The following is a 905,199-nucleotide window of genomic DNA, read 5'->3' as shown; positions in this document are numbered from 1 at the left end:
GGCGAGATCAAGAGTCCCAGGAATCTCGACGGTCTGACCTATGGCGGCTTCGGCAGCGCCTGGGAAAACACGCTGATCTCGACCATCATCCGCCACGATGGCGGCAAGGGCGTTTTCGAGACGGTGACATTAGGCACCTCGGCCTATGAGGCGCTGGCCAACGGCTCGGTCGACTTCACGCTGGAGGTCTCGACCTGGGAAGGCGTCGCTGCCGAGTTGAAAGGCGTCAGGCAGCGCGGCTTCCGCTACGCCGACTACGGCGTGCCCGACGAGCACACCACCTTGATCGCCTCCAGCAATGCATATCTCCAGGCAAACCCGAAGGCCGCATCGGCCTTCGTCGAGGCAACGCGGCGCGGCTACCAATTTGCCTGCGATCACCCGCAGGAAGCCGGCGATCTGCTGATCGCTTCCAACAGGGATGCGCTGACCGACCCGGCGCTGATCCACGCTTCGCTGAAAATGCTGGTCGACGGACACTTCTTGCGCAGCCAGGACGGCGTCATCGGCACCATCGCCAGGGCCAAGATCGAGGCGATCGGAACCTACCTCTTCAGGGCCGGCATATTGCTCGATGGCGATGGCAAGGTTCTGAAGGAGAAGCCGGATTTCGGGGGGTATTTTACGAACGAGTTTTTGGGCGCGTAATCTCCCCCCTCGAGGGGGAGATGTCGCCGAAGGCGACAGAGGGGGTCGGTACGTCCTGACGCGACTTCCTATCGCGGACAGAGGACGTCAGCGCCTTACGCGCGGCGACCCCCTCTGGCCTGCCGGCCATCTCCCCTTCGAGGGGGGAGATTGCGCCTCACCGCCTTCTCCCTCACATATCGATCATCGAGCGCTTCACCCGGCCGATGATGGTGATGGCGCCTTCCAGCGCCGGCGGCGGGATGTCCATGTAGGAGGCCGGCTGGAAGGGCGGGTTCTCGTTGGGGCGGTAACGCTTGTAGGTGGCCTGGCCGGATTCGTCCGAAATGACGTAGCAGCCATTGGTCACCAGCCGCTTGTCCCTGAGGTTGACGAAGATGATCGAATCCGGTGGCGAGATCTTGTTCATCGACGGGCCGTCGACGCGCAGAGCAATCCATTGGCCCTGCTCCAGATCGGTGGTGGGGATGGTCGGATAGTCGCTGAGATTGACCACCATGTCCTGGCTGCCGAGTTCGCCGGCGCTGATCCATGAGACGATGGGCACATCGACGGTGGCCAGCGACGGCATCGGGATCTGCCGGCCCGACTCGTCAAAGCCGAAATGGCCCCCCGCAAGGCTGCCGCCGTCACCGTTGAACAAGAGCCAGCCGGGATCGACGCCGAACAGGCGGCCGTATTTCTCCGCCGCCTTGCGCGACAGCGGCCGGTTACCATTCTCGTGACTGATCAGCGTGTTCTTGTTGATGTCGCGCAATGCCCGCGCCGCGTCGCTCGGCGAGGCATAACCCGCCTCCGCCCGCGCCTGCTGCAATCTGTGCCTCGGTTCCTGCATCGTACAAATTGCCTGAAATTCATCGTCCAATATGTACGATTTCGCTTGCGTACGTTTCGTACATATCGTACGCTTAGCGCATGATCGAACAAACCGCAAGCGTTTCCGCAGACATCGTCAGCTTTCTCCCATCGTCCGGGCTGTCCTCCTCCCCGGTCCGGACGCAAACCGGGGCTCTTGCCCCGGATCCGGTCGAACCGTCGTCCCCCCGATCGACCGGAACGGCCGGAGCCGCTCCTCTCCCGGCTCCGGCCACCTCTTCAGCCCATGGCGCCGCCGGTGCGCCAAGGGCTGTCTCCGGCGGGCAGGGTATTTCCTGCATCCGCACGGAAGATGGCACCGTCATCCTGTTCGACCGGCTGACGGGCAGGGCGGTTTCCGCCCTCACCAAAGCGGCCGCCGAAGCCGCCTTGCGGCATCTCGCCGGCTCGCTGCCGGCCGCCAGTATCGGCTGACCGCACCGACCATCCGCTCTGATTTTTTCCCGTGGGCCCTCGGGGCCGGCGCTCGGCCTTTGCGCGCGCAATCAATGGATACCGACATGACTGCCTATACCGACACCGAATTGCAGGAGATCGCCGTCTGGCTGAGGGATGGCCTGTCGGCCACAGGGATCGCCGTCCGCTTCACGGCGCTGCGCGGCAGTCCGGTCTCGCGCAATGCCATCATCGGCATCGTCCACCGCAACAGCGCGTTGAAGACCATCGGCTTCGCCAACCCCAGAGGCGGCAGGTCCGGCGGCCGACCGAGGAAGAATGCGACGGGGAAGACTGCGGCAAACGAGAATACCGCCAAGAGGAATCCGCCGGCGCAGCCAAGCAAGCTCGTAAGGGAAGTAGGAGTTTCGAAGCAGGCCGCGCCGGTCAAACCGGCCGCCAAACCGAGCCGTCAGCCATCGGCCAGGCCTCTGTTGCCAGCCCGTCCGGCGCCCTCGATCCCGGGCGAAGGACGGCTGGTGGTGGACGGCGAAATCTACCGCTTCAATGTGCCGGCGCCGCGCCCTGCCTCGCTCGGGCGTCAGCCGCATGTCGCCGCCATGCGCTTCATCGACTGCCTGTTCGACCGCTGCCGCGCGCCGCTCGACCTGACGCTGGAGGAAGACCCCGACAACGATGCTCCCGGCAGTCGGCCGGGGCTCGAGATGCTGTGCTGCGGCCTGCGCACAAGGGCGCTGAAAAGCTACTGCGAATATCATCAGACGCGTTTCCACCGACCTGTGGCGGAGGTGGTGTGAGCGGCTGGGCTCCGTTCCTCGCCTCCGGACGACCCCACCAATGATCGAAAGCCGGCGGGACAGCGCCCCCCTCTGTCCTGGCGGACATCTCCCCCACGCGGGGGGAGATTGGCAGCTCGCTCGCACTGCCTTCCAACGGCGGTGGTGATTGGCGAAAGCCGACGCGACATCCGATCTCCCCCCTCGTGGGGGAGATGCCCGGCAGGGCAGAGGGGGGCGCGAAGGAACGCCAACCTCCCGGCTCAACAACCCAATCCCACAAGGATCCCCCGATGAGCAAAAAAACCGCGCAGAAAGCCAAACCGCCGAAAGTGCCTGCGGGCGAAGCCGAGCAGGTGCGCATCCGCCGCGAGATCGGCCATGATTTCGCGCTGAAGGACGATCGCTTCGGCCGCAAGCGGTTGAGCGTCGGCACCGAAGAGGCGCGGCGCGTCTACGAGGTCTCCAATGACGGCTACACCGCGACCGGTGGCATCGTGCGGGTGCGCAATGTCGATCCGCTGGTCGGCATCACCTCGCTGACCCGCCAGCAGCGTGAGGCCGGCCAGCGGTTTCGCGACGATTTCGAGCGCGCCTCGCGTGACGGGCTGCGGCCGATGCCGTGGGAAGAGCGCATTGACGGCGGCCGCATCAATGGCGGCATCCCCGACCGCGTGCTCAACGCCGGCCGCGCCCACACCCATGCCATCGCCGCCATGGCCCACTGGGAAGTGGCGGAGGTGGTTCGCAAAATCTGCCTCGAAGGCCAGTCGGTGAAGGCGCTCGCCGAACGCACCGGCGAGGGACGAGATGTGGTGGTGAAGCTGTTGAAGGTCGGGCTCGACCTTTTGGCCGTGGGTTACGGGATGATGCTGATGCGGAAGCCGCGATAAGGCCGGCAGCCGCGCAGGAAGCGGCCGGCCGGCAGATGCCGGCCGACCGGTTTCACCCTATCGGATCACCGTTCGCAAACGCGAATTTCCTCGACGATCCTGTGATGATGGCGCCAATGCTTGACCAACTCTATACGGCAATGGCGATGGTGCCTGTGATACCTGTGGTACCTGAAGCCGTTATCGTAGGCATCATACTGGTAGTAGGGGCGAGGAGCGTAGCGATCGTAATAGTCGCCATAGCTGTCATTGTAGTCATCGTCATAGTAGCCGTTGCCGATGCCGATCACGACGCGCCCGCCGGCATTCGCCGGGGCGATCATCGCCGCCGCCGCAGTGATAGCGATAGCCGAAGCAAGCAGGAGCTTTCTCATAGCTGCCTCCTATTCAAGGTTGCGCTAATATAACTCGCTGGGCACGACCTCGTTCCATAATTTTGCAAGATGCGAACGACCCCTGCGCCGTGCATTGCGAGGAAATTCAGCGTCACCTCCTGTCAGCATCGTCCCCCGATTTTTGAACCCTTCGCCGCCCCAGCCATTAATCCGGCATGAATCGGCAAGGGAAGGACGAGACCATGCATGTCATTCTTGGAGGTACCGGCCATGTCGGCTCGGCGGCGGCAATGGCGCTGTTGCGGCAGGGCGAGGATGTCACGGTGGTGACGCGCGACGAGTCGAAGGCCGCATGGTTGGTTGAACAGGGCGCGGAGGCCGCGGTTGCCGATGTGCTCGATGTCGAGGCGCTGCGTGAAGTCTTGCGGCGCGGCAAGCGCGCGTTTCTGCTCAACCCGCCGGCCGATCCATCGACCGACACCGACGCCGAGGAGCGCAAGACGGTTGGCGCCATTGCGGCGGCGCTGGAGGGCTCCGGCCTCGAAAAGCTGGTGGCGGAATCGACCTACGGCGCGCAGGCCGGCGAGGGTGTCGGCGATCTCACCGTCCTTTACGGCCTCGAGCAGAAGCTGAAGGCCCAGGCCATTCCGGCAAGCATCAACCGCGCCGCCTATTACATGAGCAACTGGGATCAGGCCTTGGAGACGGCGCGGCGCGACGGCGTCATCACCTCCTTCTTCCCGGCGGATTTCGAGCTGCCGATGGTGGCGCCGCAGGATCTCGGCGAGGCCGCGGCGAGACGTCTGCTGGAGCCGACGGACAAGACCGGCACGCACTATATCGAGGGCCCTCGGCGCTACTCAGCCGCCGATGTCGCCGCAGCCTTCAGTGCGGCGTTGCGCAAAAACGTGCGCGTGGTCACGGTGCCGCGCGAGCGCTGGACAGAAACCTACGAAAAACTCGGCTTCTCCAAAGCGGCGGCCGAGTCCTACACCCGCATGACCGGGGCCACGCTGGACAAGCCGATGCAGCCGGAAAACCCGGAGCGCGGCACGACCAGCCTGGAAAGCTATATTGCGGCGCTGGTCGAGGGCCGGCCGGAAGACCTGTTGAAGGGTGCCGCGTAAAGTGAAGGGTTGCTGTTGAGAAACAGGCGCTTCGACGACCTACGTGGCCCGCTATTCCTATTGCCTGACCGTTCGGCAGTTGCCCGCCGGCGGCGTGGTCTTGCAGATATCGATGGAGGTGCGCGTGTCGCCGTGACCGGTTTCGGTTATCAGATTCAGGTCCAAAAGTTCGTATGTCATGAGGTATCGTATGCTGTCGTCGGGTGTTTTTTGCATGGCCGATACGATCCACGAACCTGCTTTCATCTCGGTGAAATAGCTGTCGACCTTGCGTTCATACCATTTGGGTATCGGAACGAGGACGATGGTCTTCTTGCCGTGGATTTTCTTGGCGGTCGGCAGCATGATCCGGTGAATGCCGACAAAGGCGCGGCTGTCTGCCAGGCGCCGTACGCCGCCCGCAAGAACCATCGTACAAGCTGACGAACAGACTGCGCCGACGGGGTTGGCGACGCCGAAGCGGAGGTCGCCCGGCCCGCAGGCTTTTGTGTCTGGCGCGCATTCGGAGAACTCCGTCTTGCCAACCATCGTGTCGAGCCCGCTGGCGCGGATCATATGGCCAAGCGCCATCGCCGCATCGGTCTCGCCGCCCGGGGAATTCAACGCCAAAGGCAATTTGCGGGGGCCGAGTTTTTTCAGCAAAGCCTTCAGCAAAGCTGGCGTGCCGGCCACGATGTGACCTTCCGCCGAAATCCATTCCGGGCATGTCGGCTCGCATCCTGGCGTGCTGTTGCGTACAACGACGAAGTGCATCGGCGGTGTATATGCCAGTATGGCAGGCTCAGGCGTCGTTTGGGCGATCGCGCCGCCAATCGCCAGCAGCACGAAAACCAACGTCCATGCGAATGTCTTCATGCCGAGCCTCGCCTGGCAGAGCATCACTTGAGAAATGGGTCTTTGCAAGCATTATCAAAACAAGCCGACCACGTGTTTCTATGGGCCGCGCACTATCTCTGCATGATGGACAGGCCGCTACTGGCGGCCCCTGTCTGAACCGTCGTCGCTTTCCGCCGCCCCCTCCCACCCGAACACACTGCGCCCGCCAAGCAGGTGCGACTGGTCGAACTCGCCGGCGACGATCTCCTTAAGGCTCGGCCCGGTGACGTAGCGCTCCAGCCGCCGCGCTTCGCCATCCAGCCGCTTCAGCGCGCCAAGCTCTTCCTCGCGGCCGAGCTTTGCCTTGCCGACGGCCGATTTCAGCACCGCGATCGTCTCGTCATAGACTTTCAGCGGCACCGGGAAGGGGTGGCGGTCCTTGCCGCCATGGGCGAGCGAGAAGCGCGCCGGATCGGAGAAGCGGCAAGGCGCGCCATGCACCACTTCCGCCACCATGGCCAGCGCCCTCACTGTGCGCGCGCCGACGCCGGGCACCAGCAGCAGTTCGGGAAAATCGGCCGGCCCGCTTTCTATTGCCGCGGAAATGTTGCCGTGCAGCCGGTGCATGACGATGTCGCTCTCGCGCACGTCATGATGTGCCGGCATCACCAGATTGGGCAGCATCGGCTGCGCCGGGGGCTTCGCAGGCTCCGCTTTCGGCGGCGGCTCCAGCAGGGCAAGCTCGTCAAGGATCCGCTCCGGGCTCATGGTCTTCAACAAATCGAGCTGTCCGGTCCGCGACGGCTCGGCGCGATGGTCGGTGAGGTTGACGATCTCGCCCTGCCGCTCGCCCTCGATCGCCGCATGCGGCTGGTCGACGAAGCTTGTCAGCCCTTCCGACAGCCAGTGATAGCGCCGCGCCTGGCGGCTGTCGCCGTTCATGCCTTGCTGCACCACCACCCAGCGGCTGTCGTCGGTGACGATGAAGCCGTGCAGATAGAGGTCGAAACCGTCCTGCACGGCCGCACTGTCCACCTTGGCAACCAGGCGGCTGGCGGTGGCAAGCGCCGCACCATCGATGCCGACGCGCTCGCCGATCGCCATCAGCTCCTGCGGCGTCTTGCGCGAATGCGCGCCGCGCCCGCCGCAGACATGGATGCCGAGCTCCCGCGACATCGGGTTCAGCCCGCGCTTCAGCGCGCCGACGACCGAGGTGGTGATGCCTGAGGAGTGCCAGTCCATGCCCATGACGGCGCCGAAGGACTGGAACCAGAACGGATGCGCCAGCCGCCGCAACAGCTCGTCGCGGCCATAGTGATGGATGATCGCCTCGCACAACACCGCGCCCAGTCGCGTCATACGATCGCCCAGCCATTTCGGAACCCGCCCGCCATGCAGCGGCAAGTCCGCACTGCCGCTTCGCTGCGTCAAGTGAATGCTCCCGTGGCTAAAGGCGCGTCCGGCGGTGCGCCTGTGATGCAGATGGCATTTGGGGGGAGATTTGCAATCGGAGCAAGTGCCGGATAAATTGCTAGTCACTCCTGTCCGATCTCTATGACTTCTGAACCGCCGCCTGTCAGCCAGCCAATTAATGTGGTGACCACGGGATCAAGATCTTTCCCCTGCAATGCACATTCCCAAACCGTGGCAACCCTCCATCCGATAGCCAGCAGCTCATCCCGGTTTCGATGATCGCGGGCCACATTCGAAGCAAACTTTGTCTGCCAGAATTCAGGGCGCGTTGCGGGCGTGGTTGCAAACCGGCAATCAGGATGCCTGTGCCAGAAACAGCCATGAACGAAGCAGACGGATTTGAACCTGGGAAACACGATATCCGGGCGGCCTGGCAGTTTCGCGTAGTGCAAGCGATAGCGGATGCCTTTTGCATGCAGCGCTTTGCGGAGCATCAGTTCGGGGATGGTATTCTTCCCCTGTATGCCCGCCATCATTCTCGATCGGGTTGCCTTGTCGACCACGTCCGTCATCAGGCAAGACCCTTTACATGAGGGGCAGAACCTGGGAAGACGTTAGGCAATGGGTTTCCCAATGATTTCTCGCGAGTCCAATCCAGTTGCTGTAGTCGACCTCTTCTCCGGGCCAGGTGGCCTGGGAGAAGGTTTTTCGGCTTGCCGGACGCCAGCTGGCGAGCGGCAGTACCAGATCGACGTGTCGATCGAAAAGGAAGCTTCCGCTCATCAGACACTAAGACTGCGAGCTTTCCTGCGCCAGTTCGATGAATTTCCGTCCGAGTACCATGCATGGCTCAATGGCGAAAGCGAGCAACCAGATTGGAAATCGATCTTCCCGTTTGAATGGGCCGCCGCCGAAGATGAAGCGCGATGTCTCGAACTCGGGCTACCTGAAACCTCTCACTTTCTCGAAAGCCGGATTCAAGCAGTTCGCTCCCGACATCGTGGTCGGACAATTCTGATCGGGGGGCCGCCTTGCCAAGCCTATTCCCTCGTCGGACGCGCAAGGAATGCCGGCATAGCGCACTATCAGCCGCAGCATGATCATCGGAACTTTCTGTACAACGAATACGTCAAGGTTTTGGAAGCTCTGAAGCCGGCCGCCTTCGTGATGGAGAATGTCAGGGGGATGTTGTCAGCTGCAATAGAGGGCAGCGGGATATTCCTGCAGGTCATGGAGGATCTAAAACACGCTGGCGGCACGGACAGCTACCGGCTCCTCGCCCTTGCTCCGTCAGGTCAATTGCAGTTCGGTGAAGAACCTCGGCCGCAGGATTTCATCGTTCGCGCCGAAGAGCACGGGGTTCCGCAAGCCCGCCACCGGGTCATCATCATCGGTGTGCGGCGAGATGTGATCGATGGGCTTCCCGAAGACCTTTTGCCCCGTCTTGGCAGCAGGAAACAGCCGGTGACTCTGTCCATGGTGCTGGGGGCCATGCCGAGAATGCGAAGTGGTCTCAGCAGAGCCGATGACGCACCTGCATGGGTTGAGGCGATGGCAGAGGCAATCCGCGTCGTGAAAGGTGAGCTGTACGCGCTCCCGTCAACAAGCCACGAAGCGTTTGTGCTTGAACTTCGCAGGGTCGAGGATGAGCACCAGTCCCTTGTTTCGCGCGGGCACGGCGTCACCGGTGGGGTAGCGCTGCCCGACAACTGTCCGTCCGACCTACGCGCTTGGCTTTCCGATGCGCAACTGTACCGACTTCCCCAAAACGAAACACGCGGACATATGTCTTCGGATCTCGGGCGATACTTGTTCGCAGCCTGCTACGGCCGTGTCTTCGGGGTAAGTCCCAAGGCGGCAGACTTTCCTGCTGCCCTCGCTCCCAATCACCGCAATTGGGAAACCGGGAAGTTCAACGACCGTTTCCGGGTACAGCTGGCAAACCGTCCTTCTTCCACGGTCACGAGCCACATTTCGAAGGATGGCCACTACTTCATACATCCCGATCCCGCACAGTGCCGCAGTCTGACGGTGCGCGAAGCCGCCCGTTTGCAGACCTTTCCGGACAACTACACTTTTCTCGGAAACCGAACCGAGCAGTATGTCCAGGTAGGAAATGCTGTTCCTCCGTTCTTGGCTTGGCAAATTGCCGAGAAGCTCTTCCCCGTCCTTAATTACCAAGACGCTGGCGAACAGCTAGGCCGCCAGCGATGGCGCGAGATAGCGTGAGTCAACGCTAGCCTCAGCACTGTGGACGGAGCTCATCTACAGCGCTGACCCAAGGCTCCTTCGTTGTCGCGTGACGTCAGCGACTGGGGATGAGGATGTGTGCTTTCAATCGTGCGCTCTATGCGTGCTTGATCGGAGACTGCACGTTCCTCCGATGCCATTCTCATAATATTTAGAAAATGTGTTGAATATGTGCGAGTGGGCAGCTAATTGTGATGCATCAAGCGTGTCCACGGAGGAAAATGTGCGAGACAAACGCGAAAAATTTGTAGGCCTTGCAGAGGCCAGAGTGAGCAAGACCCTCAAGGACCTGCAACTTGTGGGTAATCTGTCGAATCGTGCGGCATACGAATTCACGGACTCGGACGTCCGCAAGATTTTTGGTGCGCTTCAGAAAGCGCTCGATAGCGCTAAAGGGAGGTTCTCAAAGGAAGGCGAGGTCGGAAGCGGCGATTTCAAGCTCTGACAAGGCCGCGGCAATGACTGCCAATAATGGGTTTGGCAATGTATTTAAGGATGGCCATACAAGGAAACTAGGATGACTGGGATCGAATTTCTCTTCAATCAGGCCAATAAGGTCGAAGGCTTGGCTTATGCTGGTTTTGAGACGTTCCGCGGGTCTCCATACACAAGCTGTGCACGCGAGACAGGGCAAAACAGTCGCGACGCTCCGAGTGGAAGTGGTCCCGTGCAGGTTGCTTTCAATCTGCTTGAGGTCGACCGAAGCGAGATCCCCTTTGCCGATCAGCTGGCGCACTCGATTGACTGCTGTCTCGACACGCCGCGCGATGACAAAACGCGTCAGCATCTAGAGCGCGCCAAGGAAAGGATATCTTCGCAGACCATTAAGGTTCTCGAGATCGCGGATTTCAATACAACCGGTCTGACAGGCCCCGTCGACGATCCCAACTCTGTATTTGCAGCACTGGTGAAAGGCGACGGCGTCACGAACAAAACCGACGAAGCGTCCGCGGGGTCGTATGGTATCGGCAAGAATGCCGCATATGCAGTTTCCGATCTCCAGACGGTGATTTACTCGACGCGATTTACCGATCCCGCGTCAGGGCAAACCGCTTTTGCGGCGCAAGGCCGATTGAGACTGATTTCGCACACCGACGGCGATCAGAAGTTGTCGGCAGAAGGCTACTGGGGCAATCCGGGTTTTTCTGCGATCGAATCCGTTGATGAAGCTCCAGCTTGGGTGGGGCGAGAGGCAATTGGCACATCCATCTTCTCGGTCGGCTTTCGCGAAGAAAGTGACTGGGCAGAGCGCATGACCCTTTCGCTTGCCACGAACTTCTTTCTTGCGATCGACCGCGGGGAAATCGAGTTCTTCGTTAACAATGGTGCGATGACGATGAACCAGTCATCGCTCGATAGCATCCTAGATGCGCCCAAGATTGCAGACGTCGCTGAGACGGTCGGGCAGAGCTATGAACTGACGCGCGCTAAGCAGCTTCTTCGGTGCGCGCGTTCTGAGGCAACTGTAAGGCATCCGGTTTCAGTACCGGGGCTAGGCGAATTTGTTTTGCATCTACTGGTCGCAGAAGGTTTGCCACGCGAGATCCACATCCTGCGGAATGGGATCTACATATGCGACAATTTCGCGAAATTTGGTCAACCAATGAGGCGTTTTCCAAGCACCCGTGAGTTTATTGCCATTCTGGAACCATCGAAGGGGAACGCCGGGCGGAAATCAAGCCAGCTTCTGAAACGCATAGAGAATCCGGCACATGGAGCTTTCGAACCTGAGAGGATCGTTGACGGCGCTGAGCAGGCACTAGCAAGAAAGCAAATTAAGGAGCTAATCACGAACGTCCGCGAAATCATCCGCGCAGCCGCGAAATTGGACGACATAGACCACAGTCAGATTGACGAACTTTCGCATTTGTTTGCGGCCGGCGCCTCAGCAGATCCCAAGAGTACTGATGAAGCGGAAAAAGACCCTGACCGGTATAGATACGGCGAGGCCCGCAAAGGAAATCGAACAAAGGAGCCGCCTGTCACAGGAACGGGTGCCGGCAAGCGGCGACAGAGGACCGAGGAAAAGGCCACGAAGACCAAAGGCGAAAATACGGGCGACGAAACTAGGACGCCCCGAGGATCAGGGCCGACGGTTCCGCTTACCGCAGTGCGTTCTGCGCTCGTTGATGGTCGGGACAGCAGGGTCCGGTCAGTATTTTTCACCGCCGGCGCGAATGCGAGCGCAGAAATCATTGTTTCCGCGTCAGGTCTGACAGATGACGTTCCCCTCACTTTAGCCTCCGCTGATTCGGGAATGATCGTCGATGGAAAACTGCGTACTTCCGTGAAGGAAGGCGAGCGGGTCAGGGTCCAAATCGAGTTCGCCGAGCCCTATGCCGGACCGATCGAGCTTACCGCTACCTCAGTAACAACTGCCCGGCCTGTGGACGGAGTCGCGTGAGATGAAGATTTCCGAGACTACTAGCTACCCTCATCCTGTGCTTGCGCCGTGGTCCGAGGATATTGCCCACGCGAACTTCACTGCGGATATCGCCTTTCGGGAAGAGGCCGAAACAACGCAGGTGTCCCTACATTGCACAGTGACGCTGAGTCAGTCGGATATCGAGGCTATGATAGTCAACGGCTCGGCCGCATTCGGATGCTTCATAAAATGTCGTGAAACCGGGTTTCGACGGCTCCAACGTATCGGTTATCCGTCGGGTCGGCATGATTTCGCTCCTGGTGCTCTGCTCGGTCGCGTGCAGATCCGGCCGATAATCTGGTCGCTCAAGCCCATCCAAGGTTATCATCCCGCGGGCGCTCATTCCGAGTTCGGCGACGGCTCCGACGTCACGGCAGGTCAGATCCTCGCGCTCGACGACGAGAGCATTATCGACGTCACGCACGCATACCTCGCCCCGATAGAGTCCATCTTCGAGATCGTATCCTCTGACGACGTTGTTGATGGGAGGTTCGAGATCAATGCCGAGGCCGACCGGATTGCGGTCACTATGTCCAAGAAAACATTCGAACTGGTTCAGCATCTGCGGGCTTTTAGTGATGGTAGTAAGACGGCTGTGATGAACGCGCTTTATGCGCCAGTCATCATGCAAATTCTGGATCTCGTCGGAGACGGGTTCGACCAATTCGACCAATATCGTTGGCTGCATCCGTTCAGAGCCCGCTGCGAACTAGCGGACATTAAAATCGAGAAGCTAGATCTAATCAATGATGCTCAGAAATTGCTAGCGCTACCATTCTCATCTCTTGTGCAACTAATTGACTTAACTGAAGAGGACTAATTCGTGGCAGTCGAACCTATGAAGCTGCTGTCAGCAGCTGTTGTCGACAAGCTCAACAGCGATGTGTCCGCTAACGCTGATCGATACAGGGCAAGCGGCTTTGACGATCTCGCAAAGCAGAATGGCTGGGCCATAGAGACCGGGTTAGTGAAATGGGACCCCGCCATCGCTCAGTTGCTCGATCCCTCCGTAACGCCTGAGGCCGAGATTAGAAACTCACTGCTAGTTTTCGGTTCATTCGAAGGGATGACGCCGGCGCTAGCCCGAGAGGAGCGCCTCTGGACGCGGTTGTGCCATATCGAATTTCTGGAATTTTGTCGTCACCGATGGTTACCTGCAAAGGACGACGTCGCAGGTGCTGCTAGGCTGCATTTCTTTGCACGGGGGCTTACAGGCTGCCGCGACGACAACGCCGTTGGTCGCCTCTGGTGGAACGGGCACGTTGCATCGCTCGCTATGCCAGAAGATATCGAGGAAGGGCTCCGGCGTCTCTTGGCGACAGCGAATACTAGACTACAAATCGTTGATCGTGCCGATACCGCATTCAGGCAACCGCTTGTCAGCGGGATACTGCGCCTCCTCCCGCTTCATGAATGGTTTCGGAGTAGCGACGATGCGATCGCTTTTTTCATGCGTGAAGTGAACAAGCGGTGCGGTGGTATCCTCTTTGAGGCGCTAAACCAGGACGCAATCGATACGCTGCTCGAGGAATGTTTGACATTCGCGAAAGCGCGCAAGGTAGCGTCGCATGGCATGTCGCTTGCGCGCTAGACATGGATCGAAACCATTTCTCAGGGCATCTCTTCCCTACCTCACCCGCTCAACCACCGCCTTCTCCACCGCCGGCTCCAGCGTCTCCGCGAACGGCGTCGCCAGATGATGTTGGTCGCGGTAGGCGATCTTGCCGTTGATGAAGACGTGGCAGGTTTTTGCGTCGCAGAACTGGCTGGTCATGTCGATGTAGCTGGCGCCGGGCACGGCGCGCACGATGTTGCGCTCCACCGCCGCGTTGGCGTCGTTGGCGGCTTCGGCGCGCTTCTGGTCGCATAGCGACGGCTTTTCGCCGCGCCAAAGCGCGCGTGCCACACAGGTGTCGACATGATCGTCGTTGAACGGCACGTCGCGGATGACGGCAACCTTCAGCCCGGCCCGGCTGAACGCGGTGAGCGTCGCGCGGAGGCCGGCGCGCCCGTCGGCATCCTGGCTGACGGGCGCCTGCGTGCCGGCTGACATCTTGTCCAGGCTGTCCAGCGCGATCTCCGAGATCACCACCAGGTTCGGCCGTTCTTCTCGGCCGCCTCGATCAACGGTGTCGACCAGTGGTCGGCATGCGAGTCACCGAACAGCGCAATCGAGCGGCCGGCGTCCTTGTTGCCGAACACGCAGGCCTTTGGCGTCACCGTCTCAAAGGAGAGAATACAGCCGGCCGCGCGCGCCGTGGACGGCTGCGCGGCGCTGGCGGCAATGCAGGCAGGCGCTCCACGCGCGGCCACCGCCTCCTTCGCCAAATCTCCGACATCCGGGGTCGGCCCTTGCGTTGCCCCCGTCACACGCATCGGCTATCCAACCGGCAGCCATGCAATTCGGACGGAGCCTCCCATGACCAATACCACCATTCTCAAATTCGGCGCTGTCGAGCATGCCGAGGGCGGCGACTTACCGGGCTGGATCGTTGTCGCGGGCCGGCCGACGATGCAGACCGCCGTGCAGCACACCACCGCCGACGGCAAGGTGCTGTCGGGCACCTGGCGGGCCTCGCCCGGCACTTATCACGCCACCTACACCGACTATGAGTTCGTGCACATGATCGCCGGCCGCATCATCATCACGCCCGATGGCGGCACGCCGGTCGAGGTCGGTCCGGGCGATGCGTTCGTGGTCGAAGCCGATTTCAAGGTCACCTGGCAGATCATCGAGCCGGTAACCAAGCACTTCGTCGTCAAGCTTGCTTGATCGCGTCGTCAGGAGTGCCTGATCGGTGCCGATACACGTCGGCCGGCGCGGTTCATCGCCAGCGTCCCCCTCGCCCAGCAGGGGGAGGGGGACGTAGCGAAGCGAATATCGGTTAAGAGGGCGTCACCTCGTTCGCTTCGAACCGATGCGGATCGAAAGCTGAGACGATCGCGTTCTGCGGTGCCTGGTCGAGAGAACGCAGGCCAGGACTGCTGCCGGGTCGCCGGCGCGTCAGCCAAGAGCGAGCGGCGCACTTCGAGAGTGCATGCCGCCCGTCCGGCGCCGGGCCGTCAATGCTGTTGTTACGAAACCCCCCAGCCCCGTCTCAACCGCCACGGCCATGGCGTGACCCATGGCTTGCTATACGCATGCAGCACCGCGGTCTGTCAACGCCGCCCGCAATGGGCGCGGGAGGTCCCTTTTGCGCCTCCCGGCCAGCTTTCCAGCCGGCCTCGCGCAAGCCATTCGCCGCTCCAAAATGCGCTTGAACTGGCGGTTTTCCGGGTGTTCCGGCCGCTCCGGAGCGGCCCTTTGGCGCGACAGAGGTCACGATCTAGGCGATTGGATGAATTTGTCTTTCGCGGCTGAAACGTTTCAGGAGCCGGATTGTAAACCTGACTTTTTTTGGGTGTATTTCCCTCACGTCAGTTTTGCACCCCAGCCGGCCCGATCGACCCGCCGGAGGGCAAGCCTCAGGGGCCGGCGTCGGCGCTCTGAGTCTCTCGGACCGACGGGCGCCGGACCATGCCGCTGACGACATAGGCGGCCGCGCCCAGCGCCGTGATCCAGAAGCTCGTCGGCCAGTCGGTCAGGAAGGCTAGCGTCAGGCTGATCCAGGCGATGATCACGGCAAGCGCGATGGACGCCAGCACGCCGGCTCCGACGCCGCTGGTAAGCCTGAGCGCGGTGGCTGCAGGCGCCACCATCAGCGCGAAGACGAGCAGCACGCCGACGATCTGCACCGCCTCGGACGTGGCGACGGCGACCAGCACCATGAACAGGGTCGAGACAAGAGTGAGCGGCACGCCGCGCGCTTCGGCGAGTTCCGGCTGCAGGCTGGCGAACAGGAGCGGGCGCGCGATCAGCAAAAGCGCGACAAGGATCGCCACCGCCAGCACCGCAAGCACGATAACGGTGCGCAGGCTGATGCCCAGCACATTGCCGAACAGCACGTTGGTCGCCTGCGAGGCGAAGGCGGTGTAGAAATGCAGAAACAGCAAGCCCAGGCCGAGCGACAGCGTCAAGACGATGCCGATGGCGACGTCGCGATGCGCGCGCTCGCCAAGCAGGCCGATGCCGATGCCGGCGGCGACGGTGAACACGGTGAGGCCGAGAAACGGCGACAGCCCGATCAGGCCGGCGCCCGTGGCGCCGGGAAAGCCGACATGGGAGAGCGCATGACCGGCGAAGGTCTGGCCCCGGAGCACGAGGAAGTAGCCGACCGCGCCCGAAACGATGCCGACGATGGTGCAGGCATAGAAGGCGTTGCGCATGAATTCATAGTCAAAGATCGTGGACATGCGCCCCGCTCTCCAGTTCGACATCGTCGGCCATGACGAAGATGCGGCCGGCAACCCGCACCACATTGATGTGCGTGCCGTAGAGTTTCGACAGCACCGGACCGCTGATGACCTCGTCGACGGAGCCGATCGCCGCCTTGCGGTTGCCGAGATAGAGCACGCGGTCGACGGCGCGCAGCAGCGGGTTGATCTCGTGCGAGCAGAACAGCACGGCAATGCCGAGCCGTTCGCCGATCTGATGCACCAGGTCGATGATCGCGCGCTGATGGCCCGCATCAAGACTGATCAGCGGCTCGTCGAGCAAAAGCAGTTGCGGATTGCCGATCAAGGATTGCGCGATCAGGATGCGCTGGCGCTCGCCACCGGAAAGCTCGCCCAGCGGCCGCCGCGCAAGGTCGCCGGCGCCCACCTCTTCAAGTGCCTTCCACGCCGCCTCCTTCTCGGCAGCCGATGCGACGGGCCAGCCCCAGCGATGCCCGCCGGCGGCACTCAGCACGAAGTCGAGGCCGCTGACGCCGACATCGCCAAGCGCGCGCCGCGCCTGCGGCATATAGCCGATGTCGGCGTTGCCGCGCGTCGGCGATTTGCCAAGCACCGAAATGGCGCCGCCGGCCGGTTTGATCAGGCCGAGAATGGCGCGCAGCATCGTCGTCTTGCCGGCGCCATTGGCGCCGAGCAGGCCGACAAAGGCGCCTTGCGGAATCGAAAAGGAGACGTCGGATAAAACCCGGCGTCCCCCATAGGTCAGCGTGACCTTGTCGAATTCGATTGCGTTCATTTAGTCACATTCATTCGCAGTCACGTTCATTGTGTGCGGGCGGCGAGCGCCTTCTGAACCGCGTCGATCTGGCCGCCGAACCAGGTCTGGATCGTCTGGCCCGCCGGTTCCGTCTCGGTGACGCCGATGACCGTGACCTTATTCTGCCTGGCGATGTCGAGCAGCCTTGTCGTTGCCTCGTCGGTCACCTGCGAATTGTAGAACAGGATCTTGGCCGAGCCGTCCTTCAGGCTGTTTTCGAACGCCGCCACCTGCGTGGCGCTCGGCTCCGCATCGTTCATCAAGACCACCTGGAAATCGTAGTTCAGCATCTTGAGACCGAGCGCTTCCGCCATGTAGCCGAAGACCGGCTCGTTAGCCGTCACCTCGGTGCCGGCGTACGTCTTCTTGACGTCGGCGATTTCCTTGTCAATGGCCTCGAGCGAGGTCTGGAATGCCTTCAGGTTCGCCTCGTAGTGCACCGCATTGGCCGGATCGCGCTTGACAAGGTCGGCGCTCAGCGCCTTGGCGATGGCCGGCAGCGTCGCCGGGTCGTACCACAGATGCGGGTTGTCGCCCGACTTCTTGCCGATCAGGTCGGCGGCGACGATGGTCGTGCGATCCTTGGCTGTCGAGGCCGACAGCAGCTTGTCCATCCACGGATCGTAATCGGCGCCGTTATAGATGACGATCTTGGCATCGGCGATGGTGCGCGCCGTCGACGGGCTGGTCTCGAACAGATGCGGATCGTCGTCGGGATTGGCCAGGATGCTGGTGACGGTGACGTTGCTGCCGCCGATCTGGCGGGCAAGGTCGCCATAGAAATTCTCGGCCGCCACGATGGTCAGCTTGTCTTCGGCGCCGACAGCCGTGCCGGTCAAAAGCGGCACCGCGACGAGCAGCGCGGCGAGAAAGGGAATGCGACGCATCCGTGGTCTCCTTGCAGTCTGAAATGTATGTCGCCGGAGAGGCGGGCTGTGTAACTGTATAACAGTAACAATATAACGTTTGCGTCGAAAATACGGCTGATGTCAATGGGCTTTTCGAGCCGCGCAGTTTTTCACGCGCACAAAAGCGTGAGCGGCCTGCGCCGATCAGGCGGAGCCACTCATGCCTGTCGGCTATATGCGAAAGGGCAGGCGATCGCCGGCACCGCGAGGCCGCTGCGAACACACCGGTCGTGGCGGTATCCTGATGAATTCGCGGCGGGTAAGTTCCTTGCTTGTTGCCGTCAGTTTTGCGGACGCCTTCCCTCCCACGCGTCCTGCAACAGGGCGCGGATTGCGGCGCGGTCGAAAGGCCGCGGATTCCAGTATGGGTTCCTGGTCGCGATCTCAGCGGCGCGGTCGAGATCGGCCTGCATGAGGCCGAGTTCTTTCAATGTAAGGGGCGCGCCGACCGCCTCGGCGAAATCCTGGAGACCGCTACCGGCGCTGCCGCCAAACAAGTCGGCGACCGGCTTCAACAAGTCGGGCACCGCGACGGCGTTGAAGCCGATCGTGTGCGGCAACATCACCGCATGGGTCTCAGCATGCGGCATGTCGAAAGAGCCGCCCAGCGTGTGACAGATCTTGTGATGCAGCGCCATGCCGACGGCGCCGAGCACCGTACCGCACAGCCAGGCGCCGTAAAGCGCATCGCCGCGTGCATCGATGTTTCCAGGCTCCTTGGTCAACACCGGCAGCGCCGCCTTCATGGCGCGCAATCCTTCTTTCGCCATCAGGGTGGAAATCGGATTGCGATCCTGCGCGTAAAGCGCTTCGGCCGCGTGCGCCATGGCGTTGAGTCCTGACGCGACGCTCATCGCTATCGGCAGGCCGACGGTCAGCTCTGGATCGTAGATCACCACTTCCGGCAGGATCCTTGCGTCACGCATTGTGGTTTTTTCGCCGTTCTCGGTCTGACCGAGGATCGGCGTCACCTCCGAGCCGGCATAGGTGGTCGGGATGACGATCTGCGGCAGGTCGGTGCGCCAGGCGATCGCCTTGCCGAGACCGGTGGTAGAGCCGCCGCCAAGCGCGACAACGCAGTCAGCCTTGACCTCGGTCGCCTTGGCCATTGCCGTTTGGGTTACCTCGACCGGCGTGTGCATGGCGGCGCCCGAAAAGGTGCCGGCCGCCAGCGCGCCGAGGGACTTGGCAAGCGCCTCGCCGTCGGCAGCCCGATGCGGCGTCGACAGCACCAGCGCGCGCTTGCAGCCGAGCTTTTCGATCCAGGTGCCCACCTCGGACGACGCGCCATTGCCGAAGACAATATGCCCAGGGCTGCCGGAATAGGTGAACGTCCTTGTCATGCCGCTCCGCTCCCTTTGCATACTATCATTGTGACGGAGCCGAAATCGAGCGACCAGCTCTCGCTGCCGACGACATCGTTTGCGTCGTCACCGTCTCGCAAGCGGGGCCTGATCTCTCCCGCGTACTCGCAAACGTATCGCCTTGACCACAAAAACGTCAAAAAAGTATCAGTGAGGTGGACACACCGTGGTGGCGGCTGCATGAATTGCCGCCTAAGCTTTGGTCACTGCAGAGAGCGGCAAACGCGGCCTGCGGGAGATGGCACTGCAACTGGTCGCATGACCGGACCGGCGCCGGGAGGAACTGACATGAATCCGGACTTGGAAGTCGTCCAGATCAGACGCGGCGAGTCGTTCAAGGCCTGGGCCCACGGCTACCCCTTCCACACGGTGCGCTGGCACTTCCACCCCGAATACGAAATCCATCACGTCGTCGCCACCACGGGCCATTATTTCGTCGGCGACTTCATCGGCGAGTTCGAGCCCGGCAATCTCGTGCTCACTGGCCCGAACCTGCCGCACAATTGGGTTAGCGACGTGCCGGCAGGCGCCAGCGTGCCGCTGCGCGGCCGCGTCGTGCAGTTCTCGCAAGAGTTCATCGCCGACGCCACCGCCGCGTTGCCGGAACTTGCCGGTTGTGAAAACATTCTCGAGCTCAGCCGCCGCGGCGCGCTATTCTCCACCGCTACGGCCAAGCTCGCCGCACCTGTGCTGGCCGAACTGGTCGAAGCGCAAGGCGTTCGCCGCATCGCTTTGTTCATGGAGCTGGTCGATATTCTGAGCCGCGCCGCCGATGTGCGGACGCTCACCAGCGCCAGCTATCTGCCAGATCCCTCAGGCTTCATGTCGGCCGGCGTCAACAAGGCGCTTGCCTATATCAACGCCAACCTGACCGAGCCGTTCAGCGAAAGCGATCTGGCGGCGATTGCCGGCCGCAGCCCGAGCGCGTTTTCGCGCAGCTTCCGCCGCCATACCGGCATGGCCCTGGTGCAGTATGTCAACCGGCTGCGCATCAACCTTGCCTGCCAGCTGCTGATGAGTGAGGCCGACATGCCGATCACCGAGATCTGCTATGCCGCCGGCTACAACAACATCTCGAATTTCAACCGCCAGTTCCTGACCCAGAAAGGCATGTCGCCTTCGCGCTTCAGGGCCCTGCTGGCGGAAAACATCAGCGCGGAGATTGCCGCCTAACAGGGAGGACCGGGAGGAGCCTAGACATTTACTGAGGTAAGAACGCGGGGTGCGTTGGAGGCGCCCCGTGCTGGAGATCGCTTGTCCCGAAATCCAGGGATATCAAGAGGATGCGCAGCACGGATCAAGTGCTCCGTTGTTCCTCGCAACAGCCCGACTGCAGTCAAGGCCCGGCGCCATGTGGTGTCCAGGGCTTCATGAAACCATTCCTTGAAACGGAGCTATCGAAATGACCAGATTTGCCTGGAAATCGACGGGAGCCATCGCGCTCACTCTTTCTCTTCTTGGCGGCACCGCTGCCTTTGCCGCCCCGGTTACCGACGCCACGGTCGCCTTCTTGATGCCCGACCAGGCCTCGACGCGCTACGAGCAGCACGACTATCCCGGCTTCGTCGCCGAGATGAAAAAACTCTGCCCCGGCTGCAAGGTGATCTACCAGAACGCCGATGCCGACGCCTCGCGCCAGCAGCAGCAGTTCAACTCGGTGATCTCGCAAGGCGCCAAGGCGATCGTGCTCGACCCTGTCGACTCGACTGCCGCCGCCTCGCTGGTCAAGCTGGCGCAGAGCCAGGGCGTCAAGGTCATCGCGTATGATCGCCCGATCCCGACCGCACCTGCCGACTTCTACGTCTCGTTCAACAATGAAGGCATCGGCAAGGCCATTGCCGACTCGCTCGTCGAACACCTCAAGGCGCTGAAGGTCGACCCCGCCAGCGGCGGCCTGCTGCAGATCAACGGATCGCCGACCGACGCGGCCGCCGGGCTGATCAAGAAGGGCATCCATTCCAGTCTCGACAACAGCGGCTACAAGATCCTTGCCGAATACGACACGCCGGAATGGGCGCCGCCGAAGGCGCAGCAATGGGCAAGCGGCCAGATCACCCGCTTCTCCACGCAGATCGTCGGCGTCGTTGCGGCCAATGACGGCACCGGTGGTGGCGCCATCGCCGCTTTCAAGGCCGCCGGTGTCGATCCGGTGCCGCCGGTGACCGGCAACGACGCGACGATCGCCGCCCTGCAGCTGATCATCGCCGGCGACCAGTACAACACCATCTCCAAGCCGAGCGAGATCGTTGCGGCGGCTGCCGCCAACGTCGCCGTCCAGCTTCTGTCGGGCGAGACGCCGAAGGCCGAAATGACCCTCTACGACACTCCTTCGCAGCTGTTCACGCCGGCGGTGGTGACGCAGGAAAACCTAAAGGCCGAGATCATCGACAAGAAGATCAACACCGCCGAAGAGCTTTGCGTCGACCGCTATGCCGAAGGCTGCAAGAAGCTCGGCATCACAAAGTGAAAATGCAGGTCGCCCAAAATCGCGCAGCGGTTTTGGGATAAGACATGCATAAAAGGATGACCTAGAATCCTGATCCTGCTTTCCGGCCGCCCTTGCGGCGGCCGGAAGTTAGCAGTCACTCTTGACCGCCCATCCGGAAAGGTTTGCCACCATGTCTGACATCTCTGACGGACCGGTTTCGGCAGGCGAGCTGGTGCTCAGCCTGCGCGGCATCTCGAAGAATTTCGGCGCCGTTTCGGCGCTCACCGATATCGATCTCGATGTCCATGCCGGCGAGGTGGTGGCGCTGGTCGGCGACAATGGAGCCGGCAAGTCGACGCTGGTCAAGATTCTGGCCGGCGTCCACCAGCCGAGCTCGGGGACCATCAATTTCCGTGGCAGGCAAGTGACCATGCCTGACCCGAGTGCCGCGCTGACGCTCGGCATCGCCACCGTCTTCCAGGATCTCGCACTGTGCGAAAACCTCGACGTCGTCGCCAACATCTTTCTCGGCAAGGAGCTCAACCCGCTGCGGCTGGACGAGGTGGCGATGGAGATCCGCGCCTGGACGCTGCTCAACGAATTGTCTGCGCGTATTCCAAGCGTCCGCGAGGCGGTCGCCTCGCTTTCCGGCGGCCAGCGCCAGACCGTGGCGATCGCCCGCTCGCTGCTGCTCGACCCCAAGGTCATCCTCCTCGACGAGCCGACCGCCGCGCTTGGCGTCGCCCAGACGGCGGAAGTGCTGAACCTCATCGACCGGGTGCGCGAGCGTGGGCTCGGCGTGCTGATGATCAGTCACAATATGGAGGACGTGCGCGCCGTCGCCGACCGCATCGTGGTGCTCAGGCTTGGCCGCAACAACGGCGTCTTCGAACCCGACGCCTCGAACCAGGAACTGGTCAGCGCCATCACCGGCGCCGCCAACAATGCAGTGTCGCGCCGCGCCGAACGGCGCAAGGCCGCCGAACAAGCGCACAACCAGGAGCAGCGGCCATGAGCGCGGAGCCCAAGCAGGACACCTCCTCGTCGACGGCGCTCGACCGCAGCGACGTGCGCGTCAAGCACCAGGCCGGCGTCGGTGGCGCCATCAGCGCCTTCTTCGACCGCGTCCGCTCCGGCGACCTCGGCTCGTTGCCGGTCATCGTCGGCCTGGTCATCATCTGGAGCGTGTTCACCGCCCTCAATCCGGTCTTCGTCTCGTCGAGCAATCTGGTCAATCTCCTGTTCGACTGCTCGACCGTCGGCGTCATCGCGCTCGGCATCGTCTGTGTGCTGATGGTCGGTGAGATCGACCTGTCGGTCGGCTCGATCAGCGGCTTTGCCTCGGCCATGGTAGGCACGCTGTGGGTCAACCAGGGCTGGCCGGTGGCGCTCGCCATCCTCGCCGCAATTGCCGTCGGCGGTTTCATCGGCGCGCTCTATGCCTTGCTGTTCAACCGGCTCGGCATGCCAAGCTTCGTCTCGACGCTCGCCGGCCTGCTCGCCGTGCTCGGCCTGCAACTGTATATTCTGGGCTCCACCGGCTCGATCAATCTGCCCTATGGGTCGAACCTGGTGAATTTCGGCCAGTTGCTGGTCATGCCGGACTGGCTGTCCTATGCACTGGGGGCATTGCCCGGCATCGTCATGCTGATCAGCGGCCTGCGCACCGTCAGCCGCCGCCGGGCCGTCAATTTGTCGGCGCCGTCTGTCGGCGGCCTCATCGTGCGCGTCGCCGCCCTGACCATCCTGCTCGAACTGATCGTCGGTTATCTCAACCAGGCGCGCGGCATACCGTGGATGTTCGGCCTGTTCGTCGGCCTGGTGGTGGCGATGAACTATGCGCTGACCCGCACCCAATGGGGCCGCTCGATGACCGCCGTCGGCGGCAACCGCGAAGCGGCGCGCCGGGCCGGCATCAAGGTGCGCTCGATCTACCTCAGCGCCTTCGTCATGTGCTCGATGTTTGCCGCCCTCGGCGGCGTCCTGTCGGCGGCGCGGCTGGCCTCCGCCAGCCAGCAGGCCGGCACCGGCGACGTCAACCTCAACGCCATTGCGGCGGCGGTCATAGGCGGCACCAGCCTGTTTGGCGGCCGTGGCAGCGCCTATTCCGCGCTGCTCGGCATCATCGTCATCCAGTCGATCGCCAGCGGGCTGACCTTGCTCGATCTGTCATCGTCGCTTCGCTACATGATCACCGGCGCCGTTCTGGCAATTGCGGTCATCGTCGACTCCCTGGCACGCCGCTCGCGGGTTTCCCACGGCCGAGCCTGAACCAACAGAGAATACGAGGATAGAAGAATGGCTCAGGATTTGAGTGGAAAGGTCGCGGCGATCACCGGCGCCGCGTCGGGCATAGGCCTGGAATGCGCGAGAGCGCTGATTGCCGCCGGCGTTCGCGTTGTGCTCGTCGACCGAGCCGAAGACGCGCTGAAAAGCGTCTGCACCGAACTCGGTCCCGACGCGATCCCGCTGGTGATCGATCTGATGAAGCCGGCCAGCGTCGCGACGATGATGCCGCAAATCCTGGACAAGGCCGGCCCGCTCGATATCTTCCACGCCAATGCCGGCGCCTATGTCGGCGGCCCGGTGCTCGAAGGCGACCCCGATGTGTGGGACCGCATGCTGAACCTCAACATCAATGCGGTCTTTCGTTCCATCCACGCCGTGCTGCCGCATATGGTCGAACGCAAGACCGGCGACATCATCGTCACGTCTTCGATCGCCGGACTGGTGCCCGTGGTCTGGGAGCCGATCTACACAGCGTCGAAACACGCCGTGCAGGCCTTCGTCCATACGGTGCGCCGCCAGGTCGCCCCGCACGGCCTGCGCGTCGGCGCGGTGCAGCCGGGGCCGGTGGTGACAGCGCTGATCAGCGACTGGCCGAAGGACAAGCTTGAGGATGAACTGGCCAAGGGCGGCCTGATTCAACCGGTCGAGGTCGCCGAAGCCGTGCTGTTCATGCTGACTAGGCCACGGAACGTCACCATCCGGGACCTGGTGATCCTGCCGCAGAGCAATGATTTGTGAGGCAGTAGGCATTAGGCAGTAGGGAATGGGGAGAGGCTCTTGCAACTGGCCGTTCACTGCTGACCATCTCGCCTACTGCCTACTGCCTACTGCCTACTGCCTACTGCCTACTGCCTAACTTCTGAGGTTTCCCATGTCCCACTTCCTCGGCATCGACGTCGGCACTGGCAGTGCCAGGGCGGGGGTGTTCGACAGCAAGGGCACCATGCTTGCTTCGGCGAAGCGCGACATCGCTCTGTTCATCGAGCCCGGCGAAATCGCCGAACAGTCGAGCGAGGACATCTGGCGCGCGGTTTGCGCCAGCGTGCGCGAGGCGGTGACGGAGTCGGGGCTTGCCGGGCGCGACATTGCCGGCATTGGCTTCGACGCCACCTGTTCGCTGGTCGTGGTCGGCCAGGATGGCGCGCCGTTGCCGGCCGGCAGTTCCGGCGACAGCCAGCGCAACATCATCGTCTGGATGGATCACCGCGCGCTCGACCAGGCGCAGCGCATCAATGCCGGCAAGCACGCCGTGCTCGACTATGTCGGCGGCACCATTTCGCCGGAAATGGAAACGCCGAAGCTGCTGTGGCTGCGCGAGAACCTGCCCGCCACCTTCGATGCGGCCGAGCATTTCTTCGACCTGACGGACTATCTGACCTGGCGCTCAACCGGCAGCCTGGCGCGCTCGATCTGCACGCTGACCTGCAAATGGACCTATCTCGGTCATGAGCGGCGCTGGGACGATGCCTATTTCCGTGCCATCGGCCTCGGCGCGCTCGCCGATGAAGGCTTTGCCCGCATCGGCACCGAAATCGTCGAGGGTGGCACGGCACTTGCCCAAGGCCTCACTGAGGCCGCCGCGGCCGATCTCGGCCTGCTGCCGGGAACGCCGGTTGCGGCCGGCCTGATCGATGCCCATGCCGGCGGCGTCGGCACGGTTGGCGGGCAGGGCTCGGTCGGCACCTTGCAGTCGCGCATGGCCTATGTGTTCGGCACTTCGGCCTGCACCATGGCCAGCACCAGCGAGCCGGCCTTCGTGCCCGGCGTCTGGGGTCCGTATTTTTCCTCGATGGTGCCGGGGCTTTGGCTCAATGAAGGCGGGCAATCGGCGGCGGGTGCTGCAATCGACCACCTCGTCGCTTTCCATCCGGCCACGGCTGAGGCATCCGCAAAAGCCAAGGCGGAAGGTCTCGGCCTGACCGCTTGGCTTGGTCAGCAGGCGGCGAAGCAGTCCGCCGACCTGTCCGCCGTAGCGCACCTGGCCGGGAGACTGCATGTCGTGCCGGAATTCCTCGGCAACCGCTCGCCCTTCGCCGATCCCGAGTCCAAGGCCCTGATCGCCGGGCTTGGCATGGACACGTCCCTCGACAGTCTGGTCGCCCTCTATGTCGGCGGCCTGCTGGGCATCGGCTACGGCGTTCGCCAGATCCTGGCGGCGATGGCCAAAAAAGGCATTGCCATCGACACTATCGTCGTCAGCGGCGGTGCGGCGCAAAGCGAGCTGGTACGTCAGCTTTTGGCCGACACGACGGGGCTGACCGTCGCCGGTTCGACCTCGCCCGAACCGGTGCTGCTCGGCTCGGCCATATTGGCGGCGGTGGCGGCGCAAAGATATCCCGATGTGATCGCGGCGATGACCGGCATGTCGCGCATCGGCGACATCTATCGCCCGGCCGGTGGCGACCTCGTGCCCTGGCACGACAAGCGCTTCGCCGCCTTCGAATTGCTGCAGCAGGCAGGCCGCGCCATCCGCGATTGAACGGCTTGGCTCACGTCCAGAAATAGCGGACGATGTGGAAGAACACCGGTGCGGCGAAGACCAGGCTGTCGGCGCGGTCCATCATGCCGCCGTGACCCTCGATCAGGTGACCCCAGTCCTTGACGCCCTGGTCGCGCTTGATCGCCGACGCCACCAGCCCGCCAAGGAACCCCATCAGGCAGGCGATGAAGGCGACGCCTGCCGCCGCGAGCGGCGAGAACGGCGTCAGGAACGACAGCAGCGCGCCGAGCAGGCTCGATGACACCAGCCCGCCGATCAGCCCTTCCCAGGTCTTTGATGGCGAAACGGACGGCGACAAAAAATGCCGGCCGAACAGCTTGCCGAAAATGTATTGCAGCACGTCGCTGCCTTGCACGGTGATGATCAGGAAGGCGATGAGCAGGAGGTTGCGGCCCTCGAAACCGGGCACGTTGAGCGTCAGCAGCGCCGGCACATGGCTGACGCAGTAGACCGAGATCATGACCGCCCATTGCTGCGCCGACACCCGCTCGAGGAAGCGCTCGGTGTCGCCGTTGAGCGCAGTGATCGCCGGCATCAAGAGGAAGCAGTAGACGGGGATGAAAATGGTGAAGAGCCCGTACCAGGCGGTCCACACCAGCCAGTACTGGAAGGGAATGATGATGCCGAACATGCCGAGCAGCACCCAGTGGTCGCTGCGCCGGCTGTGCGTCAGCGTCACGAACTCGCGCAGCGCGGCAAACGAGATCAGCGCAAACAGGATGGTCATGCCGGTGCGGCCGAAGAAGAACGCGACGGTGATCGCCAGCACCATCACCCACCAGGCGTTGATGCGCTGGTTCAAGTTGACGAGCGTCGAGGGCAGCGGCTTCGGCGCCCGCCATGAGAGGATACCGGCAACGATGCTCGCCATGGTCAGCACGCAGATCAGGCCGGCCAGCAGGATGACGGTTTCATGCATTGGCGGCAGTGTCATACGAAGTCTCTTTGCCTGGTCATGCTAGTGGTCCCGATCGGGACGCGGGTTGAGCGACAGCAGCGTCTGGCGCGCGCGCTCGAGGAAGGTGCGGCGTTCTTCGCCGGGCGCGATCGCCACCGGCGGACCGAAGACGACGCGGCACAAAAGCGGCACCGGTAGGAACTGGCCCTTGGGCAGCACGCGCGACATGTTCTCGATCCAGCACGGGATGAGTTCGACATCCGGCCGCGCCATCGACAGATTGTAGAGGCCGGAGCGGAACGGCAGCAGATCCGCCTCCGTCGTGTTGCGAGTGCCTTCGGGAAACAGGATCAGCGAGTGGCCGTCGTCGAGCACCGACAGCATGATCGAGATCGGGTGTTGCGTTTCGTCGGTCCACTGCCGGTGGATGAGCACGGACGACAGCATGTCCTGCGCGATGAAGCGGCGCAGCCGCGACTTGCCCCAATATTCGGCCGCCGCGATCGCATGGGTGCGGGCGCGCACTTTCTCGCTCAGACAAGCCGACAGCAGGATGAAATCACCATGGCTGGCATGGTTGGCGAAGTAGATGCGCTGCCGCTCCGACGGCTGGCTGCCGTTCCAGATTGGTCTGACGCCGGTTACCACCCAGGCCGCCGCCGACAGGCCGACCGACGTCACCGTCTGCAGCAAGGTGAAGGTGTTGGCGCGCAGGTGAAGTTTTGTCATGGCTCAAACAAATGCTGCGAAAAGGGATGCCGCAGCAAACATGGCGAGCGCCATGCGCTGCCTTGTCAGCAGGCGGCGCGTGCCTGCCATGCGATGGTCGAGCGAGCGGCCGCCGGCAGTGGTGGATTTCAGGCGCATGCGCGCCAGCACATCGTCGACCGCGGCACCTCCGGCGGCCTCGCTGGCGTGGCTTGCCATCAGCCGGAACAGCAGCGCATCGAACAAAAGCAAGGCCGAAAGAGCCAGCGTGGCCACGGCGCTCGCCGCCGCGACCAGCCAGGCCGCCGCGGACAGCGCTGTCGTCTGCGGTCCGGCCACCAGGCCGATGACCGGCGCTGCCATCACAGCCGCGACCACCAGCAGGATCGGCCACACCGCCTGCACCATCAGCCCGGCGGCGAATATTTCGGCCTTCTCGGGAAAATTGTCGCCACTCATGCCGGCCAACTCATGTCGGTTCTTCCAGCCCCGGTTCATCCAGCCCGATCTGAAGGTGCACGGGCCTGCCCGACGCGGCGAGTTTCTTGCGCGCCTGTGCAGCTGTGTACGAGCGCCCCGTCACCACCAGCCAGTCGGCGACGACGGCTGCACTGCGCTGGAAGCCGAGCGCGCAGCAGACCAGGACGGTGCCGCGCCGGCGCGCCAGCTCGATCGCCGCCACCGCTCGCTCCAGCCTGTCGTGAGGCGGCGCCACGAGGTCGAGCATCGCGTAGCTGATCCAGCGGCAGGTCACGCCGCGCGGCCGTTCCATCTCGCCGGCAAGGTCGATCACTGTGCCGAAGCGGTTGGCCTCGTCGGCACTCGGAAACCGGCCGAGGAAAACACCGTCGGTGATCTCCGCTTGCGGCGCCAGTTGGCGGGTCCATACCCACACATTGATCCGGGCGCCAAGCCGGTAGGGCAGGAGCAGGATGCGGCTGGCCAGTGAGACACTGGCATCGGCCGCCTTCTGGAACACTTTGGCGCCGGCCCCGGCATAGGCGAAGGCGACGATGGCCAGCGCCAATGCCGGCCACAACAGGATGAGAAAATCGGCGGAGACAAACGCTCCGCCGGCAGCGCCGGCCAAGGCAAGGGCGGCGCCCAGCGCGTAGTAGCCCGCCAGCCGCCGCGCCTTGGGGTCGGCGGTCAGACGAAAACCCCAGAAAGGCAATTCGCCCTTGAACGGAAACAGCCATAGCGCAAACAGGCCGAGCAGCGCGCCGGTCGGAATGTCGATGAAATGATGCTGCCACGTCGTCAGCACCGAGGCGCCGATGAGAAAACACCAGACGTGCCAGACGGGGCGGAGAATGCCGCCGAGACGGTGACGTGCCAGAACGTGACGCCAATGGTCCCAGATGATCACCAGGAGTGCGATGTGCAGGGATGGCGCCTGGTTGAACGGCTTGTCGAAACCACCGAGCACTGCAAACAGGAAACCCGGCAGGCCGGTGGTTTCCGGCCGCACGAATGTCGCCGTCAGCGGGAACGCGATGAAGCAGGCGACGGCAATGATCTGCGCCGAGAGATAACGGCCGGCGAGCCGGTCGACACCGCGCCTGGTCGTGTTGAGCAGCAACGATAGGCCGTAGAACAGATTGATCGACCAATAGGGCACGATCGTCCAGGCGACGAAAGGGATGGCGTGTTCCCAGGCAAACACGATGCTGCCGACATGGTCGCGCCGCGACGCCAGCCAGTTGGCAAAGCCATAGGTCGAATAGAAGAACGGCGCCAGCAGCGCCAGCCAAAGGGCGGCCCTCAGCACGATGCCCAAATAGGGTTCCGGCGCCGGGGCAGGGTCAGTGACAGGCAGGGCCATGGTCTCAGACGCGCCGTGCGACCGAGACGGTGAAGATGCCCCATTGGTCGATGCGCTGGTCGATCTTTTCGAAACCGGCAGCCGTCACCAACTGGTCCATCTCGCCCTGCGTGCGCCGCCGCATCACCCAGGCCTGGCCGCCGCGATGCGAGGTCAGGCTGCGCGCGATCATCTCCAGCTGCGGATGCCATGGCTGGTTGGTGTAGACGAGCAGGCTGCCGGACTGCATGGCGCTGGCCAGCCCGCCGAGCGAGCGGGAAATCATCGTGTTGTCGGCGAACAATTCGTAAAGCCCGGAGACGATGGCGAGGTCCGGCGCCGGCTTTTGCCCGGCCAGCATGTCGGCATCGAAGGCGTCGGCCTGGTGGAAGCTGACGCTGGTCGGCAGACGCCGCTCGGCGATCAGCTTCGAACCCAACCCGACATTGAGCTCGGAATAATCCTGCAGCCGCACGCTTGCTGGTGGTTCAGTGCATTTGGCGACGGCATCGAGCACATAGCGGCCGTGACCGGCGGCGATGTCGAGCATGTGGACGGGACGGCCGGCTGCCTTCAGGCTGGCGGCGGCGTTGCCGATCAGCTCTTCCAGATGCAGCTTGCGCTGGCGGATGCCGCGCCAGCCGATGGCGTCGAGGAAGGTGCGGTCGACCATGCGGCCGATGAAGCCGGTGCCGCGCGCATCGTTCTCGTAGACATAGTCGAGCGTCGAGCCGGAATCGAAGCCGGTGGCGATGCCGATCTTCATGCCCGAAGACAGCCAGGCGCCCATGCGGATCGAGGCGCGACTCATCGCCCAGAAAATACCCTTGGGCGACAGCAGCGTCAGCGGCGAGGCGAGCCTCTCGGCCTCGTCGCGGGTGTAGCCGGCGCGGTCGGCCTGAAGCAAGTCGATGGTTCTCCCCGGCGTGGCAAATTGCTTTTCGAGGAATGGCCGGATCAGGTCCAGCGCCTGCTGGCGATCGCGCTCGCCCAGCGTGTCGTGGAAGAAGCCGGGCAGCACATGCCGCTCCTTGGCGCTGCTGCCGAGATTGACGAAGAACTCGTGCTGCGGTCCATGCCGCACCACCCAATCGCTGCCGGAGATCAAGAGCTGCGTCGGCGCGGTGATGGCGCGCGCGTCCGAGACGATGCGGGCAGCGTGGTCGTAAAGCTCGACCAGGATGTTGGAGGCGATCGGTCGCGTGATCAGCGGATCGGCGTCGAAGGAAGCGATGCGCTCGGCATCATGCGTCAGGAACTTCGCCTTGACGTAGGAATTGACGAAGAAGCGGCCCTTGAGCTTCTGCCACAGCGCAATGCCCTCCTTGGCGAAGGGCACGTAGAGCTTGACCGAAAAGGCCGGTGAAGCCACCACCAGCGCGCGGATGTCGGGCGCATAGTCATGCACCCAGGCAGCAGCCAGCACGGCGCCGAAGGACTGCGCGATCAGCGCGATGTCGCGCTGGCCAAAACCATCCCGGCCGATCTCGCGCACCAGGCAGTCGATATCACGCACCAGGGCGGCAAAGGACGGCGCATAGCCGCGCTCGCCGGCCGATCGGCCATTGCCGCGGGCGTCCCAGGCGTAGAAGGCATGGTCGGGCATGGCGAGCTCGTCGACCAGATGCGCCATGCGGCCGCCATGCTCGTGGCCGCGATGGAACAGCAGGATCGCACCCTTTGGCGCCGACCCGGCGGCCGGCCAGTAGCGGTAGAAGATCTCGGTGCCGTCATGGCTCTTGAACGTGCGCTCCTGCGCGATGCGCTCGAGGCTTGCCGGTGCTAGGGCGGCGATGGTCTGGTGGATCATGGTTTCCCTCTGGCGGTCGGGTGCCTGACGCTTTGGCATCAGGTGCCGCCCGCTCTAAGGCCGCTGCGTATCCGGTTGATGGCGGTTATCCCCGACAGTGTAGCCATGATCGGAAACACAAATGGCGCGATCCCCGCCACCCACAGGCCGCAAGCGAGGAGAAAGCCGATGACGCCGAGCACCAGGGCTCGGTCGCTCTTGCCGAACGGCCCGGCATAGTTGCGCCCGCTGCCTGCGGCAACGCCAAGCACGCCGGCGAACTCGACAAGCATGGCGGTAATAGCGAAGGCGACGACACCCCAGGCCGGGAACAAGGTGGCAAAGGCCAGGATCAGCGCCAGGTCCGAGACGACGTCGCAGAGTTCGTTGAGAAACATGCCGAGTTTTGATGCTTGCCCATGTTCCCTGGCCAGCATCCCGTCAATGGCGTTGAGCGCCATGCGCACGAACAGCACCACCGGCATCAAGAGGAAAACCAGGGGATGGAAGGCAAAGGCCGCGACCACCAGGCCTGTGGCTGTGGAGAGCGCGGCGGCGAGAAGCGTGATCTGGTTGGCGGTGACGCCGGCATCGGCCAGCCGGTCGGCCAGCGGCCGCAGCCTGGCCTGAAAGGCCGGTTTCAGTTGATAAAGCGTTGGCATGTGCGATCCCCCAACCGCGGCTCATGACAGTGTCGGCGAGATTGGTCAATCGGCAGGCAGGGCGCAAGGGCGTGGTTCTGCACCGGCAAACAAATGGCGGGCCCAAAGCCCGCCATTTCCATGCAGTAATTCGGTCAGGGCCATGGCCTCAGTCCGCGTCCAATCTCTCGTGCAGTCCACAGCCATTTTTGGATTGCGGTATTCACACGACAGCGGTGGTCTGACATGCTGCACGGTAGAAATCGTATTCATTTGTCGGGGTCGTCAAAGTTTGGCTGAGATCACGAAGATCGGCATTGCCGTCCTCGACGCAGGGCGCATTCTGCTGGTCAAGAAACACGGAGCGCAAGCCTATATCCTTCCAGGCGGGAAGCCTGAGGGAAGCGAGAATTATCTGCAAACACTGATACGAGAAGTAGATGAGGAGTTAGGTTGCCGCGTTGACGTCACCAGCGTCTCGTTTTTAGGAGACTTCGTCGACGAAGCTGCGGGCATGCCTGGTGTCACGGTAAAAGTGAAGCTCTATAGAGGTAATCTAGTGGGAAACCCAAAGCCAAAGTCTGAAATCGAGCAGATGCGATGGTTTTCCAGAGAGGACCGGCAAACTTTAGACGTCGCACCAAGTCTCAAGAACCTTATTTTTCCTTTTCTTTTTGGGAATTTGTCGAATTGTCCCGCTGATCGCCGTAGTGCGACTATTTAGCTGCTGTGATTTCAACCAAGAAACCACGCAGTTTCTCTCGAAACTCATCCATAGTACCGTTATTAGAAATCCGTATTGACGCCTTTGCTATCACGCCTTCCATGTGAAGATTTACTGTCTCGAATTTGTCGCGATTAGCTATCTCTTGTGGGACGAAGGGTCGATCGGCGCGTTGTATCAATCGAGAGCGTCTGACGTCGTGCTCGGCCTCTAATGCGACAAGATAAGTGGGTCGTCCGCTAGCATATATTTCAAGCTGCTCCATCTCTTCATTCAAGAATACAGCATCTACGCAAACAGAGACACCAGACTCTAGTAGGTTGCAAATCTCACTCTGGGCTTTCACTACCAATGCGGCAGGCCCGGCCTCTTTCCTCAGCTCTGTTCTGGCGATTGTTTCATTGTCGCGCGTTCTCTCTAGTCCTTTTTCCTGAACACGCTTAAGAACGAATTTTCCAAGGTAAACAATCTCGCCGCCACAATGTTTCGACAAATATTCGACGGCTGTGCTTTTTCCCGTTCCGGCGAGACCCGCAACTGCAATTATCGCTGCCATGCTAACCGTCGGGGTCCCTACCGAATCTTAGAGATGCTTAGGATGCAATAGTCGGGATGGAGTCCGCCGCCCGAAAGCGCACAAGGAAATTCCGAGGATGTGATGTATGTAATACGGACTGCAAGCTCGCGTCCCGTGTAGTTATCCGTCACTGGATCATACTCCTGCAATAACAAAGTATCTCCGACACGATAGTCCCTGTCTGTCAACTGTCTCATCTCGTGGGTCTTCAAGCCTGACAATGTCGCCTCGAACAAATGCGGCCAGGATTTCACCTTGTGGATGACTAAATCAGTTCGACTGTGGCGAGTTTCGCGAGGTGGGATTGCCGATGAGTTTTCTATCATGGTTCTGTCCATCGATTTCTTCGATACTGTAACCGATTCTCGCGCCTAGTTCTATATGTTGCGCCGAGCGGCGCTGAGTTGTCTACATATAGGTATCGTCATGTGGTGCCTGTTATGAAATCCGTGTAGTCAAAATTGAATTGAAACGGCCCGGACACTCTCGGCGGTTGCACTATTGAAAGCTCTAGCGCGTTGGCGACGTCAGGCGGTAATGACAGCGCCTCGGGGAGGGCTCCGCCAGTGCTAGACAATGGCACGTTTCGTATCTTGTCGAATGGGTCCGTATCGCCGTTCAGTCCTCGAACGAATTCGTTCGTCATACTCACGATTCGCGCAACGTCGTTGTCGTCTATCCAAAAATCCCTACCAGCACTATCCACGTAGACGACACCCGCCACTGGATTTGGTGCGGTGTATAGACCTGCTTGCTCGGGTTCCAAGATCGGAATCGCCATGACGAATCCGACCTCGCTGGCCATCTTCCTGGACGCTGCGCTCAAATCCAACGAGTTCATTGCGTTGGATAGCAGTTCTGGACTGACCGCACGAAGGGAACGAACAATCCGCCTTGTTCGGTAAGCAAGGCCGATAGTGGCATTCAAAGCGGGAAACGTTCTGGCTGCAGAGGATGCTCCCCCTCTTGCGTCGCTCGTACCAAAGTACTCACAGCACTGTTGCAAGAGCTCATCTGGCCCAAAGACAACTGCTCGATGGAGTGTGACTCGAAGCCTGCCGGGCCCTGGGTGGTCGGCACGAAGAGCGCCTGCCAGGGCGCCGCAGTACGCCGCAGCTAACAGCGCCGTAGGGCCAGGCAAATACTCTTTCCGCCACTCTGCCCTACCCGGATCGTCGACTTTGCCCGCAGAACTGAGCTTTCCCGCGATCCCAAAATAGCCGCCGGGCCAAAGAATGCCGTCCGTTTGCGAAAGAGTGGCAGCACCCAAACCGGTACGCTGGCTCTTGATCGCGGAATAAAGCGGTTCCGAAAGCATTTCCTCGAGTTGTTCCTCACGGTAGGTGCCGTGCCGGCGAACAATGCAGTCTTGTGGGATCGAATGCTGTTTGATGAGGGATCGCTCTCGCTGAGATGAGGGGACGAAGCCGCCACATTTGTATAGCAGGTAGACCAGCAACCGATTTTGAAAAGAAATCTTGGTATTCATTGGGTCGAATAAGTCGGAGAATTTACGAACCAGAAGATGAAGTACGGCATCAGTATCACGTCGAAGTCTGCCACTCAGCGCCAAACAAACATCTTCAAATTCTTTCATATATACAGGGTTTTTTTCCAAATTTTCAAGTGATTGGAACAGGCCAGAATCCCTGTTAACTCCATGCTTAGTATGCAGCTCCTTCAGCCTCAGCAGTAACTTATCCCTGCCACGGAAAAGCTCATCCAAAATTCGATCCTGTCGATATTGTGATATCCGGATGCGAAGCAAGTCAATCATCGCGCCGTCCCCTTGACCAGAGACTAAGTAGGTGCGCCGTGGCTGATCGAGGCTGGGCTGGCCAATCGTGTCGTTGCGCCAATAAGAAAGCGCCCCGTCCTTTTCTAGTCCGAATCCCACTGCGAGGATGACGATGTCAAAATTTTCGGTCGCTCCCTTCGCAGTAGTCAGGCCAGTGGTTTGGGTTCCATCATGAGGACGGCGTTCTTCGGCAACCCATTCTATATCGAGCCCGTTCCCGCCCCCTTTGGGCTCATCAACCTGAAGATGGCGGGCATTGCAGAAAAGTCGCGGCGGATCAGCGCCGTGCTCGTCGATCACTTTCTTCCATTCACCAAGTATCTGGACGACGACGTCGGAAGCTCTCGCCGCAGTCCAATTTAGCACGGGGAGCATAGCGACACTTGCGCTGCTACCTTCGCCAGGCCAGTCGTAAATTCGGGGATGGAGCCATCTTGAATCGCTTCCGTGCTGCAGCGGCAGCAACGTATCCCTTTGTTCGAATATGGTAATCTTGGCGTTGGCCTGTTTTTTCATCAGAGCGGCCGCCGTCGCCAACCCCGCGATTCCCCCACCAATGATAGCTACTTTCATCGGCTCATTGTGGTCTTCTTCATCTGTATCAGGGCTGCAGGAGACAAAGTCACTCTCCACAGCTGCCCAAATGAGGTTCAGGGCGCGGACTTGCTGACTAAAAACCGTCACGCCGTTGTCGTAGGTCCCGACGAGGAACAGCGGTGTTTTGCCAACACGGTAGGAGTCGAGTATGCGGGCGGGTGTCTTCGCATCGGACAATAGGTCACGTCCTCCACTGCCTCAGTCTTGTTCGAATCACTTCTTCTTCTGGGTCATCGCCTGTCACGTACACTCTTTCAGGGGGAAGAGTAGCGACAAGGTGATCAAGCTTCAAAGCTGCTGAAACGATCTTATCCAGTAAGCCAACCTCAGCCTCCCGGCCTCTCTCCATCAGTCGAGAGATAATCGTCTCAGGTGGCTGCTTCAGATAGACGTAACCTATCGGTGGGCCCACCTTATCTGTCATTGCGCCATAAACCTTGGCGTAGATTTCGAGCTCTTCCTGAAGCCTAAGCGATGCCCAAAGATAGTCCGACAGGAAAGACCAATCGCAAATCAAGATACCACCCTCAATTGTGACTGGACTTGCCACTAAATATACATGTTGCAACAGAAAATTGAGGTCGTAGGGAAGGTAGCCAGTGACGCCAACCGCTGCGTCATTGCCCCAAAACGAGTTCTTGGTGTGATCCTCGGCTAGCACTCCCCCAAAAACGGGTCCGAAGCGCTTAGCCAGCGTGCTCTTTCCAGCCCCGAAGACGCCCAAGATTTCAACGCGGGGTCGTCGACTTTGTGTCTGCAACTTTGACGGTGCTAGGGTTACCATTCTATCCTCGGAGGCTAGCTAAGTGCGCAATTGGGCGTTTTCTTGCATCTTGGAGCAGCGCCGACTGTTCCTGATCGACCAAATTCAGCTTTTTAGAAGGCGCCTTGTGCAAGGCCGTACAGCAAATTGCGGTGAAGTATCCAGAGTCAATTAGCAGATCGTGGCCTTGCGACAGCTGTAGCTTGGTGTGAAGCTTACACGAGGCGCTTCGGCGGCCCGCCGGTATCCGCGGCCTCAGTCCGCTTCGCCGGCCGAACCTTTGCCGCACTGCGCCAGCACCTTGCCGATCGCAGCGCTCGAGCCCGTCAGCGGAAAGCTGTTCTCGCCATATTTGTCGGCCGTAACCGTGACGTCGCCCTTGCCGCGCAACAGGCCGAGCAGTGGATCGTCTTTGCTCAGCTCAGCCGTGAAGTAATTATACATGGCTTCGAGGTCGAGCTTTTTGGTCACGCTCTTGTCACCGCCCTTGAAGGTGAAGGAAGCGCTGATGCCGGGCTCCAGCTGCTGGCCGGCCGCACCCAGATCGTAGCTCAGCACCGGCTTGTCGAAACAGACGAGCATCAGATGCGCATCGGCCTTCGGTCCGCCGCACACCGAAGCCGTCAGCACGCTGCCGCCTTCGTCTTCTTCCATCTTGGCGCTCCAACTGCAGGACGCGGCAAAAGCCGGCTGCGCGGCTTGCAGCGCGGCCAGAACGGAACTTGCCATGATGAACTTCGCCAATGCACTTTGCATGATCCCCTCCCAACCTTCCTTCAACGAGATCATACAGGACAAAAGGCCTGATGACAGCGGCATATGCCGTCTTAGCCCCCGGCGCGCCCCATTGATCAAGCCTTTGAGACCGGCCTCGACGTCCAGGGCGGCTCCGGCGCGAAGCGCTTGCCGATCCAGTCGGCGAAGGCGCGTGTCTTGGCGGCTTGTCCCTTGGCCGAGGGCATGACGACATAGACCGCGCCTTCGTCGGCCAGCGTCCAGTCCGCCAGCACCGGCACCAGCCGTCCGTCGGCGAGTTCGCGTCCGACCAGCCAGTCGGTGCTCATCATCAGGCCGAGGCCCTGCACCGCGGCTTCGACCAGCACCTCGGCGTCGTCGCAAACCATCGGCCCCGAGACTTCGACGTTGACGCGGCGTCCCGAACTGTCGGTCATCTCCCAGGTTGGAAAGGTCTGGAAGCCGGAGAAGCCGAGGCAGGCGTGTTCTGTGAGCGCTTCCGGCGCTTCCGGCGTGCCCCGGCGGGCGAGGTAGGAGGGAGCAGCGCACAGCAACCGCCGCCGTGTCGCGATCTTGCGCGCCACCAGGCGCGAGTCCTCCAGCGCGCCGAGACGGACGGCGACATCGAAGTTCTCTGCAACGAGATCGACGAACCGGTTGGAGAACTCGGCCTCGATGCGGACATCCGGGAACGTCGCTAGAAATTGCGGCAGCAGCGGCCCGATCCACATACGGCCAAAGGTTCCCGGCATCGCCAGCCGCAGCAAGCCCCGCGGAGCCCCGCTGGCATGCGCGGAAGCAGCAGCCTCAGCTTCGTCTACCGAGGCCAGGATGGCGCGGACACGCACCAGGAACTCCGCTCCGGCCTCCGTCAACGACACGCTTCGGGTGGTCCGGTGCAGCAGCCGCACGCCGAGCCGCTCCTCCAGCGATTGCAGGCGGCGTGACAGAACCGTCGAGTCGCGCCCGACGCGCAACGCTGCCTTGGTGAAGGAGCGCGCTTCCGTGATGGCCGCAAAGGCGGCCATTTCGGCAAGGCTGGCGGGGTCGCGTCATTGCTGCATAAAGCACAGGATTCAAATGTAAAAATTCCAGATTATCTGCTTGTAGCGCAGCAGATAGCTTCACTCAATCCTGACGATTGACCCCTTAAACAGGAATGCGTGAGCCATGAAAGCCATCGAACTGACCGCCGCCAAGCTGGACGCCTTTCGCGCCACCACCATTGCCACGCCTGAACCGCAGCGCGGCGAAGTGCTGATCCGCCAGCGCGCCGCGAGCCTGAATTTCGTCGATGTGGCGGTGGCCAGCGGCAATTATCACGTGCCCGGCTTTCCGCTCATTCCCGTCGCCGACGGCGCCGGCGAGATCGTCGCGCTGGGGGAGGGCGTTACGGATTTCGCCGTCGGCGATCACGTCATTGCCCATGCCAAGCCGCGCTGGATCGGCGGTCCGCCCCAGCCTAACGAGATGACACAGATGCGCGGAATTTCGCTGCCGGGGTCGCTCGCCGAATATGTCGCGCTGCCGGCCAACTCGCTCGTGCCGGTACCGGCTCGTCTCTCCTTCGAGGCGGCGTCGACGCTGCCGATCGCCGCGACCACCGCCTGGAACGCCGTCCGCGCCGCCGATGTCGGGCCGGGCTCGGTCGTCGTGCTGCTCGGCACCGGCGGCGTCTCCATCTTCACCCTGCAGCTGGCGAAAGCCGCCGGCGCCACCGTCATCATCACTTCTTCGTCGGACGAGAAGCTGGGGCGGGCGAAGGCAATCGGCGCCGATCATCTCATCAACTACCGCGCGACGCCCGACTGGGACGGCAAGGTGCTGGAACTGACCGGCGGCCTCGGCGCCGACCTCGTCGTCGAGACCGCCGGCACCGCCACCTTCGCCCGCGCCGTCAACGCCACCGCGCCTGGCGGCACGCTGTTCACCATCGGTTTCGTCACCGGCGCCGAGGCCACGGTCGACCTGCTGCCGATCATCATCAAGGCGCTGAAGGTGGTCGGCAACAACACCGGGTCGGTATCTGACCTTCGCGCCGCCGTCCGCGCCATCGCCGCCGCCCGGATCGACCCGGTCGTCGACAAGGTGTTCAGCCAGGAGCAGGCGGCCGAAGCCTACGCGCACATGGCGGCAGGCGGGCAGCATTTCGGCAAACTTGCGTTCAAGCTCGACTGGTAGCCGAGGCGCGCGAGCGGCCAATCTCCCCCCTTGAGGGGGAGATGCCCGGCAGGGCAGAGGGAGTCGGTCCGACCGGGCTCGACCTACTGCGGCGGAAGGAGGTTGGCGCTCTACGAGAGGCGACCCCCTCTGTCGCCTTCGGCGACATCTCCCCCTCAAGGGGGGAGATTACGCACGCCGCTTCCTAGATCAACTTCTCCAGCGTGATCGGCAAGTCCCGCACTCTTTTGCCCGTTGCATGGAACACCGCATTGGCGATCGCCGGCGCCACGCCGACGATGGCAAGCTCGCCGACACCTTTGCCGCCGAGCACCGAGGAGTGCAGGTCGGGAATGCCGACCGAGATCACCTCGATGTCCGGGATGTCGGCATTGGTCGGCACCAGATAGTCGCCGAGATTGTTGTTGACGATGCGGCCATGCCTGCGGTCGACAATGCCTTCTTCCAGCAGCGCCTGGCCGATGCCCATGATGATGCCGCCCTTCCACTGGCTCTCCGCGAGTTTCGGGTTGTAGAGCCGGCCGGAATCCAGCGCCGACACCACGCGCGACACGCGCACGGTGCCGAAATCCTCGTCGACGCGCACCTCGATGAAATGCGCGCACCAGGAGTGGCGCGAATAGTCGCCCTCGGTGTGCGGCAGTGCCGCCGCGATGGTGGTGTAGTTCTTGTAGCGATCCTCGGCGGTCGAGTTCGCCGGCATGGTGTCGCCGGTGGCCTCGATGCGGTCGCGGCCGACGCTGGCCAGCAGGTCGGCGATCGAGACATCGGGACCATCGCCGCGCGGCGACCTCATGCGGCCATTGGCGACGACCAGCGTGTTGGCCTGGAGCGCGTGGAAGGGCGAGCGCGGATCGCTGATCGCCAGTCCGACAAGCTGATCGAGCGCCGATGTCGCCGCTTTGTAGACCGCGCCCGTCATCACGCCGGCCAGCCGCGACCCGCCGGCCACGCCGGCGCGGGGATACCGGGAATCGCCGAGCTTCACGACGACATGGTCGGCCGCCACGCCGACCGTTTCGGCCGCCGTCTGCGCCAGGATCGTGTAGGTGCCCTGGCCCATGTCGATCGAGGAGCTTTCGACCTCGACCGAGCCGTTGGCAAGGATACGCACGATGGCCTCGCCGTAAGCGCGCCGTACCGGATAGGTGCCGGCGGCGACGCCCCAGCCGATCAGCTGGTTGCCATCGCGCATAGAACGCGGTTTGGGCGTGCGCTGGGGCCAGCCGAAGCGTTCGGCGCCAGCCGCGAAAGCCTCGCGCAACTGCCGCGTCGACCAAGCCTTTTTTGCGTGCGGATCCTGCTCGGCGTAATTCCTCAGCCGGATCTCCAGCGGATCGATGCCGACCTCGTAGGCGAGCTCGTCAATGGCGCTTTCGATGCCGAAGGCGCTAGGGTTTTCGCCCGGCGCGCGCATGGCGCCGGGCACCACCGAATTCACCCGCACGACATTCTGCTTCGAGGAGAAGTTGGGCGTCGCATACATGATCGAGGTGACCACGCCCAACGGCTCGACCCACATGCCGTCGATCGACGTTTCATTGACGCCGCGATGCACGATCGACTGGATTTTTCCGTCACGGTCGGCGCCGATCGTCACCGTCTGGCGGGTCGCGGCGCGGCCGCCATAGCCGGTAAAAGTCTGCGGCCGAGTCATGACCACCCTCACGGGCCGTCCCAGCATCTTGGCTGCGGCAGCCGCTACCGCGCCGTGGCCGAGCGCCAGCGCCTTGGAGCCGAAGCCGCCACCGATATAGGGCGAGACCAGCCGTACATTTTCGAACGGCACGCCGAACCATTCGGCATAGGTGCGGGCCATACCGTCGAGCCACTGGCTCGGTTCCCACACGGTCAGCCGGTCGCCCTCCCAGCGGGCGATGAGGCCATGCGGCTCCATCGGCGCCTGGTATTCGCGCGGCGTGTTATAGGCGCCGCAGACGCGCACCGGGGCAGCGGCGAAAGCGGCCTGCGCATCGCCCCATTCCTTGGTCATGGCGGCGATCGGAATGCCGTCGCCCGCCTTGGCGTCGCTGAGGTCGACGATGGCCGGCGTCTCGTCATAGCTGACCTTGACCATCGCCGCTGCCGCAACGGCCTGCTCGAAGGTCTCCGCGATGACCGCGGCGACATGCTGGCCCGAAAAGGTGATATCGCGCGCCAGCGGGCAGTAGGGCTTGTCCGGCGGCGGTGTGCCGAACCAGTCCGATGCAGTCTTCAGCGGCATGATGGTGTCCGGCGTCAGCACCTTGAGCACACCAGGTGCCGCCTCCGCGGCTGACGTGTCGATCGAGCGCACCTTGCCTGACGCGATCGTGCTTTCGACCAGGACGCCCGAGGTTAGCCCATCGAGTTGCTGCTCGACGGCGTATTTTGCCGCACCGGTAATCTTGGCCGGGCCGTCGACGCGCGACAGCCGCCCGCCAACCTGATCGGCAGTGCCGTCCGAAGCGTCGCCGTGCCGTGTTCTTGGGTCGTGAATGGTCATGCCATGGCTCCCGTCTTGAGGATGGCGCGGGCAACGACGCGCGGCGCCAGTTCGATCTTGTAGTGGTTGGCGCCGTGGTCGATCGCCCCTTCCATGGCGAGCAAGCTGGCTGCCCGCACCCTGTCTTCGCTGAGCACCTTGCCCTTCAGCGCCGCTTCCACGGCGTGCGCCCGCCACGGCTTCGTCGCGACGCCGCCGAGCGCGACGCGCAGGTCGCGGATGGTGCGGCCATCGGTTTCGAAGTCGATGCCGACCGCGGCACTTGCGGCGGCGAACTCATAGGACTGCCGGTCGCGAACCTTGAGATAGGTCGAACGCCGGGCCGTGCCGGAAGCCGGTATGCTGATGGCCGTGATCATCTCGCCCGGTTGGATGGCATGTTCCCTGTCGGGCGTGGCGCCGGGCAGGAGAAAGAAGTCGTCGACGGCAACCTGGCGTTCGCCAAGATGAACCACGGCGTCGAAGGCAACCAGCGCGGTGGCGAGATCGCCGGGATACATGGCGATGCAGGCGTCGCTGGTGCCGAGCACGGCATGGCCGCGGGTGACGCCACCGATTGCCGAGCAGCCGCTGCCGGCCGAGCGCTTGTTGCAGGCGGAAAAATTCGCGGGATCGCGGAAGTAGGGGCAGCGCGTGCGCTGCATCAGATTGCCGCCGATGGTCGCCATGTTGCGCAGTTGCGCGGAAGCCGCCTGCCACAGCGCTTCGGAGACCGCGGGAAAGCGGCTCTTGATCTCGGCATGGTCGGCGACGTGGCTCATCTTGGCCAGCGCGACGATCATGGCACTGTCAGCGTCGACCTTGATGGCGTCGAGTCCTTTGAGATGGGTGATGTCGACCAGGCTGTCGGGTTCTGCCACGCCGCATTTGGCGAGATCGACCAGCGTCGTGCCACCGGCAAGCAGCATGGCCCCAGGCAGGGCGGCCGCCTGTCGTGCCGCATCGATGCTATCGGCGCGAACGTAGGAAAAATCCCTCATGACGCGACCTCCAGTGCCGCCTGGCGCACGGCGGCAACGATGTGCGGATAGGCGCCGCAGCGGCACAGATTGCCGGCCATGTATTCGCGGATCTCGTCATCCGAGCCGGCATGGCCCTCGCGGATGCAGCCGACCGCCGACATGATCTGTCCCGGCGTGCAGTAACCGCACTGGAAAGCATCCTGGTCGAGGAAAGCAGTCTGAACCGCGTTAAGCGTGCCGTCGTCGCCGGCCAATCCTTCGATGGTGGTGATCTCGCGGCCTTCGACCTGTGCTGCAAGCGTCAGGCAGGCCAGCACGCGCTGTCCCTCGACATGCACCGTGCAGGCGCCGCACTGGCCCTGGTCGCAACCCTTCTTGGTGCCGGTCAGGTTAAGACGGTCGCGTAAGGCGTCGAGCAACGTGACGCGCGGCTCGACCTGCAGTTCGTGACTGTGTCCGTTGATGGTGAGACGGATTGGGATAGTGATGGATTTGGTTTGGTCGATCATGAGGCGTCTGGCTCCAGTTGCTTGACGCTAGGGATTGATGGGGCTCGAGTGGGAGAGGACACGGGAAGAGGCGACGGTGCGCCTAATCTCCCCCCTTGTGGGGGAGATGCCCGGCAGGGCAGAGGGGGGCGCGAAGGAATGCGACGTTCCCGATTTACATGCGTCGAAATAGACCTTTTCCAAGCGGGTGTTGGTCAGGCCTTGATAGGCTGGCGGGACAGCGCCCCCCTCTGTCCTGCCGGACATCTCCCCCACGAGGGGGGAGATTGGCAGCTCTGCCGCCCCGACTCTCCAGCGGGCAGGGATGCTTAAGTCTTCACAATCTCAACACGTGACATACCGGCTCCCCTGATTATATGATAAGGCTGCTCCACTAAAACGGAGGCGCCTCCGTTTATCTAGTTGGGGGCTTACCCCTTTGGGTTCAAGCCCCCATATATCGACAGTGGAGAAAAAATTGACCGAGCAGTCGCAAGCAATTGCCGACGAGAAGCGCGAAGCCGCAGCGCCAAGGCAACTGCGCGCCGATGCGCAGCGCAACCGCGACCGGCTGGTCGAGGTTGCGGCAGCGGCCTTTGCCGCGCACGGCGTCGATGCCTCGCTGGAGGAGATCGCGCGCCAGGCCGGCGTCGGCATCGGCACGCTCTACCGGCATTTCCCAACCCGCGAGCATCTGGTCGAAGTGGTCTACCGGCGTGAAGTCGAGGCGCTCTGCGCGGCTGCCGATGACCTCGCCAGCCACCATTCGGCCGACATGGCGCTGGAACAGTGGATGCAGCGCTTCGTCGACTACATCGCCACCAAGCGCGGCTTGGCGGCCAGCCTGCGCATCCTGTTCAACACCAATTCCGCCGTGTTCTCCGACATGTCGGGCCGGGTGTCGCTGGCCTTGCGGCAACTGGTCGAGGCGGCGGTGGCCGAAGGCTCGATCCGCAGCGACGTCGACGCCTCCGATGTGCTGCACGCACTCGGCGGCATCTACTCGGCCCCCGACACCAAGGACTGGCGCGACCGCTCGCGCCGGCTGGTCAAGCTGCTGATGGACGGGCTGCGGTTCGGGGCAGGGAAGAGGTGACCTAGCGGCTCAAGCCGAACCATCGACCGCATAGAACCGAAACGCGCCGGGCAGCCCGCTTGCCGCCATTTCGCCACGCTCCTCGAACCGCAGGCCGGAGCCGATCACGAGATCGCGCACCGTCCTTGATGCGATGATTTCGCCCGGCCGCGCATGGTCAAGCAGACGCGATGACAGTTCGATCGCCGCGCCTGAAAATTGATGGCCCCGCTGCTCGCACTCGCCGATATGCACCGCCGAGCGGACCTCGACACCGGATTGCCGCAAGCGATCGCGGATGGCGATCGCGCACTGGATCGACCGCGTTGGCCGCTGGAACACCGCGAGCACCTTGCCGTCCGATCGGCTGATCTCTCTGCCTTCGGCCGCGAGGAGTTCGCCACGGAGCGCTTCGGCGTGCCGCTCGGCCGGGTCGATGCCGAAAGGCGAGCCCGTCATATCGAGGGACAGCACCGACACAAGCAGCCGTTCGCCTGGGGCCGCCGGCAAGGCGCCGGTGACGAAAGCCTGGATCTCGTCGACGATCCGATCGGAATTCTCGCCCCAGATGACGTGGTCGCGGCCGGCGAACTCAATGTATCGGGCGCCCTCGATGTGCGTCGCCAGGTAACGTCCTTCTTCCCGCTTCACCCAGCCGTCGCCAGTCGTCTGCATGATCAGTGTCGGAACATGGACAGCAGGCAGAATGTCGCGAACATCGATTTCGGCTCCCCAGCGCCACAGGGCGATCGCGTCGGCGGGCGAGGCAGAATTCCTGAGATAGGCGGCGAACCATTCTGTCTCGAACGTGTCGCTCATCAGACTGGGCGCCGCGTTGCTCATATCCGCCGCCGCTCCCCATTCTTTCTCGACGATCGCCAGATCCTCTTCCACCTGCTCGCTTGTCTTCGCCCACGGATAGTCTTGTGACCACCTGCCGCGGGCGTAGGCCCCATTGAGCACGAGTGCCGCTGTGCGCTCGGGATAGGTCGCCGCGAACAGCATGCACATCGGGCCGCCCTCGGAGCTGCCGAAAAGCACCGTGCGCTTCGAGCCAACCGCATCCAGCACTGCCCGCACATCTTCCATCCGCTCTTCCAGGGTCGGCAGACCGACATTGCGGTCCGAGAGCCCGGTGCCGCGCTTGTCCATGCGGATTAGGCGCGAGAAAGTGCCGAGCCGCCGGTGCACATGCGAAAGCCGCGGCGAGCCCCAGGCGTGGTCGAGGTTGGAGACCCATCCCGGCACATGGATCAGGTCGACCGGACCGTCGCCGGTCACCTGATACGCGATGTTGATCCCGACCGATTTGACATAGTGGGTCGGGGGGGCTGCGAGTTCGTGGCTGAAGCCGGTAGCGTCATCCGCATCAGTCGTGGGTGGCCGTGCCGGCGCCATTGTGCGGCGTGTGCGCAGCGTCTCGAACAATTGCCGCGTCTCCGGCTCCGGCTGCAGCTTGAGATCGCGTAGAAGCGCGGTGCGGCAGTGCTCATATTGCTTCAGCGCGAGATTGGTCCTGCCTTGCGCCGCATAGGCGCGCATCAGGGCACGGTGGACATCCTCCCTCAACGGGTCCATGGCCAGCAGGCGCGCCGCCGCGCGCACGCATGCGGCAGGATCGTTCGTCGCTGCATAATGCGCGACGAGCCTGTCGAGCGCCGCGACGGCCAGTGCCCGCAGCCGCTCGCGTTCGATCCTCAGCCAGTCCTCGAATGGCTCCTCCTTCAGGCCGAAGCCGTCGAGCAGGTCGCCGCGGTAGACATTGAGCGCCAGTTCGAGGTCTTCGGGTGCCGGGCTGGCGACCAGCGCCTCGAACCGCGCGACGTCGAAATCAAGGCCGTCGAGATGCAGAGCGACGCTGTTGCCATCGGTGAGGAAGCGGCCGCCGCCGCACGTCTGCATGGCCTTCCTGACAGACGATACCGCTTGCCGCAGGCTCATTCGCGCCTGGGCCTCGCTGTTGATGCCCCAGAGCAGGGTCGCCAGCTTCTCGCGCGACTGCGAATGCCCCGACTGCAGCGCGAGATAGGCGACCATCGCACGCGCCTTGCGGCTGATGGCTGGAACCGTGGCCCCGACGCCAGCAAAGTCGAAACCACCCAGCAGGTGAAGATAAGGTCCGGTCATCGGATCCGCCACGGTCACAGCGCGACGACGATCCGCTCAAGCTCGGTCCATTTCAACACTTATTCCGCCGCCGAGGCGCTTTTCACGATTCCATCACGCAGGTTCCCACGCGTTGCTCACGGCGCTTGAGGAGATTGTCGCACTGGATCTCTTTTCGCAGGAGGATACCGTGCATCACCCTGGCCCGACCGAGTGGCCCATCTGGCATGACGACCCCGGGCGCGGCCGGCAGGAGCTTGGCGCACCATCGCGTCACGATATTGCGCTGGCCCGCTATCTCGAAACACAACAGGCCCATCGGGCATTGGCGGCTCGCCGGTTCGATCCGGTGGCGGTCGTCGGCCGCTTTTTCCGCGCAGCGTTGCGCGGGGCGGCCAATGCCGAGGCGTGGATGGACGACGTCGGCTTGACGTTGTCCAAAGCCCATGCGGAATTCAACAAGACCCTTTGGGGTCGCTGAGCGCGGCGGCGCCTGCTTTGGTTGACGATCGCGTCACCAACTGTTGCCGCCACTGCCGGTTCCTCCGCCAGCGCCTCCGCCTCCGCCAAGGGCAGGAATCACAGGCGGCTTTTGTGGAGTCTCCTCGGACGGCTTCACCACTTTGCGAGCGACCGCCTTCTTGTATCTGATCACCTTCGGCTGCGGCGCCGCGCGAACCACCTTGCGATGTTCCACCGGCGGCGCCGGCTCAAATATTGGCGACACCGACGTGCAGCCCATGAGCCCGGCCAGAACGCCGGACAGAATTGTCCCGATGAATATCTGCTTGAATGCCTTGCCCACCATGGCCTCCTTTGTTCAGAACAAATCCCGACGCGGATTGGCTTCTTCCCAGACCCCCCGGGCCGTATTGACCAGTTGCATGTCCAGCGAACCAGACGGGGGGATCTTCGACTTGAGTTCTTGACGCAGCGCGTCCAGAGCCGCCGTTTTCGGCTTCGAGCCGAACTGCGCCAGGCCTTTCTTGGCGTCCGGAAACTCCTTGCGCAGATCGAGCGCGACGGCGAATGCCAGGAAACGCACCGCGACAGCCTGATCGGCCGTGTCGCCTTTCGCCATTTCAAGCGCCGCGCGATCATAGGCGCTCGACGGATCGCCGCGCGCGGTCGCCAGTTCGAAGAGCCTTTGCGCTTCCGCAGGGTCTTGGCGCACGCCGATGCCATCCCTGTACATGCGGGCAAGGCTGCCCGGAGCGTAGGCCTGGCCAAGATCGGTGGCCTGCTGGAACAGCGCCTGCGCCGTCTTCGGATCCTTGTCGATGCCCTGGCCGGCGAGGTAATTGCGGCCGAGCAGGTTCATCGAATACATGTCCTGGCGCTGCACACCCGCCTGCAGAAAGGCAACGGCGCGGGCCGCATCGGCCGGCACGCCGTTACGGCCCTGAGTGAAGATCGATGCGAGCTCGTTCATGGCATAGGTGTGCCCCATCGCCGCCGCCTTGAGCAGCAGGTCCAGGCCCTGGCCGGTATCGGGCTTGATGCCGTAGCCGTTGAACAGAGCGCGGCCCCAGGCCATCATCCCGTAGGGATCGCCCTTGTCGGCAGCTGCCTTGTAGAGGGCGTTGGCTTGCGTGTGATCGACGCCGGTTCCAACGCCAATTGCGTAGAGATAGCCAAGCTCGAACACCGCGCGCACATGGCCTTTCTTGGCGGCGTCCTCGATGGCTGTCCTGGCCTCGCCGACCTTGCCGGCCGCAAGCAGTGCGCGGCCGAGTTCGTAGCGGAAGCGGGCGACATCGGGATAGGTTTTCACCGCGGCCTCGCAGACCGCCACCGCACCTGCGCCGATCTCGTTGGGCAGCAGGCCGGGCACCACCCCTTGCAGGTCGAGAGGCTCGCCGGCGGCGGTATCGCAAGCATCGACCGTCGGCGACAGCTTCATCGTCGCCGGCTTGGCGGAGCTGCTGTCGGCACGGATTTCGAAGCCGACCTCGACCGGCGCGCCGGCGCCGATCTGCGGCTCGTAACGAAGATGGTCGACTTCACCGGCCAGAAGGCTGGATTGCGGCGACAAGGTTCGATCAGGCAACGACAGCGTTCCCGTTGCCGGATACCCCGTGACCTTCAGGCTGACCGCCGGATCGTCGGTGGGGAAATCCAGATTGAGCGCGACCGGGCCGACGCCGACGGGAATATCAAGCTTGCGGTCCTCGATCGCTTCGGCAGCGCCGGTGATGTGGATGCCGCGATCCAGCACCTGCTGCTTCTGCTCGGCCTCGAGCGAAGCCATGATCTGCTGACCCGCCGCACCTTCGCCGCTCTTGACGCGGAACACGAGTATGCCCTGGCTCCCGCCGCCCCAATTGTCATGCGTGGCATAGGCCAGCATATCCACCTCGTCCTGCGTGGCGGCGCCTTTGGGGACATCCATTTGCAGGCGCGGCAGGTCCTTGCCGGCGATCGGTTCGCCCACCGCGACGTCTTTGCCGTCCAGCACCAGACGGCCCATTGCCGGCGGACGTTCGATGCTGACGCTGATAGCGCCGCCATCGACATCGACCGGCTCCGGCAGGCCGAGAGCGACAGGACCGACCCCTGAGAGCACTACCTTCTCCAGCACTGGCGGCAGCGAAGGCCGGTTGTTGCGGCGCACCAGCACCACGTCATCGATCAGCGAGGAATTTTCCCAGGGCACCTGCATGCCGTTGGTGGCCTGCACGACATCGCGGCGCACCGCCGACATGACCGTGCGGATCTCCTGGTTCGGCGCCAGCGCGCGCCGCGAAAAGGCCGATGAAAACGGGCTGAGGTCGCCGCTGCCGTCATAGGCGACCGCGCCTGGTTCGGTGGCGAAGGCAATCAGCGTGTTGAGCGAGCTTCGCACCTGCGCCAGCCCGGTATTGCCGGTGGTGACAAGCTGGTCGCGCAGCCAGTAATTGTTGCGCGGGAAGGGGTTGTTGCGGCAGGCATCGAGGATGATCACCTGGATCTTCGACTTCGAGCGCAGCTGCTCCAGCACGTCGTTGAGCTTGATGGCCTGGACCTCGATGTCGGCCGCCTTCTTCAACGAGGCGTCGACGGGTATCAGGAAATTCTCGCCGCCGATCTGAAAGCCGTGCCCGGAATAGTAGACGACGGCGAGATCGGCGCCGTCGGCGGCGGCCAGATAGTCCCGGAACTGGCCTTCGAACTGCTGCTTGGTGAGGTTCTCGGCGACGAAAACCTCGAAGCCGGCCAGCCGGAACGTGGCCGATACGTCCTGGGCATCCTTGGCCGGGTTCTTCAGCGCCGGGATGTCGCGATAATCGGAATTGCCGATGACGAGCGCGACCCTTCGATCGGCGCAGGCCTCGAAGCTTGTGAAGCCGGCAAGGATGAAGGCCGCGATGAATCCGCAAAGTCGGAGCATGACAAAACTCCTGGTCGCGGCCTGACGCCGACGAGAACACCGCTTGCGGCATCAAGGTCCGTTGAGAGTATGCAACCTGCCACAGCATAAAGTGAAAGGCCCGTCACCGCCAGACCATGGCAGGCGATTTCTTTCGGCGTCGACCGACCGCAGAGTGCAAGTAGCACGCGCTTCACGAGCAGGTATGTGACAAGTCTCACAGTTCGCTGTTTTGGGGGAATGCCTGGTGCCGGCGGCTGCGCGCCTATTCCTTGAAGAGCAATTCCTTGTCGTTCGAATATTTCACCAGCAGCGGAATGCTGGCGCCGCCGATGACGGGGCCGAGATGGCCAAACGTCCCCTCGATGACGGAGAACGGCTCGGGGCGATCGACAAGGATCCGTGCCAGCTTTCTGCGCATGGCCTTGGCGATCTCCTTGCGCACGCCATTGGGTATGGCGCCATCGATCACCACATTGTCGATGTCGAGCAAGGCAACGGCACTGCGGGCGGCATAGGCAAGCCCGTCCGAAACCTCATCGATCCACGCGGTGACCGGCTCTCCAAGGTCGCCCCAATCGTCGGGCGACGACCAGATGCGGCCGGCGTCCTTCTCCCCATTGTCCTGGTCGTTGAGCTTGCCGGCGAGCGAATGCAGCGAAGCGAGGCGCAGCAGCGGCGTCATCCGGTCGCCCTTGCGCCCCGGCGCGGGCACCGGCATGTCGCCCAGTGCCCCGGCCAGCTTGTTGCGGCCGGGGAACAAGTGATGATCGAGCACCAGGCCGCCGCCGATGAAGTGCCCGACATAGGCATAGAGAAAGTCGGCGCGGGATCCGCCGGCGCCAAACATCAGTTCGGCCGCGGCCGACACCGTGGCGTCGTTGTAGAGGAACACCGGCCAGTCGAACGCCCGGTCCAGTTCTGCGCGAATGTCGATTTCCTTCCAGGCATCCAGCCTGCCCGCCGGCACCGCGCCCTCTTCGCTCAGGTTCCACTGATGGAATGGCGAGGCGATGCCAAGACCGGCGATGCGGTCTTTTTCTATCGATTTGTGCTTGCGGCACATGCGCGCGATGGCGCCCTTGGCGAATTTCATCACCTCGACGGGCGTCGGATAGTCGAACAGCGTGCGTTCGAACGCCATCACGTCGCCGACGAAATTGACCAGGGCGACATCGGCGCTGCGATGGTCGACCTTGAGGCCGAAGGCGTACGCGGCTTTCGGGTTCAACGCATAGGGAACCGAGGGTTGCCCCAGCCGTCCGCGCAAAGGCTCCAGGCGCAGCAGCAGCTTGTTGTCGGCGGCGCGGTTGACGATGGTGGTGATGGTTTGCGCGGCCAGCCCGGTCAGCCGCGTCAAATCGGTCTTGGCCAGCTGGCCGTGCCGGCGGATCAGCGAGACGATCAGGCGTTCGTTGTAGACGCGGCTCTCGGCCTGCGTGGTTCCGCCGCTGCGGCCCTCGGCGATCTTTTCGAGACTGAAGAAGCTGGTGCCGGTCACGCTTTCCCCTGCGCAAGGAGTTTGGCCGCAAGGCGAGCCGATCAAAGCGCTGACGTAGCAATGCGGGCCTGGCAAGGCAACACTTAAATCCACCCGATGGAAAAATGTAGTTGACGCCAGCCGGCCTGCTGTCGTTCAAAGTATGCAAGCCTGGAGGAGCAATGCCGTGACGCAGACCCGGACCATCATGTGCTTTGGCGATTCCAATACCTATGGCGCCATTCCCACCCTGGCCCGCCTCGGACGGCACCGCTTCACGCCCGACCGCCGCTGGCCGGGCATCATGCGCCGCCAGCTCGGCAACGGATGGGATGTGATCGAAGAAGGGCAGGGCGGGCGCACCACCGTGCACGACGATCCGATCGAAGGTCTCCACAAGAACGGGCTCAAATCGCTCCCGGTGTGCCTGGAAACGCATATGCCGCTCGACCTCGTCATCCTGATGCTCGGCACCAACGATCTCAAGCATAGGTTCTCGGTAACGCCGAATGACGTCGCTGATTCCATTGAGATCTTGGCCAGAATTGTCCTGCGCAGCGAAGCTGGCCCCGCGGGCGTGGCGCCCGCGGTCCTGATAGTAGCGCCGCCGCCGATGCTGGAGGTCGACTGGTTCGGCCAGATGTTCCTGGGCGGCGCCGCAAAGTCGATGCACTTTGCCGGCCTGTTCCGCGATGCGGCCCGGCGCGCCGGCGCCGCGTTCTTCAACGCCGGCGATGTCGTCGAATCGAGCGCGGTAGACGGCATTCACCTCGACAGCGACGCGCATCGCGTGCTCGGCACGGAATTGGCCAAAGTCGTCCAGTCGCTGATCGGCAAGGCGTGATCGCGTGGGCGAGTCACCCGACTATCTCTGATTAATTAATTCCACTGGAAAAAGTTTTGACTTGCGAGCGGGAAGGTGGGTATCTGGGGAGACTGGGAAGAGTAGCGACCGCGAGCTTGCGATGCGCGGCAACAATCAACGACAGGGAGGAAGTAAAATGCGATCTGACAGGAACATGATGCTGGCGACGCTGCTCGGCGTTGCCGCTGTGCTCGCGGGCGGTACCATTCTGGCAAGCGCGCAGGACGGCCCGGCCGGGCTCACCAAGCCGGCGGTATTTGCGCCGTTCGATCCGAAGGCGCCGGCCTGCAGCCCACCGCCCGGCCTGAACAAGGTGCTGGCCTTCGCGCAGGACAACGAGCGTGAATTCATGCAGGGCGTCGACCGCGGCCTGGCCGCCGCCGCCAAGGATCGCGGGCTGGAATATCGCCGCGCGCTTGCCAACAATGACGCCGCCAAGGGGGTCGAGCAGGTGCAATTGTTTCTCGCCTCCAAGATCGGCGGTCTGGTGGCGGCGCCTGTGGACCCGGCCTCGATGAGCCGCAGCCTGCAGGAGCTTATCTGGTCGGGCGCCTATGTCGGCACCATCGTGCCGCCGCCGGCCACGTCGCTGCTCAATGCGCCGCAATATGAGACTGGCAAGGTGCTGGCCGAAGCGGCCGCGGCCTACATAAAGGACAAGCTCGGCGGCAAGGCCAATGTCGTCATCCTGTCGCATGACAGCATGGAATTCCTGGCGCCGCGCTTTGCCGCCATGCGCGACATCTTCAAGGCCATGCCAGGCGTCACCATCGTCGCCGACATCTCGCCCAATCCCGTCAACAAGGAAGGCGGCTTTGCCACGATGAGCACCATTCTCCAGGCCCATCCCGACGTCGATGTCGTGCTCGGCGCCGACACCGTCGTGCTCGGCGCGCTGGCTGCGCTGGAAGCGGCGGGCAAGGCGCGGCCGGACCAGTTCCTTGGCGGCATCGACGGCGAGCCGGAGGCGGTCGCCGCGATCAAGAAAGGCGGCGGTCCCTACAAGGCAAGCATCAGCCTGGCGTCGCCGGTCTTCGCTTATGCCATGGGCCAGCACGCCGCCGACTGGCTGGAGGGCAAGAGCATCCCGCAGGCGATGGATATCCTGCCGGTGGCGCTGACCAGCGACTACATGGCCCAGTACGAGGCCGACGTCGCCGACCCGGCCGCGGTCTACAAGGACCCGAAGCGCCGCGATATCTATCTCAGGATGTACGGCAACATCTGCTACGATACGCGCGACCAGTATGTGAATTTCCCCTGGTCATCCGAGGCAAAGTAGCGCCTGTTTTTCCCGCGCGATACGGGCGGTTCAGCCTGACCTGAAACCGCCCGCTTCAGTGAGAGGCAAGCATGAGCACAGACAGCCTTCGAACGGGGACGACACCGCTGCAAACGGGCCGGTTTTCATCCTTGCTGCCGGGCGTCAAGGCGCCGGGCGAAGCGTCTGGCCGCATCGGGCTGGCGCTGGTCGCGCTCGGCTTGATCGTCGCCTTCTCGCTGTTGAACAAATCGTTCTTCAGCCTCGACAATTTCGTCGTCATTGGCGTCAACTCGACCTCGATCCTGATCGCCGTGCTCGGCACCTCCGCGCTGCTGATCGCCGGCTATGTCGACCTCTCCATCGGCAGCATGGTCGCCCTGATCGGCATCATCACTGCCAAGGTCGCGGTGGCGACGCAGAGCGCGCTGCTGGCAATCTGCGTCGGCCTGGGTCTGGGCCTTTTGCTCGGTCTGCTCAACGGTCTGCTGGTGCGCAGGCTGAGCATCTCGCCCTTGATCGTCACGCTGGCGATGCTGGCGCTCTATGGCGGCCTTGCCTTCGTCGTCTCCAGCACCGCGGTCTATGGTTTTCCCGAGGCTCTGCTCGAATTGGGGCGGGGCAAGATCTTCGGCATCCAGTACACCGTGATCATCGCCGCGCTGGTCTTTGTCGCCGGAGCCTTTGTCCTGACCAGCACGGTCACCGGCTTGAGGCTCTACGCCATAGGCGGCGATCCGCGCGCAGCCGAACTCTGCGGCATTCCGGTGGGGCGCACGGTGGTCGGCCTCTACGCCTCCAATGGCTTGCTGATCGGTCTGGTATCGGTGCTGATCGCCGGCCGCCTCGGCAGCATCACGCCGACCATCGGCGTTCGCTTCGAGCTCGACGTGCTCACCGCCGCCATCCTAGGCGGCGTCGCTTTTTCCGGCGGCTCCGGCCGGCCGCTCGGCATCGCCATCGGCGTTGCCACCATCGGCATCCTCAATGCAGGACTGATCTTCGTCGGCCTGCAATCATGGTGGCAATCCATTTCGGTGGGAAGCATGCTGTTGCTGGCGTTGGTGGCCGACCAGGCTGCGATCGGTTTTCGCGGCCGGCGCGCTCGGGCCGCCGCGACCAACTTCGCGGTGGCGGACGATGGTGCCGTCGCCTCGGCCGGCCCTGCCGTGACGGAGGGCAATGGAGAAGCCCCGCAAGGTCCGGCATTCTCGATTGCCGACGCCCGCAAATCCTACGGCGCGCTGACGGCATTGGAAGAGGCGAGTTTCACGGTCGGCAAAGGCGAGATCGTCTGTCTGCTCGGCGACAATGGCGCCGGCAAGTCGACGCTGGTGAAGATTATTTCGGGCGCCATCCGGCCCGATGCCGGCGCGATGACCCTCGAGGGCCAGCCGATTTCCTTCAGGAGCCCGCAGGATGCACGCGGCGCCGGCCTGGAGACCGTCTATCAGGATTTGGCGCTCTGCCCGAACCTCAGCGTCGCCCACAATATGATCCTCGGGCGTGAGGAAACGCGGCGTTGGCTCGGTGTCTTCCCGGTTCGCGACGACCGAAAGGCCGCCGAGCAGTGTCGTGCCCGGCTTGCCGCGCTGGGCGTCACGCTTCGCGACGAAAACGTTCTGGTGCGCTCGCTGTCGGGCGGCCAGCGGCAGTCCATCGCCATTGCCCGCGCGCTTGCTGATCACGTCAAGCTTATCTGCCTCGACGAGCCCACCGCCGCGCTCGGCGTCAAGCAGACCGCGCAGGTCGTCAAGCTGATCCGTTCGATCGCCGCCAGCGGCACCGGCGTCATCCTGGTCACGCACGACCTGTCGACGGTCAGGGCGCTGGCCGACAGGATCGTCGTGCTCAGCCTCGGCAGGGTGGCTTACGACGGCTCGGCCAAACAGCTGACCGCCGATCAGCTCTGGGGCCTGATGGCAAGCGGGACGCTGGCGCCGGCCGCTGGGTAGGAATGCCGATCGCAGGATCTAAAGCTCGAGGCAGACCTTGCCGAAATGCCTTTGCGCTTCGTAGTGCCTGAAGGCGGCGGCGATATCCTGCAGTGGAAAGCTGCTGTCGATGACAGGCTTCAGGCGGTTGACCTCTATCGCACGGATCATGTCCTGCTGGTCGGCTTTGCTGCCGATGGAAATTCCGCTGATGCGGATCTGGTTTGAAAACAGCGCCGGGATTGAAACTTCTGCTGCAAAGCCGGTCAGGACGCCGATGAGTGCGATATGCCCGCCTGTCCGGCAGGCCGCTATCGACTGCGCCAGCGTCGCCGGTCCGCCGACCTCGATCACATGATCGACGCCGCGTCCGTCCGTCAGTTCCCTGGCCCTGCCGCCCCACTCCGGCACCGCCTTGTAGTTGATGACGCTGTCGGCCCCGAGTCGTCTGAGCTTCTCCAGCTTCTCTTCATCGGACGACGTGGCGATGACCCTTGCGCCGGCGGCCTTGGCAAATTGCAGCGCAAACAATGACACGCTGCCGGTGCCAAGGATCAGCACCGTGTCGCCGGGCTTTACCTTGCCGCATGTCACCAGGCCGCGCCAGGCGGTGACGCCCGTGCAGGTCAGCGTTGCCGCCTCGAGATGCGTATAGCCCGCCGGCGCCGTGGTGAAGGCCTGCGCCGGCATGCACACATACTCGCTTGCGAAGCCGTCGAAACTGTCTCCGGGAATGTCGCGGCTTGTATCGGATCTCATGTCGCTGGCCAGCCACCAGGGGTAGAAAACACTGACGACGCTGTCGCCCGGCTTGAACGTGTCGACGCCGTCACCGATCGCGATCACCTCGCCGGCGCCATCCGACAGCGGCACGCGGCCGTCGGCGAGCGGCACCTTGCCCTGTACGGCGAAATCGTCGCGCATGTTCAGCGCGCAGGCGCGAATCCTGACCAGCATTTCTCCCGGCCCAGGCCGGGGCTGATCCTCCTCGACTAGGTCTAGCTTGTCCAACCCGCCCGGCGCTCTCAGCCTGACCAGCTTCATAGTCTCTCTCCGACGTAAAGAGCGTTAGCATGGCGGCGGCGGTCCAGCCTATCGCCGGACCGGCCGGCCGGAAATCACGCGCAGCCAAGGCGCCAGATGGACGGCGCTCATCAAGAGATACATCAGCGGCATGCCGGTGAGCGGGGAGGCATCGGCCCCCAGGCACGACATGACGCCGTCGCCAGCGTGAATGCAGGTAAGCAGCGCCATCACGGCGAAAACAGGGGCCGCGGCGAGGCACAGCCAGTCGGCGGTGCGGAGAGAAACTGCATCGGAGCGTTGAGGGACCTCACTGCCGGTGCCTGTGCCGATATCGCTCATGGTCGTAATCCCTTGATGATCAATGCCCGGGTTTCCTGTCCCGTGAGGCACAGGAAACCAAGCTGGATGGGCGCCGCTCCAGGTCCTTACTTGCCGTCCTTGTTGCGGAACGCGGCTTCGCCGGCCGCCGACACTTCCTCCCACGTCTTGTCGGGTGCGGCGTCGTAATTGTCGTGCCAGTTCCACCAGCTGTAGAGCTCGGTCTGCGGATAGCCTTCGGGCGAATCCTCCCAGATTTCCTGGCGGCCGAGCGGCGTTGCGTCGAGGTAGCTCCAGACCGTGCCCATCTGCTCGTCGCCGCGGTTGTTGATGAAGTAGGTGCGATAGACTTTCTTGCCGTCCTGGATGAACACGTTGTGGCCGTGCCATTCGTCGACGCCGAAATCCTTGTCGAAACTGTCGGTGATTGTGTACCAGGGCATCTCCCAACCCATCCGCTGCTTCAAGCTGGCAATGTCGGCCTGCGGCGCGCGGGAGGCATAGGCAAGCGTGGTGTTGCGGGCGTTGAGATGGGCGAGATGGCCGACCTGGTCGGCGCCGAGCGAACAGCCGCGGCAGGCATGTTCGGGCCAGCCGTGGACGCCGGGTTCGTAGAAGGCGCGGTAGACGATCAACTGGCGCCGGCCCTCGAACAAATCGAGCAGGCTCGCTTTGCCGTTGGGACCTTCAAACACATAGGGCTTGTCTACTTCCATCCATGGCATGCGCCGGCGCTCGGCCGACAGCGCGTCCCTGGCGCGCATCGTTGACTTTTCCTTCACCAGCATCTTTTCGCGCTCGGCTTCCCATTCCTGCCTTGAAACGACCGGTGGGGTCTTCATTGCCACGTGCTTGGTCATTGCTTGTTTCCTTTGCCTGTTGTTGAGCCGTTGTGGCTTGTCGTTGCCTGTTGATCGTGAGGCAGGCTAGGGCCGCGAGGCGGCGAGGGCGGAGTTACAAATGTGACGGCATTTGCAGGCGGGCCACCGCAGCAGGGGTGGCGAGGCCGCACAGTGGGCTCGAAGTCCTCGGAAGCAGGCATGGTCGGTTTTTCCTTATTGAGAAGCTTAACACGACTGTCTGAGATGCTCAGGCTAGCGAATGCGAATATTGCCGTCAACGCAGGCCTGGGCGTCTTCAACCAGTCCAGATGGCTAGGTCGCCGTCCGCGGCTTGCTGCTTGGCGGTGGTGACTTAAGTTAGGGCCGATAAGGGGGGCGGTGGGAGTTACAAATGTGACGGGATTTGCATGGACTCGCTGATCACCGCGGCAGGGCTGGCGCTGGCGGCGGGCAATCCGCTGGCGGCACTCGACCGCGTCGCCTTGCGCGAGGATGCCCCGGCGCTGGCGTTGCGCGGCATTGCCATGGCGCAGCTCGGCGATTTCGATCGCGCCAAAGTACTGTTGCGTAGGGCCGGCCGTGCCTTCGGTCCAAAGGAGGCGGTGGCGCGCGCCAGGTGCGTTGTCGCCGAAGCCGAGATCGCACTTGTTTCGCGTGATCTCGGCTGGCCGTCCAAGGCGCTCGACGCGGCGCGGTCGACATTGGAAAAGCATGGCGACCGGCTGAACGCGGCGCATGCCGGGCATCTCAAAGTGCGCCGCCTGCTGCTGATCGGCCGCCTCGACGAGGCTGAAGACGTGCTGGCTGGGCTCGATCCGTCGCCGCTTCCGCCGGCCTCACGCGCCGCGCATGAACTCGCGGTTGCCGGCATCGCCATGCGGCGCCTGAAGACGAAGGCCGCGCGCGCAGCCCTTGAGTGGGCGCGCCATGCCGCCCGCCGGGCCGGCATTCCGGGTCTTATGGCGGAGGTCGACAGCGCCTTCCTGGCGCTGGAGACGCCGGCGGCGCGGCTGATCGCAGGCGGCGAGGAGCATCCGCTGTTGCTCGAAGAGGTCGAAGCGCTGCAGGCGTCGCGCGCGCTGGTCGTCGATACGTTCCGCTATATCGTGCACAAGCAGGAAACAACGATCTCGCTGGCAACGAGGCCGGTGCTGTTTGCGCTGGCGCGCGCGCTTGCCGAAGCCTGGCCGGCGGATGTGCCGAGGGCGACGCTGATTGCCCGCGCCTTTGGCGGCCGGCATGCCGATGAATCGCATCGCGCCAGGCTGCGGGTCGAGATCGGCCGGCTGCGCGCCGAATTGCGGCCGCTGGCGGGCATAGGCGCGACCAGCCAGGGCTTTGCGCTAAAGCCGCGCGAAGCAGGCTCCGTGGCGGTGCTGGCGCGGCCGATCGAGGAGCGGCACGCCGCGGTGCTGGCCTTCCTGGCTGATGGTGAATCCTGGGCCAGCTCGGCGTTGGCGCTGGCGCTGGGCGCCGGACAGCGCAGCGTACAGCGGGCGCTCGAGCAGTTGGCCGAGACCGGCAAAGTGCAGTCCTTCGGCCACGGCCGGGCGCGGCGCTGGATGACGCCACCGGTCGCTGGTTTCACGACCACCTTGTTACTCCCGTCGCCGCTGCCGAACGGCTAGGAAAGGTGACCATGATCGAGGACCAGGACATGAAACATTCAGCAGCGGAAATCCTGCGCGAATACGGGCCCTTTCCTGATGTCGACACCGTGCACGGCGTGAGCTTCGACGGACAGAATGTCTGGTTTGCGACGGGCGAGCGGCTGACCGCCTTCGATCCGGCAAGCGGTGAGACGCTGCGCTCGATCGATGTCGCCGCCCATGCCGGCACCGCCTATGACGGCCGACATCTGTTTCAGCTCGCCGGGGACCGCATCCAGAAGATCGACCCGGATACCGGCAAGGTGCTCTCCATCATCCCGGCGCCCGGCGGCGGCCGCGATTCCGGCATGACCTGGGCCGAGGGCACGCTCTGGGTGGGGCAGAACCGGGAGCGCAAGATCCACCAGATCGATCCCGAGACCGGGAAAATCCTGCGCACCATCGACTCCAACCGCTTCGTCACCGGAGTGACCTGGGTCGACGGCGAGCTCTGGCACGGCACCTGGGAAGGCGACCAGAGCGATGTCCGGCGCGTCGATGCGCAAACTGGCAAGGTGCTGGAACGGCTCGACATGCCGGCGGGGGTGGGCGTTTCCGGGCTCGAATCCGACGGCGGCGACCGCTTCTTTTGCGGCAGCGGCCCCGGCGGCATGGTGCGATCGGTGCGTCGGCCGAAGTAAGGCCGTCAAGTATTAGGCCGGCAGCGTATTTCCTACGGTCATCCCGCCGAGATCATATCCCGGAGCCGTCGAGCAGCGGGACGTCTTCGCCTTGCCACGGACTTGGCATTGAAGCCCGGCTCAGATTGGCCGTCGGCAGCGGCATCCAGCATTTCAACTCCGGTTCGGGGTATTCGATCACCCGTCCTGGCGACGAATCGGAAGAGCGCCAGCCCTCCGTGCCGAACTGGTCGGCGCGCGACCAGTAAGCGAGGTCGACCTCGGCCGGCCCCTGTTCCGATGGCCTGACCGTGACCAGGATGCGGCTGCCGTCCTTGGGCGCGCTCGCCATGTGCCGCCAGCGATCGGGTTCGTCCATTCTCATGTCCTCCTGCACGTTGCAGGGATAGTCGCCGCGCTCTTGGCAGCGGTCAACCCGAACTTTGCCCAAGCACGAGATCTGTTTAGTACTCCCGCGCCGTCGGCCGAAACAGGATCTGGTTCATGTCGACCTCGTCGGGCTGGCTCACGGCGAACGGCCCACATGGCGAAAGAATCCGGGCGCCGGGCCGCAACAGGAAAATCGAAGCCGGCATGTGAACGGGCTCACATGCCGCCACTGCAAGGAACGCTATGGGACGTCCGGCCATGACAGGGGTTTCGGATGACACTTGCTGATCTGTCTTTTTATCTCTTCACTATTTTCAATGGCTTGCGCGTGGTGTCCTACCTGCCGCAGATCGTGCGGGTGGCCCGGGACAGGCACGGGGCGTCGGCGATTTCCTACGCGACCTGGCTGTTGTGGACAGGCGCCAACGCCACGACGGGACTCTACGCCCACATCAATCTGAACGATCCCGCTCTGGCGGCGATCAACTGGCTGAACGCCGTATGCTGCGTGCTGGTTATCGCGCTCACCGCCTACAAGCGCCATCGCGCACGGCTTCCGGTTGAGGAATCCGCAAGCCGGTCGGACTCGACCGCTCTGATGGTCGACAATGTCTGTTGAAGATCACCGGGGCAGATTGCGCTTTTCGAGGCCGCTCTCAGACATGCACGGTGCCATGCGAAAGCTCGCCCTCGTCGCTTGAGATGAGGAAAGCGGCTGCGAGTAGGCCGACATAGAACAGCCCGACCATGCACGCGACATAGATGCCTGGAACCGGGCCGAGCTGCGCCACGCGCGCGGCGTCGAGAAATGACGCGCCGAAGCCTATCGGCGACCCTTCGCGCTGCAGACTGGGCGTCGTGATCTTCAGCACCCACGCCAGCATCAGGATCGTGTACATGAAAATGTAGTTGCGGCGCAGCCGGCGCACCAACGCCGCGCGTTGCGAGATCAGGAAGCGCGGCGAACGCAGGCCTTCGCCGACGATGGCCAGCCAGTTGGAGGCGTAGTCGGGCTGCGGCGAGAAGATCTGCGCGAAATAATAGCGCTCGAACTGGCGCACCCTGGCCCGGTAGACGTCGAAGAAACGATAGCGCCGCGCCTCGATCCATAGCAGCAGCGTGGTCAGCAGCATGGCAAAGAGCAGCACCCCGTGATGGGCGCTGGGCGTCGACAGTGAGACTGAGAGCATGGCGGCGACGACAGTAATCGCCCAGTTGCTGGTACGGTCCAGCCGGTCGCGCCAGCCGGCCATGCGGGCGATTTCGGCGCGGTGGAAATGCGACATGGTGGCCACGAATTCCGATGAGGTGAGCTTCAGCGCGAACGCATCAGAGGCCCGCGGCGCTGCAGCCGCTTCGTCGGTTTTCACGGTCTTGACCTGGGACATCCCTTGCCACGCGCCTCCCAACGCCATGGCCGGCCGAAACGACGCCGGTCATCCCCATCTGCGCAACGCGCAATCGGTTGAAAATGTTCCGTCGCCGGCCCGGGTCTCGGCCGCTTATCCGCAGTCAGATAGGCCCGTTATGCGATTCAGGTAATGAGGAACCTGCGGCGCGCCATGGGAGCGTGGCGTGCAACTGATCTCGCCCGCAAACGTTATACCGGGCACAATGAGGGGGTGCATGTCTTTCGTGGTCAACCGGCGCCGGTCGGTCGCGCTTGCCGCGGCAGCTTTCGCATTCATGCCGGCCGCATCGTTGGCAGCCGAAAAGACCGGCATGTCCAGCGAGGGCATTTTCGTTCTCGAAATCCTCCTTCTGCTTCTCGTCGGCCGCGGCATCGGCGAGTTGCTGGAGCGTCTCGGCCAGCCGGCGGTGATGGGTCAGCTCATCGGCGGCATCCTGCTCGGGCCATCGCTGCTCGGCTGGCTATGGCCGGAAGCAGAACGCGTGATCTTTTCAAGCGACGCCACCCAAAAGAGCATGATCAGCGCCATCGCCCAGCTCGGCGTGTTGATGCTTCTGTTGCTCACCGGGATGGAGACGGATCTGCGGCTGGTGCGCAGGGTCGGCCGTGCGTGCTTTTCCATCTCCGCCGCGGGCGTCGCCGTGCCTTTCGCGCTCGGCTTCACCGCCGCGCAGTTCATGCCGGCCTCGCTGCTGGCCGACGGAACCGAGCGCATTGTCGCCGGTCTCTTCCTCGGCACGGCGCTGTCGATCTCCTCGGTCAAGATCGTCGCCATGGTGGTGCGCGAGATGAACTTCATGCGCCGCGATCTCGGTCAGACCATCGTCTCGTCGGCCATCATCGAGGACACGATCGGCTGGGTGATCATCGCCATCACCATCGGCATCGCCACCAAGGGGCGCATCGAGCTCGGCAGCCTTGCCTTCACCATTGTCGGCGTCGCCGCCTTCATGGGGTTTTCCTTCACGATTGGCCGCCGCATCGTCTTCGACGCCATCCGCTGGACCAACGATACGTTCCGCAGCGAATACGCCGTCGTCACCGTCATTCTCGCCATCATGGGCGCAATGGCGCTGATCACCGATCTGATCGGCGTCCACACCGTGCTCGGCGCCTTCGTCGCCGGCATACTGGTTGGGGAATCGCCGATCCTGTCGCGTCATATCGAAGGGCAATTGCGCGGCGTCATCATGGCGCTGTTCATGCCGGTTTTCTTCGGCGTCGCCGGCCTTTCGGCGGATCTCACCGTGCTTGTCGACCACGAGCTTGCGCTACTCACGGCCGCTTTGGTGCTGATCGCCAGCTTCGGCAAATTCGCCGGCGCCTTCATCGGCGCCGAGCTTGCCGGCATGAGCCGCAAGGAAGGCATCGCCGTCGGTTGCGGCATGAACGCGCGCGGCTCGACCGAAGTCATCGTCGCCTCTATTGGCCTGTCGATCGGCGTTCTGTCGCACAATCTTTTCACCATGATCGTGACCATGGCCGTCATCACCACGCTCGCCATGCCGCCGACCTTGCGTTGGGCACTCGGCCGCTTGCCGATGGGCGAGAACGAGAAGAAGCGTCTGGAGCGCGAGGAGATCGACCAACGCGGCTTCATCGCCAATCTGGAACGACTGCTGGTGGTGACCGATGAGGGCGTTGTCGGCCGCTTTGCCGCTTACCTCGCAGGAGTCGTGGGCGCCGGCAGGCCGACGACGGTGCTGCATGCCCGAGGCGAGGGGGAGGAGGCCGAGCCCGGCACGGATGCGAAGCTCGAGCCGATCGAAAAGGGTGCCGAGGACAGCCGCGAGGCCGCCAGGAGTTCGGACGAGGAGCTGACCCGCGCGGCGCCTGTCACGCGGCGCCACGAGGCCGAGCTTTCGGCCGAAACGGTTGCCAAGGAGGCGCGCAAAGGCTATGGGCTGCTGCTGATCGGGCTCGGCCGCGCGGTCACGTCGAAAGGTGGGTTTGCCCGCCGCATCAACGAGATCGCCGGCGCCTTCGAGGGCCCGCTATGCCTGGTGCTGAAGGCGACCGGCGCCGGCCGCCAGATGCCAAGGCTAGGACCTGAAGGCGGGAAGATTCTGGTTCCGGTCAACGGCACCGCGATCGCCCGCCGGGGTGCCGAAATGGCGCTGGCGATTGCAGCGGTCACGGGTGCGCGGGTCAAGATACTTTATGTCGCGCGCGTCGGCCGCGACGAACCGCGCGACACTGTCTCGCATCGCCGCAGGGAGGCGGTGCTGAAGGATACCGTCGCACTAGCCGACCGCTATGGCGTCGAGATCGAGACTGCCATCCGCAGCCGGGCCGCCGCCGCCGATGCCATTGCCCGCCAGGCCGGCAGGGGGGCGGCGCTGATCGTCATGGGCGTGGCGCGGCGCCCTGGCGAGGAACTCTTCTTCGGCGAGACGACCACCGGCGTGCTGCAGCGCTGCCAATGCCCGGTGGTGCTGATCTCGGACGCCAGGCTCAGCCGCGACGACGAGGGCAGAGAAGAGCTGCGCTCAGGAACGGGGACAGGGTGATGAGTATTTCCCCTCGAGGGGAAATTTCGCTCATGCCGCCTGCAGCCTCTCTCGGCCGGGCTGCGGCGGGAAGGCGATGGCGATGCCGGCAGCACCGAGGCCGATCAGCGCCGAGCCGATGAACAGCCAGGAATAGCTGGCATAGGCGTCGAAGATCATGCCGCCGGCGAGCGGGCCGAACGACATGCCGAGGCTGGACAACAGGGTCGCGGCGCCAAGTATCGTGCCGATGATGCGTGGCCCAAAATAGTCGCGCGCCAGAACCGCATAGAGCGGCATGACGCCGCCATATGTGGCGCCGAAGATGATCGCCAGGAGATAGAACTGCTCGAGATTGCCGACGGCGAGATAGGCGGCGATCACCACCGCCTGGATGGCGAGGCCCACGATCAGCACCGGCTTGGCGCCCAACCTGTCGCCGAGCACGCCGTAGAGCACGCGCCCGCCAAGGCCGGCAAGGCCCTCGACGCTGTAGATCGACACGGCTGCCATCGGCGCCACGCCGCACGACATGGCATAGCTCACCATGTGGAAGATCGGCCCCGAATGCGCCGCGCAACAGGCGAAGAAGGTCATGCCCAGCACCAGGAATTGCGGCGAGCGCAGCGCCTGGCCGACTGACATGCCGGGGGCCGCGGCAGGCGCGGGCGCGCTGCCATCCGCTGCCGCGACCGCCGCCGACGGCTGGCGCACCAGGAAGACGGCCGGCAGCAACAGCACCCAGGCCATGATCCCGATGTCGAACATGGCGGTACGCCAGTCATAGGCCGTGATCAGCCAGCGCGCGAAGGGCGAAATGGTCATCGGCGCCACGCCCATGCCGGCCGAGACCAGCGACACGGCCAGGCTGCGATGGGTCTCGAACCAGGCGGTGGTCAGCGCGATCATCGGCGCGAAGAAGGCGCTGGCCGCCAGCCCGACGATGACGCCATAGCTCAGCTGGAAGACCAGCAGCGATTGGGCTCGGCTCGCCACCACCAGCGACAGGCCGAGCAGCACCGCGCCGGCAAAAACCACCGGGCGGGCGCCGACACGGTCATAGATGGCGCCCCAGGCGAAACCGCCTGCACCCATCACTAAGAAATTCAGCGTCATGGCGCTTGAAATGCCGGTTCGCGACCAGTTGGTGTCGAGCGCCATCGGCTCGAGAAAGATCGCCAGCGAAAACATCGCGCCGAGCGCCACACAGGTCATCAGCGCGCCGCACGCGACGATCACCCAACGGTAGGAATTGTTCATGCTCTTCTCCCGAGATCGGTTTCGATGCGGCGCCACTCGCTCCAGCTCCGTTGCGCCGCTTGCGTCCGAAGGACGTTGGCGGGATTTCGAATCCGACAATCCGGTTGCATTTTTTATCCGGTCTGCGTGGAAGTCCATCCGGATATGACAAAAGCAGGGGTGTAAGGCTGCCAAGCGCGCCGACAAGATAGACTGCCGAATTGACGAGCCGCTCCGCGGCACTAGCTTTGTGGTCTCGCGACGGGAGATATCGCTCATGGAACTGCATCGCGGCCGCCTCATCGACCACGTCCAGCTGGTGGTCAGGGACCTCAAGGCGAGCCGGCGCTTCTATGAAGCCGTCTTCAAGGTGCTCGGCATTCCGATCGGCGGCGAGGCCGAGGACTATTTCTGGGCCGACGAGCTGTTCATCTCAAGCCTCGACAGCCGGGCGGCGAGGGGACAGCTGACCGGGCGCCATCATCTGGCCCTCCAGGCCAGGGACAAGGCCATGGTCGATGCGTTCTACAAGGCCGGCCTCGATGCCGGCGGCGCCGACAATGGCGCGCCGGGTGAGCGGCCCTACCACCCCGGCTACTACGCCGCCTTCCTGCTCGACCCCGACGGCAACAACATCGAGGCGGTGTTTCACGGGCCGGCAAAGCGAAGTGCCGCTTCGGTCGAGATCAATTTCTAGCGCAGGTTCACGAGGAGCGGGTTGCGGTGATCCGTCCGGAGTTCTCGTAAAAACAAAGAGTTGAAGCGGTCCACGGATTCAATCGCTGAACTACTTCACATTGCCGGCGCGTAGCGGTTCACCACCATTCCGCAGGCATAGGCTTTAGAGCCGAGCAGGCGCAATTTCAGGAAGCCGCCACAGTCGAAAATCCGCTCGCCGTCGCCCAGCGCGGCCGGATTGATGAACAGCTGGAACTCATCGACCAGTCCCGCTGCAATCAGCGCCGAGGCAAAGCCGGCGCCGCCGAATACCGCCATGTCGCCTTCACCTTCAGCTTTCAGCGCCTTGACCTCGCGCGGCAGGTCGCCGCTGGCAAGCGTCGTGCGCTCCCACCGCGATGCCGCGAGCTTGTCGCTCAGCACCACCTTGCGCGCCTCGACGATGCGCTGCGCAAAGGCGTAGAAGGGATCGCGCGGATAGTTTTTTGCCGCATTGCCCCAATGGGTTAGATAGCCTTCTTCGGCCATCTTGCGGCTGAGCAGAATGGTATCGATGCCGGCGAACACCGCGTTGAAATCCTGCTTCAAGTCGTCGTCCCACGGGCAGTTGGCGCCCCATTCCCAGAGCTGCCAGTGCTCATCGCCGGCCGCGCCGACAAAACCGTCGACCGACATCTGCATCTGCAGGATCAGTTTTCTCATCGTCGTTCTCCTGATTGAGCTCTGGTGTCACCAGCGCCAGGTCAGGCGGCGTTGGTGATTGCTTTACTTTCGGAACCATTGACACGAGAGAAAAATGATGTCAATAGTAAAGTGATTTAGAAATGGAAGCATTGAGAATGTCGACCAGGGAAAGATCCGGCTGCCCCATCAGCCTGTCGCTCGAATTGCTCGGTGACCGCTGGACGCTGCTGATCATCCGCGACATGATTTTCGCGGGAAAAAGGCACTTCCGGGAGTTTCTGCTATCAGGCGAAGGCATCTCGTCGCGCACGCTGGCCGAGCGGCTGCAGACCTTGCAGGATGAGGGCATTGTCACCAGAAGCGACGACCCCACGCACAAGCTCAAGGCGATCTATAAGCTGACCGAGGCGGGCATCGACCTGTTGCCGGTGCTGGCGACGCTCGGCGCCTGGGGGAGCAAATACCGCAACGCCGATGACAAGCTGGCAAGGATCGCCGATGAACTGGCGACGGGCGGCGAGGCAGGCCTGGAGCAGATAAAGAAGAAGCTGCGCGCCGAGCATATCGGCTAGGGAGCAACGCCAGCCCTCCCTTCGGGCCGATGGCGGGCTACATCGACACGACGTCGCGCAGCCTCACCCTTCCCATCCCGCAAATCGCTGTGGCCGGAGCCATGTCTGCTTCGGATTGCCATCGCCCGAACCACGGCCTCTTCCAGCCAGCGCGCGATGGCGGGGGCGGCATGCATGCCGATTGGCCCATGCCGCCATGCACGTAGAGCTCTTCGACCGCGGTGCGGCCGGCGACAGGCAGCCCGTCCGACAGCATGGGCGATTGCCGGGATAGACATTCGTCACCCTGGGTGAGCCGAGACCGGACAGGATGCGTAGCGTGCGCGCCGCGATGCGAAGGCGTCTCGGCGCTAGCGCGCCGATCCACCTTCTCCAACAAGGGGAGAAGGTGAGGCGCGCCTTGTCCCGCCTGCGCTTCTACGCGTAGCCTAAGGAGCTAGCGGGAGGAGAATCGCTTGGACACCACTGTCGTTATTGTCGGCGCCGGGCCTGCCGGCCTTGCGGTCGGTGCCTGCCTGAAGCGGGCAGGAGTGGATTTCATCCTGCTCGAAAAATCGCAGGAGATCGCGCCCGCCTGGCGGCGGCACTATCGGCGGCTGCATCTGCATACGGTGAAGTCGTTCTCGTCGCTGCCGTTCCTGCCATTTCCCAGGGACTATCCGCGCTACGTGCCGCGCGAACTGGTGGTCCGTTACCTCGACGACTATGCGGAAAAATTCGACCTGCGCCCGCGCTTCGGCGTGACGGTGAAAGCCATTCGCCTCGGGGACGGCGGTTTTCTGGTCGAGACAGGATCGGACAACCTCAAGGCGCGCCATGTCGTCATCGCCAGCGGTAACAATGCCGAGCCGATCATCCCCCGGCTCCCTGCTATCGAGGCTTTCAAGGGCGAGGTGCTGCACAGCGCCGACTATACGCAAGCGGCGCCCTTTGCCGGCCGCTCGGTGCTGATCGTCGGCATGGGCAACACCGGCGCCGAGATCGCGCTCGACTTGGCGGAAAGTGGCGCGCGTCCGACCATTTCGGTGCGCAAGGGCGTCCACATCGTGCCGCGCCAGCTGTTCGGCGTGCCGATCCAGATGGTCGGCATCGCCAGCCGGCCAATGCCGCAGGCGCTGAACGACTGGATGTTTCCGATCATCCTCGATTTCGCGATGGGCAAGCTCGAGAAATACGGCATCGTCAGGCCGAAGCAGGGCATCCTGCAACAGATCGACGAAGTCGGCCGCATCCCCGTCATCGACGTCGGCACGGTCGACGCCATCACCAAAGGCGCCATCAAGATCGCGCCCGACATAGCGGGCTTCACCGAGCGCGGCGCTGCGTTCACCGACGGCAGTCAGGAAAATTTCGACGCCGTCATCCTCGCCACCGGCTATCGCCCGGGCTACGAAAAGTTTCTGCCCGTGGAATTGCAGCCGGAGCGCAGTGGTGTCAACGCCCGCGCCTCGCAACTCGGCCTCTACCTCGTCGGCTTCTACAATCCGGTCACCGGTCTGCTCAGGGAAATTGGACGCGAGGCGAAGGCAGTGGCGGCCGACATTGCTCGGCGAGGCTGAAAGGGGCGGCGTCGGCCAAGCTGCGGATCTCCCGCCTTGCGGGGAGATCGGCTATCCATCACAGCCGCGCCGCATCGCCCTCATCCAGCAGCCATTGCCGCACGGCTTGCGTCGGTTCTGGGTGCCGTTGCTTGCGCGGCATCACGACATAGAAATCGTGCGTCCCCCGCATCTCCGCGTTGATCGGCTGCACCAGCCGGCCGGCGGCAATGTCGGCGGATACGAGAAACCGGCTGGCCAGCGCGATGCCCTGGCCGGCAATGGCGGCGTCGATCGCGAGGCCTGTCTGGTTGAAGCGCATGCGTTTGGCCTCGGTGGCCATCCTCAGGCCGAGTACTCTCTCCATGAATTCCGGCCACAGATTGTGCGCGTCGTGCAGCAGGACGTGATGCTGGATATCGGCCGCCGCGATCTCGTTCGCGCCGGTCGGCAGCAGGGCAGGGCTGCAGATGGCGATGATCTGCTGTGGAAACAAAAGATCCACCATCAGGCCGGCGCCGGAGGGCAGGCGGCCTTGCCTGACCGCAATGTCGACGCCATCGGCCTGAAAACTCGACAGGCTTTCGCTGGCCAGGATTCGCAAATCGACCAGCGGGTTGTGCGCGACGAACTCCGGCAGTTTGGGGATCAGCCATTTGGTGGCAAAGCTCGGCGTGACGCTGATCGTCAGCCGCGCCGGTTCGGGCCGCAGCAGCAAGGTGGCCTCCGAGATCAGCTCGAAGGCGCGGCGGATGTTGGGCATATAGGCGCGGCCCTCATCGGTCAGCGCCAGGCCGCGCGGCAGCCGGTCGAAGAGTTTTGTGCCGAGATCGGCCTCCAGCCCGCGTATATGCTGCGCCACCGCCCCTTGCGTCACGTTCAGCTCTTCGGCGGCGATGCGGAAGTTGAGATGACGCGCGGCGGCTTCGAAGGCACGCAGCGCATTCAATGGTGGCAGGCTCAGGAAGGCTTCAGGCATGCAGGAGTTTTTCTACAGCTTGATTTCAGGCTTTCTGGTTCGAACCAGATGGCAACACCGTTTATAGCATTGCTCGAAGGTCGGAAACATGGGCTTCAGAGTCCCGCCAACCCGTGCGAAGGAAAATCGAGATGAGTGTAGAAAAAGTAGCAGTCGTCGTCGCCGGTGGCAGCGGTATGGGCGCGGCGGCGGCCAAGCGGCTGGCAGCGGACGGGTTCAAGGTCGCGATCCTGTCGTCCTCCGGTAAGGGCGAGGCTCTGGCCAAGGAGCTTGGCGGCCTCGGCGTCACCGGCTCCAACCAGTCGAATGACGATCTGCAGCGGCTCGCCGATCTGACGCTCGAGCGCTTCGGCCGCATCGACGTGCTGGTCAACAGCGGCGGCCACGGGCCACGCGCGCCGATCCTCGAAATCACCGACGAGCAGTGGCACACCGGTCTCGACGTCTATCTGATGAACGTCATCCGGCCGGTGCGCATCGTGGCGCCGCAGATGGTCAAGCAGAGGGCTGGCGCCATCATCAACATCTCGACCGCCTGGGTGGTCGAGCCGAGCCCGATGTTCCCGACATCCGCCGTGTTCCGCGCCGGGCTTGCCGCCTACACCAAGATCTTCGCCAACACCTACGCCGCCGACAATGTGCGCATGAACAATGTGCTGCCCGGCTGGATCGACAGCCTGCCGGCCACCGAGGAGCGCCGCGACAGCGTGCCGATGCAGCGCTACGGCACCTCGGAGGAAATTGCCGCGACCATCGCCTTCCTCGCTTCCGAAGGTGCGGGCTACATCACCGGCCAGAACATCCGCGTCGACGGCGGCATCATCGGCGCGATCTGACCGCGCGGTCGCCTCGCGTGAGCCGGCGTCACTCCTTCACCGCGCCGGTCATCGACGAGACATAGTGCTCGACGAAGAACGAATAGAGCACCACCACCGGCAGCGAGCCGATCAGCGCTCCCGCCATCAGCGCGCCCCATTCGTAGACGTCGGAGCGCACCAACTCGGTCAGCACACCCACCGGCACGGTCTTGTTTTCCGAGGACTGGATGAATGTCAGCGCATAGATGAACTCGTTCCATGACAGGGTGAAGGCGAATATGCCGGCGGAGATCAGGCCGGGCACGGACAGCGGCAGCACGATCTTGGTGAGGATCTGCCACCGGCTCGCGCCGTCTATCAGCGCGCATTCTTCCAGTTCGAACGGGATGGAGCGGAAGTAACCCATCAACAGCCACGTGCAGAACGGAACCAGGAAGGTCGGATAGGTAAGGATGAGCGCGAAGGGCGTGTCGTAGAGCCCGAGGTTGAACACCATTACCGACAGCGGAATGAACAGGATCGAGGGCGGCACCAGATAGGCGAGGAAGATGCCGAGGCCGACCTGCCGCGCCCCGGAAAACCGCAGCCGCTCGATCGCATAGGCGGCGAACACCGACGCCAGCAGCGACAGGAAAGTAGCGGCGGTCGAGATGATGATCGTGTTGAGCAGCCAGCCCGGATAGGAGGTCTCGAACAGGAGATAGCGGATATGCTCCAATGTCGGATGCACCACCCAGAACGGATTGAACTGCGCATAGTCGGTCATCTCGAGATTGGGCTTAACCGCCGTGATCGTCATCCAGTAAAACGGAAACAACAGCACGAAGACGAACACCAGCAGCGGCAGATAGACCGTCACCACGCGGCGCGGCAGGCTCTGCAGGTAGCCCATGCCGCCTTCGTCGATATCCCCACGTTTCGCCTTCCTTGTCGCGGCCGTCTTGACCATGTCAGTCTCCGCCGCCTTGTTGCCATTTGCGGCGTTGCAGGCCGAAATAGCTGAACAGGATCGCCGCCAGCAGGAACGGGATCATGGCCACCGCGATGGCCGCGCCCTCGCCAAGCTGGCCGCCGGAAATGCCGCGCTGGAAAGACAATGTCGCCATCAGATGCGTGGCATTCACCGGTCCGCCCCGGGTCAGCACGTAGATCAGCTGGAAATCGGTGAAAGTGAACAGCACCGAGAAGGTCATGGTGATGGCGATGATCGGCGTCAGCAGCGGCAGAGTCACATAACGAAACAACTGCCAGCGACTGGCGCCGTCGAGCGTGGCCGCCTCGTAGAGCGACTGCGGAATGGTCTGCAGGCCGGCGAGCAGCGTGATGGCGACGAAAGGAATGCCGCGCCAGACGTTGGCGGCGATAACCGAAGCGCGCGCATTCTCCGGATCGCCGAGGAAATTGATGCGGTGGTCGATCAGGCCCATTTGCTGCAGCGCCCAGGACAGGATGGAGAACTGCGAATCGTAGATCCACCAGAAGGCGATGGCTGACAGTACGGTGGGCACCACCCAAGGCAGCAGGACTATCGCGCGGAAGAACGATTTGAACGGCAGGTTTTCATTGAGAATGAGCGCCAGCCACAGGCCGAGCACGAACTTCAGGATCGAGGCGCTGACCGTGTAGAGCAAGGTGTTGAAGACGGACAGCCAGAAGACGGCGTCACTCCACAGATACTGATAGTTCTCGGTGCCAATGAAGATGCCGGGGCGGCCGATACGGGCATCGGTGAAGCCGAGCCAGACGCCCAGCCCGAGCGGATAGGTCAGGAAGACCAGCAGCAGCGCCGCCGCCGGCAGCATGAAGCCGAAGCCCAGCGCGTTGCGGCTTTCGGAGATCCGCGAAAGCATCGACGGACGCGGCTGGGCGGCAACGGACGGCACGGCCATGAAGGGCTCCTCATCGGGGAATCAGGTCACGGCGTCAACGGCCGCCATGGGATTGTGCGACGGGCCGGGCAGCGCACTAGACGCTGCCCGGCGGTGCCGTGATCAAACGCGGTAGTAGCGGTTGGCGCGCTTCTCCGCCTCCTCCATCGCCTCCTGCGGCGTCGCCTGGCCGGTCACCGCCTTGGCGAACATGTCGACCAGGACATAGTCGGCCATGGTCGCCGCCGAGGCATAGCCGAGCGGCCCGGCATAGCCGTTGGGGCGCAGCGTCGCCGAGGCCTTGGCATAGGCGGCATTGTTCGGGTCGGCCGTCCACACTGGATTGTTGTCGAAGGCCTTCAGCGTCTGGCAGCAATAGCCCGCCGAGGAGGTGATCCAGTCGGTCATCTGCGGATCCTCGAACATGAACTGCAGATAGGCCTTGGCCGCATTGGGGTAGGGCGTGTAGTTGAAGATGACGGCGGTGGTCACCTGGAACAGTTCGACCGATTTCCCGACGGGACCGATCGGCAGGTTGGTGGTGCGGATGTCCTTGGCGATCTCAGCCAGCTTCGGATCGTTGTCCTTGTTGATCTTGGCCGTATTGTAGGCGGAAATGCCGTTGGCGATGACGCCGAGTTCGCCGGCCAGGAAGGCGCGGTTGTTATTGACGTCGAGCCAGCTTTCGGTCCCGGGAATGAAGGTCTTGTAGAGTTCCTGCGCGTATCCGATCGCCTTTAGCGTCTCGGGGCTGTTGATCGCCACCTTGCCGCTCTCGTCGACCATCTGGCCGCCATGGCTCCACAGCAGCCAGTGCGCGTAATTGTTGCCGTCGCCGACGCCGTGGCCGTGCGTGAAGCCGGCCGGATGTCCCTTCGCCTGCAACGCCTTGCAAAGCTCGAGGAAGCCTGCCGTGTCCTTCGGAAATTCGGAGAAGCCGGCCTCCTTCACCCAGCTTTCGCGATAGACGATGGCATTGCCGATCGTGGCCAGCGGCAGGCCGACGAACTTGCCGTCCCGCGTCGCATATTGCTTTGGTCCGTCGTGCCAGCCGCCATATTTCGAGCCCAGATACTCGCCGAGCTCGGTCACGTCGTGCAGCTTGTCGGGATATTGATGCGGGTCGTCGAACCAGACGAACATGAGGTCCGGGCCGGAACCGACATTGGCGGCGACCGCTGCCTTGGGGCGAATGTCCTCCCAGCTTTCCTTGTCGACACGAACCTCGACACCTGTCGCCTCGGTGAAGCGCTTGGTGTTGGCCAGCCATTGATCCTCATCGCCCTTGACGAAGGGCGACCAGCGCAGCAGCCGCAGCTTTGCGCCTTCCTCGGGCTTGTATTTCAAGCCCTCCTGGGCAAAAGCCGGCGAGCCGACGAAGCGGCTTCCCAGAGCTCCCGCCGCAGCACCTGCGGTCGTGCGGATTACATCGCGTCTCGTGAATTTCATGGTCGTCTCCTCCGGTTTATCTTCCTTGCTATGCGGTCCTTACCATCCGTTACGCGTTTCAAATCGTGTTCCGGTCTTGCCGTCAAAGAGATGAATCAGGCCAGGCGCGGCAGTGAGCCGTATGGTTTCGCCCGGTGTGAAGGCATGGCGTTCGCGGAAATTGGCGACGATCTCGTCGCCGCCGGCGGTGCGGCCGATGAGCTGCACTTCCGACCCGGTCGGCTCGACGACCGCGACGGTGACTGGAATGCCTTGGTCGGACGATAGCCGCAAATGCTCGGGCCGTATTCCCAGCACCACCGGATGACCGTTGCCAACGGCCGGCGCGGCGCCCAGCGGCACGGAAATTCCCCCGGCGCCGCGAAAGGACGGAGACCCGTCGGTGACGATCTCGCCCTTGATCAGGTTCATTGCGGGCGAGCCGATGAAACTGGCGACGAAGAGATTGTTGGGCCTGTCGTAGAGCTCCAGCGGCGGTCCGATCTGTTCGACGATGCCGTCATGCATGACGACGATCTTGTCGGCCATGGTCATGGCCTCGATCTGGTCGTGGGTGACATAGACTGTGGTCGTCTTGAGCCGCTGGTGCAGTTCCTTGATCTCGGCGCGCATCTGCACCCTGAGCTTGGCGTCGAGATTGGAGAGCGGTTCGTCGAACAGGAAAACCTGTGGATCGCGCACGATCGCCCGGCCCATGGCGACGCGCTGGCGCTGGCCGCCGGAAAGCTGGCGCGGATATCGCGTCAGCAATGGCACCAGCCCGAGGATTTCGGCGGCGCGCTGAATGCTGGTAGCGCAATCGGCCTTCGAAACACCTTTGAGCATGAGCGAGAACGCCATGTTCTCGGCGACCGTCATGTGCGGGTAGAGCGCGTAGTTCTGGAACACCATGGCAACGTCGCGCTCTTTCGGCGCAACGTTGTTGACGACCCGATCCCCGATCGCGATCTCGCCCCGAGAAATCTTTTCCAGGCCGGCGATCATCCTGAGAAGGGTCGATTTTCCGCAACCCGACGGGCCGACCAGCGTGACGAATTCGCCGTCGTCGATATCCACACTGACGCCATGCAGGACCTCGACGGTCCCGAACGATTTGTAAACATCGCCGATCGCGACAGACGCCATCGATCTCCTCCCGAATGCTTCTTGCGACGCCCCGAAGGAAACCGCTCCTCTCCCGCCTCGCGACCGTCTCCCATTCCCCCGCCAGGTCGCGTGACGATCAGACGGTAGCGCTACCAAGCCTGCCTGTAAAGCGGCCATGCGGCCGGTGCTCTTGTCGTTCGGAACACCGGCGCAATGACCGGTTCGCCGGCAAACTACCCCCCATTCACAAAAGCCAGCACCAGCTTCTGCAGGTTTCCGCCGGGGCCGAATTCGACCCGGTCGAAGTCGCGGCTCGCCTGCCGCTGAGCCAGCGAGATCTGGGCGAGTTGCCTCGTCAGCTCGGTTCTGATCTTGCTGCAGGCGGGGTCATCAGTAACGGTCAGGCCGACGCTCACCGCCTCGATCTTGCGCACCATCTCGGCGATGGCCGCGCCATGCACTCTCTCGTGGGCGGCGAGCCCGGCGATGAACACCGTCCAGTTCTTCTGGACGGAAGCCGGCAACGGTTCGGCCGGCTTCGGCAAGGTGTAGGTGATGATCAGTTTCGGGCGCGCCGATTTGAGCACGCAGGCGTCGCCTTGCGGCCTGTAGTCCCTGGTCCAGGTCAGCTTGAAATTGGTGTGCGCAATGACCCGACCCTTGCCGAGCAAGGGGCCGGCTTCGCCGATCGCGGCATAGAGTTCCGGGCCGGTCCGCCCTGCGATGGCGTAGGTCTCGACCTTTTCGACCGGCTTCCAGTCGGCGCGTGCCGGCGACGCCAGCAGGGAGGCCGCGAACAGGAGAAAGAACATGGCTGGTTTCATGGAAACGTCAGAGACACTGGGCTGAGGCAAAGATCAACCCGGCGCAATGCACTCAGGTCCCACGGCAGGCCGCGTCATAGTCGGCCAGCACCTGATCGACAGCTTCGAGAAGGATAGCCTCGGGATTGCCCGCCGGCCCGAGTTCGGCCGGCAGCGCCGGCAGGAATTGCCGCATCAGCGTTTCGGGAATGGCAACGTCGTCCAGCGCCTTGCGCAGGCGCTCGACGGCCGCGACAGCGGTGGGGTTGCTCCAATAATAGCGGATGCGGTCGCTGTAGCTGTAATGCCGCTGCACATAGAGCTCTGCTTCATTGCCATGATAGTGGCTGTGCCAATGGCCGGGTGCTGCCAGCATCGCGCTTTCCATGGTGCGGGCGAGCGACCGGTCGCCATAGTCCCTGGCCATTTCGGAGGCGATCAGGTCGAGCCCGTAAAGCGCCTCGCGCAAGGCGAAGGTCAGGCCGGGGCCGACCTTGAGGATAGGAAAGCCGTTTGCGACCAGCGCGGTCAAAGCCGCACGGGTCTGGTAGTCGGTCGAATGCGCCTCGTAGACGAGCGACGGCTGCTCATCGAGCAAGCCGGTCAGGCCCTTGGATTTTTCGGGCGCGTAGGCGACGACATTCTGGCTGCCGAATTCCACGCCCGGCTGCACCACCACGGCCATGACGCGGCCGAACGCCTCGGTCAGGCCTTCGCGGGCAAAGATCTCCCGGTGAACCTCGATCGTGCGCCGCGCCGCCGCCGCCTCGGTCGGCTTCAACTCGCTGATCGCATGGTCGACGCCGCCGGGGGCGGGAACTTCGGTGCCGATGATGTAGACCGGCAAGGTGCTGCCTGCGGCGTGCGCGCCCGTTTCGGCCGCCTTTGCCAGCCGCGCCGCCCGGGTGGCGATGGTCTCGTCGTCGAGCGCCGCCAGCTCGCCGGCGCAGCCCATCGATGCGTCGAGATGGATCTTGGTGAAGCCGGCCGCGATATAGGCGCCGACCATGGCCTCAGCCTTGTCCATCGCCTGCGCCGCCGGCTCTGCGCGCCACGGGTTCGGTCCCAGATGGTCGCCGCCGAAGATGATGCGCGAGGCTTCCAGCCCCTCGCGACAGGCGATCTCCAGCACGAAGGCGACGAACAGCGCCGGGGTCATTCCGGTATAGCCGCCGAACTGGTTGACCTGATTGCAGGTTGCCTCAATCAGCAGGTTTTTCTCCCTGTCGGCAACGGCGCGCCTGATCGCCGTCTGGATCACCAGCGGATGCGCGGAGCAGATCGAGGTGATGCCGTAGGGCGAGCCGTTTTTGCGCGCGCTGGCGAGGCCTGCAAGCGGGTTGGCGCTCATGTCCGTCTCGCTGTTCCCTTGATGAATTGGTCAAGCGCATCGAAGCCGGCGGTGCCTTCCATCGGGCCGCGCCGGGTGATGTTGCGGGCGCCGGCGGCATTGGCATAAAGCAGCGCCTTGCCGGGCTCCATCCCCTGGCGGCGGCAAGTCAGGTAGGTGGCGCCAAAGCAGTCGCCGGCGCCCGTCGGGTCGACTTCCTCGACTTGGAAACCGGCGCAGTCGATCCTGGCGCTGTCGGCGCCGAACCAGGAAGAGCCGTCAGCACCGCGCTTCAGCACGATCTCGCCGACGCCCCTGGCAAACAGCGCCGCCACCGCCTGATGCTCGTCATCGACGCCCGCCGTAGCGAGCAATTCGTCGCCGGACGGCAGCAGCAGGTCGGCATCGTCGATGAGGGCGGAAAACAGTGCGCCGTCGGAGCCGTCGATCAGCTCCTTGCGCACATTCGGGTCGAATGAGGTCGAGCCGCCGCGGGCACGAACCGCCTGCACTGCGTAGCTGACGATCTCCTTCAGCCCTGCCACCGACAGCGTCGATCCCATGATATGCAGATGGCCGGCCCTGTCCGCCAGCAGGCGCGCAGCAGTGGTCAGGTGGATCTGCCCGGCGGCGGATTCGGCGATGTTGTAGACGAAGTCCCTGATACCATCGGGCCGGTAGCGCACGAAGGCGCATCCCGTCGGGAAGCGGTCGCTGATATCGACGGCTGAGACGTCGACGCCGTCGAGCTCCAGCCTGTCCAGGTTGAGCGTGCCGAAATCGTCGCGGCCGACGCAGCCGATAATGCCGGCGCCGCCTCCCAGCCGGGCGACCTGATCGATGAAGATCGCCGGCGCACCGCTGGGGAATGGCCCGACAAGCGATTGCGGCTCGAGGAAGCCGAAACCCAGTTCCGTCGCCATGATCTCGACCAGGATTTCGCCGGCGACAATCGTTGGCCCCACGGCCTCGGCGGCGATCTCGCTTCGGCGCGAAAGGCTCATGCTTGCGATTCCTCTCACACGCAAACTGATTGCTTGCCCGCGCAGTTATCCGACGCAAATGTTTATCGGGTAAATCGCACATACAGCGAAGTCAATAAAACTCTACATGCGTATAGTTTATCTGTTTCCGCGCGTACACATTGCAGGATTCGGGTGGCTGGGATCGTGGCACCGTGCAAATCAGGCGTCGACCGCAGCGAAAGGACAGCCATGCTCACGCTTCATGATTATTTGCCGTCGCAAAACGGTTGGAAGGCGAGGGTCGTGCTCGGCCTGCTCAACATTCCCTATGAAAGCCGCCTGGTGTCGATTTTCGAGGGCGAGAGCCACACCGACGCCTTCCTGAAGCTCAACCCGGCCGGCGCCGTTCCTGTGCTCGAACTCGAGGATGGCCGTGCGATCGCCGAATCGAATGCGATCCTCATTTATCTCGCCGAAGGCACGCCCTTGCTGCCGGCGGATCGCTATGTCAGCGCGAAAGTTATGCAATGGCTGTTCTTCGAACAGTACCATGTCGAGCCGGTCATCGGCTCCCTGCGCTTCTGGACGCTGGCCGGAAGGCTGGAGCGCAACCAGGCGACGCTTCCGGCCAAGCGCGAAGCCGGCGCCCGCACGCTGGCAACGCTGGAGCGGAGCCTGAACGACACGCCGTTCCTTGTCGGCGACATGCTCACCATCGCCGACATTGCCGTCTATGCCTACGGCCACCGTGCCGAAGATTGCGGCTTTGCGCTGGCGGCTTATCCGGCGGTTCGTGCCTGGACGGGCCGGGTACGCGACGCCATCGGTCCCGGCTATCCCGTGCATCTCTACAGCATCGATCGGCATTCGGCTGCTTGAAGGCAAAAGGCGCGTTCACCTTGCTTAGTCGAAAAGAAGACCCAGATTCTGCTTTGTCGGCGGCTTTCGCTTGCAATCCGTTGACTGGATGGCCGGATCCCGGCGTCAACTCGACGACCGGCCGGCACTTAGCATGGAGGTGACCATGACACGCGACGACATCATTTCGGTGTTGGGGCCGGTAGACGAGGCGGTCATAGCCGACATCGCGCTGACCGGCGCCACCCTTCAAGAACTGCGCGAGGCGTTCGCCTGGCTCGGTGCCGACGAGGCGCTGGTCAACGAGGGCCGCCCCTTGCCGGGAACGAAGGTGGCGCGGCTGATCGAACTCCTCGATATGCCGGACGACGAGGACGGTCCACAGGCGGTGGCGGCGCAGGGGTTAGGGCAGTAGGGCCCTGACTACTGCGGTTTCCCATTCACTTCACGCCCTCGACAGCAGCCGGCGCATGATCAGCGAGGCATGGCCGGCGACGCCGTGCGCGGCCGGGCGGTGTTCGACCACCTCGAAACCGTGCTTGCGATAGAAGGCGATCGCCCGGTCGTTGCCCTCGATCACTTCCAGCGCAATGCTGGGGATGCCGGCATGCGCGACAAGCACCGCGTGCAGCAGGTCGGTGGCGAGCCCGCTGCCGAACTCTGACTTGTCGATGTGCAGCCGGTCGAGCAGGACATCGCCACGATCGTCCATCGCCGCCATCGCGTAGCCGGCGATCGAACCGTCCGGCCGTTCGGCCACGAACGACATCTTGTTGTCGTCCAGAAGTTCGGCTGCCAGCCGCTCGGGCGCATGCTTGTCGTCCGAGAGGCGTGCCGTGGTCTCGGGTCCCAGGATCGGCGAATAGGTGCGCCGCCAGGAGTCTCCCAGCAGCCGCGACACCGACGGCACGTCCTTTGCGGTCATGGTTCTGATCTCGGTCATGGCTGTGCCATCATGCCAAGCTCGCGCCGGCAATCAAGCTGCACGACGCGCGATCTGCTTCTTCGTCGTCTTGGTGCGATCTGGGCTGCGCGACGTTTCTGCGAGACGTACATCACCCAATCCTGCCAACACCACCGGAGCATGGTCCTTGAATCTGACGACAAGGTCGAGTTCGCCCCCGAGAGCCTTAACGTAGCCGCGCAAGGTCGACAGAAGAAAATCCGACCGCTTTTCGAGCTGGGCAACGGAGACCTGTTTCTTGCCCAACTTGCGGCCGACATGCTCCTGTGTGAGTGCCCGAGCCTTGCGAAGCTGCTGAAGGGTTTCAAACTCCTCAAGCAGCTCCCTGGTACGGAGGTCGGACGCCTTGATCAGTTCGGGAGACATCGTTTCGGCAAATACGTCATCGGCGGAAATGGCCATCACTTCTTCTCCTTCTTGTGCCCTTCCTTGGCAGTTTTCTGCCCCTCTTTCACGCGCTTTAAATGGACGTCGAACCTCTTATCGGCGATCTCGATCAGCTTCTTGTAGAAGCGCTTCTCGTTGACGCCCGATTTATCTCCCGCAACAAGGAAAATGGCCTTTCTCTCAGGATCGAACGCGAACGCCACTCTCCACACGCCATCAGCAGCATCGAACCGCAATTCCTTCATGTTCGCGTGCCTTGAGTCGTTCAGCGTATCGACCCTCGGCCTGCCATAAGACGGACCCAGCTGCTTCAGAACATTTGCCAAAGCACGGATTTCGACCTTTACGTCGTCCTTCAGCTTGGAGAATTCCGTTCTGAAGTCATCATCGAATTCCACAATCCATGTCATTAAAGATAGCTTTCACCTTATATAATGTCAAGTGAATGTCATGGACGACATTATCTCGGTGTGCCGAAATCCTTACCGCCTCACCCGCGACTTCAGCCAACGATCGAAGGCCACGGCCAGGATCAGGATCAGGCCAATGACGATGCTTTGCGTGTAGGACGAGACATTGTTGAACTGCAGCCCGTTCTGCAGCACGCCGATCAGTGCAGCGCCCACCACCGTGCCGCCGACCGAGCCGATGCCACCGAATAGCGAGGTGCCGCCGATGACGACGGCGGAAATCACCGTAAGTTCGTAACCGATCCCGGCTACGGCTTCGGAGGAGTTGAGCCGTGCTGACAAAACGAAGGCCGCCAGCCCGGCGAAGAAGCCGACGATGACATAGACCGAGATCAGAATGCGGTCGACGCGCAGGCCCGACAGGCGTGCGGCCTCGGCATTGCCGCCGACGGCATAGACGGCGCGGCCATAGCGCGTATAGCGCAGCACGATGTGGCACAGGATGGCCGCCGCCGCGAAGATGATCGCCGGCACCGGCACCGGTCCGATGAGCCCGGTGCCGAACCAGCGCATCGAGGCGTCGAAACCGGAGATCGGTCCGCCATTGGAGATGGTCAGCGTCAGGCCGCGAAACACGGTGAGCCCACCCAGCGTGACGACGAAGGGCGGCACTTTCAGCCGGGTGATGGCAAAGCCCTGGACGCCGCCGGCCAGCGCCCCGACAGTGACGGCGGCAAGCAAGGCGGCGAACCAGCCATAGCCTTGCGTGCCCGTGGTCGACAGCGACAGCGTGTTGGCGGTGCCGCCCTTGGCCACCACCGCGGCCACCATGCCGCAGAAGGCGAGCAGTGAGCCGACCGACAGGTCGATGCCGGCAGTGAGGATGACGAAGGTCATGCCGAGCGCGATCAGCCCGGTGATCGAGATCTGCCTCAAAATGTTGAACAGGTTGATTGGATCGATGAAGCTCGGCTTCAGCACGGTGAAGATGACGATCAACACCGCCAGGAACATCAGCGGCCCAAAACTCATCAGAAGCCGCGCGATGTTGATGCCGCTGCGCTGGGTCTGTTCGGTGGTGCTGGTCATTGCGTTGCGTCCTGCTTGCGGTCGAGCGCCATCAGTTCCATCAGTTTTTCCTCGGTCGCTTCGATGCCCGGCATTTCGCCAGTGATACGGCCGCGCCGCATCGTAACGATGCGATCCGACACTGCCAGCACCTCCGGCAGTTCCGACGAGATCATCATGATGGCGATGCCGCGCGCAGCCAACTGGACCAGGATCTGGTGCACTTCGGCCTTGGCGCCGACATCGACGCCGCGCGTCGGCTCGTCGACGATCAGTACTTTCGGGTCGCGCGCCAGCCAGCGGGCCAGGATCACCTTTTGCTGATTGCCGCCGGACAGGCCCTCGATCGCCTGCTCGGGCGAGGCCATGCGGATCGACAGTGCCTTGCGATAGCCGGCCAGCGCCTCGCGCTCGCGCCGTTCGGCCATGAAGCCGGCCCCATTGCTGTAGCGGCCGAGCGAGGCGATCGAGAAATTGTTGAGAATGCCCAGTGCTGCAAAGATCGCCTGGTGCTTGCGGTCTTCCGGCACCAGCCCGATGCCGAGTTTGATGGCGTCTGCGGGGGAGGCCGGGGCGATCGGCTTACCGTCGAGCGCAATCGTGCCGGCGGCGATGCGGTCGGCGCCGAAAATGGCGCGGGCAAGCTCGGTGCGGCCGGAACCGACGAGGCCGGCAACGCCGAGGATTTCGCCGGCCTTCAGATCGAGGTTGACGCCTTCGAGTACGATGGCATGCGGCGCCAACGGGTCGCGTACCGTCCGCAGCCCGCGCACCGAGAGCCTGACCTCGCCGGCGACATCGCGCTGCGTCGGCCGCGCGTAGAGCTCGGAGGCGGCGCGGCCGACCATCTTCTCGATGATCTTCGGGATCTGGATCGGCTGGCCGTCACGGTCGAGATGACCGGCCAGCCTGCCATCCCGCAGCACGGTCATGCGGTCGCAAATGGCGGACGCTTCCTCCAGCCGGTGGGTGACGAACATGATGGCGACACCGTCCTTGCGCAGCCTGTCCATGATCGACATCAGTTTCTGCACCTCGGTCTCGGTCAGCGCCGAGGTCGGCTCGTCCATGATGATCAGGCGGCTTTCCAGCGACAGAGCGCGGGCGATTTCGACCAGCTGCTGTTCGGCTACCGACAGCGAGGACACCGGCGTCGCCGGATCGATGTCGAGACCGACGCGGGCGATGATCGCGCGCGAGGCGTCCTCCATCCTGCGCCAGCTGACCAGCCCGAGCGGCCCGAGCGGCGCGCGGCCGATGAAAATGTTTTCCGCAACCGTCAGCGTCGGGATCAGGCTCAGTTCCTGATAGATGGTGACGATGCCATGCCGCTTCGCATCCTGCGGACTGGACGGCGCGTAGTCGGCGCCGTCGAAGACGATGCGGCCGCTTGACGGCGGCATCACGCCGGACAGGATTTTCAACAGCGTCGACTTGCCGGCGCCGTTCTCGCCGAGCAGGCCAAGGATCTCACTGGGCCGCACCTCGAGCGAAACGTCGATGAGCGCGGTGACGCCGGAAAAATGCTTGGTCACGCCTTCGACGGAAAGGAGCGGTGGCGATGATGCGGTGGGTTCAACGGCGGACAAGCATTGCTCCCGGATTGCGATAGGCAGCGGGACAGCGCCCCCCTCTGTCCTGCCGGACATCTCCCCCACACGGGGGGAGATCAGCAGTTTTGCCGGCAGCACTATTTCTATAACGTTGGCGATTGGCGAAAGCAGACGTGACGGCCAATCTCCCCCCAAGTGGGGGCGGTGTCCGGCAGGACAGAGGGGGGCGCGACAGAGCGCGACCTCCACCCGTCATGGGCCCTACTCTCACTTCGTCTCGTTCAACCTCTCCGCCTTGTCGAGATTGTCCTTGCCGATGACGATCGGCGTCAACAGCACCAGCTTCTCCTTCGGCTGGGTCTTGTCCCTGGCGAAGGCGACCGCTATCTGCACCGCCTTGCGCGACTGTTCGCCGGGGAACTGCTCGACCGTGCCGGCGAGCTTGCCGTCGCGCACGGCGACCAGCGCTTCCGGCAGCGCGTCGAAGCCGTAGATCTTGACGTCGGTGAAGTTGCGCGCGGCACAGGCTTCGAGCGCGCCGAGCGCCATGTCGTCATTGGCGCAGATGATGGCGTCCGGCTTGCCGTTGGCGGCAAGCCCGGCCTCGGTCACCGACAGCGCTTCGGCGCGGGCGAAGTTGGCGGTCTGCTCGAAGATGATCTGGTACTTGTCCTTGAGCGGATCGAGCACATTGTGGACGCCTTTGTTGCGGTCGATCGCGGGCCCGGCACCCGGCTGGCCCTGCAAATGGAACAGCTTGGCGCCGTTCGGGAACGCCGCCACCATGGCCTGCGCCTCGGCTTCGCCACCCTTGACATTGTCAGCGCCGACATGGGCGAGAATGCCCTCGACGCCGTCGACGCGGCGGTCGATCGTCACCACCGGAACGCCGGCCTTGACCGCTTCCTCGATCGCCGGCGCCAGCGCGTTGACGTCAAGCGGCGAAATCACGATGGCGTTGACCTTCTGCACAAGTGCGGCCTCGATGTCGGCGGTCTGCTTCGGCGCCGAGTTCTGGCCGTCGCTCTCGGTCAGATTGACGCCTTGCGCCTGCGCCTCCGCCTTGATCTCGTTCAGCATGTGCACAAAGAACGGAAAGCCGAGATTGGGCACCGAGCCCAATATGGTCAATTTGTCGGCGGCAAAGGCCATGGGCGCGGCCAGCGCCATGGCGCCGGTCGCCACGGTCGACAACAGGAATTCGCGTCTGTTCATCAGATATCCTCCACATGAACGCAGGAGCCCGAAACCGGGAGCGGCTCGGGACGGTCCTTGCGTCAATTCAAAAATGGAGTGTCCTGTGAACGCCCCGAGGGGACGCGAGGCGCTCCAGCCGGTCCGCCGCAACGTTCTCCTCCGCACGGCGCCGACCGGAGGATGCTAGCCAAGGAAAATCGATTACGCAAGGTGAGGCGAGGGGCTGAAACTGCTAATCTCCCCCCTTGTGGGGGAGATGTCCGGCAGGACAGAGGGGGGCGCTGTCCTGCCGACATTGGCCAATTTCACTTACATCTTTGAGCTAACCTCTACGCAGAATACTTGATGCGGGCGATCCTTCGCGCCCCCCTCTGCCTTGCCAGGCATCTCCCCCACGAGGGGGGAGATTGGCAGCTTAGACGCCTCTACCGATCGATCGTCGTCATCACCCGCTCATTGTAGCGCGGCCCTGAGACCTTGCCGGGCGCAAGGGCTGCGTCGAGCGCAGCAGTCTCGGCCGGGTCGAGCTGGATCGCGGCCGCAGCAACATTTTCTTCGAGATACTTGCGCCGCTTTGTCCCCGGGATCGGCACGATGTCAATGCCGAAACCGTCGCCCTTGCCGAGCACCCAGGCCAGCGCGATCTGTGCGGGCTTTGCCCCTTTGGCCGCGGCCACCTCCTGCACCGCAGCCGCAGCCGCGACATTAGCGTCGTAGTTGGCGCCCTGGTAGCGGGGGTCGCCGCGGCGGAAATCGCCTTCCGGATAATCCTCGGCGCGCTTGACGTCGCCGGCGAGGAAACCGCGGCCGAGCGGCGCGAACGGCACCAGGCCGATGCCGAGCTTTTTGAGCAGCGGGATGATCTCCGGCTCCAGATTGCGCTCCCAAAGCGAATACTCGCTCTGCAGCGCCGAGACAGGGTGCACGGCATGCGCACGGCCGATATTCGCCGCGCCCGCTTCCGACAGGCCGAAGAAGCGCACCTTGCCATCGGCAACCAGCCGGCCGACCGTGCCGGCGACGTCTTCCATCGGCACCGCCGGATCGACGCGATGCTGGTAGTAAAGGTCGATATGGTCGGTGCCGAGCCGCTTCAGCGAGCCCTCCAGCGCCTCGCGGATATGGTCGGGCCGGCTGTCACGCTCCGTGCCGACCTGTCTGCCGTTTTCGATGCGGAAGCCGAATTTGGTGGCAAGGGTCACCTCATCGCGCCGGCCCTTCAGCGCCCGCCCGAGCAGTTCTTCATTGGCATAGGCGCCGTAGACTTCCGCCGTGTCGAGGAAGGTACAGCCGAGTTCGATGGCTCGGTGCAGGGTGGCGATCGATTCCGCCTCGTCGGCAGGGCCGTAGGACTGGCTCATGCCCATGCAGCCGAGGCCGATCACCGAGACCTGCAGCCCCTGGCTGCCGAGTTTGCGGGTGCTGAGGGTCATTGCCGTTCTCCTTGGGGCTGAGGAAAACTATAGCGGCCGCTCCTCCAGTTTCCATAGCTGTTCGGCGGAAGAACAGCGCTTCCCTTGACAAAACCCAGCCGCAAGCGCCTTTGCTGGCGGCCATTGGGGGCCATGGGGATACCAATGAAGAAGATCTACGAGAAGCCGACGCGGAACCGGCGTCAGCAGCTCTCGCGCGTCACCGCGCTCATAATTCCTTCGGACCACTAACCGAATATTGTCGTCGTCATTGCAAAGCCCACTGCCGAGGCGCAGCGGTTTTTTGCTGCCGCCGGATCGTTGCGCTGCCAGAAGCAGGCGGTCAAAATTGACAGAGCAGCCGATCTCCAGCATCCTTATGCCGCCGCCATGTCTTGCGGTCTTGTGTATGAGTGAGCCATGGCCAGTTCCGTCACCAGCCAGAATTCCAAGCGCGCCGCGGTGCGCAAGGCGCTCGACCGCCACAAGGTCTACGTCACCGCGCAAAGCTTTTCCGGCGGCGTCTACTCGGCCCGCGTGCTGGTCGACGGCGAGGCCTACTGGGTCGACGAGTTCCGGCTGAGCCAGCTCCAACAAGGGCTGTCCCCGGCCGAGCTAGACCTGACGCCCGCCTCAGACGATTGAGCGTGATCTCCACATTCTTCGCACCACGCTGGGAAATCTGAAATGTTGGCGGGACAGCACTGTGCAGGAACGCGGCGCAGGGAAGGTTCGTCCGCCGCCGCCGCTCCCGCCTGACCCATGCCAACCCCGCCAAAACTCAAGGCCTATCGCGCCAAGCGCGAATTTACGAAGACGCCGGAACCGGCTGGCGGGCTCATTTCAGGCGACGGCAACCGCTTCGTCGTCCACAAGCATCACGCCACCGCCGACCATTACGATTTGCGCCTGCAGGTCGGCGGCGTGCTGAAAAGCTGGGCGGTGCCGCGCGGGCCCTCGCTCAACCCGGCCGACAAGCGGCTTGCAGTCGAGACCGAGGACCATCCGCTCGAATATATCGACTTCGAGGGCGTCATTCCCGAAGGCGAATATGGCGGTGGGCCGATGATCGTCTGGGACACCGGCACCTGGGCACCGATGGACGATGTCGACAAGAGCCTGCGCACCGGCGCCTTCAAGTTCCGGCTGGCCGGCGACAAGTTGAATGGCGGCTGGATGCTGACCCGTCTGAAGCCCAAGCCCAGCGAAGACAGCGAGAAGAAAAACTGGCTGCTGTTCAAGGAGCGCGATCTCGCCGCCGATACCGGCCTCGACATCCTGGAAGCGCGGCCGGAAAGCGTGAAGTCCGGCAAGCGGATCGAGGAGCTGGTGGCGCCGCCGAAGAAGCCGGCCCGCCTGCCGCCCAAGCCCGGCGCGCTGAAACCCGGCGCGCTGCCCGGTGCGGCCAGGGGCGATCCGCCGTCGCGCATCGAGCCGCAGCTCGCCACGCAGGTGCCGAAGCCACCGGGTGGGCCAGTGGAAGACACAGGTGAACTCTGGCTGCACGAAATAAAATTCGACGGCTACCGCACCATGGCGCATATCGCCGATGGCGAGGTCAGGCTGATCACCCGCGGCGGCATCGACTGGACGAAGCGTTACGGCGACCTGCCGCAGGCATTCGCCCGGCTGCCCCTCAGCCAGGCGATCATCGACGGCGAGATCATGGTGCTGGACGAGAAGGGCATCTCGCGTTTCGCGCTGCTCCAGGATGCGCTGTCGGCGGGTGCGGGCAGCAAGCTCCATTTCTATGCCTTCGACCTGCTGCATCTCGACGGCTGGGACCTCCGCAAGGCGCCGCTCGCAAAGCGCAAGGCCCTGCTCGCCGAACTGCTAGCCGGACAGGGCGCCAACTCCGCCATCCAGCTGAGCGACCATGTCGAAGGCGACGGACAGGGGCTGTACGATCAGGCCTCGATCCTTGGGCTGGAAGGCGTCGTCTCCAAGCGCGCCAACGCCATCTACCAGAGCGGCCGCACGAAGAGCTGGACCAAGGTCAAGGCGCTGGAGACCGGCGATTTCATCATCGCCGGCTACACCGTTTCCGACGCGGCCGAAGGACTGGCGGCACTCGGCATGGCTGAATTCGCGGATGGCGAACTGCACTATCGCGGCAAGGTTGGCACCGGCTTCGATGCCGCTACGGCGGGCGACTTGCTGGCCCGGCTGCAGCCGCTGCGCGACGGCGCGACAGCACCCGAGGGTGTGCCGCGCGAGATCATGCGCGAGATGAAATGGGTGCGGCCGATGCTGTCGGCCCGCATCCACTACGCCAACCGAACGGCGGACAATTCGCTGCGCCACGGTGTGTTTCGGGGCTTGCGCGATGTCGGCCTGTCGACGCCGGTGTCGCCGAAGCGCAAGCGGCTGATCGCCGAAGCCGATCTCGCAACCATCTGGGTGACCAATCCGGAGCGGCGGCTGTTCGGCAAGACCGGACCGACCAAACTCGACATCGCCGTCTATTACGCGCTGGTCGGCGATTTCATGCTGCCGCACATTATGGGCCGCCCGGTGTCGCTGGTGCGCTGCCCGACGGGCCTGCCGAAGGACTGTTTCTTCCAGCGCCACGCCTTCACCGGCATGCCGCCGTCGGTGGTCACTTTTGACGCCACCAACTCCGAAGGTGAAACCAAATCCTATCTGTCGGTCGAGGGAGCAAAAGGCTATCTGGCACTCGCGCAGTTCGGCGTCGTTGAGTTCCACACCTGGGGCACGCATCGCTTGAGCCTCGACAAGCCCGACCAGATCGTTTTCGATCTCGATCCGGGTGAGGGCATCGCCTGGCGCGAAGTGGTCGAGGCCGCCGTCCACATCAAGGGCGAATTGGAGCGGTTCGGCCTGGTGCCGTTCGCCAAGACATCCGGCGGCAGCGGCATCCACATAACCGTGCCGGTGACGCAAAAGCAGAACTGGAAGAAGCTGCACCAGGCGACCAGCGCCATCTCCACGCACTTGGCGGCCACCGCGCCAGACACTTTCACCACCACAATGGGCAAGGAAAACCGCAAGCGCCGCATCTTCATCGACTACCACCGCAACGCCCGCGGCCACACCTCCGCCGCCCCCTATTCGCTGCGCGCCCGCACCAACCTGCCGGCGTCGACGCCGGTGAGTTGGGCAGACCTTGAGACGATCGATGCGCCGCAGGATCTGAACTATTCCTCGCTGCCGGGGTTGTTGGCGACCTCGGGCGACCCCTGGGCGGACATGGAGGATTTCGCGAGGGATTTGCCGGCCTTCAAATAAGGTTTTTCTCCCCATTTCATGGGGGCGAGGAACCCAAGTCCATCGACGCTTCGGACAATTTGAATTATTCTCGGCCTTGGACCTTCAGGGCGACTGGAAGATTTCGCTAGGGATTTGCCTTTATCGTGCCCGGTCGGTGTAGGATTTCCGCAGCACCATTCGTCCTTTGGACGAAGCGCTGCAGTAAGCATGATCCCGAAAAGTGGCAACCGGTTGTCGGTAAGATCATGCTCAGTCTGAAATGTCAGTGCGTGGCCGCGTAGGAGAGTATCATGGCGCCCAGGGCAAGTTGGAAAGGTTACCTCAAGCTCAGCCTCGTCAGCTGTCCGGTCCGGCTCTATCCGGCAACGACGACCAGCGAGCGCATATCGTTCAACCAATTGCACAAGAAGACCCACAACCGCATCAACATGAAGCCGGTCGACCCTGAACTCGGCCTCGTCGAGCGCGCGGACTTGGTCAAGGGTTACGAATACGAGGACAAGCAGTACATCATCATCGATGAGGCCGACCTCGAAGCAGTGCGCATCGAATCCAATCACACGATGAACATCGAGGCCTTCGTCGACGAAGACGAGGTCGACGTCATTTATCAGGATGCGCCGTACTACATGGCGCCGGATGGCGCCATGGCGGAGGAAACCTTCGCCGTGCTGCGCGAGGCAATGCGCAAATCCGGCAAGCTGGCCATTGCCCGCCTTGTCCTGTCCAGCCGCGAGCGCGTGGTGACGATCGGCGCGCGCGAGAACGGCATGTTCGTGTGTACGTTGAGGAACCCGAACGAAGTGCGCGGCACGGCTGAATATTTCGGCAACATCCCGGCTGGCAAGCCGGATCCCGAAATGCTGCAATTGGCCGAAGCGCTGATCAAGCAGAAGGAAACCACCTTCGATCCGAAGAATTATGAGGACCGCTACGAGATCGCGCTGATGACGATGATCCGCGAGAAACTGAAGGGCCATAAGCCGATCATTGCGGCGGCGCCCGAGCGTGGCAATGTCATCAACCTCATGGACGCGTTGAAGGCGAGCCTGTCGCAATCAGCCAAGCCGCCGGCCAAGTCGAAGAGCAAGGCCAACGACGCTGAAAAACCTGCCGCCAAGGGTAAGGCGGGTGCGGCCAAGGAAAACCCGTTGAAGGCCAATCTGCTCAAGGCCGTCGGCAAGAGCAAGGGGTGACGGCGCCGACCGGTATAATCCCGGGCGCCGTCTTCGGCGCCATCGGCGCGCTGGCGGCATTTCCGCTGCGGCTCGCGGCCCGTGAGGTGGAGCGTCAGCACGGCCAGTTGCGGCGCGGCGTCACCAGGCGCACCAGCCATGTTGTGTTCGGCCGAACGCTGATCGCCAAGGCCGGCACGGCGAAGGGCGGCGATGCCGAGATTGAACGCCGTGTTGCCGCCGAGCGTGCCGCCGGCCGAACGCTCCTTAGCGAAAATGGCTTCCTGCGCCTGCTTGGTCTGATGAAGGCGCCGGAGGCGTCTTCGCTGTCCAGGCAGTCTCTCGTCGACCAGTCCAGACTGTCCGGTGCCGACCTCGACCTGCTCAGCCTGTTTGACGCCTTCGAGCACGATTGTGAACCCTACTCGTTCCGCGATCTGATCCTTGCCCGCAAATATGCCGGGCTGGTCGCCGGCGGTGCATCCTGGGGCGCGATCGCGCGCTCCGTGCATCGCTCCGGTCCGGTCGCTTCGCTCACCGCCAAATCGCTCAATGTCGGCTCGCAGCATGGCCGGCCCGATCAGATCTATCTCGAGGATGGCCAGAGCGAACTCGACGGCCAGCTGCTGTTCGATCTCGGCAGCGCAAGCGCAGCCGGCGACGACACGCTGGAAGAATTGTTCGCCGAGGCTGAAAGCGCGGAAGAGGAGGGCCGGCACGACGATGCCGCGGCGCTCTACCAACGCTGCCTCAGCATCGATCCGAGCGACGCCATCGCCGCGTTCAACCGCGCCAATTGCTTGCGTGGCGCCGGTCGCGTGGCCGACGCGGCGCATGACTATGCAAGAGCGATCAAGCTCGATCCGGCGTTCGTCGAGGCCTGGTTCAACCTCGCCGGGCTGATGAGCGACGAAGGCAAGATCGCCTCGGCGCGCCGGCATCTGGTCAAGGCCATCGCGCTCGACAAGAGCTACGCCGATCCGGTGTTCAACCTTGCCCGGCTGGAGTTCGACGCCGGCAATCTGACCGAAGCCCGCCGCCACTGGGTGCGCTATCTCGAACTCGATGCTGACAGCGAATGGGCGCGCACTGCGCAAAAGGGGATACAGTTCGTCGATCTGCAGCTGGCGCGGACGGCGGGGTGAGGCTGCCGTGGATAATCTTGTTCAGATTTCGAGTATGGGATTAACCGCGTGCTTCATCGTTTTGGCGGTGCAGGAGGCCCGCGAGCTGCTCTTCTACTGGAGCAATGGCTGGAATTTTTTCGAAGACAGCAAAATCAATTGGGCCACATATTACAACCGCAGAACTTGGCCATTTCCCCAGCGCCCCGAGGACCGTATGTCGAACAAGCAGCGCGTTTGCTTCGGCCGGCCATTCTTCATCGTGCTCGTGGGGTTTTTTGCAGCCATTTTCACCCATGTTACCCTGCATCCGGAGCAGTGGCGTAAGGAAGTTCACGGTTCCAAAACCACCTACCACTATATCGGGGTCCCGCAGCCTGATGCCCACTAGCTTCCTCTTCGACGGCTTTGACACAGCCCCGGTCACCATCGTGCTGGCCCACGGCGCCGGCGCATCGATGGATTCGCCTTCGATGACCGCCACCGCCAAGGCGCTCGCCACCGCCGGTTTCCAGGTCGCGCGCTTCGAATTCCACTATATGGCGGCGCGCCGCTACGGCCAGCGCAAGCCGCCGCCGCGCGCCGAGACGGTCAACCCGGAATACATCAAGGCCATCACCGATCTGAGAGCCATGGGCGTCACCGGGCCGCTCATCATCGGCGGCAAGTCGATGGGCGGGCGCGTCGCCTCGATGATTGCGGACGAAATGCTCGCCAAGGGAGAGATTTCCGGCCTCGTCTGCCTCGGCTATCCCTTTCATCCGCCGGCCAAGCCAGAGCAGCTCAGGACAAAACACCTCGCCGACCTCAAGACACCGACACTGATCTTCCAGGGCACGCGCGACGAATTCGGCACCAGGGAAGAGGTCGCGACCTACGGCCTTTCCGACGCCATCGAAGTGATCTGGCTGGAGGATGGTGACCACGACCTGAAGCCGCGCAAGAGCGTGTCGGGGTTTTCGACCGCCGATCATTTGAAGACGCTGGCCGGGACGGTGAAGGCGTGGACAGGGCGGATCGTTTCCTGATCGCCAAATGAAAATCGCCACCTTCAATATCAACAACGTCAACAGCCGGCTGCAAAACCTGCTGGCGTGGCTGGCGGCAGCCAAGCCCGATGTCGTCTGCCTGCAGGAGCTGAAGGCGCGCGACCTGCAGTTTCCGCGCACGGCGCTTGCGGCGGCCGGCTATGGCGCGGTGTGGAAGGGCGAACCGACCTGGAATGGCGTCGCGATACTCGCGCGCGGGTCCGAGCCGGTGCTGACCTGTGACGTCCTGCCCGGCGATACCGCCGACAAGCAGAGCCGCTACATCGAGGCGGCCGTGAACGGCATCGTCATCGCCTGTGTCTACGCGCCCAACGGCAACCCGCAGCCGGGGCCGAAATTCCAGTACAAGCTGGCCTGGCATGAAAGGCTGGAGGCGCATGCCGCAGAACTCTTCGACACTGGCCTGCCGGTGGCGCTGGTCGGCGACTACAATATCGTGCCCGAGCCGCGCGACATCTACGCCACCCGTTCCTATGACGACAACGCGCTGGTGCAGCCGGAAAGCCGGGCGTCGTTCCAGCGTCTGCTCGAGCAGGGCTGGACCGATGCGCTCCGCAAGAAGCATCCGAAGGAAACGCTCTACACATTCTGGGATTATCGCCGCAACCGCTGGCTGCGCGATGCCGGGCTGCGGCTCGACCACATCTTGCTGTCGAAGAAACTGGCGCGCCGCCTCACCGCTGCCGGCATCGACCGCGATGTCAGAGGTGAGGACGGCGCCAGCGACCACGCGCCGGTATGGGTCGAATTGAAGTGAATTTGGCTGCGTGATCGCGCCCACTTTCGTGGGCGCAGTTTTGCGCTATTTGTTTCGCTGCGGCGGCCGCATGATGAGCAAGGTGCGGCACCGGAGGGGGAGTCCGATGGACAGGTTGGCCGAAAGGCTGTTTGCGCTTCCGCTGCTGGCGGCCGCTTTGGCTTGTCTGGTGCGGGCGTATCTGCTGCTCGGCGACAGAGATTTCAGCTGGAGCGGGATCGACCACATGCTGCACGGCCCAGCCACGCTGCGACCGGTGGTGTTCCTGACCGTCGGCGGGCTTTGCCTGCTTGGCGCCCTCTTGTTCTGGGCCGGACTGCTGCCGGGTCGGCGAAGCCAGCCTGCTGGAACGCCGCTTTTTGGCCGCGACGCCGAGATCGACCCAAAGGGCCACCCCGGTCTGCGGCGCGCCTTCCTCATGTTGCCGGTGCTCGCCGTGTTGGCGCTGCTGGCCGACCACTTCCCTTGGGCGCGTGACGCCGGCCCAGGCGCTGAGGTGGCCGCCCCGAACGAACCCAAAGCCGAGCCGAAGGACCAGGGCATCGACGGTGTCCCGCCGGACCTGGCGACGCAACCGGCCCCGCCGAGTTCGCCGCAGGTCACCATGCCGCCCGAGCCAACTCCGCCGGTGCAGGCAGCCAAACCGCCCGAGCCGGCGCAGCCTACGCCTCCGGCTGCTCCCCCTCAGCCGCCACAAGTCGCAGTCGCTCCGGCGACACCGCCACCGGAGACTGCTCCACCGCCGGCTCCGGCCACGCCACCGCAAACCGTCGCGCCGTTGCCGCCGCCTCCGCCGGCGCTGCCGACCGAGCCCGACGGCCACCGCGACGCCGTCGTCTGGCTCGCCGTCTCGGCCGATGGCCGCGACGTCATGAGCGCCAGCACCGACCACATGATCAAGCTCTGGGACATCGCCGGCAAGCGGCTGATCTGCAACCTTGGTGAACACAAGGACATGGCGCGCACGGCGCTGTTCATGCCCGACGGCGCAACCGCGCTGACCGCCGGCGACGATGGCGAGATCGTGCTGCGAAAGCTAGCCGACGGCGCGGTGCTGCATGTCTTCTCGTCGGGCGCGAATGGCGGCGTGCGTAAGCTGGCGATCAGCCCGGACGGCAAGCGCGCCGTCAGTGGCCACGACACCGGCAACGTCATCGTCTGGGATCTCGTCAACAAATCGGTGCTGCATGTTATGACCGGACATGACTGGCCGATCAGCACGGTCGCAATCTCGCCCGACGGCACGCGCGCGCTGAGCGGCTCCATCGACGGCACGCTGAAATTCTGGGACGTCGAAAGCGGCAAGCAATTGCGAAGCTGGCACGGCCACGAGCAGGGCACTTACGGCGCCGTCTTCACCGCCGACGGCCATCATGTCGTCACCGGCAGCGGCGACTACACGATCAAGCTCTGGGACCTCGACACGTTTAGGGAATTGCGCCGCTTCGAGGGTCACGAAGGCACCGTCTATATGCTGGTGCTGTCGGCCGACGGCAAGCGCTTGGCCTCCGGCTCGCTCGACGGCACTGCGCGGCTGTGGGATCTCGGCACTGGAAACCAGATCGCCATGTTCGACAGCCGCACCGGCCCGATCTACGCCGTTGCCTTCGCTACCGACGGCACACTGGTCACCGGCGGCGACGATCGCACCATCAGGGATTGGCCGGCGGCTGGCGGCGATGGCGAAATCCTGTTCGCCGGCGCACCGCAGTAGCGACATCAAATGCTTTGGATATTCCAGAACAGCCTGGCTTGCGCTATGGATTACTGGTGGCTGCAAATGGATTGGGGACGGTGAGCAACAACGACTGGGCGCCCAAAGTGGATACACCTGTCTACAGCCCGCCCAAGTCGCGTCGCCGAGGGGTCCTTACCGTCGTTCTGGTGTTGCTGGCGGCTTTTGTGCTGCTCGGTCCTGGCCGAAATTACTATGTGCAGTGGTCAGCGGCACAAAAGGGTGCAGCGGCTCTCCAGGCAAAGGATTATGCCGAGGTATTCCGTCAAATGAAGATCATGGCGGACGCTGGCAATGTTGACGCAAAAGGCCAGCTTGGTGCGCTGTACTGGCGCGGGGAGGGCGTGGCTCAGAACGACAGCCAGGCGGTGTATTGGTGGAAGAAATCCGCCGATGGCGGCAATGCGGAAGCCATAGCAGCACTGGGTCAGGCCTACCTTATGGGCAGGGGCGTTGAAAAGGACAGTCGGCTTGCCGAGAGTTTCTCACGAAAGGCCGCCGATAAAGACAACATGAATGGGCAGTACCAGCTCGGCGTGTTGTACTGGCAGGGCCAAGGGGTCGCGCAAAGTTATGAGCAGGCGCTCTATTGGTGGCGCAAGGCGGCCGATCAGGGGAGCGGGGAGGCTGAATATTCTCTCGGCCAAGTCTATTTAAATGGCCAAGGGGTCGAAAGAAACGATCAACTGGCGTTGAAGTTTTCCAGGCAATCAGCCGACAAGGGCAATGCGAACGCTCAGTACGCCCTCGGCGTCCTGTATGCGCAGGGTCGGGGTGTTGCGCAAAGCTTCGAGCAGGCTGCCTCATGGTGGCGCAAGGCGGCTGACCAAGGAAGCCTGGAGGCCGCTTTCTGTCTCGGACGCGCCTACTATCTTAACCAAGGCGTCAAGAAGGATGATCAGGCCGCCATAGTGTGGGTGAAAAAGGCAGCCGATCTGGGTGAGCCGAATGCCCAGGCTTTGCTGGGCACGTTGTACTCGCGGGGCCACGGCGTTGAGCAGGATGACCGCCTTGCGTTCGGGTGGTGGATGAAGGCCGCAACCACCGGTCTGACAGAAGCGCAATACGCGGTGGCGGCCGCTTATGGCCAGGGAAAAGGTACCCCTAGGGACGACGGCCAGGCGTTTGCGTGGATGAGCAAAGCCGCCAATCAGGGCTTTGTGTTCGCCCAGTCGAATCTGGGCGGATATTATTCGATGGGCCAAGGCGTCGAGAAGAGCGCCGGGCAGGCGGTCTATTGGTGGCGCAAGGCCGCGGAAGCGGGGAATGCCGAAGCCGGTGCCAATCTGGCCCGGGCGTATTCGCTGGGCGAAGGCGTGGGACGGGACGATGCGTTGGCCGCGACTTGGGCGCAAAAGGCGTCCGACGGGCGAAACGCCGACGCTCAATATATGCTTGGTATCCTCTACAGCCAGGGCCGCGGCGTTGCGCAAGACAATGATCTGGCCTTCCGATGGTGGATGAAGGCTGCTGTCCAAGGCCATGTGGTAGCGCAGTATAATGTCGGGGTCGTGTATCGGGACGGGCAGGGCGTCGGGAAGGATGAAAGGCAGGCATTCGAGTGGCTGAGCAAGGCTGCCGACAAGGACAATGACCTTGCGCAGTTCGCTCTCGGTGGACTGTATTGGGATGGTCTAGGAGTAACGAAGGACCCCGTTCAGGCGGCAAGGCTCTGGCGCAAAGCCGCCGACCAGAGCAATGCATTCGCGCAGAAAGCGCTCGGCACAGCCTATTCCGAGGGTGTTGGCGTTGCGCAAAGCAGTGCGGATGCGGCGGGCTGGTGGCTCAAGGCGGCGCGGCAGGGAAATGTCGATGCCCAGCTAGCCTTAGCGTATGCCTCGGCCAACGGCGTGGGCATTGCCAGAGACGACAAGGCTGCCGAGTCCTGGTGGCTGGAAGCCGCAAAGGCCGGCAGCGTCGATGCCGAGTTCAGTCTGGGCTCGCTCTACTACCGCGGCGTCGATGGGAAACCAAACTACAAGGAAGCCGCCAAATGGTTCTTCAAGGCGGCAGGCCACGGCAGTTCCGGCGCCAAGACCTATCTCGACCTGATGAAGGAAAACGGCCAGCTCGACAGCAAGATGCTGTGAGCCGAGTGCATAAGCGTCGCCGTCACGCCTTCCGTTTGAGGCGTGACACTCGTATCGGACGATGCGAAGACTCATTTGCCGCTGCATCTCGAGAATCCCATGCCCAACCTCCAGCTCGTCGAAGCCACGATCGCCGACCTGCGCCGGGCGCTGGAGGCCGGCACCGTCACCAGCGTCGAGCTGGTGGGCGCTTATCTCAGGCGCATCGCGCATTACGACCGCCATGGCATCGCGCTCAATGCCGTGCCGGTGCTTAACCCGGCAATGTTCGAGGAGGCGGCGGCGTCCGACCTGCGGCGGCGCAATGGTGCCACCCTCGGGCCGCTCGACGGCATCCCCTACACCGCCAAGGACAGCTATAAGGTGAAGGGCCTGACGGTGGCCGCCGGCTCGCCCGCCTTCGAGCATCTCGTCGCCAACGAGGACGCTTTCACCATTGCCAGGCTGAGGGCCGGTGGTGCTGTGCTGATCGGGCTGACCAACATGCCGCCTATGGCCAATGGCGGCATGCAGCGTGGCGTCTATGGCCGCGCCGAGAGCCCCTACAATGCCGACTATTTGACCGCCGCCTTCGCTTCCGGCTCGTCCAACGGCTCGGGCACGGCCACCGCCGCCAGCTTCGCCGCCTTCGGGCTGGGCGAGGAAACATGGTCTTCCGGCCGCGCGCCGGCGTCCAACAATGCACTTGTCGCCTACACGCCGTCGCGCGGCGTCATTTCGGTCAGGGGCAACTGGCCGCTGGTGCCGACCATGGATGTGGTGGTGCCGCACACGCGCGGCATTGCCGACATGCTGGAGTTGCTGGATGTGATCGTCGCCGACGATGCGGAGACGCGCGGCGATTTCTGGCGTGTGCAGCCTTGGGTGTCGATCGCGAAAAGCGCTGATCTCAGGCCGCCAAGCTACACTACACTCGCGTTGGAGGGCTCATTACAAGGCAAACGCCTCGGCGTGCCGAAAATGTATATCGGCAGGGATAGCGGCGCTGAACGCCCGATCGAGACCCGCGCCTCGGTGCTCGACCTCTGGCGGCAGGCAGCGCGTGACCTGGAAAAGCTCGGCGCGGAGGTGGTCGAGGTCGATTTCCCCGTCGTCTCGAACTATGAGCGCGACCGTCCGGGCACAAAAACCATGGTCGAACGCGGGCTGGTGCCGGAAGCCTTCGCCGAGCGCGAAATCTGGGATCTCTGCATCTGGGGCTGGGACGATTTCCTGCGCGCAAATGCCGATCCGGTGGTCCCCGACCTGGCTGCGGTCGACGGCCCAACGATTTTCCCGCAGCCGCCGGGCGCGCTGCCGGACCGCTATGGCGACGACGGTTTCGATCTGGCCGACTACGTCACGAGCGTCAAGCAGGGCGTGATGCCATTGCTGGATATCCCAACGCTGGCGGAAGGTCTGAAGGGATTGGAGGCGACGCGGCGCATCGACTTCGAGGACTGGCTGGACGAGCACAGGCTCGACGCTGTCGTGCTGCCGGCGGTCGCCGATGTCGGCCCGGCCGATGCCGACGTCAACGAGACCTCTGCAGCAATCGCCTGGCGCAACGGCACCTGGGTTGCCAATGGCAATCTGGTGTGGCGTCATCTTGGCATCCCGACCGTCACCGTGCCTATGGGAACGATGGCCGATATCGGCATGCCGGTCGGGTTGACCTTTGCGGGCAAGGCCTATGATGATGCGGAGTTGCTGCGGCTCGCCGGCGATTACGAGCGCGCCACCCAACGCCGCACGGCCCCGCCGCGCACGCCGGAATTGCCGGGCGATGTGTTTGCGCAACATGGTGGATCGAAGTCCAGCGATGCGCCGCCGCCGGCACTCAGGCTTGTTGCGGAGACGATGGGGCAAGGAGACCAGGCCGAGATCGCCGTGACGGTTGAACTCGATGCGGAGACCGCTGGCGTCAAGGTTCACGTCAATGGCGAACCGGTCGCTCTGCGGCGCAGCGGCACAAGCTTTCACGGTCGCATCCTGGTGCCGGCCGGCGAGCACGAAAGAATGCACAGTGTGTGGCGAGGCGCTTACGGGTCGATCGTTACGGCCGTCATGCGGCTGGAGGATGGACGCACGGCTGGTGCTTACGTGGTCGCGGGTGGAATCGGGTGAGGGTACAGGTAATCTCCCCAAGGGGGAGATCAGCAGCTTCGCCGTCTTGACCCTCCCATCGCCCGCGTTATCTTCGCGCCATGTCAAACCTCGCTCCCCTCATCGTCATCGATCTCCAGACCAACATGTTCGACGGGCGCGTCGAGCCGCCGATCCATGATGCGCCGGGCATAGCCGAGCGTACCCGCTCGCTGATCGGCTGGGCGCGGCGCGAGGGGCGCCGGATAGCGTTCGTGCGGCATGACGGGCCGGCCGGCGATCCGCTGGCGCCGGGCGAGCCGGGTTGGCCGGTATGGCCGGAACTCGGCCAGGCCAAGGACGAGCCGACATTCTCCAAGACCGTCCGCAACGCATTCTCGAATGCCGAGCTTGGCGCCTGGGTGGCCGGGCAGGGGGCCGGCGAAGTCGTGCTCGCCGGAGCGCAAACCGATTTCTGCATCGCCGGCACCGTCAAGGGCGCCCTGGCCGAGGGCCTCGGCGTCACTGTCGTTTCCGATGCGCACTCGACGCTGGACACTGAAGGCGAAACCGCGACCGAGATCATCGCCCGGTACAATGCTGATTTCACCGATGCCGGCGTCACGCTGGTGACGACGAAGGCGCTGACCGGCGACTGAAGCACCGCGCTTCGAAGAGTGGGAGACTGCCGTGCCAACCCTGAAATTGCCGGCCGAAGGCGGATGCCGCTGCGGACGCGTGCGGCTCAAGATTTCCGCAAAGCCGCTTTTGACCATGGCTTGTCATTGCACCGGCTGCCAGACCATGTCGGCCAGCGCCTATTCGCTAAGCGCCGCCATTCGCTCCGACGGCTTCGAGATCACGCTAGGCGAGCCGGTGATCGGCGGGCTGCACGGCGCCTCGAAACATTTCTTCTGCCCACATTGCATGAGCTGGATGTTCACGCGCCCCGAAGGGCTCGACTGGTTCGTCAATCTGCGTCCGACCATGCTCGACGAGCCCGGCTGGTTCACGCCGTTCATCGAGACATGGACCAGCGAGAAGCTGCCCTGGGCGACGACGCCTGCGGTGCACAGTTACGAGGCGCTGCCGGCCTTCGAGGAATATGAGGGGCTGGTGGCCGAGTTTGCGGAAACTGCGAATCTCCCCCCTTGAGGGGGAGATGGCCGGCAGGCCAGAGGGGGTCGCATCGCGTGAAGCGCCAACCTCCATCTGCCGCATGAGGCCGAGCCTAGTCGAACCGACCCCCTCTGTCGCCTTCGGCGACATCTCCCCCTCGAGGGGGAGATAAGCCCCGCTAACAATTTCATCGAATCGATTGCGCAAACGTTTCGATCGCACTAAGCTCCCTTGAAATCCGCCATCAGAGCGGACGGGAAACGCATAGGGAGGAGCGCTTGCAGGCGCTTATTTGTCTTGCCGACAATGGCTGAAGTGGCGCGGCGCGCCGGCGTATCGGTGTCGACCGTCTCGCATGTCGTCAACAACACGCGCTTCGTTTCGCTGGAAAAGGCGAGGCTGATCAACGACGCCATTGCCGCCATGGGCTACCAGCCCAACGAGCTGGCGCGCTCGCTGAAGGCCTCGACCACCAACAGCGTCGGCCTGGCGATCTCGGCGATCTCCAACCCTTATTTCACCAACATCATCTGCGCGGTCGAGGCCGAATGCGCGCGGCTCGGGCTGATGGTCTTCCTGTCGGACACCCAGGAAGATCCCGACCGCGAACTGCAGGTGGTGCGCGCTTTCCATCAGCGCCGCGTCGACGGCGTCATCCTGGCCCCGTCGGGCTCGCCGCAGCGCGCCATCGACTATCTCGCCGACAAGAAGATGCCATGCGTTCTGATCGACCGTTTCGCCGACCAGCGCTTCGACCAGATCGGCGTCGAGAACGAAACGTCGATGCGCGCGCTGATCGACCATGTCGCCTCCTTCGGCCACAAGCGCATCGGCTATATCGCCGGACAGCCGGGCCTGACGACGACGCGCGAGCGCATCGAGGCGTTCCAGGCTTCGCTCGCCGCCAATGGACTTGAGTGCGTGCCGCACTATCTCTCGGCCGAGAATGTCGACACGGCGGCGGCGACCGCATCCACCCACGCCATCCTGTCCCTGCCGTCTCCACCAACAGCACTGGTCACCGGCAACAACATGACGACGATCGGAGCCGTCCGCGCCATCCGCGAAAAAGGCCTCACCATTCCGGGCGATCTGTCGCTGGCCGGCTTCGACGATTTCGAATGGGCCGATTGTTTCGAGCCGCGGCTGACGCTGGTCGCGCAGCCCTGCACCGAGATAGGCAGGCAGGCGGCGGCGCTGCTCAGCGCCCGTATAGCCGCGACCGGTTCCGCGCCGCGCTCGGTGCGGCTGCAGGCGACGCTGCGGGCGCGCGCCTCCTGCGGGAGGCCGACCCACACGAGGCTAACATGACCGCGCCGCTGCTGGTGATGACCGGCGCCGTCAAACGCTTCGGCGGTGTGCAGGCGCTGCGTGGCGTCGACTTCGATCTCAAGGCCGGCGAAATCCATGCGCTGCTCGGCGAAAACGGCGCCGGCAAGTCGACGCTGATGAACCTTTTGTCGGGCGTCTACACGCCGGACGAAGGCACCATCGAGATCGACGGCAAACCCGTGCGTTTCAACAACCCGCGTGAGGCGCAAGCGGCCGGCATCGCCACCATCTTCCAGGAGCTCGACCTGGTGCCGTCGCTGGATGTCGCGGCCAACCTGTTCCTCGGCCGCGAACTGATGCGTCCGGGCGGCTTCCTCGACGTGCCGGCAATGCGCCGCGAGGCCAAGAAGCGGCTGGAGGCGATCGAGATCGCCATCGATCCGGCTGCCATGGTGGCCGATCTGTCGATCGGCCAGCGCCAGGTGGTCGCGATCGTCAAGGCGCTGTCTTACGCCTCGCGCGTGCTGATCATGGACGAGCCGACGGCCGCACTCACCGTCGGCGAAGTCGAGCGGCTGTTCGACATCATGCGCAAGCTCGCCGCCACCGGCGTCGGCATCGTCTACATCTCGCACCGGCTGGAGGAAGTGCCAGGCATTGCCGACCGCGTGACTGTGATGCGCGACGGCCGTGTTGCCGGCATCACCGAGCCGCACGCGCCGCAGGCCGAGCTGGTCAGGCTGCTGGTCGGACGGCCCTTGGACGAGCTCTATCCCCAACGCGCCAAAGCGGCGGGCAAGCCGCTGCTCAGCCTGAGGAACGCCAGCTTCAAACTCGCCCGCGACAGCGCCGGCTGGCAGGCGCCGCAAGGCGTTTCGCTCGATGTCCATGAAGGCGAGATCGTCGGTCTTGCCGGCATCATGGGGGCCGGGCGCACCGAGCTCTTGTCCGCGCTCTACGGCACCGGCCTGTCCGGCCGCTGGGAGGGCGAGGTCGCCATATCAGGCCGCCCGGTAAAATTGGATTCGATCAGCGCTGCCCGCCACGCCGGCATCGCCTTCGTCACCGACGATCGCAGGGGCTCGGGCCTGATGCTGCGCATGGCGGTCGGCCTCAATCTAGTGATGTCGGTCATATCCAGGATCTCGCCGAACTGGCTGGTCTCGCCGCGCCGCCAGGCCGAGGCCGTGAAGGAATCCTTCGGTCAGTTCGATATCCGCCCGAAGAACCCCGATATCGCCGTCGGCGCGCTGTCTGGCGGCAACCAGCAGAAGGTGGTGCTGGCCAAGGAGATCCTCGGCAATCCGCGCCTGTTGCTTCTCGACGAGCCGACACGCGGCGTCGATGTCGGCGCCAAGGGCGAGATCTACCAGCGGCTCAGGGCACTCGCCGCGCAAGGGCTCGGCATTCTGGTGGCGTCCAGCGAGATGCCGGAGCTGATCGGTCTGTGCGACCGCATCGTGGTGCTGCGCCAGGGGCGCAATGTGGCGGAATTCATGGGCGGCGTCGACGAGCACACGGTGCTGGCCGCGGCTAACGGCAGGGAGGCCTGATGTCTCAGGACAACAATCCAGTGGCAGCGAGCCCGGTGACGGCGGCGCCTCAAAAGCATCGCGACCCGCTGGCGCTCATCGTGCGCTTCCAGAGCCTGATCGGCCTCGTGCTGGTGGCGATCGGCGGCATCATCTTCTCGCCGCGCCGCCATGGCGAGATCCTGTTCCTCAACCCCGACAACATCGCCAACATCGTGCGCGCCGTGTCGGAGACCGGCATCATCGCCATCGGCATGACCTTCGTCATCATCACCGCCGGCATCGACCTCTCGGTCGGCGCGGTGCTTGGCCTGTCCAGCGTCGTCACCGCATCGATGATGATCTCCGGCGGCTTCGGCCTGATCCCCACCATCCTCGCCGTGCTCGCTTTGGGCATCGTCTTCGGCGCCATCCAGGGCACCATCTCGACGCGCTTCCGGCTGGAGCCGTTCATCGTCACGCTGGCTGGCCTGCAGGCCGCGCGCGGGCTGGCGCTGGTCGTCTCCGGCAACCAGTACATCAACATTTCCTACGGCGAAGGGCCGGGCTTGGCGCCGCCGGTGTTCGCCGTGCTGGGCGAGCGGCTGTTCAACAACACCGTGCCGGTGGCAACGCTTGTGTTCGTCGTCTTTGCCGCGATCGCCACCATCGTGCTCAACACCACGCGCTTCGGCCGCTATGTTTTTGCCGTCGGCGGCAATGAGCGCGCCGCGCGCATATCCGGCGTGCCGGTCTCGATGGTGAAGATATCGGTCTATGCCATCACCGGCTTTGCCGCTGCACTCGCAGGCATCGTCCATGCCGGCCAGTTCAATTTCGGCAGCGCCAATGACGGCATGGGCTATGAGCTGACGGCCATCGCCGCCGTGGTCATCGGCGGTACCAGCCTGTTCGGCGGCGCCGGCTCGATGGTCGGCACCGTCGCCGGAACCATCATGCTTGGCGCGCTCGCCAACATCCTGCAGCTCAACAACATCACGCCCGCCATGCAGCTGCTCGCGACCGCCGCGATCATCGTGCTGGCGGCAGTGCTTCAATCCCTCGTTCGCCGCCGCGAGGGGTTGGGTCGTTAGTGCATGTCGCGCAAAAGGTTTTGCGATGACGACATGCACCAACAAACAAGGAGGAGACGGCAACACGTGAACGTCAAACCAAGGTCTGGCCCCCCGGCCAGACGAGGAGGAGAGTGAGTTATGAAAACGACACTAAGAGGATCGACCCTCAAGGCCGTCCTGCTGGCAGGCGCTGGCCTGTGCATTGCAGGCTCCGCTTACGCCGCCGAGCCGCTGGTGAAAGCCTGCGCCAAGGACGGCCAGTTCGTCATCGGCTTTTCGCAGGCCAACAATGCCGAGCCCTACCGCCAGCACGTCAATGACGAGCTTGAGGCGGCGGCCAAGGAAGTGCCCGGCTTCACGCTGCAGATCGCCGACGGCGCCGGCAACGTCAACACGCAGACCTCGCAGGTCGACAATTTCATCACCCAGAAGGTCGATATCCTTTTGATCTCGCCCTTCGAGGCCGCACCGCTGACGCCGGCGGTGAAGCGCGCCATGGATGCCGGCATCCCGGTCATCGAGCTTGACCGCAAGACGGTCGGCGACCCCGGCAAGGACTACACCGCCTTCATCGGCGGCGACAATTTCAAGATCGCCGAGGAAGCCGGAAAGTACACCGCCAAGACGCTGCTGCCCGATGGCGGCGAGGCGGCGGTGCTGCAAGGCCTGCCGAGCTCGACGCCGGCGGTGGAGCGCCTCAACGGCTTCAAGGAAGGCGTGAAAGGCAACCCGAAGGTCCAGATCGTCGCCGAGCAGGCCGCCGACTGGGTGCCGGACAAGGCGCAAGTCGCCTTCGCCGCCATGCTGCAGGCGCACCCCGACATCAAGGTGCTCTACGCCTCCAACGACATGATGGCCGCCGGCGCGCTGCTCGCCGCCAAGGGGGCGGGCAAGGACGTCAAGATCATCGGCACAGACGGCCTGCCGGGCCCGGCTGGCGGCATCGAGGCGGTGGCCAAGGGCGACTGGGTCGCAACCTTCACCTACCCGACGGGCGCCAAGGAAGCGATCGAGATGTCGAAAAAGATCCTGCTCGATTGCGCGACCGAGGTGGACAAGACGGTGACGGTGGAGACCACCGCGATCACGGCCGAGAATGCCAAGCAGCTGATGGGGAAGTGAGGGGGCGACGCTCAGCACTGAGGTTGAAAGCAAGGCCCCGGGAGGGGCCTTGTTGCGTTGCGGCGAGCTACGGGTGAATGGCCGCTGCCGGCCTTCAGATCAATGCCATCGCTACCCGTAAGCGGACGTTGGTCTGCTTTAAACCGTAAGTTGCGGCTGCGCGGGGATCGTGATGTTGCCGAATCCGCGCTCGTCGAGATTGCCGGCAGAACGTGATGCGTCGTTAATCACTCAATGTCTGCTGCGATGAACCAATCGTTGATCTCCCGCAATTCCGCACGCGCCTCTTCGAATCTACCCTGTGACCGCAATAGCTTTGCCAGACTATTGGTCGCCTGCAACTCCCAACTCCTAGCGCGCTGCTGCCGCGCAAAGGCAATAGCCTCGCGGAAAGAAGCCTCTGCCGCTCTGTCTCCGACTCCATTTGCAAGTTCGATCTCGCCGCGAATGCGAAGCAAGGCAGCTGTAAAGTAATGCTCGCCAATCTTTTCGGCCTCGCGCAGACCTTTCTCGACGGTCTCTGCCGCTATATCGAATTGTCCAGAGTTAATGAAAGCTTTGGCCAGTAAGCCTAAATAACACGATTTGTCGACTTCCTGATCTTCAAGGTCACTCTCGGTCAATGCCATCATATGGCTTCCCACCAGACTGTCATCGAGGCTTGATGCAGCCAAGCCACCAAAAAAGCGCGCCACCCGTGTCCAGAGATTGAAACCGTTTTCCTGCGCTAATGGCAGAAGTTCATCCGCCAGCCGAGCGATATCCCTGCTCTCTTCGCGGAAGGCGAACAACACACACCCGTTTCCCAAGCAGGCGGCCAAGCGATAGGCGGATTGCTGCCGAACGGTCGCCTCCGCCTCGAGGTAGAGTTTCAGCGCTTGACGGCGATACCCCAGAATATGCAAGGTCCACGAAAGGTAGATCATGGCCATACTCGGAAAGTCGCTGCCGACCTCGTCTGCACTGCCCTTGTGGCTGAGAGCGCGCTCAAGATATTGCCGAGCCTCCGCCAACTCACCCTGACAGAACAGACTCATGCCCTTAAACTGCAGACCTATAACGAGCGCGTTTAGGTAGCCGCCCTCCTCGCCGACTCGAATTAATTCATCACTGGCCGCGAGGGCCTTACCAAACTGGCCCGAGTTGAAATGGGTACCGAAAAGCCCGTCGAGTGCCCTAATCGTCGCCTCCAGTTCGCCAAGCTTCCCGCTCAGCGCTATGGCCCGCTGATACGCGGCACTGCCTTCGCCCGTCACGTAGCCGAGCGCAGCGTACAGAACGTCGCCCAGTTCCAGTTCGAAGCGAAGCAACCTGCGGCTACGATCGTCGGAGTCAGGCAAGAGTTTCGCGGCTTCAAGCCCTTTCCTGAAGATACGCACTGCGTCAACTTTCGCCCAAGTCTTGGCGGCCTTCAGCCCTGCCTGCAGCCAGTAGTCAGCGGCGCGATCGAACAGACCGGCGTCGGCGAAATGCTCAGCGAGCACTTCGGGATAGGCAAAGCCCGCGTTGGGGTCGCGCAGCTCGATGCATTCGGCAATCGATTTGTGAATCTGTTGCGCACGTTCGTGCAGCATCGTGCCTCTAGCGGCCTGCTGGAGCAGCACGTGGGTGAACGAAAAGCCTGCTCCGGCCGTCCCTCGCTCGGCTACGATCAGCCCTGTGCGCATCAGCTCACCAACCGCAGCGCGCAACTCCGCTTCAGGCCAATCACAAATTTCGCGCAGCATGTCGAAATCGAATTCGCGGCCGATCGCCGCCGCGACCTGCGCGACTTCCTTGGCGGTCCCCAGCCTGTCGAGACGGGCAAGCAACGAGAACTGCAGAGAGTTTGGAATGTTGTTCGTGAGTGACAGACGCTTGGGCTGCGATACGTCTAGGCGCAACCCTGTTTCGACCACGCTTCGAGTAAGCTCTTCGATATAGAGCGGGACGCCTTCACCGCGATCGAGCACCGCTGCTACGTCAGCAGCGAGCGCATTCGGACTAATGTCATGGACAATCGCTTCAGCGTCCGCTCGGCTGAGCGCTTCAAGCCTGATATGGTGCCCGTCAGGACCGTCGACCCATGGAACGCTTGCGTTGTTCCTGCTCGACACAAGCAAGAGGGCGGGTGTCGAAGCCAGGCTGGCGACGATTTTTTCGAGAAGGTCGCGCGAGGTCGCATCGGCCCATTGCTCATCCTCGAACAAGATCAGGATCGGGGTAGTTCGCGCCAAATAACCGACCAGATCGATGAATGCTTGCTCGGCAATGTTGCGCTGTCGTTCGGCACTTGTCCCTTCAAGCCTGTCCGGCATTGTCGTCGGCATCCCGAGCAGGCCCGAGAAGATCGCCAGCGCGATGTCGCTGGACACCGAGCCTATCGACAATCCGTTGCGGAGCTTTCGAAGCTTTTCTTCCGTTGAGTCACCGTCCTCGATCGTTGCAATCCTCTGCAACTCTGCGAGGAATGGATAAAGGGTGCTGTTCTCAAAGGTCGGAGAACATTGCATGGTCAGTTGCGGAAAGCTGCGCAGACGCTGCTGGATTTCGTTGAGCAACCGGGACTTGCCGATTCCCGACTCCCCCGAGACCAACACGGCATTGCCACGCCTGTCGCGCACGACAGTCTCCCAGTGCTCCATCAGCAGTCGCAATTCGGCGTTGCGGCCGCACAGCTTGGTCATACGCGCCCGCTTTGCAAAGCGGGTCGGCACCATGCGCGCCCTTTGCACCTGCCAAACCTGGACTGGCGCGGCGAATCCCTTCAGCTCATGTTTGCCGAACCCGGTGAAATCAACCGCGCCGCTTGCGGCCTCGAAGGTCGCCGCGTCGACAAGGATCGTATTCGGCTTGGCCAGTACCTGCAGCCGTGCCGCTAGATGCGCGACGTGACCGAAGGCGACGGTGGATACACCGCTCGGTGCGCCGACGAACTCACCCACCACGACTTGGCCGCTCGCGATACCCATCCTCACTTGCAACGGATATCCCAGATTTGCGGAGATGGTGGCCACCGCATCAACGATCTCGAGCGCGGCCAGCACCGCGAACTCGCTGTCGTCCTCACCAGCTGTTGGATAGCCGAAATAGGCCTGAATAGCATCGCCGATGTAACTAGCCGTCACGCCCTTGCGGCGCCGGACGACGCTGCTGCAGGTCTGTAGAAAGCTCTCAATCAGGTGTTGGAAATCCTCGGGATCCAGGCGGTCGGCATATTCGGTTGACCCCACCATGTCGCAGAACAGGATGGTGAGATAACGCCGTTCCGCAACAGGTTTCGCCGGATTGCCGGGCAAAATGGGGCTAGCCAATGGAACCGGCGTGGTCACGCTCCGGGACCCTCCTTAGTGCGGCGACCATGTAGCACCCAGTCATGTTATCGCAAATCCCGGTGCTCACCAGTCGCTTTCGATCGCGTCAGGTGGTTCATTGAGGCTCGCCACACTGAACATCGGCGTAGATCAAATGGTCTGCCTCGCTAAATGCCGCTTGGCTCTGGTCGAAGCAGAACCGTTTGGGCACCAAACGAACTAAGGTGCGTCGGTTGCATTCACCGGGCAGATCGATCTGGAAGGTGCGCGGCGACATCGACGGCGCTGGATCGCTCCATTTCTTGTGACCAGCAAACGAAACGTTCTCGATCCACAAGCTGGAGCCGGCTGAACCGACTGGACCGGAGATAGCCTCGACGCTGATGCCCTTTGCCTGCTCGATGCTTGGATATTCGCCACTTTGCGGCGGATCCCCGTTTGCCGGAATCGTGCCCGCGCTGACTGCCACATTGATCCTGATATCGTCGCGCTCGGGAACACCACCGTAGCTGTTGCGAAAGGTCCAGCTTAAGCGAAGGACACGCGTCCTGACGTCCTCTCCGGGCGGTGGAGGCAAAACCCGAATCTCGGCATCGGCAAGCGAAGAGCCTTCATCCTGCGCTTCTGGCGCCGGGCAGCGCGTGTAGAGTGGGCGGTAGCCACACTCAGGACCGCCGGCTCCCCACAGACAGTCGCTCAGCTTGCGCCAGTCTTCCAAGCTCAATCGAGGCGTTCCTGAGGACAGGTCATTGCCGGACCCCGGCACCATCCAGGGATGGATGCCGCTGCTGCCGATCGCCCAGTCCGTGCGATGTGCTTCTATGCCGGCGTAGACGGTCTGTTCCTCGTGCAGCTCGAGCAATTGGACCCAGGTTGGCGATGTGACCGCCGGTTCGTACCCGACTGCGTCCGCGGCAAAACGGCGGCCGGTGATTTGTGTGGTAAGCGTGTGGCAGCTTGTGCAGTTTCCGGTCGGATCTTCGACCGTCCTGGCTTGGCTAAGTTCATTGGGATAGGTGCCGGTGTAACCGGAGCCGACCACGCGGAACGGCGCGCCCGGCAACCGCGGTCGGCGCGGTAGAAAATCTCCCAGGCTGAAGGCGGTCGATTTGGAATCGCGGGCTGAACGGAAACCGACCCTGCTCTGTTCAATGTGCGGATCTATCACATAGGGGCTTTTGTTGTCATGGCATGCATGGCACGAGATCTGGAACGTCGGGTCATAGATTTTCTCCGCCGCAACCCTTCCGATGTCATCGGAATAGTTGCGCCCGCCTGGCGGAACGAAGGGCTTTGACCAATCGAACTCGCTCCGGTCCTTGCGGCCGTCGAAGAAGATGATTTCTCCGGATTTCCGATTGAACCCGATGGTGCCGAAGACGGAAAATCTCGGATCCGACCGTGTCCAGTAGGGATCGGTGCTGACCTCGTGGCTGATATTGGACTTTCTGCAGAGGAACAGCCATTCCACGTTGCCGCGCACGACCCTTACTGCACGTGAGTTCAGCCCACAGTAGGTTGAGCTGCCAGTTAGCGAAGGCTTGTCGCATCTGGGCAATGTCGCCGTCCATTTCACCACCTCTCCGTTCTCATTGCTGTGCTCGAACTCCAGCGGAGAGCCCGGTTTTGTCGGATTGGGCTTGAGGTCGACGACATTGCCATCAACTTCCAGTGGGATGACCTTCATCTGTGGGCTGCCGCAATCGCCCTCTGGAATAGGACCGAACACCGCCCGCGCTTCATCGCCAGACCTCGTTATGACGTCGGTGCTCTTTGAGGCTGGCGCCCAAAAGATGTCAGGGTTCCATCGCGTAACGGCTTCGGCGAACGCCTTCCCATCGAGTTCAGCGGGAGCGAAAGCGACGCTGCGAGGGCGCAGCGGCTCGAAAGCGGAACTGCGTGGCAATGGTGACGCCGCGCAGTTGCCCGCCTTGCTGCAAATCATGTCGGCCTGATTGGAGCCTTGCCTCTCGCCGGCTCGCGGCGTCGACACAAAAGCTTCATGTCCGATCGTCCCGGACAACAGGAGAAACGCAACGCCGAGGACAGCAGCGATCAGCGCAACAGCACGCATCTCAGCCCACTGGAGCGTGCCAGTGAACCCATGGCCGATCTCTGGGCGTCATCGCTTCTTCGCTGCGACAGAGCCAGCGTCATAGTCAGCGTGGACAGTAAGCGATTGAAATCGCCACATGCCGTCATCGCCCTTTACAACAGACGCGCGGGCATCCGCCGAATAGTCAAGACTCGGTGCCGAAGAGTGGGAGTCCTGCATTGTCACAAGGACTATCGATTTGGTGTTCACCGTCTTGTCGTCAACCACGTCGAACAAGGTGTTGGTCACGAGATGCCGGGTCTGGAGTTTATCGGTTTCCAGTTTCTTAACTATTATTTTCATTTGCACGAGAAGATCATGTGCCGACTCTGGGCCAAGGTCGAGTGTCAGCTCGAGGACACTGCTGCCTGCATCGCAAATCTCATAGTAAGACGATTTAGGTTCCGCAAAGAGGGTGGCGAACGCGGCTGCATTTTTTTCGTCGATCGTCCAGGCGTAGCGGGACAAAAGATCTTGGATTGCCTGACGGTCTTCGGCCGGAGGATTATTATTGACGTTCCAGCCATGAGTAGCCTCTGTTCCACATGAATCAGCCAAAGCAGTGCCGCTGAAAGCAAAACAGAACCCATACGCCAGGGCAAAATACCTCAAAATCGCGCAGACTGTTATTAAGCCTTTCCAACGCTCGCACATAATGGCCCCCTCGGATGGAGCTTGATGGGAAAGTAGCGGTTCATCTTATACCACGCCAAAAAAGGCGCCAGTGAAAATCGATGTCATTGGAGGCCGGGGATGTCGTATTCCTGAATTTGTGAATTTGTGGTAAGTTGTACTCCCCTGTCTGCAGCAATTTTATTCCTGATTGCCGGATCAGCTGTGGGTGATCTGGCATGTGTTAGCAAAATAAAAGCTCACGTAGTCGAAACAATAGATTCTAATCGTGGTTACACAGGAGCAAAAAATGCCGAACATTGTTCGAAATATGGTGTTTCTAATTTCAGCCTTTTTTAGTATAGTTCCTTTGGCGTTTGCGCAGCAGAATCAGGAAATTGAGATAGTTCTGCAATCGCGCCTGACTTCTTTTGGAAACGATACCCCACTAATTATTGACTTTACTCTCACGAACCGGTCACGCAGCCCGATCAGACTGCTCAGGTGGACCACGCCGATCGACGGCGTCTCGGGCGAAATTTTTTCAGTAGCGAGAGGGTCGCAGCCAATTCAGTATATTGGCCCTTTGGTGAAGCGAGCAGAACCGACCGAGGCTGACTTTATCAATATCGAACCCGGACAATCGATTTCGGTGCCCGTCGATCTGTCATTGTACTACGCCATCTATGAAGCAGGGATCTATGCGGTTACCTATGATACAGAGAGAGTGGGTCTGCTGGTTGGCCCTCAAGGTGCCCTGAGACGCGCCCAGGTTCTGAGCAACGCCGTCACGTTCAGGCTTCTATCCGGTCGAATTCCTCCGGAACGGATACCGCTCTCGGCACCCAAATTCGACCAGTGTGACAGCTCTCAACAGGACGATATTGGCGCTGCGCTGGCGGAAGCAAACAACATAGCCTCGGCTGCCCTGCAGGTTTTGCAGGGCACGCCTTCTGCCCAGCAACCGAATTCCCAACGATATCTGACATGGTTTGGGGCGCATACCATAGGACTGTACGCGAAGGCCACTGGAAATTTCTCGAAGATTGCGGATGCTCTTGCAAACAAAGCAATATCGTTTGGATGTCACGGCAGCGTCTGCGGACCGGGAGTTTATGCGTATGTGTTCCGTGGTCAACCTTATAATATCTTTGTTTGTCAAAAGTTCTGGTCAGCCGCTCTGAAAGGAACGGATTCAAGATCTGGAACGATTGTACACGAAATTAGTCACTTTGAGGTCGTCGTCTTCACAGACGACTATTCCTCTGGTGGTCAAAATACCGCCAAGCTACTCGCGGTTGAAAACCCCCCGCAAGCCACAGAAAATGCCGATAGTCATGAATACTTTGCGGAGAACAACCCGGATCTTCCGATGTGAGGGACACCCAGGCAACTGATCCAGCGTGGATACGGGTGCCGTATTGCCATCAGAAACGAGAAAAGATCACCGAGGGCCGGACACATTGCGATCGCATGGTGAATGTCCGCTATCGCTCCCGCATACCGAAAGCGGTCCGGTCGCTCTCGGCCAAAATGCGACATTCAACTTTCGTCTCGTCCTGTCAGGATTTGGCAAGCCGCCCGCCGGCTGGCTCCGAAATGTAGGATCGAAGTCCTGGCGCGCACGCTAATGCGGACAACACGAACTGGACCGGTTTGGCAGTGATCCACTGCGCGCGCCAAACCCTGGCCGATTCACGGCGCAGCCGTAAACCCGCACTGCTTCTGTTCCATCTCGATCTGCTTCGTGATGCGGATGGCGTTCTGGGCGTAGGCTTCGGTCACCGAGCCGCTGTTGACGGTCTTGTCCTTCAGCGGGCTGACGGCTGCGCAGAGGTGGAAGACATGCTCGGTGTCGGACTTGGCGGCGCCGTTTTCCGGCGCGATCCAGTAGACGACATCCTGGCCATTGGGGTGTGCCGCGTCCTTCGTCGCCGCGGCCACCGTGGTGGAGTCGGTGGCGATCGCCTGCGCCTGGGCGGCGACCTCGGGCGAACAGGCCGTGGTCGGCTGCCCCGCCTTGATCTGTTCCGCGCAGGTGTTCATGTCCTGCGTGTACTGCTCGACCGACGGCGGCTGGTAGCTGACCCCGATCAGCGTCGCCAGCACGGCCAGCACGGCGCCGATGCCGCCGGCCACCTTCTTGCTCTTCGGGTCCATATTCTTGTCGTTGAGGATCAAGAGAACCAGCGGCAGGAAGGCAATCAGGGTGATGATCGCGCCGAGCTGGTTCTGGACGAAGAACCGGAATGTGTCGGATTCGCGGGCCGGGTCCTTCCGGTTGGCCGCCTTCCAGAGCAGGCTGCCGGCGATGGCGAAGATCGCGATGCCGACCAGAATGCCGATCAGCAGCGGCAGGTTGCCCTGGTCGAACTTGTGCTTGTAGAGCAGTACGATCCCGGCGATCTCGCCGCCAATGGCGATGACCCACGACAGCACGGCGAACAGGCGCAGCCGCGTGGCCCCGGACTTCTGGCCCTGCGTTGCCTGCCAGTCCTTGGTAACGTCTACGGTCGGCTTGTTGTCGGTCATGACCAGATCCCCCGGTATCGACACTTTTGCTGGGCGGCGTAAAAGGCGCCCGGCGCAGCGTCATTGATCGAACGTCGCCTGCCTCGGCGCGAAAGCGCCACGGCAGACCCCATCCTTATTGCGCATGATGGGATTCGTCCATAGCCGAGGCGGCGGACGAGGATGCCGGCGATGGCGCGGAGGAGGGCAGGGCAATCGCATAAGGCGGCGCCAGCCCCACTCCGTCCGCCGCGGCCACCTCCCCCATGTCCATGGGGAGAGGAAACCCAGGCCCATCAAGGCCGCGACCTCGGTGATTGGCATTTCCTCTCCGTCCGCGGAGCGGGGCAATCGAATATGACAGGTTTGCGCTCTACGAATACCCCCACCCTTAATCCCTCCCCACAAGGGGGAGGGAGACTTGGTAGGCGCTGATCGCCGCAAATCGCCTGGGTTCCACGCCAGAAAGGGTGGCTTGCGGCAGCGTTCCCTCCCCCTTGTGGGGAGGGTTAGGGTGGGGGTCCTCTTCGTAAGAACTCATATGTGATCGCCTTGCGCCGACGAAGGGAAGGTGGGTCGCCGAACCCGAGGGAGCGCCATATGCGATCGCCCTGCCATAGGTCGGATCACGCCACCGCGGGAACGCAACTAATTTGTATACAAATGTTTCTGGGCGGCATCGGTTTGTGAAGCGCTTCACCGTTGCCGCGCAATCGATCGGTTACAGAGGCGGCGCAAGAGCGGGCCTGAGGCAGCGCTCTGCTGCTGCATGGAGGTAACCGATGTTTGAAAGTCTCAGCAGAATTCGCGCTGCCCTGGCGCGCGCCAGCAAGCACAGGAAGACCGTGCGCGCACTGAACGCGCTGCCGACGGAGATCCAGAAGGACATTGGCTGGACGGAGTCGAGGTCGATCGATGAGATAAGGCTGCCGTTCTAGCGCCGCATCCAGCGTCGCTAATATATCGCTCGCCATCGATTGTTCGGAAGCGTACAGTGCAGCATCGTCGGCCACATCAACGGGCGCCGACGCTTGGGAGCGACCATCGCACTCCTGCCCCGACAGGAGGCATTGGAGCCATGGCGGAGCAACCGAGACAGTCCGGTCTGAGCGCCGAGGCGCTCGCGGCCTTGGCGCGGGAAACCGGGGCCTCCGAGCAGCAGATACAAGAGATCGCATCGCTGATCGGCAACGATCGCTCGTCCATCGTGCGCGAAGCGCGCATGGTTGCGGCTGACCGCCCGAAGCGCTGATCCAGGAAAAAGCTGCTGGATTGATTGATGGGGCGTCGCCCCTGATTTGTCGGTTTTGTACGAAGTACAATGGCTGAATCCGAGTCAGCTATCGTCCAATGACCGTTTGCATTTGGGCAGGGCGCCGACGGCTGGGAGATGACATGTGCTCTTGCCCTTGACGGGAGAGAGCGATGGACCAGTCGGTCAGCAAGGAGAAAAGCGGCCTCTTGCGCCGCATGAACCCGGCCGACTTCGCACTGCTTGCGCCGCATTTGCACCATCGTGTGCTCGATCTCAAAGCCCCGCTCGAAATGGCGGGCGAGCCGGTCGCCTCGGTCTGCTTCCTGGAAAGCGGCCTGGCCTCGGTGGTGGCGAGGAACCGGCCGGGCCTCGACACCGAGGTCGGCATCATCGGCCACGAAGGCATGTCGGGCTCCGCCTTGGTGATGGGCGCCGACTGGGCGCCCCATGACTGCTACATGCAGATGCCGGGCGAGGCGGTGTGCATCGATTCCGAGCCGTTCAAGGCAGCGTTGCAGAAAAGCCCGACGCTTCGCGCCTTCCTGCTGCGCTATGCCCATTATCTGCACGGCCAGACCAAATCCACGGCGCTGAGCAATGCCCGCGCCAAGCTCGAGGATCGGCTGGCCCGATGGCTCCTGATGTGTGACGACAGGGTGGTCGGCCACCAGATCCAGATCACGCATGAGTTCCTGTCCGTCATGCTCGGCGTCAGGCGTCCAGGCGTCACCATCGGCCTGCAGATCCTGGAAGGGCGCGGCCTGATCCGGTCGCGGCGCGGCGAGATCGTCATTCGCGACCGGGATGGCCTGATCGCCGTTGCCGACGGCTTCTACGGCCAGGCCGAGGCCGAATACGAACGCCTGCTGGGCTGAGCCTGGCACGGGCTGGAAATGGCCGACGCGAATGCCGGTGAAAGCATGTTGCCAGAGCCGCGCCGGCCATTTGCGGCCATCTGGGGAGAGGCCGCCCGGCAAATCTAGCATCGGCGCAAAAGCGGGCAACGAACCGCAATCGCTTGGTAAAAACCGTACAATCGAATTGTGTTGAACCTTGGTTCGGCAAGAGTATGAATCCGCTGTCGTGAGCATGTATATGGGACGCTGGCGCCTGAGGCTTCGACAGGCCCGCCCGCCCGATGTGAACGGGGAAAACCGAAATGGCAGAACTGCTTTTCGATGTATCCGCCTTCGATTGCGCCATCCTGCGCGCCGCCTTCATCAAATCGGTGATGGAAGACAATGTCCCGGAAAAGTGCTGGCGCGCGCTCGCCGCCTCCCTGGTTCGCGACCTGACCGACCACGAAGACGTCGAGCCGGATCTGCTCGGCTGGATCACGCGCAAGTAGCAATATTCTGACGGTCCGGCGGCTACCCCAGCCACCACCACAGCGCCGCGATCGCCGCAAGCACCGCCGCCACCGACAGCCCCAGCATGATGTAGCTGCCCTTGATGATGTCGCGGATGATCTTCTTCACGCTTTCGCGGTCGTTGAGGTTGGGGAAGGGCTCGTTGGGCAGCGCCACGCCGAGGAAGCCGCAGAGCGGCGCCCAGCCATCGCTGACCTTGAACACCAGAAGCTTCTCCGGCGGCACGGCCGCTATCACCTCCTCGGTATAGGCGTTGTAGCGCGCCACCGCCTTGGCGCGGTCGTCCATCACGCCGGCAAGCGTGCGGCCCCAGATCAGTCTGTGCGACATGTCGCCGAATTTGCGGCCGAACGGCGTCAGCCATTCCAGCACCTTGAACTGCCACAATGTCTCGGTGAAGTGGATTGTGTCGATGGTGCTGTCGTACCAGGCCTCGGCGCCGCGCGGATGCAGGGTGAGCAGCACCTTGGCGTCGGGATAGGCGGCCATCAATTCGCGCCACACGCAGCATCCCGGATTGTCGACCGTCGCCTTGTAATTGGCAAAGACTCTGGTCCAGTCGTGCTGGCTGCCGGGCGGGCTGTTGGCCACCTTGCGCCAGAAGTCGAGATGGCCCTTGTTGGCCTTGTTGAGGATGACTTCCTGCATGTGGTAGCTGGGAAGGCCCAGCCTGTTCAGCGCGGCAAAGGTCGACCATGTGCCGGTGCGGCCGAATCCGGCCCCGATGAGCTCAAGCGTCATTTTAACCCCCCTTGTTGAGACCGCTTTTCTTTTTATGTCGGTCCGCTCGGAATGAGGTTGCATCCGCGCCCCTCGGCGCGCAACAATTTTCCCTGTCCAGGGCAGAAATGTGTTTGCTTTTTCGTCTGGGCCACGCGGAATGAGGGTCTGGCTATTCCAGCGGGTGAGGGAGCCTGATAATAGGTCAGTCAGATTGACCTAAATCGCATGGGCCGGAACGGTCATGCTGGACCAGATGCCGTATCCCGGGAGGTGGGCTCGTGAGTTTGATGGACCTGTTGGCGTCGCGCGCCTCGCGCATGAAGGCGTCGGAAATCCGCGAGCTGCTCAAACTGCTCGACCAGCCCGACATCATCTCCTTTGCCGGCGGCATCCCCGATCCGGCTTTGTTTCCGGCGCAGGCGATCGCCGATGCTTACGCCTCGGTGCTGGGCGGCGCGGAGGCGAGCGCAGCACTTCAGTATCAGGTCTCCGAAGGCTATCTGCCGCTCAGAAAATGGCTGGCCGGCCAGATGGGCAAGCTTGGCATCGCCTGCGACGAGCACAACATCTTCATCACCTCCGGCTCGCAGCAGGCGCTGGATTATCTGGGCAAGCTGTTCCTGTCGCCCGGCGACACAGCGCTCGTGACGTGGCCGACCTATCTCGGCGCGCTCCAGGCCTTCAACGCCTATGAGCCGCGCTACGACCGGCTGACGCCGGATGGCGGCAACATGACGCCCGCCGCCTACCAGGCGGCGGCTGCCGCTGCAGGCGGCAAAGTGAAATTCGCCTATCTCGTGCCCGATTTCGCCAACCCGACCGGCGAGACGCTGAATCGCCAGCAGCGCGAGGCGGTGCTTGACCTCGCCGGCGAGCTCGACATTGCCGTCATCGAGGACGCCGCCTATCGCGCGCTGCGCTATGACGGCGAGGGCCAGCCGCCGATGCTGGCGCTCGACTGCGAACGCTCAGGCGGCATCGAAAACGCCCGCACGCTCTATTGCGGCTCGTTCTCCAAAATCCTGTCGCCGGGCATGCGCGTCGGCTGGGTCTGCGCGCCGCGCCGCGTCGTCGAGCGGCTGGTGCTGATGAAGCAGGCGTCGGACCTGCACAGCCCGTCGATCAACCAGCTGGTCATGCACCGCGTCTCCGAGGCCGTGTATGACGGCCAGGTGGAAAAGCTGATCGGCGCCTATCGCCAGCGCCGCGACGGCTTGCTTGCAGCACTCGAAGCGGAAATGCCGGATGGCGTCAGCTGGAGCCGACCGGAAGGCGGCATGTTCGTCTGGCTGACATTGCCTGAGGGTTCGGATGCCACCGCGCTGCTCGCCCGCTCGGTCAAGGAAGCCCGCGTCGCCTTCGTGCCGGGCAACGCATTTTATGCCGACGGTTCGGGACGCAACACGATGCGGATGAGCTTTACGCTCGCAGATGAACGCGCCGTGGGTGAAGGCGTGCCGAGGCTGGCGAAATTGATGGGCTAATCTCCCCCCTCGAGGGGGAGATGTCGCCGAAGGCGACAGAGGGGGTCGCCGCGCGTGGAGCGCTAACCTTCATCAGTCGCAGGAGGTCGCGCCCAGTCGAGCCGACCCCCTCTGGCCTGCCGGCCATCTCCCCCTCAAGGGGGGAGATTAGCTCACTCCGCCACCACCAATTTGTCCTGCGTCTTCGTCTCGAAATCGCTGGCGTCGTGGCGCTCGTGCAGTTGCATGGCGGGGTCGCCGAAGGCGCGGTTGACCATGCGGCCGCGTTGCACGGTCGGGCGGGCGTCGATCGCCTTGGCCCAGCGTTGTACGTGCTCGTAGTCCTGCACCGACAGGAATTCGGCGGAATCATTGTACATGCGGCCGAGCGCAAGGCCGCCATACCAGGGCCATACCGCCATGTCGGCGATCGAATAGAAGGCGCCGCCGAGATATTCAGTCTCCGCCAGCCGCCGGTCGAGCACGTCGAGCTGGCGCTTGGTCTCCATGGCGAAGCGGTCGATGGCGTATTCGATTTTTTCGGGCGCATAGGCGTAGAAATGGCCGAAGCCGCCGCCGAGATAGGGCGCCGAACCCATCTGCCAGAACAGCCAGGACAAGGTTTCCGCGCGCGCCGGCTGTTCGGTCGGCAGGAACTCGCCGAACTTTTCCGCGAGATAAAGCAGGATCGAGCCGGACTCGAAGACGCGGACAGGCGTCTTGCCGCTGCGGTCGAGCAGCGCCGGGATCTTGGAGTTGGGGTTGACCTCGACAAAGCCCGAGCCGAACTGGTCGCCATCGTTGATGCGGATCAGCCAGGCGTCGTATTCGGCGCCCTTGTGGCCGAGCGCCAGAAGCTCCTCCAGCATGACAGTCACTTTGACCCCATTCGGCGTCGCCAGCGAATAGAGCTGCAGCGGATGCTTGCCGACCGGCAGCACCTTGTCATGCGTCGGACCGGCAATAGGCCGGTTGATGCTGGCGAACGTACCGCCATTGGCTTTCTTCCAGCTCCAGACTTTCGGCGGGGTGTATTCGGTCATGCGGGAAATTCCTTGGTTTGGCGGGCGAAACGACTTGCGCGACGGCGCGAGACTGATGGCGGAAAAGTCGGCGGAACCTAGATACGGGAACACATAGGTGCAATTCAGAAAGGTTCAACTTGTGTTGAACTATTATCGATGTCGGCGCCGCCCCTCATCGCCCTGCCGGGCACTTCTCCCCGTATAGTGACGGGGAGAAGGACGCTGTCGCCTACTGATTTCCCCAATTGCCAGCGTTGCCAAGAGCGCCGATGTTGCGGCCATCTCCCTTCTCCCCGTCACTATACGGGGAGAAGGTGCCGGCAGGCGGATGAGGGGCAGCGCCAGCCTCCTGAAATGATTGCCTTGTTGCCTAAGCCCTTGCGCCCTGTGCAGCGCGGCATACCTATAGAGGATACTGCCCACGCATATCTGCCAGGATGACCGCATGCCGATCGATCCCGTTTCCCCGCTCTTGCGCTCCGTCGTTGGCGTGCGCGCCATGGTTCCCGACGATGCCTTCACGGCCAATGCCCTGGGCACGCGCCGGGAAGGCAGCGGCGTCGTCATCCGCGGCGACGGGCTGGTGCTCACCATCGGCTATCTCATCACCGAGGCCGAGGAGGTCTGGCTGACCGACCAGGACGGCCGCGTCGTGCCGGCGCATGCGCTGGCCTATGACCAGGAGACAGGCTTCGGCCTGGTGCAGGCGCTGGCGCCGCTCGGCCTGCCGGCGGTGGCGCTGGGTGACGCCTCGAAGGCGAAGATCGGCGACCCCGTGGTGTTTGCCGACGGCACCGGCCGCTCGGTCAAGGCACACATCGTCACCAAGCAGGAATTCGCCGGCTATTGGGAATATCTGCTCGACGAGGCGATCTTCATTGCCCCGGCGCATCCGTCCTGGGGCGGCGCGGCGCTCATCGGCCAGGATGGCAGCCTGCTCGGCATCGGTTCGCTGCTTTTGCAGATGAGCCGCAACGGCGAGGTCGCCGACATCAACATGGTCGTGCCGATCAACCTTCTGACCCCGATCCTCGACGATCTCCTGACGCGCGGCCAGGTGGCGAAGCCGCCGCGCCCATGGCTCGGCGCCTTCTCGGCCGAGTCGAACGGTGCGGTCGTGGTGATGAGCGTCGCCGAAGGCGGCCCCGCCGCCAAGGCCGGCCTGCGCCAGGGCGACATCATCTCCGACGTGCGCGATGGCGAGGTCGACGGTCTCGCCGATTTCTACCGCAAGCTATGGCAGAATCCGGCGGGTTCGGAGATTCCTCTCAGGGTCGTGCGTGACGGTCGTGAGACTTGGCTGCGAGTGAAATCCGCCGACCGAAACAGCTTTTTGAAGAAACCGCATCTGCAGTGAAGCCAATCTCCCCCCAAGTGGGGGAGATGCCCGGCAGGGCAGAGGGGGGGCGCGAAGGATCGCGACCTCTCGATCTATTTTCTGACAAGAATCGCGGGATAAACGTGGCTGACACTAGCCGGTGCGTTGGCGGGACAGCGGCCCCCCTGCCGGCCATCTCCCCCACAAGGGGGGAGATTGGCTGCCCCCTCAATCCCCGCACACCCTAAAAGGCGTCCCCGTGTCCCACTCCGCGAAGGGCACGACCTGGCCTTCGACAGACACGATACTGTTCACCTTGCTATCATCATCCTGCGTCTGCATACTTTTGCCCTTGCCGGTCAGCACGTCGTAGTCGCAGCTGCTGTAGACGACAACGGACTGGTATTTGTAATGGTCATAGGCAACGCCGGCGACGACGAAGGCCTCGTTGCGCCAGGCGATGGTCAGCGTCATGTCGGTCCGCTCGCCGGGGCCGATCAGCCCCGGCAGATAGATCTTGATCGAGCCGTTGGGCAGCAAGGTCAACTCCGGTTCGATGCCGGAGCCCTCATAATGCGGCTGGTCGTAGTCGTTCCATTCGCCGTAGACCTGCTCATGCACGACGCCGGCGGGTTTCAGAAAATTGTACTTTTTGTCCCTCAGGAAGAAATGCATGTCCATGGTATCGTCTTCGGGCTCGGTCTCGACGATCATCGCCAGATCGGCGGCGCCGTCGCCATTGAAGTCGCCGGTCAGCGCGGTGATGATTTTCTGGGTTTCGATCGGTTCGGCCAGTGCCGAGGTCGGCAGCAGAAGGATGAGGCCGAGTAACATCGCTCGCATGGCATTTCCCCCGAATTGCAGTCTGCCTTGCCCGGCTGACCAGCAGGAAACTGCCACGGGCGTCGGCTGCGGCGCAAGCCGGCTCGCAATAGGCTAGGGGGTATCGACGCCGCTGACGGAAACTGGCATCGACAGCCGATACAGCCGGCCCGGCAACAACGAGGTGATGATGGCGCCGTTCAAGGTCGATCCCGACAAGGTTCATGAATTCCCCGATCCCGACAGTTTTTACGCCTGGCTGCGCGAAAATCATGCCGGCGAGAGCGAGGTCTGGATCAAGGTCCACAAGGTCGGCTCGGGCCTCGCCTCGATCACGCCGAAGCAGGCCATCGACGTGGCGCTGTGCTTCGGCTGGATCGACGCCATACGCAAGCCGCTCGACGACAAGAGCTTTCTGCAGCGCTACACGCCGCGCGGCAAGAAGAGCATCTGGAGCAAGATCAACATCGACAATGTCGCCCGCCTGGTCGAGGAGGGCCGCATGACCGAACACGGGCTGAAACAGGTCGAGGCGGCCAAGGCCGACGGCCGCTGGGACCGCGCCTATGCCTCAGGCAAGGACATGAAGATCCCTGACGATCTGCAGGCCGCCATCGATGCCGAGCCGAAGGCGAAGGAGATGCTGGCAAAGCTTTCCGCCCAGAACCGGTTCGCGCTGGCGTTTCGAACGCACAACATGAAGACGGAGGCGGGGCGCAGGAAGAAGATCGAGGCTTTTGTCGAGATGCTGAAGCGCGGCGAGACGATCTATCCGCAGAAGCGGTGAGGCGACGGCAAGCGGCTGCCATGGTGCGCGCAGCTAAAAACCCGCGTGTGAGGTTCTGGCCTCCCTTTCTTGGACATAACCTATTGTTTTTAGGGTATTTTCCACTCGGCGTGTGGGTGATAGCTGCGATAGTGGAAAAAACATAGCAACATATTGTTAATTAAGAGTTTTCCACTATGTTAACTTGATCTTGGCTTAAGAGTGGAAAACGATGCTGAGAGAGTTGACCGGCGAGCAGCGGCGCCAACTCATAGATACGCAACAGGTCTACGAGGCCTGGCAGCGTGCTGATGACCAGCGCCAAAGGCGCTTTGCAGGCAGCATGCGCTGGGTTGAGCGCAGCGGTGCTGAATACCTGCTGCGGAAGGTCCGGCAGGTCGAGAATTCACTCGGGCCGAAAAGCAGCCAGACGGAGAAGGCGTTCGCTGCGTTTTCCGAGGGCAGGGTGCAGAACAAGGATCTGCTGGCAGGTCTGGCCGATCGCCTGAACGGCCTGGCGAAAGTCAATGTGGCAATGGGGTTGGGCAGGGTACCGGCCATCGCCGCACGGATATTGCGGCGGTGCGCCGAAACAGACCTGCTGGGCAAGCAGTTGCTGGTTGTCGGCACGAATGCGCTGTTCGCTTACGAGGCTCTGGCGGGCGTCCAGATCACCAGCGGTCTCACGGCAACCGGCGACATCGACCTGCTCTTCGATTCGCGACGTCGCATCAGCTTCGTGACCGGCGAGAGGGTAAGCCAGTCCGGCCTGATAGGCGTGTTGCGTAAAGTGGACAGGTCCTTCAAGCCGCTCCAGCCCCGGGCCTTCAGGGCAGCGAACCGTGATGGCTATCTGGTCGACCTGATCCGTCCGCAGGCAAGACATGTCCTCAAGGACAACGCCACTACCTCGATTACACAGCATGCCGACGATCTCGACAGCGCACCCATGGAGGGGCTGCAATGGCTCATCAACGCCCCGAAGGTGGAGGCTGTGGCGATCGATGAGCGTGGCTATCCCGTAAGCATGCCGACGGTCGACCCTCGAATGTTCGCTCTGCACAAGGCTTGGCTGGCCACGCTGCCTGATCGGTCTGCGGTCAAGGCAATGAGAGATCGTGAACAGGCGGAAGCGGCTGCACGCATTGCCACCGCCTATCTTGCCCTTCCGCTGGACAGCGAACATCTAAAAAGGCCTCCGGCGACATTGCGAGACGCCGCGGCCGCAACGCTGTCCCTTCCTGGCCCGAGCGGCTTTTCCGAAGACCTTCCAATTGAGCCGGACTGGTAGCGCCCACACGCCATGCTACGAAAATAGCATTCTCCCCTTGCGAAATGTGATGCTACGGTTCCCGGCGCACCCAGGGCGGAGGGGTTGCCAAGAGGAGAAGTGGCGGGCGCTGGCCCGGATTTCAGCGAGTACCGGACGGAGCTGTTGAACCATTGCAAGGCCGCCGCGTTTTCCAGCGTCGGCCACAAGGGAGGAACCACCTGTGAAAGCATCCTATCTCGTCTCAGTCGCGCTGCTTGCGGCGACTGCGATGCCGGCGGCGGCCGGCGAAATTTCCGACGGCAAGGTCAAGATCGGCATCCTCAACGACCAGTCGGGCGTCTATGCCGATTTCGGCGGCAAATGGTCGGTCGAGGCCGCCAGGATGGCGGTCGAGGATTTTGGCGGCAAGGTGCAGGGCGCGCCAATCGAGATCGTCAACGCCGATCACCAGAACAAGCCCGACATTGCCTCCAACATTGCGCGCCAGTGGTACGACACCGAGCAGGTCGACGCGATCATGGAACTGACGACATCCTCGGTGGCGCTCGCCGTCCAGGGGTTGTCCAAGGAAAAGAAGAAGATCGACATCGTCACCGGAGCGGCATCGGCCGACCTGACCGGCAAGCAATGCTCGCCCTACGGTTTCCACTGGGCTTACGATACCCACTCGCAGGCGGTCGGCACCGGCGGCGCGCTGGTGCAGCAGGGCGGCGACAGCTGGTATTTCATCACCGTCGACTATGCCTTCGGCTATTCGCTGAAGGAGCAGACCTCAAAGGTTGTTGAGGCAAGCGGCGGCAAAGTGCTGGGCGAGGTGCGTTACCCCTTGGGATCGACGGATTATTCCTCCTTCCTGCTGCAGGCGCAGTCCTCCGGCGCCAAGGTTATCGGCCTTGCCAATGCCGGCCTCGACACCTCCAATACCATCAAGCAGGCGGCCGAGTTCGGCATCGTCGCCGGCGGCCAGCGGCTGGCAGCCCTTCTGTTCACGCTTGCCGAGGTGCACGGCCTCGGACTGCAGGCGGCGCAGGGCGTGGTGCTCACCGAAGGGTTTTACTGGGACCGCGACGACAAGAGTCGCGACTTCGCCGGGCGCTTCTTCAAGCGCACCAACCGCATGCCCAACATGATCCAGGCCGGCACCTATTCGGCGGTGCTGCAATATCTCAAGGCCATCGACAAGGCCGGCACCGACGAGACCGAGGCGGTCGCCAAGCAACTCCATGAAATGCCCGTCGACGACATCATCAACGCCAACGGCAAGGTACAGGCCGACGGCTCGATGGTCCACGACATGTATCTCTACCAGGTCAAGAAGCCCGAGGAGAGCAAGAAGGACTGGGATTACTACACCTACCTTGCGACCATTCCGGGCGACAAGGCCTTCATCAAGGCTGAAGACAGCGGCTGCCCGCTCGTCACCAAGTGACGCTGGCGCAAGCCGTGGCCGTCCAGCCGGACGGTGCCGAAATCAAGCCGCGGGTGGTGCTCTCCGCCCGCGGCCTGCGGCGCGACTTTGCCGGTTTCGTCGCCGTCAACAATGTCGACCTCGACGTCCATCACGGCCAGATCCATGCGCTGATCGGGCCGAACGGCGCCGGCAAGACGACAATCTTCAACCTCTTGACCAAGTTCCTGCAGCCGAGCAGCGGCAGGATCGAACTGTTGGGCAACGACATCACCCGCACCGCGCCGGCCAGGGTGGCGCGCATGGGCCTCGTCCGCTCGTTCCAGATATCGGCGATCTTTCCGCATCTGAGCGTGCTCGACAATGTCCGCGTCGCCTTGCAGCGGCCGAGCGGGCTCGGCTTCCAGTTCTGGCGCTCGCTGTCGGCGCTCGATAAACTGACGCCACGGGCGCGCGAACTGCTTGCCGTCGTCGGTCTCGACGATGTCGCGCATCGTCCGGCCGGCGATCTCTCCTATGGCCGAAAGCGCGTGCTCGAGATCGCCACCACGCTGGCGCTCGACCCGAAAGTGCTGCTGCTCGACGAGCCGATGGCCGGCATGGGGCACGAGGATGTCGGCGTCATTTCCGGCATCATCCGCTCGCTGGCAACGGACCGCGCCGTGCTGATGGTCGAGCACAATCTCACCGTCGTCGCCGACCTTTGCGACTGGATCACCGTCATGCAGCGCGGCCAGGTGCTCGCCGCCGGCGATTACGCAACGGTGAGCAAGGACGAGCGCGTCAGGATCGCTTACATGGGGACCGAGCAGGGGGACCGAGCATGAGTGAGCCGATGCTTGCCGTGCGCGATCTCCACGCCTGGTATGGCGAGGGCCATGCGCTGCATGGCGTCAACCTCGACGTTTTTCGCGGTGAGACGGTGACGCTGCTCGGCCGCAACGGTGTCGGCAAGACCACAACGCTGCGCGCCATCATGGGGCTGGTCCGCAAGCGCAGCGGCAGCGTCGCCTTCGACGGCAGCGACCTGATGCGCCTGCCGCTGCATCGTGTTGCCCATCGCGGCATCGGCTTCGTGCCGGAGGAACGCGGCATCTTCGCCACGCTCACCGTCGACGAAAACCTGATCCTGCCGCCGGTGGTGGCCAAGGGCGGCATGAGCGTCGAGGAAATCTTCGATCTCTTTCCCAACCTCAAGGAGCGCCGCAACAGCCCCGGCACCAAACTCTCCGGCGGCGAACAGCAGATGCTGGCCATCGCCCGCATCCTGCGGACGGGCGTGCAGATGCTGCTGCTCGACGAGCCAACCGAAGGCCTGGCGCCGGTCATCGTCCAGCGCATCGGCGAACTGCTGGCGACCTTGAAAAAGCGCGGCATGACCATCCTGCTCGTCGAGCAGAATTTCCGCTTCGCCGCGCGCATCGCCGACCGCTTCTATCTGATGGAGCATGGCAAGGTGGTGGAGGGTTTTGCCGTAAGCGAGCTTGCCGCTCACACGCAACAGCTGCACGAGGTGTTGGGGGTATGATGACGACAGCCCACGGCAGTACCCCCACCCCGCTGCTGCGCAGCGACCCTCCCCACAAGGGGGAGGGTGGAGGGCCACCGCCCTACCTTCCCCTTGTAGGGAGGTCGGACCGAAGGTCCGGGTGGGGGTACGTGCCGCACAGACGCATCCCGCTTGCAACACCCTCGGTGACGCCATGACCATGATCTTCGGCATCCCCGTCCAGGCCTTGCTCGGCCAGATGCTGGTCGGGCTGATCAACGGCTCCTTCTACGCCATGCTGAGCCTCGGCCTGGCCGTCATCTTCGGCCTGCTGCGGATCATCAATTTCGCCCATGGCGCACTCTATATGCTCGGCGCCTTCATCGGTTACCTGCTGCTCGTCCATCTCGGCATCGGCTACTGGCCGGCGCTGCTCCTGGTTCCGCTCATCGTTGGCGTCTTCGGCATGGCGGTCGAGCGCGTGGCGCTGTCGCGGCTCTACCGCCTGGATCCGCTCTACGGGCTGCTGTTCACCTTCGGACTGGCGCTGGTCATCGAAGGCGTGTTCCGTTTCTACTACGGTGTGTCAGGCAACCCATATGCCGTTCCGGCGCAGCTTGCCGGCGGCACCAATCTCGGCTTCATGTTCCTGCCCAACTATCGCGGCTGGGTGGTGGTGGCCTCGCTCATTATCTGCATTGGCACCTGGCTCCTGATCGAAAAGACCAGGCTCGGCTCCTATCTGCGCGCCGCGACCGAGAATCCGGAGCTGGTGCAGGCCTTCGGCGTCAACGTGCCGCTGCTGCTGACGCTCACCTATGGGCTCGGCGCGGCGCTCGCCGGCCTTGCCGGTATTCTCGCCGCGCCCGTCTACCAGGTCAGTCCGCTGATGGGCTCCGATATCATCATCGTCGTCTTTGCCGTCGTCGTGGTCGGCGGCATGGGTTCGATCCTCGGGGCCATCGTCACCGGCTATATGCTCGGCCTCGCCGAGGGCCTGACCAAGGTGTTCTATCCCGAGGCGTCGAACCTCGTCGTCTTCGTCATCATGGCGATCGTGCTGCTCCTGCGCCCCGCCGGCCTGTTCGGAAGGGACGCCTGAGATGAGCGAGGCAACCCTTCACCAACAGCGCACCGCCGCCTCCGTGCGGCTGGAGCGGGTATTGCTGGCATTGGCCATACTGGCGCTGATAGCCGCGCCCTTCTTCGTCTATCCGATCTTCCTGATGAAGATGCTGTGCTTCGCGCTGTTTGCCTGCGCCTTCAACCTGCTGCTCGGCTACACCGGGCTGTTGTCGTTCGGCCACGCCACCTTCTACGGCGCCGCCGCCTATTTCTGCGCCTACGCCGTCAAGGCATGGGGCTGGCCGCCCGAGGCCGGCATCCTGCTCGGCACCGCCGGAGCGGCCGTGCTCGGCCTGGTCATGGGCTTCCTCGCCATCCGCCGGCAAGGCATCTATTTCTCGATGATCACGCTGGCGCTGGCGCAGATGTTTTATTTCTTCTGCGTCCAGGCGCCGTTCACCGAAGGCGAGGACGGCATACAGGGCGTGCCGCGCGGGCATCTGTTCGGCATCGTCGATCTCAACGTCACGCTCAACATGTATTTCGTCGTGCTTGCCGTATTCCTCATCGGCGTCTTCGCCGTCTGGCGCATCGTCAACTCGCCCTTCGGCATGATCCTGCGTTCGATCCGCGAGAACGAGAACCGTGCCATCTCGCTGGGCTATTCGGTCGGCCGCTACAAGCTCGCCGCCTTCGTCATGTCGGCAGCCCTTGCCGGGCTTGCCGGCGCCACCAAGGCGGTCGTCTTCCAGTTCGCGACGCTGACCGACGTCACCTGGCAGATGTCAGGCGAGGTGATCCTGATGACGCTGCTCGGCGGCATCGGCACCATGGTCGGTCCTGTCGTCGGCGCCGGCCTCGTCGTCGGGCTGGAAAACACGCTCGCCACCTCCGGCTTCCCGGTGACCATCGCCACCGGCCTGATCTTCATGATCTGCGTGCTGGTCTTTCGCCGCGGCATCGTCGGCGAGATTTACGCGCGCTGGCTGGCGCCGGCCAACGGCGAGGCGGGCCGCGATCAATAGGTGATGGTCACCACCACCGTGTCGGTGTAGACGCCGGCCGAGGGCGTCGTCTGCGGCGGCACGCGGCCGTAGACGATGAGCGGTTGCGCCAAGCCGGTTCCGGTGCCGGCCACCGTGCTTCCCGGCGTTCCGGCGTCACCCCAGGGCTGCGAGCGCGCGGCGTCCTTGTAGAGGCCGTAGGTGACCCGCTCGCCGCCCTTCGACATCTTGCGATTGGTCGGCGTGCCGCCTGTCGTGCCGCCATTCAGGGAAACCGTATAGGCGGTCGACGGCGTGCAGGTGACCGAGACCTGGCCGGTGGCATCGGCATTGGCGTCGAGCACGCCCTTGGAGCCGAAATCGATGTTCTGGGTGGCGACCAGGCAGTTTGCCGCGACCGTGGCGTTGATGGTGAAGGTCGGACTGGCGCCCAAGTTGCCCGCGCCGGTGTTGCAGCTGCTGCTCAACAGGGTTGTCCGGGAGCGGAACTCGAGTTGCCCGCCCGAAAATGTCGACAGATAAGTGCCCGGCGGAACGGTCGCCTGGCCGCCGGGAACCCGGCCATAGAGCGTCAGGGTGTCGATTGAGTTGCCGAAGAGATTGGGGCTCAGCAGCAGCGGTGGCGGGCGCGAGGCATAGGCCCAGTTATAGGTGCCCCAGACAACGCTCATTGCGGGGTCCGAATAGAGTTGATAGTTGAGGCTGTTGACGCCGCTCGCCATCTGCCGGGCCGCCGCCGAGGTTGCACCGCCGGTGCCGGCGGCAATATGCGGACAGACCAGGACGGGCAGCAGCAATGGCAAACTGCCGCTGCAAGTCGCGGTGAAGGTGGCTGTCGATGTCGCCGCGGTGCCCGACAGCGTGTCGATGAGGCCGAAATTCAAACTGGTGACGGTGTAACTGCAGCTCTGCGCCCGGGCGAGCGACGGGAGCAGCACCAGCAGCAGGGCGATGATTACGGCGCGCAGCATTTTTCCTCCAGCTCTCATTGGCACACCACGTTCCCGATCACCACTTGCCGGCCGCGCGCCGCCTCGAAGGGAAACTCTGCCCGGCATGAACCGCCGTCAGCGCGCTCGACCTGCACTGAATTCTGCTTGCCGAGGCCCTTGATATAGGCCTGCCCGTCATAGCCGACGACGAAGTCTTCGGTGCCGCCATCGACGCGTCCCGACAGTCCGGCTTCGAGCGGCGTTCCGCTCGAGTCGACCAGCGTCACCAGCGCGGCCTGCGCCGCCTCGGACACGCCGAACTTCAGCACGACGCCGTTGCGGTCGGCTGGGACGACGGTCTCCTTGGTAGCCGGGACATCCGCGTCGACTGGTAGATTCTTCGGGTCGATGGAGACCGTGTTCAGCTCATAGGAGTTGAGGCCGGTGACCAGGATGCGGCCTTTGCTGTCGGTCCTGCCTACCGGCCGGTTCTGATGCAAGACCTCGACATCAGGCGTGCCGACATCGACGACGGCAAAGGCATCGTCGATGCGGTTGGTGGCGAACACCCCGCCGCCTGCGACCGCAATGGCGCCGTCCATCTGGCCGGTCACGCGAAAGTCCTTGTCGAATTGCTGGGCGCCGGCCTCAAAACGCGCAAAAGACGCGCGGTAGCTCACCGCTGCCGAACGGTTGGGAACCTCGCCTTCGGAGGTGCGCAGCCGCCAGCCGATGCTGCCGTCCTCGGCCCGCTCCGATTTGGCGAGGTCGGCCACGACATTGAGGCCGTCAGGCCCATGCTCGACACCCGTCGACGCCATGACGTCGTCATTGAACGGGATCGAAATCCCCGCAAAGATGCCATAACTGTCGCCGTCGTCGAGATCGGCGAAGGCCGTGGCATAGAGCGTGCTGCGCTTGAAGATCTCCTGACTATAGGAGAGGCCGACGATCTGGCTGGTCTCGCCTTCGGCATCCTTGAGGTGGGTATAGGAGAAGTTGAGGCTGGAGAAGTCGATCGGCATCGGCACGCTGAGCGTCACCTGGTCGACCGCCCGCGGCACGCCGGCGCTGAAACGGGTGAAATCATCGGGATCGAGTATGACCGGCTGTGCCGTCACCGAAGCGATATCTTCAAAGCCGCCGAATGACCGCTGCATGCGGGCGTTGATCGCCCAGCCGTCATAACCGAACTCGGCCCTGGCATCGACCAGCGACCCGGTGCGTCCGTCATGATGGCTGCCGGCGACGGCCAGCGAAGCTGCGCCATATGCCCCGAGCGGGAAGGCAGCACCTATGCCGCCATTGATCAGATCGGCGCCGCCCTCGGCATGGGCTTCCAATGTCAGCCGGTCGGTCACGCCGTAACGCGCGCTGGCGACCCCCATGACGCGGCTGTCATAATCGTCGGAGGAGATGCCGAAATTGCGCCGCGCCATCCCTGCCTCGACGGAAAAGTCGAGCAGTCCCTGGCGCAGCAGCATGCTGGAGGCATAGAACGGCAAGGTGGCCGTGGTCTCGCGGCCCAGGCTGTCGCGCAGCACCACCTGCGCCTGTCCTGCGCCCGTGAACACCGGCAGATTGGTGACCTGGAACGGCCCGGGCTGGATGTCGCCGGAATAGGTGCGCACGTTCTGCGTATAGACCTCCAGCGTCGACGGCACCGCCGCGGTGCCGCCGAAGGAGGGCAGGGGTAGCGTCACCAGGTCCGATCGCAGGTGGAAGTTGCGTTGCGCCTGGATGCCGCCGAGATAGACCGGACGCGTCCACGACAATCCACCGGAGATGAAGTCGCCGGCCCGATAGGTCATCAGCCGGTCGGGGTCGGAATAACTCCATGTCGTGTTGAGCCGCGTGAAGCCGCCCAGCCTGCCGTCGGAATAGCCGGCGATGAAGGATTGGCTGAGCGTTCCATAGGGGCTGAACACGCGCGCATCGAAGCCGCCGGAAACGCCCTGGAACAGCTCGACGTCCTTGTCGAACAATGTGTTGGAGCTGGCAAACAGCGAATAGTTGAGAACCGCTCCCAAGCCCGATTGCGGCGCCGGCCGGTCCTGCAAGCGCAAGCCGAGGTCCAGCATGCGCGCCTCGCGGCTGTCATTGGCGGCGGTGACGTAGAGGCGCTGGGCTACCTCATCGATCCGAAACGAAACGTCGGCCAACTGGTCGAGCCTGACCAGGCCGCCGGCGTCGGCTATGTCCTCCGGCGGTTTCAGGCCGACCTCCTTCAGCTCTTGGGGCGCCGCCGCCAGCCCACCATCCGGCATCTCGATAAAATTGCCGACCAGCTTGGTCGAAACGTCGTTGATGAACACCTCGAGATAGAGGCTGCGGCCCGCTGGCAAAACGGAAGCCGGCTGTTCGAGGTTCGTCACGGCCGGAAATTCCTGCGAACGCACCGCCAAGCAAGGTGTGAAAGTCGCAACCGCGACGATGACAGCGACGCTACTTGCCCTTGACGGCAACGTTGGCATCGAAGGGTCCAAGATCGCTCTGTGCCTTCAAAAGCACGGAGCCCGCTGACAGTGATTTGCCGCTGCCGATCGGCCACTGCATGGTCGCGCCGCCCAGGACATAACCGACGAGCCCGTTTCGGTTGCCGAGCTTTTTGCCGTTCTGGGTCAGGGATAGGTTGGACAAGCGGAGACGACTTTCACCGGTATTGCTGGCTGTCAGCACAAGACTGCCGCCCTTGCGCGAAACACTCCAGGCGACTGCCGGCGCGGCCGCATCGGCGTCGCGGAAAAACACCGGCACGGAGTAGCGCAGCGCGAGCGCGACCGTACCGGCCTTCTTGCGCGACGGGTCGGGTAACTCGTCGACGATGACGCGGTAGCTTTCCTCGGCCCGCACCGGCGCCTTCGACACGCGCACGACGCGAACCACGTATTGGGCATTGGGTCCGAGTTTGGTCGATGGCGGGCTGGCGACGACGTCCGTGGTCGGCGTCAGCGTCTCGATCCCGCCAGACTGGCTCCAGGCGAAGACGCGTATCTGCACATTGATCGGCCGCTTGGGGTCATCGTTGCTGAGGTTGAGAACCGCCGAGGCGTCGGGCGAGATCAGCTCGAGACTTGTCGGCGCCACCCTGAGCGAAGCGGCTTGTGAGAGACCGGCGCACAGCAACAGAACAGCCGTGGCTCCGATGCATGAAAGCATGGATCGCATGATCGTCCTCGTGTTGGTATCGATTGTCAGTACGTTATGGTGATCGCAACGGTGTCGGTGTAGAGGCCCGCCGCCGGTGTCGTCTGCGGTGGAACACGCCCGTAGACCGTCAGCGGCTGAATGGCGCCGTTGCCGGTTCCGCCGACCGTGTCGGTGGGGATCGTGGTGCCCCAAAGCTGCGTCCGGGTGCTTTCCCTGTAGATGGTGTAGTCGATCGTCGCCGACGCCGGCCCGGTCATCTTGCGAACAGCAACCGTTGCGCCCGCGCCCGCTCCGGCGCTCAGACCAACATTGTAGGACTTGCCGGTCGTGCATTGCACGTTGATGGTGCTGGTCTGGTCGACATTCGCATCAATGACACCGTGCGAGCCGAAATCGAGATCGCTCGCCGTCTGCACCTTGCATTCGTCGGTAATCGTGATGCGGACATTCATGCTGCCCGTCGCGGTCGCGGCGATCGCGGGCAGGATGGGAAGCAGCGACGCTCCCGCCAGCAGCGCATATTTCAGCAATCTCATGCGTGTTTCCTCCGTCGGGCAGACCGTTCCTCGCAACACAGTCTTGACCCGGATTTCACTCCTACAGCTCCTCCGTTGCATGCTTCGCAAGACATCAACGATACAGTAATGTCAGAAGCGAACTGTGCAATGATTATTACAACTTAGATTCGGATTGCGACAGCGAATAACTTCGGTATGTATCGGATAATTTTGGTTAATATTTGGTTAACAGAGATGAAATGGACATTTTTCCGAAGTGAAAGTTTGTCTGTCGAAAATTTATTTTGCTTCTCGTGCCGAAAAGGCGAAATATCTGGCAAATCATCTTGATTTTGTAGAGTCTCACCTGTCGTCCTTTATTATCGATATTTCGCGGCGTGCACCGGCGCCAAGCAGCCATCGCCATAGCCGCGCCGGTAGCTGTTCGCGCCTGTCCAAGCCTTGCGGTCGTGCTGACAGGGCCGCATTCGCCAAAACCGTGTTCCGCCCGGCCCAAGCATGGCCGTCCCGGCTGAGATAAATCCACCGCCGTCGGATCGCGGCGAAACACATGCGAATCGTTCTTGCCACGCTGGCCCGGATTTCCTTCGGCGGCGCATCGGCCGGACGGGAGATGCGCCTGTTGTCCCTTGGAGCCATGATCCACGACCGGCAGCCGCGCGGACCGGCTGCCAGACGTCAGAAAAGGAAGAACGATGAAGAAGACCTATGAAAAGCCACAGCTCGAAAAGCGCCAGAAGCTGTCGCGTGTGACCGCTGTCGCCGGCCCATCAGTGACCAGTGAGAGCTGACGCCGTCGACCGGCATCGAACCACCAGCGGACAAGGAGAGCAGTCATGGATCAGCATGCGAACCCGTCACCCGGCTTCAGGCGCAATCCGGGCAAGGTGATCACCGTCGAGCCCTTCACCGGGCGTGTCGTCGTGTTTGCAAACGGCACCATCATCGCTTCCTCGGCAAAAGCCAAAATGGTGACCGAGCCGCCCCATCCCTTCTCCTTCTACATCCCGTTCGAGGACATCGACTTCCGCAAGCTCAAGAAGACGGAGCGGTCGACGCTGTGCCCCTACAAGGGTGACGCCAGCTACTGGAACGTGCTGCCGGCGGGTGAAACCGGCAACGACGCGATGTGGGCCTATGAGCAGCCTTTCGACGAGATGACTGAAATTCGCGACCACGGCGCCTTCTACCCACACCGGGTCACCATCGACGCCGCGCCGCGCTGAGCGCGTCATGCCTGTCGCCCAAAAGTGCCCAGCGTTTTTGGAGCCGACGACAGGCATGAACAGAGGAATTTTTCAGATCAGCCAAAGCTGTCCTCACCCGGGGGCGCAGCGGTTTTGCGGCAACGGCATGCCGAAACGAAGACAAAAGGTCATGGACGAAAAGCAGAGAGCAATTCTCGACGAAATCCCGCGCCTGCGCCGCTATGCGCGCTCGCTGCTGCGCGACCGCGATTCCGCCGACGATCTCGTCCAGGACTGCCTGGAGCGGGCGCTGCTGCGGCTGGACAACTGGCAGACGGGAGAGAGCCCGCGAAAATGGCTGTTCACGATCATGCATCATCTGTTCATCGACCAGATGCGCAAGGTGAACCGGCGAGGCGAGGCCTCGATGCTGCCGCTGGAGGCCGGCGAGGTGCAGGCCTCTCCCGCCGACCAGCTGGAGAATGTCGCGGCCCGCGAGATCATCGACGCGCTGCAGGCGATCAGCCCCGACCGCCGTGCCGCGCTGACCATGGTCGCCATCGAGGGCTTCTCCTATGCCGAGGCCGCCGAGATGCTCGGCGTGCCGGCCGGCACGCTGATGTCGCGCATCGCGCGCGGCCGTGAGGAACTGCGCGGCCTGCTCGAGGACAATGCGCGCCGCCGCGCGATAAGGATCGTCGAGCCAGGCCCGGGCAGGGCGGTTCCAATCAGGGCGCCAATGGCATGACGAGCCCCAATCGCATGATGACGCCTTACGGCATGGTCCGGCACGATTGCAGGCCTTGTCCGCACTGTGGGCGCGGCGCACCCGGTAACGCTTTCTTCTCTGCTTGCGTGCATAGTGGCGGCGACGGAGTGAGCGAAACCAGGGCATGGCTGAAGAGAAAATACGCAACGGCGAATTCTGGGCGCTTGCGCTCGAACGCGCTCATCTCGGCGTATGGGACTGGGATATTTTGAGCGGCGACTGTTTCTATTCGCCAACCTGGTCGCACATGCTGGGTTATGAGGATGGCGAGCTTGCCAACAGCGACGACCTCTGGCTGAAGCTGACGCATCCCGACGACCGCCAGCGGGCGCTGGCCAGCGGAGAGCGGCACATTTCCGGCCTGACCGCCTCGATCGAGACCGAGCTACGCCTCAAGCACAAGGACGGCCACTGGATCTGGGTGCTGGACCGCGGCGGCATTGTCGAGCGTGACGAGACGGGCAGGCCGGTCAGGCTGATGGGCGTACAGACCGACATCAGCCGGCAGAAAGAGGCGGAAGCCGAACTGGAGCGGGTCAATGTGCGCTTTCGCCTGGCGCTGGCGGCCAGCGGCACCGGCATCTGGCATCACGATATCGACGCCAACAAGAGCTATTGGGACGCCCGCACCAGGGAGATATTCGGCCTGGTCGCCGACACCGACGAGGTGGCCGCCGACCTCTGGCATTCCTATCTGCACCCCGACGACAAGGATGCCGCAGAGCGCGCCCATCTGGCGCCGCTTTCGACCGACGGCGTCGTCGCCGCGCAATACCGCATCGTCAGGCGCGACGGCGAAATCCGCCATGTCGAATCGCTGGTGCGCTTCATCGCGGCGCCTGAGACAGCGGGCCAGATTCTCGGCACCGTGCGCGATATCACCGAGGACAAGAAACGCGAGCGGGAACTCGCCTACGCCGCTCACCACGATGCGCTGACGGGCCTCTTGAATCGTGCCGCCTTCGACCGGCTGCTGGCCGTGCACATCGCCACCGAGCGGGCTTTGCCGCTGGCGGTGTTCTATGTCGATCTCGACTACTTCAAGGCGCTCAACGACTTCGCCGGCCACGCCGCCGGCGACCTGGCGCTGAAGGGTGTCGCTGCCGGTATTCTGGGCTGCTTGCCGGCATCGGCACGTGCCGCGCGCCTCGGCGGCGACGAGTTCGCGCTGCTGGTGCCCAATTGCCAATCGGCCAAAGCCGAGGCGCTGGCGGGCGCCATCCTTGCGGCGGTCCGTGACGCCGACCTCGGACTGCCGGCGACCTCGCGAAAGCTCGCGGCCAGCATCGGCATCGCCTTCGTCGAGGACACCACCACCACAGTTGCCGATGCGTTGGCCTGCGCAGACGACGCCTGCTATGCCGCCAAGGCGGCCGGGCGCAATCGCTTCGCGGTGTTTTCGGCCGATGCGGCGTCGGGCTCCGGCGGCCTCAACGCGGCGCGTGTCGCCGCCGACACGGTCGACGCCATGGATGACGGGCGGCTGAAACTGTTCGGCCAGGAGATCCATCTTCTGGGCCAGCCTTGGAAGGAGAGCCGCCATGTCGAGGTGCTAGCGCGGCTTGCCGGGCGCAATGGCAAGCTGATCCCGCCCAGCGAATTCATTCCGGTCGCCGAGCGCTTCGGCATTGCCTCGCGGTTGGACCGCTGGATCATCAGGACAGCGCTTTCGCAGCATGGCGAGGCGATGCGGTCAGGCGCCATCATGCTCGGCTTCAACCTGTCGGCGCAGACGCTGAGCGACCCGCTGCTATGGGATTTCGTCGACGCCGTCATCGCCGAGACCGGGGCGCCGCATTCCGGCATCGGTTTCGAGATCACCGAGACCGCGGCCGTCACCAATTTCGACGCCGCCGAGCAGTTCGTGCGCAAGGCGCGCGAGCGGCAATGCCGCGTCAGCCTCGACGATTTCGGCGCCGGCATGAGCTCGTTCGAATATTTGCGGCGCTTTCCGGTCGATCAGATCAAGATCGACGGCTCGTTCATCGAGAATATCGCGGAAAGCCGTTTCGATCGCGAGATCGTCTCGGCCATAGCGGGCATCGCCAAAAGTCTCGGCTGCGCGGTGGTGGCCGAAAAGATCGAACAGCAGGAAGCGCTCGACATTTTGCGCGGCATGGGCGTGGCCTATGGCCAGGGTTTTCTGCTTCACCGGCCGGAGCCGCTCGAGGCGATCGTCGCGCGGGCCGGCGAACAGTCACCATCCAGCGGACAGTCACCGGAAAAGCGCTTCGGCTGACGGCTTCTCACCGCCCGAGCTGGCGCGACTTGTCCGGCTAACCGGCGTCGGCCTTTTCCTGCTTTCGTTGCGCCGCCTCCTTCTTGCGGCGCAACACCTCGTCGGTGCCGACAAGGTCCTTCGAGGCGCCGGAAATGGCGGTCGAGACGACGGCGGGCGGATCGCTGGCCGGAAAACTGTCTTCGAGGCCTGATTGCAACTGCTCCTCGAGCGTCTGCGGGTTCTCGGAGCGGCCTTCGGCGCGGCGCTCGCCAACGGCTTCGACATCGCTCTTGGTGTCGGGGTGAGCGCGGGCTTCCGATATCGTCGACACCACCAGTTCGATTGCGAACTCTTTCATCGCCTCGGCTTGCGGCCCATCGACATCGGAGTCTTCGATCAGCCGGATGAGCGACTTTTCCAGGGCGCCCAGTTCCTTGACGCCCTGACACCGCGCCAGACGCTTGGTGAGCGAACCGATCAGCGCCGGGGCAAAGGTCGAATAGGCAAGCCTGCGTGTGTCGTCGACCTGCTCGGGATGAAGCTTTTGCAAGGACATAGATGCCTCCAGTCAATCAGCCGTGCAGCTTCTGCCGCTGGCCCTCCTTAGGAAACAGAGGGGAGGGCAAGAGGTTCCATACAGTCCTCGACAGGGTCGACGAGTTCAACTCCACAGCGACGCCATGGTCAGCGACGCTTCGAATATCTGCTCCCTGTTCTCGTTCAGCATCTTGACAGTGATCCGCCGGTGGTCGCCCTCCGGAATCTCGTCGCGCGCCACATCGTGCAATATGCGCAGCGCTTCGGCTCCCGCACGCTCCCGGCTGGGAAAAAGCTGCCCCTCTTCGTCAATCTGGGTCTCGGCGTTGTACAAGTCGAAGTAGAACCGTTCCATATGTGCAAGTCCCTGCTGGAGAACGCTAAAGCGCGTCGCGGTTGAAAGGGCGCAGGCGACGCGCTTCAGGTCTGTGTTTTTATGCATGTCGTTGTCTCAAAATCGGGGCCATTTTTGAGCGACATGGATTAAATCCCAACCCGCACCCATGGTTCCATGCGACTGTGTCCTGAGCAGATTTCCTGCCAGGAGCCGTCGCCGTGCCGGCCGATTGCAACCGCACCCGATCTCCGGCGTTTGGCTAGGCCACGAATGTCCACGAAATCTCGAACTGGATCCTCGATGCTAGAACCGCTTTATCTCAACCTTGGCCAGCATGACGCTTTGTCCGAGCAGGAAAAGGGGCTGCTGGCCGCCGCCATGACCATCGAGATGGATTTTGCCACCGGTCAGGACATCGTTTCCGAGGGATCGAGGCCAGGCTACAGCACGCTCATCATCGAGGGTCTGGCGGCGCGCTACAAAGTGCTGGAGGATGGCGGGCGCCAGTTCACCTCGTTGCAGGTGCCAGGCGATTTTGTCGATTTGCACGCCTTCCTGCTCAAGACAATGGACCATGGCATTATAGCTTTGTCGCCATGCCGGGTGATCGCCGCCGACCACAGTCGGCTAAGGACGATCACCGAACAGGCACCTCATCTCAGCCGCTTGCTTTGGCTGGACACGCTCGTCGATGGCGCCATCCATCGGGAATGGATCGTGGCCATGGGCCGGCGGTCCAAGACTTCGCATCTGGCGCATCTTGTGTGCGAGCTGTTCGTGCGGCTCCAGGTCGTCAAGCAGACCAACGGCATGAGTTTCCGGCTTCCCCTGTCGCAGGCGGAACTGGCCGATGTGCTTGGGCTTTCGGTCGTCCACATGAACCGGGTCATCGGCGCGCTGCGCAAGATCGGTGTGATCGGCTGGGCGAATTACATGGTGACCATTCTGGACTGGCAGCAACTGGTGGAAATCGCCGAGTTCGACCCGACTTATCTCAGCATGAACCGCGAGCCGAGATAGGCCATCCGCCGTTCGCCATGACATCGCCGGCAATCCGTCAGCCGGTCTTTCAACGATGCCCATCCAGCGACGCCAATTCGTCGAGCATGGCAAGGGCGGCACTTGGCTTGGCCGGCTTCAGCAAGCCCTGTTGGGCGGCGGCATTCTGGAAAGCGGCAAAGGCGATGTCCGGGCGGCAAATGCCGTTCAACGCGTCGTCCACCAGCCTGTCGGCCGCCTTGTAGGCCGCCGTCTGCTTGTTCTTCCATGTTCCGCCTAGCGCCCTCCTGGCGTCGGCGATCGACGACACCGTCATCGCGCTTCCGTCCACGAATCTGATCGTCAGGGGCAGAAAACGGCTCATGCGCTCACCATCCAAACCATTCGCGTCTCGCCCGGATCGATCTCATCACTTGCCTCCTTGAAAACGGGATCGCCATAAACGAGGAAATCACAAACTGGTTGCAGCCCGGCGAGCTACATGTTGCTTGCCGGCCAGATCGGCCGATGCGGACGATAAGGCGGCCGCGGCGCCGGCTTCAACGGGATGTCGGCGAGCGAGTTGCGGATCGGCCTGTACAGTATCGGCGAAGACGCGGCGCGGCGGTGCAGTACCGCGGCAGACAGTTTGGCAATCAGATTTCGAACGTCCATGGGACACCTCGAGCGCGTTGAGAGTCCCCCCATGGCGATCACCTACCACCTCACCCCCACCATCCGCATTTAACTTTGATATAGGCCGGACGAATACGCGCCGCGCGCAATGTCTGCCGCCGAGATTCTGCCGATCCTCGGCGGCGGCTATTGAGGGCGGCGCCAGGCTGGCGGTCACGCATCCCAGCAGCGACGTCGCAGACGCTGCTGCAACCGGATGAATTTTCGTGCATTCTTGTGCATGGCCACAATGCTTCGAACCGACACGCCGGCAAAATGCTGCTCCTATTGCGGTTCGCGAGAGCATGACTACGAGGATTGTCCGAAGCGCAAAGCAGAGGCGGAGCGGCAGTGGGAAGGCCAGGCAAAGCCCGGCGCCGAATCCGAGGCGACGGCCGAAGTCTAGCTTGGCCCGAACAGCTCGATCACGTTGCCGGACGGGTCTTCACAAAGAATCTGTCGCCCGCCCGGACCTTCGACGATCTGGTTGCGGAACCCCACGCCGGCCTCGCCCATCTCAGTCACGATTGCCGGCAATTGCTCGACCTCGAGCACGAAGCGGTTCCATCCGCCCGGCTCGGGTGTCCGGCCGTCCGGCATCGGCCTGGCTGCCGACGCCAAGGGACCGGCGAGCCAGAGCGAGAGGTCGCCGCGCGTCAGGATGGCCATCGCCGGACCGAATTGCTGCTTCAGCGCGAAGCCCAGATGGCTCGTATAAAACGCGATGGACAGATCGACATCGCGGACCAGATATCGGACGGACACCATTCGCAGGCTCCCTCACAAACGCCCCTCCCGAGAGATAGCTGGCGGGACAAGTCGGGGCAAGCCCGCGCGCACGCTTCGGGCGCCTACGGTGCGATTGCGTGGTCGGCCTGTCTGTCTCTCACGAAGGCCGTCAGCAGCTCCATTCCCGCCGGCCAGTCGCCCAGCCCGCTATTGCTGTTGATGTGACCAAGCGGCCCGGCGATGTGCAGTTCGCTGCCCCATTGTGTGGCTTTCTCACCGGCATAGCCGTTCGGATCATAGGGATCGTCGGTGCTGGCCACGATCAGCGAGGGGAAGCGAAGCGGCCCGCGCGGCGTATCGGCGAAGGGAATTCCGTAAGCGGGATAGACCGGCGAGGCCGGGTCGGGAACCGCAACCAGAAACGCCCCGCCGATCCGACGGCTCGACACCGCCTGCCAATGCGCGACCAGCAGGCAGCTGAGACTGTGGGCGACGAGCACCGGCGGGGTCTTTGCCTGTGACACCGCGACGTCCAGCGCCGCCACCCAGTCGTCGAAATCCGGCAGCTCCCAGCTTGCCGGGCTGAAGCGGCGCATCGCCGGGTTGGCCTGCTGCCAGCGTGTCTGCCAGTGGGCCTCGCCCGATCCGCCGCTGCCCGGCAGAATGATGAAGTCGGTCATGGAAAATCCTGTTTCTTCGCCGCAGATGATGCCCTAATCCTAGGGCTTCTCCTTGTTCGCGGAATGAGAGATCATCGGAAAGCGACGAAGAATTCCGATGGATTGAAGGTGTTCATGGCAAACGGCGATTACCGGCCACGGCTCGACCCGACCGACATGGCGATCATCGAGATCATGCAGGAGGACGGCCGCATCGGCATTTCCGAACTCGGCCGCCGCGTCGGCCTGTCCCAGCCCGCGACGTCGGAGCGGGTGAAGCGGCTGGAGGAGCGCGGCATCATCGCCGGCTACCGGGCCGCGATCGATCCCACCGCCCTTGGTCTCGGCACCATGGCCATGATCCGCCTGCGCACCACGCATGAGCACATCCAGACCTGCCTGAAGAAATTCGCGGCCATGCCGGAAGTGGTTGAGGTGCTGCGGGTGACCGGCGAGGATTGTTTTCTGGTCAAGGTGGTCGTCCCGTCGCCGCCCGACCTCGAAAGCATCGTCGACGCCATCGGCCGCTACGGCGCGGTGACGACCAATGTGGTGCTTCGGGCCGAGCCGCCGAAGCGGCTGGGGCGGGAACTGATGGCGAAGCTCTGAGCGGCCACGCGCGGCAAGAGGATTGCAAGCGCCTCCTTTTGCGAGGTCCGGCTTTGCCGGGAAAGAATTTCGCGGGCTGGTGTAGGATCGGAGGCGTGGCGCCCGTCCTTGGGACGAACCCGTTGCAAACCTTTGGAGAACATCATGGAAGCCGTTCAATCGCCGTGGCAGACAGCGGCCATTCTCATCGCCCGCCTGACCCTGGCCGCCATGTTCGCGATGGGGGCAGCGTTCAAGTTCATGGATATGAACATGACCGCCGGCTACATCGCCGCCGCCGGCTTCCCGTTCCCGCTGTTTCTGGCCTGGTGCGCCGCGATCCTCGAAACGCTGCTGGTGATCGCCTTGCTGACCGGAGCGTTCTTCACGCCGGCCGCCGTGGTCGCCGCCGTCTACGTGGTCTTCCTAGGCTTTGCCTTCCACGGTCCGTCGCACTGGGCCGGCAACCAGGCCGAGTTCGGCGCCTTCATGTCCCATTTCCCGTTCGCCGCCGGCCTGCTGTTTGCCGCCGTGCATGGACCGGGCAGCGTGCTTGCCTCGAAACTTGGCCGAGGGTGAGGCCCCGCGTCGGCAGACCGCCTCACATCTGGTCGTTGTAGGGTTCCTTCATCTGGCCGACCATGCGGGCCAGTTTCGAGAAGGACGGCATGTCCGCCTCCGGCTGGCATTGATTGGCCAGTTCCAGCAGTCGGATCGGAAAGTTGACGGCGTCGCGGTTGGACTCCGACATGCCGTCGGACCGCTCCTCGCCGGTTTCGATGGCCTCGGCCTTGCGCAGCGCAATGTCGATATCCTCCACCGTGAGCAGGCCCTTGCGCACCAGCACCTGATTGATCGAGGCGACGGCCATCAGCAGGCCTTCGAGTTGCAGATTGGCGACGTTCATGGCTGTTGCTCCCATTTGGCTCACGCTCAACGCATGAGCCGCTGTTACGATCCGGACGGGGATGCAAGCGATAGGCGTCGGCCGATGGCCTGCGCTACTCTTCCATCCAGCGGCGGCCATATTCGGCCCACAGCGCCTTGACCTCCCGGCTGCCGAGGCGCGGGGCCGAGCCGTCGCCATAGGCGATCGAAACGCAGCTGATGTCGTAATGGGGATGGGCGTCGATGACGAAGCGGATCGCCTCGCCGAGCGGCCTTCTGCCGATGACCGGATCGGCCTGGCCTTGGCCGACGCTGCGAACGCCCGAAACAGTGGCTGGCGCTTGCCGCATCCTGAACACGGATGCCATGGCTGGTTTGTCCATCCCGCTCTCCCCCGAGTTGGAGTGGAATGATTCCATAAGAGCCAGCTAATGACCAGTCGCTAGACGGCCTGTCGAAGGCTGCGTCTTGTATCCTGCAGCCCGTTGAAGGACTGTTCAGGCCAGCGGATCCGCCGCCGGCGGCCTGGCGGGAAGGCCGAGCCTTGTCCGCTCGCCGTCGGCAAACTCCTCGGCCGCTTCCTGGGCCATGAACAGATGCTGGGTCACCGTGCCATTCTCGGCAACCAGCACCGCCCATTGGCGGCGGTCCACACGTTCCACGCGAACGTCATTGGGCTCTCCGGCCACCACGATCGTCCTCCAGCAGGCGTACGGCACGGAGGGGGCGTGCCTTTACGCCTTGGTCTTGCTCTTGGCCGGCGCCTTGGCGGCCGGGGCCTCGGGTGTCCTGATGCCGAGCCCGAACTCCTTTGCCAGCTCCGAGCGCTTGGCGGCGTAGCTGGGCGCCGTCATCGGATAGTCGCCGGGCAGGTCCCATTTGGCGCGATAGGCTTCCGGCGTCATGCCATGGGCGGAGCCGAGATGACGCCGCAGCGACCTGAACTTCTTGCCATCCTCGAGGCAGTAAATGAAATTCGGCGTTACCGAGCGCTTGCGGTTGACCGCGGGCTCAGGCGCAGGTTGCGGCGGAGCAACGGGATTGTCCACGGCCGCGAGCGCTGCATTGACGCTCTCGATCAACGCCGGCAGGCTATCCGGAGGCACTGAATTGTTGCGCACGAATGCCGCGACGATGTCGGCGGTCAGATTTATATTTCGGATTTTGTCCTCAGACATGGCTTCTTTTGCCCCCTTGATGCCAAAGGACAAATTATCAGACAACATCCGCCGACGGCATGGCACTTTAGAACATATGCATATGACTTGACGCCGGATGTGGTAGCGCTAGCATCGCCGAGTCTCCGATCGATGTCGATGTAGGAATTCTTTCCTGACATATCTTGACCGGTGAGGGCAGCTATGCTATGATTTGTCGATGTTGCTGATTTGCGCCACCAACCCGCCGCCGAGGCGGGTTTTTTGTTTCAGGCCGGCTTGGAAGCGATGATGGCCAGTGACGCGAGTTTTCCCTCGCTCAGGCTGCTTATGTAGTTTTTTCGCCGATGCACGAACTCGGCGCCGAGCACGATCTCATTGGCCTGCTGCTGGGCGGGCGACGGAACCATGCTGGAATTTGCCCGTTTCAACGCCAGCTCGACGTGATCGCCGGTTTCGTCGATGACGTCGTCGACCTGGAATCCGGCTGAAGCAAACAGAGCCTTCAGGGTTTCGCGGTCGACGAGATGGCTGGCCACAGCCGACACCGCCCAAGGCAAGGGATAGTGAGGCTCGCCGTCCGCCAGCACCGCCTCGGTCCAGACAAGCCTGGCCTTCGGCTTCAGTACGCGCCACGCTTGCCCGATGACCGCCGCCTTGTCGGCGATATTCATGCCGACATAGAAGCAGATCGCCGCGTCGAATGTGTCGTCCGCAAAAGGCAGCCTTGTCGCATCGGCCTCATGGAAACGCACTTTGTCGCCGAGGCCGCAGAGCTCGGTCAATCGGCGGGATGCCTCGACGAACGCCTGCGTCAGGTCGACGCCGTCGACGCTGCACCCATAGGTCTCGGCAAGGAACCGGGCCGGGCCGCCAATGCCGCTGCCGATGTCCAGGACCCGATCGCCGGCGGAGGGCGCAAGACGCGCAGCATGGTCCTGCGTGGCGATCAGCTCGCGGCCATGAAGCTGATCGAACGGATAGAGTTGTTTGGCTGCGAGGCTGCCGGCCTTTGCGTCCGGCACAGCCGACAGGATGCGCTCGACAATGCCGCCGCTGCCATAGTGACTGGTCACATCGCTCATTTCGCTCTCCGACGAGACCCAGCATCCCATCGATGCGGCCCTCGCGCAATGCGCGCCGCCGCCAAGGACGAGGCTTTGACCGGAGTAGGAATTATTTCTTATCTGCATTGACGGGTGAGGGCAGCTTTGCTATTATTTGTCCATGGTGCTGATTTGCGCCACCGACCCGCCCACGAGGCGGGTTTTGTTTTCCTGATGCCCACAACGTGCGGATATCGGATGTCGGCGGGACAGCCCCCCTCTGGCCTGCCGGACGTTCGTCGTTCGGAAAGCCAAGCAATTGGCTTTCCGTCCGCTGCGCGGACCACTCCTCAACCCCCACACGGGGGGGAGATCGGACTGCCGCCTTGCTTTCGCCAATCGTCAGCGCTGCAAATTGGTCGCGACCCTGGAGCTGCCAATCTCCCCCCTTGAGGGGGAGATGTCCGGCAGGACAGAGGGGGGCGTGAAGGAACGCTATCCTCGGTTCATTCTGCCTTATCCGCGAGGCCTCCCTTGTCCAACCGCTATGCCACCATCATCACCGACGATGACGGCCGCGAGGTCGTCAGCGCCATTGGCGTGTTCGAGGGCGCTGCCCCGCAGGCGCGCATCGGCCGTATCGAGCCGGTCGTGCCGGGCGTGCTGATCGGCATGGTTCGCGGTGGTCCTGTCGATGCCATCGGCGGCTTCGGCTTTCCGCGCGGCGCGCACGACGCAAGGGCGATCGCCAGGGCAAGCCTGAAAGCCGCGTCTGCCGGAAAGCGCCACGCGCCGGCCGCTGATGCAGCCCGCAAGGCCGCCCCAAAACGGTCAAGGCCAAAATCGGCACGGCGCAAGTCCGGCAAGATCAAGTCCGGCAAGATCAAGCGGGCAAGGCCGGCAAAGCAGGCGAAGCAGGCAGCGACCGCCGAGCCCGCCGGGATCTCGGATCATGGCTGACCGGACGGCGCCGCGTGCGCGCCCTGACCGCAAGGCGCCTGCCGCCGCCGCTGCCAAGCCGAAGCGGACGAAGAAGACGCTTGGCGATGATTTCCTCGACGCGGTGCGCGCCGACTTCCGCGCCCATGGAGCCGGCGTCATTGCCGCGGTCCGGGCCGACAAGCCCGACCAGTATCTGAAGATCGTGCAATCGGTGCTGCCCAAGGATCTGGCCAAGGATTTGCATGTTTCATCTGACAATCTGGAAGCCCTGAGCGATGACGAGATCCGCCGCCGCATCCGCGGCCTCGAAGCCGTCCTCGGGCCGTTTGGCGACCAGCCTGAAGGCGCGCCGCCACTATCTGGCGCTGCTGCAGGAGCTGGACCGCAGGCGCAGGACTAACCAGCTTGCCGCCTACCGGCCTTATCCCAGGCAGGCGCAGTTTCACGCCGCCGGCGCGCAGAACCGGGAACGTCTGTTCATGGCCGGCAACCAGCTCGGCAAGACCAGGGCCGGCGGCGCCGAATGGGCCATGCATCTCACCGGCCGCTACCCCGCGTGGTGGCAGGGCAAGACCTTCGACACCCCCGTCAGGCTATGGGCTGCCGGCGTGACGGGGGAGGGCACGCGCGACAACCCGCAGCGCGTGCTGGTCGGCCCGCCGCAGCAGCAGGCGGCATGGGGCACCGGCATGATCCCGGCCAACGCCATCCTGCACACGACCATGGGCCGCGGCGCCCCGGGCGCGCTCGACAGCATCGTGGTGCGCTGGGGCGGCGGCGGCGACGTGCAGGCCGATGAATCGGTGCTTTCGTTCAAGAGCTATGAGAAGGGCCGCGAAAAGTGGCAGGGCGAAACCCTGCACGGCGTCTGGTTCGACGAGGAGCCGCCGCTCGATATCTATTCCGAAGGCCTGACCCGCACCAACGCGACGGGCGGCATCACCATCGTGACGTTCACGCCGCTGCTGGGCATGAGCGACGTGGTGTTGCGGTTCTTGACGGGTGAGGTGCGCGCTCTTCCTTCCCCCCTTGTGGGAGAAGGTGGATCGGCGCGATAGCGCCGAGACGGATGAGGGGTGTTCCAGCGGAGTGACGCGTCGGCGTTCCCTGGAACACCCCTCATCCGTCGCCTTCGGCGACACCTTCTCCCACAAGGGGAGAAGGGAAGACCCGCCGCGCACCGGCCCAAAAATATCGTGTGCGAACAAAGCCATATCACGGCATCCCGAATCAATCCGGCAGGCCCCATGACCCGTCACGTCACCTTCATGACCATCGATGACGCCGAACATTATTCGCCGGACGAGCGCGCCGCGATCGTCGCCGCCTATCCCGAGCATGAGCGCGAGGCGCGGGCGCGCGGCGTTCCGGTGCTGGGCTCCGGCCGCATCTTTCCCATTGCCGAGGAGCTGATCGCCTGCGAGCCGTTCCGGCTGCCGCGCTACTGGCCGCGGATCGGCGCGCTCGATTTCGGATGGGACCATCCCTCGGCCGCCGTCGAACTCGCCTGGGATACGGAGGCTGATATCGTTTACGTCACCAAAGCAGCCAGGGCCTCGCAGCAGACGCCGGCGATGCAGGTGCTGGCGCTGAAGCCATGGGGCGAATGGCTGCCCTGGGCCTGGCCGCGCGACGGCCGCCGCGAGACGCTGGAAGGGGCGGGCACGGCGCTCGCCAGGCAATATGCCGCCCACGGCTTGAACATGCTCACCGGCCACGCCCGCTTTGCCGACGGCTCGGTCTCGGTCGAGGCCGGGCTGATGGAAATGCTCGACCGCATGCAGTCCGGCCGCTTCAAGGTGTTTTCGACCTTGCTGCCCTGGTTCGAGGAGTTTCGCCTCTACCACCGCAAGGACGGCCATGTGGTCAAGCTGCGCGACGATTTGATGGCGGCGACGCGCTACGGCTTGATGATGCTGCGGGAAGCGGTCGTCGATCCGGCGGAGTTCAAGAGTGCCCGCAAGCCGGTAGGGCAGAGCGATCCGCTGCAGGCGTTTCGGTAGCGGCATTTCGGCAATTCTCCGCCCTTGAGGCGGCATACCGGCCGGTTTCTCCAGGCATCTGGAAGCCGCTGCCCCAGATCGTGCGTGCGATCTCGTCCTTTTTTCAAATCCAGCCAGGCAGGAAAAACAAATGGTTCACATCATTCCTTTGTCCGTCGGTCGGCGCAGGAAAGCCTCCGGCAACGAGCAGCAGTACCCGGCCGGCCCGCAGGCGGGTGCTGTCCAGCCGCTCGACGAATACTGGCAGGCTGTCGCGGACCGTTACGAGCAGCGCCTGGCGCAGCAGAATGCTTTCGACACGGAAATCGCGACGCGCGCGCTGGACGGCGAGCTTGCCAAAGCGGAAGCCGACGCTGTTGCCAATGCGTCCGCGGACGGGGCGGGCCTGCATGATGGAATGTACGGCCAGGTCGATCCGCATACCGGGCGGGTTTTGCAGACGGGCCGCTTCGATACGCTGTTCGACAATTTTGTGAAGCAGGCGCCGGCGGAGATTCGTCCCGATCTTGCAAGCCGTAAGACAACGCTGCGCGAGGCCGGCGCCCTACGGATGGCACAGCAGCAACTTGATCGCCGCAGGCAGTACGAGCAAGACCAACTGGCCGGCGTCCAGGCTGCCGGGCTCAACACGATCAAGCTAAGCGATCCGAACGACCAGCCCACTTTCGACGCAGCCCGCCGGACCGGCCTCGATCTTATCTCCAAGATGTATCTCGATCCGCAGGCCAGGCTGCGGGCCGAAGCCTCATGGCGAGAGAGCACGGCAAAGGCGCGGATGGAAACGCTGATCGTGCAGGACCCCAGGCGCGCGCTGGATATGTTGAGTGCCGCGCTCGGCCAACGGGGCAAAGCGCCGCCGGCTGCTCAGCAGACATCAGGGGAAAATGGAGGGCAGGAATAATGGAGACCGGCAAAGGCATGATTCTTGACGGCGCCGATGAGCAAACCGACGACACCGGCGAACTGCCCGGCGCTCAGGACCAGTCCGCCGCGCTTGCGCCGCTCTATGAAAAGATAGAGCGGGCGCTGGATGGGGATCGGCCCGTCGCTGCCCTGCTTGCCGACCTTTCACCCGAGACCACCGACGGTCTTCTGCGGCAGGCGCATGCGGCCGACGCATCCCAACTGATCGGGGCCGGCGCCGACATTTCTCTTGCTTCTCAACACGGGCCGAAGGCCTTTGCCAGCGACGGCAACTATGCCGGCGTCTTGCCGGGGCCGGAAGCGTTCGTGTCGGTCTATGGAGCGAAGGAGGGCGGCCGGCAATTCGCGAAATTCGACCAGGAGGTAAAAGCAGGCAAGCAAGCCTTTGAAATGCGCGCCATGCCGGACCGGGACATAAAGGCTCAGCTTCTCGAAGCGGCGGCTAACATAGGACATTCCCCTGATGGCCAGTCGCGATATCAGGTGACCGCTGCCGCGGCTCAGCAAGCGTTGGAGGCCAGAAGGAACGATCCGGCCGGCCAGGCCAGCAAAGCCTTTCCGCAAGTGAATGCGGCCTGGCGCGCGCTGCTTGGTCAAGGCGAATACAGCCCCGCGGCCGCCCAAGAGGCGATTGCACTCAGTCTCGCGGCCCAGCAGTATCTCGGCATCGAGAAAGTCCAGCCCGTGCCAAGGTCCGTGCTGAAAGGTCTTGGAGGCCTGGCCCCGCAAGACATGAAGACAAAAGTGGGTGATCTGCTTGCGGGAACCGCCGATCCGTACGTCAGGCTGGCGATGTCGCGGCAATTCGTCGAAGCCGGCTTGCTCGAAAGACCGATGTACTTTGGGCAGCCGTTTAGTTCCGATGGGTTGACCGAGAAAAGCAGTGGCGCCCCCCAACTCACGCCAGATGAACGAATAAAGCAGCCGTTTCAGGATGATCTGCCAATAGATGTTCAGCTTGCCAATCGCGCGCCCGATGTTTTTGGCAACCGTAACCAAGCGGCGAGCGAGCCCGACGCGGAAAGTCCAATCAGCGCGGGCGCCGACCCGGGGACGGCATTCAACTCGAAGACCGGCGCCGAGCCGTTCATCGCTGCTTTTGGTGTTGACGAGGGTATCAAGCAGTTCGAGAAAGGGAATGGCAACTTTAGCGCGGAAATTCTCGCCGCCAAAGGCAGCCGCAAGAAATTCGTCAACGTTTTCTATCAGGCTGGCAAGAGCCTTGGCCTAACCGACACGCAAGCCCGCCTGATGGCCGCTCAAGCCGCGCACGAAACTGGCAACGGCAGGAGTGTCCCCGGTTTCAACTATTTTGGCATCAAGGCCAACAGTTCATGGAAGGGTGCTACGCAACTTCTTTGGACCCACGAGGAAAGAAATGGCCAACGTGTGAAAGTTAAACTACCTTTTCGCAAATACGCCACCCTTGAAGACGCCATTCGCGACCGCATTGCAGTCATGAAACAATCTTGGCCCAAAGCTAACGATGCCACGGATATAGATAGCGCGATTGCCGAACTTCGGCACGGTACTTATGGGGTATATGCGACAGCTTCGGACTACGCCGATCTGTTAAAGCCTTATCTGAAGGAACTACCCTAGTGGCCTTACCCGCCAACGCAGCAAAGCGGCCATCCGAGCCCGACAAGTGATTGGTTCTGAGATTTGCATACCGAACTGTATGTGCGCCGATTACCCATTTTTGCGAAATGACCTGGCAATGCGCTCAACAATTGGATCAAGCACCGCCTGTTTCTTCTTGTCATATGCAATGTCAAAGCAAGTGACGATAATCCGCTTTTGGCACATACCGTAGAAGACCCTTGTACCATCCGGCGTGGTGCCGGAAATTACACCAAGCGATGGCTTGTCAATTGTATACGTTGCCTTGCCCTCGCTTGAGGTCTTTTCCTTGATGTATTCGAACGGACGCTTGTCCGGCTCGTCGAATATTCCGTATTGACGAAGATAGACTCCATACTCTTTCGAGGAAAACGTTGTGCCGTGGCTTACGCCGTCCGTCAAAAGCTCTCGACCATCGTCGTCCTTGAAGAAGACGGGGATCTCGATTTCGCTCCCGCCGCTTACTGAAACGGTCCATTTGATTGGCTCTTTGGCCACCGCAGGCAGCGCCGACAGCGCCAGGAGGCCGAAGGCGAAGCCAAATGCTCTCATGACGTTGGCTCTTGGAGCGACAACTGGGGCGAGAATGAGTGATCGCAAGGGTGCTCTCTTAAATTGTATGTTGCAAGCTATAGCGCCATTTTGGTTGTAGCAAGTGCTGACATCGCTGGGAAGGATATGGGATAGGATTGAAAAAAGCGCGCACTATGGGTAATCCAGAGGTGCAGCAAACTTTGTCATAGATGAGTGCCCGACGCCGGACCTGGTTATTGGCCGCTTGATGAGGGAGAGCGGTTTGAAATGCATCGGAACCGGCTGCGGGGACGGCGAGTGAGGGAGCAATCTGGGAGTTTGTGGAAGGCACGTTCAGTCCTGCTCGCGAGCCTTTCCCTTGGCCTTGTCTACGCCGTGCCCGCGTCGGCAATCACCCTTCAAAGAAAGAATGGAGGGCATTCTCCTGCGTTCTAAGCAAGGCACGCGATCAGGGTAACCCGGACGTCGCTGCCGGCTACGCTATCGAAGAGTGTCCCACGGAGGGCTGAGTGACGCGCAGAAGGAGCGGATCAGGGATTTGGTCACCCGCCGGCTGATGAAAGAATACGGCTTGACGTGCATCGGAACCGGCTGCGGGGGAGGCGAGTGAGGCGAGAGCCTCTGTACTGTTCACCGTGGCTCGCCAATCATCGGTTTTTGCGGAATGACCTTACGATGCGTTCGGCATCAGCAACCTGAGGCATCATCATGGAAGCGGAAACCAGCATTCTCGCATACATTATTTCCTACCTGCCATTGCTGGTTTATCTGGTGGCGCAGCTGTGGGTGAGCATCTGGCTCGCATTCAAACTCATCCGCGTTCAGCAGCAGATGGTGCGCGCGCAGGAAGGCATCCTGGCCAAGTTGAGCGAGATCGACAGCCGGATGGCGGCGAAACCGAACAAGGACTGAGCATTCACAAGGGCGATGCCTCCTGTCGACGGGCAGTAGGATTTTATTCTTAAATCCGTTGACGGGTGAGGGCAGCAATGGTATACTTCTATCCATGGTGCTGATTTGCGCCAGTGACCCGCCACCAGGCGGGTTTTGTTTGCGCGATAGCCGGTGCGGATGCCGCGACGATTGCGAGAGAATGCAGCGCCTCAGAATTCTGCACCGCTGCACCGCTGCACCGCTGCACCGCTCGCAGGTCACGGCATGGATCCCTTGGGCTGCGGAGCAGCTCCAGGGGTCTGCGCCGCGTCGCTTCGCTCCTTGCTTCGCCATAGGATGACGAAGGATGGGGGACGTCTCGCTTCCTTCACTGACGATGGCTTCGCTTCTCGACTGACGAAGGTCCACGCATGGCCGTCCGCATCATTCCCGCCACGCTGCGCGATCTCTCCTACATCGCCGCCAATCTGCGTGCCGAGGACCGGGCCGAGATCGACTGCCAGCTTGACCATTGGTCGCCGGCCCTGCTGGCGGTCACCGCGCTGCAGGGCTTTGCCTATGTTGCCGAGCTAGACGGCAATCCGGAGGCCGGCTTTGGCGCTGCCGAACAGCGCGGCGGGCTGTGGATCGCCTGGAGCTGGGGCACGCGCCGCATGAAGCGCTGTGTGCCTGGGATTACCGCGCATTTTCATGCTGTGCTGGGGCCGCAGGTCGCGGCGCGGGGCGCGTGGCGGGTCGAGGCGCGGGCGCTCGCCGCCAACGAACTGGCTCTGCGCTGGCTCGGCCGGCTCGGCGCCACCCAACGCTGCCGGTTGCCTGGATATGGCCGCAACGGCGAAGATTTTTTCCTCTACGACTGGACAAGAGAAGGCTGGAACCATGTGTCTCTTTCAAAAGCCGCCGGCGCTGAAGCCGCTGCCACCGACCCCGACCATTGAAGACAAGGACGTGCAGGCGCGCGAGGCCGCCCTGCGGACTGAACTCGAACAGCGCCAGGGCACGGCGGCGACGGTGAAAACCGACCTCGCGCCCGGCAACCTCACCGGCCAGCGCCGCGTTCTGCTGGGGGTATGACCATGACCGCGATGAAACGCAGTTTCAGCAAGCGCGTGCTGGCGTGGTGGTACTGGCGACGGCATGCCAGGCTGGTGAGAAGGCGGTGACGCATCTTACCCTCCCCCTTGTGGGGAGGGTCGTAGGCTGAGCCGCACGGTACGTGCGGTTCAGCCTGCGGGGTGGGGTCTGCGCTGCACCCCAACCCCGTCTCCCTCGCTTTGCTTTGCAAAGCGAACTCGCCGACCCTCCCCACAAGGGGGAGGGTGTAGCAATTCGTCATCTCTCAGCGGCTTGACAATCGCTCCTCAGGCGCCATGCTGCAGTGCAACATGGCTAGCTACGAAACCAGCGTCATCAAGTCGTCGCGCATCGAATGCCTGGACGGGCTTCGCGCGCTTGCGGCGATCTGGGTGCTGGTCGGGCACTGCATGCTTTTGACCGGCTGGCAAGTTCCGATCGTCGGCGAGCCGGATCTCGGCGTCGGCCTGTTCATCATGCTGTCCGGCTTCCTGATGGTGTTCCACTATCAGCTGCGCCAGGAAAAGGAGCCTTGGCAAAGACCGGAAACCTGGCTGAAATTCTGGACGCGCCGCTATTTCAGGATCGCGCCGCTGTTCTATGTCATGCTTTTCCTGGCGCTGGCGCTTGGCCCCTATCTCTACGATTGCAGGATCATCATCGACGAGTTCCTCTCCAGATCGCACCAGGCGCCGGAACGCTACCTCGACGGCAGCCTGAAAAACATCGTCGCTCATCTCACCTTCCTGTTTGGGCTGGTGCCGAACCTCGCCTATCGCACGCCGCTGCCTGACTGGAGCCTGGGGCTGGAGATGCAGTTCTATGCCATGTTCCCGGCCGTCATGCTGCTGGTGCGCAAGCTGGACTGGATCAGGAGCGCCCTTGTGGTCGCGGCGATCGGCTGCGTCATCGTGTTTGCGATGCGGCTGTTGTCGATCCATTTTCCGATGCCGTCCTTTCTGCCGCTGAAGATGCAGATATTCCTGTGCGGGATGCTGCTGGCCGGAGTCGTGCATCAAACCCGACCGAGGCCGTTCCGCTATCTGGCATTGGCCATGCTTTTGGCGGCGCTGCCCTTTGGCGGCGGCCAGGGGCTGGGCAAGCTTCTGGTGCGCGAAGCGCTGGTGGCGGGCTTCTTTGCGCTGGTTCTCTACCGCATGCTGCCTGGAAGGGCGGGAACGCTGGCGCGAGCGATCGCCGTGACGCTCAGCAACCGGTTCTTCCACCTGATGGGCGAGCTTTCCTTCAGCATCTACCTGATCCATCTGCTGGTGCTGCAGCCCATCGCGGCGTTCGTCATCAGTGAGTTCGACCACCAACTGTCGGCGCCGCTGCGCTTCGCCATCGTCGTTGCCGTTGTGCTGCCGACGGTGACGTTGCTGTCCTGGATCACCTACACTCTGATCGAGGTCCCCGGCCAGAAGGCGGGCCGCTTCGTCGTCCAGCGCTTTGGCCGGAAAACTGCGCCGGTGCTCGAGGGCATCAAGCGCAGCGCGTAGTCGGCTGACGCTGCCGATCTCCCCCCTCGAGGGGGAGATGTCGCCGAAGGCGACAGAGGGGGGCGGTGCGACCGGACGCGACCTTCCACCACCGCATATGAGGCTAGCGCTCTACGCGCGGCGACCCCCTCTGGCCTGCCGGCCATCTCCCCCCTCAAGTGGGGAGAAGCGCCGCTTCTGTCCGAACCGGATAGATAGGTAACAGAATGGACCGATAGCATGGGTGACAGTTTTCTTGTCCGCCGGAGGACCGGCGATGGTTTGGCGAGAGACTGGCATCATGGACGAGCGGCTACGGTTTGTTGTGGAGTGTCTTTCTGGGGATGAGACGATGGTTGCGCTTTGTGCGGTCTACGGGATCTCACGCAAGAACGGCTACAAATGGCTAGGACGCTATCGGACGTTTGGCCTGAGGGTTTGCACGACCTGCCGCGAGCCCCGCTCAATCATGGCCGTGCGACAGCTCAGGATCTGGTTGAGCGGATTGTGGCGGCCAAGGAGCTGCATCCGCTTTGGGGTCCAAAGAAGATCGTGGCACGGCTCAGGCGCACGGCTCCCGAGTTCATGTGGCCTTCAGCCTCGACGGTCGGCGCGATCCTTGCGCGGCATGGGCTTGTCCGCGCCCGCAAGCGACCCCGCCTGCGGGCCTGCGGCAATGGACCCTGGCCACAGCCGCAAGAACCGAACGCGGTGTGGACTGGCGATCACAAGGGCTGGTTCCGGACCCGCGACGGCTGGCGTTGCGAACCCTTGACGGTGATGGATGCGTCGAGCCGCTATCTTCTGGCGCTCGAAGCGACGGGGTCGACGGCCGATAGCGAAGCCTGGCCGGTGTTCGAACGGCTGTCTGAAGAGCATGGCCTGCCGGATCGCTTCAGAAGCGACAATGGCCCGCCCTTCGCATCGGCCGGCGTCACCGGGCTGACGCCGCTTGTCGTGCGCTTCATCAAGCTCGGCATCACCCTGGAGCGGATCGCACCCGGCAGGCCACAGCAGAACGGACGTCACGAGCGCTTTCACCTGACCATGCTGCCGATGGCCGAGGCACCGGAAGCCGACCGAACGGCACAGGGCCAGGCCTTCGAGACCTTCCGCCACAGCTACAATGAGGAACGTCCCCATGAGGCGCTGGGCATGGATACGCCCGCCCAGCACTACCGGTCCTCACAGCGCGCCATGCCCAGGACACCACCCGAGCCCGTCTATCCGGCCGAGGCCTCGGTCCGCCGCGTGCGCCACAATGGCGAGATCCGATGGAATGGTGGCTTCATATATGTCTCGCAATCGCTGGCGGGCGAACCGGTCGCTGCGTTGGAGACCGAAGACGGACAATGGACACTCTCATTCCATGCCCACCCGCTCGGCATCATCGACACACGGCACATGAAGCTTGTCCGCCGCAGCGCCGCGCCAACCAATCCGCTTGGCGATGCGGCGGACGCATAGGGGGAGAGAAGTGTCACCTATGTATCCGGTTCAAAGTGTTACCCATCTATCGGCTGGACACTTCGCCGTCCATTCACATCCTACCCAGCGAGCCCCTCATGACCGATTCCCGTGCCCGCGATATCCTGTCCCGCCAATCCGAGCTCGAGACCGAGCGCTCTCAGTACGAGGCGGTGTGGGAGCAGGTGGCGGAATTCTGCGATCCCGATGCGCCCGATGTCTGGAGCGGGCGCAGGAGCGGCGGACCGGATTCGCAGGCCGAGCGGCAGGAGCGGCGCGGTGCCCGCGTCTATGCCAACACCATCAACTCGGCCGCCAATCGCCTCGCCGCCGGGCTCGAAAGCCTGATCATCCCGCAGTCGGAAAAATGGCACGGGCTGACCACCGCAGAAATGAACGACGAGGAGACCGACGAGGAGAAGGAATGGGCGGAAGGCTTGCGCGATTTCCTGTTTGCGTTGCGCTATTCCGCCAACTCCAATTTCGTTCCGGCAACGCAGGCTTGCCTGCGCAATGTCGTGCGCTACGGTCCGGCCTATCTCTATGCCGAGGAAGGCTTTGGCGGCACGCTGATCCGCTATGCCTCGATCCCCGTGGTCGAGGGCTATCTCGCCCGCAACCGCTGGGGCCAGGTCGACATTTTCCATCGCCGCTACGAGCGCACGGCAAGGCAGGCCTCGCAGCTGCTCGGCTACGAAAAGCTGCCGGCGCGGATCAAGATGCTGGTCGACGATCCCGCCAAATGCGAGACGAGGATCTCGCTGATCCAGTGCATCCAGCCGCGCGACGAGCGCAAGATGTACCGGCTTTCCGGCGACTATCAGTATCTCGACACGGCCTTTGCCTCCTATCACGTCATCGAGGACGAGGAGGAGATCGTCAGGGAGAGCGGTTTTCGGTCCTTCCCGGTGTCGACCTTCAACTGGCGCCGCTACGAGGGCGACCCCTATGGCATTTCGCCTGCTATCGAGGCGCTGACGACGGTTCGCGAGGAGAACGCGGTGCGCCGCTCGGGCCTTCGCGCCCTGCAGCAGATCACCGATCCGGCCACGGCGTCCAAGGCCAGGCTCGATTATGTCCCGGTGCTCAACCCCGGTGAGAATTATCCCGGCCTCATCGACGACAATGGAAGGCCGGTGATCCAGCCGATCGCGACCGGGCAGAACCCGACCTATGCCTTCAACTACGCGGCGAGCCGGGCAGAAGAAATCCGCGACATGATGTTCGTCAATTTGTTCCAGACGCTGGTGCAGAACCCGCAGATGACGGCGACGGAGGCGCTAATCCGCCAGGAGGAGAAGGGCGCGCTGCTCGGCCCCTCGGGCTCGATCATCCAGGCCGGCTTTGCCTCGAATCTCGACCGCGAGCTCGGAATTCTCGAGGACAAGGGGCTTTATGACGAGGACAGCCGCTTCGCGCCGCCGGACAGCCTCGCCGGCAAGGCGGTGCGGCCGACCTTCACCGGCCCGCTCGATGTGCTGCGCCGCTCGGCCGAGGCGCGCGACACCATCCAGGTGGTGACGACGGCCATGCAGATGGCGCAGTTCGATCCCGGCATCATGGACAATATCGACGGCGACGAAGCGCTGAAGATCGTGCAGAGCGCCGGCCGCAGCCCGCAGCGCATCTTTCGCCGCAAGGAGGAGGTGGAAGGTCTGCGTGGAGCAAGAGCACAGGCCCAACAAGCCCAGGCCGGCATGGCGGCGATCGCCTCCGCCGGCAAGGTCGCCAAGGACGCGGTGCCGGCAGCGGTGCAGGCGCGCGACAGCGGGTTACTCGATGCATTGATGCTGCAGGCGGGCGCCGGCGGGCAAGCGACGGCCGTGCCGGCCGCGCCAGCCGCCAACAGGCAGGCGACGGCCGTGCCGGCCGCGCCGGAGCAGCGCGCATGAGCGGCAAACGCTTCGCCCGTGCCGGCCAGGCCGGCGGCCCCGCCAAGGCGCGCGACGCGCTGGCCAAGGCCTATCTCCGGGTGTTTTCCGGCGAAGACGGCGAAATGGTGCTGGCCGACCTCGCGGCAACCGTCGGCTACTACCGCCGCCCGTCCTATGGCGAATGGATGGCCAGGACGAGAACGCCGAACGGTTTCGAGCTGCACAGCGCGCTCAGCAATGCGCGGGCTGAAGTGGTGCAGCACATTATGGGATTTCTGACGTTGGACGAGACGCAGCTGGCTGCGCTGGAGAAGGCGGCGAGGATGGAGGGGTAGAGCGCCAGCGCTGAAGCTGCCTTCCTCGCCCCGTCACTATACGGGGAGAGGATGCCGGCAGGCAGGTGAGGGGCGGCTCCGGCATCTCAAAGGTTCGCGCTGCCCCTCATCCGCCCTTCGGGCACCTTCTCCCCGTGAACGGGGAGAAGGGACTTCGTCGTCCTCGGCTTCTCCAAAAAACATCAATCCGAAAGTCCGCAAACGACGCGATCGGCATGCGTTGCGGCTTGCCGCGACCTCCGGCAATGCGCTCCATCGGCAGGAACCAGACACAGGTCCACATCATTCCTCTCTCTGTTGCCCGGCGCCGGCCCGGCAATACGGCGCAAGATACTGGCTCCTCGCCGGCAGGCGGGCCAAGCCAGCAGCCCGACAGCTACTGGCAGGAGGTTGCCGAGCGCTATGAGCAGCTCATATCGCAGCAGCAGGCCTTCGATACCGAGGTCGCCGCACGCAAGTTGAACGGCGAGATCGCGCAGGCCGAGACCGAGGCGGTTGTCAATGCGCCGGCAGATGGCGCCGGCCTGCCCGAAGGCATGTATGGCCAGGTCGATCCGCACACGGGGCGTGTGCTGCAAACGGGTCGGTTCGACACCCTGTTCAAGGGCTTCCTGAGCCAGATGCCGCCCGAGCTGCACCCCGGCCTCAGCGCTCGCAAGGAGACGCTGCGCACCGAGGGTGCTTGGCGGATGGCGGCGCAGCAGCTGCAACGCCGCAAAGACTATGAGCGGGCCCAAGTCGACACGGCGCTGCGAACCAACGCCATCGCCATCGGCAAGGCGCACCCCGACGACCACGTGACCTTCGAGGCGGCCAGGCAGGACGGGCTCGATCTCATCGACAAGATGGGGGTCGATCCTGGTATCAGGCAGCAACTGGCCAAGGACTGGCACAGCACCGCCGCCAAGGCGCGGTTCGAGGCGCTGATTTCCAGGGACCCGAAGCGCGCGCTGGCGATATTTGGCGTTGGCACGCCGGCCGCCGGCAGTGGGGCTATGGGCGACAGCGCGCAGGCTGCGGGCAACTCCTTTGTGGAAGGCCCAAGGATGGCGCCCGGGAAAGAAGGCCGCGTCGGCACGCAGACTCCGGACGAACGCATAGCGCAGGCATTCAGGGACGATCTTCCCCAGGAGGAACAGGATGTCCTGGCCTTAAAGGCAAAGGTCGCCAAGTTCTCGCAGGACATCCAGACGCGCATTGCCATCGGTCGCGCCGAGGCGGAAGCGCCGGACCAGTTCGCACGCACGGGCGCCTACTCCGGCGGAATACCGGGCAAGGATGCCTACCGGATCATCTATGGCCTCGATGAGGGCGACAGGCGCCGGCGGGTTCTCGAATGGCGAGCCGGGGTCGGAAAGAAAATCTTTGACATGGGTACCATGTCGAACCAGGCGATCGATGCCGCTGTTGTCAGCGCTGAGCCGGGGCCGAACGCTTCACCTGAGGACCAGGAGCGCTATGAGATCACCGACGCCGCGGCAAAGCTGGTGCGGGAGAGGCGGCGGGTCGGTGCCGGTGGCTACGTCAGCGGATTGTCTCAAAAGACCTTCGAGGGCTGGGAAGCCGTGTTTGGCAGCGGGGCTTCGAATCCGGGGAACTATGATCCGAACCTTTACGATCAGACGATAGCCTTGTCTGTCGCTCTGCAAAAAGTATTGGGCATCGAAGATGAAAATCTTCAGCCAATAACGTTTTCCTACCTGCTCGAGCTTGCCGAACAGCGCGACAGCGGAAGCGCGTACTTGATGGACCGCTACGCCAAGGCGAGCGAGTTGTTTGCGCGCACCAAAGATCCTGTCGCGCGGGCAGCTTTGGTCCGGGAATTGGATGAAGCCGGCCTGGGCGGCATACTCCCCGGCGGCAAGCCTGGCCTTTCAGCGGGCGAGGTGTTTCGAGCTGACGCCAAGGCGCTTGGCAAGGCGGGTGCAAATGCCGGGATATTCTCGGGCAAATTGACGAAGGGAGTTGGCTACGGGCTTTCCTTCGGATCAATCGACCCTCCCGATTTCAGCCAAGGCTACTACGAGCCTGCAAATCCCACCGAGAAAGTGATGATGCGTCAGGGAGGTGACGCATTCGGCTGGGCGATACCGGTGCCCGGATTTGGCCGAGCCGCCGAGAAAGGCATACCGCGAGCAGTTGAGTCTATGAGCGCTATCGCGGCCGAGCGAGCCGAAGGCCTCGTCGCCAAGCGGCCGGGCGAGTTAGCTGACGAAGGCGAGGCGCTTGTTGGTGGCGTGGACGCCGAAACGCTCCGATACCAGCAGGGGCTGGCCAGCTTCGCTTTCCAATCGGTCCCCAAATCCGACCGCGCATTTGACAATGCAATGCTAGGCGCAATGCTCGCCCGGGATCCAGACAAGGTCAGATACTCCGGCGCAAAACTAGGCGTTGCCGAGTCAGAGGATTACCGCAAGATTTTTTACGCCAGAAATCCGAAATTAAAGAGCAGTGATAACGTTGTTCATCATGCTGGCGAGAGGCAGGTTGTCGAGAGAGATCCAAGAATTACAAATATAGAAGAAATAAATTCATACGAAAATCTTCGAGGAATCCCAAAAAAACGAGATAGAAACCTACACAAAAAGGTAATCAGGTTTGAATGGGATGAATTCTATAAACGCAACCCCAATTTCACGCGCGAGCAATGGCTTGATAAAATTACAGAAATCGACAAGAAATATGGCCATTTGTTCGACCCGCCGATAGGTGAATAATGCGATATTTTGATATCAGGCCGGATGTGGCTGGTGGGCTGGGTAACCATACGGTTTTAGACACCGACGTTCACCCACCAGTCGTCCACAAGCTGCACTATGAGGTAGAAGGATGGTTCGGCGACGCGCTTGTCACAACCTTTCCATGCTTTCTTGTAACGGATGAAGCAAAGGAGGCGTTGCTGAAGATGGGGATATCTGGTGCTGATTTTTCCGATGCTGAGGTGACAGAGTCGGAGGAATTTCATGAGTTGCAGCCTGGGCAGGAACTGCCACATTTCGTCTGGTTAAAAGTGGACGGGCAAGCAGGTCGCGACGATTTTGGCATCGCTTCGAATTACGATCTCGTCATATCAGAGCGAGTCCTTGATTTGTTTGAAAGACTAGGAATTCCCTCTGCGGTGATTGAGCCTTTTGGCGAAAGAGACTCATGACGAGGGCCGATGCAATGAATAAGTCACCCTAATCCACCAGAGTTGCCAGTTCTGGGTCACTCATTCCACTTCTCGGAATATATAGGTGAGAAATGGATTACTATTATGTAGAGCCTTTTGCCGCTGGTGATTTTGGCAAAAATACTCTCCTCGACAATCGCGTTCACCCGCCATTGTCCACAAATTCCACTACGAGATTGACGTTTGGATAGGTGACGTCCTCATAACAAGCTTCCCCTGCTATCTTGTCACCGAGGAAGCCAAGCGGGAACCTTTGGAGATAGGTGTTTCGGGCGTGGCTTTTGCAGATGTTGAGGTGACCGCCTCGGTGCACTGGGCTGGACGAAGGTGGCAAGGGAGTTAGCCATGGAGACCGCCAAACCAGACTTAAGCAGCGTTATGCGTCTGCCTCCGGCCGACATCAGCACCGCCGATGACGATCTTGATGCCGCCCGAATCGAGGCACGGCAGTATCTCGAATTTTACACCTGGGTCTTATCCATCAAAGGCGAATATTTCGGATATGGCGCGGAAGGAATAATCTACATTTTCCTGTTCGAGATAGAGCCGCGACCGGATGTGAACCAATGGATCTGGGTGATCGTTGGCGATGTGCCGCCGACATATATCCCTGCCGACGACGCGAGGACGCCTTTCGAGGCTCTTGATGGCTATATCGGTGCCCTTGAGGACTGGGTCGAGGCAGCGCGACAAGGAAAGTCGGTGGCGAAATTGATACCAGTCAATGTAGACGCAAATCCCGCCAACGCCGAAATGCTGGCTGGCCGCCTCAAATTTCTCGACGAGAAAATCTTGCCGGAGCTTAAAAGGTAATTCTGACGATTGAGGATGCCGGTAGCAGGTGAGGGGCCAGCCTCTCAGAGGATCGCGCTGCCCTCAACCGCCCTTCGGGCACCTTCTCCCCGTTGAACGAGGAGAAGGGGAAGCCCGTCCTCAATAATCACCGTTGTAATACCGGTCGTCGCAAGGCGCGGTGTAGATGCGGCCGTAGCGATCCTGGTAGCGGCAGAGCTGTTCGCCGCGGCGCTGCGGCGTGGTGGCCTGGCCGATGACGGCGCCGAGCAGGGCGCCGCCGGCGGCGCCGATCACGGTGCTCTTGGTGTTGCCGCCCAGCGCCTGGCCGGCGAGCGCGCCGACGCCGCCGCCGATAAGCGCGCCGTTGGTTGCCCTCTGCTGCTGTTCGGTCTGGGTCGCGCAGCCTGCCAGAGCGGCAGTCATGAGCACGGCGGCAATGGCTTGTCTGATGATCATCCTGGAACTCCTTTGAAGCCCCAAACGCGGATTGGAGCGAATGGTTGCCAGTAGCTGTCGCATTGCGGCCAAACGGCGGCGCGCCCGCTCACGAAATGAGACGTGGTTTCTCGGGCCTTGAAGACAATGGTTGCCAAAGCGGAAACGCCTTGCGCGAACAGGGCGATAGCGCCCCGGTTTGAATCGATACGCCAGCGCTGATCCGGCGCTTTTTGAATAACGTCCTTCCAGCAATTTCCCGAATAGAAATGGAGATACCAATGACCCGAGGTCTTCCCCGGACGCTATCGCGCGCCGCCGCTCGCGAGGCTGGACTTGCCCCGCCCAAATTCGGCCTCAAGGCCGTCACCATAGGGCAGGGCGGATCGTACCGCACCGTCTTCACCCTTGCCGGCATGCAGGTGCCGGTCGCCGATGCGCTGGCCTATGCCAGCCAGAAACTGTTCGACTTCGCCGACGGCAAGGTGCGCATCAAGGGCGGCACCGCCAGGCTGCAATTTGCGGTGCCGACGCCACGCGCGGCGACCATCAACGACAATGCGGCGCTGACCTGGTCGCTGGGCTCGGCGGCGGCATCGAGTGCGACGCTGGCCGGCGCCATGGTCAATGTGCTGGCTTCGACGGCGCGTACGCTCGACGGCGCGGGCGCCGTGCTGTCGACTGCCTCGATCGCGGATGTCGCGGCAGCCGCCACGCTGGACGGCACGGTGACGCCGGTCGACCTCTATCTCAACCTGGCGTTTGCGACCGGCACGGATATCGACGCCGATGGCACGCTGGCGGTGACGGGCACGATCACGCTGCTGTGGGAGAACTGGGGCGATAACGCGTAGGCGGTGATACAGCCAATCTCCCCCCTCGTGGGGGAGATGCCCGGCAGGGCAGAGGGGGGCGCTGTCCCGCCGGCCTGTCCTGTCGATTTTACACTTGCGTTATCGGAGAGGCTTCGGCTGACGAAGTGCCCGAACGCTGGCGTTCCTTCGCGCCCCCCTCTGTCCTGCCGGACATCTCCCCCACAGGTGGGGAGATTGGCAGCTTCGCCGCCGGCTCCTTCTAACAACAATCAAAGGAATCCACTCATGACAGATCTGGCAGATTCCGGGTCCGTGGCGGCGCGTGCGCAGCCGGCGGGCAACCCAGTACGGCCACCGGCAGGTGCGGAGAACGGGTCCGCCGCGCCTGGCGTTAAAAGTTGGTTTGACGGTCTTTCCGAAGGCAACCGCAAGCTCGCTGAAGCCAAGGGCTGGACCAAAGCTGAAAACCTGGATCGGGTTTTCAACTCCTATGCGGAGCTGGAGCGGCAGCAGGGTGAGAGCCTGCGCGTTCCCGCACCGGACGCATCCCCGGAAGACTGGCAGAAATTTCATGCCCGGCTGCCCGAGACCATGCGCCCGCTGACATCGCCCGACAAGGTCGAGTACAGGCGGCCCGACGGCCTGCCGGAAAACTTCGCCTATTCGGACGAGCTTGCCCAGGCGTCCAAGGCCTGGGCGGTCGAGGCCGGCGCCACGCCGAAGGTGGCGCAGGCCTATCACGACCGCTTCGTCGGCTACATGGCCGAGCAGGCCGCGCGCCAGGACGTCGCGCTCGCCCGCTCGGTCGAAGCCACGCATGACGATCTCGTGCGCGACTGGGGACCGACCGACAGCGACGGCTTTCGCCAGAAGCTCGAGGTCGCCAACCGGGCGATGAAGAAGCTCGGACTGGTCGACGCCTATAAGGCCAAGGGCATCCTTCTCCCGGACGGCGCATTGACCGATCCGCAGATTGCCAAGGCGTTCCACGCCGTCGGCGAGGCGATGTTCAGGGAAGACACGATCGACGGCGGCGCGGCCGTGAGCGGCGGCAATCCGTTCAAGCGCAACGCCGCCGGCGACCGCAACATTTCGGCCATTTCAGCCCTTGTCAAAAACGACCCCGCCCGCGCCCGGCGGCTGGCACGCGAGGCCGGTGAAAACCCCGACCTCTGGATGCCCAACAATCCGCTCTAGTTGTTTAGTCCCAAGGTTTGATGGGTTGGATCGAGCCTGAATCGTTCGGGCTCTTTTGTCCAGATTTTGCAGATGTATTCAAAGGGCGTGAGGCCCTTGAGGGTCTTCAGTCGACGGCCGAAATTATAGGCTAAGACGAAATCGGCGAGATGCTGGCGCAGTTTGTCATGGCTCTCGTAGTAGAAGCGTTTGACGGTCGCATCCTTGATCGTGCGGTTCATGCGTTCGACCTGGCCGTTGGTCCATGGGTGCCTTGGCTTTGTCGTTCGGTGGTCGATATCGGCCTTGGCGCAAGTATGTTCGAAGGCGTGCGCCCATATGATTTCTCCCGCCGCCATGGCTTCCTTGATCAGCGGAACGGCCGAGCCGCCGGCACCTGGGGTCGTGAACTGAATGCCGTTGTCGGTAAGCACTGTGTGGATCTTGTAAGGGACAGCATCAAGAAGATGGCGCAGGAAATCGGCGGAGACCGCTGTCGTTGCCTTCTCGTGCAGCTCGACGAAAGCGAACTTCGAGGTCCGATCTATGGCCACGAACATATGCAGCTTGCCCTGCTCGGTTCGGACCTCGGCGACGTCGATATGGAAGTAGCCGATTGGATAGGCCTTGAACTTCTTCCTTGCCGGCTTGTCGCCCTCGACATCCGGCAACCTGCCTATCCCGTGACGCTGCAGGCAGCGATGCAAGGATGACCGCGACAGATGCGGGATCGTCGGTTGGAGAGCATAGAGGCAATCGTCCAGTGGCAGCAGCGTATAACGCCGAAAGGCGACGATGACCGCCTCTTCCTCAGTCGATAGCACTGTCGACTTCGGATCTCTGGGGCCAGTCGGAAGATCGGCGGCCGACGTCCGGTTCCTCCACTTCCTAACCGTCTTCTGATTGATGCCGTAGCGCTTCGCCAGCGCCCTCAGGCTCTCTTGACTATGCTGTATCGCTCGACGGATCGCCTCTGTCGTCGTGGCGCTCCCATGAAGAACCTGGCCCATAGCGCATCCTTTGATTCGGACGAAAAGTATGCGCCATCAAAGCCTGGGATCAAACATCTACCTTAAGTCCAGCGATATTGCCACACTGAAGAATGAGGCGAACTCCGCCACCGCGGCTCGATTGATCGACGGGCATGCGAGGGTGCGGCTTGCCGAGCAAAACGCGCCCGCTGTCATCGCCTTCACAGGCAATTACCCGGATGAGGAAGAGCCAGCCGCTCAGGATTTCGTCAGTACCTACGGCGCCACAGACGGGCAGACGCGTTTCGATGAGTTCAGGGCGACGGTTGATGCCGCCAACTCATTTCACAATTTCTACCGCGCATCGAACCGCGAGATACATGCCGAGCTTCGATTTCGAACCCGGCCCGAAGGGTACGCCAGAAGAGCACAAACGCTACGACATAAGGGCCGGCGCGGCCGAGATGATCATGGCCGCCCGCCGCGCCGATCCCGTGGCCTATGTCACCCAACTGTTCCCCGGCGAAGCTCCGGACTGGAGCAAGGTTTCAACGCCACAGGATTTCCAGAAAGCGGTGACCTGGGCCAGGGCCGCTCAAGAGCAGATGGGCTTCGACACGAGACTCCCGCTGCCCTGGGCTGTAGCTGACCAGTGGGCTTCGAAATACATCGACCCAAGTATTCAACACCCGTCTCGCGGAGTTGAGTTCGATTGTCCTCGCAGTTCGCGATCCGGAAGCGCGCGAGGCAGTAGCCAAACAAATCTTGCTGGCAGCGGAAGCCCGGTGGCGAGCCAAGGCCGCCCAAGATCCGACCATGACGCCGGAGGTATTGGAACTCCAACTTGCAGCGCTGAAGAATGGTCTGACGTGGATTGGGGAAAATCCGGCTCAAGCCCAATACAGCACCATGTCGTCGTTACAGCAGTTCGGCATGGCATTCGGGGATATCGGCCGGACCATAGCCAAGGGCGCAACCGCTGGCGGCGCGGACGCAATCGTCGCCAAGCTCGCATCCTCGGCGTCAGGTGAAAGCTACCAGAACCGTCTGGCTTTCGAACAGGAGCAGACGGAGGATGCCGAGGACCGGGCCAGTTCCGCCGGCTGGGTGGCAGAGGGTCTTGGTGCCGGCCTGTCAGGATACGGCGCCGCGGTCGGTGTGTACGGTTTGCTAGGTCGAGCAGGGATTGGCGCGGCAGCGGAGGGCGGGTTGACCGGCCTAGGCGTCCGAACCGGCGTAGGCGCCGCGACTGGCGGTGCTTATGGCGGAGCATATGCCTACAATGTCGGCGAGAGTGTTCCCCGCGGTGTTCTCAACGGCGCGCTTTGGGGGGCCGGCGGCAATGTTCTTGCCGAAGGACTAAGTGCGATTGGCAGCCAAGTGGTGGCTCGGCTTGCGAAACGCGCGGCAGTTGCTAAGCCCACGACCGTCCCAGATAATGATCCAACCCCGGTTCCTCCTGTCAAAGCGGAAGAGATTCCTATCTCAACCGACCAGGCACCCGAAATAAGGAGGCCCTATGCACATTTGGAAGATCCTCCTAACGTTGCGCCTGGCAAGAAGCCAACGAAGAAGCAAATAGCGACTCTTCATAAAGAAAATATCAGGATGAACGGTGTGGTTTTACGATCAGATGAGAGTGGAATATACATAATTCCGGCAAAGCAAAGTAAGAGGGGCGTGACTCCTCCGATAAATGAAGCTCACGTCGATCATATAGATCCAATCCATCCTCGTGATATTACGAAGATCCTCGGGTCAAATAGTTATAAGAATCTTCGTCTCATTGCCGGCTTTGAAAATGTCGAAGAGTCAAATAAATAGGTGCGACATGGAAAAGTGGAAGTTTGCGGATCCAAAAAATCTAGCCGTTGTCTCAACTCGCAAGATATTTAGGGGCGGCGGCTGGATTGCATACGCGTCACATGATGCTGACGACGAGTCGTGGCAGTTCTACGGAAATGAAGCTGAAGTCGATCAGAACGACTTGATTTTGGTAGGCTTGGTTGAGGTGGTGGAGCTTGATGAAACAGTTGCACAGCTGGCGGATTTGCCATTGGGCTGGCATGCTTGGCGCGATGCAAAAACCTCGCCATGGAAGCGAGCCAAAATGCCTGACGAGGTTCCAGGGTCGACGCTGAGTTAGTTCCATCATCCCGAATGGGATAGGTTCGAATGGGACGGATTTTATAATTTGAAGCTCAACGCGTGAGTGAAGGCGCGGGAGAGAAATGAACAACGCAATTCCGGACCTGTCCACCGTTGTAAGGTTGCCTCCAGCCAATGTCGGCACCGGTGAAAGCGAACTTGACTCTGCCCGCGTCGAGGCTCGCGAACACCTCGAATTCTTCGATTGGGTTTTGTCCATCAAGGGCGAGTATCTCGGCTACGGCGCCGAAGGCATCATATCTTTCTGTTCGAGATCGAGCCTGGAAGGCCGGACATACCAAGATGGATTTGGGTGATCGTCAGTGATGTGCCAACGACATATAACCCGGCTGACGACACCAAAACCCCTTTCGAGGCTCTGGATGGCTACATCGGTGCGCTTGAAGATTGGGTTGAGGCCGCGCGTCAGGGAAAATCCGTGGCGAAGTTGATACCAGTCAATGTCGATGCGACTCCTGCCAATGCCGAGATGCTGGCAAGTCGCCTCGAGTTCCTCGATGAGAGGATTCTGCCGTTGCTTCAAGGGTGATGCCAAGAAGCGTGCAGCGACGACTTGTCGGCCAGCCCGTGGATGTGCATGAAATTAAGCCAGTGAAGTTTGGCGGGAGTCCGACCGATCCGTCCAACAAGGTGATTCTGCCCCGAGAAGTTCATCAGCAGCAGGTTACGCCCTGGTGGAACAAATTACTAAAAGACATTGGAGAATAGCAGTGGGATATACACTAACTAAGGGACGTTTCGACCCACCGGCTCAAGCTGCAGTTGTCGATGGCCTGCCCGCAAGCCTGGGAGTGACATTGCCGAAGGATTACGCCGATTTCGTTAGGGAGCATAATGGAGGTGAAGGCTTCATCGGCGACAGCTATATAATTTTTTTCAAGGCTGAAGAGTTGGTAGACTTCAATCGAGAATATGAGGTTGAGAAATACGCACCAGGCATCCTCTTGTTTGCGTCGAATGGAGGAGGGGAAGCCTATGGCTTCGACACCCACGACGTGGAAATGCCGATCGTGCGCATCCCATTCATATTTATGGAACGGCAATCCGCCGAGACGATAGCGCGTGACCTCGCCGGTCTATTTGCTGCGTTGGAGGACTTGAAATGAGCGTCCAAGGTACAGATTCGCGTTCCAAAGGCATGGAATTGTTCGGGATCAAACCGGTAGCGGTTGGCGGCGATCCAGTTAGCATGGAGAACAAGATCTGGTTGACCAGGCAAGAGCATTTTCAAGTGGTGCGCTTTTGGAATCGAACTATCGAAGTTCAGCGTAAGGCGGCGCTGGAAAAGGCGGGACGAAACGGGGAATAGAGTGCAAGGAGCACGAGCCATGACCAGCGTCGGACGATCATTTTGCAAATCCACCGAACCGCCGGCGTAAGCAACTCGTCCCTAGATCCCAACATAATAATGGTACCATCTTCCAGGAGGTTTTGCATCCGAATCGTGGCGGAGGGTTTCTCTTTGGGTAAAGTAGGTAGGCTGATAGAGATAGTCGAAAGGCTGTCGGAGTTTGACGAGTACGACACGATTTATGCGTCGGAGCCTTGGACCGAGGATTCCGTTGCGATGGTTGCTACCGGGCTGGACACGGGAAGATCGCCACCGGAGGCCGTCGAAGCCGGTTTGGAATATTTTCTTGAGATACATATCTGTCGAGAAGTCATCGAGGGTTGGCTTGCCTCAATAAAGAAAAACCTAGCCTAGCGGGGGTTTGTCAAAGGCTTATCGAATACGCCATCAATGACGCATAGGAGAGATAGAGTGGAACATAACCCGCGCTATGACGGAAAGCCGCTGCTTAAACTATTGGAATTTTATGTTTTGTGGGTAATTGGTGAGCTGCCCGAAGAGGTGGATGAATCCTTGAAGGCGATAGCTCCCAAACTGCACACTCTCTATGGCGGCGATGGACAGTGGCAGGGCGCAATTGCCGCACCGTTCATTTTTCCGAGGAAATACCGGCGGAAATCCGGGGTCTATGGGCGAGGAACCTCGAAATCGCTCGCGACAACGACGTAACGCTTTCGCCTCAGAAATTTGCCGAGATGTTCGTAGATGAAAATTTCGAGAATGAGGGATTACGGTGACAGCGTATTTTCTAGAGGTCCGCACCAGTGCGAGGTAGAGCGAAAGCTCTAAAGCTGACAAATTGAAAAGAGTGCACTGTCACCGTAATTCCGAAGCATTGAGACGCATAATTCAGCTGGACAGCCTGATCGTGGGCGTTGGAGGAACTGCCGGGTTATACTTGTCCAGCGGACAAAGTGGCTCCAGTATGGACGGACCCGTTGAGAAGAACAGCAATGTCTATTAGATTCGCTGCGCTGGCGCCCACTTACATCTGAAGGGCTGGCCAGCGGTCACTTTGAAAAGCGCATGGGACGGCGGCCTTGGCTCGCCGCAATGAACATGGGCAGGAAGATACTTCTCGGTGGAACCGTTTCCTATGACGACGACATCGAACTGAACACGCGGCGGCAACACCCGACCATAGCCTGGTTGTGGCGGCTGGGGACATGTGATCCTTCGGAAAGGCCAGAGCTACTGGCCAAATACGAAGAATGGAATCAACTCCATGAAGAGAAAAAGCGGAATGCCAAGGGTTGGGAACACCGCAGCTTTTGCCCCTTGCTGGACGTTGATGACATCGGTCGCACAGTCATGCAGAGGGCGACGCCGAGGCAATGGCGCTGAGGATCGAGCTTGGGCTGCCGGCTGAACCGGAGAAAGTGCCGACCGAAGAAGAGCGTATTCTGGCCGAGGCCGGGGATGGCTATGTGACGCCTGCGCAGCGCAAGCGGCTGCGCTACCTGCGCAAGCACCCTGAGGACGGGTGATGCGCCGCGTCTAACTCTTCGGTCTTCATCACAGCGCTGATCGTCGCGCACCAAATTGGAACTTCTTTCAAGCCTCGCTTTCGCGGGGCTTTTTTCATGGAGCAAGCCTTATGGCCCGACCTGCAACTGCCGCCGTTCGTCTGTTGACCGGCGAACGCGAACCCGTGCGCCTGGCGACGACGGGCAACATCACCCTTTACGGCCTGCAGACCATCGACGGCGTGCCGGCCGAGGTCGGCGACCGCGTGCTGGTCAAGAACCAGGCCGACGCCCGCGATAACGGCATTTATACCGCCAGCGAAGGCCAATGGTTCCGTGCCGCCGATGCCCGCACCAGCCGCACCATGCAGAAGGGCACGACGGTGCATGTTCAGCAGGGCGCGGTCTCGGCCGACTTCGTCTATGTTTTCGAAACGCTCGATCCGGTGATCGGCACCGACGCGGTCACGATCGCCTTTTACCTGTCGGAGGACACGCTGGGCGATGCGGTGGCTGCTGCCAGCGCTGCCGCCGCCAGCGCCGCTGCGGCGCTCACCTCGAAGAACGCTGCCGCCACCAGCGCCACCAATGCCGGCACCTCGGCCGGCGCCGCCGCAGGTTCGGCCACGGCCGCCGCCGGCTCCGCCACAACAGCCGCGACCAGCGCCACCAATGCAGGCAATTCGGCAACGGCGGCTTCCGGCTCGGCATCGGGCGCGGCGACCAGCGCCACCAACGCAGGCAACTCGGCTACAGCTGCAGCCGGTTCGGCGAGCGCTGCCTCGGGCTCGGCAACCGCGGCTTCCACCTCAGCCACCAATGCCGCGACCTCCGCTTCCAATGCGGCGGCCAGCGCTGCGGCGGCATCAACCTCGGTGGCGGCGCTCGGCTACACCTTTTCCACGACCACAGCCGACGCCGATCCGGGCAATGGCACCTTGCGGCTGAACAATGCGAGCGCTGCCTTGGTGACCGCGGCCTATATCGACAATCTCGATGCCGGCGGCTCCACGGGAGCACTGACATGGAAGGGTTTCAACAACTGCTCATCGCCTATCTCGAAGCCGCGAAACCCTATGCTATCGGCTTTGCCGCCGGGCTTGTCGCCGGGTGGCTGCTGTGAGCGCGCTCCTCGCCGTCCTGCTTGGCAACAAAGCGCTGCTGGGCTTCCTGGCATCGGTCATCGCCGCCCTTTGCTGGGGCGTTCACCAGCGGCTGGCCGGCGCCAGGGCCGAGCGCGGCAAACTGGCGGCCGCTGAGGCCGCGGCGCGCGCGGTCGCTGAGCAGGTGCAGAACGACGTCGGCGCACTGCCGGCGGACGCTGTTCGAAAGGAGCTGAAATCATGGGCAAGGGACTGATGCTTGCGCTGCTTGTGGCGCTTGCCGGGTGCACGACTGCTTCGGGCGGCTTCTGCGCGATTTCGAGCCCGCTGCGCCTTTCGGCCGAAGCCGTCGACGTCCTGTCGGACGCCGAGGCGAGAGCGCTCCTGGCGCACAACCGCAAGGGACAAAAGCTCTGCGGATGGAGGCCTTAGCCGATGCACGACCTCTTCGACATGCTCGGCATCAAGGGGCCGGTCGTCGCCGCCGGGCTAGCCGGCGGCGTGCTGCGAGCACTGTCGCGCCATCGCTACAAGCTGCGCGAGATGATTGCCTCGCCGATCTGCGGGGCGCTGGCGGCTGCGTATCTGACGCTGCCTGCCGTCGCCTGGTTCAGGGCAACCGGCATGCCTCCCCGATCCGGCCGACGATACCACGACGCTCGCCGCCGCCTTTTTGATCGGCGTCTCGGCCATGTGGATTTCCGACATCGTCTTCGAGGTCATCGTGCGGCGGTTCGGCTCGGCCGGCAACGAGTGATGCACTTGAGATGCTGGAAGAAGCCAGCGACAATGCCTACCTAAGGAGCAATCCAATGGAGGTATGATATGGCGACGTCCACCGAACGTGCAGTCCTTGCCGGCGGCTGTTTCTGGGGCATGCAGGATTTGATCCGGCGCTATCCCGGCGTGATCTCTACCCGCGTCGGCTATAGCGGTGGCGATGTGCCCAACGCCACGTATCGCAACCACGGCAGCCATGCCGAAGCCATCGAGATCGTTTTCGATCCGGCCAGGATCAGCTTTCGCACATTGCTCGAATCCTTTTTCCAGATCCACGATCCGACCACCAGGAACCGCCAGGGCAACGATGTCGGAATGAGCTATCGCTCTGCGATCTTCTACACCAGCGACGAGCAGAAGCGCGTCGCCGAAGACACCATCGCCGATGTCGATGCCTCTGGACTGTGGCCGGGCAAGGTCGTCACCGAGCTTGCGCCGGCGGGCGATTTCTGGGAGGCGGAGCCAGAGCATCAGGACTATCTCGAGAAATACCCCAACGGCTATACCTGCCACTTTGTCAGGCCGGGCTGGAAGCTTCCGGTCCGCGAAAAGGCTGTTTCGTAACGCAGCCGCTATCGTCTGCTTGTCTGGCGGCCGAACTATTCTTCCGCGCGATCGCTATGCCGGCCGCCTCGTAGAGGTGGCCGTGCTCGGGCTGCCCATAGACGAACGCGCCGTGGACGGGTTTGCCGTCGACCTCAGAGCCTGAGAACGCGACGGCCTCGATCTTCTTTGTTCCGGTCAGGCTCTGGTTTCGAAGATAGGCGAAGGTTCGCACCGCTTCTCCAACAATTCGATCGAGAAACGGTTTTGGCCGCCTCCCGGGCCGTCGCACGAGGCTTAGAAAGCGCTCTCGTCCCGAAACAAAATGGTGTTGTGCGCAAAGCGCCGGCATGATCTGATAGATTCGGTTGAGCGAGCAGGTCATGAATCCTGGGTGAAAAAGAACGAAGTCGACCTCTCCTCTCAGATGCATGGTCCTGCGCAGCAATCTTTGCGCTGCCGATTTGGAGAGGACATAGCCTGCGGCGCCCGCGTGCAGGCCATAAAGTCTGGCAAGCGAAAACCCATCATCGAGAGCGACTTCCTTGCGTCCGACCCTCACGTTGGCAAAATGCGTTTCCAGCTTGATCACATCGGCATCGCGTGGCACCCATCGATCGGAAGCAAGCAGCGAGCCGGCGCCAGCGCCGAAAACGACGTCGTCTTCGAAAACCGCGCCATATTGATCCGCGCCGTTCGCAACGATCTCCCAACACGAGCGGTGGCTCAGAAAACAGCAAACCTCAGCAGCGCTCAGCGGGCTTTTGGCGACAGAGCAGCAATCGGGGCAATCAATGGCGGAGACACGCTCAAATGGTACTCCGATCCGGCCGAACTCGGACGCGACATGCGCCAGCCGATCGCGAGAACGATCAAGATTGATCACCAGACACCTCATCAGCGCCCCCTTTGTCCGGTGATCAGTGAATATCACGTTCCCGTGATTGCACAAATTTGCTTACGTGCGGGGCAGTAGGTAGCGGCGTACGTGCCGCCGGTGATTTTGGAGGTTGGGTGGACATTGACTGCATCCCCGGCGAGGCGCGAGGCTTAACCGTGCGCGGGTAGACGAGTCGAGTCGCCCTAGAAGCCGAAGAATTGCCGGCCGATCATGTATCCAAGCGCGACGACCAAAAGGGGAAACAGGGCGGGCGCCAGCCGACCAAGAGCGGAGGTCTTTCGCTGTTGCCTGGAGATGGTCGTGGGCGCATTGCCGAGATTCTTGGTCATCCGGCATAGTAGCAAGCGCTGATTAACGATTCCGTAACCCAGTCGAGGCCGCCGCGGCTTTTTGCGTTTCTGGCGCGACCTTGACAATGCCCAGCCCGTGACGCAACTGGGCCGTCTTGAGAGCATTGTGAGGCAAGGTCAATGCGGGTGACGCTCGTTTTGAAGGGCGTAATACCCTGCCGAGGTTACGGTGGGATTCAGCGTCAGGTCGAATGGCTGGCCACGGAGATGGTTCGTCTCGGACACGAAGTCGTGGTGATCGCTGGCCCTGGCTCCAGCCACCCGCTCTTCGAAGTCCGGCACGCTTCGACCGATGCCGAATGCCGGGCAGCCATTCCGCGCGACACGCAAATCGTCCACACCCATAGTTGGCCCGTCGAGGTGCCATTTCCAACGCTGAATACGCAGCGCGGCTTTATGCCGGACCAGCCCATGCCAGTTGCGAACTGGAGCTTTATCAGCGCCAATCATGCCCGCCAGCATGGGCGCGAGACATTCGTCTACAATGGCTTTCCGGTGGACGCCTATCGTTTGTCGGCTGCAAAGGGCGACCGCCTGCTATTTCTCGCCGGCATTGCACGATCAAGCAAAGGCCTCAACCGCGCCGTCGATCTCGCCAAAAAATTCGATTTCGGTCTAGATATCGCCGGTGGCTCGCGTTGGAAACTGCTGGGCCGAAGTCAGACCCGCCGCGAAGGGTTGTTTTTCAAGAGCCTTGGCAGGCGATACCGTTTCCACGGAATCGTTGACGGCGAGCCGAAGCTTCGCCTTCTCGGCGAAGCGCGAGCCTTCCTCAACCCCATCGCCTGGGAGGAGCCGTTCGGCAACGCACCGGTCGAAGCCATGTTGTGCGGCACTCCGGTCCTGACGACGACGCGAGGCGCATTGCCCGAGACGGTCGATGCCGACAGCGGGCGCTTCTTTGAGACCGATGAAGAATTTGCGGCCGCTTTCGAGGCCGTCGCCGACCTTACGCCTCAGCAATGCCGCGAATCGGCCGCGACGAGATTTCCCATCCAAAAAGCGGCGCGCGGCTATCTGGATCTCTATGCCCGCATCCTTGACGGCGAAGCGCTTCCTTGACGACCGGCGATCCAATCCTCTTCGTCGGCTTCCCCGCGGTCGGCGACTTCGTCCGTTGCCATTCCGCCATCCAGATCATTGCCGCGCGATTTCCTGATCGCCCCATAGATGTCGTCACCTCGCCCGTTGCAGCGCCGCTGGCGCGCCTGATGCCGCATGTCAGGAAGGGCTGGGCGCTTGCCAAGCGTCATCAGCGCCCCGGTTTTGGCGAGCGCAGCCGCCTGGTTGGCGAGTTGCGCAAGGAAAATTACCGTACGGCCTATCTGATGACCAGCAGCACCAAGGCGGCGCTGATGGCGTTCATGGCCGGAATAGAGGAGCGCATCGGCTATCCGCAGGAGTTGCAATTCGGCCTCCTCAATCGCTTCCCCGCCGGCTGGTTGGCGCATCTATGGGCCTTCGGACCCCGCAAGACGCGGCTCTTCGAGGAGGTCTGCTCGATTGCCTCGCTTGGCGAAAAGCCGGCTGCGGGCGCAGAGTGGCCGGCGCCCCGGCTTGTGGTCGATCCGGCCGAGTTGGACGATTGGCGCCAGTACAAGAAGATCGATGCCGGCCGACCGGCCCTGGCGCTCTATACTGCCGACATTGAGAACTTCCGCTCATGGCCCGTCGAGCGCTTCATTTCGATCGCCAGAGACCATCATGATCGCGGCTGGGCAATCTGGATTGTAGGCGGACCGCGCGAGCACGCCGGTGCCGCAAAAATCCGGGCCGCCATTCCTGAGGCAATCGACTTCACCTCGACCCCGTCGATTGCTGACGCGATGTGCCAGATCGCTGCGTCGACCATGTTCCTCGGGGTTGATGGCGGGATTTCCCACGCCGCCGCTGCCCTGAACGTCCCATGCGCGCTCATCTACGGGCTGAATCGCCCCTATGTGCATGGGCCCGTAAACAACCATGTTCGCTTTATCGAACCACCGCTTTCGACGCCCAGCTGGGTCAAGGACACGCGGGGCATCAGCGAAACTCGGGTGAGGGAGGCTCTGGCTGACATCTCAGCCGGTATCGCCAACTGACCAATGGTCTCGCCGGCCCCAGGCGCCTGGTTAAAAACGCCCCGTGGGGGCAACCGTCGCCGCGTTTCGGTTACCCCATGGCCCTGCGGCTTTCGGGCTCGTGATTGCCGACCCAATGTGCACGGATGCGGTCGCTGGCTTCAAGGTAGGCCATGTCGATGAGATAAGTCAGAAGCTTCTCGCCGTCGGCTTCGGCTTTCTGCCTAAGCTCCCGCAGTATCCCTTGCGCGAACTGCAGGTTCTCCATTTTGCTCGGCTGGTCCATCGGTGCTCCCCCAACGTCTGCGTATGAACTTTGCGCTGGCTATGCTTGCATGAAGATTGCCGTGAAGTGGATATTGCAAGTGCGGACCGCGATCCTGCGAAGGCGCTGGCTGCATGAAAGCCGCCCCATCCGGCTTCAAGATTCGCTACACTATTTGACGGAAAGAAAATAAACAAAGCGTTCTTTTGTACAAGACAGGAAGATTCCTTCAGTTCACACCACGAGATACTTGGACAGCATAGTTGACGTAACGATATTGCGTGGCCTTAGGCTCTCGTTTCGAAACAAAACGTAGCATCGTTGCAACCACAAGACGAATTCCAGCTGACCGGGGCCGCTCCGTAGTCAATCGCCGGTTACAAACGGCACCGGGTCTCAGCCCAGGGCTTTGGCCAACCCATCGTTCCACGGCAGCGCAGGCCGGATGATCTACCGCCCGCCTTGGCTTGACGCCAAGGCGGGCTTTTTGCGTTTGGCTTCTACCGGGTGAAATGTTGTCGGACCCGGTCCTGTCGGCATCGGGCGGTTTCGAGAATGAATTTCCTGCCTGCCTGCTTTCTGCGCCGCTCGCGCTAGGCCGACTTGCGTTGCGGCAAGCTAGACGGCGTCTCGACACCGTCAGAAATCGGTTCGGCTGTCCGGTTTGTCGGCTCGTCATCGACCCGGTCGTGCTCGAATTGCCGGGCGGCAGGCAAGGGTTGCAACCAGTGCTCACGGCGATTGACCCAGAGTTCATAGCTGGGCTCCAGCCCTTCGGTGGGCACCTCATCGAGGCTGCCAATCGTCACTTCCACCTCATTCTCACGAACCAAAGGGACCCGGCCGCCGCAGGTGGGACAAAAACTTCTGTCGCCGTAGCTATTGACGATACCCGTCGTTTCGAACGCCTCGAGCGGCCACACTGCAAACGCCGAAAAAGCCGACCCGCTAGCCTTGCGGCAGTCCTTGCAATGGCAAAGGCCAATCCGAAAGGGATCTCCCGTCACCGAAAACTGGATGCCGCCGCACAGGCAGCTGCCGCTCCGCCTTGTATCATTGGGCATGACCGCTCCTCCATCTGGTTGGGCATCACACCGCTACATCTTGCAGCGCCATGCGCACAATCAATTCACGCGCGGCGCAACGGTTCCATGTCGCCTCGCGCAATGCATTGTCTGGACCCGGCAGCGCCATGGCGACGACCGCCGCAAGGCTGCTGGATATGTCAGTTCGGGAAATCGAATACCGGTTCCCGGCACCAATAGACACGGCACTGGCCATCACGTGTCGGAACGGAGGCAGCGACCGGCACCTCCGGCCAGTCGCACTCGTTGCCGTATTGGCGGACATAGCGATCATAAGTATTCCGGCCGGTCGTCAACACCGCCGAGTGATGGCTCTGGATGAGGCGCTGCGTCGCCTCGCAGGTCATCGAACGCGTGTCGGGTCGGGCGTAGGCCGTGCTTGTTGCGGCAAACAACGCCGTTCCGATGATCCATGCGATTGTTTGGGATGTCATGGCGACCCTTATCCTAAAATACGGCCAGGTATTTCAACAGCGAAATAATGCCGATAATGATGACAACGATCTGCGCGATCTGCCTCGTGCGGCCATCGAGCGGCAGACGCTGGACGAGATAGAGCACCAGGATGATCACCAGGAAAGTGATCAGAATGCCGATAAGTACCGATGAAGCCATGTCCCTCACTCCGTCTGGCTACGTCTGAGAATAGTACGCAGCGGCAAACGCTCTGGCCCTCGATTGGTTCCTGTCGATGCGAAGCCATCGGCGCAGCGTAAAGGCCGCGAAACCACGTTCCGCGGCCTTTGAAGCTGGATGCCGATCAGGTCTGTTTGCCGTAATGGTTGTCGTTTGCCATCGGCGACACGGTTTCCAGGCGACTTGTTGCTGGGTCAGGCTGGGCGAACCGCCCCGGGCTGACGAGGTTCCGACAAAAACGGCCGCATCACGTTCTACAACGAGGCCGCTGCCGACATTTGGGGGCATCGTCCGGTCTTGGCCGAGACCTGTGGTGCGGCTCGTGGAAACTCCGTCACCTCGATGGTCGGCCGATGGCGCATGCTGAGTGCCCGATGGCCGTTTCCATGGTTGAAGGACACGATATCACGTGGGACCAGGCCATTGCAGGCAGAGCGGCCGGACGGCGAACTTATTCCGTTTAAAGCCCACCCACGCCTGCTCCGCGACGGATCGGGCGAAATTGTCGGCGCCATCAACAGCTGCTTGATCTGCGCACGCAAACGCAAGCCGACGAAGCCCGCATCCGGCCATCATTCCAATGATCCGCGAGACGAGCAAATCGGCGGGCAATCCGACGACATTCCTCGAGCAGGGTGCGAGAGCGCATCTCGGCGCTTTCGCAATCGCACGATCTCTTGGTCGACGCCGAATGGCGCGGCGCCAGCATCGGCGACCTGATCAAGGCGCAACTCAAAGCTTTCGCGGCGCAGGACCGTTTGTCGCTGGCTGGGCCTGTGATCACACTTCGCCCGAATGCCGTGCAGTATCTCGGCATCGCTTTCCACGAACTGGCCACCAATTCGCCAAAGCATGGAGCACTGTCAGGTCACGGCGGACGAGTCGAAATCGAATGGGGTACGGCGCCGGCAACCGACGGCACCGATACCCTTAGCTTGATCTGGCGTGAATTGGGTGGGCCGAACCTGAGTGGGACGACGCGCCGCGGTTTTGGCTCCGTCGTCCTCCAGCGGGTTGCGCCACAAGCGCTTAGCGGCACCGGACAACTGGAATTTGGGGAACAAGGCGTCGTCTGGACGCTCAAAGCGCCGCTGCGCTCGGTCCAAATCTCTCTCGCGGATTTTGTCGATTGAAAGAGCGGGTCGCGCCTTAGGACAATCCCAGCAGGGGAGCGGTTTGGCCGCCTGTGGTGTCGGAATTGCCGATGCCAGGCAGTTCGTGCTTATCGTCGGCAAGCGAAGTCAATCTCCCCGCCTCGACGGAGGTCAGTCCGTCCAACTCCATCACCGCGCCGTAGAGTTGGGCCGTCTGCATCACAAGCCGCTCGACATCTTCAAGGGCGACGTTCTCGTCCAGGTTACGCAATCGTATGTCCTCGGCAACCACCGCAATATTGACCATTCCGCGCGAGCGCAGCGCGCCCAGGACCCGTGAATTGAGATCCTCCCGTAGCCGAGCCGAATATCCGTAGCGCATGGAAACCTTCCTTTCAGGAGCCGGTTGTCGCGTCGTGATCAAGATGCGCCAACGACCTTCAGATGGCAAGAAGAATATAAAATATTCCCAAGTAAATCAACTAGTTAGCAGACTGCGCGGGTTGTGCTATCGGCGTGTCTTCCTCATCGTTGGTCTTGTATGTGAGTCACCCATCAGCCTCTCTTGACGCGTTGCACGCGGACCCCTAGCTATACTGCAATGAGACACATACTAACTCACCATATTTTTGGTCTTGACGGTTGGAGGCGCGAATGGCCGAGCTGGAACGACCCGAGCGACTGCAGATCATGCTGACAGCCGAGGAATTGGCTGCCTTGGAAAACTGGCGCTTCGAAAAGCGCATGCCAAGCCGGTCCGCGGCAGTGCGGGAACTGCTGCGGCGCGGCCTGGATGCGGATGGATTCCTGACTGCGGGACAAGGAACAAAGTCTCAGGACTTTGGAATTCTGGGCAGCAGTGTGACTGGCGACGGCCAGTCGGGCGAGTAATCCGACGGCGGTTAGCCAACAATCGCTTTTTCTGGAAGTGCCGCTACCAATTTATTGCGGTGGCGGAAACGCAAAGCGGGTCGGCTCTCGGCAGGGTACTGGTCTCAGCAGGGTACTCTTGGCGTATGGTTGCAAAGCCCGCTCCGGTTCGCCGGAGCGGGCTTTTTGCGTTTTCCCAACAGGAAATAGTCGCGATCGCTTCAGACACGCTCAAGGTTCTCTTCGCACTCCATGCACGCGACGCTGTGACCGGGGCAACTGAGCCGGTGTGTTCCTCCGGGGCAGCAATGGCCGTTCGAGCTCGCCCACCGGGCACAGACAAACACCTTGCGGGTTCCGTGGCATTGTGGACATTCCATCGGGCGGGCCAGCAAAGCCTCGTTTTCCGAGACACGGCATTCCCTCTCAAGAGCCTGGACCATCTGAAACCCCAAGGCCGAAACATGGCTAAGCTATCCATACCCGGAAAGCCTAAATTAGAATTTAATTACATACGCCACGAGAGCCTTCCGAGGGGAAGTTCGCGGATGGCAATCTCAGGCCACCGGCAGTCCGCCGCGCGTGTCTCATTCCCAATCTCGGCCGTCTCAAGATCAAGCTCCGGTTGCTCCCGGCATCGGTCAACCCGCGATTTTGCCCACCGATTTTCGCATTCGGATCGTTATAGGCTTTCGCTTTGCTGGAGCGGCGTTAAAGCTGCCCGGCAAATGCCTGAGCGGGAACAGTCCGTTCCTGCGTCGGTTCGTTTGGACAAGGATGTCTGCCAATGACATTGATGGGCGCAGCGGCACTTTTGATCCTTGTCCTGACTTATGCCGGCGTCGCAATCGGGCGTATTCCAGGCCTCCGTCTCGACCGGGCAGGGATCGCCTTGCTGGGGGGTGCGGCGATGATCGCCATCGGCGCACTCAGTATGGAAGATGCCTATCGCGCCATCAATTTCGACACCATTACGCTGCTGCTCGGCATGATGATCGTGGTGGCGCATCTGAAGGTGTCCGGCGCCTTCCGGGCGCTTGGCGCCTACGCTATCGAGCATGCGCACGCGCCTTTCGTGCTGCTGGTGATGGTGACGCTGTTGACCGGCGTGCTGTCGGCGTTCCTGGTCAACGACGCCATCTGCCTGGTCATGGCGCCGATCGTCGTCCACGTCACCCGTGTCATCAACCGCAATCCCATTCCCTATCTGATCGCCACCGCCACCGCGTCCAACTGCGGCAGCGTCGCCACCATCACCGGCAACCCGCAGAACATGGTCATCGGCGCGCTGTCGGGAATTTCCTACCCAGCTTTTTCGGCCGCCCTGGCGCCGGTTGCCCTCTTCGGCCTCGTCGCGGTCGTCGTCATCGTGCGCATCGTCTACCGCGCCGAATTCGCCCGCACCGCCGATCTCAACCCGGAAGTCTATCGCGGCCGCATGCTGCCGGGACAGGTGCTGAAGGCGGTGGTTGTCTGCATCGGCCTGGCCATCGCCTTCTTCGCCGGCGTTCCGGTTGCCAAGGCAGCGCTCATCGGCGGCGCCATCCTGCTGCTCACCCGCGCCATCAAGCCGGCACGCATCTACCGCGAGATCGACGGCCCGCTGCTGTTCATGTTCGCCGGCCTGTTCATCGTTGTCGCCGGCGCCGAAAAGACGCTGCTGACGCCCGACATCATCGCCTCGGGCAAGAACCTCGGGCTCGACGACGTCTGGCGTCTATCGGGCTTCACCGCGGTGCTCTCCAACATCATGAGCAATGTTCCGGCCGTGCTGGCGCTGCGGCCATTCATACCCGGCCTTGAGAACCCCGGGCGTGCCTGGCTGGTGGTGGCGATGAGCTCGACGCTGGCCGGCAACTTCACCTTGCTTGGCTCGGTCGCCAACCTGATCGTCGCCGAACAGGCGCGGGCGGCCGGCACGCAGCTGTCCTTCTCAGCCTTCTTCAAGGTCGGCCTGCCACTGACGCTGCTCACCCTTGCCGTCGGCACGGCATGGCTGGCAGCTGGATTCTAGAGCAACTCCACGAAAAGTGTGAAGTGGTTCTCCGTCCGGAATTGCGTCAAAGAGATAGCGTGTTTCGCCGTCTCCATTAAACGGTGAACGCTCTAGCGGATAGTCGCCGATCCTGACCTTGCTCGAACCAGCGTTGCAGCGGCATGTCCGGCCGCCTCGACATAGTCGGGGTTGCGGTGGATCAGCATGATCGAGAACGCTCCGTCCATCAAAAGCACGATTTCGCGCGCCAGGGTCTGCGGCTCGTCGACGCCGTGGCCTGTGAGTTCGCCGGCCAGCCAGGTCTCGAAATTCTGCTTATGCCGCGCCCCCGCTTTAACGGCCGGGTGTCCGGGCATGGAAGCGAGTTCGGCTGCCGTGCGCAGAAAGCCGCAGCCTCTCCATTTCGGGTGCTTCGCCACGCGCGCCAGATTGGTGAAAATCGCCTCGACCTTGCGCTCGACATCGCCTTCGGCCATCTCGAACCAGCCGGCCATCTGCTTGAGGTTCGGCTGGTCGCGACCGTCGAGATAGGCCGCGATCAAATCGTCCTTGCTCTTGAAATGATAGTAGAGCGTGCGCTTGGTCAGCCCGGCTTTTTCCGCCACTGCATCGACGCTGACGCGGCCGATCCCCTCGGCATAGAACAGCTTCGTTGCGGCATCGACAATGCGTTTGCGGGTAGGGCTTGGTGCTTCGCTCATACGCAAGTATACCGACTAGTGAATATACATACAACCGAAAGCCTGATCCTCTCCGTCGACAAACACAGGGAAGGAAAAGACATGACCGAGCTTGTGCTCACCGGGGCCCGCAACGGGATCGCCATCCTCACACTTAATCGGCCGGAGAAGCTCAACGCCTTGAACTATGCGCTGATTGATCGCCTGCTTGCGCTCCTCGATGCCGCCGAGACCGACGATGCCATCCGCGCCGTCATCCTCACTGGAGCAGGAGAGCGCGCCTTCTCCGCCGGCGGCGACATCCATGAATTCTCAGGCAGCGTGGCCATCGGCGTCGACGTTGCCCTGCGCGACTTCGTCATGCGCGGACAGCGGCTGACGGCAAGGCTGGAGGCATTCCGCAAGCCCGTCATCGCCGCCGTCAACGGCATCGCCTTCGGCGGCGGCTGCGAGATCACCGAAGCCGTGCCGCTCGCTATCGCCAGCGACCGCGCCTTGTTCGCCAAGCCTGAGATCAACCTTGCAATGCCGCCTGCTTTCGGCGGCACGCAGCGGCTTCCGAGACTGGCAGGGCGCAAGAGGGCGCTCGAGCTGCTGTTGACCGGCGATTGGTTCCCGCCGCCGCGCGCCCTCGAACTCGGCCTCGTCAATCAGGTGGTGCCGCATGAGGAGCTGATGCCCGCCGCAATTGATCTCGCCCGGCGCATGACCAGGCATTCTCCTGCAGCAATTGCCTCGATCCTCACAGCAGTGGCGCGGGGCCTGAACCAGAGCATCGCGGAAGGCTTGGCTGTCGAGGCCGAGCAGTTCGCCCGCATGGCTCCGACCGCTGATCTGCGCGAAGGGCTGGATGCCTGGATCGCACGGCGCCAGCCGGGCTGTGACGGCTCGTGGACGCACATCACCCGGCCGGATGAAGCCAGGTGAGCCTCAACGCAGCAGGACGGGCTTGCGGACCTGGATCAAGGCGCCGTCACGGCCACATGACCTTTCATGTTGGGGTGGAAGCGGCAGAAATATTCGACCGCTTCCGCCTTCCGCAGGGTCAGGCTCGCTGTTGTCTTCGGCGGGATCATCACTTCCCAGCCACCCTTGACGGTAGCCGTATGTGCGAACACGTCCTTGTTCACCCACTTGATCGTGTCGCCGACCTTCGCGTCGACGGTGGCCGGCGAAAAGACAAGTTTGTCGATGGTGACCTGGATGGTTTCGGCCTGCACGGGTGAGGTCCCGAAGACCAGCGCCAGTGCAATCCACAGCTGCCGTTTCGACATGGCCTGGTCCTTACTTCAGCATACCTGCAACATGCTCGGCGTGCTGTTCATGGCCCTGGAAAATCTTCAGGCCGGTCTCCAGCAGGCTCTTCAACTCGGCATTGCTGGCCGATGGGATCAAAAGGGTTTCAAGCGCGCCGTCGACCTGTTTGTGGTAGGCGATCTCGTTGTCGACATAGGCTTTGTCAAAGGCTGCGCCGTCGAGTTTGGCGAGCTTCGCCCGCTCCTCGGCCGCAGCCTTGGTCAGCGCCTGGCTGGTTGCGTTGTCTTCCGGCGTCACCTTCAGCTTCTTTACCAGTTCCAGTGCCTGCGCGTTGACCGCTTCGTGGTCGCGCACCATGTCGTTGGCGAAATCCACGACCTCCTTGGTCTTCGATTTCTTGATCGCCTGCTTGGCGGCTTCCACATCGATGACGCCTGCCGTGTAGGCGATGTGGGCGATCTGCGGGTCCGTCGGCTTGTCGGCGGCTTGCGCGAGCGGGGCAGCGCCAAGCAGCAGCAAGGCAGCGAGGGCGGCGGTGTGTCGGGTAAGCATGGCATCTCCTTCGCCCGGACGCGGGATCGCGCCGGGCCATGTTTTTGAGTTGACGGTCATTGGATGCGCAGCGGCGGCAAACGTTCCCGGGGAAATCGGCCAAATCAGCCGATGATCAGCTCTCCAGGCCGAGCCGCTGCATGACGGCGCTGGTCAGCCTGTCGCAGCGCCGGCCGGCAAACGGGAAGGCGTCGAGCAGCACCGGCCCGATCTGGTCGTCGAGTGCCTTGCGTACCAGGGCGCGGGCGCGGTGTAGCCTTGTCTTGACGGTTTCCGGCCGCACGCCAAGCAGCTCGGCGGTCTCCTCGATACTGAGCCCCTCGATAACCCGCGCCACGAACACCGTCCGATAAACATCGGGTAGGCTGTCGGTCGCCCGTTCCACCAACTCGAGGATCTGCCGCTGCGCCATCGTCCGCTCCGGATCGTCGCTGGGATTGAGGGGGAACTGGATGATTTCGGCTTGCGGGTTTTTCGCCACCGTCCGCCGCCTTTTGCGCAGACGGCCGAGCGCCTCGTTGATGACGATGCGCGACAGCCAGGTGGCCAATGAGGACTCCCCGCGAAAGGCATCGAGATGGGCAAAGGCTCTGACATAGGCCTCCTGGACGATGTCCTCGGCTTCGGCATCGTTGCGCACCACCCCGCGAGCGATGCGATAGAGCCGCTGATTATGGGTCTTCATGATGATGCGGAAGGCGTTGCCTTCGCGTGCCAGCGCGCGGCGCACGAGAAGCATCTCGCTTGAGGCAGCAGTGGGCATTGGTAGAGACATAGCAGGCATGGCCAGTTCCTCGATCCAATCCCCGTTCGAAACCTCGATCAAGACATTGGATGACATCGCCGGCAAAAGGTTCCCGGCCATTTTCGCCCGGGTCCGACGGCGCCTAGAATACTGCTTCCGCCAGCGGCTTGTCAGCAGCCTGCGCTCGTGCCGTTGCCGCAAGCAGATCGGTCTGCGTGATCAGGCCAAGGATGCGGCTGTCCCCGTCCACGATGATGACTGCATGGGTGCGGCCGTCGGTGAGCACCGGTAGCAGGGCCATGGCGGGCGTACCGGCGGCGGCGGTCGACGCTGTCGACGTAACGCTTCCGACGGCTTCGTCGGCTCGCGCCAATTCCCTCAATCCAACGGTGCCGACCAGCCTGGCGTCCTTGTCTACAACCGGCAGCGTGCGGATATTGTGGTCGAGCAGCAGATGACGCGCCCGATCGGCGGACGCGTGTTCATCGACCGAAATCACGTCGCACGACATGATGTCCTCGCACAACATGGTTCGGTGTGCGCGCATCGTCGCTTGCAGTTCGACCTGTCGCAGCAGTTGTTCGAGATCGTTGCGGTCAATGTCGAAGGTCTCGTCGAGCGCAGCCAGCGCGGCATCGATGTCCCCGGCCCGGAAGCCGATGCGCTCCTGAGCCGGCGGATCGCTGGTTCCGTGCGTGCTTTTCGGGGCAGGGGCCGGCACATGCGGGTAGCTGCGTCGCGACAGCCTGTGGAAAGCATAGCCGAGCGCGACCAGCATCATGGAGTTCAGCGCCACCGGCACGAACGGAAACAGGAAGCCGGCACCGATCACGGCCGGCCCGCCGAGCACGGCGGTCAGTGCGGCGGCTCCGCCCGGCGGATGCAGGCAGCGCGAGAACGACATGGCGGCGATCGCCATCGCCACGGCAATGCCCGTGGCGAGAACGGGCTGATGGACGAAATGGGCCACGATCACGCCGACCAGCGCCGATATTGTATTGCCGCCGATGATCGACCATGGCTGCGCCAGCGGGCTTGCAGGCACCGCGAACAGCAGCACCGCCGACGCCCCCATCGGCGCCACCAGCAGCGGCACATGCGGGCCATTGCCAAGCACCAGCGCGCCGATCGCGCCGGTCAGCGCAATGCCGATCATCGCCCCGATGCAGGCGATGAGGCGCTCGCGCAGCGTCGCGCCGGCGAGAATGGGGACAAAGAGACGAAAGGCCATGGCAAGCTCAGTCCGGCTGGAATTGTGCGCGCAGCGCCTGCAATGGCGTTGGCCCGACGATTTTGAAAGTCAAACCGATCCGAAAAAGCGCGCGTTGGGGAAATAACATTGCGCTTGGTCGACCCATGAGCGGCTTTGCGAGGTCGATCGTCCTACGAAAGTCGCTCGCCAATCCTTTAAACGGGTTAGCCGGCTAGCGGAATCAGCTTGGCAAGTTTGCTGGTGTCATGCCGCAGCGGCCGCTTCCAGCCCGCGCAGGATATCGGCCTTGAGGTCCTCGACATCCTCGAGCCCGATCTGCAGCCGGATCAGCGGGCCGTCATAGGGGCCCTTGGCGACGGTACGGTCGCCGAGGAAGACCGGCACGGCAAGGCTCTCATAGCCGCCCCAGGAATAGCCGAGACCGAAGATTTTCAACGCATCGAGGAAGGCATGCTGCTGTCTCTGGCCGCCGCCTTTGAGCACGATGGAAAAGATGCCGCTCGAGCCGGAAAAATCACGCTTCCACACCGCGTGGTCGGGGTGGCTGGGGAGCGCCGGGTGCAGCACGCGGGCCACGCCGGGCTGGCCTTCAAGCCAGGCGGCAATCGAAAGCGCGCTCTTTTGATGGTGATCCAGCCGAACGCCCATCGTGCGCAGGCCGCGCAGGACTTGGTAGACGTCGTCGGGGCCGGCGCAGCAGCCCATCGTGTAGAACGTCTCGCAAAGCTGCTTCCAGCAGTTGGCATTGGCAGACACTGTGCCCAGCAGCACGTCCGAATGCCCGGCCGGATATTTCGTCGCCGCATGGATCGAGATATCGACGCCGTGGTCGAGCGGACGGAAATAGAGCGGCGTTGCCCAGGTGTTGTCCATCATGACGATGGCGCCCGTTTCATGCGCCGCCTTGGCGATCGCCGGAACGTCCTGCACCTCGAAGGTGTTGGAGGCCGGTGATTCCGTAAACACGACTTTGGTGTTCGGCTTGATCAAGCTGGCGATGCCGGCGCCGGCATGCGGATCGTAATACTCGACCTCGACACCCAGCCGCTTCAGCATCGTGTCGGCGAAATTGCGGGTCGGATGGTAGACGGAATCGACAATCAGGATGTGATCGCCTGCCGAGAGAAACGCCAGCAACGGGACGGTCACCGCCGCCAGGCCCGACGGCACGATTATTGTGCCGGCGGAGCCTTCCAGCGCGTCGATCGCATGCGCCAACGCATCGGTGGTCGGCGTGCCGCGTGTGCCATAGGTGTATTTCTGGCTGCGCGCCGCCATCACCGACGCATTGGGATAGAGCACGGTCGAGGCATGCACGATCGGCGGATTGACGAAGCCGAAATAGTCGTGCGGATTGTTGCCCGAATGGGCAAGCCGCGTGTTGATACCCATTTCGTTGCCGTCAGTCGCCATTGCTCTTCGCCTTGTGGTGAAAGCGCTAGCCATAGAGCGGCGGCATTGGTCGTGCAACAGCGGGCGCCCGCCACGCGGTGCCCTTTGCATAGGCCAATTCCCCTATGAATAGTCTGGAACGCGTGGCAATCCAGAGCCGCGGATTTCATGAGTGGATGTGGATTAGCGTCGACGGACTTTGCCGTTTTTGTTTGCGGGGCTTGCTGCTTTCCTGAGGGTGTTGTCCGCAATTCAGGCATTTGCGGCAATTGGTTTTCAAAGCTGTCGTGAAACGGTCATTTCCCTTGACCTCACAGAGATAATCGCCTTCGATGCAGTTCGTGAATGGGAGGGGCCGGGCGTCGGTTACGACGCGAGGTTCCGGAATGAGCCGGATGGGAGCCGGGTTCACGCGGGAAAAGATCAGGATTTGCCTGAGGATCAGGGTTTACCTGAAAACAGAAAAGGGTCTGTGGGTTATGAAACATATTGCAATTGGCATTCTCGGTGCCGCTGCGCTTGGATGGATGGCTTCGGCCGCGTCGGCGACAACGCTCGATACCGTCAAGGCGAAGGGCTTCATCCAGTGCGGTGTCTCGACGGGCCTGGCCGGCTTCTCGGCGCCTGACGACAAAGGCGATTGGAAAGGCATCGACGCGGATTTCTGCCGCGCTGTCGCTGGTGCAGTCTTCGGCGATGCCTCCAAGGTCAAGTTCACGCCGCTCAGCGCCAAGGAGCGCTTCACCGCGTTGCAGTCGGGCGAGATCGATCTCCTGTCGCGCAACACCACATGGACCATCAATCGCGATACCGCGCTTGGCCTGAACTTCATCGGCGTCACCTATTATGACGGCCAGGGTTTCATGATCAACGCCAAGAAACTGCCTGGCGTCAATTCGGCGCTGCAGCTTTCAGGTGCGGCAGTCTGCGTGCAGAGCGGCACCACCACCGAGCTCAACCTCGCCGATTACTTCAAGGCGAACAAGATGGAGTACAACCCGGTCGTCTTCGAAAAGCTGGAAGAGGTCAACGCTGCCTATGACGCCGGCCGCTGCGACGTCTACACCACCGACCAATCCGGCCTCTATGGCATCCGCCTGACGCTGAGTGCGCCGGCCGACCATGTTGTGCTGCCCGAGATCATCTCCAAAGAGCCGCTCGGCCCCGCCGTACGCCAGGGGGACGACCAGTGGTACCACATCGTCAAGTGGACCTACTTCGCCCTGTTGCAGGCAGAGGAACTGGGCATCACCCAGGCCAATGTCGAAGAGATGAAGACCTCGGATAATCCGGAGATCAAGCGCGTGCTCGGTCAGGAAGCCGAAACCAAGATCGGAACCGACCTTGGCGTGAGCAATGACTGGGTCGTCAACATCGTCAAGGCAGTCGGCAATTACGGTGAGATGTTCGAGCGCAATGTCGGCACCGGCAGCCCGCTGAAGATCGCGCGAGGCATCAATGCGCTGTGGACCAAGGGCGGCCTGCAATACGCACCGCCGATCCGCTGATCGAAATGTGATCCGGAAGGCAGATCATCTGCCTTCCGGTTTCTCTTTCCAGGGGATGAGCAATGGCGTCGCAGGAAGTTCTTCGCGAGGAGCCGAGCCGCGGTTCCTTCATCAACGATCCGAAAGTCCGCGGGTTTTTCTTCCAGGCGGTGGTTGTCATCTTGCTGGTGGCGGGCGTCTGGTGGATCGTCCACAACGTCATCGTCAACCTGCAGCGCCTGCATATTACTTCCGGTTTTGGCTTCCTGAACAACCGAGCAGGCTTTGACATTCCAGTCAGGCCCATCGCTTATGATTCCGATTCGACCTATGGCCAGGCCATTGTCGTCGGGCTTATCAACACCATTATCGTCGCCGTTGCCGGCATTATCACCGCGACCATCATTGGCTTCATTGTCGGCGTCGGCCGGTTATCGCGCAACTGGCTGGTTCGCAAGATTTGCACGGTCTATGTCGAGGTGTTCCGCAACATCCCGCCGCTGCTGGTGATCTTCTTCTGGTATTCAGGCGTGCTCGCGGTACTGCCGGCGCCTCGCGACAGTTTCAATTTGCCGTTCGGCTCTTTCCTCAACCAACGCGGTTTCTATTTTCCGCGCGCTATCTGGGGCGACGGCTCCTGGCTGATGTTTGTCGCCTTGCTTGTCGGCATCGCCATGGCTTTTTTTGTCGCGCGCACGGCACGCCAGCGGCAAATGGCAACCGGCCAGCAGTTTCCCGTATTCTGGACTTCGGCGGCGCTGATCGTCGGCCTTCCGCTCCTGGCCTATGCGCTGAGCGGCTTTCCCTTGAGCTTCGACTTTCCAAAACAATCGACCTTCAACCTGACCGGAGGCTTTCAGATCGGGCCGGAGTTCCTGTCTCTCTATTTGGCGCTGTCCTGTTACACGGCCTCCTTCATCGCCGAGATCGTGCGCGCCGGCATTCTCGGCGTCAGCAAGGGTCAGACCGAAGCGGCTGGCGCCTTGGGGCTGCGGCCGGGATCTATCCTGCGGCTTGTCGTCGTTCCCCAAGCCATGCGGATCGTCATCCCGCCGCTGACCAGCCAGTATCTCAACCTGACAAAGAACTCGTCGCTGGCCATTGCCATCGGTTACCCCGACCTGACGGCGATCGCCGGCACAGTGCTGAATCAGACCGGTCAAGCGGTCGAGGGTGTGCTGATCATGATGGTCGTCTATCTCATCATCAGCCTGGTGACGTCGGCGGTGATGAATGTGGTCAACGCCAGGATGGCGCTGGTGGAGAGGTAAGACCATGCAGGAACATGATACCTCCTGGGTGCGGACCGAAATGGCACTCGCTCAACAAGCCCCGGCCGGCGTGCGGGGGCCTTTGGCCTGGGTTCGCAAGAACCTGATCGGTTCGGTGGGCGACGTCATCCTGACTGTAGTGGCTATTGCGCTGGTGGTGATGATCGTGCCGCCCGTCGTCAACTGGGCCTTCATCAACGCCCAGTGGACGGGGCCGGACCGGACTGTATGCGCCACGGTGGCGCAAGGCGGCATCCAGCCGGACGGCTGGTCAGGCGCCTGCTGGGCCTTCGTCAACGCGAAGTTCGGCCAGTTGATGCTTGGCCGCTATCCCCTGGAAGAGCGCTGGCGGCCGATCCTGGTCGCCGTCCTGTTCGTGGCGCTGCTGGTGCCGTTGCTGATGCCACGCGTGCCGCGGAAGGGGTTGAACGCCATTCTTCTATTCCTGGCACTGCCGATCATCGCGTTCGTGCTCCTGGTCGGCGGCATCTTCGGCCTGCCGCATGTGGAGACCCAGCTATGGGGCGGGCTGCTGGTGACGCTGAGCCTGTCCTTTGTCGGCATTGCCGTGTCGCTGCCGATGGGCATCGTGCTGGCGCTCGGCCGGCGCTCCAAGATGCCGATCGTCAAGACACTGTGCGTGGTCTTCATCGAGTTCGTTCGCGGCATCCCGCTGATCACCGTTCTGTTCTTTGCCAGCGTCATGCTGCCGCTGTTTCTGCCGGCCGGGGTTTCGTTCGACAAATATCTCAGGGCGCTGATCGGCGTCTCGCTGTTTGCCGCGGCCTATATGGCGGAAGTGGTGCGCGGCGGCCTGCAGGCGATCCCCAAGGGCCAGTATGAGGGTGCGGATTCGCTTGGCCTGGGCTACTGGCAGAAGATGGTGCTGATCGTGCTGCCGCAGGCACTGAAGCTGGTCATCCCCGGCATCGTCAATACCTTCATCGGTATGTTCAAGGACACAAGCCTCGTCATCATCATCTCGATGTTTGACCTGCTTGGCGTCGTCAAGCAGAACTTCTCGGACGCCAATTGGGCGACGCCACAGACCGCGAGATCCGGTCTCATCTTTGCAGCCTTCGTCTTCTGGCTGTTCTGCTTCGGCATGTCGCGCTATTCGATGTACACGGAACGCCGGCTCGACACCGGCCACAAACGTTGATGCATGTCGCCCAAAAGTGTTTAGCGGTTTTGGGACAACGACATGCATCATAGACAGAAAAAAAGGGGAACCTGCCATGGTCATAGAAAACGCCGTCAGCGCCGAAGAGATCAAGGTCGATGCCAAGAAGATGCACATTTCGACCACCGATGTCGCCATCGACATCATCGGCATGCACAAATGGTATGGCGAGTTCCATGTGCTGAAGGACATCAACCTCAAGGTGATGCGCGGCGAGCGCATTGTCATCTGCGGTCCTTCGGGCTCGGGCAAATCGACCATGATCCGCTGCATCAACCGGCTGGAAGAGCACCAGAAGGGCAAGATCATCGTCGACGGCAAGGAACTCACCAACGATCTCAAGAAGATCGACGAGGTGCGCCGCGAGGTCGGCATGGTGTTCCAGCACTTCAACCTGTTCCCGCATCTGACCATCCTGGAGAACTGCACGCTGGCGCCGATCTGGGTGCGCAAGACGCCGAAGAAGCAGGCCGAGGAAATCGCGATGCACTTCCTCAAGCGCGTCAAGATCCCCGAACAGGCCAACAAATATCCGGGCCAGCTGTCGGGCGGCCAGCAGCAGCGCGTGGCGATCGCGCGTTCGCTGTGCATGAACCCGCGCATCATGCTGTTCGATGAGCCGACCTCGGCGCTCGATCCAGAAATGATCAAGGAAGTGCTGGAGACGATGGTGGGCCTGGCCGAGGAAGGCATGACCATGCTGTGCGTCACCCACGAAATGGGCTTTGCCCGCAAAGTCGCCAACCGGGTGATCTTCATGGATCAGGGCCAGATCGTCGAACAGAACACGCCGGCCGAGTTCTTCGACCATCCGCGCCACGAGCGCACCAAGCTGTTTCTGTCGCAGATCCTGCACTGAGCATTTTCATGCGAACCAAAAGAGCCCGGCCGTAATGCGGCCGGGCTCTTTTGCTATCTGGGGTCGGGGTTGATCTTCTCCATTGAAACACAAAGCCGCCGCCGCATGAGAAAAGCCCTGCGTTTCGTGGCCATACTGATTATCGTGGTCGCGCTCGCTGCCACGCTCGGCACGCTGGTGCCGCGTCCGCTGTGGCCGGCGTCAGCGGCGGGTGAGGGCACGCGCCATATTCTGGTGCTGGAGAATCCGATCCACACCGACATCGCCATTCCCGTCGACGACGAAGTGCGCCGGCGCTTCCATTTCCTGGTCGCTGCCGGCATCCCTGTCGACGCCCCGGAAGTGCGCTACATCGTCTTTGGCTGGGGCGGCCGGGCCTTCTATCTGGAGACGCCGAGCTGGTCGCAGCTGAAAGCAGTGCCCGTCCTCAAGGCGCTGACACTGGACGCCTCGGTCATGCATGTCGATATCGCCGGGGCCATCGCCGAGCCGCACCCTGCTGTCACCGGTTTCGACATCGATGAGGAACGTTTTGCAGCGCTGCTCGACTATATCGACGCGAGTTTCCAGCAAGGGCCGCATGGTCCGGTCGTCATCGAGAACGCCGCCTATTCCAGCTTCGACCGCTTCTTCGAGGCGAACGGCCATTTCAACGCGCTTGTCGGCTGTAACACCTGGACAGCCGCCGGCCTGCGCACCGCCGGCCTGCGCACCGGCTGGTGGAACCCGCTGCCGGCCTCGCTGGGCTTGTCGATGCGGTTTTATAACTAGCAGTCCTTCATCGCACCGCGGGGACAGCACTCCCCTCTGGCCTGCCGGCCATCTCCCCCGCAAGAGGGAGATCAGCCGTTTTGCCCGCGCTCCTGCTGCAACGCCGGCGATTTTGGCGAAGGCGACGGCGACATCCAATCTCCCCCCTTGCGTGGGAGATGTCCGGCAGGACAGAGGGGAGTGGGAAGGATCGCTACGTTGACGATCTAGACTGCCGAGTGTCCGCTCGCCATCCATAGAGCCAGTCGAGGTCGGCGGCGAGCTTGTCGGGCGAGCGCATGGCCAGGAACAGATTGCGGGCGATCGCCACCGGGCCGGCAGCATGCCAGGCGAGGCGGTTTACGGCCCCACGACGCGCGGCCTTGGCGACACGCGGCCGCCGAAGATTTTCCCAGATTTGAAAACTTCTGGGCAGATCGCCAGGGAAATCGGCGATAGCGTCGGCAAGCGTGATGGCATCCTCGATCGCCATTGCCGCGCCCTGTGCGGCAAACGGCGTCATCGCATGCGCGGCGTCGCCGATCAGCGCGATGCCCTGCGGGCTCGTCCACCGCTGTTGTTCGACGGTGTGGATCGGAAAGGCCGTCCATGGACCGGCCAGTGCCACAAGCTTCGTCAGGCCCGGCGCGGTGCCGCGCAGGGCAGCCGTGAGGATCGCAGGATCGGCATGGCCCGACCAACCTTCGGCCATGCGCTCACCCTTGGTGAAGGCGGCGAGATTGAAGGCCCGGCCTTTGCTGACGGGGTAGGCGACCATGTGGAAGCCTGGATGCAGGAACGTGGTGACGCAGTCGGCGGCGCCGATCGCGACAAAGGCTTCGCCGGCGGCGCTCTCGGCCGCGATCGTGACTCGCCAGGCGAGTTCGCCCGAAAAACGGCTTTTGACGAAGTCCTCGCCTGCGAGTTGCGCCCTGACCGCCGACCAGACGCCGTCGGCGCCGACCAGCAGTTTGCCGCGTGCCTCGATCTCGCGGCCGTCCACTTCGGCGGTCACGGCGACATATTGCGCGTCTTTGACGATGCCGGTCACGCGGGCGCCGGTGATGAGCTCAATCTGCGGCCGTTCAGCCATTTGCGCCAACAGCGCTGCCTGCACATCTGCGCGATGGGCGACAAGATAGGGCGCCTGCCAGCGCGCTTCGGCGGCGTGCCCGAGCGGTACCCGCGCCAGTTCGCGCAGCGTCCGGGCGTCCTTGAGCACGACCGCTTCCGACCGCAACGCTGCCGGCAACAGCCGGTCGAGCGCGCCGAGTTTTCGAAGAATGCGTGTTGCGTTGGGCGAAAGCTGGATGCCGGCGCCGGCCGCTTCTAGGTGCTGTGCCTGTTCGATAAGCTTTACCGGATAACCCCGTCCGGCGAAGGCAAGGGCGGCCGTCAGCCCGGCGATGCCGGCCCCGGCGATTATGACCTGCCGGGACCTTATGTCTTCCATCGGGCTTGTCGCGGAAGGATCAGGCGGCCTGGTCGATATAAAGGCAACCAGCCGGCAGCGTTTCCGTCGCCCTCAGCTTCGCCGAATAGCGGTAGAGCGTCGAGCAATACGGGCAGACCTTTTCATTGTCGTCGCCCATGTCGAGGAACACATGTGGGTGGTCGAAGGGCGGGTTGGCGCCGGTGCACATGAATTCCTTGACGCCGATGTCGATTGCCGGATGGCCCGCATCGTTCTGGAAATGGGGAATGGAACCGCCTGCCATCGTCGTCTCCTTGATCTCGTCGAAAAGCATCTGGAACATAACAGGCCTGTTTGCAAGATCGATGAGATGAAACTGTCGCAAAAGCCTGTCAGAGGATACGGTGAGCCGGTTAAGTGCATGTCCCTGAAATCGGAATGGTTTTCGCCGAAGGGTCATGCGTTACAAAAGCGTGTTAGAGGCATGGCACGTCCAGCGGCGCTCCAAGGGACGGTTGGCGGGGAAGAGCAGGAACCATGAACGAACTGAAGCCGGTGCAGAGCGAATTCATCAATGTCGAGGTGGCGAGCCCCGACGGCGGCAACCCCGATAGGTTCGTCAACCGTGAGTTCTCCTGGCTGCAGTTCAACCGGCGTGTGCTCGAGGAATCGCAGAACGAGCACCATCCGCTGCTCGAACGCGTCCGTTTCCTGTCGATTTCGGCCGCCAATCTCGATGAATTCTTCATGGTCCGCGTCGCCGGCCTTGCGGGCCAGGTGCGCGAAGGCATTGCGCTCAAGAGCCCCGACGGCCGCACGCCGGAGCAGCAGCTGGAACAATTGCTGCGCGAGGTCGAGCGGCTGCAGGAGGACCAGCAGAACAGCCTTTCGGCGCTGATGTTGCTGCTCAACAAGGAAGGCATTGAGAGCATCACCCGCGACGCACTGACCAAGGATGAAAAAGTCTGGCTGGAAGACCATTTCCAGGACCAGGTTTTCCCGGTGCTGACTCCACTGTCGATCGACCCGGCGCATCCGTTTCCGTTCATTCCCAATCTCGGCTTCTCGATGGCGCTGCAATTGCGCCATCGCAAGAATGGCGAGGAGATGAGCGCGCTTCTGCGCCTGCCGGTGGCGCTAAAGCGCTTCATCCGTCTGCCCGACCGCAAGCAGCACGTTCGCTTCATTCCGTTGGAGGAGGCTGTCGGCCTCTATATCGGCAAGCTGTTCCCCGGCTATGAGGTCAAGGGTTCCGGCACCTTCCGCATCATCCGGGACAGCGATATCGAGGTCGAGGAAGAGTCGGAAGATCTCGTGCGCCTGTTCGAGACGGCGCTGAAGCGGCGCCGCCGCGGTTCGGTCATCCGCATCGAATTCGACAAGTCGATGCCCGGCGAATTGCGCGAGTTCGTCGCCGGCGAGCTTGGCGTCTCTTCGAGCCGCATCAGCGTTCTGACCGGCCCGCTGGCGCTCAGCCAGATTTCCGAGATCGTCGCCGTGCCGCGCGACGACCTGAAGTTCACCCCCTACAATCCACGCTTTCCCGAGCGCATTCGCGAGCATGGCGGCGACTGTTTCGCGGCCATCCGCGAGAAGGACATCGTCGTCCACCACCCCTATGAATCCTTTGACGTGGTGGTCCAGTTCCTGCGCCAGGCGATGGCCGACCCGGAGGTGGTGGCGATCAAGCAGACGCTCTACCGCACCTCCAACGACAGCCCGATCGTGCGCGCCTTGGTCGACGCGGCCGAGGCCGGCAAGTCGGTAACCGCCCTGGTCGAGCTCAAGGCGCGCTTTGACGAGGAAGCCAACATCCGCTGGGCGCGCGACCTCGAACGCGCCGGCGTTCAGGTCGTGTTCGGCTTCCTCGAACTCAAAACCCATGCGAAAATGTCGCTGGTAGTGCGGCGCGAGGACGGCAAGCTGCGCAACTATGTGCATCTCGGCACCGGCAACTACCATCCGGTGACCGCGCGCATCTACACCGACCTGTCCTTCTTCACCACCGATCCGACGATCGCGCGCGATGTCGCCCAGCTGTTCAACTTCATCACCGGCTATGCCGAGCCGACCGATGAGATGCGGATCGCCATCTCGCCGTTTACGCTGCGCAGCCGTATCCTCAAGCACATTGCCGACGAGGTCGCCTACGCGCAGGCTGGCCGTCCGGCGCGCATCTGGATGAAGATGAACGCGCTCGTCGATCCCAACATCATCGACGCCCTCTATGACGCCAGCCGTGCCGGCGTCGAGATCGATCTCGTCGTGCGCGGCATCTGCTGCCTGCGGCCGCAGGTGCCCGGCCTGTCGGAAAACATCAGGGTCAAGTCGATCGTCGGCCGCTTCCTCGAACACAGCCGCATCTATTGCTTCGGCAACGGCCATGGCCTGCCGTCGGACGAGGCGATCGTCTACATCGCCTCGGCCGACTTGATGCCACGTAATCTCGACCGCCGCGTCGAGACCATGGTGCCGATCACCAATCCAACGGTGCATGAACAGATCCTTGGCCAGATCATGCTGGGCAACATCATGGACAACCAGCAAAGTTTCGACGTATTGGCTGACGGAACCTCCCGGCGCGTCGTGCTGGAGGAGGGTGAGGAACCGTTCAACGCGCAGGAATATTTCATGACCAATCCGAGCCTGTCGGGACGGGGTGACGCGCTGAAGTCGCATGCGCCCAAGCGCATCGCGCAGTTCAAGCGTCGCAAGAAGAACACCGGCTGATGATTTCAACGTCCCAAGGCCGGCTGCAGGATCGCCGGCCGCTGTCCATCATCGACATCGGCTCGAACTCGATCCGCCTTGTCGTCTATGAAGGGTTGGCGCGCTCGCCGACCTTGCTGTTCAACGAAAAGATGCTGGCCGGCCTCGGCCGCGGCATCGTTTCGACCGGCAAGCTCGATCCCGAGGCGGTGACGCGCTCGATGGAGGAGTTTCGCCGTTTCCGCGCGCTCTCCGATCAGGCGGGTGCTGAGCACATGTTTGTGCTGGCAACGGCCGCGGCCCGCGAAGCGATCAACGGCCCCGATTTCATCCACCGCGCCCAGGATGTGCTCAAGACCGAGATCCGCGTGCTCACTGGCCGGCAGGAGGCGCATTATTCGGCGCTTGGCGTCATTTCGGGCTTCCACCCCGCCAATGGCATTGCCGGCGATCTTGGCGGCGGCAGCCTGGAGCTTATCGACATCAATGGCGAGGCGATCGGCGACGGCATCACACTGCCGCTGGGTGGCCTGCGGCTGCAGGATATGGCCAGGAATTCGCTCGCCCAGGCGGCAAAGATCACCCGCGACGAACTGGCGCGCGCCAAATTGTTGAAGGGCGGGCTGGGACGGCCCTTTTACGCCGTTGGCGGCACCTGGCGAAACCTTGCCCGGCTGCACATGGAAATGACCAACTACCCGCTTGGCGTCATGCACCACTATGAGATCGGTGTCGAAAGCGCCGCCAATTTCCTGAAGCAGGTGGCGAAAGGCGAGATCGAGAAGGTCAAGGGCATCGAAGGTGTGTCGAAGAACCGCCGTTCGCTGCTGCCCTATGGCGCGGTCGTGCTGCAGGAGATCATGGCGGCGATGCAGCCGTCGAAGATCATCGTCTCGGCATTGGGCGTGCGCGAAGGGTTTCTCTATTCGCTGCTCGACCCTGCCGAGCAGAAGGCCGATCCGCTGGTCTCCGCTTCGGAGGAACTGGCGCGGCTGCGGTCGCGCTCGGTCACCCATGCGCATGAGCTTGTCGAATGGACGGACAAGACCTTTGCCGCCTTCGGCATCGACGAGACGGAGGATGAGGCGCGCTATCGCCACGCTGCCTGTCTGCTGGCCGATATAGGCTGGCGCGCACACCCGGAATATCGCGGCAAGCAGTCGCTCAACATCATTGCCCACGCCTCCTTCATCGGCGTCGATCACCCCGGCCGTGCCTTCCTGGCGCTGGTCGGCCTGTTCCGCCACGAAGGCGTGTTCAACGATGCGGCGCCGGAAATCCGCGGCCTGGCGACGCCGCGCTATCTTGATCGCGCCCGCATCCTGGCGGCGGTGCTGCGCGTCGTCTATCTGCTGACTGCGGCCATGCCCGGCGTCATGCCGCGGCTGAAATGGGAAAACCGCGGCAATGGCACGTTGGCGCTGGTGCTGCCGGCCTCACTTTCCGATCTTTACGGCGAACGCCCGGCCGGACGGCTGGCGCAACTGGCGCGGATCACCAACCGCCGTCTGGTGCTGGCGGTCGAGGGTGGGCAGAGCGTGTCGGTGAAGTAGGCGCGGCCTGACAGCAAAACCATGTCGTCGTCGGTCTCGCGTTCGAGGACCGGCTTCCTCAATCCGTCGCTGCTTCGCACCGCCACCTTCCCCCTCCGGAGGGAAAGGAAGGGAGCCTCGTTGGAAAGCGTTGGCGGCAATAGGCTCCGCCCTTCCAATACCCCGTCGATGGGGGGTGGCTCGGCGAAGCCGAGACGGAGTGGGGGGTCGACCTGGCACGGGCGTCGATGGTTCAACCGGGACGATATTTGACGATATCAAACCGCGGCGCGGCGCCCGTCGATCGACCAGGCCCCGGCGCCGGCCATGGCTAGCGCCAGGAATCCACCGGCGATGGCAATGTCCTTCATCAGCATCTGCTGGTGCAGGAAGGTGAGCATCGGGTCATCGCCGCCCTGGCCGTAGTGGCCGATGGAGCCTGCAACGATGCAGAAAGCGGCAAGAAGTATCGCAATGACCGGCGTCTGAAAGCCGACCAGTATCAAGAGACCGGCAATCAACTCGAACAGCCCGGTGCCCCAGGCGGCAAGCGTCGGCAATGGCATGCCGAGGCCGGCGAAATAGCCGGTCGTCCCGGCAATGTCGGCGAGCGCGTGGTAGCCGGAGGGAACGAGCAGGGCGGCGAGCAGCAGCCGGGAAATCAGAAGCAATGCATCGCGGGGCATGGTCATCTCCGTTGTCTGTCCGCCGGCTGTTTCGAGACCGACCCTAGCAGGGATGGGACGGGCGCGCGCTTGGGCAGACAACGAAAAAGCGGCGTGGAAAATTCCACGCCGCTTTTTTCAGGCTTGGGAAGGGAAAGCTCAGCCGCGCTTGGCGTCGATCGAGTAGGCGCCAGGGCCCGAGGAAGCCAGCAGCAGGAAACCGCCGGTGATGGCGACGTTCTTCAGGAAATGGATCATCTGGTTCTGGTCGGCCCAGCCGGTATGGGCGACAAAGGCCGAGGCGATGGTGAAGACCGCGAGCACCCAGGCGGCGATGCGGGTCTGAAAGCCAACGAGCACGGCAAGGCCGCCGAGCAATTCGATCAGGCCGACGACAATGGCCGTTACGGTCGGCACCGGCAGGCCCATGGCGCCGAAATAGCCGGCGGTGCCCGAAATGGCGGTGAGCTTGCCGAAGCCGGAAAGCAGGAAGATGGCGGCGAGCAGGATGCGGCCGAGCAGGATGGTGGTGGAGCTGTTGGACGCGATGCCGGCGCCGGCAGCGGAAGTGTTGATGGACATGGTGGCTCTCCGAAAAGGGTTGATGTCCCGTCAGATAGACCAAGCCGACTGTTCACCAAAGCCGCCAGTCCGGCGACACATTGTTCACAGGACGTACATTTCGGGATCGTTCGACCGACGCAAAATTCTTGTCGCGGCCAGCAGCGGCGGGAGCAAATTGTCCCGCCACAAAATTCGGATTTCTAGTTGACGCAATCCCCAAGAAGAGGGCTGCGCGCTTCCCGAGGAAACGCAAGGCACTTCCCCTGGAATCGCTTAACCCGGATGCGTCATGTCCTCCGGCCGCACCAGCCGGTCGTAGTCTGCCTCGCTGACCAGCCCGGTGGCCAGTGCTTCCTCGCGCAAGGTGGTGCCCTTCTTGTGCGCGGTCTTGGCGATCTTGGCGGCATTGTCGTACCCGATCGTCGGCGCCAGCGCGGTCACCAGCATCAGCGAGCGGTCGAGCGCGGCTTTGATGTTGTCTTCGCGAGCCTCGATGCCGAGGACGCAATTGTCGGTGAAGGAGATCGAGGCGTCGGCCAACAACTGCACCGACTGCAGGAAGTTGTAGGCCATCAGCGGGTTGTAGACGTTGAGCTCGAAATGGCCCTGGCTGCCGGCGAAGGTCAGCGAGGCGTTGTTGCCGAACACCTGCACGCAGACCTGCGTCAGAGCCTCGCATTGGGTCGGGTTGACCTTGCCCGGCATGATCGAGGAACCCGGCTCGTTTTCCGGCAGCGACAGTTCGCCGAGGCCCGAGCGCGGGCCGGAGCCGAGGAAGCGGATGTCGTTGGCGATCTTGAAGAGGGCGGCGGCCGCCGCGTTGATGGCGCCATGCGAGAACACCATGGAATCGTGCGCGGCGAGCGCCTCGAACTTGTTCGGCGCGGTGACGAAGGCAATGCCGGTAATGTCGGCGATGCGCGCCGCCACCTTTTCCGCAAAGCCGACCGGCGCGTTGAGGCCGGTGCCGACGGCGGTGCCGCCCTGCGCCAGTTCCTGCAGGCCGGGCAGCGTCATCTCGATGCGCTTGATCGAAGAGGCCACCTGCGCGGCGTAGCCGGAAAATTCCTGGCCCAGCGTGAGGGGTGTCGCGTCCTGCGTATGGGTGCGGCCGATCTTGATGATGTGGGCGAAGGCCTTCGTCTTGACCTCGAGCGCAGCGTGCAGATGCTTCAGCGCCGGCAGCAGATCGTGCACGATGCGCTCGGCGCACGCGATGTGCATGGCTGTCGGGTAGGTGTCGTTCGACGACTGGCTCATATTGACGTGGTCGTTAGGGTGCACCGGCTTCTTCGAGCCCATGACGCCGCCCAGAAGTTCGATCGCCCGGTTGGAGATCACCTCGTTGGCGTTCATGTTGGACTGCGTGCCCGAGCCGGTCTGCCAGACGACCAGCGGGAAATGATCGTTCAGCTTGCCGTCGATCACCTCTTGCGCCGCCTCGATGATCGCCTTGCCGACTGCCGGATCGAGCCGCTTCAACTCCATATTGGCTTCCGCCGCCGCTCGCTTGACGATGCCGAGCGCACGCACGATCGAGGCCGGCTGCTTTTCCCAGCCTATCCTGAAATTGCCGAGGGAACGCTGCGCCTGCGCGCCCCAGTAACGGTCGGCGGCAACCTCGATGGGGCCGAACGTGTCGGTTTCGGTTCTGGTCCTGGCAGCGGTCACTTGTCTCTCCGACGATCGAATTCGGCAACGGCGTATCGCGTTGCACAATGGCCTTCAAGCAGAGATTGCGGCCGGCAGGCAGTAAATCGGTTGAAGCAGTAGCGCCGGCCTTCGGGATCCTGCACCCTCCACTTTCGTGTGAAGGAAATTGCTCCTCAGTGCGGCTTGATCCCATGAAGTGGACGGAAACTTGCGGATTTAGCTCGATAAGATCATGTCGAGCTGGCGGATTGCTCTACGCAAACTTCCCCCAGGATCAGCAATGCGCAATTCATGTCTACCTACTCTACCTACGAGCGACGCTGCCACACAAACTACCATCCGTGCCGGCGTCTCACTGGCAACAGCAGCGATGAGGTAGCTTATGCACTTGTCCTTCTGTTCAGTTTCCCGACCAAAATCCGGCATCGCATCCGGATCGAGCTTCGGATCGCGAAACCGAGAATTTCAAGTCCACCCTGGGAGCGCCTCCACATAGCCTCGGAGATTTCCAAGATGCATGGCGGCAAGGTCGAAGCCGTCTCGACGTCGCAAGAGACGCTCTTTGTTCTCCGTATTTTGCTGAAAGCGCGCCTGATCGCGGACCGTCAGCTCGGAACCTTTTTCCTCCAACGGCGCAGCTTTGTCCTGAGATAGGATCTGTAGCTGAACGGAAGTGTTCGCCGTCCGGAAGGCTTGCTTGTCCGCGCCTCCAGACGCTGGCGCACGACGCTCATCAGTCTGCAGAACGCGGGTGTTTCCAATGATTGCACCCGTTTGACGAGGTTGTCGGGCAATGGCTTTGAGCGCCAGTCGAAATAAGCCTCGTAGTCTTGCGGCGTTGCGATCAGGTGCTGGAGATAGGCTGCAAGATCGCTGGCGCTGGCGAAGGCACTGGCGTCAATAAAGGAGTGCTCCGGAACGAACTCGTCCACATTGGGAGCGCCAAGGTAGATCGGCACCGTGCCCGCCATGAACGCGTCATAGATTTTCTCGGTGACATAGTCGGCCTCGATCGAGTTCTCCATGGCCAGGCAGAATTTGTGCCGCGCAATGGTTTCGATCTTGGTCTTCGAGCCCAGATCGGGGCCAGAGACCGATCGGTTGTTGCGATATCGGCCATAAGAATCGATCTTGATGCGGCGCGCCAGTTCGTTCGCCAAATCGACACGGCCGCTATAATTCAGGCCGGCCGACTGGAAGAGTGCGACCGGCGCTTCTTCCGTTTTCGGTACGATTGGTCTGGCCAGCGCATCTTTCCACCACACCGCACGCGGAAGGTAGGGTACCCAGACATCGGACCGGGATTCATGCGTCATGATGATATCGAAGTGCCGCATGATTTTGGGGTCGGCAAGTCGCTTGTAGTTTTGGCCGCATTCCATCGACCAGGCGACCCAATATTGACCAGGGTATTTGTAGGCATCGCCAACTTCGCGAAAGTTCGGAATATGGAAGACGACTGCCGCGGCCTCGGAAATCCGTCGTTTGTCCAGTGTCCACCGCCCGGGCATTTCGCACTGTATCGACGCGATATCGACGGGTTTGCTGAAGAACGTTGTGTAGAAGAGGATCAGTGGATCGATAGACGGCATGGCACCACGAATGTCTGAAGCATTGCTCAATCTGCAGACAGACGCGGTATCGGAAGTTTGGTCAAGTGCTCCGCTTGTTCGAGGCCGAGGGCCGTCCAAACGGTCACCCCGCCGTATACCCGCCATCGATCGCGAAAATGCCGCCGCTGGTCCACGCCGCCTCGTCGCTGGCCAGATAGACGGCGATGCCGGCAAGATCGCTGGTCTGGCCGATGCGGCCGAGCGGGTAGCTGCGCTCGACATAGGTTTTCAGCTCGGCTTGCGCTGCCGCCGGCAGGTTGTCGATCGACTTGCGCCGCATGGCGGTGTCGACCGTGCCGGGCGCAATCGCATTGACCCTGGTGCCGCGCGGACCAAGCTCGAAGGCCAGCGACTTGGTCAGCGAATTCAGCGCGCCCTTGGACAAGGAATACAGGCTCGACGGCCGCTTCGGGATCATCTTGTCGGCGAAGTAGGACGAGATATTGATGACGGAGGCGTTGGCGCCGAGATGCGGCAGCAGCCGCTGGGTAAGGAAGAACGCCGCCGTCACATTGAGCGCGAAGGATTGCTGGAATTGGTGCTCGGTGACGGTCTCGAAAGGCACCAGATAAGCGACGCCGGCATTGTTGACGAGGATGTCGAGCGGGCCGGTTGCTTTCGCGCGATCGACCACGGCATCGATGCCGGAAGAGGTCGAGAGATCGGCCGACTGGGTGCCGACGTTGCCCGCCGCCGCAAGTGTCTCGCGGGCGGTCTCGAGCTTGCTGGTGTCGCGACCGACGATCAGCACGTCGGCGCCCTCGCGCAAGAAAGCTTCCGATGTCGCCAGGCCGATGCCGTCCGAGCCGCCGGTCACCAGTGCTCGTTTGCCAGAAAGTCTCATTGAAGGCCAAGTCGCATCGAATGCTCTCGCTGTTGCCCGCGTCACGAAGGCAATGCCGATCGGCGAGGGCGGTCAAGCCGCCGGCCTATCGCTCAGTATGAACTTCGGTTGGCCGCGTGCCGATCCGGTTACCGCAGCAGCGACTGCGACGTCGGCGTCAGGCGCAAGGTTTCGGTCCGCCAGGTCACATCGGCCGCTTGCCATTGGGGCGAAGCGGCAACTGCGGCTTCGTAACTGGCATGCGCCTCGGGACTGTCGAAACCCGTCACCGCGATAAAGACGTTTTCGCTCAAGCGCACCGGCAGGCGGGGAAAGCTGTTTTCAGCGTGCTCGGTGATGAAGGCGCCAAGCAACCGTCCGCCGGCGCCGATAAGGACCGGAACGGCGTCCGTTTCGAAATTGCCGGCGAAATCGGCTTCGGCGCCAGACCGCAGATGATGAATCTGGATGACAACAACACCGGTCAAGCCATTGTCTGCGCTTGGCTTTCCATCCGCCGGCATGGCGCCTCGCTGCGCGCCTGACAGATCGAAGCCGGCGCCTGGCCATGCCGACTTCAAGAGCAGTACATCGTCGGAATCGATCATCGTCGCATTGGCGGCGTCGCGGTGCGCCGTCCACACCGGCCCGTCATAGAAGGCGGTGAGCGCCTGCTTCCGCGCTTCCATGCCATCGAAGCCGCGCAGCCAGACGAATATGTCGGGGCGGTCGAGGTCGCGGAACTGTCCGATGATGGTCATGCCGGCGTGTTCCTGGCCTTCGATGAACCGACTGTCGAAGATGTCGATCAGCGTCTCGCGCCGGCCCGGCTTCAGCGTGTACTGCCGCAACTCGACGACAGGCGAAGCGAGCAGGCTTGCCGTCGCAGGCGCATTCAGGGGTACGGTCATTGTGTCGTCTCCAAAAAACAGGATGATCATCCGGTTTATAAAACAGACCGGTTGTCCTGTTTTGTCAATCTGCTATCGTTGGCAAATGTCAGCAGAGATTGCTCGGGCTCCGAAAGGGCCGCCGCGAAAACGCACCAACGATCCCGAAGGGCTGCGCAACAAGGTGCTCGATATCGCCGAAGCGTCGTTCCAGGCGCGTGGCTATCATGCATCCGCTCTTGGCGAGTTGATGACGACCGCAGGCGTCAGCGGCGGCGCGCTGCATCATCATTTCCCGACGAAGAAGGCGCTCGCTCTGGCGGTGATCGAGGAGCGCGTGGCAGCGGCCCTCGATGAAACCTGGATCAACCCTGTACGGGCGGCAGGCTCGGCGCGCGAAGGCGTGCGCGCGGTGTTCGAGGCGGTGGCGACCGAGCTTGAGCAGCAAGGCTTCGTGCGCGGCTGTCCGCTCAACAATCTGGCGCATGAACTGTCGCTCGCTGACCCGGATTTCCGCGCCGCTCTGGACGATATCTTTGCCGGATGGCGTCAGGCGGTTGCCGACAAGGTGCGAGCCGACCAGCAGTCGGGCAGGGAGCAGGGCACCGACCCCGAGCGCTTTGCGGCACTCGCCATCGCCGCCTATTCCGGCGCCATGTCGATGGCCAAGACGGCACAGGATGCCAGCGTGCTGCGCGATTGCCTGGCCGAACTTCAGGGCAGCTCAACGCCGCCATTCCCGAGCAGAGCGAAGCGGCGTCGCAGGATCCTGCTGCGGCCGGGAAAACCTTGAGGCCGGAACTGCGCTGTTCTAGTTGGAAAGCGGCTTGATCGTCTCGTAACCGTTCACCGATTCCGCGCTGGTCCCTTCGTCGTAGCGCCGGGCGAGGGACGCCTGCAGATCGGGCGCATAAAGCGCGGTAAATGTGTCCAGCGTTTCGCCGGCGCCGTTCTTGAAGGTCTCCGTGACCGCCAGCACGTTGTATTTGCAGCCGCCGACGTTGAACGTCTCCTTGCCCTTGACGACCAGGCTCAGCGTCTTGGTGCTCTTCGGCTGCTTGTTCGGCGACAGCTCGACGAATTCGATCGTGCTCTTGGCTCCCGTCTTCAGCGGAAACAGTTTTCGCAGATCGGAAAACGGGATCGTCGCCACCCGTCCGGTATCGCTGTCGCGAAACACTTCGACCAGGCCGGCAAACAGGAACTGTGTCTGCGGCGATTGCGATTCGTAGTTGTTGGCGACGGACACCATGCCGCCGGCCACCGGCCGAAACTCGCTGCGGACGCCAGGCATTTCCAGAACGAAGCCGGCCTTGGCCGATTTTGCGTCGACACAATCGGCGGCATGCACCGCAGCCGCCGGTAGCAACCCAGCCAGCACCACGCCTATCGAAACGGCTCTCATGAAATCCTCCCCCTCTGCTTGTATTTGCTGCGCGCCAGCATGACCCAAGAAATGCCAGAGCCACAGTGCCGTGTCGACCTGCCATTCCTGGCAACTGGACGGTGGGGCGCCGGCTGTGCTGAATTTCAGGTCATGAATCGCAAGCTCGTCCTCTCCCGTCGCAATTTCCTCGCACAGGCAGCCGGCCTTGCCATGGCTGGTATGCTGCCGCGCGCCGCGCTTGGCCAGACCGGCAAGCGCATCCAGCCCATCGACGCCACCTTTCTGTTCATCGCCGATGTCCATGCCTGCCGCATGTCGAGCGGCCTCAGCCCCAACTGCCTGGAGGAAGGCAAGACCGATGCCGCGCTGTTGCGCAATGTCGCTGTTCTCAATGGCTTGGCCGGCCGGCAATGGCCAGTCGAGATCGATGGCGTTGCAACCCGCCTGCGTTCGGCCGGCAGCCGCATCGATGCGCCGCTCGGCCTCGTTGTCGGCGGCGACATCACCGACGATGGCGGCGGCCAGATCACCGAGCCCAGCGAAGGCACGCAACTGTTGCAGTTCAGCCAGCGCTATCAACAAGGCGTCGGCCCGGACCGCGTGCACATGCCGGTCTATGTCGGCCTCGGCAACCACGATCTCGACCAGAATGGCTCGCCGCCCCATGTCGACTGGTATCGGCGTGAATTGCGCGACTATGTCGAGGTCAACCACCGCCCCGGCGTGTTCTTCAAGCCGCCGGTGCCGGCCACCGAATACGATGTCGACACCGACTGCTATTCCTGGGACTGGGGCGGCCTGCATCTCGTCCAGACCCACCGCTTTGCCGGCGACACCGGCCATGGCGCGGTGAGCAGCCTGCCGTGGCTGAAGCAGGATCTGGCGACCTACGCGGCGGATGGCCGTCCCGTCATCCTGTTCCAGCACTATGGCTGGGACACTTTCTCGGTCGAGCGCTGGGACCCGGCCAAGCGCACCTATGACGATGACGGCGCAGGCGCGCCGCACTGGTGGAGCGAGGCCGACCGCCAGGCGATGCTGGCGGCGCTGAAGGGCTACAATGTCATCGCCATCTTCCATGGCCATCAGCACGAAGTGCCTATGATCTACAAAGCGATGGCCTCGACCTGTTCAAGCCGAAGGCTGCCTATATGGGTGGCTTCGCGCTGGTGAGGGTAACCGGGGACGGCATGGACGTGGTGCTGGGCGAGGCGGCGGGCGACCGGGGCGGGGTCAAGTTCACCAGCGCCTTCAGCAAGAGCCTCAGCCTCTGACAAGAAAAAGGCGGCCTTGAGCCGCCTTCCTCATTGCCTGCAAGATCGAATCAGAGCGCCTTTTTGATCTTGTCCTTCACGTCGCCATAGACCTTCTGCACCTTGCCGGCGGTCTTGTCGGCCGTGCCTTCGGCCTGGGTCTGCCTGTTGCCGGTCGCCTTGCCGCCGACCTCCTTGACCGAGCCCTTGACCTGCTTGGCCACGCCGGCAACCTGATCCTTGTTCACCATCTTTGCATCTCCTGGGATTCCGGGGATTCATTCGCAGGAGGCAAACGGGCCGGCTTGGCTTAGGTTCCCTGGGCGGCGATCATCGTCGCATCTGGTCGCTTATATGGTCGCCGAAACGCTTTGCCGCGTCGTATCGTGTGACTAGTGTGACGAAATTTTGGGGAGACCGCCTTGGCTGAATTTACGCTCATCATCGCCAACAAGTGCTTTTCGTCCTGGTCGCTGAGGCCATGGGTGGCGATGAAGCATCTGGAGATCCCGTTCGAGGAAGGTTTCGTGCGCCTGCGCACGCCCGAGACTTTTGCCGCTCTGGCGAAAGTCTCGCCCACCGGCCTTGTGCCAGTGTTGAATCACAATGGCAGGATTGTCTGGGAAACCCTTGCCATCCTTGAATATCTGGCCGACCTGTTTCCGGAGAAAAAACTTTGGCCGCAGGATATCGGCGCCCGCGCCTTGGCTCGCTCGGTGGCGACCGAGATGCATTCCGGCTTTCGCGAGGTGCGCTATGGCTGGCCGATGAATTTGCGCCGGCCGAAGGGCCACAAGCCGCTCGACGCCGAAGGCGAAATGCAGCGCGCGCGCATCGAAACGATCTGGCGCCAGTGCCGGGAACAATACGGCAAGGGCGGCCCCTTCCTGTTCGGTCATTTCACCGCGGCCGATGCCATGTATGCACCTGTCGTCACCCGCTTCGACACCTATGGCGGCGAACTGGCGCCCGACACGCGCGCCTATGTCGACGCCGTGCTGGCAACGCCGGCGATGCGGCACTGGTATGCAGAAGCGGCGAAGGAGACTTGGCCGGAACCCGGCCCGGACGAATAGGACCACTAATGACATCACGGTGAGTGACCGATGGCCAGCAATGATGGACCGCGTGAGACTACCGCGCCAACAATCTTCCACTGCCGGCTGATCCCGCCTCGGCCGGACTTCGCCTTCACCCTGACGGAGGAGGAGAGGGAGTTGATGGGCCGGCATGCCGACTATCTGCGCGGCAAGCTTGCCGAGGGCACCATGATCCTGGCCGGGCCGGTCGCCGACCCGGCCGGTCCTTGGGGTCTGCTGATCCTGCGTGTCGGCAGCGAAGCCGAGGCAAGAGCGGTCACCGACGGCGATCCGGTGTCGAGCTCCGGCCGCGGTTTCCACTACGAGATCCTGCCGCTGATCAGCGCGATCCTGTAGGCCGCCAGCGTGAGTTTAAGGAAAGTGTGAAACGGTTTTCCCCTGGGAATTGCGTCAGACAAGGGCACTTACAAGAACGCCTCTCGCACCGTTTAATGCGCGGGAGGCGTTCTTTTGCCAGCATTACCGAGATTGCTCTCTGAATTGCTGACACCACGGAAATGCGCCGGCTTGCGATTGGTTCCGGGGCGTGGAATATTTTTTGGAACGCCTTGAGCTCCGCCACCTCGTCAGTTGAGGCTTATGCCTCAGGCACCCTCAGGTTGAATTTGGGCTCCGGCCAAACCAGAAATTGACTCGGCGCTAAAAGAAGTCTATAAGAAACATGTCGATATTTGTTTGACCGACTTTTGTTATCCGCGCATGATGCGCGCCTTTGACGAACTTCCCCATCAAAAATCGAGACAAAACGCTGTTGTGCAGTCGCACGATGGTGAACGAATATTTGCCAGGGAAAGGGTTCTTCATGGCCACCGGCACAGTGAAATGGTTCAACGCCACCAAAGGTTTTGGTTTTATTCAGCCTGACGACGGCTCCGCCGACGTTTTTGTCCACATCTCGGCCGTAGAGCGCGCCGGCATGCGTGACATCGTCGAGGGCCAGAAGCTCGGCTACGAGATGACCCGCGACAACAAGTCGGGCAAGATGTCCGCCGACCAGTTGAAGGCGGCCTGATAAGGAATTCGGCCTTCCGGTGACCACGGATGTACTGGCACCGATGAAAGGCTGAAAGGAGCGCCTTGCGCATCCAACTGGATGCGCGGCGCTTTCATGGAAGGTCAGGCGGTGCCTGGCCTTTTTCATTTTGTGCGTCATGCCGCTAAAAGTGCGCCGCACGCCGGCCGGAACGTGCTAAGGGACGATCCAGCAATCTGAACCGCCCATACTGCCCCGCTGCCGTATTGCTTTGGTCGTAATCGAAGACCGCTCTCGCTCTATCGGCACCAGGCTCCCGACAGGAGAAAGTTTTGACCACTCAATCCAAGACTGCCGACCAGGCCGGCTCGCTGTTCAGCAAGACGCAAACCCAGTCGATGTCACTCAACCGCATCCTGTCCGAGCGTGATGCCGTCAGCGAGGCGCGCGAAGCCAAGACCGCGCGCTTGCGCGAACTGCGCAAGGAAAAGGAAGCCGACGACATGGCAGCGGCCGCAGCCCTTGCGGCGCTGCCGAAGCGGGCAGGCAAACGCTGATGGCCACCAAGCGCGTACCGCCGACGCCGATCGATGCCGATGCGACCATAGCGTCCATGGTCCCGGGCCTGGACAAGCCGGTCGAATATGTCCGCCGTGTGCTGGAAAAGCTCGAGCGCTGCAAGCGCGCGCATGGCGATGCCCAGGTGCGCGTCGGCGTGCGCGGCCGTGCCGAAGCCCCGAACTATCTGGTCGAATATGTCCGCGAGGACAAAAAGACCCAGGAGCGCGTGACCTACCAGGATGCCGCCTATAGCGGCAGCACGCATCGCGAACTGGCGGCGCACCACATCGCCGAGGCGAGGAACTGGTCGCCCGAGGAAATGAACATCACAGCGGTCTCGGCGCTGATCGGCCGCTTGCGCAATCCGCGCGCACCATCATCGCGCTTTTCCGACGAGGACTGACATGGCCATAAAGTTTTCCACCAAGGACCAGCCGGCAGCGCCGGCTGCTGCCACTGCAAAGCAGGCCAAGCCCGCTGCCGCGCCGAAGGCCGCCGAACCGTCGGCAACCGATCTGTTCGAGGCGCCAGCCGCCACGCCCAAGGGCAAGGCAGGCAAGAAGAAATAGCGCCTTGCCGCACCAAGCCGATCGCAATCTCGCAGCACCTGGGCTGGTCGCGTTGGCCGCCAGGGATATCCGGTCGTCAAAACAGGACGACCAGCCGGTTTTCGATTGCCAGAGCTGCGGCGCCTGCTGCTCCTACTCGGCCGAATGGCCGCGCTTCTCGACCGAGGACGATGCGCAACTTGACCGGATTCCGGAAAAGTTCGTGTCCGCCGACCTGTCCGGCATGCGCTGCGAGGGCGTGCGCTGTTCGGCGCTTACGGGCGAGATCGGCAAGCACACGGCCTGCGGCATCTACGAGATCCGCCCGGACGTCTGCCACGCCTGCATGCCTGGCGGCGACGATTGCCTGATGGCGCGCAAGGCGCACGGGATGCCAACGATCTAGCCGACGCCCACCTTGCCTCATCCCACATCCCCCGATAGCTTCCACTACGGGCAGGGCGTTGGAGGAACCATGAGCATCGAATTCCTGTTGACGTCGCTGATCGTCGTGGCTTCGCCCGGCACCGGCGTTCTCTACACGCTGAGCGCCGGGCTTTCGCGAGGCGCGCGCGCCTCGATCACTGCTGCATTCGGCTGCACGCTTGGCATCATCCCGCATATGGCCGCCGCCATCACCGGCCTGGCGGCGCTGCTGCACACAAGTGCTGTCGCCTTCGAGACGCTGAAATATCTCGGCGTCGCCTATCTCCTCTACATGGCCTGGAACACGCTGAAGGAGAAGGGCGGCCTGAGCGTCGATGAAAACGCGGCACCCCGCTCGGCAGCCAAGGTCATCACTTCCGGCATCCTGATCAACATCCTGAACCCGAAGCTGTCGATCTTCTTCTTTGCCTTCCTGCCGCAATTCGTCAGCACGACCGAACCGAACGCATTTGCCAAGATGCTGGAGCTCTCGAGCGTCTTCATGCTGCTGACCTTGGTCGTCTTCGTCGCTTACGGCATCTTTGCCGCCTCGATCCGCAGCCATGTCGTGTCGCGGCCGATGGTGCTGACCTGGATGCGCCGCACCTTCGCCGGCGCCTTTGTCATGCTTGGGGCCAAGCTGGCGCTGGCTGATCGATAGAACAGGATCTGGCAGGCATTGGCCTACTCTTCGTCGGTTCCGGATCCGGTCCGGATGCCTAGACGCCAGGCGGAGGGCGGAAGGCCGATCATCTTCTTGAAGGCGCGGCTGAACGCTGCCTCGGATTCGTATCCGATTTCAGCGGCGATGCTGGCCATGTTGCTGGAGCCGGCGCTGAGCAGCTCCGAGGCGATCTGCATGCGCCATTTGGCGAGATAATGCATTGGCGGCATGCCGACCAGTCTGGTGAAGCGTTCGGCGAGCACGCTGCGCGACAGCGCGGAGTCCTTCGCCAGCGCCTCCACCGTCCAGTTATGCGCCGGCCGGTCGTGGATCAGCGCCAGTGCCCTCGCCAGGTGCGGATCGCGCAGGCCAGCCAGCCATCCCGTGGTTTGTGGCGGCAGCGATTCCAAGTAACGGCGCAACACGTCGACAAACATCAGTTCGCTCAGTTTGGTGAGCACCGTTTCACTGCCTGCGCGCTTTTGCGCCACCTCCGTGACAGCCAGGTTGATGAACTGGCTGAGCCAGCCGCCATCGCCTTTGGCATCTCCGGCCTTGATCACCGGCGGCAAAGCCTCGAGCAGTGGATTGAAAGGCTGTGCATCACAGGCGAGATAGCCGCAAACCAGCCTGGCCGAGGTCGCGCCGTCGCCGGCGCAGTTGATGTAAAACGGCATCCGGCCGGCTGTTGCGATGTCGAGAACGTCGGCTGTCGGCGGATCGGCGCGCAACGCCGGATTGCTGGACATAATGTGCGGGTCGCTCCTGGTGAAGACGACGACTTCGCCGGCCTCCAGCGCGATCGCTTCCTGGCCGACGATGCGCGCGAAGCAGCGACCGGCCGTTACCACATGGTAGGAGATCAGATGGTCCGCGCCGGGCAGGATCTTCGGCAGGATGGACGATGGCGCCGGCGAACAGACGGCCCACGGCTCGTGGCCCTCAATGTCAAAAAACGTCGCGCCGGTAAGGCGTACCGTCCTCAACAGGTCAGACAGAGCATCCCCGGCCATTCCGTTTCGTCCCGCACCCGGCTAGCCGGTGAGCCATCCCTTTCGAGTTCCGGACGCGCTGTCAAGCGAGGCGGACGCCGTATCATTCAGTTCGCGGCCAGAACTCCTAAGCCTGCACCGGTGCTCAAGCGCTGCCGAGAGTGGGCGCTGAGTGCTGTCGAAACCAACCAGGGACAAAAGTCATGACGGTACATAAGGGCGGGTGTTTTTGCGGCGCTGTGGAAATCGAAGTGCACGGAGCCGCCGAGGCAATGGGCTATTGCCATTGCGGTTCTTGTCGATCGTGGTCGGCGTCTCCCGTGAACGCCTTCACGCTGTGGAAGCCTCAGAACGTCAAGGTCACCAGGGGCGCGGAGTTCCTGTCCGGGTTCGAGAAGACCGAAATGAGCGATCGCCAGTTCTGCACGAAATGCGGTGGTCATCTGATGACCGTTCATCCGCCGCTCGGCCTGGTCGATGTCTATGCGGCAACCATACCAGGCGTGAAATTCACGCCTGGGGTTCACGTCAACTACGCTGAGACCGTGCTGCCGATGAAGGACGGGCTGCCCAAGCTCAGGGACTTTCCGGCTGAGCTCGGCGGCTCCGGCATCGCGGTGCCGGAATAAGGCCCGGCCACTGCTCGCCATTTTTGACAACGACAATTCAAGACAGGAGATTGTTCATGGAAATCGCAACATTTCGCGCCACGCAGGAGCCGATCAAGGATCTCTATCGCAGGGATGCAAAGGCCGCGTTCCTCACCTTGAAAGCCAAGGGTGTCGCCGACGCGTCCACCGTGACCTGTAAGGTCGAGACCGGACGCGGGCTGGCGCTTGCCGGCATCCACCCGATGGCCGGGGGCAGCGGCCAGGAACTCTGCTCCGGCGACATGCTGCTGGAGGCGCTGATCGCATGCGCCGGTGTCTCGATGCGCGCGGCGGCGGCCGTGCTCGAAATTCCGATCAGGTCCGCCGAAGTTTCCGCGGAAGGTGACGTCGATCTTCGCGGCACGCTCGGCGTGACTGCGGGTGTTCCAGTGGGCTTCAAGGAAATCCGCTTGCGGTTCGACATCGACACCGACGCTCCCCAAAGTCAGCTCGACCAACTGCTCGAACTCACGGATCGCTATTGCGTGATCTTCCAGACCATCCAGAACAGTCCCAGCACCACGGTGAAGCTGCACCGCGTCAGCCAGTGACCAGAAAACCGGCCCGGAAACTCGACTTGAGCGAGATTCCGGGCTGGGAACGGGAGTGCCGGGCAACGCTTCTATCCTTTGACGTAACCCATCGCCTCGACGATCAGCCCGTCCGCGACACGCATCAGGTTGACGCCGCGGATGGAGTTGCCGTCGGCCATGAAGTAGCGCCAGCGGATCGTCGCCCGTTCACCGGCGACGAAGGTTTCCTCGAGGTCGAAGCGCGTGCCGGGCTGGGTGGCGATCGCCGACCATAGGTCAATGCATGCCTCTTTGCCGGCATGGCGGGCGCCGTCCGGCGCCGGCACGGTGTTTTCGATAACGCAATCCTGCGCCACCAACTCGGCAAGCGCGGACGGATCGTGCAACTGGAACACATCGTTGAAGCGACGCATGATCTCGGCCGTCTGGCTAGAGTGGTCGTCCGGATGAATGCTCGTGATGCTGTCCTGGCTCATCTCATACCTCCTGGTTTTCATTGTTCCGTGGCAGTGGTGGCGGCCAGCTCGGCCTTGAGGGTGATGGTTGTAACGCCGGCCAAAGCGCGAGAGACAAGGCAGGTCGTCTTCGCCGTCTCCGCTATACGCTGGAATTCGGCAGGCTGAAGGCCGGGAATCTCTGCTTCCGTTTCGAGCTCGATGCGGGTGATCGTCGGCCCGGCGGCGGTCGCGCCGAGATGCACCTTGGCGACGGTGCGGATGGTGCGGGCGACGTGGCCTTCCTGGCCGAGGATGAAGGTCAGCGCCATCGAGAAGCAGCCGGCATGTGCTGCCCCGATCAGCTCTTCGGGATTGGTGCCCGGACCGTTCTCGAACCGCGACGGAAAGGAATAGGCGCCTTCGAAGACGCCGCTGCCAAGCCGCAGACGGCCGCCGCCTTCCTTCAGCGTGCCTTGCCATTCTGCGGAAGCTTCACGGATGGTCATGGTCGTTCTCCTGGTTCGGGGTTGAAAAGCGGCCAATTGGGTCAGGCGCAGTCGATGACAACCTTCCCGAACACGTCGCCCTGCTGGAAGTGGCGGTACGCTTCGGGGGCTTCGGCAAAGGGGAAGACCCTGTCGATAACGGGCTTGAGGCGATGCTGCGACACGGCGCGCAGCATGGCCTCGAGATTGCTGCGGCTGCCGACGAACAGGCGGCTGATGGTGGCGAGGCTGCGCTGATAAAGCGCTGCCGGCATCTCGATCGATCTGCCACTGGCATCCTGCAGCGTCAGCAGCACGATGTGTCCATAAAGCGTGCTGGCAATCAGCGACTGCGCGAAGGTGGCCGGGCCGCCGGTTTCGACGACGAGGTCGATGCCGCCTGTCTGCTCGCGCGCCCAGCCGCCCCATTCCGGTATGTCGGTGCTGGAGACAACGAGGTCGGCGCCCAGCGCCCGCAGCCTGTCGGCCTTCTCCGCGCGCGATGTGATGGCGACAACCCGGCAGCCGAGCAACTTGGCGAACTGCAGAGCAAACAGCGAAACGCCACCCGAACCGATGGTGAGAACCCATTGACCAGGCTTCGGAATCCGGGTCCCGGTCACCGCGTTCCAGGCCGTCACGCCGGCGCAGGTCAGCGTCGCCGCTTCGTGCCAGCTCAGATGATCGGGCAGTCGCGCCGCCCATTGTTCGTCGAGCACGGCAAACTCAGTCAGCATGCCGTCCAGCGTACAGCCGAGCTGGTCGATCAGACCGGCATTGATGCGGCCATCGATCCAGCGGGCGAAGTAGCTGCCGGTGACGCGGTCGCCGACGGCAAAACGGGTGACGGCATCGCCGATTGCGACGACGTCACCGGCGCCGTCGCTCAGCGGCACGATGCCTTGCCGCGGCGGCAACGGATAGGTGCCGCCAAGGATCATCGTGTCGCGCCGATTGAGCGAGGCGGCGCGGACTCGCACCACGATCTCATGCGGTTTCGGTTCCGTCCGCGCCTCGTCGCGCATCGCCAGGGATTCGGTTCCACCAAACCCTTCAAGACGGTAGCTGCGCATATCACTCTCCTATATAATATATAGACTGATCTACATATTATATAGACCGATTGTCATATTCTTGGCAAGGCCTATAATGCGTCACTGCTGACAGAGGTTGACATGGCCAACGACACCCGCACCCGCATACTCGAGACCACAGGCCTGTTGCTCAGGCAGCGCGGCTATCACGGCACCTCGCTCAACGACATTCTGGGCGCCAGCGGGGCGCCGCGCGGCTCGCTCTATTTTCATTTCCCGGGCGGCAAGGACCAACTGGTCATCGAGGTGACGCGCAACAGCGTTGCCGACGTCACGAAAAGGCTGGGCGAAGCACTGGCAGCCGAGAGCGATCCTGCAGTGGCCGTCCATCACATCTACCAGTCGGTCGGGCGCATGCTGGAGGACAATGATTTTTCGCTGGGTTGCCCCATCGCGCCGGTGGTGCTGGATTCACCCACCGATGTGCCGGAACTGGCGGAACTCTGCCGATCGGCTTTCGAGCAATGGATCGGCTTGCTGCGACAGGCCTTCGTCAGGGCAGGGGTGCCCGAACGCCGCGCGCACGCTTTGGCGCTGCTGATCGAATCGTCGCTGGAAGGGCTTATGGTGATTGCGCGGGCCACCCGCGACCGTGCACCGGTGCTGGTGGTGGCCGACGAGGTGGCGGCGCTTGTCGAGCAGGCGGTGCTTGCAGGCAAGGTTGCGCGGCAGGCGGACAGCGCCGCCTAACCATCCGCTTTCCAAAACAAAAAAGGGCGCCTCTCGGCGCCCTTTCCGTATGCATAAGCCAGATAGCTTGGATTAGAAATGCCGCCACTCAAGCCCGCTTGCGGGCTTGAGCAACTTTAGCTCATAGGCGGCTTTATGGATTCTTAGAAATCCATGCCGCCCATGCCGCCCATGCCGCCGCCGCCCATGCCGCCAGGCATGCCGCCGCCAGCAGACTCCTTCTTGGGAGCCTCCGCGATCATGGCTTCGGTGGTGACGAGCAGGCCGGCGACCGAAGCCGCGTCCTGGAGAGCGGTGCGAACGACCTTGACCGGGTCGACGATGCCCATGGCGATCATGTCGCCATACTCGCCGGTCTGGGCGTTGTAGCCGTAGGTCGCGCCCTTGTTGTCGAGGATCTTGCCGGCAACGATCGAAGCTTCAGCACCTGCGTTCGAAGCGATCTGACGGGCCGGAGCCTGCAGTGCACGACGAACGATGTTGATGCCGGCAGCCTGGTCGGCATTGACGCCGGTGACCTTGATGTTGGCCGAAGCGCGCAGGAGAGCGACGCCGCCGCCTGCAACGATGCCTTCTTCCACGGCCGCGCGGGTCGCGTTGAGGGCGTCATCGACGCGGTCCTTCTTTTCCTTGACTTCGACTTCCGTCGCGCCGCCGACACGGATCACCGCAACGCCGCCGGCGAGCTTCGCCAGACGTTCCTGCAGCTTCTCCTTGTCGTAGTCCGACGTGGTCTCTTCGATCTGCTGCTTGATCTGGGCAACGCGGCCCTGGATCTCGGCCTTCTTGCCGGCGCCGTCGACGATGGTGGTGTTCTCCTTGGAGATTGACACCTTCTTGGCGCGGCCGAGCATGTTGAGGCCGACATTCTCGAGCTTGATGCCGAGGTCTTCCGAGATGACCTGGCCACCGGTCAGGATGGCGATGTCTTCCAGCATGGCCTTGCGGCGATCACCGAAGCCCGGCGCCTTGACGGCGGCGATCTTCAGGCCACCGCGCAGCTTGTTGACGACCAGCGTGGCCAGAGCCTCGCCTTCGACGTCTTCCGAGATGATGAGCAGCGGCTTGGAGGTCTGCACGACAGCTTCGAGAACCGGCAGCATGGCCTGGAGGTTGGACAGCTTCTTCTCGTGCAGGAGGATGTAGACGTCCTCGAGCTCGGCAACCATCTTGTCGGCGTTGGTGACGAAGTAGGGCGAGAGATAGCCGCGGTCGAACTGCATGCCTTCGACGACTTCCAGCTCGGTCTCGGCGGTCTTGGCTTCTTCAACCGTGATGACGCCTTCATTGCCGACCTTCTGCATCGCTTCGGCGATCATGGCGCCGACCGACTCGTCGCCATTGGCCGAGATCGTGCCGACCTGGGCAACTTCCTCGGAGGTCTTGATCTTCTTGGCAGCCTTGCCGAGAGCCGCGACGACTTCGGTCACGGCCAGGTCGATGCCGCGCTTCAGGTCCATCGGGTTCATGCCGGCGGCAACCGCCTTGTGGCCTTCCTGGACGATCGACTGCGCCAGGACGGTCGCGGTCGTGGTGCCGTCGCCGGCGATGTCGTTGGTCTTCGAAGCAACTTCGCGGACCATCTGCGCGCCCATGTTTTCGAACTTGTCTTCAAGCTCGATTTCCTTGGCGACGGTGACGCCGTCCTTGGTTATGCGCGGTGCGCCGAACGACTTGTCGATGACGACGTTGCGGCCCTTGGGGCCGAGCGTGACCTTCACCGCGTCGGCGAGGATGTTGACGCCGCGCAGCATGCGCTCGCGGGCGTCGCGGGAGAATTTTACGTCTTTAGCAGCCATTTTTTAGCTCCTGGCAGGGGGCTTGCGATCAAGCCCGAAATTAGTTGACGGTGAGGCCGATAATCAGCCGATGATGCCCATAATGTCGGATTCCTTCATGATCAGAAGGTCTTCGCCATTGAGCTTGACTTCGGTGCCCGACCACTTGCCGAACAGGATGCGGTCGCCGGCTTTGACGTCCAGCGGGACCAGCTTGCCGGCTTCGTCGCGAGCGCCGGAGCCGACGGCGATGATCTCGCCTTCCTGCGGCTTTTCCTTTGCCGTATCCGGGATGATGATCCCGCCGGCGGTCTTGGATTCGGATTCGACCCGGCGTACGACCACGCGGTCATGAAGCGGGCGGAACTTCGACTTTGCCATTTTTTCTTCCTCGAATGAGAACGGTGAGAGCTGTTCCTCGATCCGGCGGTGCCGGATGTGCGTTAGCACTCACCTGGGGAGAGTGCTAACGTCGCGCTGAAATAAGCGCGTGGCTTTCGAGAGTCAAGGCGCGCGGGAAGGGGCAATAGCGCGAAATTTTTCCAAAGTTGCCTCACGATTCCGGAAAACCCGGCTCGCTGCCTGAACGCAGGCCCGAATGCCGTCCTGTCGATGGGAACTCAATGTCCGAGGCGCAGGCCGATCTCGCGCGTTTCAAAATCCAGCAACAGGCTATTCTTCTCGAAGTAGCGGATGCCGACGATGTTATGCTCGAGCCCGGGAACGATCTCCACCTCGGGATTGTAGGTGGTCTTGAAATTCCAATCGTCCTGTCCGTCGGCTTTTACCAGGACTTTCGTGCCTCGGTTCAGCGACGAATACGGCGCCGAGGCGTCGGTGGAGACCATGATCGTTGAGTTGCCCGTATCGTAAAGCGTTGGCCGGCACGTCGGTTCAAATCCCCGTGAGATACAGGCGTCGATCGTGGGAAAATTGTATCGCAAGCTGGCCACTTTCCAGCTTTGCACCCTGAAGTCCCTTTTTACGTCTTTCGGCACGCCGATATGGAGCGCTTCCACTTGCGGGCAGTTGCCGTCCTCGTTTGTGCAGACCTTCCATTTGGCGCCGATCGGCGAGAGGTAATAGCCTTTGTGGAGGCCGGGCCCAAAGTTCACATAGGCAAGCGGAGATTTGATGATCCGGTCTGGTCCGCCTCCGCCAACGGGAGAGATACCGAAAGTGCCTTTGGCCCAAAGCGGGCCACCAACGATTTCGCCGGTACTTCGCCTGACTACTTTGTAGCGGACGAGGAACGGGATTGCAGTGATGGTGGCGACCGGGGATTTCGGCGACCCGAAAGCCACGCGAGCATAGGCAACGTTGCCGTACTCATCGTAAGTTCCATACGTCATCACCGCCTGTTGCGTGGTCACCATGATGCCGTCGATCTGCTGATCCTTCGTGATCTTTATTCCTGTGTCCGAACAGAGTTCGGCCGACAGCACCGATTGGCACTCGATCGTCATTCCGCTCGATCCGGTATCGAGCAGCAAAGGCTGGTTTACTGTGTGATCGCCGAGCGAAAGGATTTTCACATAAAGCATGCGAATGTTCCTTGGCTCTCCGGGATACTCCAATTTGATCAAAGGCACGATCAACGAGTGTGCATCTTCGCATTGGGCCGGTGGCAATGTGGCCCCGAGTGCCGCGGCAATTGCCATCAGGCGTGCAAACCATTGAAAGCGAATCCCCAATGCATCCCTCCCGCAGAGCTGAACTACTGGAGGAAAGTCTAGTTTCCGCATGCCAAAGTAAAGCTCTGAAGCTGGCCGACTCCGCAAATTGCGGCGAACCAAGGCCAGATGGTCATGCCGCCCTAGACTTCGACAGGCTTCGCCCACCGAGTGTCATGCGGCACCAGCGTGCCGAAGAAATCTACCGGCGCCGCAGCGATTCAAGCACCAGAAGCGGGCATCGTTCCGCCAGCCCATAAGTCCCTGTCGGTGCGAGGCGGACATGGCCGAAAAACCGGCTCGCCTCTTCGACCAGCGTCGCCGCCGGGGCGAAACTGTAGACAGTCTGCGAATTCGCATAGACATCGATGGTGCCGATGACCGGCATCTCCCATCCGGTCGTGGCGGCAAGGGCTTCCCGGTCGGCAAACATCGCATCGAAGGCGTCGAGGATCGCCCGCACCGGAATGGCGCGGTCGGGATCGCTGCCGGCACAAGCCATGGCAATGCGCCATTTGAGTTCGTGGAAGGTCGCGACACCACCGGAAAGCGTCAGCGCCCGGACCTCCTGCAGATCATCCTGTTCCTGAGGACTTGCATAGGCGCGCAATGCAGCCCGCCCACCGGACTTCAGCACACGCGCAATCTCGGCAAGCAGCGCCTGCCGTGCTACCGAGGAGTCCAGCGCCGACAGGCAGCCGTCGCCGATCACCGCCCGGGCGCTTTCGTCGCCCAGCGGCAGCTCCAGCCAGTTGCCGATCACCGCCTTGCGTGACGCGGTATCGCCCGGCCAGATGCCCGATATCATGGCAGTGGACTCGTCGATCGCGAGCATGGTCCTTCCGAGGCCGGCAAGCTCCGGCGTGACCCCGAGCAGCACCACATCGACCGATTGCAGGCTAAGTTCGCGCTCATAGGCGGCGACAGCTTCCGGGGGCGGACACAGCGGCGACCCGAGAAGCCGCCAGTGACGGCGAATTGCGTCCCAATGCTCAGTCATGCGGAACGGTTTGGGGAAAGGCTGGACATATTTCCTTCCAGGCTGTTGGTTGCCTTGCGAGTTGCCTCATGCATGGAAAGGCCATGGCCCGCATTGCCGTCATAACGCATGAATTTGACCGCTTCCAGAGCCGGCGGGGCCTCCTGCTGCGCCAGGACAGCCCCTACATGCTGTTCGACGTCCTGGCGGAGTTGAAACGGCGCGGTCACTCCGTGCAGATCATGCGTGGACCCTCGGCAAGTCATAACGCCGATATTGCCGTCCTGCATGTCGACGCGACAGTGACGCCATCGGACTATGTCGACTACGCGCGCGGATTTCCGATTTGTCTCAATCTTGGTGCGACCGACATTTCCAAGCGCCGCATTAGCGGTGCGATCCTCGAGGAGGGTGCCAACTGGAGCGGCCAGGTCATCGTCAAGAGCAACCTCAATCATTGGGGGACGCCCGAGGAGCAGCTCAACCGAAAATCCGTTCGCGCCGGCAAGGCAGTGCCTTTCCCGGGCGCGCAGACCTTCGACCGTTATCAGGTGCATGCCTCGCTGGCCGATGTGGCGCCGGAGATTTTCAGGCGTGCCGACCTGATCGTGGAAAAATTCATTCCCGAAATCGAGCCCGACGGGTTTGCGGCGCGGTTCTGGATATTCTGCGGCGATCGGGAGCGCTGCACCCGCTATGTCTCGCCGCAGCGCCTGGTCAAGGGCGACGACACCGTCCGCCGGGAGCCGGTTGCGGTTCCCGACGAACTGCGCGCCTTGCGTCGGAAGCTGGGCTTCGACTATGGCAAATTCGACTTTGTCCTGCATGAGGGCAGGGCGGTGCTGCTCGATGCCAACAAGACCCCAGGTCGCGCCAGGAACCTGTCGAAGATCGTTGCCGCCGGCACCGCCAACCTGGCCGACGGCTTCGAAAACCTCATCCACCAGACCGGACGGTGTCGAATCGGGCGCTAGAGGAACAACCCCAGCTGCGTATGGATGATCGACCGGTAGTCCTCGATGGTGTGGCGGCTTTCCTCTTGGTCCTGGGTCAGCGCCATGCGCACGACGCCGCCGGCCAGTTGGAAGATCAGGAAAACCATACGGCCGAACTCATTGCGTCGCTCTGGCGCGAGAAAGGGGCCGACATGGTCGCAGAACATCGTCGCCTGGCGCCGGGTTTCGGCGATGTCGAGATTCTTCAGCGCCTTGTCAGCCTGGATGGCGTTTTGCAGGTCCTGGATGGCGGGGTCGCCGGCGACACGCTCATAATAGTCGTCGAGTAGGCGGTCGGCCGCCGCGATGACGTCGTCCAGCCCGCCAATGTCGGCAACGATGGCGGCAAGCCGGGCGCGGCTCACTTCGGAGAACCGCTCGTAGAGCATCGCCAGGATCGCCGACTTGTTGGGAAAATAATGATAGACAGTGGCGATCGGCCCGCCGGCCTGTGCGCCGACTTCCTTCATGGTGACGGCGTCGATGCCTTTCTCGCCGATCAGCCGCATGGTCGTCGACAGGATGGCGTCGATGCGCTCGCGGCTGCGCTCCTGTTTGGGCCTGCGCCTCGGTTCGGTCGTCATCTGCACTGCTTCGTTCATGCCGCCATCCTCTCGATCGCCCAGACCATTCGATCGCCAAGACCATCCCCAGCCTTGTTGGTGCCAAGTCCCGCTACTGATTGACAAACGAATATGATCGAGTATCAGTTTCTAAATGCTGACAGACTGTCAGTTTTTTTGCCGTCAGGCAAGGACGTTGGGAGGCGACCGTGACTTCTGCTGGTAACGCCGATGCCGGGAACGGCGACTGGCTGGTCGGCAACCCGACTGGGGCGCAACTCGCCTCGGCATTGTGGATCGGCTCGGTCGGCTTGCTCATTCTCGGGCTGCAGCCGGTGCTTCTCGGCGCGCTCTACACCGAAGGACATGTCAGCGGTGACGAACTCGCGCTGGTCGCCACGGCGGAGATGATCGCCATCGGCATCGGATCGGCGGTCATCGCCATGATGCTGTCCGCCCACAATATGCGCTCGAAAAGTGCCGTCCTTCTGCTCTTGTTGGCGCTGGCGAACGGGGCGACCGCCTATGCGCTGACCTCGACCTCGCTGATTGCCGCCCGCGCGGTGGCGGGCCTCGCCGAGGGTGGGCTGGTGGCGGTCGCCACGGAACTGATCGCCCGTTCGCGCCGGGCCGAGCGCATCGGCGGCTTCTTCGTCACCCTTCAGACCCTGGCGCAATGCGCCCTTGCCCTGCTGCTGGCGCTTTACGTCATCCCGGCCGCCGGATCGGCAGGCGGCTTCATCGTCCTTGCCGTCGTCTGCATCGCTTCGGTGGCGGTCGCCTTCATCGTCCCCGATAGCTATGCCGACCTGCCCAAGGAGGAACAGTTCAGCAATGTGCTGACCGTTCCTTCGCTTGCCGCTTTGCTGTGCGTCTTCTGCTACTTTATGTTCTTCGGCTCGGTCTGGGCGTTTCTCGAGCCGCTTGGCGCACAATACGGCATCGATGGCCGCAGCGTCGGCCTGATCGTCTCGGCCAGCCTCGCATTGCAGGTGCTGGGTGCAATGACGGCTACCGTCTTCGAGGCGCGTATCGACTACCGCTTCGCCATCGTGGCGATCGGCGTGGTCGCCGTCGCCAGTTCCGTGGTGCTCGCCGGCAGCCCCGGCCTGACGGTTTTCTGGGTCGCGGCCTTGATCATGGGCTTCATCCTTCTGTTCATCGTGCCCTATCAGATCCGGCTGGCGATCACCGCCGACGAGACGCGCACGGCCGTGCTTCTGGTGCCGGCGGCCCAGCTTTTCGGTCTGGCGATCGGCCCGGTCGCGGCATCGCTGCTGATCGACGGCAAGGATTTTCGGCCGGTGCCGGAATTTGCCGCCGCCAGTGCTGCGGCCAGCGTCGTGCTGCTCGGCCTGTTCGTCCTGATCGCACGGCGCCGCCGCGCCATCGCCTGAGACACGACCGGGGGAGCATCTCCTCGATACTTGACTAAGTCAAATAAATGACCGATCGTTGATGGGCAGGAGGCTTCCCATGACGATCCATCATCAACCCGGCAAGGAACGCATCGACGCGGTGCGGGCTTTCAACCGCTTCTACACCCGCCAGATAGGTCTGCTCGACGAAGGCCTGCTGAAAAGCGCCTTCTCGCTGACCGAGGCGCGGGTGCTCTACGAACTGGCGCATCGCGATGGCCTGACCGCCAGCGATCTCATCCGCGATCTCGGCCTCGACGCCGGTTATGTCAGCCGGCTCCTGAAGAAGTTCGAGCACCTGCAGCTGATTGCGCGCGCGCCGCTGGCGTCGGATGCGCGGCAGTCGTCGATCACGCTGACGCCGGTGGGGCGGCAGGCCTTCGCGCCGCTGAACCGGGCTTCGCACGACCAGGTCGCGGCCTTGCTGGAGCGGCTTCCTGCTGCCGAACAGGACCGGCTGGTCAAGGCCATGCAGACGGTGCAGCAACTCCTGGGCGACAGCCCGGAGTCCAAAGTGCCGTATGTGCTGCGCCCCTTGCAGGTCGGCGACATCGGCTGGGTGGTGCGCCGCCAAGGACAGATCTACGCACAGGACTATGGCTGGGACGAAACCTACGAGGCGCTGGTCGCCGAAATCCTCGGCGCCTTCGTAAAATCCTTCGATCCAGAATGGGAACGCAGCTGGATCGCCGAACGGCAAGGGGAGGTGGTCGGCTCGGTCTTCGTCGTGCGCAAGTCCGACGCGGTGGCGAAGCTGCGCCTGCTCTATGTCGAACCATCGGCGCGCGGCCTCGGCATCGGCAAGCGGCTGGTTCAGGAGTGCATCGGCTTTGCTCGCGCCAAGGGCTACAAGACGCTGACCCTATGGACCAACGACATCCTGACCGCCGCCCGCCACATCTACGAGAGTGCCGGCTTCAGGCTGGTGGACGAAGAGCGCCATCACGCCTTCGGCAAGGATCTGGTCGGCCAGAACTGGAACCTGGAGCTGTAGCGCCTTTTCACCTTCTCCCCTTATGGAAGAAGGCAAGAGCGCGCACAAACGCTCTCACACTCTAACCGGGACCCATATCTCCAGCCCGCCATTGCCGCTGCGCGGATCGAACTCCGGGCCGTAGCGCTCGAATTCGGGGCCGTCGGCTATATCGTGCCCCGAGGCCGGCAGCCATTTGTTCCAGATCGTGTTGACGGTGCGGCGGATGGTCGAGATGTGTTCCGCATGCGTGAAGACTGCGTATTTCTGCGCCGGCACGCGCACCCGGGAAAGCTCCTTCGGCAGGTCGGAGAAATCCAGCACTTCGACGCCGGCGATGTAATCGAAATTGCCGGCATCGTCGCCGTTGACGCAGACGCCATAGGCGACGTCGCCGGTCTCGCCCGGAATGTTGCCGATATAGGGACCGAAACGCTGCCACTGCATCGGAATGGCAGCGCTGGTCTCGCAGCTGTAGCGTTCGCCGAGCCCGGCAATGAGGAAGGGGCGGCCGGTCTCGAAGCGCGGCGGCGGCAGTGAGGCGAGGAAGGACTGGTCCATCAGGATCGGCTCCACGAGATCGAGATTGCTGAGGCTGCCCTGCGCGCGCACCAGTTCCGGCGTCGTGCCGAACTGGTCGCGGAAGGCGCGGGTGAAGGCTTCGTGCGAGGCGTAGCCGGCATCGAGCGCGACCGCGAGGATGTCGGGCGCGCCGGAAGCCAGCTTGCGCGCCGCTTCGGTCAACCGGCGCGCGCGCATATAGCCCATCACCGAACGGCCGGTTGCGGCGCCAAAGGCGCGCGTCACATGAAAGCGCGAGACGCCGCTGCTTTGCGCGACATCTTCAAGCGAGATCGCTTCCGGCAGATGGCTCTCGACAAACCACAGCGCTTTCTCGGTCGGGTTCATGAGTCTCCTCGCATTTGGCCGCACCATGCTGCCGGCTCTTTGCGAGGCCAGTTTGATCGAAATTGCGCCTGTCGTAAAATTGAAGGGCGCTGGTCGACTGTGGCAGGTCACCATCGTGGAAAGCCGCTGCTGGGCGGCCTCGGCCTGGCTCGCTGGGACAATATCCGGGCGCGCTGGGTGCGGGCACCATCCTTGCCTATGCCCTGTGGAACCACCGCCGGCTCGATGCCTTCGCCGCCGGCGAAATGCCGCCGAAAGCCTAGGTGTGCCGGTGGCGAGGACGCGCAAGACGACCTTTCTTCTCACGGCGTTCTCGACGGCAATTCACGTCTCGGTCGGGAGGTCATCCGCAACCGTCATTGCCTGTGCCGTGACCGCATCTGCATGGCTGCCATCCCTCTTTTTCGGCTCTGGCGCAATGCGGCGCCTTGAATGGTAAGCACGCTTATAATATATACCGCTCATGGTTTCCGACGGCATAGATAGATTGGGCTTTTTGATCCACGACGTGCAGCGCCTTATGCGCAAGCGCTTCGAGGCGCGCGCCCGCGGACTTGGCCTTTCCTCGGCACAATGGCGGCTTCTGGTTCGCGTTGCCAAGGAGGCGGGCGTCGCCCAGGCTCGCCTCGCCGAACTCCTCGAAATCGAGCCGATCAGCGTTTCACGCCTCGTCGACCGGATGGAGGAGGGCGGCTGGATCGAGCGGCGCTCCGACGCAACTGACCGGCGCGTGCGCATGATCTTCCCGACAGCCAAGGCGAACGCGGCCTATGCCGAGGTCAAAAGCCTTGCTGGCGAAGTTTATGAGGAATCGCTGGTCGGCGTTTCGCCGGACGACCGCCGCGTCCTGATCCGGGCGCTGGACACCATCGTGCAAAACCTGGCGGACGGCGAGACGTCGTCCTTGAAGAGTACGGAAGGGGCAGCAGCATGAACGCGGCAGCCAAGCTAGACGAGAATGTAACCAAGATCGAGACGCCGGCACAGCCTGCCGCCGAAGCGCCTGCACAGCCGGCCGCAGCACCTGTCGCGATGGCTCCCCCGGTTCAACCCGGTCCGGCTCCGGTCAAGAAGCGCCGCATCGGCCGCTTGCTGCTGATGGTCGCCCTGCCAGCCGCGCTGGCCATTGGTGGCGGTTATGTCTGGGTGACCGGCGGCCGCTATCAGGAAACCGAGAACGCCAATTTGCAGCAGGCCAAGGTGTCGATCGCCTCGGACACGGCCGGCCGCATCGTTCAGGTCGGCATCTCGGACAATCAGCAGGTCAAGCAGGGCGATGTGCTGTTTGCCGTCGACCCCGAGCCCTACCGGATCGCATTGGCGCAGGCCGACGCGGCGGTCGCAGTCGCACGGGTCGGAATCGAACAGCTGCGCGCCGCCTACAGCCAGGCACTGGCGCAGGAAAAGTCCGATGCCAGCCAGGTCGACTACGCGCAGTCGCAGTACGACCGCGCCGCCGACCTTGCCCAGAAGGGCATCAACGCCAAATCGTCGCTGGACGAGGCCAAGAACGATCTCGACAAGGCCAGGCAGCAACTGGCCGTTGCCGAGCAAGGCATCATCAGCGCCAAGGCGGCTCTCGCCGGCAATCCCGATATCGAGACCGACAAGCATCCGACGGTGATGGCCGCACTCGCCGCGCGCGACAAGGCCGCCTACGATCTGGCGCAGACCACGGTCAAGGCGCCGGCCGACGGCGTCATCAGCCAGGCCTCCTCGTTCAAGGTCGGCCAGTATGTCGGTTCCGGCACGCCGCTGTTTGCGTTGGTCGAGACCGGCGACACCTGGATCGATGCCAATTTCAAGGAAACCCAGCTTACCCACATGAAGCCTGGCCAGAAGGCCGAGATCGTCGTCGACACCTATCCGGGCAGAACTTTCGAAGCCACCGTCAAGGCGATCGGCGCCGGCACCGGCGCGGAGTTTTCGCTGCTGCCAGCTCAAAACGCCACCGGCAACTGGGTCAAGGTCACGCAGCGCATTCCGGTGCGCCTGGAGCTGACCGATGCCGACGCCAAAATGGCGCTGCGCACCGGTATGAGCGCCTCGGTTACGGTGGATACCGGCGTTGCTCGCGGGTTCCCCGCTATCTTTGGCCACGCCACCGCAGGCGAAGCACAATAGACTGTGAATGGACCGTGATCTCGAAAAGCAGGATCACGGCCCGGCAGAACGCCCGCCGCAGGCGAGGTGAAGTTGAGATGCCAGGATCGGTCCGACGGCAGGTTGAACGAGGGGTGGATTGGACCGGGCCGCATCGCGGCCTGCCCAGAACCTGGACCATCTCGGCGCCCATCCTTCGGACCTTGGATTTCCGGGCGGCAAGCGCCTGATGTGTCGAGACCTTCGATCGATGTAACCCCCCACATCGATAGATCGCGTCCCACCGCGATGAGGGTCTCTTCACCAGAGAAGGCCTCGCCGCCCGGAAACCTAATGTACACGTTTTTGTTACCTGTCGGAAGTTCCGCATCATGACCACACCAGAACCTTTCAAGGAAGTGCCGCATCGCGGCCTGATCACTGTGGCGCTGATGCTGGCGACGGTCATGCAGGCGCTCGACACCACGATCGCCAATGTCGCGCTGCCGACCATGACCGGCGACCTCGGCGCGTCGCCCGACAACATCAACTGGGTGTTGACCTCCTACATCGTTGCCGCCGCGATCATGACGCCGGTGACCGGCTGGCTGGCCGACCGCTTCGGCCGCAAGGAACTGTTCCTGGCGGCGGTTGTCGGCTTCACCGTGTTCTCGATGCTGTGCGGCATTGCCTGGAGCCTGGAGAGCATTGTGTTCTTCCGGCTGATGCAGGGCGTGTTCGGCGCAGCCATCGTGCCGCTGTCGCAGACCTTCCTGCTCGACATCAACCCCAGGGAACGCCACGGCCAGGCGATGGCCATCTGGGGCGCCGGCATCATGCTGGGGCCGATCCTGGGTCCGACGCTGGGCGGTTGGCTGACCGAGAATTTCAACTGGCGCTGGGTGTTCTTCATCAATTTGCCGGTCGGCATCATCGCCTTCCTCGGCATGGCAGCCTATTTGCCGGTCATTGCCCGGCGGATACGCAGCTTCGATTTCTTCGGTTTCGCCATGATTTCGCTCGGCGTCGGCGCACTGCAGCTGCTGCTCGACCGCGGCGGCGAGGTCGACTGGTTTTCCTCGGTCGAAATCTGGATCGAGCTTGCTCTTTCGATCACCGGCTTCTGGGTGTTCATCATCCACACACTGACGGCGGAACGTCCTTTCATCGACCCCAAGATCTTCCTCGACCGCAATTTCGTCACCGGTCTGGCCTTCATCTTCGTCATGGGCGTGCTGATCCTGGCCTCGATGTCGCTGCTGCCGCCGATGCTGTCGACCATCTTCGGCTATCCGACCGTGACCATCGGCGTCGTCCTGGGGCCGCGCGGTGTCGGCACGATGATTTCGATGCTTGTCGTTGGACGGCTCATGAGCAGGATCGACGCCCGCATCCTCGTCGTCATCGGCTTTCTGCTCACCGCGCAGTCGCTCTACACCATGTCCTCCTTCACGCCGCAGATGGACAATTGGCTGATCCTCAGCTCCGGCGTCATCCAGGGCCTGGGCATGGGCATGGTGTTCGTGCCGCTGTCCACGGTGGCCTTCGCCACGCTCGACGTGCGCTTCCGCACCGACGCCACGGCCCTGTTCAGCCTGGTTCGAAATCTCGGTTCGTCGATCGGCGTGTCGGTGGTGACGGTTCTCATGGTGCGCAACACGCAGGTCAATCACACCGAACTGTCGGCTTTCATCAACCCGTTCAACCCCAATTTGTGGGCGGCCTCGCCGGCGGCAGCAGGCGGCGATCCGACGGCACTTTCGCAGGTGGACCGCATGGTCAACATCCAGGCGATGATGATCTCCTACGTCAACGACTTCAAACTGCTGATGGTGATGACGCTGGTTGCCATTCCGTTTGTCTTCCTGCTGCGCAAGCCGAAGACCGCTCCGGCCGGCGCGGCCGCTCCTGCCGCGCATATGGATTGAGGCGGGCGCCGGTAGCGCTGGCAGCAAGCTGGTTGCCCCTGATGATTTGTTGCTCGGATGATCGTCAAAACCCGCGTGTGCAAAAAAATATCGATAATGAGCCGTTGGAAGTTGATTTGGAATAACATTTGCACCTTTGGTATCTGGTTGCTGACGCCTCCAATTCCGTTACAGTTCATCTTGAATTAGCACATCTGTAACATTGTCAGTCGACTTTCGTCTGGCACGACAGAGGCCCTTTCTTGTTTCAGGTGCCAAACCGGAGGAGGTCTGTTTGGTCACGAAGTCATCCAGAAGATCCGTCGGGGCGCGCGGGCCGGTGGGCGTAGCCGCATTGGCAAGACTGGCTGACGTTTCCTACGATACGCTCGAGGGAGAACTTCGCACGACCATTGCGGGTCTCGAAGGGCAGACCCTGCGTTTCGAGACTGCGATCGAGAATATTTCGCAAGGCATCTGCTTTTTCGATGCCGATGAACGGCTGATCCTGAGCAACCGGCGCTATGCGGAAATCTACCGCATTGCGCCCGAGGAATTGCGGCCTGGCGTGACACTGAGCGAAATCGTCGAACGCCGCGTCGCCGCCGGGACGGCGGCGACGGCGGCCGACACCTATCTCGCAACGGCTCGCTCGATCAATTCGGGCAAGGCTTCGCGGCTCTGGACCGCCAAACTTGTCGATGGTCGCACAATCCAGATCCGTAACCAGCCCATGCCCGATGGCAGTTGGATCGCCACGCATGAGGACATCACTGAACTCCTCGCCAATCGGCAGATCGTCGACGAGCGCATTTCGCTGCAGGCGCTGATCGACTGGGTGCCCGATTATCTCTGGGTCAAGGATACGCAAAGCCGTTTCGTCGTGGTCAACAGCGCCCTTGCGACCGATAGCGGCCGCAACAAGACCAGCGACATGATCGGTTTGACCGATTTTGATCTCCACCCCCCGGAAGTTGCGCGGAAATTTCGCCTGGTCGAGCAGCGCCTGCTCAAGAGCGGACAACCAGTGATCGACGCGGAAGAGTTTGTCGTCGATGCGTCGGGGAACGGCAAATGGCTTTCGTCGACGAAGGTGCCGTTGCGCAATCGCCAAAATGAAATCTTCGGCCTGGTTGGCATCGCCCACGACATTACCGCCCGCAAGCAGGCGGATGTCCTTCGCAGCGGGCAGGCGCAGATCCTCGAAATGATTGCCACGAGCGCGCCGCTGGAGGACGTGCTCGACCGCCTCATGCGCTTCGTCGAGGCTCAGTTGAAGGGGATATTCGGTTCCGTCCTGCTGCTCGACAAGGACGGCATTCATTTGCGTCACGGTGCGGCGCCGGGCCTGGCGAAAGCCTATACGAGCGCCATCGATGGGGCGGCCATCGGTCCCAAGGTGGGATCCTGCGGAACCGCCATCTACCGGCGGGAACCGGTCATTGTTACCGATATTCTGCAGGATCCGCTTTGGGACGATTACCGCGAACTGGCGGCAGCCCATGGCTATCGTTCGTGCTGGTCAACCCCGATCCTGTCGCATCGGGGCGTCGTGTTGGGCGCCTTTGCCATGTATTCGATGACCGTGCGCGAACCCACCCATGCCGAGACCCGCCTGATCGAATTCACCACACACATTGCCGGCATCGCGATCGAGCGCAAATTGGCGGAAGACCAGATCCACTTCATGGCCAACCATGATGCGCTGACCGGCCTGCCCAATCGCGCTTTGCTGGAGGATCGGCTTTCCCAGGCGGTCCTCTACGCGCAGCGATACAATCGCTGGATGACGGTGGTGTTCATCGATCTCGACAATTTCAAACTGGTGAACGATACGTTTGGCCACAATGCCGGCGACGAACTCCTCAAGACCGTCGCCAGCCGTTTGGTTGGATGCGTGAAGGCCACCGACACCGTCGTGCGGCTTGGCGGCGACGAATTTGTCATCGTCCTGTTCGACCAAACCACCAATGTCGATGTGGTCTCGGAAACCCTGCAGACGATCAGGGATGCGATCGCGGAACCGGTTCTTGTCGGAGAGCATCGGCTGAGAACGACGGCCAGCATCGGCATCGCAAATTACCCGAAGGACGGGACCAGCCCGGATACGCTGTTGGCTAATGCCGACGCAGCCATGTATCGCGCCAAGGAATTCGGCCGCGACAATTTCCAGTTCTATGCCCCGGAGTTCAACTCAACGGCACATGAAAAATTCCTGCTTCAGGAGGAATTGCGAAACGCGCTCGCCCGGTCGGAATTCGCTCTGCATTATCAGCCACAGGTGGATCTGCGATCGGGGCAGGTTTTCGCCGTCGAAGCGCTGGTGCGCTGGAACCACCCAACGCGAGGCCTGGTTTCGCCGGCGATGTTCATCCCGACCGCCGAGGAGACCGGGCTGATCGTGCCGCTCGGCGACTGGATCCTGCACGAAGCCTGCCGGCAGAACAAAGCCTGGCAGCGCGCCGGTCTGTCGCCCGTAACCGTCTGCGTCAACGTGTCGGCGCGGCAGTTCCGGGAGAAGAACCTGATCGACCGCGTCGTCAACGCATTGAAGGAAAGCGGCCTGGAGGCGAGGTATCTCGAGCTCGAAGTGACGGAAAGCCTGATCATGCAGGATTTCGAGCTGGCGGTCGCAACGATGAACGGACTGCAAAAGCTCGGCGTGCAGATATCGATCGACGATTTCGGAACAGGCTATTCCAGTCTCAGCGCCCTCAAGACGTTTCCGGTGGCGCGGCTGAAGATCGACAAGTCCTTCATCAACGATCTCGCGACCGACGAGAACGATCAGGCGGTCACTGGCGCCGTGATTTCCCTGGGGCAGAAGTTGAACCTTCGGGTGCTGGCCGAAGGTGTCGAAACGGAAGACCAGGTCGCCTTCCTGCGCAAGAACAATTGTGACGAGGTGCAGGGCAATTATTTCAGCAAACCCCTGTCGGCTGGGGATATCGGCGAGCTGATCGCGAAAGGCTGACGGCTGGCTCGCGCCGTAACCGCTGGCTGCTATTTTCCGAGCACCAGGCTCCAGTAGCGGATGGCGCTGTCGCGTCCGTCGCGTACATAGGCGAGGCCGAAGCGGCTAAAATCCGGATCGAGCATGTTGCGGCGGTGGCCAGCCGAATGCATCCATATGTCGAACAGTTTCTGCTGGTCGAAGCGGCCCTCGGCGATGTTCTCGGCGGCGGCGCCCCGCACGCCATTGTCCTTCATCCGCGACGCGAAATCCTTTCCCCAGCCCGTCGTGTGGCTCATGCGTTCGCGTGAGGCCATATAGCCGGCCTGCTGCCGAGCGGCCTGCTCGAGCTGGGCGTCCGGCACCAGCGCCGGCAGTCCGGCCGAAGCTCGGATGCCGGCCAGCGTCGCGGTGGCGGAGGACGAGACACCGGCGCCTTCGCCGGTCGGCACCGAGACCGTGCTGCAAGCAGCGAGGCCGGCCATGGCTGCAAGGCCGATCAGCAGCAGGCGCCTGTTTGGTTTTGGACTTGCTGCGCCAGAGCGGGTTTGCGCGAGCGGATGATTGGTGGTGCAGATCATTGTCATGCCTGCCTGACTTAGCGGCGATCATGGCTTTTGCCGGGCAGGGCCGCGAAAATCTCAATCGCTGGCCTCCGTGCAGGTTCGGCCGATCGATTGAATGGGAAGGTCGGCGGCCGATGTAGTCTCGGCGCGCTGCGTCCGATCAGCGTTGCGCGTCGGTCGCCATTTTAAGCGCCAGCGCGGCGAGCACCGTGCCCATCATCCAGCGCTGGATGACCATCCATAGCGGCCGTCCGGCAAGGAAGGTGGCGATCGAACCGGCCGTTACCGCGATGATGGCATTGGCGGTCAGGCTGATCGAGATCTGCGTGGCGCCGAGCACCAGAAGCTGCGACAGCACATGGCCGTTGCCCAGCGAGATGAACTGCGGCAGCAGCGACAGATAAAGCACCGCCACCTTGGGATTGAGGAGATTGGTCATCAGGCCCATCGCGAACAGCTTGCGCGGCCTGTCCTTCGGCAGTTCGCGCACCTGGAATGGTGAGCGCCCGCCGGGCCGCACCGCTTGCCAGGCGAGCCATAGCAGATAGAGCGCGCCGGCAATGCGCAGTGCGTCATAGGCAAACGGCACGGCAAGCAGCAGCGCGGTGATGCCCAGCGCAGCCGATACGACATAGAACAGAAAGCCGGCCGCCACGCCGCCGAGCGAGATCAGCCCGGCCTTCGGGCCTTGCGACAGCGAGCGCGAGATCAGGTAGATCATGTTCGGCCCGGGCGTCAGCACCATGCCCAGGCAGACCAGCGCGAAGGCGAGATGGTTGGCGGTTTCGGGCACTGGCAATCTCCGGGAAGCGGTGACGATACCCACCACGCGTTTTGACTCACCGCAAGAGCATGATGGCCGGAGACTTTGCGCCAGCGTCGAAAAAGACGAAAGCGAAGCCGCCAATTTCCCCCGCAAGGCGGGGAAGATCAGCAGCTTCAACCCTCAGCTCACCACGCGCAGGTTCGAGAGCTCGTTGGCGATTTCCTTGAAATTGTCGGACAGCGTGGCGCCGGTCGCGTTCCAGAACAGTTTTGCAGGCTTGCTCGGGTCGGCCGGATCCTTGCGGAAGCGCGAGTCCGACGAGCACGTCTTCAGTGCCTCCATCGCGCTCTTGTCGCCGGCGTCGGTCGTCGACATATCGAGCGCCACCGTCATCACCATGATGTTGGCCGCCTTGGCGTTGTTGCACAGCGTCGCCATCTGCTCGTTGAGCGCGGCGGTGTAGTTGCTCGACGAATAGTTGAGCTGGCCGATGGCGCTCGACGTGCCGCCGAACAGGCGGGTGACCGCAGTGCCGTTGTAGCCGACGCCGGTATAGCCATAGCCGGCATAGGTCGACTTGTTGCCGGCGGGGTCGGAACTCACCGTCGAATAGGTGTTCTCGCCGTCGGTGAGCACGATGACCACCTTGTCATTGCCGCGCTCCGTCTCAGGACGTCCTCCTGTGAAAGGCTCCGTGCTGGAGACGGTGCGCCAGCCCCAGGCCATGCCTTCCGGCACATTGGTGTTGCCGTTAGGCGCCATAAGGTCGATCGCAGCCTTGATCTTGGTCAGCCCGGCGGCGTTGGCGACGTCGGTCAGGGGTGTGATCGGCGTGGTGGTGCAGCTGTAGTTCGGACCGGCACCCGTCCCCAGCACCGGCGCGTTCATCGGCCGTGGCTGAAAATACTTGGCCATGTTGGACTGGCGCGTCTTGCCGGTGGTGCTCGCCGGATCGTCGTTCCACCAGCTGTTGGCTGCGCCATAGGTCTTGGGAGCCACCTCGTCGGGGTCCTGCGTTATGTACCAATGATTGCCCGGCTCATCCGGCGCGAACATCGGCACGAACATGGTCGCGGGATCGCCGGTGCCGGTGCCGGTGTTGTTCGGTCCGCCGGAGGCCGGCGCGTCGGTGACATTATAGGGGTAGGGACGGACCTCGACGCAGCCCTGCCAGCTGGCGAACGGTCCGTATGTGTCGTTGTAGTCGTATTCGTTGTGGCTGTCCGAGCATGTATGATTGGCACGATATTTGTCGCACACCACGCGTTTGCTGCCGACGATGCGCTCGTGGCTGGTGACCACCTTCATGTCGCGGTAGAGCGAGAAGCGGGTCAGCATCTGCCCCTCCTGCTCACCCCAGCCAGTGCCTTTCTTGTACCAGATGCCGCCGATCTTCTGGGCATATTTGTCGGCTGCATTAAGCGTGGACCAGGCGAAATTCTCATTGTGGATGGGCGACAGCCCGTAGGCGTCGATCCACGACGCGTTGTCGTTGCTGGCGCCGACATTGACCGAGGCGGCGAACGGCACAAGGCTGAACTGGACCGGCTTGTCGATCTGCTTGATCATCGCGGCCTGCAAGGCAAGCGTGTCGACGAGCTGCTTGGCGGCTTGCTTGAGAAGGTCGATGCGCTTTTGTCCGGCACCCGTGCCCGTGTTCGACATCGACCCCGAATTGTCGAGCACCATGGCCACTTCCAGCGTGTTCTTCAGCCGGACTTGCGAACACACGGAGTAGGTGACGTTTTCCGACGTCCTGCCGATCAGCATCGCCGCTGCCGGCAGGAAATAGGGCTTGTAGACCAGGCTGGCGCACAGCTTGACGATGCCGCCGCCGGTCGTGCTGCTGGGCAGCGTAACGCTGAGCGTCGTGTCGGCGGGATCGACGTCGTTGAGGTTTGCCTTGAAGAAGTCGAGCGCATAGGCCCGCAACTGGTCGTCGGTGGCGCCTTCCACCAGCCGGCGCGCGGTGGCGAAGTTGGCGGCGTCGAGCGCGTTGACCACCCTCTGCTTCTCGCTGACCACGCCGGTGTAGTCGACGGCCATGGCCACGCCGCCCATCAGTGGCACCATCGCCACAACGGTCATCAGAGCGTAATTGCCGCGGCGGTCACGCCAGAAGTCACGCCGGAATGTGCGCCAGAGTTCACGCATGTGATGTAAGCGGCCCCGCCTGCGGATTCTTCAATGCCGCCACAGTTTCACAAAACGTTGAAGGACGGGTTTGGGAAACTGCTCGATTGCGCGGATAGCGCTTCACCAGGCGCTAACCAAATGCGCCAGCTGCCGAACGCAAAACGCCCCGCCGAGGCGGAGCGCCTTGTTCGAAAGATCGCGCCGATCAGCTGACGATGCGCAGGTTCGACAGTTCGTCGGCGATTTCCTTGAAACTTTGCGACAAGGTGGCGCCGGTCGCGTTCCAGTACAGCTTCGCCGGTTTGCTCGGGTCGGTCGGATCCTTGCGGAAGCGCGAATCCGAGGAGCATTTCTTGAGCGCATCTATGGCAGTCTTTTCCGCCGGCTTGGAACTAACAAGGTCGAGCGAGACGGTCATCAAGAGAATGTTCGAATTCTTCGCATTGGCGCAAAGGGTTTGCATCTGCTCGTCAAGCGCGGCCGTGTAGTTGGTCGCCGTATAGGTTGTCTTGGCGACGGTCGTGTTGACGAACAGGCGGGTCGCAGGCTCCACTGGCTTCGGAAAATTAGGGCCGGTGTAGCCATAGGCGGCGTAGGTCGATCCATTCTTGGCGTAGTTGCTGGTCATGTCGTTGCTGGGGCCGATGCTATAGGTGTTTGCGCCGTCGGTCAGGACGATGACCACTTTGTCGTTGCCTCTTTCGGTGTTCGGCCGGCCTTGCGTAAAAGGCTCGTTGCTCGACACCGTCCGCCAGCCCCAGGCCAGCCCTTCCGGCACGTTGGTGTTGCCCGTCGGGGCCATGGCATTGATGGCATCCGTCAGGATTTTCTTGCCATCGGTGGTGGTTATGTCCTGCAACGGCGTGATCGCGGCGGTCGTGCATGCCGAATTGGGTCCATCATCGGCCGCAGCGGCTGCTGCGTCCCAGGGCTTTGTCAGAAAATACTTGCGCATATCCGCCTGGCGTTTGGGGACAGTCAGCGTGTCGGAATAATCGATCCACCAATTGTTGGCGTAACCCCACGTCGATGTGCTGGTGCGAGTTGTGTCGGTCCAGAAATTGCCAGCTTCGTCCGGCGCGAACATCGGCACGAACATGGTGGCGGGCGTGCCAGTGGTCGGCGACGTGTCGTCGTCATTATAGGGATACGGCCTCGCCTCCACGCAGCCCTTCCAGGCTTCGTATTTGGCGACGACGGAGGTCTTGCAAGTGCCGTTCGAGTTTTTCTTCGTACAGGTCGTTGCCATCATGTCCTGATAGAGGGTGAAACGCGTCATCTCCTTGTCTTTGTCAGTGCCCCAGCCCGTGCCGCGCTGGTAGTAAACGCTGCCTACTTTTTCGATCCATTTGGTGGCATTTGCCGCCGCTGTCATCGTCGACCAATCGAAGTTCTGATGATGGATCGGGGAAATGCCGGTCGTGTCCAGCCACGTCGGCAATGGAGCCGGGGGGATCGGAGCGCCGACATTGACCGACGCAGAAAACGGGACCAGCGAGAACTGCACCGGCTTGGTCACCTGCTTCATTTGTGCGGCCTGGAGCGCCATTGTATTGACAAGCTCGGTCGCGGCCTTCTTGAGCAAATCTATTCGCGGCTGGCCGGTGCCGGAGCCGTTGATGCTCATAGAGCCGGAATTGTCGAGCACGAGAGACACTTCCAGCGTGTTTTTGAGGCGGATCTCCGAGCATGCCGATGTTGTGACGTCGGCGGCGGTTCTTCCGATCATCATGGCCGCTGCCGGCAGGAAATAGGGGTGGTACGTCAATTCGGCGCACAGCTTCAGCGTGCCACCACCTGCGTTGTTGTTGGGAAGCGTCACCGTCAGGGCCGTATTGGCTGCTTTGACGCGGCCGAGATTGGCTTCGAAGAAATCCTTCGCATAGGCCTTGACTGCCGTGTCGGTCGCCCCGGTGACGATCTGCTGTGCCGTGGCAATCCCGGCGGCATCCAGCGCGTTCAGCATGTTCTGCTTTTGGCGCAAGAGATCGGTGTAGTCGATGGCAAGCGCCAGCGCGCCCATCAAGGGCACCATGGTGATCACTGTCATCAAGGCATAGTTGCCGCGTCTGTCGTTCAGAAATCTGCGGATCATGCCTTCAGCACCCCTGCCAGGACCCCAATATCGGTCCGAAGATGCCCACAAAATCGTTAAATTTCAGGTTGCTGAAATGCGTTCAACATGGGCCCATCTTTTCAAGGCTCGTTAACCACTCGGCCCTGGTGATCAGCGGTGCGACATTGTTTCGATAGACCGAAGCTCGGAGAAGGGTGGTTCCTGCCTGTGCAACCTTCGATCAGCCGTTGCGCAACAGCCTGGCAAGTGCCGAAAAGCTGGTGACAGGATGAAACGCTTCGGTTAATGCGGGGCCGGTTGCGGCGGACCGTCGGCTGCAGCTCTCGCAATGATCGTCACAGCAGGTAAACGGCATGGCGGATTCGCCTGATATCATCGGCTCGCTCGCGGATTTGTCGGGCGCCTACTCGGCCATCCTGTGCGATGTCTGGGGCGTGATCCACAATGGCGAATGGCATTTTCCGGCGGCTGCCGAAGCGCTTGCCGCCGCGCGTGCGGCGAAGGTCCCGGTCGTCCTGATCACCAACTCGCCGCGCCGCAATGCCGATGTGGTGGCGCAGATGAATGCGATCGGCGTTCCCGCCGCCGCCTACGACCGCGTCGTGACCTCAGGCGATGTGACCCGCGACCTTATCGCCGAAGGCCCACGAAAAATCTTCCATATCGGCGCCGACCGCGATTTCACCCTCTATGACGGTCTGGACGTCGAGCTCGTCGAGGAGTTCGAGGCCTCCGGCGCGGTCTGCACCGGGCTGTTCGACGACGAGGTGGAAACGCCTGAGGATTACGCCGATCTGCTGCGCCGGCTGCGCGCCAGGAACCTGCCTTTCATCTGCGCCAATCCCGACATCGTGGTCGAACGCGGCGAGCGCATGATCTGGTGCGCCGGCGCCTTGGCGCGCGACTATGCCCAGCTTGGCGGCCGCACGCTGATCGCCGGAAAACCTTATGCGCCGGTCTATGACGTAGCGCTGCGGGAGGTTGCCGTGCTTCTAGGCCGAGACGTCGCGCGCACCGAGGTGCTGGCCATCGGCGACGGCATGATGACCGACGTCAAGGGCGCCGCCGACAACGGCATCGACGTGCTTTACGTCTCGGGCGGCATTCACGCGCGCGACTATGGCGATCCCATGCAGCCGGACCCCGCCAGGCTTGCAGCCTTTCTGCAAAAGCACGGCTACCGGCCGGTCGCCGTCATTCCGAGACTGCGGTAGGGTTGCTGCATGAGCGCAGCTTTCGAACACATTTCAGCAACCGCGCCGCTGCCGCCGCATTTGCGCGGCGGCGTGGTGGCGATCGGCAATTTCGACGGCGTCCATCGCGGCCACCAGGCGGTGCTCGATCGCGCGCTTGCCGAAGCCGGGCGGCGCGGCGTGCCGGCGCTAGTGCTGAGCTTCGAGCCGCATCCGCGCAAGGTGTTCAGGCCCGATATGCCGCTGTTCGTATTGACGCCGCCGCCGATGAAGGCGCGGCTGCTGTCGCATCTGGGCTTTGCCGCACTCGTCGAACAGCCGTTCACGCGCGCCTTTGCCGGCCTGTCGGCCGAGGCTTTCGTGACCGATGTGCTGGAGACGAACCTCGGCATCACCCATGCCGTCACCGGCTTCGATTTTCACTTCGGCAAGGACCGGCAGGGCGGTCCTGCGTTTCTGATGGCGGCAGGCGAGCGCCATGGTTTCGGCGTCACCCTGGTCGACGCCTTTCGCGACGAGGGCGCCGAGGTGGTGTCGTCGAGCCGTATCCGCGAGCTGCTCTGCGAGGGAGAGGTCGCCGAGGCCGCAGGCCTGCTCGGCTACCGCTTCACCGTCGAAAGCGAAGTGATCGGCGGCCAGCAGCTCGGCCGCACGCTCGGCTTCCCGACAGCCAACATGAGGCTTTCGCCGGAAACGACTCTGAAGGAAGGGATTTATGCCGTCCGCTTTCGCCGCGCCGACGGCACGCTCTATGATGGTGTCGCCAGCTTCGGGCGTCGCCCGACTGTCGACGACAATGGCGCGCCGCTGCTCGAAACCTTCGTCTTCGACTTTGCCGGCGATCTCTATGGCGAGATCTGCGACGTATCGCTCTTCGGCTTTTTGCGTCCCGAGGTGAAGTTCGATGGGCTCGATGGGCTGGTGGCACAAATGAAGCGCGACGAGGCGGAGGCGCGCGCGCTGCTGGCCGGCGTCAGGCCGCTTTCGGATCTGGACGGCGCCATCGCTTTTTGAGCCTTCCGGCCGCTTACCTCTTCAAGCCCCTACTTCTTCAACGCCAGTCCGAGAGCGATGAAGCTCCAGCCCTGGAAGATCAGGTCGATGGCCAGGAACAGGCCGAGCACCCACAGGCTGTTGACCGGCCAGCCCATGGCGATGGTCAGCCCCGCCAGCACGCTGATCAGGCCCGCCGCGACGACCCAGCCCCAGCCCTTTTCCGGTCGGTGGCTATAGCCGACCCAGGCCCTGAGCGCGCCTGAAGCGACCAGCGCCACCGCCAGCAGCAAGGTCAGCACCGTCGAGGCCAGCAGCGGATTGTCGAAGGCAAAGAAACCGGCAACGGCATAAAGCAGGCCGCTGAGCAGCCAATAGAAGAAGCGACTCCAGGTCTTCACGCCGAAGGCATGCACGATCTCGATGATGCCGGCCATCAGCATCAGCCAGCCCACGACATAGACCGAGGCGACGGTGGCGATGAACAGATTGCCGAAGGCAATGCCGCCGAAGATGAGCAGCAGCACGCCGAGCGCGACGAACCACCCCCATTTGTCCCGTGTCCGGCCGATCGCATCTTTCAGGGTATCACCGTGCAGGGTCATGGCTGCATCTCCTCGAAATCGCCTGGCACCTTGCCGGGAGGTTAGCCCCGGCTGTAGCGGACGTCCAGCCGATGGCGACGGCTAGCAAACAAACAAAGCGTCGGTGGCTTGAGGCTCGCGCGTACGTGTCAATTTATGGCAGCCCACCCAGTCACAAGGACGAGGACAAGCGTGACGATCGCTCCAGAGACGTAGACGATCGTTCTGACACTGCCACCCTTGGCGGCATTGCCGCCGCGTAGGTAAACCCCCAGGTGAAGCAGGCGTATCGCCACATGAACCCAGACAATGGTCGCCAACGTGGCCGACCCAACGCCAACCATCATGGCCAGCACCGCCGGGACGACAAAAGGCGCCAGCGCCTCGACCGAGTTCATATGCACGCGGTCGATCCTGTAGAGGAGATTGGCGTCGTCGGCCGGGATCACCGGACCGGAAAGCGCTCCGGCAAATCCCTTGGACGAACCCGAGTAAACCGCCAGCGCGACTGACAAAAGACAGAGGATCAGTACACCGAGGATGCTTAGCCAATAGGGTTCCATAATTGTGCTCCTTCAGGTCACCTTGCTGGCAAAAAGATCTTGGAATCGCCTGAGATACAGCGGCCAGCCTTGATCACCGTCAATCCCAAAGCGCACGCCTTCCCAGCCTTCGCCATGACGTTCGAGATTGCGATGCTCGATCTCGACGCAGGTCCGGCTATTCGTCTCCGCCGTAAACCGGACTTCCCACTCGCTGGTCCTGTCCGGATTGGTCTCGATCTGCCATTGAGGGCTGATATCCCAACTCAGAAGCAGTCGGTTCGGCGGCTCGTAGGCCAGCACCCGTGCCCAGCGGCACTCGCTGCCATCCACACCGCGGTCGTAGACGTGACCGCCAACGCGGGGTTCGAAGATCGTCTCCGCGATCGGCACCGCAAGCAGGTTATGCTCTTTGGGTTTGAAACTGCCGAAGTCCTCGGTGAAGACCTTGAAGGCATGTGCGATCGTAGCCTCGACAAGGATGGAGTGCCTCACGGGCGGTTGATGCGTGCTCATTCCTGCTCCTTCAAGGGCTGTTCGACGACCACTTTGTAGGCCGCCAAGGTCTTGCTCCAGAACCGGTCGAGTTCGGCGCGCAGGCTGGCCAAGCCTTCCGGTTCGACCCGGTAGATGCGTTGCTTGCCTAGCCGTGTGTTGGCCACGAGGCCGGCGTCCTTGAGCACCTTCAGGTGCTGCGAGACCGCCGGCCGGGTGACAGGAAGCGCACGAGCCAATTCCCCGACCGAACAGGGTTGTTCGACCAGCAGTTCGAAGATCGTCCGCCTGGTCGGGTCGCCAAGCGCTGTCCATCTGTTCATGTTAGTCTGCACTAACGCGAATTTAGGCAACCTCGCTATTTCTGTCAACTCGCCACAGGCCCGGCGGCGCCCTGTTCAAATGGGCCACAGCGCAAAAAACAGGGTCGCAGTTGCCGCCACTGCTGTAGATTTTAAGTCAAATTTTACCGAACCGGCGCCATGGCTTTGGCTGCCGGGTGTTCTCTCCGTTTTGTTTCGCGTATGGGGTGATGATGCGTATTGTCTGGACGATTCCGCTGTTTCTCGCCTCGGCGCTGCTCACTGTGTCCACCGCCAATGCGGGCGAGGGTGCCTTCGGCTGGATGTCCGGCGACTGGTACCTGACGCTTGGCGCCACCGGCATGGTCGCGCCGAAATTCGAGGGCTCCAACAGCTATCTGCTCAGCGCATCGCCGATCATCTCGCTGGGCAAGGCCGGCCCGGCCGCACGCTTTAGCTCGCGCAACGACAACATCTCGCTGGCGCTGGTCGACGATGGCGGCGTCCGCGCCGGCCTGACCGGAAAATTCCTGTTTTCCCGCGACAGCAAGGATGAGCTCAAGGGCCTCGACCCGGTGCGCTGGGGCGGTGAGGTCGGCGGCTTCTTCGAAATCTATCCGACGGACTGGCTGCGCGCCCGCGCCGAACTGCGCCATGGCATTCGTGCCCATGATGGCTTTGTCGCCGACATCGCCGCCGATGCTTTCTACGACGTGACGCCGACTGTCAGAATTTCGGGCGGACCACGCGTGTCCTTTGCCTCGTCGGGCTATTTCGACTCTTATTATGGTGTCAACGCCAAGGAGGCTGCGGCCTCGGGCCTGAGCGAATACCATCCTGGCGGCGGCCTGAAATCGACCGGCCTTGGTGGCGCCATCACCTGGAAGGTGACCGATCCGATGACCGCCAGCCTGTTCGGCGAATATGCGCGCCTGACGGGCCCGGCCGCCGATTCCAGCCTGGTCAAGGAGCGCGGCGACCGTAACCAGTTCACGGTCGGCGTCTCGACCACCTATCGCTTCGACTTCGCGATGTAAGTGAATCGAACAAGAGACGCTTTATTCCTGCGGCTTTCTCGGCTAAAAGCCCGGCAATGACGAGCTTTTCGCGCCTTCGCGCGCTGACGATACGAATTACAGGCCCGGTGTTCCGGGCGGCCTGAGCGCCGCCGGAGCCGCCGGGAGTTTTGCGCGCCCCCTCGCGCTTTTTCCAAATCATGATAGTTCACGCCCGAGCTTTTACGCCCGCCGGGCAATGCACATGGCAGACCAATGACCGACACTGTTGAAACGATCGACTATTCCAAGACGCTTTACCTGCCGCAGACGGATTTCCCGATGCGCGCCGGCTTGCCTGAAAAAGAGCCGCTGCTGGTCAAGCGCTGGCAGGATATGGACCTTTACGCCAAGCTGCGCGAGGCGGCCGCCGGCCGCGAAAAATACGTGCTGCATGACGGCCCGCCCTACGCCAACGGCAACATCCATATCGGCCACGCGCTGAACAAGATCCTTAAGGACGTCATCACCCGCTCGTTCCAGATGCGCGGCTATGACTCCAATTACGTGCCCGGCTGGGACTGCCACGGCCTGCCGATCGAATGGAAGATCGAGGAACAGTACCGCGCCAAGGGCAAGAACAAGGACGAGGTGCCGGTCAACGAGTTTCGCAAGGAATGCCGCGACTTCGCCGCGAACTGGATCACGGTGCAGGGTGGCGAGTTCCAGCGGCTCGGCGTCGTCGGCGACTTCAAGAACCCCTATACGACGATGGCTTTCCACTCGGAGTCGCGCATCGCCGGGGAGTTGTTGAAGTTCGCCATGTCGGGCCAGCTCTATCGCGGCTCCAAGCCGGTAATGTGGAGCGTCGTCGAGCGCACCGCACTGGCCGAGGCCGAGATCGAATACCATGATTATGAGAGCGACACGATCTGGGTGAAGTTTCCAGTTGTGTCAGGATTTTGGAGCGTTGAGCACTTTGTATCAGACGCTGCACCGTCCATGCGCGTTCCGGAAAGCGTTGCACTTTTGGACAACGCCCACGTCGTCATCTGGACGACAACCCCGTGGACGATCCCCGGCAACCGTGCCGTCAACTATTCGTCACGGATCGGCTACGGCCTTTATGAAGTTACCGCAGCCGAAAATTCGTTCGGTCCACAGCCCGGTGAGAAGCTGATCTTTGCAGATGCGCTTGCCGAAGACTCCTCGGCCAAGGCCAAGGTCACCTTGAATCGGCTTCGCAGCGTTTCGGTCGAAGAGCTTGGAAGCCTTACACTTTCACATCCCTTCAAAGGTCTCGGCGGTGGTTACGAATTCGCCGTACCCATGCTTGCCGGGGACCATGTCACCGACGATGCCGGTACCGGTTTCGTCCACACCGCGCCCGGCCATGGCCGCGAGGACTTTGATGCCTGGATGGATGCGGCATCGGATTTGCGCGCACGTGGCATCGACCCTGCCATCCCCTTCACTGTAGATGATGCCGGCTTCTTCACCAGGGACGCGCCGGGTTTTGGCCCGGATCGCGAAGGTGGCGCCGCGCGCGTCATCGACGACAACGGCAAGAAGGGCAATGCCAACCAGGCGGTTATCGACGAACTGATCAAGCGCAACGCGCTGTTTGCGCGCGGCCGGCTGAAGCATTCCTATCCGCATTCATGGCGGTCGAAGAAGCCGATCATCTTCCGCAACACGCCGCAATGGTTCGTCTATATGGACAAGGACCTCGGCGACGGCACGACGCTGCGCAGCCGTGCGCTGAAGGCGATCGACGACACACGCTTCGTGCCGGCGGCCGGCCAGAACCGTATCCGCGCCATGATCGAGGAACGCCCGGATTGGGTCTTGTCGCGCCAGCGCGCCTGGGGCGTGCCGATCGCCGTCTTTGCCGACGAGGACGGCAATGTGCTGAAGGACGAAGCCGTCAACCAGCGCATCATGGACGCATTCGAGAGGGAAGGCGCCGACGCCTGGTTCGCTGCCGGCGCCAAGGAGCGTTTCCTCGGCAATCACGAGGCCTCCAAATGGAAGCAGGTGATGGACATCCTTGACGTCTGGTTCGATTCGGGCTCGACGCATGTCTTCACGCTGGAAGACCGTCCGGACCTCAAATGGCCGGCCGACGTCTATCTCGAAGGCTCCGACCAGCATCGCGGCTGGTTCCACTCCTCGCTGCTCGAAAGCTGCGGCACCAGGGGCAGGGCACCTTACGACACCGTCGTCACCCATGGCTTCACCATGGATGAGGAGGGGCGAAAGATGTCGAAATCGCTCGGCAACACCGTCGTGCCGCAAGACGTCATCAAGCAGTCCGGCGCCGACATTCTGCGTCTGTGGGTGGTGACGACCGACTATTGGGAAGACCAGCGTCTCGGCAAGAACGTGCTGCAGACCAACATCGATGCCTACCGCAAGCTCCGCAACACCATCCGCTGGATGCTGGGCACGCTCGCCCATGACGATGGCGAGGAGGTGCCGCTGGACAAGATGCCGGAACTGGAGCGGCTGATGCTGCATCGGCTGGCCGAGCTCGATGAGGTCGTGCGCTCGGGCTACGACGCGTTCGAGTTCAAACGCATCACCCGCACTTTGCTCGACTTCATGGTGGTCGAGCTGTCGGCCTTCTATTTCGACATCAGGAAGGACGCGCTCTATTGCGAGGGACCCGCCAGCGTGAAGCGCAAGGCCTCGGTGCAAGTGGTGCGCCACCTCTTCGACTGCCTGGTGAAATGGCTGGCGCCGATGCTGCCCTTCACCACGGAAGAAGCCTGGCTCGACCGTCATCCGGATGCTGTCTCCCTGCATCTCGACCAGTTCCCCGACATTCCGGCCGACTGGAAGAACGAGGCACTGGCGGAAAAATGGCGCAAGGTGCGGCAGGTCCGCCGAGTCGTCACCGGCGCGCTCGAGATCGCACGCGCTCAGAAGGTCATCGGTGCCTCGCTGGAAGCCGTGCCGGTCGTGACCCTCGACGATGCCGCGCTTGAAGCCGCGATCGCCGATGTCGACATGGCCGAAATGGCGATCACCAGCGATCTCGTCATCGCCCACGGTAAGGCGCCGGAAGGCGCCTTTGCGCTCGACGATGTCAAAGGTGTCGCGGTGGTGGTCGAAAAGGCCGAGGACCGCGGCTTGGTCAAATGCGCGCGTTCGTGGCGCTATACCGCCGATGTCGGGCAGGACGTGGAATTCCCCGACGTGTCTGCCCGCGATGCCGCCGTGCTGCATGAACTCAAGGCTCTGGGACGTTTGTGAGTGCTCAAAGCCGGTGCACAAATGCCACGGCGGGCGGGTGAAAAGCGCCCGCGCGTTGCCCTTAACGAGTGGTTGAGATAAACACGCGAAACTCCGGAAGACAAATTGTCGCCGGAATTCCGTCGCAAGAGCGTGGACGATGGGGACCGGGGCCTTTGGCCGGTGACGATCGAGAGGCTGTCTAGAGTGGGACTTTTTGGCATGATCGACAGAACTTCCGTGCGCGTTGCGCTGCTGGCGCCGCTTGTCGCGTCCGGCCTCGCTCTGTCCGGCTGCATGGGTTCGCCGACCTACGGCACCGACAAGACGGCTGGCGAGCAGCTTGCCGGCGACCTTTCCGGCGCCTTCGCCATCACGCCCAAGCACAAGGAACAGATCGACTACAGGCCGCGTCCGGAGCTGGTAAAGCCGGCGCCGGGGCAGAAGGAAGTGCTGCCGCCGCCTCAGGAAAGCATCGAAACGGCGAGCACCGATTGGCCCGAATCGCCCGAGCAGCGCCGCGCCCGCCTGCGTGCCGACGCCACTGCCCACCAGGACGACCCGTCCTATCAGTCGGGGATCGTCGACGACGTGCAGACCGATCCGGCTTCCGTGAAGAAGGCGCTGGCGGATTCGGGCTCAAGCCACCCGCCGGCCTGGTCGCCGAAGGATTCAGACAAGGGCCGCGCCGCCGAGATCCAGCGCCGCACCGCAGAGCAAAAGCAGGGCGATCCCAACACTCGCAGATATCTGAGCGAGCCGCCTCTGGCCTATCGGGCTGCCTCCGACACGGCGCCGCAGGGCGAACTCGGCGAGGATGAATACAAGAAGGAACGCCGCCTCAAGAAGGAAGCGGCCGCCAAGGGCAAGAGCGGCGGGCTCTTCGACTGGCTGCCCTCCTGGTAGGAACCGTCGCCTTCGGTAGCTGAAGGCTCTACGTTTCGCGTCTTTCCCGAAAGAATTCCCTGAGCAGCAGCGCCGCGTCGGCCTCGGCCATGCCCGGATAGATGTCGGGCGTATGGTGGCAGGTCGGCGAAGCGAAGAAGCGCACGCCGTTGACCACCGCGCCGCCCTTCTCGTCGGCCGCGCCGAAATAGAGCCGGCGCAGCCTGGCGAAGGAAATGGCGCCTGCGCACATGGCGCAGGGTTCCAGCGTCACATAGAGGTCGTGACCGGTCAGCCGCTCGCTGGAGAGCGTTTGGCAGGCCGCGCGGATGGCCAGCATTTCGGCATGCGCCGTCGGATCGGCAAGTTCGCGGGTGCGGTTACCGGCGGATGCCACCACCGTGTCGCCGCTGGCGATGACGGCGCCAACCGGAACTTCTCCGCGCAAGGCGGCGGCTTGCGCCTCTTTCAGCGCCAGCGCCATGAAATCCGGCCGCTTCACGCGGTTTCCATTCCGATTATCTCCTCGCCACTTGGCGGTGATCCTGTTATGGAGCGCGTCAACCCGAATATCGGAACAGATTTTCGGAAATGATCATGCGCCAAATCAAAGTGCTATAGCGTCCTTTGCGCGCCCGAAAGGATGCGCCACGCTGTAGCAGCGCAACAAGGCAAAGGCCACATGGACGACAACGACAAGAAATCTCCGCGCCACAAAGGCCCGGGCAAAAGCGGCCCTGGAGCCGCGGGGCCGCGCCGCGATGGCGCCGCCGGCAAAAGCGGCAAACCCTCCTTCGGGGCCAAGAAACCCTATTCACCGCGCGGCGCCCGGCCGGCAGCGGCTGAGGGCGAGCGGCCCAAGCGCGATTTCAAAAGTGGCGACCGGCCATTCAGCAAGGGTCCTCGTCCCGAAGGCAAGCCTTTCGAAAAGCGCGAGGGACCGCGCAAGCCATATGCACCACGCGGTGACCGGCCGATGGCAGCCGAAGGCGAGCGCAAGCCGTATGAAAAGCGCGAAGGGCCGCGCAAACCCTATGCGCCGCGTGGGGATCGCCCTATGGCGGCCGAGGGTGAACGCAAGCCGTATGAAAAGCGCGAGGGGCCGCGCAAGCCTTATGCACCGCGGGGCGATCGGCCGGTTGCGGCCGATGGCGAGCGGCCAAAGCGCGATTTCAAGGGCGGCGATCGGCCGTTCAGCAAGGGGCCGCGTCCCGAAGGCAAGCCTTTCGAAAAGCGTGAAGGGCCGCGCAAGCCCTACGCACTGCGCGGCGATCGGCTTGCTTCCGCCGAGGGCGAAAAGCGTTTTGACCGTCCAAAGCGCGATTTTGGCGATCGCCCGCAGCGCGACGCCGGAGATCGTCCCGAGCGTGACTTCAGCGATCGCCCCAAGCGCGATTTCGGTGGTGACCGGCCGCAAGCATCTGGCGGCGCCTTCAAGCCGCGCCCGCGTCCGGCCGAGGCTGAAGAAGCCGGCGAGCGTATCGCCAAGCGGTTGGCCCGCGCCGGCCTGGCGTCGCGCCGCGACGCCGAAGACCTGATCGCGGCGGGCCGTGTCAAGGTCAACAACCGGGCTTTGACCTCGCCGGCCTTCAACGTCATGCCGGGCGACATCATCCATCTCGATGGCATGGAGATCCCGCCGATCGAGCGCACCCGCCTGTTCCTGTTTCACAAGCCTGCCGGCGTCGTTACCACCAACCGCGACCCCGAGGGCCGCAAGACCGTGTTCGACGTGCTGCCGGCCGAATTGCCACGGCTGATGACCATCGGCCGCCTCGACATCAACACCGAAGGCCTGCTGCTGCTCACCAATGATGGCGGTCTGTCGCGCGTGCTCGAACTGCCTGCCACTGGCTGGCTGCGCCGTTACCGCGTGCGCGTTCATGGCAAGGTCGAGGAAAGCATGCTCGCAGGCCTGCGTGAAGGCATTGCCGTCGACGGCGTCTTCTACGGCGCCATCGAAGCGACGCTCGATCGTGAACAAGGCACCAACGCGTGGCTGACGATCGGCCTGCGCGAAGGCAAGAACCGCGAAGTGAAGAACATCCTTGGATCGCTCGGCCTCGACGTGACGCGGCTGATCCGTATCTCCTACGGACCGTTCCAGCTCGACGATCTCGCCGAAGGCCATGTGCTGGAGATCAAGGGCCGCGTCTTGCGCGACCAGCTCGGCGAGCGACTGGTCGAGGAATCCGGCGCCAATTTCGACGCCGAGATCATCAAGCCGTTTTCCAACCAGCCGGTGCGGCGAGAGCGTGACGCGGAGCCGGAACGGCCGAAAGTCACCCGCGAGGGTGACCATCGGCCGATCGGCGAGGGCGGTCTGATCAAGAACCGCAAGCGCCGCGAAGGCAGCCGCGACGAAGCGCTCGGCAAGCTGTCGACCAGTCCCGAAAGGGGCGCGAGGCCGGAAAAGAGCTTTGGCGAACGCGGCCCGAGACCCGAGCGCAGCGAGTTTTCGGACAAGCCGCGCAGCGAGTTTCGCGAAAAGCCGCGCGGCGATTTTGGCGACAAGCCCCGTGGAGGCTTCGGCGACAAGCCGCGCGGCGCCTTTGGTGACAAACCGCGCGGCGGCAAGAAGCCCGAGCGCGAGCAGCGGCCGATCGATCCGCCGGGCCAGCGCAAGGCTAATGTCTGGATGGCGCCGGGCGCGCGTCCGATCGGCAAGGGCAGGGCGGAAGCCGATGCCGCCAAGGCGGCCGAGGCCAAGGCGCGCAAGGCGTCATTCAAGCCGTCCTATGGCAAGCCGGCCTATGGCAAGCCGGGCGGAGCCAAGCCGTTCGGCAAGCCGGGTGGCGAGCGTCCGGATGGCGGTCGGGGCGGCGAGCGGCCACGCAACGGTCCCAAGGGCCCGAGGACCAGATGATGCCGGGACTTAAATGAGATCCGGCCTTAAATGAGACCCGGGCATAAATGAGAATCGTCGGCGGCCAATTTCGCGGGCGTCCGCTGGCGACGCCGCGCGACCATGCCATCCGCCCGACGACCGACCGCGCCCGCGAGGCCGTCTTCAACGTGCTGGCGCACCGCTTTGCCGACAAGCTCGACGGCGCGCGTGTGCTCGACCTTTTCGCCGGCACCGGCGCTCTCGGCCTCGAAGCGCTGTCGCGCGGCGCTTCCTATGGCGTCTTTATCGAAGAATCGGCCGAAGGACGCGGCCTGATCCGCACCAATGTCGAAGCTTTTGGCCTTACCGGCCGCACCAAGATCTTCCGCCGCGACGCGACCGCCCTGGGTGAGGCCGGTACGCTTGCGGCATTCGGCCTGGTCTTCGCCGATCCGCCCTATGGCAAGGGCCTTGGCGAGCGCGCCCTGCGCTCGGCCAGGGATGGCGGCTGGTTGCTGCCCGGCGCGCTCTGCGTGGTCGAGGAAGCCGCCTCGGCGCCCTTCGAGATTGGGCCGGAATTCTCGGTGGTTGATGAACGAAACTACGGCGAGACGGTGGTCCGGTTCATCGAGCTTGCGTAAGGGTGGAGCGACCGGCGCCTTCAAAATGACGCACAATTCACTTTGCCTCCGCGGCTAACCTTGCCTATCGTCGCGCGATAACAACCGGAGCCATCAATGACATTTCATACTGAATGGCTGCGGAGAGCCTTGCTCGCCACCGCGCTGACCATGGCCGGCCCGGCCCTGGCCGCGGATGATGGCAAGGTGGCCAACTTCCTGCTCGACAATGGCATGGAGGTGGTGGTCATTCCCGATCATCGCGCCCCCATCGTCACCCATATGGTGTGGTACAAGATCGGCAGCGCCGACGAGCCGCCAGGCAAGTCCGGCATAGCGCACTTCTTCGAACACCTGATGTTCAAGGCCACGACCAACCACGCCGCGGGCGAGTTCGACCGCGCCATATCGGCCATCGGCGGCTCCAACAACGCCTTCACCTCATATGACTACACTGCCTTCCACGAGACGGTGGCGCCCTCGGCACTTGGTGAGATGATGAGCTTCGAGGCCGATCGCATGCGCAACCTCATCTTGACCGACGAGGTCATCAAGACCGAGCGCGACGTGATCCTGGAAGAGCGCCGCGCGCGCATCGACAGCAATCCGCAGGCGGTGCTCGACGAAGAGGTCGACGCGACGCTCTGGCAGAACCAGCCCTACCGCATTCCGGTGATCGGCTGGATGCAGGAGATGGAGCAGTTGAACCGCACCGATGCGGTTGCCTTCTATGACAAATACTACCGCCCCAATAATGCGGTGCTGATCGTGGCCGGCGATGTCGAGCCGGAGGTCGTGAAGGCGCTGGCCGAAAAAACCTATGGCAAGGTCGCGCGCGGTCCCGACCTGCCCCCGCGCATCCGCCCGGTCGAGCCGGAGCAGAACACCAAGCGGACGGTGACGCTCACCGATGGGCGCGTTTCGGTGCCGAGCTTTTCGACGCAATGGGTGGTTCCGTCCTACCACACGGCAAAACCCGGCGAGGCCGAGGCGCTCGACCTGCTGGGAGAGATCCTTGGCGGCGGCAGCCGCAGCAGGCTCTACCAGCAACTCGTGGTCAAGCAAGGCATCGCATCGGCGACCGGCGCCTTCTTCCAGGGTACGATGCTCGACGCCACCAATTTCACCGTCTATGGCGCGCCGCGCGGCGACGCCAAGCTGAGCGACGTCGAGGCGGCCGTCGACGCCGAGATCGCCCGCATCGTCAAGGACGGCGTCACCGCCGATGAGCTGGAGAAGGCCAAGGCCCGCTATATCAGGGCCATGATCTTCGCCCGCGACAAGCAGGACGAGATGGCCAATCTCTACGGCGCCGAGCTCGCCACCGGCGGCAACGTCAGGGATATCGAGGAATGGCCGGACCGCATTCGCAAGGTCACCGCCGATGAGATCAAGGCGGTCGCCGCACGCTATCTGCTGCTCGATCGTACGACGACCGGCTATCTCTTGCCGCAGCAACAGGCGGGGAATTGATGATGACGAGATTGAGCGTTGGCGCTGCCCCTCACCTGCCTGCCGGCATCCTCTCCCCCTATAGTGACGGGGAGAGGGGCGCTGTCATCGTCGATTTCGCCAACCATCAGCGTCGTAAGAAGAGCGCCAGCGTCGCGGCGAGACCCCTTCTCCCCGTCACTATACGGGGAGAAGTGCCCGGCAGCGCGATGAGGGGCGGAGCTGACCTTGGCGATCAATGGCCTGATGCGATTACTCATAGGCGCATCGCGGTTCTCCACGTCTTCGCCACACTGTTCCTCGGCATCTTCTTCCTCATCCTGCCGGCGCTTGCCGCGCACGCGATGGACATTCAGCCGGTGACCTCATCGAAAGGCGTCAACGCCTGGCTGGTCGAGGACCACTCCATTCCGATCGTCGCCATCCGCTTCGTGTTCGATGGCGGCTCGACGCAGGATCCGGCGGGGCGGGAAGGGCTGGTCAATCTGATGACCGGCCTGTTCGACGAGGGCGCCGGCGACCTCGACAGCGAGGCCTTCCAGATCAAGCTTGACGATGCCGGCGCCGAAATGGGCTTCGAAGCGGCGCGCGACGGCACCTATGGCGCGATGCGGATGCTGGCCGAGCAGAAGGATGCGGCCTTCGACCTGCTCAGGCTGGCGGTCACCAGCCCGCGCTTCGACCAGGCGCCGATCGACCGTATCCGCGCCCAGATCCTGTCCGGCATCATCGCCAATGAGCGTGACCCCAACACCGTCGCGCAAACCAAATGGCTGCGCGCCATCTATGGCGACCATCCGTATTCCAGGCCCGACCAGGGCACCAAGGACAGCATCGCCACCATCACGGCAGCGGATCTGGCTGCCTTCCACAAGGCCAATTTCGCCCGCAGCGGCCTGCATGTTGCGGTGGTCGGCGACATAGATGCCGCGACGCTGAAACGGAAGCTCGATGAGGTCTTCGGCGATCTGCCGGAAAAGCAGGTGCTGCAACCGGTTTCCGATACCGAGCTGAAGCTCGGCCAGCAGCTCGAGGTCGACTACGACCTGCCGCAGACCTCGCTGCAGTTTGCCTACCCCGGTGTGAAGCGCGATGCGCCGGATTTCTTCCCCGCGGTGCTGATGAACCAGATTCTCGGCGGCGGCACCTTCACCTCGCGCCTCTATGACGAGGTGCGGGAAAAGCGCGGCTTGGCCTACTCCGTCGATTCCAACCTGGTCGACCACCAGCATTCCAATGCGCTGATCATCACCACGGCGACGCGTTCCGACCGCGCCGCCGAGACGCTCGCCATCGTCAAGGAGGTGGTCAAGAAGATGGCGCAGGAGGGGCCGACCGAGGCCGAGCTGGACGCGACCAAGAAATACATGGTCGGCTCCTATGCTATCAGCAATCTGGATTCTTCCAGCGCCATTGCCGCGACCCTGGTGGAATTGCAGCTCGACAATCTCGGCATCGACTACGTGCAGCGCCGCGCGGCGCTCATCAACGGCGTGACGCTCGATCAGGTCAAGGCAGCGGCGAAGAAGCTGCTGACGCCGGCGCCCGCGATCATGAGCATCGGGCCGAAGCTGGAGGCCAAATGACAGGTCCGACTTTCGGTATCGCCTTTGGCGGCGGCGGCGCGCGCGGCCTGGCCCATATCCACATCGTCGAGGCGCTGGACGAGCTCGGCATCAAGCCCGTGGCCATCGCCGGCTCCTCGATCGGCGCCATCATGGGCGCCGGCATGGCCTCGGGCATGAGCGGAAAGGACATCGAGGACTACGCCCGCTCGATCCTCGGCCGCCGCGCCGAGGTGGCGGCGCGCATGTGGCGCTCGCGTCCCGGCACCATCGCCGAGGCGATGCAGGGCGGCATCCGCGTCAGCCAGTTCAACATAGAGCGCATCTTGAAGGCGTTCCTGCCGGAAGCCATCCCGGAAACCTTCGCCGAGCTGATGATCCCGCTCAAGGTGACGGCGACGGACTATTTCGGTCACAAGCTGGCCGTCTTCGACGAGGGCGACCTGCATTCGGCGCTCGCCGCCTCGGCTGCCATTCCCGCCGTGTTCCGCCCGGTGACGCGCGACGACCGCGTGCTGATCGACGGCGGCATCTACAATCCGGTGCCGTTCGACCTCATCGAAGACGCCGCCGACATCATCATCGCGATCGACGTCGTCGGTGCGCCGAGCGAGGCCGAGCGCAAGCACCCGACCACCGTCGATCTGATGTACGGCGCCACGCAATTGATGATGCAGTCGATCATCGCCCACAAGCTGAACCAGCGCCCCCCCGACATACTGATCCGCCCGCCAGTGTCAAAATACCGCGTGCTCGATTTCATGAAGATCGACACGCTGCTGGCCGAGACGCAGGAGGTCAAGGACGAACTGAAGCGCGAGGTGGAAAGGGTGGTCGAGGCGCATGCCAAGGGCAAGCGGGGGAAGAAAGCAGGGTGAGCTGCCGATCTCCCCCCTCGAGGGGGAGATGGCCGGCGGACCAGAGGGGGTCGTCTCGCGTGAAGCTCGACCTCCTACGGTCGATAGGAGGTTGCGTCAGGACGGACCGACCCCCTCTGTCGCCTTCGGCGACATCTCCCCCTCAAGGGGGGAGATTACCCCCACCAGCGTCTCACACCCTTCCAGCCGCATATTCCAGCGCCACCACGCCATTGCTGAACTGTACGGCCGAGATCGGCTCCAACGCCACCGGCATATCGGACGGGAACAGCTTCTTGCCCTCGCCGACGGTGCCAGGGTAGCTGAGCAGCCTGACGCGATCGACCAGACCATGGCGCAGCAATTCCCGCGCGACGCTGAGGCTGCCATGCACATAGATGTTGCCGCCGCTGCCTTGCTTCAGCGCCCGAACCGCTTCCGGCAACGCACCCGTCAGCAGCTCGGCCGGTTTCCAGTCAAGTGCCTTCAGGGTTGTCGACGCGACATATTTCGGCAGCGCATTGAACCGGTCGGCGAAGCCTCCGGTTTCCTTGGGCCAAGAGCCGGCAAAAATCTCGTAGGTCGTGCGCCCCAGAAGCATGGCCCCGCTGTCGGCAAGCTCGTCCTCCTTGAACCTTTGCATCTCATCGTTCCAGGTCACGCTGGGCAGCTTCTCGACCTCGGCGATGCCATCGATGCTGATGAACTCGGTGACAATAAGGTTTCTCATGGCGCTCTCCTTCTTCTGTCAAAGGACGAACCGCGTGAGCCTTTTGCACCGCTCTGCGAAAAAAATGCGCTTTGTTGAGCAGTTGTCGGGCGCTGGTCCATTCGCGCTTAAAGGGGTGCGCTTCGGGCACCATCGACGAACGCCAGAACGACCACGCACGGAGCAACGCAGTAAACCAGTCTCGCTCTGCGGCCCGTCTTCGTCACAGCGGCGCTTGCGTCGAGATCGACGGTGATGTCCTCATAGCCCAGCACTTCGCCATCAAGCGGGTAGGCGGCCTTGTAGACAGCTTCCTTGGCGGCAAAAAGGATGCGACCGGCAAGATACGGGTCGGTTGCGTCGATCCGGTCAGCGGGGACTGCAACCAGCGCGAAGATGTCGTCGGGCAGGGGCAAAGCGGGCTCGATATCGATGCCGAGCGAGGCGACGTGGGAGAGCGGCGCGACGGCCGCCACGGCTATCTCGTCGTCGTGAGCCAGCGACCCCGTTACTCCATGAGGCCATACCGGTGCGCCGGAGGAGCCGCGGAGGATAGCGACGTCGTTCAAGCCCATATCCGCCAGCAGCTCGTGCGCGATCCACCGCGCCGCGCCACTCGCCCGCCGCATCAGCGGCAGGCGTGACGGGATGGAGCGTGCTTCCTGCGGCAGCAAATGGTTCTCATCGCCTTCGCGGATCGTGCGGCATCCGATCCGAACGCCGGCCGGTGCCATGGCGGCCATCGCCGCCAGCAACTGCGCCGACAGGCTGGCACCGGCATCGGCCGGGCGCGTCATGGCTGTTCGCCCTGCAGAGCGAGGTCGGCGATCATTTCGCCGTCCTCGTCCAGTCCCTCTTCGACGAAACCGGCAGCGCGATAGAGGCGGCGTGCCGCTTCATTCCCAGGTTCGTAGCAGATCGAAACGTGGCTGATGTGGCCGAGCCCCATGATTTCATCCAGCACTTCGCGCAAAGCGGCCTTGCCGTAGCCTTGGCCCTGATGGACGCGATCGATCATGAAGCGGTAGATCCGCGCCCCGTCGTCGTCCTCCGGCGCCTCGTACATCAGGAAACCGACGATGCGATCCCCTGCCATGACAACGCGCGGCCGTGCGTCCCCGTCGGTTTCGGCTTCGTCCAGCGACTCCGCATTGCTGGCGACGAAATCCATCTGATCCGGGGCCAGCTCCAGGGCCGCGACCACAGCCCGGTTGGCCGCAGTCACCGAAACGAGGCGGATGTCTGTGCTCATCAAGCCGTTGCCTTGACGCCATCCTCCGGCACCGGCTCGACGAAGCGATGCAGCTTTGCCGGGTTGCCCCGCCAGATCGAGTTGGGCTCCAGCTCTTCGCCCTTCATCACGAAGGAGTCCGCGTCGACCATCGAGCCTTTGCCCATCACCACGCCGTAGTGGACAAAGGCGGAAGGCCCGAGCGTGCAGCCATCGCAGATGCGGATGAAATCGGACTTGAACGCGCCTTCTTCCAGCGAATGGGCCTGGATCACGCAGCCCTCGTTGAGCGTGACGTCGTCGCCGATCTCGACCAGCGAACGCTCGGTCAAATTGCTGCCGCCGTCATAGACCCGGCTGCCGACCTTGACGCCGAGCAGGCGCAGGATCATCGGCCGGAACGGCGTGCCGGCGAACAGGCGCACGATGGGCGAATCCGCCAGCTTCCAGTGGCGTTCGTGGCGCCAGAAGGCGACGTCGTAGATCGTCGTCATCTGCGGCTTCAGCCGGCCAAAGCCAAGGCTTGCCCGCTCGACCAGAATGTAGAACGGAATGGTGATCGCCGAGGTCAAAAGCACGGCGGCGAACAGGGCGACCTCCGCCCATTCCGTATAGTAGTTCAGCGCCCGGTCCCAGATCGCCAGCGTGACGAACAGCATGATCCATTGCGTTGCCAGGAACAGAAGAATGGTCACCAGGTTGTGGCGGTTCTTGTGCGGGATGCGCCGGCGCCGGTCGGCCTCGTCGACGCCGGCGATAAGCTCCTTGTCGCGGTTCACCATGCGCGGGATTTCAAACGCAGGCGAACCGAGAAGGCCGACATTCTCGCGCACCGGCCCATCGATGGGATCATCACCTTGGTGCCGAGCAGCACGTTGTCGCCGGTGCGGCCGTCCGGCGGATAATAGATGTTGTTGCCGAGATAGTTGCGTTCGCCGATGCGCGTCGGCTCGAGCCTGAAGGCCGAGGCGGACTTGTGCATGTTGATCATGAACAGCCCGTCCGAGACCATGGTCTCGGTGCCGATCTCGCACAGAAGCGGGTTTTCGTGCTGCTGGTTGGAGCCGAAATTGGAGCCGGTCTGCACCACTCTGTTGAGGTTCCAGCCGATGGCGCGCATGTAGTGCACGATTGCCGAGCTGTCGCCGGCCAGGAGCCCGAGCACGCGGGAATTGCTGGCGAATTCGGCGACGGTCTGCAGCCAGTAGCGGAAACCGTAAAGCGTGTAGGTGCGGCCCGGCTTCAAGATCAGGCTCGTCAGGCGCGGCACCAGCGTCGCTGCCAGGAAAGCCGCCGCGATATAGCCGAAAAGCGTGACCGTGGTGCCGATCGCGACAAGGCCGATCGTCTCCTGATAGTCGTCGCCGACATATTCCCAGTAGCTGTGGAACAGGAGCGGCAGCGGGGTGACGAGGCCAAACAGGCCGACCAGCTGCAGCGCTTCATAGAGAAAGCGCCGGACCTGGTAAGGATTGACATTGCGCACCTTGCAATAGTCCGCCGTGGTCGGCACCGCCGGCGATCCATGCCAGTGCTCGCCGTCCGGGATGCTTTGCCCGCGATGCAGCGAGGACGAATGGCCGAGCTGGGCGCCGTTGCCGATCCTGGTGTCGATGTCGAGCGTGGAGCCGACGCCGACGAAAGCATCGCGGCCGATGGTCAGCGGCCCGGTGTGGATATAACCGGACTGGGCCCTGAAGCCGAGGATCATCGATTCCTTGCGCAGGATGGTGTTGGCGCCGATGGAAATAAGATCCGTGCAGACGGGCACGGACTTCGATTCGATGACGGCGTTTTTCCCGAGCTTGGTGCCGAGCAGCTGCAGATAGAGGCTGTAGAGCGGGCTGCCGCGGAACAGCACGACGGGTGCGGTGCGGATCAACGTCTTGACCACCCAGAAGCGGAAGTAGCGCACGCCCCAGATCGGAAACGCCTCGGCCTTCCAGCGGCCGATGAGCACCCATTTCGCCAGGACGGCAAAGCCCGACATGCCGAAGAACACGGCGGCCGAGAGCGCCACGCACCGGATATAGAGCTGCAGCGGATCGTCGAGCGCGTCATACATCCAGTTGAGGCCGTCATTGATCGCCCACAGTGCCACGTAGCTGTAGAGGCCGTAGAACGAAAGCTGCGCCGCGCCGCAGGTCCAGTAGGCGAAATTCGAGGCCCGGCGGGTGAGGACCGGCTCGTTGGTTGCCGTCGTCATCTCCTCCGCTACCCCCAGATGCAGCGCCAGGCGCGCCACCGTGGGATAGAGATAGATGTCGCGCATCGACGTCGTCGCCCATTCCTTCCTGGTGCGCACGCGCGCGCAGAAATGCGCCATCAGCAAGGAGTTGGCGCCGAGATCGTCGAAGAAGTGATCCTCGACCGACACCGCGTCGAATTTCAGCACCGTGGCCAGCGCTTCCGCCAGGAATCGCTCGTCCTCATTGCCGGGCGGCACCATCGTGCGATCGGCCGAAAGCCGGACGCTCGTCGGCTTCGGCAGTTGGCGCAGGTCTACCTTGTTGGAGACGGTCATCGGGATGGCAGGCAGTTCCTCCAGATAGGCGGGCACCATGTAGTCGGGCAGCCGCCGCTTCATCGTCTGGGCGAGATCCGCACGGGAAACCGCCGCTACGCCGGTTTTAAGCGCGTAATAGGCAACGAGTTCGACGCGGCCGGGCTCGATCTCCCAGGTGGTGACGGCGGCCTGCGCGATCTCGGGCTGGTCGAGCAGCACCGCCTCGATCTCGCCGAGCTCGATGCGATATCCGCGAATCTTCACCTGCGTGTCGATGCGCCCGGCATACTCGATCTCGCCGCTATCGTTGATCCGGCCAAGATCGCCGGTGCGGTAGATGCGCTGCGACGGGTTGTTCGGCAGGCCGACGAAATCGGCGATGAATTTCTGGTCGGTCAGGTCCGGCCGGTTCAGATAACCGACGGCGAGCCCGATGCCGGCAATGCCGATCTCGCCCAGTTCACCGGGCTCGGCAAGTTGCGGCAGCGAAGCGTCGAGAATGACGATCGAGTAAGTCGGCAACGGCGCGCCGATTGTGACGGGACGGTCCGGCGTCAGCGCCCCCATCGTTGCGGTGACGGTCGCCTCGGTCGGCCCGTAGGTGTTGAGGATCTGCCGGCCCGGCTTCGACCAGCGCACCACCAGATTGTGGGGGCAGGCCTCGCCGCCCACCAAAAGCGTGCGCAGGCTGGGCACATCCGATGTCATCGATGACAACAATGTCGGGCTGCAGGCCATGCAGGTGATGTCATGGAGGCGCAGGAAATCCGCCAGTTCCTCGCCCACCAGCGGCATCTGGCCAGGTGCCGGCACCACCGTCGCGCCGGCGACGAACGGCACCCAGATCTCTTCGGAGGAAAAGTCGAAGGCAATGGTCATGCCCTGATAGACCCGGTCGCCCGGCCGGTAGCCGTAGGAGGCGGCGGCGACGTGTATGAAATTGACGAAGCTCTGGTGCGTGATGACCACGCCCTTGGGCTTGCCGGTGGTGCCCGAGGTATAGAGGATGTAGCAGATGTCGTCGGTCGCCTGCGGCTTCAGCGGCGCGGGCGACTGTGCGGAAATTTCGGCGGCGGCGCTGTCGATCAGCACATGGGGAACGGGCAGTTGACCGGCGCGCGACGCATAGGCGGCGATGGTGACGATCATGCTGACGGCGGCGTCTTCGATGATCAGCGCCATCCGCTCCTGCGGAAACGCGGTGGCCAGCGGCACGAAGGCAGCCCCCGCCTTCATCACCGCCAGCAACGCCACATAGGTCTCCGCCGAGCGGTCGAGGATGAGCCCGACCCGGTGGCCCGGCCGCACGCCGTGCTTGATCAGCATGCGGGCGAACCGGTTGGCGCGGCTGTTCAGCTCCTGATAGGTCCACACGCGCCCTTCGGAGATCACCGCCGGCAGTGCGGCAAACGTTACGGCGAGCTGCTCGAACACCGCATTGAGCCGCTCACCCGGCTGCCGGGCAAAGTCGGCGCCCGTCAGGACCTGGCCGTTCCTTGTCGGGCCGCGAGCGATCCTTGCCAGCGCATCGATGCTTGCCAGGCTGCCGATCGCCGTTGCCGCGTCGCTGTCCAGTTCGGCGATATCGTAGTCCATGTCCATACTTTCTCGTCCTCGCCGGGCATTGCCCGGCTGTTCATGCCGCCGCTGGAGGAGGCACTGCGCCGCCGCTGCGATTTTGTTGGTGGAGGGCCTCCAAAAAGGAAGTGCCCGGAATCCCGACCGGGAAGCTTATGCCACCCGATCTTTTCGCCGGTTTTTCCGAACTGTTGAATTTTGTTTCTGGAGTGTGTCTGGGCGGGGATTTGCCGGGCCTCGTTGACCCTTGCGGGGCAGGGGTTCAGCCTCAGTGGCGACCCGGAAAGGGTAGTGTGCTGAGAGTTCTGCAAATTCGCTGAGAGGGGGCGGTCATGGCGGGCTGGTGATTGTTCACGTCACCTGATTCCCGCGAAGGAACGCCACCATGACCAAGACTGAAGTTAAGACCGCCAGCGCTGCCGTCAAAGACATTTTGCTTTCGAACCCGGATGGATTGCACGAAGTGCTCCGTGCGGTGATGCAGGAGGTGCTTGAGGCCGAGATGGACGAGGCGCTGGGTGCCTCGAAGAGCGAGCGCACGCCCGAACGGCTTGGCTATCGCTCGGGCTATTACGGCCGTACCCTTGTGACGCGGGTCGGCAAGCTCGAGCTGCGGGTTCCGCAGGACCGGGCCGGGCGCTTCTCCACCGAGCTGTTCGAGCGCTACCAGCGTTCCGAGCGGGCCTTGGTGGCGACACTGGCGGAGATGTATGTGCAGGGCGTGTCGACCCGCAAGGTGAAGGCGATCACGGAAGAACTGTGCGGCCATGCCTTCTCGGCCTCGACGATCTCGGCCATCAACAAGCGGCTGGACGAGAGCCTCGCTGCCTTTGCCAGGCGCCCCCTTCAATAGCCGTTTCCTTACCTCATCCTCGATGCGCGCTACGAGAAGGTGCGTGAAGCCGGTGTTGTCATGAGCCAGGCGGTGCTGATCGCGGTCGGCATCGACTGGGACGGAAGGCGCCAGATCCTGGCCGTGGAGATGGCCAATCGCGAGAGCCGCTCGGCCTGGAGGGACTTCCTCGTCGGCCTCAAGGCGCGCGGCCTCAAGGGCGTCGAGTTGGTTGTGTCCGACGATCACGCCGGCCTGGTGGCAGCGATCGGCGAGGTGATCCCCGAAGCCGCCTGGCAACGCTGCTACGTGCACTTCCTCAGGAACGCGCTCGATCATCTGCCGAGGAAGCACGGCGACGACTGCCTGCAGGAATTGCGCTGGCTCTACGACCGGCGCGATCTCGCAGAGGCCAGGGCTGATCTTGCCGCATGGCTTGCCAAATGGTCGGCACGCTATCCGCGCCTGACAGGCTGGGCCGAGGATGCCATCGAACAAACCCTGACCTTCTTCAGGCTGCCGAGACAGCACCACAAGCATCTCAAATCCACCAACATGCTGGAGCGGCTCAACGAGGAAATCCGCCGGCGCACCTATGTCGTGCGCATCTTCCCCAACACCGAAAGCTGCCTGCGCCTGGTCAGGGCGTTGGCCGTCGAGACCAATGAAAACTGGATGGAGGCCAACCGATACATCAATATGGACGACCTGCGCGAGCACAAGAAGCTCGCTCTGCGCCAAGCCGCATGACCAGCATCATGGCCGCCCCATTTTGCAGAACTTGACGCACACAACCCCGGAAAGAGACTATGAGCGAACCTCATGCAGACGGCGCCGGCGAGCTGTCTATAATGGAGCGCTACGGCGACCCAGCAGCAGAGCGATGCTTCGCCGGACTACTTTTCCCGCCATCCGGTTCCGGCCGCGCCCCAGGACCTGGTCGATCACGACTGCATCAATATGCGGCAGGCGACGTTCGGCGGATTGTATGCCTGGGAATTCGCCAGGGATGGCCGCGACCTTCGTGTGCGGGTGGAAGGCCAACTTACCTTCAATTCGTCCATTCCCATGATCGAGGCTGCGACAAGCGGTTTCGGGATCGCCTATGTCCCGGAAAACCTCGTCAGCCACCACATCGCCGAGGGACGCCTCAGGCTCGTGCTTGACGACTGGAGCCCGCCATTTGCCGGCTATCACCTCTACTATCCAAGCAGGCGACAGCTCTCCCCTGCGATGGCGGTGATCACCGACGCGCTCCGCCATCGCATCTGACCCCCAGACTGTTGGATCATGAAGCTGAGCTTGGTAAATGGCAGGTTCTACCTGGCCCGGCTGTTCATGCCGCCGCTGGAGCAGGCGCTGCGCCGCAGCTGCGATTTTGTTGGTGGTCCAAAAAGGAAGAACCCGGAAACCCGACTGGGAAGCTTATCCCACCCGATCTTTTCGCCGGTTTTTCCGAACTGTTGAATTTTGGTTCTGGAGTGTGTCTGGGGGATCTTGGCCGGCCCGCGTTGGCCCTTGCGGGGGGCTGCGGCCTCCGTGGTATCGAGCCTCTGCAGACGGCGCCGGAGAGGCCGTCCTCGACGCAGCCGAGTTTCTATCGCTGAGGCTGGTCCGACAAGGAGGTGCGCGGCGATGGTGATGTGGCCCGCAGCGAGACTATGGCGATCTTTGAACCGGGAAATCGAGAATGGCGGTGGAGACGCGAGGCACCAATGGCCAAGAGTGAAGGCTGGTTGATAAGCTAGTTTCCAGCTCGCACTGTTGACCTAAGCGTGCGGATAGCCATGCCATAGCCGGTATTGGAGAGTCGGTATTTCTTTGCATTCTTGTTTCCGAAAATCTCATAAAAAACGTAGTAGTCTTGATTGAAATATCTACTGACGTTGTCTTTATGCTTCGGGTTAATTCTTGGAAACACTGTAGAAATCAAATTTGCCATTTCGGTCGTCGTATAGAATTTTCGAGTTTCGTCGTCCTTCCATACGCTCAACAGCGCGATCAAAATCGCGTCTTGCAACCCGATATCGGAGATCTTGGCAAGCGAATTGAGGCTCGCGTCGACGTTGATTTCATTCTTACTTTCGGCTCCGACCAGTTGGCTGATCGAATCCAAGTAATTTTGCATGCTGCCATCATTGCTGAGAACCAGAACACCAGGTGATTGTCTAATAACTTCCAATCCCATGCGCTGTTGCTGATGATCCCTCGCGCGAAACTCGCCAATAGAGAGGTCATCGCCCGGCCGCGCACGCGCGAGCAACCTCTCAAAACGGACTTGCTCATCTGCGGCGACGAAGCGTCGTGTAAAATACTTCCCGCATAGCGCCAGCTCTTTTTCGAGATGGATGATTTCTTGCTGCGCCCGAAAACCGGAAATTACTATGGGCTCAGAAAGATTATCCAGTATGTACTCGGCAACCTTTTCTGCGGCAATCGTTGGCTTTTGAGCCAAGGCACTTTCAGCAAAATCTCCGATCGACAGCATTCCGCGATAGCCGTGGCGATAGTAATAGCTCAGATACATAAAGTCGCTAGCTTCAACGTGTAGATACCCAAAGGCTCTGGCAAGATAATGACTCGCCGCTGTTTTTCCAGCACAGGTATATCCACAGAGAATGATGTTGGGCTTGTGATCGAGCGGCAGTTGCATTTGTATGCTAGCCGCCGAGGAATAGCGGCGTTCGTCTAGAAATCTAAACAATTGCTGGAAGGATTTCCGTCTGAAATCTACGCGATCTGCGACCTCGATAGGCAGTGAGCCAAGCGGCGCATCGCACCCCTCCGGCTGGAACCACCGGTTGAAAGATCTATTGTCTAGCCATGGGTACACAAGGTTCGTAGCGTAATCCCGTTCCTGATCGACGATGGATCCGCGCTGCTCTCCATGGAAGACGATATATTCACTCGTAACTCCCCAGGAATTTCTGTAATTAGTCGGGACGTAGAGCAAGACATCAGAGCGAACCGTCGCGCCGCGCGCGTTGCCAGTGGCGCGCAGCATCGAGTCCAAGCTCTCGAAAGTACGACCTTCCATCCAATACTTGATATCGACCCCCGGTATGTCGTTGTCTGTTCCGCTCAGCGCGTCGATACGGACCGAGGTGTCTTCTAAAATGAACGGGTGTGTCGCTTCCGAATAGCCTGCCTTGAGTATTTGGCTCTTTGCGCTTCTATAGCTGGCTTCCAAGATGGCTTCGCGTGAGACCAGTCGGGGCTCAATATAGCCCGCATGATATGTCCGCTGCCGAAACCCCTGAATGCGTATTTGGCGGCCCTCCGCCAAATAGCGTGCGTGCGCGAGTTTGGTTGGATTTGTAGTGAAAAAGGTCAGTTCACGCATCGGCTTTGGCTACACTACGGCCGGCGTTCGCGGGTGAAGTACGATAGACATCACAGCCCAAAGCCTCCGCGCGCTCGGCAATCGCAGTGATCCGACTAGGGTCTGCAAAACAGAATAGCATTGGGCCGAGACTCGACATGCCCACACAATCTGCGCCAGCGTCGAGCAGTTTCATCGAGAGAACGTGTAGTGTTTTGCCATACTCCGCCCGCTCAGCGCGCTTCCAAGCGGTTTCCTGCATAAGTGTCACACCACGACAAAAGGCGTGATAGTTGCGTTCGGCGACTGCAGCGTAAATCTCAAACAGAGCGATATAAGCAGCTTCGAAACTGGCAGTTGCTGGAAGCGGCGTGGTGCGTTCAAAGAATGCGATTTCTTCCTGCTGGGTTTTAGGGACGATTGAGCGCGGTAGGCAAAGAAGAATCGGCCAAGGCGGCATTTGCACAATGGGCAAAGCCAAAGGAAGTCGGGTGGGCATCGTCCGAGAGGATGGCATGTATGGACCGCCGTCACTCGGTCGACCAAGATCACAGACCAGTCCGCCGTTAAAATAGGTGTTGATGCCGATGCCTGATGTCCCGCCGCGCCCCGACGCTGCAATGAGCCGCTCCGTTGAAATGTGAGTCTGATTAAGTAAAGCCAAAGCTTCCATGGCTCCAAGCCGTATCGCCGTAGCTGACCCCATGCCGACGTGGGTGCGCATGCCTCCGCTGATGTGGATAGCTCCCCGTCTTGCCATGCCATGATCCAAAGCGAACTGCTCGAGAATTTCGCCAAGGATGTCTTGTTCGCTGGTGGCCATGGGCAGGGGGCGGTCATCGCGTATTACGAGCCGCGAACTTTCGCATATCTCGATTTCAGCCACCGGCCCCTCTATCGCGAAACCAATGCCCCCATTCTTGCGGAAAGCGCCTTCATGGAGCGACAGCAATCCAAGATGCAGGCGAGGGCGGGCATCCACGCGCACTTCACACATGCGGGCTACAGGAGTTCCAAACTGCTTCAAAGTGATCGTCGTATTTTCGGCCAAATGGCGTCTCGGCCGCGACGTGGATCGCGGGAGCATAGCGGCTCTTGTCCCCTTCGAAAATAGGGCCCGCGACCAAGTCATTGTCTACCAGGACGAAACTATGATGTGCGGCATCTGCAAATCGGCGCAGCTCTACCCTGCCATTAAACTGCTTCTGGAGTGCAGCGATCTTTGGGAGCATGCCGCGCGCGCGATTTTTTGCATCATCGCCCATGTGCTTTTCATCTGGAATGAGCAGCCGAACCTTAAGTTGGCTGTATTTAATAAGTGCATCGACCAAAACCTTATCGTCGCTTTCCGTGTCAAGAAAATCTTGGATAAAGCGGCTGCATGATGCGCCCATTACATCAACGCGCCTCTTACTGCCGACAACGAGACGACGATAGTAGTTCTGATCGTGGCGGTTCGCGAGGAGTGCTTTGACCCCCATTCGTCTGAATCCGTCAAGCTCTTGGATTGGCCGCAACAAGGTTAGAAAGGTAGCGAGATAGACAATCAAGCCCGTAACAATGCCGCCGACAAAACCCAGAGTTTTTACGCTGCTCGGGTCTATCCTGTAGTACCAGTAACCCAAGCCTATCGACGTTAGGGTGATAGCTATGGTTAGAATCAGCCAGAGCGGCACACGGATTTTATCGAGCTCGAAGTTCATCACCGTGGGTATCCGATAAAGAGAAGCTCGCGTTTGCGTGCCTTGCTGAGTGCATGATTGTGTTCTGCAGAATGAACAGAGACTTGTGAAAAGCGCGCTTCGAAATGCGCTTTGATTTCAGCCTCGGAAGGAAAGGCGCCTGATACGTAAGATAGAACTACAATCGAGTGTTGATGCCTGTCTATGAACGAAAAGAGGCGGTCCTTGAACGAACGCGTGCTGGCCCACTCCGGAAACCAACTGGGCGGCTCGAATAGACGAATATTGGACTTCGTATCGATCAACTTTTCCCACTCGTTGTAGCGCGCGAGCCCTTCCAAAAAATGATAGCGGCGCCAATAGTCGTCGCGGTTACGTCGCTCCTCTCGCCCGATGTAGGGCGGGTCAATATAGACTAAGTCATAGCCGGGAGCTATGTCTTCGGCGTTGCCGGAGGGGAGGATAGAAAAAGAACCATTGCTAACAGATCTTCGAACAATGTCGTCGTAGGCCTGCAGGGCATGATGCGTAAAGCTTCGTTCCCATGTTACAGCATTGCCAAAGCTTCGATGAACCGTCAAATTTGTGCGCAGGTGGATATTGGCTCGATGGAATAGATTGAACGGTCTCTTTTTTAAACACGCCTGATAGATAACATAACGTAGCAATGATCGTTCTTCGACGGATCGTTCCTCGCTGTCAATCAAGTGGAAAAAACCGTCAAGCCAAGAATTTTCTTCATCTTTGAAAAATATTTCTGAAAAATGTTGCGAAATTACTCCTGCTTTAGGTTTAACCGAATCCAATAGGGCCTTGACGTTACCGCGGGAAAGTGCCGGTTTGTCGGCGAGTATGGATCGACCAACATCTTCATTGAAGAGAAGCCCATCATGATAAGTAACGCGCTTTCGCATCGCCCTAAACATCAGAGAAACAGAGCCGGTGCCTCCAAATGCATCGAGTACGCTATCAAAACGAACCGCGCCCAAATGGGAATACATCCAGCCAAGTAGTCTGCGCTTGCTGCCGTAATATCGAGTTTGAGGAAAGCTAGCAATTGCATCCGGGACGGGCTGGATTAGCTGCAGTTTCGTCGGAGCGTCCCACGAAAAATCGGCCGACAAGGCTGCCGCCGGACGATCTGCGATGGTACCTGCCATGTTTGCCCCTGCAGCGCCGGCACGCTAACTTTTTTCTTTTCTTTGCATCAACCGTACTGCGGCGAACGCTCCGGGAGATCGCACCTGTACACCATTGCTGTCTACCTGAGAACTGACCATCAAAGCGGACCTGTTGCGGGGAGCGGGCGAGAGGGCAACTATTCCGCTGGTGCGGGCCTAAGGCAGCCATCCGTGGGAACGACCCTAGTGCCAAATCCAGGCATTACAGAGGATCGGCGGTGCCCCACCAATGGATTGTACGGAACGGCGGCCCAGAACTATTACGGTAGGAAGTGCCGTTTTCAGCCCGTTGGGCGGGGTGCCCGCGGCCTGCGTGCTTTCGTTGTAGGCGAGGACTTCGCTCGATTTAGCGTCCGTACAGCTTCAAGCGCCTTGGTCTTGTCCTTGTCCTTGACCTTAGGACCTTGCCGACCCGGTCCGTTGACGAAGATGATCGACCACCGATCGCCATCCGTAATCGAGGACTTGAAGTGCTCCTCGATCACGTTGGCATGGAGAATCGGCTGCGTCGTGTAGATCACGGCGTAGAATTTTCCCCAGTTAGGGTCGCCCGCATAATTTGTCATGTCAGCGGATATTCCCTCCAAGGCGACCTTCACGCCTGTCTCGTTGACCGCGAATTTGTATTCGACAAGGGCACCAAGAGATTTCACGCCAAAGTCAGGCTTGTACTTGGTGACCGTCTTGTCGATTTGTGGCTTATCCACGAAGTCGGGGAATGCGTACCTCACGATCTGTGCGATAGCATTGTCGACACGCAGTTCCTCCTGGGGAACCAGTCCCTGATCGGCAATTATCCCTGCCGTGTTTTTGAGAATCGATTCCAGCATCGACATGCCGGTCGTCGCGCTTCCGTCCACCATGACCGCCATGGCCTCGAACGTGGCGTCAAGTTCACTGAGAACCGGTGAGTAGAAATCCTCTAGCATTTCGATCAGCGCAGAACCGGTTATCTTTTTAATGCTCTTGCGGCGCGCCACTAGGTCGGCCTTGGTCTGAGGCAGCCTCAGCCGCTCGGCCAACATCCCAATCTCTCGGAAGGCCTTCTCGACGTTGTAAACGAAACTGACCTCGGCCAGATCGTAGGTAGTATCCGTCTGGTCGATCTGGTCGACAGACCTGTACGCTTGGTTCTCGATCTGCTGGATCATCTCATAGGACGTTGCCCACGCTCTCTTAAGTGTCTGGCGGATATGGTGAACCAGCAGGTGCTCGGCTTTCGTTGTCATCGTTTCCTCCATTTGTCCGCAATCGCGTGGCGCGCGGGCAAGCAAGCCGGGATCAGTGTGCGCCGCCGCCACCCCGAGCGGTTCCAGCCTATCGCTGTCGTATAGTTCGGCGAAAAGCGAAGCGAATCCTTCCAAGTGTGCGAACGGATGATGAAGCTTCTTGCATTCGTCTATCGTTCGTCAATCAAAACTCCCTCCGGATCGGTCAGACCTTATGTCTGCAAAGGCCAACCCCGGAGGTTTGCGGCTTTTTTGCTCGGCTGCCCGCTTTTCACTCTGCTGATACCAACCGACAGTCCGCTCCTGACCCAATTTCGGCATTTTAATGCCCACTTGCCATCCCCAGATTCTCATCATAGTCTCCCTTGAGAAAACCTTTTCCCAGTCCGCGCAGCATCCGCCACCCACCCACATCGACACGCTACTGCCCAGTAAGAGAAAACCTTTTCCCAAACCGAGAACCGACACCCTAACCATGGCCCCCGACACGTTGCCACCACCCGCCAAGCAACCCGTCACCCTGCGTGAAGTGGCGGCGATGGCTGGCGTCAGCGTGGCCACGGCCTCGAAGGCGCTGAACGGGCAGGGGCGGATGACCGCCGAGACGCGGCAGCGCATTCGCGAGACGGCGCAGCGGCTCGGCTTTCGCCCCAACAGCCTGGCGCAGAGCCTGCTGCGGCGGCGCTCCTTTACCGTCGGGCTGTTGACCAACGATACCTATGGCCGCTTTTCGCTGCCGGTCATGTCGGGCATTTCGGATGCGCTGGTCGATGCCGGCGTCTCGGTGTTCATGTGCAATGTCGAGGACGATCCGCGGCTGGCGCAGCTGCATGTCGAGGCGATGCTGGACAAGCGCATCGACGGCATCATCGCCAGCGGCAAGCGCATCGACCGCCATCTGCCGGTCGACCTCGCCAATCTCGGCGTGCCCGTGATCTACGCCTTCAGCCAGCCCGATCCCGATGCCATCGCCTTCGTCTCCGACGATGCCGGCGGAGCGCGGCTGGCGGTCGAGCATTTTTGCCGCCTCGGGCGGCGGCGCATCGCCCATGTCAGCGGTCCCGCCAGTTTTGCCGTGGTGAATGAGCGGGCGCAGGCTTTTCGCGATGTGCTGGCCGCACACGGCCTGCCGGTCACCGAGCCCTTGCTCGGCTCGTGGTCGGAAGCCTGGGGGCATGAAGCCGTCGGAAAGCTGTTCGACGGCCCAACGCTCTTCAACAAGAAGGGAGAGAAACCCGACGCCGTGTTCTGCGGCAACGACCAGATCGCGCGCGGCGTCATCGATGCGCTGCGCGAGCGCGGCTTAGGCGTGCCTGGCGATGTCGGCGTCATCGGCTTCGACAATTGGGAGATCGTGGCGGAGGCAACCCGCCCGCCGCTGACCTCGGTCGACATGAACCTGGCAGCGCTCGGCCGCGAGGCCGGCCTCACACTGCTTTCGCTCGTCGGCGGCCAACCCGCCGCGCCGGGCATCCGAAAACTGCCGTGCCGGCTGGTGGTGCGTCAGTCATGCGGCCGCCCATTGGACGGCTAGGAGAACGTGCGGCGCCATCTAAGGGAGCGCCGCAACAGGGAGGAGAACAGAACCATGAGGAGGAAAACCATGAAGACCGTGATTACCGGGTTCGCGCTCGCCGCGAGCATCATTGCCTTGCCTGCAATGGCCGCCGACACCGCCAACATCTGGGTTCGCGCCGACGGCTCGAACTTCATGCCGCGCATCGTCGATGCCTTCAACAAGGGCCATGAGAACCAGGTCAAGCTGGACATCATTCCCAATGCCGAGATCATCCCGAAATATGGCGCCGCCGCCGCCGGCGGCACGGCGCCCGACGCGCTGTCGCTCGACCTGATCTACACGCCGTCCTTTGCCGCCGCCGGCCAGCTCGAAGACATCACCGATTGGGCGAAATCGCTGCCCTATTTCGCCAGCCTGTCGCCGGCGCATGTCAAGACCGGCACCTACAAGGACCACATTTACGGGCTGCCGTTCTCGGCCGACGCCTCGGTGCTGATCTGGAACAAGAAGCTGTTCAAGCAGGCGGGGCTCGATCCCGACAAGGGACCGGCCAACTGGGCCGAGATCGAGGCCGATGCCGAAAAGGTCAACGCGCTCGGCGGCGACATCAAGGGCTTCTACTTCTCCGGCAATTGCGGCGGCTGCAACATCTTCACCTTCACGCCGCTGATCTGGGCCTCGGGCGGCGACATCCTCTCAGAGGACGGCTCGAAGGCGACGCTGGACAGCCCGCAGCTGCGCGGCGCCATCGACCTCTACCGCTCGATGGTCAAGAAGGACCTGGTACCGGCCGGCGCGCAGACCGACACCGGCGCCAACTTCTTTGCCGCCTTCGCCACCGGCAATATCGGCATTTCGCCGTCCGGCGCCTTCGCCATCGGCGCGCTCAACACGCAGTATCCGGATATCGACTATGGCGTCACCTTCCTGCCGGGCAAGGACAGCGGCTGGTCTTCGTTTGCCGGCGGCGACAATTTCGTCGTCACCAAGGGCACCAAGAAGCTCGCCGTGGTGAAGGAGTTTCTCGACTTCGCCTATTCGCTCGAAGGCCAGACCATCCTGGCCAAATACGGCAGCCTGCCGGTGCGCGGCGACATCGCCAAGGAGGCGCTGAAGGATCTCGATCCGCGCTACCAGATCGCCGCCGAAGCCATGGCCAAGGGCCGCACGCCCTATTCCGTGGTGTTCAACGACCTGATCAACTCGGCCAACGGTCCGTGGACGCAGATGATCAACGAGGTCGTCTTCGGCGACGACGTTGATGGCGCCATCGCCAACGCACAAGAGACCATGCAGTCGATCATCGACCAGGCGCAGAAATAAGGACTGGCCGGCGGCGAGGGCGCATGACGCCCCTGCCGTCGCAGGTCCTGATCCGGCCGCCCGGTCCGTCTCCCTGGACGGGCGGCCGGCGCTCCTTACCCTCCCACTTGTGGGGAGGGTCGCTGCGCAGCAGCGGGGTGGGGGAGGTGTGTCCCACCGCCCTACGAGATCCAACGGAAGAGCAGCATGACCCCTGGCATTCTCAATCATCGCACCGACGCCCTACCTCTCCCTTGCGGGGAGGTCGGACCGCAGGTTCGGGTGGGGGGCCGGCGCCGCACCCCCACCCCGCTGCTGCGCAGCGACCCTCCCCACAAGGGGGAGGGTAAATGACCATCACCACCCCCACCCCGCCACGCGCCAGAAAACTGGTCGGCGCCGGCCGCCGGCAGTGGATCGGCCTGCTCTATGTCGCGCCGGCCGTGGCGCTGGTCGTCGTATTCTTCATCATTCCGCTCGGCATGACGGCCTGGATGTCGCTGCACAACTGGCCGCTGATGGGCGAGCATTTTTACATCGGCTTCGACAATTACCGGGCGATCCTGCGCGACAACCGTTTCTGGAATGCGCTGAGCTTCACCGCCTACTACACCGTGATCGTCACCATCGTGATCTTCGCCGTCGCCTTTCCGCTGGCGCTGTTCATCGAAAAGCCCAGGCGTCTCACCGGCTTTTACCGGACATCCTTCTTCATGCCGGCGGTGGTCGGCTTCGCTTCCGCCAGCCTGCTGTGGTCGTGGCTGCTCAATGTCGATTCCGGCCTGTTCAGCCCGGCCGCCTACGATTTCGGCCTGACCGCGAAGAAGTTCAACCTGCTGGCGACGTTCCAGCCGGCCTTCTGGTCGATCATCGCCATGGTCGTCTGGAAGGTCGCGGGCTTCACCATGATCATCCTGATGACCGGCCTGCAGTCGATCCCGACCGATCTGCAGGAAGCGGCGATGATCGACGGGGCAGGGCCGTTCGCGCGCTTTCGCGCCATCACCCTGCCGCTGATGCGCCGCACGCTGGCGCTGGCGCTGATCCTGTCGATCGCCGGCTCGATCCTCGCCTTCGACCAGTTCTACATCATCCTGCGCGGCGGCCCGCGCAACCAGACGCTGACCGCCGTCTACTGGATCTTCAACCAGTCCTTCGTTTCGTTCAAGCTCGGCTATGGCGCAGCTTTGTCGATGATCCTGCTGGCCATACTGGTGGCGCTCAGCCTGGTCCAGCTGTGGCTGCTGCGCAAGCCGGAGGGCATCGACTGATGGCGCAGGCAAGAAGCCGCAGCAGCCGCCTCTGGCTCAGGATCGCCGAGCATTCGACCGGCATGATCGCCTCAGTGCTGTTCATCGCGCCGATCATCTGGGCCGTGCTGTCGACCTTCAAGCCGGCCCAGGAGGCGCGCCAGCCGCCGCTGCCGCCTTGGCCGACGACAGGCTTTTCGGTCGAGAACTATCGCACGCTCGACACCTTTGGCGACGGCCTCTGGCTGCCGGCGCAAAACAGCCTCTATGTCGCCTCGATGACGGTGATCCTGTCGGTCGTCGTCAGCGTGCTGGCCGGCTACGGGTTTTCGCGCTTCCGCTTTCCCATGAAGGATGTGCTCTTCATCGTCATCCTGTCGACGATCATGATCCCGTTCCAGTCGATCCTGACGCCGATCTTCCTGGTGCTGACCAAGGTCGGCCTGCACAACACGCTGACCGGGCTGGTCCTGGTCTACACCACGCTGCAACTGCCGTTCTCGATCTTCATGATGCGCAACGCCTTCGACGCGGTGCCGCGCGAGATCGAGGAGGCCGCCCGCATGGACGGCGCCAACAACGTCACCATGCTGCTCAAGGTGATGCTGCCGCTGGTCTGGCCGGGCATCGTCACCATCGCGCTGTTCGCCTTCCTCGGCGCCTGGAACGAATTCCTGGCCGCACTGGTGCTGATGACCGACCAGTCCAAATTCACGCTGCCGATCATGATGACCGCGCTGCAGTCGGGCCGCTTCGGCGCCATCGACTGGGGCGCCGTGCAGGCGGGCGTCACCGTGATGATGGTGCCGTGCCTGGTGCTCTTCCTCTTGCTGCAGCGCTTCTACATCCGCGGCCTGATGGCCGGCGCGGTGAAATGACCTGCCGTGAAATGACCAATATCCAACGGAGTGACACGATGACCGCCAAACCATCCGCCAAGCCCGGCAAACTCGCCTTCCGCCCACTGCCGGTGCCGCAGGTCGATGTCCGCGGCTTCTGGGGCGACCGCGTCGATGCCGTGGCGTCGCGCACCGCCGACATCCTGTACGAGCGCTGCGTCGAGGCGCGCATGCTGGAGCAGATCGACCCGGACCGGCCCTCGCCGGGCGTCGTCATTCCGTTCCATTCGCCGTCGCCCGACGAGGCGGCCAGCCCCGGCTTCACCGGCTCGACGGTGACGACGCAGATGTTCTGGGACTCCGATTGGGGCAAGACCATCGAGACCGCGGCCTATTCGCTCTACCGGCGCAAGAACGCGGCACTCGAGACGAAGATCGATGCCGTCATCGACCTCTACGGCAGACTGCAGCAGGAAGACGGTTATCTCTCCAGCTGGTACCAGCGCATCCAGCCCGGGAAGCGCTGGACCAATCTGCGCGATTGCCACGAGCTCTATTGCGCCGGCCATCTGATCGAAGGCGCGGTCGCCTACTACCAGGCCACCGGCAAGCGCAAGCTGCTGGATATCATGTGCCGCTATGTCGACCATATCGCCGACACCTTCGGTCCGGAGCCGGGCAAGAAGAAGGGCTATTGCGGCCATGAGGAGATCGAGCTGGCGCTGGTCAAGCTGGCGCGGGCGACCGGCGAGCAGAAATACATGGACCTGGCCAGGTATTTCATCGACCAGCGCGGGCAACAGCCGCATTATTTCGACGAGGAGGCGCGTGCGCGCGGCGCCGACCCGAAGGCCTATCATTTCAAGACCTATGAGTACAACCAGTCGCACAAGCCGGTGCGCGAGCAGGACAAGGTCGTCGGCCATGCGGTCAGGGCGATGTACCTCTATTCCGGCATGGCCGACATCGCCACCGAATATGGCGACGACACGCTCAGGGTAGCGCTCGACCGTCTGTGGAACGATCTCACCACCAAGAACCTCTATGTCACCGGCGGCCTCGGGCCATCGGCGCACAATGAGGGTTTTACCAACGACTACGACCTGCCCAACGAAACCGCCTATGCCGAGACCTGTGCCTCGGTCGGCCTCGTGTTTTGGGCCAGCCGCATGCTCGGCATGGGTCCCAACGCCCGCTACGCCGACATGATGGAGCGGGCGCTCTACAACGGCTCGATCTCCGGCCTGTCGCTCGACGGCTCCCTGTTCTTCTACGAGAACCCGCTGGAGAGCCGGGGCAGGCACAATCGCTGGAAATGGCATCGCTGCCCCTGTTGCCCGCCCAATATCGGCCGCATGGTCGCCTCCATCGGCAGCTATTTCTACTCCCTGTCGGATGATGCGCTGGCAGTCCATCTCTACGGCGACAGCACCGCGCGCTTCGACATATCGAACCGGGCGGTCAGTCTGATTCAGACCAGCAATTATCCTTGGGATGGCGCGGTCTCGATCCGGATCGAAGCCGAAGCGCCGGTCGAGTTCACCTTGCACCTGCGCGTCCCCTCCTGGTGCGGCAAGGCGGCGCTCAAGATCAACGGCGCCGCGGTCGATCTGGACGGCATCACCAGCGACGGCTATGCCGCGATCCGGCGCGAGTGGCGCCAGGGCGACCGGGTCGAACTCGATCTCGAAATGTCGATCGCCCGTCTGTTCGCCAATCCGGAGGTGCGTCAGGACATCGGCCGCGTCGCACTTGCGCGCGGTCCGCTGATCTATTGCGTCGAGGAGACCGACAATGCCGGCCAGTTGCATCGGATCGCTCTGCCGCGAACGGCAAAAATCGAGGCGCATGCCGAGCCGAACCTGCTCGGCGGCATCGTCACGCTTTCGGCACTTGGCAGCAAGGAAGCCCAGGAAAACTGGGAAACCGGGCTCTATCGCACCGATCCGCCGGCGGTGAGCGAAACGAAAATCACCGCCGTCCCGTACTTTGCCTGGGACAACCGTGAACCCGGTGAGATGCTGGTCTGGCTGCGGGACGGATGAATTAGAGGCTGACAAACGCCGTCAGCGGCAAATGATCCGACGCAACCCGCGACAGCGGCGTGTCATGGGCTTCCACCGACGAGACCATGCCGTGCCGGTTGGCCATGATCCGGTCGAGCGCCAGCACCGGCAGGCCTGAGGGAAAAGTCGGCACCGCCGCCGGCGTGAAACCAAAGGTGGCGTGCAGCGTCTTGAGCGCCGAGCGGTTGCCCAGCCGCCATTCGTTGAGGTCGCCGAGCAGCAGGGTCGGCCTTTCATCCTGGTTGCTCATGATGTCGAGCACGACGCGGGCCTGCTCCGAACGCGAGCGGCGCAACAGGCCGAGATGCGCGGCGATGACGCGCAGAGTGCGCGTTTCGTCGAGGTCGATCTCGGCAACCAGCGCGCCGCGGGGCTCCAGTCCCGGAAGCTTGATCTGATGGACGTCGCGCACGGTGCCGCGCTTGAACAAAAGCACGTTGCCGCGCCAGCCATGGCCCTTGCCGCTTCCGGAAACCGGCACCGGCACAAGCCCTGTTTCGTGTTCGATCCGGGCAAGGTCGAGCAGCCCGGCGCGATCGCCGAAGCGGTTGTCGGCCTCCTGCAGCGCGATGACGTCGGGGCCGATCTCGCGGATGACGCGAGCGGTCCGTTCGGGGTCGAACCTGCGGTCGGTGCCGATGCATTTGTGGACGTTGTAGGAGGCGACCACCATCTGGGCCCCTTCAATGTGCTTGCGCGGCGTCGCGTTCGCCTTGCGCGCTTTCCTGCCGCGGATCGACAGGAGCACGGTTTCAGGAAGGCTGCGTCCGTTTATATCCATAGGCCTGCGTTCAATCTGTCCTGATTCTAAAGATAGGGCGATCCCAGCCATAACAACCGGTCAAAAACCCGGATGACAAATGGCCGCGCTCTTAGGGTTGCGAGTGTGACGGGTTTGGCGGAAGCGATTGCCGCTCCGATGCGCCCCTCGATCTCGGCGGCAAAGCCGGTATCCAGCACCTCCAGGTCGATTTCGAAATTCAGCCGCAGCGAGCGGGCGTCGAGGTTGGAGGAGCCGACATAGGCCCAGACGCCATCGACCGACAACAGCTTCGAATGGTTGAACGACCCCTCATGCCGCCAGACGCGGCAATAGTGCTTCAGCACCTGGTCGTATTGCGCCGTCATGGCGCGGCCGACCAGGAAGAGATTGTTGACCGCGGGCACGACGATGTCGATCTCGACGCCGCGCCGGGCCGCCGTGACCAGCGCGCTGACAAATTCCCGGTCCGGCAGGAAATAGGGCGACATGATGCGGATCGATTTGCGGGCGACGGAAAATGCCCCCGTCAGCAATTTGTGGTTGGTTTCGATGCTGGCGTCCGGCCCCGACGCCACCGCCCGCACCAGGATCGGCTGACCGGGAGGCGGCGAGGGCCTTTCTACGTGCCAAACCTCGTCCTTGAGGGCCTCGTTGCCGGCAAAACGCCAGTCTTCGGCGGCAACCGCGAACAGGTCGGCCACGACCAGCCCCGTCACCTGGAAATGCGTATCCGCGGAACTGGCGCTGCCGGCGAATTCGGCCGAAAATCCCTTGCGGATGTTCATGCCTCCCGTGAACGCCACCACACCGTCGACGATCAGGATTTTCCTGTGCGTCCTCAAATTCGCATAGGGAAGTCTCAGGCCCATGACGATGTTGCCGTTGAACAGATCGACGGTGACGCCGGCTTCCCGGAGTGTCCCAAGGATGCTGGGCACGGAATAACGCACGCCGACCGCATCGATCAGCACGCGAACCGTCACACCGCGCCGGACCGCGCCGGCCAGCGATTCCACAAAACGTCGTCCGATCTCGTCATTGTCGAAGATGTAGGTCTCGAGCAGAATGCTGCGCTGTGCGCTGTCTATCGCCCGGCACATTGCTGCGTAAGCTTCGTCGCCGGTCCTGAGGATCGTGATCGCGTTTGCCGACGTCAGTGCGCGCCGCGCCACCCTGTCGCCTAGCGTCTTCAGGCCGGCAAAGCGCTGGCCGAATTCGGCTGAGATGAGTGTTTCGAGCGCAATGTCGTGGTCGTGTTTGGCTGTCTCGGCTTCACCGGCGACGGGCCGCATGGCGCTGATCGTGGCGCGTCGGATGCGGTTGATGCCGGCAATGGCATAGATGATCGCGCCAAGGAACGGCGACAAGATCATCACGCCGACCCAGCCGGTGGCGGCGCGCACGTCTTCCTTGGTCATGATTGCGTGGACGATGCCGATGGCGGCCATCAGCATCGGAATGATCACAAGGATCAGAGGCCAGTAGGTCACAAAGGTCTGCCACATCGGCGGGACTATCGAGCCAGCGGCCGCAGAAGGCAATGCAACGGATCAACCAGGACGGAGGCGCTCGCGCCTCAGTCCTTCGCCCGCTCCACATAAGCGCCATCGGCCGTCATCACCACCACGCGGGTACCCGGCGCGATGTGCGGCGGCACCAGCGTGCGCACGCCGTTGGAAAGCACGGCCGGCTTGTATGACGAGGACGCCGTCTGGCCTTTGGTCGTCGGCTCCGTCTCGACCACTTCGAAAGTAGCGCGCTGCGGCAGCACCAGGGCTATGGCGATGCCGTTGAACTGCGAGATCTGCACCGCCATGCCTTCGAGCAGGTAGGGCGCCATGTCGCCGACCACGCTTTCCGGCACCGCGACCTGGTCGTAGCTTTCCGGGTTCATGAAGTGATACCCCTCGGCGTCGGCGTAGAGGAAGGTGTGCTCGCGCTCCTCGACATAGGCGCGCTCGACCTGCTCGGTGGTGCGGTAGCGCTCCGAAACCTTCACCCCGTCGGAGATGCGGCGCATGTCGAGCTGGGTGACCGGCGTACCCTTGCCAGGGTGGATGTTTTCGGCAAAGAGGATGACGTAAAGCTTGCCGTCCTTGTCGACGACATTGCCTTTACGGAGCGAACTGGCGATGACCTTCACCACGGTTTTCAATCCTAGACTTCGTTGGCCTGAAACGATCGTTCGGCGCAAATCGGCTGCGAGAGCCGTCGCCGTAGCGCATCTTGGCCCGAACCGCCAGCCCTGTCAGCAATTCCGTTGCCCGGCAAACCCATGACTGGCGCTTCGCCCTGGTGGACGCCGGATGTTCACGCCGACCGCCGGCCGCGGCTGATGGCCCGCAACGCCATAGCTGCCGCAATGCGCGGCTGGTTTGGCGAGCGCGACTTCATCGAGGTCGAGACGGCGGCATTGCAGATTTCGCCCGGCAACGAGGCGCATCTCTCAGCCTTCGCCACCGAGGCGATCGGCGCCGACGGTGCGCGCCGGCCGCTTTACCTCCACACCTCACCGGAATTCGCCTGCAAGAAGCTGCTTGCCGCCGGCGAACGGCGCATCTTCAGCCTGGGCGCCGTCTGGCGCAACCGCGAGCGCGGTCCTTTGCATCACCCGGAGTTCACCATGCTCGAATGGTACCGAGTCGGCGAAACCTATGAGAGCCTGATGGCTGATTGCGCCGAACTGCTGAAGCTCGCGGCTGAGCGGGCCGGCGCCAAAACCTTCCGCTTTCGCGGCCGCGAGGCCGATCCGTTTGCCGAGCCGGAACGCGTGAGCGTGGCGGAAGCTTTTGCGCGTTACGCCGGCATCGATCTTCTTGCCACCGTTTCTGCCGATGGCGGCACAGACCGCGCCGCACTTCATGATGCTCTGGTCAAGGCCGGCCTGCGCACGGCCGACGATGACAACTGGGCCGATTTGTTCAGCCGCGTGATGGTGGAAACGGTCGAACCGATGCTGGGGCAGGGGCGGGCCACAATCCTCTATGGCTATCCGATCTCCGAGGCCGCCTTGGCCCGGCCGAGCGCGGAGGACCAGCGCGTGGCCGAGCGCTTCGAGCTCTATTGCTGCGGCGTCGAGCTCGCCAATGCTTTTGGCGAACTGACCGATCCGGCCGAGCAGCGCCGGCGCTTTGCCGCCGAGATGGACGAGAAGGAGCGCGTCTATGGCGAGCGCTATCCGCTGGATGAGGATTTTCTCGCCGCCCTCGCCATCATGCCGCAAGCCAGCGGCTCGGCGCTTGGCTTCGACCGGCTGGTGATGCTGGCAACGGGCGCGACGAGGATCGATGACGTGATCTGGACGCCGGTCGCCACTCCTTGACGGAAATCGGCCTCGGTTAAACTCACAAACCGGTCAAGCCGCGCGTCTGTGGCGGCCGCCGCGGATGGGCTTTGCGGGCCGCTTGGGCGCTATGCCGCAGCGGGACAATTGCCCGTGCGCCATTGCACAAGCCGCATTGGGACAATAGATGGTGCAACAGCCGCTACCGCCCGGCGCGGCTTCAGCCAGGACCACGCGCATGACCCATACATCAGAGGCAGCGAAATTGACCGACCGCGTCGCGGCACTGGTCGAGGCTGCCAAGCGGGCCGGCGCCGACGCCGCCGACGCGGTTGCCGTGCGCGGCCGCTCGATCGGCGTGTCGGTGCGGCTGGGCAAGGTCGAGAACACTGAGGCGTCCGAGGGCGACGATGTCTCGCTGCGCGTCTTCGTCGGCAACCGGGTGGCGAGCGTCTCGGCGACGGCGGCATCGGACCCCAGGGCATTGGCCGAGCGCGCCGTGGCCATGGCCAAAGTCTCGCCCGAGGATCCCTATCAGGGTCTCGCCGATCCGGCTTTGCTGGTCGGCAAGGTGCGCGACCTCGATCTGTTCGACGCCACCGAGGTTTCGGCCGATCAGTTGAAAGAAGCGGCCCTTGCCGCCGAGGAAGCAGCCCTTGCCGTCAAGGGCGTCACCAATTCGGCCGGCAGCGGCGCCAGCGCCGGTCTTGGCGGGCTGGTGCTGGCCACGTCGAACGGCTTCGTCGGCCACTATGTCGCATCGCGCTTTTCGCGTTCGGCCAGCGTTATTGCGGGCGAAGGCACCGGCATGGAGCGCGACTACGAATACTCCTCGAACCAGCATTTTTCCGATCTCGACGCGCCGGACCTGATCGGCCGCAAGGCCGGCGAGCGCGCCGTGCGCCGCCTCGGCGCACGCAAGGCGGCGACCGGTCCGGTCAACGTGGTGTTCGACCCGCGCGTCGCGCGCGGCATTGCCGGCCATCTCGCCGGCGCCATCAACGGCGCTTCGGTGGCGCGCAAGACCAGTTTTTTGCGCGAGATGATGGGCAAGCAGGTTGCGTCGGCTGCCATCACCGTCACCGACGAACCGCTGCGGCGTCGCGGCCAGGCCTCGCGCCCGTTCGACGGCGAAGGCGTCGAGGGCGAAGAGCTGTTGATGGTCGAGAACGGCGTGCTGAAGCACTGGTTCCTGTCGACGTCCGCCGCGCGGGAATTAGGGCTGACCACCAACGGACGCGGCGCGCGCAGCGGCTCGTCGGTATCGCCGTCTTCGACCAATCTCGCCATCGAGCCGGGCGACAGGACGCCGGAAGACCTGATCAGGTCGCTAAAATCCGGCTTTTATGTCACTGAAGTGTTCGGCCAGGGCGTCGACATGGTGACCGGCGAATACAGCCGTGGCGCATCCGGCTTCTGGATCGACAATGGTGAGCTTGCCTATCCGGTGGCCGAGGTGACCATCGCCTCGAATTTGAAGACGATGTTCCTCAATATGGTTCCGGCGAGCGATCTTGACCGCGATTTCGGCACTGCCGCACCGACGCTGCTGATCGAAGGAATGACCCTTGCCGGAGCGTGACCCGGTCATATCGGCCGGGGCCTCGGAAGACCTCGATCTGCTGCGCGACGCCGCCCGCGAGGCGGGCGCGATCGCCATGCGCTATTTCGGCAAAAACCCGCAAGTGTGGATGAAGGGCGGCACCTCGCCGGTCAGCGAAGCCGACCACGCGGCGGACGCCTATCTGCGCGATACCCTACTGGCGGCCCGGCCGGACTATGGCTGGCTGTCGGAGGAAACGACTGACGATCCGGCGCGGCTTCTGGCGCGGCGCACCTTTGTCGTCGACCCCATAGACGGCACCCGCGGCTTCCTCGAAGGTCTGCGCTCGTGGTGCGTCAGCGTCGCGGTGGTCGAGAATGGCCGCACGCTCACCGGTGTGCTCGAATGTCCGGCCAAGGGCGAAACCTATTGGGCGCTGCCTGGCCGTGGAGCTTTCCGCAACGGCAAGCCGATTGCCGTGCGCGGCCTGGGTAAGACGGTCGAGATCGGCGGGCTGAAGCAGTTGATCGACCTGATGCCGGCGCAATGGCAGGGCCGGGTGCGGCGGGCGGCGCACATTCCCTCTCTCGCCTACCGGCTGGCGATGGTCGCCAACGGCACGCTCGACGCAACCTTCGTCAAGCCCAACGCGCATGACTGGGATATCGCCGCCGCCGATCTCATCTTGCGCGAGGCTGGCGGCGCCGTGCTCGACGGCCATGGCCGCGCGCCGCTTTATGCCGGGGAGATCATCCGTCACGGCGCGCTGGTCGCCGGCAGCGGGCAGTTGCTGACCGTGCTTGCCGGCGTCATTGCCGATACGGAAGCGTGATCGAAGGTTCCAAAGTCGGCAGCTTTGGGCTAGACCTGTCGCAAACTCACAATATGTGAAGGACCGAAATGGCCGCGGAAGACGGAAAGAAACAGCTTTTGCACCTGGTGTTCGGCGGCGAGCTGAAGAAGCTGGGAGGCACCGAGTTCCGCGATCTCGACGCGCTCGACATCGTTGGGGTTTATCCGGACTATCAAACCGCGCACACCGCGTGGAAGGCAAAGGCGCAAGCCAGCGTGGACAATGCCCATATGCGCTATTTCGTCGTCCATCTGCACCGGCTGCTCGACCCTGAAAGCAAGGCCGCCGGTTGACAGCGATGGAGCATGAAGCGGTGAAAGGGCAGCCCACCGGCGCCGCGGTCCGAAGAAGACGCGGCGGCAGTTCGAAGACATTCTGGCGCAAGATCCGCGAGCCGTTGGCGCAGTCGCGAATCGTCAAGAGCATGATCGTCAGCCTGCTCGCCCAGTTCGTCCGCCTGGTGCGCCTGACCAACCGCGTGGTCGAAGGCTCGGCTAAATTTTCAGGCGGCGACTACGCCGAATTCGAACCCGGCATCATCGCGCTCTGGCATGGCCAGCATCTGCTGACCCCAGCCTATTATCCCAAGGGACGGCCGCTGGTCGCCATGGTCTCGCGCAGCGCCGACGCCGAACTCAACGCGCTGATGATCGAAAAATTCGGCATCGAGGCGGTGCGCGGCTCCGGCGGGCGTGAAAGCACGAAGCATCTCGACAAGGGCGGCGCCAAGGCGCTCATCGCCCTGAAAAAGTCACTCGTGGCCGGCAAGAACGTCGCCATGATCGCCGACATTCCCCACGGCACGCCGCGCGACGCGGGGCTTGGTATCGTTCTGCTGGCACGCCTTTCCGGCCGGCCGATCATGCCTGCCGCCATCGCCACCAGCCGCCGCAAGGTGCTGGAAAGGAGCTGGGACAAGACCACCATCAACCTGCCGTTCGGCCGCTCCTCGATCGTCATCGGAACGCCGGTTTTCGTGCCGGCCAATGCCGACGAGGCCGAAATGGAGCGCAAGCGCCAGGAAGTCACGGCCGCGCTCAATGCCGCAACCGCCGAGGCCTATCGGCTCGTGGACGGCAGGCCATGAGCGTCGGCTGGGCGCGCGCCTTCCTGGCGGCCTACCGCCTTGCCGGTGCAGCCGCCTATCCGCTGATGGGTCCCTATGTCGCCTGGCGCACATCGCAGGGCAAGGAAGACCGCAGCCGCAGCCGTGAGCGCTACGGCGTTGCCGGGCGGCCGCGCCCCGAAGGGCCGGTGATCTGGATCCATGCGGCAAGCGTCGGCGAGACCCTTGCGGTCGTGCCGCTGGTGCAAAGCATCCTCGACTACGGTGTCAACATCGTGCTGACGACGGGAACAGTGACCTCGGCGCAGGTTGCCGACGAACGGCTGGGCGACCGCATCATCCACCAATATGTTCCGCTCGACCTCAAGCCGGCCGTCAGCCGCTTTCTCGATCACTGGCGGCCGGACCTGGCTATCATCGCCGAATCCGAGATATGGCCGATGACCATCCTCGAACTCGGCGCCCGACACGTGCCGCAGGTGCTGGTCAACGGCCGGCTCTCCGACCGTTCGTTCAGATCCTGGAAGAAGCGCGCCAACATCGCCGAGGCGCTGTTCGAGAACCTCGCACACGTCGTTGCCCAGTCGGATGTCGACGGCGAACGGTTTCGCGCGCTTGGCGCCCGGCCGGTCACCGTGTCCGGCAACCTCAAGGTCGACACCTTGCCGCCGCCGGTCGACGAACGGGCGCTGGCGACGCTGAAGCGCCAGATCGCCGGCCGCCCGACCTGGGCGGCAATTTCGACCCATGACGGCGAGGAGGTGGTCGCGGCGGAAGTCCACGCCACGCTCTACAAGCGCCACCATGGCCTGCTGACGATCATCGTCCCGCGTCATCCCGACCGCGCCGAAGCGCTGGCCGCACAGATTTCCGGCATGGGCCTGAAGCTGGCGCGGCGCAGCAAGGGCGACCGGATCACCGCCGACACCGATATCCTGCTCGGCGATACGATCGGCGAGATGGGGCTTTATCTCCGGCTGACGGAAATCGCCTTTGTCGGCCGCTCGCTGACCTCGGAAGGCGGCCAGAATCCGCTGGAGCCGGCCATGCTCGACACCGCTGTGCTGGCCGGCCGCAACGTCCAGAATTTCGCGAGGCCTATCAGCGCCTGCTCGACAGCGGCGGCGCCAAGCTGGTGCGCGACCGCGACATGCTGGCCGGCGCCGTCAATTTCCTGCTGAGCAATGAAGTTGCGCGCCATGAGATGATGGCGGCCGGTGCCGCCACAGTCGACCAGATGCGCGGTGCGCTGGCGCACACGCTGAAGTCGCTCGAGCCTTATATCCAGCCATTGATCGTCAAGTCGCGCCTGAAGGGCGCCGACGGGCGATAGGTGGCGTCGGAAGCACCACCTTTCTGGTGGGAAGCGCCGGACTGGCGGGTCTTTGCGCTGTCGCCGCTATCAGCGGTCTATGGCATGGTCGCCGGCCGCCATATGCATCGGGCGATACGTGAAAAGATCGACGCGCCAGTGCTTTGCGTCGGCAACTTCACCGTCGGCGGCAGCGGCAAGACGCCGGTCGCCATCGCGCTGGCCAAGCAGGCCCGGCGCATGCAGCTCAATCCCGGATTCCTGTCGCGCGGCCATGGCGGCTCGTTCGCGCAGCCGCATGTCGTCGATGCCAGTCACGACGCTGCAAAGCATGTCGGCGACGAGCCGCTGCTTTTGGCCGAGCACGCGCCGGTTGCGGTGAGCCCCAACCGCGCTGCCGGCGCCAAGCTGCTCCTGGAAGCCCATGGTTGCGATTTCCTGATCATGGATGACGGTTTCAGAGCGCGCGCATCCATATGACTATGCGCTGGTCGTCGTCGACGCCCGCTACGGCATCGGCAACGGCCGCGTCATTCCGGGTGGACCGCTGAGAGCCAACATCGTCGACCAACTGGTGTTCACCGATGGGCTGTTGAAGATGGGCGAGGGCGCTGCCGCCGACAAGGTCGTGCGCCAGGCGGCGCGCGCCGGCCGGCCGATCTTCGAGGCGCATGCCGAGCCCGCCGCCAAGGAGCGGTTCGCCGGCCGGCGGTTCCTCGCCTTTGCCGGCATCGGTCACCCCGAAAAATTCTTCGAGACGCTGCGCGGCACGGGCGCGGAAGTGGCGCTGAGCCGGTCGTTTCCGGACCATCATTTTTATGCCCCCGACGAACTCGCCGAACTGGCGGCAACCGCGCGCCGTGAGGGACTGGGCCTCGTGACCACCGCCAAGGACGCAGCCCGGCTGCGCCACGGCGCTGCCCCGGCCGATTTCCTCGCTGAACTCGCCGTGCTGGAGATCGACGCCACGTTCGAACTCGACACTGTGCCGGAGCGCATCATCGACGAGACGCTGGATGCCTGGAGACAGCGGAAGCTGCGAGGGTAGGGCGTGCAGCGTCACGCGGAGATGCTGGCGGGACAGCACCCCCCTCTGGCCTGCCGGCCATCTCCCCCGCAAGGAGGGAGATCAGCAGCTTTGCCAATGGCGCTCATTCTGCAACGCTGTTGATTTGGCGAAAGCAAAGATGATCATCCAATCTCCCCCGTTGCGGGGGAGATGTCCGGCAGGACAGAGGGGGGTGTGAAGGAACGCGACCAACGGCTCTGTGCGCGCCTTTAACCCCGGCTGCGCAGGTCCGGATGCATCTCGATCTCGCGGCGCAGCGAGGCGGCGGCGCTGACATAGGGCTCCTGCCTGGCGACGCTCCAATATTTGAGCTCGTCCAGCGGAATGCTCTCGCCGGTCACCGCGCAGCGCACGAAGGCGCCGGGGCTGGTGACCTGGAAGTCGCCGTCGAGATAGCGGATACGGGCTTCCTTGCCGCCGGGGCCTTCGAAGCGGTTCATCATGGAGTGGTGCCAAGGTTCATGCTGATTTCATCGCCATAAATTGCCGGCAAGGTCAAGCTTGACGCAATGCTGAGGCGCTATTGTCGCTCCAAACCATTCTTATGGGACCGGTATGGACATTTCATCCGCCCGCCTGACCGCGCTGCTGCGTGAGGCCATGATGTTGGCAGCGTTGCCGTCGGCGAAGGCCGATCCGGCGAAAGCAGCACTTATAAAGGCGGTGGTGCAGCCGCCGACGCCGTCCGGCGCGCCTTTGCAGCCGGCAGCGGCGCCGGCGCTGCAGGCGCTGTTGTCCGCGGCAACGGCAAAGGGGCAGCAGACGGGTTCTGCCGAGATCCTCCAGGCCTATCTGGCCCTTGCCGAGCCTAGTGACGCCACGCCCGACGATACCGGGCCGACAACCGCTGCGATAGGCAAGGCGACGCCAGCGAACGACGATGCACAGCGCGGTCTGCCGCTGCCGCCGGCAAGGGCCGAAGATGGCGCTGCCGCAAAGCCCGCAGGACTGCCCTGGTTTGCGCTTCTCGCACCCGTGGTTTCGCCGCAGCGCCGCGCTGCCACCACCGATATGCCAATGAAGCGGGAGCAGGCGACGTCTGGGCCGAATGATGCGGCCCAGCCGGAAGGCCGACAGCAGACGCGTGTCGGTCTGATGGCGCTGGCAACCGGGTTTCTGGCCGTCGCCATTGTCGGTCTAGCCCTGCTGGTGCTTCGCTGAGCACCGAACGATCGCCGCTATCGCTCGGCTTCGAGGAAAGCTTCCATCTTGTCCATCGCCAGCCCCGCCTCGACAGCGATACGGCGTGAAAGTTCGGCGGCAGCCGTACGCGGCCGCCCCAGCGGCCGGTCCAGCCAGTACGACACCGGGTTCAGCGCCGTGCGCTCGTCGACGGCGACGATGCGGCCTGCCTCCAGCTGATGTCGGGTCAATGGCGGCCGCGCCAGCGCGATGCCGAGCCCATAGGCGGCAGCGTCGAGCACCAGATTATAGTCCTCGAAGCGGCGGTCCTGCGGGCGCGGGCGGTAGTCCATCCCTTGCGCGGCAAACCAGGCACGCCAGCCGGAGGCGTCGGAATCGTTGATCAGTGGAAACCTCAGCAGCCGGGCCGGGTCGCCGCGGCCGATCTCGCGGGCAAGGCCGGGCGCGGCGACGGGAAAGACATGTTCCTCGAACAGCTTCACCGAGATGCGGCCCGGAATGCCGCCGCGGCCGCAGCGGACCGACAGGTCGATGCCTTCATCGGCAAGGTCGGCCTGGCGGATGTCGACGTCGAGGACGATGCGCAGCTTGGTGGGATTGTTCTCCAGCGCCGCCATGCGTGGCATCAGCCACAGCCCGCTGACGGAGGGTATCGAGGTCAGCCGCACCACGGCGGTGCCGCGCGGCTCGACCCAGCGGTCGGAATGGCTGGAGATCAGCGCAAAGGCTTCCGCCGTGCGCAGATGCAGGCGGTTGCCCTCGATGGTCAGCGAGACGCCGCGGGCCCCGCGGTCGAACACTTTCAGGCCCAGCCAGTCTTCCAGCTTGGCGATCTGCCGGCTGACGGCGCCGTGGGTGATGTTGAGCTTCTCGGCCGCGGCCGAAAAGCTCCCCGTTCTCGCCGCCGCATCGAAGGCGCGCAGGGTCTCGAGCGGCACCATTGTGTCTGAGCTGTGATCCATAGTCACAGGTGATCCTCGATTTGATCGTTTGTCAACGGCGCCGAAAAGGCGCTTTCTGCCTTTCAACACTCTGGGAACCCGAGGACAGGCAGATGAGCGCAACGACCAGCACGTCGAATCCGACACAGCGGATGGACACCACGGCGGCCATCGCCGTGGCGTTGACGGTGGTCGGCTGGGCCTCGGCCTTTCCCGCGATCCGTGCCGGCCTCGCCGCTTTCGGGCCGCTGGAACTCGGTGCGCTGCGCTTTGCCATTGCCGCGGTGCCGGCGGCGATCTTTCTTGCCGTCAAGCGCCCGGCGCTGCCGAGGCTCGACGAAGTGTGGCGCCTGGTCTTTGGCGGCGCCATCTTCGTCGCGCTCTACACTGTCATGCTCAATTTCGGCGAACTGACCGTGTCGGCGGGTGCCGCCGGTTTCATCATCAATGTCAGCCCGATCTTCACCGCCATCATGGCAATGGCATTGCTGGGCGAGCGCTTCTCAAGCTGGGCCTGGTTCGGCACGGCGATTTCTTTCGCCGGCATCGGCATCATCGCCGTGGCCGACGGCAATGGCTTGAGTTTCGACACCGGCGCGCTGCTGGTTCTTGGCTCCGCGCTGTGCTCGGCCGTCAACACGATCGTCCAGAAGCCGCTCTTTGCCCGCCATCACCCGCTGACCATTTCGGCCTCCAACATGATCCTTGGCGCGCTTTGCCTGGCACCCTTTCTGCCAAGCGGCTTTGCGCAGGCCGCTGCCGCCAACACGGCCGGTATCGGCGCCGTGATCTTTCTTGGCATCGTGCCCAGCCTGATCGCCTATGCCGCATGGGCAACCGCACTGTCGCGCCTCCCGGCAGCGCGCGCCTCGAACTTCCTCTATCTGGTCTCGCCCATGTCAGCCCTGATCGGCTTCTTCTGGCTGGGCGAAGTGCCGACGCTGCTCGGCATAATCGGCGGTGCGCTGGCGCTCGGCGGCGTCATCGTCGTGAATTTGATGCGTTAAAACAAATGATTGGAGCTGTTTTCGGACTCAAACCGGGAACCGCTTCCATCAGAATGCAGACACCCAGAGGAAGGACAGCTATGGTACGCTGCCTTCACTGGGGGACGGAATGGGAAGACTGTTCATATCGGCAATGTTTTGCGTTTTGCTGCTGACCGGGAAAGCCGCCGCGGGCTGGTATCAGGTCGAAAACTACGAAGGCTCCATCGGACCTAACCCCGTCCACCTATCGCTGCAGAGATATGACAGTTTCGGCAGCGGGATTACGGTCGAGGGGAGCTATTTCCACGACGCGAAGCAAAGCCCGATAGCGGTGTACGGCAAGATCAGTGGCACCAGCGTCTTCCTTTGCGAGATTGCGGACGACAGGGAGTTCGACCGGGTGCTGGTCATGGGATCGAAAACGCCCGTTGGCACCACCGGATGTCCGTTTTCTCTCGACCTTGGCGAAAGCGGCGCAACAGGGACTTGGAGCAAGGGCTCGGACAAGTTCCCGATCACGCTGAAGAAGGTCGCAAACCTCGACGATACCGGTGAGGCGAAGGTTGACGGCACCGTCGAGATTCCCTTCTGGGCACAGACAGCAACCCACAGATTTGCCGGGGTCTACGAGAAAGCGGGCTTTCTCGTCTGCATGAATAAGCTGCGGGTCATCGATAAGAAGAAAAAGAAGGTCGTTCAGGCAATCGCTTTCGATGACGACGATTGCGATGCCGGCATGCTGATGACTCCCATCTACATGAATGTTCAAAAACAGGTTGGGAGAAGCTTCGAGATAATCTCCGTGAATTTTCGCGGCGGTAGCGCCGGTTACTCAAGGGATTACGTTTTCTCTCATAGGTTCAAGGATTATCGCCTGTTGGTGAATTGAGCGTGTGGCCTGACCTGGCTTGTGCTCACCGCCGCCCAAACAGCCGCTCTATGTCGGCGAGCTTGAGTTCGATATAGGTCGGGCGGCCGTGGTTGCAGGTGCCGGAGCCGGGAGTCGCCTCCATCTGTCGCAGCAGTGCGTTCATCTCCTCGGCCTTGAGCAGCCGGCCGGAGCGCACCGAGCCATGGCAGGCCATGGTGGCGGCGATCTTGTCCAGCCGCTCTTTCAGCGTCTCGACGGTATCGTTGTCGGCGATCTCATCGGCAAGGTCGCGCACCAATTGCTGGACATTGGTTTCGCCGAGCATGGACGGCGTCTCGCGCACCGCCACCGCGCCGGGACCGAAACGCTCAATGCCGAGGCCGAACCGGGCCAGCGTTTCGGAATGCATGGCCAGCCGCTCGGCGTCCTCCTCCGGCAGGTCGACGATCTCCGGCAAGAGCAGCATCTGCGAGGGCACCGCGCGCGAGTGCAGGGCATTCTTCAACGCCTCGTAGACCAGCCGCTCATGCGCCGCGTGCTGGTCGACGATGACAAGCGAATCCCTCGTCTGGGCGACGATGTAGTTCTCGTGGACCTGCGCGCGGGCGGCGCCCAGCGCGGTGCCGAGCAGCGTCTCGGCCGGCTCGGCTGAGCCGGCACGCGCATCGGCGCTGGCGAGCGGACCGGCGTCGAATGCAGCCTGGTCGTTTTCGCGGAAGCCGGCGCCGTCAAATCCCATATCCAGCGGCCGCTGTGGCGAGCGGTCAAAGCCCGAAAAGCCCGAGGCCCGGTAGGCCGCGTCATAACTGCGATGACCGTTGGCAGGACCCGCATGGGCGTATGAGGCGGCTCCCGGCCGGAACGCCGCCATCATTCCGGCGGCACCGCTGGTGGCGGCGCGGATGCCGGCATTGGCCAGAGCCTCGCGGATGGCGCCGACGATCAGCCCGCGCACCAGGCCGGGGTCGCGAAAGCGCACATCGGCCTTGGCCGGGTGGACGTTGACGTCGACGGTCGCCGGATCGAGCGTCAGGAACAGCACGGTCACCGCGTGCCGGTCGCGCGGCAGCACATCGGCGAAAGCGCCGCGAATGGCGCCGGCAATCAGCTTGTCGCGCACCGGACGGCCGTTGACATAGGCATATTGCTGCAGCGCGTTGGCGCGGGTGAAGGACGGGATCGAGACGTGGCCGGTCAGGTGCACGCCGTCCCGGCTGGCGTCGATAGCGATGGAATTGTCGGGAAACTCGGCGCCCATCACCTGGGCGACGCGGCGCAGGCTGCCCTCGGTACTGTCATCGGTCGCCGGCAATTCCAGCGTCGAGCGGTCCGAGCCGGCCAGCGTGAAGCGCACGGCGGGGAAGGCGATGGCGATGCGCTTGACCACGTCGCTGGTGGCCGAGCTTTCGGCCCGCTCGCCCTTCATGAATTTGAGCCGCGCCGGCGTGGCAAAGAACAGGTCGCGCACCTCGACCGTTGTGCCGCGATTGGCCGCCGCCGGTTTGACCGCCGAAACGCGGCCGCCTTCGATGGCGATCTCGGCGGCAGCGTCGCCTGCGGTCGTGCGCGAACGGATCGACAGCCGCGCCACCGAACCGATCGACGGCAGCGCCTCGCCACGGAAGCCGAGCGAGCGGATATCATGAATGTTGTCGGCAAGTTTCGAGGTGCAGTGGCGCGCAATGGCCAGCGCCAGTTCCTGTTCGGGGATACCGGAGCCGTCATCGGTGACGCGGATCAGGTTCAGCCCGCCGCCGGCAGTGACGACCTCGACGCGGGAGGCGCCGGCGTCGAGCGCGTTTTCGACCAGTTCCTTCACCACGCTCGCCGGACGCTCGATGACTTCGCCGGCGGCGATCTGGTTGATCATCGTTTCGGAAAGCTGGCGAATGGGCATGGGGGTATTATAGGCGGATTCGAAGGGTGTGCGGAAGGCTTCAATGAATGCCGGACATTGGAGACGCCAGCGGGACAGCACCCCCCTCTGGCCTGCCGGCCATCTCCCCCGCAAGGAGGGAGATCAGATGTCACGACGGCTTTCGCCAATCTTCAATGCTTGAAGGGTGACGCGACATATGAACTGCCAATCTCCCCCCTTGCGGGGGAGATGTCCGGCAGGACAGAGGGGGGTGTGAAGGAACTCCGCGATAGTGACTACGCTGCAACCGATTTCAAGCCTGCGCCGCCAGCCAGTCCCTGACTTTCCGCGCATTCTCGCTCAACTCCCGGTTCTTCGGCCAAACCACATAGAACGCCTTGCCGGTTCTCAGCACATGGTCGGTCACCGGCACCAGCAGCCCCGACGCCAGGAGCCGTTCGGCCAGATGCCGCCAGCCGAGCGCGATGCCCTGGCCCTCCATGACGCCCTGGATCACGAGGCCGTAATCGTTGATGCGCAGGCCGCGCGCGGTGTTGTCGAGCCTGTCGCCCGCAGACTGGAACCATTCGTCCCAGCTAGCCGCCTCGCGGTAGGGCTCCTCGAGGTGGATCAGGCGATGCGTCGCCAGCTCCGCGACGCTCCTTGGCATGCCGAATTTCGCGAGATAGCTGGCGCCTACGACTGGAAAAATCTCCTCGTCGGCCAGCGGCAGCGAATGATAGTCGGCCCAGTCGCGCGGCTCGCCGCCGCGCACGGCGAGCGGGATGCCCTCGGCGATGATGTCGAGATCGCGGTCGGCGGTCTGGATGCGCAAGTCGATGCCCGGCAGTTCGTCGCGGAACTGCTGCAGCCGCGGCATCATCCAGAACGAGCCGAAGGCGGTCGACGCCGCCAGCGTGACATGACCGCCGGTCGCCTGCAGGCGCAGATCCTCCGCCGATTTGCGGATATGCGACAGGCCGAGTGAGACGTCGGCATGGAAGCGTTCGCCCGCTTCTGTCAGGACGACCTGGCGGTGGCGGCGCTGGAACAGCTGGGCGCCAAGCTGTTCCTCCAACCCGCGCACCGCATAGGAGACGGCGGCCTGCGTCATGCCAAGCTCGCGCCCGGCAGCGGTGAAGCTCGACAGCCGGCCCGCCGCCTCGAAGACGATCAGGCTGCCGGCCGAGGGCAAGAGGTGGCGCAGGCTTCGCATAAGCTGAGCTTATACAAGAGATCAGGATTTTCCAGCATCACATCCATATTTCCTCTCGCTAACTTGGTTGGACGGAATGAGGAGGCTCCATGAACGCACCGGCCACTGAACTGACCGAGCAAACCCACCGCCGCGGCGGCGGTCGCCTCGGACGCAAGGCGCTGAGGAGCGCCCCCGTCACCTCGTTCCCAACGCTGGTCCGCGAGATCCCCACCTACCAGATGGTCCCGGACGAGGCGGTGGAACTGATCCACCAGGAGTCACTCGCCATCCTCGAAGAGGTCGGTTGCGAGTTCCGCGACGACGAGGCGATCGCCATGTGGAAGGCGGCGGGCGCCGACGTGTCCGAGACACGCGTCCGCATCGACCGCGGCCTGCTGATGGAACTGGTCGCGAAGGTTCCGTCCGAATTCACCCTCAATGCGCGTAATCCCGAGCGCACCGTGCGCGTCGGCGGCAAGAACTCCATCTTCGCGCCGATGTATGGCGCGCCTTACGTGCGCGACCTCGACAACAACCGGCGTTATGGCACGCTTGAAGACCTCAACAATTTTCACAAGCTCGCCTACATGGCCCCGGCGCTGCATTCGTCGAGTTCGATCATCTGCGAGCCGATGGAGATCGCGGTGCCGAAACGGCATCTCCACATCATCCATTCGGCGCTGAAGCATTCCGACAAGCCGTTCATGGGCATCGTTACTTCCAAAGACCGCGCCGAAGACACGATGGCGATGGCGGGCATCGTCTTTGGCGAAGATTTCGTTCGCGACAACCCGGTGCTGGTGTCGATTACCAACTGCAACTCGCCGCTGGTGTGGGACGCCACCATGCTGGACGCGATGAAGGTCTATGCGCGCAGCAATCAGCCGCTGATCCTGGCGCCCTTTGCGCTGTGCGGCGCATCGACTTCGGCCTCGGCCGTCGGCGCGGTGGCGCAGGTCAATGCCGAAGCACTGGCCGGCGTCGCTTTCACCCAACTGCTGCGCCCGGGTTCGCCGCAAATCTACGGCCAGTTCATGGTGACGGTCGACATGAAGACCGGCGCGCCGATGGGCGGCACGCCGGAAGCCGCCCAGATGATGTATCTGATGGGCGCGCTGGCGCGGAAATACAAACTGCCCTGGCGAACCTCCGGCTTCCATGTCGGCTCCAAGCTCAACGACGCCCAGGCCGGCTATGAATCCAACATGCTGATGCATGCCGCCATCCTCGCCGGCGCCAATTATATCTGGCACTCCGCCGGCTGGTTGGAGGCCGGGCTGACATGCGGCTATTCGAAATTCGCCACCGACTGCGAGCAGCTTGTCGGCTGGTATAAATATGCCGGCGGCCTGCCGTTCGACGATTTCAAGGAGGCCATGGCGGCGATCCGCGAAGTCGGGCCGCAGGGCCATTTCCTCGGCACCCAGCACACGCTCGATCATTACGAGTCGGCATTCTTCATGCCCACCATCATGGATTTCAACTCCTACGAACAATGGAAGGCTGGAGGGGCGAAGGACCACGACACGCGCGGCCGCGAGAAAGCCCGCAACATGCTGGCCGACTATGAAGAGCCGAAACTCGATGAGGGCATTGCCGAGGGCCTCAGGGACTTTATCGCGCAGCGCGAAGAGAGGCTGCCCGACAGCGTTAGCTAAGAGAACGACGAATGAGTTGATAACGGGCGAAGACCCGATGGGAACCGCAAGGGAGAAAGACATGACACTTTTCAAAAGCAATGGCGATCGCGTGCCGACGGCCATCGAGGCGATGGCGCAAGAGACGCGTGCTGGCCGTATGGACCGGCGCGAGTTTCTTGCATTGGCAAGTGCGTTCGGCGCATCGACGGCGCTGGCCTACGGCATGATCGGCCTTGCCGCGCCGGGACAGGCTTTTGCCGAGGAGCCGAAGAAGGGCGGCACGCTGCACATATCGATGTCGGTCAAGGCCCAAAAAGATCCGCGCACCTATGACTGGGTGGAACTCGCCAACATCTCGCGCTGCTGGCTGGAGCCGCTGGTCCGCTACACCAGGGAATTCACCTTCGAGCCAGTGCTGCTCGAAAGCTGGGACATCAATGACGACGCCACGGAATACACGTTGCATGTGCGCAAGGGCATTACCTGGAACAATGGCGATGCTTTCAACGCCGATGACGTGGTCTTCAATGTTACCCGCTGGTGCGAGAAGAAGGTCGCCGGCAACTCCATGGCCGCTCGCGTCGGCGGGCTGATCGACGAAAAGTCGGGCAAGGCCAGGGAAGGCGCGATCGCCAAGGTCGACGACAATACGGTCAAGCTGACGCTCAGCGCGCCCGACATTTCGCTGATCCCGAACCTCACCGATTATCCCGCGCTCGTCGTCCACCGCAATTTCGACGCCGAAGGCGCCGACCCGGTCAAGAAGCCGATCGGCACGGGCCCGTTCGAACTGGTCTCCTACGATGTCGGCCAGAAGGCGGTGGTCAAGCGTCGTGAAAACGGCAAGTGGTGGGGCGGCGAAGCGCCGCTCGACAGCGTCGAGTTCATCGACTACGGCACCGACTTCAACGCTTCGATCAACGCCTTCGAATCCGGCGAGATAGACCTCAATTTCGAGACGCCGGCCGACTTCATCGACATCCTGGATAAGATGGGGCTGGAGAAGTCCGAGGTTGCGACGGCAACCACGCTGGTTGCCCGCACGAACGTTACCCACAAGCCCTACGACGACCAGCGGGTGCGCAACGCGCTGCAGATGGCGGTCGACAACAATGCGGTGCTGGAACTCGGCTATGCCGGGCGAGGGACGGTCGGTGAAAACCACCATGTCAGCCCTATCCATCCTGAATATTTCGCGCTGCCCAAGAAGACGCGCGACGCGGCCGGCGCCAAGAAACTGATGGCCGACGCTGGGCAGGCCGATTTCGAGCACGAGCTGATCACCGTCGAGGACGATTGGCAGAAGAACACCGGCGACGCGATTGCCGGCCAACTGCGCGACGCCGGCATCAAGGTCAAGCGCACGGTGCTGCCGGGCTCGACCTTCTGGAACGACTGGACGAAATATCCCTATTCGATGACCATCTGGTACATGCGCCCGCTTGGCGTCCAGGTCCTGGCGCTTGGTTATCGCACCGGCGAGGCCTGGAATGAATCGGCCTATTCCAACCCGGACTTCGACGCCAAGCTGAAGCAGGCGCTGTCGCTGATCGATGTGGAGAAGCGGCGTGAGGTGATGAAGGATGTCGAGCAGATCCTGCAGGATTCCGGCGTCATCATTCAACCCTTCTGGCAGAAGCTCTACAGCCACATGAACAAGAAGGTGAAGAACTACGGCGTCCACCAGACCTTCGAGATGGACCTGCAGAACGTCTGGCTTGATGGCTGAGACGGTGCAGCCGGGGCTTCATGAGCCGCAAAAAAACCGATATGCAGGATGTCTGGTATTGCACCTTGCCGCCAAACGTCCGGAGATCCTGCATGAAACCGATAGTGCTTGCCGCTGTCTTTTCGATTGCCTTGCCAGCGACAGTGCTGGCCGGGCCGGCTTCCAACGCCGTCAAGTTCTTTTATGTGCCTGAAGTGAAATTCGAGGGAGACGCAAAGTACCGCGACCGCTTCACCGAGCCGGTGACCAAGCTGTTCGATCTCAACGACCAGGCAACGAAGAACAAGCCCGACGAAGTCGCCTGCCTCGACTTCGATCCCGGCCTTGACGCCCAGGATTTCGACCAGAAGTCGATTGCCAAGACATTGAAGCTGGCCGAGACCGTCAATGGCGATACGGCCGAAGTCACCGCCACCTTCAGCCTTTTTGCGGAAGGCGATGATTCCAAACGCGAAATGCTGTGGTCGCTGAAGAAAATCGACGGCAAATGGAAGGTCGCCGACATTACCTCCAAGACCAGCAGCTGGACGCTGAGCGCGCTGGAATGCATGCCCGACAAAGCGCCGGAGTGATCCTGTGCTCCGCCGTCTTGCCCTGGCGCTGTCGCCCATGTGCGTGCTGGCCGTGGCTACGAGCGCAGCCGCGGCACAAGGCCTGTTGGGCCCGCCGCCAGCCAATGCCCCGGCCATGACGGCACCGGCCGGCGCAGCACCGCCCGCAAATCCACCCGGGACAGCGGTGGAAGCGGCGACACCGCCGGTTGGGTGGTCGCCGGCCGACGCCGCACCGGCCGCACCTATTCTGCCGGGATCCCCGACGGCGGTGGTGCGGCCATTTTACGATCAGGTGGGGCTGGAGATCGATCCGGCGCAGCGCAGCCACTTCATCGACCCGGCAAAAACCGTTCTCGACAAGAGCGACGCGTTGCGCAAATCCGGGCAGGGCGAATGCCTCGACCCCAACATGGCGCTCGACAATGCCGACTATGACAAGGCCGAGATCGATAAGAGCCTGAAGACACTCGAAGCGATCAATGGCGACCAGGCCAAGGTCATTGTCGCCTTCGTCGTCGCCGGCAACCCGCATCGCCTTGAATGGAAATTCAGGAAAGTCGACGGCGACTGGAAGATATCCGATCTGCTTTCGGTGACCGGTGAATGGGCGCTCAGCCAGTACCAGTGCGAATAATGTTGATTGAGGATCAGCGCCTGCGATCCTTCGCGCCCCTCTCTGTCCTGCCGGACATCCCCCCCGGGTGGGGAGATCAGCAGTTCCAACGTCTCGCCCGCTCCGCATCATTTGAGATTAGCTAAAGCCGGCGTAGCGGCCAATCTCCCCCGTGTGGGGGAGATGTCCGGCAGGACAGAGGGGGGCGCTGTCCCGCTAAAGTTCCGCAAAATAGCTTCAGCCCCTTCCGCGATAGGGGGCAACGCCGGTGTCGGGCAACCAGGCGCCTTCGGGCGGAGCGCCGGTCTGCCAGAAGACATCGATCGGAATGCCGCCGCGCGGATACCAATAGCCGCCTATGCGCAACCACAGCGGCTTCGTTGCCGCCACAATGCGGCGGCCGATCATCACCGTGCAGTCTTCATGGAAAGCGCCATGGTTGCGAAACGAGGTCATGAACAGTTTGAGCGACTTCGATTCCACGAGCGTGGTATCGGGTGCGTAGTCGATGACGATATGAGCGAAATCCGGCTGTCCGGTTACCGGGCAGAGCGAGGTGAATTCCGGGCAGGTGAAGCGCACGATCGCCGGCGGTCCGTCGCCGCGCTGGAACGGCACGGTCTCCAGGACCGCAGTCTCCGGGCTCTGTGGCGTCTCGACGTGGGCGCCGAGCTGGGTGAGGGTTTTGGTATCGATCATCGCGGTTTTCCTGGGGATTTCCGCGCTCATTAGCACCGGACCGAAAAGTGTGCAGCGATTTTCGAATAAATTCGATGCTTAAGACAAGAACTGGAGCAGCACGCGCTGCTCCGACACAAATTGGAATGGCAGGAAGATGATGACCAGCAACGACCCGCTTCTCCAGCCTTACCAGCTCAAACACCTGACGCTGAAGAACAGGGTGATGTCGACCAGCCACGAGCCGGCCTATTCCGAGGACGGCATGCCGAAACAGCGCTACCGGCTCTACCACGCCGAAAAGGCCAAGGGCGGCATGGCGCTGACCATGACGGCGGGCTCGGCGATCGTCTCGCGCGACAGCCCGGCGGCCTTTGGCAATCTGCATGTCTATGACGACCGCATCGTGCCGTGGCTGGCCCAACTGGCGGACGCCTGCCACGAGTATGACTGCAAGGTGATGATCCAGATCACCCATCTTGGTCGCCGCACCGGCTGGAACAAGGCCGACTGGCTGCCGGTGCTGTCGGCCTCGCCGGTGCGTGAGCCGGCGCACCGCGCGTTCCCGAAAACTATCGAGGACTGGGACATCGAGCGCATCGTCGCCGACTATGCGTCCGCTGCGCAGCGCTGCCAGGCGGCCGGCCTCGACGGCATCGAGTTCGAATCCTACGGCCATCTGATGGACGGCTTCTGGTCGCCGGCCACAAACCATCGCGACGACGAGTTCGGCGGTTCGCTCGACAACCGGCTGCGCTTCACCGACATGGTGCTGGATGCCGTGCGGGCTGCCGTCGGTGAAAAGTTCATCGTCGGCATCCGCATGGTCGCCGATGAGGACTTTGACAAAGGCCTGTCGAAGGCCGAGGGCGTCGAGATCGCCAGACGGCTCGCCAATTCTGGCAAGGTCGATTTCCTGAACATCATCCGCGGCTCGATCGAAAGCGACGCGGCGCTCACCAAGGTTATCCCGGTGACCGGCATGCGCTCTTCGCCGCATCTCGATTTCGCCGGCGAGGTGAGGGCGGCAACAAAATTCCCGACCTTCCATGCGGCGCGGATTTCCGATGTCGCCACGGCGCGCCATGCCATCGCCACCGGTAAGCTCGATATGGTCGGCATGACCCGCGCCCATATCGCCGACCCGCACATCATCAAGAAGGTCATGGAAGGTCGCGAGCACGAGATCCGGCCTTGCGTCGGCGCCACCTATTGCCTCGATCGTATCTATGAAGGCGGCGAGGCGCTGTGCGTCCACAATGCCGCGACCGGCCGCGAGGCCGAGATTCCGCACATCATCGTCATGACCGAAGGGCCCAGGCGGAAAGTCGTCGTCGTTGGCGCCGGCGCCGGCGGGCTGGAGGCAGCTCGCGTCATGGCCGAACGCGGCCACCATGTCACGGTGCTCGAAGCCTCCGGTCAGGCCGGCGGCCAGGTTCGGCTGGCGACGCAGAACCCGCGCCGCAAGGAGTTGATCGGCATCATCGACTGGCGGCTGGCCGAACTCGACCGGCTCGGCGTCGGGATCCGCTACGATACATGGGCCGAGCAGGACGATGTGCTGGCGCTGTCGCCCGATGTGGTGGTGATCGCCACCGGCGGCCTGCCGCAGAACCCGCCGCTGACATCAGGCGACAATCTCGTCACGTCGAGCTGGGACATCATGGCCGGCAGCGTCAAGCCGGCGGAGAACGTGCTGCTCTTCGACGACAATGGCGGCCATCAGGGCATGGGCGCGGCGGAGCTGATCGCCAATGCCGGTTCGAAGCTGGAGCTGGTTTCGCCGGAGCGCTTCTTCGCCCCCGAAATGGGCGGCATGAACCACGTGCCCTATATGCGCGCCTTCCAGGAGAAGGGCGTCACCATCACCATCAACACCAGGCTGCGCTCGGTACGGCGCGAGGGCAACCAGCTGGTCGCCGAACTCGCCTCCGACTTTGCCGATGGCTGGCGTGGCGAAAGGCGGGTCGACCAGGTGGTGGTCGAGCACGGCACGGCGCCGCTCGACGATCTCTATCTCCAGCTGAAACCGCTGTCGAAGAATGGTGGCGCGGTCGACTATGAGCGGCTGGTCGGCGGCGGCGATATTTTTCCTTCACGCAATCCCGAAGGCGGCTTCGTGCTGTTGCGCATCGGCGATGCGGTCGCCTCGCGCAACATCCATGCCGCCATCTATGACGGCATCAGGTTCGGCTTGCGGGTTTGAGCCTACAAGCCGGCCTACGGCTTGTTCCAAAGCTCGATCTCACCCTTCCGGCGGGCGCAACTCGATCGATCAAAGTGATGGGTGGCGCGCAGCCAAACCTCTGTGCGGAGAGCCACCTTGCACATCCGTCCGAACTGCGCGCCGCGTACGCTACCAGCCGAGAGCCAGGCGACGCACGATGCGGAATGGTCTTCAACCGGGAGGCGACGTGCGGCAGGGCTCAAATCATCCTGGCGGTCGCCATGCAAAGCACGGTGAGCACCAGCAGCCAGGCGGCGATGCGCTCGCCGCGGGCCATTTTGGTGCGCAGCGCCGCTTCCGTTGCGACGTCCGCGCCGGCAAGCTGCCGGCTGGTCTTGCGGACGACGACGCTGAGAACGCCGGCAGCGGCGAAGGCGGCCAGGATGCCTAGCGCCAGCACCATTTCCATCGAGCCGAAATAGGCGCCGTGGAAGAAATACCAGAGCAGGGCGCCGGTCACGAACACCATGCCGGCCGAGCCCATTTGCGGTCCGATAAAGCGCTCCGCCCTGATCTCGGGGTCGCGGGCAAGCGTGATGGTGGTGCCGGCCCAGAACACACCGGCCATGACGTGAAGGCCGATAACGACGATGTAGACATATTGCATGACCGCTTCCTCCTTGCCCGCCGCCCGTCCTCGGATCCCTGTCGAATGCAGGATGATACGAACTCGGTAGATCGACACGCATGATAGTTAGGTATCAAATGGTTCGATGTCAATGTATAATGCCGCGTTCCATCGCTCGGCGCCTTGTTCTACTGTCGGCGCATGACTCCCTTTGACCGTCCGCCAATCGGCATGAATCTCGCGCGCACCTCCAAGCTGGTGGCGCAGGCATTTGACGCCGCTTTGGTCGAGGCCGGGGGCACGCTGCCGGTGTGGCTGACCTTGCTTTCGGTCAAGTCGAGCGAGCTTGCCAACCAACGCGAACTTGCCGGCATGATCGGCATCCAGGGCGCCACGCTCACCCACCATCTCAACGCCATGGAGGCGCAAGGCTTGCTGACGCGCCGCCGCGATCCGGACAACCGCCGGGTTCATCTGGTCGAGCTGACGCAGGCGGGCGAAACGATGTTCCTGAAGCTGCGGGCGGCGGCTCTCATCTTCGACAAGCGGCTGCGCGCGGGATTGCCGGACGACAGGCTGGCGGAGTTCGCCGAGGTGCTGGCGGCATTGCGGGCGAATGTCGCGCCGGCCAAATGACCGGCACCGGTGGGCAATAGTCTAGGCTAAATTGCCCTGAAGCACCTTCAGCTTGGCTTTCTTCGGGCTGCGCGCCAGCAGCCATTCGCGCGCTTTGTCCTGCGGCATCGGGAAGGCGATGGAATAGCCCTGCACCTGATCGCAGCCGATTGCCATCAGCGAATCGAGCTCGGCTTCGGTTTCCGCGCCCTCGGCGACGATCGAAATGCCGAGACCGCGCGCCAGCTCGGTGATGGCGCGCACGATCTTGGTGTTGTCGCCATTCTCGTTGATGTTCTGGACGAAGCGGCGGTCGATCTTCAGCCGGTCGATCTCGTTGGGATTGACGTGGCTGAGCGAGGCATAGCCGGTGCCGAAATCGTCGAGCTCAAGATGGACGCCGGCAGCGCGGATGTGGCGCAGCTTCGCCGCGATGCCCGTCTTCTCGTCGTCGAGAATGACGGATTCGACGATTTCCAGCGACAGTTTCTGCGGAGCAAGGCCGGCCTTTTCCAGCGTCGCGAACAGGAAGCGGTCGAAGTCGGGTTCGCGCAGCTCGGTGCCGGACACGTTGACGGCAAGCCGGCCGAAAGCGATGCCGGCGCGATCCCATTCGGCTGCTTGCTCGATCGCCTTGGTAAAGACGATGCGGCCGATCTCGGGCATGAAGCCGCATTTTTCGGCGACCGGAATGAACTCGCCCGGCGCAATCATGCCGCGCTCGGCATGCTTCCAGCGCACCAGCGCCTCGATGCCGCTGATGGCGCCGTTGCTCAGCGACACCTGCGGCTGGAAATAGACTTGGAAGGCGTTCTCCGAAATCGCGACCTTGATGTCGTGCTCGAGCTGCTTGCGGTAGTCTAGCTCGCGCCTGAGTTCCTCGGAGAAGAACGAGAAGCTGCCGCCGCCGAGCTTTTTGGCGGAATAGAGCGCGAGGTCGGCGTGGACGAGCAGATCCTCGGCATTGTCGGCGTCGATGGGATAGACGGCAATGCCGGCGCTGGCCCCTGGAAGGATGGTCGTGCCCTGGAAGGTAATCGGCTCGTTGATCTCCTCCAGGATGCGCCGGGCCAGCATGTTGATGTCCTCGGGGCCGCCGGCGCCATTGAGGATCATCACGAATTCGTCGCCGCCAAGGCGCGCGCAGAGATCCGACGCACGGCAGGAATCGCGCATGCGCTGCGCGGTGACGACCAGCACATAGTCGCCGGCGGCGTGGCCGAGTGTGTCGTTGATCTGCTTGAACCGGTCGAGGTCGAGCTGGATGACCGCCAGCCTCTCGCGCCGGCGATGCGCGCCCTTGATCAGCGTTTCGAAGTGGTCGGTCAGGAAGGTGCGGTTGTGCAGGCCGGTCAGCCCGTCATGTACGGCGATGAAGGCCATCGAGTTGCGGGCATCGACAAGCTCGTGCGTCTTGCGCAGGATCGCCTTCGACATCGGCCGGAAGATGAAAAGCGCCACCAGGACGATGACGCCGATGGTGGCGTAGAACAAGGTGCGATGGAGATCGAGGAGCTTTTCCGACCGCTCGTCTGCGAATGCGGCGATGCGTTGGCCGAGCGCGGCATAACCCGACAGCGTCGCATTGGCGACGGAAGCATCGAGATTGACGCGCTCGCCGCCGCCCTTGTAGGCGGCATTGCCGGAGAGCTGGGATTCGAAGGACGAGATCAGCCTTTCGCCATTGGCGACCAGCCCGACCGAGAAATAGTCGAGGTGGAACGGCTTGCCGTAAAGGACGCTCTCGATCGACTTTGGATCGGACAATGCTGGCGACAGTGGGTCGGCTCCCGTCTGTTTGAGCAGCAGGTCGTAGTTCGTCTCGAACTCGGCGGTCGCCTGTTTCAGCGCGGCAACCAGGGCCGGCTGCTTGTCACGCGCGGCTGAGCCGGTTGCGCTGGTCAAAAAGACAATGCGCTGCGACAGCGCCTTCTGGGTGCTGACGATGTCGAGCAGAGTATGGTTGTGCTGTTGCGCCGCCATCATCTGCTGCAGCAGGATGAAGGAGGCCATCACCATGGCGGCGATGATCAGCAGCGCCAGCCAGTAGCCGCTCTTGATCAGCAGGATGAGTTTGCCCGAGACGGTTTGCGCCGGCTGCTGCGACATATTCTAGGTGACCCCTCGGTCGACGGATTTCTGCCACTGATTCGTGGCGAGAAGACCATTGGCTTGAAAGGGTTAACAGGTCTGGAAGCCGGCGGAACTGTTGCTTCGGCAGTAAACGAAAGCTGCCGAGATGGTTATCATGTTCTTTCGCGGCATAGCCGTATTCGCGTGCCTGCTACTCCAGCATGCGGGCCATGCGATCGGGTCGCGCCAGGGTTGAGCCCGCCGTGCCACCGAAACGGTCGCTTTTGCGATGGATTTTTAGTGCGCGTAGCGCGACAGTCGCGCCAATCTCAACAGGACCTGATCCATGAGCGCGGCATTCCTCTCCCATATCGACAACGAACTGCAAGGGCTGAAATCCGCCGGGCTCTACAAATCCGAGCGGGTGATCACCTCGACCCAGTCGGCTGAGATCGAAGTCGGCGGCGACAAGGTGCTGAATTTCTGCGCCAACAACTATCTCGGCCTCGCCGACAGCTCAGAATTGCGCGATGCAGCCAAAGGCGCGCTCGACCGCTACGGCTACGGCATGGCCTCGGTGCGCTTCATCTGCGGCACGCAGGAAGAGCACAAGCAGCTTGAATCAACGATTTCATCATTCCTCGGCATGGACGACACCATCCTCTACGGCTCCTGCTTCGACGCCAATGGCGGCCTGTTCGAGACACTGCTCGGCGAGGATGATGCGATCATTTCCGATGCGCTGAACCATGCCTCGATCATCGACGGTGTGCGGCTGTCGAAGGCCAAGCGTTTCCGCTACGCCAACAACGACATGGCCGATCTCGAAGCCCGGCTGAAGGAGGCGAAAGACTGCCGCTTCCGCCTGATCGCCACCGACGGTGTGTTCTCCATGGATGGCATCATCGCCAATCTTAAAGGCGTCTGCGACCTCGCGGAAAAATACGACGCCATGGTCATGGTCGACGACAGCCATGCCGTCGGCTTCGTCGGCAAGAACGGCCGCGGCTCGGCCGAGCATTGCGGTGTCGAGGGCAGGGTGGATATCATCACCGGCACGCTCGGCAAGGCGCTCGGCGGCGCCTCCGGCGGCTACACCTCCGGCAAAAGCCAGGTCGTCGACTGGCTGCGCCAGCGCTCGCGGCCCTATCTCTTCTCCAACACGCTGATGCCGGCGATCGCCGGCGCCTCGATCAAGGTGTTCGAGCTGATCCGAAATGGCGACGCCCTGCGCCAGCGCCTATATGCCAATGCGGCGCGCTTCCGGTCCGAGATGGGCAAGCTCGGCTTCACGTTGGCCGGCGCCGATCACCCGATCATCCCGGTGATGCTGGGCGATGCCAGCCTGGCGCAGGAAATGGCGGCGCGCATGCTGAAGCGCGGCATTTATGTCATCGGCTTTTCGTTCCCGGTGGTGCCGAAAGGCCAGGCGCGCATCCGCACCCAGATGTCGGCGGCGCACTCCAGCGCCGACATCGATCGCGCCGTGGCGGCATTCGCGGCGGTCGGCAAGGAATTGGGCGTGATTGGCTGAGAGTTTTACCCTCCCCCATGTCGGGAGGCGGGGTGGGGGTCTGCAGGGTCACGACCTCCGCCAGTTTTTTGACCCCCATCCGGCCCTTCGGGCCACCCTCCCCGCAAAGGGGGAGGGTAAGGAGTTGTAGCATGTCGAACATGATGAAGGCGCTGGTGAAGGCCAAGGCCGAACCGGGCATCTGGATGGAAGAGGTGCCGGTGCCGGAGATCGGCCCTAACGACGTGCTGATCAAGGTCAAGAAGACGGCGATCTGCGGCACCGACGTCCACATCTACAATTGGGACCAGTGGGCGCAGAAGACCGTGCCGGTGCCGATGGTGACCGGCCATGAATTCGTCGGCACGGTGGCCGATTTCGGCGCTGCGGTCACCGAATACAAGGTCGGCCAGCGTGTCTCCGGCGAAGGTCACATCGTCTGCGGCCATTGCCGCAATTGCCGCGCCGGCAGGGGGCATCTCTGCCGTAACACGCTCGGCGTCGGCGTCAACCGCCCCGGCGCCTTCGGCGAATATCTGGCGATCCCGCAGCACAATGTCGTGCCGATCCCCGACGATGTGCCCGACGAGATCGCCGCGATCTTCGATCCCCTGGGCAATGCCGTCCACACCGCTCTGTCCTTCGACCTGGTCGGTGAAGACGTTCTGGTCACCGGCGCCGGGCCGATCGGCATCATGGGCGCGCTCGTTGCCCAATGTGTGGGGGCGCGAAAAGTCGTCATCACCGACATCAACCCGGTGCGGCTGGCGCTGGCCAAAAAGCTCGGCGTCCAGCATGTCGTCGATGCCTCGAAGGAAAAACTGCGCGACGTTATGCCGGCGCTGGGCATGACCGAGGGTTTTGACGTCGGCCTCGAAATGTCGGGCGCCGCGCCCGCCTTTCGCGACATGATCGACACCATGAACAATGGCGGCAAGATCGCCATTCTGGGCATCGCGCCGACCGGCTTCGAAATCGACTGGAACAAGGTCATCTTCAAGATGCTGCACTTGAAGGGCATCTACGGCCGCGAAATGTTCGAGACTTGGTACAAGATGATCGCCCTGGTGCAGGGGCCGCTGGATGTGTCGGGTCTGATTACGCACCGCATTGGGATCGACGATTTCCAGACGGGGTTTGACGCGATGCGGAGCGGCAGTTCGGGCAAGGTGGTGATGGATTGGTGAGGCACGTGTGGGTGCAAGATGGCGGACAATGAGCACGGTCGTATCATTGCCTCGCAGGCAAAGCTCGTACTGAAGCCGGCCGGATTTCGACGCAAAGGGCAGTCCCGAATCTGGATCGCCGATCGCGGCTTCTGGCTAAGTGTAGTCGAGTTCCAGCCCAGTTCCTGGTCCAAGGGCACTTACCTTAACGTAGCAGTCCACTGGCTCTGGGGTTCGCTTCCGGAAACGATTACCTTCGATCGCGTTGAGCGCATTGGACAGTTCGTTCCGTTCGAGAGCCCGCCACAGTTTCTTCTCGCGGTTGATCAAATGGCCAAGAAGGTCGTCGAAATCGATCAGGTTCACCGATCGATGTTCCCTTCCGTCCAGGCGACAGCGAAAATCCTCGTGAGTGAATTGCAGCCGGGCGCCTACGGCGAGTGGGCGGCCTTCCACGCCGGGGTGGCGGCTGGTTTGGCCGGTGATTTTGAAACGGCAAGGCGACTGTTTGAAAGCGCTCAAAGACACGCGGCTTCGCAAGCGCAGGCGCTTCTAGCCTACATTGATGATCCGGCGGCATTTCGAAGCCGTGTCAGAGGCTTCATTGAAGCCGAACGCGCCTATTACGGTCTAGGGGCGTTGCCTGCCGCATTCGCGATCTGATTTCAGCGACGGTCGAACTTATGGGAAGATCTCAACCCAAGGTGAGTTTTGCCTCCAGCGCCGCCACCCCATTCACAATCGCCGCCCGCTCTTCCGTACCAAGCCTCTCCAGCAACTCCCGTTCAAACGCCTTCGCCAGCGGCACCATTTCGCCATAGGCCGCCAGCCCCGCCTTCGTCAGCGCCAGATGCTCTACACGTCGATCATTCTCGTCGGTTGTGCGTACCAGCCAGCGTCGCCGCTCGAGCTCGGCCACGGCGCGCGACACCTTGGTCTTGTGCATGGCCGACTGTTCGCCAAGCGCTGTCGCCGTCATGGTGCCGCGCTGTCCGAGCCCTGACAGCGTGCGCCATTCCGGCCGCGTCAGGCCGTGGCGGTCGCGGTAGATTTTTGAAAATTCGCGGCTGACGGCGTCGGCCAGCCGGTAGAGCCGATAGGGCAGGAAGCTTTCGAGTTCGAGGATTTCCATCTGCACCATGGATGCGGCATTCGCCCGTTGATAGTTACATTTTCGATGGTTACAAATGAAACCAGTTTGGTCAACATCGCCGGCAAGCAGCGCTTTGCGGGGCCGGGTTCAGGGAGGATCGGATGACCTTTTCCTACATGCCGGGCTTCGGCAACGACTTCGAAACCGAGACGCTGCCCGGCTCGCTGCCGCAGGGGCGGAACTCGCCGCAACGGCCGGCTTACGGGCTCTATGCCGAACAGCTATCGGGCTCGCCCTTCACCGCGCCGCGCGGCACCAATGAGCGTTCCTGGCTCTACCGCATCCGGCCGAGCGTAAAACACACCGGCCGCTTCAAGGCAGCGAGCTATCCCCTGTGGAAGACAGCACCCAATGTCGGCGACCACGAACTGGCGCTCGGGCAGTATCGCTGGAGCCCGGTGCCGATGCCGAGTGAGCCGACCGACTTCATCGCCGGCATGCGCACCATCACCACTGCCGGAGATGTGCTGGGCCAAAGCGGCATGGCCGCGCATGTCTATGTCGCCAACCGATCGATGGTCGACGATCATTTCTTCAATGCCGATGGCGAGTTGCTGATCGTCCCCCAGGTCGGCGCCTTGCGCTTCGTCACCGAGATGGGTGTCATCGAGCTGCGGCCCGGCGAGATCGCCGTGCTGCCGCGCGGGCTGGTGTTCAAGGTCGAGCTCATCGACAAGGAAGTGCGCGGCTATATCTGCGAAAACTACGGCGCCAAGCTGACGCTGCCGGACCGCGGCCCGATCGGCGCCAACTGCCTGGCCAATCCTCGCGATTTCAAGACGCCTTGCGCCTGGTTCGAGGAGAAGGAAACGCCGTGCCGGCTGACGGTGAAATGGTGCGGCAATTTCCATGTCACCGAGATCGGCCATTCGCCGCTCGATGTCGTCGCCTGGCACGGCAACTACGCCCCCTACAAATATGATCTGGCGACGTTTTCTCCGGTTGGCGCCATCCTGTTCGACCATCCCGATCCGTCGATCTTCACCGTGCTGACGGCGCCGAGCGGCGAGGAGGGCACCGCCAACATCGACTTCGTCATCTTCCCGCCGCGCTGGCTGGTGGCGGAGGATACGTTCCGCCCGCCCTGGTACCACCGAAACATCATGAGCGAGTTCATGGGCCTGATCCACGGCCAGTATGACGCCAAGGAGGAAGGTTTTCTCCCGGGCGGCATCAGCCTGCACAATCTGATGCTGGCCCACGGCCCAGACGCGCCTGGCTTCGAAAAGGCCTCGCGCTCGGAGCTGAAACCGGTCAAGCTCGACAACACCATGGCCTTCATGTTCGAGACCCGATTCCCGCAAATGCTCACCCGCTACGGCGCCGAGCTTGAAACGAGGCAGGACAATTACATCGATTGCTGGACCGATCTGAAGAAGCGTTTCAACGGCACGCCGGAGGGCGACTGGTCTTGAGATCAGCCCAGTGAACGACCGGCTGGTGCTTCTCGGCTCCAAGGGCGGCCCGGCGCTGCGGCCGGGCGGGCCGTGGCCGAGTTCGTCGCTGCTGGAGCTTGGCGGGCGAACCATCGTCGTCGATTGCGGGCTCGGCGTCACGCGCGGTCTGGTCGATTCCGCCGTCAGCCTGAAGGCGCTCGACCTGATCTTCGTCACCCACCTGCATTCCGACCATGTACTGGAACTGGGTCCGTTGCTCCACACCGCCTGGACCGCCGGCCTCGCCAGCCCGGTGACGCTGTTCGGACCACCCGGCACCGGCCAATACTGGCGCCGCTTCTGCCAGGCGATGGAGTTCGACATTGAAATTCGCATCGTCGATGAGGGCAGGCCGGACATTCGCGAAATGGCTTCGATCGTGGAATTCGGCGAGGGCGAGATTTTTGCGCAGCGCGGCCTGAAGGTCTCGGCACTGCGCGTCGACCATCCGCCGGTCACGGACTGTTTCGCGCTGCGTTTCGACCACGCCGGCAAAAGCATCGTCTTCTCGGCCGACACAGCCTTCTTTCCGCCGCTCGCAGGCTTTGCCCGAAATGCCGACATTCTCGTCCATGAGGCCATGCTGGAAGAAGGCATCGAGCGGCTGGTCGCCAGGACCGGCAATGGCGCGCGGCTGAAGGAGCATCTGCTTGCCAGCCACTCATTTGCCGAGCAGGCAGGCCGCATTGCCAGCGATGCCGGGGTGAAGAGGCTGGTGCTCAACCACCTCATTCCGGCCGATGATCCCGAGATCGGCGAGGCCGACTGGGAGGCTGCTGTCAGGAAATCGTGGGTGGGTGACTTGACGATTGCCCACGACGGCCTTGTTGTAAACTTAGACGGCGCCAAAGCCGCATTAGGAGAGGAAACCGCATGAAGCTTGCCACATTGAGGGACGGGACGCGCGACGGAAAGCTTGTCGTCGTCTCGCGCGACCTGACGCGCTTCACCGACGCCTCGTTCCTGGCGCGCACGCTGCAGGCGGCACTCGACGACTGGCAGCGGATTTCGCCGCACCTGGCGACGATCGCCGAATCGCTGGAGAACAATGCGGTGCCGTCGGCACGCTTCCATGAACATGACGCCCATTCGCCGCTGCCGCGCGCCTATCAATGGGCCGATGGCTCTGCCTATGTGAACCATGTCGAGCTGGTGCGCAAAGCCCGCGGCGCAGAGATGCCGGCAAGCTTCTGGACCGATCCGCTGATCTACCAGGGTGGCTCGGATTCCTTTATCGCGCCGCGCGAGCCGATCCGCGCGGCGGACGAAGCCTTCGGCATCGACATGGAGGCGGAGGTCGCCGTCGTCGTCGACGATGTGCCAATGGGCGCCAGCCTCGACCAGGCGCGCGCTGCGATCCGGCTGGTCATGCTGGTCAATGATGTGACGCTGCGCGCGCTCACCGGACCCGAACTCGCCAAGGGGTTTGGCTTCTTCCAGTCGAAGCCGTCCTCGGCTTTTTCGCCGGTGGCGGTGACGCCGGACGAACTCGGCGACGCCTGGGATGGCGGCAAGGTCAACCTGCCTCTGCTCGCCGACGTCAACGGCAAGCCGTTCGGCCGTGCCAATGCCGGCGTCGACATGACCTTCGACTTCCCGGCGCTGATTGCCCATGCCGCAAAGACACGGCCGCTGGTTGCCGGCACCATCATCGGTTCCGGCACCGTCTCCAACAAGCTGGATGGCGGGCCGGGCAAACCGGTGGCGGCCGGCGGCGCCGGCTATTCCTGCATCGCTGAACTGCGCATGATCGAGACCATTGAGTCTGGCGAGCCCAAGACGCCGTTCCTGCGCTTTGGCGATACGGTGCGTATCGAGATGAAGAATAAAAGCGGAAACTCGATCTTCGGCGCCATCGAGCAGAAGGTCGAGAAGTCCCAGGCATAAGAGGGGGCAATAGTGACGGGAGAGGCGTTCTACCTGCTGGCCGGCGTCTGGGCGCTGGCCATTCTGGTGGTCTTCATCCAGGCGATCCGGCTGAGCTACCGCATCGAGGCGCGCTCGCCCGATCTGACCAACCGCAGTGGCTACCCGCGCAAGGCGATGATGTTCCACACCATCACCAACACCAATGTGGCGCGGGACGAGGAGACGCAGGCGATGCGGCGGCGCATGAACCGGCTGCTGCTGATCGTTGTCGCCGGCTTCGCGGTGATGGCGGCTGGCATTGGCCTGATCAGACGAATGAACGCGTGACCCTGCTCGAGCATTTCAGCCGCATGGCCGGCAACAATCTCTGGTCGAACGACCGGCTCTATCGCGCCGTGCTGCAGCTAAAGCCCGGCGAATTCGAAGCCGAGCGCACAAGCTTCTTCCCGTCGATCAAGGCGACGCTCAACCACATCCTCGCGGTCGATCATCTCTATCTCGATTTTCTCGAAGAAGGCGGCGTCGGTGCGGCCGCTTATGACGACTACGTGCCGTTCGATGTGCCGCAGGCGCTGTTTGCCGCCCAGGTCGCAGCAGATCGACGCCTAATCGCCTTTTGCGAGAAGCTGTCGGAGGCGGATCTCGACCGTCAGGTCATCACGGACCGGCGCGAGGACGGCATGATCCCCGAAAAGATCGGCGACATTCTCGCCCATGTCTTCCTGCACGACATCCACCATCGCGGCCAGGTTCACGCGATGCTCTCGGGCAGCTCGGTCGCGCCGCCGCAGCTGGACGAGTTTTTGCTCGATTATGATTTGAAGGTGAGGAAGGAGGAGGTCGAGCGGCTGGGCCTCTGACCTTTATCTGGTGTACTCGTTCCATTCAGGGCCGAGTTTGTCGAAATCGTCAGAAATCCAAATCTTGCCCTTCAGGGCACCTATGCGCGACAACAAGTCTTCTCGAACTGGTGCCACGAGCCGCGCCGCGATCTTGCCGTGACGAGTGATGACTATCTCCTCGCCGGCTTCCGCGCGGCCGACGAGTTCCGCTAGTTTGGCCTTTGCTTCGGTTATGGAGACGTTCACGGGTTGACCCTTTTTATCGAAACTTAGATCAAGGCCGATCGAGCCGCAAACGGGGGTTCAGGCCGCCTTGCCGTCGACCTTGATCACGCCGCGCTTGATCTGGTCCTGCTCGATCGACTCGAACAGCGCGCGGAAATTGCCTTCGCCAAAACCTTCGTCGCCCTTCCTCTGGATAAATTCGAAGAAGATCGGGCCGATCACGGTTTTGGAGAATATCTGCAGCAGGATCTTGGTCATGCCGCCGTCGACCACGCCTTCGCCGTCGATCAGGATGCCGTGCTTCTTCATCCGCTCGATCGGCTCGTCATGCCCGTTCACCCTGTTGTACGACATGTCGTAGTAGGTCTCCGGCGGACCGGGCATGAACTTCAGCCCGTTGTCGGCAAGCTTGTCGGTGGCGGCGTAGATGTCGTCGGTCCCGACGGCGATATGCTGGATGCCTTCGCCATTGTACTTCTTCAGGTATTCGGCGATCTGGCTGGTGTCGTCCTTGGATTCATTTAGCGGAATGCGGATCTTGCCGCAGGGCGAGGTGATGGCGCGGCTGACGAGGCCGGTGATCTTGCCGTCGATGTCGAAGAAATGGATCTGCTTGAAGCCGAACAGTTCGCGATAAAAGTCCCACCATTTGTCCATCTGGCCGCGATAGACATTGTGGGTGAGGTGGTCGAGGAAATAGAAGCCGACGCCTTGCGGCCGCGGGTCGCGTTCGCCCAGCCACTCGAACTCGGCATCGTAGGCCGAGCCCTTCTTGCCATAGGCTTCGATGAAATAGAGCAGCGAGCCGCCAATGCCGACAATGGCCGGCACGTCGAGCGCCTTGTCGTTGCCGTCGTAGGGCGTGGCGCCTTTCGATACCGCATGCTCGAACGCATGCTTTGCATCGACCACGCGCCAGGCCATCGAGGCGGCGCAGGGGCCGTGCTTGTCGACGAATTTCATCGCATGCGAGCCTGGCTCGGCATTGACGACATAGTTGATGTCGCCCTGGCGCCAGACGGTGATGTCTTTCGTGCGGTGCTTGGCGACCGCGACATAGCCCATGCGGGTGAACAGCTCGGCGAGCTTCTGCGGCTCCGCATGCGCGAACTCGACGAACTCGAAACCGTCGGTGCCGGCGGGGTTTTCCTTGCTGATCTTGGCGGGCGGGGCGTCGTGCGGGAAGGGACCCATGGCATTCCTCCAAACGGATGGTGGCCGCATCGGACCACGAGATGACGCATGATAGTACGAAGCGACCGCACGGTGCTTGCATTCAAACGCTTGAAATGATCATCTGGTGCGTAACTCATGCATGATTGGAGGTGAATCGATGAATGACGCGCGCATCGATCAATTTGACCGCAAGATAATGGCTCTCTTGCAGGGCGACGCGCGGCTCACCAATAACGATCTCTCGGAGCGCGTGAACCTGTCGGCATCGCAATGCTCGCGCCGCCGCCAACGGCTGGAGGAAGACGGCTTCATCAAGGGCTATCGCGCCGTGCTCGACCGCGACAAGCTTGGATTCTCGCTGGTCAATGTCATCTCGGTGACGCTCGCCACCCATAACCGCGACAATGCCAGGCGCTTTGGCGAACTGCTGGCCCGGCTGCCCGAGGTGCAGGAGGCGCACGCGCTGACAGGCGAGATGGATTATATCTTGAAGGTGGTGACGCCCGACCTCAAATCATTGTCGGAATTCGTCAACGGCGTGCTGCTGCCGCATGAATCGGTGCAGCATGTGAAGACAGCGATCGTGCTTGAGACATTGAAGGAAACCGGCGCGCTACCGATTTGAGTGGATATGATATCGGCACTTCGATACCGTTAATTTGCATTTGGAAAGTTCAGGCTGTGGGGAAGATGGTCAGTTTTCAGCTCGTCGCTATTGTTTCTTTGGTGTTGGACTAGTGCTGTACACAATAGGTAGTTTTATCTATTTCGCGCGGCATCCCAAGGGCTTCGACGCAATGTTCCAAATTCCCTTTTACATCAATCCCTTCCGGTCACCTCCGGCATCTCCACTTGGAGGCTTCGTACGAGGCATATTCACAGATCCGCAATCCCGCTGGTGGTGCATTATCGGCGTTCCGATCGGTCTTGTGGGCTTTGTCTTGCTCGTTGCCAACACTGTCCCACTTGGTCAGATTGCCATGACCACCGCCGTTTTCGCTATCTTCTTTGGCGTGCGCGAACTGATGGCCAGAAGACGCCGCTGATTCCCCAGGTCAGCCCTTGGACTGCTGGATCAGCCCGTAGAGATTGGTGCAGCGCGCGCCGGAGCGGCAATAGGCAAACACCGGGCCTTCGAGCGCGTCGAGCGCTTCGGCCTGATCTTCGACATTCTCGGCTGTGATCTGGCCGCTGATCACCGGGATGTAACGGAAGGCCAGCCCCGCGGCTTCGACCGCCGCCTTGACGCTGTCGGCCGAAGGCTGGTCGGGCTGCTCGTCATCCGGCCGGTTGCAGATCACGCTCTTGAAACCGGCTTCCTTGATGGCGGCGGCATCTTCGGGCTGGATCTGGCCCGAGACCGAATAGTCCTCGCTGATTTCGCGATATTCCATGGCTCTCATCCTCCAATCTGGTTTGGCGCAAAGTCTTGCCACTCTCACACGAGGTCGGCAATCCGCGCCGGAAAGAAATCCCTCGGCGCAGATAGACATTTGCGGCCCAAGATCCAACCCAGGCTCAAGAGGTTTCGCGCTGTTGGCCTTGCCCGAAGCGGGCAGCGACTCTAAACAGGCGCACCGACAAACGAAGGAACCATCCAATGAGCATTCGTCGCATCGATGTTGGCCCGCGCATGAGCCAGATCGTCATCCACGGCAACACCGTCTATCTCGCCGGCCAGGTCGGAACGCCCGGCGCCAGCGTTGGCGAACAGACCAGGTCGATCCTCGCATCTATCGACGAACTGCTGGCCAAGGCCGGCACCGACAAGACCAAGATCCTGCAGGCGATCATCTGGCTGGCCGATATGGGCACCTTCGCCGAGATGAACAAGGAATGGGACAAGTGGGTCCCGCAAGGCAACACGCCCGCCCGCGCCACGGGTGAGGCCAAGCTTGCAGGGCCGGAATATGTGGTCGAGATTATCGTTACGGCGGCGATTTAAAGTGCAGCCTTCTACCTCCCCCTTGTGGGGAGGTCGGACCGAAGGTCCGGGCGGGGGCTGGCGCCGACCCCCACCCCGCTGCTTCGCAGCGACCCTCCCCACAAGGGGGAGGGTAAAGGAGCTACCCCTGCGAAGGCTTGAACCTCGCCACCAACGTGTGGCTCTCCGCGGCGTAGGTGAACCTCACCTGCGTCACCGGGTGCTCGGCGCTCCAGGTGCGGCGCTCGACCACCAGGCATGGTGCGCCGGCTGCGATGTCGAGCGCTTCGGCCATGCGCTTGTCCGCCGCCACAGCGCGGATGCGGTGCTCGGCCTCGCTCCAGGGCACGCGGCCGATCAGCCAGGGGCCGGGTGCGATGTCGAGAAACTCTTCCTCGCCGGCTTCCGCGACGGCGGCGAGATTGATCAGCCGCTGTTCGTGCGCGAATGGCCGCTTGCCGGCGAAATGCCGGCATTCAAGCGCCAGCACCTGTCCAGCCGCTCCCAATTCCAGCAAGGCGCGATCCTCGGCGCTGCTGCGCCTTTTCTGCCGCGCCAAGCGCTCGTAGCGATAAGCCAGGCCAAGCGCCTCGACCTCGATCCTGATGTCGTGGATTTCCAGCACCGCAGCCTGCGACTGCGGCTGGCGGACAAAGCTGCCCGAACGGCGGCGGCGCTCTATCAGCCCGGCCTTGGCCAGCTGCGACAGCGCCTTGTTCACCGTCATGCGCGAGCAATTGTATTCGGCCGTCAACTCGTGCTCGAACGGGATGCGGTGACCCGGCGCCCAGGCGCCGGACATTATTTTCTCGCTGATGTCGGACAGGATGCGCTGGTGCAGCGAACCGCCGCCTTCCACCGCCGCTGTCTCTGATATGCTCATGCCGAAAGCGCCGTCATCACATGGCGAAAGCGCTCGGCGATCGTCTCGCGCCTGGAATGCCGGCCGCCGCTGACCTGTTTTTTTCCGTGCACCCAGACGCAATCGACCTTGCCGCCATTGGCAAAGATCCAGGCGTCGAGGATCGCATCGCCACTTTTTCCGGCCAGCGAAGGATGGTTTTCGTCGAGTGAGACGAAATCGGCTGCGGCACCGGCGGCGATCCGCGACGGGCCGGCGCCGAGTGCAGTGCTGCCGCCATCGCGGGCCGCGTCGAACAGAGCCCGCCCGGTCGAGCCGCCGGCCACCGCCAGCACATTGCGGGCGCGGTGTGCGAGGCGCTGCGAATATTCGAGCTGGCGCAATTCATCCGGCAGGCCGATCAGCACGTTGGAATCCGAGCCGACGCCGAAGCGGCCGCCATGTTCGATGAACAGAGGTGCTGAAAAGGTGCCGTCGCCGAGATTGGCCTCGGTGATCGGGCAAAGCCCGGCAATGGCGCCGCTTCTGGCCATGCCGGTTGTCTCATCCTCGGTCATGTGGGTGGCGTGGATCAGGGACCAACGCTTGTCGATCCCGGCATTGGCGAGCAGCCATTCGACCGGTCGCGCACCCGACCACGCCAGGCAATCCTCGACCTCCTTCACCTGCTCGGCGACGTGGATGTGGATCGGTCCGTCCGGCGCAATGGCGGCAACAGCGCTGAGTTCCTCCGGCGTCGCGGCGCGCAGGCTGTGCGGGGCGACGCCAACGACAGCCTGATTCAACGCACGAACCGATTCGCGGCTTTTCTCAAGCAAGCGTTCGAACCGATTCACATCGTTGATGAATCGCCGCTGGCCTTCGTTGGGCGCAGCGCCGCTGAAGGAGGAATGGGCATAAAACACCGGCAGCAGCGTCAGGCCGATCCCGGTTTCGCCGGCGGCCGCGGCAATACGTTCGGCCATCTCGGCAAGGTTGGCATAGGGTTTTCCGTCGCGATCGTGGTGGAGATAATGAAATTCGCCGACGCGCGAGAATCCGGCCTCCAGCATTTCGACATAAAGCTGGGCGGCGACCGCCTCGACCTGGTCCGGCGTCATCGACAGCGCAAAGCGGTACATCACCTCGCGCCAGCTCCAGAAGCTGTCGGCGGAGGGACCGCGCAGTTCGGCAAGCCCGGCCATGCCGCGCTGGAAGGCGTGGCTGTGCAGGTTCGGCATGCCGGGCACCAGAATGGCGTGGCGTTCGTCGTCGGCTTGCTGCGAAGAGCCCGGCTCGACTGCCGTGATGCGACTATCGGTCAACGAAATCCGCACCTTGTCATGCCAGCCATCGGCCAGCAGCGCCTGTTCCGCAAAGATCGCCGTCACGTTTTTCTCCGCGTTCCATGAACAATGCACTTGCAGTGCATTTCAATATGTATATACATAATCGCCATCCAAGCAACGGAAAAAGATGATGGCGGCACAAGACAAAAGCCGGGCAGGGGGCCTTCAGCTTTGGCGCAATGCGCGCCTGGCAACCATGGCGGAAGGCGTTGCCGGACTGGGCATCGTCGAAAAGGGCGCGATCATCGCCCGTGACGGTCTCATCGTCTATGCCGGTCCGGAAGCCGAGATGCCGTCAGCGTTGGCTCAGGGCGGCGAGACTACCGATTGCAAAGGCCGTTGGATCACGCCCGGTCTCATCGACTGCCACACCCATCTCATCCATGCCGGCAACCGTGCCAACGAGTTCGAGATGCGGCTGGCCGGCGCCAGCTATGAGGAAGTCGCCCGTGCCGGCGGCGGCATCGTCTCCTCGGTCAAATCCCTGCGTGCCGCGAGCGAAGACGAACTGGTTGCGCAGACTCTCCCGCGCCTTGACGCGCTGATGGCCGAGGGCGTCACCACGGTAGAGGTAAAGTCGGGTTACGGGCTCGATCTCGGAAATGAACGGAAGTCGCTTCGCGCCGCGCGGCAACTGGACAAGCAACGCCCGGTCACGGTCCGCACCACCTTCCTCGGCGCGCATGCGCTGCCGCCGGAAGCAAAAGGCGACAAGGACGCTTTTGTCGATCTCGTCGCCAACACCATCCTCCCCGCAATCGCCGCCGAGGGCCTGGCTGACGCCGTAGACGGCTTTTGCGAGGGCATTGCCTTTTCGCCGGAGCAAATCGCCCGCGTGTTCGACAAGGCCAAGGCGCTTGGCCTGCCGGTAAAGCTCCATGCCGACCAGCTGTCGAACCTGCATGGCGCCGAACTCGCCGCCCGCTATGGCGCGCTGTCGGCCGACCATCTCGAATACACCGACGAGGCCGGCGCCGCAGCGATGGCCAAGGCCGGCACCGTGGCGACCATCCTGCCCGGCGCCTACTATTTCATCCGCGAAACCAGGAAGCCGCCGATCGGCCTGTTTCGCCAGCACGGCGTCAAGATGGCGGTCGCCACCGACAACAATCCCGGGACGTCGCCGCTGACCTCGCTGTTGCTGACCATGAACATGGCCGCGACGCTTTTCGGCCTGACCGTCGAGGAGTGCCTGGCCGGCACCACTCGCGAGGCTGCCCGTGCGCTGGGATTGCTCGGCCAGACCGGCACGCTTGAAGCAGGGAAATCCGCCGACCTGGCGATCTGGGACATCGAGCGTCCGGCCGAACTCGTCTACCGCATGGGCTTCAACCCGCTCCATGCCCGCATCTGGAGAGGACAATGACCGAACTTAACCTGAAGCCCGGCAATGCATCGCTGGCCGACTGGCGCACCATCTATCGTGGCGCCGTGCCGAAGCTCGACGCTGCCTGCCGTCCGAAGATCAAGGCCAGCGCCGAGGCTGTCGCCCGTATTGTCGCCAAGGGTGAGCCGGTCTATGGCATCAACACCGGCTTCGGCAAACTGGCCAGCGTCCGCATTCCGGCCGCCGATTTGGAAACCCTGCAACGCAACATCGTTTTGTCGCATGCCGCCGGCGTCGGCGAGCCGATGCCGGTCGCTGTGGTTCGGTTGATGATGGCGCTGAAGCTGGCCAGCCTGGCGCAGGGCGCGTCGGGCGTGCGGCCGCAAACCATCGAATTGCTGGAAGCGATGCTGGCCAACGACGTCATCCCCGTCGTGCCGGCGCAGGGCTCGGTCGGCGCCTCCGGCGATCTCGCGCCGCTGTCGCACATGACGGCGGTGATGATCGGCGTCGGCGAATGCTTTACACCGCATGGCCGCTTCCCGGCCAAGGTCGCTTTCATCTCGCACGGCCTGGAGCCCGTGACGCTCGGCGCCAAGGAAGGTCTGGCGCTGCTCAACGGCACGCAGTTTTCCACCGCCTACGCGCTGGCCGCTCTGTTCGAGGCCGAAGTGCTGTATCAGTCGGCGCTGGTCGCCGGGGCGCTGTCGACCGACGCTGCCAAGGGCTCCGATGCACCCTTCGATCCGCGCATCCATCTCCTCAGAAAACACCCGGGCCAGATCGAGACGGCGGCAGCGCTGCGCAATCTGATGGCCGGCAGCGCTATCCGTGAATCGCATCGCGTCGGCGATGAGCGCGTGCAGGATCCGTACTGCCTGCGCTGCCAGCCGCAGGTGATGGGTGCGGCGCTCAGCGTGCTGCGCCAGGCCGCCGATACGCTCGGCACCGAGGCCAACGGCGTCACCGACAATCCGCTGATCTTCGCCGAGGACGATACTGCGCTTTCAGGCGGCAATTTCCACGCCGAGCCGGTGGCTTTCGCCGCCGACATGATCGCGCTCGCCGTCTGCGAGATCGGCTCGCTGTCGGAACGCCGCATCGCCATGCTGGTGGACCCGGCGCTGTCCGGCATGCCGGCCTTCCTGACGCCGAAGCCCGGCCTGAACTCCGGCTTCATGATCCCGCAGGTGACGGCGGCGGCGCTCGTCTCTGAGAACAAGCAGAAGGCCTATCCGGCAAGTGTCGATTCCATCCCGACCTCGGCCAACCAGGAAGACCATGTCTCGATGGCCGCACATGGCGCGCGCCGGCTGATCGGCATGGTCGAGAATGCGACAGCCGTCATCGGCATCGAACTCCTGGCCGCCGCGCAGGGCTGCGATTTCCATGCGCCGCTGGCGTCGAGTGCAGCTCTGGAAGCGGTTCGCAAGCTGGTCCGCGCCGAGGTGCCGCATCTCGACAATGACAGGCATTTCCACCCTGACATGGAAAAAGCCATCGCCATGGTGCGCAGCGGCGCTGCCATCAAGGCTGCGAGCGCGGTGACATTGCCTTCGATCTCGGGAGTCTGACATGACCGACTGGCTGACAGTGACGGAAGGCACGGCACCCCTGTTGGTGTCCATCCCGCACACGGGTATCGATCTCGCCGGCATCGACAATCGGCTGGTCTCGCCCTGGCTCGGCCGCCGCGATTGCGACTGGTGGATCGACAATCTCTACGATTTTGCCGCCGGCCTTGGCGCGACTGTCGTGCACACGTCGATCTCGCGCACCGTCATCGACGTCAACCGCGATCCTTCCGGCGCCTCGCTCTATCCCGGGCAGACGACAACGACGCTATGCCCGACCGAGACCTTCGACGGCGATCCGCTGTATTTGCCCGGCGCGGAACCGACGCCGTCGGAGATCGATCAACGCCGCATAGCGTATTTCGTGCCCTACCATGAAATGCTGGCGGCTCAGTCCGTCAGGCTGCGCGGCCTGCATGAGAAGGTCGTCATTTACGATTGCCACTCGATCCGGTCGGTGCTGCCGCGCCTGTTCTACGGCACGCTGCCGGTATTCAATCTCGGCACCAATGACGGCCAGACCGCGGATCCTACGCTGCAGGCGCTGGTTGGTCAGATCATGGCCGAGAGCGGTGAAAGCAATGTCATCAACGGTCGTTTCAAGGGCGGCTGGATCACCCGCTATTTCGGCAATCCGCAAGGCGGCTACCATGCGCTGCAGATGGAACTTGCCGATCGCGGCTATTTGCGCGAGCCCGAGGGCAAGGGCGAACCGGACAATTGGCCGGTGCCTTATGATGCCGAGTTCGCCGCGCCGATGCGCGCCACACTGACGAAAATCCTCCAATCCGCCATTGACTGGGCCGGGCGCTGAGACGCCGCCTTACTCCAAAGGGACAATGATGAACAATCCTCGCCACAACATCCGCGAAGTGCGCGCGCCCCGCGGCGACAAGCTCAACGCCAAATACTGGACGACCGAAGCGCCGCTGCGCATGCTGATGAACAACCTCGATCCCGATGTCGCCGAAAACCCCAATGAGCTCGTTGTCTATGGCGGCATCGGCCGGGCCGCGCGCACCTGGAACGATTTCGACAGCATCGTCGCCTCGTTGAAGACCCTCAATGAAGACGAGACGCTGCTGGTCCAGTCCGGCAAGCCGGTCGGCGTCTTCCGGACGCACACCGATGCGCCGCGCGTGCTGATCGCCAACTCCAACATCGTGCCGCATTGGGCGACCTGGGATAAATTCAACGAGCTCGATAAAAAAGGCCTGATGATGTACGGCCAGATGACGGCCGGCTCCTGGATCTATATCGGCACGCAAGGCATCGTGCAGGGCACCTACGAGACCTTCGTCGAGGCCGGCCGTCAGCACTACAATGGCAACCTTACGGGCAAATGGATCCTGACCGGCGGCCTCGGCGGCATGGGCGGCGCCCAGCCACTTGCCGCCGTCATGGCCGGCGCCTGCTGCCTCGCCATCGAATGCAATCCGGACTCGATCGATTTCCGGCTGCGCACCCGCTATGTCGACGAGAAGGCCGAGACGCTCGACGAAGCGATGGAAATGATCGAGCGCTGGACCAATGCCGGCGAGGCGAAGTCGGTCGGCCTGCTCGGCAATGCGGCCGACATCGTGCCGGAAATGTTCAAGCGGGGCATCCGCCCCGACATGGTCACCGACCAGACCTCGGCGCATGACCCGATCAACGGCTATCTGCCCAAGGGCTGGACGATGGCTGAGTGGCGCGAGAAGCGCGTCTCCGATCCCAAGGCTGTCGAGAAGGCCGCCCGCGCCTCGATGCGCGAGCATGTCGAGGCGATGGTGGATTTCTGGAATGCCGGCGTGCCGACGCTCGACTATGGCAACAACATCCGCCAGGTCGCCAAGGACGAAGGCTTCGAGAACGCCTTTGCCTTCCCGGGCTTCGTGCCGGCCTATATAAGGCCGCTGTTCTGCCGGGGCATCGGCCCGTTCCGCTGGGCCGCCCTTTCGGGCGATCCCGAGGACATCTACAAGACCGACGCCAAGGTGCGCGAACTCACCCCTGGCAACACCCATCTGCACAACTGGCTGGACATGGCACGTGAGCGCATCGCCTTCCAGGGCCTGCCGGCGCGCATCTGCTGGGTCGGCCTCGGCGACCGCCACAGGCTGGGCCTCGCCTTCAACGAGATGGTGGCCAGGGGCGAACTCAAGGCGCCCGTCGTCATCGGCCGCGACCACCTCGATTCCGGCTCGGTCGCTTCGCCGAACCGCGAGACGGAAGCGATGAAGGACGGCTCCGACGCCGTCTCCGACTGGCCGCTGCTCAATGCGTTGCTCAACACCGCGTCGGGCGCGACCTGGGTGTCGCTGCATCATGGCGGCGGCGTCGGCATGGGCTTCTCGCAGCATGCCGGCATGGTCATCGTCGCCGACGGCACGCCGGACGCCGCAAGGCGCCTGGAGCGCGTGTTGTGGAACGATCCGGCGACAGGCGTCATGCGCCACGCCGATGCCGGCTACGACATCGCCATCGAGTGCGCGAAGGAGCACCAGCTCAATCTGCCCGGTATTTTAGGCTGATTGGCTTAAATGATGCGCATCCTACGGGCCGCCGACTACCGGGTCATGCCGTGGAAGAATGGCGGCGGCACGACCACCGAGATCGCCGTCTCGCCGGACGGCGCCGGCCTGGACGATTTCGACTGGCGCGTTTCGATGGCGCGAGTCGAGGATAGCGGGCCGTTCTCGGGCTTTGCCGGCGTCGACCGCACGCTTGCCGTGCTGGAAGGCGAGGGTATCGTGCTTGATATTGCCGGCCGTCCGCCGGCCGAAGTGACGGCGGCTTCCGCCCCGCTGTCCTTCCCGGCCGATGTGCCGACCACGGCCGCGCTGATCTCCGGTCCGATCACCGACCTCAACGTCATGACCCGCCGCGCGCGGGCCACGCACACGGTCGAGCGCCTGGTGTTCTCGGTTCCGACCGATATCCGGCCGACCAGCGCTATGACCCTGATCCTGCCGTTCGACGGTGAGGTCGGCCTCAGCGGCCCGACATCGTCTCGTCTTGGACCCCTCGACACGCTGTTGCTCGGTCCGCAGGCGAAACTACGGGTTGAACCGGTACGGCCGACGACCGTGTTCGTCATCCGGATAGCCAGGCTGGGCCAGCCGCACCGCCAGCACAACGATTAACGCCTGTTGCCAAACATGATCGCACGCCGGAGAAATCTGGCGTAAGCTGTTGTCTGGATCACGAAAAAGCCCGAATCCTTCCGTCGTTCCAAGGCGGACGGGAGGGCAGGGGTGCTCGTCCTTGAGTTGTCGAAAGCCCCACTTAAAATGTCGAAGGGATAACGCCTCTGGCGTGGTGCGAAGCAAAACTTTCGGCCAGTGTAATCATGCAACCAATTGCATTTGAATCGGTTTTAGGGACATTGCCGTGGCGGTGGCGCCGCATCGCGTCCCCCATGCGGAATTTTCAATGAATATCCAGACAAATCCTGCCCATATCGAAAAGTCCAGCGCCGGCTTCCCGGTCATCACCGAAGAGCCGATACGCTCCAATTTCCTGCCCGAAGAGCGGCTGCGCGCGCTGGGCGAAAGCCTTGCCAAGGGCGACATCAAGGACCTGTTCGGCCTGACGCCGTTCGATTTCCAGGCCCGCATCCGCGACAGCGCCAAGAAAATCCTCGAAGTCTACCGCTCGACCAATGCCGCCCAGGCCAAGGGCGAAACCATCACGCCTGCCGCGCAATGGCTGCTCGACAACAATTATCTCGTCGAGGAGACCATTTTTCAGGTGAAGCGCGACCTGCCGCGCCGTTTCTACCGGCAGTTGCCGACCCTGGAAGTGGCCGATCGCGCCGCGGTGCCGCGCGCGCTGGCCTTGGCCTGGAGCTATGTCGCCCATTCCGACAGTTCGGTTTCGGCGACCATGTTCAAATCCATCGTCGAGGGTTTTCAGTCGGTCGAGCCGCTCAAGATCGGCGAGCTCTGGGCGCTGCCGTCGCTGCTGCGCTTCGTTTTGATCGAGAATCTGCGCCGCATCGCTGTGCGCGTCGACCGCACCAGGCAGATGCGCCATATCGCCAACGAGGTCGCCGACCGCGTGCTGGCGACCGACGACAATGCAGACCGCCGGAAGATCCTGTCGGGCTACGGCGCGCATGCGCAGGACACCACCTTCGCCACCCAGTTGCTCTACCGCCTGCGCGACGGCTCGCAGAATGCCGGCAGGGCGCTGGAATGGCTGGAGGTCGAGCTCGAGAAAACCGGCTCCGACGCCGAGGAAATCATCATTTCCGAGCATCGCACGCTGTCCAGCGGCAATGTCACCACCGGCAACATCATCCGCGGCCTGCGCCTCATCAACGACGTCGACTGGACGGTGTGGTTCGAGGGCGTCAGCCGCATCGACACGCTCTTGCGCGAGCGCACCGATTTCGCCGCGCTCGATTTCTTTTCGCGCGACCAGTACCGCACGTCGATCGAGCAACTGGCGCGGCGCTCCGACCTGTCCGAATTCCGTGTCGCCGAAAAGGCCATCGAGCTGGCCAGCCATGTTCCCGGGGTCACCGATGCCTCCGGCGTGCCGGATGCATCAGCCGATCCGGCCATGCATACCGATGTCGGCTTCTTCCTGGTCGGCCCGCGCCGGCCGGATCTGGAAAAGGCGATCGGCTATCGGCCGCCCTTCCATGTGACCTTCAAGCGCGCCTTCACCGCCACGGGCTGGCTCGGCATCGTTGTGCCGGTCTTCCTGCTGACGGTGCTACTGCTGGTTGTCTCCGGCAATGCGCTTGCCCATCTCGGCCTGTCGGTGGAATCCATCACGCTGATGCTGGCGCTGTTTGCGGTGCCTGCCAGCGAAGGCGCGCTCGCCTTCTTCAACACCGTTGTTTCACTGTTCCTGAAGCCGACGCGGCTCGTCGGCTATGACTACAAGCACGGCATTCCGGCGGCATCACGCACCTTGGTCGTGGTGCCGTCGCTGATCGGCTCGCGCGATGATGTCGAGGAAAACATCCGCAACATCGAGGTGCATCACCTCGCCAACACGGCCGAAGAAATCCATTTCGCGCTGCTGTCCGACTGGCCGGATTCCAAGACCGAGATCGACGCCGCCGACATCGAGATCCTGCAATATGCGCGCGACGAGATCGCCAGGCTCAATGCCCGTTATCCCTCGGAAGGCGCGCCGCGTTTCTATATCCTGCATCGCCGCCGGCTCTACAACCAGGCGCAGGGCGCCTGGATGGGCTGGGAGCGCAAGCGCGGCAAGCTGCATGAGCTGAACCTTCTCTTGCGCGGCGACAGCGACACCACCTTCCTGCCGCTCGACGTGCCGCTGCCGGAAAAGGTCGTCTATGTCATGACGCTCGACGCCGACACGCGCACCACGCGCGACGCCGTGTCGTCACTGGTCGGCAAGCTCGCCCATCCGCTCAACCGCCCGCATTTCGACGCGACAAAGCGCGTCGTTACCGCCGGCTACACCATTCTGCAGCCGCGCATCACAGCCTCGCTCACCAGCGGCGACGACGCTTCTTTCTTCCAGCGCGTCTTCTCGTCCAACAGCGGTCTCGATCCTTACGTCTTTGCCGTCTCTGATCTCTACCAGGACGTCTTCAGCGACGGCTCCTTCACCGGCAAGGGCCTTTATCACGTCGACGCTTTCGAGGCGGCGCTGCAGGGCCGCATCGAGGAAAACACCGTCCTCAGCCACGATCTGCTCGAAGGTGCGCTGGCGCGCGCAGCACTTGTCACCGACGTCGAACTGGTCGAGGACTATCCTACCCGCTACTCGGTCGACGCCTCGCGCCACCACCGCTGGGCGCGCGGCGACTGGCAGCTGCTGCGCTTCATCTTCTCGCCGCGTTCCGGCGTGCCGGCGCTGTCGCGCTGGAAGATGGTCGACAATCTGCGCCGCTCGCTGACCCCGATCTTCTGGGTGATGGCGGCGATCGCCGGCTGGACGCTACTGCCCTTCACGCAGGCCGCGCAGTGGCAGGCGCTGCTGATCCTGTCGCTGTTCATGGCGCCGACCTTCGATGTCGTCAACGCCATCCTGCCCAAGAGCGGCGACCAGACGCCGCGCGGCCATTTCTCCGCACTGGCGCACGACACCGTCTTCGGCACGGCCCTTGTGGCGCTGAAAGTGCTGTTGATGGCGCACAATGCCTGGATGATGGGCGACGCCATCGTGCGCACGCTCTACCGCCTGTTCGTCAGCCGCCAGAACCTGCTGGAATGGCGCACCGCGTCGCAGGCGCACAAGGGCGGCGACAACGATATCGGCTCCTATTACAGCATGATGTATGGCGCCGTGATCATCGGCGTCGTCGGTCTCGCTATCCCCGTGCTGGCCGATTCCACCGGTGCCTTCGTCGCCTTCTTCTTCGCTCTGTTCTGGATCGGTTCGCCGGCGGTTGCCTGCTGGATCAGCCGCTCGGCCGAGACCGAGGACCGCCTGCGCATATCGCAGGCCGACATCCACGCGCTGCGCACCGTGGCGCGCCGCACCTGGCATTATTTCGAAACCTTCGTCACGGCCGAGCACCACAATCTGCCGCCCGACAATTTCCAGGAAAGCCCGGCGCCGGTTGTAGCGCCGCGGACGTCGCCGACCAATATCGGCGTCTACCTGCTGTCGGTGGTGTCGGCACGCGATTTCGGCTGGATTGCGCTCTCCGACGCCATCACCCGGATCGACGCCACCATGACGACCATCGAGAGCATGCCGCGCAACCGTGGCCACCTCTTCAACTGGTACGACACCACGACGCTCAAACCGCTCTATCCGCTCTACATCTCCGCCGTCGACAGCGGCAATCTCGCCGGACATCTGGTCGCGGTGGCGGCTGCCTGCGCCGAATGGGCGGAAGCCCCGTCCGTTCACCTGCAGGGCGATTTCGAAGGCGTCCTCGACACGGTGAGTATCCTCGACGAGAGCCTCGAGGAATTGCCTGACGACCGCCGGCAACTGCGGCCGTTGCGCCAGCGTCTGGCCGATCGCCTCGATGGCATGCGGCGCGCCGTCATGACCATCAAGGCGCAGCCGGAGATGGCCTCGATCCGCACCATTAACCTGGCCGTGCTTGCCGGCGAGATCCGCAAGCTCGCCACCGCCATCCACACCGAGGCCGGATCGCAGCGCAGCGACATTATCGCCGACTGGGCGGCACGGCTGGAAGCGACCTGCGAGGCGCATGTGCATGACTCGCACAGCGACGAAAACGCCGTCGAAGCCTTGCGCGCCAAGCTGCTGGCGCTGCGCGAACGCTGCCGCCGCTATGCCTTCGAGATGGATTTCTCTTTCCTGATGCGTCAGGAGCGCAAACTGCTGTCGATCGGCTACCGGGTCGAGGAGCATCAGCTCGATGAGAGCTGCTACGATCTGCTCGCCTCCGAGGCGCGGCTGACCAGCCTGTTCGCCATCGCCAAGGGTGACCTGCCGACGGAGCATTGGTTCCGGCTTGGAAGGCCGATCGTCGAGATCGGCTTCCAGGGTGCGCTGATGTCCTGGTCGGGCTCGATGTTCGAGTATCTGATGCCGCCACTGGTGATGAAGGAACCGCAGGGCTCGATCCTCAACCAGACCAGCAAGCTGATCATCAAGCGTCAGATCCAGTACGCGCGTTCGAAGAACGTGCCCTGGGGCATTTCGGAAGCGGCCTACAATGCCCGCGACCGCGAACTGACCTACCAGTATACCAATTTCGGCGTGCCCGGACTTGGGCTCAAGCGTGGCCTTGGCCAGAACACGGTGATCGCGCCTTACGCCACGATCCTCGCGGCGCAGTTCACACCGCGCGAATCCGTCCAGAATTTGGCCAGGCTGCGCTCCATCGGCGCTCTCGGCCGGCATGGCTTTTACGACGCCGTCGACTTCACGCCGCAGCGCGTGCCGGAAGGCACCGACCATGCCGTTGTCCTGAACTACATGGCGCATCACTCCGGCATGTCGATCGCCGCCGTTGCCGACGCCATCTTCGAGGGCCGGCTGCGCGACCGCTTTCACAGCGATCCGGTGATCGAGTCTGCCGAACTCCTGCTGCAGGAGAGGGCGCCGCGCGACATCCCGACCGCCACGGTCAGGACCGAAGCCGACGAGCGCTCGAAGGACGAGACCGAGGTCGAGAGCCCGGATTCGCGCATCGTCCTCGACCCGCTGAGGGCGTTGCGCGCCACCAGCGTCATGTCCAATGGCCGCTACTCCGTCATGGTCTCGGCCACCGGTTCCGGTTACAGCCGCTGGGGCGAACTCGCCGTCACCCGTTGGCAGCCCGATCCGACCGAAGACCGGCTCGGCTCCTACATCTTCCTGCGCGACGCCGGCAGCGGCGACTGGTGGTCGGCCACCGCGGAGCCGAAGCAGGCGACCGGCGAGAGAGTGCAAACGCTGTTTTCCGACGACAAGGCGAGCTTCGTCAAAACGGTGGGCTCGCTGCGTTCGGAGGTCGAATGCATCGTCATCTCGGAAGGCAATGGCGAGGGACGGCGCGTCACGCTCTACAACGACGGCGCCACTGACCGGCATATCGAGGTGACCTCCTTTGCCGAGCTGGTGCTGGGTAACGAAGCCTCCGACAATGCCCATCCTGCGTTCTCGAAAATGTTTATCGAGACCGAGATCTCTGCCAACAACGGCGCCATCTTTGCCACCAGGCGCAAGCGCGAGAAGAACGAGCCTGACGTCACCATGGTGCATTTCGTCACCGATCCGTCCGGGTCGGCGCGCGATGCCGAGGCCGAAACCGACCGCCGTGCCTTCATCGGCCGTGGCCGTACCATCGCGGAAGCGGCGGCCTTCGATCCCGGCGCCAAGCTTGGCGGTCACCACGGCTTCACCCTCGATCCGGTAGCGGCCCTGCGCCGCCAGGTGCGGGTGCCGGCCAACAAGAAGATATCGCTGACCTTCTGGACCGCCGTCGGCGCGAACCGCGCCGAACTGGACGAGGCCATCGCCAGGCTCGACCATCCCGAAAGTTTTGCCCGCCAGGCGATGCTTGCCTGGACGCGTTCGCAGGTGCAGACCCGCCATCTTGGTCTCAGCCTGACCGACGCCGCCAATGTGCAGAAGCTGGCGCGTTTCCTGATCTATCCCGATCCGTTCCTGCGCCTGCCCGGCGAATCCATCGCTTCGGGGCTGGGCAAGCAGTCCAGCCTGTGGCCGACCAGCATTTCGGGCGATTTCCCGATCTTCCTGGTCCGCATCGGCGACGTGGCCGACCTCGAAATTGTCGCCCAGGCGCTGCGCTTCCAGGAGTATATGCGCGCCCGCGGCATGATGATCGACTTCGTGGTCGTCAACGAGCAGGCGTCGTCCTATGTCCAGGACCTGCAGCGCGCGGTCGAAACACTGTGCGAAAACAGCCGCCTGCGCGGCAAGGAACTCGGGCCGCGCCAGCACATCTTCGCCGTGCGCCGCGACCTGATGGACGAGGCGACGTACAAGACGCTGCTGGCGGTTGCCCGCGTGGTTCTGCACACGCGCAACGGCACCATCTTCGACCAGATCGAACGCGCCGAGGCGGCAGCCTTGCAAGCACGCGATGCCCTGCAGCCGGCGCCCCCCGCGTCACTGCGCGAGCCGTCTCTGCCGGTGCCGGCGGCGCCTGCATACCATGCCGCGTCCGACAGCAGCGCCGACGGCAGCGGCCTCAGCCAATGGAACGGCTTTGGCGGTTTCGAGGGCGACGGCCGCCACTATGTCACCCGCCTTGCCGGGCGGCGCTCGACGCCGCAGCCCTGGATCAACGTCGTCTCGAACGCCTCGTTCGGATTCCATGTCTCGGCCGAAGGCGCTGCCTTCACCTGGAGCCGCAACAGCCGCGATTACCAGCTGACGCCATGGTCGAATGATCCGGTCACCAACCGGCCGGGCGAGGGCATCTACATCTACGACCAGGCCAGCGGCAAGGCATTCTCGCCGCTGGCTGCCGTGGTCCGCGATCCCTCGATGACCTATGAGACATGGCACGGCCAAGGCTTCTCCACCTTCCGGTCCAAACGCGCCCCGCTGTCGATGGATCTGACGCACGTCGTCGATCCCGTCGATCCAGTGAAGATCACGCGGCTGCGCATCCAGAACTCAGGCTCGGCGCCGGCGCGGCTGCGCGTCTATGCCTATGCCGAATGGGTCCTCGGCAGCCATCGCTCGAGCACGGCTGCGACCATCATCCCGTCCAGGGATCCAGCGACTGGCGCGCTTCTGGCGCAAAACCCCTACGGTCTCGATTTCGGCGACCGGGTGGCCTTCCTGGCCGCCACTGGTCCGGTGCATTCGGTGACAGCCGATCGCGGCGAGTTCATCGGCAGGCATGGCACCAGCGCCTTCCCGCACGCCGTCGTCAGCGGAGCCGGCCTGTCGGGCCGCGTCGAGGCCGGCGACGATCCGTGCGCAGCTGTCGCCAGTGATGTCGACATCCCCGCCGGCGGCGACGTCACGCTGGTCTGGCTGCTTGGCGACGCCGCCACATCAGCCGAGGCGAGCGCGTTGGTGCAGACCCATTCGGGCAAGGATTTCGACCAGCGGCTGGCCGACAATGAACGCGTCTGGCGCGGCTTCCTCGACACCATCCAGGTCGAGACGCCCGACAAGGCGCTCGACGCCATGGTCAATCACTGGCTGCCCTATCAGAGCCTGGCCTGCCGCATCCGCGCCCGCTCGGCCTTTTATCAGGCAAGCGGCGCCTTCGGCTTCCGCGACCAGCTGCAGGACACGCTGGCCCTGCTTGCGCATGATCCGAAACTGGCGCGCGACCAGATCCTCAATGCGGCGCGCCGGCAGTTCCCCGAAGGCGATGTCCAGCATTGGTGGTTGCCGCGCACCGACGCCGGCGTGCGCACCATGATCTCCGACGATGTGGTCTGGCTGGCGCATGCCACCAATCGCTACATCGAGGTGACCGGCGATACAGGGATCCTGAAGGAGCAGCTGCCTTTCATCGACGGGCAGGTGCTGGGCGAGGGCGAGCACGACGCCTTCTTCACGCCGGAAATCTCCAAGACGAACGCTTCGCTCTACGACCATTGCGCGCGCGCGCTCGACCTTGCGGTCAAGCGCAGCAGCCCGGCCGGGCTGCCGCTGATCCTCGGCGGCGACTGGAACGACGGCATGAACCGCGTCGGCGAAGCCGGCAAGGGGGAGAGTGTCTGGCTCGGCTGGTTCCTTTTGAAGACGCTGGGCGACTTTACCACCGTGGCCAAGGGGCAGGGCGACACCAAGCGGGCGCAGGCCTGGACAAAACACGCCGATGTGCTGAAGCGGGCGCTGGAAAGCACCGCCTGGGACGGCCAGTGGTATCGCCGCGGCAGCTACGATGACGGCACGCCGCTTGGCTCGCACAATTCGGACGAGTGCAAGATCGACTCCATCGCGCAGTCGTGGAGCGTGCTCTCCGGCGAGGGCGACCCCGCGCGCTCGACCACGGCGATGCAGCAGGCGACGAACCTACTGGTCGACGACAAGCTCAAGATCGTCAAACTGTTTACCCCGGCCTTCCAGAACACGAGAAAGGACCCTGGTTACATCAAGAGTTATCCGCCGGGCGTGCGCGAGAACGGCGGCCAGTACACCCATGCGGCGACCTGGTTCGTGATCGCGCTCGCCGAAATGGGCCGCACCGACGATGCCTATCGCTGCTTCTCGATGCTGAACCCGGTCAACCATGCGCTCGACGATGCATCGGCCGAGCATTACCGCGTCGAGCCGTACGTCGCCGCCGCCGACATCTATTCCGGTGAGGGCAAGGGCGGTCGCGGCGGCTGGACCTGGTATACGGGCTCTGCGGGATGGCTCTACCGTGCTGCGGTCGAAGGCATTCTGGGCATTGAGCGGCGGGGCAAGCTGATCACGTTCCGGCCGAAACTGCCCAGCCATTGGGACGGCTATTCTGCCACGCTCAAGATGCTGGGGGCGGAGGTCAAGGTTCGCGTCATCCGCGACAAAAAGGCCAAATCCATCTCGCTCGAAGTCAATGGAACCAAGACAAAGTCTTCAGGTTTTCAGCCGAAAGCCGGCGACAAGACCGAGGTGGTCGTCAAGATACCCGCGTAAAATCAAAGGCTTCAGATTATTGACGCGCGCCTTTCGAGGCGCGCGTTTTCTACTTCGGCATGCTCATGGCGCAGAACGGCGTGCCTTCCCGGATACCGCGGTCCAAGCGTGCAGTGACTAAAAATGTGGCAGCGCCAGATCCTGCCATGATTTTGCCGCAAGACTGACATTTCACCTTTTATCTCAAACCGTTAGGTGATCACGGCAGATTTCGCGACGTCGTCATCTTTTGTTCGCAGAATGGGAACGGAAGAGGTAGACGGGCATTGTTTTGCGACCCGTTAACCGGTACGTGTCAAGAAATGGTGCGGTGCACAATAATGTTTGGGCGGAGTAGCTGAAGTGTCACTTCTGCAAATCTACTGGAGAGCGCTGGGTTATCTCGCAGCCGACAGGAAGCGCGTTGCGTTTATCTGCGGTGCGAATGTCGCGCTCGCCATTATCGCCATCCTCGAGCCGATCATGTTCGGCCGGGTGATCGACGCCATCTCCGATAAGGGTTCGGTGTTTTCGACCCTGGCGCTGTGGGCCGGTCTCGGCGCCTTTAACATCGTCGCCTTCGTGCTGGTGGCGCGCGGCGCCGACCGTTTTGCCCACAAGCGGCGCAGCGAGGTGCTGTGCCAGTCGTTCGAGCGCGTGATCACCATGCCGCTCGCCTGGCACCACCAGCGCGGCACCTCCAACGCGCTGCACACGCTGCTGCGCGCTGTCGAGACGCTGTTCAGCCTGTGGCTTGAATTCATGCGCCAGCATCTGTCGACGGCGGTTGCGCTGGCTCTGCTGATCCCGACCGCAATAAGCATGGATCTGCGCATGTCGCTGGTGCTTATGGCGCTGGGCGTTCTCTATGTCGGCATCGGCCGGCTTGTGATGAAGCGCACCAAGGCAGGCCAGGCCGCCGTCGAGCGCCACTATCATCAGGTGTTCGCGCATGTGACCGACTCGGTCAGCAATGTCGCCGTGCTGCAGAGCTACAACCGTCTCGGCCACGAGGCCGATACGCTGCGCCGCTATGTCAAGAACCTGCTCGACGCGCAGAACCCGGTGCTCGACTGGTGGGCGATGGCCAATGCGCTGCACCGCCTGTCGTCGACGATTTCGATGATGGTCGTGCTTTTGATCGGCGCCTATCTGGTCACCCATGGCCAGCTCAAGATCGGCGACGTCATCGCCTTCACCGGCTTTGCCACGCTGCTGATTGCCCGCCTCGACCAGATGTCGGCTTTCGCCAACCAGATTTCCGAAGCCCGCGCCAAGCTCGAGGACTTCTATCACCTCGAGGATTCGGCCGCCGACTCCGCCGAGCCGGACGGCTTGCGCGACCTCACCAACGTCACCGGCCATGTCCGCTTCGAGAATGTCGGCTTCGAGTTTGCCAATTCGCGGCAGGGCGTCGACGACGTCTCCTTCGAGGTCCAGGCCGGGCAGACGGTTGCCATCGTCGGCCCGACCGGCGCCGGCAAGACGACGCTGATCAACCTCTTGCAGCGCGTCTTCTCGCCGTCTCATGGCCGTATCCTGATCGACGGCATCGACACCCGCACGGTGACCCGCAAGTCGCTGCGTCATTCGATCGCCACCGTCTTCCAGGATGCCGGCCTGCTCAACCGCTCGATCGAGGACAACATCCGCGTCGGTCGTGCCGAGGCGACTTATGACGAGGTTCACGCCGCCGCCAACGCGGCTGCCGCGCAGGATTTCATCCTTGCCAAGAGCGCCGGTTACGACACCGTCGTCGGCGAGCGCGGCGGCCAGCTTTCGGGCGGCGAGCGTCAGCGCATCGCCATTGCCCGCGCCGTGCTCAAGGACGCACCGATCCTGGTGCTCGACGAGGCAACGAGCGCGCTCGATGTCGAGACCGAGGACCGCGTCAAGGAAGCCATTGACGAACTGAGGCGCAACCGCACCACCTTCATCATCGCCCACCGCCTGACCACCGTCCGCGACGCCGACCTGGTCGTGTTCATGGACAAGGGCAAGGTGGTCGAGATGGGCGGCTTCGCCGAACTGTCGCTGCGCAATGGCCGTTTCGCCAGCCTGCTGCGCGCCGGCGGCCTGCTCAACGACGAGGAAGTCCGCCGCCTCAGCCGCACCGTGAATATCGAAGCGGCGTAAGCTTTTTACCTCCCCCTTGTGGGGAGGCCGGACCCGTAGGGTCCGGGTGGGGGTGGTGCCCCACCACCCCCACCCCGCTGCTTTGCAGCGACCTCCCCACAAGGCATAGGCGCTAAGATAGTTTTGGCATGGACTGGAATTTGCGCTTTCGTGGTGGTTCGCGCCAGCGATATCGCAAGGCATGGAGATTTTGGCGCAGGGCCGCCAAGGAAGGTTGAGTAAAGATGGTCGCGATCAGAGAGGCGACGATCTGGCGGGTTGCGCGCCACAGTAGCGGGCGCCCGTCGCTCAAGGGGGAGAGACACCCAACTCCTGCGAGAGGGGTTCGGTCACAAGCGCGATGAGGAAGTGTGCAAGGATCCAAGGCCTTGCGATCCTTGGGTCTTTGGCGGGAGGAGAGCGCAGCCCGATCAGGCTCTTCAGGCGCTTGAAGGCGAGTTCGATGCGCCAGCGCATGCGGTAGAGCTTGAGGACCGTATCGGCGGGAAACTCCTCCCGGTCAAGCGAGGTCACATGCAGGACGAAGCCGGCCGCAATCAGCGTCTGCGGTTGAACCTTGTTGCCCTTGGCCCTGGCTTCCTTGTTGATTTTGCGCCGCGCTTCTTGTGCCGCGGCCTCGGATTTGCGCAAGGCGATCAGGCGCATCTTCACAGGCTCGCCCTTCTTGAGTGCCAGCCGGGCAGGCGTTTCGCAGACTTCCTCCCGGCAGCTCTCCAGGTAGCCGATGAGATCGAACGCCCTGCCGTTGGCGTCGAGCCATCGCGCGTTTTTCCACGACGCGCGCACAACAACATCGCCGCCTTGCGCCATCACCTTGGCGATCCGCTCGGCCTGCAGATAGGCGCGGTCACCGATGCGGATCTCGCCCGGCACCACCGGCACGCGGTCGATCAACTCGGCCTCGCTCTGATCGGTGATCTCGAGGAAGTCGAACTGCTCGCGCTCAAGCTCGAAGGCGCAGTGCATGCGCCAAAGACCATTGTTCTTCTTCTCATACGCACCGGCCTTGGCAACCGCTGTCGCATCGAGGATGCGAACCAGCCGGCCTTTGGCCAAACCTGCATCCTCGCGCTTCAAAAGGTGCCCAATCAACTGCTGCAGCCATGGTCCTGCATTGCGCAGCCGGCCGAGCAACGCCACGTCCGAAATGTCGGCAATCCCGCTCGCCGCCGCCCAGGCCACGACGCCCCGCATGCCAACCTTGCCAAGGCAGTAAGCCAGTGTCAGGCGCAACAGGTCGCTCGCCGACCTGACGCCGCGCGGGCGCAGGAACGCCTTCGTCTCGCGGGCACTTCCTGCGATCAACTCTTCGCCGCCCAGAAGCTCAATCGTCTCGGCCCAGCCGTCATCAACAAGCGATTCGTGTGTCATCGCAGTGTAGAATCACACCCGATTCCGCAGGGCAATACCTATCTTAGCGCCTATGCCCCACAAGGGGGGAGGGTAAGCACTGCGACAACCGCTCGATTGCCCCGAACGCGCCGCCGGTCTATCTAGACCTTATGAGCGACACCTCCTCACGCCTCGCCGGCTGGACCGACCTCGCCAACCCGACGCGCTTTGTCGGACTGGCCGACAGGCTGGTGCCGTGGCTGGCGTCGATCGCCGCGATCCTGCTAGCCATCGGTCTCTATATGAGCTTTGCCGCGCCTGAGGATTTCCAGCAGGGCATCACGGTGCGCATCATGTACATCCACGTGCCTTTCGCCTGGCTCGCCATGATGTGCTACACGGTGATGGCGGCCGCCGCGCTCGGTACGCTGGTCTGGCGCCATCCGCTGGCCGACGTCGCGCTGAAATCTGCAGCCCCGATCGGCGCCACCTTCACCGCGCTTGCGCTGGTCACCGGCTCGATCTGGGGCAAGCCGATGTGGGGCACCTGGTGGGTGTGGGATGCCCGCCTGACCTCAGTCTTCATCCTCTTCCTGATGTATCTCGGCATCATCGCGCTGACGCGCGCGCTGGATGACGCCAGCCGTGCCGCCTGGGCCGCCGCCATCATCACGCTGGTCGGCTTCATCAACATCCCGATCATCAAATTCTCGGTCGACTGGTGGAACACGCTGCACCAGCCGGCCTCGGTGTTCCGGCTCGGCGGACCGACGATCGATCCCAGCCTGCTATGGCCGCTGCTGGTGATGGCGCTCGGCTTCACCGTGCTGTTCTTCGCGCTGCACCTGACGGCGATGCGCACCGAGATCCGCCGCCGGCGGGTGATCTCCATGCGCAGGGTGGCGGCAAGGCAGGCCGACTAGCGCGATTTCAAACGGAAGGGACAGCCATGCGCCTGCCGCCAGAAACATTAGCATGTGCTGCTATGTTGCGGTGCGGCAACAAGAATTCTCAAAAGATCGTTCCCGACCTCGCTTTGCTCCTTGATCTCGTTTGCGTTCTTGACAGCTCGGCCGCCAAGCAAGAGTGATATTAGTCACTAGTTGTTGCGAGGGGATTCGACGATGAAACTGTGCCTTCTGGCTGGCGTTTCGACATTTGCATTGGCGCTTGGCTGGAGTTCGGCCTACGCCGCAGACGCGCTTGTCGACGTGCCGAGGGCGGAGGATCTCTGGTACGTCACGCTCTTCGGCGGCGCCAGCTTTGCCAACAATGTGAAGACGGACTACGATAGTGGTCGGTATTCGGTGGATCTTGACAGTGGGTTCGTGATCGGCGGCGCTGTCGGTCGGCGGATCAACGACACGTTCCGCGTGGAAGGCGAACTGTCCTACGCGCGCTACAAGGCAAGCGAGTACAGCTTCAGCTTCCCTCCTGCCGACCAAGGTTCCGGCCCAGCTTCCGGCAATCTGTCGGCCACCTATCTTCTCGCCAACGTCTGGGCCGATGTTGCGCATTTTGGTGATGCCAAACTCTATGTCGGCGGCGGTCTCGGCGCGGCCTATGTTACCGCCGATACTCACTTTGATGGCCACGCCTATGGATACGGGCCTGGCGGCTGGGGTTTCGCCGGCCAGGTGGGCGCCGGTGTTACCTACGCGGTAACGCAGAATGTCGACCTCGATTTCGGTTACCGCTTTAAGGCCGTGACAAGCGTGGATCTAGACGACAATGATGGCGGCGGCACATACGAGAACGCCAAATTGTACTCCCACAATCTCCAGCTTGGCGTTACCCTGAAGTTCTGATTGGTTCGTCGCGGCCGCGACCGGGATTTGACGGATGCCGCTCTTGCCACGCCGGCCGCCCCTGGGCCTGCCGGCAATGATCTCAGCCTCGCTGCCGACCGCCGGTGAGCCGGCGGAAAAGACATTGCAGCGCGGCATCGACCTGCAACGGCGCAAGCGTTTTCGCGAGGCCGAGTTTTGCTACCAGACGGTGCTTCGCACGCAGCCCAAAAATGCCATGGCGCTGAACCTGATGGGCACGCTGGCCATCGAGGCCGAGCATCATGACGCCGCCATTGCCTATATGGAAAGGGCGGTCAAGCTCGAACCGGACAACTCCATCTTCCGCAACAATCTCGGCAACGCCTACAATGTCACCGGCAACGTCGACAAGGCGCGCAGACATCTGAGAAAGGCGATCGAGCTTGATGGCGGGCTCATCGAAGCGCTGTGCAATCTCGGCCGCTCCTACCGCAGCCAGCTCAAGGGCGACATTGCCGAAGGGTTCTATCGCCGGGCGCTGGCTATCGATGGCCAGTCGGTGATGGCACTTGCCGGAATGGGTGATTTGCTCACCGACATTGGACGGCCGGCCGAGGCGGTCGAATGCTTCAGCAAGGCCCTTGTCATCGACCCGGGCCATGTCGAAGCGCTGGCCGGAATGGCGCTGGCGCGTCGGGCGGTCAAGGATGATCCGACGCTGCCTCTAATACGGGCTCGTCTGGAATTGCCGACGACCACCGATCGCGAGCGGGTGGTGCTGCACCATGCCTTCGGCAAGATGCTCAACGATCAGCGCGAGTATGGCCCGGCCATCCTCCATTTCGCGAGGGCCAAGGCGATTTCCGGCAATGATTTCGACATTGACCGGCACACCCAGCTTTACGACAGCTTCATCGACACCTTCGACGCCGGCTTCTTCGAGGCGCGAGCCAGTTTGGGAAATCCATCCAGGCGCCCGGTCTTCATCGTCGGCATGCCCCGGTCGGGAACGACGCTGACCGAGCAGATATGCGCCAGCCATCGCGATATCCATGGCGCCGGCGAGTTGTCGACCATTCGTTCACTTGCCGGCGAACTTGGGTTCGACAAGCTCGACCCAGCCATTTTCACCAAGGCCATGGCGGCGCTCACTGCAGCCAAGGCCAAGGAGCTTGGATCGAAATATCTCGACGATCTCAAAAAGCGCAACAACACGGTGCGGCTTGTCGTCGACAAGATGCCGCACAATTTCGAGCTGCTGGCCTTCATCAGCCTGATCTTGCCGAATGCCCGCATCATCCATTGCCGGCGTGACCCGATGGACAATTGCGCGTCCTGTTTCATGCATAATTTTTCCGAGGCGCACGGCTATAATGCCGATCTGACCAAGCTTGGGCAGTATTACCGGCAGTATGACCGCCTGATGCGCCATTGGGCCAAGGTCATCCCGCTGGATATCCACGACATGCCCTATGAAGAAACGGTCGCCGATTTCGAAAATCGCGCCCGCGGATTGATCGGATTCCTCGGCATCGAGTGGGACGATGCCTGCTTGCGTTTCAACGAAACCGAGCGCACGGTGCGGACGCCGAGCCGCTGGCAGGTGCGCCAGCCGATCTATTCATCCTCGGTCGAGCGCTGGAAGCTGTATGGCGACGCGCTGGATCCGCTGAAGGCGGCGCTGGGTCCGGTTTATCAGTCCTGATTTCAGTTGGCCCGAACAACCTCGCGCTCGACGCGCGCTGGCGTAGATTAGACCTGAGTTGCATCGTGCTTTGGGGCCAAATGAAAGCCGAATGCTTTCATGACCGCCAGTGTGGTTTCCAGCGTAGGATTACCGTTTTCGCTGAGCGAGGTATAAAGATGCTCGCGAGCCAAGCCGGTCTTTCTGGCAATGTTGCTCATCCCCTTGGCGCGGGCAACGACACCGAGGGCGGACGCGACGAATTTGGCGTCTCCGGTTTCCATTGCCTCTGCCAGAAACGCCTCGATTGCCGTATCGGAATCGAGCATTTCGGCGGGATCGAAATCATAGATTTTTTCAACCATTGTCGTCACTCCATTCTACGGCCAGGCGCTTGCTGTCCGTATGTCGGTTTCTTGTGAACTTTTATCCCCGCCGCACAGGAGCAGGATGACCGTTTCACCGCGCTTGTGAAATAAACGCGATAGCCGGGCCCACAGTGAATGCGCAATTCACTGATGCCTTCACCCACTGGGGCCACGTCGCCGGGATTTCCTACAATCAAACGTTGCAGCCGAACGGCAATTGCCGCCTTGGCTCTTCCGTCTTTCAGCTTTTGGTGCCACCTCCGAAAGGTGGCTGTCTGCTTCAGGATTGCCATGGTGGCTAGTAAGTTATAAATTACAATTCGTCAATGTCGAAATAGGGCGAGCCTCCAAAACGAAAAGCCTCACCCCATCCGCCCACGCGCTTCCACCTTCAGCGTTTCCAGCACCTTGTCACCGTCGATCAGATGCACCTGGTCGAACAGGTTGGTCACGACGCAGCAATGATCAGGCACCACGCGCACGCGCTCGCCAATGCGAAGCTTCGCACCATTTCCAAGCGTGACCGTGCCATGTTCCTCGCTCAAGCTGGTGACGCGGGCGCCGGGCATGCCGAGCAGCTCGCCAAAATCGGCGAGCCCCAGCGTGTCGCTGGACAGCGCCTTGCTGCCGCTGTCCAGGATGGCGCGGGCCGGCGTCGGATGGCTGACCACGGTGGCGAGCACCGTCAGCGCACAATCGTCGAGCGTGCCGACGCCTTTGGCGACCTGGTAGCGGTCGAGGTAGATGTAGGTGCCGGGGCGGTATTCGGTAACGACGCTGTCCTCGCCGGAGCGCCACATATCAGGCGTGCCGCCGCTTGAAATGCGATCACAGGCGAGACCCGAGGCCGCGAGCGTTTGTTTGGCGCCGGCCAGCCAGGATTCAGCCTCGGCGGCGCGGCCGGCCGCGGGGTAGGTCATCAGCCCGCCGAAGGTGAGCCCCTTGGCTTGGTCGATCAACTTCGCCAGTGCCAGCGCCTCGGCGGCGCTCTGCACGCCGCAACGGCCCATGCCGGTGTCGCATTCGACCAGGACGGGCAGGGGGTGCCAGGTATCGGTGAAGGTGGCGGCGAGCCCATCCAGCGTTTCGAGGCTGTCCACCGTCACTGACAGTGTCACACGGCCATGCAGCGCCTTGAGGCGCTCCAGCTTGGCGCGGCCAAGGATGTTGTAGGGCAGAAAAATATCGGTCAGCCCGGCATCGGCCATCACCTCGGCTTCGCCGATCTTCTGGCAGGTGATGCCGACCGCGCCGGCCGCCACCTGCTTCTTCGCCCAATAAGGCAGCTTGTGCGTCTTGATGTGCGGCCTGAGTTTCAGCCCGTGGCGGTCGGCATGCGCCTGCGCTCGTGTGATGTTGGCTTCGGCGCGGGCTGCGTCGATGAGGATCGCCGGCGTGTCGAGGTCGTCTATGCCTTGCATGAAATATCACCCTGGGAAATCTGGCTGACTTATGGCCCCGATCCGCACGGATGTCATGGGGCCAGCACGCAGTTTGCGTCGACACCGCAGCGCTGTTCGGCTATGCGCTTCAGATAACTCCAGGGAACGCGACGCGAAGGGATCACGATCATGAAACGCTCCACCGTCAACGACATCATCCGCGATGCAGACGCCTTCATCCGCTCGTTCGGCTACATCATGCCGCCCTTCGCCTACTGGAGCCCGGAAGAGATGAAGGCGCGCAAGGCCGACTCCGCCGCCATTTTCACCTCGCGGCTCGGTTGGGACATCACCGATTACGGCCAGGAAAAATTCGACGAACTCGGCCTGTTCCTGTTCACCGTTCGCAACGGCGTCTATGCCGACATGAAGAAGGGCATGGGCATGCTTTATGCCGAGAAGATCATGATCTCGCGCAAGGATCAGCTGTCGCCGATGCACCGCCACAACATCAAGGCCGAGGACATCATCAACCGCGGCGGCGGTAAGCTCGTGCTGGAACTGTTCATGCACGATCGCGACGGCGGCATCGATCCGAAGGCCGAAGTGACGGTGCCGGTCGACGGCACCATCCACAGGCTGCCGGCAGGCGGGCTCCTGAAGCTCGACCCGGGCCAGAGCGTGACGCTGCTGCCCGGCGTCTGGCACGCCTTCTGGGCCGAGGGCAAGGATGTGCTGATCGGCGAGGTCTCGACCGTCAATGACGATCTCACCGACAACGTCTTCCGCGAGCCGATCGGCCGCTTTTCCAACATCGACGAGGATGTCGCGCCGGTGCACCTGCTGGTGTCCGACTATGAGAAGTGGGTGGGGTAGGCGAGGGCCTAATCGCCCCAATTCAGCTGCTGAAAGAACGTCCAGATGCTGATCGTGCTGTCATCCCGATCGCTCGTGCTGTGCAGCGTCAGGACAATATCCACCGTGGGCGGCGCCTTGCTCAAGACTGTGATCAGGCGCGCGCTGCCGTCAGGCACGATACCTATGCCTGACGTCATTTCCCAATTTCCGTCGGCTTGCTGAAGTCGGGAAGAAGTATCTCCGAATTGCTCCCTCATCGATGCATCGTTTAGAAACGGTTCGTCGGTGAGTTCTGCAAATTCCTTCCAGGATCCGGAGACTGCCGCCTGAATGGCGCGTTCTATTCTGGCTTTTTCCGCTTCGCTAACTTGAGCCGGCATCCCGAACTCCGATCTACAGCTGATACTTATCTGCCTTGCGGGTGCCGAGCAAAAGCTTCCGCTCAAGCTGTGCCCGCAGCTCGCCATAATAGGCGGTGAGGAAGGCCCTGGAATCGACCGGCTCGATCGTCATGCCGATCTTGCGTCCGATCGTTTCGGCCACGGCTTTCAGCGCGAAATAGTCGTCGCGGCGCAGCACTTCCTCCAGCTTGTGCAGTTCGGCGATGCCATAGGCATCGAGCTGCGCCTGGGTGAAGCGGAATGCGCGGGTGGTGGTGTCTTGGCGTTGCGACAGGTCTTCGACCAGCGCCAGTTTCGGCGCCTCGACAACCCACGTTCCGGCCAAAAGGTCGCCGATGCGCATGCGGTCGCGGTTGAACAGCGGGAAGAGCGCAAACAGCAGCGTCCAGACCAGCCCGAAGATCGTCGTCAGCGTGTCGGCGAGCCCCATCTCGCTGCGGCCGAGGATGATCGACAGCGGCAGGAAGATCTCGATCTCGCGCATCAGGTTGCGGGCAATGACCTGATCGACTGACAGGCCGGCGCCGCTGCGCGACGCCACCCGGATGCCGAGCATCCGTTTGCCGGGCGTGGCGGCGCGGCGGCCGGCTTCGAAGACGATGAAATAGGCGTTGCGCAGGAAGAAGATCAGGATGATCCAGACGATGAACAGCGGCTGCGCGCCTTCGCCTTTGAGGCCGGCCAGCCCGAACAGTGCAACGATCGAGATCACGATCGCCGTGACGATGATGATGACAAAGTCGAGCAGGAAGGCGGCGGCGCGGGTGCCGGCATCGGCGAGCTTGATCCGGAGATCGACCCCTTCCGGCGTGATCAGCGGCCGTATCGTCGAGACGGCAGCGCGCCTAGCGGTCGCCATGCCGCACCACCCTGAACACATAGAAATAGCAAAGCCACAGCGTCAGCATGACGCCGCCAATGGCATAGCGTGTCACGTCGCTGGTGATCACCTGCCTGCCGATGCCTTCGAGCAGGCCGGCAAACAAAAGCATGATCGTCACCCCGACCATGGTGGTGGCGGCCACGCGCCCGGCATCGGCAGCAGCCGTCATCCGCGTCAGTTCGCCGGGGAAGGCGATGCGCGTGCCGATGCGCATGCCGGCGGCGCCCGCCAAGGCGATCGCGAACATCTCGGTGGTGCCATGGATGGACAGCCATCCGCCCAGCTCCAGCCCAAGCCCCTTGGCGACGTAGATCTGGAACATCGCGCCAAGCAGGCAGCCATTCATCAGGATCAAGAGCACGCTCGGCACCGCGAAGGCAAAGCCCAGCGCGAAGGCCAGGATCGCCACCTGGACATTGTGCGTGAACAGATAGGCGGCGAAGCCCGACAGGAAATTGCTGTCGGCGCCGTCATAAAGCACCTGTCGCAGGACTTCCACTGAGGCATCCGGGTTGCGCCCGCCGGCCAGGCTCGGCGGAATGATGGCGTCGAACCAGCCCTTGTCTTTGGCCACCAGCCAGTAGCCGGCGCCGGCGCCGACAAAGGTCAGGACGACCGACAGCAAGGTCTCGCGCCACAAATCGCGAATGGCATGCGGCCAGTCATGCAGAAAGAAATCGCCGATGCGCTGCCGCAAGCCGCGACGCGCGCCATAGAGGTAGAAGTAGCCGCGCAGGCACAGCGCTTCGAGATAGCTGACCAGCGCATTGTCGAGCGACGTCGCCCGCGCCACCGAAAGCGAGGACAGCGCCGAGCGGTAGAGCAGCGGCAGCGACAAAAGCTCGTCTTCCGACAGCGTGCGCGGCGCACGTTTCTCGACCCGGGCAAGCAGCGCCTCGAACGCCTTCCAGTCGGCCTCGCGCTCCGAACGGAAGCTCGCCAGCGACTGGCGCACCGCATCCTTGCCGACCAGCGCGTTCACAACAGATCCTCTCGCTTGAGTTCGAGATAGCGCTCGACCAGTGCCGGCCCGAGCCTCTGATGGTCGGCTTCGATGACATGCGCGCCGAGCAGCCTGAGCCTGCCGATGACGACCTGCCTTTCGCGCAGCAGCCCGCCGGCGACAACCGAGCGCGCCACATCCTCCGGTGCGTCCGGCGGCATGTCGGCCAGTGTCTCCAATTCGACATCCTTCATCATCATGAACAGCACCAGATGGCGTTCGGTGAGCCGGCCTACTGTGCGCAGCATCAGTTCGGCGCTGATCGGATCGACGAAGTCGGTGAAGATGATCACCAGCGAGCGTCGGTCGAGCTTTGCTGCAAGGGTCGTCAGGGCAAGGGTGAAATTGGTCTCTTCGGTGGAATAGTCGATTTCCGCCGCCCGCTTTTGGATCATGGCGAAGCTGGCGGAGCCGCGCACGGCGCCGCTGGAAACGCGCGGCCGCGCGTCGAAGCCGAACAGGGAGACCATGTCGCCGCCCTTCAGCGCAATGAACGCCGACAGCAAGGCTGCGGTGACGGCGCGGTCGACCTTCGGCACGCCGTCGACGGGCTCGCACATCAGCCGGCCGCTATCGATGGCCAGGACGATGTTGTTGTTCTCCTCGATGCGGAATTCGCGCGCCAGAAGCCTGCCGTGGCGGGCGCTGCGCTTCCAGTCGATCATGCGCCGGCCCATGCCGGGCTGGTAGTCCTTGAGCGCCTCGAATTCGCGGCCCTGGCCGGCGCGGCGCTGCGCATGGCCGTCGGGCAGCGCCTGGCGCTGCAGAAGGGTGATCGCCTCGTCGCGGGCGCTGCTGACATCGGGCAGCACCGCCACTTGGCTCGCCATCGGCAGTACGACCTGGTTCCAGACCAAGGCGAACGGCCCGGGCCAGCGCACCCACAAGCGGTCGAACCTGGCAATGCCGCGCCGCAGCGCCTGAAATTTGAGATCGAGCGATGCGCTGCCGGCCTCAGCGGTCAATGCGCCGCCGGTGCCGCCCAGCGGTTCCAGCCGCTCATCATGGCCGAGACGCGCCTGCACGGCGCGCGGCCGTCCGCTGAGCCCGGCGGTGACATGGACGGTGAACTGGCCGCCGACGCTGACCTGCGGCGGGGCATGGATGCTGGCATCCAGCGAAGCCCGTCCGCGTCCGGCGGCGGCGTCCACGGCCAGGAAAGCAAGCAGCACGCAGATCCACAACAGGCCGAGATACCACAGCGACGGCAGCGCGAGCGCGATCAGGAAGGCCGGTATTGCACCTGCCGCACCTGCCCAGACTGCCCGGCCGCTCGGATAGATCAACGCGGCGCTTCCGTCTGGTCTACAAGGTCGGTCACGATCTGTTCGACCAGGCGGCCGTCGATCTGCGCCGCCGGCGACAGGATAACGCGATGGCGTAGCGCCGGCACGGCAAGCGCCTTGACGTCGTCGGGGATGACATACGCACGCCCGTCGAGCGCTGCCCGGGCCCGTGCCGCCCTGGCCAGCATGGCGCCCGCACGCGGGCTGGCGCCAACCTCCAGATCGGGACTTTCGCGCGTGGCCCGCACCAGCCTGGCGATATAGTCGACGACATCGTCGACAAGGGTTACCTCGCCGACGGTCGCCAACGCCTTTTCCAGCGTCTTGCGGTCGGCCTGGGCGGTGATGCCGTACTGCTTGATGTCATGCGAGGCGGTGCCGCCGCCGTGATGGATGATGATCGCCTTCTCTTCTTCGGGGCCGGGGTAGCTCACCCGGTGCTTGAACAGGAAACGGTCGAGCTGGGCTTCGGGCAGGGGATAGACGCCCTGATGTTCGATCGGGTTCTGCGTCGCCACCACCATGAAGTTCGGGCCGAGCGCATGGGTGGTGCCGTCGAAGGTGACGGCATGCTCCTGCATCGCCTCCAAAAGGGCGGCCTGGGTCTTGGGCGGCGTGCGATTGATTTCGTCGGCGAGCAAAAGGTCGCAGAAGATCGGGCCGCGCGTCAGCGTGAATTGCCCGGTCTGGAAATTGTAGATGTTGGAACCGACGATATCGCCGGGCATCAGGTCGGGCGTGAACTGGATGCGGCCATAGGCGACGCCCAGCGCCTGGGCAAAGCAGCGCGCCGTCATCGTCTTGGCCGTGCCCGGCGGTCCCTCGAGCAATATATGCCCGCCGGCGAACAATGCCGTGAGCATCAGATCGACCGTATCGTGTTGCCCGGTGATGGCCTTGGCCACCTCTTCCCTGATCTGTGTCGCCAGGGCCTTCACATCATCGACGTTCACCGAGCCTCCTTGCCGTCCAGTCGTGCAGCTTTTCGGCTGCATCATGCATTTGTGTCAGGGTCTTTGCCGCGTTCGCAGCTTGCAGGCGGGTCGTGAAACCGCCGGCTTCGTCCTTGTCGCGGGAATCGAGCCAGCGGTCGAGCGCTTCGCCCTGCAAACCGTGCGGCGCGCCGAGCAGCGCGCCGGCGCGTACGCGTGCCAGTGCTCCATAGCGGTCGCCTAGTTCTTCCAGCCGGCCGGCGCGGCGCAACAGCATCGCCGTGGTGTCGACCAGCGCGCGTTTGCCGAAGGCGATGGCGCGCTGATTGGCCCGTGGCGGCCCGAACCGGCCAAGGCCATGCAGGAAGGCAAGTGCCGCCGCCGCCAGGATGGTCAGCGTCAGCGCCAGGAAAGGCGGTTCGACCAGAAGCTTGGCGAGATCGTATTTTCGCCCGACGCCATGCAGCGTCAGGTCGAACATGACGGCACCCTCTTCGGGCTGGAGGAACTCGATCAGCTTGAGCGCCGCCGCCGCCTTGTCGGGATCTTTCAAGCCAGCGTTGTTGATGAGATCGGGGTCCGTCAGAATGTAGAACCGCTCGTCTTCGACCTCGGTCAGCACGGCCTTGCCGTTGCCGGCGGCAATCAGCGGGTGTTCGTCGGCCACCCATTGCAACTGGTCGGGAACGCTGACCATTTGCCCTGAGACGTCGAGTTGCTTGGCCGTGCTTTCGCCTTCGCCGAGCTTGGCCTTGGCGATGCGGCCGAGCCAGTCGTTGACCACCACATCCGGCAGTCGCTGGATCTTCATCTCCCAGCCTTCGTGCAAGGCCAGCGGCAAGGTCGCCCATTTGGGCAGAACGAACAGCGTATCCAGGCCCTTGCGAAGCTTGATGATGTTGGCGAGCGCATCTGGGTCGCTGTCGGGCGAAATGGTGACGATCAGCAGCATCTCGGTCTCGAGATCGCTGTCGGACCGCGCCATATCGGGCGCCTTGCCGGTCAGCTTCAGCCATTGCGCCAGGCCGGCATAGCCGATGCCGCTCTTCGACAGCGGCGTTGCGCCACCGGCGCTCGGCTGGCGAAAGTCGGGCGCATAGGTGGACAACAGGAAGAAGCCCGCGGCCGCGAGCAGGCTGGCGAAAATGCCCCAGAACAGCGTCCTGCGGCTGAACGGTTCCTGCTGGGCGATGTCGGCTGTCGCGTCACTCACGTCCAGGCATCCCTGAAGACGAATCGCTCATAGGCGCTGCGCGCCTCCTGCCAGCCTTCCGGCCCGACCGGCCGGCGCGCGAACAACGCTGCCTCGACGATGCGCGCGATCTGGGTAAAGGCGCTGCGCGCCCGCGTTGGCAGCGACGCCGCTCCCGCGATATCGCGCGCGGTCAGCGACGGGCGCAGGAAGTCGGGCAGGCGGCCGGCAATGTCGGCAACGCTGCGGCGAAGCAGGAGATGCACCGCCTCGTCATACTCGCCGCGGGCGGCCAGGGCATCGGCTTCCGACAGCAGGATCTGTGCCGCGCCAACGTCGGGGTGCCATGTCGCTTCCGCCTCGGTCACGCTCTTTTTGCGCCACCAGGGCAGGCGCCAGGCGACGCCTTTCACCTCAAGCAAAATCAGCAGCAGAATGATCGCGGCACCTGTGATCACCGCGCCCCAGAACAGGTAGATCATGTACGGGCCGAGCGATTTCAGGAACTCGCCCAGCGGTCTCAGCCACTCGGGTGTCTCGGGTGGTCTGTAGGCCGGCAGGTCGAACTGGATCGAATCGTCTGACAGCAACTGCTTGTGCAGTTTGGCCAGCCATTCGGCTTGCGCAGCGTCCGGCTGTGCAGCAGTCACCTTTTCGCCCCCATGCAACCTGCGGTTCGCGGGCCGACACTGGCAATACGCCAAGGCAATTGCAAGCGGCGGCAACCGCAAGTATCAATATCGGTGATTTATACTTTCTGATTTCGGGTATCCATTAGTCGGGGGGAATGTAACATGACGTCAATCGCGAGCGAGCGGCCGGAACGGTTCAGCGTCGGCAGGGCTTTCAGCAATACGTTTTCGGTAATCGGACGCAGCTTCGTCCCACTTGCCGCCATCGTCGGCCTTTTTTCGACGCTGCCTGCGCTGCTGTACAACATCTGGAGCTTTAGTCAGATTGCAAAGATAGCAGTACCTGGGGCGAGCTTCGAGCAATCGGCGATGGCGGGCTATGGTGCCGTTTCGATGATTGCCGGCCTGGTGCTCCTGATCTTGGCCTTTCTGGCGCAGGCGGCGCTGGTACGAGCGACAATCGAAGATTTGAACGGCAAGCGCCCGTCGATTGGCGATTGCATTCAGATAGCCCTGCGCAGCTTCCTCCCCACGCTCGGAATTGGTCTTGTGATCATCGTGGCAATGTTTCTGGTGGCGATGATATTAACGGTCATCACCATGGCCATCCCCATCGTCGGCGGTGTGATTGCACTTCTGTCGCTCATCCCCATAGCCATGTGGCTGATCAGCATATCGGTGGCTGTGCCCGTCGCAGTTCAGGAAAGGCCTGGCGTCTTCGCCTCGATTTCGCGAAGCAGGGCGCTGACGAAGGGAAGCCGCTGGCGGATATTCGCGCTGTTTCTGGTCCTCGGCATTGTTGCGATAGGGCTACAAGTGGTTTTCACCTTGCTGTTTCAGGCTGCTATTGCGAGCGGCGGGATCAGCACGACCGGACTCATTGCCGCCGCCATCGGAAGCAGCCTGCTGTCGACAATCGTTTCGGCGGTGATTTCGGTGGCGATTGCCGTCACCTATGTCGAGCTGCGCCAGGTCAAGGAAGGCACCAGCGTCGACGAACTGGCGCAGATATTCTCGTAACGAAGGTTTTGGCCCGAGAACAGCCAGTCATGTTGGCGCGATTGGCCGGGATCTAGCTCGGGCCGGAAGGGGTAATCGTGGCATCGACGGCGGCGGCGCGGCTTGAGAAGTTCCAGATCGGCAGGGTTTTCAACAACACCTTCGCCGTGATCGACCGCAATCCCGGTCTGATGATTGCTTTGGCGGCGCTTTTCCTGGTCCTCCCAGCAGTTGCGCTCAATCTGTCGAACCACTGGAATGGCGGCCCCAACGGCTACATCGCCACACCTCCACTCGGCGCGAAGTGGGTCATTATGAGCAGCTCGTTCTTATCGCTCGTTTTAAGCCTGATCTATTTCGTTTGCGCGCTGTTGTTCCAGTCCTCGCTGGTGCAAGCGACGATAGAGGACCTGAACGGCAAGCGCCCGGTGATCGCTACTGCATCCAGATAGCCTTGCGCAGCATATTGCCGACGCTGGGGGTGGGGCTGATTGTCTTTTTGGCCATGATCCTTGGCCTCATCGTGATGGGCATCGCCGGAATGTTGGTGCCGATCTTCGGAGCGATCATTGCCTTCGTGGTGTTGCTCGTTGCCGGCGTCAGGTGGCTGCTCGGCATATCGGTTTCTGTGCCGGTGCTGATGCAGGAGCGGCTTGGCGTGTTTGGCGCGATGTCGCGCAGCCGTGCTCTGACCAAGGGCAGCCGCTGGCCGATGTTCGGTGTCTTGCTGATCCTGTTTTTGGCGGCGCTTGCCTTCCAGATGATGTTTGCCCTGCTGATCGGCCTGATTTTCGCTTTCTTCAGCGGCCTCTCGACGGTCGCCCTGATTTTCGGCGCTTTCGGAAGCGTCCTTATCGTGACGGTCGTGTCCACGGTGGCATCGGTGGCCATTGCGGTCGCCTATGTTGAACTGCGCCAGGTTAGGGAAGGCACCAGCGTAGACGAACTGGCGGAGATTTTCTCTTAGAAGGCGAAGCCGACTCGGCTGGTCGGGCGGCGGGATTTCAGTGACAACAGCTTGGCCCGCCTCCGCGCTCGTCCGACACAGGCACGACGAGGTGATCGCCACATCGCGCGCGAGCTGGACATGGTCGAAGCAGCGTTTGGCCGCACGGTCTGCTCGTCCTTGCCGTGCTCGTTCCAGGTGAGGTTGTAAAAAGGCCCGGCGGCATAGGCGATGCCCCAATGCACGAAGGCGCAATCAGGATCTGTCGCCAGCGCCTTCTCGAAGCACTTTATGCCTTCCTCATGGTTGAAGCCGTAGCACCAGTTCAGCCCGATATCGAACCAGCGCTGCGTCTCGGCCGAGGCGGTGGAGATTGGACGGCGATAGGTGCCGAGGTCGAAGTGGTCCATGCGTTCTCGTGCAAAATATCGCGGCCAAAGTCTATCAGGCCTTGAACTCAATCTTGGGGTGCTGACCTAGGTAAAGTGCGAAGCAATCTGTTCGACAGGGTCCTTGTCTGGGCGCACCAAAAGCCAGAAGATCAGCCCTGTAGCGCCACCGAGTATCCCTATGAAGGAGCATGCATAGAGAACTCCGCCGATTCCCAATGGAGGACTCCACTTAATGAGGCCGAAGACAAACGCTGGAACAAAAACTGCCAGAAAGCCAACGACGACGTATACCCAAAAAAACTGCCAGCGCCGTCGGGTGAGGACATAGAAGGCCGGAATTCCTACCATCGCCTCCACAACATAGAAAACAAGGGTTACGAAGATGAAGCCCGACAATGGCCCCATCTCAGGGTGGTTCGCATGCCAATTGTAGCCGGGCAGGATCGCCGGAATAATGGGTGCAAGAATGAAAGCCCAACGGGCGCGCATGTGTATTCTCCGGAATGACGCGAGCCCACAGCGGCGCCTCGTCGACACACCAGACCGATCCACGATCGCCGCGTCAAGACAGACACCGTCGTAAATGCTCGGAGTGCGCTGCAGGTATCTACCTGAGCGACATACCGCTCAGGTGCCAGCCGGTATGCGGCGTCCCCGAAGGATCACCCCTCCAGCCACACCTTTTCAAAATGCTGCTCCAGCGACTGGTGCTGTTCGCAGCCTTGCACGCCCTTGCGATAGGTGCGGTAGACCGAGCGCCAGTAGGGCTGGATGATGATGCCGGCATCGCGCAGATTCTGCTCGATCCTGGCCATGATCTCCTTGCGCTGGGCGGCGTCCGGCGTTGCCAGCGCCTTGTCGAGAAGCGTGTCGAATTCCTTGTCGGCATAGGCGCTTTCGTTCCAGGCGGCGCCCGATTTATAGGCCAGCGCCAGCACCTGGACGCCGAGCGGGCGTCCCAGCCATTCGGTGGTGGAGAAGGGGTATTTGCTCCAGTCGTTCCAGAAGGTCGCGGCGGGCAGCACGGTTCGCTTGATCTTCAGGCCGGCCTCGCGCATCTGCGCGGCGATCGCATCGCCGGTGCTCTTTTGCCATTCGACGTCGACCGAGATCAACTCGAATTCGTGGTCCGTCTTGCCGGCCTCGGCGAGCAGTTTCTTCGCCTGATCCATATCTCGCTTGGCCGGACCGATATCGGCAAACTCAGGATGCATCGGACCGACATGGTGGTTGTCGGCGGGCTTGCCGCGACCGCCAAGGCCCAGCGCCAGCACGGCGGAATTGTCGACGGCAAGCTGGGCGGCGCGGCGCACCTTGACGTCGTCATAGGGCGCGTTGCCGACATTGAAGCGGGCAACGATGGTCGAGCCGGTGGCGATCTCGGAATTCAACAAGCCCATCTGCTCGGTCTGCGACACGGCGTCGGACGCGGTTTCGTGGTCCGTGTCGATCTCACCGGATTCGAACGCCGACAGCATGGCGTTGGGGTCGGAGCCGTAATCGACCCATTTGATGCCATCGAGATGGAAGTCGCCCTTCCACCAGGGCTTGTCCTTGCGCTTCACCTCCGCACTGGTCTCGGCATTCCAGCTGACCAGTTCGCAAGGGCCGGTGGTGATTGCGAGCGCCTTCATCGGATCGTCGCCGCCCTCATAGGAGCGGTGCATGATCAGCGCGGGATAGTCGGCCATCCCTGCGATCAGCGAAATGTCGGGTTTCGGCAGATTGAGCTTTACGGTGAAATCGTCGACCTTCTCGATCCCGCCATCGACCGGCTTCTTGGTGTCGGCATTGACCAGCCCGCCCATGCGCGCGGCGACCGAATTGCCGGCGACGGAAGCGTCGCACCAGCGGTTGAGATTGTGGATGACGTCATCGGCGTTGAAGGCGTCGCCATTCGACCAGGCGATGCCCTTGCGCACATGCAGCGTCAGCGTCCTGGCGTCGTCGCTGGTTTCCCAGCTTTCGAGCAGCCACGGCTCGAAGGTGAAGTCGCGGTTCCAGCGCACCAGATATTCGTTGCAGTGGCGCGCCACATTGGACATCTCGACACCGTCGAAGGTGCGCGGATCCTTGAAACCCTTGACGTTCATGGCGACGCGCAAGGTGCCGCCGCGCTTCGGCTCCTCTGCCCGGGCGGGCGACGCGCTGAGGCCGCCCAATGCCAATGCTCCGGCCGCGCTGACGCCGAAGCCGGCCATGATGGCGAGATATTCGCGCCGGTTGACGCCGCCTTTCCTGAAACCATCGGCAACGGGCTTCGCCTGCGGGTGCAAATTGCGGTCGGTCAGCATGAATTTCATCGTCGTTCCCTCTTTTGTTGGGCGCCCCGACGGTCCGCCTCCGCTGGGGGCGGATGCGATCATCGGGCGCCGTTGCCTGAGCAGGTGATGATAAAGCGGGCCGACCCCGGGAAATGTTCGCTTTTCCGCAATTCTTGTGCGCCACTCCGCAGTGGCAGACGGCCAATCTCCCCTCTTGTGGGGGAGATGTCCGGGCAGGACAGAGGGGGGCGCTGTCCCGCCATCCCGTCTGCCGACTGGAGTATCATCGCAGATAATCGTTGCGTTGATTCAGGATACTGAAGGGCCGCGATCCTTCGCGCCCCCCTCTGGCCTGCCGGCCATCTCCCCCACCAGGGGGGAGATCAGCGCTTCGTCGTTCTTGCCGAGCACGGCGACGGCGGCGATGGCTGCAAGCGTGCACACGAACGCCTCGCCGGCGCGCTGAACACTTTTGCGGGCGCGCAGAAAACTGTGCACCAGCCGCGGCTCCTCATACCACCAGGCGCGGCCGCCGGCGGCAACAATGCGGTCGCGATAGGTCTCGCCGTCCGATGACAGCGGATCGCATTGGGCAGTGATGATGACAGTCGGCGGCAGGCCGGAGAAGTCGTTGTCTTTCAGCGGCGAAAAAGTCGGGTCGTCGGGCGACTGTGCCGGGGCGGAGCGAATGGTGCGGTAGAACGCGATGTCGCGCAGCGTCAGCAGCGGTGCGTTGTCATGTTCGACATAGGAACCGGCACTCTCGTCGCCGCCGAGGCCGGGATAGATCAGCACCTGGCCGGCCGCCCGGCGCAGGTGGCGGCGAGACGCGTGTGCGACCGCGGCGGCAAGGTTGCCGCCGGCGCTTTCGCCGACAAGCACGATCGGCAGGTCCGTTGTCACCGCCGCCCATTCGAACACGGTCAGCGCGTCGTCGAAGGCGGCCGGGTGGGGATGTTCCGGCGCCAACCGGTAGTCGGCCGAGACAACGTCGAAACCGGTGCCGGCGCAGATCTCGGCGCAGATGTCGTCATGGCTGTCGAGCCCGCCAAGCACAAAGCCGCCGCCATGATAGTAGACGATGACGGCGCGCACGGGCTTGCCCGCCATCCGATAGTAGCGGATCGGGATGGCGTGCCCTGCATCGGCGGCGATGATGCCGCCGCTGGCCGAAACCCCTTTGGGATAACCCTGATGGAAGGCGCGGCACATCGCATCATAGACCGACCTTTGCTCGGCGATCGGAAGTTCGGCGATTTCTGGCGGGAACCAGTCATTGACCAGGTCGATATACTCCCACAGCGCCGGATCGAGCAGGGTGGCGTATTTCCCCCGCCTGGCGGTCTTGAGCTTGTGGACCGTGCCCATCTCTCAGAGCTCGCCGTAGAGCCGTTCGGCGTTTTCAAACGTGAAGCGCAGCGGTACCGAGCCTTCGACCTGCCATGCATCGATGGTGTCGCCCGCCATCAGCCGGCACGCGTCTATCGTGTTGGTGACGGCGCCGCCATAGAGCCGGTTGGCAAGGTTGAGGATGGCGGTCTGGTGCATGGCGGCACTGCCGCTGCCGCAGGCATCCTTGACCAGAAGCACGCGAAAGCCGGATGCCACCGCGTCCTTCACGGTGGCGTCGATGCAGGCCTCGGTCCAGACGCCGGCGACGATCAGCCATTCGATGCCGCGCGCCTTGAGTTCGGTTGCGCCAGGTCCGGCGCCGAAGGCGCTGGCCTGCGTCTTGACCAGCATCGTCTCGCCGGCCGCGGGCGCCACCTCCGGGCAGATTTCCGTCAGAGGATCGCTCTTGTCGGAAAAGGCGGACTTGCCGTCGGCGTCGAGCGGATGGAACGGACGCGCCTTGGCGGTATCGACGATATAGGCCCAGTGATACAGCGGCACGAAGTTGCGCCGCGCCGCCGCCTGCAGGCGCTGGACGTTGGCAAGCACCTCGCCAAAACCCTCGACCAGATAGCGCTTGTCCTGCCGATGCTCTTCCTGGAGGTCGATGAACGCCGCGGCGACCGTGCCGCGTTTGATCGAGATCGGGCTTTTCATGCGGATAGGCCTTGGTTCGCGACCAACGCTATTCCGTTCAGCGAAGTGGCGCCAACAGTGGTGATTGGCCGGTGCCTCCCCACCTTCGTCATCCACGGGCGAAGCAGGAGCGAAGCTCCGTCGCGGAGACCCGAGGATCCATGCCGTGACGCTGGCCGGAGAATGCGGCGGAGCAGAACTTGCACCGTTGCGGCGCGGATGAGTCCCGGCATGGATCCCTTGGGCTGCGGAGCAGCTCCAGGGGTCTGCGCCGCGTCGCTGCGCTCCTTGCTTCGCCCTAGGATGACGACGGGATTGGCGTTCACGCTGGTTGCCAAGGGATGCGAAACGACCATCAAACCTGCTTCTCCAGAAACTCATCCTCGTAGGGAAAGCGCGACAGAAGCTCGGTGCCGGTGTCGGTTATCAGGATTTCGTCCTCCAGCTTGACGCCCTCGCGGCCGCCTTTCTCGCCGATATAGCTTTCCACGCTCACCACCATGCCGGGCACGACAACACCGTCGCGGCCATAGGTCTCATAGTCCATGGCATGCGCGATGAACGGCGTCTCGCCATGCATGCCGACGCCGTGCATCACCGAGGTATAGCGCTGGTCGACGAAACGGTCCGGGATTTTCCACGCCTTTTCGGCGATCTCGCGAAAAGCCATGCCCGGCCTGACGATCGAAATGTTGTGCTGAACCTGGTCGTGCGCCATGCGGTAGAGCGATTTCTGATAGCCGGTCGGTTTGCCCGGCCCGCAGCGGAAGGTGCGCGAAAAATCGGAATAATAGCCATAGCAGCCGATCGTATCGGTATCGAGCGCCAGAAGCTCGCCCGGCCGGATCTTGCGGCCGCTGGCCTCGTTGAACCACGGATTGGTGCGCTGTCCCGAGGTGAGGAGCCGCGTCTCGATGAACTCGCCGCCCTGGCGGATCACCTCGCCATACATGATGGCGAACAGCTCATTTTCGGAGACGCCGGGTTTTATCGCCTCGCGCACGGCGTAGACGGCGGCTTCCGCACCCGCCATCGACACCTGCAGACATTTGACTTCCTCGGGCGTCTTGACCGCCCGCACCGCCAGGATTTCGCCCTGGCAATCCCTGACGTCGCAGCCGCGCTTTTCCAGTGCCAGCGCCTGCAAATGGCTGCAGCGGTCGAGCCCGAGCTTCATCGAGCCGCCGCCGTGCTTCGTCAAAAGCTCGGCGATCTCGTCGGCGAAGGGGCCGGCGGTTTCGTCGTCGCGGCCCGACACCGAAGACCATACCAGCTTGGACGGCCGCGCCTCGTCGATCGTGTCGAGCACCATCGAGACATGGTAGCTCTGCGGGTACTCGAACAGCACGATCGGCCCGTCGGTGGGGATGAAGAAATACCGCGTCGAGTTGCGCAGGAAATAGCCGAACATGTTGCGCGAGCCGGTGGCGTAGCGCTGGTTGTAGGGGTCGAACAAAACGACGCCCCCATAGCCCGCCTCGCGCATCCAGCCGCGCAGTTTCGCCAGCCGCCCTTTGCGCAAGGCGTCGGCATCGATGAAGGACGGCTCGGTATCCGACAGCCACATGCCGCCGGCGGAGTCGGCCGCGACCGGGTGGCGCATGCGGTCCTTGAAATCCACATCCTCGGTGCTGTCCGGGTCGAAAACGACGATGCTCATGGTGCGCCTCCTGAAGGGCTAGACCATAGCCATGCGCCGAAAAATGTCTGTGCGAGAATCCGCAGATGTCGTGCGAAATGCCGCAAGAAGGGCATGGATACAAAGGGCAATGTTGCGATCCTTCGCGCCCCCCTCTGTCCTGCCGGACATCTCCCCCACAAGGAGGGAGATTAGCAGCTTTCGCGTCCCGCTCGCCCTGCAACGTTGGTGATTGGCGAAAGCCGAGGCGACATCTGATCTCCCCCCGTGTGGGGGAGATGTCCGGCAGGACAGAGGGGGGCGCTGTCCCGCCAGCATCTCACCGCGTTAGCGCGCAGCGCCCTCTAATGCCGCCGCATCGCCTTCGGCGCGTGCCCATGCTCCTCGCGAAACGCTCGGGCAAAACTTGACATCGAAGCAAAGCCGCAGGCCAGCGCCACGTCTCGCACCATCAGCGTCGAATGGGCCAACAGGTCGGCGGCGCGCCGCAGCCGGAGCCGCCGGTAATATCCATTGGGCGAAATGCTGAGCTGGGCGCGGAAATTGCGCTCCAACTTGTCGGAGGAGACGCCGAGCCTTGCCGCCAGTTCCGTCATCCCGAGCCGCTCTTCCACCGCATCCTCCATGATGGCGATGGCCGACAGCACCAGTTCGTTCTGGACGCCGGTGCGCAGCCTGAGCGGCATCAGCTTGCGGTCGACGCTCGAACGCAAGGGGCTGTGCACGAACCATTCGGCAACGCCCGCCGCGAGCTCGCCGCCATAATCGTTGGTGATGATCTCCAGCATCATGTCGAGGCTGCCGACGCCACCGGCCGAGGTGAAGCGCTTGCGGTCGATGACGTAGAGATCGCGCCGGAGCTCGATATCCGGGAAGGCCTCGGTGAATGCCGCCTGGCTGGTCCAGTGCAAGGTGCAGGCATGGCCGTCGAGCAGGCCGGCCCTGGCGAGGAAGAAGGCGGCGTCGGCCACCGCGCCGATATGGGCGCCGGCGCGCAGGCTCTTGCGCATCCAGGCAACCGCATCGTCGGCGACGACAAGGTCGGCATTGCCGCCCGAGCAGACGACGATCCGGTCGACCTTCGGTGCGCTGGAGCCTGCGAATCCCGGTTGTATGACAACCCCATTGGATGCCTCGACCGTGCCCTGGTCGGCGCCGACGATCACCCAGCGATAGCACTCGCGCTTGGCCAGCACGTTGGCGGCGCGCAATGGCTCGATCACCGAACTGAACGCCATCATCGGAAAGCCGGGAAAGACCAGCACGGCGAAGGTGAGGGGACCTTCGCTCGCTGCGGGTTGCGCCCGGTCGTGTGTTTGGCTGGCACGGTCGGTATTCACAATTGTGTATTTCCTGGGAGCGTCATTGGTGGCAGACAGGAAATGTAACGGGCTTTTTGCCCCGCCGGCAATGGAGACCACGCCATGTTTGCGGCCCAGACCATCGACAGCACCGACAAGCCAGCCTTCTACCGCGAACTGGCCACCCAGTTGAAGGCGCTGCTGGAAGGCGAGAGCGACTCCGTCGCCAACGCCGCCAACACATCGGCGCTGATCTTCCAGATGGTGCCCGATCTCAACTGGGCCGGCTTCTATTTCCTGGCGTCGGACGAGGAGCTGGTGCTTGGACCGTTCCAGGGCAAGCCGGCCTGCGTGCGCATCGCCGTCGGCAAGGGCGTGTGCGGCACCGCCATCGATCTCGAAATGTCGATGCTGGTCAAGGATGTGCATGAATTTGCCGGCCACATCGCTTGCGACGCCGACTCGCGCTCGGAACTCGTCGTGCTGCTGAGGGACAATGACGGCGTCTTCGGCCTGATCGACCTCGACAGCCCGACGCCCGGCCGCTTCGACAAGGACGACCAAGCCGGCATCGAGGCGCTTGCCGCGATCTATGTCGCGGCGAGTTCGTTCGAGGACTAAGCGAACTTCACCAGCATCAGGCTGAAGCCGCCGATGAACAGGAAGGCGCAGAAGGCGAGCGCCAGCGGGCGAAGGCCGCGCGAGCGCAGTTGCGAAATGTTGGCCTGCAGACCCATGGCGGCGAGCCCCATGGTCAGCATGATGGTGGTAGCGAACGCCATGGCCGACTTCACTTCGGCCGGCACGGCAACCAGGCTGTTCAGCGCCACGACGGCGATGAAAGCGGCGACGAACCACGGCATCGGCGGCCGCGCACCGGATTGGTCGCTTGGGCGATCGCCATTGCTCTTGCGGCGCGCCATCAGGCCGAGCGCGATGACCATCGGCGCCAGCAGGGCGACGCGGGTCAGCTTGGCGACGGTGGCGATCTCGCCGGACTGGGCGCCGTTCTGGAAGCCGGCGCCGATGACCTGTGCCACCTCGTGGATCGAGGCGCCGGCCCACAGGCCGAATGCGTGCTGGTCGAGGCCGAGCACCGGCGCCAGCAGCGGAAAGCCGAGCATGGCGACGGTGCCGAACAGCGTGATCGAGGCGACGGCGTAGGTGACATCCTCGTCACGCGCATCGGTGACGATGTTGGTGGCGACGATCGCCGAGGCGCCGCAGATCGAGGTGCCGGCGGCAATCAGCTGCGCCAGCTTGGCGTCGACGCCGAGCAGCCGGCCAAGCGTGATGGTGAAGACGAAGGTGGCGCCAAGGGTGGCTGCCACGATGCCGACGCCGCCGGCGCCGATGGAGACGACCTGGCCAAGCGTCAGCTGGAAGCCGAGCAGCACGACGGCAAAGCGCAGCAGGCGCTTCTGCGAGAAGGCAATGCCGGCCTTGGCGTGGGCGGGGGTGCCGAGCACGTTGGAATAGATCAGGCCGGCGACGACGGCGAGGATCATCGGGCTGAACAGCGCGAAGCCGGAGACATTATGAGCCGAGAAGGCCACCCCCGTGATCATCGCCACCAGCACGATACCGGGGATGACGCCATTCCACACGGAATCGAGTCGCTTCCGGCCCACGGCCAGATCGGCGGAAATCATGCTGATCGGAATATCGTTCGCTAGCTGGGCGGCGGAAGACAATGCAATTCTCCACGCAAGTACCTCAGGAGAATGTCATTCCAGAATCGATCTTTCCAACGAATTGTTCTTGTTGGAATGATCGATTTTTGCGAACGGTCGGCAATGCCTTCAATCTTGCCTGTGCCATGCAAACGTAATGACTGGCTCGGTTATGCAGCTTGACGCTCTGCGTCTTGCACTCCAGCGTGGCGTCATGTCCATTTTCTCGCTCGCCATCGCCCAGCGACGTCGCCTCTGCACAGTGCGGAGCGGCAAGGCGCGACGACAAAGACCGGCACACTAAATCGGTTCGTTCGTTCCAGCCCCGCCCGCGACGTCTGCCGGCGGGGTTTTCATGTCTGGAGCCTTTGCCATGTCCAATTCTTCCATCCTGTTTCGGCCGGCCCAACCGGCGGACGCTGCCGCCATCAAGGACATTGTGCGTGCCGCCTATGCCAAATGGGTGCCTCTGATCGGCCGCGAGCCGCTGCCGATGCGCGCCGACTATGACAAGGCGGTCGCCGAACATCCGTTCGATCTCGCCATCGAAAATGGCCGCATCGTCGGCATGATCGAGACCATCCTGGCCTACGATCATCTCTGGATCGAGAATGTCTGCGTCGCGCCAGAGGCGCAGGGCAGGGGCATCGGCCGGCTGTTGCTTGAACGGGCGGAGCAGAAGGGGCGTGAGGCCGGCCGCTTCGAACTGCGCCTGCTGACCAATGGCGCCTTCGAGGCCAATGTATTGTTGTACAAACGGCATGGCTATACGATCGACCGGGAGGAGCCGTTCATGGACGGCATGACGGTCTATATGAGCAAGAAACTGGGTGATGGCCGATAACAGGGAGGATCGGATGGCAGTCAGGGTCCGGTTGAAGCCGCTCTCGGGGCGGTATGCGGTCTCGCGCCTCGAAGCAAAAGACAGCATTCCCGGCTGGGCGGACGGGCCGGGCTTCGTCAGCATTACCAGGACCGACGACGAGCTTTCGGTCGTCTGCCTGCAGGATCGGGTGCCGGACGGGGTGAAGCATGACAGGGACTGGGTCGCCCTGAAACTCCAAGGTCCCTTTGCCTTCGACGAAACCGGCATCGTGCTGTCGGTGATAAAGCCATTGTCGGAAAACGAACTCGGCATTTTTCTGGTATCCACCTTCGATGGCGACCATCTGCTCGTCAAAGCCAAGGATGAAGCCGCGGCAAGGGGGCTTCTGGTCGCGGCGGGGCACACGCTTCTGTAGCCGTCGGCTCAATCGCCCGCCCTTGCGTTTGACATCGCTCTTGCCCCATCGTTATCCCTGAACCGATACGACGATCTGGCGATCGCCCCCCATCAATTCAGAAATCCCCCGAGGAGAAGCCCATGTCACACAATCTGCAGTTCTATATCGACGGCGTGTGGGTCGATCCTGTCGTGCCCAGCACACTCGACGTCATCGACCCGTCCAACGAAGATGCCTTCGCGCAGATTTCGCTCGGCTCCAAGGCCGATGTCGACAAGGCGGTCGCCGCCGCCAGGCGCGCCTTCGGCACGTTCGGCTTCACCTCGGCCGAAGAGCGGCTCGATATCCTCAAGCGCGTCATCGAGATCTACAAGAAGCGCAGCGCCGATCTGGCGCTGGCCGTATCGCGCGAGATGGGCGCGCCGCGTCAGATGGCACTCGACAGCCAGGTCGGCATTGGCCTGGCACATCTGCAGAAGATGGCCGAGGTGCTGAAGTCGTTCGAATTCCGCCACGTCAAGGGCTCGTCGCTCATCGTCAAGGAGCCGATCGGCGTCGTCGGCCTGATCACGCCGTGGAACTGGCCGCTGAACCAGATCACCTGCAAGGTCGGTCCTGCGCTCGCCGCCGGCTGCACCATGGTGCTGAAGCCCTCGGAAATCGCGCCGCTCGACGCCATCATCTTTGCCGAAATCATCGACGAGGCCGGCGTTCCCAAGGGCGTCTTCAACCTCGTCAATGGCGACGGCCCGGGCGTCGGCCAGGCGCTGTCCAGCCATCCCGATGTCGACATGATGTCGTTCACCGGTTCGACCCGCGCCGGCATCCTGGTCGCCAAGGCGGCCGCCGACACGGTCAAGCGCGTGCATCAGGAGCTTGGCGGCAAGTCGGCCAACATCCTGTTTCCCGATGTCGATCTCGAAAAGGCCGTCAGCAAGGGCGTCGCCGGCTGCTTCAGCAACTCGGGCCAGTCCTGCAATGCGCCGACTCGTATGTTCGTGCCGCGCGACCGCCACGACGAGGCGACCGGCTACGCCAAGACGACGGCCGAAAAATTGACCGTCGGCCCGGCCGATGCGGCCGGCACCAAGCTCGGCCCGGTGGTCAGCCAGATCCAGTTCGACAAGATCCAGGACCTGATCCAGGCCGGCATAGATGAAGGCGCCACGCTGGTCGCGGGTGGACCGGGGCGTCCGGCCGAGCTCAACCGCGGCTACTATGTCCGCCCCACCGTGTTCGCCGACGTCACATCAGATATGCGCATCGCGCGCGAGGAAATCTTCGGGCCGGTGCTGGCGATCATGCCTTACGACACCGTGGAAGAGGCGATCGGCACCGCCAACGACACTGTCTATGGGCTGGCGTCCTACATCCAGGCCAAGGATATCGAGAAGGCCCGCGAAGTCGCCGCCCGCATGCGCACCGGCAATGTCTACATCAACTATCCGCAATGGGACGCCGGCCTGCCATTCGGCGGCTACAAGCAATCCGGCAACGGCCGCGAATACGCCGAATACGGGCTGGAGGATTTCCTCGAGATCAAGGGCATCGCCGGCTATGAGGCGGCGGAGTAGGCCTAACCCTTGGGGACCGGCAACCAGCCGGTCTCGAGGCTTCAGCTCTTAAAGGTGCGGCTTCATTCTTCGCGGAAGGCTTTCTGGATCTGATCCGACAGCGGCTTCACCAGATAGGAAAGCATCGTCCGGTCGCCCGTCGGGAAGAACACCTCGGCCGGCATGCCCGGCGCCAGCGCCAGCCCCCGCAGCTTGGCGACCTCGGTTTTCGGAAGCGCCACCCGCGCCACATAGAAGGCTGCTCCGGTACGCTCTTCGATGGTGAGATCCGCCGAGATCCGCGACAGCGTCCCGGTCAGCTCCGGCGTGGTTTGCCGATTGAACGCCGACAGGCGCAAAATCGCATTCTGGCCCATCGTCACCTGGTCGATATCCTGCGGTGCGATATGCGCTTCAACGGTCAGGTCGTCCGTCACCGGTACGATCTGCATCACCTGTTCGCCGGGGGTGATGACCCCGCCGATCGTATGCACCGCCAACTGCAGCACCACGCCATCCTGCGGGCTGCGCAGATCGATGCGCTTCAACTGGTCCTCGGCCGCTACCTTGCGTTCGACGAACTCGGAGATCTTTCCCTGGGTATCGCGTAAATCGGTCGCGACCTCGCTGCGAAGATCCTGGTCGATCTGGATGATCTGCAGTTCGATCTCGGACGCCTTGCCTTTCACCTGGGCAATTCCCGCGGTCAACTGGCCATGCTCGCCTTCGAGCCGCACCGCGTCCCGTTCCAGCGACGTCATGCGGTCGATTCCTATCAGCTTGCGATGCCAGAGCGACCGCACACCTTCCAGCTCGATCCCTATCAGCTCGATCTCGCGGCGTTTCGCCTGCAGCTGCTCGGTCAGGCCGGCACTCTCCTGCTTCAACTGCGCGATCCGTTCGCGCAATTGCGATCGCTGGCCAGACCGCGCCTGGTGCCGGAAATCGAACAGCGATTGTTCTCCGGCCATCGATGCGGCGACACCGGCTTCGTCGCGCCGCGATGTCAAAACGTCCGGAAAGCTGATCGTGTCCTTGCCGTCACGCTCCGCCTCCAGGCGCGCCAACCGTGCATAAAACTCATCCAGACCTTTTGAGACGATCGCCAGATTGGCGCGCGTTGTCGTCTCGTCCAGCCGCACCAGAATATCGCCCGCCTTGACCCGGTCGCCTTCACGCACTCTGATCTCGCCGACCACGCCGCCCGTCGGATGCTGAACCTTCTTTACATTGGAATCGACCACCAGCCGGCCAGCTGCGATCACCGCACCCGACATCTTGGTCACCGCCGCCAGGCCGCCAACACCTCCGACAAGCAGCAGACAGGTAGCAACGCCAGCCACGAGATAGCGGCGGACCTGCCGGTGATGCAAAGCGCTTCTGTCCTCGCTCATGCCGGAACGCCTCGCTCCGTGGCGGCAACGACCTTGAGCGGCGCTGCCGATCGGAAGACCTTGTTCAGCACCTCCTCCTTCGGACCGAAGGCCTGCACATGGCCATTGGCCATCACCAGCACCGTATCGACATTGGCCAGCACACTGGACCGGTGCGCGACGACGATAACGATGCCGCCGCGGTCCCTGATGCCCTGGATCGCTGCGGACAAGGCCACTTCACCCTCCGAGTCGAGATTGGAATTCGGCTCGTCCAGGATGACCATGAACGGATCGCCATAAAGAGAGCGCGCCAGCGCGACACGCTGGCGTTGCCCCGCCGACAGCGAGGCGCCGGCTTCGCCAACCTTTGTGTCGTAACCGTCGGCCAGATGCACGACGAGATCATGCACGCCGGCGGCCTTGGCTGCCGCAAGCACCATGTCGGATGACGCATCCGGGTCGAAGCGGGCGATGTTCTGCGCAATCGTGCCGTCGAACAACTGCACATCCTGCGGCAGATAGCCGATATGTTTGCCCAACTCGTCGGCCGGCCACTGGTCAAGCGTCGCGCCGTCCAGCCGCACGGCGCCGCGCGCCGGCAGCCAGACACCTGCAAGCGTACGCACCAGCGATGATTTGCCGGAAGCACTCGGGCCGATGACCCCCAGGCCCGCTCCCCTGGCCAGTGAAAAACTTGCATCCCACACCACCGGCGTGCGTTCGCCCGGCGGCGCGACACTGACATTCTCGACCGCCAGCGCGCTGACAGGCGCGGGCAGGGTCACGCCGGTTGCGCCTTCCGGCAGCGCGGACAGAAGCTGCTTCAGGCGTGCCCAGCTTTGCCGCGCCGAAATGAAACCCTTCCAATGCGCTATCGCCAGTTCGATCGGAGCCAGCGCCCTGCCCATCATGATCGAGCTTGCGATCATGATGCCGCCGGTCGCCTCTTGCTTGATGACCAGATAAGCGCCGATCGCCAGCATTGCCGATTGCAGCATCAACCGCAGGATCTTGGAAATCGTGCCAAGCGTTCCCGCGACATCGCTGGCTGCCGCATGGGCGTTCAGGTACTCGGCATTGACGGCAGACCACCGCTCGGCGATACGCCCGCCAAAACCCATGGCCTGCATGGCTTCGGCATTGCGCCTTGTCGCCTCGGCCAACGTGCTGCGGACGGCCGCGTGCTGTCCGGCGATCCTTGTCGGGCCGCGGGTCCGGAACTCGGCCAGAAGCGTCAGTGCAAACAGGACAACGGCGCCGGCAAGCGCGGTAACGCCGATCCAGAAATGAAAAATGAAACAGATGCCGATATAGAGCGGCATCCATGGCAGGTCGAACAAAGCGGTCGGTCCGGCACTGCCGATAAAGGAGCGGACCTGATCGAGATCCCGTAGGGGTTGCAGCCCGTCGCCGGAAGGCTTGGCGCGCAGCGGCAGGCGCATCAGCGCCGAATAGACCGACGGGCTCAGCTTTGCGTCCAACCCCTGTCCCAGCCGCACCATGAGGCGAGAGCGGATCAGCTCCAGCACTCCCTGAAACACGAACAATGTTCCCGCAAGCACCGCCAGGCCGACCAGCGTCGGCACGCTGCGACCCGGAACGACGCGGTCATAGACTTGCAACATGAAGAACGAGCCGGTCAGGGTCAGCACGTTGACGACCCCGCTCATCAGGACGATGCCCGAAAACGCACGTCGAAAGGACGCCAGGATTCCGACCAGCGTAAGCGGCGTCGATGGCGTCAGCTGCATGCAGGCTCGCAATCAGGATATGGCATCTCGTCCCTTCAATAGATAACTGCCTTGAGTGTGACATGGACGGGCAAGCCGGCCTGGAACTGCGCGCTGCCCCGCGCCACCAGCCAGCCGTCCGCACGCTCCAGGCGCGCAACGACCTGCAGCGTTGGTGAAGCGGTCGAGCTTGCGGGCAGGGGCAAGGAAAATTCTATCGTCTTTGAGCCGCCCTCGCTCTTGAGGCTGGTTTTGGCGGCGCGGCGTCGCCCACTGTCCTGAATGGCGGAATCCTCAAGATAGATCTCGAGATGACCTTCCGGGATAGCCTTGCCGCCCACAAAGGTGACGGCGCCGCGAATATCTGTTGCGCGAATATCTGGCGCGCGAATATCTGGCGATTGCGCTGCCGCTGCCCCGGTGGCCGCGGCGACTGCCGCAACTCCGGCGGCCATTAACACCGTGCGGCGGTCAGTCATCGCGTCCTCTCCCTTTTCACTGCGCTGGGGTATGCGGGAGGGCAGCCTGACGGCACCCCTCCCGGCAACGCGTTAGATGACAATGAAGTCTGCAGCCGAAAGATCCAGATTTGTGTTCAGGTGTGCAAACTGAACGGCCGCTCCCTGTCCGGAACCATCGGCGTCGTAAGACAATATTCCACTGTCGGTGTCGTAGATGATGCGGTCGTCGGCATCATGAGCAGCGCCGGCTGCGCTCTTGTAGAATGAGCCCAGGGCGAGGGCGCCGTCGCCGCCAACGCTGGCAAAGATGAGGTTGTCCAGCAGGATCGTATCGTCGGCGACCTTGAAGTCCTTGATCCAGTCGATATTGCCGTTCCCGAGTTCTGTCGAAAAGCGGAAATAGTCGTCGCCGGCGCCGCCGGTCAGCGTATCGGCAGCCAGCCCGCCATCCAAAAGGTCGCTGCCGCCGCCGCCATTGAGCGTATCGGCGCCCGCAACGCCCGGCTGAGCTGGTACCGGCGGGAATTCGACCGATACGTTCAGCTTGTAAGTCGAGCCCTCCGGCACGGATTCGACCCAGCCATCGCCAGGAGCGGAGTCCGACCATTCGCCCTCCACAATATAGTAGGTTCCGGTTTCCTGAACGATGAAGCTGGTGCTCGAATCGCGGCCGTTGTTGGAGCCGGGGTCGTTGCCGCCATCGTCGTTCTGGGCGACGATATTGCCATCGCTGTCCAGAACCCTGACGATGCTGTCATGGACATTGGGGTCGGCAATGCCATCGATGTCGATGGTGATGATCGTGCCGGCCGCCAGGTTGATGCTGTAATATCCGCCCAAGCCGTTTCCGGTGGCATTGACGGTGGTGTGAAGGGTGGTCGTCGAATCGAAGATGTCGGGGTCAGCCGTCAGCGAGAAGTTGTTCGAGATGTCGAAGGCGGTCGAGACCGAATTGTTGGTCGCGTCCGGTCCGAGCGTGGCGTAGCCGGTGCCCATGCCCGGGCGTGGCGGAGCATCGCCCTGATAGGCGAAATCGCCGAGCAGGGTGTCATCGCCGCCGCCGCCGTCGATCTTGTCGGCGCCGCCCTGGCCGGTCAGCACATTGGCCGCGCCATCGCCGGTCAGGTGATCGTTGAAGCCCGAGCCAGCCAGATTTTCGATCGAGATATAGGTGTCGCCGCCGGATTTGCCGCCACCCAGTTTGAGGTTTTGCCCGCTGGCCGCGTCGGCGTAGTCCGCCGTGTCGCTGCCGGCGCCGCCATTCAATATATCGGCGCCGCCACCGCCGGTCAGCGTGTCGTTGCCGGCGCCGCCGGAAAGTTTGTTGGCCTGGGCGTTGCCGATGAGATGGTCGTCGAAGAACGACCCGACGGCGTTTTCGAAGCCGACCAGGATGTCGTGCCGGATAACGGTGCCGCGCCCGACGATCTGCACCGGGCCATCGCCGTCGCCGCCATTGGCCGTGCCATTGGCGAGGTCGATCGTCACGCCGGCGGAGCTGCCTTCGTAGACGACCGTATCGATGCCGGCGCCGCCATCCAGATAGTCCTGGCCGGCGCCGCCGATGATCGTGTCGTTGCCGGCTTCACCGTACAGGATGTCGCCGTCATTGCCGCCATCCAGTATGTCGTTGCCGCCGCCGCCGTTGAAATAGTCGCCGCCGCCCCGGCCCCAGAAATGATTTGCCGCCGACGTACCGATGAAACGGTCGATGCGGTCATCGGAGCCGATCAGGTTCTCGATGCTGTAGAAGGTGTCGCCCGTGGCGGTTCCGCCGCTGGCCACGTTCGTCTCGAGGTTGACGAGCAGTTGGAAGGGGCTCTCCTTGCTGAAGTCGACCGTGTCGACACCGGCGCCGCCCCTGAATATATCGACGCCATCCTGGCCGCTCAGCGTATCGTCGCCGTCGCCGCCGTCGAGGATGTCGTTGCCCTGGCCGCCGAGGATCGTATCGTTGCCGCGGCCGCCATAGAGCGTGTCATTGCCGTCGTCGCTCTCGGTCTGGTCTGGAAGGTCGGCGACATCGATGGTGTTGTTGATGTCGCGGCTGGCGAGCGAGTCGCGGCCGCCGATGATGAGATCATCGCCGCCTTGGCCGAAGATCGTGTCGTCGTCGGCGCCGCCGTCGAGCGTATTGTTGCCATTGTCGCCGAAGATGACGCTGGTCATCGTGTTGTCGCCGATGATTGGCGGGGTTTCGGTGCCGCCGTCTCCAGGCTGGAGTGTCGACTCGTCGGCATAGATGATGTGTTCGACGTTGGCGATTTTCCGGATATTCAAGTTCCGGTTCAGCAGAATGACCGTGTCATTCCCGCCATTCGCTTCCTCGCGCACGATGTCGTCGAGGGAATCGACGAAGTAGGTGTCGTCGCCGCCATTGCCGGCCATGCGGTCGCCGCCGCCGCGGCCATCCAGCACGTTGGCTCCGTCATTGCCAATCAGGACGTCGTCATAGCTGCTGCCGATGCCGTTCTCGATGTAATAGTCGGTGCCGTCGGCGTTGTGCCCGGCGAAGATCGACACATTGTTGCTGTGGCCGTTGACGCTGGAGAACTGTCCGGCGCGCAAATCGAGGATCGTGCCGGCCGTCGAGCCGGAGAAGTCGATCGTGTCGGTTCCGCCGGTGTCATGGATGACGAAACCGATATCGTGCTGCATGCCCGACGAGGTCAGCCGGTAGCCATCCACGGCACTGCCGAAGCCGTAGACGTTGTCGCCCGTGTTGAGATCGATATGCTGATAGGTGCGCACGCCGTTCTCGTCGACGGTGGAGAAAAAGCGGCGGATGACTGCCTCGATGTCGGCCATCATCGGCGTTGACGCCGACCAGCGGCTGGTTTCACCGACATCGATCCCGTCGAAATAGGACATGACGCTGTATTGCTGACGGTCGTAGGTCCAGGTCGCATTGTTCAGATAATTGATCTGTACGCCGCCGGGGCCGCTGTAATTGTAGAGCCCGGGGTGGTTCAGGCCGAACTCATGACCGAATTCATGGATGAAGGAATCGAAGACATAGCCGCCAATATCCGTCTTGTTGACCTCGGTGTCGTGGAAACGCTGGCCGATGCTGACATAGCGGTCGTTGGAATAGGCGCTGCCGTCGTCCTCTTCGCCCAGTTCGGGGCTGACAACCTGCATCCAGTCCGTTGCGCTGTTGTATGGTGCATTGTCGACGATTTCGAACTTCAACGGGGTGACACTGGCCCACATCTGCAAGGCGCCGATCGCGGCGGCCTTGTATTCGGGATGGTCATTGAGCTCGGAGACATTGATCCTCAGCGTTCCCGCCGCGATCGCCGGCGTTATCGACCGGTCCAGCGCTCCAAGGTAGGTGAGGAAGGCCCCGTAATCTTCGCTTTTGCCGTACGGGTTGTCCGGCGTCTGGTCGTTGACCCACCATTGATCGCTGGTTTGGCTTGGGTTCGGCATCCTTGGGACTCCTTGGTCTCGCAGCCGTGGCAATTGCGGCTGTACGGTTTAGCAGTTGCCAACCACCGACAAGCATCGTTTGCGCTTGCCGGTCGAGCCCCGTCCCAGTGCCAACAATGCTATTGGAATCTTCGCTTGTCTAGCCTCTGTTCGCGCTCAGTACATATGAAGGTTCTTGGGCGCGCTTGTACCGGCGGGTTTTGAGATACTCGTTTGGTGCTGATCGCTATCGCGCTAGGCTATGTCCGTACTTCCCCGCAGGTGCACCGGGCAGTATCTGCATCAACCATCCCGACTGGGCGCCGGGCTGCCGTTCGGCGGCGAGAAGCGATCAGGCAGCGGGTGGCTCGCCATCGTCTCCAGTTCCTCAAATGCCGCTGCGGACGCGTTCCGAGTTGGTCAAAGCTTCACCTAGACGGCCCACCGTTTGTTTCATCGCCTTTTCGGCGGAGTCGGTGAGCGATTTAGCGCCACCCTCGCAAACGACGCCGGCATCACCTTGAGCATTGCCTTGACCCTCGACCGTCGAACCGAGTAGCCGACCCTTACGGCCATCGACAGTTATTGAGGCAACCAGGTCGACGTCAGTCTCAATGCCGGCGGACCAGAAGCCTGGTACGACCCGAAGCCGAGCGTTCAATTCCTCTCCTTTCACTACAATCATTCCACGGCTTTTGCGTTCGGCTAGCCCAGCGGCATCGACTGGCTGATCAACCACTTCGAGTTCAGTGACCAGTGACTCGAGCGTCTTCCGAACTGATCCAGAAAATCCGGCTCGCATGTCGATCGGATAACTGTGAGCGGCGCAGTTCATATCGGTTTGATCGACCTATTGAGGCCTGTAGAATCAATGAAAAGCAAATATTTGCCAGGTAGTTTCTCGCATAACTTGAATACAGATTGTACGCAGCGATTGGCATTGGTTCGGCTTTGTATTGGTAGCCACCAAGCGCAAGTGCGACCGTAAAGACGGCCAGCATTCTATATTCCATCCCCAGCCCCTCCCAAGGCATAAGGGGAACATCGCCCAAGACTGTTGCGGACGCAAGCGCTCGATCAGCGTGGCACAGTTTGATGGAATGAAAAGTCGTAGAGATAGCCCCGTTTTGACTGACAGAGGACCGTAGATTGACATTGAGACTCAACGGAGTCGTGCGCCGAACGCCAACATCGGCACGTGCCTGAGGAAGCATCCTTTTCACCGCAGCCCAACCTGCAAGGCCAAGGTGCTGGGACACTAGATGCCCAGCTGATACCAGAAGCTGACAGCGAACGGCCCGCGTGCTTCAGGATCCCGTCCGGCGCGCGAAGTGTTCATATGTCACCCGCCAGGGGTCGCTCTCCGCTCGTCTCTCCTCGCCGATCCAGTGAAAGCTGGCGGCGGTGATCTCGGTGAACCGCCACCGCGCCTGCAGGCCGCGCGAGTCGGCGCCCATCTGGACGATGTCCTTGCCTTCGGCCCGCCCGATCTGGCGCGAATAGTCCTGGTTGAGCGGATCGCTCCAGATAATGTGCCAGCCACCGATCCCGGGATCGAAGACGCGCAAGGTCGTGCCATACATGGTGGACGGGGCAGGGCGCCTGGGCCTGATCCAGATGTCCTGAATGGCGCGGCCTTCGAGCACCCAACCAAAGTGACACTCGCCATCCCATTTCTGAATTGTGCCGTCGGTGCGGCGGTGAACCGTCTCCATGTCCCAGCTGCCGATCAACCATCCATAGAGGTCCATGTCTTTCGCCCGGTCGGCTGGCGGACCCTCGGATGCAAGAGCGGTGAGAAACGTCGTCATGATTATGTCAAGGGCAAGCCGCGCGGAAACGCTGGGCGTTCCAACCATCGCAGCGTTGCGGGTTCGGGGTCTTGGGAAAAGTTGCGGTAATGCTGCTGTGAAGGCACTTCCGCGTTCGCGCCATATCGAATCTATGCGCGAATGCTAATGTAGCATCGGCGGGTACCCCAATGCCCGCCTGGCCGGCGCCTTACTCAGGCAATCTCTTGATGAGCGGCGCCGGCCGCTGGCTTTGGCGGCGGCCACTCCTGCCGGAGGATATCAGGCTTGGCACGCGGTTATTGCAGGGCAGTTTTGGCAGGCTTCCGATCTCGGTCTGTATCCCCAGAACGTCCGCTGCCCAATCGCAGTTCCGGAGAAGCATCGCTCGACTTCATGATTATTGGAACCCAATCAATTCTCGGGCGGCGCTTCATCCTCCCAGCCGGCCAGCTCCGGCAGGTCGTCAAGCCAGCTTTTCTCTGTGATCGAGGTTTCGCCGGCCTGCGGCACTTCCTCAGTCGCGTTTTGAATGAGCCAGTCCATCCACTTGCGATAGGCAGGCGGGGCCAATTCCGGCGGCAGCACCTTAGCCTTGGCCAGCATGCGTTTGCGGAAACTGAGTTGCCGGCGCAGTTTCGTCGTCGTGAATTTTATCGCCTTGCCCTGATATTCCACCGTCCAGCGCCCATCGCCGTGGCTGGTCAGCCTGTCGATGGCAAAACCGGCATCGACCGGCCTGTCGCGCCAGGGAAGCTCGATGGCATTCCGCCTGAGATCGAGTGCCCATCGCCGGTAATCGGCCCCGGCACGCTGCGGCGGCAGAACGCCAGCCTGTTCGAGGATTTTCCTGCGAAAGGTAGGCTGCTTCTTGATCTGGCCGGTTGTCAGCTCGATGCGATCCCCACGGAACTCGACATGCCAGCGGATTCTCCCGTTGCCGACATATTTTGCCAGCCTGTCGATGGCGAACTCATCGTCGGACAACTCCACGCATCCCTGGCGGATGCGTTCGAGGATGTACTGGCTGTCAGTGGGCATGATGCCCTTCCCGAGAGATGGGTGACAGTTCATTCCGGAGACATGGGTTACACTTTCGGCCCTTTGCAAGGAGAGCAAGGTGCCTTGGAAGGAGTGTAACGTCATGGAAGAGCGGCTGAAGTTCATTGCCCGGCTGCTGGACGGCGAGAAGATGGCGGTGCTTTGCCGTGAGTTCGATATCTCGCGCAAGACCGGCTACAAGATCCTCACACGCTACAATGACAGTGGCCTTGAGGGGCTGACGGATCGATCACGCCGACCCTACCGCCACGCCAATCAGCTTCCGTTTCAAATCGAGAAGCTGATTGTGCGCCTCAAGCAAGACAAGCCGACCTGGGGTGCGCCAAAGATACGCGAACGGTTGGCCCGGCTGTATCCTGACGTTCACCGGCCTGCGATCTCGACGGTGCATGCGGTTCTCGACCGCCATGGCCTGGTCGAGCGCCGCAAGCGAAGGCGCAACAGGGCGATGGGAACACCACTTTCAAACGGCTATCGGCCCAACGATCTGTGGTGTGCCGACTACAAAGGCGAGTTCATGCTCGCCGATCGGCGCTATTGCTATCCGCTGACGATCACCGACTTCGCCAGCCGCTATCTCATCGCCTGCGAGGCGTTGTCGACTACCAAGGAAGCCTATGCCTTCACGGTGTTCGAGAGCGTTTTCAAAGAGTTCGGCCTGCCCAGCGCCATCAGGACCGACAACGGCGTTCCCTTTGCCAGCCCAAACGCGCTGTTCAATCTCAGCAAACTGTCGGTCTGGTGGCTGCGCCTGGGCATCGACATCGAGCGCATCCAGCCGGGCTGTCCGCAGCAGAACGGGCGCCATGAGCGCATGCACCTGACTCTCAAGAAGGAAACCACCAAACCGGCTGGCGCCAATTTCCTGCAGCAGCAGGCCAGGTTCGATGACTTCATCAATGAGTTCAACTCAGAACGCCCACATCAGGCGCTCGACATGGCCTGTCCAGCCGAGCGCTACACGCCGTCACCGCGCATCTATGCCGGCCTGCCGGATCTCGATTATCCGTTTCACGACAAGGCCGTCACCGTCACCACCTGCGGCCGCATCTGCTACAATCGCAAGAAGATCAACCTCAGCCTCGTCTTTGCCGGCCAGACCGTCGGCATCAAACAGGTCGAGGACCATATCTGGCTGGCTTCCTTCATGGATTATGATTTGGGCTACTTCGATGATGAGACATGCAGGCTCGAACCACTCCAAAACCCCTTCGGGCCAAAAGTGTTACCCATGTCTCCGATATAAACCGTAACCTATGTGTCCGGAATGGACCTGACGTGCCTTGGCTGGGGAACCTGGATTCGAACCAGGACTAACGGAGTCAGAGTCCGTGGGTCTACCGTTAACCTATTCCCCAGCAGGCGCTGTCGCGCTGGTGGCCCGCCGAAGCAGCCGCGCGTGCCTTGTAGCCGCCGCCGGAAAATAGTCAAGCCTAAGCTGCGTTTCAATCACAGCGTTTCATAAGGGCAATTATCCCGGGTGGCGCGCCGCACCCAATGATCCTCAGCTCTCCGTCCGGCTGTATTGCGAGTGCTCGAAGAACAGCACCACGCCGAGCGCGATCAGCAGCGGGATGATCAGGTAGAACAGGCGAAACACCAAAAGTGCCGCCAGCACGCCGACCGGGTCCATATCAGACAGTCCGGCGAGGAACACGACCTCGAACACGCCGAGCCCGCCCGGCGCGTGCGAGATCTGCGCAACCGAGAACGACACCAGGAACACGCCGAGGATGACGAAATAGCCGGGATTGCCGGCAACGGGCAGGGCAAAGAAGATGATCGCCGCCGCCGCCAGAAGCTCGATCGGGCCGATCAGCAATTGCCGCGCCACGATCGGCAGCGCCGGGTAGTGCAACTGGAAGCCGGCGATTTTCAGCGGCTTCAGATGCAGCCAGCTGCCGAAGATGTAGGCGCCGACCAGGATCAGCAAAGCGATGCCGGCGGCGATCGCCAGCCCGTGGTGCGGCGCTCCGGAAAAGCGGTCCATGATCGCAGGCTCGAACACCAGCACCAGGCCGCCGACCAGAATGCTGGAGAGCACGAAGGTGATCCAGCAGATCGCCACCAGAATGCCGACATCCTGGCCGGTCAGCCCCTGGTGCCGTAGGCGCGGTAGCGGATCACGGCGCCCGAAAACACCGAGCCGCCGATATTGTGCGACAGCGCGTAGGTGGTGAAGGAGCAGAAGGTGACGAACAGCCACGACACTCGTCTGCCGATATGCAAGAGCGCGATGTGGTCATAGCCGGCGAGCGAGGCATAGGCGACCACCGAGCTCAGTGCCGCAAGCATCCAGCCGCGCGTCGGGATGGCGGATATGCCGTCCCAGACATCGTCGATCGAGATGCCGCGCAGTTCATGCCACAGCAACAACAGCGACCCGATGACCGCCGCGACACCGATGACCGGCCACAGATAGCGCTTCCAATTCGTGGCCCCCCAATTCATGGAGTTGTCGTCATGTGTTGCTGCCCATCGCCCAGGCGGGCGTTAAAACGTCTGCGATTCACCAATTCCCCCTCATTTCAGAAATGCCTCATTGAAGCCGGCTATTCAACCGGCAAGGGTGAGCAGCCGGTTCGCCAACGGCGAATTCGTCGTGCCAGTGGCAAGATGAAAGGCTAGCGAACGCCGGGACGCTGCAAAGCAGCGGGGATCTGGCAGGACGCAGCCGGCAAAATTTGAGTCCTTGCTCTTGGTGATCCGGTCCGGCGCTGCTACTCTGGCGGCAACTTAAAAGATTGAAGCGCCTGCTGCGTCCGGTTTTCCGGTTCGCGCGGCGCCGGAAGGAACTGAAGTGGAAGACCACGACACCGGCGCTGGCGCGCCGGAAGTGGGCGTGTCCAGGGCTTCGCCGCCGTCAGGCGGGCCAAGCCCATCCGCCGGGCGGCCCCGCCAGGCGGGGCCTCAGTCCGGTAACGGACAGGCCGGCGAAGCCCAGCATCAGCGAGGCAAGGCGAGAAAGCGGCGCAAGCGCCGGCGTGGGCGCAAGGTTTTTGCGCGCGACGACAGCCCTCTCGCAACGGCCGAAGCGGTTAGTGCGCCGGCCTCAGTCGGCCCGGCCGCTCCAGCGCCGGTGCCTTTGCCCTCGGCGCCACAATCCCGACCGGAACAGCCAATGCATCGTCCGCCGATGCAGGAACTGCCGGTGTTTGCCGCGCTCGATCTCGGCACCAACAATTGCCGGCTTTTGGTCGCGGTGCCGCAGCGCCATGGCCAGTTCCGCGTCATCGACGCCTTCTCGCGCATCGTCAGGCTGGGCGAGGGGCTGACGGCGAATGGGCACCTGAGCCAGGCGGCGATGGACCGCGCCGTCGAGGCGCTGAAGATCTGCGGCGACAAATTGCGCAACCGCAAGATCCGCAAGGCACGGCTGATCGCCACCGAGGCCTGCCGCACCGCCGACAATGGCGTGGAATTCCTGCAGCGCGTCGAACGAGAGGCGGGGTTGAAGCTGGAAATCATCGATCGCCAGACCGAGGCGCGGCTTGCTGTATCCGGCTGCGGCTCGCTGGTCGAGCGCGACACGCAAGGCGTGGTGCTGTTCGACATTGGCGGTGGCTCGTCCGAAATCGCGCTGATCGACCTCACCGGCCAGCGCTCGCCACGGCTTGCCAACCACATCGTGTCGTGGACGTCGCTGCCGGTCGGCGTCGTCTCGCTGGCCGAGCGTTTTGGCGGCCGCACGGTGACGCGCGAGATCTTTGCCGCGATGGTCGACGATGTCGCGGTGCGGCTAAAATCCTTCGACGGCCGCGACCGGTTGAGCCACGTGCTGACCAGCCCGAAATTCCATCTGCTGGGCACATCAGGCACGGTGACGACGCTGGCCGGCGTCCATCTCGACCTCGAACGCTACGATCGCCGCCGCGTCGATGGGCTGTGGATGGACCGCGACAGCGTCGACCGCATGGTCGAAAAACTGGTCGGCTGGGACTTCCAGCAGCGCTGCGCCAACCCGTGCATCGGTACGGACCGCGCCGATCTTGTGCTGGCCGGCTGTGCTATTCTTGAAGCGATCCGTGCGGTGTGGCCGTCGGAGCGGCTGCGCGTCGCCGACCGTGGTCTGCGCGAAGGCATTTTGAGCGAGCTGATGGCCGATGACGGCGTCTGGCGCAACAGTGGGCGGGGCCGAGCATGATCCGCATCGCTTTGGTGAACGGTCGACCCCCACTCCGTCGAGCTTCGCTCGACACCTCTCCCCCGATCGACGGGGTAGAGGAAGGGCGCGAACTTATGCAGACCGGCGCCTTTCCTCTCCCTCCGGAGGGGAGAGGTGGCGCCGCGAAGCGGCGACGGAGTGGGGGAAGCCCTTCGCGAAACGCGAAGCCGCCGAAAAACGGCGGCAACTCGGCCAGCGCAAAAACTCAAACAAGAAATAACGTCATGACCAAGAAGCCGGAAAAGCCGGGCTCCGCCAGCATTCGTGTCCTCAAGACGCGGATCAAGAAGAAGAGCGGCCTGAAGGAATCGTCGCGCCGCTGGCTGCAGCGCCACATCAATGATCCCTATGTCCAGCGCTCCAAGGCCGACGGCTATCGCTCGCGCGCGGCCTACAAGCTGATCGAGATCGATGACAAGCATCATCTGCTGAAACCCGGCATGAAGGTCATCGATCTCGGTGCGGCCCCCGGCGGCTGGTGCCAGGTGGCGGCCGCGAGGACGAAATCGACGGCTGATAATCCACATGTCATCGGCATCGACTATCTCGAAATGGATGCGGTGCCGGGTGCGCCGGTGCTGCTGATGGATTTCCTCGACCCGGAAGCGCCGCAAAAGCTCGCCGAGGCGCTGGGCGGCGACCCCGATATCGTGTTGTCCGACATGGCCGCGCCGACCACCGGCCACAAGCGAACCGACCACATCCGCACCATGCATCTGTGCGAGGTGGCCGCCGATTTCGCGCTGTCGGTGCTGAAGCCGGGCGGGCACTTTTTGGCCAAGACGTTTCAAGGCGGCGCCGAAAACGAGCTGCTGTCGATGCTCAAGAAGAACTTCCGCTCGGTGCACCACGTGAAGCCGCCGGCGTCGCGGGATGAGTCGGTGGAGTTGTATTTGCTGGCGAAGGATTTTAAGGGCAGAGACGGCACGGCGTGAAAGACGCTTCGTAGCGCTCCGTCCCTCTGTCCTGCCGGACATCTCGCCCGCAAGGGGGGAGATTGGCAGCTGCGACCGCCTCGCCATTCCTTCAAAGTTGCAAGATTGGCGAAAGCCGCGTGATATCCGATCTCCCCCCTTGCGGGGGAGATGGCCGGCAGGCCAGGGGGGGGGTGTGAAGGATCGCCGACGTCGACGATTTTCGTCGCGCCGCCCCTTACTTCCCAGCCGTGCTCACCGGCTCCAGCGTCTTCGGCGTCGTCAGCCGGCGATGTCCCGATACGGCATTGCCGGCATCCGGCGCCAGCCGCATGAATGACACGGACGCTGCCGCCGACACCGCCGCCACGATGAAGAAGGCGATGTGGAAATCGCCGAGCGCCAGCGGTCCGCCACGGATCGAGGTCGAGACTTCCAGGATGCCGCCGGCCAGCGCCACGGCGAGCGCGATCGACAACTGCTGGAACACCGCCGTGATCGGCGTTGCCTTGCTGGTGTCTTCAGCCGTCACCTCGGCATAGGAGAGCGCGTTGACGCCGGTGAAGAACATCGAGCGGATAAACCCGCCGACCAGCAATATCGCCAGCATCAGCGCGTAAGGCGTCTCCGGCGTGAACAGGCCGTAGATGGCGATCGATGCGGCGGCGATCAGCGAGCCCCAGATCAGCACCCGGCGGAAGCCGGCGAGCCGGAAGATCAGCGCGGTGACGAACTTCATGCCAATGGCGCCGATGGCCGAGACGAAGGTGATCATGCCCGACTGGAACGGCGTCAGCCCGAAGCCGATCTGGAACATCAGGGGCAACAGGAACGGCACCGCGCCGATGCCGATGCGAAACAGCGAGCCGCCGAGCACCGAGGAGCGGAACACCTGGTTGCGGAACAGTTCCAGCGCCAGTAGGGGATTCTTGGCGCGCCGCGCATGCAGCAGATAGAGCACGCCGGAAATCAGCCCGACCGCCACGGTGATGAGGCCGGTCGCCGGCGGCAGATAGGGCAGGCTGACCACCGACAGGCCAAAGACGACGCCGGAGGCCGCCAGCCCGCTCAGCACGAAACCGACGAAATCGAGCGGCGGCGTCTCCATCGAGTCGGTTTGCGGCAGGAAGCGCGTCGCCAGCCAGATGCCGATCAGGCCGATCGGCACGTTGATCAGAAAGATCCAGTGCCAGGTGAAATAGGTGGTGATGAAGCCGCCGATCGGTGGTCCCACAAGCGGGCCGACCAGCGCCGGCACCGTCAGCCACGACATGGCCGCGACCAGCTCGCTCTTCGGCGTCGCGCGCACCAGGACCAGCCGGCCGACCGGCGTCATCATGGCGCCGCCTATGCCTTGCAGGAAGCGCGAGACGACAAAGGCCGGCAGTGAATTGGAGATGGCGCAGCAGACCGAGCCGACGATGAAGACGCCGATCGCGGCGCGAAAAATGGTCTTCGCGCCGAACCGGTCGGCCATCCAGCCGCTGATCGGAATGAAGATCGCCAGCGCCACCAGATAGGCGGTCAGCGCCAGCTTGAGCGCGATCGGGCTGGTGTGGATGTCGACGGCAATCGCCGGCAGCGATGTCGCGATGACGGTCGAATCCATGTTTTCCATGAACAAGGCGACCGCCAGAATGAGCGGAATGATGCGGTTCAACGAACGCGTCCGAACTGGTCTAAATGTGCCTGCCGGCCAATCCAAACAATGAAAAGGCGGGCAAGCCGATACAAACGGGCGGTTATCACGCCTCAGGCGCGATGTCGCATTAATTTGCTGTCACTTTTGTGCGACCGTGGGCGGACAAGAGGCGTCGCTGCGTTTCGCCACATTGAATGAACTTGCGAAAATTGACCTGGTTCACTATGCTGTAGTGAATATAACTACTATATGGACAATGCTATGGAAGAAGCCGTTTCCGCAGCCGACGCCAACCGCAAATTCTCGCTCCTCCTGCGCGGTGTCCGCGAAGGACAGAGCTATGTCGTGACCAGCCATGGGCGCCCCGTGGCGCGGATCGTGCCTGCAGGGCAGCCCGACCCTGCGGCGTCTCGTTCGCGCACAGCGCTGCTGTCGCGCCTCGAACGCCAGCCTGTTGTAGAAGCCGGGCGCTGGAGCCGCGACGAGCTTTACGAGGACGAGCGGTGAAGGTCGCGCTCGATACCAACATCCTTGTTTATGCCGAGGGGATCAACGGGGCCGAGAAGCGCGACATCGTTTTCGGCCTGCTGCACGACATTGCGCAAGAGGCAGCCGTCATTCCAGTCCAGGTGCTCGGCGAATTGTTCACCGTTCTCACACGCAAGGCCGGACGATCACGTGCACAAGCGCGCGACGCCCTGTTGAGCTGGCGCGACGCGTTTCCGGTTGTCGGCACGACGCCGGAGGTGATGACGGTCGCGGCTGATCTTGCGACCGATCACCATTTCGGCATCTGGGATGCGACCATCCTGTCTGTTGCCTCGCAAACCGGTTGCCGGCTGCTGCTGTCGGAAGATCTGCAGGACGGCTTCACCTGGGGCGGCGTAACGGTCGTCAATCCTTTCGCGTCACCGCGCCATGTCTTGCTCGATGCCCTGTTGGGCAAGTCCGCCGAATAGGCCACGACCGGCTTTTCAACCACGCCGCGACGTGTTACCAGCCAGCGCCAATCCTGAAAGGGAAGAAACGAGTCGGCGCTGTCCATTTCGGTCCAGCGCTTTTTTGTATTCTCCCGGCGCTTTTCGTATCCGAGGACTGGCCATGGCAAAAATCATCGAAACGTCCACCGGCGCGCTGGCGCTGACCTTTGACGACGTGCTGTTGCAGCCCGGTCATTCCGAGGTCATGCCCGGTGAGACCGACATCCGCACCCGCATCGCCACCGACATCGACCTCAACGTGCCGATCCTGTCGGCCGCCATGGACACCGTCACCGAGGCGAGGCTTGCCATCGCCATGGCGCAGGCCGGCGGCATCGGCGTCATCCACCGCAATTTCTCGCCGGCCGAACAGGCCGAGCAGGTGCGTCAGGTCAAGAAGTTCGAATCGGGCATGGTCATCAATCCGGTCACCATCGGCCCCGACGCCACCCTGGCCGACGCGCTGGCGCTGATGCGCACCTATTCCATCTCGGGCATTCCGGTGGTCGAGAATGGCGGCACCGGCGGCCAGAAGATCGGCCGCCTCGTCGGCATCCTGACCAACCGCGACGTGCGCTTCGCCTCCGATCCGGGGCAGAAAGTCTACGAATTGATGACCCGTGAGAACCTGATCACGGTCAAGGAGAATGTCGACCAGGACGAGGCCAAGCGGCTGCTGCATCAGCACCGCATCGAAAAGCTCGTCGTCGTGGACAAGTCCGGCAATTGCGTCGGCCTGATCACCGTCAAGGACATCGAGAAGTCGCAGCTCAACCCGCACGCCACCAAGGATGCGCAGGGGCGCCTGCGGGCGGCGGCAGCCACCAGCGTCGGCGATGACGGCTTCGAGCGCGCCGAGCGGTTGATCGATGCCGGTGTCGACCTCCTGGTCATCGACACCGCGCATGGCCATTCGCAGCGCGTGCTCGATGCGGTGACGCGGGCCAAGAAGCTTTCCAATTCCGTCCGCATCCTGGCCGGCAACGTCGCCACCGCCGAAGGCACGCAGGCGCTGATCGACGCCGGCGCCGATGCCGTCAAGGTCGGCATCGGCCCGGGCTCGATCTGCACCACCCGCATCGTCGCCGGCGTCGGCGTGCCACAGCTTTCGGCGATCATGTCGGCGGTCGAGACGGCGCATAAATCAGGCGTGTCGGTCATCGCCGACGGCGGCATCAAATATTCGGGCGATCTGGCCAAGGCGCTTGCCGCCGGCGCCGGTGCGGCCATGATCGGTTCGCTGCTGGCCGGCACCGACGAAAGCCCGGGCGAGGTCTATCTGCATCAGGGCCGCTCCTTCAAGGCCTATCGCGGCATGGGCTCTGTCGGCGCCATGGCGCGCGGCTCGGCCGATCGCTACTTCCAGGCCGAGGTTCGCGACACGCTGAAACTGGTCCCGGAAGGCATTGAAGGGCAGGTGCCCTACAAGGGACCTGTGTCTGGCGTGCTGCACCAGCTTGCGGGCGGGCTAAAAGCCGCTATGGGTTATGTCGGTGGCCGCGACCTTGCCGATTTTCGCGAACGCGCCACCTTTGTGCGCATATCCAACGCCGGACTTCGTGAAAGCCACGCCCATGACGTCACGATTACCCGCGAAAGCCCGAACTATCCTGGCGGAGCCTGACCGGCAGCCAGAGCGGTACATGCTCTGGCGCCACCAGGCGACGATCGTGCTGCGGCTGGCGCGCCATGCCGGCGCGCTGTGCTTTGCCGCCGCGGCGGTTTTCATCATCATGACGCTGCTGGAATTCTTCTATTTCCGCCGGCTGAGCGGTGGCCTGCCGTCGCTCGACGTGCGCCTTGGCGGGTTCACGCCCGATGAGGGCATGGCCTGGCTGACGGCACTCGGCCGACGCGGCAGCGAGATCATCCTGGTCTGGCACTATTTGACTTTCGACCTTCTCTTCCCGGCGCTGCTGTCGCTGACCATGGTCAGCCTGATCCTGGCAACGGGGCGGCGGCTGAAGAATTTTCGTGCCATGCCGGTGCAGCTTCAGGCGCTGTTCGCGCTGGTCATCGTGCTGCCCTACACATGCGCCGACTACGCCCAGAACATTGCGGTGGCGCGGCTCTTGTCCGATGCGCTGTCGGCCAACCCGGATTCTCTGTCTTTGGCCTCGTCGCTGATCGTCACCAAATTCGCGCTGCTGGCGATCCCCGTCATCGTCATCGCGTTTTTGATCCTTGCCGCCCAGCGGCGTCCACAGGCATGAACGACAGAGCAGGGGCAACGCCATGAGCCAGACCGCGATTTTCTGGCCGATGCTGGCGCAGGTGTTGCTCGTCTATATCGTCTATGTCGTGATGGGCCGGCGCCGCTACGGCGCGGTCAAATCGGGCGAGGCCAAGGTCGGTCAATACAAGGTGCGCACGACCGAGCCCGGGTCGAGCGTCACGGTTGCCAACAATCTCATCAACCAGTTTGAACTGCCGGTGCTGTTCTATGTGCTGTGCCTGGCGCTGCACGCGACCAATGGCGTCAATTATCTGACCCTGGCCTTGATGTGGATTTTCGTGATTTCCCGCTATGGCCACGCCTGGGTCCACCTCACCAGCAACAATCTGCGGTTTCGCAGCCGCGCCTTCTACGTCGGCGCGATCATTCTCTTGCTGGCATGGATCTGGTTCGCGCTACACCTGCTCGGAGCGGTGTAGGGCAGTTGTTTACCCTCCCCCTTGTGGGGAGGGTCGCTCCGCGCAGCGGAGCGGGGTGGGGGTCTACAAATCGAACACCGCGATCTTGCGCTTGTCGAACTTGATGCCGATTTCGCCGCGCACCAGCTTCAGTGCGGCTTCGCCGAACACGGCGCGTCGCCAGCCCTGCAGGGCCGGCACGTCGGCATCCTCGCCCTCGGCGGCGATGCGGTCGATGTCGTCGCTGGACGCCAGCACTTTCGAGGCGACGCCTTCCTTCTCGGCGACGATCCGCAACAGAACCTTCAGCAGCTCGGAGGCGGCATTGGAGCCCTCGGGCGGCTGAAAGCTCTTGGGCAGCTTCGGCATCTCTTCGCGGGGCAAAGCGAGCGCCGTGTTGACCGCGCCAAGCAATGCGGTAGCCGTCGACGAACGCTCCCAGCCTTTCGGCGTCGTGCGCAGCTTGCCCAACGCTGCCGCATCGCGCGGCGCCTGCTGGGCGACCTCGTATATGGCGTCGTCCTTGAGCACCCGGCCGCGCGGCACGTCACGCTCGCGCGCCTCGCGTTCGCGCCATGCCGCCACCGTCTGCACGATCGCCAGCTCCTGCGGCTTGCGCAGCCGCATCTTCAGCCGCTTCCAAGCGTCTTCGGGGTGCGGATCGTAGGTCTCGCGCGAAGTCAGCACCTCCATTTCCTCGTTTAGCCAATGGGCGCGGTTTTCCCGCTCCAGTTCGGCGCTGAGATGCTTGTAGACGTCGATCAGATGGGTGACGTCGGCCAAGGCATAGTCGAGTTGCTTGTCCGACAGCGGCCGGTGGCGCCAGTCGGTGAAACGCGAGGATTTGTCGAGCCGTGCGCCGGTGATGCGCTGCACCAGCTGATCGTAGGAGACGCTGTCGCCGAAGCCGCAGACCATGGCCGCGACCTGGGTGTCGAACACCGGATGGGGCACCAGATCGCCGAGATGGACGATGATTTCAATGTCCTGGCGCGCGGCATGGAAAACCTTGACCACCGCCTCATTGGCCATCAGCCGGAAGAACGGGGCGAGGTTGATGTCGGGCGCCAGCGGGTCGATCAGCGCGGTGACGCCGGGCGCCGCCATCTGGATCAGGCACAGAATCGGCCAGAATGTCGTTTCGCGGATGAATTCGGTGTCGACGGTGACGAAATCCGACTTTTCAAAAGCGGCGAGAACGGACTCGAGCTCATTTTGGGTGGTGATGACGTGCATCAAATCGCTTTTTAGTAACGGGTAAGGTTCTCTTTCAATTTCAGCCATGGGCGCTTTCGTCAAGCCGCCCTTCGGTCAAGTATCAGCCGATCCGTCGGAATCGCCATTTCTGCGCGCCAGCCGCGCGAAGACGGTTGATGTGCGCAGCAGCGCCGTGAAGCGGCTGCGCTTGCCCGCCGGCACGCTGCCGCGCACCTGCATGCGGTAGAGAATGACGGCGATGAGGGTGGCGTAGACGACTGCGCTGAAGACAAACAGGGCGCCCGGTCCGAAATGTTGCATCACTGCGGACGCCGCGAAGGGGCCACCAATGGCGCCGAAGGAATATAACAGCATCAAGGCGGCGTTGATCAGCACGAACTCGCCCTTGTCGGCGCGGTCGTTGGAATGCGCCGCCGATAGCGAATAGAGCGGCATGGCGAAGCTGCCGAAGATGAAGACGATGATCAAATTGAGGGTCGGATCGGCGCCGGCGACGAAGACCAGCGCCAGCGCCGCGAACATGGCGCCGCATGTCGTGGCCAAAAGCACCGCGCGCCGATCCCAGCGGTCGGAGAGGTAGCCCAGCGGATACTGGATGAGGGCGCCGCCGAAGATGCCGACGCTGACGAAGGTGACGACATCGGCCACCGACATGCCGATCTGCTCGGCATAGACCGGCGACAGCGTGCGGAACGCGCTGTTGGTGACGCCGACGCAGATGCAGCCGAAGCAGCCGAGCGGCGAAATCCGCCAGACGCGGGCGAGATCGAGCTTGACGTCTTCCGGCGGCGTCGGGTTGGAGCGGTCGCCGAGCGACACCGGAACCAGCGACAGCGTGATCATCATCGACATGATGGCGAAGATGGCAAAGCCGCCGGGGCCGAAGATCGGGATCAGGAACTGCGCGCCGGTCACCGAGCCGATATCGACCATGCGGTAGATGGCCAGCACGCGCGCACGATCCTTGTTTTCGACGCCGGAGTTCAGCCAGGCTTCCATGACGGTGAACAGACCGGCAAAGCAGAAACCGCCGGCAAAGCGCACCGCGCACCACATCACCGGATCGATGATCAGCACCAGGAGCAGCGTACTGGCCGCGGCGATGGCGGCGAGCGCTGAAAACGTCCGGACATGGCCGACTGCCTTGAGGATGCGGGTGACTGCGAGGCAACCAAGCAGGAAGCCGGCGAAATAGAACGTGCCCATCAGGCCGATGTCGGAGGCCGAAAACCCTTCCTGCGCGCCGCGCAACGCGATCAGCGTGCCCTGCAGCCCGTTGCCGCCAAGCAGGATGCCGGCGGCGATGAGGAGCGGGATCAGCGGGCGGATGGAGGACATACGGAACCGTTGCTTAGGTGGCTCCACAGTTCTGAACCATCGGTGTGGCCAATGCCAGTGGCTTGTCCCGCCGCCAACAGGTGTGTGGCTTCAAGTGCGGCCGTTCAAGCTCCGTCGGCCCTCGCCAAAGCTTCGCTCGCCGGCGCAGGCTTGCCCCGGGACGCCCTTCGGCCAAGCGGGCCGGCAGTCAGCAGGCTGAGGATGATGAAGGGGATGCCGATACCGAAGGCCGAGCGAATGCCCCAATGGTCGGAGACGAAGCCGAGCAATGGCGGGCCGAGCAGGAAGGCGACGAAGGAGATCTGCGACAGCGCCGCGACATTGATTGCCGCGGAGCGGTCCGTGCGTTGGGCCGCCGCCGAGATCGCCAGCGGAAAGATCGCGCTGCTGCCGATGCCAAGTAGCGCAAAGCCCAGCATCGATACGAGCGGGGCAGGCGAGAAGAAGACGAGCAGCACGCCGACCGCCATCGTCGCCAGCAGCACCCGCGCCACGACGCTCGGCGAGTGGCGGTCGACAAAGGAGTCGGCAAAGAAGCGCGTGCTCGCTTGCGAGAATGCAAACAGCGCCACGGTGAAGCCGGCGACGAAAGGGCCCGCATCGAACACGGTGCGCATGTAGATTGCCGACCAGTCGATGCTGGCGCCTTCCATCAGCATCGCCGACAGTGTCACCGCGACGAGGACGAGGATCGGCAGCGTCGGCCGCGCCAGCGTTGGCGCCGTCTCGTCATTGCCGGCGAAGCGGCTCGGCGCCGGTTCGTAACCGCCGAGAAACAGCGCGATTCCTGTCGCCACCATCGGTACGACAATCGCCAGGTGCAGTTGCGGCGAAATGCCGAGATGCGCAAGCGCGGCGCCGAACAGGCCGGCGCCGAAAAAGCCGATGCTCCAGAACGAATGCGCCCGGTTCATGATCCGGCGCTTGAGCAGGAATTCGGTTCTGTCGGCCTCGACATTGAGAATGATCTCGACGCTGCCGATCATCAGGCCGACCGGAAACAGCATCAGGAACAGCGCAAGCGGCCCAGGCGCATGCACGGCAATGGCAAAGACAACCGACAAGAGCGGCACCAGCCCGAGCAGCGCGCGGCGGAAGCCGACGCGCTCCAGGATCGGCGCCGCCAGCGTCAGCGCGGTCAAGGTGCCGATCGGCGTCCCGATCAGGCTGAGCCCGAGCGTGCCGTCTCCTATGCCCATGGCATGCTTGATGTCGGGCAGCCGCGGGAAGATTTGGCCCATGGCGAACGAATAGATCGCAAAGCCGGCGTAGACCCGGTGTTGCGGAGCGAGGCGGAGGCCAAAGGTCATGACGATGCTTTCGGGGAAGAGAGTCGACGGTTGTCACTGTTTGATATGCCTACATCTTGCACAAACATGCAAATCGTGCAAGAACGTGCATGGAAAAAAACAGGATCATGCAATGCTGACCGATGAGCGGCATCAAATTATTCGCGATCGCCTGGCCGTCGAGGGAAGGGTGCTGGCCGGCGAGCTGGCAGGCCGCTTCGGCGTTTCGGAAGACACGGTTCGGCGCGACCTCAGGGAGTTGGCCAAGGCCGGGCAGTGCCGCCGCGTCTATGGCGGCGCGGTCGCGGCCGCACCCTTCGCGGCCACGCCGGTCGGCCTGCGCGCCGGCCATGCGGTCGGAGAAAAGACGCGGCTGGCCCGCGCGACCGTGGCACTGCTTTCGCGCGGACAGACCCTGTTCATCGACAGCGGCTCGACCAATGCCGCGATCGCCAGGGCCATCCCGCGCGACATCGATCTGACCGTCGCCACCAATTCGCTCGAAATTGCCTCCGTCCTGTCAGACCACGCTTTGGTCGAACTGATTGTGCTGGGCGGGCGGTTCGACCGCCATCTCGGCGCCTGCGTCGGCGCCGACACGCTTGCCGCTGTCGCGCAACTTGGCGCGGACCTGTTTGTTCTCGGCTCCTGCGGTCTCGATGCGTCGCGCGGCGTCACGGCCTTCGATTCGGCTGAGGCCGAGGTAAAGCGGGCCATGGCCAAGAACAGCGCAGGCATCGTCATCGCTGTAACCAACGACAAGCTGGCCACAGCCGCACCCTACCGGGTTGCCAGGCCAGAGGCGATCCGCCACCTCGTGGTCGAAAAGACCGCGCCGGCCGCAATCCTCGCCGACTTCGAACGCCAGGGCGCTGAAATCCACTTCGCTTGAAGTAGCGCCGTGCGCGGGCTGTTCACGCAAGAGGCTGACCGTCACAGGCCGAATCTTCTGGTGGCTCCCGATGCGATTGCTATTCCAGTCAGCACCGCCACGAGCCCGACAAGCAGGTTCGCGCCGACCTGTTCGCCCAGGACGACGACGGCGAAGATCGACGCCGTCACCGGATTGACCGCGACCGAGACGGCAACCAGTGTCGGCGCGGCGCGCCCGAGCGCGAACCCCCACAGGAAGAAAATGAAGGCACCGCAGACGATGGCGAGATATCCGCTCGCGATCCATTGCGGTGCATTGAGCGTCGCAAGCCGCGCCAGGCCGCCGTTCGAGGCGGCAATCACCGACAGGCAGATGGCCCCCACGCCCATGCCGAACGCCACGAACGGGATCGGCGTGGTGCGCGACAGGAATGGTCGTGACCAGACGCTGTAGAGCGCCATGCAGAACGCCGCCGCGACCATGATGAGGTCGCCGCGCCATGCGCCTGCGGGAGCAGTCGCCAGGCTGGTGCCGAGCGCGACGGCCACCCCCGCCATGGCGATCAGGACGCCGACGATCTTGCGCATGGTAGGCGGCTCGATCCGCAGAACCGCGCCGGCAAGCATGGTGAGCAGCGGCAGTGTCGAAAGCGCCAGCGCACCGCGCGCCGCCGTGGTGTAGACAAGGGCGCCATTGAAGAGCACCGGAAACAGGCCGAAGAACAGCAGGCCCAGGGCGCCGGCGCCAAGCCAGTCGCTCTTCGCAGGCCATTTGTCCCGCCGCCAGAGCGCCACTGCGGCCAGAACCAGAAAGCCGCCGCTGAACCGCACCGCGCCGATGGTAATCGGATCGAGCGTACCGGCGAGATATCGGGTTGCGCCGACAGCGGTGCCGCCAAGAGCGCTAGAAAGAATCGCCGCCAGCACGCCCAGAATTTCCATTCTTGTCCCAACCTGGCCAGTTCGGCGCCAGCGATATCGGGCAGGCGGGTCGAAAGGAATCGAATAAGTGCAATGAGTTTGATAATGCTTGGCTATGAACACCCTGGATCCCGAACTGCTGCGCGCCTTCATCGTCGTTGCCGACCGGCTCTCGTTCACGCGCGCCGCCGAACAGCTCAATCGAACGCAGGCAGCCGTCAGCCTGCAGGTGAAGCGCCTTGAGGAACGCCTCGACACCGCGCTGTTTCGCCGCTCGACCGCTCGAGTTGAACTGACCGCGGCCGGGGAGGGGTTTTTGACCGATGCCCGCCGTATCCTTGCCCTCAACGAGCAGGCGATAGCACGCGTTTCCAATCAGCGTGTGGCCGGGCACGTTCGCATCGGGGTGATGGAAGACTATGGCACCAAAATCCTGCCAAGCCTGCTTGCCGATATTGCCCAGCGATTTCCGCTCGTGCAGGTCGACATGGAGATCGGTCTCACCGCCTTGCTGCTCAAACGCCTCGGCTCATCTTTCGACGCCGTCATCGCCATGCACCCGGAAGGTACCTCCGAGGGCGATCTGATATGCCGCGAGCGTGCGATCTGGGCGGCCGCCTCCACCCGTGCCGTCGAAGAGCTCGATCCGCTGCCCGTCGCGCTGTCCTATCCCGATTGCCTGTTTCGCGCCTGGGCCATCGAGGCGCTCGACAAAGCCGGCCGTCCCTGGCGGTTGGCCTATGTCAGCCCGAGCCTGGCTGCTACGGAAGCAATCGTCGGGCAGGGCCTCGCGATCACCGTGGTCAAAGGCAGCATGCTGGCGCCGGGCCTGCGCGGTATCAATCCCGGCCGTTATGTGCCGCCATTGCCGGGGGCGGAGATACGCCTTCATCGCGCCGCAACGTCCTCCGCCAGCGCTTCATTGGTCATCGATCATCTTGCACAATGCCTCCAGCAGTCGGCTTTGGGCTCCTAGGCGGGGAGCCAGCTTAAAAGCAATCGTTCAAACCGTGCTGGAATTCGGCGCTTTCCTCGACGCAGCGTGTACGATGAACGCTTCAATATCTTCCTTCGAATAGCCAAGAAGAGTGCCTTCAAGCCTCGCCAGATCATTCGATGTGAAGATGTCAAAGGCCTCTCCGCTGCGGCACATTCTGGAGATCAACAAGCTCAGTTTGCAGTGCCATTCTTCTGTCGGCAGGCAGTAGCAGCGCTCTTCCACTGAGGTTTTAGGAACAATCTGGGTGAACTTCAGGATGCGACCTTCGTCGACAAACGGTGCAAAACCTGCATCGCCAATATCATCGGCGTCCATACCCGGTTCCGCCCCGAATAGGGCAATTGGCTTGTCGCCTTGAAGCATCAGTTCCAACTCGCGGCCATTATGCGGCCCGACACCCGGCGGTACTGTGCGTTTTGGCATGAAGTATCTCCAGATCGCCTGATGACGGCACTGTCGCGAGAAACACTTCTGGCGGCAATGCGCCAAGCCTGTCAAAGACTTCAATGCTGACGATCGCATAGAGCGGCGACCCAAACCCGGCTTGCCTTGACAAATCCGGCCTCCCATGCGCTTTTCGCGCAAATTTTGGACCGGGCTTTGATGCTCGGGCCACAACCCAGCACCCCGGAATTTTGACATGACAATGCATCGTTACCGCAGCCACACCTGTGCCCAGTTGAGAAAGAGCGATGTCGGCTCTTCGGTTCGCCTGTCGGGCTGGGTGCATCGCGTGCGCGACCACGGCGGCCTGCTGTTCATCGATCTGCGTGACCATTACGGCTTGACCCAGATCGTCGCCGATCCGGATTCGCCCGCCTTCAAGGTCGCCGAGACGCTGCGTGGCGAATGGGTCATCCGCGTCGACGGCGAGGTCAAGGCGCGTCTGCCGGACACCACCAATGCCAACCTGCCGACCGGCGAGATCGAGATCTTTGCCCGCGAGATCGAAGTGCTGTCGGCGGCCAAGGAACTGCCGCTGCCCGTGTTCGGCGAGCCGGACTATCCCGAGGACATCCGCCTGAAGTATCGCTTCCTCGACCTGCGCCGCGAGACGCTGCACAGGAACATCGTGGCGCGCACCAAGATCATCGCCGAGATGCGCAAGCGCATGACCGATGTCGGCTTCACCGAATTCTCGACGCCGATCCTGACGGCCTCGTCGCCGGAAGGCGCGCGCGACTTCCTGGTGCCCTCGCGCATCCATCCCGGCACCTTCTACGCGCTGCCGCAGGCGCCGCAGCAGTACAAGCAGCTGATCATGGTCTCCGGCTTCGACCGCTATTTCCAGATCGCGCCCTGCTTCCGCGACGAAGACCCGCGCGCCGACCGCCTGCCCGGCGAATTCTACCAGCTCGACCTCGAAATGAGCTTCGTCGAGCAGGACGACGTGCTGTCGACCATGGAACCGGTGATGCGGGGCGTCTTCGAGACCTTCGCCAACGGCAAGCCGGTGACGCAGACATTCCAGCGCATCCCTTACGATGTCGCGATGCGCAAATACGGCTCCGACAAGCCGGACCTGCGCAACCCGATCGAGATGCAAGCCGTGTCCGATCATTTCCGCGATTCCGGCTTCAAGGTGTTCGCCAACATCCTGGCCAACGATCCCAAGGCCGAAGTGTGGGGCATTCCCGCCAAGACCGGCGGCAGCCGCGCCTTCTGCGACCGAATGAACTCGTGGGCGCAAGGCGAGGGCCAGCCGGGCCTGGGTTACATCTTCTGGCGTGGCCAACCGTCTCTCGAAGACCTCGGATACGAGCAGTTTGATGACAAGGGGGATGCCGTTGAGAATGCCAAATTTGCTCAGGCGGCCGCGAAAATTGAGCAATGGCGTAAGGATAATCCGTCTGGCTTTGAAGGTGCCGGGCCGCTAGCAAAAAATATTGGGCAAGAGCGAACGGAGGCAATTCGTAAGCAGTTGGGACTCGGAGCGGGTGACGCCGCCTTCTTCGTCGCCGGCGATCCGAAGAAGTTCGTCACCTTCGCCGGTGCCGCGCGTACGCGTGCCGGCGAAGAACTGAACCTTGTCGACCGCGAGCGCTTCGAATTGTGCTGGATCGTCGACTTCCCGTTCTTCGAATGGAGCGAGGAGGAGAAGAAGATCGACTTCGCCCACAACCCGTTCTCGATGCCGCAAGGCGGTATCGACGCGCTCAACGGCGACGACCTGCTCGGCATCAAGGCCTTCCAGTACGACATGGTCTGCAACGGCTTCGAGATCGCTTCGGGTGGTATCCGCAACCATTTGCCCGAGACCATGGTCAAGGCGTTCGAGACGGTCGGGCTGGACCGCGCCACGGTCGAGGAGCGCTTCGGCGGCCTCTATCGCGCCTTCCAGTATGGCGCGCCGCCGCATGGCGGCATGGCGGCCGGTGTCGACCGCGTGGTCATGCTGCTGGTCGGCGCCAAGAACCTGCGAGAGATCACCATGTTCCCGATGAACCAGCAGGCCTACGATTTGTTGATGAACGCGCCCTCGGAGGCGTCGCCGCAGCAGTTGCGTGATCTGTCGCTGCGTGTCGCGGCAGTGAAGAAGGACTGAGGGCAGCGTTGCAGCTGCCCTTTCTCCCCGTCTCTATACGGGGAGAAATGTCCGGCAGGACAATGAGGGGCAGCACGCATGCAGGCGATTGGCGAACGGCCTTAGCAGTTGGCGCCTTCTGACAATCGGTTCAGCATCGAACCACAATTTGCAGGCGTTGGCGCCGCCCCTCATCTGCCTGCCGGCACCTTCTCCCCGTATAGTGACGGGGAGAAGGGAGCGAACTTCGATCAGTCTTCGTTGGCCTTGACATGGACGCCGAGCGTCTTGGTCAGGTCGGCCGGGTTGGACATGGCACTGGCCATGATCAGCGCGAACGGCACCGCTGCCGGCGGCTCGGCCGAAATCTCGAGGCTCTTCGGATCGTCGAGGTACTTGCTCACCGCCGCCGTCACTTCGGCGGTCAGTTCGGGATTGTTGAGCTGTGCCATGCCGAACGGCACGATCGCCTTGGCCTGGTTGGCGATGTCCTTGCCCGACATGCCCTGCTGCTTGCCGACATATTCAAGCACCTTGCCGGTGAGTGAATCGTCATCGAAGCGGATCGAGGCGCTGTTGAAGGAGAGCTGCTGCAACAGGCCGAGCAGGGCCATGCCTTGCGCCGAATTGTCGGCGCCTTCGGGCTGCGCCGCCATCTTCTTCTGCATCTCCTGCAGCGACTTGACGAAGTCGACCGTGTAGCCGCCGAGGCCGAAGGTCATGCCGAGCGTGCCGGCATTCTCGACCGAGATGTCGTATTTCGACAGGTCCATCTTGCCGTCGCTCGCCTGCCAGGTGCCGCCGATCTCAATATTGCCCGAGATGTTCTGGTAGCCGAGGGCCTCGATGGCTTCCTTGGACTTCGCATCGTCGACCAGGGTCAGGTCGGCGTTGAACTTTTCCGTGGTGGCGGAAAACTCCATCGCCTTGCCGTCGGCCGGCGGCGTGATCTGGACAGCAAGCCCATCCACCGAGAAGGCGGTCTTGTCGGCAACCTTGACCGTCAGGTTTTCGAGTTCGGCCGACTTGTAGATCATCATCGAGCCGAGCGGGCCTGTAGCGCCCTCAGCCGGGATGTTGGCGTCGTGGATGACGAAGGGGGTGAGGTTGAGCGTGACGCCGTCCTTGCTGTGCTCGAAGGCCGAAGTCGTGATGGTCGCGACATCGAAGCCGCCATTGGCTTCGGTCACGCCTTCGAGCTTGACGTCGCCGATCGGCAGCGCCTCCTTTTCGGCCGCCGGTTTGACCGACACGCCCTGCAGCACCATGCTGGAATTGTCGCCGGTAACGCCGGTCCAGGTGATATCGACGCCCTGGACGGCAAGTGCGGCCTTCAGTCGGTCGGCAACCGCCGTGTCTTGCGCAAAGGCGGCATTCAGCGGCAGCGTCAGCAAAAAGGTCGAAAAAGCAAGTTTCTTGAGTGTCGAACGTTGGATTGTCATCGCGAGTTCCCTGAGAGAGTCCTGAAAAAGTGTTTTCTCAATTCTACGCCATCACCATTCCGTGACGAACTGGACGGGAAAAAGGCGCTTTCCCGCAGAGTTGTCGAAAATCACGGCGAAAGGCAAATCGGAGCGGGAGCCTTCGCCCGACGCGGTGAATATGTCATGAAGGTCGGGCTCCCCTGCGTACCGTCTCCTGCCTTAGAGAGGGCGTGTAACAGATTGATGTTGGTTGGCAACAGCACTGCTACCGTTGCTGTTGCACAGGGACGGCAAGGGGGAACATGAAGTCCGTCACATCCATTGTCGGACCTTGAGCCGCCCTCGTAAGCCCAAAGGCTGCAAAGTGCGGATTTCCGCAGCCCCGCCTTGCCGCGAATCACCCGCTCGGCTAGTCCAGCCGCATGGGAAAAAGGATTTTGCCGCCTGAAAATGGCGGTGGTGACCACATCGAACCGGTCGATCTGAAGAAGGCGCTGGAAGAGCGCTATCTCGCCTATGCGCTGTCGACCATCATGCACCGGGCGCTGCCTGACGTGCGCGACGGGCTGAAGCCTGTGCATCGCCGCATCATGCATGCGATGCGGCTGCTCAGGCTCAACCCCGACCAGGGCTTTGCCAAATGCGCCCGCATCGTCGGCGACGTGATGGGCAAGTTCCATCCGCATGGCGACCAGTCGATCTACGACGCGCTGGTGCGCCTGGCGCAGGATTTCTCCATGCGCTATCCCCTCGTCGACGGGCAGGGCAATTTCGGCAATATCGACGGCGATAACGCCGCCGCCATGCGCTATACCGAGGCGCGCATGACCGAGGTGGCGAGCGATTTGCTTGCCGGCATCACCGAGGACGCCGTCGATTTCCGGCCAACCTACAACGAGGAGGACGAGGAGCCCGTAGTGCTTCCCGGCGCCTTCCCGAATCTGCTCGCCAACGGTTCCTCCGGCATTGCGGTCGGCATGGCTACCTCCATCCCGCCGCACAATGCCGCCGAGCTTTGCAACGCGGCGCTGCAGTTGATCGAGCAGCCGGACGCGCCCGTGACAAAGCTGATGGAGTTCGTCCAGGGGCCGGATTTCCCGACCGGCGGCATCATCGTCGACAGCCGCGCATCCATCCTGGAGGCCTATGAGACCGGCCGCGGCGGTTTTCGCGTGCGCGCCAAATGGGGCCAGGAGGATCAGGGCAGGGGCACCTGGAGCATCGTCGTCACTGAAATCCCCTACGGCATCCAGAAGGCCAGGCTGATCGAGAAGATCGCCGAGCTGTTGATCGCGCGCAAATTGCCGCTGCTCGAGGATGTCAGAGACGAAAGCGCCGAGGACGTCCGCATTGTGCTCGTACCGAAGAGCCGTTCGGTCGATCCCGGCATTCTGATGGAATCGCTGTTCAAGCTGACCGAGCTCGAAAGCCGATTTCCCCTCAACATGAACGTTTTGTCGCGGGGCAAGGTGCCTAACGTCCTGTCGCTGAAGGGCGTGCTGAAGGAGTGGCTCGACCATCGGCGCGATGTGCTGATCCGCCGCTCGAAGCATCGGCTTGGCGAGATCGAGAAGCGGCTGGAAATCCTTGCCGGCTACCTGATCGCCTACCTCAACATCGACGAGGTCATCAGGATCATCCGCGAGGAGGATGAGCCCAAGCAGGTGATGATGGCCCGTTGGTCGCTCACCGACACCCAGGCCGAAGCCATCCTCAACATGCGGCTGCGGGCCTTGCGCAAGCTGGAAGAGTTCGAGATCCGCAAGGAGTTCGACGGTCTCACCACCGAGAAGAAGCAGATCGAGGCATTGCTCGCATCCGACGCCAAGCAATGGTCGACGATCAAATGGGAAGTCACGCAGGTTCGCGACAAGTTCGGCCCCGAGACCGAACTCGGCAAGCGCCGCACCCAGTTCGCCGACGCGCCGGAGCATGATCTGACCGACATTGCGCACGCCATGATCGAGCGCGAGCCGGTCACCGTGGTGGTCTCGGAAAAGGGCTGGCTGCGGGCGATGAAAGGCCATCTGGCCGACCATTCCACGCTCACCTTCAAGGAAGGCGACAGCCTCAAGCTCGCCTTCCATGCCCAGACCACCGACAAGATCCTGGTCTTCACCACCGGCGGAAAATTCTACACCATCGGCGCCGACCGGCTGCCGGGCGGCCGCGGCCATGGCGAACCGATCCGCATCATCGTCGACATGGACAACGACCAGGACATCGTCACCGCCTTCGTCCACGACCCGAAGCGCAAGCTGCTGCTCGTCTCCTACGATGCCAATGGTTTCGTCGTGCCTGAGGAGGAAGTCGTCGCCAACACCCGAAAGGGCAAGCAGGTGATGAACGTCAAGGCGCCCGACGAGGCCAAGGCCTGCGTCCCGGTGTCAGGCGATCATCTCGCCATTGTCGGCGAGAACCGCAAGATGCTGGTGTTTGCGCTCTCCGAAATTCCCGAGATGGGCCGCGGCAAGGGCGTTCGCCTGCAGAAATACAAGGATGGCGGTCTGCTCGACCTGAAACCCTTCACGCTGGCGAGCGGCCTGTCCTGGCAGGATTCCGCCGACCGCACCTTCGTCAGGTCGCGCGAGGAGCTGGCGGAATGGATCGGCGCGAGAGCGTCGGCCGGACGGATGGTGCCGAAGGGATTCCCGCGGACGGGGAAATTTGGTTGAAGCTGCTGATCTCCCCCCAAGTGGGGGAGATGGCCGGCAGGCCAGAGGGGGGCGCTGTCCCGCCAGCGCATCAAATGGTCATGGCTCGCCACTCGGTCGCAACTCTTGGGTCTTCAATGTCGGGTGCCAGGCTGGCGATCCTTCGCGCCCCCCTCTGTCCTGCCGGACATCTCCCCCACAAGGGGGGAGATTGGCAGCTTCACCAACCATGGTTGTGTGCGTCAAGTTCTGCAAAAAGGGGCGGCCATGATGCTGGTCATGCGGCTTGGCGCAGAGCGAGCTTCTTGTGCTCGCGCAGGTCGTCCATATTGATGTATCGGTTGGCCTCCATCCAGTTTTCATTGGTCTCGACGGCCAAGGCCCTGACCAGGCGCAGGCAGCTTTCGGTATTGGGGAAGATGCGCACGACATAGGTGCGCCGGCGGATTTCCTCGTTGAGCCGCTCCAGCATGTTGGTGGATTTGAGATGCTTGTGGTGCTGTCTCGGCAGCCTGAAGAAGGTCAGGGTTTGTTCGATGGCATCCTCGGCCCAGCCTGTCAGGCGCGGATAGCGTGCCGACCATTTGGCAAGCCATGCGGCAAGATCAGCCCTGGCCTCTGCGAGATCGCGCCGGTCGTAGAGCCAGCGCAATTCCTGCAGGCAGTCGTCGCCGTGCTTCCTCGGCAGATGATCGAGCGCGTTCCTGAGGAAGTGCACGTAGCAGCGTTGCCAGGCGGCTTCGGGGATCACCTCGCCGATCGCTGCCACCAGGCCGGCGTGATCGTCGGACACAACCAACTCGACGCCCTTGAGGCCGCGCGCCTTGAGGCCGACGAGGAAGTCCCTCCAAGCCGAGCGGCTCTCGCGATTGGCCATCTCCACGGCCAGGATCTGGCGCCTTCCGTCCCAGTCGATACCGACCGCGATCAGCACCGCCTGGCTCATGACAACACCGGCTTCACGCACCTTCTCGTAGCGCGCATCGAGGATGAGGTAAGGAAACGGCTATTGAAGGGGGCGCCTGGCAAAGGCAGCGAGGCTCTCGTCCAGCCGCTTGTTGATGGCCGAGATCGACGAGGCCGAGAAGGCATGGCCGCACAGTTCTTCCGTGATCGCCTTCACCTTGCGGGTCGACACGCCCTGCACATACATCTCCGCCAGTGTCGCCACCAAGGCCCGCTCGGAACGCTGGTAGCGCTCGAACAGCTCGGTGGAGAAGCGCCCGGCACGGTCCTGCGGAACCCGCAGCTCGAGCTTGCCGACCCGCGTCACAAGGGTACGGCCGTAATAGCCCGAGCGATAGCCAAGCCGTTCGGGCGTGCGCTCGCTCTTCGAGGCACCCAGCGCCTCGTCCATCTCGGCCTCAAGCACCTCCTGCATCACCGCACGGAGCACTTCGTGCAATCCATCCGGGTTCGAAAGCAAAATGTCTTTGACGGCAGCGCTGGCGGTCTTAACTTCAGTCTTGGTCATGGTGGCGTTCCTTCGCGGGAATCAGGTGACGTGAACAATCACCAGCCTGCCATGACCGCCCCCTCTCAGCGAATTTGCAGAACTCTCAGCACACTACCCCAACCATTTGGACTATCGTCACGATTGCGGCACTATAACAGTGCATAAACGCTGTGTAGGCTGGGGAGAATTGACCGTTTGAAGGAAGCGAAGATCCAGAAGCCGGAACGTCAGCAGCGCCTGTTCGGCCTGTCGACACCGTTGCGATCCGCCGTCATTCCGCCGCTGTCGGCGGCGCGCTGGCTGTTGGTGCTGATCGTTGCTGCCGGCGTCTATTTCTTCCACGGCTTCCTGTTTCCCGTGCTGGCAGCCCTCGTCATTGCTTTTGCCAGCTGGCCACTCTACCGCCGGCTGCTTGCCGGTGTCGGCGGCAACCGCACCGTCGCCGCGACGCTCGCCATCCTGTTCATCCTTGCCTTCCTGGTGGTGCCGATAGCGCTCGCCGGCACCTACGCCATCAACGAGGTCCGCGAATGGGTGGGCTGGGCGATCGAGACCAACAGGCACGGCGCGGTCACACCGCACTGGATCACCTCGCTGCCTGTCGTCGGCGAGTGGCTGAACGAACAGTGGATCGACAATTTCGGCCATCCCGGCGGCATCGGCGAGCTGATCCAGCTGGTCAGCGGCGCCAATATCGGCAGCATCTATCGCGGCGTGCTGGCTGCCGGCGGCAGCGCCTTCGGCCTGTTGCTGACGCTGCTGTTCATGATGATCGCGCTGTTCTTCGCCTACCGCGACGGCGAACACTTTGCCAGCCAGATCGACCGGCTCGGCGAACGCATCCTGCCGACGCGCTGGGAGCGGATTTCGCGCGTCGTGCCGGCGACCATTTCCTCGACCGTTACCGGCATGACCGTGATCGCCATCGGCGAGGGGCTGGTACTCGGCATCGCCTACTGGCTGGCCGGGGTGCCGTCGCCGGTGACGCTGGGCGCATTGACCGGCGTGATGGCGTTGATCCCCGGTGGCGCGCCGCTGTCGTTTACGCTTGTGTCGATCTACCTCGCCGCCAGCGGCTCGCCGATGGCGGGTCTGGCGCTGTTCATCTGGGGCGCGGTGGAACTGTTCATCGTCGACAAGACCTTGCGCCCGAAGCTGGTCGGCGGACCGATCAAATTGCCCTTCCTGCCGACCTTTTTCGGCCTGATCGGCGGCGTCAAGACGATGGGCTTTCTCGGCCTGTTCATCGGCCCCGTGCTGATGGCGCTGCTGGTGGCGATATGGCGCGAATGGCTGCGCGAGGTGGAACTGGCCGAAGACACCGTTCCAGATGCCGTCGCCGAGCTCGAAGGCGGGCCGCCGCAGATCGAGATTGTCGCCGGCCCGGCGAAGAAAAGTCAGGCTGGGTAAGCGACAGCAAGTGCTGCCCGGCGCTTGCGCCCCTCATGCAGCTGCCACAGGGAATGCGCGACCAACGTGACGATCAGGATCACGCCGCCGATCAGGCTGTTGCGCGACGGCGTCTCGGCAAAGATCATCCATATCCAGACCGGCGCCAGAACCGTTTCCAGGAGATAGAACATCGCCACTTCCGGGCCTGAAATGTATTTCGGCCCGTTGGCTAGGCAGAAGAAGGCGAACGGCATGATGACGGCGCCGTTGAAAACGATCCACCATGGCGCTTCCACCTGGAAACCGGTCTTGGAAACCATGAGTGCCGCCAGCCCGAACGGCAGCAGGACGCCGGTCAGCGCGGTGAACCCCATATCCCTGCCGCTGGCGCGCGAAACGGTGATGGCGCAGGCAATCGCCAAGGCCGAACACAGCGCCATCACGTCGCCGAACAGATATCCCGTGCCGACGGAATCGCCGACGATGATGGCGATGCCGACGATCATCAGCGCCATTGCCGCAAGCGTCAGCGGCCGCGGTCGCTCCTTCAGGAACAGCCACGACAGCAGCGCCGAGAACATGGTGGAGAAGGCCAGGATGAAAACCAGATTGGCGGTCGAGGTGTTGTAGACGGCAGTGATGAAGGCGATTGCGCCGAGCCCGTAGAGGGTGGCGACGACGAGCCCCGACCAGCCGGGTATCAGCTGCGGAGCATTCTTGCTGAACGAGCGCCAGATGGCCCATACGATCAGCCCTGCCACGAAGGTGCAGCCGGTGCGCAGCAAAAGGATCGTCCAGGCTTCGCCATGGGCGAGCCGGATCAGGGGAATGTCGATGGTCAGCGCCAGCCCGCCAAGCGCGGTGAGCAGAAGTCCTTTGGTTTGGGCATTGTGAGAGGACATGCAACGGCTTTCGCAATGATTTGAGCAGATGCCGGTCGGCGCAATCGCCCCGCCAACGGGCGGAAGACCAGCATCGTCTCGGCTGAAAATGTTTAGATCAGGATCTGGTAAGAAGAAAAATCAGCGCGTGACCGCTTCGTGGTCGTAGCGTTCCCAGCCCTTCGGGCCGAGATGCTCCTGCGGCATGAAGCGCATTTTATAGTTCATCTTGCGCGAGCCGTTGACCCAGTAGCCGAGATAGACATGGGGCAAGCCCATGGCCCGGGCGCGGGCGATATGGTCGAGGATCATGAAGGTGCCGAGCGAGCGGTCCTCGAACTCGGGATTGAAGTAGGAATAGACCATCGACAGGCCATCGGCCATCTTGTCGGTCAGCGCCACGGCGATCAGCTCGCCCTGGCCCTTGCCGGTGATAAATGTGTCGGGGCCGCGGCGCCGGTATTCGATCACCTTGGTGTCAACATGGGTATCCTCGACCATCATGGCGTAATCGAGCACCGTCATGTCGGACATGCCGCCGCGGCGGTGGCGGGCGTCGAGATAGCCGCGAAACAGCGAATACTGCTCGGTCGACGGCTGCGCGTCGTGCATGGCGCCGATGAGATCGGAATTGCGCTGGATCACCCGCTTCATGTTGCGGCTGGCGGTGAACTCCTGCGCCAGGATGCGCACCGAGACGCAGGCGCGGCAGGTCTCGCAGGCGGGACGGTAAGCGATGTTCTGCGAGCGCCGGAAACCGCCTTGCGTCAACAGGTCGTTCATCTCCGGCGCCTTGTCGCCGACCAGATGCGTGAACACCTTGCGTTCGAACTGGCCCTCAAGATACGGACACGGCGATGGCGCGGTCAGGAAGAACTGCGGCGACTGGGTCGGATGGTGCGTCATCGAACCTTGGGAACACTCCTGCGAATCGCTCTACCTTTGGCTTGGCTGGCGAAAAATTCAACAGGATTGTGAAGGCGGGGTTGAACGGACCCCTTCACATTTGCGCACAAATGCCTGTTGGCGTCGGTTGAACGCCGGTTCAACGGTCGCTGCGGCTGACGACGGTGCCAAGCAGCAGGTCGTGCAGTGTGCGCTTGCGATCGGAAAACAGCGTCACCAGGAGGACGAGCGGCGTCAGGATGACCGTGCTCGCCCAGAACAGCACCGAATGGACAACGGCGGTGAGGCCGTCGATACGGCTGCCGTCGAGACGATCGAGCCGAATGCCCATCATCTTCATGCCTGATGTGGCCTGGTAGCGACCGCCCAGCGTGTTCCAGATGTAGAGAATGGCGACCGCCGGCACGAGGATGGAATACAGCGCCCAGCCAAGACCGAATGTCAAAAGGCCAAGCACGGCCACCAGGATCGCGAACGGAATGGTGAGCAGCGCCACGATGCAATAGTCGATGATGAAGGCCAGGATGCGCCGCGTGCGCACACCGTCATAGGCCCTGACGTCGTCGAGCCTGCTGGTGATGATTTCGCCGTCAAGTACGCGCGCGTTCATGTCATGTCCTCGTAACAGGCGCCACGCTAGGGTGCGCCGCCACTGAAATGGTGAAGACCGCGGGCGGAATCAAGATCGGTTCGTCCATCGGTCCGGGTCGGCAGTGTGACGCGGTTGAGCCGATTGAATTTGGTGGACGGATGGCGTTAGCTTGCTGCGGCGCAACAAGACGCCGAGGGGACGGGGTTACATGGATTACGACATGCTGGTCATCGGCAGCGGCCCTTCCGGGCGCCGCGCCGCGGTGCAATCGGCAAAGCTCGGCAAATCGGTGCTGGTGGTCGACAGGGGCCGGCGCCTCGGCGGCGTCTCGGTGCACACCGGCACCATCCCGTCGAAGACGCTGCGCGAGACGGTGCTGAACCTGTCCGGCTGGCGCGAGCGGGGCTTTTACGGCCGCGGCTACCGGGTCAAGCAGGACATCTCCATCGCCGACCTGGTCGAGCGGCTGCACAAGACGCTCGACCACGAGGTCGAGGTGCTGCAGCACCAGTTTATGCGCAACGCCGTCAAAAGCGTCCGCGCCATGGCGAAATTCGTCGGCCCAAACAAGGTCAGCCTGACGGCAGACAATGGCGACTACTCGGAGGTTGGTTTCACCAATGCGCTGATCGCGGTCGGCACCAGGCCGCACCGGCCGCGCGACGTGCCTTTCGACAAGATCCGCGTCTTCGACAGCGATGAGATGCTGGAACTCGACCATCTGCCGCGCACGCTGACGGTGATCGGCGCCGGCGTCATCGGCGTTGAATATGCGACGATCTTTTCGGCGCTCGACGTACCGGTGACGCTGGTGGAGCCGCGCAACACCATCCTCGATTTCGTCGACCGCGAGATCGTCGACGACTTCATCCACCAGATGCGCGACCGCGGCATGACCATTCGCCTCGGCAGTACGGTCAAGGAAATCGTCTCAAAACCCGACTATGCCGAAGTGACGCTCGCCGATGGCCGCACCATCCGCTCCGAGATCGTGCTTTACGCCGCCGGCCGCAGCGGCAATCTCGGCAGCCTCGGCCTCGACGTGGTCGGCATCGAGGCCGATTCCCGGGGCCGCATCAAGGTCGATCCGCAGACCTTCCAGACCAGTGCGCCCAACATCTATGCCACCGGCGACGTCATCGGTTTCCCCAGCCTTGCCTCGACATCGATGGAGCAGGGCAGGGTGGCCGCCTGCCACGCCTTCGGCGTGCAACTGCCACCGCCGCCGGAAACCTTCCCCTATGGCATCTACGCCGTGCCGGAAATCTCCACCGTTGGTCAGTCGGAGGAGCAGGTGCGCGAGAGCGGCGCTGCTTATGAAGTCGGTCTGGCGCGGTTCCGCGAAACCTCGCGCGGCCACATAATGGGCGTCAACTCCGGCTTTCTGAAACTGCTGTTCTCGGTCGAAACGCGCCGCCTGCTCGGCGCCCACATCGTCGGTGAAGGCGCCACCGAACTGATCCATATCGGCCAGGCGGTGATCAACCTCGGCGGCACGGTTGATTTCTTCGTCAACAACACCTTCAACTATCCGACGCTGGCCGAAGCCTACAAGATCGCCGGGCTCGATGCCTGGAACCGGATGGGACAGGGCTAGGCGACGAGCATCTGCTCAGCCGTTCCGCCGGGCGCCGATGCGGTCTACCAAGGTCTCTTAGCCTGCCTGGCGTGCGACCAATGCTGGTCCCGCCAGCCATTGCCGGACGATGGCGGCATCCGGGTCGCCGATTTCGTGACCTGAAGGCACGATGCGCGCATCGACCTCGGCGCCATGTTTGTTGAGCAGCCTCACCAGTGGCGGCGCAAACGGCCCGTAGGTCTCGTCCGCGGCACCAGCGACAATCAGGACGCGCCTTCCTGTCAGATCGGTTGCCGGCGCATCGTCAAGCACGGGCATTGCTCTCAGCAACGCCGCTTTTCGGACGAGGCCGGAGTTGAGCAGCATCAGGCTGGAAACCAGATTGGCGCCGTTGGAATAGCCGAGGAAAGTCGCCCGGGCGAGGTCGAGCCCGTGGCGCTTTGCGGCCTCGCTTGCGAAGGCGGCAAAGTACGATGTTTCGGCACGGATGCTCGCCTGTTCGAAACTGGTCGGCGTGATCCGCTCGAACCAGCGGAAGCCGTCTTCTTGGCGGATGCGGCCACGCACCGCGACCAGCGTGGCGTTAGGGGCGATCTGCCTCGCAATCGGGACCATCGTCGTTTCGTCGACACCCGATCCGTGCAGTAAAAACAGGCTCTCGCCGCCGGCATTCTCCGGCTTGAGGAGGCGGTAGGGAAAGGCCAGATCCTGGTGCAGAAAGGCGTTCTCGTCGCTATATCGATCCACGCTCATATCTCGTTGTTTTCACGGAGACATTGGTCCTTTGCCAGCTTCAAAACGGAATATTTTCACGCTCCGCCAAATGTGATTGCAACAGGCTCATTTCAGACCGTTTCTGCGCCGATATGCTCCCTGCGGGAGGAATCGAAGCGGTGTGCGCCGATGGTCGCATCCCGGCATGAACAACGCGAGCATCCTTGCTCTCCTTTGAGGCCTTTTGTCGATGACCCTGCCAGTCCCGCCCGATCGCGCCCCGCCTATCGCCGATCGCGCTCCGCGTATCGCCGATCGCGCTCCGCGTATCCCCGATCGCGACACGCGCATTGACGTGTTCCGTGCGCTCGCACTCCTGACCATCTATATCGACCACGTGCCGGGCACCGTCTTCGAAACGCTGACCTACAAGAATTTCGGATTCTCGGACGCGGCGGAAGCCTTCGTGCTGATTTCCGGCATGTCGGTCGCACTCGCATATGGCACCAAGTTCCAGCCGGGCGGCCGGCTGCTGGCGATGTTGAAGATGTGGCGCCGGGCCGGCGTGCTTTACAGCGCCCACATCGTCACCACCATGGTTGTGATGGCGTTGTTCTGCGCCGCGGCGGTGTTCGGCCGGCGGCCGGAACTGCTCAAGCTGATCAACATCGAGCCGCTGATGAAGAACACGCCGGAGGTCATGATCGGCATTGTCACGCTCGGCCACCAGCTTGGCTACAACAACATCCTGCCGGTCTATGCGGCGCTGCTGTTGATGGCGCCGCTCTTCCTGCTCTTCGTCAGCTACCGGCCGCTGCCGGCGCTGGTCTTTTCCGGCGCGCTGTGGCTCGTCGCCGGCCTCTGGCAGATCGCGCCGCCGAACTATCCCGAGCCCGGCTTCTGGTTCCTCAACCCGCTGTCCTGGCAATTCCTGTTCAACATCGGCCTTGCCGGCATGCTGCATGTCAGGCGCGGCGGCACAATTCCCGTCAATCGTTGGCTGGTGGGCGCCGCGGCGACCTATGTCGCGGCAGCGGCGGTCTGGGTGCACAGCCCGCTCTGGGGCGAGATAACGTGGTTTAACCTGCCCGTGGTGATCGGCGGCTTCGACAAGACGTTCCTGTCGCTGCCGCGGCTCCTGCACATATTGGCGGTGAGCTATCTGATCGTCGCCCTGCCGGCTTTCTCGAACCTGTTCCGTCTCAGCCCGGACCATCCGCTTGCCCTGCTCGGCAAGCGCTCCTTGCCGGTGTTCCTCGCCGGCACGCTGATCGCCATGGCGGCGCAGGTGATGAAGCTGATCAATCCGGGCGGCTTTGCCTATGACGTCTTGCTGATTTCGGCCGGCATCGCCATGCAATTCGCGCTCGCCTTCTATCTTGAGTGGCTGTCCGGCATCGGCTTGGGCAAAAAGCCGGTTCGCAAAGAAGCGCCAGCCGTTCACCAGACCTTCGGCATGCCCGCGATGCCAAGGCTAAGCCGATGATCCCACATCAGCCGCCTAGCTAGCAGGCGAGGGGCCGGACGACCCCCGCACCACAAGATCGACCGGCAGCAATTGCCGGTGCTGCGAGCCGTCATTTTCGAGGATCGCCTTGACGGCCAGCCGGCCCATCTCGGCGATCGGCTGGGCGACAGTGGTTAGTGGCGGCTCGGAGTCGGCGCCTTCCGGCACGCCGTCGAAGCCGACGATTGACACATCGCCCGGCACGGCAATGTTACGCTCGCGCAGCCAGTCGAGCGCATGCAGCGCGATCTTGTCCGACATGGCCAGGATTGCCGTCGGCGTCTGCGGCAGCGCGAAAATATGATCGAGGCCGGCCCGAACGCTCGCCTCGTCATTGAGGGTTTCGTAGATTGGCACTTGCGAGACGTCGATGCCGAAGCGGGAGAGCTCGCCGAAATAGCCACGCAGACGGTCGCGTGTGCCCGAGTAGAGGGATGTCGTCTCGACTTGCTCCTGCGTGACGGGACCAAAGCCAGCGTCGGCAGATTCCAGGGCGAGTACGGCAAAGCTGCGATGGCCGAACTCGGCCAGATGGCGCGCCGCCAGACCCGCGCCGGCGACGTTGTCGACGCCGATCGCAGCGACCGCCTCATTTTCCGAATCGAGATCAAGCGCCACGAAAGGCAGTTTGCGTTCGCGCGCCAGTTCGACCAGCCGCGACCCACCCTCGATGCAGAACACGATGAAGCCGTCGACCAGGGCGCTCTGGATGTTCCAGGCGAGCTGCTCGCTGTTGGCGGCCGAGACCAGCGAAATTCCGGCGCCGGTGGCGTCGCAGGCCTGCGAAATGCTGGCCATCATGACGCGGGCAAAGGGATCGTCGAAGAAATAGGACAATGGTTCCGCCGTTGCCACGCCGATGGCGTTGACCTTGCCGGCGCGCAGCAGCCGGCCCTTGGGATCCGGGCCGGCATAGCCCATCGCTTCCGCCGCCGCCTTGACCCGCTCACGGACCTCTTCGCGCACGATTTCCGGGCGAGCGAACACGTTGGACGCGGTACCGTGCGAGACCCCGGCCGCCTTGGCGATGTCGGCAAGCCGCACTGGTCTCGTCTTGCCGGAGGTCAATGCCGTCATTTTCGTCTCCTGAACCGGAGCCTGTTTAGCACTTTCGTTGGATCGGTTCAAATTTTCCCTTGATCGGACGGCGGAGAGGGTCTATATTTGAATCGATCCAAGGGATTCACCAAGTATAACTTGGATCGATTCAAGAGGAGGGTGCCGTGCATCCCGTGAATTATCTGTTCGAAGACATCTACGGCAATGATTGGGGCATAGTCTCCGACGCCGCCACCCGCAGGCGCCGCGACAAGGTCGGGCCCTGGAGGCGTGACCTGCAATACCTTGTGAAACGCAAGCGCAGCTGATCGGCCCCGGCATTTTCGTGCCAGCTGATTGGATCGATTCAAGTTCTTGAAGAGGAGACGAACATGCATCCCGTGAAGCATCTGTTCGAAGACATTTATCGCAATTACTGGGGTATCTCGCCTGCCACGGAGCAGCCGGAAAGGCGGCGGCCGACCAAGTCTGCCAAGCGCAACCGCGACCTGCTGCCGCAAAACCGGCAGGATTAAGCCTCGTGTGATATCTGATGGGACAGGGTTCTTGGCTCGTCAGGACCGTTGCCGCACGAGCGCCGAGGCCGCGATCACCAGCCAGCCCGCGATGAGCAAGGTGCCGCCGATCGGCGCCGACATCGGGAACAGCCGCGATCCCACGAAATCCCGTGCCAGCAGATCGCCGCAGAACAGAACAAGCCCGACGAGCAGCACCAGGCTGCCGATCCGCAAGATCCGGTTTGCGCCGGCGAGGCCGACGGCCAAAAACACCGGCGCATGCATGAGCAGGAAGGATGCGGCCGTGCCGACGAAGGCGCCGCCGAGATGCGCTGATGCCGCCGACAGCGCCACGCCCGCCGCGCCGGCAATGCCGCCGGCGAAAACGAGGATGCGCGCGCTGTTTGCTGGTGCTGACTCGGCGATGCTCATGTCTCGGGCTCCGTGATTGACGATAGGCGGCGCGACCTGTCTGTCAGGATTTTTCCGATATCGCCAGCATGTCGCGCGTGCGGCGCGCCTGGGCCAGCCAATTATACGCGGCACCGCCCGCCATCAGCAACGACGTGCCGAGAAACACCGCGCGCATGCCGAAATGGCCGCCGACGAAGCCGCCCAGCAGCGGCCCCGCAACCTGGCCGACATATTGCGCCGAGATTGCCAGGCCCAGCACATTGCCGCCGACCCCATCGGGAACATTGTGGCGGATGACGCTGGTGATGCAGGGCAACAGCCCGCCCAGCACCAGACCCATAAGGAACCGCAGCCCGACCAACTGCCAGCTCTCGGTGACGAAGGCCTGCGGTATCAACAGCAGCGCCGAGACGGCCAGCGATGCGACGATGACGTTCCAGTGGCCGATGCGGTCGGCGAGTTTGCCCAGCCGTGACGCCGACAGGATGGCGCCCAGCGCCGCCGCCGACATGACGACACCTGAGACCAGGGTCACCCGGCTTGCCTCCGCGACCAGTTGCTGGACGTAAACGGTGATGATCGGCTCGATCGACATGTTGGCGAAGGTGAACAGCATGCCGGTCGCCAGCATGGCCACGACAGGGCGTTTGTCGGGGATCTGCGCCCAACTTCCCTTTGGTTTCTCCTCGCGTTTTGCCTGTACTGGCGGGCGAGGCATCTCCTTTATCAGGAACGTCGTCGCCAGCGCCGCCAGGAAAATGACGCCGCCCGCGATGAGGAAGGTGGCGCGAATACCGATCAATGGCGGCAGCGCGCCGCCAAGCAACGGGCCGACCAGGGAGCCTGCGGTGATGCCGGCCGACAGCACGCCAAGCGCCCAGCCGGAGCGCTCCTTCGGCGTCTGCATGGCGACAAGGATCGTCGAGCCTGAGGAATAACCGCCGGCAAAGCCGATCAACAGGCGCAAAAGCACCAATTGCCAGACGGTCTGCACCATGCCGGTCAGCGACATGCAGATCGCCATGCCGAAACTGGCACGCACCAGCATCACCTTGCGGCCATAACGGTCACCCAGCCGTCCCCACAGTGGCGCGACAAGGGCGGCGGCAAGGAAGGTGGCGCCGAAAGCGATGCCGGACCATTGCACGATCGCCGCGTGGCCCACGGCGCCCAGCTGTTCGACATAGAGCGGCAGGAACGGCAGCAGCAACGTCATCGCCACAAGCGTGCTGAACGATCCGGCAAAGCACACGAACAGGTTGCGCCGCCAATGAATGTTGTAGGTGGAAGGCGCTTCGGCGGCCCGCGCTGCACTGTCCTGCGGCATGTCCTGTCCTGTCCGCTTGCTGCGGATACCATTTTGGGATACCAATTTGGCACCCTCATGGACGCAAAGCCCGGCTGCTGTCAATCAGGCGCCCTCAATGTGATCGGCAAGACCAATGGGCAAGGCCGATCGCCAGCAATGGAAGCAACTATGTCGCAGATGCAGATCGTCGAAAAAGCGCTTCGCGAGATGATCCTTGGCCTCGAGGTCGGTCCTGGCGAGCGGCTGACGGAGCGCTGGATCGAGAGCCGCTTCGGCGCCTCGCGCACGCCGGTCAGGGCAGCCCTGCTGCGGCTGGAGACGGAAGGGCTGATCTGCCGCGACGGGCGCGGTTGGACCGTGTCGCCGATCAACCTTGCCGAACTGGAACAGATCGCGGTGTACCGCGAAGCCGTCGAGGTCGCGGCGGTCAGGCTGACTTCGGCGCTGGCCGACAGGAGCGCAGCCGATGTCATCAAGGCGATGCTGGACTCCTGCGACACTGCCACGCCGCGCGAGGAATGGCACCGCGTCGGCATGGATTTCCATATCGAACTGGCGCGGCTCTCCGGCAACGAGTTCCTGTTCCGGGCCGTGCGCGATGCCATGACGCGCCTGTCGCGGGCGCGCTGGCTGGAGGTGCGCGACGAGGCAGCGCTCGGCCGCGCCTGGAGCGAGCATCACGCCATTCTGGCAGCGGTGCGGGCCGGCGATGCCGATGCGGCGGCGGCGCGACTTTCCGCCCATATCGCCGGCAGCCGCGCCCGCCTGGTGACGTCGTTGCACAATGACCGGCGCGGCCTGCGCGCCAGGGGTTTTGCCGTCGTCGCCGCTTGATACCGGTCACGAAAACGAAAGAACGCCGTCGCGATCCGCTTTCGGCCTCGCTTCGCGGACGCCGATGGCGTAAGAGGCGGCCATGGAAAACAACCGATTTGAAACACCCGTGACCGTTAAGTCGGGCACGGAGGGAAGCACTCAGCTCTTACGTACGGTGCGCGAGGCTTCCGATTACCTGCTCAACAGCTGGCCCGGCAAGCGCAGCCCCAAGCACCGCGAAGCGCTGCAGGCCTGCCATGACGCGCTGGCCGGCGACAAGCCGGCGATGATTGCAAGACGCGCCTTCATCGCCGCCGCGCGCGAGGTCAACGTCTTCGTCAGCGACAAGGCCCCGGCCTGATCACATCGGCCTGATCAGACCGGCATTTTGCCAGGATCCGGCCCGTTTCGCGGGCCGGTGATCCTGTCTTGCCTATTTTTCTGTCTCGGTGTCGGTTTTGGAACTTGCCTCGTTCTCAGGCTCGGCGCGCTCCTTGGCCGCGACCTTGGCGGCGAGCTTCTCCGCCTTCTTGGCGGCCTTCTGCCGGTCGCGCTCTTTGCGTTCCTGACCGTAATTCGGTGGTCGAGCCATATCGTTTCCTTTCGCTGTGCCTGATCCTGCCTAGAAGCATTGGCCGGCAAACACAACAGCGCCGCGAGGGCAGATGCCAGCGGTTGTGGACTTGCGTGATGGCGAACACAATGGTTTAGAAAAGGCTGCGGGACAGTTGCTGGAGCCGCCGCCGACCGATTTCGAATCAAAACGACCGATGGCCACGCTTCAAAGAAACGCACAGAAGCTGATCTACTATGCGCGCAACGCCATGCGCGACATCGCGCCGCCGGTTCTTTTCCGGCGCCGGCTCGGCCGGCTGCTCGATCAGGCCAGGCTTTCCGACGCATCGGTCCGCCAGCGGCTCAATTACTACAACACGCTGCGGGAGCCTTTTAGCCCCAGCCCCGAGGCCGTGCCGGTCAGCCGGCTGCCGTCGGACCGCAGCATGTACTATTACGATCTGAAGGAGTTCACCCGTTATTTCGACCCAGATCTGCGCATCGACCTGGAATTCGGCGACGTCATCGAAGTGCCGAAGATGCCGTCGATCGTCAAGGACCGGCCGATAGCGGGCGACAACGGCAACGGCGTCCTGTTCAAGCTGAACAAGTTCCGTCATTTCTACATGCCGGCCGACGATATCGCCTTCGCCGACAAGCATCCGCTCGTCGTTTGGCGCGGCGAACTCAACAATCCGATCCGCACCTTGTTGCTGGATGCAGCCCGCAATCTGCCGTTCTGCGATGTCGGCACGCCGAGGGCGACAGCACCTGCGGAATACCGCAAGCCCTATCTCAGCATCGATCAGCAGCGCCGCTACCGCTATATCATCTCGCTCGAAGGCAATGATGTCGCGACCAATCTGAAATGGATCATGAGCTCGAACTCGCTCTGCCTGATGCCGCCGCCGACCTATGAGACCTGGTTCGCGGAAGGGCAGCTCGAGCCCGATGTCCATTATGTGCCGCTGGCGCCCGACTTCAGCGATCTGGCCGACCGCGTGCACCATCTCGAGAAACATCCGGCCGAGGCCCAGCGCATCGTTGCGGCGGCCAACACCTATTGCCGCAAATTCGCCGACGAGCGGGCCGAGCAGGCGATCTGCCTGCTCGTGCTCTACAAATATTTCGTGCTCAGCGGCCAGATCGAGCCCGATCCGCAGGTCTGGCGGTTTATCGCGGGCTAGCGGTCTCCGGCGCCCTTAAGTCAGATGATGCTGCGGTCCATAACCAGATCGGCCGGGCCGAAGCGGTCCTTCGCCGTAAACTGCTGGTGCCAGTAGGGATAGAGCACCGGCGGCCGGCTGACGGCATCGAGACGCTGGCGTTCATCAAAGGACAGCGTCAGGCTTGCCGCGGCGAGATTGTCTTTCAACTGGGCTTCGTTGCGCGCCCCGATCACCAGCGAGCTGACGGCCGGCCGGCCAAGCAGCCAGGCCAGCGCCACCTGGGCCGCCGAAACGCCGCGTGCCGCACCGATATCGACCAGCACGTCGACAATCCGCCACAGCCGGTCCTCGTCGCGGATCGGGGGTTCCGACCAACCGCCGATCTGGCGCGCCGTCGGACTGTCGCGGCGGTATTTTCCCGACAGCAGGCCGCCGGCGAGCGGGCTCCACACCAAGACGCCAAGGCCCTGGTCGACCGAGATCGGCAAGAGCTCATACTCGGCCTCGCGTGCTTCCAGCGTGTAGTGGATCTGCTGGGTGATGAAGCGCGGCTGGTGCTGGCTGTCGCTGATGCCGAGCGCCTTCATGACCTGCCAGCCGGAATAGTTGGAGCAGCCGACATAGCGGATCTTGCCCTGGGCAACCAGCGTGTCGAGCGCGGAGATGGTTTCCTCGAGCGGCGTCGCGCCGTCCCATTCGTGCAGGAAATAGATGTCGATGACATCGGTCCTGAGGCGCTTCAGGCTCTTCTCGCATTCGCGGATCAGATGATGGCGCGACAGGCCTTCGTCATTGGGGCCCTTGCCGATCCGCATGCGCGCCTTGGAGGCGATCAGCACGTCGTTCTTGCGCTTGCCGCCGAGCGCCTCGCCGATGATCTCTTCCGACAATCCGTTCGAATAGACATTGGCGGTGTCGATGAGATTGATGCCGGCATCGATGCAAGTGTCGATGATGCGCGAGGCCTCCGCGAGATCGGAATTGCCGACGGCAGCGAACGGCCCGCTGCCGCCGAAGGTCATGGTTCCCAAGGTCAGCGCCGAAACTTTCAAGCCGGAACGGCCAAGCGTGCGGTATTCCATGTCAGATCCTCGTAGTTTTGGTGGGGAGGCGGTTTTAGCAGGAAAGGGCGGGGAAGCCCGAAGGGGTCCGCTATTTGTAGGACAATTTGAGCGGCTTGTCGCCATGCCAGGGCGCTGGATCGGCAATGCCTCGCTGCTTTGCAGTGAAGACCGGCTGGCCGGCGGCTTGCAATAAAACCGTCATTGCCGGCCTATATCAAGTCGGCTCAGGGTTTCATGTCAGCCGGCAAGCGGAGCATTGGAAATGAATGAGCTAAAGCAGAATTCTGCGGCCAGGGATTGGCTGGAAGCCGAACTCGCCGACACGCTCGATGAGGACTATGAGCTGGAAATCTCGGAGCCGGCGCTGTCGCTGGAGATCGCCAAGATCTACAAGAACGCGCATCCGCCGTCGATCGATCGCATGCAGTATTTCCGCGACCTGATCGGCTTGCAGTCGGAACTGATCAAGCTGCAGTCCTGGGTTGCCTACCACAAGAAGAAGCTGGTGGTGGTTTTCGAGGGCCGTGATTCCGCCGGCAAGGGCGGCGTCATCAAGCGCATCACCCAGCGCCTCAACCCGCGCATCTGCCGCGTCGTGGCGCTGCCGGCGCCGACCGAGCGCGAAAAGTCACAATGGTATTTCCAGCGCTACGTGCCGCATCTGCCGGCCGGCGGCGAGATCGTGCTGTTCGACCGCTCCTGGTACAACCGCTCCGGCGTCGAGCGGGTGATGGGCTTTGCCGAACCCGATCAGGTCGAAGAGTTCTTCCGCGATGTGCCGGAGTTCGAGCGCATGCTGGTCCGCTCCGGCGTCACGCTGGTCAAATACTGGTTCTCGATCACCGACGAGGAACAGCAGATGCGCTTCATGATGCGCATCCACGATCCGATGAAGCAGTGGAAGCTGTCGCCGATGGACCTGCAGTCGCGCGTGCGCTGGGAGCAGTACACCAAGGCCAAGGAAGAGACGTTTGCCCGCACCAACATCCCAGAGGCACCGTGGTACATCGTCGAAGGCAACGACAAGAAGCGGGCGCGGCTGAACTGCATCGACCATCTCCTCAAACAGCTGCCCTATGAGGACGTGCCGCACGAAGAAATCACGCTGCCCGAGCGGGTGTTCAACCCGGAGTACGAGCGCCAGGTCCTGCCGCGCGAGCTTTACGTGCCGGAGAAGTATTGAGCACTTCTCCTTCTCCCCGTTTCACGGGGAGAAGGTGCCCGAAGGGCGGATGAGGGGCAGCGCCGGCATCGACGAATTCACAGCCGTCGGACGCTGCTAACCTCCAAAAGCAGCGCTGCCCCTCATTGCCTGCCGGGCATTTCTCCCCGTAGAACGGGGAGAAAGAAGCCTGCGCCTATCACTTCGCCACTACACCCGCTTGATCGTCACATGCGTGGCGAGCGCTGTCGCCACCTGCTCGGTGCACTGGTAACCCAGCTTCAGCATATCCAGCCCGGCAAACAGGCTCTCGCCCCTCCCGAGCAACACCGGCGACACCGCCAGATGCAACTCGTCGATGAGCTTCTCTTGCAGATATTGCCGGATGGTGGAAACGCCGCCGCCGACGCGGACATCCTTGCCGCCGGCCGCGGCCTTTGCTTGTTCGAGCGCGGCGTGGATGCCGCCGGCAACGAAGTGGAAAACGGTGCCGCCTTCCATCACAATGGGGTCGCGCTTGTAGTGGGTCAGCACGAAGGTCGGCACGTGATAGGGCGGGTTGTCGCCCCACCAGCCTTTCCAGCTCTCGTCTGGCCATTCGCCGCGGATTGGGCCGAACATGTTGCGGCCGAGGATCCAGGCCCCGACATTGTCGAAGCTGCGGACAGTGAACCGGTCGTCCACATCGGTGGTGCCGCCATCCTTGCCGACCATCTCATGGAAGGTGCGGGTGCCGGTCATCCATTTGTGCAGATATTCGCCACCAACGCCGAGCGGATTTTGCAGGTCCTGGTCAGGACCGGCGCCGAAACCGTCGAGCGACAAGGTGAAGGCATTGACGCGAAGTTTGCACATGGAGACTCCCTTTCGGTGACCAGTTGTGATTTGCAATCAGTATTCAAACTGATTGCATCTTGCAACTAGTATTTTTAGAGGCAAGCCGATCTGTGGAATGCGCAGGGACCTCAAGCCGCCACGCGCTTCGGCATCACGGCAAACGGGCTGAGCCCAAGCCAGATCTGCATCTTGCCGGCGACGTCGAGATCGCCGGTCAGGCTGATCTTGTCGCGTTCCTTGTGAACTGTCGTCAGCCCCATCCAGATCGAGGTCATGGTGCACAGATCGGTCGAGACGTAGAGATCGACGTCGAAGCCCGGATCGTACCAGCAAAGATCGACCTCGCCCTGCTTTTCGACGATCAGCCACCACGATCGTTTTGACGCCGGCAGGTCATGGTACAGGAATTGTATCACGGTGCGCCCGTCCGGCAGCGGACTGGGGTTCAGATTGCGCCGCATGTCCCACATCAGCAGCGACGGATCGAGGTTTTTGAGCGACAGCCTGGCCTCGACCCATTTCTGGCCCCAAAACCCCATCGCCTCGACAACCGGGCGCAAATCCCGGCCCGCCTCGGTCAGCCGGTATTCGAACACGCCCTTCTCGGTCGCGATCTCGGTCCGCTCGACGATGCCGCCGGCCTCGAGGTCCTTGAGCCGTTGCGACAGAAGGGTTGGCGACATTTTCGGCACGCCGCGGCGCAAATCGTTGAAGCGGGTCGATCCCGCCACCAGTTCGCGCAGCAGCACCATGGTCCAGCGTGTGCAGAGCAGCTCGGCGGCCATGGAGAGCGGGCAGAATTGCTTGTAACCGGCTTGTGTCATGTGGTGAGCTCCAAAAGATGTTGCCGGACCTTATTCAGAAAACCTGAGTTCAGCCAGTACAGAAGCTGTACTGGCACCCCCGGTACAGTTCTGTGACTGGAGCGGTCCGGCGCCGCCATGCGAGGCAGCGGTCACGTCACCGGGCAGTCCGGTGCCGATCCATGAGGAGTTGGACAATGACCGCTTACGTGATCGCAGACATCAAGGTGAAGGACGACAAATGGGTGCCGGCCTATGCCGCTTCGGTGCATGACCTCGTCCACAAGCATGGCGGCAAGTATCTCGCCCGCAGCGGCAATGTGAAGACGCTGGAGGGCAAGCCGCTCGACACCAGCCTGATCGCCATCATGGCGTTTCCGTCGGCAAAGGCAGCCGAAGCCTTCACCAACGATCCGCAATACGCTCCGTTTGTGGCGGAGCGTCAGAAGGGCAGCGACAGCCGCTTCCAGCTGATCGACGATACCGATCTCGCCGGAACGATTCCTTATTTGCCAAAGGCGTGAGGAAAAGCCGGAACCCGGAAAGTCCGGGTTCCGGCTAGCCCTTCAGCATTTGCGCCACTTCGGGCGCGAAGCAGGTGGACGGGTACTCTCACGCGATTTAGTCTTGAACTCGAAAGTCGGTAAACTGAGCAGGCGCGCACGTGACCATTATTTCACTCATTGCAAAACTGTTTGCCAACCGGAACCGCCCGCAGAATAGGCCAGCTCAAGTCCCAGAGCGGGTTTTCCGCAAAGAGGCGAAATTCAAGAAACATGGAAAATTCTTCCAGATCGGACCGACATATCGCGGCGGGTCCCATTGTCTTCAGCTGGAAAACGCCCAAGCTTTGGTGCCGCCATCCCGCATACTGCTCGGGCCGACGGAGTTTGGGGGATACGGCTTTCCTGAGTACCCGGAGACGCCCAGGCTACGGCCTGAAGCGACAGACTATTGCAGGCCACCAAAAGACTTAGAAGATTTTCATTGTTACTGGCTTGTATCCGAGCGCCTGAAGGACGTTCTGCAGTCAGTCGACCCCGATGGGGTCGTGTTTAACGACTGCGACGTATTCTATTTGAGCGGAAAGCCGATCGAACCAAAGCACTACCTTTGCGACATCGTTCGCAAGATTGATGCCGTGGATCTCGAATCGTCGAAGTTTAGGCTTTTGATCGGCGAGAATGGAGGCGTCCACTACGACCGCGCCGGAGGCGCCTGCTTCTATTTCAAGGAGGAGATTGTTGGCGATGCGCATATCTTCAAACAGAAGAACATGGGCATTGTCATTTGCACCCCCAAATTGAGAGAAGCCTGTGTTGAAGCAGGCATCAAGAATCCCGACTTGTTCCAAGACATGTCGGTTTACGGGAGCGGTCGGCTGGATTTCGAAACAAGAAATGTCAAAGAGAGTTATGTGCTGGAGTGAAATTTATCCCTTCAGCATCTGCGCCACTTCCGGCGCGAAGTAAGTCAGGATGCCGTCGCAGCCGGCGCGCTTGAAGGCGAGCAGCGATTCCAGCATCGCTTTCTCGCCGTCGATCCAGCCATTGGCAGCCGCCGCCTTGATCATCGAATATTCGCCCGAAACCTGGTAGGCGAAGGTCGGCATCTGGAACTCATCCTTCAACCGCCGGATGATGTCGAGATAGGGCAGACCGGGCTTGACCATCAGCATGTCGGCGCCCTCGGCGATGTCCTGCTCGGCCTCGCGCACCGCTTCGTCGGAATTGGCGTGGTCGAGATAGTAGGTCTTCTTGTCACCCTTGAGCAGGCCGGCGGTGCCGACCGCCTCGCGGTAGGGGCCGTAGAAGGCGGAGGCGAATTTCGTCGCATAGGACATGATCGCCACATCCTGAAAACCATTGGCGTCGAGCGCGTCGCGGATGGCGCCGATGCGGCCGTCCATCATGTCGGACGGCGCGATGATGTCGGCGCCGGCCGCCGCCTGGATGACGGCCGCGGCGGTCACCTGTTCCACCGTCTCGTCATTGACGATGATGCCGTCGCGCAAGATGCCGTCATGGCCGTGCGAGGTGAACGGGTCGAGCGCCGCATCGGTGATGATGCCGATCTCCGGCACCGCGTCCTTGATGGCGCGGGTGGCGCGGTTGATGATGTTTTCCGGGTCGAGGATGTGCGATCCCGTCTGGTCGCGCAGGCTGAGTTCAACATTGGGGAAGGTGGCGATCGCCGGAATGCCGAGCTTAGCGGCCCGCTCGGCCTCCTTGACGGCGAGGTCCAGCGACAGGCGGAAGACGCCGGGCATGGCGGCGATCGGCTCGCGCGTGTTCTTGCCGTCGATCACGAAGATCGGCCAGATCAGATCGTTCACCGTAAGCCGGTTTTCCTGCACCAGGCGGCGCGACCAGTCGGCCTTGCGCATGCGCCGCAAGCGGCGGCTGCCGGTGATCTCGTCGACGCTGCGCGCACCGGCGGGCTTTGCCGGTGCGAATTTGTTGCTCGTCGCGGGGGTGAATTTGTTCATCGCAAAAACTCCGGGTCGGGGCGGCTTTTACCACGAGGCCTTGCCGCTGACCAATGCGACACGATTGTGCCAGTCGATAACGCGCTGCTTACGGCTTCGGCGGCCACGCCAGTTCTGGGCCGGTTTTGAAGAACGACACATTGTTGGTGAAGGTGCTCTCCGGGGCGAGCCGGATCAGGCGCCCGTCCGGATGGCCGATGTCGGCGACATTGTCGATGAACCAGCGGTTCCAGGTCGCCTCCGGGCCGAGATATTTGTGCAGCAGCCGTTTGAAGCGGTTCGGCGCCATCGCTTCTATGGTGGCGACGCCGCGCAGGCCGAGATGCAGCAGGATGCCGGCCTCATTGTCGAAATGGACGATCTCCACGGCGCAGCGCGGGTCACGTTCGAGGTGTTTGACAGCACTTGCGCCGGTCGAGCCGAGTAGCCAGATCGCAGCGTCCTCCCAGATGAACCACATCGGCGCGTTGCGCGGCGCGCCGTCAGCGGTCACGGTCGCCAGATTGGCCATCAGCGGGCGGCTGAGAACATCATCCGGGTCGAACTTTTTCGGCATCTCCCAGCCATGGCTCGGCGCTGCGGTTTGAAGCGTCATGCGTTTGTCCCTGCATCAGAAGAAAGGCTGTTTTGCCCGGCAATTTTGCGCGCATTTCTGTCGGGGGCAAAGCACGGTCGCGTTGCCTTGCGAAAATCCAAACCGCGCCCGCCGGTTGACGCACCCATGCGCCACCTTTAGCACTTCAGTCCCGCAGGCGCGGGGAGGGATTCTCTGACGATGGACTTTGGCGGCGGCGACGAGATCCGCTTCGAACGGTTGGGCAAGGCAGGCGTCGTCACGCTGACGCGGCCGCAGGCGCTCAATGCGCTGACACATCGCATGATCAAGGCGCTGGACAAGGCGCTCGACGCTTTTGAACGCGATACCGGCGTCGATGTCGTCGTCGTCAAGGCCGAGGGCAGAGCGTTTTGCGCCGGCGGCGACATCATGCACGTCTACGAGGCCCGCGCCGGGAAGCCGCCGGTCGAGTTCTTCGCCGACGAATACCGGCTCAACGCCCGCATCAACAGTTACAAAAAGCCCTATGTCGCGCTGATCGACGGGATCGTTATGGGCGGCGGCGTCGGCATCTCTTTCCACGGTTCGCAGCGTGTGCTGACCGAGAACGCCCAGTTCGCCATGCCCGAAGTCGGCATCGGTTTCTTCCCCGATGTCGGCGGCAGCCATCTTCTGCCCGACCTTGGCGGCAGCTTCGGCATGTATCTGGCGCTGACCGGCAACCGCATCCGCTATGGCGATGCGCTGTGGTCTGGCCTGGCTACCCACACCATCAAGGCCGCCGACCAGGCTGCCTTTCTCGACCGGCTCTGCGCCAATGGCGATCCGGAATCGGTGCTGCGCGGCTTTTTCGTGCCGGCCAGGCGGGAGACCGGCCAGCCGGTGCTGGAAGCCATTGCCCGGCATTTTTCCCAACCCTCGCTCGCCGAAATCCTCAAGAGCCTGGAGCGGGCGGCAGGCGCCGACGAGTTTGCCGCCAAGACGCTCGCCACCATCCGCACCCGCTCGCCGACCAGCCTCAATGTCGCGTGGCGCCAGATCAGCGCCGGGCTGACGCTGTCGATGGAAGCCTGCATGAAGATGGAGTTCCGCATCCTCAACCGCATGCTGGCCGGGCACGACTTCTATGAAGGCATCCGCGCCGTCCTCGTCGACAAGGGTTCGACGCCGCAGTGGCGGCCGGCAAGCCTGGCCGAGGTCGACGCTGCTTCGGTGGACGCCTATTTCGCGCCGCTCGAACGGGAGCTCGAACTGTGAGCGAGGTCACGTCGCGGCGCATCGTGCTGCAGCCCTCGGGCGTCGAGATCATCTTCGCCTGGTTCCAGCGCGTCATAGCGGGCTATTGCCTGCTGTTCGGCATCCTGTACTGGATCCGGCTGATCGGTTTTTATCCCGGCCCGCTGTGGCGCTTCGACCTGATGCCGGTGCACTGGCAGGTCGTGGCGGTGATGCTGGCCGTGTTCTTCCCCTTCGCCGCCGCCGGCCTGTGGATGCTGGCGTCGTGGGGCCCGGTGATCTGGTTCATCTGTGCTGTCACCGAGACCATCATGTATGCCGGCTTCCCCGATCTCTACGGCCACCGGCCGCTGATCGTCTTCTCGCATGCCGCGGTCGCGCTGCTCTACATCGCCTTCCGCGTCGTCATCTGGATGCGCAAGCGCCCTGCGCGCGCCTGAAACGCCGCCCCGCAGCCATTGGCTAAATCTTTAGGTTAATTATCCTTGCTCGGGTGACCGTTCGTTAAGCGTCTTGCGAAACCTATTACCGGTAAGCTCTTGTTAGCCCTAGCGTTTAAGTCGAATTTTATGAGTATTCGATAGTGTCGCAATCAAGGTGAAAAACAAAAAATCACCAGGGCGACAAACGAGAGGCAAAGACAATGATCAATTCGCGTCCGGCGGCGAAGACCGCCAACGTATCCGACGATCGCCGCGAGGCTATCCGTTCGCTTTACATGGAATCGCTGCAGCTGGTCGAGCGTCTGCATCGCCGTCTGCTTGACGTGATCAAGGACGAGTTCGACCGCAATGGCCGTTCCGACATCAATGCCATCCAGGCGCTGCTTCTGTTCAACATCGGCAACTCCGAGCTGACCGCCGGCGAGCTGCGCTCGCGTGGCTACTATCTCGGCTCGAATGTCTCCTACAATCTGAAGAAGCTGGTCGATCTCGGCTTCATCAACCACCAGCGCTCGCGCATCGACCGCCGTTCGGTCCGCGTTTCGCTGACGCCGAAGGGCAATGAAGTGGCGGAAGTCGTCGCCGGTCTCTATGAGCGCCATGTCGGCTCGATCGAACAGGTCGGCGGCATCAACAGCGAAGAGTTCAAGCAGATGAACCGCGCGCTGCAGCGCCTCGACCGCTTCTGGAACGACACCATCGCCTACCGGATGTAATCAGCGGGCCATTGAATAGCAGCTGCGCCGGAAGAAGCGCGGCCGGAGGCAAGTCTCAGTCAACAGGCCGGTGCCGAAAAGCACCGGCCTTTTCTTTTTCGAGCCGCCTGCGCTTCCAATTCGGCGCAAAGCCACGTTGCCGCCATATTCGCGGTGGAAGCGAGGGCTGTGGGTATGCGGCGGCGAAAGCTGTTCGCGCGCCTGTAAGGTCGCATCGCCGTCCGCTTTTGACGGCCAGGTGACGCAGGTCATGGTTGGCTAATTGTTAACAATGCCAACTTTAGAGTGCGGGCGATATCGCCCAACATCGAGCACGTAGCCGAACGCTGCAACAGCCAAACGCTACAAGCCAAACACGACAAGAATGTCTGGAACGTCCATGAGAACCAGCCGCCGCTTTTTCCTTTCCGGAGCTTCCGCGCTCGCCGTTGCCATGGTTGCCAATGCCGCCAGCGCGCAGGATGTGATCGACGATATCCTGAAGTCTTCGAACCGTGGCAATTGGGACGACCAGTTCGACGCCCGCGCCTCCGAAGGCGGCAAGGTCGCCTCGACGCTGCCGATCTTCAGCCTGCAGACGGTTGCCTTCACCGAACAGGCTGTGGCGCAGTATCAGAACATCGTCGCCCAGGGCGGCTGGGGCGAGGTGCCGGCGACAAAGAAGCTGCAGCTTGGCGTCGACGATCCGGACGTGGTGCCGCTGCGCAAGCGGCTGATGGTTTCGGGCGACCTGGCGCAGAGCGCCGGCATTTCGACGTCGTTCGATTCCTATGTCGACGCCGCGGTCAAGCGCTTCCAGGCGCGCCATGGCCTGCCGGCCGACGGCGCCATGGGCAAATACACCTATGCCGCGATGAACGTTTCGGCGCAGATCCGCCTCGGTCAGCTGCAGACCAATCTGGAGCGCCTGCGCGAAAAGGCCGGCACGCTGGGCAGCCGTTATGTGCTGGTCGATATCCCGGCGGCACAGATCGAGGCGGTCGAGAACGATCGCGTCGTGCTGCGCCACACCGCAATCGTCGGCAAGATCGACCGCCAGACCCCGGTGGTCAATTCCAAGATCAACGAGATCATCGTCAATCCTTACTGGAACGCGCCGGTCTCGATCGTGCGCAAGGACATCATTCCGCTGATGCGGAAGAACCCCGACTATCTCAAGGACAGCCACATCCGCCTGTTTGCGCCGGATGGCAGCGAAGTCGATCCGATGACTGTCGACTGGTCGACGGACGATGCCGCAAAATACCGCTTCCGCCAGGATCCGGGCTCCGGCAACGCCATGGCTTCGGTCAAGATCAACTTCCCCAGCCCCGACGGCGTCTACATGCACGACACGCCGCAGCAGAGCCTGTTCGGCAAGATGATGCGCTTCGATTCCTCGGGCTGCGTGCGTGTCCAGAACGTGCGCGACCTCGTCACATGGATCCTGCGCGACACGCCCGGCTGGGACCGCCAGCATTTCGAGGCGACCATCAAGACCGGCGAGAACACGCCGGTGCAGGTCGTCAACCCGGTCCCGGTCCACTTCCTCTATGTGTCGGCCTGGTCGACGGGTTCGGGAGTCGTGCAGTTCCGCGACGACGTCTACGCGCTCGATGGCGCCAGCGAACTGCAGATCACCTCTTCGCTTTAAGCGGCTGATCTCAGTCAGGAAAGGCCACCGCAAGTGGCCTTTCCGTTCGAAGTCCCACGAGGCGGGGCTGGTGGCGCCGGCCATGCGCCAGGCTTGCCGCCGCCGAGAACATCGTCGCCGGCTACCGGCGCCGCATCGCCACTTCGGACGAGGCCGATGACGCCCGGGCCGAGGCCCGCGAAGCCGGGCGGCTGGAGCTCGAAATGCGGCTTGCCGGCATCGAGGCCGAGCTCACCGCCGTGCGCGACATGTTAAGCAGCGGCGCGATCAACGACCACACGGCGAGGGCGTTGTTTACCGAGATCACGCTCACCGAAGCCTTGCTGCAGGGGCGGCAGGAGCGAAAATAGCGGTTCAGGGCCGCTCTGGCGCAATCCGGCCAGCAAATTTCGCGCTGCAAACGTGGCGAGGCGAAAACAACTGTGTTAATGGCGCGGCAATGCATGTCGCCCGGAACCGTGCAGCGGTTTCGGGCAACGATATGCATAGATAAATGCCCCGAACCGAAGGATTTCAGGCCATGGCAACTGCAGCGGCAGCGTCGAACAAATTCGAATCCTTCTTCGAAACCACGCTGGAAGATGCCGATCCGGAGATCTTCGGCTCGATCCGCAACGAGCTTGGCCGCCAGCGTCACGAGATCGAGCTGATCGCCTCGGAAAACATCGTTTCGCGCGCCGTGCTCGAGGCGCAGGGCTCGATCATGACCAACAAATACGCCGAGGGTTATCCGGGCAAGCGCTATTATGGCGGCTGCCAGTTCGTCGACGTCGCCGAGGAACTCGCTATCGAGCGCGCCAAAAAGCTGTTCGGCTGCAACTTCGCCAATGTCCAGCCGAATTCCGGCAGCCAGATGAACCAGGCGGTCTTCCTGGCGCTGCTGCAGCCGGGCGATACCTTCATGGGCCTCGACCTGAACTCCGGCGGCCACCTGACGCACGGCTCGCCCGTCAATATGAGCGGCAAATGGTTCAAGGTCGTTTCCTATGGCGTGCGCAAGGACGACCATCTGCTCGACATGGATGCGATCGAAAAGACCGCGCATGAGACCAAGCCGAAGCTGATCCTGGCCGGCGGCACCGCCTATTCGCGCATCTGGGACTGGAAGCGCTTTCGCGAGATCGCCGATGCGGTCGGCGCCTATCTGATGGTCGACATGGCCCATATCGCCGGCCTGGTTGCCGGCGGCGTGCATCCGTCACCGCTGCCGCACGCCCATGTCGTGACCACGACCACGCACAAATCGTTGCGCGGCCCGCGCGGCGGCATGATCCTGTGCAATGACGAGGACATCGCCAAGAAGATGAACTCGGCGGTTTTCCCCGGCCTGCAGGGCGGCCCGCTGATGCATGTCATCGCCGCCAAGGCGGTCGCCTTCGGCGAGGCGCTGAAGCCGAGCTTCAAGCTCTATGCCGAGAGCGTCGCCGCCAACGCCAAGGCGCTGGCGTCGAGCCTCAAGGAAACCGGCCTCGACATCGTCTCCGGCGGCACCGACAACCATCTGATGCTCGTCGATCTCAGGCCCAAGAACGCCACCGGCAAGCGCGCCGAGGCAGCGCTCGGCCGCGCCAACATCACCTGCAACAAGAACGGCATCCCGTTCGATCCGGAAAAGCCTTTCGTCACCTCTGGCGTGCGTCTGGGCACGCCGGCCGGCACCACGCGCGGCTTCGGCCAGGCCGAGTTCCGCGAGATCGGCAAGCTGATCGCCGAAGTGCTGGACGGGCTGAAGGTCGCCAATTCCGACGAAGGCAATGCGGCTGTGGAAGCAGCCGTGAAGGCCAAGGTCGTGGCGCTGACCGATCGTTTCCCGCTCTATCCCTATCTCGGTTGACCACCAGCGGCGCTTCGTCTTTTATCCCGCGCTCTGCGCCGCTTGCTGTCCGGGCGGCGCGGCCTGTTGGAGATCTGACGATGCGCATGTTCCATCCTGCCGTTCTGGCCTTCATCGGCTCGCTTGCCGCTGTCGCCGTGTCGGGCGCGATCGCCCAGCAGCAGCCGCAGCCGGGCACGGATATCCCCGCCACAAACACCTTTGGCAGGTGGACCACCATCATCGATGCGCTCGACACCGGCCAGGATTCCCACAAGACCTGCGCTGCCTCCACGGCCTTTGTCGATGGCGGCGGCAATGCCGGCACGCTGACGCTTTCGATCTCGACTGGCGACGCCCTGCCGCCCGATGCCTATCCGGCGATCATGTTCACCGTCGCCAACAAGGAGCTGCCGACCGGCAAGAAGATCGCCGCGACCTTTGGCGACCCCGGCGTCAAGGTTTCCGCGACCGTCTATTCCAATGATGCCGGCCGCCCGAGCTGGACCGTCGACAACCAGGCCAAGACCAGTCTCGCTTTGTTGCGGGCCATGCGCCAGGTCATCTCGCTCGACGTGACGTTCGGCAAGCAAGCCGTCGCCAGCATCCCTATGGACGGCTTCACCAAGGCCTACCGCAACCTCGGAACGTCCTGCGGCTTCCCGACCAAGGACGTCGCCCCCTGACATATCGGCGCGGCTGGCAATTTTCCTCCCGCCTCGCTATCTCTGAGGGCGCGAGCGGCCGTTGCCGAACCTTTGCCGTCCCGGCAAAAACCTCTAAGCCTATCGTTCCGCCAGAATCGCCAACCTGAAGGCTCTCCATGCGCTGTCCCTATTGCCAGTCCGAAGATACGCAGGTGAAGGATTCGCGCCCCGCCGAGGATGGCGCGGCGATCCGCCGGCGGCGCGTCTGTCCCGATTGCGGTGGCCGTTTCACCACTTTCGAGCGCGTCCAGTTGCGCGATCTCGTTGTGGTCAAGAAGTCCGGCAGAAAGGTGCCGTTCGACCGCGACAAGCTCTTGCGTTCGGTGGAGATCGCGGTGCGCAAGCGCAATGTCGATCCCGAGCGCATCGACCGCGCCGTCACCGGCATCGTGCGCCAGCTCGAAAGCTCCGGCGAGACGGAAATCGCCTCGGGCGAGGTCGGCCGGCTCGTCATGGAAGCGCTGAAGTCGCTCGACGACGTCGCCTATGTCCGCTTCGCCTCTGTCTATCGCAATTTCCGTGAGGCCAAGGATTTTCACGATGTGCTGGGTGAGCTCAAAGGTGACGAACTCAAAGGCGACGAGCTGAAGAGCGAAGAGGACGCCGGCTGAGCATGGCAAGCCAAACGTCAGGGAAGGCCGATCAGCAGGCCCTCGATCGCCGCTTCATGGCCGCAGCGCTGAGGCTCTCGCGCAGAAATGCCGGCCGCACCTCGACCAACCCTTCGGTCGGCACCATCATCGTTCGCGACGATGGCGCCGGGCCGATGATCGTCGGCACCGGCGTCACCGCCGTCGGCGGCCGGCCGCATGCCGAGACCGAGGCGTTGGCTGAAGCCAGCGAGTTGGCGCGCGGCGCCACGGCCTATGTCACGCTGGAGCCCTGCGCCCACCATGGCCGCACGCCGCCTTGCGCCAACGCGCTGGTCAATGCCGGAGTGGCGCGGGTGGTAGGCGCTGCCAGCGATCCCGATCCGCGCGTCTCCGGCAAAGGCTACGCCATCCTGCGCGCCGCCGGCATCGAAGTGGTCGAAAAGGTGCTGGTCGAGGAAGCCGCCGGGCAGATGGCCGGCTATTTGATTCGATCCCTGAAAAAGCGCCCGGAAGTGACTCTGAAGCTTGCGCTTTCCAGCGACGGCAAGATCGGCAGGTATGGCGCCGGCCAGGTTGCGATCACCGGCGATGTCGCCCGCCGCGAAGTCTATCTGATGCGCGCCGAAGCCGATGGCATACTGGTCGGCATCGGTACGGCGCTGGAGGATGATCCCGCGCTCACCGTGCGGCTGCCGGGGCTGGAGAACCGCTCGCCGGCGCGCATCGTGCTCGACCGCCAGATCAGGCTGCCCGAAGCCTCGAAGCTGGTCTCCGGCATCGACCGGGTGCCGCTCTATATCGCCGCGAGCCTGGAGGCCGACCCGCTGCGGCGGTCGGTGCTGGAGCGTGCCGGTGTGCGCTTCATCGGCACCGAAACCCATGAAGGCGGCATTGCCTTGCCGGAGCTGCTCGAGGATCTCGGCGCGCTCGGCATGGCCAGCGTTCTGGTCGAAGGCGGCGCCAAGGTAGCCAGCGCCTTCCTCGCCGAAGGACTGGTCGACCGCATCGTGCTGTTCCAGGGACCGGAAGCGATCGGCGAGGGCGGCATTGCGTCGCCCATCGACGCCAACCATATCCCGGCAGGCTTCCGCAAGTTGCGCGAGATACGCTTCGGGGAAGACAGCTATGCCGAATGGGTGAGAGATATCTGAAATGTTCACTGGAATTGTCACCGATATCGGCACCGTCGCGGCCGTCAAGCCGCTGAGCGAAGGCGTCGGCCTGCGCATCGACACCGCCTATGACCCCGCGACGATCGCCATCGGTGCCTCGATCTCCTGCGGCGGCGTCTGCCTGACGGTGACGGCGCTGCCAGATGGCGGGTCCAACGCACGCTGGTTCGAGGTCGAAGCCTGGGAAGAGGCACTGAGGCTGACCACGGCGTCGGGCTGGAAATCAGGCACCAGGGTCAATCTCGAGCGGGCACTGAAGATCGGCGACGAACTCGGCGGGCACATCGTGTCGGGCCATGTCGACGGCATGGCCGAAATCATCGAGCGCAAGGATGAAGGCGATGCCGTTCGCTTCACGCTGGAGGCGCGGCGCGAACTGGCAAAATTCATTGCCCCAAAAGGCTCCGTCGCACTCGACGGCACCTCGCTTACCGTCAACAAGGTCGAGGGCACCCGTTTCGACGTGCTTTTGATCCATCATTCGCTGACCGTGACCACTTGGGGCGAGCGCAAGGTCGGCGACAAGGTCAACCTGGAGATCGACACGATGGCCCGCTACGCCGCGCGCCTAGTCGAGGCGGCGAAAGAGGGGCTTTGATGGCCGCAAGACTCACAATCGAACAGAAAAAGCGGCTTACGCGCGAAGCAATGGCCGATGTAGACGCGGGTCGTTTAGTGGATCACGAAGCTGTTCTCGTCTGGGCTGAAAGCCTCTGCAGCAAGTGCCCGCTACCGACGCCCAGCCCAAAGACGCGCTAGGCCAGGCTTCGCCTCCAGCAATCTTCCGCTTGCGATCAAACCGGCTTCGGCCTAAGTCACCGGCTACCCCCGGAGACATTCATGGCAGGCACATCCCAACACGGCAAAGCGTTCATTCGCCCGAAGAAGAAGGCCCACCTTCTGATTATCGAGGCGCGCTTTCATGACGATCTTGCCGACGCGCTACTCGACGGCGCGACGAGCGCGCTCGACGAAGCCGGCGCGACCTATGACGTCGTCACCGTTCCCGGTTCGCTGGAAATTCCAGCAGTGATCACTTTTGCGCTCGACGGCATGGGCGAGGGCGGCAAGGACTATGATGGTTTTGTCGCGCTCGGCACCATCATTCGTGGCGACACTTATCATTTCGACATCGTCGCCAATGAATCGAGCCGCGCGCTGATGGATCTCTCGGTGCAGGAAGCGATTGCGATCGGCAACGGCATCCTGACCACCGAGAACGACGCGCAGGCCTGGACGCGCGCCAAGCGCTCGGAGGGCGACAAGGGCGGCTTTGCCGCGCGCGCGGCGCTGACCATGATCGCGCTCAAGGAGAAGCTGGGAGCGCAATCGTGAGCGAACCCGCTTCGCCCGGCCAGCCCGCGATACGCCACGCCAACAAGCGTGGCGCCGCCCGTCTGGCCGCCGTGCAGGCGCTTTACCAGATGGACGTGGCCGGCAGCGGCGTCTTCGAGATCACCGCCGAATACGAGGCGTTCCGGCTCGGCAAGGAAGTCGACGGCGCGCTTTATCGCGAGGCCGACGCGCAGTGGTTCCGCGCCATCCTGGCCGGCGTCGTCGAGAACCAGACGACCATCGATCCGATCATACGCCAGGCGCTGACCGAAGACTGGCCGCTGTCCAGACTCGATTCGACGTTGCGCGCCATCCTGCGCGCTGGCGTCTACGAACTGATGAAGCGCGACGACGTGCCGGTGGCCGTCATCGTTTCGGAATATGTCGACATCGCCAAGGCCTTCTACGAGGAAGACGAGCCGAAGCTGACCAACGCCGTGCTCGACCGTGTGTCGCGCCGGGTGCGGGGCGAGGGGCGCGGCAAGGACGCATTGTGACCCGCACCGTCGCCGGCGCAGCAAGGGAAGCGCGCCGCACGGCGATCATCCTGGCGACGTCGCAGGCGATTATCGGTTCGGCTGCGCCGATTGCCATTTCCATGGGCGGGCTGGCCGGGCAATATCTGCTTGGCCCCGATAAGTCGCTGGCAACGGCGCCAATCACCGGCTTCAACATCGGCGTGGCGCTCGGCGCGTTGCCGGCCGCGGCCATCATCCGTTGGCTCGGCCAGCGCGGCGGTTTCATGACCGGCACCATCGTCACCGCGCTTGGCGGCGTCATCTCCACGTTGGCTCTGTTCCACGCCAGCTTCTGGCTGTTCGCTTTCGCGCTGCTGGTGATCGGCGTCGGCGGCGCCTTCGTCCAGCAGTTCCGCTTCGCCGCCGCCGATAATGCTCCGCCCGAATTCAAGGCGCGCGCCATTTCCTTCGTGCTGGCCGGCGGCGTCATCACCGCGATTCTCGGGCCGCAGATCGTCATCTTCACCCGCGAATTGCTGGCGCCGGTGATGTTTGCCGGCTCGTTCGTGGCCATTCCGGTTCTGGCGGCGGCCGGCGCCATCATCCTGTCATTCCTGCGCATCCCGGCCAAGGCTCCCGGCCACGCGCAAGTCGCGTCCAGCGACGCCCGGCCGCTGTCCGAGATCGTCACCCGGCCGCGTTTCGTCGCGGCACTGTTTTGCGCCGTCGGCAGCTATGCGCTGATGAGTTTCGTCATGACCGGCGCGCCGCTGGCCATGGTCGGCTGCGGCCTGTCGACGGACGACGCCACGCTCGGCATTTCCTGGCATGTGATGGCGATGTTTGCGCCGAGCTTCTTCACCGGATCGCTGATCCATCGCTTCGGCGCCGAACGCATCGTCGCAACCGGCCTGGTCCTGCTCATCGGCTGCGCCGCGGTGGCATTGTCCGGCCTGCATTTGTGGCAGTTCTGGACGGCGCTGATCCTGCTTGGCCTCGGCTGGAATTTTGCCTTCATCGGCGCCACCTCCATGGTCGCCGACAGCTACCATCCGTCCGAAAAGAGCAAGGTGCAGGGCTTCCACGACTTCGTCCTGTTCGGCTCCGTCGCCTTCGCCTCGCTAATGTCGGGCGCCATCTACAATGCGTGGGGCTGGGAGATGCTGAACTGGCTGGTTTTCCCGGTCGTCGCCCTCTGCTTCGTCGCCCTTGGCGCGCTCAAACTGACCGGATCGCGCAAAGCCCGCGCCTGATCCGGTTCTATCTTTGGCTTGGCACGACGTGTCAGCATCGCGGCGGCCGAAATCGCGGCGACCGCACAAAATTATTGCGTCTGTACCCATTGTTATGAAACCGTGTGCCCCGACGGGGCGTTGAAGCCATGCTCATATGCGGCCACCGCATTTCGGTCCAAAGCAAGGGGTTTTCACAATGTTTTCAGTCAAGATTCTGGCCGGCGCGGCGTTGGCGCTCGGCATCACGGCCGCCTCCGCCAATGCCCAGGTGGTCGTCTCCTCGAAGATCGACACCGAGGGCGGCGTGCTCGGCAACATCATCCAGCTTGTGCTCAACGCCAACAACATCAAGACCACCGACCGCATCCAGCTCGGCGGCACGCCGGTGGTACGCAAGGCGATCACTGCCGGCGAGATCGACATCTATCCCGAGTACACCGGCAATGCCGCTTTCTTCTTCGAGAAGGCCGACGATCCGGTCTGGAAGGATGCCGCCAAGGCCTATGAGACCGCCAAGAAGCTCGACTATGATGCCAACAAGATCGTCTGGCTGTCGCCGTCACCGGCCAACAACACCTGGGCGATCGCGCTGCGCAAGGAGGTTGCCGAGACCAACAAGCTGGCGACCCTGACCGACTTCGGCAAATATGTCGCCGGTGGCGGCACCGTGGTTTTGGCGGCCTCAGCCGAGTTCGTCAATTCGGCGGCAGCCCTGCCGGCGTTCCAGACCACTTACGGCTTCACGCTGAAGCCCGAGCAGTTGATCACGCTTTCGGGCGGCGACACCGCCGCGACGATCGGTGCTGCCGCCAACCAGACCAACGGCGCCAACGCCGCCATGGTCTACGGCACCGACGGCGGCATCGCGCCGTCCGGCCTGGTCGTGCTCGCCGACGACAAGGGCGTGCAGCCGGTCTACCAGCCGGCGCCGATCATCCGCGAAGCGGTGCTGAAAGAGCATCCGGAGATCGAGACGCTGTTGAGGCCGGTGTTCGCCAAGCTCGACCTCGTCACGCTGCAGGAACTCAACGGCCGCGTCCAGGTCGGCGGCGAGCCGGTCAAGGGTGTCGCCGAGGACTTTTTGAAGAAGAACGGGTTTTTGAAGTAGTCAGCGCATAGCTGATCGTGACGCTGGTGCGAGACACCTCTCTCTGGAAGCTGCTGATCTCCCCCCTTGCGGGGGAGATGTCCGGCAGGACAGAGGGGGGTGCTGTCCCGCCGACCTCACAACCGGTAGCAGGTGCGTGCCTCGACAGGGTTGCTTCTGAACAAGCCGACGCTCGAAAGCTGGCGATCCTTCACACCCCCCTCTGGCCTGCCGGCCATCTCCCCCGCAAGGGGGGAGATCGGATTTCGCGTCGGCTTTCGCCGATCACCGGCGTAGTCTGCGCAACGTGGAAAATCGCTCCTCATGAGGGGCATCCATGACCCTGCGTTTCGACAAGCTCGGCGTGGTTATCGCGGCGATCGTTGCCTATGCGGCGTTTCTGGCCCCGTTCGCCACCTTCCGCGCCAATCGTATCGTTCCCGGTCAGGCGCGCTCGATCCTCGAGGCGCTGCCGGCCACAGTCGGGCCGCTGCTGCTGGCGGTCGTCGTCGTGGCCGCAATTGTTGCGTTGCTGAAAACCCCGCTTGTCCTGCGCCTGGCTGCAAGCGTCGTGGCGCTCGCCGCCCTTGCCATCCTGATCGGTGTCGCCGGCACCTTCCTGACGCCGGCCGGCAACACCTTCGCCCGCATCTCGCCGGCTTCCGGCTTCTGGCTGTTGATCTTTGCCTTCACATTGTTGCTCGCCGAGGTGCTGACCAGGCTCAACCTGTCGCCACCGGCCCGCATCGGCGTGCTCGTCCTCGCGGCGCTGGCCATCGGCTTGTTGCTGATATCGGGGCAGTGGGACAGCCTGTCGATCCTCAAGGAATATGCAAACCGCGCCGATAGTTTCTGGGCCGAAGGCTCCAAGCACATCACACTGGCGCTGGGGTCGCTGGCGGCGGCGGTGATCGTCGGCCTGCCGCTCGGCATCCTGTGCCACCGCGTCGAACGGTTGCGGGCCGGCGTGCTCAATGTGCTCAACATCGTCCAGACCATACCCTCGATCGCGCTGTTCGGCCTGCTGATCGCGCCGCTCGGCTGGGTCGCCGCGCATGTTCCGGGTGCCGCAGCGCTCGGTGTCAGAGGCATCGGCACCGCGCCGGCCTTCGTTGCCTTGTTCCTCTATTCGCTGCTGCCGGTGGTGGCCAACACCGTGGTCGGGCTTGCCGGCGTACCCCGCGCGGCCAATGATGCAGCGCGCGGCATGGGCATGACCGATGGCCAGCGCCTGTTCGGCGTCGAGTTTCCGTTGGCCTTTCCGGTGATCCTCACCGGCATCCGCATCGTGCTGGTGCAGAACATCGGCCTGGCCACCATCGCCGCACTGATCGGCGGCGGCGGCTTTGGCGTCTTCGTCTTCCAGGGCGTCGGCCAGACCGCAATGGACCTGGTGCTGCTCGGCGCCGTGCCGACGGTGGCGCTGGCCTTCGCCGCGGCCATCATCCTCGACGCAGTGATCGAAATGACCGCCACCAGGCGCAGGGTTGAAACGGCATGATCGAGATCGAAGGCATTACCAAGCGCTATGACGCGACGACCGTGGTCGACGACGTGTCGATGGTCGTCGAGCCGCGCACGGTTTGCGTCATTGTCGGTACCTCCGGTTCCGGCAAGACGACGCTGCTGCGAATGATCAACCGGCTGGTCGAGCCGACCGCCGGCGTCATCAAGCTCGACGGCAACGACAACCGCACGCTGCCCGGCTACGAGCTGCGCCGCAGCATCGGCTACGCTATCCAGGGCCACGGCCTGTTCCCGCACCGCACCGTTGCGCAGAACATCGCCACCGTGCCGGTCCTGCTGGGCTGGGACAAGGACCGCATCAAGGCCCGCGTCGATGAGTTGATGACACTCTACCAGCTCGACCCCGAGGCCTATGGCCCGCGCTACCCGCACGAACTGTCCGGCGGGCAACAGCAGCGTGTCGGCGTCGCGCGCGCGCTCGCCGCCGAGCCCAATGTGCTTCTGATGGACGAGCCGTTCGGCGCACTCGACCCGATCATCCGCACCAAGGCGCAGGAAGACCTGCTGGCGATCCAGAAGCGCTTCGGCACCACCATGATCCTCGTTACCCACGACATGGAGGAGGCCGTCCACATGGGCGACAAGATCGCCGTCATGGATGCCGGAAAGCTGGTGCAATACGCCAAGCCGGAAGAGATCCTGGCGCGGCCGGCGAACGCCTTCGTCGAAACCCTGGTCGGCGCCAGCGAAAAGCCGTTCCGGCTCTTGTCGCTCGGCCGCGTGCGCGAGGCCGTGGAAAAGGGGTCTGCCGAAGGCGAGGCGATCCCAGGCGACGCCAGCCAGCGCGACGCGCTGGCCGAGCTTCTGTGGTCGGGCCGGCCGGCGCTGCCGGTCAAGGGCGAAGACGGCAAGCCGCTCGGCCGCGTCACCGTCGACGGGCTGGTGAAGCGCGCGGCGAGGCCGGCATGAAAGGGGCCGGTCTAAAAGCCTGGCTGCCTTCGCTGCTCAGGCTTGCCCTGGTGGTGCTTCTCATAGCCTTCGTCACCAATCCCGGCTGGTTCGAGCCGCTGTTGAAGCCGCTGACCGAAAACAATGCGCCGGCGATCTACAATCAGGGCAGCCTGCTGACGCTGACCCTGCTGCATCTCAGGACCGTGCTGATCGCTACCGTCGCTGCAACCATCGTTGCCGTGGCGCTTGCCATCCTGGTGACCAGGCCGGCGGGCGCCGAATTCCTGCCGCTGTCGCGCAGTCTGGTCAATATCGGCCAGACCTTTCCGCCGGTGGCGGTGCTGGCGCTGGCGGTGCCCGCCGTCGGTTTCGGCGAGAAGCCGACGCTGATTGCGCTGTTTCTCTACGGCCTGCTGCCGATCTTCGAGAACGCGCTGACCGGCCTCACAACGCTGCCGGGCAACATCATGGAGGCCGCGCGCGGCGCCGGCATGACCGGCTGGCAAAGGCTGATCAAGGTTGAATTGCCGCTGAGTGCGCCGATCATTCTGGGCGGCATAAGGCTGTCGGTGGTGATCAGCCTGGCCACGGCGACGATCGGCTCGACGGTTGCCGCCAAGACGCTGGGCGAGGTGATCATCGCCGGCCTGCTGTCCAACAATCTCGCCTTCGTCCTGCAAGGCGGCCTGATCGTCGCGGCGCTGGCGGTGCTGATCTATGACGGACTGTCCGCCATCGAGCGCTACACCGCGCGCAAGATGGGGCAGGAGACTGGCGACTGACCTTCGCTGGACTGCGGGCAAAGCATTGACTGACGCGGCGTCATTTCAATCGATCTAATAGCAGGGCATCGGCAATGGGAATGTTGTGGCCTAAACCTTTTGGCTGAAAGCGGGGCAAAAACCGAACAATATCTTGACGTTCCGAGCCCTGTTTCGCATACACCGCTGCGAAGGACGGATTCCGCCTAGGCTTATCCGCTCCCCGCACCAACGGCCCAGGGAGGGGTTCTTTTGGGCCATCAATCGAGGAAAATTCGGCAATGACCATCATTTCTGCCGTCATCGCCTGCGGCTTGCTTTCAATCCTTTACGCCATCTGGGCGACACGATCGGTTCTTGCAGCCGATCAGGGCAATGCACGCATGCAGGAAATTTCCGCCGCCATCCGCGAAGGCGCGCAGGCCTATCTGGCGCGCCAGTACACCACCATCGCCATTGTCGGCGTGGTCGTGCTCGTGCTCGCCTGGTGGCTGCTTTCGATCACCGCCGCGGTCGGCTTCCTGATCGGCGCCGTGCTTTCGGGCGCCGCCGGTTTCATCGGCATGCACGTCTCGGTGCGCGCCAATGTGCGCACCGCGCAGGCGGCGTCCAACAGCCTCGCCGCCGGTCTCGACATCGCCTTCAAGTCGGGCGCCATCACCGGTATGCTGGTGGCTGGCCTGGCGCTGCTCGGCGTGTCGATTTACTACTATATTCTGACCGGCCCGATGGGCCTGCAGCCCAATGACCGCATCGTCATCGATGCGCTGGTTTCGCTCGGCTTCGGCGCTTCGCTGATCTCGATCTTCGCCCGTCTGGGCGGCGGCATCTTCACCAAGGGCGCCGACGTCGGCGGCGATCTCGTGGGCAAGGTCGAAGCCGGTATTCCCGAAGACGATCCGCGCAACCCGGCCACCATCGCCGACAATGTCGGCGATAATGTCGGTGATTGCGCCGGCATGGCCGCCGACCTCTTCGAGACCTATGCGGTGACCGTCGTTGCCACCATGGTGCTGGCTGCCATCTTCTTCGGCGGAACCGCCGCTCTGGGTGCGGCGATGCTCTATCCGCTCGCCATCTGCGGCGCCTGTATCCTGACCTCGATCGTCGGCACCTTCTTCGTCAAGCTCGGTTCCAACGGCTCGATCATGGGCGCCCTCTACAAAGGCCTGATCGTCACCGGCCTGCTGTCGATCGTCGGTCTCGGTGTCGCTACCTCGGCAACCGTCGGCTGGGGCGAGGTCGGCACCGTCGCCGGCATGACCATCATCGGCAAGAACCTGTTCATCTGCGGCCTGATCGGTCTCGTTGTGACCGGTCTTATCGTGGTGATCACCGAATATTATACCGGCACCAACAAGCGCCCGGTGAACTCCATCGCCCAGGCCTCGGTGACCGGTCACGGCACCAACGTCATCCAGGGACTTGCGGTGTCGCTCGAATCGACCGCACTGCCGGCAATCGTCATCGTCGGCGGCATCATCTCGACCTACCAGCTCGCCGGCCTGTTCGGCACGGCGATCGCGGTCACCACCATGCTCGGCCTTGCCGGCATGATCGTCGCCCTCGACGCCTTCGGCCCGGTCACCGACAATGCCGGCGGCATTGCCGAAATGGCCGGCCTGCCCAAGGAAGTGCGCCACTCCACCGACGCGCTCGACGCGGTCGGCAACACCACCAAGGCGGTGACCAAGGGCTATGCCATCGGTTCGGCCGGCCTCGGCGCGCTGGTGCTGTTTGCGGCCTATTCGAACGATTTGAAGTTCTTTGCCGCCAATGGCGACAAATATCCGTACTTCCAGGGCATGGGCGATGTCTCCTTCGACCTCTCCAATCCCTACGTCGTAGCCGGCCTGATCTTCGGCGGTCTGATCCCGTATCTGTTCGGCGGCATCGCCATGACGGCCGTCGGCCGTGCGGCCGGCGCCATCGTCGAGGAAGTGCGCAAGCAGTTCCGCGAGGATCCGGGCATCATGGCCGGCACCTCCAAGCCAAACTATGCCCGCGCCGTCGACCTTCTGACCAAGGCGGCGATCCGCGAAATGATCATCCCCTCGCTGCTGCCGGTGCTGGCGCCGCTCGTCGTCTATTTCGGCGTGCAGCTGATCTCGGGCTCCAAGGCGTCCGCCTTTGCGGCGCTCGGCGCCTCGTTGCTCGGCGTCATCGTCAACGGCCTGTTCGTCGCCATCTCGATGACTTCGGGCGGCGGCGCCTGGGACAATGCCAAGAAGTCGTTCGAGGACGGTTTTGTCGACAAGGACGGCGTCAAGCACCTCAAGGGGTCCGAAGCGCACAAGGCTTCGGTCACCGGCGACACGGTTGGCGATCCCTACAAGGACACCGCCGGCCCGGCGGTCAACCCGGCAATCAAGATCACCAACATCGTGGCGCTTCTGCTGCTGGCCGTGCTCGCGCACGGCTAAGGCAACGCCACTGCTTCAGGAACAAACCCGCGGGAGCGATCCCGCGGGTTTTTGTTTGAGATTTACGCTGGTGGCAGTCAACCCTCATCCGGCTCGGTCCCGGCATCGCCGCGCTTGCTGTAGCGATCGAGCAATTCGCTCACGCCAGGTTCGCGCTCAGGCATCGGCGCCAGGCCACGCAGGCGCCGCAGCTTGGCAAGGAAGGCGCCTCGCTTATACTTGCGGCGGAAGGCGCGGGCGCGGGGATGGAGGCCAAGAGCCGCCATCAGCCTGCGCCTGAGATAACTCGATGCTGCCACGCGAATGGGTTCGCCCGCGCAGCCAAGGATTTTCACGCGCAAGGCGTCCGGCGTCTGCATGGCGTCCAGAAGATCCTTCTGTTCCTGCGCATTGTCGCCGAGATAGGAACCCTTGCGTATGCCGGAATGCAGCTTGATCACCGTGAGGTGCGGCATCGTCGCCATCACCGCGCCCTTTCGCCATGCCCGAAACAGCCAGTCCTGCGAGCTTTCGCAAAAGCACTGGCTGGCTGGTCGCCAGGGTCCGAGCAGGCTGAATGAAGCGCGGCGAAACATGTGTGCCGAGCCAAATCCCTCCGTCGTGACCGGGTCGTAAAAACCGTCCTTGCCCGACCCGAAGATCGAATTGACGAGATCGCCTGCCGCCGATGGCGGCCCAATGACGGCGCCGCGCGCCAGCACCACGTCGGCGCCCGTGGCGTCGATCCAGCCGGTCGTCGCCGCCAGATGGTCGGGAAACCACAGATCGTCGTGGTTGAGCAAGGCGACGAAGCGGCCACGGGCCCTGGCAAAGCCGATATTGTTGGGACCGGACTGTTCGCCGAAATTGACGGGAAGATCGATGTAGACGATGCGGGTATCGTGAAATTCGGCGACAACGGCCGCCGTATCCGGCCTGCAATCGTCGCCGATGACCAAGGCTTCCCAGCCTTGCAACGTCTGGCGCATGACGCTGGTCAATGCCTGCCGCAGTGCTGCCGGCCGGTTGTGCGTCGCGATCACGATCGAGACCAGCGGTTCGCCGCCGGCCTGATCGCGCTGCGCCGATGCTTCCACGCTACACCAGTCTGTAGGGAATGTGGTCGGTGTCTGGCGGCAGGCGCCAATGGTCGGGCTGATCGTAGGCATAGGCCTTGTCGACGAGGTTGAGCAGCACCGCCGTCTCCGCTCCGAGCGAAACAACACCGTGCCATATTCCGGGTGGAATGATGACGACCGCCGGGCGCAACGGGCCGATAATCTTGTGCCAGACGGCGCCGAAGGTCGGCGAGGCCTTGCGTCCGTCAAACAGCGAAATGCGAACGCTGCCGACGCAGCAGAACAGCCGGTCGGTGGTCACCGCGTGTGCATGCCAGCCAGTCACCGCGCCGGCATACAAGGTCCGTTGGAAGACCTGGCCGACCGGCTCCGAATCGAGCTCCCACTCCTCGCGAAAGATCTCGGTCAGATAGCCGGTGGAGGTTGCGACCGGCCTGATCTCCTTGACCCTCACGCCATCGATCGCCACCGGCTCGATGGGTATCCAGTCAGGCGTGACCACCTGGCCGTCAGCCGTTCCGGTCGCCATCCAGCCTGTCGGTTTTGTCCGGGTTTTTTCCGGCACGGATACTCCTCCCAATTCAGCGTGATGCGCCATTGGCCAGCACGGTCTGATACGAATTTGACCGGTCGCTGGCAAGTACGCGTCAATGTTTGCTGATAGCTTTCGACCTCACGGCACTTGATATTTCCGACGCAATCGGAGGGCCGCATTGCCCAAAACATCGTTCCATCCTACCCAAGCCCGGACCGTCCGCCTGCTTTAATACCCCGGCCATTGCCAGGACATAGCAATAGGCTCGGTGTCGGGCTCGCCTCTGCGGCGATTTTGGCCAGGGAAACGACATCGGACAGGGAAAGACATGGACATTTTCTTGATGGCGGCTTCGCTTGCGCTGGCTGGAATTATTGCCGGCATCTACGTCTCGGGCGTAATCCACGATTTTCGCATCGATGATCTTACCGCCGGCCAGTACATGGCCATGCATCAGATGGGCGACCGGACGTTTACCCGGGTGATGCCGGTCGTCAGGCTGACGACGCTGGTGCTGATCGCGGCGATGGCGATGTTTGCGGTCGATGCCGGCCTGCCGCGCATCCTGACCATCGTCGCCGCGGCGCTGGTGGTGATCGACATTGGCTTCGCCGTCAGCCGTCAGGTGCCGCTCAACAAACAGGTGCAGAGCTGGACGCCGGTGACCATCCCCGATGATTGGGCGCAGACCCGTGACAACTGGGCGGCCAACCACAACCTGCGCCTTGTGCTTGGACTGGCCGAATACGCCTGCTTGTTTGCCGCGGTCATCCTGACGCTCAGCCGGTGATTCAGTTTTCGCGGAACGCCGCGGCATGGGTCGGCACTTCTGCCGGCCGCCGCCGTTGAAAACAGGAGTATTGCCATGCTGCACCACGCTTCATTCAACGCCCGCGATCCGCAGGCCGTCGCCAGCGTCCTTGCCGAAATGCTTGTCGCCACCGCGGTTCGTGCGCCGTCGCCGCCATTCCCGCAGGGAGCATGGTTCGTCTGCCTCGGCGACGATTTCGGCTCGCTGATCGAAATCCTGCCGTGCGGCACGGTTCTGGACCAGCAAGCGCCGCTCGGCATCGGCTTCGACCCGAACATGCGCCTGCGCTCCGGCTCGCATGTGCTGCTCAGCACGCCCAATTCGACCGAAACCATCCAGGGCATTGCCGCCCGCATGGGCTGGCATAGCGAGCTGATCGATGCGCGCCTGTTCAAGGTGCTCAAGGTCTGGGTCGAGGACGAAACCCTCGTCGAATTCCTGACGCCCGAGATCGCACCGCTGTACCGCGCGAGATTCGGCTGGGGCGGCATGGCGACACTCGACGCCAAGCTGCGCGAGCTGGAGAGCCAGATGGCGGCAGCGCTTGCCGCCAAGGCCGCGAACCAGTCGGGCCGCAAGGATGAGCAACCGGCCGGTGCAATGAGTCCGTGAGCACCGGGGGGCGCCTTCTGCTGACCTCCCGAGGAGAGTTCCCAAACGGCCGCCGAGGTCAACCGGCGCCGGCGCTGTCGCCGGCTTCCGCCTTCAGCCAGTTGATGAACGATCTGGCAGGCTCCCAGGCGGAGATGGACGGGTGGACGACGACGTAGTGGTTCCAGTTCGTCGGTATGTCCGTTGTCAGGAGGCGCACGAGCCTGCCGGTGCGCAAATCGCTCTCGACCAGCGACTTCCTCGCGATGGCGACGCCCAGTCCGCTGGCCGCCGCTTCGACCGCCAGCAAGGTGCCGTTCAGATTCATGCCGTCGCCAACCGTATCCAGCGGCAGATTGTTTCTCTCGAACCAGTGGCGCCAATTGGCGCCGCTCTCGTCATTTTCGGCCGTCGTGTCGAGGATGCGAAACAGTCGCAGCACATCGTGCTGGTCTCTGACCGGGCCGTTGGCGGCGAGATAGTCGGGACTGACGACAGGAAAGATCGCATCAGCCATCAGCCATTCGGTCTCGACGGCCGGATAGTGTCCGCCGCCGAAGCGCAATGCGATGTCGACTGTTCGCTGCGAAAGGTCGACGACTGCAAGATCCGCATTGATGTCGATCTCTGTTTCGGGATGCTTTTTGCGAAACCTGTGCAGGCGCGGGGCCAGCCAGCGCACGGCATGCGAAGGAATGGCGGTGACCCTCAGCCTCGTGCGCTCGTTGCGCGCGACACTCGCGATCGTGCTCTGGATTTCCAGCAGTGCGCGTCTCACGCCCGCGGACAATCTTTCGCCTTCAAGCGTTAGTTCGACGCGGCGGACATGGCGGGTGAACAGAAGCACGCCGAGATCGGCTTCGAGATCGGCGATGCGGTGGCTGAGCGCGCTTGGCGTAACATTCAGCTCATCGCCGGCGCGCTTGAAGCTGCCCAGCCGGGCAATGACCTCGAAAGCCCGAATGGATTCCAGTTGTGGAAGCCGTCTTGTCATCTGCCGTTACCCTATCCTGCCCCTGGGTTTCTTAGCATGAATGAACTAAGCTCATCCATAGCTTCGTAAATAGTCTTTTGTCCAAGTGCGCAAATCATTGTAGCCATCCACTGCCCCCGATTGCCGCCGTCGGAATGAGAGGCCGTTCATGGAACGAGCCTCGACTACGAACGACAGTGAAATGAAGACAATCGCTTGGGAGTACCCCATGACTATTCGACCCCCCGAGTTTGCGCATGCGCGCTTTTCGACCGCCATGTGGCCGCGAGCGGAATGGCGAAACGTCTATTGCGACCTGTTGCGCCGGATGGTGACCGACATGGATTTTAACGTCACGGAGGAAAAGCTCTCCGTCGACGCGACCATCCTGCGGCTGCCGGGCGTCGGCATTGCCGATTCGAGGACCACCGCCTTCCGCACCATTCGTTCCCGCGCCATGGCCAAGGGGACCGATGATTACATTTTCTTCATGTGTCTGGAGGGCGCTGCCACCTTCTCGCATCTCGGCCGCGAGGCCAGCATCGAGGCCGGCCAGGCAATCCTTCTGTCCTCCTCTGATCCGCATGTGATCGAGCGGGCGATGTCGCATCATCTCTTCATCACCATCCCCAAGGCAGCGCTCGGGCCCATGGCTGCGAATGCGGATGCCGCCCTGATGACGCCGATGTCATGCGTGGGCGAAAAGTTCTTGCTGCTGACCAGCTATGTCCGTCTGCTGATGCAGGAGCCGAACCTGGCCGCGTCCGAATTGCGCTGGCTTGCCGCCAAGCACATACAGGACCTTGTCGCGGTCGTGGTCGGGGCAACGCAGGACGCCACCGAGGTCGCCGCAGGCCGCGGCATACGCGCCGCGCGGCTGCGCGCCATCAAAGCCGATATCGAAAGCAATCTGGCTTCCGGCGATGTCGGGTCGGACGCGCTGGCCGGGCGCCACCGCGTCAGCGCGCGCTATATCAGAAAGCTGTTCGAGGGTGAGGGTACCTCGCTGTCGCAGTTCGTGCTTGGCCGGCGGCTGGCGCTGGTTTGCAGCAAGCTATCCGACCTGCGCCTGGCACACCGCACCATCGGCGCCATCGCCTTCGACGCCGGCTTCGGCGATCTCTCGACCTTCAACCACGCCTTCCGCCGGCATTTCGGCATGACGCCTTCGGAAGCGCGGCAGAGTGCGGCTGTGCACCGCGCCTCGCTGGAGCCCGGCGGCCGAACAGGCCACGCGCGGCAAAGCGCGACGGGTGTTGCGGCCGCATGACCTCAAAACAAAAGCCCGCAGGATCGCTCCCGCGGGCTTTTGGTCGCCTGAGATGGTGTCGCTTCGGGGGAAGCAAAAATCTGAGGAAGGCGGTCGCTTCTTAGGCGCCGCCGCCAGGAATGGGGGGCGCCAGCTTGCTGGCGCCTTTGATGATCTGGCTGAGGAAGTTCTGGTCCTTGCCGCCGGTCGGCGTGGTGCGCGAGATGAAGTCGAAAATCTTGCCGTCCTTCAGACCGTAATTGGCAATCTGGGTGACGCGCCCGTCCTCGCCAAAATAGACCGCGAGCACTTTCTGGTCGACCAGGCGCGGCTTGTCGAAAGCGACATAGCGCTTGCGCGTCTGCGAAATGTAATAGAACGCCTCATTGTCGAAGGTGGCTTTCGTCGATGGCGTGCCGAGCGCCAGAAGCACCTGTTCGCGGCTGGAGCCCACCGGCACCGAATCGACCGCTTGCTGGTCGATAACATAGCCCTGCGTCAGCGTCTCGCTAGGGTTAAGGTCGCCGAACATCTTGGACGAATTGCAGCCCGACAGCGCGGAGGCCACCAGCACCAGCGAAACCGCGGCGGTGGCCCCAGGCAGAAAAGTCGACTTGAATTTCAGCGCGCGCAACAACAACTCCATTGGCTGGCCGCAACTTGCGCTGGGCGGCAAAACCGGTAAACCAGCTTGCTTGCCGATGCAACAAGGCCCATTCAAACAATCGGTCCCCAGGAGACCACCCTCAATGTTCCAGCGCCTTTTTGGCCGCGAACGCAATGCCAACCGCGCTATCACCGAGGCGCTTTACGCACAAATCGTGGCGGCGGCGCGGCAGACCGTGTTTTATTCCCACTGGAATGTGCCGGATACGCCGCTCGGCCGTTTCGAGATGCTGTCGCTGCACATGTTCCTGTTTCAGCACCGGCTGCGCGGCGAAGAGGGCGTCGCGCATGAGGTCGCGCAGGTGCTGATCGACGAGTTCTTTCTCGATGTCGAGCATTCGCTGCGGGAACTGGGCGTTGGCGATGTCGGCGTGCCCAAGCGCATGAAGAGGCTGGCCAAAATGTTCTACGGCCGTACCGCCGCCTATGACGACGCGCTGGGACGCAGCGACCCCGACGCGCTTGCTGCCGCCCTGGCGCGCAATGTCAGGCCCGATGCCGGCGCCTGGCCGCAAGCCTTGCCGCTGGCGTCCTATGTAATCGATGCCGCAAGGCAGCTTGAAGCACAGCCGTCCGAATTGATCGTTTCCGGTGCCGTGGCGTTTCCGGTCGCGAAAGCGGAGTGAGGAGGGAGACCAAGATGAAACATCTGGACACGCCTAGCCCGGTCTCATTCGCGGCCAATGTCGGCCGCCTGCCGCACAAAGGTTTGCAGGTGGTGATCGACGCCGACGCCGCGCAGCGCGCAACGCTTGCGCGCGAGCACGAGCTGCTTTCGGTCGAAAACTACCGTGCTGAGCTTTTGGTGGCGCCGTGGAAGCGCAATGGCGTCAAGGTCAGCGGCCGCGTCGAGGCTGATATCACCCAGGCCTGCATCGTCACCCTTGAGCCGGTCGCGGCCCATATCGACGAGGAGGTCGAGGCGCTGTTCCTGCCGGAGCAATCCAAGCTCGGACGGCAAGGGTTCGAAGGCGGCGGCGAGATCCTGCTCGACGCCGAAGGGCCGGACAGCCCGGAAACTTTCTCCGGCGACACGATCGACGTCGGCGCGCTCGCCGAACAGTTCTTCGGGCTGGCGATCGATCCCTATCCGCGCAAGGCAGGCGCCTCGCTCGATGCCGCCGGCCCGAACGAGCCCGTCGAGAATGAATTCCAGCAAAAGCTGCGATCCTTGCTTGGAAAATCCTAAAACACGAAGCGATCGGAGAAAAGCCGGTTGTGCGGCAGCCCAAAACCGCTATTTTCGCCGAACCTTCGCGAGCCCCTGAATTTCGCGAGTTTCGTATTTCTTTCGCGGGCCATGTGCCCTGGCCCAAGCTAGTGAGATAAAGACCGCGTGATCAGGATTTCCATCGATGCCATGGGTGGCGATCACGGGCCAAACGTGGTCATCCCGGCACTCATGACGGTCGCCGTCAGGCGTCCCGACATCCGCTTCGTCATATATGGGCGCGAGGAATTGGTGCGCCCCGAACTCGCCAAATTCCCCAAACTGGCCGAGGTCAGCGAGTTCCACCATTGTGAAGTCGCGGTCAGGATGGACGACAAGCCGAGCCAGGCGCTGCGCCACGGCCGCTGGAAGTCGTCGATGTGGAAGGCTGTCGAAGCAGTCAAGAGTGGCAGCGCGCAGGCCTGCATTTCGGCCGGCAATACCGGCGCGCTGATGGCGATGTCGAAATTCTGCCTGCGCACGATGGCGACCATCGACCGTCCGGCGATCGCGGCGATCTGGCCCACGATGCGCGGCGAGAGCGTGGTGCTGGATGTCGGCGCCACCATCGGCGCCGATGCGCACCAGCTGATCGACTTTGCCATTCTCGGCACCGGCATGGCGCGCTCGGTGTTCGGCATCGACCGGCCGAAAGTCGGCCTGCTCAATGTCGGCGTCGAGGAGATCAAGGGACAGGAAGAGGTCAAGGAAGCCGGGCGCATGCTGCGCGAGGCCAACATGGCCTCGATGAATTATCATGGCTTCGTCGAGGGTGACGACATCGGCAAGGGCACGGTCGACGTGGTCGTCACCGAGGGCTTTGCCGGCAACATCGCGCTCAAGACGGCAGAAGGCACTGTGCGCCAGATCTCAGGCTATCTGCGCGCCGCGATGAACCGCACGCTGATGGCCAGGATCGGCTATGTCTTCGCCAGGGGCGCTTTCGACCGCCTGCGCGAAAAGCTCGATCCAGGCCGCTCCAATGGCGGTGTTTTCCTGGGTCTGAACGGCATCGTGGTAAAGAGCCATGGCGGCGCCGATTCGGACGGTTTCGCGGCGGCCATCGAGCTTGGCTACGACATGGTGCGCAACAATCTGATCGACCGCATCGAGGCCGATCTCGACCTGTTCCATGCGCGCAACCCGCATGCCCAGGCAAGCAGGAAATCCGACGCCACCGTCGACGAAAAGGAATAGGAAAGAGCTTTGATCAGATCAGTCGTGCGCGGCACCGGTGCTGCGCTGCCCCGCCGCATCATGAAGAATGCCGATTTCGAAGGCATGGTCGAGACCTCGGACGAGTGGATCGCCCAGCGAACCGGCATCCGCCAGCGCCATATCGCCGCCGATGACGAGACGACGGCATCCCTGGGCGAGGCGGCGGCGCGCGCAGCGCTCGACAATGCTGGTCTTTCGCCTGCCGACATCGACCTGATCGTGCTGGCGACCTCGACGCCCAACAACACCTTTCCGGCGACCGCCGTCGAGATCCAGAACCGGCTCGGCATGCATCACGGCTTTGCCTTCGACCTGCAGGCGGTGTGCTCGGGCTTCGTCTATGCGGTGACCACCGCCGACCTCTACATCAGAGGCGGCCTCGCCAAGCGCGTGCTGGTGATCGGCGCGGAGACCTTTTCGCGCATCCTCGACTGGAGCGACCGCTCGACCTGCGTGTTGTTCGGCGACGGCGCCGGCGCGCTGGTGCTGGAAGCGGATGAGGGCACCGGCGGCATTGCCGACCGTGGCGTGCTGGCGATGAGCCTGCGCTCCGACGGCGCCCACAAGGACAAGCTTTTCGTCGATGGCGGTCCCTCGACCACCGGCACGGTCGGCCATCTCAGGATGGAAGGCCGCGAAGTGTTCAAGCACGCCGTCGGCATGATCACCGATGTCATCGAGGCGACGTTTTCGCAGGCCGGCATAACCGCCGACGACCTCGACTGGTTCGTGCCGCATCAGGCCAATAAACGCATTATTGACGCTTCGGCCAAGAAGCTCGGGATTGCTGAGCAAAAGGTGGTGGTCACCGTCGATTTGCACGGTAACACCTCGGCTGCTTCCGTGCCGCTGGCGCTTTCGGTGGCCCTCGCCGACGGTCGCATCAAGAAGGGTGATCTCGTGCTCCTGGAAGCGATGGGCGGAGGCTTCACCTGGGGCGCGGTTCTCGTTCGCTGGTAAGTGCCGAACGGTCCGGTTTCGGTCCTTGACCTTGCCGGATCAATTACTTAGGCTCTGCCTTTACCTGTATCGATTTATGTTTTTTGAACTGATGGGACGGTCGCATGGGGGGAAAGACACTTACGCGCGCCGACCTTGCCGAAGCTGTTTACCGTAAGGTCGGCTTGTCACGCACTGAATCGGCAGAACTCGTCGAAGCGGTGCTGGACGAAATCTGTGAAGCCATCGTACGCGGCGAGACGGTGAAGCTGTCGTCCTTCGCCACCTTCCACGTCCGTTCCAAGAACGAACGCATCGGCCGCAATCCCAAGACCGGCGAGGAAGTGCCGATCCTGCCGCGCCGGGTGATGACCTTCAAGTCGTCGAACGTGCTGAAAAGCCGTATCCTGCGCTCGCACCAGAACAGCAAGGCCAAGGGCGGCAAATAGGTTCTGCCGCAGGCTTCGGTTGAAAACGCCGGGCCGTTTTGACGCCGGGCTTGAATATTGTTTCATAAACCGCTGAAATGATACCCGATTCGGCAGACTGGGCCGGATCGCCGTCCAGCGTGAGGATTTCGCCCATGGACAAGAGCCCCGACGCTTTCCGCACCATCAGCGAGGTCGCGGAGGATCTCGATCTGCCGCAGCACGTGCTGCGCTTCTGGGAAACCCGTTTCAACCAGATCAAGCCGATGAAGCGCGGCGGCGGCCGCCGCTACTACCGGCCACAGGATGTCGAACTGATCAAGGGCATCCGCCACATGCTCTACGACCAGGGTTACACGATCAAGGGCGTGCAGAAACTGCTGCGCGAGAACGGCAACCATTTCCTGGTCGCCATCGGCAATGGCGACATGGCTGCCGTCGAAGCGATCTCGCAGCGCAGGCAGGCCGATCAGGTGCCGCTGACGCCAGCCGCCCAGCCGCGCGGCATGGATGACGAGATGCTGGTCGGTCAGCCCAAGGTAAAACCCAGCCGCCGCTTTTTCGGCCTGGGCAAGACCGAGGAGGAAGGTCCGGTCCAGCCCGGCGCATCGAAACTGTCGCGCGACAACCGGGCCTTGCTGCAGGAGGCGCTGTTTGACCTCCTGGAGTGCAAGCGCCTGCTCGACCAGGTGCGCTAACCTTTCCGCTGCCCTCGGGCAAGCAGACCGGAACCGGTTCTGCGGCCATGCGTTTGGCCTTCTCTCAAAAGAAGGAAAAACAATCATGGTATCGCTTTCGACCCTCTCCGATCTCGATCTCGAAAAGCAGGTCGCGACCCTTTCCAAAGAGCTCGCCGCGTTGCGCAAAGTCGTGGCCAAACGCGGCGGTGCTTACTACGAGGACGGGCGCGATGCCGCTTCGGACTATTATGGGCAGCTTGCCGACCTTGTCAGCGATGCGCTGCCGGCGATCAGGAAGCAGGGCAGGGCGATCGAAAAGACGGCGCGCGATCGTCCGGCAACAGCCGCTGCTGTTGGGTTGGTCGTGGTCGGCCTTCTCGCCAGCCTGTTGCTCAGCCGGCGCTAAAACAATTCACGAAAACAAAAAGAAAATGGCGGCCGTCCCGCGGACGGCCGCCATTTCCCTGATCTGCGGCCGATTACTTGGCGAGCTTGATCTTGGCCTGCGGCGAAACCTGCGCGGTCTGGCTGCACTTGCCATAGACAGTGCCATTCTTGTCCGTGGCGTCGGTATAGGTGCCTTTGCACTCGATCGAGAGCACCAGGCAATGACCGGAGCCCTTGCAAACCGCGCCGCCGTCGCCCGTGGGATGCGTGCCGTTGGCGAAAGCCGAGGTCGGAACGGAAGCCGAACCGAAGGCCGAGACGATGAGGGCTGCGGCGAGCGTGATGCGCTTGAAGTTGGTCATCTGAGCATTTCCTTCTCTGGATCGAGGATCGCCACCATGGCGTCCTTCTGTGTTGGGATCGCCTTCTCGGCGTCCATGCCGGTTAGTGCGGCCTCCAAAGCAAAGGTTCATGCGTGGTTCGAATTTTCTTCGCGTTTTTTCGCGACGTCGATTTTTAGCCTTCGCCAACGGACGGCGCTTGGCGGGGCCGGCATCGATCATGCATTTTCGCGTGAAGGCCGCTGACGTAGTAGCGCGGCATCCCATGCGAAGGTCACACCGTGGCGTGCCCAAATGGCCGGCCAAGACCGAGTCCGCGCCCGGCTCTTGTCAGGTGGCGGCAGCAGTCATTGCCGCCACTTGGCACCGCGCTTTCTGCCACTCCCGGCTGCGACTATAACGCCAGTCCAAAGGTACCGGCGGAGGAGACGGGCGTGGTCGCAAATTACATCGACGAGTTCATCATGTTCTGCGCTGGGCTGTGGATGACAGGCGTTGGTTTTGGGCTGCTCCAAAGTCCTTTTCAGGCCCAGAATGGTCAGCAGCCAGGGTGGCTGCAGGTCGCGAAGCATTTGAAATGGATGGGACCGCTTTTGATTTTGATCGCAATAGTGCTCGCGTTCGCGGCGCCGTCCTAGCGGGTTCCGACAGCATTGAGAGACCCGTGGTGTCCTGCAACTGGCAACCGCTGTGTTGTCGGCCTTGCGCCTGATACGTTCGTTGGGGTGCGCTGTGGTTGCTCGCGTTCTGGCGCATCGGCGCCATCGAATCCTGCCTTCGGCTTTTCCACGTGTCGCCTGGCAAAAACCAACGGGAAGGCGGCCTTGGCGAGGACTCCAGGGCCGGCCTTCCCGTTGGGCAAGTCGGCCGTGTCAGGCCTTCTTGGCCTCCACCTTCTTGTGGTGGTGGTGGTGATGGTGATGGCGGTGATGCTTGTTGTGATGATGATGATGGTGGTGATGCTTCTTGTGCAGCGGTGCTGCGTCGGCGCTGCTGGCGCCGATGAGGGGCAGAGAGACAGCCAGGGCAAAAGCCAGCCCGAGAGCCGACAGGAGGGACTTCTTCATGACTTCGTTTCCTTTTCTGCGGGCTGAATTTGACCGTCACGGAGCAAGATCGGTGCCGGTTAACCCCGCAGTCATGACTATCGCCTCCGAACTTTTCGACAGTTTTTCCGGACTGTAGAATTTTGTTTCTGGATTGTGTCTGGCGGCTTCGTCGGCAACTTACATCGGCGGAACGACGCCGTTGGTGCCGACCACGACCCGGCCCGCGGTCAGCTTGCCGTCGCTGCCACGCTCGGCGTTGACGAACACCACAGCGCCAGGCTTGAGGTCGGCGGGCGTCGCCGGCGCGAAGGTCACCACCGGCGTCGTCTGCGGAATGGCGATCTGCTTTTTCTGGCCATTGTCATAGGTCAGCGTCACCGTGCGGCCTGCGATCTCGGTGACATCGGCGACCGTGCCGTTGGTCATCCGGCTGTTGGGCTCGAGATCCCACGGGCGGTCGCCTTCGCCGGCGCCTTTGAGCGCGGCCGGGAAGATCACCACCTCGAGCGCGCCGCTGCCGCCATCGGCCTTCGAAACAGAGGCAATGCCGAGGAAATCGCCTTGCTTGATATCCCCGGCATCCGCCTTGACGACGCCGGAAATCTTCCACCCTTCAGCCAGCGCGATGGCGTCGGTAGCGCCTTCGCGGGTCTTCACCGTCAGCGTCGATCCGGCAAAGGCGGTCACCGTGCCGCGAATGCGCACGGCCTCGGCGGCTTGCGCCGCGACCACGCTCGCGCCGGCGAGGCCTGAGATCGTGGCGAGCACGATGGCTGATGTCTTGAATGTCATGGATCTGATCCTCTTGGGGAAAGCTGGCCCGATGCGGCTGCCAGCAACATCAGGCTAACGCGCGAGCGGCGCAAAACCGCTGAACACTTCGGCGTGCGGTCCTTCAAAAGAACTTGATTGGGAGATCGGGGCAGAGATCCTATATGTGCCTGGCGCCTGGGGTTTTGACGCCGGTTCACGATGCTGTGACGGTCGGTTTGGGTCTTGGCAAATCGCCGTCAAGCGGGCATTGTCCCGGCTCTCAGGCAACACCCTATTATTTGATCCAAAACTCTTTAGCCCCATGGAGTTGCCAATGCCCCAAACTGCAAAACACGAACCCTTCTCCAGGCTGGCGGCCGATGTTGCGGCCGATGTTGCGCTTGAGCACCCCGGCCTCAAAGCCATCCGGGAGACAAAGGGATACAGTATTGAAGAGCTTTCCCTGACCTGCGGTCTGTCGACCAGCGAGATTGCCGACATAGAGAGCGGCAAGGACACCGATCCGTCGAAACTTCGCCGGATCGCCGCAGCATTGCAATTGCCGGAAACGGCCCTGATCGATGCCCCGGCGCCGACGGCCCCTGTGGAAAATCGGTCCGTTTCATAAACAACGACGCCAAAGCGTCGTTCAACGCGTCGTTCAACAAGCCCGCCATGGTTTGCCCTGGCGGGCTTGTTACATTCGCCCAATGGCGAATGTCATTTCTTGCTCGGATCGTCCGCCGGGTTGACGTAGGTGATCGCGAACGGTCCCTCGCCATGAACCTGGACAATGGTATCGCTTGTCGCCCAGGCGTAATGGTTCATTCCATGCGGGGCTACGCCGAAGCCGCCAGCGGTCAGTTCGATGCCTTTGGCCTCGTCGAGCTTGTCGCCCATGCCGATATGAAAATTGCCGGATATCACCGTCACATATTCCGAGGTGGGATGATTGTGCGCGGCAATTTTGTAGCCGGCCGGCAACTTCAACCGCAGCACGTAGATGCCCTCCTTCGACGGGTCCCCGGCGATGACAGCCATGTCCGCGCCGGCGGGCAGGACGGCAGGAGCAGGACCCCATTTGATAGCGTCCGCGTTTATCGGCATGTCGTCGGCAAGCACGGGCGCCGTTCCGATAAGCAGCAGCGCCAGAGCCGAGGCGAGCTTGAGCATGATGATCTCTCCGGTTGGTCGTGGGAGCACAGCATCAGCGCCGGCCCTGATCCATTGCGACCTACCAAGGCAGCAGCCCGAACACATCTCCCACACGGGGGATGCGCCTTGCGTTGCCGACATGCGGCGCGACCCGTGGCATCGCTGCAGCCGTCGAGGGGCGGGGAGGTTGCCGCCGACCGAGCGTGAAGCTATCCAGTGTGAACGCTAACCGTTTTCGAATGGGACAATGCCGAGATGAGCCTTGAATCCGTGCGCGCCTTCCTGGCTGCCCATGCGCCCGATGTCGAAGTGCTCGTCACCGAAGCGAGTTCCGCGACGGTGGCGCTGGCGGCTGAGGCGCATGGCGTGGAGCCGGCGCAGATCGCCAAGACCATCTGCCTGCGCGTCGGCGGTGAGACCATGCTGATCGTGGCCGGCGGCATGTCGAGGCTCGACAACCGCAAATTCAAGGACCGTTTCGGCGGCAAGCCGCGCATGCTTGACGCCGACGAGGTTGTCGCAATTACCAGCCATCCCGTCGGCGGCGTCTGCCCATTCGGCCTGCCGGCGCCGCTGCCGGTCTATTGCGACGTCTCGCTGCGCGCCTTCGATGAAGTCGTGCCCGCGGCCGGCGCCACCAACGCCGCTGTAAGGCTCAGCCCGCAGCGCATGGCACAGATTGTCGGCGCCGAGTGGGTCGACGTCTGCCAGTAGCGAATCGTCGGCTGATTTCAGCAGGAGATTTCTGGGAGCAAAACGACTGCGAGCGCAGCTAGTAGAAGATTGAACGACCCATTATACGTGGCGGAATGAACGACGTTTTTGGTTACATCGCCTATGGTGAGAACGAGCTTTACCATCGCGGCGCGCTACTCAGCGCCCTCAAGCTTTTGCACCGTTGCCCGACCGCCAGAATAGTCGTCGCAACGGACAGGACTGACCTCTTTCGCGCTTATCCTGTTGAGACAATGCTCATAACGGCCGAACAGAAAGACCAGTGGTCTTTCGGCGGAAGCTACCATTTCGGTATCAAGGCCGGGGCTATGCGTGAGCTTTTGCAGCGAGCAGATCGGCTCCTTTTCATGGACACCGATATGTACCCGGTGGGTGACCCCTCGAAGGGCTTCCGCTCGATCTCTGCGACCCATTCCACTATGCGCCTGTGCGAAGGGCCGCATCGCATCTATCAGAACGCGCTGCCGGGCAAGAACATCAGCGTCGGCGGCCAGGTCCTGACCGGCCAGGAACCGATGTGGAACAGCGGCATCGTCGGGATCCACCGGGACAACCTCACAGCCATGGTGGACGCCTTCGCCGCTATCAAGGCGGTTCATGAGGTGACCGACACTTGGGCGCCCGAGCAGTTCTGCCTCGGGGTAGCCCTTTCTCAAAATGGCCGAACCATAAGCCCTCATAGCCTGCCGATCCGACACTACAATACCCGAGGCAAAAAGCAGTTCGCTGAGCCGCGCGTACATGCGTTCTTTAATGCTTACGGCTCGGTGCCAGTCGGCCAGCAGGTTGCAAAGGCCGGTAGATATCGTCTGTGGCGGACGCCCTTGGATTTATGGCATCAAAAGCATAGGAAGTCACTGTGACGGGGGGGCTATGCATGAGGAATCCGTTTCGATCCAGGCTGCCCTCAAGCGTGATCCTCGGACGTCACACCTATGGGGTGAGCCGGAGGAAGGTGTTTGGAACGTCTGCGGCCACTCCGTTGACCATAGGGGCGTTTTGTTCGGTGGCCGGCAATGTCAGCTTTGAGTGTTCGGGGGGAAGTCACACGCCCTGGGCTGCAACCACATTCCCGATCCATAGCCGCTTGATGGAATCAGTTGATCCCACTGAGCACGGTGGCGAACCCGTGGGCATCACCATTGCCAATGATGTTTGGATCGGCCGCGATGCGCTGATCATGCCAGGCATTCACATCGCCGATGGCGCCATTGTAGCGGCCGGGGCCGTCGTCACCAGGGATGTGCCGCCATACGCCATCGTCGGCGGGGTCCCGGCCAAGCTCATCCGCTATCGCTTTTCAGATGATGTCATTGGGAAGTTGCTGGCGATCCGGTGGTGGGAATGGAGCGACGAGAAGATCAAGCAGGAGGCTGCTTTTCTTACCGGCCCGATCGAATTTTTCTTGGAGCGACATGCCGGTGCGACACCGTAAGAACGCATCTTGCTGGTCGCTGCAGTGGGGCTGAGAAATTGCATGGCCACTTTGGGGGAAGCAGCTAGTCGCCTGTGTTGTTTGGTCGGAGTGGCCGGATTCGAACCGACGACCCCTTGACCCCCAGTCAAGTGCGCTACCGGGCTGCGCTACACTCCGGACCGCGCAAAGCCTTATATTTTCGAGAGTTGTGGTGCAAGGGCTAAAACGGCGCATGTGAACGAGCCGAACGAATATCACCTCGCTTGGCGACAGCGTGCCGAATCGCGGCGGCTCTGCGGATAGCTGAGAAAGTGGGACGCACCCAAAAATCCAGGCAAACGTTCAATAGTGAGCACCAACATCCAACTTGTCGATGAAACACCAAGGGGATATGGCTCGCGCTTGAGCGACGAGAAGGATTGGACGTGAACTCCTGCTTTTTTCTTGCGGCTGACGGGGGCTATTTTCCGTATGCATGCTTGACAGCGCGCAGAATATTGGACGTCTCGGCGCCGACGACGCCAGGCTTCATTCTTTACGTTGGCGCAGGCGACGATGACATGCGGGTGGCGCGGCGCCTGCTCAAGGGTCAAGTCGAACTGGTCGACGTTTCGTCGTTCATGGAGAAGGTGAGATCCGGATTTCGCGACAGCGGCATTGCCGCGTTCATTCGACTGTTTGCGGACCAGATACCTGAATTCGAAGCTTATGATCGTATCGCGTACACGGACTGCGACGTGTTGTTCAACCGAGACATTGGCGACCTGACAGGCCAGAAGCTTCAGGCCCCGCTGCTGGCGGCCCATGATGATTATATGTATTTCCTGCCGACCTATCGGCAGAAGCTCTCGATGCAGCCGGGAGCTCCGTACTTCAATTCGGGCGTGCTGCTGTTTGACATGATATCTGTGCGTGCCCAATCGCTTTTGGAGCATACCCGTCAAGTCGCCATCGAGAAAAAGCTGAACGACCAGAACGCGCTAAACATCGCTTTCGAAGGCAAGTGGCAGACGATGCATCCGAACTGGAATTTGATGTCCAACTACACGAAAGAGTATCGATTCTCTCAGGCATACGCCCGGCATTTTTCAGGCAGCAAGCCATGGGGAAGCCAGGTCGGCGTAGAGCTCGACGCCTTGGCGGTCTATCGCGACCTTGCGAAGGACACGCCTTGGCTTCAACGCTTTCGGCAACGCATTCCATTCGAGCGAGGCGTGCTGAAGAGGCTGGGGCGCCGGATCGATGCCGCTCGGGGCTTCTGCTCAACGATAAGAGAAAGAAACGGCGAGCTTACTATGATGGCCGCAAGACCCACAAGATCTATGCGGAGCAAGCTGATTCCGGGGCCCTGGCCGTCAGTTTCCCAGAAGTACTGGGAGGGTTCGCTTGAGCCGCTACGACGGGCCACAGTCAACGGGCGGGTATTGTAGCATGCAACAGAGATCATGTTTCTTTTTTGCTGCCGACCAAAAATTCTTCCCCTTTGCCTGTCTGGCGGCTCGCCGCGTCCTGGATGTTTCGGCACCGGTCGACGGCTTTATCCTGCACACTGGCATGATCTCCGCCGAAGACCGGGTTGCCGGCGAGCGTTTGCTCGATGGGAGGATCGGCATCATCGACGTGACGAAATTCATGGAGGCGACGAACTTCAACCGTGGAACGCATCCCACCCTTGCGACCTACATCAGGCTGTTTGCCGATCAATTGCCTGAATTCGAGCCATACGACCGCATCGCCTATTCAGACGCCGATGTGCTTTTCAACCGATCGATAGCCGATCTCGGCAACACCCCGCTCAATGCACCGTTGCTGGCCGCTCACGACGAGCAGAGTTACTTCGATGCAAAGTACAGGCAACATCTGCCGATGCAGCCTGGAGCGCCGAAATTCAACGCCGGCGTTCTTCTCTTCAACATGCCCCTGCTCAGGGCTGAGGGGCTTCTGGAGCGTACGCGGCAGCTGGCGTCCGAGCATGTCTACGGAATGGATCAGGGCGCATTGAACGTGGCCTTCGAAGGCCGATGGCAGACGATGCACCCGTTCTGGAACGTGATGACCAACTACAGCAGCCAGATTCCTTTCAGCAGGTGCTATGCTCGGCACTTCGCGTGGGGCAAACCTTGGGAGCCCCGGCCAGTCGGTGTCGAGGTCGACGCCATGGCGGTCTATCGCGACCTGGCGAAAGGCACCCCCTGGGCAGGACGCTTCAGCCGCAGCTGGCCGGTCAAGAGAGGGTTGATGAAGAATTTTGGCCGCAAGTTCGATGCCATCAGCGGCATCTTGTTGAACGACGAGAAGCGCAAACGCAGGGCGAGATTCGACGCCGAAAAGGTCAGCGCCATCTTCGCCGATCACGCCGACAAATCGATGCTGGCAGTGCAGTATCCCGAGCGGGTGACCGGTATCGCGAGATAATCGTCGGTCGCAATTCGTCCCGAGGGCGGGGCCACTCGAACCCGTCTGCTTTCCCATCGGTTCGGTTTGCCGCCACCGGCCGCAACCCGCGCTGATGCCTGTATTCCAGCGCGATCGCGCCCCAGATTAGGCCGAGCAGCAGGTAGACATGGCGCCAGTGGTCGATGTCGATGAAGGTGCCGAGCCCGATATTGCCGATGAAAGCGACGTAGGCGCAGAGCAGATAGGGCTGCCACGGCCGGTCGCGCAAAAGGATGCGGAAGCCGGCGGCGATCGTCCACAGCGTCAGCGACAGGAACGAGACGAAGCCGAGCCAGCCATAATCCATCAACGTCTTCAGCCAGATGTCGTGCGTGTCTTCGCCAAAAATGGTGCCGAACACCAGCGGGCCGATGCCGAGCGGATATTCGAGCGCCATCTCGAAGCCGATCGTGTAGCGGGCGAAGCGGCCAAGGCGCGCCGTGTCGTAGCTCTGTTCCAGCTGGGCGCGGCTTGAAAACATCTCGCCGACGCCGGGCAGCTGCAGGATGACGATCATGGCGACCACCAGCAGGGTGACGGCGGCAATGGTCATGATGATGACGCGCAGCCGGAACTTGCCGCTGTTGCTTTGCAGGAACAGGGCGCCGGTGAGCAGGATGGCCGAGACGGCGAACATGCCCCAGGCGCCGCGCGAGAACGAAAAGAAGATGCCCGCGGTGATGATCAGCAGCGGCACCGCCAGAAGCGGCATGCGCGCGATTGAGCCGGTCAACAGCAGATAGAGCAGATAGATGCCGGGCAGCACCAGGAACGGCCCGAACACGTTCGGATCCTGGAAGGCGCCCTGGGCGCGGTCGTATCTGGTGAAGATTTCAGCGCCCGGGAAAGCGTGGAAATAGCCGGCAATGCCGAGCAGCGAGGTCACCACCGCGGAGACAACATAGGCGATGAAGATCAGCCGGTAGAGGCCGGGCTGCACCGCCGTCACCGACGAGAAGAACACCGCGGTGACCGCGAGAAACAGCGAGACCGCGAGATAGAGCGGTGTGTTGGCGAGATCGGCCATCTGAGTCATTGCAATCATGCCGCCGATGTTCATCGTGATCAGCAGCACCAGCAGCGGCACGGCCGCGCGCGATATGCGCAGGCCAAACAGCCCCCACACCCCGATCAGCCCGACCATGAAAAGATCGTAAGGCGCCGGCTCGTCGATGACGAAGCCTGACAGGAAGACGCCGAAAAACACCGCGCCCGACGATATCAGCGCGATCAGCTTGGCATTGACCGCAGCCTGCGGCACATCATGGGAAATCGCGCTCAATAGGCGTTTTCCGTGTTGAGCAGCCGCAGCGGCGTCATGAGCAGGATGCGCAGATCGAACAGCATCGACCAGTTCTCGATGTAATAGAGGTCATATTCCGTGCGCATGCGGATCTTCTCATTGGTGTCCATCTCGCCGCGCCAGCCATTGATCTGCGCCCAGCCGGTAACGCCGGGCTTGACCTTGTGGCGGGCGAAATAGCCGTCGACCACCTCATTGTAGAGAAGGTTGTGCGACTGCGCGGCAATCGCATGCGGGCGCGGGCCAACCAGTGACAGCGTGCCGAACAGCGAGTTGAAGAACTGCGGCAGCTCGTCGATCGAGCTCTTGCGGATGAAGCGGCCGACGCGGGTGACGCGCGGATCGTTCTTGGTCACCGTCTGCTTGGCGGTCGGGTCCGAGCGGTCGGTGTACATGGAGCGGAATTTGTAGACTTCGACGATCTCGTTGTTGAAGCCGTGCCGCTTCTGCTTGAATAGCACCGGCCCCTTGCTGTCGAGCTTGATGGCGATGGCAGTCGCCAGCATCACCGGTGAGAACAGGATGATGCCGATCAGCGAGAAGACGATGTCGAAGGCGCGCTTGGCGACCGAATCCCAGTCGTTGATCGGCCTGTCGAAGATATCGAGCATCGGCACCGAGCCGATGTAGGAATAGGCGCGCGGGCGAAACTGCAAAGCGTTCGAATGCGCCGAGAGCCGGATGTCGACCGGCAGCACCCAGAGCTTCTTCAGCAGCTGCAGCACGCGCGTTTCGGCAGTCAGCGGCAGCGACACGATCAGCATGTCGATGCGCGCGATGCGAGCGAATTCCATCAGCTCCGAAATGGTGCCGAGCTTGGGATAGCCGGCCACGATCGGCGGCGAGCGCTTGTCGCCGCGGTCATCGAAGATGCCGCAGATGCGGATGTCGTTGTCTGGCTGCTTCTCGACCGAGCGGATCAGCATCTCGGCCGCCTTGCCGCCGCCGACGATGACGGCGCGGCGTTCCATGCGGCCGTTGCGCGCCCAGCGCCGGATCAGCTTCGACATCACCAGCCTGAGGCCGAACAGCAGAAGCAGGCCCACGACAAACCAGGTGCCGAACAGCAGACGCGAATAATCCTCCGACATTTTCATGATGAAGGCCGTCAGCGCCATCAGCGCGAAAGTGCCGGCCCAGACCATCAGCACGCGGCCGAGATTGGAGATCGGTCGCATCAAGGCGGAGATCTGGTAGCAATCGCTGACGTCGAGCAGCACCACGGCCACGAATGACGCCGCGGCAATGGTCAGCGGATATTGCCAGGCGAGATAGTTGAAGAAGCCGACAAAGTGGAAGTAGAGCGCGAGCCCCGACAGGAACAGCAAGCCGAATTCGACGATGCGCAATACGCCGCTGACCATGACCGGCGACATCGTATCGCGCCGGTATTGCGAGGCGACCTGGCGGGCAACACTGTTCATGCCGCCGGGCGTGGGGCTCTCGGCAGGACTGTCGAATTTGCGCACCGCATCGGCCGAAAAGCGGCGCGTGGGGTCGGTCTCGTTCATCGGGTTTCCCACAAGCTTCCGCGATGACGATAGCAGAAAGAGAGCTAAAAAAACCTTGAGACAACTTGTGGTTTTGGACGGTCGTCTATCTGTTGAGCGCGGCGAAATAGGCCTTTTCGATTTCGGCGGCCATCACATCGGCGCCGAATCGCGCCTTGAGGCTGGCGGTATCGGGCATGACGCGCCGGTAGGCGTCGAGATCGCGCAGCGCTTCACCCATCTTGTCGCCGAGTTGGCGCGGATCGGGACGGATCAGGGCAGGGGATCCCTCACCGAAGATTTCGGGAATGCCGCCGACGGCCGTGGCGATCATCGGCCTGCCGGCCGCCAGCGTCTCCAGCACGATATAGGGCATGGCTTCCGCGCGGGAGGGGACGACGACCAGATCGGCCAGCGAAAATGCCTCCCTGGCCGGCATCGGCGGCAAGAAGCGGACCTGTTTTCCGAGGCCCAGCCGTTTCACCTGCGCATGGTAGCGCGGCAGGTCGTCGCCATCGCCGACCATGACCGCGGTCAAGCGGCGCTCAAGCTGGGACCCGGCCAGCACCAGCGCGTCGATGAAAATGTCAGGCCCTTTGAGGTCGCGCATCATGCCGATGTAGAGCAGGTCGGCCGCGTCGGGCTGTGCGACCACCGGTTCGAACTCGGCGGCGCGCAGGCCGTTATAGACCAGCGTGTTCGGGATAGGCGGTTCACCGACCTTCCTGCGATAGGTGCGCCGCTCATAGTCGGAGACGAACAGCAGGCAGTCGGTGAAGCGCGCCATGAAGCGCTCGAGCGCGAAGAACAGCTTCCCGGTCGTCGTCGTTTCATCATAGTGGAGGGAGCCGCCATGCGGCGAATAGAGGCGGGCTACGCGAGACCTTGATACCCGCAACAATGAGCCGAACAGACGGGCATAGGCGCCACCTTTGGCGCCATGTCCGTGCAACACGTCCGGCTGCAATTCCTTGATGATCCTGTAAGTGCGCCAGGCCGAGGCGAAGTCGCCCGGCCCGACATGGCGCTGCATCGGCGTGCGATGGATGCCGAGCGCCAGGCTGTCCTTCATCTGGTCGAACAGGCGTTCCTCGTATTCGCCGCCGGTGGTCGAATCGCAGACGATGCCGACAACATGTCCGGCGGCGAGCTGGGCCTCCGTCAGGTCGCGCACATGCCGGAAGATCCCGCCGACGGGTGAGCGAAAGCAGTGGACGATCCTGAGCTGGTCCGCCACGTTGATGTCAGAACAGGCGTTCGCGAACGTAGACCGTGTCGCCCGGCAGCAGCGGATCGGAGGTAACCACCCGGCCTGTCATCACCTTGCCGTTGATGTCGCGGGTGATGTCGACGCTTTCCTGGTTGGCGCGCGGCGAGAAACCGCCGGCAATCGCGATGGCCTTCTGCACGGTGAGGCCCGGCACGTAGGAATACTGGCCGGCGGCGCCCACTTCGCCCATGACGAAGATCGGCCGGTAGCGATCGATCTCGACCGACACGTCGGGGTCGCGCAGATAGCCTTGGCGCAGTTTGTCGGCGAGCGCTTTTTCCAGCTGCTGGGCCGTGTGGCCGCGCGCCGGCACCGCGCCGACCAGCGGGAAGGACATGTAGCCGGACTGATCGACACTGTAGGTGTTGGTCAGACCGTCCTGTTCGAACACGGTGACGCGGACACGGTCGCCGGCGCCGAGCCGATAGGGCTGGTCGAGTACCTCGTGGAAGGCCGCCGGCGTCGGCCGGTAGCTGGAGCAGCCGGCGAGGATCGACACGGCCAGCAGAGCGCGAAACAGACCAGCAGCGCTTTTCATGATCGGACACACACCTTCGTCGCTATGGCCGCCAGGACACGGCGGCAAACCTTAAGGATCTGGGTTCGTTATCATCCTGTTAGGGTTAATGGCCGGTAAAGGGACGCGGCCGATTTGGCGGCAATCGACAAAAAGCCGTATAGTTTTGCTGGCTTTGTTTACCGGATGTCAGCAAACCCTAACAGCTGCTTACCGCGATCTTAACGGCTGAGTTACCATAGTTGTTTACGCTACCATCTAGCCTCATGTCCGGAGCAGGAATGCATGTCCGACCAGTCCGCGGCCGCAGATGTCGATGTCGACCTGAGACAGCTCTTCGCCAGCCTGGCGCGGAACTGGCTGCGCATTCTTGTGATCACGCTCATCGTCACCGGTCTCGCCTTCGCCTTCGCGTGGCTTGCCACGCCGCATTATAAGGCCACGACGCAGCTGAAAATCCAGTTGAGCGAATCGGCCTATACGCGGCCTGCCGGTACCAATGAAGACGACAAACCTGTGCTCGATGCGGAAGGTGTAGCAACCGAGGTTCAGGTCATTTCCTCGTCCGACATTCTCAAGCAGGTGGCTGCCGACCTTAAGCTGGGCGACAAGCCCGAGTTCAACGATGCGCTCGGCATGTCGCCGGTCACCCGGCTCCTGGTCATTGCCGGGCTGAAGAGCGATCCGGAAGAAATTCCGCTCGAAGAGCGCGTGCTGACGAAGATGCGCGACAAGCTCAATGTTTATGGCGTGGAAAAGACCCGCGTCATCGCCGTCGAATTTTCCTCTGAAGATCCCCAGCTTGCCGCCGACATTCCGAACGCCATTGCTAAGGCCTACCTGGCCTACCAGGCGGATGCCAAGACCAAGTCGAACGCCGCCGCGACCGCCTTCCTCGGGCCGGAAATCGACGATCTGCAGAAGCAGGTCAGGGATGCAGAGGCCAAGGTCGCGGCCTTCCGCTCCGCCCAGTCGGACCTGTTGATGGCTGGCAACAATTCGGTGCTGGCGACGCAGCAATTGTCCGAGCTATCGACCGAACTGTCGCGTGTGCGCGCCAGCCGCGCTTCGGCCGAGGCAACGGCCGAAAGGGTGCGCCAGGCTTTGCAGAATGGCGGTTCGCTGGACGCTGTACCCGAAGTGCTGTCTTCCGATCTGATCCAGCGGCTGCGTGAGCGTCAGATCGAGCTCAGAACCAACATCGCCGATCTTTCCACCACCTTGCTCGACAACCATCCCCGCCTGCGGGCGATGAGGTCGCAGCTTGCCGATCTCGACGGCCAGATCCGCAACGAAGCGCAAAAAATCATGCGCGGGTTGCTGACGCAGGCGCAGACCGCCCAGGCGCGCGAAAACCAGCTGATATCGGACGTCAACACGCTGAAAGCGGCATCGGCACGCGCCGGCGAGGAGCAGGTCGAACTCGATGCCTTGCAGCGCGACGCGAACGCCCGGCGCCAGCAGCTCGAATCCTACATGGCGAGCTTTCGCGAAGTGTCCTCGCGCAAAAACTATCTGCCGGTCGATGCCAGCGTGTTTTCCGAGGCGCGCGTGCCGTCGGAACCCTATTTCCCCAAGCTCGTGCCGATCGTCGGCGCCGCCTTCGTCGGCTCGCTGCTGCTGATGTCGGTCATCACGCTGCTGCAGGAGCTGTTTTCCGGCCGCGCCATGCGTCCGGCCCCAGGGGCGCGCTTCGAGCGTATCGAGCAGGTTGCGATGCCGGCAATGTCGGCGCCGGTCGTCGACCCGGAACCGGCTCCTGAGGTTGTGGAAGTGGACGATCAGCCGACGACCGTGGAGTCTGAACTGGTGCCAGAGCCCGAGCCGGCTCCTTCAGTGCTGGAAGGAGCAGCGGCTGCCGGTTCCGAACCGCAAGCCGAACCTGAACCTGTCCGCTCCAGCCTTGGCGAGATCGATGTCGAGAAGGCGGCGGAGAAGCTGATCGCCAGCGGTGCTGCGCGCGCCATCTTCGTCTCGCCCGAAGGCGATGAGGCGGCGGCCTCGGCAGTGCTGGTAGCGCGCGAAGTCTCCGACGCCGGCCTGCGCGTGTTGCTGCTCGACCTGACCGCATCGGGCGCGGCGTCGCGGCCGATGCTGGACAGCGGACTTTTCCCCGGCATCACCAATCTGCTGGCTTCGGAAGCGCAGTTCAGCGACGTCATTCACGCTGACCTCTATTCCGACTGCCATGTCGTTCCCGTCGGCACCGCCGATCCGGTTCGCGCCATGCGCGCCGCCGACCGGCTGCCGATCATCATGCAGTCGCTGACCACCGCCTATGATCTGGTCATTGTCGAATGCGGACCGGCCGATGCGCAAGGCATCAGCCGACTGGTCGGCGACAGCACCGAGGTCTTCATGTCCATGCTGCAGGCGGACGATGAGGTGGCGCAGGCCGCCGTCGAGCTGATCGAAAGCGGCTATCCCGACCTCACTCTGGTGACGCCGATCGGCCACGAGACGCCGGGTAACCCCGTGCCGGGACGACGTAGCGCCGCCTGAGACATCAGACAATTCGACTTAGGCGGCGCTACTACGGATCGGCTCGTCCATCGCCCGCCGGCTCCCGAAAAACCAAGCCTGTCAGTCGGCGCCGGGATCTACCCCAACTCCAGGGTCGTCACGCCAAATATTCGGCGCGAGTCGACCTTCGGAGGCGGGCCCTTGTACATGCGCGTGGTGGTGAAGGTCGGCCTGAAACCAATTGCTGAAAGCGCCGTGGTGAAATCGAAATTTTCGGCAGGAACGTCGATATGCAGGTCGCCACCTTCGCATGCGGCAGCCAGACTGCCCATGAGCTGCATCGCCGTCTCGGTGTCGTCGGCAAACAGCGGGCCGATCTTGTAACCCGAACGGCAGGGACGAGCCACGGCGTAGCCTATGGTGCCGAGTGAACTGATCGCGGCGAACCCGCAATGCGGCGGCTGCGCCCAGCGGTGCAGGAAGGCTCGTCGAGGCGCGGGGAAACAGCGGGCGTCATAGACGATGATGTCGGGCACGAGTTGCGTGGTTATCATGCGCACCCCTTCGCTTCGGACGGGCGGGGTCGCGATACGGCCGCTGAAGCGGATGGTTTCGTACGCCGAGCTGAATCCCGTGCGGCGATAATTCGCCAGCTGCGCGGCGACCCCGTCGAGGCCGACCGTTCGGCCGGCCAGCCTGGCCATGCCCGCATTCCAGACTGCTTTGCCATGGCCTTTGCCGCGCATGTCTGGTCGGCAGATGTAGAGACCGATGAAACCGAAGTTGCCGCCATAGGCGACAGCCGAGATGGCGGCGGTCATCTCGTTGTCGACAAAAGCGCCGATGAACCCTTCAGGATCGGTTGGCCGGAACGCGGCGGCATCATCAAGGCCAGGGTTCCAGCCTTCAGCCGCCGCCCAGTCGATGAGAACGGTCACTTCCGGCGGAGACAATGCGCGGACGGTAGGCTTCATAGCGTTCACTCCGCGGCGACCACCCCCGGCGAGAAGGATTTCAGCACGCCGCGATAGGGCTTGGCCAGCGGACTGGCATAGGAGCCGCGCTTCGAGGTCGACAGGCCCAATGCGATCAGCGCCTCGGCCTGTTTGAGGGCGGCGCCGACGCCGTCGATGACGGGCAGGTCGAACTCTTGCTGCAGCCGGTGTGCCAGGTCGGCCATGCCGGCGCAGCCGAGCACGATGGCCTCGGCGCGGTCTTCCGCTATGGCGCGGGCGATCTCGGCGCGCAGTTTCTCGACAGCGCCGGAAGCAGCGTCTTCAAGCGAGAGTACGGGAATGTCGGCGGCGCGCACGCGGGCACGCCCGGCCATGCCGTAGCGGTGCACCAGCCCCTCGACAGGGACACGCGAGCGTTCGGTGGTCGTCACCACTGTGAAGCGCTGGGCAATGTAGGAGGCGACACCGAGTGCGGCCTCGCAGATGCCGATGACCGGAATGGAGGCCATGGCGCGTGCCGCATCCAGGCCGGTATCGTCGAAGCAGGCGATGATGGCGGCCTGAGCCCCGGCACGTTCGCCGGCGGCGATCTCCATCAAAAGGCCGGGCACGGCCAATGCCTCGTCATAATAGCCCTCGATCGAGGCAGGACCCATCGAGGAGGTGACCGCGATCACCTCGGTCCCGGCGCCGGCAACGGCGCGCGCCGCCGCCGCGATCGTCTCGGTCATGCTCGCCGTCGTGTTGGGGTTCACCACCAGTATCTGCACGATCAAACCCTGGCCCGCTTGCGGCCGACATAGAGGATGGCGCCCAGTGTGGCCAGGATCACCAGGAAGGAGAACACGGTGGTCACCGTGCCCAGCGCATAGAGCACCGGCGTCGTGACATTGGTGGTCATGCCGTAGATCTCGAGCGGCAGCGTGTTGAAGGTGCCCGACGTCATCAGCGTGCGGGCGAACTCGTCATAGGACAGCGTGAAGCCGAACAGGCCGACGCCGATCAGGCTCGGCGCGATCATCGGCAGCACGACATGGGCGAAGGTCTGCCAGGAGTTGGCGCCCAGGTCACGCGCTGCTTCCTCATAGGCGGGCGAGAAGCGGTTGAAGACGGCGAACATGATGAGCACGCCGAAGGGCAAGGTCCAGGTCAGGTGCGCGCCGAAGGCCGATGTGTACCAGGCCGGGCGGAAGCCGACCTGCTGGAAGACGACGCCGATGCCGAGCGAAATGATGATCGAGGGTACGACGAGGCTGGCGACCGCCAGGTAGAACAAAGCGGTGGCGCCACGAAATTTTTGCCGGAAAGCGAGCCCTGCCAGCAGCGACACGACGACGGTGACGATCATCACCATGAGGCCGAGCACGAGCGAGCGCTTGAAGCTGCCGCCGAAATCGCCGACCGCCTGGCGCTCGAACAGATTGGCGAACCAGTGCAGCGACATGCCATTGAGCGGGAAGGTGAGGCCGCCGGTCTCGCCTTGGAAAGAAAGGATCAGGATCGCCGACAGCGGGCCATAGAGGAACAGCACGAACAGAGTGAAGAAGACCGCAAGCACATAGAATTCGAGGGTGCGTTTTTCGTGGCTCACCTCAGAGCTCCTTGCGGATGTCGACGATGCGCAGGATGCCGGCGACCATCAAGAGCACCAACACCAGCAACACCACGGCATTGGCGGCGGCTGCGGGATACTGCAGCAGCGACATCTGGTTCTTCATCATCAGTGCGACCGACGCGCTCTGGCCGCCCGACATCACCTGCACGGTGGAGAAATCGGCCATCACCAGCGTGACGACGAAGATGGTGCCGATCGCCATGCCGGGCTTCGCCAGCGGAATGACGACATTCCACAGCACTTGCCAGCCGGAGGCGCCGGCATCGCGCGCGGCCTCGACCAGCGAGCGGTCGATGCGCATCAACGTGTTGAAGATCGGCGTTACCATGAACAGCGTGTAGAGATGCACCATGGCCAGCACCACGGCGAATTCCGAATAGAGCAGCCATTCGATGGGTTTTGGCACCAGCCCCAATTGCACCAGCGTCGAGTTGATCAACCCGTTACGGCCAAGCACCGGGATCCACGAGATCATGCGGATGATGTTGGAGGTCAGGAACGGCACCGTGCAGACAAGGAACAGCACCATCTGCATGGCGGTGGTGCGGATATGGAAGGCGAGGAAATAGGCGACCCAGAAGCCGATGAACAAGGTCAGAGCCCAGACGATGGCAGCGAATTTGATGGTGTTGAGATAGGTCTTCCAGGTGACCCATGATCCCAGCACGTCGGAATAGTTCGTCGTCAGGAAATCCGGATACATGGCGGCGAAGTCGTAGTCCCAGAAGGAGACGACGGCGATCATGATGATTGGCAAGAGCAGGAACGCACCGAGGATGAGCGCCAGCGGCGCCGATTGGAGGTAGGGCGTGACGGCACTGATGGAGAAGCGCCGGCGTCTGGCGGGCTTGGCTGCTGCGATGGCGGGGCGTTCGAGAGCGACTGTCATTGGGAAAATCCTCCGCGTGATCGCGATGACTTGCGATCCTTCGCGCCCCCCTCTGTCCTGCCGGACATCTCCCCCACGAGGGGGGAGATCGAACTCTCATAACGGCCTTCGCCAAACTCCAACGTTGCTAACGAAGAGCCGGCCATGACGCTGCCAATCTCCCCCCAAGTGGGGGAGATGTCCGGCAGGACAGAGGGGGGCGCGAAGGATCGCAACATCACAGTGAACGCCTCCGCTCTACGCCGCGATGAACTCGTTCCAGCGCTTCACCATGTAGCGGTCCTCGTCCATGACCGAGTTCCAGCAGGCGACTTTGCCCATACGCTCTTCGAACGAGCCGCCGTCGCGCACGGCGCCGGCCTTTTCCATGACGGTGCCGTCCGGCGCCTTGATCTCGCCCTTGGCCGGCTTGCCTTCGATCCAGTAGCCCCATTCGTCCTCGGACATGAACTTCTTGGCCGAGACCATATTGGCGGAATAGTAGCCCTGGCGGTTGAGATAGCCGCCGACCCAGCCCGACGTATACCAGTTGATGTATTCGTAGGCGGCGTCGAGCTCGGCGCCCTTGAGATGGGCGGCAAGGCCAAGGCCGCCGCCCCATGAGCGGTAGCCCTCCTTGAGCGGCTGGAAGCGGCAGGCGATGCCTTTGGAGCGGACGGCGGCGACGGCCGGCGACCACATCGACTGGATGACCACTTCGCCCGATGCCATCAGATTGACGCTCTCGTCGAACGACTTCCAGAAGGCGCGGAACTGGCCGGCCTGCTTGGCCTTGATGAGGAAGTCGATCGTCTTGTCGATCTCTTCCTTGGTCATGTTGCCCTTGTCGGCATATTTGATGCTGCCTGTGGCCTCCATGATCATGGCCGCATCCATGATGCCGATGGACGGGATGTTAAGGATCGCGGTCTTGCCGTTGAAGGCCGGGTCCATGATGTCGGCCCAGGTGGTGATGTCGCGGCCGACGAGGTCGGGCCGGATGCCCAGCGTGTCGGCATTGTAGATCGTCGGCACCATGGTGAACCACTTGGTCGGCGCCTTGGCGAAGGTCTTTGAGTCCTGCGCTTCGACATAGCCGACCGTGTGCGGCGCGGTGCCCTGGGCAATGATGCTGTCGGGCGTCAGCTTGCCGGTTTTGAACAACGGCACCAGTTCGTCGTAGTATTTCAGCTTGCTGACATCCATCGGCTGCAGCACGCCGCTCGGGAACACCTTCTTGCAGATCCAGTATTCGATGTCGGCGATGTCATAGCTGTCGGGCTGGGTCACGGCGCGCTGGGCGGCCGCGTCCGAATCGGTCGCCGTCATTTCCAGCGTGATGCCGAGGTCGGCCTTGCACTTGTCGGCGATCGCGTTCAGGTTCGACACGCCGGTGCCGAACTGGCGGAGCGTGATGTTGGACTGCGCCCAGATGGTCGGGAAGCCTGTAATGGCGCCCGAGCCTGCGGCGAGGCCGACGGCGGCCGCACCTGTCTTGAGCAACGAACGGCGCGAAATTCCGGTCTTTGTTTCTACTGTTTTTGTCATTCCTATTCCCCTGTTTTGTTTTGCTTCGTCGAACTCATGAATGAAGGCGCCCGAGGACGATGGCGTCCTCGGAATCCCAGGCGAGCGGTACGGCGCCGCCAAGGGCGACGGGTTTGGCGAAGAAGTCGGAATCGTCGATGATGACCGTGAAATCGTCGATGCCGGCACCGGTGACCGACAGCTTCACCGTGGCGCCGCGATACTCGATGTTGGAGACGATGCCGGTGAAGCCGAGGCCGGGAGAGGGTGCTTCGCCGATGCGCACATGGTCGGTGCGGATGGCGATGTCGATCGGCGTGCCCACCTCCTGGCCCGCCTCCCGGCCTTGCCCGCGGGCGGCGAGCGAGGCGCCACCATTGACGTCGAAGACGACCATGCCGTCGCGCGCGCCGGTGACCCGGCCGGAGATGACATTGTGGTCGCCCATGAAGCGCGCGACGAAGGCGGTGGCCGGCCTTTCGAACACATCTCGTGGCGGCGCAGCCTGTTCGATGCGGCCGTCATTCATCACCACGATCAGGTCCGCCAATGCCATGGCCTCCTCCTGACTGTGGGTGACGTGGACAAAGGTGATGCCGAGCGAGGTCTGCAATTTCTTCAGCTCGGCGCGCATGCGTATCTTCAGGAACGGGTCGAGTGCCGACAGCGGCTCGTCGAGCAGCAGCGCCTCGGGATCGGTGATCAGAGCGCGGGCGAGTGCAACACGCTGCTGCTGGCCGCCGGAAAGCTGCGCCGGCCGGCGCGTCGCATAGGCCTCCATCTGCATCAGCTTGAGCATGTCGAGCGCCTTGGCACGGCGCTGCTCCTTGTCGACGCCCTTCATCTTCAGGCTGAAGGCGACATTGTCGACAAGGTCGAGATGCGGAAACAGCGCATAGGACTGGAACATCATCGCCGTGCCACGCTTTGCCGGCGGCAGGTCGGTGACGACAATGTTGCCGAGGCGGACATCGCCCGACGAAATGCTTTCGTGGCCGGCGATCATGCGCAGCGTCGAGGTCTTGCCGCAGCCGGAGGGGCCAAGCAGGCAGCAATAGGTGCCTGCCGGTATTTTCAGGCTGATGGCCTCGACGGCAGTCGTCGTTCCGTACACTTTCGAAACGGAGACGATGTCGATCTCGGCGGCTTTGGACATTCAGGCTTCCCCGTTTGGTCGCATTAACCAATGCATTATGCGTGCCAATCGGCGGCAATCGGCCCAAGCGTTTGAATCGACAGCGAAATCGGGGTTCTTGCCCACTGCCTAGCCGGTAGGCTATCTTGTGCATTGCACAAATTATGGGCGATTGTGCGCGATCTGCACAAGAATCGTATGCAATCTATTTTGGCTTCGTGTCCACTTTGCCTCTCGTGCGCAGGCGACGAGTCGCGCTAGAAGAGGCTTGGAACCATCATCGCCATGAACATTGCCGATCAGATCCATTCCGCCGACAGCGCCAACCAGGATCGCGCCCAGGCGATTCGCGACAATCTGCGGGACGCCATCGTCGACCGTCGGCTGACGCCCGGCACCAAGCTGTCGGAAGGCGAGGTCGGCACGCTGTTCGACGTCTCGCGCACCGTCGCGCGCGCGGCGCTGCAGATGCTGTCCTTCGAGGGGCTGGTGCGTACCGAGCGCAACCGTGGCGCCTTCGTCGCCAACCCTTCGCCCGAGGAAGCGCGCCAGGTGTTCGCATCGCGCCGGCTGATCGAGCCGGGCATAGCCATTGCCGCCTGTGGGCGGGTCACAGCCACCGATATCGCTGCGTTCCGCGCGCAGCTCGACGAGGAAGGCCGCTTCATCGCCGAGCGCGGCCCAACCGCCCGGCGCTCCGAAATCAAGGCGTCGGGCGATTTCCATCTGCTGCTCGCCTCCGTCGCCGGCAATGCCATCCTGCAGCGCTTCATGGAGGAGCTGGTGGCGCGTTCGTCGCTGGTCATCGCCCTTTACGGACGATCCGGCGTGTCGGCCTGCGGACACAGTGAGCACACGGAAATGGTCGGCGCGCTGGAAAGCGGCGATTGCGGGTTGGTGAGCCGGCTGATGCTGCACCATATCGACCACATCGAGGCAGATCTCGACCTGCGGGTCAGGGCCGGCCCGGCGCTCCGCGAAGCGCTGAATTTCTGAACGCTAGTTTTCGTCGTCCGTGGGAGCGGGCGCTGCCTGTCCGGCGGCCTTGCGGCGCAGCATCTTGGTCAGCTTCCAGACCGTCGGGTTGTTCTTGATGAAGGCTTTCGCCCGTGCGCCCTGCCGCAGCGCCGACGCCAGGGCGCGTCCCTTCAGCGTCAGGGGCGCCAGCACCTCGAAATGCTGGGTCTCGATATCGCACCAGAGCCGCTTGTAGGGCTCGTCGCCGACCGAGAAATCATAGACATCGAAGCCTGTTTGGCAGGCTTCCTCGATGATGTCGAAGAAAAGGAAATCGCCGGGGCTGGTGTGGCCGAGATCGTCCTCGGCGATGGCGCCGAATTCGCAGATCAGGCGTTTGCCCGAGCGGCTCGAGCCGGTGATTGCACGCAGCTTGCCGGCCACTTCGAGCCCATGCAGCACAAAGGCCGGTTTCTCCTCGGCCAGCGCGCCGGCGAAGAGGGCACGGAAGAAAGCCCGCACCTCCGGCTCGCCGAAGACATTGGCGATGCCCATCTTGGCGAAGCGGAACTCCTTCATCTCGAAGAAAGCGTCGAGCAGCCGGTTCACGTCTTCGGGTGTCTGCGCCTCGATGCGGCGATGAACGCCGACCGCCTCGAATTTTCGTGTCTGCGAACGGTGCTTCTTGCGCTTGCGCTTGCCGCCCACACGCGACAGCAGCGCATCGAAACCACCGTCGAGATTGACGGCGAGCGACAGGTTTGGGCTCGGAAAGTTGGAGAACGCCACCAGCGGATTGGCAACACCATCGAGGTCGGGCAGAAGCCTTTCCAAGGCAACGAGATCGATGTCGGGACGCGCCTTGCCGATCGCCGTCACCAGCCTGCGGATCCCCCCAGCATCTGCCTTTGCCAGCCATGCCGGATCGGCGGCGGCGAAATTGCCGTTGGCATGGCGCCCGCCCATGAAGCGGGCGACGCGGAATGGACCAGTTCGCGTGATTTCCAGTGCCAGTGCAAAGACCGGCCTGTCCTCGATTGTCAGCGTGGCAATGACGGCATCGGGATTAGCCTGCGCCGTCCAGGCACGAACCCAGTCCGCGCTTTGCGCCGGCGCAAACAGCGCCGAACGGCAGAATTCGCCGTAAGAGGCGAGCGCGGCAGCATCTGCGATCGACACCGACAGACTGGTCTGGTCGGCAGCCGGCGTGCGCGCAGACGCCTTGCTTGCGGCGAGCCGATTGCCGTCAAATGACGCGGTGGCGTCAACCATACCTCAATCCTTAAGGCGTATTCGTCGCGATCAGGAGTTCGCGTCGGCGCGTTCCGTGCTTGGATCGAGCCTAGGCGCAAAAGGTGAATGAATGATCGACGGTGGTGAGGCAGTTCGGAAACTGGCGCTTAATATCGCCCGCTTTACCGGCCTTGCACCGCTGGCCAAGCCGTTTGTCGGCGGCATTGGCGCCATCCTCATGTTGCATCGGGTCACCGCCACGCCGGAGAAGCCGGACGGCGTTAACCGCCACCTCAACATCGCCCCGCGATTCCTCGACGCTCTCGTCGCCGACATGAAGTCGAGGGGCTATGCCTTCGTCACCCTCGACGAGGCGATCGAGCGCATCAAGGCCGGCGGCAAGGACGGCCAGTTCGCCACCATCACCGCCGACGACGCCTATCGCGACAACATGACCGAAGCGCTGCCAGTGCTCGAAAAGCACGACGCGCCGATCACCATCTATGTCGCGCCGGGTCTGATCGACGGCAGCGCCGATTTATGGTGGGACGTGGTCGAGGATATCGTCAACGCGCGGGAGCGTTTGACGCTGGCGACGCCGAAGGGGCCGGTGACCATAGACTGCTCGACCCACGGCAAGAAACTCCACGCCAATGCGCGTCTGCATGCCTATCTGACGCTCGAGGTGCGCGAGGAGGATCAGCGCGCCGTGCTGCGCGATCTGGCGCACTCGAACGGCATCGACCTCGATGGCTTGCGCCCAAGCACGCTGATGACCTGGGACGACATCCGCGCCGTGGCCGGGCACAGGCTGGTGACGATCGGCGCGCATACGGTCAACCACCGCAATCTGAAGCGGCTCGACGAAGCCGATGCGCGCCATGAGATCGTCGACGTCAGGCGCCAACTGCAGGCGCAGCTCGGCGAAGACCCCCGTCATCTCGCTTACCCCTATGGTTACGCCAGCGCTGTCGGCTGCCGCGAAGTGGGCTTTGCCCGCGACGCCGGCTACGCCTCGGCGGTGACCACTCGCCACGGCGTGCTGCACGCCGAGCACGCCGGCTTCCTGCACGCGCTGCCGCGCATTTCGATCAACGGCCGCTACCAGAGCGTCGCCCATATCCGCACCATGTTGTCGGGCTTAACGACGCCGCTGGCCAATGCCGGCAAAATGGTGGTCACCATCTAACCTGGGGCGGGCTCTTCAGCCTTTCGGCGGCGGCTCCAGGATCAGCCATTTGATGATGCCCATCGCAGGCAGCACCCAGAACAGGCCGCTGAACAGGAAGAACAGGAAGTGCACCAGCGGGCTGGATTGCGACAGCTGCGCGACCGCTATGATCGACGCGACCAGCGCATAGATGATGACCAGCGCCACCAGCAGGAAAGTTCCGATCAGCTTTTTCAGGCGGATGGGCATGAGCGTTCTCGTTGATCGCCTCCGCTTAGGCCCAACCGCGCGCCTGTGCAACCCGCGAGATGCGGCGCGACGGCGTGCCGCGCCGTCCGGTCTTGTCAGCCGGGTTGCGATGGTTCACCAATCCGCCACGTCAACCTGCCGGGACCAACCATGGCCGCCATATCAGCCGCCGCGCCTTACATTGACCGCGATCGCGACTTGAAAAATCGGGCGCTGGTGCGCGGCTGGCTGTATGTCGTGCTTCTGGTGCTGTTTGCGCTGGTGCTGGTCGGCGGCGCCACCAGGCTCACCAATTCCGGCCTGTCGATCACCGAGTGGAAGCCGATCCACGGTGTGATACCGCCGCTCAATGACGCGGAGTGGCAGGAGGAATTCCAGCTTTATCAAAAGATTCCGCAATATGCCGAGCTCAACAAGGGCATGAGCCTGGACGCCTTCAAATCGATCTTCTGGTGGGAATGGGCGCACCGCATCCTGGCGCGCAGTGTCGGCCTGGTCTTCGGCCTGCCGTTGCTGGTCTTGTGGGCGACGCGCCGCATCGAGCGCGGCCTTGGGCCAAAGCTGGTCGGTATTCTGCTGCTTGGTGGCCTGCAAGGCGCCATCGGCTGGTGGATGGTGGCCTCCGGCCTGGTCGACCGCGTCTCCGTCAGCCAGTACCGGCTGGCGACGCATTTGACGCTTGCCGCCCTGATCTTCACTGCCACCATGGTGGTCGCGCGCGGGCTGGCGCCGCATTCGGAGCCTGCCGCCGGCCGGTCGACGCAAAGACTGGCCGGTTTCATCGTGCTGCTGGCGCTGGTCCAGATCTATCTCGGCGGGCTGGTCGCAGGGCTCGACGCCGGCCTGAGCTACAACACCTGGCCGCTGATGGACGGCAAGATCATCCCCGGCGAGCTGCTGCTGCTCGAACCGGCCTGGCGCAATTTCTTCGAGAACCCGAAGACGGTGCAGTTCGTCCACCGGCTCGGCGCCTATACGGTCTTTGCCATCGCGCTCTGGCATATGATAGCGACGCGCCGGCGGCTGCCGGGCACGACACACGCACGCCGCGCAACGCTGCTGTTTCTGCTGGTGCTGGTGCAGGCCTCGATCGGCATCGGCACGCTGCTGATGCAGGTGCCGCTGCACATGGCGCTGACCCATCAGGCCTTCGCGCTGGTCCTGCTGGGATTTGCCGCCGCCCACTGGCGCGGCAACAAGGGCGCCTATCCACTGCCAACGCGGCCGCCCATGAACGCAGGTACATCGTCTACGGTGTCTTGGCCGTCGCAATAATCTATTTCGCGAACGAACTGCCTCGCTACGTCTAAAGCGCGAGGCTGCGCCGGTCAGAAGCTGAGCCGCACCTTTCGGATCACTCCCGCAACCGACAGCTCGCGGTTCTCGTCGACCGCATTCTCGTCCTCATGATGCCATGCGGCCGACAGGCAGCCATAGGCGATGGCATGGTCGAGAATGGCAGCCGGCGTCTGGCCGAGTGTCCTGGCGAAGATCTCAGCCATATGCGCGATGCGCTCGGGATCGAGGCAGAGGTCGTCGCGCCCCAGTGGGTTGTAGAACAGATTGGCGGCGTCGAAGCCGGGATCGCCGAGCACGCCCTTCGGGTCGATCGCCAGCCAGCCGCGCGCACCGTGCAAAATGTTGTCGTGATGCAGGTCGCCATGCAGCGGCTTGACCGCATGCGGGGCATCGAGCAGCCGGTCCGCGATTTCGGCGGCCTCGATATAGAGGCTGTGCTCTCCGGCGTCGCGATCGGCTCCGGCCTTTTTGAACAGGCTGGCAAACCGTGTCCGCAGCGGCTGCAGGTCCGGCGGGGCAGGGTGTCTTTAGGGCGAGAACAGTCTCCCCATCAACTCGGCCGCGATTGCGGTCGCGGCGTTGTCGCCTTCTTTGGCCAGAACGTCGGAAAGCAGGGTGTCGCCGGCATATTCGAGCAGCATGCGGTGGCCGTCCCGGCCAAGCAGCCGCACCGCGCCTTCGCCGCGCCGCCATGCGAGATAGTGCTCGCCGCGCAACTCGTCCTCGACATCGTCGAATGGTTTGAGCGCCTTGACGATGGCCGGCGAGCCGTCCTCACGCCGCACCTTCCAGATGCGGCTCGAAAACGTCTCCGCAATGAGCTCGGGCGCGCTGATCTTCCAGCGCTTTGGAAATGCAGGCGCGTCCATTCAGAGCGTGATGCCGAAAAGTGTTAAGCGGTTTTCGGGCAACATGCTCTCTCCAACTGAATTAAAGGCCGAGCATCAGATCCATGTTCTGAACGGCAGCACCCGAGGCGCCCTTTCCGAGATTGTCATAGACCGCAATCAGCAGCGCCTGCGCCCTGTCGTCATTGGCAAAGACATAGACCTTCATGCGGTTGGTGCCGTTATAGACCTCGGGATTGATCTCGGGCAGGCGCTCCACGTGCTCGTAAGGAGCTACCTCGACCACGCCGCCCTTGATGGCGGCAAAATGGTCGGCGATTGCCGCGTGCAGTTCGGCGCCGGCCGGCACATGGTCGAGCCCGCCGAGCTGCAGCGGCACCACTGTGATCATGCCTTGGGCGAAATTGCCGACCGCCGGCTGCATGATCGGATCGTGCGACAGCTTCGCATAGGTGCGCAGCTCCGGCACATGCTTGTGCTGCAGGGTCAGCCCATAGACCTGGAATTCAGAGGCATCCTCGCCCTTGGCGACATAGTCCTCGATCATCGGCCGGCCGCCGCCCGAATAGCCCGAAATGCCATTGACCGTGATCGGGAAATCCGCCGGCAGCAGACCGGCAGCGACCAGCGGCCGCAGCGTCGCGATCGGCCCTTGCGGCCAGCAGCCGGGATTGGCGACGCGTTTCGCATTGGCGATGATCCTGGCCTGATCCTTGTCCAGCTCGGCAAAACCGTATTCCCAGCCCTCGGCGACGCGATGCGCCGTGGAGGCGTCGATCACCTTGGTGGTGTCGTTGGCAATCAGCGACATGCTTTCCTTGGCAGCCGCATCCGGCAGGCACAGGATGGCGACATCGGCGGCATTGAGGAACTCGGCGCGCGCCGCCGTTTCCTTGCGGCGCTCGGCCGGGATCGAGATGATCTCGAGGTCGCCGCGCTCGGCCAGCAGCGCCCGGATCTGCAGGCCGGTGGTGCCGTGTTCGCCATCGATGAAGATCTTCGGTTTCATGTGCCCGTCAATTCCCTGCTAATTCAGGCCTATATGCCCTGGCCATGGTTTGCCGCGCCATGGTTGCCGCTGTTCAGCTCTTCCGCCCGCGCTTTTCGCTCGGCCACCAGGCCGAGATAGTGCATGGCCACCATCGAGCCGGCGATCGCCGTTATATCGGCGTGATCATAGGCCGGCGCAACCTCGACGACGTCGGCGCCGACAATATCGACCTGGCCGAGCTGGCGCAGCGTCGACAGGATTTTCGCCGAGGACGGTCCGCCGGCAACCGGCGTGCCGGTGCCGGGCGCAAAGGCCGGGTCGAGGCAGTCGATGTCGAAGGTGAGATAGGTCTTCCTGCCGCCGGTGCGGTCGACGATCGCATAGGCGATGTCGGAAGCCCGCATCTCCTCGATCTCGTGACCGTAAAGGATCTTGATGCCGAACGTATCGGGGGCATGCGTGCGGATGCCGATCTGGATCGAGCGGTCGGGGTCGATGATGCCTTCATTGACGGCGCGGCCGACGAACGAACCATGGTCGATGCGCTTGCCATCGTCAGGCCAGGTGTCCTGGTGCGCATCGAACTGCACCAGCGCCAGCGGCCCGTGGATGGCGGCATGTGCCTTGAGCAGCGGCCAGGTGACGAAATGATCGCCGCCGAGCGACAACAGGAAGGCACCCGATTTCAGGATCTTCGCCGCCTCGCGCTCGATCGTGCCTGGTGTCTTCTGGTGATTGCCCGAATCGAGCAGGCAATCGCCATAGTCGATGACGGCGAGATGCTCGAACAGGTCGCGCGAGAACGGATATTGCGGGTCGTTGTCGAGGATCGCCGAGGCGCGGCGGATCGCCTGCGGCCCGAAGCGCGCGCCCGGCCGGTTGGTGACGGCGGCATCGAACGGAATGCCCCACACGACGGCGTCCGCGCCCTTTGCATCCTTGGTGTATTTGCGCCGCATGAACGACAGCGCGCCGGCATAGGTCGGCTCGAAGGAAGGCCCCGTCTTGGAGCGGGCGGTGAAGGCGTTGTCGATGGTCTGGTTCGCCATTACGGGTCCTTCTTTGTTCATCGGGCTGCCACAACTACAGAACCGGCACGCAAGATGCCAGTCACAGCTTGGCGAAACGCCATAGCGTTCTAGAGGGGCGACACAGGATTTGTATCGCCAAGGCGCAAGGCCCGGCGACTCCTCTCCGGCGGCCGCGGCGATGAACTGGCGGTGCGGGCCGGCATGCCGGCCGAGACACGGTTTCTGGGCCGAACGCGGCGCCACCATCATCCAGACCGAAGAACCGAAGGCTGCGATTGGCTGGCTGGGGGCCGATGGGTTTCGGGCGCCTTATGTGGATGAGGGAAGCCGGCCGAGCCGCGAATACGGCGAGTATCAATTAGAAATCGTACGTCGGCGCCATCACCCCACCCGGCGCTGCGCTCCGACCTCCCCATCGAGGGGAGGTAGGGCGTTGGCGCTTTAGATCCGACAGTCGTAGCGATTGCGAGGCATGCAAGGCTGCCGCGACCTCCTACCTCCCCTCGATGGGGAGGTCGCGCCGAAGGCGCGGGTGGGGTGACAGCGCCGCCCGCAAAATCTTCACGCCGCTTTCGCCACCCCATCCAATTCCCTCAGGACATCAGCCGACAGCTCCAGTTCCGCCGCCGCCAGGTTCTCTCTCAAATGCCCGACCGACGACGTCCCCGGGATCAGCAGGATGTTCGGCGAGCGGCGCAGCAGCCAGGCGAGCGCAACCTGCAAGGGTGTGGCGCCGAGCCGCGTGGCCACATCCGACAAGGTCGACGACTGCAGCGGGCTGAAGCCGCCGAGCGGGAAGAACGGCGTGTAGGCGATGCCGGCGCGCGCCAGTTCATCGATCAACGCGTCGTCGTCGCGATGCGCCAGATTGTACTGGTTCTGCACGCAGACGATCTCGGCGATCCCACGGCCTTCCTCGACCTGCGCAGGGGTGACGTTGCTCAGGCCGATATGGCGCACCAGGCCCTTCCGCTGCAGTTCGGCAAGCGCCGTCAACTGCGTCTCAATCGAGCCCTCGGCGGGACCCATCACCCCGAACATGATGCGCAGATTGACGACATCCAGCACCTCAAGACCGAGATTCCTGAGATTATCGTGCACGGCCTGCTCAAGTTCCTTGGCGGAATAGGCAGGCAGCCATGAGCCGTCGCTGCCGCGCCGCGCCCCGATCTTGGTGACGATGACGAGGTCTTGCGGATAGGGCGCCAGCGCTTCGCGGATCAGCTGGTTGGTGACATGCGGGCCATAATAGTCGCTGGTGTCGATGTGGTTGACCCCGGACGCCACCGCTTCGCGCAGCACAGCAATGGCCGCGTCCCGATCTTTCGGCGGACCGAAAACGTGCGGGCCGGCAAGTTGCATGGCGCCGTAGCCGAGCCGTTTCACGGTGTGGCTGCCGAGGGTGAATGTGCCGGATTTTTGGATGGTGGACATGGTCGATCTCCTTTGAGGAGGCGAAGATAGACGCTGCTCAACCTTGGGATAATAAGGTACAATCCGTACAGCTTGTGCGGAATGGCGAACAATGATGGATCTTGGCGATCTGAATGCTTTCGTGACGGTGGCGCGTGCCGGCGGTTTTCGCGAAGGGGCTCGCGCCGGCGGCGGCAGCGCGTCGGGCCTGAGCGAAGCGGTGCGCCGCCTGGAGACGCAGCTCGGCGTCAGGCTGTTCAACCGCACGACACGCAGCGTTGTTCCAACCGACGCAGGCCTCAGCCTCTTGGGAAGGCTTGGCCCGGCGCTGTCGGAGGTGGAGGCGGCCCTCGACGTGGTTAATGGCTTTCGCGACAGGCCGGCCGGTTCGCTGCGCCTCAACGTCCCGGTCAGCGCCGCGCGGCTGATATTGCCCGACATCGTTCCGGGCTTCCTCGCCGCCTATCCCGGCATTCGGCTGGAGGTCATCGCCGATGAGAACTTCGTCGACGTGCTGGCGGCGGGCTGCGACGCCGGCATCCGCTATGACGAGCGACTGGAGCAGGACATGATCGCGGTGCCGATCGGACCGCGCGTCCAGCGCTTCGCCACTGGCGCCAGCCCCGCCTATCTCGAGCGCCATGGGCGGCCGCAGCACCCGAGCGACCTGCTTGGCCATGCTTGTCTGCGCGGTCGTTTTGCCAGCGGTGCGATGCTGCCGTGGGAATTCGAGCGCGACGGCGAGGTGGTGCGTGTCGACACGACGGGGCCGTTGATCGTGCGGATCGGCGGGGCGAGCGATCTTGCCGTCCATGCGGCCATTGCCGGCAGCGGCATCGTCGCTCTCTTCGAGGGCTGGCTTCGCCCTCACTTCGAAAGCGGCGCCCTGGAGCCCGTGCTCGAACCGTGGTGGCAGAGTTTTCCCGGACCATTTCTGTACTATCCCGGACGGCGTCTGGTTCCAGCGCCGCTACGGGCGTTTATCGATTACATCAAGGCCGGCAAGTTCTGAGACTTGAACCGAGGCCGGCGCCATCACCCCACCCGGCGCTTCGCGCCGACCTCCCCATCGAGGGAGGTAGGGTGCCGCGTTTTTATGGTCGAACTGGTTTGCTAGCCGCTGGACCATCGTGGATTGTCCGGGCGGCAAAACTGCCGCGACCTCCTACCTCCCCTCGATGGGGAGGTCGGCGCGAAGCGCCGGGTGGGGTGACTGCCGAGACCCAAAAGAAAAGGCCGCCCGGAGGCGGCCTTTCGATGTCTGGAACGTCGCAGCGCTTAGCGCTTCGAGAACTGGAAGGAACGACGGGCCTTCGCCTTGCCGTACTTCTTGCGCTCGACGACGCGGCTGTCGCGGGTCAGGAAGCCGCCCTTCTTGAGCACGGCGCGCAGTGCCGGCTCATAGTAGGTCAGCGCCTTGGAGATGCCGTGACGAACGGCACCGGCCTGGCCGGACAGGCCGCCGCCGATGACGGTGGCGACGATGTCGTACTGGCCGGCGCGGTTGGAAGCGATGATCGGCTGGTTGAGGATCATCTGCAGGACCGGACGCGCGAAATAGGTCGCGAATTCCTTGTCGTTGACGACGATCTTGCCCGAACCCGGCTTCACCCAGACGCGGGCGATGGCGTTCTTGCGCTTGCCGGTGGCATAGGCGCGGCCCGACTTGTCGAGCTTCTGGACATGGACGGGTGCTGCCGGCTGGGTGTTGGTGTTGCCGGTGGCGGCGCCCAATTCTGCGAGCGAGGAAAGCTCAGCCATCTTATGCAACCTTCTTGTTCTTGGCGTTCAGCGCGCCGACGTCGAGGGTGACGGGCTGCTGGGCGACATGCGGATGTTCCGTGCCTGCATAGACGCGGAGGTTCTTCATCTGACGACGGCCGAGCGGCCCGCGCGGGATCATGCGTTCGACGGCCTTCTCGACGACACGCTCGGGGAAACGGCCCTCGAGCAGCTGGCGCGCGGTGCGCTCCTTGATGCCGCCGGGGTGACCGGTGTGCCAGTAATAGACCTTGTCGGTGAACTTCTTGCCGGTGAACACCACCTTGTCGGCATTGATGACAATGACGTTATCGCCGTCGTCGACATGCGGGGTGAAGGTGGGCTTGTGCTTGCCGCGAAGATGATTGGCGATGACAGTGGCGAGACGGCCGACGACGAGACCCTCGGCGTCGATCAGCACCCACTTCTTCACCACATCCGCAGGCTTCTGCGAAAAGGTTGCCATGGATTTTCTGCTTTCGATTTTGACCTTCCGAAGAAGGCGTTTCTTGTTGCTTGGATTGGCGACAAGGCACTTGCCCGCCGCCAATAACAAAACGGCGGCCTTTGCGGGCCGCTGCTTCGTGACGGCTTATAGGCGAGGGGGTGGTGCACGTCAAGGCGCGGGAAAAGCACGTCTGCTCGTAAAGTGTAATAAAAACAAAGGTTTGATCAAAAGGTATTATTTTACCACATCGGCGGCGCGCTTCGGCGGGATCGAATAGGTGCCGGTCGCATGCGCTACCGTGTGTCCCTTCGGTCCGGCGACGATGTCGATATCGAACACCATCAGGCTCTTGCCCAGCTTCAGGATGCGGCAATGGCCGTCGATCGGCCCGGCTTCGGCCTTGCGGACAAAATTGATGTTGAGGTTGACGGTAACCGAAAGCGCATCCGGCCCGGCATGGCTGAGCACGCAGACATAGCCGCCAATGTCGGCCAGCGTGAACAGCGAGGGCCCGGACACCGTGCCGCCGGGACGCAAATGCCGTTCGCTGGCGTTGAGCCGCACCGTGCAGCCGCCGGGAAACACATCGAGCGCCTCATACGACGTGAACTCGTCGTTGAGCTGCGGGTAGACGCTGGCCATCAGCGCATTGACTTCAGCCGCCGTCAGCACCGGCTTGAGATTGTCCTGGGCGGGCATGTCGGTCTCTCGTTCTATGCCGGGCCTGTATGAACGCAATGATGCGCTTCTGGCAACACCTCTGGCGCAAGCGATGGGTGTTGATGAAACTCGATCCGATATTAGATAGTCTGGCGGCGCCCGGCGGAATCGCGGAGACCCTTGTCATGGCCGAAATCCTTTCGATCAAACCTGTTGCCATAGACGGGCCGGTCATCGCCGGGCTGGACAAGGGCGTGCTGCGCCTGACGCTCGCCAATCCGCCCGCCAATGCCTTGTCGCTTTCCGTCATGGCGGCATTGAGCGCCGAGCTCGACCGTGCCAAGGCCAACAAATCGGTCCGCGTCATCGTCTTGGCGGCCGCCGGGAAAGTCTTCTGCGCCGGTCACGATCTCAAGGAAATGACCGCGCGCCGCGCCGACGCCGACAAGGGCAAGGGGTTTTTCGAGCAGACATTTTCGGCTTGCGCGGCGTTGATGCAGCAGATCGTGCGCCATCCGCTCCCGATCATCGCCGAAGTCGATGGCCTAGCCACCGCTGCGGGGCTGCAACTGGTTTGCAGTTGCGACCTCGCCATTGCCTCGCATGAAGCGACCTTCTGCACGCCGGGCGTCAATATCGGCCTGTTTTGTTCGACGCCGATGGTGGCGCTGTCACGCAACGTGTCTCACAAGCACGCCATGGAAATGCTGCTCACCGGCGAGACCATCGATGCCGCAACCGCCAAGGAATTCGGCCTGGTCAACCGCGTCGTGCCGCGCGAATACCTGAATCAGATCGTCACCAAATACGCGCAAACCATTGCCTCCAAATCATCTCTGGTGGTCAAGACCGGCAAGGAAGCCTTTTACGCGCAGGCCGAGATGGGGTTGGCGGACGCGTATGCCTATACCGGCCGCGTCATGGTCGAGAACATGCTGGCCCGCGACGCCGAGGAAGGCATCGGCGCCTTCATCGGCAAGCGCAAACCGGAATGGACGGACGAATAGGTTTTCGATCCATGGAACCGCGCATCTCCATCATCACCATCGCCACCGACGATCTCGAGCGCGCCGTGCGCTTTTACGAAGGCATGGGCTTGAAGCGCCACGCCGGCATCACCGATGGCGTCGCCTTCTTCCAGATGGGCGGCGCCATTCTCGGCCTGTTCCCGAGGCCAAGCGCCGAGGAGGATTCAGGCATTGCCTTCGCCGCAGCACCGTCGGCGGTCTACCTCGCCTACAACACCCGCTCCGATGCCGAAGTCGACGACGTGCTGGCGGCCGCCGAGAAGGCCGGCGGCAGGATCGTCAAGCCGGCAGGCCGCGCCTTCTGGGGCGGCTGGTATGGATATTTCGCCGATGCCGACGGCCATGTCTGGGAAGTCGCACACAATCCGGCCTTCCCGATCGCGGATGACGGCACCATCTCGCTGACGGACTGAGCGTCCGCATGGGCTATCGCAAGCAACTGACCCGGCTTAAGGCGCCTTATCTCAAACGCATCCTGATTGACCCCGAGCGCGTGGAAGATTGGGACAAGTATCCCTGGAACCTGCCTCTGTTCCGCGGCCGCGAATTCGAGCTCGAATTCACCACGCCGATCACCATCATTGTCGGCGAAAACGGCACCGGCAAATCGACGCTGCTGGAAGCGATCGGCGCGCTGGCCGGTTACGACGAAGCCGGCGGCGGCAAGGGCTACATGCCCGTCGACCACTCCGGCGCCATCGACGAGAGTGGTGCAGCGCTTGCCGACACGTTGCGCGGCCACTGGCTGCCGAAGGTCACAGCGGGTTGGTTCTTCCGCGCCGAATCTTTTTACTCGGTTGCCCGCTATCTCGATCAGGCGGCGCTGGAATCTGGCGGGGCGCCGCCGGATTTCCTGTCCTGGTCGCATGGTGAAGGGTTCATCCGCTTCTTCGAGGAGCGCTGCCGCCGGCAAGGTATCTACATCCTCGACGAGCCCGAAAGCGCGCTGTCGCCATCGCGGCAGATCGAGCTGCTGAAGATGCTGCGGCGCATGGACCGGTCCGGCACGGCTCAAGTGATCATGGCGACGCACTCGCCGCTGCTGATGGCCTGTCCGGGCGCGCGGCTGTTCCGCATCAGCCGCTTCGGCCTCGACCCCACAGATTTCACCGATACCGATCATTTTCGCATGATGCGCGACTTCTGCACGGACCCGCAGTCCTTTATGGAGGAAGCACTGAGGGAGACCGACGAGTGAATCACGATAGCTACGACAATGCCTACATCGGCGGCATCCTCAATTCTGTGAAGACCATCGCCATGGTCGGCGCGTCGGCCAACGATGTCAGGCCGAGCTTTTTCGTGCTGAAATACCTGCTGGCCAAGGGCTTTTCGGTGTTTCCGATCAATCCGGGGCAGGCCGGCAAGGAAATCCTCGGCCGCATGACCTATGCCAGCCTTGCCGATCTGCCTGAACCGGTCGACATGGTCGACATCTTTCGCGCCTCCGCAGCGGTGCCCGGCATTGTCGATGAGGTGCTGAAGCTCGACCCCTTGCCGAAAGTCGTCTGGATGCAGCTTGGCGTGCGCGATGACGAGGCGGCCGCGCGTGCCGAGGCGGCCGGTATCAAGGTGGTGATGAACCGCTGCCCGAAGATCGAATATGGCAAGCTGTCGGGCGAGATCGGCTGGACCGGCGTCAACTCCGGTGTGCTTTCGTCGAAGAAGCCGCTGATGCGGTCGGGATTCCAGAGTTTCGGTGTGCGCCAGAAGTAAGGCAGTGAATGGTGAATGGTGAATAGAAGGATTTTCCTGGAAGCCGGGTAAAGCCGCATATGAGCGGCTTGCAATCAAGGTGGGACTGGCCGACTTTGCGACCACCATTCATCGCTCACCATTGACCATTTCATCATTCACACGTTTACCGCTCAGGGAGGTTTTCGATGACCCGCACGCCCGGTTTCAACACGCTCGCCGTCCATGCCGGCGCCAAGCCCGACCCGGCGACGGGCGCACGCGCCACGCCGATCTACCAGACGACCTCCTTTGTGTTCGACGATGCCGACCATGCCGCCTCGCTGTTCGGGCTGAAGGCCTTCGGCAACATCTACACCCGCATCATGAACCCGACCCAGGCGGTGCTGGAAGAGCGGATCGCGGCGCTCGAAGGCGGCACGGCTGCACTTGCCGTTGCTTCCGGCCATGCCGCACAGGTGATCGTGTTCCACAATCTCATGCGGCCTGGCGATAATTTCGTCGCCGCCACAAGGCTTTACGGTGGTTCGATCAATCAGTTCGGCCATGCCTTCAAGAATTTCGGCTGGGAGGTGCGTTGGGCCGACACCAACGACGTCTCCACCTTCGAAAGCCAGATAGACGACAAGACCAAGGCGATCTTCATCGAGAGCCTGGCCAATCCCGGCGGCACCTTCGTCGACATAGAGAAAATCGGCGACATCGCCCGCAAGCACGGCTTGCCGCTCATCGTCGACAACACGCTGGCCTCGCCCTATCTGGTGCGGCCGATCGAGCATGGCGCCGACATCGTCGTCCATTCGCTGACCAAGTTCATCGGCGGCCACGGCAATTCGATCGGCGGCGCCATCGTCGATGGCGGCACGTTCGACTGGTCGAAATCCGGCAAATATCCGATGCTGTCGGAGCCGCGCCCCGAATATGGCGGCCTTGTCCTGCACGAAACCTTCGGCAATTTCGCTTTCGCCATCGCCGCGCGCGTGCTTGGCCTGCGTGACATCGGCCCGGCGATTTCGCCGTTCAATGCCTTCCTGATCCTGACCGGGCTGGAGACCTTGCCACTCAGGATGCAGCGCCATTGCGACAATGCGATCACCGTAGCCGGCTGGCTGTCCAACCACCCCAAGGTCGCCTGGGTCAACTATCCCGGCCTGCCCAGCGACAAGAACAACGCGCTGCAGAAGAAATACTCGCCGCAAGGCGCCGGTGCTGTCTTCACCTTCGGCCTGAAGGGCGGCTACGACGCAGGCATCAAGTTCGTCGAGGCGCTCGAACTGTTCTCGCACCTCGCCAATGTCGGCGATACCAAGTCGCTGGTCATCCATCCGGCCTCGACCACGCATCGCCAGCTTTCCGACGAGCAGAAGGTCAAGGCGGGTGCCGGACCGGACACGGTCCGGCTTTCCGTCGGCATCGAGGATGTCAACGACATCGTCGCCGATCTGGAACAGGCTTTGACCAAGGTTTGATTTTTTGAGTGAGTAGTGAGTAGTGAGTAGTGAGTAGTGAGTAGTGAGTAGTGAGTAGTGAGTAGTGAGTAGTGAGTAGTGAGTAGTAGTCGGTATTCACTAGTTAGCAGTGATTAGTGATCAGCCACCCGCTCGAGGGAGCGCTTTCCGCTCACTACTCACTACTCACTAGTCACTACTCACTGCACTACTCACTGCACTACTCACTACTCACTAATCTGTTGGAGGCAAACCCTGTCCGCGCATTACTTGGCAATATCGACCGACAGCGTCGACGCCGAACATGGCGCCCCGGCGCCGGATCGTCTGATTGCGGGCGATCCGAAGTTCCGCACCTGGAATGTCGAGGAGCGCGATGGCCGCCTCTATGCCGGCATCTGGGAAGCGACGCCGGGCAAATGGCGCATCGAATATGACGAATGGGAGTTCTGCCACATCCTGTCCGGCGTCTCGGTGGTTGCCGAGGATGGCGGCGAGGCGCGCACGGTCCGGGCCGGCGACAGCTTCGTGCTCAGGCCAGGCTTCAGGGGCAGCTGGGAAGTGCTTGAAACGACCCGCAAGGAGTATGTGGTCAAGCTCTGATCTCGCGGCGCGCTTGGACTTCACAAAAGCCGATCGATGTCAGTGTCGGAAAAGCCGTATCCGCTCATCATCTCCCTGTGCCAGGGACTGCCAAGCAAATCACTGAGGCATAAGTCGACGCGCTGGAGCAGGGTGGCACTGCCTTTGGCGAGAGCGAAAGCGCCGGGCGCTGGCTGTTTTTCGACTGCCGGGACGTCGACGACGTCGAGAGGCGCGTCGGGTCGCCGGCTCAGATAGCCGCGATGCGCGAGCGCTACACTCGCATAGGCATGCACCACGCCGGCCGCGACGGCGTTAGCTGCTTCGGCCTGGGTGGCAAATATCCTTAGCCGTTCGGGCTGAATAGCGTTTTGCAGGGCCGTCCGGTGCTGGATCTGGCCCGATATGACGCCGATCAGCGCCGTCCGATCATTGGCGACGGACCGATAGCCATCAAAGGCGCGGGGATTGTCTTTCGCGACCAGCAATCCATCCGCCAGCATCCAGATCGGCCTTGTGAAGTCGACCAGCTTCCGGCGGTCTTCGGAAATGAACAGGCCGGTGGTCATGTCCCACCCCTTCGGCAAGCCCAGGCAGCAGCTCGGCAAACTCGGTCTCGATGGGCAAAAGTTCCAGCCCGAGCGTCAGGCAGACCCTCTTGGCCAGTTGGGCATCGCTGCCGCCCAGACGTCCCGATCCGTCGATAAAGCAGAAGGGTGGTTCCTGTAGAAAGGCGAATCTCATTTTCTCGGGCATGCGTCGGCTCCGCCGTCCTCACAAGCTCACAGTGAGCTTTTCCAGCCCATGGAAATGATAGGTGTCGCGGAAGCGCGGCTGCTCCGCAAGATGGAGTTGCGGCTGCCGCTCGAACAGGGTTTTCAGCGACACCTGCAACTCCAGCCGCGCCAGCGGCGCACCGATGCAGAAATGGATACCGGCGCCGAACGAGACATTCTTCTGGTCTAGTCGGCCGGGCCGGAAGGCGCCAGGTTCGGCAAAGGCAAGCGGATCATGATTGGCCATGCCGAGCAGCAGGCCGACCGTCTCGCCCGGTTGTACGACAACCCCCGATGTCACCTCGACCTCCTGATAGGCGTAGCGGGTGAACATGTGCAGCGGCGCGTCGAAGCGCAGGCACTCCTCGACCGTTGCAGCGGTTGCTTCCGGCGAGGTGAAGAAACGGCCGGGGTCGCCGCCTTGCGCCAGCAACGTGCGCACGGCGTTGCCGGTTTGATGGACGGTCGCCTCGTGGCCTGCATTGAGCAACAGGATGGCAGACGAGACCAACTCGTCTTCCGACAGCTTCTGGCCATCCTCTTGTGCCGCGATCAGCAGCGATAGCAGGTCGTCGCCAGGCTTCTTCCGCCGCTCGGTGACATAGCCGCGCAAAAAGTCGGAAAAATCGTGCGCGGCGCGATTGGCCGCTTCCTCGGTCTCGCGCGTCCGGCCATGCATGTACATGGCCACCATCCGGTGCGACCAGTCGAGCAGTTGCGGCCCCATTTCGACCGGCACACCGAGCATTTCGGCAATGATGGTGATCGGCAAAGGTGCGGCGAAGCTGGGCAATAGATCGACCTGGCGCGGTTCGAAACGGTCGATCAGCTCATTGGCCAGCGCCTCCACGCGCGGCCGCAGCCGCTCGACCTGGCGCGAGACGAAGGCGCGGTTGACCAGGGTTCTGAGCCTGGTGTGCACCGGCGGCTCCAGCTCCAGCATCGAATTGCTCTCGATGCCGTCGAAAGCGGCCAAATGCGAGCGATCCTCGCCGATGCCGCGGCTGTCGGGAATGCCGGCCGGGTTCTGGCGACCGAAGCGGCGGTCGCGCAACAGCCGGTTGACGTCGTCGAAGCCGCCAAAGCACCAAAAGCCGAATTCCTCCCAGAAGAAGGCATTCGATGCGCCATGCAGGACGGCATAGGCGTCGTAGGGGTTCTGGAAAAACGCCGGTTCGTGCGGATCGAGCCGCAGGCGGCGCGTGGCTGGATCAAAGGCGAGGTAGGGCGGCATGGATGTGGTCATGCCAGACCATTACCGCGGCTTGCCGGCTTGGTGCCAGACCGGATGTTGGCACCCGACGGCCCTATGGATTGAGCCAACCGAGGCGGACCTCGGCGAAGTACCGAAGTCTAATCCTCGCAATGCCTGGCAATATGCACGCGGCGCCAGCTGGTCGAGCCTTCCTGCACCACCACCCGGCGCGCCATCCTCTGGTATGACGGCGCTATCTGGGTGACGTGCCGCCGCTCGGGCCGCACCAGCACTTCATGGGCGACGCTCTCATATTCGGCCGGCAGCACAACCCGGCGGGTGCGCTCCGGTTCAACCACCACTGTTTCGGCCACACGCGCGTAGCGGGCCTTGCGCCACACCTTGCACAGCACCTTGCGGCCGTGGATGACGCGCCATTCCCAGGCATAGCCGCCATCGTCGACCTGGACCGTGCGGTAAACGGTGCGGGTTCTCGCCGGTACGATGTCATAGGTGACTCGGGGCGGCGCGATCTGCTCGACGCGCTCCATGGTGCCATAGATCGGCGGATCATAGTCGACCAACTGCCCGCCGGGACTGACCATGACGTCTTCATAGACGGTGTCATAGAGCGCCGGCCTGTGCACCGGCTCATAGCATTCGGCGGCCCGGCCGCCGGCAACCGCATCGGACACCATGCCGAGACCGGCAAGGCCGGAGATGGCGAGGCAAGCAGTTTTCCTGATCATGGCACTCCCCCTGTTTGAACCCGAAACGTGAGGTTCAATGTTGAATTGTAGGGGAAGGTTCTCCGGGGGAAAGCGGTTTCGCCGCATTTCGTTAAGCGACGCGGTTAAGGAATTGCTACACCGCAAAAACGCCGCTGGCCGCGTTCGGACTTTCCCTTGCGCGGAAACCTTGATTCGACTTAACCAGATGGCTAGGAGGAGGCGGCCTTGCGCTAGGGTGAGCCGGCATCCTATTTACATTCTAACCGTCAAGAACCGATTCTGCCCGATGTTCCGGCGCCGGAATCCCCATCTCCAAAAAGGGTAGTCCATGAAGAACCCCGTCGAAACCTACATGAACCTCGTTCCGATGGTGGTCGAGCAGACCAATCGCGGCGAGCGGGCCTACGACATTTTCTCGCGCCTGCTGAAAGAGCGCATCATTTTCATCACCGGCCCGGTCGAAGACGGTATGGCGACGCTGGTTTGTGCACAGCTTTTGTTCCTCGAGGCCGAGAACCCGAAGAAAGAGATCAATCTCTACATCAACTCGCCGGGCGGCGTGGTGACCTCGGGCATGGCGATCTACGACACCATGCAGTTCATCAAGCCGGCGGTGTCGACGCTGTGCATCGGCCAGGCGGCGTCGATGGGCTCGCTGCTTCTGACCGCCGGCCACAAGGACATGCGTTTTGCCACGCCGAACGCCCGTATCATGGTTCACCAGCCTTCCGGCGGTTTCCAGGGCCAGGCCTCCGACATCGAGCGGCACGCGCAGGACATCATCAAGCTGAAGCGCCGCCTCAACGAGGTCTACGTCAAACACACCGGCAAGAGCTACGAAGACATTGAAAAGACGCTTGACCGCGACCATTTCATGACAGCCGACGAAGCCAAGGATTTCGGCCTCATCGACAAGGTCATTTCGTCGCGCGAGCCGGTCGAAGGCGCTGCGGCATAATCGCTGCATGGCAGTTGGGTGGCGGGATAACGCGCTTTTGCTGGGATTTGCGGCATTTCGGCCACAATTGGCTGTTCCCTCGGTGGATGGGATTGCCTACGTTAAGGCTATGTTGATTTTCGACGGCTTAGCTTTGTGCAGGGTTGGCGCGAATCATTGCGACGTTTTCTGATTTGTGTTTCGTACGGAATGCGTTGCGGGAGCCGGGACACTGGCGGCGGCGAATTCCCGCGATAGATAGAATATGCGCCCTTTCAGCCAGACCATCGGCGGGCGGCCATGAAAGGACAGGAAAATGAGCAAAGTCGGCAACAACAGCGGTGATTCGAAGAACACGCTTTATTGCTCGTTTTGCGGCAAAAGCCAGCACGAGGTGCGCAAGCTGATCGCCGGCCCAACGGTGTTCATCTGCGACGAGTGCGTCGAGCTATGCATGGACATCATCCGCGAGGAGAACAAGACCTCGATGGTGAAGTCGCGCGAGGGCGTGCCGACCCCGCAGGAGATCCTGAAGGTTCTTGACGACTATGTCATCGGCCAGCCCTACGCCAAGCGCGTGCTGTCGGTGGCTGTCCACAACCACTACAAGCGCCTGGCGCATGCCGGCAAGAACAACGACGTCGAATTGGCGAAGTCCAACATCCTGCTGATCGGCCCGACCGGCTGCGGCAAGACGCTGCTTGCCCAGACGCTGGCCCGCATCATCGACGTGCCCTTCACCATGGCCGACGCGACGACGCTGACCGAAGCCGGTTACGTCGGCGAGGACGTCGAAAACATCATCCTGAAGCTGCTGCAGTCGGCCGACTACAATGTCGAGCGCGCCCAGCGCGGCATCGTCTACATCGATGAAATCGACAAGATTTCGCGCAAGTCCGACAACCCATCGATCACCCGCGACGTGTCGGGCGAGGGTGTGCAGCAGGCGCTTCTGAAGATCATGGAAGGCACCGTTGCCTCCGTGCCGCCGCAGGGCGGCCGCAAGCATCCGCAGCAGGAGTTCCTGCAGGTCGACACCGCCAACATCCTGTTCATCTGCGGCGGCGCCTTCGCCGGGCTGGACAAGATCATCTCGGATCGCGGCAGGAAGACTTCCATCGGCTTCGGCGCCATCGTCGCTTCGCCCGAGGATCGCCGCACCGGCGACGTGTTCCGCCTGGTCGAGCCCGAGGATCTCTTGAAGTTCGGCCTCATCCCCGAGTTTGTCGGCCGTCTGCCGGTCCTGGCGACGCTGGAAGACCTCGACGAGCCGGCGCTGATCCAGATCCTGACCGAGCCGAAAAACGCGCTGGTCAAGCAGTATCAGCGGCTGTTCGAGATGGAGAGTGTCGACCTGACCTTCCATGAGAATGCGCTGTCGGCGATCGCCAAGCGCGCCATCGAGCGCAAGACCGGCGCCCGTGGCCTCCGCTCGATCATGGAAGCGATCCTGCTCGACACCATGTTCGAACTGCCCGCCCTGGAAGGCGTGCGCGAAGTGGTGATTTCGGAAGAAGTGGTGACCGGCAGCGCCCGGCCGCTCTACATCTATTCCGAGCAGAAGGAAAAGAAGGGCAACGTCAGCGCCTGATCTGGCATCTGGCCTAACCTTTTTATGGAACGGCGCCCGCGGGGCGCCGTTTTGCTGTGGTGAGGTACCGATCCTTGTGACGGAGTGGATGAACGAACGTGTCGACCCTTGATCTTTGCCCACTGTGCATCCAACTAACACTGGAAGGCCGAGGTGCCGAATTCTGTGCTGTAAAACTCCCGTCACAAACGGTGGTAGGCGGAACGATCCCCGGTCGTTAATATGAGATTCGCGGTTGGCTCAATTAGCGGCCGCGACATGAAAGGTTGGACAATGGCCAAAATATCCAAGGCTCCCAGCGACGGCGTCTTCGCAGTCCTCCCACTGCGCGACATCGTGGTGTTCCCGCACATGATCGTTCCGCTCTTTGTCGGGCGTGAAAAGTCGATCAAGGCGCTGGAAGAGGTTATGGGTCAGGAAAAGCAGATCCTGCTTGCCACCCAGATGAATGCCGCCGATGACGATCCCGAGCCCGATGCGATCTTCGACATCGGCACGCTCGCCAATGTGCTGCAATTGCTGAAGCTGCCCGACGGCACCGTCAAGGTGCTGGTCGAAGGCGCTTCGCGTGCCAAGATCGTCTCGTTCACCGACCGTCCGGACTTCCACGAAGCTACCGCCACGGCGCTGGTCGAGCCGGAGGAGGAAGAGGTCGAGGTCGAGGCGCTCGCCCGTTCGGTCGTCACCGACTTCGAAAACTACGTCAAGCTGAACAAGAAGATCTCGCCTGAAGTGGTGGGCGCCGCCAGCCAGATCGACGACTATTCCAAGCTCGCCGATACGGTTGCCTCGCACCTCGCCATCAAGATCCCCGAGAAGCAGGAGATGCTGGCCACGCTGTCCGTCAAGGAACGGCTGGAAAAGGCGATGGGTTTCATGGAAGCCGAAATCTCCGTCCTGCAGGTGGAGAAGCGCATCCGCTCGCGCGTCAAGCGCCAGATGGAGAAGACGCAGCGCGAATATTACCTCAACGAGCAGATGAAGGCGATCCAGAAGGAGCTCGGCGAAGGCGAGGACGGCCGCGACGAGGCCGCCGAGATCGAGGCGCGCATCAAGAAGACCAAGCTGTCCAAGGAGGCCCGCGAAAAGGCGGAAGCCGAGTTGAAGAAGCTGCGGACGATGTCGCCGATGTCGGCGGAATCGACCGTCGTGCGCAACTACCTCGACTGGATCCTGTCGATCCCGTGGGGCAAGAACTCCAAGGTCAAGCAGGACCTGGCGTTTGCGCAGAACGTGCTCGACACCGATCATTTCGGCCTCGACAAGGTCAAGGACCGCATCGTCGAGTATCTCGCCGTGCAAAGCCGCCAGAAGAAGCTGAAGGGGCCGATCCTGTGCCTCGTCGGCCCTCCCGGGGTCGGCAAGACCTCGCTCGGCAAGTCGATCGCCAAGGCGACCGGCCGCGAGTTCATCCGCATGGCGCTTGGCGGCGTCCGTGACGAGGCCGAGATCCGTGGCCACCGCCGCACCTATATCGGTTCGATGCCCGGCAAGGTCATCCAGTCGATGAAGAAGGCCAAGAAGTCCAACCCGCTCTTCCTGCTCGACGAGATCGACAAGATGGGCCAGGACTTCCGCGGCGATCCGTCATCGGCCTTGCTCGAGGTGCTCGATCCCGAGCAGAACTCGACGTTCATGGACCATTACCTCGAGGTCGAATACGACCTGTCGAGCGTGATGTTCGTGACGACGGCGAACACGCTGAACATCCCTGCGCCCCTGATGGACCGCATGGAGATCATCCGTATCGCCGGCTACACCGAGGACGAGAAGATCGAGATCGCCAAGCGTCACCTGATGCCCAAGGTGATCCGCGACCATGCCCTGCAGCCGAAGGAATTCTCCGTCGGCGAGGACGCGATCCGCGGCATCATCCAGACCTACACCCGTGAAGCGGGCGTCAGAAGCCTGGAGCGCGAGCTGATGAAGCTCGGGCGCAAGGCGGTGACCGAGATCCTGAAGACGAAGAAGAAGACGGTGAGCATCACGGCGGCGAACCTCGCCGATTACCTCGGTGTTCCGCGCTTCCGCTTCGGCCAGGTCGAGGCTGACGACCAGGTCGGTGTCGTCACCGGTCTTGCCTGGACGGAAGTCGGCGGCGAGCTGCTGACGGTCGAAGGCGTCATGATGCCCGGCAAGGGCCGCATGACGGTGACCGGCAATCTGCGCGACGTGATGAAGGAATCGATCTCGGCGGCGGCCTCTTATGTCCGCTCGCGGGCCATCGATTTCGGCATCGAGCCGCCGCTGTTCGACAAGCGTGACATCCACGTCCACTTGCCCGAAGGCGCCACGCCGAAGGACGGTCCGTCTGCAGGTGCTGCCATGGCGACAGCCATCGTGTCGGTCATGACGGGGATTCCGGTCCGGGCCGATGTGGCGATGACTGGCGAGATAACGCTTCGCGGCCGCATCTTGCCGATCGGCGGCCTCAAGGAGAAGCTGCTCGCAGCACTGCGCGGCGGCATCAAGAAGGTGCTGATCCCGGAAGACAACGCCAAGGATCTGGCGGAGATACCGGACAATGTGAAGAACGGTATGGAGATCATTCCGGTCTCACGTGTCGGCGAGGTTCTGAGGCACGCGCTGGTGCGCATGCCGGAGCCGATCGAGTGGGTCGAGCCGGTCAATCCGCCGGCTTCCACCGATACCGTTGACGATGCTGGAAAGTCGCTTGCACATTAGAAACTACTAAAGTTGCAGTGCACAAAGAGAGAGCCGGGCCTTGTGCCCGGCTTTTTCATGTGAAAAACCCACCTTTTCCGGGCTTTTTCCAACTTTTTTCCGGCTTTTTGACTTGGGTTTGCGAGCGCTTCTTTCTAAAGTTCCTCTCCTGCCGGATGAGTCGAAAGTTCCGGTTTTCTCATGGAAGGGAATTTTTATGAACAAGAACGAACTGGTTTCCGCTGTCGCTGAATCCGCGAGCATTTCGAAGGGTGACGCACAGTCGGCGGTTGAGGCGGTGTTCTCCGTCATCACTGGCGAACTGAAGAAGGGCGGCGATGTACGGCTCGTCGGCTTCGGAAATTTCACCGTCTCCAAGCGTGCGGCATCGACTGGCCGCAACCCGCAGACTGGCGCGGAAGTGAAGATTCCGGCGCGTACCGTGCCGAAGTTCTCGGCCGGCAAAGGCCTCAAGGACGCGGTCAACTAAAAATTTTTTCAGAGAATGTTGAAAAGCCGGGTTCGCCCGGCTTTTCTTTTGCCTCGATGGCGGCAGGCCGTCAGCCCGCTGAGGCGAGCCTTCAGCCCACCGGCGCATCCGCGCGCATCAGGCCTTCCTGCTTGAGGTCCGCCCACAGCGCCGCGGGCAGCTTGGCATCGAGCAGGGCGCGGTTGCTTTCGACTTCACTCGGCCGCTGGCCGCCGGGGATGACCGACACCACGGAAGGGTGCAGCAGCGGAAACTGCAGCGCCGCCTCGATCAGCCTGACGCCATGGCGCTCGCAGACGGCCTCGATGCGCCCGACGCGTTCCATGATGTCACTTGGCGCCTCGGAGTAATTGTAATAGGCGCCTGGCTTCGGCCCGGTCGCCAGGATGCCGGAATTGTAAGGACCGCCGAGAACGATGCCGATGCCGCGTTGCTCACAGAGCGGCAGGAAGGTGGCAAGCGCTTCCTGTTCCAGCAGCGTGTAGCGCCCGGCCAGCAGGAACAGGTCGAAGTCGCCACGCTCCGCCAGCGTCTGGCAAACCTCCCACTCGTTGATGCCGCCGCCGAAGGCCTTGATCACGCCCTGGTCGCGCAGCGCAACCAGTCCGTTGTAGCCCGAGGCCATGAATTCCTCGATGCGCTGGTCTGACGCCTCCTTGCTGCCATGGGTGAAGATGTCGAGGTCATGGACGAAAAGGATGTCGATGCGGTCGACGCCAAGCCGTTCCAGCGACGCCTCGAACGAGCGCATGACGCCGTCGTAGCTGTAGTCGTAGACCTCCTTGCGCGTCGGTGTGTCGAAGAACTTGCCGATGCCGGTTCGTTCCTCCGGCGGGCAGGCGCGCAACAGGCGACCGACCTTGCTCGACAGCACATAGTCGTCGCGCTTCCTGCCGCGCAGGAAGGCATTGAGCCGTGTTTCGGCAAGGCCCAGGCCATAGAGCGGCGCGGTGTCGTAGTAACGGCAGCCGGTCGCCCACGCTGCCTCCAGCGTGGCGTTGGCATCCGCGTCGGGGACGGCGCGGTAAAGGTTGCCGAGCGGCGCGCTGCCGAAGCCAAGCTCGGTGAAGTCGAGGCCGCCATTGCCGATGCGGTCGAAATGCCGTGTCTTCATGTCGTGCTGATTTCCTGGATTGATTGTCTGACATGACACTATCACGCCGCTGGCTCAGCAAAAGCCGCCATGGCCGTTGGACAGGCATTTTCGCGGTGATAGCATGAACAAAAACAAGCCTTTTCCGAAAGCGCGCAACCCGAAATCACCGGCCACAACCCAGCCGGACAGATGGGACTCTCATGACGAATGCCGGCTCGGATATGTTTTCGACGGCCCTGCAAGAGCTGGGCGCCGTACTGGCGCGCGTCGACGAAGCCGGCATCGACACCGCCTGCGAAACCCTGGCCCGCGCGCAAAAGATCGTCGTCTATGGCTGCGGCCGCGAGGCCTTGCAGCTCAAGGGTTTCGCCATGCGCCTCTATCACCTTGGCCTTGAGGTGTCGGTGGTCGGCGACATGAACACGCCACCGCTTGGCCCAGCCGATGTCTTCCTGGTCAGTTCCGGCCCGGGCGAGACGACGACGGTGCTTACCTTGATGCAAGTCGCCCGCCAGGCCGGCGCCACCGTGCTTTTGCTCACCGCCGAGGCAGGCAGCAGTGCGGTCGCGCTTGCCGACTTCACCTTGCTGATCCCGGCGCAGACCATGGCGCGTGACCAGGGGCCACAAAAGACATCGCTGCTGCCGATGGGCTCGGTCTTCGAAGGGGCGCTGTTCCTGCTGTTCGAGGTGATGGTGCTGAAGCTCAAGGCGCTGACCGGCCAGTCGTCCGAGGCCATGCGCACCCGCCACACCAACATGGAATAGATCATGCGCTACGAACTGATGTTGCCGCACCAGATCCGCAAGGCGATCGCCGAGAACTGGCCGGTCGCTCTCCCGCTCGGCGTGCTCGAATATCACGGCGAGCACATGGCTGTCGGCATGGACACGCTGGCCGTCGTCAAGACGCTGGAGCTCTACGAGAAGGAGGCCGACATCGTCATCCTGCCGGCTTTCTACTACGGTGCGGCGAGCTATGTGGTGGCAGCACCTGAAGGCAACGGCTCGGTGCAGGTCGGCGGCAACCAGCTGGCGCCGTTCGCCGAAGAATTGTTCTACAGCCTGCTGCGCATCGGCTTTCGTAACATCAACGCCATCATACACCACCAGACCGAGAACTTTGCCGCCGGCATGCCGACCGATCTCGCCTTCAAGGCCGCCGGCCGCCAGGCGATCTTCCGCTTCCTCGAGAAGCAGCGCGGCGAGGGCTGGTGGGGCTCAGACGAGATGGTCGATTATTATGCCGGGCACGCCGCCGGCGAGAATTTCTTCAACTGGGTGCAGGTGCACCCGCTGATGTCGGCTGCCATGAACGGGAAGTATCCGTTCGATCACGCCGGTGTTGGCGAGACATCATTGATGCTGGCACTGTGTCCGGAAACGGTCGATGCCGGGCGTTTTGGCGAGAATACCGCGTGGTATACGGCGAGTGCGCCGGAGGCCTCGGCGGAGCTGGGGCGAAAGGGTGTGGCGATGATCATGGATCACCTGAGGGCGATATTGGGGCGCTAGCAGACAAAGTCGCTCTGTAGCGATCCTTCACACCCCCCTCTGTCCTGCCGGACATCTCCCCCGCAAGGGGGGAGATCAGATGTCATTTCCGCTTTCGCCAAATCACCTACGTCGCAAGAAAAGCGATGCAGCCAAAGCTGCCGATCTCCCTCCTTGCGGGGGAGATGGCCGGCAGGCCAGAGGGGGGTGCTGTCCCGCCGAGGTCAACAGTAGAGGGGCACGCCGCCTCTCGTCTACTTCACCGCGCCAGCCGTCATGCCCATTATCAGATAGCGCTCCAGCGCAATCCCGATCACCGCCAGCGGTGCGATCGCGGCGGTGGCGAGCGCCGCCATCGACCACCAGTTGATGCCTTGCGAGCCGGTCTGGCTCGCCACCATCACCGGGATGGTCTTGGCGTCGGTCGAGGTCAGGAGTGCCGCAAAAAAGTACTCGTTCCAGCACAGCACCATCGCCAGGATGAAAGCGGCGACCATGCCTGGCAGCGCAATCGGCATGACGATGCGAAAAAAGGCGCCCCAGATCGAGAGGCCGTCGACCAGCGCTGCCTCCTCGAGCTCGACCGGGATCGAGTTGAACTGGTCGCGCATGATCCAGATGACGATCGGCAGCACCATCAGCGTGTAGAGCAGGATCAGGCCGATGCGTGTGTCGAGCAGGCCGACTTCCCGGTAAAGCACCAGGAAGGGCAGGGCGAGCACCACCGGCGGCAGGATCAGCTGCGACAGGAAGAAAAAGGAGATGTCCTCGTTCTTGAACCAGGCGAACTGATAGCGGTACCGGGTCAGCCCATAGGCGGCGAGGCTGCCGATGACGATGGCGAGGCTCGATGCGCCGACCGAGGTGATGACCGAATTCATGAAGCGCTTGAAAAACTCCTCGCGCACCGTCGAGGTCTGGAAGATCGAATCCGGCGACAGGCCGAGCGAGCGCCAGCCCTTCCAGTCCGGCTGGAAGTCGACGAACGGAATGAGGTGTCCTTGCGTGACGTCGACCGCGGTCTTGAACGAGGTGGTGATGGTCCAGTAGATCGGGAACAGGCAGATGAAGGCCCAGAACGCCAGCGCGCCATAGATGAAGATGCGATTGGCCAGAAAACCCAGCGGTGAGCGGATTTCCGAGGCAGCATAGTCGGTGGTCTGGACGCTCATTGTGCCTCGTCAGTTCACGTTGCGCACGAAGCGATTGGCGAATTTCAACAGCCAGGTCACGAACACCACGATGATGACGAGATAGGCCATCGCCAGCATGGTGCCGTAGCCGACATTCGAGCGGTCGCGGTATTCGCGGTAGATGAAGCTCGACACCGAATCGGTGGCGCCGCCAGGCCCGCCGGAGGTCACGGTGATGATGATGTCGGCGAGCTTCAACTTGAAGATGATGCGCAGGATCACCGCCGTGACCGACACCGGCAGCATCAGCGGGAAGGTGACCTGCCAGAAAGTCTGCCAGGGCGTGGCGCCATCGACGCGCGCCGCTTCCAGCACGTCGCGCGACATCGCCTGCAGGCCGGCAAGCAGCATGATCATCATGAACGGGATGAAGGTCCAGGCGTCGAGCACCATGATCGAGATGCGGGCGGTGATCGGGTTGGAGAAGAAGGCGGGGTTCTCCCAGCCGAGATGGCGCGCCAGCGTCGCCGCCGGCCCGAAACGGTATTCCATCAGCGATTTGCCGATCATCCAGGATACCGCGACCGGCGACAGCATCAGCGGCATCAGGAAGACGACTCGGAAGAATTTGCGCGCCCGGATCTGCGCGTTGAGCAGCAGCGCCAGGCCGAAGGCAATCACATACTCAACCAGCACGGCGAGCACATAAAGCACCATGTTGAACAGCGCGTTGCGGTAGTAGGGATCGGCCAGCATCTGCCAGAAATTGTCGAGCCCGTTGAACTTGCGGCCGGAAAAGGACGACAGGTTCCAGTCGGTCAGCGCGATATAGAAGCCGAACAGCGTCGGGAAGATCACCATGGCGATGGTGAACAGCAGCGCCGGCAGCAGGAACAGCGCGCGCTGGCCGTCCTCGCCGCGCGTCAGCACCTGGCCGATGCCGAGCGCCACCCCCCACAGAACATAGGCATAGACGATCGGACGCCAGGTCTCGAAGCCGAGCGTGGTGATCTCGTTCTTGTAGAGGATCTCAAACGCGATCACCGCCAGCAGGCCAAGCGTGGCGGCCGCCATCAGGGCAAAACCCGCCCGCTTGCGGGCCGGCGAGATCAGATCGGCTGGGCCGGCGTTGGCCGGCCATGCATTGGTGGTCTGGTCAGCCACGCGTCCCCGTCCGTTTAAAAAATCAAGCCTGCGACCGGCCCGAGCCGGTCAGGTCCGGCGGCTTGCACCGCCGGACCTGTTGTCACGATAGGATCAGCCTACACGCCGAGCGAGGCCTTGTAGAGCTTGATCTGGTTTTCGCGGCCGATCTGGTCGGTCAGCTTCTCCCAGGCCGCGGCAATGGCGTCGGCGCCTTCCTGCGCCTTCATCTTGCCGGCGAATGTGTTGGCCAGAATGTCCTCGGCAGCCGAATAGTACTGGAAGATGCCGGGGATGCGCGGCTCGATCGCCGCGTTCGGATGGTTGTAGCTGTCGGCTTCCGACTTCAGATACGAGGTGATGAACGCCTCGTCGTAGCCTGCCGCCACCCATTCGGGAATGTCGAAATGCGAGTTGCGGTAGGGCTGGAAGCCGGACGGATACATCGCCGTCCAGATTGACAGGTCCTTGCCGCCGAGATGAGCGGCGGCCGACCATGCCGCTTTTTTCTTCTTTTCGTCCGTATCGACGCGGGCCATGACGTAGACGCCCCAGCCGAGATAGGCGCAGTTCGGCGCATAGTTCGGGCCGCTGGCGAGTTTGTCCCAGGCGCCGGTCTTGGCATTGTAGACGTCGTCGGACCCCGGCAGGATCGAGAAGCCGGTGACGTCGCCGATGACCGAGCTATCGTTGGTCTTGACGTTGGAGCCGACGTCGCCCCACCAGGTGACCATCGAACCGGTGCCGGCCAGGAACTGCTGGAAGGCTGTCGTGTTCGGGTCGGCGTTGATCTGGTCGGCGGGCTCCGACGGCAGCGCGTCGATGACGTCCTGGATGGCGCGCACCCAGGCCGGATTGTTGATGCGCGGCTTCATCGTGTCGGCATCGAACAGCCAGGCCTTGTCGTCGGGATGCTTGGCATAGGCGGTGGCGCGGCTGCCGAGGAAGTAGAAGCCGAAACCGCCCCAGGCCTTGGGCGCATCGAGATAGCCGAAGACGTCCTGGTCCTTGAACTTCTTGCCCTTGAGGAATTTTGTGACGGCCTGGACTTCCTGCCAGGTCTTCGGCACACCCCATTCGGTGGCCGCGCCGCCGTCCTTCCACGCCTTGGCGAGGTCGGCATCGGCAAAAACGTCGGTGCGGTAATTGAAGTTGTGCGCATCGCCATCGACGGTGATCCGGTACTGCTTGCCGTCCCAGGTGCCGACCGGCGGCTGCAGATAGGCCACGACATCCTTCATGTCGATCTGCTCTTTGACCCAGTCGGGCATCTCGGACGTCAGGCCCTTGCCGCAGACATCGCCTTCGAAGGGCGCGCCCATCTCGATGATGTCGAAGTCGACGGTGCCGGTGGCGATCGACTGCTGCAGGCGGGCATTGTAGTCGGCCTGCGCCAGGTCGATCCAGCTGATCTTGGCGCCGGTATAGGCCTCCCACGGCTTCAGGAAGCCGCGGAACAGCACATTGTGCAGGTTCTGGTTGTTGAGGCCCATGAAGGTGAGCTCGACGCCGGCGAATTCGCCTTCCTTGACGTTGGCCTTGGTGGCTTCCAGGCAGAGTTCGCCGACCTTCTGGAAATCGGCATCCGTCGGCTGACCCTTGCCGACGCCGGGGATCTGCAGAATTTTGGAGCGTAGCTCGCTGGCGGCTTCAGCCGGGCGGGTGAAAGCGCCGAGCCCAGCACCCGATGCGGCGGCGATCGCGGCCATCGAGGCCGCGCCTTTGAGTATGTCACGCCGGGTGGCACCCGCGCGGACGAGTTTTTCGTACAGACCGACTCTCATCTATTCCTCCCAGAACAACAGTCGTGAATTAAAATGCCAATCCCTCCGACGCCGAAACGTCGGCGGTTCTCCTTTATCATACGGGGACGTGGGACCCCACCCTGCGTCGCCTGGAGCTCCGATTTTCGGATAAAAATCCGACTGCCGGATTGGCAACAGCCAATATTTGCGTAATCGATTACCTTGTCAACACGATGGCTTTTTATCGATAACATACCGACTTGCCCTTGCCGTTGGCAATGGCTAGCTTCACCGCGAGAAAAGGGGGGACGATGGCTCAAGTCGCGATCAGCAATGTGGCCAAGGCGTTCGGAACCGTCAAGGTCCTGCACGAGGTCAGCGTCGATATCGCCGATGGCCAGTTCGTGGTGCTGGTCGGCCCGTCGGGCTGCGGCAAGTCCACGCTGCTCAGGATGGTGGCCGGGCTGGAGACCGTGTCCGGCGGCACGATCGCCATTGGCGAGCGCATCGTCAACAATCTGCCGCCGGCCAAGCGCGACATCGCCATGGTGTTCCAGAACTACGCGCTCTATCCGCACAAGACGGTGGAGCAGAACATGGCGTTTGCGCTGAAGCTGCGCAAGACCGATCCAGCCGTGGTCGCCGAGCGGGTCAAGCGCGCCGCCGACATTCTCGACCTCAATCCGTACCTGAAACGTTATCCGCGCCAGCTATCCGGCGGCCAGCGCCAGCGCGTCGCCATGGGCCGCGCCATCGTGCGCAATCCGCAAGTCTTCCTGTTCGACGAGCCGCTCTCCAATCTCGACGCCAAGCTGCGCGTGCAAATGCGCACCGAGATCAAGGAACTGCACCAGCGGCTGAAGACCACCACCATCTACGTCACCCACGACCAGATCGAGGCCATGACCATGGCCGACAAGATCGTCGTCATGCGCGATGGCCGTATCGAGCAGGTCGGCGCGCCATTGGAATTGTTCGACCGGCCGGCCAATCTGTTTGTCGCCGGCTTCATCGGCTCGCCGTCGATGAACCTGCTCAAAGGCGTGGTGCGCAAGGGCGACAAGGTCGAGATAGCAGGCACGCTGTTCCCGGTCGCGGCCGGCAGCGCCGCCAAGGAGGGCCAGGCCGTGGTCTATGGCGTGCGGCCCGAGCATCTCGAAATCCATCCCGACGGCGTGCCGGCAAAGATCTCGGTGGTCGAACCCACGGGTTCCGAAACGCTGGTCTTCGTGCGCTTCGGCGACAGCGGCGAGATGGTGGCGCTGTTTCGCGAGCGCCACGACTTCAAGCCCGGCGACACGCTCAATCTCAAGCCGCGCCTCGACCAGGTCCATCTCTTCGACGCCGAGACCGGCAACCGGCTCTGATTTCCAATCGACTTTGACCAAACTGTTTGACGAGGACTGCCATGCTCAAAGGGATCAACCCATTGCTCAATGCCGATGTGCTCCAAGCGCTCAGGGCAATGGGACACGGCGACGATCTGATCATCGCCGACACCAATTTCCCCGCCGATTCGGTGGCAAAGCAGACCGTGCTCGGCAAGCTGCTGCGCATCGATGCGCCGGCGGCCGATGTCGCCAAGGCGGTGCTGTCGCTCTATCCGCTCGACACTTTCGTCGACGACGCGGCCGCGCGCATGGAGATTGTCGGCAAGCCGGACGAGATTCCGCCGGTGCAAAAAGAGGTGCAAAAGGAGATCGACAAGGCCGAGGGCAAGGCCTGGCCGATGATCTCGGTCGAGCGCTATGCCTTCTACGAGCGCGCCAAGAAAGCCTATTGCGTCATCCAGACCGGGGAGCGCCGCTTCTATGGCTGCTTCGCCTTTCGCAAGGGCGTCGTGCCGCCGGACGCCGAGTAGGGCCATGGCGTCGGGCAAGCCTGTCGTCATTCTGGGCGTTTTCGTCGCCGACACCGCTTACCGGGCCGATCGACAGCCGCGCATGGGCGAGACCATTCTTGGTAATTCCTTCAAGCTGGGACCTGGCGGCAAGGGCTCGAACCAGGCAGTGGCGGCAGGCAAGCTCGGCGCCGACATCACTTTCCTGACCCGGCTTGGCGTCGATGCTTTCGCCGACATGGCCAAGGCGACCTGGGCAGAGGCGGGCGTGAAATCCGCCGTCATCGACACGCCGCAAAGCTATACCGGCGCGGCCTACATCTTCATCGAGGAGACGACCGGCAACAACGCCATCATCGTCAGCCCGGGTGCGGCGATGCTGATCTCGTCTGAAGACATCGAGGCCAATGCCGGCCTGATCCGTGGAGCCGGCGTCTTCGTCACCCAGCTCGAACAGCCGATCGACGCGGCACTGCGCGCACTCGAGATCGCGCGCGGGGCAGGGGTGACCACCATCCTCAATCCGGCGCCCGCTGCCAAGTTGCCGGACCGCATCTACACGCTGTGCGACTATGTGACCCCCAACGAAACCGAGGCCGAGGAACTGACCGGCATCAAAGTTTCTTCGATCGACGACGCCCGCCGCGCCGCCGACAGCCTGCTCAAAAAAGGCGTCGGCTGGGTCATCATCACGCTCGGCGAAAAAGGCGCGCTGCTGCACACGGCCGCTCGGTCCGACCATGTCCCGGTGGTCAATGCCGGCCCGGTGGTCGAAACCACCGGTGCGGGCGATGCCTTCAATGGCGGCCTGGCCGCCGCACTCGCCAAAGGCGTGGAGCCGCTGCAAGCCGTCCGCTTCGCCTGCGCCGTCGCCGGCATTTCGGTGACAAGGCCGGGCACCGCGCCGTCCATGCCGACGCTGCAGGAGGTCGAGGCGCTGCTGGCCAAGGGGTGACGTCGTTGCGGGAGAGACCGAATTCAGATCCGACCGGATCTGAATTTCCACATGCAAGACCATGATTTTAGACGATTATGTCACATTTCTCCTGAGGAGAAATGGCGCGAGTGACGGGGCTCGAACCCGCGACCTCCGGCGTGACAGGCCGGCGAAAACGCCTGATTAATCAACGACTGATTCAATTCCTTACGCTCTCGAATTTGCGGGAAAAAGCGCGAAATTGAAACATGCTTATCAGAACTCCTCGTCGTAATCCGCGAGTCATTAACTTCCGATCCTCAGCTTATCGACGACGCGTCCGGGGGGTGCACGATCCTTCTGACGACGACGGGCACTGCGCGCGCGTATTTGTAGCAAGCCGCCAGGCTGAAGCTACACAACCGCCGGGCATGTTACTGCCTCGGATCATTAATTTTTCGCTAGCGTTTGATTAAGCCCCTTAGGGCCGGACGTCTGGGCGTTTTGTAATGCACGGCAATAGCCGGGCGGGCGCCGGTCGCCTCCGTCATGTCGCCGCTGCGCCGCGTCAGGCTTCTTTCTCACCAAGCCCGAAAAGTGTTTTCGAGAACTCCCATATCGTCTCCGCGCAAGGTTTTGCACCAATGCAGCGAGAGCTTGGGGCAAGGAGCCCGGCATTGATCGCCAGGGCTCCTGAGAGAACGGTGGACTCGGCGTCAGAGTCTCGTCGGTGGCCTTTTTCCAAGTGCCAGATTGAGGAGCGACACAGCTTCGTCGCGGCCAAGTTCGGAAGCCCATGTGTTCATCGTGCAAAAGCGCGAAATCTCGTAATGCTCGAGGGCTTGGGCAACAGCTAGAAGGCCGGCATCTAGTGTAGGCGCGCCCTTGTATTCTTCCATGATCTCGGCGCCCATCCGTGATGCCGACGATAGCCGCGCAGGTCTTTGCCTGTGGCTTCTTGCCGATCTCTTCGAGAACTCTGGGGCCTATTAGCTGCCGTTCAGCATTCGCCCCGAAATCGCGGTCACGCGTCTGGTGCCACCGTCGCCCATTGCTCGCCCAAATTGCAGATCCTTAGCGGGAGAGCGCTTCTGCTCTCACCACTCGCAGGCACGAGATATTTCGGTGTTGGGCGTGATGCACCTTTTTTCTCCGTCGATCAAAAATGGTGGGGCGGGAGATTCGCTCCCTTTTCGCGCCCCCTAAAAGCAGACGCTTGATTCGTTGACTGACCCTTAGGCGAAATTGTCTGTCCGCAAGCCAAGTATGTTCCGGAAACCAACAAGACCATCAGCGTCGAGTCGAGAATATCATGGCCGACAAGGATGCCTGTCATCCCTCCAGCAACGTATATTATGACGGTGACCACCATTATGGTGGCGCCAAAACGTTCCAGCGGATCAGCACTGATGCGCAGGACTCTTGTCGCATTCCGGATCGTCACGACGAATATTGCAGCCAATGTCAGCGCACCTGCGAGTCCGGCCTGCACCAAAGCCGTAAGGAAGCCGTTGTGAAAGTGGTTGAAGCCTTCGGTGGCGCCAAAGCGCTGTTTGAACCCCTGCCTTGAAAGCATCCGGCCGGCGGCCATTCCGTGACCAAAAAGGGGCGCTTGGCGAAAGGCATCGAGCCCGACGTCCCACAACCCGACCCGCAACCCGAGCGGCGTGGTATAATCGCCGTTGACGGCGAGGGCATTCCAGTCCTCGAACAGGACATGTGTGCGATCGGCGACAATCGGAGACGTAATTGCCGTGATGATCAATGTCGATGCGCCGGCAATCACCAGCAACTGCTTCATGTCTGATCGGAAGACCCTTTCGCGATGGGTCACAAGCACCGCTACCAGCGCGATGAGCAAGGCCACCCAGACCATGCGCGAGCCCGAGTAGAGTGTCGCCACCACACCGGCAAGCGCGGCGGCCGTGAGCGGCTTCCACGCTTTCTCGACCCCAGACAGAGCACCTGTAAGACACATCATCACGGCCAGGCAGGTGACCGTGGCAAACACGATGGGGTTTCCGGCCCCACCTTCGGGTCTCAGCATCCCAATCCAGTGGTATTGGACGATGGCCAGCACCAGTGCCCCGACACATGCTGCGGCGCTGGCACGAACGGCAGTGCGTGCGAGGCTCTCCTTGTCCATGATGCTCCACGTCGAATAGGAAATCGGGAACAACAGCAAGGTCATCAGGGGCAAGAAATGAGTGGCATCGGCCCGCAGCGTCCCGTTTACGATCGACGCCAGGATCTGGGCGGCGCAATAGGCATAGATGGCAGTGGTCATGGCAAGCATAGGCCGATCAATGTTAAGGCGCCGCCGGCCGGCCGCCAGCAGCGCCAATGACCAGAGCGCGCCGCCATGGAAGACGAAGCTCACCACCGAACCGAATACCGGCGGCGAAAAGAAGCAGGCGATCGAGAAATACTGGTTGACCTGGTCAGTCGTGAAATGGCGACGGAGCGATTTAAACAGGGTTCAATGCCTTTGTTCGTTGGCTTCCAGGTCGCCTGAGGGTCGGTTCGAACGACCCTGGCGCACGTCGGTTCGCCCTCTCCCTCCCGTATAGCTGCTCGCTTTCGCGTCTGATAGTGCCGAACGTCTCGTCCCTTCCGACGGCATGAGCGGCACCGCAAAGACTAAACCGCCCGGGCTCACCACCCATCACGCTGCGATCGCGTTTGAAAATCCCTTGGTCGCTCCCCGCCAGGACTGGAACATCAACACGTCCCAGAGTAGATATTGGTTGTTTTGGTGCCCGGAGAGGTGCTCGAACCAGGCACGCCGGATCGCTTCAGGCCGGAAGAATCCGTCTTCGCGCAGCCGGCGCTCGTCGAGCAACTCCTCGGCCCATTCGCGCAAAGCGCCGCGCAACCAGGAATCAATGGGCACGCCGAAGCCCATCTTGGGGCGTTCGACAAGCTCTTTTGGAAGATGCCTGTAAAGCAGCTGTCGCAGAGGCCACTTGGTCTGGCCGCCGGCGCGCAGAATTGAGAGCGGTAGCGACAGCACGAAGCTTATGAGTCGATGGTCGAGAAACGGTACACGTGTTTCAAGACTGACGGCCATGGCGGCGCGATCGACCTTCACCAGTATGTCGTCGGGTAGATAGCTCATAAGATCGATGTACATCATCCGCTCGACGCTACCGGGCAAATCCGGCAACGGTTCCAGGCCGGTCAGCATTGTTGGCGGCTCGACCGCATCCGAGATGATCTCGGTCGGGTCCCAGTGCGAGCACAGGCGACGGTAGACATCGTCCATGGTCCGCAGCGAAAGCACAGACGCGGCTTTGTGGATCATGTCGCCGACGCGTTCGCGGCGCAGGCGTTGCGGGAGGAGCGGCATGATCCCGCCCGCGAGGTTGTTGTAGAGGCCGGCCGACGGCAATGTCGCCAGGCTAGCAGACGCGCGGCGCAGACCGACCGGAATTCGGGACAACTTGTTCCAGAACGCATCGGCGAGCGCGTAGCGGTTGTAGCCTGAGAACAACTCGTCGCCGCCGTCACCCGACAACGCCACGGTAACGCTGCCACGTGCCAGTTTCGAGACGAGGAAAGTCGGGATTTGCGAGGAGTCGGAGAAAGGCTCGCTATAGATGCCCGACAGTTGCGGCACCACGTCGAGCGCGTCGCGCTGGTTGAGATAGAGCTCTGTATGATCGGTGCCGAGATGGCGCGCCACTTGCTTGGCATGGTGCGCCTCGTTGTAGCCGACGTCCTCGAAGCCGATTGTGAAGGTGCGCACCGGCCGCGCACTCATCGACTGCATGACTGCCACGACCGCGGAAGAATCGATGCCGCCAGATAGGAAGGCGCCAAGCGGCACGTCGGCGATCATCTGCCCTTCAAGTGAGCGGCGCAGATGACGCTCGACCTCGTCGACCACCTCTTCAGACCTGCCCAGGAAAGGCTCGCGCCGGCCTTGCGCTGCGACGTCGCTGGCGCGCCAGTAATTTTCGACGCGCGGCTCATTCATAGAATCGGAGAGGACGAGTAAGTGGCCGGGTCTCAGTTTCCGTATGCTCTGATAGATGCTGTAGGGCGCGGGGATGTAGTTGTGGCGCATCATCAGCGCCAACGCATTGCGGTCTATCTCCGGGCGCCAGTCCGGCAGAGGTTGAAAGGCGCTGAGTTCCGAGGCAAACGCGAAGGCCTTGCCGACACGGCCGTAGTAGAGCGGCTTTTCACCCACGCGATCGCGACCGAGAACCAGAGTTCTTTCACGCCGGTCCCAGACGCCAAAAGCAAACATACCGGCGGCCAGTTCGAGTGCTTTTTTGGTCCCTAGCTCTTCGATTGCGACCAGGAGGACCTCGGTATCGGAATGTCCACGCCACGCGTGTACACCAAATTGCTGGTCAAGGTGCGCCCGCATCTCGCCGTGATTGTAGATCTCGCCATTGAAGACAATGACATAGCGGCCTGTGTGAGAGATCATTGGCTGGGCGCCAGCCGAGGACAGGTCGATGATGGCAAGGCGGCGCTGGCTGAGCGCGACGCCCGCCTCGGCGTCGCTCCAGACCCCGTCGCCGTCGGGTCCACGATGTCGGATGTGGTCGGCCATCCGACGCACAGTATGGCCGCCGCCGCTCGTCGCAGCCGCTCCACCCACAATGCCGACGATACCGCACATCCGCCGTTACAGCTCCATATCGGCTTGCCCAAGTTATCCGCGCGTCACCAGACTGGGAAGAAGCCCGTGGCTATAAATCTATCCGCTCGAAACACCATTCACCACAGCCGGTGCCGAAAAGGCCAACTCCCGGCAGCACATTGAAACGCCGATCCGTGCGAAACCCAAGATTTTCCACAGTCCGCTCCAACTCGCTGGCTAACGCGGATTGATAGGGATAGCCGCCAAGCCAGTCGTCGACATCCGCCAGAAATTCCATGCCTCGGCGCGCGCGGTAGTTCCTTACAAACGATATCGGGTCCCGGTGGCGCAGGGTCCTTGCGACCATATAAGCCGAGACAAAGACCGCCTTGATCGGCGGCCGTACCCATCGATGCGAGGCGTAGAACCTCTTTTCGACCGTCCATAGTCCGCACAGCGGCGTCTTAAGATAGATCGCAATACCCAGTCGCCCAGAGCGGCCGACCAAGCCAGCCGCATTGGCGATCGCTGTCCACATATCTCCGGTATGGTGGAGGACCCCCCATGAATAGACGACATCGAACGTGCCGGTGGGCAGCGAGGATCTGTCAAGGATATCGGCCCGCTCAACGGTCCAATCGGCATCGGGTGCAAACCGGGACAGGACGGCCCTGGTCGTCTCCACGCAATCCGCGTCATAATCGAGTGCTGTGACTTTCGCCGCGCCGAGCCGGAGTGCGGCCGCTGAATGCAGCCCCGAGCCGCAGCCGATGTCCAGAAAAGTCATGCCGTTGAGGTCACCCGCCAGTCGACCAAGATCCTCACACGCCCGGTCCAGATGTTCGGCCTCGAAACGCGCGGCAAGCTCGGACCAGTTGCGGCCGAAATCATAGCGCGCGTTCATTTGTCGCCCACCTGTCGTCCTTTTTGCGTGGCACCGCCTCTGCGGATCATACCCGATAGTACTCCCGATACCATTCGCAAAGCGGAGAACTCCGACCTCTATTGGAATCCGGCCTGGATCCCGTCGCCTCCTCGAGCGAACTGACATCGACGAAAGTTGCCGGCACGTCACCCGGCTGCAGCGGCATGGGATTGCGGTTCGCCTTTAGTCGGAGCGCGTTCTCCAGCACCGCGATCAGCCGTTCAGCTGAACTGGCGAACTGCCGTCGATATTGTGGATTCTGAACGGCGCGTTGCTGATCGCCGGATCCGGCGACGCTTTCCCACTGCGGGTTGGGTGTCGCGGGCTGACGCATGGCGCGGACGATGCCTTCGACAATATCGCCCACATAAGTGAAATCGCGCTGCATGTTGCCATGGTTGAAGAAGTCGATCGGCTCGCCAGCGACGATGGCCTCAGCGAAGATGAGCAGGGCCATGTCTGGCCGTCCCCACGGACCATAGACGGTGGAGAAGCGTAATCCTGTCGTGGGCAGTGCAAACAGATGGCTGTATGTATGGGCCATCAGCTCGTTTGCCTTCTTGATGGCGGCGTAGAGGCTGAGCGAATGGTCAGCCGAATCGGGCACGCAAACGGCATGCGCGTGCTGGGGCCGTAGATCGAGCTCGATGACGCATAGACAAGATGGTTCACCGAGGCGTGCCATCCCAGGCCGATAACAGCAATGCGTTCGGACATAGGCAGCTTTCCTCAGGTAGTGAGTCGACGTCCTTGTATGGTAGGCGTTACGTCAATTCAACGACACGCTGTTGCCAAGGGGCAAGTCTCCGCTCGAAAGCAACTCTGAGACACTTTTGGCGAAGCATCTGCTCGATGTTGTGGATAACATGCGCCATGATTGGGTTTTGCGTGTCAAAAATCTACAAGGGTCGAATGGGTCGCGAGCAATCACCCCAAGAAATGACTGCATGAAACGAATCGTCGTCATCGTCAGCGAACCAACGTCCCTCGCAAGCACCAGGGGACACTTGCTTCTTGCGCTGCGCGATTCCGGGTACGAAGTTCATGCCATGGCGCCGGTCGACGCCATGACCATTCGTTGGCTGGCCGAGAACGGCGTCCACTTTCATCCATTGCCAATGGAACGAGCCGGGATTGCTCCGTTCGGCGATACGGTGTTGGCTTTTCGTCTCCACAACCGGCTAAGAAAACTCAAGCCTCAGGTGGTGTTGACCTGTGCAATCAAGCCGATCGTCTACGGCATGCCGGCTGCGTTGCTTGCCGGGATCCAGCGACGGCACGCACTTGTCACCGGCCTCGGCTACGCCTTCACGGACCGGCACAAGTCACCACGCTGGAGGATGGTAAACGCAGTGGCTCGGCTCCTCTATGCCGCAAGCCTTCGGGTTGCCACCACGGTCACCTTCCAGAACGACGATGACCGCAACGACTTCCGTCGCCTTGGGCTGCTCGGGCGGACCCAAGCTAATGTCGTCAACGGCTCGGGAGTCGATCTAGACCGATTCAAAGTCGCGCCACTACCCGATCAGCCGCGATTTCTGATGATTGCACGCCTGCTGCGTGACAAAGGCCTCGCCGAATATCTGGGTGCGGCGACGCTGGTTAGGGCTGTCAGACCTGACGCCCGTTTCCACCTCGTCGGAGATATGGATCCAAACCCCTCGGGGTTTCCATTATCGGAGGTTGAGGAGGCAGTCGCCGGCGGAGCCATCCGTTATCACGGACCGGTCGAGGACGTCCGTCACATCATCGCGGATACGCGTATCTTCGTGCTTCCGTCGTATCGCGAGGGGACGTCGCGATCGGTTCTGGAGGCCATGGCGATGGGGCGCCCGGTGATCACAACGGATGCGCCGGGTTGCCGGGCGCCAATCGTGCCCGGGGTCAACGGGCTGCTGGTTCCGGTTGGTGCCACGACATCGTTGGCTGAAGCCATGATCCGCTTGATAGACAACCCCGACGAAGCCGTATCCATGGGCAAGAACAGCCGATCGATTGCCGAACAGCGCTATGATATTCAGAAAGTTACAGCTGACATGATGGGCATCATCGAAGGGGGAGACCGAGCCGCAGGATGACATTCACAGGCAACCCATCGTCGAATCGGTACGAGTTCGGAGCCAATTGGGCGTCGTTCGTCGACAAACACTACTCGACTGAACGTCGGCAGGTGGCGGCCGACAAGCTTCTGTCCTTCCTCGGCAAGCAGAGCCTGGAAGGAATGGATTTTCTCGATATCGGCAGCGGCAGCGGGCTACACTCGCTTGCCGCCTTCGACGCAAAGGCGGATCGGATACATTCCTTCGACTTTGATCCGCTTTCGGTAAGTACCACCGGCAGGCTTCGCAAATTGGCCGGGGACCCGCCGAACTGGGCCGTCGAACGAGGTGACGTTCTCGATGCCGACTATCTTGAGGCGCTGGGCACTTGGAGCTTGGTCTATTCATGGGGCGTGCTCCATCACACTGGCGCCATGTGGCAAGCAATTGAGAATGCTGCACGAAGGGTAGGGCCTGGCGGCCTTTTCTTCATCGCTCTCTATTCGTCGAATGTCGTAACGCCTTCCGCGCAATTCTGGCTCAATGTGAAACGTCGGTACAATGCCGGCAACCCTCGTCAAAGGCGATGGATCGAATGCTGGTACATCTGGCGTTTCGGCCTTGGCAGAAATCCACTTCGGCTGCCAATGCTCCTGAAGCAGATTCGCGAGAAGAAAAAAGGTCGCGGCATGAGTTACATGACCGACGTCCGCGACTGGCTGGGAGGGTGGCCGATGGAGTTCGCCGACGACCAGGCCGTGATCGACTTCTTGAAGCAACGGTTCGATTTCGAAATCGTCAGGATATCCACCGGTGAAGCCTGCACGGAATTTCTCTTCCAGAACCCTGGCAAGGTGCAATCCAAACCGAACTGACGTGGCGGCCTTGCTGCACCGGCGGCGCCAGCCCGATCAGGCACGTTGCCGAACCCGTCCACGCGATGCATTCAAGCGATCTGTCCGCCGGTTGTCGTCGAGATATGCGGCTGGCGGTATTCAAGGGTTACGATCTCGTCGCAACTTTCAACTGTCGTGAGACGGTGTGCGATGATCAATATTGTCAGATCGGTGGGCAGTTCTCGGATCGCCTCCATGACTGCCGCCTCGGTCTCCATGTCGAGAGCGCTCGTCGCCTCGTCGAAGACGAGCACAGATGCCTGTTTGTACAAAGCCCTCGCGATGCCTATTCGCTGGCGCTGACCTCCCGACAGGCGGACGCCGCGCTCGCCAACACGCGTCTCGTAGCCCTGCGGCAAGCTTTCTATGAAGTCCGCCAACGCGGCCTGCTGCGCCGCGCTGCGGACGCGCTCGTGGTCGGTCCTGGCAGGGTCGATGCCGAAGGCGATATTGTCTGCGATGGACGCATCCGCCAGGAATATGCTTTGTGGCACATGTGCGATCTGTCTTTGCCAGGCACGTCGCGTAGCGCCGTCCAACGTCTGCCCGTCGATCTCGATCGCTCCGCTGGTCGGTTCCAGCAAACCCATGATCAGATCGACCGTCGTGCTCTTGCCGCTGCCGGTCTTGCCTACGAAGCCGACCTTGGTCCCCTTCGGGATTTTGAGATTGAAGCCTTCGAGTATCGGCGGCTGGTCGGAGGCGTAACGAAACGACACGTCCTTGAGTATGATCGCTTGTTCGAATGGCAGGCGCCTGGCTGGAGGCTCGTTCCATTCGGGGCCAAGTGGTGCTTCCAGCGCCTGGAGCACAACTTCGGCGCCGGCAAGATTGCTGAGTATCAACGCCCAATTGCCGTATACAAGCTGCATTGATGGCAGCAGACGCTGGGCTCCCAGCACGAATGTTCCAAGTATTGGCAGTACCTCGCCGGCATTGTTGGATCGGATGATGAGGAAATAGGCGAGGGCCGCGATGATCACCATACCCGCGGCTTCAATCGCGAAACGCGGAGCGCTGGCTGCAAGCGCGTTCGTTGCGTTGGCGCGTTGCAGGCGCAGGTCGAGTTCGCTGTAGCGGGAAAGAAAATATGGCTGTGTGTCATTGATAATGACATCGCGGATACCGCCCAGCCCCTCCTGTACAGAACGAATGCCTTCGGCCTGCGCGCTAGCGATGATCCGCGCATTCTGCTTGAGGTGTTTTCGGATCACAAGCGACATGGCGAGATACACCGCACCAAAGCCCGCGAAGATAACGAAGGTGATGATCGAACTTAGTATGAAAAGCGCTGCGACGACGAAGACACCGATGATTATGCCGCTGATTGATTGCAACAGTGGCAGCATCACGCCAGCGGTGATTGCTTGTACCTGTCGTAGCGCCGCCAACACCGAACTGGAGTTGCGCGAAACGTGGTAGTTGTAGGGCTGGCGCAGCACTCGGTCATAGACGGTCACGCCCACCTCATGTCCCAGCGAGAAGACGTATGAATTCGTGGCCCAGGTGAGGAGTATACGCACGGCACCGGCCACGATGGCCACTACGGAAAACAAAACCGTGAGCCCGAGCAGGCTGTCAGAAGAGCCGGTCAGCCGAAAGCCTGCAAGCTGACGCGCCAGAAACGACTGTCCGCCAACCGTCTCAGGATTGGCGATGCGCGCAAGAAACGGCAGCAAGGCACCAAGCGTGGCCGCTTCCGCCAGAGCACCGAACACCATCAGGACAAGGAGGCCGAAAAACTGCCTTTGCCGCCGCTGCGATACCTGCCGCCACAAGCGCCGCATTGTGTCGAAAGTGCTGCCCGAGTCTCGGTTTCCGCTCAACGCCAAATCGATGTCCGTATTCAGAGGGCCCAATGCACACGTCCAGCGGGCCACGACAAGCCACAACCGACGTCGATTGGCAATTTATCACAGAAGCGCCGAAGGTGGTCCGTCCACAAATTTCCTCGCAGTGGACTAGAAGCCACGGCCGCGACGAGGTGATAGTCTTCGACCATGAATGATGCCTTTGAGATTCGGTATCAAAAGTTGCGGCCAAGCTTAACTGCTGCATTGCTGTGCTCATTCGGCTTCTTCTCGGCAGGGGTTGGGGCGGCTTTCCTGCTGTTTGTCTCGGCCTATCCGCTCGGATTGATCAGCGCTTACCCGGCACCACCTGCCGAGGCAACCGAAGGGCCGCTGGGATTCCAGCAGAAGGTGGTGGATGTCGATGACCTCTACCGCGCTACGGACGAACCCATGCAGGCCTATCTCGAGCGCCTGACAAAGGCTGTCGCGGGTGGAATGGTGCATTATTGGACGGAAGGCGACAGCTGGGCTGCGACCGACACGTCCTACACGCGCATCAGCGTTTTTGACAACTACCTGCTCTGGATGCTCAGCTTCCGGCCGCAATATCGCGAAACGCTGCAAAATTATGAGTTTGTAACGCCCCGCAAAGGGCTTGCCCGGGGGTATGGGTTCTGTTCCCAGGTGTCCAAAATCGTCTATTCCATCCTTGCCGATCAAGGCATCGAGGCGACGATCTACAGTGTCCCCCAACACACCGTGGTAGTGTCGAACGGCAATATTCTGGATTCCGACTACGGCGTCTTTGTTCCTCGCTCGCTTGAGGACGTGCAGAGGGAGCCGTCAATCATCGACACCTACTACGCGCAATTCGCGCCGATGTTGCCCCTGCTGAAGACGGCTTATGGTGGGGCTTGGCAACCGGCTGGCACCATGGAGGACTTCGCCGGCGTGCGTGCATACGAGGCAAAGTTCGAGCGGCTCAAATGGGCACCGCCACTCGCCCTCCTGGCAACCGGAATGGTGCTTGCCACGTTCGGGATGATGCTGCGGCATCGTGAAGGACGCAGCCCGTCTGCTGCGCGGCAGGCTGGAGCTGATCTTGCCGGCTCGTGACCTTTTGTGGATTGTATGCGCAATACGACTTCTTCTTGCCGGCTCTGGACGCTATGTGGAAGCGGGAACGGGCGAGAACAGGCGGAGGGGTGAGCGACGCTGCGAGAAGACCTTGCGTTGACTAATGCTGAAAGCCGACAGCGCGTTGCCGCGCCTTCCACCGCGCGCCTGAGAAGGACCCGTCGCAACGTGCTCTTCATTATCGGGACGCTCGATCTCGGAGGCACGGAAAGCCAACTGGTGCTGCTTGCCAAGGAGTTGAAGGCGCGGGGCTGGCAGGTCGAGGTCTTTGCCCTCTCGTCGGGCGGTGTTCTTGCGGAAACGCTGAATCGTGCAGGTATCCGAATATCCTACGGGCTTCATCGCCCCAATCCCTTGCCCGCATCACTGACAGCGGCGGGGGCGGAAGAAAAATCGAGCGTTGCCCCCAAGACGCGGCCGAGCGTCAAGGCAATGCTGGTGCTCGGCGCCGCGATCACTTTGCTCGTTGGTCGCATCATTTTGACCCGGCCACGCGTGGTTCACGCCTTTTTGCCATTGACCAACTTTCTGGGCGCGTTGGCAGGTCGGTTTGCGCTGGCCCCACTCGTCATCACCTCCAGGCGCGGTCTCGGCAACCACCAGGAGCGATGGCCGCGGCTGAAGCGCATGGATCGAATCGCCAATCGGTTTTCACATGTGGTGGTCGCTAACTCGCATGCGGTCGCGGCCGACATGGCGGCCCGGGATGGCTATGATCTCGCCCGCGTGCGCGTGATTGCCAATGGTCTCGATCTGAGCCGTTTCGATGGTATCAGCCATCGCCGTGATGAGATCAGGCGCAGCCTTGGTCTTGAACCTGACGATGTCGGGGTCGTCATCGTCGCCAATCTTATTCCCTATAAGGGACACAAAGATCTTATCGACGCTTTCGCAAGCGCAAGCCAAAGTCGGCCGGAGCTGAGGTTGTTCATCGCCGGACAAGATCGAGGCATTGGGCAGGCGCTGATGGAGCAAGCCCAGCGGCTTGGCGTCGGATCGACAGTTCGGCTGCTCGGGGCTCAGGACGACGTACCAGGCCTGCTTGCCGGCATGGACATCGGCGTGATCGCCTCCCACGAGGAAGGCTTTTGCAACGCCCTGATGGAAAAACTCACCGCAGGCCTCCCAGTGGTGGCCACCAATGTCGGTGGAAATCCGGAGGCAGTTTCGGGCATGCCGGGTTGTGTGCTGGTGAAGCCTCGTGACCCTGCCGATCTGGCCCGCGGACTGCTTGCCGTTCTCGAGCGGTTGCCCGAGCAGACAGTGGACCGAAAATTTCGTCAGCGGGCGATGCGCGAACGCTACTCCATAAGGGCTATGGTGGACGCTTATGAAACCCTCTACCTCGCGGGCAAGTGAATGAGCGGGATTGCTCACTTCCAAGGCCCGGTGAATTCGGCGCCTACGCCGCGCAGCATCCTGCCATGTGTCGCCGCCGGGCTGTGTGCATTTGCCATAGTCATCTATCAGTCGTGGTTCATGCCCTATTTTCTGCCGTTCTTTACGGGCCGGGACGAGTTCGCCAGACTGGTTTTCCATGCCCTCTACGGCAGCGTGTTGATTGTTTCGATTGCCGTTCTTGCAATCCGTCGGGACGTGCGTGGCGCGATCCTCCTGCTCGCGATCGCCGGGGCGATGGCGGTTGCCCCGGTTGCGCTTCATCCACTTGGCATCGTCGCAAAGTGTTACCTTATTACCCTTTTCCTTGGCGGCGGGGCGATTGTCCTCATGCTCGCCTCATCGCCCGCAATGGTGCTGCGTCTATGTGCGTCGGTGACGGCGCTCAATGCGGTGGTCTGCTTCCTCGACCTTCTTTTTGCCAACGGCTTCACCAGTACGCTTGGCAGAGCCGCCGGCCTGGCGATCAATCCGAATGTGGCAGCCGCCGGCCTGCTTCTTGGCGCCGCGGCGAGCTATCGCGCCGTCGCGCCAAAATGGCGTGCCACTTTCCTTGTTCTCGTAAGCGCCGCTCTGCTCGTCACGCTTTCCCGCTCGAACATTCTTGCAGCCTGTGGCACCGTGGCGGTGCCGTTTGCCGTTGATATTTGGCAGCAATTTCGGGGTCACCGTCGTTTAAGGCTCGATCCAAGGGGCTGGGGTCGCCCGCTCGCCGTCGCATTAATACTGCTGGGGACAATCGGTGTCGCGCTCGCCACAAATGTTTATTTTCGCGTTTCCGTCGGCAACTCCTTCGCCGGGATGATCTCGGTTGGAAAGGCGCTCGATGAGGCGGCGGATGCTGTCGATTCGTCACATGATGAGGTTGCGTCGTCCGCCTTAGACCCGGTTGCGCCGTCGTCTCAACAAGCTCTGGCTGAATCAAGTTCGGCTGCGACGATTGACCAGCCGACGGCAGAACCTTCGATCAGATCAGACCCTCCGCAAGCCGATCCTGCGCGAGCCACTGCCTCATCTGCGCCTCCGTTCAGCGGCCTGCCTTCGTCCGCGACAGGCCAATTCACAAACGCTGCCAAGATCCAGGCGCTAGGCGAACGTCTCGTGGACGAGGGCAAGAGAAATTCGATCTCGGCAAGAGCACTCTTTCTGGAGCGAGGCCTGCTCGCGTACAGAGAAGGCGGCTTCTTCGGTCGCGGCCTTGAGGTGGCGCAGGCTCTCGCGCCTCACAACACCCTTGTCCTTTTCGCAATTGCTTTTGGGCACATCGGCTGGTTGATCCCGATCGGCCTGGTCGCTTCCGCTTTCTGGTATGTCCGCAGCGCCGGCGATCTGGCCCTTGGTGTCGCACTCGTGGGGGTCATGCTGACATCGCATGACCTCTTGCTGACGCCCTCTCTCTTTCTTCCGGTCGCGCTGGGAATTGGTGGGATGCTTGCCGAGCGGCGGGGATTTACTGAAACACATTCCTCAGCAAAAAAAGGCGAGCATCGCAGCTTTGCTTTTGGAGCTAATGCAGGCGTGATGGCCTTTGCGGCTGGCTGCATTGCGATATTGCTCATCACACCGTCGCTTGTTACCGGACGGCTGCAGAACGAGACCATGTTTACCGCAAGAGGCGGGTACGAGACGCTGCTACCACGCTCGCAATTTCCTGGCCTTTTCCAATTTGACAACCTTGTCCTCGATCCCCTGTTGAAGGCTTCAGACCTGCGTGAAGAAGGGACCCCGCTCCACCAAGTTGAATGGGCGCCGAACGCATGGCCGGCTGTTGGCCCGGGCGAATATACTTTTCGCCGGCGGGACGCGGTGCTGTTTTCGGCCACGGATTCGAGCGACCCTCGCCAAAACGGACGAACCTACGCAGTCGCCGTTCCGCTCTCAGTCAGCGCGCTGTGCCTTGCTCTCCTGGGCACAATCATCGCTTGGTCGATTGTGTCGACGTCTGCCTTGACGCCACGGATAAGTCGTCGCGAAGCCTCTCTATGACTTTCGGAACAACAAGGCGTGCCCCGTAGATGGAGAAGTGGTTCTCATCCAGGTAGAGGCTATGCCCTGCGCCGTCCGTCACATCACAGCCATTTGCCGAACAGATGGTTTCGCCGGGATCAAGCAGGTGAAAGCTGGAATGGCTGGCGAAAACCATGAATGCCTGGTCGAAGGCGACGTTCTCCACCCGGGTGGGAACCGGGCAGGGCAAGGAAAGGTAAGTCGGTCTCAAATGGCAGACCACATTGGCATCCGGCGTGTGCCCGATCAGGATCACCGGACCGCGAAAAGCGGCATAGAGTTTCGCTAAGTCCTCAAGCATGGTCGCATACAGTTTTGCCAGGTCGGGCATCTCGACAGGCGCACCATCCACTTTCCGTTCGAGAAGAGTGCGATATCCGGGCCAGCGCTGCGCTTGGACAATGGCGAGAATGTCACCGGACTTCAACCAGCGAGCCGCCTGGTCGGTAGCATTCCGGCAGTGCCGCGTGACCGCGCCGTTTGTTCTGGTCTGGAACTCTGCTCCGAAATAGCAATTGCCGGCATCGGCCAGCAGGAAATGGAATTCTTGACCGCCGAGTTCTTGAAGCGCCCGCGTGTATTGGTCGATGTGCGAATCGCCGACCACGAGTATCTTCTTTGGACTTTGAAGGTTGCCGAACTCGCAGAAATCCAAGCAGGCCAACGAGCCAGTGATCGCCTTCAGGGCTGCGCTGTTGGCAAGTTCGTTCCCCGCGACGGAATGAAGACGCCACGGCATTCCGCCCGACATCGCGTAACTGACCACGGAACATGAGAGCAGGCCAGTCAAGGCAAGTCCAAAAGAGGGGAGGAAGCCATGGCCAGCGCGAAAAGGCTGCTCGACGAAATGAAACATCGACATGGCCATGACGAGGGCCAGAAGCCCGACGAAGAGCGCTTCGGTCGGAAGCAGGGGGCGAAGCAAACCGTATTCGCAAAACACGATCAGGGGCCAATGAACGAGGTAGAGCGAGTAGCTGATGCGACCAAGATAGCCGACTGCGCGATTGCGCAAGGCGAAACCTCCGAATCGCGAACGGTTCGCAGACAACACCATCGCGGCGCCGGTGGCAGGGGCAAGCACGTTCCAGGCGGGCGCGCCCGAACGGCTGTCGAAAGAGAACACTGCAAACGCTATGAGGGCCAAGCCCAGCCAGGCGAGCAGCTCGTGGACAAGGACAGGTCGCGGCTTGGGAAGCCAGACCAGCGCCGCGCCACAGGCGAACTCGAACACGCGAAATGGCGTGTTGTAAAACACGGTTGCACGGCCGTCGGCGATCCAGTCCGCCGCCGGGGTCCCTGCAAACGGCCAAAACGATCCGTCCTGGAATGCGACAATGAGCCAGAAACTGAGAATGGCAATCGTGATGATCGACCAAACCATTCGTCCTGGGAATGCGGCAAGCAAAACTGAAAGCAGCATCGGCCAGACGAGATAAAACTGCCACTCCACACTGAGTGACCATGTATGAAGGAGCGGTTTCATCCGCGCGGCGAGATCAAAGTAGCCGGACTCGCGCCAGAAAAAGATGTTCGAAACGCCGTAACTCGATGCCATCAGCGATTTCGCGAAGGTCTCCAGATGTTGAGGCGTAAGCAGAAGAAACGCGGCGATGCATGACAGGGAGAATGTCGCGAAAAATGCCGGCAGCAGGCGGCGAGCCCGGCGCGAATAGAAATGCGCCAAACTGAAACGCCCTGCCTCCACATCGGTGGCCACAATGCGGGTGATCAAAAAGCCGCTGATTACGAAAAACACATCGACGCCGACAAAGCCGCCGGAGAAACCTGCGAATCTCAGGTGGAAAAACAAAACAGCCAGCACCGCGACCGCTCTAAGCCCGTCTATGTCCGTGCGGTGACCGTCCCCAGCCGCTGCCGCACATGACGGGCTGCCGAACTGTCCTCCAACCCGCAACGCGCGGCTGTCTTCCGAACAGGCCATTCCAGCCGTGGTCGAGAGCGGAGCCTGGCCGCTTCGCATCCCGTTCAATTGCTCTTGCCAGCCGTTTGAGACGGCGTGGTGTTGGCAGCCGACAACCGGTTTTGCTCCTGGCCTTTCAGGGCCGGATAGAGACCCATCATTCGCGCGACGGCTTCGTCTGTCTCGGGCTTCAGGTTTCTGCGTATATGCGAACCATCTCGGTAGATGAACTCGCCATTGACGTAGGTTGCGCAGTGTCTGTCTGGACACATCCCTTTGAGCGGATCGACGAAGACGACGTTATTGTCATGAACGAGCGATGCGAGCGCGGACACCATAGGCGACCAGATCCGGAAGACTTGCTCGCTATTCATCTCGGTCGAACAACGCCTTAGCATACCGCTTTCGAGCATCGCTGCGCATGAAGTCAGGTCCAGGCCGGGACCAGGCACTTGGCCAATGATTGCGACGCGCCGATCCGCCCTTTCGACTTCCTGGATGAGGCTACGCAGGCCATCGCGCAACAACAGGACTTTGCTGGTCTGCCTCTCACCATTGTCAGCAAGGACATTGGTGTCGGCAAGGCTTGTCCAGGCTGCGGAGAGCACCACGAGGTAGATGTCATTGCGTTGTTTCAGCATGGCGACCGCGGCCTTTCGCGACGATGAGCAGCTTTCCCGATATCCGGCCAAATCCGGAAAGTCGCGGTGGACACCTTCTCCAAAGGCGGCCGGACAGGCGCGGTAAAGAAAGAAAGCCGTGTTTTCTCTTTTACCTGCGCTGTCTAACAGCGGCGCAAGATGCTCGGCATGGCTGTCGCCCCAGAGCACGGCGTGGCGCGCCGCTTTGTCCCAAGGCGCACCGAACGCGCAAAAGGTACTGCCCAACTCAGCGATGCTGACCATCTGCGGGCATGACCAGTCCCACATCACATCGAGGCTGCGCATTGCCTCGACTTGCTTCGAGATCCTGCTGGTGAAACCACGGGCTTCGAACACGGCATTGGCACTCAGGCAAACCATTGCCACCGCGGCGGCACCAGCGAGAAGCACGCTGGATGGCGGCGCCCGCAGGCGGCGAACGGGTTCCTCGATGAACCGCCAGGACAGATACGCCACCAGCCAGGCAACCGCTAAAAGCACGCACGATTCAACCGCCGAGGGCATTGCGGTGCCAATATAATGGCGGAAGAACACGAGGATCGGCCAATGCCAGAGATACAGGCTGTAGGAGATTCTGCCCGTCGATCGCAACGGCGCGCTCGCAAGCACGGCCGAAATCGTCGACTGCGACCGCGGCCAGACGACCAGAGCAGCCCCGATCACAGGACCGAGCGCGAAAACGCCTGGAAACGGTTGGCTCGGCGAGAGAAAAAGGATGCTTGCGACTACAAGACCAAGGCCGCTCAGCTCAAACCATTTGGACGTACGCCCGCGGCCTTTCGGTGGCGCAAAGACGAGCAGGCCGCCGATAGTCAACTCCCAGGCTCGGCTGAAGGGAACATAGAATGCCTGCTTCGGATCGGCCTCCACCAGATTGAGGGCGATCGAGAAGCTGACCAGCGCAACAATGCAGATCAGCGCGACGACGGGGAGCTGGCGGCCGCGTGACAGCCGGTTGGCAACCAGAAGCAACAGCGGCCATACGAGATAGAACTGCTCTTCGACGCCGAGCGACCAGAGATGAAGCAGCGGCAGCAGCGCCGCCTCGCGATCGAAATAGCCGGTATTCCAAAGGAAATAATAGTTTCCCAATCCGAACGTGGAATATGCCGCACTGCGTCCCAGACCTTCATAGTCGCCCGGCAGCAACAGAAACCAGCCGGCACCGAGTGAGAAGCAGATCATCACCAGCATCGCCGGCAATATTCGACGCATGCGTCTGCCGTAGAATTCCACAAGGGACAGTCCGCCGCCTTCAGCCATTAAAAGGCGGGTGATCAGGTAACCGGAGATAACAAGGAAGACATCAACGCCAGCAAAGCCGCCCCGAAAACCGGGCACGTCAAAATGGAAAAAAACCACTGCGACCACTGCGATAGCGCGCAACCCGTCAATATCTGGGCGATAGTCGGACTTCAAAGCTCCCCCCGAACAGTCCCTTGGCCTCTTAGCCTAATTGCGCGATATGAGTCGATGGCCTGAGTTATGCAGTGGCGGCACTCGCTGTTGGAGGTTCAAGTTGCATTGCGAGAAACGTGGAGATACCCCCACAATTTGTTTCGGCCAGAACGACGGAAATCTCCACATTGGTGGGGATGTGCCAGAATCAGCTATGGTCTGGTGACCAAAGGACGGAGAACTGGCAGGATTTCGGGTGGGTGTTTGTTCGCTGATGATATCGAGGGCGACGAAAACTCGCCAGCCTTGATATGAAAGTGGTTGTTTGCCCCATCCTCGACTGTATAGATGACGCTCCCGTGGGAGGACGTGGCAACCTTGGACAACCATAGCGCGGACTTGGTCGAATTTGGCCAGCACTCACATGTGCTGGTTACTGGCGGAGCAGGCTTCGTAGGGTCGGCGCTTGTCGATCTTTTGCTCGCCCGCCATTGCACCGTAACCGTCATCGACGATCTCTCGAACGGGCTGCTGCCCAATCTGCCCACCGGCAATTCCCGGCTGACGATCCGCACTTTCAGGGTTGGCGATCCGGCATACGGCGCGGCGGTCCACAATGAGGTCGGGTTGGCCGATGCAGTCTTCCACCTGGCGAGTCCGATCGGCGTTCAGCTTGCCCACATGGAGCGTTTTGCCGTCACCAGCCGCATTCTCGAATCAGGCTGTGCGATCGTGGAGGCGTGCAGAGTACACCGACGTCCGCTGCTTTACACGTCGAGTTCAGAAGTCTACGGCTCCGGCCGGGACAGGCCAATCACGGAATCCGATCCGGTGACGACGGACCTGCGACCGAGATGGGGCTACGCAGCTGCCAAGGCAGCGATCGAACATTTAGTGGCCGGACTGTTTTTTGAATTCGGAATCCCGACCTGGATCGTTCGACCATTCAACATGGCCGGACCGCGCCAGCGCTCGGCGACCGGCCTCGTCCTGCCGGTGTTCGTCGATGCAGCGCTGCGTGGTGAACCACTCGTAGTCCATGACGATGGAGAGCAAAGGCGGGCGTTCCTGCACGTTGCCGACGCCGCCGAAGGTCTGCTGCTGGCAATGCAGTGCCCGTCATTGCGTGGCCGGCCAGTCAACTTGGGCGGAAGCGAAGCGATTCAGATTGGAAATCTTGCAAGAATGGTGGTTGAGGCCACCGCGACGACCGCGCCCATTATCATGAAACCATCCAGCACGGTGTTTGGTGATCGGTTCGCCGTAACATACGACCGAGTACCTGACACCAGCCTGTTAACAACCATGACCGGATGGCGACCCGTGCGAAGCACGAGGCAGATGGTCCTCGACTGCATAGAGCACATGCGTACCGAACGAGTGGTTGCTTGACGTCTGGCTCCTTGGTCCCGTTCATCGGGGCCCTGCTCATCGCGGTTCCCGGCGTCTGGCTGTTTGCGCGTCTTGCGCGGCGTATCGGAGCCGTCTCCAAGGTCACGAAAGATCGATGGCACACATCAGGCGAGGTTCCCCGGCTCGCGGGGCCCGCCATGCTGATCGCGATGTCACCATGGCTCCCCGTTGAACATACTCTCCTGCTATCAGCCTTCTGTTTGATCGGGGCGCTCGATGACCTCCGATCTCTTTCTGCCGGTGCCAAGGCAGCAGCGTTGGCCGCCGCAGCTGTTTTGGCCGGTATCATTACGCATCTGTGGTGGGTTCCGATCATCATTTGGATCGCTTGCAACGCCGTCAATATGCTTGACCATGCCGATGGTCTTGCCGCGAGCGCAATCGCGGCCGCCTTCCTCGGGCTGGGCGGCGCTCTCGGTATGGCGGGCGTCGGAGCATGCCTGGGATTTCTATTCTTCAACTATCCGCCGGCACGCGTTTTCATGGGCGATAGCGGCAGCCTTCTCCTCGGAGCGGCAATCGTGCTACTCGCGTCGCAAAGAGGGTTTGACGCTTCCCTGGCGTGGATTGCCGTGCCGCTGATTGACGCCGTCTTCGTAATCAGTCGCCGCTTGCTGCAGGGGCGAAAACCTTGGATCGGCGGCACAGATCATCTTGGTCACACCTTGCTCCGCCTGGGCGTGAACCGCAGGGTTTTGCCCGCCCTATATGCAGCGACGGCACTGACGATCGGGCTTATGTTCTCGGTCTGGGCAAACACATAGGCACTTGAAGGCGTTGGGTCGAAGCTTCGGACACACGCCAGCGGCGTGTCGGCTTGCCGTGACTTCAGCCTAAAAGCTGACAGTCCGCTCGCGGCCCCAACTTGTTCTTGGGTTGCTATGACCCATCTGGCGGAAGATGCAACGGCAGAGCTTTATCTTGTCGGGGTAGCGCGCGTTGATTTAAAAATATGTGCGCTGGATCGCTTTGGCGACAACCGCGTTGCCGGCGATGGTCTCACACGCGCCTGAACATCGGTTTGTCAACACCGGGAGCATTGGGCTTCACGTCGTCCCGGTTGGGCCTGCCGAAGGCAGGCCGGTCATGCTCCTGCACGGCTTTCCCGACTTCTGGATCGGCTGGAGACGGCAGATCGATGCGCTTGCTACCGCCGGATTCCGGGTCATCGTTCCCGACCAGAGGGGCTACAACACCAGTGACAAGCCGAAAGCCATCCGTGAATACACGCTCCCCAAGCTCGTCGGTGATGTCGTTGCCATCGCCGACGCGCTCGGCATCGGAAGGTTTCACCTCGTCGGTCATGACTGGGGCGGTATCGTCGCCTGGGCCGCAGGCGCAAAGCTGCCGCACCGCCTGGAAAGGCTCGTCATCCTGAACGCGCCCCATCCCGAGGTGCTGCTTGCCCATTCCTTGCGATCTCCGACCCAGTTCCTGCGGAGCAGCTATGCGGCCTTCTTCCAGTTCCCCTTGCTGCCGGAGGCTTTTTTGGGGGCGGGGCGCTCGGCTCTGCTGGCACGGGCGCTCATCAAATCCAGCCGAACAGATGCCTTCACGGCGGAGGAAATCGCAGAGTATCGGCAGGCCTTGGAGCGACCGGGGGCGCTGACAGGCATGCTCAACTGGTATCGGGCGCTGCGCTTCCGCCCAAGCCTGAAGGAGCGGATCACGACGCCGACCCTTGTACTGTGGGGGATGCAGGACCAAGCTCTGGAAAATGGCCTGGCCGAGCGCAGTCTGGCCTTTTGCAACGATCGGGGCCTGCAGACGTTCGAGAAGGCGACGCATTGGGTACAGCGCGAAGAGGCCAGCGCGGTGAATGCCGCGCTTCTGGCGTTCCTGGACGGCTGAGATGCCGTTCCGTTCTGCAGGTGGCCTGACTCGCCGTGATCTCCTGACCGTGCTCGCTGCCGCGGCCACAACCCACCACCTTACCTCCTCTGCTGATGCAGCATTGGCAGAGGCCTCAACGGAGCATCCGATGCCACACGTCGTCCTTCTCGGGGATTCGATCTTTGACAACGCTGCCTATGTGGCGCGCGGGCCCGACGTAGTGCGGCAGCTGCGGGAGCGCTTGCCGGAGGGGTGGCGTGCAACGCTAAACGCCGTCGACGGCGCCGTCACAAGCGGCGTCGAGCGGCAGCTTGAACGGCTCCCCCAGGATGCTAGCCATCTTGTCGTCAGCGTCGGTGGCAATGATGCTCTTCGTCATGCAGGCATTCTGGAGCAGGGGGCCCGTTCGGTGGCCGAGGTTCTGGACAGGATCAGCGATGTCCGGGAGGAATTCGAGCACGACTACTGTACGATGCTCGAGGGGGCGCTGGGCCAAAACCTACCCACCGCTGTCTGCACGATCTACGAGGCGCGCTTTCCCGACCCACAGCGTCGTAGACTTGCCGCAACTGCCCTGACGGTCCTCAACGACGTCATCACCCGGGCGGCGTTCTCGCGCGGTTTGCCGCTCGTCGACCTGCGCTTGGTATCGAATGAGGACACGGACTTCGCCAATCCTATCGAACCGTCAGTGCAAGGCGGCGCGAAGATCGCGGCAGCCATCGCGGCACTTGTAGTCGAGCACGATTTAGCCGGACGTCGGTCGGTGGTCTTCGTCGGCTGAACGGCGTAATCGCGCCCGATCGTCTGCACTCCCGATGGTCGGTCGGACTGAAAGCAACAATTCAGACGGCCAGCACGATCTTGCCTTGAATACTGCCGTCGGCGGCGCGCTCATGTGCGCGCGATGCCTCGGCCAGCGGGAATGTGCTGTCGATGACGACACGCACAAGGCCGTCGTCGAGCAGGCGGGCGGCTTTTGCCAACTGCGCGCCATTGGATCGAACCTGTGTGGATGAGACCGTGATCCCCAGCCTCTCTGTCTCTTCGTGACCAGCGAAGCCCAGTGGGTTGACCAGGAACAGCGCGCCGCCCGGCTTCAGAACATGGAAGAAGCGCTCCATGTCCGCGCCGCCCACCGCGTCGAGGACAAGGTCGACGTCTCGAACGACATCTTCCACCGCGGTTGTCTTGTAGTCGATGAATTGATCCACGCCGAGATCGCGCATCAGCGCCTCGTTCTTGGCCGATGTCACCGCGATGACGCGCGCGCCCCGCCATTTCGCCAACTGGACGGCCAGATGCCCGACACCGCCTCCGGCACCATTGATGAGCACCGTCTTGCCGTCGAGGGGCACCGGCTCATGCGGTAAGGGCTGGAACGGATTCGGCTCGTCGTGGCCAAGTTCGATCAAGAACTGCCATGCCGTCAGAAGCGACATCGGCGCACCAGCCGCATGAATATGGTCGATGCCGGCTGGTTTCAACGCAACATGCGATGCCGGCACACTGACATAATGCGCGTAGGCATTGCTACCCGTCATCAAGTTATCGGGGAAGCGAACCATTGCGTAGACCTCGTCACCGATGCTGAACTCAGCGACGTCAGCGCCAACCGCTTCAATGACGCCCGACACGTCCGTGCCGAGAATCAGTGGGAAGGACGCGTTGGGTCGCCATTCTGGCGGCAGTGCGCGATAGCCATCCCGCAGATACCAGTCGGGCGGATTAAGCCCGGCCGCCTGGACTCGGACAAGCACCTCGCCGGGCTTCACACCCGGCCTAGGCGCGTCTTCGTACACCAGCATCTCGGGACCACCGAATGCGTGCAGACGGACTGCCTTCATCTTATCGCTCATTGGTGAAATCTCCGCTCAACCATGTCATTGGAGCGAATCTAGCGGCATGACCGCCGGTTGATAATCGGTGCCGATGGCGGTTAAGTAATGCCATGGCGGAACATATCACTTTGGATCGGCTCACTGGCATCATCGCCTTCGCGCGTGCGGGATCGCTGGGCAGCTACACGGCAGCGGCGCGCGCGCTGTCGATTTCCCCGTCGGCAGTCAGCAAGAGCGTCCAGCGGCTCGAGCGGCATTTAGGAGTGTCGCTGTTTACCCGTACAACGCGCTCGCTCACCTTCACGCCCGAAGGGCGCGACCTGCATGAGCGCGCGCTGCGTCTGCTACGCGAGGCGGAGGAAATAGAGCAGGCGGCAATGACCGCGCGCTCCGAACCATCGGGCACGTTGCGCGTGGCCGCGTCGCTGCCGATCGGACTGCATCTGATCGCTCCGGCTTTACCGGCTTTCCGTCGGCTCCATCCGAACCTGATCGTCGATCTCAGGCTGGGTGACCAGATGGTGGACATGATCGAGGAAGGGATCGATGTCGCTATACGCATCGGTGATCTGGCTGACACCCGGCTACTATCACGCAAGCTCGCACCCCATCGGCTTTGCTGCTTCGCCTCGCCAGCCTATCTCGAAGAACGCGGCACACCGACCCATCCCGATCACCTGGAAGGGCACGACACCGTCAACCTTCGATATCAGAGCACAGGCCAGGCCTTTCGCTGGCCCTTCCGGATTGGCGACCGTGAAATCGAGATCGTGCCCAATTCCGGTGTGGTCGCCGATGCCAGCGATGCCGTGCTCATCATGCTGGCAGCCGGCGGTGGGATAGGCATAGGCGCCTCCTTCATGGCGGCTCCCTATGTGAAGCGCGGCGAACTGGTCCCAGTGCTGTCCACGTTCGCGGTCGAGCGAAACAATGTCACCGTGCTCTGGCCGGCAAGCCGACGCGCCAACCCCGCCGTGCGCGCCTTTCTGACCATGCTCGACGCCGCTTTCACTCTGCGAATGGCAGCTTCAAGCACCGACTGATCTGGCGCGGAAGGGTCGCTAAAGGGCGAAAGCGGTCAATCACTGCTGATTGGCTGAACGGCAGCTATTCCGGGCACAACGTCCAAAAGCTGCTATTCCGTTTCGGCCCCACTACAGGCCGCCCCTCCTCGTCGAATAGCATTAGACTAGTTGATCGGCTACAACGACCTAGAGTGCTAGCAACGGGGAGGGCACATGTCGGCGAGTGCTTACGCATTGACTGGCTTCATCTCGTGGGCGCTGGCCCTGCTGATCGTGATGGAAGTTATCCGGAGCTACCTGGTGATCTCTGGGCAAGTCCCGGCAAACGGCTTTACGCCAGATAACCGAGCCCTCTCCCCGTTTATGCGGAGGTTAGCCCGTGCCCACGCCAACTGCATTGAAGGGCTTCCAATCTTCGGAGGTCTGCTCGGAGTCGCGATCATCATTTCAAAGACAGATGTCACGGATCCCTTGGCCTCCACGATGTTAGGCGCACGTATAGTGCAGTCGGTGATCCACCTCGTCTCAACCAGCCAACTCGCGGTCAGTCTCAGGTTCACCGCGTTCGCTGTGCAAATGGTGATTGGTGCGTATTGGTGCTGGTTGCTGTTGATCTGAAGAGTGGCGGAGCCCCGACGCAAAAGTGGGCCACCTCGATTCCGGGAGCCTTGGCAAACCCACTCCGGATCGTGACCCGAAAGACTGTCCCTTTTGACAGGCGAGCGAACCGCAAAACTGGTAGTGGCAAAACCGCCGTTGAGGCATGATATTGCTGTTGGATTTTGGGGCTACTCCCCAGCTTCGGAGAAGGATCGGCGTTCAGAGAGCAATTTGCACGCCTGGGCGCTGCGGCGCTCCCCAGCTTTTGGCCACACGCACGCCCTGCAAACGCTCGGGCTCCAGAGCGCCTGGCAGCGGAGCAGAGAATTGTTGGACTTTGTGAGTGTTAGAGGGAGAGGAACTGAGATTCAACCTTCTCCACCTGCACTTGGTCCTTGCACGCTGGCCTCAGCAGCACCTAATCCTGCCACGCAACCTGGAGGAGCAAGCCAGTGCTACCGAGCTATGTAGACACCGATCGGCTCGCGCTGTAGCCATAGGCCTCCGCCTGTCGGGGTTCACCGGCGCCGGGGTGGGGGGCCGGCCTAGGGGGGCCCAGCAACGCGCACGTCAGCCTAGCTATCTTTGAGTCGCCGGGTCCGGGGACCGCCAGGCTGGATTATACCCGACAAATCTTGATAGGCTGCCGTTCTGGGGGTCGCACGATGAACGAGGTTGAAAAGCTGGCCGTCGAGGTTGTCGCGACCGGCCTTGGCTGGCCCGAGGGCCCGACGGTGCTGCCCGATGGCCGAATTGTCATCGTCGAAAGCTATCGCAGCCAGCTGACGGCCATAGATCGCGACGGAAGTGCTCGCCAGTTCGCGTATGTTGCCGGAGCGCCCAACGCCTGCGTTCTCGGATCGGATGACCTGCTCTATGTCTGCCAGAACGGCGGCACGACCGGACCTTGGCGGGCCGCGGACATGACGACGCCATCGATCCAGCGGGTTGCCGAAGGCGGAAAGCCGGAAATCCTGCTGAGCGAAGTCGCGGGCATTCGGCTCAATGGGCCAAACGATCTTGTATTTGCTGCTGACGGCCGGCTCATCTTCAGCGATCCCGGCACATACAACCCGGGGAATCCGGACCCAAGCTACATCTTTGCCGTCAACCCCGATGGCAGTGCTTACCTTGCTCTCGGTTTCGACAAGCCGACCTTCCCCAATGGTGTGGCGATCGAAGCCGACGGCTCGATCATTTGGGGGGAGTCCTATACGGGGCGCGTCAAGCGGCAGCGTCCGGATGGTTCCGTCGAAGACCTGGGCCGCTTGCCTGGGGCCAATCCGATCCCGGACGGGCTGAAGGTCGGAGCCGATGGCCGCCTTTATGTCACGGATATTGCCGCCAACGGCATTCACGTTCTGAAGCCCAACGGCACAGCGGAGGGTTTCTTCGTCTGCGGCAAGGCAACGACCAACTGCGTCTTCTCGGGCGAGATGCTTTGGGTGACAAATGCCGGCGTGCTGGCGACCGGCAGCGATCCCTCCTTTGAGGGAACACTCTCCTGCGTGCGTGTTCCGGGAGGCGGTGGACCGACGCATCATGGTCGCATCGGCGGAAAGCAACCGTGAGTAGCTCCTCGTCCGCCTCAAACACAGGCGATGACCCCGGCGCCGGCGGTGCGGCATCGTCTGCTTCGATGGCGGCGTTGAAGCGCCTGTACAGCGTGGCCGCGGTCCGCATCGCCGCGCGGCGGACTTTGCCACGCCCGGTGTTCGACTTCGCCGATGGCGGTGCCGAGGATGAGCGAACGCTGCGCCGGAACGAGCAAGCTTTCAACGAGGTTGCCATTCTGCCGCGACCGCTCAACGGTGCAACGACGCGAGACCTTTCCCTTGACCTCTTCGGCGCGAAACTTGCCGTCCCGCTGGGCATCGCGCCAACCGGCCTGGCTGGGCTGTTCTGGCCCGACGGCGAGCGCGCAGCCGCCCGAGCCGCAGCGGCCGCAGGGACATTCTACTGCGCCAGCCACGGATCGGTCTGCACGCTGGAGGACATAGCAGCCACGGGAAGTAGCCCACGGTGGATGCAGGTGTTCGTCTATACCGATCGCGGCTTCACCCGAGAAATGGTGGATCGGGCGCGTGCCTCAAGCTACGACGCGCTGGTGCTCACCATCGACAACCAGATGCTTGGCAACCGTGAACGCGACATCCGCAACGGTTTTGCCATCCCGCCGCGCTTCGGTGTGGCCGGAACCCTCGCGGCCGCCACCAAGGCGGCGTGGCTTCTTCGTATGCGCACCCGACTCCCGAAACTGACCTTCGGCAACTACGCGCGCCCCGGAGATACGGCGACGGTCGGTGCATTGGCGGGCCGGATGGCGGCAATGCTCGATCCCGGACTCTCCTGGGCCGATGTCGACTGGCTGCGCACTGTCTGGTCCGGACCGTTGTTGCTGAAAGGCGTCCTGCATCCCAGCGAAGCCGCCGAGGCTGTAGCCCGAGGAATCGACGGCATCATCGTATCCAATCATGGGGGACGTCAGCTTGACGGCGCCGCCGCATCCCTGGACGCGTTGACGGCAGTTGTCGCGGCTGTCGCCGGCCGCGTACCAGTGCTTATCGACGGCGGCATCAGGCGAGGCTCTGACGTCGTCAAGGCCCTGGCGCTCGGCGCCTCGTGCTGTCTGATCGGGCGGCCGCAGTTGTGGGGGCTCGCGGTCGCCGGCGAGGAGGGGGTACGCCACGTGCTCGAACTTTACCGCAAGGAAATCGACCGCGTCATGGGACTGATGGGCGCGCGGAGCCTGCGCGACCTCGGGCCGGACTGTATTTCGTTCGTTCAGGGAATGGGGCCGCTACATGATTGAAGACCCACCACTGCTCACCATCAAGCGCCGTTTCGAACGGCCCGCAGCAGAAATCATCAGTGCTTTTGCGGGCGTGCCGGTTAGCCAGGTCGTAGACGCGATGGGGGGACGCGGCGCCTTGCATTATGCGATCAAGCCACTGTCGCCAGCTACTGCGACGATGGTCGGCGTCGCCGTGACCTGTCACTGCGGTCCCGCCGACAACCTCGCCCTGTTTGGAGCACTGGATGCCGCAGCAAGTGGCGATGTCATCGTCGCGGCCACCGACAGCTTTGCCGGTACGGCGGTAACTGGCGATCTCGTGCTCGGCATGGCGCGCAACAAGGGGGTCGCCGGCTTCATCACTGACGGCCTCGTGCGCGACGTTGTCGGGATCGAGGCGGTCGGGTTGCCGGTTTACTGTGCCGGGATCATTGCGAACTCGCCTGCGCGCAATGGTCCAGGCACGGTCGGATTCCCGGTGGTGGTGGGAGGAGTGACTATCTCGCCGGGAGACATACTGGTCGGCGACCGCGACGGTCTCGCCGTGGTGCCTCGCCTGGAGGCTGAGACGGTGCTGGCCCGGCTCTCCGCCATCAGGGCGGCTGAGAAAACTCTTGATGGCCTGGTGCGGCAAGGTCTCGAGATGCCCGACTTCGCCAAGGTCGTCCTCAAATCGAACAGGGCGCGCTTCGTTGACTGAGATGTGAGCTTCTCTAGCTGCGGGACATATGAAGCGCTACACGATTTCGTCCTTCCGATTTGGCACGAAACAGAGCCAAATCGGCGGCATTGACGAAATCGTTTGGCGTCTCGTTCTCGGTGGGCACCGCTGTTGCGACGCCGACGCTGATGGTCACGCGATCCGGGCCGTGGGGTATGTTCAACTCTCGCACGCTCTGGACGAGCCGCTCGGCGATCGCACTGGATTGTTCCAGTATGGTGTCGACCAGCACGATGACGAACTCTTCGCCTCCGTACCGCGCAGCGAGATCGGTGGAGCGGCCCGAACCGCTCTGGATTACGCGGGCGATTTGCTTCAGCACATCGTCGCCGGCCATATGGCCATAGGTATCGTTGTATCGTTTGAAGTTATCGGCATCGATCATCAACAGCGACAGTGGGGACTGTGCGCGAAAAGCGCGTTTCCATTCAGCCGCCAGATATTCGTCAAAATAGCGCCTGTTACCGAGACCTGTCAGGCCATCGATCCGCGTCAGACGTTCAAGCTCTAGATTTGCACTGATCAGCTGTCGCTGGCTTTCCCTCAGCGCTCGGTGTGCCGAGTCTCGCTGGACGTGATCCAGATAGGCCCGCGTGTGATATCGAATGCGTGCAATCAACTCGATACGATCCGGCAGTTTGACGAGATAGTCGTTCGCGCCCGCAGCGAAGGCTTCGCCCTTGGTGGCTGGATCTTCCTTGCTCGACAGCACAATGACTGGAACCGCGCGTGTCGACGCATGCTTCCTGTATTCTCGCACCAGATGTAGCCCATCCACCCGGGCATGACGAGATCCTGCAGGATGACGGTTGGCTTTACCTCATCCGCGACCGTCATCGCTCTCAACGGGTCGGTGCAGAAGTGCAAGGAAATATCGGGCTCGTTGGCTAGGGCGCGCCTGACCGCCTCGCAAACCATGATCTGATCATCGATGAGCAGAACCATGGATGAATAGTTATCTGCGAGTGGCGGGACCAACTCTGGTTCTTGCGTCATCGGAAGGGGCCTTTCACGTGGAGCGCTCGCAGGCTTCGATTATACGTGAGCCGATCGCACCCAAAGGAAGAATATCAACAGCCGCGCCGATGTCGGCGGCGGCCTTCGGCATGCCATAGACGGCACTGGTTGCTCTATCCTGCGCGATTGTGAGATGTCCCTTGTCACGGAGCTGTCTCAGCCCGCGCGCACCATCCCTGCCCATGCCTGTGAGCAGAACACCAATCACCGAGCCAGGCCACCATTGCGCCGCACTTTCGAAGAACACATCTACCGACGGCCGATAAACATTGTCCTTGGGGCTGGGCGTATAGCCAAGTTGCTGAGCTGACTTGAAAACCAGATGATCCGCAGAACTGGCAACGAGAACGGTGCCCGCTTGAGGACTATCCCTTTCCCCCGCCGGACGGATCGGGAGACGCGTATGCTGCCCTAGCCAATCAACAAGGCCTGGAACGAACTGAGCATCGAGATGCTGGACGAGCACAATCGCGCCGCCAAAATCAACGGGAAACGCGCTCAGGACTGCGGCAACGGCAGCCGGCCCGCCCGCAGAGGCGCCGATTGCTATCAGGCGTCGAGTTGACGGCTCAGCCGCACGTGACATCCGCCTTTTTGCCTGGGTAGGCGCATCACCGATCAACTTGCCTATCGTTCGTATCTTGTTCGTCAAAAGCCGGGCGGATTGCGAGGACGCGTTGCCTTCGATGCCCACCGACGGAATATCGACTGCGTCAAGCGCGCCATGACCCATTGCTTCGTAGACGCCGGCGAGGTTGGCTTCGATACTGGCGGTCACCAGCAAGATTGAGCACGGGGTTTCCGCCATGATTCTGCGCGTCGCTTCCACGCCGTCCATCTCTGGCATCGCTAGATCCATGAGTATCAGATCCGGCAGATCACGTCTGCAGACCTCGACCGCCTCACGCCCATTGGTCGCGATCCACGCGACCTGATGTTCGCCGGTCGACAGGACCAGTCGACGCAGAAGTTCAACCGCCATCGGCATGTCGTTGACTACGCCGATTCTCATTCGCTGGCTTCCAATCTCGATCTCATCCAGCCGCCTCGCCAATCATGTCCACGACGGCATGGATCAGCGCCTCGTCCTGAAAACTACTCTTGGTCAGATAATAGTCCGCACCTGCGTCGAGCCCGCGCGCGCGATCTTCTTCCCGATCCTTGTATGAAACGATCATAATGGGTGTGTTCTTGAGATCAGCGTCCTTTCTGATCAAACTCACCAGCTCGATGCCATCCATGCGAGGCATGTCGATGTCGGTGACGACGAGATCGAAAGGACCAGACCGGACGGCATTCCACCCGTCCATGCCGTCTACCGCCACTTCGACCTCATAACCGTAATTGCCGAGCATCTTGCGCTGGAGTTCGCGAACCGTCAGTGAATCGTCAATTACGAGCACGCGCTTGCGCCTGCTCGCTTCGGGACCGCCCGCGGCGCGCCGAAGAGCTCGAAATCCGCTGGACGATGCAAGCTTTTCCACCGATCGGATCAGATCGTCGACGTCGAAGATCAGAACAGGCGAACCGTCTTCCATCAGGGCCGCTGCGCTGATGTCCTTGATCTTGGCAAACCGTGGATCGAGAGGTCTGATCACTAACTCGCGTTCCCCGAGAAAACGGTCAACGATCAGGCCGTACGAATCGCCCCGACCCGCATCCACGACGACGACCGATAGTTCGTTCGGTTCCGATCCGGGCTCACCTCGATCGAGCACCTCGCGAGCGGTGACCAGCCCGATCTGTCGATCGTTCAATCGAAAATGCGGCCGGCCCTGCAGGACGTTGATCTCCGTCCGCTGCAGTTTCAAAGTCTTGGAAATGGCAGCGAGTGGAAAAGCATAGGGCTCTCCATCGACATCGACGAGCAGCGTGCGCAGGACCGACAGTGTCAGCGGCAATTGCAGTTGAAATCGGGTTCCGTGGCCAAATTCTGAGGAGACGCTTGCGACTCCCCGGACTTCCTTCGTCATGGCTTGCACTGCATCGAGCCCCACACCGCGACCTGAGACGTCGGTAAGGCCCGCTTTCATGGAAAAGCCTGGCAGAAACAGAAACGCGAGCAATTCGCTTTCGCTGAGTGTTTCAGCACTTTCCCTGGTTGCAAGTTGCCGGGCGACGACGGTCTCGCGCAGCTTCGAGAGCTCTATCCCCCTGCCGTCGTCCACCACGGCTATCTGCAGCAGCCCGGCATTGTGCCTCGCTTCGAGCCTGATGAGCCCCTCTTCGGGTTTGCCCATCGCGAGGCGCTCCTCAGGCGGTTCAAGCCCATGGTCTACAGCGTTGCGCAGAAGGTGCCCCAAAGGGGCATCGAGCTGCTCGAGGATATCGCGGTCGATGCCGGTCGAGCCGCCTACGATCTCCAGTCGCACCCGCTTGCCAAGGGTACGACCGAGGTCGCGGATCATTCTCGCATAGTGTCGCACGCCGTCCTCAAAGGGCCGCATCCGGCTCGCCAACGTTTCGTCGTACAATCTGTTGGCAAGATCGGTCGCTTTCCGATCCACTGAATCCAACTCATCGAAACGCTGCGCCAGGAACGCTTGGCTCAACCGAAGCTTTCGCTGCGCTTCAGCCAGCGCCTCCACCACCGCCGCATCGTTTGAAACCGGCGGCAGCACTGCATGAAGATTGTCGAACGCACTTGCGAGGTCCGATTGAAGTCGCTTCAGCCGTAGCAGCCCGTCAGCGAATGGCCTGAGCCGCCGAGCTTCCATCAGCGACTCGCCAGCCAGCCCGAGCAATCGGTTCAGGCTGTCTGCCGTCACCCGAACCATTCTATCAGAGCCGATGCTGCCGTGGGCTTGCGGTACCGCCCCAACGAGGAGGTTCGCTGAAGAGGTCGTCGCCAGTTGCTCCTGGGCATGATCTGGAGTTGCGAAATCAGCTGCAGAATCTTGGGGCCCGGGCTTTGCCTGGGGGAGGGACAACCCCTCGAACTTCGCGAGAAAGGTTTCGACTTCTGAGTTGGCGCTCTCGCTCGATGATCCCGATGCGATCAATTTCAAAAGGTCAGAACCTTGCAGAAGCGCATCTATATGCTCCCGTCGCACCCTCAGATGCCCGCGTTGCGCTGCGACCAGGCAGTCTTCCATCGCATTTGCAACTTTGACTGCGGGCATCAGGTCGATGATGCGGGCAGCTCCTTTCAGAGAATGCGCGGCACGCATGCATGCTTCCAGAGCGTCGGCGGCGATAGGATCGCGTTCGAGTGCCAGAAGTCCAGAGGTTAGAGCCCGTGACTGCGTCTCCAGTTCGGCCTGGAAGAGGCTGAGCATCGAAACCTGGCTGAAGTCTTCATCTGTCATGCGATGCTCCGATCCAGCATCGTGAGCAGTTGTCGTGGATCGAGACAGCCAACAGCTCGTCCTTGCCATGGCAGCACGGCAACCGTAGCGGCCGACAGTGCCTTGCCAATCGTGGCCGGAACAGCGAGAGTGTCGCGTTCCTGGTACCGATGTAAGCCGTGGATCTCATCAACCATAAAAGCAACCCGCTTGTCGCGCTCGCCTACCACGACAAGGCGGCGAAATACCTTGGTTCGTGTGCCTTGTTCCCCTTCCTTGCGCTCGTCTATCCCGAGCAATTCGGCCAGGGACAGGCAAATGAGCAATTCACCACGGACATTCGCAATGCCGAGCAGTGCACTGTTCCTGCGATGTGGAAGTGAATGAACGCGACGAGATTCAGCCACTTCATGAAAAATACCGACCGGAAGTGCCAGCCATTCCTCCCCCAAACGGAAGAGAACGGCCGTCTGCAGCGCGTCGCTGTCTGCCGAATCGATCCCTGCACGACCAGCGTTGTCAGGCCATTCGTCGCGAGATGCCGAGGGAGCTGCACGGTCGAGGAGGCGTCGTGCGACCTTCTTGTAGGTCGGGCAATTGCGGCAGTGGAGATGCTGCTCTAGTAGCGGACATGACTTGTCACCCCGTACGCCTATTTGCCGCCAGCAGTCGTTGATTTCGATCTCCTCCACCGGCTGAGCGATCCTTGTCGAAGCCGCCATCAACTGCCGCTCCTTTTCTGGACCCGACCCAGCCGGCCGGCCAGCGCCTCGGCGCCGTTATGGTCGCCTTGCTTGCTAAGCAGCAAGGCCAGATGGACAAGAGCTTCTCGATGATTTGGCGCGAGATAGAGCGCCTTGCGATAACTTTGCGCGGCTTCGGGTGCAGAACCATCCGCATCCTGGACGAGGCCCAGCAGGTAGAAGATTTCTGCGGAAGGACCGAACTCCCTGAGATGCGCCAGGGCGACCTCCTGTGCCTCCTTTACGCGTCCTGCATTGGCGATCCGTTCAACCGCGATGAGGCTTTCCGAGGCGCGTGCAAGCGGCTTGGCCGGAGCCTGCCCGCGGCCTTCATTGCCAATTGTCGGTCGGAACGGACGAAGAGGCTCGCTCTTGTTGACCTTAGGGCTTGGCGTCCGCACCGGGACGGCGGCCGAAACCTTCGGCGCCGTGGTCTTGACGGGCTCCGATTTCAGAAAGGCGAAGGCCAATGGCCATTCAGCGGAAAGAAAGCCATGCACCCTTGGAAGAGCTGCTTCCGCCGGACCGACCAGAAGAAGTCCATCTTTGGCCAGCAGGTCCTTCAGGCAGATCAATGCGCGATCCTGCAGCTCTCGATTGAAATAGATCAGCAAATTGCGGCAAAGCAGGATGTCATAGACCTCTTGCCCGAAAGGCGCGTGAGAACCGAACAAGTTTCCTACCATGAACCGAACCTGTTTCAGCACCCCAGCAACAGGCCGCAACCCGCCCTCGGCCGCTTCGAAATAGCGATCCTTGAATTCGAGATGGCTGCCGCGAAACGAATTGCGGCCATAGATGGCGCGTTCAGCCGTCGCGATATTGCGGCTGCTGACGTCCACGCCATCGATCTTGAACTCACGCGCCTCAAAGCCGGCATCGAACATGGCCATGGCGACCGAGTAAGCCTCTTCGCCGGTTGAACATGGCAGGCTCAGGATTCTTATCGGCTGAGCAGGCTTGTGCGCGCGCGCATGCCGCGCCAGCATCGTGAACGCTTCTCGGTCGCGAAAGAACCAGGTCTCTGGGATCACCACCGCATTGATCAGCTCCTGCAGCTCCTGCGAGGAACCGGCCAAGTGTTCCCTATAGGCCTGAGGGTTGGTTATCCGGCATGCTTCCATCCGTTCTCTGACCGCCTGACGAACCACTGTCGGACCAACGCTGGCACTGTCTAGTCCAATGGTTTCCGTCAGGAGCTTTTCTATTGCTCCGGTCATTGATCACCTATTGCCGCCTGGCGGAGCAAAGCGGTTCGAATCTCTTCCGAAAGCAGCGCTTCCACTTTGACCCACTGAATGATCTCCGAACCATCGGAAGCCACCGGCCCAAGATAGGGCGGGGTTCCTGGTTCCAGTCCGAACGGCGCGAAATCGGCCGGGTCTCGCTCGATCGTATCCGTCACCCGTTCCGCGATCAGCCCCAGCAGGCGTCGCTCGCCATCATCCGCCGGATAGCGCGTCACAACGATCCGGGTGCTCAACAGGCGCTCCGATGGTCGGCCAAGCGCAAGAAGGGTGACATCGATCAGGGGGATGGGTATTCCGTTATAGCTGACCAAACCCACCACACCAGTTGGCGCACCCGGAAGAACTTTCACGTCGATATAGGGCAGCACCTCTTCAATTTTGTGGACATCGATCAAGTAGCGATCCGGACCCATGCTGAAGGCGAGGAATAGCATTGTCACCTCCTACTGCCGGCTCGCTATGCTCGTAGCTTGAACCTCGATATGCTACTTCGCATGCCGCCTGAGACTTGATTGAGCTCGTCGATCGCGAGCGTCGATTGCTGAAGGGACTCGACTGTTTGCTGAGCTGCCTCGCTTAGCTGGGTTAGCGTGTCGCTGATCTGCCCCGCGCCGGTCGCCTGTGCTTGCATGCCTTCATTGGCGACTTCGAAACGTGGCACCAGCCCCTGAACCTGCTGAATGATCTCGAAGAGTTGCCCGCCGACCTGCTGGATGTCCTGCATACCCCGACGGACCTGCTCGGAAAACTTGTCCATGCCCATCACCCCGGCCGCGACTGCCGACTGGATGTCCTTGACCATTTGCTCGATATCGTAGGTGGAGACAGCTGTCTGGTCCGCGAGCCTTCGGATTTCCGTCGCCACCACTGCAAAACCCCGGCCATATTGGCCTGCCTTCTCCGCCTCAATGGAAGCGTTGAGCGACAACAGGTTCGTCTGATCGGCCACTTTGGTGATGGTCGTCACCACCTGATTGATGCTGCCGGCTTTCTCGCTCAGGATCGCCAGTTTGGAATTGATCGCGCCAGCCGCTTCCATGACCTGCTGCATGGTTTCTTCCATACGGGTCAGCCCCGCTTGCCCCCCGCCAGCCACGGCAGCGGTTTGTTCGGCAACTATGGAGACCTCGTTCATCGTGCGGACCAGTTCGTTTGATGTGGCGGAGATTTCCTTGGCTGTCGCTCGGATTTCTGTTGTGGTCGCTGCGATTTCAGTCGCAGTTGCCTGCTGTTGCTTGGAGGTGGCGGCGATCTCAGTTATCGACGTGCCGACCTGTATGCTGGACCTTTGAACCTGACCAATGAGGGTTGTGAGATCGTCCGCCATTGCGTTGAAGCCGTCGGCAAGCACGCTGAATTCGTCTCGGCGCCTCAGATCGAGCCGTTCGCTGAAGTCGCCTTGCCGCATCAATTGAACCGCGTCGACCAAACGGGTGAGCGGACCTGTAATGGCGCGAAACAGCTGGTAACCCAAAAGAAGGGCTAGCCCGAGGGCTATCAACAAGCCAACGCTCAAACCGACTTCGGCCGTTCTGACGATCGAGCTGATCCGCTGCGTCGCGCTGTTTGCCTCGCCTCTGTGATCCTCAACCATGGCCTGCAGAGCGGACTGCAATTTTACAAAGATCGGCTCTACTTCGTTCTTGATAGCTGGGCTTTCATTGGGAGTTTCACCTTTCGACAAGGCAGCCCGGCTTGTTTCCAGCACAGCAGTTTCAGCCAGACGGAATTGGTTGGCGAGTTGTTTGACGGCTGCATAATTCTGCTTGTCGATATCGGAGACGATCGTTGCCTCATAGTCGTCCATCGACCGCTGCACCTGGTTGCGATTGGTCGTGATCGCGTTTGCAACCGTGCTTCTGTCTGCCGGGTTGTCCTGAAGGGCATATTCCTGAAGCAGACTATGGGCCGCCATCTGGCCCGTCATGATCTCGGTACTGTGATAAAGGTCCGGAAGGATGCCCTTCTCGACCTCAGTCGCCTCCTCCCCCGCCTGAAGAAACCAGGCGTACGCGATGAGGGCTATCACGGACATGACCACCAGAACGGCTGCGAAACTGACGAGGATGCGGTGGCGTATTGTCAGACTCTTCATGGAACCGGTTCACCAATGGGGGGCATCGTGGGCTGCGCGACAAGCGCTCGTTCCGACATATTCGAAAAGGTGCGTCGAAAAGCGGTAGTCTGATGCTGAATGGTTTCTTTTCCGTTCCATAGCTAATGATGGCGAGGCGGCTCGCCAATCGGCGCCGCCAGAAGCGGTGGTCAAAGGACGACTGCCGTCCACGCACATCAGCCCGAGATCGGCTGGATGGCACGCCGCGTCAGGAGGAGCGTGGACGAGCTGCTTGAGGCCACGAATTGAATGACTGCTTAGGCCAGGTCGAGGCAAGAAAGCCGACGTCCTGCTTGCTGCCCCTAAGCTGCCAGGCGGGAACGCGCCTCATATCAGCCGTCCAGCATGATCGTCGCACTGAAAGCGGATCGCCGAAACCACATGTCGCAACTGGCCAGCGCGTAGATTGGCGCCGAGTACGGGTTCGACATGCGCAGGTGACGATAACTAAATGGCAAGCGCCCCCGCCTGAGGCCCCTCAGGACTAAAATGATCTTGAGACAGTTTCAAATGCGCATCCTCAAGCGGCGGCCGCCAACCGCACAAGGATGAGCACAACGTGACGAGCGCTCTGGAGCGTAGAGGGGACTAACCCGACAATCCCTTCCTTTGCGACATTGCGGCGGGGAAAAAGATTACGAGATGGAGCAGGCGTATTGCCAAAGGGGTCCAGCAGCGAGAGTTCGCGTTTTCCGCCTCGGCTGTGAACCCGCTTCCATTCGCTGATCTTGCTCAGGTCGAGGTCTACTTGCCATCGAGGGCTCATGTCCCAGCTCATAAGCAGGCGGTTCGGTAGGTCTCGGCCAGCACACGGCCCGGTGGCACTCCTGGGGTCCACACCGCAGGTTCAAACTGACCACCGACCCAGGGTTCGAAGACCGTTCCCGATCGGAACACCGAGCAGATTGTGCTCGCTCTCCCTCAAGTTACTGAAATCTTCGTGAAGACATTGAAGGCGTCGCAAAGGACGCCTCGACAACGACGGAGTCGCTTTAAGGGCCCGGCCACCGGATGCTTAGATCTCGTTGACAAGGGGTGCTATGGGATCATAACGTACCTAATTGGTATAACAGGTATGCCACATGATCGGAGTTCTGATCAAACAGCGGAAGCTTTCGGACGAGGTGGCAGCGCACCTCGAGCGGATGATCCGAGAGGGAGAGTTGGCCGAAGCCGACCGTCTCCCATCTGAACGGGAACTCATGCGGCAGTTCGGGGTAGGGCGGCCTTCCATCCGTGAGGCCCTGCTGCATCTGAGCAAAATGGGCCTTGTCGAGATAAAATCGGGGGAGCGTGCCCGCGTCACTCGACCCACTCCTCAATTCGTGATCGACGCCCTTTCAGGGCCGGCTCGGCACATGATTTCGGCGCCGGGAGGGGTTCACGACTTCCAGAGCGCGCGGCTGTTTTTCGAGGTCGGTCTTGCCCGCAACGCCGCTGTGCATGCTACCCCGGAAGACGTTGAAAGCCTCAAGGAGGCGCTCGAACTCAACCGGCAGTCGATCGGCGATCTGGCGCGCTTCGAGCGCACGGACGTAGACTTCCATTACGTGCTGGCGGTAATCACCCGCAATCGGATCTTTACAGCTATTCACGCGGCCTTAGCTGAATGGTTGCTCGAACAGCGTCGCACCACATTGGCCAAGGGTGAAGACCGCAAGGCTTACCAGGCTCATCGCGAAATCTTCGAGGCCGTCGCCGCGCGCGATCCAGACGCGTCAGAGGCGGCCATGCGCAGCCATCTCGAATATGTGGCCAAGCGGTATCTGCAACTTGCGAGGCCCAAGTGATGACCGGATTTGTCGTCTGGGTCGATTTCCGCCTGAGGCCTGGTGCCCGGGACAGATTCCGTGAACTAGTCGACGCCAATGCGACCGCCTCGATGCGCACCGAGGCCGGCTGTCGCCGCTTTGACGTGACGGAGGCGCGCGGCGAACCGGATCGGGTCCTGCTCTATGAGATTTACGATAGCGAGGCCGCATTCGAGGACCACTGCCGCACCGCTCATTTCGACGAATTCAATACGCAGAGCGCGCCGCTCGTCGTGACCAAGTTGGTGACGACCTGCGACCTCGTTCTTGAAGCCACGCATTGAAGCGAACATAGGCGGATTGGCCCATTGGGGCAAACGGGAGGAAGTGCATGTCGGAGCCAAGTCTCAGGGCGTTAGCTTCTCACAGGCGGGTCAAGCTCGGTACGCTCGTCGCCGAGTTCGCCACGCCGGGAATCGGTCACATCCTGAAGTCCGCTGGCTGCGATTTCGTCTTTTTCGACATGGAGCATTCGGGATTTAACTTGGAAACGCTGAAGAGTGCGATCCGCTATTTCGAGGCGGCTGACCTGCCGGTCATGGTGCGTGTGCCATCGCAGGACTACCACTTCCTTGCCCGCGCCATGGACATGGGCGCCGAAGGCCTGATCGCGCCGATGGTGAGCAGCGTCGAACAGGCGCAGCACATCATCAATTCCATGAAGTACCACCCTGCCGGCGCCCGCGGCGTGGCGCTGCAGATCGCTCATGACCGCTACCGGCCAGGCTCGGTCGCTGATAAATTCGAGGCCGCCAACAAGCGCTCGACGTTCATCTGCCTGATCGAGACCGCCGACGGCGTCAAGAACATTGACGGCATCGCGGGACTGGACGGGGTCGATTGTCTGTGGGTTGGACATTTCGATCTGTCCGTCTCGCTCGGCATTCCTGGCGACTTCGCCCACCCCACTTTCACTGCTGCAATGGCCAAAATCGTTGCCGCCGCCAAGAAGCACAACAAATCGCTTGGACGCTTGGTGCCCAACGTCGCCCAGGGACACGAGTTCTACGCAAAGGGCTTCGATTTCATTTGTTATTCAGGCGACGTTTGGGTCCTGCACGACGCGATCGCCGACGCGGTTTCCAAGATCCGGGCCGGGTGCCAATAGGAGCGGAGGAGACGATGGACAGCGTGAAATTCAGGGTGGCGCTTTCCGGTGATTTCCGCAGGCCGGACGGCTCGCCGACCTACCCAGATTTCGATCTGGAGCCGCTGCGCAATGCGACAGCTGTCGAGATGGTGTTCCTGGAGTCAAACAGTCCGCTTCGCGCCGACCAACTTGAGGATTTCGATGCGCTGATCCTCCTCGCCCATCGTTTCGATGCCACGAGTGTGCCCAGGAGCGGCCGCCTGGCCGTCGTTGCCCGCTTCGGGGTCGGCTACGACACTGTCGACGTTGAGGCATGCACCGCAGCCGGTATTGCCTTGGTCATCACGCCCGATGGCGTGCGACGGCCCGTCGCCGTATCCGTCATCACCTTCATGCTGGCGCTGACCGGCAAGCTGCTGACAAAGGACGCGCTCACCCGCAAAGGGTCTGTTGGTTTTGAGAAGCGCTCCGAACATATGGGGGTCGGCCTCGTCGGGCGTACGCTTGGGTCGCTGGGCATCGGCAACATCGGTGCCGAGGTCTTCCGCTTGGCGAAGCCCTTTGACATGCAATTCATTGCCCATGACCCGTTTGCCGACAAGGGGGTCGCTGCCGACCTGGGCGTCGAGCTGGTAGGGCCGGAGGATCTGTTTCGCCGCGCCGACGTGCTGTCGGTGAGTTGCCCCCTGTCACCCCAGACCCACCACATCGTCAATGCCGAGCGGATCGCCCTGATGAAGCCGACAGCTTACCTGATCAACACCGCGCGCGGCCCGATCGTCGACCAGAAAGCGCTGACGCAAGCACTGCAGGAGCGCCGCATCGCCGGCGCCGGTCTCGACGTGCTGGAACAAGAGCCTCCCGACGCAGACGATGCGATCCTCAAACTCGACAATGTCATCCTGGCGCCGCACGCGCTTTGCTGGACCGACCAGTGCTTTGCCGGCAACGGTGCGGCGGACGTCAAAGCGGTAATGGAGGTGCAGCGCGGTCGCGAGCCGCGCGGCGTGGTCAATCGCGAGGTGCTTTCGAGCGAGCTGTGGAAGACCAGGCTGTCTGGGCTCGCCGCCCGCTTTGGAACCTAGGAGTGACACTGATTTCGGCGCGCCGCCGCGGCCTGTTTGCGGCGACCTTACGGGAGGAAATGCTTGACCGCTGCGCCGGCGGACGAGTGAAGCAAAAGGAAAATGGGAGGACCAAGCACTATGAACGATCGTGAAAAACGTGACTTTCAGGCAGGTCTCGAAGCAGAGGTCGACGCCTTCATGCGCGGCGAAACCACCCGCCGAACTTTCATCACCCGCTTCGGTCAGATGACCGGCATGTTGGCCGTGTCCGGCCCGCTGCTGGGGATGATGACCGATTGGGCGCTGGCGCAGCAAACATTGGAATTGGCGGACGCCACGTCGCCGCTCGGCCAGGCGCAGGCCGCAGCCCTGAAAGCATCGAAGGAAGGGCCTGCGGACGGTTCCGCCTTTCGCGCGGCGGAGGCGGCCAAGGCGCATTCGGGCGTCACCCTCAACATGACCTACGAGGCTGGCCTGCAGGCACTCGACCCGCGTAATTTCAGTGGGCCGATGTGGGAGCAGCTTACCGGGATGAAGTCGAATGTCGTCGAGCTGTCGAACCCGGACCAGTACTCCAAGGCGGTCGCCGAGCACATCGCCGGCTCGGGTGCCTATGACGTCCTCGACATCTCGCCGGCCTGGACGCCGTCGCTTGCCGATGGCGGCGTCATCGCCCCGCTAGACGACTACATCGCCAAATACATGAACCCGGCAGACCTCGAGGACTATCATCCCCTGTACAAGGCGCTGCCGACCTACAAGGGCAAGATCTGGGGGTTCTTCGACGACGGCGACATGTTCGCTCTCTACTACCGCAAGGACATTTTCGAGGATCCGAAAATGATGGAGGCTTACCAGGCGAAGTTCAACGCCAAGCTTGGGCCGCCCAAGACATGGGAAGAATATGCCCAGATCGCCCAGTTCATCACCGACCAGATGGCGCCAAAGGTCTATGGCGCGGGACATTTCCGCAAGGCGGGCAGCCCCGGCAATCAGTTCGACTTTCTGCAGCAGTACCGGGCCAACGGCGGAAAACTCTTCGGCGACGACATGAAGGCAGGTTTGGTTTCGGATGCCGGCGTCAAGACGCTGACAAACATGCTCGCCGCAAACAAGGCCTCGATCCCCGGCAACAACGAGCTCGACGCCGTCTCCTTGTGGGCGGCTTTCCTGACCGGCAAAGTCGCGATGATCTATTCCTGGCCTCCTAGCGGCCGTATGGCGGCGAACTATTCGCAGTCGGCCACGGCAATCAACTTCATTCCGCAGTCCCAAATCGCCGGCAAGGTCGGCTATGCCGTGGTTCCGGGAAATCCGGAACATGCCACCGGCTACAACAAGGCACTGTCGGCCGACTCGCCCAACCCTGAGGCGGCGTATCTGTTCATGCAGTGGGTATGCTCGCCACCCGTCTCGCTGGCACGTTGCATGCTGCCCTACGCGCTACGCGACCCGTACCGCATCTCGCACTTCAAGTCCGAGCTCTACGGCGCGCTCTTCCCGAGTGCCAAGGAGTACCTTGCCAACCTCAACAACTCGGCAAACGTCGGTCTGCTCGACCCGATCATGCCAGGCGCGCAGGACTACTTCTTGAGCATCGATCGCATGTGCACGGCGGTGTGGGCTGGTGCGGATCCGAAGGCGTCGCTTGAAACGGCGGCCGCCGAGTGGAACGAGACGACCGACCGACTGGGTGTGGATTCGCAGAAGGGCTTCTACACCGAGTTCTTGAAACTGCCTGGCGCCACCGCCGACAACACGGTGGAAAAACTTGGCATGGCGGTCACCCTCTGAAGGGAGGCGGACTCTCTGGAGCAATTGGTGTTGCGGGCGCTTGGCTCGCAACACCTCCCCGCTAAGCGGCGATTGGATACGCCTATGCAGCCCACAGCCACGATCCGCCATTTGAAGGCCGCCGGCGCACCGCCCCGGCTGTCTGCCTTTGCCCAATGGGCTGACCGTCATTTCAAGTGGCTGCTGGTCGCCCCCGCTGTGCTGCTGATATTGGCACTGTCGATCTATCCGCTTCTGTTCTCGCTGGTGGTATCCTTCATCAACTACGACTTCCAGGTGCCGGGCCACGCCTTTGTCGGATTGAAGAACTTCGAGCGGGTCGTGTTCGATCCCGTAGCACGTTGGTCGCTGTTGCTGACAGCATCGCTGTCGGGCATCAGCGTCGCTATAGAGTTCGTTCTCGGCCTCCTGGTGGCGCTGACAATGGTGCGCAGCTTTCCGGGCCGCGGTGTGATCATGTCGATCCTGATCGTGCCGCTGTTCATCAGCCCGGTCATCGTTGGCCAAGCCTGGACGCTGCTCTTACAGCGGCCTTTTGGACCGACCAACTATGTCCTGACGCAACTATTGGGGCAGGAGGTTACGATCGGCTGGATGACGGAGCGCCCGTGGCTCTACGTCTCGCTGATCATCGCCGATGTCTGGCAGTGGACGCCGTTCATGTTCGTCATCCTGCTCGCCGGGCTGACCGCAATCCCACCCAATCTCTATGAGGCGGCAGAACTCGACGGCGTCAACGCCTGGCAGGTTTTTTGGGCGATCACGCTCCCGCATCTCGGGTCGATGATGCTGCTGGCGCTGACCTTCCGTCTGCTCGACGCAATCCGTATGTTCGATACCATTTTCATCATGACAGGGGGTGGCCCAGGAACACAAACCTACACGGCCTCCTATTATCTTTATACCATCGGCTTCACGCAGTTTCATCTGTCGCAGGCAACAGCAGGAAGTTGGCTGTTCCTGATCTTTACGGCGCTCATCGTGACGTTGCTGGTGCGTCGGCTCTTGAAGGTAGAACCGGTCTGATGGCCGCCGTCGCGCCCGCCCGCCGCAGGAAACGCCGGTCGTTGCCGATCGGCCGAATTCTGCTGCTGGGGTTCTTCCTGGTGTTCGTGATGTGGCCGCTCTACTGGATGTTCAACACCTCCATCAAGCCCAGCGACGACTACCTCACCGTACCGCCTGTCTGGTTCCCCGCCGCTCCGACGCTTGTCCACTACAAAGCTGCGCTGTTCGCCTATCGTGGTCTCGACGGGCTCATCAACAGCCTGATTATTTCGCTTTCGGCCACGGTGCTTTCGGCACTGATAGGCACGCTGATGGCCTATAGTCTGGCGCGCTACGACACGGGCGGCCGGCATCTGTCCTTCTGGGTGCTGTCGCAGCGCTTCCTGCCCCCGATCGGCATTGTCCTGCCGGTATTCCTTATCTACCGCGGCGTTGGGCTGTACGATACCCATATCGGGCTGATCATAGCTTACACGGTCTTCACGCTGCCGGTGTCCGTTTGGATGATGTTTGCTTATTTCCGCGGCATGCCGAAGTCGATGGAGGAGGCGGCCCTCGTCGATGGCTGCACGAGATGGGAGGCGTTCTGGCGCGTTGCCGTGCCGCTGGCAGCACCAGGCATTGTCGCGGCGGCTGTCTTCGCCTTCATTGCATGCTGGACGGAGTTCTTCTTCGCTCTGATCTTGACCAGCCGAACTGCCTTTACGCTGCCAACGGTCTTCCGCGCCTTCATCGGCTTCCAGGGCGCGCAATACGGCGAAGCCGCGGCCCTTGCCATCGTCTCCCTTGTGCCATCGATCGCCCTTGGAGTGCTTGCTCAACGACATCTCGTGCGCGGGCTGACGCTCGGCGCCGTTCGCGGATAGGAAGGGAAGGCATGGCCGAAGTCAGAATTACCGGCTTGCACAAGCGCTACGGCGCGTTCCATGCCGTGCGCGGCATTGACCTCCACATCCGCGACGGCGAGTTCACTGTCCTGGTTGGGCCCTCCGGTTGCGGCAAGAGCACTCTGCTGAGGACCATCGCAGGACTGGAGGAGAGCTCACAAGGCACGATCGAGATTGGCGGCGAGGTGGTTAATGATTTCCGGCCGCGCGATCGCGACGTGGCAATGGTGTTTCAAGATTATGCGCTCTATCCGCATATGAACGTGGCCAAGAACATTGGCTTCGGCCTCAAGGCTCGCAAGATGCCGAAGCCAGAGGTCGAGGTGCGCGTGGCCGAGGCGGCACGCATGCTTGGGATCACTCCGTTGCTGGGGCGTTTTCCGCGCCAATTGTCCGGTGGCCAACGCCAGCGCGTCGCCATCGGCCGCGCCATAGTCCGCAACCCCCGCATCTTTTTGTTCGACGAGCCGCTGTCCAACCTCGACGCACAACTCCGCGACGAAATGCGCGGCGAAATCAAACGCCTTCACCAGGACATTGCGACAACGATGATCTACGTCACCCATGACCAGATCGAAGCGATGACGTTGGCTGACCGCATCGTGCTGATGCGCGACGGGTTGATAGAGCAGCAGGGCGCGCCACTCGAGTTGTTCGAGCACCCGGCCTCAACGTTCGTCGCTGGGTTCCTGGGTTCGCCGCGGATGAGCTTCCTGCCAGGTACCCTTGCCTTGGACGCAGGCGCCGCTGCCATCCGGCTCGCGGATGCACTGCTGCCTTTAGCGCGCGGCAGGGGGCTGAAGGGCGTCGCGGACGGACAGCAGGTGCTGCTCGGGTTGAGGCCAGAACACCTCACTCGTGCGCACACTGCAACGCCGGAGCAGGGCACGTTTCGCTATGAGGCAACGATCGACCTGCTGCAGCCGACCGGCTCGCGCAGTTACGCGACATTCCGACTGGCCGGCGTGCCGGTGATGGCTGAGCTGCAGGCGCACGATGTCAGCCGTCCGGGCGAGAAGCTTGCGATCGACATCAACATGAACCGGGCCTCGATCTTCGACGCCACGACGGAGCGCGCAATTTGACCTCGGCAGCTTCCCTGGCAGTCCGCTTGTGTGGCACCGAAGAGCTCGAGGCACCGCTGCGCACACTGCGCGCCGGATCCTTGTCGGTCGCGTTCGACAATGGGGCGTTGCGTTACATCCACGTCGGGACGATCGAGATCTTGCGCGGAATCTCGTTTCTTGTACGGGACGAAAACTGGGGAACATGTACCACCGTTCTCGATGATCTCCGGATCGACGAGAGGCCGGATGCGTTCGCCATTGAATACCGTGCAACATGTGCCGCAACATCCGGCCGCCTGATTTACCGGGCGCGCGTCTCAGGCAGTGGCGATGGTGCGCTGTCGTTTGTGGCGGAGGCAGAGCCCGAGACTGACGTTTTGACGAATCGGACCGGCTTCGTCGTCCTTCATCCGATCGAGGGCTTAGCCGGCAAGCCGATAAAGGTGCTGCATGAGGATGGTCACGACGAGCTATCGTTCTTTCCGGACCACATCGATCCAAAATGTCCGTTCACCGACATCCGGGCGTTGTCGCACGAGATCGCGCCTGGGATCTGGGCGACATGCACCATGGAGGGTGATGCCTTTGAGATGGAGGACCAACGCAATTGGTCTGACGCCTCCTATAAAACATATGTCCGCCCTCTGCGTCGCCCGTGGCCTTACAGACTGCCCAGGGGCCAGAAATTCACGCAGGCCGTCCGGCTTCACGTGTCAGGAACGCTCCCTGCCGGGACGTCTGAAAATCGCAATCCACTCATCAACCTGACGATCGGCGGACCGGTCGGCCGAGTGCCCCGCACTGGCGTCGGCGTCGCCGCCGACGAGGCAAAGCACGCGCTCGAAACCCCCGAGCTCCTACGACGAATGGCTCCGCAGTGGATGGTCTGCCAGGTCGATCTCCGGATCGCACACGGCCAGGACGAACTAGAAAGCTACGCCGCGCTCGCACGGCTGACCGACGCTGGCGTGGTCCTCGAGATTATCACCAAGGGCACGCGCGATCCATTCGGCGAATTGGCGCCGGTTGCGGATGCTGTCCACTCACTCGGCCTCAAACTAGAAGCTGTCTCCGTATTTCCGGCGCAGGACATGACATCCGTACAGCCGGGAGCACCGTGGCCGACTATGCCCAGCTTCCACGAAAGCTACTCCGCCGCTCGCCGGGCGTTCCCGGGCATCGCGCTGGGCGGCGGCATGGCCGCTTACTTCACCGAACTCAACCGCAAGCGTCCGCCAGCCGAAGCGCTCGACTACGTGACCTTCACCACCTGTCCAAGCGTGCACGCCGCAGATGATGTCTCGGTGATGGAGACACTTCAGGCAATCCCCCATCTAATCCGCTCCGCGCATGCTTTCATGGGGGAACGCTTGCCACTGCGTATCGGTCCCATCCAGCTCGGCTGCCGTGAGAACCCATACGGAAAATCCACTGCGCCAAATGAAGCGAACGCTCGCGTCTGTCTATCGCGCATTGATCCTCGTCAGCGCGGGCTGTTTAATGCGGCTTGGACTGTCGGATATTTCGCGGCCTGCGCTCGCGAAGGAATCGAGGCCGTCGCGTTCGGTGACTTCGCCGGCCCCTTTGGCCAAATCCATAGGAAGGCTGATTTCATGCAGCCATGGTATGACCAGCAGGATGGCCCAACGGTCTATCCCGCTTTCCATGTCTTGGCTGGTCTCTCAAAGCTCGGCGGAGCCACCTTGCTGTCCGTAGGAACTTCCGGCTGTGACGGCGTCGTGACGATCGCGGCTGAAAAAGATTGCCGCGTGACCCTGTGGGTCGCTAACCTTACCGCCAAGACCCAATCTGTGCGGCTTTCGGATTCGCCGAGCAGCGCCCGCATTGCTCTTCTCGGCGCCGAGCAGTTCGAGCGGGCGGCAACCGATCCCGACTTCATGGAAAGTTCCGCAAGACCGCTGGATGATCAAAGCATCTCGCTTGGCGCCTACGCCGTCGCGCGAGTCGACCTCGATCGATCGTCTCAGGCCTAGCCGATGTTCGCTGTTTGGCCAAACCCCCGTCAAAGATGAGGGTGGTAGTTCCATACTCTTAGGCAGCGCGTGGGATCCATCTCGCTTATACGTTCTACTATCGCGACGGCGACCAGGCTCGCCAGGTTCCGCCTGCCGAGACGCCAAGTTTTGAGGCCGCTCGCGCCGAAGCGATCCGTTGCGTAATCGGCCTGTTGGCTGATCTGGGCGATGACGATATGACCGGATGGTTAGTGCGCATGCGCGATCAGGCAGGCAACGAGCTTTGCACGATCAGCGTCTGCGAGGCCGAAGCCGCACCGCAAACGGAAACAAGCCGGTTAGGCAGCACCGCTCACGTCTGTGTCGATACGCCAGCCCTTATTCAATTAGATCGTCGCCGGTCGGAACTTTTGTGATGTTGAGCCCTTGTCCATTGAACAGTGGAGGTACCAATGGCTAACCTGGGAAAATTGGCGATCGCGATGCTCGGCGTCTTGGCATACCAAAATCGCGACAAGATCGGCGACATGATCCGTGGAGCGGGCGATCGCAACCCAAATGATCCGCAAGGCGGGATTCTGGATCAGCTTTCAAAAGGCGTTTCGGGGACCGCGCTTGGCGATATTCTCGACCGGTTCAGAGGGGCAGGCGCCGGATCGAAGGTCGATTCGTGGGTAGGCACCGGGCCGAACGAGCCGATCCAGCCAAGCGAGGTGGAAGCAGCCATAGACGAAGACACCCTGACTTCCCTCTCGATGCAGACCGGCCTATCGCGCGAGGAGCTCATAAGCCGGATCACGCGAGATTTGCCTGAGGCCGTCAGCAAGATGACGCCTACTGGTGAATTGCCCGTTGAGGCGCCGAAAAGCTCGGGTGAGACGACCTTGCTCGACGACGTGCCATCGCACAGGACGCAAGCGAATTCAGGCGGTCAAAGCGATATCTAAGGTGACGGCTATCCATCAGGGAGAGATACTAAATCGTACTGGCGCGCGAGTTGGCATGATCGGGCAGGGCGGTCACGGTGGTCATACAGCAAACGTACTTGCCGAGTTGGATCTATTGGCCGCGCTACTCGATTCCCGCTGGCGCATTCCAGGCACATCAATTCGTTTTGGACTGGATGCGCTCGTAGGTCTGGTTCCCGTACTCGGAGATGCGGCGACGGGCATTGTCTCGGCCTACATCGTCTTGCGAGCTCGAAACGTCGGTGCCGGAAATGGGTTGGTCGCCCGCATGCTAGGCAACGTGCTGCTGGATACGCTCGTAGGAAGTGTCCCAATTCTCGGCTCGATCTTCGACGTCTATTTTAAGGCGAACAATCGCAACATCACTCTGCTGCGCCGTCACATCAACAAGTGAGGCGGATAACCAATCGTCGCGATGCAATTCTTCTAAAAGGCTCGGAACCGACAGGGGCGCTGGGGCTTGAGTCGCGATTCCTGGAGTCGCGAGCATATGACCAGTGCCATTGACCGGCTTTCGTTCATCGAGTTCCAATCGCCCACACTGGTCGAGAAAGCTCCCGAAGGCGGAGATTGGCTTCACGAGATCAAATATGACGGCTACAGGACGCAGCTGGTCGTTGAAGGCGGAAAGGCGCGAGCATTCACGCGTCGCGGCTACGATTGGTCCCACCGTTACAAGAGGATTGTTCAGGCCGCGGCAAGCCTGCCGGTCAAATCCGCTATCATCGATGGTGAAGCTGTCGTCCTGGGCGACACCGGCCTGCCGGACTATCAAGCCCTGGAACGTGAGCTGGGCAACCCAAGTTCGCTGCGGATGACTCTCTACGCTTTCGACCTCCTGTACCTCGATGGCCGTGATCTACGGGAACAACCGTTAGTGAAGCGCAAGGCTGCGCTGAAGAAGCTGCTGACCGAAACCCAGCCAACCCTGACTTATGCCGAGCATCTGGAGGTGAACGGCAAGGATATGTTCGACCATGCCTGCCGGATGGGCATAGAGGGAATCGTATCGAAGCGAGCGGATGCTCACTACCGCTCGGGCGTCCAGACCAGTTGGGTCAAGGTCAAATGTGTCAAGAGCGACACTTTTCCAATCGTGGCTTTCGTCGAGAAACTTGGCGCGCAGCCGCGCCGCACCGCATCGTTGTACATCGGCAGGCGAGAGGGCGACCGGCTGCTTTATGCCGGGAAGGCCCAGACCGGCTATACGCTGGACGCAGCTCGGCGCGTTAGGGAGCGGCTTGATCCGCTTGTAATCGCCAAGTCACCGCTGTCGGAGCCGATCAAGAAGCCCAAGGCGACATGGGTCGAACCAGACGTTCTTGCCGAGGTGCAATTCAGTGGCGTGTCGGACCGGGGCATCTTGCGTGAGGCGGTCTTCAAGGGACTCCGCGAGGACCTTCAGGCAATCCCGCCCAAGCCTCCATCGCCGTCCAAGCGGAGGTCGGAAGGACAACACGGCGTCCCGCGCGAGAACATTCTCCAGCTGCTACCCGATGCGGTTGCACCTTCCAAGGAAGAGTTGGCAGACTATTGGCGGCGGGTCGCTGATCAAGCTCTAGTTCATCTCGTTCGGCGACCGCTGAAGCTGGTCCTCCACGCCTCTGGCGCAACCTTCTACCACAAGGGACCGCTACCTCGGATACCGTCGTCCGTGCACCAGCTCCGCGTTCAAAAGCGCGAAGGCGGCGAAGGCATTCGGGTATGGATAGATGACATGGATGGTCTGCTTGGCTTGGTCGAGATGGATGCCGTTGAGCTTCATCCTTGGAACGCGACGATTGAAGACATCGAACATCCGGACCGGCTCGTCGTCGACCTCGATCCCGGAGAAGGCGTGCCATGGGACGCTGTGATCGAGGCCACGCTGGCGCTACGGGGCATCTTGGAAGCGGCAGGCTTGGAGAGCTGGCCAAAGGTCACTGGCGGCAAAGGCATCCACTTGATGGCCCCGCTCGTTGCGAAGATGACCCATGACAGCGCCCGGAAACTGGCCAAGTCGCTCGCCCACCGTCTGGTTGATACCGATCCTGACCGATACCTGTTGTCAGCTGACCCCGCAGCCCGAGGAGGCCGGATCTTTCTCGACTATCTCCGCAACGGACGGGGCAATACCGCAATAGGCGCTTTTTCCCCGCGAGCGCGGCCCGGCTTCCCAATTGCCCACCCGGTCACATGGAAGCAAGTCGAGGCGGGCATCCGGCCAGACGTTTTCACGCTCGCGCAGCCTTTCAGACCCGCTCGTCGAAAAGCCGCGTGATGCGTCGCGACCATCAGCCGATATCAGCCCGTTTTCTTGCCTCGCGTTCGAGCCTCTTCCGGTCGTTGCCGTGTTCTCTGATTAGCTCGCGGACCTGTTCTGGCGTGATACGATGCTGTTTGGCGAAATAGCCAACCTCATAATCTTCATCGACTGATACACGATTGCGATCTCGAAAATCACGCTTGCTCTTATCGTCTGCCATTATCTTTCCTCCTGATCAGAGAAACAACGACCGACGTTGTATGTTCCCGGCGCCTCACTTCGGCCGCCAGAGGCGCGGGCTGTCCGACCGTACTGGGGCCGCAGCCATTGCGAAGGTGATCTGGCGAAAGTTGGTTAGCCAAAGGCAAGGGTGATTTCGTTTGCTGTTCGGGATAGCTGACCGTCGATCGAGCCTGCCTGCGGGCCTCTTGGTTTTTTACGACGCCAGTCGGAACTCAGACGGGTCGCAGATGATTCAGATGCGCATCCGGGCTATCAACGAGGATCGTGAGCAAAATGGCGGGGGGTGACCACGAAGGCGACAAAACTGCGCTCCGGGAGCCCAAAGTTTCGTCTAGGACGCATGACCCGGGTCACAGCGCCGCGGCACGAGTTCGACTTCATCACCAAGGTCGGCCGCATAGACCACGCCGGAGCTCTCGCAATGTTGCAGAGGCATATGGGAGATATAGAGGCGGTCTTTTTCGGAACTGATGTTTTGGCTAAAGCGCTAGACCAGCCTGCCGAGTGACGCTCAGTTAATCCCTATCGCGGCGCCCAGCCAGCCTTTCCGTTGCCGCTCAGTAAGCCGGCACAAGGCGCGTGTTTCGCAACGGCAAGGCCATGGTGAACTGCAAGCCGTCACGATGGTAGTTCAATTCGATCTTGGCGTTGCATTGCACGGTCACCACCTTTTCCAGAAGTGTCGTGCCAAACCCCCGGCGACTGGGCTGCTCGACTTTCGGCCCATCTCGTTCCCGCCAGTCAAGATTGACGATCTGTGTATCGCCGGACCCGCCTAACGACCAGCGGACATCAAGGCGGCCTCCCGTTTGCGAAAGCGCGCCAAACTTCGACGAATTGGAGGCCAGTTCGTGGAAAGCCATCCCGACAGGGACCGCAATGTCGGCGACTAGCGCTACGTTCGGGCCTTCCATAACGATACGCGGCCTGTCGCGCGTCTCATAGTGGTCAAGCTCGCTTTCGAGCAGCTTGTGCAGCGAGGCAGTCTGCCAATAATCGTCGGTAAGCATCGAATGGGTCTGGGCCAGGGAAACGAGCCTGGCTGAAAAATCGCGTACGAAATCATCGACGTTGCCGCTCGACTTGGCCGTCGCGCCCATCATGGCGCGAACGTTGGCCAGCGTGTTCTTGACGCGGTGATGCAGCTCGCGGATGAGCAATTTCTGCCGATCGGCGACCTCCCGCTTCTGTTCGATGTAGGACTGGACCTCGCGCTGGCGGGCGCGGGCACGCAAGGCGGAGCGCACCGAGTTGGCGAGGCTCGAAGCCAGAAATGGCCGTTCAAGCACGATCAGATAGCGGTCCAGAAATGCCATCCGCGCGTCGACTTCGTTCCCCCGCATCGTCAGAAGCACGATCGGAAAGTCCGACCATGCGGGTTGGGCTTCAAGCCAGGCCGCAAACTGCGTTCGATCGGAACTGAGCAGGGCCTCCTCGGCCACGACAAGGCACTGAGCCTCGTCGAGAAGCGGCACTGCCTCTTCCAAGCTGCCGCACACACGCGAGGCAATCTGGTTTGTCGCCAGGATGGAGGCCGCGATCCTCGCGTCACGGCCAAGCGGCGCCAGCACGAGAACGGCGGGGCTGGACGACATCACAGCGCCTTGTCCCTCAGAAGGTCTGTCTGCTTGCCTTCAAATTCCGGAGATCCCATCAGGATGCCGCGGAATTGTTCCAGTGGCTCACCTATGGCCACGCCGTTACCGCCGATTTTAAACTCACGAATCGTCTCTTCGTGGGGGCCGACACGTTTCTTGACAACCGAAATCGCGCGTCTCAACTGACCTGCGTTCTCGAAGAAGCGCAGAAGCATGATGGAATCGCAGAGATAGGTCATGTCGACCGGCGCTGCCGTTTGCCCAAACAGCCCGTGATTGGCCAACAGCAGGATCGTCGCCACTGCCTTCTGATTGAGATAGGTGAGGATCTCGTGCATCTGAAGCACCAGATGTTGTTCTTCGGACATGGCATTGAGATAGCCAGTTAGGCTGTCGATCACGACGATCCGCACATTGGATTCTTCGACGGCCGCTTGGATGCGCGAAGACAATTCGCCTGGTGAAAGCTCAGCCGGATTGACAGATTCAAGCATCAGCGTGCCGTCCTCGGCAAACGGCTCCAGGTCCATGCCGAGCCCGGCGGCGCGCGCCAAGAAGATGCGCTTTGTCTCGTCAAACAACAGCACCAGCACACGCTCGCCACGCTCGAGTGCGGCATAGCAATAGGTGCAGGCAATTGTAGACTTGCCAACGCCAGACGGCCCCATCAGCATCGTGCTGGTACCACGGGCCAGCCCGCCGCCAAGCAGGGTGTCGATCCGGTTGTTGCTCATGGCCGGCGTATCATGCTCGGCCACCTCATGCTCGGCTGCAACGAGCCGCGGATAGGCGATAACGCCGCCTGGGCGAATGACGAAATCGTGAAAGCCGCCCCGGATCTGCACGCCGCGCATTTTGATCACGCGTAGCCGCCGACGCTCTCCACCATAGACGGGCGACAGCTGCTCCATCCGAATGACGCCGTGACTGATCGAATGCAAATTGAGGTCATCCTGCTCAGCGGTCAGGTCGTCGAGCATAAGCACCGTCACATTGTTGAGCATGAAGAAGCTCTTCAATGCCAACACCTGGCGCCGATACCGCAATGACCCTTGCGATAAAAGTCGAATTTCAGAGAGCGAATCGAACACCACGCGATCGGGTCTGACGCGTCCGATCTCGGCCATGGCAGACTGCACGGTTTCGCCGAGTTCCAATTCCGAGGAATGGATCAATGTCTGTAGCTGCGCAGGATCGAAACTGAGCTCCGGCGGCACAAGTTCAAGAATTTGCACCCCCTTCAGATCCCAGCCGTGACGGCCAGCAACCGAGAGCAGTTCGCGCTTGCTTTCTGACAAAGTGATGTAAAGGCATGTCTCGCCATTCTTGGCGCCCTCGATCAAAAACTGGAGGCCAAGAGTGGTTTTTCCAGAACCTGGTTTCCCTTCGATGAGATGGGAGCGGTTCCTGGCGTAGCCGCCACGAAGAATGTAGTCGAGGCCGCTAACTCCAGTTGTGATCGCCGAGGCGTCGTCTCTGTCCAACTAATCCCCCAATGTAATTTCGAGAACCAGATAACGACGGGCACCTTTCGCGGTTCCACGTCTCTCGGTGAGCGCCCTTGTCGTGAGACTCACGAAAAGGCGACAAGAAACGCGGCAAAAAAGGGCGCCGTACCTCCCGGAGCCCTTTTTCAAGTTCAGTTTGGAACCGGCGACCTACCAGCCTTGCCGGCCATACCAGTCATCGATGTCGCGCCGAGCGCGGTCCTTCTCAATGCCGTAGCGCTCCTGAATCTTGCCTTCCAACTGATCGCGGTTACCGGCAATACGGTCCAGATCATCGTCTGTGAGTTTGCCCCACTGTTCCTTGACCTTGCCCTTTACCTGCTTCCAATTGCCTTCGACACGGTTCCAGTCCATGGCACCTATCCTTGTTTGTTTCGGACTGAGAAAAACGCCGTAACGCTACCGGAGTTCCCGTCAAGTTTGAGCAGATCGACCGATCGAAGCGTGGCGAGGTAGGCGGCCCCGAAGCAACCCGCTCTGGAACGCGATGATGGCTTGCCGCGCCGGCTGTGTTCTCCACACTCTTGGCCACAGTCGCTCGCGAGACCAGCTTCGTTGGACAAACAGCGACAGGGATAGCGTGAAGCCAACTATGCTGCGTTGGTCATCCAAGCCTGGCGTCAGATACTAATTCTTGCTGTCGGGAGCCATGTTCCCTGCGGCTTTTGCCCTGAAGCGCCTTACCCGGCTGCGTGTGCCGCAGCTCTCATCCGAGCACCACCGTCTGCGCCCGCCACGCGAGGTGTCGATGAAAAGCCAACCGCAGTTCGGCCCGGTGCACTCGCGCACGCGGCGGCGGTCATTCCTGGACACCAAAAACTCGGCTGTCTCAAAGGCCACGCGGTGGCCGATCGTGTTCAGGCTGGCTGCGTCGGTCCACTGCCAAGCGAGGCGGTCGCCGGACGGGAAAAGCGAGCGCTTCGGCAGGGCTAGGGCGACTGCATCGCGCACGATTTGCAAGGCATCGTCCGGCACCCGGGCGCCTGCCGCCTCGGCCTGGAGAGCCGCGTAAACGGCCTCGCGCAAAATCTTGGCCTTTTCCAATGCCGCCTCCGCAAGGAGCGGGCGGGCGGAAGCCTCCGCGAGCAGTGCTCGTGCCTCATCGACGTCGATCAAATCGGCACGTCCAGCCCAGACGACCAGGTCGGCATAGGTCTGTAAGAGGTCTGGCCCCCACACATCGCGTCGCGCGTCGACCGTGTTGACGAAGTCCAGGCAGGCGTGACCGCCAACCATGCGCATGTCGACGATAGTCTTCGCAAAATCCATCCCGGAAACATCGGTTGGCGGAACCGTATTGGCAAGAGGCCGTTGTAACGAAATAAACGTCTTTTGGCCGTTACGACGAACCAACAACGCCCAGCGAAGGCTGTTTCCGATGAACCGCAACACAGCGACATTTTTGGTTTTATGTGTGATCTGGGGCACCACGTGGATCGGTATCAAGGCAGGGATCGCCACCGTGCCGCCTCTGATGTTCGCAGGCACGCGTTTTACAGTAGCCGGCTTGCTGATCCTCAGTGCGACGCGCCTAAGGGGCGCTGCTCTACCACGGGTGGCCAAAAGGAGTTGGCCGCGCCTTTTCGTTGTTACGTTGTTCATGATTCCGCTTTGCTATGGCCCACTCTTTTGGGGCATGCTCTACGTCGATACGGGCACCGCGGCTGTTCTTGAGCTTTCGCTGACCCCCGTCACGCTGCTTGGGTTTGCGTTGCTTCTGGGAGACGAACGCTATGACGGCCGCAGGCTCTTTGCGATTTTGCTCGGTGCGGCCGGTCTGTGCATCCTGTTCGGGCCCGAGGCCTATGCTAGTTGGACACACGCAGACCAGCAGGGCAGGGGGCTCCGGCTGCTGGCGATGACAGCGGTGGCGTCGGCAGCTGTAATCTATGCATGGGGTTCGGTGCTCGCGCGGCCGCTTCTTGAGGTATATTCATCGGACTTCATCGCCGGCTTCACCACCCTTTTCGGGGGCGCATTCCTAATTCTCATCTCACTCGTTGTGGAGCCAGGCGCGACCGCGGCTCTAAAAGGCGATTGGGGCTGGCCGGCTTGGGTCGGGTGGCTGTTCCTCGTGCTGTTTGGTTCGTTCATAGGCTACACACTCTTTATCCGGCTCCTGCACGAAATCGGCGCCTCGCGCGCCGGAGCATTTGCCTTCGTCTCACCCGTGATTGCCGTCGTGCTTGGCATCATCACCTACGGCGAGGAGGTTAGCCTGATCGACATCATCGGCATGGCTATCATGCTCTTCGCAGCGTTTCTTGCGCTACGCGAGCGCAAACAGGAAACATCATCCGCTTCCCCGCCGTTGATTCCACGCTCCGCGCGGGCCGATGGCAGAATATGAAAGACGGCGCGCGCATCCAGCCGCCAATCAGCCTTGAGATGGAAAAGCACAAGGTTCGCGTCTATGCGAAAAGAGGGCTTTCCCGGCAGCGTATCCCGCCTACACCGGCGGCGAGGAAAGCTCCAGCTCATATGAAAACACTAGTCGGCGAGGGATTTTGCCGAGTTGCTGTCAAGATTGCAGGCGGGATTTGAGGAAAAAATCGCGAGGCTGCAATCAGCGACCTATTCGTTCCGATCGCGATGCAGGCTATCCGCCAACGCGTCGACAAAGTGTCAGCCGCATAGCTTCAGTTCCGCCACCTGAACGCCGAGACGGAATGCCTGACCATCGGCATAAGAACGTGCATAGCTTTCTGCTTCGAACGGAAACGTCAGGGTGCTGCCGTAGGCGGTGACGCGGACCGTCCACTTCTTGTCGCGAACGAGTTCGACCGAATTGTCGGGCGACGTCATGATTTCCTCCGGCACCAGCAAGGCGAAGGCACGGATAACGTCGCAAAGGTCGTTTGAATGCAAACAATCCGACACGCTCATGTCGCTTGTTCTATACGCCCAGACTTTCTCTCGATTAGAGCAGCGCCCGGCTGCAATGTCGGTGGCGTTAAGTCCCCTAGCTGCCAAGACCTTTCCCATTGGGTCGGTCCCCTTGCGGCCTCACGCAGCGACCTTTCTGAACCCAATCGCCGAGATCGTCAGCCCGCAGTGTCTTCGAGAGAATAGCCGGCAAGCCGCAGGGTGCGAATGGCAACTCTGCGACGACTGCTTCAACAACTTTCGCGACTGGCTCATGTGAACGTCGACCACCTGGGCGCTCACACTGGCTTTCTGCGACCAGCCAGCTGCGATGAATTCATCACGGCTGATCACCTTTCAGGATTCTCGAGCATGTGGCGCACCAACTTGAACTCGATCGGCCCAAGAGGAATCTCCCCGGTGCTGCAAATACGGTGGTATCGAGCTCCATCTCGAGGTCGCGATATGTCAGTGGTCTGCGCTTCTGCGCCAATTTCGTGACGGTAGCCCAATCGCGAGCCTTCGCAGGTGTTCGAGGAGCTATTGCGGCGCAAATGGTCTGATGAAGCGTTCGTCGACCCCGGGCTGCAACAGCCTGTGCTGACCTTCAGCACCTAGGGATATCAAGGCGACACAGGGCAGGGAATTGGTCCGGGCATCCCGCTTCAGCCGGCCGCTCCCGTCGCCAGCTCATTGTCTGGCCGACAGTCCAGCACAATTCCCACGCACCGGCCTTTTCGCGGCAAGACCTATCGCGTCACCGATCGAGCGGCCCAGCTTGCTGCCGAAGCCATCCACCTGCAGAATGTCGCCTAGGAGCAGGTAGAACTCCGCATCCTGCGAGGGAGATGCACCGGCCGCGGCTCCGTCGAACTCAGCGAGGGAAACGGAAGTCAGCTCTTCGCAGCCCAACGGTCGATTCCAATGGCTGTCAAAGAATACAGCGCGACATTGAGGGCGCCAGCGAACCAGCTCGAAACCGGTCGAGCTAGTAGCCGGGCCGGGTCAATCCGAGACAATTTCGTAGTGAAGAAGCTGGGCTTCGTCGAGTGCCGACTTCACTCCAGGCGAGATGACGCCGGAGCCGAAGAGGACAATATCTTCACGGCGTACGAATACTTCATGGCCGAGTCCCATGGAAACAAATGTGCCCGAAGAGCTTCGTTCGAGAAGCCGAGCTCTGCCATTCAATATGGTGAAGGCGGCGTGGCGCCTCGATACCCAGGGCCGCTCGACGATGATATCGCATTCCGCCGATCTGCCGATTGTCACGGATTCGCCGTTTCGACAGGATCGCAGCTGATCTCTGTAGCGGATGACCAGATGAATCTGCCGCGGCAGGACCGAGCGTCTATCTGTAGTGGCGCCATGGCTGGTGATCTGCGTACCGGGGGCCCCATCGTCGCTCCACAGGGTATAGACATCGAAGAACTCTTGCTTCCCTTTCAAGGCCATTTTGTCGAGGAGCCGCAGGCCGTTGCGGCTTCTCGGGGAAAGGGCTTCGCAGAAGCTCTGGCTGATCAGCACCTCTCCGGGGTTCGCCGTGGTGGACAACCTTGCGGTGACATTGACAACGTCACCGAATATCGCGCCCCGCGCGCGAATGACCGCCCCGAAATGCAATCCGATACGGGCGCTTAACGGACCTTTAGTCAGTTGGTGGCTGATTTGGCAGACGGCCCTCAGCGCCATTTCCGGGCTCTCGAAGAGGCTGAGTATGTCATCGCCCTTCGAGTAAATGAAATCACCACCGTGCTTGGCGACGATCTCGCGCATCGTGTCCAGGCAATGCGAGACCTGCTGTAGAGCGGCATCGTCTCCGATCCGCTCATAGAGTGGCGTGCTGCCCACGACATCAGCTAAGAGGACTGCGGCAAGAAGCGTTTCCTGGTCCATCGATCTCGTGTCCGACCCAAAAAGTCAGCGTGCGTGTATAACACACGAGGTTGCCTGCGACATATCTGCTCGTGCGCCTGGGGCCGGGGCGATGCCTCAGGTGATCGTCGCGGACGGTCGGGCATATGCCATTCGTCGGCTTCGTGCCGGCATCCAGAACCCTCTTCGCCCCAATCGTTCGCGACTTCGGTGCTATGAGTGGACTTGTCTTTTTAGGTTCGGAAACGCTGACCGAGTTGCAACGGGCGACGGCCTTCTCATGCACCATCAACCACGACCCGATCTCGGCCCTCCGACTTCGCACGGAATAGTGCCAGATCGGCGGCTTTGACGAGATCATTCGGGCTCTCGTTCGTATTTGGGACCGGTGGCGACGCCAACGCTGTGCTTTGCGATAAGATCACGGATCCATTGATCAGATTTCAGGTATATTCTCTTTGAAGATCACCTGAAGTCGTGGTTGGTGCGGTTCATAGTCCAGGTGCCTGACAGAGTGGCTTAAAATGTTGAGCGCTTCCCGCGCCTCGACGCGCGGATTTTGATCTATGACCGCATCGAGCGTCCCATCCAACAAAAGTTCCTTGGTGCCGTCTGTCACCTCGTGGCCGAGAAAGAGAATGTCTTTGGCGCGTCCACGCTCCTTGAGCGCCCGAGCGATGCCGGTGTTGCCGGCGCCGACATTGTAGATCGCGGCAAGATCGGGGTGCCGGTCCAGAAGCGCTGATGCTTCCGAATAAGCCTTCTCTCGGTCATCCAGCATTTCGCGCATCTCGACGATCTTGAGATTGGGCGACTCCTCGGTCAAGATGTGCCGGAATCCCATCTCGCGTTCCTCATGGCCGCGGTAGGACAGCGAGCCGGCGAACAGCGCCACCTTGCTTGGGCGTTCCGATGCCATGAAGCGGTTGAGCAGATAGCCGGCCAGCCGCCCCGCGGCGCGGTTGTCGATGCCGATATAGGCCACTCTCGGAACATGCAGGATGTCGGAGGCGATGGTCACCACCTTGACATCATTGGCTGACAGCGAGCGGATCGCCTCGCGCACCGTTGGATGATCGAGCGCGATCACGCCGACGCCTTGTGTCTGTCCACGCAATTCTTGCAGCAGGCGGGCGAGCCGGTCGGGGTTGAAGCCCTCTATGGTGGCGATGTGGACGTCGAGATCGGGGCGCGCTAGGGCCTGCGCCTCGATGTGTCGATGCAGCATCTTGATGAAGGAATTGGTGCCGGCCGGCAGAGCGAAGTCGAGACGGATGACCTCTCCAGGTGAGGGCCTGGGCGGCGCTCCGTTCGGGCCCTCCGCGATGTAGCCGAGGCGCTGCGCCATTTCGAGCACGATCTCACGCGTGCGCGCCCGCACACCGGGCCTGTTGTTCAGCACGCGGTCGACGGTGGCGGCGGAAACGCCGGCTTCCCGGGCTATGTCAGTCAAGGTGGAACGCACCGTCTTCATCTCCTCAATGCATCAGATCGCACAATGCCGCTAGCCCGTCCGACGGCGCCACAGCTGCCAGCCATCAGCGATTCTGATGGGAAATGATGTATCGAGCCTTAGCCGATGCGCAAGGAGGTAGGGCTAAATCGCGTCGCCCGGCGTGATAGTCGCGTGCCAGAAAGGCAGATTTCCCATCAAATCGAGGCATTGAGCCCGTTTGTCGACCTTTGCATGACGTATTTTCTCCGCGGTTGCGGTGTTACGATGTATTTTGAGTATTTATGATGTTGACAGCCTTCCGGTGCTGCCGTCAATATCCCTCAATGGGCTCGTGGAGGAAACATTGGCCCTGAGGGAGGAATTCCAATGTCTGATCTGATCCGCATATCGCGACGCCGATTGCTGGCGTCCGGAGGAAAGGCGGCGGTGTTCGTAGCCGCGGCAGGTATCGCCCCGCAATTCATCCGTCCCGGCCGTGCCCTTGCGGCCGACGCGCTGGCGCCAGGCATGGTCGGCGGCCCCACCGGTTTCGAGGGCGCCGAGCGCTATCAATATGGCGCCGACACGCCGGAAGGCCGTGCCGTTGAGGCGGCCAAGGCCTTGAAGGGAGCTGGCAAGGCATCGGCCAAGATAGTACTTGGCCTGTCGGATGGCTCGATTGGCCAACTCACACAGCCTTTCCCAGCGGGTGCGCCGTCGATCAAGGAGCTGTGGGAAAAGGAAACCGGCATCCAGATTGAGATCGTCGGCCTGCCGAACGGCCAGGAATTCACCAAGACGATGCAGGACATCTCCACCAAGGGTGGGGCCTATGACATCTACTCGACGGAATGGAACCGCCTCGGCGACCTTGCCGAGACCGGCGGCATCGCCAAGCTCGACGACTTCGTCGCCCAGTACAAGCCCGAATGGGACGATCCCAAGACCGGCTATGTCGACGGCGCCAAGGGCGTGTCGCTGCTCAACAAATATCGCGGGTCCAACTATGGCGTGTCGCTGGACGGCGACTTCCAGACCTGGGTCTACCGCACCGACCTGTTCGGCGACGCCGCCGAGCAGAAGGCGTTCAAGGACAAATTCGGCTACGATCTGGCGCCGCCGAAGACCTGGAAGCAGCACAGTGACATCGCGGGCTTCTTCCAGCGCCCCGACAAGGGCCTGTTCGGCTCCACCGACCTGCGCAACCAGGGCTGGGGCTACACCAACTGGTATCAGCGCTATGTCTCGATGGCATCGCCCAACCAGTTCCTGTTCGGCGACGACGGCAAGCCGCTGATCAATTCCGAGCACGGCATTGCCGCCACCAACGAATATGTCGGCTCGCTCGTTCATCACTCGCCGGACGCGATCTCCTGGGGCTGGCCGGAGCAGTATGGAAATTTCGCCAAGGGCGGCGCGGCGATGACCTGCGCCTTCTCGAACCTGCCGAAATTCCTCGACAATGCCGGCAACAAGGATTCAGCCGTCACCGGCAAGATCGGCTCGATGCTGCCGCCCGGCCGCGAAGTCGACGGCAAGCTGATCAGCCGTTCCGTGCTGTGGTTCTCGCTGACCGGCATGGTCTCGTCTCAGTCGAAAAACCAGGAGGTCGCCTACCTTTTGCTGCAGTGGCTGGGCTCCGCCCGCATCTATGCCTGGATGAGCGCCAATCCGGGCGGCTATCTCGATCCGTTCCGGCTCTCGGATTTCTCCGATCCGCTGGTGCGCCAGACCTACCACGCCTACCACATCGACGTGGTGCGCGAGACCGTCGCCCGCACGGTGCCGACGATCAACTATCCCGGCGCCACCGCCTTCCACAACGCATTGGACGAAAACCTGATGGCGTCGCTGACCAAGGCCAAGACAGCGGAACAGGCGATGGCCGACACGGAAGCGGAGTGGAAGAAGATCGCCCGCCGCATCGGCGAGGACAAATTGCTTGAAGCCATAAGGACAAACAAGGAGGCCTGGCCGACTGTTCTCGATCCAATCAGCTGATCCGTCTCCCTGGATCAGCGCTGGAGGGGAGGAGCATCTGTTCCTCCCGCCGCAGTCAACGCCACCAGCAAAGCAGCCAGATGAAGCGTTCCGTCCCCTTCGAGATATTCCGCTACGCCGCGATCTTCGCGGCGATGGCCGTGACGCTGGTGCCGATCCTTTGGATGGTGTCGATGGCCTTCAAGCCGATCGCCGAATGGTCGGCGACCGGCACGGACCTGACATGGTGGCCGAAGAACCCGACGCTGGGCAATTTCCGGTTCGTCTTCGGCGAGTCCAACAACAATCTGATCGTGGCGCTCGACCGCACCGCGCTGAAGCCGATCCTGTCGTCGCTGCTGTCTTCGGTGTTCGGCACGGCGATCGCAATGTCGGCGGGCACGGCTGCGGCCTACGGGCTGTCGCGTTTCGGCTCGGGCCAGAACCTGCCGCTGGCGCTGATCCAGCTCAGGCTGTTTCCGCCAATGGCGGTGATGATCCCGGTCATGATCATGTGGGCCTTCCTGAACTTCACCGACAGCTGGTTTGGCCTGGCCCTGATCTACGGCATCGTCACCCTGCCGTTCGCTTTCTGGCTCATGAAGACCTTCTTCGACGACATGCCGCGCGAGATCGAGGAAGCGGCGCTTGTCGAAGGTTGTTCGCGGCTGCGCGTCTTCACGCGCATCACGCTGCCGATGATGCGCGCACCGCTGGCCAGCGCCGCCCTCTTCGTCTTCATCCTCAACTGGTCGGACTATCTGATCGCGCTGCTGCTGACGACGCGTGAATGGGTGACGATCCCCGTCTACATGGCCTCGCTGTCCTCCTCGATGACCGGGCAGCTCTATGGCGCCAAGGCCGCGCTCGGTCTTGTCGCCGCGGTGCCGCCGGTCATCATGGGCATCGCTATCCAGCGCCATCTGGTGCGCGGACTGACCTTCGGCGCGCTCAAGCAATGAGCGCGGTGACCGTGACTGTCTCGAAGGACGCAAAGGCCGCGCTTGGCAAGCCCGTGCTGCGGGACGAGGGAGCGCGGCTGGGATTCCGGCTGACGCTGCCGGCGCAGGTTTTGGTGCTCTTCATCTCCGTCTTCCCGCTGCTGATGCAGTTCTACATCAGCGTCACCGACTGGTCGCCGCTCTCCGGCCTCGGCTGGTGGAACGCATGGGAGATGTGGAACAGCTTCGCCAACTACACCGACCTTGCCGCCGATGCGCGCTTCTGGAGCGCGCTGAGGCGCACGGCCATCGTCATGGTCGTGTGCGTGCCCGTCGAATTCCTGCTTGGCCTGGCATTGGCGACGCTGTTCGCGGACGATTTTCCGGGCAAGCGGATCTTCTATTCGATCCTGCTGATGCCGATGATGGTGGTTCCGGCGGTGGCCGGCTACATGTTCTTCATGCTGTTCCAGTCGGGCGGGCCGCTGAACGACATCCTGTCGGCACTCAGCGGTTCCCGCGTCACCATCGCCTGGCTGTCTGACCCCACACTGGCGCTGATCGCGGTGATCATCGCCGATATCTGGCAGTGGACGCCGCTGATGTTCCTGATCCTGCTTGCCGGCCTGGTCGGCGTGCCGCAGGACCAGATCAAGGCGGCGACCCTGCTCGGCGCCAACCCGTGGCAGCGCTTCGTCACCATCGTGCTGCCGAAGATGAAGACGATCATCATCATCGCGCTGGCGATCCGCGTCATCGAGAACTTCAAGATCTTCGACACGCTCTACATCATGACCGGCGGCGGCCCCGGGGTCGCCACGGAGACGATCTCCGTCTACATCTACAAGGTCACGACGCAGGACCTGATCTGGGGCTATGTGGCGGCGATCGCGCTGGCCATCCTGGTCGTGCTTTCGATCGTTGCCGTATTCGCCATGAAGCGCATGGCGCGCGCAAGGCTGGTGCCGGCATGAGTGCGATCCAGCTGCGCAACCTGGTCAAGACCTTTGGCGAGTTCACGGCGCTGAAGACCATGGACCTCGACATCGCCGATGGCGAGTTCATGGCGCTGCTCGGGCCTTCGGGATGCGGCAAGTCGACGACGATGAACATGATCGCCGGCATGGAGGAGCCGACCAGCGGCAAGATCCTGTTCGGCGAGCGCGACATGGCCGGCGTGCCGATGGGCCGGCGCGGCGTCGGCTTCGTTTTCCAGAACTACGCCATCTTCACCCACATGACGGTGCGCCAGAACCTTGCCTACGGGCCGCGGATGCGCGGTGCGGCGACAGCCGAGATCGACCGCCGCGTCGGCGCCATCGCCGAGCTGCTGCAGTTGACGCCGCTGCTCGACCGCAAGGCCGACCGGCTCTCGGTCAACATCCTGCAGCGGGTGGCAATCGGACGCTCGGCGATCATGGAGCCGGCCATCTTCCTGCTCGACGAGCCGCTGTCCAATGTCGACGCCGCCTTCCGGGCGGTAATGCGGACCGAGCTCAAGCAGCTGCAGCGCCAGTTCAGGCAGACGATGGTCTACGTCACCCATGACCAGCTCGAGGCCATGACCATGGCCGACCGCATTGCCGTCATGGATCACGGCGTGCTGCAGCAGGTGGGAACGCCGCTGGAAGTCTACAACAATCCGGCCAATGTCTTCGTCGCCCGCTTCATCGGCGCTCCGGGCATGAACCTGCTGAAGGGAAGGCCGGCGGAGAGCGACCGGGGCCTGGTGGTCGATCTCGGGTCGCTGGGGGTCACGCCGACGCTGCCGGATGCGCTGGCCGCCACCTTGCGCGGATCGCGCTCTGAGGTGCTTTACGGCTTCCGGCCCGAACAGGTGTCGCTGGTGCCGAGCGGGCAGGGCCTCGCCATGCCGGTGAGCTTCGTCGAGCGGATCGGCGCCAGGACCATCGTCCATCTCGGCGATGGCGAGACCGCCGTGAAGGCGGTGTTCGACAATGCTGTCGGACTGTCGATCGGCGAGCTTGCCGTCGTCGCCCCCGTGGCATCGTCCGTGCGTGTCTTCGATGCCCGCAGCGGCATTGCGATGAAGGCAGGTTGACATGGCCGATATCGTCTTTCGCAATGTCAGCAAGCGTTACGGCACGACGCTCGCCGTCGACGACGCCTCGTTCACCGTCAATGACAACGAATTCTTCTGCTTCTTCGGGCCGCCGCTGTCGGGCAAATCGACAATCCTGCGCCTCGTGCTCGGTCTGGAGACGCCTGACGCCGGAGAGATCCTGATCGGCGGCAAACCGGTCAACACCGTCTCGCCGGCCGAGCGCAATGTCGCCATGGTGTTCCAGAACCTGGCGCTGTTCCCCCATATGAGCGCGCGCGAAAATGTGCGTTTCCCGCTGGTCGAGCGCAAGGTCGCCGAGGCCCAGATCGAAAAGCGTGTCGCCGACGTCGCCGCCAAGCTGCATATCGGCCACATCCTTCACAAGCCGCCGGCGCAGCTTTCCGGTGGCGAGCGGCAACGCCTGGCCATGGCCCGCGCCCTGGTGCGCGACCCGAACGCCTATCTGATGGACGACCCGATCTCTGCGCTCGATGCGCGGCTGCGCGAGGAAACGCGCGTCGAGCTCAAGCGCATCCAGCGCGAACTCGGCAAGACGCTGATCTACGTCACCCATGACCAGGAAGAGGCGATGTCGATCGCCGACCGCATCGCCATTCTGGAGAATGGCAGGATCCGGCAGATCGGCGCCCCGTCCGAGATCTACGACCGCCCGGCGAACACCTATGTGGCGCGACTGCTTGGTTCGCCGATGATGAACATCCTCAAATCCGTTCGCGGCGAAGATGGCCTCGAGGCCGCAGAAGGCACGGTCAGCATCGCCGATCGCGCTGCTCCGGCCGACGCGATCGAAATCGGGCTGAGGCCGGAGGACATCAAGGTCGGGCCCTGGGTCGAAGGGGGCGCTGGCCGCCCGGCGCGCGTGTTCGAGGTCGAGCCGCTTGGCGGCTACACGGTGGTAACGCTCGCCGCCGGAGAGGCGCGGCTGAAGGCGCTGCTGCGCGGCCAGCCCGACATCAGGCCGGATGCGGTGGTAGCGATTTCCTGCGAGCCGGCCCGGGTGCATTATTTCGGGCAGGACGGAGGCGCGTTGGCGAGATGATCGCGGCTGCGAAAACAGAATTGCGGGAGGAAGACATGGCGAGCGAAGGCTTCGAGCCGGACGTGAAGGTCCGCACGAAAGAATACCGTATCGGCTGCATCGGCGCCGGCATGATCATGGCCGAGTGCCATCTGGCAGCCTATCGCGAAGCGGGGTTCAACGTGGTGGCGATCGCCTCGCGGACCCGTTCCAATGCGCAGAAGGTCGCCGCGCGTTGGGACATCCCGACCGTCCACGACACGCCGGAACAGCTGATCGAGGATTCTGAGGTCGAGATCGTCGACCTTGCCTTTCCACCCGATCTGCAGCCGGCGCTGATCCGCCATGCGCTGAAGCAGCCTCACATCAAGGCGATCCTGGCGCAGAAGCCACTGGCGCTGTCGGTCGATGAAGCCGTGAAGCTGCGCGACGAGGCAGCCAAGTCAGGCAAGATCCTCTCGGTCAACCAGAACATGCGCTACGACCAGTCGATGCGCGTGCTGAAGCAGATCATCGACAGCGGCGCCCTGGGCGACATCGTCTTTGCGCAGATCGACATGCATGCGATCCCGCACTGGCAGACTTTCCTTCAGGACTACGACCGGCTGACGCTCGCCAATATGAGCGTGCATCATCTCGACGTGCTGCGCTTCCTGTTCGGCGATCCCTCGGAAATCACCACGCTGACACGCAAGGACCCGCGCACCACATTCGAGCATAGCGACGGCATCACCGTGTCGACGCTGCGCTTTCCCTCCGGCGTGCTCGCCGTGTCGCTGGAGGATGTCTGGTCCGGACCGCGCCAGGAGGGCTATGAGGACGACCAGCACATCAACTGGCGCGTCGACGGCACCAAGGGTGTCGCCAAAGGCACGATCGGCTGGCCGAAAGGTGTGGCCTCGACGCTGACTTATGCGTCGACCGAGACGACGGATGGCAAGTGGGTCAGCCCGAGCTGGGACACGATGTGGTTCCCGCATGCCTTCATCGGCGTCATGGAGCAACTGCAGCATGCGGTAAAGACAGGCGCGCCGCCGGCATTATCGGTGGCCGACAACGTCAAGACGATGGCGCTGGTCGAGGCCGGCTATCGCTCGATGGCGCAAGGCCGCACCGTCAAGCTTTCCGAAATCTCGATAAAATCAGCCAACTGAATCGCTTACAGGGAGGAATTCACATCATGATGCAGGCAGGTATTTTCACGGGCTATTTCCCGTACGGCCTCGAAGAGACGGCAAAGAAGATCCGCGGGCTCGGTTTCAACACGGTGCAGCTCGACCTGCATTTCAGGGATATCGATCTGTCGGCCGGGCAGATCACCGAGGACAAGGCCAAGCAGGTGCGCGACGTCTTCCGCGACAACAACCTGCCGATCTGCTGCGTGTCGGGCTACACCAACATCATCCATCCCGACAAGGCCGAGCGCGACAAGCGCGTCGGCTATCTCAAGGAGATCATCCGCAACGCCCGCAGCTTCGGCTCGCCCTACGTGATCTCCGAGACCGGTACCTACAACACCGAATCCGACTGGGTGCATCATCCCAAAAACAAGACCGAGGAAGGCTTTGAGGAGTGCCGCAAGGTGATCGCCGAGCTTGCCCAGACCGCCTATGACCACGGCGCGGTCTTCCTGCTCGAGACCTACGTCAACAACGTTGTGGGCTCGGTCGAGGAGACGGTGAAGATGTTCGCCCAGGTCGACCATCCCGGCCTCGGCCTGCTGATGGATCCGACCAACTATTTCGAAACCCACAACATCGACCGGATGGACCAGATCCTGAACCAGGTGTTCGATACGCTGGCCGACAAGATCAAGATCGCGCATGCCAAGGACGTCAAGCGTTCGGGCAGCGACAAGTCGGAAAAGCATGCCGACATCGGCGACGAGGATGCGATGGAGAGCCACACCTTCCGCGGCGTCGGCGAGATCGAGCTGCCGGCGCCCGGGCTGGGGTCGCTGAATTACGATCTCTATCTGCAGCGGCTGGCGGAAAAGCACCCAAACATCCCGGTCATCATCGAGCATCTCTCGGAAGACGACGTGCCGCGCGCGAAGAAATTCCTCGACGGGAAGTTCCGCGCCAACGGCCTGTGAGCGCCGGTTGCGCCGCCGGCGCATGGCGGCGCAACTCCAACCAAGGGAGGAATGAATGTTGAAATTCGCATTGAAAGTGGCTGCTGCGGCAACGCTGGTGGCCGGGGTCTCCTTGAGCCTGCCGGCATTCGCGCAGGACGGCCAGAAGACCTTCTATCTGCTGTCGCATGGTGGCCCTTCGGACGCGTTCTGGATCGACTGGAATACCGGCGCAACCAAGGCCTGCGACCAGCTCAAGGTGACCTGCAAGATCTCGTTCAGCGGCGGCGACATGGCGGCGCAGAAGGAGGCTTTCAACTCGGCGCTCGCCGCCAAGCCGGACGGCATCGCCACCACCTCGGCTCAGCCCGGCCTGTGGACGGAGGAGGTGAAGGCCGCCAAGGCCGCCGGCATCCCGATCGTGTTCTTCAACACCGACGATCCGGCGACCGGGCGGCAGGCCTATGTCGGGGCCGACCTCAGGGAAGCGGGCGTCATCTGGGCCAAGTATCTCGTCGACCACAAGATGGTGAAGCAGGGCGACAAGGTGTTCCTGCCGGTCGAAGTGCCGGGCGCCAGCTACCAGCAGCTCGAGACCGAGGGCATCGCCAGCGTCTTCGATCCGCTCGGCATCAAGTACGACGTGGTCGATTGCGGCACCGACCCGGCCGGCATCATCGCCAAGATGACCGACTACATGGTCGCCAACAATCCGCCGGCAATCATTGCACTGGGCGATTCCGTGGCAGCAAGCATCAAACGCGTCTTCGACGGGGCCGGTGTGTCGGCCGGCAAGGTCCCGGTCGTCGGCTGGGGCAACTCAAAGGAGACGGCCGAGGCGGTCAAGTCCGGCTTCGTCAATGCTGCGGCCTGGCAGTACCCGTCGGCGCAGGGCTTCATGCCGGTGGCGCTGCTCGGGCTAGCGGCCTCTGGCGAGCCGATCGGCTACGACATTCACACATTCAGCCTCTACGACGCCTCGAGCGTCGAGCCGATCCTGAAACTCTACAACAAGTGACGACAATCGGCGCCCGCCCCGAAATGGCGGGCGCCGGACGAAACGCATGGTCCTGACAGATATGGCAATCACAGCAGACGACGACACGCAGCGAGCGAAGGGCAGGTCTGCGCTGCTGCGTTCGCCGCAATTCTCCTCGCTCATCATCCTCATCGTGCTGCTCGTGGTGTTCGCCATCGCCGACGGCAACTTCCTGTCGCCGCTCAACATATCCAACATGATGGCGTTCCTGCCCGAGCTCGGCATCATCGCTCTCGGCATGACGCTGCTGCTGACGGCGGGCGAGTTCGATCTATCGGTCGGCGCCGTGTTCGGCCTTGCGCCCGTCGTGGTGATGCTGCTGGTGCAGAATGGCGGTATCGACATCGGCGTCGCCCTCCTGGCCGGGCTTGTGCTGTGCATCGCGATCGGCGCCATCAACGGGCTGATCGTCACCAAGATCGGCATTTCCTCCTTCCTGGTCACGCTGTCGATGCTGCTCGTCGTGCGCGGCGCGGCGCTCTACATCACGCAGGGATTCCCCCTGAAGTCGTGGGACCAGCCCGGCTTCTTCGTCACGCTGCTTGCCGGCAGCTTCAATGTAGGCTCGTTCCGGTTCTACACCTCGCTCTGGTGGTTCATCGGCCTGTCGCTGCTGGCGATTTACATCCTGCGCTACGCCAAGCTCGGCAACTGGATCAGCGCCATCGGCAGCAACCGCAACGCAGCGGTGGCGCGCGGCGTGCCGGCCGACGCGGTCAAGATCTGGCTGTTCATCCTGACCTCGGTGGTGGCCGGGCTGGCCGGCATGATCAGCGCGTTCCGGATTTCGGCCGCCTCGCCGGTGGCCGGCACCGGCTACGAACTCGAAGTGATCGCCATGGTGGTGGTCGGCGGCACGGCGCTCACTGGGGGGCGCGGCACCATCCTCGGCACCATCGTCGGCGCGCTGATGCTGCGCGCCATCCGCAACGGCATCGTGCTGATCGGCGTGCCGGGCTTGGCATACAACATCTTCGTCGGCGTCATCATCCTCGCCATGCTCATCCTGCACGCTTTGCTGCAGAAGAACGCCGCAAGGAGCTGACGATGGAAGTGCTGCGTCTGCAAGACCTGCAAAAGTCCTTCGGCAACGTGCGTGCGCTGAAGAACGCCTCGTTCACCCTCAACGAAGGCGAGGTGGTTGCCCTGCTTGGCGACAATGGCGCCGGCAAGTCGACGCTGATCAAAGCGATCTCCGGCGTCTTCCCGGCCGACCACGGCGACATCTTCGTGCGCGGCGAGAAGGCGTCGATCCGCTCGACGCGCGACGCGATGGACCTCGGCATCGAGACTATCCATCAGGACACATCGCTCGCGCCGGACCTCAGCATCGCGCGCAATCTTTTCCTGGGTCGGGAGCCGGTCAATTTCGGCTGGCTCGGCGTGTTCGCGCCGCTCGATCTCGCCAAGCTTCGCAACGCCGCCTCGGCGCTGCTGAAGCGGGTCGGCATTTCGAAAAAGCTCGATGCCGATGCACTGGTGAGCACGCTCTCGGGCGGTGAGCGGCAATCGATCGCGATCTCGCGCGCCATGCAGTTCGCCGCCAAGGTGATCATACTCGACGAGCCGACCAACAATCTTGGCGTCGAGGAAACCCACGGCGTGCTGCGCTTCGTCAAGGAGGTGCGCGACGCCGGCCACTCGGTGCTGCTCATCACCCACAACATCCACCACGTGTTCCAGGTCGCCGACCGCATCATCGTCATGCGCCGCGGCGAAATCGTCGCGGAACAGACGGTCGCCGACACCGACCTGTTGACGGTGGAAAGCATCATCACCGGCGCCGACATGTCGGCCTTGCTCAAGGAGGCGAGGGCAAAGTGAAGGACGTCGCATGGTAGAGCTTTACGGCAAGACGCTGTCGCGAAGGCAGGTGGCCGAGCGGTCCGGCATGCTGTCGCAGTTTGCCGGTGTGCGGCTTATGACGCTCGGCGACGGCGTGGAGCGCGGCATCCGGATGCTCGAGTTCCGCACCGGCTCCGGCCTGCGCTTCACGGCGCTGGTCGACCGGGCGCTTGATATCGCCGATTGCGACTTCCGGGGCCAGGCGATCGGCTGGCATTCGCCGAGCGGCTTTCGGCACCCCGGACTGCACGAGCATGAAGGGGAGGACGGTTTCGCCTTTGGCCGGTCGTTCTCGGGGCTGCTCGTCACCTGCGGCCTCGATCATATACTGGGCCGGCAAGACGTGCCGGCCGAAAGCTACAATTATCCCGGGCGCAAGCGGGTATTGCACTCGCTGCATGGCCGCATCGGCACCGTGCCGGCGCGGCTGACCGGCTACGGCGAGGCCTGGGACGGCGACCGCTGCGTGCTGTGGGCGGAAGGCATCGTCCAGCAGGCAACCGTGTTCGGCGAGGATCTCCAGTTGCTGCGCCGCATCGAGGCCGATGTCGGCGGCACCGAGATCCGGCTGTCGGACCGCGTCGTCAATCATGGTTTCAGCCGCACGCCGCATATGTATTTCTATCACGTCAATGTCAGCCATCCCTTGCTCGACGAGGGTTCGCGCTACCTGGCGCCGATCCGGGATGTCGTCTGGGCGGCGCACGCCGGCGAACGCTACGAGGCGCAGAAAGTCGGCTACCGAACCGTGCCGGCGCCGCAGCTGGGGTTCAGCGAGCAGGTCTGGGAGCACGAGCTTGGCTCCGATGCGGCGGGCGAGGTGCCGGTGGCCGTCGTCAATGACCACCTGGGCCTCGGCTTCGAGGTCGTTACCCGCAAGGATCAGCTGCCCTGCACCTATCAGTGGCAGAACTTCCAGGCCGGCCTATATGCCTTGGGAATCGAACCTTCGACGCATCATGTTCTGGGCAATCTCGCCGCGCGCGAACGGGGCGAGATGATCTGGCTGGACCATGGCGAAAGCCGCTCCTATGACGCCGTGTTCCGGGTGCTCGACGGTGCCGGCCAGATCGCCCAAGCGGAAGCGAGGATAGGGTCGATCGCCCGGCAGCCGCAACAGGATTACCCTGCGCCGTCGGGCGCTTTTGCGAGACTGCAGGCGTGACCGGCTTGAAACGCACGATCGGTTGCCGCGGCGGGCGGGAAGTGCGCCGGAATACGGAAGCAGGCGCGGCCCGGCCGGCCCCAGGCGGCCCTTGCGGAGCGCAGGCGGGAAAGCGGAGATGACGATGACGGCAAGCAGGAAGCGCGACTACAGCCTGGTCGGTGAAAGCACCAAGCGCGCCATTGAGACCGGATTGGCTTCGGCCGAATGGTATCACACCGATGTCCCGCGCAAGGCGATCAAGGAGTTGATGCAACGCTCCGACGGGCCGGCGATCCGCGACACGATCATCTGGGTCGCCGCGATCCTGGTGTCGGCCGCCGGCATCGTATGGTTCTGGGCCACGTGGTGGGTGGTGCCGTTCCTGTTCGTCTATGGCGTGCTTTACGGCTCGTCCAGCGACTCGCGCTGGCACGAATGCGGCCACGGTACCGCGTTCCGGACGCGCTGGATGAACGATGTCGTCTACCAGATCTCAAGCTTCATGCTGATGCGCAACCCCGTGCAATGGCGCTGGAGCCATGCCCGCCATCACACCGATACCATCATCGTCGGCCGCGATGCCGAAATCGCCGTCATGCGCCCCCCAGATCTGCTGCGGGCGGCGCTCGCCTTCACCGGTATTCTCGATTTCCGCTATTCGCTGCCGGCGCTGGTGCGCCAGGCGTTCGGCAAGCTGTCCGATGAAGAGAAGAGCTATATCCCCGAGATGGAGCAGCACAAGGCGGTGATCGCTGCGCGCTGGCATGTCGCCATCTATGCGGCGACAGTCGGGCTGGCGCTGTTCACGTGGTCGCTGCTGCCGCTGGTGCTGATCGGCCTGCCGCGCCTCTATGGCAGCTGGCACATGGTGCTGACAGGGTTGCTGCAGCATATCGGCCTGGCCGACAACGTGGTCGACCATCGGCTGAACACCCGCACCGTCTACATGAACCCGGTCAGCCGCTTCATCTACTGGAACATGAATTATCACGTCGAACACCACATGTTCCCGATGGTGCCCTATCATGCGCTGCCGAGGCTGCACGAGCTGATCAAGCACGACCTGCCGGTAGCGAACCCGTCGATGTGGCATGCCTATCGCGAGGTCTGGCCGGTGCTGCTGAAGCAGCTGCGGTACGAGGATTTTTATCTCAAGCGCGAATTGCCGCCGACAGCCAGACCCTATCGCGGCGAATTTCACCAGGTGGATATGTCGGCGGCGGCTGAATAGCCATAGCGGATGGTGCGGGAGCCGGAGATGGCCGACTGGATTGAAGCGTGCGCGGTCGATGACATCGAGGAAGAGGATGTCATCTGCTTCGATCCTCGCGGTTTGCCGCTCGCCCGATGACGAGCTCTTCGCCACCGACGGATATTGGACCCATGAGAAGGCGCATCTAGCCGAAGGGCTGGTGATCGACGACGTCATCGAATGCCTTGAAGCACATTGGCCGCTCTGCGACCGGCCAGGTCAAGGGCGCGCCGGTCTGCGTCAAGCTCGCGATCTATCCGATGAGAATCGAGGCCGGCAAGGTGATGATCCAGATCTGACGCGTGGTAACCGGTCCAGCACCGCGTTTAGCAAACTCAGAGTGACGTTTTCCTGAGCCGAAAGAGACAGACCGTCGCCGACGGGCGCGCCATGGAGGGTAAGCGCCAGCTGACCATGCTGCGCGTGCTGGTCATGGACGTGGCCGAGGGCCGCCGACCGGGCTGAGGTCGATCGTCTCGATGCCGCCGGAGTTGTGCTGAACCCTAGATCGCGATGCGGCCCCCAGCCTGTTCACCGTGCCGGGCTAGAATTTCTTCGAGATCGGCACCGCCGACTGTTTTCTAAGTTGGGCTTTCCGGCTCCACAAGACGGGCACCGACGCCGTCATTGCAGCGCCGGCTATGCCACGGTCACCGTGCCCAGACATATGTGCTTGGCCCTTTGACCCTGATCGACGAGGTCCTGATTCACTGCTGCTTCTGCTGATCAGCTTTGAGGTGCTGATTGTGCGGTTTGATCTGGCAGCGTTGATACTGGGCGCTACCGCGATCGAAGCGGAAGGACAGCGCCTACCGCAGCGGCAAAACGACCGCCTGAACAAGATCAGTGTGAGGGAAGGAGATGGAATTTATTGGTGCGCAGCGAGCGCGGCAAAGCTGCGCAGGTGATCGTGGCTGGAAAGCGTCGCTACAAAGGCTGTGCGTTGTCAGTTTGGAAGCCGACACGCGTCCGGCAGACGACGGTGATCTCGCTGGCTGACTGCGGCGCGGGATTATTATTGAACGACGGCAGGAAGTAGGCTCGGTGCCACGCCGTGCGTCCAGGACTCGGGTTGGAGTGGATTATGGTTCGGGGTGACCATAGCCGATCTGCGCAGCCTCGAACCTCCAGCGCTTGCCGCATGTTGGGCAGGGGTACAATTTTCACTTTCACGCTCGACCTGCTCCGCGTGTGCGTCAGGATGATGCTACACTCAAATTCTCACCACGGCTCAAGGTTCTCCTCGGCAGCGAGGCTTCATGCCGTAAGCGAGCCGCCCCGGGAAACTGATTTCAATTCCTTCGCAGCCGCAACGAGGCGCGGTCATTCCCGGCGGCTTTGATGAGCTCCATCACCTGCTCAGGCGTGATGCCGTTCTGCTGGGCAAAATGGAAGAATTCGTTGCGTTCGTTGGACGAGACCCGGTTCCTGTCGCGAAAATCACGCTCGGTTTTGTTGTCCGTCATCATCTTCTCCTTTCAACCTCAATTCGCCGGCCCGAACCGCCCCCTTGGAGCAAAACCCGAGACCGCCCAACGCGGAGGCTGATCGAGCCTCGCTAGGGCTGCTGCGAGTAGACGAAAGCTCCAACTGGCGAAAGCTGGGGGAGCTTGTCCAACGCCGGGGTGGGCTCGGTGCACGCCGTGGCATCGCTTCGGCGACTTTAACCACCCGCCCAGAACACGGATGGGAGCAGCCTCGGAAAGATCCGCCCACCAGGCAATGAAGCTACGCGAACACCGAGTTCCTCGTCCTGTAGCATCAGCAGACGCTCGTGGATGTCTTACCCGGCATTCTCGCCGGAATGATCGAAGTGGATGGCGAGGCCAAAGGCGAGCGCTCGCTCGGCGATCATATTGACAAGATGGCTTTCGCCGATCGACAGCGCCGGAACGGCCTCTTTCAACACCTCGAGAGCGTGCCGTATCGACAAAAGACCCCGCCGCTTGCGGCTGCTCACATATTGATCGATCAGGGATTCCAGTGGCATCTGCCTGCCTCCGCTTCGGACAGGATCTCGTAGCGTGGCTGCGGAGCAACAGCATTCACATTGGTTAAGAGATGGCGGCGAACGCCATCATGCATGCCGCCAAAAACAGACGGCGGTGGGGCTGGCTGATTTACCCCGGGTTGGAGCGCTACCCTCGGGTAAGCATGGCGCGACCGTCGCGCCGGGTTCGGACATTTTCGGTGCTACTGCTCCGGTACCGCGGAGGTTTGTGGATGGTTGCGTGCCGCCTCGGCGATTTCCGGAATGAATTTCGTCGCGGTGCAGCTTCGGTTTACATTGGCGCGGGCGGTAAATACCTCTTGCCCGCAGACTTGCGAAGCGAGCGCGATCGGCACGTGCACCGCCAGTGGCAACTCGGTCTCAGCCACTCCCAGATGTCTTGCAACCTGTTGCTTCACCTCCGGCCGGCCGAGCGAGACGTCAACGCCGACATCATCCTTGCCGGTCGGCGACGATCCTTGCGCCGGCAGTCGACCCTGCTTGGCTGTTTGCGACGAGTCGCCGGATTGCTGCGCGGGCTGACTTGTCTGCGCAGATGCCTCGACGCCCAAAGTCAGCGAGGCCGCCAGTCCCAAAAAAGCCCGGAGCCCCAAAGACGCAACCCGAAGTCCGAATGTGCTCATTGTCATGTTCCTCACCGTGCGGGGTTCAACCTGGCGCGCTCAGAGTTCGGTGTTGCTTCGGCCTCTTTCGAAGACAGGGATGTCTTCCTCCTCCTCATCATTGTCACCGGTTGGTATGTCCTCGGCGTAGCTGCGGGTCAGTTCCTCGGTTTCGCTTAAGCCGTCGATCGTCTCATTGGCGCCTGCCCCTTCATCATGACGACCGGTAATTTCGCTGCGGGGCCTTGCGCCGATCGGCTGGTCGACATCGTCGGCTCCCCCGAAACCTGGCTCCGCGCCGTGCCTGTCTTCGTGGCCCACGGGGCTGTCCAACACGGCGGCATCCTCCGGGCGAATGGGTTCATCATTGGCGAAGTCACTTCGTCTCGAATGCGAGGTCTCGTTTTGCTTTGGCATGTCAGGTCTCCTGTTCGTTTGGCAAATTCGACGACGCTGGTGCTTGCACGCCGGACTACCTGAGCGACGCACCCTTTAGAGCCTGCATCGACGACCGCTTGAAGGTTGCAGCGTCCCTGGGGGCGGAGGCAGTGCCAGAGGGTTGGCGCAGACTCCACAGCGCCGCGAAGAACCAACGTCGTGGCCAGATCCACTCAGCCCTGAGAACCGCTCTTGCTCAGTTGCTGGGCATGTTTGAAATGCTGCCGGATGAGCCGGCGCGGTCTTTTTCGCATGGGCCGCCAAATGTTTTTCCTGACCGTTTTCCGCATAGGAGGTCATCAGCGTCAGGGCTTCCTGGTGCGCTGCAACCTGGGCGTCGACGTAGGCGTTATCGAACGCCCCTCTGCTGTCGTTGCTCAATGCTTCCAATTGGGCAGCATGCTTGCTTGTCATCTCCGGTGCCACTGCGACGTCGTCCTTCTTTGCCGCCGCAATGAGCCGCTTGGAAGAATTCGTGTGGTCCTTGATCATCATGCGAGCGAATTCCTTCACTCGTGATGTCTTCGATTTCCGCAGCGCCAACTCACTCGACTGGATCTCGAACATGTCTGAACTCGCAGCTGCTTTGACAAATTCCTGCGGGGACGTCGTCGCGGTCTGAGCCATTGCCCCCGGGCTGATGAGACCGATGGCGATCGCAGCCAAAAGCACTTTGACGAAATACATGTTGTGCTCCCAACACGGCCGAGCTGCCGTTGTTCCCCTTTTTGTGACAATAAATACCGGGCGGCAGGCGTAGACCCCGAATGGCTCCTGCTCAGCGCTTTGATCATAGATCCGGCCGTATTGCAGGACCGGTGACTGCGCGGAGCTCAGCGCGGTTCTCCGACAAGGCACTATGATCGCAGAGCAGCCGACCGACTTCGTAAGCCCAGTGGATGCGCAGGAGTGCGCTGTTTGCCGACCCGTCGCCGTGGGTCACGCGTCGTGGCAGACCTGTCCGACAGGCCCATGAAAACTTCTGCAAAGCTGCGATGATGATGGGCAAATAGGCCCAACACCTAGCTTAGTATAAAACGCGCCCGCTGGCCCGGCCGGCGGGCTCTTTCGTTTGCCCTCGGAACCTGGGTCAATTCGCACAGTTGCTCCCCTGGGGTGGCGCGGGCCGCCTCGAATCTGAGATTCTGTTAATCGCCCGAAGCGGGTGCTACCCTCCCTGCCGCGAGCCGGAATGCATAACGATTGCGGATGTGGCTGTTAAAATAGACGCCCTTGGCAAAGGCAGCTTTGAACGCGGCAAAGGCCTCAGCAGGTACGTCCAAAAACTCGTAATGCTTCCCGCTCGCTACAAACCAAACCGAGAGAACCCTGGTGCTGGGGTCATAGTCGAACTTGCGTATCGAGGTCGACGGCATGGTATGCCATTCAAAAACTCAGCCAGCCGAGTTGGATCGTCAGCTACAGGCTGAAACAGTATTCGAAGACGTGCCCGCGCTTCTCGTCGGCAACCCTGATCCAGATGGGCTCGGTGGTGCGCAGAGTGATGTCGCGCTCCGTCGCTTCCCGCGCCGCCCTGATCGGCGTTGTCGCGTGCACGATGTGGGTAGCCGTCACGGTATCGCCATCCATTTCCTCAACGTGGTATTTCGGCACTTGTGTTCCTAAGCGTCTAGTTCGAGAGGCTGATCGTGATCCGGATCGGCATGATAAGCGACCTGGCGAAAATCGCGCATATCGATCTGTTGCCCGCAAACAGGGCAAGGGAGGAAATGCGCGAGTTCGCTCGCGGGCGGGCCTTCATGTCGGTGCCCAGTTATTGGTCTGCCGAGATCCGATAGCCTGGTCATTATTTCCGCAGAGCCTTCGCTTCTCGCTCCAGCGTTTCGCGTTGGTTGCCGTGCTTCGCGATCAATTCCTTGACCTGCTGCGGGGTGATCCCGGCCTTGGCTGCGAAATACTCGACTTCATAATCCTCATCGGCCGAGACCTGGTCCCGATCGCGAAAGTCCCGCTTGCTCTTGTCGTCGGCCATATCGATTCCTCCTTCGCTCATCCCGCAACGCCGAGTTGACGTGTTTGTTGCACCCAAGAGGCTGATTTCCGGTTTCGGAACTATTTTAGCTCAATCTTATTGAATCGCCGGAGGGCGGATCAGTGCATGCGTTTGAAGTTCATCGAGCCGTTGATGCCGACCCTTGTGGAGAACCCTCCCGAGGGTGAAGGCTGGACCCACGAGGTCAAGTTCGACGGCTACCGATCGCAGATGATCATCGATGAAGACGGCACACGCATTTATACGCGCAACGGCCACGACTGGACTGCGAAATATCGCGACCTGGTGAGAGAGGCCAAGCGCCTTGGTGCCGAAAGCGCGATTGTCGACGGTGAGATCATCGTCTTGAACGAAGCTGGCCTTTCGGACTTCGGCGATCTGCGCAAAGCGATCACCCGCCGACAGCAAGACCTCTATTTCGTCGCCTTCGATCTATTGCACCTCAATGGGCACGATCTGCGCGACATGGCGCTTGAGGTGCGGCGCGAGATCCTGGCCAGCATGATCAAGCCCGGGCGGCGTATTCAGTTCAGCGAGCCTCTGCCCGGCGAAGCCAAGGCGATCCTTCACTTGCTCGACCAAGCCGGACTTGAAGGCATGGTGTCGAAGCGGAAGGACAGCAAATACCGCAGCGGTCCGTCAGCCAACTGGCTGAAGGCCAAGTGCTATGCGATCGACGAGTTCGATCTGCTCGGCGTCGAGCGTGAAGCGGGCAAGCCGGCTTTCGCTCTCATGGCCGAGCGGGGCACAGGGCGCTATGTCGGCAGCGCGTTCGTCACCTTGAACCGGGAAATGCGCGAGAGGCTATGGAAACGCGTCCAAGAGCACCCAGGCACGGCGCCCAAGGGCGTCATGAAGCGGCCTGCGACGCAATGGGTCAAGCCGGGGCTGATCGGCCGCGTAAAGCACCTGCGCGGCGAGGATGACCTGCGCCACGCCTCACTGCAGGACTTCCGAGAGGATGACACAGATGGCCGTGGCTAGGAAAGATCAGGAGCGCGCCACCTACGCCTGGATGTACGCCCAAGCGAGCAAGGATGGCAAGGAGACGTGCGGTGCCAGCCTACTGGGGAGAGCATGCCGACGCGTGGCTGCAGGGCTTTGACGGTGAGCCGGTGGCCGCCTTCGGCAAGACCAAGACTGTCAACGACGAAATGGAAGCCGAGGTCGACGAAGCTGCCGTCGAGCGCCCTGCTGGAACCTAAGCGCTGGATCGAGCTTAGGCTTCATGAGCACACGCGGCGTCAACTTTCTCGATCGCTGGATCGGCAACAATTTCCCCGAAACGGCTAAAACCGACGCCGTTTCGGTAAGTGAGTACATACACAAATTGTATGCCGACGCTAAAGCCTTGACGATCGAGCGCGAAGAGATCGACGAAGAGGTTGATATCCTATATCGGACGCTGGTCGATGCCGTCGTGCACTTTGCCCCAGGTGTTTCCGAATGAGCAAGCCGGCCGTCCTATTTTTGAACCAATGGATAAAAAAACACGATCTATCCGACGCCGGTGCGCCGAAAGAGCGAGCGGAGATCGAGCAGCTCGCAAAGCGCCTAATCGCCGACGCAGAGGCTGAGGGGATTGCGGAAAGCGAGCTGACCGAGGCGTTCGACGACAAGGAGGTCGACAGCCTTTATCGTACCCTCCTCGATGTTAAATTTGGGATACCGGAATGAGTGTTCCCGGCCTGAAGGTTCCGGACAGTTTGGGTGGCCGAGCAGTTGCCCACTGTGGCGAGGGGCGATCCGATCGCCACCAGCGAGTTGGCATAAGGTTCTCATGTAAGTGCGGGCGGCCGATTTGAATTCGGCCAACTGTGGCAGAAAAACAACTGCATCAATCGGCGCGCTCTGCTACCAAAAAGGTTAGTTACAGGAGATCACCTATGAAGAAGCTGCTTCTTGGTCTGTCGTTGTCTCTGCTGGCTTCGTCGGCGTATGCTGCCGATGCCATCGTTGCAGAAGCCGCGCCGGTCTTTAGCTGGACGGGTGGGTATGTCGGCCTACAGGCAGGCTATGCTTGGGGGAATGGCAACATAGACGAAATCGGTGGGCCGGGCTTTGTCGACACAGATCCCGACGGGTTCCTTGGTGGCGTCTACGCCGGTTACAACTATCAGATGTCCAATAACATTGTGATTGGCGCGGAGCTGGACGTCGTATATGCGAATGTTGATGGCAGCGGCCAAGTCTTCAGCGCTCCTGGTATCCCGATCCCGGGCGGCATCGCCACCGAAGAACTCAACTGGAGTGCGGCGGCAAGACTGCGCCTAGGATATGCCGTTGATCGCTTTCTTCCTTATATTGCGGGTGGCGTTGCGTTTGGCGATGTCGACATAAGTAATAATGGAGGCGGACCTTCGTTCGGAGATACATTCACAGGATGGACGATAGGCGTGGGCTTGGATTATGCCATGACCGACAATCTGCTGCTGCGAGGCGAGTATCGCTATACCGACTTCGGTACAGAATCCTTTGGTGGTCTGGTCAATGCCGACGTTGATCTGAAGACCAACGAGGTTCGCTTCGGCATCGCCTACAAGTTCTAATCCCTGATGTCATAATAGCCTGTCGCTCACCGCGACGGGCTTTTTTGTGCAAGAACCGTTTGCGGCGATCCCCTCAACGGAGTTCGCTACCATGGTCAAGACGAAAACCCCTCACAACACGTTTCGCAGGAACAGCTCGCCCGCTTCAAGATCGAGGCGGAACGGCTGCACAAGGCAATCGTCGGCCCGATTGTCGCCGATCTGCGACAATCACCAGGCCGTGCAGGATCCGCATGAAGTGCTGCTCAAGAACGTGAACAATCACCGACAGGGATGCGCTATCCGATGGCCTCTTACAGGTCCGGCGTCGCTGCCTAGTGCTGGATAAGTGGAGTCCCGAGACCGGGGAAGGGCAGCACGTTGCCGCCCGTCCCCCGCCGGCGGCGCAGTTCAACCTCTCGATAGACGAGGATGCCCATCACCATTTCCGCGCTGGCGATTTCCGATCTCGATGGCAACGACTTGAGCTATTGGTGCAGTTGTCGCGTTTCCATGGTCGCAATGTGGCCGGCGATGGCTTCGATGCTATCGCCCAAATTCGCCAGTAACCCTGCGGACCTCTGCATAGGCTTGCTCTACAGCCGCGAAAACGTGTTGAGATGCAGACGCGACCTTTGGCCTTCTGCAAAGGCCACGGCATAGGATTCGAGCTTGAATGATCGGGTGAGTTCCTGGTCTTCCTCGATCACGCGGACAAACCACTCGCCACAGGGTTTGCCAACTTCGACACAAGGGCGTGCTTTGCGAATTGGAATTATGTCAGCCATGGCGTTGCCTCCCAGCAATCAGGCCAAGCGGAGATTAACGTCGTAAGCGGCCTACAACAAGAAAAGATTGGGCAGCAATACGAAGCTGAGGTGTGGGCCACAAATGGCCGGCGCCATGGGTTGGGGAACCTGGGTGGGCACCGGCCAAGAGCGGACAGGTCCGCCGCGATGCATACATCGCCGATTGGTGCCGCGGTGGTAATGGTGTGATCGCGGAAGCTACGCTTTAGCCTTAGCCGTCGGCCTTGCCTTGCCCGTTGCAGTTGCCGTGGGCTGCGGTGCCTTCCTACCCAGACCGATCGACTTCGCCATGGCAGACCGTGAGGCCGCATAGTTGGGAGCGACCATCGGATAAGTGGATGGCAAGTTCCACTTCGTTCGATACGCGTCAGGAGTGAGACCGAAATCCACGCGCAGATGTCGCCGAAGGGTTTTGAACCGCTTACCATCTTCAAGACAGATGATGTAATCGGGAAATACTGACCTTTTTGGATTTACCGCAGGCACTGGTTCTTCGGTCGCGGCAGCCACGCGATGGCCAATCCCAGACAGCGACCCGTGCACTGAGGCTATCAGGTCCGCCAAGCCCGCGACCGGCACGGGATTGTTGCTGACGTACGCGGATACCACATCCGCCGTGAGTTCTACCAGTTCAGCGGCGTGGTCGGGGGCGTCGGTCATGGTGTGAGTCCTCGAATTTGAGAACGATCTATTATAGCTGCTGCCGCAGCTGCGCAACTCGAGGCCCGATGATGGGCCGCTTCCCTCGTAAGCACCAATCCTGTTGAGCCTGTGTTTGCCGATGGGGAAAGGACCATCGGAAGCAGTGCCAGACTTATCACAGGTTAAGTCGGTCCGGTGTTTATGATATAAGGTCGGGCATCATTCGCGTTCTGCTGGCCGCGGGTGACTGAGAGACCATAGCGCTCCCGCCCAAACGGAGAGCCGACATGCTTTATCAAAGCCCCTTAACCGCCAAGTTCCATCGTGCCTTCACCCTCACGTCAGGTGAGCGTCAAGCTCTCGACGCGGTAAGAATAAGGATCGTTGCGATTGGCGCAAACCAGAACTTGGTCCGGGAAGGCGACCAGCCGTCCCGGTGCATAATGGTCCTGGCTGGCTTAGCCAGCACCTCGAAGGTAACAGGAGACGGGAAGCGTCAGGTCACTGCTTATCATGTGCCTGGCGACATGCCCGATCTGTTGAGCCTGCACCTCGATCTGTTGGATAGCGACGTTCGAACGGTGAGCGCTTGCAGTGTTGGCTTCATAGATCACTCGGCTATCCGGCTGCTCTGCGAACGCCACCCCAGGCTGGCGGCAAATCTTTGGCGAACGACACTGGTTGATGCATCGATTTTTCGCGAATGGGTGGTCAATGTCGGGAAGCGCCAAGCGCTTGGCCGAGTGGCCCACCTTCTCTGTGAAATCATGCTACGTATGGAAGATGCCGGACTTGCGTCCGATCAAACCTGCGCTTTTGGTGTGACTCAAGCTGACCTTGGCGAGGCGACAGGGCTGTCGGCAGTCCACATCAACCGCACGCTCAAGTCTCTTCGGGAGAAGCACCTTACATCACTTGTGAATGGCCAATTGACCATCCATGATTGGGAAGGACTGGCCTTTCTTGCTGAGTTCCGGCACGATTACCTGCACTCAGCAAGGAACAATAAAACGGCCGAGTTCATGTCAATGCACTGATTGCTCCAGGGAAAAATCGCCAGAAATGCGGATTGGCTCCAAGGGTAGCCGGACCACTTGTTGGCCTTCGCTGGCCATCAGCGGTGCGATCGCCCCCCAACATGGTCAATGCTTTGATGGCGCGTCGAAGCGTTAGCGCAAGGGGTTCACTTGCGCGCAGAGTGCATTCGGATGCTTACCGGCCCACATGGGCGTTGACTGTCCGTATGGCCGTCTGCGTAGCACCATCCATCCCCTCAACGTGATACTTCGGCACTACAGGGTTTCCACCTCTCTTCATGGCTTTCGATTGGCCGCGCGATCGACCAATTTGTGGGCTCAGCCGCATCAATTCGAGCCCCGCTATTGGCTAGCGACTGTGGAAGAGGTTCCTGGGGCACACCATGCCGGCGCCCAAGGGAATAAATCTCGGCGACGCAATGGGTCAAGCCCGGGGCTCATGCGTCGCTGCAGATTTCGGGAGGACGGCGGATATTCGCTTTTCTCCGACCGAAAGCGTGCCAAGGGACGTCGCCAGCTAAACAGCAACCGGCGTTGACGCTTGAGAGCGCCTGGCAGCGTTCACGGTGGCCTGTATGGGCGCTCGACATTTCGCGAGTGGCATGTGTTGCGAGCTTGTTGCAGATCATGTTCGCACCATGCAACGGCAAAACGCCTCATCGAGCGCAATGGAAAAGCCGCATTCTCAGTTCGGTCGAGCGAGCGCTTTCTGCACGAGTTGTGACAGGGGAGGGCCTGTCAGGCTTGGAATTCACAAGCTGCAACGCAATTGAGGAAGAAGCCGAAAGGGTGCAAGACCAGATCGATTTCTTGCAGCCAAACTCGGCTCTGGTGTGGTTCAATCCTGTTTGCATCATCGCGGATCAGCGGTCGGACTGTCGAGAACTGAACTGCGCGATCTCAGCCGGTGGGCTTCGAACCAAAACATGCGGACCACCGCGGACGGGGACAGTCGGTCCCGCGTCCCGTCCTGGGGCCGGCGCTATGCTGACGCTCCTACGGCTGTCCTGTTCACCGCCCGCGGCGGGGGGCGAATTTCCTCCGTCCTGCGCGTGACAATTGTCCGCTGTTGCGGCCGCGCGCAGGACTGCGGCTTATGCGCCGTTCTTCCTTGAGCGCCGACGGTCGCCGGCGCGGTGCTTGGGCATGGAACCGAATCCCAGGCAGCGTATTGACATGTATCCGAGTTCCTCATGTCCGAGTAGACGGCACTCTCAACAAAAGGCGCAAACGGCCCAGAGACTCGGCCAATCTCGATCCGGCAACGAGATCGCCGCTGCTGTCGGCGTCAAGCTGACGCATCCGGACAAGGTCATGTATCCAGGCACCAAGGTGACCAAATCCACGCTCGCCGCCTACTACGCAGTGGTCGCCGAGAAGATGCTGCCGCACATTCAGGATCGGCCGCTGTCGCTGGTGCGCGATACTCACGGCGACCTGCAGCAGACCTTCTTTCAGAAGCACAACCTGCCAGGCGTGCCCAGGGCCATCCATCATGGCCACTTGGAGAAGGTGTCCGGTAAGGAAAGCCGCATCTCGTGGTCGATGACTTGGCTGGGCTGATCGCGGGCGTCCAGACGAACGTGCTCGAATTCCACATCTGGGGAAGCCGTCGCCAGCAGCCGGATCTGCCGCACCGCATGATCTTCGACATCGACCCCGACAGGGCTTGGGCTTTGCTGCCGTCAAGCAGGCAGCCCTCGACATTCGGAGCATTCTGGAAGCGCTTGGATTGCAGTCGTGGCCGTTGCTGTCCGGCGGCAAGGGCGTTCATGTGGTCGTCCTGCTCCTCCCGGAGGCAGACTGGGACGAGGTCAAGAGCTTCTGCCAGGACTTCGCCGAACTGCTGGCCCGTACAGATCCGTCGCGCTTCGTCGCCAATATGAGCAAGGCGAAGCGCAAGGGCCGAATGTTTCTCGATTACCTGCGCAACGGCCAGGGCTCCACTGCAATCTGCCCCTGGTCGACTCGGGCACGCGCGGGGGCGTCGTGCGCGGTGCCTGTCAGCTGGGATGAGTTGCCCACCTGCGAAAAACGCCAACGGCTTCGATGTCTTCGCCGCCGCCGCGCGGCTCAGGTGCGCGAAGCCTGGGAAGGTTATTTCGACGTCGCACAAACGCTTACCGACCGCATTCGGCACGCAGTCCGGCAGCAATAACCATAGGTCAGCGACACTACTGATTGGCGCGGACCGCCTTTGCCCCAAGTCCGGGAGCGTCCCCCTTCGAGGCCTGGGCTAGCCTCTAGAGCGAGAGTACGGACCGGTTTGCCGTGACGGGTTGAGAGCTGGAGGAGAGGCCTCCGGCGCCCGTCGCGGAGAAACCAGATGTCCAGACATTACGCTCGCGCCGGCGCCGACCGGGCAAGCCTCTATGATGACATCACCAACAAGATCATCGCCGAGCTGGAGGCTGGGCGCTTTCCCTGGGTGCCCTGGGGCACGGCGGCGGAGCAAGCACCCCTCGCCATGCCGGCCAATGCCGCCTCTGGCCGTGCCTATTCGGGGATCAACGTGCTGATCCTGTGGGGTGCGGTCGTCGAGCATGGCTTTCCCGTCCAGGGCTGGCTGACTTTCCGCCAGGCGCTATCGCTGGGCGGCCATGTCCGCAAGGGCGAACACGGGACCACCGTCGTCTATTCTGACCGCTTCATCCCTGACGACGAGAAGAAACGCGCGCGGGAGACCGGCGAGGCAGCACGGGCCATACAGTTTCTGAAGCGCTTCACCGTCTTCAACGTCGCGCAATGCGAAAATCTGCCCGACGATCTGGCGGTGTTTCCGCCCGCACCAGAGCCCGGACTGATCGAACCGGCCGTCGAGGCACTGATCAAGGCGACAGGGATCGATTTCCGCATCGGCGGCAATAGCGCCTATTATGTGCCGGCGCACGACTACGTGCAGGTGCCGCCTCCGCAGGCGTATTTCGAGACCATTGACTGGCACCGCACCGCCCTGCACGAGCTTGGCCATGCGACCGGCCATCCCTCCCGCGTCGGCCGTGACCTCGGCTGCGCCTTCGGCACAAAGCGATATGCTTTCGAGGAACTGGTCGCCGAAATGAACGCAGCCTTCTGCTGCGCCTCGCGAGGTATTGCGCCGACCGTGCGCCACGCCGATTACCTGGCCTCCTGGCTCGACGTCCTGCGCGAAGACAACCGAGCCATCGTGCGTGCCGCCTCCCAAGCCAGCAAGGCAGCCGACTGGTTGCTCGCCTTCCTTCCGCAACCCGACAACGGAACCAGGGCAGGGCCCGCCAGCGTCGATGAGGTCGAAATCGAGAAGAGGGCGGCATGATCGTTCTCACCGAGGAACTGCGCGTGCCTGCTCGCCAATAGCCGCGATCGCGACGCCGAACACGTACGGGTGGTGAAGCTCTTCAAATCAACTCGGCGAAGGAATTGGCTCGCAACCGCGCTCGAGATGACGTCGATCCGGCTGCCTTTCGGCATCGGCATCGAGCGGGACATGCTCTTTGGCACCGACCTGCCGATTTCCGTCTGGGCAGAGGCGGTCCGCCGGGGCGGAAACCTTCGCGACGCCGAACGCAACTCGACCATGCCGGCCAATCTGGCCGAGACGGCGAGTGAGATCTCAGCTTGTAATCCGCAAGCCGCAGATGCGCAGTCGTGTCTGCGGCCCTGTCCCCACCTCTGGATCTTCGGTGCGGCTCAGTCCTCAGAGTGAGAGGGCTGCGCCCGTCTTTTTTGACGGGTTTGGAGGACGAGAGAGTTTCGGCCGCCCGTCGCGGAGATAGTCCACATGGCTACGCCCAAGCAGAAGATCACCCTCAACGCTTCACGTGACATCCCCTTCAACAAGCTGATGCTGAGCCAGTCCAATGTCCGGCGCATCAAGCGCGGGGAAACCATAGAGGACCTCGCCGCGTCGATCGCCCGGCGCGGCCTGCTCCAGAGCCTCAACGTCCGGCCAGTGTTGGACGGCGAGGGCAACGAGACCGGCATGTTTGAGGTGCCGGCTGGCGGGCGCCGCTATCGCGCGCTGGAACTGCTGGTCAAGCAGAAGCGCATAAGCAAGACCGAGCCAGTTCCCTGCGTCATAAGCGACGCCCACAGCGCGGTCCCGATCGAGGAGGACTCGCTGGCCGAGAATTTTCAGCGCGAAGATTTACATCCGCTCGACATGTTTCGCGCCTTCCAGACACTTCATGACCAGGGCGCGAGCCATGAGGAGATTGCCGCACGCTTCTTCGTCTCCGCAACATTCGTGCAGCAGCGCCTCAGGCTGGCCAGGGTTTCGGCCAAGCTGCAGGAGATTTACGAGCAGGATGGCATGAAGCTCGAGCAGCTCATGGCGTTCACCGTGACCGACGATCACGCCCGTCAGGAGCAGGTCTGGGAGGCGCTCGAAAACTCCTGGTCGAAGGAGCCGCAGCAGATCCGGCGCCTGCTGACGGAGACCACTGTGCGGGCAAGCGATCGCCGGGCGCTGTTCGTCGGTGTCGACGCGTATGTCGCTGCCGGCGGCGTGGTGCTGCGCGACCTGTTCGAGGCCGACAATGGCGGCTGGCTGCAGGACCCCGCTCTGCTCGACCGCTTGGTCGGCGATAGGCTGAAGTCGATCGCCGACGAGATCGCGGCGGAGGGCTGGAAGTGGATCGTGGTCGATGCCGATCTGCCCTACGGGTACAATCACGGTCTGCGGGCAATCGCTGGCACCCCCGTCGGTCTGACCGACGCGGAGCGGGCGGAACGCGAAGCCCTGCGGGCGGAGTACGACCGGCTGGAAGCCGAGTATGGCGAATCCGACGAACTCCCCGACGATGTCGATCAGCGCCTCGGTCAAATCGAGACCGCGCTTGAGGCCTTCGAGAGCCGGCCGATGCACTACGATGGGGCCGAGATCGCCCGCGCCGGTGTGTTCATCAGCATCGATCGTGATGGCGATCTCGTCGTCGATCGGGCCCATGTGCGCCCCGAGGACGAAGCGATGCAGGCGGTCGACGGCCACTCGGCCGAGCCAGGTTGCGCCACCGAGAACGAAGACAGCAGACACAATCCTTCGGCCCGCGCGATTATCACCATCGGCGCGCAGGCGTCCGAGCCTGAGGAGGATGACGGCGACACCATCAAGCCGCTACCCGAGCGCCTGGTCATCGAACTTACTGCCCATCGCACGTTGGCGCTGCGCAACGCACTGGCCGAGAACCAGCATGTGGCCATCACGGCGCTCTTGCACCGGCTCGTCCTCGACACCTTCGGTCAGCGTTCCGCCATCGGCTGCGTCGAGGCCTTCGTCCGACATGTCCACTTGCCGTGGCAGGACGTCGGTCTCAAGGACAGCCCTGCGGCCAAGGCCGTCCATGAACGCCATGAGGCATGGAAGAGCGACATTCCACTGGATGACGACGAGGCCCTATGGGCGTGGCTCGACGGACTCGATGAAGCAAGCCGGCAGACGCTGCTGGCGCATTGCGTCAGCTATGGGATCAACGCCTTGTTCGAACGACCCAATCCCTACGGCAGCGGCGTTTCCCAGCATGGACTCGATCAGCGCCGGCGTGAAGCCGATCGGTTGTCCCGTGCCACCGGGCTTGACATGGTAGATGCCGGCTGGCGGCCGACGGTGGATAACTATCTCGGTCGCGTCACCAAGTCCCGCATTCTCGAAGCCGTGCGCGAAGGCGCCGGCGACCAGGCCGCCCAGCTTATCGACCATCTCAAGAAGGCCGACATGGCCAAAGAGGCCGAGCGCCTCCTGGCCGATAGTGGCTGGCTACCCGAACCGCTCCGCCTTCGCGGCAATGACGCCGCCCGGCCGAATGTGGGCGAGGAAGCTGACCTCCCCGAATTCCTGGCCGGTGATGACGAGGACGGCTCGGCCACCCATGAGACTGCCGCACACGCGGTCGCCGCCGGATAGCACCGTCGGCGGAGTGGCGCGGGTCGCTCGGCCCTTTCTTCTTCACTACGAGTTCACGCCGTTCGCTCATCTTGCCGACGGCAATCCCTATGATGCCTACCTGCCGCCCGATCCCGACAGCGCCAATGGTTTCCTACAGAAGTCGGGGCCTGACGGCGGAATATGATCGAGATCGGTTGATACCGGCAAGCGCTCCACCTCATGGCGGGGCGCTTGTTTCATTTTGGCTTCGGTGGAGGCCAGAGAGGGAGAGGCGAGCCGGGATGGTTTTGAATCCGCACGGTCCAGAGAGAGCGCCGCGCGGCTCGATCCTGTCCCCGCTCTCCCGAGGTTCACACCATGTACATGATCTCGCCCGCTGTGGCAGTTCCCGCAGCCGCGCCGCTCCCGCTCCCCCAAACCGGTGCAGCCGGCGCTATCTTCGCCGCCGCCGGCCTTCTGCTTCCCCATCTCGAGCGCGGCGACAGCATCGACGCGCCAAAGTTGCGCGCGGCGATGGAAGCCGCATTCGGCGCCTCCGACGCCGCCGGCGCCTGGGACTGGAAGCAGGCCTACGATGCCTGCGAGGCTGCGACGGTCCTTTTCCTGCGCAAGTACGGAAAGGCGTTGTTCCGCAAGGCCGCGTCTCCGGCTCTCCGGCTGTCAGCATTGTCGAAGATCGCCCGGCTCATGCCGACGCATACCCGCCGATCCGAAGAAGCACAGACCTTCCAGCAGTTCTCGACGCCGATTCCGCTCGGCATGGTCGCCGCAACGGCCGCTGCCATCACGCCGGCCGACCGTGTGCTGGAGCCTTCCGCCGGCACCGGGCTGCTCGCCATCCTGGCCGAGATAGCCGGCGCCTCGCTCATTCTCAACGAGCTTGCCGAAACCCGCGCGGCACTTCTCTCCGGCCTCTTTCCGGCCGTCTGCGCCAGCCGCTTCGACGCCGCCCAGATCGACGACCATCTCTATCCCGGCGCCGTGCCCAGCGTGGTGCTGATGAACCCGCCCTTTTCGGTCATGGCCAACGTCGAGGGCCGCATGGCCGACGCGGCCTGGCGGCACATCGCCTCGGCCCTGGCGCGCCTTGCGCCCGGCGGGCGGCTGGTGACGATTACCGGTGCGAACTTCGCGCCCGACCACCCGGCCTGGACCGCCGCCTTTACTCGCCTGCAGGAACGTGGCCGCATCGTCTTCTCCGCCGCCATCGACGGCTCGGCCTACGCCAAGCATGGCACGACCTTTCCGACACGCCTCACCGTCATCGACCGGGTGCCGGCGGACGATCCGGACGTGTTCCCGGCAGATCAGGGCGTTGCCCCGGATGCCGCGACGCTGATCGCATGGGTCGGCGAGCATGTGCCGGCACGGCTGCCGGTCACCATACCCGCAGGTGCAACTCCCACATCGTCGTCGGCCGCACCCCGCACAGTGCGCGGCTATCTTGGTCCCACGGCAAGAATAACACCGCGGCCACCGCTCACTGATCCCGATGCCGTTGAGCTCGCCTATCAGGTGCTCGACTGGAAGGCCGCCGAGGGCGGCCACATCAGCGACGCCATCTACGAGGACTACGCGCTTCAGGCGATCCGCATTCCCGGCGCGCAGCCGCACCCCAACCAACTCGTGCAATCGGCGGCCATGGCCTCGGTCGCGCCGCCCAAGCCGAGTTATCGGCCGCGCCTGCCGAAGAACGTCCTTGACCTGCTCTCGGACGCGCAGCTCGAGACCGTCATCTATGCGGGCGATGCTCACGCCGAGTATCTCGCCGGCGCCTGGACGCTCGACGATACCTTTGACGTAATTAGCGCGGCGGCAGATGACGCGGCGCGGGCCGTGCGCTTCCGGCAAGGCTTCATGATCGGCGACGGTACCGGTGTAGGCAAGGGCCGCGAGTCCGCCGCCGTAATCCTAGACAATTGGATGCAGGGCCGTCGCAAGGCCGTCTGGATCTCCAAGTCAGACAAGCTCATCGAGGATGCGCAGCGCGACTGGTCCGCGCTCGGCATGGAGCGCTTGCTGGTCACCCCGCTCTCCCGCTTCCCGCAGGGCAGGCCGATCACGCTGGCGGACGGCATCCTGTTCACCACCTATGCCACGCTGCGGTCCGACGATCGCGGCGAGAGGCTTTCGCGGGTCAAGCAGATCGTCGAATGGTTGGGTCCGGATTTCGATGGGGTCATCATCTTCGACGAGGCGCACGCCATGCAAAATGCCGGTGGCGGCAAGAGCGAACGCGGCGACGCCGCTCCCTCCCAGCAAGGCCGTGCCGGCCTGAGGCTACAGCACGCCCTGCCGAATGCCCGCATCGTCTATGTGTCGGCGACTGGCGCCACCACCGTGCACAATCTCGCCTATGCCCAGCGGCTCGGCCTCTGGGGCGGCGAGCATTTTCCATTCTCGACCCGCGCCGAGTTCGTCGAGGCGATCGAGGCTGGCGGCGTGGCGGCGATGGAAGTACTGGCACGCGACCTCAGGGCACTTGGCCTCTATACCGCCCGCTCGCTCTCTTTCAACGGTGTCGAATACGAACTGCTCGAGCATGAGCTGACGCCCGAACAGGTCCGCATCTATGACGCGTACGCTGGGGCCTTCGGCGTCATCCACAACAATCTCGATGCTGCGATGCAGGCGGCCAACATCACCGGCAGCACCGGCACGCTCAATGCCCAGGCCAAGTCGACCGCGCGCAGCGCCTTTGAAAGCGCCAAGCAGCGCTTCTTCGGCCATTTGTTGACCAGCATGAAGACACCGACCCTGATCAAATCCATCACCGGCGATCTGGAGGAGGGCCATGCGGCCGTTGTCCAGATCGTCTCGACGGGTGAGGCGCTCATGGAGCGGCGGCTGGCCGAGTTGCCGACCGAGGAATGGAACGATGTTCGCGTCGACATCACGCCGCGCGAATACGTCCTCGACTACCTCGCTCATTCCTTCCCGGTGCAGCTCTACGAGCCCTTCACGGATTCGGAGGGCAATCTGTCGTCGCGCCCGGTCTACCGCGATGGCCAGCCGGTCGAGAGCCGCGAGGCGGTCGCCCGGCGCGACGAGCTGATCGCGAAACTCGCCAGCTTGACGCCTGTCCCCGGCGCGCTCGACCAGATCGTCCAACATTTCGGCGCGGACCTCGTCGCCGAAGTCACTGGCCGCTCGCGCCGCATCGTGCGCAAGCGCGACCGCCTGGTCGTCGAGCACCGAGCAGGGTCGGCAAATCTGGCCGAGGCGCAGTCCTTCATGGACGATCAGAAGCGCGTTCTGGTGTTTTCCGACGCCGGCGGGACGGGTCGTTCCTACCATGCCGAACTCTTGGCACGGAACACGCGGCTGCGTGTGCATTATCTGCTCGAAGCCGGGTGGAAGGCCGACACCGCCATCCAGGGCCTGGGCCGCACGCATCGGACCAATCAGGCGCAGCCGCCGCTGTTCCGGCCGATCTCGACCAATGTGAAGGCGGAAAAGCGCTTCCTCTCGACGATCGCCCGCCGTCTCGACACGTTGGGCGCAATCACGCGCGGCCAGCGCCAGACCGGTGGCCAAGGGCTGTTCCGGCCAGAGGACAATCTTGAAAGCCACTATGCCGGCGATGCCTTGCGGCAGCTCTATCTCCTGATCGTACGCGGCAAGGTCGAGGGTTGCACACTCCAGCGTTTCGAGGCGGCGACCGGTCTCAAGCTGATGGACAACAACGGCATCAAGGACGAGTTGCCGCCGATCACCACCTTCCTCAATCGCCTGTTGGCGCTGACCATCGAAGTGCAGGGCGTGCTGTTCGGCGCCTTCGAGCAGCTTCTGGCCGCTCGGATCGGTGGCGCCATCGCCTCGGGCACCTATGACACCGGGCTGGAGACCCTGCGGGCCGAGAGCTTCGTCATCACCGACCGGCAGGTCATCTACGCCCATCCGCGCACCGGCGCCGAAACGCGGCTGCTGACGATCACCCAGCGCAAGCGCAATCGGCCCGTCATGCTCGATGCGGCGCTCCATCACCTTCGCGATTTGCGCGCCATCCTACTGATCAACGAGCAATCTGGCCGCGCCGCCGTGCAGATCCCAACCACCAGCATCATGCTCGACGACGGCGAGATCGAGCCGCGGGTCCGCCTGATCCGGCCAATGGAAGGCCAGAACATGCCGCTCAAGGCTATGGGCGAAACCCGCTGGGTCGAGGCCCACCGTGAAGCTTTCGCTGCAGCATGGAATGCGGAGGTCGCCGAGACTCCCGAGTTTGCCGATGCCGTGCTGCACATGGTGACGGGCCTGTTGTTGCCGATCTGGAAGCGTCTGCCAAACGAGTCGACCCGCGTTTTTCGACTTCAGACCGACGAGGGCGAGCGCATAATTGGTCGCCTTGTCACGCCGGCCTGGGCCGCCAACGCCACGGTGACAGGCGTCGCATCGCTATCGCCCGAGCAGGCGCTCGCGGCGCTGATCGACGGGCGGACGATCCTTGATCTCGCCGAGGGTCTCCAGCTTCGCCGCAGCCGCGTCATGGGCGCGTGGCGCATCGAACTGTCGGGCTTCACCGACATGATGCGGGAGCGCCTCACCGCCTACGGTCTCTTCCACGAGATCATTTCGTGGAAGCTCAGGATGTTCGTGCCGATCGACGCCAACGGGCTCGCCGTGCTGGAGCGCGTGCTCGACCGCTTCCCAATCGAGCGGGTCAGTGAGCGGGAGGCTGCATGATCCCGCGTCACGCTGCATCCGACCTCGCACACCGCCTCGCCGAACATGCCGAGGCGGTGTGCCGCCACTACCTCTCCAATGGCCGTCGCCAGGGCAACTATTGGAGCGTCGGCGACGTCCGCAATGCGCCGGGCCGCTCGACGTTCGTGCGTCTGCAGCCATCCCCGAAGGGACCGCCAGGCAAATGGACCGACGCCGCTACCGGCGAGCATGGCGACCTGCTCGACGTCATCCGCGAATCCCTCGGACTGGTCAACTTCCGGGACGTCGCCAATGAGGCGCGCCTGTTTCTCGCTATGCCAGATGCCATGCCACCCCGACCGGCCGCGCCGATCACGCAGGTCCCCATTGGATCTCCGGAAGCGGCTCGCCGACTGGTCGCCATGTCGAAGCCCATTATCGGCACCCTCGTGGAAACCTATTTGCGTGGACGTGGCATTGCGACTTTGTCCGGCACCGGATCGCTGCGGTTCCATCCGCGCTGCTACTACCGGCCCGGCGATCATGGACCGACCGAGACCTTGCCGGCAATGATCGCTGCTGTCACCGACCTTGATGGACATTTGACCGGCGCGCACCGCACCTGGCTCGCACCGGACGGCACCGGCAAGGCGCTCGTCGACACGCCGCGTCGCGCAATGGGTGACCTTCTGGGTCACGCCGTCCGCTTCGGTGCACCCGGCAGCGTCATGGCGGCAGGCGAGGGCATTGAGACGACGCTGTCGCTCAGATGCGCCTTGCCCGATATGGCGATGGCTGCGGCACTCTCGGCAGCCCATCTAGCCGCCATCCTGTTCCCGCCAACCCTGCGCCGGCTCTATGTCATCCGCGACAACGATCCGGCCGGTGACGGTGCCCGCGACAGCCTGCTCGAGCGCGCGACGGACGCCGGAATCGATGCAATCGTGCTGTCGCCAGCGATGCAAGACTTCAACGAAGACCTCAGCCGCTTCGGACTTGCGGCCTTCCGGGCCTCGATTGCAGACCAGCTCATGCGCAAAGATCGCATCCGATATCTGACACAGGCGGCATGAGCCGGGAGGGGAAGCGCGCGGCGCACGGTGCCGGTGCGGCGCATGGATGAGTGACCCGCCGGCAGAGACCCGAGACCCGGCCTTCGAGAGGGCGATCGGCCCACGAACTGGCCGGCCAGGCAATGGCGGCGGCCGACTATTTTCCGGCGCGCGCGACTGGTCGCGAATGGCAGCGATCGGGCGCGACGCCTTTCCATCGCGAGGCAAAATAGTCGGCCGCCGCCATCCTCCGCTGCGCTCCGGCCCTCCGCATCGCTGCGGGTGTCGGACCGTCCCGCCCGTGGGCTCTCGTCGCCATGAAGGCCGCGAGGGTCGCGGTCAAACCGACGGGAGCATCCCCATGAGAGAGCACGACGACACTGAACCGCACCACGCCGCTTCTGCGACCGATCACATCCTCACCGAACTCCAGCTCTATGGCTGGCGACCATTTGCGGACGAGCCCGATCCGCGACCGCTCCCCGGTGGCGACCAAGTGGCCGGAGCCGTGGCCGACATCTTTGACGCCCTCATCGTCACCCTGGCTGACACGCGCCTCGAACCCGACCTCGATGACTTGCTCTGGTCCCTCACCAATGTCTTCCACCGAGCTGTACAACGGATCGAGCGGCAACTGGAAGACAACGAGCAGGCCCAGCGCTGTCTGCAGCGCGAACAGGATGGCAGCGAGATCAAGGCGGTTGAACTCGAGACACTCACCGCCCAGGGCCAGACCATGATCGAACGGCGGGGCGCCTTCGAGCTCATGCGTGACCAGGCCGCCGAACACTACGATCAGTACACCGGTTCTGCCTGGCGACCGCGCACGGGGTCGATGGTAAACCACCACCATCTCACCGCCGCAATGATCGATAGCCGCGACTTCCTCGCGGCCAGGCGGCGCGCGGAAACCGAGGTCATGTTGCCGGCCGGCCCCAAGATCGCCTTCTCCGGCGGCGATACCGCCGATCACGAGATGATCTGGGCAAAGCTCGACCAAATCCGCGCCAAGCACCCCGACATGGTGCTGATGCACGGCGGATCACGCAAAGGCGCTGAAAAGATCGCCGCCCGCTGGGCCGATCATCGCAAGGTGCCGCAGGTCGCCTTCAAGCCCGACTGGAGCAGACACGCCAAGGCCGCTCCCTTTAAGCGCAACGACCAGATGTTGGCGGTCATGCCGATCGGCGTCATCATCTTTCCCGGCACCGGCATTCAGGAGAACCTCGCCGACAAGGCCCGCAAGCTCGGCATCCCGGTCTATCGATTAGGCGGCTCGTGAGCGCCCCCTTTGACCCTAGATCTTAGTCCAGGTTGGTCACCGCTATTCCACAATCTCACCGATGTGGAGGTATGTCTTTCACGACGCGAACGGCGGCTTCGCGCCTCATGACAGTCGGTTCCCCGGTTCAGTCCATTCACCAAAAGCGGGCGTCGCCAAACGGCCAGCCCTCAGGCTGTTATGTTCGCGGCAAATGCTCAGCTGGGCCGAATGGATGAGGCGCGACGATACCAGGCAAAATTCTGGGCACTCCGCCGGACTGTCACGAGTCCTCGAAGCGCAGGCCGATCTTTCCCGCTGCATGTTCCTGCACGCGTTCGGAAACGCAGATCCTGCCAGGCTCGGCGATCCTCTCCAGACGCGCGGCGATGTTGACCCCCGCGCCCAAGACGTGACCGTCCTGTTCGATGATGTCGCCGACGATCTTGCCGCGATGCGTGGCAATACAGGGATCGAGGTGGTCACGTTGATGGCTGTTCAAGCGCTCGAGGGCACCTTCTTCGTCAGCGCCCATCAGTTGACTGTACCCGGCGAGGTCAGCCGCAAGGATCGCCGAGAGCTTGCGCTCGACCCGACCGATTTCCATCCAGTCCCTCTGCAAGGCGTCAGGATCATATTTGCCCAGGTCAAGCGATCCAAGTCCGCTCTTCCGGTTTTCTTTGGGATCGCGTCAACCATGTCGGGCGCACCCGTTCGTACGGAGCAACTGGCGCTCCGCACGAGGGACAGGGCAACTCACTGGTGACTGGGTGCGTGCCTGACGAAGCTCTTCGTTTCGGCTGAGATAAATGCTCTCACTTACGGAACATCGCAGGTTCGTCGAAGTTGGAAAGCTACGGAGGACGTGCACATGAACAGTGTCATCTATCTTATCGGCCTTATCGTTGTCGTGCTCGCGGTCCTCTCCTTCCTCGGTTTTCACTAGGTGGCCTCATGCAGCATGAGAACGATCAGGGCGGACAGCCCACCGATTTCGACAAGGCGAAAAGCGACGTCTCCGACAGACTTCGCCAGGAAAATGAGCGTGCCAGCGAGTTGCTTCACGACGCGCGGGACGAGGTGACCCGTAAGGCTGGCGACTATGCATCTGAAGCCACGCAGGTCATCTCCGACAAGGCGGAGGAGGCGCAGCGCGACATCGGATCGAGCTTGGCGGCGTTGGGTGGTGCACTGCGAGCCGCCAGCGATCACCTTGCCAGCAACGATGAAAGGAACGCATCGAAGTTCGCTTTGGATGCTGCCAGTGGCCTTGAGCGGCTTTCATCGTCCTTGAAACAGAAGCCCTTTAGCCAAGTCCTTGATGACGTGCAGTCCTTCGGCCGGCAAAATCCCGGTGTCCTGCTTGCGGGATCGGTGTTGGCCGGATTGGCTCTCGGGCGGTTCATCAAGGCTTCTCCGCCGGCAACGCCCGATTCTGAGGCCGCTCCGGGAGGCCTCAGATCACACACCGATCAGCCACAGGGTTGGTCCGCTGATCGTCCACAAGATTTTGGCGTGGTCGGCGATGATGGGGCCACGCAGATCGCGGAGCAGGACAGATGAACACCCAGGACAATCCCAGCCTTGCCGGGCTAGTCACCGATTTGGCCCAGAATGTCACCACTCTGGTGCAAACCGAGGCGAGGCTGTTTCGGGCCGAGCTCTCTGAAAAGCTTACCAAAGCCGGAGCAGGTGCCGCGGAAGTGCTGGGCGGCGCGATTTGCCTGCTCGCCGCGCTCTTGGTGTTGCTGCAGGCGCTCATTATCGCGCTGACGCGGGCAGGGCTTGGCGCGGGGTGGTCTTCCCTGCTGGTCGGTGTGGTCGTGGCGGTCCTCGGCGTCATCCTGCTGCGGACGGGGACGGCCAGCATGGCGCCTTCGGAACTTACCCCCGACCGGACCCAGGGACAGCTCAAGCGCGACGCGAGCGCGATTAAGGAACAGGTGAGATGAACGAGAAATCCGCAGCCGAACTTGAACGCGAGGCCGAGGCTGCTCGCGCTCGGGTGATGGAGACCGCCGAATCCATTCGAGGCAAGATGACGCCTGGACAATTGCTGGATGAGTTCACCGGGCTGTTCTCGGGAGGGGAGAGCGCGGCCATGCTCAGCAATCTCAGAACGCAGGTCCGAGACAATCCTTTGCCGGTCACCATGGTGGGCGCAGGTCTGGCCTGGCTGATGTTCGGCAGCGGTACCTCAAACACCGCCCACCGTTCGGCTGGCTATCCATTGCCTTCAGCGCCGGGACGACATGATGTAGCAGGGGAGCGCGGCGGCTTGGGCGGCACGCTCTCCGATGCCGCGGAATCGCTCTCCTCGAGCGCTGCCAGCGTCGGCGACACCATATCGAGCACCGCAAGAGCCGCTGCGGCGGGTCTGACGGGAAGCGCTGCCAATGCAAGCTCGACGACTGGGGACATGGCGGCGAAAGCCAGCCGCTCCGCGCAAGATCTGTTGGAGGATCAACCCTTGGCCGTTGCGGCCGTCGGTCTCGCCATCGGCGCCGCTATAGGTGCAATTCTGCCCCATACCGCAACGGAGGACGAGCAACTAGGCGCCTATGGCGACAAGCTTCGCGATTCCGCCGAAACTTTGCTCGACAGGGGCCTCGATGAGGCCAAGCAGGTCGCCGCCGACGCCTATGAGACCATCAAGCAGGAAGCTGGCCGGCAAGATATGGAAGCAGACACGATAGCCGATCAGCTCGGCGAGATCGTGAAGTCCACAGCAGACAAGACCGAGCATGCCGTGCGCGAACGTATTTCCGATACGCCTCAGCGTCAAACCTAGCCTGATGGTCCTGGATCAGCGATAGACGGTTCCAGAAGGCGTGCATAATAGTCGCGCTGATCGCTGCGCGTGGAGCTCGATCATGCCCTTCAAAGCACGTGGAAGATGGGCGGACGGGGACTTAATTCCTGACCACCTTGCAACCTGTCAGATTTTCCGACTGGCCAGCAATCTTGTCAGCCAGTCAGGATCCATTTCGGGAACAGAGGACAAAAGCCGTTCGGTGTAAGCGGCATGCGGAGGTGTGAGAACCACGCTCTTCAATCCCTGCTCGACGACTTTGCCGCCGTGCATGACGACAATCTCGTCTGCTATCGCGCGCACCGTGGCAATGTCATGGGTAATGAAGATGTAGCTCATCCCGAGTTCACGCTGTAGGCGCATCAGAAGCTTGAGGATCTCCTCCTGCACAATTTGGTCGAGCGCGGATGTGATCTCGTCGCAGATGATAAGCTCCGGTTCGGCAGCCAATGCCCGCGCAATGCAGACGCGTTGTTTTTGGCCACCTGATAGCTCGCCAGGTAGACGTTCCAGAAAATCCTCGCTCATCTCGACCAGGTGCATAAGTTCGCTTATCCGGCGATCTCTCTGCGCGCCTTTGAGGCCGAGGTAGAATTCGAGTGGCCGCTCTAAGACTTCTTCGACCGTTTGGCGCGGATTAAGGGCGTTGTCGGGCATTTGATAAATCATCTGGACGCGACGCAGGACCTCCTTGGGCCGCGCCTTCAGGCTCTTGGAAAGGAGCTGGCCTGCGAAAGAAATCGAACCCGAACTTGGCGGCAAGAGTCCGGTAACGACTCGAGCGAGCGTCGATTTCCCAGAACCGGATTCGCCGACCACAGCGACTGTTCTTCCGCGCGGAACCTTGATGGAGACATCCTGGAGCACCTTGACCCCTCCGGCATAAGCCGCGGTGACGTTGTCTATCGTCAAGAGATAGTCATCGGCTGGAACTTCGGGCTTGGCGAGCTTGCGGACTGCCCAGAGCGTCCTCGTATATTCCTGGCTGGGGGAGGCCAGCATCTGGCGTGTGTCAGCCACCTCCACGGTAACTCCGTGTCGCAGAACCATGATGCGATCCGCCATTTGCGCCACCACCGCCAGGTCATGCGTTACGTAGATTGCAGCAGTACTGAATTCCTCAACGATGTTGCGAATGGAGGCAAGGACTTCAACCTGCGTGGTCACATCGAGCGCCGTTGTTGGCTCGTCGAATATTATGAGGTCCGGTCGACAAGCCATTGCCATCGCTGTCATGGCCCGTTGCAACTGCCCGCCTGAGACCTGATGAGGATAGCGAAAGCCTATGCTCTCGGGTACTGGGAGCTGAAGACGCCGATAAAGATCCACGGCGCTCCGGTTCGCCTCTTCCCGGCTGACGATTCGATGCGCCACCGCGGTTTCGATGGTTTGTTCCAAAAGTCGATGTGCCGGATTGAAGGAGGCCGCCGCGCTTTGCGCGACATAGGCAATGCGGGAGCCCCGGAGACGACGGCGCCCCTTTTCATTGACTGCCAGGAGATCAATCCCGTCGAACAGGACCGAGCCCTGTGTGATCCGGCAGCCCGGTTTGGCATAGCCCATTGCGGCAAGGCCAATGGTGGACTTGCCGGCGCCTGACTCGCCGATTAGGCCAAGAACCTCCCCCCGCTTCAGCGTAAGATCGATCCCGCGGACGATGGGATGCCACTGTTCGTCCGAGGATCCCTCCACATGCAGATTGCGGATTTGCAGTAGATCCTTTCCTTTTTCGCGTGAGCCTGGATCGCTACTTTTCATCCCGCAACCCGCTTGTTGCGTGCAGGTACCAGTCCACAACGAAATTTACGGATACGGTAAGAAGAGCTATCGCGCCGGCCGGAAGCAGCGGCGTGACATCGCCGTAAGTGATCAGGGTTGCGTTCTCGCGCACCATTGATCCCCAATCGGCCGTCGGCGGCTGAATACCGACTCCGAGGAACGACAGCGCCGCGACTGTCAGGAACACGAAGCAGAATCGCAAGCCGAACTCGGCGACCAGTGGAGGCATGACATTGGGAAGGATTTCATTGGCGATAATCCATCTCGGTCCCTCGCCGCGCAATCGCGCCACCTCGACATATTCCATCACGGCCACGTTAAGCCCAACGGCGCGAGAAAGCCGAAAGACACGGGTGGAATCGAGAAGCGCAATGATAACAATCAGGCTGGTGATCGACGAGCCGAAGATCGACAGAAGCACCAGCGCGAAGATCAGACTCGGGATCGACATCAGCACGTCCACCGCACGCGACAAGATCTGGTCGAGCCACCCCCTATACAATGCGGCAAGGAGGCCGAGCGACACGCCTACCGCGAAGGAGAGCAATGTAGTCGCGACCGCGATAGCGATGGTGTTGCGCGCACCGTAGATCAAGCGGGTGAGCATGTCGCGGCCGAGCTGGTCGGTTCCCAATTCGAATTCCTGATTCCACGGCGCGAAGGCTTCGCTGAAGACCTGCGTCTCGCCATATGGGGCTATCCAGTGCGCGAAGACCGCAACAAGGACGTAGCCAACGATCACCACGATGCCGAACCATGCACTAAGCGGTGCCTTCTTCAGCGCTGTTGTCGCCCGGCTGGCACGCGAGCGCCTCAGCCTCTGAACCGCCGCGATAGATTGGGATCTGGTCATCGTGGGTGCAAGAGCCTGGGGTTGGTGGCGATGGAAATAATGTCGGCCAGCAGGTTGAGAAGGATGTAGGTCGCGGCGAAAATCAGGGCACAGGCCTGGACAACCGGAACATCCCTGGATTTTACCGCATCAACCATCAGTTGGCCGATCCCGGGATAGACGAAAACGACCTCGACCACGACCACTCCGACGATGAGATATGCCATATTGAACGCCACGACAGTGACGATGGGAGCCCAGGCATTGGGCAGGGCATGCCTCAGCACGATCACCATCGGGGACATTCCCTTGAGGCGCGCCATATCGATGTAGGGGCTTGCGAGCATGTTGATGATGGCCGCTCGGGTCATGCGCATCATGTGGGCCACGATCACGAGTGTAAGGGTGATTGCCGGCAGCGCCACTTTCCAGAGGTGCTCCCAAAATGGGGTCTGATCGTTCACATTCGACAATGTCGGAAATTTGGGAACCGCATTGAGTGCCCAGGTCAGTGAGATACTGAGCCAATGGGGCAGGGATTGAGCGAAATCGGATGCAATGAACGTGTCGCGCGAGATCACCAGGTAGGCGAGCATATAGGCGACGAAAAACTCCGGGAACGAAATAGTTGTCAGTGTCACGGCATTCACCAGCCGGTCGAACCAGCCGTTGCGGTACAGCGCGGCGAGAATGCCAAGCCCAAGCGCCAGCGGAACCGCTATCAGCGCGGTCACCGCTGCAAGAAACATCGTATTGTAGAGGCGTGGCGCGATGATCTCGGCCACGGTACGCCGATATCCGGTGCGGCTCGCGAACGAAGAGCCGAAGTCGCCGTGAAGCATTTGCGCGACCCAGACGAAATAGCGCTCGACAGGCGGACGATCGATGCCGATTTCCCGCTGAAAGGCGGCGACCGTTTCGGGCGTCGCCGACTGCCCGAGCGTGGCCTTGGCGAAGTCGCCCGGAAGCATCGCGATGGCAGAGAAGATGATGATGGACACGATGAACAAAGTGACCAGGCCGAGGCCAAGGCGCTGCAGAACCGTTCTTGCGACGGGGTTCATGTGAGTGCCGTCTCCCTTTGGGCGGCAGTCCTGCACTCGGAGCAAGCCGACCGGAGCCTCACAACCATCGTGGCCCCGGCCGCCTTTTCATGCCGTGGCGATCCACCAGCGTTCGGCCATTTTCAGTCCATCGTTCTCCCAGTTGGGCGCCACTTCGCCATGTGCGAGCTTTTTGGATTGGGCGCTGACGAAATTGTTGAAGACCAGCACGATGCTGCCGCCATCGTCGTGGGTTAGTTGCTGCATCTCGGCATACATTCCCGCTCGCTTGGCCTCGTCCGTCTCGGCCCGCGCCTTAACAAGCAATTCGTTGAAATGGGGATTTTTCCAGAACGACTCATTCCAGCTGGAGTCCGCGGCGAAGGCTTGCGTGAACATCCAGTCGGCCGTCGCTCGACCGCTCCAATAGGATGCGCACCAGGGTTTCTTGAGCCAGATATTGTCCCAATAAGCGTCCTCGGCCTCCCGCACGACATTGACGTCGATGCCGCATTGGGCTGCCGTCTCGCGAATGAGCGAAGCCGCATCCACCGCGCCTGCAAAAGCGGCATCGGCGACCGAGAGATCCACCTTCAGGTTCTCCATTCCGGCCTTTTTCAGGTAGTGCTTGGCTTTTTCCGGATCGAAGTTGTGTTGCGGTTGCGGATCCTTGGCGAATTTGATCGCTGGCGCGATCGGGTTGTCGTTAGCCACGGTGGCGTGGCCGAGAAAGATCTTGTCGACGATTTCTTGGCGATTGATCGCCCATTTCAATGCCGTTCGCACGTCTGGATTATCAAACGGCGCCATCGCGGCATTCATCGGCAAGGTATAATGTCCGTAGCCGGTGACCTCGACGATTTCCACCTTCGGATTGCGTTTCAACATGCCGAGGGTCTTGAGGTCGGCGCGGCCGATATAGTCCACCTCGCCCGTCGACAAGGCCGCCATGCGAGCGGCAAGATCAGTGATGGCGATGAATTCCACCTCGTCGAGATAGGGCTTGCCGTTTTTGAAGTAGTTTGGATTGCGCTTGAGTTTCGCCGAAACGCCGGGCTGGAAATTCTCAAGGAGGAAAGCGCCGGTGCGAACCCCTGAAGCCCAGTCCGCCTTGCCGTCCTTGGCTGGCATGATGACCAGATGGTAGTCACTCATGATGTAAGGGAAATCGGCGTTGCCGCTCTTGAGCGTGAAGACCACCGTTTCCGGGCCGTCGGCCTTGATCCCGGCGACGGACTCCAACAGCGACTTCGCCGCCGATTTTGTGTCCTTGCCCATGTGATATTGCAATGACGTCACGACGTCATCCGCCGTCACAGTCTTGCCGTTGTGGAAGGTTGCGCCTTTGCGCAGCTTGAAGGCCCAGGTCTTGGCCCCATCCGAAGATTCGAAGCTCTCGGCGAGGTCCGGTTGGACATTGCCTTTGGCGTCGACCTCAGTGAGGCTGTTGGATAGCGAGCCCGAAAACGCGGTTTGTGTGAACGTATCGGGGTAGCCGGCCGGATCGATTGAATCCGTCGTCGCGCCATGAGCCATGCCGAGCTTGGCGAAGCCGCCGTGCATCGGTTCGGCACGCGCCCTGGCGACGAAGAGCGTGTCGGCGGCGGCGACCGTCAGGCCTGCGGCTATCCCAAGATGAATGAAGTCGCGGCGGGAAACTTTGCTGCCACCGACCAGGCTTTGCGCGAGACCAAGCTTGTATTCAGATTCTGACATTTGACTCTCCCATTGCGGAGTTCTCCGCGTTATTTTTTTCAAGCACCTGCGAACAAATCTGCTAGTTGGCTTCGGCCATCTTTCTTCGAATTTTTCCAATCCCAATCGGCTTTTGGGCCAATCAGGCCGTCACATAGATGCTGCCGGCTTCGACGGTGACTGGAAATGTGCGAGCGCGAATGGACGGATCGACCAAGGCTTCACCTGACTTGATGTCGAATTCCCAGCCATGCCAGGCGCATCGAACGATCTCGTTTTCGCGATGATAGATGAATTGCGCTTGTTCAACGGGCGCGGTTGTCCCGCATTGCGGTCCCTCGCAAAGTGGAGCGCCGCGGTGCGGACAGACATTCAGCAGCGCGTGGAATGAATCTCCGATGCGGAAAATCCCGACCGAAAGGCTGCGGATCTTGGCGATAAACGGAGATCCTGTTTCGATCTCGTGAACGCGGCAGATATATGTCTTCTCGGGCATCGTATGGTTCCTCAGGCAGCATTCGCGGCTTGCGCACGGGGGATGCGTTTGTAGACTTCCAACGCATTCAGTCCCATGATCTTGCTCTTCCAGGCAGGAGGGATTTGCAGCGTGTTGGCATCGTCGTAATCCCAGTGCGGATAGTCCGACGCAAACATCAGCGTGTTTTCCCCGTCCATCGCTTCGAGCGTGGACCAGAGATGTTGGATGTTTGCAGGTTGCTCCAGCGGCTGCGTGGAAAAGCGGATGTTGCGCCGGCAATATTCCGATGGCAGCATCTTCAGCCATGGCGTCTCTTTACGCAGCGCTTTGTAGTCGGCATCCAGGCGCCACAGGACCGACGGAACCCAGGCGACACCGCACTCGATGATCACGAAGTAGAGGTCCGGCCACTTCTCGAAGACGCCATGGGCGATCATGCTTGCCACGTGCGACATCGCGGACATGTGCAAAATGGCATGCGTTTCCCAGAAGAATGTCGTGGGCGCAGGCGCAATGGCAGTTGAATTCACGCCGCCATGCCCGCCCAGATGTATGGCGAACGGCAACCCTACTTCAGCGCAAGCTTCGTAGATCGGATGGTAGAACGGGTCTCCATACGGCTTGACGGACCCTTGGGAAGCGAGAACCTGGACCATACGCGGATAACTGCCCAGACGGCGTATCTCGGCGGCAGCGAGCTTCGGATCCTGTGGTGCGATGATGATCGAACCCATGAAACGATCGTCTTTCGGCAGCCATTGGTTGATCTGATAGTCATTGTAGGCGCTGACCAGGGCGCTGGCATAGTAAGGATTGGCGAGGGTCGACGCCTCGATCGGCTCATCGCCGGTGAGGATCGCCACGTCGACTTTGTACTTGTCGAGGTGCTTCTCTTTCATGATGAGATAATTGTCGGCTTCCGTCTTCGGACGGACGTCCTTGCGGGAGAAGTCCTGCGGATGAAACCAGGGGCGATGGCCATGCGGAAATGCGCCGACTGGACCTGTTTTCTCGCCCTCGGTGAACATGTCTTTCCACAAGCCGGAAAGGTATGGCGTCAACACGGTGGCGCTTGACCAGTAATTGTGACAGTCGCAATCAACTATGAACACTTTGTTCCGCTCCGTGGCCCGTCCCGGCGGTGCGCCGGCCGATGATCTGGTGCAGCTTCCCCCTTGAGTATTGTTTGATCAAGCTTATGGTAGGCAGGAACATGATCGAATTTTTCGATCGGGATTTCCATGCAGCTTGATCACATCGAAACCTTTCTCGACATCATCGAATCGAGAAATTTCAATCGCACCGCAGATCGGTTGGGCTTAACCCAATCGACAATCAGCACCCGCATCAAGAACCTGGAGAGCGCAATCGGATCTGAACTGTTCCAACGCGGACGCGCCGGGGCAGAGCCGACTGCCGCAGGGCGCCGGTTCGAAGCCTACGCAAGATCTCTGGTATCCACTTGGTCGCAGGCTCGCCACGATGTCCGGGCCTTCAACCGTTTCGAAGGCACCTTGCGCGTTGCCGCCCAAGTGGGCATGACCCGCTCAGTCCTGCCCGGGTGGGTCGAAACCCTGTGCCAAGCACTTCCGAAGTCCTCAATCCATGTCGAGTCGGATTATTCGAACCAGATGGTCAGCGACCTCAGCATGGGAAACCTGGATATCGCGGTGCTTTATGCCCCCCGCTACTTGCCTGAGATCGCATACGAGCACCTGATGGTCGAGGAATATTTAATGGTTTCGACTGCCGCCAGAAACCTGTCGGACGTCGATCCCGACACCTACATCCGCCCAGGCTACACCGTCGTGCTGGAGAAAACGCACGCAGAGATGCTGGCTCAATTGGCGATCTGCCGACTTTCGACCGGATCGGAAGCTCTGGCGGAGATCATGCTCCGGCGAACGGGCGGCACTTGCTACATGCGCAGCGATGATGCGCGCAGGTTTACCGGTGAGATTCCATCGTTCCTGGTCGAAGGAGCGCCGACCTTGCACCAGCCAGTCCATACGGCGATACTGGCACGCCGCAAACACGAACCGATCATTCGCAAAGGCATCCGTGCTCTCCATCTCGCTGTTATGTCGCTGGAGGTTTAATCGATATTCCCGATCATAACGCTGGGATAATATTGCTGTTCAGCGGGGTAAGAACTGGCATGTTCGCTCGACCTAACGCCGAGCCGCACGATGAATGCATACGCCTCCATCCAAGCCTCAGATGTCGTGCCCACCATGCGTCAGCGGCGATGGGCACAAAAGACGCGAGATATAGTGCTCTGCCGTCGCGTGATAGACGAGACGCACGATGTGAAAACATTTGTTCTCACATCTGCCGCTGGTCGGATGTTCTGCTTCAGCGCGGGCCAGTATGTTCTCGTGCACCTCAGGATCAACGGCGCCACAATAACGCGCGCCTACTCGGTATCGTCACCGCCGACGCGACCGCTTGATCTTCAGATCACCGTGAAGCGAACGCAGGGCGGGCTCACTTCCAACTGGATCCATGACCATTTGACGCCGGGCAGCGAGATCGAGATCGAAGGGCCGCTCGGTTCGTTCAATCTGGATAAATTGCCGTCGGAGAAACCTGTTTTCCTTTCGGGCGGGAGCGGCGTGACTCCGACCATGTCAATGCTGCGTGCGCTTACAGACCGCGCAGACGACAGGGAGATCCGCTTCATTCACAGCGCGAAAACCCCAGGCGACATCATCTTCCGAGCGGAACTGGAAGCACTTGCCGCTCGCTTTCCCAATGTTCAAGTGACTTTGGTTTGCGGCCAGGGAGGTCCCGCTTGGACGGGTTCAACCGGCCGAATTGATGGTCGGATGCTGCTGAGCCTGGTTCCCGATCTTCACAAGCGCACCGTTTTTGCCTGTGGGCCCGAAGGATACATGAAGACGGCACGCGCCTGCCTTGATGCAATAGGCTTCCCGCCGGCGCAGTATCACGAGGAGAGTTTCGGAGGCAGCAATGGTTCTCGGTCGGAATTGGGCTTGGCGATTTCGTCTTCGGTCCGTTTTGTCCGCTCGGGTGTGGAGCATCGCTGCGCGCCCGGAGAGACCCTGCTGGACGCGGCGCGGAACTGTGGCATCTACATCCCAACCGCCTGCCAGCAGGGCGTTTGCGGAACGTGCCGAATAGCCAAACTATCCGGCGAGGTTACCATGGACGATTTGGGCGGACTGAATGCTAAAGAGAAATCTGCCGGCTATGTCCTGGCATGTTGCAGCCGCCCGCGAGGGACGGTTTTGCTCGATGCTTAGCTCGGCGTTGTTGACTGTTGGAAGATTCCGTCGGCGCACGCATCGGCGTCAGGGTCTAACCCAACGGCTCGACGCTCGAAGCTGTCAGTCCGTTATCGGCCCCCAAATGAGACGTTGGAAGCATTGAGGGCAGGGGACAGTTCGTGGCGCAAACGAGATAGCAGCTCCGAGTAGTCATCGCTGTTCGCGAAACGGTCGATTTCTGGACATCGCAATGTCGGGTATGGACTAACGCGCTATCTCGGCTCGAGGACCCATTCAGGTACGCGCCTGACATTAGGTATTGAGCATAGATCCGTGCGTCCCGGAAAGCGGACGCGGCACGATCCGGGTTAGGCGAGTAAGATAATACGCTCGATGACGGCGGCGCGCGCGGGAACGTCGCAACCAAGGATGAAGCTGTTGCTGGAGTCGAGCGGGCATTCACGCGGCCATGCCGGAGCAGATCGGCGCTACGACGGCCCAGCAGCCTTTGTCGCGGGGGGTTGTGTGCGTCAAGTTCTGCAAAATGGGGCAACCATGATGCTGGTCCTGCGGCTTGGCGCAGAGCGACCAGCGATCGCCATTTCCGATGCCAGCGCCTAAGCCTTTTATGAGACCTAAGCGCAGCTTGCCGGCCGCAGCATGGTCCCAATTTGGGACGAATAGTTTGGCACCCATATTGCACCCACATCTTTCGCCGGCTGATCCCCGGTCCTGATCGCGTACTCTGATCAGGTGTAAGGCTCGCCGGGCTCGAGGTTGTTGGGGTCTTCGCCCGGCGAGTTGTCTGCCAATGCGCAGTCACAGCCACATGGTGACGCCATACTCCGAAATGCCGCAAGCATTCCGCGGTTGTGCATCGCCCGACCAAGGTCGATCGGTATGGGACTTCAGTCGCGCTAAAGGGGGATACGGTCTGCGACTCCGGATTTTTTGCTAGATTTCAGAGGGTTACAAAGCGCTTCGCAGTCGTCAGTCGCTCATTGCAACAAGCATTTATCTAAAGTTCATTCAGTCGAATTAGGAAACTCTTATAAGCCGCTCTATAACGAATCGGCGAGGTGGCTATTCGCCTGAGGAGGTACCATGACATCCCGAAAAACCCTTTTGGCGGCGCTTGCCGCGCTTGCGCTAGTGACCGCTCCTGCTTTCGCTGGTGCGGGTGGAAACGGTGGTGGTCACGGCAATGGTGGTGGTCACGGCAATGGTGGTGGTCACGGCAATGGCGGTGGTCACGGCAATAGCGGCAAGTCCGGCAACGGCGGCGGGAAGTCCGGCAACAGCGCTTCGCACGGCAAGTCGGCATCGGCTCACGCCGGAAAGAAGGCCTCGGGCGAAGACCAGGTCGCCGTCGACGACATTGAGGTCGCCGCGACGCCTAAGGACAAGAACATTCACGCCAAGCTTGGCCGGCTGAACTCGCTGCAGCGCAACATCAACGCTTATATGAACTCCAAGAGCAAGAAATTCGCCGGCATTCAGGCTTATGTGACAGCTTCGGCTGCCGCCAAGGGCGCCCAAGCCGCGGTAGATGCCGCCCAAGCGGAAGTCGACGCGTTGAACGCCAAATTGAACGACCCGAATACTCCGGCCGACCAAGTCCCGACCCAGGAGCAGATCGATGCAGCGCAGGCGGCGCTCGATGCCGCCAATATAGCGGCGGCCGATGCTGCTGCCGCCGTCCCATCGCTGGATGACGCGCTCGCCGATATGGCCAACAAGCCGGTCGACGCCGAGGTCACCGAATGGGCCAACAGCGTGCTTGCCGAGAAGATCGACGAGATGGCTTCCAAACAGGATCCTGCGCCAACGCCGTAAGACCGGTCACCGCTGAAACGACCCTAGTCGAACGTGCAAGCCGCCGGGTCACACCCCCGGCGGCAGGGAGACGACGAGCTTGCCACCTTTTCTCCTCTTTGAGGGCGACCCCTAAACAAGCGGAGTCGCTACCGACGCTTAGGAACAAAAGTGCCGAAATACCGTGTTGAGGAGATCGCAGCCGATGCCGTGACGGCCACCCACACCGTCAACGCGAAAACTCCGATCAGGGCGGCGCGCGAAGCGGCGGAACGCGAGGTCATTCTACGCCCGGCCACATCTTCGAATACAGCTCAGCCTGTAGGGCGGTCCATACCCGGCTGGCCGCGGCTCACGCTGGTTTCTTGAAACGCACCATGCCGTCGACCTCGATGCGCAAGTTCGACTATTGACCCGGACCAGGGTTCTCTCGGTCTGTTTGAGCGAGGGGGGAAGCAATACGATTTCCTGGGCGTGCCGCTTGAGGCGTTTGTCGCGTTCAAATCTGCCCCACCAAGGGCCGCTATTCAACAATCACATCCGCGACCAACTATGCATTCCGGCTCGCCCAAGAAAAGGCTGCAGGCTCCTTGGACGATTAAGGGAGGTTCTTTCAGAAAAACGGCCCGCGCTGATCGAAGGGCGCGGGCCGGTCCGTTGCCGCCGGTCGGCAGCGGGAGGCATCCATTCCGGCCGGTGCAAACCAGCCCCTCCCGCCACAATTAGCAACCTTCGGCAGTCGTTTTCATCTGTCCAGGGGCTGCGGACTTGGCACTGGTGTCATCCTGTTGACCAGGAGCGGCCTGCTTAGCACTGCCACTCTGCTGGCCGGGCGCACAGTCCTTCGCTGAGTTCGAATTGGTCGACTTCGTTGTGGTCGAATCCGTGTTGTTATCTGTCGTCGGCATCGTTGTGGTAGTGGAGGAGCCACTCGACGTCGTCCCTGTTGTCCCTGTCGTCCCCGCGAACGCAAGCCCGCTGGAAAGAGCCATCATGGCAGTGGCAAAAAGAAGCCGTTTCATTCTTCATCTCCTAATGGCAAGTAATGTCCCTTCCATTCGATAACGGGGGATGCGAAGGATCGGTTCCAACGCGACCTTGTCTTGACCGGCAGCTTTGGGGCGGCCGTTAGCGGACTGGCAGCCTTCACACGGCGGATCTTCGGTAGCTGACATTCCGGCTAGCGCGGACATCGCCTTCCCCATGGGCAGAAATTAGTCTCCTGGGGCCCGCCCACGTTTCTCTCAAGCCACCGATTTCATGGCCGACAGGTTATCACGATGTGTCTGAAGGTGGAGAAGCTGATCGTCGCCCCTTGGTTGTGCAGCCCTTCAGCCGTGGGCCAACCTCCGAACACCCTTGAAAAAGAACTTGAAGTCGTCCCGCACCAGAGCGAACGTCTTCGGATGATCGGGATAACACGGCGGTCACGAGACACCTGTTCCCGCGTCTTTTGCTCGCTCGCCGGCGCAGCGGCAAATTGATCATAGACGGTACTAAGTGGTCTTGCTGCTCCGGCATCTCGCCGTGAGGAAGAAATGACGCTGAGGATGCCCAACTGTCGTCGGGTCCGCTGGCCGCGCTTATGGGTCACGCGGCAGGCGTTGCAATCCCTTCTAAAGCGATGATCCTGGTGTTAGCGGAACGTTTGCGGATCTCGATCAGCCGGGCGTATTCCGGCGAATTATACCAGCCCATCAATGACGCCATGTCGGGGAATTCGACAATGACCAGTCGGTGTGGATCCCAATCACCTTCCAAAACCTTGGTGGCGCCACCGCGGCCCAGGTACCGCCCACCGTACCGCTCTTCGGTAGCGGGAACGTCCCGCCGATATTCCTCGAACAAGGCAGCGTCTTTTACGTCTACATCCGCTATCAGATAGGCAGCCATCTGTGTTTCCTCCTTAGACCCCGCTCGCCCTCCTCGGCTTCGGCGTCGTCGGTCCGCACCCTAACGACGATCTCCGTGGCGACATCCAGCGCCAGCGCGCTTTTCGATGATTGTTGGCGCTGCCACGGCTTTCCTTCTTTCGCATGGTTCGCAAAGATTAGCATGATCGCTGCTCTCGTGTCTGGCGGTCTCCCTCAAAGCGTCATCGAGCGCCCTTCAGATGAGACACCGCCGTCTCGACAGGTAGGCTCGGCAGTGTTCGGTTTTTCTTCGGTTCTTTTCATCCAAAACTTACTTGTAGAAAAGCGCGAATGAAAATAGGAAATATGCAACCTGAAAGATGATAAAAATCAGCAAGGTCCATGCAAGGGACTTCCAGAACGAATCGGTTGCTAGGTAAGTCCAGGTCGCTACCACGGTCGACGTGGCAAACATCCCAATCAGTAATCGCGGAAAAAACATCATGTTCAATGCCGCCCATAGCTGGACCGACCGGTCTCACGTCTACTCCCCAGAAGAACGTAAGGTTTCACTAAATTAGTAATTGCGCAAGCACCAATGGCCAGAACCAAACCTTCCGAACAGCTTTCCCGGGCTGAAATCGAGCGCTTCCTGGCGGCAGCCGAAGCGCTGCACAAGAGCATATTCGGGTCGCTGTGCGTACCACAGCGAGCATGCCAAGCTCTGTGAGGTCCATCGACCCCTTTTGAAGGCGATCGAGAACATCACCGGCCACAAGGCGCAGTTCATCCAAAGGAACGGGACAGGGCCGTCTCAGCCGCGCGGGAGCCGTCTGGCTAGCCGCCGGTCAAGTCCTATAAGCTCGGATGCGAAGCTTCGCTTCTCTTCCCGCAGGGTATTGCGACGCATTTTAAGCGCTTGAGTTTGCCGACGGTCTTCTCGAAGCGTACACTTTAATACCTGGGGTGGCGAAGCCCGCCAGCCGAGTGGTTGCCCTCCGCTCGCAGCCAACCGGCTCCGTGGCTCGGTGAATGGCTAGCACTGTCGCAGCAGTCCTCCGAACGCAGCCCGCCATGGCGGTGGCCGGCTTAGCAGTCTGATGCCCCCTCGCGGGCGAGATTGTCCACGTCGAGCGGATTGCTGACCAGTTTCAGCGCGCCGTCCGGGTTGCGCGGCCATTCCGCTTCCGGGCGATCCCAATAGAGTTCTACCCCGTTGCCGGGGATCGCGCACATAGATCGCCTCCGAGCCGCCATGGTCATTCGCGCCGGTGAGCGTCACCCCTGCTGCTCGCAGGCGGCGCAGCGCAGCCGCCAACGCCGCCCGTGTCGGATAGAGAAAGGCGACATGGTGTAGGCCCGTCGTGCCAATCGGGGGCGCGGCGCCGCCGCGGCTTTTCCAGTTAGTGAGCGCCAGATGATGGTGATATCCGCCCGCCGCGAGAAAGGCAGCCTCCTCGCTTAGCGACATGGTGACGCCGAACCCGAGGGCACCGCAATAAAAGGCTAGCGATCGCTCGATGTCGGCGACGTTGAGATGGACGTGACCGACCCGAACGCGCGGGTTGATGGCATATTTTTCGACGACGCTGGCGGCGTCATTGGGATTGATCGATTGATCGTTCATGGCCTCCGCTCCCCTGCTGGCGATTTCCACAAGCGAAATCATCGCGCAAATGCATTGCCCGGAAAATATGAGATGACTGGAATGAGCATCCCGTTTTCTGCATAATCCGGGAATGCGCATCGACGAGATATGTGTCTTCATCAACGTCCTCGAGGCAGGGAGCTTTGCCGGCGCGGCGCGCCGTCTCGGCATGCCTGCAACGACAGTGAGCGCCAAGGTCGCGGCCCTGGAGCGACGGCTCGGGCTCTCGTTGATCCAGCGCACGACCAGAAAGCTGCGCGCTACGCCCAAGGGCCAAGCCTATTTCGAGCGGTGTCGCATCGCGCTGCGAGAAATCGAGACCGTCGAAGCTGAGCTTCGCGCAGAGTCGGCGGGGATGGACGGACAGCTTCGGCTGACGGCGTCAGTGGATATCGCGCAGACGCTTCTACCGCCTGTTATTGCAGCGTTCCGTAAGGCTTATCCGGCGGTCGCCGTTGATCTCGTCGTCACCGACCGCGTTGCCGATCTCGTCGCCGACGGCATCGACCTCGCCGTGCGCGTCGGCCCGTTGCGCGATTCCAGCCTGATCTCACGCGCTTTCGTGACGGGTCCTTCAGGACACTTCCAAGGCCTACCTCGGCCGCCGGGGCACACCTGTCTCACTGGAGCAACTCGAACATCACGATCTAATCGCCCTCAGCAAGGCATGGGCGCGACCGCTGCCGATGCTGGCGGGCGACCGGAAGATCGGTGTTGACCTGACAGGGGGCCTCACCTGCGATGATCTGCTAACGGTGAGGGCGCTCGTGGCGATAGGATTGGGCATCAGCTTTCTTCCAGGCTATCTCGCCCATCAGCTCGATCTGGTGCGGGTACTCCCCGAACTGCGTTCACCGTTTACCGGCCTAGTCTTTGCTTATCCGGCACAGAAGTGGGCGCAACGACACCGGTCGCACCTGGTGCAGATGTTCGACAGCTCCGTGGTGCGCGGTCATGTCTCGGCGGTAGGGGCAAAAGGGCCTAGGCGATAAGATAGGTATTGCCCTGCGGAATCGGGTGGGATTCTAACTGCGATGACACACGAATTGCTTGCAGACGACGGTTGGGCCGAGACGATTGAGCTTCTCGGCGGCGAAGATTTGCTTACGCGGAGCGCCCGCGAGACGAAGGCGTTCCTGCGTCCGCAGGGCGTTCAATCGGCGCCCGATTTGTTGCGCCTGACGCGCGGCGGCTTCTCGACCAAAATCCATCTGAAGACACCTAACGCGTTCATTGGACAGCGACCCATTACTTGGCCCGCCGGCTCATGTTGGCGGGCTTTTTTGCGTCAGTCGGGAACAACCTCGCTCTGAGGCTGTTCGTTCACACCCGGCTCGTTCTTCAGCGATTCCTGCCGGTGACCAAGATGTCCTCTCCACTCGTCATGGTCGGCCCGCGCAGCCTCGGAAGCAGGCGCGGGCCTCATTCGCCGTCATTGCTGTGTGCTCGGTGCGCAACCGCTTCTTTGAATGCGCGTGCTGCTGCATCGCAAGCGACACGTGAGGAGCCGTTCACGGACAGGATGATTTCGGCTGCCTTCACGGTCAAACCGTGTTTTTCGGCGAACTCTGCGGCTGTGTATGCGAGTTTTGTTTTTTCGCTACTCCGCATTTCTGACTCCATAGATCTCTTGCGCCTCGTGCAAGCTCTGTCGGGCCTGTTGCAGTGATCGATGCAAGTTCGCCAGCAATTCGTCGGCGTCGGCCGTCGGACTGCCTTCGTGATCCAGTAAGCCGACGATAATATCCTGCTTGGAAACGATGCTCTCGTTGTGAACGAGTTGGCCCATAAAATATATGAGCCGGCTCTGTGCCGGTGTGGGCATGGGCCTTCTCCCTGGTCGGGCGAAAGCCTGATGATCGCTCCCAAGCGCCTCGTGCCTGTTTGTTTTTGATTTTTCGAGGCGACCGCAGCAGTGTGCGCTCGTTAGCAGGCCATGGCAACCGGCCAGGCAATTGCAGCATCCACGCTGCGCACGCCGCCCTGACCGCGCGTGCCGGCCCCTGGCGTCGCTCGGCCGCTACTTCAGTGTTTCCGGTTGACAATCGTGGTCGGCGCACCGCATTTTCGCATTGAGGGACAAACGTGGGGAACCCTGCATGAAGAAGCCTTATCAGAAGCCGGAACTAAAGAAGCGCGAGAAGCTCTCGGCCGTAACGGCTGTGTGCACGCCATCAACCTGCACCGATGAGTGAGAACCTTTAGGCCCAAGGCGCTTTGCCGAAATTCGCTAGAGAGGGACTGCAGTGAAGAAAGAATACAGCAAGCCAGTACTGACCAAACGTGGGCGTCTCAGCGCAGTGACGGCGCAATTGGCACCCAGTGTTGAACCCAGAGGAGCCTAGGCAAACCCCTGCAACAAAGCCAGTTGGCTTCGGCGGCGGGCTTTTCCGCTTCCAGGCGCCGAAACTTATCTTCGCGTGCCTGTCACAACGAGCCATGCGGTTTCCGTGCTCGGTCTCCGCACTTCAGGGTCGCTGAACCCTGCCTCTCGCAAGGCAGCAATGACCTCATCCGGCTCGCGAGGTGTAAAAATATCGGCCGGCATGTTCATCCGGTCCATATGTGCCTTCGGGAGGAAGCCAAGCACGACGCGACCGCCTGGTTTGAGGACGCGATGGAGCTCTGCGGATCCAGCTCTAAGGCTTTGCCAGAAGTACACTGTGTGGACGCTGAGAGCCTTGTCGAATGTGCTATCCGGCAAGGGCAAGTCCTCGACTAGCCCGGTTCGGAACTCGGCTCGTCCGACGCGCACTGCATCGGCGAACCGGTGGGAGGCAGCGTTCACGACATCCTGCGAGCGGTCAACACCGCAAACGAATGCTGCCTCACGGATAAGTTGCGGCAGTAAAACTGCGCCGCCGAAACCGACCTCCACGGCACGATCTACCGGGACCAGGTGCACTTGATCGAGAGCGTAGCCGTTGAGCCGGGCATTGCCCCGGTTCATTCCGGCCCGGACCAGCCAGCCGCCGGTTCGGTCGGCCAGGACAGTGGTTTCGCTATAAATCGTGGCGCCATCCGATCCCACCCATATTCGGGTCATCTAGCCACCATGCGCCTAGAAGCGGCCGCCCCGCAAACGCTGCTTCGATAGCGATGACCAGTTGGGTTGTGCTGCGCTCTTAGGCGTCGCATTCCAGCGGCTGGTGGTCCGGTTGCTCGTGCCACATCACCTGGCGGAAGTCGCGACGGTCTACCTTTTGCGCGCAAATGGGGCGCGCATAGAAATGCTCTTCCCAGTCAGGTCATGTGGCTTGCCGGGGATGGGCGGTCCGAGGTTGGCTATTCTGGCCGTGCCCGACCGAACCCGTCGTAGCGGCAAAACTTCTGCAAGGCGTGCCCGTTGTCCGATCGCCCGCTCGCATTTTTTGTACCATATATTCGCGGCTTCCATTAGCATCCCCTCATGGCAACTCTGCGGTACGGCGTAAGGCGGGAACCGGATGGGACGTGGACGGTGTTCGACGTGTTCACCGGGCTGCCGGCTATTGTAGCGGGCCACCCATCTGTCGACCTTCCCGACATGGAGTATGCCGAAGAGCTGGCGGCCATCCTGAATGCCAACGACCTGAAGCAGAGGCTATCTCAAGGGAGGTTCCCCGGAGGGTTCGCCTGACTGAAGTGGCATTAGCCCCCGTTGTATGCCCATCCAGGATGGTTCGTCCGATCCGAGCAAGCATTTGTTATTGATCTACCGACTACGACGGTCTTAAATCGACTTGCCATTGCGTTTCGTAGGGAGGATGTGATGAGCAACGTGGTGTCAATTCGCAAGGCCACGCCTCGCGTGGAAGTGGTCGGAGCCAGTGGCGAATGGGTCGTCCGCATCATAGAGACCGACCAGGAAATTACACGCTCATTCGGCCTGGAATCGTTTGCGCTGTCCTTCGCTGAAGGCCAGCGGATACGGCTACATCTCGACAAGGTTGTGCGGCTTCAGGACCCTCCTGCGGCTAGGTAACCTCAGTACCTGGACGGTGTTGGACGATTCCATGGCTGGTGAGATGCTTGCGGTGTGACGTCTCTCGTCCGCCGGACGCAAGGGCGGCGGGCACCTTTTGAATTGACAAGGCGCGGGCTGATTGACAACCTTTGGCTGTAAATGCGCTTTGCCTCAAATTTCCACTGGAGGGACTGCATGAAGAAAGAATACAGCAAGCCAGTACTGACCAAACGTGGGCGTCTGAGCGCAGTGACTGCGCAATTGGCACCCAGTGTTGAACCGCGATCCACATCCTAAGCAAACCACGGCCCTGCAACAAAAGCCCGCTGGCTTCGGTCGGCGGGTTTTGTTCTGACGCGTGGTAGGAACCGGCGATGAGGCTGTTCCTCGTCGCACTCGTTGTTTTGTCTTTGATGGCCGTCGGCTTCTGGCTGGCGGCCCAGTTGTTCCTGCCTCACTGATCGAGCTCCAGCGGCTCATGATCTGGTTGCTCGTGCCACATGACCTGGCGGAAGTCGCGCTTGTCGACCTGCTGGCCGCAGATCGGGCATGGGTGAAATCGATCGTGCCCGTCCTGCGGTTGGTGTGGCTTGCCGGGCTTAGGCGGTCCAAGGTCGGCTATTCTGGTCATGCTCGAACGAACACGATTTCGCGGCAAAAGTTCCTTCAGTTGCTCTTCTCAGTTGGTGAAAGACATCGCACCAAAAGCGATAGTCATCTGGTCGACCGTCGAAATGAGCCTCCAAAGCGCACTGCGCCACGGCGGTCGCCGCTTCCAACCCGTAGAGATCGACCGCAGATTGAGCGGCCTGATCTCGGTACATGCGAGGCGAGGAGGAATTGCAGCGCACCTATTTCGTCTGGCAGGTCGGACTTCATCGAATCGGAATGGGTTTTTTACACATTCGTTTATCTATTCATGGTTTCTAATACATATGGCATCCAACGCGTTCACCCGGATCTGGTTTGCTTTGAGCCGCCTAAGGCGCGCCACGAACGGTAACGTTGCCGTCATCGTTGCCTTCACCTTGCCGGTCGTGGTTGGCGGCGCCGGCCTCGGTGTGGAGACATCCTTCTGGTATTACAGCAGCCTTAAGCTGCAGGCCGTTGCCGATGCCGCGGCCTATGCCGGTGCGCTCGAGAAAGTCGCGGGTTCCGATAACCCGACCATCATCGCCGCCGCCACGCAGTCCGCGACCTCGAACAATTTTGCCACGCCGGGCACGATCCAGGTCAACACGCCGCCATTGTCCGGCCCGAACACCGCAAAGAAGGCGGTGGAGGTCATCGTCAAGCAGAACCTAGATCGCTACTTCACGGCGATTTTCAACCAGGCGCCCGTTGCCGAACAGGCAAGGGCGGTGGCGCTGATCAATGACGCCTCCAAGGCTTGCGTGCTGGCGCTCAGTCAGTCGGCCTCCCAGGCTGCGCTCTTTTCCGGCAACACCACCGTCAACCTCACCGGCTGTTCGGTCATGTCGGACTCGATTGCCTCGGACGCCATAAAGACGCAGGGCTCGGCGGTGCTCAAGGCCGACTGCCTGATCACGGTCGGCGGCATGGTGCTGAACAATCCGGCGACCACGGTCTGCAAGTCCAACATCACCCAGGCCTTGCCGGCAGCCGATCCTTTCTCCAGCCTGGCGGCGCCGACGGCCGGGAACCCGTGCAAGTCTGTCAACGGCAACAAGACGTCGCAAACACTCCAGCCTGGCACCTACTGTAGCGGCATGAGCCTCAGCGGCAACGTCACCCTGCAGCCCGGCGTCTACGTCGTGCAGGGCGGTATGAAGGTCAACGCCAACGCGGTCGTCGCGGGCAGCGGGGTAACCATCTTCATGGCAGGCAGCAACACTGTCAGCATGAACGGCAACGCCAAGGTGACGCTGAGCGCGCCTACCTCCGGAGCCTATTCCGGCGTGCTGTTCTACGGCGACAGGACCGGGACTGCGGCACAGAGCACCTTCAATGGCACAGCGGACTCGCTTTTGACCGGCGCCATCTATTTTCCCAGGCAGCAGGTCAACTATCTTGGCAACTTCTCGGGGAACGGTGGCTGCACTCAGGTCGTCGCCGACACCATCCAGTGGTCAGGCAGTACGACCATCAAGCAGGACTGCACCAGCCTCGGGATGAAGAACATTCCGGCGACGCAATCCGTTCAGCTCGTCGAGTAGCGGGATGGGTGGGCGGACCTTGCGCATTGTCCTGGACAAATCCGGGATAGCTGCCGTCGAGTTTTCCATGTTGCTGCCCATCCTGTGCCTCGTTTGCCTCGGCATCGCCGACGGCTGGTCCTACGTAACGAGTTACCTGCAGATGCGCGCGGGCGTTAAAACCGCGGCCAATCTCGTAATGGCCGGCGCGTCCAATGACACGGGAACGCAGGCGGTCGCGCTTTCGAGCTGGAACGACAAGCCCGAGGACGCCGCCGTCGTGCTGATCCGCTCCTATTTGTGCGGCGCCACGGTCGTGGATGAGACCACCATCTGCGGCGGAACAAAGCTGCCGACTGTCTTCGTCCAGATAACGGCCACGGGCACCTGGGTGCCCCCGTTCAACTTCGGTGTTTTCCCGGACCCGCGCGCGATCAGCCATCAGGAGGTGATCCGTGTCCGCTGAAAGGATCGGATCCAGGTGGCGCCGTGACTGCTCCGGCGCAGCCGGGCTGGAATTCGCCTTGATCGCGCCTTTCCTGGTGATGCTTTTGTTCGGAATCTTCGCCTTCGGCTGGGCCATGAATGCCGTGTCGACCGTCCGCTATACACTGGAAACCTCTTCTCGGGCGCTGCAGCTGAACAACACGCTTTCGCAGAGCGACATCCAGGCCATCGCCACGCAGAAATTGGTGAACCTGGGTCTGCAGAACGTCATTGTGACGATCGCGATCGACCCTGCCAGCGGCGGCTTCAAGATGGCGCATCTGACCGCGAGCTATGCCTTCGTCATCGCTTTCCCGTATTTCGACCAGTATCCGATAAATTACGCCACGACCGTCACGGTGCCTCTGGTTGCTAGCTAGGCGTACGACCGGCTTTCGTTGAGTTGGCGGCCCTGTATTCAGCTTCCCAAGGCAATGCGTCGAAGTCGGGCTTGTGCCCCGCTTCACGGTAGGCGGCCTGAGTGAGGAAACCTGCTTTGTCCCGCTCCACAACGCAAACAAATGGCGGAGTGCCCGGGCACCTATAAACGCCTACAGCTTTTTCCATGCAACAGGTGTGCTACGGGTGCTCGGAGATGTCGTCCTTCATTACGATGACAGAACAAGAGCGAGGACAGCAGCGGCCCGGCATCACTGAAAGGGTGCGGGTTGGTAAAATTCGTACAACTCTTTTCATTGCGGAGAGAGTTTCGGCGAGCTTATTAATGTGTCGTTTGCCATTGCCTTTTCTGGGAGGCTGCGATGGTTGCAACGCCCATAGATATCGCTCGAGCGGCCACTACGGCCACCTTGCTGATGCGCCAGAAGTCCATGGCGGAACCCGCCACATTTCGCCGGGACATGGATCAATCGCGCAGGGCCATCCGAGCCTCACGCGAGCTTCTGAAGCGCCTTGGTCAACGTCGTCGCGACGTGGCGCTAGGCTGGGAAGATGCCGACCCGTCTACTGTTGCCGTCTCCGCCTTTCAAGCCGACGTTCTCCGATGTGCATTCCGAGCCCTAGTAGGGGAAACGGGTACGCCTGAGTGTCAATGGCGCGATTTAGCCAAGGCCCTGGTGCGCGATTTCACTGGGTGCGAGCTGATCGAAACTGGCTTGGTGGATTGGATCGTCAGCAAGTAGCCGCTGCCCGCCAGCGGCCCAGCAGCGGTCTGCGGGGACTTTGCAGCGGACGCGCTGGGCCTGACCGGTGGGGCGGTGTGGTATCCGCCGGCTGGCGAACATATGCGCCTCCTGCCAACGCCAGCGAAACATCCAAACGAACGAGGCGATCTAACCGCGATCTCGCCATCCAAGGCCAACACATAGGCCGATAGCAAAGGCCTATAATCGCTGAGAGAACGAAAATGGCCGACGCCATGGTTGGGGAACCCGGGTGGGTAGGCGCCGGCCACAAGCGGAACAAGCCCGCCGCGCCACACACATGGCTGATTTGTCATCACGTGGTTATGGTGTTCGCGCAGGGCTGCACCAGCGGAACTTAGTAAACGCCGCTTGGTAAGCGATCCTCGACGCGATCGTTCATCGCCACGACGACTTGGGAAACTTGACGGCTGCAGCCTTCTGCCATGTCAAGCTCAAGTCGTTAACAGCGGCCGCCCGGTCATGAGCAGGCATGCGCCCATCCTAGCATATCGCGCTGCCGGTTTCGCAAGGCGCAGCAGCAAGGGGAGGCGACCAGAGCCGATGTGAAGGGGACTAGTCAAGCTAATATTCGCTTGCGCTAATTTAAATGTGCCGTAACGTCATGCTCAGCATTTTTGGGGAGGAGCAACGGTGGGGAGTATGATGAGAGTAGCTGTGTTTTGCGCGGCGATCGTGATCGCTGGGACTGGTGTCGCTATAGCCAAGGAGAAGAAGGTGGTGGTGAGTGACGCCACGGACCTTTGCTCTACGAAGCACTCTGCCAAGAAGCAGGTGCTCGAACTGGACTGCAGGCCGACCGGAACCGCCAAATTGCCGGCCGATGGAACGCCGGAAAAGCCGCGCCTCGGATACGACACCGATCCGTGGCTGGTTAAAGGCCTTTAGAGACTAGCCGCTGGCAATACAGCGCAGCTAAGGGGAATGTGCGCTGGCGGTGAAGCCTTCTTTGTTCTCTCATCGGTGGAACATTGTCGCCTGGAAACGCTTCGGACGGTGCACTGCCCCATCAGTGCAACGTTCCCTTCCTTGTTTGCACTGGCCGGCTGCCGAAAGGTGGCCGGCTTTTTTGTATATAACCGCGACCTGATGTTTGGGATTGTTGATGGACAGCCGCGAGTGGCCGCTGCTGGCCTAGCGTCTAGGATTGGAATATGTAGAGGCGAGATCACCAAGGCAGGGATGACCAGACTAAACAGCGGTTTCGTCTTTTAGCCGCGACGCCGGCGATAATTGAATTCAGAAGGGCGTCGGCCCGGCTGCACAGCTGGGCCAAGGCTGGAAAGAGTTCCGCTCCCGCCCAGCACGATACGCATCGCACCTGGGCGCAAGCGGTACCAATGGCTCGCCTATTCCGCCGCGCCTTTTCGGCAGGAAACCCTCGGCCTCATCACAATGGAGGGCGACATTCGCAGCGCCCTATGGAACCATCCAGAGTGACATAGGCTGTTTCATGGAACTTCCTGATGACATCAGGAGGCCTGTTAAGCATGCCAGTTGTTCGCGCTCGTAGCTCAGATGCAGGTTGGAGCTCTGCCTAGTGCGCCAGTATCGGAAGCGAGAACTAGGAACCGGGAGTGCTGCGGATAGATTGCCGCAGTCGAGCTTTTATCAGAGCATGGCAAGGGCTGCCTTTCTCTCCACGTTGGCGGTCGTCCTGTTGCTCGCGCTATTGCCAGACCACTTGCTGCACGCGTTGGCCTTTACGTCTCATCACGACAAGCTCAACCACGCCGCCGCGTTCGCCACCTTGTCGGCTTTGGGTAGCCTCGGCTGGCCCCAACAGGTGGTCCGGCTGGCGGTTCTACTTGCTTTTACGGGCGCAGCGATCGAAATCCTTCAAAGCGTCACAGGGCGTGACATGAGTGTCTTCGACTGGTTTGCCGACTGCGCCGGAATGGCATACGGGCTGAGAACCATGAGCTGGGTGAACGAGATTCTGGGCGAACCGGTTATTTGATCGCCACAGCTCCGCCTTACCGCCGCCGTCTTGGCCCACTTGCCAGCCTCACGCCCGCGGCCGCCTTCGAACCCTCGCTATTTTTAATTTCCGACGCAAAGGCCGATGGGTTTCAGGGCCGCTCACCATTTAGACTTAGGTCCGATTCTTTCCCGCAAATGGCCGAATCCGGAAACATTTCTCCTTCTACTTTGTTGCAGTGGCCGTGCCGCTGAGGAGAACATGCACAGTGCCTCTATCAAATGAACTGCGCGACGTACCTTTAGAATTCCAATGCCCCTCCTGTTCACGCCCTATGGTGAGAAGGGGATCCTGGCTGAAAACGATTGCCGGTTTCAAATGCGATAGTTGCAGGTCCAGAGTGCGGATCGGCTACGAAGAGAAGCTGGCCATATTCGACCGGCACCTTAAGCGAGGCGCGCCGGATCTGGGCCGACGACCAATGGAGTGCGATCCCGGCAACGGTTCCTGAGAGTGTGTCGGCAATTCAAGCTCCAACTGCTTGCGGTCTGCCGCAAGTCCAAGCTTTCATCTGGTCGCAGGGTCAGGCGGCTCTTTCGTCCGCACGGAACCGATGATGGCGAGAGGTTTCGATGCGTCGGAGCACCGAGCAGGTCTACACGTTTTTCGTAGCGACCACCAATCTCTAGCTGACCACTTCAACGCTTTGACGAGGTGCGAGCAACTTGATTTTCAATAGTCTTTTTCGGGCCAACATGCGCGCCGCCTCTGCGATGCGGCCTCCGTAAGCATCGGCGACGAATGATAGCGTCGACAGGTCAATAATGAGGTCGTCGATCGCGCCCGCCAAGACACTGGACCCGCGCCCAAATTGATGCACCAGCGCCCGCACTTCCTTAAGTGCCGTCGAGGCTTCACCCGCATCCAGCAGCGCCTCGATGTCATCGAAAATCTGCATCCCGACCCTCCCGCTTGAAAACGATGGCAATTTCGCGCGAAAAGAAAGCGCCTGCCAAGGTGCTCGCGCACGAAGGCGGCTATTCAGACAACAAGAAAGCCCTGGTGGACCCACGATGAAGGGCGTCCATGGAGGGCGTTCAGCGAGACGCAACCGAGATCCGGCGCGACATTAAACGACAGCGATGCTTGAGCCGCGCTCTCTTACGAGCAATCCGAGCAGCGCCCAGCCGCCAGCCGATCGAAGATGTACGCCAAGACCGACAAGCTGGTGCAGCGTTTTGCCAAGGCTGAAGACGCGGTGAATCGCTCAGCGAAGACATGACCGGGGTGAAGGCGGCCACTGCCGAGGTGACCCGGTGGAAGTTGATGGGCCTCGGCGCATTCGGCTCACTGCATCGCAGCGGCGGCGCTCGCGTCGCTAGTTACGCCCTATTGGTCCTATCTGGCGCGTGCTGCGTGGCGGATCACGAGTTCTATCCGTGCTGCTAAGTCAGCAGAATTCCACACCACCTCCGGATAGGCCGTCTAGATCCGGTAACCGCACATTCTTGAGCACATTGTACGATTGTTACGCAAAGCAGCGGCCGCATCGACTCTCATCATCTTGGAACTACATTGCCACAATGGCACAGCTCTTTGAATCCGCCCCAGTGAGCGCTTCATTTCAGATGATCGTGGACCACTATGAGACAGCGGTTTCACTCCAGGAGCGCATTGTGACTCGCGCTCGACAAGTCGGCTTGTCAACGAAAAGCGATGACGAATTCCTGGAGTATCTGAATGCCGTCTTAGCGCGGGCGCGCCAAAGCTTGGCTCGCGCTGATCAACGCAGTTGTTAATAAATGGGACATCCGCGGCCCGCAGGCATACAGTGTGCTATCGACGGCAACTCTAAGGGCGTCCGTCGGCTGTGAGCGATCAACATGCTTCCGCCCCAATAGGGAGAGGGAGCTATGACAGACTCCAGTTCACGAACTCACACTGCCGCGCAATGCGACACCCGCCAAAATTCCATCTATCGCAATTCGCTGCTGCTTCGAATGTGCTCGGCAGATTTGGCCTTGCTGCAACCTCATTTGGAAAGCGTCTCCCTTGGACTGAAGACGCATCTCGAAGTGGCGGGGTCTCCAATCAGAACCGTGTACTTCTTCGAGAGCGGTCTCGGGTCAGTGGTGGGCGAACTGCGGCCTGGTATTGAAGCTGAGATCGGAATCATAGGTTGTGAGGGTATGACCGGCTCAGCGCTTATCATGGGCGATGACCGGTCAACGCACGATTGTTACGTCCAATTAGAGGCCCGAGCCTTTGTTATCGACGCGGGCCTCTTCACCAAGGCGCTTTTGACAAGCCCAACCCTGCGAAGTTTTCTGCTCCGCTACGTTCACTACTTTCACCTCCAGGCAAGCTTCACCGCGCTCAGCAATGCCCGGATGAACATCGTCGACAGGCTCTCAAGATGGCTGGTGATGTGCGATGATCGCGTCGACGGGAACAGCTTTGCGATTACGCACGAGTTCTTGTCAGTTATGCTCGGTGTCAGGCGGCCCGGCGTCACCATAGCGCTGCAAACCTTGGAGGGCCAAGGTCTGATACGCTCAATGCGAGGAGAGGTAGTCATTCTTGACCGAGCGCGTCTGATTGCGCTGGCTGATGGGTCATATGGCAGGGCTGAAGCCGAATACGCTCGGCTAGTCGGCAAACTGCATTGACCCCAGACGCCGCGCCCGTGGCACTATCCTGAGTGCCCCTGCAACGGAGCCCGCCGGCTGAGCCACGGTGTTTTTGCGTCAGGCGGGAACATTCCCGCTCTGAGGCTGTTTGGCCACAGCTGGCTCGTTCTTCAGCGGTCCGTGCCGGTGACCAAGATGTCCTCTCCACTCGTCATGGTCGGCCCGCGCAGCCTCCGAAGCAGGCGCGGGCCATCCCTGCAGCGTCGCCAGACGTCAGCGGGCTTTTTATCATTCGCCGTTTATCATGGAAGATTTGCAAGTTCGCGCCTGCGACGTTGCGCCATTGGATCAACACGTCCATGGGACGATCATCAGGCCTCCGCTCGAAAAGCCGGGTATAGAACTCCTCCGCTTTGTCCATCCTTGGCGAGCACGGCGTAAATTCCTTGGATTTGCATTCAAAAATTGATTCCACCCATAATGAACAAAGGGCGGGTCCCGTTCCAAAATGGGGTGTTTGCGGCAACCTGCTTTGTACGTTTCCGGCTCTTGCCTTTTTCGGAAAGTGACCCACAGAATAGCTGGTGAGGTTCTATCTCTCTGGGAGGATGGGATGGACGTTCAAGCACCTGTTCGGCCTGTGCAGCAAACGGCCAAGGAGCTGGTCCGCGAGGTCCTGTTGGGTTCTCAACCGGGCAATATAATTTCCCTGAAGGCGACCATTGCAGCGGTGCGCGAGCGCGGCCATGATCTTCGTGAGACTGACTGCCAGTTGGTCGGAATGATCGTCAATTCAGCCTCCGTTTGGGGACTGTTCATCGCCTTTGACGTTCGAGAGGCTTGATGCCCCACCGCTGGTTCAACCCTCCGGTTTATGTGAAGACTGAGCGCCCGGGGCTTCGCCTTGGTTGTCAACCGAGTTGATGCCGCCGCGGAGGAGCTTCTAAAGTGGTCCAATCGTGGCCCCAAGTGGCGGCTGGCGGCTGAGGCTTGCCTATCTGCGATGGATGGCAAAATGCCGGGTAACGACTTCCGGCTGCTGTTCGAAGCCGCAGCCGATGAAGAGGAGATGCTACTGCCGGATTAACAACGCTATACGGACGGGACCATGCGCGTCTGTTCGCGTTGGCGGTCGGCGAATTAACTTGAATAATCTGACGCAAACGGCTGTGGCCATTGCTCTGTTTTGACCTTTTGTGTTACCTATTGTGCTTCGTTCCCGAGCTTCCTTTTCGATCCCTTGAAGAATACCGGAAAGAACGGGTTCGCGATGTCCGACACCAGAACAATAAGCGAATCGGAACGACCCCGGCGAAAATCAATTGCTTGTCGATTGAACTGAAATCCGATCGACCTTACAGCCTCGTTCACGCGGGTTCGGGTATCCTCCCTCACGTCGCCTGTACGCTCGAATTTCTGCTTTTGGGATCCGCTGGGGCCAGCTCAAAGACCGACGAGGCGCTTAGCCGACTGGCGGCTCATCACGAGAGCGGTCCGGCAGCTTTAGGAGTAGTAGATTTGCAATATGGGTGCCAACTATTCGTCCCAATTGGGACAGGCTGCGGCCGGCAAGCTGCGCCTAGGTCTCACAAAAGGCTCAGGCGTTGGCATCGGAAAAGAGGCGGCTGCTAATTCTGAATGACCGATATGAGGCGCATGCGGTCCGGCAGTATATGGAACGAGAGCAGAAGGTCTGCTTCTGGTGCAAACCAGCGGAAAGGTGCCATTCCGCTGGTGGCGCGATCTTGGCCGCAACGACGTTGGTTGCCGCTGCCTGAAAGCAGACACGGTGGTACCGCGTTGGCAGCTTTGGCGCCTCAAAGCGATATTGAGGCTCAGGACGGTTTTAATCTCACCTCGACCAATCAGCTTGGAAAAGCGGCGATAGTCCGGATGCTCGTACCGCCAGCGGCCGGCGGAGATCGCAGGATGCACGCCAGCTTCCTGCGCCGCCTCCAACACCTCCTCCGTGCTGTTGTCCTTGTCGGTGCAAACGAGCCAGCCTCCGCTTCTATGGTTTCCGAACGAACTAAAATGATCTTGAGAAAACCATTATCAAATGCGCGTCCCGAAATGGGGGCGAAGGCGATGCGAGCGCATCGGAGCGGAAGTTCTATGCCGGCGACCCTCCGCGGAAGTCGGTGCGAAACTCCTGCCACAGCCCGCAACCGGAACATCACATGTGCTGGTGCATTGCTAGTGAACGCCAATTCGACTGGGGCGCAAAATGCATCGCGCGATCACAAATGCATGGGCAATGGTGCGAGAAGCCGTCGTTGGGTTCGTCAACGACAATGCTCTCAGCCATGGCGCAGCAATCGCTTTTTATGCCACAACATCGTTGGCGCCAATTCTGCTCATCGTGGTTGCAATTGCGGGTCTCGCATTCGGTCACGAGGCAGCGCAAGCGGCATTGTCCGCCCAAATCACAGGGATGATGGGTACAGAAAGCGCAAATATCCTGCAAACCGCACTGAAGAGCGCATCCGAAAAGCCATCCGGCGGCACTTGGCCGGCGGTGATTGGCATCATCACCTTGCTTGTGAGCGCTTCCGGGGTCTTCGGCGAAATACAGCAGTCTTTGAACATGATATGGAAGGTCGAAGCGCAGGGAAGTTCGTTGTCGCGCCTGGTGCGCGCACGTGCGGTAAGTCTGGGACTGGTCACCGCACTTGGCTTCATGTTGCTCGTCTCTCTAGTCGCGAGCGCGGCGATTTCGGCCCTAGGCAACCTCATCAACGCACAGTTGCCGTTCGGGACACTTGTCCTGGGCGTTATCAACGCGGTCGTTTCTTTTGTCCTCCTCGCAGCTATTTTCGCTGCCATCTTCAAGATCTTGCCTGATCGAACCCTGGAATGGCGGGATGTCTGGATTGGCGCTGTTGTGACTGCTGCCCTGTTCACGCTCGGGAAATCGCTTATCGGTTGGTATATAGGCTCCAGCGCGGTCGCGGCCTCATATGGGGCCGCCGGTGGGCTGCTCGTCATCCTGTTGTGGGCTTACTACTCGGCGGAAATTTTTCTTTTTGGTGCGGAAATCACTCGCGCCTATTCCATTCGACACGGCAGCAGGTCCGATCAGGAAGCTGTGCTTCACAATGGTTGACCTGCAAGAGATGCCACTATCGCCGGCTGATCCCCGGTCCTGATCGCGTACTCTGATCAGGTCTAGGCTCGCCGGGATCGAGGTGGTTGGGGTCTTCGCCCGGCGAGCTGTCCACCTGCACGGAAAGTACTGGCCGTGGGTTTGCCCATCAGCCGTGACTTATGCAATATCGGTGCGGTTAAGCCCACAAGCATGCCCAACTGCACCGGCCATTCCCTACGGCTGCGTATGGTCTTCGCGCTCGGCAATTTTTTCCAAGAGCTTCCGTGAAGCCTCTAGGACACGGCGCGTCTCTTGGATGGTCGATTGTAGGGATTCAAGTTCTCTCTCCGCCCATCGCTGGCTACGGCGGGCGCCTTCGACGAACTGGTGGTCAGATTCCCATTTGTCTTTCATGCCTCTCAACGAGCGAGCCGGGGAACTCGTTCTAGTATACTCAAGGCCGATTGCCCGCTGGCTCACGCTGGCGGGCTTTTTTGCGTCAGTCGGGAACATCCTCACCCTGAGGCTGTTCGGTCACACCCGGCTCGTTCTTAAGCGGTCCTGCCGGTGACCAAGATCGCCCCTCACTCATCATGGTCGGCCCGCGCTCGGAAGCAAGCGCGGGCCATCCCTGAACAAGTCCGGGGCAACCGGCCAGGCAATTGCAGCATCGATGGTGGCCGCCGGCCGCCTTGACCGAACTTGCGGGCCAATTCCTCCTAGGTTGACGACGAAATATCGGTAGCAATTCTACAATTTTCAATTTGGCTGGAAACCCTTTCTACCCGCAAGCGTTGAATTAGCACGGCTGCATTCAAGCAGTTGCATTCGGAGGAATTTTGATGAATTCGAAAATGCTCATTCTCGGCGCGACATTTGCCCTTATGACCGGATCGGCCTTTGCCGGCAGTTCCACTGGCACGTCTGCGCTCGACGATCCTGCAAAAATGTCTCCTTTCTTCACGGACAGCAGCATGAAGACCATGAAGTCTGAGGCCGAAGCGAAAACCGCTTGGTCGGCTATGTCTCAGGAGGATAAGGACGCTGTGATGAAGGACTGCGCTGACGCAGATATTGCGAAGGCCCATGAGAACTTCTGCAAAGCTGCGATGATGATGGGCAAATAGGCCCAGCACCTAGCTTAATATAATACGCGCCCGCTGGCCCGGCCGGCGGGCGTTTTCGTTTGCCCTCGGAACCTGGTCAATTCGCACAGTTGCTCCCCTGCGATGGCGCGGGCCGCCTCGAATCTGAAATTCTGTCAATCGCCCGACGCGGCTGCTGCCCTCCCTGCCGCGAGCCGGAATGCATAACGATTGCGGATGTGGCTGTTAAAATAGACGCCCTTGGCAAAGGCAGCTTTGAACGCGGCAACGGCCTCAGCAGGTACGTCCAAAAACTCGTAATGCTTCCCGCTCGCTACAAACCAAACCGAGAGAACCCTGGTGTTCGGGTCATAGTCGAACTTGCGTATCGAAGTCGACGGCATGGTATGCCATCCAAACTCAGCTAGCCGAGTTGGATCGCCAGCTACAGGCTGAAACTGTATTCGAATATGTGGCCGCGCTTTTCGTCGGCAACCCTGATCCAGATGGGCTCGGTGGTGCGCAGAGTGATGTCGCGCTCTGTCGCTTCCCGCGCCGCCCTGATCGGCGTTGTCGCGTTGACGATGTGGGTAGCCGTCACGGTATCGCCGTCCATTTCCTCAACGTGGTATTTCGGCACTTTTGTTCCTAGGCGTCTAGTTCGATAGGCTGATCGTGATCCGGATCGGAATGATAAGCGACCTGGCGAAAATCGCGCATGTCGATCTGTTGGCCGCAAACAGGGCAAGGCATGAAATGATCGAGCTCGCTCGCGGGCGGGCCTTCATGTCGGTGCCCAATTATTGGTCTGCCGAGATCCGATAGCCTGGTCATTATTTCCGCAGAGCCTTCGCTTCTCGCTCCAGCGTTTCGCGTTGGTTGCCGTGCTTCGCGATCAGCTCTTTCACCTGCTGGGGTGTGATGCCGGTCTTTGTTGCGAAATACTCGACTTCATAATCCTCATCGGCCGAGACCCGGTCCCGATCGCGGAAGTCCCGCTTGCTCTTGTCGTCGGCCATATCGATTCCTCCTTCGCTCATCCCGCAACGCCGAGTTGACGAGTTTGTTGCACCCAAGAGGCTGATTTCCAGTTTCGGAACTATTTTAGCTTAATCTTATTGAATCGCCGGAGGGCGGATCAGTGCATGCGTTTGAAGTTCATCGAGCCGTTGATGCCGACCCTTGTGGAGAACCCTCCCGAGGGTGAAGGCTGGACCCACGAGGTCAAGTTCGACGGCTACCGATCGCAGATGATCATCGATGAAGACGGCACACGCATTTATACGCGCAACGGCCACGACTGGACGGCGAAATATCGCGACCTGGTGAGAGAGGCCAAGCGCCTTGGTGCCGAAAGCGCCATTGTCGACGGCGAGATAGTCGTTCTGAACGACAAGGGCCTTTCGGACTTCGCAGCGCTGCGCAAAGCCATTACCCGCCGGCAGCACGACTTGTATTTTGTTGCCTTTGATCTGCTTCATCTTAACGGCCACGATCTGCGCGATATGGCGCTAGAGGAGCGGCGCGAGATCCTGGCCGGCATGATCGAGCCCGGCGGGCGTATTCAGTTCAGCGAGCCCTTGCCGGGGGAAGCCAAGGCCATCTTTCACTTGCTCGACAAGGCCGGACTTGAAGGCATGGTGTCGAAGCGGAAGGACAGCAAATACCGAAGCGGTCCGTCGACCAACTGGCTGAAGGCCAAGTGCTATGCGATTGACGAGTTCGATCTGCTCGGCGTCGAGCGTGAAGCGGGCAAGCCGGCTTTCGCTCTGATGGCTGAGCGCGGCACCGGGCGCTATGTCGGCAGCGCATTCGTCACCTTGAACCGGGAAATGCGCGAGAGGCTATGGAAACGCGTCCAGGAGCACCCAGGCACGGCGCCCAAGGGCGTCATGAAGCGGCCTGCGACGCAATGGGTCAAGCCGGGCTGATCGGCCGCGTGAAGCACTTGCGTGTGGAGGATGACCTGCGGCATGCATCGCTGCAGGACTTCCGCGAGGAGAACAAATAGCAGCTCCACAACTGGCCATCGCTTTTGCGAGAGGCGCGCATCCCAACGCCGCAAAGGCCGAGCTGAACGCGATACCGCAGGAACTCGCCTCACGCTGATCAACGGTTAACACGGCTAAGGACGCCTAACACTGTCATTGCAAAGAATAGGAAAGGAGTTTTTAGACATTCATTCATCTATCCGTGCTTTCTAATGAGCTATGTCTTTCAGCACCTTCACCCGGATATTGGAGGATGTCGTGGATGATAATTGATGCCGCCAGCGGAGGTTTCCGCATGGCACATCTTACCGCCGACTACGCCTATCTGATCGCGTTCCCGTTTTTCGATCAATACCCAATCAATCACTCAACGACTGTCACCGTCCCGCTGGTTGCGAGCAAAATCCCGCCGGCCTTGGTTTGGAAAAGGGGCCATCCTGGATGCGAATTATGACAAAGATTTTTGAGATCCTGGTGGGAAGCATGGCGATTGGAGCCGTTCTCGCAAATCTTTGCATGCCGGCGAACGCCGCAGTTGGCGACGACGGAACCACTGCCCCCACTGGCACGAGCGGTGCCACTGTCGGAACCGAGTCCCCCGACCATCCGACCAATACGGATCTGCCTCGCATTGTCGACGCTATGTCGAGCGCCGAAATCACTCGGTTCAAGAAGCGCTGCATCGACGTGATCGAGAGCCGGGGCGTTTATGATCGTGACCTGCGCCAGCTCTGCCTGCTGATCTGGCGCCACTAACCAAACCGTTCGCAAGTGCCGGAGCTGTCGACATGACACTCTCCAGTTCCGACAGTAGAGGCCCGCCCACCGAAAGGTTGGCGGGCTTTTAGCTAGCGGCCCTTACCCTACGGTTGGGTAAGTGTTTCCGCCCGATTATCCGCGCCCTAAAAGCGCATCCCCTCGATGCCATCTTCACGCACTTCCCAATCATCCCCACCGTCTAAGTCCGAATTCTTGGCCCTGAAGGTTTCAAGATAGTCGACTATCTGAGGGTCGTTCGGGTCGAACGCTTGCCAATGTGGATCATCATCGACGTTGGCCAGATCGAGAAACTCGGTGATGTCCACCCCGCCATTGAGGGCGGCGACGCCAGAGTTCAAGCCGATGTATCTCAGGTTGAAGTCAAAGCGAAAATCGGGTGACCGGAAGAACTTGGCCCTGTCGCAGTCCGGGAAAGGCCGGGCTCGGAAGTGGTCCATCAAGCGCTGCTTTTCAGCGATGCCTTCAGTAACTGAAATCATGTATGTTTCCGGCCGTGACAGACTTTCGTTGATCCGGCCGGCCGGCTTCCTCATGGCGCCCCAGAGGTGAGGCAAGCCAATTGCAGAGAAGAAATCCTGACCGATCGATTCGCCGGGCCAAAATTTAGGGTTGTATGGTCGAACGACAACACGATCAGGTCCGAGCGCCTCAACAAACGGTCGCAGGATTTCGTAGAAATCAAGTTGATATTCCGCGACTTCGATGGGGCCCGTCAGGTAGTCTTTGACGCATTGCGCATACACGCTCTCAAGCAAGTGATCGAAGCGCCGCAAATAGAACACCACCTTCACCTCGGCGCCAATATCCAACAGACCCTGAAAAAAAGATGGATGAGTGCTGGCTCGCGAAAATTCCTCGCCTGACATCAGCAACGTCTCGCAATCGGAATCGAGTGCGAAGAACGCGCCAACGTTCTGCTCAAACGATTTGCTGTCGTCGTAACCGATTGCGGCTATGCTGTGCTGCGGCCCGAACGCTTCATTGGCCGGGTCGTGGGGTCGGGGTAATGGATCGAGTTCCCCGCCAACAGATCCCGATTGGAGGCCAGGCTCGCCTGAAGATAAGAGCTTCCAGTCTTGTGAATTCCGCAATGCAAAATAAACTTCTTATAGCGCCTCAATGGCCGCCACTCCCGTTCACTCCTGATTGTTTATCAGGCGCCACTGCGTGCGCTCGGGACCATACCATGGACCGCAGTTGGTGGCATTACCCCGAATGCATACGGCAGGGCAGATGACGGACGCTAGTCCGCGGCGACATTGCGCCGGTGCTTCCAATCGAACGAAACGCCGGCCGGGGCCAGGCGGTAAGTGCTCTCGCCGGAGGTGGATCAGACAGTATGAGCGGCATTGATCTGATCTCCAATCTCGCAGCGACCATGGCTCCGGTCATGGAGCAGATGGGCGTTATCGCAGCTTCAGAACTCGGTCCCGAAACGCTGCAAGATCGAATTCGCGCCGAGGCTTATGCAAGCGGAAGCGTGGTGGTCGGCCGATATGAGGTGGGCTGCGTGGTCACGACGAATGTAGGCACCACGGTCATGCGCCCGCGCTCCCCTCGTCCAGCCCGCTCGAGCTGAAATTGACTGCTCAACGATGGAGGCGGAGAAGGCGCACTAGAGCGGTCCGACCGCTACAGCGATAGCGCCATCAAGACAGCGCTGCTACGTCAGAGCAGCAGGTGAATTGTCACAAGCTCGATGATCAGCAAAACGGCGCACACCGTGCCCGCAAGGGCATAGCCTCTCCAATAGGCACGGATATCCTGATCGGTTTGGAATGCTTCTAGCCAGAGCCCGTCGGGGAAGACGCCAAGGCAAATTGGGATAGGCATCGCGGCTGGCACGATTGTATCAGGTGCTAAAGCATCTCTGCCCAACATGCAGGCGGCTCTCTGACCGCGAAGAACGCATATTAGCCTGCGCTAACTAATGGCGAAAGCCCTTCATCGAAATATCGCCGGCCTGTCCTGATTGTCTCTTTGGTTCTTTCAAACTGGGCAATGGCGTGTCGCCGCAGGAGAGCGGGACAAAGAACAACATCGTCTAGCCCCCTTGACCTGCCAAGAGGCATCTGAACAGGAAAAGGTGACGAAAAGCGCCAGGCGGCGCCGCAAGGCGAAGCTGTGTACGATCTGGAGCTCGCTACCGATCAGGTCATAGCTGGCTCCGGCGCCCCCCAGACCATCTGGCCGCTGGCGAAAATATGCGATCCTGCTAAACTTATCCCGTGTGAACACACATGAATGGGGGCTTTGTGCCGGTATCATATGACCTCATTGGCAAGACAGCCGTCGTAACCGGCGGAGCAAAGAGTATCGGCAAGGCAATCGTAGAGCGCCTTGTAGCGTCGGGTGCTTCAGTGCACGTGTGGGATCGAGATCAGATCGAACTGAAGGGTGTGGTGTCTACGAAGGTCGATATTACCAGCCGCGATCAGGTAACCCATGCGATCAACATGATCGTCGATCGTGGCCTGCGTATAGACGTTCTGGTTAACAACGCCGGTTATCTAGGAACCCTTCACCCGTTTGACCAACACGAACCTGCAGACTGGCGAAGCATCATCGAAACCAATCTGATCGGCACGATGCAAGTGACGCAGTTGGTTTTGCCCCACATGCGAAAATGGGGTGTTGGCCGCATTGTCAATATGGGCTCTTTGGCGGGCAAGGAAGGACTTGCCAACCTTGCCGCCTATTCAGCCTCCAGCGCAGGTATCGTAGTCTTCACAAAGGCGCTTGGGCGTGAGGTTGCCAATACAAACATACGCGTGAACTGCGTCGCTCCTGGGCCAATCGATACTGACATGATCCGAAACCTCGGGGTCGCAGCTGTCGAGACAATGATCGCCGATAGTCCAATGAACCGGCTCGGCCGGGTCGAAGAAGTTGCCCACATGGTGGCCTGGCTGTGCTCGGACGCCAGCAACTTCAATACCGGCGCGGTATTCGACATGTCGGGTGGGCGGGCGCGTTACTAAGCGCCGACTGTCTCGGTGCTTTCAGGTGGCCCGGCGTCACCGTGGACCAAATACTCCCACCCCTAAACGGCGACCTATGTGATCCCCTCATGGCAACTCTGCGGTACGAGGTAAGGCGGGAACCGGATGGGACGTGGACGGTGTTCGACGTGTTCACCGGGCAGCCGGCTATTATGGTGGGCCACCCTTCTGTCGACCTTCCCGACATGGAGTATGCTGAAGAGCTGGCAGCCATCCTGAATGCCAACAACCTGAAGCATAGGCTATATCACGGGAGGTCCCCGAAGGTTCGCCTGACCGAGGTGGCATGACAAGTTAGCCATTCAACCAGCCTTCGTACTGCCCATCCAGGATGGCTCGTCCGATTCCGAGCAAGCATTAGTTATTGAACTACCGACTACGACGGTCTTAAATCGACTTCCCATTGCGTTTCGTAGGGAGGATGTGATGGGCAAGGTGGTGCCAATTCGCAGGGCCACGCCTTGCGTGGAAGTAGTCGGAGCCAGTGGCGAATGGGTAGGGTCGTCCGCATCATAGAGACCGACCAGGAAATTACACGCTCATTCGGCCTGAATCGTTTGCGCTGTCCTTCGCAGAAAGCCAGCGGATACGCCTGCATCTCGACAAAAAGCTCTGGGTGAACGGTGCTAAATCCCCGAGCCGTCCAGTTGCTGGCTGTCTTGCCTCCCCAGGGCGCCGGCATGGAGGCTCGGTTTCGGCAGTAACGTCGAGACGATGCGCTCGACGAGCCTGAAGGTCGATCGTGAAAAATCGGACGCTCAAAGCTCCTGCCTCGGGCCGCGTTCTCGCCGCTCAATGATCGTCGAACTGCCTGCGTAGGTGATCAGGTGAAACCAGACCTATTCCTCGCCCGTCACGCCTCTCTTTCAGCCGTGCGACGACTACATGCTGGCCGCTTTCTGAGGATTTTCACCGCGAAGCTGACGGTCCGCTTGCGGCCCCATCTCAGTCATACCGATCACAGGCAGGGCGTGAAGCGCGCGTCGCATTGCGAGTAGGGAAGGTAGTGTGCTGAGAGTTCTGCAATTCGCTGAGAGAGGGCGGTCATGGCAGGCTGGTGATGTTCAACGTCACCGATTCCCTGGAAGGAACGCCACCATGACCAAGACAGAAGGTAAATCGACCAGCGCTGCCGTCAAAGACATTCTGCTTTCGAACCCGGAGGGGCTGCACGAAGTGATCCGTGCGGTAATGCAGGAGGTTCTCGAGGCCGAGATGGAGGAGGCGCTGGGTGCTTCGAAGGGCGAACGCACGCCTGAGCGCCTTGGCTATCGCTCGGGTTACTACGGCCGCACCCTGGTCACCCGGGTGGGCAAGCTTGAGCTGCGGGTTCCACAGGACCGGGCGGGTCACTTCTCCACCGAGCTGTTCGAGCGCTACCAGCGTTCGGAGCGGGCCTTGGTGGCAACGCTTGCGGAGATGTATGTCCAGGGCGTGTCGACCCGCAAGGTCAAGGCGATCACGGAAGAGCTGTGCGGTCATGCCTTCTCGGCTTCGTCGATCTCGGCCATCAACAAGCGCTTGGACGAGAGCCTGAAGGCGTTTGCCGAACGACCTCAGGAGCCGTTTCCTTACCTCATCCTCGATGCGCGCTACGAGAAGGTGCGTGAAGCCGGTGTTGTCATGAGCCAGGCGGTGCTGATCGCGGTCGGTATCGACTGGGACGGAAGGCGCCAGATCCTGGCCGTGGAGATGGCCAATCGCGAGAGCCGCTCGGCCTGGAGGGACTTCCTCGTCGGCCTCAAGGCGCGCGGCCTCAAGGGCGTCGAGTTGGTTGTGTCCGACGATCACGCCGGCCTGGTCGCGGCGATCGGCGAGGTGATCCCCGAAGCCGCCTGGCAACGCTGCTACGTGCACTTCCTCAGGAACGCGCTCGATCATCTGCCGAGGAAGCACGGCGACGACTGCCTGCAGGAATTGCGCTGGCTCTACGACCGGCGCGATCTCGCAGAGGCCAGGGCTGATCTTGCCGCATGGCTGTCCAAATGGTCCGCCCGCTACCCGCGGCTGACCACCTGGGCGGAAGAAGCCATAGAACAGACGCTGACTTTCTTCCGGCTGCCGCGTCAGCATCACAAGCACCTCAAGTCCACCAACATGCTTGAACGGCTCAACGAGGAAATCCGCCGGCGCACCTATGTCGTGCGCATCTTCCCGAACGCCGAAAGCTGCCTGCGCCTGCGCCTGGTCAGCTGGCCGTCGAAACCAATGAAAACTGGATGGAGGCCAACCGCTATATCAACATGGATGATCTGCGCGAGCACAAGAAGCTCGCTCTACGCCAAGCCGCATGACCAGTTTCATGATCGCCCATTTTGCAGAACTTGACGCACACAACCGTAGGGAAGGGCGGATTTAACCCCCAAAACACCCGCGACAGAGATGCTCAAGTCACGCTCTTCAAAGCCATTCTGATTAGACGTGACGCTGCGTTCGCAAAGGGTATCGAGCGGGTTAGTTATGTATGAAAACTGTGACGCCCCGATCGAGCACGGATTCGCACGCATATTTCTCTAACCCACGCCTCTCGGGCGAATGAACCGCCTCTCTGCTTACTCTGGCCGTGCCGTCTTCTTCTCCCGCGGCAGTTCGCGTCTTTGTTTGCAGACGACCACGATCGATTTGTCCCAGCGATCCACTCGCCGCTGGGATAGATGATTGCTTTGCTGATCTTGAGGAACGATGGCCTGATCCGCATGCAACGCGCCCGTTCGAAGAGTCCCGTCGCTTACCTGGCCGTGACAGCGAGCGATGACTTATTCAGGGGTGAGCAAGTTGAGGGTCAGGCATTGGCGGGACAGATAGCAGAGTTGTGCAACAGATTGTTGCACCCGCGACCACGTCGGTAGAGACCCGAGGAGAAATGTCGGCGGCATCACCGCGGACGCTCGTGGTGACCCGAAGCTCTCAATAGAGCTCAATGACCGCTTTGCGTCTAATATGACAGGTCGAGCGCGCTACCCTCTTGCCTGAAAACCGGAACGGCCGGTTGCCGAATGGCTAGTTATCCAGAACCAATCTGACTTTCTGGGCGAGAGCTTGGAGGGTAGCGGGTTTCTGCAGGAGTTGAACGTTTGGATCGATGATCCCATTGCGAACTATGGCATCACGTGCGTAACCGGACGTAAAGAGCACCCTCAAGTCAGGCCGCAATTCAACGGCAGCATCCGCAAATTCCCGACCGTTCATTCCGGGCATGACAACATCCGTCAGCAGCAAGGAAACGTCTCCTCGATCCTCAAGAATGCGCAGGCCTTCAACCCCATTCTCAGCAGAAATCACCGAATAGTCGAGATCCTCGAGCATTTGCATTGTCAGTTGTCTTACACTCGCCTCGTCCTCGACGACGAGGATCAATTCCTCTGGCTTGCCATTGGCAACGTCTTGGCTGTTCGCCCGCCGTGCTCCATCGGCGGGACCATTGTGCCTTGGCAACCAGATGCTGATGGTAGTCCCCACCCCCAGTTTTGAATCGATTTTGACATAGCCACCGGACTGCTTGACGAAGCCAAACACCTGACTCAGCCCAAGGCCGGTTCCCTTGCCGACACCTTTGGTGGTAAAAAACGGCTCGAAGGCTCTTTCCAGAACCTCCGCGCTCATACCCGAGCCCGTGTCCCTCACCGCAATAAGGACGTAGGGGCCGGGGGAAATGCCATGATCTGCAGCAACCGACTGGTCGACCAGGAGTGCAGAGGTTTCGATTGTCAGGGTTCCGCCCTCCGGCATGGCATCGCGAGCGTTGACCGCCAGATTTACGAGGACATTTTCGAGTTGGCTGGGATCAGCGAGCACTGCACCGTCATCGGATTGCACGACCGTATTGAGTGTTACGTGCTCGCCCAGGGTCCGGCGCAAAAGCTCCGACATATCCTGCACCATCCGGCCGACGTCGAGGGATTCAGGGGAAAGCGGCTGCTGCCGGGAAAAAGCCAGTAGCCTTTGCGTCAGCATGGCAGCTTTGTGGGCACCCTCGGTCGCGGCTGCGATCAGTTGGTGCACGCCGGGCTCGCCGCGGTCGACGCGCCGCTGGATCAAGTTGAGTCCTGAGATGACAACTCCCAACATGTTGTTGAAGTCGTGCGCGATACCGCCCGTGAGTTGCCCCACCGCCTCCATTTTCTGGCTTTGGCGCAGCTGATCCTCCAAATTCCTGCGGACGTTGAGGGGGAGCCGTCATCTGATGCTGGCCTCCGATCCAGCCAGCATCTTGAATCACAAAACCACTCTCACGGGAATCCCGCAGATTCAGTCAAAATCTGAACTGCTCTAAGCGTCCATTCAAGCGGCTCGTGATCTGGTTGCTCGTGCCACATCACTTGACGGAAGTCGCGGCGGTCAACCCGCTGGCCGCATATCGGGCCAAAGGTCGAAACGGTCTTGTCCGTCTGCCGGCGAATGTGGTTTGCCGGGGATGCGTGGGCCAAGGGCTGCTATTCTGGTCATGCTCGAACGAACACGATTCCGCGGCAAAAGTTCCGTCAGTTTGGTCTTCTCAGTTGGTGAAAGACATCGCACCAAAAGCGGAAGTCATTTGGTCGGCCGTCGAAATGTGCCTCCAAAGCGCAGTGCGCCACGGCGGTCGGCGCTTCAAGCCCATAGAGTTCGATCGCAGATTGAGCGGCCTGACCTTGGTCGACGAGATCGGCAATCTTCAAAGCCGTAAATCAGCGCTCCGCATTGCGAGCCTTCCGGTATGAGTTCCGAGCCTAAGACGCTCCTGAGTAGGCTTTTCGCCCTTATTATTTTCTCTTCCGCCGGCGCCACTGTCTATTGTCGGTGGCGAGGCCGCTGCCACCTTCTGAGCGGGCGAGCGATGGAGTGCCTTCGACGGTGAAGACGATTCCGGCGTCTTCAAACGCTTTGCGGATCGCCGCGATGTTGTGGGGACGCGATTTCCTGAATCCGTTCTCAAGATCGCTGATGGCCATTTCGCTAAGATCTGCCTTTGCGGCAAGTCGCACACGCGACCAGTTCAGTAGGGCTCGTGCTGCTCTGGATTGATCTGCTGAGAGTACGGTTCGGCTGTCCATAAACAGTCGAACATTCAATATCGCTTAAATGTTCCTCTTGACCTTCTGCGATTTCTAACGGCGTGATGCCGGCCTCTCGGGTAACGCGGCGGGGTTTTCCAATAACTTTGCGGAACGCTGATCGTCACGCCGCAACGTCTTCTTTTTCGGCTTGGTCTTCTCAACCAGATCTGGCCTTTTCGCTATCAGGTAGTCAGCCTTGTTCGTTCGATAGTCTTCTTTGTGGATGGACATTTCTACAATCTCCATTGTGGAGATCAACGCGGCTGGAAGCCGACAAGGTCGATCCGAACGGCGCACCGTCCTAATACGAGTCTTGTCGACCATACCAGTCGTCGACGTCTCGCCGCACGCGATCCTTCTCAATGCCGTAGCGTTCCTGGATCGTACCTTCGAGCTGATCGCGGTTGCCGGCTATGCGGTCGAGATCATCATCAGTGAGCTTGCCCCACTGCTCCTTGACCTTACCTTTGAATTGCTTCCAATTTCCTTCGACGCGATTCCAGTCCATGATGGCGATCTCCTTTCGTTGTCCTTTCGAATAACGGTCGTATGGCTGTCAGGTTCCGCTGCAGGTAAGCGCGCTTGCTTGTGATCTAGCAATGGAACCTAATGCCCGTCGACCGCATGTGTGCGCCGGCCTTTTCCGGTTTGGGAACACAGCCGGCCTTTTGCCGTTGGTCTGGAACAGCTTCGCAAGGAAATGCACGTGCTCGCCGATCCGGGCATCTGGGTCGCGTTGGCGGCTGTGTTCATCCCTTATGGAGTCGGTGTCGCACTGCTTCTGAGGGTAGCCGGTTGATGGACCTGCCAGCGCTGCTCTGGCGTCAGATGAGCGGATTTCCATAGAAGCCGCCTCAACTTGGCGGCGGGGGGTCTTCGCGTTCGGCCATCTGTTCCAAGAGCTTCCTTGACGCAGCCAGGACGCGGCGTACGTGGGGAGTTGAGTTCGCCGACCATATCGATGGCGAAGGCGCCGGACAGGGCGCCACACGTCTTGGCGGGGCGCTCTGAGGGCGTTGGCGATGTCATCGAAGATCGCTTCCATCGGTCGAGTCTCGAACGCCGAACCTGTGAATCCCCTGTTTGTTCCGTCAAAGTCTAACGATCAGGGAAGCGCCATTGAAAGCACGTGCAGTAACGGTTGATTCAACCATTGCTGGTAAATTGTGAAATGTGGGTGGCGGCTCCGACAGTTCGGGGTGGAACTCAATGCCGAAGCCGCCTGCGCAGCCAAGGTTGGGGTTTGACCGCGCCGTCCTATAATGGGACAGCGCGGTCAACGATTCGTTAAAACGTTCTGGAACTAATTAAGCACGCGCTAATTGACTCGCGGTCTCGGGAGTCAGTGCATGCGTGAAGTTCATTCCTCCGATGGTGCCGATTTTGGCGGGACAGGCCTCCCGAGGGCATTGCACAGCGTCACGTACCGGCCGCCGCCTTCGTCTTCCCTCTTCTTAGAGATCCGCCATTCGTTGGGCGAGTGGGTTGTTCGCATCATAGGGAGGAACGGTGAAACGTATTCCCGAGCATTCGAATATGAAGCAGATGCCGTCGCTTTCGCTGGCGATCAGTCTTCTCGTCTAGGATTGGAAGCTCCCCCGAAGCGAGCAACTTGACGAAATCAGCGAGAGACGCGCTGAAGCAGAGCGACTATCTGTTTCGCGGTCTCGTCGGTCCCGATCACTGGCGACTGTCGTGCGTCATCTTTCTGTATGATCGATGACGCCTGTTCGGGGGTGGTATCATCCTCCAGGTCGAACTCACGGACTCCGATGGGGGTTCTTGCCTTACATCTCACACATGGATTTTTGGTGCGAAGCCAATTCATAGTGATTGGGCCGACGTGCGGCCTGATTGAAGGTCAAAAGCTACTTCGGCGGCTGCGAACAGCCTAGTCTATGACCTCGCCACCGAACAGCCGGAACCTAAGCGCTTAATGGAGCTTAAGGCTCCATGAGTACACGCGGTATCAATTTCCTCGATCGCTGGGATCGGCAACAATCTCCCCGAAACGGCGAAGGCCGACACGGTTTCGATAAGTGAGTACACACACAAATTGTACGCCGACGCTAAGGCGCTCGGGATCAGGCGCGAAGAGATCGACGAAGAAGTTGACAGCCTATATCGGACGCTGGTCGATGCGCCTTCGGAACTTACCCCCCCTATAAATTAGCAGGGGAGGCACGGCATTCTTCAAGCCGTCGCTCTTATCCTTTCCCGATAGCTTCACCGGACATCGCGCTGGCCGACACCTTCTTGCGCAATGCCGCAGTGTGCCTCGATGGCGCTGACCGGGCGGCGGATCTGGGCAGGCGCAATGCGGCCCTTCACGCCATCGCCATCGCCATTGAATTGCTCCTGAAGTCGCATCTTCTCAGAACAGCGACCGACGATCGCTGGAATCGCCGCCATATCGGGCACGATCTCGGCAAGGCCGCTCGTTACGCCGAGAGAGCTGGATTGGGCCTGCCACCGCAACTGCACAGCGTCATCGCCCAGCTTCATCCTCATTTTCAGCGTGGCGGCTTCCAACGGGACCCAGCGCGTTCATGGCCGTCCGGTTTATCGCTCGACGCCCGCCACATCGCGCGGCGGCTTGCTCAGACTCTCATGGAACATAAGCGTCGCGCTAACGACGCCGCTGCTCCTGACTTGAAGATGACCCCACCCCCGCGATCCATTGCGCTGATCCTTGGTCCAGCCGACGGCCTGACGCCATCAACCCGCAAGGGGTCGGACTACGCGAAGCGTGCCGCCGCTCCGGCTTCGCCTTCGCGGTGATTGCGGCCATCCGCCGAACACATCGGGCGCCTGTCAGCGGGGGAGGGTCCTCCGCTTCAAACAGGAGCCGGATCGATGTCCCTCGCCGACGCGCATGCCTTCGCCTTCAGCCTCGCCGCCACCCTCATGGTCGCCATCGTCATCTTTCGTGCCGGCGACGGCACTCTCTCGGTCGTGCCGGCGAACGAGTATGACGGCGACGACACCGCCATCATCGGCGAAATCGACCGTTCGCCCCAGGACGGGGCTAACATTGCCGCTGGCGAAACAGAGCTTTGGCATCTCGCCGGTGCTTTTCGTTGCTATGCTCTGCGCGGCGTTGCGGTGGTGGTGGAAGGCGCAATCGCCAGAGCTATTCTCGGAGACACCACCATGATCATCCTCGGCATGTTCGTTTGTATCGCGGCCATCGGCATCCTGTGCTGGTTGCTCTTCACGCTTGCTATCTTCGCCCTTCCGTTGTTCGCAGGGGTCAGCGCAGTTACGTGGGCATTCAACACCGGCGCCGGCTGGCTTGGCGCGATCCTCGTCGGCATCCTGGCAGCCGGGTTGACGCTCGGCGTCGGCCAAATCCTCCTCGGCGTTATCAGCTCCATGTGGGCGAAGCTGGCGATCACGCTTGTCTTCGTCGCGCCTGCGATGGTTGCCGGCTACCATGCCACCCATGGCATCGCGAAGCACATGATGCCTTCGGAAACCTGGCAGGTCGTCTTCTCCGTCATTGGCGCGACCGCCGTCGGCGTCACGGCATATCTGCGGGTCGCGGGCATGACGTCAGCCGACCAATCCGGCAGGGACGTGGTTCGAGCCTAGACCCCCGCGGGCGGCGCAGGTGGACCAGACCGACGAAGGCCTAGCCTCCTCATTATCGGTGGTTGGAGCAATCGGGTTCCATGCCAGGATCGAGCAACGGCCACGTGCCGGCGCGGCCCCGTCTGGGACTTGGACTTTCTTTGGTCGATGCCCATGGCAGACCGACAAGTCGGTAGCAGGACGGCAGCGCGCGCGGTGGCGGCGGCGTTGCAGGTGCGCGGAATCTGTGCCTGGAATGCGTGGGCGATGCCGGTGAAGCCTGTAGCGATCTGCCGGAGGCGCGTTGCACGCCAACGTCTCCGTTCCCAATCTGTCCCAAGAGCGCTCCAAACGGCCTCTTCAATGGGCTGATCTGGCCGAACGACGGCTGAAGCCTCGACCGCCTAGGCCGCAACGGCGCATCTCGACTTTCTTCCCCTGCCGGCTCCCACCCCATGCCGCAAGCGCATGGGGACCCCGAGCGCCGCCATTCCTCGCGAGACAAGAAAGTCGTTCCTGCGCCGTCCTCCGCGTTGCTCCGGTCGCAAGCGATGCGTCGTCGGTCGCCTTCGGCCACCCGATCGCCATCGAGGCCGCATGGTGCGGGCTCGGGAACAGAAAACGGAGACTTACAATGGCTACCATCGGCACCTTCAAGAAGACCGCCTCGAACGAATTCACCGGGGACATCGTCACCCTCAGCGTCCAAGCCAAGAACGTGCGCATCGTCCCAGACACACGCGCCACCGGCGAGAACGCTCCCAGCCACCGGGTGCTGGTCGGCCGCGCCGAGATCGGCGCCGCCTGGTCGAAGACCTCCAACGAAGGCCGCGATTACCTGGGTCTCAAGCTCGACGATCCGAGCTTCAACGCCCCGATCTACGCCAACCTCTTCGACGACGAGGAAGGGGAGGGTTTCTCGCTCATCTGGTCCCGCCCGAACGCGCGGCGGGGTGACTAAGGACCCGCGCAGGCCCCGGCCGGAAGGCCGGGGCCTTCTTCCGCGGACGTCCGGTTCGATTCACTCAAGCCGAGAGCGATGCCGAAACCGCATCGCCTGATGCTTATCAACCGTCCTCCATCGGCGCTGTTGTTTCTATAAAATGCAGGCTTTCACTGTGAAGACGAGGCAAGCGATGATCGAGCCGTTTGACGAAACCGCGCCGACCAGTGACGAACTCACCGAATACGATCGGGAACACGTCAAGCTCTATGTGCGCCTGCTTGACGCCGCCGACGACGGCGCGGACTGGCGCGAGGTGGTCGAAATCCTCTTCGGCATTGATCTGACGAAGGAGCCACAACGCGCCCGGCGCATCCACGACAGCCATCTGGCGCGAGCGCGCTGGATGGCGCGTGCAGGCTACCGTCATCTCTTGCGTCGACCCGGCAACTAGCACCACAGCGCCTGTGGTTCGCGGGTGATGCCGAAGTGGCATCACCCGATGCCCGGCAAGGGTCTTCCGCCAATCGCTACAACCCGGAATCGTTTGGAGGCGGGGTCTACGCGTTGTTTGCGAGGAGCTCTTGGATGAGGCCGGATACGTCGCATTGGCGAGACAATGCCAGCTATGATTATTTTGATACATTACCTATCGAAGGGCTCGCCTGGGAGTGTCTGCGGCGTCACCAACCCTATCAACGGCACTACCAAGCGCTCCTTACCACAAGATCCGAAAAAGCACCCTTCCACCCTGAGGCACAGCGGCAGTGGGGGTTGCGATTTCCCGGCCACGCCGGATTTGTCCGCCTTGGCGCAAGACGTTCTGTGGTCGCCTGACGTCGATCCAGCTGTGGTTTCTCTCGTGCCGGCGCCGGAATTCCTGTCGTCCTTGCGATCGGCGCCGTTGACCGGCCTGGGCGTGGTCCACGACAGCCCGGAAGGACGCCACACTGTCCATAGTGCAGGTGTCGTCACCCAACTTCTCCTTCTGCCCGGCAGTGACCCGCACGGTCACCTGGCGGCGCTGATCCCCTTGGACGCAGAAACATTGGGACGGATCGAAGCACTCACCCGTTTCTGGCGTTCGTTGCAGGGGCGCCCCAAACCTTCGGACACGCGGATGACCCCGCAGCAGCGCCGCCGCTTTCGTCTGATGATGCAGGCCGCTGACGGCCATTCGAATGGCGCGAGCTACCGCGACATTGCCGTCGCCCTTTACGGGTCTAAGCGCGTCGCTGCCGATCCCTGGAAAACTTCCGCACTGCGCGACGCGGTGATCGGCCTGGTCGAAGGTGCCACCGCCATGATCGGCGGTGGCTATTTGCAAATCCTGCGTCATCGCCGCCGATCCTAGCGGGTCTGGCCGCGCAAAAGGGGTGGAGTTTTAGCCCCCCTCAACTTCCCCATCCCTGACGAAGCTTACTCTCCGCCACCGTGGTCTCCGCCCACCGCTGAACGCCAGCGGCTGCCCAAGACCCCACGGAGGTTCGACCCATGCGACCCGATATCGCCGTTTTGCCGCCGCGCTTCCTGCGCACCAAGGAGGCCGCGGATTTCCTCAGCCTGTCCGCCCGCACGCTCGAAAAGCACCGGACCTATGGCACTGGTCCTTCCTACCGCAAGCTCGGCGGCCGTGTCGTCTATGCCGTCGACGATCTTCAGGCGTGGGCCGAACGCGGCGCTGTCACGTCTACATCCGATCCGCGGGGGTCGGTCCTGCCGGCCAAGCGTCACACGCCGACGCCGCCGACGCACGGCGGACGATACGCACGCTGACCGCGCGCGGATTTCCAATGGTGGCTCGAAACCAATCCCTTTCGGAGCGCGGGCAGCTCGACCTGTTCCGGGCGCTGCCTGGCGACTTCGCCCCACGAGACGCGCAGGATCTCATGGCCTATCCGTTCTTCTCCCTTTCCAAGACGCATCGCATCACCCCGATCGATTTTGCGGCCGGCAACGTCACGATCCGGGTCGAAGCCGTGCCCGATCATGGCATGGCGACCATCTGGGACGCCGACATCCTGATCTGGGCCGCAAGCCAGATCGTCGAGGCGCGCGACGCGGGCCTTCGCACCTCGCGCCTGATGGCCGCCACACCCTATGAGATTCTCACCTTCGTCGGCCGCGGCAAGAGCCTGCGCGACTATCAGCGCCTGAAGGCGGGGCTTGACCGGCTGCAGTCGACCACCGTCTCGACGACGATTCGTCAGCCCGCCGAAGGCCGGCGTCACCGCTTCTCATGGATCAATGAGTGGCAGGAGCGCATCGATCGCCATGGCAAACCCGCGGGGATCGAGTTGATCGTCCCCGACTGGTTCTACCAGGCAGTCCTCGATGACGCGCTCGTGCTGACGATCGACCGCGCTTATTTCGACCTGACTGGCGGGCTGGAGCGCTGGCTCTATCGGCTGGTGCGCAAGCACGGCGGACGCCAGCCCGACGGCTGGCGCTTCGACTTCCGTCACCTTCACCAGAAATCCGGCAGCCTGTCGCCCCACAAGCGCTTTGCCTTCGAGCTGCGCGACATCATCCGCCGCCAGCCGCTGCCCGGCTACACCCTTGCGCTGGAAGTGGAGATTGGCGGCCGGGTTCTGCTTGCCTTCGAGCGGATCGGCTCCTGTGGAAGGCCTGTGGACGGCCTCGTGCTATCGGGAACCGGACCTATCGTGCCATCGGGAACCGCAGGCTCGTGCTATCAGGAACCGAAACGGCGCCTAACCCTGGGAAAGCAAAGCCGAAATCGCGCCCTTAACTTAGACTCTAACCCAGATTCTAACTTTGAAGCGCGCGCGCAAGATGGGCAGAGGCTCGTACGGCGAGCCAGCCACGCACTCAGCGTAACCACCAACAACACCCCCAACACGTCGACGGTTTCTGGCGGTCGCATCACGGCAACCAGCGCTTCCGAAGGTCCGACTCCGCCGCTTGATCCGCGCTCGGGAGCCGCCCGATGAGCGCCGCACCCCTAAATCGAAAGAGCCGTGTCGGGAAGGCAACTTTGACGCTGCATCTCGCCGGTGAATTGGCCTGCAAGGGAAATCAGTTCGCGACCTTCGTCGTGCGCCCCACCACCGACATGACGACTCAGGAGCGCGCACGCATCGCCGCTTTCGAGAACGACGTCATCGTCGCCGAAACGCTGCGCGCGAGGCTCGCGCGCGAAATTCCCACCACATCAGGAGAACCGAAATGACTGGCATTGCGGCTCCCCGCACGCGCGGCGCATTCCCGGCCACGCACCACGCTGCCGATAATCTCGTCCATGTCGAACTGACCTGGGTCGAGAAGAGGATCGAGAACTGGATACGGTTCGGCACGCCCGCCCAGGAACAGATCGTCGATCGTCGCCGGCGGATCCTGTCCTATCGTCCCGGCGTGGTCTTCGCCTTCGTGCGATGGGCGGCGAACGACTTCGGAACGATCATCTCACGCATCGACATCGTGCGTGCGGTCGCGTCTGGCGAAGCCTATCAGACACTGCCCTTCGTGCGACCCGGCGGCGACATCCTGCTGAAGGTCGAGAGCTGGCCCAAGGTCGAACGCGTGCTGCAGGCGATTGACGCCATCCAGCGCCTCGGCATCGAGCCTGAGTTGGTGTCGCCTGATCATTGGCGGCACATCCACAACCGGATAACCGCCGGCAATGCGCCGCGCAGCTACACACTCGACCAACATCGTGCCTTCCTGCTGCGCAAGAGGACTGAGCCGTGACGCGCGCCGGGATCATCTTAGCCAGCGTTATCGCAACCATGGGCGTCGGTTATCCCGGCCTCACTTCGATGCCCGCGAAGCTCATCTGGAATGCGTCAGCCAGCGCACCGATCGGCTTCTACACGATCGACTTCGACGGACCCTTCGAGGTCGCCGATCTTGTGGCCGTCGACGCGCCCGAGCCGCTCGCGGCGTTCCTCGCCGATCGCGGCTATCTGCCGAGGGGCGTGCCACTCCTGAAGCGCATCCTTGGCGTATCGGGGCAACGGGTCTGTCGCTCGAACCTCACCATCACGGTCGATGGTATCGAGGCGGGGATGGCGTTGACGCGTGACCGGGCCGGTCGTGACCTGCCGGTCTGGCAGGGCTGCCGCCGCATCGCGAGCGGCGAAGTCTTCCTGATGAACCGGCATGTCCGCGACAGCTTCGACGGCCGCTACTTCGGCCTCCTCTCCACCAGACGGATCATCGGCCGCGCCGTTCCGCTGTGGACAGACGAGGACGGCAACGGCCGCTTCGAATGGCGCGCGCCAACGCGGTGAGCGCGCGACCAGCGGCGCGCGTCGTGGCGCCAGTCTTCATCACCGCACGACTCGAAAACAGGAGCCTGACATGCAACAGATCGGAGAATTCACGCGCCAGAAGACTGGCTATAGCGGGCGCATCCACACGCTCAGCCTCAACCTGGATATTGCCATTGTGGCGGCAGAGGCGAGCGAAACGGAGAATGCGCCTGACTACCGCATTCACGCCGCAAGCGAGGACGGCCCCGAGATCGGCGCCGGCTGGAAACGCTCCAGCGAAAAGGCCGGAGACTATGTCTCGATCCAGCTCGACGACCCGACCTTCGCGCAGCCGATACGCGCCAACCTCTTTCGCAATGGCGACGACAAGACGTCCTGGTCGCTGCACTGGGCGCGCCCGCGCGACCGTAGCGAGAAGGATTGAACGATGCGCGCTCGCCGTCCGTCGACGAGCCATCGCGGTGCGCCCGGGCCGCTTCGCGCTGCCTGGCGCATGGCTCTGCTCCTCCTTTGCGGCCTGTCCGTCGCGACCGTCATGCCGGCGGCAGTGGCGCAGGAAACACCTCTCACACGATCGTCGCAACGCGATCCGTTCGGCGCGCATATCGCAGAAGCCTCGCACCGCTTCGGCGTCCCGACCGCGCTGATCCGCGCCATCATGCGCAAGGAGAGTGCGGGCGATATGCGTGCCGTCTCCAGCGCAGGCGCCCGCGGCTTGATGCAGATCATGCCCGGAACATGGGATGACCTGCGCGCCCGCTGGTCGCTTGGCCGCGATCCATTCGATCCCCGGGACAACATCCTGGCTGGAACGGCGTACCTGCGCGAACTGCACGATCGCTTCGGCTCTCCGGGATTTCTGGCCGCCTACAATGCGGGACCTGCACGCTACCAGGCCTACCTCACTGGGCGTCCGTTACCGGCCGAGACCCGCGCCTATGTCGCCGCATTTGCGCCCCTGATCGGTGAAAGCGAGGGTATGCGCCCTTTCGCCGTTACGTCTGTCGAGGCCATTCCCTGGAAGCGCGGCTCGCTGTTCGTCGGTCAGCCGGATCGCAAACAAGCTGTCGCTCGGGTGCCAACCGAGCGACCACCAAATGACGCGAGCTCTGCGCCCACCGTGCGCGATGTGTCCGCCATCGTGCCGCTGTCCGAAGGCCTCTTCGTGGCGCGAGCGGGCGAAGGGATACAGCCATGAGCGCACATGGGCGTCTTTGCGCAACCGCAAGCTCCAGCGCACCATGGCGTGGGTGGAGGCGGAAAATGTGCAGAACAACCGAAGGATGGCGAGATAAAAGGCCGCGAGGTGCGGCGTCGATCGGTTGTGCTGTTTCAAGAGGTTATGTGGCATTTCCGCGAGGTGCGAACAAGTGGCGCACCTCGCCGGAACACCGTTTCACCTGTGATTTCGGTGCCTTGAGACGATGTGCGGATCTTCACGATGACTGACGAGGATGGTTTCCGCATCCGGCCCGGCCGCATCCGCTCGCCCAGTGCCCAGCGCGCCAGGCCCTTCATCGCGCAGGCGCTTGCCGCCGCCCGGAAGGCCGGCGCCCGCATCTCTCGCTCCGGCCGGATCAGCCCGGGCAATCGCTCGACCTTCGGGCGTGGCCGCTCGGCGAGCGTGCGCGCCAATCGTCTCCTCACCGGCCGCTCGCGAGCCGTGATCATCAAGACACGGCTGGTGCGCCATCACGCGCGCGGCGCCCCGCTTGCCGCTCATCTCACCTATCTGCGCCGCGAGGGCGTCACCCGGGACGGGGAGAAGGCAAGGCTGTTCGGGCCGGAGGACGGGGAGGTGGATGGCGGTGCTTTTGCCGAGCGGTGCGGCGATGATCGGCACCACTTCCGTTTCATCGTCTCGCCGGAAGATGCCGTCGACATGGCGGACCTCAAATCCTTCGCCCGCGATCTGATGGGTCAGATGGAAAAGGACCTCGGCACGAAACTGGATTGGGCTGGCGTCGATCACTGGAACACCGACAATCCGCACCTTCACATCATCCTGCGCGGCCGCACTGATGACGGGCAGGATCTCGTGATCTCCCGCGATTACATCAAGGAGGGAATGCGCGCCCGCGCCGCCGACCTCGTTACCCAGGAGCTCGGCCCGCGCACCGATCTCGACATCCGCCGCAATCTGCAGCGTCAGGTCGAGGCCGAACGTTGGACCCAGCTTGACCGGCAGCTTGTTCGCGATTGCCGCGACACAGGCGTTGTCGATCTTGCGTCCCCGGCGAGCGCTCAGCCCGATGAGTATCACGTGCTGAAGGTCGGGCGGGCGCGCAAGCTCGAAACGCTTGGCCTTGCCGAACAGGTCGGCCCAGGCCAATGGAGGATCGACGAAAAGGCCGAGGCGACGCTGCGCGAGCTTGGCGAACGCGGTGACATCATCAAGCGGATGCACCGCGCCCTGACAGAACAGGGCATCGAGCGCGGGTCGGCGACCTATGTGCTCGCGGCGGAGCGCCTCGACACGCCAATCGTCGGTCGGCTGGTCGACCGTGGTCTCGATGACGAGTTGAAGGGCAGTGCCTACGCCGTGATCGATGGCACCGACGGCCGCACCCATCACATCAAGCTGTCCGATCTCGATGCCGCCGGCGACAGCGCTCCGGGTTCCATCGTTGAGCTGCGCAAGTTCCATGACGCGCAGGGACATGGGCGCGCAGCACTCGCTGTCCGTTCCGATCTCGATATTGAGCGGCAGGTTACCGCCGCCGGCGCCACCTGGCTCGATCGCCAGAACATCGCCCGCGAACCGACTGCGTTGTCGGAAGGCGGCTTCGGCGCCGAGGTGCGGCAGGCGATGCAGCTCCGTGCCGACCACCTCGTCCAACGGGGCCTCGGCGAGCGGCATGGCCAACGCACAACCTTCACCCGCAACCTGATAGACACGCTGCGTCGCTGCGAGTTGGAGGCGCTCGGCGAAAAGCTCTCGGCCGAAACCGGCCAGCCGTTCAACCGCGTTCGCAGTGGTGAGTTTGTGGCCGGTTCCTACCGGCAACGTTTCACGCTCGCCTCCGGCCGCTTCGCCATGATCGATGACGGCCTCGGTTTCCAACTGGTGCCTTGGACGCCGTCCCTGGAAAAACATCTTGGCAGCCACGTCTCTGGCGTCGCTCGCAATGACGACGGCATCGACTGGAGTTTTGGCCGCAAGCGAGGCCTCGGCATCTAGTCTCAATTTGAAGAAAGGACTGCAGCATGTCCGCCACCAAAATTCTCTGGGGCCAGATCCTCGCCGTCTTGATGATCGTACTGTTCACGACCTGGGGCGCGACGGAGTGGGTGGCCTGGCGCCTGGCATTCCAGCCCGAGCTGGGCAGGCCATGGTTCCGTGTCCTGGGCTTTCCGTTCTACCTTCCGCCGTCATTCTTCTGGTGGTGGTATGGCTTCGATGCCTACGCGCCGTCGATCTTCGTAGAGGGAGCCTTTATCGCGGCTTTCGGCGGTTTCGCCTGCGTCGCCGTCGCCATCGGCATGTCGGTCTGGCGGGCTCGAGAGGCCAAGAAGGTCGAGACCTACGGCTCCGCCCGCTGGGCCGACAAGCAGGAGGTCAAGGCAACGGGCCTTCTCGGCTCCGATGGGGTGGTGCTTGGGCGCTTTGACGGCGCCTATCTGCGCCACGATGGACCGGAGCATGTGCTGTGCTTTGCGCCCACACGTTCGGGCAAGGGTGTCGGCCTGGTCGTCCCGTCGCTGCTGACCTGGCCGAGCTCCGCCGTCGTTCACGATATCAAGGGCGAAAACTGGCAGCTCACCGCAGGCTTCCGCGCCAGGCATGGCCGTGTCCTGCTGTTCGATCCAACCAATCCGAAATCCTCATCCTACAACCCGCTGCTAGAGGTGCGCCGCGGCGAATGGGAAGTCCGAGACGTTCAAAACATTGCCGACATCCTGGTCGATCCCGAAGGCTCGCTTGAGAGGCGAAACCATTGGGAGAAAACCAGCCATGCCCTGCTGGTCGGCGCGATCCTGCACGTCCTCTACGCCGAGCCGGACAAGACGCTTGCTGGCGTGGCCGGTTTCCTCTCCGATCCAAAGCGGCCGATCGAATCGACGCTGTCCGCGATGATGAAAACTGCGCATCTGGGTGACGCGGGTCCACACCCGGTCATCGCCAGCGCCGCGCGAGAGCTGTTGAACAAATCAGACAACGAGCGCTCCGGCGTGCTGTCCACCGCCATGTCATTTCTTGGCCTTTATCGCGATCCTGTCGTGGCCGAGGTCACGCGCCGCTGCGACTGGCGCATCAGCGACCTCGTCGACGACAAGCATCCAACGACACTCTACCTCGTCGTGCCGCCGTCCGACATCAACCGGACCAAGCCGCTCATTCGCCTGATCCTCAATCAGATCGGTCGCCGCTTGACGGAAGATCTGCAGGTGAGGGCGAAAGGGCACCGGCTGCTTTTGATGCTCGACGAGTTCCCGGCGCTTGGCCGCCTCGACTTCTTCGAGTCGGCGCTCGCCTTCATGGCCGGCTACGGGCTGAAAAGCTTCCTGATCGCTCAATCCCTCAACCAGATCGAGAGGGCGTACGGCGCCAACAACTCGATCCTGGACAGTTGCCATGTCCGGGTAAGCTTTGCCACCAATGATGAGCGCACCGCCAAGCGCGTGTCCGACGCGCTGGGAACAGCGACCGAGATGAGGGCCATGAGGAACTATGCCGGCCACCGGCTGTCGCCGTGGCTCGGTCATCTCATGGTCTCCCGCTCGGAGACGGCTCGCCCGCTGCTCACGCCGGGTGAAGTCATGCAGCTGCCGGCGACCGACGAGATCGTCATGGTCGCGGGTGCACCGCCGATCCGCGCCAAAAAGGCGCGCTATCATGAGGATGCTCGCTTCCAGGAACGTATCCTGCCGCCGCCGGTGCTGAAGGCGGCGGCGGAGGAGGGGAGGCCCGACGACTGGACGAAACTGCCGCTGCCTTCCCGTCCGCAGATTGCTGAAGCCATGTCGGCGCCGTTGGCCACGGATGACGACACAACTGATTCCGAGCGTCGTCGGCAACCCGAGCTCAGTCGCGTCGATCAGGTCGTGAAGCCTTCGACCGAGAACGAATTCGAGATCGATCACCTGGACGACGTGGAAGACGAGGCTGCCCGCAACCGTCGACTGACGCGTCTGATGCAGGGCATTGCGCGGCAGGCGTCACTCGACCCCGGCGACGGCGTGGATATGTGAGGCTGCCATGGTAAAGCCGCCCCGCAAACAACGCCTGTCCGTCTATCTCGATCCGAAGGTCATGAGCAGGCTGGCCGAACATGCGGCGCGACGAGATTTTTCACGGTCGCTCGTCGCTGAGGCGGCCATCGAGTCGTTCCTCTCACCCGATGCCGCCGAGCGACAGGAGGCGGCGATCACCAAGCGGCTTGACCAGCTCGATCGCCGTATGACACGCCAGGAGCGCGATGTCGCAATTGCCGTGGAGACGCTCGCTGTTTTCGTCCGCTTCTGGCTGGCGACAACACCAGCGTTGCCCGAGCCTGCGGCGCAGGCAGCCCACGCCAAGGCTGGCGAGCGCTATGATGCCTTCGTCACAGCGCTCGGCCGGCGCCTGGCGAAAGGTCCAAAGCTCCGACAGGAAATCTCCGAGGATATCGATGGCGGCCTGGACACAAACCAGCCCGGCAGGCCCGTGGGCTAAATGGACGGGCGGACTGAGATTTTACAAGCCTCGATCAGGATTCTTCGTTGAAAAGTATAGTCTGTATGCTATAAGGCGAGGGCGAATGAAAAACCAAAAGCCCGCAGTATGGATGGGGTCGTCGAAGGGCGACCTGCGCGGGTTTCCGGTCGATGTTCGCCGGTTGATGGGTGTCGCAATCAACGACGCGCAGAATGGTGAGGAGCACCCGGCTGTCAAGGCCCTGAAGGGCTTTGGGGGCCGCAGCGTCCTCGAGGTGGTCGACGACTTCGACGGAGATACCTATCGGGCCGTCTATGCCGTGCGCTTTGCCGGGGTGATCTACGTGCTTCATTGCTTCCACAAGAAGTCGAAGAAGGGCAGGGAGACACCCAAGCACGAAATCGATCTCGTGACAGTGCGATTGAAGGCGGCCGAGGCTCACTACCGCGAAAACTATGGGAAAGGAACAAAGTCATGACAGAAGACATCACCGCCGAAGTGAGCAGCGGCAACGTGTTTGCGGACCTCGGCTTTGACAATCCCGAAGAGGAATTGCTCAAGGCCAAGCTGGCCCGCGAGATCCGCGCCATTATCAAGCGCCGGCGCCTGACCCAGGCGAAGTCGGCTGAACTGCTCGGAATGAAGCAGCCCGACGTCTCCGCGATCGCGACCGGGCGCACGGGGAAGTTTTCAATAGACAGGCTGGTTCGCTGTCTGGACCGGCTCGACTACAAGGTCGACGTGGTGGTTCGCCACAAGCCTCGACGGTCAACTCGTGCTGAAGCCGCTTGATCAAACAGCTTTGCCTACGAGCGGACAATTGATTGTCCAGGTTTGGATGGGCGCCACCGCAACAGGACGGTAGGATTAGCGAAAAGCACGCACGAAGGTGGGCACCCTTCGTCAGACCTACGGCGACAATTTCGCAGCTGGGCTTCGCAGCGACTTCGAGGCTATCGACGGTGTTGCAGCGCGCCAGCGTCGGCTCTCTAAGCCCCGGACCTAAGGCGCGCGCTTAGACCTCAATCCAAGCGTAGGCGGCACCAAAGATCCCGAGCGTCAGAGCAATAAACCAAGCCCATCCCTTCAACGAGGCGCGCACGTCTTCAGGCTTTGCGCCTTTTTCGTTGTCGTAGTCGTCCATAATCAGGCTCCATGTTTTCGATCTTGGCCGGGTACAAAATCAAGAGACGCTGGGCAACCCTCGCAGCTGTCGCAGCGGATTCGCCTTTGTACGGCGTGACATGCGCAGTCTAATACGTGGATTACGGGTCCCGTCCTGTCGAGGACCATAATATAATCGCCGTACCTAAAGCAGAACTAATAATGGCCGCCTTGCGCCGTTTACGTCGGCACCGCCAATCTCCTGTATTTGCACGCTACGTCACTACGCCTCGACATAGGTGTTGAAACCACTCGAGATACGGCTCTCTTAATCATCCCCGTCCAGGGGCCGCCGATGTTCCCCGGATCGAAACGGGGACAGGATGGCAGCTTCGCCTCACAATTCAGAAGGTCTGGCTCGCGGCGCACGCATGTTGCGCACAGCGCTCGGACCCGCGATCGCGCGCTATCTCGACGACGCCGGCATCGTCGAGGTGATGCTCAATCCCGATGGGCGTTTGTGGATCGATCGCCTGTCCGAGGGTTTGTCCGACACAGGAGAGCGCCTGTCGGCGGCGGACGGCGAACGCATCGTTCGCCTCGTCGCTCATCATGTCGGTGCCGAAGTCCATGCCGGCGCCCCACGCGTCTCGGCGGAGTTGCCCGAGACGGGCGAGCGCTTCGAGGGGCTTCTTCCTCCCGTCGTCGCGGCGCCCGCCTTCGCGATCCGCAAGCCCGCCGTCGCCATCTTCACCCTTGAGGACTATGTCGCGGCCGGGATTATGTCGGCGCGCCAGGCGGACACGCTGCGCCAGGGCGTTGCCAACCGCGCCAACATTCTCGTTGCAGGCGGCACCTCCACGGGCAAGACCACGCTGATCAACGCGCTGCTCGCTGAAGTGGCCAAGACCGCCGATCGCGTCGTCATCATCGAGGATACGCGCGAACTGCAATGCGCCGCGCCAAATCTCGTGGCAATGCGCACGAAAGACGGCGTCGCGTCTCTATCTGATCTTGTCCGCTCATCGTTGCGCCTGCGCCCCGACCGCATCCCGGTCGGCGAGGTGCGCGGGTCCGAGGCGCTCGAACTGCTCAAGGCCTGGGGCACCGGCCATCCCGGCGGCCTCGGCACGATCCACGCCGGCAGCGCCATTGGCGCGCTCCGCCGCATGGAACAGCTCATCCAGGAAGCCGTCGTCACGGTTCCACGCGCTCTGATCGCCGAAACGATCGACCTGGTTGCCGTCCTTTCCGGCCGCGGTTCCGCGCGCCGGCTGTCCGAACTCGCCCGTGTCGATGGCCTGCGCCCGGACAGTGATTACCGGGTCGCGCCAGCCGTCCTCGATGGCGACGAGGGCCCGACCTTGCTCGTCCAAAACCCTGAAGGAGAAAATCCATGATCCAACGCCTGCGCCTCACGCGCCATCGTCTCGCCATGACAGTTACGGGTGCCACGCTCATCCTGGTGATGGCCGCGCCCGCCCATGCCTCCGGCTCGTCGATGCCGTGGGAACAACCGCTGCAACAGATCCTCCAGTCGATCGAAGGCCCGGTTGCCAAGATCATGGCGGTGATCATCATCATCGTCACCGGCCTGACACTCGCCTTCGGCGACACGTCGGGCGGCTTCCGCCGGCTCATCCAGATCGTGTTCGGCCTGTCCATCGCTTTCGCGGCGTCGAGCTTCTTCCTGTCGTTCTTCTCGTTCGGCGGCGGAGCGCTGGTCTGATGGCGGGCGCTGTCGAACAGAGCGGCCCAATGCCGGACTACGCAGTGCCGGGTTATGCGGTCCTCGTGCACCGGGCGCTGACCGAGCCGATCCTGCTCGGTGGCGCCCCGCGCGCCATTGCCATCATGAACGGGACGCTCGCGGGCGCCGTGGGGCTGGGACTGCGTCTCTGGCTCGTCGGCGTCGCCATCTGGGCCATCGGCCATGTCGCCGCCGTCTGGGCCGCCAAGCGCGATCCGCTTTTCGTCGACGTCGTTCGCCGGCATTTGCGCATCCCAGCGCATCTCACTGTTTGAGCGAGGTCGCACCGATGATGAACCTTGCCGAATATCGCAACCGTAGCAGCCGGCTCGCCGACTTCCTACCCTGGGTGGCATTGGTCGGCGCCGGCGTCGTCCTCAACAAGGATGGCAGCTTCCAGCGGACCGCGCGCTTTCGCGGCCCCGATCTCGACAGCGCCGTTCCGGCCGAACTGATTGCCGTCGCCGGCCGGCTCAACAATGCCTTCCGCCGTCTCGGCTCCGGCTGGGCGATCTTCGTCGAAGCGCAGCGCCATGCCTCGACCCGCTATCCCGACAGCAGCTTTCCGGATGCGGCCTCCACGCTAGTCGATGCGGAGCGAAAGGCGGGCTTCGAGGAGGCCGGCGCGCATTTCGAGTCCAGCTACTTCCTGACGCTCACCTATCTTGCGCCCGCCGAAGACACCGCCCGCGCGGAAAGCTGGCTCTACGAAGGCCGCGAGAAGAAGGGCCTCGACCCCAACGCGGCGCTGACCGGGTTCACTGACCGCAGCGACCGCGTCTTGCGCCTTGTCGAAGCCTTCATGCCGGAGTGCCGCTGGCTCGATGACGCCGAGACGCTGACCTATCTGCATGGCTGCGTCTCGACCAATCGCCACCGTGTCCGCGTTCCCGAAACGCCGATGTATCTCGACGCCATGCTGGCCGACCAGCCGCTGACCGGCGGGCTCGAGCCGCGGCTTGGCGCGTCGCATCTGCGCATTCTCACGGTCACGGGATTCCCGACCGCAACCACGCCGGGTCTGCTCGACGAACTGAACCGGCTGGCGTTTCCGTATCGCTGGTCGACACGCGCGATCCTGCTCGACAAGACCGATGCCACCAGGCTGCTGACGAAGATCCGGCGTCAATGGTTCGCCAAGCGCAAGTCAGTGGCGGCGATCCTCAAGGAGGTGATGACCAACGAGGCGTCCGTCCTCGTGGACACCGACGCCGCAAACAAGGCCGCCGATGCCGACATGGCGCTGCAGGAACTCGGCGCCGACTATGCCGGCATGGCCTATGTCACCGCGACGGTGACGGTGTGGGACGATGATCCCAACATCGCCGACGAAAAACTGCGCCTGGTCGAAAAGGTCATCCAGGGCCGCGACTTTACGGCGATTATTGAAACCATCAACGCCGTCGACGCGTGGCTCGGCAGCCTGCCGGGTCATGTTTATGCCAACGTCCGTCAACCTCCCATCTCCACGCTCAATCTCGCCCACATCATTCCGCTTTCCGCGGTGTGGGCGGGGTCGGAACGGGACGAGCATTTTGCAGCGCCCCCTCTGCTCTTCGGCAAGACCGAAGGCTCGACCCCGTTCCGGCTTTCGCTTCACGTCGGTGACGTCGGCCACACGCTGATCGTCGGCCCGACCGGCGCGGGCAAGTCCGTGCTCTTGGCACTGATGGCGCTGCAGTTCCGCCGCTATCCAGGGTCACAGGTTTTCGCCTTTGATTTCGGCGGCTCGATCCGCGCGGCGGCACTCGCCATGGGCGGCGACTGGCATGATCTCGGCGGCGATCTCAGCGATGGGGCGATCGACAGTGTCAGCCTTCAGCCGTTCGCCCGCATTCACGATGTCCCCGAGCGCGCCTGGGCCGCCGACTGGATCGTTGCGATCCTGACGCGCGAGAATGTGACGATCACCCCTGAGGTCAAGGAGCATATCTGGACGGCGTTGAGTTCGCTGGCGTCCGCGCCTGTCGCGGAGCGCACCATCACCGGTCTGGTCGTGCTGCTGCAATCAAATGACCTCAAGCAGGCATTGCGCCCCTATTGCGTCGGGGGTCCCCATGGCCGGTTGCTCGATGCCGAGCGCGAGCATCTCGGATCGGCGTCGGTCCAGGCATTCGAAACCGAAGGACTGATCGGAACGGGCGCTGCGCCCGCGGTGCTATCCTATCTCTTCCATCGCATCGAGGACCGGCTCGATGGCTCGCCAACGCTTCTCATCATCGACGAAGGCTGGCTTGCGCTGGACGATGAGGGTTTTGCTGGCCAGCTCCGCGAATGGCTGAAGACGCTGCGCAAGAAGAACGCCAGCGTGATCTTCGCCACGCAGTCGCTCAGCGACATCGATGGTTCGGCAATCGCGCCCGCGATCATCGAGAGCTGCCAGACCCGGCTTCTGCTGCCGAACGAGCGCGCCATCGAGCCGCAGATCACGGCGATCTATCGCCGCTTCGGCCTCAACGACCGGCAGATCGAGATCATCGCGCGGGCGATGCCGAAGCGCGACTATTACTGCCAGTCCCGTCGCGGCAACCGGCTGTTCGAGCTGGGACTGTCGGATGTGGCGCTCGCGCTTTGCGCCGTATCCGCGAAGACCGACCAGGCCGCGATCTCCCGCATCGTCGCTGAGCACGGCCGCGACGGGTTCCTCGCTGCCTGGCTTAGCCACCGTGGCGTCGGCTGGGCCGCTGAACTGGTTCCCGCCCTAACCAGCCCCGCCCTCACCAACAAGGAGAAGTCCCCATGAAACTGCACCGCTCCCTTGGCATGCGGCTCGCTGCCGCCCTGCTTGTCGCTCCCGCCGCGCTCTCGCCCATGCTGGCAACGCCCGCACAGGCCTTGATCGTTTTCGATCCCTCGAACTATTCGCAAAACGTCCTGACGGCAGCGCGCTCGCTCGAGCAGATCACCAACCAGATCACCTCGCTTCAGAACCAGGCGCAGATGCTCATCAACCAGGCCCGCAATCTCGCAAGCTTGCCGTTCTCCTCGCTGCAACAGCTCCAGCAGTCAGTGCAGCGTACGCAGCAATTGCTCGGTCAAGCGCAGAACGTAGCCTACGACGTGCAGCAGATCGATCAGGCCTTCCAGCAGAAATATGGCAACGTCTCGCTGTCGGCTTCGGATCAGCAACTCGTCGCCGACGCGCGCTCGCGCTGGGGCAACACGGTTGGTGGCCTTCAGGATGCCATGCGTGTGCAGGCGGGAGTCGTCGGCAACATCGACACCAATCGAACGCAGATGTCGGCGCTGGTCGGCCAAAGCCAGGGTGCGACCGGAGCGCTTCAGGCAACACAGGCCGGCAACCAGCTCCTCGCGCTTCAGGCGCAGCAGCTCGCCGATCTCACCGCTGTCGTCGCCGCGAACGGTCGGGCGCAAGCGTTGCAATCGGCCGAACAGGCCACCGCTGCCGACCAGGGCCGAGAGCAGCGCCGGCGCTTCCTGACGCAGGGCTCGGGCTACCAGCCCGGCAGTGCGCAGATGTTCTATGGCAAGAACTGAGGTCGGCGCGATGGAAGGCAAGCTCCTCGCTCGCATCGGCGCGGTCATCTTCATCGCGGTCGCTTTGACAGTGACCGCAATCGAGATGAGCAGCGAGGACGACGAGCCTGACGCCCTTGCGACGGGGGACCGTTCCGTCGCGCCACAACACCCACTCGCGGCCGAATTGCGCCGCTGTTCCGGGATCGGCGAGGCCGGTCCTCGCGATCCCGGCTGTCTGAAAGCGTGGGCAGCCAGCCGGCGCCGGTTTCTCGGTCAACGTGACTCGGCAACCGCGCCTGCTCCGCTAGCGCCGACAACGCTGTTTCCGAATGTGCCGCCGTCAGCCGACCGGAAAGAAGGGAAGCGGGCGGATGTGACCGCTCCCGCGATGCAGGTCGAGCCGCCCCGGCCGGAGGCTCGCTGACATGGGCGGCATGGGCGTCATCGACCATTTCCTCGAAGTCTTCACGCGCTACATCGACAGCGGCTTCGGCCTGCTCGGCGGCGAGGTCGGGTTCATCGCGACGACCCTGATCGTCATCGACGTGACGTTGGCTGCGCTCTTCTGGTCCTGGGGTGCGGACGACGACATCATGGCGCGCCTCGTCAAGAAGACTCTGTTCGTCGGCGTCTTCGCCTATCTCATCTCCAACTGGAACAATCTCGCCCGCATCGTCTTTGAAAGCTTCGCCGGGCTTGGCCTGAAGGCCTCGGGTACGGGTTTTACCGTCAACGATCTCATGCGCCCGGGCAAGGTGGCGCAGACCGGGCTCGATGCCGGCCGGCCGTTGCTGGACTCGATCTCGAACCTGATGGGCTATTGGTCCTTCTTCGAGAACTTCATCCAGATCGCCTGCATGTTCTTCGCCTGGGCGCTGGTGCTGCTGGCCTTCTTCATCCTGGCAATCCAGCTTTTCGTCACGCTGATCGAATTCAAGCTGACCACGCTCGCCGGTTTCGTGCTCATTCCCTTCGGTCTGTTCGGCAAATCCGCCTTCATGGCCGAGCGGGTGCTTGGCAACGTCATCTCGTCCGGCATCAAGGTGCTGGTGCTCGCCGTCATCATCGGCATCGGCTCAACGCTCTTTTCCGAGTTCACCGCGGGGTTCAGCGGCAACACGCCGTCGATCGACGATGCCATGGCGATCGTGCTGGCCGCGTTGTCGCTGCTCGGCCTTGGCATCTTTGGACCGGGCATTGCCAACGGTCTCGTCTCCGGCGGCCCGCAACTCGGTGCGGGCGCGGCTGTCGGGACCGGGCTCGCCGCCGGCGGCATGGCAGCAGTGGGCGCCGCCGCCGCCGGTTCCGTCGTGTCCGGCGGCGCGGCTGTCAGCGGCGGTGCTGCAGCGGCGGCCCGTGGCGGTGCCGCCATGGCGGGCAGGGCGTCCACAGCCTACGGCCTCAGCGCGGCCGGAGAGTCTGGCTTTTCTGGCGTCGCATCCGGGCTCGGCGGTGTCATCAGAGCCGGCGCCCAAGGTGCCATCTCACCGCTCAAGCGTGCGGCCAATAATGCGGCAGGCAGCATGAAGCACAGCTACCAGTCGGGCGCTCGCGCTGCCTTCGAGACGACGGGCGGGTCATCCACGGCTGGCACAATCGGCGCGAACGCGCCCGAAGCCGGCTCCGCACCCGTCGCGTCCTCCGCAACCGAAAGTCAGCCAGCCTGGGCGAAGCGCATGAAGCGCTCGCAACAGATGACCCATGGCGTCCAGGCCGCCGCCCACGCCGTTCGCAGTGGCGACAGCCATGGCGGCGGCTCCTCGATCAACCTCTCTGAAAGTGACTGAGCATGTTCAAACGACCGTCCACGCACTACGGCAAGTCCCCACAACCCGAGACCCCCTACCAACGCGCTGCTCAGCTCTGGGACGAGCGCATCGGTTCGGCTCGCGTGCAGGCGCGCAACTGGCGCACCATGGCCTTCGGTTGCCTGGCGCTCGCCGCGGGGTTCTCGGCCGCGCTCATCTGGCAATCCGCCAAAGGCTCGATCGTGCCTTGGGTGGTGCAGGTCGATCGTCTCGGCCAGGCGCAGGCTGTGGGACCTGCGGTCGGCGACTATCAGCCGAACGATCCGCAGATTGCCTTCTACCTGGCGCACTTCATCGAACAGGTGAGGTCGATCCCCGCCGATCCGGTCATCGTGCGGCAGAACTGGCTGCGCGCCTACGACTTCGCGACGCAGGGCGGGGCGCTGGCTCTCAACGACTATGCGCGCGCCAATGACCCGTTCACCAAGGTCGGCAAGCAGCAGGTCGCCGTCGATGTGTCGTCGGTCATCCGCGCATCGCCGGTGAGCTTCCGAATCGCCTGGGTCGAACGCCGCTATCAGGACGGCTCACTGGCTTCCACGGAGCGCTGGTCCGCCATCCTCACCATTGTCGTCCAGCCCCCGCGCGACGCTGATGCGCTGAGGAAGAACCCGCTTGGAATCTACATCAACGCCATCAACTGGTCGAAGGAGCTTGGACAATGATGCCCGTACTCTGCAAAGCCGCCCCCTGGGGGCGTCCGGTTTTCCTCATCCACGCAATGCCGGCCTTCCGCAAAATGGCCCTTCCAGCGCTTTTGCTTTGCACTTCGGCGCTTGCGGGCTGCGCCACCAGGCAGAAGCCGCCGGAGATTTCCTATGACGATCCGGTCCCGGCCGTGCATGCCGTCGATCCGCCACCGCCCGTCAAGGTGGTGGAGCTGTCGAAGCCGCTGCCGCTTCCAGGCCAGTTGAAGCCGGTCGGCAAGGCCGCAAAGCCCGACCCGGAACCGACCGATCCGACCGCGCGCGTGAACTTGGCCAATGCGGCCGCGCGCGTCCAGCCTGTCCGCAACGGCTTCATCAACTCGATGCAGGTCTATCCATTCGTCGATGGCGCGCTCTATCAGGTCTATGCCTCGCCGGGGCAGATCACCGACATCGCGCTCCAGCCCGGCGAGCAGCTCGTCGGTTCCGGTCCCGTCGCCGCCGGCGACACCGTGCGCTGGATCATCGGCGATACCGAGAGCGGTACGGGCGGCGCCAAGCAGGTCCACATCCTCGTCAAGCCGACGCGCGCCGACCTTCTCACCAATCTCGTCATCAACACCGATCGGCGGACCTATCACATGGAACTGCGCTCGACGCCGTCGACCTATATGGCATCGGTTTCCTGGCAATATCCGCAGGACCAACTCATCGCTTTGCGGCGTCAGAACCAAGAGGCTGAAGCTGTGCAGCCGGTCTCGACGGGCATCGATCTTTCTCGCGTCAATTTCCGATACCAGGTGACAGGCGATCGCGCACCATGGCGGCCGTTGCGCGCCTTCGACGATGGCAAGCAGGTGTTCATCGAGTTCCCGCGCGGCATCGGCCAGGGTGAGATGCCGCCACTGTTCGTGGTCGGGCCGGAAGGTGACACGTCCGAGCTGGTCAACTATCGCGTGCGCGGCAACTACATGATCGTCGACCGGCTGTTTGCCGCCGCCGAGTTGCGCTTTGGCGCCGGCAAGAACCAGCAGCGCATCCGCATCTCCCGCACCGATGGGGTGAAGAGCAGTCGATTTTCATGGATGCGTGGCCCTGGTGAGACCCCGCAAGCGACGTCCCTCCGAACAAACAGGGGAGGGTCGTCATCATGAGCGACAGATTGGATCCCGGGAAGGAAGAGGGCCGGGGGCCGGCGGATGACGCCCGGCCGGAGGCGTCGGTCGAGGATGACGCCCGGCCCCTGACAGGCGAGCCGGCCGCGGCCATGCGGCTGCGCGCCGAGCAACCGCGGGTGACGCGTCTGTCCCGCAAGGCGCTGGCCGCGTTGGGGCTCACCGCAAGCCTCGCTGTCGGCGGTGCGCTGATCTACGCGCTGCAGAACCGTCAACAAGGCCAGGGTCAGGAGCTGTACTCAACCGACAATCGCTCGACGCCCGATGGGCTCGCCGGCCTGCCAAAGGACTATGCAGGCGTCCCAAAGCTTGGCCCACCGCTTCCCGGCGATCTCGGCCGCCCGATCCTCGCCGCGCAGAATGGCGGCCCCGCGCTATCAACAGGTCCCGTTGGACTGGACCAGGAGGAGCAGCGCCGGGAGCAGGAACTGGAAGCGGCGAGGACGGCGCGCTTGTTCGCGTCCACGCAAACGCGGCCTGCAAGTGACACGACCGTCGCTCAAGTCACGACAGAAACCGTGCCACGGCCTGATCTCTCCAGCCTTGGGTTCGCGCCGCAGCCGGCCACGCCCTCGGCGCAGGACCGGCAGCGCGCGTTCCTTGATCAGCCGGCGGACAAGCGAACCGTCTCGCCTGATCGCGTCGCGGCGCCGGCGTCGAAAAACGTCCTGCAGGCGGGCGCTGTCATCGCGGCCGCCCTCATCACCGGCATTCGCTCCGACCTGCCGGGTCAGATTACCGCGCAGGTGACGGAGAATGTCTATGACAGCCCCACCGGACAAGTCCGTCTCATTCCGCAGGGGACGCGCCTCATCGGCCAGTATGACAATGGTGTCGGCTTCGGCCAGCGTCGCGTGTTGCTGGTCTGGACCAGACTGATTTTTCCGAACGGCCGCTCCATCATTCTGGAACGTCAGCCTGGCGCGGACGCGGAAGGCTATGCTGGGCTCGAGGACGGCGTTGACTATCACTGGGGCGAGCTCTTCAAGGCTGCAGCGCTCTCCACGGTTCTGAGCATCGGTGCGCAGGCAGGCTCATCGGGCCAGGAGAGCGACATCATGCGCGCTCTTCGTCAGGGTGCTTCCGACAGCATCAGCCAGACAGGCCAGCAGATCGTGCAGCGGCAGCTCAATATAGCGCCGACACTCACCATCCGACCGGGATACCCGGTGCGCGTCATCGTCACGCGCGATCTCGTGCTTGAACCTTATGGAGGCTGAAATGGCCAAGCTGAAACTGGGGCCAATCGCTGACGACAAACCTGTCAAGGTCATGGTGGAGCTTCCCGCGGCATTGCACCGTGACCTGACCGCTTATGCCGAGATCCTCGGCCGCGAAGCGGGGCACCGGCCCGCCGATGCGCCGCGCCTCATCGTTGCGATGTTGGAGCGGTTCATTGCGACGGATCGGGGCTTTGCCAGGGCAAAGCGTTCGGAAAGTGCTGGCTAAGGGCCTGGGGACCGGAGTCGAACCGGGTCAGTCGCGCCTCCCATTCATGGCGTGACTTCAGAAATCGCGCCGCGGCGAGCTCCTCCATTGACAGGTCCCGGGTCGTGCTGCTGTCGCCATGTTTCTTGCGGTCCCAACCAGCCGCAAGAGCGCGCGCTTTGGGTTCGATTCAAGCCACACTGCCTTGATCCAACTGATGCTGCTCTGCCCACGGATCGGTTTCCACACTGTGGCGTCGATGGCGACTGTCCTGGCAAAACCCTCGCCCGCCAGAGTGACGCCTTGACCGAGTTGCACCTTGAGGATGACCGTTGCTTCGCTGGCGCGACATATCTGGATAGCGGGGCCACCATTCGCAGCGATATGCTCCAGCAATTGCGGATCCCGGGAGGATTCGCCTGAAACCAGCAGACACGTATCTGCAAGATCTGCCCATCTGACCGCAGGCTTTTCTGCAAGCGGATGGTAGCAGGGCAGGAGAACGAACAAGCGCTCGTGCGCAAATATCTCGCTACGGCACAGGGCGGCGTTCTCAAGCCCGTGCGTGAAGACGATGTCGAGGCGCCGGCGGCGTATAGCCGCCAGGCACTGTTCGAGTGGAACGTCTTCGATCTCGACGCACACGTCTGGATGTAAACGGCCAAAACGATCGATGAGACGTGTCACGAACGTGCGCCCCATCTGGGCGCATAATCCTATCCTGAGCGTTTTGACATCCTGTTGACCGCGACTACCTCCAGCCAGTGCATCCTGCAAGCCTTCATAATGGGCCCGGACAAGATCGACCCAGGCCCGGCCTGCCTCGGTCAGCCGAACGCCATGGACGTCGCGGTCAAACAACTGCATGTCGAGCAACTGCTCGAGAGCTACGATGTTGCGGCTGACACAGGATTCCCTCACTCTGAGAACTCTTGCAGCCTGCCTGAGGCTGCCATGGTCGACAGCTGCGAAGACATGGTCCAAACGGCGGAGCGTGTTGTCGACCTGTCCCAAGGCGCAGGAGCCTATTCCTGCGCGGCAGGGACGCTAACGGGCAGGGGCGGACACAAGCTCGTTTCGTAGACGTACTCGTGCGGAATGGCCGGAGTGGCCATCTGGGAGAGGTACCGGTTTAGGTTTTCCTCGCTATTGCTCGCCGCCAGGCTACAGAAATTTCCGCTGTTCCACGTCAGTGAGCAGTAGCTGAAATGCTGGCGTATGGCGTCGGCCATCTGTGCCAAAGTCACCTCATTGCCGAACATCGTATCCAGAACGAGGGTTTGCTTCTTCTCGATTTCATCTGGGGGAAAATAGCGCGCCTTGAACCCAAAATCCTTCTGGTATTCGCGACGCCTGTAGTCCGGCTCCTCGGTTGCCCGGAACTTTTCGACGAAGACGAAGATTCCGTCCTGCTTGAGGTGCTGGGTCACGAATTCGATCTGGCTTGCTCTGTTGGGCGAGTACATCTGAAAGGTCGTATCTTCGAGAATGATGTCGAACCCGTGGGCAAAATTTGCCAGTCGCGGATCTGAACGCAGGACGTCCTTTGTCAAATGATGAAAGGGGCCGACGAAGAAGTCAGCGTGCGGCGGTTCGCCATAAGCCATGAAGCAATTGTAATTCTCCGCGTTCGGGCTGCACGACAGTGTGCGTATCTGTCCCTCCGACAGTTCGGACAGTGTCCTCGCCATCGTGCCTTCCGCTGTTCCAAGGCTGTATAGCGAATGCGGACCACCACGATCCCGTGCGTATTTCAGCATTGCGTAGGCCGTCCGGCACTCCTCCTCCAATCTGTAGGGAATGCTGCCGTGATAATGCTGGTCAAAAAAGCCTTGTCGTGCCGCATGCAGGCTGACCAGGCCGCGCAGCAGTTCATCGCTCGGCAGAAGCCGGGCGTCGGCGACGGGCTTGCGGATTGGCATCCCGCTCTTGCCAGCGGCGGTCGCCGCGAAAAAGCCTGCCAGTCCGTTGATCCGTGGGCCGTGGTCGCACTCAGCCAGAAAGTCGTCGAGTCCACGCATCGCAGTATGCCTCCAACACCGTTCCATTGGTGAGATGCCGATACGTCGATGGGGGAAATTCCACCAAGATAAGTGGGGTCTAATATTTCACCGGGCTCAAGTATTGGCTGAGCCAACTGGTAGGCCTGCCGGATACAGGCGGCTTTCACTCGTTTGCCATTTTTTCGCTAAAGTCACATCTTCTACCAATCCAGAGTTATTTGCGTGTTGTTCAGCAACCCATGGTTCGCCACATCATGCGACGACTGGCCGCTCGCCAGTAAGGAGGCTGCGGATACGTGAATACTCTTGCCCTCGACCCGACCGAGAACCGCCGGTCACGCCACCAATCGCTTGCCCACAAGTATGAGAATTGGGGCAGCGTACGGGCGGACGTGGTCAAAAGAACCGGGCTTGAGCGCCAGGAAACAAGAATCCTGCAGCCAAACCATTTGTTCCTGATGAACCTGAAGGGCACGGCGTGCCGCGGAGAAGACATCGTGGATGGGCGCCGGATTGCCTTTTTGCCGCGCCGGGCCGGTTCGATAATCTTCATGCCCGCCGGCAGTGATTGGAATGGGTGGGACGAGGGGGACGCGACCGCTTCCTACCTCCTAGTCTCGATTGCAAAAGAGTTCGCCGACGATGTGTTTGCGGGAACGGCTCGCCATCGCCCGGCAGTGCTGCCGCCGTCGATCGGGTTTCGGGACGGCACTGTAGAGTTGGCGTTGCAGAGGATTGCCTTGGAGCTCAAGCAGCCTGACCCCATCAGCGCAACGATGGTGGAGTGCCACGCCACGCAATTGCTCGGCCAAATGTTGAGGTTGAACGGCTTCCATCAGGAGCCGGCAAAAGGCGGTTTGTCATCGTTCGATCTCAAGCGGGCGGTGGACATGATCGAGACGTTGTCGGACGGCAGACCTACGCTCGCCGATCTGGCGAAAGAGATTGGGGTTAGCCGGTTCCATTTCTGGAGGGCCTTCAAGCAGTCGACAGGCATGACGCCGCACGCATTCATTGCGCAGCGACGGCTGGAGCAGGCCGCGGACATGCTGCGATCGACCAGTCTGTCGGCGACGGAAATCGCGATGGAATGTGGTTTCGGCAGCTCGAGCCATTTCACGACCGCCTTTAAGCGGGCATTCGGCGCGGTCCCGACGGAGTTTCGTCGTAACTGCAGAATCTAGCCCGCCGCTTGTCGGTTCTCAGCAAGTATCGGAAAACCCCAACATCACAGTAAAGCAGGCTTGGCGGAAGACGGTATCCATCGGCGGTCAGCCGGATACGCCGCTCATGTCAAACCTGGTTCGAGTTCATCATGCCAAAGGACGGGCCGGCCGGTCCAGTCCCTGCCTCGGATTCCTGGCCAGCACGCTATCGGCGGCCGTTGCCCGAAACGGCTACTACATCGCATCCGCCTGGATTCTCGTCGAGCGAGGGTACGGAACCGCCGGCGTGGCGACGTTCCTTGCGATCGTCAGCGTTGTCGAATTCATCGCGAGCCCTCTGGCCGGTGTAGCGGCGGATCGATTTGACAGGCGATGCTTGAACGTTGCGGCAGACCTCAGCCGCTTCGTCGTTATGCTGGCTACCGCTTGCGCGCTTCTCGACATGGACGTGTTTGTGATTATCTGTCTGTCAGCGGCCCTCTTTTCGTTTTGCGACCGTGTCGCGCTTACAAGCTCTCAATCAATGATCCCCGTGATAGCTGACGGCCGCGATCTTGTAGCCTCGAATTCCGCCGTCTTCTTCGTCATGCAGGTCGGCAATCTCGGCGCAGCTTTGCTTGCAGGGCCTTTGCTGCATGATCGCTCCCCAGTCCTGCCATTCACCGTTATTGCTGCCTTCTTTTTGTTTTCATCGGGCTGCCTAGCCTTGATGCGGCTGCAACCGGTTTCGCGTGATGTCCGCTTCGCCAAAATCTCGGCAGCACAATTAGATCCAAGCCTGCGTCGTCTCATCGGCGTCTACGCGCTTCTCTACACAAGCGCGGTGCTTGTCAGCGTCATGGGATCTAGCTTCGTCTTCCAGGAGCAGAAGGGTACTGCCGCGGATTTCGGCTACCTTGAGGCTGCATGGTCGGCGGGCTCACTGATCGGTGCGGTCTCTCTATTCCGGATTGAAAGAGCGATGAGTACCCACGTGCGGCATCTCATGCTTTTGGGCTTAACGGCGCTGGTACTCATGGCGCTGGCATCTCTGCCCACGCCCTGGACAGTGATCCTTTTTGTCGCGCTCGGATTTCTATACAATCTTGGACGCGTCAGCGTTGAAGTCACATTGCAGTCGCATGTATCCATTTATCTTTTGGGCCGGGCCAAAGGCATTATGCATAGTGTGGCCGTGGTGCTCGGGTTACTCATCTTCGGCATTGCCGCCGCTGTCGGAGATCGAGCATTTCCTTCGACGATTTTCTTGAGCTTTGGCGTGGCGCTCCTCGTCAGTATTTTGTGTTTGAGCGTGGGTGTAATTCAGACACGAGAAAAAGGTGAAACGTGAGGTGGAAGAGCTAACAGCAGGCGTAGATGCGAAACAGGCAGTCCTGGGGTCGCTGACGGCACTCTACCCCTGGATGAGCCCATACCATTCCCGGCCGATCCGTGATTATGCGTTTCGCCTGTTTACGGCGCCGGCTTCGGTTCCCATGCCAGAAATCCGGCTCCGAGCCTTCACCAAACTACTCGACATCATCAGGAAGGCAGCGACACGAAACGGGTTGTCTGCCGATACCGCCTTGGAAATCTGCAGGGATTTCCAAAGGCGCCGCGTGTTGCAGACAGGCCCTCATTTGTTTCTCCTCCTGGAGCCGGAAGCCTATTATACGCATATCTTCAGCCTCCTTGGTCTCTCGGCGCATGGCTGTTCGACCTACGTTTCCTACGCCGTTTCGACGGTGAATCTCGTCGAAAAGCCACGCAAGGGACCAGGCTGGATCACCGTTGACGGCAAGCCGGTCAACGTCTTTGGCCTGAGCCGAAGCCGGATGATCGGATACAGCCTGCTAGCCGGGCCGGGACCTTACAGGTTCGAGTTGTTACCGACGGAGCCAAGCACTGGCGGAGACGCGCTCACGCTGCTTCGTAGCCTTCTGCCGAAGACGCAATTCGAGCGGCCCGCGCACGCCATCAAGGCAGCCAATCTCATCCTTTGGCCAAAAATGTTCGGAGGCCGCTTCGCCTTCCTGCAGATCGACGACGAGGATGTTGCCGACCTGGTGGCCAACCATCTGTCGGAGGAAAATTCCTGGCTACGCATGAGACTGCTGGAAGACCCGAAGTTCGCTTCCAACATCCTTGCCGGCCTCGACGGACTCGCGTCTGGCCCGTGGAGTGGCTGGCTCGCTCGGGGTACTGATTTCTTCTGGTTCTATGAAAATGGCAAACGCCGTCCGCTGCGTCTGATCGCCGGCGAACTCATCGATCCTGCGACCGGTATGAAGGTGGCGTGCTTCACAGCCCCCGACATTCTCGAGCGGCTGGCAAACCGCAGCCTTGTCCCGAATCTCCTGCTGATGTTTCTGGTTTTGTCGATCCTGCCCGGCGTGCGCGCGCTTGGAGGCAGCTATCAGCCGATCTACTACCCCCTGATGCGCTATGTCGTCTGCCGGGCGCTCAAGGCCGCAGGTGTGGATGAAGATCTTCGGCAGGCTCTCGCAAACGAGGACATACCGGGTGCCTGGGGACATCGGGTAATTGAGTGTGACGATGATCCGCTCGAACTATTCCTAAATGGCAGGAACCGTGGGTTGATTGGTCTTATCGACCGCCTGGGCGACATTTCCTTCGCCGAGGCATGTGGAACCATGAGAGGCTTCGTGACTGATCCGTCGTGGCATGAACTTCACAGCCGGTTGCGGAACGGGCTGATTGCGCCGACCGATGAGGAATGGGCTTTTTCCTGAAATGTCCTATGCACTTCCTATTTGTACGCCGGTTACGAATGGCAGCTTTGCGCCCCATGTCGGTCATTGAGCAAGCCATAGTTGCATCCGAAAGCGGACACTTCCGCCAACGGCCACCTTTGCGCTTACCGGCTATCCCAACGGAGCAACAGGCGGTTACGCTCGACGCCGCTCGGCGCCTCGGTAATCGACGCTCTTCAAAATTCAGCCTGGATTGGTGCCGTACTGACGAAGCCAGTAGCACTAACGCCTTCCCGCCCTGGCCGCGTTCGCTATGTCTGGCCGCGCCGTCCGCCTTGGATCCACCTGATGTGCCCAGGACAGCTTGTATGACCACAAGCTAATATGCTACCTTGCACAATACGCGGATTGCTGGCACTTGGAATGCTGGTTTTGGCGGCTACAACAGCAGCCGCAGGTGAGCAGTTGTTCGACTCCATCGCCGCCGGCGACAAGGTTGCCGTGGAGCAAGCCCTGGCAGGCGGTGCCGACGTCGACAGCCGGGCGCGCGACCAGGCAACGCTGCTCATCGCTGCAGCGCTCGATAACCAGCCGGAAATCGCCGACTTCTTGCTGGCCAAGGGTGCCGACATCATGGCGCGTAACTCGGGCGGCTTTACCCCGCTTCATGCGGCGGCCTTCTCGGGCAGCCTGCCGATCGCCAAGCTGCTGCTGGAAAAAGGCGCGGTGCTCGACGATGCCGCCAACAAGGCGGGTGCTACGCCGTTGCTGGTGGCCGGCGAGGAAAACCACATTGAACTGGCCGAGTTCCTCATTGCGAAAGGTGCCAATGTGAACCATGCCGAGGGGCATGGCTACATGCCGATAACGCGCGCATTCTGGAAGGGCAACACGGATATCATACGACTTTTCAAACGCCATGGTGCTACCTGCCAAGCCAAAATTCTTGGCGAGGCGAACGCGGCGAAGTGCGCCGAGATCCACGATTAACGGAGGATACAGATGAGCACGATGATCAAGCCACGACTGGTTCGGAGTTTGGGGACGGCTGCCCTGGTCGCGGTAGCTGTGGTCGCCGGCGCGGGATCGGCATGTGCCGACGATTCGGTAAACACCGGCTATTTTGGTGGTGTGGCGATCATGGGCTACGACACGGTCGCTTACTTCACTGACGGCAAGGCCGTGAAGGGCTCCGAAGAGTTCACTTATGAATGGCTGGGGACACCTTGGCATTTCGCCAGCAAGAAACACCAGGAAATGTTCATGAGCGAACCGGTCAAGTACGCTCCTCAATATGGCGGGTACTGCGCCGGCGAAGTCGTGGGCGGGGGGGTCACGGTCAATGTCGATCCTGAGGCATTCAAGATTATCGACGGCAAGCTCTACCTGATCTACGACGTCGACAATGCGGATGATTTCGCCGCGCATGCAGCTGAAAATATCCCGAAAGCCGATGCCAACTGGCCGAAGGTCGCGGCCAATTTGGAACTCGATCACTATCATTGAGACGCGCGTGTGCGTCTACCGAACCACGGTGAAGTGAAACACCTTGCTTGTATTGGCATAGGAGTAGCTTTTGCCGGCGGCGTCGTTGCGTCTGTAGACGGGACCACAGTCGGGGCGACCGAACAGGTTCTCGCTCTGCTCGCACAACAGATCGCCATCGACGTAGACGGTCTCGGTGACTAGCCGCGTCGTAGAGCGGAAGGCCGCCTTGCCGTCGCTTCCGATCTGAAGGAAGGCTGGTTGGAGACCGGGTTCGATCTGGCCTTGCAGTGTATGGCCAATGACGAGGGACGCGATCTCGGCACCCTTTAACTGGTCCTGTTCGGCCGGGGTAAAGCCGAAGCGCCATTGGGGGAGGCCCGCCTGGCGCAGTGCGGCGACGAGTATCGCCAGATCCTGCGGATTCCGAAAATGTGCATGAGTCATCTCCCACCCAGCCAAAGAGTCCACGTAGCTGGACCCTGCTACGAGGCGGAGCCCCTCGGCGATTGCGGCTTTCGCATCCGGTAGGCGGCCGCCGCGGACATACGCCGCAGCGAGCGTAAACCGAAAGTTGCCAACCGTGGACGCATCGTCGCGTGTGTGCTCGAGAGTCTCGATCGCTTTCTCGACATTGCCCTGGAGCAGAAAAACCAGCCCAGCAGTTTCCCGGTTGATCGCTGAGAGGTCGGGGTCGAGCCTGAGCGCCGTCTCGACCGCAGTGGCTGCCTCGGCATGATTGCCGGCGTAGAACTGAACATATCCAAGGGCTGCTTGCGCCTCTGCATCGCCCGGACCGATTGAAACAGCCTTCTTGGCAGAGGCAATCGCATCTTCGTAGCGGCGATTCACGACCTGCATGATCCCAAGAATAGCATAGGGCGACGAAAGGTCAGGGTCGAGTTCCAAAGCTCGGCTCGCCTTCTCATATGCTCTCTTTCGTGCTGGCGCGCTCTGGATGACGTCGTTGAAGGCCTCCCGCCAGATATAGATTGTGGTGCGCGCGTCGGCCGCGAAGGCTTCGGCAAAGGCGGGGTCAAGCTCCTCCGCCTTGTCGTAGAGCGCAAGCGCCTCCCGCAGCCCGGCCTGCAGGACGCTGCGTGACGCCGTCTCGGCTTGTAGATAGTAATCATAGGCCTCGAGATTGCTCGTCGGCGGCCGCGCCATGCGCTCGCTTTCCGCTGCCGAAGGTTGCATGCCAAGCGCCTTGGCGATCTCGCCGCTCATCTCGTGTTGGACGGCAAACACGCCGGCCATGCCACGGTCGAACCGGTTGGCCCACAGATTGTCGCCCGTTGCCGTATCGATGAGCTGGGCATTGAGGCGGATCTGCTCGCCGGTGCGGCGGACGCTCCCCTCGACAACGAAGCGGACGCCAAGGTCGCGCGCGACGTCCGCCAGCGCTGCAGGCTTGTTCTTGTAGGCGAACACCGAGTTGCGCGCGATGACGTCCAGACCGGACAGCTTGGTGAGGTCGGTGATCAGATCCTCGGTGATGCCGTCAGCGAAATAGTCCTGGCCTGGATCGCCGCCGAGGTTTGCAAACGGCAGCACGGCAACCGATGGCCGCGATGGCACTGAGAACTTCTGCCATGCGAAAATGCCGGCAATCGCGGCGATCGCCAAGGCGGCGGCGCCTGCCAGGATGATGACGCGCGAGCTCGGCCGGTGTGGCGCGGCCGTGACCTTTCCCGATGCTGCGGGATCCAGCAGCAGTCGATAGGCGCGAACCGGATCGGCGATGTTCTTGAGGCGCTGCTCGCCAAGACTGGCAAAGCCGACATCAACCTTGTGAACGGCATGATCAAATGCGGTTCCGGAGATACATACACCCCCCGGCTCGGCCATAGCCTCGAGGCGCGCGGCGATGTTGACGCCATCGCCGTAGATGTCATTTTCCTCTACGATGACATCACCGAGATTGACGCCGATGCGAAACCGGATGTGGCGGGGGTCGGAGGTGCCCGGGTCTCGGACAGCCATCCGGCGCTGAATCGCGGCAGCGCATTGGACGGCATCAACGACGCTGGCGAATTCGACCAGCGCCCCGTCTCCCATGAGCTTGATAATCCGACCGTGGAATTCCTTGATCGCGGGGTCGACCAGTTCTCGACGGCAACCCTTCAGTCGTTCGAGCGTGCCGACCTCATCCTCGCCCATGAGCGTGCTGTAGCCGACCACGTCGGCAGCAAGGATCGCGGTAAGCCTTCGCTCCATGTGCGGTTGTCCTGCCTCCCTAGCTCAAAGCTTCGCTGAGCGTATTCGACTGGCGTTTCGAATGCGAGCATGCTTGGCCTACTGGACAGCGATAATGCAACCACGTCGTTTTGAAGACATTGCCCTCATGGCTCAGCCTTGTGCGAAACCGGATGTTGCCGCATGGCTGATGTGGGTCGAGATCGGCCTCTGTCGTTCTTAACTGGCCACAAGCGGACTTACTGGTCCCGGCCCCAAGGCTGCCGGTCAGCAATGCGCCTCATTTCGGTCGTTCAGGCCGCGCTGACGGTTTCCTGAAAGCTGCCTGTCCGTTCAGCCTATTGTCCGGCGAGGAGATCGGCACAATTCGGCATCCGCCATCGTAACCGCAATTCGTCATCTCTCACCGGGTTGACAATCGCTCCTCAGGCGCCATGCTGCAGTGCAACATGGCTAGCTACGAAACCAGCATCATCAAATCGTCGCGCATCGAATGCCTGGACGGGCTTCGCGCGCTTGCGGCGATCTGGGTGCTGGTCGGGCACTGCATGCTTTTGACCGGCTGGCAAATTCCGATCGTCAGCGAGCCGGATCTCGGCGTCGACCTGTTCATCATGCTGTCCGGCTTCCTGATGGTGTTCCACTATCAGCTGCGCCAGGAAAAGGAGCCTTGGCAAAGATCGGAAACCTGGCTCAAATTCTGGACGCGCCGCTATTTCAGGATCGCGCCGCTGTTCTATGTCATGCTTTTCCTGGCGCTGGCGCTTGGCCCCTATCTCTACGATTGCAGGATCATCATCGACGATTTCCTCTCCAGATCGCACCAGGCGCCGGAACGCTACCTCGACGGCAGCCTGAAAAACATCGTCGCTCATCTCACCTTCCTGTTTGGGCTGGTGCCGAGCCTCGCCTATCGCACGCCGCTGCCTGACTGGAGCCTGGGGCTGGAGATGCAGTTCTATGCCGTGTTCCCGGCCGTCATGCTGCTGGTGCGCAGGCTGGACTGGATCAGGAGCGCCCTTGTGGTCGCGGCGGCCGGCTGCGTCATCGTGTTTGCGATGCGGCTGTTGTCGATCCATTTTCCGATGCCGTCCTTTCTGCCGCTGAAGATGCAGATATTCCTGTGCGGGATGCTGCTGGCCGGAGTCGTGCATCAGAGCCAGCCGCGATCTATCCTGTACTTGGCACTGGCGCTGCTGCTGGCGGCGCTGCCCTTTGGCGGCGATCAGGGGCTGGGCAAGCTTCTGGTGCGCGAAGCGCTGGTGGCGGGCTTCTTTGCCCTGGTTCTCTACCGCATGCTGCCTGGAAGGGCGGGAACGCTGGCGCGAGCGATCGCCGTGACGCTCAGCAACCGGTTCTTCCACCTGATGGGCGAGCTTTCCTTTAGCATCTACCTGATCCACCTGCTGGTGCTGCAGCCCGTCGCGGCGTTCGTCATCAGTGAGTTCGGCCACGAATTGTCGGCGCCGCTGCGCTTCGCCATCGTCGTTGCCGTTGTGCTGCCGACGGTGACGTTGCTGTCCTGGATCACCTACACTCTGATCGAGGTCCCCGGCCAGAAGGCGGGCCGCTTCGTCGTCCAGCGCTTTGGCCGGAAAACTGCGCCGGTGCTCGAGAAGACCCCGGCGGAGTAGGGCGCCAAGTCAGCCAGTTCCCTCGATTGAATTCACCTACGACTGTGTCACGCCCTCTTGTGTGCGGCGAGATGAAGGCCGATGCCGCAGCAGGGACCGGATAATGTTGTCGTAGATGTAATTGGCGACAAGCGCGAGGCCACGAGAATGAGACAGGGCCAGATCAGCTTGTCGTCAACTGTCGCTTTGACGAATTTTTCCGAAGTTCAGCTTAAGACGGTGCGCCGACTCAGCCGGAACGGGCAGGCAAACCCTTCCCCTGCGCTGGCGCATGTCGCGGCGATTTCCTGCTGTGGTGGATAAGGCAACCGAACCGATGATCAAGATGAACATAGGGGCTGACTAGGCTAAGCGCTGGCGAGATCAAGCGGTACGCGGGGAGAAAAGGCGCTTGTCGCCCGCAACCTGTTCATGGGCAGTGGTTTTGGCGGTGATAATCATCTTGGCTGGTCTGATCGGGCACAAGGCCCACATCCTGCTGTAGTCTTCGGATCAATGGATTGCGCCAGCCCTCGATCGGGTGCATCTGCAAAGCAAAAGCCCGCCGCGTCTGGGCCGAGAGCGGCGTGCCGTCTTATTGCCGAGAGTTGAGCGCCCCTGCCACATGCAACTTTCGCGTTGGCGCACGAGTGCGGGCACATTCGACGAAAGCGATGCGCCTCGCGTCTGCCGTTTGGATCAGCTTCGCCATTGCCTCGCGCCCGCCGGTCGGCTGGCTGTCGAGGTGGCTGCCGATCAGCAGCGGCGGCAGGGTGGCATCCGTGCCCTCGCGGCGGATGAAAAGGTTTGCCATGGCGTCCTGGAAAACCGCGAAGCCGCGCGCGAGCGCCAATTCCGCCAACAGGCGCCGGGCGCCGCGATCCTCGATGCTGAACGCCTGTCGGTTTACGCCACCGGCTGGCGTCGCGCCGATCCGGGCGAAGGCATCGAGCCGGCCCAGCAGCCGCTCGCCGTCGATCTCCGACACTAAAGTCACCGCTTGAGGCCGCGGATGAAGGCCTTCACCCGTTGCGGATCGACCTGATTCCACCACACTCCATCATGTTTCAGCGAGCTGGCGACAATGACGCCGTCGACGATGTCCAAGATATCGTTGGCGTTGTCGGGTGTCACCCCGCTGCCGACAAGCGTCGGCAGTCCGGCGGCGTCCTTGATCATCCTGATGTAACTGAGGTCGGCGGCGTGGCCAGTGCGCTGGCCGGTGGCGATCACCGCGTCGGCATCGAAGAACACGAGGTCCTTGACCTGCTCCTCGATCGGCCGGTCGCCGACGATCGCGTGGGCGCCATGCTTGACATGCGCGTCGGCGAAGATGCGGATACCGTTGGCCCGAAGCCTAGCGCGGAAACGCATGGCGCGCGCCGCTTCGCCTTCGATAAGGCCCTCATTGGCGACATAGGCGTTGGCCCATTGATTGACGCGCACGAAGGCTGCACCGGAGGCACTGGCGATCGACAGCGCGGGAATGGAGGCATTGGCAAGCACATTGATGCCGATCGGCCGGCCGAGTTCGCGGCGGATGCGGTCGGAGACGACGGACATATAGGCTGAAGTTCGACATGCCGGGGGCGGCATTCTCTCCCGATATGGTCAAAACCGTCGAGGAGGCCGCCAATACCCTACAGCTGCCGCACAAACAGATGATCTCGGGTGCATTCCATGACGCGCTGTTCCTCGCCCGGGTGGCGCCTGCCGTGATGATCTTTGTGCCGTGCCGTGACGGGCTGAGCCACAACGAGGCGGAATATGTGGAGCCTGCCTACGCGGTTACCGGCGCGCGGGTTCTGCTTCAAGCGGCCACCGTCGCCGCCTCTTAGGCAGCGACGGTGGCACAGGCGTGCTGGCGTGAAGAGGCAACCTGTGGAGGTGCCCGTCCGTCATTTCGTGACGTCGGCGGGCTGCAACGGGTGGTCAAGGCCGCCGAGCTGCGGCGGATTGATCGCGGACGTATGATCGGCCCACATTCAACACCTGCCCCAGCAGAAAAGCCCACCAGATCCCTGGGCCGTCATTGACGCCGTGGTTGATAAGGCGGTGACGATCTCGTCGGCTTGTCGACATAGCGATCTGCTGGGCCGCCTCGGCCACCGGCAGGGAATCCCCACGCCCGCCATGGACCTTGCCCGTGCCGATCGCGAGTAACTGGTCGAGGTGTGCCTTCCAGCCGTCCAGCGTCAGGTGTGGTGCGCCGTAGCCCCACATCGTTGCGGGTCCGTCGCGGGTCAGCCAATCTGGCAAGCTGTTACATCAGGGACGCGGTCGCCAGACGACTGCGAACGCCGTTCGGCTTCTGGTCGCCAACGTACTCGACTTTCGTGTCTACCAGACGATCGCTGTCGATCCCGGCTGCGGTCAAGATATCCTCGACCGCCTTCAGGCGCTGCTTGGCCAGTTCCTTGTTTGTCTTTGCAGCGTCGGCGCCGGTGAGTTCCATGGCCGCGAGAGCCGTCAGTTCGACATTGCAACGTGAGTCTCGGATGCTGGCGGCGAACTTCTCGAGGTCGGCCTTGACCCGCGGTGAAATCACATAGGACTGGCTATAGAAAAACAGGTCGACCTGCACAGGGCTGCGCTTCTCATATTGCCGGCAAGATATGCCTTGCTTTGGCAGCGTGTACAGTATCGCGCTCCGCGCCGTATTGGTGTCGGCGGCGCCGTCGTCAACCCAATGCGAAAGCACCAGCACCATTTCGGGCTTGACGCCTTGCGCCTTGAGAAAATCGCCGGTTGCATCGAGCCTGAGACCAGCGATGTCGTAGGCTTTGTTGTAGTTGCCTTCCTTGCTCGCCGTTGCGTAGAGCCGGTAGCCGCAATCATGCCCAGCATCCTTGACGAAAGCCGCCAGGGCCTTCGCGGATTCCTCGGATATCTTGCCTTCACCTTTTTTGAAGAGGACGCGATGTGCATTCCACTGCGTGCATTTAGACCCCACGTCGCGTTCCTGGGCGGCCGCGCCGAAAGACATTGCGCATCCGGTAATGACAATAAATGCCAGAACAAGGCCGAGTGATTTCTTCATTGTCTTGGCGCCTCCACGCGGACTTAATCTACTACCGCACTTAAAAGTCGACAAGGCGCGACGCGTCCCGACAACCCGCGCCCCTCAGTCCCACACCAGCAACAGCTTGCGCCAGAAAGCATTGGACGGCATCGGCTTCGAGCCGAATGGCAGCCGGATTGCCAGATAGATCGTCAGCCACTTGCGATCGACCTCCCGGGTCGAAACTTTCAGGTCATGCAGTTCGAACGGTCTCGAGACGCGCGTCCATCCCGAGAATGACAGCGCGCCGACAGGTGCATCGTGTTTCCACACGAGTTTTTCTTCCTGCCTGCCGAGCGCCATGGCGAACTCGAATGGGGATGCTTCATCGTGGGCGATCTCCACTGTCGCGATGACACTTCTGGCAAAGGCCGGGAAGGCCGAATTGAGGGCGGCAACAACCGGACCGTGCGTATTCGGCCGCAGGAATATACCGCCATTGTCGCCGGCGATGAGCAGCGTCGGCAGCTCGGAGGGATAATCCGTCACAAGCGCCGCACGCTTCAGGTCATCATTGGTCATTCGGCGGGTGCGTTGGCGCTGTTGGGGTGCGTTGAGGCGCGGGCGCCTGGCATCGTTCGAAACGACATGGCGGATATGGACGCTTGAAAAGCCGCCGAGGACGCGCGCCTCCGGGCGGCTGCCGCCGCATTTGACTGCCAACAACAAATCGCGTCGGCCGGTAGCCGGCGAACTGACCATCGCCCCTATCTCACGCGCTTCGTGCCGTCGGCTGACATCAGCCCAACCGCTCCCGCTGCCATCCTCAAGCAGCCGGGCGAAATTGCTGAAGGTCTGGTTTTCTGCGTCTACGATCGCGAGCTGAAACTGCGCAGAGCCCGTCAGTTCCTCGTCGAGGTAAACCCAACACGTCGCGCCTACGGTGCCCGGCGGGCAGACTCCCTTCAGCAAAGCCATGGTGACATTGCTGCCCCTGGCTTCGAGGAACAACTGGTCTGGAGACAGTTCGACATAGCTCAGCAGGTCCGGATCGGCATCCGGATACGAACCGACATGAGCTAGGCGCATGGGCTCGGCGGAAAGATACTGCTCGCTGTACAGCGAGGAATTCAACTCGGGCACCGTCTCTCCGGTCGCCGCGTTGAGTATTTCAACCACACCCACAGCAAAGTCGCTTCGTCCTGCACGGGCGAGAAGCGAAATTGCGGTATCCGCCCTGCCTTCGCGTGCCGCGATCTCGGCCAGCAACTGCATGGCGTCCGCGGTATTGGCGGGACCTGTACTCAACCTGAGATACCGCTCGTCGTTAACCCGCAGCTCCAGATTCCAGAGGTTGAGCTCCTTCTCATGATTATCGGTGTTCGAGCTGATGGCGAGTTGCACGAACATTTCTGTTTTCGCGAATCGATGCTTTCGAAAGACAGCGATGATCGGCTTGCGATTCCTCAGCCACTCGGCATTTCGGTTCATGCCCGTCGGTGCCGACCGGTACCAATAGAGCGGCTCCGGGACGGGGACGATCTCCAGGCCTGCCAGATCCGCGCGAAGGAAAAACTCCCAGTCGCTTGCGGAAAACCCCCGCTCTTCGTTGAGGTAACCTATCTTGTCGAACACCTCACGCCGGAACATCGCATTGGCATCGCCATACGGATTGTTGAGCATGGCGATGTCCGTCGGCCCGCCGACCGGGAAGTAGAGCACATAGCCGCTCCTGGTGTCCGGCGGCACGAAGGGCTCGTTGAGCCACTTGGCGAAGGTCGTGCAGATATCGGCGCCGGAATTTTGCATGCCGGCGACGAACGTACTGACGGCGTTTGGGAACAGCACGTTGTCGTCGTCCAGGAACAGGATCAGCGAACCCCTGGCGGCGCGGATACCGGTGTTGCGCGCCTTGCCGAGGAAGCCGTTCTTCTGCTGGATGATCCGCCATCCTCGCTGCTCGAACTCCGGTTCGAGTTCCGCCAACAGGTTGATTGCATCGGGATCGGTGCTGCCGTCATCGACGACAATCAATTCGATGTTGGGATAGTCCTGGCGTCGAACCGAGGCAATCGCCTGCGGCAACAGGTGCACCCGGTTGTAGTGCGCAGTGATGATCGAAACGAGCGGCCGTTGGCTCCGCCTGCGACTGGAGACCTTGCCGGGTTCGCGGGAGAATTTCGCGTGCAGCCCGCTCCAGGCTTTCTCGAGCGCTTCCCGCTTTTGCAGGGGCTTTGCCGGACGAAACGATCGGCTTTCCAGCACAGACGCTATTTTGGCCGCGATGGCGGAGGCCGACGCATCCATCAGGACGGCATCGGCCGACTTCGGATGGAGCACGTCACGAATGCTGCCGACATCTGTCGCAATGAACGGGATCTCTTCGTTAAGGCACGTCATCACTTCCAGCGGCAGCTGAGCCGCTGAGTGCGTCATCGCCACCAGAGCATGACTCTGCCGCAGGTATCTATAGATGTCAGGCTCATCTCGAATGGGCAGGAGCTTCAATTTGAACGGCCATTGCCGCGCACGCCGAACGATCATGCCACCCGAATGCTCGCCCAGGACATGACCAAACGCGCCGACTACCGTCACTGTCAGATCGGTGACGCCGCTGTCGGCCAGACGATCGAGCGCATCGCAGAACAGCGTCAGCCCATCGCGCGCCTCTGTGCCTGAAAAATGAATCACTTCGGCGGTTGGCCGATCCCGCGGCCTGTAGTGATCGACAGCGAATTTGGAACGCCACTCCTCCGGCTCGAGGGGCGCAGCAATGTGATGGCTGGTGGGCAACTTCCATCCCGCCTTGGCCATCCAGTCGAGCAGCGACTGGCCAGCGATGACAAGATGGTCGCACGTCTCGGCCGACCTCTTTTCCATGTGCGCGACGGTCATCTGCTCCTTGCGTTCGACCGCCCGTGAATTGGCTTCCAGCTTCCACACAAGGGGCTCATGTGCGAGCACGATGATCGTAGGAGGATCGGGAAAGACACCTGTGCGCTTCGCAAGGGTGGAGAAATGCGCCAGTCCGCCTTCAAGCGCAAAATAGACGACGTCGAATGCATTCTGCTTGAGGTAGTGGTAGGCGGCCAATGAGTTCTTGTCGCAGGACTCCGTGCCGCGCAGCAACTCGGGCGAGGGCGGCAACAATTCGAGCCGCACCAGGAAATTGTCGAAGCACCATTTGCCCAGCCTGACTATTTCCTGATCATCGGGCTGGCTGCCGAGCGGGCTCGGCGCCCAAAGCAGCGTCACGGTATCGCCGGTTCCGGCCAGATGCTGCGCCAGCGCGTAGGTTACCGACCCGTGATCGCCAGTCGCCGTCGAGCCGAACTCAACCTCCGAAACGACACACACATTGCGAGGCTTATGGCTTGCCTGTCGCTTGCCCGTGGGCATGGCGCCTGCCTTGGAACCAATGCTCAATGACCCCCCTTGTCAGGCCGCTTCGTTCGAAACAGTCTTGCCAACAGTTGGATAACACTTTGATAATCGTTTCGCGGGACTCTCAGCAGCGTACCTGCCTTTCGCGTAAACTGGTTGATGACCTCGGATGGTTGAACTTCGATCCCCAAAACATCTCGCGCGACTGGACGACCGGCGCATTGACGTGACCGATGGCGAGATCTTGTGCTTTGTCGGACTGCGCAACGAAGCCCAATTGCTGCGGCAACTTCTCGACCACTACCGCGGCCTGGGCGTCGATCGGTTCTTCTTCCTGGACAATGGCTCCACGGATGGGACCCGCGAATTGATCCTGGAGCAGCCGGACAGCCACTGCTTCCACACGGAAGGATCGCATTTCGCTGAAAACATCGATCCGCCGCGATGGATCAACACGCTCATGAATGTGTTCGGCACCGGCCATTGGTGCCTTTCGATCGACGCCGACGAACTTCTCGTCTATCCCGATTTTGAGCGGGCAAATCTCCAGCAGCTTTGCAGCTACCTCGATTCGACCGGCGTCGACGCTGTCATAGGCTCCATGATCGACATGTACGCCGATGGCCCGTTGGCCGAATACAGCTATGATGGCAAGATCCCGCTTGTTGAAGCTTCACCCTACTTCGACCCGGAGCCGGGATGGCTGCGTCCGCGCGACGGTATGTACCCACCCGAGCAGATGTTCGGTGGCGTGAGGGAACGGGTCTTCTGGCACGGCCGGTTCAAGCAAACTTTTCCCCCGTGCCTGACAAAGGTGCCGATCGTGAAATGGGGGCGCGGCACGCGTTATCACGTCGCACAGCACACGATCAGCAAGGTCCGATTCAGCGAACTGCGCGTCGCATTGCTGCACTTCAAATTCGTCTGGGGATTCCGCCAGAAATCAGCGTCGTCTCTGAGTGAAAATGCGCAGCTCAAGGAAAAGACGCTTGAGGAGCGCGCTGCCTACATGGAGGCCTTGGAGCGCAATCCGAAACTCGCGCTTCGGAACCAAAGCTCCGTCTGCTATCGGGGTGACGGCGCGCAACTCGTCGAACTCGGCTGGATGACGACCTCGGAGCCCTTCGCCGGTTTCGTTTCGACCCTGGCCATGCAACACCAGCGCAGCGACTACGCCACCTGATGTGCTCGAACTACTGAGGGAAAATCCGGCTGATGCTTATCCGCCGTAGCGGCCGCCACCTTCACCGTGGCCTTTGCCCTCTTCACCGCCCGCAAACTGGCCCAAACTGTTGAGAGCAAGCGCCTTGCAGGCTGTCGGAGCGTTCGGGTACCGGTGCAGATAATCCTCAAGTGCCTCGATGGTGCCGGTTTTAAGGGCCTGCTCGCAGGCAAGCTCGGCTTCCTTGACGCCAACTTCGGTCTTCGCCTGCGCCGCGTCAGAAAAAGCGACGCTCAACCCCAGCAGACTAAGTCCACCCAACAGTAGAGAATGAATCCTACGCATAACGCACCCCACCTACTCAACCCACTGAAACATTAGCGTCTGTTAACGTTTTGTCAACCATTCTTGGAAGGTTCCACCAACGTGGTTAACGCGCACGACCGATGAACGGGCCTGGCTTGCGCTCGGATCTCCCTTGCCTGGTTGGATCGACGTTTAGTCGCTGAACAGTGTCAGCGTGCGGAAGAACGCATTCGTGGGAAAACCGTTGGACGTTGCGGTGAAACGAACGGCGAGAACGATTGAAAGCAGCATCTTCCTTCGTGTGCGAAGCGTTGCCACCAAGTGATGACGCACAAATCTGTCTTCGATGCTCATCCAGCCTGAGAAGGCGATCGTTTGCTTGCCGATGTCCTGTTGCCAATCTATGGGCTGGTCGGGTCGAGCAAGGGCGAGAGCAAAATCCATCGCCGGCGCATCGGCATGAGCGATTTCGACGGATGCTTCAACCTTCCGGAAGAAGGCTGGAAAATGATGATCAAGCGATGCAGCGACCGGGCCGTCCGCATGCGGACGCAAGAACACCCCGCCGTCGTCCGGTGCGACAAGCAGCAGCGGGAGAGCCGAGACGCGGGGTGTAAGCAACCGCGCACTCCGCAGCATGTCGTAGTCGAGAATGATAGAACCGCCGCCGACATCAGGACGGTCGGCGGCATTGTGGTCTGTGGCGGGGCGCCCAAGCAAAGTGGCAGCCGTATCGGGGCGGCCGATCGACCCAGCAATGCTGGCAAGCTTCTCTATGGCCGCATCGCTGTTCGGCTCGATGCCGCAAAGCTCCAGATATTTCCGATTGCCGGGGGTATATTTCAGGTTTTCACGGGCACTTTCAATTTCAGACCGGTGCGCGTTCTGGGCAATGGCCAAATGATGCAGCAGGCGGGCGCCATCGGGCAGGCTCGACCTGAACGCCTCCAGGATGGGAAGCCGGTTGTCGTACCAGTTCGACGTCCGAAACATGCCATCCGGTTTCGAGCGATACCAGTATAGCGGCTTTGGAATCGTCCTGATCTTGAGACCGGCGAGAGAGGCTCGGGCAAAGAATTCCCAGTCGTGCATGGCGTAGCCCGGCTTTTCGATCAAGAACCCGATCCGCGAGAAGACAGACCGGCGCATAATCGCATTCGCGTCACCGTAGACGTTATGGATCAGGCCGAGCGCGTCGGGACCACCCAGAGGCAGGTACTGGATCAGCCCGTCGGCGCGATGTTCGGGCACGAAATCCTCGTAGAAGATCAGTTGGAACGCAGTGCAGATGTCGGCATCCGATGTAGCCATCGCACGCACGAAATGATCGACGGCCTCCGCAAACAGCGCGTTGTCGTCGTCGACGAACAGGATCAGCTCGCCATGCGAAGCGCGGATGCCGGCATTTCGCGCCGCACCGAGGTGCTTGTGCGGTCGGCGCAGAATCTTCCACCCGCGCTGACGGAAGGTAGGTTCCAGCGTATCCAGCAATCGCCTGACTTCATCCAGGTCGCTTCCGTCGTCGACCAGAACCAGTTCCAGGTGATCATAGGTTTGCGCTTCGATCGCAGCGATTGCCTGTTTCAGATAGAGCGGCCGGTTGCGATGGGCCATGACAATAGAGACCAAGGGTGACGACCCGGCACTTTTGTCGACGCGCCAGCGCCTAGTTGGCGTCGGCAAGTTGCGCGTATCCAGCCAGGACTGCCGACATTGGCTCAGGCTGTCGACAGGCAGTGGGCGAGGCGGGTCATCGAGCGCCGCCGAAATGGCCTGCGCCAACGTGGCGGCATCAGGATCGACCAGCCGCGGCTGCCTCGCCTGCGCACACCAGCGCTCGGCGTTCGCGTCCACATTGGTCGCAACGAAAGGCAATCCCGCCTCGATGCATGCGGCAACGGTGCCGCCCGTCGATGCGGCGCGGGCGGGGATGACGGCAATCGCGCCGGCCCGCGCGACGTAGTCGAGCTTTGCGGCGGGGCTTGCGTGCGCCAACAGGTTGACCTTGAACGGCCACCGCTCGGCGCGTCTCAGCAGCAGTCCACCGCTGTGCTCGCCCATGATCTTTCCAAATGGACCGAATGCGGTGACCGTCAGCCCTTTTGGCGCCATTGGCGCTATGATGTCGAGCGCGTCGCAAAGCAGCGTCAGGCCATCGCGGAAGCGCCATCCGGCCAAGACGGCAAGTTCTCCGCCCGTCGACGATCGCGCACCGGCTGGAGCGAGACGATCCTGCAACGGCAACATCGGCGTCACGATCGCCTTCTTCACCTTCCAACCCTTCGACAACATCCAGTGTCGCAAGGCTGCGGACACACAGATCGTCCGGTTCGCCATCTCGGCGCAGTATTTCTCCATAAATGCGACGGCAATCACCTCGGTGCTTTCGAAGAACGCCTTGTCGGCTTCATGTTCCCATTCTTCCGGAGCGTGAGCGACGACCACGATCGGCGGCGCGGCAAAAGCCGCAGTCTCGACAGCCAGCAGCGTGTAGTAAAGCAGCCCGCCCTCAAGGGGCGCGTAGACCAAATCGTGGCCGGACCGTTCGAGATAATGCAGCACAGCGGCGGACCGGCTCTCGGGTGTCGTCAGCGAAGGAAGCAGCTGATCGGACTTGTCGAGAATCACCAGCCGCACCGATGCCGCCTCCAGCTCGCGGTGGCGCGCGGCCTCCTCCGTTGGAGCATCCCTGCCTGGAACCCATAGCAGGGTGACGTCGTCCCCCTCTTCGGCAAAAAGCCTGGCCAACTCGACCATGGCGCCATCTTCGCCGCCATGGTCGATTGCATTCGTCACGACGCAGACCCGGCGAGGCTTGCCTTCCTTTGACCTCCTCTGCTCCTTGCCACCAACGGCCATCCGACTTCCTCTGATCCAAATCCGCCGATTGCGCTACGCAGCACAGTCATCTGCAATGATGCCTGCGACAGGTTTACTTTTCAGTGATCATGCTTCTGCGTCATTGGTAAACCAAATCGTCAATGAAGTTCTAAAACGACTGCATAATCGATCGACTGATTCAAATTTAGCGACACAGAATATTCAATTTTTACGCCTCCCAGCTAGTCATTGACGGAATAGCAGGAGGCGCAAATGAAAACGACAATGAAGTTTCTCGGTGCGCTCGGTTTGATCGGCGCACTGGTCTCGGCAAGCTCCGCAGGAGAATTGCTGCGTCCGCGCATCAGCCTTGGTACGGCCAACGTCAAGACCATCAGTGGCGATCGCGGCGGCTATGTGATCGACTATGCCATTCGTGCGCTAAAAATGCGTCGCAGTGGCACTTTTGTGCGGTTCAACGGTTCGTGCGACTCGGCCTGCACGCTTTATCTGTCGATGCCCAAGAGCAAGGTGTGCATTACGCAGAGCGCGTCGTTCGGCTTTCACCTGCCGTATGGCGTTTCTGCGCGCGGCAATCAGGTGGCCGCGAATTTCATGATGAAAAACTACCCTGGCTGGGTTCGCGGCTGGATCGCCAAGCGTGGGGGGCTAAAGAGCTCCATCGCGACCATGACATACGCGGATGCGAGCCGCTTTCTGCCGACGTGTCCTTCCCAACAGCAGGGCATGACCGTCGCGAGCCTGAGCCCAACGCGTCTGCGCGGCGGCTGATTGCCTGCGCAGTACTGAAACGTCATGACGGCGGGTGGTCGACGGCGCCCGCCGTTCGTCAATTCATATGGCGGGTGCCCAGTTGATGGAACAGCTCACCTGGGAACAACGCCTCGCCGATTATCGCGTGGATTAACCAGTTCTCAAGAGGCGTGGTTAACGCAAGCTCCATTTCATTGACTCTTTTTTAGCGCAAGCCGATTCTGCGGGTGGGGGTTTGAAGGCTGTCGGCCATTGTTTGGGGCCGAAGCGCAAACTGGCGGCGGGTAGTTTGTATGAGCATCGGCGGCAGTAGGGGGTCGGCGAGCCGACCTGAGAGCGGCCTTACGCAGTCGAAGGCGGGGACCGCTTCGGCGAAGAATGTGCGCTTCCGGCGCAGGAGCCTGCGGGTCATCTGCACGGGCCTGTTGTCGTGGCTGCTTTTGGGTGTCTACCGCGGCGCAATCATTGATCCGCAAACCACGGTATCAGGCCTTTTGGCGGCCGTCCCCAAGGGATTGGCATCGAGCTACTATGACCTGATTGTCGTTACGTCCCTGACTGTGACGACTTTGGTCCTGCTGTTCCTGGCAAAGGCGAGCCGTCTCGGCTCAGCAATCGTCGTCTTGCTCTTCTATGTTGCTATCGTGGTCTCTCTGGGCTGGGGATTTGCCAACATCAATCTCGTCAAAATGCTGGGCGAACCGTTCACGTTCCAGTGGCTGGTCTATGGCGACTTCCTGCAGAATGCCGATGCCAGGAACGCGATGGGCGACGCGCTCAACATCAAGGACTTCGCTACCCTTTCCGGGTCCGTCATCCTGGTGCTCATTCTTGGCTATGCCGCGGCCAGTTTGTGCCAGCGGCTGAGCGCCGCTGGCTACGGGGCCTTCCTGGGCGTGCTCGTTGTGTGTGTCGGCGCTGCCATCGCCGGTAGTGGACACCACGTACGTGCGGAAGCGCTGCCGGCGGCCGAGATCGACAATCCGATCCTGTATTTTGTTAAATCGGCCCTGCTCAATCCAACGCCGGTCGTGCTGACGATGAATGCCAGCACCAATGACCCGGATGTCGCCAGCGTCGGCGAGCGACCGCCGGAAACGTCGACCTTCAAGGCGCCGACGCCGAACCCGATCAAGAACGTGCTGATTTTCATGATGGAGTCGGTGCCATCCAAATACATCGAGACGTTTGGCGGCAAGTATCCGGTCACGCCGAATATGAAGAGGTATGCAAAGGACTCGATACGATTCGACAACATATATGCGCACGCACCGTCCACGCATTACTCGATATTTTCTCTGCTCACCTCGATGTACAACGACATTTCATATTACGGCATGACGGCAAGGTACCCCTATCTGCCGCTGGACTCGATCTCCAACACCTTGTCCAAGAACAATTTCCGCACAGGGTTTTTCTGGAGCGCGGATTCCCGATTCCAACGGGTCGATGAGTTTTTCCTCAACAAGGGACTGGATGTGATCCAGGACTACCGGGGGCAGAAATGCGGCACCCCGACCTTCAAGCTCAGCTCCGAGCAGTGGAAAAACATGGACTACAACAGTGACCTTTGCACGGCGCAGTCGATCATCGACTGGATGAACAAGGACGAGGCAAAACCTTTCTTCGGCATCATGTTCACGGCGATGACCCATTATCCCTACATCACCGACAGCCCGATGTTTTCGAAGATGGCGCCTTCCTCCGATGGCAACACGCTGGTCCACTACTCGGACGACCAGAAATTCAATGCCTATCTCAACGCCCTGAAGGTCGGCGATACGGCCCTTGGCGAGATCCTTGAATCGCTCAAGCAGTCTGGCAAGCTCGATTCGACGCTGGTGGTCATATTGGGCGATCACGGCGAAGCGTTCGGGGAGCATGGCGACTACATTCATGCCAGCGCGATTTACGAGGAAAACATCCACATCCCGCTCATCATGATCAACAAGCATCTCTTTCATGATGAAGTTGCTCACCCGGTCGGCGGCATCGTCGATATCGCCCCGACGATCTTCGACATACTCGGACTTGCGCTGCCCAAGCAGTGGCAGGGGCGCACTTTGTTCAGCGAGCAACGGCCAAACAAGACCTTCTTCTTCAATCCCTGGGCCGGTTTCCTGTTCGGCTATCGCGAAAACGATCGAAAGGTCATCTTCAACGCGACCACCGGCAAGGTGGAGGAATACGACCTCAAGGCCGATTCCGATGAGCGAACCAACCTCTTCACTGATGCCGGGGATCGAAACGCGCTGCTGCAGCCCATCGCCGGATGGGTGCAATCGCAGAGAGAGCGCGTGGCCGACCTGGTGGCCGCCGCGGCGAAAGAGACAGGACGTTGCGCCATCACCAGTCTGGAGGTCGACGCTGCCGGCATTAATCTCCGGGGCGCGCCTCGGTTCGATGTCGTGGTCGACGGAAAGACCACAGCCGAGATCGACGTCCCGGGCAAGGAAAGCGTCGCATCGACGCCGGAAGCCGCCATGGCGGAGCTGATGCAGGCGTCAACCCTGGCCAAGCCGTTCCACATCGATCTCAGCAGCGTGCCTAACCCGAAGACGATCGAGCTTCGCTACACCAACGACCTGTGGGGCGGAGACGGCAAGGCAGGTGATCGCAATCTGTTCATCAAGAGCGTCAAGGTGAACGGTCAGTTGGTGCCAAACACCAGACTGCGTGTCGACGAGCAATCGCACGGCTACACCGACGACAACGGGACCGCCATGTACAGCAACGGCTCGCTATGGGTTAGCGGCCCGTTCGTCGAGGGATGTGTATAGCGTGCCGCGTGGCAGACCGTCGTCCTCGATTTGCAGCCCGTGCGCGCCGCGGCAGACACTGACCGTCCTACCGGTTGACATCTTCGAGGGGTACTCACTAGCATGCGAAACACTGACGGTTGCAGCGTGGAGCCACTTGTCAGCGCAGGACGGACCGGGCCCGTTCTTGCGGTATGCTCGGCTGGTCGACGCCCGCTTGGGAAGCGAACATTGAATGCGACCGCTCAGCATGACGAACAGGACCGGATTGCCATTTGAGTCAGCGAGCCGGGCGAGGCGACATCGACTTGCCATCTCGTTTGCGCCCGTCCTGGCCATTTGGTGCCAGATGGCGCTTTGCGGAGCCGCGCACGCAGCTGGTCCCAAAGACAGCGGCCCTGCAGATGCCGTTGCCGTTCCCACGGCTTTCCAACTTCAGCTTGTTTATGCTGACCGCACGTGGATATGGGATAACGGAGCGGCCTATTTCGGACAGAAGGATCGACCGGTCCGGGCCTGGACCTCCGAGCAAGACACGGCTTCTGTCGGCGAAGGCAGATGGCATCTGAGCAACGATGGCAAGATGTGCATGGATCTCGTCTGGCGGTCCAAGACCTACGCCGCAGCGCCGATCCGCACGTGTTTCAGCCACCGCTTCCGGAGTGGGACCCTCGAACAGCGCAAGGATCCGGACGGTGTCTGGTACAGTTTCCGGCACTCTCCGGGAGACCCTTCCGACGAGCAACGAAAGTTCGAGGAAGGCGATACAAAGGGCGCGCAGTTCGACAAGATCCGTACCTCGATCGATTCCAAAAGTTGAGGCTCGCCGAGAAGCTCACCCACCTCAATGAGCCCACGTCCCCGACAACGACAAACAGGGACGACTACAAGCTTTGCGAGCTGGTGATGTCCTCCGATGCATTTGGTATTCCTGGCGAAGTTGACCGGCGGCGCCTCGCTGTCGGCATCGGAATTGTGAACGCGGTGGCCTCCAGCCCGAAGAACGGGGCGGCTGTCCTGACGATGGTATCGATGTCGGAAAGTTCCGGCACGAAGCCCAGGTGTTCGCGCGCTTTGATCGGGTCCGCATAGAGCTCCGCCGGGTCTCCCGGGCGCCCGGGCCGGAAGACAACCGGAACCGATTTGGACGTCATCCGGGTGACCGCCTGGAGAATCTCCTTGATCGAAACCCCGCGCCCGGTGCCGAGATTGACCGACAGGTTTTCGCCACCCGCCTCCAGATGCATGAGAGCCCTCAGATGCGCGCGGGCCAGATCGCTGACATGGATGTAATCGCGCACGCAGGTGCCATCCGACGTGTCGTAGTCTGTGCCGAAAACCTCGATCTCGTCGATTGTGCCTGATGCGGCCATGAGCACGCGCGGGATCAGGTGCGTTTCAGGCGAGTGCCACTCACCGAGCTCGCCGTCGGGATCGGCGCCGCAGGCGTTGAAATAACGCAGGATCGCATATTTCATTCCGTAGGCGCTGGCATAGTCGCTGATGATCTGCTCGCCCATCAGCTTGGTTCGCCCATAGGGGCTGATTGGATTTTGCGCCAAGGTCTCTCGAATGGGCAGTGTTTCGGGAACGCCGTATGTCGCGCAGCTGCTTGAAAAGATAATGTTTTCGATAGAACTCGAGCGTGCCGCGTCAAGCACCGCGATGGTACCCGACACATTGGTCGAATAGTACTCTGCGGGCTCGTGAACAGACTCGCCCACATAGGCCAGCGCAGCAAAGTGGATGATCGCTTGCGGCTGGTAGGTGCTGATCGCCTGCTGTAGCGCCTCCCGGTCCCGGATATCGCCGACAACAAGCGGCCCCCAGGCAACGGATCTCTCGTTGCCACGGCTCAGATTGTCAAAAACGACGGGCAGGTAGCCGGCAGCTGACAACAGCTTGCAGGTGTGGCTGCCGATGTAACCGGCCCCACCCGTCACCAGGATTGCCGGGCGGCTCATTACATCGCAGCTTCTTTGACGCGCCGGTTCGGGTAGAGAAGGGCGTCAAAATACGCCGTGGTATGCGCGAGCCCCTGGCTCAGGCTGATCTTTGGCTCCCAGCCAAGATTTTCCCGGGCAAATGAGATGTCCGGCCGACGCTGCTTGGGATCGTCGACCGGCAGCGGCCGATGCACGATCTTCGAACGTGAGTTGGTGTATTCGAGCACCTGTGTCGCCAGTTCCAGAATGGTGAATTCGGCAGGGTTGCCGAGATTGACCGGGTGCTGCGGTGCGCTCGGTGCGTTCATCAACTGGATAAAACCTTCGATGAGGTCGTCCGCGTAGCAGAATGAACGGGTCTGCCGGCCGCTGCCGTAGACGGTCAGGTCGTCACCGTGCAATGCCTGGACGATGAAGTTCGAGACGACGCGGCCATCGTCTGGTTGCATGCGGCGGCCATAGGTGTTGAAGATCCGTGCGACGCGGACATCGAGGCTATACGTTCTCGAATAGTCGAAGAACAGCGTCTCGGCCGAACGCTTGCCCTCATCATAGCAGGATCGCGGACCGTGCGGGTTGACGTTGCCGAAGTAGCCTTCCGGCTGCGGATGTACCAGGGGGTCGCCGTAGACTTCGGACGTCGAAGCCTGAAATATCTTCGCATTGTTCCGCCGCGCGAGTTCGAGCAGGTTCAGCGAACCAAGCACGCTTGTCTTGAACGTATGGATCGGATTCGCCTGGTAATGCGGCGGGGACGCCGGACAGGCGAGATTGTAGATTTCATCGACCTGGAGATCCACGGGCAGAGGGTCGACAATGTCGTGCTCGATGCACGTAAATCGCGGATCGCGCACGAGGGGATTGAGATTGTATCTTTTGCCGGTGTGGAAATTGTCCAGCGCGAGAACGTCGTATCCATCCCGCAAAAGACGCTCGCACAGATGCGAACCCAGAAATCCTGCCCCACCGGCAACCAGCGCGCGACCCTGATTGGAATTCGCGCCCCTTCGGCTGTTCCCGGCCCCGAGTTTCAGAACATTGACAGTTCTACCCATACTCCACCCCTTCGCCCTTACGCTCTGCGCACACTACTGCCGGCCATAGCGTTGCCGGGCGACGTTCCTGAGAACGTCACAAACCTTCCGCTCCCGCGGAATCGTCCACTCCTGATGTCTGTCGATTGCTTTTTGAGTTGCTGGGCGGTGCTACTCGGCTATTAGCTGCCGTTCAGCATCCGATACGCCCCGAAACCGCGGTCACGCGCCTGATGCCACCATCGCCCATTGCTCGCCCAAATTGCACATCCCAACGTTTCGAAAATATACCTGTGCAAAACATAGTCAACTAAATTAGCGAATCGTTAACCGTGTTCATTCGGGAGTGGTTAATCGCGGGGCGGCAGCGCAGCCACATAAATCTGAGGATTGGGCTATAAACTTGAAAGTACCACAGTAATATAAAGACCATTTTTCTGATCTTTCGAGGGGCGATCGCCGGAAAGTTGATCATCAAGACACTCTCACCTCTGCAAAAAATAGGCAGATGTAAGACTAATACTTACGTTAGCAAACTTTATACTAAGAGAGGTGTAGCATTTGGAAATATCGAAAATATTCGTAGATGCGACCTTGTCAATAAAATCTTACAAGCCAATGCGGTTGGTTCCCGAAGCGTGCCGAAATCCCCGCCAGTTCAGCCCTCAACTGCCCGACGAGATCTTGCGCGACGAGCGGGGGTGATCGCGACCGATAGCCCCGGACGCCTACCTCTTTCACCGTCGGCCCGGGATTGACGCACACAACCGCTCTCCGCAGTCGTAGCCTTCGTTGGCAGATGCAGCATACCCCAATAACCCGGTCCATTCTGAAGCGATCCGCGTATGGTTTGCGGATGTCGGAAGCAGAGATCCAGTCGAAGCCGCGCGAAAACGGTCGTCGTCCCTTCTGTCGAACGGCTGTCTCAGGATGACTGTGGCCGGCAGCGAGCGTGGAGATGCCAGGATATGTGCTCTGCCGAGCTTACCGCGGCTGATCCCTATTGATCGCGGCAGCTTGCGGCCCCAAAAGCTGCCTGGCGGGAATGCGCCTCATATCGGCCGATAGGGCGTTCCTATCCGTGCCGATAAGCGGACGTCGATAAACAACCCGCCATGAACGGCTTTCGTCATCAGGGGTCGCCCGAGGCGTTTGTAGCGTTCGGATCGGGCGGGCGGGTTGATATGAGACCCGGCGTCTTGGCGATTTAGAATGGAATCGGCCGCTATGAGCGCCGCAACCGTCTCCCTGTCCTGTTGCCGGCGCTCGCGGGAGTGTAACCCTGTGCCGGGTGTCCTTGCCCGGCGCAGGGTAGGTTTCCACGCCCGCTCAACTGCTTGACGCCGGATTGTTTCAGAGGCCGGCTGGAAACGTGCCGTGCCCACTTTCGATCGTTGCCAATTGACCACTAAGGACTGCACCATTCTTAAGGTCGTGCAGGAGCGCCACCACGCCCGCAGTGACACATTCTCGGATTTACTTGACCGGAAGATTACGAGCGCGATTGTGATGTTTTCGGGAAGACATCCCCGAACGTGGTGACCCTCAGCACCCGCGTCGCCTCTCGGGTAAATGACGGCCCTGCTGAAACCCGTATCGTGGCACATGACGAGATGCGCGGTCTTGTTGGCATGCTTTTCTCGAAGCGCCGCGACAGCAAATACCGCAGCGGCCGGTCGACCGCCTGGCTGAAGATCAAGAGCTATATGGTTGAAGAATACGATTTGCTCGGCGTCGAGCGTGAAGCTGGCAGGCCGGCTTTCGCTCTGATGGCTGAGCGCCGCACCGGCGTTATGTCGGAAGCGCATTCGTCACCTTGAACCGGGAAATGCGCGAGAGGCTATGGAAACGCGTCCAGGAGCACTCAGGCGGCGCCCAAGGGCATCATGAAGCGGCCGGCGACGCAATGGGTAAAGCCGGGCCTCATTGGACGCGTGAAGCACCTGCGCGGCGAGGATGGCCTGCGTCATGCCTCACTGCAGGATTTCCGCGAGGAAGATTGAACGCTATATCGGAGCCATGCCAGCAGCAGATCGCCCTACCGTCCGCTTCGCCTATCAACGCGGCTTTCAGGTCCTCGACGGAAGCGCGATCCTCCAGACGTTCGAGAAACAGGACGAGGCGTTCAAGTTCGTGCTCGGCCGAGGTGCTCGCGTTTGGCTGGCATGGTCGCGGACCATCATAGGAGGGCAGACGGCGCCCTTCGATTTCGCCGCAGCGTTCCAGCAGGAAAAGGTCGGCCGCATCATGAAGACGATGCACGGCCCAGCCGCAGGCACTTGGTTCTGGACCTGCCATGACGGCGGCGCGCACGGAACAGTCGAAACGAAAGATGAGGCTGTTGTTGGAGTCGAGCGGCATTCACGCGGCGCATCGCCGGGGCGCAGCTCTACGCTAACCGGCCAGCGCGATCCAAAGCCAAAGCCTAGGCCGCTGGTGAGGCCTAGGAACAGCTTGCCGGCCCCAGCATGGTCCCAATTTGGGACGAATATGTTTGGCACCCATATTGCATCCACATCTTTCGCCGGCTGATCCCCGGTCCTGATCGCGTACTCTGATCAGGTGTAGGCTCGCCGGGCTCGAGGTAGTTGGGGTCTTCGCCCGGCGAGTTGTCTAGCAATGTTCAGTCATGTGATGCCATACTCCGAAATGGCGCAGGCACTCCGCAGGTTGTGCATCGCCCGACCAAGGTCCGATCGGTATAGGACTTCAGTCGCGAAGAGGGCCGATACGCTGTACGATTCCGAATAGTTGTTACATTTCACACTGTTACAAAGAGCCTCGCGGTCGTTAGTCGCCCATTGCAATGAGCATTTATCTAAAGTTCATTCATTCGAATTAGGAAACACTTATAAGCCGCTCTATAACGAATCGGCGAGGTGGCTATTCGCCGAGGAGGTACCATGACGTCCCGAAAAACGCTGTTGGCAGCGCTTGCCGCGCTTGCGCTAGTGACCGCTCCTGCTTTCGCTGGCGCGGGTGGAAACGGTGGTGGTCACGGCAATGGTGGTGGTCACGGCAATGGTGGTGGTCACGGCAATGGTGGTGGTCACGGCAATGGCGGCAAGTCCGGCAACAGCGCTTCGCACGGCAAGTCGGCATCGGCTCACGCCGGAAAGAAGACCTCGGGCGACGACCAGGTCGCCGTCGACGACATTGAGGTCGCCGCGACGCCTAAGGACAAGAACATTCACGCCAAGCTTGGCCGGCTGAACTCGCTGCAGCGCAACATCAACGCCTATATGAACTCCAAGAGCAAAAAATTCGCCGGCATTCAGGCTTATGTGACAGGGTCGGCGGCCGCCAAGGGCGCCCAAGCCGCGGTAGATGCCGCCCAAGCCGAAGTCGACGCGTTGAACGCCAAATTGAACGACCCGAATACTCCGGCCGACCAAGTCCCGACCCAGGAGCAGATCGATGCAGCGCAGGCGGCGCTCGATGCCGCCAATATAGCGGCTACCGATGCTGCTGCCGCCGTCCCATCGCTGGATGACGCGCTCGCCGATATGGCCAACAAGCCGGTAGACGCCGAGGTCACCGAATGGGCCAACGGCGTGCTTGCCGAGAAGATCGACGAGATGGCTGCCAAACAGGCTCCTGAGCCAACACCGTAAGCCGAACGTTCAAGCCGCCGGGTCACACCCCCCCGGCGGCTTTTGGTGGCTCTACGGAACCCCTCAGGGAAAGCGTTACGCAGCGATGAGCCAAGCTCCGTTCACCGGCTTTTTGTACATAAGCGGAACCTGAAATTTGGGGGCTTGTTGATAGAACGGCAGCGAGTGGGTGTTCGCTGCTGGTCGAGGTCCCGCAAGACTCGGCCGGGCTCGCATCACACCTGCCCCGGTACGGTGCGAGCCCATCGTCGCGCGACCAAGCGAGATCCCATGTGTCGGTCCATATTTGATACTAGGGGACGGCGGTTCATCATCACGATGGTTTATGGCACGTTGTCCGCCATGCCGAGCGCCAGACTCTGTCTTGGCCGTCTGCAGCAAGCGCTGGTCGATAGCGGCGGCCTTGAACGCCGCAAATGCTACGGCCGGACTGCAGCTTCCATCCTTGGCCTCCGCAATTAATCGGCACGCATTTCTATAGGCCGCCGCTTCCTTATTTGGCCACTGCGGGTTGGGACCCAGCCGTAGGGGAATGGCTTCCAAAAATTGTATGGAACCGTGGCGACGACCACACATTTCTACCTAAGCGATCGATTCCTCGGATGTAGCCGTGACGACGGAAACATGCGGCACCTGGAAGAGAGGCTAAGTCGCATGAAAGACCAGTGGAATCCGACCACCAGTTCATCGAAGGCGCCCGCCGTAGCCAGCGCTGGGCGGAGAGAGAACTGGAATCCCTACAATCGACCATCCAAGAGACGCGCCGCATCCTAGAGGCCTCACGGAAGCTCTTGGAAAAGATTGCCGAGCGCGAACACCCTACCCAGCCGTAGGAATGGCCGGTGCAGTTGGGCAGCTTGTGGGGGCTTAACCGCACCGGCCACTGCGGGAAGATATGAGGCCCCCCGCGCTGCTTAAGATATAGGCATATTAGCAACCGAGCAAATTATCTCGCATTGCCATCTTGAAGGCTCAACCGCGAAGCCAACTTAGTTCGAGAGAATGGGCGGATTGGTGAACGCGATGTCGCACCCCGGTAGCAGTGAGCATCTTTGGGCTTTGGACCTTGCCGACCTGCGCAAGCAGTTTGGAAAGTTCGTTCAAGAGCGCGGAACAGCGCCTCTTGAGTGGGACGAGCACACCAAGCTGTTCCATGAAGAACGAAGGGAGCGCTGCCAGGAAACGGACCCTACCGGGCAGTAGGGGAATCACTCAGACCGTCAACGACGAGATGGAAGCCGAGGTCGACGAAGCCGCCGTCGAGCGCCCCCACGAATAGCCATTTTGCCGTACGAATCCGTACGGTCGTTTTGATTGAAGAAAGGGTCTCGGCGGGCCTATAAAGATGGTGTTTACCATTGCCTTTTTGGGAGGATGCGATGGTTGCAACGCCCATAGATATCGCTCAAGCGGCCACTGCGAATACGGCCACCTTGCTGAAGTGGCAGAAGTCCATGGAGGAACGCGCCACATTTCGCCAGAACATGGATCAATCGCGCAGGGCGATTCAAGTTTCACGCGAACTGCTGGAGCGCCTTCGTCAACGTCATCGCGACGACAATAGCGTCGCGGATGCGCAAAAGGATTAGCCGCCAGGGCAGACGGTGAGACAGGTCCGGGAACCTTATTGCCGCAAACCGGTTCGGGCTGCTCGCCTACGCTCAGATCGAGGTCCCCGGCTAGAAGGCCGCTCGCTTCGTAGCCCAGCGATTTGACCGGAAAAAGAGTGCTGGTGCTCGAGAGCATCAACCGCGGCGCATAACCACTGACGTTGCCTGCTCCCCCTGAGGGCGTTAGTAGCCCGCAACCGGAACATCACATGTGCTGGTGCATTGCTAGTGAACGCCAATTCGACTGGGGCGCAAAATGCATCGCGCGATCACAAATGCATGGGCAATGGTGCGAGAAGCCATCGTTGGGTTCGTCAACGACAATGCTCTCAGCCATGGCGCGGCAATCGCTTTTTATGCCACAACATCGTTGGCGCCAATTCTGCTCATCGTGGTTGCAATTGCGGGTCTCGCATTCGGTCACGAGGCAGCCCAAGCGGCATTGTCCGCCCAAATCACAGGGATGATGGGTACAGAAAGCGCAAATATCCTGCAAACCGCATTGAAGAGCGCATCCGAAAAGCCATCCGGCGGCACCTGGGCGGCGGTGATTGGCATCATCACCTTGCTTGTGAGCGCTTCCGGGGTCTTCGGCGAAATACAGCAGTCTTTGAACATGATATGGAAGGTCGAAGCGCAGGGCAGTTCGTTGTCGCGCCTGGTGCGCGCACGTGCGGTAAGTCTGGGACTGGTCACCGCACTTGGCTTCATGTTGCTCGTCTCTCTAGTCGCGAGCGCGGCGATTTCGGCCCTAGGCAACCTCATCAACGCACAGTTGCCGTTCGGGACACTTGTACTGGCCGTTATCAACGCGATCGTTTCTTTTGTCCTCCTCGCAGCTATTTTCGCCGCTATCTTCAAGATCTTGCCTGATCGAACCCTGGAATGGCGGGATGTCTGGATTGGCGCTGTTGTAACCGCTGCCCTGTTCACGCTCGGGAAATCGCTTATCGGTTGGTATATAGGCTCCAGCGCGGTCGCGGCCTCATATGGGGCCGCCGGTGGGCTGCTCGTCATCCTGCTGTGGGCTTACTACTCGGCGGAAATTTTTCTTTTCGGTGCGGAAATCACTCGCGCCTATTCCATTCGACACGGCAGCAGGTCCGATCTGGATGCTGTGCTTCACGGTGCTTGACTGCAAAACATGCCACTAAAGACCAAATCGACTAGGCGCGCGGCGCACCGAATGGCCGCCTTCGCGACGCCACCCGCATCATCACCCGTCGGCGCCGACCGCATCACCGAGCAGGGCAGGCGAGCTGGATACGATCGACGCCATATGATGAGTGCAAGGGTCACTGGTGGGTCAAACCATCGCGGTCACAGTTTGAGTTGGTTGGGAAGACGCGGTTCAGCGGCGACGCGGACGGCGCTTGCGTATCGGCTTTGATCTCGCGCGCCTGCCGTCCGGCGCCTTCTTGGCGGCAGCGGAGCGGTACAGGTTCATGAGGTCAATCAGGAGCCGAATAATGGCAATTGCAGTTGCAGCATCGAGCCAGCCCGCAATGCTGTTGAGCATCGGGATTGTTCTCCAAGCTTACGACGTGAAAGCGGTCGAAGGACCTTGGCGGCAGTGCAATTCTTCGCCTAGGCAGGGACTGTCACCCACTGGTTGTGGCACTCAGTTGCCAGCTACCATGACATGAAAAAGGCCTCGGAAGGAGGCCTTTGGATGGTGTGAGCGAGAATCTCCACCAAACAAATTATCCCACGTTTTGTGCATGCAGCGCAAGCCGTTCGGCTTGGCCAAGGCGCGCTTGGCGCCTTGATGCTTGGCACCGTGACCGTCACCCCTGCTCTTCAGCCGCAGCCGATAGTCGCTGTCGGCAATTTCAGCTGCGGCAATGCGATGTCATTGTTGGCGCCAAGAAATCAGCTCTTCACGTTGCTTCCGCGAAATGTGATCCTTGCAAGCACCAAGCGCAAGCTCATCAGGCAGAGGGTGTAATGGACTTAGCGGGCGTTCTCATATTGTGAAACGCCGAACGGATCCCGGGTCCCTGGAAGGGCGGCAGCAAACGTCAGAGAGCCGCACTTCCAGGGAGGCTGGATCAATAGTCGTTGTTGTAATAGCGATCATCGCAAGGCGCCGTGTAGATCCGGCCGCGGCGGTCCTGGTAACGGCAAAGCTGTTCGCCGCGGCGCTGCGGCGTGGTCGACTGGCCGATGACGGCGCCGAGCAAGGCGCCGCCGGCGGCACCCACGACCGTGCTTTCGGTGTTGCCGCCCAGTGCCTGGCCGGCGAGGGCGCCGACACCGCCGCCAATGAGTGCGCCTGTGGTTGCCCTCTGCTGCTGTTCGGTTTGAGTCGCGCAGCCTGCAAGTGCTGCAGTCATGAGCACGGCGGCAATGGTTTGTCTGATGATCATCTTGGAACTCCTTTGGAGCCCCAAACGCGGATCGGGGCGAATGGTTGCCAGTTGCTGGCGCATTGCGGCCAAACGGCGGCACGCCCGCTCACGAAATGAGACGTGGTTTCTCGGGCCTTGAAGACAATGGTTGCCAAAGCGGAAACGGCCTGCGCGAACAGGTCAATAGCGCATCGGTTTGAATCCGCTTGAGGAGCAGCTACGCTGCCTCGTTGCGCATCGCCTTTTGCGCGGCGGCGATCAGGAATCCAGATCGGCTGCAGCCATGCCGTTCCGCATATTGATCGATGTGGTTGAGGACATCTTCCGAGATGGTGACGTTGACGCGCACGACCTTCTTCGCCTCGGCTTTCAGGGCAACCAGGACGGCGACCCGGTTGAGATTGTCATTGTTCGACACGACATCTTCCAGGGACGATGGCTCGGGAATGGCTTCGCCATCCTCGACAAGGCCTTCGAGATGGAAGGCCAGGGCCTCTTCGGCCATGGCGCGGGCGTCGTCCAGGCTGGTGCCGGCGGTGACCACGCCCGGAAAATCGGGAAAGGATACGCCGAAGTCGCTGTCCGCTTGCTTGTGGATCAGTCCGATATAGTGACGCACGGGTCGGTTCCCCAAGGAGCGGCTTCGAGGCTCGATCAGACTATCGAGCCATTCGACACAAACTGTCGAGGTATTCCTAATGGGACCGTAGGAAGCTGCCTAGTAGGTTGGGCATGCCCCAGGCAGACATTGCCTGGGCAACGGTCGAGAGTGTGGGGAAAGTGCCAAAGTTAGATGGCGGGAACCAGACTGTGCCTAGAGTTCGCGCCGCGCAGTACGTGCGCATGTCGACGGAACACCAGACCTACTCGATCGACAACCAAGCGGATGCCATTCGCGACTATGCCGACATCATGGCTTACGACATTGTCGCCACTTACGAGGACCTCGGTCGCAGCGGTTTAAACCTTGGAGGGCGCCCCGGTCTTCAGAAGCTGTTGGCCGATGTCGAAAGTGGGCGAGCCGATTTTGAGACGGTTGTGGTCTATGATGTAAGCCGTTGGGGGCGTTTTCAGAACATTGATGAAAGCGCAGCCTACGAATACCGATGCCAGATGGCCGGCGTCCGTATCGAATTTTGCGCCGAGCAATTCGCAAACGACGGCAGCATCGGGTCAGACGTCCTCAAAGCAATCAAACGGAGCATGGCTGCCGAGCAGAGCAGAATGCTCTCGCAAAAAGTCTTCATCGGCCAGGCGAGGTTGATCCGGCTGGGCTTCCGGCAGGGCGGGAAGGCCGCCTTTGGCCTGCGGCGCCTGCTTGTCGATCAACACGGCCGTTCAAAAGGCATCCTTTCATCCCACGAATACAAGAGCCAGCAGACGGATCGAATAGTTCTGGTGCTCGGCCCACCTGACGAGATTGCGACAGTGAAGTGGATCTTCAGTCACTTTGTCAGAACACGCAAGACAGAGCTGGAGATGGCAAGACTGCTGAACAAGCGCGGCGTGCTCAGCGATTTGCGGCGACCATGGACGCGGGAATCCGTCCACTCGGTGCTGACCAACGAAAATTACATTGGCAACAGCGTCTGGAACAAGCATTCGGCCCGGCTGAGAAGCCATCAAGTCCGTAATCCCCCCGAACAGTGGGTGCGGGTGGAAAACGTCCTGGAGCCGATCGTCGACCGCAAACTGTTCGACCGGGCGCAGATCGTGCTCAAGACCATCTATCGCCACATGACCAACGACGAGATGCTGGCTGCTCTTAGGGCACTTCTGGCTCGCCGTGGCGCCTTGTCGTTGGCCATGATCGACGCCGATCCGGGGTGCCCGCCGGCCCAACGCTACCAGTGGCGTTTTGGAACCATTGTCAAAGCCTATGAACTGATCGGATACGAGCCATCCAAAAACTACCGCTTCATCGGCGTGAACCGGCACCTGGAATCAATGAGGCTGCAGATTATCCGGGATCTTGTGGGCGCGATTGATAAGCAGGGCGGGGTTGCTGCCCATGACATGGCGATGGACCTCCTGCGGATAAACGAGGAGATCACGGTGGCGATTACAATGGGCCGATGCAGGGTTTCCGGCTTCGGCTATCCACGCTGGTTTTCCAAGGCCGATAAACGGCCACTACCCGACATTTTCGTCCTGATCCGTATGAATCCCGGCGACCTGACCGTCCGGGATTATTTGATTGCGCCTGCGCATGAGATCGCTGGCAAATCGGAACTGCATGCCATCAATGGGATACCGCTGGACAGCTATATTTTTCCCACGCTCAATCCCATTGTCAGGCTGGCAGAGCGAGAGCCTGTGGGGGGCGTGGCTTGGTAGTCAAGCGCTTACCCAAGGACGCCGCCTACCGTGCGTTGGAAAAGGGTGGCGACAGACATGCGAGCAATATTGTTGCTGGCGCATTAGGGTCCAAGAAGAGGCTTCGTTCACACGAATTTTTGGCGACCTACGATACGGAATGCAAACGCATGCGCGATTTCGTCACGCAAGCGGCTAAGTCTGAACAGAGCCTAGACCGGATAGTAGCGGCGCTCCACCTGATGATGCGCGACAAGCAATTCTGCGCCACGCTGGTGTCCGAGGGCTTCAGGACAATGCCAAGCCTACTGGCACATAGGTTGCGTGGCGCGACCCGCGAGCCGCAAATGTTCTGCTCTCCCGGAAAACCCGCTTCCGAGACAGGCGAGAACCGGAAAGCCGTTAACGGAATTTGCCCTGATGTCCTCGACCTGCTTCGGGACGCGCCGGTGAAAACAAAAATCTTCGGGTTGCTCCAGAAGGTGCTGCCAGCCAGGCAATTGGAGATTGCCCGGCTGATGGTGGCGATGGACCGGGTCAGGATCACCTACGCGAGACTACTCGTCGCTCTGACACCGCAAGCCCTGCTGGTCGAGGGTTTTAATCTCTCAACGATCACCACACAGGCGGAAGACCAGCGCGGCGCGATGGTGCTCGATGTCGGCGCGCTAAGCCTTGCGGTTCTCAGCGCCGCGGAACGTCATGGCCAGGTGGGCCTGGAGCTTGTCGCAGCCAACCGCTTTTTCGACCGGTTGATGGATAATTCCAGAGTGGTGCGGTATCTCGCCCGGACCTTTCCGGGGCATTTTGAAGAGTTTCACAGCTTCTCGATGCCATGCCTCGAACAGGGGCGCTAGATGGTCGGACGTCAACTCCTATACAAACCGATCGCCGTCGCCGGGATGCAAACAACAGAACCAATGTGACTTCTGTCCAGGCCTCGAAAACCCAAACCCGCCGAGCTTGCCGCAGCCAGAATGCTCGCAAAGCGATTTTCGATCGGCTCTCGGCCGCGCGGAATCGCTGTCATCCCTTCGGCAAGCCGGCTCGGTTCGTCGCTCATAACGGGTTGATCGGCCCGACCAGGCCGGGATGGTCGTTGGGCAACTTGTTGACGGCGCTCGTGTTCACCTCACGTCCAACGCGGTTGAACTGCAGCTGACCGTCGATGTCGTGGCTGAGAATGTCCTTGAGGCTGTCCTTGGGCGTCGCCGGGTCCAGCCAGGCGTCATAGTAGGCCGCGTCGAGAATGAGAGGCTGCCGATCATGCAACTGCTTCATCGGTTCTGCGGCAGGCTCGGTGATGATGGTGCAGCTGGTTATGTCGAGATTGGAATTGTAAGCCCAAAGCCCGGCGAACGAGAAAGGCGCGTGGCCTGGCTGGTAGATGTGCCAAGGGTCTTTCTTGCCGTCGGCAGGCGATATCGTCCACTCGTAGAAGCCATCGGCAGGGATCAGGCAGCGCTTGGACTTGTAGGCGTCGCGGAAGGCGGGCGCTGTATCGATGCCCTCAATCCTGGCATTGAACATAGCCGCCTTGGGCATTTCCTTTGCCCAGAAAGGGACCAGCCACCAGCGCCCTTCACGCAGCCTGTGGTTGCCATCCTCACCGGCAGTGACGAATGGGACATCCTGAGTCGGCGCGATGTTGTACCGGGGCTCGTCGTTGCGGCCCGTCTCCGCCGGCGCAGTCAGGCGGTAGAGCCGGTGGATTTCCGACCACGACAGATATTTGGTGTAACGTCCGCACATCGCTCTGCCTCAGTTGCGCAGGAGTTCAGGCACGCTGAGCGGGCCAAGGTCGGAATTCTCCTATACTCGTCGCTGCGGCGCCAGACGCTGCGTTTCTCGGCGGCGGTGGCCGATTGATTGCCTTAGTAGCCTTGCGGAAGGCTCTGGGCGACCGCAGAGTTCGCCTTGGTGTGCGCTGTGGAGGCAAAAAGGCAAAGCCGACAACGATCATGCCATGTCCCTCTCACTGCCGACTTAGCAAAGGCTCTCGCAAGGAACGCCGTCCTTGTCGCGGTCGAGCTTGCCGCCCCAAGAGCAGTTGGCCAAGTACCAATTAGCCTCATCGCACGAACTGATCTGGGGACAAGTTCGCCGCGGCTGACAAGAATAGCTCTGCGCCACCTGCCCATTGCTCATCATGCCGAGTGGTTGTTTTGCAGACGGCTTGGTGGTGCCGTTCGCATGCTCTGCGCGCCAATCCCATGGCGCCTGAAACGCCCCAGCCCACAGACCGACCTTCGCTGCCTGGGCCTTCGCCTGCTGTCCTGCGTAGGCTCCGTGGCTGTAGCGCGGCCAATCTAGTGCCAAGCCCCGCTCGACAAGCCAGCTCTGGACGTTGCGACCGTCGGCGCGATCGCAATCCCCAACAAGCCGGCCGTACCGGTCTCGGTTAACAAAGCTGCAGTGCAACGGACGCGATGCAGCCAGGAACTCGTGCAAGGCTTGGGCAGCATGGCGCCCGCAGGCGTATTCGAAGCCCTTACCGTCGTCGCAATATTGCTTACTCTCGGGCGCATCGATGCCGTTCAAGCGGATGCGCTGTCCGTGGATCTCGATCGTGTCGCCGTCGATCACAGACGCGACACCGGCGATCGGCGCCGGCTTCGAGCCGAACCAGTTCGATGCATTGATCTCTGGCAAACTTTCGCTGTGCTGGATGGCGGTTTGCGCGACCAGAGCGCCAGCCGCTACCGCAGTCACCAAAATCAGGCGCCGCGGCACATTCGCCCATCGGTGCGCACGGCTATGCTTGGCACCGGCTCGCTTTCGCCAGCGATCAGATCGATTGTCGTATCGGTATTTGTCCACGCCCTCTTCCCCGCAGGGAGGATGCGACTGTTTCAACAAAGAGTCCAGAAGACGAGACGCGCGGAATGCTAGCGCGGAAGCCGATGCGTGCCGACGCCCTCGACTTCGATCTCGGTTAAGCGGGTTCGATGGCCTGTTGGGGTGCATTCGGCTGTCGGGCCTGACCGGCGCGCTCCCGAAGGTGCATTCACGCGGGAAAACCCGCCTTTCTGAAGCCTGACATAAAAAGCTCGAGGGCAACCTGGTCGGCGAACGGGAAACCTGAAAACAACCGGACAGTCAGGTCGTGTTTCCTCGTCAGTGCTTCCTCGACTTCAACGCGCGCCTTCTGCGTCTCGCCCAAATGTGCGTACGCCGCTGCGAGGAACGCATGAATGAAGAATTGGTCGCCGGCCTTCTGGTACGAACTGATGGCCTCCACGTACCTTCCAAGCAGGAAGAGGGAGCTGCCCTTCACCTCCCAGAACCAAATTGGAGGTAACGGGTCGCGCAGGAGCGCAGTTTCGAGCACGTTCAGCGCCATCTCGGCCCGTCCGCCGTAGTTGAGCCAGCTTGCATAGTCCCCCGCTATGTTCATGTCTAGCGGGTTCAACGAGCGCGCTTGCTCGAAATGCACTCCCGCATCGCTGTGCTGGCGCATGTGCGTAAGCACCAGCCCCATGCTCTGGTGACAGACGCCATCGCTCCTGTCGAGAGCGAGCGCCGTTCGTGCCGACTCCCAGGCCTTCTGTAGCGTCCGCGGATCGTTGTCGTACCAAAATCTGCCGACGAGGGCCTGCGCGAGGAAGCCGTGGCCTTGAGCGAACGTCGAATCGAGCTCGACACACCGGACGAATAGGGGCTCGGCCATGTCCAGTTCATACCGGTAGAACTGCGCGCGCCCCTGCAGGTAATAGTCGTATGCATCCCAATCGGCGGGAGGCTTGCGTCTTGTCCGGCTCGTCGAATCGGCCTCCGCCCGGCCTTCGACCATCGAGGCGATGAGAGCCGCAACCTCGTCTTGCAATGCGAAGATGTCGTCGAGGGCCCCGTCGTACCGTTGGGCCCACAGGTGGGTGCCGGTGGCGGCGTCAATCAATTGTGTGGTGATCCGAATGCGATCACCGAGCTTTCGCATGCTGCCTTCGACGAGGTAGCGAACTCCGAGTTTGCGATGGGCTTCGGCAATGTCCAATGCCGGATGGCGAAACTGAAAAGATGAATTGCGCGCGATGACAAGGAGGGAGCGGAACCTGGCCAGCTCCGTAATTATGTCCTCGGTTATGCCATCGCTGAGATACTGCTGGTCCTGATCGCCGCTCAAGTTGGCAAAAGGCAGGACCGCAATCGACGGCTTGCCGGACTCTGGTATCGCTCTGCGGGATGCGCTCGCCACCGGCTCGACAGTCCCGGTGAAGCGGTAGCCGACGCGAGGCACCGTGGCGATCCACTCGCCGCCGTTGTCAGCCGGACCGAGTGCCTTTCTCAGTGTCGCTATTTGGACCGTAAGGTTGCCTTCCTCAACGGCGGTTCCCGGCCAGGCAGCGTCCATCAGTTCGGCCTTGGTCAGGATCTCGCCGGGCCGGGCCGTGAGCGCAGCAAGCAGCGTCAGCCCACGATGCCCAACAACGATCGGGATCTGCTCTTTCAGGAGCGTCCCGATGTCGGGATCGAGTACGAACGGACCAAAAGCGATGCGTGTCCCCTGCATCTGGGCATATTAGACGTTCCGGCGGATTTCGGAACAGTGTCGGCACCGCTTTAATCCCCGGGGCGCTTTCGAGGCCTATGCCCAGAACGCGGCCACCTGTCCATCGATCAGAAGATAGCGATCGGGCGCTGGCCGCTGCGCAACAAGGCGGCATTGCCGCGCGGCCATTTCGGGCCATGGGTGGAGAAGCAAGGGTGCCTTTTCAGCAGCATGGCCGAGCTATGCATGCGGCTGGGTGCCAGGCGCCAGTACGCGAGACGGCCAGGACAGCGGGCGGCGAAGCGACTGGACGACGAAATATCGCGACCTGGTTCGGTCATGACTCCGCCCCGTTTTCGGTAGTTTCACTCGTCGCAGGTGCCGTTTGGCCACCGCACCCGCGTTCAACGGGTACTAGCTTAGCAAAATGGCCAGGCGAGTTATATTCTGCTCGCCAAGCGCACTCGAGATGATTTCTACCAAGCCGCAACCTATTTCAAAGCTAGACCAGCCTCCACCAATCGCCGGAACGCTTCCGATCTGGTGGGAAGATCTGGCTGAGTGCGACGCCATTCGTCTACGCGAGCAAGTAGGTCGGTCGAGAGCCGCAACTCGAAGCGTTCAGTTTTGTTGTCGACAGGATCAGGAACGTTTGACAATAGCGGTGTCCGTAATGTACGGTATGTACGTAATGTGGTTCACTCTTCGTGACCGAACGTCGTGCAACAACACGTCGTTCGGCCTAGCCACAACCCAAGCTGTGTGGAGTTCGGATCGTGGCTGACTCCGACAATACCACGACTTTGTCTCTCGTCACCCGCAGGAGAGCAATTGTGGGAACGACAAATGCAGCTGCGAGACTCAGCCTAAGCGCATTTGCTTACAGCGATCCGGGCGCGAGCCGATCAATCAGTCCTGCAGTAGCGCGCGGTGCGGATGTCGGCAGGCTCATGAACAGACTGAATGGGTGTGCCTTCAGCAGCAGGACCTGAACAGAAACCAGACCGCCAAACTCACTATCAAGCCCGAGGATTTAAGAGCCGGACACCTTCACCTCTCTGCCCTACAGACAAGAATTCGACCCCCGCTTTTGTCAGGGCCGCTTCAATGGCCTGCAAAGTGCTAATCCGGGAATCCACCTTGCCGTTTTCCAACCGGACCAGCGCGTTAAGCGAAACAATAGCCTTGTCAGCGAGTTCCTGCTGAGACCAACCCAGCAAAGCTCGTGCGGCTCGAATCTGTCGTGGACTGACCATGGGTCCACAATTGGCAGGCAGATTTTCTTTGCTACCGATAGGGTTCTTTTACACCCTATAAGGTATACGAAATGGCGATTCGGCTTTCAGATAACGTACCGACAGACTCTCTGTCGGCTGGCTAATGGAGCATCGAAAAGCCTTGTTGAAACCGCAGCGCTTCGTCCTCCTTCGGACGGAGCCGAAGCCAAAGATCGACAGTGACCCTCATCCCGCCGATCAGCATGTCGGCAGGCAGATTGCGACCGTCCGCGTCCAGTCGGACGTATCGCAGGCCCAACTTGCCCGATCCATAGGCATCAGCTTCCAGCAGCTCCAGAAATACGAGAACGCGCGGAATCGCGTGAGCGCTTCGATGCTCTACGAAATCGCCAGGTCGCTCGGCGTTCCTGTCAGCCGCTTCTTCGAAGGTCTGCCGGGAAACGATGAGACCCGCGTCGAGGCGCGGCCCCTGCCGGTCGATGAGCGCCTGGATTTCATCGCCAGCGCGGAGGGTCGGCGCCTGATTGAGGGGCTAGTGAACCTTCCACCGCGTCTGCGTGGTCGCATCTCGTCCCTGGTCTCAGCGCTAGGGGAAGAACTGGTCCTGCTAGACACGAAGGCAGAGAGCGAGACGGCCGGCGAGTCCGCGCCGGCCGAATGCAAGACCGTCTGACGGTCGATCGCGGTAGTCAGCCGAATTTTCGGGCAGCGGGCACGGTGATGCGGCCGCAAGCCGAGGATACTTTGATCTCGACGCCGAACGCCCGAGAGCGCGTCGCGAATTCCTCAAGCATGTCTCGCGCCTCGCTTCCAGTGATGGCGACGGGCACCAGTCTGCCCGTCGCGGATCCGGGAGACTGAGTTTCCGCCCCGATCGCGACGGGCAGGAGGTCTATTTCTGTGAGGCTTCCGCCGGCGTCATAGCGGCAAGCGGCGACGATGCTTTGCCAGACTTCCGGTGGATCCCATTCGGTTTCGTCGGCGTGGACGTGGAAGAGAAAATTTCCGAGGCCATAGAAGATCGGCGCGCCATTGTAGATTTCCACCGCCTGCAGCACCGGAGCGCCGTGGCTGACGAAGAGGTTGGCGCCGGCGTCAATGCACATCCTAGCAAAGGTCTGCACCCAGCGCGGCACCTCCTGCCAGCCTGGTTCCCAATGATGGTGGTGCAGATAGGCAATGACGAAATCGCCCTGTGCCGCCGCGTGCCGGATGGCGGCCAGATGGACACTTGCACTCTGCTGATCGACTTCGATCATACGGCCGAAGTCTGCGGCTTGCGTGAACACGGTGCCGTAGAAATTGATCTCCGTGCCGGCCGACACCTCTACCGGGTCCTCCGGTTGCGCATAGTTGGCCAGTTCAAAGGGGGAGCTTTGCAAATGAGCGCCCAGCCTTGCCAGTCTGCTGAAATGTCCGTCCGGTACCCCGATCTTGCGACAGGTGTTCAGACGATTGACGCCGGGCCGAGCCGGCCGGAAGGCCGTGCGGTCTTCGGCATACATGTTGGTCGGGCCGGGGCCTGCATCCATCGCAAGAAGCGCGACCTCGCGCGCGCCCAGCCGGCGGCGGCCCGGTTTCCTCGCGTCAGTCTCGTCGGCCCCGATGCCGGCATGCAGGAGACCGCGCGCTTCCACTTCCTCCAGGGTCGAGAGGATGCCGCCAGCGCCGAGATCGAAGGCGTGGTTGTTTGCCAGAGCAAGCGCGTTGAAACCGATGGCCTGCAATGCGTCGAGCACTTCAGCCCTGGAATATCCGAAGTATTTGCCCTTGGTCGGCCACCCGCCGTGCTTACCCAGGATCGTCGACTCGAAGTTGGTGAAGACGACGTCGCCTTGGCGCAGGAAATCCGTAACCGCGATGAAGCGTTCGTTTTTGACGTCACGTATGTCGTGCTTGATCAGGGATTGGCCGGTGACGACCGCGCAGAACTGGTCTTTCATGGAACTCGCCTTGAAGGAGGGTAGGGCGCAGGCGCCGGCGTTCCGGCCAGCGCCACGTCAATGTCGAAGTCGGTTGCCTCTATTGCGAGATGGCTGGCGAGATATCGCTCTTGAACCATTTCAGGCTCAGCGCCTTGATCGTCCCATCCTTGGTGGCCGCGTCGATGGCCGCGTTGAACCTGGCGAGCAACTCCGTATCGTCTTTGCGCAGACCTGCGCCGACGCCCGGCCCCCAGAGCCCGCCATTCAGTTCAGGGCCGAAAAACACCACATCCGAGCCGGAAGGCGTCTCCAGAAAATCGCGCCAGGTGAAATAGTCGGCGAGGCCGCCGTCGATGCGACCCGCGGCAAGATCGAGCTTCATGTTGTCCTGGCTGTCATAACTGCGAATGGTCACGACATCGCCCAGCATTTCCTTCACGACTGCTTCCGAATTGGACGAGCGCAAGGCTCCGATCGCCTTGCCGGCGAGTGTCGATCTGAGGCGCTCGATGGTTGCCTTCTCTTTGTCGCCGATGGTCGAAAGGTTGACCTTTTCCTTGGTGTCGCCGGCGTCGAGACCCAGGTCCTTGCGCACCACGAACTGGTTGAAGCCGGTGGCGTAGGGGATCGAGAACGCGATCGACTGCTTGCGTTTTTCCGTGATCGCCATGCCAGACATGATCACGTCGAACTTGCCGACAAGCAGTGCCGGGATGATCCCGTCCCAATCCTGCGGGACGAAGGTACATTTGATCTCGATCCGACGGCACAGCTCCTGCCCAACATCGATATCGTAGCCATAGAGTTGACCGTTCGCGTCGGTGCCGTCCCAGGGCGGCGAGGCGCCTTCAGCGGCAATCGATATGACGCGCTCGCTTTGCGCGCTCGCCGGGACTGCCGACATCAGGGATACGATAGAAACAGCAATAGCCAGGGGTATGCGCATGATGCACCTCTTCGTTGGTTGGATGGAAAGGGGAGCCCAGAACCTAGGCGTCAGGGCAGGGGCGTCGTGATCTCTGGGTCAGGTAGGGCGGGGCGCAATCGCGCCTTTCGTCGGCGAACCGGATGGCCGTCGGTCGACAGCCATCGCTCCAGCAACTGGATCGCTTTCACCGCGATCGAGGTGAGCGATAGGTAGATCGCTCCGGCGACGATGAAGATTTCGTACGGCGCGAACGTGGTCGACACCATCTGTCTCGCCATGCCGGTGATCTCAAGCAGCGTCACGGTGCTCGCGAGCGACGAGCCCTTGATCATCCCGACGATCTCGTTGCCGTAGGCCGGGAGCGATATCCTGAAAGCGATCGGGAAGGTGACCAGGCGAGCGATCTGGAAGCGTTTCAAGCCGAGAGATGTGGCCGCCTCGGTGACACCCTTCGGCACGGACTGGAGACCGCGGCACAGGATCTCGGTGGTGTGTGCCGCGCTGTTCAGCGAAAATGTCAGAAGGGCACACCAGAAGGGGTCGCGCAGGATCACCCAGAAGATGCTTGTTCGCACCGCCTCGATCTGAGCGAGGCCGTAGTAGAGCAGAAAGAGCTGAACCAGCATCGGCGTTCCGCGGATCACATAGGTGTATGCGAGCACCGCGAGCGAGAAGCCGGGACGTCCGAACGCGCGGATGAAGGCCAGCGGCACGGAAAGAAGAAATCCGGCCGTCAGCGACAAGACCGTCAGGGTCAAAGTGAGACCAACGCCCGAAGGCAAGACAACCAGTGCGTCAAATATCAAGCCGAGGTTCATGGGCCTTCCCTCCTACCGGCCGAGAGCCGGATAGCGCCGCTCAGTCAGCCGGATCGACAGCAACGTGACGGTGGTCAGCGAGAGATAGAGAGCGGAGGCCGCAAGGTAGAAAGTCAATGGTGCGCGCAAGGATCCGGCCCCCACATACGCAACGCGCATGATGTCGGTCAGGCCGACGATCGAGACCAGTGCGGTATCCTTGAAGAGCGAAATCCAGAGATTGCCATAGGCAGGCAGCGCCAGCCGCAGCATCTGCGGACCGATGACGAACATCCAGCGCTGCCAGGCGTTCAGCCCAAGCGACTTTGCCGCTTCGGTTTGGCCCGCTGGCACTGCCGCAATCGCGCCGCGAAACACTTCGGTCGCATAACCGCTGAAAATGACCGAGAGCGCGATAACCCCTGCGGTGAATGCGTTCACCTCGACATACCGGCCGGCGATCTTGCTGGCGAGCGTGGTTCCGCCGAAGTAGATGAGCAGGATAACGAGAAGTTCTGGTACACCACGGACGACTGTGGTGTAGGCGGCCACGACCGCGTTGAGGCGCGGCTTTGCCGTGCCCTTCGAAATCGCCAAAAACAGCCCGAATGCCGTACCCAGGCAGCCGCTGACAAGAGCCAGGCTTATGGTCACGGTAAGTGCGACAACAAACTGAGTAGTAAAACCACCCATGGGGCGCTTTCCTCGGCTCGCAATTGCCGCAGGATATGTCGGTCTTTATTGCCGAGACCAAACCATATAACCCAAGGTTGCGAGTTGTTATATTTCTAATGTGGAGTTAACTTGAGATACTGGCCAATTCTAACGCTTGAAATTACACACTCAATCTATAACTTTTATTATTTTATCTATAACGCGTCGTTATATACTGAGGCAGTTCGTTGCTCCCCAGGTTGGCGTTGTCTGCCGCCGGGTGGTTATCAGGGAAAGGCGCGCAGGGAATGGAGTTGTTGCAGAGCGACCTCAAGCTCCGTCAACTGAAGGTCTTCCGGGAAGTGTTGCGGGCCGGTTCGACAAGGCGGGCGGCGGCAGCGCTCGGGATAAGCCAGCCGGCCGTCAGTCAACATGTGAAGCAACTCGAGACCACGCTCGGCATCACACTGTTCAAGCGATCAGCCAACCGCATCGTCCCCTTGCAGGAAGCTTGGGAGCTTCTGCGAAACGTAGAACTTGCCCTCACGTCCCTGGATCGGCTGGAAGCGTCGATCTTCGCGATGAAGAACGAGGAAAAGCAGCGGATCGCGATTGCCGCGCCTTCTGTTTTCGGTTTCGTGACCTTGCCCAAGGTCGTGGCGATTATCCGCTCACAGACCGCTTCGAATGTCCGGTCGATTTCTGGAAGCTACGAGCAGATCGGCGAACACATCCTGGCCGGCCGCGCCGATCTTGGAATTTCGAGACTGCCTCTGGATCCAGGCTTGTTTGAATGGGCGCCGCTTGGGTCGGCACGAAACGTATGCATTTTTCATCCCGACCACCGCTTTTCAAAACAGACCTGTATCGAGGCGCAAGACCTGGCAGGCGAAACGATCGTCGATATCGATCCCCAGTTTGCCGCCCACCAGATGAACTTCAATGCCTTGCGCTTCGCCGGCGTTGAGCCGGACATACTGGTGGAATTCGATTGCAACGGTCACGAAGCCGGATACGTTTCGGCTGGCCTGGGCATTTCGATCACAAACGAGATCATCGCACGTGAGTACGCGGCGTTTCAGCTGGGAGTAAGGCCAGTGGAACCGTCCGCGCTCTATCACTACGTAGCGATTTGGCAGAGGGGCAGGACCTTTTCCAACGCCTTGAATGTATCGCTCGAGGCGATAATCACAGCGTTTTCGAAGACGCCGACGAGAGAGCAACAGTTTCTCCAGACGTCGTCCTAGCCGGCCATGGTCTATTTCGGTTGGGACGTGCCGCATAAGCCCAACCGGGAGGCTTTCTGCGAAGTGACGCGAATGGCTAGCCTGAACGGCCAAACCGATAGCGAGCGCTCCGCGAACGGCTGGATCGACGGCCCCTATCCGGCGCAGATGGTGCCGTTGGCCGTTCCCGAAGCGGTGCAGGAATTGGTGGCTTCCAGTCTAGAAGTCCAGTCTCGCCCAATGGGCGGCCCTACGCCGCCTTCAGCGCAGGCAATTGCGGGATTACGCCCACCAGGCAGGGTGCTGGTCTGGACTGGCACTGGCAATCCGAAAAGCGGACAGACCTCCCAGAGCGCCGGCAGCTTGTTGCAGAGCTTGCGCGCTCCACGCCGTCCTTTCATGGCGCGGCGAAGTTTCTGTGTCGCGCTCGCAGGGCAACAACTCGCCGCTCCCTGGATCCTTGGGGAGCGACGAGCGCGGGTTGCTACCGAACCTTCCGCCGTCGTTGAACTATGCTGGATGAGTCCAGCTACTCCAGATCGATTGCCCGCCGGCTCATGCTGGCGGGCTTTTTGCGTCAGCCGGGAACATTCCCGCTCCAAGGCAGTTCGGTCACACCCGGCTCGTTCTTCAGCGGTCCGGCCGGTGACCAAGATGCGTCCATGGTCGGCCCGCGCAGCCTCGGAAGCAGGCGCGGGCCATCCCCATCACAAAGCCCGCTGATCGGACCGACGGGCTTCTTCAGTTTCACCACGCAAAGAAAGGCCCGGTCGTGAACTGACCCCATAAAGTTGGACGGTTCATTGAGTTGGTAGGATTAATGGCTGGTTCCTGTATTGCACAGGGGCCAGCCCTTTCAAGCCCAGATTCCAATTTCCGGAACCATTCAGCGCCATAGGATACACGCTCTGCGGGGTGGCTGATCAAGAGCCGATCTGCGCTCACATCATACTTGACGCATCCTCCCTGGGGGGATACCGGTGGGCATGTCCGAAGGCATCCATAGTTCTCATCCGGCTATCGTGAAGCGCTTAAAGCGCGCACAGGGGCATCTTGCATCCGTGCTTGGCATGTTCGAGGCGCAGCGATCCTGCCTGGACCTGGCGCAGCAACTCCATGCAGTGGAGAGCGCCATCAGCAGCGCAAAGCGAGAACTGATCCACGATCATATCGAACATTGTCTGATCGACACGGAAGCGGGAGGCAACTCGCTGGCAGAGCTCAAGCAACTGGCGAAATACCTATGACCAGTATCGGCGCACGCGTCTTGGATTGGTTCGGCTTCGGGTCACATGATCATGACGCGCATGCTCATGACGATGGCTCGCACGGCCATACGCACGGGGTCATCGACGCAACGATTGCAACCACTGACCGCGGCATCTGGGCCATCAAATGGTCGTTCGTCATCTTGGCCATGACGGCGGCATTGCAGATGGCCGTGGTGTTGGTGTCACGCAGCGTGGCGCTGTTGGCCGATACGATCCACAACATAGGCGACGCCACAACCGCCATTCCGCTCTGGATCGCATTCATGCTGGCACGACGCAAGCCGTCACGGACCTTCAGCTACGGCCTTGGCAGGGTAGAGGATCTGGCCGGTATCATTATCGTGCTGATCATTCTGTTCAGCGCCATCGTCGCCGGGTACCAGGCTATCGAGCGCCTGGTCAGTCCGCAGGCAGTGACTCATCTCGGTTGGCTGACCGCGGCGGGCATTGTCGGCTTCCTCGGGAATGAGGCCGTCGCGGTGTTTCGCATCCGTATCGGCAGGGAAATCAACAGTGCGGCGCTCGTCGCCGACGGCTACCATGCCCGCACCGACGGGCTTACCAGCCTTGCAGTGGTCATCGGCGCCATGGGCGTCTGGCTCGGATTTCCACTGGCCGACCCGATCATCGGGCTTCTCATCACGGTCGCTATATTCGGTATCGTCTGGCAATCGGCGCGCTCAGTGCTCACCCGCATGCTCGACGGCGTCGAGCCGGGCGTGATGGCCGAAATTCAGCATGCCGCTGCGCATGTGCAGGGTGCTCGCGTTGTCGACGCCAAGGCCCGCTGGATTGGCCACAAGTTGCATGCCGACATCGCTATTGCAGCCGACGGAACCTTGCCTCTCTCAGAGGCAAACAAGATCACGGCGGCGCTGGAGAACGAACTGTTCGAACACATGCCGGCGCTCGCAGCTGCCAACATCCGGTTTTCGACCGACCAAGGTGAGCACGAGCATCCGCACTCTCATGATCAGGGCGAACATCACGGCCACCAGCACTGACAACTGCCGGAAACCACTCGCTTTTGCCGGTCTCGGCTGATGTTCCAGGCGCTTGTCGAATTTCAGCGCTCCATATACCTGGCGCTCGCAGATCAGATAAAGCTGCTGTCAGTTGGCGGTGATTGGCTTGCGTTCCTTGCCTTTCTGCCGATGGGCCTCCTGTTCGGTGCGGCACATGCTCTGACGCCCGGCCACAGTAAGGCTGTCTTGGCGACTTACCTTGCAGGTTCGGATGCGAAGGTTTCGCGCGGCCTCCTGGTGTCGATTACGCTGTCCTTCACTCACGTGGCGACAGCGGTGCTGATCGCCGTATTCTCCCTGCCGCTCGTCTCGATTGCATTGGGCAGCGTTGGACGCGCACCACCGCTTGAGGGTGTGAGTCGCGGTCTGCTCGGGCTGATCGGCGTCTGGATGCTTTGGCGTTCGGTGAGCCACGGCCACCATCACAAGCATGAGGGCGAGGCCGTTGGAGTCATGGCCGGTTTGATTCCGTGCCCGCTGACCCTTTTTGTCATGACCTTCGCGATTTCCAGAGGGGTGCCGGGAGCTGGAATTCTGTTCGCAATCACCATGATGGTGGGCGTGGCCCTAACGCTGTCCAGCGTGGCGGTACTGTCGATCTTGTTTCGGGAGCGCCTGGTGCATTTTTTCGACAGCAGGCCACGGCTGTTCGATACCATATCGCGAGCAATCGAAGGCGCAGCGGGCCTTGCCCTCGCCAGCGTAGCGGTCTGGCAACTTACAGCCGGATAGAGCCACAGCTGTCCACAGACCCTCTCCTTTCTTAGGAAAAGGCGATGAGAAGCTGCGGCACGCAAGGCTGCTGGATTTCCGGGAGGATGATGCAAATGGCCATGCCTAAGAAAGATCAGGAACGCGCCACCTACGCTTCGATGTACGGCGCCCAAGCGCGCAAGGATGGCAAGGAGCGTGAGGTGCCAGCTGGCTGGCAGGAACATGCCGATGCGTGGCTGCAGGGCTTTGACGGTGTGGCGATGGCTGGTTTTGGTAAGACCAAGACCGTCAAAGACGAGATGGAAGCCGAGGTCGACGAAGCCGCCGTCGAGCGGCCCGCCGAATAGCCATTTGGCGTATGCCGTATGGTCGTTTTTGATTGAAGAAAGGGCTTCGTTGGGCCTATAGAGATTGCGTTTACCATTGCCTTTTTGGGAGGATGCGATGGTTGCAACGCCCATAGAAATCGCTCAAGCCGCTACTGCGACTACGGCTACCTTGCTGAAGTGGCAGAAGTCCATGGAGGAACGCGCCACGTTTCGCCAGAACATGGATCAATCGCGCAGGGCGATCCAAGCCTCACGCGATCTGCTGAAGCGCCTCGCCAACGTCATCGCGACGACATGGCGGAAAGTTCGGAAAATGCCAACCCGTCTACTGCGCCGATATCGCAACGCGCCGGCAGCTAGCGGGAGGCGACCAGAGCCGATGTGATGGGTAAAGTTTCACTGGCCGTTCCTTGGGTGGGCAGGCAAGTTAAACTTTGTCAACGAGCGGCCTTTTTCGCGCTCGCGGAAGCGCCACGTGGCTTTCGACCAGGCGCACGTGCTCGGCCTCGACAGTCACCAATGGCCGGAGGCTGACGGTTACCTTGTCCCCGTCGATGCGTGTGACAGGGCCGATCAATTTCATATGCTGGCCAATCACAGCCTTCGAAGTCGAATCGACAACAGAATGCGGGAAGTCGTAGGAGGGGATCGTCACGCTTATGCGATCGGGCGTCACGCGGCCGCGCACAATCGCCGTGACTGCGACCTCGTCGCCAACTTTGATACTTCCCCGAGCCATGCCCAAGACTTTGGAGCAGCCGGCGCCAGCGTCAAGATGAGGGGGAGCTAATAAAACCCCTCCGCGCCGCGATGCAACATCCAGCGCTAATGCGGATTCCACCTGAAAGATCGATTCCCCAGGTCTTATAATCCGTGATTAGCCTGTTGGAGGTGGAGGGAACTGCGATGGGCGGCACAGTTCAGAACACAAACTCAGACAGTGTGGAGTGGCCGAAGCCTGCTGAGAACGGCTGGTCCGCGTTATAGAGAAGGGCAAGGAAGACAGCCGATCGAGCTCGAATCTTATGCCATGGCCTCTGAGGAAGGCCAACGGATCCGTCTAATCTCGAGAAGTTCGGTCGCGAGGCTTTGCCGGTCCTGTCCCATTCCACTGGATGAACTGCGCGTTCTGGCCGGTGATACGAGCCTTTGAGCTACGGCCGAGTATGGTGAGGCCACGGAGACGATCCGGATCGAAGGGCAAGGAACAGCTTGCCTGCCCCCTTCAGCATTTGGACTTAGGTCTGATTGCTCCGCGTAAATGGCCGAAGCGGAAACATTTCTCCTTCTACTTTGTTGCAGTGGCCGTGCCGCTGAGGAGAACATGCACAGCGCCTCTATCAAATGAACTGCGCGACGTACCTTTAGAATTCCAATGCCCCTCCTGTTCACGCCGTATGGTGAGAAGGGGATCCTGGCTGAAAACGATTGCCGGTTTCAAATGCGATAGTTGCAGGTCCAGAGTGCGGATCGGCTACGAAGAGAAGCTGGCCATATTCGAGCGGCACCTTAGAAAGGTGAGCGCCAGCACAAAGTCAACAACCGCCCTTGTTAGCGGCCGCTTTAGAGATCGGGTGCAGTGGGTACACGGGCTTTTCCCCGCTATCCTTTTTTCTCCCGGCCCCGCCACCGTCTATTATCGGCGGCTAGGCCGCTATCACCTTCTGAGCGGGCTAGCGATGGAGTGCCTTGGACGGTGAAAACGATTCCGGCATCCTCAAACGCTTTGCGGATGGCGGCGATGTTGTGGGGCCGCGGTTTCCTGTATCCGTTCTCAAGATCGCTGATCACCATCTCGCTAAGATTGGCCTTGGCGGCAAGTCGCACACGCGGCCAGTTCAGTAGGGCTCGTGCTGCTCTGACTTGATCTGCTGAGAGTACGGTTCGGCTGTCCATAGCCAGTCGAACATTTAGTATCGCTAAACTGTTCCCCTTGACCTTCTGCGATTTCTAACGGTGTGAGGCCGGCCTGTCGCAAGCCGTCATCGATTGTGGCTGCAACCTTTCGGACGGTTGTTACCTCGGCACCAACAAGACGTGCTGCCTGCATTCTTGCTTGGAGATCAGCCAAGCGGGCAACCAGGGCTTGCGTCCTCTCGAGTTCAGGGTTCGTCATGTTCATTGTCCAGCTGAGTGGCAATTTGAATTGTCCGGCTGAGTAGCGTTTGAATGCACACACTCGCCACCCAAGGGTGGCGAGCGTGGGTTCGTTCGAAATCTCAGTCGTAAACTTTCACGATCTTGCGGGTGCCCGGATCTACCAGGACCGTGCGGTTGTCGACCACCACGTAACGGTATTTGACGTTCGGGACCTCGTGGATCTCCACAGTTTCCGGCAGAGCTGTCCCGACGTTCAATTCCACGCCGGGAAGGTTCACCGAAGCCAAGGGCTGCTTCTTGACATACTCACGGATGACCGTGTCCTGTTCCGGCTGGATGATAATGTCGTCAGCGGCGGCGGAGCCGATCCCCGCCAAGAGCAACATGGCTGCGGCGGTGTTCACAAAGTGCATCTTCATATCTTCTCTCCTGCAAGGACCGGCACACGACGACCATCGTCCCGCACTGCCCGGCAACCAACTTTGAACCGGGGTAAACGTTCCCGCCTACGCACCTTTGTCTAATCCGATTGGTCTAAAGTCCGACCGTACAACGCAATGGTCTTACCTTTGGACTAGGCGGAACGGATTAGGGTTCAGCCTGTTGGTTCTCCACAACGGGAGAGAACAAATGGATCAAAGTGTTGGCCAGGCGCGATGGTTGCTCGCACCGATTTTTGCAACAGCCGTTACCTTTCTGGTAATGGCGGTCGTCCTTAGCTGACATGTCTTGGATCGGCGCAGCCAGGTCCCTTCCTGCGCTGATAGGATTCGCGAGTTGCTTGAGCGGCTGGCGAATCCTCTATTTTACCGTGCGCTGGGCCTGCTCCTTCAGCAGGCGGGGCGCTTCGTTCAGCTCATGTAACTTGGGAGGTTTACTATGGATCGGCGATCCTTTTTGACAGCGATATTTGGCGTTGCAGGGGCAGCAGCCTTTGCAAGCGCCGTCCGGCCTATCAACGCATTGGCCGGTGTTCCAGCGGCAAAAAGCGGCATTCTCGAAGAACTCGACGCGCCAGACGCCTTCGACAACGAAGGTACTCACGCGGAAGTGGAGCCGGTCAACCATCGGCGCTACTACGACCAAGATTACGACCAAGATTACGACCCAGATTACTACCACCGGCGCCGCCGCCGCCGGCGCGGCTGGAGAAGAGTCTGCCGTAGTTACTGGCGACACGGGCGCCGTCGGGTCCGGTGCTATCGCCGACGTGGTCCTTCGGTCGTCTTGCGATTTTAGCCAGTTGGCTGCTTCTGCCCATGGCCCGTTCCGGCTGATGTGCTGAGAACGGGCCGGTACGATTCCTTTTTCGTGGCAAACGCAATCCATCTGTCCAAGGGCACTCATCAGCAGGGCCGATGGACCTGACTTACAGCTTGGTGGTGTCGCTGTGGTGCGCCAGGAGCGGTCTGACGATCCCTCTTCTGCAGCCCTTCGGCTGCCGCCAGCCTGGGAAAGCTTTTCGGAACGTTTGGTTCTGGCCGTTAGGCCACGGGGCCAAGCTCAGTCATCAGGACACCCCGCAAGCGATGAGCAGCGGGGCCTGGCAAGGCCCGGCGACCTCCTTTTGACATACGGGGAGAAACCAAGAAGGGCGCCGAGCCTAACCGGCGCTGCTTTCAGGGAGACGACGTCGGACGAGATGAGAGTAGGCGATAATGCTAATCTCTGCGAACCATGCGAATGAAGGAAAGCCGTGTGCGATTCTTCGCTATCCAGCCACGAACCTCTGCCTTTCGGACATGGCGGTCCGTCGCTCGATCGAAGATGAAGAACGCCTGATGTAGCTGCTCGACTTCGTAGAGCCCGACCCGGATCTCGAACCCTGTCTGGCCGGTGGCATCGAAGTCAACGGGACCGATGACAGGGAAGGCGACGACGATGGCGAAGCGGACGACGAGCGCGAAGCCATCGATGCCGAGTATGGCTTCATAGAGGGAGGGCAAGGCCTATAATTGTCCGGTCGAGAATGAATAGCCCGCTGCCTCACGGTGGCTGGCTTCAGTTTTTGTGTGGCACGATGTAGCGACTGCTCACCGCACCCGCCCCTGTGCCCCGCGTGACGACAATCGTGCTATACCCGGCTGGAACGGAACCTGTAGCGGAGGGATCAATCGAACTGCATCGCCCCACGATCTCCCCGTTGGGAGCGCCCTCGAGCCTCACGGCTAACGCCAACTCGCATGTCTCAAGGGATCCGAACATGGACGGTGATGTATCGAGTGGCTTGCAGACTCCCTGGGCGGGACTGCAAGAAAGCAAAATCATCACAGCTGCAGTTGCCGGATCCATTCGTGAAGCTCCGTTGTTCGACGAGCCTCAACGCGGAATAGCGAGCTTTGTTTCGCAGGTGCTAAAATATGAGTTTTCTGGTCTGGCTCACGGTGGCGGACTTTTCATTGTCACAGCTTTCGAGTTCAGCAGCGTTGTGGAAGCAGTCCGCTGCGCGCGTCAAAACGCTATTGCTACGCACAGTGCCGGGGTGCCCGGTATCGTCGCATTGAGTTCCGGATTGGCATTCACCTGGGTGACGTCGTGCAGGAGCACGATGGCGACCTGATGGGTAGTGGCGTCAACATCGCCGAGGGTATCCGGGTTGCCCGGGCGTAGCGGCTTTGAAGCCGCCGATTATAAGTATTCTCGCCCTGTGGCCGCCGATTCTGCGAATTAAGGATTGGACGAATAGGCATGGGGGAAAAAGGCCGTTATTCTAAGTTCTCATTCACCCTCGATGCAGGAATAACGAGATCACGGAGTAGGAAAATCGCATGCTGTGCGGCGGAGGTGCTGACACGGGCGAAATTCACACCCGCTCAACGACAAGCGCCCATCCGCTGTCCCGATGGACGGTGGATAGAGTTTTGGTGCCATGAGCCAAACCCACACATTACAACCGTCATCTATCCGCTTCCCGGTACAGCCGCGGCTCGTGCCGGCGGTCAAGGCGGCGCGTTATCTCCACCTGACGCTGCGGGAATTCATGGAATTGCTGCCCGCGTTGCAGGATCAAGGCTTTCCCAAGGCCTGCCCAATCACCGGCAACTACGACATGGTTGCGATCGACTCCTGGCTCGATCGACGCTCGGGTCTTGCAGGATCGGGATCCGGCGGGCAGTCTAGCATTGACATTGCAAGAGCGAGGCTGGCGACGCTTGGGTAAGATCAAGTTGAAGCACTACGTCATCCGTAAGGGCAGGTACGGCTACTGGCTGCCGACGCCGAAGATGGTCGAAGCTGGCTTCAGATGCATTTCCTGTGGAATCGACGGGCCTGAGGCTTGGACGATAGCCAGGGAGTGGGAAGACCGCTGGCAGGAACTCCGCAAGGGCAAGGAGCCGTCGCGCCTGCATGTATGGCCAAAGGATTCCATCGGAGACGCCTTTGCACGCTATCGCCGCATGGATGCATGGAAGCGCAAGCCACCGCGCACCCGCGAGGATTGGGAACGCGGCTGGACCTTCATCGAGCCGTACTTCGCCGACCTGCCGCCAGCCGACATCACCCTCGAGCTGCTCGACGACTGGTATGGCCGTCTGCTCCGGGTCAAAGGTGTCGACATCGCCTACCGTGCCGTAAAGACGTGGCGTTCGCTCTATAATGTCATGGCCGGCATGAAGCTATGCCCGCCCGGCTCCGACCCATCGCAGGCGATCCGCCGCCAGACGCCACCACCGCGCCACCAGACCTGGACGGCAGGCGAGGCGGTGCGCATGGTCAAGGGCGCCTGGCGCGCCGGCTACCGCGGACTGGCCTGCGTCATCGCCGTTGCGTGGGACACGAGCTTCTCACCCGTCGACGTGCGCACGCTCACACCGGCGCAGGCAATGCAGACAGCACAGGAATGGGGTTTTCTGATTGCACGCAGCAAGAGTGGCGAGGCGGCTTTCGGCACGCTGTCGTCACGCACGCAGCGCCTGGTGCTGGCCTATGTCGAATCACTAGGCGTCACCCTGCTTGACGATGCGCCGATCTTTCGCTCGCGCGGTTTCGCGCCGGGCCCGAAGGGCGGCCGGCCGCGCGCCGGCGTGCCTTACACCAAGGATTCTCTGGTCGACGACTTTGCCGATCTGCGCACGCTGGTGTTCGGGACATCGGAGAAGCGGCGGCTGATGGACATGCGGCGTTCCGGCGCGGTCGAGGCAAATGCCGGAGGCGCGTCGGTCGAGGCAATCTCGGCCAAGATGGGCAATTCGATCGACGGGAACAAGGCGCTGCAGAAGACCTATATGCCGGTCAATCTGGCCGCCGTCCGCTCAGCTGACGCCAGCCGCCGCAAGGGCAGAAAGCTGCTTGGCCTGGAACGGAACGAATACAGAAAGTTGAAACTCTCCGCAGAATGAGAGTTGAAACTTTTCAAGGGGCGGTAGCTAACCCCTTGAAATTAATGGCGCGAGTGACGGGGCTCGAACCCGCGACCTCCGGCGTGACAGGCCGGCACTCTAACCAACTGAGCTACACCCGCGCATTGGACGAGCACGTGTCAGCCGTGTTCGTCGTTGGGGCGGTGGATAAGGGGTTCGCCACCGGGTGTCAAGCGCAGCTGGACAGCATAAACGCAAACAGGAGAAGGTTTTTTGACGGGCGGCACTTTGCCCGCGAAAACCACTGTGCGGCTAAGCTCGCAGCTGTTCATTTGGCCTTGCGAAGCCGGTTGCGACCGCTTAAAGGTCCGGCCGGAGCGGGCGATTAGCTCAGTTGGTAGAGCGCTTCGTTTACACCGAAGATGTCGGCGGTTCGAGCCCGTCATCGCCCACCACTCAATTTCTTGATAAATCGGTGCTTGCCCGGAGTTACGGTCTCATATCCGGTTGTATGCGTTGTCGGCATTCTGCTTCCTGGCCTTGTCGCGTTCGAAAGGGGTGACGCAGACCAAGTCGCTCTCGAACGCTTCACGCCAGACGTAGCCGTCGCGGCAGGTGCTGTCGCCGTAAGGTCCGCCGGTCGGCGAACGATTGTTGCGGGCATTGGCATTCTGCGCCTGCACCTCGCCGTAGTCGGCAGGACTCACGCACACGCTGTCGCCGAAGATCGCCGATCGCCAGACGAATCCTTCCTTGCACCCTTTGGCCTCGATCGCTGCGGGCTCGATAGGCGACGGCAAAGGGGAGGGCCTCGGCCACAACGCCACCGTTGTCCCGCCGATGCCGAGCGCGATCATTGCGACCAGCCCGTGCAGCAGCCAGAGCCTCGGCCGCCGCGCCGCTGGCTTCGCTATCGCCGACGCAATCGCCGCCATATCGTCGTTGAAGCGCTCGTGGCGGACCTCCATGGCTTGACGCTTGGCTCCTGCAGATCGGGTGGCAAGGCGCTTTTCTTTGGCATGCTGGCGCCGTTGACGAGCACGGGGATGACGCGCACCCCAGCCTGGAGTGCCGTACGGATCTCCTTGCGCACGAAATCGTCGGGGGACTCCAGCCGAACCTGGCCCTGCTCATCGGTAAGCGCGGCCCACTGCGGCCCCACGATCGCCAGCATGATTTTGCAGCTGGCCAAACTGCGGGCAAGCGCCACCTCAAAGTCATCGCCGGGGTTGAGCTTGTCGACCATGAAGATGGATGCATCAGGAAGCGCGCGGTTCAGATTATCGTAGACGCGGCCCGCCACGCCGGAATCGGTCTGCCGTCGGTAGTTGATGAATACGTCGCCAAGCAAGGCCTGCCTCTCCCACATCAACGCGAAGGCCCCAAAATAGCATGAGCGGTGACCTCGCAGCTAGTCTGGCGATAGACTGGCCATTACTGCGGGTGCAGTCCGTTTCATGTCTCGCCAGAGGACACATGCACCGGCCCTTCGCGTCGCACGGTGGACTAAGTACAAGAGGCCATTACGGCGCGTCGCCAAAGCGGAATATACACAAATGTCTTCCGTCTGGATGGCAGCTGCAGAGCAAGTTCGACCCACGCCCGCGACGATCGGCTCCGCCACTTCTTCCTGTTTCGGCTCGCAGATGCGGGCAAGCGTGTACTTGTCGACGTTGTTCGCATACGGCTTCGATATCGGCGTAGGTGCCGTGTCACCGTGCCGCGATAAGGGTTCACAGCGGTCGAGTTGACGATAGCGTTCTCAGCGAAGATGTCGGCGGTTCGAGCCCGTCATCGCCACCATATCCGGCCCGCATATCCCGAATGCCGGGCGCGGCCGCAATGAGCCGCACCCGCCGTTCTTTCCCGGCGCGCTAGCCTATCGTTTGACGTAGCAGTTCTTCTTCACGCGGCGGATGGGATCCTCGCCAAAGGCGTCGACGCTGCATGTGACGCCGTTCCTGAATACGCCCTGGACGTACTGGCCACGCGCCCCGTATCTCACCACTTTGCGGCCACGGAACTCGCAGAACCGCCCCTCCGAGGCGCAGGCCACCCATCTGCCGCGGCCCTGGCCGTAATCATTATCGCCGTAATTGTCATCATTGCCGTAATTGTCGTCGTCGTTGTCACCATAATCATTACCGCTATCGCGCCTCGCAATATAGCAGGCCTTGTCGCGGCCGGGCGCCGGGTCGCCGAAGACGCGATTCGAGCAAGGCACGGAACGACGATCGAAGAAGCGGGAGGTGGTCTGGCCGCGCGCGCCGTAGACCACTTCCGAGGGGTAGGGCAGGCGGCACGTGCCGCCTTCATCGGCGCATTTCTGCATGCGCTGGGCCGACGCGGTGGCGGGGAAAAGGATAGAAACTGACGAGGCCAGGCCGACCAGGCAAATGAATGTAAACGTCATCCGGATCAAAGCAGTGAAGGTTTTTGACATGATTTTGTCTCCCGTTCGATTCGACCAGCATGGTACAGCTGCCTTGTTAAATGCACGATGAATGAAAGCCCTCGCGGAGGCAGCACAATGATCGACTATCCACGGCGGTTGATGTTACAGCTGCTATTGGCATTGGCAATCTCTGGTATTGGGCGCTTCGCCTATGCGGGGAATGTGGGCGACGGCGTCGACCAGCCCGCCGCCAAGGCAGCCTTGCTCAAGGCCTATCCCGGCCTTTTCACCATTTCGGGCAATGTCCTGACCTGGACCGACGGCACCACCATGGTGTGGAACGACGGCAAGGCGCGCGACGCCGACGCGCTGCTTGAGAGCCCCGACATCGAAGACATGTTTCGCTACGCCTATCCCGGAGCAGCGGAGGGCGCGCTGGTCCCGGCCGAGGATTTCGATCCCGGCCGTATTCGCAACGAACCTTTCTTCGAAAAGCTTTACGGGGCAAGTGCCGCCGAGGTGGGCAAGCACATCGCCGACCTCAAATGGTTGCCGAAGCTCGGCAAGAAGACCGTGCAGGTTACCAAGGTGTTTGGCATCAACGACCGGCTGGGCAAGGTCTCCGCTGCGCTTGAGGCGATGCCCGCGGAGCTGAGCCGTTACGGGCTCAAGCCCGGCGGCGGCTTTGTCTGGCGGCCCATCGCCGGCACGGACCGGTTGAGCGTCCACTCGTTCGGGGCGGCCTTCGATATCAATGTCGGCTTCTCCGACTACTGGTACAACAACAGGAACAAAACCAACCCGAAGGCCCCCATTCCCTTCAAGAACCGGATCCCGCTGGAAATCGTGGAACTGTTCGAGAAAAATGGCTTCATCTGGGGCGGGCGCTGGTATCACTACGACACCATGCATTTCGAGTACCGGCCTGAATTGCTGCTTTACAAGAAATCCGGCTGATCACGGCGGCAGCAGCCGGAAATCCTTGCCTTCGGGGAGCAACTGGCCGCCGTCGACGACGATGGTGGTGCCGGTGATGTAGCTGGCATCGTCGGAGGCGAGGAACAGGAAGGCGTTGGCGACGTCGCGCGGACTGCCGAGGCGTCCGAGCGGGATCGAATCCTCCATGTTCTTGATGTAGGCGGCGCCGCGATGCAGCTCGATCGCTTCGGTCAGGATGTTGCCGGGCTCGACGCCGTTGACGGTGATGCCGTAGCCCGAAAATTCCAGCGCCGCCGAGCGGATGAAGCCGTTGATGCCGGCCTTGCTGGCGGCGTAGTGGCCGTGGCCGGGGCTGGTGACGTGCGGACCGGTGATCGACGAGGTGTAGAGCATGCGCCCGTAACCTTGCACCTTCATCGGCGCCAGCGCCGCCAGCGTGGCGTTGAAGGTGCCGCGCAGATTGACCGCCATCACCCGGTCCCAGTCGTCCGGGCTGGTGTTCTCGATCAGCTGCCAGGGATAGATACCGGCATTCTGCACGATGATGTCGAGACGAGTGTGGCGGCTCAATGCCAGGGCTACCGCGGCCTCAGCATCGGCCATTTGCGAGATGTCGGTGCGGACGAAGGCAGCGCCGAGCTCGTCCGCGGCCGCTTGACCGGCGTCGGCCTCGCTGTCGGCCAGGACCAGTCTTGCGCCTTCTTCGGCAAAGCGCTGCGCGATGCCCTTGCCGATGCCGCGCGCGCTGCCGACGATCAGCGCGACCTTGCTTTCGAGCCGTCCTGTCATGCCAGCCGTCTCCTATGCCAGTCTTTGGCGAATGGTTTGCTTGAAGGCGTCGAGCAGCACGGCGGCGAGCACCAAAAGGCCGTGGATGACCTGGGTGAAGTTGGCCGGCAGGCCCATCAGATTGATCGCCGTGTTGATGGAGGAGAGCAGCAGCACGCCGGCATAGACGCCGGGCAAGGTGCCGACACCGCCTTTCAGGCTGACGCCGCCGATGACGACGGCGGCAAAGGCGTTGAACAACAGCCCGGTGCCGAGATTGGCGGTGGCGCCCGAGGTGCGGATGGCGAGCAGCCAGCCGGCGAGGCCGGCAATGGCGCCGGCCAGCACGAAGGCGATGATCAAATTGCGGTTGACGCGGATGCCGGCGCGGAAGGTCGCGGTCTCGTTGCCGCCGATCATCACGAGGTGGCGGCCGAACGGCGTCTTGGCCATGATCAGCGAGAACAGGACGAAACAGGCGACGGCGATCCAGGCGGTCAGCGGCAGGCCGGCCAGCCGCTGGATGCCGAACCAGCGGATGGCCGGCGCCAGATCCTGTGCCGAGCGGCCGCCGGAAATCACCAGCACCAGGCCGCGCACCCAGATGTAGGACGCCAGCGTGATGATGAAGGCGCTCATCTTCACCTTGACCACGAGATAGCCGTTGAAGGCGCCGATGAGGCCGCCGACGGCGAGCGCAACCAGCAGCGAAACCGGAACCATCAGCCACTGCGGATTGAGCTGTATGCCCATGCCGATACCCGACGAGCAGAACAGGATGCCGACCGCCATGGCGCTGAGTGCGGCCACCGATTCCACCGACAGGTCCATATGGCCGGCAATGATGACCAGCGACAGGCCGATCGACATCACGCCGAGAACGCTCGAGGCCTCGATGATGTTGGCGAAGATGCCGAGCTGGAAGTAGTTGGGGACGAAGACGGAAAAGACAACCAGCACAAAGATCAGCATGAACCAGACGAGGTTGTCGAGGACGAACTCCAGGGCTTTGCGGCTGCGCGGGTTCATGGGCTGATCCGGTTGGCGCCCCCGAGAAAATCAGGCCGAGAAATCAACTCGATTTCGTCGTGTTCAGGCGCGGGTTTAGGTTCGCCACGGTGTCCTGGGACGCGGCGTCGTGAATGGGCAGGCTCCGGGCCGCAATGGCCCGGAGCGCTTCGCTAGGCGACTATTCGACAGACTTGATCGTGTCCGTCGGCGGCTTCTGGTTGCCCCAGAAGGCCGGATTGTCGACGTTTTCCTTGGTGATGGCGGCGCCCGGGATCTTGATGTTGGGGCCCCAGCTCTCCTTGGTCACGGTCGACTTCAAGCCGAGCACGTCATACTCGCCAGGCTTGATTTCCTGCTTGCCGGCGATCTTGTCCATGAACATCGCCACGGCCGCGGCCTGCGCGTAGAGCGGCTGCTCGACTTCGACATTGAGCCAGCCCTTGCGGATCAGGTCGAGACCGACCGGAGCGCCGTTCGAGCTCATCAGCATGACGTCGCCCGGCTTCTTGCCGGCGGCCTCGAGCGAGGCGACGGCTGCGACCGACAGGTGCGCGGCATGGCTGAAGATCAGGTCGATGTCGGGGTTGGCGAGCATCTGGTCGGCAACGATCGTGCCGGCGTTGCTGGCTTCCCATTGCATGGCCGGCAGCGAGATGATCTTGACGTCAGGAAACGCCTTCAACTTCTCCTCGAAACCCTTCTGGATGTCGAGCGTGTAGGGATCGCCGGGATCGCCGAGCACCTGCAGGATCTTGCCCTTCACAGAACCGTTCTTGGCGGTCAGAAGCTTTTCCGCCTGCTCGGCGGCGACGTAGCCGATCTCGACCGTGCCCGCCACCGAGGTGAAATCGGACGGGGTCGAGGTGATCTGGCGGTCGAACTCGACCACCGGGATGCCGGCCGCACGCGCCGCTTCGATGGACGGCTTCAGCGCGTTGAAATCGACGGCGGCCAGGATGATCGCCGCCGGCTTCAGCGCAATGACGTCGTTCATCTGCGATTGCTGCGCGTCGGTCTTGTTGTCGGCGTTGAGTGTTTTCACCTCATAGCCGACCTGCTTGAGGAACAGCTCCAGCGCGCTCACCGAGCCGGTCTGGAATTCATCGAGCAGGGTCGGGACCATATAATAGACGGTGCCCTTGGTCTGGGACATTGCCGGCGTGAGCGAGGCAAGAGCCAGTGCCAGGATACCGAAGACAAGAACCAGTATTCGCTTCATGTCGTTCGCTCCTCTTTTATACCGGACCCCTCTTTGTCCCTCAACCTGCCGGTCCGGCACCGGCAAGCGTCTCACCGGTGATCATGTTGATCACCGCATCGGGACTTGTTTTGTTGCGCGCGACATCGCCGGCCACGACGCCTTGCCGGATCACCACGATCCGGTCGGCGACCTGGAAAGCCTGTTGCATGATGTGGGTGATGATGACGACGCCGATGCCCTGGTTGGCCACCTGGCGGATCATCTCGAGACCGCGCCTGGTCTGCTCGACGCCGAGTGCCGCGAACGGCTCGTCAAGCAGCACCAGCTTGCCGCCCCAGTGCACGAACCGGTTGAGCTCGATGGCCTGGCGTTGGCCGCCCGAGAGATGCTCGACATTGGTGCGCAGCGACGGGATGCGGGTGCCGGCACTTGCCAGCGCCTTGCCGACCACGGCCTCCATGGCGCGCTCGTCGAGGATGGGGACACCGAGAACGTTGCGGGTGATTTCGCGGCCCATGAAGAAATTGGCGACGACGTCGACATTGGTGCAGAGCGACAGGTCCTGGTAGACGGTCTCGATGCCGGCAGCCTTGGCCTCGGCCGGCGTTTTCGCCAGGAATTCCTTGCCCTCGAACAGCATGCGGCCGGAGCTCGGCTCGAGGCCGCCGGCGATGATCTTGACCAGTGTCGACTTGCCGGCGCCGTTGTCGCCGAGCAGCGCCACGACTTCGCCCTTGCCGATCGAGAAGCTGATGCCCCTCAGCGCATGAATGGCGCCGTAATTCTTGGTGACGTTTTCGAGTACCAGCAGCGGTTCGGTCATGCCGCCACTCCCTTGCTGTGCATGAGGTCGGACCGGCGCTCGCGCTCGGCAATGAACATCTGGCCGAAGCGCGGCGACAGCACGCCCGAAACGGCTAATGCGGCAGCGCCGCGCAGCACCGAATGCTTGCCGCCGGTCGCCACCGTCACGCGCGGTGTCTTGCGGTCGCGCCGCGCCGAGACCGAATTGGGAAGCTGTCCCGCCGCGCCGACCAGCTTTTCGAGCAGGTCGGTGGGCGCAAGCCCGCCGAGGATGACGGTTTCCGGGTCGAACACATTCTCGATGGTGACGATGGCGTTGCGGAAGATCGGCGCGATCTCGGCCACCCAGGCGGCGTCGCTGATGTTGCGGCGGCGACGTGCTTCGAGCGAGAGATACCGTTCGAGGCAGCCGCTGTTACCGCATGGGCAAGGCTCGCCACCGGGAACGGCAGGGATGTGTCCGATTTCGCCGGCATTGCCCCAGGCGCCGCGCATCACCGCGCCGTCATGCACGATGACGCCGCCGAGGCCGACGCCGAAATAGAGGTAGTAGTATTCGGAATAACCGGAGCCGAGACCATAAAGCCGTTCGCCCATGGCCGCCGCCGCCATGTCGGTTTCGAAGAAGGCCGGCAGCCCGGTCGACGCCGCCAGCCGTTCCGGCAGCGCGACATCCTTCCAGCCGGCCATGGTCGTCGGGCCGACGAAGCTCATCGACTCCACGCCGAACGGTCCAGGCAGCGCCATGCCGATGCCGAGCACGCGTCCGCCGGGCCGCAGCGCGGTCAGCTCGGGCACCATCGCGCCGATCAGCTCGAAGGCATGGTCGGGCGTCGCATGCGGCGCCTCGCGATGCATGCTCTCGATGACATCGCCGCTGAGATTGATGAGCGCCGCGTCGATCCCCAGCGGGGTGAGGTGGACGCCGACGGCATAGCCGCCCTCGGGGTTGATCCTGAGCGTCGCCGGCGGCAACCCGCGTCCGCGCGGCTCTTCGCGCAGCGACAGCACATAGCCATGCTCTTCGAGTTCGCGAACGATGGTCGATACGGTCTGGACGGTGAGGCCAACGCGGCCGGCAATGTCGCCGCGAGCTATGGGACCGTGAAGGCGGATGGACTCCAGCACGATGCGCCGGTTGTAAGGCCGCCCGAACTCCTGATTGGTTCCCCGCAGTGCCATGTCCCGCGCCCTTTAGGAAGGCTAAGACTTGCACAGGCAATTTATTCAGTCAAATGGAATTCAAAAATAATTCGGAATGGTTCCCAGACGCGGTGCAGGACCTGTCCCATGCGCCGCGCTGGCCGATTGCAGCCGGGCTGAAACCACCGCAATGGTGAATGACGTCAGGCGGGCGCGGGGCTCGCCCGACCAGTGATCCAGCAGGAAAACCGATGATCGAATTGCCTTTTGCGCGCGATGAGTACCAGCGGCGGCTCAAGAAGATCCGCGCCGAGATGGCGGCGCGTGGGCTGGAACTGCTGGTCGTCAACGATGTCGCCAACCAGCATTACATCACCGGCTATGACGGCTGGTCGTTCTACACGCCGCAGGTCGTGCTTGTCCCGATCGAAAACGAGGCCGAGCCGGTCTGGATCGGCCGCGCCATGGATGCGGCAGGCGGCTTGCTGACGGCCTGGATGAAGCCGGAGAATGTGGTCGGCTTCCCCGAGGACCACGTGCAGCGCGCCGATCGCCATCCGATGGACTGGATAGCGGCCTGCATCGTCGCCGAGGGCTGGGGCGCGAGACATATCGGCATCGAGCTCGAAGCCTATTATTTCTCGCCGAAGGCGCATGCCCGGCTCGTCGCCGGCCTGCCCAATGCGAAATGGCACGACGCCGATCTGCTGGTGAACTGGATCCGCGCCGTCAAATCCGCGCCCGAAATTGCTTATCTGCGCAAGGCTTCGACACTTGCCGAATCGGCGGTTTCGCGGGCCTTCGAAGTCATCGCGCCAGGCGTGCGCGAATGCGATGCGATTGCCGCGATCCAGGCGGCGCAGATTGCCGGCAGTCCAGACTTCGCCGGCGACATCACGGCACTGCCGCCGACCATCCTCGGCGGCGAGAATGCATCGGCTCCGCACATCATGTGGAGCGATCGGCGCTTCGGCAAGGACGAAACGATTGCGCTCGAACTTGCCGGTGTCTGCCGCCGCTATGCCGCAGGCCTCGCCCGAACGATGCAGCTCGGCAAGACGCCGGCCCGTGTCGCCGACACCGCAAAGGCGGTGATCGAAGGCATGGATGCGGTGCTCGACGCGGTCAGGCCGGGGACCACAGCCGAAGCGGTCGAGGCCGCTTGGCGCAAGGTTATCCAACGCTACGGGCTGAAGAAGGAATCGCGCATCGGCTATTCCATCGGCGTCGCCTATCCCCCGGATTGGGGCGAGCACACGATCAGCCTGCGGCCCGGCGACAAGACCGCGCTGCAACCCGGCAATGTCGTGCACTCCATTCTTGGCATGTGGATGGATGGCTGGGGCATCGAGATCAGCGAGACCATTCTGGTGACCGAGACCGGCCATGAGACGCTAACCAAATTCCCGCGAGACATCCATGTCAAATCCTGACCGGCCCGCAGCACCGGGCGGTGCCGCGACCCCGCCATCGATGCCGGAATTCTCGATCGGATGGTCGAGATCCGCCGTCATCTGACCGCCATCCCGAATTATCGAACCGCGAGATTGGCACGCGAGCTTATCTCAGGCCGATGCTGGCCGGGCAGGGGATATCAGATCCGCGACGTCGCCCGCTACGGCCTGGCCGTCGATATTGTCGGCTCCGGGAGGCCGTCAATCGCAATGTGGCGATAAGGGTGATGCATGCCCGTGGCCATGACGCCTATGCCTCGATGGGCTTCGCAGTGGCCGTGCATCTGTCTCAGCCCAGGGACAGTTTTGTCGGCACGGGTCCGCGCTTGGTGCGACCTTGGATCCGGAACCAGCGGGCAGGGCGCGGAGAAGTCGGGCAGCAACCAGCCGCCTGGCTTGACCCTACAGATACTGCTCGACCTTCTTGCCGACGGTCAGGAAGCGCAGCGGGTCGATGGCCTCGCCATTGTGGCGGACTTCGTAGTGCAGGTGCGGGCCGGTCGAACGGCCGCTGCTGCCGGTCTTGCCGATGATGTCGCCGGCTGCGAGTTTTTGGCCGACGGCAACGTCGATCTCGCTCAGATGGCCGTAGCGCGTGGCAAAGCCGTTGCCGTGATCGACCTCGACCATGCGGCCATAGCCGCCGTTCCAGCCGGCCTTGGTAACGATTCCGGCCGCCGTGACCTTGGCTGCCATGCCGACCGGCGCACGGAAATCCATGCCCGAGTGCAGGGCAGCGGTGCCGAGGATGGGGTCAGTGCGCACGCCGAACGGGCTGGTGACGGAGTGGCCCGGCGCCGGGTTGGCGAGCGGCAGCCGCCGCGCCTCTTTCTTCAACTGGTCGAGCGTATCCAGCGCCTCGTCCAGTTCCTTGACCTTGCTGTCGAACATCATCGAGCTGTCAAGCGAGATCAGCGGTCCGCCGACATCGCTTTCGTTTTTGCCGAAATCACTGTCGACCGGCAGACCGGCCGCTTCCAGCGCCTGGGTGATGGCATCGGCGTTCTTGTAGGCGTTGTCGGCCAGGGTTTCGATGCGGGTGAGTTGCTGGCTCTCGATAGCCTTCAGTGAATCATTGATCGAGACGAACAATTTGTCGGCGCGGTCCGCAGCCGTTTCGCTGGGCAGCGGATCGGAACGTGTCGACCACAGCGAGAATGGCCTGGTGTCGCCCGAACCAAGGCTGGCGACCGAATAGGCGAGTGGCTCGCCGCCAGTCAGTTCGGCATGTTCGTCGGGTTTTGTTGTCGCTGCGGCATCAGCGGTTGGCAGCGTCCCGACTTCGTTTTCGGCCCGCTCGAGAATCGGGCCGAGGCGGCCATGGCGCTGGCTGAGCTGGCTCTGCCGCTCGATCAATTCGCTGACCTTGGTTTCCATCAGTTTTTGGTCGAGAAGCTGGCGGCTGGTGATGCGGTCGACCTGCGCGCGCAATGCGGAAATGCGATCTTCATAGGCCTGCTGCATGCGCGCCTGCCGGGCCGTGGTGGCGCCGATCAGATCGTCGCGCAGTACGAGATAGGAGGTCGCCAAGAGATAGCCGATGGCGATCGCCGCCAGTGCCGAGCCGAGAAAGGCGACGAGCCACGGCCGGATGGTGAAATGCCGTATTTCATTGCCCCGCGCAATGATGACCGTATGCGGCTCCTTGCGCCTGCCGAAGACCGCTGACTGACCGGTTAGGTTCACGGGACCAAGCTTTCGTTACGACACCAACGAAGCCCGATTACACATTATTAGGGTTAACAAAGTTTTGCCGTCGCGGGCGCGCTAGTGACCAACGGTGTCAGCCAACCGCATATATGTCTTATGCCCCTAATGCACTGCGCGGCGTTGGCCAGATCGGTGGCGCCTCAGAGCGCGCGGACCGCCTCCAGCACTGCTTCGGCATGGCCTTTCACCCGGACCTTGCGCCAGATCCCGGCGATCCGCCCGTCCTTGCCGATCAGGAACGTCGCCCGCTCGATGCCCATATAGTTCCGGCCATACATCGTCTTCTCGACCCACAGATTGTAGGCCTCGATCACCTTGCGCTCCTCGTCGGCAACCAAGTCGACGGTGAGATCGTATTTGGTTTTGAACTTGTCGTGCTTCTTCACGCTGTCCGGCGACAGGCCGATCACCACGGCGCCGGCCTTTTCGAACTCCGGCTTCAGCTGCGAAAAACTGATCGCCTCATTGGTACAACTTGTGGTGTCGTCCTGCGGATAGAAATAAAGTACAACGGGCTTCCCCCGCATCGAGGCAAGGCTGAGTGAGCCGCCGCCGTCGCGCGGAAGATCGAATTGCGGCGCAACGTCGCCAACGTCGAGATCAGCCATATCGATGCCCTTGTTTGAGGTTACGCGGCCCTAAATCAAAGAGATAGAGCATGATGTCGTCCGAAAACCGCCTCACACTTTTCGGCATCATGCTCTAGCCTGCGTCGTTATAATGTCGGGCGGGGATTCGTCCACGATCGAATTCGCACAACGGAAAATTGCGTGGATCAGGAAGAACCGCAGCACGAGAAAATCCGGTTCAGGCGTGACGAGATCACCGACCTGGGGGCTTTCCCGTCCGCTTGCCGCGTGCCGCCGCTCGGTAAGGCACGGATCGGCCGCGGCTTTCGCATCCTTGCCCGGCTGTTTGCCGGCATTGGAGCCCTTGTGCTGCTGGCAGCGGCCGCCGTCTACGTCATCGGCGCCACCGGCATCGGCAACGAACGGCTGCGGTTGGAAGCCGAAACGGCGATCGAGAAACTGGCCGGTTTCGACGTCAAAGTCGCCGTCGGTCCTGCCAGCCTGACACTTGACGGATCGAGCTTCATTGCGCTGCAGGTCAAGGATGTCAGCGTCGAGACGGCCGACGGCAAGCCGATGGCCGATGCCGGGCGCGTCCGCTTCGGCATCCGGTTGATCCCGCTGCTTTCGGGCGAGGTTCGGCTGACCAGCGCCAGGATTTCCGACGCCCATATCGTCACCGCGGCAATGCCGTCGGGTGGCGACTGGACAGCGCGCCTGCGCAATCAAGACGGTCTCATCGATCCGGAAAAACTGGCCGCCGCCGTCTTCAGTGACGTCAATCGTGCACTCGATGCCGTGCGCGAGGATTCGATGCGCCGCATCGATCTCAAAAATGTCGCGTTCGAGCTGCCCGAGGCCGGATCGGTCAAGCTGGTCACGATCGCCAACGCCACGGTGCTGCAGTCGGGCCCCGGCAGCATGGAGTTCTCGTCCGAGGCGGATGTCGATGGCCGCGCGCTCACCGTCACGGCCACCGCCACCCGCGATACGAGCTCGATGCGCGTCACCGCCTTGAACGCCGCCATCGACATGGCGGATGTCGCGGAGACCACGCCGGCGGCCGGCGGGCGAACCGGCGCGATGGCTTTGAAGCTCACGGGATCCGAAGGCTCGGGCGAGACCGATTCGCGGCTGACGGGCTCGCTGTCGCTAACCGGCTCGGTGCTCGACCTCGGCACACGCGGGCTGTTGCCGGCCGATGTCGATGTCGACGCCGCCCTTGTCTCCGGCTCCAACAAGATCGATGTCGGCAGGCTGGTTCTGAAGACCGGGCGCTCGGCGTTCAATTTCGCCGGCTCGATCGGGCCAAAGCCGTCGACCGGCGCGGCCGGCGAGGAGCCTTCCTATCGTTACGACCTGACCAGCGACGGCTCGACGCTGGCGCCTTCGGAATCGCCCGAGCCGGCGCTGAATTTCTTCGCCCGCATCGCCGGCGTCTATCAGACCAAGAGCCGCAAGCTTGTCGCCGACCAGATCGGCATCAGGTCGGGGTCGGGGAGCGAAGTGCTGGGAACCGCTGCGGTTTCCTTCATCGACAACGGACCGCCGGGTATATCGGTGTCGCTCAACGTCCACGACATGGCGGTCTCGCACGTCAAGCAGCTATGGCCTTGGTTCTCCGCCAAGAACGCGCGGCTGTGGGTGCTGCAGAACCTGTTTGGCGGCCGCGTCGTCGATGCCAGCCTGCAGTTCCAGGTCGTGCCGGGACGTCTCGGCAACGGCGTGCCGCTTTCGGCCGACGAGGTGTTCGGCCGCTTCCAGGTCGAGGGCTCGCGTTTCGACACCGCCGGCCGCATCCCGCCGATACGCGATGCCGTCGGCGTCGTTTCCTTCCACGGCAACGATGTCGACGTCGCGCTGTCCTCGGGCAGCGTCTATATGCCAAGCGGCCGCACCGTGGCGGCAAGCAATGGCACACTGTCGGTAAAGGCGGCAAACCACCCGCCGGTGATCGGCGCGCTCGACATCGACGTCGCCGGTGAGGCGCCGGCCATCGCCGAACTTGCCTCCTACGAACCGATCAACGCCATGCGCCATGTCGGCATCTTGCCGGACGACCTGTCGGGCACGGTGACCGGCCACGTCAAGGCCGACATTCCGTTGCAATCCGGCGTCGACACGTCGAAGCTCGATTGGCTGGTATCGCTCGACTACAAGGACCTGTCGCTCGCCAAGCCGTTCGAAGGCCAGATGGTGACCGATGCCGACGGCTCGATCGAAGTCGGGCCCGACAAGGCGGTGATCTCTGCCAAGGCGCGGCTGAACGGCATTCCAGCCGAGCTCGATCTGGTCGAGCCGCTCAGGGATGGCGGGCCGCCGCGCAGCCGCAAGGTGGCGCTTGTGCTCGACGAAAAGACGCGCGCCATGGCCATGCCTGGCCTGTCGCCGCTGATTTCCGGCACCATCAAGGTGGCAATCGACAAGAGCGGCGAAGGCGGCAGCCAGAACGTCGACGTCGACCTGACGAGCGCCAGGCTGGACATTCCTTGGGCAGGCTGGAGCAAGGGGCCGGGCATTCCCGCCAATGCCACTTTTACCATGAGCAAGTCCGGCGATACCACGACGCTGTCCGACTTCGACCTCGACGGAAAGAGCTTTTCGGTCGAAGGCGATGTCGTCCTGGTCAAGGGCGCGCTGTCTTCGGCCCGCTTCAGCAAAGTCGCCTTGAACCGGGGCGACGATGTCGCCGTGACGGTGAAGCGGTCGGGCAAGGGCTTCGCAGTCGATGTCAGCGGCAACGCGCTCGATGCCCGCTCGCTGATCAAGCAGTTCACCTCCGATGTCGATACCGCCACCAAAACCACCGGCACGGACGCGGTTTCGGTCAGCGCCGACGTCAATTCGCTAACCGGGTTCCATGACGAGGTCCTGTCCAATTTGAAGCTCGACTACAGTGCCGCCGGCTCCAGGGTGAACAGGCTCAAGGTCAGCGCCGCGGCAAGTTCCGGCGCCGCCATCACCATCAGCAATACGGCAGGCAATGGTGCTCGCGCGCTCACCATGAAGTCGGCCGACGCAGGCGCCATATTGCGCTTCCTCAACATCTACGAGCATATGGAAGGCGGATCGATCACGCTGGCGCTCAGCGGCGCAGCCGACGGCCCGATGCGGGGCCAGGTCGATTCGAGCAACTTCTTCATCGTCAATGAACCGAAGCTTGCGTCGATCGTATCGACCACGCCAACCGGCGACAGCCGCAGCCTGAACGAAGCGGTCAAGGGCAAGATCGACACCTCGCGGGTAAAATTCGAGCGCGGCTTTACCGAGATCGACAAGGGGTCGGGCTATTTGAAATTGGCGAATGGCGTGCTGCGCGGCCCGCGCATCGGCACCACCTTCCAAGGCACGCTCTACGACCAGAACAACAATATGGACATGACCGGAACCTTCATGCCGGCCTATGGCCTCAACCGCATCTTCGGCGAGTTGCCGTTGGTCGGCGTTCTGCTCGGCAACGGCCGCGACCGAGGCCTGATCGGCGTCACCTACCGGCTTAAGGGCAACGCCAACAAGCCGGTGCTGGACATCAACCCGCTATCGGTAATCGCGCCGGGCATTTTCCGGTCGATCTTCGAGTATCGCTGAGGATCCCAGAACACGGCTCAGGCAGGCCGCACAAGCACGTGCTTTTTCTTGCCCACTGAAAGCTTTGCGACGTTTTCCGGACTCAAATCCTGAGGCGTCACCATCCGCCGGTCGTCCGCCACCGGCTGGTCGTTGAGGCGCACGGCGCCACCCTGTATGTGACGCCTTGCCTCGCCGTTGGACCCGGCAAGGCCCCCGCTGACCAGCAGCGACAGGATGCCGATGCCGGCTTCCAGCGCGGCGCCGTCCACTTCCACGGTCGGCAGCGTTTCGGCTGTCACGCCTTCCTCGAATGTCTTGCGCGCGGTCTCCTCGGCTTGTTGCGCCGCCTCGCGGCCGTGCACGATGGCCGTGGTTTCGGTGGCCAGCACCTTCTTGGCCTCGTTGATCTCCGAGCCGCCAAGGGCGGCCAACCGCGCGATCTCCGAAAGCGGCAGCCGGGTGAAGATCTTCAGGAAGCGCTCGACGTCGGCATCCTCGGTGTTGCGCCAGTATTGCCAGAAATCATAGGGCGAGAAGAGGTCGCCGTTCAGCCACACCGCGCCCTTGGCCGATTTGCCCATCTTGGCGCCCGACGATGTCGTCAGCAGCGGCGTGGTCAGCGCATAAAGCTGCGGCGTGCCCATGCGGTGGCCGAGATCGACGCCGTTGATGATGTTGCCCCACTGGTCCGAACCGCCCATCTGCAGCCGGCAGTCGTGGCGGCGGCTGAGCTCGACGAAATCATAGCCTTGCAGGATCATGTAGTTGAATTCGAGGAAGGACAGCGACTGTTCGCGCTCGAGCCGCAGCCTGACGCTGTCGAAGGTCAGCATCCGGTTGACCGAAAAGTGGCGGCCGACATCGCGCAGGAACTCGACATAGTTGAGCTTCATCAGCCAGTCGGCATTGTTGACCATGATGGCGTCGTTGCCAGTGTCGCCGAAGCGCAGGATGCGGCCAAAAATTCGCTTGATGCCTTCGATGTTGGTGGCGATCGCCTCGGGCGTCAAAAGGCTGCGCTGGTCGTCACGGAAGGACGGGTCGCCGATCATCGAGGTGCCGCCGCCCATCAGTGCGATCGGCCGGTGGCCGGTCTCCTGCATCCAGTAGAGCATGGTCGCCGATATCAGATTGCCGATGTGCAGGCTGGTCGCCGTGGCGTCGTAGCCGACATAGGCGGTCACGGTTTCCTTCGCGAAAAGTTGATCCAGCCCGGTCTCATCCGAAATCTGGTGGATGAAGCCGCGCTCGCTCATGACGCGCAGGAAATCGGACTTGAAGGCGGGCATTGTTTCTTCCTGAAAGCGCCGGGTCCGAACGGCCCGGCATGGCCTGAACGCGGGCGTTTAGCATCCAAGCGCGTCAAGCAAAAGTGGTTTCCGATTTTGCGCCGGCATGGACAGCCTATTCTGCACTGCCGCGCATGCTTGCTTCATCCTGTCGGCTGGCGTAATGAGGCGCCGCGCCAACGGGTTCGATCCGCTGGAACGGCACCGCACGGCATCCACCGAATGCCATATCTTGTGACAGAGCCCGACGCGATATGCCGGACGCATTGATATCCATCGTCATTCCCTGCCGCAACGAGGCGGCGAACCTGCCGCTGCTGATCGACGAGATCGAGGCGGCGATGACCGGGCGCGACTTCGAAATCATCGTCGTCAATGACGGTTCGACTGACGACACCGCTTCGGTGCTTGCCGCTGAAGCCGCCACACGTCCGTTTCCGCTTCGGCAGCTTCGGCACGAAAAATCCGCCGGCCAGTCGCTTTCGGTGCGCTCGGGCGCCTGGGCGGCGCGCGGCTCGATAATCGCCACCATCGACGGCGACGGCCAGAACGACCCGCAATATATCCCCGTGCTGGTCGATGCGCTGCGTCGGGCAGGGCCCGACTTCGGCGCCGCGCAGGGGCAGCGGTTGAAGCGCCGCGACAGCAAGATCAAGCAATTGGCATCGCGTTTCGCCAACTGGCTGCGCGGCGCGATCCTGCATGACGACACCCGCGACACCGGCTGCGGCCTGAAGGCGATCCACACCGATATCCTGCGCAAACTGCCGTTTTTCGACGGTACGCATCGTTTCGTTCCGGCGCTTGTCATCCAGGAAGGCTACCGCGTCGTCCATTGCGACGTCGTCGACCGCTCGCGCCGCCACGGCAAGTCGAATTACGGCATCTTCGATCGCGGCCTGCAGGGCGCGCTCGATCTCGCCGGCGTCTGGTGGCTTCGGCGCCGGCGCCGCAGAATGCCAAAGGTAGAGGAAATCACGCATGGCTAACGTGTTTCAGGAATTGGCGACCTGGCTGCACCAGGTTTTCGTCAAGCAGTTCGACGCCTGGGTTCTGCTCGGCTTCGTTGCCCAGTTCTTCTTCACCATGCGCTTCCTGGTGCAGTGGATCGCTTCGGAAAAGGCCAAGCGCAGCGTCGTGCCGATCGCTTTCTGGTTCTTCTCGCTGTTCGGCGGCGGGCTGCTGCTCGTCTACGCCATCCAGCGTGAGGATCCGGTGTTCATCGCCGGCCAGGCCATGGGCATGGTGATCTATGTCAGAAATTTATGGCTCATCGCCAATGAGCGCAAGGCGGCGATGACCAAGGTCGACTGAGCCACCAGTCCCGCCAAATCCAGTCTGTCCGGTGTCGAAATGAGCAGGAACTACATCTTTCTCTTCCTGTTCAGCCTGATGATGACGGCGTCGGGACTGGCCTCTATGCCGCCGCTCGACCGCGACGAGCCGCGCTTCGTCCAGGCGACCAAGCAGATGACGGAGACCGGCGACTATGTCGACATCCGCTTCCAGGACGCGTCGCGCTACCAGAAGCCGATCGGCATCTACTGGCTGCAATCGGCCGCGGTGACGCTGAGCGGCGAGGGGGCACAGGCGCCGATCTGGATCTACCGGCTGGTCTCGGCGCTGGGCATCGCCATCGCCGTCGTAGCAATCGCCTGGACCGGGGCCAATCTGTTCGGCGCCAATGCCGGTCTTGCCGCCGGCCTGGTCATGGCGGCGATTTTCGCCACCGCCTTCGAAGGCCGTGACGCCAAGACCGACGCGATGCTGCTTGCCTGCTGCGTTCTGGCGCAAGGCGCGCTGGCGCAGATTTATCTGGCATCGCGCCGCAACGAGCCTGTCGCCGGCCATCTGCCGTGGATTTTCTGGGCTGCGCAGGGCGCGGCTATCCTCATCAAGGGGCCGATTGCACCGCTGCTGTCGGCGCTGACGGTGCTCACGCTGGTTGCTTTCGAGCGCGACTGGCGCTGGCTGGCGAGGCTGAAAGCCGGGCGTGGGCTGATTCTGGTGCTGTTGATCGTGCTGCCTTGGCTCGCCCTCATCACCTGGAAGAGCAACGGCGCCTTCCTGCAGCAGGCCGTCGGCAAGGATATGCTCGGCAAGGTCGCGCAAGGCGAGGAGTCGCACGGCGTTCCGCCGGGCTTCTACGTGCTGACCTATTGCCTGTTCATGTGGCCGTTCGGCCTTGTGGCGCTCGGCGCCGGACTGCAGGCGCTCAACCGATTGCGCGACGATCCGCGCCTGCGTTTCTGCCTCGCCTGGTACGTTCCGTTCTGGCTCGTCTTCGAATTGATCCCGACGAAACTGCCGCATTATGTGCTGCCGGCCTATCCCGGCATGGCCCTGCTCATCGGCTGGCTTTTGACGCTGACGCCGCAAGAGGCAAATGCGCCGCTCAGGCGCTGGCAGACATGGCTGTGGTGGGCGACCGCATTCGGCACCGTTCTGGTGACAGTCGGTCTCGCCGTGCTTTGCGTCGGTGCGCCGATCTATCTCATGAAGACATTTTTATGGTGGAGCGTTCCGGCCGCCGCGGCAGCATTGGGCGCCGGCTACCTCGCTGTTTCGCGCCAGACGCTGGTGCCGCTGGTCCGCATCGGCGGGGCTGCGGTTTGCGCCGGTATAACCTACGCCCTGCTGTTCGGTGTCATCGTGCCGTCACTGAAACCGATTTGGATGAGCCGGGAAATCGAGGCGGCGGTTCGCGCCGATCGTCCCTGTGAGATGAGCGTGCTCGCCTCCGCGCAATATCACGAACCGAGCCTGGTATTTCTGGTGGGCACAAAGACGGTACTGACCGATGTCGACGGGGTTGCGCAACATCTGCTTGGCGATCCGGCCTGCGCGCTGGGCCTGGCGCCGGTCGGCGATCAAAAACGGCTGGATGACCTTCTGGCAGGGCACGGCAAGAAGGCCAGCCGCGTCGCCGAGATCGACGGCATCAACTATTCGTCAGGTGATAAATTGTCGCTCGGCCTGTACCGTGTGGCGAACTGATATCTCTTCGATGATCGCTTCGAGCTCCGCATGGTGACGAAGTCGCCATCACCGGCGCGTGCCGCTATGCCTGCCATGCTCCGGCAGTCTGTCGATAATTTCCGCGATACTTTCGGGATTGTACGGCATCGCCTGGCGACGCGCCCGGCGCGCTACCCGAAAATCCTGTGGTCGGTCTGGGTCGTGGCCTGGCTTTTGCTGACGATCGCGGTGTCGCTCCGTTTCGACCATCTTGCGGGCACCATGGCGAGGCAGTGGGCTTTAGGCTCGACCAATGTCTTCCGCATCGCCGAGTTTTTTACCTTCTTCGGCCTAGGCGGCTGGTATCTTGTCCCGTCGGTACTGGTGCTGATTGCTGCGAATCTGACGGATTGGCGCAGCCTTTCCCGGCGCGCGCGGATGACCTTCTACAACTGGACCTGCTTTGCTTTCATGGTGCTGGGTTCGATCGCACTCTCGGCCATGGTCGTCAACGTGCTGAAATATGGCGTGGGCAGAGCCAGGCCGATGAATTTCGACAAGCTCGGCGATCTGTCGCTGCATCCTTTTTCCTTGGAGGCGCGCTTTGCCAGCTTCCCGTCCGGCCATGCCACGACCATGGGCGTCATTTTCGGCATTGCACTGCTGTTGTTGCCCCAGCGCAGATGGGTGCTGCTGGCTGCAACCTTGTCGGTCGCATCGACCCGGATCTTTATCGGCGCGCACTATCCGAGCGACACTGTCGCCGGCTTCGGCCTTGGCTGTGCTGTTGCCATCGTCTGCGCGATGGTGCTTGGCCGGCTGGGATGTATCTTCCGCTACACGGCGTCGGGGTTGCCGGTAGCAAAAACTACGTTCCGCCTATTCCGTCGGGCTCGCAAACCAAACCAAAACGATGCGCCGAGACAAGACGAATTTCCGCATTGGAGCAGCGCCGGCAAGCAACTGAATTGCTGACGCCTTTGGAACCATCTAAGACCACCCCAGCTAGCTGTCGATGCCACCCCAGCTCCGCACCAGCCGAGCCATGTCAGGCGCGCCGGCGGCTTCCTTCTCCAGCCCTTCGGCGACACCGACGCGGTCGGCGACAGGCCGGTTCTGGCTGACTTTCCACTTGCCGCTGATTTCGGCGATCTCGATCTCAAGCCCGACAATGCCCTTGATTTGCGACTGGATGAAGGTCGGCGGCGCATCGGTCACCGCCCAGGGTGCCTCGCGGGCGCCTTCCTGCGACAGCGTCAGCTCGGTGATCTGCTGTGCGATCCAGGCGGAATCCTCGATCACTCTGACGGTTCCTCGCACCTGGACAATGGCGTAGTTCCAGGTAGGCACGACCTTGCCGGTCTCGCGCTTGGTCTCGTACCAGGACGGCGTCACGTAGGCGTCGGCGCCCTGGAAGACGACCAGCACCGGCGATGTCGGATTGTCGGCCAGCTGACGCCATTGCGGGTTGGCCCTGGCCAGATGGGCGCGCAGCCGGCCATTTGGCCCAACCTCTGCATCAAGCAGGAAAGGAATGGCATTGGCGACCGGGCCATCGGTGCCGTTGGAGATCAGCAACCCCAGCGGATGCGTCCGGATCAGCCCGTGCAGGACGTCCGGCCGCGTTTCCTGGAAATGGGGAGGCTGGTACATGATCGGTCATGCTCTTCCGCTGGCTGAACCGGCATTGTGCACCGTTCAGCCGAGCCGCGCCACATGTCAGGCGGGCTTCACCGTTTGGATCAGCCGAAATGGCATTGTCGCGCCCGTCATGGGCACGACTGTGCACGGCATCGGACCGGGAGTTTTTGCTTTGACGCAATTCCGGACGGAAAACCCGTTTACACTTTTCCTGGAATTGCTCTTAGCGCAGCCGCTTCGGCCGCGGATCGGACAATTCGCCGGCCAGCCGTCGGTCGAGATAGTCGGCGCATTCCTCGAGCAGCAGATCGGCGTCGTTGGCGAAGAAGTGGTTGGCGCCTGGCAAGGTCTTCTGCGTGATGGTGATGCCCTTTTGCGTGTGCAGCTTGTCGACCAGGCCCTGCACGTCCTTGGGCGGCGCCACCTTGTCGGCATCGCCATGGATGATCAGGCCCGATGACGGGCAGGGCGCCAGGAACGAGAAATCATAGGTGTTGGGCTGCGGTGCGATCGAGATGAAACCCTCGATCTCGGGCCGGCGCATGAGAAGCTGCATGCCGATCCACGAGCCGAACGAATAGCCGGCGACCCAACAGCTCTTGGAATCCGGATGCAGCGACTGCACCCAGTCCAGCGCCGCGGCCGCATCCGACAACTCGCCGGTGCCGTGGTCGAATTCACCCTGGCTGCGGCCGATGCCGCGGAAATTGAAGCGAAGCGTGGTGAAGTCGCGCTTCTGGAACATGTAGAAGAGGTCATAGACGATCTTGTTGTTCATCGTGCCGCCGAATTGCGGATGCGGGTGCAACACGATGGCAATCGGCGCGCTCTTTTCCTTGGAAGGCTGGTAGCGACCCTCCAGGCGGCCGGCCGGACCGGTGAAAATGACCTCAGGCATAAAATACTCCAAATGGCATACGAATGCGCGGCGCCCGGAACAACTCTTTCCTCTGGCCTTGACGCAGGGCGAGCGTCTTCTTAGAAGCTAGTTTAGAATTGTTCAAAACTGGATAGCCAGCCGTGACGGCCCGGCCATCCGCGCCGCAAGCCGCGTAAATAGGACGTCTTGCCTTGCAATTTCAAGGAAATAACGCGCTATCCCTTCGGATTGGGTTTTGATGGGACCGATTGAGTGAAAATGGCCGCAGCACGCGCCTATCTCGACTACAATGCCAGCGCGCCGCTCATCATCGAGACGCGTGAGGCGATGATTGCCGCGCTCGATCTCGTCGCCAATCCGTCGTCGGTGCATGCCGAGGGCCGCGCGGCGCGCCGGCTGATCGAAAATGCCCGGCGCGACGTGGCAGCGCTTGTCAACGCCAAGGCCGAGCATGTCGTGTTCACCTCCGGCGCGACCGAGGCAGCCTCGACGCTTTTGACGCCGGATTGGCAGATGGGCCGTGGCACTGTGCGCATGAGCCGGCTCTATGTCTGCGAAGCCGATCACCCTTGCCTGCTCAATGGCGGCCGTTTCCCGGCGGCGCAGGTGACGCGGATCGGTGTCGATGCCAACGGCATCGCCAATCTCGCTCAATTGACAGCCGCTCTGGTCGCGCATGACAAGGCCGACGGCCTGCCGCTGGTGGCGATCCATGCCGCCAACAACGAGACCGGCGTCATCCAGCCGGTCGAGGCTATCGCTGCAGTCGTCAAGGCGGCGGGCGGCATTCTAGTGATCGATGCTGTGCAGGCGGCAGGCCGCGTTTCCATCGATATGTCAGCGCCTTACGCCGACTATTTGATTCTGTCCTCGCACAAGATCGGCGGCCCCAAGGGCGTTGGCGCCATCGTTGCGGCAGCCGATCTGATGATGCCAAAGCCGCTGATCAATGGCGGCGGCCAGGAAAAAGGCCATCGCGGCGGCACCGAAAACCTGGCGGCCATCGCCGGCTTTGGCGCGGCGGCGCGGCAGGCTCTGGCCGGTTTGCAGGCCATGGACGCGGTGCGGCTTCGTCGCGACGAAGTCGAAACGATCATCAAAACTCTGGTGCCGGACGCAGAAATCTTCGGAACCGGCGCGCCAAGGCTTGCCAACACGACATTCTTCGCTATTCCCGGCGTCAAGGCCGAGACGGCACAGATCGCGTTCGATCTGTCCGGCGTTGCGCTGTCGGCGGGATCGGCCTGCTCGTCGGGCAAGGTCGGGCCGAGCCATGTACTGAAAGCCATGGGTTATGGCGACAGCCTCGGTGCTTTGCGCGTGTCCATCGGCCACGCAACGAGTGCTGCTGATATCGAACAGTTCCGTGCTGCGCTGGCCGGTGTTGCCCAGCGCCGGGCGGGCAGGGAACAAGCCGCCTGAGGCGGTTGCAGCATCGGACCGAAAAGTGCGTAAGCGGTTTTCGGACAGATCCGATGCTCAAGGAAAGAAATTCAGGCCTCGCGGCCTGGTAGAGCCGTGCGTTTGCAAGTGGCCGGGTGAATTCCCGGTCGAGACGCACTATATGGAACTTACGCCGCTGCCGGCGCCCCAGGGCGCCCGTTTGCGATGCCATAGTTTGAAAACTGCCGGGCCTTGACCCCGGCGTGGATGGAGAACGCTTATGCCTGCTGTGCAGGACACGATCGATCGGGTCCGAAAGATCGACGTCGACCAGTACAAATACGGATTCCAGACAGAGATCGCGATGGACAAGGCCCCCAAGGGCCTGAGCGAAGAGATTATTCGCTTCATCTCGGCCAAGAAGGATGAACCGTCCTGGATGCTGGAATGGCGTATGGAGGCCTATCGGCGCTGGCTGACGCTGGAAGAGCCGACCTGGGCGCGCGTCCACTATCCGAAGATCGACTTTCAGGACCTCTATTATTATGCGGCGCCCAAGAGCACGCCCGGCCCGACCTCGCTGAGCGACGTCGATCCCGAGCTCTTGAAGGTCTACGAGAAGCTCGGCATTCCGCTCAGGGAACAGGAAATCCTCGCCGGCGTGCAGAAGACCGACGCGTCGGATCTCGAAGAGCCCAGCGACAACGTCTACAAATCGGGCCGCGTCGCTGTGGACGCGGTGTTCGATTCCGTTTCCGTCGTCACCACCTTCAAGAAGGAACTGGCGCAGGCCGGCGTCATCTTCTGCTCGATCTCGGAAGCGATCCGCGAGCACCCCGAGTTGGTGCAAAAATATCTCGGCTCGGTCGTGCCGACCTCCGACAATTTCTACGCCACGCTGAACTCGGCCGTGTTCACCGATGGCTCGTTCGTCTTCGTCCCCAAGGGCGTGCGTTGCCCGATGGAGCTGTCGACCTATTTCCGCATGAACGAGAAGAACACCGGCCAGTTCGAACGCACGCTGATCATCGCCGAGGAGGGGGCTTACGTCTCCTATCTCGAAGGCTGCACGGCGCCGCAGCGCGACGAGAACCAGCTGCATGCCGCGGTCGTCGAACTGGTGGCGCTCGACGATGCCGAAATCAAATATTCGACGGTGCAGAACTGGTACCCCGGCGACGCCGAGGGCAAGGGCGGCATCTACAATTTCGTCACCAAGCGCGGCGACTGCCGTGGCGATCGCTCGAAGATCTCGTGGACGCAGGTCGAGACCGGTTCGGCCATCACCTGGAAATATCCGAGCTGCATCCTGCGCGGCGACGATTCTTCCGGCGAGTTCTATTCGATCGCGGTGTCGAACGGTTACCAGCAGGTCGATAGCGGCACCAAGATGATCCATCTCGGCAAGAACACGTCGAGCCGCATCATCTCCAAGGGCATTGCCGCCGGCTTCTCGCAGAACACCTATCGCGGCCAGGTCTCGGCGCACCGCAAGGCGACCAACGCCCGCAACTTCACCAATTGCGACAGTCTTCTGATCGGCGACCAGTGCGGCGCGCACACCGTGCCCTACATGGAAGCCAAGAACTCGACGGCGCAGTTCGAGCACGAAGCCACGACCTCGAAGATTTCCGAGGACCAGAAATTCTACGTCATGCAGCGCGGCATTCCCGAGGAAGAGGCGATCGCGCTGATCGTCAACGGCTTCGTCAAGGACGTCATCCAGCAGCTGCCGATGGAGTTCGCGGTCGAAGCGCAGAAGCTGATCGGCATCTCGCTGGAAGGCTCGGTAGGCTGATTAGATGGGACGGCGCTCCTGGAAATTCTTTGAGCGAATCCAGGGCTTGCTAGTCATCGTTCTGATGCTCTTGCTGACGCTGGCTATCGGGGGTGCGTTGATGGCTCTGACAGGCGCAATGTTTGGCTTGAGTTCGGTGAAGAATATTGGTGGCTCGATTGCAGGCCTTGGCGCGGTTGGGTTTTTCGGTTGGATTATTGTTACTGGCAAGCTTGCAGGCGCGCTTTTAGGGGTGTCACGTCGTGGACAGGGCGTCGAGAACAAGAACACGAAAGTAGAAAAGAATGCTTGAGATCAAGAATCTGCATGCCCGCATCGTCGATGACGGTACCGAGATCATCCGCGGCCTGAACCTGACGGTGAAAGCCGGCGAGGTTGCCGCCATCATGGGCCCGAACGGCTCGGGCAAGTCGACGCTGTCTTATATCCTTGCCGGCCGCGAGGACTATGAGGTCACCGAAGGCGACATCCTCTACAACGGCCAGTCGATCCTCGAAATGGATCCGGCCGAGCGCGCCACCGCAGGCATCTTCCTCGCTTTCCAGTATCCGATGGAGATACCGGGCGTGGCGACCATGGAATTCCTGAAAGTGGCGATGAACGAGCAGCGCAAGGCGCGCGGCGAGGAACCGCTGAAGATCCCGGAATTCCTGAAGCGGGTGAAGGAGGCGGCAGCCTCGCTCAACATGGACATGGCGATGCTGAAGCGGCCGCTCAATGTCGGCTTTTCCGGCGGCGAGAAGAAGCGCGCCGAGATCCTGCAGATGAAGCTGCTGGAGCCAAAGCTCTGCGTGCTCGACGAGACCGATTCCGGCCTCGATATCGACGCGCTGAAGATCGTCTCCGACGGCGTCAATGCGCTGCGTTCGCCAGAGCGCGCCATCGTCGTCATCACCCACTACCAGCGCCTGCTCGAGCACATCGTGCCGGATAGCGTGCACGTCCTCTACAAGGGCCAGGTGATCAAGTCCGGCGACAAGTCGCTGGCGCTCGATCTGGAAGCCAATGGCTATGCCGGCGTGATCGGCGAAGCCGCGTGAGATGCCAGAAGGCCATTTTATGCTGAAAGGCGGGGCAAAACTGATGAACATGCATTCGACACCCCAGCGCACCCAGGCCGAAACGGCGCTGATCGATGCCTTTGGCGAGCGGCTGTCGCTGCTGCCGGGCGACGGCGCCGTGATGCTGAAACGCGATGATGCCATCGAGGCGATCAAGCACGGTCTGCCGACGCGGCGCATCGAATCCTGGCACTACACGGATTTGCGCCGCCTGCTGACCTCGGTGCCGGATTTCGATCCGACGGCTGTCGCCAAGGCACTGGCGCCCATCGTCGAAGGCTCCGCTGTCCTGGCGGTGCTGAACGGCGTCTCGAACGCGAAGTTCCCCACGATCGAAGGCGTGACCGTCCAGCGCCTGTCGGAAAAGCTGACCGACGGCTCGATTGCGCCGGGCCTCGACCCCTATGGCAGCGATGACGCCATCGGCGCGCTGAACACCGCCTTTGTCGCCGACGGCTATTTCGTCGACATCGCCGATGGCGCAGCACTTGAAAAGCCGATCGAATTGCAGAACCTGCAGGCCGGCGGCCAAGTGCATGTGCGCTTTCCCGTGCGTGTCGGCGCCGGCGCCAAAGTTGCAATCGTCGAGCGTCAGGCCGGCGAGGGCGCGGCTCTGGGCAGCTCGGTCAGCCAGCTCGTGCTGGGCGAGGGTGCCGAGGTGACCTGGCTGATCGTGCAGGAACAGCCGGAGACGGCCACGCATCTTGCCCAGTTCAAGGCGCATCTCGGCAAGAACTCGAAGCTGACCGTGTTTTTCATGAATGCCGGCGGCAAGCTTGTGCGCCAGGAGATCGTGGTCAGGACGACGGGCGAAGGCGCCGACTTCACGCTGCGCGGCATCAACCTGCTCGCCGGCGACGCCCACACCGACGTCACCATGGTGCTCGATCATGCCGTGCCGCACACGACGTCGACGGAAGTGATCCGAAACGTCGTCACCGGCAAGGCGCGCGGCGTCTTCCAGGGTCGCATCAACGTCCACCAATATGCGCAGAAGACCAACGCCAAGATGGCTTGCAACACGCTGCTTCTGTCTGATGATGGCGAGTTCTCGACCAAGCCGGAGCTGGAAATCTTCGCCGACGACGTTATCTGCGGCCATGGCGCGACCGTCACCGAGATCGACCACAACCATCTGTTCTATCTGATGGCGCGCGGCATCGACGAGAAAAGCGCCCGTGGCCTGCTGGTGAAGGCGTTCGTTGCCGAAGTGATCGAGGAACTGGACGACGAGGCCATCGTCGATGCCCTGGAAACGCGGCTGGACGATTGGTTCGTGGCACACGGGTAAGTGCCTCTTTCCCTTCTCCCCTTGTGGGGGCCGAAGGACGGGCGAGGCAAGTGACTTGCCCGGGCGGTGGCCGAGCGAAGCTCGGTCGGATGAGGGTGCGTGACGGAGTGAGGCGATGCCTCAAGAGAGCTTGTAATGGACCAGAAACTCGAAACCACCCCCTACGACGTCGAGGCGATCCGCCGCGACTTCCCGATCCTGTCGCGCGAAGTCTACGGCAAACCGCTCGTCTATCTCGACAATGGCGCGTCGGCACAGAAGCCGCAGGTGGTGCTGGATACGATCCAGCATGCCTATTCCCAGGAATACGCCAACGTCCATCGTGGCCTGCATTTCCTCTCCAATGCCGCGACCGACGCCTATGAAAAGTCGCGAGAAACGGTGCGCCGCTTCCTCAATGCGCCGAGCACCGACAACATCGTTTTCACCTCCAATACGACAGCTGCCATCAATACCGTCGCCTATGGCTACGGCATGCCCAATATCGGCGAGGGCGACGAGATCGTGCTGTCGATCATGGAGCACCATTCCAACATCGTGCCGTGGCATTTCATCCGCGAGCGGCAGGGCGCCAAGCTGGTCTGGGTTCCGGTCGACGATCTCGGCGTCTTCCACATCGAGGAATTCGAAAAGCGGCTGACCGATCGCACCAAGCTCGTCGCTATCACCCAGATGTCGAACGCGCTGGGCACGGTGACGCCGATCAAGGAGATCGTGCGCATTGCGCATACCCGCGGCATTCCGGTGCTCGTCGACGGTAGCCAAAGTGCCGTGCATATGCCGATCGACGTGCAGGATCTCGACTGCGACTTCTTCGTCTTCACCGGCCACAAGGTCTACGGTCCCTCGGGCATCGGCGTGCTCTACGGCAAGAAGGACATTCTGCAAGGCATGCGGCCGTTCATGGGCGGCGGCGAGATGATCGAGGAGGTGACGGAAGACATCGTTACCTACAACGAGCCGCCGCACCGCTTCGAGGCCGGCACGCCGCCGATCGTCCAGGCGATCGGGCTGGGTGCAGCGCTGGAATATATCGAAAAAATCGGCCGCGAGCGCATTACCGCCCACGAAGCCGATCTCAAGACCTACGCGCATGAGCGGCTGTGCTCCATCAATTCGCTGCGCATCTTCGGCGATGCGCCGGGCAAGGGCGCCATCATTTCCTTCGAATTGCAGGGTATTCATGCCCACGACGTGTCGATGGTGATAGACAGGCAAGGCGTGGCGGTGCGCGCCGGCACGCATTGCGCCCAGCCGCTGTTGAAACGCTTTGGCGTAACCTCCACATGCAGGGCATCGTTTGGCATGTATAATACCAGGGCCGAAGTCGACGCTTTGGCCGAGGCGCTTGAAAAAGCGCGCAAATTCTTCGGGTGACAAGTTCTTTGGATGACGACCATGGATGATGTGAGCCACACCACCGAGACCGCACCGGAAGCAGCGATCAACCCGCTGGTTTCCGGCTCGGCCATTCCCACGGATGAACTGGCGCGGCTGACCGACGACATCGTCTCGGCGCTGAAGACGGTTTACGACCCGGAAATACCGGCCGACATCTACGAACTCGGCCTGATCTACAAGATCGACATCGAGGACGACCGCTCGGTCAAGATCGACATGACGCTGACCGCACCCGGCTGCCCGGTGGCCGGCGAAATGCCGGGCTGGGTGGAAAACGCCGTCGGCGCCGTCGAAGGCGTGTCCGGCGTCGAGGTCAACATGACCTTCGACCCGCCCTGGTCGCCCGACCGCATGTCGGAAGAGGCGCAGGTGGCGGTTGGTTGGTATTAGGCGCACAAAGGCTGGCGCACTTGCACCAATGGTAAAATTTCACCATTTTAGGTGAGGAATCATTCGGCAGGCCTTGAACCTGCATGGAATGGAAGAGGAAAAAGAATGGGACGCTTCGCTGTCATCACGATGACCGAAAAGGCCGCCGACCGGGTGCGCGAGATCGTCGCCACGCGTGACAATGCGCACGGCATTCGCCTTGGCATCAAGAAGGGCGGTTGCGCCGGCATGGAATACACGGTCGACCTGGTGACCGAGCCCAACACCAAGGACGACCACATCGAGCGCGACGGCGCCCACGTCTATGTCGCGCCTGAGGCTGCCCTTTTCCTGTTCGGGACCGAGATGGATTTCGAGCAGACGACGCTGCGCACCGGCTTCACCTTCCACAACCCGAACCAGAGCTCGGCCTGCGGCTGCGGCGAATCGGTTGAGCTCAAGCCCGCTGATCTGAAGAAGCTGGCTGAAGCGCGCGCATCGGCTTGAGCTTCTTCCTTCTCCCCGTCACTATACGGGGAGAAGGTGTCACGAAGTGACGGATGAGGGGCAGCGCCAGCCTCTCCAAAGTTCGCGCCGCCCCTCATCTGCCTGCCGGCATCTTCTCCCCGTATAGTGACGGGGAGAAGAGAGCTACTTCACCCACATCCCTGTCCGTTTGTGCCAATCGGCGATCGATTCCTCGGGATAGACGTCGAACGCCTTATCGTGTCTGCCGATCTCCGGCTCGATCCAGTTCGCCTTGTATTTCAGCATCAGATGCACCTTTTCCGGCGGCTTCGGCAGCTCGCTGTCGATCGCTGAGGCGAAGGGGTGGACCAGATCCGGCCAGGTCGGATCGTAGAGCCACAGCGCCGAGCCGCATTTCTTGCAGAAATTGCGCTCGCCGGACGAGATCTCACATTGCGGGTGTTCGTCGTCCTCGATCTCGGCGCGAAAGACGCCGAGATTGCGCTTGCCCTTGATCTTCAGCGTCTTGTAGTCGGCGCCGAGGTTGATGGCGAAACCGCCGCCGCCCTGCTGCTTGCGGCAGATCGAGCAGTAGCACAGCATGAACGGCACCGGCGTATGGCTTTCCACCTCGAAATGGACGGCATCGCAGCGGCAGGATCCCTTGAGCAGAAGCGGCATGGCAAAACTCCGACGAATTGGCTTCAACTTTTCAGCATGGTTTTGGTTGCGGCCATGGCAAGCCCGGTGACATGATTGCGGCATGGACAATGAACGCATCGAAGAGCTGTTCGAAGGCCTCGGCCCGGTCAGTATCCGAAAACTGTTCGGCGGCAAGGGTATCTATTTCGACGGCGTCATCGTCGCCGTAGTGCTGCGCGGCGAATTGCTGCTCAAGGCTGACGAGCAAAGCGCGCCCGACTTCGAAGCCGCCGGCTGCAAGCAATGGACCTATACCGGCACCCGCCACGGCAAGCTGGTCGCGATGCCGTACTGGAGCATTCCCGACGACGCGTTTGATGATCCTGACGAGATGAGGGTGTGGGCGCGGCGGGCGTATGAGGCGGGACGGCGGGCGGGGAAATAGACGAGAACCATCGAGTTTCTTCCCACCCCCCTCTGTCCTGCCGGACATCTCCCCCGCAAGGGGGGAGATCGGATGTCATATCGGCTTTCGCCAATCACCAACGTTGAAAGGGAGAGCTGGCGGTTAAACTGCCAATCTCCCTCCTTGCGGGGGAGATGGCCGGCAGGCCAGAGGGGGGTGCTGTCCCGCCGACATTGGCTACTTCCTAAAGCGCTTTCGCAATCCTCGCCGCCAACCGCGCATTGTTCTCGACCAGCGCGATGTTGGTCTTCAAACTCCGGCCGCCGGTCAGTTCGAGGATTTTTCCCAGCAGGAACGGCGTCACTGCCTTTCCCGTCACATTCTGCACCTCCGCCGCCTTCTGCGCGGCCTCGATGTAGCCGGCCATCTCGTCGGCCGGGATCTCGTCGTCCTGCGGCACCGGGTTGGCGATCAGCATGCCGCCGCCAAGGCCGAGCGCAGCCCGGGTCTTGTAGAAATGCGCGATCTCTTCCGGTTTGTGCAGGGTCAGCGGGGCGCGGAAGCGCGACTGGCGCGACCAGAAGGCCGGCATCATCTCGCAGCCATGGCCGATCACCGGCACGCCGCGCGTCTCCAGCACTTCCAGCGTCTTTTCGATGTCGAGGATCGCCTTTGCGCCGGCCGAGACGACGATGACCGGCGTGCGCGCCAACTCGTCGACATCGGCTGAGATGTCGAAGCTTTTCTCCGCGCCCTTGTGGACGCCGCCAATGCCGCCGGTGGCGAACACTTTGATCCCGACCATATTGGCCGCGATCATGGTGGCCGCGACCGTGGTTCCGCCGGTTCGTCCCTCAGCAACCGCAAAGCCGAGGTCGGCGCGCGACAGCTTCATGGCATCGCCGGTCATCGCCAGCGACTCGCGCTCGCCGTCGGAGAGCCCGATCTTGATGCGGCCGGCAACCACGGCGATCGTCGCCGGCACCGCGCCATTGTCCAAAACGATCTTCTCGACATTGGCGGCCATGGCGCCATTGTCGGGGTAGGGCATGCCATGGGTGATGATGGTGCTCTCCAGCGCCACGACTGGGCGCCCTGTGGCGAGCGCTTCGGCCACCGGCTTGTGGATGTCGATGAAGGGGCGGGCGGTTTCCGGGGTCATGTCTGTCTCCGATCCGGAGGAAGAAAGCTCCGGCAATGGCAATTGGCCGCCCTCATGCCATTTCCTGCGCGTCGGGCACAAGAGCCAGCGCGTCGGTGAAGGTCGCGGCCGTGAAGGCGGGCACTGCGTCGGCACTTTCGATGGCGAGCGTCGCGGCGGCAACGCCTTCGCGCAGGGCTTGGCGCAATGCCAGGCCGCGCAGCAGGGCTGCGATTGTAGCGCCGGCCAGCGCATCGCCGGCGCCGGTGACGTCGGCGACCTTTCTCGGCACCGGCGGCAGGATGGAGAAGGCGCCGGCTTCGTCGAAACCCAGCACCGGGCCATCGCCCGCCGTCACCACGCCACTCCTGAGGCCGCTGCAACGCAAACCGTCGACGGTCTCGCGCTCGGTGGCATTGGCGCCGACGCCGGCCAGCACCATGGCCTCGCGCCGGTTCATGAACAGCAGCGCCAGCGCGCCGAGCACCGGGATCAGTCGCACCACTTTTGCCGGCGAGATGGCGATGGCATAGACCGGCTTGCCGGCGGCAAGGCCCACCAGTCGCTCCAGCGCTGTTGCCGGCAGATTGGCATCGCACAGCACGGCGTCGGCCTCGGCTACCACTTCGCGCACCTTGGAGCGGCGGATCTGCTTGGGGAACGCCAAATCGTAGAGCGCCATGTCGGCAAAGCCGGTGATCAGCTCGCCGTCGCGATCGATCAGCGCCGTGTAGCTCGGCGTCGTGCGGTCGAGGAACACCGCCGACAGATCGGCAATGCCGGCCGCCGTGATGGCGCGCGAAACCGTCTCGGCCAAGGCATCGCCGCCGCGCACCGACAAAAGCGAGGCCGAGACGCCACGCCGCACGAGGCTGCGCAGCGCGTTGAAGACGCCGCCGCCGACATCCTCGCGCATCGTGCCGGGATTGGAGGCGGCGGGCACGTAAGTGCCGGACACCTGGCCGCGCCGGTCGATATGGGCGCCGCCCACCGCCAGGATTTTTGCAGATTTCACCATGCCGGCGATATGACCTTTGTTATTCGAGCCAGACAAGCGCTAGGGTCTGCGACGGAGCTTCGCAGGCAAGCCAGCGATTCGGCCGGAGCCAAAACGGCCCGACCGTCTGGCCCAATGCGGAACGCCGGATGTATCCCCTTGAAACATGTAAGGGCTCATGCTATATAATTCGGTATGAGCAACAAACTTCCTACCCTTCGCCAGTTCCAAGAGCGCTTCACGACTGAAGACGCCTGCCTTGAACACCTCATGGTGACACGGTACGGCGAACGTCACGAATGCGCCAAGTGCCATCGCGTGGCCAAGTTCCACCGCGTGAAGGCTCGCCGCTGCTACGAGTGCGACTTCTGCGGTGCGCAGGTCTACCCGACCGCTGGCACGCCGTTCGAAGCCACGCGCACCTCTTTGCGCGACTGGTTTACCGTCATGTTCATGTTCACGACCTCGCGCAATGGCGTGTCCGCGAAGGAAGTCCAGCGCACCATTGGCGTGACCTACAAGACCGCTTGGCGCATGTGCAATCTCATTCGCCAGTACATGGGCTACGTTGATGGCGACAACCCGCTTGGCGGCAAGGATGGCGGCATTGTAGAGGCTGACGAAATGTACTTCGGTGGCGTCGATAAGCGCGGCGAAGACGATAAGGCCATTATCTTTGGTGCCATCGAACGTGGTGGCGATGTCGCCACTCAGGTCATTCCTAGCCGCAAGGCTCGCCATATCATGCCAGCCATTTTGAAGTGGGTTAAGCAGGGTTCGCGCGTCGCGACCGACGAACTGCTTTCATACGGCGAACTTGGCGAAAACGGCTACATGCACGGCACCGTCAACCATAGCGCTGGCGAGTACGTTAACGGGCAGGTCCACACCAACAACATCGAAGCCTTCTGGTCGCACGTCAGGCGTTCGATGAACGGGACTTACGTTTCGGTTTCGAAGAAGTGGCTCCAGACTTACCTTTGGGAGTTCGAGTTCCGCCAGAACCTTCGTCGGGAGCCGCACTTGATGATTGATCTCTTGTTGCAATCGTTCCCGCGCCCTGTTGGGAAGTGAACGGAGGCTTGGTAGCCATCGCCTTTAGTAGGCGGTCGAAGCGGCTGTTTGGGGTGTTGGTCATCCTCTAGCCGGTATCCTCTCTGCTTCTACGTTTCGCGGAGCCTCAAGAGCCTCACGGGCTTCGGGGCTGATTTGTGGAACGGTATCATACAGCAGGTAGTCAATTAGCGCAGCGGCGCAAGCGTCAACCACTCCACTGGCGCGATTGAATTGCATTCGTGCAAAAGGCCCTAATTCGGGAAGCTTTTTAGCATGCTGCCATTCGGCAAACGCCAAATTGCAGGCATCGTAAAAATCAAACCAAGCGGAACTGAACATCGGCATACTCATGAATTTATCAGAATAGAGTTCCGATCCGTGAAAAGCTTTCCTCTTTTCCTCAATGGTTTTATCAAAGTCCACCATGATGCGGCGAACCCGAGTTATTTCTTCAACGGTTTTCATTTTCTGGTGGGCCATCAATTCGGCAATGATGTCCCTTTGCCGCTGGGCCGGGGAGTCCAACGCCTTCTCCAAACTGCTAATCTTGTCCTGATCTGCTTTCCAAATGAAATAGGGGGCCGTTAGAAGTCTCAACGCGACACCTCCCCCTACTGCGAGGATGATGAACCAAGCGACATATCCCTGAATGGCTTCTGTCACTGCCTTACCCGCGACCACAAGGATTGCGGGGACTAGAACACCGGCAACGATTGAGAGCTTGTCCGTGAATAAGACTGAACCGGCGAAGGCCCGCCGCAAGCATTTCCCCAAATAGCCCATCGCCGCACAATGACCGGAATCCTTCCGGTTGTGGAGTCTTCACTTCTCCCGCAAGATGAATGCATGTGCATTTCGGGGGGATTACGATGCGGTTTCTATTCGTTGCGCTGTTCATGGCGCTAGCCACCCACGTAAGCGCGCAGGAAACCCAAGGGGTGACCGCTGAAGCCCCAAGCCAACAGGAAAGCAAAGGCGGGAAGGCAAACGATACTCAGCCCAGCGCCAACGAGCCTTCTATCCCGGTACGCATTATCGAAAGTCCAGAAGAGACCCAGCGTACCAGGGACCGCGAAGCCACAAGCGACAAGCACGAGTCCGATGATCTGAAAGCCCAGCAAGAAGCTGCCCAAGCCGCTGGCCGTAGCGCTACAGCCGCTGACAGGCAGGTAAACGCGGCATGGTGGCAAGTCGGCGTCGGTATCGCTGGCATTATTGCCATTCTGGTGACTATCGGCTTCACCATCCGCGCCACCAATGCCGCCGTTCGTTCTGCCGATCTGGCTGAAAAGGCCATCGCCGACGCGCGCGAAATGGGTGAGGCCCAGACTCGCGCCTACCTTGGCGTCTCGTCTGTCGAAGCCAGAATCGAAATGATATCGGTTCTGGGAGATGCCCCGGCCTCGTTCCTGACCATCAAGGTCAACGTAATCAACGGAGGAGTAACCCCCGCCAGAAACGTTGTGTGCATAGGTGGGATCACGACCATCGTTAAGAAGACTGAAACGGTGATCGCCTCCGAAACCAAAGCCAGAAACGAAGATTTCCTTCCAAGCAAGGAATACTGTGCCCTTGGTCACAGCGTTGAATTTGGCGATGAGGAATTGGCTAGATTCAAGCGACGAGACTTTGTGATTGGCGTACACGGTCGCATCACTTATGACCCCGTTGTCGGGGGGAAGGGGCGGTTCGTGGATTACCAGTACGTTGTCACTGCCTACCGCACCCAAGACCCCCTGCAAATCGAGCGGGTGAAAACCGCTTCCGACTAGCGCCATCGCGAGCGCCGCCACTAGCGTGAACCTACGCATTAGCGCACCCTCCGAATCGGAGAGGGCGATAGGTGTCTTTTCCTAGCAAAATATTTACATGCTTCACGGGGATACATCCGCGGAACGCACCATGAGACAAAAAAAGAACAAAACCGGATAAAGATTGTTTTTCAGATATTTGACCCCTCTTGCCAAACGAGAACAAACAAGGTACAAATAGGGCAGGGATTACGGATTGTCCGGCCTTCATTGACGACCAAGGGGTGATGTATCATGGCTCAGAATTCTTTGCGGCTTGTAGAGGACAAAGCGGTGGACAAATCAAAGGCTCTGGACGCGGCGCTGTCGCAAATCGAGCGCGCCTTCGGCAAGGGCTCGATCATGCGGCTGGGCGCCAATGAGCAGGTCGTCGAGATCGAAACCGTGCCGACGGGGTCGCTCGGCCTCGACATCGCGCTCGGCGTCGGCGGTCTGCCGCGCGGCCGCATCGTCGAGATCTACGGGCCGGAAAGCTCGGGCAAGACGACGCTGGCGCTGCACACGGTGGCCGAAGCCCAGAAGAAGGGCGGCATCTGCGCCTTCGTCGATGCCGAGCACGCGCTCGATCCGGTCTATGCCCGCAAGCTCGGCGTCGATCTGGAAAACCTCCTGATCTCGCAGCCCGACACCGGCGAGCAGGCGCTGGAAATCTGCGACACGCTGGTGCGTTCCGGCGCCATCGACGTGCTGGTGGTCGATTCGGTGGCGGCGCTGACGCCGCGCGCCGAAATCGAGGGCGAGATGGGCGATTCGCTGCCCGGCCTGCAGGCTCGCTTGATGAGCCAGGCGCTGCGCAAGCTGACCGCCTCGATCTCGCGCTCCAACACCATGGTCATCTTCATCAACCAGATCCGCATGAAGATCGGCGTCATGTTCGGTTCGCCGGAAACCACGACCGGCGGCAACGCGCTGAAATTCTACGCTTCGGTGCGCCTCGACATCCGCCGCATCGGCTCGGTCAAGGACCGCGACGAGGTCGTCGGCAACCAGACCCGGGTCAAGGTGGTCAAGAACAAGCTGGCGCCGCCCTTCAAGGTGGTCGAGTTCGACATCATGTATGGCGAGGGCGTCTCCAAGACCGGCGAACTGGTCGATCTCGGCGTCAAGGCCGGCGTGGTCGAGAAGTCCGGCGCCTGGTTCTCCTACAATTCGCAGCGTCTCGGCCAAGGTCGCGAAAACGCCAAACTGTTCCTGCGCGACAATCCCGACACGGCGCGTGAGATCGAACTTGCGCTGCGGCAGAATGCCGGGCTGATCGCCGAGAAATTTCTTGAAAATGGTGGCCCCGAGCGCGGCGAAAGCGACGACGGCTTCGAGGAAGAATCCGGCGCCATGTAGGGCACGGCCAGAGTTCGGCCATAAATCCAGTCTATTATCCGATGCTTAAGTAACCGAGTTCTTTAGTATTGCGTTTCAAACCGCCGGCCTTCGCGCCGGCGGTTTTCGTTTTTGGGCAGCGTGAAGCCGGCTTGGCAGTTGCCGGATTGGCCCAATTCCGTGTTTCTGGACAGGGTGGGGCGTGCCCGCTAAAAGGCCAAGTCAATCTTCTAAAAAGCAGAGACCAGTGTCCGCCGGCCGTGCCGGCGGTTTTCGCGAAAAGGCAGCACTCATGAGTGGCGTGAACGAGATCCGGTCGACATTCCTCGACTATTTCCGCAAGGAGGGCCACGAGGTCGTGGCCTCGAGCCCGCTGGTGCCGCGCAACGACCCGACGCTGATGTTCACCAATGCCGGCATGGTGCAGTTCAAGAACGTCTTCACGGGCCTCGAGAAGCGGTCCTATTCGCGCGCCACCACTGCGCAGAAAAGCGTGCGCGCCGGCGGCAAGCACAACGACCTCGACAATGTCGGCTACACCGCGCGCCATCTGACCTTCTTCGAAATGCTCGGCAATTTCTCCTTCGGCGACTATTTCAAGGAGCGCGCCATCGAACTGGCCTGGAACCTGATCACCAAGGAGTTCGGGCTGAACAAGGACAAGCTGCTGGTCACCGTCTATCACACCGATGACGAGGCGGCCGGCTTCTGGAAGAAGATCGCCGGTTTCTCCGATGACCGCATCATCCGCATCCCGACCTCCGACAATTTCTGGGCTATGGGCGACACCGGACCGTGCGGGCCGTGCTCGGAAATCTTCATCGACCGTGGCGAGCACATCTGGGGCGGCCCTCCCGGCAGCCCGGAGGAGGATGGCGACCGCTTCCTTGAATTCTGGAACCTGGTGTTCATGCAATATGAGCAGGTCACCAAGGATGAGCGCATCGACCTGCCGCGGCCGTCGATCGACACCGGCATGGGCCTGGAGCGCATGGCCTCCATCCTGCAAGGGGTGGAGAGCGTCTTCGAGACCGACCTGTTCCGTCATCTGATCGATGCGGCCTCGTCAGCGCTCGGGCAGGGCCCGGACAAGGAGACGGTCGCCTCCTTCCGCGTCATTGCCGATCATCTGCGCTCGTCCTCCTTCCTGGTTGCCGACGGCGTGCTGCCGTCGAACGAAGGCCGCGGCTATGTGCTGCGCCGCATCATGCGCCGCGCCATGCGCCATGCGCAGTTGCTCGGCGCCAAGGAGCCGTTGATGTGGAAGCTGGTGCCGGCGCTAGTGCGTGAGATGGGCCAGGCCTATCCCGAACTGCTGCGCGGCGAACAGCTGATTACCGAGACGCTGAAGCTCGAGGAGACCAGGTTCCGCAAGACGCTGGTGCGCGGCCTCGGCCTGCTCTCGGAGGCGACAGATACGCTGCACGCCGGCGATATGCTGGATGGCGAGACGGCGTTCAAGCTCTATGACACGTACGGCTTCCCGCTCGATCTGACGCAGGACGCACTGCGCCAGCGCAACATCTCGGTCGACCTTGCCGGCTTCACCCATGCGATGGAGCAGCAGAAGGCCGAAGCGCGCAAGCATTGGGCTGGCTCCGGCGACGCGGCCACCGAGACCATCTGGTTTTCTGTACGCGAGAAGGCCGGCGCCACCGAATTCCTCGGCTACGAGACCGAACAGGCGGAAGGCCTCATCCAGGCCCTGGTCAAGGACGGCAAGACAGTCGATAGCGCCGGCAAGGGCGACGCGGTGGCGGTGGTCGTCAACCAGACGCCGTTCTATGGCGAGTCGGGCGGCCAGATGGGCGACACCGGCATCATCTCCGGCGAAGGTTTCTCGATCGAGGTTTCCGACACGCAGAAAAAGGCCGACGGCCTGTTCGTGCATCTGGGCAAGGTGACGAACGGCACGGTCAAGCCAGGTGCAGCCGTCGAGCTGAAGGTTGACCATGCGCGCCGCACCCGGCTGCGTGCCAACCATTCGGCAACGCATCTGATCCATGAGGCGCTGCGCGAGGTGCTGGGCACCCATGTCGCGCAGAAAGGTTCGCTGGTCGCGCCCGAGCGCCTGCGCTTCGACATCTCGCACAACAAGCCGATCTCGGCCGAAGATCTCGAAGAGGTCGAGCGCATGGCCAACGAAATCGTCGTCCAGAACAGCCCGGTGACGACGCGCCTGATGTCGGTCGATGACGCCATTGCCGAGGGCGCCATGGCGCTGTTCGGCGAGAAATATGGTGACGAGGTGCGTGTCGTCTCGATGGGCACCGGCGTGCATGGCGCCAAGGCCAATAGACCCTATTCCGTCGAACTTTGTGGCGGCACCCATGTCCGGGCGACCGGCGATATCGGCCTGGTCCGTGTCGTCTCCGACAGCGCGGTCGCCGCCGGCGTGCGCCGCATCGAGGCGCTGACCGGCGAAGCCGCGCGCAAACATCTCGATGAGCAGGACAGGCGCCTGAAGGCAACTGCGGCCGTGCTGAAGATCTCGCCGGCCGACGTGCCGGCGCGTGTCGAGACGCTGCTCGAGGAGCGCAAGAAGCTCGAGAAGGAGCTGAGCGAAGCGCGCAAGAAACTCGCGCTGGGCGGTGGTGCCGCGGCCGATGCTCCGGCCACCACCGAAACCGTCGCCGGTATCGGCTTCCTCGGCAAAGCGGTTTCCGGCGTGTCGCCGAAGGATTTGAAGCCGCTGGCCGATGCCGGCAAGACATCGCTCGGCTCCGGCGTCGTCGTCTTCGTCGGTGCGGGCGAAGACAACAAGGCAAGCGTCGTGGTCGCCGTGACGGACGATCTCGTCGGCCGCTTCAGCGCTGTCGATCTGGTGCGCGTTGCCTCGGCCGCATTGGGCGGGCAGGGCGGCGGCGGACGGCCCGACATGGCGCAAGCCGGCGGTCCGGACGCCTCGAAGGCCAATGATGCGATCGCCGCGGTGAGGGCGGCGCTGGAGGCAGCCTGAAAGCCACCCTATGTCGTATCTGGTTCGTGTGCGGCTTTCCGGCCTTCGCCGCCGTGCTTGCCATTCTGTGGCTGATAGTGGCAAGCCGGCAATCAGCTCTTAGACGGTCCGTCTAGCTAGTCTAGTTCTTTTCGCCGCCTTCAGGGCGCGCGTCATTCTGCTGGAATCGCCCCAGGTGGACAGCCAGATCAGCACGTCCGTGGCGATCGAAATCAGCGACCGTAAAAAGTTCAGCGCCGGGCCGGGCGATTTCAGCTGCTCTTCGGCGTGATGGAGATGGGCGAGCTCTTCCTCGCGGATCGCCAGGATGATGCCTTGCAAGTCGTGGTCGCGATTGGCGAGGAAAAACAGCTGATCGTCCAGATGGCGATGCACCGCCGCTTCAACCGCCGCCGTGCAGGCCCAGATGCCTTGCGGACCGAGCAGGGCGGTGACAGAACCCAGCAGCCAGCCACCCCAGCTCCAGAATTGCATCACCCGGCACGGTCGCGCCTTCCGCGCCGGCATGGCGGCACGGAAGGCGGCGCAATGCGTGCGCTCGTGCCCGAGCATCTCCGACAAGGATGGCACGCAATCCGGCCAGAAGCGCCTGGCGACAAGAATCTGCGCCGAATAGATCCTGATCGCACCGAACTCACCGGCGTGGTTGACCCTGACAATTCTGGCGATGGTGAGCGCGTCCTGGCGAGATGGGTCAGCCATGGCCCGAACCCATATCAGCCCGCCGCCAGGCTCGGACGTTTTGCGATGCCGTCCCACCAGGCCTGGATGTCGGCGAACGCCGCAAGCAGCTTTTGCCCGTCGGCGACCTTGACGAAATAGGCGATGATGGATGCCGCATGCAGGTCGGCCAGCGTCAGCTGGTCGCCGAGCAGCCACGGCCCGGGAGGCTTGAGTGCGGTGAGCACCCGCAGCACCGTTTCCGCCTGGCGCAGCCCGTTGGCGACCAGTGCCTCGTCTGGCGCTTCCTTCTCAAGCCGCTCGACGGCGACGTCCCAGACCATCGATCTGTAGGCATAGGCGTCGAGCATGCCGATGATCTGGTTCATCGTTGCGCGGGTGCGGGCGTCTTTTGGCTGCAGTGCCGGGCCGTCGAACGCCTCGTCGACATAGCGGGCGATTGCGCTGGTTTCGAACAGGCGAAACCCGTCATGCTCGACGGCCGGAATGCGGCCGAAAGGGTGATGCTCGAAGTACCAGGCGGGAGTGCCCTCGGCGGCAAAGACATCGACCGGCACAAGGTCGTAGTCGATGCCTTTTTCCGCCAGCACGAGGCGGACGATGCGCACATAGACGCTGTAGTCCGCCCCGTAGACGACCGGCTTGGCCATGGCTGCCGGCTTACGCCATCGCCTTCTGCAAATTCTCGTCGATCTTGTCGAGGAAGCCGGTGGTCGACAGCCATGGTTGGTCGGGACCGATCAAGAGCGACAGGTCCTTGGTCATGAAGCCGCTCTCAACCGTCTGGATGCAGACCTTCTCCAGCGTGTCGGCAAATCGCTTCAACTCGGCATTATCGTCGAGCTTGGCGCGGTGGGCGAGGCCGCGCGTCCAGGCGAAGATCGAGGCGATCGAATTGGTCGAGGTTTCCTCGCCCTTCTGGTGCTGGCGATAGTGGCGCGTCACGGTGCCGTGCGCGGCCTCCGCTTCCACCGTCTTGCCGTCCGGCGTCATCAGCACGGAGGTCATCAGGCCAAGCGAGCCAAAACCTTGCGCCACCGTGTCGGACTGGACGTCGCCGTCATAATTCTTGCAGGCCCAGACGTAGCCGCCAGACCATTTCAGGGCGGAGGCCACCATGTCGTCGATCAGCCGGTGCTCGTACCACAGCTTCTTCGCCTTGAACTCGGCCTCGAATTCAGCCTCGTAGACCTCCTGGAAAATGTCCTTGAAGCGGCCGTCGTAGGCTTTGAGGATGGTGTTCTTGGTCGAGAGATAAACCGGATAGTTGCGCAGCAGGCCGTAATTCAGCGAGGCGCGGGCGAATTCCCGGATGGAGTCGTCGAGATTGTACATCGCCATGGCAACGCCGGCGCCGGGTGCGTCGTACACGTCATGCTCGATCACCTTGCCGTCCTCGCCGACGAACTTGATGGTCAGCTTGCCCTTGCCGGGGAAGCGGAAATCGGTGGCGCGATACTGGTCGCCGAAGGCATGACGGCCGACGATGATCGGCTTGGTCCATCCCGGCACCAAACGCGGCACGTTCTTCATGATGATCGGTTCGCGAAAAATCGTGCCGCCGAGAATGTTGCGGATGGTGCCGTTGGGCGACTTCCACATCTTCTTCAGCTTGAATTCCTCGACGCGCTGCTCGTCGGGCGTGATCGTCGCGCATTTCACGCCGACGCCCCATTTCTTGATGGCATTGGCCGAATCGATGGTCACCTGGTCGTTGGTGGCGTCGCGGTGCTCGACGCCGAGGTCGTAATATTCGAGCTTCAGGTCGAGATAAGGGTGGATCAGCTTGTCCTTGATGAACTGCCAGATGATGCGGGTCATCTCGTCGCCGTCGAGCTCGACGACCGGGTTCGCCACCTTGATCTTCGCCATGAAAAGAATGCCTCGCTTTTGGGGAACTAAACGGCCTTGCCCGCATGGCTTCGGCCGGGGATGCGGAGCGTATATCAAAGCCTATTTGGCCGCGCAAACGCCGATCCGTGCAGAATGGGTCGTCTGTGCCGCGACCGGTGTTTTGCAAAAGCTTCATTTTGCCGAGCGGATGTGGCAGGGAACGCTGAAATGCCGCAAACAGCAGTTCATTGAGATCATGTCCGCCGTCGATCATCCTGAAAACGCATCCGCCGCCGGGCCGGCGATCATCCTGGTCGAGCCGCAGCTCGGCGAGAATATCGGCATGGTTGCGCGCGCCATGGCCAATTTCGGCCTTGCCGAACTGAGACTGGTCAACCCGCGTGACGGCTGGCCGAGCGAGAAGGCGCGCGCCGCCGCCAGCCGCGCCGACCATGTCATCGATGCCGTAACAGTGTTCGGCGATCTGGCGTCCGCCGTCGCCGACCTCAACTTCGTCTTCGCCACCACGGCGCGGGAGCGCGACGGCTTCAAACCCGTGCGTGGTCCGGTCGAGGCGGGCAGGGCGCTGAGGGCGCGTCAGATGGCCGGCCTGCGCACCGGCATCTTGTTCGGCCGCGAGCGTTTTGGGCTCTACAATGACGAGGTCGGGCTGGCCGACGAGATCGTCACCTTCCCGGTCGATCCCGGCTTTTCGTCGCTCAACATCGCCCAGGCCGTGCTGTTGATGTCGTATGAGTGGATGAAATCCGGCCTGGAGGACGAGACGGCGACCAATTTCTCCAGTCCTGAAATGAAGCCGGCGAGCAAGGAAGAGTTGCACGGCCTGTTTGCCTATCTCGAAGGCGCGCTCGAAGCGCGCGGTTATTTCCGCCCGGCGCCCAAGAAACCCAAGATGGTCGACAATCTGCGCGCCGTCTTGACGCGCGCCGGTTTCGCCGAGCCGGAACTGAAAGTGCTGCGTGGCATCATCTCGTCGCTCGACCGGTTTTCGCCGGCCATGCCGCGCGGTGACGGCTCGCCGGGAGACGATCCAAGGCGTTTGCCGGCCGCTGCGCGAAAACCCCAGGCAGACAAAGAAGATTAGAAATCGCTAAGCTTCGAACGGCTGAAGTAACCGAATTTTATTTGCTTATCATCCATTGTTGTCAAAACGGGGTGGCAGATGTTCACGTCCAAAATCGGCCGTATGCGCTTCTTCTTCTATTCCCTCGGCGTAGCCCTGCTCGAGGCCGTTCTTGCCGTGCTGTGCATCGTTGGCACGATCGGCTTTGAGGGGCTGGTCAACTCGGCGCCCGGTCCATCGCGGCAAGAGATGGCAGGCGCGGTTCTGATCGTTTCCCTCCTGGCTGTGGTCATGCGTGCCAACATCGCCTGGCGACGCAGCCGCGACGCCAACGGCAAAGCCTGGATCCTGTGGTCCTACATCGTGTTCTGCGCCATCTACGCCTTTCTGCAGGCAGGCACGCTGCTGGTCATCGATTTCAACAATCCGGAAAGCACGTCCAGCGGTTTGAACCTGCTTGCGCTGTCGATCTTTGGCCTTTGGTGCACGATTCTGGTGGCTAAGCCGGTGGCGGGCATCAATATCGACGAACTGACATCGGTTTTCGATTTCGATGGCGATACGCCCATGCCTGCGGCATCCAGCCGGATGGCCAGCAGCGCGGCACAGTCTTCCATGCGCAACGCCATACCGGCCACGCGCTCGGTGCCGTCCGCCCAGCCTCTGGGCCGTCCGCGGCCCGCCGGCTTCGGCAAGCGCGGGCTCTAGAGCAACCGAGGCAAGGTCGTCTTCGCCGGCTTTGCTAAGAACTTGCTGACATTCGCCACTTCAAGGCCATGATGGTTGCAGATAGAACGGCATTGGCCAATGACCGCCAAGCCTTCTGATCCAGCCTCTTTCATGGTCCGATATCAATGAGCCACCGTCCGATACTGATGTTCGATTCCGGCGTTGGCGGATTGACCGTGCTGCGCGAAGCGCGCGTGCTGATGCCCGACCGGCGCTTCGTCTACGTCGCCGATGACAAGGCCTTTCCCTACGGCGCCTGGGAAGAGCCGGCGCTGCAGGCCCATATAGTCGAGCTCTTCGCCAAGCTGCTCGACCGTTTTGATCCGGAAATTTCGGTCGTCGCCTGCAATACCGCTTCGACGCTGGTGATCGATGCGTTGCGGGAAAAATTCCCTGGCCATCCCTTTGTCGGCACGGTGCCGGCAATCAAGCCGGCTGCCGAGCGCACCCGGTCCGGGCTGGTCTCGGTGCTGGCGACGCCGGGCACGGTGAAGCGCCAGTACACGCGCGACCTGATCGGCAAATGGGCGCAGAAATGCCATGTCCGGCTGGTCGGCAGCAACAATCTGGCCGGACTGGCCGAGGCCTACATGCGTGAGGGCTTTGTCGACGAGGAGGCCGTGCGTGCCGAGATCGCACCGTGTTTCGTCCAGCATGACGATTTGCGCACGGACATCGTCGTGCTCGCCTGCACGCACTATCCGTTCCTGGCTAATCGCATGCGCAAGACCGCGCCCTGGCCGGTCGACTGGATCGACCCGGCCGAGGCGATTGCGCGGCGCGCTCTGTCGCTGCTTCCGGCTGTCGACGGGCCACTGCCGCAAAGCGAGCCCGACATCGCCGTCTTTACCTCCGGAAACGCGGATTTCGCCATCAGCCGGCTGATGCAGGGTTTTGGATTGAGCGCGCGCTAATGCATGTCGCCCAAAAGTGCGCAGCGGTTTTGGGACAACGACATCCATAAAAACAAAAAACTAAGGCGCGTCGCCGACGCGCTTTAGACAGGTTCGAAGACAATGACGCGTCGATCCGGATCGGCCGAAACAAGCCTTAGCGTCAGGCCATCGCCCTGCCTGAACCCTGAGGCCTTCACATTCGCAACGACAGGCATGTCCGAGAGCTGAACGCGCACACGCTGATCACCGACGTCGGTGACGACGGCCTTGAATGTTTCACCCATGCGCCCCCTCAGCATCACCGCCTCGGCAAGGTCGATGGCCGCGTGGTTGATCTGCGAGGCGCGGGCGCCTGCGCGGCCCATCACCTTCGGCAGTCTGGAAAACGCCTCGGTAACGGCTTGCGGCACCGGCTGGCCGTTGGCGATGGCCAGCACGCAGCGCACGACATAGCGATCGGCCAGCCGCCTCAGGGGCGCTGTGGCGTGGGCATAGGTCGCGGCCATCGCCTCGTGCCAGGGGACAACGCCTTCTTCATAGGGTTGGTAGGACGCACCGGAGCCGGCGCGGCGGATTTCCAGCATCAGCGCTGCCTGGTGCATGTTGGTCGGATCGAGGGTTCGCTGATAGTCGGACAGGCTGGTCGAAGGAGGCCAGGACAGGCCTAAGGCCCGTGCCGCGCTGCGCAGTCTTTGTACTTTGGAAGCATCGGGCGGCGCCATCACCCGGAACAAGCCGGTCCGGTGTGCCAGCATGGCGTCGGCAATCGCCATGTTGGCGGCCAGCGAAAGTGCTGCGTTGTCTTGCTCGGATTGCAGCAGCGGTCTGAACGCAAGCTGGAATGTGCCATCGGCAAGCTGTTCCACCTCCTGCTCGGGCGGGTCGACGCGCGAAGCGCCGCGACGGTCTTCGGCCGCCGCCATGCGCCGCGCGATTTCGGCGAAGCCGACTGGGACGTCGGCGGCCTGCACGCTGTCATAGGCGAGCTTGGCGCGGCTTTGAATGATTGCCCGCTCCGCGCCATCCAGCCTTACCGCTCCGTCGTCGGCGATCCGGACCGTGAAGATGACAGCCGGACGCGGACCGCCGGGCAGCAAGCTCGCGGCGCCCTCGGCAATGACCCGGGGATAGAGCCCGGCCTTGCCGTCCGGCAAATACAGGGTTTCGCCCCGCGCCCAGGCTTCGCGATCCACCGCGTCGCCGTCCGCGACGAACCAGGCTACGTCGGCAATCGCATAGTGCAACAGAAGGTCGCTACCGCTCGCTTCGATCGAAAACGCTTGGTCAAGATCGGTGGAAGCCGCGGGATCGAGCGTCACGAAGGGCATCGCCGTGCGGTCGGCATGCTGGTCGGGCACGCGCCTGGCCGCCATCTGTGCCATGGCCATTACATCAGGGGGAAATCCCTCCGGCACATGGAACTCGGTGCGGATTTTCGCGAGGCCGGTAGCGAGTGCCTGCGAGGGATCGTTCAACGATTTCATGGCGCCGTCCTACACCGGCGTTGCGGGCACGGGAAGGTGGTTTTGCCGGCAGTGCCGGCCGACCATGGGCAGGCATAAGCGCGGAACGGAAGTTGACCGCCAGCGCTGGAACCGTCGCCGGAGCGCAACGTTTCTTCCTCTGGCAGCAAAGGAGGAGCCGATATGCCTGCAACCTCAAAAGCACAGCAAAAGGCCGCTGGAGCAGCCCTGTCGGCCAAGCGCGGCGAGACCAGGAAGAGCGAGCTTCAAGGCGCGTCGAAGTCGATGTACAATTCGATGAGCGAAAAACAGCTCGAGGAATTCGCCGAGACCAAGCGCAAAGGCCTGCCGGAGAAGAAATCGGCAGACTGAAACCTTGAACCGAGTTGATAAGCAAAGCCCGTGGCCGAAACCACGGGCTTCTTCGATTCAGGCCAAGCCCGAAACTCCTGACGTCACCAGCAGCGCTTCACCTTGTAGCGGATGACCTTCTTGTGGCCATGCCGCCAGATGACCTTCTTCTTCACCACGACATGGCAGGTCTGACGATGCTTGTGGCCCTGCCAATGCTTGGCCATCGCTGGCTCGGGCACGGCGATCGACATCGTCCCGGCCAGGACGGCTGCACCGACCAACGAGAGGAAAAACTTCTTCATGCGACTTCGGGCTCCTTTGGCTCCAGTCCCTTCCTAAATGCCGTCGGCGCAACAACCTCCCGCCGCATCCGGCACGGCACTCAACGCCAAAGACGTGATATGGTTGCCGGGCCCAGCGCCAGCGACGCGCTTGACTCTGCTCAAATCTCCGTTTAACGAGCGCACCAACACCGGGCCGCAATGCCCGGTTGTTTCTTTTGCATGGCAAGACCCGGGAAAGCAGGTTTATCGTTTCCTGGGTTTTGTCTAGACTGACGTGTCCCGTGGGTTTTCCGCCGCGTTGCGTGGGAAAACCCTGTCAGGCCTCGAAAACGGAGGCCAGAGGAGGGCGCGTTTCCTTCACCCGGACCATGAGGTTCCGGGTGGTTTGTTTTGAAAGGGAATGCGATGAGCAAGCGCGAATCCGCGAAGTACAAGATCGACCGCCGTCTCGGCGAAAACATCTGGGGCCGCCCGAAGTCCCCGGTCAACAAGCGTGAATACGGCCCCGGCCAGCACGGCCAGCGCCGCAAGGGCAAGCTTTCCGATTTCGGCCTGCAGCTGCGCGCCAAGCAGAAGCTGAAGGGTCACTATGGTGATGTCTCCGAAAAGCAGTTCCGCAAGGTCTATGAAGAGGCTGATCGCCGCAAGGGCGACACCTCCGAGAACCTGATCGGCCTGCTCGAGTCGCGTCTCGACGCGGTCGTCTACCGCTCCAAGTTCGTGCCGACCATTTTCGCGGCTCGCCAGTTCGTCAACCACGGCCACGTCAACGTCAACGGCAAGCGCGTCAACATCGGCTCGTACCGTTGCAAGCCGGGCGACGTCGTCGAAGTGCGCGAAAAGTCGAAGCAGCTGGTCATCGTGCTGGAAGCGGTCGGCCTCGCCGAGCGCGACGTGCCGGACTATATCGAAGTCGATCACAACAAGATGGTCGCGACCTTCTCGCGCATCCCCGGCCTGGCCGACGTTCCGTTCGCCGTGCAGATGGAGCCGAACCTGGTCGTCGAATTCTATTCGCGCTGATCGATCGCTTTTCTGCGATACCGGAAAGGGCCGCCCGTCGAGGCGGCCTTTTCTTTGTCGGCCATGTCCGCTAATCCGGCACTCTCGGCTATGGAAAGCGACAAGCCATGAATATGCTGGCAGACATCGAAAAAGTTGAACCGATTGCTGAAGGCGGCTTCCATCCGCTGTTTGCCGACGTGCCGTCATCGGTCGAGTTCAACAAACTGCGTAAGCGGCTGTTGCGGTTAACCCGTCAGGCGGTCGAGGATTTCGCCATGGCGAGGCCCGGCGACCGCTGGCTGGTGGCCTTGTCCGGCGGCAAAGATTCCTACGGCCTGCTCGCCGTGCTGCTCGATCTCAAATGGCGCGGCCTTTTGCCGGTCGAGCTGCTCGCCTGCAATCTCGACCAGGGCCAGCCGAACTTTCCGAAGCACATTTTGCCCGATTACCTCAATGCGCATGGCATCGCCCATCGCATCGAGTATCAGGACACCTATTCGGTGGTCACCGACAAGCTGCCTCAGGGCAGCACCTATTGTTCGCTGTGCTCGCGGCTGCGGCGCGGCCATCTCTATCGCATTGCGCGCGAGGAGGGCTGTTCGGCGCTGGTGCTCGGCCACCACCGCGAGGACATTCTCGAAACCTTCTTCATGAATCTAATCCATGGCGGCCACCTTGCCGCCATGCCGCCAAAGCTGCTCAATGACGACGGTGACGTCATGGTGCTGCGGCCGCTGAGCTACTGCGCCGAGGTCGATCTGGAGAAATTCGCCGCCGCGATGAAATTCCCGATCATTCCCTGCGATCTCTGCGGCAGCCAGGAAGGCCTGCAGCGCTACGCCATGAAGGCGATGCTGGACGACATGGAAAAGCGCATGCCGGGCCGCAAGGACACGATGCTGCGCGCGCTGTCCAACACCAGGCCCTCGCATCTGCTCGACAGAAAGCTGTTCGACTTTGCCGCCCTCAATGGCAGCCTCAGCACAGGACAAGACATTTCCGATGATATTTGACGACCAAGCGATCGACTGGCTGGCCGAGCTTCTCGCCGATGCAGCCAGGGCCGAAATCATGCCACGCTTTCGCCGGCTGGGCGAGGGCGACATCAGACAGAAGACCTCGGCTGCCGACCTGGTGACCGAGGCCGACATCAACGCCGAGCGGCTGATCACGGCCAGGCTGCGCGAGCGCTATCCCACGGCGATGATCGTCGGCGAGGAAGCCTGTTCCGACAATCCGGCGCTGCTTCAGGGGCTCGGCGATGCCGACCTCGCCTTCGTCGTCGACCCGGTCGACGGCACCTTCAACTTCGCCTCCGGCGTGCCGCTCTTCGGCGTCATGCTGAGCGTCGTCGTCAAGGGCGAAACCGTCGCCGGTATCATCCATGACCCCGTAGGCCGGGACTGGCTGATCGGCGCCAAGGGCGCCGGCAGCCATATCCGCCATGCGCATGGCGCGCTGGAGACGGTGCACGTCGCCGATGCCGTGCCGATCTCGCAGATGACCGGCTCCGTCTCCTGACAATATCTGGCGGAACCGCAACGCTCGCTCCTGGCGCGCAACCAGACCAAGACCCTGTCGCAGTTCGGCTATCGCTGCGCGGCACATGAATACCGTCTTCTGGCCAGCGGCCATGCCCATTTCGTCGTCTACAACAAACTGATGCCGTGGGACCATCTGGTCGGTGTGCTGATCCACGCCGAGGCCGGCGGCTACACCGCGGCGGATCGACGGCAGCGCCTATCTGCCCTCGCATATCGACGGCGGCATTCTTGTCGCCCCGGACAAGGAAAGCTGGCAGGAGTTGCGCAGGGAACTCTGGGCGCAATAATCGGTCCAACTGCTGGTAGAGGCTTTCGTCAAGTATATTGGCTCTGTTATAGTGTCCAATCTCTCGCGAAGTCGGAAGCTGCGAAATGAAACATCGGTCCGCAATTGTTGCAACGGCGCTTGCACTTGCCTTGGCCGCCGCTGGCGCCACTGAGGCAAGATCGCAGGAACGCGCGTGCGGCAGTCGCGATCCCGTCGATACCATAGACGAGATGTTTTCCGCGATCTTTGCCTGTTGGCAGCCGCCGCCTGGAAGTGCTGGCATGACCCTGACGCTGAGTTTCTCAATTCGCAAAAACGGCACGCTGATGGGCAAACCGCGCGCCACTTTCTCCCATATGGGAGATGATGCCTCGCTCAACCGGGTCTTTGTGTCATCCGTGCTCGAAGCTCTCGACAAGGCTCTGCCGATGCCTCTTTCGGACAGCATGGGTGGCGCCATCGCAGGGCGCCCGCTGTTCCCTCGTTTCACGGCAGTGATTGGCGGCGCATCCTGAAACGCGTCGCTTGAAAGTGGCTGCGGTCTGAGACAAATAAAACTCGTAGCGCAGAACAGTTGCTCAATGCAGGTCGGTGACGTGCCCTGAAATGGGTGGGTTGTGCGGCTGGAACATCTTGCCGCGCTCGGCGATCAGGATCATCAGCAGGGCCGCGACCGAGACGCTGCAGAAGCCGGCGGCAAGCGGCGTCACCGTGCCGTTGAAGGCCTGGCCGATCAGCGTGCCGAGGATGCCGCCGAGAAAAGTCTGCATGAAGCCCAGGATGGACGACGCGGTGCCCGCCAGTTGGCCGAGCGGCTCCATCGCGAGCGCGTTGAAATTGGCGCCGAGCGCGCCGAACGGGAGCATCGCGCTGGCGAAGAAGGTGATGAACAGCCAGAGTGGCATCTTCATTTGAAGCGAAACGGTGAGCCAGGCAAGGCTGATCACCAGGAACAACAGCAGTGCGCTCTGCGACAGGCGGCGCATGCCGATGCGGCCGACCAGGCGCGAGTTGAGGTAGTTCGAAAAAGCGAGAACGCCGGCGACACCCGCGAAGATGACAGGAAACAATTCGCCGACATGAAAAATGTCGACATAGATCTGCTGTGCGGAGGCGATGAAGCCGAACATGGCGGCGAAAATGAAGGTGCTGGCAAAGGCGTAGCAAAGCGCCATGCGGTTGGTGAGCACGATGCGGAAACCACCGACGACGGATGAGACTGTCAGCGGCCGGCGGTACTCCGGATGCAGCGTCTCCGGCAGCCGCAGCAGCGACCACGCCGACACGATCAGCGCCCCGACGGCCATGGTGACGAAGATCCAGTGCCATGTTGCGAACAGCATGATGACCTGGCCGATCCCAGGCGCGATCACCGGGATGGCCATGAACACCATGAAGATCAGAGACATCACCTTGGCCATGCGCCGACCGTCGAACGTGTCGCGCACGATCGAGACGGCGATGACGCGGGTCGCCGCCGCACCGATGCCTTGCACCAGCCGGCACAGCAGCAGGACGGCGAATGACGGGGCGATGGCGGCAGCTGCCGCCGCCACGACATAAATCGCCAGCCCGGCAACGAGCGGCGCGCGGCGCCCGAACCGGTCCGAGATCGGTCCGAAGAAAAGCTGTCCGCCACCGAAGCCCAATATATAGGCGGTGATCACATACTGGCGGTGGTTTTCATTCTCAACGCCAAGCGTGGCGCCGATTTGCTGCAGTGCCGGCAGCATGATGTCGATGGCCAGCGAGTTCAACGCCATCAGTGCCGCGCACAGCGCGATGAATTCCCAGCGCGGAATAGGCAATTTGCGTGCCTGTTGCGGCGCTTTTGCTGGCTGGTCCACGGCGGGTCCGATCTTCAAAACGATATGCGCCGGCATGCCGGCGCATAAGTTCGTCCTCACTCCGATAGGGGGAGGTAACATTTTGCCGGGGCGGGGCTGCCCCGTCTCAACTCAGAATCAGGCTGTCGCTTTGACGCTGACGCCCTTGTCGACGAGCAACGTCTGCAGCTCGCCCGCCTGGAACATTTCGCGGATGATGTCGCAGCCGCCGACGAATTCGCCCTTGACGTAAAGCTGCGGGATCGTCGGCCAGTTCGAATATTCCTTGATGCCTTGGCGCAGTTCGGCCGAGGTCAGCACGTCGACGCCCTTGTAGTCGGCGCCGATGTAATCGAGGATCTGGACGACCTGGCCGGAAAAGCCGCACTGCGGAAAACCGGGCGTGCCCTTCATGAAAAGGACGACGTCGTTGCCCTTCACTTCGCTGTCGATGTAGTCGTTGATGCCGCTCATGAGATATCCTTTCACGCCTGTGGGAGTCAGGCTCGAAGCATAGCCATCAAATAAACCCATAGATGGGCCGAAACAAGATGTTTGCGCCGCCGTCGCGGAAATGGCGCAAAGGATCGCCTGTCTTGGGCCAAGCATCCCTGCCGATTGCAGCCTCCGGGACATGATGAAAAGACGATATGGCGCCGCCCTTCCGATCGCCATCCTGCTGGCCGCGATTGCCGTTGTCTGGTGGCCGAGACGCCCGGAGCCGCCGCCGCTGGTCATTGGCGGTGACCTGCCCGCGCCTTGCCGGAATGTCGCCTTCGAGGCGGTGACCTATGTCGTCTGCGAGACCGATCTTCGCGCCGACAGCATCGGTGTTTTCCACGCCGGCGCCGATGGCAAGCCTTTTGGTTCGCTCGAAGCCTTCGACAAGGCGGTTGCGGGCGAGGGGAGGCCGGTGCTGCTCGCCGTGAATGGCGGCATGTATCACGAGGATTTGTCGCCGGTCGGCCTGCTGGTCGAGAACGGCAGCGAGAAGTCGCCGCTCAACCTTGCCGACGGCGAAGGCAATTTCTTCCTGAAACCGAACGGCGTCTTTCTGGTCGGCAATGACGGCAAGGCGGCTGTCATGGAAAGCAACGCCTATGCGGTTACCAAACGCGATGTTGCCTTCGCCACGCAGTCCGGCCCGATGCTGGTGATCGATGGCAAGATTCACCCACGCTTCGAGCCGAACGGAACCTCGCGCTACATCCGCAACGGCGTCGGCGTGCGCGATGAAAACACCGTTTTGCTGGCGATCTCGCGGTCTGAGGTCAGTTTCGGCAGCTTTGCGCGGCTGTTTCGCGACGCGCTACAATGCCGCAACGCGCTGTTCCTCGACGGCGCGGTCTCCGCGCTGTCGGATGGGAAAAGAATGATGTCGGCGGACAATACCCGGCGGGCCCGATCATCTCAGTGTCGGCGAAGCCGATCACGTCAGTGTCGGCGAAGCAGCCGCAGAAACAGTAGGCCAGTCTGGCTTCAGTCCGGCACACTGGTCTGCAACGCCAGCGCGTGCAGCACGCCGCCCATATTGCCCTTCAGCGCATCATAGACCATTTGGTGCTGCTGGACGCGGCTCTTTCCGCGGAAGCTCTCGGCCACCACTTCGGCTGCATAGTGATCGCCGTCGCCGGCGAGGTCGCGGATCGTCACCTTGGCGTCCGGAATGCCGTCCTTGATCAGTTTTTCGATGTCGTGGGCATCCATTGCCATGGCAAAATCCTGTTCTGGGCGGCTAGGCACGAAGTGACTCGGACGGCAGCCTAAAGCCTTTCTGGTCCGGGTTGAAGCCGTTCTGTCGGCGACGCAGTGTCTAAGGGCCATCCTGCGGCGGGTGCACCACACCATCTTCGGTGATGTCGTCGCGGGTCGAGAACCCCCGGCCAAGGCTGAACACCAGGACATAGAGCGGGATGTTGAGCGCCAGGTTGATGATCGGGAGATAGCTGGTCATCTGCCACAGGGGCGAAAAGAATGGTTGGCCATAGCCGTCGCAGATCAGCGATGACCCGTATTCCCACAGCGCGCCGGTAATGACCGCAATGGCAAAGAGCTTGATGCAGGTGGCGACATGCCTTGCGCGCGCCGGGTTCGGCAAAAGGCGGCTCCACAGCACCAGGCAGACGATGGGGATCGCATAGATCAGACTTTGCAAGGCCAGCATCTGCAGTGTGCCATTGGCCGCCTCAATGAACTGGTCACGCCTTTCCAGCAGCGGACAGACCTCGCTCGAGGTCGTCGACAGCAGGAAAAAGACGAACGGCCCGAGGAACCAGAAGAAGAACAGCGACGGCCAGAAGACGACTGCGATCAGCGTCCGGGCTGCCAGGCTGGTCAAATGGACTTGTCCATGAAGTTCGGGAACCAGCCTTCGTGGGCGGCGGTCAATTCGCTGACCGGGATCGCCCTGGCATCGCCGAGCTTCAGTTCGTTTCCACCGGTCGAGCCGATCCATGGCGCAAAGATGCCGAGCTTGCTCTGTTCCTCGCGGATGGCGTCCCATTCCTTGCTCTGCGGATCGACGGACAGCGTCAGCAGGTAGCGGCCCTGGTCTTCGCCGAACCAGACCGGGATCGGGTCGGTGCCGGCGAGCCCCGGAATGGTGGCGCCGATGCCGGACGCCATCGCCATTTCGGCCAGGGCTATCGCCAAGCCGCCATCGGAAAGGTCATGCGCCGCGGTCACGACGCCCGACGCGATCAGCGCGCGCACATGGTCGCCGACGCGCTTTTCATGGGCGAGGTCGACGGATGGCGGCGGCCCGTCGGTGCGGCCATGGATGTCCCTGAAATAGGCGGACTGGCCGAGATGGCTGCCCCAGCTTGCGGGCGCGCCGACCAGCAGGATCATCTGGCCCTCGGCGGCAAAGCCGATACGGGTCATCTTCGACCAGTCGGCAATCAGCCCCACGCCGCCGATGGTCGGCGTCGGCAGGATACCTTGGCCATTGGTTTCGTTGTAGAGCGAGACATTGCCCGACACGATCGGGAAGCCGAGCGCCCGACAGGCATCGCCAATGCCTTTCACCGCGCCGACCAGTTGGCCCATGATCTCAGGCCGTTCCGGATTGCCGAAATTGAGGTTGTCGGTGGCCGCCAGCGGCAGCGCGCCGGTGGCGGTGAGGTTGCGCCAGCATTCGGCCACCGCCTGCTTGCCGCCTTCGTACGGGTCGGCCTCGCAATAGCGCGGCGTGACGTCGGAGGAGAAGGCGAGCGCCTTGGTCGGATGGCCTTCGACGCGCACCACGCCGGCGTCGCCGCCGGGAAGCTGCAGCGAATTGCCCTGGATCAGCGTGTCGTACTGCTCCCACACCCAGCGGCGCGACGACAGGTTCGGCCCGCCGAGCAGTTTCAACAGCGCATCGGCAACGTCGGCCTTCGGCGCATCGCCGGCTGCGAGCGCCGCCGGCTTCTTCGGCTCGACCCAGGGGCGGTCATATTCCGGCGCCTTGTCGCCAAGGTCCTTGATCGGCAGATTGGCGACCTCGTCGCCCTGATGGATGACGCGGAAACGCAGATCGTCGGTGGTCTTGCCGACGATAGCGAAGTCGAGGCCCCATTTGTGGAAGATCGCCTCGGCTTCCTTTTCCTTCTCGGGGCGCAGCACCATCAGCATGCGCTCCTGACTCTCCGACAGCATCATCTCATAGGCGCTCATGCGCTCTTCGCGCACCGGCACCTGGTCGAGGTGAAGCTCGATGCCGAGGTCGCCCTTGGCGCCCATCTCGACCGCCGAACAGGTGAGGCCGGCCGCACCCATGTCCTGGATGGCGATGACGGCGCCAGACGCCATCAGCTCAAGACAGGCTTCGAGCAGGCATTTTTCGGTGAAGGGATCGCCGACCTGCACGGTCGGGCGCTTCTCGTCGATCTTGTCGTCGAACTCGGCCGAGGCCATCGTGGCGCCGCCGACGCCGTCGCGCCCGGTCTTGGCGCCGAGATAGACGACCGGCAGGCCGACGCCCTTGGCTTCCGACAGGAAGATCGCATCGGTCTTGGCGAGGCCCGCGGCAAAGGCGTTGACCAGGATGTTGCCGTTGTAGCGGGCGTCGAAATTGACCTCGCCGCCGACGGTCGGCACGCCAAAGGCGTTGCCGTATCCTCCGACGCCGGAAACCACGCCGCTGACCAGGTGCCTGGTCTTGGGATGGTCCGGTGCCCCGAAGCGCAAAGCGTTCATCGCCGCAATCGGCCGCGCGCCCATGGTGAAGACGTCGCGCAATATGCCGCCGACGCCGGTCGCCGCACCCTGGTAGGGCTCGATGTAGGAGGGATGGTTGTGGCTCTCCATCTTGAAGACGACGCAGTCGCCGTCGCCGATATCGACCACGCCGGCGTTCTCGCCCGGACCCTGGATGACCTGCGGCCCGGTGGTCGGCAGCGTGCGCAGCCATTTCTTCGAGGATTTGTAGGAGCAGTGCTCATTCCACATCGCCGAGAAGATGCCGAGTTCGGTAAAGCTCGGTTCGCGCCCGACCAGATCGAGGATGCGCTGGTATTCGTCGGGCTTCAGCCCATGCGCGGCTATGAGTTCCGGGGTGATCGGCACGGAATTGGAAATGGTCATGGGCGGCGATTGATGTCCATGGGAGAGGGGAATTTGAGTCCCCTCATATCGCAAGCTTTGGCGTGATACACCCCATTGGATGACGAAAAACGCCGGAAAACCACAGGGCGACGATGGTAGCGGGGAGCCGCTGGGGAACGCTATGGCATCCCGGCCGTTAGGCCTCAAACCAATCAGGAGATTTCGACATGGCCACCAAGCAAGGCAAGAAAGACAATCGCCTCTCCGACAAGGAGGCCATGCATATTGCCGAGACCACCGACGTTTCGCCCAAGCAGGCCAAGGACCTGGCCGAGAAGCACGGCAAGGACAAGGGCGCAAAGGAAGCCAAAAACTTCAAGGCAGAGGGCTGAACCTGAGATCGGTACACAGGCGCACGGTTTAGCGCCAACGATTCAGGACGAACTGTCGTAGCCGGCGCGGCCTTCCTCCAGCAGCCGCCGGATCACCGCGACGCCGCCGGTGATGTCCTCGCGCCGCCTTGGCTGCGAGACGCCGAAACGCACGCCGTGAAAAACCTGCTCGGAACGCCCCGCCTTGAACTCGTCCTCGTCGTCGAGGAGCACGCCATTTTCGAGGCATGCGCTCCTGAACGTGCCGGACAGCCAGGGATCGGGCAGCGTCAGCCAGACGAAGGGCACGCTGCCGTGTGACTTGAAGGCGAAACCCGCCAGTGTCTCGCGCACGATGGCGATGCGGGCGGCAATTTCGGCAATGCTGCGTTTGCGGATATCGCCAGCCTGCCCTGACAGCACCAGCCGCGCATTCACCTCCGCCAGCAGGAACGGCATCCCGCCGGTCATCATCTTGTGGGCGACGCGGATGCGATGGCGATAGGCGGGCGGGCAGGAGAGCCAGCCGCCGCGAACACCTGCCGCGACCGATTTCGACAGACCGCCGGCGACAATGGTGCGCTCGGGTGCATATTCGGCGATGAGCGGCGTCGGATCTTCGGTCAGGCCGCCATAGAGATCGTCCTCGATGACGATGACATTGTACGCGCGCGCGACACGAGCGATCGCCTCGCGGCGCGAAACCGACAGGATCGCCAGCGTCGGGTTCTGCACCGTCGGCATCAGGAAGATTATCTTCGGGTGCTTTTGCGCGCAGACGCGTTCGAAATCCTCGGGATCGAGGCCTTCTTCGTCCGATGCCACCAGTGCTATGCGCCGCCCGATCAGCCCGGCGCTGCGGGCGATCTGCGAATAGGTGAGGTGCTCGAAGGCGACATAGTCGCCCGGCGTGGTCAGTGCCGCAATCGCCGCCATCACCGCGGCATGTGTGCCAAGCGTGGGAACGATGGTGTCGGCCGCCGGACGGAACGAATTGCGCGACAGCCAGCGGGCGCCGGCCTCGAACCAGCGCTCCGGAAAATCCCTGGTGTAGCTCGAAATCTCGTGCGGGTGTTCCTGCACCGTGCGCGAGAGCATGTCAGCGACAATGGCGCCCTGGCCGATGTCGGGCGCGGCAGTGCTGTCGAAACGCAGTTTGCCGGGCGGCGCATCGACATAGCGCGTGCCTTGCACGGCAGGCTCGGCGAATTCGGGTGACGCTTCCGATTGCTGCGCCAGCACATAGGTCCCGCGACCGACTTCGCCGCTCACCAGGCCGCGCTCGCGCAGCAGCTGATAGGCTCGGCCGATCGTGCCGACCGTCGTGCCGATATCATAGGCGAGATCGCGCTGCGGCGGCAATTTTGCCCCGGCATCGATGACGCCCTTGTCGATGTCCGACTCGATGCTGTCGGCAAGGCGCTGGTAAAGCGGGCCGGAACCGATGGTGAGGTCAGGGAGCCAATTTGTCATGGTGACAATTCTGTATATTGCACCAGATCGGGTGTCAATGCATATCAGAACCGTACCAAGATGGGTACAATTTGCAAGGTTGGCAGAAAGACAATGGATACAATCGAGACAATCCGCTGCGCGGGCATTGAATTGGTCGGGCCGCGCCCGTCCAGCCGGCGAGGCTTTGTCGGCCGGATCGTGCATGTAGTCAGATCGCTGGCGCGATGGATCGACGTGCTGATCGAGCGCCGTCGCGGCCGCCTGGCTTTGCTCGAAATGACCGACGAGCAGCTCAGGGACATCGGTGTGTCGCGTGACGACGCTCACCGCGAAGGCATCAGGCGACTAACTTGTAGTCTGGTCAGCGGCGTGTGCCCGGAGCCCTGAGGCGTGAGACGCCCTTATCGGCAAGCACGGCGAGGATGCACAGCACCAGGAAAACACCGGTGACGGCCAGCGCCGCAAGGGCGACGTTGGCCGCGCCGTTTTTCGCAACGTCGAGGAACGGGTAGGGTACTTCGCCTGCGATCGGTGCGCGCGCCAGCGCATAGGCGAGATAGGCGATCGGATAGGCCATCCACCACGAAATGTCGCTCCAGCGTGTCCTGCCGTCAGCGCCTGCAACAAGCCACCACAGCACGAACAGCACCGGCGTCACATAGTGCAGCAGCACGTCACAGAGCAGGAACAGCCCCTGCGGCTGCCAGAGCTGCGCCAGAACCGTCGCGTAGACGATGAAGACCAGGGCGATGGAAGCCGCCACGCCCGCCCGCATCCGCGGCCCGGCAAAGGCCGGCAGCCAGGCGTAGCCCGAAGGCGACAGCAGCGAGACATGGACCAGCACTGCACCGATGTTGGTCAGGATGGTGAAGAAGCTGAACAGAAAGACGATGGAGCCGAGAAAACTGCGGCCGGCTTCCATCGATGCCGGGATGGTGATGCACGCTTGCAGGACAAGCCCGGCCAGACCGATGATCAATCCCGCAAACTGCAGGAAGCGGCCCATGGCGTCAGGCGGCCGCGTTGCAGGAGGGGTTGCCCGTTTGCCAGCGCGCAATGTCGGATCCGATGCGCGCGCCGAGCGGATCGTCCATCAGCGGACCGAACACGTCGACGCGGCTGGAATTGCCTTGCGCCTGGACGACCAGCAGCGGCTTGCCGCCATAATGCTTGGCCGGCACCAGCAGGAAGCGGGGCGTGCCGCTGAACGAATTCAGCTCATTGGCCATCTGATAGGATTTGAAGGCGGGATCCTTGCTGGCGATCCAGCATTTGTGGGCCGATATCGCTACCTGTTCCATGGCCAGCAGCGAAGCGCTCTTGCCCGTGGGGACCGGCGCGCTCTTCGGGCTGGACTGGCAGGACGCCAACGCCAAGCCGGCAGCAGCCAGGGGACCTAGGCGAACAATCGTCAGTCTCATGGTCAACCGCCCCCGCGTTTTGAAAGGAATTCGAAGAGATATCAGGCGGCGATGCCGAGTGCGCCTTCGAACAGCGCCCGGCCGTCACTGCCGCCATGCGCGGCCTCGATCAGGTTTTCCGGATGCGGCATCAGGCCGAGCACATTGCCCTTCTCGCTGATGATGCCGGCAATGTCGTTGATCGAGCCATTGGGATTGGTGCCTTCGGCATAGCGGAACACAACCTGTCCTTCGCCCTCGAGGCGCGCAAGCGTGTCGGCATCGGCGAAATAATTGCCGTCATGATGCGCAACCGGCGTGCGGATGATTTGGCCCGGCTGATAGCGGCGGGTGAACATGGTGTTGGCGTTGGCGATCTGCAGCTTCACCTCACGGCAAACGAATTTCAGCGAAGCATTGCGCATCAGCGCGCCGGGCAGCAGGCCGGCCTCGACCAGAATCTGGAACCCGTTGCAGACGCCAATGACCATGACGCCCTTGGCGGCCTTTTCAGCGACTGCCCGCATCACCGGCATCCGCGCGGCAATGGCGCCGCAGCGCAGATAATCGCCGAAGGAGAAGCCGCCGGGAATGGCGATCAGGTCGACATCGGGGATTTCAGTGTCGGTCTGCCAGACGGTCGCCGGCGCCTGCCCGGAAATCTTGGTCAGCGCCGCAATCATGTCGCGGTCGCGGTTGAGGCCGGGGAGAAGAACGACAGCTGATTTCATATCAAGCGATCTCCACCGCGTAATTCTCGATCACCGTATTCGCCAGCAGCTTGTCGCACATGGCTTTCAGATCGGCTTCAGCCTTGGCCTTGTCGGTCTCCGAGAGCTCGAGGTCGAAGACCTTGCCCTGCCGCACCTGGCCGACGCCGCCGAACCCCAGTCCGGACAGAGCGTGCTCTATGGCTTTTCCCTGCGGGTCGAGCACGCCGTTCTTGAGGGTGACGGTGATGCGGGCCTTGATCATGCTGGACAGGTTCCTGTTCGAAGACTTAGCAATTCCAGGAAAAGTGTGAAGCGGTTTTCCGTCCGGAATTGCGTCAAGAAATGAAGACTTAATGCGGCTTGCCTTTGAGGCCATCGGTCGAGGCGACGAGCACCGGGCCGGTCGGGCGCGGCGGCTCGTTCTCGTTCATGATGCCAAGGCGGCGGGCAACTTCCTGATAGGCTTCGACGAGGCCGCCCATATCGCGGCGGAAACGGTCCTTGTCGAGCTTGTCCTGCGTTGCCACGTCCCACAGCCGGCACGAATCCGGCGAGATCTCGTCGGCAACGACGATGCGCATCATGTCGCCCTCGAACAGGCGGCCGCATTCGATCTTGAAATCCACGAGCTGGATGCCGACACCCATGAACAGGCCGGAGAGGAAGTCGTTGACGCGGATGGCCAGCGCCATGACGTCGTCGATCTCCTGCGGGCTTGCCCAGCCGAAAGCGGTGATGTGCTCTTCCGACACCATCGGATCGTCGAGCGCATCGGCCTTGTAATAGAATTCGATGATCGAACGCGGCAGAACGGTGCCTTCCTCGATGCCGAGGCGCTTGGACAGCGAGCCGGCGGCGACATTGCGCACCACCACTTCGAGCGGAATGATCTCGACTTCCTTGATCAGCTGCTCGCGCATGTTGAGCCGGCGGATGAAGTGGGTCGGAATGCCCATGCGGTTCAGATGGTTGAAGATGTACTCGGAAATGCGGTTGTTGAGCACACCCTTGCCGTCGATGACCTCATGTTTCTTCTTGTTGAATGCGGTCGCATCATCTTTGAAGAACTGGATAAGCGTGCCCGGTTCCGGTCCCTCATAGAGGATCTTGGCCTTGCCTTCATAAATGCGGCGGCGATTTTTCATCTGATTTTTCTCTGGATTTGCGGGCAGGCGGCAAGCGACCAGTTCCTGTCCGTCTGCCTAAATTGGTGCGGCGACGGGTGGGGTTCAATGCCGGGTCTATCCCAATCACAGCGTTTGCTCAATCGGCAAATCCTTTCCATCGACCGCTTTCAGGAATGAAATGCCGCAGCGCAGCAAGTGATGTAGCATATTGACCGGCCCGCGCCCTTTTGGTTTGTGCTGCGGCAACACACATATCCATCGCCAACGCGAATCGATTTCATCGGAGGGAAGCCATGAGCAGCATGAAAGACCGCGAAGAGGGTTTTGAGCGCAAATTCGCCTTCGACGAAGAACTTCGCTTCAAGGCTTCCGCACGCCGCAACAAGGCGCTCGGTCTGTGGGCCGCCGAAAAGCTGGGCAAATCCGGCACTGACGCCGACGCCTATGCCAAGGAAGTTGTGGTTTCCGATATCGAGGAAGCCGGCGATCACGACGTATTCCGCAAGATCCGCAAGGATTTCGACGCCGCCGGCGTCGACCAGTCGGATCACCAGATCCGCCGCACCATGGACGAACTGATGGCGCAGGCGATCGAGCAGATCAAGAACACCTAGAGCGAGTAGCGCTGGACCAATCGACCGCCCGGTCCAGCCGGGCGGTTTTTCTTTGCCTTTTCAGCCTTTTCCGGCTGAAACTGTGCGTAGGCCTGTTACAAGGCTCTACCCAACGAGGAAAGCACCCATGTCCCTGAAGTCACGCCTGGCGGCGGATGAAACGCTGTTCACCGCCTGGTCCGGCGTTCCGGACGCTTTGACGGTCGAAATCATCGCCAAGCAGGGTTTTGACGCCGTCACCCTCGATATGCAGCATGGCGGACACCACGAAGACTCGGTCTTGCGCGGCCTGGTGCCGGTGCTGGCCGCCAACAAGCCGGCGCTGGTGCGCATTCCGGTCGGCCGCTTCGACATGGCCAGCCGCGCCCTCGATTTCGGTGCCGAGGCGGTGATTGCACCGATGGTGAATTCGGTGGCCGATGCAAAACTCTTTGCCGCGGCGATGAAATATCCGCCGATGGGCGAGCGCTCCTGGGGCCCGACCTATGCTTTTCCGCGCCATGGCAAAGGCGACCACGCCGAATGGCTGCGCGACACCAATCAACGCACCATGGCCTTTGCCATGGTCGAAACGCGCGCCGCACTCGATGCGCTGGACGGCATCCTCGACACGCCGGGCATTGACGGCATCTTCCTCGGCCCATCGGATTTCTCCATCGCCTGGTCGAATGGCGCCACCGTCAATTCGACGCTGGAAAGCATGATGGAAACCGTCGCCTCCATCGCCGAGCGGACGCGCAAGGCGGGCAAGCATGCGGCAATCTACGTCGTTGAGCCGGCGATTGCCGGCCGCGTCGTGGCGATGGGCTACCGGCTGCTGGCGATGGGCTCGGACCATGCGCTGATTTCGCTCGGCGCAAAGATACTCATCAAAAGCATGAACGATTCGATCAAGGGCTGAGGCGTGGTGCCTTGCCCGGTCAGGCCTTGAGGTCGGTCAGGAACTTGGCGAAGGTCATCGACCCTTCCGGCCACGGGCCGAAGCCGGCATCCTCATTGAGGTGACCGGTTTCGCCGGCATCGATGAACAGCGAACCCCAGGCGCCGGCAATGTCCTCGGCAACCTCGAAGGCGCAGAACGGATCGTTGCGGCTGGCGATGACGATGGACGGGAAGGGCAGCGGTTCGCGTGCATAGGGGCCAAAGGTCATCAGGTGACGCGGCCTTATCTCCGGGTTGGCGACGTCGGGCGGCGCGACAAAGAACGCACCGGCGACCGGCTTCCTGAACTGCGGAATGGCCTGCACCGCGGCCGCCACGCCCAGGGAATGGGCAACGATCACCACCGGCCGCTCGGCCTCGTTGACAGCGTTCGCCACGCTCGCCGTCCAGTCCTCGCGCACCGGCTTCGACCACTCCGCCTGCTCGACCCGGCGCGCCGTCGACAGTTTCGACTGCCAGCGTGTCTGCCAGTGTTGGGGGCCGGAATTGGTGTAGCCCGGCACGATCAGAATATCTGCGTCTTTGACTTTCATGGCGCTGAGATAGCGAGCGGCCGTGTCTCGTGCAACCCGCGCTGACGCATGCGGTGCATCACAATCGTGAACAACCTGTTCGATTCTTTCCATCTTGTGTGAACGATCAGGATCGACGATTTGAGGCAGGAAGAGATGGACAACAGAATAGACTGGTGGCGCGGCCTGGGATAACGCGCTGAACGGAGAGTTTTATGAGCGAACTGCCTTTTGCCGCGACGACCCCCGTCAGCGTGTCACGCGTGGGCCTGAAGGCGCGCGACGCCGAAGGACTTGCCGATTACTACCGGGCTGTTGTCGGCCTGCAGGAATTGAGCCGCGCCGATGGCGCCATCACGCTGGGCGCTGCCGAGCGCCCGCTGCTGGTCATCGAGCCTGACGCAGCGGCCAAGCCCGACGATCCGCGCAGCGCCGGCCTTTTCCACACCGCTTTCCTTCTGCCCAGCCGCGCCGATCTCGGCCGTTGGATAAACCATGCCGCCGCCAACAAGATCCGCATCGAGGGCGCCTCCGACCATCTGGTCAGCGAGGCTTTGTACCTGACCGACCCCGAAGGCAACGGCATTGAAGTCTATAGGGACCGTCTGCCGCAGGAGTGGAAGTGGAACGGCGACAAGATCGCCATGGCGACCGAGCGGCTGAATCTGGCCGCCGTGGTTGGCAGCGTGCCGGCCGGTGACGCCGGCTGGCAGGGCGCGCCGCAAAACAGCATTATCGGCCATGTCCATCTGCGCGTCGGCCGGCCGGAAGATGCCGAGGCCTGGTGGCACGACGAATTTGGCTTCGACACGGTCGCTAAGTATGGAGGGCAGGCGGTGTTCCTGTCGTCGGGAGGCTACCACCATCATATCGGTGGCAATTCGTGGCACAGCGCCGGCGCCGGCCGCCGCGATCCGTCCCGCTCGGGTCTGGCCTGGGTCGAGATGCGGTCGGACAAGACAACCGCTGAAACCACGCGGGAAGATCCGTGGGGCACGGTTATCCGCACCGTGCCGGGCGCCGCCGGCTGAGCGCCCGCTCGGTTCTTACAAGGAAGTGGCGGCGTAGCCCGTCAGCAGCCCATGCGCCCAGCTGTCGAAGCCGGTGGCTGTCGCGCGGGTGGACGCCTCGGTCCAGTCATAGCTGACCGTATGATGGCTGAACGACCATTGTCTGTCCTTGCGCGTGGCAAGGGCATAGCGGGCATCCGGACTGCCGGTCACAGTCAAACCTGGGAATGCCTGGACGCCGACACTGCCGGGATTGAGGATTGTCCGGTTGTCCGACAAGCGCACAACGCGCGGCGTATGTGTATGGCCGCACAAGGTCAGCCCGGCGCCGGCGCTGCCCAGCTTGTGCCTGATCTGCTTTTCATTGGACGGGTGGAAGTGGCTGCCTCCGTCTTCCTCGAGCAGGAACACGTCGTCGTCACTGGGGCTGCCATGGCAAAGCAGGATGTCCTGGGCAGGCGACAGGGTGACCGGCAATGCGGAGAGCCAGGTCAATGACGCCTGGGACAGGCATTGGTGGGTGAAAGCATCGACGTCTTCCAACCCGGAAGCAGGCGGCTCGACCAGCACACGGTCGTGATTGCCGCGCACGGTCGGCCAATTCTGTGCCATCAGATATTGCGCGGTTTCTTCAGGCCATAGCGGCCCGGAGAGACAATCGCCCAGATTGACGATGATGTCGGGAGAAGCGTCTTTGATCTGCGCATGAACCGCCTCAAGCGCGCGCAGATTCCCATGGATGTCGGAAAGGACAGCCAGCCGCATGGAAGATCCTATCCGAAAACCCGCTTGAAGATCGTGTCGACATGCTTGGTGTGATAGCCCAGGTCGAATTTCTCGCGGATCTCGGCTTCGGGCAGCGCTGCGGTGACTTCCTTGTCGGCCAACAATTCCTCAAGGAAATCAGCGCCATGTTCCCATACCTTCATGGCGTTGCGCTGCACCAGGCGGTAGGCATCCTCGCGGCTGACGCCGGCTTGCGTCAGCGCCAAAAGCACGCGCTGCGAATGCACAAGGCCACGGAACTTGTTCATGTTCTTCAGCATGTTGTCGGGATAGACCAGCAATTTGTCGACGACGCCGGTGAGCCGCGACAGCGCGAAATCCAGCGTTACCGTGGCGTCCGGCCCTATCATGCGCTCGACCGAGGAATGCGAGATGTCGCGCTCGTGCCAGAGCGCCACATTCTCCATCGCCGGCAGCGCCATGGAGCGCACCATGCGGGCAAGGCCGGTGAGGTTTTCGGTCAGCACCGGGTTGCGCTTGTGCGGCATTGCCGACGAGCCCTTCTGGCCCGGCGAAAAATACTCTTCCGCTTCCAGCACCTCGGTGCGCTGCAGATGGCGGATCTCGGTCGCCAGCCGCTCGACCGACGAGGCGATGACGCCGAGCGTGGCAAAGAACATGGCATGGCGGTCGCGAGGGATGACCTGCGTCGACACCGGCTCCGGCTTCAGCCCAAGCTTTTTCGCCACATGTTCTTCGACATAGGGATCGATGTTGGCGAAGGTGCCGATCGCGCCCGATATGGCGCAGGTGGCAATATCCTCTCGCGCGTGCACCAGCCGCTCGCGGCAGCGTGAGAACTCGGCATAGGCCTGCGCCAGCTTGACGCCGAACGTGGTCGGCTCGGCATGAATGCCGTGGCTGCGGCCGATGGTGACGGTGTCCTTGTGCTCGAAGGCCCGGCGCTTCAGCGCGGCGAGCAGGCCGTCGAGGTCGGCCAGCAGGATATCGCTGGCGCGGCCGAGCTGCACCGCAAGGCAGGTGTCGAGAACATCCGATGAGGTCATGCCCTGGTGGATGAAACGCGCATCCGGCCCGACGAATTCGGCGAGATGGGTGAGGAAGGCGATGACGTCGTGCTTGGTGACGGCCTCGATCTCGTCGATCTTGCCGACGTCGAATTGGGCGGCGCCGCCTTTTTCCCAGATGGTTTTGGCGGCTTCCCTGGGAATGACGCCGAGCTCGGCCAGCGCATCGCAGGCATGGGCCTCGATCTCGAACCAGATGCGGAAGCGGGTTTCCGGCGACCAGATGGCGACCATTTCCGGCCGGGAATAGCGAGGGATCATCCGTCAGTCCTGATATGTCGGTGGTTAAGTGCGCCTCCTATCAGAGGCGGACCGAATGCTCAACGCTGCTGGCGTGCAAACCAAACGCTGGCGGCGGCAAGCGCGATGAATCCGAGCGGAAAATAGAGCCTGATACCCAGCACCACGAACTGGTAGAGCGCCGTCAGCGAGGTGAAGACCAGTTCGAACGCCCACCGGGCGGTGAAGGCCTCCGCGTGCCATTCGGCATAATAGGAGCGGTATTGCAGCGCAAACAACCCGCCGGTGAAGGCGAGCGTCGTGGCAAGCAGGCAGACGAAGGCGGCGGCGAACGCCACCTCCCAATGCCGGTCGAGCGAGACCAGCCGCGCCGCGAACAACCCGACGGGAAAGGCCAATGCCGCGCCGGTCGCAAACAGCAGGGCGACGAAGCGGATCTTTTCCGGGGTCTCCCAATTGTCGAGCCAAAGACCGGTCAGCGCGCTGGCGCCCATGGCCATCGCCCACAGCAAGGCGCCGAGAAGCGCGGTGCCCGTCGATGGTACGGCGCGGCTGACGCGATTTCCGGCGCGCTTGCGCCAACTGGATTGATCGAGCGATGTCACAGGCGTCCGGTCACGGCGATCCAGCGAAAATCCGGCCCTTCGAAGCCGTATTGGCGCACCGCGATCAGCACCGCATAGGCGCTGATGCCGTCCATCGAAAATGTCTGCACCGCGCCGATCCTGTAGCCGTTCGGGCAGCCACGGCTTTTCGGGATCGATTTATCCTCATGCAGCAGATGGGTCTGGCCGCCATCCCTGGCCTCGATCCGCAGCAAGCGAAAACCGTTGATCTCGCCTTGGCTCTGGCAGCTTTCGGTGTCGTTCATGCCGATCTCGTCCAGCCGGAATTCCAGCGGCGGGTCGACCGGCGAAAAGATCGGCCGTGGGTTGACCACCATGCGGAACGGGTCGGCCGACAATTCGGTCACCGGGTTGAAGCCGGCGGTGATGCCGCGGTTGGCGGTAAGCTCGGCCTGGGCAATGATTGCTTCGCCTTTTTGCCTGGCTTGCTGACGGGCCGTCTCGAGCGAGGCGGTCTCATCCTCCAGCCGGACCCGGATTGGCGTGCCCTTCAGGAACGTGTCGTCGGCGGTGTTGATGTAGTGGCGATTGGCATAGGGAAAGCCCGAACCGTCTGCCACACCATATTCCTCGAAGGCGAAGACGCTGCCATCCTTGCTGAAGCCGAGGATTTCAAGCTCGGCGACATCGCCCGCTTGGGCGGCCATGGCGGATGCCAGATGGACCAGCAGGCAAACGCCAATCAGGACGAGATTTCGCATCGGGGTTCCGCTCCGCCTGCCGTGGTTCGATCGTTCCCTATCACGAGACAGTCAAAACATCGTGCTATTCGAAAGGCGATGCATCCAATTTCGCCTCTGTTTGTTATCGTCGATCGTTTTCAAAAGGAGAACACCCCATGACTGAGGCCAGCAAGATTCGCGAGCATATGGAAGTGGTCGGCGCCGACGGCGTTCACATCGGCACCGTCGACAGGGTCGATGGCGAGCGGATCAAGTTGACCAAGGCCGACAGCGGCGAGGGCACCCATCAGGGGCATCACCACTACATTCCCTTGAGCCTGCTTGCCGAGGTCGAGGGCCAGAAAGTCTGGCTGTCGGCGAATTCGGATGTCGCGGTCAGCTTCGAGGAAGAGGAGTCCGACCCGACCTGACTGAAAGTCAGCGCGACGACCACACCGGAAACAGATCGCCATCGGCCGGCGTCGCGGCATGGATGCCGCGGCTGATGGCGCGCGCCATGGTGGCGCCGGCGGCGGCAAAGAAATCGACGGCATCGTCGGCGCTGAGTTCTATGCCGCTCTTCCCCGTCGCCAGCGCGAACACCAGATCGCCGTCAGCCGGCGTGTGCACGGGCCAGATGGCGCGCACGAAGCCGTCATGCGCTGAAATGGCCAGCCGCTTGGCTGCCGCCTTGGTCAGCACGGCGTCGGTGGCGATGACGGCGATGGTGGTGTTGCCACCGGCCTCGGCTTGTCCACCGACACGCTTGTCGCGGTATTTCAACAGGATCCGCCTGGCATCGTCCGGCATTGGCGAGGGATAGCCAAGCCCGCCGAACTCATCGCCGATCTCGAAGGGCGCCGCCCAGAAATAGCGGGTCCGCGCGATCGTTACCGAGCCGGTCGGGTTGGCGGCGGCGAGTGCGCCGATGGTGACGCCGCTGTCGAGCACAGTCGAGGCAGAGCCAAGGCCGCCCTTCAGCCCGGAACTCAGCGCCCCGGTGCCGGCGCCGATTGTGCCGAGCGGAAAGTCGACTGTTGCCGCCTGGGCGGCTTCGTAGCCGAGGTCGCGGTAGGGAGGATAACGGCCCCAATCCTTGTCGCCGCCATTGCGCAGGTCGAACAGGATCGCCGCCGGCACGATCGGCACGCGAAAGCCGCCAACATCGACGCCAATGCCTTTTTCGCGCAGCGCTGCCTGAACGCCGGAGGCGGCGTCGAGGCCGAAGGCCGAGCCGCCCGACAGCACGACGGCATGAACCGCCTCGATGGAATTGTGCGGTTCGAGCAGGTCGGTCTCGCGCGTGCCCGGCGCGCCGCCGAGGATCTGCACGCCACCGACCGCCGGTTCGTCGCACAATACGGTGGTGACGCCCGATTTCAGCCTGGCGTCCGACGCGTTGCCGACGCGCAGGCCGGCGACATCGGTGATCAGATTGCGCGGCCCGGTGCGAAACATCAGTTCGTCTCCGCCGGCACGAAACGCGTCCCGTCGAAGCGGAAGGCGCGATAGAGGTTTTGGCTCAGATCGCCTTTGTCGTCGAACCGCAGCGGGCCGATCGCGGTGGTGAAATCGTTCCCGGTTAGCGCGTCGGCCAGCCCCTTGCCCGAGGTCTCGGGCGCGGCCGAGGCCGCCTTGGCAATCTCCACCGCCGCATAGGCCGGCAAGGCATAGCCATCCGGCGCGATGTTTTTGGCCGTAAACGCCGCCAGCACCTTGGGATCGGCGACATCGGCCCATTCCGGCGGCGCGATCATCAGCGTGCCGACGGCGTAAGGCACATCGCCGGGTGGCGTGCGCAAATTCTCGCCGCCGGCAAAGACAATGCCGGCCTCGAGCTGGCCGGCGTCGCGGCCCATAATGGCGATGTCGTCGCCGTCGCCACCGGCAAAGACATGCGTGGCGCCCGCCTTCTTCAGCCGCCCGATCAGCCCGATCTGGTTGTCGAGCTGCGGCCGGAACGTGTCTGTGAAGACCGGCTTCAGCGCTGCCTGCTCCGCTGCGGCGCGCAGCGTCTCGGCGATTTCGCGGCCATAGATGGTGCCGTCATCGACGATGGCGAACAATTCGCTCTGCCACAGCCGGGTCAGGATGGCGGCCACCGCATTGCGCTCGTCATCGCCGCGCGGCCCCAGCCGATAGACCGGCCAGCCGGTTTTGGCGCGGCGATCGGTCAGGCTTTCGGTGCGCACGCCAACGGTGATGACCGGTATGTCAGCGTCCTTGAGGATCGGCAGCGCCGCATGGATCGCCTCGGTGCAGAGGAAGCCGACGACGACCTTGACCTTCGCCGCCGCGAACTCCCTCGCGGCGGCGGCGCCGCCATCGGCTGTGCAGGCATCGTCGACCGTCCTGATCTCGGCGCCGTTGGCTTCTGCTGCCAGGGCAGCACCCGCCTCAATCTGCTTGCCCAGGATCGCCGACGGACCGGACAGGGGTGCGGCGACGCCGACAAGCAAAGTCTGCGCGCCGGCGCTTGCCGGCAGCAGCCAGAGCAGTGCCGCTATTACAGCTGTTGGGGGTCGCATTCTGACGACGAATTCCTCCGTGCCGGTCGCATGCTTCCAGCGTCTCTTCCGCCAAGACCTAAAGGCTGCCCGCCCCAGGCGCAACACGGGAATTTGCGGATTGGCGTCAACCACTTCGCTTGTGGCCTATTGTGTGCCGCCATATATAACGCTTGGATTCCCGCTTATGGAAAATCATCGGTGTTGAAGTTGAACGACATAGGGCCTCAGGCCTATCGCGACGCGATGGCGCATTTTGCCGGCCACGTCCATGTGGTTACCACCGACGGGCCCGCCGGCAAACGCGGCACGACGGTGATTGCCGCCTGTTCGGTGTCGGACACGCCGCCGACGGTTCTCGTCTGTCTCAACCGCGAGAATGCCAAGAACGAGCTGTTCGTGCAAAACGGCCGGTTTGCGCTGAACACGCTGGCTTCGCACCAGCAGCCCCTATCGGTGGCGTTTTCAGGCCTGACCGGGCTGTCGGCCGATGAGCGTTTCGCGCTTGGCGAGTGGGATGTCATATCGACGGGCGCGCCTACCCTGAAGGGCGCTCTTGCGGTTTTCGACTGCGAATTGATCGACACCAAGGATCTCGCCACCCATCGTGTGCTTTTTGGCAAGGTGACAGGCCTGCGCATGGGCGATAATTTGCGGCCGCTGATCTACCACGCCCGCGACTACCACGTGCTGCAGAGCGGAGCAGAGGCGGCAACGGAGAAAGAATGACCGAGCTGAAACCGCGCCCCGAGCCGCGGACGATCGACGAAACGCTCGATCTCCTGACCAGCGCGGACTACGTCGCGGACCGCTCGCTGGCAACGGTGCTGTTCCTGTCCCTGCGCATGCAGCGGCCGCTGTTCCTTGAAGGGGAGGCCGGCGTCGGCAAGACCGAGATCGCCAAGGTGCTGGCGCAGGCACTCGGCCGCCGGCTGATCCGCCTGCAATGCTATGAAGGGCTCGACGTCTCGTCCGCTGTCTATGAGTGGAATTACGCCGCGCAGATGATAGAGATCCGCATGGAGGAGGCGGCAGGCTCGGTCGACCGCTCCGACATGGAGCGCAATGTCTTTTCCGAAAAATACCTGATCCGCCGCCCGGTGCTCGATGCGCTGACCGGCATGGCGGGTGCGGCCCCGGTGTTCCTGATCGATGAGCTCGACCGCACCGACGAGGCTTTCGAAGCATTCCTGCTCGAAATCCTGTCCGACTTCCAGGTGACGGTGCCTGAGCTCGGCACCATCAAGGCGGAGGAGCCGCCGATCGTCATCATCACCACCAACCGCACCCGCGAAATCCACGACGCGCTGAAGCGGCGCTGCCTCTATCACTGGGTCGACTATCCCAATGCCGAGCGCGAGCTGGAGATCGTGCGCCGCAAGGTGCCGCAGGCCAACAGCCGACTTTCCGCGGAAGTGGTGTCGTTCATCCAGAAGCTGCGCCGGGTCGAGCTGTTCAAGGCGCCGGGTGTCGCCGAAACCATCGACTGGGCCGGCGCGCTGACCGAACTCGACAAGGTGGCGCTCGATCCCGAAACCGTCTCCGACACGATCGGCGTTTTGTTGAAATACCAGGACGACATTGCCCGCATCGGCGCGGGCGAGGGCCGGCGCATCCTCGATGAGGTCAAGGCCGAACTGGCGGCTGCGGAGTAGGGCAGTGAAGGCGCCGGGTGCTTACCCCAAAGAGACCGACCCCAGAGAGGCGACGGAAGACGGGCGCATCGCCGACAACATCGTCTATTTCGCCCGCACCTTGCGCAAATCCGGCATGCGGGTCGGGCCGGCTTCGGTCAAGGATGGGATCGAGGCGGTGCTGGCAGCCGGCATCGGTTCGCGCGACGATTTCTACTGGACGCTGCATGCCGTGCTGGTGTCGCGGCACGAGGATCACCCTGTTTTCGACGAAGCCTTCCGGCTGTTCTGGAAATCGCGCGAGCTGATCGAGAAACTTCTGGCGATGTTCTCGCCTGTGGCGCCCGACACCAGGGAGAAGCAAAAGCCGCGCGCGGCAGAAAATCGCGTCAGCCAGGCCATGTTCGAAGGCCACGAGAAGAATCGGCCGGTCAGGGAAATCCCGGAGATCGAAGTCGACGCCCGGCTAACCTTCTCCGGGAATGAAGTGCTGCGCGGCAAGGACTTTGCCCAGATGAATGCCGACGAGATGGCAGACGCCAAGAAGGCGATTGCCCGGCTGCGGCTGCCGTTCGACATGGTCCGTACCCGACGCTTCAAGGCAGACCTGCATGGCCGCCGTATCGATCCACGCGCCATGATGCGCTCGGCCGCGCGCACCGGCGGCGAACTGATCCTGCCGAAATTCCGCTCAGCCCGCGAAGTGCATCCGCCGCTGGTGGTTCTCGCCGATATCTCCGGTTCGATGAGCCAGTACACGCGCATCTTCCTGCACTTTCTGCATGCGCTGACCGAAAAACGGCGGCGCGTGCACACCTTCGTCTTCGGCACGCGACTGACCAATCTCACGCGGCAGATGCGCCATCGCGACCCCGATGCCGCCCTTGCCGACTGCTCGGCGGCGGTGAAGGACTGGTCGGGCGGCACCCGCATCGGCGATACGCTGGCGGAGTTCAACAAGCACTGGTCACGCCGCGTGCTCGGGCAGGGCGCGGTGGTGCTTTTGATCACCGACGGTTTGGAGCGCGACGATGTTTCCGGCCTGTCGGAGGAGATGGATCGCCTGCACAAATCCTGCCGGCGGCTGATCTGGCTCAACCCGTTGCTGCGCTTTGACGGTTTCGAGGCCCGCGCCCGCGGCGTCAAGGCGATGCTGCCTCATGTCGACGAGTTCCGCTCGGTACACAATCTCGATGCGCTGGCCGACCTCTGCGCCTCGCTGGACAAGAAATCCGCCGCTTCGGTCGATCCGCGTCGCTGGCAGGACGCTGGTGTCAGGCGCGCCGCATAGCCATATTGGATTCCGAAAACAGGCTCCCAGAGAAAACAGACTTTGAGGCAAGCGATCATGGACAACAGCATCTATCTCGATGAGGCCCGCGACCCCTTGATCATCGCGGAAGGCTGGATGAAGGACGGCAAGGATGTCGCCATCGCCACTGTGGTCGAGACCTGGGGTTCGGCGCCGAGGCCGGTCGGTAGCCATCTGATCATCGACGCCGAAGGCAATTTCCACGGCTCGGTCTCGGGCGGTTGCGTCGAGGGCGCGGTGGTGAGCGAGGCGATCGACGTCATCGACTCGGGGAAAGCCAAGATGCTGGAATTCGGCGTTGCCGACGAAACCGCCTGGCAGGTCGGCCTATCCTGCGGCGGCCGCATCAAGGTCTATGTGGAGCGGCTCGGTTAGGCATGGATCCCTACGCTCTCAAAGCCCTCAATGCCGAACGCCGTGCCCGCCGTGCGGCGATCCTGGTGACCGATCTCGGCGACGGCCGCGACCGCATCGTGCGAGAAGGCGACCAGGTTGCCGGCGATCTCGGCCAAGCGATCGCCAAGGCTTTCCGCACCGGCAATTCGGGTTCGGTCGAGGCTGAAGGGCGCACCTTCTTCCTCAACGCGCATTTGCCGCAGCCGCGCCTGGTGGTAGTCGGCGCCGTCCATATCAGTCAGGCGCTGGCGCCGATGGCCAGGATCGCCGGCTATCCCCTGGAGATCGTCGATCCGCGCACCGCCTTCGCCACCCCGGACCGTTTTCCCGATGTAGCACTCCATGCCGAATGGCCGGAGGATGTGCTGAAACGCCAGCCGCTCGACAGCTATACGGCGCTGGCCGCCGTCACCCATGATCCGAAGATCGACGATTTCGCACTGAAGGCCGCGCTCGACGCCAACTGTTTCTATGTCGGCGCACTCGGCAGCCGCAAAACACACGCCAGGCGCGTCGAGCGCCTGCTGGCGCTCGGCGCCAGCGCCGACCAGATCGCCCGCATCCACGCACCGATCGGTATCGACATTGGCGCGGCGAGCCCGGCCGAGATCGCCGTCGCCATCCTGGCGCAGACGATCCACGCCTTTCGCTCGCGCGGTCTCGAAGCCAAAGGCGCGGCGGCGTGAAGTTCGGGCCGATCCCGATCGATCAGGCGCAAGGCGCGGTGCTGGCGCATGCCACGACGGCGGGCGAGCGGCGTTTCCGCAAGGCGCACAGGCTGAGCACGCAGGACGTGGCGGTGCTGAAGGCGGCCGGCATTACCGAGATCGTCGTGGCGGTGCTTGCCGCCGATGACCTCAGCGAGGATGCGGCGGCCGAAAAGATTGCTGCCAGCATGGCCCACCGCAACATCGAGGCAAAACCGGCCGCGACCGGCCGCGTCAACCTCCATGCCAAGGCCGCCGGTCTCTTCACCGTCGATGCCGCCATGATCGACGCCATCAATGCGGTCGACCCGACCATCACCATCGCCACGCTGGCGCAGCACGCGCCGGTTGAGCAGGGCCAGATGGTGGCGACGGTCAAGATCATCCCGTTCGCCGTTGCCTCGGCCCTTGTCGATGCGGTGACAAAGATCTGCGCCGGCGGCGAGATCTTCGCCGTCAACGCCTACCATCCGGTGCGCATCGGCGTCATTCAGACGATGCTGCCCGGCATCAAGCCCAGCGTGCTCGACAAAACGCTGCGCGTCACCGAGGCCCGGCTGGCACGCTCCGGCGGTCGGCTGACGACGGAGCGCCGCACGCCGCACGAGATCGCGCCTGTAGCCGAGGCAGCGGCCGCGCTGGCGCGCGACAACGACATGGTGGTGATCTTCGGCGCCTCGGCGATGAGCGATTTCAACGATGTCGTTCCGGCGGCGATCGAGGCAGCAGGTGGCACGGTGATCCGCGCGGGCATGCCGGTCGATCCCGGCAATCTGCTGGTGCTGGGCACGCTGGACGGCAAGCGCGTCATCGGCGCGCCCGGTTGCGCCCGCAGCCCCAAGGAGAACGGTTTCGATTGGGTGCTCGACAGGCTGATCGCCGGTCTCGACGTCACCGCCAAGGACATCGCCGGCATGGGCGTTGGCGGCCTCTTGATGGAAATCCCGACCAGGCCGCAGCCGCGCGAGCCGCTGCCGGCGAGAGCCGGGCTGAAGGTCGAGATCGTGCTTCTGGCCGCCGGTCGCTCCAGCCGCATGGGCGGGCCGAACAAGCTTCTGGCGCTGTTCGACGGCAAGCCGCTGGTGCGCCGCACCGCTGAACGGGCGCTCGATTCCAAGGCTTCTGCCACCGTTGTCGTCACCGGCCATCAGCGCGAGCGGGTGCACGCCGCGCTCTCGGGCCTCGACGTGATCTTCGCCGACAATTCGGATTTTGCCGACGGCCTGTCCTCGTCTCTAAAAGCCGGCATTGCCCGCGTTGGAGCCGAGGCGGCCGGCGCCATGATCGTCCTCGGCGACATGCCGGGTATCTCATCGGCCGATCTCGACCGGTTGATCGAGGCCTTCCGTAGGGACGGCGGCCGCTCAGTGGTGCGTGCCGCCCATGACGGCCGCCGCGGCAATCCGGTGCTGCTGCCACGCGCGCTGTTTGGAGGCATCGCTCACCTCGAGGGCGACACCGGCGCCCGCCATCTGGTCGAGGCCGAGGGACTGGATGTCATCGACGTCGAGATCGGCGACGGCGCGTCGGTCGACGTCGACACCCGCGAGGCGCTCGAAGACGCCGGCGGCGTGCTGCAGGATTGACAAAGCGAAGCCGAAAAACGCATGCCTTTAGCATGGCTCTCTCTTTACTTGCCTCAGCGCTTCTACCCCCCTCTGGCCCGCCGGCCAGGCCGGCAGGCCAGAGGGGGTAGCCGCGTTCCATACCCTTCTGGTTTCACTTCTTTTCTTGTTCTCCGCCGCCCACGCGGACGCGCTCGAACTAAAACCCTACAAGGATGACCTCTTCGCCTATCCGGCGACGCTCTCGTCCACGGACAAAGGCGCCTACACCGTCATCGACTATCGCGAGATGCGCGACATCAACGACCGCGACGAGGTGCCGGAAAAGCGCGTGCAGGCTAAGTATACCGACACCGGCGTGCGCAAGGTGCAGCGGGATTTGATGCTGAAAACCGATGCCGGCGATGTCAGGCATGTCGCCGTCGGCAAGACCGAAGGCGCCGGCATCATCGTGCTTTACCTGCACGGGCAGGGCGGCAGCCGCAAGCAGGGCGTCGACGACTTCACCTTCGGCGGCAACTTCAACCGAATCAAGAACCTGATGGCCGGCAATGGCGGCCTCTATCTCTCACCCGATTTCACCGATTTCGGCGACAAGGGCGCGGCCCAGGTCGCGGCGCTGATCGGCCACTATGCCGAGGCCTCGCCGGACGCGAAAATCTTCGTCGCCTGTGGCTCGATGGGCGGCGCGCTGTGCTGGAAGCTGGCCGGCCGCAGCGATACGGGACGGCGCATCAACGGGCTGCTGCTGCTCGGCTCGCTGTGGGATGACAGTTTCCTGTCGAGCCCGGCCTACAGGCGCCGTGTGCCGGTGTTCTTCGGCCAAGGCAGCAAGGATCCGGTCTTTCCCGTGGAGAAGCAGGAAGCCTTCTTCCGCTCCATCACTGCGAACTCGAAAGCCTATCCGACCCGGTTCGTCCGGTTCGAGACCGGCACCCATGGCACGCCGATCCGCATGGTCGACTGGCGCCAAACGCTGAACTGGATGCTGTCGAAGGCGCCCTGAGGCATATCGCCCAGGGGTGCCCGTTGGTTTTGGCAATCATGGTTCGGCCGATATCCTCTTAGGTGTAGGCTGATATGATCCAACAGATCGGAAGCACAGCGATGGACGCCCACCCCTTCAAGATCCAAATTCCGAACGAACAACTTGAAGATCTCCAGCGCCGGCTTAGCGCAACACGATGGCCAATTCCGCTAAGCGAAGCGGGTTGGAACGATGGGGCCGAGCTGCCGTTCATCAAGCGCCTTGCGGATTACTGGCGAGACCGCTTCGACTGGAGAGTGCAAGAGGCGCGGCTGAACCGGCTGCCGCAGTATCTGACGAGGCTGAACAACCTAGACGTCCACTTTGTCCACCAGCCAGGCAACGGACCGGCGCCGCTGCCGCTGATCATAACGCATGGCTGGCCCGGCTCGTTCATCGAAATGGAACACGTCATTCCATTGCTGGCAGACCCAGCTGCCCATGGTGGTGACCCGGCCGACGCTTTCCACGTGGTAGTTCCCTCCTTGCCCGGATACGGCTTTTCCCAGGCGGCGACGGAACCAGGCTTCCATTCCGGCCGCATCGCGGAGTTATGGGTACAGTTGATGCGCGGGCTCGGCTACGACCGCTTCGCTTCCCAAGGAGGCGACATCGGCGCGGGCGTTTCCGCCTGGATGGCACGGCTCCATTCCGAAAGCGTGCTTGGCGTCCACGTCAATTACATTCCCGGGAGCTATCGGCCACCCTTGGGTGCAGGTCTGCCACCTGTCACCGTTGAGGAGCAGGCCTTTCTGGAAAAGGCCGCGGCCTGGACGGCAACGGAGGGCGCCTATGCCCATCTGCAGGGCACGAAGCCTCAGACGCTTGCTTATGCTCTGACAGACTCGCCGATCGGTCTCGCAGCCTGGATGATCGAGAAGTTCCGTAGCTGGAGCGATTGCGACGGTGACGTGGAGCGCACCTTCGGCATGGACACGCTCCTTACGGATGTTTCTCTCTATTGGTTCAGCAACGCGCTCACCTCGTCCTTGCGACTCTACAAGGAGAATCGACTGTTCCCTCTTGCGTTCGAGACGCTGGAACGCGTTTCGCCTCCATTTGGGGTAGCGCTTTTCCCTCGCGAGTTGCCGATGCCGCCTCGATCCTGGGTGGCGCGGGTCTTTGACGTTCAGCGATGGACATCGATGCCGCGAGGCGGCCATTTCGCTGCGCTGGAGGAACCGAGTCTTCTGGTCGAGGACATTCGCGCCTTCTTCCGGCCGATGCGTTCGCGGCCTGAAACGAGAAGGCGAATGTGAAGGACTGCTTGAGCGCGGCGGTTCCTGCTAAGACCCCTACGGCGCGGTGTTGTAGTCGACCACCGTCTGCGGGTTCTCCTCGCCATCGTAAGACGCGTCCACATCATATTGGACGAGGGAGAAATCGCCGTTACGGAACAGGTATATCCCCTTGTCCGAGGCGTCGCCGATGCCGCGCCATTTGTTGAACGTGGTCAGCGTCTTGGCTTCTTCGTCATATTCGGAATTGGCCGCCCAGCCGGTTGTGCGGAAGCCGATGATATCCATGCCCAGCAGTTTGCCGTCGCTGTCATTGTTCTCGTAACGGATATCCATTTCGGGCTCGGTGAACTGCAACTGCCGCACGCCCGATACTTCGTCGGTCATGTAGTAGACCGAACTTGCGTTATAGGCTGCCGCTTGGCAGTAGAACTCGAAAAGCCGCGTTTCCTTGTCGGGATCGCTGGCAGCCGCGTCCTTTGCCTTGTATTTGATCGAAAAGATGTTCGGCTCCTCGCCGAGAAATTGCTTGTCACACTGATCGCCATAATCGGCGGCGAACAGTTTCTTCACCTGCTCGAGTGCGGTGTCCTTCTTCGGCGGCGGCGGCCCGTCACCACAGCTTGGCGGCAGCGCCTCCTCGAAATCGGCCTTGGACGGCTTCAGCGCGCCCTTGTCGATAAAGATCGGGCGGAATGGCGGGGCCTGGATCTGAGCGCTGACCTGGCGCAGCGTGTAGCAGCCGGCGAAGACCGCTTCATTGCCGTTCTTGTCGGTGGCGCGGATGGCGACCGGAACGCTGTAATAGATGCTGCCGGCTGCGCCCTCGTCGGAAACAGCACCGGTTTCGACGTCGACCCTGCCGGTGCCGTCATAGCCCTTGACGAAGGTATCGAAATCCTTTGCCGGCTTGGTATCGCCGTAGTAAGCCCAGGCGCGGGCGAATTCGTGCCGGTTGATGGCGCTGTAGAGCGAGCGGATGACGGCTGCGGCATCCGACCTGTCATCGACGTAAGGGGCTTGGTCATCGGCTGCCGGTTCATCGTCGGCGAACACAGCCTGGCCGGATGCGGCAAGGGAGCAAAAGGCGGCCGCTGCCAGAAAGACGCGTCTCATCGGAGAATCTCCACCACGAAAGGAGCCTATCATAGAGATTGCGGCGACGTGGTGACGCTTGAAGAATCGCCCGGGAAGGCGCTACGTCCCGCGGTCGGCGCTTCAGCCGCAATGGAGATTTGACGTGACACTATCGATGTATGAAGCCTCGGTGCCGGTGTTTTCGGCCAGGCTGAAGGCGCTGTCCGGCGTGCTGTCGGCCGCCGAACAGAATGCAACTGAACGCAAGATCGACCCGCAGGTGTTTTTGACCGCGAGGCTGGCGCCCGACATGTACGCACTGGTCAGGCAGGTGCAGGTTGCCACCGACCACGCCAAGGGCGCGCCATCACGGCTGGCCCGTCGCGAAGTGCCGAAATACGAAGACAATGAAGCGACCTTCGCCGAGTTGCAGGCGCGCCTGACCAAGACGCTCGATCTGCTGGCGTCATTCTCAGCCGCCGAATTCGAGGGTTCGGATGAAAGGGTGGTCGAACTGAAGTTTGGCCAGCGCGAAGCCTCGATGCCAGGCATGCAGTATCTGCTGCATGTCGCCATGCCCAACTTCTATTTCCACGTGACCACCGCCTACGACATCCTGCGCCACAATGGCGTGCCGCTGACCAAGGGCGCCTATCTCGGTAATCGTTGACGAATTGCGCGTTGCGAGGTTTCCCGGCCGCTGCCGGGAAACCTCGTATGACGCTGGTTCAGCGCCAAGGCTTACTCAACGCAGTGACATTTCGCGCGCGATGCGTGGGAAATCGGCCGGCTTGACGCCGATGTCGGCGCGGTCGGCATTGCTCATCGAGTGCAGCAGTGCCAGGGCGGAACGATAACGCTGATGCTCCTGCGGACGCGGACGGGCAAACATTTCAGTGAAGAACCCCATGATTCGGCCCCTTGTTGATCCTCCACGGCGCCGAGTATAGGAAAATTGTGAAGATTGTGCAGTGCAGCATTTGCATGGCAGCCATGCCAAGCGATTTTTTTTCGGCACAATTGCCGCGTGCGCTGAAACTTGTGGCGCATCCCCACCGTATGCATAGACGCTGGCACATGGCCGGCTTTTCCTCGCCACTCCTGGCGAATTTCCGGACTGCATGCAAATGCAGTCCGGCTTTTTGTTGGGTCTTGCGCATCGCCAACCGGGCCCGCCCAAACCTCGCAAACGCCTAAACTGGTTAAGATCAGCGGCATTCATTTTTAACGAGCCGGTTCTATGCTGCGACCGGCTCTGTTCGCACGCTTAAACGAGGGGGAGGCTGACATCGGCGCCAAGCGGGATTTCGCTTCCTTGCTCGACGATCTGTTCGTTGCCTCCGACAAGGATGAGGCGGCGGAAGAGACGAGCGCCCGGCCGTCGATCCCGTTCGACTATCTCTCCGTGGCCGACGAGCTTCATTCCGGCCGCATCAAGGTCTCGGGCGAAACATTCGCCGCCGAATACCGCGAGGCGGGAGCCGATCTGGCCGCAGAATTCGCGGCCCTTCTCGATCATGCCAAGCTGGCGCTGGCCGGCGAGGAGGCAAAGCCCGAGGAAAAGCTGCCGCCGATCGACCCTGACGCGATCGCCGTCGAGCTCGGCCTCGATCATCCCGTCAAGAACGCCGATCTCGGCGGCATGCGCCGCAGCTTCGCCTTCGCCAACCACCCCGACCGCGTCGCGCCGCATCTGCGCCAGCGCGCCATGATCCGCATGCAGGTGGCCAATATGCTGATCGATGAGGCCAAGCGGCGCGCGCTGGCCGGCGTCCGGCGCTGACTTTTCCAGGGTTCACGCAAAGGTCGGGTTCCCTGAGGGTTGGAGAGCGGCGCCGCTTTCCCTATACATGCGGCTTCCTTCCCGCGCCGTCCGCGCAAACCTCCCGCCGGAGAAACCCCATGCACAAACGCCGTCTCGGTCGGACCGATCTTCTTGTTACCCAGATCTGCCTGGGGTCGATGACCTGGGGCCAGCAGAACACCGAGGCCGAAGGCCATGCGCAGATGGATCTGGCCTTTGCGCGCGGGGTCAATTTCATCGACACGGCCGAGCTCTACCCGATACCGCCCAAGGAGGAGACGCAGGGGCGGACAGAGAAGTTCATCGGCAGCTGGATGAAGGCCAAGGGCAATCGCGACAAGGTCATCCTGGCCTCGAAAGTGGTCGGCCGCACCGCCAACCGCTGGTTTCGTGGCGATCGGCCGTCAAAACTGGTGCGCGCCGACATCTTTGACGCCATCGACAAATCGCTGGCCAAGCTCGGCACCGACTATCTCGACCTCTACCAGATCCACTGGCCGGAGCGCGACATCCCCTGGGGCGCCAACCCGACCCGCGTCGGCGCCACGCCGCGCCGCGCCGACGCGGTTGGCGCGCCGGCCGGCGAGACGCCGATCGCCGAGACGCTGGCCGTCTTCGACGAACTGGTGAAGGCGGGAAAAATCCGCCATCTCGGCCTGTCCAACGAAAATTCCTGGGGCGTGATGCGCTTCATCGCCGAGGCCGACAAAGGCGTCGGTCCGCGTGTCGTTTCGCTGCAAAACGCATACAACCTCGTCAACCGCACATTTGAGGTGAACCTCGCCGAAGTCTGCGACCGCGAAGAGGTTGGCTTTCTCGCCTATTCGCCGCTGGCGCAAGGCTATCTCACCGGCAAATACGATCATGGCGCGCGGCCGCAAGGTTCGCGCTCGCAGCTGTTCAACCGCGGCCAGCGCTATGAGACGCCGAATGCGGCGGAGGCGCAGCTCGAATACAACGAACTGGCGCGCTCCTTCGGCCTCGAACCGGCGCTGTTCGCCAACGCCTATGTCGCCAGCCGACCCTTTGTTACCTCCAGCATCATCGGCGCGACGACGATTGCCCAGCTCGAGATGGCGCTGTCGTCAGCCGATGTGACCTGGACCGACGAGATGCAGAAGGGCGTGGATGCGATCCACCAGCGCGTCGGCAATCCGTGCCCATAAGCAGACCGTTTGGCCGGAATTGCCGAGCAAAGACAAGGGGAAGGGACAGCCATGGATTTTCCGATCGAGACCGTCAGGGGAAAATTTCCGGCGCTGGACCTGACCGATAACGGCCGCCGTCGCATCTATCTCGACAATCCGGCCGGCACGCAGGTGCCGCAAGCGGTTGCCGACGCGGTGGCGCGCTGCCTCCTCACCACCAACGCCAATCTCGGCGGTTATTTCGAAACCACGCTTGCCGCGCAACAGGTGGTCGACGGCGCCCATGCGGCGATGGCCGATTTCCTGGGTGCAGCGAGCGCTGAGGAAATCATCATCGGCGCCAATATGACGACGCTGACCTATCACATGTCGCGCACGCTCGGCCGCGGCTTCAAGCCGGGCGACGAGATCATCGTCACCCGCATGGATCATGAGGGCAACGTCTCGCCCTGGCTGCAGCTGGCCGAAGATCTTGGCCTCGTCGTGCGCTTCCTGCCCTTCGACGAAAAGAGCTGGCAGGTCGAGGAGGCGGCGCTCAGCGCTCTGCTCACCGACAAGACTCGGCTCGTGGCGCTGAACTATGCCTCGAACCTCACCGGCTCGATCAACCGGGTCAAGGCGCTGACGCGAATTGCCAAACAGGCCGGGGCGCTGGTCTATGTCGATGCCGTCCAGTTCGCGCCGCACGGGCTGGTCGACGTGCAGGATCTCGGCTGCGACTTCCTGATCTGCTCGGCCTACAAATTCTTCGGCCCGCATATGGGCATTCTTTGGGGTCGTCGCGACGTCATCGACGCGCTGCAACCCTACAAATGCCGCTGTTCGTCCAACGGCCTGCCGGAGCGTTTTGAACTCGGTACGCCGCAGATCGAACTGATGGCCGGACTTACCGCAGCGGTCGATTACTTCGCCGAACTCGGTGCTGCGGCCGGCGAGGGCGGTTCGCGAAGGCAAAAGATCGCAAAGGCATACGAAGTGTCGATCGCCTACGAAAACCCGCTGGCGCTGAGGCTGATCGATGGGCTGTCCGCCATTGAGGGCCTGACCATCCGCGGCATCACAGATCAGAAGCGTGTCATTGAGCGCGTGCCGACCGTGTCCTTCACCGTCGACGGCATCGTGCCAGAGACGATCGTGCGGCAGATGAATGCCGAGAACATTTTTCTATGGTCGGGTCACAACTACGCCTGGGAGATCGTCCACCATCTCGGCATTCCGGCCGAGCAGGGAGTCGTGCGCATCGGTATTGCGCACTACAACACGGCGGCAGAGATCGACGAGACGTTGGAAAGCGTGCACCGGGTGATCGCCATGCTGAGGCAGCAGCGCTAGTCAGCTATCGCTGTTTGCCGCCGAAACCGGTGAGGAACGCCGTGAGATTGTCGCCGAGCGCGTCGCAGAGATAGCCGCCTTCCTGGACGATAACCGTCGGCAGGCCAAGCTTGGCAATTGCCACGCCGATCCGCGAGAAACCGGGCGTGGTCACCGAAAGCCCGCCGAACGGATCGCCCTCGAACGCATCGAGACCGAGCGCCACGACCAGCGCGTCCGGCGAAAAGGCGCGGATACGCTGGAACGCCACTTCGAGGGCCTCCAGAAACGCCGCGTCGGCTGATTTGCGCGGCAATGGCAGGTTGAAATTATAGCCGAGGCCCGGACCTTCGCCGCGCTCATCGGCATGGCCCCAGAAGAACGGATAGAAGCGCACCGGATCGGCGTGCAGCGACACCGTCAGGACGTCGGAACGCGTATAAAAGATGCCTTGCGTGCCGTTGCCGTGATGCAGGTCGACATCGAGGATCGCCACCCGCGCCGCCTGCTTGCGCAACACCTGGGCTGCGACCGCCGAATTGTTGATGAAGCAGAAGCCACCGGCGACATCGGCAAAGGCGTGGTGGCCGGGCGGCCGGCAGAGCGCATAAGCGGCAGGCGCGCCCGATATCACCGCTTCGGCTGCTTCGACCGCGCTCCAGGCGCTCCACAGCGCGCTCTGCCAGGTCTCGGCCGAAATCGGGCAAGCGGTGTCGGCCATGTGGTAGCCGGCCTGGCCGACCGCCGAGGCCGGATAGGACCCTGTGCGGGCCAGTGGATGGATGTTGGGGATGACTTCCGCGGATGCGCTCTCGATGCGCTGCCAGCGCGCAAAAATGTGTTCGAGGAAGGCGAGATACTCCGGCGTATGCACGGCCGCCACCGGGCCTAGGCCATGTTCCCTGGGCCGCTCGATCATCAATCCGGCGGATTTTGCGCCGGCTAACAATCGCTCTACCCGCTCCGGCTGTTCGGGATTGGGCTGCGGCGTACCGCTGGACAGAAAGGCCTTCGGGTCGTGGCGTTTCTGCTCCTCGGCAAAGAAGGCTTTCATTCCGCGTCCCCATCCTGCGCTGCATCGGCAAAGGCGAAAAAGGCATCGCCAACAATCTTCTGCGTCTGCTCGTAGCTCGACCAGGCGATGCCCAGCCGCTCATAAAAAGCCTTGGCGCCGTCATTGTCGGTGTCGACGGACAGCCTGAGATAGGCGCCGCCATCCCGGCGGCAGTCGCGCGCGACCCGGCGCAGCAGTCTTTCGCCGATCTTGCGGCCGCGAAACCGGTCCTCGACATAGAGGTCCTGGATATAGACGCCGGGCCGCCCCATCCATGTCGAGAAGATCGGGAAATGCAGGCAGAGCCCCGCAAAATCGCCGCCGATCTCGGCGATCAGGGTGGAGAAGGCGGGTTTGTCGCCAAAGCCGTAGCGGCGGAGATCGTCGGCAGTGGACGTGATCTCCTGATGCGCGCCGATATGGGTGCCGAGCTTGAGCAGCGCGGCATGGATGGTGTCGACGTCGTCGATGGTGCCGGGGCGGAGGGTGACTGTACTCACGATAGGCAAGGCGCCCAGGCACCCCCCTCTGTCCTGCCGGACATCTCACCCTCAAGGGGGGAGATTGGCAGCTTTGGCGCTGCCATCCATTTTGCAACGATTGAGATTGGCGAAGGCCGCAGTGACATCCGATCTCCCGCCTTGAGGGGGAGATGGCCGGCAGGCCAGAGGGGGGTGTGCCAGAACGCCATCATCGCAGATCAATCATCTCAAAACGCCACCCTATCGCCACCCTTCAGCGCCAGCATCTCGCGCGCCTCGGTCGGCGTTGCGACTTCCAGCGACAACCCGTCGAGAATGGCGCGTATCCTGCGCACCTGATCGGCATTGGATTTCGCCAATTGCCGTCCATCGTAGAGACTGTCCTCCAGCCCGACGCGGACATTGCCGCCCATCGCCGCCGCGATCGAGATCAGGGGCATCTGATGGCGGCCGGCGGCGAGCACCGAGAACTGGTAGCTGTCGCCGAACAGCTTGTCGGCGATGCGCTTCATATGGATGAGATTGTCGGGATCGGCGCCGATGCCGCCGAGAATGCCGAGCACGAACTGGATGAACAGCGGCCCCGACACCAGCCCGCGGTCGCGAAAATGCGCCAGCGAATAGAGATGGCCGACATCGTAGCATTCGAACTCAAAGCGCGTGCCGCAGCCCTTGCCGAGCTTTTCGAGCACGCCTTCCATATCGGCAAAGGTGTTCTTGAAGATGGTGTCGCGCGTGGCTTCGAGCAGCTTTTGTTCCCACTCGTGCTGCCACTCCCTTGGCTTGTCGAGCATCGGGAACAGCGCGAAATTCATCGAGCCCATGTTGAGCGAGCACATTTCCGGCTCGGCCCGCAGTGGTGCCGCCAGCCGCTGGTCGAGCGTCATCAGCGACGAACCGCCGGTGGTGATGTTGATCACCGCATCGGTCGCTTGCTTGATGCGCGGCAGGAACTGCATGAACACATCAGGATCGGCGGTCGGCCGGCCGTCTTTGGGATCGCGGGCATGCAGATGCAGGATCGAGGCGCCCGCTTCGGCCGCCGCGATGGCGTCGGTTGCGATCTGATCCGGCGTCAGCGGCAGATAGGGCGACATGGACGGCGTGTGCACCGAACCGGTGACCGCACAGGTGATGATGACTTTTCTCGGCGCCATCTTCTATCCCTCAGCCTTCGACCGGCAGGTCGAGTTCGGCGGCCAGAACTTCCAGCGAGTCGCCGATGATGGCAATGATCTCGCCGACCTGCTCGGCCGTGACGATCATCGGCGGCGCAACCATGAAATTGTCGCCGTCGACACCGCCCTTGACCCTGCGGCCATAGATGATCAGCCCGCGCTCGTAGGCGAGGTCGAGCAGGCGCTGCGTGGCTTTCTTGCCCTGTTCGATCGGCCGTAGAGTTTCGGGATCGGCAACCATCTCGGCGCCGGTGAGCAGGCCTTTGCCTCGGACATCGGCGATGAACGGAAAACGCTTCGCCAGCCCTTTCAGCCCGTCCATCAGCACGTCGCCCATCGCGGCGGCATTGGCGATCAGGTCGAGGCGGTCCATCTCGCCGAGCACGGCGAGCCCGGCCGCGCAGGCGAGCGGATTGCCAGCATAGGTGTGGCCATGCTGGAAGCCGCCCGACGCCAGCAGCGGCTCGACCAGCCGCATCGGGGCGGCCAGCGCGCCGAGCGGCGCATAGCCGGAGCCAAGCCCTTCGACAGCGCGACGATGTCGGGCTTGCAGTTCCAATGGTCGCCGCCAAGGAATTTTCCGGTGCGGCCGGCGCCGCTCATCACTTCATCATGGATGAGCAGGATGCCGTAGCGGTCGCAGATCTCGCGTATACGCGGATAATAGCTGTCCGGTGCGACGAGGGCCGAAGTCGCCGCACCGCCGATCGGCTCCATGATGAAGGCGAGCACGCTGTCCGGGCCCTCGGCCTGGATCTTCTCCTCCAGCATGTCGGCATAGCGGACGCCGCGCTGCTCCATCGAAAGATTGTCGCGGTCGCGCCATGCCGTCGGCGCCGGCACGGTCGGCATCACCCGCATCATCGGTGTGAACGTTTCGGCCAGCGCATCGTCGCCGGTTATCGAAAGCGAACCCAGCGTGCCGCCATGATAGGAGGGAAAACGCGTGATAACCTTCCAGCGCTTCGGCTGGCCGGTCGCGACCGCCCATTGCCGCGCCAGCTTGATGCAGGATTCCGTCGCCTCCGAACCGCCGGAGACGAAGAAGATTCGGTCCATGCCCTCCGGCAGTTTGCCGGCGAGCTCCCGCGCCAGTTCTTCCGCCGGCTCGTTCTCGAAATGCAGGCGGTAGGCGAAGGTGGCGCGGTCCATCTGCCGCTTCATGGCGTCGAGCACGTTGCGGTTGGAATGGCCGATATTGGCGACCATCGGTCCGCTCGATCCGTCGATGAAGCGGCGGCCGTCCTGCGTCCACATATAAATGCCTTCGGCGCGGTCGATCAGCGGCCGGCGCAGGCTGGAGAGGTAGAACAGGTGCGAGGGCGCGCGCGTTTCTGAACCGGCGGAGGAGGGCTTCTGCATGTCAGGTCTTTCCGAGGTAGCGATCGATTACATTCCTGGTCACGCGCTCGACCATCGGATCCTGCCTGAGCAGGCCGGCGACCCATTCGCAGCTTCCGGCGTGAAAAACCTCGCCCTTGCCGCGCGGGAAATTGACGATCATGCCGTTGCCGCGTTTGACCTTTTCCAGATTGGCGTCGGTCGCCTCGCCAAACAGCGTTTCGGCCGTAAAGCGGCCATCCTCGTCGGTGAGAAACTGGTCCTCGATCGGGATATCGGCGCTTTCCTCGACCTGGCTCGCCATGCCGACGGCCAGCACCTGCAGCCCGTCAGGCGCACCGCTGTCCGGTGTCGGATAGGGCAGGCCGCCGCGGATCTCGAAATCGAGCCCGTCGACCTCATAGCCATAGACATGGCTGTCGGCGCCGAGCAGGTCGCCATAATAGATGCCGGTGCCGGCGAAGGCCCAGTGCTCGGGCCGATAGACCGGAAAGCCGCGCACGCCGCGCGGTGCGCATCCGCCCCAGCCGGCATAGACGCCGCGCGTCGCGTTGAGGCCGAAGGTCATTGCGCCGGGACGACCGATCTCAGGCGCTTCCCAGGAGTTGGTGGCCCGGGTGACGTCGCCGCTATAGGCCGGGTCTTCGGCCCGCGCCCGGTATTTGTAGCAGACCTGCCGTTGGCCTTCGTCCTCGAGCCTGGTCTGCCACATGAAATTGCCGGCAAAGCGAGCCGCATGACCGCCGCGCTCGACGTAGCTGTCGACGGCGTCCCGCATTTCCCAGGTCCAGTACTCGTCATGGCCGACGAAGACGACGCAGTCGTAGCCGTCGAGGATCTCGGGCGAGAAGTGCAAATCGTGCTGGCTGGCGAGATCGACGCCGTAGCCGGCGCGCTCGGCAAAGCGGAAGAAGTGGCTGTCATAGCTCGCCCAGCCGGAGGAGGTGTATTTCTTCGAATGTCCCGTGGCGTACGCCCATTCCATGTGCGGATAGCGCGGCACTGTTTTCGGCGGCACGGCAACCTCCAGCGGCACGCGCGGCGCGTCCTTGGGCAACACCACGAAGCCACGGCACCAAGGCCGCTGCGTCGACACCATGCGCGCATACTGGTCGCGGCCCGGGCCGGTGATGCCTTGATAGGCGTTGGAGCCGCCCCATGTGTTGTAGGACAGCCAGGTGCCGGTCGCCGCCACCTGCAGCACGCGACCGGGTTTTCTGCCGGGCAGGGGCGCGACGATGATGAGGTGATGGCAATGGATGGGCTCGCGCCCGTCCGCCGTCAGCGTCAGCCGATAGGCGCCGGATGGCCAATCGTCGCCGATGCGAAATTCGAAAGACGCCTCCCAGCCGCAGCCTTCGACCGAGCACTGGTCGGGCGTATCCTGCCAGCGCGCCGAAAGCCCCGTTTGCTCGAAGACCTTTGTCTCGCTGCCGCCGTCGCGGACAATGACAATGCTGAAGCGCGGCGCCGTCGAGCTGACATGCAGCGTCACGGTCTCGCCGGCGCGGTAGGAAAATCGATCAGAATAGCACCAGATCTCGCCCCGCTCGCCGTCCATTCCCGGCCATTCATAGTAATGGCCGCGCACTGCCTCGCGGCGCTGCTCGGGCGTCAGTCCGAAATCGGGAAATTCGGTTGGCAGATGGGTCATGAACACCGGAAAAGTGACAGGCCGCCATTTCGGCCATCTGCCGGCCAAGCGTCAAATGGAAACGATCGGGCCAGCAATTGCATACGACACAATTGCTTGGCCGCTCTTGGCCGCACCCGGCAAACCGACTATCTCAGGCGAGGCGGTATGTTCCGCCTCGGGAGCCGGCATGCTGAGAGTGCAGAAGGTCAAGGTCGACGACATCTACGTGCCGACGGCGCGCAAGAAGACGCTGCATCCCGAAACGGTCCGGCACCTGGCCGAAGACATACTGGAAAACGGCATGAAGACGCCGATCCAGGTTCGCAATGACGGCAAGCGCCACATCCTGGTCGAGGGACTGCACCGGCTGGAAGCCGCCAAATGGCTCGGCGAGACCGAGATCGACGCCTATCTGGTGCAGGCCAAGCGCCACTGAGGCGCGCGACCCGATCGAAAACAGCCAAACCGGTCATTCTTCCGCGGATTTTTCGCAGGGCATGTCGGCACGCGGCGTGCTCGCTCGTCCTTGGGCGAACCCGAGGAGACCGACATGTCCAGACGAATCTATTTCGCCATTCTTGCCTCGGTCGCTGCCTTGTTTGCAGCGCCCGGCCCAGCCAATGCAGAGGAGACCAAGCCCGCCATGACCACCGAAGCAACAGCCATGCCGAAGCCGGAAAAGTCCGGCTTGCTGCCGATCGACGGCCTGAATTACTACTATGCCGTCTATGGCAAGGGAGAACCGCTGCTTCTGCTGCATGGCGGCCTTGGCACGTCGGACATGTTCGCGCCGCTGCTGCCGAAGCTGGCGGAAAACCGCACCATCATTGCCGTCGACCTGCAGGGCCATGGCCGCACCGCGCTCGGCGAGCGACCCTTCAGCCTGGAGGGGATGGGCGACGACATGGCTGGTATCGTCAAGGCGCTCGGCTATGACAAGGTCGACGTGCTTGGCTATTCGCTGGGCGGCGGCGTCGCCTTCCGTATGGCCGTTCAGCATCCCGAGACGGTGCGCCGGCTGGTCCTGGTCTCGACCGGCTTCGCCGCCAATGGCTTCTATGACGAGATGCGCGGCCAGCAGGCGCAGGTGAGCGCGGCCGCCGCCGATTTCATGAAGGACACGCCGATGTACAAATCCTACGTCGCCGTCGCCCCACGTCCCGACGATTTCCCTAAACTGCTCGATGCGCTGGGCAATTTCATGCGCAAGGATTACGACTATTCCGCCGATGTGGCGAAGCTGAAGATGCCAGTTATGCTGGCCTATGGCGACAGCGACATGTACAAGCCCGAGCACGAGATCAGGTTCTACCAGATGATCGGCGGCGGGCTGAAGGATGCCGGCTGGATGCGTGAGAACCTGTCGCAGAACCGGCTGGCCATCATTCCCAATCGCACCCACTACGACGTCTTCTTCGCACCGGAGCTGACGGCCGCGGCACTGCCCTTCCTCAATGGCGAAACCAAGGTGAAGACCTGGGACGAAGTCCTCAGCGAAACGAAATAGCTTGCCTGAAAATACATGCCGGCCGTCTCGAAGAGGTGGCCGGCTTTTTTGTGCCTGCGAAACCACGAAGCCCTGGCGCAGCCATTAGTCCTATCGGCGCAATCGATGGCGCCATCAGGGCTTTTCAATTGACCGAAAGGTACCTGTCGATATCATCAAGAGACCTTCAGTGTGATGGTTCGAATGATGACGAAATACCAGGGCGGATGCCATTGCGGGGCAGTGCGCTACGGCACCGAGGCGGCGCCGCTCAACCAGCGCGTCTGCCACTGCCGGCGCTGCCAGAAGGTCATAGGCGCGGCCTTCAACGCCCGCCTTTTGTTTCGCATCGACGATGTCACGGTCGAGGGAGAGGTGGCGACGGTCAACACCTCTCCGGACCTCAAGCGCGGCTTTTGCGCCGCTTGCGGCACCACGCTGTTTTCCCGACGCGACTCCGCCGGCATCGTCGGCATCACCACCGGCTCGCTCGACTATCCCTCGCTGTTCAAGCCGGAAATGCATATGTGGACCGCCTCGAAGCAGCCCTGGCTGCAGCTAGATGACGGCCTGCCGCACCATGAAGGCGCGCCGCCTCCGAACTGACGCCGGCCTTACCGGAAATTAATCCCGAAACCACGACATAGCCGGCAAAGCGTCATTGGCGGGCCATGATTGCCTGCCTATCTGTCGTCTGCGGGCCGGTATCGAGGAGACGACCGATGAGCGACAGAATCAGCACCCTGGACGAGCTTTTGAGCGATCCGATGGTCCTCCTCGTCATGGAGCGTGACCGCGTGCGCCCCGAACAGGTTCGCCTGCTGCTCGAACGTGCCCGCCGCCCGGCCGCCGACGCCGTGCCACCGGCGCATGTGGTGGCGAAAAGCTGCATGCAGCAATGGCTGGGAGGGTAAGGGCTTCCCCTTCTCCCCTTGTGGGAGAAGGTGGCCGAGCGAAGCTCGGTCGGATGAGGGGTGTTCCAGGGAACGCCAACGCCTCACTCCGCTGGAACACCCCTCATCCGTCTCGGCGCTACGCGCCGATCCACCTTCTCCCACAGGGGGAGAAGACAAGAGGGCCAATTCCTAATAACTTGATTCAAACTTTGTTGGTAATTTCTCGTTAGTAATCGAGGCCGGTTTGTCCGGCGGCGTCTGTTTGCCTTCGGTCTGTTGTGTTTTGCGTACAGGTCCAGATGCGGATTTCAGGCGTCGTCAGTTTCATGTTGGCATCGCTGTGGCTTGCCGGCTGTTCGTCCACAGCGGGCGTCGATGGCTTGCAACCGTCGAACGAGACGACCAGTTCGGTCGTGCGTCCGAGCGCGCCGGTCACAGCGGCTCCGGTGGAGACCGCCGACCTCGCGCCGATGCGGTCCGATATGGTGGCCGACAATGCGCCGCCCTTTTCCATGGTCGAGGAAGAAGAGGCCATCGTCGCGGGCACGCCGCAGGGGAGCACCAGACCACAGCTCGAGCCCGCCGCTCTGATGTCTGCGCCGAAGCGGTTGACGCGCGCTGCGCCGGCCATGCTGGCCACGCCGGTCACCCGCTACGGTTTTCGCGACGCCAAGCCGATCAATTTCGGCAAGGCTTCGCCACGCTACCTTGCCGTCCACGGCGTCGACGTCTCGCGCTGGCAGGGCAATGTCAACTGGGGCAAGCTGCGCGCCCAGGGCGCCAACTTCGCCTACATCAAGGCGACCGATGGCGGCGACCATCTCGATCCGATGTTCATGAAGAACTGGCGCAATGCCGACGCCGCCGGGCTGAAGCGCGGCGCCTATCATTTCTTCTACTGGTGCCGCACCGCGGGCGAGCAGGCCGACTGGTTCATCCGCAATGTGCCGAGGGTCGAAGGCGCGCTGCCACCCGTAATCGATGTCGAGTGGAACGGCGAATCTTCCTGCAAGCGGCGGCCGTCGCGGGCCACCGTGCTGGAAAAGATGAAGGTGTTCATGGACAAGCTGGAGCGCCATTACGGCCAGCGGCCCATCATCTACACCGCACCGGATTTCTATCGCGACAATCTCAAGGGTGCGTTTCTCGATTATCCGTTCTGGCTGCGCGCCGTGGCGCGGCATCCCTCAAAAGTCTATCCCGGCCGCAAATGGCTATTCTGGCAGTACTCCGGCTCCGGCCTGTCGCACGGCGTGACCGGCCGCATCGACCTCAACGTCTTCCATGGCGACGAGCGCGCTTGGCGGGCATGGGCAGGCGGGCAGACGACCGTCGCCGACGCCGATTGAACGTCAGGCCCGGTGTCGGTGCGCCTGCGCCGCCTGCCGCTGCGCCTTGGGTTGAATTTTCAGCGTCTCGCTAACGATCCGCTCACTCTGTCCTTTAGCGGTATCGCAATAGCCTTCCGGTAACGTGCCCGTGATCGGGTTTCGGAGGGGTCCATGCGCAATCCAGTTGTGGCTGTCGCTCTTGCCGCCGCTGTCGGCTACGGGTTTTTCAGCTCGCTCGGCCACATGCCGGGCGGAAGTGGCGCTTCGCTGGCGGAGTCGAAGCAGAACGTCGTGTCCTATTCCACCGAGGACAAGGCGATGCAGGCCGCCAAGGACAGCGGCCGCTCGACCCTCAAGCGCTTCCACGAACTGATGGACGCTGGCACGCCCGGCACCTACACGGTGAAATTCCCGCTGACCCAGAACGGCGCCACCGAGCATATCTGGCTGCAGCTGGTCGGCTACAGCGACGGCTCCTATATCGGCCTGCTTGCTGACGTGCCGGTCAATGGCAACAAGTACAAGATGGGCGACAGGATGACGGTGACCGAGGCCGACGTCGAGGACTGGATGGTCAAGAACGGCAAGGTGATCTACGGCGGCTACACCACGCGCCAGGCGCTTGCGGATATGCCGAAGGAACAGGTTGCAAAATACGGGTTGACCTTCAAGGACTGAGGGTTGAGGCGGGGGCGAGTTTTATCGCGGTGCCTAGAGGGCTGTCGCGCTTTTCGCGTTCGCGTATCTCAGCCGTCTGCGCCAGCACCCAGTCGCGAAACACCTTGATTTTGGGCGCGTTGCGGCGGCTCTCCAGATGCACCAGCCAATAGCCGTCGCCGTCCGATCCAAGCACGTCGAATGGCTGTATCAACTGGCCCTTTTCCAACAGGGCGCTGTAAAGGTTTTTGGTCAGGATCGCGGCGCCCTTGTCGGTCAGCGCCGCCATCGCATCATAGGCCTGCGTACCCAGTTTCGGGCCAGCGATGACGCGATCGGGCTCGAACGGCACGCCGGCAGCCTTGAACCAGATTTCCCACCAGGGATCGTCGGAACAGCATAGCGGCACTTGGTAGAGATCCTCGGGGCGGTGGATGCCGCCGACGCTTTCGGCGAGTCTCGGGCTGAGCATCGGCGTATAGTCCGCCTTGAACAGATAGTGAGCCGTCAGGCCCGGCCATTTTCCACTGCCGGTGCGAATGCCGACATCCATGTCGCCGCGCGTGAAATCGACCAGCCCGTGCGATGTATTCACCTTCACGGCAAGGTCGGGATGCATCAGCTGAAATGTTCCAAGCCATACGGCCAGCCAGTTCGATGCGAAGGTTTCCATGGTCGTCACCGACAGCACGCCGGTCGCTCCACCCTTGGTCGCGACCCATGCGTCGGCCAGGGTCGAGAACGCGCCTGTTGCGTGCGGCGCCAGCTGCTGTCCGGCCTCGGTCAGCGCGATCTGCCTTGTTTTTCTTATGAAAAGCGGCGTTCCGGCACGTTCTTCCAGCACCTTTATCTGATAGCTGGCAGCTGATTGGGTCATGCCGAGTTCTTCGGCTGCCTTGGTGAAACTGCCCAGCCGGGCCGCGGCTTCAAAGACCCTGATGGCTCCTAATGGTGGTAGTTCCCAGCTCATGACGCATCAATCCCGCTGATGCATACTACGCGACGTTCGATTGGAAACCAAGCCCGGAAAACGGCATGCTGCATTCATCGGATCAAACCTTGGAGGATACGGCAATGACCACCACCATCGCTCTCTACAACACGCTTCGCCGGCCGATGCTCGACCTCTTCACCGCGCCGTTCAGACCTCGCAAGCACGGCATGCTCGACCGCCGCTCGCTGTCGGATCATTTCCTCAGGGATATCGGTATGCTTGACGGACGCGTGCCTCCCGGCACCATTGGCTAAGCAAGCTCTTTGACCAGGGGAGGGAAAGATGACTGTGTTATCCGAGGATCTGGCGAAGAGCCGACAAACGATCAACGCCTATGAGGACTATGCCGAACGCTACGACGCTCTGGTGCGGCACGTTCCGAACCAAAGAGAACAGAAATGGCTGAAGCGCCTGGTGAAGATCGCCGGCAAAGGCGGCCGGATTCTGGAAGTCGGTTCGGGACCCGGATACGATGCGGACTTCGTCGAAGGGCTCGGTGTCCAGGTTCGGCGCACAGACGCAACGAAGCGGTTTCTTGAGTTGCAGGCCGCACGCGGCAAGCATGGTGAGTTTCTCGATCTCATCACCGACGATCTCGGCGGCCCCTACGACGCGGTGCTCGCATTGTGCGTCCTGATCCACGTGCCGCGCGAGCAGGCCGACCAGGTGCTTGCCAAGATTGCCGGGTCGCTGCGGCCGGGCGGCGCCTTTCTCGTCTCGATGCGCATTGGCGATGGCGAGAAGAGCGGCGAATATCATACGGTCTATTGGCGCAGGGACGACTTCGCGGCCCGCCTCGAAAACGCCGGGCTGGTCCTTGTCGGAGACGAATTCAACGTCGGCCGCGATCGCGAAGAGTGGACCACCTTTCTGGCTGTGAGGCCGTCATGACGCGCCGCGGACTGTTTTTGTTCGTGCTGCTCAGCCTCCTGTGGGGCATTCCCTATTTGTTGATCAAGCTGGCAGTTGCCGAGGTGTCGGTGCCCTTCCTGGTCTTTGCCCGAACAGCCGTCGGCGCCCTGGCGCTGCTGCCCTTCGTCCTTGTCCAGCGCAGTTTCGGATGGCTGAAGACACATTGGCGGGCGGTCGCCGCATTCTGTCTGGTCGAGATGATCCTGCCATGGGGGCTGATCACCCATGGCGAAGTCAGCATCGACAGTTCCACCGCCGGACTGCTGATTGCCATGACGCCGGCCGTAACCGTCGCGCTCTCCAAGCTGATGGGCTCGGATGAGCGGCTGGGGATACGCCGCTGGACCGGCCTTTTCCTCGGTTTTGCCGGTGTCTTCGTGCTGGCGCTGCCGACCTTGGGTGGCGGATTTCTCGCGGTCGTCGAGATTCTCATGGCCGCGGCCTGCTATGCCTCGGGTTCGATCATCGCGTCGCGCTGGCTGAACGATGTGCCGGCAACCTCGCTGACGGCAGTCTGTCTGGCAGGGGCCGCGCTGATCTACGCCGTGCCGGCGGCGTTGGCCTGGCCGGCGGCCATGCCGTCGACAACGGTGGTTGGCGCAATCCTCGGTCTTGGCGTGTTTTGCACGGCGATTGCCTTCGCCACCTACTTCTTGCTGGTGCGGGAGATCGGCCCCGAACGGGCGGTCGTCATCACCTATGTGGCGCCCGCCGTCTCCGTGGCAGCCGGCGTGCTCGTCCTTTCGGAGCCGCTCGATATCGGCATTGTCGCGGCCTTCGCGCTCATCTTGTGCGGATCATATCTCGGCACGTGGCGCGCTTCGCCAGAACCGTCCGTGTCCGCGACCTCGGCAAGTTGACCGGCGGCCGCCAGCCGCCGTCAGAAATAAGGTCGCAGGTTCTCGCGAATGCGGTCCAGCACCGTCTTTCCCGAGATATCGGCGGTGAAGGTCTTGCCGGTGATGGTCTCAAAGGCCTGCGTGTAAACCCGCGATGTCTGCTCGATGAGCTCGGCGGGGATTCTCGGAATACGATCCTTGTAGGGATCGCAGCGCGCGGTCACCCAGGCGCGAATAAAGTCCTTGTCGAAGCTTTGCGGCCGCTCGCCTGCCTTGAAACGCTCTTCATAGCTTGCCGCAAGCCAGTAGCGGCTTGAGTCGGGCGTATGGATTTCATCGGCAAGGATGATGGCGCCATCCTTGTCCGTGCCGAACTCGTATTTGGTGTCGACCAGGATCAGGCCGCGCTTGGCGGCCAACGCTTTGCCGCGCGCAAACAGCGCCAGCGCATAGCGCGAGACGGTGTCCCATTGCTCTTCCGACAACAGGCCGCGCGTCAGGATCTCGTCACGCGTCAAGGGCTCGTCATGGCCGCCATCGAGCGCCTTGCTGGTCGGCGTGATGATGGCCTGCGGCAGCTTCTCATTGTCGCGCAGTCCGTCCGGCAGGCGGATGCCGTACATATCGCGTTCGCCGTTCTTGTATTTCGTCAGCACCGAAGTGCTGGTGGTGCCGGCGAGGTAGTCGCGAACGACGATTTCCACCGGCAGAATGTCGAGCCTGGTGCCGACGACGACATTGGGGTCGGGATAATCGAGCACATGGTTGGGGCAGATGTCCGCCGTTTCCTCGAACCAGTAGCGCGCCGTCTGCGTCAGCAGCTCTCCCTTGAGCGGTATTGCGGTCAGGATCACATCGAAGGCGCTCAGCCGGTCGGTGGCGATGATGATGCGGCGGCCATCCGGCAGATCGTAATTCTCGCGGACCTTGCCTTTGTAGTGGTTCGGGAGTTCCGGAATGAAGGCATCCGAGAGAACGCGCAGTGCTGTCATCCTGGTCTCATGGCTCCTAACAGTTTGGGCGACTCTTAACAAAGTTGAGGGGGCTTCGATACCCGAGGAAGGGCGGTTCGTCCTTTGCGAATAATCAAGACATTGCCTTCGCCGTGCTATCTATTTGCAGCTTCCGGCACTCCTGGGGGACGCGGTGGACGTAGAGCTCAAATTTCTGATTGTCGGATTTGCCTGCGCGATCGCGGGCGGTCTGTCGTTCATCACCTTCGTCAAATGGCGCGAGGTGCAGGCGATGAGCCACTGGCTGCCGGCGATGGGCAAGATCATCTCGTCGCGCGTCGAGGCGCGCGAAGTCAGAAGGTCGGGCGTCGGCTCGGACAGCAGCGACACCACCGAGATGCGCAATTTTCCGGCGGTCACCTTCGAATACAAGGTCGGTAAAAAGAAATTTCAAAGCTCGCGCTACAGCGTGAAGGAGAATCTGGGGAATTTCGAAGTCACCGAAACCCTGGCGCAGTTTCCCACCGGCGCTGAAGTGACCGTCTTCTACAATCCGGCCGATCCGGGCAAGGCCGTGATCGAACGCACCCTGCCGGACGGCGCCTTCAAGTTCATGGTCAAGCTCTCGGCCGGGCTGGTGATCGGCACGGTGGTGCTGGTGTTTTCGCTCGGTGGCGTGCTGGAGGCGATCCGGCCGCATTTGCCCAAGCCGCAGAACCTCGGCGCCGGAGCGCTGCTGCTGTTCATGGGCCTGATGATCCTGCGCATGGCCTTCGTCCAGAAGTCGCTTGCCGAGCAGGCGGCAAAATGGCCGGTCGCCCCCGGCCGCATTGACTCCTCGGGCCTGCAGGCGCTGCGAAACTACAGCAGCCATCGACGCTGGAGCACCGTCTTCAAATCCCGCATCGTGTACAGCTACGGCGTCGCAGGCCAGCACTACACCTCAGACCGCGTCACCTTCGGCGCCACGGTCACCGCTTCAATGCCCGGCCTCGTCAGCGGCCAGGCGCGCAGCTATGCCGAGGGCGGCAAGGTCGACGTGCATTACGACCCAGCCAACCCCGCCTCGGCAGTGCTCGAATGCAGGGTGCGCGGGCTTTGGCTGCTGTGGGTCTGTTCGGCCGCGTTTTTGGGCGGCGCGGCTTGGCTGGTCGGTTTTATCTGAGGCGCCACTTTCATGACGAGACATCCAATGATCGTTCGCAGGCTGGCCGTCGTTTGCCTGGCTCTGCTCGGCGCCGTGCAGGCAGCGAGCGCAAGAGAGTGTCTGCTAAGCCACGCCGCCTATCGCGAGCCGCGTTCGGGCGCGGTGTTGCAATTCCGGCCGCTCGACAATGAACCGGCGGCACTGACGGCCGAAGTGTTTTCGGTGACCGTCCCCAACACCGACACGCGCTTGCCGGCCGACATCACCTGGACCAATGGCAAAAATTCGTTTCCGCTCGGCACCATCCGCCATGCCTGCACCGACGACGACCGCGAAGCGGGGCTGGAGGACGGCAGCGGGATGTGCCGGATATGGATGGGCCAGGTCTATGCCTTGACCGGAGGCGGCGCCGAGCAGCTGAATTCGCGCGAAGCGACACCGGCGCCGAAAGGGCTGTTGCTGCCCGATTTCGGCGCGGCCTTCACCGAATTTGCCGATTTCGCCAATGCCAATCCGGACGGCTCGGCGTGGGACGCCTTCACATTGACAGGATGCAGCGATGAATAGCGCCATGAGACTGATTGTCTGGATCTGCACGCTGTTTGCCTCGGCGACGATATCAGCCGCAGCGCGGGCGGACGAGCCGGCGCCATCGCGCCCGCCGATCGACAAATGCGTCTGGGAAAAACTGACCGACAAGACGTCGGCCTCGCCGCCTGGGCGCAGCGCTGCGATTTCGGCTTCCGCCAGATTCATTTCGAATTCGTCGGCAACGCTCTCGCCATCAAATACAGCGATGGGGGCGCGCCCGATCCGCTGGTCGAGGTGTTCGACATCAAATCGGGCGAAACCGCCGAGGCCGCGGTGTTGCGCCTGTTGCTGGAAAAGACCGACAAATCAGTCAGCGCCCGCTGCGTACTGGCGCCTTATACGCAGGGCACCGTGCCCGCCGGCGTCAAGCGCTACACATTCAACCCCGACGCCGCCTACGCCAAGGAGCTGAAAGCGGTGGTGAGTGATGACGTTCCCGAACCGCCCTGCGGCGACTGGGGCGAAATGCCGGATGGCATCCAGTATTTCGAGGTACCGGCGGGCGACGGGCACAAGGTGCTGTTTGTGCGAGCGGGGCAGGACGAACCGTTGTTTGACGAGCAGACGCTGAGGGTGGTGGAGTAGGTAGGCGCAGAAAATCCTGGTCGGGGTCTGTCTCTATGCTTCGACGTATTTTGTGAGACTGAGGCCTTTCGGTATATCCAGCCCATCAGCACGCAAGCCCTCGATATGGAACCGTATTGCGTCGCGAATTTCGATTTTCACCTCCGGCACTGTCGCACCAGTCGCGATGCAGCCCGGTAGATCCGGCACATAGGCGGAAAAATTTTCTCCGGCTTTTTCGATTACGACTGCATAACGCATGTCATCAGTCCGTTAGGCCGACCACTTCAGAAGGCTTCGGCGCGCTCTGCCACAACTTGATGCTGGCGCGAAACAAATTTACTGTTGTCTTTTCGGTGGCTGCCTGACCTTCAGCATCTCAGTGCGCTTAGAAATCAATGCAGCGGCTGACGCAATATTGATGGGAGCGCCGGTAATTTTTGAGAGCTTTTCTATATCGTGTCTATGCTCGAATGCAATGAATGGCGGAACTAAGAAATTCCGTGCAAATATATCTGCCTGATCTTCTATGCTATCCAGCGCATTCATATTCTCAAATTGAGGAGAGTAGCCAAGAATATCTTGCTGTTTTGTGCCGCCTATGTGCGCATGTAAGAGTAGATGACCCAATTCGTGGGCCAGTATTCTGCGGCATTCCTGATCTCCGTCGCAAGCTCCGTCATAGATCGACTCTCTAACCAAAATCCTCGGTGGATCATTCATAGCCTGTGCAGTTTTGTCCAGTTCGATGTCACGCCGAACCATCAATTTGAAATCGGGAAGTATCTCCTTCAATCTGAATTCAAGAATTTCTATGATATTTATATAAAGTTTGTCTGAGACGCCGAAGGTACCTCTGAAGTTGCGGGCACGATCGGCGATCTCAAGTTCACTTAGCTTTTCGGAGTTGAAGCGATCCAGGGATTTCATGGTATCCTCCTGGCCGCATGGGCGTTTCAGGCCTTAGGTCGAGGTTGAGCTTCGACGGCCGATTGCGGCTTCGGTCCGAGCATAACGATCAGATACTCATGAGGCACCCCAAAAAGCGCCGCAAGTTGGTCTAGGATGTAATCGGTCGGCCAGATTTCCCCGTTTTCCACACTCGTGATGTATGCGCTGCCTGCACCGATCAACTTTCCGAGCTGGTTCTGTGACCATCTCTTCTCACGGCGTGTGCGCTCAACAAATGCGCCAAATTTTTCCGGACTGCCATTGCTCATGAAAATCTCCTAGGAATCTTCGTCCGACCCTCGATTTCTCAGCTGCACCCGCTCGTCGATCCACAAGTATCGCACTTCTCGCAGGTTCCGTTCCGTACCATGGTGAAGTTGTGGCATTCCGAGCATTCGTTGCCGGTGTAGCCTTGCATCAAGGATTGCTGACGCCGCGTAGAGGCAAGCGCCTTTGCCTCGGCCGCTTCTTTCGCTGCTTCGTCGGTGAACAACCCGGTGGGGTCGGCAGCCTCCTCGGAAACAATATCTTCGACCAGTTCCTTGGCTCGCTCCTCATAGTCGCGCTTGTAGGCGATGGCTTCGTCGCTTGCTGGTTTAAGCGCCAGCACATTGGAGCCTGAGAACGCAGTTGGAGTGACCCGGGCAGGGGCCGCGGCAGGTGATCCGGCAAACCCCTTGGGTTCGCCACCTAGGCCAGACACCAACTTGACCGGCGAGGCGCCGCGGGTAAGGCCCTTCGAGAACGGCGTCGCCTTGCCTTCGTTGATGCCGCGTCCGAGCGCCGTCTTGTCGAAATCCGACTGGTCGACATGGGCGAGGTCGTGGCGGCCGAGATAGGACACGGCGAGTTCGCGGAACACGTAGTCGAGGATCGACGTCGCATTCTTGATCGCGTCGTTGCCCTGCACCATGCCGGCCGGCTCGAATTTGGTGAAGGTGAAGGCCTCGACGAATTCCTCGAGCGGCACGCCATATTGCAGGCCGAGCGAAATGGCGATGGCGAAGTTGTTCATCATCGCTCGGAAGGCAGCACCTTCCTTGTGCATGTCGATGAAGATCTCGCCGATGCGGCCGTCATCGAATTCGCCGGTGCGCAGGTAGACCTTGTGGCCGCCGACGACTGCCTTCTGGGTGTAGCCCTTGCGGCGGTTCGGCAATTTTTCGCGGTCGCGGTAGAGGCGTTCGATGACGCGCTCGACGATCTTCTCGGTGACCTGCACGGCACGCTGTGAAGCGGGCGCCGCGATCAACTGCTCGACCGCATCGTCCTCGTCATCCTCGCTGTCAGCGAGCAGCGACGAATTCAGCGGCTGCGACAGCTTCGAGCCGTCGCGGTAAAGCGCGTTGGCCTTCAGCGCCAGCTTCCACGACAGCATGTAGGCGCCCTTGGCGTCTTCCACCGTCGCATCGTTGGGCATGTTGATGGTCTTGGAGATGGCGCCCGAGATGAAGGGCTGTGCGGCCGCCATCATCTGGATGTGGCTGTTGATCGAAAGCGAACGCTTGCCGATCTTGCCGCACGGGCTGGCGCAGTCGAACACCGCGAGGTGTTCGGGCTTGAGGAACGGCGCGCCTTCCAGCGTCATCGCACCGCAGACATGGATGTTGGCGGCCTCGATGTCCTTCTTCGAGAAGCCCAGCGCCGGCAGCATCTCGAACGAGAAATCGTTGAGCTGCTCGTCGGTGAAGCCGAAGGTCTCCTTCACCCAGTCGGCGCCGAGCGTCCACTGGTTGAAGACGAACTTGATGTCGAAGGCCGACTTCAGCGCTGCATTGAGCGCGGCGATCTTGTCGTCGGTAAAGCCCTTCGCCCTAAGCGAGCCGGGGTTTACCGCCGGCGCCTGGTTCATGTTGCCGTGGCCGACCGCATAGGCCTCGATCTCGGCGATCTGGCTCTCGGAATAGCCCAGCGTGCGCAGTGCTTCCGGCACGGCGCGGTTGATGATCTTGAAATAGCCGCCGCCGGCTAGCTTCTTGAACTTCACCAGCGCGAAGTCGGGCTCGATGCCGGTGGTGTCGCAATCCATGACGAGGCCGATCGTGCCGGTCGGCGCGATCACTGTCGCCTGCGCATTGCGGTAGCCATGCTCCTCGCCGAGTTCGATGGCGCGGTCCCAGGCAGCCTTGGCGTGCGCGGCCAGTTCCTGCTGCTTCAGGTCGGACGCGACCAGCGGCATCGGATTGACGGCGAGCTTCTCGTAGCCCTGCTTTTCGCCATAGGCGGCACGGCGATGGTTGCGCATGACGCGCAGCATGTTCTGCGCGTTACGGTCGTAGTCGGTGAAGGCGCCGAGCTCGCCGGCCATCTCGGCCGAGGTGGCATAGGCGACGCCGGTCATGATGGCGGTGAGTGCTGCGCAGATGGCGCGGCCCTCGTCGGAATCATAGGGAATGCCGGACGTCATCAGCAGGCCGCCAATGTTGGCGTAGCCGAGGCCGAGCGTGCGGTATTCGTAGGACTGCTTGGCGATCTCCTTCGACGGAAACTGCGCCATCATCACCGAGATTTCGAGAACGACGGTCCACAGCCGCACCGTGTGCTCGTAGGCGGCGATGTCGATCGTGCCGTCGGCATTGCGGTAGGGCAGCAGGTTGATCGAGGCCAGGTTGCAGGCCGTGTCGTCGAGGAACATGTATTCCGAGCACGGATTGGAGGCCCGGATCGCACCGGCCGAAGCGCAGGTGTGCCAGTCGTTCATCGTCGTGTTGAAATGCAGGCCCGGATCGGCCGAAGCCCAGGCGGCGTAGCCGATCTTTTCCCAGAGGTCGCGTGCCTTCAGCGTCTTCAGCACCTTGCCGTCCTTGCGGGCGGTCAGGTGCCAGTCGGCATCGTCCTCGACGGCGCGCAGGAAATTGTCCTTCAGCGACACCGAATTGTTGGAGTTCTGGCCGGACACAGTGAGGTAGGCATCGGAATCCCAGTCGGTGTCGTAGGTCTTGAACGACATCGAGGTGTAGCCCTGCTTGGCGAACTGGATGACACGGTAGATGTAGTTCTCCGGCACGGCCGACTTCTTGGCCGCCTTGATCTCGCGCTTCAGCGCGGTGTTGATCGACGGGTCGAAGCAGTCGTCATCATGGCCTTCGCAGTTGATGCAGGCCTTCATGATCGCTTCGAGATGTTTTTTCACGATCTTGGAGCCGGTGACCAGCGACGCCACCTTCTGCTCTTCATTGACCTTCCAGTCGATGAATTCCTCGATATCGGGATGGTCGGCGTCGACAATGACCATCTTGGCTGCACGACGCGTCGTGCCGCCCGACTTGATGGCGCCCGCCGCGCGGTCGCCGATCTTGAGGAAGCTCATCAGGCCGGACGAACGGCCGCCGCCCGACAGCTTTTCGCCTTCGCCGCGCAGCATGGAGAAATTGGAGCCGGTGCCCGAGCCGTATTTGAACAGGCGCGCTTCGCGCACCCACAGGTCCATGATGCCGCCTTCGTTGACGAGATCGTCCTGCACGCCCTGGATGAAACAGGCATGCGGCTGCGGATGCTCGTAGGACGACTTCGACTTGGTCAGCTTGCCGGTGAACGGGTCGACATAATAGTGGCCCTGGCTCGGGCCATCGATGCCGTAGGCCCAGTGCAGGCCGGTGTTGAACCATTGCGGCGAGTTCGGCGCAACGCGCTGGGTGGCGAGCATATAGGCGAGTTCGTCGCGGAAGGCGCTCGCGTCTTCTTCCGACTTGAAGTAGCCGCCCTTGTAGCCCCAATAGGTCCAGGTGCCGGCCAGCCGGTCGAAGACCTGGCGGGCGTCGATTTCGGAACCGTAGCGCTCGGCTTCCGGCAGCTTGGCAAGCTCGGCCTCGTCGGCGACGGAGCGCCACAGGAAGGAGGGGACGTCGTTCTCCTCGACCTTCTTCAGGCGCGCGGGCACGCCGGCCTTGCGGAAATACTTCTGCGCCAGGATGTCGGCGGCAACCTGCGAGAACTGCGCCGGCACATCGATATTGTCCAAGCGGAACACCACCGAGCCGTCCGGATTCTTGATCTCCGAAAGCGCCTTGCGGAATTCGATCTCCGCGTAAGCTGATTGGCCTGGCTTGGTGAAACGACGCTCGATGCGCATTGGTCCGGTCCCTTTTGTCTATATATAGCGCTTTTCCCCGGGGATTTCTGCCCCCAATGCGAAACGCGCATGTCCGCCGTCTGCCGGCGTTCGAAAACACCGGCTCTCCTTGTGGCAGTCTTCGTCGCCTTGCTGGTCGAACTTCTTGCGAAGCCGCTGTTCCAACTCTGCGCCGAACCCTGCGGGTCCCTCAAAACTGAATTTTTCCTCGATTCCCTCGACCGAGGGAAATTCACATTATCTAGCGTCGAACTTGCCTGCAAACACTAAATATAGTGTTAACAGACAATTTATTCCAGTCCGACAAATCTCCCTTTTCGCCCCACGATCCAACGCTTCCGCCAGCCTCGTAAACAGGCGGAAATCATGGCCAAAACGCACAAAATCCGGGAAAAATGACCGGGCTCGAAACTCTCCGGTCGCGCCCTCAACAAGAGCACATGGCACATAAAAGGCGACTCGGTTTGCGTCGTCAAGGATTCGTTTGCGTAGCTTTTGTGACCCCAACATCTTGTGTGTCACATATGTGGATAACGGGGACAAAAAGCGGCTGAGGAAAGCCCGATTCTGCCGGCGTGGACCGCTGGTGAGCGGTTCACCCGAGACAGGCCCGGCCGGATTCTGGCTCACAGCCTTTTCATTTTAGCTGGCGTGCATTATGTCTTTGGCGTCGCGCGGGGGCGCGTCTTGTCAATTCCAAGAGCATCCGTTACGCCCCGCCCATGACAGTTACCGTCCGTTTTGCCCCCTCACCAACCGGCCGCATTCATATCGGCAATGCCCGCACCGCCTTGTTCAACTGGCTGTTTGCCATGAACAACAAGGGCCGTTTCATCCAGCGCTTCGACGACACAGACATTGCCCGCTCAAGGCAGGAATTTTCCGACGCCATCCTCTACGACCTGCACTGGCTGGGGATTTTTCCCGACGCCACCGAATACCAGTCGCGGCGCTTCGAAACTTACGACGCGGCGGTGGAGCGGCTGCAGAGAGCCGGCGTTGTCTATCCCTGCTACGAGACCCCCGAAGAACTCGACCTGCGCCGCAAGGTGCGCCGCACGCGCGGCCTGCCGCCGGTCTATGGCCGCGAGGCGCTGGCGCTTTCGCAGCAGCAGATCGCCGAATACCGCTCCGATGGCCGCCGGCCGCACTGGCGCTTTCTGCTGCCCAACTTCACCAGCGATCCGCTGCAGCCCGAACGCACCGAAATCCACTGGAACGATCTGGTGCGCGGCGAGGAAACCGTCGATCTGGCCTCACTGTCCGATCCGGTGCTGCGGCGCGAGGACGGCACTTATCTCTACACGCTGCCTTCGGTCGTTGACGACATCGAGATGGGGGTCAGTCATGTCATTCGCGGCGACGACCACGTCACCAACACCGGCGTGCAGATCGCGCTGTTCAAGGCATTGGGCGCCGAGCCGCCTGTCTTCGGCCACCACAATCTCTTGACCACGGCCTCGGGCGAGGGCCTGTCGAAGCGCAGCGGTGCGCTGTCGATCGAAAGCCTGCGCGAGGAGGGCATCGAACCGATGGCTGTGGCTTCGCTGGCCGTCCTTGTCGGCACCTCGGAAAATGTCGCAGCGGTGCATGACATGCCGGCACTGGCCGCGCGCTTCGATCCCGCCGCCACGTCGAAATCGGCGGCCAAATTCGACCCGGACGAGCTGTTCGTGCTCAATCGTGCGCTCATGCACCACATGCCGTTTTCCGAGGCGCGGGATCGGCTGATCGTGCTCGGCATCTCCGGCGACAAGGCCGAGCCGTTCTGGCTGGCGGTGCGCGGCAATCTCGACCGGCTGAGCGACGCGGTCGGCTGGTGGCGCATCCTTGCCGACGGCCCGCAGCCCGCGCCGGAATTTTCCGACGAGGATCGCGACTTCCTGCAGCAGGCCTTCGACCTGTTGCCGGAAGAGCCGTGGACCGGTACGGTCTGGAAAGACTGGACGGCCAGGATCAGGGAAGCCAGCGGCCGCAAGGGCAAGGCGCTGTTCATGCCGCTCAGGCTGGCGCTTACCGGACTTGCTTCCGGGCCGGAGCTTGCAGATCTATTGCCGCTGCTGGGTCGGGAAGGAACGCTGGCCCGACGACCCTGACCTTGCGCTGGTCCGGCGGGATCAGCGACACCGGCGACACCACCGGCTTGACGGCAAGGCGCTTGATGGCGGCGCGGTCGAGCCCGCCTTGTACGTTCGCCAGCGTCTCCGGATCCGCGCCCGGATCGGGTTTGGCCGCCGGCACCGGAATGAATGGCGTTGTCTCGGTATCAGGCTGCGATTGCTCGGGCGGTGGCGGGTTGCCGCCGATGATCTCGAAATTTCCGGCCTGCGCATTGCAGCCACAAGCCAGCGGCCGCGACATGTTGGGCTGTTTGTAGAGATAGGCGGTCGGCAACTCGCTGTAGGGCCTGCCGGTCACCGACGACGTCATGTTGGCCGAATCGTCTTCCATGCCGCGCGAATAGAACACCTGCATTTCGGTGCCGGGGCAGCTCGATTCGCAGTTCTTCTGGTCGCGCTCGAAATCGCCGAGCGAAGCCGAGTTCGACATCGGGAAGAAATAGCCGTCGCAGGTGCGCACGCAGCTCGTATGGAACTCGCCGCCGACCGTCGGGAAATCCGGCACGCCGGGCTGATTGAGCACCCGGCGCACATTGCGCTCCTCGCCGGGATCATCGGGCTGATCGAGCGTGTCGATCTGCCGGTTGCCGCCGAAAAGCTGGTCGAACAGATTGCCGTCGTCGGGTTCGCGGCTGGCTTCCTGCAGCGGCTCCCGGCGCGGCGCGGGCTCGTCACGGCAGCCATTGGCGTCGAGCGCGGCCAGGATGCGGCCGCGGTCGCGCCGCGAGCCGCCGCCGGCAAGCTGCGCGCGCTTGGCTTGCAACGCATCGAGATTGGCGTTCATGCGATCGATGCTGCTGTTCAGCGCGGCACATTGGCTGACATTGCGCGAAAACAGCGAAAACCCGCAATTCGCATCGCTCGCACGACCGCGCACCTTTGATAGCTGTTCGAACTGGCGGGAGATGGCCTTGTCATACTTCCGCACCATGCTGGAATTGCCGCCGCCATTCGATGAAGAAGCAAGCTCGGCTTCCAGTTGACGGCAAACGCGGGAGGCGGCCTGCGGTTCAGTGGTGGCGACGGCCGAAAGCACAAGCGCGCCGAGCAGCGCAGCCAGATGCTTCAGCCTCCATCGTCCGCCCGTCATTGCCCGAAACCCCGCTTGCCTGCCTGTCTACCGGATTCGCGGTTAACCGTTCCCTCAATCTACAACCAAAGATGGTCTTAGCCCATAGACGCGTTGCAGGAGGGGTTTGGTTAGAGCGGCAACTGTGCGGTCTCACCGCTGCATGAAAAAGGCGCAATCGCCCCGGAATTATCCCACGATCCAGCAAAACCCGGGGACCGGGCATGACCACGCTTACCCGTCGAACCGCGCTGCAGTTCGGTCTGTTGTGCCTGGCGGCGCCCGCCGCCCGGGCGCAGGAAAATCCAGCCGCTCCGGACTGGCGCAGCAAATTGGTCGAAGCCGCGCGTGAGCAGATCGGCGTCACCACCTTCTACGACCCGGCCTATGTCCGCCTCGGCTATCCCGGCGGCGACGTCGCGCCGGATCGTGGCGTGTGCACGGATGTCATCGTGCGCGCCTATCGCCGCGCCTTCAATCTCGACCTGCAGAAGCTGGTGCATGAGGATATGGCCGCCAATTTCGCCGCCTATCCCAAGACCTGGGGCCTGAAAGCGACCGACCGCAACATCGATCACCGACGGGTCGGCAACCTTGCCGCCTTTTTCGGGCGCAAGGGTGCTTCCTTGGCCGTAAGCGAGGATCCTGCCGACTTTCAGCCGGGCGATCTGTCACCCAGATGCTGCCCGGCAACCTGCCGCACATCGTCATCGTCTCATCCGAACGCTCGGCGGACGTGCCGGAACGAGCGCTGGTCATCCACAATATCGGGGCGGGCGCCCGCGAGGAGGACACGCTGTTTGCCTTCACGCAGACCGGGCATTACCGTTTCGTGCCTGCCTGACGGCGTCAGTTGAAATGAACCACCGCCTGTGCCTTGTGCGCCGCCTCGACCACCGCAAGCGCCGTCATGTTGACGACGCCGCGCGAGGTCACCGACGGCGTCAAAATATGCGCCGGCTTGTCGGTGCCAAGCAGGATCGGCCCGACATGCAGCGCGTCCATCATCGTGCGCAGCGCGGTCAGCGTGATGTTGGCGGAGTCGAGGTTGGGGAACACCAGGAGATTGGCTTCGCCCTTCAGCCGCGAATGCGGATAGACGCGCTGGCGCAGATGCTCCGACAGGGCTGAATCGGCATGCATCTCGCCGTCGCATTGCAGGTCGGGCGCAACGCGCGCCAGGATCGCCGCTGCCTGCCGCATCTTCAGCGCGCTGGGAGAATCACGCGAGCCGAAATCCGAATGCGACAGCAGCGCTGCCTTCGGCTCGATGCCGAAGCGCTGGATTTCCTCCGCCGCCAATATGGTCATTTCGGCGATTTCCTCGGCCGTCGGGTCGACCGAGACATGGGTGTCGGTGAGGAAGATGATGCCGCGCTGCGAGATCAGCATCGACAGCGTCGACAGGTCGCGGTCCTTGACGCCCGCGCGTGGTCCGATGACCAGCGTCACATTGCGCAGATGCCGCTCGAAACGGCCCTCGAGGCCGCAGATCATGGCGTCGGCATCGCCGCGCTTCAGCGCCAGTGCCGCAATCACCGTATTGTCGGTGCGCACCATGGTGCGCGCGGCCTCCGTCGTCACGCCGCGCCGGCCGGCAAGCTCGATCAACAGGTCGACATAATGGCGGTAGCGCGGATCGTCTTCCGGGTTGATCAGGCCGAAATCGACGCCCGGCTTGATACGCAGGCCGTAGCGCTTCAGCCTGACCTCGATGACATGCGGGCGGCCGATCAGGATCGGCTCGGCAATGCCTTCCTCCAGCACCACCTGGGCTGCGCGCAGCACGCGCTCGTCCTCGCCGTCGGCATAGATGACGCGCTTGGCGGTCGACGCCTTGGCCGAGGAAAACACCGGCTTCATCACTAGGCCGGAGCGGAAGACGAAGCGGTTGAGCTGGTCGATATAGGCGGCGAAGTCGGTGATCGGCCGGGTCGCGACGCCGGTGTCGCAGGCAGCCTTGGCCACCGCCGGCGCGATGCGCAGGATCAGGCGGGGATCGAAGGGCGAGGGGATAAGGAAGTCGGGTCCGAAGATCGGCGTCTCGCCGGAATAGGCGCGGGCGGCGACGTCGGACGGTTCTTCGCGGGCAAGCGCGGCGATCGCCCGGACCGCGGCCATCTTCATCTCCTCGTTGATGGCGCTGGCGCCGCAGTCCAGCGCACCGCGGAAGATGTAAGGAAAACAAAGCACGTTGTTGACCTGATTGGGAAAATCGGAACGGCCGGTGCAGATCATCGCGTCCGGACGAGCGGCGCGCGCGACCTCCGGCATGATTTCGGGATTGGGGTTGGCCAGCGCCAGGATCAACGGCTTAGGCGCCATATGATCAAGCAATTCCGGCTTCAGCACGCCGGCGGCCGACAGGCCGAGAAAAACGTCGGCGCCAGGGATCACATCGGCCAGCGTGCGCGCCTCGGTGTCCTTCACATAGGGGTCTTTCCAGCGATCCATCTCGTCGGTGCGGCCCTTGTAGGCGACGCCGAAGCGGTCGGTGACCCAGATGTTCTCTACCTTGGCGCCAAGCGAGACCAACAGGTTGAGGCAGGCGAGCGCTGCCGCACCGGCGCCTGAGGTGACGATCTTGATGTCGGAAATGGTCTTGCCGGCGAATTCCAGCCCGTTGAGCACGGCGGCGGCGACGATGATGGCGGTGCCATGCTGGTCGTCATGGAAGACGGGAATGCCCATGCGGGCCTTCAACTGCGCCTCGACCTCGAAGCATTCGGGCGCCTTGATGTCCTCGAGATTGATGCCGCCGAAAGTCGGCTCCAGCGCCGAGATCGTCTCGACCATGCGCTCTATGCCCGGCGCGTCGATCTCGATGTCGAAGACGTCGATGCCGGCGAATTTCTTGAACAGCACCGCCTTGCCTTCCATCACCGGCTTGGAGGCGAGCGGGCCGATATTGCCGAGCCCGAGCACGGCCGAGCCGTTGGAGACGACGCCGACCAGATTGGCGCGCGCTGTATAATCGGCCGCGGTTGCCGGATTGTCGCGGATTTCGAGGCAGGGCGCGGCAACACCCGGCGAATAGGCCAGCGCCAGATCGCGCTGGTTGCCGAGCGGCTTGGTTGCCTGAATCTCGAGCTTTCCCGGCCTTGGATGCTTGTGGAAGTAGAGGGCGGCTTCGTCGAGGTCCGAACGTGCCGTTTTCTTGTTCTCGCCTTCCATGCGGCCGCTCCCTCAAACCTGCTTTGCAGCCTTTTAGCACGCAAAAATGGTTTTTCGCGACGCCAAATGACGCAAGGGCGGCTAAAACAACCCGGTCCGGAAAGATCGAACTATTTCAGATGATTGCGCTGAAATCCTGCCGATTATCCATCGAGCCCTTCAGAACGCGCTGACATAGAGGCCGCCATCGACCGGGATGTTCTGGCCGGTGAGATAACCGGCATGGACCGAGCACAGAAAGGCGCAGATCTGGCCGAACTCTTCCGGCGTGCCGAGCCGCTTGGCCGGAACGTCGGCGCTGATGCGGGTCTTGCGCGCTGCGGCCGCTGCCGGGTCTTCCATCGTGCCGGCCTCATGCGGGCCGCGCAGCCGGTCGGTGTCGAGCTTGCCCGGCAGCAGGCTGTTGATGGTGACGTTGCGGTCGATCACCGTTCGTGCCACGCCGGCGAGGAACGAAGTCAGCCCGGCTCGCGCGCCGGACGACAGATCGAGGCCGGGAATCGGGACGTAGACCGACAGCGAGGTGATGTTGACGATGCGGCCGAAGCCGCGCTTGGCCATGCCGTCGATCACGGCCTGCACCAGTTCGATCGGCGTCACCATGTTCTGCGTCACGCCTTCGAGGATCTTTGCGCGGTCGAGCTCGCGGAAATCGCGCAAGGGCGGGCCGCCATTGTTGTTGACCAGGATATCCGGGTCGGGGCAGGCGGCAAGGAGCGCGTGCTGCACGTCGGGTTTCGAGACGTCGCCGACGATCTCGGTCACCTTCACGCCGTAGCGTTCGCGCAGTTCGGCTGCGGTTTTTGCCAGCAGCTCGGCATTGCGGCCGTTGACAACGAGATCGCAACCGGCCTCGGCCAGCGCCGTGGCGCAGCCGCGGCCAAGCCCTTTGCTCGATGCGCAGACGATGGCCTTCTTGCCCTTGATGCCAAGATCCATGACGATTTTCTCCTGTGAATGGCGCGGCACGCTAGCCCTTTGGCTGGCCCAATCGCAACCGTCATACGGTTGTTGCATGAATCGGGGCATAGCCTGCGCGAAAGCAACGGTGACGATCTGATGTCCGGTACAGAAACCCGCACTTTCCGCAGCATGTTCATATCCGACCTGCATCTCGGATCGAAGGCGGCCAAGGCCGAGTTCCTGATCGATTTCCTGCGGTATCACGACGCCGATATCATCTATCTCGTCGGAGACATCGTCGACGGCTGGCGGCTGCGGCGCAGCTGGCATTGGCCGCAGAGCCACAATGACGTCGTCCAGAAACTGCTGCGCAAGGCGCGAAAGGGCACCTCGATCACCTATATCGCCGGTAATCACGACGAATTCGCGCGCCAGTTCCAAGGCGTGCATTTCGGCGGCATCGTCGTTGCCGACCGCGCCATCCACGAAACCGCCGATGGCAGGCGCCTGCTGGTCATCCACGGCGACCAGTTCGACACCGTCGTCCACAATGCACGCTGGCTGGCCTACCTCGGCGACTACGCCTATGACGCCGCGATGATGGTCAACCGCGTGGTGACGAAGCTCCGCCATTTGCTGGGTCTCCCTTACTGGTCGTTCTCGTCCTGGGCCAAGGTCAAGGTCAAGAACGCGGTCAACTTCATCGGCTCGTTCCAGACGGTGCTGACCGAGGAGGCCCGCCGCTCGCATGTCGACGGCGTCATCTGCGGCCACATCCATCACGCCGCCATCGAGACTTATGAGGATGTGCAGTACATCAACACCGGCGACTGGGTAGAGAGCTGCACGGCGGTGGTCGAACATTTCGACGGCAAGATGGAGATCATCCACTGGGCGCTGGTGCTGCCCGAAGTACCGGACGAGCCGTTCATCCCCTTGCTGATCGAAGACAGGGTCGTCGAAGCGGCATAACCCTCCTGTTAATCGACTGGTCCAGGCAGTTTCGGACCGCTTTCGCGCATGTTAAGGGATCGATCTGCGTTGCAGCCCTTTGTGCAGCGTAATTGGATCGATTCATGTCGCTGCCGCCGCTCTCGCCCGAACAACTCGTCAAGCCGCGCCATTTCGAACTGCGCATGAGTCTGATCTTCGCGACATTATTCGTGTCGCTGGGAACGCATGTGCCTTATTTCCCGCTGTGGCTGCATGCCCAGGGTTTCCACGCCGAGCAGATCGCCATCATCCTGGCGGCGCCGATGTTCCTGCGCGTGGTGACAACACCCCTGCTGACCGCGCTGGCCGACCGGGCGAAGGACAGGGCGGATGTCTATATCGCGCTGGTGGCCGCGACGATGGTGCTTTCCGCCGGCTATTTCCTCAACCCGACCTACGCCATGGTGCTTGCCGTATCGCTGGCGCTGACGGTGGTGTGGACGCCGCATTCGCCGATCGCCGATTCGCTCGCGCTGTCGGGTGTGCGCCGCTTTGGCTCGAACTACACCGCGATGCGCAAATGGGGCTCGATATCCTATCTCTGCGCCAATGTCGCAGGCGGCTTTATCCTCGCCTGGACGAGCCCGCAGGCCGTGCCGGTAATCATCTTTGCGGCACTGTCTGCCGCGCTCGTCGCCGGATTGCTGGCGCCGCGGCTTGGCCGCCCGCGCCGGGCTTCGCCGCTATCTGCCGCCGACATCCAGCATCAGGCGCCGAGCCTTCTCAATCCGTATTTCCTGTATTTCACCCTCGGCGTCGGCATCATCACCGCCAGCCATGCCTTCCTCTACGGCTTTGTCTCAATCTACTGGAAATCGGTCGGCATCAGCGATTCCGTCGTTGGCCTGCTGTGGGCCTGGGGCGTGGTGGCCGAGGTCTGCATGTTCGTGTTTTTCAACCGTATTTTTGCCTCCGTCTCAGTCGTCAAGGTGATGCTGATCGCCGGCGTCGGCTCCATCGTGCGCTGGATCGCCTTTCCGTTGATCTGGCCACTCGGGCTTGGCGTTGCCGGTTTCTTCGGCGTCCAGACCCTGCATTCGGTGTCGGTGGCGATGGTGTTGATCGGCCTGCAGAAGATGATCGGCGAAACGGTTTCGGAAGAACGCACGGGTGCGGCGCAAGGCATTGCCTATTTCTTCAACGGCTTCTTCATGGCGGCGGTGACGCTGGCGTCCGGCCCGCTTTATGAGCGCTACGGCGTCGACGGCTTCCTGGCGATGATCCCGATCGCCATCATCGGCCTGGCGCTGATCGGGCTCGCCGCGCGTTCAGCCCCACAGCATCCTGTCAGGCGGTAACACCAGCGACCCCTGGTACACGAGGCCGGGCTGGCGGTCGCGGGCAAGCAGCAGCGGACCGTCGAGGTCGACGAAGTCGGCGCCTTGCGCCAAAAGCACTGCCGGCGCCATCGCCAGCGACGTGCCGACCATGCAGCCGACCATCACGCCGAATCCCAGCTCCCGGGCGCGGTCGCGAAGGGTAAGGGCGGCGGTCAGGCCGCCGGATTTGTCGAGCTTGATGTTGACGGCGTCATAGAGGCCGACAAGCGCTTCGAGGTCCTTCGCCTCGTGGAGGCTTTCGTCTGCGCAGATCGGCACCGGATGCGCGATGTGGCGCAGGATGGCATCATGGCCAGCGGGAAGCGGCTGTTCGATCAGGGCTATCCCATGTTCGGCGGCGAAAGCGAGATTCTCGATGATGTTGGCATCGGTCCAGCCTTCATTGGCGTCGAGGATGATGCGGCTGTCGGGCGCCGCTTCGGTCACGGCGCGGATGCGGGCCAAGTCGTTGTCGCCGCCGATCTTGACCTTGAGCAGCGGCCGTCCGGCATTGGCGCGGGCTTGCGCCGCCATCGCCTCCGGCTCGCCCAGCGACAGCGTGTAGGCCGTCACCAGCGCCGACAAGGGCACAGCGTGGATGGCGTCTGCGACCGCAACGCCGCTGATCTTCGCCTCCAGGTCCCACAAGGCGCAATCGATGGCGTTGCGGGCAGCACCAGCCGGCATCGCATCGAGCAGGTCCTTGCGGCTGATGCCGCCTTCTATCTGCCGGCGCATGGCCTCGGTGGCGTCGCGCACCCCCTCCATGGTCTCGCCATAGCGCTTGTAGGGGACGCATTCGCCCCATCCGCGATTGTCCCCATCGCTGATCGTGCAGGTAATGACTTCGGCTTCGGTCTTCGACCCGCGCGAGATGGTGAAGGTGCCGGCAATGGGAAAACGCTCGGCCTCAACCGAAATGACACGCGCCATAATTTTCTGCTCCGGCTATGCGACAACGCGTCGTCGGCAAATCGACAGGTACGACCCGTCAGGCTAAACAGGACGCCATGTTGACCATCGGCAAACGCGACGCAAGCGGCAACGCCGCCAAGGAGGCCGACCACCAGCCCCGCGTTGCGGTCGGCGAGGAGGGCGGCGTCCTCGGCTGCGCTTTCTCCGGCATCTGGACGACGACGACAGTGGCGCTGATCGACGCCGAGATGCGCAAGATCGAGCAGCGCAAAGGCTACCAGACGCTCGCTTTGGATCTTTCCCACATCGAGAAGATGGACACCGCCGGCGCCTGGCTGATCGATCGCCTGGTCAGTGTCTTCGAAAAGAAGGGTGTCGAGATCAAGATGCAGGGGCAAAGCGATGTCGCCTCGATCCTGCTCGGCGCCGTTGGCGAAGCTGTCCGGCGCGAGCCCGAATCGCGCGGCGTCCGGCGCCCCAACATCATCCTCCGCGGGCTGGAGGCGGTCGGCCGCCGCATCTATGAGATGCGCGACGATTTCCTCGCCTCGATGAACATCCTCGGCGCCACCATCGGCGGCGCCCAGATGAAGCTCGGGCGCGGCCATGCCATCAATCCGGCGGCGATCTTCAACCAGATCGATCGCATGGGGGTCGGCGCCATCCCCGTGGTGGTGCTGATGTCGGCGATCGTCGGCGCCATCGTCGCCCAGCAGGGCGCCTACCAGCTCAATTATTTCGGCGCCAACATTTTCGTTGTCGATCTGGTCGGCGTGCTGATCCTGCGCGAACTCGGCGTGCTGATGACCGCCATCATGATCGCCGGCCGCTCCGGCAGCGCCATCACCGCCGAGATCGGCTCGATGAAGATGCGCGAGGAGGTCGACGCGCTGAAGGTCATCGGCCTCAACCCGATCGGCGTGCTGGTGTTTCCGCGCCTGGTGGCGCTGGTGATCGCGCTGCCCTGTCTCACCATCGTCGCCAATTTTGCCGCTCTTGGCGGCGGCATCCTAGCCGCCTGGCTTTATTCCGGTATTGCGCCGACGGCCTTCATCGACCGGCTGCGCGGCGCGATCGATATCAGCACCATCTTCGCCGGGCTGATCAAGGCGCCGTTCATGGCCATGATCATCGGCACCATTGCTTCCGTAGAAGGCATGAAGGTCGGCGGCAGCGCCGAATCGCTGGGTCTGCACGTCACCGCCTCGGTTGTGAAATCGATCTTCGTTGTCATCATCCTCGATGGCCTTTTTGCCATCTTCTACGCATCGATCGAGTTCTGACATGATGCGCAGAAACTCAAAGGCGACCAAGGCTATGCAGGGAACGGGCGAAAGCGATATCGTGCTGTCGGTGCGCGACATCACCGTTGCCCTGGACGACAAGCTGATCCTCGACAAACTGGCGCTCGACATCAAGCGCGGCGAAATCCTCGGTTTCGTCGGCGCCTCGGGCGCTGGCAAATCGGTGCTGCTGCGCACGATTCTCGGCCTGCTGCACAAGCAGTCCGGCACGATCAAGCTGTTTGGCCTCGACCTCGAAAAGGCCAGCGACATCGAACGGTTGCGCATCGACATGCGCCTTGGCGTGCTTTTCCAGCACGGCGCCCTGTTTTCGGCGTTGACCGTGCAGGAAAACGTGCAGGTGCCGATGCGCGAATATCTCGATCTGCCGAAGAAACTGATGGACGAACTGGCCTTGCTCAAGATCGAACTGGTCGGCCTGCCGCCGGACGCCGCGCAAAAATTTCCCTCGGAGCTTTCGGGCGGCATGATCAAGCGCGCCGCCCTGGCGCGGGCGCTGGCGCTCGACCCCGACATCGTCTTCCTCGACGAGCCGACTTCCGGCCTCGACCCGATCAGCGCGTCCGAATTCGACGAATTGGTGGTGAAGTTGCGCGATACGATGGATCTGACGGTCTATATGGTGACGCACGATCTCGACACGCTGTTTACCGCTTGCGACCGCGTGGCGGTGCTCGGCAACAAGAAAATCCTGGTCGAAGGCACGATCGACGACATGCTGAAAAGCGAAGAACCGTGGGTCAAATCCTATTTCCGCGGAAAACGCGCTCGGCAACTTGATCTTGCCGCGCGCGCATAGACATAAGTGGGGCAATGGAAACCAGAGCCAACTACGTAATTGTCGGCATTTTCACCCTGGCTGCAATCCTGGCGGCGTTCGGGTTCGTCTATTGGACCGCCCAGATCGGTGATCGCGGCGAGACGGCGGAGCTGCGCGTGCGCATTCAGGGTTCGGCCTCCGGCCTCGGCCCCGGCAGTCTGGTGCTGTTCAACGGCGTCAAGGTCGGGGTGGTCAAGCGCGTCTATTTCGACCGCAATGACCCCAATGCCGCCATTGCTACGACCGAGATCGACCAGACAACGCCGCTCACCAAATCGACGCAGGCCGATATCGGCATCGCCAGCCTTGCCGGCCAGGTCAACATCGAATTGAAGGGCGCCGATCCAAAGGAACCAAATCTCCTGGAAGAGGCGGCAAAGGAAGGCAGGACGGCCGAGATCATCGCCAATCCGTCAGCGGTCACCAACCTGCTGCAGACGGCGCAGAACATCTTCACCCGCGCCGACAAGGTGCTTTCCGACCTAGAAGGTTTCACCAGGGATGTGCGCGGGCCGCTGACCCAGACCGTCAAGAACGCCCAGACATTTTCCGATGCGCTGGCCAGGAATGCCGACGGCATCGACAAGTTCCTGACCGCCGTCAGCGCGCTGTCGGATGAGCTGAAGGGTGTTTCCGGCAAGCTCGACGGCACGCTGAAGGCTGCCGAAGGCCTGCTCAATGCCGTCGACAAGGACAAGATCAAGAGCATCGTCGCCAATGTGGACGCCGTCACCGCCAATCTGAAGGAGACCAGCGGACAGCTCGACGGCGTGATCAAGAACGTCGATACCGCGGTCGGCTCGGTCAACGATTTCGCCACGCGCACGCAAGGCACGCTGGCAAAGGTCGACAATGTGCTCGACGGCATCGATCCGGCGCAGGTGCGCGTGGCGCTCGCCAACATTCAGAAGGCCAGCGAAAATGCCAACAAGGCCGCCGCCGACATCGCCAAGGTGACCGACAAGTTCGCCGACCGGGCCGACGACATCGACGAGACGATCAAGGACGCCAAACAGCTTGCGTCGCGCCTCAACGATGCCTCGGTGCGCGTCGACGGCATCCTGAAAAGGGTCGATACGCTGCTCGGTTCGGGCCAGGCCGACGGCGTCATGGCCGATGCCAGGGACACGCTGAAGTCGTTCAAGCAGGTCGCCGACACGCTGAACGCCCGGCTTGGCACGATCACCGACAACATCGCGCGCTTCTCGGGCCAGGGCCTGTCGAATGTCGAGGCGCTGGTCCAGGACAGCCGGCGTTCGATCAGTCGCATCGAAGAGGCGGTGACCGATCTCAGCCGCAACCCGCAGCGCATCCTGTCGGGCGGCGACGGCGAGGTCCGGCAGTTCGATGGCAGGGCACGGCGTTGACTTCCGTGCCCGCCCGCAGCAATTACATGGACCGCGGATGCGGATTCATCATACGATCCGGGGACAGTGGGGATCACGCGTGACGTTCGGGTTGGGTGGGTATAAATCGGCGGCCGTTTTGCTTGGCCTGACGCTGGCTGGTTGCGCGGCATTGGGAGGCAAGCCGGCGCCACTCGATACGTTCGAGCTGTCCGCCCCGTCGATCGACGCCCATGGCCACAGCCGCCGCCAGATCCTGATCGCCCAGCCATCCGCGCTCAAGGCGCTGGACAGCCAGAACATCGTCATCAAGCCGTCAGATCGCTCGATCCAGTATCTCAAGGGCGCGCAATGGGCCGACCGGCTGCCGCTGATCGTGCAGGCGAGGCTCGCCGAAACCTTCCAGCGCTCCGGAAGCTTTGCCGGCGTCGGCAAGCCGGGCGAGGGGCTGGCGATCGACTACCAGGTGATCGTCGAGATCCGCTCCTTCGAAGTCCGCGTCAATGGTGGCGAGCATGCCGAGGTCAATCTCTTCGTGCGCATCCTGAACGACCGCAACGGCGAGGTGCGCGCCTCGAAGAGCTTCACCGCATCCGCTCCCGTCTCGGGCAGCGGCAATCCGGCCTATGTCAGCGCGCTCGACAGCGCCTTCGGCGAGGCGGCGAAGGATATCGTGGGCTGGACGGATTCGGTGATCTGAGCCGGTCGAGGCTTGGAACGATCGTTCGTCGCGTTAAACCAGCACTCGACCAAATATCGCAGGTTCGCGCTGCCCCTCATTGCGCTGCCGGGCATTTCTCCCCGTATAGTGAGAAAGAACGCCATCGCCAATGATCTCGCCAATTGTCACCGTCGCAGTATGGGCGGCGAGGCTGATGCCATCTCCCTTCACCCCGTCGCTATACGGGAGAAGGTGCCGGCAGGCGGATGAGGGGCAGCGCAGACCGACGATTTTGCACAAAGAAAAAGGCGGGAACTTCCCGCCTTTTCTGTGTCTGTGGTGTCGCCTCAATCAGTGCAAACGGCCGCTCGCATGGGCCAGCATGGTGTAGACCTTGCCGGTGTCCGACGTCAGGTAGGTCTGCGCCATGATGTTGTCGCGGTCGTTGCGCGAGACGTCCTTGAGCAGCTTCTCGAAATCGTCGCAGTAGCGGTCGACGGCGGCGCGGAACTCCGCCTCGGCCTGATATTTGCGGCGGATTTCGTCAAAGGTCTGCTGGCCCTTGAGCGTGTAGAGGCGGCGCGTGAACACGTCACGCTCGCCGCGCCGGTAGCGGTTCCACAGCTCGATCGAGGCGTCGTGGTCGATCGCCCGGGCAATATCGACCGAGAGCGAGTTGAGCGACTCCATGACATGCAGCGGCGAGCGCTGGGCGGGAGTTGCGCGCGGTGCTTCCGCGGGCGCTGCCGGCCTGGCGACTTCCTCCTCGCGCGATGCTCCGGTCAGGAGATCGCGCACCCAGCCGCCTTGCGGCGTGCGGGCGTTGGCGTCGCGCTGGCGCGGTGCTTCGGCAGGGCGTTCGATATCGAGCGTGCCACGCAGGCCGCCGAGCGGCGCCTGCGGAGCAGGGCGCTCCGGCTGTGGCGCCGGCGGCGGGCGGCGTACCGGCTCGGCCGGGCGCTGCACTGGCGCCTGAGGCGCCGGGCGCAGGGCGCGCGGTTCGGCATTGTCGCCGCCACGTCCCGATTTCGCAACGATATCCGAAAGTTCCTTGAGCGCGTTGATCTGCTCGGCAACGGCACGGCGGATCGCCGAGGTCGATTCCTTGGCCTCTTCCGGCATTTCGATGACGCCCTTCTTGAGCTCGGCGCGGGTGAGGTCGAGCTCGCTCTTGATCGAGCTTGCGGTGCGCCGCATCTCCTCGGTCGCATCGGCGAACCGGCTGGTTGCCGAATCGACCACTTCCGTTATGGCGATGCGGATCTTGTCGGCTGATGCCAGCGTCTTGCCTTCGGCATTCTGCATCGTCTGGCCGACAAGGTTTTCGAACGAACGCATCACCTTCTCGAGGTCTTCCGACTTCTTGACCAGGCCGACGGCGAGATCTTCGAGCGACGATTGCCGCTCAAGCGTGTGCTCCAGATTGCTCTGCGCCGAGCTCAACAGATCCGAAGCCGAGGACAGCAAGCGGCTGTGCTCGTCGAACTTGGTGGCGATCGAGGCCACTTCGCGCAGGGTCGACGACGACAGTTCGGTAAGCCGCGTCGTGTTCGAATCGACCAGGCGTGCCGAGCTGGCGAAGGTCTGCGCCGCCTTTTCGGTGGTTGCCGCGAAGCTTTGCGTGCTGCCGCTCAGACGTTCGTCAACCTGGCCGAGGTTGATCGCCGCCTGTTCGATCAGCTCACCAAGCTGCGAGCTGGAGACGCTCATGCGGCCGATGAGGTCGGCGACGCTATCGGCGAGCGACGAGCGCGCGCCTTCGACGGCCGACAGCGTTTCGGCGGTGCGGCTGGCGAGCGCGTTGACGAGGGCGGCATTTTCGCTGCGCAGCTTCTCGGTCGCGCGTTCGGTGACCTCTTCCATGCTCTTTTGCAGTTCCGAGCCGCCCTGGGCGAAGCGCTCCACCAGCGGCCGCGCGGTTTCGTCCAGGATCTTCGCCATCTCGGCCGAACGCGCCGCCAGCATCGTATTGAGCTCGCGGGTATTGGTGCCGATGGTCTTGGCAGCGTCGTTGGTGCTCTGGCCGATGTGCTGGCCGACCGCGGTAAAAGTCTCCGCAATCGTGTTGGCGCGCGAGATCAGTTGAGCTTCTGCGCTGGAAACCTGCTCGTTGAGCTTCTGGCCCATTGTCTCCGTCGTATAAAGAAGGCGGTTCTCGACGTTGGCGACCTGTTCCTCGACGCGCGAAGCTGCGGACGCAACGCTCGCGGCCAGCCGCTCATCGGCGCCGGCAAGAGCCTGCTCCATCTCGCGGGCGTGGACGGCAAGTTCCTGGCCGGTCTGGCGTGCGCGTTCGGCAACGCGCTGCTCGGTGCTGGCGAAGGCACCGACGATGTTGTCGGCATGCTCGCCGATCGTCGACGTGGAGTCGGCGATGCGCGACACCAAGCGGTGATCGGCCTCGTCGAAGATGCGGCTGATCTCGGTGGCGCGGGCTGACAGCGCGTCCGAACCCTCGGCGATGCGCGAGATCAGCTGTTGGTCGGCGGCGTCGAAGATGCGGCCAAGGTCCGAGGCGCGGGCGGCCAGCGCTTCGGCGGATTCGCCGATGCGCATGCTCAGCCGCTGGTCGGCGCCCTCGAAGTTACGCAGGATGTCGCCGGCGCGGTCGGCCAGCGACTGCGCCGTCTCCACCGCGCGGGCGACCAGCTTCTGGTCGGCGGCGTCGAACGTGCCGGCGATCTCGCCGGCGCGGGCAGCCAGCCGTCCGGCCGTTTCTTCGGCGCGGGCGAGCAGCGAGTTCGACGTCTCGTCGTGCCGGGCAAGCAGCACGCTCGTTGTGTCTTCGGCGCGAGCAAGCAAGGCATTCGTCGTATCCTCGGCGCGAGCAATCAGGGCGCTCGATGTGTCCTCGGCACGGGCGTGCAGACGGCGATCCGCGTCCTCGAAGGTGCGGGCGATGTCCTCGGCCCGGGCCAAAAGGGCGGCCGAGGTCTGCTCGGCACGCTCGGCTATCTTGCGGTCGGCGTCACTGAAGGCAGCACCGGCCTGTTCGTGCAGCGCGCTGGTGACTTCCATCACCTTCTCGCGGAGCGCGCCGGCAACGAAGACGGCGCTCTTTTCAAGCACGCTGCGGACATTGTCGACACCCACCGACAACGCGCGCTCCATGGTTCCGGCGCGCTCTTCGATGATGCCGGTCTGCTTGCTGAAGGCCTGCTCGATCTTCTCGACATCGGCAGCGATTGCCGCCGAGATATCGGTGCTTCTGCCGGCAATCTGGTCGATATGGCCCGACAGCGAGCGGTCGACATCCTTACGTATGTCGGCGAGCTTTGCCAGATCGTCTTCCAGCGCCTGGGTCAACATGTTGCGGCCTTCGGCCAGCTTGCCGACATGGCCGGCGATGATGTCGTCAACCTCACCGCGGCTTGCCGACAGCTTCTGCAGGTCGGCTTCCAGCGCACGCTTCAAGATGTCTCGGCCCTCGGCCAGCTTCTCGACCTGGCCCGCGACCAGTCCGTCGATGCTCGACCGGCTCTCGGCCAGCTTGGTGAGGTCGTCCTCGAGAGCCTTCGACAGCGTCGCGCGATCCCGGACGAGCTTGTCGCTGTGGCCCTCGATCAGGCTGTTGACATTTTCCAAATCCGCTTCCAGCACCCGTGCGAACTCGCCACGGTTTTCGCTCAGCTTCTGCGACTGGTCGGCAATGGCGCTCCTGATCGCATTGAGATCGGCTTCGAGCGCCCGTGTGAGGATGTCGCGGCCCTCGGCGAGCTTCTCGACCTGTCCGGCGACCAGCCCATCGATGCTGGAGCGGCTCTCCGCCAGTTTGGCGATGTCGTCTTCCAGTGCCTTTGAGAGCGCCGAACGGTCCTGGACGAGCCTGTTTTGATGATCGGCCATGATGCCGCTGACATTGTGCAGATCGTCCTGAAGCGCCTGGGATAGCGTCGAACGATCCTGGACAAGCCGGCTCGAGTGGTCGGTGATCAGGCTGTTAACATTCTGAAGGTCATCCTTAAGCGCCTGGGATAGCGTCGAACGATCCTGGACAAGCCGGTTCGAGTGGTCGGCGATCAGGCTGTTCACATTCTGCAGGTCGGCCTCCAGTGCCCTGGAAAGCTGACCGCGCTCTTCCGCCACCTTGTCGGAATGACCCGCGATGGCGCCCTTGATGGTGTTGAGGTCGGCTTCGAGCGCGCGCTTGAGGATATCGCGCCCCTCGGCCAGCTTCTCGACCTGGCCGGCGACCAGCCCGTCGATGCTCGACCGGCTCTCGGCGAGCTTGGCGAGGTCGGCCTCGAGCGTCTGTGACAACAGGCCACGATCGTCGGCAAGCCGGCTCGAATGGTCGGAGAGCAGGCCCCTGATGCCGGATAGGTCGTTCTCCAGCGCCTTGCTGAGTTCGGTGCGGTCCTCGGCCAGTTTCGCCGAGTGGTTCTCGATCACGCCCTTGATGCCGATAATGTCGTTTTCGAGCGCCTTGGTCAGGATGGCGCGGCCTTCGGCGATCTTTTCAACCTGGCCGGCGACCAGCCCGTCAATCGAGGCGCGGCTGTCGGCGAGCTTGCCGAGATCGGCTTCCAGGGCGCGCGACAGAATGTTGCGGCCTTCGGCCAGTTTACCGACATGTCCGGCGACCATTTCGTCAATGATCGTACGGGCTTGCACAAGTTTTCCGGAGTCTTCATGCAAAGCCTGGTTGAGCCGGTTGCGGCCTTCTTCAAGCCGCTCGAGATGGCTGCCCAGCGACGCGTCGATGGCGGCGCGCGACTCGTTGACCTTGCGCAGATCCTCTTCCAGGGCGCGCGAGATCAGGTTGCGGCCTTCGGCCAGCTTCTGCACCTGGTTGGTTACGGCCGCATCGATGCCGGCACGGCCCTCGGCGAACTTCGCCAGGTCCGCCTGCATGGCAGCCGCCATGCGTTCGCGGCTTTCGGACAGCTTGCGGCTGTGGTTTTCGACGGCGTCCTCGATGCCGACGCGGGCATCGGCAAGACGCTGGATATCGGTGTCGAATGAGCGCGACACGACATGGCGGGCCGCTTCCATGCGGCCGGCGAAATCGCTGGCGCGGGCTTCGAGCATCGACGAGGTCGACGAGACGATGTCGGCCATGTCGGCGCCGATCTGGGTCTTGCCCTGATCGATCATGGCCGACAAATGATCCTTGCTCTCGGCAAAGGTGTGGGCGATCTCGCGGGCGCGCTCGACCAGCGTTTCGTTGATCTGGCGGGCGCGCGCCTCGAGCGCGGCGTTGAGCTTCTGCGTGCCGGTATCGAGTGCTTCGGCGCGGGTCTGAAATTCGCTGATCAGCGCCTGGCCGCGCTCGGCCAGCGTCCGCTCGATGCCGTTCAGGCTGGACTCGAATTCCGAGCTCAGGGTGCGGGCGGCGCCGCCGAGCAGCGACACCATGCCGGTGGTGCGGTCGTCGAGCAGGTCGGTCAGCGACCGGGTCAGGCCGTCTGTGGTGTCCGTCAGCTTGGCGATGCGGGTGTCGAGCAGCGAAGCAAAGGCTTCGCCCGATGTCGACAGCCTGTCGGTGATTGAATCCAGCCGGGTTTCGACGGAATCGAAGATCGACATCGAGCTTTCATTGATGCGGTCGATCAGCGTGTCGCCGGAATTCGTGATCGTCATCGACAGCTTGGTCGACGCGTTGAGGATAGAGTCGCGAATAATGTCGGAGGCGGCGCCGATCTCGTCCTTCAGCGTTTCATGCGCGCCGGTGATCGAGGCGCGCACGCGCTCGGCATGAGTGACGACGGCTTCGCGCTCGCTGCCCAGCCCGTCGACCAGCGACCGGATGCGCGATTCATTCTCCGAATAGGAGCGTTCGATCTGGTTGACCTCGCTGTGGACCAGAGTTTCGAGCTCGACGGCGCGCGCCAGCGTGCGCTCGATGCCTTCGCCCATCGCCGCCACTTCACGGCGAACGGCCTGGCCGATCATCATCACGCGGTCTTGGGCGAGGTTTTCCGGCTCCGCCAAGCGGAAAGCCACCTCCGTCATCGATTGCGCGGCAATGCGCATTTCCTGCGCGCGGCGGATCATCGCCGCGAAGGCCCAAAACAGGACGACCGGTATGATTGCCGCGATCGCTAGGCCGATCAGTTCAGGGCGGGCCAGGATTTGATCGAACGTACGAATTTTCCAGATGCTGGGGCCAAACAGCAGATTGGCGAGGCCGCCGGCGCCGGCGATCCAGGCCAGCGACACGAACGCCACGACCCAATAGATCGTGCTAGACGCGCGCCGGTTGAGGCTGTGCAGCAGCGTCTTGTAATCTTTCTGGCGGTCATCGTTTGCCGGCTTGAAGCCGGCTGGCTGCGCGCTGTTGCGCGATTCGACCGGGCGCAGCTCGGCGGGCTTGGCTGCCGGCTTCGCACTCTGGTTTTGTTGGACGGGCGCGTTTTGAGCGGGGGCGGGCTTCTGGGGGCGGCCTTCGCGCGCCAGTTCGTCCGCGGCCTGCGATATCTGCGCTTCCAGATCTTCCATCGACGCCGCGATATCGAGATCGCCGCTGCCGTCTCCGCTGAGATCGAGGTCTAGTGCCTTTTCGAGTTCCCTGGCTACGTCGCTGTCGAGAGTTCTGGTCGTCGTTGGTTTCTTCGCCATGCCTTCGCTACCCTGTACTAGCTGCCGAGGGACTTCTTATTTTTGCCTGATTCTGGCTCGTCTTATCCCACGCAGGAGGCTGAAAATGGACCTTCGTATCGTAATGACACACAGGGGTAAAGAAAACATGCATTCCGCGAGATACGTAAAACTTTAAATATAAGGTTAACGACAACGTGATCTAACCGCCTCAACGGCAACAATTTTCCAGCCCATTCATTAACGCGTTGGCGACGGAAATCGCCTAGTTTTTTCGGCGATCAGCACAAGGAGTTTCAAATTGGTACGCGGTGAAAGCGGCATTGCCTTCTCAATGCCGGGCGGCGATGCGTCGGGACCGGCCCGTTCGCGCCCAGTGGATCTGGCCCATCTGGCCCGTCAGACTATGGGCGATCGCGCCCTCGAACAGGAGGTATTGGCGCTGTTCGTACAGCAGGCGCTTTCCGTCCGCGACAGAATAGTCGATGCCGATGTCAGGGAGCGACTGCTACTGGCGCATGGGCTGAAAGGTTCGGCGCGCGGGGTCGGCGCCTTTGCCATCGCCGACTGCGCCACCTCGATCGAACAGCAGCCGGAAGATGCGCGCATCCTCAAGCGCCTCGGCACCCTGATCGAGGAAGTGCGCGATTTCATCGCCGCCATCAGCCGGTAATGGCTGCCGCTCGGCAGCGGCCACCGGGATGAATCGACGGGGCCAGGGCGTGCTTTGGCCAGCTTTCCGAAAAAACGTCACAAAGCGGCGCTTTCGCGCCGCAGTTGACTTGTCCGGTGGAGTGATTATCTCGGCTGGGACTCCCTTCAGGTGATAAATGACCAAGCTGACCTTCATTGCCCATGACGGCACTCCTTTCGATGTCGAGGCCGAAAACGGCTCGACCGTCATGGAGAATGCGATCCGTAGCGCGGTGCCGGGCATCGAGGCAGAATGCGGCGGCGCCTGCGCCTGCGCGACCTGCCATGTCTATGTCGACGAAGCCTGGACGGCCGAGGTCGGCGAGCCGGAGGCGATGGAAGAGGACATGCTGGACTTTGCCTATGACGTCCAGCCGAACTCGCGCCTGTCCTGCCAGATCAAGGTGCGCGACGCGCTTGACGGCCTCGTCGTGCGCGTGCCGGCTCGCCAGGGTTGATCTCCCGTACCATCTGATTTTTCCCGCCGCCGCTTGGCAGCGGGCCAATGCTCATGCAGTCTCGCGCCAGTTTCGCCCCAGTCTGACAATGAGGCTCGCCTGGCATGACCGATGTAATCAAGACGGACGCACTCATCGTCGGGGCGGGGCCGGTCGGCCTGTTCGCGGTGTTCGAACTCGGCCTCTTCGACATGAAGTGCCATCTGATCGATATCCTCGACCGGCCCGGCGGCCAATGCGCCGAACTCTATCCGGAAAAGCCGATCTACGACATTCCAGGCTGGCCCTCGATCTCGGCGCAAGGGCTGGTCGACAGACTGCTGGAGCAGATTCACCCGTTCAAGCCGGATTTTACCTTCAACCGCATGGTCTCCAGCCTGGAAAAGCTGGACGACGGCTCATTTCGGGTCACCACCGACGAGAACGAGGTGTTCGAAGCCAAGGTGGTGGTGATCGCCGCCGGTGGCGGCTCGTTCCAGCCCAAACGGCCGCCCATTCCCGGCATCGAGGCCTATGAGGGCAGGAGCGTCTTCTATTCGGTGCGCCGTATGGAGGAATTCCGCGGCCACGACCTCGTCATCGTCGGCGGCGGCGATTCCGCACTCGACTGGACGCTGAACCTGCAGCCGGTGGCAAAAAGCGTGACACTGGTCCACCGGCGCGCGGAATTCAGGGCGGCGCCCGACAGCGTCAACAAGATGTATGCCATGCAGGAGATGAAGCAGCTGGAGTTCCGGGTCGGCCAGGTGAGCGGCCTGACCGGCGCCGACGGCGAGCTGGCCTCTGCTACCATCAAGGGCGGGCCTGACGGCGACATCGAGGTGCCGTGCACGCGCATGCTGCCGTTCTTCGGCCTGACCATGAAGCTCGGCCCGATCGCCGAATGGGGGCTCAACCTTCATGAGAACCTCATTCCGGTCGATACCGAGAAATTCCAGACTTCGGTGCCAGGCATCTTTGCCGTCGGCGACATCAACTGGTACCCAGGCAAGCTGAAGCTGATCCTGTCGGGTTTTCACGAGGTGGCGCTGATGGCGCAGGCCGCCAAGCGCATCATCAGCCCCGGTGAGCGCATCGTCTTCCAGTACACGACGTCGTCGACCAGCCTGCAGAAGAAGCTCGGCGTCGTGGAGTAGGTCCTACAGGGCTTTCCGGATCACTCCACCAGAACGACTGGCGCCTCGGCGTCGTCGCGGCCGCGCAGTGACTTCTCCGGCATCAGCGCCAGCGTCATCAGCGCCAGCACGAGCGTGACGGCCGCGGCAAGGAAGATCATCATGAAGGGCGTCGCCGAGACGATCTGTCCGGCAGCCGGCGCGCCTTCGCCGGCAAGCGGCAGGCCATAGCCGAGCGCGACGGCGCCGAGCATGGCGACGCCGAGCGCGCTGCCCAGCGAACGCAGGAAGGTCAGCACGCCGGTGGCAACGCCGAGATGCGCGCGGTCGACGGCGTTCTGCACCGATACGGTGGCGACCGGGAAGGTGGTGCCGCTTCCAAGGCCGATGCAGATGGTCAAGAGCTCGACCACCAGCAGCGAGGCGCGGCCGGCGACCAGGCTGAGCACGCCAAGGCAGATAATGGCGAAGAGAACGCCGACCATGGCTATACGCTTGTAGTGGAAGAAGCGCGGTATCGTGCGGCCGCTGAAGGTCGCGCCGGCGACCGTTCCGAGCAGCAGGCCGAGCATGGCAAGGCCCGACTGGCTGACCGACAGGCCGATGATCGACTGCAGATAGACCGGCAGATACACCGACAGGCCGATATTGGCGGCCTGCAGCAGGAACATCGACGCCGTGCCGGCAAGCACGATCGGATTGCTCAGCACTTCAAGCGAGATCAGCGGCTCGGCCGCACGCATCAGCCTGAGCGCGAACGCACCCCAGAAGACCGCCGAACAGGCGAGCAGGCCGACGATCTCGCGCGAAGCCCATGGATAGGCGCTGCCGCCCCAGTTGAGGGCCAAAAGCAGCAATGCCGTCGCCACCACCAGAAGCAGCGCGCCCGGCGCGTCGATGCGATGCCGCTTTGCGGCGACCGGCAGTTTGCGCAGCGGCTTGTTGATGATGGCCATGGCCAAGATGCCAAGCGGGATGTTGATCCAGAAGATCAGCGACCAATGGAGATGTTCGGCAAATCCGCCGCCGAGCAAAGGCCCGGCGATGCTGGCGACAGCCCAGGTGCCCGAAATCCAGGCGGCATAGCGCGCGCGTTCGCGCGGCGGCACCAGGTCGCCGATGACGATCTGCGCCAGGGCGAACAGGCCGCCGCCGCCCGCACCCTGGATCGCCCGGCCGATGACCAGCACGAACATGTTGGGGGCCATGGCGCTGACCAGCGATCCCAGAAGGAAGATCAGGATCGCCGCATAGACGGTCGGCCGGCGGCCATAGACGTCGGAAATCTTGCCGTAGAGCGGCGCCATGGCCGTCGCCGTCAGGAGATAGCCGGTCACGATCCACGGCAGGTAGTCGGCATGGCCGAGCGAACGCCCGATGGTCGGCATGGCCGGCGCGACGATTGTCTGGTCGAGCGCCGCCAACAGCATCGACAAAAGGATGCCGGCGATGATGACGTTCTTCTCGCTTTCCGTCAGCGGTGCGGCGGGAGGCAGCCTAGCCGGCTTGTCGACAGCCTGGTCCATATCATTTCATCCATAAAGTTTGAGAGCGATTGCGCGGCGCCAAATGGCCGCTCCGCTACGCGCCGCCTCAATTGGTCTTGATCTGGTGTTTCGAAGCTCGCGCCTTGCCAGCCTGACATATCTTGCGAGCCTGACATATGTCGTCCCGTATAGGCCGATTTCGACCTATGCCCGAAAATTTTCTGGGGCTGGCCTCATGTTTCGGCAGAATTGGCTTCGTATCAGTCCGTGTTTCAGCCGGGCGGAAGCTGGCCCTTCTCGACGCGCTGCATGCGGTAGCGCAGCAGCCGCAGGATGCGGCTTTCGAAATTCACGCCTTCGACGCGGTCGAAGCGCAATTGGTCCTGGTCATGCCTGGCGAGTTCGGCCGCGGTGATCTGCGCCGCCTTCGCCTTGGCCCCGGCGCAGGTCTTTTGCGCAAAGCTCGCGTTCAGCGCGTCTTCGAGCAGACGGCCGTGGTTCTTGGCGATCTCGACATGACGCTCCTCATGGCGCTTGATGTCGGCCGACAGCGTGTCCCAGAACAGCCTGACATCGGGATCGGCCTTGCGCGGCCTGCGCCACTCCGGAAGGATGACCTTGACCTTGACGGTAACGGCGGCCTTGGCGATGCGGCAGGTGTCTGCGGTTTGCGCGTAGCTGATGCGGGTGGTGAACGCCATCTGGGTGGCGCCCGGATGCCGCATCCCGGTGCTTTTCACCTCGGGTCCATGCTTCGACAACTGCGTCTCGATGTCATCGAGCGTGCTGCCGCCGATGGCAAAATAGCTGTAAGTCTTCACCAGATTGGCAGCATTCGCCGGCAGGACGGTCAAAGCCAGCATCAGGGCGCAGAGCAGGGGTCGTTTCATCATGTTGCCTCTTCACTCACCTTGCTTTACGGCCGTTGCCGGCGCAACGGAATTGATCTTCCACCGATCACGCATCGTTGATGGATTGCAAGCGCTCGATGAGCCACATGCCAATGAGCCACATGCCAATGAGACACATGGTTGAAGGACAATGACGACAAGGCGATGGCAACTGGCGCATAAGTGCCATCTCGACCTTGGCGAGAAAGCCATTGTGGTCGGCATTCTCAACGTCACGCCGGACAGTTTTTCGGATGGCGGACTGTTCATCACGCCTGACCAGGCGGTGGCGCAGGCGCACCGCATGGTGGAAGAAGGCGCCGCCGTCGTCGATATCGGCGGGGAATCGACGCGCCCCGGCGCCTCGCCCGTGACGCCTGAAGAAGAGCAGACCCGCATCCTGCCGGTGATCGCAGCACTCGCCGGTTCAGGCGAAGCCCTGATTTCGGTCGACACCTATCGCGAGGAAACCGCGCGCCTCGCCGTCGCCGCCGGCGCGCATATCGTCAACGATGTCTGGGGCTTGCAGCGTGAACCCGGCATCGCCCGCGTCGCCGCCGAGACCGGCGCCGGACTGGTCATCATGCATACCGGGCGCGAGCGGCAAAAACTGCCCGACGTCATCGCCGACCAGTTTTTGTTCCTCAAGGCTTCGCTGGAAGTCGCCAGGCGCAGCGGCGTTGCGGACGATCATATCGTACTCGATGCCGGCTTCGGCTTCGCCAAGGAGACGGCTGAGGAAAACCTCGACCTGATGGCGCGGTTTTCCGAGCTTAAGGAGCTCGGTTTTCCCTTGATGGCCGGCACCTCCAGAAAACGCTTCATCGGCACCGTCACCGGCCGCGAAGCCGGCGCGCGCGCCGCCGGGACGGCAGCCACCAGTGTCATTCTGAGGCTGAAGGGCGCCGATCTGTTTCGCGTCCACGATGTCGCAATCAACGTGGACGCACTGGCGGTCGCCGATGCTATGCTGGCGCGCGAAAAGCCAGGACGCTGAGCCCAGGACACTAAGAAATGTACGTCATCCGCATGAAGAACTGCGCCTTCTTTGCCCGGCACGGCGTGCTGGATGAGGAAGAGGCGCTTGGCCAGCGTTTTTATGTCGATGCCGAGTTGACGGTCGAGCCCAGCCGCCCGCTGGAGGATGATTCCATCGAGGACACCGTCAATTACGGCATCGCCTTCACGGTGATTGAAAAGATCGTCACTGGACATCGCCGCTTCCTGATCGAGGCGCTGGCGCTCGAAGTGGCGAAGGCGCTGACTTCACGGTTCCCGCAGATCAGGAAGGCCGAGATCACCGTGCGCAAGCCCAACGCACCGGTGCCCGGCGTGCTCGATTATGTCGAGGTGACCGTTGTCTGGCCAGAGTAACAATAACACGGTCTATCTCAGCCTTGGCGGCAATCTCGGCGATCCCTCGGCCTCGATGGCGGCGGCGCTGCGCCTGCTAGACGCCGACGAGAACACGCGTGTCATCGCCGTCTCCTCGCTCTATCGCACGCCGCCCTGGGGCAAGCTCGACCAGCCGGATTTCCTCAACGCCGCTGCCGAAATCTCGACCGCGCTGGCGCCAAGGGCGCTGCTCGACCTCTGCCTCGAGGCCGAGCGCAAGCTGAAGCGGGTGCGCGAGGAGCGCTGGGGTCCGCGCCTGATCGACATCGACATATTGGTGTTCGGCGACCGCATCATCCACGAAACCGGGCTGGAAGTGCCGCATCCCCGAATGGTGGAGCGCGCCTTCGTGCTGGCGCCCTTGGCAGAGATCGCGCCGGATCTGGCGGTGGGCGGCAGGAGCGTGACCGAGCGGCTCAGCGCCGTCGATACGTCAGGCATAGAGCGGCTGGCTTCCGGCCGCGATTGGTGGCTGGGTTAACCGGAGAAGCCGCCGCCATCGAGAAATGCCTGTTCGTCCGCCGTCGTCTCGCGGCCAAGCATCTTGTTCCTGTGCGGAAAGCGGCCGAAGCGCTGGATGATGTCGCGGTGCTCGATGGCGTATTTCACATACTCCGGCGCCCTGGCGGTGGTGAGCTCGACCGATCTGTCCTGGTCGGCGGGCAGTTCCGAATGTTCGTAGGGCAGGTACAGGAAGACGCGCAGGTTTTCTTCCAGCGAAAGGTCATGGCCGGCCGCAATCGCCTTGGCGGCAAAGTGCCGTGCCAGCGGATCGGTGGCGTACATATGGCCTGAGCCGCGAAAGCAGTTGCGCGGAAACTGGTCGAGCAGGATCATCAGCGCCAGCGAACCCTCGGCATGCTCCGACCATGCGTCGCACTCGCGCCGCGCGGCGGCAAAGTGCAGGTCGAGAAACCTGCTGCGGAAATCCGCGTCGAAGACGTCGTTCTTCTCGAACCACGCGTCTTCGCCGGCCTCGCGCCAGAATTTGGTGACGGCGAGCGCGCGCTCATCCGATGCGGTCATCAGCTTTCCCCCTGATCGGCGGGCTCGGGCTTGTGCAGCACGCCGGCCGTCTCTTCGTTCAGCGCCTGGCCGGGCCGGCGCGGTTGCGTCAGCGGCGTCGGGATCGGCGTGCCGGTATTGCCCCTGAGGAAACGTTGCCCGGCGCGGACGCCTTCGGCCAGCTGCGTCTCCAGTCGGGCATTGTCGCGCCGTCGCACATCCTCGATGACATCGGCGACATCTTCCGGCTCAACGCCCAAAACCTCGAGCGCGGAACCGCCGAAGACGAGGGCCGATTCGAAGGTCTCGCGCAGCTGGAAGTCGACCCCGGCGCGGATGAGCGACAGCGCGGTGCCGCGATCGTACGCGCGTGCCAGGACGGTCAGCAGCGGGAACTCCGCCTTGATCAGTTCCGCCATGCGCACCGTGGCGTCCGGCTTGTCGACGCAGATCAGCACGGCGCGCGCGCGGCCTGCACCTGCGGCGCGCAGAATGTCGAGCCGCGTGCCGTCGCCATAGTAGACCTTGAAGCCGAAATCGGCGGCCGCCTGTATCATTTCGACATCATTGTCGATGATCGACACATCGATGCCGCGCAACAAAAGCGGCTGGCTCGCGATCTGGCCGAAACGGCCGAAGCCGATGACCAGCACGCTGCCGGTAAGGCCGTCGGCGATGTCGACGCCTTCAAGCGACTGCTCGTCGCGCGGCGTCAAATATTTGAGCGCAATGATGGCCAGCGGCGTCAGCACCATGGAGATGATGATGATAGCGGTCAGCGTTGCGTTGGCCCGGCTGTCGATGATGCCAACCGCCGCCGCGGCCGAATAGAGGACGAAGGCGAATTCGCCGCCTTGCGCCATGATCACGGCGCGTTCCAGCGCTTCACGATGACCGCTCTTCAGCATGCGGGCGACGAGATAGATGCCGAGCGCATTCATCGCCATGTAGGCGACGACATAGACGGCGATCAGCCGCCAGTTGTCGGCCACCACATGCAGGTCGAGCGACATGCCGACGGCGAGGAAGAACAGGCCAAGCAGGATGCCGCGGAATGGCTCGACGTCGGCCTCCAGCTGGTGGCGGAAGGTCGATTCCGACAACAGCACGCCGGCCAGGAAGGCGCCCATCGCCATCGAGAGGCCGGAAAGCTGCATAACCAGCGCCGACCCCAGCACGACCAGAAGTGCTGCCGCCGTCATGACTTCGCGCGCCTTGGCGTCGGCCAGGATGCGGAAGAACGGGTTGAGCAGATAGCGGCCGGCCACCACCAGCCCGACGATGGCGCCAAGACCGATGCCGATTTCGGCCAGCCTCTGCTGCAGGGTCATCTCGGCGCCGCCCGGCGCCAGGAAGGCGACCAGCGCCAGAAGCGGCACGATTGCCAGATCCTCGAGCAGCAGGATGGACACGATGCGCTGGCCCTTGGGGCTGGCCATCTCGCCACGCTCTTCGAGAAGCTGCATGACGATCGCCGTCGAGGTCAGGACGAAGCCGGCGCCGGCAACGAAGGATTGCGCGATCGGAAAGCCGCCGGCGAGACCAACACCGGTAAGCAGCAATGCGCAGACGCCGACCTGCAGCGCGCCGAGGCCGAAAATCTCGCGGCGCAGGCCCCATAGCCGCGACGGCTGCATCTCCAGCCCGATGATGAACAGGAACATGACCACGCCGAGTTCGGCGACATGCAGGATGGCTTCCGATTCGGAAAAAATGCCAATACCGAACGGGCCGATGACCACGCCCGCGGCGAGATAGCCGAGGATCGAGCCCAGCCCCATGCGTTTGAAGATCGGAACGGCGACGACGCCTGCGGCAAGCAGCGCCACCACCTGAATGAGATCGCTGCCCGATGCTTCCGCTGCCATGCCTCTTGTCCCTGTGTCCGACAGCACTCCTTGCATGCACTGGGAGCGGGAGGCAAGGGCGGGAAGCCTGCCAGAATGGGTAGGGTGCCGTGGCAGCGATTCCCCGGTGGAACAACAGTCTGCGCTTGCCTGTCGGACGGCCGGTATCTATATCTGGCAAATGCCTGATTATTCGTCCCGGCCGTCGCCGCTGCCACATATCCCGATGGATGCGCTCAGCGAAGTTCTGCAAGACTTTCGCTTGAGTGGTGTCAACTATGGCCGCTGCGAACTCCGGCACCCATGGAGCATAGACTTTCCGCAACAACAACTGCTTCGTTTTCACTTTGTCGGCCAGGGTCCATGCTGGATTCACACCGAAGCGCAAGGCTGGCAGGAGTTGCGCGATGGCGATCTGGTGCTGCTGCCGCAAGGCATCGCCCATCGGCTGGCGAGTGCGCCGGACGTGGTGGGCGATTCGCTCGAGGGCTGCCAGGTGATCAAGTTGGGCGGCAACGTTTGCGAAGTGATACGGCAGGGAACGGGCGCGACAAGCACCCTTTTCTGCGGCTCCATGTCTCTCGGCTCCTATGCGCTCAATCCGTTGATCACGTTGATGCCGCCTCTCATCAAGGGTTGCGACGTGGCCGGCAATGACCCGATGGTCGGCCCTTTGCTGGCGGCCATGACGGTGGAGGCCGCGCAACCGCAGATGGGCAGCGCCACCATCCTGTCGCGTATGGCGGATTTGCTGACAGCCAGGCTCATACGCTGCTGGGTCAATTGCAACGGCGCCTCGACCATCGGTTGGCTTGCAGCCATCCGCGACCCCCATATAGGGCGCGCTCTGGCGGCCATGCATCGCGATCCCGGCCACAACTGGACGCTGGGAAGCCTGGCCGGCGTGGCAGGCCAATCGCGTTCGATTTTCGCCGAGCGCTTCAGCGCGGTATTGGGTGAGGGCGCCGCACATTATCTCGCCCGCCTGCGCATGCAGCTTGCCCGCGAATTGCTGGGCCAAAACGGCTTGTCTGTTGCCGAAGTCGCTACCCGTTTGGGCTATGATTCCGAGGCGTCCTTCGCCCGCGCGTTCAAGCGCATCACCAATGTCTCGCCAGGCGTTGTGCGCCGCACAATTCCCGGACGAATGGATATGAATTTCGGATTTTACGGTACATAACATCCGGGCGGACTCGCCTATCTAAGATCTCCAAACTGTGGAGATCTTCCCGTGACTGACACAACATTACAGCTTGAAGACGCCGCCATTGGCCTTGATGCCGATGCACCAGCCGCGTGGAGCGCGGCCACCTGGTTCGCGGTCCTTTCATTGGCGGCCACCAGCTTTGCCCTGGTGTCTGCCGAATTCTTGCCGGCAGGTCTGTTGACGCCGATGGCGCGCGATCTCGGCATCAGCGAGGGAACGGCCGGACAGGTCGTCACCGCCACCGCTTCCGTTGGCGCCGTGACGGCCATGTTGAGCAATGTTCTCATCGGTCGATTGAACCGCAAGGCGGTGCTGGTTGGCCTCATGGCCCTGGCGGTCGGTTCCAATATTCTTGCGGCGCTGGCGCCCAATTTCTGGCTGCTGTTGCTGGGCCGGGCCGGGTTGGGGATCGCTCTTAGCGCTTTCTGGGCACTTTCCGTTGCCGTCGTGGCGCGGCTGGTTGGCGCCAATGCGACAGGTCGCGGCATGGCGATCGTGACCCTCGGCGTCTCGCTCGCCACCATTGCCGCGCCGTCGATGGGTGCGTTGATCAGTGACTGGCTGGGATGGCGCAGCGCCATGGCCATGACGGCGGGGCTGGCCGCGCTTGCCATGCTGCTGCAGCTTCTCAGCCTGCCGACCTTGCCTGCGGCGGCAAGCAACAGCCTTGCAGACGTCTTTCGGCTGACACGGCGGCGTGGCATCCAACTCGGCATGCTTGCCATTGTTCTGCTGATGACCGGGCATTTTGCCGGCTCGGTCTATGTGCGCCCGTTCCTCGAACAGGTGACGCTCCTCACAACCGGGCCGATTGCCCTGGCGCTGCTCGGGTTCGGCATCGCCGCTGTGATCGGCAATATTGCCGGTGGTCGCCTGGCCGACACCAACATCCACATGGCCCTCGCAGTAACCGCCGCGTTGATGGCGTTTGCGGCACTCGCTTTGGTGCTTTGGGGCGCGCAAACCGGCGTTGCCTTCGGCTTTGTTACGCTGTGGGGCTTCGCCTTCGGCATGGCGCCGGTGGTGCTGCCGACCAATATGTCTCGCGCGGCACCTGATGCGCTGGAAGCAGCAGGCAGCCTGATGGTCACTTCCTTCCAGGTTGCCATCACCGTCGGTGCGGTTGTCGGCGGCTATGTCGTGGACACCTATGGCGCTACGGGACCTTTGACCCTAACCGCCGTCCTTGCCGCGGCGACGGCCGCACTGGCGCTGCTGCAGCCTCGTGGCTGAAACCTCGCTTCGTCTGACACGGGCGGCCTCAATCAGGCCGTCCGCGCCGTTGCAGCAGCGCTGCACAGGTTTATGCGCCGCACACGTTGCGTTTTGCCGCAATCGGCGGCTATGGGACGCCAGGCTTCGGCCGTTGGAAGGCAGCGACGATCAAGTTCTGCCTTCGTGAGGAGAATGACTGACATGAAGAAGTTTTTGCTCGTCGGCGTGGGTGTCGCCATGCTTGCCGCATCGGCCTGTTCGAAGGCGCCTGAATGCACGCAGGAGATCGCGGCCAAGAAGGCGCAGGAGATGACCGCCGCGCTGCAGGAAGCGATCACCAAGGATCCGACCAAGGCCGCCGACCTGACCGCCAAGGTGCAGGCTGTGACGACCAAATATCAGGGCGCCACCACGCCGGCCGACGCCTGCAAGGCCTATGACGATCTGACGGCCGCCATCAAGGGCTGATTCTTCGTTCGGAAATTGAGGAAGGCGGTGGCTCGAGTAGCCGCCGCCTTTTTTGCTGGTGTTCTTAAAGCGCATCGCGCTGACACGGAGGACCGCCGGCACGCACAGGACCATGACACGTTGGCCTTGCTGTGGCTTGGGCCATCGGAGACGCTGACATCGTCGGTTGCGCGCCACATGTCCGGTCGCGGCAGAAAGGTGCCGCCCGAGCGGCCCGTGCTTGAGGAGCGCCAACCTGGCCGCAAGGTGGCGTGTCCTTCCCGACATCGAGCTGAGCGGAACAGCTCAGCTAACGCGCAGTGCAACCCCGTTCCGCGCTTTTTTCGGGGAACCGCTTGAGAGTCAGTTTTTGGCGATGGAGCCGACTTCGACGGCGTCGACGCGCTTGAGGCTCATGCCGATGACCGGCACCAGCTGCTGGTCGACGCGCACGGCGATGGTCACCGTCATCGAATTGTCGTCGGGAATGCGGGCCTGCATGACGCCGCGCAGCTGGTTGCGGTTGATGGTGAAGACGACTTTGCGGGCATCGACCACGTTGCCGCCGATGATGTCCAGGCCCGACCCCGCGGCGCCGCCCATGAAATTGCCCTTGTAGTCGCGGCCCTTGCGCTCGACGGTCGCCGACATTTTCTGGGTGAAGACACCGACGCGGCAGTCGCCATCGAGCGTCATGCCGGTCTTGTTGTCCGGCGTCGAGCCGTCGAAGCTGCAGGTGAACTTCGTGCCCTTGTATTTGCCGGCGATGATTTCGCCCGGGCCGACCCATTTGCCTTCAACGGTGCGGAAGAACTGCTTGTCGGGCTCCGCTGCAAAGGCTTTCCCGGTCGGGCCCAGAGGTGCTGCAAGCGCGACCAGGGGCAGGACGCAGGACAAGATTACGCTTTTCATAGACGACACCCGGCAACAAGGAGGCTGTTGTTGGACGACCATGAACAAGATTGGTTAATGCTTGGTGACCGCGAGAGGGCGTTCACTTGGTCGAGGCGGGTGCTTCATTCTCTTTTCTGGCCGCAAACGAGGTCAGCGCCGACAGGAAATCGCCCATACCCGGCCGCCTGCCGGCAATGAAGGGCAGGGGCCGCGCCGTCTCCATGGCAGCAATGCCGATACGCGCCGTCATCATGCCGTTGACCACGCCTTCGCCGAGTTTCGCCGAAAGCCGTGCGGCAAGGCCATGGCCGACGATCTGCTGGACAAAGCTGTCGCCGACGGCGATCGAGCCGGTCACCGCCAGATGGGCAAGAACGCTGCGCGCCAGCCGGAAAAAGCCCAGCGTGCCCGGCCTGCCGCCGTAGAGTTCGGACAAGCGGCGGATCAGGCGCCCGGCCTCGAACACGACATAGGCAACGTCTACGAGTGCGCGGGGGCTGACGGCGGTGACCAGCGACACGCGTTTGGCTGCTTCGAGGATCATCACCTTGGCTCTCGCATCGAGCGGCCCGAGAATTTCGGTCTCGGCCAGTCGCACCAGATTGCCGCCATCGATGATCTCGCCGCGCAATTCGGCCAGGGAGCGCCTGCCGGCCGCGGTTTCGGGTTTCGCAGCGACAAAGGCCGAAAGCTCTTCGACGACGGCCCTTGCAGCCTTCGGATCGTCGCGGGCCACGGCATCGAGCGCCCGCTTTTGCAGTTTTTCGACCTCGGCCAGCCGGGCGATAGCCAGGAATTCGCGCACCAGCACGACTGCGAGGGCCAACACGGCAATTGCGGCCATTCCCGCTGCCAGCCACCCCAGCCACTCTGCGCGCTCGAACAGGTCGCGGATGAGCTGGTCGGTCCACAGGCCGACGGCGAGCGAAACCAGCACGCCGACCGCGCCGAAAAACAGGCTGGCAAACAGCGAGCGCCTGCGCGGCGCGGTCGCCGGCGGCGGTTCGGCGGCGACAATGTCCGGCTCATCGAAGACATCGATCTCGGCCGGCACGACGACGGTGCGCGGCTTGCGCGGCGGCTCGGCATGGGGGCTGCGCGTTTCCTGCTTCGGTTCGGCCTCCGGCTCGATGCGGAAAGCTGCCGGTCTGCGGGGCGCGGTCATGCCAGATGGTCTCCGATCAGGAACTGCAAGGCGCGGTCGAGCCTGATATGCGGCAGCGACAGCGTGACGCCTTCAGCGGTGCGTTCGAGCTTTGGCGGGCGAAAGCGCACGAAACGGATCGCCGGATCGTCGCTGCTCTGCCGGTGGTCGGCTTCCGAAACGTCGAAAACCGCATCAATTTTCTCCGGCAAGTCCCCGGGAAATATGGCGGTTTCGGCTTTACCATCAAAGGTTTCGCCGTTGATCTTCTCGCCCTTCAGCGGCGTGCCGATGATCACCGGCAGGGTTTCGCGGCCTTGCTTGACCGTGCCTTCGCGCGTCGCGCGCACCGCCGCCATGGCGACCACGTCGACATCGGCGCCGGTGAAATTTGCCCGCGCCACGGCGCGGTCGGCAAGCCGCCGCACGATTGCCTGCAGCCGGTCATGGCTTTCGTGATGCAAATGGTCGGCCTTGGTCGCGGCAACCAGGATGCGGTCGATGCGGCGTGAAAACAGGTCGGTGAGGAAATTGCCTCGGCCAGGACGGAAACAGGAGAGGATTTCGGTCACCGCGCGTTCCAGGTCGGCCATCGCGCCGGGGCCGGCGTTCAGCGCCTGCATGGCGTCGATCACCACGATCTGGCGGTCGAGGCGGGTGATGTGTTCGCGGAAGAACGGTTTCACCACATGCGTCTTGTAGGCCTCGTAGCGGCGCTCCATCATCGCTTGCAGCGAGCCGGAGCGCGGCCGTTTCTCACCCTTGAGCAGCAAGGGCGCGAAGGTCAGCGCCGGCGATCCCTCGAGGTCGCCAGGCATCAGGAAACGGCCGGGCGGCAAGGTCGAAAGCGCCCGCTCGTCGAGCTTGCAGGCCTTGAGGTAGGCGGCAAAACTCTCGGCGAGGCGCCGCGCCGTCATCTCGTCGGCGTCGGCATTGGGGTCGATCCTCGCCGACAGCGCCCGCCAGTCCTGCGACAGGTCGGCCCGCACCGGCAGCATAGCCATCTCAAAAGCTTCATGCGAAAAATCGGCGAAGGATTTGCCGAGCAGCGGCAGGTCGAGCAGCCATTCGCCGGGGTAGTCGACGATGTCGACCGACAATCGGCCGCTGGAAAACATCCGGTTCCAACCGGAGGCAGACTCATATTCGATGGTGAGCCTGAGTTCCGAAATGGCGCGCGTCGAGTCCGGCCAGACACGGTCGTTGACCAGGGCGGAGATATGGTCCTCGTACTGAAAACGCGGCACGGCATCGTCCGGCTGTTCCTCGAGGAAGGCGCGAGCGATCCGTCCCGACTTCTGCGCCTCGAACAGCGGCAGGCGCCCGCCATGGATGAGATTGTGGACGAGAGCCGAGATGAACACCGTCTTGCCGGCCCGGGACAGGCCGGTGACGCCCAGCCGAAGCGACGGCGAAAAAAGCCCGCTCGCACGCCCCGACAGCGTATCCAGGGCAATTCTCGCTTCGTCGGTGAAAGTGGTCAGCGATGATGCCAAAATCTGTTCTCTCAGGCGTGCTCTTGCGCCCGATATAGGCTTTGCGGTTCAAGTTTGAAATGGCGCCCGGCCTCGGCCGGCTCGGCTCAGAGATCGACGGGCGTCAGGAAGGCTTCGAGGTAGCCCGCGCCTTGCGCAGCCTCGGTGAGGGTGCCGTCGAAGCGCACGACCGCAAGGCCGGAGGTCGGGAAACCATGGTTCATGATGGCCCGAGCAGCCTCGTCGCCGTCGCCCGAGACCGCCATGGCAAGGTCTTCCGTCATCGGATTGTGGCCGATGACCAGCAGCGAGCCGGGGCCGCCATTGCTGCGGATGATGGCGAGGTAGCCGGCGGCATCCTCGCTGTAGAGCGTGTCGAAGAACAGCACCCGGCCGGTATCGGTGTGGCCGGCGATGCCTTCCAGCGTCTGGCGCGCCCGCTTGGCGTTGGAGCAGAGCGTGATATCGGGGATGTAGTTGCGGGCACGCATCGCCGTCCCCATCATTTCGGCATCGGCAATGCCGGATGCGTCGAGCGGGCGATCGAAGTCGCGCACGCCGGGCAGGGCCCAGCCAGCCTTCGCATGCCTCAACAGATACAGTCTGCTCACCGGACCCCCAATGGTGTGCTGCCCACCAATGACACAACTGGATTAGCCACGAGAAAGGCCTGAGGCACAATGGGCGCCGCCGCCCAAGCGCAACGAATCATGTGCGAATTCGCCCGCGCCCCTGCTATGGAAGGCTTTGCTGAGGATCGCCCGCGCGGGCATTAATAATTGCGTGAAACGCGCGCGGATTACGCTTGTGCAGCCTTCTCTGCGCGAATATATAGGCGCCAAATTTGGGGTTGTTGGGTGAGTCGAATGAACGATATCGTTACAGCCAATTACGTACCCTCCGAAGACGAGCCGTTCATGAACGAACGGCAGAAATCCTACTTTCGCCTGAAGCTCGTCACCTGGAAGACCGACATACTGCGCGAAGCGCGCGAAACACTCGAAATCCTGCAGCAGGAAAACGCCAACCACCCCGATCTCGCCGATCGCGCTTCCTCGGAAACCGACCGCGCCATCGAGCTTCGCGCCCGCGACCGCCAGCGCAAGCTCATTTCAAAGATCGATTCGGCGCTGCAGCGCATCGATGAAGGCACTTACGGCTATTGCGAGGAAACCGGCGAGCCGATCGCGCTGAAGCGTCTCGACGCGCGTCCGATCGCGACCTTGTCGATCGAAGCGCAGGAGCGCCACGAACGCCGCGAGAAGGTCTATCGCGACGATTGAGCCGCTGCCGTCAGGCAGGACTGTTTCATCAGAAATGGCCGGGTTTCCCGGCCATTTCTGTTTTTGGCCGAAGGGTTTAGTCGCACGAAGTTAAAGCGCGTTGCGCTGAAACGGACGACGCGCTTTAAGCGCCGTTCCGATCGGGAATCGGCAAGATGTGACGGTTCGCCGGGCTTTATCGTTTCTGGCTGGCGAGTTCGCCGAGCAGCTTGGTCATCTCGTCGTCGAGAGACTGCGGTGCCTTCGCAGCCGGCTTGCTTGCCGGTTTGGGGTGCGAATCGTCGAGCGAGACCTCGAGCTCCCGCATCAGGGTATCGTCGATAGACTCATGCTTCGGTGGCGGGGCCTGCCGGGCAGTATTGGCGGCGGAGCCATAGGCCGGCAGCGGTGTCACATTGCTCGCCTGGTAGATTTGAGCCGGTTTCGGCGCCGGTGCGGCCTGGCGCGGCGGAACGGCGGCTGGAGCAGCCCTTACCGGTTGCGGCGGTGGCGCCTGCCTTGCGGGCGCGGTGGGAGCGGGTTGTGCTGCGCGCGGCCGCGGCGCCTGTTGCTGCTGGCCAACACCGCCATCGCCGGTCAATGCCGGACGGCGTGGCGCTGCAAGTCTGATATCGCGCTCGACGACAACGTCGGTCGGGCCGCCGATCAAAAGCAGGTGTTCGATGTCGTCGCGACGGATGAGCACCAGCCGGCGGTGGCTGTCGACCGCCGTGGCGTCCATGACCGCCAGCCGTGTCTTGCGGTTCCTGCCGCCGGCAACGAAGGTGCCGAAGGTCAGGTTGCGGACCAGCCTGATGATGATGAGCACGATGACCAGCAGGACAAGGGCAGCAAACGTCCACAGCAGCGCTGCGGCATATCCGGGACCCGCCACATTATCCAGCCACTGCATCGGTGCCCCCAATCGGCTTTTGAAGTGGAGGGACACTAGACCGTTGCGGCCAGCCACCGCAAGTTGCCTTCACGCTTCGTGAACAGCTTGAAAACACCGACGCGTCATTTTTATCCGACATTTGCCGCCAGGGCCTTTTCCGGATTAGGAGAATGTGATTCAACCGGCCGGGGGCGGTGTCGGACAACTCACGAGCAGGGGGCATATGGCCAGGGAAACGCGCGGCGATTTCTATCCGGTACCGATCGTCGATCAGAACACGCGGCCAGGCGCGGTTACCCGGCTCATCGTGTTCATCATCGTCCTGACTGGGGCCGCGATCGTTTTCGGCATTTTCCGCGAGCGTCTTGGCGATCCGTTCCTGCTCGGCATGCTGGGCGTGCTTGCCATGATCGGCGTCGGCTTCCTGTTCGCCACGGCCATCGGCTTCGTGCAGATCGCGCCGCGTTCGACCGGGGATGAACTGTCGAAGGCCTTCGTCGATTCGATGTCGCAGGGCCTGATCGTCACCGACACCAAGGGCCGCGTCGTCTACGCCAACCGGGCCTACGCCGAAATGACCGGTGCTGCGTCGGCCGCCGATCTGAAGACGGTCGAAGGCCTGCTTTCCGATGTCCCCGAAGCTTCGGTGACCATATACCGGCTGGCCTCGGGCTTGCGCGATGGCCAGGCCGGCGACGGTGAGTTCCGGCTAGCACAGTCGATCCGGCCAGGCGCCGAGCCCGGCGCGCGCTGGTACCGGGCGCGGGCCCGGACCTTCAGCGTTCCCGGTCAGCGCCTGCCGATGCTTGCCTGGCAGCTTGCCGATATCTCGCAGGAACGGGCCGAGCAGGAGCGTTTCTTCCTCGACTTGCAGAAGGCCATCGACCATCTCGACCATGCGCCGGCCGGTTTCTTCTCAGCCGACCAGGAAGGCCGTGTCACCTACATCAACGCCACGCTCGCCGAATGGCTGGGCATCGATCTGGCGAGCTTCACCCCTGGCGCCGTGACACTCCCGGAAATCGTCGCCGGCGACGGCATGGCGCTGGTGCGCTCGGTCAAGGCCGAGCCCGGCACCACCCGCAACGCCGTCATCGATCTCGATCTGACGACGACAACCGGCGAGGCGCTGCCGGTGCGCTTCATGCATCGGGTATCGGCCAGCCGCGAGGGGACCAACGGTCCGACCCGCACCATTGTGCTCAACCGCACCCAGGGCGAGGACGCATCGGCCGACCTTCGTGCTTCGGAAGTGCGCTTCACCCGTTTCTTCAATTCGACGCCGATGGCCATTGCCGCCGTCGACAATGGCGGCCGCATCCTGCGCACCAACGCGCCGTTCCTGTCGCTGTTTTCCTCCGTCGTCGACGGCGACGCGGTTGACCGCCGCGTGCGGCTGGACACCGTGATCCATGAGCGCGACCGGCCGGCCTTTGCCGCCGCCTTCGAGAAGGCGCGGCTGAGGCAGGCCGACATCGAGCCGATCGACACGCTGCTGCCCGGCAATGAGGAGCGTCACATCCGCTTCTACGTCAACGCCGTCGCCGACGGCACCGGCGAGGGCGCCGAGGAATCGGCTATCGTCTATGCCGTCGAGACCACCGAGCAGAAGGCGCTCGAGGGCCAGATGGCGCAGAGCCAGAAGATGCAGGCAGTCGGACAACTCGCCGGCGGCATCGCCCACGACTTCAACAATGTGCTGACTGCCATCATCATGGCGTCGGATCTTTTGCTGACCAATCACCGGCCGTCGGACCCGTCCTTCCCCGACATCATGAACATCAAGCAGAATGCCAACCGGGCGGCCTCGCTGGTGCGGCAGTTGCTCGCCTTCTCGCGCAAGCAGACATTGCGGCCGGAAGTGCTGAACCTGACCGACGTGCTTGCCGATCTCCGGATGCTGCTTGCCCGCCTGGTTGGCAACGAGATCAAGCTGAAGGTCGACCACGGCCGCGATTTGTGGCCGGTCAAGGTCGATATCGGCCAGTTCGAGCAGGTGGTGGTCAACCTGGCCGTCAACGCGCGCGACGCCATGCCGGCTGGCGGCGACCTCACCGTGCGCACCCGCAACGTCACCGCCGAACAATGCAAGAGCTTCTCCTACCGCGAGCTCACGCCTGCCGACTATGTCGTGGTCGAGGTCGAGGATAGCGGCTCGGGCATTGCCCCGGACGTGCTGAAGAAGATTTTTGAGCCGTTCTTCACCACCAAGGAAGTCGGCAAAGGCACCGGCCTTGGCCTGTCGATGGTCTATGGCATCATCAAGCAGACCGGCGGCTTCATCTTCTGCGATTCCGAAATCGGCAAGGGCTCGACCTTCCGCATCTTCCTGCCGCGTCACATCGTCGAGGCGAAAAAGCCCGGCGACGTCAGCGAGGCGCCGGTTGCGCCCGTGAAAGCCGCCGACAGCGCCAAGGACCTGTCGGGCTCGGCCACGGTGCTGCTGGTCGAGGACGAGGACGCCGTGCGTATGGGCGGCTCCCGGGCGCTTACATCGCGCGGCTACACCGTCCACGAGGCGTCCTCGGGCGTCGAGGCGTTGGAAGTCTTCGAAGCGCTCGGCGGCAAAGTCGATATCGTCGTGTCCGACGTGGTGATGCCGGAAATGGACGGACCGACGCTGCTCGGCGAACTGCGCAAGCGCCAGCCCGACATCAAGTTCGTCTTCGTGTCCGGCTATGCCGAAGACGCTTTCGCCAGAAACCTGCCGCCGGACGCGCAATTCGGCTTCCTGCCGAAGCCGTTCTCCCTCAAGCAACTGGCCACCGTGGTCAAGGATGTATTGGAGTCCTAGCGCGCCCTAATTCAAAGCTTGCGCAATGACGTGACACTGCCATTATTGCAGGCGAAACGGGCGGCGGGTTTTGGGGAGCATGTCGTGACGCCGCACAACGAGGCTGCCAGGGGCGACTATGCCGCAACGGTGCTGTTGCCGGGCGATCCGCAACGCGCCGAGTGGATGGCAAAGACATTTCTTGAGGCGCCGCGCTGCGTCAACCGCCGCCGGGGCGTACTCGGCTTCACCGGTCTCTATCGCGGCCGTCCCATCAGCATCCAGGCCACCGGCATCGGTGTCCCGTCCTTCCTGGTCTATGCGCATGAACTCCTGGATGTTCACGGCGTCAAAACGCTGATCCGCACAGGCACCTGCGGCGGCCTGACACCCCGCGTGCCGCTGCGCTCCTTGGTGATCTCGCAGTCGGTGCGCGCCGAAAGCGACCAAAGCGGCCAGGTCTTCGGCCTCTACGATGCTGCCGCCGGGCCCGATCCCGGCCTGTTCGCCCACGCTTTGGCCTGCGCCGCCCAGCTCGGCATCGACCACCAGGCCGGGCTGACCATCTGCAGCGATGTCTTCTACCACCCTGAAGGGCGCGACCGCTTTGCCGAAGCGCAGGCGCTTGGCGCTCTCGCTGTCGATATGGAAACCAGCGCACTCTACCGAATCGCGGCGCATTTCGGCGCCCGCGCGCTGTCGCTGCTGACCGTCGTCGACAACATCGTGACCGGCGAACAGACTGCCTATTCCGAACGTCAGGCGCTGTTCACCGATATGGCGCGGCTCGGGCTCGACGTTGCGGCGGAAGGCTAGCTTCCTCAGGCCGCTTCGCGCTTCGGCGTCAGCTCATCCATGTCTGGCCGGTGACCGCGCAGATAGAGCGCGCAGGTGGTACGCAGCATCGACGCGAAGTTGGGAATGGCGCCGTTGATCTCGATCGCCTCGTCATAGAGTTTTGAGATGAACTTCGGCGTCGTCAGGCCCTGGCTGTCGGCAATTTCGTCAAGCAGCGCCCAGAACGTTCCTTCAAGCTGGATACTCGTAGAATGACCATCGATGCGGATCGACCGGTTGATCTGTCGATAGCCTTCCGGATCCTGCCCGGCAAAAACCCTGCACATCCTTACCTCCCGATATTGTTGGTTTTGGGCGCAGCGTGTCGCGCCTTCAAGTTGTGGTTGTCCCTGCATGTTCGGCCTTGTGGGCCGAATCGGCAATCGGACTTTCGTCTTTAGGCGCAGGCATAGCAGCGATTGCAAATTTAGCCGTGGTAACCGGCTGCCACCACCTTTCGCGCGTGCCGCCCATAATCGCCTCCAACATGCAGCGGCGGAGACTGATTTGGCGAAGGCAATCCATTCCATGATCCGGGTTCTCCAAGAGGCCAGATCCGTCGATTTCTACAGAAACGCTTTCGGGCTCGATGTCGCCGACAGGCTGGATTTCGAGACATTCACGCTGATTTACCTTGCCAACGCCGAAACGGGGTTCGAGCTCGAACTCACCGTGAACAAGGGCCGCACCGAGCCTTATGGGCTAGGCGACGGTTACGGCCATCTGGCGGTCTCGGTGTCCGATCTCGACAGCGAACACGACCGGATCGGCGCGCTCGGCCTCCACCCCAAGAAGATTGTCGAATTCAACCGCGACGGATCGCTGATCGCCCGCTTTTTCTTCATCGAGGACCCCGACGGCTACAAGATCGAGGTTCTGCAGCGTGGAGGGCGCTTCCAGTAGCGGATTATCGGCCGCATTCAGCCGCGCGGCGCCAGCAACGGCGCTGTTCAAGGGCGCAAACAGCAAGCAGGGAGGAACAAATGGTCACGATCTATGACGCGAGGCTCTCACGTCGTGAACTTCTCAAACGCGGCGGCATCGGCGCGTTGCTCGTCATTTCCGGCAGCGCCGTCATCAGCCCTGAAAATGCCTGGGGGCTCGAGACATCGGCGCTCAAGCCCGAAACCATGGCAACGCTGATCCAGATGGCGCGCGACATCTATCCGCACGATCAGGTGCCCGACAAATACTACGCCATCGCCGTAAAAGGGCATGATGAGCAGGCCGGCAAGGACGCTGCCTACAAGACGATGATCGAAGACGGCATCGCCGACCTCGACAAGAAGTCGGGCGAGGGCGGCTATCGCGGCCTCGGCTGGGAGGAGCAGCGCGTTGCCGTGCTACAGCAGATCGAGGCGACGCCGTTCTTCCAGTCCATCCGCGGCGGCCTCGTCGTCAGCCTCTACAACCAGCAGGAGGTGTGGCCGATCTTCGGCTACGAGGGCGAATCCTACTCCAAGGGCGGCTACATCGCGCGCGGTTTCGACGACATAGAGTGGCTCTGAGCCCTTCCGTCGTTCTGAAACCCCGCAAACAGGAATTCATGGGAGGAAACCATGGCAGCTTCATTTGATCTCAACAACGACGGCGTGGTCGTGATCATCGGCTCCGGCGCCGGCGGCGGCACGCTCGGCAACGAACTCGCCCAGAAAGGCGTCGATGTCGTCATCCTCGAGGCCGGCGCGCGTCACGAATACGAGGATTTCATCAATGACGAGTGGGGTTCCTTCAGCCAACTCGCCTGGACGGACAAGCGCACGACGTCCGGCGACTGGCGGGTGTCGAAGGATTTTCCGAATTTGCCGGCCTGGATCGTCAAATCGGTCGGCGGCTCGACCACGCACTGGGCCGGCGCCTCGCTGCGCTTCCAGGAGCATGAGTTCAAGACGCTCTCGACCTACGGCAAGCTGGAAGGCGCCAACCTGCTGGACTGGCCGGTCACATTGGCCGAGATGGAGCCTTACTACGCCAAGGCGGAAGCCAAGATGGGCGTCACCGGCACCAATGGCTGGCCGCGGCTGCCCGGCAACAACAATTTCAAGGTGCTCAAGGCCGGCGCCGACAAGCTCGGCTATAAGGAATGTCATACCGGCAACATGGCAATCAATTCGGTCGAGCGTGATGACCGGAACTCCTGCCAACAGACCGGCTTCTGCTTCCAGGGCTGCAAATGGGGCGCCAAATGGTCGACGCTCTACACCGAGATTCCCAAGGGTGAGGCGACCGGCCATCTCGAGGTCCGGCCAAACGCCATGGCGATCAAGATCAACCATGACGCTAGCGGAAAAGTGACCGGCGTCGTCTATGCCGACAAGGACGGCAATCTGCAGGAGCAGAAGGCCCGCATCGTCGCCGTCGCCGGCAACTCGATCGAAAGCCCGCGCCTGCTGCTGAACTCCGAGTCAGCGAAGTTTCCGCAAGGGCTTGCCAATTCGTCGGGGCAGGTCGGCAAGAACTACATGCGCCACACCACCGGTTCGGTCTACGCCATTTTCGACCAACCGGTGCATATGTATCGCGGCACCACCATGGCCGGCATTATCCGCGACGAGGCGCGGTACGATCCCTCACGCGGCTTTGTCGGCGGCTATGAATTCGAGACGCTGTCGCTCGGCCTGCCCTTCATGGCCGCCTTCCTCAATCCCGGCGGCTGGGGCCGTTCCTTCACCACCGCGCTCGACCACTATGATCACATGGCTGGCCTGTGGATCGTCGGCGAGGACATGCCGCGCGCGGAAAACCGCGTCACGCTGCACAAGGACGAGAAGGAGGCGCACGGCATGCCGATCGCCGACGTGCATTTCGATGATCATCCCAACGACACGGCGATGCGCAATCATGCCTACAAGCAGGCCACAGCGCTTTACGATGCGGTCGGCGCGACGCGCTCCTTCCCGACGCCGCCCTATCCCTCAACCCACAATCTCGGCACAAACCGGATGAGCGAAAAGGCGGAAGACGGCGTCGTCAACAAGCACGGCCAGGCGCACGACATCAAGAACCTGTTCGTGTCGGACGGCAGCCAGTTCACGACCGGTGCGGCTGAAAATCCGACGCTGACGATCGTGTCGCTGGCTATCCGCCAGGCCGAATACATCGCTTCGCAAATGTCGGCCAAGACGATCTGAGCCGTCCTCCGGGATCGCTACGCGGAACGCGCATGGCGCGTTCCGCCCTTTTTTCCTAGGACTCACTATGCGCCGACCGGCTGTCCGTCCTTGCGGCGGATGGCGACGACGGACGGTCGCGGCAGCTGGCCATCCCTGAAGTCGGGCCACAGCGTCTGCGCCTTGTCGAGCGTCTCTGCATCTTCCGCAGGGTGCTGCACCGACAGGAACAAAGTCGTGCCGTCCGGCGTGAAGCATGGGCCGGTCGCTTCGGCGCCATGCGGGCAGGTGAACAGCAGCTTCGGCAGGCCGCGCGCCGCACCTTCGGTGTCGACGCCATAGACGCCGTCCGGCAGGTCGAAATCATTGGCGCCGTCCGTCGCCACCCACAGCCGCCCCGCCGGGTCGAAGGTGATGTTGTCGGGGCAGACGAACCAGCCATTGTCCGACGTGTCCGGATGAAAAGTGGCGCCGACCTTGGCATCTTTCGGGTTGCCGCAGAGCACGAACAGGTCCCAGGCATAGTTTTCGGCCGTGTGGTCGGCATCCGCGCCGCGGCCGCCGGGCGGGATCAGTTCGACAATATGGCCCCAGAGATTTTCCGGCCGCGTGTTGGCCGGATTGACCTTTGACTGGTCGCGCTTCTTGTTCTTGGTCATCACCGCATAGACGCGGCCGGTCACCGGATTGGTCTCGATGTCCTCGGGCCGGTCCATCGGCGTGGCGCCGAGCGCATCTGCCGCGAACCGCGTCTTCAACAGCACCTCGGCCTGGTCGGCAAAACCGTTCTCGACGGTAAGCTTGCCCTGGCCGTGCACCAACGGCAGCCACGTCATCGAGCCATCGGCATCGAAGCGGGCGACCGACAGCACGCCATCGTCGAGCAGATCGGCGCCGGAGGCCGGATTGGCCCTATCATAGGCCTTGGCCGAGACGAAGCGGTACATATATTCGAAATAGTCGTCGTCACCCATATAGACGACGACGTGGCCGTCCTTGTTGAGGACCACGGTCGAGGCCTCATGCGACATGCGGCCAAGTGCCGTGCGCTTCACCGGCCTGGACTTAGGATCGTAAGGGTCGATCTCGACCACCCAGTCGAAGCGGTTGGCCTCGTTCGGTTCCTTGTCGAGGTTGAAGCGGTCATGGAAGCGGCCGCGGCCATAGATGTCGGAGCCATCGAAGCCGTAACGGTCAAGCAGGTCGGCGGTCGGCGCCCTTTTCGGGTCGCCGCCGAAAATGTCGGACACGCCTTCCTCGCAGGTCAGCACCGTACCCCAGGGGGTGAAACCGCCGCTGCAGTTGTAGCTGGTGCCGAGCACTTTGGTGCCAGTCGCGTCGGCCGAGGTCTTCATCAGCGCATGGCCGGCAACCGGTCCGGAAACGGTCATTTCGGTGTTGGCGGTGATGCGGCGGTTCAGCGGGCTGTCCGCCACGCTTGCCCACTTGCCGTCCTTCAATTGCACCTCGACGATCGAATGGCCCATCGCGGCCATACCGAGATCGACCTGTTCCCTGGTCATCGTCTTGCCGGCATCGCCCTCGGTCATCCCCGGAAACATCACATTGGGCGAGATGTATTCGTTGTTGACGCAGAGCAGGCCATGATCGGAATTCACCGTACCCTTGGGCAGCGGCATGAAGGCGATGTAGTCGCAATTGTAGCCGAAGCGCTTTTCCTGTTCCTCCGCCGCGACCTTGTTGCCGTCGAATTCGGCGAGGCCGGCTGCAAGCGGATCGCCCCAGCGCGCGACGATGGTCGTCTCATAGCCTTCGGCGGCGGCATGGGTCTTGCCGTAGACCCGTTTCAGCTCGGGAAAGCCGAGCGTCGACTGCGCTGTGGCGGCATGCGTTTCGCCGGCAAACAAGGAGCCGACAAAGCTGCCGCCGGCAATCAGCGCGCCGGAGGCGAGGCTGCCTTTCAAAAGAGACCGGCGCGAGACGCGCTCGGCGATGATTTCGCGGATGACGGGGGAGGATGAAGACGGTGCATTGGCCATGGTGTCTGCCTCTCAGGGTGGATGTTACGGCGCACCGTTGCCTTAGTCTGCTTAGGCAACATTCACATGACATGAAAGGAAGGGTTTGCCGCAAGTGGGCGCGGCAGTGGGCATCGCTCAGCCCTTGGTGCAGGTCGAGGCGGTGAAGGCGCCGTCGGGCTGCTTCAGAATGATGTCGAATGACGGGGCGGTCTCGCCGTCCAGTGTTGCCTGTGTCATGGAGACGGAGTTGCCACCGGTGGTATAGCCGCCCAGCGGCCCGAGCCAGGTGATCTCGCCATTGGCATTCATCTGATAGTTGTAGCCTTGCGTCGCGGTGCCGAATGTCACCGGACCACTATAGACATTGCCCTTGATAGTGATGTCGCCGAGGTTGAGGAAGGCGCCGAGCAAATAGACCTCGCAATGATAGGTGCCGTCCGGAAGCTTGCCCTCGCTGAAATCGGCGCGCGCGGCGCCGCTCGTTGCCATCAGCAGCAGGATGCCGGAAATGTATGAGATGCGAGATGTCATGACGTCACTCTTCTGAAGGGCGAGCTTGCCCTATTTTTGCGCGGTGCCGCAACATTGTTCGCCCGGAACCCACGGCCGGAGATCAAAAACTAGGCATTTGTCCTATTTGGGCGAAAATTAGGCAAAAGTAGTGTGCGATGCGCAAATTTGCCTCAATCAATTTTTACCGGCTGCCTTTGTTTTTCTCCAGCTCATATACCAACCGGCTGATAAGGCTCGGCTATTCCATCTTCGTGAGCGGCGCCTTCGCGTTTGGCACGGCAGTTGCTTTGCATTGTCGCGGTGCAATCAAACAGCTTGGGAGTCTTCGGTATGAGGGGTAATTTCTCCACAATAACAAAAATGTTTTCGGCCGGCGTGGTCGCCGCCGGCCTGTCGATGTCGTCTCCGGCCAAGGCCGCCGAAGACACGATCAAGGTCGGCATTCTGCATTCGCTGTCGGGGACCATGGCGATTTCGGAGACGACGCTGAAAGACGCCATGCTGATGCTCATCGAAGAGCAGAACGCCAAGGGCGGTCTGCTCGGCAAGAAGCTCGAGGCGGTCGTTGTCGATCCGGCCTCCAACTGGCCGCTCTTTGCCGAAAAGGCGCGCGAGCTGATCTCGAAGGACAAGGTCGCCGCCGTGTTCGGCTGCTGGACCTCGGTGTCGCGCAAATCGGTGTTGCCGGTGTTCTCGGAACTCGACAACATCCTGTTCTACCCCGTCCAGTATGAGGGCGAGGAAAGCGAGCGCAACGTGTTCTACACCGGCGCCGCCCCGAACCAGCAGGCGATTCCTGCCGTCGATTATCTCATGAGCGAGGACGGTGGCTCGGTGAAGCGCTGGGTGCTGGAAGGCACCGACTACGTCTATCCCCGCACCACCAACAAAATCCTTGAGGCCTATCTGAAGGCCAAGGGCGTCGCCGCCGAAGACATCATGGTCAACTACACGCCGTTCGGCTTCTCCGACTGGCAGACCGAAGTCTCCGCAATCAAGAAATTCGGCTCGGCCGGCAAGAAGACCGCCGTCGTCTCGACCGTCAATGGCGACGCCAACGTTCCGTTCTACAAGGAACTCGGCAACCAGGGCATCAAGGCCGAGGACATCCCGGTCATGGCCTTCTCGGTCGGCGAAGAAGAACTGGCCGGTCTCGATACCGCGCCGCTGGTCGGCCATCTCGCTGCCTGGAATTATTTCGAGAGCGTCGACACACCCGAAAACAAGAAGTTCATCGCCGACTGGCACAAGTTCATCAAGAATGACAAGCGCACCACCAACGACCCGATGGAAGCTCACTATATCGGCTTCAACATGTGGGTGAAGGCGGTCGAAAAGGCCGGCACCACCGATCCCGACAAGGTCATCGACGCCATGGTCGGCGTGTCCGTGCCGAACCTCACCGGCGGCTATTCGACCATGATGCCGAACCATCACATCACCAAGCCGGTGCTGATCGGCGAGATCCAGGCCGACGGCCAGTTCGAGACCGTGTCGCAGACGCCCGGCCTCGTGATGGGCGACGAATGGTCCGACTATCTGCCCGATTCCAAGGACCTGATTTCGGATTGGCGCGCGCCTCTGTCCTGCGGCAACTTCAACGTTGCCACCGGCAAATGCGGCGGCAAGGGCACGAACTGATCCCTCCCGGGACTGACCGATCGTGGACGCGTCCACGATCGGTACCGCCAAGCGTCCGGGCGCTTCAGCCCGCCCGGACGCGGAATTTCCCCACAGAAGAGTATCTGAACGGATGATCCTGTTGCGCACTCTCGGCCTCATGCTGGTGTTCCTGGTGGCAAGCCTATTGCCGTCGAACGCAGCCGAAGCCGATCTGCGCGCCATCGTCGCCAAATTCGCCACGGGCACGGGCTTTGCCACCACTGAGGCTGTTGTGCGCGAACTTGCCGCCACCGGCGATCCGCTGGTTGAACGGCCGCTTGCAGCCCTCGCCGAAGGCAATCTCTACATTCGTAAAGCCGATTCAGCCGTCTTCGTCGGCAGTGAGGCCGCCGACAGCGTCACGCTGCTCGACCCGCTGAGCGGCGAGAAAGCCGGCGACGCCGCCAAGGCCGACATCACCAAGATCAAGGTCAACAACACGCTGCGCCGTGTCATCCGAGATGCGCTGGGAACGCTGACGTTGCGCGCGAAAGATCCTTCTGTCCGCATCGCCGCCGCCGACACCATGTTCAAGACCCCCCGATGCCGCCAATATCGAGCCGCTCGATGCAGCCATCGCCGCCGAGACCGACGCCAAGGTCAAGGCATTGTTCGAACAGGCGCGCGCGGCATCGGTGCTGGTCTCCGATAAGCCGGAGGCCGACAAGCTTGCCGCCATTGCCCTGATCGGCGCGCGCGGCGACCGCGACGCGGTCTCGCTGCTCACCGCGGTCGAGGCCAATGCGCAAGGCGCGGTCAAGGATGCCGCGACGGCGGCAATCGCCAGCATCAATTCGAGCCTGGCGCTGTGGGATGCCGGCCAGAACATATGGTACGGCATCTCGCTTGGCTCGGTGCTGCTGCTGGCCGCCATCGGCCTCGCCATCACCTTCGGCGTCATGGGCGTCATCAACATGGCGCATGGCGAGATGGTGATGCTCGGCGCCTACACCACCTTCGTCGTCCAGCAGGTGATCCGAACCTCATTCCCCGGCCTGTTCGACTGGTCGCTGGTGATCGCGCTGCCGCTCGCCTTCCTGGTTGCCGCTTCCGTCGGCCTGATCATCGAGCGCGGCGTCATCCGTTTCCTCTACGGCCGGCCGCTGGAAACGTTGCTCGCAACCTGGGGCGTCTCGCTTGTCCTGCAGCAGGCGGTGCGCTCGATCTTCGGACCGACCAACCAGGAGGTCGGCAACCCCTCCTGGATGTCGGGATCGTTCGATGTCGGCCAACTCGCCGTCACCTGGAACCGCCTCTGGATCCTGGTCTTCGCGCTCACCGTCTTCGGCGTGCTGCTCTTTGTCATGAAGCGCACGCCCTGGGGTCTGCAGATGCGCGCCGTCACCGCCAACCGCCGCATGGCCGCCTCGATGGGTATCAGGACGCCTTGGGTCGATGCGCTGACCTTTGCGCTCGGCTCCGGCATTGCCGGCATTGCCGGCGTCGCGCTCAGCCAGATCGACAATGTCTCGCCCAATCTCGGCCGCGGCTACATCATCGACAGTTTCATGGTCGTCGTCTTCGGCGGCGTCGGCAATCTCTGGGGCACGCTGGTCGGCGCCTTCTCGCTTGGCATCGTCAACAAGGTTCTCGAACCCTATGCCGGCGCGGTGCTCGGCAAGATCGTCGTGCTGGTGCTGATCATCCTGTTCATCCAGAAGCGCCCGCGCGGCCTGTTCGCACTCAAGGGCAGGGCGGTGGAAACATGATCACGGGACGCTTCTTCGCCGCGGGCGCCGACCGTCGCATCGCCATCACCATTTTCATCCTGCTGGCGGCCGCCATTATCGTGCCGCTGCTCAACCTCGCAGTGTCGCGGCAAAGCGCGTTCTATATTCCGTCCTACATCGTCGCGTTGACGGGCAAGTACCTCTGCTATGCATTGCTTGCCTTGGCGCTCGATCTCGTCTGGGGCTATTGCGGCATCCTCTCGCTCGGCCATGGCGCCTTCTTCGCCCTCGGCGGCTATGCGATGGGCATGTACCTCATGCGCCAGATCGGCTCGCGCGGCGTTTACGGCAATCCGATCCTGCCCGATTTCATGGTGTTCCTGAACTACAAGGAATTGCCCTGGTTCTGGACCGGTTTCGACCACTTCTGGTTCGCCGCCATCATGGTGCTGGCGGTGCCCGGCCTGCTCGCCTTCGTCTTCGGCTGGTTCGCCTTCCGCAGCCGCGTCACCGGCGTCTATCTCTCCATCATCACCCAGGCGATGACCTACGCGCTGCTGCTCGCCTTCTTCCGCAACGACATGGGTTTCGGCGGCAACAACGGCTTGACCGATTTCAAGGATATTCTGGGCTTCAACGTGCAGGCCGACGCCACCCGCTCGGCCCTGTTTGCCGCCAGCGCCATCATACTCGCGCTCGCCGTCTTCATCACCTGGGCGATCGTCGGCTCCAAATACGGCAAGCTGCTGATGGCCGTGCGCGATGCCGAGAGCCGCACCCGCTTTCTCGGCTGGCGGGCGGAGAACGTGAAGCTGTTTGCCTTTACCGTCTCGGCTGTCATGGCCGGCATCGCCGGCGCGCTCTATGTGCCGCAGGTAGGCATCATCAATCCCGGCGAATTCGAGCCGTCCAATTCCATCGAAGTCGTGATCTGGGCAGCCGTCGGTGGGCGCGGCACCATTGTCGGCCCGATCGTCGGTGCGCTGCTCGTCAATGCCGGCAAATCCTGGTTCACCGGCCTGCTGCCGGAATTCTGGCTGTTTGCGCTCGGCGGCCTGTTCGTTGCCGTAACCCTGTTCCTGCCCAAGGGCATCGTCGGCATGTGGGATTCCTGGCGCGGTAACGCTCGGGCGATGCGGGCTGCAGCGATTGCAGAGGAAGCGGGCACAGACCCTGATGTCCCGCCGCCACCCAAGATCGTGCGCAGCGCGGCAACAACGCCCGGTGCCTGGTCCGCGTCCGGGCCTGAACCGCAGCCGGCGGAATAGAGCGATGTCGAAGTCCAACACCATCCTCTATCTCGACGGCGTCTCGGTCTCCTTCGACGGCTTTCGCGCCATCAACAATCTGTCGCTGGTCCTCGACAGAGGCGAGATGCGCGCCATCATCGGCCCCAACGGCGCCGGCAAGACGACGATGATGGACATCGTCACCGGCAAGACACGGCCCGACGAAGGCGAAGTGTTCTTCGACGGGCAGGTCGATCTGACCCGGCACGACGAGGCCGAGATCGCCATGATGGGCATTGGCCGGAAGTTCCAGAAGCCGACCGTTTTCGAAAGCCACAGCGTCGAAGACAATCTGATGCTGGCGCTGAAGGGCCCGCGCTCGATCTTCCCGGCGCTCTTCCATCGCCGCTCGGCCGCCGAAGCCAGACAGATCGACGACATCCTCGGCATCATCCGGCTGGGCGACAAGCGCAACGATCTGGCCGCCAATCTCAGCCACGGCCAGAAGCAGTGGCTGGAGATCGGCATGCTGCTCGCGCAGGACCCGAAGCTGCTTTTGGTTGACGAGCCGGTCGCCGGGATGACCGATGCCGAGACCGAGGAAACCGCGCGCCTGCTCAAGGACATAGCGCGCGACCATTCGGTCATCGTCGTCGAACACGACATGCATTTCGTGCGCGAACTCGGCGTCAAGGTCACCTGCCTGCATGAGGGCTCGGTGCTGTCGGAAGGCTCGCTCGATTTCGTCTCGACCGACGAGCGCGTCGTCGAAGTTTACCTCGGGAGATGAGCATGGTGTGGCGGGTGCAATTCCATCGCTTCGACTTCTCGTTCCTTCGCTTCTGGAGAAGGCGCTGACATGCTCGAAGTTTCCAACGCCACGCTCCATTACGGCGCTGCTCAGGCGCTGCGCGGTGTGTCGCTGACGGCGGGTGCCGGCAAGATCACCTGCGTGCTCGGCCGCAACGGCGTCGGCAAGACCAGTTTGATGAGATCGATCGTCGGCCACCACCGGCTGACGAGCGGAAGCGTTGCCTTCGAGGGGAAGGCGCTCGACCGGAGCGCGGCGTATGATCGCGCCCGGTCGGGCATCGCATTCGTACCGCAGGGCAGGGAGATCTTTCCGCTGCTGACGGTGCGCGAAAACCTGGAGTCCGGCTTTGCGCCGTTGAAGCGCGCCGACCGCAACGTGCCGGCGCATGTCTTCGAACTGTTTCCGGTGCTGAAGCAGATGCTGGGGCGGCGCGGCGGCGATCTCTCAGGCGGCCAGCAGCAGCAGCTCGCCATCGGCCGGGCGCTCGTCATGCGGCCGAAACTGCTGGTGTTCGACGAGCCGACCGAAGGCATCCAGCCCTCGATCATCAAGGACATCGGCCGGGCCATCCGCTATCTGCGCGACCAGGCCGGTATCGCCGTTCTGCTGGTCGAGCAATATCTAGATTTCTGCCGCGAGCTCGCCGACGAGGTCAACATCATGGACCGCGGCCAGATCGTCCACACCGGACCGGCCGAAGATCTCGACCGGGCGGACGTCAGGAAGTTTCTGACGGTTTAACGCAGGTCGACGGCTGCACGGATCGTACACGTCGAAGATTGGCTGAAATGCCCACAATCACTTCGTCATTCTAGGGCGGAGCCAAGGAGCGGAGCGACGCGCGCAGACCCTAGAATCCATGCCGCGACATCAGCCAAAGAGTGCCGCGATGCAGAACAAGATCGCTTCTGCGGCACATTGGCATTCCACATTCTGCACCGTTAATGACGCTTCTTCATCCCGGCATGGATCCCTGGGTCTTCGCTCCGCTTCGCGTCGCAACGCCCAAGGATGATGAAGTCGCGAAGGTCCGCACCCGTTGCGTCGGACTTTCGTCCGAGGCCGCCACACTCTGGCACGCCGAATACTGCATGCTAGTCTTTCCTAGGCCTCGGTGAGTCGGCCGCTTCCGTATCAGTCTGGTTCTGTAGCAGATCGAGGGAATATGCTGGCTCAGCCTGCAAGTTCCACGCAAGCAAGCCACCCTAGCTTCCCTAGCAGTTCTGATTGTCGGTCGATGCGTTCAGATAATCTTGCCAGGAGAATAGGGCTATGGAACGGTTCGTCGAGGACCACCAGAAACGACGGCTGACAGAGCGTGTCGACATCATCACCGCCATCAACATTCTGCGCTCGCAAGGCTACCAGCAGGATGAGCTGATCGGCGAAATCACCAAGGTTTTCTACGTCGACCTCGACACTTACAACGAGATCGTCATAGCGGCCTAAAAGCGCGTCGCGCCTGAACGGCCTCATGCGACGCGCTTTGGGGTGTTGTTTTACGTGTGGTGAGGTTCAGGCCGGCTGAATATCAGCCCAGCCTACCCGGCGCGCCGGAAGGCGAGCACACGGTTGCGGCCGCCGCGCTTGGCGCCGTAAAGCGCCTTGTCGGCGGCGCTGAGCACCTTGTCGAATTTGGTGCCGCCCTCGCTGCCGAAGGCGTAGCCGGCGCTGACCGTGCAGGAGAGCAGGCGGGTCTCGGTATCGATCCGGCGCATGGCAAAACTGGCCCGGATCCGCTCGGCTATGAATTCCACCTTTTCAGGCAAGGTGCGATCGAGCACCAATGCAAATTCCTCTCCGCCCATGCGCGCGGCGACATCGCCCGGCTGGAGATTGGCGGTCAAATCCTTGGCGAACAGTTTCAGCACCTCGTCGCCGGTGGCATGGCCGAACTCGTCATTTATGGCCTTGAAGCCGTCGAGATCGAACACGATCACGGCGGTGAAGGACCGGACCGGTGTTTTGCCGTGCAGGTCGAACAAAGCGCGCCGATTGAGCAGTCCGGTCAGCGGATCGGTCAGCGCTTCGCGGCGATGATGCTGCGCCAGGCGTCCCTGGTTAAGCGCCAGCGAGAGCGCGCCGATGCCGGTCATGCAGGCGATGACGACGATGAGGCTGAAATCCTCGGCCCAGTTGCTCGGCGCATGGCCAAGCACCAGCCTGCCATCCCAGACAAGTGCACCGGAGCACAGCACGAAGGAAATTGCGGTGGCGGTGTAGAGCCCTGCAATGCCGAGGATCGGGGCCGGGAATTCCGTACGACCCTTCCAGTATTCATAGGCCGTCGCAAACAAAAGCAGCGCGGCGAAGGCATTCTCCAGCATGAAGCCCAGCCCGTCATAGCCAAGCGCCATCGGCGGCAAGGCGACTGCCAGCGAGACGCCGGCGCCGACAGCGATGCGCGGCAATGGCGAGCGGCCGGTCGTGAACTGATGGGCCGCGCCCAGCATGGTCGCGAAGCCGAGCAGCAGGAACGTGAAGCTGGCGAGGCCGAGCAGGCGTCCGGGCGCGTCGATATAGGCCTGGTAGGCGAAGACGTCGGCGACGATCAGAAGCACGCTGACCGCCCAGGTCAGCAGGAATTTTTCCGAGCGCGCGGTAAGCCAAATGCCGAACAGCGTCAGGCCGAGGCAAGCGGCGGAAAACCCGACAGCCAACAGAAGGGAACTGTAGTCGAGCGACATGCCCTCGTCCTTGCGCGCGGCGGCCGGCCTCTAGAAAGGACCCGCACCGGATTTATGCAGGATGGAGGTATCGATAAGGTTACGATGCGCATAAGCTATCACGCTTCGGTTCATCGTAGCAATTCTGGGTTGAAACCCTTTTCAAGGGAAAGCGCTGATCGCTTTCCCGGGAAAACCGTTCCACACTTTTCCTGGAATTGCTCCTAATGCATGTCGCACAGAAGTGTGCCGCGGTTCTGGGACAACGGCATGCATCAAGACAACGACTTAAATCGCGTCGTATGAATCCGTTTCAGCGCGACGCGCTTTAACCGATCAGCTCACCCGCTTCATCAGCGCCATGGCGCCGAACGGCGCGCGCACCTTGCCCTCGGTGATGAAGTAGACGAACACATCGCGCGGTTTCACCGGCGCGTCGAAAGTCGGATCGGCGCGCCGCAGATCGGCCGGCTGCTTGCCTTGCGCCCAGGTCTTCACCCGCGCTGCCCATTCGTCCAGGCCATTCGGCGTATAGCAATCCGGATTGTCGTCGCTGCCGGTCTGCAGCCGTGCATAGATAAAATCGCCGGTGATGTCGGCGATACCAGGATATTTGGCATGGTCGGCATAGACGATTGCCGCCTTGTATTTGCGCGCCAGGCCCACAAATTCCGGCACGCTGAAACTGTCGTTGCGCACTTCCAGCGCATGGCGCAGCGCCACGCCATCCTGCTTTTCCGGCAGCAGCTTCAGGAAGGCCTCGAAATCGTCGGCGTCGAACTTTTTCGTCGGCGCGAACTGCCACAGGATCGGGCCCAGCTTGTCGCCCAGCGCGGCAATGCCGGAGCCGAGAAAGCGCGTCATGGACTCGCCGGCTTCGCCAAGCACGCGGCGGTTGGTGACGAAGCGATTGCCCTTCAGCGAATAGACGAAACCGTCCGGCGCCTCGCCCGCCCATTTGACGAAGGTCGGCTCCTTGAAGCTGGAATAGTAGGTGCCGTTGACCTCGATGCTCGGCACCTGGCGGGTGGCGTAACTTAGCTGTTTGGCCTTGGAAAGCTTGTCCGGGTAGAAAGACGTATCCCAGGGTTCGAAAGTCCAGCCGCCCATCCCGGCGCGGATTGTTCCTTGGCTGATCATCGTCTTCCTCCCATTCTAAAAATGCGGTCAGGCTATTTTTCCAACCGGTTTGATCATGTCGACCACGATCCATCCGGGACGGTGGGGATTGGCTCGGCGGCCCGTTTCGTGGAAGCCATAGGCCGTATAGATCTCGATGTTCCGCTCCATGCGCGAATTGGTGTAGAGCCGCACCTCCGGCACACCCCATAGCCGCGCCTGTTCCTGGGCGAAGTCGAGCAGCGCGGTGCCGAGTTTCCTGCCCTGGAAAGCGGGGGAGACCGCGACGCTGAAGATCATCGCATGATCGGGATGGCGCTCAATAACGATCAGCCCGGCGAGTTCCGCGCCGCTCTCCAAGAGCCAGACCTCGCCACGCTCGATGCGTGGCGCATAGTCCTCGGTGACTGGGAGCGGCGGCGCGCCTAACAGGGGCGTGTAGTGCTCATAGGCGGTCTGCGTCAGCGAGACGACTGCGTCGAGATCACCGGCAAGCGCCTGTCGGACTGTCATTCAAAGCTCTCCAGGCGCCCGACCGGTCTGTCAGTTACTCCGCCGCTTCGCGCTTGCCTCCGGGCCGCCGCTCCAAAAGCTCCTTCAGGAACTGGCCGGTGTAGCTGCGCTTTTCGCGCACGATGGCTTCCGGTGTGCCCTGTGCCACCAGTTCGCCACCGCCATCGCCGCCTTCGGGGCCGAGGTCGAGCACCCAGTCGGCGGTCTTGATGACTTCGAGATTGTGCTCGATGACCACCACCGTGTTGCCCTGGTCGACCAGTTCGTGAAGCACTTCCAGCAACTTGGCGACGTCGTGGAAGTGCAGGCCGGTGGTCGGCTCGTCGAGGATGTAGAGCGTCTTGCCGGTCGCCTTGCGCGACAATTCCTTGGCGAGCTTGATGCGCTGCGCCTCGCCGCCCGACAGCGTCGTCGCCTGCTGGCCGATATGGATGTAGCCGAGGCCGACCTGCTTCAGCGTCTCCAGCTTGTCGCGCACCCCGGGCACGGCGGCAAAGAAATCGACGCCTTCCTCGACCGTCATGTCCAGGACGTCGGCGATCGACTTGCCCTTGAACAGGACGTCGAGCGTCTCGCGGTTGTAGCGCTTGCCGTGGCAGACGTCGCACGTGACGTAGACGTCGGGCAGGAAGTGCATCTCGATCTTGATGACGCCGTCGCCCTGGCAGGCCTCGCAGCGGCCGCCCTTCACGTTGAAGGAGAAGCGGCCCGGCTGATAGCCGCGGGCCTTGGCCTCGGGCAACCCGGCAAACCAGTCGCGGATCGGTGTGAAGGCGCCGGTGTAGGTGGCCGGGTTCGAACGCGGTGTGCGGCCGATCGGCGACTGGTCGATGTCGATGACCTTGTCGAGGAATTCGAGGCCCTCGATGCGGTCGTGATCGGCCGGATGCTCGCGCGAGCCCATGATGCGGCGCGACGCCGCCTTGAACAGCGTCTCGATCAGGAAGGTCGATTTGCCGCCGCCAGACACGCCGGTGACGGCGGTAAAAGTGCCGAGCGGGATTTCGGCAGTGACGTTCTTGAGATTGTTGCCGCGCGCGCCGACGATCTTCAGCCGGCGGTTTTTCTTGGCCTCGCGCCTGACACCGGGCGTGGCGACTTCGAGCGCGCCCGACAGATATTTACCGGTGATCGAGTTGGGATTGGCCATCACCTGCTGCGGCGTGCCTTGGGCGATGATCTCGCCGCCATGAATGCCGGCGGCCGGACCCATGTCGACGACATAATCGGCATGCAGGATGGCGTCCTCGTCATGCTCGACGACGATCACCGTGTTGCCGATGTCGCGCAGATGCTTGAGCGTGTCGAGCAGGCGGGCATTGTCGCGCTGGTGCAGGCCGATCGACGGCTCGTCCAGCACATAGAGCACGCCGGTGAGGCCGGAGCCGATCTGCGACGCCAGACGGATGCGCTGGCTCTCGCCGCCCGACAGCGTGCCGGAATTGCGCGACAGCGTCAGATAGTCGAGGCCGACATCGTTGAGGAAGCGCAGGCGGTCACGGATTTCCTTGAGAACGCGCACCGCGATCTCGTTCTGCTGGTCGTTGAGATGTGGCGGCAGTTCGGTGAACCACTGGTCGGCCTTGCGGATCGACAGCTCTGTGACTTCGCCGATATGCTTGCCGGCGATCTTCACCGCCAGCGCTTCCGGCTTCAGCCGGTATCCCTTGCAGACCGGGCAGGGCGTCGCCGACATGAAGCGCTCGATCTCCTCGCGCATCCAGGCGGATTCGGTTTCCTTCCACCGCCGTTCGAGATTGGGAATGACGCCCTCGAACGTCTTGGTGGTCTTGTAGGAGCGCAGGCCGTCATCATATTGGAAGGTGACCTCGCGCTCGCCGGTGCCACGCAGGACGGCATCCTTAGCCTCTTCGGTCAGGTCTTTGAACTTGTCGCCGAGCTTGAAGCCGTATGCCTTGCCCAGCGCTTCCAGCGTCTGCGCATAATAGGGCGAGGTCGATTTCGCCCACGGGCTGACGGCGCCGTCGCGCAGCGAGACGTTTTCGTCCGGCACGATCAGGCTGGCGTCGATGGCGCGCTGATTGCCGAGGCCGTCGCAGGTCGGGCAGGCGCCGAACGGGTTGTTGAACGAGAACAGCCTGGGCTCGATCTCCGGAATGGTGAAGCCGGAAACCGGGCAGGCGAATTTTTCCGAGAACAGGATGCGCTCATGCGTCTCGTTCTTCGATTTGTTGACCGAGTCCTCGCCGGTCTGGCTGGCGTCGAGCGGCCGGTCGGCGAACTCGGCCACCGCCAGCCCTTCGGCGAGCTTCAGCGCCGTTTCGATGGAATCGGCAAGCCGTGTTGCCAGGTCGCCGCGCACGACGATGCGGTCGACGACGACGTCGATGTCGTGCTTGTACTTCTTGTCCAACGCCGGCACATCGGCGATCTCATAGAAGACGCCGTCGACCTTGACGCGCTGAAAGCCCTTCTTCTGCAGCTCCAGCAGTTCCTTGCGATACTCGCCCTTGCGGCCGCGCACGATCGGCGCCAGCAGGAAAAGGCGCGTGCCTTCCTCGACCGCCAGCACCCGGTCGACCATCTGTGAAACCGTCTGGCTCTCGATCGGCAGGCCGGTCGCCGGCGAATAGGGGATGCCGACGCGCGCGAACAGCAAGCGCATGTAGTCGTAGATCTCGGTGACGGTGCCGACCGTCGAACGCGGGTTCTTCGACGTGGTCTTCTGCTCGATCGAGATGGCCGGCGACAGGCCGTCGATCTGGTCGACATCCGGCTTCTGCATCATTTCGAGGAACTGGCGCGCATAAGCCGACAGGCTCTCGACGTAACGGCGCTGGCCCTCGGCATAGATGGTGTCGAAAGCAAGCGACGATTTGCCGGAGCCCGACAGGCCGGTCATGACGATCAGGCTGTCACGCGGCAGGTCGAGATCGACATTCTTTAGGTTGTGTTCGCGTGCCCCGCGAATGGAAAGGTATTTATGGTCGGCCATCGCCGGTCGCCGCCTCAGGTCTGGTGTCAGTGGGATCGGCGGGTTTTCCCGGCCATTCCCTATGTAGGTATTTTTGCCGCCACGTCGAGAGACGCCACACTTCTCGACCAAAGCCGTTTAACCGTCTTTCGCGCGAACGGGCAAGCGGAAAGAACAAAGACCGAACACGCTCCTGACAAAGCTGTGCAGAAACTGACAAGGGTGTTTCAGAAACTGACCCTGACGTAAGCTCCCGACGATCACATTTTCCGTAACCGGCTATTCAAGGTTGACGCCGTCAAATCAGGGGCGCACTCTGCCGGAGTCAACGGAGCCGGCCGTCTTTGATGGCCTCGCCGCCCATAGCGGCCTGCGAGACGCCGCAGGTTTTTGCGATTTGTGCTTCGGATTGACACCAGTCGCAACGGACATAGGAGCGGAGCATGACGCCACCGGATAGTCCCTTGAGGCTCCACCTGCTAGTGGAGCCGCGGCGGGCATAATTGCCAGGTAGTTTCAAGGCATTGGAGTGTATGCGTCCAAACGAACGCATCGCGTCAGTCCAACAAACCACCAGACAAACCGTGACCTGCCGAATCCCACAAAAATCAGAGACGGCTAGTCGGATAGTCGGCTGAATGCCGCGAAGCATCCGAAATCAAAGTCGGTATAACACTACCGGCAGTTTGGATTTGGAATCCAAAAAAAAGCCCCGACCGTTAGCGGAAGCAACGGCGGGGCTGTTCTTTTGCGAGGAAGTCGTCGGCGCAGGCTTTCTCTCCCGTATGGTAGCTGGGAGAAGGGGCTACCGGCGCGGCGGCTTGATCCCACCCGTGCCGACATCGACAGTGATGCTGCCGGAAATCCTGACATCGGTGTCGCCGATCTTGAACGTGCCGTTCTCGCCGGGAGGCAGCGCGTCGTCCGGCTCCGGCTGCGGCGCGGGCTTGGCGATGCGGTAGTCGCCGGCCACGCCGGGCAGGGCGCCTTTCCGCGACGTGCTGGTGCTGCCCCCGGCAAAGGCCATGCTCGATGTCGCCGCCGTGATGGCAATGGCTATGGTCAGTCTGTTCAGGTGGTAGCGCATGGCAAGACTATAGTGCCGCGCTCAAGGCGAGGCCAGACCAGCGGCGTTGAAATTGAGGGAACACCGGCCTGCATTCAATCCGCCGATCAGGCCGCCTCCTTTTTGCGGGTGTCGAACACATGGTCGACGAGGCCCCACTCCTTGGCCTCCTTGGCGGTCATGAAGAAATCGCGGTCGAGCGTGCGTTCGACCTCTTCATAGGTGCGGCCGCAATGTTGCGCATACAGTTCCGTCATGTGCCGTTTGGTGCGCAAAATGCCTTCGGCATGGCGCTGGATGTCGGAGGCCTGGCCCTGGAAGCCGCCCAGAGGCTGGTGCAGCACGATGCTGGCGTTGGGGAGCGCGATGCGCCGGCCCGGCGTTCCCGCCATCAGCAGGAACGAGGCCATCGAGGCGGCAAAGCCCATGCACACCGTCGATACCGGGCAACTGACAAATTGCATCGTGTCGTAGATGGCGAAGCCGCTGGTAACCACGCCGCCCGGCGAGTTGATGTAAAGCGAGATCTCCTTGTCGGGGTTTTCGGATTCCAGCGACAGGAGCTGGGCGCAGACCAGCGCCGACATGCCGTCATTGATCTCGCCATTGACGAAGATGATGCGCTCGCGCAGCAGCCGCGAGAAAATGTCGAAGGCGCGTTCGCCGCGGCTCGATTGCTCGATCACCATCGGCACCAGATTGGCAAAGCCGCTCATCTCATTGTCTCCGTTTTGATTTTGCCGGTTCAGGCAGCGCGCAGCAACAGGCGTGGCGCGTTGGCGGCGACAGGCGGTTTGGGCTTGTATGCGCGCAGCCAGAGCCGGCAGCCGGCGCCGGCCATCGCGACCGCAGGCGTCAGGACAAACCCGTCATGGACGATGCGCAGATGCGTGCCGCCGGAAACGGTGCGGGCGAGTGTGAAGGTGACGATGCTCTCCAGCTCCTCGCGGTCGGCGTCGCCGGAACGCTCGCGCCAGGAATAGCGCAGCAGGCGCCCCGGTTCGGCATCGAGCACTTCGCACTCGATCGGCTTCTCAGGCCCGGCAAAGGCAAAGCGGCTGCCGGTTTCCGGCTTGATGTCGTTCGGCATCATCCATTCCGCCAAAAGCTCCGGCACGGTCAGCGCCCGCCACACTTTTTCCGGTGCGTCCGGCAGATCGCATTCGAAGGCGAGGGCATCCTTGGCGGTCTGCGTCTGCTTTTCGTCGGTCATTGGTCCATGTCCTTCAAAACGGCCTTCAGTCTTTCGATGCGCTCCGGCCAGAATGCGCGGTAGCGTTCGATCCAGCCGAGCAGCGGCTCGAGCCCTTGCGGATCGGTGCGATAGTAGGCGTTGCGGCCGACCCGCCTTTCGCTGACCAGGCCGGCGCCGCGCAGTACGGCAAGGTGCTGCGACACCGCCGGCTGCGACACGCTCATGCCGGTGCGCAACTCCGAAACGCTCATCTCGCCGGAAGTCAGCCGCTCATAGACGGCGCGTCGCGTCGGGTCGGCCAGGGCGCGAAAAATCTGTGCTTCGATCATGACAAAAGCATAAGTCAATACTTATCGATTTGGCAAGGGGTGTTTTGAATGCCCCGTATTGATTGGATCCTGCCGGGCCTCTAATCCATGGGGAACAAGATGGGCCGATCATCGCGAGGCAGGAGTAGTATTTATGAATTCCAACGTCGATCTTTCGTCCGCCGAGAACCTCAACGAGGCTCTGAGGCTCTATCGCCGCCTCGTACTCGGTATAGGAGCGATCGCCGTCATCGGTTTCGTGGCCGTGATCTTGTTGGCCAAGCTGGGTACGGCGCTATCGCCGCCATACGGGATTTACATCTTCGGCGAAGGATTGGGGACCTGGGGCCTGATCGCGGTGGTAGCGGCGCTCGTCGCTCAGGTGTGGTGGCACGGGCGCGCGATCGGGAAATTGCTGAATGACCCGGCTCTGAAATCTGAACCTGCAGTCGGGCTGATGTCGGCACCAACCGTGATCGCACAGCGCGCCCATGCCATGGGCATGGAGTGGAGCGGCTTTTTCGGTCCGTTGCGACCAGCTAAAAAACGGCGCTGACGACACCGCCTCTCGCCCCTGCGTGTCAGCTAAATCCACGCGCCCGCGTCGGCGATTGCTGCCATTCCTTGACAATCCGTGGTTAACAGTATAGGAACGAAAAGGGAACAAAAACCTTGTGGGAAAAGCCAGCCGCGGCAAGCCAGGATTGTCCGCGGCCTATAAGGTGAACGACTTGATATTTGTTTCGGATGAGCGCGGAGAATTGTCATGGCGGGTAGCGTCAACAAGGTCATTCTGGTCGGTAACCTCGGCGCGGACCCTGAAATCCGCCGCCTGAATTCTGGTGACCCGGTCGTCAACATCCGCATCGCCACGTCGGAAAGCTGGCGCGACAAGAACTCCGGCGAGCGCAAGGAAAAGACCGAATGGCACAACGTGGTCATTTTCAATGACCAGATCGCCAAGGTCGCCGAGCAGTACCTGAAGAAGGGCATGAAGGTTTACGTCGAAGGCCAGCTGCAGACACGCAAATGGCAGGATCAGACCGGCGCCGACAAGTACACGACCGAAGTCGTGTTGCAGAAATTCCGCGGCGAGCTGCAGATGCTCGATTCTCGCGGCGAGGGCGGCGGTCAGGTCGGCAACTATGCCGGCGGCGGCGGCGCGAGCCGTGGCTCGGATTTCGGCCAGTCTGGCCCCAATGAGAGCTTCAACCGCGGCGGCAATAGCGGTGGCGGCGGTTCCAAGGGCGGCGGTGGCGGCGGCTCGTCGCGCGAACTGGACGACGAAATCCCGTTCTGAGCTGACGATAGTCAGCGATATCTGAGGAGAGGGTGCGGTGTCGCTCGGACCGCTTCTGTCGGCGAGCCCTCCCATTCCATGGCACGCCTTCGCGGCCCTTGCCGCGCTGGCCGTTGGCGCTACGCAACTGGCGCTGCCGAAAGGCACGACGCGTCATCGTGTCGTCGGCTATGCCTGGGCGGCGCTGATGCTGGTCGTCGCCGTCTCCAGTTTCTGGATCCAGCAGATACGCCTCGTCGGTCCGTTCAGCCCGATCCATCTCTTATCGATTTTAGTGTTGATCGCCGTGCCGTTGGCGGTCTGGCACGCGCATATGCATCGGGTCGCCAAACATCGCAGGGTCATGATATCGCTGTATGTTTTCGCCCTGATCGGCGCCGGCGTGTTCACGCTGCTGCCGGGGCGGATCATGCACACGGTCGTCTTCGGCCAGTGACGCTTTCTGAAAGGAAGATTGCCGTGAAAGCCCGGATCAAATGGGTCGAGGAGCGCACCTTCGTCGGCGAGTCCGGCAGCGGCCACAAGGTTGTGCTGGGAACCGCCTCCGGGCCGGAAGGCAAGACGCCGGGTCCGAGCCCGATGGAACTGGTGCTGATCGGCACCGGCGGCTGCTCGGCCTATGATGTCGTTCACATCCTCGAAAAAGGCCGCGAGGCGATCGAGGACTGTGTTGTCGAACTCGACGCCGACCGGGCCGAAACCGACCCGAAAGTCTTCACCCGCATCCACATGCATTTCATCGTCACGGGCCACGCGCTGTCGCGCGACAAGGTCCAGCGGGCCATCAACCTGTCGATCGAGAAATACTGCTCGGCCTCGGCCATGCTGGCCAAGACGGCTGTCATCACCCACGATTTCGAGGTCGTCGATACGGCGGTGGAGTAGGGAGCAGGGAGCAGGGAACAGGGAGCAGGGGCTGCCGCTTACCCCGCCATCAGCGCCTTGATGCCATCCGCGACGAACTGAACCGCAAGCGCGGCCAGGATGACGCCGAGCAGGCGGGTGAGGATCGAGCGGCCGGTCTGGCCGAGGATGCGGTCGATGCGCTCCGACAGCACGAACACCAGATAGGTGATGGCAAGGCAGACGAAGATGATGCCGACCAGCGCCGCTTGTGCTGCAAAACCCTGAAAAGAGCCCGACAGTAGCACAGTCGCCGAAATCGCACCGGGGCCGGCGATCAGCGGGATCGCCAGCGGGAAGGCCGCGATGTTGTGGATCATGTCCTTGGTGATGGCGACGTCGCCGATCTTCTCCTTGCGATCTTGGCGGCGCTCGAACACCATTTCGAAAGCGATGAAGAACAGCAAAAACCCGCCGGCGACGCGGAAAGCCGGCAGCGTGATGCCGAACACCGACAGGATGGACGCCCCGGCCACCGCAAACAGCGCCATCACCAGGAAGCCGATGATCGAGGCGCGCACCGAAACCTGCTGACGTTCCTCGCGGTTCATGCCGCGTGTCACCGCGAGGAAGAGCGGCGCGAGACCTGGCGGGTCGATGGTCACCAGAATGGTCACGAAGGCGTTGAACAGGCTGTCGAAACTCGGCATCGCTGACCCCTCCCGCCGGGCCGGACCCCTGCGCCACCATAGTGGTAGAGCAAAGCCCGACCGGTGGGAACCGTCTGACATGGCGATACCGGAGACGGCGTCAGTGTTAGGCGGCAGCGTTGCAATAGGCCTCCAGGCGATAGCCGTCGGGATCGACGACGAAGGCAGCGTAATAGTTCTCGCCATATTCGGCGCGCAGGCCCGGCGCGCCATTGTCGCTGCCGCCTGCACGCAAGGCGGCGGCATGGAAGGCAACGACACTCTGCCTCGTCGGCGCGGTAAAGCAGAAATGCAGACCGGACTTCTCGTCCGATGACACTGGCCGCTCCGCGTCGTTCACCCACAGCGCCACGGTTTGCGCACCATAACCCAGTGAGCCTGGCGACTGGCTGAGGCAGGAATAACCGAGCGGCTTTAGCGCGGCATCGTAGAAGGGCTTCGAAAAATTGGTGTCGCGGACGCCGATCGAGACATGGTCAAGCATGTTTTTTCACCTTTTTTGCAATATGTTGCGTCATCAGTTCCTGGGCGACGCGGCGCGCCAGGAACTCGACTTCGAGACGCCATGTCTTGCCATCGTCGTGCGAACGCTCGCCGAGCCAGCGGAAGCTGTCCTTGGTGATGCGCGAAAAGCTCCAGCGGACCGAGGAACCAGTGCCGTCGGCGCCGACCTGCACAATTGTGTCGCCTTCGGCGCGACCAAGCTGGCGGCTGTAGTATTGGTTTCGCGGGTCGCTCCAGAAGATGTGCCAGGCATCCGAGCCGGGATCATAGGCCCGCAGCGTTGTGCCATAGAAAGTCCATTTGCCGAGCGAGGGCGAGGGGCCGGCATCCCGCGCGGGCAGGATCCATACATCCTGGATCGCCCTGCCTTCCAGGACCCAGCCGAAATGCACCTCGCCGCGTCCGGTGAGAACCGTGCCGTCCTCGAGATGGCGCGTGGCATCGAATGTCCAGGCGCCGACGAAGCGGCCGTAGAGATCCAGCTTTTCAGCCAGGCCGGGATTGGGGCCGTCGCTGTGGAGCGCTTCGACAAAGGAGGATGTACCGATCATACTTGCTGCCTTCGTTATGTCAGGAGGCTGCAAGCGATAGGCCCCGACCGGCTGTCGCGCTTGGGAAAAATTGCTATCTTTCAAGCCATGACGACGAGCGAACAAAACCTGGCATCGGGGCAGGGTTGGTATGTCTGTGACGTGCTGTGCACGGCCGGCGCCGGCGACCGCCCGTTCGAGGAGGCGCACGACACCTTCTGCGTTGCCGCTGTCACCAGCGGCACCTTCCGCTACCGCACCAGGCAAGGCGCCGCCATGCTGGCGCCGGGCGCGATCCTGCTCGGCAATGTCGGCGCCTGCTATGAATGCGGGCATGAGCATGGCTCCGGCGACCGTTGCCTGTCCTTCCACTTCGCTCCGGCCTATCTCGACCGCATCGCCAGCGACGTGCCCGGCGCGAGCAAGCTCGCCTTCCGCGTGCCGCATATGCCGCCCTTGCCGGCGCTGGCATCGCTGCTGGCCGAGGCGGAAGCGGCGCGCGAGATGGTCGACATCGACGCCTTTGAGGAGCTTGGTCTGCGAATTGCCGGCGCAGCACTGGCAGTTGCCGGCGCAGCACTGCCTGTGGCCAGCGATGCGGTGCCGGGCGTCCGAGCGCCGAGCCGCCGCGACCAGAAACGGGTTGCCGAGGCGGTGCGGCAGATCGAGCTCCATGCCGACCGGCCGGTCTCGCTTTCCGAGCTTGCCTGCGCGACGGCGACCAGCCCGTATCATTTCCTGCGCACCTTCCGGCAGGTCGCCGGCATGACGCCCTATCAGTTTCTGCTGAGAACCCGGCTGCACCGCGCGGCGGTGCGGCTGCGCATGTCAGGCGATGCCATCTCGGCAATCGCCTTCGAGGCCGGTTTCAACGATTTGTCGACGTTCAACCGCCGTTTCCGGCGCGTCATGGGCGAGACGCCTGGCGACTATCGCGCCCGGCGGGTGGCTACCCGCTGATGCGTCCGCCTGCCTCCTGATACGCTCTTGGCTTGGAAAACGGTCCATCGCAGGCTTTTGCCCTGGCGGCGGCGAATGCGTTATGGCCAAATCGTCGCAATCAGAGGTATCCATTTGAATTTACCACTGAAATCCTCATTGGAAAAGCACCACGAATATTGGAGTTTCGGCCGTGCTTCCTATATAAGCGGTCAGTGATTCCTGATTAGATTGTGATCCGATTTGACCGACCAAAAACCCCCGCGCGGCGCCGACGGCGGCCCTACCGGCATCGAGCCCATCTCCATCATCGAGGAGATGCAGAGCTCCTACCTCTCTTATGCCATGAGCGTCATCGTCAGCCGTGCGCTGCCCGATGTACGCGACGGCCTGAAGCCGGTTCACCGCCGCATTCTCTATGCGGCGCATGAGAGCGGTTACCACTGGAACCGCAAATATGTGAAGTCGGCCCGCCCGGTCGCCGACGTGATGGGTAAATACCATCCGCATGGCGACGCCTCGATCTACGACGCCTTGGTGCGCATGGCGCAGGACTGGTCTCTGCGCGTGCCGCTGATCGACGGGCAGGGTAATTTCGGCTCCATCGACGGCGATCCGCCGGCGGCGATGCGCTACACCGAATCGCGGCTGACCAAGGTCGCACATGAGCTGCTGGAGGACATCGACAAGGAAACCGTCGATTTCCAGGAGACTTATGACGCCTCCGATACCGAGCCGAAGGTGCTGCCGGCGCGCTTCCCCAACCTTCTGGTCAACGGTTCCGGCGGCATTGCCGTAGGCATGGCCACCAACATTCCGCCGCATAATCTGGCCGAGATCTGCAACGGCGCGATCGCCATCATCGACAATCCGGCAATCGACTTGCCGGCGCTGATGGAGATCATTCCGGGTCCCGATTTCCCGACCGGCGGCATCGTGCTCGGCCGTTCCGGCATCTACAGCGCCTATGCGACGGGCCGTGGCTCCATCGTCATGCGCGGCAAGGTCAATGTCGAACAGCGCGGCAACGACCGTGAATCGATCATCATCACGGAAGTCCCGTACCAGGTGAACAAGGCCTCGATGATCGAGAAAATGGCCGAGCTGGTGCGCGACAAGCGCATCGAAGGCATTTCCGACATTCGCGACGAAAGCGACCGCCAGGGCTACCGCGTCGTCATCGAGCTGAAGCGCGACGCTGTCGCCGACGTCATTCTCAACCAGCTTTACCGCTTCACGCCGCTGCAGACCTCCTTCGGCGCCAATATGGTGGCGCTGAACGGCGGCAAGCCGGAAGTGATGAACCTGACTGACATGCTGAAGGCGTTTGTCAGCTTCCGCGAAGAGGTGATTAGCCGGCGCACGAAATTCCTGCTGCGCAAGGCGCGCGACCGCGCCCACGTGCTGGTCGGCCTCGCCATCGCCGTCGCCAACATCGACGAAGTCATCAAGCTGATCCGCACCGCGCCCGATCCGCAGACGGCGCGCGAGCAGTTGATGGAGCGACGCTGGCCCTCCGGGGACGTCGAGTCATTGATTCTGCTTATCGACGATCCGCGCCATCGCATCAACGAGGATGGCACCTACAACCTCTCCGAGGAACAGGCGCGCGCAATCCTCGAACTGCGCCTGCAGCGCCTGACCGCGCTCGGCCGTGACGAAATCGCCGACGAGCTGAACACCATCGGCGACGAGATCAAGGATTACCTCGATATTCTGTCGTCCCGCGCCCGCATCCAACAGATCGTCAAGGACGAGCTTGCCGCCGTGCGCGACGAGTTCGGCACGCCGCGCCGCACCGAGCTCACCGACGGCGGCGCCGACATGGAAGACGAGGACCTGATCCAGCGCGAGGACATGGTCGTCACCGTCAGCCATTCCGGCTATATCAAGCGCGTGCCGCTGTCGCTCTACCGGGCGCAACGCCGCGGCGGCAAGGGCCGCTCCGGCATGTCGACCAAGGAAGAGGATTTCGTCACCCGGCTGTTCGTCGCCAACACGCATACGCCGGTGCTGTTCTTCTCCTCGCGCGGCATCGTCTACAAGGAAAAGGTCTGGCGGCTGCCAATCGGCAATCCGCAGTCGCGCGGCAAGGCGCTGATCAACATGCTGCCGCTGGAGCAGGGCGAGCGCATCACCACCATCATGCCGCTGCCCGAGGACGAGACCAGCTGGGGCGAACTCGACGTCATGTTCGCCACCACGCGCGGCACCGTGCGCCGTAACAAGCTGTCCGAATTCGTCCAGGTCAACCGCAATGGCAAGATCGCCATGAAGCTGGAGGAGGAGGGCGACGAGATTCTCGGCGTCGAGACCTGCACAGACAATGACGATGTGCTTTTGACCGCCAGTTCCGGCCAGTGCATCCGCTTCCGCGTTGGCGATGTGCGCGTCTTCCAGAGCCGCAATTCGGTCGGCGTGCGCGGCATAAGCATGGCCGAGACCGACCGCATCATCTCCATGTCGGTGATCGAGCATGTCGATGCTTCGCCGGCGGAACGCTCCGCCTACCTCAAGCGGGCAGCACAGGAGCGGCGGCTTGCCGCCGAGGTGACCGGCGAGGAAGAAGAGATTGCACTCACCAATGAGGAGATTGGCGAGGAGACCGAGCTTTCCGACAGCCGTTACGAAGAGCTCAAGGCGCATGAGCAGTATGTGCTGACGGTGACCGAATATGGCTACGGCAAGCGCTCGTCATCCTACGATTTCCGCCTGACCGGACGCGGCGGCAAAGGCATCCGCGCCACCGACGTGTCGAAGGTGGCCGAGATCGGCCAGCTGGTGGCGACTTTCCCGGTCGGCAATGACGACCAGATCATGCTGGTTTCGGATGGCGGCACGGTCA

The 905,199-nt window shown here is 62.2% G+C and carries 892 protein-coding genes, 4 tRNA genes and 27 pseudogenes (1 of these 923 only partly in view); 520 read left to right on the top strand and 403 right to left on the bottom strand.

The annotated features are described in order from the left end of the window. Positions 1-648 carry the 3' portion of an ABC transporter substrate-binding protein gene (locus NKL06_RS04595; protein ID WP_023693858.1) on the top strand. 360 nt of this gene lie to the left of the window's left edge, so the window shows 648 of its 1,008 coding nt (coding positions 361-1,008); its start codon lies off the left edge, out of view; the stop codon is at positions 646-648. A gap of 172 nt (positions 649-820) precedes the next feature. On the opposite strand, the gene NKL06_RS04590 is transcribed toward NKL06_RS04595, so the two are convergent. Further along, complete coding sequence (locus tag NKL06_RS04590; protein WP_023672482.1) at positions 821-1,483, bottom strand: LexA family transcriptional regulator; 663 nt, start codon at positions 1,481-1,483, stop codon at positions 821-823. 80 nt (positions 1,484-1,563) lie between these two features. Here NKL06_RS04590 and NKL06_RS04585 point away from each other — a divergent pair, with 80 nt between their 5' ends. From NKL06_RS04585 to NKL06_RS04575, 3 genes are all read left to right on the top strand, one after another. Next, entirely contained in the window at positions 1,564-1,938 is a 375-nt protein-coding gene (locus NKL06_RS04585; protein WP_023693857.1) for a hypothetical protein, read from the top strand. Positions 1,939-2,024: 86 nt separating this feature from the next. Next, the gene (locus NKL06_RS04580) at positions 2,025-2,717 is read left to right on the top strand and encodes a GcrA cell cycle regulator (RefSeq protein WP_023693856.1); all 693 of its coding nucleotides are present in this window, start codon (positions 2,025-2,027) and stop codon (positions 2,715-2,717) included. A gap of 272 nt (positions 2,718-2,989) precedes the next feature. Next, positions 2,990-3,589, top strand: a complete 600-nt coding sequence (locus tag NKL06_RS04575; RefSeq protein WP_023693855.1) for a DUF6456 domain-containing protein — start codon at positions 2,990-2,992, stop codon at positions 3,587-3,589. Positions 3,590-3,654: 65 nt separating this feature from the next. On the opposite strand, the gene NKL06_RS04570 is transcribed toward NKL06_RS04575, so the two are convergent. Next, on the bottom strand, positions 3,655-3,963 hold the full coding sequence (locus tag NKL06_RS04570) for a hypothetical protein (RefSeq protein WP_023693854.1): 309 nt from the start codon (positions 3,961-3,963) through the stop codon (positions 3,655-3,657). 203 nt (positions 3,964-4,166) lie between these two features. On the opposite strand from NKL06_RS04570, the gene NKL06_RS04565 reads away from it, so the two are divergent. Beyond that, positions 4,167-5,051 (top strand): NmrA family NAD(P)-binding protein, encoded by an 885-nt coding sequence (locus NKL06_RS04565; RefSeq protein WP_023693853.1) that lies wholly within the window; start codon positions 4,167-4,169, stop codon positions 5,049-5,051. Positions 5,052-5,108: 57 nt separating this feature from the next. Here NKL06_RS04565 and NKL06_RS04560 read toward each other — a convergent pair whose 3' ends face one another. The 3 genes from NKL06_RS04560 to NKL06_RS04550 all read right to left on the bottom strand — a co-directional run bounded on the left by NKL06_RS04560 (position 5,109) and on the right by NKL06_RS04550 (position 7,852). Next, positions 5,109-5,876 carry a COG3904 family protein gene (locus NKL06_RS04560; RefSeq protein WP_155927326.1) on the bottom strand — a complete coding sequence of 256 codons (768 nt, stop codon included), beginning with the start codon at positions 5,874-5,876 and terminating at the stop codon, positions 5,109-5,111. Between the two features lie 147 nt (positions 5,877-6,023). Further along, complete coding sequence (locus tag NKL06_RS04555) at positions 6,024-7,298, bottom strand: DUF763 domain-containing protein (protein WP_023693851.1); 1,275 nt, start codon at positions 7,296-7,298, stop codon at positions 6,024-6,026. A gap of 104 nt (positions 7,299-7,402) precedes the next feature. After that, positions 7,403-7,852, bottom strand: a complete 450-nt coding sequence (locus NKL06_RS04550; protein WP_023821257.1) for a very short patch repair endonuclease — start codon at positions 7,850-7,852, stop codon at positions 7,403-7,405. 49 nt (positions 7,853-7,901) lie between these two features. Here NKL06_RS04550 and NKL06_RS04545 point away from each other — a divergent pair, with 49 nt between their 5' ends. The 5 genes from NKL06_RS04545 to NKL06_RS04525 all read left to right on the top strand — a co-directional run bounded on the left by NKL06_RS04545 (position 7,902) and on the right by NKL06_RS04525 (position 13,546). Beyond that, positions 7,902-9,509, top strand: a complete 1,608-nt coding sequence (locus tag NKL06_RS04545; protein WP_023693849.1) for a DNA cytosine methyltransferase — start codon at positions 7,902-7,904, stop codon at positions 9,507-9,509. A 289-nt stretch (positions 9,510-9,798) separates the two neighbouring features. Then, complete coding sequence (locus NKL06_RS04540) at positions 9,799-9,975, top strand: hypothetical protein (RefSeq protein WP_245260559.1); 177 nt, start codon at positions 9,799-9,801, stop codon at positions 9,973-9,975. Between the two features lie 72 nt (positions 9,976-10,047). Continuing rightward, on the top strand, positions 10,048-11,934 hold the full coding sequence (locus NKL06_RS04535) for a hypothetical protein (RefSeq protein ID WP_023693847.1): 1,887 nt from the start codon (positions 10,048-10,050) through the stop codon (positions 11,932-11,934). 1 nt (position 11,935) lies between these two features. Beyond that, on the top strand, positions 11,936-12,775 hold the full coding sequence (locus tag NKL06_RS04530; RefSeq protein WP_023807776.1) for a hypothetical protein: 840 nt from the start codon (positions 11,936-11,938) through the stop codon (positions 12,773-12,775). A 3-nt stretch (positions 12,776-12,778) separates the two neighbouring features. Further along, positions 12,779-13,546 carry a DUF6339 family protein gene (locus NKL06_RS04525; RefSeq protein ID WP_023693844.1) on the top strand — a complete coding sequence of 256 codons (768 nt, stop codon included), beginning with the start codon at positions 12,779-12,781 and terminating at the stop codon, positions 13,544-13,546. 36 nt (positions 13,547-13,582) lie between these two features. On the opposite strand, the gene NKL06_RS04520 is transcribed toward NKL06_RS04525, so the two are convergent. Next, complete coding sequence (locus NKL06_RS04520) at positions 13,583-14,044, bottom strand: SGNH hydrolase domain-containing protein (RefSeq protein ID WP_245260558.1); 462 nt, start codon at positions 14,042-14,044, stop codon at positions 13,583-13,585. Continuing rightward, positions 14,041-14,331 (bottom strand): SGNH hydrolase domain-containing protein, encoded by a 291-nt coding sequence (locus NKL06_RS04515; protein ID WP_023693842.1) that lies wholly within the window; start codon positions 14,329-14,331, stop codon positions 14,041-14,043. The genes NKL06_RS04520 and NKL06_RS04515 overlap by 4 nt, the downstream gene beginning before the upstream one ends. A 43-nt stretch (positions 14,332-14,374) precedes the next feature. Here NKL06_RS04515 and NKL06_RS04510 point away from each other — a divergent pair, with 43 nt between their 5' ends. Beyond that, complete coding sequence (locus NKL06_RS04510) at positions 14,375-14,728, top strand: cupin domain-containing protein (RefSeq protein WP_023693841.1); 354 nt, start codon at positions 14,375-14,377, stop codon at positions 14,726-14,728. Between the two features lie 692 nt (positions 14,729-15,420). Here the strand turns inward: NKL06_RS04510 and NKL06_RS04505 are convergent. From NKL06_RS04505 to NKL06_RS04490, 4 genes are all read right to left on the bottom strand, one after another. Beyond that, positions 15,421-16,248 (bottom strand): metal ABC transporter permease, encoded by an 828-nt coding sequence (locus NKL06_RS04505; RefSeq protein ID WP_196814115.1) that lies wholly within the window; start codon positions 16,246-16,248, stop codon positions 15,421-15,423. Continuing rightward, positions 16,232-17,026, bottom strand: a complete 795-nt coding sequence (locus tag NKL06_RS04500) for a metal ABC transporter ATP-binding protein (protein ID WP_023693839.1) — start codon at positions 17,024-17,026, stop codon at positions 16,232-16,234. Before NKL06_RS04500 ends, NKL06_RS04505 begins: the two co-directional genes overlap by 17 nt. Positions 17,027-17,052: 26 nt before the next feature. After that, entirely contained in the window at positions 17,053-17,934 is an 882-nt protein-coding gene (locus NKL06_RS04495) for a metal ABC transporter solute-binding protein, Zn/Mn family (RefSeq protein ID WP_031198070.1), read from the bottom strand. 302 nt (positions 17,935-18,236) lie between these two features. Then, positions 18,237-19,298 (bottom strand): maleylacetate reductase, encoded by a 1,062-nt coding sequence (locus tag NKL06_RS04490; RefSeq protein WP_023693837.1) that lies wholly within the window; start codon positions 19,296-19,298, stop codon positions 18,237-18,239. Between the two features lie 309 nt (positions 19,299-19,607). On the opposite strand from NKL06_RS04490, the gene NKL06_RS04485 reads away from it, so the two are divergent. From NKL06_RS04485 to NKL06_RS04460, 6 genes are all read left to right on the top strand, one after another. Beyond that, positions 19,608-20,492 carry an AraC family transcriptional regulator gene (locus NKL06_RS04485; RefSeq protein WP_023693836.1) on the top strand — a complete coding sequence of 295 codons (885 nt, stop codon included), beginning with the start codon at positions 19,608-19,610 and terminating at the stop codon, positions 20,490-20,492. A gap of 229 nt (positions 20,493-20,721) precedes the next feature. Then, positions 20,722-21,786 carry an ABC transporter substrate-binding protein gene (locus tag NKL06_RS04480; protein ID WP_023672498.1) on the top strand — a complete coding sequence of 355 codons (1,065 nt, stop codon included), beginning with the start codon at positions 20,722-20,724 and terminating at the stop codon, positions 21,784-21,786. A gap of 151 nt (positions 21,787-21,937) precedes the next feature. Beyond that, positions 21,938-22,762, top strand: a complete 825-nt coding sequence (locus NKL06_RS04475; protein ID WP_023693835.1) for an ATP-binding cassette domain-containing protein — start codon at positions 21,938-21,940, stop codon at positions 22,760-22,762. Beyond that, a complete protein-coding gene (locus NKL06_RS04470) occupies positions 22,759-24,018 on the top strand; it encodes a sugar ABC transporter permease (RefSeq protein ID WP_023693834.1) in 1,260 nt (419 codons plus the stop codon). The genes NKL06_RS04475 and NKL06_RS04470 overlap by 4 nt, the downstream gene beginning before the upstream one ends. A gap of 27 nt (positions 24,019-24,045) precedes the next feature. Beyond that, entirely contained in the window at positions 24,046-24,774 is a 729-nt protein-coding gene (locus NKL06_RS04465; RefSeq protein WP_023685460.1) for an SDR family oxidoreductase, read from the top strand. 133 nt (positions 24,775-24,907) lie between these two features. Beyond that, entirely contained in the window at positions 24,908-26,515 is a 1,608-nt protein-coding gene (locus NKL06_RS04460) for an FGGY-family carbohydrate kinase (RefSeq protein ID WP_023693833.1), read from the top strand. A gap of 10 nt (positions 26,516-26,525) precedes the next feature. Here NKL06_RS04460 and NKL06_RS04455 read toward each other — a convergent pair whose 3' ends face one another. Genes NKL06_RS04455 through NKL06_RS04430 form a run of 6 tightly spaced genes read right to left on the bottom strand, consistent with a single transcriptional unit; the run spans position 26,526 to position 32,397 of the window. After that, positions 26,526-27,455 carry a phosphatidate cytidylyltransferase gene (locus NKL06_RS04455; protein ID WP_031201228.1) on the bottom strand — a complete coding sequence of 310 codons (930 nt, stop codon included), beginning with the start codon at positions 27,453-27,455 and terminating at the stop codon, positions 26,526-26,528. Positions 27,456-27,494: 39 nt separating this feature from the next. Continuing rightward, the gene (locus tag NKL06_RS04450) at positions 27,495-28,163 is read right to left on the bottom strand and encodes a lysophospholipid acyltransferase family protein (RefSeq protein WP_023672504.1); all 669 of its coding nucleotides are present in this window, start codon (positions 28,161-28,163) and stop codon (positions 27,495-27,497) included. Between the two features lie 3 nt (positions 28,164-28,166). Then, positions 28,167-28,601 carry a hypothetical protein gene (locus tag NKL06_RS04445; RefSeq protein WP_023693832.1) on the bottom strand — a complete coding sequence of 145 codons (435 nt, stop codon included), beginning with the start codon at positions 28,599-28,601 and terminating at the stop codon, positions 28,167-28,169. A gap of 10 nt (positions 28,602-28,611) precedes the next feature. Continuing rightward, positions 28,612-29,967 carry a phosphatase PAP2/dual specificity phosphatase family protein gene (locus NKL06_RS04440; protein WP_023693831.1) on the bottom strand — a complete coding sequence of 452 codons (1,356 nt, stop codon included), beginning with the start codon at positions 29,965-29,967 and terminating at the stop codon, positions 28,612-28,614. A gap of 4 nt (positions 29,968-29,971) precedes the next feature. Further along, positions 29,972-31,753, bottom strand: a complete 1,782-nt coding sequence (locus NKL06_RS04435) for a bifunctional alpha/beta hydrolase/class I SAM-dependent methyltransferase (RefSeq protein ID WP_031208640.1) — start codon at positions 31,751-31,753, stop codon at positions 29,972-29,974. Positions 31,754-31,794: 41 nt separating this feature from the next. Continuing rightward, positions 31,795-32,397: a CDP-alcohol phosphatidyltransferase family protein gene (locus tag NKL06_RS04430; protein ID WP_023693829.1), complete on the bottom strand. Its 603-nt coding sequence runs from the start codon at positions 32,395-32,397 to the stop codon at positions 31,795-31,797. Between the two features lie 271 nt (positions 32,398-32,668). On the opposite strand from NKL06_RS04430, the gene NKL06_RS04425 reads away from it, so the two are divergent. Next, positions 32,669-33,100, top strand: a complete 432-nt coding sequence (locus tag NKL06_RS04425; protein WP_023693828.1) for an NUDIX hydrolase — start codon at positions 32,669-32,671, stop codon at positions 33,098-33,100. On the opposite strand, the gene NKL06_RS04420 is transcribed toward NKL06_RS04425, so the two are convergent. From NKL06_RS04420 to NKL06_RS04395, 6 genes are all read right to left on the bottom strand, one after another. Further along, positions 33,093-33,656 (bottom strand): AAA family ATPase, encoded by a 564-nt coding sequence (locus tag NKL06_RS04420; RefSeq protein ID WP_023693827.1) that lies wholly within the window; start codon positions 33,654-33,656, stop codon positions 33,093-33,095. The genes NKL06_RS04425 and NKL06_RS04420 overlap by 8 nt on opposite strands. A gap of 17 nt (positions 33,657-33,673) precedes the next feature. Further along, entirely contained in the window at positions 33,674-34,003 is a 330-nt protein-coding gene (locus NKL06_RS04415) for a DUF3850 domain-containing protein (protein ID WP_081725508.1), read from the bottom strand. A gap of 98 nt (positions 34,004-34,101) precedes the next feature. Then, entirely contained in the window at positions 34,102-36,249 is a 2,148-nt protein-coding gene (locus NKL06_RS04410; RefSeq protein ID WP_023693826.1) for an FAD-dependent oxidoreductase, read from the bottom strand. Between the two features lie 4 nt (positions 36,250-36,253). Next, entirely contained in the window at positions 36,254-36,796 is a 543-nt protein-coding gene (locus tag NKL06_RS04405; protein WP_023807770.1) for a deoxynucleoside kinase, read from the bottom strand. Between the two features lie 294 nt (positions 36,797-37,090). After that, entirely contained in the window at positions 37,091-37,591 is a 501-nt protein-coding gene (locus NKL06_RS04400; protein WP_245267155.1) for a hypothetical protein, read from the bottom strand. A 95-nt stretch (positions 37,592-37,686) separates the two neighbouring features. Continuing rightward, positions 37,687-38,598, bottom strand: a complete 912-nt coding sequence (locus NKL06_RS04395) for a LysR family transcriptional regulator (RefSeq protein WP_031210665.1) — start codon at positions 38,596-38,598, stop codon at positions 37,687-37,689. A 142-nt stretch (positions 38,599-38,740) separates the two neighbouring features. On the opposite strand from NKL06_RS04395, the gene NKL06_RS04390 reads away from it, so the two are divergent. Next, a complete protein-coding gene (locus tag NKL06_RS04390) occupies positions 38,741-39,751 on the top strand; it encodes a zinc-dependent alcohol dehydrogenase family protein (RefSeq protein WP_023693823.1) in 1,011 nt (336 codons plus the stop codon). Between the two features lie 184 nt (positions 39,752-39,935). Here NKL06_RS04390 and NKL06_RS04385 read toward each other — a convergent pair whose 3' ends face one another. The 3 genes from NKL06_RS04385 to NKL06_RS04375 are packed head-to-tail and all read right to left on the bottom strand — an operon-like array spanning position 39,936 to position 43,707. Beyond that, the gene (locus tag NKL06_RS04385; protein ID WP_023693822.1) at positions 39,936-42,236 is read right to left on the bottom strand and encodes a xanthine dehydrogenase family protein molybdopterin-binding subunit; all 2,301 of its coding nucleotides are present in this window, start codon (positions 42,234-42,236) and stop codon (positions 39,936-39,938) included. Beyond that, positions 42,233-43,216, bottom strand: coding sequence for an FAD binding domain-containing protein (locus NKL06_RS04380; protein WP_023693821.1), 984 nt, complete (start codon positions 43,214-43,216; stop codon positions 42,233-42,235). The genes NKL06_RS04385 and NKL06_RS04380 overlap by 4 nt, the downstream gene beginning before the upstream one ends. Next, entirely contained in the window at positions 43,213-43,707 is a 495-nt protein-coding gene (locus tag NKL06_RS04375; protein ID WP_023693820.1) for a (2Fe-2S)-binding protein, read from the bottom strand. Before NKL06_RS04375 ends, NKL06_RS04380 begins: the two co-directional genes overlap by 4 nt. Before the next feature lie 457 nt (positions 43,708-44,164). On the opposite strand from NKL06_RS04375, the gene NKL06_RS04370 reads away from it, so the two are divergent. Next, complete coding sequence (locus NKL06_RS04370) at positions 44,165-44,782, top strand: TetR/AcrR family transcriptional regulator (protein ID WP_032895903.1); 618 nt, start codon at positions 44,165-44,167, stop codon at positions 44,780-44,782. A 9-nt stretch (positions 44,783-44,791) separates the two neighbouring features. Here the strand turns inward: NKL06_RS04370 and NKL06_RS04365 are convergent, their stop codons facing one another. Next, the gene (locus tag NKL06_RS04365; protein WP_031210664.1) at positions 44,792-46,888 is read right to left on the bottom strand and encodes an alpha/beta fold hydrolase; all 2,097 of its coding nucleotides are present in this window, start codon (positions 46,886-46,888) and stop codon (positions 44,792-44,794) included. Positions 46,889-47,000: 112 nt separating this feature from the next. Between NKL06_RS04365 and NKL06_RS04360 the strand changes: the two genes are divergently transcribed. Then, the gene (locus NKL06_RS04360) at positions 47,001-47,348 is read left to right on the top strand and encodes a hypothetical protein (RefSeq protein ID WP_023693817.1); all 348 of its coding nucleotides are present in this window, start codon (positions 47,001-47,003) and stop codon (positions 47,346-47,348) included. A gap of 33 nt (positions 47,349-47,381) precedes the next feature. Here NKL06_RS04360 and NKL06_RS04355 read toward each other — a convergent pair whose 3' ends face one another. From NKL06_RS04355 to NKL06_RS04345, 3 genes are all read right to left on the bottom strand, one after another. Continuing rightward, complete coding sequence (locus NKL06_RS04355) at positions 47,382-47,675, bottom strand: hypothetical protein (protein WP_023693816.1); 294 nt, start codon at positions 47,673-47,675, stop codon at positions 47,382-47,384. A 12-nt stretch (positions 47,676-47,687) separates the two neighbouring features. Further along, positions 47,688-50,237 (bottom strand): caspase family protein, encoded by a 2,550-nt coding sequence (locus tag NKL06_RS04350; RefSeq protein WP_023693815.1) that lies wholly within the window; start codon positions 50,235-50,237, stop codon positions 47,688-47,690. 244 nt (positions 50,238-50,481) lie between these two features. Next, the gene (locus tag NKL06_RS04345; protein ID WP_023693814.1) at positions 50,482-51,717 is read right to left on the bottom strand and encodes an ROK family protein; all 1,236 of its coding nucleotides are present in this window, start codon (positions 51,715-51,717) and stop codon (positions 50,482-50,484) included. A gap of 166 nt (positions 51,718-51,883) precedes the next feature. Between NKL06_RS04345 and NKL06_RS04340 the strand changes: the two genes are divergently transcribed. The 3 genes from NKL06_RS04340 to NKL06_RS04330 all read left to right on the top strand — a co-directional run bounded on the left by NKL06_RS04340 (position 51,884) and on the right by NKL06_RS04330 (position 55,777). Next, positions 51,884-52,540: an SGNH/GDSL hydrolase family protein gene (locus NKL06_RS04340; protein ID WP_023693813.1), complete on the top strand. Its 657-nt coding sequence runs from the start codon at positions 51,884-51,886 to the stop codon at positions 52,538-52,540. A gap of 157 nt (positions 52,541-52,697) precedes the next feature. After that, entirely contained in the window at positions 52,698-53,843 is a 1,146-nt protein-coding gene (locus tag NKL06_RS04335) for a sugar ABC transporter substrate-binding protein (protein ID WP_032905967.1), read from the top strand. A 71-nt stretch (positions 53,844-53,914) separates the two neighbouring features. Continuing rightward, positions 53,915-55,777, top strand: a complete 1,863-nt coding sequence (locus NKL06_RS04330) for an ATP-binding cassette domain-containing protein (protein WP_352580046.1) — start codon at positions 53,915-53,917, stop codon at positions 55,775-55,777. An 18-nt stretch (positions 55,778-55,795) separates the two neighbouring features. Here the strand turns inward: NKL06_RS04330 and NKL06_RS04325 are convergent, their stop codons facing one another. The 3 genes from NKL06_RS04325 to NKL06_RS04315 form a co-directional block, all read right to left on the bottom strand. Then, a complete protein-coding gene (locus NKL06_RS04325) occupies positions 55,796-56,800 on the bottom strand; it encodes a zinc-dependent alcohol dehydrogenase family protein (protein WP_023693809.1) in 1,005 nt (334 codons plus the stop codon). Between the two features lie 48 nt (positions 56,801-56,848). Continuing rightward, complete coding sequence (locus NKL06_RS04320; RefSeq protein WP_023685488.1) at positions 56,849-57,121, bottom strand: hypothetical protein; 273 nt, start codon at positions 57,119-57,121, stop codon at positions 56,849-56,851. 86 nt (positions 57,122-57,207) lie between these two features. Next, entirely contained in the window at positions 57,208-57,960 is a 753-nt protein-coding gene (locus tag NKL06_RS04315; RefSeq protein ID WP_023693808.1) for a DUF899 domain-containing protein, read from the bottom strand. A gap of 389 nt (positions 57,961-58,349) precedes the next feature. Between NKL06_RS04315 and NKL06_RS04310 the strand changes: the two genes are divergently transcribed. After that, the gene (locus NKL06_RS04310) at positions 58,350-59,570 is read left to right on the top strand and encodes a hypothetical protein (RefSeq protein WP_023685490.1); all 1,221 of its coding nucleotides are present in this window, start codon (positions 58,350-58,352) and stop codon (positions 59,568-59,570) included. Positions 59,571-59,599: 29 nt separating this feature from the next. Then, positions 59,600-60,232: a Vgb family protein gene (locus NKL06_RS04305; RefSeq protein ID WP_023693807.1), complete on the top strand. Its 633-nt coding sequence runs from the start codon at positions 59,600-59,602 to the stop codon at positions 60,230-60,232. Between the two features lie 52 nt (positions 60,233-60,284). Here the strand turns inward: NKL06_RS04305 and NKL06_RS04300 are convergent, their stop codons facing one another. Continuing rightward, on the bottom strand, positions 60,285-60,590 hold the full coding sequence (locus NKL06_RS04300) for a hypothetical protein (RefSeq protein ID WP_023689804.1): 306 nt from the start codon (positions 60,588-60,590) through the stop codon (positions 60,285-60,287). An 85-nt stretch (positions 60,591-60,675) separates the two neighbouring features. After that, complete coding sequence (locus NKL06_RS04295) at positions 60,676-60,807, bottom strand: hypothetical protein (protein ID WP_023693806.1); 132 nt, start codon at positions 60,805-60,807, stop codon at positions 60,676-60,678. Between the two features lie 68 nt (positions 60,808-60,875). Between NKL06_RS04295 and NKL06_RS04290 the strand changes: the two genes are divergently transcribed. Next, positions 60,876-61,220: a PQ-loop domain-containing transporter gene (locus tag NKL06_RS04290; RefSeq protein ID WP_023693805.1), complete on the top strand. Its 345-nt coding sequence runs from the start codon at positions 60,876-60,878 to the stop codon at positions 61,218-61,220. A 37-nt stretch (positions 61,221-61,257) separates the two neighbouring features. On the opposite strand, the gene NKL06_RS04285 is transcribed toward NKL06_RS04290, so the two are convergent. Next, entirely contained in the window at positions 61,258-61,989 is a 732-nt protein-coding gene (locus NKL06_RS04285) for a DUF2270 domain-containing protein (RefSeq protein ID WP_023693804.1), read from the bottom strand. Positions 61,990-62,227: 238 nt separating this feature from the next. Between NKL06_RS04285 and NKL06_RS04280 the strand changes: the two genes are divergently transcribed. Further along, the gene (locus tag NKL06_RS04280; protein WP_023693803.1) at positions 62,228-64,522 is read left to right on the top strand and encodes a cation:proton antiporter domain-containing protein; all 2,295 of its coding nucleotides are present in this window, start codon (positions 62,228-62,230) and stop codon (positions 64,520-64,522) included. A 30-nt stretch (positions 64,523-64,552) separates the two neighbouring features. Here NKL06_RS04280 and NKL06_RS04275 read toward each other — a convergent pair whose 3' ends face one another. Next, on the bottom strand, positions 64,553-65,761 hold the full coding sequence (locus NKL06_RS04275; protein ID WP_023693802.1) for an MFS transporter: 1,209 nt from the start codon (positions 65,759-65,761) through the stop codon (positions 64,553-64,555). A gap of 247 nt (positions 65,762-66,008) precedes the next feature. Between NKL06_RS04275 and NKL06_RS04270 the strand changes: the two genes are divergently transcribed. Beyond that, positions 66,009-66,437, top strand: a complete 429-nt coding sequence (locus tag NKL06_RS04270) for a VOC family protein (protein WP_155927330.1) — start codon at positions 66,009-66,011, stop codon at positions 66,435-66,437. A gap of 95 nt (positions 66,438-66,532) precedes the next feature. On the opposite strand, the gene NKL06_RS04265 is transcribed toward NKL06_RS04270, so the two are convergent. Then, the gene (locus NKL06_RS04265) at positions 66,533-67,120 is read right to left on the bottom strand and encodes a dihydrofolate reductase family protein (protein WP_023673464.1); all 588 of its coding nucleotides are present in this window, start codon (positions 67,118-67,120) and stop codon (positions 66,533-66,535) included. A 137-nt stretch (positions 67,121-67,257) separates the two neighbouring features. Between NKL06_RS04265 and NKL06_RS04260 the strand changes: the two genes are divergently transcribed. Both NKL06_RS04260 and NKL06_RS04255 read left to right on the top strand, forming a co-directional pair. Beyond that, complete coding sequence (locus NKL06_RS04260) at positions 67,258-67,674, top strand: winged helix-turn-helix transcriptional regulator (protein ID WP_023673465.1); 417 nt, start codon at positions 67,258-67,260, stop codon at positions 67,672-67,674. A 455-nt stretch (positions 67,675-68,129) separates the two neighbouring features. Beyond that, a complete protein-coding gene (locus NKL06_RS04255) occupies positions 68,130-69,233 on the top strand; it encodes a flavin-containing monooxygenase (protein ID WP_023693799.1) in 1,104 nt (367 codons plus the stop codon). A 58-nt stretch (positions 69,234-69,291) separates the two neighbouring features. On the opposite strand, the gene gcvA is transcribed toward NKL06_RS04255, so the two are convergent. Then, a complete protein-coding gene (gene gcvA / locus NKL06_RS04250) occupies positions 69,292-70,191 on the bottom strand; it encodes a transcriptional regulator GcvA (RefSeq protein WP_023693798.1) in 900 nt (299 codons plus the stop codon). Between the two features lie 131 nt (positions 70,192-70,322). Here gcvA and NKL06_RS04245 point away from each other — a divergent pair, with 131 nt between their 5' ends. After that, positions 70,323-71,027 (top strand): SDR family oxidoreductase, encoded by a 705-nt coding sequence (locus NKL06_RS04245; protein ID WP_023673468.1) that lies wholly within the window; start codon positions 70,323-70,325, stop codon positions 71,025-71,027. 28 nt (positions 71,028-71,055) lie between these two features. Here the strand turns inward: NKL06_RS04245 and NKL06_RS04240 are convergent, their stop codons facing one another. The 7 genes from NKL06_RS04240 to NKL06_RS04210 form a co-directional block, all read right to left on the bottom strand. Next, positions 71,056-71,958 carry a carbohydrate ABC transporter permease gene (locus NKL06_RS04240; RefSeq protein WP_023673469.1) on the bottom strand — a complete coding sequence of 301 codons (903 nt, stop codon included), beginning with the start codon at positions 71,956-71,958 and terminating at the stop codon, positions 71,056-71,058. Position 71,959: 1 nt separating this feature from the next. After that, positions 71,960-72,859, bottom strand: a complete 900-nt coding sequence (locus NKL06_RS04235; RefSeq protein WP_444849008.1) for a carbohydrate ABC transporter permease — start codon at positions 72,857-72,859, stop codon at positions 71,960-71,962. Between the two features lie 141 nt (positions 72,860-73,000). After that, positions 73,001-74,326, bottom strand: coding sequence for an ABC transporter substrate-binding protein (locus NKL06_RS04230; protein ID WP_023693796.1), 1,326 nt, complete (start codon positions 74,324-74,326; stop codon positions 73,001-73,003). Positions 74,327-74,365: 39 nt separating this feature from the next. Further along, complete coding sequence (locus tag NKL06_RS04225; RefSeq protein ID WP_023693795.1) at positions 74,366-75,451, bottom strand: ABC transporter ATP-binding protein; 1,086 nt, start codon at positions 75,449-75,451, stop codon at positions 74,366-74,368. A 194-nt stretch (positions 75,452-75,645) separates the two neighbouring features. Next, entirely contained in the window at positions 75,646-76,236 is a 591-nt protein-coding gene (locus NKL06_RS04220) for a DUF922 domain-containing Zn-dependent protease (protein WP_023673473.1), read from the bottom strand. Between the two features lie 52 nt (positions 76,237-76,288). Next, complete coding sequence (locus NKL06_RS04215; protein ID WP_023693794.1) at positions 76,289-77,566, bottom strand: D-tagatose-bisphosphate aldolase, class II, non-catalytic subunit; 1,278 nt, start codon at positions 77,564-77,566, stop codon at positions 76,289-76,291. Beyond that, a complete protein-coding gene (locus tag NKL06_RS04210) occupies positions 77,563-78,549 on the bottom strand; it encodes a tagatose kinase (protein ID WP_031210663.1) in 987 nt (328 codons plus the stop codon). The genes NKL06_RS04215 and NKL06_RS04210 overlap by 4 nt, the downstream gene beginning before the upstream one ends. Positions 78,550-78,759: 210 nt before the next feature. On the opposite strand from NKL06_RS04210, the gene NKL06_RS04205 reads away from it, so the two are divergent. Both NKL06_RS04205 and NKL06_RS04200 read left to right on the top strand, forming a co-directional pair. Continuing rightward, positions 78,760-79,389 carry a glutathione S-transferase family protein gene (locus tag NKL06_RS04205; RefSeq protein WP_023693792.1) on the top strand — a complete coding sequence of 210 codons (630 nt, stop codon included), beginning with the start codon at positions 78,760-78,762 and terminating at the stop codon, positions 79,387-79,389. Positions 79,390-79,534: 145 nt separating this feature from the next. After that, positions 79,535-79,783, top strand: coding sequence for a hypothetical protein (locus NKL06_RS04200; protein WP_031201948.1), 249 nt, complete (start codon positions 79,535-79,537; stop codon positions 79,781-79,783). A gap of 30 nt (positions 79,784-79,813) precedes the next feature. Here the strand turns inward: NKL06_RS04200 and NKL06_RS04195 are convergent, their stop codons facing one another. The 8 genes from NKL06_RS04195 to NKL06_RS04160 all read right to left on the bottom strand — a co-directional run bounded on the left by NKL06_RS04195 (position 79,814) and on the right by NKL06_RS04160 (position 86,734). Then, entirely contained in the window at positions 79,814-80,311 is a 498-nt protein-coding gene (locus NKL06_RS04195) for a GNAT family N-acetyltransferase (protein ID WP_023693790.1), read from the bottom strand. Positions 80,312-80,344: 33 nt separating this feature from the next. Next, the gene (locus NKL06_RS04190; protein ID WP_023693789.1) at positions 80,345-80,734 is read right to left on the bottom strand and encodes a helix-turn-helix domain-containing protein; all 390 of its coding nucleotides are present in this window, start codon (positions 80,732-80,734) and stop codon (positions 80,345-80,347) included. Beyond that, entirely contained in the window at positions 80,734-81,117 is a 384-nt protein-coding gene (locus NKL06_RS04185) for a type II toxin-antitoxin system RelE/ParE family toxin (RefSeq protein ID WP_460221707.1), read from the bottom strand. Before NKL06_RS04185 ends, NKL06_RS04190 begins: the two co-directional genes overlap by 1 nt. 84 nt (positions 81,118-81,201) lie before the next feature. Further along, complete coding sequence (locus NKL06_RS04180; protein WP_023693787.1) at positions 81,202-82,218, bottom strand: ABC transporter permease; 1,017 nt, start codon at positions 82,216-82,218, stop codon at positions 81,202-81,204. Continuing rightward, positions 82,215-83,846 carry a sugar ABC transporter ATP-binding protein gene (locus tag NKL06_RS04175; RefSeq protein ID WP_460221708.1) on the bottom strand — a complete coding sequence of 544 codons (1,632 nt, stop codon included), beginning with the start codon at positions 83,844-83,846 and terminating at the stop codon, positions 82,215-82,217. The genes NKL06_RS04180 and NKL06_RS04175 overlap by 4 nt, the downstream gene beginning before the upstream one ends. A 171-nt stretch (positions 83,847-84,017) precedes the next feature. Further along, positions 84,018-84,965, bottom strand: coding sequence for a substrate-binding domain-containing protein (locus NKL06_RS04170; RefSeq protein ID WP_023693785.1), 948 nt, complete (start codon positions 84,963-84,965; stop codon positions 84,018-84,020). A 407-nt stretch (positions 84,966-85,372) separates the two neighbouring features. Then, positions 85,373-86,380, bottom strand: coding sequence for an aldo/keto reductase (locus NKL06_RS04165; protein WP_023693784.1), 1,008 nt, complete (start codon positions 86,378-86,380; stop codon positions 85,373-85,375). A 27-nt stretch (positions 86,381-86,407) separates the two neighbouring features. Then, positions 86,408-86,734: a hypothetical protein gene (locus tag NKL06_RS04160; RefSeq protein ID WP_156939167.1), complete on the bottom strand. Its 327-nt coding sequence runs from the start codon at positions 86,732-86,734 to the stop codon at positions 86,408-86,410. A 45-nt stretch (positions 86,735-86,779) separates the two neighbouring features. Between NKL06_RS04160 and NKL06_RS04155 the strand changes: the two genes are divergently transcribed. From NKL06_RS04155 to NKL06_RS04080, 16 genes are all read left to right on the top strand, one after another. Further along, entirely contained in the window at positions 86,780-87,004 is a 225-nt protein-coding gene (locus tag NKL06_RS04155) for a hypothetical protein (RefSeq protein ID WP_023673483.1), read from the top strand. 117 nt (positions 87,005-87,121) lie between these two features. Next, on the top strand, positions 87,122-89,608 hold the full coding sequence (gene ligD, locus NKL06_RS04150) for a DNA ligase D (protein WP_023693783.1): 2,487 nt from the start codon (positions 87,122-87,124) through the stop codon (positions 89,606-89,608). Positions 89,609-89,880: 272 nt separating this feature from the next. Further along, on the top strand, positions 89,881-90,786 hold the full coding sequence (gene ku, locus NKL06_RS04145; protein WP_023693782.1) for a non-homologous end joining protein Ku: 906 nt from the start codon (positions 89,881-89,883) through the stop codon (positions 90,784-90,786). After that, positions 90,783-91,910: a tetratricopeptide repeat protein gene (locus NKL06_RS04140; RefSeq protein ID WP_023693781.1), complete on the top strand. Its 1,128-nt coding sequence runs from the start codon at positions 90,783-90,785 to the stop codon at positions 91,908-91,910. Before ku ends, NKL06_RS04140 begins: the two co-directional genes overlap by 4 nt. Positions 91,911-91,917: 7 nt before the next feature. Beyond that, complete coding sequence (locus tag NKL06_RS04135; protein WP_155923794.1) at positions 91,918-92,280, top strand: hypothetical protein; 363 nt, start codon at positions 91,918-91,920, stop codon at positions 92,278-92,280. Continuing rightward, on the top strand, positions 92,270-92,917 hold the full coding sequence (locus tag NKL06_RS04130; protein WP_023693780.1) for an alpha/beta hydrolase family protein: 648 nt from the start codon (positions 92,270-92,272) through the stop codon (positions 92,915-92,917). Before NKL06_RS04135 ends, NKL06_RS04130 begins: the two co-directional genes overlap by 11 nt. Before the next feature lie 7 nt (positions 92,918-92,924). Further along, positions 92,925-93,695 carry an exodeoxyribonuclease III gene (locus tag NKL06_RS04125; protein ID WP_023693779.1) on the top strand — a complete coding sequence of 257 codons (771 nt, stop codon included), beginning with the start codon at positions 92,925-92,927 and terminating at the stop codon, positions 93,693-93,695. A 106-nt stretch (positions 93,696-93,801) separates the two neighbouring features. Continuing rightward, positions 93,802-95,409, top strand: a complete 1,608-nt coding sequence (locus tag NKL06_RS04120; RefSeq protein WP_023807762.1) for a WD40 repeat domain-containing protein — start codon at positions 93,802-93,804, stop codon at positions 95,407-95,409. Positions 95,410-95,489: 80 nt separating this feature from the next. Then, a complete protein-coding gene (locus tag NKL06_RS04115; protein WP_155927321.1) occupies positions 95,490-97,520 on the top strand; it encodes an SEL1-like repeat protein in 2,031 nt (676 codons plus the stop codon). 99 nt (positions 97,521-97,619) lie between these two features. Beyond that, positions 97,620-99,626 (top strand): amidase, encoded by a 2,007-nt coding sequence (locus NKL06_RS04110; protein ID WP_023693777.1) that lies wholly within the window; start codon positions 97,620-97,622, stop codon positions 99,624-99,626. An 80-nt stretch (positions 99,627-99,706) separates the two neighbouring features. After that, entirely contained in the window at positions 99,707-100,243 is a 537-nt protein-coding gene (locus NKL06_RS04105; RefSeq protein ID WP_023693776.1) for an isochorismatase family protein, read from the top strand. Positions 100,244-100,274: 31 nt separating this feature from the next. Then, positions 100,275-100,739, top strand: a complete 465-nt coding sequence (locus tag NKL06_RS04100) for a GFA family protein (RefSeq protein WP_023693775.1) — start codon at positions 100,275-100,277, stop codon at positions 100,737-100,739. Between the two features lie 261 nt (positions 100,740-101,000). Next, entirely contained in the window at positions 101,001-102,014 is a 1,014-nt protein-coding gene (locus tag NKL06_RS04095; RefSeq protein WP_023693774.1) for a LacI family DNA-binding transcriptional regulator, read from the top strand. Beyond that, entirely contained in the window at positions 102,011-103,528 is a 1,518-nt protein-coding gene (locus NKL06_RS04090; RefSeq protein ID WP_023693773.1) for a sugar ABC transporter ATP-binding protein, read from the top strand. The genes NKL06_RS04095 and NKL06_RS04090 overlap by 4 nt, the downstream gene beginning before the upstream one ends. Continuing rightward, entirely contained in the window at positions 103,528-104,580 is a 1,053-nt protein-coding gene (locus NKL06_RS04085) for an ABC transporter permease (protein ID WP_023671400.1), read from the top strand. The genes NKL06_RS04090 and NKL06_RS04085 overlap by 1 nt, the downstream gene beginning before the upstream one ends. Before the next feature lie 120 nt (positions 104,581-104,700). Further along, positions 104,701-105,684 carry a substrate-binding domain-containing protein gene (locus tag NKL06_RS04080; RefSeq protein ID WP_023689831.1) on the top strand — a complete coding sequence of 328 codons (984 nt, stop codon included), beginning with the start codon at positions 104,701-104,703 and terminating at the stop codon, positions 105,682-105,684. Between the two features lie 227 nt (positions 105,685-105,911). On the opposite strand, the gene NKL06_RS04075 is transcribed toward NKL06_RS04080, so the two are convergent. The 3 genes from NKL06_RS04075 to NKL06_RS04065 all read right to left on the bottom strand — a co-directional run bounded on the left by NKL06_RS04075 (position 105,912) and on the right by NKL06_RS04065 (position 111,726). Further along, positions 105,912-108,995 carry an ATP-binding protein gene (locus NKL06_RS04075; RefSeq protein ID WP_155927319.1) on the bottom strand — a complete coding sequence of 1,028 codons (3,084 nt, stop codon included), beginning with the start codon at positions 108,993-108,995 and terminating at the stop codon, positions 105,912-105,914. A gap of 97 nt (positions 108,996-109,092) precedes the next feature. Continuing rightward, positions 109,093-111,051 (bottom strand): hypothetical protein, encoded by a 1,959-nt coding sequence (locus NKL06_RS04070; RefSeq protein WP_023693771.1) that lies wholly within the window; start codon positions 111,049-111,051, stop codon positions 109,093-109,095. 48 nt (positions 111,052-111,099) lie between these two features. Next, the gene (locus NKL06_RS04065; protein ID WP_023693770.1) at positions 111,100-111,726 is read right to left on the bottom strand and encodes a nuclear transport factor 2 family protein; all 627 of its coding nucleotides are present in this window, start codon (positions 111,724-111,726) and stop codon (positions 111,100-111,102) included. Between the two features lie 268 nt (positions 111,727-111,994). Here NKL06_RS04065 and NKL06_RS04060 point away from each other — a divergent pair, with 268 nt between their 5' ends. Beyond that, complete coding sequence (locus NKL06_RS04060; RefSeq protein WP_023807757.1) at positions 111,995-113,062, top strand: M35 family metallo-endopeptidase; 1,068 nt, start codon at positions 111,995-111,997, stop codon at positions 113,060-113,062. A 317-nt stretch (positions 113,063-113,379) separates the two neighbouring features. On the opposite strand, the gene NKL06_RS04055 is transcribed toward NKL06_RS04060, so the two are convergent. After that, a complete protein-coding gene (locus tag NKL06_RS04055) occupies positions 113,380-114,216 on the bottom strand; it encodes an SLC5/6 family protein (RefSeq protein ID WP_023693768.1) in 837 nt (278 codons plus the stop codon). A 761-nt stretch (positions 114,217-114,977) separates the two neighbouring features. On the opposite strand from NKL06_RS04055, the gene NKL06_RS04050 reads away from it, so the two are divergent. From NKL06_RS04050 to NKL06_RS04035, 4 genes are all read left to right on the top strand, one after another. Next, positions 114,978-115,133 carry a DUF1127 domain-containing protein gene (locus tag NKL06_RS04050; RefSeq protein WP_023671409.1) on the top strand — a complete coding sequence of 52 codons (156 nt, stop codon included), beginning with the start codon at positions 114,978-114,980 and terminating at the stop codon, positions 115,131-115,133. Between the two features lie 140 nt (positions 115,134-115,273). After that, positions 115,274-115,447, top strand: coding sequence for a hypothetical protein (locus tag NKL06_RS04045; RefSeq protein ID WP_023689840.1), 174 nt, complete (start codon positions 115,274-115,276; stop codon positions 115,445-115,447). Between the two features lie 173 nt (positions 115,448-115,620). Further along, positions 115,621-116,325 carry a Crp/Fnr family transcriptional regulator gene (locus tag NKL06_RS04040; RefSeq protein WP_023685922.1) on the top strand — a complete coding sequence of 235 codons (705 nt, stop codon included), beginning with the start codon at positions 115,621-115,623 and terminating at the stop codon, positions 116,323-116,325. 284 nt (positions 116,326-116,609) lie between these two features. Then, positions 116,610-116,798 (top strand): hypothetical protein, encoded by a 189-nt coding sequence (locus NKL06_RS04035; protein ID WP_023693767.1) that lies wholly within the window; start codon positions 116,610-116,612, stop codon positions 116,796-116,798. 22 nt (positions 116,799-116,820) lie between these two features. Here NKL06_RS04035 and NKL06_RS04030 read toward each other — a convergent pair whose 3' ends face one another. Then, entirely contained in the window at positions 116,821-117,561 is a 741-nt protein-coding gene (locus tag NKL06_RS04030; protein WP_023693766.1) for a sulfotransferase family protein, read from the bottom strand. Positions 117,562-117,830: 269 nt separating this feature from the next. Between NKL06_RS04030 and NKL06_RS04025 the strand changes: the two genes are divergently transcribed. Then, positions 117,831-119,027 carry an aminotransferase-like domain-containing protein gene (locus tag NKL06_RS04025; RefSeq protein ID WP_031208622.1) on the top strand — a complete coding sequence of 399 codons (1,197 nt, stop codon included), beginning with the start codon at positions 117,831-117,833 and terminating at the stop codon, positions 119,025-119,027. A gap of 152 nt (positions 119,028-119,179) precedes the next feature. Here the strand turns inward: NKL06_RS04025 and yghU are convergent, their stop codons facing one another. After that, complete coding sequence (gene yghU, locus NKL06_RS04020) at positions 119,180-120,049, bottom strand: glutathione-dependent disulfide-bond oxidoreductase (protein ID WP_023693764.1); 870 nt, start codon at positions 120,047-120,049, stop codon at positions 119,180-119,182. Between the two features lie 427 nt (positions 120,050-120,476). Between yghU and NKL06_RS04015 the strand changes: the two genes are divergently transcribed. Further along, on the top strand, positions 120,477-121,388 hold the full coding sequence (locus tag NKL06_RS04015) for a S1C family serine protease (protein WP_023671416.1): 912 nt from the start codon (positions 120,477-120,479) through the stop codon (positions 121,386-121,388). Between the two features lie 189 nt (positions 121,389-121,577). Here the strand turns inward: NKL06_RS04015 and NKL06_RS04010 are convergent, their stop codons facing one another. Then, entirely contained in the window at positions 121,578-122,192 is a 615-nt protein-coding gene (locus NKL06_RS04010) for a hypothetical protein (protein ID WP_023693763.1), read from the bottom strand. 169 nt (positions 122,193-122,361) lie between these two features. Here NKL06_RS04010 and NKL06_RS04005 point away from each other — a divergent pair, with 169 nt between their 5' ends. The 7 genes from NKL06_RS04005 (at position 122,362) to NKL06_RS03975 (ending at position 129,197) form a co-directional block, all read left to right on the top strand. Next, positions 122,362-122,958, top strand: coding sequence for a YdeI/OmpD-associated family protein (locus NKL06_RS04005; protein ID WP_023693762.1), 597 nt, complete (start codon positions 122,362-122,364; stop codon positions 122,956-122,958). Positions 122,959-123,169: 211 nt separating this feature from the next. Next, positions 123,170-124,228: a GSU2403 family nucleotidyltransferase fold protein gene (locus tag NKL06_RS04000; RefSeq protein ID WP_023693761.1), complete on the top strand. Its 1,059-nt coding sequence runs from the start codon at positions 123,170-123,172 to the stop codon at positions 124,226-124,228. A gap of 202 nt (positions 124,229-124,430) precedes the next feature. Beyond that, on the top strand, positions 124,431-125,639 hold the full coding sequence (locus tag NKL06_RS03995) for an ABC transporter substrate-binding protein (RefSeq protein WP_023693760.1): 1,209 nt from the start codon (positions 124,431-124,433) through the stop codon (positions 125,637-125,639). Between the two features lie 14 nt (positions 125,640-125,653). Continuing rightward, on the top strand, positions 125,654-126,445 hold the full coding sequence (locus tag NKL06_RS03990; RefSeq protein ID WP_352580045.1) for an ABC transporter ATP-binding protein: 792 nt from the start codon (positions 125,654-125,656) through the stop codon (positions 126,443-126,445). Further along, positions 126,442-127,146 (top strand): ABC transporter ATP-binding protein, encoded by a 705-nt coding sequence (locus tag NKL06_RS03985; protein ID WP_023693758.1) that lies wholly within the window; start codon positions 126,442-126,444, stop codon positions 127,144-127,146. The genes NKL06_RS03990 and NKL06_RS03985 overlap by 4 nt, the downstream gene beginning before the upstream one ends. A 175-nt stretch (positions 127,147-127,321) precedes the next feature. Further along, positions 127,322-128,209, top strand: coding sequence for a branched-chain amino acid ABC transporter permease (locus NKL06_RS03980; RefSeq protein ID WP_023693757.1), 888 nt, complete (start codon positions 127,322-127,324; stop codon positions 128,207-128,209). A gap of 1 nt (position 128,210) precedes the next feature. Continuing rightward, positions 128,211-129,197, top strand: a complete 987-nt coding sequence (locus NKL06_RS03975) for a branched-chain amino acid ABC transporter permease (protein WP_023693756.1) — start codon at positions 128,211-128,213, stop codon at positions 129,195-129,197. Here NKL06_RS03975 and NKL06_RS03970 read toward each other — a convergent pair. The 4 genes from NKL06_RS03970 to NKL06_RS03955 are packed head-to-tail and all read right to left on the bottom strand — an operon-like array spanning position 129,191 to position 133,794. Beyond that, a complete protein-coding gene (locus NKL06_RS03970) occupies positions 129,191-130,147 on the bottom strand; it encodes a Csu type fimbrial protein (protein ID WP_023693755.1) in 957 nt (318 codons plus the stop codon). The two genes, NKL06_RS03975 and NKL06_RS03970, sit on opposite strands and share 7 nt — an antisense overlap. Before the next feature lie 14 nt (positions 130,148-130,161). After that, on the bottom strand, positions 130,162-132,582 hold the full coding sequence (locus NKL06_RS03965; protein ID WP_023807755.1) for a fimbria/pilus outer membrane usher protein: 2,421 nt from the start codon (positions 132,580-132,582) through the stop codon (positions 130,162-130,164). Further along, entirely contained in the window at positions 132,554-133,276 is a 723-nt protein-coding gene (locus NKL06_RS03960) for a fimbrial biogenesis chaperone (RefSeq protein ID WP_023693753.1), read from the bottom strand. The genes NKL06_RS03965 and NKL06_RS03960 overlap by 29 nt, the downstream gene beginning before the upstream one ends. A 26-nt stretch (positions 133,277-133,302) precedes the next feature. Continuing rightward, positions 133,303-133,794, bottom strand: coding sequence for a Csu type fimbrial protein (locus NKL06_RS03955; RefSeq protein ID WP_023685937.1), 492 nt, complete (start codon positions 133,792-133,794; stop codon positions 133,303-133,305). Between the two features lie 818 nt (positions 133,795-134,612). Here NKL06_RS03955 and NKL06_RS03950 point away from each other — a divergent pair. The 3 genes from NKL06_RS03950 (at position 134,613) to NKL06_RS03940 (ending at position 137,971) form a co-directional block, all read left to right on the top strand. After that, positions 134,613-135,002: a DUF427 domain-containing protein gene (locus NKL06_RS03950; protein ID WP_023693752.1), complete on the top strand. Its 390-nt coding sequence runs from the start codon at positions 134,613-134,615 to the stop codon at positions 135,000-135,002. Between the two features lie 151 nt (positions 135,003-135,153). Next, positions 135,154-135,711: an RNA polymerase sigma factor gene (locus NKL06_RS03945; protein ID WP_023693751.1), complete on the top strand. Its 558-nt coding sequence runs from the start codon at positions 135,154-135,156 to the stop codon at positions 135,709-135,711. Between the two features lie 145 nt (positions 135,712-135,856). After that, a complete protein-coding gene (locus NKL06_RS03940; RefSeq protein WP_023693750.1) occupies positions 135,857-137,971 on the top strand; it encodes an EAL domain-containing protein in 2,115 nt (704 codons plus the stop codon). A gap of 37 nt (positions 137,972-138,008) precedes the next feature. Here the strand turns inward: NKL06_RS03940 and NKL06_RS03935 are convergent, their stop codons facing one another. After that, the gene (locus NKL06_RS03935; RefSeq protein WP_023693749.1) at positions 138,009-138,509 is read right to left on the bottom strand and encodes a hypothetical protein; all 501 of its coding nucleotides are present in this window, start codon (positions 138,507-138,509) and stop codon (positions 138,009-138,011) included. A gap of 105 nt (positions 138,510-138,614) precedes the next feature. Beyond that, positions 138,615-138,932 (bottom strand): DUF6894 family protein, encoded by a 318-nt coding sequence (locus NKL06_RS03930; protein ID WP_023753170.1) that lies wholly within the window; start codon positions 138,930-138,932, stop codon positions 138,615-138,617. A 195-nt stretch (positions 138,933-139,127) separates the two neighbouring features. On the opposite strand from NKL06_RS03930, the gene NKL06_RS03925 reads away from it, so the two are divergent. Continuing rightward, positions 139,128-139,847, top strand: a complete 720-nt coding sequence (locus NKL06_RS03925; protein WP_023671436.1) for a Crp/Fnr family transcriptional regulator — start codon at positions 139,128-139,130, stop codon at positions 139,845-139,847. Positions 139,848-139,896: 49 nt separating this feature from the next. On the opposite strand, the gene NKL06_RS03920 is transcribed toward NKL06_RS03925, so the two are convergent. Together NKL06_RS03920 and NKL06_RS03915 are read right to left on the bottom strand one after the other, a co-directional pair. Next, positions 139,897-140,190, bottom strand: a complete 294-nt coding sequence (locus NKL06_RS03920) for a DUF982 domain-containing protein (protein WP_023685943.1) — start codon at positions 140,188-140,190, stop codon at positions 139,897-139,899. A gap of 113 nt (positions 140,191-140,303) precedes the next feature. Further along, a complete protein-coding gene (locus tag NKL06_RS03915; RefSeq protein WP_023693747.1) occupies positions 140,304-140,480 on the bottom strand; it encodes a hypothetical protein in 177 nt (58 codons plus the stop codon). A 241-nt stretch (positions 140,481-140,721) separates the two neighbouring features. Here NKL06_RS03915 and NKL06_RS03910 point away from each other — a divergent pair, with 241 nt between their 5' ends. Further along, positions 140,722-140,886 (top strand): hypothetical protein, encoded by a 165-nt coding sequence (locus NKL06_RS03910; RefSeq protein WP_023685945.1) that lies wholly within the window; start codon positions 140,722-140,724, stop codon positions 140,884-140,886. On the opposite strand, the gene NKL06_RS03905 is transcribed toward NKL06_RS03910, so the two are convergent. Both NKL06_RS03905 and NKL06_RS03900 read right to left on the bottom strand, forming a co-directional pair. After that, on the bottom strand, positions 140,883-141,248 hold the full coding sequence (locus NKL06_RS03905; RefSeq protein WP_023693746.1) for a VOC family protein: 366 nt from the start codon (positions 141,246-141,248) through the stop codon (positions 140,883-140,885). The genes NKL06_RS03910 and NKL06_RS03905 overlap by 4 nt on opposite strands. A gap of 83 nt (positions 141,249-141,331) precedes the next feature. Beyond that, positions 141,332-141,889 carry an RBBP9/YdeN family alpha/beta hydrolase gene (locus NKL06_RS03900; RefSeq protein WP_023693745.1) on the bottom strand — a complete coding sequence of 186 codons (558 nt, stop codon included), beginning with the start codon at positions 141,887-141,889 and terminating at the stop codon, positions 141,332-141,334. 114 nt (positions 141,890-142,003) lie between these two features. Here NKL06_RS03900 and NKL06_RS03895 point away from each other — a divergent pair, with 114 nt between their 5' ends. Then, complete coding sequence (locus NKL06_RS03895; protein ID WP_023693744.1) at positions 142,004-142,477, top strand: Lrp/AsnC family transcriptional regulator; 474 nt, start codon at positions 142,004-142,006, stop codon at positions 142,475-142,477. A gap of 144 nt (positions 142,478-142,621) precedes the next feature. Continuing rightward, positions 142,622-143,035: a DoxX family protein gene (locus NKL06_RS03890; RefSeq protein WP_023693743.1), complete on the top strand. Its 414-nt coding sequence runs from the start codon at positions 142,622-142,624 to the stop codon at positions 143,033-143,035. A gap of 22 nt (positions 143,036-143,057) precedes the next feature. Here the strand turns inward: NKL06_RS03890 and NKL06_RS03885 are convergent, their stop codons facing one another. The 5 genes from NKL06_RS03885 to NKL06_RS03865 form a co-directional block, all read right to left on the bottom strand. Further along, the gene (locus NKL06_RS03885; RefSeq protein WP_023671444.1) at positions 143,058-143,363 is read right to left on the bottom strand and encodes a hypothetical protein; all 306 of its coding nucleotides are present in this window, start codon (positions 143,361-143,363) and stop codon (positions 143,058-143,060) included. 94 nt (positions 143,364-143,457) lie between these two features. After that, positions 143,458-143,727 (bottom strand): hypothetical protein, encoded by a 270-nt coding sequence (locus NKL06_RS03880; protein ID WP_023671445.1) that lies wholly within the window; start codon positions 143,725-143,727, stop codon positions 143,458-143,460. Between the two features lie 114 nt (positions 143,728-143,841). Beyond that, on the bottom strand, positions 143,842-144,006 hold the full coding sequence (locus NKL06_RS03875; protein ID WP_023685951.1) for a hypothetical protein: 165 nt from the start codon (positions 144,004-144,006) through the stop codon (positions 143,842-143,844). A gap of 72 nt (positions 144,007-144,078) precedes the next feature. Next, positions 144,079-144,522 carry a Ros/MucR family transcriptional regulator gene (locus NKL06_RS03870; RefSeq protein WP_023671447.1) on the bottom strand — a complete coding sequence of 148 codons (444 nt, stop codon included), beginning with the start codon at positions 144,520-144,522 and terminating at the stop codon, positions 144,079-144,081. Between the two features lie 248 nt (positions 144,523-144,770). After that, positions 144,771-145,586: a class I SAM-dependent methyltransferase gene (locus tag NKL06_RS03865; protein WP_023693742.1), complete on the bottom strand. Its 816-nt coding sequence runs from the start codon at positions 145,584-145,586 to the stop codon at positions 144,771-144,773. A gap of 495 nt (positions 145,587-146,081) precedes the next feature. Between NKL06_RS03865 and NKL06_RS03860 the strand changes: the two genes are divergently transcribed. From NKL06_RS03860 to NKL06_RS03835, 6 genes and pseudogenes are all read left to right on the top strand, one after another. After that, positions 146,082-146,507: a hypothetical protein gene (locus NKL06_RS03860; protein WP_023693741.1), complete on the top strand. Its 426-nt coding sequence runs from the start codon at positions 146,082-146,084 to the stop codon at positions 146,505-146,507. After that, positions 146,500-146,889, top strand: coding sequence for a hypothetical protein (locus NKL06_RS03855; RefSeq protein ID WP_023693740.1), 390 nt, complete (start codon positions 146,500-146,502; stop codon positions 146,887-146,889). The genes NKL06_RS03860 and NKL06_RS03855 overlap by 8 nt, the downstream gene beginning before the upstream one ends. After that, positions 146,816-147,487: pseudogene (locus NKL06_RS03850) on the top strand (terminase large subunit domain-containing protein); the annotation flags it as partial. The gene NKL06_RS03855 and the pseudogene NKL06_RS03850, both read left to right, overlap by 74 nt. Before the next feature lie 255 nt (positions 147,488-147,742). Next, a pseudogene (locus NKL06_RS03845) lies at positions 147,743-148,492 on the top strand (phage terminase large subunit family protein); the annotation flags it as partial. A 130-nt stretch (positions 148,493-148,622) separates the two neighbouring features. Continuing rightward, positions 148,623-149,393, top strand: a complete 771-nt coding sequence (locus NKL06_RS03840) for a hypothetical protein (protein ID WP_023693739.1) — start codon at positions 148,623-148,625, stop codon at positions 149,391-149,393. Then, complete coding sequence (locus NKL06_RS03835) at positions 149,393-151,018, top strand: glycoside hydrolase family 73 protein (protein ID WP_023693738.1); 1,626 nt, start codon at positions 149,393-149,395, stop codon at positions 151,016-151,018. The genes NKL06_RS03840 and NKL06_RS03835 overlap by 1 nt, the downstream gene beginning before the upstream one ends. Before the next feature lie 90 nt (positions 151,019-151,108). Here the strand turns inward: NKL06_RS03835 and NKL06_RS03830 are convergent, their stop codons facing one another. Next, positions 151,109-151,591 carry a hypothetical protein gene (locus tag NKL06_RS03830; protein WP_023693737.1) on the bottom strand — a complete coding sequence of 161 codons (483 nt, stop codon included), beginning with the start codon at positions 151,589-151,591 and terminating at the stop codon, positions 151,109-151,111. A 690-nt stretch (positions 151,592-152,281) separates the two neighbouring features. On the opposite strand from NKL06_RS03830, the gene NKL06_RS03825 reads away from it, so the two are divergent. The 10 genes and pseudogenes from NKL06_RS03825 (at position 152,282) to NKL06_RS03775 (ending at position 162,680) form a co-directional block, all read left to right on the top strand. Next, on the top strand, positions 152,282-152,485 hold the full coding sequence (locus NKL06_RS03825; protein WP_023693736.1) for a hypothetical protein: 204 nt from the start codon (positions 152,282-152,284) through the stop codon (positions 152,483-152,485). 392 nt (positions 152,486-152,877) lie between these two features. After that, positions 152,878-153,405: a hypothetical protein gene (locus NKL06_RS03820; protein ID WP_023693735.1), complete on the top strand. Its 528-nt coding sequence runs from the start codon at positions 152,878-152,880 to the stop codon at positions 153,403-153,405. A 10-nt stretch (positions 153,406-153,415) separates the two neighbouring features. Beyond that, on the top strand, positions 153,416-153,541 hold the full coding sequence (locus NKL06_RS03815) for a hypothetical protein (RefSeq protein WP_023693734.1): 126 nt from the start codon (positions 153,416-153,418) through the stop codon (positions 153,539-153,541). A gap of 311 nt (positions 153,542-153,852) precedes the next feature. After that, positions 153,853-155,040 (top strand): acyltransferase family protein, encoded by a 1,188-nt coding sequence (locus NKL06_RS03810; RefSeq protein ID WP_352580044.1) that lies wholly within the window; start codon positions 153,853-153,855, stop codon positions 155,038-155,040. Between the two features lie 256 nt (positions 155,041-155,296). Beyond that, positions 155,297-156,486 (top strand): annotated as a pseudogene (locus NKL06_RS03800) (integrase core domain-containing protein). Between the two features lie 98 nt (positions 156,487-156,584). Continuing rightward, positions 156,585-158,378, top strand: a complete 1,794-nt coding sequence (locus tag NKL06_RS03795) for a portal protein (RefSeq protein ID WP_352580042.1) — start codon at positions 156,585-156,587, stop codon at positions 158,376-158,378. After that, positions 158,375-158,695 (top strand): Bbp19 family protein, encoded by a 321-nt coding sequence (locus NKL06_RS03790; RefSeq protein WP_027049706.1) that lies wholly within the window; start codon positions 158,375-158,377, stop codon positions 158,693-158,695. The genes NKL06_RS03795 and NKL06_RS03790 overlap by 4 nt, the downstream gene beginning before the upstream one ends. A gap of 245 nt (positions 158,696-158,940) precedes the next feature. Then, positions 158,941-161,412 (top strand): hypothetical protein, encoded by a 2,472-nt coding sequence (locus NKL06_RS03785; RefSeq protein ID WP_023695032.1) that lies wholly within the window; start codon positions 158,941-158,943, stop codon positions 161,410-161,412. Then, entirely contained in the window at positions 161,412-161,846 is a 435-nt protein-coding gene (locus tag NKL06_RS03780) for a hypothetical protein (protein WP_023695031.1), read from the top strand. Before NKL06_RS03785 ends, NKL06_RS03780 begins: the two co-directional genes overlap by 1 nt. A 366-nt stretch (positions 161,847-162,212) precedes the next feature. After that, positions 162,213-162,680 carry a hypothetical protein gene (locus NKL06_RS03775; protein ID WP_032904592.1) on the top strand — a complete coding sequence of 156 codons (468 nt, stop codon included), beginning with the start codon at positions 162,213-162,215 and terminating at the stop codon, positions 162,678-162,680. 120 nt (positions 162,681-162,800) lie between these two features. Here NKL06_RS03775 and NKL06_RS03770 read toward each other — a convergent pair whose 3' ends face one another. Next, positions 162,801-163,118: a YMGG-like glycine zipper-containing protein gene (locus NKL06_RS03770; RefSeq protein WP_023695029.1), complete on the bottom strand. Its 318-nt coding sequence runs from the start codon at positions 163,116-163,118 to the stop codon at positions 162,801-162,803. Positions 163,119-163,378: 260 nt separating this feature from the next. Here NKL06_RS03770 and NKL06_RS03765 point away from each other — a divergent pair, with 260 nt between their 5' ends. Both NKL06_RS03765 and NKL06_RS03760 read left to right on the top strand, forming a co-directional pair. Further along, a complete protein-coding gene (locus NKL06_RS03765) occupies positions 163,379-163,951 on the top strand; it encodes a hypothetical protein (RefSeq protein ID WP_023695028.1) in 573 nt (190 codons plus the stop codon). A 246-nt stretch (positions 163,952-164,197) separates the two neighbouring features. Beyond that, complete coding sequence (locus tag NKL06_RS03760) at positions 164,198-165,109, top strand: hypothetical protein (protein ID WP_023695027.1); 912 nt, start codon at positions 164,198-164,200, stop codon at positions 165,107-165,109. Here the strand turns inward: NKL06_RS03760 and NKL06_RS03755 are convergent. Beyond that, entirely contained in the window at positions 165,106-166,098 is a 993-nt protein-coding gene (locus NKL06_RS03755; protein ID WP_352580041.1) for an IS481 family transposase, read from the bottom strand. The genes NKL06_RS03760 and NKL06_RS03755 overlap by 4 nt on opposite strands. Before the next feature lie 28 nt (positions 166,099-166,126). Between NKL06_RS03755 and NKL06_RS03750 the strand changes: the two genes are divergently transcribed. The 15 genes and pseudogenes from NKL06_RS03750 to msrA all read left to right on the top strand — a co-directional run bounded on the left by NKL06_RS03750 (position 166,127) and on the right by msrA (position 173,492). Next, a complete protein-coding gene (locus tag NKL06_RS03750; RefSeq protein WP_155927457.1) occupies positions 166,127-166,708 on the top strand; it encodes a hypothetical protein in 582 nt (193 codons plus the stop codon). 167 nt (positions 166,709-166,875) lie between these two features. Next, positions 166,876-167,883, top strand: coding sequence for a hypothetical protein (locus tag NKL06_RS03745; protein WP_023808302.1), 1,008 nt, complete (start codon positions 166,876-166,878; stop codon positions 167,881-167,883). A 7-nt stretch (positions 167,884-167,890) separates the two neighbouring features. Then, on the top strand, positions 167,891-168,205 hold the full coding sequence (locus NKL06_RS03740) for a hypothetical protein (RefSeq protein WP_023808301.1): 315 nt from the start codon (positions 167,891-167,893) through the stop codon (positions 168,203-168,205). A gap of 85 nt (positions 168,206-168,290) precedes the next feature. Then, positions 168,291-168,524, top strand: coding sequence for a hypothetical protein (locus NKL06_RS03735; protein WP_023694654.1), 234 nt, complete (start codon positions 168,291-168,293; stop codon positions 168,522-168,524). After that, positions 168,521-168,757: a hypothetical protein gene (locus NKL06_RS03730; protein ID WP_023694655.1), complete on the top strand. Its 237-nt coding sequence runs from the start codon at positions 168,521-168,523 to the stop codon at positions 168,755-168,757. The genes NKL06_RS03735 and NKL06_RS03730 overlap by 4 nt, the downstream gene beginning before the upstream one ends. A gap of 181 nt (positions 168,758-168,938) precedes the next feature. Further along, positions 168,939-169,334 carry an SMI1/KNR4 family protein gene (locus tag NKL06_RS03725; RefSeq protein ID WP_023743957.1) on the top strand — a complete coding sequence of 132 codons (396 nt, stop codon included), beginning with the start codon at positions 168,939-168,941 and terminating at the stop codon, positions 169,332-169,334. Further along, a complete protein-coding gene (locus tag NKL06_RS03720; RefSeq protein ID WP_023694657.1) occupies positions 169,331-169,537 on the top strand; it encodes a hypothetical protein in 207 nt (68 codons plus the stop codon). Before NKL06_RS03725 ends, NKL06_RS03720 begins: the two co-directional genes overlap by 4 nt. A 153-nt stretch (positions 169,538-169,690) precedes the next feature. Then, the gene (locus tag NKL06_RS03715; protein WP_210164290.1) at positions 169,691-169,933 is read left to right on the top strand and encodes a hypothetical protein; all 243 of its coding nucleotides are present in this window, start codon (positions 169,691-169,693) and stop codon (positions 169,931-169,933) included. Between the two features lie 57 nt (positions 169,934-169,990). Next, positions 169,991-170,248 (top strand): hypothetical protein, encoded by a 258-nt coding sequence (locus NKL06_RS03710; RefSeq protein WP_155927455.1) that lies wholly within the window; start codon positions 169,991-169,993, stop codon positions 170,246-170,248. A 384-nt stretch (positions 170,249-170,632) separates the two neighbouring features. Continuing rightward, positions 170,633-170,923, top strand: a complete 291-nt coding sequence (locus tag NKL06_RS03705; protein WP_023694659.1) for a hypothetical protein — start codon at positions 170,633-170,635, stop codon at positions 170,921-170,923. Continuing rightward, positions 170,914-171,066 carry a hypothetical protein gene (locus NKL06_RS03700; RefSeq protein ID WP_023694660.1) on the top strand — a complete coding sequence of 51 codons (153 nt, stop codon included), beginning with the start codon at positions 170,914-170,916 and terminating at the stop codon, positions 171,064-171,066. The genes NKL06_RS03705 and NKL06_RS03700 overlap by 10 nt, the downstream gene beginning before the upstream one ends. 110 nt (positions 171,067-171,176) lie before the next feature. Then, positions 171,177-172,304, top strand: coding sequence for a hypothetical protein (locus tag NKL06_RS03695; RefSeq protein ID WP_352580040.1), 1,128 nt, complete (start codon positions 171,177-171,179; stop codon positions 172,302-172,304). Between the two features lie 84 nt (positions 172,305-172,388). Then, entirely contained in the window at positions 172,389-172,580 is a 192-nt protein-coding gene (locus NKL06_RS03690; RefSeq protein ID WP_023671459.1) for a hypothetical protein, read from the top strand. A gap of 3 nt (positions 172,581-172,583) precedes the next feature. Beyond that, positions 172,584-172,905 (top strand): annotated as a pseudogene (locus NKL06_RS03685) (hypothetical protein). A gap of 68 nt (positions 172,906-172,973) precedes the next feature. Beyond that, positions 172,974-173,492 carry a peptide-methionine (S)-S-oxide reductase MsrA gene (msrA, locus tag NKL06_RS03680; protein WP_023694663.1) on the top strand — a complete coding sequence of 173 codons (519 nt, stop codon included), beginning with the start codon at positions 172,974-172,976 and terminating at the stop codon, positions 173,490-173,492. Here msrA and NKL06_RS03675 read toward each other — a convergent pair. Beyond that, the gene (locus tag NKL06_RS03675) at positions 173,446-174,357 is read right to left on the bottom strand and encodes a glycosyltransferase family 25 protein (protein WP_023808297.1); all 912 of its coding nucleotides are present in this window, start codon (positions 174,355-174,357) and stop codon (positions 173,446-173,448) included. The two genes, msrA and NKL06_RS03675, sit on opposite strands and share 47 nt — an antisense overlap. 485 nt (positions 174,358-174,842) lie before the next feature. Between NKL06_RS03675 and NKL06_RS03670 the strand changes: the two genes are divergently transcribed. After that, positions 174,843-175,784 (top strand): glycosyltransferase, encoded by a 942-nt coding sequence (locus NKL06_RS03670; RefSeq protein ID WP_023808296.1) that lies wholly within the window; start codon positions 174,843-174,845, stop codon positions 175,782-175,784. Then, positions 175,781-176,803, top strand: coding sequence for a lipopolysaccharide heptosyltransferase II (gene waaF, locus NKL06_RS03665; RefSeq protein WP_023694666.1), 1,023 nt, complete (start codon positions 175,781-175,783; stop codon positions 176,801-176,803). The genes NKL06_RS03670 and waaF overlap by 4 nt, the downstream gene beginning before the upstream one ends. 70 nt (positions 176,804-176,873) lie before the next feature. Here the strand turns inward: waaF and NKL06_RS03660 are convergent, their stop codons facing one another. The 4 genes from NKL06_RS03660 to NKL06_RS03645 form a co-directional block, all read right to left on the bottom strand. Further along, complete coding sequence (locus NKL06_RS03660) at positions 176,874-177,068, bottom strand: hypothetical protein (RefSeq protein WP_023684343.1); 195 nt, start codon at positions 177,066-177,068, stop codon at positions 176,874-176,876. Positions 177,069-177,640: 572 nt separating this feature from the next. Continuing rightward, on the bottom strand, positions 177,641-178,111 hold the full coding sequence (locus tag NKL06_RS03655) for a GFA family protein (RefSeq protein WP_023715175.1): 471 nt from the start codon (positions 178,109-178,111) through the stop codon (positions 177,641-177,643). Positions 178,112-178,272: 161 nt separating this feature from the next. Further along, the gene (locus NKL06_RS03650) at positions 178,273-178,566 is read right to left on the bottom strand and encodes a hypothetical protein (protein WP_023694667.1); all 294 of its coding nucleotides are present in this window, start codon (positions 178,564-178,566) and stop codon (positions 178,273-178,275) included. Positions 178,567-178,579: 13 nt separating this feature from the next. Continuing rightward, entirely contained in the window at positions 178,580-178,747 is a 168-nt protein-coding gene (locus tag NKL06_RS03645; protein WP_023694668.1) for a Thivi_2564 family membrane protein, read from the bottom strand. A 698-nt stretch (positions 178,748-179,445) separates the two neighbouring features. Between NKL06_RS03645 and NKL06_RS03640 the strand changes: the two genes are divergently transcribed. Continuing rightward, a complete protein-coding gene (locus tag NKL06_RS03640; RefSeq protein WP_245260556.1) occupies positions 179,446-179,901 on the top strand; it encodes a sensor histidine kinase in 456 nt (151 codons plus the stop codon). A gap of 16 nt (positions 179,902-179,917) precedes the next feature. On the opposite strand, the gene NKL06_RS03635 is transcribed toward NKL06_RS03640, so the two are convergent. Beyond that, positions 179,918-180,244 (bottom strand): hypothetical protein, encoded by a 327-nt coding sequence (locus NKL06_RS03635; RefSeq protein WP_023712723.1) that lies wholly within the window; start codon positions 180,242-180,244, stop codon positions 179,918-179,920. 272 nt (positions 180,245-180,516) lie between these two features. Between NKL06_RS03635 and NKL06_RS03630 the strand changes: the two genes are divergently transcribed. Continuing rightward, the gene (locus NKL06_RS03630; RefSeq protein WP_023671471.1) at positions 180,517-180,753 is read left to right on the top strand and encodes a hypothetical protein; all 237 of its coding nucleotides are present in this window, start codon (positions 180,517-180,519) and stop codon (positions 180,751-180,753) included. A gap of 766 nt (positions 180,754-181,519) precedes the next feature. Then, on the top strand, positions 181,520-182,746 hold the full coding sequence (locus NKL06_RS03625; RefSeq protein WP_031209159.1) for an anion transporter: 1,227 nt from the start codon (positions 181,520-181,522) through the stop codon (positions 182,744-182,746). 92 nt (positions 182,747-182,838) lie between these two features. On the opposite strand, the gene NKL06_RS03620 is transcribed toward NKL06_RS03625, so the two are convergent. Then, positions 182,839-183,429, bottom strand: coding sequence for a TetR/AcrR family transcriptional regulator (locus NKL06_RS03620; protein ID WP_023694672.1), 591 nt, complete (start codon positions 183,427-183,429; stop codon positions 182,839-182,841). Positions 183,430-183,510: 81 nt separating this feature from the next. Between NKL06_RS03620 and NKL06_RS03615 the strand changes: the two genes are divergently transcribed. Then, a complete protein-coding gene (locus NKL06_RS03615; RefSeq protein WP_023694673.1) occupies positions 183,511-184,335 on the top strand; it encodes a crotonase/enoyl-CoA hydratase family protein in 825 nt (274 codons plus the stop codon). A 35-nt stretch (positions 184,336-184,370) separates the two neighbouring features. On the opposite strand, the gene NKL06_RS03610 is transcribed toward NKL06_RS03615, so the two are convergent. The 5 genes from NKL06_RS03610 to NKL06_RS03590 all read right to left on the bottom strand — a co-directional run bounded on the left by NKL06_RS03610 (position 184,371) and on the right by NKL06_RS03590 (position 188,588). Beyond that, positions 184,371-184,682 (bottom strand): cupredoxin domain-containing protein, encoded by a 312-nt coding sequence (locus NKL06_RS03610; protein WP_023689894.1) that lies wholly within the window; start codon positions 184,680-184,682, stop codon positions 184,371-184,373. Positions 184,683-184,692: 10 nt separating this feature from the next. Further along, the gene (locus NKL06_RS03605) at positions 184,693-185,217 is read right to left on the bottom strand and encodes a DUF4142 domain-containing protein (RefSeq protein WP_023821205.1); all 525 of its coding nucleotides are present in this window, start codon (positions 185,215-185,217) and stop codon (positions 184,693-184,695) included. Positions 185,218-185,332: 115 nt separating this feature from the next. After that, positions 185,333-186,001, bottom strand: coding sequence for an RNA polymerase sigma factor (locus tag NKL06_RS03600; RefSeq protein ID WP_023705692.1), 669 nt, complete (start codon positions 185,999-186,001; stop codon positions 185,333-185,335). A 103-nt stretch (positions 186,002-186,104) separates the two neighbouring features. Beyond that, positions 186,105-187,193, bottom strand: a complete 1,089-nt coding sequence (locus NKL06_RS03595; protein ID WP_023694676.1) for an HPP family protein — start codon at positions 187,191-187,193, stop codon at positions 186,105-186,107. Positions 187,194-187,418: 225 nt separating this feature from the next. Then, positions 187,419-188,588 (bottom strand): cystathionine beta-lyase, encoded by a 1,170-nt coding sequence (locus NKL06_RS03590; protein WP_023694677.1) that lies wholly within the window; start codon positions 188,586-188,588, stop codon positions 187,419-187,421. A gap of 458 nt (positions 188,589-189,046) precedes the next feature. Between NKL06_RS03590 and NKL06_RS03585 the strand changes: the two genes are divergently transcribed. The 5 genes from NKL06_RS03585 to NKL06_RS03565 all read left to right on the top strand — a co-directional run bounded on the left by NKL06_RS03585 (position 189,047) and on the right by NKL06_RS03565 (position 194,138). Further along, entirely contained in the window at positions 189,047-190,075 is a 1,029-nt protein-coding gene (locus NKL06_RS03585) for an amino acid ABC transporter substrate-binding protein (RefSeq protein ID WP_023671480.1), read from the top strand. A 62-nt stretch (positions 190,076-190,137) separates the two neighbouring features. Next, complete coding sequence (locus NKL06_RS03580) at positions 190,138-191,325, top strand: amino acid ABC transporter permease (protein ID WP_023671481.1); 1,188 nt, start codon at positions 190,138-190,140, stop codon at positions 191,323-191,325. 4 nt (positions 191,326-191,329) lie between these two features. Further along, the gene (locus NKL06_RS03575; protein ID WP_023700666.1) at positions 191,330-192,487 is read left to right on the top strand and encodes an amino acid ABC transporter permease; all 1,158 of its coding nucleotides are present in this window, start codon (positions 191,330-191,332) and stop codon (positions 192,485-192,487) included. Positions 192,488-192,563: 76 nt separating this feature from the next. Next, the gene (locus tag NKL06_RS03570; protein WP_023671483.1) at positions 192,564-193,367 is read left to right on the top strand and encodes an amino acid ABC transporter ATP-binding protein; all 804 of its coding nucleotides are present in this window, start codon (positions 192,564-192,566) and stop codon (positions 193,365-193,367) included. A gap of 105 nt (positions 193,368-193,472) precedes the next feature. Then, positions 193,473-194,138 carry a TIGR02117 family protein gene (locus NKL06_RS03565; protein WP_023694679.1) on the top strand — a complete coding sequence of 222 codons (666 nt, stop codon included), beginning with the start codon at positions 193,473-193,475 and terminating at the stop codon, positions 194,136-194,138. Positions 194,139-194,331: 193 nt separating this feature from the next. Here NKL06_RS03565 and NKL06_RS03560 read toward each other — a convergent pair whose 3' ends face one another. Further along, a complete protein-coding gene (locus NKL06_RS03560) occupies positions 194,332-195,570 on the bottom strand; it encodes an FAD-dependent monooxygenase (RefSeq protein WP_023694680.1) in 1,239 nt (412 codons plus the stop codon). Positions 195,571-195,589: 19 nt separating this feature from the next. Continuing rightward, the gene (locus NKL06_RS03555) at positions 195,590-195,835 is read right to left on the bottom strand and encodes a zinc-finger domain-containing protein (RefSeq protein ID WP_023705697.1); all 246 of its coding nucleotides are present in this window, start codon (positions 195,833-195,835) and stop codon (positions 195,590-195,592) included. 233 nt (positions 195,836-196,068) lie between these two features. On the opposite strand from NKL06_RS03555, the gene NKL06_RS03550 reads away from it, so the two are divergent. Both NKL06_RS03550 and ppx read left to right on the top strand, forming a co-directional pair. Next, positions 196,069-198,261: an RNA degradosome polyphosphate kinase gene (locus tag NKL06_RS03550; RefSeq protein ID WP_023694681.1), complete on the top strand. Its 2,193-nt coding sequence runs from the start codon at positions 196,069-196,071 to the stop codon at positions 198,259-198,261. Further along, positions 198,261-199,793: an exopolyphosphatase gene (ppx, locus tag NKL06_RS03545; RefSeq protein ID WP_023694682.1), complete on the top strand. Its 1,533-nt coding sequence runs from the start codon at positions 198,261-198,263 to the stop codon at positions 199,791-199,793. The genes NKL06_RS03550 and ppx overlap by 1 nt, the downstream gene beginning before the upstream one ends. Before the next feature lie 257 nt (positions 199,794-200,050). Here ppx and NKL06_RS03540 read toward each other — a convergent pair whose 3' ends face one another. The 6 genes from NKL06_RS03540 to NKL06_RS03515 all read right to left on the bottom strand — a co-directional run bounded on the left by NKL06_RS03540 (position 200,051) and on the right by NKL06_RS03515 (position 206,001). Further along, positions 200,051-200,458 carry a DoxX family protein gene (locus tag NKL06_RS03540; RefSeq protein WP_023808293.1) on the bottom strand — a complete coding sequence of 136 codons (408 nt, stop codon included), beginning with the start codon at positions 200,456-200,458 and terminating at the stop codon, positions 200,051-200,053. A gap of 138 nt (positions 200,459-200,596) precedes the next feature. Next, positions 200,597-201,019, bottom strand: a complete 423-nt coding sequence (locus tag NKL06_RS03535; protein ID WP_023694684.1) for a DoxX family protein — start codon at positions 201,017-201,019, stop codon at positions 200,597-200,599. Between the two features lie 255 nt (positions 201,020-201,274). After that, positions 201,275-202,672: a class II fumarate hydratase gene (gene fumC / locus NKL06_RS03530; RefSeq protein WP_023694685.1), complete on the bottom strand. Its 1,398-nt coding sequence runs from the start codon at positions 202,670-202,672 to the stop codon at positions 201,275-201,277. 587 nt (positions 202,673-203,259) lie between these two features. Continuing rightward, entirely contained in the window at positions 203,260-204,246 is a 987-nt protein-coding gene (locus NKL06_RS03525) for a glycosyltransferase family 10 domain-containing protein (RefSeq protein ID WP_023694686.1), read from the bottom strand. A gap of 103 nt (positions 204,247-204,349) precedes the next feature. Next, positions 204,350-205,111 carry an SDR family oxidoreductase gene (locus tag NKL06_RS03520; protein WP_031209156.1) on the bottom strand — a complete coding sequence of 254 codons (762 nt, stop codon included), beginning with the start codon at positions 205,109-205,111 and terminating at the stop codon, positions 204,350-204,352. Positions 205,112-205,239: 128 nt separating this feature from the next. Beyond that, a complete protein-coding gene (locus tag NKL06_RS03515; RefSeq protein WP_031209154.1) occupies positions 205,240-206,001 on the bottom strand; it encodes an NIPSNAP family protein in 762 nt (253 codons plus the stop codon). A gap of 85 nt (positions 206,002-206,086) precedes the next feature. Here NKL06_RS03515 and NKL06_RS03510 point away from each other — a divergent pair, with 85 nt between their 5' ends. After that, a complete protein-coding gene (locus NKL06_RS03510) occupies positions 206,087-206,773 on the top strand; it encodes a TetR/AcrR family transcriptional regulator (RefSeq protein ID WP_023694689.1) in 687 nt (228 codons plus the stop codon). 18 nt (positions 206,774-206,791) lie between these two features. Here NKL06_RS03510 and NKL06_RS03505 read toward each other — a convergent pair whose 3' ends face one another. Continuing rightward, a complete protein-coding gene (locus NKL06_RS03505) occupies positions 206,792-207,385 on the bottom strand; it encodes a hypothetical protein (protein ID WP_023808292.1) in 594 nt (197 codons plus the stop codon). A 132-nt stretch (positions 207,386-207,517) separates the two neighbouring features. Between NKL06_RS03505 and NKL06_RS03500 the strand changes: the two are divergent. After that, positions 207,518-208,641 (top strand): annotated as a pseudogene (locus NKL06_RS03500) (metallophosphoesterase). 50 nt (positions 208,642-208,691) lie between these two features. On the opposite strand, the gene NKL06_RS03495 reads toward NKL06_RS03500, so the two are convergent. Beyond that, on the bottom strand, positions 208,692-208,871 hold the full coding sequence (locus tag NKL06_RS03495) for a CsbD family protein (protein WP_023694693.1): 180 nt from the start codon (positions 208,869-208,871) through the stop codon (positions 208,692-208,694). 171 nt (positions 208,872-209,042) lie between these two features. On the opposite strand from NKL06_RS03495, the gene NKL06_RS03490 reads away from it, so the two are divergent. The 8 genes from NKL06_RS03490 to NKL06_RS03455 all read left to right on the top strand — a co-directional run bounded on the left by NKL06_RS03490 (position 209,043) and on the right by NKL06_RS03455 (position 212,889). Continuing rightward, entirely contained in the window at positions 209,043-209,696 is a 654-nt protein-coding gene (locus tag NKL06_RS03490) for a glutathione S-transferase family protein (RefSeq protein WP_023694694.1), read from the top strand. Positions 209,697-209,726: 30 nt separating this feature from the next. After that, the gene (locus NKL06_RS03485) at positions 209,727-210,056 is read left to right on the top strand and encodes a YciI family protein (RefSeq protein WP_023824496.1); all 330 of its coding nucleotides are present in this window, start codon (positions 209,727-209,729) and stop codon (positions 210,054-210,056) included. A gap of 466 nt (positions 210,057-210,522) precedes the next feature. Then, on the top strand, positions 210,523-210,732 hold the full coding sequence (locus NKL06_RS03480) for a cold-shock protein (protein WP_023671502.1): 210 nt from the start codon (positions 210,523-210,525) through the stop codon (positions 210,730-210,732). Positions 210,733-211,025: 293 nt separating this feature from the next. Continuing rightward, a complete protein-coding gene (locus NKL06_RS03475; protein ID WP_023671503.1) occupies positions 211,026-211,250 on the top strand; it encodes a hypothetical protein in 225 nt (74 codons plus the stop codon). After that, complete coding sequence (locus tag NKL06_RS03470; RefSeq protein ID WP_023671504.1) at positions 211,250-211,657, top strand: hypothetical protein; 408 nt, start codon at positions 211,250-211,252, stop codon at positions 211,655-211,657. Before NKL06_RS03475 ends, NKL06_RS03470 begins: the two co-directional genes overlap by 1 nt. Position 211,658: 1 nt before the next feature. After that, positions 211,659-211,823, top strand: coding sequence for a hypothetical protein (locus NKL06_RS03465; protein ID WP_023671505.1), 165 nt, complete (start codon positions 211,659-211,661; stop codon positions 211,821-211,823). 4 nt (positions 211,824-211,827) lie between these two features. Beyond that, entirely contained in the window at positions 211,828-212,208 is a 381-nt protein-coding gene (locus NKL06_RS03460) for a YkgJ family cysteine cluster protein (protein WP_023715196.1), read from the top strand. Positions 212,209-212,277: 69 nt separating this feature from the next. Continuing rightward, positions 212,278-212,889 carry a LysE family translocator gene (locus tag NKL06_RS03455; protein ID WP_023694695.1) on the top strand — a complete coding sequence of 204 codons (612 nt, stop codon included), beginning with the start codon at positions 212,278-212,280 and terminating at the stop codon, positions 212,887-212,889. Positions 212,890-212,912: 23 nt separating this feature from the next. Here the strand turns inward: NKL06_RS03455 and NKL06_RS03450 are convergent, their stop codons facing one another. Further along, a complete protein-coding gene (locus tag NKL06_RS03450; protein WP_023694696.1) occupies positions 212,913-213,905 on the bottom strand; it encodes an AraC family transcriptional regulator in 993 nt (330 codons plus the stop codon). A 182-nt stretch (positions 213,906-214,087) separates the two neighbouring features. Between NKL06_RS03450 and NKL06_RS03445 the strand changes: the two genes are divergently transcribed. Continuing rightward, on the top strand, positions 214,088-214,513 hold the full coding sequence (locus NKL06_RS03445) for a GFA family protein (RefSeq protein ID WP_023734267.1): 426 nt from the start codon (positions 214,088-214,090) through the stop codon (positions 214,511-214,513). Between the two features lie 56 nt (positions 214,514-214,569). Next, on the top strand, positions 214,570-215,085 hold the full coding sequence (locus NKL06_RS03440; protein WP_023694698.1) for an OsmC family protein: 516 nt from the start codon (positions 214,570-214,572) through the stop codon (positions 215,083-215,085). Between the two features lie 71 nt (positions 215,086-215,156). Here the strand turns inward: NKL06_RS03440 and NKL06_RS03435 are convergent, their stop codons facing one another. Genes NKL06_RS03435 through NKL06_RS03425 form a run of 3 tightly spaced genes read right to left on the bottom strand, consistent with a single transcriptional unit; the run spans position 215,157 to position 217,062 of the window. Continuing rightward, entirely contained in the window at positions 215,157-215,543 is a 387-nt protein-coding gene (locus tag NKL06_RS03435) for a nuclear transport factor 2 family protein (RefSeq protein WP_023694699.1), read from the bottom strand. A 17-nt stretch (positions 215,544-215,560) separates the two neighbouring features. Next, positions 215,561-216,010 carry an OsmC family peroxiredoxin gene (locus NKL06_RS03430; protein WP_023694700.1) on the bottom strand — a complete coding sequence of 150 codons (450 nt, stop codon included), beginning with the start codon at positions 216,008-216,010 and terminating at the stop codon, positions 215,561-215,563. 41 nt (positions 216,011-216,051) lie between these two features. Further along, positions 216,052-217,062, bottom strand: coding sequence for a zinc-dependent alcohol dehydrogenase family protein (locus NKL06_RS03425; protein ID WP_023808291.1), 1,011 nt, complete (start codon positions 217,060-217,062; stop codon positions 216,052-216,054). A 102-nt stretch (positions 217,063-217,164) separates the two neighbouring features. On the opposite strand from NKL06_RS03425, the gene NKL06_RS03420 reads away from it, so the two are divergent. After that, a complete protein-coding gene (locus NKL06_RS03420) occupies positions 217,165-217,773 on the top strand; it encodes a TetR/AcrR family transcriptional regulator (RefSeq protein WP_023684303.1) in 609 nt (202 codons plus the stop codon). Positions 217,774-217,916: 143 nt separating this feature from the next. On the opposite strand, the gene groL is transcribed toward NKL06_RS03420, so the two are convergent. From groL to NKL06_RS03400, 4 genes are all read right to left on the bottom strand, one after another. Then, the gene (gene groL / locus NKL06_RS03415; RefSeq protein ID WP_023709705.1) at positions 217,917-219,572 is read right to left on the bottom strand and encodes a chaperonin GroEL; all 1,656 of its coding nucleotides are present in this window, start codon (positions 219,570-219,572) and stop codon (positions 217,917-217,919) included. A gap of 63 nt (positions 219,573-219,635) precedes the next feature. After that, on the bottom strand, positions 219,636-219,932 hold the full coding sequence (groES, locus tag NKL06_RS03410; protein ID WP_006203049.1) for a co-chaperone GroES: 297 nt from the start codon (positions 219,930-219,932) through the stop codon (positions 219,636-219,638). 239 nt (positions 219,933-220,171) lie between these two features. Beyond that, entirely contained in the window at positions 220,172-221,095 is a 924-nt protein-coding gene (locus NKL06_RS03405; protein WP_023694745.1) for a hypothetical protein, read from the bottom strand. A 331-nt stretch (positions 221,096-221,426) separates the two neighbouring features. Beyond that, on the bottom strand, positions 221,427-222,224 hold the full coding sequence (locus tag NKL06_RS03400; RefSeq protein WP_023694746.1) for a class I SAM-dependent methyltransferase: 798 nt from the start codon (positions 222,222-222,224) through the stop codon (positions 221,427-221,429). 83 nt (positions 222,225-222,307) lie between these two features. On the opposite strand from NKL06_RS03400, the gene NKL06_RS03395 reads away from it, so the two are divergent. Then, positions 222,308-223,177 carry a hypothetical protein gene (locus NKL06_RS03395; protein WP_023808304.1) on the top strand — a complete coding sequence of 290 codons (870 nt, stop codon included), beginning with the start codon at positions 222,308-222,310 and terminating at the stop codon, positions 223,175-223,177. Here the strand turns inward: NKL06_RS03395 and NKL06_RS03390 are convergent. Further along, positions 223,174-223,800: a TetR/AcrR family transcriptional regulator gene (locus tag NKL06_RS03390; protein WP_023694748.1), complete on the bottom strand. Its 627-nt coding sequence runs from the start codon at positions 223,798-223,800 to the stop codon at positions 223,174-223,176. The two genes, NKL06_RS03395 and NKL06_RS03390, sit on opposite strands and share 4 nt — an antisense overlap. Positions 223,801-223,970: 170 nt before the next feature. Here NKL06_RS03390 and NKL06_RS03385 point away from each other — a divergent pair, with 170 nt between their 5' ends. Continuing rightward, complete coding sequence (locus tag NKL06_RS03385; RefSeq protein ID WP_023694749.1) at positions 223,971-225,158, top strand: MFS transporter; 1,188 nt, start codon at positions 223,971-223,973, stop codon at positions 225,156-225,158. 79 nt (positions 225,159-225,237) lie between these two features. Further along, entirely contained in the window at positions 225,238-226,173 is a 936-nt protein-coding gene (locus tag NKL06_RS03380; RefSeq protein WP_023694750.1) for a bifunctional helix-turn-helix transcriptional regulator/GNAT family N-acetyltransferase, read from the top strand. A gap of 54 nt (positions 226,174-226,227) precedes the next feature. Here NKL06_RS03380 and NKL06_RS03375 read toward each other — a convergent pair whose 3' ends face one another. Continuing rightward, the gene (locus NKL06_RS03375; protein ID WP_023808305.1) at positions 226,228-227,061 is read right to left on the bottom strand and encodes an AraC family transcriptional regulator; all 834 of its coding nucleotides are present in this window, start codon (positions 227,059-227,061) and stop codon (positions 226,228-226,230) included. Positions 227,062-227,524: 463 nt separating this feature from the next. On the opposite strand from NKL06_RS03375, the gene NKL06_RS03370 reads away from it, so the two are divergent. From NKL06_RS03370 to NKL06_RS03355, 4 genes are all read left to right on the top strand, one after another. Further along, positions 227,525-227,995: a MarR family winged helix-turn-helix transcriptional regulator gene (locus tag NKL06_RS03370; RefSeq protein ID WP_031203001.1), complete on the top strand. Its 471-nt coding sequence runs from the start codon at positions 227,525-227,527 to the stop codon at positions 227,993-227,995. After that, positions 227,992-229,185: an HlyD family secretion protein gene (locus NKL06_RS03365; RefSeq protein ID WP_023694753.1), complete on the top strand. Its 1,194-nt coding sequence runs from the start codon at positions 227,992-227,994 to the stop codon at positions 229,183-229,185. Before NKL06_RS03370 ends, NKL06_RS03365 begins: the two co-directional genes overlap by 4 nt. 350 nt (positions 229,186-229,535) lie before the next feature. Then, the gene (locus NKL06_RS03360; protein ID WP_023694754.1) at positions 229,536-231,071 is read left to right on the top strand and encodes a DHA2 family efflux MFS transporter permease subunit; all 1,536 of its coding nucleotides are present in this window, start codon (positions 229,536-229,538) and stop codon (positions 231,069-231,071) included. A 334-nt stretch (positions 231,072-231,405) separates the two neighbouring features. Beyond that, positions 231,406-234,024, top strand: coding sequence for an EAL domain-containing protein (locus NKL06_RS03355; protein WP_023694755.1), 2,619 nt, complete (start codon positions 231,406-231,408; stop codon positions 234,022-234,024). Between the two features lie 29 nt (positions 234,025-234,053). On the opposite strand, the gene NKL06_RS03350 is transcribed toward NKL06_RS03355, so the two are convergent. From NKL06_RS03350 to NKL06_RS03335, 4 genes are all read right to left on the bottom strand, one after another. Then, complete coding sequence (locus tag NKL06_RS03350; RefSeq protein ID WP_023671529.1) at positions 234,054-234,584, bottom strand: CAP domain-containing protein; 531 nt, start codon at positions 234,582-234,584, stop codon at positions 234,054-234,056. A 145-nt stretch (positions 234,585-234,729) separates the two neighbouring features. Beyond that, positions 234,730-235,362: a LysE family translocator gene (locus tag NKL06_RS03345; protein WP_023671530.1), complete on the bottom strand. Its 633-nt coding sequence runs from the start codon at positions 235,360-235,362 to the stop codon at positions 234,730-234,732. 153 nt (positions 235,363-235,515) lie between these two features. After that, entirely contained in the window at positions 235,516-237,489 is a 1,974-nt protein-coding gene (locus NKL06_RS03340) for a pilus assembly protein (RefSeq protein ID WP_023694756.1), read from the bottom strand. A gap of 187 nt (positions 237,490-237,676) precedes the next feature. Beyond that, positions 237,677-239,566 (bottom strand): pilus assembly protein, encoded by a 1,890-nt coding sequence (locus NKL06_RS03335; protein ID WP_023694757.1) that lies wholly within the window; start codon positions 239,564-239,566, stop codon positions 237,677-237,679. A 335-nt stretch (positions 239,567-239,901) separates the two neighbouring features. On the opposite strand from NKL06_RS03335, the gene NKL06_RS03330 reads away from it, so the two are divergent. Next, positions 239,902-240,762 (top strand): TIGR01459 family HAD-type hydrolase, encoded by an 861-nt coding sequence (locus NKL06_RS03330; RefSeq protein WP_023671533.1) that lies wholly within the window; start codon positions 239,902-239,904, stop codon positions 240,760-240,762. 9 nt (positions 240,763-240,771) lie between these two features. Further along, on the top strand, positions 240,772-241,755 hold the full coding sequence (locus NKL06_RS03325) for a bifunctional riboflavin kinase/FAD synthetase (RefSeq protein ID WP_023694758.1): 984 nt from the start codon (positions 240,772-240,774) through the stop codon (positions 241,753-241,755). A 29-nt stretch (positions 241,756-241,784) separates the two neighbouring features. Here the strand turns inward: NKL06_RS03325 and NKL06_RS03320 are convergent, their stop codons facing one another. The 4 genes from NKL06_RS03320 to NKL06_RS03305 all read right to left on the bottom strand — a co-directional run bounded on the left by NKL06_RS03320 (position 241,785) and on the right by NKL06_RS03305 (position 243,678). Next, positions 241,785-242,339: an HdeD family acid-resistance protein gene (locus NKL06_RS03320; RefSeq protein ID WP_023671535.1), complete on the bottom strand. Its 555-nt coding sequence runs from the start codon at positions 242,337-242,339 to the stop codon at positions 241,785-241,787. 128 nt (positions 242,340-242,467) lie between these two features. Then, entirely contained in the window at positions 242,468-242,881 is a 414-nt protein-coding gene (locus tag NKL06_RS03315) for an MAPEG family protein (protein ID WP_023671536.1), read from the bottom strand. Between the two features lie 12 nt (positions 242,882-242,893). After that, on the bottom strand, positions 242,894-243,376 hold the full coding sequence (locus tag NKL06_RS03310; RefSeq protein WP_023694759.1) for an SRPBCC family protein: 483 nt from the start codon (positions 243,374-243,376) through the stop codon (positions 242,894-242,896). Continuing rightward, entirely contained in the window at positions 243,373-243,678 is a 306-nt protein-coding gene (locus NKL06_RS03305; protein WP_023689559.1) for an ArsR/SmtB family transcription factor, read from the bottom strand. Before NKL06_RS03305 ends, NKL06_RS03310 begins: the two co-directional genes overlap by 4 nt. Before the next feature lie 212 nt (positions 243,679-243,890). Between NKL06_RS03305 and NKL06_RS03300 the strand changes: the two genes are divergently transcribed. The 3 genes from NKL06_RS03300 to NKL06_RS03290 all read left to right on the top strand — a co-directional run bounded on the left by NKL06_RS03300 (position 243,891) and on the right by NKL06_RS03290 (position 248,795). Further along, positions 243,891-244,694 (top strand): MipA/OmpV family protein, encoded by an 804-nt coding sequence (locus NKL06_RS03300; protein WP_023734252.1) that lies wholly within the window; start codon positions 243,891-243,893, stop codon positions 244,692-244,694. Between the two features lie 234 nt (positions 244,695-244,928). Continuing rightward, entirely contained in the window at positions 244,929-247,910 is a 2,982-nt protein-coding gene (ileS, locus tag NKL06_RS03295; protein ID WP_023694761.1) for an isoleucine--tRNA ligase, read from the top strand. A 201-nt stretch (positions 247,911-248,111) separates the two neighbouring features. After that, the gene (locus NKL06_RS03290; protein WP_023682973.1) at positions 248,112-248,795 is read left to right on the top strand and encodes a hypothetical protein; all 684 of its coding nucleotides are present in this window, start codon (positions 248,112-248,114) and stop codon (positions 248,793-248,795) included. Positions 248,796-248,823: 28 nt separating this feature from the next. Here the strand turns inward: NKL06_RS03290 and NKL06_RS03285 are convergent, their stop codons facing one another. Further along, complete coding sequence (locus NKL06_RS03285; protein WP_023694762.1) at positions 248,824-249,276, bottom strand: nucleoside deaminase; 453 nt, start codon at positions 249,274-249,276, stop codon at positions 248,824-248,826. 180 nt (positions 249,277-249,456) lie between these two features. Between NKL06_RS03285 and NKL06_RS03280 the strand changes: the two genes are divergently transcribed. The 5 genes from NKL06_RS03280 (at position 249,457) to NKL06_RS03260 (ending at position 256,116) form a co-directional block, all read left to right on the top strand. Continuing rightward, complete coding sequence (locus tag NKL06_RS03280; protein WP_023694763.1) at positions 249,457-251,640, top strand: pseudouridine synthase; 2,184 nt, start codon at positions 249,457-249,459, stop codon at positions 251,638-251,640. A gap of 47 nt (positions 251,641-251,687) precedes the next feature. Next, the gene (gene rsmD / locus NKL06_RS03275) at positions 251,688-252,242 is read left to right on the top strand and encodes a 16S rRNA (guanine(966)-N(2))-methyltransferase RsmD (protein ID WP_023671544.1); all 555 of its coding nucleotides are present in this window, start codon (positions 251,688-251,690) and stop codon (positions 252,240-252,242) included. A 96-nt stretch (positions 252,243-252,338) separates the two neighbouring features. Beyond that, positions 252,339-253,694: a M16 family metallopeptidase gene (locus NKL06_RS03270; protein WP_031209167.1), complete on the top strand. Its 1,356-nt coding sequence runs from the start codon at positions 252,339-252,341 to the stop codon at positions 253,692-253,694. 188 nt (positions 253,695-253,882) lie between these two features. Further along, positions 253,883-255,259: a M16 family metallopeptidase gene (locus NKL06_RS03265; RefSeq protein WP_023808308.1), complete on the top strand. Its 1,377-nt coding sequence runs from the start codon at positions 253,883-253,885 to the stop codon at positions 255,257-255,259. After that, the gene (locus NKL06_RS03260) at positions 255,256-256,116 is read left to right on the top strand and encodes a patatin-like phospholipase family protein (protein WP_023694766.1); all 861 of its coding nucleotides are present in this window, start codon (positions 255,256-255,258) and stop codon (positions 256,114-256,116) included. Before NKL06_RS03265 ends, NKL06_RS03260 begins: the two co-directional genes overlap by 4 nt. Positions 256,117-256,288: 172 nt before the next feature. Here NKL06_RS03260 and NKL06_RS03255 read toward each other — a convergent pair whose 3' ends face one another. The 4 genes and pseudogenes from NKL06_RS03255 to NKL06_RS03240 form a co-directional block, all read right to left on the bottom strand. Beyond that, complete coding sequence (locus NKL06_RS03255; protein ID WP_023694767.1) at positions 256,289-256,825, bottom strand: dihydrofolate reductase family protein; 537 nt, start codon at positions 256,823-256,825, stop codon at positions 256,289-256,291. A 107-nt stretch (positions 256,826-256,932) separates the two neighbouring features. Continuing rightward, positions 256,933-257,601 carry a 4'-phosphopantetheinyl transferase family protein gene (locus NKL06_RS03250; protein ID WP_023694768.1) on the bottom strand — a complete coding sequence of 223 codons (669 nt, stop codon included), beginning with the start codon at positions 257,599-257,601 and terminating at the stop codon, positions 256,933-256,935. Then, positions 257,598-258,056: a GNAT family N-acetyltransferase gene (locus NKL06_RS03245; RefSeq protein WP_023694769.1), complete on the bottom strand. Its 459-nt coding sequence runs from the start codon at positions 258,054-258,056 to the stop codon at positions 257,598-257,600. The genes NKL06_RS03250 and NKL06_RS03245 overlap by 4 nt, the downstream gene beginning before the upstream one ends. Then, positions 258,056-262,143 (bottom strand): annotated as a pseudogene (locus tag NKL06_RS03240) (Pls/PosA family non-ribosomal peptide synthetase). The gene NKL06_RS03245 and the pseudogene NKL06_RS03240 overlap by 1 nt, the downstream one beginning before the upstream one ends. A gap of 361 nt (positions 262,144-262,504) precedes the next feature. Here NKL06_RS03240 and NKL06_RS03235 point away from each other — a divergent pair. From NKL06_RS03235 to NKL06_RS03225, 3 genes and pseudogenes are all read left to right on the top strand, one after another. Further along, positions 262,505-263,701: pseudogene (locus NKL06_RS03235) on the top strand (IS256 family transposase). Between the two features lie 135 nt (positions 263,702-263,836). Then, positions 263,837-264,223: pseudogene (locus NKL06_RS03230) on the top strand (LysR substrate-binding domain-containing protein); the annotation flags it as partial. Positions 264,224-264,241: 18 nt separating this feature from the next. Beyond that, positions 264,242-264,418 (top strand): hypothetical protein, encoded by a 177-nt coding sequence (locus NKL06_RS03225; RefSeq protein ID WP_155927370.1) that lies wholly within the window; start codon positions 264,242-264,244, stop codon positions 264,416-264,418. 277 nt (positions 264,419-264,695) lie between these two features. Here NKL06_RS03225 and NKL06_RS03220 read toward each other — a convergent pair whose 3' ends face one another. The 5 genes from NKL06_RS03220 to NKL06_RS03200 form a co-directional block, all read right to left on the bottom strand. After that, positions 264,696-266,294 carry a non-canonical purine NTP pyrophosphatase gene (locus NKL06_RS03220; RefSeq protein WP_023694449.1) on the bottom strand — a complete coding sequence of 533 codons (1,599 nt, stop codon included), beginning with the start codon at positions 266,292-266,294 and terminating at the stop codon, positions 264,696-264,698. Further along, complete coding sequence (locus tag NKL06_RS03215) at positions 266,287-267,324, bottom strand: beta-ribofuranosylaminobenzene 5'-phosphate synthase family protein (protein ID WP_198027087.1); 1,038 nt, start codon at positions 267,322-267,324, stop codon at positions 266,287-266,289. The genes NKL06_RS03220 and NKL06_RS03215 overlap by 8 nt, the downstream gene beginning before the upstream one ends. Further along, positions 267,263-267,976: a hypothetical protein gene (locus NKL06_RS03210; protein WP_023694447.1), complete on the bottom strand. Its 714-nt coding sequence runs from the start codon at positions 267,974-267,976 to the stop codon at positions 267,263-267,265. The genes NKL06_RS03215 and NKL06_RS03210 overlap by 62 nt, the downstream gene beginning before the upstream one ends. Beyond that, positions 267,976-269,115 carry a DNA adenine methylase gene (locus NKL06_RS03205; protein WP_081725550.1) on the bottom strand — a complete coding sequence of 380 codons (1,140 nt, stop codon included), beginning with the start codon at positions 269,113-269,115 and terminating at the stop codon, positions 267,976-267,978. The genes NKL06_RS03210 and NKL06_RS03205 overlap by 1 nt, the downstream gene beginning before the upstream one ends. 302 nt (positions 269,116-269,417) lie before the next feature. Next, positions 269,418-270,365 (bottom strand): PD-(D/E)XK nuclease domain-containing protein, encoded by a 948-nt coding sequence (locus NKL06_RS03200; RefSeq protein WP_155927372.1) that lies wholly within the window; start codon positions 270,363-270,365, stop codon positions 269,418-269,420. Positions 270,366-270,840: 475 nt separating this feature from the next. Here NKL06_RS03200 and NKL06_RS03195 point away from each other — a divergent pair, with 475 nt between their 5' ends. The 5 genes from NKL06_RS03195 to NKL06_RS03175 all read left to right on the top strand — a co-directional run bounded on the left by NKL06_RS03195 (position 270,841) and on the right by NKL06_RS03175 (position 277,320). Next, positions 270,841-271,899, top strand: coding sequence for a LacI family DNA-binding transcriptional regulator (locus NKL06_RS03195; protein ID WP_023694445.1), 1,059 nt, complete (start codon positions 270,841-270,843; stop codon positions 271,897-271,899). A 69-nt stretch (positions 271,900-271,968) separates the two neighbouring features. After that, positions 271,969-273,207 carry an ABC transporter substrate-binding protein gene (locus NKL06_RS03190; RefSeq protein WP_023689585.1) on the top strand — a complete coding sequence of 413 codons (1,239 nt, stop codon included), beginning with the start codon at positions 271,969-271,971 and terminating at the stop codon, positions 273,205-273,207. Positions 273,208-273,536: 329 nt separating this feature from the next. Next, a complete protein-coding gene (locus NKL06_RS03185) occupies positions 273,537-274,457 on the top strand; it encodes a carbohydrate ABC transporter permease (protein ID WP_023694443.1) in 921 nt (306 codons plus the stop codon). Then, positions 274,457-275,314, top strand: coding sequence for a carbohydrate ABC transporter permease (locus NKL06_RS03180; protein WP_023694442.1), 858 nt, complete (start codon positions 274,457-274,459; stop codon positions 275,312-275,314). The genes NKL06_RS03185 and NKL06_RS03180 overlap by 1 nt, the downstream gene beginning before the upstream one ends. 38 nt (positions 275,315-275,352) lie before the next feature. Next, positions 275,353-277,320, top strand: coding sequence for a glycoside hydrolase family 127 protein (locus tag NKL06_RS03175; RefSeq protein ID WP_031208788.1), 1,968 nt, complete (start codon positions 275,353-275,355; stop codon positions 277,318-277,320). A gap of 1 nt (position 277,321) precedes the next feature. Here the strand turns inward: NKL06_RS03175 and NKL06_RS03170 are convergent, their stop codons facing one another. The 3 genes from NKL06_RS03170 to efp all read right to left on the bottom strand — a co-directional run bounded on the left by NKL06_RS03170 (position 277,322) and on the right by efp (position 280,250). Then, positions 277,322-278,122: an endonuclease/exonuclease/phosphatase family protein gene (locus NKL06_RS03170; RefSeq protein ID WP_023671569.1), complete on the bottom strand. Its 801-nt coding sequence runs from the start codon at positions 278,120-278,122 to the stop codon at positions 277,322-277,324. Between the two features lie 26 nt (positions 278,123-278,148). Then, a complete protein-coding gene (locus NKL06_RS03165; RefSeq protein WP_023694440.1) occupies positions 278,149-279,609 on the bottom strand; it encodes a phospholipase D-like domain-containing protein in 1,461 nt (486 codons plus the stop codon). Between the two features lie 71 nt (positions 279,610-279,680). Then, positions 279,681-280,250 (bottom strand): elongation factor P, encoded by a 570-nt coding sequence (gene efp, locus NKL06_RS03160; protein WP_023682947.1) that lies wholly within the window; start codon positions 280,248-280,250, stop codon positions 279,681-279,683. Positions 280,251-280,379: 129 nt separating this feature from the next. Here efp and epmA point away from each other — a divergent pair, with 129 nt between their 5' ends. The 7 genes and pseudogenes from epmA to lpxK all read left to right on the top strand — a co-directional run bounded on the left by epmA (position 280,380) and on the right by lpxK (position 287,209). Then, positions 280,380-281,426, top strand: a complete 1,047-nt coding sequence (epmA, locus tag NKL06_RS03155) for an EF-P lysine aminoacylase EpmA (protein WP_023694439.1) — start codon at positions 280,380-280,382, stop codon at positions 281,424-281,426. A 199-nt stretch (positions 281,427-281,625) separates the two neighbouring features. Next, positions 281,626-282,969 (top strand): TldD/PmbA family protein, encoded by a 1,344-nt coding sequence (locus NKL06_RS03150; protein WP_031210730.1) that lies wholly within the window; start codon positions 281,626-281,628, stop codon positions 282,967-282,969. Beyond that, the gene (locus NKL06_RS03145) at positions 282,956-283,762 is read left to right on the top strand and encodes a 3'(2'),5'-bisphosphate nucleotidase CysQ (protein ID WP_023694437.1); all 807 of its coding nucleotides are present in this window, start codon (positions 282,956-282,958) and stop codon (positions 283,760-283,762) included. Before NKL06_RS03150 ends, NKL06_RS03145 begins: the two co-directional genes overlap by 14 nt. A gap of 68 nt (positions 283,763-283,830) precedes the next feature. Further along, entirely contained in the window at positions 283,831-284,076 is a 246-nt protein-coding gene (locus NKL06_RS03140; protein WP_023682943.1) for a DUF4170 domain-containing protein, read from the top strand. 5 nt (positions 284,077-284,081) lie between these two features. Further along, the gene (locus NKL06_RS03135) at positions 284,082-284,870 is read left to right on the top strand and encodes a lysophospholipid acyltransferase family protein (protein WP_023682942.1); all 789 of its coding nucleotides are present in this window, start codon (positions 284,082-284,084) and stop codon (positions 284,868-284,870) included. Continuing rightward, positions 284,867-286,182: pseudogene (gene waaA, locus NKL06_RS03130) on the top strand (lipid IV(A) 3-deoxy-D-manno-octulosonic acid transferase). The gene NKL06_RS03135 and the pseudogene waaA overlap by 4 nt, the downstream one beginning before the upstream one ends. Beyond that, a pseudogene (lpxK, locus tag NKL06_RS03125) lies at positions 286,183-287,209 on the top strand (tetraacyldisaccharide 4'-kinase). Positions 287,210-287,439: 230 nt separating this feature from the next. On the opposite strand, the gene NKL06_RS03120 reads toward lpxK, so the two are convergent. Then, entirely contained in the window at positions 287,440-287,673 is a 234-nt protein-coding gene (locus NKL06_RS03120) for a DUF2093 domain-containing protein (protein WP_023694434.1), read from the bottom strand. 112 nt (positions 287,674-287,785) lie between these two features. Here NKL06_RS03120 and NKL06_RS03115 point away from each other — a divergent pair, with 112 nt between their 5' ends. Continuing rightward, complete coding sequence (locus NKL06_RS03115) at positions 287,786-288,391, top strand: hypothetical protein (RefSeq protein WP_023694433.1); 606 nt, start codon at positions 287,786-287,788, stop codon at positions 288,389-288,391. Positions 288,392-288,408: 17 nt separating this feature from the next. On the opposite strand, the gene NKL06_RS03110 is transcribed toward NKL06_RS03115, so the two are convergent. Beyond that, positions 288,409-289,335, bottom strand: a complete 927-nt coding sequence (locus tag NKL06_RS03110) for a LysR substrate-binding domain-containing protein (RefSeq protein WP_031208791.1) — start codon at positions 289,333-289,335, stop codon at positions 288,409-288,411. A 92-nt stretch (positions 289,336-289,427) separates the two neighbouring features. Between NKL06_RS03110 and NKL06_RS03105 the strand changes: the two genes are divergently transcribed. Then, complete coding sequence (locus tag NKL06_RS03105; protein WP_023694431.1) at positions 289,428-290,321, top strand: DMT family transporter; 894 nt, start codon at positions 289,428-289,430, stop codon at positions 290,319-290,321. Positions 290,322-290,430: 109 nt separating this feature from the next. Next, positions 290,431-291,192, top strand: a complete 762-nt coding sequence (locus NKL06_RS03100) for a hypothetical protein (protein WP_050587157.1) — start codon at positions 290,431-290,433, stop codon at positions 291,190-291,192. A gap of 25 nt (positions 291,193-291,217) precedes the next feature. Here the strand turns inward: NKL06_RS03100 and mutL are convergent, their stop codons facing one another. Further along, positions 291,218-293,071: a DNA mismatch repair endonuclease MutL gene (mutL, locus tag NKL06_RS03095; protein ID WP_023694429.1), complete on the bottom strand. Its 1,854-nt coding sequence runs from the start codon at positions 293,069-293,071 to the stop codon at positions 291,218-291,220. A 274-nt stretch (positions 293,072-293,345) separates the two neighbouring features. Beyond that, entirely contained in the window at positions 293,346-294,248 is a 903-nt protein-coding gene (locus NKL06_RS03090; RefSeq protein ID WP_023694428.1) for a LysR substrate-binding domain-containing protein, read from the bottom strand. Between the two features lie 89 nt (positions 294,249-294,337). Here NKL06_RS03090 and NKL06_RS03085 point away from each other — a divergent pair, with 89 nt between their 5' ends. From NKL06_RS03085 to NKL06_RS03070, 4 genes are all read left to right on the top strand, one after another. Further along, positions 294,338-295,888, top strand: coding sequence for a trimethylamine methyltransferase family protein (locus tag NKL06_RS03085; RefSeq protein ID WP_023694427.1), 1,551 nt, complete (start codon positions 294,338-294,340; stop codon positions 295,886-295,888). A gap of 61 nt (positions 295,889-295,949) precedes the next feature. Next, positions 295,950-297,599, top strand: coding sequence for an ABC transporter substrate-binding protein (locus NKL06_RS03080; protein ID WP_023682934.1), 1,650 nt, complete (start codon positions 295,950-295,952; stop codon positions 297,597-297,599). Positions 297,600-297,691: 92 nt separating this feature from the next. After that, complete coding sequence (locus NKL06_RS03075) at positions 297,692-298,171, top strand: DUF3828 domain-containing protein (protein ID WP_023694426.1); 480 nt, start codon at positions 297,692-297,694, stop codon at positions 298,169-298,171. Positions 298,172-298,175: 4 nt separating this feature from the next. Continuing rightward, a complete protein-coding gene (locus tag NKL06_RS03070) occupies positions 298,176-298,787 on the top strand; it encodes a hypothetical protein (protein WP_023807907.1) in 612 nt (203 codons plus the stop codon). 216 nt (positions 298,788-299,003) lie between these two features. Here NKL06_RS03070 and queF read toward each other — a convergent pair whose 3' ends face one another. After that, positions 299,004-299,465 carry a preQ(1) synthase gene (queF, locus tag NKL06_RS03065; RefSeq protein ID WP_023672924.1) on the bottom strand — a complete coding sequence of 154 codons (462 nt, stop codon included), beginning with the start codon at positions 299,463-299,465 and terminating at the stop codon, positions 299,004-299,006. A 139-nt stretch (positions 299,466-299,604) separates the two neighbouring features. On the opposite strand from queF, the gene NKL06_RS03060 reads away from it, so the two are divergent. Next, positions 299,605-301,650, top strand: coding sequence for an oxidoreductase (locus NKL06_RS03060; protein WP_023807908.1), 2,046 nt, complete (start codon positions 299,605-299,607; stop codon positions 301,648-301,650). A gap of 220 nt (positions 301,651-301,870) precedes the next feature. On the opposite strand, the gene NKL06_RS03055 is transcribed toward NKL06_RS03060, so the two are convergent. Beyond that, entirely contained in the window at positions 301,871-302,278 is a 408-nt protein-coding gene (locus NKL06_RS03055; protein ID WP_023682929.1) for a hypothetical protein, read from the bottom strand. Positions 302,279-302,470: 192 nt separating this feature from the next. On the opposite strand from NKL06_RS03055, the gene NKL06_RS03050 reads away from it, so the two are divergent. Further along, positions 302,471-302,875, top strand: a complete 405-nt coding sequence (locus tag NKL06_RS03050) for a MarR family winged helix-turn-helix transcriptional regulator (protein WP_023672921.1) — start codon at positions 302,471-302,473, stop codon at positions 302,873-302,875. Between the two features lie 21 nt (positions 302,876-302,896). Here the strand turns inward: NKL06_RS03050 and NKL06_RS03045 are convergent, their stop codons facing one another. Then, entirely contained in the window at positions 302,897-304,963 is a 2,067-nt protein-coding gene (locus NKL06_RS03045) for a putative bifunctional diguanylate cyclase/phosphodiesterase (RefSeq protein WP_023672920.1), read from the bottom strand. 310 nt (positions 304,964-305,273) lie between these two features. Here NKL06_RS03045 and NKL06_RS03040 point away from each other — a divergent pair, with 310 nt between their 5' ends. The 3 genes from NKL06_RS03040 (at position 305,274) to NKL06_RS03030 (ending at position 308,269) form a co-directional block, all read left to right on the top strand. Further along, positions 305,274-306,461 carry a glycine C-acetyltransferase gene (locus NKL06_RS03040; RefSeq protein ID WP_023694421.1) on the top strand — a complete coding sequence of 396 codons (1,188 nt, stop codon included), beginning with the start codon at positions 305,274-305,276 and terminating at the stop codon, positions 306,459-306,461. A gap of 131 nt (positions 306,462-306,592) precedes the next feature. Further along, entirely contained in the window at positions 306,593-307,627 is a 1,035-nt protein-coding gene (tdh, locus tag NKL06_RS03035) for an L-threonine 3-dehydrogenase (RefSeq protein ID WP_023672918.1), read from the top strand. 18 nt (positions 307,628-307,645) lie between these two features. Then, complete coding sequence (locus tag NKL06_RS03030; RefSeq protein ID WP_023694420.1) at positions 307,646-308,269, top strand: DUF4304 domain-containing protein; 624 nt, start codon at positions 307,646-307,648, stop codon at positions 308,267-308,269. Between the two features lie 31 nt (positions 308,270-308,300). Here NKL06_RS03030 and NKL06_RS03025 read toward each other — a convergent pair whose 3' ends face one another. Beyond that, a complete protein-coding gene (locus NKL06_RS03025; protein WP_031208795.1) occupies positions 308,301-308,738 on the bottom strand; it encodes a MarR family winged helix-turn-helix transcriptional regulator in 438 nt (145 codons plus the stop codon). A 122-nt stretch (positions 308,739-308,860) separates the two neighbouring features. Between NKL06_RS03025 and hmgA the strand changes: the two genes are divergently transcribed. From hmgA to NKL06_RS03000, 5 genes are read left to right on the top strand one after another with little or no spacing between them, the layout of a single operon-like run. Beyond that, positions 308,861-310,174 (top strand): homogentisate 1,2-dioxygenase, encoded by a 1,314-nt coding sequence (gene hmgA / locus NKL06_RS03020; protein WP_023694418.1) that lies wholly within the window; start codon positions 308,861-308,863, stop codon positions 310,172-310,174. A 10-nt stretch (positions 310,175-310,184) separates the two neighbouring features. Next, positions 310,185-311,072, top strand: a complete 888-nt coding sequence (locus NKL06_RS03015) for an MBL fold metallo-hydrolase (RefSeq protein WP_023694417.1) — start codon at positions 310,185-310,187, stop codon at positions 311,070-311,072. Next, positions 311,069-312,082 (top strand): fumarylacetoacetate hydrolase family protein, encoded by a 1,014-nt coding sequence (locus tag NKL06_RS03010; protein WP_023694416.1) that lies wholly within the window; start codon positions 311,069-311,071, stop codon positions 312,080-312,082. The genes NKL06_RS03015 and NKL06_RS03010 overlap by 4 nt, the downstream gene beginning before the upstream one ends. Before the next feature lie 12 nt (positions 312,083-312,094). After that, complete coding sequence (locus tag NKL06_RS03005) at positions 312,095-312,391, top strand: hypothetical protein (RefSeq protein WP_023694415.1); 297 nt, start codon at positions 312,095-312,097, stop codon at positions 312,389-312,391. Beyond that, the gene (locus NKL06_RS03000) at positions 312,388-312,924 is read left to right on the top strand and encodes a DinB family protein (protein WP_023694414.1); all 537 of its coding nucleotides are present in this window, start codon (positions 312,388-312,390) and stop codon (positions 312,922-312,924) included. Before NKL06_RS03005 ends, NKL06_RS03000 begins: the two co-directional genes overlap by 4 nt. Positions 312,925-312,927: 3 nt before the next feature. On the opposite strand, the gene NKL06_RS02995 is transcribed toward NKL06_RS03000, so the two are convergent. Both NKL06_RS02995 and hppD read right to left on the bottom strand, forming a co-directional pair. Further along, on the bottom strand, positions 312,928-313,152 hold the full coding sequence (locus tag NKL06_RS02995) for a type II toxin-antitoxin system Phd/YefM family antitoxin (RefSeq protein WP_023694413.1): 225 nt from the start codon (positions 313,150-313,152) through the stop codon (positions 312,928-312,930). A gap of 57 nt (positions 313,153-313,209) precedes the next feature. Next, positions 313,210-314,325 carry a 4-hydroxyphenylpyruvate dioxygenase gene (hppD, locus tag NKL06_RS02990; protein ID WP_023694412.1) on the bottom strand — a complete coding sequence of 372 codons (1,116 nt, stop codon included), beginning with the start codon at positions 314,323-314,325 and terminating at the stop codon, positions 313,210-313,212. 139 nt (positions 314,326-314,464) lie between these two features. Between hppD and NKL06_RS02985 the strand changes: the two genes are divergently transcribed. Both NKL06_RS02985 and NKL06_RS02980 read left to right on the top strand, forming a co-directional pair. Beyond that, the gene (locus tag NKL06_RS02985; protein ID WP_023694411.1) at positions 314,465-314,932 is read left to right on the top strand and encodes an Lrp/AsnC family transcriptional regulator; all 468 of its coding nucleotides are present in this window, start codon (positions 314,465-314,467) and stop codon (positions 314,930-314,932) included. A gap of 34 nt (positions 314,933-314,966) precedes the next feature. Continuing rightward, positions 314,967-315,353, top strand: a complete 387-nt coding sequence (locus tag NKL06_RS02980; protein WP_155927374.1) for a hypothetical protein — start codon at positions 314,967-314,969, stop codon at positions 315,351-315,353. Positions 315,354-315,362: 9 nt separating this feature from the next. Here the strand turns inward: NKL06_RS02980 and NKL06_RS02975 are convergent, their stop codons facing one another. Beyond that, the gene (locus NKL06_RS02975; protein WP_023672907.1) at positions 315,363-315,701 is read right to left on the bottom strand and encodes a protein tyrosine phosphatase family protein; all 339 of its coding nucleotides are present in this window, start codon (positions 315,699-315,701) and stop codon (positions 315,363-315,365) included. Between the two features lie 206 nt (positions 315,702-315,907). Between NKL06_RS02975 and NKL06_RS02970 the strand changes: the two genes are divergently transcribed. Then, positions 315,908-316,252: a RidA family protein gene (locus tag NKL06_RS02970; RefSeq protein WP_023682919.1), complete on the top strand. Its 345-nt coding sequence runs from the start codon at positions 315,908-315,910 to the stop codon at positions 316,250-316,252. Between the two features lie 121 nt (positions 316,253-316,373). Here the strand turns inward: NKL06_RS02970 and hutC are convergent, their stop codons facing one another. After that, on the bottom strand, positions 316,374-317,114 hold the full coding sequence (gene hutC / locus NKL06_RS02965) for a histidine utilization transcriptional repressor HutC (RefSeq protein WP_023694409.1): 741 nt from the start codon (positions 317,112-317,114) through the stop codon (positions 316,374-316,376). Next, entirely contained in the window at positions 317,111-318,463 is a 1,353-nt protein-coding gene (locus tag NKL06_RS02960) for a formimidoylglutamate deiminase (protein ID WP_023694408.1), read from the bottom strand. Before NKL06_RS02960 ends, hutC begins: the two co-directional genes overlap by 4 nt. Before the next feature lie 88 nt (positions 318,464-318,551). On the opposite strand from NKL06_RS02960, the gene hutI reads away from it, so the two are divergent. From hutI to NKL06_RS02925, 7 genes are all read left to right on the top strand, one after another. Next, positions 318,552-319,787 carry an imidazolonepropionase gene (hutI, locus tag NKL06_RS02955; RefSeq protein ID WP_023807911.1) on the top strand — a complete coding sequence of 412 codons (1,236 nt, stop codon included), beginning with the start codon at positions 318,552-318,554 and terminating at the stop codon, positions 319,785-319,787. Further along, positions 319,784-321,322: a histidine ammonia-lyase gene (hutH, locus tag NKL06_RS02950; protein WP_023694406.1), complete on the top strand. Its 1,539-nt coding sequence runs from the start codon at positions 319,784-319,786 to the stop codon at positions 321,320-321,322. Before hutI ends, hutH begins: the two co-directional genes overlap by 4 nt. Before the next feature lies 1 nt (position 321,323). After that, on the top strand, positions 321,324-322,136 hold the full coding sequence (gene hutG / locus NKL06_RS02945; protein ID WP_023689634.1) for an N-formylglutamate deformylase: 813 nt from the start codon (positions 321,324-321,326) through the stop codon (positions 322,134-322,136). Between the two features lie 28 nt (positions 322,137-322,164). Continuing rightward, positions 322,165-323,835, top strand: coding sequence for a urocanate hydratase (gene hutU / locus NKL06_RS02940; RefSeq protein ID WP_023682913.1), 1,671 nt, complete (start codon positions 322,165-322,167; stop codon positions 323,833-323,835). A gap of 12 nt (positions 323,836-323,847) precedes the next feature. After that, a complete protein-coding gene (locus tag NKL06_RS02935) occupies positions 323,848-324,447 on the top strand; it encodes a HutD/Ves family protein (protein ID WP_031208798.1) in 600 nt (199 codons plus the stop codon). 289 nt (positions 324,448-324,736) lie between these two features. After that, positions 324,737-333,316 carry a glycoside hydrolase family 94 protein gene (locus NKL06_RS02930; protein ID WP_023694403.1) on the top strand — a complete coding sequence of 2,860 codons (8,580 nt, stop codon included), beginning with the start codon at positions 324,737-324,739 and terminating at the stop codon, positions 333,314-333,316. A 342-nt stretch (positions 333,317-333,658) separates the two neighbouring features. Beyond that, the gene (locus NKL06_RS02925) at positions 333,659-335,431 is read left to right on the top strand and encodes a glucan ABC transporter ATP-binding protein/ permease (RefSeq protein WP_023672897.1); all 1,773 of its coding nucleotides are present in this window, start codon (positions 333,659-333,661) and stop codon (positions 335,429-335,431) included. Positions 335,432-335,719: 288 nt separating this feature from the next. Here the strand turns inward: NKL06_RS02925 and NKL06_RS02920 are convergent, their stop codons facing one another. Then, positions 335,720-336,802: a transposase gene (locus NKL06_RS02920; RefSeq protein ID WP_023694402.1), complete on the bottom strand. Its 1,083-nt coding sequence runs from the start codon at positions 336,800-336,802 to the stop codon at positions 335,720-335,722. A gap of 131 nt (positions 336,803-336,933) precedes the next feature. Here NKL06_RS02920 and NKL06_RS02915 point away from each other — a divergent pair, with 131 nt between their 5' ends. From NKL06_RS02915 to NKL06_RS02905, 3 genes are all read left to right on the top strand, one after another. Then, the gene (locus NKL06_RS02915; RefSeq protein ID WP_023694401.1) at positions 336,934-337,686 is read left to right on the top strand and encodes a heme ABC transporter permease; all 753 of its coding nucleotides are present in this window, start codon (positions 336,934-336,936) and stop codon (positions 337,684-337,686) included. A 201-nt stretch (positions 337,687-337,887) separates the two neighbouring features. Then, on the top strand, positions 337,888-338,571 hold the full coding sequence (locus NKL06_RS02910) for an outer membrane protein (RefSeq protein ID WP_023672895.1): 684 nt from the start codon (positions 337,888-337,890) through the stop codon (positions 338,569-338,571). Between the two features lie 34 nt (positions 338,572-338,605). Beyond that, positions 338,606-340,237 carry a tetratricopeptide repeat-containing sulfotransferase family protein gene (locus tag NKL06_RS02905; RefSeq protein ID WP_023694400.1) on the top strand — a complete coding sequence of 544 codons (1,632 nt, stop codon included), beginning with the start codon at positions 338,606-338,608 and terminating at the stop codon, positions 340,235-340,237. A 47-nt stretch (positions 340,238-340,284) separates the two neighbouring features. Here NKL06_RS02905 and NKL06_RS02900 read toward each other — a convergent pair whose 3' ends face one another. The 3 genes from NKL06_RS02900 to NKL06_RS02890 form a co-directional block, all read right to left on the bottom strand. Beyond that, positions 340,285-340,581, bottom strand: coding sequence for an addiction module antidote protein (locus tag NKL06_RS02900; RefSeq protein ID WP_023672893.1), 297 nt, complete (start codon positions 340,579-340,581; stop codon positions 340,285-340,287). A 5-nt stretch (positions 340,582-340,586) separates the two neighbouring features. Then, entirely contained in the window at positions 340,587-340,877 is a 291-nt protein-coding gene (locus NKL06_RS02895) for a type II toxin-antitoxin system RelE/ParE family toxin (protein WP_502881986.1), read from the bottom strand. Positions 340,878-340,946: 69 nt separating this feature from the next. Then, positions 340,947-342,005, bottom strand: a complete 1,059-nt coding sequence (locus tag NKL06_RS02890; protein WP_023694399.1) for a D-TA family PLP-dependent enzyme — start codon at positions 342,003-342,005, stop codon at positions 340,947-340,949. Between the two features lie 150 nt (positions 342,006-342,155). On the opposite strand from NKL06_RS02890, the gene NKL06_RS02885 reads away from it, so the two are divergent. Further along, complete coding sequence (locus NKL06_RS02885; protein ID WP_023694398.1) at positions 342,156-342,842, top strand: D-lyxose/D-mannose family sugar isomerase; 687 nt, start codon at positions 342,156-342,158, stop codon at positions 342,840-342,842. Positions 342,843-342,850: 8 nt separating this feature from the next. Here NKL06_RS02885 and NKL06_RS02880 read toward each other — a convergent pair whose 3' ends face one another. From NKL06_RS02880 to NKL06_RS02850, 7 genes are read right to left on the bottom strand one after another with little or no spacing between them, the layout of a single operon-like run. Continuing rightward, positions 342,851-343,204: a hypothetical protein gene (locus NKL06_RS02880; RefSeq protein ID WP_023694397.1), complete on the bottom strand. Its 354-nt coding sequence runs from the start codon at positions 343,202-343,204 to the stop codon at positions 342,851-342,853. A gap of 13 nt (positions 343,205-343,217) precedes the next feature. Beyond that, complete coding sequence (locus NKL06_RS02875; RefSeq protein ID WP_023694396.1) at positions 343,218-344,084, bottom strand: RDD family protein; 867 nt, start codon at positions 344,082-344,084, stop codon at positions 343,218-343,220. Continuing rightward, positions 344,071-345,090: a stage II sporulation protein M gene (locus NKL06_RS02870; RefSeq protein WP_023694395.1), complete on the bottom strand. Its 1,020-nt coding sequence runs from the start codon at positions 345,088-345,090 to the stop codon at positions 344,071-344,073. Before NKL06_RS02870 ends, NKL06_RS02875 begins: the two co-directional genes overlap by 14 nt. Then, the gene (locus NKL06_RS02865) at positions 345,087-346,397 is read right to left on the bottom strand and encodes a DUF58 domain-containing protein (protein WP_023694394.1); all 1,311 of its coding nucleotides are present in this window, start codon (positions 346,395-346,397) and stop codon (positions 345,087-345,089) included. The genes NKL06_RS02870 and NKL06_RS02865 overlap by 4 nt, the downstream gene beginning before the upstream one ends. After that, the gene (locus NKL06_RS02860; protein ID WP_023694393.1) at positions 346,394-347,350 is read right to left on the bottom strand and encodes an AAA family ATPase; all 957 of its coding nucleotides are present in this window, start codon (positions 347,348-347,350) and stop codon (positions 346,394-346,396) included. The genes NKL06_RS02865 and NKL06_RS02860 overlap by 4 nt, the downstream gene beginning before the upstream one ends. Then, a complete protein-coding gene (locus tag NKL06_RS02855; RefSeq protein WP_023694392.1) occupies positions 347,337-348,542 on the bottom strand; it encodes a hypothetical protein in 1,206 nt (401 codons plus the stop codon). Before NKL06_RS02855 ends, NKL06_RS02860 begins: the two co-directional genes overlap by 14 nt. Continuing rightward, positions 348,539-349,171, bottom strand: a complete 633-nt coding sequence (locus NKL06_RS02850) for a DUF4129 domain-containing protein (RefSeq protein ID WP_023750470.1) — start codon at positions 349,169-349,171, stop codon at positions 348,539-348,541. Before NKL06_RS02850 ends, NKL06_RS02855 begins: the two co-directional genes overlap by 4 nt. A 144-nt stretch (positions 349,172-349,315) precedes the next feature. On the opposite strand from NKL06_RS02850, the gene NKL06_RS02845 reads away from it, so the two are divergent. The 3 genes from NKL06_RS02845 to NKL06_RS02835 all read left to right on the top strand — a co-directional run bounded on the left by NKL06_RS02845 (position 349,316) and on the right by NKL06_RS02835 (position 351,119). Further along, positions 349,316-350,173, top strand: a complete 858-nt coding sequence (locus tag NKL06_RS02845; protein WP_023694390.1) for a hypothetical protein — start codon at positions 349,316-349,318, stop codon at positions 350,171-350,173. 77 nt (positions 350,174-350,250) lie between these two features. Further along, positions 350,251-350,604 carry a hypothetical protein gene (locus NKL06_RS02840; protein ID WP_023694389.1) on the top strand — a complete coding sequence of 118 codons (354 nt, stop codon included), beginning with the start codon at positions 350,251-350,253 and terminating at the stop codon, positions 350,602-350,604. Between the two features lie 14 nt (positions 350,605-350,618). Further along, entirely contained in the window at positions 350,619-351,119 is a 501-nt protein-coding gene (locus NKL06_RS02835; protein WP_245267182.1) for a hypothetical protein, read from the top strand. On the opposite strand, the gene NKL06_RS02830 is transcribed toward NKL06_RS02835, so the two are convergent. From NKL06_RS02830 to NKL06_RS02800, 7 genes are all read right to left on the bottom strand, one after another. After that, positions 351,116-351,508: a tetratricopeptide repeat protein gene (locus NKL06_RS02830; RefSeq protein ID WP_023694387.1), complete on the bottom strand. Its 393-nt coding sequence runs from the start codon at positions 351,506-351,508 to the stop codon at positions 351,116-351,118. The two genes, NKL06_RS02835 and NKL06_RS02830, sit on opposite strands and share 4 nt — an antisense overlap. A gap of 66 nt (positions 351,509-351,574) precedes the next feature. Then, positions 351,575-351,979: a hypothetical protein gene (locus tag NKL06_RS02825; RefSeq protein WP_023694386.1), complete on the bottom strand. Its 405-nt coding sequence runs from the start codon at positions 351,977-351,979 to the stop codon at positions 351,575-351,577. 173 nt (positions 351,980-352,152) lie between these two features. Continuing rightward, complete coding sequence (locus tag NKL06_RS02820) at positions 352,153-353,793, bottom strand: ABC transporter substrate-binding protein (RefSeq protein WP_023694385.1); 1,641 nt, start codon at positions 353,791-353,793, stop codon at positions 352,153-352,155. Between the two features lie 270 nt (positions 353,794-354,063). Further along, complete coding sequence (locus NKL06_RS02815; RefSeq protein WP_023694384.1) at positions 354,064-355,122, bottom strand: alpha/beta hydrolase; 1,059 nt, start codon at positions 355,120-355,122, stop codon at positions 354,064-354,066. Positions 355,123-355,125: 3 nt separating this feature from the next. After that, positions 355,126-355,803, bottom strand: a complete 678-nt coding sequence (locus NKL06_RS02810) for an isochorismatase family protein (RefSeq protein ID WP_023694383.1) — start codon at positions 355,801-355,803, stop codon at positions 355,126-355,128. 334 nt (positions 355,804-356,137) lie between these two features. After that, the gene (locus NKL06_RS02805) at positions 356,138-357,442 is read right to left on the bottom strand and encodes a M24 family metallopeptidase (RefSeq protein WP_023694382.1); all 1,305 of its coding nucleotides are present in this window, start codon (positions 357,440-357,442) and stop codon (positions 356,138-356,140) included. Positions 357,443-357,765: 323 nt separating this feature from the next. Next, positions 357,766-358,662 (bottom strand): GlxA family transcriptional regulator, encoded by an 897-nt coding sequence (locus tag NKL06_RS02800; RefSeq protein ID WP_245267181.1) that lies wholly within the window; start codon positions 358,660-358,662, stop codon positions 357,766-357,768. 183 nt (positions 358,663-358,845) lie between these two features. On the opposite strand from NKL06_RS02800, the gene msrC reads away from it, so the two are divergent. Further along, positions 358,846-359,343 carry a free L-methionine (R)-S-oxide reductase MsrC gene (gene msrC / locus NKL06_RS02795; RefSeq protein WP_023689662.1) on the top strand — a complete coding sequence of 166 codons (498 nt, stop codon included), beginning with the start codon at positions 358,846-358,848 and terminating at the stop codon, positions 359,341-359,343. Here the strand turns inward: msrC and NKL06_RS02790 are convergent. Next, positions 359,340-360,374: a YeiH family protein gene (locus NKL06_RS02790; protein ID WP_502903784.1), complete on the bottom strand. Its 1,035-nt coding sequence runs from the start codon at positions 360,372-360,374 to the stop codon at positions 359,340-359,342. The two genes, msrC and NKL06_RS02790, sit on opposite strands and share 4 nt — an antisense overlap. Before the next feature lie 394 nt (positions 360,375-360,768). Here NKL06_RS02790 and NKL06_RS02785 point away from each other — a divergent pair, with 394 nt between their 5' ends. The 3 genes from NKL06_RS02785 to NKL06_RS02775 all read left to right on the top strand — a co-directional run bounded on the left by NKL06_RS02785 (position 360,769) and on the right by NKL06_RS02775 (position 363,192). Continuing rightward, the gene (locus NKL06_RS02785; protein ID WP_023689666.1) at positions 360,769-361,239 is read left to right on the top strand and encodes a GNAT family N-acetyltransferase; all 471 of its coding nucleotides are present in this window, start codon (positions 360,769-360,771) and stop codon (positions 361,237-361,239) included. A 13-nt stretch (positions 361,240-361,252) separates the two neighbouring features. Beyond that, on the top strand, positions 361,253-361,636 hold the full coding sequence (locus NKL06_RS02780; protein WP_023700600.1) for an ACT domain-containing protein: 384 nt from the start codon (positions 361,253-361,255) through the stop codon (positions 361,634-361,636). A gap of 122 nt (positions 361,637-361,758) precedes the next feature. Further along, on the top strand, positions 361,759-363,192 hold the full coding sequence (locus tag NKL06_RS02775; RefSeq protein ID WP_023694378.1) for an aldehyde dehydrogenase family protein: 1,434 nt from the start codon (positions 361,759-361,761) through the stop codon (positions 363,190-363,192). A 62-nt stretch (positions 363,193-363,254) separates the two neighbouring features. Here NKL06_RS02775 and NKL06_RS02770 read toward each other — a convergent pair whose 3' ends face one another. The 7 genes from NKL06_RS02770 to NKL06_RS02740 all read right to left on the bottom strand — a co-directional run bounded on the left by NKL06_RS02770 (position 363,255) and on the right by NKL06_RS02740 (position 372,980). Continuing rightward, positions 363,255-364,565 carry an HlyD family type I secretion periplasmic adaptor subunit gene (locus NKL06_RS02770; protein WP_023682885.1) on the bottom strand — a complete coding sequence of 437 codons (1,311 nt, stop codon included), beginning with the start codon at positions 364,563-364,565 and terminating at the stop codon, positions 363,255-363,257. Then, on the bottom strand, positions 364,562-366,298 hold the full coding sequence (locus NKL06_RS02765) for a type I secretion system permease/ATPase (RefSeq protein WP_023694377.1): 1,737 nt from the start codon (positions 366,296-366,298) through the stop codon (positions 364,562-364,564). The genes NKL06_RS02770 and NKL06_RS02765 overlap by 4 nt, the downstream gene beginning before the upstream one ends. Before the next feature lie 35 nt (positions 366,299-366,333). Next, positions 366,334-366,756 carry a hypothetical protein gene (locus NKL06_RS02760; RefSeq protein WP_023750467.1) on the bottom strand — a complete coding sequence of 141 codons (423 nt, stop codon included), beginning with the start codon at positions 366,754-366,756 and terminating at the stop codon, positions 366,334-366,336. A gap of 72 nt (positions 366,757-366,828) precedes the next feature. Further along, entirely contained in the window at positions 366,829-370,170 is a 3,342-nt protein-coding gene (locus tag NKL06_RS02755; protein ID WP_023694375.1) for a M10 family metallopeptidase C-terminal domain-containing protein, read from the bottom strand. A gap of 367 nt (positions 370,171-370,537) precedes the next feature. Next, complete coding sequence (locus NKL06_RS02750) at positions 370,538-370,984, bottom strand: hypothetical protein (protein WP_023694374.1); 447 nt, start codon at positions 370,982-370,984, stop codon at positions 370,538-370,540. Between the two features lie 472 nt (positions 370,985-371,456). Beyond that, positions 371,457-371,960 (bottom strand): hypothetical protein, encoded by a 504-nt coding sequence (locus NKL06_RS02745; RefSeq protein WP_031208806.1) that lies wholly within the window; start codon positions 371,958-371,960, stop codon positions 371,457-371,459. Between the two features lie 393 nt (positions 371,961-372,353). Further along, positions 372,354-372,980 carry a hypothetical protein gene (locus tag NKL06_RS02740; RefSeq protein WP_023694372.1) on the bottom strand — a complete coding sequence of 209 codons (627 nt, stop codon included), beginning with the start codon at positions 372,978-372,980 and terminating at the stop codon, positions 372,354-372,356. Positions 372,981-373,059: 79 nt separating this feature from the next. On the opposite strand from NKL06_RS02740, the gene NKL06_RS02735 reads away from it, so the two are divergent. After that, positions 373,060-374,247, top strand: coding sequence for a helix-turn-helix domain-containing protein (locus tag NKL06_RS02735; protein ID WP_023727784.1), 1,188 nt, complete (start codon positions 373,060-373,062; stop codon positions 374,245-374,247). A 38-nt stretch (positions 374,248-374,285) separates the two neighbouring features. Here the strand turns inward: NKL06_RS02735 and NKL06_RS02730 are convergent. Continuing rightward, positions 374,286-374,359, bottom strand: a tRNA-Gln gene (locus tag NKL06_RS02730). Positions 374,360-374,505: 146 nt separating this feature from the next. Beyond that, a pseudogene (locus NKL06_RS02725) lies at positions 374,506-375,452 on the bottom strand (lysylphosphatidylglycerol synthase domain-containing protein). Positions 375,453-375,801: 349 nt separating this feature from the next. Between NKL06_RS02725 and NKL06_RS02720 the strand changes: the two are divergent. Both NKL06_RS02720 and NKL06_RS02715 read left to right on the top strand, forming a co-directional pair. Next, positions 375,802-377,145 carry a Ppx/GppA phosphatase family protein gene (locus NKL06_RS02720; RefSeq protein WP_023694901.1) on the top strand — a complete coding sequence of 448 codons (1,344 nt, stop codon included), beginning with the start codon at positions 375,802-375,804 and terminating at the stop codon, positions 377,143-377,145. A gap of 245 nt (positions 377,146-377,390) precedes the next feature. Next, complete coding sequence (locus NKL06_RS02715; RefSeq protein ID WP_023694903.1) at positions 377,391-378,101, top strand: RlmE family RNA methyltransferase; 711 nt, start codon at positions 377,391-377,393, stop codon at positions 378,099-378,101. A gap of 217 nt (positions 378,102-378,318) precedes the next feature. On the opposite strand, the gene NKL06_RS02710 is transcribed toward NKL06_RS02715, so the two are convergent. Further along, positions 378,319-379,740, bottom strand: coding sequence for an MFS transporter (locus tag NKL06_RS02710; RefSeq protein WP_023694904.1), 1,422 nt, complete (start codon positions 379,738-379,740; stop codon positions 378,319-378,321). A 243-nt stretch (positions 379,741-379,983) separates the two neighbouring features. Between NKL06_RS02710 and NKL06_RS02705 the strand changes: the two genes are divergently transcribed. The 5 genes from NKL06_RS02705 to NKL06_RS02685 all read left to right on the top strand — a co-directional run bounded on the left by NKL06_RS02705 (position 379,984) and on the right by NKL06_RS02685 (position 383,357). Further along, a complete protein-coding gene (locus tag NKL06_RS02705) occupies positions 379,984-380,229 on the top strand; it encodes a type II toxin-antitoxin system Phd/YefM family antitoxin (RefSeq protein WP_023673036.1) in 246 nt (81 codons plus the stop codon). Next, on the top strand, positions 380,226-380,681 hold the full coding sequence (locus NKL06_RS02700; protein ID WP_023673035.1) for a PIN domain-containing protein: 456 nt from the start codon (positions 380,226-380,228) through the stop codon (positions 380,679-380,681). The genes NKL06_RS02705 and NKL06_RS02700 overlap by 4 nt, the downstream gene beginning before the upstream one ends. 142 nt (positions 380,682-380,823) lie before the next feature. Further along, positions 380,824-382,326: an IMP dehydrogenase gene (gene guaB / locus NKL06_RS02695; protein WP_023694905.1), complete on the top strand. Its 1,503-nt coding sequence runs from the start codon at positions 380,824-380,826 to the stop codon at positions 382,324-382,326. Between the two features lie 19 nt (positions 382,327-382,345). Next, complete coding sequence (locus tag NKL06_RS02690) at positions 382,346-382,915, top strand: hypothetical protein (RefSeq protein ID WP_050587175.1); 570 nt, start codon at positions 382,346-382,348, stop codon at positions 382,913-382,915. Between the two features lie 22 nt (positions 382,916-382,937). Further along, entirely contained in the window at positions 382,938-383,357 is a 420-nt protein-coding gene (locus tag NKL06_RS02685; RefSeq protein ID WP_023673032.1) for an MAPEG family protein, read from the top strand. A gap of 63 nt (positions 383,358-383,420) precedes the next feature. On the opposite strand, the gene rnd is transcribed toward NKL06_RS02685, so the two are convergent. From rnd to NKL06_RS02670, 3 genes are all read right to left on the bottom strand, one after another. Next, positions 383,421-384,572, bottom strand: a complete 1,152-nt coding sequence (gene rnd, locus NKL06_RS02680) for a ribonuclease D (RefSeq protein ID WP_023682426.1) — start codon at positions 384,570-384,572, stop codon at positions 383,421-383,423. Positions 384,573-384,647: 75 nt separating this feature from the next. After that, positions 384,648-385,892, bottom strand: a complete 1,245-nt coding sequence (locus NKL06_RS02675) for an MFS transporter (RefSeq protein WP_023694907.1) — start codon at positions 385,890-385,892, stop codon at positions 384,648-384,650. A 104-nt stretch (positions 385,893-385,996) separates the two neighbouring features. Continuing rightward, positions 385,997-387,202, bottom strand: a complete 1,206-nt coding sequence (locus NKL06_RS02670; protein WP_023694908.1) for an MFS transporter — start codon at positions 387,200-387,202, stop codon at positions 385,997-385,999. Between the two features lie 112 nt (positions 387,203-387,314). Between NKL06_RS02670 and NKL06_RS02665 the strand changes: the two genes are divergently transcribed. Then, complete coding sequence (locus NKL06_RS02665) at positions 387,315-388,073, top strand: DeoR/GlpR family DNA-binding transcription regulator (protein WP_023694909.1); 759 nt, start codon at positions 387,315-387,317, stop codon at positions 388,071-388,073. Between the two features lie 41 nt (positions 388,074-388,114). Here NKL06_RS02665 and NKL06_RS02660 read toward each other — a convergent pair whose 3' ends face one another. Beyond that, the gene (locus tag NKL06_RS02660) at positions 388,115-388,996 is read right to left on the bottom strand and encodes a DMT family transporter (RefSeq protein ID WP_023694910.1); all 882 of its coding nucleotides are present in this window, start codon (positions 388,994-388,996) and stop codon (positions 388,115-388,117) included. A gap of 94 nt (positions 388,997-389,090) precedes the next feature. Between NKL06_RS02660 and NKL06_RS02655 the strand changes: the two genes are divergently transcribed. Further along, complete coding sequence (locus NKL06_RS02655; protein ID WP_081725618.1) at positions 389,091-389,951, top strand: LysR family transcriptional regulator; 861 nt, start codon at positions 389,091-389,093, stop codon at positions 389,949-389,951. A 27-nt stretch (positions 389,952-389,978) separates the two neighbouring features. Here the strand turns inward: NKL06_RS02655 and NKL06_RS02650 are convergent, their stop codons facing one another. After that, complete coding sequence (locus tag NKL06_RS02650) at positions 389,979-390,398, bottom strand: hypothetical protein (protein WP_023694912.1); 420 nt, start codon at positions 390,396-390,398, stop codon at positions 389,979-389,981. Positions 390,399-390,621: 223 nt separating this feature from the next. On the opposite strand from NKL06_RS02650, the gene aspS reads away from it, so the two are divergent. Next, positions 390,622-392,520, top strand: a complete 1,899-nt coding sequence (gene aspS, locus NKL06_RS02645; RefSeq protein WP_023694913.1) for an aspartate--tRNA ligase — start codon at positions 390,622-390,624, stop codon at positions 392,518-392,520. Between the two features lie 230 nt (positions 392,521-392,750). On the opposite strand, the gene NKL06_RS02640 is transcribed toward aspS, so the two are convergent. After that, positions 392,751-393,941, bottom strand: coding sequence for an aq_1923 C-terminal domain (locus NKL06_RS02640; RefSeq protein ID WP_023694914.1), 1,191 nt, complete (start codon positions 393,939-393,941; stop codon positions 392,751-392,753). Between the two features lie 404 nt (positions 393,942-394,345). Here NKL06_RS02640 and parC point away from each other — a divergent pair, with 404 nt between their 5' ends. Then, the gene (parC, locus tag NKL06_RS02635) at positions 394,346-396,598 is read left to right on the top strand and encodes a DNA topoisomerase IV subunit A (protein ID WP_023694915.1); all 2,253 of its coding nucleotides are present in this window, start codon (positions 394,346-394,348) and stop codon (positions 396,596-396,598) included. 256 nt (positions 396,599-396,854) lie between these two features. Here parC and NKL06_RS02630 read toward each other — a convergent pair. Further along, positions 396,855-398,051 (bottom strand): annotated as a pseudogene (locus NKL06_RS02630) (IS256 family transposase). 177 nt (positions 398,052-398,228) lie between these two features. Between NKL06_RS02630 and NKL06_RS02625 the strand changes: the two are divergent. After that, positions 398,229-399,443, top strand: a complete 1,215-nt coding sequence (locus NKL06_RS02625) for an AI-2E family transporter (protein WP_023693242.1) — start codon at positions 398,229-398,231, stop codon at positions 399,441-399,443. Here NKL06_RS02625 and NKL06_RS02620 read toward each other — a convergent pair. The 3 genes from NKL06_RS02620 to NKL06_RS02610 all read right to left on the bottom strand — a co-directional run bounded on the left by NKL06_RS02620 (position 399,431) and on the right by NKL06_RS02610 (position 401,822). Next, on the bottom strand, positions 399,431-400,327 hold the full coding sequence (locus NKL06_RS02620; RefSeq protein ID WP_023693243.1) for a DMT family transporter: 897 nt from the start codon (positions 400,325-400,327) through the stop codon (positions 399,431-399,433). The genes NKL06_RS02625 and NKL06_RS02620 overlap by 13 nt on opposite strands. Positions 400,328-400,447: 120 nt before the next feature. Further along, positions 400,448-401,212, bottom strand: coding sequence for an arginyltransferase (locus tag NKL06_RS02615; protein WP_023682417.1), 765 nt, complete (start codon positions 401,210-401,212; stop codon positions 400,448-400,450). Between the two features lie 139 nt (positions 401,213-401,351). Further along, positions 401,352-401,822, bottom strand: a complete 471-nt coding sequence (locus NKL06_RS02610) for an RDD family protein (protein ID WP_023682416.1) — start codon at positions 401,820-401,822, stop codon at positions 401,352-401,354. A gap of 190 nt (positions 401,823-402,012) precedes the next feature. Here NKL06_RS02610 and sthA point away from each other — a divergent pair, with 190 nt between their 5' ends. Then, a complete protein-coding gene (sthA, locus tag NKL06_RS02605; RefSeq protein WP_023682415.1) occupies positions 402,013-403,401 on the top strand; it encodes a Si-specific NAD(P)(+) transhydrogenase in 1,389 nt (462 codons plus the stop codon). Positions 403,402-403,458: 57 nt separating this feature from the next. Here the strand turns inward: sthA and NKL06_RS02600 are convergent, their stop codons facing one another. Then, the gene (locus NKL06_RS02600; RefSeq protein WP_023682414.1) at positions 403,459-404,130 is read right to left on the bottom strand and encodes an alpha/beta hydrolase; all 672 of its coding nucleotides are present in this window, start codon (positions 404,128-404,130) and stop codon (positions 403,459-403,461) included. 217 nt (positions 404,131-404,347) lie between these two features. On the opposite strand from NKL06_RS02600, the gene NKL06_RS02595 reads away from it, so the two are divergent. Beyond that, positions 404,348-405,583, top strand: coding sequence for an OpgC family protein (locus tag NKL06_RS02595; RefSeq protein WP_023682413.1), 1,236 nt, complete (start codon positions 404,348-404,350; stop codon positions 405,581-405,583). Between the two features lie 15 nt (positions 405,584-405,598). Here the strand turns inward: NKL06_RS02595 and NKL06_RS02590 are convergent, their stop codons facing one another. Continuing rightward, on the bottom strand, positions 405,599-406,681 hold the full coding sequence (locus NKL06_RS02590) for a LacI family DNA-binding transcriptional regulator (protein ID WP_023682412.1): 1,083 nt from the start codon (positions 406,679-406,681) through the stop codon (positions 405,599-405,601). Positions 406,682-406,827: 146 nt separating this feature from the next. On the opposite strand from NKL06_RS02590, the gene NKL06_RS02585 reads away from it, so the two are divergent. Both NKL06_RS02585 and NKL06_RS02580 read left to right on the top strand, forming a co-directional pair. After that, complete coding sequence (locus NKL06_RS02585) at positions 406,828-406,971, top strand: hypothetical protein (RefSeq protein ID WP_023673015.1); 144 nt, start codon at positions 406,828-406,830, stop codon at positions 406,969-406,971. Between the two features lie 63 nt (positions 406,972-407,034). Continuing rightward, positions 407,035-407,178, top strand: a complete 144-nt coding sequence (locus NKL06_RS02580; RefSeq protein WP_023673014.1) for a hypothetical protein — start codon at positions 407,035-407,037, stop codon at positions 407,176-407,178. 39 nt (positions 407,179-407,217) lie between these two features. Here the strand turns inward: NKL06_RS02580 and NKL06_RS02575 are convergent, their stop codons facing one another. Together NKL06_RS02575 and NKL06_RS02570 are read right to left on the bottom strand one after the other, a co-directional pair. Beyond that, a complete protein-coding gene (locus tag NKL06_RS02575) occupies positions 407,218-407,592 on the bottom strand; it encodes a DUF423 domain-containing protein (protein ID WP_023673013.1) in 375 nt (124 codons plus the stop codon). Positions 407,593-407,635: 43 nt separating this feature from the next. Further along, positions 407,636-408,901 carry a multidrug efflux MFS transporter gene (locus NKL06_RS02570; protein WP_023693244.1) on the bottom strand — a complete coding sequence of 422 codons (1,266 nt, stop codon included), beginning with the start codon at positions 408,899-408,901 and terminating at the stop codon, positions 407,636-407,638. 150 nt (positions 408,902-409,051) lie between these two features. Between NKL06_RS02570 and NKL06_RS02565 the strand changes: the two genes are divergently transcribed. Both NKL06_RS02565 and NKL06_RS02560 read left to right on the top strand, forming a co-directional pair. Beyond that, the gene (locus tag NKL06_RS02565) at positions 409,052-409,717 is read left to right on the top strand and encodes a GntR family transcriptional regulator (protein ID WP_023693245.1); all 666 of its coding nucleotides are present in this window, start codon (positions 409,052-409,054) and stop codon (positions 409,715-409,717) included. Positions 409,718-409,799: 82 nt separating this feature from the next. Continuing rightward, on the top strand, positions 409,800-410,060 hold the full coding sequence (locus tag NKL06_RS02560; protein ID WP_023682408.1) for a DUF982 domain-containing protein: 261 nt from the start codon (positions 409,800-409,802) through the stop codon (positions 410,058-410,060). A gap of 72 nt (positions 410,061-410,132) precedes the next feature. Here NKL06_RS02560 and NKL06_RS02555 read toward each other — a convergent pair whose 3' ends face one another. After that, on the bottom strand, positions 410,133-410,291 hold the full coding sequence (locus NKL06_RS02555; protein WP_023673009.1) for a hypothetical protein: 159 nt from the start codon (positions 410,289-410,291) through the stop codon (positions 410,133-410,135). Positions 410,292-410,469: 178 nt separating this feature from the next. Between NKL06_RS02555 and NKL06_RS02550 the strand changes: the two genes are divergently transcribed. Further along, positions 410,470-411,441 carry a glycosyl transferase family 90 gene (locus NKL06_RS02550; protein WP_023693246.1) on the top strand — a complete coding sequence of 324 codons (972 nt, stop codon included), beginning with the start codon at positions 410,470-410,472 and terminating at the stop codon, positions 411,439-411,441. 20 nt (positions 411,442-411,461) lie between these two features. Here NKL06_RS02550 and NKL06_RS02545 read toward each other — a convergent pair whose 3' ends face one another. Then, positions 411,462-412,505 (bottom strand): aldo/keto reductase, encoded by a 1,044-nt coding sequence (locus tag NKL06_RS02545; protein WP_023693247.1) that lies wholly within the window; start codon positions 412,503-412,505, stop codon positions 411,462-411,464. A 244-nt stretch (positions 412,506-412,749) separates the two neighbouring features. Here NKL06_RS02545 and ppk2 point away from each other — a divergent pair, with 244 nt between their 5' ends. Then, the gene (ppk2, locus tag NKL06_RS02540) at positions 412,750-413,670 is read left to right on the top strand and encodes a polyphosphate kinase 2 (protein ID WP_023689516.1); all 921 of its coding nucleotides are present in this window, start codon (positions 412,750-412,752) and stop codon (positions 413,668-413,670) included. Between the two features lie 189 nt (positions 413,671-413,859). On the opposite strand, the gene NKL06_RS02535 is transcribed toward ppk2, so the two are convergent. Further along, entirely contained in the window at positions 413,860-414,504 is a 645-nt protein-coding gene (locus tag NKL06_RS02535) for a dihydrofolate reductase family protein (protein WP_023693249.1), read from the bottom strand. Positions 414,505-414,614: 110 nt separating this feature from the next. After that, positions 414,615-415,310 (bottom strand): winged helix-turn-helix transcriptional regulator, encoded by a 696-nt coding sequence (locus NKL06_RS02530; RefSeq protein WP_023682403.1) that lies wholly within the window; start codon positions 415,308-415,310, stop codon positions 414,615-414,617. Positions 415,311-415,486: 176 nt separating this feature from the next. Here NKL06_RS02530 and NKL06_RS02525 point away from each other — a divergent pair, with 176 nt between their 5' ends. Further along, entirely contained in the window at positions 415,487-415,813 is a 327-nt protein-coding gene (locus NKL06_RS02525; protein ID WP_023693250.1) for a DUF1330 domain-containing protein, read from the top strand. A 140-nt stretch (positions 415,814-415,953) separates the two neighbouring features. After that, a complete protein-coding gene (locus tag NKL06_RS02520; protein WP_023693251.1) occupies positions 415,954-416,718 on the top strand; it encodes an imm11 family protein in 765 nt (254 codons plus the stop codon). A gap of 3 nt (positions 416,719-416,721) precedes the next feature. On the opposite strand, the gene hemB is transcribed toward NKL06_RS02520, so the two are convergent. Beyond that, the gene (gene hemB / locus NKL06_RS02515) at positions 416,722-417,777 is read right to left on the bottom strand and encodes a porphobilinogen synthase (protein ID WP_023693252.1); all 1,056 of its coding nucleotides are present in this window, start codon (positions 417,775-417,777) and stop codon (positions 416,722-416,724) included. 88 nt (positions 417,778-417,865) lie between these two features. Beyond that, entirely contained in the window at positions 417,866-418,372 is a 507-nt protein-coding gene (locus NKL06_RS02510; protein WP_031208744.1) for a pyridoxamine 5'-phosphate oxidase family protein, read from the bottom strand. A gap of 180 nt (positions 418,373-418,552) precedes the next feature. Here NKL06_RS02510 and NKL06_RS02505 point away from each other — a divergent pair, with 180 nt between their 5' ends. The 3 genes from NKL06_RS02505 to ldtR all read left to right on the top strand — a co-directional run bounded on the left by NKL06_RS02505 (position 418,553) and on the right by ldtR (position 420,728). Continuing rightward, a complete protein-coding gene (locus NKL06_RS02505; protein WP_023693253.1) occupies positions 418,553-419,590 on the top strand; it encodes an enoyl-CoA hydratase/isomerase family protein in 1,038 nt (345 codons plus the stop codon). Continuing rightward, positions 419,587-420,009, top strand: a complete 423-nt coding sequence (locus tag NKL06_RS02500) for a DUF6163 family protein (RefSeq protein ID WP_023682398.1) — start codon at positions 419,587-419,589, stop codon at positions 420,007-420,009. The genes NKL06_RS02505 and NKL06_RS02500 overlap by 4 nt, the downstream gene beginning before the upstream one ends. 203 nt (positions 420,010-420,212) lie before the next feature. Then, complete coding sequence (gene ldtR, locus NKL06_RS02495; RefSeq protein ID WP_023672997.1) at positions 420,213-420,728, top strand: transcriptional regulator LdtR; 516 nt, start codon at positions 420,213-420,215, stop codon at positions 420,726-420,728. Here ldtR and NKL06_RS02490 read toward each other — a convergent pair whose 3' ends face one another. Continuing rightward, positions 420,729-420,980 (bottom strand): hypothetical protein, encoded by a 252-nt coding sequence (locus tag NKL06_RS02490; RefSeq protein WP_023693254.1) that lies wholly within the window; start codon positions 420,978-420,980, stop codon positions 420,729-420,731. Between the two features lie 127 nt (positions 420,981-421,107). On the opposite strand from NKL06_RS02490, the gene NKL06_RS02485 reads away from it, so the two are divergent. The 16 genes from NKL06_RS02485 to NKL06_RS02415 all read left to right on the top strand — a co-directional run bounded on the left by NKL06_RS02485 (position 421,108) and on the right by NKL06_RS02415 (position 436,363). Continuing rightward, a complete protein-coding gene (locus tag NKL06_RS02485; RefSeq protein ID WP_023693255.1) occupies positions 421,108-422,361 on the top strand; it encodes a L,D-transpeptidase family protein in 1,254 nt (417 codons plus the stop codon). A gap of 203 nt (positions 422,362-422,564) precedes the next feature. After that, on the top strand, positions 422,565-422,711 hold the full coding sequence (locus tag NKL06_RS02480; RefSeq protein ID WP_023693256.1) for a hypothetical protein: 147 nt from the start codon (positions 422,565-422,567) through the stop codon (positions 422,709-422,711). 170 nt (positions 422,712-422,881) lie between these two features. Beyond that, the gene (gene glyA / locus NKL06_RS02475) at positions 422,882-424,195 is read left to right on the top strand and encodes a serine hydroxymethyltransferase (RefSeq protein ID WP_023669349.1); all 1,314 of its coding nucleotides are present in this window, start codon (positions 422,882-422,884) and stop codon (positions 424,193-424,195) included. 80 nt (positions 424,196-424,275) lie between these two features. Further along, on the top strand, positions 424,276-424,860 hold the full coding sequence (locus NKL06_RS02470) for an invasion associated locus B family protein (protein WP_023693257.1): 585 nt from the start codon (positions 424,276-424,278) through the stop codon (positions 424,858-424,860). Between the two features lie 137 nt (positions 424,861-424,997). Further along, entirely contained in the window at positions 424,998-425,492 is a 495-nt protein-coding gene (gene nrdR, locus NKL06_RS02465; protein ID WP_023669351.1) for a transcriptional regulator NrdR, read from the top strand. A gap of 2 nt (positions 425,493-425,494) precedes the next feature. Then, complete coding sequence (ribD, locus tag NKL06_RS02460; protein WP_023693258.1) at positions 425,495-426,625, top strand: bifunctional diaminohydroxyphosphoribosylaminopyrimidine deaminase/5-amino-6-(5-phosphoribosylamino)uracil reductase RibD; 1,131 nt, start codon at positions 425,495-425,497, stop codon at positions 426,623-426,625. A 1-nt stretch (position 426,626) separates the two neighbouring features. Continuing rightward, positions 426,627-427,244: a riboflavin synthase gene (locus tag NKL06_RS02455; RefSeq protein WP_023693259.1), complete on the top strand. Its 618-nt coding sequence runs from the start codon at positions 426,627-426,629 to the stop codon at positions 427,242-427,244. After that, complete coding sequence (locus NKL06_RS32675; protein ID WP_502896317.1) at positions 427,244-427,405, top strand: hypothetical protein; 162 nt, start codon at positions 427,244-427,246, stop codon at positions 427,403-427,405. Before NKL06_RS02455 ends, NKL06_RS32675 begins: the two co-directional genes overlap by 1 nt. Before the next feature lie 81 nt (positions 427,406-427,486). Further along, positions 427,487-427,981 (top strand): 6,7-dimethyl-8-ribityllumazine synthase, encoded by a 495-nt coding sequence (gene ribH, locus NKL06_RS02450; RefSeq protein ID WP_023693260.1) that lies wholly within the window; start codon positions 427,487-427,489, stop codon positions 427,979-427,981. After that, the gene (gene nusB / locus NKL06_RS02445) at positions 427,978-428,478 is read left to right on the top strand and encodes a transcription antitermination factor NusB (protein ID WP_023682390.1); all 501 of its coding nucleotides are present in this window, start codon (positions 427,978-427,980) and stop codon (positions 428,476-428,478) included. Before ribH ends, nusB begins: the two co-directional genes overlap by 4 nt. Further along, on the top strand, positions 428,475-429,692 hold the full coding sequence (locus NKL06_RS02440) for an MFS transporter (RefSeq protein ID WP_023693261.1): 1,218 nt from the start codon (positions 428,475-428,477) through the stop codon (positions 429,690-429,692). The genes nusB and NKL06_RS02440 overlap by 4 nt, the downstream gene beginning before the upstream one ends. A gap of 178 nt (positions 429,693-429,870) precedes the next feature. Next, entirely contained in the window at positions 429,871-430,782 is a 912-nt protein-coding gene (gene osmF, locus NKL06_RS02435; RefSeq protein WP_023693262.1) for a glycine betaine ABC transporter substrate-binding protein OsmF, read from the top strand. A gap of 316 nt (positions 430,783-431,098) precedes the next feature. Next, complete coding sequence (locus tag NKL06_RS02430) at positions 431,099-432,262, top strand: ABC transporter permease (protein ID WP_023693263.1); 1,164 nt, start codon at positions 431,099-431,101, stop codon at positions 432,260-432,262. Next, positions 432,259-433,197, top strand: coding sequence for an ABC transporter ATP-binding protein (locus tag NKL06_RS02425; RefSeq protein ID WP_023693264.1), 939 nt, complete (start codon positions 432,259-432,261; stop codon positions 433,195-433,197). Before NKL06_RS02430 ends, NKL06_RS02425 begins: the two co-directional genes overlap by 4 nt. Then, positions 433,194-433,961: an ABC transporter permease gene (locus tag NKL06_RS02420; protein ID WP_023693265.1), complete on the top strand. Its 768-nt coding sequence runs from the start codon at positions 433,194-433,196 to the stop codon at positions 433,959-433,961. The genes NKL06_RS02425 and NKL06_RS02420 overlap by 4 nt, the downstream gene beginning before the upstream one ends. A 260-nt stretch (positions 433,962-434,221) precedes the next feature. Further along, positions 434,222-436,363: a sodium-translocating pyrophosphatase gene (locus NKL06_RS02415; protein ID WP_023689501.1), complete on the top strand. Its 2,142-nt coding sequence runs from the start codon at positions 434,222-434,224 to the stop codon at positions 436,361-436,363. A gap of 77 nt (positions 436,364-436,440) precedes the next feature. Here the strand turns inward: NKL06_RS02415 and NKL06_RS02410 are convergent, their stop codons facing one another. Together NKL06_RS02410 and NKL06_RS02405 are read right to left on the bottom strand one after the other, a co-directional pair. Beyond that, complete coding sequence (locus NKL06_RS02410; RefSeq protein ID WP_023693266.1) at positions 436,441-437,439, bottom strand: glycosyltransferase family 2 protein; 999 nt, start codon at positions 437,437-437,439, stop codon at positions 436,441-436,443. A 1-nt stretch (position 437,440) separates the two neighbouring features. Continuing rightward, positions 437,441-437,986, bottom strand: coding sequence for a dTDP-4-dehydrorhamnose 3,5-epimerase family protein (locus NKL06_RS02405; RefSeq protein ID WP_245259899.1), 546 nt, complete (start codon positions 437,984-437,986; stop codon positions 437,441-437,443). A 298-nt stretch (positions 437,987-438,284) separates the two neighbouring features. On the opposite strand from NKL06_RS02405, the gene NKL06_RS02400 reads away from it, so the two are divergent. Next, positions 438,285-438,746, top strand: coding sequence for an anthrone oxygenase family protein (locus tag NKL06_RS02400; protein WP_023689499.1), 462 nt, complete (start codon positions 438,285-438,287; stop codon positions 438,744-438,746). A gap of 75 nt (positions 438,747-438,821) precedes the next feature. Beyond that, positions 438,822-439,379 (top strand): hypothetical protein, encoded by a 558-nt coding sequence (locus tag NKL06_RS02395; protein WP_023693267.1) that lies wholly within the window; start codon positions 438,822-438,824, stop codon positions 439,377-439,379. Between the two features lie 58 nt (positions 439,380-439,437). On the opposite strand, the gene NKL06_RS02390 is transcribed toward NKL06_RS02395, so the two are convergent. Further along, positions 439,438-440,352, bottom strand: a complete 915-nt coding sequence (locus NKL06_RS02390; RefSeq protein ID WP_023669366.1) for a LysR substrate-binding domain-containing protein — start codon at positions 440,350-440,352, stop codon at positions 439,438-439,440. A 208-nt stretch (positions 440,353-440,560) separates the two neighbouring features. Here NKL06_RS02390 and NKL06_RS02385 point away from each other — a divergent pair, with 208 nt between their 5' ends. Continuing rightward, positions 440,561-441,601, top strand: coding sequence for a helix-turn-helix domain-containing protein (locus tag NKL06_RS02385; protein ID WP_352544591.1), 1,041 nt, complete (start codon positions 440,561-440,563; stop codon positions 441,599-441,601). Between the two features lie 100 nt (positions 441,602-441,701). On the opposite strand, the gene NKL06_RS02380 is transcribed toward NKL06_RS02385, so the two are convergent. Continuing rightward, positions 441,702-442,214 (bottom strand): outer membrane protein assembly factor BamE, encoded by a 513-nt coding sequence (locus NKL06_RS02380; RefSeq protein WP_023669368.1) that lies wholly within the window; start codon positions 442,212-442,214, stop codon positions 441,702-441,704. Between the two features lie 115 nt (positions 442,215-442,329). Between NKL06_RS02380 and NKL06_RS02375 the strand changes: the two genes are divergently transcribed. The 7 genes from NKL06_RS02375 (at position 442,330) to NKL06_RS02345 (ending at position 447,127) form a co-directional block, all read left to right on the top strand. After that, positions 442,330-442,872, top strand: a complete 543-nt coding sequence (locus NKL06_RS02375) for a ubiquinol-cytochrome C chaperone family protein (protein WP_023693269.1) — start codon at positions 442,330-442,332, stop codon at positions 442,870-442,872. A gap of 14 nt (positions 442,873-442,886) precedes the next feature. Beyond that, positions 442,887-443,435: a YceD family protein gene (locus NKL06_RS02370; protein ID WP_023693270.1), complete on the top strand. Its 549-nt coding sequence runs from the start codon at positions 442,887-442,889 to the stop codon at positions 443,433-443,435. A 147-nt stretch (positions 443,436-443,582) separates the two neighbouring features. Continuing rightward, positions 443,583-444,653: a phosphate acyltransferase PlsX gene (plsX, locus tag NKL06_RS02365; protein WP_023689496.1), complete on the top strand. Its 1,071-nt coding sequence runs from the start codon at positions 443,583-443,585 to the stop codon at positions 444,651-444,653. A gap of 9 nt (positions 444,654-444,662) precedes the next feature. Further along, positions 444,663-445,634, top strand: coding sequence for a beta-ketoacyl-ACP synthase III (locus NKL06_RS02360; protein WP_023693272.1), 972 nt, complete (start codon positions 444,663-444,665; stop codon positions 445,632-445,634). 104 nt (positions 445,635-445,738) lie between these two features. Continuing rightward, positions 445,739-446,062 (top strand): integration host factor subunit alpha, encoded by a 324-nt coding sequence (locus NKL06_RS02355; protein ID WP_006201891.1) that lies wholly within the window; start codon positions 445,739-445,741, stop codon positions 446,060-446,062. 134 nt (positions 446,063-446,196) lie between these two features. Then, positions 446,197-446,739, top strand: coding sequence for a MerR family transcriptional regulator (locus tag NKL06_RS02350; protein WP_023669374.1), 543 nt, complete (start codon positions 446,197-446,199; stop codon positions 446,737-446,739). An 85-nt stretch (positions 446,740-446,824) separates the two neighbouring features. Beyond that, positions 446,825-447,127: a hypothetical protein gene (locus NKL06_RS02345; protein ID WP_023669375.1), complete on the top strand. Its 303-nt coding sequence runs from the start codon at positions 446,825-446,827 to the stop codon at positions 447,125-447,127. Positions 447,128-447,200: 73 nt separating this feature from the next. Here NKL06_RS02345 and NKL06_RS02340 read toward each other — a convergent pair whose 3' ends face one another. Beyond that, positions 447,201-447,470: a hypothetical protein gene (locus tag NKL06_RS02340; RefSeq protein WP_023669376.1), complete on the bottom strand. Its 270-nt coding sequence runs from the start codon at positions 447,468-447,470 to the stop codon at positions 447,201-447,203. Positions 447,471-447,506: 36 nt separating this feature from the next. Here NKL06_RS02340 and NKL06_RS02335 point away from each other — a divergent pair, with 36 nt between their 5' ends. Continuing rightward, positions 447,507-447,695 carry a hypothetical protein gene (locus NKL06_RS02335; RefSeq protein ID WP_155921569.1) on the top strand — a complete coding sequence of 63 codons (189 nt, stop codon included), beginning with the start codon at positions 447,507-447,509 and terminating at the stop codon, positions 447,693-447,695. Between the two features lie 188 nt (positions 447,696-447,883). Beyond that, entirely contained in the window at positions 447,884-448,087 is a 204-nt protein-coding gene (locus NKL06_RS02330; RefSeq protein ID WP_023693274.1) for a hypothetical protein, read from the top strand. A 234-nt stretch (positions 448,088-448,321) separates the two neighbouring features. Here NKL06_RS02330 and NKL06_RS02325 read toward each other — a convergent pair whose 3' ends face one another. Beyond that, positions 448,322-448,516, bottom strand: coding sequence for a hypothetical protein (locus NKL06_RS02325; protein WP_032906048.1), 195 nt, complete (start codon positions 448,514-448,516; stop codon positions 448,322-448,324). Positions 448,517-448,675: 159 nt separating this feature from the next. After that, positions 448,676-449,290, bottom strand: a complete 615-nt coding sequence (locus NKL06_RS02320) for a hypothetical protein (RefSeq protein WP_023693276.1) — start codon at positions 449,288-449,290, stop codon at positions 448,676-448,678. Positions 449,291-449,585: 295 nt separating this feature from the next. Between NKL06_RS02320 and NKL06_RS02315 the strand changes: the two genes are divergently transcribed. Then, positions 449,586-449,879 carry a helix-turn-helix domain-containing protein gene (locus NKL06_RS02315; protein WP_023693277.1) on the top strand — a complete coding sequence of 98 codons (294 nt, stop codon included), beginning with the start codon at positions 449,586-449,588 and terminating at the stop codon, positions 449,877-449,879. Positions 449,880-449,971: 92 nt separating this feature from the next. Here NKL06_RS02315 and NKL06_RS02310 read toward each other — a convergent pair whose 3' ends face one another. Beyond that, on the bottom strand, positions 449,972-450,424 hold the full coding sequence (locus tag NKL06_RS02310) for a cupin domain-containing protein (RefSeq protein WP_023693278.1): 453 nt from the start codon (positions 450,422-450,424) through the stop codon (positions 449,972-449,974). Between the two features lie 237 nt (positions 450,425-450,661). Here NKL06_RS02310 and NKL06_RS02305 point away from each other — a divergent pair, with 237 nt between their 5' ends. The 3 genes from NKL06_RS02305 (at position 450,662) to NKL06_RS02295 (ending at position 452,576) form a co-directional block, all read left to right on the top strand. Beyond that, positions 450,662-451,120 (top strand): YbaK/EbsC family protein, encoded by a 459-nt coding sequence (locus NKL06_RS02305; protein WP_023669382.1) that lies wholly within the window; start codon positions 450,662-450,664, stop codon positions 451,118-451,120. 95 nt (positions 451,121-451,215) lie between these two features. Next, entirely contained in the window at positions 451,216-452,004 is a 789-nt protein-coding gene (locus NKL06_RS02300) for a hypothetical protein (protein WP_023693279.1), read from the top strand. A gap of 266 nt (positions 452,005-452,270) precedes the next feature. Continuing rightward, positions 452,271-452,576, top strand: a complete 306-nt coding sequence (locus NKL06_RS02295) for a CatB-related O-acetyltransferase (protein WP_050587086.1) — start codon at positions 452,271-452,273, stop codon at positions 452,574-452,576. 82 nt (positions 452,577-452,658) lie between these two features. Here the strand turns inward: NKL06_RS02295 and NKL06_RS02290 are convergent. Beyond that, positions 452,659-452,735: transfer RNA gene (locus NKL06_RS02290), tRNA-Pro, on the bottom strand. A 248-nt stretch (positions 452,736-452,983) separates the two neighbouring features. Between NKL06_RS02290 and NKL06_RS02285 the strand changes: the two genes are divergently transcribed. Together NKL06_RS02285 and NKL06_RS02280 are read left to right on the top strand one after the other, a co-directional pair. Beyond that, positions 452,984-453,988, top strand: coding sequence for a glycosyltransferase family 8 protein (locus NKL06_RS02285; protein WP_352581172.1), 1,005 nt, complete (start codon positions 452,984-452,986; stop codon positions 453,986-453,988). Continuing rightward, the gene (locus tag NKL06_RS02280; protein ID WP_155921568.1) at positions 453,945-454,973 is read left to right on the top strand and encodes a glycosyltransferase family 8 protein; all 1,029 of its coding nucleotides are present in this window, start codon (positions 453,945-453,947) and stop codon (positions 454,971-454,973) included. Before NKL06_RS02285 ends, NKL06_RS02280 begins: the two co-directional genes overlap by 44 nt. Here the strand turns inward: NKL06_RS02280 and NKL06_RS02275 are convergent. The 4 genes from NKL06_RS02275 to NKL06_RS02260 all read right to left on the bottom strand — a co-directional run bounded on the left by NKL06_RS02275 (position 454,891) and on the right by NKL06_RS02260 (position 459,595). Then, a complete protein-coding gene (locus NKL06_RS02275; protein ID WP_023693281.1) occupies positions 454,891-456,276 on the bottom strand; it encodes an O-antigen ligase family protein in 1,386 nt (461 codons plus the stop codon). The two genes, NKL06_RS02280 and NKL06_RS02275, sit on opposite strands and share 83 nt — an antisense overlap. After that, complete coding sequence (locus tag NKL06_RS02270; RefSeq protein ID WP_023689486.1) at positions 456,273-457,808, bottom strand: undecaprenyl-phosphate glucose phosphotransferase; 1,536 nt, start codon at positions 457,806-457,808, stop codon at positions 456,273-456,275. Before NKL06_RS02270 ends, NKL06_RS02275 begins: the two co-directional genes overlap by 4 nt. Before the next feature lie 85 nt (positions 457,809-457,893). Next, entirely contained in the window at positions 457,894-459,024 is a 1,131-nt protein-coding gene (locus NKL06_RS02265) for a glycosyltransferase (RefSeq protein WP_023693282.1), read from the bottom strand. Positions 459,025-459,031: 7 nt separating this feature from the next. Beyond that, a complete protein-coding gene (locus NKL06_RS02260) occupies positions 459,032-459,595 on the bottom strand; it encodes a polysaccharide biosynthesis/export family protein (RefSeq protein ID WP_023682330.1) in 564 nt (187 codons plus the stop codon). A 264-nt stretch (positions 459,596-459,859) separates the two neighbouring features. On the opposite strand from NKL06_RS02260, the gene NKL06_RS02255 reads away from it, so the two are divergent. Further along, complete coding sequence (locus NKL06_RS02255) at positions 459,860-462,076, top strand: GumC family protein (protein WP_023693283.1); 2,217 nt, start codon at positions 459,860-459,862, stop codon at positions 462,074-462,076. 98 nt (positions 462,077-462,174) lie between these two features. On the opposite strand, the gene NKL06_RS02250 is transcribed toward NKL06_RS02255, so the two are convergent. The 6 genes from NKL06_RS02250 to NKL06_RS02225 all read right to left on the bottom strand — a co-directional run bounded on the left by NKL06_RS02250 (position 462,175) and on the right by NKL06_RS02225 (position 468,159). Next, positions 462,175-463,011 carry a GNAT family N-acetyltransferase gene (locus tag NKL06_RS02250; RefSeq protein WP_023693284.1) on the bottom strand — a complete coding sequence of 279 codons (837 nt, stop codon included), beginning with the start codon at positions 463,009-463,011 and terminating at the stop codon, positions 462,175-462,177. Positions 463,012-463,016: 5 nt separating this feature from the next. After that, positions 463,017-463,763: an aspartate/glutamate racemase family protein gene (locus NKL06_RS02245; protein WP_023693285.1), complete on the bottom strand. Its 747-nt coding sequence runs from the start codon at positions 463,761-463,763 to the stop codon at positions 463,017-463,019. A gap of 2 nt (positions 463,764-463,765) precedes the next feature. Then, complete coding sequence (locus NKL06_RS02240; protein WP_023682326.1) at positions 463,766-464,584, bottom strand: ABC transporter permease; 819 nt, start codon at positions 464,582-464,584, stop codon at positions 463,766-463,768. A 1-nt stretch (position 464,585) separates the two neighbouring features. After that, on the bottom strand, positions 464,586-465,497 hold the full coding sequence (locus tag NKL06_RS02235; RefSeq protein ID WP_023693286.1) for an ABC transporter permease: 912 nt from the start codon (positions 465,495-465,497) through the stop codon (positions 464,586-464,588). Between the two features lie 237 nt (positions 465,498-465,734). Further along, positions 465,735-467,024, bottom strand: a complete 1,290-nt coding sequence (locus NKL06_RS02230) for an ABC transporter substrate-binding protein (protein ID WP_023693287.1) — start codon at positions 467,022-467,024, stop codon at positions 465,735-465,737. Between the two features lie 34 nt (positions 467,025-467,058). Continuing rightward, complete coding sequence (locus NKL06_RS02225; RefSeq protein WP_023669397.1) at positions 467,059-468,159, bottom strand: ABC transporter ATP-binding protein; 1,101 nt, start codon at positions 468,157-468,159, stop codon at positions 467,059-467,061. 264 nt (positions 468,160-468,423) lie between these two features. Between NKL06_RS02225 and NKL06_RS02220 the strand changes: the two genes are divergently transcribed. Continuing rightward, positions 468,424-469,134: a GntR family transcriptional regulator gene (locus tag NKL06_RS02220; protein WP_023669398.1), complete on the top strand. Its 711-nt coding sequence runs from the start codon at positions 468,424-468,426 to the stop codon at positions 469,132-469,134. A gap of 3 nt (positions 469,135-469,137) precedes the next feature. Here the strand turns inward: NKL06_RS02220 and NKL06_RS02215 are convergent, their stop codons facing one another. Further along, positions 469,138-470,367 carry a GNAT family N-acetyltransferase gene (locus NKL06_RS02215; protein ID WP_023669399.1) on the bottom strand — a complete coding sequence of 410 codons (1,230 nt, stop codon included), beginning with the start codon at positions 470,365-470,367 and terminating at the stop codon, positions 469,138-469,140. 91 nt (positions 470,368-470,458) lie between these two features. Here NKL06_RS02215 and NKL06_RS02210 point away from each other — a divergent pair, with 91 nt between their 5' ends. Then, positions 470,459-471,517, top strand: a complete 1,059-nt coding sequence (locus NKL06_RS02210) for a polysaccharide deacetylase family protein (protein ID WP_023693288.1) — start codon at positions 470,459-470,461, stop codon at positions 471,515-471,517. A 15-nt stretch (positions 471,518-471,532) separates the two neighbouring features. Here NKL06_RS02210 and NKL06_RS02205 read toward each other — a convergent pair whose 3' ends face one another. Then, positions 471,533-471,748: a DUF2842 domain-containing protein gene (locus NKL06_RS02205; protein ID WP_023669401.1), complete on the bottom strand. Its 216-nt coding sequence runs from the start codon at positions 471,746-471,748 to the stop codon at positions 471,533-471,535. 150 nt (positions 471,749-471,898) lie between these two features. Here NKL06_RS02205 and NKL06_RS02200 point away from each other — a divergent pair, with 150 nt between their 5' ends. Further along, entirely contained in the window at positions 471,899-473,023 is a 1,125-nt protein-coding gene (locus NKL06_RS02200; RefSeq protein WP_023669402.1) for a COX15/CtaA family protein, read from the top strand. A 53-nt stretch (positions 473,024-473,076) separates the two neighbouring features. Here NKL06_RS02200 and NKL06_RS02195 read toward each other — a convergent pair. From NKL06_RS02195 to speB, 3 genes and pseudogenes are all read right to left on the bottom strand, one after another. Next, positions 473,077-473,916, bottom strand: a pseudogene (locus tag NKL06_RS02195) (aminoglycoside phosphotransferase family protein). 61 nt (positions 473,917-473,977) lie between these two features. Continuing rightward, complete coding sequence (argC, locus tag NKL06_RS02190) at positions 473,978-474,904, bottom strand: N-acetyl-gamma-glutamyl-phosphate reductase (RefSeq protein ID WP_023693289.1); 927 nt, start codon at positions 474,902-474,904, stop codon at positions 473,978-473,980. A gap of 29 nt (positions 474,905-474,933) precedes the next feature. Next, positions 474,934-475,935 carry an agmatinase gene (gene speB, locus NKL06_RS02185; RefSeq protein ID WP_023669405.1) on the bottom strand — a complete coding sequence of 334 codons (1,002 nt, stop codon included), beginning with the start codon at positions 475,933-475,935 and terminating at the stop codon, positions 474,934-474,936. A 141-nt stretch (positions 475,936-476,076) separates the two neighbouring features. On the opposite strand from speB, the pseudogene NKL06_RS02180 reads away from it, so the two are divergent. Next, a pseudogene (locus tag NKL06_RS02180) lies at positions 476,077-476,279 on the top strand (glycerophosphodiester phosphodiesterase family protein); the annotation flags it as partial. A gap of 199 nt (positions 476,280-476,478) precedes the next feature. Here the strand turns inward: NKL06_RS02180 and NKL06_RS02175 are convergent. Next, positions 476,479-477,351: an aldo/keto reductase family oxidoreductase gene (locus NKL06_RS02175; RefSeq protein WP_023693290.1), complete on the bottom strand. Its 873-nt coding sequence runs from the start codon at positions 477,349-477,351 to the stop codon at positions 476,479-476,481. Between the two features lie 91 nt (positions 477,352-477,442). On the opposite strand from NKL06_RS02175, the gene NKL06_RS02170 reads away from it, so the two are divergent. Continuing rightward, a complete protein-coding gene (locus tag NKL06_RS02170; protein WP_023693291.1) occupies positions 477,443-478,342 on the top strand; it encodes a LysR family transcriptional regulator in 900 nt (299 codons plus the stop codon). Between the two features lie 266 nt (positions 478,343-478,608). Here the strand turns inward: NKL06_RS02170 and rpsI are convergent, their stop codons facing one another. The 3 genes from rpsI to NKL06_RS02155 form a co-directional block, all read right to left on the bottom strand. Beyond that, positions 478,609-479,091 (bottom strand): 30S ribosomal protein S9, encoded by a 483-nt coding sequence (rpsI, locus tag NKL06_RS02165; RefSeq protein ID WP_023669408.1) that lies wholly within the window; start codon positions 479,089-479,091, stop codon positions 478,609-478,611. A gap of 1 nt (position 479,092) precedes the next feature. Continuing rightward, a complete protein-coding gene (gene rplM, locus NKL06_RS02160; RefSeq protein WP_023669409.1) occupies positions 479,093-479,557 on the bottom strand; it encodes a 50S ribosomal protein L13 in 465 nt (154 codons plus the stop codon). A 216-nt stretch (positions 479,558-479,773) separates the two neighbouring features. Further along, positions 479,774-480,238, bottom strand: a complete 465-nt coding sequence (locus tag NKL06_RS02155; RefSeq protein ID WP_023693292.1) for a PaaI family thioesterase — start codon at positions 480,236-480,238, stop codon at positions 479,774-479,776. 146 nt (positions 480,239-480,384) lie between these two features. Between NKL06_RS02155 and NKL06_RS02150 the strand changes: the two genes are divergently transcribed. The 6 genes from NKL06_RS02150 (at position 480,385) to NKL06_RS02125 (ending at position 484,973) form a co-directional block, all read left to right on the top strand. After that, the gene (locus tag NKL06_RS02150) at positions 480,385-481,206 is read left to right on the top strand and encodes an enoyl-CoA hydratase (RefSeq protein WP_023689473.1); all 822 of its coding nucleotides are present in this window, start codon (positions 480,385-480,387) and stop codon (positions 481,204-481,206) included. Between the two features lie 11 nt (positions 481,207-481,217). Further along, positions 481,218-481,640: a VOC family protein gene (locus tag NKL06_RS02145; protein ID WP_023693293.1), complete on the top strand. Its 423-nt coding sequence runs from the start codon at positions 481,218-481,220 to the stop codon at positions 481,638-481,640. A gap of 8 nt (positions 481,641-481,648) precedes the next feature. Next, positions 481,649-482,425, top strand: a complete 777-nt coding sequence (locus tag NKL06_RS02140) for an AAA family ATPase (protein ID WP_023693294.1) — start codon at positions 481,649-481,651, stop codon at positions 482,423-482,425. Beyond that, positions 482,422-482,943, top strand: coding sequence for a CoA-binding protein (locus NKL06_RS02135; RefSeq protein ID WP_023669414.1), 522 nt, complete (start codon positions 482,422-482,424; stop codon positions 482,941-482,943). The genes NKL06_RS02140 and NKL06_RS02135 overlap by 4 nt, the downstream gene beginning before the upstream one ends. Positions 482,944-483,110: 167 nt before the next feature. Continuing rightward, positions 483,111-484,391 (top strand): O-acetylhomoserine aminocarboxypropyltransferase, encoded by a 1,281-nt coding sequence (locus tag NKL06_RS02130; RefSeq protein WP_023693295.1) that lies wholly within the window; start codon positions 483,111-483,113, stop codon positions 484,389-484,391. Between the two features lie 249 nt (positions 484,392-484,640). Then, positions 484,641-484,973 carry a cupin domain-containing protein gene (locus tag NKL06_RS02125; protein ID WP_373420123.1) on the top strand — a complete coding sequence of 111 codons (333 nt, stop codon included), beginning with the start codon at positions 484,641-484,643 and terminating at the stop codon, positions 484,971-484,973. A 20-nt stretch (positions 484,974-484,993) separates the two neighbouring features. Here the strand turns inward: NKL06_RS02125 and NKL06_RS02120 are convergent, their stop codons facing one another. From NKL06_RS02120 to NKL06_RS02105, 4 genes are all read right to left on the bottom strand, one after another. Beyond that, the gene (locus tag NKL06_RS02120; RefSeq protein WP_280790547.1) at positions 484,994-485,521 is read right to left on the bottom strand and encodes a type 2 periplasmic-binding domain-containing protein; all 528 of its coding nucleotides are present in this window, start codon (positions 485,519-485,521) and stop codon (positions 484,994-484,996) included. Beyond that, positions 485,406-485,696 carry a transporter substrate-binding domain-containing protein gene (locus NKL06_RS02115; RefSeq protein WP_280791137.1) on the bottom strand — a complete coding sequence of 97 codons (291 nt, stop codon included), beginning with the start codon at positions 485,694-485,696 and terminating at the stop codon, positions 485,406-485,408. Before NKL06_RS02115 ends, NKL06_RS02120 begins: the two co-directional genes overlap by 116 nt. Positions 485,697-485,726: 30 nt before the next feature. After that, a complete protein-coding gene (locus NKL06_RS02110) occupies positions 485,727-486,974 on the bottom strand; it encodes a cytochrome P450 (RefSeq protein WP_023693297.1) in 1,248 nt (415 codons plus the stop codon). A gap of 107 nt (positions 486,975-487,081) precedes the next feature. After that, positions 487,082-487,672: a hypothetical protein gene (locus NKL06_RS02105; protein WP_023689466.1), complete on the bottom strand. Its 591-nt coding sequence runs from the start codon at positions 487,670-487,672 to the stop codon at positions 487,082-487,084. A 310-nt stretch (positions 487,673-487,982) separates the two neighbouring features. Here NKL06_RS02105 and clpP point away from each other — a divergent pair, with 310 nt between their 5' ends. The 4 genes from clpP to NKL06_RS02085 all read left to right on the top strand — a co-directional run bounded on the left by clpP (position 487,983) and on the right by NKL06_RS02085 (position 493,336). Continuing rightward, entirely contained in the window at positions 487,983-488,612 is a 630-nt protein-coding gene (gene clpP, locus NKL06_RS02100; RefSeq protein WP_023682306.1) for an ATP-dependent Clp endopeptidase proteolytic subunit ClpP, read from the top strand. A gap of 295 nt (positions 488,613-488,907) precedes the next feature. Next, on the top strand, positions 488,908-490,182 hold the full coding sequence (clpX, locus tag NKL06_RS02095; protein ID WP_023682305.1) for an ATP-dependent Clp protease ATP-binding subunit ClpX: 1,275 nt from the start codon (positions 488,908-488,910) through the stop codon (positions 490,180-490,182). Between the two features lie 273 nt (positions 490,183-490,455). Beyond that, positions 490,456-492,867, top strand: a complete 2,412-nt coding sequence (gene lon / locus NKL06_RS02090; RefSeq protein ID WP_023682304.1) for an endopeptidase La — start codon at positions 490,456-490,458, stop codon at positions 492,865-492,867. A gap of 196 nt (positions 492,868-493,063) precedes the next feature. Next, a complete protein-coding gene (locus NKL06_RS02085) occupies positions 493,064-493,336 on the top strand; it encodes an HU family DNA-binding protein (RefSeq protein ID WP_023669423.1) in 273 nt (90 codons plus the stop codon). 91 nt (positions 493,337-493,427) lie between these two features. Here NKL06_RS02085 and NKL06_RS02080 read toward each other — a convergent pair whose 3' ends face one another. Next, positions 493,428-494,450: an aldo/keto reductase gene (locus NKL06_RS02080; RefSeq protein ID WP_023693298.1), complete on the bottom strand. Its 1,023-nt coding sequence runs from the start codon at positions 494,448-494,450 to the stop codon at positions 493,428-493,430. 182 nt (positions 494,451-494,632) lie between these two features. Between NKL06_RS02080 and NKL06_RS02075 the strand changes: the two genes are divergently transcribed. Both NKL06_RS02075 and NKL06_RS02070 read left to right on the top strand, forming a co-directional pair. Next, the gene (locus NKL06_RS02075; protein ID WP_023693299.1) at positions 494,633-495,199 is read left to right on the top strand and encodes an SIS domain-containing protein; all 567 of its coding nucleotides are present in this window, start codon (positions 494,633-494,635) and stop codon (positions 495,197-495,199) included. Positions 495,200-495,202: 3 nt separating this feature from the next. Continuing rightward, a complete protein-coding gene (locus NKL06_RS02070; RefSeq protein ID WP_023693300.1) occupies positions 495,203-495,946 on the top strand; it encodes a creatininase family protein in 744 nt (247 codons plus the stop codon). A 233-nt stretch (positions 495,947-496,179) separates the two neighbouring features. Here NKL06_RS02070 and NKL06_RS02065 read toward each other — a convergent pair whose 3' ends face one another. From NKL06_RS02065 to NKL06_RS02055, 3 genes are all read right to left on the bottom strand, one after another. Continuing rightward, entirely contained in the window at positions 496,180-497,097 is a 918-nt protein-coding gene (locus tag NKL06_RS02065) for a carbohydrate ABC transporter permease (RefSeq protein ID WP_023669427.1), read from the bottom strand. Positions 497,098-497,106: 9 nt separating this feature from the next. Beyond that, positions 497,107-498,222 carry a carbohydrate ABC transporter permease gene (locus NKL06_RS02060; RefSeq protein ID WP_023689462.1) on the bottom strand — a complete coding sequence of 372 codons (1,116 nt, stop codon included), beginning with the start codon at positions 498,220-498,222 and terminating at the stop codon, positions 497,107-497,109. A 98-nt stretch (positions 498,223-498,320) separates the two neighbouring features. Further along, positions 498,321-499,985, bottom strand: coding sequence for an ABC transporter substrate-binding protein (locus tag NKL06_RS02055; protein ID WP_023669429.1), 1,665 nt, complete (start codon positions 499,983-499,985; stop codon positions 498,321-498,323). 272 nt (positions 499,986-500,257) lie between these two features. On the opposite strand from NKL06_RS02055, the gene NKL06_RS02050 reads away from it, so the two are divergent. From NKL06_RS02050 to rbsK, 3 genes are read left to right on the top strand one after another with little or no spacing between them, the layout of a single operon-like run. Beyond that, complete coding sequence (locus NKL06_RS02050) at positions 500,258-501,313, top strand: ABC transporter ATP-binding protein (protein WP_023689461.1); 1,056 nt, start codon at positions 500,258-500,260, stop codon at positions 501,311-501,313. A 41-nt stretch (positions 501,314-501,354) separates the two neighbouring features. After that, on the top strand, positions 501,355-501,807 hold the full coding sequence (locus NKL06_RS02045; RefSeq protein ID WP_023693301.1) for an RbsD/FucU family protein: 453 nt from the start codon (positions 501,355-501,357) through the stop codon (positions 501,805-501,807). Positions 501,808-501,811: 4 nt separating this feature from the next. Next, positions 501,812-502,741, top strand: coding sequence for a ribokinase (gene rbsK / locus NKL06_RS02040; RefSeq protein ID WP_023693302.1), 930 nt, complete (start codon positions 501,812-501,814; stop codon positions 502,739-502,741). 677 nt (positions 502,742-503,418) lie between these two features. Here rbsK and NKL06_RS02035 read toward each other — a convergent pair. The 5 genes from NKL06_RS02035 to NKL06_RS02015 form a co-directional block, all read right to left on the bottom strand. Continuing rightward, the gene (locus NKL06_RS02035; protein WP_348625505.1) at positions 503,419-503,601 is read right to left on the bottom strand and encodes a DUF892 family protein; all 183 of its coding nucleotides are present in this window, start codon (positions 503,599-503,601) and stop codon (positions 503,419-503,421) included. A 260-nt stretch (positions 503,602-503,861) separates the two neighbouring features. Further along, on the bottom strand, positions 503,862-505,082 hold the full coding sequence (locus NKL06_RS02030) for an O-antigen ligase family protein (RefSeq protein ID WP_245260552.1): 1,221 nt from the start codon (positions 505,080-505,082) through the stop codon (positions 503,862-503,864). Positions 505,083-505,367: 285 nt separating this feature from the next. Then, on the bottom strand, positions 505,368-507,338 hold the full coding sequence (asnB, locus tag NKL06_RS02025) for an asparagine synthase (glutamine-hydrolyzing) (protein ID WP_023693304.1): 1,971 nt from the start codon (positions 507,336-507,338) through the stop codon (positions 505,368-505,370). Positions 507,339-507,408: 70 nt separating this feature from the next. After that, positions 507,409-508,203: a class I SAM-dependent methyltransferase gene (locus tag NKL06_RS02020; RefSeq protein ID WP_023693305.1), complete on the bottom strand. Its 795-nt coding sequence runs from the start codon at positions 508,201-508,203 to the stop codon at positions 507,409-507,411. 46 nt (positions 508,204-508,249) lie between these two features. Further along, positions 508,250-508,768, bottom strand: a complete 519-nt coding sequence (locus tag NKL06_RS02015; RefSeq protein ID WP_352498393.1) for an NAD-dependent epimerase/dehydratase family protein — start codon at positions 508,766-508,768, stop codon at positions 508,250-508,252. 403 nt (positions 508,769-509,171) lie between these two features. Here NKL06_RS02015 and NKL06_RS02010 point away from each other — a divergent pair, with 403 nt between their 5' ends. Beyond that, a complete protein-coding gene (locus NKL06_RS02010) occupies positions 509,172-510,302 on the top strand; it encodes a glycosyltransferase family 4 protein (protein ID WP_023693306.1) in 1,131 nt (376 codons plus the stop codon). Further along, a complete protein-coding gene (locus tag NKL06_RS02005) occupies positions 510,299-511,138 on the top strand; it encodes a class I SAM-dependent methyltransferase (RefSeq protein ID WP_023693307.1) in 840 nt (279 codons plus the stop codon). The genes NKL06_RS02010 and NKL06_RS02005 overlap by 4 nt, the downstream gene beginning before the upstream one ends. Before the next feature lie 71 nt (positions 511,139-511,209). On the opposite strand, the gene NKL06_RS02000 is transcribed toward NKL06_RS02005, so the two are convergent. Next, on the bottom strand, positions 511,210-513,018 hold the full coding sequence (locus NKL06_RS02000; RefSeq protein ID WP_245260551.1) for an ABC transporter ATP-binding protein: 1,809 nt from the start codon (positions 513,016-513,018) through the stop codon (positions 511,210-511,212). Between the two features lie 141 nt (positions 513,019-513,159). On the opposite strand from NKL06_RS02000, the gene NKL06_RS01995 reads away from it, so the two are divergent. From NKL06_RS01995 to NKL06_RS01985, 3 genes are all read left to right on the top strand, one after another. Beyond that, entirely contained in the window at positions 513,160-514,068 is a 909-nt protein-coding gene (locus NKL06_RS01995; protein WP_155921567.1) for a hypothetical protein, read from the top strand. 117 nt (positions 514,069-514,185) lie between these two features. After that, positions 514,186-515,448 carry a glycosyltransferase gene (locus tag NKL06_RS01990; protein WP_081731240.1) on the top strand — a complete coding sequence of 421 codons (1,263 nt, stop codon included), beginning with the start codon at positions 514,186-514,188 and terminating at the stop codon, positions 515,446-515,448. Next, complete coding sequence (locus NKL06_RS01985) at positions 515,449-517,473, top strand: hypothetical protein (protein WP_023693311.1); 2,025 nt, start codon at positions 515,449-515,451, stop codon at positions 517,471-517,473. On the opposite strand, the gene NKL06_RS01980 is transcribed toward NKL06_RS01985, so the two are convergent. Together NKL06_RS01980 and NKL06_RS01975 are read right to left on the bottom strand one after the other, a co-directional pair. After that, a complete protein-coding gene (locus NKL06_RS01980) occupies positions 517,403-519,478 on the bottom strand; it encodes an acyltransferase family protein (RefSeq protein WP_084567714.1) in 2,076 nt (691 codons plus the stop codon). The genes NKL06_RS01985 and NKL06_RS01980 overlap by 71 nt on opposite strands. Before the next feature lie 5 nt (positions 519,479-519,483). Further along, positions 519,484-521,499 carry an acyltransferase family protein gene (locus NKL06_RS01975; RefSeq protein WP_023693313.1) on the bottom strand — a complete coding sequence of 672 codons (2,016 nt, stop codon included), beginning with the start codon at positions 521,497-521,499 and terminating at the stop codon, positions 519,484-519,486. A 357-nt stretch (positions 521,500-521,856) separates the two neighbouring features. Here NKL06_RS01975 and NKL06_RS01970 point away from each other — a divergent pair, with 357 nt between their 5' ends. From NKL06_RS01970 to NKL06_RS01950, 5 genes are all read left to right on the top strand, one after another. Continuing rightward, the gene (locus tag NKL06_RS01970; protein ID WP_196815225.1) at positions 521,857-522,870 is read left to right on the top strand and encodes an NAD-dependent epimerase/dehydratase family protein; all 1,014 of its coding nucleotides are present in this window, start codon (positions 521,857-521,859) and stop codon (positions 522,868-522,870) included. A 158-nt stretch (positions 522,871-523,028) separates the two neighbouring features. Beyond that, the gene (locus NKL06_RS01965; RefSeq protein ID WP_245260008.1) at positions 523,029-523,655 is read left to right on the top strand and encodes an MraY family glycosyltransferase; all 627 of its coding nucleotides are present in this window, start codon (positions 523,029-523,031) and stop codon (positions 523,653-523,655) included. A 117-nt stretch (positions 523,656-523,772) separates the two neighbouring features. Continuing rightward, complete coding sequence (locus NKL06_RS01960; protein ID WP_280939975.1) at positions 523,773-523,904, top strand: hypothetical protein; 132 nt, start codon at positions 523,773-523,775, stop codon at positions 523,902-523,904. Next, positions 523,885-524,742, top strand: a complete 858-nt coding sequence (locus NKL06_RS01955) for an alpha/beta fold hydrolase (protein WP_023693316.1) — start codon at positions 523,885-523,887, stop codon at positions 524,740-524,742. The genes NKL06_RS01960 and NKL06_RS01955 overlap by 20 nt, the downstream gene beginning before the upstream one ends. A 130-nt stretch (positions 524,743-524,872) precedes the next feature. Then, positions 524,873-525,508 carry an SGNH/GDSL hydrolase family protein gene (locus tag NKL06_RS01950; protein ID WP_023693317.1) on the top strand — a complete coding sequence of 212 codons (636 nt, stop codon included), beginning with the start codon at positions 524,873-524,875 and terminating at the stop codon, positions 525,506-525,508. A 61-nt stretch (positions 525,509-525,569) separates the two neighbouring features. Here NKL06_RS01950 and NKL06_RS01945 read toward each other — a convergent pair whose 3' ends face one another. Then, positions 525,570-526,583, bottom strand: a complete 1,014-nt coding sequence (locus NKL06_RS01945; protein ID WP_023693318.1) for an NADP-dependent oxidoreductase — start codon at positions 526,581-526,583, stop codon at positions 525,570-525,572. A gap of 92 nt (positions 526,584-526,675) precedes the next feature. On the opposite strand from NKL06_RS01945, the gene NKL06_RS01940 reads away from it, so the two are divergent. The 5 genes from NKL06_RS01940 to NKL06_RS01920 all read left to right on the top strand — a co-directional run bounded on the left by NKL06_RS01940 (position 526,676) and on the right by NKL06_RS01920 (position 531,684). Continuing rightward, the gene (locus tag NKL06_RS01940) at positions 526,676-527,608 is read left to right on the top strand and encodes a LysR family transcriptional regulator (protein ID WP_023693319.1); all 933 of its coding nucleotides are present in this window, start codon (positions 526,676-526,678) and stop codon (positions 527,606-527,608) included. A gap of 195 nt (positions 527,609-527,803) precedes the next feature. After that, a complete protein-coding gene (locus tag NKL06_RS01935; RefSeq protein WP_023693320.1) occupies positions 527,804-528,208 on the top strand; it encodes an MAPEG family protein in 405 nt (134 codons plus the stop codon). A gap of 647 nt (positions 528,209-528,855) precedes the next feature. Then, positions 528,856-529,761 carry an SMP-30/gluconolactonase/LRE family protein gene (locus NKL06_RS01930; protein ID WP_023693321.1) on the top strand — a complete coding sequence of 302 codons (906 nt, stop codon included), beginning with the start codon at positions 528,856-528,858 and terminating at the stop codon, positions 529,759-529,761. Between the two features lie 68 nt (positions 529,762-529,829). Continuing rightward, positions 529,830-531,002: an alpha-hydroxy acid oxidase gene (locus NKL06_RS01925; protein ID WP_032902123.1), complete on the top strand. Its 1,173-nt coding sequence runs from the start codon at positions 529,830-529,832 to the stop codon at positions 531,000-531,002. Beyond that, complete coding sequence (locus NKL06_RS01920) at positions 530,995-531,684, top strand: RraA family protein (RefSeq protein ID WP_023689452.1); 690 nt, start codon at positions 530,995-530,997, stop codon at positions 531,682-531,684. The genes NKL06_RS01925 and NKL06_RS01920 overlap by 8 nt, the downstream gene beginning before the upstream one ends. Before the next feature lie 13 nt (positions 531,685-531,697). Here NKL06_RS01920 and NKL06_RS01915 read toward each other — a convergent pair whose 3' ends face one another. The 7 genes from NKL06_RS01915 to NKL06_RS01885 all read right to left on the bottom strand — a co-directional run bounded on the left by NKL06_RS01915 (position 531,698) and on the right by NKL06_RS01885 (position 540,097). Then, positions 531,698-532,465, bottom strand: a complete 768-nt coding sequence (locus tag NKL06_RS01915) for a diguanylate cyclase (protein WP_352580038.1) — start codon at positions 532,463-532,465, stop codon at positions 531,698-531,700. Positions 532,466-532,714: 249 nt separating this feature from the next. Further along, positions 532,715-533,734, bottom strand: a complete 1,020-nt coding sequence (locus NKL06_RS01910) for a chemotaxis response regulator protein-glutamate methylesterase (RefSeq protein WP_023693323.1) — start codon at positions 533,732-533,734, stop codon at positions 532,715-532,717. 22 nt (positions 533,735-533,756) lie between these two features. Beyond that, positions 533,757-536,030 (bottom strand): hybrid sensor histidine kinase/response regulator, encoded by a 2,274-nt coding sequence (locus NKL06_RS01905; protein ID WP_023693324.1) that lies wholly within the window; start codon positions 536,028-536,030, stop codon positions 533,757-533,759. After that, complete coding sequence (locus tag NKL06_RS01900; protein WP_084567715.1) at positions 536,027-536,731, bottom strand: chemotaxis protein CheW; 705 nt, start codon at positions 536,729-536,731, stop codon at positions 536,027-536,029. The genes NKL06_RS01905 and NKL06_RS01900 overlap by 4 nt, the downstream gene beginning before the upstream one ends. Then, entirely contained in the window at positions 536,731-537,831 is a 1,101-nt protein-coding gene (locus tag NKL06_RS01895; protein ID WP_245267140.1) for a CheR family methyltransferase, read from the bottom strand. Before NKL06_RS01895 ends, NKL06_RS01900 begins: the two co-directional genes overlap by 1 nt. A gap of 137 nt (positions 537,832-537,968) precedes the next feature. Beyond that, complete coding sequence (locus NKL06_RS01890) at positions 537,969-538,436, bottom strand: chemotaxis protein CheW (protein WP_023669446.1); 468 nt, start codon at positions 538,434-538,436, stop codon at positions 537,969-537,971. Between the two features lie 23 nt (positions 538,437-538,459). Then, positions 538,460-540,097, bottom strand: a complete 1,638-nt coding sequence (locus NKL06_RS01885; RefSeq protein WP_023693326.1) for a methyl-accepting chemotaxis protein — start codon at positions 540,095-540,097, stop codon at positions 538,460-538,462. Between the two features lie 1,103 nt (positions 540,098-541,200). Between NKL06_RS01885 and nanR the strand changes: the two genes are divergently transcribed. From nanR to ligD (NKL06_RS01825), 13 genes are all read left to right on the top strand, one after another. Then, positions 541,201-541,908: a transcriptional regulator NanR gene (nanR, locus tag NKL06_RS01880; protein WP_023693327.1), complete on the top strand. Its 708-nt coding sequence runs from the start codon at positions 541,201-541,203 to the stop codon at positions 541,906-541,908. Further along, a complete protein-coding gene (locus NKL06_RS01875; protein ID WP_023693328.1) occupies positions 541,908-542,213 on the top strand; it encodes a putative quinol monooxygenase in 306 nt (101 codons plus the stop codon). Before nanR ends, NKL06_RS01875 begins: the two co-directional genes overlap by 1 nt. Before the next feature lie 47 nt (positions 542,214-542,260). Further along, positions 542,261-543,037 carry an HpcH/HpaI aldolase family protein gene (locus NKL06_RS01870; protein ID WP_023730901.1) on the top strand — a complete coding sequence of 259 codons (777 nt, stop codon included), beginning with the start codon at positions 542,261-542,263 and terminating at the stop codon, positions 543,035-543,037. A 14-nt stretch (positions 543,038-543,051) separates the two neighbouring features. Beyond that, on the top strand, positions 543,052-544,104 hold the full coding sequence (locus tag NKL06_RS01865) for an NAD(P)-dependent oxidoreductase (protein ID WP_023693330.1): 1,053 nt from the start codon (positions 543,052-543,054) through the stop codon (positions 544,102-544,104). Between the two features lie 120 nt (positions 544,105-544,224). After that, on the top strand, positions 544,225-545,880 hold the full coding sequence (locus NKL06_RS01860) for an extracellular solute-binding protein (RefSeq protein WP_023693331.1): 1,656 nt from the start codon (positions 544,225-544,227) through the stop codon (positions 545,878-545,880). A 30-nt stretch (positions 545,881-545,910) separates the two neighbouring features. Continuing rightward, complete coding sequence (locus NKL06_RS01855) at positions 545,911-546,906, top strand: carbohydrate ABC transporter permease (RefSeq protein ID WP_245264565.1); 996 nt, start codon at positions 545,911-545,913, stop codon at positions 546,904-546,906. Beyond that, the gene (locus NKL06_RS01850) at positions 546,906-547,754 is read left to right on the top strand and encodes a carbohydrate ABC transporter permease (RefSeq protein WP_050587094.1); all 849 of its coding nucleotides are present in this window, start codon (positions 546,906-546,908) and stop codon (positions 547,752-547,754) included. The genes NKL06_RS01855 and NKL06_RS01850 overlap by 1 nt, the downstream gene beginning before the upstream one ends. Positions 547,755-547,765: 11 nt before the next feature. Continuing rightward, complete coding sequence (locus NKL06_RS01845) at positions 547,766-548,860, top strand: ABC transporter ATP-binding protein (RefSeq protein ID WP_023693333.1); 1,095 nt, start codon at positions 547,766-547,768, stop codon at positions 548,858-548,860. Continuing rightward, positions 548,857-550,836 carry a D-apionate lactonase family protein gene (locus NKL06_RS01840; protein ID WP_023693334.1) on the top strand — a complete coding sequence of 660 codons (1,980 nt, stop codon included), beginning with the start codon at positions 548,857-548,859 and terminating at the stop codon, positions 550,834-550,836. Before NKL06_RS01845 ends, NKL06_RS01840 begins: the two co-directional genes overlap by 4 nt. A gap of 74 nt (positions 550,837-550,910) precedes the next feature. Next, complete coding sequence (locus NKL06_RS32670; protein ID WP_502903783.1) at positions 550,911-551,234, top strand: DUF6894 family protein; 324 nt, start codon at positions 550,911-550,913, stop codon at positions 551,232-551,234. Positions 551,235-551,270: 36 nt separating this feature from the next. Further along, on the top strand, positions 551,271-551,765 hold the full coding sequence (locus NKL06_RS01835; protein WP_023682271.1) for a YidB family protein: 495 nt from the start codon (positions 551,271-551,273) through the stop codon (positions 551,763-551,765). 55 nt (positions 551,766-551,820) lie between these two features. Next, positions 551,821-552,180 (top strand): DUF4112 domain-containing protein, encoded by a 360-nt coding sequence (locus NKL06_RS01830; protein ID WP_032998960.1) that lies wholly within the window; start codon positions 551,821-551,823, stop codon positions 552,178-552,180. A 96-nt stretch (positions 552,181-552,276) separates the two neighbouring features. Next, positions 552,277-554,046 carry a DNA ligase D gene (ligD, locus tag NKL06_RS01825; RefSeq protein ID WP_023693336.1) on the top strand — a complete coding sequence of 590 codons (1,770 nt, stop codon included), beginning with the start codon at positions 552,277-552,279 and terminating at the stop codon, positions 554,044-554,046. Between the two features lie 13 nt (positions 554,047-554,059). On the opposite strand, the gene NKL06_RS01820 is transcribed toward ligD (NKL06_RS01825), so the two are convergent. The 5 genes from NKL06_RS01820 to NKL06_RS01800 form a co-directional block, all read right to left on the bottom strand. Further along, positions 554,060-554,251, bottom strand: coding sequence for a DUF3606 domain-containing protein (locus NKL06_RS01820; protein ID WP_084567716.1), 192 nt, complete (start codon positions 554,249-554,251; stop codon positions 554,060-554,062). 580 nt (positions 554,252-554,831) lie between these two features. Then, on the bottom strand, positions 554,832-555,869 hold the full coding sequence (locus NKL06_RS01815; protein WP_031210597.1) for a sensor histidine kinase: 1,038 nt from the start codon (positions 555,867-555,869) through the stop codon (positions 554,832-554,834). Next, positions 555,869-557,356, bottom strand: a complete 1,488-nt coding sequence (locus tag NKL06_RS01810) for an ATPase domain-containing protein (protein ID WP_023693338.1) — start codon at positions 557,354-557,356, stop codon at positions 555,869-555,871. The genes NKL06_RS01815 and NKL06_RS01810 overlap by 1 nt, the downstream gene beginning before the upstream one ends. Positions 557,357-557,530: 174 nt before the next feature. Then, on the bottom strand, positions 557,531-557,734 hold the full coding sequence (locus tag NKL06_RS01805) for a CsbD family protein (protein WP_023669466.1): 204 nt from the start codon (positions 557,732-557,734) through the stop codon (positions 557,531-557,533). 273 nt (positions 557,735-558,007) lie between these two features. Then, positions 558,008-558,808, bottom strand: a complete 801-nt coding sequence (locus NKL06_RS01800; RefSeq protein WP_156936022.1) for a CGNR zinc finger domain-containing protein — start codon at positions 558,806-558,808, stop codon at positions 558,008-558,010. On the opposite strand from NKL06_RS01800, the gene NKL06_RS01795 reads away from it, so the two are divergent. Next, positions 558,759-559,730 (top strand): DMT family transporter, encoded by a 972-nt coding sequence (locus tag NKL06_RS01795; protein ID WP_023693339.1) that lies wholly within the window; start codon positions 558,759-558,761, stop codon positions 559,728-559,730. The genes NKL06_RS01800 and NKL06_RS01795 overlap by 50 nt on opposite strands. A 275-nt stretch (positions 559,731-560,005) precedes the next feature. Here NKL06_RS01795 and NKL06_RS01790 read toward each other — a convergent pair whose 3' ends face one another. From NKL06_RS01790 to NKL06_RS01780, 3 genes are all read right to left on the bottom strand, one after another. After that, positions 560,006-560,266 carry a hypothetical protein gene (locus NKL06_RS01790; RefSeq protein ID WP_023693340.1) on the bottom strand — a complete coding sequence of 87 codons (261 nt, stop codon included), beginning with the start codon at positions 560,264-560,266 and terminating at the stop codon, positions 560,006-560,008. A 984-nt stretch (positions 560,267-561,250) separates the two neighbouring features. Continuing rightward, on the bottom strand, positions 561,251-562,141 hold the full coding sequence (locus tag NKL06_RS01785) for an adenylate/guanylate cyclase domain-containing protein (RefSeq protein WP_023693342.1): 891 nt from the start codon (positions 562,139-562,141) through the stop codon (positions 561,251-561,253). 415 nt (positions 562,142-562,556) lie between these two features. Continuing rightward, a complete protein-coding gene (locus NKL06_RS01780; protein ID WP_023693344.1) occupies positions 562,557-563,585 on the bottom strand; it encodes a LacI family DNA-binding transcriptional regulator in 1,029 nt (342 codons plus the stop codon). 357 nt (positions 563,586-563,942) lie between these two features. On the opposite strand from NKL06_RS01780, the gene NKL06_RS01775 reads away from it, so the two are divergent. From NKL06_RS01775 to NKL06_RS01710, 14 genes and pseudogenes are all read left to right on the top strand, one after another. Next, the gene (locus NKL06_RS01775) at positions 563,943-565,556 is read left to right on the top strand and encodes an extracellular solute-binding protein (RefSeq protein WP_023693345.1); all 1,614 of its coding nucleotides are present in this window, start codon (positions 563,943-563,945) and stop codon (positions 565,554-565,556) included. A gap of 80 nt (positions 565,557-565,636) precedes the next feature. Next, the gene (locus tag NKL06_RS01770; protein ID WP_023693346.1) at positions 565,637-566,497 is read left to right on the top strand and encodes a carbohydrate ABC transporter permease; all 861 of its coding nucleotides are present in this window, start codon (positions 565,637-565,639) and stop codon (positions 566,495-566,497) included. Further along, the gene (locus NKL06_RS01765) at positions 566,494-567,450 is read left to right on the top strand and encodes a carbohydrate ABC transporter permease (protein ID WP_352580037.1); all 957 of its coding nucleotides are present in this window, start codon (positions 566,494-566,496) and stop codon (positions 567,448-567,450) included. The genes NKL06_RS01770 and NKL06_RS01765 overlap by 4 nt, the downstream gene beginning before the upstream one ends. Next, on the top strand, positions 567,447-568,538 hold the full coding sequence (locus NKL06_RS01760; RefSeq protein ID WP_023693347.1) for an ABC transporter ATP-binding protein: 1,092 nt from the start codon (positions 567,447-567,449) through the stop codon (positions 568,536-568,538). The genes NKL06_RS01765 and NKL06_RS01760 overlap by 4 nt, the downstream gene beginning before the upstream one ends. Position 568,539: 1 nt before the next feature. Further along, a complete protein-coding gene (locus tag NKL06_RS01755; protein WP_023693348.1) occupies positions 568,540-569,601 on the top strand; it encodes an ABC transporter ATP-binding protein in 1,062 nt (353 codons plus the stop codon). Between the two features lie 35 nt (positions 569,602-569,636). Further along, positions 569,637-570,734 (top strand): Gfo/Idh/MocA family protein, encoded by a 1,098-nt coding sequence (locus tag NKL06_RS01750; protein ID WP_352580036.1) that lies wholly within the window; start codon positions 569,637-569,639, stop codon positions 570,732-570,734. A gap of 26 nt (positions 570,735-570,760) precedes the next feature. Further along, positions 570,761-571,675 (top strand): sugar phosphate isomerase/epimerase family protein, encoded by a 915-nt coding sequence (locus NKL06_RS01745; protein WP_023693349.1) that lies wholly within the window; start codon positions 570,761-570,763, stop codon positions 571,673-571,675. Between the two features lie 55 nt (positions 571,676-571,730). Further along, positions 571,731-572,672: a sugar ABC transporter substrate-binding protein gene (locus tag NKL06_RS01740; protein ID WP_023693350.1), complete on the top strand. Its 942-nt coding sequence runs from the start codon at positions 571,731-571,733 to the stop codon at positions 572,670-572,672. Positions 572,673-572,733: 61 nt separating this feature from the next. After that, on the top strand, positions 572,734-573,738 hold the full coding sequence (locus tag NKL06_RS01735) for an ABC transporter permease (protein ID WP_050586906.1): 1,005 nt from the start codon (positions 572,734-572,736) through the stop codon (positions 573,736-573,738). After that, positions 573,735-574,517, top strand: coding sequence for an ATP-binding cassette domain-containing protein (locus tag NKL06_RS01730; protein WP_023693351.1), 783 nt, complete (start codon positions 573,735-573,737; stop codon positions 574,515-574,517). The genes NKL06_RS01735 and NKL06_RS01730 overlap by 4 nt, the downstream gene beginning before the upstream one ends. 10 nt (positions 574,518-574,527) lie before the next feature. Beyond that, complete coding sequence (locus NKL06_RS01725; protein ID WP_023693352.1) at positions 574,528-575,703, top strand: aldose 1-epimerase family protein; 1,176 nt, start codon at positions 574,528-574,530, stop codon at positions 575,701-575,703. A 118-nt stretch (positions 575,704-575,821) separates the two neighbouring features. Then, positions 575,822-576,916: a fatty acid desaturase family protein gene (locus NKL06_RS01720; protein WP_023685252.1), complete on the top strand. Its 1,095-nt coding sequence runs from the start codon at positions 575,822-575,824 to the stop codon at positions 576,914-576,916. A gap of 27 nt (positions 576,917-576,943) precedes the next feature. Beyond that, positions 576,944-577,236: pseudogene (locus tag NKL06_RS01715) on the top strand (Rieske 2Fe-2S domain-containing protein). Positions 577,237-577,808: 572 nt separating this feature from the next. Then, on the top strand, positions 577,809-577,976 hold the full coding sequence (locus NKL06_RS01710) for a hypothetical protein (protein WP_155927361.1): 168 nt from the start codon (positions 577,809-577,811) through the stop codon (positions 577,974-577,976). A gap of 253 nt (positions 577,977-578,229) precedes the next feature. Here NKL06_RS01710 and NKL06_RS01705 read toward each other — a convergent pair whose 3' ends face one another. The 8 genes from NKL06_RS01705 to NKL06_RS01670 all read right to left on the bottom strand — a co-directional run bounded on the left by NKL06_RS01705 (position 578,230) and on the right by NKL06_RS01670 (position 581,981). Next, positions 578,230-578,403, bottom strand: a complete 174-nt coding sequence (locus NKL06_RS01705; RefSeq protein ID WP_023689424.1) for a DUF3606 domain-containing protein — start codon at positions 578,401-578,403, stop codon at positions 578,230-578,232. A gap of 317 nt (positions 578,404-578,720) precedes the next feature. Continuing rightward, entirely contained in the window at positions 578,721-578,927 is a 207-nt protein-coding gene (locus NKL06_RS01700; RefSeq protein WP_023693353.1) for a hypothetical protein, read from the bottom strand. Positions 578,928-579,130: 203 nt separating this feature from the next. After that, the gene (locus NKL06_RS01695) at positions 579,131-579,499 is read right to left on the bottom strand and encodes a hypothetical protein (RefSeq protein ID WP_352580035.1); all 369 of its coding nucleotides are present in this window, start codon (positions 579,497-579,499) and stop codon (positions 579,131-579,133) included. Between the two features lie 111 nt (positions 579,500-579,610). Beyond that, positions 579,611-579,967, bottom strand: a complete 357-nt coding sequence (locus NKL06_RS01690) for a hypothetical protein (protein ID WP_023685250.1) — start codon at positions 579,965-579,967, stop codon at positions 579,611-579,613. A gap of 75 nt (positions 579,968-580,042) precedes the next feature. After that, the gene (locus tag NKL06_RS01685) at positions 580,043-580,675 is read right to left on the bottom strand and encodes a DUF4142 domain-containing protein (RefSeq protein ID WP_023689422.1); all 633 of its coding nucleotides are present in this window, start codon (positions 580,673-580,675) and stop codon (positions 580,043-580,045) included. A gap of 461 nt (positions 580,676-581,136) precedes the next feature. Further along, positions 581,137-581,364 carry a KTSC domain-containing protein gene (locus tag NKL06_RS01680; RefSeq protein ID WP_286456740.1) on the bottom strand — a complete coding sequence of 76 codons (228 nt, stop codon included), beginning with the start codon at positions 581,362-581,364 and terminating at the stop codon, positions 581,137-581,139. Between the two features lie 43 nt (positions 581,365-581,407). Beyond that, entirely contained in the window at positions 581,408-581,602 is a 195-nt protein-coding gene (locus NKL06_RS01675; RefSeq protein ID WP_156936064.1) for a hypothetical protein, read from the bottom strand. Between the two features lie 193 nt (positions 581,603-581,795). Then, positions 581,796-581,981, bottom strand: coding sequence for a DUF3606 domain-containing protein (locus NKL06_RS01670; RefSeq protein ID WP_023693356.1), 186 nt, complete (start codon positions 581,979-581,981; stop codon positions 581,796-581,798). Positions 581,982-582,107: 126 nt separating this feature from the next. On the opposite strand from NKL06_RS01670, the gene NKL06_RS01665 reads away from it, so the two are divergent. From NKL06_RS01665 to NKL06_RS01645, 5 genes are all read left to right on the top strand, one after another. Beyond that, entirely contained in the window at positions 582,108-582,986 is an 879-nt protein-coding gene (locus tag NKL06_RS01665) for an ATP-dependent DNA ligase (protein WP_286456741.1), read from the top strand. Positions 582,987-583,057: 71 nt separating this feature from the next. Continuing rightward, a complete protein-coding gene (locus NKL06_RS01660) occupies positions 583,058-583,207 on the top strand; it encodes a hypothetical protein (protein WP_023673151.1) in 150 nt (49 codons plus the stop codon). 23 nt (positions 583,208-583,230) lie between these two features. Next, positions 583,231-583,452, top strand: a complete 222-nt coding sequence (locus NKL06_RS01655) for a DUF768 domain-containing protein (protein WP_023690430.1) — start codon at positions 583,231-583,233, stop codon at positions 583,450-583,452. After that, positions 583,449-583,679 (top strand): DUF768 domain-containing protein, encoded by a 231-nt coding sequence (locus NKL06_RS01650; RefSeq protein ID WP_023690431.1) that lies wholly within the window; start codon positions 583,449-583,451, stop codon positions 583,677-583,679. The genes NKL06_RS01655 and NKL06_RS01650 overlap by 4 nt, the downstream gene beginning before the upstream one ends. 209 nt (positions 583,680-583,888) lie before the next feature. Beyond that, positions 583,889-584,551, top strand: a complete 663-nt coding sequence (locus tag NKL06_RS01645) for an outer membrane protein (protein ID WP_023673148.1) — start codon at positions 583,889-583,891, stop codon at positions 584,549-584,551. Positions 584,552-585,126: 575 nt separating this feature from the next. Here the strand turns inward: NKL06_RS01645 and NKL06_RS01640 are convergent. Continuing rightward, the gene (locus tag NKL06_RS01640) at positions 585,127-585,318 is read right to left on the bottom strand and encodes a hypothetical protein (protein ID WP_023673145.1); all 192 of its coding nucleotides are present in this window, start codon (positions 585,316-585,318) and stop codon (positions 585,127-585,129) included. A 219-nt stretch (positions 585,319-585,537) separates the two neighbouring features. After that, entirely contained in the window at positions 585,538-585,999 is a 462-nt protein-coding gene (locus NKL06_RS01635) for a Ros/MucR family transcriptional regulator (RefSeq protein WP_023673144.1), read from the bottom strand. Between the two features lie 269 nt (positions 586,000-586,268). Between NKL06_RS01635 and NKL06_RS01630 the strand changes: the two genes are divergently transcribed. The 10 genes and pseudogenes from NKL06_RS01630 to NKL06_RS01585 all read left to right on the top strand — a co-directional run bounded on the left by NKL06_RS01630 (position 586,269) and on the right by NKL06_RS01585 (position 599,862). Then, positions 586,269-587,018: a Crp/Fnr family transcriptional regulator gene (locus NKL06_RS01630; RefSeq protein ID WP_023686036.1), complete on the top strand. Its 750-nt coding sequence runs from the start codon at positions 586,269-586,271 to the stop codon at positions 587,016-587,018. A gap of 1,146 nt (positions 587,019-588,164) precedes the next feature. Further along, positions 588,165-588,581, top strand: a complete 417-nt coding sequence (gene ligD / locus NKL06_RS01625; RefSeq protein ID WP_352580034.1) for a non-homologous end-joining DNA ligase LigD — start codon at positions 588,165-588,167, stop codon at positions 588,579-588,581. Continuing rightward, a pseudogene (gene ligD, locus NKL06_RS01620) lies at positions 588,557-589,176 on the top strand (non-homologous end-joining DNA ligase LigD). Before ligD (NKL06_RS01625) ends, ligD (NKL06_RS01620) begins: the two are co-directional and overlap by 25 nt. Before the next feature lie 168 nt (positions 589,177-589,344). Next, positions 589,345-590,313 (top strand): ArdC family protein, encoded by a 969-nt coding sequence (locus NKL06_RS01615; protein WP_023690434.1) that lies wholly within the window; start codon positions 589,345-589,347, stop codon positions 590,311-590,313. A 69-nt stretch (positions 590,314-590,382) separates the two neighbouring features. Then, positions 590,383-590,703, top strand: coding sequence for a DUF2958 domain-containing protein (locus tag NKL06_RS32665; RefSeq protein ID WP_460221719.1), 321 nt, complete (start codon positions 590,383-590,385; stop codon positions 590,701-590,703). A 75-nt stretch (positions 590,704-590,778) separates the two neighbouring features. Further along, positions 590,779-592,899 carry a ParB/RepB/Spo0J family partition protein gene (locus tag NKL06_RS01605; protein ID WP_023806499.1) on the top strand — a complete coding sequence of 707 codons (2,121 nt, stop codon included), beginning with the start codon at positions 590,779-590,781 and terminating at the stop codon, positions 592,897-592,899. After that, positions 592,865-593,065 carry a DUF6117 family protein gene (locus tag NKL06_RS01600; RefSeq protein ID WP_023673140.1) on the top strand — a complete coding sequence of 67 codons (201 nt, stop codon included), beginning with the start codon at positions 592,865-592,867 and terminating at the stop codon, positions 593,063-593,065. The genes NKL06_RS01605 and NKL06_RS01600 overlap by 35 nt, the downstream gene beginning before the upstream one ends. 173 nt (positions 593,066-593,238) lie before the next feature. Further along, entirely contained in the window at positions 593,239-597,567 is a 4,329-nt protein-coding gene (locus NKL06_RS01595) for a strawberry notch family protein (RefSeq protein ID WP_023693358.1), read from the top strand. Continuing rightward, positions 597,564-598,601, top strand: coding sequence for a DUF7146 domain-containing protein (locus tag NKL06_RS01590; protein WP_023690437.1), 1,038 nt, complete (start codon positions 597,564-597,566; stop codon positions 598,599-598,601). Before NKL06_RS01595 ends, NKL06_RS01590 begins: the two co-directional genes overlap by 4 nt. 340 nt (positions 598,602-598,941) lie before the next feature. Beyond that, positions 598,942-599,862 carry a DUF2493 domain-containing protein gene (locus tag NKL06_RS01585; RefSeq protein ID WP_023690439.1) on the top strand — a complete coding sequence of 307 codons (921 nt, stop codon included), beginning with the start codon at positions 598,942-598,944 and terminating at the stop codon, positions 599,860-599,862. Positions 599,863-600,124: 262 nt separating this feature from the next. On the opposite strand, the gene NKL06_RS01580 is transcribed toward NKL06_RS01585, so the two are convergent. After that, positions 600,125-600,448, bottom strand: a complete 324-nt coding sequence (locus NKL06_RS01580; protein WP_023690440.1) for a nucleotidyl cyclase domain-containing protein — start codon at positions 600,446-600,448, stop codon at positions 600,125-600,127. Between the two features lie 347 nt (positions 600,449-600,795). Between NKL06_RS01580 and NKL06_RS01575 the strand changes: the two genes are divergently transcribed. The 3 genes from NKL06_RS01575 to NKL06_RS01565 are packed head-to-tail and all read left to right on the top strand — an operon-like array spanning position 600,796 to position 602,632. Beyond that, positions 600,796-601,404 carry a hypothetical protein gene (locus NKL06_RS01575; protein WP_023696785.1) on the top strand — a complete coding sequence of 203 codons (609 nt, stop codon included), beginning with the start codon at positions 600,796-600,798 and terminating at the stop codon, positions 601,402-601,404. Then, complete coding sequence (locus tag NKL06_RS01570) at positions 601,401-601,793, top strand: phage holin family protein (protein ID WP_023702904.1); 393 nt, start codon at positions 601,401-601,403, stop codon at positions 601,791-601,793. The genes NKL06_RS01575 and NKL06_RS01570 overlap by 4 nt, the downstream gene beginning before the upstream one ends. Then, positions 601,790-602,632, top strand: coding sequence for a DUF3618 domain-containing protein (locus NKL06_RS01565; RefSeq protein ID WP_023830220.1), 843 nt, complete (start codon positions 601,790-601,792; stop codon positions 602,630-602,632). The genes NKL06_RS01570 and NKL06_RS01565 overlap by 4 nt, the downstream gene beginning before the upstream one ends. A gap of 147 nt (positions 602,633-602,779) precedes the next feature. Here NKL06_RS01565 and NKL06_RS01560 read toward each other — a convergent pair whose 3' ends face one another. The 6 genes from NKL06_RS01560 to NKL06_RS01535 form a co-directional block, all read right to left on the bottom strand. Next, positions 602,780-604,411 carry an ABC transporter ATP-binding protein gene (locus NKL06_RS01560; RefSeq protein ID WP_023694068.1) on the bottom strand — a complete coding sequence of 544 codons (1,632 nt, stop codon included), beginning with the start codon at positions 604,409-604,411 and terminating at the stop codon, positions 602,780-602,782. Then, entirely contained in the window at positions 604,401-605,285 is an 885-nt protein-coding gene (locus NKL06_RS01555) for an ABC transporter permease (RefSeq protein WP_023690446.1), read from the bottom strand. The genes NKL06_RS01560 and NKL06_RS01555 overlap by 11 nt, the downstream gene beginning before the upstream one ends. Further along, positions 605,282-606,328: an ABC transporter permease gene (locus NKL06_RS01550; RefSeq protein ID WP_023673826.1), complete on the bottom strand. Its 1,047-nt coding sequence runs from the start codon at positions 606,326-606,328 to the stop codon at positions 605,282-605,284. Before NKL06_RS01550 ends, NKL06_RS01555 begins: the two co-directional genes overlap by 4 nt. An 87-nt stretch (positions 606,329-606,415) precedes the next feature. Next, a complete protein-coding gene (locus NKL06_RS01545) occupies positions 606,416-608,023 on the bottom strand; it encodes an ABC transporter substrate-binding protein (protein WP_023690447.1) in 1,608 nt (535 codons plus the stop codon). A gap of 121 nt (positions 608,024-608,144) precedes the next feature. Beyond that, complete coding sequence (locus NKL06_RS01540) at positions 608,145-608,498, bottom strand: Rieske (2Fe-2S) protein (protein ID WP_023690448.1); 354 nt, start codon at positions 608,496-608,498, stop codon at positions 608,145-608,147. Positions 608,499-608,509: 11 nt separating this feature from the next. Beyond that, positions 608,510-609,592 (bottom strand): amidohydrolase family protein, encoded by a 1,083-nt coding sequence (locus tag NKL06_RS01535; RefSeq protein WP_031201701.1) that lies wholly within the window; start codon positions 609,590-609,592, stop codon positions 608,510-608,512. Between the two features lie 129 nt (positions 609,593-609,721). On the opposite strand from NKL06_RS01535, the gene NKL06_RS01530 reads away from it, so the two are divergent. From NKL06_RS01530 to NKL06_RS01520, 3 genes are all read left to right on the top strand, one after another. Beyond that, complete coding sequence (locus NKL06_RS01530) at positions 609,722-610,579, top strand: LysR family transcriptional regulator (protein ID WP_023690450.1); 858 nt, start codon at positions 609,722-609,724, stop codon at positions 610,577-610,579. 210 nt (positions 610,580-610,789) lie between these two features. Then, on the top strand, positions 610,790-611,746 hold the full coding sequence (locus NKL06_RS01525; RefSeq protein WP_198027084.1) for an FAD-binding oxidoreductase: 957 nt from the start codon (positions 610,790-610,792) through the stop codon (positions 611,744-611,746). A 1,068-nt stretch (positions 611,747-612,814) separates the two neighbouring features. Continuing rightward, positions 612,815-613,546: a hypothetical protein gene (locus tag NKL06_RS01520; protein WP_023694064.1), complete on the top strand. Its 732-nt coding sequence runs from the start codon at positions 612,815-612,817 to the stop codon at positions 613,544-613,546. Between the two features lie 1,569 nt (positions 613,547-615,115). Here NKL06_RS01520 and NKL06_RS01515 read toward each other — a convergent pair. The 3 genes and pseudogenes from NKL06_RS01515 to NKL06_RS01510 all read right to left on the bottom strand — a co-directional run bounded on the left by NKL06_RS01515 (position 615,116) and on the right by NKL06_RS01510 (position 617,005). Next, entirely contained in the window at positions 615,116-615,418 is a 303-nt protein-coding gene (locus NKL06_RS01515) for a DUF1330 domain-containing protein (protein WP_023670645.1), read from the bottom strand. Between the two features lie 291 nt (positions 615,419-615,709). After that, positions 615,710-615,853 (bottom strand): exopolysaccharide production repressor protein, encoded by a 144-nt coding sequence (locus NKL06_RS32660; RefSeq protein ID WP_502902375.1) that lies wholly within the window; start codon positions 615,851-615,853, stop codon positions 615,710-615,712. Between the two features lie 614 nt (positions 615,854-616,467). Further along, positions 616,468-617,005: pseudogene (locus tag NKL06_RS01510) on the bottom strand (VOC family protein). Between the two features lie 112 nt (positions 617,006-617,117). Here NKL06_RS01510 and NKL06_RS01505 point away from each other — a divergent pair. From NKL06_RS01505 to NKL06_RS01495, 3 genes are read left to right on the top strand one after another with little or no spacing between them, the layout of a single operon-like run. Continuing rightward, entirely contained in the window at positions 617,118-617,744 is a 627-nt protein-coding gene (locus tag NKL06_RS01505; protein WP_023690457.1) for a LysR family transcriptional regulator, read from the top strand. Continuing rightward, complete coding sequence (locus NKL06_RS01500; protein ID WP_084013112.1) at positions 617,650-618,018, top strand: LysR substrate-binding domain-containing protein; 369 nt, start codon at positions 617,650-617,652, stop codon at positions 618,016-618,018. Before NKL06_RS01505 ends, NKL06_RS01500 begins: the two co-directional genes overlap by 95 nt. Positions 618,019-618,060: 42 nt before the next feature. Further along, the gene (locus NKL06_RS01495) at positions 618,061-618,339 is read left to right on the top strand and encodes a hypothetical protein (protein ID WP_023670652.1); all 279 of its coding nucleotides are present in this window, start codon (positions 618,061-618,063) and stop codon (positions 618,337-618,339) included. 109 nt (positions 618,340-618,448) lie between these two features. Here NKL06_RS01495 and NKL06_RS01490 read toward each other — a convergent pair whose 3' ends face one another. The 3 genes from NKL06_RS01490 to NKL06_RS01480 form a co-directional block, all read right to left on the bottom strand. Further along, entirely contained in the window at positions 618,449-618,637 is a 189-nt protein-coding gene (locus NKL06_RS01490; RefSeq protein ID WP_245261925.1) for a hypothetical protein, read from the bottom strand. Continuing rightward, a complete protein-coding gene (locus NKL06_RS01485; RefSeq protein ID WP_023690459.1) occupies positions 618,627-618,851 on the bottom strand; it encodes a hypothetical protein in 225 nt (74 codons plus the stop codon). Before NKL06_RS01485 ends, NKL06_RS01490 begins: the two co-directional genes overlap by 11 nt. Before the next feature lie 585 nt (positions 618,852-619,436). Further along, positions 619,437-620,072, bottom strand: coding sequence for a class I SAM-dependent methyltransferase (locus NKL06_RS01480; RefSeq protein WP_023670654.1), 636 nt, complete (start codon positions 620,070-620,072; stop codon positions 619,437-619,439). A gap of 414 nt (positions 620,073-620,486) precedes the next feature. Here NKL06_RS01480 and NKL06_RS01475 point away from each other — a divergent pair, with 414 nt between their 5' ends. After that, on the top strand, positions 620,487-620,645 hold the full coding sequence (locus tag NKL06_RS01475) for a hypothetical protein (protein WP_245265714.1): 159 nt from the start codon (positions 620,487-620,489) through the stop codon (positions 620,643-620,645). Positions 620,646-620,777: 132 nt separating this feature from the next. Then, positions 620,778-620,990: a hypothetical protein gene (locus NKL06_RS01470; RefSeq protein ID WP_023690461.1), complete on the top strand. Its 213-nt coding sequence runs from the start codon at positions 620,778-620,780 to the stop codon at positions 620,988-620,990. 581 nt (positions 620,991-621,571) lie between these two features. On the opposite strand, the gene NKL06_RS32655 is transcribed toward NKL06_RS01470, so the two are convergent. Further along, positions 621,572-621,796, bottom strand: a complete 225-nt coding sequence (locus NKL06_RS32655) for a Y4oE-related protein (protein ID WP_084013115.1) — start codon at positions 621,794-621,796, stop codon at positions 621,572-621,574. On the opposite strand from NKL06_RS32655, the gene NKL06_RS01465 reads away from it, so the two are divergent. The 6 genes from NKL06_RS01465 (at position 621,707) to NKL06_RS01440 (ending at position 626,737) form a co-directional block, all read left to right on the top strand. Further along, positions 621,707-623,149, top strand: coding sequence for a pilus assembly protein TadG-related protein (locus NKL06_RS01465; protein ID WP_502903719.1), 1,443 nt, complete (start codon positions 621,707-621,709; stop codon positions 623,147-623,149). The genes NKL06_RS32655 and NKL06_RS01465 overlap by 90 nt on opposite strands. A gap of 4 nt (positions 623,150-623,153) precedes the next feature. Next, positions 623,154-623,594, top strand: a complete 441-nt coding sequence (locus NKL06_RS01460; protein WP_023807148.1) for a TadE/TadG family type IV pilus assembly protein — start codon at positions 623,154-623,156, stop codon at positions 623,592-623,594. Beyond that, positions 623,584-623,994, top strand: a complete 411-nt coding sequence (locus NKL06_RS01455; RefSeq protein WP_023716265.1) for a TadE/TadG family type IV pilus assembly protein — start codon at positions 623,584-623,586, stop codon at positions 623,992-623,994. Before NKL06_RS01460 ends, NKL06_RS01455 begins: the two co-directional genes overlap by 11 nt. A gap of 381 nt (positions 623,995-624,375) precedes the next feature. Beyond that, positions 624,376-624,756, top strand: coding sequence for a hypothetical protein (locus NKL06_RS01450; RefSeq protein WP_023690706.1), 381 nt, complete (start codon positions 624,376-624,378; stop codon positions 624,754-624,756). 666 nt (positions 624,757-625,422) lie between these two features. After that, on the top strand, positions 625,423-625,665 hold the full coding sequence (locus NKL06_RS01445) for a hypothetical protein (protein ID WP_156936070.1): 243 nt from the start codon (positions 625,423-625,425) through the stop codon (positions 625,663-625,665). Between the two features lie 703 nt (positions 625,666-626,368). After that, positions 626,369-626,737 (top strand): VanZ family protein, encoded by a 369-nt coding sequence (locus tag NKL06_RS01440; RefSeq protein ID WP_245261975.1) that lies wholly within the window; start codon positions 626,369-626,371, stop codon positions 626,735-626,737. A gap of 646 nt (positions 626,738-627,383) precedes the next feature. Here the strand turns inward: NKL06_RS01440 and NKL06_RS01435 are convergent. Then, the gene (locus NKL06_RS01435; RefSeq protein WP_023690703.1) at positions 627,384-627,656 is read right to left on the bottom strand and encodes a hypothetical protein; all 273 of its coding nucleotides are present in this window, start codon (positions 627,654-627,656) and stop codon (positions 627,384-627,386) included. A 320-nt stretch (positions 627,657-627,976) separates the two neighbouring features. On the opposite strand from NKL06_RS01435, the gene NKL06_RS01430 reads away from it, so the two are divergent. From NKL06_RS01430 to NKL06_RS01405, 6 genes are all read left to right on the top strand, one after another. Continuing rightward, positions 627,977-628,147 carry a DUF1515 family protein gene (locus NKL06_RS01430; protein ID WP_023673960.1) on the top strand — a complete coding sequence of 57 codons (171 nt, stop codon included), beginning with the start codon at positions 627,977-627,979 and terminating at the stop codon, positions 628,145-628,147. A gap of 464 nt (positions 628,148-628,611) precedes the next feature. Beyond that, on the top strand, positions 628,612-629,367 hold the full coding sequence (locus NKL06_RS01425) for a Crp/Fnr family transcriptional regulator (protein ID WP_023706251.1): 756 nt from the start codon (positions 628,612-628,614) through the stop codon (positions 629,365-629,367). A 574-nt stretch (positions 629,368-629,941) separates the two neighbouring features. Then, complete coding sequence (locus NKL06_RS01420; RefSeq protein ID WP_023690600.1) at positions 629,942-630,172, top strand: hypothetical protein; 231 nt, start codon at positions 629,942-629,944, stop codon at positions 630,170-630,172. Positions 630,173-630,232: 60 nt separating this feature from the next. After that, on the top strand, positions 630,233-630,415 hold the full coding sequence (locus tag NKL06_RS01415) for a DUF982 domain-containing protein (protein WP_245267211.1): 183 nt from the start codon (positions 630,233-630,235) through the stop codon (positions 630,413-630,415). Between the two features lie 1,140 nt (positions 630,416-631,555). Then, positions 631,556-632,434, top strand: coding sequence for a YihY/virulence factor BrkB family protein (locus NKL06_RS01410; protein ID WP_286456758.1), 879 nt, complete (start codon positions 631,556-631,558; stop codon positions 632,432-632,434). Between the two features lie 824 nt (positions 632,435-633,258). Then, positions 633,259-633,543, top strand: a complete 285-nt coding sequence (locus NKL06_RS01405; protein ID WP_023673895.1) for a hypothetical protein — start codon at positions 633,259-633,261, stop codon at positions 633,541-633,543. 134 nt (positions 633,544-633,677) lie between these two features. On the opposite strand, the gene NKL06_RS01400 is transcribed toward NKL06_RS01405, so the two are convergent. The 3 genes from NKL06_RS01400 to NKL06_RS01390 all read right to left on the bottom strand — a co-directional run bounded on the left by NKL06_RS01400 (position 633,678) and on the right by NKL06_RS01390 (position 634,520). After that, positions 633,678-633,905: a KTSC domain-containing protein gene (locus tag NKL06_RS01400; RefSeq protein WP_023673160.1), complete on the bottom strand. Its 228-nt coding sequence runs from the start codon at positions 633,903-633,905 to the stop codon at positions 633,678-633,680. Between the two features lie 41 nt (positions 633,906-633,946). Continuing rightward, a complete protein-coding gene (locus tag NKL06_RS01395) occupies positions 633,947-634,141 on the bottom strand; it encodes a hypothetical protein (RefSeq protein ID WP_023699326.1) in 195 nt (64 codons plus the stop codon). Positions 634,142-634,334: 193 nt separating this feature from the next. Continuing rightward, on the bottom strand, positions 634,335-634,520 hold the full coding sequence (locus tag NKL06_RS01390; RefSeq protein WP_023815822.1) for a DUF3606 domain-containing protein: 186 nt from the start codon (positions 634,518-634,520) through the stop codon (positions 634,335-634,337). Positions 634,521-634,646: 126 nt separating this feature from the next. Here NKL06_RS01390 and NKL06_RS01385 point away from each other — a divergent pair. From NKL06_RS01385 to NKL06_RS01375, 3 genes and pseudogenes are all read left to right on the top strand, one after another. After that, positions 634,647-635,512: pseudogene (locus NKL06_RS01385) on the top strand (ATP-dependent DNA ligase). Positions 635,513-635,787: 275 nt separating this feature from the next. Further along, positions 635,788-635,946, top strand: coding sequence for a hypothetical protein (locus NKL06_RS01380; RefSeq protein ID WP_155929886.1), 159 nt, complete (start codon positions 635,788-635,790; stop codon positions 635,944-635,946). Further along, the gene (locus tag NKL06_RS01375; protein WP_023673877.1) at positions 635,943-636,248 is read left to right on the top strand and encodes a hypothetical protein; all 306 of its coding nucleotides are present in this window, start codon (positions 635,943-635,945) and stop codon (positions 636,246-636,248) included. The genes NKL06_RS01380 and NKL06_RS01375 overlap by 4 nt, the downstream gene beginning before the upstream one ends. Positions 636,249-636,394: 146 nt before the next feature. Here NKL06_RS01375 and NKL06_RS01370 read toward each other — a convergent pair whose 3' ends face one another. Next, positions 636,395-637,363, bottom strand: a complete 969-nt coding sequence (locus NKL06_RS01370; RefSeq protein ID WP_352580033.1) for a hypothetical protein — start codon at positions 637,361-637,363, stop codon at positions 636,395-636,397. 248 nt (positions 637,364-637,611) lie between these two features. Here NKL06_RS01370 and NKL06_RS01365 point away from each other — a divergent pair, with 248 nt between their 5' ends. Continuing rightward, a complete protein-coding gene (locus NKL06_RS01365) occupies positions 637,612-637,851 on the top strand; it encodes a hypothetical protein (RefSeq protein WP_023695015.1) in 240 nt (79 codons plus the stop codon). 89 nt (positions 637,852-637,940) lie between these two features. Here the strand turns inward: NKL06_RS01365 and NKL06_RS01360 are convergent, their stop codons facing one another. Continuing rightward, positions 637,941-638,153, bottom strand: coding sequence for a hypothetical protein (locus NKL06_RS01360; RefSeq protein WP_023695016.1), 213 nt, complete (start codon positions 638,151-638,153; stop codon positions 637,941-637,943). A gap of 359 nt (positions 638,154-638,512) precedes the next feature. On the opposite strand from NKL06_RS01360, the gene NKL06_RS01355 reads away from it, so the two are divergent. The 3 genes and pseudogenes from NKL06_RS01355 (at position 638,513) to NKL06_RS01345 (ending at position 641,568) form a co-directional block, all read left to right on the top strand. Beyond that, the gene (locus NKL06_RS01355; RefSeq protein ID WP_023673881.1) at positions 638,513-639,253 is read left to right on the top strand and encodes an SDR family NAD(P)-dependent oxidoreductase; all 741 of its coding nucleotides are present in this window, start codon (positions 638,513-638,515) and stop codon (positions 639,251-639,253) included. Between the two features lie 140 nt (positions 639,254-639,393). Next, positions 639,394-639,564 carry a hypothetical protein gene (locus NKL06_RS01350; protein ID WP_245262835.1) on the top strand — a complete coding sequence of 57 codons (171 nt, stop codon included), beginning with the start codon at positions 639,394-639,396 and terminating at the stop codon, positions 639,562-639,564. Between the two features lie 808 nt (positions 639,565-640,372). Further along, a pseudogene (locus NKL06_RS01345) lies at positions 640,373-641,568 on the top strand (IS256 family transposase). A gap of 706 nt (positions 641,569-642,274) precedes the next feature. On the opposite strand, the gene NKL06_RS01340 reads toward NKL06_RS01345, so the two are convergent. After that, the gene (locus NKL06_RS01340) at positions 642,275-643,423 is read right to left on the bottom strand and encodes an ATP-binding protein (protein ID WP_023690463.1); all 1,149 of its coding nucleotides are present in this window, start codon (positions 643,421-643,423) and stop codon (positions 642,275-642,277) included. Positions 643,424-643,566: 143 nt separating this feature from the next. Between NKL06_RS01340 and NKL06_RS01335 the strand changes: the two genes are divergently transcribed. Continuing rightward, positions 643,567-643,974 (top strand): hypothetical protein, encoded by a 408-nt coding sequence (locus NKL06_RS01335; RefSeq protein WP_352580032.1) that lies wholly within the window; start codon positions 643,567-643,569, stop codon positions 643,972-643,974. Between the two features lie 42 nt (positions 643,975-644,016). Here NKL06_RS01335 and NKL06_RS01330 read toward each other — a convergent pair whose 3' ends face one another. The 3 genes from NKL06_RS01330 to NKL06_RS01320 form a co-directional block, all read right to left on the bottom strand. Further along, complete coding sequence (locus NKL06_RS01330; protein WP_352581168.1) at positions 644,017-644,307, bottom strand: helix-turn-helix domain-containing protein; 291 nt, start codon at positions 644,305-644,307, stop codon at positions 644,017-644,019. A gap of 54 nt (positions 644,308-644,361) precedes the next feature. After that, positions 644,362-644,541: a hypothetical protein gene (locus NKL06_RS01325; protein WP_023697507.1), complete on the bottom strand. Its 180-nt coding sequence runs from the start codon at positions 644,539-644,541 to the stop codon at positions 644,362-644,364. Between the two features lie 70 nt (positions 644,542-644,611). After that, a complete protein-coding gene (locus NKL06_RS01320; RefSeq protein ID WP_023690464.1) occupies positions 644,612-644,818 on the bottom strand; it encodes a CsbD family protein in 207 nt (68 codons plus the stop codon). A gap of 1,445 nt (positions 644,819-646,263) precedes the next feature. On the opposite strand from NKL06_RS01320, the pseudogene NKL06_RS01315 reads away from it, so the two are divergent. Continuing rightward, positions 646,264-646,483: pseudogene (locus tag NKL06_RS01315) on the top strand (DUF768 domain-containing protein). 53 nt (positions 646,484-646,536) lie between these two features. Here the strand turns inward: NKL06_RS01315 and NKL06_RS01310 are convergent. Continuing rightward, the gene (locus NKL06_RS01310; protein ID WP_023694917.1) at positions 646,537-646,815 is read right to left on the bottom strand and encodes a hypothetical protein; all 279 of its coding nucleotides are present in this window, start codon (positions 646,813-646,815) and stop codon (positions 646,537-646,539) included. Between the two features lie 402 nt (positions 646,816-647,217). Here NKL06_RS01310 and NKL06_RS32650 point away from each other — a divergent pair, with 402 nt between their 5' ends. From NKL06_RS32650 to NKL06_RS01225, 17 genes are all read left to right on the top strand, one after another. Next, on the top strand, positions 647,218-647,904 hold the full coding sequence (locus NKL06_RS32650) for a hypothetical protein (RefSeq protein WP_502903718.1): 687 nt from the start codon (positions 647,218-647,220) through the stop codon (positions 647,902-647,904). Positions 647,905-648,517: 613 nt separating this feature from the next. After that, the gene (locus tag NKL06_RS01300) at positions 648,518-648,844 is read left to right on the top strand and encodes a DUF736 domain-containing protein (RefSeq protein ID WP_023673530.1); all 327 of its coding nucleotides are present in this window, start codon (positions 648,518-648,520) and stop codon (positions 648,842-648,844) included. Between the two features lie 175 nt (positions 648,845-649,019). After that, positions 649,020-649,280 carry a DNA -binding domain-containing protein gene (locus NKL06_RS01295; RefSeq protein WP_023673529.1) on the top strand — a complete coding sequence of 87 codons (261 nt, stop codon included), beginning with the start codon at positions 649,020-649,022 and terminating at the stop codon, positions 649,278-649,280. Between the two features lie 134 nt (positions 649,281-649,414). Continuing rightward, positions 649,415-649,663, top strand: coding sequence for a transcriptional regulator domain-containing protein (locus NKL06_RS01290; protein WP_084013101.1), 249 nt, complete (start codon positions 649,415-649,417; stop codon positions 649,661-649,663). Beyond that, positions 649,626-650,180 (top strand): DUF2285 domain-containing protein, encoded by a 555-nt coding sequence (locus tag NKL06_RS01285; protein WP_023697509.1) that lies wholly within the window; start codon positions 649,626-649,628, stop codon positions 650,178-650,180. The genes NKL06_RS01290 and NKL06_RS01285 overlap by 38 nt, the downstream gene beginning before the upstream one ends. A 140-nt stretch (positions 650,181-650,320) precedes the next feature. Further along, positions 650,321-650,602, top strand: a complete 282-nt coding sequence (locus NKL06_RS01280) for a helix-turn-helix transcriptional regulator (protein ID WP_023690466.1) — start codon at positions 650,321-650,323, stop codon at positions 650,600-650,602. A gap of 17 nt (positions 650,603-650,619) precedes the next feature. Further along, positions 650,620-651,780 carry a replication initiator protein A gene (locus NKL06_RS01275; RefSeq protein WP_023690467.1) on the top strand — a complete coding sequence of 387 codons (1,161 nt, stop codon included), beginning with the start codon at positions 650,620-650,622 and terminating at the stop codon, positions 651,778-651,780. Beyond that, a complete protein-coding gene (locus NKL06_RS01270) occupies positions 651,777-652,019 on the top strand; it encodes a hypothetical protein (protein ID WP_156936056.1) in 243 nt (80 codons plus the stop codon). The genes NKL06_RS01275 and NKL06_RS01270 overlap by 4 nt, the downstream gene beginning before the upstream one ends. Further along, entirely contained in the window at positions 652,016-652,537 is a 522-nt protein-coding gene (locus NKL06_RS01265) for a DUF2840 domain-containing protein (RefSeq protein WP_023673524.1), read from the top strand. Before NKL06_RS01270 ends, NKL06_RS01265 begins: the two co-directional genes overlap by 4 nt. Beyond that, positions 652,534-653,079, top strand: a complete 546-nt coding sequence (locus tag NKL06_RS01260) for a S26 family signal peptidase (protein ID WP_023697510.1) — start codon at positions 652,534-652,536, stop codon at positions 653,077-653,079. The genes NKL06_RS01265 and NKL06_RS01260 overlap by 4 nt, the downstream gene beginning before the upstream one ends. A gap of 70 nt (positions 653,080-653,149) precedes the next feature. Further along, entirely contained in the window at positions 653,150-653,485 is a 336-nt protein-coding gene (locus tag NKL06_RS01255; protein ID WP_023690469.1) for a DUF736 domain-containing protein, read from the top strand. Between the two features lie 3 nt (positions 653,486-653,488). Further along, on the top strand, positions 653,489-654,259 hold the full coding sequence (locus NKL06_RS01250) for a lytic transglycosylase domain-containing protein (RefSeq protein WP_031210807.1): 771 nt from the start codon (positions 653,489-653,491) through the stop codon (positions 654,257-654,259). A gap of 243 nt (positions 654,260-654,502) precedes the next feature. Further along, a complete protein-coding gene (locus NKL06_RS01245; RefSeq protein WP_023697513.1) occupies positions 654,503-656,242 on the top strand; it encodes a relaxase/mobilization nuclease domain-containing protein in 1,740 nt (579 codons plus the stop codon). 26 nt (positions 656,243-656,268) lie between these two features. Next, a complete protein-coding gene (locus NKL06_RS01240) occupies positions 656,269-658,254 on the top strand; it encodes a conjugal transfer protein TraG (protein WP_023694922.1) in 1,986 nt (661 codons plus the stop codon). 7 nt (positions 658,255-658,261) lie between these two features. Next, entirely contained in the window at positions 658,262-658,717 is a 456-nt protein-coding gene (locus NKL06_RS01235) for a ribbon-helix-helix domain-containing protein (RefSeq protein WP_023694923.1), read from the top strand. A gap of 112 nt (positions 658,718-658,829) precedes the next feature. Continuing rightward, positions 658,830-659,177, top strand: coding sequence for a type II toxin-antitoxin system RelE/ParE family toxin (locus NKL06_RS01230; RefSeq protein WP_031198907.1), 348 nt, complete (start codon positions 658,830-658,832; stop codon positions 659,175-659,177). Then, complete coding sequence (locus tag NKL06_RS01225; RefSeq protein WP_006338687.1) at positions 659,174-659,491, top strand: helix-turn-helix domain-containing protein; 318 nt, start codon at positions 659,174-659,176, stop codon at positions 659,489-659,491. Before NKL06_RS01230 ends, NKL06_RS01225 begins: the two co-directional genes overlap by 4 nt. Positions 659,492-659,714: 223 nt before the next feature. Here NKL06_RS01225 and NKL06_RS01220 read toward each other — a convergent pair whose 3' ends face one another. Next, positions 659,715-659,843 (bottom strand): hypothetical protein, encoded by a 129-nt coding sequence (locus NKL06_RS01220; RefSeq protein ID WP_023694925.1) that lies wholly within the window; start codon positions 659,841-659,843, stop codon positions 659,715-659,717. A gap of 343 nt (positions 659,844-660,186) precedes the next feature. Here NKL06_RS01220 and trbB point away from each other — a divergent pair, with 343 nt between their 5' ends. The 11 genes from trbB to NKL06_RS01165 are packed head-to-tail and all read left to right on the top strand — an operon-like array spanning position 660,187 to position 670,112. Continuing rightward, entirely contained in the window at positions 660,187-661,203 is a 1,017-nt protein-coding gene (gene trbB, locus NKL06_RS01215) for a P-type conjugative transfer ATPase TrbB (protein ID WP_031198906.1), read from the top strand. Further along, positions 661,200-661,532, top strand: a complete 333-nt coding sequence (locus tag NKL06_RS01210) for a TrbC/VirB2 family type IV secretion system protein (RefSeq protein WP_023694927.1) — start codon at positions 661,200-661,202, stop codon at positions 661,530-661,532. Before trbB ends, NKL06_RS01210 begins: the two co-directional genes overlap by 4 nt. Beyond that, positions 661,532-661,828: a VirB3 family type IV secretion system protein gene (locus NKL06_RS01205; protein ID WP_023694928.1), complete on the top strand. Its 297-nt coding sequence runs from the start codon at positions 661,532-661,534 to the stop codon at positions 661,826-661,828. The genes NKL06_RS01210 and NKL06_RS01205 overlap by 1 nt, the downstream gene beginning before the upstream one ends. Before the next feature lie 14 nt (positions 661,829-661,842). Further along, positions 661,843-664,296 carry a conjugal transfer protein TrbE gene (trbE, locus tag NKL06_RS01200; protein WP_352580031.1) on the top strand — a complete coding sequence of 818 codons (2,454 nt, stop codon included), beginning with the start codon at positions 661,843-661,845 and terminating at the stop codon, positions 664,294-664,296. Beyond that, positions 664,293-665,051 (top strand): P-type conjugative transfer protein TrbJ, encoded by a 759-nt coding sequence (trbJ, locus tag NKL06_RS01195; RefSeq protein WP_023715510.1) that lies wholly within the window; start codon positions 664,293-664,295, stop codon positions 665,049-665,051. The genes trbE and trbJ overlap by 4 nt, the downstream gene beginning before the upstream one ends. A gap of 10 nt (positions 665,052-665,061) precedes the next feature. Further along, positions 665,062-665,457: a putative entry exclusion protein TrbK-alt gene (trbK-alt, locus tag NKL06_RS01190; RefSeq protein ID WP_023694931.1), complete on the top strand. Its 396-nt coding sequence runs from the start codon at positions 665,062-665,064 to the stop codon at positions 665,455-665,457. Between the two features lies 1 nt (position 665,458). Next, the gene (trbL, locus tag NKL06_RS01185; RefSeq protein ID WP_352504299.1) at positions 665,459-666,820 is read left to right on the top strand and encodes a P-type conjugative transfer protein TrbL; all 1,362 of its coding nucleotides are present in this window, start codon (positions 665,459-665,461) and stop codon (positions 666,818-666,820) included. 2 nt (positions 666,821-666,822) lie between these two features. Further along, positions 666,823-667,506, top strand: coding sequence for a conjugal transfer protein TrbF (trbF, locus tag NKL06_RS01180; RefSeq protein ID WP_023697518.1), 684 nt, complete (start codon positions 666,823-666,825; stop codon positions 667,504-667,506). After that, positions 667,503-668,642: a P-type conjugative transfer protein TrbG gene (gene trbG / locus NKL06_RS01175; RefSeq protein WP_245260697.1), complete on the top strand. Its 1,140-nt coding sequence runs from the start codon at positions 667,503-667,505 to the stop codon at positions 668,640-668,642. The genes trbF and trbG overlap by 4 nt, the downstream gene beginning before the upstream one ends. Beyond that, positions 668,639-669,883: a TraB/TrbI/VirB10 family type IV secretion system protein gene (locus NKL06_RS01170; RefSeq protein ID WP_023694970.1), complete on the top strand. Its 1,245-nt coding sequence runs from the start codon at positions 668,639-668,641 to the stop codon at positions 669,881-669,883. Before trbG ends, NKL06_RS01170 begins: the two co-directional genes overlap by 4 nt. Before the next feature lies 1 nt (position 669,884). Continuing rightward, positions 669,885-670,112, top strand: coding sequence for a DUF2274 domain-containing protein (locus tag NKL06_RS01165; protein WP_023716200.1), 228 nt, complete (start codon positions 669,885-669,887; stop codon positions 670,110-670,112). A 57-nt stretch (positions 670,113-670,169) separates the two neighbouring features. Here the strand turns inward: NKL06_RS01165 and NKL06_RS01160 are convergent, their stop codons facing one another. After that, positions 670,170-671,105, bottom strand: coding sequence for a LysR family transcriptional regulator (locus NKL06_RS01160; protein ID WP_023706929.1), 936 nt, complete (start codon positions 671,103-671,105; stop codon positions 670,170-670,172). An 11-nt stretch (positions 671,106-671,116) separates the two neighbouring features. Next, complete coding sequence (locus NKL06_RS01155) at positions 671,117-672,112, bottom strand: class I SAM-dependent methyltransferase (RefSeq protein WP_023694972.1); 996 nt, start codon at positions 672,110-672,112, stop codon at positions 671,117-671,119. A 278-nt stretch (positions 672,113-672,390) separates the two neighbouring features. Between NKL06_RS01155 and NKL06_RS01150 the strand changes: the two genes are divergently transcribed. The 5 genes from NKL06_RS01150 (at position 672,391) to NKL06_RS01130 (ending at position 677,459) form a co-directional block, all read left to right on the top strand. After that, positions 672,391-673,278: a helix-turn-helix transcriptional regulator gene (locus NKL06_RS01150; RefSeq protein WP_023808432.1), complete on the top strand. Its 888-nt coding sequence runs from the start codon at positions 672,391-672,393 to the stop codon at positions 673,276-673,278. Positions 673,279-673,384: 106 nt separating this feature from the next. Next, positions 673,385-674,590, top strand: a complete 1,206-nt coding sequence (locus tag NKL06_RS01145; protein ID WP_023694974.1) for an MFS transporter — start codon at positions 673,385-673,387, stop codon at positions 674,588-674,590. After that, positions 674,580-675,992: a hypothetical protein gene (locus NKL06_RS01140; protein ID WP_155921727.1), complete on the top strand. Its 1,413-nt coding sequence runs from the start codon at positions 674,580-674,582 to the stop codon at positions 675,990-675,992. Before NKL06_RS01145 ends, NKL06_RS01140 begins: the two co-directional genes overlap by 11 nt. Before the next feature lie 360 nt (positions 675,993-676,352). Continuing rightward, entirely contained in the window at positions 676,353-676,943 is a 591-nt protein-coding gene (locus tag NKL06_RS01135) for an ankyrin repeat domain-containing protein (RefSeq protein ID WP_031198904.1), read from the top strand. A 12-nt stretch (positions 676,944-676,955) separates the two neighbouring features. Then, positions 676,956-677,459, top strand: coding sequence for a YHS domain-containing (seleno)protein (locus NKL06_RS01130; RefSeq protein ID WP_023707420.1), 504 nt, complete (start codon positions 676,956-676,958; stop codon positions 677,457-677,459). Between the two features lie 15 nt (positions 677,460-677,474). Here NKL06_RS01130 and NKL06_RS01125 read toward each other — a convergent pair whose 3' ends face one another. Continuing rightward, a complete protein-coding gene (locus tag NKL06_RS01125) occupies positions 677,475-679,655 on the bottom strand; it encodes an adenylate/guanylate cyclase domain-containing protein (RefSeq protein ID WP_023694976.1) in 2,181 nt (726 codons plus the stop codon). A gap of 428 nt (positions 679,656-680,083) precedes the next feature. On the opposite strand from NKL06_RS01125, the gene NKL06_RS01120 reads away from it, so the two are divergent. Continuing rightward, positions 680,084-681,268, top strand: a complete 1,185-nt coding sequence (locus NKL06_RS01120) for an acyltransferase family protein (RefSeq protein WP_031198854.1) — start codon at positions 680,084-680,086, stop codon at positions 681,266-681,268. A 697-nt stretch (positions 681,269-681,965) separates the two neighbouring features. On the opposite strand, the pseudogene NKL06_RS01115 reads toward NKL06_RS01120, so the two are convergent. Both NKL06_RS01115 and NKL06_RS01110 read right to left on the bottom strand, forming a co-directional pair. After that, positions 681,966-682,244 (bottom strand): annotated as a pseudogene (locus NKL06_RS01115) (Zn-dependent hydrolase); the annotation flags it as partial. Then, positions 682,241-682,822, bottom strand: a pseudogene (locus NKL06_RS01110) (BtpA/SgcQ family protein); the annotation flags it as partial. The pseudogenes NKL06_RS01115 and NKL06_RS01110, both read right to left, overlap by 4 nt. Here NKL06_RS01110 and NKL06_RS01105 point away from each other — a divergent pair. Then, positions 682,822-683,085, top strand: a pseudogene (locus NKL06_RS01105) (M20/M25/M40 family metallo-hydrolase); the annotation flags it as partial. The pseudogenes NKL06_RS01110 and NKL06_RS01105 sit on opposite strands and share 1 nt — an antisense overlap. Positions 683,086-683,179: 94 nt before the next feature. Here NKL06_RS01105 and NKL06_RS01100 read toward each other — a convergent pair. From NKL06_RS01100 to NKL06_RS01090, 3 genes are all read right to left on the bottom strand, one after another. After that, a complete protein-coding gene (locus tag NKL06_RS01100; RefSeq protein ID WP_023670626.1) occupies positions 683,180-683,470 on the bottom strand; it encodes a hypothetical protein in 291 nt (96 codons plus the stop codon). A gap of 40 nt (positions 683,471-683,510) precedes the next feature. Next, a complete protein-coding gene (locus tag NKL06_RS01095) occupies positions 683,511-684,287 on the bottom strand; it encodes an OmpA family protein (RefSeq protein WP_084567736.1) in 777 nt (258 codons plus the stop codon). A gap of 84 nt (positions 684,288-684,371) precedes the next feature. Next, entirely contained in the window at positions 684,372-687,647 is a 3,276-nt protein-coding gene (locus NKL06_RS01090; protein ID WP_023693730.1) for a DUF6212 domain-containing protein, read from the bottom strand. A gap of 154 nt (positions 687,648-687,801) precedes the next feature. Here NKL06_RS01090 and NKL06_RS01085 point away from each other — a divergent pair, with 154 nt between their 5' ends. Further along, positions 687,802-688,815, top strand: coding sequence for a glycosyltransferase family 2 protein (locus NKL06_RS01085; RefSeq protein ID WP_023685755.1), 1,014 nt, complete (start codon positions 687,802-687,804; stop codon positions 688,813-688,815). Between the two features lie 36 nt (positions 688,816-688,851). Here the strand turns inward: NKL06_RS01085 and NKL06_RS01080 are convergent, their stop codons facing one another. Together NKL06_RS01080 and NKL06_RS01075 are read right to left on the bottom strand one after the other, a co-directional pair. Then, positions 688,852-689,115, bottom strand: a complete 264-nt coding sequence (locus NKL06_RS01080) for a hypothetical protein (RefSeq protein ID WP_156936434.1) — start codon at positions 689,113-689,115, stop codon at positions 688,852-688,854. A 177-nt stretch (positions 689,116-689,292) separates the two neighbouring features. Then, positions 689,293-691,476 (bottom strand): DUF6212 domain-containing protein, encoded by a 2,184-nt coding sequence (locus NKL06_RS01075; RefSeq protein ID WP_502898774.1) that lies wholly within the window; start codon positions 691,474-691,476, stop codon positions 689,293-689,295. 717 nt (positions 691,477-692,193) lie between these two features. On the opposite strand from NKL06_RS01075, the gene NKL06_RS01070 reads away from it, so the two are divergent. From NKL06_RS01070 to NKL06_RS01060, 3 genes are all read left to right on the top strand, one after another. Beyond that, complete coding sequence (locus NKL06_RS01070; RefSeq protein WP_023746383.1) at positions 692,194-692,712, top strand: hypothetical protein; 519 nt, start codon at positions 692,194-692,196, stop codon at positions 692,710-692,712. Positions 692,713-693,074: 362 nt separating this feature from the next. Beyond that, complete coding sequence (locus tag NKL06_RS01065; RefSeq protein ID WP_031198858.1) at positions 693,075-695,474, top strand: sulfatase-like hydrolase/transferase; 2,400 nt, start codon at positions 693,075-693,077, stop codon at positions 695,472-695,474. 229 nt (positions 695,475-695,703) lie between these two features. Further along, the gene (locus tag NKL06_RS01060; protein WP_245260687.1) at positions 695,704-696,273 is read left to right on the top strand and encodes a DUF995 domain-containing protein; all 570 of its coding nucleotides are present in this window, start codon (positions 695,704-695,706) and stop codon (positions 696,271-696,273) included. 64 nt (positions 696,274-696,337) lie between these two features. Here NKL06_RS01060 and galE read toward each other — a convergent pair whose 3' ends face one another. Then, positions 696,338-697,417, bottom strand: coding sequence for a UDP-glucose 4-epimerase GalE (gene galE, locus NKL06_RS01055; protein WP_023670637.1), 1,080 nt, complete (start codon positions 697,415-697,417; stop codon positions 696,338-696,340). Beyond that, complete coding sequence (locus NKL06_RS01050; protein ID WP_023670638.1) at positions 697,417-698,454, bottom strand: UDP-glucuronic acid decarboxylase family protein; 1,038 nt, start codon at positions 698,452-698,454, stop codon at positions 697,417-697,419. Before NKL06_RS01050 ends, galE begins: the two co-directional genes overlap by 1 nt. Before the next feature lie 1,592 nt (positions 698,455-700,046). Between NKL06_RS01050 and NKL06_RS01045 the strand changes: the two genes are divergently transcribed. Next, positions 700,047-700,253, top strand: coding sequence for an ATP-dependent DNA ligase (locus NKL06_RS01045; protein WP_023693726.1), 207 nt, complete (start codon positions 700,047-700,049; stop codon positions 700,251-700,253). Positions 700,254-700,356: 103 nt separating this feature from the next. On the opposite strand, the gene NKL06_RS01040 is transcribed toward NKL06_RS01045, so the two are convergent. After that, positions 700,357-700,794, bottom strand: coding sequence for a hypothetical protein (locus tag NKL06_RS01040; protein WP_023822760.1), 438 nt, complete (start codon positions 700,792-700,794; stop codon positions 700,357-700,359). Between the two features lie 542 nt (positions 700,795-701,336). Here NKL06_RS01040 and NKL06_RS01035 point away from each other — a divergent pair. Further along, on the top strand, positions 701,337-702,047 hold the full coding sequence (locus NKL06_RS01035) for a hypothetical protein (RefSeq protein ID WP_352580030.1): 711 nt from the start codon (positions 701,337-701,339) through the stop codon (positions 702,045-702,047). A 75-nt stretch (positions 702,048-702,122) separates the two neighbouring features. Here NKL06_RS01035 and NKL06_RS32645 read toward each other — a convergent pair whose 3' ends face one another. Next, positions 702,123-702,623, bottom strand: a complete 501-nt coding sequence (locus tag NKL06_RS32645; protein ID WP_502903716.1) for a DUF982 domain-containing protein — start codon at positions 702,621-702,623, stop codon at positions 702,123-702,125. An 803-nt stretch (positions 702,624-703,426) separates the two neighbouring features. Here NKL06_RS32645 and NKL06_RS01030 point away from each other — a divergent pair. After that, a complete protein-coding gene (locus NKL06_RS01030; protein WP_023669236.1) occupies positions 703,427-703,636 on the top strand; it encodes a hypothetical protein in 210 nt (69 codons plus the stop codon). Positions 703,637-703,913: 277 nt separating this feature from the next. After that, a complete protein-coding gene (locus NKL06_RS01025; RefSeq protein WP_023726957.1) occupies positions 703,914-704,792 on the top strand; it encodes a YihY/virulence factor BrkB family protein in 879 nt (292 codons plus the stop codon). 216 nt (positions 704,793-705,008) lie between these two features. Here NKL06_RS01025 and NKL06_RS01020 read toward each other — a convergent pair whose 3' ends face one another. The 3 genes from NKL06_RS01020 to NKL06_RS01010 all read right to left on the bottom strand — a co-directional run bounded on the left by NKL06_RS01020 (position 705,009) and on the right by NKL06_RS01010 (position 706,627). Further along, positions 705,009-705,176 (bottom strand): hypothetical protein, encoded by a 168-nt coding sequence (locus tag NKL06_RS01020; RefSeq protein WP_023669234.1) that lies wholly within the window; start codon positions 705,174-705,176, stop codon positions 705,009-705,011. 532 nt (positions 705,177-705,708) lie between these two features. Then, complete coding sequence (locus tag NKL06_RS01015) at positions 705,709-706,026, bottom strand: YMGG-like glycine zipper-containing protein (protein ID WP_023690487.1); 318 nt, start codon at positions 706,024-706,026, stop codon at positions 705,709-705,711. Positions 706,027-706,225: 199 nt separating this feature from the next. After that, on the bottom strand, positions 706,226-706,627 hold the full coding sequence (locus NKL06_RS01010; protein WP_023694071.1) for a type II toxin-antitoxin system HicB family antitoxin: 402 nt from the start codon (positions 706,625-706,627) through the stop codon (positions 706,226-706,228). A gap of 113 nt (positions 706,628-706,740) precedes the next feature. Here NKL06_RS01010 and NKL06_RS01005 point away from each other — a divergent pair, with 113 nt between their 5' ends. Together NKL06_RS01005 and NKL06_RS01000 are read left to right on the top strand one after the other, a co-directional pair. Next, on the top strand, positions 706,741-708,345 hold the full coding sequence (locus NKL06_RS01005; protein ID WP_031210681.1) for a recombinase family protein: 1,605 nt from the start codon (positions 706,741-706,743) through the stop codon (positions 708,343-708,345). Next, positions 708,339-709,181: a plasmid partitioning protein RepB C-terminal domain-containing protein gene (locus NKL06_RS01000; protein WP_031198691.1), complete on the top strand. Its 843-nt coding sequence runs from the start codon at positions 708,339-708,341 to the stop codon at positions 709,179-709,181. The genes NKL06_RS01005 and NKL06_RS01000 overlap by 7 nt, the downstream gene beginning before the upstream one ends. A gap of 202 nt (positions 709,182-709,383) precedes the next feature. Here NKL06_RS01000 and NKL06_RS00995 read toward each other — a convergent pair whose 3' ends face one another. From NKL06_RS00995 to NKL06_RS00980, 4 genes are all read right to left on the bottom strand, one after another. After that, positions 709,384-710,076: an SOS response-associated peptidase gene (locus NKL06_RS00995; RefSeq protein WP_023822422.1), complete on the bottom strand. Its 693-nt coding sequence runs from the start codon at positions 710,074-710,076 to the stop codon at positions 709,384-709,386. Positions 710,077-710,310: 234 nt separating this feature from the next. Further along, positions 710,311-711,144 (bottom strand): thermonuclease family protein, encoded by an 834-nt coding sequence (locus tag NKL06_RS00990; protein ID WP_245260658.1) that lies wholly within the window; start codon positions 711,142-711,144, stop codon positions 710,311-710,313. A gap of 187 nt (positions 711,145-711,331) precedes the next feature. Beyond that, complete coding sequence (locus NKL06_RS00985) at positions 711,332-712,834, bottom strand: winged helix-turn-helix domain-containing tetratricopeptide repeat protein (RefSeq protein WP_023694074.1); 1,503 nt, start codon at positions 712,832-712,834, stop codon at positions 711,332-711,334. A 998-nt stretch (positions 712,835-713,832) separates the two neighbouring features. Continuing rightward, positions 713,833-714,069 carry a helix-turn-helix domain-containing protein gene (locus tag NKL06_RS00980; RefSeq protein WP_023694075.1) on the bottom strand — a complete coding sequence of 79 codons (237 nt, stop codon included), beginning with the start codon at positions 714,067-714,069 and terminating at the stop codon, positions 713,833-713,835. Positions 714,070-714,211: 142 nt separating this feature from the next. On the opposite strand from NKL06_RS00980, the gene NKL06_RS00975 reads away from it, so the two are divergent. Then, complete coding sequence (locus tag NKL06_RS00975) at positions 714,212-714,724, top strand: helix-turn-helix domain-containing protein (protein ID WP_245263170.1); 513 nt, start codon at positions 714,212-714,214, stop codon at positions 714,722-714,724. Positions 714,725-714,740: 16 nt separating this feature from the next. On the opposite strand, the gene NKL06_RS00970 is transcribed toward NKL06_RS00975, so the two are convergent. The 4 genes from NKL06_RS00970 to NKL06_RS00955 all read right to left on the bottom strand — a co-directional run bounded on the left by NKL06_RS00970 (position 714,741) and on the right by NKL06_RS00955 (position 718,394). Next, positions 714,741-715,994, bottom strand: a complete 1,254-nt coding sequence (locus tag NKL06_RS00970) for a CapA family protein (protein WP_023694076.1) — start codon at positions 715,992-715,994, stop codon at positions 714,741-714,743. 79 nt (positions 715,995-716,073) lie between these two features. Continuing rightward, entirely contained in the window at positions 716,074-716,922 is an 849-nt protein-coding gene (locus NKL06_RS00965) for a transporter substrate-binding domain-containing protein (protein ID WP_023694077.1), read from the bottom strand. Between the two features lie 50 nt (positions 716,923-716,972). Next, the gene (locus NKL06_RS00960; protein WP_023694078.1) at positions 716,973-717,722 is read right to left on the bottom strand and encodes an ABC transporter permease; all 750 of its coding nucleotides are present in this window, start codon (positions 717,720-717,722) and stop codon (positions 716,973-716,975) included. A gap of 12 nt (positions 717,723-717,734) precedes the next feature. Beyond that, complete coding sequence (locus tag NKL06_RS00955) at positions 717,735-718,394, bottom strand: ABC transporter permease (protein WP_023683618.1); 660 nt, start codon at positions 718,392-718,394, stop codon at positions 717,735-717,737. Between the two features lie 269 nt (positions 718,395-718,663). Here NKL06_RS00955 and NKL06_RS00950 point away from each other — a divergent pair, with 269 nt between their 5' ends. From NKL06_RS00950 to NKL06_RS00930, 5 genes are all read left to right on the top strand, one after another. Continuing rightward, positions 718,664-719,602 carry a LysR family transcriptional regulator gene (locus tag NKL06_RS00950; protein ID WP_023694079.1) on the top strand — a complete coding sequence of 313 codons (939 nt, stop codon included), beginning with the start codon at positions 718,664-718,666 and terminating at the stop codon, positions 719,600-719,602. Positions 719,603-720,567: 965 nt separating this feature from the next. Continuing rightward, positions 720,568-720,828, top strand: a complete 261-nt coding sequence (locus NKL06_RS00945) for a metal-sensing transcriptional repressor (protein ID WP_023684828.1) — start codon at positions 720,568-720,570, stop codon at positions 720,826-720,828. Beyond that, positions 720,825-721,856 carry a cation diffusion facilitator family transporter gene (locus NKL06_RS00940; protein WP_023694080.1) on the top strand — a complete coding sequence of 344 codons (1,032 nt, stop codon included), beginning with the start codon at positions 720,825-720,827 and terminating at the stop codon, positions 721,854-721,856. Before NKL06_RS00945 ends, NKL06_RS00940 begins: the two co-directional genes overlap by 4 nt. Positions 721,857-721,895: 39 nt before the next feature. Further along, complete coding sequence (locus tag NKL06_RS00935; protein WP_023694081.1) at positions 721,896-722,609, top strand: HoxN/HupN/NixA family nickel/cobalt transporter; 714 nt, start codon at positions 721,896-721,898, stop codon at positions 722,607-722,609. Between the two features lie 95 nt (positions 722,610-722,704). Beyond that, positions 722,705-722,938 (top strand): hypothetical protein, encoded by a 234-nt coding sequence (locus NKL06_RS00930; RefSeq protein ID WP_023694083.1) that lies wholly within the window; start codon positions 722,705-722,707, stop codon positions 722,936-722,938. Positions 722,939-724,522: 1,584 nt separating this feature from the next. Here NKL06_RS00930 and NKL06_RS00925 read toward each other — a convergent pair. The 4 genes from NKL06_RS00925 to NKL06_RS00910 form a co-directional block, all read right to left on the bottom strand. Then, complete coding sequence (locus NKL06_RS00925) at positions 724,523-724,816, bottom strand: helix-turn-helix domain-containing protein (RefSeq protein WP_081725558.1); 294 nt, start codon at positions 724,814-724,816, stop codon at positions 724,523-724,525. A 323-nt stretch (positions 724,817-725,139) separates the two neighbouring features. Continuing rightward, positions 725,140-725,439: a DUF1236 domain-containing protein gene (locus NKL06_RS00920; RefSeq protein WP_023669226.1), complete on the bottom strand. Its 300-nt coding sequence runs from the start codon at positions 725,437-725,439 to the stop codon at positions 725,140-725,142. Between the two features lie 382 nt (positions 725,440-725,821). Beyond that, positions 725,822-726,088 carry a hypothetical protein gene (locus NKL06_RS00915; protein WP_155921665.1) on the bottom strand — a complete coding sequence of 89 codons (267 nt, stop codon included), beginning with the start codon at positions 726,086-726,088 and terminating at the stop codon, positions 725,822-725,824. A gap of 593 nt (positions 726,089-726,681) precedes the next feature. After that, positions 726,682-726,966, bottom strand: a complete 285-nt coding sequence (locus NKL06_RS00910) for a hypothetical protein (protein ID WP_023694089.1) — start codon at positions 726,964-726,966, stop codon at positions 726,682-726,684. A gap of 467 nt (positions 726,967-727,433) precedes the next feature. Between NKL06_RS00910 and NKL06_RS00905 the strand changes: the two are divergent. The 3 genes and pseudogenes from NKL06_RS00905 to NKL06_RS00895 all read left to right on the top strand — a co-directional run. Beyond that, positions 727,434-727,627 (top strand): annotated as a pseudogene (locus NKL06_RS00905) (adenylate/guanylate cyclase domain-containing protein); the annotation flags it as partial. 262 nt (positions 727,628-727,889) lie between these two features. Then, entirely contained in the window at positions 727,890-728,180 is a 291-nt protein-coding gene (locus NKL06_RS00900) for a hypothetical protein (protein ID WP_023690232.1), read from the top strand. Then, positions 728,173-729,360, top strand: coding sequence for a site-specific integrase (locus NKL06_RS00895; protein ID WP_050587145.1), 1,188 nt, complete (start codon positions 728,173-728,175; stop codon positions 729,358-729,360). The genes NKL06_RS00900 and NKL06_RS00895 overlap by 8 nt, the downstream gene beginning before the upstream one ends. A gap of 45 nt (positions 729,361-729,405) precedes the next feature. Here NKL06_RS00895 and NKL06_RS00890 read toward each other — a convergent pair. Next, positions 729,406-729,482 (bottom strand) — tRNA-Asp (locus tag NKL06_RS00890). Between the two features lie 218 nt (positions 729,483-729,700). Between NKL06_RS00890 and NKL06_RS00885 the strand changes: the two genes are divergently transcribed. Beyond that, a tRNA-Val gene (locus NKL06_RS00885) sits at positions 729,701-729,776 on the top strand. Between the two features lie 42 nt (positions 729,777-729,818). Here NKL06_RS00885 and NKL06_RS00880 read toward each other — a convergent pair. From NKL06_RS00880 to NKL06_RS00870, 3 genes are all read right to left on the bottom strand, one after another. Further along, on the bottom strand, positions 729,819-730,289 hold the full coding sequence (locus NKL06_RS00880) for a hypothetical protein (protein ID WP_023694092.1): 471 nt from the start codon (positions 730,287-730,289) through the stop codon (positions 729,819-729,821). Further along, entirely contained in the window at positions 730,232-730,672 is a 441-nt protein-coding gene (locus tag NKL06_RS00875; RefSeq protein WP_023807955.1) for a toll/interleukin-1 receptor domain-containing protein, read from the bottom strand. Before NKL06_RS00875 ends, NKL06_RS00880 begins: the two co-directional genes overlap by 58 nt. 528 nt (positions 730,673-731,200) lie before the next feature. Next, on the bottom strand, positions 731,201-731,764 hold the full coding sequence (locus NKL06_RS00870; protein ID WP_031203220.1) for a hypothetical protein: 564 nt from the start codon (positions 731,762-731,764) through the stop codon (positions 731,201-731,203). Between the two features lie 87 nt (positions 731,765-731,851). Between NKL06_RS00870 and NKL06_RS00865 the strand changes: the two genes are divergently transcribed. Then, positions 731,852-732,673 (top strand): M15 family metallopeptidase, encoded by an 822-nt coding sequence (locus NKL06_RS00865; protein ID WP_023807954.1) that lies wholly within the window; start codon positions 731,852-731,854, stop codon positions 732,671-732,673. Here the strand turns inward: NKL06_RS00865 and NKL06_RS00860 are convergent, their stop codons facing one another. From NKL06_RS00860 to NKL06_RS00840, 5 genes are all read right to left on the bottom strand, one after another. Further along, positions 732,674-733,444, bottom strand: coding sequence for an SDR family oxidoreductase (locus NKL06_RS00860; RefSeq protein ID WP_023694095.1), 771 nt, complete (start codon positions 733,442-733,444; stop codon positions 732,674-732,676). A 12-nt stretch (positions 733,445-733,456) separates the two neighbouring features. Then, complete coding sequence (locus NKL06_RS00855) at positions 733,457-734,452, bottom strand: ABC transporter permease (RefSeq protein WP_023694096.1); 996 nt, start codon at positions 734,450-734,452, stop codon at positions 733,457-733,459. A gap of 160 nt (positions 734,453-734,612) precedes the next feature. Then, positions 734,613-735,653: a sugar ABC transporter substrate-binding protein gene (locus tag NKL06_RS00850; protein WP_023694097.1), complete on the bottom strand. Its 1,041-nt coding sequence runs from the start codon at positions 735,651-735,653 to the stop codon at positions 734,613-734,615. 40 nt (positions 735,654-735,693) lie between these two features. After that, the gene (locus tag NKL06_RS00845) at positions 735,694-736,458 is read right to left on the bottom strand and encodes an ATP-binding cassette domain-containing protein (RefSeq protein WP_023694098.1); all 765 of its coding nucleotides are present in this window, start codon (positions 736,456-736,458) and stop codon (positions 735,694-735,696) included. Continuing rightward, positions 736,455-737,621, bottom strand: coding sequence for an ROK family transcriptional regulator (locus NKL06_RS00840; RefSeq protein WP_023694099.1), 1,167 nt, complete (start codon positions 737,619-737,621; stop codon positions 736,455-736,457). The genes NKL06_RS00845 and NKL06_RS00840 overlap by 4 nt, the downstream gene beginning before the upstream one ends. Positions 737,622-737,833: 212 nt before the next feature. On the opposite strand from NKL06_RS00840, the gene NKL06_RS00835 reads away from it, so the two are divergent. Next, positions 737,834-739,015: a M24 family metallopeptidase gene (locus tag NKL06_RS00835; protein WP_023694100.1), complete on the top strand. Its 1,182-nt coding sequence runs from the start codon at positions 737,834-737,836 to the stop codon at positions 739,013-739,015. A gap of 423 nt (positions 739,016-739,438) precedes the next feature. On the opposite strand, the gene NKL06_RS00830 is transcribed toward NKL06_RS00835, so the two are convergent. Together NKL06_RS00830 and NKL06_RS00825 are read right to left on the bottom strand one after the other, a co-directional pair. Then, positions 739,439-740,722 carry a M23 family metallopeptidase gene (locus NKL06_RS00830; RefSeq protein WP_023694101.1) on the bottom strand — a complete coding sequence of 428 codons (1,284 nt, stop codon included), beginning with the start codon at positions 740,720-740,722 and terminating at the stop codon, positions 739,439-739,441. Between the two features lie 164 nt (positions 740,723-740,886). Next, positions 740,887-741,354: a peroxiredoxin gene (locus NKL06_RS00825; RefSeq protein ID WP_023694102.1), complete on the bottom strand. Its 468-nt coding sequence runs from the start codon at positions 741,352-741,354 to the stop codon at positions 740,887-740,889. Positions 741,355-741,516: 162 nt separating this feature from the next. Between NKL06_RS00825 and NKL06_RS00820 the strand changes: the two genes are divergently transcribed. Continuing rightward, positions 741,517-744,903 carry a YhdP family protein gene (locus tag NKL06_RS00820; protein ID WP_023807953.1) on the top strand — a complete coding sequence of 1,129 codons (3,387 nt, stop codon included), beginning with the start codon at positions 741,517-741,519 and terminating at the stop codon, positions 744,901-744,903. A 17-nt stretch (positions 744,904-744,920) separates the two neighbouring features. Here NKL06_RS00820 and tyrS read toward each other — a convergent pair whose 3' ends face one another. Next, the gene (tyrS, locus tag NKL06_RS00815) at positions 744,921-746,174 is read right to left on the bottom strand and encodes a tyrosine--tRNA ligase (protein ID WP_023694103.1); all 1,254 of its coding nucleotides are present in this window, start codon (positions 746,172-746,174) and stop codon (positions 744,921-744,923) included. Between the two features lie 254 nt (positions 746,175-746,428). Here tyrS and NKL06_RS00810 point away from each other — a divergent pair, with 254 nt between their 5' ends. The 4 genes from NKL06_RS00810 to NKL06_RS00795 are packed head-to-tail and all read left to right on the top strand — an operon-like array spanning position 746,429 to position 750,107. Beyond that, on the top strand, positions 746,429-747,163 hold the full coding sequence (locus tag NKL06_RS00810) for a glycosyltransferase family 2 protein (RefSeq protein WP_023694104.1): 735 nt from the start codon (positions 746,429-746,431) through the stop codon (positions 747,161-747,163). Further along, positions 747,156-747,488 carry a lipid-A-disaccharide synthase N-terminal domain-containing protein gene (locus NKL06_RS00805; RefSeq protein WP_023669132.1) on the top strand — a complete coding sequence of 111 codons (333 nt, stop codon included), beginning with the start codon at positions 747,156-747,158 and terminating at the stop codon, positions 747,486-747,488. Before NKL06_RS00810 ends, NKL06_RS00805 begins: the two co-directional genes overlap by 8 nt. 39 nt (positions 747,489-747,527) lie before the next feature. After that, entirely contained in the window at positions 747,528-749,171 is a 1,644-nt protein-coding gene (locus NKL06_RS00800; RefSeq protein ID WP_023694105.1) for an ArnT family glycosyltransferase, read from the top strand. 30 nt (positions 749,172-749,201) lie between these two features. Continuing rightward, the gene (locus NKL06_RS00795) at positions 749,202-750,107 is read left to right on the top strand and encodes a phosphatase PAP2 family protein (protein WP_023694106.1); all 906 of its coding nucleotides are present in this window, start codon (positions 749,202-749,204) and stop codon (positions 750,105-750,107) included. A gap of 30 nt (positions 750,108-750,137) precedes the next feature. Here NKL06_RS00795 and NKL06_RS00790 read toward each other — a convergent pair whose 3' ends face one another. Then, entirely contained in the window at positions 750,138-750,785 is a 648-nt protein-coding gene (locus NKL06_RS00790) for an FMN-binding negative transcriptional regulator (RefSeq protein ID WP_023694107.1), read from the bottom strand. Positions 750,786-750,996: 211 nt separating this feature from the next. Further along, positions 750,997-751,671 carry an alpha/beta hydrolase gene (locus NKL06_RS00785; RefSeq protein WP_023669128.1) on the bottom strand — a complete coding sequence of 225 codons (675 nt, stop codon included), beginning with the start codon at positions 751,669-751,671 and terminating at the stop codon, positions 750,997-750,999. Between the two features lie 240 nt (positions 751,672-751,911). Here NKL06_RS00785 and NKL06_RS00780 point away from each other — a divergent pair, with 240 nt between their 5' ends. The 8 genes from NKL06_RS00780 (at position 751,912) to sufA (ending at position 759,463) form a co-directional block, all read left to right on the top strand. Further along, positions 751,912-753,075 carry a cysteine desulfurase family protein gene (locus tag NKL06_RS00780; RefSeq protein ID WP_023694108.1) on the top strand — a complete coding sequence of 388 codons (1,164 nt, stop codon included), beginning with the start codon at positions 751,912-751,914 and terminating at the stop codon, positions 753,073-753,075. Positions 753,076-753,316: 241 nt separating this feature from the next. After that, positions 753,317-754,834: a Fe-S cluster assembly protein SufB gene (gene sufB, locus NKL06_RS00775; protein ID WP_023694109.1), complete on the top strand. Its 1,518-nt coding sequence runs from the start codon at positions 753,317-753,319 to the stop codon at positions 754,832-754,834. A 4-nt stretch (positions 754,835-754,838) separates the two neighbouring features. Next, on the top strand, positions 754,839-755,126 hold the full coding sequence (locus NKL06_RS00770) for a hypothetical protein (RefSeq protein ID WP_023694110.1): 288 nt from the start codon (positions 754,839-754,841) through the stop codon (positions 755,124-755,126). After that, positions 755,119-755,874, top strand: coding sequence for a Fe-S cluster assembly ATPase SufC (gene sufC, locus NKL06_RS00765; protein ID WP_023694111.1), 756 nt, complete (start codon positions 755,119-755,121; stop codon positions 755,872-755,874). The genes NKL06_RS00770 and sufC overlap by 8 nt, the downstream gene beginning before the upstream one ends. A gap of 43 nt (positions 755,875-755,917) precedes the next feature. Further along, positions 755,918-757,186, top strand: a complete 1,269-nt coding sequence (gene sufD / locus NKL06_RS00760; protein WP_023694112.1) for a Fe-S cluster assembly protein SufD — start codon at positions 755,918-755,920, stop codon at positions 757,184-757,186. A gap of 135 nt (positions 757,187-757,321) precedes the next feature. Beyond that, complete coding sequence (locus NKL06_RS00755; protein WP_023694113.1) at positions 757,322-758,563, top strand: cysteine desulfurase; 1,242 nt, start codon at positions 757,322-757,324, stop codon at positions 758,561-758,563. Between the two features lie 21 nt (positions 758,564-758,584). After that, complete coding sequence (locus NKL06_RS00750) at positions 758,585-758,977, top strand: SUF system Fe-S cluster assembly protein (protein ID WP_023694114.1); 393 nt, start codon at positions 758,585-758,587, stop codon at positions 758,975-758,977. A gap of 105 nt (positions 758,978-759,082) precedes the next feature. Beyond that, entirely contained in the window at positions 759,083-759,463 is a 381-nt protein-coding gene (gene sufA / locus NKL06_RS00745; protein WP_023694115.1) for a Fe-S cluster assembly scaffold SufA, read from the top strand. 144 nt (positions 759,464-759,607) lie between these two features. Here the strand turns inward: sufA and NKL06_RS00740 are convergent, their stop codons facing one another. Beyond that, on the bottom strand, positions 759,608-760,105 hold the full coding sequence (locus NKL06_RS00740; RefSeq protein WP_023694116.1) for a GFA family protein: 498 nt from the start codon (positions 760,103-760,105) through the stop codon (positions 759,608-759,610). 82 nt (positions 760,106-760,187) lie between these two features. Here NKL06_RS00740 and NKL06_RS00735 point away from each other — a divergent pair, with 82 nt between their 5' ends. Next, positions 760,188-760,511 carry a TfoX/Sxy family protein gene (locus NKL06_RS00735; RefSeq protein ID WP_023694117.1) on the top strand — a complete coding sequence of 108 codons (324 nt, stop codon included), beginning with the start codon at positions 760,188-760,190 and terminating at the stop codon, positions 760,509-760,511. A 205-nt stretch (positions 760,512-760,716) separates the two neighbouring features. Here the strand turns inward: NKL06_RS00735 and NKL06_RS00730 are convergent, their stop codons facing one another. After that, positions 760,717-761,634, bottom strand: a complete 918-nt coding sequence (locus NKL06_RS00730; protein WP_023694118.1) for a pseudouridine-5'-phosphate glycosidase — start codon at positions 761,632-761,634, stop codon at positions 760,717-760,719. Between the two features lie 52 nt (positions 761,635-761,686). After that, positions 761,687-762,631, bottom strand: a complete 945-nt coding sequence (locus tag NKL06_RS00725) for a carbohydrate kinase family protein (RefSeq protein WP_023694119.1) — start codon at positions 762,629-762,631, stop codon at positions 761,687-761,689. Between the two features lie 174 nt (positions 762,632-762,805). On the opposite strand from NKL06_RS00725, the gene NKL06_RS00720 reads away from it, so the two are divergent. Then, on the top strand, positions 762,806-763,684 hold the full coding sequence (locus tag NKL06_RS00720) for an IS1595 family transposase (protein WP_023694120.1): 879 nt from the start codon (positions 762,806-762,808) through the stop codon (positions 763,682-763,684). 60 nt (positions 763,685-763,744) lie between these two features. Here the strand turns inward: NKL06_RS00720 and NKL06_RS00715 are convergent, their stop codons facing one another. Further along, the gene (locus NKL06_RS00715) at positions 763,745-764,329 is read right to left on the bottom strand and encodes a hypothetical protein (protein WP_156939171.1); all 585 of its coding nucleotides are present in this window, start codon (positions 764,327-764,329) and stop codon (positions 763,745-763,747) included. A 206-nt stretch (positions 764,330-764,535) separates the two neighbouring features. Here NKL06_RS00715 and NKL06_RS00710 point away from each other — a divergent pair, with 206 nt between their 5' ends. From NKL06_RS00710 to alaS, 3 genes are all read left to right on the top strand, one after another. Beyond that, positions 764,536-765,438 (top strand): hypothetical protein, encoded by a 903-nt coding sequence (locus NKL06_RS00710; RefSeq protein ID WP_156939172.1) that lies wholly within the window; start codon positions 764,536-764,538, stop codon positions 765,436-765,438. Between the two features lie 273 nt (positions 765,439-765,711). After that, a complete protein-coding gene (recA, locus tag NKL06_RS00705) occupies positions 765,712-766,815 on the top strand; it encodes a recombinase RecA (RefSeq protein ID WP_023669117.1) in 1,104 nt (367 codons plus the stop codon). A 271-nt stretch (positions 766,816-767,086) separates the two neighbouring features. Further along, on the top strand, positions 767,087-769,753 hold the full coding sequence (gene alaS / locus NKL06_RS00700) for an alanine--tRNA ligase (RefSeq protein ID WP_286461055.1): 2,667 nt from the start codon (positions 767,087-767,089) through the stop codon (positions 769,751-769,753). A 99-nt stretch (positions 769,754-769,852) separates the two neighbouring features. Here alaS and NKL06_RS00695 read toward each other — a convergent pair whose 3' ends face one another. From NKL06_RS00695 to NKL06_RS00685, 3 genes are read right to left on the bottom strand one after another with little or no spacing between them, the layout of a single operon-like run. Further along, a complete protein-coding gene (locus NKL06_RS00695; RefSeq protein ID WP_023684870.1) occupies positions 769,853-770,455 on the bottom strand; it encodes a demethoxyubiquinone hydroxylase family protein in 603 nt (200 codons plus the stop codon). Positions 770,456-770,469: 14 nt separating this feature from the next. Then, complete coding sequence (locus NKL06_RS00690) at positions 770,470-771,084, bottom strand: glutathione S-transferase family protein (RefSeq protein ID WP_023684871.1); 615 nt, start codon at positions 771,082-771,084, stop codon at positions 770,470-770,472. 10 nt (positions 771,085-771,094) lie between these two features. Then, positions 771,095-772,306, bottom strand: coding sequence for an NADP-dependent isocitrate dehydrogenase (locus NKL06_RS00685; protein WP_023669114.1), 1,212 nt, complete (start codon positions 772,304-772,306; stop codon positions 771,095-771,097). Positions 772,307-772,523: 217 nt separating this feature from the next. Here NKL06_RS00685 and NKL06_RS00680 point away from each other — a divergent pair, with 217 nt between their 5' ends. The 3 genes from NKL06_RS00680 to murI all read left to right on the top strand — a co-directional run bounded on the left by NKL06_RS00680 (position 772,524) and on the right by murI (position 774,994). Then, positions 772,524-773,372, top strand: a complete 849-nt coding sequence (locus NKL06_RS00680; protein ID WP_023694123.1) for an RNA methyltransferase — start codon at positions 772,524-772,526, stop codon at positions 773,370-773,372. A 78-nt stretch (positions 773,373-773,450) separates the two neighbouring features. After that, the gene (locus tag NKL06_RS00675) at positions 773,451-774,059 is read left to right on the top strand and encodes a DUF805 domain-containing protein (RefSeq protein ID WP_023694124.1); all 609 of its coding nucleotides are present in this window, start codon (positions 773,451-773,453) and stop codon (positions 774,057-774,059) included. 146 nt (positions 774,060-774,205) lie between these two features. Next, on the top strand, positions 774,206-774,994 hold the full coding sequence (murI, locus tag NKL06_RS00670) for a glutamate racemase (RefSeq protein ID WP_023694125.1): 789 nt from the start codon (positions 774,206-774,208) through the stop codon (positions 774,992-774,994). Positions 774,995-775,077: 83 nt separating this feature from the next. Here murI and NKL06_RS00665 read toward each other — a convergent pair whose 3' ends face one another. After that, complete coding sequence (locus NKL06_RS00665; RefSeq protein WP_023694126.1) at positions 775,078-776,460, bottom strand: RNB domain-containing ribonuclease; 1,383 nt, start codon at positions 776,458-776,460, stop codon at positions 775,078-775,080. A 162-nt stretch (positions 776,461-776,622) separates the two neighbouring features. On the opposite strand from NKL06_RS00665, the gene NKL06_RS00660 reads away from it, so the two are divergent. Next, positions 776,623-776,811, top strand: coding sequence for a DUF3008 family protein (locus tag NKL06_RS00660; protein WP_023684876.1), 189 nt, complete (start codon positions 776,623-776,625; stop codon positions 776,809-776,811). Positions 776,812-776,894: 83 nt separating this feature from the next. On the opposite strand, the gene NKL06_RS00655 is transcribed toward NKL06_RS00660, so the two are convergent. After that, positions 776,895-777,095 carry a hypothetical protein gene (locus NKL06_RS00655; protein WP_023690200.1) on the bottom strand — a complete coding sequence of 67 codons (201 nt, stop codon included), beginning with the start codon at positions 777,093-777,095 and terminating at the stop codon, positions 776,895-776,897. 387 nt (positions 777,096-777,482) lie between these two features. Between NKL06_RS00655 and rpsD the strand changes: the two genes are divergently transcribed. The 4 genes and pseudogenes from rpsD (at position 777,483) to NKL06_RS32640 (ending at position 780,409) form a co-directional block, all read left to right on the top strand. After that, the gene (gene rpsD, locus NKL06_RS00650; protein WP_023669107.1) at positions 777,483-778,100 is read left to right on the top strand and encodes a 30S ribosomal protein S4; all 618 of its coding nucleotides are present in this window, start codon (positions 777,483-777,485) and stop codon (positions 778,098-778,100) included. 107 nt (positions 778,101-778,207) lie between these two features. Next, the gene (gene ttcA, locus NKL06_RS00645; protein WP_023694127.1) at positions 778,208-779,095 is read left to right on the top strand and encodes a tRNA 2-thiocytidine(32) synthetase TtcA; all 888 of its coding nucleotides are present in this window, start codon (positions 778,208-778,210) and stop codon (positions 779,093-779,095) included. Beyond that, positions 779,085-779,913, top strand: a pseudogene (locus tag NKL06_RS00640) (inositol monophosphatase family protein). The gene ttcA and the pseudogene NKL06_RS00640 overlap by 11 nt, the downstream one beginning before the upstream one ends. Positions 779,914-779,998: 85 nt before the next feature. Then, positions 779,999-780,409: a UCP034077 family protein gene (locus tag NKL06_RS32640; protein ID WP_023669104.1), complete on the top strand. Its 411-nt coding sequence runs from the start codon at positions 779,999-780,001 to the stop codon at positions 780,407-780,409. Between the two features lie 63 nt (positions 780,410-780,472). Here NKL06_RS32640 and NKL06_RS00630 read toward each other — a convergent pair whose 3' ends face one another. Both NKL06_RS00630 and grxD read right to left on the bottom strand, forming a co-directional pair. Then, positions 780,473-781,741: a multidrug effflux MFS transporter gene (locus NKL06_RS00630; RefSeq protein ID WP_023694128.1), complete on the bottom strand. Its 1,269-nt coding sequence runs from the start codon at positions 781,739-781,741 to the stop codon at positions 780,473-780,475. A gap of 117 nt (positions 781,742-781,858) precedes the next feature. Next, positions 781,859-782,194, bottom strand: a complete 336-nt coding sequence (gene grxD / locus NKL06_RS00625; RefSeq protein WP_023669102.1) for a Grx4 family monothiol glutaredoxin — start codon at positions 782,192-782,194, stop codon at positions 781,859-781,861. A gap of 160 nt (positions 782,195-782,354) precedes the next feature. On the opposite strand from grxD, the gene NKL06_RS00620 reads away from it, so the two are divergent. Next, the gene (locus NKL06_RS00620; protein WP_245267169.1) at positions 782,355-783,272 is read left to right on the top strand and encodes a phosphodiester glycosidase family protein; all 918 of its coding nucleotides are present in this window, start codon (positions 782,355-782,357) and stop codon (positions 783,270-783,272) included. On the opposite strand, the gene NKL06_RS00615 is transcribed toward NKL06_RS00620, so the two are convergent. From NKL06_RS00615 to purL, 3 genes are all read right to left on the bottom strand, one after another. Then, positions 783,200-783,433 (bottom strand): BolA/IbaG family iron-sulfur metabolism protein, encoded by a 234-nt coding sequence (locus NKL06_RS00615; RefSeq protein WP_010909092.1) that lies wholly within the window; start codon positions 783,431-783,433, stop codon positions 783,200-783,202. The two genes, NKL06_RS00620 and NKL06_RS00615, sit on opposite strands and share 73 nt — an antisense overlap. Positions 783,434-783,533: 100 nt before the next feature. Beyond that, on the bottom strand, positions 783,534-784,058 hold the full coding sequence (locus NKL06_RS00610) for a hypothetical protein (RefSeq protein WP_023694129.1): 525 nt from the start codon (positions 784,056-784,058) through the stop codon (positions 783,534-783,536). Further along, positions 784,055-786,286, bottom strand: a complete 2,232-nt coding sequence (gene purL / locus NKL06_RS00605) for a phosphoribosylformylglycinamidine synthase subunit PurL (RefSeq protein WP_023669099.1) — start codon at positions 786,284-786,286, stop codon at positions 784,055-784,057. Before purL ends, NKL06_RS00610 begins: the two co-directional genes overlap by 4 nt. 188 nt (positions 786,287-786,474) lie before the next feature. Between purL and NKL06_RS00600 the strand changes: the two genes are divergently transcribed. Next, positions 786,475-786,639 carry a hypothetical protein gene (locus tag NKL06_RS00600; RefSeq protein ID WP_023669098.1) on the top strand — a complete coding sequence of 55 codons (165 nt, stop codon included), beginning with the start codon at positions 786,475-786,477 and terminating at the stop codon, positions 786,637-786,639. A gap of 42 nt (positions 786,640-786,681) precedes the next feature. On the opposite strand, the gene NKL06_RS00595 is transcribed toward NKL06_RS00600, so the two are convergent. After that, complete coding sequence (locus NKL06_RS00595) at positions 786,682-788,091, bottom strand: aminotransferase-like domain-containing protein (protein WP_023694130.1); 1,410 nt, start codon at positions 788,089-788,091, stop codon at positions 786,682-786,684. A 93-nt stretch (positions 788,092-788,184) separates the two neighbouring features. On the opposite strand from NKL06_RS00595, the gene NKL06_RS00590 reads away from it, so the two are divergent. Then, positions 788,185-788,460: a DUF1127 domain-containing protein gene (locus NKL06_RS00590; protein WP_023694131.1), complete on the top strand. Its 276-nt coding sequence runs from the start codon at positions 788,185-788,187 to the stop codon at positions 788,458-788,460. On the opposite strand, the gene NKL06_RS00585 is transcribed toward NKL06_RS00590, so the two are convergent. From NKL06_RS00585 to NKL06_RS00560, 6 genes are all read right to left on the bottom strand, one after another. Beyond that, positions 788,435-789,079 carry a Pr6Pr family membrane protein gene (locus tag NKL06_RS00585; protein ID WP_023684887.1) on the bottom strand — a complete coding sequence of 215 codons (645 nt, stop codon included), beginning with the start codon at positions 789,077-789,079 and terminating at the stop codon, positions 788,435-788,437. The two genes, NKL06_RS00590 and NKL06_RS00585, sit on opposite strands and share 26 nt — an antisense overlap. 4 nt (positions 789,080-789,083) lie before the next feature. Continuing rightward, a complete protein-coding gene (locus tag NKL06_RS00580; RefSeq protein ID WP_023669094.1) occupies positions 789,084-789,494 on the bottom strand; it encodes a hypothetical protein in 411 nt (136 codons plus the stop codon). Positions 789,495-789,535: 41 nt separating this feature from the next. Continuing rightward, a complete protein-coding gene (purQ, locus tag NKL06_RS00575; protein WP_023684888.1) occupies positions 789,536-790,204 on the bottom strand; it encodes a phosphoribosylformylglycinamidine synthase subunit PurQ in 669 nt (222 codons plus the stop codon). 1 nt (position 790,205) lies between these two features. Then, positions 790,206-790,448 carry a phosphoribosylformylglycinamidine synthase subunit PurS gene (gene purS, locus NKL06_RS00570; RefSeq protein ID WP_023669092.1) on the bottom strand — a complete coding sequence of 81 codons (243 nt, stop codon included), beginning with the start codon at positions 790,446-790,448 and terminating at the stop codon, positions 790,206-790,208. Between the two features lie 88 nt (positions 790,449-790,536). Further along, complete coding sequence (gene purC, locus NKL06_RS00565) at positions 790,537-791,331, bottom strand: phosphoribosylaminoimidazolesuccinocarboxamide synthase (RefSeq protein WP_013532127.1); 795 nt, start codon at positions 791,329-791,331, stop codon at positions 790,537-790,539. Positions 791,332-791,436: 105 nt separating this feature from the next. Beyond that, on the bottom strand, positions 791,437-791,559 hold the full coding sequence (locus NKL06_RS00560) for a hypothetical protein (RefSeq protein ID WP_280790911.1): 123 nt from the start codon (positions 791,557-791,559) through the stop codon (positions 791,437-791,439). A 47-nt stretch (positions 791,560-791,606) separates the two neighbouring features. On the opposite strand from NKL06_RS00560, the gene NKL06_RS00555 reads away from it, so the two are divergent. Both NKL06_RS00555 and NKL06_RS00550 read left to right on the top strand, forming a co-directional pair. Continuing rightward, positions 791,607-791,927, top strand: coding sequence for a DUF1476 domain-containing protein (locus NKL06_RS00555; RefSeq protein WP_023669091.1), 321 nt, complete (start codon positions 791,607-791,609; stop codon positions 791,925-791,927). Between the two features lie 127 nt (positions 791,928-792,054). Then, positions 792,055-792,828, top strand: coding sequence for an HpcH/HpaI aldolase family protein (locus NKL06_RS00550; protein ID WP_023669090.1), 774 nt, complete (start codon positions 792,055-792,057; stop codon positions 792,826-792,828). Positions 792,829-792,847: 19 nt separating this feature from the next. Here the strand turns inward: NKL06_RS00550 and NKL06_RS00545 are convergent, their stop codons facing one another. Further along, on the bottom strand, positions 792,848-793,402 hold the full coding sequence (locus NKL06_RS00545) for an RBBP9/YdeN family alpha/beta hydrolase (protein WP_023694132.1): 555 nt from the start codon (positions 793,400-793,402) through the stop codon (positions 792,848-792,850). A gap of 194 nt (positions 793,403-793,596) precedes the next feature. On the opposite strand from NKL06_RS00545, the gene NKL06_RS00540 reads away from it, so the two are divergent. Continuing rightward, positions 793,597-794,412 (top strand): VOC family protein, encoded by an 816-nt coding sequence (locus NKL06_RS00540; RefSeq protein WP_023694133.1) that lies wholly within the window; start codon positions 793,597-793,599, stop codon positions 794,410-794,412. A gap of 15 nt (positions 794,413-794,427) precedes the next feature. Here NKL06_RS00540 and NKL06_RS00535 read toward each other — a convergent pair whose 3' ends face one another. From NKL06_RS00535 to NKL06_RS00520, 4 genes are all read right to left on the bottom strand, one after another. Further along, positions 794,428-795,156: a metallophosphoesterase family protein gene (locus NKL06_RS00535; RefSeq protein ID WP_023694134.1), complete on the bottom strand. Its 729-nt coding sequence runs from the start codon at positions 795,154-795,156 to the stop codon at positions 794,428-794,430. Between the two features lie 8 nt (positions 795,157-795,164). Then, entirely contained in the window at positions 795,165-796,466 is a 1,302-nt protein-coding gene (gene purB, locus NKL06_RS00530) for an adenylosuccinate lyase (RefSeq protein WP_023694135.1), read from the bottom strand. A 59-nt stretch (positions 796,467-796,525) separates the two neighbouring features. Beyond that, entirely contained in the window at positions 796,526-796,945 is a 420-nt protein-coding gene (locus NKL06_RS00525; RefSeq protein WP_245261354.1) for a hypothetical protein, read from the bottom strand. Positions 796,946-797,046: 101 nt separating this feature from the next. Further along, positions 797,047-797,772 carry a DUF2259 domain-containing protein gene (locus NKL06_RS00520; RefSeq protein WP_023694137.1) on the bottom strand — a complete coding sequence of 242 codons (726 nt, stop codon included), beginning with the start codon at positions 797,770-797,772 and terminating at the stop codon, positions 797,047-797,049. 137 nt (positions 797,773-797,909) lie between these two features. Here NKL06_RS00520 and NKL06_RS00515 point away from each other — a divergent pair, with 137 nt between their 5' ends. Next, entirely contained in the window at positions 797,910-798,164 is a 255-nt protein-coding gene (locus tag NKL06_RS00515) for a DUF2171 domain-containing protein (RefSeq protein WP_023690182.1), read from the top strand. A 7-nt stretch (positions 798,165-798,171) separates the two neighbouring features. Here NKL06_RS00515 and NKL06_RS00510 read toward each other — a convergent pair whose 3' ends face one another. Together NKL06_RS00510 and NKL06_RS00505 are read right to left on the bottom strand one after the other, a co-directional pair. Next, a complete protein-coding gene (locus NKL06_RS00510) occupies positions 798,172-799,191 on the bottom strand; it encodes a P1 family peptidase (protein WP_023694138.1) in 1,020 nt (339 codons plus the stop codon). After that, positions 799,191-800,261 carry a branched-chain amino acid ABC transporter substrate-binding protein gene (locus NKL06_RS00505; protein WP_023690180.1) on the bottom strand — a complete coding sequence of 357 codons (1,071 nt, stop codon included), beginning with the start codon at positions 800,259-800,261 and terminating at the stop codon, positions 799,191-799,193. Before NKL06_RS00505 ends, NKL06_RS00510 begins: the two co-directional genes overlap by 1 nt. Before the next feature lie 180 nt (positions 800,262-800,441). Here NKL06_RS00505 and NKL06_RS00500 point away from each other — a divergent pair, with 180 nt between their 5' ends. The 8 genes from NKL06_RS00500 to NKL06_RS00465 all read left to right on the top strand — a co-directional run bounded on the left by NKL06_RS00500 (position 800,442) and on the right by NKL06_RS00465 (position 808,140). Then, positions 800,442-800,969 carry a flavin reductase gene (locus tag NKL06_RS00500; protein ID WP_023690179.1) on the top strand — a complete coding sequence of 176 codons (528 nt, stop codon included), beginning with the start codon at positions 800,442-800,444 and terminating at the stop codon, positions 800,967-800,969. Further along, positions 800,966-801,895: an AAA family ATPase gene (locus tag NKL06_RS00495; protein WP_023690178.1), complete on the top strand. Its 930-nt coding sequence runs from the start codon at positions 800,966-800,968 to the stop codon at positions 801,893-801,895. Before NKL06_RS00500 ends, NKL06_RS00495 begins: the two co-directional genes overlap by 4 nt. Before the next feature lie 4 nt (positions 801,896-801,899). Continuing rightward, on the top strand, positions 801,900-803,165 hold the full coding sequence (locus NKL06_RS00490) for a vWA domain-containing protein (RefSeq protein WP_023690177.1): 1,266 nt from the start codon (positions 801,900-801,902) through the stop codon (positions 803,163-803,165). 57 nt (positions 803,166-803,222) lie between these two features. Beyond that, positions 803,223-803,561: an XdhC family protein gene (locus tag NKL06_RS00485; protein WP_023690176.1), complete on the top strand. Its 339-nt coding sequence runs from the start codon at positions 803,223-803,225 to the stop codon at positions 803,559-803,561. Between the two features lie 2 nt (positions 803,562-803,563). Next, positions 803,564-804,268, top strand: coding sequence for an XdhC family protein (locus tag NKL06_RS00480; protein ID WP_023669076.1), 705 nt, complete (start codon positions 803,564-803,566; stop codon positions 804,266-804,268). Continuing rightward, complete coding sequence (locus NKL06_RS00475) at positions 804,265-805,875, top strand: NTP transferase domain-containing protein (protein ID WP_023694139.1); 1,611 nt, start codon at positions 804,265-804,267, stop codon at positions 805,873-805,875. The genes NKL06_RS00480 and NKL06_RS00475 overlap by 4 nt, the downstream gene beginning before the upstream one ends. A 145-nt stretch (positions 805,876-806,020) precedes the next feature. Beyond that, positions 806,021-806,860: an alpha/beta hydrolase gene (locus NKL06_RS00470; protein ID WP_023694140.1), complete on the top strand. Its 840-nt coding sequence runs from the start codon at positions 806,021-806,023 to the stop codon at positions 806,858-806,860. A 74-nt stretch (positions 806,861-806,934) separates the two neighbouring features. Continuing rightward, positions 806,935-808,140 (top strand): epoxide hydrolase family protein, encoded by a 1,206-nt coding sequence (locus tag NKL06_RS00465; protein ID WP_245267170.1) that lies wholly within the window; start codon positions 806,935-806,937, stop codon positions 808,138-808,140. A gap of 36 nt (positions 808,141-808,176) precedes the next feature. On the opposite strand, the gene NKL06_RS00460 is transcribed toward NKL06_RS00465, so the two are convergent. Further along, on the bottom strand, positions 808,177-809,235 hold the full coding sequence (locus NKL06_RS00460) for a DUF1176 domain-containing protein (RefSeq protein ID WP_023694142.1): 1,059 nt from the start codon (positions 809,233-809,235) through the stop codon (positions 808,177-808,179). A 124-nt stretch (positions 809,236-809,359) separates the two neighbouring features. Between NKL06_RS00460 and NKL06_RS00455 the strand changes: the two genes are divergently transcribed. Beyond that, positions 809,360-809,866 carry a DUF1993 domain-containing protein gene (locus tag NKL06_RS00455; protein ID WP_023690171.1) on the top strand — a complete coding sequence of 169 codons (507 nt, stop codon included), beginning with the start codon at positions 809,360-809,362 and terminating at the stop codon, positions 809,864-809,866. Positions 809,867-809,941: 75 nt separating this feature from the next. On the opposite strand, the gene NKL06_RS00450 is transcribed toward NKL06_RS00455, so the two are convergent. Further along, positions 809,942-810,106, bottom strand: a complete 165-nt coding sequence (locus tag NKL06_RS00450; RefSeq protein WP_023690170.1) for a hypothetical protein — start codon at positions 810,104-810,106, stop codon at positions 809,942-809,944. A 330-nt stretch (positions 810,107-810,436) separates the two neighbouring features. On the opposite strand from NKL06_RS00450, the gene NKL06_RS00445 reads away from it, so the two are divergent. The 3 genes from NKL06_RS00445 to NKL06_RS00435 all read left to right on the top strand — a co-directional run bounded on the left by NKL06_RS00445 (position 810,437) and on the right by NKL06_RS00435 (position 813,480). Beyond that, positions 810,437-810,979 (top strand): hypothetical protein, encoded by a 543-nt coding sequence (locus NKL06_RS00445; protein ID WP_245267171.1) that lies wholly within the window; start codon positions 810,437-810,439, stop codon positions 810,977-810,979. 119 nt (positions 810,980-811,098) lie between these two features. Next, positions 811,099-812,166: an aldo/keto reductase gene (locus tag NKL06_RS00440; RefSeq protein ID WP_023694144.1), complete on the top strand. Its 1,068-nt coding sequence runs from the start codon at positions 811,099-811,101 to the stop codon at positions 812,164-812,166. A 51-nt stretch (positions 812,167-812,217) separates the two neighbouring features. Then, complete coding sequence (locus NKL06_RS00435; protein ID WP_023694145.1) at positions 812,218-813,480, top strand: cysteine desulfurase-like protein; 1,263 nt, start codon at positions 812,218-812,220, stop codon at positions 813,478-813,480. 4 nt (positions 813,481-813,484) lie between these two features. Here NKL06_RS00435 and NKL06_RS00430 read toward each other — a convergent pair whose 3' ends face one another. The 5 genes and pseudogenes from NKL06_RS00430 to NKL06_RS00410 form a co-directional block, all read right to left on the bottom strand. Next, the gene (locus tag NKL06_RS00430) at positions 813,485-814,513 is read right to left on the bottom strand and encodes a histone deacetylase family protein (RefSeq protein ID WP_023694146.1); all 1,029 of its coding nucleotides are present in this window, start codon (positions 814,511-814,513) and stop codon (positions 813,485-813,487) included. Further along, entirely contained in the window at positions 814,510-815,013 is a 504-nt protein-coding gene (locus NKL06_RS00425; protein WP_031196820.1) for a GNAT family N-acetyltransferase, read from the bottom strand. Before NKL06_RS00425 ends, NKL06_RS00430 begins: the two co-directional genes overlap by 4 nt. Before the next feature lie 209 nt (positions 815,014-815,222). Next, positions 815,223-816,152, bottom strand: a complete 930-nt coding sequence (gene kce / locus NKL06_RS00420) for a 3,5-dioxohexanoate:acetyl-CoA acetone transferase (protein ID WP_023694147.1) — start codon at positions 816,150-816,152, stop codon at positions 815,223-815,225. Between the two features lie 10 nt (positions 816,153-816,162). Further along, a pseudogene (locus NKL06_RS00415) lies at positions 816,163-817,535 on the bottom strand (aminotransferase family protein). Position 817,536: 1 nt separating this feature from the next. Further along, positions 817,537-819,168: a N,N-dimethylformamidase beta subunit family domain-containing protein gene (locus NKL06_RS00410; protein WP_023694149.1), complete on the bottom strand. Its 1,632-nt coding sequence runs from the start codon at positions 819,166-819,168 to the stop codon at positions 817,537-817,539. Between the two features lie 169 nt (positions 819,169-819,337). Between NKL06_RS00410 and NKL06_RS00405 the strand changes: the two genes are divergently transcribed. The 6 genes from NKL06_RS00405 (at position 819,338) to NKL06_RS00380 (ending at position 823,541) form a co-directional block, all read left to right on the top strand. Beyond that, a complete protein-coding gene (locus NKL06_RS00405) occupies positions 819,338-819,586 on the top strand; it encodes a ParB N-terminal domain-containing protein (protein ID WP_023694150.1) in 249 nt (82 codons plus the stop codon). Between the two features lie 114 nt (positions 819,587-819,700). After that, positions 819,701-820,657 (top strand): alpha/beta fold hydrolase, encoded by a 957-nt coding sequence (locus NKL06_RS00400; RefSeq protein ID WP_023756447.1) that lies wholly within the window; start codon positions 819,701-819,703, stop codon positions 820,655-820,657. A gap of 186 nt (positions 820,658-820,843) precedes the next feature. Next, positions 820,844-821,242: a GFA family protein gene (locus NKL06_RS00395; protein WP_023694152.1), complete on the top strand. Its 399-nt coding sequence runs from the start codon at positions 820,844-820,846 to the stop codon at positions 821,240-821,242. A 116-nt stretch (positions 821,243-821,358) separates the two neighbouring features. Continuing rightward, a complete protein-coding gene (locus tag NKL06_RS00390) occupies positions 821,359-821,550 on the top strand; it encodes a hypothetical protein (RefSeq protein WP_023694153.1) in 192 nt (63 codons plus the stop codon). 281 nt (positions 821,551-821,831) lie between these two features. Beyond that, positions 821,832-822,881, top strand: a complete 1,050-nt coding sequence (locus tag NKL06_RS00385) for a glycoside hydrolase family 25 protein (protein WP_023694154.1) — start codon at positions 821,832-821,834, stop codon at positions 822,879-822,881. A gap of 153 nt (positions 822,882-823,034) precedes the next feature. Next, positions 823,035-823,541: a DUF2314 domain-containing protein gene (locus NKL06_RS00380; protein WP_023694155.1), complete on the top strand. Its 507-nt coding sequence runs from the start codon at positions 823,035-823,037 to the stop codon at positions 823,539-823,541. Here NKL06_RS00380 and NKL06_RS00375 read toward each other — a convergent pair. Beyond that, positions 823,531-824,490: a LysR family transcriptional regulator gene (locus NKL06_RS00375; protein ID WP_023694156.1), complete on the bottom strand. Its 960-nt coding sequence runs from the start codon at positions 824,488-824,490 to the stop codon at positions 823,531-823,533. The genes NKL06_RS00380 and NKL06_RS00375 overlap by 11 nt on opposite strands. A gap of 104 nt (positions 824,491-824,594) precedes the next feature. Here NKL06_RS00375 and NKL06_RS00370 point away from each other — a divergent pair, with 104 nt between their 5' ends. The 3 genes from NKL06_RS00370 to NKL06_RS00360 are packed head-to-tail and all read left to right on the top strand — an operon-like array spanning position 824,595 to position 826,286. Next, positions 824,595-824,768 (top strand): hypothetical protein, encoded by a 174-nt coding sequence (locus NKL06_RS00370; RefSeq protein ID WP_196814128.1) that lies wholly within the window; start codon positions 824,595-824,597, stop codon positions 824,766-824,768. A 28-nt stretch (positions 824,769-824,796) separates the two neighbouring features. Then, entirely contained in the window at positions 824,797-825,405 is a 609-nt protein-coding gene (locus tag NKL06_RS00365) for a class I SAM-dependent DNA methyltransferase (RefSeq protein WP_023694158.1), read from the top strand. Then, positions 825,402-826,286, top strand: coding sequence for a DMT family transporter (locus NKL06_RS00360; RefSeq protein WP_023694159.1), 885 nt, complete (start codon positions 825,402-825,404; stop codon positions 826,284-826,286). Before NKL06_RS00365 ends, NKL06_RS00360 begins: the two co-directional genes overlap by 4 nt. Positions 826,287-826,306: 20 nt before the next feature. Here the strand turns inward: NKL06_RS00360 and NKL06_RS00355 are convergent, their stop codons facing one another. Then, the gene (locus tag NKL06_RS00355) at positions 826,307-827,248 is read right to left on the bottom strand and encodes a phosphoribosylaminoimidazolesuccinocarboxamide synthase (protein WP_023694160.1); all 942 of its coding nucleotides are present in this window, start codon (positions 827,246-827,248) and stop codon (positions 826,307-826,309) included. Between the two features lie 163 nt (positions 827,249-827,411). Between NKL06_RS00355 and NKL06_RS00350 the strand changes: the two genes are divergently transcribed. The 3 genes from NKL06_RS00350 (at position 827,412) to NKL06_RS00340 (ending at position 829,541) form a co-directional block, all read left to right on the top strand. Continuing rightward, the gene (locus NKL06_RS00350) at positions 827,412-828,383 is read left to right on the top strand and encodes a DUF3592 domain-containing protein (protein WP_023694161.1); all 972 of its coding nucleotides are present in this window, start codon (positions 827,412-827,414) and stop codon (positions 828,381-828,383) included. Positions 828,384-828,410: 27 nt separating this feature from the next. Next, the gene (locus NKL06_RS00345; protein ID WP_023694162.1) at positions 828,411-828,932 is read left to right on the top strand and encodes a hypothetical protein; all 522 of its coding nucleotides are present in this window, start codon (positions 828,411-828,413) and stop codon (positions 828,930-828,932) included. A 105-nt stretch (positions 828,933-829,037) separates the two neighbouring features. After that, a complete protein-coding gene (locus tag NKL06_RS00340; protein WP_245267173.1) occupies positions 829,038-829,541 on the top strand; it encodes a hypothetical protein in 504 nt (167 codons plus the stop codon). 33 nt (positions 829,542-829,574) lie between these two features. Here NKL06_RS00340 and NKL06_RS00335 read toward each other — a convergent pair whose 3' ends face one another. The 4 genes from NKL06_RS00335 to NKL06_RS00320 form a co-directional block, all read right to left on the bottom strand. After that, a complete protein-coding gene (locus NKL06_RS00335; RefSeq protein WP_023807947.1) occupies positions 829,575-829,781 on the bottom strand; it encodes a type II toxin-antitoxin system HicB family antitoxin in 207 nt (68 codons plus the stop codon). Positions 829,782-829,859: 78 nt separating this feature from the next. Then, a complete protein-coding gene (locus NKL06_RS00330; RefSeq protein WP_023684931.1) occupies positions 829,860-830,450 on the bottom strand; it encodes an ImmA/IrrE family metallo-endopeptidase in 591 nt (196 codons plus the stop codon). Between the two features lie 26 nt (positions 830,451-830,476). Further along, positions 830,477-830,740 carry a helix-turn-helix domain-containing protein gene (locus NKL06_RS00325; protein WP_023684932.1) on the bottom strand — a complete coding sequence of 88 codons (264 nt, stop codon included), beginning with the start codon at positions 830,738-830,740 and terminating at the stop codon, positions 830,477-830,479. Positions 830,741-830,778: 38 nt separating this feature from the next. Next, a complete protein-coding gene (locus NKL06_RS00320) occupies positions 830,779-834,543 on the bottom strand; it encodes a vitamin B12-dependent ribonucleotide reductase (protein WP_023694163.1) in 3,765 nt (1,254 codons plus the stop codon). Between the two features lie 722 nt (positions 834,544-835,265). Between NKL06_RS00320 and gltX the strand changes: the two genes are divergently transcribed. Beyond that, on the top strand, positions 835,266-836,639 hold the full coding sequence (gltX, locus tag NKL06_RS00315) for a glutamate--tRNA ligase (protein WP_023694165.1): 1,374 nt from the start codon (positions 835,266-835,268) through the stop codon (positions 836,637-836,639). Here gltX and NKL06_RS00310 read toward each other — a convergent pair. Continuing rightward, complete coding sequence (locus tag NKL06_RS00310; protein ID WP_023694166.1) at positions 836,557-837,753, bottom strand: DUF2865 domain-containing protein; 1,197 nt, start codon at positions 837,751-837,753, stop codon at positions 836,557-836,559. The genes gltX and NKL06_RS00310 overlap by 83 nt on opposite strands. Positions 837,754-837,956: 203 nt before the next feature. Between NKL06_RS00310 and NKL06_RS00305 the strand changes: the two genes are divergently transcribed. Beyond that, the gene (locus tag NKL06_RS00305; protein WP_245267174.1) at positions 837,957-838,589 is read left to right on the top strand and encodes a DUF1287 domain-containing protein; all 633 of its coding nucleotides are present in this window, start codon (positions 837,957-837,959) and stop codon (positions 838,587-838,589) included. Here NKL06_RS00305 and NKL06_RS00300 read toward each other — a convergent pair. Together NKL06_RS00300 and NKL06_RS00295 are read right to left on the bottom strand one after the other, a co-directional pair. Next, the gene (locus tag NKL06_RS00300) at positions 838,582-840,906 is read right to left on the bottom strand and encodes an NADP-dependent malic enzyme (protein WP_023694169.1); all 2,325 of its coding nucleotides are present in this window, start codon (positions 840,904-840,906) and stop codon (positions 838,582-838,584) included. The two genes, NKL06_RS00305 and NKL06_RS00300, sit on opposite strands and share 8 nt — an antisense overlap. Before the next feature lie 159 nt (positions 840,907-841,065). Continuing rightward, positions 841,066-841,845: an SDR family oxidoreductase gene (locus NKL06_RS00295; RefSeq protein ID WP_023694170.1), complete on the bottom strand. Its 780-nt coding sequence runs from the start codon at positions 841,843-841,845 to the stop codon at positions 841,066-841,068. 120 nt (positions 841,846-841,965) lie between these two features. On the opposite strand from NKL06_RS00295, the gene NKL06_RS00290 reads away from it, so the two are divergent. Both NKL06_RS00290 and NKL06_RS00285 read left to right on the top strand, forming a co-directional pair. After that, the gene (locus NKL06_RS00290) at positions 841,966-842,781 is read left to right on the top strand and encodes a UDP-2,3-diacylglucosamine diphosphatase (protein ID WP_023694171.1); all 816 of its coding nucleotides are present in this window, start codon (positions 841,966-841,968) and stop codon (positions 842,779-842,781) included. A 104-nt stretch (positions 842,782-842,885) separates the two neighbouring features. Then, on the top strand, positions 842,886-844,100 hold the full coding sequence (locus NKL06_RS00285) for an MFS transporter (protein ID WP_023694172.1): 1,215 nt from the start codon (positions 842,886-842,888) through the stop codon (positions 844,098-844,100). On the opposite strand, the gene dgcA is transcribed toward NKL06_RS00285, so the two are convergent. Continuing rightward, positions 844,071-845,054, bottom strand: coding sequence for an N-acetyl-D-Glu racemase DgcA (gene dgcA / locus NKL06_RS00280; RefSeq protein WP_023694173.1), 984 nt, complete (start codon positions 845,052-845,054; stop codon positions 844,071-844,073). The two genes, NKL06_RS00285 and dgcA, sit on opposite strands and share 30 nt — an antisense overlap. Before the next feature lie 77 nt (positions 845,055-845,131). Here dgcA and NKL06_RS00275 point away from each other — a divergent pair, with 77 nt between their 5' ends. From NKL06_RS00275 to NKL06_RS00260, 4 genes are read left to right on the top strand one after another with little or no spacing between them, the layout of a single operon-like run. Beyond that, positions 845,132-846,319, top strand: coding sequence for an MlaE family ABC transporter permease (locus NKL06_RS00275; RefSeq protein WP_023694174.1), 1,188 nt, complete (start codon positions 845,132-845,134; stop codon positions 846,317-846,319). A 1-nt stretch (position 846,320) separates the two neighbouring features. Beyond that, on the top strand, positions 846,321-847,139 hold the full coding sequence (locus NKL06_RS00270; RefSeq protein ID WP_023694175.1) for an ABC transporter ATP-binding protein: 819 nt from the start codon (positions 846,321-846,323) through the stop codon (positions 847,137-847,139). Between the two features lie 14 nt (positions 847,140-847,153). Continuing rightward, positions 847,154-848,527: an MlaD family protein gene (locus NKL06_RS00265; RefSeq protein ID WP_023690141.1), complete on the top strand. Its 1,374-nt coding sequence runs from the start codon at positions 847,154-847,156 to the stop codon at positions 848,525-848,527. Positions 848,528-848,564: 37 nt separating this feature from the next. Continuing rightward, positions 848,565-849,206, top strand: a complete 642-nt coding sequence (locus NKL06_RS00260) for an ABC-type transport auxiliary lipoprotein family protein (protein ID WP_502903714.1) — start codon at positions 848,565-848,567, stop codon at positions 849,204-849,206. Between the two features lie 312 nt (positions 849,207-849,518). On the opposite strand, the gene NKL06_RS00255 is transcribed toward NKL06_RS00260, so the two are convergent. Then, positions 849,519-855,728: a kinesin gene (locus tag NKL06_RS00255; RefSeq protein WP_352580029.1), complete on the bottom strand. Its 6,210-nt coding sequence runs from the start codon at positions 855,726-855,728 to the stop codon at positions 849,519-849,521. Positions 855,729-856,041: 313 nt separating this feature from the next. On the opposite strand from NKL06_RS00255, the gene NKL06_RS00250 reads away from it, so the two are divergent. The 3 genes from NKL06_RS00250 to NKL06_RS00240 all read left to right on the top strand — a co-directional run bounded on the left by NKL06_RS00250 (position 856,042) and on the right by NKL06_RS00240 (position 857,994). Further along, a complete protein-coding gene (locus tag NKL06_RS00250; protein WP_023688665.1) occupies positions 856,042-856,380 on the top strand; it encodes an Hpt domain-containing protein in 339 nt (112 codons plus the stop codon). 157 nt (positions 856,381-856,537) lie between these two features. Continuing rightward, the gene (locus NKL06_RS00245; RefSeq protein ID WP_023673507.1) at positions 856,538-856,858 is read left to right on the top strand and encodes a 2Fe-2S iron-sulfur cluster-binding protein; all 321 of its coding nucleotides are present in this window, start codon (positions 856,538-856,540) and stop codon (positions 856,856-856,858) included. 104 nt (positions 856,859-856,962) lie between these two features. After that, positions 856,963-857,994 (top strand): NAD(P)/FAD-dependent oxidoreductase, encoded by a 1,032-nt coding sequence (locus NKL06_RS00240; RefSeq protein WP_023673506.1) that lies wholly within the window; start codon positions 856,963-856,965, stop codon positions 857,992-857,994. 20 nt (positions 857,995-858,014) lie between these two features. Here NKL06_RS00240 and NKL06_RS00235 read toward each other — a convergent pair whose 3' ends face one another. Then, positions 858,015-859,499 carry an MDR family MFS transporter gene (locus tag NKL06_RS00235; protein WP_023693362.1) on the bottom strand — a complete coding sequence of 495 codons (1,485 nt, stop codon included), beginning with the start codon at positions 859,497-859,499 and terminating at the stop codon, positions 858,015-858,017. A gap of 233 nt (positions 859,500-859,732) precedes the next feature. After that, a complete protein-coding gene (locus tag NKL06_RS00230; protein ID WP_031208961.1) occupies positions 859,733-860,353 on the bottom strand; it encodes a DUF922 domain-containing Zn-dependent protease in 621 nt (206 codons plus the stop codon). Positions 860,354-860,501: 148 nt separating this feature from the next. Between NKL06_RS00230 and folP the strand changes: the two genes are divergently transcribed. From folP to folK, 3 genes are read left to right on the top strand one after another with little or no spacing between them, the layout of a single operon-like run. After that, on the top strand, positions 860,502-861,347 hold the full coding sequence (gene folP / locus NKL06_RS00225) for a dihydropteroate synthase (RefSeq protein WP_023693364.1): 846 nt from the start codon (positions 860,502-860,504) through the stop codon (positions 861,345-861,347). 17 nt (positions 861,348-861,364) lie between these two features. After that, entirely contained in the window at positions 861,365-861,724 is a 360-nt protein-coding gene (gene folB, locus NKL06_RS00220; protein ID WP_023673502.1) for a dihydroneopterin aldolase, read from the top strand. Then, positions 861,708-862,226 (top strand): 2-amino-4-hydroxy-6-hydroxymethyldihydropteridine diphosphokinase, encoded by a 519-nt coding sequence (gene folK / locus NKL06_RS00215; protein WP_023693365.1) that lies wholly within the window; start codon positions 861,708-861,710, stop codon positions 862,224-862,226. Before folB ends, folK begins: the two co-directional genes overlap by 17 nt. On the opposite strand, the gene NKL06_RS00210 is transcribed toward folK, so the two are convergent. Continuing rightward, positions 862,223-862,771: a DUF924 family protein gene (locus NKL06_RS00210; RefSeq protein ID WP_023673500.1), complete on the bottom strand. Its 549-nt coding sequence runs from the start codon at positions 862,769-862,771 to the stop codon at positions 862,223-862,225. The genes folK and NKL06_RS00210 overlap by 4 nt on opposite strands. Continuing rightward, positions 862,771-864,618, bottom strand: coding sequence for a monovalent cation:proton antiporter-2 (CPA2) family protein (locus NKL06_RS00205; RefSeq protein WP_023693366.1), 1,848 nt, complete (start codon positions 864,616-864,618; stop codon positions 862,771-862,773). The genes NKL06_RS00210 and NKL06_RS00205 overlap by 1 nt, the downstream gene beginning before the upstream one ends. A 160-nt stretch (positions 864,619-864,778) precedes the next feature. Here NKL06_RS00205 and NKL06_RS00200 point away from each other — a divergent pair, with 160 nt between their 5' ends. From NKL06_RS00200 to NKL06_RS00190, 3 genes are all read left to right on the top strand, one after another. Next, the gene (locus NKL06_RS00200; RefSeq protein WP_023693367.1) at positions 864,779-865,777 is read left to right on the top strand and encodes an AraC family transcriptional regulator; all 999 of its coding nucleotides are present in this window, start codon (positions 864,779-864,781) and stop codon (positions 865,775-865,777) included. A 51-nt stretch (positions 865,778-865,828) separates the two neighbouring features. Further along, positions 865,829-867,037, top strand: a complete 1,209-nt coding sequence (locus tag NKL06_RS00195) for an MFS transporter (protein WP_023688655.1) — start codon at positions 865,829-865,831, stop codon at positions 867,035-867,037. A gap of 183 nt (positions 867,038-867,220) precedes the next feature. Continuing rightward, a complete protein-coding gene (locus tag NKL06_RS00190) occupies positions 867,221-867,487 on the top strand; it encodes a hypothetical protein (RefSeq protein ID WP_023685989.1) in 267 nt (88 codons plus the stop codon). A gap of 342 nt (positions 867,488-867,829) precedes the next feature. Here the strand turns inward: NKL06_RS00190 and NKL06_RS00185 are convergent, their stop codons facing one another. The 4 genes from NKL06_RS00185 to NKL06_RS00170 form a co-directional block, all read right to left on the bottom strand. Next, positions 867,830-868,378 (bottom strand): hypothetical protein, encoded by a 549-nt coding sequence (locus NKL06_RS00185; protein WP_023673495.1) that lies wholly within the window; start codon positions 868,376-868,378, stop codon positions 867,830-867,832. 82 nt (positions 868,379-868,460) lie between these two features. Then, the gene (locus NKL06_RS00180; RefSeq protein ID WP_023693368.1) at positions 868,461-869,525 is read right to left on the bottom strand and encodes a YcjF family protein; all 1,065 of its coding nucleotides are present in this window, start codon (positions 869,523-869,525) and stop codon (positions 868,461-868,463) included. Then, positions 869,522-871,000 (bottom strand): YcjX family GTP-binding protein, encoded by a 1,479-nt coding sequence (locus NKL06_RS00175; protein ID WP_023693369.1) that lies wholly within the window; start codon positions 870,998-871,000, stop codon positions 869,522-869,524. Before NKL06_RS00175 ends, NKL06_RS00180 begins: the two co-directional genes overlap by 4 nt. Positions 871,001-871,086: 86 nt before the next feature. Next, positions 871,087-871,590: a SixA phosphatase family protein gene (locus NKL06_RS00170; protein WP_023693370.1), complete on the bottom strand. Its 504-nt coding sequence runs from the start codon at positions 871,588-871,590 to the stop codon at positions 871,087-871,089. A gap of 255 nt (positions 871,591-871,845) precedes the next feature. Between NKL06_RS00170 and dksA the strand changes: the two genes are divergently transcribed. After that, positions 871,846-872,262, top strand: coding sequence for an RNA polymerase-binding protein DksA (gene dksA, locus NKL06_RS00165; RefSeq protein ID WP_023673491.1), 417 nt, complete (start codon positions 871,846-871,848; stop codon positions 872,260-872,262). A gap of 175 nt (positions 872,263-872,437) precedes the next feature. Here dksA and NKL06_RS00160 read toward each other — a convergent pair whose 3' ends face one another. Continuing rightward, the gene (locus NKL06_RS00160) at positions 872,438-873,154 is read right to left on the bottom strand and encodes a flagellar biosynthetic protein FliO (RefSeq protein WP_023693371.1); all 717 of its coding nucleotides are present in this window, start codon (positions 873,152-873,154) and stop codon (positions 872,438-872,440) included. 205 nt (positions 873,155-873,359) lie between these two features. Here NKL06_RS00160 and cckA point away from each other — a divergent pair, with 205 nt between their 5' ends. Continuing rightward, positions 873,360-875,930, top strand: coding sequence for a cell cycle histidine kinase CckA (cckA, locus tag NKL06_RS00155; protein ID WP_023693372.1), 2,571 nt, complete (start codon positions 873,360-873,362; stop codon positions 875,928-875,930). An 84-nt stretch (positions 875,931-876,014) separates the two neighbouring features. After that, positions 876,015-876,725, top strand: coding sequence for a purine-nucleoside phosphorylase (locus NKL06_RS00150; RefSeq protein ID WP_023693373.1), 711 nt, complete (start codon positions 876,015-876,017; stop codon positions 876,723-876,725). 5 nt (positions 876,726-876,730) lie between these two features. Here the strand turns inward: NKL06_RS00150 and NKL06_RS00145 are convergent, their stop codons facing one another. Next, positions 876,731-877,033, bottom strand: a complete 303-nt coding sequence (locus NKL06_RS00145; protein ID WP_023670924.1) for a ribbon-helix-helix domain-containing protein — start codon at positions 877,031-877,033, stop codon at positions 876,731-876,733. A 220-nt stretch (positions 877,034-877,253) separates the two neighbouring features. Here NKL06_RS00145 and NKL06_RS00140 point away from each other — a divergent pair, with 220 nt between their 5' ends. The 3 genes from NKL06_RS00140 (at position 877,254) to NKL06_RS00130 (ending at position 879,877) form a co-directional block, all read left to right on the top strand. Next, the gene (locus tag NKL06_RS00140) at positions 877,254-877,649 is read left to right on the top strand and encodes a VOC family protein (RefSeq protein WP_023693374.1); all 396 of its coding nucleotides are present in this window, start codon (positions 877,254-877,256) and stop codon (positions 877,647-877,649) included. Positions 877,650-877,729: 80 nt separating this feature from the next. Continuing rightward, entirely contained in the window at positions 877,730-878,254 is a 525-nt protein-coding gene (locus NKL06_RS00135) for a twin-arginine translocation pathway signal (RefSeq protein ID WP_023670927.1), read from the top strand. Between the two features lie 51 nt (positions 878,255-878,305). Next, positions 878,306-879,877, top strand: a complete 1,572-nt coding sequence (locus tag NKL06_RS00130) for a GMC family oxidoreductase (protein WP_023693375.1) — start codon at positions 878,306-878,308, stop codon at positions 879,875-879,877. A 65-nt stretch (positions 879,878-879,942) separates the two neighbouring features. Here the strand turns inward: NKL06_RS00130 and NKL06_RS00125 are convergent, their stop codons facing one another. After that, positions 879,943-881,856, bottom strand: coding sequence for a PhoX family protein (locus NKL06_RS00125; protein ID WP_023693376.1), 1,914 nt, complete (start codon positions 881,854-881,856; stop codon positions 879,943-879,945). Between the two features lie 117 nt (positions 881,857-881,973). Continuing rightward, a complete protein-coding gene (locus NKL06_RS00120; protein ID WP_023693377.1) occupies positions 881,974-882,369 on the bottom strand; it encodes a hypothetical protein in 396 nt (131 codons plus the stop codon). A 312-nt stretch (positions 882,370-882,681) separates the two neighbouring features. Between NKL06_RS00120 and urtA the strand changes: the two genes are divergently transcribed. The 6 genes and pseudogenes from urtA to NKL06_RS00090 all read left to right on the top strand — a co-directional run bounded on the left by urtA (position 882,682) and on the right by NKL06_RS00090 (position 889,175). Beyond that, positions 882,682-883,992: an urea ABC transporter substrate-binding protein gene (urtA, locus tag NKL06_RS00115; protein ID WP_023670931.1), complete on the top strand. Its 1,311-nt coding sequence runs from the start codon at positions 882,682-882,684 to the stop codon at positions 883,990-883,992. 112 nt (positions 883,993-884,104) lie between these two features. Beyond that, positions 884,105-885,722: pseudogene (gene urtB / locus NKL06_RS00110) on the top strand (urea ABC transporter permease subunit UrtB). Then, positions 885,719-886,951 (top strand): urea ABC transporter permease subunit UrtC, encoded by a 1,233-nt coding sequence (urtC, locus tag NKL06_RS00105; protein WP_023693380.1) that lies wholly within the window; start codon positions 885,719-885,721, stop codon positions 886,949-886,951. Before urtB ends, urtC begins: the two are co-directional and overlap by 4 nt. A 4-nt stretch (positions 886,952-886,955) precedes the next feature. After that, positions 886,956-887,702 (top strand): urea ABC transporter ATP-binding protein UrtD, encoded by a 747-nt coding sequence (gene urtD, locus NKL06_RS00100; RefSeq protein ID WP_023693381.1) that lies wholly within the window; start codon positions 886,956-886,958, stop codon positions 887,700-887,702. Between the two features lie 69 nt (positions 887,703-887,771). Continuing rightward, on the top strand, positions 887,772-888,467 hold the full coding sequence (gene urtE, locus NKL06_RS00095) for an urea ABC transporter ATP-binding subunit UrtE (RefSeq protein WP_023693382.1): 696 nt from the start codon (positions 887,772-887,774) through the stop codon (positions 888,465-888,467). Positions 888,468-888,998: 531 nt separating this feature from the next. After that, entirely contained in the window at positions 888,999-889,175 is a 177-nt protein-coding gene (locus NKL06_RS00090) for a hypothetical protein (protein WP_023670936.1), read from the top strand. A gap of 92 nt (positions 889,176-889,267) precedes the next feature. On the opposite strand, the gene NKL06_RS00085 is transcribed toward NKL06_RS00090, so the two are convergent. The 8 genes from NKL06_RS00085 to NKL06_RS00050 form a co-directional block, all read right to left on the bottom strand. Continuing rightward, positions 889,268-890,413 carry a GGDEF domain-containing protein gene (locus NKL06_RS00085; protein WP_023670937.1) on the bottom strand — a complete coding sequence of 382 codons (1,146 nt, stop codon included), beginning with the start codon at positions 890,411-890,413 and terminating at the stop codon, positions 889,268-889,270. 315 nt (positions 890,414-890,728) lie between these two features. After that, on the bottom strand, positions 890,729-891,532 hold the full coding sequence (locus NKL06_RS00080; protein ID WP_023693383.1) for a DUF72 domain-containing protein: 804 nt from the start codon (positions 891,530-891,532) through the stop codon (positions 890,729-890,731). Positions 891,533-891,559: 27 nt separating this feature from the next. Beyond that, positions 891,560-892,024: a GNAT family N-acetyltransferase gene (locus NKL06_RS00075; protein ID WP_023693384.1), complete on the bottom strand. Its 465-nt coding sequence runs from the start codon at positions 892,022-892,024 to the stop codon at positions 891,560-891,562. Positions 892,025-892,058: 34 nt separating this feature from the next. Beyond that, positions 892,059-894,980 carry an excinuclease ABC subunit UvrA gene (gene uvrA / locus NKL06_RS00070; RefSeq protein ID WP_023693385.1) on the bottom strand — a complete coding sequence of 974 codons (2,922 nt, stop codon included), beginning with the start codon at positions 894,978-894,980 and terminating at the stop codon, positions 892,059-892,061. Between the two features lie 784 nt (positions 894,981-895,764). Then, on the bottom strand, positions 895,765-895,986 hold the full coding sequence (locus NKL06_RS00065) for a hypothetical protein (protein ID WP_032906241.1): 222 nt from the start codon (positions 895,984-895,986) through the stop codon (positions 895,765-895,767). 146 nt (positions 895,987-896,132) lie between these two features. Then, positions 896,133-896,741: an ATP-dependent Clp protease proteolytic subunit gene (locus NKL06_RS00060; protein ID WP_023693387.1), complete on the bottom strand. Its 609-nt coding sequence runs from the start codon at positions 896,739-896,741 to the stop codon at positions 896,133-896,135. Between the two features lie 29 nt (positions 896,742-896,770). After that, positions 896,771-897,238: an SRPBCC family protein gene (locus tag NKL06_RS00055; RefSeq protein WP_023693388.1), complete on the bottom strand. Its 468-nt coding sequence runs from the start codon at positions 897,236-897,238 to the stop codon at positions 896,771-896,773. Then, on the bottom strand, positions 897,235-897,549 hold the full coding sequence (locus NKL06_RS00050) for an ArsR/SmtB family transcription factor (RefSeq protein WP_023693389.1): 315 nt from the start codon (positions 897,547-897,549) through the stop codon (positions 897,235-897,237). The genes NKL06_RS00055 and NKL06_RS00050 overlap by 4 nt, the downstream gene beginning before the upstream one ends. Positions 897,550-897,682: 133 nt before the next feature. On the opposite strand from NKL06_RS00050, the gene NKL06_RS00045 reads away from it, so the two are divergent. From NKL06_RS00045 to NKL06_RS00030, 4 genes are all read left to right on the top strand, one after another. Continuing rightward, the gene (locus tag NKL06_RS00045; protein ID WP_023670945.1) at positions 897,683-898,084 is read left to right on the top strand and encodes a hypothetical protein; all 402 of its coding nucleotides are present in this window, start codon (positions 897,683-897,685) and stop codon (positions 898,082-898,084) included. A 210-nt stretch (positions 898,085-898,294) separates the two neighbouring features. Then, the gene (gene ssb / locus NKL06_RS00040; protein WP_023670946.1) at positions 898,295-898,828 is read left to right on the top strand and encodes a single-stranded DNA-binding protein; all 534 of its coding nucleotides are present in this window, start codon (positions 898,295-898,297) and stop codon (positions 898,826-898,828) included. A gap of 37 nt (positions 898,829-898,865) precedes the next feature. Next, positions 898,866-899,264: a DUF2306 domain-containing protein gene (locus tag NKL06_RS00035; RefSeq protein ID WP_023670947.1), complete on the top strand. Its 399-nt coding sequence runs from the start codon at positions 898,866-898,868 to the stop codon at positions 899,262-899,264. Positions 899,265-899,287: 23 nt separating this feature from the next. Continuing rightward, positions 899,288-899,713, top strand: coding sequence for an OsmC family protein (locus NKL06_RS00030; RefSeq protein WP_023693390.1), 426 nt, complete (start codon positions 899,288-899,290; stop codon positions 899,711-899,713). A gap of 38 nt (positions 899,714-899,751) precedes the next feature. Here NKL06_RS00030 and NKL06_RS00025 read toward each other — a convergent pair whose 3' ends face one another. The 3 genes from NKL06_RS00025 to NKL06_RS00015 all read right to left on the bottom strand — a co-directional run bounded on the left by NKL06_RS00025 (position 899,752) and on the right by NKL06_RS00015 (position 901,436). Continuing rightward, the gene (locus tag NKL06_RS00025; RefSeq protein WP_023670949.1) at positions 899,752-900,381 is read right to left on the bottom strand and encodes a MarC family protein; all 630 of its coding nucleotides are present in this window, start codon (positions 900,379-900,381) and stop codon (positions 899,752-899,754) included. Between the two features lie 106 nt (positions 900,382-900,487). Then, on the bottom strand, positions 900,488-900,865 hold the full coding sequence (locus NKL06_RS00020) for a VOC family protein (RefSeq protein ID WP_023693391.1): 378 nt from the start codon (positions 900,863-900,865) through the stop codon (positions 900,488-900,490). Further along, positions 900,858-901,436: a hypothetical protein gene (locus tag NKL06_RS00015; RefSeq protein WP_023693392.1), complete on the bottom strand. Its 579-nt coding sequence runs from the start codon at positions 901,434-901,436 to the stop codon at positions 900,858-900,860. The genes NKL06_RS00020 and NKL06_RS00015 overlap by 8 nt, the downstream gene beginning before the upstream one ends. An 87-nt stretch (positions 901,437-901,523) precedes the next feature. On the opposite strand from NKL06_RS00015, the gene NKL06_RS00010 reads away from it, so the two are divergent. Together NKL06_RS00010 and gyrA are read left to right on the top strand one after the other, a co-directional pair. Continuing rightward, positions 901,524-902,375 (top strand): helix-turn-helix transcriptional regulator, encoded by an 852-nt coding sequence (locus NKL06_RS00010; protein WP_023693393.1) that lies wholly within the window; start codon positions 901,524-901,526, stop codon positions 902,373-902,375. A gap of 222 nt (positions 902,376-902,597) precedes the next feature. Then, the coding region (gyrA, locus tag NKL06_RS00005; protein WP_352580028.1) for a DNA gyrase subunit A at positions 902,598-905,199 on the top strand (2,602 nt) is incomplete at its 3' end.

The sequence above is a fragment of the Mesorhizobium sp. C268A genome, assembly GCF_040324475.1.
In the GTDB taxonomy this organism is placed as follows: Bacteria; Pseudomonadota; Alphaproteobacteria; order Rhizobiales; family Rhizobiaceae; genus Mesorhizobium.
Note: the sequence above shows the minus strand (reverse complement) of the source record. Positions and strands in the feature narration are given on the sequence as shown.

Coding starts and splice junctions, on each gene's coding strand:
- NKL06_RS04590 (WP_023672482.1), bottom strand. CDS start 1,483: ATGCAGGAACCGAGGCACAGATTGCAGCAGGCGCGGGCGGAGGCGGGT.
- NKL06_RS04585 (WP_023693857.1), top strand. CDS start 1,564: ATGATCGAACAAACCGCAAGCGTTTCCGCAGACATCGTCAGCTTTCTC.
- NKL06_RS04580 (WP_023693856.1), top strand. CDS start 2,025: ATGACTGCCTATACCGACACCGAATTGCAGGAGATCGCCGTCTGGCTG.
- NKL06_RS04575 (WP_023693855.1), top strand. CDS start 2,990: ATGAGCAAAAAAACCGCGCAGAAAGCCAAACCGCCGAAAGTGCCTGCG.
- NKL06_RS04570 (WP_023693854.1), bottom strand. CDS start 3,963: ATGAGAAAGCTCCTGCTTGCTTCGGCTATCGCTATCACTGCGGCGGCG.
- NKL06_RS04565 (WP_023693853.1), top strand. CDS start 4,167: ATGCATGTCATTCTTGGAGGTACCGGCCATGTCGGCTCGGCGGCGGCA.
- NKL06_RS04550 (WP_023821257.1), bottom strand. CDS start 7,852: ATGACGGACGTGGTCGACAAGGCAACCCGATCGAGAATGATGGCGGGC.
- NKL06_RS04545 (WP_023693849.1), top strand. CDS start 7,902: ATGGGTTTCCCAATGATTTCTCGCGAGTCCAATCCAGTTGCTGTAGTC.
- NKL06_RS04535 (WP_023693847.1), top strand. CDS start 10,048: ATGACTGGGATCGAATTTCTCTTCAATCAGGCCAATAAGGTCGAAGGC.
- NKL06_RS04530 (WP_023807776.1), top strand. CDS start 11,936: ATGAAGATTTCCGAGACTACTAGCTACCCTCATCCTGTGCTTGCGCCG.
- NKL06_RS04515 (WP_023693842.1), bottom strand. CDS start 14,331: ATGCGTGTGACGGGGGCAACGCAAGGGCCGACCCCGGATGTCGGAGAT.
- NKL06_RS04510 (WP_023693841.1), top strand. CDS start 14,375: ATGACCAATACCACCATTCTCAAATTCGGCGCTGTCGAGCATGCCGAG.
- NKL06_RS04505 (WP_196814115.1), bottom strand. CDS start 16,248: ATGTCCACGATCTTTGACTATGAATTCATGCGCAACGCCTTCTATGCC.
- NKL06_RS04500 (WP_023693839.1), bottom strand. CDS start 17,026: ATGAACGCAATCGAATTCGACAAGGTCACGCTGACCTATGGGGGACGC.
- NKL06_RS04495 (WP_031198070.1), bottom strand. CDS start 17,934: ATGCGTCGCATTCCCTTTCTCGCCGCGCTGCTCGTCGCGGTGCCGCTT.
- NKL06_RS04490 (WP_023693837.1), bottom strand. CDS start 19,298: ATGACAAGGACGTTCACCTATTCCGGCAGCCCTGGGCATATTGTCTTC.
- NKL06_RS04485 (WP_023693836.1), top strand. CDS start 19,608: ATGAATCCGGACTTGGAAGTCGTCCAGATCAGACGCGGCGAGTCGTTC.
- NKL06_RS04480 (WP_023672498.1), top strand. CDS start 20,722: ATGACCAGATTTGCCTGGAAATCGACGGGAGCCATCGCGCTCACTCTT.
- NKL06_RS04475 (WP_023693835.1), top strand. CDS start 21,938: ATGTCTGACATCTCTGACGGACCGGTTTCGGCAGGCGAGCTGGTGCTC.
- NKL06_RS04470 (WP_023693834.1), top strand. CDS start 22,759: ATGAGCGCGGAGCCCAAGCAGGACACCTCCTCGTCGACGGCGCTCGAC.
- NKL06_RS04465 (WP_023685460.1), top strand. CDS start 24,046: ATGGCTCAGGATTTGAGTGGAAAGGTCGCGGCGATCACCGGCGCCGCG.
- NKL06_RS04460 (WP_023693833.1), top strand. CDS start 24,908: ATGTCCCACTTCCTCGGCATCGACGTCGGCACTGGCAGTGCCAGGGCG.
- NKL06_RS04455 (WP_031201228.1), bottom strand. CDS start 27,455: ATGCATGAAACCGTCATCCTGCTGGCCGGCCTGATCTGCGTGCTGACC.
- NKL06_RS04450 (WP_023672504.1), bottom strand. CDS start 28,163: ATGACAAAACTTCACCTGCGCGCCAACACCTTCACCTTGCTGCAGACG.
- NKL06_RS04445 (WP_023693832.1), bottom strand. CDS start 28,601: ATGAGTGGCGACAATTTTCCCGAGAAGGCCGAAATATTCGCCGCCGGG.
- NKL06_RS04440 (WP_023693831.1), bottom strand. CDS start 29,967: ATGGCCCTGCCTGTCACTGACCCTGCCCCGGCGCCGGAACCCTATTTG.
- NKL06_RS04430 (WP_023693829.1), bottom strand. CDS start 32,397: ATGCCAACGCTTTATCAACTGAAACCGGCCTTTCAGGCCAGGCTGCGG.
- NKL06_RS04420 (WP_023693827.1), bottom strand. CDS start 33,656: ATGGCAGCGATAATTGCAGTTGCGGGTCTCGCCGGAACGGGAAAAAGC.
- NKL06_RS04415 (WP_081725508.1), bottom strand. CDS start 34,003: ATGATAGAAAACTCATCGGCAATCCCACCTCGCGAAACTCGCCACAGT.
- NKL06_RS04400 (WP_245267155.1), bottom strand. CDS start 37,591: ATGCAAAGTGCATTGGCGAAGTTCATCATGGCAAGTTCCGTTCTGGCC.
- NKL06_RS04395 (WP_031210665.1), bottom strand. CDS start 38,598: ATGGCCGCCTTTGCGGCCATCACGGAAGCGCGCTCCTTCACCAAGGCA.
- NKL06_RS04390 (WP_023693823.1), top strand. CDS start 38,741: ATGAAAGCCATCGAACTGACCGCCGCCAAGCTGGACGCCTTTCGCGCC.
- NKL06_RS04385 (WP_023693822.1), bottom strand. CDS start 42,236: ATGACCATTCACGACCCAAGAACACGGCACGGCGACGCTTCGGACGGC.
- NKL06_RS04380 (WP_023693821.1), bottom strand. CDS start 43,216: ATGAGGGATTTTTCCTACGTTCGCGCCGATAGCATCGATGCGGCACGA.
- NKL06_RS04375 (WP_023693820.1), bottom strand. CDS start 43,707: ATGATCGACCAAACCAAATCCATCACTATCCCAATCCGTCTCACCATC.
- NKL06_RS04365 (WP_031210664.1), bottom strand. CDS start 46,888: ATGACCGGACCTTATCTTCACCTGCTGGGTGGTTTCGACTTTGCTGGC.
- NKL06_RS04355 (WP_023693816.1), bottom strand. CDS start 47,675: ATGGTGGGCAAGGCATTCAAGCAGATATTCATCGGGACAATTCTGTCC.
- NKL06_RS04350 (WP_023693815.1), bottom strand. CDS start 50,237: ATGCTCCGACTTTGCGGATTCATCGCGGCCTTCATCCTTGCCGGCTTC.
- NKL06_RS04335 (WP_032905967.1), top strand. CDS start 52,698: ATGCGATCTGACAGGAACATGATGCTGGCGACGCTGCTCGGCGTTGCC.
- NKL06_RS04330 (WP_352580046.1), top strand. CDS start 53,915: ATGAGCACAGACAGCCTTCGAACGGGGACGACACCGCTGCAAACGGGC.
- NKL06_RS04325 (WP_023693809.1), bottom strand. CDS start 56,800: ATGAAGCTGGTCAGGCTGAGAGCGCCGGGCGGGTTGGACAAGCTAGAC.
- NKL06_RS04320 (WP_023685488.1), bottom strand. CDS start 57,121: ATGAGCGATATCGGCACAGGCACCGGCAGTGAGGTCCCTCAACGCTCC.
- NKL06_RS04315 (WP_023693808.1), bottom strand. CDS start 57,960: ATGACCAAGCACGTGGCAATGAAGACCCCACCGGTCGTTTCAAGGCAG.
- NKL06_RS04310 (WP_023685490.1), top strand. CDS start 58,350: ATGGACTCGCTGATCACCGCGGCAGGGCTGGCGCTGGCGGCGGGCAAT.
- NKL06_RS04305 (WP_023693807.1), top strand. CDS start 59,600: ATGAAACATTCAGCAGCGGAAATCCTGCGCGAATACGGGCCCTTTCCT.
- NKL06_RS04300 (WP_023689804.1), bottom strand. CDS start 60,590: ATGGACGAACCCGATCGCTGGCGGCACATGGCGAGCGCGCCCAAGGAC.
- NKL06_RS04295 (WP_023693806.1), bottom strand. CDS start 60,807: ATGCCGGCTTCGATTTTCCTGTTGCGGCCCGGCGCCCGGATTCTTTCG.
- NKL06_RS04290 (WP_023693805.1), top strand. CDS start 60,876: ATGACACTTGCTGATCTGTCTTTTTATCTCTTCACTATTTTCAATGGC.
- NKL06_RS04285 (WP_023693804.1), bottom strand. CDS start 61,989: ATGTCCCAGGTCAAGACCGTGAAAACCGACGAAGCGGCTGCAGCGCCG.
- NKL06_RS04280 (WP_023693803.1), top strand. CDS start 62,228: ATGTCTTTCGTGGTCAACCGGCGCCGGTCGGTCGCGCTTGCCGCGGCA.
- NKL06_RS04275 (WP_023693802.1), bottom strand. CDS start 65,761: ATGAACAATTCCTACCGTTGGGTGATCGTCGCGTGCGGCGCGCTGATG.
- NKL06_RS04265 (WP_023673464.1), bottom strand. CDS start 67,120: ATGAGAAAACTGATCCTGCAGATGCAGATGTCGGTCGACGGTTTTGTC.
- NKL06_RS04260 (WP_023673465.1), top strand. CDS start 67,258: ATGTCGACCAGGGAAAGATCCGGCTGCCCCATCAGCCTGTCGCTCGAA.
- gcvA (WP_023693798.1), bottom strand. CDS start 70,191: ATGCCTGAAGCCTTCCTGAGCCTGCCACCATTGAATGCGCTGCGTGCC.
- NKL06_RS04245 (WP_023673468.1), top strand. CDS start 70,323: ATGAGTGTAGAAAAAGTAGCAGTCGTCGTCGCCGGTGGCAGCGGTATG.
- NKL06_RS04240 (WP_023673469.1), bottom strand. CDS start 71,958: ATGGTCAAGACGGCCGCGACAAGGAAGGCGAAACGTGGGGATATCGAC.
- NKL06_RS04235 (WP_444849008.1), bottom strand. CDS start 72,859: ATGCTTTCGCGGATCTCCGAAAGCCGCAACGCGCTGGGCTTCGGCTTC.
- NKL06_RS04230 (WP_023693796.1), bottom strand. CDS start 74,326: ATGAAATTCACGAGACGCGATGTAATCCGCACGACCGCAGGTGCTGCG.
- NKL06_RS04225 (WP_023693795.1), bottom strand. CDS start 75,451: ATGGCGTCTGTCGCGATCGGCGATGTTTACAAATCGTTCGGGACCGTC.
- NKL06_RS04220 (WP_023673473.1), bottom strand. CDS start 76,236: ATGAAACCAGCCATGTTCTTTCTCCTGTTCGCGGCCTCCCTGCTGGCG.
- NKL06_RS04215 (WP_023693794.1), bottom strand. CDS start 77,566: ATGAGCGCCAACCCGCTTGCAGGCCTCGCCAGCGCGCGCAAAAACGGC.
- NKL06_RS04210 (WP_031210663.1), bottom strand. CDS start 78,549: ATGAGCCTTTCGCGCCGAAGCGAGATCGCCGCCGAGGCCGTGGGGCCA.
- NKL06_RS04205 (WP_023693792.1), top strand. CDS start 78,760: ATGCTCACGCTTCATGATTATTTGCCGTCGCAAAACGGTTGGAAGGCG.
- NKL06_RS04200 (WP_031201948.1), top strand. CDS start 79,535: ATGACACGCGACGACATCATTTCGGTGTTGGGGCCGGTAGACGAGGCG.
- NKL06_RS04195 (WP_023693790.1), bottom strand. CDS start 80,311: ATGACCGAGATCAGAACCATGACCGCAAAGGACGTGCCGTCGGTGTCG.
- NKL06_RS04190 (WP_023693789.1), bottom strand. CDS start 80,734: ATGGCCATTTCCGCCGATGACGTATTTGCCGAAACGATGTCTCCCGAA.
- NKL06_RS04180 (WP_023693787.1), bottom strand. CDS start 82,218: ATGACCAGCACCACCGAACAGACCCAGCGCAGCGGCATCAACATCGCG.
- NKL06_RS04175 (WP_460221708.1), bottom strand. CDS start 83,846: ATGTCCGGCAGGACAGAGGGGGGCGCTGTCCCGCTGCCTATCGCAATC.
- NKL06_RS04170 (WP_023693785.1), bottom strand. CDS start 84,965: ATGAACAGACGCGAATTCCTGTTGTCGACCGTGGCGACCGGCGCCATG.
- NKL06_RS04165 (WP_023693784.1), bottom strand. CDS start 86,380: ATGACCCTCAGCACCCGCAAACTCGGCAGCCAGGGGCTGCAGGTCTCG.
- NKL06_RS04160 (WP_156939167.1), bottom strand. CDS start 86,734: ATGCTGGAGATCGGCTGCTCTGTCAATTTTGACCGCCTGCTTCTGGCA.
- NKL06_RS04155 (WP_023673483.1), top strand. CDS start 86,780: ATGGCCAGTTCCGTCACCAGCCAGAATTCCAAGCGCGCCGCGGTGCGC.
- ligD (WP_023693783.1), top strand. CDS start 87,122: ATGCCAACCCCGCCAAAACTCAAGGCCTATCGCGCCAAGCGCGAATTT.
- ku (WP_023693782.1), top strand. CDS start 89,881: ATGGCGCCCAGGGCAAGTTGGAAAGGTTACCTCAAGCTCAGCCTCGTC.
- NKL06_RS04130 (WP_023693780.1), top strand. CDS start 92,270: ATGCCCACTAGCTTCCTCTTCGACGGCTTTGACACAGCCCCGGTCACC.
- NKL06_RS04125 (WP_023693779.1), top strand. CDS start 92,925: ATGAAAATCGCCACCTTCAATATCAACAACGTCAACAGCCGGCTGCAA.
- NKL06_RS04120 (WP_023807762.1), top strand. CDS start 93,802: ATGGACAGGTTGGCCGAAAGGCTGTTTGCGCTTCCGCTGCTGGCGGCC.
- NKL06_RS04110 (WP_023693777.1), top strand. CDS start 97,620: ATGCCCAACCTCCAGCTCGTCGAAGCCACGATCGCCGACCTGCGCCGG.
- NKL06_RS04105 (WP_023693776.1), top strand. CDS start 99,707: ATGTCAAACCTCGCTCCCCTCATCGTCATCGATCTCCAGACCAACATG.
- NKL06_RS04090 (WP_023693773.1), top strand. CDS start 102,011: ATGACCGCGCCGCTGCTGGTGATGACCGGCGCCGTCAAACGCTTCGGC.
- NKL06_RS04085 (WP_023671400.1), top strand. CDS start 103,528: ATGTCTCAGGACAACAATCCAGTGGCAGCGAGCCCGGTGACGGCGGCG.
- NKL06_RS04080 (WP_023689831.1), top strand. CDS start 104,701: ATGAAAACGACACTAAGAGGATCGACCCTCAAGGCCGTCCTGCTGGCA.
- NKL06_RS04070 (WP_023693771.1), bottom strand. CDS start 111,051: ATGCGTGCTGTTGCGCTGATCGCTGCTGTCCTCGGCGTTGCGTTTCTC.
- NKL06_RS04065 (WP_023693770.1), bottom strand. CDS start 111,726: ATGTGCGAGCGTTGGAAAGGCTTAATAACAGTCTGCGCGATTTTGAGG.
- NKL06_RS04060 (WP_023807757.1), top strand. CDS start 111,995: ATGCCGAACATTGTTCGAAATATGGTGTTTCTAATTTCAGCCTTTTTT.
- NKL06_RS04055 (WP_023693768.1), bottom strand. CDS start 114,216: ATGACCGACAACAAGCCGACCGTAGACGTTACCAAGGACTGGCAGGCA.
- NKL06_RS04050 (WP_023671409.1), top strand. CDS start 114,978: ATGTTTGAAAGTCTCAGCAGAATTCGCGCTGCCCTGGCGCGCGCCAGC.
- NKL06_RS04045 (WP_023689840.1), top strand. CDS start 115,274: ATGGCGGAGCAACCGAGACAGTCCGGTCTGAGCGCCGAGGCGCTCGCG.
- NKL06_RS04040 (WP_023685922.1), top strand. CDS start 115,621: ATGGACCAGTCGGTCAGCAAGGAGAAAAGCGGCCTCTTGCGCCGCATG.
- NKL06_RS04035 (WP_023693767.1), top strand. CDS start 116,610: ATGGCAGAACTGCTTTTCGATGTATCCGCCTTCGATTGCGCCATCCTG.
- NKL06_RS04030 (WP_023693766.1), bottom strand. CDS start 117,561: ATGACGCTTGAGCTCATCGGGGCCGGATTCGGCCGCACCGGCACATGG.
- NKL06_RS04025 (WP_031208622.1), top strand. CDS start 117,831: ATGGACCTGTTGGCGTCGCGCGCCTCGCGCATGAAGGCGTCGGAAATC.
- yghU (WP_023693764.1), bottom strand. CDS start 120,049: ATGACCGAATACACCCCGCCGAAAGTCTGGAGCTGGAAGAAAGCCAAT.
- NKL06_RS04015 (WP_023671416.1), top strand. CDS start 120,477: ATGCCGATCGATCCCGTTTCCCCGCTCTTGCGCTCCGTCGTTGGCGTG.
- NKL06_RS04010 (WP_023693763.1), bottom strand. CDS start 122,192: ATGCGAGCGATGTTACTCGGCCTCATCCTTCTGCTGCCGACCTCGGCA.
- NKL06_RS04005 (WP_023693762.1), top strand. CDS start 122,362: ATGGCGCCGTTCAAGGTCGATCCCGACAAGGTTCATGAATTCCCCGAT.
- NKL06_RS04000 (WP_023693761.1), top strand. CDS start 123,170: ATGCTGAGAGAGTTGACCGGCGAGCAGCGGCGCCAACTCATAGATACG.
- NKL06_RS03985 (WP_023693758.1), top strand. CDS start 126,442: ATGAGTGAGCCGATGCTTGCCGTGCGCGATCTCCACGCCTGGTATGGC.
- NKL06_RS03980 (WP_023693757.1), top strand. CDS start 127,322: ATGACCATGATCTTCGGCATCCCCGTCCAGGCCTTGCTCGGCCAGATG.
- NKL06_RS03975 (WP_023693756.1), top strand. CDS start 128,211: ATGAGCGAGGCAACCCTTCACCAACAGCGCACCGCCGCCTCCGTGCGG.
- NKL06_RS03970 (WP_023693755.1), bottom strand. CDS start 130,147: ATGCTGCGCGCCGTAATCATCGCCCTGCTGCTGGTGCTGCTCCCGTCG.
- NKL06_RS03965 (WP_023807755.1), bottom strand. CDS start 132,582: ATGCCAACGTTGCCGTCAAGGGCAAGTAGCGTCGCTGTCATCGTCGCG.
- NKL06_RS03960 (WP_023693753.1), bottom strand. CDS start 133,276: ATGCGATCCATGCTTTCATGCATCGGAGCCACGGCTGTTCTGTTGCTG.
- NKL06_RS03955 (WP_023685937.1), bottom strand. CDS start 133,794: ATGAGATTGCTGAAATATGCGCTGCTGGCGGGAGCGTCGCTGCTTCCC.
- NKL06_RS03950 (WP_023693752.1), top strand. CDS start 134,613: ATGGATCAGCATGCGAACCCGTCACCCGGCTTCAGGCGCAATCCGGGC.
- NKL06_RS03945 (WP_023693751.1), top strand. CDS start 135,154: ATGGACGAAAAGCAGAGAGCAATTCTCGACGAAATCCCGCGCCTGCGC.
- NKL06_RS03940 (WP_023693750.1), top strand. CDS start 135,857: ATGGCTGAAGAGAAAATACGCAACGGCGAATTCTGGGCGCTTGCGCTC.
- NKL06_RS03935 (WP_023693749.1), bottom strand. CDS start 138,509: ATGTCCTTGCAAAAGCTTCATCCCGAGCAGGTCGACGACACACGCAGG.
- NKL06_RS03930 (WP_023753170.1), bottom strand. CDS start 138,932: ATGCATAAAAACACAGACCTGAAGCGCGTCGCCTGCGCCCTTTCAACC.
- NKL06_RS03925 (WP_023671436.1), top strand. CDS start 139,128: ATGCTAGAACCGCTTTATCTCAACCTTGGCCAGCATGACGCTTTGTCC.
- NKL06_RS03920 (WP_023685943.1), bottom strand. CDS start 140,190: ATGAGCCGTTTTCTGCCCCTGACGATCAGATTCGTGGACGGAAGCGCG.
- NKL06_RS03915 (WP_023693747.1), bottom strand. CDS start 140,480: ATGGACGTTCGAAATCTGATTGCCAAACTGTCTGCCGCGGTACTGCAC.
- NKL06_RS03910 (WP_023685945.1), top strand. CDS start 140,722: ATGGCCACAATGCTTCGAACCGACACGCCGGCAAAATGCTGCTCCTAT.
- NKL06_RS03905 (WP_023693746.1), bottom strand. CDS start 141,248: ATGGTGTCCGTCCGATATCTGGTCCGCGATGTCGATCTGTCCATCGCG.
- NKL06_RS03900 (WP_023693745.1), bottom strand. CDS start 141,889: ATGACCGACTTCATCATTCTGCCGGGCAGCGGCGGATCGGGCGAGGCC.
- NKL06_RS03895 (WP_023693744.1), top strand. CDS start 142,004: ATGGCAAACGGCGATTACCGGCCACGGCTCGACCCGACCGACATGGCG.
- NKL06_RS03890 (WP_023693743.1), top strand. CDS start 142,622: ATGGAAGCCGTTCAATCGCCGTGGCAGACAGCGGCCATTCTCATCGCC.
- NKL06_RS03885 (WP_023671444.1), bottom strand. CDS start 143,363: ATGAACGTCGCCAATCTGCAACTCGAAGGCCTGCTGATGGCCGTCGCC.
- NKL06_RS03880 (WP_023671445.1), bottom strand. CDS start 143,727: ATGGACAAACCAGCCATGGCATCCGTGTTCAGGATGCGGCAAGCGCCA.
- NKL06_RS03870 (WP_023671447.1), bottom strand. CDS start 144,522: ATGTCTGAGGACAAAATCCGAAATATAAATCTGACCGCCGACATCGTC.
- NKL06_RS03865 (WP_023693742.1), bottom strand. CDS start 145,586: ATGAGCGATGTGACCAGTCACTATGGCAGCGGCGGCATTGTCGAGCGC.
- NKL06_RS03855 (WP_023693740.1), top strand. CDS start 146,500: ATGGCTGACCGGACGGCGCCGCGTGCGCGCCCTGACCGCAAGGCGCCT.
- NKL06_RS03840 (WP_023693739.1), top strand. CDS start 148,623: ATGGTTCACATCATTCCTTTGTCCGTCGGTCGGCGCAGGAAAGCCTCC.
- NKL06_RS03835 (WP_023693738.1), top strand. CDS start 149,393: ATGGAGACCGGCAAAGGCATGATTCTTGACGGCGCCGATGAGCAAACC.
- NKL06_RS03830 (WP_023693737.1), bottom strand. CDS start 151,591: ATGAGAGCATTTGGCTTCGCCTTCGGCCTCCTGGCGCTGTCGGCGCTG.
- NKL06_RS03825 (WP_023693736.1), top strand. CDS start 152,282: ATGGAAGCGGAAACCAGCATTCTCGCATACATTATTTCCTACCTGCCA.
- NKL06_RS03820 (WP_023693735.1), top strand. CDS start 152,878: ATGGCCGTCCGCATCATTCCCGCCACGCTGCGCGATCTCTCCTACATC.
- NKL06_RS03810 (WP_352580044.1), top strand. CDS start 153,853: ATGGCTAGCTACGAAACCAGCGTCATCAAGTCGTCGCGCATCGAATGC.
- NKL06_RS03795 (WP_352580042.1), top strand. CDS start 156,585: ATGACCGATTCCCGTGCCCGCGATATCCTGTCCCGCCAATCCGAGCTC.
- NKL06_RS03790 (WP_027049706.1), top strand. CDS start 158,375: ATGAGCGGCAAACGCTTCGCCCGTGCCGGCCAGGCCGGCGGCCCCGCC.
- NKL06_RS03785 (WP_023695032.1), top strand. CDS start 158,941: ATGCGCTCCATCGGCAGGAACCAGACACAGGTCCACATCATTCCTCTC.
- NKL06_RS03780 (WP_023695031.1), top strand. CDS start 161,412: ATGCGATATTTTGATATCAGGCCGGATGTGGCTGGTGGGCTGGGTAAC.
- NKL06_RS03775 (WP_032904592.1), top strand. CDS start 162,213: ATGGAGACCGCCAAACCAGACTTAAGCAGCGTTATGCGTCTGCCTCCG.
- NKL06_RS03770 (WP_023695029.1), bottom strand. CDS start 163,118: ATGATCATCAGACAAGCCATTGCCGCCGTGCTCATGACTGCCGCTCTG.
- NKL06_RS03765 (WP_023695028.1), top strand. CDS start 163,379: ATGACCCGAGGTCTTCCCCGGACGCTATCGCGCGCCGCCGCTCGCGAG.
- NKL06_RS03760 (WP_023695027.1), top strand. CDS start 164,198: ATGACAGATCTGGCAGATTCCGGGTCCGTGGCGGCGCGTGCGCAGCCG.
- NKL06_RS03755 (WP_352580041.1), bottom strand. CDS start 166,098: ATGGGCCAGGTTCTTCATGGGAGCGCCACGACGACAGAGGCGATCCGT.
- NKL06_RS03750 (WP_155927457.1), top strand. CDS start 166,127: ATGCGCCATCAAAGCCTGGGATCAAACATCTACCTTAAGTCCAGCGAT.
- NKL06_RS03745 (WP_023808302.1), top strand. CDS start 166,876: ATGACGCCGGAGGTATTGGAACTCCAACTTGCAGCGCTGAAGAATGGT.
- NKL06_RS03740 (WP_023808301.1), top strand. CDS start 167,891: ATGGAAAAGTGGAAGTTTGCGGATCCAAAAAATCTAGCCGTTGTCTCA.
- NKL06_RS03735 (WP_023694654.1), top strand. CDS start 168,291: ATGAACAACGCAATTCCGGACCTGTCCACCGTTGTAAGGTTGCCTCCA.
- NKL06_RS03720 (WP_023694657.1), top strand. CDS start 169,331: ATGAGCGTCCAAGGTACAGATTCGCGTTCCAAAGGCATGGAATTGTTC.
- NKL06_RS03705 (WP_023694659.1), top strand. CDS start 170,633: ATGAACATGGGCAGGAAGATACTTCTCGGTGGAACCGTTTCCTATGAC.
- NKL06_RS03700 (WP_023694660.1), top strand. CDS start 170,914: ATGGCGCTGAGGATCGAGCTTGGGCTGCCGGCTGAACCGGAGAAAGTG.
- NKL06_RS03695 (WP_352580040.1), top strand. CDS start 171,177: ATGGCCCGACCTGCAACTGCCGCCGTTCGTCTGTTGACCGGCGAACGC.
- NKL06_RS03690 (WP_023671459.1), top strand. CDS start 172,389: ATGGGCAAGGGACTGATGCTTGCGCTGCTTGTGGCGCTTGCCGGGTGC.
- msrA (WP_023694663.1), top strand. CDS start 172,974: ATGGCGACGTCCACCGAACGTGCAGTCCTTGCCGGCGGCTGTTTCTGG.
- NKL06_RS03670 (WP_023808296.1), top strand. CDS start 174,843: ATGCGGGTGACGCTCGTTTTGAAGGGCGTAATACCCTGCCGAGGTTAC.
- NKL06_RS03660 (WP_023684343.1), bottom strand. CDS start 177,068: ATGGACCAGCCGAGCAAAATGGAGAACCTGCAGTTCGCGCAAGGGATA.
- NKL06_RS03655 (WP_023715175.1), bottom strand. CDS start 178,111: ATGCCCAATGATACAAGGCGGAGCGGCAGCTGCCTGTGCGGCGGCATC.
- NKL06_RS03650 (WP_023694667.1), bottom strand. CDS start 178,566: ATGACATCCCAAACAATCGCATGGATCATCGGAACGGCGTTGTTTGCC.
- NKL06_RS03645 (WP_023694668.1), bottom strand. CDS start 178,747: ATGGCTTCATCGGTACTTATCGGCATTCTGATCACTTTCCTGGTGATC.
- NKL06_RS03635 (WP_023712723.1), bottom strand. CDS start 180,244: ATGCGCTACGGATATTCGGCTCGGCTACGGGAGGATCTCAATTCACGG.
- NKL06_RS03630 (WP_023671471.1), top strand. CDS start 180,517: ATGGCCGAGCTGGAACGACCCGAGCGACTGCAGATCATGCTGACAGCC.
- NKL06_RS03625 (WP_031209159.1), top strand. CDS start 181,520: ATGACATTGATGGGCGCAGCGGCACTTTTGATCCTTGTCCTGACTTAT.
- NKL06_RS03620 (WP_023694672.1), bottom strand. CDS start 183,429: ATGAGCGAAGCACCAAGCCCTACCCGCAAACGCATTGTCGATGCCGCA.
- NKL06_RS03615 (WP_023694673.1), top strand. CDS start 183,511: ATGACCGAGCTTGTGCTCACCGGGGCCCGCAACGGGATCGCCATCCTC.
- NKL06_RS03610 (WP_023689894.1), bottom strand. CDS start 184,682: ATGTCGAAACGGCAGCTGTGGATTGCACTGGCGCTGGTCTTCGGGACC.
- NKL06_RS03605 (WP_023821205.1), bottom strand. CDS start 185,217: ATGCTTACCCGACACACCGCCGCCCTCGCTGCCTTGCTGCTGCTTGGC.
- NKL06_RS03600 (WP_023705692.1), bottom strand. CDS start 186,001: ATGCCTGCTATGTCTCTACCAATGCCCACTGCTGCCTCAAGCGAGATG.
- NKL06_RS03595 (WP_023694676.1), bottom strand. CDS start 187,193: ATGGCCTTTCGTCTCTTTGTCCCCATTCTCGCCGGCGCGACGCTGCGC.
- NKL06_RS03590 (WP_023694677.1), bottom strand. CDS start 188,588: ATGGCGACTGACGGCAACGAAATGGGTATCAACACGCGGCTTGCCCAT.
- NKL06_RS03585 (WP_023671480.1), top strand. CDS start 189,047: ATGAAACATATTGCAATTGGCATTCTCGGTGCCGCTGCGCTTGGATGG.
- NKL06_RS03580 (WP_023671481.1), top strand. CDS start 190,138: ATGGCGTCGCAGGAAGTTCTTCGCGAGGAGCCGAGCCGCGGTTCCTTC.
- NKL06_RS03575 (WP_023700666.1), top strand. CDS start 191,330: ATGCAGGAACATGATACCTCCTGGGTGCGGACCGAAATGGCACTCGCT.
- NKL06_RS03570 (WP_023671483.1), top strand. CDS start 192,564: ATGGTCATAGAAAACGCCGTCAGCGCCGAAGAGATCAAGGTCGATGCC.
- NKL06_RS03565 (WP_023694679.1), top strand. CDS start 193,473: ATGAGAAAAGCCCTGCGTTTCGTGGCCATACTGATTATCGTGGTCGCG.
- NKL06_RS03560 (WP_023694680.1), bottom strand. CDS start 195,570: ATGGAAGACATAAGGTCCCGGCAGGTCATAATCGCCGGGGCCGGCATC.
- NKL06_RS03555 (WP_023705697.1), bottom strand. CDS start 195,835: ATGGCAGGCGGTTCCATTCCCCATTTCCAGAACGATGCGGGCCATCCG.
- NKL06_RS03550 (WP_023694681.1), top strand. CDS start 196,069: ATGAACGAACTGAAGCCGGTGCAGAGCGAATTCATCAATGTCGAGGTG.
- ppx (WP_023694682.1), top strand. CDS start 198,261: ATGATTTCAACGTCCCAAGGCCGGCTGCAGGATCGCCGGCCGCTGTCC.
- NKL06_RS03540 (WP_023808293.1), bottom strand. CDS start 200,458: ATGCCCCGCGATGCATTGCTTCTGATTTCCCGGCTGCTGCTCGCCGCC.
- NKL06_RS03535 (WP_023694684.1), bottom strand. CDS start 201,019: ATGTCCATCAACACTTCCGCTGCCGGCGCCGGCATCGCGTCCAACAGC.
- NKL06_RS03525 (WP_023694686.1), bottom strand. CDS start 204,246: ATGCCGTCTATCGATCCACTGATCCTCTTCTACACAACGTTCTTCAGC.
- NKL06_RS03520 (WP_031209156.1), bottom strand. CDS start 205,111: ATGAGACTTTCTGGCAAACGAGCACTGGTGACCGGCGGCTCGGACGGC.
- NKL06_RS03515 (WP_031209154.1), bottom strand. CDS start 206,001: ATGACCGTACCCCTGAATGCGCCTGCGACGGCAAGCCTGCTCGCTTCG.
- NKL06_RS03510 (WP_023694689.1), top strand. CDS start 206,087: ATGTCAGCAGAGATTGCTCGGGCTCCGAAAGGGCCGCCGCGAAAACGC.
- NKL06_RS03505 (WP_023808292.1), bottom strand. CDS start 207,385: ATGAGAGCCGTTTCGATAGGCGTGGTGCTGGCTGGGTTGCTACCGGCG.
- NKL06_RS03495 (WP_023694693.1), bottom strand. CDS start 208,871: ATGGTGAACAAGGATCAGGTTGCCGGCGTGGCCAAGCAGGTCAAGGGC.
- NKL06_RS03485 (WP_023824496.1), top strand. CDS start 209,727: ATGGCCAGCAATGATGGACCGCGTGAGACTACCGCGCCAACAATCTTC.
- NKL06_RS03480 (WP_023671502.1), top strand. CDS start 210,523: ATGGCCACCGGCACAGTGAAATGGTTCAACGCCACCAAAGGTTTTGGT.
- NKL06_RS03470 (WP_023671504.1), top strand. CDS start 211,250: ATGGCCACCAAGCGCGTACCGCCGACGCCGATCGATGCCGATGCGACC.
- NKL06_RS03465 (WP_023671505.1), top strand. CDS start 211,659: ATGGCCATAAAGTTTTCCACCAAGGACCAGCCGGCAGCGCCGGCTGCT.
- NKL06_RS03455 (WP_023694695.1), top strand. CDS start 212,278: ATGAGCATCGAATTCCTGTTGACGTCGCTGATCGTCGTGGCTTCGCCC.
- NKL06_RS03450 (WP_023694696.1), bottom strand. CDS start 213,905: ATGGCCGGGGATGCTCTGTCTGACCTGTTGAGGACGGTACGCCTTACC.
- NKL06_RS03445 (WP_023734267.1), top strand. CDS start 214,088: ATGACGGTACATAAGGGCGGGTGTTTTTGCGGCGCTGTGGAAATCGAA.
- NKL06_RS03440 (WP_023694698.1), top strand. CDS start 214,570: ATGGAAATCGCAACATTTCGCGCCACGCAGGAGCCGATCAAGGATCTC.
- NKL06_RS03435 (WP_023694699.1), bottom strand. CDS start 215,543: ATGAGCCAGGACAGCATCACGAGCATTCATCCGGACGACCACTCTAGC.
- NKL06_RS03430 (WP_023694700.1), bottom strand. CDS start 216,010: ATGACCATCCGTGAAGCTTCCGCAGAATGGCAAGGCACGCTGAAGGAA.
- NKL06_RS03425 (WP_023808291.1), bottom strand. CDS start 217,062: ATGCGCAGCTACCGTCTTGAAGGGTTTGGTGGAACCGAATCCCTGGCG.
- NKL06_RS03420 (WP_023684303.1), top strand. CDS start 217,165: ATGGCCAACGACACCCGCACCCGCATACTCGAGACCACAGGCCTGTTG.
- groL (WP_023709705.1), bottom strand. CDS start 219,572: ATGGCTGCTAAAGACGTAAAATTCTCCCGCGACGCCCGCGAGCGCATG.
- groES (WP_006203049.1), bottom strand. CDS start 219,932: ATGGCAAAGTCGAAGTTCCGCCCGCTTCATGACCGCGTGGTCGTACGC.
- NKL06_RS03405 (WP_023694745.1), bottom strand. CDS start 221,095: ATGCTTTATGTGAAAATCCTTTCGCTCGGCGATCACACAGTAAACCAG.
- NKL06_RS03400 (WP_023694746.1), bottom strand. CDS start 222,224: ATGACTGAGCATTGGGACGCAATTCGCCGTCACTGGCGGCTTCTCGGG.
- NKL06_RS03395 (WP_023808304.1), top strand. CDS start 222,308: ATGGCCCGCATTGCCGTCATAACGCATGAATTTGACCGCTTCCAGAGC.
- NKL06_RS03390 (WP_023694748.1), bottom strand. CDS start 223,800: ATGAACGAAGCAGTGCAGATGACGACCGAACCGAGGCGCAGGCCCAAA.
- NKL06_RS03380 (WP_023694750.1), top strand. CDS start 225,238: ATGACGATCCATCATCAACCCGGCAAGGAACGCATCGACGCGGTGCGG.
- NKL06_RS03375 (WP_023808305.1), bottom strand. CDS start 227,061: ATGAACCCGACCGAGAAAGCGCTGTGGTTTGTCGAGAGCCATCTGCCG.
- NKL06_RS03370 (WP_031203001.1), top strand. CDS start 227,525: ATGGTTTCCGACGGCATAGATAGATTGGGCTTTTTGATCCACGACGTG.
- NKL06_RS03365 (WP_023694753.1), top strand. CDS start 227,992: ATGAACGCGGCAGCCAAGCTAGACGAGAATGTAACCAAGATCGAGACG.
- NKL06_RS03360 (WP_023694754.1), top strand. CDS start 229,536: ATGACCACACCAGAACCTTTCAAGGAAGTGCCGCATCGCGGCCTGATC.
- NKL06_RS03350 (WP_023671529.1), bottom strand. CDS start 234,584: ATGATCTGCACCACCAATCATCCGCTCGCGCAAACCCGCTCTGGCGCA.
- NKL06_RS03340 (WP_023694756.1), bottom strand. CDS start 237,489: ATGCGTGAACTCTGGCGCACATTCCGGCGTGACTTCTGGCGTGACCGC.
- NKL06_RS03335 (WP_023694757.1), bottom strand. CDS start 239,566: ATGATCCGCAGATTTCTGAACGACAGACGCGGCAACTATGCCTTGATG.
- NKL06_RS03330 (WP_023671533.1), top strand. CDS start 239,902: ATGGCGGATTCGCCTGATATCATCGGCTCGCTCGCGGATTTGTCGGGC.
- NKL06_RS03325 (WP_023694758.1), top strand. CDS start 240,772: ATGAGCGCAGCTTTCGAACACATTTCAGCAACCGCGCCGCTGCCGCCG.
- NKL06_RS03320 (WP_023671535.1), bottom strand. CDS start 242,339: ATGACCCTGCACGGTGATACCCTGAAAGATGCGATCGGCCGGACACGG.
- NKL06_RS03315 (WP_023671536.1), bottom strand. CDS start 242,881: ATGGAACCCTATTGGCTAAGCATCCTCGGTGTACTGATCCTCTGTCTT.
- NKL06_RS03310 (WP_023694759.1), bottom strand. CDS start 243,376: ATGAGCACGCATCAACCGCCCGTGAGGCACTCCATCCTTGTCGAGGCT.
- NKL06_RS03305 (WP_023689559.1), bottom strand. CDS start 243,678: ATGAACAGATGGACAGCGCTTGGCGACCCGACCAGGCGGACGATCTTC.
- NKL06_RS03300 (WP_023734252.1), top strand. CDS start 243,891: ATGCGTATTGTCTGGACGATTCCGCTGTTTCTCGCCTCGGCGCTGCTC.
- ileS (WP_023694761.1), top strand. CDS start 244,929: ATGACCGACACTGTTGAAACGATCGACTATTCCAAGACGCTTTACCTG.
- NKL06_RS03290 (WP_023682973.1), top strand. CDS start 248,112: ATGATCGACAGAACTTCCGTGCGCGTTGCGCTGCTGGCGCCGCTTGTC.
- NKL06_RS03280 (WP_023694763.1), top strand. CDS start 249,457: ATGGACGACAACGACAAGAAATCTCCGCGCCACAAAGGCCCGGGCAAA.
- rsmD (WP_023671544.1), top strand. CDS start 251,688: ATGAGAATCGTCGGCGGCCAATTTCGCGGGCGTCCGCTGGCGACGCCG.
- NKL06_RS03270 (WP_031209167.1), top strand. CDS start 252,339: ATGACATTTCATACTGAATGGCTGCGGAGAGCCTTGCTCGCCACCGCG.
- NKL06_RS03265 (WP_023808308.1), top strand. CDS start 253,883: ATGAGGGGCGGAGCTGACCTTGGCGATCAATGGCCTGATGCGATTACT.
- NKL06_RS03260 (WP_023694766.1), top strand. CDS start 255,256: ATGACAGGTCCGACTTTCGGTATCGCCTTTGGCGGCGGCGGCGCGCGC.
- NKL06_RS03255 (WP_023694767.1), bottom strand. CDS start 256,825: ATGAGAAACCTTATTGTCACCGAGTTCATCAGCATCGATGGCATCGCC.
- NKL06_RS03250 (WP_023694768.1), bottom strand. CDS start 257,601: ATGACGCGCCCGGCCGATGCCGGTGCCAGCCTGTCGGCGCAGTTGCTG.
- NKL06_RS03245 (WP_023694769.1), bottom strand. CDS start 258,056: ATGAGCACAGACATCCGCCTCGTTTCGGTGACTGCGGCCAACCGGGCT.
- NKL06_RS03225 (WP_155927370.1), top strand. CDS start 264,242: ATGAAGCTGAGCTTGGTAAATGGCAGGTTCTACCTGGCCCGGCTGTTC.
- NKL06_RS03220 (WP_023694449.1), bottom strand. CDS start 266,294: ATGCGTGAACTGACCTTTTTCACTACAAATCCAACCAAACTCGCGCAC.
- NKL06_RS03210 (WP_023694447.1), bottom strand. CDS start 267,976: ATGAACTTCGAGCTCGATAAAATCCGTGTGCCGCTCTGGCTGATTCTA.
- NKL06_RS03205 (WP_081725550.1), bottom strand. CDS start 269,115: ATGGCAGGTACCATCGCAGATCGTCCGGCGGCAGCCTTGTCGGCCGAT.
- NKL06_RS03200 (WP_155927372.1), bottom strand. CDS start 270,365: ATGACAACGAAAGCCGAGCACCTGCTGGTTCACCATATCCGCCAGACA.
- NKL06_RS03195 (WP_023694445.1), top strand. CDS start 270,841: ATGGCCCCCGACACGTTGCCACCACCCGCCAAGCAACCCGTCACCCTG.
- NKL06_RS03190 (WP_023689585.1), top strand. CDS start 271,969: ATGAAGACCGTGATTACCGGGTTCGCGCTCGCCGCGAGCATCATTGCC.
- NKL06_RS03185 (WP_023694443.1), top strand. CDS start 273,537: ATGACCATCACCACCCCCACCCCGCCACGCGCCAGAAAACTGGTCGGC.
- NKL06_RS03180 (WP_023694442.1), top strand. CDS start 274,457: ATGGCGCAGGCAAGAAGCCGCAGCAGCCGCCTCTGGCTCAGGATCGCC.
- NKL06_RS03175 (WP_031208788.1), top strand. CDS start 275,353: ATGACCGCCAAACCATCCGCCAAGCCCGGCAAACTCGCCTTCCGCCCA.
- NKL06_RS03170 (WP_023671569.1), bottom strand. CDS start 278,122: ATGGATATAAACGGACGCAGCCTTCCTGAAACCGTGCTCCTGTCGATC.
- NKL06_RS03165 (WP_023694440.1), bottom strand. CDS start 279,609: ATGTGGCAGACCTTTGTGACCTACTGGCCTCTGATCCTTGTGATCATT.
- epmA (WP_023694439.1), top strand. CDS start 280,380: ATGACTGGCGCTTCGCCCTGGTGGACGCCGGATGTTCACGCCGACCGC.
- NKL06_RS03150 (WP_031210730.1), top strand. CDS start 281,626: ATGACCCATACATCAGAGGCAGCGAAATTGACCGACCGCGTCGCGGCA.
- NKL06_RS03140 (WP_023682943.1), top strand. CDS start 283,831: ATGGCCGCGGAAGACGGAAAGAAACAGCTTTTGCACCTGGTGTTCGGC.
- NKL06_RS03135 (WP_023682942.1), top strand. CDS start 284,082: ATGGAGCATGAAGCGGTGAAAGGGCAGCCCACCGGCGCCGCGGTCCGA.
- NKL06_RS03120 (WP_023694434.1), bottom strand. CDS start 287,673: ATGATGAACCGCTTCGAAGGCCCCGGCGGCAAGGAAGCCCGTATCCGC.
- NKL06_RS03115 (WP_023694433.1), top strand. CDS start 287,786: ATGGACATTTCATCCGCCCGCCTGACCGCGCTGCTGCGTGAGGCCATG.
- NKL06_RS03110 (WP_031208791.1), bottom strand. CDS start 289,335: ATGGATCACAGCTCAGACACAATGGTGCCGCTCGAGACCCTGCGCGCC.
- NKL06_RS03105 (WP_023694431.1), top strand. CDS start 289,428: ATGAGCGCAACGACCAGCACGTCGAATCCGACACAGCGGATGGACACC.
- NKL06_RS03100 (WP_050587157.1), top strand. CDS start 290,431: ATGGGAAGACTGTTCATATCGGCAATGTTTTGCGTTTTGCTGCTGACC.
- mutL (WP_023694429.1), bottom strand. CDS start 293,071: ATGCCCATTCGCCAGCTTTCCGAAACGATGATCAACCAGATCGCCGCC.
- NKL06_RS03090 (WP_023694428.1), bottom strand. CDS start 294,248: ATGCGAAGCCTGCGCCACCTCTTGCCCTCGGCCGGCAGCCTGATCGTC.
- NKL06_RS03085 (WP_023694427.1), top strand. CDS start 294,338: ATGAACGCACCGGCCACTGAACTGACCGAGCAAACCCACCGCCGCGGC.
- NKL06_RS03080 (WP_023682934.1), top strand. CDS start 295,950: ATGACACTTTTCAAAAGCAATGGCGATCGCGTGCCGACGGCCATCGAG.
- NKL06_RS03075 (WP_023694426.1), top strand. CDS start 297,692: ATGAAACCGATAGTGCTTGCCGCTGTCTTTTCGATTGCCTTGCCAGCG.
- queF (WP_023672924.1), bottom strand. CDS start 299,465: ATGATCGATACCAAAACCCTCACCCAGCTCGGCGCCCACGTCGAGACG.
- NKL06_RS03060 (WP_023807908.1), top strand. CDS start 299,605: ATGACCAGCAACGACCCGCTTCTCCAGCCTTACCAGCTCAAACACCTG.
- NKL06_RS03055 (WP_023682929.1), bottom strand. CDS start 302,278: ATGCAATATGTCTACATCGTCGTTATCGGCCTTCACGTCATGGCCGGT.
- NKL06_RS03050 (WP_023672921.1), top strand. CDS start 302,471: ATGAATCTCGCGCGCACCTCCAAGCTGGTGGCGCAGGCATTTGACGCC.
- NKL06_RS03045 (WP_023672920.1), bottom strand. CDS start 304,963: ATGTCGCAGCAGCCGGCGCAAACCGTCTCGGGCAAACTCATCCTGCTG.
- NKL06_RS03040 (WP_023694421.1), top strand. CDS start 305,274: ATGAGCGCGGCATTCCTCTCCCATATCGACAACGAACTGCAAGGGCTG.
- tdh (WP_023672918.1), top strand. CDS start 306,593: ATGTCGAACATGATGAAGGCGCTGGTGAAGGCCAAGGCCGAACCGGGC.
- NKL06_RS03030 (WP_023694420.1), top strand. CDS start 307,646: ATGGCGGACAATGAGCACGGTCGTATCATTGCCTCGCAGGCAAAGCTC.
- NKL06_RS03025 (WP_031208795.1), bottom strand. CDS start 308,738: ATGGAAATCCTCGAACTCGAAAGCTTCCTGCCCTATCGGCTCTACCGG.
- hmgA (WP_023694418.1), top strand. CDS start 308,861: ATGACCTTTTCCTACATGCCGGGCTTCGGCAACGACTTCGAAACCGAG.
- NKL06_RS03010 (WP_023694416.1), top strand. CDS start 311,069: ATGAAGCTTGCCACATTGAGGGACGGGACGCGCGACGGAAAGCTTGTC.
- hppD (WP_023694412.1), bottom strand. CDS start 314,325: ATGGGTCCCTTCCCGCACGACGCCCCGCCCGCCAAGATCAGCAAGGAA.
- NKL06_RS02985 (WP_023694411.1), top strand. CDS start 314,465: ATGAATGACGCGCGCATCGATCAATTTGACCGCAAGATAATGGCTCTC.
- NKL06_RS02975 (WP_023672907.1), bottom strand. CDS start 315,701: ATGGAATATCGCGAAATCAGCGAGGACTATTCGGTCTCGGGCCAGATC.
- NKL06_RS02970 (WP_023682919.1), top strand. CDS start 315,908: ATGAGCATTCGTCGCATCGATGTTGGCCCGCGCATGAGCCAGATCGTC.
- hutC (WP_023694409.1), bottom strand. CDS start 317,114: ATGAGCATATCAGAGACAGCGGCGGTGGAAGGCGGCGGTTCGCTGCAC.
- hutI (WP_023807911.1), top strand. CDS start 318,552: ATGGCGGCACAAGACAAAAGCCGGGCAGGGGGCCTTCAGCTTTGGCGC.
- hutH (WP_023694406.1), top strand. CDS start 319,784: ATGACCGAACTTAACCTGAAGCCCGGCAATGCATCGCTGGCCGACTGG.
- hutG (WP_023689634.1), top strand. CDS start 321,324: ATGACCGACTGGCTGACAGTGACGGAAGGCACGGCACCCCTGTTGGTG.
- hutU (WP_023682913.1), top strand. CDS start 322,165: ATGAACAATCCTCGCCACAACATCCGCGAAGTGCGCGCGCCCCGCGGC.
- NKL06_RS02935 (WP_031208798.1), top strand. CDS start 323,848: ATGCGCATCCTACGGGCCGCCGACTACCGGGTCATGCCGTGGAAGAAT.
- NKL06_RS02930 (WP_023694403.1), top strand. CDS start 324,737: ATGAATATCCAGACAAATCCTGCCCATATCGAAAAGTCCAGCGCCGGC.
- NKL06_RS02920 (WP_023694402.1), bottom strand. CDS start 336,802: ATGACACACGAATCGCTTGTTGATGACGGCTGGGCCGAGACGATTGAG.
- NKL06_RS02915 (WP_023694401.1), top strand. CDS start 336,934: ATGAGCGACACCTCCTCACGCCTCGCCGGCTGGACCGACCTCGCCAAC.
- NKL06_RS02910 (WP_023672895.1), top strand. CDS start 337,888: ATGAAACTGTGCCTTCTGGCTGGCGTTTCGACATTTGCATTGGCGCTT.
- NKL06_RS02905 (WP_023694400.1), top strand. CDS start 338,606: ATGCCGCTCTTGCCACGCCGGCCGCCCCTGGGCCTGCCGGCAATGATC.
- NKL06_RS02900 (WP_023672893.1), bottom strand. CDS start 340,581: ATGGTTGAAAAAATCTATGATTTCGATCCCGCCGAAATGCTCGATTCC.
- NKL06_RS02895 (WP_502881986.1), bottom strand. CDS start 340,877: ATGGCAATCCTGAAGCAGACAGCCACCTTTCGGAGGTGGCACCAAAAG.
- NKL06_RS02890 (WP_023694399.1), bottom strand. CDS start 342,005: ATGCAAGGCATAGACGACCTCGACACGCCGGCGATCCTCATCGACGCA.
- NKL06_RS02885 (WP_023694398.1), top strand. CDS start 342,156: ATGAAACGCTCCACCGTCAACGACATCATCCGCGATGCAGACGCCTTC.
- NKL06_RS02880 (WP_023694397.1), bottom strand. CDS start 343,204: ATGCCGGCTCAAGTTAGCGAAGCGGAAAAAGCCAGAATAGAACGCGCC.
- NKL06_RS02875 (WP_023694396.1), bottom strand. CDS start 344,084: ATGGCGACCGCTAGGCGCGCTGCCGTCTCGACGATACGGCCGCTGATC.
- NKL06_RS02845 (WP_023694390.1), top strand. CDS start 349,316: ATGACGTCAATCGCGAGCGAGCGGCCGGAACGGTTCAGCGTCGGCAGG.
- NKL06_RS02830 (WP_023694387.1), bottom strand. CDS start 351,508: ATGGACCACTTCGACCTCGGCACCTATCGCCGTCCAATCTCCACCGCC.
- NKL06_RS02825 (WP_023694386.1), bottom strand. CDS start 351,979: ATGCGCGCCCGTTGGGCTTTCATTCTTGCACCCATTATTCCGGCGATC.
- NKL06_RS02820 (WP_023694385.1), bottom strand. CDS start 353,793: ATGAAATTCATGCTGACCGACCGCAATTTGCACCCGCAGGCGAAGCCC.
- NKL06_RS02815 (WP_023694384.1), bottom strand. CDS start 355,122: ATGGGCACGGTCCACAAGCTCAAGACCGCCAGGCGGGGGAAATACGCC.
- NKL06_RS02810 (WP_023694383.1), bottom strand. CDS start 355,803: ATGAAAAGCCCGATCTCGATCAAACGCGGCACGGTCGCCGCGGCGTTC.
- NKL06_RS02805 (WP_023694382.1), bottom strand. CDS start 357,442: ATGAGCATCGTCGTTTTCGACCCGGACAGCACCGAGGATGTGGATTTC.
- NKL06_RS02800 (WP_245267181.1), bottom strand. CDS start 358,662: ATGATGGCGTTCAGTTCGGTGATCGAGCCATTGCGCGCCGCCAACGTG.
- msrC (WP_023689662.1), top strand. CDS start 358,846: ATGTTTGCGGCCCAGACCATCGACAGCACCGACAAGCCAGCCTTCTAC.
- NKL06_RS02790 (WP_502903784.1), bottom strand. CDS start 360,374: ATGATTTCCGCCGATCTGGCCGTGGGCCGGAAGCGACTCGATTCCGTG.
- NKL06_RS02785 (WP_023689666.1), top strand. CDS start 360,769: ATGTCCAATTCTTCCATCCTGTTTCGGCCGGCCCAACCGGCGGACGCT.
- NKL06_RS02780 (WP_023700600.1), top strand. CDS start 361,253: ATGGCAGTCAGGGTCCGGTTGAAGCCGCTCTCGGGGCGGTATGCGGTC.
- NKL06_RS02775 (WP_023694378.1), top strand. CDS start 361,759: ATGTCACACAATCTGCAGTTCTATATCGACGGCGTGTGGGTCGATCCT.
- NKL06_RS02770 (WP_023682885.1), bottom strand. CDS start 364,565: ATGAGCGAGGACAGAAGCGCTTTGCATCACCGGCAGGTCCGCCGCTAT.
- NKL06_RS02765 (WP_023694377.1), bottom strand. CDS start 366,298: ATGCAGCTGACGCCATCGACGCCGCTTACGCTGGTCGGAATCCTGGCG.
- NKL06_RS02760 (WP_023750467.1), bottom strand. CDS start 366,756: ATGACTGACCGCCGCACGGTGTTAATGGCCGCCGGAGTTGCGGCAGTC.
- NKL06_RS02755 (WP_023694375.1), bottom strand. CDS start 370,170: ATGCCGAACCCAAGCCAAACCAGCGATCAATGGTGGGTCAACGACCAG.
- NKL06_RS02750 (WP_023694374.1), bottom strand. CDS start 370,984: ATGAACTGCGCCGCTCACAGTTATCCGATCGACATGCGAGCCGGATTT.
- NKL06_RS02745 (WP_031208806.1), bottom strand. CDS start 371,960: ATGACGACGTTTCTCACCGCTCTTGCATCCGAGGGTCCGCCAGCCGAC.
- NKL06_RS02740 (WP_023694372.1), bottom strand. CDS start 372,980: ATGCCCACTGACAGCCAGTACATCCTCGAACGCATCCGCCAGGGATGC.
- NKL06_RS02715 (WP_023694903.1), top strand. CDS start 377,391: ATGACCAAGAAGCCGGAAAAGCCGGGCTCCGCCAGCATTCGTGTCCTC.
- NKL06_RS02705 (WP_023673036.1), top strand. CDS start 379,984: ATGGAAGAAGCCGTTTCCGCAGCCGACGCCAACCGCAAATTCTCGCTC.
- guaB (WP_023694905.1), top strand. CDS start 380,824: ATGGCAAAAATCATCGAAACGTCCACCGGCGCGCTGGCGCTGACCTTT.
- NKL06_RS02690 (WP_050587175.1), top strand. CDS start 382,346: ATGCTCTGGCGCCACCAGGCGACGATCGTGCTGCGGCTGGCGCGCCAT.
- NKL06_RS02685 (WP_023673032.1), top strand. CDS start 382,938: ATGAGCCAGACCGCGATTTTCTGGCCGATGCTGGCGCAGGTGTTGCTC.
- rnd (WP_023682426.1), bottom strand. CDS start 384,572: ATGCACGTCATCACCACCCAAAATGAGCTCGAGTCCGTTCTCGCCGCT.
- NKL06_RS02675 (WP_023694907.1), bottom strand. CDS start 385,892: ATGTCCTCCATCCGCCCGCTGATCCCGCTCCTCATCGCCGCCGGCATC.
- NKL06_RS02670 (WP_023694908.1), bottom strand. CDS start 387,202: ATGACCTTTGGCCTCCGCCTCGCTCCGCAACACCGGGTCTACGCCGGC.
- NKL06_RS02665 (WP_023694909.1), top strand. CDS start 387,315: ATGCTGACCGATGAGCGGCATCAAATTATTCGCGATCGCCTGGCCGTC.
- NKL06_RS02660 (WP_023694910.1), bottom strand. CDS start 388,996: ATGGAAATTCTGGGCGTGCTGGCGGCGATTCTTTCTAGCGCTCTTGGC.
- NKL06_RS02655 (WP_081725618.1), top strand. CDS start 389,091: ATGAACACCCTGGATCCCGAACTGCTGCGCGCCTTCATCGTCGTTGCC.
- NKL06_RS02650 (WP_023694912.1), bottom strand. CDS start 390,398: ATGCCAAAACGCACAGTACCGCCGGGTGTCGGGCCGCATAATGGCCGC.
- aspS (WP_023694913.1), top strand. CDS start 390,622: ATGCATCGTTACCGCAGCCACACCTGTGCCCAGTTGAGAAAGAGCGAT.
- NKL06_RS02640 (WP_023694914.1), bottom strand. CDS start 393,941: ATGACAATCCAACGTTCGACACTCAAGAAACTTGCTTTTTCGACCTTT.
- parC (WP_023694915.1), top strand. CDS start 394,346: ATGGGAAAAAGGATTTTGCCGCCTGAAAATGGCGGTGGTGACCACATC.
- NKL06_RS02620 (WP_023693243.1), bottom strand. CDS start 400,327: ATGTCCTCTCACAATGCCCAAACCAAAGGACTTCTGCTCACCGCGCTT.
- NKL06_RS02615 (WP_023682417.1), bottom strand. CDS start 401,212: ATGACGCACCATCCGACCCAGTCGCCGCAGTTCTTCCTGACCGCGCCA.
- NKL06_RS02610 (WP_023682416.1), bottom strand. CDS start 401,822: ATGAACGCGCGCGTACTTGACGGCGAAATCATCACCAGCAGGCTCGAC.
- sthA (WP_023682415.1), top strand. CDS start 402,013: ATGGATTACGACATGCTGGTCATCGGCAGCGGCCCTTCCGGGCGCCGC.
- NKL06_RS02595 (WP_023682413.1), top strand. CDS start 404,348: ATGACCCTGCCAGTCCCGCCCGATCGCGCCCCGCCTATCGCCGATCGC.
- NKL06_RS02590 (WP_023682412.1), bottom strand. CDS start 406,681: ATGACGGCATTGACCTCCGGCAAGACGAGACCAGTGCGGCTTGCCGAC.
- NKL06_RS02580 (WP_023673014.1), top strand. CDS start 407,035: ATGCATCCCGTGAAGCATCTGTTCGAAGACATTTATCGCAATTACTGG.
- NKL06_RS02575 (WP_023673013.1), bottom strand. CDS start 407,592: ATGAGCATCGCCGAGTCAGCACCAGCAAACAGCGCGCGCATCCTCGTT.
- NKL06_RS02570 (WP_023693244.1), bottom strand. CDS start 408,901: ATGCCGCAGGACAGTGCAGCGCGGGCCGCCGAAGCGCCTTCCACCTAC.
- NKL06_RS02565 (WP_023693245.1), top strand. CDS start 409,052: ATGTCGCAGATGCAGATCGTCGAAAAAGCGCTTCGCGAGATGATCCTT.
- NKL06_RS02560 (WP_023682408.1), top strand. CDS start 409,800: ATGGAAAACAACCGATTTGAAACACCCGTGACCGTTAAGTCGGGCACG.
- NKL06_RS02555 (WP_023673009.1), bottom strand. CDS start 410,291: ATGGCTCGACCACCGAATTACGGTCAGGAACGCAAAGAGCGCGACCGG.
- NKL06_RS02550 (WP_023693246.1), top strand. CDS start 410,470: ATGGCCACGCTTCAAAGAAACGCACAGAAGCTGATCTACTATGCGCGC.
- NKL06_RS02545 (WP_023693247.1), bottom strand. CDS start 412,505: ATGGAATACCGCACGCTTGGCCGTTCCGGCTTGAAAGTTTCGGCGCTG.
- ppk2 (WP_023689516.1), top strand. CDS start 412,750: ATGAATGAGCTAAAGCAGAATTCTGCGGCCAGGGATTGGCTGGAAGCC.
- NKL06_RS02535 (WP_023693249.1), bottom strand. CDS start 414,504: ATGTGCAAACTTCGCGTCAATGCCTTCACCTTGTCGCTCGACGGTTTC.
- NKL06_RS02530 (WP_023682403.1), bottom strand. CDS start 415,310: ATGACACAAGCCGGTTACAAGCAATTCTGCCCGCTCTCCATGGCCGCC.
- NKL06_RS02525 (WP_023693250.1), top strand. CDS start 415,487: ATGACCGCTTACGTGATCGCAGACATCAAGGTGAAGGACGACAAATGG.
- hemB (WP_023693252.1), bottom strand. CDS start 417,777: ATGAACAAATTCACCCCCGCGACGAGCAACAAATTCGCACCGGCAAAG.
- NKL06_RS02510 (WP_031208744.1), bottom strand. CDS start 418,372: ATGACGCTTCAAACCGCAGCGCCGAGCCATGGCTGGGAGATGCCGAAA.
- NKL06_RS02505 (WP_023693253.1), top strand. CDS start 418,553: ATGGACTTTGGCGGCGGCGACGAGATCCGCTTCGAACGGTTGGGCAAG.
- ldtR (WP_023672997.1), top strand. CDS start 420,213: ATGATCAATTCGCGTCCGGCGGCGAAGACCGCCAACGTATCCGACGAT.
- NKL06_RS02490 (WP_023693254.1), bottom strand. CDS start 420,980: ATGACCTGCGTCACCTGGCCGTCAAAAGCGGACGGCGATGCGACCTTA.
- NKL06_RS02485 (WP_023693255.1), top strand. CDS start 421,108: ATGAGAACCAGCCGCCGCTTTTTCCTTTCCGGAGCTTCCGCGCTCGCC.
- NKL06_RS02480 (WP_023693256.1), top strand. CDS start 422,565: ATGCGGCTTGCCGGCATCGAGGCCGAGCTCACCGCCGTGCGCGACATG.
- glyA (WP_023669349.1), top strand. CDS start 422,882: ATGGCAACTGCAGCGGCAGCGTCGAACAAATTCGAATCCTTCTTCGAA.
- NKL06_RS02470 (WP_023693257.1), top strand. CDS start 424,276: ATGCGCATGTTCCATCCTGCCGTTCTGGCCTTCATCGGCTCGCTTGCC.
- nrdR (WP_023669351.1), top strand. CDS start 424,998: ATGCGCTGTCCCTATTGCCAGTCCGAAGATACGCAGGTGAAGGATTCG.
- ribD (WP_023693258.1), top strand. CDS start 425,495: ATGGCAAGCCAAACGTCAGGGAAGGCCGATCAGCAGGCCCTCGATCGC.
- NKL06_RS02455 (WP_023693259.1), top strand. CDS start 426,627: ATGTTCACTGGAATTGTCACCGATATCGGCACCGTCGCGGCCGTCAAG.
- NKL06_RS32675 (WP_502896317.1), top strand. CDS start 427,244: ATGGCCGCAAGACTCACAATCGAACAGAAAAAGCGGCTTACGCGCGAA.
- ribH (WP_023693260.1), top strand. CDS start 427,487: ATGGCAGGCACATCCCAACACGGCAAAGCGTTCATTCGCCCGAAGAAG.
- osmF (WP_023693262.1), top strand. CDS start 429,871: ATGTTTTCAGTCAAGATTCTGGCCGGCGCGGCGTTGGCGCTCGGCATC.
- NKL06_RS02430 (WP_023693263.1), top strand. CDS start 431,099: ATGACCCTGCGTTTCGACAAGCTCGGCGTGGTTATCGCGGCGATCGTT.
- NKL06_RS02425 (WP_023693264.1), top strand. CDS start 432,259: ATGATCGAGATCGAAGGCATTACCAAGCGCTATGACGCGACGACCGTG.
- NKL06_RS02420 (WP_023693265.1), top strand. CDS start 433,194: ATGAAAGGGGCCGGTCTAAAAGCCTGGCTGCCTTCGCTGCTCAGGCTT.
- NKL06_RS02415 (WP_023689501.1), top strand. CDS start 434,222: ATGACCATCATTTCTGCCGTCATCGCCTGCGGCTTGCTTTCAATCCTT.
- NKL06_RS02400 (WP_023689499.1), top strand. CDS start 438,285: ATGGACATTTTCTTGATGGCGGCTTCGCTTGCGCTGGCTGGAATTATT.
- NKL06_RS02395 (WP_023693267.1), top strand. CDS start 438,822: ATGCTGCACCACGCTTCATTCAACGCCCGCGATCCGCAGGCCGTCGCC.
- NKL06_RS02390 (WP_023669366.1), bottom strand. CDS start 440,352: ATGACAAGACGGCTTCCACAACTGGAATCCATTCGGGCTTTCGAGGTC.
- NKL06_RS02385 (WP_352544591.1), top strand. CDS start 440,561: ATGACTATTCGACCCCCCGAGTTTGCGCATGCGCGCTTTTCGACCGCC.
- NKL06_RS02375 (WP_023693269.1), top strand. CDS start 442,330: ATGTTCCAGCGCCTTTTTGGCCGCGAACGCAATGCCAACCGCGCTATC.
- NKL06_RS02370 (WP_023693270.1), top strand. CDS start 442,887: ATGAAACATCTGGACACGCCTAGCCCGGTCTCATTCGCGGCCAATGTC.
- NKL06_RS02355 (WP_006201891.1), top strand. CDS start 445,739: ATGGGGGGAAAGACACTTACGCGCGCCGACCTTGCCGAAGCTGTTTAC.
- NKL06_RS02350 (WP_023669374.1), top strand. CDS start 446,197: ATGGACAAGAGCCCCGACGCTTTCCGCACCATCAGCGAGGTCGCGGAG.
- NKL06_RS02345 (WP_023669375.1), top strand. CDS start 446,825: ATGGTATCGCTTTCGACCCTCTCCGATCTCGATCTCGAAAAGCAGGTC.
- NKL06_RS02340 (WP_023669376.1), bottom strand. CDS start 447,470: ATGACCAACTTCAAGCGCATCACGCTCGCCGCAGCCCTCATCGTCTCG.
- NKL06_RS02335 (WP_155921569.1), top strand. CDS start 447,507: ATGGCGTCCTTCTGTGTTGGGATCGCCTTCTCGGCGTCCATGCCGGTT.
- NKL06_RS02325 (WP_032906048.1), bottom strand. CDS start 448,516: ATGAAGAAGTCCCTCCTGTCGGCTCTCGGGCTGGCTTTTGCCCTGGCT.
- NKL06_RS02320 (WP_023693276.1), bottom strand. CDS start 449,290: ATGACATTCAAGACATCAGCCATCGTGCTCGCCACGATCTCAGGCCTC.
- NKL06_RS02315 (WP_023693277.1), top strand. CDS start 449,586: ATGCCCCAAACTGCAAAACACGAACCCTTCTCCAGGCTGGCGGCCGAT.
- NKL06_RS02310 (WP_023693278.1), bottom strand. CDS start 450,424: ATGCTCAAGCTCGCCTCGGCTCTGGCGCTGCTGCTTATCGGAACGGCG.
- NKL06_RS02305 (WP_023669382.1), top strand. CDS start 450,662: ATGAGCCTTGAATCCGTGCGCGCCTTCCTGGCTGCCCATGCGCCCGAT.
- NKL06_RS02300 (WP_023693279.1), top strand. CDS start 451,216: ATGAACGACGTTTTTGGTTACATCGCCTATGGTGAGAACGAGCTTTAC.
- NKL06_RS02270 (WP_023689486.1), bottom strand. CDS start 457,808: ATGAACGAGACCGACCCCACGCGCCGCTTTTCGGCCGATGCGGTGCGC.
- NKL06_RS02260 (WP_023682330.1), bottom strand. CDS start 459,595: ATGAAAAGCGCTGCTGGTCTGTTTCGCGCTCTGCTGGCCGTGTCGATC.
- NKL06_RS02255 (WP_023693283.1), top strand. CDS start 459,860: ATGTCCGACCAGTCCGCGGCCGCAGATGTCGATGTCGACCTGAGACAG.
- NKL06_RS02250 (WP_023693284.1), bottom strand. CDS start 463,011: ATGAAGCCTACCGTCCGCGCATTGTCTCCGCCGGAAGTGACCGTTCTC.
- NKL06_RS02235 (WP_023693286.1), bottom strand. CDS start 465,497: ATGACAGTCGCTCTCGAACGCCCCGCCATCGCAGCAGCCAAGCCCGCC.
- NKL06_RS02230 (WP_023693287.1), bottom strand. CDS start 467,024: ATGACAAAAACAGTAGAAACAAAGACCGGAATTTCGCGCCGTTCGTTG.
- NKL06_RS02225 (WP_023669397.1), bottom strand. CDS start 468,159: ATGTCCAAAGCCGCCGAGATCGACATCGTCTCCGTTTCGAAAGTGTAC.
- NKL06_RS02220 (WP_023669398.1), top strand. CDS start 468,424: ATGAACATTGCCGATCAGATCCATTCCGCCGACAGCGCCAACCAGGAT.
- NKL06_RS02215 (WP_023669399.1), bottom strand. CDS start 470,367: ATGGTTGACGCCACCGCGTCATTTGACGGCAATCGGCTCGCCGCAAGC.
- NKL06_RS02210 (WP_023693288.1), top strand. CDS start 470,459: ATGATCGACGGTGGTGAGGCAGTTCGGAAACTGGCGCTTAATATCGCC.
- NKL06_RS02205 (WP_023669401.1), bottom strand. CDS start 471,748: ATGCCCATCCGCCTGAAAAAGCTGATCGGAACTTTCCTGCTGGTGGCG.
- NKL06_RS02200 (WP_023669402.1), top strand. CDS start 471,899: ATGGCCGCCATATCAGCCGCCGCGCCTTACATTGACCGCGATCGCGAC.
- argC (WP_023693289.1), bottom strand. CDS start 474,904: ATGAAACCGAAGATCTTCATCGATGGCGAACACGGCACCACCGGCCTG.
- speB (WP_023669405.1), bottom strand. CDS start 475,935: ATGGCGAACCAGACCATCGACAACGCCTTCACCGCCCGCTCCAAGACG.
- NKL06_RS02175 (WP_023693290.1), bottom strand. CDS start 477,351: ATGTCCACCATCCAAAAATCCGGCACATTCACCCTCGGCAGCCACACC.
- NKL06_RS02170 (WP_023693291.1), top strand. CDS start 477,443: ATGATGGATCTTGGCGATCTGAATGCTTTCGTGACGGTGGCGCGTGCC.
- rpsI (WP_023669408.1), bottom strand. CDS start 479,091: ATGGCTGAGCTTTCCTCGCTCGCAGAATTGGGCGCCGCCACCGGCAAC.
- rplM (WP_023669409.1), bottom strand. CDS start 479,557: ATGGCAACCTTTTCGCAGAAGCCTGCGGATGTGGTGAAGAAGTGGGTG.
- NKL06_RS02155 (WP_023693292.1), bottom strand. CDS start 480,238: ATGCCCGCCCAGGACAATCTCAAGCCGGTGCTGACGGCGGCTGAAGTC.
- NKL06_RS02150 (WP_023689473.1), top strand. CDS start 480,385: ATGGCCGAAATCCTTTCGATCAAACCTGTTGCCATAGACGGGCCGGTC.
- NKL06_RS02145 (WP_023693293.1), top strand. CDS start 481,218: ATGGAACCGCGCATCTCCATCATCACCATCGCCACCGACGATCTCGAG.
- NKL06_RS02140 (WP_023693294.1), top strand. CDS start 481,649: ATGGGCTATCGCAAGCAACTGACCCGGCTTAAGGCGCCTTATCTCAAA.
- NKL06_RS02130 (WP_023693295.1), top strand. CDS start 483,111: ATGACCCGCACGCCCGGTTTCAACACGCTCGCCGTCCATGCCGGCGCC.
- NKL06_RS02120 (WP_280790547.1), bottom strand. CDS start 485,521: ATGACCACCGGCCTGTTCATTTCCGAAGACCGCCGGAAGCTGGTCGAC.
- NKL06_RS02115 (WP_280791137.1), bottom strand. CDS start 485,696: ATGAGATTCGCCTTTCTACAGGAACCACCCTTCTGCTTTATCGACGGA.
- NKL06_RS02110 (WP_023693297.1), bottom strand. CDS start 486,974: ATGACCACATCCATGCCGCCCTACCTCGCCTTTGATCCAGCCACGCGC.
- NKL06_RS02105 (WP_023689466.1), bottom strand. CDS start 487,672: ATGATCAGGAAAACTGCTTGCCTCGCCATCTCCGGCCTTGCCGGTCTC.
- clpP (WP_023682306.1), top strand. CDS start 487,983: ATGAAGAACCCCGTCGAAACCTACATGAACCTCGTTCCGATGGTGGTC.
- clpX (WP_023682305.1), top strand. CDS start 488,908: ATGAGCAAAGTCGGCAACAACAGCGGTGATTCGAAGAACACGCTTTAT.
- lon (WP_023682304.1), top strand. CDS start 490,456: ATGGCCAAAATATCCAAGGCTCCCAGCGACGGCGTCTTCGCAGTCCTC.
- NKL06_RS02085 (WP_023669423.1), top strand. CDS start 493,064: ATGAACAAGAACGAACTGGTTTCCGCTGTCGCTGAATCCGCGAGCATT.
- NKL06_RS02080 (WP_023693298.1), bottom strand. CDS start 494,450: ATGAAGACACGGCATTTCGACCGCATCGGCAATGGCGGCCTCGACTTC.
- NKL06_RS02075 (WP_023693299.1), top strand. CDS start 494,633: ATGACGAATGCCGGCTCGGATATGTTTTCGACGGCCCTGCAAGAGCTG.
- NKL06_RS02070 (WP_023693300.1), top strand. CDS start 495,203: ATGCGCTACGAACTGATGTTGCCGCACCAGATCCGCAAGGCGATCGCC.
- NKL06_RS02065 (WP_023669427.1), bottom strand. CDS start 497,097: ATGAGCGTCCAGACCACCGACTATGCTGCCTCGGAAATCCGCTCACCG.
- NKL06_RS02055 (WP_023669429.1), bottom strand. CDS start 499,985: ATGAGAGTCGGTCTGTACGAAAAACTCGTCCGCGCGGGTGCCACCCGG.
- NKL06_RS02050 (WP_023689461.1), top strand. CDS start 500,258: ATGGCTCAAGTCGCGATCAGCAATGTGGCCAAGGCGTTCGGAACCGTC.
- NKL06_RS02045 (WP_023693301.1), top strand. CDS start 501,355: ATGCTCAAAGGGATCAACCCATTGCTCAATGCCGATGTGCTCCAAGCG.
- rbsK (WP_023693302.1), top strand. CDS start 501,812: ATGGCGTCGGGCAAGCCTGTCGTCATTCTGGGCGTTTTCGTCGCCGAC.
- NKL06_RS02035 (WP_348625505.1), bottom strand. CDS start 503,601: ATGGAAGAATACAAGGGCGCGCCTACACTAGATGCCGGCCTTCTAGCT.
- asnB (WP_023693304.1), bottom strand. CDS start 507,338: ATGTGCGGTATCGTCGGCATTGTGGGTGGAGCGGCTGCGACGAGCGGC.
- NKL06_RS02020 (WP_023693305.1), bottom strand. CDS start 508,203: ATGAACGCGCGCTATGATTTCGGCCGCAACTGGTCCGAGCTTGCCGCG.
- NKL06_RS02015 (WP_352498393.1), bottom strand. CDS start 508,768: ATGGCCCATACATACAGCCATCTGTTTGCACTGCCCACGACAGGATTA.
- NKL06_RS02010 (WP_023693306.1), top strand. CDS start 509,172: ATGAAACGAATCGTCGTCATCGTCAGCGAACCAACGTCCCTCGCAAGC.
- NKL06_RS02005 (WP_023693307.1), top strand. CDS start 510,299: ATGACATTCACAGGCAACCCATCGTCGAATCGGTACGAGTTCGGAGCC.
- NKL06_RS01995 (WP_155921567.1), top strand. CDS start 513,160: ATGAATGATGCCTTTGAGATTCGGTATCAAAAGTTGCGGCCAAGCTTA.
- NKL06_RS01985 (WP_023693311.1), top strand. CDS start 515,449: ATGAGCGGGATTGCTCACTTCCAAGGCCCGGTGAATTCGGCGCCTACG.
- NKL06_RS01980 (WP_084567714.1), bottom strand. CDS start 519,478: ATGCGAAGCGGCCAGGCTCCGCTCTCGACCACGGCTGGAATGGCCTGT.
- NKL06_RS01965 (WP_245260008.1), top strand. CDS start 523,029: ATGCTGATCGCGATGTCACCATGGCTCCCCGTTGAACATACTCTCCTG.
- NKL06_RS01960 (WP_280939975.1), top strand. CDS start 523,773: ATGACCCATCTGGCGGAAGATGCAACGGCAGAGCTTTATCTTGTCGGG.
- NKL06_RS01955 (WP_023693316.1), top strand. CDS start 523,885: ATGGTCTCACACGCGCCTGAACATCGGTTTGTCAACACCGGGAGCATT.
- NKL06_RS01950 (WP_023693317.1), top strand. CDS start 524,873: ATGCCACACGTCGTCCTTCTCGGGGATTCGATCTTTGACAACGCTGCC.
- NKL06_RS01945 (WP_023693318.1), bottom strand. CDS start 526,583: ATGAGCGATAAGATGAAGGCAGTCCGTCTGCACGCATTCGGTGGTCCC.
- NKL06_RS01940 (WP_023693319.1), top strand. CDS start 526,676: ATGGCGGAACATATCACTTTGGATCGGCTCACTGGCATCATCGCCTTC.
- NKL06_RS01935 (WP_023693320.1), top strand. CDS start 527,804: ATGTCGGCGAGTGCTTACGCATTGACTGGCTTCATCTCGTGGGCGCTG.
- NKL06_RS01930 (WP_023693321.1), top strand. CDS start 528,856: ATGAACGAGGTTGAAAAGCTGGCCGTCGAGGTTGTCGCGACCGGCCTT.
- NKL06_RS01925 (WP_032902123.1), top strand. CDS start 529,830: ATGGCGGCGTTGAAGCGCCTGTACAGCGTGGCCGCGGTCCGCATCGCC.
- NKL06_RS01920 (WP_023689452.1), top strand. CDS start 530,995: ATGATTGAAGACCCACCACTGCTCACCATCAAGCGCCGTTTCGAACGG.
- NKL06_RS01910 (WP_023693323.1), bottom strand. CDS start 533,734: ATGAGAATCGGCGTAGTCAACGACATGCCGATGGCGGTTGAACTTCTG.
- NKL06_RS01905 (WP_023693324.1), bottom strand. CDS start 536,030: ATGACAGATGAAGACTTCAGCCAGGTTTCGATGCTCAGCCTCTTCCAG.
- NKL06_RS01900 (WP_084567715.1), bottom strand. CDS start 536,731: ATGGCGGCTTCGACAAGGATCGCTCAGCCGGTGGAGGAGATCGAAATC.
- NKL06_RS01890 (WP_023669446.1), bottom strand. CDS start 538,436: ATGCTATTCCTCGCCTTCAGCATGGGTCCGGATCGCTACTTGATCGAT.
- NKL06_RS01885 (WP_023693326.1), bottom strand. CDS start 540,097: ATGAAGAGTCTGACAATACGCCACCGCATCCTCGTCAGTTTCGCAGCC.
- nanR (WP_023693327.1), top strand. CDS start 541,201: ATGATCGGAGTTCTGATCAAACAGCGGAAGCTTTCGGACGAGGTGGCA.
- NKL06_RS01875 (WP_023693328.1), top strand. CDS start 541,908: ATGACCGGATTTGTCGTCTGGGTCGATTTCCGCCTGAGGCCTGGTGCC.
- NKL06_RS01870 (WP_023730901.1), top strand. CDS start 542,261: ATGTCGGAGCCAAGTCTCAGGGCGTTAGCTTCTCACAGGCGGGTCAAG.
- NKL06_RS01865 (WP_023693330.1), top strand. CDS start 543,052: ATGGACAGCGTGAAATTCAGGGTGGCGCTTTCCGGTGATTTCCGCAGG.
- NKL06_RS01860 (WP_023693331.1), top strand. CDS start 544,225: ATGAACGATCGTGAAAAACGTGACTTTCAGGCAGGTCTCGAAGCAGAG.
- NKL06_RS01850 (WP_050587094.1), top strand. CDS start 546,906: ATGGCCGCCGTCGCGCCCGCCCGCCGCAGGAAACGCCGGTCGTTGCCG.
- NKL06_RS01845 (WP_023693333.1), top strand. CDS start 547,766: ATGGCCGAAGTCAGAATTACCGGCTTGCACAAGCGCTACGGCGCGTTC.
- NKL06_RS01835 (WP_023682271.1), top strand. CDS start 551,271: ATGGCTAACCTGGGAAAATTGGCGATCGCGATGCTCGGCGTCTTGGCA.
- NKL06_RS01830 (WP_032998960.1), top strand. CDS start 551,821: ATGATCGGGCAGGGCGGTCACGGTGGTCATACAGCAAACGTACTTGCC.
- ligD (WP_023693336.1), top strand. CDS start 552,277: ATGACCAGTGCCATTGACCGGCTTTCGTTCATCGAGTTCCAATCGCCC.
- NKL06_RS01820 (WP_084567716.1), bottom strand. CDS start 554,251: ATGGCAGACGATAAGAGCAAGCGTGATTTTCGAGATCGCAATCGTGTA.
- NKL06_RS01815 (WP_031210597.1), bottom strand. CDS start 555,869: ATGTCGTCCAGCCCCGCCGTTCTCGTGCTGGCGCCGCTTGGCCGTGAC.
- NKL06_RS01805 (WP_023669466.1), bottom strand. CDS start 557,734: ATGGACTGGAACCGTGTCGAAGGCAATTGGAAGCAGGTAAAGGGCAAG.
- NKL06_RS01795 (WP_023693339.1), top strand. CDS start 558,759: ATGAACCGCAACACAGCGACATTTTTGGTTTTATGTGTGATCTGGGGC.
- NKL06_RS01790 (WP_023693340.1), bottom strand. CDS start 560,266: ATGAGCGTGTCGGATTGTTTGCATTCAAACGACCTTTGCGACGTTATC.
- NKL06_RS01785 (WP_023693342.1), bottom strand. CDS start 562,141: ATGGACCAGGAAACGCTTCTTGCCGCAGTCCTCTTAGCTGATGTCGTG.
- NKL06_RS01775 (WP_023693345.1), top strand. CDS start 563,943: ATGTCTGATCTGATCCGCATATCGCGACGCCGATTGCTGGCGTCCGGA.
- NKL06_RS01770 (WP_023693346.1), top strand. CDS start 565,637: ATGAAGCGTTCCGTCCCCTTCGAGATATTCCGCTACGCCGCGATCTTC.
- NKL06_RS01765 (WP_352580037.1), top strand. CDS start 566,494: ATGAGCGCGGTGACCGTGACTGTCTCGAAGGACGCAAAGGCCGCGCTT.
- NKL06_RS01760 (WP_023693347.1), top strand. CDS start 567,447: ATGAGTGCGATCCAGCTGCGCAACCTGGTCAAGACCTTTGGCGAGTTC.
- NKL06_RS01755 (WP_023693348.1), top strand. CDS start 568,540: ATGGCCGATATCGTCTTTCGCAATGTCAGCAAGCGTTACGGCACGACG.
- NKL06_RS01750 (WP_352580036.1), top strand. CDS start 569,637: ATGGCGAGCGAAGGCTTCGAGCCGGACGTGAAGGTCCGCACGAAAGAA.
- NKL06_RS01745 (WP_023693349.1), top strand. CDS start 570,761: ATGATGCAGGCAGGTATTTTCACGGGCTATTTCCCGTACGGCCTCGAA.
- NKL06_RS01740 (WP_023693350.1), top strand. CDS start 571,731: ATGTTGAAATTCGCATTGAAAGTGGCTGCTGCGGCAACGCTGGTGGCC.
- NKL06_RS01735 (WP_050586906.1), top strand. CDS start 572,734: ATGGCAATCACAGCAGACGACGACACGCAGCGAGCGAAGGGCAGGTCT.
- NKL06_RS01725 (WP_023693352.1), top strand. CDS start 574,528: ATGGTAGAGCTTTACGGCAAGACGCTGTCGCGAAGGCAGGTGGCCGAG.
- NKL06_RS01720 (WP_023685252.1), top strand. CDS start 575,822: ATGACGATGACGGCAAGCAGGAAGCGCGACTACAGCCTGGTCGGTGAA.
- NKL06_RS01705 (WP_023689424.1), bottom strand. CDS start 578,403: ATGACGGACAACAAAACCGAGCGTGATTTTCGCGACAGGAACCGGGTC.
- NKL06_RS01700 (WP_023693353.1), bottom strand. CDS start 578,927: ATGCCACTGGAATCCCTGATCGATCAATATGTGAGCAGCCGCAAGCGG.
- NKL06_RS01690 (WP_023685250.1), bottom strand. CDS start 579,967: ATGCCAAAGCAAAACGAGACCTCGCATTCGAGACGAAGTGACTTCGCC.
- NKL06_RS01685 (WP_023689422.1), bottom strand. CDS start 580,675: ATGTATTTCGTCAAAGTGCTTTTGGCTGCGATCGCCATCGGTCTCATC.
- NKL06_RS01680 (WP_286456740.1), bottom strand. CDS start 581,364: ATGCCGTCGACCTCGATACGCAAGTTCGACTATGACCCCAGCACCAGG.
- NKL06_RS01670 (WP_023693356.1), bottom strand. CDS start 581,981: ATGGCCGACGACAAGAGCAAGCGGGACTTTCGCGATCGGGACCAGGTC.
- NKL06_RS01665 (WP_286456741.1), top strand. CDS start 582,108: ATGCGTTTGAAGTTCATCGAGCCGTTGATGCCGACCCTTGTGGAGAAC.
- NKL06_RS01655 (WP_023690430.1), top strand. CDS start 583,231: ATGAGCACACGCGGCGTCAACTTTCTCGATCGCTGGATCGGCAACAAT.
- NKL06_RS01650 (WP_023690431.1), top strand. CDS start 583,449: ATGAGCAAGCCGGCCGTCCTATTTTTGAACCAATGGATAAAAAAACAC.
- NKL06_RS01645 (WP_023673148.1), top strand. CDS start 583,889: ATGAAGAAGCTGCTTCTTGGTCTGTCGTTGTCTCTGCTGGCTTCGTCG.
- NKL06_RS01640 (WP_023673145.1), bottom strand. CDS start 585,318: ATGGCTGACATAATTCCAATTCGCAAAGCACGCCCTTGTGTCGAAGTT.
- NKL06_RS01635 (WP_023673144.1), bottom strand. CDS start 585,999: ATGACCGACGCCCCCGACCACGCCGCTGAACTGGTAGAACTCACGGCG.
- NKL06_RS01630 (WP_023686036.1), top strand. CDS start 586,269: ATGCTTTATCAAAGCCCCTTAACCGCCAAGTTCCATCGTGCCTTCACC.
- ligD (WP_352580034.1), top strand. CDS start 588,165: ATGGAACCGAATCCCAGGCAGCGTATTGACATGTATCCGAGTTCCTCA.
- NKL06_RS01615 (WP_023690434.1), top strand. CDS start 589,345: ATGTCCAGACATTACGCTCGCGCCGGCGCCGACCGGGCAAGCCTCTAT.
- NKL06_RS01605 (WP_023806499.1), top strand. CDS start 590,779: ATGGCTACGCCCAAGCAGAAGATCACCCTCAACGCTTCACGTGACATC.
- NKL06_RS01600 (WP_023673140.1), top strand. CDS start 592,865: ATGAGACTGCCGCACACGCGGTCGCCGCCGGATAGCACCGTCGGCGGA.
- NKL06_RS01595 (WP_023693358.1), top strand. CDS start 593,239: ATGTACATGATCTCGCCCGCTGTGGCAGTTCCCGCAGCCGCGCCGCTC.
- NKL06_RS01590 (WP_023690437.1), top strand. CDS start 597,564: ATGATCCCGCGTCACGCTGCATCCGACCTCGCACACCGCCTCGCCGAA.
- NKL06_RS01585 (WP_023690439.1), top strand. CDS start 598,942: ATGAGAGAGCACGACGACACTGAACCGCACCACGCCGCTTCTGCGACC.
- NKL06_RS01580 (WP_023690440.1), bottom strand. CDS start 600,448: ATGGAAATCGGTCGGGTCGAGCGCAAGCTCTCGGCGATCCTTGCGGCT.
- NKL06_RS01575 (WP_023696785.1), top strand. CDS start 600,796: ATGCAGCATGAGAACGATCAGGGCGGACAGCCCACCGATTTCGACAAG.
- NKL06_RS01570 (WP_023702904.1), top strand. CDS start 601,401: ATGAACACCCAGGACAATCCCAGCCTTGCCGGGCTAGTCACCGATTTG.
- NKL06_RS01565 (WP_023830220.1), top strand. CDS start 601,790: ATGAACGAGAAATCCGCAGCCGAACTTGAACGCGAGGCCGAGGCTGCT.
- NKL06_RS01560 (WP_023694068.1), bottom strand. CDS start 604,411: ATGAAAAGTAGCGATCCAGGCTCACGCGAAAAAGGAAAGGATCTACTG.
- NKL06_RS01555 (WP_023690446.1), bottom strand. CDS start 605,285: ATGACCAGATCCCAATCTATCGCGGCGGTTCAGAGGCTGAGGCGCTCG.
- NKL06_RS01550 (WP_023673826.1), bottom strand. CDS start 606,328: ATGAACCCCGTCGCAAGAACGGTTCTGCAGCGCCTTGGCCTCGGCCTG.
- NKL06_RS01545 (WP_023690447.1), bottom strand. CDS start 608,023: ATGTCAGAATCTGAATACAAGCTTGGTCTCGCGCAAAGCCTGGTCGGT.
- NKL06_RS01540 (WP_023690448.1), bottom strand. CDS start 608,498: ATGCCCGAGAAGACATATATCTGCCGCGTTCACGAGATCGAAACAGGA.
- NKL06_RS01530 (WP_023690450.1), top strand. CDS start 609,722: ATGCAGCTTGATCACATCGAAACCTTTCTCGACATCATCGAATCGAGA.
- NKL06_RS01520 (WP_023694064.1), top strand. CDS start 612,815: ATGACATCCCGAAAAACCCTTTTGGCGGCGCTTGCCGCGCTTGCGCTA.
- NKL06_RS01515 (WP_023670645.1), bottom strand. CDS start 615,418: ATGGCTGCCTATCTGATAGCGGATGTAGACGTAAAAGACGCTGCCTTG.
- NKL06_RS32660 (WP_502902375.1), bottom strand. CDS start 615,853: ATGTTTGCCACGTCGACCGTGGTAGCGACCTGGACTTACCTAGCAACC.
- NKL06_RS01505 (WP_023690457.1), top strand. CDS start 617,118: ATGCGCATCGACGAGATATGTGTCTTCATCAACGTCCTCGAGGCAGGG.
- NKL06_RS01495 (WP_023670652.1), top strand. CDS start 618,061: ATGACACACGAATTGCTTGCAGACGACGGTTGGGCCGAGACGATTGAG.
- NKL06_RS01490 (WP_245261925.1), bottom strand. CDS start 618,637: ATGCGGAGTAGCGAAAAAACAAAACTCGCATACACAGCCGCAGAGTTC.
- NKL06_RS01485 (WP_023690459.1), bottom strand. CDS start 618,851: ATGCCCACACCGGCACAGAGCCGGCTCATATATTTTATGGGCCAACTC.
- NKL06_RS01480 (WP_023670654.1), bottom strand. CDS start 620,072: ATGACCCGAATATGGGTGGGATCGGATGGCGCCACGATTTATAGCGAA.
- NKL06_RS01470 (WP_023690461.1), top strand. CDS start 620,778: ATGAGCAACGTGGTGTCAATTCGCAAGGCCACGCCTCGCGTGGAAGTG.
- NKL06_RS01465 (WP_502903719.1), top strand. CDS start 621,707: ATGAGCCTCCAAAGCGCACTGCGCCACGGCGGTCGCCGCTTCCAACCC.
- NKL06_RS32655 (WP_084013115.1), bottom strand. CDS start 621,796: ATGTACCGAGATCAGGCCGCTCAATCTGCGGTCGATCTCTACGGGTTG.
- NKL06_RS01460 (WP_023807148.1), top strand. CDS start 623,154: ATGGGTGGGCGGACCTTGCGCATTGTCCTGGACAAATCCGGGATAGCT.
- NKL06_RS01450 (WP_023690706.1), top strand. CDS start 624,376: ATGGTTGCAACGCCCATAGATATCGCTCGAGCGGCCACTACGGCCACC.
- NKL06_RS01445 (WP_156936070.1), top strand. CDS start 625,423: ATGAGAGTAGCTGTGTTTTGCGCGGCGATCGTGATCGCTGGGACTGGT.
- NKL06_RS01435 (WP_023690703.1), bottom strand. CDS start 627,656: ATGCAGATTTTCGATGACATCGAGGCGCTGCTGGATGCGGGTGAAGCC.
- NKL06_RS01430 (WP_023673960.1), top strand. CDS start 627,977: ATGACCGGGGTGAAGGCGGCCACTGCCGAGGTGACCCGGTGGAAGTTG.
- NKL06_RS01425 (WP_023706251.1), top strand. CDS start 628,612: ATGACAGACTCCAGTTCACGAACTCACACTGCCGCGCAATGCGACACC.
- NKL06_RS01420 (WP_023690600.1), top strand. CDS start 629,942: ATGGACGTTCAAGCACCTGTTCGGCCTGTGCAGCAAACGGCCAAGGAG.
- NKL06_RS01410 (WP_286456758.1), top strand. CDS start 631,556: ATGCATCGCGCGATCACAAATGCATGGGCAATGGTGCGAGAAGCCGTC.
- NKL06_RS01405 (WP_023673895.1), top strand. CDS start 633,259: ATGAATTCGAAAATGCTCATTCTCGGCGCGACATTTGCCCTTATGACC.
- NKL06_RS01400 (WP_023673160.1), bottom strand. CDS start 633,905: ATGCCGTCGACTTCGATACGCAAGTTCGACTATGACCCGAACACCAGG.
- NKL06_RS01390 (WP_023815822.1), bottom strand. CDS start 634,520: ATGGCCGACGACAAGAGCAAGCGGGACTTCCGCGATCGGGACCGGGTC.
- NKL06_RS01380 (WP_155929886.1), top strand. CDS start 635,788: ATGGCACATCTTACCGCCGACTACGCCTATCTGATCGCGTTCCCGTTT.
- NKL06_RS01375 (WP_023673877.1), top strand. CDS start 635,943: ATGACAAAGATTTTTGAGATCCTGGTGGGAAGCATGGCGATTGGAGCC.
- NKL06_RS01365 (WP_023695015.1), top strand. CDS start 637,612: ATGAGCGGCATTGATCTGATCTCCAATCTCGCAGCGACCATGGCTCCG.
- NKL06_RS01360 (WP_023695016.1), bottom strand. CDS start 638,153: ATGTTGGGCAGAGATGCTTTAGCACCTGATACAATCGTGCCAGCCGCG.
- NKL06_RS01355 (WP_023673881.1), top strand. CDS start 638,513: ATGAATGGGGGCTTTGTGCCGGTATCATATGACCTCATTGGCAAGACA.
- NKL06_RS01330 (WP_352581168.1), bottom strand. CDS start 644,307: ATGGACAGCCGAACCGTACTCTCAGCAGATCAATCCAGAGCAGCACGA.
- NKL06_RS01325 (WP_023697507.1), bottom strand. CDS start 644,541: ATGTCCATCCACAAAGAAGACTATCGAACGAACAAGGCTGACTACCTG.
- NKL06_RS01320 (WP_023690464.1), bottom strand. CDS start 644,818: ATGGACTGGAATCGCGTCGAAGGAAATTGGAAGCAATTCAAAGGTAAG.
- NKL06_RS01310 (WP_023694917.1), bottom strand. CDS start 646,815: ATGAAGCTGGGCGATGACGCTGTGCAGTTGCGGTGGCAGGCCCAATCC.
- NKL06_RS32650 (WP_502903718.1), top strand. CDS start 647,218: ATGGTCGCCATCGTCATCTTTCGTGCCGGCGACGGCACTCTCTCGGTC.
- NKL06_RS01300 (WP_023673530.1), top strand. CDS start 648,518: ATGGCTACCATCGGCACCTTCAAGAAGACCGCCTCGAACGAATTCACC.
- NKL06_RS01295 (WP_023673529.1), top strand. CDS start 649,020: ATGATCGAGCCGTTTGACGAAACCGCGCCGACCAGTGACGAACTCACC.
- NKL06_RS01290 (WP_084013101.1), top strand. CDS start 649,415: ATGAGGCCGGATACGTCGCATTGGCGAGACAATGCCAGCTATGATTAT.
- NKL06_RS01280 (WP_023690466.1), top strand. CDS start 650,321: ATGCGACCCGATATCGCCGTTTTGCCGCCGCGCTTCCTGCGCACCAAG.
- NKL06_RS01275 (WP_023690467.1), top strand. CDS start 650,620: ATGGTGGCTCGAAACCAATCCCTTTCGGAGCGCGGGCAGCTCGACCTG.
- NKL06_RS01270 (WP_156936056.1), top strand. CDS start 651,777: ATGAGCGCCGCACCCCTAAATCGAAAGAGCCGTGTCGGGAAGGCAACT.
- NKL06_RS01265 (WP_023673524.1), top strand. CDS start 652,016: ATGACTGGCATTGCGGCTCCCCGCACGCGCGGCGCATTCCCGGCCACG.
- NKL06_RS01255 (WP_023690469.1), top strand. CDS start 653,150: ATGCAACAGATCGGAGAATTCACGCGCCAGAAGACTGGCTATAGCGGG.
- NKL06_RS01250 (WP_031210807.1), top strand. CDS start 653,489: ATGCGCGCTCGCCGTCCGTCGACGAGCCATCGCGGTGCGCCCGGGCCG.
- NKL06_RS01245 (WP_023697513.1), top strand. CDS start 654,503: ATGACTGACGAGGATGGTTTCCGCATCCGGCCCGGCCGCATCCGCTCG.
- NKL06_RS01240 (WP_023694922.1), top strand. CDS start 656,269: ATGTCCGCCACCAAAATTCTCTGGGGCCAGATCCTCGCCGTCTTGATG.
- NKL06_RS01235 (WP_023694923.1), top strand. CDS start 658,262: ATGGTAAAGCCGCCCCGCAAACAACGCCTGTCCGTCTATCTCGATCCG.
- NKL06_RS01230 (WP_031198907.1), top strand. CDS start 658,830: ATGGGGTCGTCGAAGGGCGACCTGCGCGGGTTTCCGGTCGATGTTCGC.
- NKL06_RS01225 (WP_006338687.1), top strand. CDS start 659,174: ATGACAGAAGACATCACCGCCGAAGTGAGCAGCGGCAACGTGTTTGCG.
- NKL06_RS01220 (WP_023694925.1), bottom strand. CDS start 659,843: ATGGACGACTACGACAACGAAAAAGGCGCAAAGCCTGAAGACGTGCGC.
- trbB (WP_031198906.1), top strand. CDS start 660,187: ATGGCAGCTTCGCCTCACAATTCAGAAGGTCTGGCTCGCGGCGCACGC.
- NKL06_RS01210 (WP_023694927.1), top strand. CDS start 661,200: ATGATCCAACGCCTGCGCCTCACGCGCCATCGTCTCGCCATGACAGTT.
- NKL06_RS01205 (WP_023694928.1), top strand. CDS start 661,532: ATGGCGGGCGCTGTCGAACAGAGCGGCCCAATGCCGGACTACGCAGTG.
- trbE (WP_352580031.1), top strand. CDS start 661,843: ATGATGAACCTTGCCGAATATCGCAACCGTAGCAGCCGGCTCGCCGAC.
- trbJ (WP_023715510.1), top strand. CDS start 664,293: ATGAAACTGCACCGCTCCCTTGGCATGCGGCTCGCTGCCGCCCTGCTT.
- trbK-alt (WP_023694931.1), top strand. CDS start 665,062: ATGGAAGGCAAGCTCCTCGCTCGCATCGGCGCGGTCATCTTCATCGCG.
- trbL (WP_352504299.1), top strand. CDS start 665,459: ATGGGCGGCATGGGCGTCATCGACCATTTCCTCGAAGTCTTCACGCGC.
- trbF (WP_023697518.1), top strand. CDS start 666,823: ATGTTCAAACGACCGTCCACGCACTACGGCAAGTCCCCACAACCCGAG.
- trbG (WP_245260697.1), top strand. CDS start 667,503: ATGATGCCCGTACTCTGCAAAGCCGCCCCCTGGGGGCGTCCGGTTTTC.
- NKL06_RS01170 (WP_023694970.1), top strand. CDS start 668,639: ATGAGCGACAGATTGGATCCCGGGAAGGAAGAGGGCCGGGGGCCGGCG.
- NKL06_RS01165 (WP_023716200.1), top strand. CDS start 669,885: ATGGCCAAGCTGAAACTGGGGCCAATCGCTGACGACAAACCTGTCAAG.
- NKL06_RS01155 (WP_023694972.1), bottom strand. CDS start 672,112: ATGCGTGGACTCGACGACTTTCTGGCTGAGTGCGACCACGGCCCACGG.
- NKL06_RS01145 (WP_023694974.1), top strand. CDS start 673,385: ATGTCAAACCTGGTTCGAGTTCATCATGCCAAAGGACGGGCCGGCCGG.
- NKL06_RS01130 (WP_023707420.1), top strand. CDS start 676,956: ATGAGCACGATGATCAAGCCACGACTGGTTCGGAGTTTGGGGACGGCT.
- NKL06_RS01125 (WP_023694976.1), bottom strand. CDS start 679,655: ATGGAGCGAAGGCTTACCGCGATCCTTGCTGCCGACGTGGTCGGCTAC.
- NKL06_RS01120 (WP_031198854.1), top strand. CDS start 680,084: ATGGCTAGCTACGAAACCAGCATCATCAAATCGTCGCGCATCGAATGC.
- NKL06_RS01100 (WP_023670626.1), bottom strand. CDS start 683,470: ATGTGGGGCTACGGCGCACCACACCTGACGCTGGACGGCTGGAAGGCA.
- NKL06_RS01095 (WP_084567736.1), bottom strand. CDS start 684,287: ATGAAGAAATCACTCGGCCTTGTTCTGGCATTTATTGTCATTACCGGA.
- NKL06_RS01090 (WP_023693730.1), bottom strand. CDS start 687,647: ATGCCCACGGGCAAGCGACAGGCAAGCCATAAGCCTCGCAATGTGTGT.
- NKL06_RS01085 (WP_023685755.1), top strand. CDS start 687,802: ATGGTTGAACTTCGATCCCCAAAACATCTCGCGCGACTGGACGACCGG.
- NKL06_RS01070 (WP_023746383.1), top strand. CDS start 692,194: ATGAAAACGACAATGAAGTTTCTCGGTGCGCTCGGTTTGATCGGCGCA.
- NKL06_RS01060 (WP_245260687.1), top strand. CDS start 695,704: ATGACGAACAGGACCGGATTGCCATTTGAGTCAGCGAGCCGGGCGAGG.
- galE (WP_023670637.1), bottom strand. CDS start 697,417: ATGAGCCGCCCGGCAATCCTGGTGACGGGTGGGGCCGGTTACATCGGC.
- NKL06_RS01050 (WP_023670638.1), bottom strand. CDS start 698,454: ATGGGTAGAACTGTCAATGTTCTGAAACTCGGGGCCGGGAACAGCCGA.
- NKL06_RS01045 (WP_023693726.1), top strand. CDS start 700,047: ATGCGCGGTCTTGTTGGCATGCTTTTCTCGAAGCGCCGCGACAGCAAA.
- NKL06_RS01040 (WP_023822760.1), bottom strand. CDS start 700,794: ATGCCGCTCGACTCCAACAACAGCCTCATCTTTCGTTTCGACTGTTCC.
- NKL06_RS01035 (WP_352580030.1), top strand. CDS start 701,337: ATGACGTCCCGAAAAACGCTGTTGGCAGCGCTTGCCGCGCTTGCGCTA.
- NKL06_RS32645 (WP_502903716.1), bottom strand. CDS start 702,623: ATGTGTGGTCGTCGCCACGGTTCCATACAATTTTTGGAAGCCATTCCC.
- NKL06_RS01030 (WP_023669236.1), top strand. CDS start 703,427: ATGGTTGCAACGCCCATAGATATCGCTCAAGCGGCCACTGCGAATACG.
- NKL06_RS01025 (WP_023726957.1), top strand. CDS start 703,914: ATGCATCGCGCGATCACAAATGCATGGGCAATGGTGCGAGAAGCCATC.
- NKL06_RS01020 (WP_023669234.1), bottom strand. CDS start 705,176: ATGCTCAACAGCATTGCGGGCTGGCTCGATGCTGCAACTGCAATTGCC.
- NKL06_RS01015 (WP_023690487.1), bottom strand. CDS start 706,026: ATGATCATCAGACAAACCATTGCCGCCGTGCTCATGACTGCAGCACTT.
- NKL06_RS01005 (WP_031210681.1), top strand. CDS start 706,741: ATGCCCCAGGCAGACATTGCCTGGGCAACGGTCGAGAGTGTGGGGAAA.
- NKL06_RS00995 (WP_023822422.1), bottom strand. CDS start 710,076: ATGTGCGGACGTTACACCAAATATCTGTCGTGGTCGGAAATCCACCGG.
- NKL06_RS00985 (WP_023694074.1), bottom strand. CDS start 712,834: ATGCAGGGGACACGCATCGCTTTTGGTCCGTTCGTACTCGATCCCGAC.
- NKL06_RS00980 (WP_023694075.1), bottom strand. CDS start 714,069: ATGGTCAGTCCACGACAGATTCGAGCCGCACGAGCTTTGCTGGGTTGG.
- NKL06_RS00970 (WP_023694076.1), bottom strand. CDS start 715,994: ATGAAAGACCAGTTCTGCGCGGTCGTCACCGGCCAATCCCTGATCAAG.
- NKL06_RS00965 (WP_023694077.1), bottom strand. CDS start 716,922: ATGCGCATACCCCTGGCTATTGCTGTTTCTATCGTATCCCTGATGTCG.
- NKL06_RS00960 (WP_023694078.1), bottom strand. CDS start 717,722: ATGAACCTCGGCTTGATATTTGACGCACTGGTTGTCTTGCCTTCGGGC.
- NKL06_RS00955 (WP_023683618.1), bottom strand. CDS start 718,394: ATGGGTGGTTTTACTACTCAGTTTGTTGTCGCACTTACCGTGACCATA.
- NKL06_RS00950 (WP_023694079.1), top strand. CDS start 718,664: ATGGAGTTGTTGCAGAGCGACCTCAAGCTCCGTCAACTGAAGGTCTTC.
- NKL06_RS00945 (WP_023684828.1), top strand. CDS start 720,568: ATGTCCGAAGGCATCCATAGTTCTCATCCGGCTATCGTGAAGCGCTTA.
- NKL06_RS00940 (WP_023694080.1), top strand. CDS start 720,825: ATGACCAGTATCGGCGCACGCGTCTTGGATTGGTTCGGCTTCGGGTCA.
- NKL06_RS00935 (WP_023694081.1), top strand. CDS start 721,896: ATGTTCCAGGCGCTTGTCGAATTTCAGCGCTCCATATACCTGGCGCTC.
- NKL06_RS00930 (WP_023694083.1), top strand. CDS start 722,705: ATGGCCATGCCTAAGAAAGATCAGGAACGCGCCACCTACGCTTCGATG.
- NKL06_RS00925 (WP_081725558.1), bottom strand. CDS start 724,816: ATGGACAGCCGAACCGTACTCTCAGCAGATCAAGTCAGAGCAGCACGA.
- NKL06_RS00920 (WP_023669226.1), bottom strand. CDS start 725,439: ATGAAGATGCACTTTGTGAACACCGCCGCAGCCATGTTGCTCTTGGCG.
- NKL06_RS00915 (WP_155921665.1), bottom strand. CDS start 726,088: ATGGTTGACCGGCTCCACTTCCGCGTGAGTACCTTCGTTGTCGAAGGC.
- NKL06_RS00900 (WP_023690232.1), top strand. CDS start 727,890: ATGAGCCAAACCCACACATTACAACCGTCATCTATCCGCTTCCCGGTA.
- NKL06_RS00880 (WP_023694092.1), bottom strand. CDS start 730,289: ATGGAGGTCCGCCACGAGCGCTTCAACGACGATATGGCGGCGATTGCG.
- NKL06_RS00870 (WP_031203220.1), bottom strand. CDS start 731,764: ATGTCAAAAACCTTCACTGCTTTGATCCGGATGACGTTTACATTCATT.
- NKL06_RS00865 (WP_023807954.1), top strand. CDS start 731,852: ATGATCGACTATCCACGGCGGTTGATGTTACAGCTGCTATTGGCATTG.
- NKL06_RS00860 (WP_023694095.1), bottom strand. CDS start 733,444: ATGACAGGACGGCTCGAAAGCAAGGTCGCGCTGATCGTCGGCAGCGCG.
- NKL06_RS00855 (WP_023694096.1), bottom strand. CDS start 734,452: ATGAACCCGCGCAGCCGCAAAGCCCTGGAGTTCGTCCTCGACAACCTC.
- NKL06_RS00850 (WP_023694097.1), bottom strand. CDS start 735,653: ATGAAGCGAATACTGGTTCTTGTCTTCGGTATCCTGGCACTGGCTCTT.
- NKL06_RS00845 (WP_023694098.1), bottom strand. CDS start 736,458: ATGACCGAACCGCTGCTGGTACTCGAAAACGTCACCAAGAATTACGGC.
- NKL06_RS00840 (WP_023694099.1), bottom strand. CDS start 737,621: ATGGCACTGCGGGGAACCAATCAGGAGTTCGGGCGGCCTTACAACCGG.
- NKL06_RS00835 (WP_023694100.1), top strand. CDS start 737,834: ATGATCGAATTGCCTTTTGCGCGCGATGAGTACCAGCGGCGGCTCAAG.
- NKL06_RS00825 (WP_023694102.1), bottom strand. CDS start 741,354: ATGGCTGATCTCGACGTTGGCGACGTTGCGCCGCAATTCGATCTTCCG.
- tyrS (WP_023694103.1), bottom strand. CDS start 746,174: ATGCCCGCCTTCAAGTCCGATTTCCTGCGCGTCATGAGCGAGCGCGGC.
- NKL06_RS00810 (WP_023694104.1), top strand. CDS start 746,429: ATGCCGGACGCATTGATATCCATCGTCATTCCCTGCCGCAACGAGGCG.
- NKL06_RS00805 (WP_023669132.1), top strand. CDS start 747,156: ATGGCTAACGTGTTTCAGGAATTGGCGACCTGGCTGCACCAGGTTTTC.
- NKL06_RS00800 (WP_023694105.1), top strand. CDS start 747,528: ATGAGCAGGAACTACATCTTTCTCTTCCTGTTCAGCCTGATGATGACG.
- NKL06_RS00795 (WP_023694106.1), top strand. CDS start 749,202: ATGGTGACGAAGTCGCCATCACCGGCGCGTGCCGCTATGCCTGCCATG.
- NKL06_RS00790 (WP_023694107.1), bottom strand. CDS start 750,785: ATGTACCAGCCTCCCCATTTCCAGGAAACGCGGCCGGACGTCCTGCAC.
- NKL06_RS00785 (WP_023669128.1), bottom strand. CDS start 751,671: ATGCCTGAGGTCATTTTCACCGGTCCGGCCGGCCGCCTGGAGGGTCGC.
- NKL06_RS00780 (WP_023694108.1), top strand. CDS start 751,912: ATGGCCGCAGCACGCGCCTATCTCGACTACAATGCCAGCGCGCCGCTC.
- sufB (WP_023694109.1), top strand. CDS start 753,317: ATGCCTGCTGTGCAGGACACGATCGATCGGGTCCGAAAGATCGACGTC.
- NKL06_RS00770 (WP_023694110.1), top strand. CDS start 754,839: ATGGGACGGCGCTCCTGGAAATTCTTTGAGCGAATCCAGGGCTTGCTA.
- sufC (WP_023694111.1), top strand. CDS start 755,119: ATGCTTGAGATCAAGAATCTGCATGCCCGCATCGTCGATGACGGTACC.
- sufD (WP_023694112.1), top strand. CDS start 755,918: ATGAACATGCATTCGACACCCCAGCGCACCCAGGCCGAAACGGCGCTG.
- NKL06_RS00755 (WP_023694113.1), top strand. CDS start 757,322: ATGGACCAGAAACTCGAAACCACCCCCTACGACGTCGAGGCGATCCGC.
- NKL06_RS00750 (WP_023694114.1), top strand. CDS start 758,585: ATGGATGATGTGAGCCACACCACCGAGACCGCACCGGAAGCAGCGATC.
- sufA (WP_023694115.1), top strand. CDS start 759,083: ATGGGACGCTTCGCTGTCATCACGATGACCGAAAAGGCCGCCGACCGG.
- NKL06_RS00740 (WP_023694116.1), bottom strand. CDS start 760,105: ATGCCGCTTCTGCTCAAGGGATCCTGCCGCTGCGATGCCGTCCATTTC.
- NKL06_RS00735 (WP_023694117.1), top strand. CDS start 760,188: ATGGACAATGAACGCATCGAAGAGCTGTTCGAAGGCCTCGGCCCGGTC.
- NKL06_RS00730 (WP_023694118.1), bottom strand. CDS start 761,634: ATGACCCCGGAAACCGCCCGCCCCTTCATCGACATCCACAAGCCGGTG.
- NKL06_RS00725 (WP_023694119.1), bottom strand. CDS start 762,631: ATGGTGAAATCTGCAAAAATCCTGGCGGTGGGCGGCGCCCATATCGAC.
- NKL06_RS00720 (WP_023694120.1), top strand. CDS start 762,806: ATGAGCAACAAACTTCCTACCCTTCGCCAGTTCCAAGAGCGCTTCACG.
- NKL06_RS00710 (WP_156939172.1), top strand. CDS start 764,536: ATGCGGTTTCTATTCGTTGCGCTGTTCATGGCGCTAGCCACCCACGTA.
- recA (WP_023669117.1), top strand. CDS start 765,712: ATGGCTCAGAATTCTTTGCGGCTTGTAGAGGACAAAGCGGTGGACAAA.
- alaS (WP_286461055.1), top strand. CDS start 767,087: ATGAGTGGCGTGAACGAGATCCGGTCGACATTCCTCGACTATTTCCGC.
- NKL06_RS00695 (WP_023684870.1), bottom strand. CDS start 770,455: ATGGCTGACCCATCTCGCCAGGACGCGCTCACCATCGCCAGAATTGTC.
- NKL06_RS00690 (WP_023684871.1), bottom strand. CDS start 771,084: ATGGCCAAGCCGGTCGTCTACGGGGCGGACTACAGCGTCTATGTGCGC.
- NKL06_RS00685 (WP_023669114.1), bottom strand. CDS start 772,306: ATGGCGAAGATCAAGGTGGCGAACCCGGTCGTCGAGCTCGACGGCGAC.
- NKL06_RS00680 (WP_023694123.1), top strand. CDS start 772,524: ATGTCCGCCGTCGATCATCCTGAAAACGCATCCGCCGCCGGGCCGGCG.
- NKL06_RS00675 (WP_023694124.1), top strand. CDS start 773,451: ATGTTCACGTCCAAAATCGGCCGTATGCGCTTCTTCTTCTATTCCCTC.
- murI (WP_023694125.1), top strand. CDS start 774,206: ATGAGCCACCGTCCGATACTGATGTTCGATTCCGGCGTTGGCGGATTG.
- NKL06_RS00665 (WP_023694126.1), bottom strand. CDS start 776,460: ATGAAATCGTTGAACGATCCCTCGCAGGCACTCGCTACCGGCCTCGCG.
- NKL06_RS00660 (WP_023684876.1), top strand. CDS start 776,623: ATGCCTGCAACCTCAAAAGCACAGCAAAAGGCCGCTGGAGCAGCCCTG.
- NKL06_RS00655 (WP_023690200.1), bottom strand. CDS start 777,095: ATGAAGAAGTTTTTCCTCTCGTTGGTCGGTGCAGCCGTCCTGGCCGGG.
- rpsD (WP_023669107.1), top strand. CDS start 777,483: ATGAGCAAGCGCGAATCCGCGAAGTACAAGATCGACCGCCGTCTCGGC.
- ttcA (WP_023694127.1), top strand. CDS start 778,208: ATGAATATGCTGGCAGACATCGAAAAAGTTGAACCGATTGCTGAAGGC.
- NKL06_RS32640 (WP_023669104.1), top strand. CDS start 779,999: ATGAAACATCGGTCCGCAATTGTTGCAACGGCGCTTGCACTTGCCTTG.
- grxD (WP_023669102.1), bottom strand. CDS start 782,194: ATGAGCGGCATCAACGACTACATCGACAGCGAAGTGAAGGGCAACGAC.
- NKL06_RS00620 (WP_245267169.1), top strand. CDS start 782,355: ATGATGAAAAGACGATATGGCGCCGCCCTTCCGATCGCCATCCTGCTG.
- NKL06_RS00615 (WP_010909092.1), bottom strand. CDS start 783,433: ATGGCAATGGATGCCCACGACATCGAAAAACTGATCAAGGACGGCATT.
- purL (WP_023669099.1), bottom strand. CDS start 786,286: ATGACCATTTCCAATTCCGTGCCGATCACCCCGGAACTCATAGCCGCG.
- NKL06_RS00600 (WP_023669098.1), top strand. CDS start 786,475: ATGGCCACCAAGCAAGGCAAGAAAGACAATCGCCTCTCCGACAAGGAG.
- NKL06_RS00595 (WP_023694130.1), bottom strand. CDS start 788,091: ATGACAAATTGGCTCCCTGACCTCACCATCGGTTCCGGCCCGCTTTAC.
- NKL06_RS00590 (WP_023694131.1), top strand. CDS start 788,185: ATGGATACAATCGAGACAATCCGCTGCGCGGGCATTGAATTGGTCGGG.
- NKL06_RS00585 (WP_023684887.1), bottom strand. CDS start 789,079: ATGGGCCGCTTCCTGCAGTTTGCGGGATTGATCATCGGTCTGGCCGGG.
- NKL06_RS00580 (WP_023669094.1), bottom strand. CDS start 789,494: ATGAGACTGACGATTGTTCGCCTAGGTCCCCTGGCTGCTGCCGGCTTG.
- purQ (WP_023684888.1), bottom strand. CDS start 790,204: ATGAAATCAGCTGTCGTTCTTCTCCCCGGCCTCAACCGCGACCGCGAC.
- purS (WP_023669092.1), bottom strand. CDS start 790,448: ATGATCAAGGCCCGCATCACCGTCACCCTCAAGAACGGCGTGCTCGAC.
- purC (WP_013532127.1), bottom strand. CDS start 791,331: ATGAAAAATCGCCGCCGCATTTATGAAGGCAAGGCCAAGATCCTCTAT.
- NKL06_RS00555 (WP_023669091.1), top strand. CDS start 791,607: ATGAGCAGCATGAAAGACCGCGAAGAGGGTTTTGAGCGCAAATTCGCC.
- NKL06_RS00550 (WP_023669090.1), top strand. CDS start 792,055: ATGTCCCTGAAGTCACGCCTGGCGGCGGATGAAACGCTGTTCACCGCC.
- NKL06_RS00545 (WP_023694132.1), bottom strand. CDS start 793,402: ATGAAAGTCAAAGACGCAGATATTCTGATCGTGCCGGGCTACACCAAT.
- NKL06_RS00540 (WP_023694133.1), top strand. CDS start 793,597: ATGAGCGAACTGCCTTTTGCCGCGACGACCCCCGTCAGCGTGTCACGC.
- NKL06_RS00535 (WP_023694134.1), bottom strand. CDS start 795,156: ATGCGGCTGGCTGTCCTTTCCGACATCCATGGGAATCTGCGCGCGCTT.
- purB (WP_023694135.1), bottom strand. CDS start 796,466: ATGATCCCTCGCTATTCCCGGCCGGAAATGGTCGCCATCTGGTCGCCG.
- NKL06_RS00525 (WP_245261354.1), bottom strand. CDS start 796,945: ATGGCCATGGGCGCCAGCGCGCTGACCGGTCTTTGGCTCGACAATTGG.
- NKL06_RS00520 (WP_023694137.1), bottom strand. CDS start 797,772: ATGCGAAATCTCGTCCTGATTGGCGTTTGCCTGCTGGTCCATCTGGCA.
- NKL06_RS00515 (WP_023690182.1), top strand. CDS start 797,910: ATGACTGAGGCCAGCAAGATTCGCGAGCATATGGAAGTGGTCGGCGCC.
- NKL06_RS00510 (WP_023694138.1), bottom strand. CDS start 799,191: ATGTTTCGCACCGGGCCGCGCAATCTGATCACCGATGTCGCCGGCCTG.
- NKL06_RS00505 (WP_023690180.1), bottom strand. CDS start 800,261: ATGCGACCCCCAACAGCTGTAATAGCGGCACTGCTCTGGCTGCTGCCG.
- NKL06_RS00495 (WP_023690178.1), top strand. CDS start 800,966: ATGACCGAGCTGAAACCGCGCCCCGAGCCGCGGACGATCGACGAAACG.
- NKL06_RS00485 (WP_023690176.1), top strand. CDS start 803,223: ATGGACAACAGCATCTATCTCGATGAGGCCCGCGACCCCTTGATCATC.
- NKL06_RS00480 (WP_023669076.1), top strand. CDS start 803,564: ATGGATCCCTACGCTCTCAAAGCCCTCAATGCCGAACGCCGTGCCCGC.
- NKL06_RS00465 (WP_245267170.1), top strand. CDS start 806,935: ATGATCCAACAGATCGGAAGCACAGCGATGGACGCCCACCCCTTCAAG.
- NKL06_RS00460 (WP_023694142.1), bottom strand. CDS start 809,235: ATGAGACGCGTCTTTCTGGCAGCGGCCGCCTTTTGCTCCCTTGCCGCA.
- NKL06_RS00450 (WP_023690170.1), bottom strand. CDS start 810,106: ATGGGGTTCTTCACTGAAATGTTTGCCCGTCCGCGTCCGCAGGAGCAT.
- NKL06_RS00445 (WP_245267171.1), top strand. CDS start 810,437: ATGCTGCGACCGGCTCTGTTCGCACGCTTAAACGAGGGGGAGGCTGAC.
- NKL06_RS00440 (WP_023694144.1), top strand. CDS start 811,099: ATGCACAAACGCCGTCTCGGTCGGACCGATCTTCTTGTTACCCAGATC.
- NKL06_RS00435 (WP_023694145.1), top strand. CDS start 812,218: ATGGATTTTCCGATCGAGACCGTCAGGGGAAAATTTCCGGCGCTGGAC.
- NKL06_RS00430 (WP_023694146.1), bottom strand. CDS start 814,513: ATGAAAGCCTTCTTTGCCGAGGAGCAGAAACGCCACGACCCGAAGGCC.
- kce (WP_023694147.1), bottom strand. CDS start 816,152: ATGGCGCCGAGAAAAGTCATCATCACCTGTGCGGTCACCGGTTCGGTG.
- NKL06_RS00410 (WP_023694149.1), bottom strand. CDS start 819,168: ATGACCCATCTGCCAACCGAATTTCCCGATTTCGGACTGACGCCCGAG.
- NKL06_RS00405 (WP_023694150.1), top strand. CDS start 819,338: ATGCTGAGAGTGCAGAAGGTCAAGGTCGACGACATCTACGTGCCGACG.
- NKL06_RS00400 (WP_023756447.1), top strand. CDS start 819,701: ATGTCCAGACGAATCTATTTCGCCATTCTTGCCTCGGTCGCTGCCTTG.
- NKL06_RS00395 (WP_023694152.1), top strand. CDS start 820,844: ATGACGAAATACCAGGGCGGATGCCATTGCGGGGCAGTGCGCTACGGC.
- NKL06_RS00390 (WP_023694153.1), top strand. CDS start 821,359: ATGAGCGACAGAATCAGCACCCTGGACGAGCTTTTGAGCGATCCGATG.
- NKL06_RS00385 (WP_023694154.1), top strand. CDS start 821,832: ATGCGGATTTCAGGCGTCGTCAGTTTCATGTTGGCATCGCTGTGGCTT.
- NKL06_RS00380 (WP_023694155.1), top strand. CDS start 823,035: ATGCGCAATCCAGTTGTGGCTGTCGCTCTTGCCGCCGCTGTCGGCTAC.
- NKL06_RS00375 (WP_023694156.1), bottom strand. CDS start 824,490: ATGAGCTGGGAACTACCACCATTAGGAGCCATCAGGGTCTTTGAAGCC.
- NKL06_RS00370 (WP_196814128.1), top strand. CDS start 824,595: ATGACCACCACCATCGCTCTCTACAACACGCTTCGCCGGCCGATGCTC.
- NKL06_RS00365 (WP_023694158.1), top strand. CDS start 824,797: ATGACTGTGTTATCCGAGGATCTGGCGAAGAGCCGACAAACGATCAAC.
- NKL06_RS00360 (WP_023694159.1), top strand. CDS start 825,402: ATGACGCGCCGCGGACTGTTTTTGTTCGTGCTGCTCAGCCTCCTGTGG.
- NKL06_RS00345 (WP_023694162.1), top strand. CDS start 828,411: ATGATCGTTCGCAGGCTGGCCGTCGTTTGCCTGGCTCTGCTCGGCGCC.
- NKL06_RS00340 (WP_245267173.1), top strand. CDS start 829,038: ATGCGTCTGGGAAAAACTGACCGACAAGACGTCGGCCTCGCCGCCTGG.
- NKL06_RS00335 (WP_023807947.1), bottom strand. CDS start 829,781: ATGCGTTATGCAGTCGTAATCGAAAAAGCCGGAGAAAATTTTTCCGCC.
- NKL06_RS00330 (WP_023684931.1), bottom strand. CDS start 830,450: ATGAAATCCCTGGATCGCTTCAACTCCGAAAAGCTAAGTGAACTTGAG.
- NKL06_RS00325 (WP_023684932.1), bottom strand. CDS start 830,740: ATGAGCAATGGCAGTCCGGAAAAATTTGGCGCATTTGTTGAGCGCACA.
- NKL06_RS00320 (WP_023694163.1), bottom strand. CDS start 834,543: ATGCGCATCGAGCGTCGTTTCACCAAGCCAGGCCAATCAGCTTACGCG.
- gltX (WP_023694165.1), top strand. CDS start 835,266: ATGACAGTTACCGTCCGTTTTGCCCCCTCACCAACCGGCCGCATTCAT.
- NKL06_RS00310 (WP_023694166.1), bottom strand. CDS start 837,753: ATGACGGGCGGACGATGGAGGCTGAAGCATCTGGCTGCGCTGCTCGGC.
- NKL06_RS00305 (WP_245267174.1), top strand. CDS start 837,957: ATGACCACGCTTACCCGTCGAACCGCGCTGCAGTTCGGTCTGTTGTGC.
- NKL06_RS00300 (WP_023694169.1), bottom strand. CDS start 840,906: ATGGAAGGCGAGAACAAGAAAACGGCACGTTCGGACCTCGACGAAGCC.
- NKL06_RS00295 (WP_023694170.1), bottom strand. CDS start 841,845: ATGGATCTTGGCATCAAGGGCAAGAAGGCCATCGTCTGCGCATCGAGC.
- NKL06_RS00290 (WP_023694171.1), top strand. CDS start 841,966: ATGTCCGGTACAGAAACCCGCACTTTCCGCAGCATGTTCATATCCGAC.
- NKL06_RS00285 (WP_023694172.1), top strand. CDS start 842,886: ATGTCGCTGCCGCCGCTCTCGCCCGAACAACTCGTCAAGCCGCGCCAT.
- dgcA (WP_023694173.1), bottom strand. CDS start 845,054: ATGGCGCGTGTCATTTCGGTTGAGGCCGAGCGTTTTCCCATTGCCGGC.
- NKL06_RS00275 (WP_023694174.1), top strand. CDS start 845,132: ATGTTGACCATCGGCAAACGCGACGCAAGCGGCAACGCCGCCAAGGAG.
- NKL06_RS00270 (WP_023694175.1), top strand. CDS start 846,321: ATGATGCGCAGAAACTCAAAGGCGACCAAGGCTATGCAGGGAACGGGC.
- NKL06_RS00265 (WP_023690141.1), top strand. CDS start 847,154: ATGGAAACCAGAGCCAACTACGTAATTGTCGGCATTTTCACCCTGGCT.
- NKL06_RS00260 (WP_502903714.1), top strand. CDS start 848,565: ATGCGGATTCATCATACGATCCGGGGACAGTGGGGATCACGCGTGACG.
- NKL06_RS00255 (WP_352580029.1), bottom strand. CDS start 855,728: ATGGCGAAGAAACCAACGACGACCAGAACTCTCGACAGCGACGTAGCC.
- NKL06_RS00250 (WP_023688665.1), top strand. CDS start 856,042: ATGCCGGGCGGCGATGCGTCGGGACCGGCCCGTTCGCGCCCAGTGGAT.
- NKL06_RS00245 (WP_023673507.1), top strand. CDS start 856,538: ATGACCAAGCTGACCTTCATTGCCCATGACGGCACTCCTTTCGATGTC.
- NKL06_RS00240 (WP_023673506.1), top strand. CDS start 856,963: ATGACCGATGTAATCAAGACGGACGCACTCATCGTCGGGGCGGGGCCG.
- NKL06_RS00235 (WP_023693362.1), bottom strand. CDS start 859,499: ATGGACCAGGCTGTCGACAAGCCGGCTAGGCTGCCTCCCGCCGCACCG.
- NKL06_RS00230 (WP_031208961.1), bottom strand. CDS start 860,353: ATGATGAAACGACCCCTGCTCTGCGCCCTGATGCTGGCTTTGACCGTC.
- folP (WP_023693364.1), top strand. CDS start 860,502: ATGACGACAAGGCGATGGCAACTGGCGCATAAGTGCCATCTCGACCTT.
- folB (WP_023673502.1), top strand. CDS start 861,365: ATGTACGTCATCCGCATGAAGAACTGCGCCTTCTTTGCCCGGCACGGC.
- NKL06_RS00210 (WP_023673500.1), bottom strand. CDS start 862,771: ATGACCGCATCGGATGAGCGCGCGCTCGCCGTCACCAAATTCTGGCGC.
- NKL06_RS00205 (WP_023693366.1), bottom strand. CDS start 864,618: ATGGCAGCGGAAGCATCGGGCAGCGATCTCATTCAGGTGGTGGCGCTG.
- NKL06_RS00200 (WP_023693367.1), top strand. CDS start 864,779: ATGCCTGATTATTCGTCCCGGCCGTCGCCGCTGCCACATATCCCGATG.
- NKL06_RS00190 (WP_023685989.1), top strand. CDS start 867,221: ATGAAGAAGTTTTTGCTCGTCGGCGTGGGTGTCGCCATGCTTGCCGCA.
- NKL06_RS00185 (WP_023673495.1), bottom strand. CDS start 868,378: ATGAAAAGCGTAATCTTGTCCTGCGTCCTGCCCCTGGTCGCGCTTGCA.
- NKL06_RS00180 (WP_023693368.1), bottom strand. CDS start 869,525: ATGACCGCGCCCCGCAGACCGGCAGCTTTCCGCATCGAGCCGGAGGCC.
- dksA (WP_023673491.1), top strand. CDS start 871,846: ATGAACGATATCGTTACAGCCAATTACGTACCCTCCGAAGACGAGCCG.
- NKL06_RS00160 (WP_023693371.1), bottom strand. CDS start 873,154: ATGCAGTGGCTGGATAATGTGGCGGGTCCCGGATATGCCGCAGCGCTG.
- cckA (WP_023693372.1), top strand. CDS start 873,360: ATGGCCAGGGAAACGCGCGGCGATTTCTATCCGGTACCGATCGTCGAT.
- NKL06_RS00145 (WP_023670924.1), bottom strand. CDS start 877,033: ATGTGCAGGGTTTTTGCCGGGCAGGATCCGGAAGGCTATCGACAGATC.
- NKL06_RS00135 (WP_023670927.1), top strand. CDS start 877,730: ATGGTCACGATCTATGACGCGAGGCTCTCACGTCGTGAACTTCTCAAA.
- NKL06_RS00130 (WP_023693375.1), top strand. CDS start 878,306: ATGGCAGCTTCATTTGATCTCAACAACGACGGCGTGGTCGTGATCATC.
- NKL06_RS00125 (WP_023693376.1), bottom strand. CDS start 881,856: ATGGCCAATGCACCGTCTTCATCCTCCCCCGTCATCCGCGAAATCATC.
- NKL06_RS00120 (WP_023693377.1), bottom strand. CDS start 882,369: ATGACATCTCGCATCTCATACATTTCCGGCATCCTGCTGCTGATGGCA.
- urtA (WP_023670931.1), top strand. CDS start 882,682: ATGAGGGGTAATTTCTCCACAATAACAAAAATGTTTTCGGCCGGCGTG.
- urtC (WP_023693380.1), top strand. CDS start 885,719: ATGATCACGGGACGCTTCTTCGCCGCGGGCGCCGACCGTCGCATCGCC.
- urtD (WP_023693381.1), top strand. CDS start 886,956: ATGTCGAAGTCCAACACCATCCTCTATCTCGACGGCGTCTCGGTCTCC.
- urtE (WP_023693382.1), top strand. CDS start 887,772: ATGCTCGAAGTTTCCAACGCCACGCTCCATTACGGCGCTGCTCAGGCG.
- NKL06_RS00090 (WP_023670936.1), top strand. CDS start 888,999: ATGGAACGGTTCGTCGAGGACCACCAGAAACGACGGCTGACAGAGCGT.
- NKL06_RS00085 (WP_023670937.1), bottom strand. CDS start 890,413: ATGTCGCTCGACTACAGTTCCCTTCTGTTGGCTGTCGGGTTTTCCGCC.
- NKL06_RS00080 (WP_023693383.1), bottom strand. CDS start 891,532: ATGATCAGCCAAGGAACAATCCGCGCCGGGATGGGCGGCTGGACTTTC.
- NKL06_RS00075 (WP_023693384.1), bottom strand. CDS start 892,024: ATGACAGTCCGACAGGCGCTTGCCGGTGATCTCGACGCAGTCGTCTCG.
- uvrA (WP_023693385.1), bottom strand. CDS start 894,980: ATGGCCGACCATAAATACCTTTCCATTCGCGGGGCACGCGAACACAAC.
- NKL06_RS00065 (WP_032906241.1), bottom strand. CDS start 895,986: ATGGCCTTTGCCGGGGGCAGCACCAGCACGTCGCGGAAAGGCGCCCTG.
- NKL06_RS00060 (WP_023693387.1), bottom strand. CDS start 896,741: ATGAGCGGCTTTGCCAATCTGGTGCCGATGGTGATCGAGCAATCGAGC.
- NKL06_RS00055 (WP_023693388.1), bottom strand. CDS start 897,238: ATGACCGACGAAAAGCAGACGCAGACCGCCAAGGATGCCCTCGCCTTC.
- NKL06_RS00050 (WP_023693389.1), bottom strand. CDS start 897,549: ATGATCGAAGCACAGATTTTTCGCGCCCTGGCCGACCCGACGCGACGC.
- NKL06_RS00045 (WP_023670945.1), top strand. CDS start 897,683: ATGAATTCCAACGTCGATCTTTCGTCCGCCGAGAACCTCAACGAGGCT.
- ssb (WP_023670946.1), top strand. CDS start 898,295: ATGGCGGGTAGCGTCAACAAGGTCATTCTGGTCGGTAACCTCGGCGCG.
- NKL06_RS00025 (WP_023670949.1), bottom strand. CDS start 900,381: ATGCCGAGTTTCGACAGCCTGTTCAACGCCTTCGTGACCATTCTGGTG.
- NKL06_RS00020 (WP_023693391.1), bottom strand. CDS start 900,865: ATGCTTGACCATGTCTCGATCGGCGTCCGCGACACCAATTTTTCGAAG.
- NKL06_RS00015 (WP_023693392.1), bottom strand. CDS start 901,436: ATGATCGGTACATCCTCCTTTGTCGAAGCGCTCCACAGCGACGGCCCC.
- NKL06_RS00010 (WP_023693393.1), top strand. CDS start 901,524: ATGACGACGAGCGAACAAAACCTGGCATCGGGGCAGGGTTGGTATGTC.